This is a genomic window from Streptomyces sp. LX-29 (assembly GCF_029541745.1).
Taxonomy (GTDB): domain Bacteria; phylum Actinomycetota; class Actinomycetes; order Streptomycetales; family Streptomycetaceae; genus Streptomyces.
The window spans coordinates 980,418-1,903,163 of the sequence record NZ_CP089746.1; the positions used below are offsets into that span (position 1 = coordinate 980,418).

Annotated in this window: 759 protein-coding genes, 8 tRNA genes, 15 pseudogenes and 2 riboswitches (1 of these 784 cut by a window edge); of the genes and pseudogenes, 305 read left to right on the forward strand and 477 right to left on the reverse strand. The window is 73.4% G+C overall.

Features of this window, described 5'->3' with window-relative positions:
* Positions 1-322, forward strand: the end of a protein-coding gene (locus LRS74_RS04260; protein ID WP_277739712.1) for an isoafricanol synthase. 761 nt of this gene lie to the left of the window's left edge; the window shows 322 of its 1,083 coding nt (coding positions 762-1,083); the start codon falls outside the window, past its left edge; the stop codon is at positions 320-322.
* Between the two features lie 88 nt (positions 323-410).
* On the opposite strand, the gene LRS74_RS04265 is transcribed toward LRS74_RS04260, so the two are convergent.
* The 5 genes from LRS74_RS04265 to LRS74_RS04285 all read right to left on the reverse strand — a co-directional run bounded on the left by LRS74_RS04265 (position 411) and on the right by LRS74_RS04285 (position 4,951).
* Positions 411-650: a DUF397 domain-containing protein gene (locus tag LRS74_RS04265; protein WP_277739713.1), complete on the reverse strand. Its 240-nt coding sequence runs from the start codon at positions 648-650 to the stop codon at positions 411-413.
* A 121-nt stretch (positions 651-771) separates the two neighbouring features.
* The gene (locus LRS74_RS04270; RefSeq protein WP_277739714.1) at positions 772-1,938 is read right to left on the reverse strand and encodes a thiolase domain-containing protein; all 1,167 of its coding nucleotides are present in this window, start codon (positions 1,936-1,938) and stop codon (positions 772-774) included.
* Positions 1,931-2,893 carry a lipid-transfer protein gene (locus LRS74_RS04275; RefSeq protein WP_277739715.1) on the reverse strand — a complete coding sequence of 321 codons (963 nt, stop codon included), beginning with the start codon at positions 2,891-2,893 and terminating at the stop codon, positions 1,931-1,933. Before LRS74_RS04275 ends, LRS74_RS04270 begins: the two co-directional genes overlap by 8 nt.
* Entirely contained in the window at positions 2,890-4,116 is a 1,227-nt protein-coding gene (locus LRS74_RS04280) for an OB-fold nucleic acid binding domain-containing protein (RefSeq protein ID WP_277739716.1), read from the reverse strand. Before LRS74_RS04280 ends, LRS74_RS04275 begins: the two co-directional genes overlap by 4 nt.
* Before the next feature lie 31 nt (positions 4,117-4,147).
* Positions 4,148-4,951 carry a crotonase/enoyl-CoA hydratase family protein gene (locus LRS74_RS04285; protein ID WP_277739717.1) on the reverse strand — a complete coding sequence of 268 codons (804 nt, stop codon included), beginning with the start codon at positions 4,949-4,951 and terminating at the stop codon, positions 4,148-4,150.
* 188 nt (positions 4,952-5,139) lie between these two features.
* On the opposite strand from LRS74_RS04285, the gene LRS74_RS04290 reads away from it, so the two are divergent.
* Positions 5,140-6,771: an acyl-CoA synthetase gene (locus LRS74_RS04290; RefSeq protein ID WP_277739718.1), complete on the forward strand. Its 1,632-nt coding sequence runs from the start codon at positions 5,140-5,142 to the stop codon at positions 6,769-6,771.
* An 804-nt stretch (positions 6,772-7,575) separates the two neighbouring features.
* Here LRS74_RS04290 and LRS74_RS04295 read toward each other — a convergent pair.
* The 14 genes and pseudogenes from LRS74_RS04295 to LRS74_RS04360 all read right to left on the reverse strand — a co-directional run bounded on the left by LRS74_RS04295 (position 7,576) and on the right by LRS74_RS04360 (position 26,881).
* Positions 7,576-9,069, reverse strand: coding sequence for an acyl-CoA synthetase (locus LRS74_RS04295; RefSeq protein ID WP_277744591.1), 1,494 nt, complete (start codon positions 9,067-9,069; stop codon positions 7,576-7,578).
* Positions 9,070-9,200: 131 nt separating this feature from the next.
* Positions 9,201-10,316 carry a nitronate monooxygenase family protein gene (locus LRS74_RS04300; RefSeq protein WP_277739719.1) on the reverse strand — a complete coding sequence of 372 codons (1,116 nt, stop codon included), beginning with the start codon at positions 10,314-10,316 and terminating at the stop codon, positions 9,201-9,203.
* A gap of 55 nt (positions 10,317-10,371) precedes the next feature.
* The gene (locus tag LRS74_RS04305; RefSeq protein ID WP_277739720.1) at positions 10,372-12,006 is read right to left on the reverse strand and encodes an NAD(P)/FAD-dependent oxidoreductase; all 1,635 of its coding nucleotides are present in this window, start codon (positions 12,004-12,006) and stop codon (positions 10,372-10,374) included.
* 151 nt (positions 12,007-12,157) lie between these two features.
* Positions 12,158-14,413 (reverse strand): serine/threonine-protein kinase, encoded by a 2,256-nt coding sequence (locus tag LRS74_RS04310; RefSeq protein WP_277739721.1) that lies wholly within the window; start codon positions 14,411-14,413, stop codon positions 12,158-12,160.
* A 292-nt stretch (positions 14,414-14,705) separates the two neighbouring features.
* Positions 14,706-15,893, reverse strand: coding sequence for an acyl-CoA dehydrogenase family protein (locus LRS74_RS04315; protein WP_277739722.1), 1,188 nt, complete (start codon positions 15,891-15,893; stop codon positions 14,706-14,708).
* Between the two features lie 124 nt (positions 15,894-16,017).
* Entirely contained in the window at positions 16,018-16,545 is a 528-nt protein-coding gene (locus LRS74_RS04320) for a pyridoxamine 5'-phosphate oxidase family protein (RefSeq protein ID WP_277739723.1), read from the reverse strand.
* On the reverse strand, positions 16,542-18,281 hold the full coding sequence (locus LRS74_RS04325) for a hypothetical protein (protein WP_277739724.1): 1,740 nt from the start codon (positions 18,279-18,281) through the stop codon (positions 16,542-16,544). Before LRS74_RS04325 ends, LRS74_RS04320 begins: the two co-directional genes overlap by 4 nt.
* A 54-nt stretch (positions 18,282-18,335) precedes the next feature.
* A complete protein-coding gene (gene hypE / locus LRS74_RS04330; protein WP_277744592.1) occupies positions 18,336-19,325 on the reverse strand; it encodes a hydrogenase expression/formation protein HypE in 990 nt (329 codons plus the stop codon).
* Between the two features lie 118 nt (positions 19,326-19,443).
* Positions 19,444-20,580, reverse strand: a complete 1,137-nt coding sequence (gene hypD, locus LRS74_RS04335; RefSeq protein ID WP_277739725.1) for a hydrogenase formation protein HypD — start codon at positions 20,578-20,580, stop codon at positions 19,444-19,446.
* Between the two features lie 776 nt (positions 20,581-21,356).
* Positions 21,357-21,629, reverse strand: a pseudogene (locus LRS74_RS04340) (HypC/HybG/HupF family hydrogenase formation chaperone); the annotation flags it as partial.
* Positions 21,630-21,680: 51 nt separating this feature from the next.
* Positions 21,681-24,056 (reverse strand): carbamoyltransferase HypF, encoded by a 2,376-nt coding sequence (gene hypF / locus LRS74_RS04345; protein WP_277739726.1) that lies wholly within the window; start codon positions 24,054-24,056, stop codon positions 21,681-21,683.
* Positions 24,041-24,736, reverse strand: coding sequence for a hydrogenase nickel incorporation protein HypB (gene hypB, locus LRS74_RS04350; RefSeq protein ID WP_277744593.1), 696 nt, complete (start codon positions 24,734-24,736; stop codon positions 24,041-24,043). Before hypB ends, hypF begins: the two co-directional genes overlap by 16 nt.
* Before the next feature lie 260 nt (positions 24,737-24,996).
* Positions 24,997-25,332: pseudogene (gene hypA / locus LRS74_RS04355) on the reverse strand (hydrogenase maturation nickel metallochaperone HypA); the annotation flags it as partial.
* 133 nt (positions 25,333-25,465) lie between these two features.
* On the reverse strand, positions 25,466-26,881 hold the full coding sequence (locus tag LRS74_RS04360) for an MFS transporter (RefSeq protein WP_277739727.1): 1,416 nt from the start codon (positions 26,879-26,881) through the stop codon (positions 25,466-25,468).
* Positions 26,882-27,121: 240 nt separating this feature from the next.
* Here LRS74_RS04360 and LRS74_RS04365 point away from each other — a divergent pair, with 240 nt between their 5' ends.
* The 13 genes from LRS74_RS04365 (at position 27,122) to LRS74_RS04425 (ending at position 38,462) form a co-directional block, all read left to right on the forward strand.
* A complete protein-coding gene (locus LRS74_RS04365; RefSeq protein ID WP_277739728.1) occupies positions 27,122-28,852 on the forward strand; it encodes an enoyl-CoA hydratase-related protein in 1,731 nt (576 codons plus the stop codon).
* Positions 28,853-29,057: 205 nt separating this feature from the next.
* Positions 29,058-30,047: a hydrogenase expression protein HypE gene (locus LRS74_RS04370; RefSeq protein ID WP_277744594.1), complete on the forward strand. Its 990-nt coding sequence runs from the start codon at positions 29,058-29,060 to the stop codon at positions 30,045-30,047.
* A 165-nt stretch (positions 30,048-30,212) separates the two neighbouring features.
* Complete coding sequence (locus LRS74_RS04375; protein ID WP_277739729.1) at positions 30,213-32,000, forward strand: nickel-dependent hydrogenase large subunit; 1,788 nt, start codon at positions 30,213-30,215, stop codon at positions 31,998-32,000.
* A gap of 11 nt (positions 32,001-32,011) precedes the next feature.
* Positions 32,012-32,575 carry a NifU family protein gene (locus tag LRS74_RS04380; RefSeq protein WP_277739730.1) on the forward strand — a complete coding sequence of 188 codons (564 nt, stop codon included), beginning with the start codon at positions 32,012-32,014 and terminating at the stop codon, positions 32,573-32,575.
* The gene (locus LRS74_RS04385) at positions 32,572-33,291 is read left to right on the forward strand and encodes a DUF5947 family protein (RefSeq protein ID WP_277739731.1); all 720 of its coding nucleotides are present in this window, start codon (positions 32,572-32,574) and stop codon (positions 33,289-33,291) included. The genes LRS74_RS04380 and LRS74_RS04385 overlap by 4 nt, the downstream gene beginning before the upstream one ends.
* Positions 33,276-33,488 (forward strand): hypothetical protein, encoded by a 213-nt coding sequence (locus LRS74_RS04390; RefSeq protein ID WP_277739732.1) that lies wholly within the window; start codon positions 33,276-33,278, stop codon positions 33,486-33,488. The genes LRS74_RS04385 and LRS74_RS04390 overlap by 16 nt, the downstream gene beginning before the upstream one ends.
* Positions 33,485-34,162 (forward strand): DUF6084 family protein, encoded by a 678-nt coding sequence (locus LRS74_RS04395; protein WP_277739733.1) that lies wholly within the window; start codon positions 33,485-33,487, stop codon positions 34,160-34,162. The genes LRS74_RS04390 and LRS74_RS04395 overlap by 4 nt, the downstream gene beginning before the upstream one ends.
* Positions 34,159-35,217: a hypothetical protein gene (locus tag LRS74_RS04400; RefSeq protein ID WP_277739734.1), complete on the forward strand. Its 1,059-nt coding sequence runs from the start codon at positions 34,159-34,161 to the stop codon at positions 35,215-35,217. Before LRS74_RS04395 ends, LRS74_RS04400 begins: the two co-directional genes overlap by 4 nt.
* A 50-nt stretch (positions 35,218-35,267) precedes the next feature.
* Positions 35,268-36,053: a hydrogenase maturation protease gene (locus LRS74_RS04405; RefSeq protein ID WP_347178096.1), complete on the forward strand. Its 786-nt coding sequence runs from the start codon at positions 35,268-35,270 to the stop codon at positions 36,051-36,053.
* Complete coding sequence (locus LRS74_RS04410) at positions 36,050-36,181, forward strand: hypothetical protein (RefSeq protein WP_260867446.1); 132 nt, start codon at positions 36,050-36,052, stop codon at positions 36,179-36,181. Before LRS74_RS04405 ends, LRS74_RS04410 begins: the two co-directional genes overlap by 4 nt.
* A 32-nt stretch (positions 36,182-36,213) precedes the next feature.
* Positions 36,214-37,206, forward strand: a complete 993-nt coding sequence (gene dhaK / locus LRS74_RS04415) for a dihydroxyacetone kinase subunit DhaK (protein WP_277739735.1) — start codon at positions 36,214-36,216, stop codon at positions 37,204-37,206.
* A gap of 225 nt (positions 37,207-37,431) precedes the next feature.
* Positions 37,432-38,052 (forward strand): dihydroxyacetone kinase subunit DhaL, encoded by a 621-nt coding sequence (gene dhaL / locus LRS74_RS04420; protein ID WP_277739736.1) that lies wholly within the window; start codon positions 37,432-37,434, stop codon positions 38,050-38,052.
* The gene (locus LRS74_RS04425; protein ID WP_277739737.1) at positions 38,049-38,462 is read left to right on the forward strand and encodes a PTS fructose transporter subunit IIA; all 414 of its coding nucleotides are present in this window, start codon (positions 38,049-38,051) and stop codon (positions 38,460-38,462) included. The genes dhaL and LRS74_RS04425 overlap by 4 nt, the downstream gene beginning before the upstream one ends.
* Positions 38,463-38,618: 156 nt before the next feature.
* Here LRS74_RS04425 and LRS74_RS04430 read toward each other — a convergent pair whose 3' ends face one another.
* On the reverse strand, positions 38,619-39,098 hold the full coding sequence (locus LRS74_RS04430; RefSeq protein WP_277739738.1) for an Rrf2 family transcriptional regulator: 480 nt from the start codon (positions 39,096-39,098) through the stop codon (positions 38,619-38,621).
* Positions 39,099-39,427: 329 nt separating this feature from the next.
* Between LRS74_RS04430 and LRS74_RS04435 the strand changes: the two genes are divergently transcribed.
* Positions 39,428-42,112, forward strand: a complete 2,685-nt coding sequence (locus LRS74_RS04435; protein WP_277739739.1) for an FAD/NAD(P)-binding protein — start codon at positions 39,428-39,430, stop codon at positions 42,110-42,112.
* A gap of 136 nt (positions 42,113-42,248) precedes the next feature.
* On the opposite strand, the pseudogene LRS74_RS04440 reads toward LRS74_RS04435, so the two are convergent.
* Positions 42,249-42,419, reverse strand: a pseudogene (locus LRS74_RS04440) (alpha/beta hydrolase); the annotation flags it as partial.
* Between the two features lie 208 nt (positions 42,420-42,627).
* Here LRS74_RS04440 and LRS74_RS04445 point away from each other — a divergent pair.
* Positions 42,628-42,867: a hypothetical protein gene (locus LRS74_RS04445; RefSeq protein ID WP_277739740.1), complete on the forward strand. Its 240-nt coding sequence runs from the start codon at positions 42,628-42,630 to the stop codon at positions 42,865-42,867.
* Positions 42,860-43,957 carry a response regulator gene (locus LRS74_RS04450; protein WP_277739741.1) on the forward strand — a complete coding sequence of 366 codons (1,098 nt, stop codon included), beginning with the start codon at positions 42,860-42,862 and terminating at the stop codon, positions 43,955-43,957. Before LRS74_RS04445 ends, LRS74_RS04450 begins: the two co-directional genes overlap by 8 nt.
* Positions 43,958-44,165: 208 nt before the next feature.
* On the opposite strand, the gene LRS74_RS04455 is transcribed toward LRS74_RS04450, so the two are convergent.
* The 4 genes from LRS74_RS04455 to tgmA (LRS74_RS04470) form a co-directional block, all read right to left on the reverse strand.
* Positions 44,166-45,263, reverse strand: a complete 1,098-nt coding sequence (locus LRS74_RS04455; RefSeq protein WP_277739742.1) for a substrate-binding domain-containing protein — start codon at positions 45,261-45,263, stop codon at positions 44,166-44,168.
* A 487-nt stretch (positions 45,264-45,750) separates the two neighbouring features.
* The gene (locus tag LRS74_RS04460) at positions 45,751-46,527 is read right to left on the reverse strand and encodes a sigma-70 family RNA polymerase sigma factor (RefSeq protein ID WP_277739743.1); all 777 of its coding nucleotides are present in this window, start codon (positions 46,525-46,527) and stop codon (positions 45,751-45,753) included.
* A gap of 159 nt (positions 46,528-46,686) precedes the next feature.
* Entirely contained in the window at positions 46,687-47,616 is a 930-nt protein-coding gene (tgmB, locus tag LRS74_RS04465; protein ID WP_277739744.1) for an ATP-grasp ribosomal peptide maturase, read from the reverse strand.
* A gap of 6 nt (positions 47,617-47,622) precedes the next feature.
* Positions 47,623-47,814: a putative ATP-grasp-modified RiPP gene (gene tgmA, locus LRS74_RS04470; RefSeq protein ID WP_277739745.1), complete on the reverse strand. Its 192-nt coding sequence runs from the start codon at positions 47,812-47,814 to the stop codon at positions 47,623-47,625.
* A 438-nt stretch (positions 47,815-48,252) separates the two neighbouring features.
* Between tgmA (LRS74_RS04470) and LRS74_RS04475 the strand changes: the two genes are divergently transcribed.
* Both LRS74_RS04475 and LRS74_RS04480 read left to right on the forward strand, forming a co-directional pair.
* A complete protein-coding gene (locus tag LRS74_RS04475) occupies positions 48,253-49,533 on the forward strand; it encodes a haloacid dehalogenase-like hydrolase (RefSeq protein ID WP_277739746.1) in 1,281 nt (426 codons plus the stop codon).
* Between the two features lie 386 nt (positions 49,534-49,919).
* Positions 49,920-51,332 (forward strand): MFS transporter, encoded by a 1,413-nt coding sequence (locus LRS74_RS04480; RefSeq protein WP_277739747.1) that lies wholly within the window; start codon positions 49,920-49,922, stop codon positions 51,330-51,332.
* A gap of 159 nt (positions 51,333-51,491) precedes the next feature.
* Here the strand turns inward: LRS74_RS04480 and LRS74_RS04485 are convergent, their stop codons facing one another.
* Genes LRS74_RS04485 through LRS74_RS04495 form a run of 3 tightly spaced genes read right to left on the reverse strand, consistent with a single transcriptional unit; the run spans position 51,492 to position 55,283 of the window.
* Positions 51,492-53,969 carry a GAF domain-containing protein gene (locus LRS74_RS04485; RefSeq protein WP_277739748.1) on the reverse strand — a complete coding sequence of 826 codons (2,478 nt, stop codon included), beginning with the start codon at positions 53,967-53,969 and terminating at the stop codon, positions 51,492-51,494.
* Positions 53,954-54,748: a 3-hydroxybutyrate dehydrogenase gene (locus LRS74_RS04490; RefSeq protein WP_277739749.1), complete on the reverse strand. Its 795-nt coding sequence runs from the start codon at positions 54,746-54,748 to the stop codon at positions 53,954-53,956. The genes LRS74_RS04485 and LRS74_RS04490 overlap by 16 nt, the downstream gene beginning before the upstream one ends.
* A gap of 55 nt (positions 54,749-54,803) precedes the next feature.
* On the reverse strand, positions 54,804-55,283 hold the full coding sequence (locus tag LRS74_RS04495) for an NUDIX domain-containing protein (RefSeq protein ID WP_277739750.1): 480 nt from the start codon (positions 55,281-55,283) through the stop codon (positions 54,804-54,806).
* Positions 55,284-55,646: 363 nt separating this feature from the next.
* On the opposite strand from LRS74_RS04495, the gene LRS74_RS04500 reads away from it, so the two are divergent.
* On the forward strand, positions 55,647-56,597 hold the full coding sequence (locus LRS74_RS04500; protein WP_347178097.1) for an O-antigen ligase family protein: 951 nt from the start codon (positions 55,647-55,649) through the stop codon (positions 56,595-56,597).
* A gap of 738 nt (positions 56,598-57,335) precedes the next feature.
* Here LRS74_RS04500 and LRS74_RS04505 read toward each other — a convergent pair.
* Both LRS74_RS04505 and LRS74_RS04510 read right to left on the reverse strand, forming a co-directional pair.
* Positions 57,336-57,872, reverse strand: coding sequence for a hypothetical protein (locus tag LRS74_RS04505; protein ID WP_277744596.1), 537 nt, complete (start codon positions 57,870-57,872; stop codon positions 57,336-57,338).
* A 558-nt stretch (positions 57,873-58,430) separates the two neighbouring features.
* Positions 58,431-59,225, reverse strand: a complete 795-nt coding sequence (locus LRS74_RS04510; protein WP_277739752.1) for an aspartate/glutamate racemase family protein — start codon at positions 59,223-59,225, stop codon at positions 58,431-58,433.
* Between the two features lie 161 nt (positions 59,226-59,386).
* On the opposite strand from LRS74_RS04510, the gene LRS74_RS04515 reads away from it, so the two are divergent.
* Positions 59,387-60,724, forward strand: coding sequence for a glycosyltransferase (locus LRS74_RS04515; protein WP_277739753.1), 1,338 nt, complete (start codon positions 59,387-59,389; stop codon positions 60,722-60,724).
* 46 nt (positions 60,725-60,770) lie between these two features.
* Here the strand turns inward: LRS74_RS04515 and LRS74_RS04520 are convergent, their stop codons facing one another.
* Positions 60,771-62,099: a TerD family protein gene (locus LRS74_RS04520; protein WP_277739754.1), complete on the reverse strand. Its 1,329-nt coding sequence runs from the start codon at positions 62,097-62,099 to the stop codon at positions 60,771-60,773.
* 236 nt (positions 62,100-62,335) lie between these two features.
* Here LRS74_RS04520 and LRS74_RS04525 point away from each other — a divergent pair, with 236 nt between their 5' ends.
* On the forward strand, positions 62,336-62,851 hold the full coding sequence (locus LRS74_RS04525) for a DUF6643 family protein (RefSeq protein ID WP_277739755.1): 516 nt from the start codon (positions 62,336-62,338) through the stop codon (positions 62,849-62,851).
* A 256-nt stretch (positions 62,852-63,107) separates the two neighbouring features.
* On the opposite strand, the gene LRS74_RS04530 is transcribed toward LRS74_RS04525, so the two are convergent.
* Positions 63,108-63,560 carry a cyclic nucleotide-binding domain-containing protein gene (locus LRS74_RS04530; protein WP_277739756.1) on the reverse strand — a complete coding sequence of 151 codons (453 nt, stop codon included), beginning with the start codon at positions 63,558-63,560 and terminating at the stop codon, positions 63,108-63,110.
* Between the two features lie 162 nt (positions 63,561-63,722).
* Here LRS74_RS04530 and LRS74_RS04535 point away from each other — a divergent pair, with 162 nt between their 5' ends.
* The 3 genes from LRS74_RS04535 to LRS74_RS04545 all read left to right on the forward strand — a co-directional run bounded on the left by LRS74_RS04535 (position 63,723) and on the right by LRS74_RS04545 (position 67,739).
* On the forward strand, positions 63,723-66,140 hold the full coding sequence (locus LRS74_RS04535; RefSeq protein ID WP_277739757.1) for a phosphoketolase family protein: 2,418 nt from the start codon (positions 63,723-63,725) through the stop codon (positions 66,138-66,140).
* Between the two features lie 256 nt (positions 66,141-66,396).
* Positions 66,397-67,314, forward strand: a complete 918-nt coding sequence (locus LRS74_RS04540) for an MEDS domain-containing protein (RefSeq protein ID WP_277739758.1) — start codon at positions 66,397-66,399, stop codon at positions 67,312-67,314.
* Positions 67,308-67,739, forward strand: coding sequence for an ATP-binding protein (locus LRS74_RS04545; protein WP_277739759.1), 432 nt, complete (start codon positions 67,308-67,310; stop codon positions 67,737-67,739). Before LRS74_RS04540 ends, LRS74_RS04545 begins: the two co-directional genes overlap by 7 nt.
* Before the next feature lie 105 nt (positions 67,740-67,844).
* Here LRS74_RS04545 and LRS74_RS04550 read toward each other — a convergent pair whose 3' ends face one another.
* Complete coding sequence (locus tag LRS74_RS04550; RefSeq protein ID WP_277739760.1) at positions 67,845-68,021, reverse strand: DUF6126 family protein; 177 nt, start codon at positions 68,019-68,021, stop codon at positions 67,845-67,847.
* Between the two features lie 336 nt (positions 68,022-68,357).
* Between LRS74_RS04550 and LRS74_RS04555 the strand changes: the two genes are divergently transcribed.
* A complete protein-coding gene (locus LRS74_RS04555; protein ID WP_277739761.1) occupies positions 68,358-70,787 on the forward strand; it encodes a right-handed parallel beta-helix repeat-containing protein in 2,430 nt (809 codons plus the stop codon).
* Between the two features lie 227 nt (positions 70,788-71,014).
* Here LRS74_RS04555 and LRS74_RS04560 read toward each other — a convergent pair whose 3' ends face one another.
* Complete coding sequence (locus LRS74_RS04560; RefSeq protein WP_277739762.1) at positions 71,015-73,687, reverse strand: hypothetical protein; 2,673 nt, start codon at positions 73,685-73,687, stop codon at positions 71,015-71,017.
* Between the two features lie 208 nt (positions 73,688-73,895).
* On the opposite strand from LRS74_RS04560, the gene LRS74_RS04565 reads away from it, so the two are divergent.
* Positions 73,896-74,753: a DeoR/GlpR family DNA-binding transcription regulator gene (locus tag LRS74_RS04565; RefSeq protein ID WP_277739763.1), complete on the forward strand. Its 858-nt coding sequence runs from the start codon at positions 73,896-73,898 to the stop codon at positions 74,751-74,753.
* A gap of 24 nt (positions 74,754-74,777) precedes the next feature.
* Positions 74,778-75,320: an SRPBCC family protein gene (locus LRS74_RS04570; RefSeq protein WP_277739764.1), complete on the forward strand. Its 543-nt coding sequence runs from the start codon at positions 74,778-74,780 to the stop codon at positions 75,318-75,320.
* 105 nt (positions 75,321-75,425) lie between these two features.
* Here the strand turns inward: LRS74_RS04570 and LRS74_RS04575 are convergent, their stop codons facing one another.
* On the reverse strand, positions 75,426-76,556 hold the full coding sequence (locus tag LRS74_RS04575; protein ID WP_277739765.1) for a PLP-dependent cysteine synthase family protein: 1,131 nt from the start codon (positions 76,554-76,556) through the stop codon (positions 75,426-75,428).
* A 178-nt stretch (positions 76,557-76,734) separates the two neighbouring features.
* Between LRS74_RS04575 and LRS74_RS04580 the strand changes: the two genes are divergently transcribed.
* Positions 76,735-77,073, forward strand: coding sequence for a hypothetical protein (locus LRS74_RS04580; RefSeq protein ID WP_277739766.1), 339 nt, complete (start codon positions 76,735-76,737; stop codon positions 77,071-77,073).
* A gap of 320 nt (positions 77,074-77,393) precedes the next feature.
* Positions 77,394-77,930 (forward strand): ATP-binding protein, encoded by a 537-nt coding sequence (locus LRS74_RS04585; RefSeq protein ID WP_277739767.1) that lies wholly within the window; start codon positions 77,394-77,396, stop codon positions 77,928-77,930.
* A gap of 379 nt (positions 77,931-78,309) precedes the next feature.
* On the opposite strand, the gene LRS74_RS04590 is transcribed toward LRS74_RS04585, so the two are convergent.
* The 3 genes and pseudogenes from LRS74_RS04590 to LRS74_RS04600 form a co-directional block, all read right to left on the reverse strand.
* Positions 78,310-80,874 carry an ABC transporter permease gene (locus LRS74_RS04590; RefSeq protein WP_277739768.1) on the reverse strand — a complete coding sequence of 855 codons (2,565 nt, stop codon included), beginning with the start codon at positions 80,872-80,874 and terminating at the stop codon, positions 78,310-78,312.
* Positions 80,875-81,152: 278 nt separating this feature from the next.
* Positions 81,153-81,896 (reverse strand): annotated as a pseudogene (locus LRS74_RS04595) (ABC transporter ATP-binding protein); the annotation flags it as partial.
* Positions 81,893-82,195 carry an SHOCT domain-containing protein gene (locus LRS74_RS04600; RefSeq protein ID WP_277739769.1) on the reverse strand — a complete coding sequence of 101 codons (303 nt, stop codon included), beginning with the start codon at positions 82,193-82,195 and terminating at the stop codon, positions 81,893-81,895. The pseudogene LRS74_RS04595 and the gene LRS74_RS04600, both read right to left, overlap by 4 nt.
* Before the next feature lie 306 nt (positions 82,196-82,501).
* Between LRS74_RS04600 and LRS74_RS04605 the strand changes: the two genes are divergently transcribed.
* The 4 genes from LRS74_RS04605 to LRS74_RS04620 are packed head-to-tail and all read left to right on the forward strand — an operon-like array spanning position 82,502 to position 85,265.
* On the forward strand, positions 82,502-83,092 hold the full coding sequence (locus tag LRS74_RS04605; RefSeq protein ID WP_277739770.1) for a TetR/AcrR family transcriptional regulator: 591 nt from the start codon (positions 82,502-82,504) through the stop codon (positions 83,090-83,092).
* A gap of 31 nt (positions 83,093-83,123) precedes the next feature.
* Positions 83,124-83,519, forward strand: a complete 396-nt coding sequence (locus LRS74_RS04610) for a cupin domain-containing protein (protein ID WP_277739771.1) — start codon at positions 83,124-83,126, stop codon at positions 83,517-83,519.
* Positions 83,520-83,544: 25 nt separating this feature from the next.
* Positions 83,545-84,129: a DUF4865 family protein gene (locus LRS74_RS04615; protein WP_277739772.1), complete on the forward strand. Its 585-nt coding sequence runs from the start codon at positions 83,545-83,547 to the stop codon at positions 84,127-84,129.
* A 32-nt stretch (positions 84,130-84,161) separates the two neighbouring features.
* A complete protein-coding gene (locus LRS74_RS04620; RefSeq protein WP_277739773.1) occupies positions 84,162-85,265 on the forward strand; it encodes a phosphotriesterase in 1,104 nt (367 codons plus the stop codon).
* A gap of 133 nt (positions 85,266-85,398) precedes the next feature.
* Here LRS74_RS04620 and LRS74_RS04625 read toward each other — a convergent pair whose 3' ends face one another.
* The gene (locus LRS74_RS04625) at positions 85,399-86,769 is read right to left on the reverse strand and encodes an ROK family protein (protein WP_277739774.1); all 1,371 of its coding nucleotides are present in this window, start codon (positions 86,767-86,769) and stop codon (positions 85,399-85,401) included.
* Between the two features lie 47 nt (positions 86,770-86,816).
* Here LRS74_RS04625 and LRS74_RS04630 point away from each other — a divergent pair, with 47 nt between their 5' ends.
* From LRS74_RS04630 to LRS74_RS04645, 4 genes are all read left to right on the forward strand, one after another.
* Positions 86,817-88,097 carry an MFS transporter gene (locus LRS74_RS04630; RefSeq protein ID WP_277739775.1) on the forward strand — a complete coding sequence of 427 codons (1,281 nt, stop codon included), beginning with the start codon at positions 86,817-86,819 and terminating at the stop codon, positions 88,095-88,097.
* 58 nt (positions 88,098-88,155) lie between these two features.
* Positions 88,156-88,620 carry a DUF4442 domain-containing protein gene (locus tag LRS74_RS04635; RefSeq protein WP_277739776.1) on the forward strand — a complete coding sequence of 155 codons (465 nt, stop codon included), beginning with the start codon at positions 88,156-88,158 and terminating at the stop codon, positions 88,618-88,620.
* A 35-nt stretch (positions 88,621-88,655) separates the two neighbouring features.
* Positions 88,656-88,901, forward strand: a complete 246-nt coding sequence (locus LRS74_RS04640; RefSeq protein WP_277739777.1) for a DUF6332 family protein — start codon at positions 88,656-88,658, stop codon at positions 88,899-88,901.
* 218 nt (positions 88,902-89,119) lie between these two features.
* The gene (locus LRS74_RS04645; protein ID WP_277739778.1) at positions 89,120-90,031 is read left to right on the forward strand and encodes a DUF2797 domain-containing protein; all 912 of its coding nucleotides are present in this window, start codon (positions 89,120-89,122) and stop codon (positions 90,029-90,031) included.
* Positions 90,032-90,182: 151 nt separating this feature from the next.
* Here the strand turns inward: LRS74_RS04645 and LRS74_RS04650 are convergent, their stop codons facing one another.
* The 3 genes from LRS74_RS04650 to LRS74_RS04660 form a co-directional block, all read right to left on the reverse strand.
* Positions 90,183-90,848, reverse strand: a complete 666-nt coding sequence (locus tag LRS74_RS04650; protein WP_277739779.1) for a response regulator transcription factor — start codon at positions 90,846-90,848, stop codon at positions 90,183-90,185.
* Positions 90,845-92,287 (reverse strand): sensor histidine kinase, encoded by a 1,443-nt coding sequence (locus LRS74_RS04655; RefSeq protein ID WP_277739780.1) that lies wholly within the window; start codon positions 92,285-92,287, stop codon positions 90,845-90,847. The genes LRS74_RS04650 and LRS74_RS04655 overlap by 4 nt, the downstream gene beginning before the upstream one ends.
* A 493-nt stretch (positions 92,288-92,780) precedes the next feature.
* The gene (locus tag LRS74_RS04660) at positions 92,781-93,476 is read right to left on the reverse strand and encodes a TetR/AcrR family transcriptional regulator (RefSeq protein WP_277739781.1); all 696 of its coding nucleotides are present in this window, start codon (positions 93,474-93,476) and stop codon (positions 92,781-92,783) included.
* A gap of 128 nt (positions 93,477-93,604) precedes the next feature.
* Here LRS74_RS04660 and LRS74_RS04665 point away from each other — a divergent pair, with 128 nt between their 5' ends.
* Positions 93,605-94,057, forward strand: a complete 453-nt coding sequence (locus tag LRS74_RS04665) for a nitroreductase/quinone reductase family protein (RefSeq protein WP_277739782.1) — start codon at positions 93,605-93,607, stop codon at positions 94,055-94,057.
* Between the two features lie 300 nt (positions 94,058-94,357).
* On the opposite strand, the gene LRS74_RS04670 is transcribed toward LRS74_RS04665, so the two are convergent.
* The gene (locus tag LRS74_RS04670) at positions 94,358-95,563 is read right to left on the reverse strand and encodes a geranylgeranyl reductase family protein (protein ID WP_277739783.1); all 1,206 of its coding nucleotides are present in this window, start codon (positions 95,561-95,563) and stop codon (positions 94,358-94,360) included.
* A gap of 157 nt (positions 95,564-95,720) precedes the next feature.
* On the opposite strand from LRS74_RS04670, the gene LRS74_RS04675 reads away from it, so the two are divergent.
* On the forward strand, positions 95,721-97,109 hold the full coding sequence (locus tag LRS74_RS04675; RefSeq protein ID WP_277739784.1) for a dipeptidase: 1,389 nt from the start codon (positions 95,721-95,723) through the stop codon (positions 97,107-97,109).
* Positions 97,110-97,552: 443 nt separating this feature from the next.
* Here LRS74_RS04675 and LRS74_RS04680 read toward each other — a convergent pair whose 3' ends face one another.
* Positions 97,553-98,590 (reverse strand): NUDIX hydrolase, encoded by a 1,038-nt coding sequence (locus LRS74_RS04680; protein ID WP_277739785.1) that lies wholly within the window; start codon positions 98,588-98,590, stop codon positions 97,553-97,555.
* A 311-nt stretch (positions 98,591-98,901) separates the two neighbouring features.
* On the opposite strand from LRS74_RS04680, the gene LRS74_RS04685 reads away from it, so the two are divergent.
* Both LRS74_RS04685 and LRS74_RS04690 read left to right on the forward strand, forming a co-directional pair.
* A complete protein-coding gene (locus LRS74_RS04685; protein ID WP_277739786.1) occupies positions 98,902-101,082 on the forward strand; it encodes an NPCBM/NEW2 domain-containing protein in 2,181 nt (726 codons plus the stop codon).
* A gap of 485 nt (positions 101,083-101,567) precedes the next feature.
* Positions 101,568-102,221 (forward strand): NAD(P)H-binding protein, encoded by a 654-nt coding sequence (locus LRS74_RS04690; protein ID WP_277739787.1) that lies wholly within the window; start codon positions 101,568-101,570, stop codon positions 102,219-102,221.
* Between the two features lie 59 nt (positions 102,222-102,280).
* Here LRS74_RS04690 and LRS74_RS04695 read toward each other — a convergent pair whose 3' ends face one another.
* Positions 102,281-103,237 carry an ROK family protein gene (locus tag LRS74_RS04695; protein ID WP_277739788.1) on the reverse strand — a complete coding sequence of 319 codons (957 nt, stop codon included), beginning with the start codon at positions 103,235-103,237 and terminating at the stop codon, positions 102,281-102,283.
* Positions 103,238-103,440: 203 nt separating this feature from the next.
* Here LRS74_RS04695 and LRS74_RS04700 point away from each other — a divergent pair, with 203 nt between their 5' ends.
* Positions 103,441-104,427, forward strand: coding sequence for a LacI family DNA-binding transcriptional regulator (locus LRS74_RS04700; RefSeq protein WP_277744597.1), 987 nt, complete (start codon positions 103,441-103,443; stop codon positions 104,425-104,427).
* Between the two features lie 69 nt (positions 104,428-104,496).
* On the opposite strand, the gene LRS74_RS04705 is transcribed toward LRS74_RS04700, so the two are convergent.
* Both LRS74_RS04705 and LRS74_RS04710 read right to left on the reverse strand, forming a co-directional pair.
* Complete coding sequence (locus LRS74_RS04705; protein ID WP_277739789.1) at positions 104,497-104,787, reverse strand: hypothetical protein; 291 nt, start codon at positions 104,785-104,787, stop codon at positions 104,497-104,499.
* Positions 104,788-104,901: 114 nt separating this feature from the next.
* Positions 104,902-105,282, reverse strand: coding sequence for a helix-turn-helix domain-containing protein (locus tag LRS74_RS04710; protein WP_277739790.1), 381 nt, complete (start codon positions 105,280-105,282; stop codon positions 104,902-104,904).
* A 160-nt stretch (positions 105,283-105,442) separates the two neighbouring features.
* On the opposite strand from LRS74_RS04710, the gene LRS74_RS04715 reads away from it, so the two are divergent.
* Both LRS74_RS04715 and LRS74_RS04720 read left to right on the forward strand, forming a co-directional pair.
* Positions 105,443-105,850 (forward strand): RidA family protein, encoded by a 408-nt coding sequence (locus LRS74_RS04715; RefSeq protein WP_277739791.1) that lies wholly within the window; start codon positions 105,443-105,445, stop codon positions 105,848-105,850.
* 113 nt (positions 105,851-105,963) lie between these two features.
* Positions 105,964-106,416 (forward strand): DUF1801 domain-containing protein, encoded by a 453-nt coding sequence (locus LRS74_RS04720; RefSeq protein WP_277739792.1) that lies wholly within the window; start codon positions 105,964-105,966, stop codon positions 106,414-106,416.
* A gap of 62 nt (positions 106,417-106,478) precedes the next feature.
* Here the strand turns inward: LRS74_RS04720 and LRS74_RS04725 are convergent, their stop codons facing one another.
* The 12 genes and pseudogenes from LRS74_RS04725 to LRS74_RS04780 form a co-directional block, all read right to left on the reverse strand.
* A complete protein-coding gene (locus LRS74_RS04725; protein WP_277739793.1) occupies positions 106,479-107,597 on the reverse strand; it encodes a methyltransferase domain-containing protein in 1,119 nt (372 codons plus the stop codon).
* Positions 107,515-108,558: an ATP-grasp ribosomal peptide maturase gene (gene tgmB, locus LRS74_RS04730; RefSeq protein ID WP_277739794.1), complete on the reverse strand. Its 1,044-nt coding sequence runs from the start codon at positions 108,556-108,558 to the stop codon at positions 107,515-107,517. Before tgmB (LRS74_RS04730) ends, LRS74_RS04725 begins: the two co-directional genes overlap by 83 nt.
* Before the next feature lie 39 nt (positions 108,559-108,597).
* A complete protein-coding gene (gene tgmA, locus LRS74_RS04735) occupies positions 108,598-108,912 on the reverse strand; it encodes a putative ATP-grasp-modified RiPP (protein WP_277739795.1) in 315 nt (104 codons plus the stop codon).
* A gap of 119 nt (positions 108,913-109,031) precedes the next feature.
* Positions 109,032-109,463: a hypothetical protein gene (locus tag LRS74_RS04740; protein WP_277739796.1), complete on the reverse strand. Its 432-nt coding sequence runs from the start codon at positions 109,461-109,463 to the stop codon at positions 109,032-109,034.
* Positions 109,464-109,518: 55 nt separating this feature from the next.
* The gene (locus tag LRS74_RS04745) at positions 109,519-110,748 is read right to left on the reverse strand and encodes a helix-turn-helix transcriptional regulator (protein ID WP_277739797.1); all 1,230 of its coding nucleotides are present in this window, start codon (positions 110,746-110,748) and stop codon (positions 109,519-109,521) included.
* A 183-nt stretch (positions 110,749-110,931) separates the two neighbouring features.
* Positions 110,932-112,446 carry a hypothetical protein gene (locus tag LRS74_RS04750; RefSeq protein WP_277739798.1) on the reverse strand — a complete coding sequence of 505 codons (1,515 nt, stop codon included), beginning with the start codon at positions 112,444-112,446 and terminating at the stop codon, positions 110,932-110,934.
* On the reverse strand, positions 112,443-113,906 hold the full coding sequence (locus tag LRS74_RS04755; RefSeq protein ID WP_277739799.1) for an ATP-binding protein: 1,464 nt from the start codon (positions 113,904-113,906) through the stop codon (positions 112,443-112,445). Before LRS74_RS04755 ends, LRS74_RS04750 begins: the two co-directional genes overlap by 4 nt.
* Before the next feature lie 330 nt (positions 113,907-114,236).
* Positions 114,237-115,556, reverse strand: coding sequence for an aldolase/citrate lyase family protein (locus tag LRS74_RS04760; RefSeq protein ID WP_277739800.1), 1,320 nt, complete (start codon positions 115,554-115,556; stop codon positions 114,237-114,239).
* Between the two features lie 241 nt (positions 115,557-115,797).
* On the reverse strand, positions 115,798-116,760 hold the full coding sequence (locus LRS74_RS04765) for an electron transfer flavoprotein subunit alpha/FixB family protein (protein WP_277739801.1): 963 nt from the start codon (positions 116,758-116,760) through the stop codon (positions 115,798-115,800).
* 45 nt (positions 116,761-116,805) lie between these two features.
* Complete coding sequence (locus LRS74_RS04770; protein ID WP_277739802.1) at positions 116,806-117,591, reverse strand: electron transfer flavoprotein subunit beta/FixA family protein; 786 nt, start codon at positions 117,589-117,591, stop codon at positions 116,806-116,808.
* Positions 117,592-117,779: 188 nt separating this feature from the next.
* Positions 117,780-118,253, reverse strand: a pseudogene (locus tag LRS74_RS04775) (flavin reductase family protein); the annotation flags it as partial.
* 537 nt (positions 118,254-118,790) lie between these two features.
* On the reverse strand, positions 118,791-119,162 hold the full coding sequence (locus LRS74_RS04780) for a thioredoxin family protein (protein WP_277739803.1): 372 nt from the start codon (positions 119,160-119,162) through the stop codon (positions 118,791-118,793).
* Between the two features lie 254 nt (positions 119,163-119,416).
* Here LRS74_RS04780 and LRS74_RS04785 point away from each other — a divergent pair, with 254 nt between their 5' ends.
* Positions 119,417-120,148 (forward strand): lysophospholipid acyltransferase family protein, encoded by a 732-nt coding sequence (locus tag LRS74_RS04785; RefSeq protein WP_277739804.1) that lies wholly within the window; start codon positions 119,417-119,419, stop codon positions 120,146-120,148.
* Positions 120,149-120,300: 152 nt separating this feature from the next.
* On the opposite strand, the gene LRS74_RS04790 is transcribed toward LRS74_RS04785, so the two are convergent.
* The 3 genes from LRS74_RS04790 to LRS74_RS04800 all read right to left on the reverse strand — a co-directional run bounded on the left by LRS74_RS04790 (position 120,301) and on the right by LRS74_RS04800 (position 123,652).
* Entirely contained in the window at positions 120,301-121,392 is a 1,092-nt protein-coding gene (locus LRS74_RS04790) for a low specificity L-threonine aldolase (protein WP_277739805.1), read from the reverse strand.
* The gene (locus LRS74_RS04795) at positions 121,371-122,156 is read right to left on the reverse strand and encodes an SDR family NAD(P)-dependent oxidoreductase (RefSeq protein ID WP_144382572.1); all 786 of its coding nucleotides are present in this window, start codon (positions 122,154-122,156) and stop codon (positions 121,371-121,373) included. The genes LRS74_RS04790 and LRS74_RS04795 overlap by 22 nt, the downstream gene beginning before the upstream one ends.
* A gap of 92 nt (positions 122,157-122,248) precedes the next feature.
* Positions 122,249-123,652 carry a DUF6421 family protein gene (locus LRS74_RS04800; protein ID WP_277739806.1) on the reverse strand — a complete coding sequence of 468 codons (1,404 nt, stop codon included), beginning with the start codon at positions 123,650-123,652 and terminating at the stop codon, positions 122,249-122,251.
* 266 nt (positions 123,653-123,918) lie between these two features.
* Here LRS74_RS04800 and LRS74_RS04805 point away from each other — a divergent pair, with 266 nt between their 5' ends.
* Positions 123,919-124,602 (forward strand): glycerophosphodiester phosphodiesterase family protein, encoded by a 684-nt coding sequence (locus tag LRS74_RS04805; RefSeq protein WP_277739807.1) that lies wholly within the window; start codon positions 123,919-123,921, stop codon positions 124,600-124,602.
* 172 nt (positions 124,603-124,774) lie between these two features.
* Here the strand turns inward: LRS74_RS04805 and LRS74_RS04810 are convergent, their stop codons facing one another.
* Positions 124,775-125,326, reverse strand: a complete 552-nt coding sequence (locus LRS74_RS04810) for a GNAT family N-acetyltransferase (protein ID WP_277744598.1) — start codon at positions 125,324-125,326, stop codon at positions 124,775-124,777.
* 169 nt (positions 125,327-125,495) lie between these two features.
* Here LRS74_RS04810 and LRS74_RS04815 point away from each other — a divergent pair, with 169 nt between their 5' ends.
* From LRS74_RS04815 to LRS74_RS04830, 4 genes are all read left to right on the forward strand, one after another.
* Positions 125,496-125,888 carry a VOC family protein gene (locus LRS74_RS04815; protein WP_277739808.1) on the forward strand — a complete coding sequence of 131 codons (393 nt, stop codon included), beginning with the start codon at positions 125,496-125,498 and terminating at the stop codon, positions 125,886-125,888.
* Between the two features lie 102 nt (positions 125,889-125,990).
* Complete coding sequence (locus LRS74_RS04820; RefSeq protein WP_277739809.1) at positions 125,991-126,245, forward strand: hypothetical protein; 255 nt, start codon at positions 125,991-125,993, stop codon at positions 126,243-126,245.
* A 101-nt stretch (positions 126,246-126,346) separates the two neighbouring features.
* Complete coding sequence (locus LRS74_RS04825; protein ID WP_277739810.1) at positions 126,347-126,574, forward strand: hypothetical protein; 228 nt, start codon at positions 126,347-126,349, stop codon at positions 126,572-126,574.
* Positions 126,571-127,620 carry a serine hydrolase domain-containing protein gene (locus LRS74_RS04830; RefSeq protein WP_277739811.1) on the forward strand — a complete coding sequence of 350 codons (1,050 nt, stop codon included), beginning with the start codon at positions 126,571-126,573 and terminating at the stop codon, positions 127,618-127,620. Before LRS74_RS04825 ends, LRS74_RS04830 begins: the two co-directional genes overlap by 4 nt.
* Before the next feature lie 48 nt (positions 127,621-127,668).
* Here LRS74_RS04830 and LRS74_RS04835 read toward each other — a convergent pair whose 3' ends face one another.
* Positions 127,669-128,115 (reverse strand): hypothetical protein, encoded by a 447-nt coding sequence (locus tag LRS74_RS04835; protein WP_277739812.1) that lies wholly within the window; start codon positions 128,113-128,115, stop codon positions 127,669-127,671.
* 292 nt (positions 128,116-128,407) lie between these two features.
* On the opposite strand from LRS74_RS04835, the gene LRS74_RS04840 reads away from it, so the two are divergent.
* The gene (locus LRS74_RS04840; protein WP_277739813.1) at positions 128,408-129,352 is read left to right on the forward strand and encodes a M56 family metallopeptidase; all 945 of its coding nucleotides are present in this window, start codon (positions 128,408-128,410) and stop codon (positions 129,350-129,352) included.
* A 215-nt stretch (positions 129,353-129,567) separates the two neighbouring features.
* On the opposite strand, the gene LRS74_RS04845 is transcribed toward LRS74_RS04840, so the two are convergent.
* Positions 129,568-131,787, reverse strand: coding sequence for an NADP-dependent isocitrate dehydrogenase (locus LRS74_RS04845; protein ID WP_277739814.1), 2,220 nt, complete (start codon positions 131,785-131,787; stop codon positions 129,568-129,570).
* A 156-nt stretch (positions 131,788-131,943) separates the two neighbouring features.
* On the opposite strand from LRS74_RS04845, the pseudogene LRS74_RS04850 reads away from it, so the two are divergent.
* Together LRS74_RS04850 and LRS74_RS04855 are read left to right on the forward strand one after the other, a co-directional pair.
* A pseudogene (locus LRS74_RS04850) lies at positions 131,944-132,561 on the forward strand (phosphatase PAP2 family protein); the annotation flags it as partial.
* A gap of 539 nt (positions 132,562-133,100) precedes the next feature.
* Positions 133,101-134,069 carry a pirin family protein gene (locus LRS74_RS04855; protein ID WP_277739815.1) on the forward strand — a complete coding sequence of 323 codons (969 nt, stop codon included), beginning with the start codon at positions 133,101-133,103 and terminating at the stop codon, positions 134,067-134,069.
* Here the strand turns inward: LRS74_RS04855 and LRS74_RS04860 are convergent.
* Complete coding sequence (locus tag LRS74_RS04860; RefSeq protein WP_277739816.1) at positions 133,997-135,073, reverse strand: SDR family NAD(P)-dependent oxidoreductase; 1,077 nt, start codon at positions 135,071-135,073, stop codon at positions 133,997-133,999. The genes LRS74_RS04855 and LRS74_RS04860 overlap by 73 nt on opposite strands.
* Before the next feature lie 63 nt (positions 135,074-135,136).
* Here LRS74_RS04860 and LRS74_RS04865 point away from each other — a divergent pair, with 63 nt between their 5' ends.
* Positions 135,137-135,556: a MerR family transcriptional regulator gene (locus tag LRS74_RS04865; protein ID WP_277739817.1), complete on the forward strand. Its 420-nt coding sequence runs from the start codon at positions 135,137-135,139 to the stop codon at positions 135,554-135,556.
* Between the two features lie 50 nt (positions 135,557-135,606).
* Here LRS74_RS04865 and LRS74_RS04870 read toward each other — a convergent pair whose 3' ends face one another.
* Entirely contained in the window at positions 135,607-136,182 is a 576-nt protein-coding gene (locus LRS74_RS04870) for a TetR/AcrR family transcriptional regulator (RefSeq protein WP_277739818.1), read from the reverse strand.
* 69 nt (positions 136,183-136,251) lie between these two features.
* On the opposite strand from LRS74_RS04870, the gene LRS74_RS04875 reads away from it, so the two are divergent.
* Positions 136,252-136,839: a dihydrofolate reductase family protein gene (locus LRS74_RS04875; RefSeq protein ID WP_277739819.1), complete on the forward strand. Its 588-nt coding sequence runs from the start codon at positions 136,252-136,254 to the stop codon at positions 136,837-136,839.
* A gap of 128 nt (positions 136,840-136,967) precedes the next feature.
* Here LRS74_RS04875 and LRS74_RS04880 read toward each other — a convergent pair whose 3' ends face one another.
* Complete coding sequence (locus LRS74_RS04880; RefSeq protein WP_277739820.1) at positions 136,968-137,636, reverse strand: LysE family translocator; 669 nt, start codon at positions 137,634-137,636, stop codon at positions 136,968-136,970.
* Positions 137,630-138,889, reverse strand: coding sequence for a pyridoxal-phosphate dependent enzyme (locus LRS74_RS04885; RefSeq protein WP_277739821.1), 1,260 nt, complete (start codon positions 138,887-138,889; stop codon positions 137,630-137,632). The genes LRS74_RS04880 and LRS74_RS04885 overlap by 7 nt, the downstream gene beginning before the upstream one ends.
* Positions 138,890-138,995: 106 nt before the next feature.
* On the opposite strand from LRS74_RS04885, the gene LRS74_RS04890 reads away from it, so the two are divergent.
* Positions 138,996-139,901, forward strand: coding sequence for a LysR family transcriptional regulator (locus LRS74_RS04890; RefSeq protein ID WP_277739822.1), 906 nt, complete (start codon positions 138,996-138,998; stop codon positions 139,899-139,901).
* Between the two features lie 79 nt (positions 139,902-139,980).
* Here the strand turns inward: LRS74_RS04890 and LRS74_RS04895 are convergent, their stop codons facing one another.
* Positions 139,981-140,502: a hypothetical protein gene (locus tag LRS74_RS04895; protein ID WP_277739823.1), complete on the reverse strand. Its 522-nt coding sequence runs from the start codon at positions 140,500-140,502 to the stop codon at positions 139,981-139,983.
* 229 nt (positions 140,503-140,731) lie between these two features.
* Between LRS74_RS04895 and LRS74_RS04900 the strand changes: the two genes are divergently transcribed.
* Positions 140,732-141,391, forward strand: a complete 660-nt coding sequence (locus tag LRS74_RS04900) for a TetR/AcrR family transcriptional regulator (protein ID WP_277739824.1) — start codon at positions 140,732-140,734, stop codon at positions 141,389-141,391.
* 397 nt (positions 141,392-141,788) lie between these two features.
* Positions 141,789-143,132: an FAD-dependent oxidoreductase gene (locus tag LRS74_RS04905; RefSeq protein ID WP_277739825.1), complete on the forward strand. Its 1,344-nt coding sequence runs from the start codon at positions 141,789-141,791 to the stop codon at positions 143,130-143,132.
* A gap of 361 nt (positions 143,133-143,493) precedes the next feature.
* Here LRS74_RS04905 and LRS74_RS04910 read toward each other — a convergent pair whose 3' ends face one another.
* The gene (locus LRS74_RS04910) at positions 143,494-143,865 is read right to left on the reverse strand and encodes a helix-turn-helix transcriptional regulator (protein WP_277739826.1); all 372 of its coding nucleotides are present in this window, start codon (positions 143,863-143,865) and stop codon (positions 143,494-143,496) included.
* 128 nt (positions 143,866-143,993) lie between these two features.
* Between LRS74_RS04910 and LRS74_RS04915 the strand changes: the two genes are divergently transcribed.
* From LRS74_RS04915 to LRS74_RS04940, 6 genes are all read left to right on the forward strand, one after another.
* Entirely contained in the window at positions 143,994-145,133 is a 1,140-nt protein-coding gene (locus LRS74_RS04915; protein WP_277739827.1) for an NADH:flavin oxidoreductase/NADH oxidase, read from the forward strand.
* A 256-nt stretch (positions 145,134-145,389) separates the two neighbouring features.
* Positions 145,390-146,496 (forward strand): sialidase family protein, encoded by a 1,107-nt coding sequence (locus LRS74_RS04920; protein WP_277739828.1) that lies wholly within the window; start codon positions 145,390-145,392, stop codon positions 146,494-146,496.
* Between the two features lie 68 nt (positions 146,497-146,564).
* Positions 146,565-147,242 (forward strand): uracil-DNA glycosylase, encoded by a 678-nt coding sequence (locus LRS74_RS04925; RefSeq protein ID WP_277744599.1) that lies wholly within the window; start codon positions 146,565-146,567, stop codon positions 147,240-147,242.
* Between the two features lie 111 nt (positions 147,243-147,353).
* Positions 147,354-148,169, forward strand: coding sequence for a phospholipid scramblase-related protein (locus tag LRS74_RS04930; RefSeq protein ID WP_277739829.1), 816 nt, complete (start codon positions 147,354-147,356; stop codon positions 148,167-148,169).
* A 4-nt stretch (positions 148,170-148,173) separates the two neighbouring features.
* Positions 148,174-149,514 (forward strand): BadF/BadG/BcrA/BcrD ATPase family protein, encoded by a 1,341-nt coding sequence (locus tag LRS74_RS04935; protein WP_277739830.1) that lies wholly within the window; start codon positions 148,174-148,176, stop codon positions 149,512-149,514.
* Positions 149,515-149,657: 143 nt separating this feature from the next.
* On the forward strand, positions 149,658-150,659 hold the full coding sequence (locus LRS74_RS04940) for a hypothetical protein (RefSeq protein ID WP_277739832.1): 1,002 nt from the start codon (positions 149,658-149,660) through the stop codon (positions 150,657-150,659).
* Positions 150,660-150,759: 100 nt separating this feature from the next.
* Here LRS74_RS04940 and LRS74_RS04945 read toward each other — a convergent pair whose 3' ends face one another.
* A complete protein-coding gene (locus LRS74_RS04945; RefSeq protein ID WP_277739833.1) occupies positions 150,760-151,809 on the reverse strand; it encodes a lactonase family protein in 1,050 nt (349 codons plus the stop codon).
* 141 nt (positions 151,810-151,950) lie between these two features.
* Positions 151,951-153,528, reverse strand: a complete 1,578-nt coding sequence (locus LRS74_RS04950) for an FUSC family protein (protein WP_277744600.1) — start codon at positions 153,526-153,528, stop codon at positions 151,951-151,953.
* Positions 153,529-153,866: 338 nt separating this feature from the next.
* On the opposite strand from LRS74_RS04950, the gene LRS74_RS04955 reads away from it, so the two are divergent.
* Both LRS74_RS04955 and LRS74_RS04960 read left to right on the forward strand, forming a co-directional pair.
* A complete protein-coding gene (locus tag LRS74_RS04955) occupies positions 153,867-154,043 on the forward strand; it encodes a CsbD family protein (protein WP_277739834.1) in 177 nt (58 codons plus the stop codon).
* A 226-nt stretch (positions 154,044-154,269) separates the two neighbouring features.
* Entirely contained in the window at positions 154,270-154,770 is a 501-nt protein-coding gene (locus tag LRS74_RS04960) for an Lrp/AsnC family transcriptional regulator (protein WP_277739835.1), read from the forward strand.
* An 86-nt stretch (positions 154,771-154,856) separates the two neighbouring features.
* On the opposite strand, the gene LRS74_RS04965 is transcribed toward LRS74_RS04960, so the two are convergent.
* Together LRS74_RS04965 and LRS74_RS04970 are read right to left on the reverse strand one after the other, a co-directional pair.
* Positions 154,857-156,002 (reverse strand): extracellular solute-binding protein, encoded by a 1,146-nt coding sequence (locus tag LRS74_RS04965; protein ID WP_277744601.1) that lies wholly within the window; start codon positions 156,000-156,002, stop codon positions 154,857-154,859.
* A 307-nt stretch (positions 156,003-156,309) separates the two neighbouring features.
* Positions 156,310-156,732: a YjbQ family protein gene (locus LRS74_RS04970; RefSeq protein ID WP_277739836.1), complete on the reverse strand. Its 423-nt coding sequence runs from the start codon at positions 156,730-156,732 to the stop codon at positions 156,310-156,312.
* A gap of 159 nt (positions 156,733-156,891) precedes the next feature.
* Between LRS74_RS04970 and LRS74_RS04975 the strand changes: the two genes are divergently transcribed.
* Genes LRS74_RS04975 through LRS74_RS04995 form a run of 5 tightly spaced genes read left to right on the forward strand, consistent with a single transcriptional unit; the run spans position 156,892 to position 163,987 of the window.
* Complete coding sequence (locus tag LRS74_RS04975) at positions 156,892-158,022, forward strand: FAD-dependent oxidoreductase (RefSeq protein ID WP_277739837.1); 1,131 nt, start codon at positions 156,892-156,894, stop codon at positions 158,020-158,022.
* 41 nt (positions 158,023-158,063) lie between these two features.
* Entirely contained in the window at positions 158,064-158,816 is a 753-nt protein-coding gene (locus LRS74_RS04980; RefSeq protein WP_277739838.1) for a (Fe-S)-binding protein, read from the forward strand.
* Between the two features lie 59 nt (positions 158,817-158,875).
* Positions 158,876-160,348 carry a lactate utilization protein B gene (locus LRS74_RS04985; RefSeq protein ID WP_277744602.1) on the forward strand — a complete coding sequence of 491 codons (1,473 nt, stop codon included), beginning with the start codon at positions 158,876-158,878 and terminating at the stop codon, positions 160,346-160,348.
* Positions 160,335-161,042, forward strand: a complete 708-nt coding sequence (locus LRS74_RS04990; RefSeq protein WP_277739839.1) for a lactate utilization protein C — start codon at positions 160,335-160,337, stop codon at positions 161,040-161,042. Before LRS74_RS04985 ends, LRS74_RS04990 begins: the two co-directional genes overlap by 14 nt.
* A gap of 17 nt (positions 161,043-161,059) precedes the next feature.
* The gene (locus LRS74_RS04995; protein ID WP_277739840.1) at positions 161,060-163,987 is read left to right on the forward strand and encodes a glycoside hydrolase family 2 TIM barrel-domain containing protein; all 2,928 of its coding nucleotides are present in this window, start codon (positions 161,060-161,062) and stop codon (positions 163,985-163,987) included.
* Positions 163,988-164,090: 103 nt separating this feature from the next.
* Here LRS74_RS04995 and LRS74_RS05000 read toward each other — a convergent pair whose 3' ends face one another.
* The 3 genes from LRS74_RS05000 to LRS74_RS05010 form a co-directional block, all read right to left on the reverse strand.
* Entirely contained in the window at positions 164,091-165,887 is a 1,797-nt protein-coding gene (locus tag LRS74_RS05000) for a DUF2264 domain-containing protein (RefSeq protein WP_277744603.1), read from the reverse strand.
* A gap of 104 nt (positions 165,888-165,991) precedes the next feature.
* Positions 165,992-166,447: a peroxiredoxin gene (locus LRS74_RS05005; RefSeq protein WP_277739841.1), complete on the reverse strand. Its 456-nt coding sequence runs from the start codon at positions 166,445-166,447 to the stop codon at positions 165,992-165,994.
* Between the two features lie 102 nt (positions 166,448-166,549).
* Positions 166,550-166,966, reverse strand: coding sequence for an ankyrin repeat domain-containing protein (locus LRS74_RS05010; protein WP_277739842.1), 417 nt, complete (start codon positions 166,964-166,966; stop codon positions 166,550-166,552).
* Positions 166,967-167,203: 237 nt separating this feature from the next.
* On the opposite strand from LRS74_RS05010, the gene LRS74_RS05015 reads away from it, so the two are divergent.
* Both LRS74_RS05015 and LRS74_RS05020 read left to right on the forward strand, forming a co-directional pair.
* A complete protein-coding gene (locus LRS74_RS05015; protein ID WP_144382532.1) occupies positions 167,204-167,398 on the forward strand; it encodes a hypothetical protein in 195 nt (64 codons plus the stop codon).
* Between the two features lie 259 nt (positions 167,399-167,657).
* Positions 167,658-169,256 carry a hypothetical protein gene (locus LRS74_RS05020; RefSeq protein ID WP_277744604.1) on the forward strand — a complete coding sequence of 533 codons (1,599 nt, stop codon included), beginning with the start codon at positions 167,658-167,660 and terminating at the stop codon, positions 169,254-169,256.
* Positions 169,257-169,384: 128 nt separating this feature from the next.
* On the opposite strand, the gene LRS74_RS05025 is transcribed toward LRS74_RS05020, so the two are convergent.
* Positions 169,385-170,890 carry a PLP-dependent aminotransferase family protein gene (locus tag LRS74_RS05025; RefSeq protein ID WP_277739843.1) on the reverse strand — a complete coding sequence of 502 codons (1,506 nt, stop codon included), beginning with the start codon at positions 170,888-170,890 and terminating at the stop codon, positions 169,385-169,387.
* A 211-nt stretch (positions 170,891-171,101) separates the two neighbouring features.
* Here LRS74_RS05025 and LRS74_RS05030 point away from each other — a divergent pair, with 211 nt between their 5' ends.
* The gene (locus LRS74_RS05030) at positions 171,102-171,758 is read left to right on the forward strand and encodes a hypothetical protein (protein WP_277744605.1); all 657 of its coding nucleotides are present in this window, start codon (positions 171,102-171,104) and stop codon (positions 171,756-171,758) included.
* 256 nt (positions 171,759-172,014) lie between these two features.
* A complete protein-coding gene (locus tag LRS74_RS05035; protein ID WP_144382530.1) occupies positions 172,015-172,389 on the forward strand; it encodes an RNA polymerase-binding protein RbpA in 375 nt (124 codons plus the stop codon).
* A 713-nt stretch (positions 172,390-173,102) separates the two neighbouring features.
* Here LRS74_RS05035 and fxsA read toward each other — a convergent pair.
* Positions 173,103-173,708: an FxsA family membrane protein gene (gene fxsA / locus LRS74_RS05040; RefSeq protein WP_277739844.1), complete on the reverse strand. Its 606-nt coding sequence runs from the start codon at positions 173,706-173,708 to the stop codon at positions 173,103-173,105.
* Between the two features lie 307 nt (positions 173,709-174,015).
* Here fxsA and LRS74_RS05045 point away from each other — a divergent pair, with 307 nt between their 5' ends.
* Genes LRS74_RS05045 through LRS74_RS05070 form a run of 6 tightly spaced genes read left to right on the forward strand, consistent with a single transcriptional unit; the run spans position 174,016 to position 177,959 of the window.
* The gene (locus LRS74_RS05045) at positions 174,016-174,192 is read left to right on the forward strand and encodes a hypothetical protein (protein WP_277739845.1); all 177 of its coding nucleotides are present in this window, start codon (positions 174,016-174,018) and stop codon (positions 174,190-174,192) included.
* Positions 174,189-174,692 carry an MrpF/PhaF family protein gene (locus LRS74_RS05050; RefSeq protein WP_347178098.1) on the forward strand — a complete coding sequence of 168 codons (504 nt, stop codon included), beginning with the start codon at positions 174,189-174,191 and terminating at the stop codon, positions 174,690-174,692. Before LRS74_RS05045 ends, LRS74_RS05050 begins: the two co-directional genes overlap by 4 nt.
* Complete coding sequence (locus tag LRS74_RS05055; RefSeq protein ID WP_277739846.1) at positions 174,677-175,006, forward strand: DUF4040 domain-containing protein; 330 nt, start codon at positions 174,677-174,679, stop codon at positions 175,004-175,006. Before LRS74_RS05050 ends, LRS74_RS05055 begins: the two co-directional genes overlap by 16 nt.
* On the forward strand, positions 175,003-175,758 hold the full coding sequence (locus LRS74_RS05060; protein WP_277739847.1) for an MnhB domain-containing protein: 756 nt from the start codon (positions 175,003-175,005) through the stop codon (positions 175,756-175,758). The genes LRS74_RS05055 and LRS74_RS05060 overlap by 4 nt, the downstream gene beginning before the upstream one ends.
* Positions 175,755-176,099: a cation:proton antiporter subunit C gene (locus LRS74_RS05065; protein ID WP_277739848.1), complete on the forward strand. Its 345-nt coding sequence runs from the start codon at positions 175,755-175,757 to the stop codon at positions 176,097-176,099. Before LRS74_RS05060 ends, LRS74_RS05065 begins: the two co-directional genes overlap by 4 nt.
* Positions 176,100-176,114: 15 nt before the next feature.
* Entirely contained in the window at positions 176,115-177,959 is a 1,845-nt protein-coding gene (locus tag LRS74_RS05070; RefSeq protein ID WP_277739849.1) for a complex I subunit 5 family protein, read from the forward strand.
* A gap of 87 nt (positions 177,960-178,046) precedes the next feature.
* Here the strand turns inward: LRS74_RS05070 and LRS74_RS05075 are convergent, their stop codons facing one another.
* From LRS74_RS05075 to LRS74_RS05090, 4 genes are all read right to left on the reverse strand, one after another.
* A complete protein-coding gene (locus LRS74_RS05075) occupies positions 178,047-178,820 on the reverse strand; it encodes a polyprenol monophosphomannose synthase (protein WP_277739850.1) in 774 nt (257 codons plus the stop codon).
* Positions 178,817-180,475, reverse strand: coding sequence for an apolipoprotein N-acyltransferase (lnt, locus tag LRS74_RS05080; protein ID WP_277739851.1), 1,659 nt, complete (start codon positions 180,473-180,475; stop codon positions 178,817-178,819). The genes LRS74_RS05075 and lnt overlap by 4 nt, the downstream gene beginning before the upstream one ends.
* A gap of 599 nt (positions 180,476-181,074) precedes the next feature.
* Positions 181,075-182,718 (reverse strand): amidohydrolase family protein, encoded by a 1,644-nt coding sequence (locus LRS74_RS05085; RefSeq protein WP_277739852.1) that lies wholly within the window; start codon positions 182,716-182,718, stop codon positions 181,075-181,077.
* 22 nt (positions 182,719-182,740) lie between these two features.
* Positions 182,741-183,181 carry an Lrp/AsnC family transcriptional regulator gene (locus LRS74_RS05090; RefSeq protein ID WP_144382520.1) on the reverse strand — a complete coding sequence of 147 codons (441 nt, stop codon included), beginning with the start codon at positions 183,179-183,181 and terminating at the stop codon, positions 182,741-182,743.
* A 275-nt stretch (positions 183,182-183,456) separates the two neighbouring features.
* Here LRS74_RS05090 and LRS74_RS05095 point away from each other — a divergent pair, with 275 nt between their 5' ends.
* Positions 183,457-183,843, forward strand: a complete 387-nt coding sequence (locus LRS74_RS05095; protein ID WP_277739853.1) for a hypothetical protein — start codon at positions 183,457-183,459, stop codon at positions 183,841-183,843.
* 39 nt (positions 183,844-183,882) lie between these two features.
* On the opposite strand, the gene LRS74_RS05100 is transcribed toward LRS74_RS05095, so the two are convergent.
* Entirely contained in the window at positions 183,883-184,959 is a 1,077-nt protein-coding gene (locus LRS74_RS05100) for an endonuclease/exonuclease/phosphatase family protein (RefSeq protein WP_277739854.1), read from the reverse strand.
* Positions 184,960-185,204: 245 nt separating this feature from the next.
* A complete protein-coding gene (locus tag LRS74_RS05105; protein WP_277739855.1) occupies positions 185,205-186,389 on the reverse strand; it encodes an acyl-CoA dehydrogenase family protein in 1,185 nt (394 codons plus the stop codon).
* A gap of 411 nt (positions 186,390-186,800) precedes the next feature.
* On the opposite strand from LRS74_RS05105, the gene LRS74_RS05110 reads away from it, so the two are divergent.
* Complete coding sequence (locus LRS74_RS05110) at positions 186,801-187,931, forward strand: PP2C family protein-serine/threonine phosphatase (RefSeq protein WP_277739856.1); 1,131 nt, start codon at positions 186,801-186,803, stop codon at positions 187,929-187,931.
* Here the strand turns inward: LRS74_RS05110 and LRS74_RS05115 are convergent.
* Both LRS74_RS05115 and LRS74_RS05120 read right to left on the reverse strand, forming a co-directional pair.
* Positions 187,921-188,676 carry a PIG-L deacetylase family protein gene (locus LRS74_RS05115; protein WP_277739857.1) on the reverse strand — a complete coding sequence of 252 codons (756 nt, stop codon included), beginning with the start codon at positions 188,674-188,676 and terminating at the stop codon, positions 187,921-187,923. The two genes, LRS74_RS05110 and LRS74_RS05115, sit on opposite strands and share 11 nt — an antisense overlap.
* 279 nt (positions 188,677-188,955) lie before the next feature.
* Positions 188,956-189,885, reverse strand: coding sequence for an isocyanide synthase family protein (locus tag LRS74_RS05120; RefSeq protein WP_277739858.1), 930 nt, complete (start codon positions 189,883-189,885; stop codon positions 188,956-188,958).
* Between the two features lie 435 nt (positions 189,886-190,320).
* On the opposite strand from LRS74_RS05120, the gene LRS74_RS05125 reads away from it, so the two are divergent.
* The 3 genes from LRS74_RS05125 to LRS74_RS05135 are packed head-to-tail and all read left to right on the forward strand — an operon-like array spanning position 190,321 to position 193,432.
* A complete protein-coding gene (locus LRS74_RS05125; protein WP_277739859.1) occupies positions 190,321-190,551 on the forward strand; it encodes a hypothetical protein in 231 nt (76 codons plus the stop codon).
* On the forward strand, positions 190,548-192,947 hold the full coding sequence (locus tag LRS74_RS05130; RefSeq protein ID WP_277739860.1) for a heavy metal translocating P-type ATPase: 2,400 nt from the start codon (positions 190,548-190,550) through the stop codon (positions 192,945-192,947). Before LRS74_RS05125 ends, LRS74_RS05130 begins: the two co-directional genes overlap by 4 nt.
* The gene (locus LRS74_RS05135; protein WP_277739861.1) at positions 192,944-193,432 is read left to right on the forward strand and encodes a copper chaperone PCu(A)C; all 489 of its coding nucleotides are present in this window, start codon (positions 192,944-192,946) and stop codon (positions 193,430-193,432) included. The genes LRS74_RS05130 and LRS74_RS05135 overlap by 4 nt, the downstream gene beginning before the upstream one ends.
* 152 nt (positions 193,433-193,584) lie before the next feature.
* Here LRS74_RS05135 and LRS74_RS05140 read toward each other — a convergent pair whose 3' ends face one another.
* Positions 193,585-194,313: a sigma-70 family RNA polymerase sigma factor gene (locus LRS74_RS05140; RefSeq protein WP_277739862.1), complete on the reverse strand. Its 729-nt coding sequence runs from the start codon at positions 194,311-194,313 to the stop codon at positions 193,585-193,587.
* Positions 194,314-194,407: 94 nt separating this feature from the next.
* Between LRS74_RS05140 and LRS74_RS05145 the strand changes: the two genes are divergently transcribed.
* Positions 194,408-194,584, forward strand: a complete 177-nt coding sequence (locus LRS74_RS05145; protein WP_277739863.1) for a zf-HC2 domain-containing protein — start codon at positions 194,408-194,410, stop codon at positions 194,582-194,584.
* Between the two features lie 285 nt (positions 194,585-194,869).
* Here the strand turns inward: LRS74_RS05145 and LRS74_RS05150 are convergent, their stop codons facing one another.
* Positions 194,870-195,562, reverse strand: a complete 693-nt coding sequence (locus LRS74_RS05150; RefSeq protein ID WP_277739864.1) for a hypothetical protein — start codon at positions 195,560-195,562, stop codon at positions 194,870-194,872.
* Between the two features lie 398 nt (positions 195,563-195,960).
* Between LRS74_RS05150 and LRS74_RS05155 the strand changes: the two genes are divergently transcribed.
* The 3 genes from LRS74_RS05155 to LRS74_RS05165 all read left to right on the forward strand — a co-directional run bounded on the left by LRS74_RS05155 (position 195,961) and on the right by LRS74_RS05165 (position 199,308).
* Positions 195,961-197,274, forward strand: a complete 1,314-nt coding sequence (locus tag LRS74_RS05155) for a GAF domain-containing protein (protein ID WP_277739865.1) — start codon at positions 195,961-195,963, stop codon at positions 197,272-197,274.
* Between the two features lie 64 nt (positions 197,275-197,338).
* The gene (gene adh, locus LRS74_RS05160) at positions 197,339-198,862 is read left to right on the forward strand and encodes an aldehyde dehydrogenase (RefSeq protein ID WP_277739866.1); all 1,524 of its coding nucleotides are present in this window, start codon (positions 197,339-197,341) and stop codon (positions 198,860-198,862) included.
* Positions 198,862-199,308 carry a DUF779 domain-containing protein gene (locus LRS74_RS05165; RefSeq protein WP_277739867.1) on the forward strand — a complete coding sequence of 149 codons (447 nt, stop codon included), beginning with the start codon at positions 198,862-198,864 and terminating at the stop codon, positions 199,306-199,308. The genes adh and LRS74_RS05165 overlap by 1 nt, the downstream gene beginning before the upstream one ends.
* Here LRS74_RS05165 and LRS74_RS05170 read toward each other — a convergent pair.
* Entirely contained in the window at positions 199,305-201,530 is a 2,226-nt protein-coding gene (locus LRS74_RS05170; protein ID WP_277739868.1) for an EAL domain-containing protein, read from the reverse strand. The genes LRS74_RS05165 and LRS74_RS05170 overlap by 4 nt on opposite strands.
* 367 nt (positions 201,531-201,897) lie before the next feature.
* Positions 201,898-203,292 (reverse strand): peptidase C39 family protein, encoded by a 1,395-nt coding sequence (locus tag LRS74_RS05175; protein ID WP_277744607.1) that lies wholly within the window; start codon positions 203,290-203,292, stop codon positions 201,898-201,900.
* A gap of 519 nt (positions 203,293-203,811) precedes the next feature.
* Between LRS74_RS05175 and LRS74_RS05180 the strand changes: the two genes are divergently transcribed.
* Positions 203,812-204,540: a hypothetical protein gene (locus LRS74_RS05180; RefSeq protein ID WP_277739869.1), complete on the forward strand. Its 729-nt coding sequence runs from the start codon at positions 203,812-203,814 to the stop codon at positions 204,538-204,540.
* A 570-nt stretch (positions 204,541-205,110) separates the two neighbouring features.
* The gene (locus LRS74_RS05185) at positions 205,111-207,099 is read left to right on the forward strand and encodes an AAA family ATPase (protein WP_277744608.1); all 1,989 of its coding nucleotides are present in this window, start codon (positions 205,111-205,113) and stop codon (positions 207,097-207,099) included.
* 152 nt (positions 207,100-207,251) lie between these two features.
* Here LRS74_RS05185 and LRS74_RS05190 read toward each other — a convergent pair whose 3' ends face one another.
* The 12 genes from LRS74_RS05190 to LRS74_RS05245 form a co-directional block, all read right to left on the reverse strand.
* Entirely contained in the window at positions 207,252-208,367 is a 1,116-nt protein-coding gene (locus LRS74_RS05190) for a hemolysin family protein (RefSeq protein ID WP_277739870.1), read from the reverse strand.
* Positions 208,364-209,812 carry a hemolysin family protein gene (locus tag LRS74_RS05195; protein WP_277744609.1) on the reverse strand — a complete coding sequence of 483 codons (1,449 nt, stop codon included), beginning with the start codon at positions 209,810-209,812 and terminating at the stop codon, positions 208,364-208,366. The genes LRS74_RS05190 and LRS74_RS05195 overlap by 4 nt, the downstream gene beginning before the upstream one ends.
* A gap of 314 nt (positions 209,813-210,126) precedes the next feature.
* Positions 210,127-210,585 carry a PH domain-containing protein gene (locus tag LRS74_RS05200; RefSeq protein WP_277739871.1) on the reverse strand — a complete coding sequence of 153 codons (459 nt, stop codon included), beginning with the start codon at positions 210,583-210,585 and terminating at the stop codon, positions 210,127-210,129.
* Positions 210,586-210,663: 78 nt separating this feature from the next.
* Complete coding sequence (gene hisG / locus LRS74_RS05205; RefSeq protein ID WP_277739872.1) at positions 210,664-211,512, reverse strand: ATP phosphoribosyltransferase; 849 nt, start codon at positions 211,510-211,512, stop codon at positions 210,664-210,666.
* An 82-nt stretch (positions 211,513-211,594) separates the two neighbouring features.
* Positions 211,595-211,867: a phosphoribosyl-ATP diphosphatase gene (locus LRS74_RS05210; protein WP_144382497.1), complete on the reverse strand. Its 273-nt coding sequence runs from the start codon at positions 211,865-211,867 to the stop codon at positions 211,595-211,597.
* Positions 211,868-212,113: 246 nt separating this feature from the next.
* The gene (gene ribH, locus LRS74_RS05215; protein WP_277739873.1) at positions 212,114-212,599 is read right to left on the reverse strand and encodes a 6,7-dimethyl-8-ribityllumazine synthase; all 486 of its coding nucleotides are present in this window, start codon (positions 212,597-212,599) and stop codon (positions 212,114-212,116) included.
* A gap of 216 nt (positions 212,600-212,815) precedes the next feature.
* A complete protein-coding gene (locus LRS74_RS05220; protein WP_277744610.1) occupies positions 212,816-214,147 on the reverse strand; it encodes a bifunctional 3,4-dihydroxy-2-butanone-4-phosphate synthase/GTP cyclohydrolase II in 1,332 nt (443 codons plus the stop codon).
* Between the two features lie 137 nt (positions 214,148-214,284).
* The gene (locus LRS74_RS05225) at positions 214,285-214,992 is read right to left on the reverse strand and encodes a nicotinamide mononucleotide transporter family protein (RefSeq protein WP_277739874.1); all 708 of its coding nucleotides are present in this window, start codon (positions 214,990-214,992) and stop codon (positions 214,285-214,287) included.
* Entirely contained in the window at positions 214,989-215,621 is a 633-nt protein-coding gene (locus LRS74_RS05230; protein WP_277739875.1) for a riboflavin synthase, read from the reverse strand. Before LRS74_RS05230 ends, LRS74_RS05225 begins: the two co-directional genes overlap by 4 nt.
* A gap of 1 nt (position 215,622) precedes the next feature.
* Positions 215,623-216,810 (reverse strand): bifunctional diaminohydroxyphosphoribosylaminopyrimidine deaminase/5-amino-6-(5-phosphoribosylamino)uracil reductase RibD, encoded by a 1,188-nt coding sequence (gene ribD, locus LRS74_RS05235; RefSeq protein ID WP_277739876.1) that lies wholly within the window; start codon positions 216,808-216,810, stop codon positions 215,623-215,625.
* A gap of 163 nt (positions 216,811-216,973) precedes the next feature.
* A riboswitch (FMN riboswitch) is annotated at positions 216,974-217,104 on the reverse strand.
* A 114-nt stretch (positions 217,105-217,218) separates the two neighbouring features.
* Positions 217,219-217,533, reverse strand: coding sequence for a hypothetical protein (locus LRS74_RS05240; protein ID WP_277739877.1), 315 nt, complete (start codon positions 217,531-217,533; stop codon positions 217,219-217,221).
* Between the two features lie 134 nt (positions 217,534-217,667).
* The gene (locus LRS74_RS05245) at positions 217,668-218,843 is read right to left on the reverse strand and encodes an ROK family transcriptional regulator (RefSeq protein WP_277739878.1); all 1,176 of its coding nucleotides are present in this window, start codon (positions 218,841-218,843) and stop codon (positions 217,668-217,670) included.
* 139 nt (positions 218,844-218,982) lie between these two features.
* On the opposite strand from LRS74_RS05245, the gene LRS74_RS05250 reads away from it, so the two are divergent.
* From LRS74_RS05250 to LRS74_RS05265, 4 genes are all read left to right on the forward strand, one after another.
* Complete coding sequence (locus tag LRS74_RS05250; RefSeq protein WP_277739879.1) at positions 218,983-220,305, forward strand: MFS transporter; 1,323 nt, start codon at positions 218,983-218,985, stop codon at positions 220,303-220,305.
* The gene (locus tag LRS74_RS05255; protein ID WP_277739880.1) at positions 220,302-221,030 is read left to right on the forward strand and encodes a winged helix-turn-helix domain-containing protein; all 729 of its coding nucleotides are present in this window, start codon (positions 220,302-220,304) and stop codon (positions 221,028-221,030) included. Before LRS74_RS05250 ends, LRS74_RS05255 begins: the two co-directional genes overlap by 4 nt.
* On the forward strand, positions 221,027-221,881 hold the full coding sequence (locus LRS74_RS05260) for an isocitrate lyase/phosphoenolpyruvate mutase family protein (protein ID WP_277739881.1): 855 nt from the start codon (positions 221,027-221,029) through the stop codon (positions 221,879-221,881). Before LRS74_RS05255 ends, LRS74_RS05260 begins: the two co-directional genes overlap by 4 nt.
* A 63-nt stretch (positions 221,882-221,944) precedes the next feature.
* Positions 221,945-223,363, forward strand: a complete 1,419-nt coding sequence (locus tag LRS74_RS05265; RefSeq protein ID WP_277739882.1) for a solute carrier family 23 protein — start codon at positions 221,945-221,947, stop codon at positions 223,361-223,363.
* Positions 223,364-223,421: 58 nt separating this feature from the next.
* On the opposite strand, the gene LRS74_RS05270 is transcribed toward LRS74_RS05265, so the two are convergent.
* Entirely contained in the window at positions 223,422-224,261 is an 840-nt protein-coding gene (locus LRS74_RS05270; RefSeq protein ID WP_277739883.1) for a helix-turn-helix transcriptional regulator, read from the reverse strand.
* 486 nt (positions 224,262-224,747) lie between these two features.
* Between LRS74_RS05270 and LRS74_RS05275 the strand changes: the two genes are divergently transcribed.
* Entirely contained in the window at positions 224,748-225,437 is a 690-nt protein-coding gene (locus LRS74_RS05275; protein ID WP_277739884.1) for a DUF5995 family protein, read from the forward strand.
* A gap of 122 nt (positions 225,438-225,559) precedes the next feature.
* On the opposite strand, the gene LRS74_RS05280 is transcribed toward LRS74_RS05275, so the two are convergent.
* The 3 genes from LRS74_RS05280 to LRS74_RS05290 all read right to left on the reverse strand — a co-directional run bounded on the left by LRS74_RS05280 (position 225,560) and on the right by LRS74_RS05290 (position 229,217).
* Positions 225,560-227,266: an NAD(P)/FAD-dependent oxidoreductase gene (locus LRS74_RS05280; protein ID WP_277739885.1), complete on the reverse strand. Its 1,707-nt coding sequence runs from the start codon at positions 227,264-227,266 to the stop codon at positions 225,560-225,562.
* Between the two features lie 58 nt (positions 227,267-227,324).
* Positions 227,325-228,122, reverse strand: coding sequence for a carbon-nitrogen hydrolase family protein (locus LRS74_RS05285; RefSeq protein ID WP_277739886.1), 798 nt, complete (start codon positions 228,120-228,122; stop codon positions 227,325-227,327).
* A 147-nt stretch (positions 228,123-228,269) separates the two neighbouring features.
* A complete protein-coding gene (locus LRS74_RS05290; RefSeq protein WP_277739887.1) occupies positions 228,270-229,217 on the reverse strand; it encodes a LysR family transcriptional regulator in 948 nt (315 codons plus the stop codon).
* A gap of 196 nt (positions 229,218-229,413) precedes the next feature.
* Between LRS74_RS05290 and LRS74_RS05295 the strand changes: the two are divergent.
* Positions 229,414-230,577, forward strand: a pseudogene (locus LRS74_RS05295) (MFS transporter); the annotation flags it as partial.
* Positions 230,578-230,885: 308 nt separating this feature from the next.
* On the opposite strand, the gene LRS74_RS05300 reads toward LRS74_RS05295, so the two are convergent.
* Entirely contained in the window at positions 230,886-231,866 is a 981-nt protein-coding gene (locus LRS74_RS05300) for an antibiotic biosynthesis monooxygenase (protein ID WP_277739888.1), read from the reverse strand.
* Positions 231,867-232,109: 243 nt separating this feature from the next.
* Between LRS74_RS05300 and LRS74_RS05305 the strand changes: the two genes are divergently transcribed.
* Positions 232,110-232,676, forward strand: a complete 567-nt coding sequence (locus LRS74_RS05305) for a nucleoside deaminase (protein WP_277739889.1) — start codon at positions 232,110-232,112, stop codon at positions 232,674-232,676.
* Between the two features lie 137 nt (positions 232,677-232,813).
* Here LRS74_RS05305 and LRS74_RS05310 read toward each other — a convergent pair whose 3' ends face one another.
* Entirely contained in the window at positions 232,814-233,269 is a 456-nt protein-coding gene (locus LRS74_RS05310; protein WP_144382479.1) for an Lrp/AsnC family transcriptional regulator, read from the reverse strand.
* Between the two features lie 300 nt (positions 233,270-233,569).
* A complete protein-coding gene (locus tag LRS74_RS05315; RefSeq protein ID WP_277739890.1) occupies positions 233,570-235,078 on the reverse strand; it encodes an amino acid permease in 1,509 nt (502 codons plus the stop codon).
* Positions 235,079-235,454: 376 nt separating this feature from the next.
* On the opposite strand from LRS74_RS05315, the gene LRS74_RS05320 reads away from it, so the two are divergent.
* Positions 235,455-236,438 (forward strand): DUF2637 domain-containing protein, encoded by a 984-nt coding sequence (locus LRS74_RS05320; RefSeq protein WP_277739891.1) that lies wholly within the window; start codon positions 235,455-235,457, stop codon positions 236,436-236,438.
* A 227-nt stretch (positions 236,439-236,665) separates the two neighbouring features.
* Here the strand turns inward: LRS74_RS05320 and LRS74_RS05325 are convergent, their stop codons facing one another.
* The 5 genes from LRS74_RS05325 to fmt all read right to left on the reverse strand — a co-directional run bounded on the left by LRS74_RS05325 (position 236,666) and on the right by fmt (position 243,040).
* The gene (locus tag LRS74_RS05325; protein ID WP_277739892.1) at positions 236,666-238,114 is read right to left on the reverse strand and encodes a GuaB1 family IMP dehydrogenase-related protein; all 1,449 of its coding nucleotides are present in this window, start codon (positions 238,112-238,114) and stop codon (positions 236,666-236,668) included.
* 348 nt (positions 238,115-238,462) lie between these two features.
* Positions 238,463-239,452: a sugar-binding domain-containing protein gene (locus LRS74_RS05330; RefSeq protein ID WP_277744611.1), complete on the reverse strand. Its 990-nt coding sequence runs from the start codon at positions 239,450-239,452 to the stop codon at positions 238,463-238,465.
* A 129-nt stretch (positions 239,453-239,581) separates the two neighbouring features.
* Positions 239,582-240,268 carry a ribulose-phosphate 3-epimerase gene (gene rpe, locus LRS74_RS05335; RefSeq protein ID WP_277739893.1) on the reverse strand — a complete coding sequence of 229 codons (687 nt, stop codon included), beginning with the start codon at positions 240,266-240,268 and terminating at the stop codon, positions 239,582-239,584.
* A gap of 135 nt (positions 240,269-240,403) precedes the next feature.
* Positions 240,404-241,840: a transcription antitermination factor NusB gene (locus LRS74_RS05340; RefSeq protein WP_277739894.1), complete on the reverse strand. Its 1,437-nt coding sequence runs from the start codon at positions 241,838-241,840 to the stop codon at positions 240,404-240,406.
* A gap of 267 nt (positions 241,841-242,107) precedes the next feature.
* Positions 242,108-243,040, reverse strand: coding sequence for a methionyl-tRNA formyltransferase (gene fmt, locus LRS74_RS05345; protein WP_277739895.1), 933 nt, complete (start codon positions 243,038-243,040; stop codon positions 242,108-242,110).
* Between the two features lie 312 nt (positions 243,041-243,352).
* On the opposite strand from fmt, the gene LRS74_RS05350 reads away from it, so the two are divergent.
* The gene (locus tag LRS74_RS05350) at positions 243,353-243,907 is read left to right on the forward strand and encodes a hypothetical protein (protein ID WP_277739896.1); all 555 of its coding nucleotides are present in this window, start codon (positions 243,353-243,355) and stop codon (positions 243,905-243,907) included.
* A 602-nt stretch (positions 243,908-244,509) separates the two neighbouring features.
* On the opposite strand, the pseudogene LRS74_RS05355 reads toward LRS74_RS05350, so the two are convergent.
* The 15 genes and pseudogenes from LRS74_RS05355 to pyrR form a co-directional block, all read right to left on the reverse strand.
* Positions 244,510-244,749 (reverse strand): annotated as a pseudogene (locus LRS74_RS05355) (primosome assembly protein PriA); the annotation flags it as partial.
* A gap of 61 nt (positions 244,750-244,810) precedes the next feature.
* Positions 244,811-246,964, reverse strand: coding sequence for a primosomal protein N' (locus LRS74_RS05360; RefSeq protein ID WP_277739897.1), 2,154 nt, complete (start codon positions 246,962-246,964; stop codon positions 244,811-244,813).
* Positions 246,965-247,159: 195 nt separating this feature from the next.
* Positions 247,160-248,383, reverse strand: coding sequence for a methionine adenosyltransferase (metK, locus tag LRS74_RS05365; protein ID WP_277739898.1), 1,224 nt, complete (start codon positions 248,381-248,383; stop codon positions 247,160-247,162).
* Between the two features lie 378 nt (positions 248,384-248,761).
* A complete protein-coding gene (gene coaBC, locus LRS74_RS05370; RefSeq protein WP_277739899.1) occupies positions 248,762-250,003 on the reverse strand; it encodes a bifunctional phosphopantothenoylcysteine decarboxylase/phosphopantothenate--cysteine ligase CoaBC in 1,242 nt (413 codons plus the stop codon).
* A 129-nt stretch (positions 250,004-250,132) separates the two neighbouring features.
* Positions 250,133-250,405, reverse strand: coding sequence for a DNA-directed RNA polymerase subunit omega (gene rpoZ, locus LRS74_RS05375; RefSeq protein WP_030360466.1), 273 nt, complete (start codon positions 250,403-250,405; stop codon positions 250,133-250,135).
* A gap of 38 nt (positions 250,406-250,443) precedes the next feature.
* Entirely contained in the window at positions 250,444-251,040 is a 597-nt protein-coding gene (gene gmk, locus LRS74_RS05380; protein ID WP_277739900.1) for a guanylate kinase, read from the reverse strand.
* Between the two features lie 38 nt (positions 251,041-251,078).
* Positions 251,079-251,402 (reverse strand): integration host factor, encoded by a 324-nt coding sequence (locus tag LRS74_RS05385; protein ID WP_026246651.1) that lies wholly within the window; start codon positions 251,400-251,402, stop codon positions 251,079-251,081.
* A 204-nt stretch (positions 251,403-251,606) separates the two neighbouring features.
* Positions 251,607-252,452, reverse strand: a complete 846-nt coding sequence (gene pyrF / locus LRS74_RS05390) for an orotidine-5'-phosphate decarboxylase (RefSeq protein ID WP_277739901.1) — start codon at positions 252,450-252,452, stop codon at positions 251,607-251,609.
* Positions 252,449-253,558 carry a quinone-dependent dihydroorotate dehydrogenase gene (locus LRS74_RS05395; protein ID WP_277739902.1) on the reverse strand — a complete coding sequence of 370 codons (1,110 nt, stop codon included), beginning with the start codon at positions 253,556-253,558 and terminating at the stop codon, positions 252,449-252,451. The genes pyrF and LRS74_RS05395 overlap by 4 nt, the downstream gene beginning before the upstream one ends.
* 84 nt (positions 253,559-253,642) lie before the next feature.
* The gene (carB, locus tag LRS74_RS05400; protein ID WP_277739903.1) at positions 253,643-256,951 is read right to left on the reverse strand and encodes a carbamoyl-phosphate synthase large subunit; all 3,309 of its coding nucleotides are present in this window, start codon (positions 256,949-256,951) and stop codon (positions 253,643-253,645) included.
* Entirely contained in the window at positions 256,944-258,083 is a 1,140-nt protein-coding gene (gene carA, locus LRS74_RS05405) for a glutamine-hydrolyzing carbamoyl-phosphate synthase small subunit (RefSeq protein WP_277739904.1), read from the reverse strand. The genes carB and carA overlap by 8 nt, the downstream gene beginning before the upstream one ends.
* The gene (locus LRS74_RS05410; RefSeq protein ID WP_277739905.1) at positions 258,080-258,667 is read right to left on the reverse strand and encodes a hypothetical protein; all 588 of its coding nucleotides are present in this window, start codon (positions 258,665-258,667) and stop codon (positions 258,080-258,082) included. Before LRS74_RS05410 ends, carA begins: the two co-directional genes overlap by 4 nt.
* Positions 258,664-259,950, reverse strand: a complete 1,287-nt coding sequence (locus LRS74_RS05415) for a dihydroorotase (RefSeq protein WP_277739906.1) — start codon at positions 259,948-259,950, stop codon at positions 258,664-258,666. Before LRS74_RS05415 ends, LRS74_RS05410 begins: the two co-directional genes overlap by 4 nt.
* 2 nt (positions 259,951-259,952) lie before the next feature.
* Positions 259,953-260,945 carry an aspartate carbamoyltransferase catalytic subunit gene (locus LRS74_RS05420; protein WP_277739907.1) on the reverse strand — a complete coding sequence of 331 codons (993 nt, stop codon included), beginning with the start codon at positions 260,943-260,945 and terminating at the stop codon, positions 259,953-259,955.
* A 92-nt stretch (positions 260,946-261,037) separates the two neighbouring features.
* Complete coding sequence (gene pyrR, locus LRS74_RS05425) at positions 261,038-261,649, reverse strand: bifunctional pyr operon transcriptional regulator/uracil phosphoribosyltransferase PyrR (RefSeq protein ID WP_277739908.1); 612 nt, start codon at positions 261,647-261,649, stop codon at positions 261,038-261,040.
* 196 nt (positions 261,650-261,845) lie between these two features.
* On the opposite strand from pyrR, the gene bldD reads away from it, so the two are divergent.
* Complete coding sequence (gene bldD, locus LRS74_RS05430; protein WP_135337455.1) at positions 261,846-262,346, forward strand: transcriptional regulator BldD; 501 nt, start codon at positions 261,846-261,848, stop codon at positions 262,344-262,346.
* A 677-nt stretch (positions 262,347-263,023) separates the two neighbouring features.
* Here bldD and nusB read toward each other — a convergent pair.
* The 14 genes from nusB to LRS74_RS05500 all read right to left on the reverse strand — a co-directional run bounded on the left by nusB (position 263,024) and on the right by LRS74_RS05500 (position 276,651).
* Positions 263,024-263,458 (reverse strand): transcription antitermination factor NusB, encoded by a 435-nt coding sequence (gene nusB / locus LRS74_RS05435; protein ID WP_144382463.1) that lies wholly within the window; start codon positions 263,456-263,458, stop codon positions 263,024-263,026.
* Positions 263,459-263,460: 2 nt separating this feature from the next.
* Positions 263,461-264,027, reverse strand: coding sequence for an elongation factor P (gene efp, locus LRS74_RS05440; RefSeq protein ID WP_277739909.1), 567 nt, complete (start codon positions 264,025-264,027; stop codon positions 263,461-263,463).
* Positions 264,028-264,092: 65 nt separating this feature from the next.
* Positions 264,093-265,220, reverse strand: coding sequence for an aminopeptidase P family protein (locus LRS74_RS05445; protein WP_277739910.1), 1,128 nt, complete (start codon positions 265,218-265,220; stop codon positions 264,093-264,095).
* 227 nt (positions 265,221-265,447) lie between these two features.
* Positions 265,448-266,320 (reverse strand): AAA family ATPase, encoded by an 873-nt coding sequence (locus LRS74_RS05450; protein WP_277739911.1) that lies wholly within the window; start codon positions 266,318-266,320, stop codon positions 265,448-265,450.
* 160 nt (positions 266,321-266,480) lie between these two features.
* A complete protein-coding gene (gene aroQ / locus LRS74_RS05455) occupies positions 266,481-266,963 on the reverse strand; it encodes a type II 3-dehydroquinate dehydratase (RefSeq protein WP_277739912.1) in 483 nt (160 codons plus the stop codon).
* Positions 266,960-268,057, reverse strand: a complete 1,098-nt coding sequence (aroB, locus tag LRS74_RS05460; RefSeq protein ID WP_277739913.1) for a 3-dehydroquinate synthase — start codon at positions 268,055-268,057, stop codon at positions 266,960-266,962. Before aroB ends, aroQ begins: the two co-directional genes overlap by 4 nt.
* Complete coding sequence (locus tag LRS74_RS05465; RefSeq protein WP_144382773.1) at positions 268,054-268,536, reverse strand: shikimate kinase; 483 nt, start codon at positions 268,534-268,536, stop codon at positions 268,054-268,056. The genes aroB and LRS74_RS05465 overlap by 4 nt, the downstream gene beginning before the upstream one ends.
* Before the next feature lie 41 nt (positions 268,537-268,577).
* Complete coding sequence (gene aroC / locus LRS74_RS05470; protein ID WP_277739914.1) at positions 268,578-269,762, reverse strand: chorismate synthase; 1,185 nt, start codon at positions 269,760-269,762, stop codon at positions 268,578-268,580.
* 217 nt (positions 269,763-269,979) lie between these two features.
* On the reverse strand, positions 269,980-270,831 hold the full coding sequence (locus tag LRS74_RS05475; protein WP_277739915.1) for a shikimate dehydrogenase: 852 nt from the start codon (positions 270,829-270,831) through the stop codon (positions 269,980-269,982).
* Between the two features lie 20 nt (positions 270,832-270,851).
* A complete protein-coding gene (gene mltG, locus LRS74_RS05480; RefSeq protein ID WP_277739916.1) occupies positions 270,852-272,606 on the reverse strand; it encodes an endolytic transglycosylase MltG in 1,755 nt (584 codons plus the stop codon).
* A gap of 98 nt (positions 272,607-272,704) precedes the next feature.
* Entirely contained in the window at positions 272,705-273,169 is a 465-nt protein-coding gene (gene ruvX, locus LRS74_RS05485) for a Holliday junction resolvase RuvX (RefSeq protein ID WP_277744612.1), read from the reverse strand.
* A gap of 13 nt (positions 273,170-273,182) precedes the next feature.
* Complete coding sequence (gene alaS / locus LRS74_RS05490) at positions 273,183-275,852, reverse strand: alanine--tRNA ligase (protein ID WP_277739917.1); 2,670 nt, start codon at positions 275,850-275,852, stop codon at positions 273,183-273,185.
* Entirely contained in the window at positions 275,852-276,184 is a 333-nt protein-coding gene (locus LRS74_RS05495) for a DUF6167 family protein (protein ID WP_277739918.1), read from the reverse strand. The genes alaS and LRS74_RS05495 overlap by 1 nt, the downstream gene beginning before the upstream one ends.
* A gap of 8 nt (positions 276,185-276,192) precedes the next feature.
* Complete coding sequence (locus LRS74_RS05500; RefSeq protein WP_277739919.1) at positions 276,193-276,651, reverse strand: DUF948 domain-containing protein; 459 nt, start codon at positions 276,649-276,651, stop codon at positions 276,193-276,195.
* 150 nt (positions 276,652-276,801) lie between these two features.
* Between LRS74_RS05500 and LRS74_RS05505 the strand changes: the two genes are divergently transcribed.
* A complete protein-coding gene (locus tag LRS74_RS05505; RefSeq protein WP_277739920.1) occupies positions 276,802-278,979 on the forward strand; it encodes an AAA family ATPase in 2,178 nt (725 codons plus the stop codon).
* Here the strand turns inward: LRS74_RS05505 and rpsD are convergent.
* On the reverse strand, positions 278,967-279,578 hold the full coding sequence (gene rpsD, locus LRS74_RS05510) for a 30S ribosomal protein S4 (protein WP_144382450.1): 612 nt from the start codon (positions 279,576-279,578) through the stop codon (positions 278,967-278,969). The two genes, LRS74_RS05505 and rpsD, sit on opposite strands and share 13 nt — an antisense overlap.
* 193 nt (positions 279,579-279,771) lie before the next feature.
* On the opposite strand from rpsD, the gene LRS74_RS05515 reads away from it, so the two are divergent.
* Positions 279,772-280,515, forward strand: coding sequence for a DUF2470 domain-containing protein (locus LRS74_RS05515; RefSeq protein WP_277739921.1), 744 nt, complete (start codon positions 279,772-279,774; stop codon positions 280,513-280,515).
* Positions 280,516-280,816: 301 nt separating this feature from the next.
* Here LRS74_RS05515 and LRS74_RS05520 read toward each other — a convergent pair whose 3' ends face one another.
* From LRS74_RS05520 to LRS74_RS05535, 4 genes are all read right to left on the reverse strand, one after another.
* On the reverse strand, positions 280,817-282,169 hold the full coding sequence (locus LRS74_RS05520) for a replication-associated recombination protein A (protein ID WP_277739922.1): 1,353 nt from the start codon (positions 282,167-282,169) through the stop codon (positions 280,817-280,819).
* A 96-nt stretch (positions 282,170-282,265) separates the two neighbouring features.
* Positions 282,266-282,922, reverse strand: coding sequence for a vitamin K epoxide reductase family protein (locus LRS74_RS05525; protein ID WP_277739923.1), 657 nt, complete (start codon positions 282,920-282,922; stop codon positions 282,266-282,268).
* 332 nt (positions 282,923-283,254) lie between these two features.
* Positions 283,255-284,517, reverse strand: a complete 1,263-nt coding sequence (gene hisS, locus LRS74_RS05530; RefSeq protein ID WP_277739924.1) for a histidine--tRNA ligase — start codon at positions 284,515-284,517, stop codon at positions 283,255-283,257.
* An 11-nt stretch (positions 284,518-284,528) separates the two neighbouring features.
* Positions 284,529-285,245 carry an MBL fold metallo-hydrolase gene (locus LRS74_RS05535; protein WP_277739925.1) on the reverse strand — a complete coding sequence of 239 codons (717 nt, stop codon included), beginning with the start codon at positions 285,243-285,245 and terminating at the stop codon, positions 284,529-284,531.
* Between the two features lie 176 nt (positions 285,246-285,421).
* Here LRS74_RS05535 and LRS74_RS05540 point away from each other — a divergent pair, with 176 nt between their 5' ends.
* Entirely contained in the window at positions 285,422-286,213 is a 792-nt protein-coding gene (locus LRS74_RS05540; RefSeq protein ID WP_277739926.1) for a peptidylprolyl isomerase, read from the forward strand.
* Between the two features lie 224 nt (positions 286,214-286,437).
* A complete protein-coding gene (locus LRS74_RS05545; RefSeq protein ID WP_277739927.1) occupies positions 286,438-287,667 on the forward strand; it encodes a DUF349 domain-containing protein in 1,230 nt (409 codons plus the stop codon).
* A 253-nt stretch (positions 287,668-287,920) separates the two neighbouring features.
* Here LRS74_RS05545 and LRS74_RS05550 read toward each other — a convergent pair whose 3' ends face one another.
* The 15 genes from LRS74_RS05550 to pgsA all read right to left on the reverse strand — a co-directional run bounded on the left by LRS74_RS05550 (position 287,921) and on the right by pgsA (position 304,205).
* The gene (locus tag LRS74_RS05550; protein WP_277739928.1) at positions 287,921-290,434 is read right to left on the reverse strand and encodes a bifunctional (p)ppGpp synthetase/guanosine-3',5'-bis(diphosphate) 3'-pyrophosphohydrolase; all 2,514 of its coding nucleotides are present in this window, start codon (positions 290,432-290,434) and stop codon (positions 287,921-287,923) included.
* A gap of 183 nt (positions 290,435-290,617) precedes the next feature.
* Positions 290,618-291,172 carry an adenine phosphoribosyltransferase gene (locus tag LRS74_RS05555; RefSeq protein WP_277739929.1) on the reverse strand — a complete coding sequence of 185 codons (555 nt, stop codon included), beginning with the start codon at positions 291,170-291,172 and terminating at the stop codon, positions 290,618-290,620.
* Positions 291,169-292,308, reverse strand: coding sequence for a protein translocase subunit SecF (secF, locus tag LRS74_RS05560; protein WP_277739930.1), 1,140 nt, complete (start codon positions 292,306-292,308; stop codon positions 291,169-291,171). Before secF ends, LRS74_RS05555 begins: the two co-directional genes overlap by 4 nt.
* Position 292,309: 1 nt before the next feature.
* Positions 292,310-294,082, reverse strand: a complete 1,773-nt coding sequence (gene secD / locus LRS74_RS05565) for a protein translocase subunit SecD (RefSeq protein WP_277739931.1) — start codon at positions 294,080-294,082, stop codon at positions 292,310-292,312.
* A 154-nt stretch (positions 294,083-294,236) separates the two neighbouring features.
* Positions 294,237-294,749, reverse strand: a complete 513-nt coding sequence (yajC, locus tag LRS74_RS05570) for a preprotein translocase subunit YajC (RefSeq protein ID WP_277739932.1) — start codon at positions 294,747-294,749, stop codon at positions 294,237-294,239.
* Positions 294,750-294,985: 236 nt separating this feature from the next.
* Positions 294,986-296,077, reverse strand: a complete 1,092-nt coding sequence (gene ruvB, locus LRS74_RS05575; protein WP_277739933.1) for a Holliday junction branch migration DNA helicase RuvB — start codon at positions 296,075-296,077, stop codon at positions 294,986-294,988.
* A gap of 126 nt (positions 296,078-296,203) precedes the next feature.
* Complete coding sequence (gene ruvA / locus LRS74_RS05580; RefSeq protein ID WP_277739934.1) at positions 296,204-296,824, reverse strand: Holliday junction branch migration protein RuvA; 621 nt, start codon at positions 296,822-296,824, stop codon at positions 296,204-296,206.
* The gene (gene ruvC / locus LRS74_RS05585; protein WP_277739935.1) at positions 296,821-297,354 is read right to left on the reverse strand and encodes a crossover junction endodeoxyribonuclease RuvC; all 534 of its coding nucleotides are present in this window, start codon (positions 297,352-297,354) and stop codon (positions 296,821-296,823) included. Before ruvC ends, ruvA begins: the two co-directional genes overlap by 4 nt.
* Before the next feature lie 165 nt (positions 297,355-297,519).
* Positions 297,520-298,272 (reverse strand): YebC/PmpR family DNA-binding transcriptional regulator, encoded by a 753-nt coding sequence (locus LRS74_RS05590; protein WP_277739936.1) that lies wholly within the window; start codon positions 298,270-298,272, stop codon positions 297,520-297,522.
* A gap of 113 nt (positions 298,273-298,385) precedes the next feature.
* Complete coding sequence (pdxT, locus tag LRS74_RS05595) at positions 298,386-298,979, reverse strand: pyridoxal 5'-phosphate synthase glutaminase subunit PdxT (protein ID WP_277739937.1); 594 nt, start codon at positions 298,977-298,979, stop codon at positions 298,386-298,388.
* Between the two features lie 276 nt (positions 298,980-299,255).
* Positions 299,256-300,179, reverse strand: coding sequence for a pyridoxal 5'-phosphate synthase lyase subunit PdxS (pdxS, locus tag LRS74_RS05600; RefSeq protein WP_277739938.1), 924 nt, complete (start codon positions 300,177-300,179; stop codon positions 299,256-299,258).
* Between the two features lie 559 nt (positions 300,180-300,738).
* On the reverse strand, positions 300,739-301,305 hold the full coding sequence (locus tag LRS74_RS05605; protein ID WP_277739939.1) for a hypothetical protein: 567 nt from the start codon (positions 301,303-301,305) through the stop codon (positions 300,739-300,741).
* 113 nt (positions 301,306-301,418) lie between these two features.
* Entirely contained in the window at positions 301,419-302,594 is a 1,176-nt protein-coding gene (locus LRS74_RS05610; RefSeq protein ID WP_277739940.1) for a glycosyltransferase family 4 protein, read from the reverse strand.
* Between the two features lie 13 nt (positions 302,595-302,607).
* Positions 302,608-303,540, reverse strand: a complete 933-nt coding sequence (locus LRS74_RS05615) for a phosphatidylinositol mannoside acyltransferase (RefSeq protein WP_277739941.1) — start codon at positions 303,538-303,540, stop codon at positions 302,608-302,610.
* Entirely contained in the window at positions 303,537-304,205 is a 669-nt protein-coding gene (gene pgsA / locus LRS74_RS05620; RefSeq protein WP_277739942.1) for a phosphatidylinositol phosphate synthase, read from the reverse strand. Before pgsA ends, LRS74_RS05615 begins: the two co-directional genes overlap by 4 nt.
* Positions 304,206-304,389: 184 nt before the next feature.
* Here pgsA and LRS74_RS05625 point away from each other — a divergent pair, with 184 nt between their 5' ends.
* Together LRS74_RS05625 and LRS74_RS05630 are read left to right on the forward strand one after the other, a co-directional pair.
* Complete coding sequence (locus LRS74_RS05625; protein ID WP_277739943.1) at positions 304,390-306,591, forward strand: elongation factor G-like protein EF-G2; 2,202 nt, start codon at positions 304,390-304,392, stop codon at positions 306,589-306,591.
* A gap of 227 nt (positions 306,592-306,818) precedes the next feature.
* The gene (locus LRS74_RS05630) at positions 306,819-308,474 is read left to right on the forward strand and encodes a hypothetical protein (RefSeq protein ID WP_277739944.1); all 1,656 of its coding nucleotides are present in this window, start codon (positions 306,819-306,821) and stop codon (positions 308,472-308,474) included.
* Positions 308,475-308,573: 99 nt separating this feature from the next.
* Here the strand turns inward: LRS74_RS05630 and LRS74_RS05635 are convergent, their stop codons facing one another.
* A complete protein-coding gene (locus LRS74_RS05635) occupies positions 308,574-309,134 on the reverse strand; it encodes an HIT domain-containing protein (RefSeq protein ID WP_277739945.1) in 561 nt (186 codons plus the stop codon).
* A gap of 67 nt (positions 309,135-309,201) precedes the next feature.
* On the opposite strand from LRS74_RS05635, the gene LRS74_RS05640 reads away from it, so the two are divergent.
* Entirely contained in the window at positions 309,202-309,915 is a 714-nt protein-coding gene (locus LRS74_RS05640) for a potassium channel family protein (protein WP_277739946.1), read from the forward strand.
* Positions 309,916-309,946: 31 nt separating this feature from the next.
* Here the strand turns inward: LRS74_RS05640 and thrS are convergent, their stop codons facing one another.
* From thrS to LRS74_RS05655, 3 genes are all read right to left on the reverse strand, one after another.
* Entirely contained in the window at positions 309,947-311,926 is a 1,980-nt protein-coding gene (thrS, locus tag LRS74_RS05645; RefSeq protein ID WP_277739947.1) for a threonine--tRNA ligase, read from the reverse strand.
* A gap of 146 nt (positions 311,927-312,072) precedes the next feature.
* Positions 312,073-313,284, reverse strand: a complete 1,212-nt coding sequence (locus LRS74_RS05650; protein WP_277739948.1) for a hypothetical protein — start codon at positions 313,282-313,284, stop codon at positions 312,073-312,075.
* The gene (locus LRS74_RS05655) at positions 313,284-313,766 is read right to left on the reverse strand and encodes a DUF4365 domain-containing protein (RefSeq protein ID WP_277744613.1); all 483 of its coding nucleotides are present in this window, start codon (positions 313,764-313,766) and stop codon (positions 313,284-313,286) included. Before LRS74_RS05655 ends, LRS74_RS05650 begins: the two co-directional genes overlap by 1 nt.
* A 278-nt stretch (positions 313,767-314,044) precedes the next feature.
* Here LRS74_RS05655 and LRS74_RS05660 point away from each other — a divergent pair, with 278 nt between their 5' ends.
* Positions 314,045-314,770: a 3'-5' exonuclease gene (locus LRS74_RS05660; RefSeq protein WP_277739949.1), complete on the forward strand. Its 726-nt coding sequence runs from the start codon at positions 314,045-314,047 to the stop codon at positions 314,768-314,770.
* Positions 314,771-314,896: 126 nt separating this feature from the next.
* On the opposite strand, the gene LRS74_RS05665 is transcribed toward LRS74_RS05660, so the two are convergent.
* The 4 genes from LRS74_RS05665 to LRS74_RS05680 all read right to left on the reverse strand — a co-directional run bounded on the left by LRS74_RS05665 (position 314,897) and on the right by LRS74_RS05680 (position 316,253).
* Positions 314,897-314,968, reverse strand: a tRNA-Val gene (locus LRS74_RS05665).
* A gap of 64 nt (positions 314,969-315,032) precedes the next feature.
* A complete protein-coding gene (locus LRS74_RS05670; RefSeq protein ID WP_277739950.1) occupies positions 315,033-315,524 on the reverse strand; it encodes an SRPBCC family protein in 492 nt (163 codons plus the stop codon).
* 127 nt (positions 315,525-315,651) lie between these two features.
* Positions 315,652-315,723 (reverse strand) — tRNA-Val (locus LRS74_RS05675).
* 77 nt (positions 315,724-315,800) lie between these two features.
* A complete protein-coding gene (locus LRS74_RS05680) occupies positions 315,801-316,253 on the reverse strand; it encodes a TIGR02611 family protein (protein WP_277739951.1) in 453 nt (150 codons plus the stop codon).
* A gap of 189 nt (positions 316,254-316,442) precedes the next feature.
* Between LRS74_RS05680 and LRS74_RS05685 the strand changes: the two genes are divergently transcribed.
* Both LRS74_RS05685 and LRS74_RS05690 read left to right on the forward strand, forming a co-directional pair.
* The gene (locus LRS74_RS05685) at positions 316,443-316,856 is read left to right on the forward strand and encodes an SsgA family sporulation/cell division regulator (protein WP_003959770.1); all 414 of its coding nucleotides are present in this window, start codon (positions 316,443-316,445) and stop codon (positions 316,854-316,856) included.
* Positions 316,857-317,051: 195 nt separating this feature from the next.
* Positions 317,052-317,609, forward strand: coding sequence for a CGNR zinc finger domain-containing protein (locus LRS74_RS05690; protein ID WP_277739952.1), 558 nt, complete (start codon positions 317,052-317,054; stop codon positions 317,607-317,609).
* A 109-nt stretch (positions 317,610-317,718) separates the two neighbouring features.
* Here LRS74_RS05690 and LRS74_RS05695 read toward each other — a convergent pair whose 3' ends face one another.
* Positions 317,719-317,982, reverse strand: coding sequence for a hypothetical protein (locus tag LRS74_RS05695; protein ID WP_277739953.1), 264 nt, complete (start codon positions 317,980-317,982; stop codon positions 317,719-317,721).
* 214 nt (positions 317,983-318,196) lie between these two features.
* Positions 318,197-318,640, reverse strand: a complete 444-nt coding sequence (locus tag LRS74_RS05700; protein ID WP_277739954.1) for a hypothetical protein — start codon at positions 318,638-318,640, stop codon at positions 318,197-318,199.
* Positions 318,641-318,794: 154 nt separating this feature from the next.
* Here LRS74_RS05700 and LRS74_RS05705 point away from each other — a divergent pair, with 154 nt between their 5' ends.
* Positions 318,795-319,319, forward strand: a complete 525-nt coding sequence (locus tag LRS74_RS05705; RefSeq protein WP_144382415.1) for a DsbA family protein — start codon at positions 318,795-318,797, stop codon at positions 319,317-319,319.
* Positions 319,320-319,851: 532 nt separating this feature from the next.
* Here LRS74_RS05705 and LRS74_RS05710 read toward each other — a convergent pair.
* From LRS74_RS05710 to LRS74_RS05720, 3 genes are all read right to left on the reverse strand, one after another.
* On the reverse strand, positions 319,852-320,691 hold the full coding sequence (locus tag LRS74_RS05710; protein WP_277739955.1) for a GNAT family N-acetyltransferase: 840 nt from the start codon (positions 320,689-320,691) through the stop codon (positions 319,852-319,854).
* A 139-nt stretch (positions 320,692-320,830) separates the two neighbouring features.
* Positions 320,831-321,670, reverse strand: a complete 840-nt coding sequence (locus tag LRS74_RS05715; RefSeq protein WP_277739956.1) for an aminodeoxychorismate lyase — start codon at positions 321,668-321,670, stop codon at positions 320,831-320,833.
* Entirely contained in the window at positions 321,667-322,734 is a 1,068-nt protein-coding gene (locus LRS74_RS05720; RefSeq protein ID WP_277739957.1) for a chorismate-binding protein, read from the reverse strand. Before LRS74_RS05720 ends, LRS74_RS05715 begins: the two co-directional genes overlap by 4 nt.
* 171 nt (positions 322,735-322,905) lie before the next feature.
* Between LRS74_RS05720 and LRS74_RS05725 the strand changes: the two genes are divergently transcribed.
* From LRS74_RS05725 to LRS74_RS05745, 5 genes are all read left to right on the forward strand, one after another.
* Positions 322,906-322,978 (forward strand) — tRNA-Gly (locus tag LRS74_RS05725).
* Positions 322,979-323,008: 30 nt separating this feature from the next.
* Positions 323,009-323,082: transfer RNA gene (locus tag LRS74_RS05730), tRNA-Cys, on the forward strand.
* 1 nt (position 323,083) lies between these two features.
* Positions 323,084-323,155, forward strand: a tRNA-Val gene (locus LRS74_RS05735).
* Between the two features lie 23 nt (positions 323,156-323,178).
* Positions 323,179-323,250 (forward strand) — tRNA-Val (locus LRS74_RS05740).
* 42 nt (positions 323,251-323,292) lie between these two features.
* A tRNA-Val gene (locus tag LRS74_RS05745) sits at positions 323,293-323,364 on the forward strand.
* Positions 323,365-323,419: 55 nt separating this feature from the next.
* Here the strand turns inward: LRS74_RS05745 and LRS74_RS05750 are convergent.
* From LRS74_RS05750 to LRS74_RS05765, 4 genes are all read right to left on the reverse strand, one after another.
* Entirely contained in the window at positions 323,420-323,698 is a 279-nt protein-coding gene (locus LRS74_RS05750; RefSeq protein ID WP_277739958.1) for a zf-TFIIB domain-containing protein, read from the reverse strand.
* 66 nt (positions 323,699-323,764) lie between these two features.
* Positions 323,765-324,994, reverse strand: coding sequence for an aminoglycoside phosphotransferase family protein (locus tag LRS74_RS05755; RefSeq protein WP_347178100.1), 1,230 nt, complete (start codon positions 324,992-324,994; stop codon positions 323,765-323,767).
* Between the two features lie 575 nt (positions 324,995-325,569).
* Entirely contained in the window at positions 325,570-325,776 is a 207-nt protein-coding gene (locus tag LRS74_RS05760; protein WP_277739959.1) for a hypothetical protein, read from the reverse strand.
* Positions 325,777-325,965: 189 nt separating this feature from the next.
* Complete coding sequence (locus LRS74_RS05765; RefSeq protein WP_277739960.1) at positions 325,966-326,298, reverse strand: hypothetical protein; 333 nt, start codon at positions 326,296-326,298, stop codon at positions 325,966-325,968.
* Between the two features lie 229 nt (positions 326,299-326,527).
* On the opposite strand from LRS74_RS05765, the gene LRS74_RS05770 reads away from it, so the two are divergent.
* On the forward strand, positions 326,528-327,895 hold the full coding sequence (locus LRS74_RS05770; RefSeq protein WP_277739961.1) for a serine/threonine protein kinase: 1,368 nt from the start codon (positions 326,528-326,530) through the stop codon (positions 327,893-327,895).
* Between the two features lie 30 nt (positions 327,896-327,925).
* Here LRS74_RS05770 and LRS74_RS05775 read toward each other — a convergent pair whose 3' ends face one another.
* From LRS74_RS05775 to LRS74_RS05810, 8 genes are all read right to left on the reverse strand, one after another.
* On the reverse strand, positions 327,926-328,744 hold the full coding sequence (locus tag LRS74_RS05775; RefSeq protein ID WP_277739962.1) for an RNA methyltransferase: 819 nt from the start codon (positions 328,742-328,744) through the stop codon (positions 327,926-327,928).
* Between the two features lie 64 nt (positions 328,745-328,808).
* Positions 328,809-330,029 (reverse strand): uroporphyrinogen-III C-methyltransferase, encoded by a 1,221-nt coding sequence (cobA, locus tag LRS74_RS05780; RefSeq protein WP_277739963.1) that lies wholly within the window; start codon positions 330,027-330,029, stop codon positions 328,809-328,811.
* A gap of 448 nt (positions 330,030-330,477) precedes the next feature.
* Positions 330,478-334,785: a nicotinate-nucleotide--dimethylbenzimidazole phosphoribosyltransferase gene (gene cobT / locus LRS74_RS05785; protein WP_277739964.1), complete on the reverse strand. Its 4,308-nt coding sequence runs from the start codon at positions 334,783-334,785 to the stop codon at positions 330,478-330,480.
* A 221-nt stretch (positions 334,786-335,006) separates the two neighbouring features.
* Positions 335,007-336,251 (reverse strand): precorrin-6y C5,15-methyltransferase (decarboxylating) subunit CbiE, encoded by a 1,245-nt coding sequence (gene cbiE, locus LRS74_RS05790; RefSeq protein WP_277739965.1) that lies wholly within the window; start codon positions 336,249-336,251, stop codon positions 335,007-335,009.
* Positions 336,252-336,899: 648 nt separating this feature from the next.
* Positions 336,900-337,538 (reverse strand): GNAT family N-acetyltransferase, encoded by a 639-nt coding sequence (locus LRS74_RS05795; RefSeq protein WP_277739966.1) that lies wholly within the window; start codon positions 337,536-337,538, stop codon positions 336,900-336,902.
* Between the two features lie 460 nt (positions 337,539-337,998).
* Positions 337,999-338,826 (reverse strand): MetQ/NlpA family ABC transporter substrate-binding protein, encoded by an 828-nt coding sequence (locus LRS74_RS05800; RefSeq protein ID WP_277739967.1) that lies wholly within the window; start codon positions 338,824-338,826, stop codon positions 337,999-338,001.
* Positions 338,827-338,938: 112 nt separating this feature from the next.
* Positions 338,939-339,817, reverse strand: coding sequence for an ABC transporter permease subunit (locus LRS74_RS05805; protein WP_277739968.1), 879 nt, complete (start codon positions 339,815-339,817; stop codon positions 338,939-338,941).
* A complete protein-coding gene (locus LRS74_RS05810; RefSeq protein ID WP_277739969.1) occupies positions 339,814-340,890 on the reverse strand; it encodes an ATP-binding cassette domain-containing protein in 1,077 nt (358 codons plus the stop codon). Before LRS74_RS05810 ends, LRS74_RS05805 begins: the two co-directional genes overlap by 4 nt.
* A 726-nt stretch (positions 340,891-341,616) precedes the next feature.
* On the opposite strand from LRS74_RS05810, the gene LRS74_RS05815 reads away from it, so the two are divergent.
* Complete coding sequence (locus tag LRS74_RS05815) at positions 341,617-341,985, forward strand: hypothetical protein (protein WP_277739970.1); 369 nt, start codon at positions 341,617-341,619, stop codon at positions 341,983-341,985.
* Between the two features lies 1 nt (position 341,986).
* The gene (locus LRS74_RS05820) at positions 341,987-342,442 is read left to right on the forward strand and encodes a hypothetical protein (RefSeq protein WP_277744615.1); all 456 of its coding nucleotides are present in this window, start codon (positions 341,987-341,989) and stop codon (positions 342,440-342,442) included.
* A gap of 154 nt (positions 342,443-342,596) precedes the next feature.
* Here the strand turns inward: LRS74_RS05820 and LRS74_RS05825 are convergent, their stop codons facing one another.
* The 3 genes from LRS74_RS05825 to LRS74_RS05835 all read right to left on the reverse strand — a co-directional run bounded on the left by LRS74_RS05825 (position 342,597) and on the right by LRS74_RS05835 (position 345,067).
* Positions 342,597-343,100 (reverse strand): GNAT family N-acetyltransferase, encoded by a 504-nt coding sequence (locus tag LRS74_RS05825; RefSeq protein ID WP_277739971.1) that lies wholly within the window; start codon positions 343,098-343,100, stop codon positions 342,597-342,599.
* Between the two features lie 117 nt (positions 343,101-343,217).
* Positions 343,218-343,736 carry a sigma-70 family RNA polymerase sigma factor gene (locus LRS74_RS05830; RefSeq protein ID WP_277739972.1) on the reverse strand — a complete coding sequence of 173 codons (519 nt, stop codon included), beginning with the start codon at positions 343,734-343,736 and terminating at the stop codon, positions 343,218-343,220.
* A gap of 176 nt (positions 343,737-343,912) precedes the next feature.
* Complete coding sequence (locus tag LRS74_RS05835; RefSeq protein ID WP_277739973.1) at positions 343,913-345,067, reverse strand: glycerophosphodiester phosphodiesterase; 1,155 nt, start codon at positions 345,065-345,067, stop codon at positions 343,913-343,915.
* A gap of 243 nt (positions 345,068-345,310) precedes the next feature.
* Between LRS74_RS05835 and LRS74_RS05840 the strand changes: the two genes are divergently transcribed.
* The gene (locus LRS74_RS05840) at positions 345,311-345,979 is read left to right on the forward strand and encodes a lysophospholipid acyltransferase family protein (RefSeq protein WP_277739974.1); all 669 of its coding nucleotides are present in this window, start codon (positions 345,311-345,313) and stop codon (positions 345,977-345,979) included.
* 49 nt (positions 345,980-346,028) lie between these two features.
* On the opposite strand, the gene LRS74_RS05845 is transcribed toward LRS74_RS05840, so the two are convergent.
* From LRS74_RS05845 to argC, 11 genes are all read right to left on the reverse strand, one after another.
* A complete protein-coding gene (locus LRS74_RS05845; protein WP_277739975.1) occupies positions 346,029-346,853 on the reverse strand; it encodes an alpha/beta fold hydrolase in 825 nt (274 codons plus the stop codon).
* Positions 346,854-347,096: 243 nt separating this feature from the next.
* The gene (locus LRS74_RS05850) at positions 347,097-348,638 is read right to left on the reverse strand and encodes an MFS transporter (RefSeq protein WP_277739976.1); all 1,542 of its coding nucleotides are present in this window, start codon (positions 348,636-348,638) and stop codon (positions 347,097-347,099) included.
* A 2-nt stretch (positions 348,639-348,640) separates the two neighbouring features.
* The gene (locus tag LRS74_RS05855; protein ID WP_277739977.1) at positions 348,641-349,186 is read right to left on the reverse strand and encodes a TetR/AcrR family transcriptional regulator; all 546 of its coding nucleotides are present in this window, start codon (positions 349,184-349,186) and stop codon (positions 348,641-348,643) included.
* A 307-nt stretch (positions 349,187-349,493) separates the two neighbouring features.
* Complete coding sequence (gene argH, locus LRS74_RS05860; protein ID WP_277739978.1) at positions 349,494-350,921, reverse strand: argininosuccinate lyase; 1,428 nt, start codon at positions 350,919-350,921, stop codon at positions 349,494-349,496.
* Positions 350,918-352,114 (reverse strand): argininosuccinate synthase, encoded by a 1,197-nt coding sequence (locus LRS74_RS05865; RefSeq protein ID WP_144382390.1) that lies wholly within the window; start codon positions 352,112-352,114, stop codon positions 350,918-350,920. Before LRS74_RS05865 ends, argH begins: the two co-directional genes overlap by 4 nt.
* Before the next feature lie 137 nt (positions 352,115-352,251).
* Complete coding sequence (locus tag LRS74_RS05870; RefSeq protein WP_277739979.1) at positions 352,252-352,992, reverse strand: hypothetical protein; 741 nt, start codon at positions 352,990-352,992, stop codon at positions 352,252-352,254.
* Between the two features lie 519 nt (positions 352,993-353,511).
* Complete coding sequence (locus tag LRS74_RS05875; protein ID WP_277744616.1) at positions 353,512-354,039, reverse strand: arginine repressor; 528 nt, start codon at positions 354,037-354,039, stop codon at positions 353,512-353,514.
* A gap of 70 nt (positions 354,040-354,109) precedes the next feature.
* On the reverse strand, positions 354,110-355,330 hold the full coding sequence (locus tag LRS74_RS05880; protein WP_277739980.1) for an acetylornithine transaminase: 1,221 nt from the start codon (positions 355,328-355,330) through the stop codon (positions 354,110-354,112).
* Positions 355,327-356,226 carry an acetylglutamate kinase gene (argB, locus tag LRS74_RS05885; protein ID WP_277739981.1) on the reverse strand — a complete coding sequence of 300 codons (900 nt, stop codon included), beginning with the start codon at positions 356,224-356,226 and terminating at the stop codon, positions 355,327-355,329. The genes LRS74_RS05880 and argB overlap by 4 nt, the downstream gene beginning before the upstream one ends.
* A complete protein-coding gene (gene argJ / locus LRS74_RS05890) occupies positions 356,223-357,377 on the reverse strand; it encodes a bifunctional glutamate N-acetyltransferase/amino-acid acetyltransferase ArgJ (RefSeq protein ID WP_277739982.1) in 1,155 nt (384 codons plus the stop codon). The genes argB and argJ overlap by 4 nt, the downstream gene beginning before the upstream one ends.
* A complete protein-coding gene (gene argC, locus LRS74_RS05895; protein ID WP_277739983.1) occupies positions 357,374-358,402 on the reverse strand; it encodes an N-acetyl-gamma-glutamyl-phosphate reductase in 1,029 nt (342 codons plus the stop codon). Before argC ends, argJ begins: the two co-directional genes overlap by 4 nt.
* A 246-nt stretch (positions 358,403-358,648) precedes the next feature.
* Between argC and LRS74_RS05900 the strand changes: the two genes are divergently transcribed.
* Entirely contained in the window at positions 358,649-359,212 is a 564-nt protein-coding gene (locus LRS74_RS05900) for an SMI1/KNR4 family protein (RefSeq protein WP_277739984.1), read from the forward strand.
* A 142-nt stretch (positions 359,213-359,354) separates the two neighbouring features.
* On the opposite strand, the gene LRS74_RS05905 is transcribed toward LRS74_RS05900, so the two are convergent.
* The 4 genes from LRS74_RS05905 to LRS74_RS05920 all read right to left on the reverse strand — a co-directional run bounded on the left by LRS74_RS05905 (position 359,355) and on the right by LRS74_RS05920 (position 363,669).
* The gene (locus LRS74_RS05905) at positions 359,355-360,296 is read right to left on the reverse strand and encodes a hypothetical protein (RefSeq protein WP_277739985.1); all 942 of its coding nucleotides are present in this window, start codon (positions 360,294-360,296) and stop codon (positions 359,355-359,357) included.
* 562 nt (positions 360,297-360,858) lie between these two features.
* Complete coding sequence (locus tag LRS74_RS05910) at positions 360,859-361,344, reverse strand: carboxymuconolactone decarboxylase family protein (RefSeq protein WP_277739986.1); 486 nt, start codon at positions 361,342-361,344, stop codon at positions 360,859-360,861.
* Between the two features lie 564 nt (positions 361,345-361,908).
* Entirely contained in the window at positions 361,909-362,592 is a 684-nt protein-coding gene (locus LRS74_RS05915) for a DUF899 family protein (protein ID WP_277739987.1), read from the reverse strand.
* 252 nt (positions 362,593-362,844) lie between these two features.
* Positions 362,845-363,669: a class I SAM-dependent methyltransferase gene (locus LRS74_RS05920; RefSeq protein WP_277739988.1), complete on the reverse strand. Its 825-nt coding sequence runs from the start codon at positions 363,667-363,669 to the stop codon at positions 362,845-362,847.
* A 189-nt stretch (positions 363,670-363,858) separates the two neighbouring features.
* Between LRS74_RS05920 and LRS74_RS05925 the strand changes: the two genes are divergently transcribed.
* From LRS74_RS05925 to LRS74_RS05940, 4 genes are all read left to right on the forward strand, one after another.
* On the forward strand, positions 363,859-364,515 hold the full coding sequence (locus LRS74_RS05925; protein WP_277739989.1) for a TetR/AcrR family transcriptional regulator: 657 nt from the start codon (positions 363,859-363,861) through the stop codon (positions 364,513-364,515).
* A gap of 523 nt (positions 364,516-365,038) precedes the next feature.
* Entirely contained in the window at positions 365,039-366,169 is a 1,131-nt protein-coding gene (locus LRS74_RS05930) for a class I SAM-dependent methyltransferase (protein WP_277739990.1), read from the forward strand.
* Between the two features lie 190 nt (positions 366,170-366,359).
* Positions 366,360-367,583 carry a beta-ketoacyl-ACP synthase II gene (locus tag LRS74_RS05935; protein ID WP_277739991.1) on the forward strand — a complete coding sequence of 408 codons (1,224 nt, stop codon included), beginning with the start codon at positions 366,360-366,362 and terminating at the stop codon, positions 367,581-367,583.
* Between the two features lie 39 nt (positions 367,584-367,622).
* A complete protein-coding gene (locus tag LRS74_RS05940) occupies positions 367,623-368,489 on the forward strand; it encodes an aldo/keto reductase (RefSeq protein WP_277744617.1) in 867 nt (288 codons plus the stop codon).
* Between the two features lie 70 nt (positions 368,490-368,559).
* On the opposite strand, the gene LRS74_RS05945 is transcribed toward LRS74_RS05940, so the two are convergent.
* Together LRS74_RS05945 and LRS74_RS05950 are read right to left on the reverse strand one after the other, a co-directional pair.
* Entirely contained in the window at positions 368,560-368,988 is a 429-nt protein-coding gene (locus LRS74_RS05945) for a GNAT family N-acetyltransferase (RefSeq protein WP_277739992.1), read from the reverse strand.
* A gap of 199 nt (positions 368,989-369,187) precedes the next feature.
* Complete coding sequence (locus tag LRS74_RS05950) at positions 369,188-370,627, reverse strand: PLP-dependent aminotransferase family protein (protein WP_277739993.1); 1,440 nt, start codon at positions 370,625-370,627, stop codon at positions 369,188-369,190.
* Positions 370,628-370,655: 28 nt separating this feature from the next.
* Here LRS74_RS05950 and LRS74_RS05955 point away from each other — a divergent pair, with 28 nt between their 5' ends.
* Positions 370,656-371,723, forward strand: a complete 1,068-nt coding sequence (locus tag LRS74_RS05955) for a DMT family transporter (protein ID WP_277739994.1) — start codon at positions 370,656-370,658, stop codon at positions 371,721-371,723.
* Between the two features lie 110 nt (positions 371,724-371,833).
* Positions 371,834-372,034 (forward strand): DUF1918 domain-containing protein, encoded by a 201-nt coding sequence (locus LRS74_RS05960; RefSeq protein WP_277739995.1) that lies wholly within the window; start codon positions 371,834-371,836, stop codon positions 372,032-372,034.
* A gap of 52 nt (positions 372,035-372,086) precedes the next feature.
* Here LRS74_RS05960 and LRS74_RS05965 read toward each other — a convergent pair whose 3' ends face one another.
* Positions 372,087-373,388 (reverse strand): family 10 glycosylhydrolase, encoded by a 1,302-nt coding sequence (locus LRS74_RS05965; protein ID WP_277739996.1) that lies wholly within the window; start codon positions 373,386-373,388, stop codon positions 372,087-372,089.
* Positions 373,389-373,630: 242 nt separating this feature from the next.
* On the opposite strand from LRS74_RS05965, the gene LRS74_RS05970 reads away from it, so the two are divergent.
* Complete coding sequence (locus tag LRS74_RS05970) at positions 373,631-374,491, forward strand: 3-hydroxybutyryl-CoA dehydrogenase (RefSeq protein WP_277744618.1); 861 nt, start codon at positions 373,631-373,633, stop codon at positions 374,489-374,491.
* A 403-nt stretch (positions 374,492-374,894) separates the two neighbouring features.
* On the forward strand, positions 374,895-375,152 hold the full coding sequence (locus LRS74_RS05975; RefSeq protein ID WP_277739997.1) for a hypothetical protein: 258 nt from the start codon (positions 374,895-374,897) through the stop codon (positions 375,150-375,152).
* Positions 375,153-375,186: 34 nt separating this feature from the next.
* Here LRS74_RS05975 and LRS74_RS05980 read toward each other — a convergent pair whose 3' ends face one another.
* The 10 genes from LRS74_RS05980 to infC all read right to left on the reverse strand — a co-directional run bounded on the left by LRS74_RS05980 (position 375,187) and on the right by infC (position 386,755).
* A complete protein-coding gene (locus LRS74_RS05980; RefSeq protein ID WP_144382370.1) occupies positions 375,187-375,717 on the reverse strand; it encodes an NUDIX hydrolase in 531 nt (176 codons plus the stop codon).
* Between the two features lie 58 nt (positions 375,718-375,775).
* Positions 375,776-377,113, reverse strand: a complete 1,338-nt coding sequence (locus LRS74_RS05985) for a transcriptional regulator (RefSeq protein WP_277739998.1) — start codon at positions 377,111-377,113, stop codon at positions 375,776-375,778.
* A 124-nt stretch (positions 377,114-377,237) separates the two neighbouring features.
* Positions 377,238-378,605: a PP2C family protein-serine/threonine phosphatase gene (locus tag LRS74_RS05990; protein ID WP_277739999.1), complete on the reverse strand. Its 1,368-nt coding sequence runs from the start codon at positions 378,603-378,605 to the stop codon at positions 377,238-377,240.
* A 383-nt stretch (positions 378,606-378,988) separates the two neighbouring features.
* Positions 378,989-381,514 (reverse strand): phenylalanine--tRNA ligase subunit beta, encoded by a 2,526-nt coding sequence (gene pheT / locus LRS74_RS05995; protein ID WP_277740000.1) that lies wholly within the window; start codon positions 381,512-381,514, stop codon positions 378,989-378,991.
* Positions 381,514-382,632 (reverse strand): phenylalanine--tRNA ligase subunit alpha, encoded by a 1,119-nt coding sequence (pheS, locus tag LRS74_RS06000; RefSeq protein ID WP_277740001.1) that lies wholly within the window; start codon positions 382,630-382,632, stop codon positions 381,514-381,516. Before pheS ends, pheT begins: the two co-directional genes overlap by 1 nt.
* A 114-nt stretch (positions 382,633-382,746) precedes the next feature.
* Positions 382,747-384,183 (reverse strand): ATP-binding protein, encoded by a 1,437-nt coding sequence (locus LRS74_RS06005; protein ID WP_277740002.1) that lies wholly within the window; start codon positions 384,181-384,183, stop codon positions 382,747-382,749.
* Positions 384,184-384,250: 67 nt separating this feature from the next.
* On the reverse strand, positions 384,251-385,081 hold the full coding sequence (locus tag LRS74_RS06010) for an RNA methyltransferase (protein WP_277740003.1): 831 nt from the start codon (positions 385,079-385,081) through the stop codon (positions 384,251-384,253).
* Positions 385,082-385,276: 195 nt separating this feature from the next.
* Positions 385,277-385,669 (reverse strand): 50S ribosomal protein L20, encoded by a 393-nt coding sequence (gene rplT / locus LRS74_RS06015; protein ID WP_277740004.1) that lies wholly within the window; start codon positions 385,667-385,669, stop codon positions 385,277-385,279.
* A 100-nt stretch (positions 385,670-385,769) separates the two neighbouring features.
* On the reverse strand, positions 385,770-385,964 hold the full coding sequence (gene rpmI, locus LRS74_RS06020) for a 50S ribosomal protein L35 (protein ID WP_144382363.1): 195 nt from the start codon (positions 385,962-385,964) through the stop codon (positions 385,770-385,772).
* A gap of 134 nt (positions 385,965-386,098) precedes the next feature.
* Positions 386,099-386,755 (reverse strand): translation initiation factor IF-3, encoded by a 657-nt coding sequence (gene infC / locus LRS74_RS06025; protein ID WP_277740005.1) that lies wholly within the window; start codon positions 386,753-386,755, stop codon positions 386,099-386,101.
* A 336-nt stretch (positions 386,756-387,091) separates the two neighbouring features.
* Here infC and LRS74_RS06030 point away from each other — a divergent pair, with 336 nt between their 5' ends.
* Positions 387,092-387,481 carry a DUF1844 domain-containing protein gene (locus LRS74_RS06030; protein WP_277740006.1) on the forward strand — a complete coding sequence of 130 codons (390 nt, stop codon included), beginning with the start codon at positions 387,092-387,094 and terminating at the stop codon, positions 387,479-387,481.
* Between the two features lie 57 nt (positions 387,482-387,538).
* Here the strand turns inward: LRS74_RS06030 and LRS74_RS06035 are convergent, their stop codons facing one another.
* The 4 genes from LRS74_RS06035 to LRS74_RS06050 form a co-directional block, all read right to left on the reverse strand.
* Positions 387,539-388,315, reverse strand: coding sequence for an MIP family channel protein (locus LRS74_RS06035; RefSeq protein WP_277740007.1), 777 nt, complete (start codon positions 388,313-388,315; stop codon positions 387,539-387,541).
* Positions 388,316-388,424: 109 nt separating this feature from the next.
* Positions 388,425-389,171, reverse strand: a complete 747-nt coding sequence (locus LRS74_RS06040) for an SseB family protein (RefSeq protein WP_277740008.1) — start codon at positions 389,169-389,171, stop codon at positions 388,425-388,427.
* A 406-nt stretch (positions 389,172-389,577) separates the two neighbouring features.
* On the reverse strand, positions 389,578-390,732 hold the full coding sequence (gene mycP, locus LRS74_RS06045) for a type VII secretion-associated serine protease mycosin (protein ID WP_277740009.1): 1,155 nt from the start codon (positions 390,730-390,732) through the stop codon (positions 389,578-389,580).
* Entirely contained in the window at positions 390,729-391,571 is an 843-nt protein-coding gene (locus LRS74_RS06050) for a hypothetical protein (protein WP_277740010.1), read from the reverse strand. Before LRS74_RS06050 ends, mycP begins: the two co-directional genes overlap by 4 nt.
* Before the next feature lie 362 nt (positions 391,572-391,933).
* On the opposite strand from LRS74_RS06050, the gene LRS74_RS06055 reads away from it, so the two are divergent.
* On the forward strand, positions 391,934-393,154 hold the full coding sequence (locus tag LRS74_RS06055) for an amino acid deaminase/aldolase (RefSeq protein WP_277740011.1): 1,221 nt from the start codon (positions 391,934-391,936) through the stop codon (positions 393,152-393,154).
* 34 nt (positions 393,155-393,188) lie between these two features.
* On the opposite strand, the gene LRS74_RS06060 is transcribed toward LRS74_RS06055, so the two are convergent.
* From LRS74_RS06060 to LRS74_RS06075, 4 genes are all read right to left on the reverse strand, one after another.
* Positions 393,189-394,157, reverse strand: a complete 969-nt coding sequence (locus LRS74_RS06060) for a DUF2510 domain-containing protein (protein WP_277744619.1) — start codon at positions 394,155-394,157, stop codon at positions 393,189-393,191.
* 157 nt (positions 394,158-394,314) lie between these two features.
* Positions 394,315-395,097, reverse strand: coding sequence for a 3-oxoacyl-ACP reductase (locus LRS74_RS06065; protein WP_277740012.1), 783 nt, complete (start codon positions 395,095-395,097; stop codon positions 394,315-394,317).
* A gap of 5 nt (positions 395,098-395,102) precedes the next feature.
* The gene (locus LRS74_RS06070; RefSeq protein ID WP_277740013.1) at positions 395,103-396,488 is read right to left on the reverse strand and encodes an aldehyde dehydrogenase family protein; all 1,386 of its coding nucleotides are present in this window, start codon (positions 396,486-396,488) and stop codon (positions 395,103-395,105) included.
* Between the two features lie 10 nt (positions 396,489-396,498).
* Positions 396,499-397,893, reverse strand: a complete 1,395-nt coding sequence (locus tag LRS74_RS06075) for a glutamine synthetase family protein (protein WP_277740014.1) — start codon at positions 397,891-397,893, stop codon at positions 396,499-396,501.
* 74 nt (positions 397,894-397,967) lie between these two features.
* Here LRS74_RS06075 and LRS74_RS06080 point away from each other — a divergent pair, with 74 nt between their 5' ends.
* The 4 genes from LRS74_RS06080 to LRS74_RS06095 all read left to right on the forward strand — a co-directional run bounded on the left by LRS74_RS06080 (position 397,968) and on the right by LRS74_RS06095 (position 402,866).
* Positions 397,968-398,693: an FCD domain-containing protein gene (locus tag LRS74_RS06080; RefSeq protein ID WP_277740015.1), complete on the forward strand. Its 726-nt coding sequence runs from the start codon at positions 397,968-397,970 to the stop codon at positions 398,691-398,693.
* A 267-nt stretch (positions 398,694-398,960) separates the two neighbouring features.
* Positions 398,961-400,448 (forward strand): ethanolamine permease, encoded by a 1,488-nt coding sequence (eat, locus tag LRS74_RS06085; RefSeq protein WP_277740016.1) that lies wholly within the window; start codon positions 398,961-398,963, stop codon positions 400,446-400,448.
* 26 nt (positions 400,449-400,474) lie between these two features.
* Positions 400,475-401,182, forward strand: coding sequence for a gamma-glutamyl-gamma-aminobutyrate hydrolase family protein (locus LRS74_RS06090; protein ID WP_277744620.1), 708 nt, complete (start codon positions 400,475-400,477; stop codon positions 401,180-401,182).
* A gap of 469 nt (positions 401,183-401,651) precedes the next feature.
* Complete coding sequence (locus LRS74_RS06095; protein WP_277744621.1) at positions 401,652-402,866, forward strand: MBL fold metallo-hydrolase; 1,215 nt, start codon at positions 401,652-401,654, stop codon at positions 402,864-402,866.
* A gap of 271 nt (positions 402,867-403,137) precedes the next feature.
* Here the strand turns inward: LRS74_RS06095 and LRS74_RS06100 are convergent, their stop codons facing one another.
* From LRS74_RS06100 to LRS74_RS06110, 3 genes are all read right to left on the reverse strand, one after another.
* Complete coding sequence (locus LRS74_RS06100; RefSeq protein WP_277740017.1) at positions 403,138-403,890, reverse strand: VOC family protein; 753 nt, start codon at positions 403,888-403,890, stop codon at positions 403,138-403,140.
* 189 nt (positions 403,891-404,079) lie between these two features.
* The gene (locus tag LRS74_RS06105) at positions 404,080-404,337 is read right to left on the reverse strand and encodes a DUF397 domain-containing protein (protein ID WP_277740018.1); all 258 of its coding nucleotides are present in this window, start codon (positions 404,335-404,337) and stop codon (positions 404,080-404,082) included.
* 3 nt (positions 404,338-404,340) lie between these two features.
* Entirely contained in the window at positions 404,341-405,213 is an 873-nt protein-coding gene (locus LRS74_RS06110) for a helix-turn-helix transcriptional regulator (RefSeq protein WP_277740019.1), read from the reverse strand.
* A gap of 140 nt (positions 405,214-405,353) precedes the next feature.
* Here LRS74_RS06110 and LRS74_RS06115 point away from each other — a divergent pair, with 140 nt between their 5' ends.
* Positions 405,354-405,797: an ATP-binding protein gene (locus LRS74_RS06115; protein WP_277740020.1), complete on the forward strand. Its 444-nt coding sequence runs from the start codon at positions 405,354-405,356 to the stop codon at positions 405,795-405,797.
* Positions 405,798-405,925: 128 nt separating this feature from the next.
* Here the strand turns inward: LRS74_RS06115 and LRS74_RS06120 are convergent, their stop codons facing one another.
* Positions 405,926-406,756 (reverse strand): SGNH/GDSL hydrolase family protein, encoded by an 831-nt coding sequence (locus tag LRS74_RS06120; protein WP_277740021.1) that lies wholly within the window; start codon positions 406,754-406,756, stop codon positions 405,926-405,928.
* Positions 406,757-407,184: 428 nt separating this feature from the next.
* On the opposite strand from LRS74_RS06120, the gene LRS74_RS06125 reads away from it, so the two are divergent.
* Entirely contained in the window at positions 407,185-407,994 is an 810-nt protein-coding gene (locus LRS74_RS06125) for a tyrosine-protein phosphatase (RefSeq protein WP_277740022.1), read from the forward strand.
* Positions 407,995-408,155: 161 nt separating this feature from the next.
* Here the strand turns inward: LRS74_RS06125 and LRS74_RS06130 are convergent, their stop codons facing one another.
* From LRS74_RS06130 to LRS74_RS06270, 29 genes are all read right to left on the reverse strand, one after another.
* Positions 408,156-409,355, reverse strand: a complete 1,200-nt coding sequence (locus tag LRS74_RS06130) for a serpin family protein (RefSeq protein WP_277740023.1) — start codon at positions 409,353-409,355, stop codon at positions 408,156-408,158.
* 45 nt (positions 409,356-409,400) lie between these two features.
* On the reverse strand, positions 409,401-410,801 hold the full coding sequence (locus tag LRS74_RS06135; protein ID WP_277740024.1) for an aspartate aminotransferase family protein: 1,401 nt from the start codon (positions 410,799-410,801) through the stop codon (positions 409,401-409,403).
* Positions 410,798-412,846, reverse strand: a complete 2,049-nt coding sequence (gene dxs, locus LRS74_RS06140) for a 1-deoxy-D-xylulose-5-phosphate synthase (protein WP_277740025.1) — start codon at positions 412,844-412,846, stop codon at positions 410,798-410,800. Before dxs (LRS74_RS06140) ends, LRS74_RS06135 begins: the two co-directional genes overlap by 4 nt.
* Positions 412,847-412,867: 21 nt before the next feature.
* Positions 412,868-414,034 (reverse strand): flavodoxin-dependent (E)-4-hydroxy-3-methylbut-2-enyl-diphosphate synthase, encoded by a 1,167-nt coding sequence (gene ispG / locus LRS74_RS06145; protein ID WP_277740026.1) that lies wholly within the window; start codon positions 414,032-414,034, stop codon positions 412,868-412,870.
* Positions 414,035-414,038: 4 nt separating this feature from the next.
* On the reverse strand, positions 414,039-415,064 hold the full coding sequence (gene hpnH / locus LRS74_RS06150) for an adenosyl-hopene transferase HpnH (protein WP_277744622.1): 1,026 nt from the start codon (positions 415,062-415,064) through the stop codon (positions 414,039-414,041).
* Between the two features lie 5 nt (positions 415,065-415,069).
* A complete protein-coding gene (locus LRS74_RS06155; protein WP_277740027.1) occupies positions 415,070-415,717 on the reverse strand; it encodes a 1-hydroxy-2-methyl-2-butenyl 4-diphosphate reductase in 648 nt (215 codons plus the stop codon).
* Entirely contained in the window at positions 415,717-417,663 is a 1,947-nt protein-coding gene (shc, locus tag LRS74_RS06160; protein WP_277740028.1) for a squalene--hopene cyclase, read from the reverse strand. The genes LRS74_RS06155 and shc overlap by 1 nt, the downstream gene beginning before the upstream one ends.
* Before the next feature lie 86 nt (positions 417,664-417,749).
* Positions 417,750-417,878, reverse strand: a complete 129-nt coding sequence (locus tag LRS74_RS06165) for a hypothetical protein (RefSeq protein WP_277740029.1) — start codon at positions 417,876-417,878, stop codon at positions 417,750-417,752.
* Positions 417,875-418,972, reverse strand: coding sequence for a polyprenyl synthetase family protein (locus tag LRS74_RS06170; RefSeq protein ID WP_144382336.1), 1,098 nt, complete (start codon positions 418,970-418,972; stop codon positions 417,875-417,877). The genes LRS74_RS06165 and LRS74_RS06170 overlap by 4 nt, the downstream gene beginning before the upstream one ends.
* Positions 418,969-420,483 (reverse strand): hydroxysqualene dehydroxylase HpnE, encoded by a 1,515-nt coding sequence (hpnE, locus tag LRS74_RS06175; protein ID WP_277740030.1) that lies wholly within the window; start codon positions 420,481-420,483, stop codon positions 418,969-418,971. The genes LRS74_RS06170 and hpnE overlap by 4 nt, the downstream gene beginning before the upstream one ends.
* Positions 420,484-420,562: 79 nt before the next feature.
* Positions 420,563-421,525 carry a presqualene diphosphate synthase HpnD gene (hpnD, locus tag LRS74_RS06180; RefSeq protein WP_277740031.1) on the reverse strand — a complete coding sequence of 321 codons (963 nt, stop codon included), beginning with the start codon at positions 421,523-421,525 and terminating at the stop codon, positions 420,563-420,565.
* On the reverse strand, positions 421,522-422,388 hold the full coding sequence (gene hpnC, locus LRS74_RS06185; protein WP_277744623.1) for a squalene synthase HpnC: 867 nt from the start codon (positions 422,386-422,388) through the stop codon (positions 421,522-421,524). Before hpnC ends, hpnD begins: the two co-directional genes overlap by 4 nt.
* A 482-nt stretch (positions 422,389-422,870) precedes the next feature.
* Positions 422,871-423,614, reverse strand: a complete 744-nt coding sequence (locus LRS74_RS06190; RefSeq protein WP_277740032.1) for a helix-turn-helix domain-containing protein — start codon at positions 423,612-423,614, stop codon at positions 422,871-422,873.
* A gap of 164 nt (positions 423,615-423,778) precedes the next feature.
* The gene (locus LRS74_RS06195) at positions 423,779-425,392 is read right to left on the reverse strand and encodes a cytochrome P450 (protein WP_277740033.1); all 1,614 of its coding nucleotides are present in this window, start codon (positions 425,390-425,392) and stop codon (positions 423,779-423,781) included.
* Positions 425,393-425,412: 20 nt separating this feature from the next.
* Complete coding sequence (locus tag LRS74_RS06200; RefSeq protein ID WP_277740034.1) at positions 425,413-426,297, reverse strand: SDR family NAD(P)-dependent oxidoreductase; 885 nt, start codon at positions 426,295-426,297, stop codon at positions 425,413-425,415.
* Between the two features lie 73 nt (positions 426,298-426,370).
* The gene (locus LRS74_RS06205; protein ID WP_277740036.1) at positions 426,371-426,814 is read right to left on the reverse strand and encodes an ester cyclase; all 444 of its coding nucleotides are present in this window, start codon (positions 426,812-426,814) and stop codon (positions 426,371-426,373) included.
* 88 nt (positions 426,815-426,902) lie between these two features.
* The gene (locus LRS74_RS06210) at positions 426,903-429,380 is read right to left on the reverse strand and encodes a KR domain-containing protein (protein WP_277740037.1); all 2,478 of its coding nucleotides are present in this window, start codon (positions 429,378-429,380) and stop codon (positions 426,903-426,905) included.
* Positions 429,377-435,475, reverse strand: a complete 6,099-nt coding sequence (locus LRS74_RS06215; protein ID WP_277740038.1) for an SDR family oxidoreductase — start codon at positions 435,473-435,475, stop codon at positions 429,377-429,379. The genes LRS74_RS06210 and LRS74_RS06215 overlap by 4 nt, the downstream gene beginning before the upstream one ends.
* 55 nt (positions 435,476-435,530) lie before the next feature.
* Positions 435,531-437,051, reverse strand: coding sequence for an acyltransferase domain-containing protein (locus tag LRS74_RS06220; protein ID WP_277740039.1), 1,521 nt, complete (start codon positions 437,049-437,051; stop codon positions 435,531-435,533).
* Between the two features lie 65 nt (positions 437,052-437,116).
* Positions 437,117-438,568, reverse strand: coding sequence for an NAD(P)/FAD-dependent oxidoreductase (locus LRS74_RS06225; RefSeq protein WP_347178101.1), 1,452 nt, complete (start codon positions 438,566-438,568; stop codon positions 437,117-437,119).
* Between the two features lie 117 nt (positions 438,569-438,685).
* The gene (locus LRS74_RS06230; RefSeq protein ID WP_277740041.1) at positions 438,686-438,988 is read right to left on the reverse strand and encodes a LuxR C-terminal-related transcriptional regulator; all 303 of its coding nucleotides are present in this window, start codon (positions 438,986-438,988) and stop codon (positions 438,686-438,688) included.
* A 174-nt stretch (positions 438,989-439,162) separates the two neighbouring features.
* Entirely contained in the window at positions 439,163-439,954 is a 792-nt protein-coding gene (locus LRS74_RS06235) for an IclR family transcriptional regulator C-terminal domain-containing protein (protein WP_277740042.1), read from the reverse strand.
* Between the two features lie 189 nt (positions 439,955-440,143).
* On the reverse strand, positions 440,144-440,956 hold the full coding sequence (locus LRS74_RS06240) for an ABC transporter ATP-binding protein (protein WP_277740043.1): 813 nt from the start codon (positions 440,954-440,956) through the stop codon (positions 440,144-440,146).
* Positions 440,949-441,875, reverse strand: coding sequence for an ABC transporter permease (locus LRS74_RS06245; RefSeq protein WP_277740044.1), 927 nt, complete (start codon positions 441,873-441,875; stop codon positions 440,949-440,951). Before LRS74_RS06245 ends, LRS74_RS06240 begins: the two co-directional genes overlap by 8 nt.
* A 79-nt stretch (positions 441,876-441,954) precedes the next feature.
* The gene (locus LRS74_RS06250; protein WP_277744624.1) at positions 441,955-442,836 is read right to left on the reverse strand and encodes a glycosyltransferase; all 882 of its coding nucleotides are present in this window, start codon (positions 442,834-442,836) and stop codon (positions 441,955-441,957) included.
* Positions 442,837-442,847: 11 nt separating this feature from the next.
* Positions 442,848-443,627 carry a CDP-alcohol phosphatidyltransferase family protein gene (locus tag LRS74_RS06255; RefSeq protein WP_277740045.1) on the reverse strand — a complete coding sequence of 260 codons (780 nt, stop codon included), beginning with the start codon at positions 443,625-443,627 and terminating at the stop codon, positions 442,848-442,850.
* Positions 443,605-444,666, reverse strand: coding sequence for an iron-containing alcohol dehydrogenase family protein (locus tag LRS74_RS06260; protein ID WP_277740046.1), 1,062 nt, complete (start codon positions 444,664-444,666; stop codon positions 443,605-443,607). Before LRS74_RS06260 ends, LRS74_RS06255 begins: the two co-directional genes overlap by 23 nt.
* Complete coding sequence (locus tag LRS74_RS06265) at positions 444,654-445,391, reverse strand: phosphocholine cytidylyltransferase family protein (RefSeq protein WP_144382319.1); 738 nt, start codon at positions 445,389-445,391, stop codon at positions 444,654-444,656. The genes LRS74_RS06260 and LRS74_RS06265 overlap by 13 nt, the downstream gene beginning before the upstream one ends.
* Positions 445,388-447,220 carry a DUF5941 domain-containing protein gene (locus LRS74_RS06270; protein WP_277744625.1) on the reverse strand — a complete coding sequence of 611 codons (1,833 nt, stop codon included), beginning with the start codon at positions 447,218-447,220 and terminating at the stop codon, positions 445,388-445,390. The genes LRS74_RS06265 and LRS74_RS06270 overlap by 4 nt, the downstream gene beginning before the upstream one ends.
* Positions 447,221-447,479: 259 nt before the next feature.
* Between LRS74_RS06270 and galE the strand changes: the two genes are divergently transcribed.
* From galE to idi, 3 genes are all read left to right on the forward strand, one after another.
* Positions 447,480-448,466 (forward strand): UDP-glucose 4-epimerase GalE, encoded by a 987-nt coding sequence (gene galE / locus LRS74_RS06275; protein ID WP_277740047.1) that lies wholly within the window; start codon positions 447,480-447,482, stop codon positions 448,464-448,466.
* Positions 448,467-448,702: 236 nt separating this feature from the next.
* Entirely contained in the window at positions 448,703-449,626 is a 924-nt protein-coding gene (locus LRS74_RS06280; protein ID WP_277740048.1) for a cation diffusion facilitator family transporter, read from the forward strand.
* 115 nt (positions 449,627-449,741) lie between these two features.
* A complete protein-coding gene (gene idi, locus LRS74_RS06285; RefSeq protein WP_277740049.1) occupies positions 449,742-450,359 on the forward strand; it encodes an isopentenyl-diphosphate Delta-isomerase in 618 nt (205 codons plus the stop codon).
* Here the strand turns inward: idi and LRS74_RS06290 are convergent.
* Positions 450,334-450,855, reverse strand: a complete 522-nt coding sequence (locus LRS74_RS06290; protein ID WP_277740050.1) for an ATP-binding protein — start codon at positions 450,853-450,855, stop codon at positions 450,334-450,336. The two genes, idi and LRS74_RS06290, sit on opposite strands and share 26 nt — an antisense overlap.
* A gap of 280 nt (positions 450,856-451,135) precedes the next feature.
* On the opposite strand from LRS74_RS06290, the gene LRS74_RS06295 reads away from it, so the two are divergent.
* Both LRS74_RS06295 and LRS74_RS06300 read left to right on the forward strand, forming a co-directional pair.
* Positions 451,136-451,894, forward strand: a complete 759-nt coding sequence (locus LRS74_RS06295) for an enoyl-CoA hydratase-related protein (protein ID WP_277740051.1) — start codon at positions 451,136-451,138, stop codon at positions 451,892-451,894.
* Between the two features lie 199 nt (positions 451,895-452,093).
* Positions 452,094-452,957 (forward strand): hypothetical protein, encoded by an 864-nt coding sequence (locus LRS74_RS06300; RefSeq protein ID WP_277740052.1) that lies wholly within the window; start codon positions 452,094-452,096, stop codon positions 452,955-452,957.
* Here the strand turns inward: LRS74_RS06300 and LRS74_RS06305 are convergent.
* A complete protein-coding gene (locus tag LRS74_RS06305) occupies positions 452,954-453,091 on the reverse strand; it encodes a hypothetical protein (protein ID WP_277740053.1) in 138 nt (45 codons plus the stop codon). The two genes, LRS74_RS06300 and LRS74_RS06305, sit on opposite strands and share 4 nt — an antisense overlap.
* Here LRS74_RS06305 and LRS74_RS06310 point away from each other — a divergent pair.
* Positions 453,078-455,537 carry a Tex family protein gene (locus LRS74_RS06310; protein ID WP_277740054.1) on the forward strand — a complete coding sequence of 820 codons (2,460 nt, stop codon included), beginning with the start codon at positions 453,078-453,080 and terminating at the stop codon, positions 455,535-455,537. The two genes, LRS74_RS06305 and LRS74_RS06310, sit on opposite strands and share 14 nt — an antisense overlap.
* Before the next feature lie 199 nt (positions 455,538-455,736).
* Here the strand turns inward: LRS74_RS06310 and LRS74_RS06315 are convergent, their stop codons facing one another.
* Both LRS74_RS06315 and LRS74_RS06320 read right to left on the reverse strand, forming a co-directional pair.
* Positions 455,737-457,374 carry an ABC-F family ATP-binding cassette domain-containing protein gene (locus LRS74_RS06315; RefSeq protein WP_277740055.1) on the reverse strand — a complete coding sequence of 546 codons (1,638 nt, stop codon included), beginning with the start codon at positions 457,372-457,374 and terminating at the stop codon, positions 455,737-455,739.
* 324 nt (positions 457,375-457,698) lie between these two features.
* Positions 457,699-458,784 (reverse strand): oxidoreductase, encoded by a 1,086-nt coding sequence (locus LRS74_RS06320; protein WP_277740056.1) that lies wholly within the window; start codon positions 458,782-458,784, stop codon positions 457,699-457,701.
* A gap of 160 nt (positions 458,785-458,944) precedes the next feature.
* Here LRS74_RS06320 and LRS74_RS06325 point away from each other — a divergent pair, with 160 nt between their 5' ends.
* Together LRS74_RS06325 and LRS74_RS06330 are read left to right on the forward strand one after the other, a co-directional pair.
* A complete protein-coding gene (locus LRS74_RS06325; protein ID WP_277740057.1) occupies positions 458,945-459,724 on the forward strand; it encodes a class I SAM-dependent methyltransferase in 780 nt (259 codons plus the stop codon).
* A 59-nt stretch (positions 459,725-459,783) separates the two neighbouring features.
* Positions 459,784-460,798 (forward strand): annotated as a pseudogene (locus LRS74_RS06330) (FAD-dependent oxidoreductase).
* A gap of 872 nt (positions 460,799-461,670) precedes the next feature.
* Here the strand turns inward: LRS74_RS06330 and LRS74_RS06335 are convergent.
* Positions 461,671-462,996 carry a M14 family metallocarboxypeptidase gene (locus tag LRS74_RS06335; protein WP_277740058.1) on the reverse strand — a complete coding sequence of 442 codons (1,326 nt, stop codon included), beginning with the start codon at positions 462,994-462,996 and terminating at the stop codon, positions 461,671-461,673.
* Between the two features lie 117 nt (positions 462,997-463,113).
* Positions 463,114-465,105: a Xaa-Pro dipeptidyl-peptidase gene (locus tag LRS74_RS06340; protein WP_277740059.1), complete on the reverse strand. Its 1,992-nt coding sequence runs from the start codon at positions 465,103-465,105 to the stop codon at positions 463,114-463,116.
* Positions 465,106-465,309: 204 nt separating this feature from the next.
* On the opposite strand from LRS74_RS06340, the gene LRS74_RS06345 reads away from it, so the two are divergent.
* A complete protein-coding gene (locus tag LRS74_RS06345; RefSeq protein WP_277740060.1) occupies positions 465,310-466,860 on the forward strand; it encodes a M1 family metallopeptidase in 1,551 nt (516 codons plus the stop codon).
* Positions 466,861-467,093: 233 nt separating this feature from the next.
* Positions 467,094-467,801: a MerR family transcriptional regulator gene (locus LRS74_RS06350; protein ID WP_277740061.1), complete on the forward strand. Its 708-nt coding sequence runs from the start codon at positions 467,094-467,096 to the stop codon at positions 467,799-467,801.
* A 60-nt stretch (positions 467,802-467,861) separates the two neighbouring features.
* Here the strand turns inward: LRS74_RS06350 and LRS74_RS06355 are convergent, their stop codons facing one another.
* The 7 genes from LRS74_RS06355 to LRS74_RS06385 form a co-directional block, all read right to left on the reverse strand.
* Positions 467,862-470,198 (reverse strand): 3-hydroxyacyl-CoA dehydrogenase NAD-binding domain-containing protein, encoded by a 2,337-nt coding sequence (locus LRS74_RS06355; RefSeq protein WP_277740062.1) that lies wholly within the window; start codon positions 470,196-470,198, stop codon positions 467,862-467,864.
* A gap of 142 nt (positions 470,199-470,340) precedes the next feature.
* Positions 470,341-471,558, reverse strand: coding sequence for an acetyl-CoA C-acetyltransferase (locus LRS74_RS06360; protein ID WP_277740063.1), 1,218 nt, complete (start codon positions 471,556-471,558; stop codon positions 470,341-470,343).
* A 33-nt stretch (positions 471,559-471,591) separates the two neighbouring features.
* Positions 471,592-472,737, reverse strand: coding sequence for an acyl-CoA dehydrogenase family protein (locus LRS74_RS06365; protein WP_277740064.1), 1,146 nt, complete (start codon positions 472,735-472,737; stop codon positions 471,592-471,594).
* Positions 472,734-473,954: a CaiB/BaiF CoA-transferase family protein gene (locus LRS74_RS06370; RefSeq protein ID WP_277740065.1), complete on the reverse strand. Its 1,221-nt coding sequence runs from the start codon at positions 473,952-473,954 to the stop codon at positions 472,734-472,736. The genes LRS74_RS06365 and LRS74_RS06370 overlap by 4 nt, the downstream gene beginning before the upstream one ends.
* A 251-nt stretch (positions 473,955-474,205) precedes the next feature.
* Positions 474,206-474,586, reverse strand: a complete 381-nt coding sequence (locus LRS74_RS06375; protein WP_277740066.1) for an MmcQ/YjbR family DNA-binding protein — start codon at positions 474,584-474,586, stop codon at positions 474,206-474,208.
* A gap of 101 nt (positions 474,587-474,687) precedes the next feature.
* Entirely contained in the window at positions 474,688-476,187 is a 1,500-nt protein-coding gene (locus tag LRS74_RS06380) for a sialate:H+ symport family MFS transporter (RefSeq protein WP_277740067.1), read from the reverse strand.
* Positions 476,188-476,288: 101 nt separating this feature from the next.
* Positions 476,289-477,227: a dihydrodipicolinate synthase family protein gene (locus LRS74_RS06385; protein WP_277740068.1), complete on the reverse strand. Its 939-nt coding sequence runs from the start codon at positions 477,225-477,227 to the stop codon at positions 476,289-476,291.
* Positions 477,228-477,473: 246 nt separating this feature from the next.
* Here LRS74_RS06385 and LRS74_RS06390 point away from each other — a divergent pair, with 246 nt between their 5' ends.
* Both LRS74_RS06390 and LRS74_RS06395 read left to right on the forward strand, forming a co-directional pair.
* A complete protein-coding gene (locus tag LRS74_RS06390) occupies positions 477,474-478,670 on the forward strand; it encodes a saccharopine dehydrogenase NADP-binding domain-containing protein (RefSeq protein WP_277740070.1) in 1,197 nt (398 codons plus the stop codon).
* 81 nt (positions 478,671-478,751) lie between these two features.
* Positions 478,752-479,261, forward strand: coding sequence for a DUF1203 domain-containing protein (locus LRS74_RS06395; protein WP_277740071.1), 510 nt, complete (start codon positions 478,752-478,754; stop codon positions 479,259-479,261).
* Between the two features lie 64 nt (positions 479,262-479,325).
* On the opposite strand, the gene LRS74_RS06400 is transcribed toward LRS74_RS06395, so the two are convergent.
* Positions 479,326-480,033 (reverse strand): endonuclease V, encoded by a 708-nt coding sequence (locus LRS74_RS06400; protein ID WP_277740072.1) that lies wholly within the window; start codon positions 480,031-480,033, stop codon positions 479,326-479,328.
* Between the two features lie 60 nt (positions 480,034-480,093).
* On the opposite strand from LRS74_RS06400, the gene LRS74_RS06405 reads away from it, so the two are divergent.
* On the forward strand, positions 480,094-480,390 hold the full coding sequence (locus LRS74_RS06405) for a YciI family protein (protein WP_277740073.1): 297 nt from the start codon (positions 480,094-480,096) through the stop codon (positions 480,388-480,390).
* Positions 480,391-480,578: 188 nt separating this feature from the next.
* Here LRS74_RS06405 and LRS74_RS06410 read toward each other — a convergent pair whose 3' ends face one another.
* Positions 480,579-481,640, reverse strand: coding sequence for a YCF48-related protein (locus LRS74_RS06410; RefSeq protein WP_277740074.1), 1,062 nt, complete (start codon positions 481,638-481,640; stop codon positions 480,579-480,581).
* A gap of 109 nt (positions 481,641-481,749) precedes the next feature.
* On the opposite strand from LRS74_RS06410, the gene LRS74_RS06415 reads away from it, so the two are divergent.
* From LRS74_RS06415 to LRS74_RS06425, 3 genes are all read left to right on the forward strand, one after another.
* Complete coding sequence (locus LRS74_RS06415) at positions 481,750-482,052, forward strand: GNAT family N-acetyltransferase (protein ID WP_277740075.1); 303 nt, start codon at positions 481,750-481,752, stop codon at positions 482,050-482,052.
* Between the two features lie 5 nt (positions 482,053-482,057).
* The gene (locus LRS74_RS06420; RefSeq protein WP_277740076.1) at positions 482,058-482,504 is read left to right on the forward strand and encodes a (4Fe-4S)-binding protein; all 447 of its coding nucleotides are present in this window, start codon (positions 482,058-482,060) and stop codon (positions 482,502-482,504) included.
* A gap of 139 nt (positions 482,505-482,643) precedes the next feature.
* Positions 482,644-483,057, forward strand: a complete 414-nt coding sequence (locus tag LRS74_RS06425; RefSeq protein ID WP_277740077.1) for an SsgA family sporulation/cell division regulator — start codon at positions 482,644-482,646, stop codon at positions 483,055-483,057.
* Positions 483,058-483,087: 30 nt separating this feature from the next.
* Here the strand turns inward: LRS74_RS06425 and LRS74_RS06430 are convergent, their stop codons facing one another.
* Together LRS74_RS06430 and LRS74_RS06435 are read right to left on the reverse strand one after the other, a co-directional pair.
* Entirely contained in the window at positions 483,088-483,765 is a 678-nt protein-coding gene (locus LRS74_RS06430) for a GPP34 family phosphoprotein (RefSeq protein ID WP_277740078.1), read from the reverse strand.
* Positions 483,766-483,863: 98 nt separating this feature from the next.
* On the reverse strand, positions 483,864-484,496 hold the full coding sequence (locus LRS74_RS06435) for a hypothetical protein (RefSeq protein ID WP_277740079.1): 633 nt from the start codon (positions 484,494-484,496) through the stop codon (positions 483,864-483,866).
* A gap of 973 nt (positions 484,497-485,469) precedes the next feature.
* On the opposite strand from LRS74_RS06435, the gene LRS74_RS06440 reads away from it, so the two are divergent.
* Positions 485,470-486,600: a hypothetical protein gene (locus LRS74_RS06440; RefSeq protein WP_277740080.1), complete on the forward strand. Its 1,131-nt coding sequence runs from the start codon at positions 485,470-485,472 to the stop codon at positions 486,598-486,600.
* A gap of 161 nt (positions 486,601-486,761) precedes the next feature.
* Here the strand turns inward: LRS74_RS06440 and LRS74_RS06445 are convergent, their stop codons facing one another.
* The gene (locus LRS74_RS06445) at positions 486,762-488,666 is read right to left on the reverse strand and encodes a protein-arginine deiminase domain-containing protein (protein WP_277740081.1); all 1,905 of its coding nucleotides are present in this window, start codon (positions 488,664-488,666) and stop codon (positions 486,762-486,764) included.
* A 396-nt stretch (positions 488,667-489,062) separates the two neighbouring features.
* Between LRS74_RS06445 and LRS74_RS06450 the strand changes: the two genes are divergently transcribed.
* From LRS74_RS06450 to fxsT, 4 genes are all read left to right on the forward strand, one after another.
* Positions 489,063-490,532: an aldehyde dehydrogenase family protein gene (locus tag LRS74_RS06450; RefSeq protein ID WP_277740082.1), complete on the forward strand. Its 1,470-nt coding sequence runs from the start codon at positions 489,063-489,065 to the stop codon at positions 490,530-490,532.
* A gap of 582 nt (positions 490,533-491,114) precedes the next feature.
* The gene (locus tag LRS74_RS06455) at positions 491,115-492,707 is read left to right on the forward strand and encodes a hypothetical protein (protein WP_277740083.1); all 1,593 of its coding nucleotides are present in this window, start codon (positions 491,115-491,117) and stop codon (positions 492,705-492,707) included.
* Positions 492,704-493,828 (forward strand): MoxR family ATPase, encoded by a 1,125-nt coding sequence (locus tag LRS74_RS06460; RefSeq protein ID WP_277740085.1) that lies wholly within the window; start codon positions 492,704-492,706, stop codon positions 493,826-493,828. Before LRS74_RS06455 ends, LRS74_RS06460 begins: the two co-directional genes overlap by 4 nt.
* On the forward strand, positions 493,821-498,536 hold the full coding sequence (gene fxsT, locus LRS74_RS06465; protein ID WP_277740086.1) for an FxSxx-COOH system tetratricopeptide repeat protein: 4,716 nt from the start codon (positions 493,821-493,823) through the stop codon (positions 498,534-498,536). The genes LRS74_RS06460 and fxsT overlap by 8 nt, the downstream gene beginning before the upstream one ends.
* A 46-nt stretch (positions 498,537-498,582) precedes the next feature.
* Here fxsT and LRS74_RS06470 read toward each other — a convergent pair whose 3' ends face one another.
* The 3 genes from LRS74_RS06470 to LRS74_RS06480 all read right to left on the reverse strand — a co-directional run bounded on the left by LRS74_RS06470 (position 498,583) and on the right by LRS74_RS06480 (position 501,697).
* Positions 498,583-500,511: an HEXXH motif domain-containing protein gene (locus LRS74_RS06470; RefSeq protein ID WP_277740087.1), complete on the reverse strand. Its 1,929-nt coding sequence runs from the start codon at positions 500,509-500,511 to the stop codon at positions 498,583-498,585.
* The gene (locus LRS74_RS06475; RefSeq protein WP_277740088.1) at positions 500,504-500,770 is read right to left on the reverse strand and encodes a hypothetical protein; all 267 of its coding nucleotides are present in this window, start codon (positions 500,768-500,770) and stop codon (positions 500,504-500,506) included. The genes LRS74_RS06470 and LRS74_RS06475 overlap by 8 nt, the downstream gene beginning before the upstream one ends.
* A gap of 72 nt (positions 500,771-500,842) precedes the next feature.
* Positions 500,843-501,697, reverse strand: a complete 855-nt coding sequence (locus tag LRS74_RS06480; RefSeq protein WP_277740089.1) for a hypothetical protein — start codon at positions 501,695-501,697, stop codon at positions 500,843-500,845.
* Positions 501,698-501,869: 172 nt separating this feature from the next.
* Here LRS74_RS06480 and LRS74_RS06485 point away from each other — a divergent pair, with 172 nt between their 5' ends.
* On the forward strand, positions 501,870-502,223 hold the full coding sequence (locus LRS74_RS06485; protein WP_277740090.1) for a cupin domain-containing protein: 354 nt from the start codon (positions 501,870-501,872) through the stop codon (positions 502,221-502,223).
* Positions 502,224-502,311: 88 nt separating this feature from the next.
* On the opposite strand, the gene LRS74_RS06490 is transcribed toward LRS74_RS06485, so the two are convergent.
* The 10 genes from LRS74_RS06490 to LRS74_RS06535 all read right to left on the reverse strand — a co-directional run bounded on the left by LRS74_RS06490 (position 502,312) and on the right by LRS74_RS06535 (position 513,652).
* A complete protein-coding gene (locus LRS74_RS06490; RefSeq protein ID WP_277740091.1) occupies positions 502,312-503,004 on the reverse strand; it encodes a pyridoxamine 5'-phosphate oxidase family protein in 693 nt (230 codons plus the stop codon).
* A gap of 48 nt (positions 503,005-503,052) precedes the next feature.
* The gene (locus LRS74_RS06495; RefSeq protein WP_277740092.1) at positions 503,053-504,201 is read right to left on the reverse strand and encodes a hypothetical protein; all 1,149 of its coding nucleotides are present in this window, start codon (positions 504,199-504,201) and stop codon (positions 503,053-503,055) included.
* Entirely contained in the window at positions 504,198-505,838 is a 1,641-nt protein-coding gene (locus LRS74_RS06500) for a class I tRNA ligase family protein (protein WP_277740093.1), read from the reverse strand. Before LRS74_RS06500 ends, LRS74_RS06495 begins: the two co-directional genes overlap by 4 nt.
* Positions 505,835-506,515 (reverse strand): serine O-acetyltransferase EpsC, encoded by a 681-nt coding sequence (gene epsC / locus LRS74_RS06505; RefSeq protein WP_277740094.1) that lies wholly within the window; start codon positions 506,513-506,515, stop codon positions 505,835-505,837. The genes LRS74_RS06500 and epsC overlap by 4 nt, the downstream gene beginning before the upstream one ends.
* Before the next feature lie 49 nt (positions 506,516-506,564).
* Entirely contained in the window at positions 506,565-507,773 is a 1,209-nt protein-coding gene (locus tag LRS74_RS06510) for an FAD-binding oxidoreductase (protein ID WP_277740095.1), read from the reverse strand.
* A complete protein-coding gene (locus tag LRS74_RS06515; protein ID WP_277740096.1) occupies positions 507,770-509,119 on the reverse strand; it encodes a SidA/IucD/PvdA family monooxygenase in 1,350 nt (449 codons plus the stop codon). The genes LRS74_RS06510 and LRS74_RS06515 overlap by 4 nt, the downstream gene beginning before the upstream one ends.
* Positions 509,116-510,522 carry a diaminobutyrate--2-oxoglutarate transaminase family protein gene (locus LRS74_RS06520; RefSeq protein ID WP_277740098.1) on the reverse strand — a complete coding sequence of 469 codons (1,407 nt, stop codon included), beginning with the start codon at positions 510,520-510,522 and terminating at the stop codon, positions 509,116-509,118. Before LRS74_RS06520 ends, LRS74_RS06515 begins: the two co-directional genes overlap by 4 nt.
* A gap of 173 nt (positions 510,523-510,695) precedes the next feature.
* Positions 510,696-512,039: a SidA/IucD/PvdA family monooxygenase gene (locus LRS74_RS06525; protein WP_277740099.1), complete on the reverse strand. Its 1,344-nt coding sequence runs from the start codon at positions 512,037-512,039 to the stop codon at positions 510,696-510,698.
* 209 nt (positions 512,040-512,248) lie between these two features.
* Positions 512,249-513,037: a hypothetical protein gene (locus LRS74_RS06530; protein WP_277740100.1), complete on the reverse strand. Its 789-nt coding sequence runs from the start codon at positions 513,035-513,037 to the stop codon at positions 512,249-512,251.
* Between the two features lie 93 nt (positions 513,038-513,130).
* Entirely contained in the window at positions 513,131-513,652 is a 522-nt protein-coding gene (locus LRS74_RS06535) for a DinB family protein (RefSeq protein ID WP_277740101.1), read from the reverse strand.
* Positions 513,653-514,553: 901 nt separating this feature from the next.
* On the opposite strand from LRS74_RS06535, the gene LRS74_RS06540 reads away from it, so the two are divergent.
* Complete coding sequence (locus LRS74_RS06540) at positions 514,554-515,603, forward strand: helix-turn-helix transcriptional regulator (RefSeq protein ID WP_277740102.1); 1,050 nt, start codon at positions 514,554-514,556, stop codon at positions 515,601-515,603.
* Between the two features lie 86 nt (positions 515,604-515,689).
* Here the strand turns inward: LRS74_RS06540 and LRS74_RS06545 are convergent.
* Positions 515,690-516,136 (reverse strand): annotated as a pseudogene (locus tag LRS74_RS06545) (Lrp/AsnC family transcriptional regulator); the annotation flags it as partial.
* Between the two features lie 133 nt (positions 516,137-516,269).
* Here LRS74_RS06545 and LRS74_RS06550 point away from each other — a divergent pair.
* Positions 516,270-517,586: an amino acid permease gene (locus LRS74_RS06550; RefSeq protein ID WP_277740103.1), complete on the forward strand. Its 1,317-nt coding sequence runs from the start codon at positions 516,270-516,272 to the stop codon at positions 517,584-517,586.
* A 387-nt stretch (positions 517,587-517,973) separates the two neighbouring features.
* Here LRS74_RS06550 and fdhD read toward each other — a convergent pair whose 3' ends face one another.
* Positions 517,974-518,855 carry a formate dehydrogenase accessory sulfurtransferase FdhD gene (gene fdhD / locus LRS74_RS06555; protein WP_277740105.1) on the reverse strand — a complete coding sequence of 294 codons (882 nt, stop codon included), beginning with the start codon at positions 518,853-518,855 and terminating at the stop codon, positions 517,974-517,976.
* Between the two features lie 251 nt (positions 518,856-519,106).
* Here fdhD and LRS74_RS06560 point away from each other — a divergent pair, with 251 nt between their 5' ends.
* The 4 genes from LRS74_RS06560 (at position 519,107) to LRS74_RS06575 (ending at position 524,385) form a co-directional block, all read left to right on the forward strand.
* The gene (locus LRS74_RS06560; protein ID WP_277740106.1) at positions 519,107-520,651 is read left to right on the forward strand and encodes an aldehyde dehydrogenase family protein; all 1,545 of its coding nucleotides are present in this window, start codon (positions 519,107-519,109) and stop codon (positions 520,649-520,651) included.
* A gap of 357 nt (positions 520,652-521,008) precedes the next feature.
* Positions 521,009-521,096, forward strand: a tRNA-Leu gene (locus LRS74_RS06565).
* Between the two features lie 188 nt (positions 521,097-521,284).
* Entirely contained in the window at positions 521,285-522,769 is a 1,485-nt protein-coding gene (locus LRS74_RS06570) for an HNH endonuclease (RefSeq protein ID WP_277740107.1), read from the forward strand.
* Positions 522,770-523,185: 416 nt separating this feature from the next.
* Positions 523,186-524,385, forward strand: coding sequence for a transcriptional regulator (locus LRS74_RS06575; protein WP_277740108.1), 1,200 nt, complete (start codon positions 523,186-523,188; stop codon positions 524,383-524,385).
* Between the two features lie 20 nt (positions 524,386-524,405).
* Here the strand turns inward: LRS74_RS06575 and LRS74_RS06580 are convergent, their stop codons facing one another.
* Entirely contained in the window at positions 524,406-525,413 is a 1,008-nt protein-coding gene (locus LRS74_RS06580) for a hypothetical protein (RefSeq protein WP_277740109.1), read from the reverse strand.
* Complete coding sequence (locus LRS74_RS06585) at positions 525,407-525,541, reverse strand: hypothetical protein (RefSeq protein ID WP_277740110.1); 135 nt, start codon at positions 525,539-525,541, stop codon at positions 525,407-525,409. Before LRS74_RS06585 ends, LRS74_RS06580 begins: the two co-directional genes overlap by 7 nt.
* A 668-nt stretch (positions 525,542-526,209) precedes the next feature.
* On the opposite strand from LRS74_RS06585, the gene LRS74_RS06590 reads away from it, so the two are divergent.
* The 3 genes and pseudogenes from LRS74_RS06590 to LRS74_RS06600 form a co-directional block, all read left to right on the forward strand.
* On the forward strand, positions 526,210-528,039 hold the full coding sequence (locus tag LRS74_RS06590; protein WP_277740111.1) for a matrixin family metalloprotease: 1,830 nt from the start codon (positions 526,210-526,212) through the stop codon (positions 528,037-528,039).
* A gap of 19 nt (positions 528,040-528,058) precedes the next feature.
* Positions 528,059-528,493 carry a hypothetical protein gene (locus LRS74_RS06595; protein WP_277740112.1) on the forward strand — a complete coding sequence of 145 codons (435 nt, stop codon included), beginning with the start codon at positions 528,059-528,061 and terminating at the stop codon, positions 528,491-528,493.
* A gap of 307 nt (positions 528,494-528,800) precedes the next feature.
* Positions 528,801-529,154, forward strand: a pseudogene (locus tag LRS74_RS06600) (MerR family transcriptional regulator); the annotation flags it as partial.
* 642 nt (positions 529,155-529,796) lie between these two features.
* On the opposite strand, the gene LRS74_RS06605 reads toward LRS74_RS06600, so the two are convergent.
* A complete protein-coding gene (locus LRS74_RS06605; RefSeq protein ID WP_277740113.1) occupies positions 529,797-530,273 on the reverse strand; it encodes a MarR family winged helix-turn-helix transcriptional regulator in 477 nt (158 codons plus the stop codon).
* Positions 530,274-530,359: 86 nt separating this feature from the next.
* On the opposite strand from LRS74_RS06605, the gene LRS74_RS06610 reads away from it, so the two are divergent.
* The 8 genes from LRS74_RS06610 to LRS74_RS06645 all read left to right on the forward strand — a co-directional run bounded on the left by LRS74_RS06610 (position 530,360) and on the right by LRS74_RS06645 (position 540,163).
* Positions 530,360-531,289: a zinc-binding dehydrogenase gene (locus LRS74_RS06610; protein ID WP_277740114.1), complete on the forward strand. Its 930-nt coding sequence runs from the start codon at positions 530,360-530,362 to the stop codon at positions 531,287-531,289.
* A 23-nt stretch (positions 531,290-531,312) separates the two neighbouring features.
* Positions 531,313-531,837, forward strand: a complete 525-nt coding sequence (locus LRS74_RS06615) for a GNAT family N-acetyltransferase (RefSeq protein WP_277744626.1) — start codon at positions 531,313-531,315, stop codon at positions 531,835-531,837.
* Between the two features lie 199 nt (positions 531,838-532,036).
* On the forward strand, positions 532,037-533,977 hold the full coding sequence (locus LRS74_RS06620; protein ID WP_277740115.1) for a sialidase family protein: 1,941 nt from the start codon (positions 532,037-532,039) through the stop codon (positions 533,975-533,977).
* Positions 533,978-534,406: 429 nt separating this feature from the next.
* Entirely contained in the window at positions 534,407-536,245 is a 1,839-nt protein-coding gene (locus LRS74_RS06625) for an AMP-dependent synthetase/ligase (protein ID WP_277740116.1), read from the forward strand.
* 20 nt (positions 536,246-536,265) lie between these two features.
* On the forward strand, positions 536,266-536,976 hold the full coding sequence (locus LRS74_RS06630) for a hypothetical protein (RefSeq protein WP_277740117.1): 711 nt from the start codon (positions 536,266-536,268) through the stop codon (positions 536,974-536,976).
* Positions 536,977-537,026: 50 nt separating this feature from the next.
* The gene (locus tag LRS74_RS06635; RefSeq protein ID WP_277740118.1) at positions 537,027-538,055 is read left to right on the forward strand and encodes an effector-associated domain EAD1-containing protein; all 1,029 of its coding nucleotides are present in this window, start codon (positions 537,027-537,029) and stop codon (positions 538,053-538,055) included.
* A gap of 104 nt (positions 538,056-538,159) precedes the next feature.
* A complete protein-coding gene (locus tag LRS74_RS06640; protein WP_277740119.1) occupies positions 538,160-538,993 on the forward strand; it encodes an aldo/keto reductase in 834 nt (277 codons plus the stop codon).
* Positions 538,994-539,185: 192 nt separating this feature from the next.
* The gene (locus LRS74_RS06645) at positions 539,186-540,163 is read left to right on the forward strand and encodes a LysR family transcriptional regulator (protein ID WP_277740120.1); all 978 of its coding nucleotides are present in this window, start codon (positions 539,186-539,188) and stop codon (positions 540,161-540,163) included.
* A 241-nt stretch (positions 540,164-540,404) separates the two neighbouring features.
* Here the strand turns inward: LRS74_RS06645 and LRS74_RS06650 are convergent, their stop codons facing one another.
* A complete protein-coding gene (locus LRS74_RS06650) occupies positions 540,405-541,319 on the reverse strand; it encodes a methyltransferase domain-containing protein (RefSeq protein WP_277740121.1) in 915 nt (304 codons plus the stop codon).
* 210 nt (positions 541,320-541,529) lie between these two features.
* Positions 541,530-541,832: a 4a-hydroxytetrahydrobiopterin dehydratase gene (locus LRS74_RS06655; RefSeq protein ID WP_277740122.1), complete on the reverse strand. Its 303-nt coding sequence runs from the start codon at positions 541,830-541,832 to the stop codon at positions 541,530-541,532.
* Between the two features lie 137 nt (positions 541,833-541,969).
* Between LRS74_RS06655 and LRS74_RS06660 the strand changes: the two genes are divergently transcribed.
* On the forward strand, positions 541,970-542,788 hold the full coding sequence (locus tag LRS74_RS06660) for a helix-turn-helix transcriptional regulator (protein ID WP_277740123.1): 819 nt from the start codon (positions 541,970-541,972) through the stop codon (positions 542,786-542,788).
* Here the strand turns inward: LRS74_RS06660 and LRS74_RS06665 are convergent.
* The 3 genes from LRS74_RS06665 to LRS74_RS06675 all read right to left on the reverse strand — a co-directional run bounded on the left by LRS74_RS06665 (position 542,778) and on the right by LRS74_RS06675 (position 547,435).
* The gene (locus LRS74_RS06665; RefSeq protein WP_277740124.1) at positions 542,778-543,176 is read right to left on the reverse strand and encodes a nuclear transport factor 2 family protein; all 399 of its coding nucleotides are present in this window, start codon (positions 543,174-543,176) and stop codon (positions 542,778-542,780) included. The two genes, LRS74_RS06660 and LRS74_RS06665, sit on opposite strands and share 11 nt — an antisense overlap.
* 243 nt (positions 543,177-543,419) lie before the next feature.
* Positions 543,420-544,781, reverse strand: coding sequence for an amino acid permease (locus LRS74_RS06670; RefSeq protein WP_277744627.1), 1,362 nt, complete (start codon positions 544,779-544,781; stop codon positions 543,420-543,422).
* A 221-nt stretch (positions 544,782-545,002) separates the two neighbouring features.
* The gene (locus LRS74_RS06675) at positions 545,003-547,435 is read right to left on the reverse strand and encodes a phage holin family protein (protein ID WP_277740125.1); all 2,433 of its coding nucleotides are present in this window, start codon (positions 547,433-547,435) and stop codon (positions 545,003-545,005) included.
* A gap of 188 nt (positions 547,436-547,623) precedes the next feature.
* On the opposite strand from LRS74_RS06675, the gene LRS74_RS06680 reads away from it, so the two are divergent.
* Both LRS74_RS06680 and LRS74_RS06685 read left to right on the forward strand, forming a co-directional pair.
* Positions 547,624-548,406 (forward strand): MBL fold metallo-hydrolase, encoded by a 783-nt coding sequence (locus LRS74_RS06680; RefSeq protein ID WP_277740126.1) that lies wholly within the window; start codon positions 547,624-547,626, stop codon positions 548,404-548,406.
* Entirely contained in the window at positions 548,406-549,056 is a 651-nt protein-coding gene (locus LRS74_RS06685) for a VTT domain-containing protein (protein ID WP_277744628.1), read from the forward strand. Before LRS74_RS06680 ends, LRS74_RS06685 begins: the two co-directional genes overlap by 1 nt.
* 142 nt (positions 549,057-549,198) lie before the next feature.
* Here the strand turns inward: LRS74_RS06685 and LRS74_RS06690 are convergent, their stop codons facing one another.
* Complete coding sequence (locus LRS74_RS06690; RefSeq protein ID WP_277740127.1) at positions 549,199-550,833, reverse strand: FAD-dependent monooxygenase; 1,635 nt, start codon at positions 550,831-550,833, stop codon at positions 549,199-549,201.
* A gap of 225 nt (positions 550,834-551,058) precedes the next feature.
* Between LRS74_RS06690 and LRS74_RS06695 the strand changes: the two genes are divergently transcribed.
* From LRS74_RS06695 to LRS74_RS06750, 12 genes are all read left to right on the forward strand, one after another.
* Positions 551,059-552,174, forward strand: a complete 1,116-nt coding sequence (locus LRS74_RS06695) for a SchA/CurD-like domain-containing protein (protein ID WP_277744629.1) — start codon at positions 551,059-551,061, stop codon at positions 552,172-552,174.
* A gap of 161 nt (positions 552,175-552,335) precedes the next feature.
* Positions 552,336-552,833 carry a cupin domain-containing protein gene (locus LRS74_RS06700; RefSeq protein WP_277740128.1) on the forward strand — a complete coding sequence of 166 codons (498 nt, stop codon included), beginning with the start codon at positions 552,336-552,338 and terminating at the stop codon, positions 552,831-552,833.
* A complete protein-coding gene (locus LRS74_RS06705; RefSeq protein ID WP_277740129.1) occupies positions 552,830-554,104 on the forward strand; it encodes a beta-ketoacyl-[acyl-carrier-protein] synthase family protein in 1,275 nt (424 codons plus the stop codon). Before LRS74_RS06700 ends, LRS74_RS06705 begins: the two co-directional genes overlap by 4 nt.
* Positions 554,101-555,372 (forward strand): beta-ketoacyl synthase N-terminal-like domain-containing protein, encoded by a 1,272-nt coding sequence (locus LRS74_RS06710; RefSeq protein ID WP_277740130.1) that lies wholly within the window; start codon positions 554,101-554,103, stop codon positions 555,370-555,372. The genes LRS74_RS06705 and LRS74_RS06710 overlap by 4 nt, the downstream gene beginning before the upstream one ends.
* A gap of 11 nt (positions 555,373-555,383) precedes the next feature.
* On the forward strand, positions 555,384-555,641 hold the full coding sequence (locus LRS74_RS06715; protein WP_186318952.1) for an acyl carrier protein: 258 nt from the start codon (positions 555,384-555,386) through the stop codon (positions 555,639-555,641).
* 1 nt (position 555,642) lies between these two features.
* Positions 555,643-556,107 (forward strand): SRPBCC family protein, encoded by a 465-nt coding sequence (locus LRS74_RS06720; RefSeq protein ID WP_277740131.1) that lies wholly within the window; start codon positions 555,643-555,645, stop codon positions 556,105-556,107.
* Positions 556,108-556,109: 2 nt separating this feature from the next.
* Positions 556,110-556,481 carry a TcmI family type II polyketide cyclase gene (locus LRS74_RS06725; RefSeq protein ID WP_277744630.1) on the forward strand — a complete coding sequence of 124 codons (372 nt, stop codon included), beginning with the start codon at positions 556,110-556,112 and terminating at the stop codon, positions 556,479-556,481.
* A gap of 15 nt (positions 556,482-556,496) precedes the next feature.
* Positions 556,497-558,506, forward strand: a complete 2,010-nt coding sequence (locus LRS74_RS06730) for an acetyl-CoA carboxylase carboxyltransferase subunit alpha (RefSeq protein ID WP_277740132.1) — start codon at positions 556,497-556,499, stop codon at positions 558,504-558,506.
* Positions 558,503-559,165: a biotin/lipoyl-containing protein gene (locus LRS74_RS06735; protein ID WP_277740133.1), complete on the forward strand. Its 663-nt coding sequence runs from the start codon at positions 558,503-558,505 to the stop codon at positions 559,163-559,165. Before LRS74_RS06730 ends, LRS74_RS06735 begins: the two co-directional genes overlap by 4 nt.
* A 5-nt stretch (positions 559,166-559,170) precedes the next feature.
* Positions 559,171-560,508 carry an acetyl-CoA carboxylase biotin carboxylase subunit gene (gene accC, locus LRS74_RS06740; RefSeq protein ID WP_277740134.1) on the forward strand — a complete coding sequence of 446 codons (1,338 nt, stop codon included), beginning with the start codon at positions 559,171-559,173 and terminating at the stop codon, positions 560,506-560,508.
* Positions 560,509-560,736: 228 nt separating this feature from the next.
* The gene (locus tag LRS74_RS06745; RefSeq protein ID WP_277740135.1) at positions 560,737-561,528 is read left to right on the forward strand and encodes a hypothetical protein; all 792 of its coding nucleotides are present in this window, start codon (positions 560,737-560,739) and stop codon (positions 561,526-561,528) included.
* Positions 561,529-561,679: 151 nt separating this feature from the next.
* Positions 561,680-562,471 carry a class F sortase gene (locus LRS74_RS06750; RefSeq protein ID WP_277740136.1) on the forward strand — a complete coding sequence of 264 codons (792 nt, stop codon included), beginning with the start codon at positions 561,680-561,682 and terminating at the stop codon, positions 562,469-562,471.
* Positions 562,472-562,692: 221 nt separating this feature from the next.
* Here the strand turns inward: LRS74_RS06750 and LRS74_RS06755 are convergent, their stop codons facing one another.
* The 3 genes from LRS74_RS06755 to LRS74_RS06765 form a co-directional block, all read right to left on the reverse strand.
* On the reverse strand, positions 562,693-563,691 hold the full coding sequence (locus tag LRS74_RS06755; protein WP_277744631.1) for a methyltransferase: 999 nt from the start codon (positions 563,689-563,691) through the stop codon (positions 562,693-562,695).
* A 109-nt stretch (positions 563,692-563,800) separates the two neighbouring features.
* Entirely contained in the window at positions 563,801-564,868 is a 1,068-nt protein-coding gene (locus LRS74_RS06760) for a right-handed parallel beta-helix repeat-containing protein (protein ID WP_277740137.1), read from the reverse strand.
* 273 nt (positions 564,869-565,141) lie between these two features.
* On the reverse strand, positions 565,142-566,356 hold the full coding sequence (locus tag LRS74_RS06765) for an aminotransferase class I/II-fold pyridoxal phosphate-dependent enzyme (RefSeq protein ID WP_277744632.1): 1,215 nt from the start codon (positions 566,354-566,356) through the stop codon (positions 565,142-565,144).
* A gap of 413 nt (positions 566,357-566,769) precedes the next feature.
* Here LRS74_RS06765 and LRS74_RS06770 point away from each other — a divergent pair, with 413 nt between their 5' ends.
* Both LRS74_RS06770 and LRS74_RS06775 read left to right on the forward strand, forming a co-directional pair.
* Positions 566,770-567,630: a methyltransferase domain-containing protein gene (locus LRS74_RS06770; RefSeq protein ID WP_277740138.1), complete on the forward strand. Its 861-nt coding sequence runs from the start codon at positions 566,770-566,772 to the stop codon at positions 567,628-567,630.
* 26 nt (positions 567,631-567,656) lie between these two features.
* Positions 567,657-568,010 carry a VOC family protein gene (locus LRS74_RS06775; protein ID WP_277740139.1) on the forward strand — a complete coding sequence of 118 codons (354 nt, stop codon included), beginning with the start codon at positions 567,657-567,659 and terminating at the stop codon, positions 568,008-568,010.
* A 25-nt stretch (positions 568,011-568,035) separates the two neighbouring features.
* Here LRS74_RS06775 and LRS74_RS06780 read toward each other — a convergent pair whose 3' ends face one another.
* The 11 genes from LRS74_RS06780 to LRS74_RS06830 all read right to left on the reverse strand — a co-directional run bounded on the left by LRS74_RS06780 (position 568,036) and on the right by LRS74_RS06830 (position 582,966).
* Positions 568,036-568,416: a VOC family protein gene (locus tag LRS74_RS06780; protein ID WP_277740140.1), complete on the reverse strand. Its 381-nt coding sequence runs from the start codon at positions 568,414-568,416 to the stop codon at positions 568,036-568,038.
* 1,014 nt (positions 568,417-569,430) lie between these two features.
* Positions 569,431-571,524 carry a DUF5107 domain-containing protein gene (locus tag LRS74_RS06785; RefSeq protein WP_277744633.1) on the reverse strand — a complete coding sequence of 698 codons (2,094 nt, stop codon included), beginning with the start codon at positions 571,522-571,524 and terminating at the stop codon, positions 569,431-569,433.
* Between the two features lie 237 nt (positions 571,525-571,761).
* Complete coding sequence (locus LRS74_RS06790) at positions 571,762-572,316, reverse strand: GNAT family N-acetyltransferase (RefSeq protein WP_277740141.1); 555 nt, start codon at positions 572,314-572,316, stop codon at positions 571,762-571,764.
* A 26-nt stretch (positions 572,317-572,342) separates the two neighbouring features.
* A complete protein-coding gene (locus LRS74_RS06795) occupies positions 572,343-573,926 on the reverse strand; it encodes a CoA transferase (RefSeq protein WP_277740142.1) in 1,584 nt (527 codons plus the stop codon).
* 130 nt (positions 573,927-574,056) lie between these two features.
* Complete coding sequence (locus tag LRS74_RS06800) at positions 574,057-574,299, reverse strand: LapA family protein (protein WP_277740143.1); 243 nt, start codon at positions 574,297-574,299, stop codon at positions 574,057-574,059.
* A gap of 71 nt (positions 574,300-574,370) precedes the next feature.
* A complete protein-coding gene (locus tag LRS74_RS06805) occupies positions 574,371-575,093 on the reverse strand; it encodes a 4'-phosphopantetheinyl transferase superfamily protein (RefSeq protein ID WP_277740144.1) in 723 nt (240 codons plus the stop codon).
* Between the two features lie 268 nt (positions 575,094-575,361).
* Positions 575,362-577,389 (reverse strand): prolyl oligopeptidase family serine peptidase, encoded by a 2,028-nt coding sequence (locus LRS74_RS06810; RefSeq protein ID WP_277740145.1) that lies wholly within the window; start codon positions 577,387-577,389, stop codon positions 575,362-575,364.
* Positions 577,390-577,395: 6 nt separating this feature from the next.
* Positions 577,396-578,745, reverse strand: coding sequence for a M20/M25/M40 family metallo-hydrolase (locus tag LRS74_RS06815; protein WP_277740146.1), 1,350 nt, complete (start codon positions 578,743-578,745; stop codon positions 577,396-577,398).
* Entirely contained in the window at positions 578,738-579,571 is an 834-nt protein-coding gene (locus LRS74_RS06820; protein WP_277740147.1) for a M55 family metallopeptidase, read from the reverse strand. Before LRS74_RS06820 ends, LRS74_RS06815 begins: the two co-directional genes overlap by 8 nt.
* Before the next feature lie 183 nt (positions 579,572-579,754).
* Entirely contained in the window at positions 579,755-582,322 is a 2,568-nt protein-coding gene (locus LRS74_RS06825) for an MFS transporter (protein ID WP_277740148.1), read from the reverse strand.
* A 200-nt stretch (positions 582,323-582,522) separates the two neighbouring features.
* Entirely contained in the window at positions 582,523-582,966 is a 444-nt protein-coding gene (locus tag LRS74_RS06830) for an SRPBCC family protein (RefSeq protein ID WP_277740149.1), read from the reverse strand.
* A gap of 139 nt (positions 582,967-583,105) precedes the next feature.
* Between LRS74_RS06830 and LRS74_RS06835 the strand changes: the two genes are divergently transcribed.
* The 3 genes from LRS74_RS06835 (at position 583,106) to LRS74_RS06845 (ending at position 585,273) form a co-directional block, all read left to right on the forward strand.
* Entirely contained in the window at positions 583,106-584,179 is a 1,074-nt protein-coding gene (locus LRS74_RS06835; RefSeq protein WP_277744634.1) for an Rv2578c family radical SAM protein, read from the forward strand.
* A 117-nt stretch (positions 584,180-584,296) separates the two neighbouring features.
* Positions 584,297-584,713, forward strand: a complete 417-nt coding sequence (locus LRS74_RS06840; protein ID WP_277740150.1) for a RidA family protein — start codon at positions 584,297-584,299, stop codon at positions 584,711-584,713.
* An 11-nt stretch (positions 584,714-584,724) separates the two neighbouring features.
* Positions 584,725-585,273 (forward strand): GNAT family N-acetyltransferase, encoded by a 549-nt coding sequence (locus LRS74_RS06845; protein WP_277740151.1) that lies wholly within the window; start codon positions 584,725-584,727, stop codon positions 585,271-585,273.
* A gap of 978 nt (positions 585,274-586,251) precedes the next feature.
* On the opposite strand, the gene LRS74_RS06850 is transcribed toward LRS74_RS06845, so the two are convergent.
* Positions 586,252-586,860, reverse strand: a complete 609-nt coding sequence (locus tag LRS74_RS06850) for a HEAT repeat domain-containing protein (protein ID WP_277740152.1) — start codon at positions 586,858-586,860, stop codon at positions 586,252-586,254.
* Between the two features lie 391 nt (positions 586,861-587,251).
* Here LRS74_RS06850 and LRS74_RS06855 point away from each other — a divergent pair, with 391 nt between their 5' ends.
* The 9 genes from LRS74_RS06855 (at position 587,252) to pssA (ending at position 598,187) form a co-directional block, all read left to right on the forward strand.
* Positions 587,252-589,069: a 3-hydroxyacyl-CoA dehydrogenase family protein gene (locus LRS74_RS06855; RefSeq protein ID WP_277740153.1), complete on the forward strand. Its 1,818-nt coding sequence runs from the start codon at positions 587,252-587,254 to the stop codon at positions 589,067-589,069.
* A gap of 85 nt (positions 589,070-589,154) precedes the next feature.
* Positions 589,155-589,976: a TetR family transcriptional regulator gene (locus LRS74_RS06860; RefSeq protein ID WP_277740154.1), complete on the forward strand. Its 822-nt coding sequence runs from the start codon at positions 589,155-589,157 to the stop codon at positions 589,974-589,976.
* Positions 589,977-590,447: 471 nt separating this feature from the next.
* Positions 590,448-591,785: a crotonyl-CoA carboxylase/reductase gene (ccrA, locus tag LRS74_RS06865; protein WP_277740155.1), complete on the forward strand. Its 1,338-nt coding sequence runs from the start codon at positions 590,448-590,450 to the stop codon at positions 591,783-591,785.
* A gap of 9 nt (positions 591,786-591,794) precedes the next feature.
* Positions 591,795-593,807 carry a protein meaA gene (locus LRS74_RS06870; RefSeq protein WP_277740156.1) on the forward strand — a complete coding sequence of 671 codons (2,013 nt, stop codon included), beginning with the start codon at positions 591,795-591,797 and terminating at the stop codon, positions 593,805-593,807.
* Positions 593,804-594,775 carry a CoA ester lyase gene (locus tag LRS74_RS06875; RefSeq protein ID WP_277740157.1) on the forward strand — a complete coding sequence of 324 codons (972 nt, stop codon included), beginning with the start codon at positions 593,804-593,806 and terminating at the stop codon, positions 594,773-594,775. Before LRS74_RS06870 ends, LRS74_RS06875 begins: the two co-directional genes overlap by 4 nt.
* Before the next feature lie 3 nt (positions 594,776-594,778).
* Positions 594,779-595,291, forward strand: a complete 513-nt coding sequence (locus tag LRS74_RS06880) for a MaoC family dehydratase (protein WP_144382216.1) — start codon at positions 594,779-594,781, stop codon at positions 595,289-595,291.
* Position 595,292: 1 nt separating this feature from the next.
* Positions 595,293-596,498 (forward strand): acyl-CoA dehydrogenase family protein, encoded by a 1,206-nt coding sequence (locus tag LRS74_RS06885; protein WP_277740158.1) that lies wholly within the window; start codon positions 595,293-595,295, stop codon positions 596,496-596,498.
* A 170-nt stretch (positions 596,499-596,668) separates the two neighbouring features.
* Positions 596,669-597,331: a phosphatidylserine decarboxylase gene (locus LRS74_RS06890; protein ID WP_277740159.1), complete on the forward strand. Its 663-nt coding sequence runs from the start codon at positions 596,669-596,671 to the stop codon at positions 597,329-597,331.
* Positions 597,318-598,187, forward strand: coding sequence for a CDP-diacylglycerol--serine O-phosphatidyltransferase (pssA, locus tag LRS74_RS06895; protein WP_144382213.1), 870 nt, complete (start codon positions 597,318-597,320; stop codon positions 598,185-598,187). Before LRS74_RS06890 ends, pssA begins: the two co-directional genes overlap by 14 nt.
* 287 nt (positions 598,188-598,474) lie before the next feature.
* Here pssA and LRS74_RS06900 read toward each other — a convergent pair whose 3' ends face one another.
* Entirely contained in the window at positions 598,475-599,620 is a 1,146-nt protein-coding gene (locus LRS74_RS06900) for a glycerate kinase (protein WP_277740160.1), read from the reverse strand.
* A 77-nt stretch (positions 599,621-599,697) separates the two neighbouring features.
* On the opposite strand from LRS74_RS06900, the gene LRS74_RS06905 reads away from it, so the two are divergent.
* Positions 599,698-600,789 (forward strand): ADP-ribosylglycohydrolase family protein, encoded by a 1,092-nt coding sequence (locus LRS74_RS06905; RefSeq protein WP_277740161.1) that lies wholly within the window; start codon positions 599,698-599,700, stop codon positions 600,787-600,789.
* 256 nt (positions 600,790-601,045) lie between these two features.
* Positions 601,046-601,795, forward strand: coding sequence for a Sir2 family NAD-dependent protein deacetylase (locus tag LRS74_RS06910; RefSeq protein WP_277740162.1), 750 nt, complete (start codon positions 601,046-601,048; stop codon positions 601,793-601,795).
* A 393-nt stretch (positions 601,796-602,188) separates the two neighbouring features.
* Here LRS74_RS06910 and LRS74_RS06915 read toward each other — a convergent pair whose 3' ends face one another.
* Positions 602,189-602,689 (reverse strand): methylated-DNA--[protein]-cysteine S-methyltransferase, encoded by a 501-nt coding sequence (locus LRS74_RS06915; RefSeq protein ID WP_277740163.1) that lies wholly within the window; start codon positions 602,687-602,689, stop codon positions 602,189-602,191.
* 26 nt (positions 602,690-602,715) lie between these two features.
* Positions 602,716-604,188, reverse strand: a complete 1,473-nt coding sequence (locus LRS74_RS06920; protein ID WP_277740164.1) for a DNA-3-methyladenine glycosylase 2 — start codon at positions 604,186-604,188, stop codon at positions 602,716-602,718.
* Positions 604,189-605,127: 939 nt separating this feature from the next.
* Between LRS74_RS06920 and hemC the strand changes: the two genes are divergently transcribed.
* Positions 605,128-606,114, forward strand: a complete 987-nt coding sequence (gene hemC, locus LRS74_RS06925) for a hydroxymethylbilane synthase (protein ID WP_277740165.1) — start codon at positions 605,128-605,130, stop codon at positions 606,112-606,114.
* Between the two features lie 139 nt (positions 606,115-606,253).
* On the opposite strand, the gene LRS74_RS06930 is transcribed toward hemC, so the two are convergent.
* The 3 genes from LRS74_RS06930 to LRS74_RS06940 form a co-directional block, all read right to left on the reverse strand.
* A complete protein-coding gene (locus LRS74_RS06930; RefSeq protein ID WP_277744635.1) occupies positions 606,254-607,657 on the reverse strand; it encodes an NAD(P)/FAD-dependent oxidoreductase in 1,404 nt (467 codons plus the stop codon).
* A gap of 78 nt (positions 607,658-607,735) precedes the next feature.
* The gene (locus tag LRS74_RS06935) at positions 607,736-608,563 is read right to left on the reverse strand and encodes an inositol monophosphatase family protein (protein WP_277740166.1); all 828 of its coding nucleotides are present in this window, start codon (positions 608,561-608,563) and stop codon (positions 607,736-607,738) included.
* Positions 608,564-609,028: 465 nt separating this feature from the next.
* Entirely contained in the window at positions 609,029-609,607 is a 579-nt protein-coding gene (locus LRS74_RS06940) for a TetR/AcrR family transcriptional regulator (protein WP_277740167.1), read from the reverse strand.
* Positions 609,608-609,682: 75 nt separating this feature from the next.
* Between LRS74_RS06940 and LRS74_RS06945 the strand changes: the two genes are divergently transcribed.
* Positions 609,683-610,738, forward strand: a complete 1,056-nt coding sequence (locus tag LRS74_RS06945; protein ID WP_277740168.1) for a lipoate--protein ligase family protein — start codon at positions 609,683-609,685, stop codon at positions 610,736-610,738.
* A 171-nt stretch (positions 610,739-610,909) separates the two neighbouring features.
* Here the strand turns inward: LRS74_RS06945 and LRS74_RS06950 are convergent, their stop codons facing one another.
* From LRS74_RS06950 to ggt, 6 genes are all read right to left on the reverse strand, one after another.
* Positions 610,910-611,911: a TIGR03842 family LLM class F420-dependent oxidoreductase gene (locus LRS74_RS06950; protein WP_277740169.1), complete on the reverse strand. Its 1,002-nt coding sequence runs from the start codon at positions 611,909-611,911 to the stop codon at positions 610,910-610,912.
* 29 nt (positions 611,912-611,940) lie between these two features.
* Entirely contained in the window at positions 611,941-613,347 is a 1,407-nt protein-coding gene (gene hydA, locus LRS74_RS06955; protein WP_277740170.1) for a dihydropyrimidinase, read from the reverse strand.
* Positions 613,344-614,654, reverse strand: coding sequence for an aspartate aminotransferase family protein (locus LRS74_RS06960; protein WP_277740171.1), 1,311 nt, complete (start codon positions 614,652-614,654; stop codon positions 613,344-613,346). The genes hydA and LRS74_RS06960 overlap by 4 nt, the downstream gene beginning before the upstream one ends.
* Before the next feature lie 271 nt (positions 614,655-614,925).
* Positions 614,926-615,768 (reverse strand): nitrilase-related carbon-nitrogen hydrolase, encoded by an 843-nt coding sequence (locus LRS74_RS06965; protein WP_277740172.1) that lies wholly within the window; start codon positions 615,766-615,768, stop codon positions 614,926-614,928.
* A gap of 518 nt (positions 615,769-616,286) precedes the next feature.
* On the reverse strand, positions 616,287-618,176 hold the full coding sequence (locus LRS74_RS06970) for a hypothetical protein (protein WP_277740173.1): 1,890 nt from the start codon (positions 618,174-618,176) through the stop codon (positions 616,287-616,289).
* Between the two features lie 160 nt (positions 618,177-618,336).
* Positions 618,337-620,223, reverse strand: coding sequence for a gamma-glutamyltransferase (ggt, locus tag LRS74_RS06975; RefSeq protein ID WP_277740174.1), 1,887 nt, complete (start codon positions 620,221-620,223; stop codon positions 618,337-618,339).
* A 277-nt stretch (positions 620,224-620,500) separates the two neighbouring features.
* On the opposite strand from ggt, the gene LRS74_RS06980 reads away from it, so the two are divergent.
* Both LRS74_RS06980 and LRS74_RS06985 read left to right on the forward strand, forming a co-directional pair.
* Positions 620,501-621,265 carry a hypothetical protein gene (locus LRS74_RS06980; protein WP_277740175.1) on the forward strand — a complete coding sequence of 255 codons (765 nt, stop codon included), beginning with the start codon at positions 620,501-620,503 and terminating at the stop codon, positions 621,263-621,265.
* A gap of 348 nt (positions 621,266-621,613) precedes the next feature.
* Positions 621,614-622,273, forward strand: a pseudogene (locus LRS74_RS06985) (alpha/beta fold hydrolase); the annotation flags it as partial.
* 154 nt (positions 622,274-622,427) lie between these two features.
* On the opposite strand, the gene LRS74_RS06990 reads toward LRS74_RS06985, so the two are convergent.
* A complete protein-coding gene (locus LRS74_RS06990) occupies positions 622,428-622,871 on the reverse strand; it encodes a DUF6278 family protein (RefSeq protein ID WP_277740176.1) in 444 nt (147 codons plus the stop codon).
* Between the two features lie 156 nt (positions 622,872-623,027).
* On the opposite strand from LRS74_RS06990, the gene LRS74_RS06995 reads away from it, so the two are divergent.
* Positions 623,028-624,863, forward strand: a complete 1,836-nt coding sequence (locus LRS74_RS06995) for an SGNH/GDSL hydrolase family protein (protein ID WP_277740177.1) — start codon at positions 623,028-623,030, stop codon at positions 624,861-624,863.
* Positions 624,864-625,056: 193 nt separating this feature from the next.
* Here LRS74_RS06995 and LRS74_RS07000 read toward each other — a convergent pair whose 3' ends face one another.
* The 12 genes and pseudogenes from LRS74_RS07000 to LRS74_RS07055 all read right to left on the reverse strand — a co-directional run bounded on the left by LRS74_RS07000 (position 625,057) and on the right by LRS74_RS07055 (position 638,024).
* Positions 625,057-625,836 carry an exodeoxyribonuclease III gene (locus LRS74_RS07000; RefSeq protein WP_277740178.1) on the reverse strand — a complete coding sequence of 260 codons (780 nt, stop codon included), beginning with the start codon at positions 625,834-625,836 and terminating at the stop codon, positions 625,057-625,059.
* Positions 625,837-625,871: 35 nt separating this feature from the next.
* A complete protein-coding gene (locus LRS74_RS07005) occupies positions 625,872-626,510 on the reverse strand; it encodes an MBL fold metallo-hydrolase (protein WP_277740179.1) in 639 nt (212 codons plus the stop codon).
* 251 nt (positions 626,511-626,761) lie between these two features.
* A pseudogene (gene pcaC / locus LRS74_RS07010) lies at positions 626,762-627,142 on the reverse strand (4-carboxymuconolactone decarboxylase); the annotation flags it as partial.
* 1,200 nt (positions 627,143-628,342) lie between these two features.
* A pseudogene (locus tag LRS74_RS07015) lies at positions 628,343-629,128 on the reverse strand (alpha/beta fold hydrolase); the annotation flags it as partial.
* 286 nt (positions 629,129-629,414) lie between these two features.
* Complete coding sequence (locus LRS74_RS07020) at positions 629,415-630,191, reverse strand: hypothetical protein (protein ID WP_277740180.1); 777 nt, start codon at positions 630,189-630,191, stop codon at positions 629,415-629,417.
* Positions 630,192-630,526: 335 nt separating this feature from the next.
* Positions 630,527-631,648: an ROK family glucokinase gene (locus LRS74_RS07025; protein WP_277740181.1), complete on the reverse strand. Its 1,122-nt coding sequence runs from the start codon at positions 631,646-631,648 to the stop codon at positions 630,527-630,529.
* A gap of 439 nt (positions 631,649-632,087) precedes the next feature.
* Positions 632,088-632,888, reverse strand: coding sequence for an ATP-binding cassette domain-containing protein (locus LRS74_RS07030; RefSeq protein WP_144382720.1), 801 nt, complete (start codon positions 632,886-632,888; stop codon positions 632,088-632,090).
* A 59-nt stretch (positions 632,889-632,947) separates the two neighbouring features.
* Complete coding sequence (locus LRS74_RS07035) at positions 632,948-634,030, reverse strand: ABC transporter permease (RefSeq protein WP_277740182.1); 1,083 nt, start codon at positions 634,028-634,030, stop codon at positions 632,948-632,950.
* Positions 634,027-635,007, reverse strand: coding sequence for a sugar ABC transporter substrate-binding protein (locus LRS74_RS07040; RefSeq protein ID WP_277740183.1), 981 nt, complete (start codon positions 635,005-635,007; stop codon positions 634,027-634,029). The genes LRS74_RS07035 and LRS74_RS07040 overlap by 4 nt, the downstream gene beginning before the upstream one ends.
* A 230-nt stretch (positions 635,008-635,237) precedes the next feature.
* On the reverse strand, positions 635,238-636,041 hold the full coding sequence (locus LRS74_RS07045; RefSeq protein WP_277740184.1) for a GntR family transcriptional regulator: 804 nt from the start codon (positions 636,039-636,041) through the stop codon (positions 635,238-635,240).
* Between the two features lie 512 nt (positions 636,042-636,553).
* Positions 636,554-637,258, reverse strand: a complete 705-nt coding sequence (locus LRS74_RS07050) for an SDR family NAD(P)-dependent oxidoreductase (protein ID WP_277740185.1) — start codon at positions 637,256-637,258, stop codon at positions 636,554-636,556.
* Positions 637,259-637,577: 319 nt separating this feature from the next.
* Positions 637,578-638,024: a ribonuclease domain-containing protein gene (locus LRS74_RS07055; RefSeq protein WP_277740186.1), complete on the reverse strand. Its 447-nt coding sequence runs from the start codon at positions 638,022-638,024 to the stop codon at positions 637,578-637,580.
* Between the two features lie 171 nt (positions 638,025-638,195).
* Here LRS74_RS07055 and LRS74_RS07060 point away from each other — a divergent pair, with 171 nt between their 5' ends.
* Both LRS74_RS07060 and LRS74_RS07065 read left to right on the forward strand, forming a co-directional pair.
* Positions 638,196-638,840 carry an XRE family transcriptional regulator gene (locus LRS74_RS07060; protein WP_277740187.1) on the forward strand — a complete coding sequence of 215 codons (645 nt, stop codon included), beginning with the start codon at positions 638,196-638,198 and terminating at the stop codon, positions 638,838-638,840.
* Positions 638,837-639,016 carry a DUF6126 family protein gene (locus tag LRS74_RS07065; RefSeq protein WP_277740188.1) on the forward strand — a complete coding sequence of 60 codons (180 nt, stop codon included), beginning with the start codon at positions 638,837-638,839 and terminating at the stop codon, positions 639,014-639,016. Before LRS74_RS07060 ends, LRS74_RS07065 begins: the two co-directional genes overlap by 4 nt.
* 111 nt (positions 639,017-639,127) lie before the next feature.
* On the opposite strand, the gene alc is transcribed toward LRS74_RS07065, so the two are convergent.
* Together alc and allB are read right to left on the reverse strand one after the other, a co-directional pair.
* Positions 639,128-640,327 (reverse strand): allantoicase, encoded by a 1,200-nt coding sequence (gene alc / locus LRS74_RS07070; protein ID WP_277740189.1) that lies wholly within the window; start codon positions 640,325-640,327, stop codon positions 639,128-639,130.
* A gap of 3 nt (positions 640,328-640,330) precedes the next feature.
* The gene (gene allB / locus LRS74_RS07075; protein ID WP_277740190.1) at positions 640,331-641,671 is read right to left on the reverse strand and encodes an allantoinase AllB; all 1,341 of its coding nucleotides are present in this window, start codon (positions 641,669-641,671) and stop codon (positions 640,331-640,333) included.
* Between the two features lie 276 nt (positions 641,672-641,947).
* Here allB and LRS74_RS07080 point away from each other — a divergent pair, with 276 nt between their 5' ends.
* Positions 641,948-642,736, forward strand: coding sequence for an IclR family transcriptional regulator (locus tag LRS74_RS07080; RefSeq protein WP_277740191.1), 789 nt, complete (start codon positions 641,948-641,950; stop codon positions 642,734-642,736).
* Positions 642,737-642,942: 206 nt separating this feature from the next.
* Here the strand turns inward: LRS74_RS07080 and LRS74_RS07085 are convergent, their stop codons facing one another.
* A complete protein-coding gene (locus tag LRS74_RS07085; RefSeq protein WP_347178192.1) occupies positions 642,943-643,266 on the reverse strand; it encodes a DUF5955 family protein in 324 nt (107 codons plus the stop codon).
* A 225-nt stretch (positions 643,267-643,491) separates the two neighbouring features.
* On the opposite strand from LRS74_RS07085, the gene LRS74_RS07090 reads away from it, so the two are divergent.
* Positions 643,492-644,118 carry a nucleotidyltransferase family protein gene (locus tag LRS74_RS07090; protein ID WP_277740192.1) on the forward strand — a complete coding sequence of 209 codons (627 nt, stop codon included), beginning with the start codon at positions 643,492-643,494 and terminating at the stop codon, positions 644,116-644,118.
* A 352-nt stretch (positions 644,119-644,470) separates the two neighbouring features.
* Positions 644,471-646,087 (forward strand): malate synthase A, encoded by a 1,617-nt coding sequence (gene aceB / locus LRS74_RS07095; protein WP_277740193.1) that lies wholly within the window; start codon positions 644,471-644,473, stop codon positions 646,085-646,087.
* 215 nt (positions 646,088-646,302) lie between these two features.
* Here the strand turns inward: aceB and LRS74_RS07100 are convergent, their stop codons facing one another.
* The gene (locus tag LRS74_RS07100; protein ID WP_277740194.1) at positions 646,303-646,683 is read right to left on the reverse strand and encodes a VOC family protein; all 381 of its coding nucleotides are present in this window, start codon (positions 646,681-646,683) and stop codon (positions 646,303-646,305) included.
* A gap of 215 nt (positions 646,684-646,898) precedes the next feature.
* Here LRS74_RS07100 and LRS74_RS07105 point away from each other — a divergent pair, with 215 nt between their 5' ends.
* A complete protein-coding gene (locus LRS74_RS07105; RefSeq protein ID WP_277740195.1) occupies positions 646,899-647,369 on the forward strand; it encodes a flavodoxin family protein in 471 nt (156 codons plus the stop codon).
* Positions 647,370-647,384: 15 nt separating this feature from the next.
* On the opposite strand, the gene LRS74_RS07110 is transcribed toward LRS74_RS07105, so the two are convergent.
* The 5 genes from LRS74_RS07110 to uraD form a co-directional block, all read right to left on the reverse strand.
* On the reverse strand, positions 647,385-648,740 hold the full coding sequence (locus LRS74_RS07110) for a nucleobase:cation symporter-2 family protein (protein ID WP_277744637.1): 1,356 nt from the start codon (positions 648,738-648,740) through the stop codon (positions 647,385-647,387).
* Between the two features lie 264 nt (positions 648,741-649,004).
* Positions 649,005-650,381 carry an 8-oxoguanine deaminase gene (locus tag LRS74_RS07115; RefSeq protein WP_277740196.1) on the reverse strand — a complete coding sequence of 459 codons (1,377 nt, stop codon included), beginning with the start codon at positions 650,379-650,381 and terminating at the stop codon, positions 649,005-649,007.
* 206 nt (positions 650,382-650,587) lie between these two features.
* A complete protein-coding gene (pucL, locus tag LRS74_RS07120) occupies positions 650,588-651,511 on the reverse strand; it encodes a factor-independent urate hydroxylase (protein ID WP_277740197.1) in 924 nt (307 codons plus the stop codon).
* A 6-nt stretch (positions 651,512-651,517) separates the two neighbouring features.
* Positions 651,518-651,901 (reverse strand): hydroxyisourate hydrolase, encoded by a 384-nt coding sequence (uraH, locus tag LRS74_RS07125; RefSeq protein ID WP_277740198.1) that lies wholly within the window; start codon positions 651,899-651,901, stop codon positions 651,518-651,520.
* On the reverse strand, positions 651,898-652,407 hold the full coding sequence (gene uraD, locus LRS74_RS07130; RefSeq protein WP_277740199.1) for a 2-oxo-4-hydroxy-4-carboxy-5-ureidoimidazoline decarboxylase: 510 nt from the start codon (positions 652,405-652,407) through the stop codon (positions 651,898-651,900). The genes uraH and uraD overlap by 4 nt, the downstream gene beginning before the upstream one ends.
* Before the next feature lie 137 nt (positions 652,408-652,544).
* Here uraD and LRS74_RS07135 point away from each other — a divergent pair, with 137 nt between their 5' ends.
* Together LRS74_RS07135 and LRS74_RS07140 are read left to right on the forward strand one after the other, a co-directional pair.
* Entirely contained in the window at positions 652,545-653,216 is a 672-nt protein-coding gene (locus LRS74_RS07135) for a hypothetical protein (protein WP_277740200.1), read from the forward strand.
* Between the two features lie 120 nt (positions 653,217-653,336).
* Positions 653,337-654,335 carry an IS481 family transposase gene (locus tag LRS74_RS07140; RefSeq protein ID WP_277740201.1) on the forward strand — a complete coding sequence of 333 codons (999 nt, stop codon included), beginning with the start codon at positions 653,337-653,339 and terminating at the stop codon, positions 654,333-654,335.
* 488 nt (positions 654,336-654,823) lie between these two features.
* Here LRS74_RS07140 and tgmC read toward each other — a convergent pair whose 3' ends face one another.
* The 5 genes from tgmC to LRS74_RS07165 all read right to left on the reverse strand — a co-directional run bounded on the left by tgmC (position 654,824) and on the right by LRS74_RS07165 (position 658,482).
* A complete protein-coding gene (gene tgmC / locus LRS74_RS07145; RefSeq protein WP_277740202.1) occupies positions 654,824-655,987 on the reverse strand; it encodes an ATP-grasp peptide maturase system methyltransferase in 1,164 nt (387 codons plus the stop codon).
* Positions 655,984-656,943, reverse strand: a complete 960-nt coding sequence (tgmB, locus tag LRS74_RS07150) for an ATP-grasp ribosomal peptide maturase (RefSeq protein ID WP_277740203.1) — start codon at positions 656,941-656,943, stop codon at positions 655,984-655,986. The genes tgmC and tgmB (LRS74_RS07150) overlap by 4 nt, the downstream gene beginning before the upstream one ends.
* Positions 656,944-656,948: 5 nt before the next feature.
* Positions 656,949-657,212, reverse strand: a complete 264-nt coding sequence (gene tgmA / locus LRS74_RS07155) for a putative ATP-grasp-modified RiPP (RefSeq protein ID WP_277744638.1) — start codon at positions 657,210-657,212, stop codon at positions 656,949-656,951.
* 371 nt (positions 657,213-657,583) lie between these two features.
* Entirely contained in the window at positions 657,584-658,216 is a 633-nt protein-coding gene (locus tag LRS74_RS07160) for a hypothetical protein (RefSeq protein WP_277740204.1), read from the reverse strand.
* Positions 658,210-658,482, reverse strand: coding sequence for a hypothetical protein (locus LRS74_RS07165; protein WP_277740205.1), 273 nt, complete (start codon positions 658,480-658,482; stop codon positions 658,210-658,212). Before LRS74_RS07165 ends, LRS74_RS07160 begins: the two co-directional genes overlap by 7 nt.
* Before the next feature lie 272 nt (positions 658,483-658,754).
* On the opposite strand from LRS74_RS07165, the gene LRS74_RS07170 reads away from it, so the two are divergent.
* Both LRS74_RS07170 and LRS74_RS07175 read left to right on the forward strand, forming a co-directional pair.
* A complete protein-coding gene (locus LRS74_RS07170; RefSeq protein WP_277740206.1) occupies positions 658,755-659,591 on the forward strand; it encodes a helix-turn-helix transcriptional regulator in 837 nt (278 codons plus the stop codon).
* Complete coding sequence (locus LRS74_RS07175) at positions 659,588-659,800, forward strand: DUF397 domain-containing protein (RefSeq protein ID WP_277740207.1); 213 nt, start codon at positions 659,588-659,590, stop codon at positions 659,798-659,800. Before LRS74_RS07170 ends, LRS74_RS07175 begins: the two co-directional genes overlap by 4 nt.
* Positions 659,801-660,167: 367 nt before the next feature.
* On the opposite strand, the gene LRS74_RS07180 is transcribed toward LRS74_RS07175, so the two are convergent.
* Positions 660,168-660,554 carry a helix-turn-helix domain-containing protein gene (locus tag LRS74_RS07180; RefSeq protein WP_144382174.1) on the reverse strand — a complete coding sequence of 129 codons (387 nt, stop codon included), beginning with the start codon at positions 660,552-660,554 and terminating at the stop codon, positions 660,168-660,170.
* Positions 660,551-660,802 carry a hypothetical protein gene (locus LRS74_RS07185; protein ID WP_277740208.1) on the reverse strand — a complete coding sequence of 84 codons (252 nt, stop codon included), beginning with the start codon at positions 660,800-660,802 and terminating at the stop codon, positions 660,551-660,553. The genes LRS74_RS07180 and LRS74_RS07185 overlap by 4 nt, the downstream gene beginning before the upstream one ends.
* Positions 660,803-660,935: 133 nt before the next feature.
* Here LRS74_RS07185 and LRS74_RS07190 point away from each other — a divergent pair, with 133 nt between their 5' ends.
* The 6 genes from LRS74_RS07190 to LRS74_RS07215 all read left to right on the forward strand — a co-directional run bounded on the left by LRS74_RS07190 (position 660,936) and on the right by LRS74_RS07215 (position 667,702).
* Positions 660,936-661,751 (forward strand): TIM barrel protein, encoded by an 816-nt coding sequence (locus tag LRS74_RS07190; RefSeq protein ID WP_277740209.1) that lies wholly within the window; start codon positions 660,936-660,938, stop codon positions 661,749-661,751.
* Between the two features lie 11 nt (positions 661,752-661,762).
* Positions 661,763-662,671, forward strand: coding sequence for a 2-hydroxy-3-oxopropionate reductase (locus tag LRS74_RS07195; RefSeq protein WP_277740210.1), 909 nt, complete (start codon positions 661,763-661,765; stop codon positions 662,669-662,671).
* 27 nt (positions 662,672-662,698) lie between these two features.
* Entirely contained in the window at positions 662,699-664,396 is a 1,698-nt protein-coding gene (gene gcl, locus LRS74_RS07200; protein WP_277740211.1) for a glyoxylate carboligase, read from the forward strand.
* 446 nt (positions 664,397-664,842) lie between these two features.
* Positions 664,843-665,571 (forward strand): hypothetical protein, encoded by a 729-nt coding sequence (locus LRS74_RS07205; RefSeq protein WP_277740212.1) that lies wholly within the window; start codon positions 664,843-664,845, stop codon positions 665,569-665,571.
* 145 nt (positions 665,572-665,716) lie between these two features.
* The gene (locus tag LRS74_RS07210; RefSeq protein ID WP_277740213.1) at positions 665,717-666,679 is read left to right on the forward strand and encodes an alpha/beta hydrolase; all 963 of its coding nucleotides are present in this window, start codon (positions 665,717-665,719) and stop codon (positions 666,677-666,679) included.
* 60 nt (positions 666,680-666,739) lie between these two features.
* Positions 666,740-667,702 (forward strand): neutral zinc metallopeptidase, encoded by a 963-nt coding sequence (locus LRS74_RS07215; protein WP_277740214.1) that lies wholly within the window; start codon positions 666,740-666,742, stop codon positions 667,700-667,702.
* Positions 667,703-667,726: 24 nt separating this feature from the next.
* On the opposite strand, the gene LRS74_RS07220 is transcribed toward LRS74_RS07215, so the two are convergent.
* Together LRS74_RS07220 and LRS74_RS07225 are read right to left on the reverse strand one after the other, a co-directional pair.
* Positions 667,727-669,436 carry an AMP-binding protein gene (locus tag LRS74_RS07220; RefSeq protein WP_277740215.1) on the reverse strand — a complete coding sequence of 570 codons (1,710 nt, stop codon included), beginning with the start codon at positions 669,434-669,436 and terminating at the stop codon, positions 667,727-667,729.
* On the reverse strand, positions 669,433-671,121 hold the full coding sequence (locus tag LRS74_RS07225) for an AMP-binding protein (protein ID WP_277740216.1): 1,689 nt from the start codon (positions 671,119-671,121) through the stop codon (positions 669,433-669,435). Before LRS74_RS07225 ends, LRS74_RS07220 begins: the two co-directional genes overlap by 4 nt.
* Before the next feature lie 115 nt (positions 671,122-671,236).
* Between LRS74_RS07225 and LRS74_RS07230 the strand changes: the two genes are divergently transcribed.
* Positions 671,237-672,136, forward strand: coding sequence for a LuxR family transcriptional regulator (locus LRS74_RS07230; RefSeq protein WP_277740217.1), 900 nt, complete (start codon positions 671,237-671,239; stop codon positions 672,134-672,136).
* Positions 672,137-672,318: 182 nt separating this feature from the next.
* Here LRS74_RS07230 and LRS74_RS07235 read toward each other — a convergent pair whose 3' ends face one another.
* Complete coding sequence (locus LRS74_RS07235) at positions 672,319-673,569, reverse strand: GNAT family N-acetyltransferase (RefSeq protein WP_277740218.1); 1,251 nt, start codon at positions 673,567-673,569, stop codon at positions 672,319-672,321.
* 52 nt (positions 673,570-673,621) lie between these two features.
* Positions 673,622-674,755 (reverse strand): winged helix DNA-binding domain-containing protein, encoded by a 1,134-nt coding sequence (locus LRS74_RS07240; protein ID WP_277740219.1) that lies wholly within the window; start codon positions 674,753-674,755, stop codon positions 673,622-673,624.
* Positions 674,756-675,139: 384 nt separating this feature from the next.
* Here LRS74_RS07240 and LRS74_RS07245 point away from each other — a divergent pair, with 384 nt between their 5' ends.
* The gene (locus tag LRS74_RS07245; protein ID WP_277740220.1) at positions 675,140-676,339 is read left to right on the forward strand and encodes a magnesium and cobalt transport protein CorA; all 1,200 of its coding nucleotides are present in this window, start codon (positions 675,140-675,142) and stop codon (positions 676,337-676,339) included.
* Positions 676,340-676,374: 35 nt separating this feature from the next.
* Here the strand turns inward: LRS74_RS07245 and LRS74_RS07250 are convergent, their stop codons facing one another.
* The gene (locus LRS74_RS07250) at positions 676,375-677,178 is read right to left on the reverse strand and encodes an aminotransferase class IV family protein (protein WP_277740221.1); all 804 of its coding nucleotides are present in this window, start codon (positions 677,176-677,178) and stop codon (positions 676,375-676,377) included.
* Between the two features lie 173 nt (positions 677,179-677,351).
* Between LRS74_RS07250 and LRS74_RS07255 the strand changes: the two genes are divergently transcribed.
* Positions 677,352-677,696: a MerR family transcriptional regulator gene (locus LRS74_RS07255; protein WP_277740222.1), complete on the forward strand. Its 345-nt coding sequence runs from the start codon at positions 677,352-677,354 to the stop codon at positions 677,694-677,696.
* 412 nt (positions 677,697-678,108) lie between these two features.
* Here the strand turns inward: LRS74_RS07255 and LRS74_RS07260 are convergent, their stop codons facing one another.
* From LRS74_RS07260 to LRS74_RS07285, 6 genes are all read right to left on the reverse strand, one after another.
* Positions 678,109-680,097, reverse strand: a complete 1,989-nt coding sequence (locus LRS74_RS07260; protein ID WP_277740223.1) for a glycoside hydrolase family 6 protein — start codon at positions 680,095-680,097, stop codon at positions 678,109-678,111.
* 181 nt (positions 680,098-680,278) lie between these two features.
* On the reverse strand, positions 680,279-681,469 hold the full coding sequence (locus LRS74_RS07265) for an XdhC/CoxI family protein (protein WP_277740224.1): 1,191 nt from the start codon (positions 681,467-681,469) through the stop codon (positions 680,279-680,281).
* Positions 681,470-681,508: 39 nt separating this feature from the next.
* Positions 681,509-682,960 carry an NCS2 family permease gene (locus LRS74_RS07270; RefSeq protein ID WP_277740225.1) on the reverse strand — a complete coding sequence of 484 codons (1,452 nt, stop codon included), beginning with the start codon at positions 682,958-682,960 and terminating at the stop codon, positions 681,509-681,511.
* A 353-nt stretch (positions 682,961-683,313) separates the two neighbouring features.
* The gene (gene pucD, locus LRS74_RS07275; RefSeq protein WP_277740226.1) at positions 683,314-685,701 is read right to left on the reverse strand and encodes a xanthine dehydrogenase subunit D; all 2,388 of its coding nucleotides are present in this window, start codon (positions 685,699-685,701) and stop codon (positions 683,314-683,316) included.
* A 3-nt stretch (positions 685,702-685,704) separates the two neighbouring features.
* Entirely contained in the window at positions 685,705-686,361 is a 657-nt protein-coding gene (locus tag LRS74_RS07280) for a (2Fe-2S)-binding protein (protein WP_277740227.1), read from the reverse strand.
* A complete protein-coding gene (locus tag LRS74_RS07285; protein ID WP_277740228.1) occupies positions 686,352-687,263 on the reverse strand; it encodes a xanthine dehydrogenase family protein subunit M in 912 nt (303 codons plus the stop codon). Before LRS74_RS07285 ends, LRS74_RS07280 begins: the two co-directional genes overlap by 10 nt.
* Before the next feature lie 264 nt (positions 687,264-687,527).
* Here LRS74_RS07285 and LRS74_RS07290 point away from each other — a divergent pair, with 264 nt between their 5' ends.
* The gene (locus tag LRS74_RS07290; protein WP_277740229.1) at positions 687,528-689,312 is read left to right on the forward strand and encodes a PucR family transcriptional regulator; all 1,785 of its coding nucleotides are present in this window, start codon (positions 687,528-687,530) and stop codon (positions 689,310-689,312) included.
* A 161-nt stretch (positions 689,313-689,473) separates the two neighbouring features.
* Positions 689,474-690,358, forward strand: a complete 885-nt coding sequence (locus LRS74_RS07295) for a hypothetical protein (RefSeq protein ID WP_277740230.1) — start codon at positions 689,474-689,476, stop codon at positions 690,356-690,358.
* Between the two features lie 1,351 nt (positions 690,359-691,709).
* On the opposite strand, the gene LRS74_RS07300 is transcribed toward LRS74_RS07295, so the two are convergent.
* On the reverse strand, positions 691,710-691,985 hold the full coding sequence (locus tag LRS74_RS07300; protein WP_277740231.1) for a ribosomal protein L7/L12: 276 nt from the start codon (positions 691,983-691,985) through the stop codon (positions 691,710-691,712).
* Positions 691,986-692,027: 42 nt separating this feature from the next.
* Positions 692,028-692,696: a GntR family transcriptional regulator gene (locus LRS74_RS07305; protein WP_277744639.1), complete on the reverse strand. Its 669-nt coding sequence runs from the start codon at positions 692,694-692,696 to the stop codon at positions 692,028-692,030.
* 159 nt (positions 692,697-692,855) lie between these two features.
* Between LRS74_RS07305 and LRS74_RS07310 the strand changes: the two genes are divergently transcribed.
* Entirely contained in the window at positions 692,856-693,752 is an 897-nt protein-coding gene (locus LRS74_RS07310) for a (2Fe-2S)-binding protein (protein ID WP_277740232.1), read from the forward strand.
* A 222-nt stretch (positions 693,753-693,974) separates the two neighbouring features.
* Positions 693,975-695,114, forward strand: coding sequence for a DUF2637 domain-containing protein (locus LRS74_RS07315; protein ID WP_277740233.1), 1,140 nt, complete (start codon positions 693,975-693,977; stop codon positions 695,112-695,114).
* An 84-nt stretch (positions 695,115-695,198) separates the two neighbouring features.
* On the opposite strand, the gene LRS74_RS07320 is transcribed toward LRS74_RS07315, so the two are convergent.
* From LRS74_RS07320 to LRS74_RS07330, 3 genes and pseudogenes are all read right to left on the reverse strand, one after another.
* On the reverse strand, positions 695,199-695,732 hold the full coding sequence (locus LRS74_RS07320; RefSeq protein ID WP_277740234.1) for an ATP-binding protein: 534 nt from the start codon (positions 695,730-695,732) through the stop codon (positions 695,199-695,201).
* A gap of 93 nt (positions 695,733-695,825) precedes the next feature.
* Complete coding sequence (locus tag LRS74_RS07325) at positions 695,826-697,568, reverse strand: pyruvate dehydrogenase (RefSeq protein WP_277740235.1); 1,743 nt, start codon at positions 697,566-697,568, stop codon at positions 695,826-695,828.
* 101 nt (positions 697,569-697,669) lie between these two features.
* Positions 697,670-698,845: pseudogene (locus tag LRS74_RS07330) on the reverse strand (protein phosphatase 2C domain-containing protein); the annotation flags it as partial.
* 1,948 nt (positions 698,846-700,793) lie between these two features.
* Here LRS74_RS07330 and LRS74_RS07335 point away from each other — a divergent pair.
* Both LRS74_RS07335 and LRS74_RS07340 read left to right on the forward strand, forming a co-directional pair.
* Positions 700,794-701,780: a helix-turn-helix domain-containing protein gene (locus LRS74_RS07335; RefSeq protein WP_277740236.1), complete on the forward strand. Its 987-nt coding sequence runs from the start codon at positions 700,794-700,796 to the stop codon at positions 701,778-701,780.
* 370 nt (positions 701,781-702,150) lie between these two features.
* A complete protein-coding gene (locus LRS74_RS07340; protein WP_277740237.1) occupies positions 702,151-702,633 on the forward strand; it encodes a DUF456 domain-containing protein in 483 nt (160 codons plus the stop codon).
* A gap of 165 nt (positions 702,634-702,798) precedes the next feature.
* Here LRS74_RS07340 and LRS74_RS07345 read toward each other — a convergent pair whose 3' ends face one another.
* The 3 genes from LRS74_RS07345 to LRS74_RS07355 form a co-directional block, all read right to left on the reverse strand.
* Positions 702,799-704,232 carry an NAD(P)/FAD-dependent oxidoreductase gene (locus LRS74_RS07345; RefSeq protein WP_277740238.1) on the reverse strand — a complete coding sequence of 478 codons (1,434 nt, stop codon included), beginning with the start codon at positions 704,230-704,232 and terminating at the stop codon, positions 702,799-702,801.
* Positions 704,233-704,341: 109 nt separating this feature from the next.
* Positions 704,342-705,454 (reverse strand): ribosome small subunit-dependent GTPase A, encoded by a 1,113-nt coding sequence (rsgA, locus tag LRS74_RS07350; RefSeq protein WP_277740239.1) that lies wholly within the window; start codon positions 705,452-705,454, stop codon positions 704,342-704,344.
* Between the two features lie 278 nt (positions 705,455-705,732).
* Positions 705,733-706,848: a YihY/virulence factor BrkB family protein gene (locus tag LRS74_RS07355; RefSeq protein ID WP_277740240.1), complete on the reverse strand. Its 1,116-nt coding sequence runs from the start codon at positions 706,846-706,848 to the stop codon at positions 705,733-705,735.
* A 301-nt stretch (positions 706,849-707,149) separates the two neighbouring features.
* On the opposite strand from LRS74_RS07355, the gene LRS74_RS07360 reads away from it, so the two are divergent.
* From LRS74_RS07360 to LRS74_RS07420, 13 genes are all read left to right on the forward strand, one after another.
* On the forward strand, positions 707,150-708,367 hold the full coding sequence (locus LRS74_RS07360) for a helix-turn-helix domain-containing protein (protein ID WP_277740241.1): 1,218 nt from the start codon (positions 707,150-707,152) through the stop codon (positions 708,365-708,367).
* Entirely contained in the window at positions 708,364-708,903 is a 540-nt protein-coding gene (locus LRS74_RS07365) for a GNAT family N-acetyltransferase (protein ID WP_277740242.1), read from the forward strand. Before LRS74_RS07360 ends, LRS74_RS07365 begins: the two co-directional genes overlap by 4 nt.
* Positions 708,904-709,267: 364 nt before the next feature.
* A complete protein-coding gene (locus LRS74_RS07370) occupies positions 709,268-710,962 on the forward strand; it encodes a nitrite/sulfite reductase (RefSeq protein ID WP_277740243.1) in 1,695 nt (564 codons plus the stop codon).
* A 133-nt stretch (positions 710,963-711,095) separates the two neighbouring features.
* Positions 711,096-711,275, forward strand: a complete 180-nt coding sequence (locus LRS74_RS07375; RefSeq protein ID WP_277740244.1) for a hypothetical protein — start codon at positions 711,096-711,098, stop codon at positions 711,273-711,275.
* Complete coding sequence (locus tag LRS74_RS07380; protein ID WP_277740245.1) at positions 711,272-711,973, forward strand: phosphoadenylyl-sulfate reductase; 702 nt, start codon at positions 711,272-711,274, stop codon at positions 711,971-711,973. Before LRS74_RS07375 ends, LRS74_RS07380 begins: the two co-directional genes overlap by 4 nt.
* A 146-nt stretch (positions 711,974-712,119) precedes the next feature.
* Positions 712,120-712,653 (forward strand): adenylyl-sulfate kinase, encoded by a 534-nt coding sequence (gene cysC / locus LRS74_RS07385; protein WP_277740246.1) that lies wholly within the window; start codon positions 712,120-712,122, stop codon positions 712,651-712,653.
* A complete protein-coding gene (gene cysD, locus LRS74_RS07390) occupies positions 712,650-713,585 on the forward strand; it encodes a sulfate adenylyltransferase subunit CysD (RefSeq protein WP_277740247.1) in 936 nt (311 codons plus the stop codon). The genes cysC and cysD overlap by 4 nt, the downstream gene beginning before the upstream one ends.
* A gap of 2 nt (positions 713,586-713,587) precedes the next feature.
* Complete coding sequence (locus tag LRS74_RS07395; protein WP_277740248.1) at positions 713,588-714,928, forward strand: GTP-binding protein; 1,341 nt, start codon at positions 713,588-713,590, stop codon at positions 714,926-714,928.
* A 167-nt stretch (positions 714,929-715,095) separates the two neighbouring features.
* Positions 715,096-716,232: an ABC transporter substrate-binding protein gene (locus tag LRS74_RS07400; protein ID WP_277740249.1), complete on the forward strand. Its 1,137-nt coding sequence runs from the start codon at positions 715,096-715,098 to the stop codon at positions 716,230-716,232.
* A 47-nt stretch (positions 716,233-716,279) separates the two neighbouring features.
* Positions 716,280-717,104 (forward strand): ABC transporter ATP-binding protein, encoded by an 825-nt coding sequence (locus LRS74_RS07405; protein WP_277740250.1) that lies wholly within the window; start codon positions 716,280-716,282, stop codon positions 717,102-717,104.
* Positions 717,091-718,044 carry an ABC transporter permease gene (locus LRS74_RS07410; RefSeq protein WP_277740251.1) on the forward strand — a complete coding sequence of 318 codons (954 nt, stop codon included), beginning with the start codon at positions 717,091-717,093 and terminating at the stop codon, positions 718,042-718,044. The genes LRS74_RS07405 and LRS74_RS07410 overlap by 14 nt, the downstream gene beginning before the upstream one ends.
* A gap of 11 nt (positions 718,045-718,055) precedes the next feature.
* A complete protein-coding gene (locus tag LRS74_RS07415; protein ID WP_277740252.1) occupies positions 718,056-718,838 on the forward strand; it encodes a sirohydrochlorin chelatase in 783 nt (260 codons plus the stop codon).
* Between the two features lie 191 nt (positions 718,839-719,029).
* Positions 719,030-719,923, forward strand: a complete 894-nt coding sequence (locus LRS74_RS07420) for an NAD(P)-binding domain-containing protein (protein WP_277740253.1) — start codon at positions 719,030-719,032, stop codon at positions 719,921-719,923.
* 70 nt (positions 719,924-719,993) lie between these two features.
* Here LRS74_RS07420 and LRS74_RS07425 read toward each other — a convergent pair whose 3' ends face one another.
* On the reverse strand, positions 719,994-720,644 hold the full coding sequence (locus LRS74_RS07425) for a disulfide bond formation protein DsbA (protein ID WP_277740254.1): 651 nt from the start codon (positions 720,642-720,644) through the stop codon (positions 719,994-719,996).
* A 220-nt stretch (positions 720,645-720,864) separates the two neighbouring features.
* Positions 720,865-722,079 carry a S8 family peptidase gene (locus LRS74_RS07430; RefSeq protein WP_277740255.1) on the reverse strand — a complete coding sequence of 405 codons (1,215 nt, stop codon included), beginning with the start codon at positions 722,077-722,079 and terminating at the stop codon, positions 720,865-720,867.
* 762 nt (positions 722,080-722,841) lie between these two features.
* Here LRS74_RS07430 and erm point away from each other — a divergent pair.
* A complete protein-coding gene (gene erm / locus LRS74_RS07435; protein ID WP_277740256.1) occupies positions 722,842-723,687 on the forward strand; it encodes an ErmE/ErmH/ErmO/ErmR family 23S rRNA (adenine(2058)-N(6))-methyltransferase in 846 nt (281 codons plus the stop codon).
* A gap of 79 nt (positions 723,688-723,766) precedes the next feature.
* A complete protein-coding gene (locus tag LRS74_RS07440) occupies positions 723,767-724,774 on the forward strand; it encodes a hypothetical protein (RefSeq protein ID WP_277740257.1) in 1,008 nt (335 codons plus the stop codon).
* A gap of 72 nt (positions 724,775-724,846) precedes the next feature.
* On the opposite strand, the gene mgt is transcribed toward LRS74_RS07440, so the two are convergent.
* On the reverse strand, positions 724,847-726,034 hold the full coding sequence (gene mgt / locus LRS74_RS07445; protein WP_277740258.1) for a macrolide-inactivating glycosyltransferase: 1,188 nt from the start codon (positions 726,032-726,034) through the stop codon (positions 724,847-724,849).
* 196 nt (positions 726,035-726,230) lie between these two features.
* On the opposite strand from mgt, the gene LRS74_RS07450 reads away from it, so the two are divergent.
* Positions 726,231-727,103: an aminoglycoside phosphotransferase family protein gene (locus LRS74_RS07450; RefSeq protein WP_277744640.1), complete on the forward strand. Its 873-nt coding sequence runs from the start codon at positions 726,231-726,233 to the stop codon at positions 727,101-727,103.
* A 40-nt stretch (positions 727,104-727,143) separates the two neighbouring features.
* Here the strand turns inward: LRS74_RS07450 and LRS74_RS07455 are convergent, their stop codons facing one another.
* A complete protein-coding gene (locus LRS74_RS07455; protein WP_277740259.1) occupies positions 727,144-728,109 on the reverse strand; it encodes a zinc metalloprotease in 966 nt (321 codons plus the stop codon).
* A gap of 176 nt (positions 728,110-728,285) precedes the next feature.
* Between LRS74_RS07455 and LRS74_RS07460 the strand changes: the two genes are divergently transcribed.
* Positions 728,286-728,564: a hypothetical protein gene (locus LRS74_RS07460; RefSeq protein WP_277740260.1), complete on the forward strand. Its 279-nt coding sequence runs from the start codon at positions 728,286-728,288 to the stop codon at positions 728,562-728,564.
* An 82-nt stretch (positions 728,565-728,646) separates the two neighbouring features.
* On the opposite strand, the gene LRS74_RS07465 is transcribed toward LRS74_RS07460, so the two are convergent.
* The 5 genes from LRS74_RS07465 to LRS74_RS07485 form a co-directional block, all read right to left on the reverse strand.
* Positions 728,647-729,366 carry a TIGR03086 family metal-binding protein gene (locus LRS74_RS07465; protein ID WP_277740261.1) on the reverse strand — a complete coding sequence of 240 codons (720 nt, stop codon included), beginning with the start codon at positions 729,364-729,366 and terminating at the stop codon, positions 728,647-728,649.
* A gap of 80 nt (positions 729,367-729,446) precedes the next feature.
* Positions 729,447-730,169 carry a 3'-5' exonuclease gene (locus LRS74_RS07470; protein ID WP_277740262.1) on the reverse strand — a complete coding sequence of 241 codons (723 nt, stop codon included), beginning with the start codon at positions 730,167-730,169 and terminating at the stop codon, positions 729,447-729,449.
* Between the two features lie 160 nt (positions 730,170-730,329).
* The gene (locus tag LRS74_RS07475) at positions 730,330-731,568 is read right to left on the reverse strand and encodes an SAV2148 family HEPN domain-containing protein (protein WP_277740263.1); all 1,239 of its coding nucleotides are present in this window, start codon (positions 731,566-731,568) and stop codon (positions 730,330-730,332) included.
* Positions 731,569-731,655: 87 nt separating this feature from the next.
* Positions 731,656-733,056 carry a copper amine oxidase gene (locus LRS74_RS07480; protein ID WP_277740264.1) on the reverse strand — a complete coding sequence of 467 codons (1,401 nt, stop codon included), beginning with the start codon at positions 733,054-733,056 and terminating at the stop codon, positions 731,656-731,658.
* A 209-nt stretch (positions 733,057-733,265) separates the two neighbouring features.
* Positions 733,266-734,102: a Tat pathway signal sequence domain protein gene (locus LRS74_RS07485; protein ID WP_277744641.1), complete on the reverse strand. Its 837-nt coding sequence runs from the start codon at positions 734,100-734,102 to the stop codon at positions 733,266-733,268.
* Positions 734,103-734,530: 428 nt separating this feature from the next.
* Between LRS74_RS07485 and glgX the strand changes: the two genes are divergently transcribed.
* Positions 734,531-736,660, forward strand: coding sequence for a glycogen debranching protein GlgX (gene glgX / locus LRS74_RS07490; RefSeq protein ID WP_277740265.1), 2,130 nt, complete (start codon positions 734,531-734,533; stop codon positions 736,658-736,660).
* A 144-nt stretch (positions 736,661-736,804) separates the two neighbouring features.
* On the forward strand, positions 736,805-739,267 hold the full coding sequence (gene treY, locus LRS74_RS07495) for a malto-oligosyltrehalose synthase (RefSeq protein ID WP_277740266.1): 2,463 nt from the start codon (positions 736,805-736,807) through the stop codon (positions 739,265-739,267).
* Positions 739,268-739,433: 166 nt separating this feature from the next.
* On the opposite strand, the gene LRS74_RS07500 is transcribed toward treY, so the two are convergent.
* Positions 739,434-739,691: a hypothetical protein gene (locus LRS74_RS07500; RefSeq protein WP_277740267.1), complete on the reverse strand. Its 258-nt coding sequence runs from the start codon at positions 739,689-739,691 to the stop codon at positions 739,434-739,436.
* A gap of 125 nt (positions 739,692-739,816) precedes the next feature.
* Here LRS74_RS07500 and LRS74_RS07505 point away from each other — a divergent pair, with 125 nt between their 5' ends.
* From LRS74_RS07505 to treZ, 4 genes are all read left to right on the forward strand, one after another.
* Entirely contained in the window at positions 739,817-741,073 is a 1,257-nt protein-coding gene (locus tag LRS74_RS07505; protein WP_277740268.1) for a histidine kinase, read from the forward strand.
* Entirely contained in the window at positions 741,070-741,765 is a 696-nt protein-coding gene (locus tag LRS74_RS07510; protein ID WP_277740269.1) for a response regulator transcription factor, read from the forward strand. Before LRS74_RS07505 ends, LRS74_RS07510 begins: the two co-directional genes overlap by 4 nt.
* 418 nt (positions 741,766-742,183) lie before the next feature.
* Positions 742,184-743,098, forward strand: a complete 915-nt coding sequence (locus LRS74_RS07515) for a GNAT family N-acetyltransferase (RefSeq protein ID WP_277740270.1) — start codon at positions 742,184-742,186, stop codon at positions 743,096-743,098.
* A gap of 193 nt (positions 743,099-743,291) precedes the next feature.
* Complete coding sequence (gene treZ / locus LRS74_RS07520) at positions 743,292-745,268, forward strand: malto-oligosyltrehalose trehalohydrolase (protein WP_277740271.1); 1,977 nt, start codon at positions 743,292-743,294, stop codon at positions 745,266-745,268.
* A gap of 101 nt (positions 745,269-745,369) precedes the next feature.
* On the opposite strand, the gene msrB is transcribed toward treZ, so the two are convergent.
* The 4 genes from msrB to LRS74_RS07540 form a co-directional block, all read right to left on the reverse strand.
* Complete coding sequence (gene msrB / locus LRS74_RS07525) at positions 745,370-745,777, reverse strand: peptide-methionine (R)-S-oxide reductase MsrB (RefSeq protein ID WP_277740272.1); 408 nt, start codon at positions 745,775-745,777, stop codon at positions 745,370-745,372.
* 23 nt (positions 745,778-745,800) lie between these two features.
* Positions 745,801-747,192 carry a UDP-N-acetylmuramate--L-alanine ligase gene (murC, locus tag LRS74_RS07530; RefSeq protein WP_277740273.1) on the reverse strand — a complete coding sequence of 464 codons (1,392 nt, stop codon included), beginning with the start codon at positions 747,190-747,192 and terminating at the stop codon, positions 745,801-745,803.
* Positions 747,193-747,637: 445 nt separating this feature from the next.
* On the reverse strand, positions 747,638-748,114 hold the full coding sequence (locus tag LRS74_RS07535) for an indole-3-glycerol phosphate synthase (RefSeq protein ID WP_277740274.1): 477 nt from the start codon (positions 748,112-748,114) through the stop codon (positions 747,638-747,640).
* A gap of 297 nt (positions 748,115-748,411) precedes the next feature.
* On the reverse strand, positions 748,412-749,218 hold the full coding sequence (locus tag LRS74_RS07540; protein WP_277740275.1) for a pyrimidine reductase family protein: 807 nt from the start codon (positions 749,216-749,218) through the stop codon (positions 748,412-748,414).
* Positions 749,219-749,285: 67 nt separating this feature from the next.
* Between LRS74_RS07540 and zapE the strand changes: the two genes are divergently transcribed.
* Both zapE and LRS74_RS07550 read left to right on the forward strand, forming a co-directional pair.
* Positions 749,286-750,416 (forward strand): cell division protein ZapE, encoded by a 1,131-nt coding sequence (gene zapE, locus LRS74_RS07545; protein WP_277740276.1) that lies wholly within the window; start codon positions 749,286-749,288, stop codon positions 750,414-750,416.
* A gap of 67 nt (positions 750,417-750,483) precedes the next feature.
* On the forward strand, positions 750,484-751,878 hold the full coding sequence (locus LRS74_RS07550; RefSeq protein ID WP_277740277.1) for an alkaline phosphatase PhoX: 1,395 nt from the start codon (positions 750,484-750,486) through the stop codon (positions 751,876-751,878).
* A 54-nt stretch (positions 751,879-751,932) separates the two neighbouring features.
* Here LRS74_RS07550 and LRS74_RS07555 read toward each other — a convergent pair whose 3' ends face one another.
* Complete coding sequence (locus LRS74_RS07555) at positions 751,933-752,622, reverse strand: ABC transporter (RefSeq protein WP_347178107.1); 690 nt, start codon at positions 752,620-752,622, stop codon at positions 751,933-751,935.
* Positions 752,619-753,647 (reverse strand): ATP-binding cassette domain-containing protein, encoded by a 1,029-nt coding sequence (locus LRS74_RS07560; protein WP_277740278.1) that lies wholly within the window; start codon positions 753,645-753,647, stop codon positions 752,619-752,621. The genes LRS74_RS07555 and LRS74_RS07560 overlap by 4 nt, the downstream gene beginning before the upstream one ends.
* An 85-nt stretch (positions 753,648-753,732) precedes the next feature.
* Between LRS74_RS07560 and LRS74_RS07565 the strand changes: the two genes are divergently transcribed.
* On the forward strand, positions 753,733-754,503 hold the full coding sequence (locus tag LRS74_RS07565) for an aminoacyl-tRNA hydrolase (RefSeq protein WP_277740279.1): 771 nt from the start codon (positions 753,733-753,735) through the stop codon (positions 754,501-754,503).
* Positions 754,504-754,861: 358 nt separating this feature from the next.
* On the opposite strand, the gene LRS74_RS07570 is transcribed toward LRS74_RS07565, so the two are convergent.
* A complete protein-coding gene (locus tag LRS74_RS07570; RefSeq protein WP_277744643.1) occupies positions 754,862-755,983 on the reverse strand; it encodes a chemotaxis protein in 1,122 nt (373 codons plus the stop codon).
* A gap of 304 nt (positions 755,984-756,287) precedes the next feature.
* Between LRS74_RS07570 and LRS74_RS07575 the strand changes: the two genes are divergently transcribed.
* Positions 756,288-757,574 carry a hypothetical protein gene (locus tag LRS74_RS07575; protein WP_277740280.1) on the forward strand — a complete coding sequence of 429 codons (1,287 nt, stop codon included), beginning with the start codon at positions 756,288-756,290 and terminating at the stop codon, positions 757,572-757,574.
* Between the two features lie 84 nt (positions 757,575-757,658).
* On the opposite strand, the gene LRS74_RS07580 is transcribed toward LRS74_RS07575, so the two are convergent.
* The gene (locus tag LRS74_RS07580) at positions 757,659-759,659 is read right to left on the reverse strand and encodes a transglycosylase domain-containing protein (RefSeq protein WP_277740281.1); all 2,001 of its coding nucleotides are present in this window, start codon (positions 759,657-759,659) and stop codon (positions 757,659-757,661) included.
* A 472-nt stretch (positions 759,660-760,131) separates the two neighbouring features.
* Between LRS74_RS07580 and LRS74_RS07585 the strand changes: the two genes are divergently transcribed.
* The 4 genes from LRS74_RS07585 (at position 760,132) to LRS74_RS07600 (ending at position 765,990) form a co-directional block, all read left to right on the forward strand.
* Complete coding sequence (locus tag LRS74_RS07585) at positions 760,132-761,820, forward strand: DUF692 domain-containing protein (RefSeq protein ID WP_277740282.1); 1,689 nt, start codon at positions 760,132-760,134, stop codon at positions 761,818-761,820.
* Positions 761,821-761,824: 4 nt separating this feature from the next.
* Positions 761,825-762,880 (forward strand): TIGR04222 domain-containing membrane protein, encoded by a 1,056-nt coding sequence (locus tag LRS74_RS07590; RefSeq protein ID WP_277740283.1) that lies wholly within the window; start codon positions 761,825-761,827, stop codon positions 762,878-762,880.
* Between the two features lie 258 nt (positions 762,881-763,138).
* Entirely contained in the window at positions 763,139-763,942 is an 804-nt protein-coding gene (locus tag LRS74_RS07595; protein WP_277740284.1) for a TIGR04222 domain-containing membrane protein, read from the forward strand.
* A 95-nt stretch (positions 763,943-764,037) separates the two neighbouring features.
* Complete coding sequence (locus LRS74_RS07600; protein ID WP_277740285.1) at positions 764,038-765,990, forward strand: alpha/beta hydrolase; 1,953 nt, start codon at positions 764,038-764,040, stop codon at positions 765,988-765,990.
* A gap of 121 nt (positions 765,991-766,111) precedes the next feature.
* Here LRS74_RS07600 and hemQ read toward each other — a convergent pair whose 3' ends face one another.
* On the reverse strand, positions 766,112-766,858 hold the full coding sequence (gene hemQ, locus LRS74_RS07605) for a hydrogen peroxide-dependent heme synthase (protein WP_277740286.1): 747 nt from the start codon (positions 766,856-766,858) through the stop codon (positions 766,112-766,114).
* A 5-nt stretch (positions 766,859-766,863) separates the two neighbouring features.
* Complete coding sequence (gene hemG, locus LRS74_RS07610; RefSeq protein WP_277740287.1) at positions 766,864-768,390, reverse strand: protoporphyrinogen oxidase; 1,527 nt, start codon at positions 768,388-768,390, stop codon at positions 766,864-766,866.
* A gap of 170 nt (positions 768,391-768,560) precedes the next feature.
* Here hemG and LRS74_RS07615 point away from each other — a divergent pair, with 170 nt between their 5' ends.
* The 4 genes from LRS74_RS07615 (at position 768,561) to LRS74_RS07630 (ending at position 773,934) form a co-directional block, all read left to right on the forward strand.
* Positions 768,561-769,631 (forward strand): DUF4349 domain-containing protein, encoded by a 1,071-nt coding sequence (locus LRS74_RS07615; protein WP_277740288.1) that lies wholly within the window; start codon positions 768,561-768,563, stop codon positions 769,629-769,631.
* A gap of 125 nt (positions 769,632-769,756) precedes the next feature.
* The gene (locus tag LRS74_RS07620) at positions 769,757-770,953 is read left to right on the forward strand and encodes a thiolase family protein (protein WP_277740289.1); all 1,197 of its coding nucleotides are present in this window, start codon (positions 769,757-769,759) and stop codon (positions 770,951-770,953) included.
* A 304-nt stretch (positions 770,954-771,257) separates the two neighbouring features.
* On the forward strand, positions 771,258-772,433 hold the full coding sequence (locus LRS74_RS07625; RefSeq protein ID WP_277744644.1) for a 4-hydroxybenzoate 3-monooxygenase: 1,176 nt from the start codon (positions 771,258-771,260) through the stop codon (positions 772,431-772,433).
* Between the two features lie 118 nt (positions 772,434-772,551).
* Positions 772,552-773,934 (forward strand): FAD-dependent oxidoreductase, encoded by a 1,383-nt coding sequence (locus LRS74_RS07630; protein WP_277740290.1) that lies wholly within the window; start codon positions 772,552-772,554, stop codon positions 773,932-773,934.
* Positions 773,935-774,042: 108 nt separating this feature from the next.
* On the opposite strand, the gene LRS74_RS07635 is transcribed toward LRS74_RS07630, so the two are convergent.
* The 5 genes from LRS74_RS07635 to LRS74_RS07655 all read right to left on the reverse strand — a co-directional run bounded on the left by LRS74_RS07635 (position 774,043) and on the right by LRS74_RS07655 (position 781,669).
* Entirely contained in the window at positions 774,043-776,172 is a 2,130-nt protein-coding gene (locus LRS74_RS07635) for a 3-hydroxyacyl-CoA dehydrogenase NAD-binding domain-containing protein (RefSeq protein ID WP_277740291.1), read from the reverse strand.
* Entirely contained in the window at positions 776,169-777,386 is a 1,218-nt protein-coding gene (locus LRS74_RS07640; protein WP_277740292.1) for an acetyl-CoA C-acyltransferase, read from the reverse strand. Before LRS74_RS07640 ends, LRS74_RS07635 begins: the two co-directional genes overlap by 4 nt.
* 321 nt (positions 777,387-777,707) lie before the next feature.
* Positions 777,708-778,994, reverse strand: coding sequence for a ribonuclease D (locus tag LRS74_RS07645; protein WP_277740293.1), 1,287 nt, complete (start codon positions 778,992-778,994; stop codon positions 777,708-777,710).
* 242 nt (positions 778,995-779,236) lie between these two features.
* Positions 779,237-779,899, reverse strand: a complete 663-nt coding sequence (locus LRS74_RS07650) for a response regulator transcription factor (protein ID WP_144382104.1) — start codon at positions 779,897-779,899, stop codon at positions 779,237-779,239.
* 1,050 nt (positions 779,900-780,949) lie between these two features.
* Positions 780,950-781,669: a DUF3000 domain-containing protein gene (locus tag LRS74_RS07655; protein WP_277740295.1), complete on the reverse strand. Its 720-nt coding sequence runs from the start codon at positions 781,667-781,669 to the stop codon at positions 780,950-780,952.
* Positions 781,670-781,759: 90 nt separating this feature from the next.
* Between LRS74_RS07655 and hemE the strand changes: the two genes are divergently transcribed.
* The gene (gene hemE, locus LRS74_RS07660) at positions 781,760-782,851 is read left to right on the forward strand and encodes a uroporphyrinogen decarboxylase (protein WP_277740296.1); all 1,092 of its coding nucleotides are present in this window, start codon (positions 781,760-781,762) and stop codon (positions 782,849-782,851) included.
* A gap of 131 nt (positions 782,852-782,982) precedes the next feature.
* Here the strand turns inward: hemE and LRS74_RS07665 are convergent, their stop codons facing one another.
* Positions 782,983-784,020 (reverse strand): hypothetical protein, encoded by a 1,038-nt coding sequence (locus tag LRS74_RS07665; RefSeq protein WP_277740297.1) that lies wholly within the window; start codon positions 784,018-784,020, stop codon positions 782,983-782,985.
* Between the two features lie 48 nt (positions 784,021-784,068).
* Here LRS74_RS07665 and LRS74_RS07670 point away from each other — a divergent pair, with 48 nt between their 5' ends.
* A complete protein-coding gene (locus LRS74_RS07670) occupies positions 784,069-784,488 on the forward strand; it encodes an NTP pyrophosphohydrolase (protein ID WP_277740298.1) in 420 nt (139 codons plus the stop codon).
* A 32-nt stretch (positions 784,489-784,520) separates the two neighbouring features.
* Here the strand turns inward: LRS74_RS07670 and LRS74_RS07675 are convergent, their stop codons facing one another.
* The 9 genes from LRS74_RS07675 to ngcE all read right to left on the reverse strand — a co-directional run bounded on the left by LRS74_RS07675 (position 784,521) and on the right by ngcE (position 797,407).
* Positions 784,521-786,053: an amino acid permease gene (locus LRS74_RS07675; protein WP_277740299.1), complete on the reverse strand. Its 1,533-nt coding sequence runs from the start codon at positions 786,051-786,053 to the stop codon at positions 784,521-784,523.
* 242 nt (positions 786,054-786,295) lie between these two features.
* Entirely contained in the window at positions 786,296-788,290 is a 1,995-nt protein-coding gene (gene dxs / locus LRS74_RS07680) for a 1-deoxy-D-xylulose-5-phosphate synthase (RefSeq protein ID WP_277740300.1), read from the reverse strand.
* 368 nt (positions 788,291-788,658) lie between these two features.
* Positions 788,659-789,966, reverse strand: coding sequence for a sugar ABC transporter permease (locus LRS74_RS07685; protein ID WP_277740301.1), 1,308 nt, complete (start codon positions 789,964-789,966; stop codon positions 788,659-788,661).
* The gene (locus LRS74_RS07690) at positions 789,963-790,742 is read right to left on the reverse strand and encodes an ATP-binding cassette domain-containing protein (protein ID WP_277740302.1); all 780 of its coding nucleotides are present in this window, start codon (positions 790,740-790,742) and stop codon (positions 789,963-789,965) included. The genes LRS74_RS07685 and LRS74_RS07690 overlap by 4 nt, the downstream gene beginning before the upstream one ends.
* 428 nt (positions 790,743-791,170) lie before the next feature.
* Complete coding sequence (locus tag LRS74_RS07695; protein ID WP_277740303.1) at positions 791,171-792,271, reverse strand: substrate-binding domain-containing protein; 1,101 nt, start codon at positions 792,269-792,271, stop codon at positions 791,171-791,173.
* A gap of 205 nt (positions 792,272-792,476) precedes the next feature.
* Positions 792,477-793,673, reverse strand: coding sequence for an ROK family transcriptional regulator (locus LRS74_RS07700; protein WP_144382095.1), 1,197 nt, complete (start codon positions 793,671-793,673; stop codon positions 792,477-792,479).
* Between the two features lie 267 nt (positions 793,674-793,940).
* The gene (locus tag LRS74_RS07705) at positions 793,941-794,858 is read right to left on the reverse strand and encodes a carbohydrate ABC transporter permease (RefSeq protein ID WP_277740304.1); all 918 of its coding nucleotides are present in this window, start codon (positions 794,856-794,858) and stop codon (positions 793,941-793,943) included.
* 14 nt (positions 794,859-794,872) lie between these two features.
* Positions 794,873-795,790: a sugar ABC transporter permease gene (locus LRS74_RS07710; RefSeq protein WP_277740305.1), complete on the reverse strand. Its 918-nt coding sequence runs from the start codon at positions 795,788-795,790 to the stop codon at positions 794,873-794,875.
* Between the two features lie 156 nt (positions 795,791-795,946).
* Positions 795,947-797,407: an N-acetylglucosamine/diacetylchitobiose ABC transporter substrate-binding protein gene (ngcE, locus tag LRS74_RS07715; RefSeq protein WP_277740306.1), complete on the reverse strand. Its 1,461-nt coding sequence runs from the start codon at positions 797,405-797,407 to the stop codon at positions 795,947-795,949.
* Between the two features lie 398 nt (positions 797,408-797,805).
* Between ngcE and LRS74_RS07720 the strand changes: the two genes are divergently transcribed.
* The 5 genes from LRS74_RS07720 (at position 797,806) to LRS74_RS07740 (ending at position 805,800) form a co-directional block, all read left to right on the forward strand.
* Entirely contained in the window at positions 797,806-798,309 is a 504-nt protein-coding gene (locus LRS74_RS07720; RefSeq protein WP_277740307.1) for a hypothetical protein, read from the forward strand.
* 291 nt (positions 798,310-798,600) lie between these two features.
* The gene (locus LRS74_RS07725; protein WP_277744645.1) at positions 798,601-802,395 is read left to right on the forward strand and encodes a GH92 family glycosyl hydrolase; all 3,795 of its coding nucleotides are present in this window, start codon (positions 798,601-798,603) and stop codon (positions 802,393-802,395) included.
* A 130-nt stretch (positions 802,396-802,525) separates the two neighbouring features.
* Complete coding sequence (locus LRS74_RS07730) at positions 802,526-803,446, forward strand: VCBS repeat-containing protein (RefSeq protein ID WP_277740308.1); 921 nt, start codon at positions 802,526-802,528, stop codon at positions 803,444-803,446.
* A gap of 265 nt (positions 803,447-803,711) precedes the next feature.
* Positions 803,712-804,680 (forward strand): N-acetylmuramoyl-L-alanine amidase, encoded by a 969-nt coding sequence (locus tag LRS74_RS07735; protein WP_277740309.1) that lies wholly within the window; start codon positions 803,712-803,714, stop codon positions 804,678-804,680.
* A gap of 163 nt (positions 804,681-804,843) precedes the next feature.
* Entirely contained in the window at positions 804,844-805,800 is a 957-nt protein-coding gene (locus tag LRS74_RS07740) for a VCBS repeat-containing protein (RefSeq protein WP_277740310.1), read from the forward strand.
* Between the two features lie 90 nt (positions 805,801-805,890).
* Here the strand turns inward: LRS74_RS07740 and acnA are convergent, their stop codons facing one another.
* Positions 805,891-808,605: an aconitate hydratase AcnA gene (gene acnA / locus LRS74_RS07745; RefSeq protein WP_277740311.1), complete on the reverse strand. Its 2,715-nt coding sequence runs from the start codon at positions 808,603-808,605 to the stop codon at positions 805,891-805,893.
* Between the two features lie 352 nt (positions 808,606-808,957).
* On the opposite strand from acnA, the gene LRS74_RS07750 reads away from it, so the two are divergent.
* From LRS74_RS07750 to LRS74_RS07760, 3 genes are all read left to right on the forward strand, one after another.
* A complete protein-coding gene (locus tag LRS74_RS07750; RefSeq protein WP_277740312.1) occupies positions 808,958-809,329 on the forward strand; it encodes a VOC family protein in 372 nt (123 codons plus the stop codon).
* A 77-nt stretch (positions 809,330-809,406) separates the two neighbouring features.
* On the forward strand, positions 809,407-810,300 hold the full coding sequence (locus LRS74_RS07755) for a LysR family transcriptional regulator (RefSeq protein ID WP_277740313.1): 894 nt from the start codon (positions 809,407-809,409) through the stop codon (positions 810,298-810,300).
* 82 nt (positions 810,301-810,382) lie between these two features.
* Positions 810,383-811,912 (forward strand): UDP-N-acetylglucosamine 1-carboxyvinyltransferase, encoded by a 1,530-nt coding sequence (locus LRS74_RS07760; protein WP_277740314.1) that lies wholly within the window; start codon positions 810,383-810,385, stop codon positions 811,910-811,912.
* 95 nt (positions 811,913-812,007) lie between these two features.
* Here LRS74_RS07760 and LRS74_RS07765 read toward each other — a convergent pair whose 3' ends face one another.
* A complete protein-coding gene (locus LRS74_RS07765; protein WP_277740315.1) occupies positions 812,008-812,406 on the reverse strand; it encodes a RidA family protein in 399 nt (132 codons plus the stop codon).
* Entirely contained in the window at positions 812,403-813,761 is a 1,359-nt protein-coding gene (locus tag LRS74_RS07770) for an acyl-CoA dehydrogenase family protein (RefSeq protein WP_277740316.1), read from the reverse strand. The genes LRS74_RS07765 and LRS74_RS07770 overlap by 4 nt, the downstream gene beginning before the upstream one ends.
* Before the next feature lie 137 nt (positions 813,762-813,898).
* Here LRS74_RS07770 and LRS74_RS07775 point away from each other — a divergent pair, with 137 nt between their 5' ends.
* The 3 genes from LRS74_RS07775 (at position 813,899) to tuf (ending at position 817,694) form a co-directional block, all read left to right on the forward strand.
* Positions 813,899-815,530, forward strand: coding sequence for an AMP-binding protein (locus LRS74_RS07775; protein ID WP_277740317.1), 1,632 nt, complete (start codon positions 813,899-813,901; stop codon positions 815,528-815,530).
* Positions 815,523-816,350 (forward strand): PaaX family transcriptional regulator C-terminal domain-containing protein, encoded by an 828-nt coding sequence (locus LRS74_RS07780; RefSeq protein ID WP_277740318.1) that lies wholly within the window; start codon positions 815,523-815,525, stop codon positions 816,348-816,350. Before LRS74_RS07775 ends, LRS74_RS07780 begins: the two co-directional genes overlap by 8 nt.
* A gap of 150 nt (positions 816,351-816,500) precedes the next feature.
* Entirely contained in the window at positions 816,501-817,694 is a 1,194-nt protein-coding gene (gene tuf, locus LRS74_RS07785; protein ID WP_277740319.1) for an elongation factor Tu, read from the forward strand.
* A gap of 125 nt (positions 817,695-817,819) precedes the next feature.
* Here the strand turns inward: tuf and LRS74_RS07790 are convergent, their stop codons facing one another.
* Both LRS74_RS07790 and LRS74_RS07795 read right to left on the reverse strand, forming a co-directional pair.
* Complete coding sequence (locus LRS74_RS07790) at positions 817,820-820,201, reverse strand: bifunctional salicylyl-CoA 5-hydroxylase/oxidoreductase (RefSeq protein WP_277740320.1); 2,382 nt, start codon at positions 820,199-820,201, stop codon at positions 817,820-817,822.
* The gene (locus LRS74_RS07795) at positions 820,186-821,013 is read right to left on the reverse strand and encodes an enoyl-CoA hydratase family protein (protein WP_277740321.1); all 828 of its coding nucleotides are present in this window, start codon (positions 821,011-821,013) and stop codon (positions 820,186-820,188) included. Before LRS74_RS07795 ends, LRS74_RS07790 begins: the two co-directional genes overlap by 16 nt.
* 321 nt (positions 821,014-821,334) lie before the next feature.
* Here LRS74_RS07795 and LRS74_RS07800 point away from each other — a divergent pair, with 321 nt between their 5' ends.
* A complete protein-coding gene (locus tag LRS74_RS07800) occupies positions 821,335-821,724 on the forward strand; it encodes an ATP-binding protein (RefSeq protein ID WP_277744646.1) in 390 nt (129 codons plus the stop codon).
* 126 nt (positions 821,725-821,850) lie between these two features.
* Here the strand turns inward: LRS74_RS07800 and argF are convergent, their stop codons facing one another.
* The 16 genes from argF to LRS74_RS07880 form a co-directional block, all read right to left on the reverse strand.
* Positions 821,851-822,849 carry an ornithine carbamoyltransferase gene (argF, locus tag LRS74_RS07805; protein WP_277740322.1) on the reverse strand — a complete coding sequence of 333 codons (999 nt, stop codon included), beginning with the start codon at positions 822,847-822,849 and terminating at the stop codon, positions 821,851-821,853.
* 169 nt (positions 822,850-823,018) lie between these two features.
* Complete coding sequence (locus LRS74_RS07810) at positions 823,019-824,257, reverse strand: arginine deiminase (RefSeq protein WP_277740323.1); 1,239 nt, start codon at positions 824,255-824,257, stop codon at positions 823,019-823,021.
* Positions 824,258-824,358: 101 nt separating this feature from the next.
* Entirely contained in the window at positions 824,359-827,070 is a 2,712-nt protein-coding gene (locus LRS74_RS07815) for a hypothetical protein (RefSeq protein WP_277740324.1), read from the reverse strand.
* A complete protein-coding gene (locus LRS74_RS07820) occupies positions 827,067-828,152 on the reverse strand; it encodes a hypothetical protein (protein WP_277740325.1) in 1,086 nt (361 codons plus the stop codon). Before LRS74_RS07820 ends, LRS74_RS07815 begins: the two co-directional genes overlap by 4 nt.
* Positions 828,149-829,336 (reverse strand): hypothetical protein, encoded by a 1,188-nt coding sequence (locus LRS74_RS07825; RefSeq protein WP_277740326.1) that lies wholly within the window; start codon positions 829,334-829,336, stop codon positions 828,149-828,151. The genes LRS74_RS07820 and LRS74_RS07825 overlap by 4 nt, the downstream gene beginning before the upstream one ends.
* A gap of 1,334 nt (positions 829,337-830,670) precedes the next feature.
* On the reverse strand, positions 830,671-833,601 hold the full coding sequence (locus tag LRS74_RS07830; RefSeq protein WP_277740327.1) for a hypothetical protein: 2,931 nt from the start codon (positions 833,599-833,601) through the stop codon (positions 830,671-830,673).
* Positions 833,598-837,866 carry a tubulin-like doman-containing protein gene (locus tag LRS74_RS07835; protein ID WP_277740328.1) on the reverse strand — a complete coding sequence of 1,423 codons (4,269 nt, stop codon included), beginning with the start codon at positions 837,864-837,866 and terminating at the stop codon, positions 833,598-833,600. The genes LRS74_RS07830 and LRS74_RS07835 overlap by 4 nt, the downstream gene beginning before the upstream one ends.
* A gap of 534 nt (positions 837,867-838,400) precedes the next feature.
* Positions 838,401-840,932 carry a vWA domain-containing protein gene (locus LRS74_RS07840; RefSeq protein ID WP_277740329.1) on the reverse strand — a complete coding sequence of 844 codons (2,532 nt, stop codon included), beginning with the start codon at positions 840,930-840,932 and terminating at the stop codon, positions 838,401-838,403.
* 344 nt (positions 840,933-841,276) lie between these two features.
* Positions 841,277-842,992, reverse strand: coding sequence for a hypothetical protein (locus tag LRS74_RS07845; RefSeq protein ID WP_277740330.1), 1,716 nt, complete (start codon positions 842,990-842,992; stop codon positions 841,277-841,279).
* Positions 842,989-845,532, reverse strand: coding sequence for a hypothetical protein (locus LRS74_RS07850; RefSeq protein WP_277740331.1), 2,544 nt, complete (start codon positions 845,530-845,532; stop codon positions 842,989-842,991). Before LRS74_RS07850 ends, LRS74_RS07845 begins: the two co-directional genes overlap by 4 nt.
* Positions 845,529-846,725, reverse strand: a complete 1,197-nt coding sequence (locus LRS74_RS07855) for a hypothetical protein (protein ID WP_277740332.1) — start codon at positions 846,723-846,725, stop codon at positions 845,529-845,531. The genes LRS74_RS07850 and LRS74_RS07855 overlap by 4 nt, the downstream gene beginning before the upstream one ends.
* Positions 846,726-846,916: 191 nt before the next feature.
* Entirely contained in the window at positions 846,917-847,624 is a 708-nt protein-coding gene (locus LRS74_RS07860) for a Crp/Fnr family transcriptional regulator (RefSeq protein ID WP_277740333.1), read from the reverse strand.
* Positions 847,625-848,198: 574 nt separating this feature from the next.
* The gene (locus tag LRS74_RS07865; protein WP_277740334.1) at positions 848,199-850,763 is read right to left on the reverse strand and encodes a polynucleotide kinase-phosphatase; all 2,565 of its coding nucleotides are present in this window, start codon (positions 850,761-850,763) and stop codon (positions 848,199-848,201) included.
* Complete coding sequence (locus tag LRS74_RS07870; protein ID WP_277740335.1) at positions 850,760-852,397, reverse strand: 3' terminal RNA ribose 2'-O-methyltransferase Hen1; 1,638 nt, start codon at positions 852,395-852,397, stop codon at positions 850,760-850,762. The genes LRS74_RS07865 and LRS74_RS07870 overlap by 4 nt, the downstream gene beginning before the upstream one ends.
* A 192-nt stretch (positions 852,398-852,589) precedes the next feature.
* Positions 852,590-853,516, reverse strand: a complete 927-nt coding sequence (gene mmuM, locus LRS74_RS07875) for a homocysteine S-methyltransferase (RefSeq protein ID WP_277740336.1) — start codon at positions 853,514-853,516, stop codon at positions 852,590-852,592.
* Between the two features lie 175 nt (positions 853,517-853,691).
* Positions 853,692-854,615 carry an LLM class F420-dependent oxidoreductase gene (locus LRS74_RS07880; RefSeq protein ID WP_277740337.1) on the reverse strand — a complete coding sequence of 308 codons (924 nt, stop codon included), beginning with the start codon at positions 854,613-854,615 and terminating at the stop codon, positions 853,692-853,694.
* A gap of 254 nt (positions 854,616-854,869) precedes the next feature.
* On the opposite strand from LRS74_RS07880, the gene LRS74_RS07885 reads away from it, so the two are divergent.
* Entirely contained in the window at positions 854,870-855,148 is a 279-nt protein-coding gene (locus LRS74_RS07885) for a hypothetical protein (protein ID WP_277745047.1), read from the forward strand.
* A gap of 122 nt (positions 855,149-855,270) precedes the next feature.
* On the opposite strand, the gene LRS74_RS07890 is transcribed toward LRS74_RS07885, so the two are convergent.
* The 4 genes from LRS74_RS07890 to LRS74_RS07905 form a co-directional block, all read right to left on the reverse strand.
* The gene (locus tag LRS74_RS07890) at positions 855,271-855,756 is read right to left on the reverse strand and encodes a DUF6099 family protein (RefSeq protein ID WP_277740338.1); all 486 of its coding nucleotides are present in this window, start codon (positions 855,754-855,756) and stop codon (positions 855,271-855,273) included.
* Positions 855,757-855,888: 132 nt separating this feature from the next.
* Positions 855,889-856,227, reverse strand: coding sequence for a nucleotide pyrophosphohydrolase (locus LRS74_RS07895; RefSeq protein WP_277744647.1), 339 nt, complete (start codon positions 856,225-856,227; stop codon positions 855,889-855,891).
* A 191-nt stretch (positions 856,228-856,418) separates the two neighbouring features.
* Entirely contained in the window at positions 856,419-857,537 is a 1,119-nt protein-coding gene (locus tag LRS74_RS07900) for an ATP-binding protein (RefSeq protein WP_277740339.1), read from the reverse strand.
* Positions 857,538-857,636: 99 nt separating this feature from the next.
* Positions 857,637-858,041, reverse strand: a complete 405-nt coding sequence (locus tag LRS74_RS07905) for a cell division protein SepF (protein ID WP_277740340.1) — start codon at positions 858,039-858,041, stop codon at positions 857,637-857,639.
* A gap of 161 nt (positions 858,042-858,202) precedes the next feature.
* Between LRS74_RS07905 and LRS74_RS07910 the strand changes: the two genes are divergently transcribed.
* On the forward strand, positions 858,203-858,724 hold the full coding sequence (locus tag LRS74_RS07910; protein WP_277740341.1) for a DUF402 domain-containing protein: 522 nt from the start codon (positions 858,203-858,205) through the stop codon (positions 858,722-858,724).
* Positions 858,725-858,764: 40 nt separating this feature from the next.
* Here LRS74_RS07910 and LRS74_RS07915 read toward each other — a convergent pair whose 3' ends face one another.
* The 4 genes from LRS74_RS07915 to LRS74_RS07930 all read right to left on the reverse strand — a co-directional run bounded on the left by LRS74_RS07915 (position 858,765) and on the right by LRS74_RS07930 (position 865,928).
* On the reverse strand, positions 858,765-860,831 hold the full coding sequence (locus LRS74_RS07915; RefSeq protein ID WP_277740342.1) for an iron ABC transporter permease: 2,067 nt from the start codon (positions 860,829-860,831) through the stop codon (positions 858,765-858,767).
* Positions 860,832-860,835: 4 nt separating this feature from the next.
* A complete protein-coding gene (locus LRS74_RS07920) occupies positions 860,836-861,816 on the reverse strand; it encodes an iron-siderophore ABC transporter substrate-binding protein (RefSeq protein ID WP_277740343.1) in 981 nt (326 codons plus the stop codon).
* The gene (locus tag LRS74_RS07925) at positions 861,813-862,673 is read right to left on the reverse strand and encodes an ABC transporter ATP-binding protein (protein WP_277740344.1); all 861 of its coding nucleotides are present in this window, start codon (positions 862,671-862,673) and stop codon (positions 861,813-861,815) included. The genes LRS74_RS07920 and LRS74_RS07925 overlap by 4 nt, the downstream gene beginning before the upstream one ends.
* Before the next feature lie 654 nt (positions 862,674-863,327).
* A complete protein-coding gene (locus LRS74_RS07930) occupies positions 863,328-865,928 on the reverse strand; it encodes a DUF262 domain-containing protein (protein WP_277740345.1) in 2,601 nt (866 codons plus the stop codon).
* 102 nt (positions 865,929-866,030) lie between these two features.
* Here LRS74_RS07930 and LRS74_RS07935 point away from each other — a divergent pair, with 102 nt between their 5' ends.
* Complete coding sequence (locus tag LRS74_RS07935; RefSeq protein ID WP_277740346.1) at positions 866,031-868,160, forward strand: UvrD-helicase domain-containing protein; 2,130 nt, start codon at positions 866,031-866,033, stop codon at positions 868,158-868,160.
* Positions 868,161-869,115: 955 nt separating this feature from the next.
* Here LRS74_RS07935 and LRS74_RS07940 read toward each other — a convergent pair.
* The 8 genes from LRS74_RS07940 to LRS74_RS07975 all read right to left on the reverse strand — a co-directional run bounded on the left by LRS74_RS07940 (position 869,116) and on the right by LRS74_RS07975 (position 878,255).
* Positions 869,116-870,444, reverse strand: a complete 1,329-nt coding sequence (locus tag LRS74_RS07940) for a class I SAM-dependent RNA methyltransferase (RefSeq protein WP_277740347.1) — start codon at positions 870,442-870,444, stop codon at positions 869,116-869,118.
* Positions 870,445-870,612: 168 nt separating this feature from the next.
* The gene (locus LRS74_RS07945; protein ID WP_277740348.1) at positions 870,613-872,679 is read right to left on the reverse strand and encodes an APC family permease; all 2,067 of its coding nucleotides are present in this window, start codon (positions 872,677-872,679) and stop codon (positions 870,613-870,615) included.
* A 149-nt stretch (positions 872,680-872,828) separates the two neighbouring features.
* Positions 872,829-873,965 (reverse strand): cytochrome P450, encoded by a 1,137-nt coding sequence (locus LRS74_RS07950; protein WP_277740349.1) that lies wholly within the window; start codon positions 873,963-873,965, stop codon positions 872,829-872,831.
* Positions 873,929-875,413: a cytochrome P450 gene (locus LRS74_RS07955; RefSeq protein WP_277740350.1), complete on the reverse strand. Its 1,485-nt coding sequence runs from the start codon at positions 875,411-875,413 to the stop codon at positions 873,929-873,931. Before LRS74_RS07955 ends, LRS74_RS07950 begins: the two co-directional genes overlap by 37 nt.
* Positions 875,410-876,018, reverse strand: coding sequence for an ATP/GTP-binding protein (locus LRS74_RS07960; protein ID WP_144382034.1), 609 nt, complete (start codon positions 876,016-876,018; stop codon positions 875,410-875,412). The genes LRS74_RS07955 and LRS74_RS07960 overlap by 4 nt, the downstream gene beginning before the upstream one ends.
* Positions 875,996-876,355, reverse strand: coding sequence for a DUF742 domain-containing protein (locus tag LRS74_RS07965; protein ID WP_277740351.1), 360 nt, complete (start codon positions 876,353-876,355; stop codon positions 875,996-875,998). Before LRS74_RS07965 ends, LRS74_RS07960 begins: the two co-directional genes overlap by 23 nt.
* Positions 876,352-876,780 carry a roadblock/LC7 domain-containing protein gene (locus LRS74_RS07970; protein WP_277740352.1) on the reverse strand — a complete coding sequence of 143 codons (429 nt, stop codon included), beginning with the start codon at positions 876,778-876,780 and terminating at the stop codon, positions 876,352-876,354. The genes LRS74_RS07965 and LRS74_RS07970 overlap by 4 nt, the downstream gene beginning before the upstream one ends.
* On the reverse strand, positions 876,777-878,255 hold the full coding sequence (locus LRS74_RS07975; protein WP_277740353.1) for an ATP-binding protein: 1,479 nt from the start codon (positions 878,253-878,255) through the stop codon (positions 876,777-876,779). The genes LRS74_RS07970 and LRS74_RS07975 overlap by 4 nt, the downstream gene beginning before the upstream one ends.
* A gap of 289 nt (positions 878,256-878,544) precedes the next feature.
* Between LRS74_RS07975 and LRS74_RS07980 the strand changes: the two genes are divergently transcribed.
* Together LRS74_RS07980 and LRS74_RS07985 are read left to right on the forward strand one after the other, a co-directional pair.
* Positions 878,545-879,213, forward strand: coding sequence for a TrkA family potassium uptake protein (locus LRS74_RS07980; protein ID WP_144382030.1), 669 nt, complete (start codon positions 878,545-878,547; stop codon positions 879,211-879,213).
* On the forward strand, positions 879,213-879,887 hold the full coding sequence (locus LRS74_RS07985) for a TrkA family potassium uptake protein (RefSeq protein WP_277740354.1): 675 nt from the start codon (positions 879,213-879,215) through the stop codon (positions 879,885-879,887). The genes LRS74_RS07980 and LRS74_RS07985 overlap by 1 nt, the downstream gene beginning before the upstream one ends.
* Positions 879,888-880,137: 250 nt before the next feature.
* Here the strand turns inward: LRS74_RS07985 and LRS74_RS07990 are convergent, their stop codons facing one another.
* From LRS74_RS07990 to LRS74_RS08005, 4 genes are all read right to left on the reverse strand, one after another.
* Positions 880,138-880,911 carry a DUF3159 domain-containing protein gene (locus tag LRS74_RS07990; RefSeq protein WP_277740355.1) on the reverse strand — a complete coding sequence of 258 codons (774 nt, stop codon included), beginning with the start codon at positions 880,909-880,911 and terminating at the stop codon, positions 880,138-880,140.
* A 3-nt stretch (positions 880,912-880,914) separates the two neighbouring features.
* Entirely contained in the window at positions 880,915-881,313 is a 399-nt protein-coding gene (locus tag LRS74_RS07995) for an OB-fold nucleic acid binding domain-containing protein (RefSeq protein WP_186318899.1), read from the reverse strand.
* 158 nt (positions 881,314-881,471) lie between these two features.
* Entirely contained in the window at positions 881,472-882,155 is a 684-nt protein-coding gene (locus LRS74_RS08000) for a response regulator (protein WP_277740356.1), read from the reverse strand.
* A gap of 36 nt (positions 882,156-882,191) precedes the next feature.
* Positions 882,192-884,747, reverse strand: coding sequence for a sensor histidine kinase KdpD (locus LRS74_RS08005; RefSeq protein WP_277740357.1), 2,556 nt, complete (start codon positions 884,745-884,747; stop codon positions 882,192-882,194).
* Between the two features lie 221 nt (positions 884,748-884,968).
* On the opposite strand from LRS74_RS08005, the gene LRS74_RS08010 reads away from it, so the two are divergent.
* Complete coding sequence (locus LRS74_RS08010; protein WP_277740358.1) at positions 884,969-885,523, forward strand: GNAT family N-acetyltransferase; 555 nt, start codon at positions 884,969-884,971, stop codon at positions 885,521-885,523.
* Between the two features lie 174 nt (positions 885,524-885,697).
* On the opposite strand, the gene kdpC is transcribed toward LRS74_RS08010, so the two are convergent.
* From kdpC to LRS74_RS08045, 7 genes are all read right to left on the reverse strand, one after another.
* Positions 885,698-886,345, reverse strand: coding sequence for a potassium-transporting ATPase subunit KdpC (gene kdpC / locus LRS74_RS08015; RefSeq protein WP_277740359.1), 648 nt, complete (start codon positions 886,343-886,345; stop codon positions 885,698-885,700).
* 5 nt (positions 886,346-886,350) lie between these two features.
* Positions 886,351-888,531, reverse strand: coding sequence for a potassium-transporting ATPase subunit KdpB (gene kdpB / locus LRS74_RS08020; RefSeq protein WP_277740360.1), 2,181 nt, complete (start codon positions 888,529-888,531; stop codon positions 886,351-886,353).
* Positions 888,528-890,213, reverse strand: a complete 1,686-nt coding sequence (kdpA, locus tag LRS74_RS08025) for a potassium-transporting ATPase subunit KdpA (RefSeq protein WP_277740361.1) — start codon at positions 890,211-890,213, stop codon at positions 888,528-888,530. The genes kdpB and kdpA overlap by 4 nt, the downstream gene beginning before the upstream one ends.
* 8 nt (positions 890,214-890,221) lie before the next feature.
* The gene (gene kdpF, locus LRS74_RS08030; protein WP_033264828.1) at positions 890,222-890,311 is read right to left on the reverse strand and encodes a K(+)-transporting ATPase subunit F; all 90 of its coding nucleotides are present in this window, start codon (positions 890,309-890,311) and stop codon (positions 890,222-890,224) included.
* A 386-nt stretch (positions 890,312-890,697) separates the two neighbouring features.
* Positions 890,698-891,465, reverse strand: coding sequence for a DUF3710 domain-containing protein (locus LRS74_RS08035; RefSeq protein ID WP_277740362.1), 768 nt, complete (start codon positions 891,463-891,465; stop codon positions 890,698-890,700).
* Between the two features lies 1 nt (position 891,466).
* The gene (dut, locus tag LRS74_RS08040; protein WP_144382019.1) at positions 891,467-891,982 is read right to left on the reverse strand and encodes a dUTP diphosphatase; all 516 of its coding nucleotides are present in this window, start codon (positions 891,980-891,982) and stop codon (positions 891,467-891,469) included.
* Between the two features lie 73 nt (positions 891,983-892,055).
* Positions 892,056-892,640, reverse strand: a complete 585-nt coding sequence (locus tag LRS74_RS08045; protein WP_277740363.1) for a PaaI family thioesterase — start codon at positions 892,638-892,640, stop codon at positions 892,056-892,058.
* A gap of 59 nt (positions 892,641-892,699) precedes the next feature.
* On the opposite strand from LRS74_RS08045, the gene LRS74_RS08050 reads away from it, so the two are divergent.
* Positions 892,700-893,146 (forward strand): DUF3093 domain-containing protein, encoded by a 447-nt coding sequence (locus LRS74_RS08050; protein WP_277740364.1) that lies wholly within the window; start codon positions 892,700-892,702, stop codon positions 893,144-893,146.
* Between the two features lie 221 nt (positions 893,147-893,367).
* Here LRS74_RS08050 and LRS74_RS08055 read toward each other — a convergent pair whose 3' ends face one another.
* From LRS74_RS08055 to LRS74_RS08070, 4 genes are all read right to left on the reverse strand, one after another.
* On the reverse strand, positions 893,368-894,111 hold the full coding sequence (locus LRS74_RS08055; RefSeq protein ID WP_277744648.1) for a hypothetical protein: 744 nt from the start codon (positions 894,109-894,111) through the stop codon (positions 893,368-893,370).
* On the reverse strand, positions 894,108-894,407 hold the full coding sequence (locus tag LRS74_RS08060; RefSeq protein ID WP_144382015.1) for a DUF4193 domain-containing protein: 300 nt from the start codon (positions 894,405-894,407) through the stop codon (positions 894,108-894,110). Before LRS74_RS08060 ends, LRS74_RS08055 begins: the two co-directional genes overlap by 4 nt.
* A 464-nt stretch (positions 894,408-894,871) precedes the next feature.
* Positions 894,872-896,122, reverse strand: a complete 1,251-nt coding sequence (locus LRS74_RS08065) for a HAMP domain-containing sensor histidine kinase (protein ID WP_277740365.1) — start codon at positions 896,120-896,122, stop codon at positions 894,872-894,874.
* Positions 896,122-896,775: a response regulator transcription factor gene (locus tag LRS74_RS08070; RefSeq protein ID WP_144382013.1), complete on the reverse strand. Its 654-nt coding sequence runs from the start codon at positions 896,773-896,775 to the stop codon at positions 896,122-896,124. The genes LRS74_RS08065 and LRS74_RS08070 overlap by 1 nt, the downstream gene beginning before the upstream one ends.
* A 375-nt stretch (positions 896,776-897,150) precedes the next feature.
* Between LRS74_RS08070 and LRS74_RS08075 the strand changes: the two genes are divergently transcribed.
* Positions 897,151-897,324: a hypothetical protein gene (locus LRS74_RS08075; RefSeq protein WP_186318898.1), complete on the forward strand. Its 174-nt coding sequence runs from the start codon at positions 897,151-897,153 to the stop codon at positions 897,322-897,324.
* 93 nt (positions 897,325-897,417) lie between these two features.
* On the opposite strand, the gene LRS74_RS08080 is transcribed toward LRS74_RS08075, so the two are convergent.
* Both LRS74_RS08080 and LRS74_RS08085 read right to left on the reverse strand, forming a co-directional pair.
* Positions 897,418-898,242 (reverse strand): inositol monophosphatase family protein, encoded by an 825-nt coding sequence (locus tag LRS74_RS08080; RefSeq protein ID WP_277740366.1) that lies wholly within the window; start codon positions 898,240-898,242, stop codon positions 897,418-897,420.
* A gap of 107 nt (positions 898,243-898,349) precedes the next feature.
* The gene (locus LRS74_RS08085) at positions 898,350-899,516 is read right to left on the reverse strand and encodes a ferrochelatase (protein ID WP_277740367.1); all 1,167 of its coding nucleotides are present in this window, start codon (positions 899,514-899,516) and stop codon (positions 898,350-898,352) included.
* A 194-nt stretch (positions 899,517-899,710) separates the two neighbouring features.
* Here LRS74_RS08085 and LRS74_RS08090 point away from each other — a divergent pair, with 194 nt between their 5' ends.
* From LRS74_RS08090 to sepH, 3 genes are all read left to right on the forward strand, one after another.
* Positions 899,711-901,000: an MFS transporter gene (locus tag LRS74_RS08090; protein ID WP_277740368.1), complete on the forward strand. Its 1,290-nt coding sequence runs from the start codon at positions 899,711-899,713 to the stop codon at positions 900,998-901,000.
* Positions 900,915-902,288, forward strand: a complete 1,374-nt coding sequence (locus LRS74_RS08095) for a D-arabinono-1,4-lactone oxidase (RefSeq protein WP_277740369.1) — start codon at positions 900,915-900,917, stop codon at positions 902,286-902,288. Before LRS74_RS08090 ends, LRS74_RS08095 begins: the two co-directional genes overlap by 86 nt.
* Positions 902,289-902,779: 491 nt before the next feature.
* Entirely contained in the window at positions 902,780-903,847 is a 1,068-nt protein-coding gene (gene sepH, locus LRS74_RS08100) for a septation protein SepH (protein WP_277740370.1), read from the forward strand.
* Positions 903,848-904,396: 549 nt separating this feature from the next.
* On the opposite strand, the gene LRS74_RS08105 is transcribed toward sepH, so the two are convergent.
* Positions 904,397-905,236 carry a sulfurtransferase gene (locus LRS74_RS08105; protein ID WP_277740371.1) on the reverse strand — a complete coding sequence of 280 codons (840 nt, stop codon included), beginning with the start codon at positions 905,234-905,236 and terminating at the stop codon, positions 904,397-904,399.
* 283 nt (positions 905,237-905,519) lie between these two features.
* Here LRS74_RS08105 and LRS74_RS08110 point away from each other — a divergent pair, with 283 nt between their 5' ends.
* Complete coding sequence (locus tag LRS74_RS08110) at positions 905,520-906,293, forward strand: VOC family protein (RefSeq protein ID WP_277740372.1); 774 nt, start codon at positions 905,520-905,522, stop codon at positions 906,291-906,293.
* On the opposite strand, the gene LRS74_RS08115 is transcribed toward LRS74_RS08110, so the two are convergent.
* The 4 genes from LRS74_RS08115 to LRS74_RS08130 form a co-directional block, all read right to left on the reverse strand.
* Positions 906,268-906,996: a thymidine kinase gene (locus LRS74_RS08115; protein WP_277740373.1), complete on the reverse strand. Its 729-nt coding sequence runs from the start codon at positions 906,994-906,996 to the stop codon at positions 906,268-906,270. The genes LRS74_RS08110 and LRS74_RS08115 overlap by 26 nt on opposite strands.
* A 97-nt stretch (positions 906,997-907,093) precedes the next feature.
* Positions 907,094-908,302 (reverse strand): nucleotide pyrophosphatase/phosphodiesterase family protein, encoded by a 1,209-nt coding sequence (locus LRS74_RS08120; RefSeq protein WP_277740374.1) that lies wholly within the window; start codon positions 908,300-908,302, stop codon positions 907,094-907,096.
* Positions 908,302-908,892, reverse strand: coding sequence for a DUF5998 family protein (locus tag LRS74_RS08125; RefSeq protein WP_144382005.1), 591 nt, complete (start codon positions 908,890-908,892; stop codon positions 908,302-908,304). The genes LRS74_RS08120 and LRS74_RS08125 overlap by 1 nt, the downstream gene beginning before the upstream one ends.
* A 60-nt stretch (positions 908,893-908,952) precedes the next feature.
* Complete coding sequence (locus LRS74_RS08130) at positions 908,953-912,075, reverse strand: GNAT family N-acetyltransferase (protein WP_277740375.1); 3,123 nt, start codon at positions 912,073-912,075, stop codon at positions 908,953-908,955.
* 512 nt (positions 912,076-912,587) lie between these two features.
* Between LRS74_RS08130 and LRS74_RS08135 the strand changes: the two genes are divergently transcribed.
* A complete protein-coding gene (locus LRS74_RS08135; RefSeq protein ID WP_277740376.1) occupies positions 912,588-912,869 on the forward strand; it encodes an HPr family phosphocarrier protein in 282 nt (93 codons plus the stop codon).
* Between the two features lie 234 nt (positions 912,870-913,103).
* On the opposite strand, the gene LRS74_RS08140 is transcribed toward LRS74_RS08135, so the two are convergent.
* The 4 genes from LRS74_RS08140 to LRS74_RS08155 all read right to left on the reverse strand — a co-directional run bounded on the left by LRS74_RS08140 (position 913,104) and on the right by LRS74_RS08155 (position 918,279).
* A complete protein-coding gene (locus LRS74_RS08140; RefSeq protein ID WP_277744649.1) occupies positions 913,104-913,880 on the reverse strand; it encodes a GntR family transcriptional regulator in 777 nt (258 codons plus the stop codon).
* Between the two features lie 229 nt (positions 913,881-914,109).
* Positions 914,110-914,937, reverse strand: a complete 828-nt coding sequence (locus LRS74_RS08145; protein ID WP_277740377.1) for a M23 family metallopeptidase — start codon at positions 914,935-914,937, stop codon at positions 914,110-914,112.
* 9 nt (positions 914,938-914,946) lie between these two features.
* Positions 914,947-915,101, reverse strand: a riboswitch (cyclic di-AMP (ydaO/yuaA leader).
* A gap of 350 nt (positions 915,102-915,451) precedes the next feature.
* Complete coding sequence (locus tag LRS74_RS08150; protein ID WP_277740378.1) at positions 915,452-916,852, reverse strand: pitrilysin family protein; 1,401 nt, start codon at positions 916,850-916,852, stop codon at positions 915,452-915,454.
* The gene (locus LRS74_RS08155) at positions 916,849-918,279 is read right to left on the reverse strand and encodes a pitrilysin family protein (RefSeq protein WP_277740379.1); all 1,431 of its coding nucleotides are present in this window, start codon (positions 918,277-918,279) and stop codon (positions 916,849-916,851) included. The genes LRS74_RS08150 and LRS74_RS08155 overlap by 4 nt, the downstream gene beginning before the upstream one ends.
* Positions 918,280-918,706: 427 nt before the next feature.
* On the opposite strand from LRS74_RS08155, the gene LRS74_RS08160 reads away from it, so the two are divergent.
* Both LRS74_RS08160 and LRS74_RS08165 read left to right on the forward strand, forming a co-directional pair.
* Positions 918,707-921,160 (forward strand): DNA topoisomerase IV subunit A, encoded by a 2,454-nt coding sequence (locus LRS74_RS08160; RefSeq protein WP_277740380.1) that lies wholly within the window; start codon positions 918,707-918,709, stop codon positions 921,158-921,160.
* A 548-nt stretch (positions 921,161-921,708) separates the two neighbouring features.
* On the forward strand, positions 921,709-922,635 hold the full coding sequence (locus LRS74_RS08165; RefSeq protein WP_277740381.1) for a sucrase ferredoxin: 927 nt from the start codon (positions 921,709-921,711) through the stop codon (positions 922,633-922,635).
* Positions 922,636-922,746 lie beyond the last annotated feature (111 nt).

A 922,746-nucleotide genomic window follows, 5' to 3' on the forward strand; every position in this document is an offset into this window, starting at 1 on the left:
CGTGATCCTGCTGCACGAGCGGGACGGCGGCCCCCTGGAGGAGTCCGTGCGTCGGGTGGCCGATCTCGCCAACGCCCGCTACCACCGCTTCCAGCACCTGTCCGAGCGGCTCCCGGCCACGCTGGCGGCGTCCGGCGCCTCGGCGCGGCTGCTGCGCCACACCGCCGCCTACACGGACGGGATGCGGCAGTTGATGAGCGGCAGCCTGGCCTGGTCGCTGGAGACCTCGCGGTACGACGAGCGGGGTGTCGCGGCCGTCGGCGGCGGACGACAGCGCCCCTGGAGCGACCTGACGGGTCATCAGGCGACGCACCGGCGCTAGTCGTCGACCACGGACGCGGAGACGGCCCGGCGCCACCCCGAAGGGGCGGCGCCGGGCCGTCTCACACCTGTGCGTCCGCGGCGCGGGCTCAAGTGAGGTCGAACTCACCGTCACGGGCGCCGAGCACGAAGGCGCGCCACTCGGCGGGGGTGAAGATCAGCGCCGGGCCCTCCGGCTCGCGTCGGTCGCGCATGGCGATATAGCCCTCGACGAAGGCGATCTGGACGTCGCCGACCCCCTGGCTGCTGGACCGCCACTCGGCTTCCCTGAGGTCGAGTTCGGGCTTCTGCTCGCTGTTCAGCCGGTCTTCCGTGGTGGTGTCGGCCACGTCCGTGCTCCTCCCGGTCGTTCGTCCGGCGCCCACCCTAGCGAGGGCGGGCGGTGGGGCACAGGCCACGGAAGAGGGACATGGGAGAGGGACGGAAGGCGCGGTTGTCGTCCCACGCGGGTCAGGTGGCGGGTGGTTCGGCCCCGACCAGCCACATCGCGAAGAACTGGGAGCCGCCGCCGTACGCGTGCCCGAGCGCTCGCCGCGCGCCCTCGATCTGGTGTTCCCCCGCCTGGCCGCGCACCTGGAGCGCCGCCTCCGCGAAGCGGAGCATCCCCGAGGCGCCGATGGGGTTGCTGGACAGCACCCCGCCCGAGGGGTTGACGGGGAGGTCGCCGTCGAGCGCGGTGGCACCGGACTCGACCAGCTTCCAGCCCTCGCCCTCCGCCGCGAAGCCCAGGTTCTCCAGCCACATCGGCTCGTACCAGCTGAACGGCACGTAGAGCTCCGCCACGTCGATCTCGCGGCGCGGGTCGGTGACGCCCGCCTGCCGGTAGACGTCGGCCGCGCAGTCCCGCCCGGCGCGTGGCGAGACGAAGTCCTTGCCCGCGAACAGGGTGGGCTCGCTGCGCATCGCGCCGCCGTGCAGCCAGGCGGGCGGGTGCGGCGCGCGGGCCGCGCCCGCGCGGTCGGTGAGCACCATGGCGCAGGCGCCGTCGGACGACGGGCAGGTCTCGGAGTAGCGGATCGGGTCCCACAGCATCGGCGAGGACCGCACCCGCTCCAGGGTGAGGCCGTCCTCGTGCAGGTGCGCGTACGGGTTCCTCAGGGCGTTGCGGCGGTCCTTGTAGGCGACGAGCGCACCGATACCCGGGGGCGCCCCGGTGCGCCGGATGTAGGCCCGTACGTGCGGGGCGAAGAAGCCGCCGGCGCCGGCGAGCAGGGGCTGTTGGAAGGGGACGGGCAGCGACAGCGCCCACATCGCGTTGGACTCGGACTGCTTCTCGAAGGCCGCGGTCAGCACGGTGCGGTGCACGCGGGCGGCGACCAGGTCGGCCGCCACCAGCGCGGTGGAACCGCCGACCGAGCCGGCGGTGTGCACCCGGAGCATCGGCTTGCCGACCGCGCCGAGGGCGTCGGCGAGGTAGAGCTCGGGCATCATCACGCCCTCGAAGAAGTCGGGGGCCTTGCCGATGACGACGGCGTCGACGTCGGCCCAGGCGAGCTGGGCGTCCTCCAGCGCCCGCGCGGCCGCCTCGCGGACCAGCCCGGCCAGGGAGACGTCGCGGCGCGCGGCGGCGTGCCTGGTCTGTCCGATCCCGACGACGGCCACCGGTTCCTCAGACATCCGGCTCCCCTTCCAGGACCGCCACCAGGTTCTGTTGCAGACAGGGGCCGGAGGTCGCGTGGGCCAACGCCCGACGGGAACGACCGCGATGGATGCGCGCGGCCGCCTCCCCCAGCCGGATCAGGCCCGCCGCCATCGGCGGATCAGCCGCCGCCGGGCCCGACGGGTTGACCGCGACGGCACCGTCCAGCCGCAGCGCACGGCGCAGGATCGGCTCCTGCGCCGGATGGGGGGCGTGCAGCTCGGCGGTGTCGACGGGCGGCGCGTCGAAGGCGCCCGCCCGCGCGGCCGCCAGCCGGGTGGACGGGGAGTCGGCGAGGTCCCGTACGCCGAGGCCGTGCGGCTCGATGCGGTGGTCGATGCCGCGGATCCAGGCGGGCCGCGCGCACAGCCGGCGCGCGGTGGCCTCGACGGCGAGCACGACGGCGGCGGCGCCGTCGACGGGGGCCGGGCCGCCGGGGCTGCTCCCGCCCGCGGGGACGGGCGGCACAAGGGCGCCGGAGTCGAGCAGCGCGCGTTCCTGGAGCGCGGCGAGGGAGGCCGGGTCGGGCCAGAGGGGGGCGAGGTGGTAGGGGTCGAGCTGGCGGGTGAGGACCGCGTCCAGGTCCCCGGCCGAGGGCTTGCCCCAGGCGTAGACCAGGGCCGTGTCGGCGCGGCCGGTGCGGAGCTTGACCCACGCCTCGTACAGCGCCCAGGCCCCGTCCATCTCCACATGGGACTCGGCGATCGGCGGCCAGGCGCCGACCCCGTCCAGCGCCAGCGTGAAGGAGAAGGCCCGGCCGGCGAGGTAGTCGCTCGACCCGGAGCAGGTGAAGCCGATCTCGCCGGCCCTGAGCCCGGTGCGCTCCAGGACCTCGCGCAACACCGGCAGCAGCAGCTCCACCTCGGTCAGCCCGGCCGTGGGGCGCGCCGGGTCGCTCCGCGCGAAGGCCACGACCGCCACCCGCCGGGTCACAGCAGCTCCCGGTAGGTGTCGTAGGGGGCGTCGGGCTCGCCGGTGGGCCGGTAGTGGTCCGGGTGGCGGCCGTCGCCGACCCACACCGGCTCCACCCGCAGCCCCATCCGGACCCGGTCGTACGGGAGGCCGGCGACACGCCCGTGCAGGGCCAGGTCCGCCCCGTCGAGGGCGATGTGCGCGTACACGTACGGCACCTCGATGGCGAGCCCTCGGGCCTTGATGTTGACGACGCAGAAGGTGGTGACCGTGCCGCGCGGGCCCACCTCCACCGGCTCGTCGGTGGCCACCCCGCAGGTGGGGCAGGCGCCGCGCGGGGGGACGTAGACCTTCCGGCAGGCCGGGCAGCGCTCGCCCACCGTCCGGCGGTCGGCCAGCGCGGCGAGATGGCGGCCGTGCGCGCGGCCCGGGGTGTAGGTGTAGTCGAGGCGGGCCGGGGCGGCGAGGCTGGTGACGGGGTCGGCGAACACGCCGTCGTGCGGACGGGCCCGGGGCACGGCGCCCGTCGGGTCCGCCGCGTCCGCCGGTTCCTCCACATCCGTTCGGCCCGCCGCGTCCGCCCCATCAGCCCGGTCCGCCGGCTCCGCCACGTCCGTTCGGTCCGCCACCTCCGCTCCGTCGGCCCGGTCCACCGGCTCCGCCACGTCCGTTCGGTCCGCCGCCTCCGCCCCATCAGCCCGGTCCGCCGGCTCCGCCACGTCCGTTCGGTCCGCCACCTCCGCTCCGTCGGCCCGGTCCGCCGGCTCCGCCACGTCCGCCGCGTGCGCCCCGCCTTCCTCGCCCTCCCCCTCGTACGCCTCGAAGCAGGCGATGTCCGTGATCGCGCCCGTGCGCTCGGCGGCCCAGCGGACGCGGACCCGGAGTCCCGTGCGGACCGCGCCGGGGTCCGGCGCGTCGAGGGCGTGCAGCAACGCGCTGTCCGCGCCGTCGAGGCGCACCAGCACCCACGCGAAGGGGGTGCCGAGCGGCTGGCCCCGGCGCGGGGTGGGGTTCCAGGCCCAGCAGGTGACGGTGCCGGTGGTGCCGACCTCGACCAGCTCGTGGAGGTCCGCGGCGGTGTCCGGGTCGTACTCCAACGGCGGCACCAGCACCCGCCCGTCCGGCCTGCGGACGCCCAGGACGACGCGCTCGCGCAGCCCCGTCAGGAAGGCGCCCTGCACCGGGCCCAGGGAGCGGGTGAAGGGGAACTCCACGGTCAGGGGGGCGCTGAGGAGCTCGGACACGGTCCCTCCTTGGGGCATCGTCCCGGCGTCGTCAGGCGCGCCGGTAGACGGGTGGACGCTTCTCGGCGAAGGCCCGGGCGCCTTCCTTCGCGTCGTCGGTGGCGAAGACCGGGCGACCGCGTTCCAGTTCGGACCGCAGGCCCTCGGTCTCGGTCAGCTCCGCGGTCTCGTAGACGGAGTCCTTGACCGCCTCGACGGCGAGCGGGCCGTTGGCGTTGACCAGCTCGGCGAGGCCCAGGGCCGTTTCCAGGGCGGCGCCGTCGGGGACGACACGGCCGATGAGCCCGATCCGTTCGGCCTCGGCGGCGGTGTAGGGCCGTCCGGTCAGCAGCATCTCCAGGGCGTGCGTGCGCGGGATCTGACGGGGCAGCCGGACCGTGGAGCCGCCGATGGGGAACAGCCCGCGGCGGACCTCGTAGAGCCCGAAGGTGGCGCCCCGGCCGGCCACCCGGATGTCGGTGCCCTGGAGGAGCTCGGTGCCGCCGGCGACGCAGGGCCCCTCGACGGCGGCGATCACCGGCTTGCGCGGGCGGTGGTGCCGCAGCAGCGCCTTCCAGTGCAGGTCGGGGTCGGCGCGCAAGCGCTCCCGGTAGGGGGCGGCGGCGGGCGATCCGCCGCCCGCGAGCGCCTTGAGGTCCATGCCGGAGCAGAACGCCCCGCCGGCGCCGGTGAGCACCACCGACCGTACGGAGTCGTCGGCGTCGGCGGCGAGCCAGCCGTCGTAGAGCCCGACCAGCATCGGCAGCGAGAGCGCGTTCCTGGCCTCGGGGCGGTTGAGGGTGAGCACCAGGGCGGCGCCGACGCGCCGCACGGTCAGGTGTTCGGTCGGTGCCATCGCCGCCTCCGTCCCTCGGACCAGAACAGGGTGCAGGAGGCGTGGGGGGAGTTCAAGAGTTTTCTGACGGGCAGTCAGATTTCTTGGCCGACGGCCTTCCCAGCCGCACGCCCCGGCGCTCTAATGGCCGCGAGCCCCTGCCCGCCCGCCGTCACGCCCGGGACCGCCCGGCCAGGAGGGAGCGGACCGTGGAGTACAACCTCGCCGACCTGTTCGAGTCCGTCGTGGACACGGTGCCGGACCGGGAGGCCCTGGTCTACGCAGAGCACCCGGGCACCGGAGCCGAGCGTCGGCTGAGCTACGCGGCGCTGGACGCGGCCGCCACCCGGCTCGCCCACCACCTCCGGGACTCCGGCATCGGCCCCGGCGACCACGTCGGGCTGCATCTGTACAACGGCGTGGAGTACCTCCAGACCTTGTGGGCCTGCCTCAAGCTCCGCGCGGTGCCGGTGAACGTCAACTACCGCTACGTGGCGGACGAACTGGCCTACCTCTACCGCGACGCGGAGCTGGTCGCCCTCGTCTACGACGCCGAGTTCAGCGCGAGGGTCGCCGCCGCGGCGACGCGCACCGACACCCTGCGCCACCTCGTCCGGGTCGGCACCCCCGACCCCTCCGCCCCGGAGCCGGATCCGGCCCCGGTCCCGTTCGCCGAGGCGGAGGTGTCCGGCGCGGCGGACCGCGACTTCGCGCCGCGCTCCGCCGACGACCGCTTCATCATCTACACCGGCGGCACCACCGGGCTGCCCAAGGGCGTGCTGTGGCGCCAGGAGGACCTCTTCTTCGCCGCGCTCGGCGGCGGCGCCCCCACGGGCGAGCCGGTGAAGCGACCCGAGGAGCTGGCCGAGCGGGTGGCGGCAGGCGGCGCGGGGCTGGTCTTCTTCCCCACTCCCCCGCTGATGCACGGCACCTCCACTCTCACCGCGCTGATCGCCTTCAACGCCGGCCAGAAGGTGGTGCTGCACCGCGCGTTCGCACCGGAGAAGGTGCTGCGCACGATCGGGCGGGAACGGGTCACCAGCGTCTCCCTGGTCGGCGACGCGATGCTGCGGCCGCTGACGGACGCCCTTCGCGGGCCGTGCCGGGGCGTCGACTGCTCCTCTCTGCTCGCCGTCAGCAGCTCCGGCGCGGTGCTGTCGGACACCGTCCGCGCCCAGTTCGGCGCTCTGCTGCCGCACGTGCCGCTGCTCAACAACTTCGGTTCCTCGGAGTCCGGCTTCAACGGCACCGCCACCGAGGACTCCGGCCCGCGGCGGGGCTTCCGGCTGCGGGTCAACGCGCACACGACGGTGGTCGACCCGGTGACACGGCGGGCGGCAGCGGTGGGCGAGCCCGGGCGCATCGCGCTGCGCGGCCATGTGCCGCTGGGCTACTACAACGACCCGCGGAAGACCGCCGAGACCTTCTTCACCACCCCGGACGGCGAGCGCTGGGTGCTGCTCGGCGACATGGCCACCATCGACGCGGACGGCGTCGTCACGGTCCTGGGGCGAGGCTCGCAGTGCATCAACACCGGCGGCGAGAAGGTCTACCCGGAGGAGGTGGAGCAGGCCCTCAAGGCGCACCCCGACGTCTACGACGCGCTGGTCGCCGGCGTCCCCGACGAGCGCTGGGGCAGCCGGGTCGCGGCGGTGGTGCAACCCCGCGCGGGCGCCGCTCCGCTGACCGCCGAGGCCCTGCGCGCCCACTGCCGGTCCCGACTGGCCGGGTACAAGATCCCGCGCACCGTGGTCTTCACCGACCAGGTCCAGCGCTCCCCCAGCGGCAAGGCCGACTACCGCTGGGCCCGCGAGGTCGCCTCCGGCGCGGGCGAGCCGTGACGGGCGCGGCCGCGCCGTGCGGCCGCCCCTACCGCCCCGCGAGCCGTACCGGCCGGCCGGTCGCCGGCCGGGCCGGGGTGTGGGGGTGTGAGGCACCCCCGTGGTCGGAGCCGGGGCCGCCGCGCCGGCCCGTAGCGCGCACCACCGTACGGGCGCGCCACCGTAGGGGCCGGGCGGGGCGGGACACCGTGCGGCACGACCACCGGACCGGCCGGCCCGGTCGCCGGCCGGGCCGGGGCCCGGGGTGAGGCATCCCCGTGGTCGGAGCCGGGGCCGCCGCGCCGGCCCGTAAGCGCGCGCCACCGTACGGGCCGAGCGGGGGCGGGACACCGTGCGGCACGACCACCGGACCGGCCGGGCGAAGGCGCGCCGCCGGAGGGGTCGACCACCGCACGGGCCGGGCGCCGTACGGGCCGGGCGCCATAGGCCGGGCGCCATAGGCCGGGCGCCGTACGGGCCTGGCCGGACGCCGGCTGGGCCGGGGCCGGGGGGTGGCATCCACCGCGGTCAGGGCCAGGGCGGCCGTGCCGGCCGTAAGCGCGCCACCGTACGGGCACTCACGGGCCGGGCGCCGTACGAGCCTGTCCGAACGCCGGCCGGGGCGGATCGGATCGGATCGGCCTGCGGTCCTGGCGTCGTGCGGGGTTGGCCGGACGCTCGCCGGGGCCGCGTGTACGCCCCCAGGTCAGGGCGGCGGTCCGGCCGCCGGCCCCGCACGGACGGCCGCCGCGGCGGGGTGGGCGGCGGCGCCCTCCCCCCGCCACGACGCCCGGCGCCGTCACACCGGCCGTTCGCGCCCGGCCCCTACGGCTCGCGCAGCCGCCGCTTGTAGAGCTTGCCATTGGGGTCGCGCGGCATGTGCGCCACGAACTCCACGGTCCTGGGCTGTTTGTAGCGGGCCAGGGTCCGCGCGCCGTGCGCGAGGATCGCCTCGGCCAGCTCGGAGCCCGGTGCGTGGCCGGGAGCGGGCTCGACCACCGCCTTGACCTGTTCGCCCCAGTCCTCGTCGGGGACGCCGAAGACCGCGACGTCCGCGACGGCGGGGTGGGTGAGCAGCGCGGCCTCGATCTCGGCGGGGTAGATGTTGACACCCCCCGAGATGATCATGTCGATCTTGCGGTCGCGGAGGTAGAGGTAGCCGTCGGCGTCGAGGTAGCCGAGGTCGCCCACGGTGAAGAAGTCGCCGATGCGGTTGCTCCGGGTCTTCTCGGCGTCCCTGTGGTACGCGAACCCGGCGGTGCTCATGCGCATGTAGACGGTGCCGACCTCGCCGGGCGGCAGCCGGTCGCCGGCGTCGTCGAAGACGGCGAGCTCGCTGATGGGCCACGCCCTGCCCACCGTGCCCGGCCGCTTCAGCCACTCCTCGGCCGTGGCGATGGTCCCGCCGCCCTCGCTGGCCGCGTAGTACTCGGTCACACACGTCCCCCACCAGTCGATCATCGCCCGCTTGACGTGCTCGGGGCACGGGGCCGCGCCGTGCACGGCGTGCCGCATGGACGAGACGTCGTAGCGCCGCCGCGCCTCCTCGGGGAGGGCCAGCAGCCGGTGGAACTGGGTGGGGACCATGTGGGTGTGGGTGCAGCGGTGGGCCTCGATCAGGCGCAGCATCTCCTCCGGCGCCCAACCGTCCATCAGTACGAGGGGATGCCCCAGATGCAGCGACGCGCCCGCGAACTGGAGCACGGCCGTGTGGTAGAGCGGTGAACAGACCAGGTGCACCTGGCCGTCGAACGGCCCGATGCCGAAGAAGCGGAGGAAGCCGCCCAGGTCGCTCTCCTCCGGGGGCCGCCCGGTGAGCGGGCGGCGGATCCCGCGCGGACGTCCGGTGGTGCCGGAGGTGTAGTTCATGATCCACCCCAGCTCGCGGTCGGCGGGCGGGGCGTCCGACTGTCCGGCCGAGAGCGCCTCGTACGGGCGGTAGCCGGCGGCCCGGCCGACCGCGTAGCGGTGACCGGCGGGCAGTCCGGCCGCGTCGGCCGCCTCCCGCGCCACCTCCGCGAACCGCTCGTGCGCGACCAGCACCTTGGCGCCCGAGTCCGCGACGATCCAGCCGACCTCGGGGCCGGTCAGGTGGTGGTTGACCGGCACCATGTAGAAGCCCGCCTGGGCGCCGGCGAGCGCGCAGGCGATGAGCTCGGGCCCGTTGGGCAGCACGACGGCGAACGCGTCCCCGGGCCCCAGCCCGGCGGCGCGCAACCCGCCGACCAGTTGGTTGCACGCCGCGTGCAGCCGTCCGGCCGTCCACTCCTCGCCACCCGGGGCGATCAGGGCCGTACGCGAGGGATCGGCGGCGGCCAGCGCCCAGAAGCCGACCGGGGCCCCGGAGTCCCCCGGGGACCCGGAGAGGGACGGGGCGGCGGGCCCCTGAGCGGTCCGGGGCGTGGGGTCGCCGGCCGTGCGGGGGCGGGGTTCGCGGTCGGGCACCGTCGTCAGCTCCTTCCCTCGCCCCGGGCCGCGATGCGGTCGAGGCGCTCGATGGCGTGGGCGAAGCCGCGGGTCAGCTCGTCGAAGACGGCCCGCACGCTGCGACGTTCGGTCATCTGGCCGACGATCTGACCCACGGGGGTGCCGAGCAGGGGCTCGACCTCGTACCGCTGGATACGGGAGAGCGCCTCGGCGACCAGCAGCCCCTGGAGGGGCATGGGCAGTGGGTCGGGGCCGTCGGCGGTCTCCCAGGCGTCGGTCCAGGCGGTCCGCAGTTGGCGGGCCGGCTTGCCGGTGAGCGCCCGGGAGCGGACGGTGTCGCCGGAGCCGGCGGCGAGGAGCTTGCGGGTGAGCGCGGGTGAGCGCAGTTCGGCCTCCTCGGTGGTCAGCCAGAGGGAGCCCAGCCAGACGCCCTGAGCGCCCAGCGCGAGCCCGGCGGCGATCTGCGCGCCGCTGCCGATGCCGCCGGCGGCGAGGACCGGCAGTGGGTCGACCGCTCGTACGACCTCGGGGGTGAGGACCATGGTGGCGATCTCGCCGGTGTGGCCGCCGGCCTCGTAGCCCTGGGCGACGACGATGTCGATGCCCGCGTCCCGGTGGCGGCGGGCGTGCCGGGCGCTGCCGGCGAGCGCGGCGACCTGGACGCCGTGTTCGCGGGCGCGGCGCACGACGTCGGGCGGCGGCGAGCCGAGGGCGTTGGCCAGCAGGGTGAGGGGGTAGTCGAAGGCGACGTCCAACTGCGCGCGGGCCACCTGTTCCAACCAGCCGGTGACGCGCCAGCCGGAGGGGTCGTCGGGGGCGAGTTCGGGCACCCCGTGCCGGGCGAGGGTGTCCCGGACGAAGCGGCGGTGCCGCTGCGGGATCATCGCCTCCACATCAGCCTCGGTGACCCCGTCCGCGATCTTCGCGGGCATGACGACGTCGAGGCCGTAGGGCTTGTCGTCGGTGTGCGCCTGCATCCAGTCCAGATCGCGGGCGAGGTCCTCGGGGGCGCGGTAGCGGACCGCGCCGAGCACCCCCAGCCCACCGGCCCGGGTGATCGCGGCGGCCACGGCGGGGAACGGGGTGAAGCCGAAGATGGCGTGCTCGATGCCCAGCCGGGCGCTCAGCTCCGTCTCCATGGGCGGCAGGATGCCGCAGGGAACCGCACGACGGAAGAGTGAATCTGACACCTCATCAGATTATTTGTTCCGGGCGCGGCGCCCTGGAGGGCCGGCCCGCCTCCAGCACCGCCATCGCCGCGTTGTGCCCGGGGACGCCGCTGACTCCGCCGCCGCGCACCGCGCCCGCGCCGCACAGCAGCACATTGGCGTGGCTCGTGGCCACGCCCCAGCGGCCGGCGCCCTCCTGGGCGTACGGGAAGGCCAGTTCGCGGTGGAAGATGTTGCCGCCCGGCAACCGCAGCTCGCGCTCCAGGTCGAGCGGGGACTTCGCCTCGATGCAGGGCCTGCCCTCGGCGTCCAGCGCCAGACAGTCCGCCAGCGGCTCGGCGAGATGGGCGTCGAGCTGGGCGAGGGCCGAGGTCAGCAGCGCGGCGCGGGTCGCGTCGTGGTCGGCGGTGAAGAGCCGGGCGGGGCTGTGCAGACCGAACAGGGTCAGGGTCTGGTAGCCGGCTCGGGCCAGCTCCGGGGCGAGGATCGTGGGGTCGGTCAGCGAGTGGCAGTAGATCTCCGAGGGCGGCGCGGCGGGCGGCTCCCCGGCCGCCGCCTGACGGTAGGCCTCCTCCAACTGCCGGTATCCCTCGGCGATGTGGAAGGTGCCGGCGAACGCCTCGCGCGGATCGGTCCCGGTGTCGCGCAGCCGCGGCAGCCTGCGCAGCAGCATGTTCACCTTCAGCTGCGCGCCCTCGGGCGGGTCCGCGGCCGGCGCGCCGGAGCCGGCCCCCGCCACGGCCGCCCGAGGCCGCTCGCCGAGCAGGTCGGCGAGCACCGTCGGGGCCGCGCCCACCAGGACGTGCCGCGCGGCCACCACGCCCTCCCCGTCGGCCTCCCGGTACGTCACCTCCGCCACCGTGCCGTCCGTCGCGACGGCCGTCACCTCACGGCCGGTCTCGAGACGCGCGCCGGCGGCCCGGGCGGCGTCGGCCAGCGCGTCGGTGAACGCGCCCACCCCGCCCACCGGCACGTTCCAGTCGCCGGTGCCGCCACCGATCACGTGGTAGAGGAAGCAGCGGTTCTGCCGCAGCGAGGGGTCGTGGGCGTGGGTGAAGGTGCCGATGAGCGCGTCGGTGAGCACCACTCCCCGGACCAGGTCGTCGGCGAACGCCGCCTCGATCGCCTCGCCGAGCGGCCGCTCGAACAGCGCCTCCCAGGCCGCGTCGTCGGCCACCCGGGCCCGCAGCTCCGCGCGGCCGGGCAGCGGCTCGGTGAGCGTGGGGAAGACGCGTTCGGCGACCCGGCGCGTCATTCCGTAGAACTCCCGCCACGCCGCGTACTCCCGGTCCGAGCCGGTCAGCCGCGCGAACGCCTCGCGCGTCCGCCGCTCGCCGCCGCCCACCAGCAGTCCGGTGGGGCGGCCGGCCCGGACGGTGGGCGTGTACGAGGAGATGGACCGCCCGCGCACCGCGAAGCGCAGCCCGAGGTCCCGTACCACCTTCCCGGGCAGCAGGCTGACGAGGTACGCGTAGCGGGACAGCCGTGCGTCCAGCCCGGGGAACGGGCGGCTGGACACGGCCGCGCCCCCGATGTGGTCCAGACGCTCCAGCACCAGCACGGCGCGGCCGGCCCGCGCCAGATAGGCGGCGGCGACCAGGCCGTTGTGACCTCCGCCGACGATGACGACGTCGAACGCGCGCACTCCACGTGGGGCCATGCCCCCTGCGTAACACGGCGGGGGCGGCCGGGGCCAGGGGGCGCCGTGCCCCCTACGCCGCCGCGCGGAACCGCCCAGCCCGGGGACGCCGAGACCGGAGTGTCGGCGCCCGGGGGCGCCGGGAGCGGGGCCTCAGCGCCCGGGGGCGCGTCTAGCCCAGGTGGGGCGCGCCGCGTCGCTGCCGCAGGGCGGCCGTCTGGCGGTAGAGCTCCACGGCCTCGTCGCGGCGGCCCAACTGCTCCAGGCAGTGGGCCTCGTCGTTACGGCTGGCGATGGTGTCCGGGTGGTCGGCGCCGAGGACCCGCTCGCGGGCGCGGGCGACATGGCGGTAGACGGCGAGGGCGTCCGCCCAGCGGCCGAGCCAGCCCAGGCCCACGGCGATCTCGCGACGGCTGACGAGGGTGTCGGGGTGACCGGGGCCCAGTGTCCTCTCCCGGACGGCGCAGACGTCGCGGGCCTCGGCGAGCGCCTCCTCCCAGCGACCGAGGCGGCCGAGGTTGACGCCGAGCCCGTGCCGGGCGCGGAGCGTCTCGGGGTCCGTGGGTCCCTGTGCTCGGGTGCGGTCGTCGACGAGGTCCCGGTAGACGGCGAGCGCTTCGGCGCTGTGGCCGAGCCGGCCCAGGCTGATGCCCACCTCGTAGCGGGCGGCCAGGGTGTCGGGGTGGTCCGGGCCGAGCACCTGCGCGCGGGCGTCGGCCACCTCCCGGTAGGTCCGCAGCGCCTCCTGCCAGCGACCCAGCTGGCCCAGCGCGTAGGCGACCTCGTAGCGGGTGACGAGGGTGTCGGGGTGGTCCGGGCCGAGCACCCGGGCGCGGGCGGCGGCCACCTCGTACGCCATCCGGCAGGAGTCCTCCAGACGGCCCAGCCGGCCGAGGTTGAAGGCCAGGTTGTGGCGGCAGCGCAGGGTGTCGGGGTGGTCGGCGCCCATGGTGCGCACGCGGGCGGTGAGCACCGCGGTGTAGATCTGGTGGGCGACGAAGTGGCGACCGAGCTGGCCGAGGACGAACGCGGTCTCCTGACGGGCGGCCAGGGTGTCGGGGTGGTCCGGGCCCAGCGCCCGCTCCCGGCCCTCGGCGACCTTCCCGTACTCCCGGAGCGCGTCGCCGGGGCGGCCGAGCCGGCCGAGGGTGAAGGCCACCTCGTAGCGGCTGGCGAGGGTGTCGGGGTGGTCGGGGCCCAGCGCGTGCTCCCGTTCGGCGGCCACCGCGCGGTGCACCTCCCCCGCCTCCTCCCAGCGGCCCCGCCGGGCCAGGGCGAGCCCGGTGTCGTGCCGCTCGGCGAGTCGGGCCAGCAGCTCGGGGGCGGGGGTGGGCCGCTCGGGGGCGACCGGCGGCTGGAGCAGCGGGCCGGGGGCGAAGTTGCCGGTCCAGGTGCCGGTGAGCCCCTCCACCGAGGACGGGTCGGGGGCGGCCGGCGGTGGGGTGCACGCGGCGCTCGCCTTCGAGCCGGTGGTCATGTCGCGGGCCCATCCGGGCAGCCGGGCCTGCCGCGGCGGCGACGCCGGGTCGGCGAGCCGGCCGGGCTCGGTCAGGGTGGGGTGGAGACCGGGCAGCGTCCTGGCCCGCACCGCGGCGATCCGCTGGACGAGCCCGGCGGCGTCGCCGGGCCGGTGGTCGGGGTCCTTGGCGAGCAGGTCGAGCACGATGCGCTCGAAGGCGGCGGGCAGGTCGGGGCGGTGCCGCCGGGGCGGCACGGGCGCGGAGTCGCGGTGGCCGACCAGCACCGCCCAGGCGTCGTCCATGTCGAACGGCGGCGCGCCGGTGGCCAGTTCGTACAGCACGCAGCCCAGCGAGTAGAGGTCGCTGCGGTGGTCGACGGCGGTGCCGGCGATCTGCTCCGGCGACATGTAGTGCGGGGTGCCCATGGCGATGCCGGTGCCGGTGAGACGGGCGGTGAAGCCGATGTCGTGTCCGAGCCTGGCGATGCCGAAGTCGCAGATCTTCACGGCCCCGTCGGCGAGCCGCATCACGTTGGCGGGCTTGAGGTCGCGGTGCACGATGCCCTGCGCATGGGTGTAGGCGAGGGCGCCGGCGACCTGGTCGGCGATGTCGACGACGTCGGCGACCGGCAGCGGGTGGTGCTTGTTGTCCTCCAGCACCTGGCTGAGGTTGCGCCCGTCCAGCAGCTCCATGACGAGGTAGAGCACCCCGTCGTCCTCGCCGAAGTCGTGCACGACGGTGACGCCCCGGTGCTGGAGCGCGGCCGCCACCTGCGCCTCGCGGCGGAACCGCTCCCGCAGCACCCGGATGAAGGACGGATCGTGCTGGGGGCCGATCGGCTTGAGACACTTGACGGCGACGCGGCGGCCGAGCGACTCGTCGCGGGCGCGCCACACCTCTCCCATCCCCCCGCGCCCGATGAGGTCGAGCAGCCGGTACCGGCTCTGGATCAGCCTGGTGTCCGCCATACTCCCCCTGCCTTCGACGGAAGGTGCCCCTCCCGCCGCCGCCCCCGCAGCCCGCCGTCTCCCCGCCCCCGGCCCGGTGTCCAGTATGGCCGCCGGAGTGCGCCGCTTGTAGGTCGCTCGACGGCTCTCGCCGACCCCCGCCCGGCCCGGGGTCGGCCCCGGGGGCCCGAGCGGCCCGCGGGCCGGCCTCGGCGGACCCGGGGCCTCGGCGGGCCCAGGGCTTCGGCGGGCCCAGGGCTTCGGCGGGCCCAGGGCTTCGGCGGGCCCAGGGCCTCGGCGGAGCGGCGGGGGCTCAGCGGCGGACCCGCGGCATCCCCAGCCCGATCCAGGAGATGATCTCCCGCTGAACCTCGTTGTTGCCGCCGCCGAAGGTGAAGACGACGCTGCTGCGGTAGCCGCGCTCCAGCTCGCCGTGGAGGACCGCGCCGGCCGAGCCCTCCTTGAGCGGGCCGGCCGCGGCGAGCACCTCCAGGAGCCAGGCGTACGCCTCCCGGCGCGCCTCCGAGCCGTAGACCTTGACGGCGGAGGAGTCGTGCGGGGTGAGGGCCTCCCGCTGGAGTGCCTCCACCATCTGCCAGTTGAGCAGCTTCATCGCCTCGAGCCGGGTGTGGGTGCGGGCCAGCAGGCCGCGCACCCAGCCGAGGTCGATGACGCGCCGACCGTCGGCGAGCTTGGTGTCGGCGGCCCAGCGCCGGACGCCGTGCAGGGCGCGGATCGCCATGGTGCCGTGCGCGGCCAGGGTGACCCGCTCGTAGTTGAGCTGGGTGGTGATGAGCCGCCAGCCCTCGTTCTCCGCGCCGACCCGGCGGGAGAAGGGGACGCGGATGTTCTCGTAGTAGCTGGCGGTGGTGTCGTGGGAGGCCAGGGTGTGGATGGGGGTGCAGGAGTAGCCGGGGTCGGTGGTGGGCACCAGCAGCAGGCTGATGCCCTTGTGGGGCGGCAGGTCCGCGGTGGCGGGGGCGGTGCGGACCGCGAGCCAGACCCAGTCCGCCGTGTCGCCGTTGGTGGTCCAGATCTTCTGCCCGTTGACCAGGTAGCCGTCCCCGTCGCGGACCGCGCGGGTCTTGAGCGAGGCCAGGTCGGTGCCGGCCTCGGGCTCGCTGTAGCCGATGGCGAAGTCGAGCTCACCGGAGAGGATCCTCGGCAGGAAGTACGCCTTCTGCTCCTCGGTGCCGAAGCGCATCAGGGTCGGCCCGACGGTGTTCAGCGCCATCAGCGGCAGCGGCACGCCCGCCTGCGCGGCCTCGTCGAAGAAGACGAACTGCTCCAGCGGGCTCAGCCCGCGGCCGCCGTACTCCTTCGGCCAGCCGACGCCCAGCCAGCGGTCCGCGCCCAGGCGGGCGATGGTGGCGCGGTAGAAGGTCTTCTGAGCGGCGGGGTCGGCGTGCCGGGCGTAGGCGTTGTCCGGGACGAGCTCCGCGAAGTACGCGCGCAGTTCGGCGCGTAACCGCTGTTGCTCGGGGGTGTATTCGAGGTGCACGGCCCCTCCTGCGGCTCTCTCGGCGTCTCGCGGGCGCGGAACGAGGGGCACGGTAGAACGCGTTTCAGGAATACGGAAGAGCCGTGGCCCCCGCGACGGGGCCACGGCTCTCGGGGTTCCGCGGTCAGCGCTCCTCGCGCGGCGGGGCCGCGTCGCTGCCGCGCCGAAGGGTGCGCAGCCCCCGGCCGTCCGGGCACCAGACCCGCACCACCAGGTCGGGGTCGTCGACGGTGATCCGGACCACCTCGGTGAGCTCGACCCGGAAGAGGTGGAACGGCTGCGGCGGCTCGACCTCCGCGACGTAGCGGGCGATCACCTCCGGGTCGGTCACCTCGATCGCGCGGCCGCTGACGCGCGCGTCGCCGCCCGCCATCGACGCGTCCGCGCCGGGGTTGGCGTGCAGCGCGAAGCGCGGATCGCGGCGCAGGTCCAGCGCCTTGCGGGAGTTCGCCATCATGCCCAGCCACAGCTCCCCGTTGCGGAAGTCCGCCTCCAGGCCGGCGACACGCGGCGCGCCGTCCTTCCGAACGGTGGCCAACACATGGTGCTTGAACTGCTCGAAGCGCTCCCGCACGGTACGGGCGAAGGCGGGTTCGGCCGCCTCCACATCGCTCCAGCGGGCGGTCTTCCTACGGTCTTCCTCGGTCGTCATGGTGCCAGCGTGCCAGCGATACCCGACAACCACTGTCTGGATTGATCGGGTTCATTGGGCTGTCCCGGCTGGTCGGGCGGGAGATAGGCGATCCAGTCGGTGCCGCGCAGCGGATAGGGGACCCAGTCGCGGGCGTAGCTCGGCGGCTGGGGCCGATCGGGCCCGGTGAGGACCGCGGCGGACCGGCTCTCGATCCGACGCAGCAGGGTGGAGACGGTGACCGAGCGGTTGTTCCCGGCGGTCTGGGCGGAGGCGCAGCCCGCGTGGTACGCCACCGGCAGCGCGCGGTCCCCGGTGATCAGGCAGGGCGGCGCCACGCCGAGCCGGTGCAGCTCGCGGGCGCCCGCCAGATAGCGTCCGGTCACGGCCTGGGTCTGGCCGGTGGCGTGCCACAGCACCACGTGCTGGCCCGCCATGTGCAGCGCGATCACGGCCGCCAGGATCGCCGCCGCCCGCGACGGCCGGTCGTCGGCCCGGACCAGCCGCACGGCGAGCGCGGCGACGGGCAGCGCGAGCAGCGCGTAGACGGGGAGCAGGAAGCGGGGGGCGGAGAAGGAGATGAGGAAGAGGTACGGCGCGGCGACCGCGGCGGCGCAGGCGACGGGCAGAAGGATGACGGCGGGGCGGTCGGCGTAGGTGCGCAGCCCGTCGCCGCCGCGCGGCGCCTCGGCCCCCTCGCGCGCCGGCTCGGCGCCGGCGGCCTGGCCGCGCCGGCGGTCGCCCAGGGCGAGCGCCACCGCCGCGGCCGCCAGCAGCGGCAGGGCCAGCCACCAGAGCGTCAGCTCGGGGTGGCGCAGCGCGACGTCGCAGGGGCGGCACAGTTGGGGCCCGTTGAGGCTGCGTAGCACGTTGCCGATGTTGAAGGAGAGGCCCATGCCGCCCTCGACCTCGCCGGAGACGTCCAGCCGCCCGCCGATACTGCCGAAGCGCGCGTACGCCTCGACGATCCACTGCAGGGCGCCGGCCACCAGGCCGACGAGCAGCGCCGGTCGGGCGGTGCGCCAGGCGGGGGCCGCGAACGCCCAGGCGAACAGGGGGAGGGCCAGCCAGCCGGCGTCCGGGGTGCGCACCAGGGTGACGAGGCCCAGGAGGCCGGCGCACCACCAACGGGCGTGCGGCTCGTCCGGCACCCGGAGGAACCAGCCGACGGCGGCCACCGCACCGAGCGCGACCCACAGGTTCGGCATCGCGGCGGAGCCGCTGACCTGGGTGATCCACAACCCCGCGAACAGCAGCGCCGCGAGCGCGGTCACCGCGCGGCCCAGCAGCGGGCGCCAGACCCGGAAGGCGGCGTAGAGCGCGACGGCCGAGAGCAGCACGAGGAACAGCCGCAGCGCCAGCGGCGAGGAGGTCACCGCGAGCACGGGGGCGACCAGGAAGCTGATGCCGCGCGACCGGGGGGCGCTGAAGAAGGCGGCGGGGGTGCGCGGGTCGACCTGGGAGACGTACACCGACTCGTCCCAGCCCAGCGCCTGCCCGGTGCGCGGAACGACGAGGGCCAGCTGGACGAGGGCGTAACCGACGGCGACGACGGCGAGCCAGGGCACGGGGCGGCGCTCCGGCCGCGCGGCGGAGGCACGCCGCGGGCCGGGGGGCGCGAGCGGGGCCGGGCCGGCCGACGGGCCGGACTGCGGCGCGGGCGCACCGGGGTGGCGGTGCGGATGCGGGGGCGGAGGCGGGTCCGGCGTGGTGTGCGGAGGCACCGCGAGGGCCGCCATTACGTCCTTTTTCTCCATATCAGTAAAGATATGATGACTATTCAGTTATTTTGCGAATATACCTGCTCGGTGTCAGCAGATCCGCGGCAGCTGCTCCCCCAGCGGCAGGTCCACCACCCGCGTGCCGCCGAGCCCGGTGCGGGCCACCACCATGCCGGGGTGCTCGGCCACGCACTCGCCGATGATCGCGGCCCCGGCGCCCTGGGGATGCGCCCGCATGGCGGCCAGCACGGCGTCCGCGTGGGTCGGCGGCACGAAGGCCACGAGTCGGCCCTCGTTGGCGACGTAGAGCGGGTCGAGACCGAGGAATCCGCAGGCGGCGGCCACCGCCTCGGGCACCGGCAGGGCGCGTTCGGTGAGGGCGACACCGGTGCCGGACGCGGCGGCGATCTCGTTGAGCGCGGCGGCGAGGCCACCGCGCGTGGGGTCGCGCAGCACATGCAGATCCGGGGTGACGGCGAGCATCGCGGCGACCAGATCGCCCAGCGGCGCGGTGTCGCTGACCACCTCCGCCCCGAACTCCAGCCCTTCACGGACGCTCATGATGGCGATGCCGTGCATGCCGATCGGCCCGCTGACGATCACCACATCGCCCGGGGTGGCGCGCCGCGGCCCGATGTCGACGCCCTCGGGGATCAGCCCGATGCCCGAGGTGTTGACGTAGACCCCGTCGCCGTGGCCGGCCTCCACCACCTTGGTGTCCCCGGTGGCGACGGCGACCCCGGCGGCCCTGGCGGCGGCCCCGATGGACCGGGCCACCGCGCCCACCACCGACAACTCGACCCCCTCCTCCAGGATGAACGCGCAGGACAGCTGGGCCGGTCGGGCGCCGCTCATGGCCAGGTCGTTGACGGTGCCGTTGACCGCCAGGTCGCCGATGTCGCCGCCGGGGAAGAACAGCGGCCGCACCACGTAGGAGTCGGTGGAGAACGCCAGCCGGGCACCGCCCAGTTCGAGTCGCGCCGAGTCGCCGAGCTGGGCCAGCGTCTCGTTGCCGTACGCGGGGGCGAACAGATGGCGCACCAGCTCCGCGGAGAGCGCCCCGCCGCCCCCGTGGCCCATGACCACCACCGGTTGGTCGCGCAGCGGGGCGGGGCAGGTCCAGGCAGTGGGGTCGAGGGGTACCGGCGGCGCGGCCACGGCCCCCGTCTCCCCCACCGCGGTCTCCCGGGTCGTCGTCTCAGCCAACGGGGCTCGTCTCCTTCCGCGGCGCCGGCCCGGCGGATCCGCCGCCCAGGCGCCGGTACAGGTGGTATGCCGCGCACGCCCCCTCGCTGGAGACCATCGTGGCGCCCAGCGGGGTGCGCGGCGTGCAGGTCGTGCCGAAGGCGGCGCACTCGTTCGGCTTGATCAGCCCCTGGAGCACCTCGCCGCTGCGACACTCGGCGGACTCGCGGGTCCGCACGTCGCCGACCTCGAAGCGGCGCTCCGCGTCGTAGTCGGCGAAGGCGTCGGAGAGCCGCCAGCCGCTGTCGGGGATCACCCCGATGCCGCGCCAGGCCCGGTCGGTGACCTCGAAGACCTCCTCGATCATGCGCAGCGCCGCCGGGTTGCCCTCGTCCCGCACGGCGCGCGGGTACGCGTTGTCCACCCGGTGCTCGCCGCGCTCCAGTTGGTGGACCGTGCGACGGACGCCCTCCAGGATGTCCAGCGGTTCGAAGCCCGTGACGACGATGGGCACCCGATGGCGCGCGGCGAGCCGCGGGTACTCGCCGGTGCCCATCACGCTGCACACGTGGCCGGCGGCCAGGAACGCCTGGACGCGGCAGGCCGGCGACTCCATGACGGCCTCGATCGCGGGCGGCACCCGCACATGCGACACCAGCAGGCTGAAGTTGGGGACGCCCAGGCGGCGGGCGGTGTGCACGGCCATCGCGTTGGCCGGAGCGGTGGTCTCGAAGCCGATGCCGAAGAACACCACCTGGCGGTCCGGTTCGCGGCGCGCGATGTCCACGGCGTCCAGCGGGGAGTAGACCACGCGCACATCGCCGCCCGCGCTCCTGACCCGGAACAGGTCGCGCCCCGTGCCGGGGACGCGCAGCATGTCCCCGAAGGAGCAGAAGACCACCCCCGGCCGGGAGGCGATCTCCAGCGCCTTGTCGATCATCTCCAGCGGCGTCACGCAGACCGGGCAGCCCGGACCGTGGATGAGCTCGATCTCCCGCGGCAGCAGTTGGTCGATGCCGTGGCGGATGATCGAGTGGGTCTGGCCGCCGCAGACCTCCATGAGCGCCCACGGTCGGGTGGTGGTCGCGTGGATCTCGGCCAGCAGCCGCCGTGCCAGCTCGGGGTCGTGGAACTCGTCGATGTACCTCACCGCGCGCCCTCCCGCGCCGTCGCCGCCCCGGCGGCTCCGCCGCCCGCGGGAGCCGCCTCGATGGTGGGGGGCCGCACGGGCCCGGCGCCGCCGGTATCCGGGTCCGCGAGCCCGGCATCGGCGACGGCCACCCGCGCCGCCCGGGACCCGCCGGCCCCCGGGCGGACGGCTCCGGTGGCGGCCGCGCCCACGCTCCCGGCCCCTTCCGGACCGGCGGCCCCGACTCCGATCCCGGCCGGGGCCGGGGCCGTGCCGGAGCGGGAGCCACGGGGCGCGCCGGCCGCGGGCCGGACCCCGACCCCTTCGACCACCGGACCACCGGGCCCCGGCGCGCCCAGGGGGACCTCAAGCGTGCCGGAGCGGGAGCCACGGGCCGCGTCGACCACCGACCGGACCCCAACCCCTTCGACCACCGGACCACCGGGCCCCGCCGCATCCAGGGGGACCTCGGGCGTGCCGGAGCGGGAGCCACGGGCCGCGTCGACCACCGACCGGACCCCAACCCCTTCGACCACCGGACCACCGGGCCCCGCCGCATCCAGGGGAGCCTCGGGCGTGCCGGAGCGGGAGCCACGGGCCGCGTCGACCACCGACCGGACCCCAACCCCTTCGACCACCGGACCACCGGGCCCCGCCGCGCCCAGGGGGACCTCAAGCGTGCCGGAGCGGGAGCCACGGGCCGCGTCGACCACCGGCCGGACCCCGACCCCTTCGACCACCGGGCCGCCGCGCCCCGGCGCGCCCAGGGGGGCCTCGGGCGTGTCGGGGCGGGCGGCGCCCGCCTCGGCCGCGGCGCGGCCCCAGGCGTCGCCGAACTCCTCGTCCATCAGCCCGAGCTGCTCGAACAACTCCAGCGAGGCGCGGGCGGACGCCTCGTCGAGCCGTTGGAGCGCGAAGCCGACGTGGACGATGACGTACTCGCCCACCTGGGCCTCGGGCACGTAGTCCAGGCAGACGCGTTTGCGCACCCCGCCGAAGTCGACCTGCGCCATGCGCGAGCCGTCGCGTTCCTCGATGCCGACCACCCGGCCGGGCACTGCCAGACACATGGCGCCTCTCCGTTCGTCTCGTCGCTCATCACCGCTCCCCACCGCCCGCCGCTACCGCCGGTCCCCCGTGTGCCCGGCCACCACGAGCTGACCCAGCGCCAGTCCGCCGTCGCCGGGCGGCACCCGGCCGTGTCGCAGCACCGTGAAGCCGCAGGCGCGCAGCCGCGCGGCGCACTCCTCGTCCAGCAGCGCGTTGCCGAACACACCGCCGGTCAACGCGACCGTCCCGGCCCCGGTCTCGCGGCGGACCAGCCGGCACACCTCCGCCACGGCCGCCGCCACGGCGTGGTGGAACCGGGCGGCGATCACCGCGGGCGGGGTGGCCCGGCGCAGGTCGGCGACGACGGCGCGCAGCACGGGGGCGGGGTCCAGCAGCGTCGGCGGGGAGCCGACGCGCAGGGCGAAGCGGTAGCGCCCCCGCTCGTCGGGCCGGGTGTCGACCCAGGCGGCGGTGGCGGCCGCCTCCAACTCGATGGCGGCCTGGGCCTCGTAACCGGCCCGATGGCACACGCCCGCCAGCGAGGACACGGCGTCGAACAGCCGCCCCATGCTGGAGGTCGCCACGCAGGCGAGCCCGCGCTCCAGCTGACGGTCCAGCAGCCGCAGCTCGGCCTCCGAGCAGGCGGCGACGCAGGGGAGGTCCGGATCCCAGGCGAGACCGGCGGCGCGCAGCCGGGCGAGGGCCATCCGGCACGGATTGGCGACCCCGGCGTCCCCGCCGGGCAGCGGGGCGTAGGCCAGGTGCGCCAGCCGCCGACAGCCGTCGTAGTCGGCCAGCAGCACCTCGCCGCCCCAGATCGCGGCGTCGTCGCCGTATCCGGTGCCGTCGAAGGCGACGCCGATGACGGGCGCCGCGCCGTCGAGCCCGTGCTCGGCCATCGCGGAGGCGATGTGCGCGTGGTGGTGCTGCACCGGTCGCACCGGGCGGCCGGCGGCGGTGTGCCGAGCCCAGCGGGCCGAGTGGTAGCCGGGATGCCGGTCGACGGCGAGCAGCTTGGGGTCGATGGCCGTGAGCGCCCGCAGATGACGCTCGGCGCGGTCCAGAGCCCGCACGCCGGCCAGATCGCCCATGTCCCCCAGGTGCGGGGAGAACCAGGCGCCGTGCCCCGCGCCCAGGCACAGGGCGTTCTTGAGGTCGCCGCCCACCGCCAGCGTCGGGTGCAGCGGCACCGGAACCGTCAGCGGCATGGGCACGTAGCCGCGGGAGCGGCGCAGCACCACCTCGGTGCCGTCGGCCCGGACCCGCACCACCGAGTCGTCACACGGCACCTCGATGGCCCGGTCGTGCGACAGCCAGGCGTCGGCGATCCCCGCCAGCCGGGTCCTGGCCTCCCGGTCGTCCGTCACGATGGGCTCGCCTGAACGGTTGCCGCTGGTCATGACGAGGATCAAAGGCCCGTGCGGGTCGCCCGGGAGCCCGAACAGCAGCTGGTGCAGCGGCGTGTACGGGAGCAGCACCCCCACGTCCGGGCTGCCGTCGCAGACGCCCGCGGCCAGCTCCGGGAGCGCCCGGTCCGGGCAGCGGCGGCGCAGCAGCACGATGGGGCGGCGGGGGCCGCTCAGGACGGCGCGCTCGGCCGGGGTGGGGTGGGCGAGGGTCTCGACGGTGGCCAGGTCGGCGCACATCACGGCGAACGGCCGCCGCCCGCGCGCCTTGCGGCCGCGCAGCGCCGCCACCGCGTGCGCGTCGCCCGCGTCACAGGCGAGGTGGTAGCCGCCGATGCCCTTGACGGCGAGCACGGCGCCCCGCGCGAGCATCCGCCGGGCCTCCGCCAGCGCCTCCGCCCCCTGGACGGCCGCTCCGGAGGCCGGGGTGAGCGTGAGCCTCGGCCCGCAGTCGGGGCACGCCACCGGCTGGGCGTGGAAGCGGCGGTCCGCCGGGTCGGCGTACTCGGCGGCACAGCGTGGACACAGCGGGAACTCCGCCATGGTCGTGGCCGCGCGGTCGTAGGGCAGCGCGCGGGCGATGGTGAAGCGGGGGCCGCAGTAGGTGCAGGTGATGAACGGGTGCCGGTGGCGGCGGTCGCCCGGGTCGGCCAGCTCGCGGAGGCAGTCGGCGCAGGTGGCGCTGTCGGGCGGCAGCAACGGCGCCTCGCCGGGGGACGCCTCGTCCCGCGGCGAGGCCCGGATGGTGAACCCGGCAGCTCCGGTGACGGCCAGGTCCTGGTAGGCCACCTCGGTGACGTCCGCCCCCGGCGGGGCCTCGTCGCGGACGCGGCGGCAGAACGCCACGACCGCCGCCCGGTCGCCCTCGACCTCGGCGAGCACCCCGCCGGAGCTGTTGCTGACGAACCCGGTCAGCCCGAGCCGATGGGCCAGCCGGTGCACGAAGGGGCGGAAGCCGACGCCCTGGACGACGCCCCGGACCGTCACCCGGCGGCGCAGCGCGGCCGCGTGCTCGGGTCCGCCGGTCAGTGTGGCGCGCATGCGAGGACCGGCTGGTGCGGCCGGGCGCCGTCGCACACGGCCAGCACCCGACGCAGCAGCTCGGCGACGCCCTCCCCGGTACGGGCGGAGGAACGCAGCACCTCCACGCCGGGGTTGACCTGCTCGACGTGGGCGGCGAAGGCCGCCTCGTCGAAGTCCACGGCCTCGGCGAGGTCGGTCTTGGTGAGCACCACCAGGTGGGCCGAGCCGAAGGCGGTCGGATACTTCACGGGCTTGTCCTCGCCCTCGGTGACGGACATCAGGACGATGCGCAGCGTCTCCCCGAGGTCGTACGAGGCCGGGCAGACCAGGTTGCCCACGTTCTCCACGAACACCACGCGGGTGTCCTCCGGCAGCCAGCCGTCCAGCTGTCCGCGCACCTGGTCCGCCTCCAGGTGACACAGTCCGCCGGTGAGCACCTGCTTGACCGGTGCGCCGGAGCGGGCCAGCCGCCGGGCGTCGTTCTCGGTGGCCAGGTCGGCGGTGAGGGCGGCGACGGGGACGCCCTCCTCGACGGCCTGCCGCAGCACCCGCGTGAGCAGCTCGGTCTTGCCGCTGCCGGGGCTGGAGAGCAGGTTGACGGCGCTCACCCCCTGCCCGGTCAGCTCCTCGCGCAACGCCTCGGCCAGCCCGGTGTTCTTCGCCAGCACGGCCTGTCGCAGATCGACGGTGCGGCACATCATGGGGTTCCTCCTCGGCGGACGGGTACGGGGGCCTGCGCGGTCAGGGGCGTCGGGGCGGGTGGCGCCACGGCCTGCGCGGTCCCCGTACCCGCGCTCTCGGCAAGCGCCGTCTCGGCCTGCCCGGTCTCGGCCCGCGCGGTCGCCGTCCGCGCCGCCTCAGTCCGCGCGGTCGCCGCCGGCGCGGTCGCGCTCGCGGGAACGGCCACGGTCGGCTCGGGCGGGGCCGGCGCGGTCGGCGGCGCGTCCGGGTCGGCGAGCCGTACGGCGGCCAGTTCCAGCTCGCGGCCGGCGAGCAGCTCCGTAGCGGAGTGTGCGCACCGCGGGCAGGCCAGCCGCGGCGGGGAGCCGACGGCGAACTCCGCTTCGCAGCCGGTGCAGCGGGCGCGCGCGGGGACCTCCTCGATCAGCAGCTCGGCGCCGTCCAGCAGGGTGCCCTGGGTGGCCAGTTCGAACGAGAACCGCAGGGCGTCGGGGACCACTCCGGCGAGCTCGCCGACGCGCAGCCGCACCGACTCGACCGAGTCGGCGCCGTGTTCTCGGGCGGCCTCCTCGACGCTCTCGACGACGGCCATCGCGATCGACAGTTCATGCACGGTCCACCACGCTAGGGACCGGAGGCGGGCGCTCGCCCCGGACGATCGCCGAGGGCCCCCGTTTCCCCTCTCCCGGCCCAAGCGGCACGCCCGGCCGGCCCAACCCGGGCCGAGGCGCTCGCCCGCGGCGTGCTCACCCGGGTCCGTGGTGCCCGGTGCGGGCGCCGCCGGGGGCGGGGCGGTGCGGGAGGAGCGCCGCGGCGAGGAGCCCGCCGAGGCCGACGACCGCCAGGGTGATCATGGCGGCCGCGTAGGCGCCGGTGGTGAGACCGGCGACGAGGATGGTGCCGGCGACCGCCGTGCCGAGGGAGGAGCCGAGGTTCGAGACGCTGCGCGAGAGGCCGGAGATCTCACCCTGCCGCTCCTCGCCGAAGCTGGACTGGACGACGTTGACGGACGGGGTCAGCATCACGCCGAGGCCCAGCCCGATGAGGAGGAGCCCGGGGGCGAAGGCCCAGGCGTGGGGGGAGCCGCTCACCATGCCGAGCAGCACGCCGATGCCGGCGATGGTGACGGCGAAGCCCACCATGATGAGCGTGCGCTGTTGCCGCCGCTTCGCCAGGGGCTCGGCGGCCAGCGACGACGCGAGCAGGCCCACGGTGGCCGCCGTGAAGATGACGCCGGTCTCGATGGCGTTGTAGCCGCGCACGACCTGGAGGTAGGCCGCGACGGTGAACGACACCCCCATGAGCAGCAGCCACTGGATGTTCTGGGTGACGAGGCCGAGGTTGGAGGTGCGGCTGTGGAACAGGTTCGTCGACAGCAGCGGTTCCTCGCCGGCCCGCTCCCGGGCGCGCACCCAGGCGAGGAACCAGGCCAGGACGAGGGCGCCGAGGAGCAACAGTCCGAGCATCAGCCAGCCGTTGTCGTCGGCCGCCAGGATCCCCATGACGACGAAGACGAGTCCGGAGGCGGAGAGGACGGCGCCGCCGGTGTCGAAGCGGCGCGTCGGATCCGGCGGCAGCGGGTCCTCGATGTGTCGACTCAGCATGAGGATCACCGCGATGATCAGGGCCTGGAAGACGAAGGCCGCCCGCCAGCCGAGGCTCCAGGTGATGAGGCCGCCGATCAGCGGTCCGGCGGCGGCGCCGACGCCGCCCATCGCCATGATGGCCCCGAACGCGCGGACGCGCGCGGTCGTCTCCGTGAAGAGGAGCGTGGTGAGGATGTAGACGGGCGGGATGAGCAGGGCCGTGCCGATGCCCTCCAGGATCGAGTTGCCGACGATGAGGGTGCCCAGGCCGGGGGCGGCCGCGCTCAGCAGGGCGCCGACTCCGTAGACGGCGAGGCCGACCAGGAAGCACCGCTTCCGGCCGTATCGGTCGGTCAGCTTCCCGCCGGGGATCATCAGCGCCGCCATGACCAGCAGGAAGATGGTGATGGCGACCTGGACACCGTGCACGGTGGTGCCGAGGTCCGTGCTGATGTCGTTGATCATCACGTTCATGTTGGAGCCGGCGAAGCTGCAGATGAACTGCGCGAGGGCGAGCGGGGCGAGTACCCGTCGCCGTGCGCTCGCCGATGTGCCCGAGGTGTCCGCTCCCGCCACCGGCGCCGCCTCCGCTCAGGGCCGTGATCGCGCCGCCGGCCGCCGGCCCGGGGAGGTCCGGGCCCGCGCGCCGGCGCGTGTCGACGGCCGGTTCCCTTCTTCTCGCGCTTACCACCTCCGGCCCGCTTCCCGGCCGCGGGACGGTCGGCTTCGCCCGCCCGGACCAAACCGGGGACGGCACCGGGCGCGTCCCGGCCCGGGTCCGGCGCCCGGCGGGCGGCCGGGGGCAGCATCGCCGGCATGGTGATCCTGCTTCTGGCGAGCGCGTTCAACAGCCTGACCCAGCGGGTGTTCGCGGAGCTCTCGGACCGGGGCCACCGGGTGGCGGTGGAGTTGGCGCTGGGCGAGGAGTCGGTGCGGGAGGCGCTGCACCGGCATGTGCCGGACCTGGTGGTGGCGCCGATGCTGACCACGGCGATCCCGGAGGACGTCTGCGCGGCGCGGCCGTGCCTGGTCGTGCATCCGGGGCCGCCGGGAGACCGGGGGCCGTCGTCTCTGGACCGGGCCCTGCAGGAGGGCGTGGAGCGGTGGGGGGTGACGGTCTTTCAGGCCGAGGCGGCGTGGGACGCGGGGCCGGTGTGGGCGTCGGCGTCGTTCGCGGTGCCGCCTGGCGTCGGCAAGAGCGACCTGTACCGGGGCGAGGTGGCCGACGCCGCGCTGGAGGCGGTGTCGACCGCCGTGGAGCGCTTCGCCGCCGGGGGATTCCGCCCCACGCCGCAGCCGCCGGACGCGGACGGGGGTCATGCCGTCCGCCCGTATCTGCGCCAGGAGGAGCGGCGGATCGACTGGGAGCGGGAGCCGACCGAGGCGGTGCTGCGGAAGCTGCGCGCGGCCGACTCGCGGCCCGGGGTGCGGGACGCCTTCCTCGGCGGCGAGTGGTACCTGCACGGCGGCCACCCGGAGGACCGGCTGCACGGCCGGCCGGGGTGGGTGCTCGCCACCCGGCACGGGGCGATCTGCCGGGCGACCGTCGACGGCGCGGTGTGGATCCCGGAGCTGCGCCCGGCGCGGCGGCCGGGCGGGCCGGGCACATACCGGCTGCCGGCCGTGCACGCGCTGGGCGACCGGCTGCCGCCGGTGCCCGAGCTGCCGGCCGGGCTGTGGCCGTCGAGCGGGCGGCACACCCGGCGGACCTGGACGGACGTCTGGTACGCGGAGGAGGGCGCGGTCGGCTTTCTGCGCTTCTCCTTCCCCGGTGGGGCGATGAGCACCGACCAGTGCCGCCGAGTGCTGGCCGGCTACACCTTCGCCCGCACGCGACCGACCGAGGTGCTGGTGCTCGGCGGGGCGCGTGACTTCTTCTCCAACGGCATCCACCTGGGGGTCATCGAGGCGGCACCGGACCCGGCCGCCGAGTCCTGGGCCAACATCCTGGCCATGGACGCGCTGGTGGAGGCGGTGCTCACCACCACGGACCGGCTGGTGGTGGCCGCGCTGGGCGGCAACGCGGCGGCGGGCGGGGCGATGCTGGCGCTGGCCGCGGACGAGGTGTGGTGTCGGTCCGGGGCGGTGCTCAATCCGCACTACCGGCTCATGGGGCTGTACGGGTCGGAGTACTGGACCTACACGCTGCCGCGGCGGGTGGGGGCGGCCCGGGCGGAGCGGCTGACACGGGACGCGTTGCCGATGAGCGCGGCGGCCGCGGAGCGGATGGGGTTGGTCGACCGGGTCCTGGAGAGCGGTCCCGGGTCGTTCACGGCGGACGTCACCCGACTGGCCGCACACGTCGCGCGGTCGGCCGGGCTGCGGGCGCGGATCGCCCAGAAGAAGGCCACGCGGGAGCGCGACGAGGGCGAGCGGCCGCTGCGGGAGTACCGGAACGCGGAACTGGGGAGGATGCGGCGCACCTTCCAGGACCCGGGGGCGCCGTACCACGCGCTCCGACGGGCCTTCGTGACCAGGGAACGGCCGGTGCGGACCCCGGAGCATCTGACGGCACGGTTCACCCGTCACCGTGTGTCTGAGTTGTAGCGGATTATCCGACATGTAAGCCTTCGTTGGCAGATACCCCGAGACATCGGACACGCCCGCCCGGACCCCACCGGGCGTGCGGTCTGTCCGTCACAGCGCCGGCCCGTACGGAAAGGAGGGCGCCGTGAGCCCCGCCACGCAGGCGCCCAGCGCCCCCACTGAGACCGCCGTCGAAGAGGTGCACATCCTGTGGACCTCGGAGGGCATGAGTTGTGACGGCGACACCGTCTCGGTGACCGCCGCCTCACTGCCCAGCCTGGAGGACGTGGTCCTGGGGGCGATCCCCGGGCTGCCCAAGGTGCACCTGCACAACAAGGTGCTGGCCTACGAGAGCGCCGACGACTTCACCCGCCCCTTCCACCAGGCCGCCGCCGACGAGCTGGGCGCACCCTTCGTGCTGGTCGTGGAGGGCTCGATCCCCAATGAGCGGATCAACGGCGACGGCTACTGGACCTCGATGGGCAACGACCCGGAGACCGGGGAGCCGATCACCGTCAACACCTGGATCGACCGGCTGGCGCCCAAGGCGTACGCCGTGGTCGCCATCGGCACCTGCGCCACCTACGGCGGCATCCACGCCATGGCCGGCAACCCGACCGGCTGCATGGGACTCGCCGACTACCTGGGCTGGGACTTCCGGTCGGCCGGCGGTCTGCCGATCGTCAACGTCCCCGGCTGCCCCGTCCAGCCCGACAACTTCATGGAGACGCTGACCTGGCTGCTGTACCAGGCGGCCGGGATGGCGCCGCCGATCCCGCTGGACGAGCAGCTGCGGCCGACGTGGCTGTTCGGCAAGACCGTGCACGAGGGCTGCGACCGCGCCGCGTACTACGAGCAGGGCGACTTCGCCAAGGACTACAACTCGCCCAAGTGCCAGGTGAAGATCGGCTGCTGGGGCCCGGTGGTCAACTGCAACGTCACCAAGCGCGGCTGGATGGACGGCGTCGGCGGCTGCCCCAACGTGGGCGGCATCTGCATCGGCTGCACCATGCCCGGCTTCCCCGACAAGTTCATGCCCTTCATGGACGAACCCCCCGGCGGCTCCCTCTCCTCGGGGCTCCTGGGCACCACCTACGGCCCCCTGGTGCGTTCGCTGCGCGCCATCACCAACCGCGCCGCCAACCGCGAACCCAAGTGGCGCCACAACCGCGAGGAGTTGACCTCCGGGTTCGCCCCCCGCTGGCCCAAGCGCTGACCGGCCCCCGGACCCGCACCGCCCCCGGCCGCCGCACCGGCCCCGGACGGGCGGCACGGCCCCCGGGAGCCGACGCCCGACGCGCTCGGGGCAGCCGCGGCCCACGCCCCACCCAGCCCCGATACGCCCGCCGACGACCTCCGACCAGGAGCTCAAGGAGCCGCTGTGACGACGTTCCAGACCGCCCCGCCCGAGCAGCGCACCCTCACCGAGGTCGCGTTCGACCCGATCACCAGGATCGTCGGCAACCTGGGCATCTATACGAAGATCGACTTCTCCAACCGCGAAGTCGTCGAGTGCCGCTCCACCTCGTCCATCTTCCGCGGCTACAGCGTCTTCATGAAGGGCAAGGACCCGCGCGACGCGCACTTCATCACCAGCCGCATCTGCGGCATCTGCGGCGACAACCACGCCACCTGCTCGGTGTACGCGCAGAACATGGCCTACGGCATCAAGCCGCCGCCGCTGGCGGACTGGATCATCAACCTCGGCGAGGCCGCCGAGTACATGTTCGACCACACGATCTTCCAGGACAACATGGTCTTCGTCGACTACTGCGAACGCATGGTCAAGGAGACCAACCCGGGCGTCCTGGACCGTGCCGAGCACACCGCCGCGCCGCGCGCCGCCACCCACGGGATGATGACCATCGCCGACATCATGCGCTCCTACAACCCCTTCGAAGGGTCCACGTACAAGGAAGCGCTGGTGATGAGCCGGCTCACCCGCGAGATGATCTGCCTGATGGAGGGCCGCCATGTGCACCCCTCCACGCTCTACCCCGGCGGCGTCGGCACCGTCGCCACCCCGCAGGTCTTCACCGACTACCTGGTGCGGCTGACGCGCTGTCTGGACTTCGTCAAGCGCGCCGTGGCCATGAACGACGACGTCTTCGACTTCTTCTACGAGGCGCTGCCCGGCTACGAGGAGGTGGGCCGCCGGCGCACCCTGCTGGGCTGCTGGGGCGCCTTCCAGAACCCGGACGTCGTCGACTACGACTACCGGACGATGAACGAGTGGGGCAACTCCATGTTCGTCACCCCCGGCATCGTCGTCGACAACGAGCTCGTCACCACCGACCTCGTCGACATCAACCTCGGCATGCGGATCCTGCTCGGCAGCTCGTACTACGAGGACTGGGAGGAAGAGGAGGTCTTCGTCGACAAGGACCCGCTGGGCAACCCGGTGGACCGGCGCCACCCCTGGAACCAGACCACCCTGCCCGCCCCGCAGAAGCGCGACCTCAACGGCGGCAAGTACAGCTGGGTGATGAGCCCCCGGTGGTACGACAAGCGCACCGGCGACCATCTGGCGCTGGACACCGGCGGCGGGCCGATCGCCCGCCTGTGGGCGACGGCGCTGGCCGGCAAGGTCCGCACCCCCTACGTCCGCTCCACCGGCCACAGCGTCCAGATCGACCTGCCCAGGACGCCCTCCTCCCCGGAGGTCACCCTGGAGTGGACGCCGCCGGCCTTCCCCAACACCATCGAGCGCAACCGGGCCCGGATGTACTTCGTCGCCTACGCCGCCGGCATGGCGCTGCACTTCGTCGAGCAGGCGCTGAACGAGGTCCGGGCCGGGCGCACCAAGGTCTTCCAGGAGTTCTCGGTCCCCAAGGAGGCCATCGGCGTGGGCTTCCACGAGGCGGTGCGCGGGGTGCTCTCCCACCACCTGGTCATCCGCGACGGCAAGATCGCCAACTACCACCCCTACCCGCCGACCCCGTGGAACGCCAGCCCCCGCGATTCCTACGGCACCCCGGGGCCGTACGAGGACGCCGTCCAGGGCTGCCCGATCTTCGAGGAGAACAGCCGGGAGAACTTCAAGGGCGTCGACATCATGCGCACGGTGCGCAGCTTCGACCCGTGTCTGCCGTGCGGTGTGCACATGTACCTCGGCGGTGGCCGAACCCTCCAGCAGACCCACTCGCCGACCTTCGGCGCGATGGCCTGAGCGGGGCCGGCATGCCGTGGGACGACGCGTACGCGCGCGATCGGGTGGCGCGCGCCGAGGAGCGGTTGGCGGGCCTGGAGACCCTGCCGGACGGCGTCTCGGCGGCGCGCGCCGGCGAGGCGGTGGAGGGCCTGGTCGCCCTCTACGGCGAGTGCCTGGCGAGGGTCATGGGCCATCTGGCGGACGACGCCGAGCTGGTGCGACGGCTGGCGGCCGACGAGCTCGTCGGCCATCTGCTGCTCGTCCACGATCTGCACCCGGACCCGGTCGCCGACCGGGTCCGGCAGGCGCTGGCCGGACTGCCCGGCGAGCCCGAGGTGCTGGAGCTCTCCGCCGACCTGGTCCGGATCCGGCTGCGGGACACGCGGGGCGGCGGCTGCGGGTGCGGCTCCAGCCCGGCCGCCTCTCCGGAGCAGACGGTACGGGACGCGATCGCGGCCCGCGCCCCCGAGGTCGAGCGGGTGGAGGTCGAGACCGCCCCCGCCGCCCGGGCCCCGCAGGCCCTCATCCCGGTGGAGGCGCTCTTCCCGGGCCGGACCGGCGACCGTGCGCCCGTGGGTCGGGAGGCCGGGTGAGCCGGCTGCGGCGGATCGCCCGGCAGGCCGCCGCGCGGGCCGCGCCCGACCCCGTCACCGGGCGGGACGGGCGGGAGCGCTGCGACCTGTGCGCGGAACCGCTCCCGCCGGACCACCGCCATCTGCTGGACCTGTCCGCCGCGGCCGTACGGTGCGCCTGCCGGGCCTGCGCCCTGCTGTTCGACCGCAGGGAGGCGGGCGGGGCCAGCTATCGACTGTTGCCGCGGGAGCGGCGGCGGCTGGACGGCTGCGCGATCGACGAGGTGCTGTGGGCCGGTCTCGGCATCCCGGTCGACCTGGCGTTCTTCGTCCGCGGCGGGGCGACCGGCGAGGTCACGGCCGGCTATCCCAGCCCCCTGGGCACGCTGCGCGCCGCGGTGCACCCGGACAGTTGGCGGGAGCTCACCCGCGCCCACCCGGCGCTGCCGGGGCTGGCCGACGACGTCGAGGCGCTGCTGGTCCACCGGGCCGGCGGCGCCCGGGAGCACTGGCTGGTGCCGCTGGACGACTGCTACCGCCTGGTGGCGGTGGTGCGCGCACACTGGAAGGGACTGGGCGGGGGCCCCGAGGTGTGGCGGCACGTCGACACCTTCTTCAGCGAGCTGGCCGGCGAGCTCCCCGGCGAACCGGCCGGTGAACCGAGCACCGGACCGGCCACCGGACCGGACCCCGGTCCACGACCCACCCCCCAGGAGGCGTCATGGGTATCTCCGTAGGCAAGGCCGACGTACGACCGGACAAGGCGGCGCACATCGTCGGGGTCCGGCAGGGCAACGAGCCGGGACACTGGCCGACCAGCCGCCACCCCGGCCACCGGCCCGACGACCGCTCCACAGCCCGCCGGTCCACCGGCATCAACGCCGGGCAGCACGACCCGATCCTGCCCGACATGCCGAACCTCTCGCCGGCGTGACGGCGAGCCTGCCGACGGCCGTGGCCCTCGCCGCGGCGCCCGACCTGACCTTCGCGGTCACCGGCGTCGCGGCGGAGCGCTTCGCCGCCCTGCCCACGCTGCGGTTCGGCGTGGAGATCGCCCGCGTCGGCGGCGGGCCGGTCAGCTCCATCACGCTGACCACGGCGATCCGCATCGACGTGGCCCGCCGCCGCTACGACGCCGCGGCGCGGCGCGCGCTCACCGAGCTGTTCGGCGTGCCCGAGCGGTGGGGCGGCACGCTGCACCCGCTGGCCTGGACCCGCACCACCACCCAGGTGCCCGCCTTCGCCGACCGCACCACCACCGAGCTGACCGTGGAGTGCGGCTACGACACCGAACTGGCCGTCACCAAGTACCTGCGCGCCGTCCGCGACGGGGAGGTGCCGCTGGACTTCCTCTTCAGCGGCACGGTCTTCTTCCGCTCCCCCGAGGGGCTGCTGCGCACGGCCCGGATCTCCTGGTCCAAGGACGCGTCCTTCCCGCTGCCCGCCGCGCTGTGGCACGAGCTGACGGACCGCTACTCCGCGGGCGGCACCTGGCTGCGGCTCTCCCGGGAGACCTTCGACCGGCTCGACGACCACCGCGCCCGCCATGTGCTCGGCAGCCCCGACGCCGCCGTGCGCCATCTGCTCGACCACTCCGGAGCCCCATGAACGCCGTCGACGACGCCATCGAGAAGATCACCACGGCCTGTCTGTACGAGGGCTATCTGCTGTGGCCGTACCGCAGGTCCGCGCTGAAGAACACCAAGCGCTGGATCTTCGGCGGCGTCTTCCCACGGGACCACGCCGAGGCGCTGGGCGAGCGCGGCCTGGCGCGTACCGAAGTGCTGGTCGACGCCCCCGACGGCGCGACGATCACCGCTCGGGTCCGCTTCCTGCACGTCGTGGACCGCACCGTGGTGCGCGACGGGCCCGACGGCCCCGAGCCGGTGGACGAGCTGACGGTGGCCGGAGAACGCCACGTCAGCTGGCAGGAGGCCACCGAACGCGAGGTCGTCGTCAGCGCGCGGCTGGCCGGCCCCCCGGTCGTCGCCGCCATCGACGTCCCCGAGGGCCGCGACACCGAACCGCTGCCGGGCGGCGCGGTGGTGCGCACCTGGCACCGGCTGGCGGGGCTCGTGGAGGTGTCCGCCGAGCCGGTCGCCGAGGGCAGCCACCGGCTGACCGTACGGATCGAGAACCACACCCCCTGTCCCGCCCCCGACCCCGCCGACCGCGCGGCGCGCGACAAGGCGGCGGCGTACGCCTTCGTCTCCACCCACACCGTGCTGCACGGCGACACCGCGCTGTTCCGCTCCCTCGCCGACCCGCCCGACCGGCTGCGCGTGGCCGCCGCGTCCTGCGAGAACCTGGGCGTCTGGCCGGTGCTGGTGGGCCCGGACCGGGCGGGCGACGCCTCGACGGGCGAGGCGCCGGGCGAGGCCGACGGCGCCCCCGCCGCGCACACCGTCCTCGCCTCCCCCGTGACGCTGTGCGACTTCCCCGCCGTGGCCCCGGAGAGCCCCGGCGACCTGTTCGACGGCGGGGAGATCGACCAGCTCCTCATCCTCAATGTGCTCAGCCTGACCGAGGAGGAGCAGGAGGAGGCCCGCGCCTGCGATCCCAGGGCCCGGGAGATCCTCGACCGCTGCGCCCGGCTCTCCCCCGAGGAACTGGGCGCGCTGCACGGCACCATCCGCGAGTTCCGGACCCTGGAGGACGCGTGACACAGCGAGGACCAGTGACCGAAGCGGGAGCCGTGACGGAGGCGGGAGCCGTGACCGAGACGGGAGCCGTGACCGGGCTGCGTCGCGGCAGCCGGGTGCGGCTCCGCCCCTCGCGCGGCAGCGACCTGTTCGATCTGGCGCTGGAGGGTCGGATCGGCGAAGTCGACCGTGTCGAGGAGGACCTCGAGGGAAACCCGCACGTGGTCGTGGTGCTGGAGGGCGACCCGGGACGGGACTTCGGCGCCAGCCGGGGCCAGGTCGCCCACCACTTCTACTTCTCCCCCGAGGAGGTGGAGCCCCTGTCGGGCGATCGGCCGGCGGCACCGCCGGCCCGGATCCTGGTCGCCGGGATCGGCAACGTCTTCCTCGCCGACGACGGCTTCGGCTGCGAGGTCGCCCAGGCGCTGGGCCGTCGGCCCCTCCCCGAGGGCGTGCGCGTCGCCGACTTCGGCATCCGGGGCATGGACCTCGCCTACCGGATGCTGGAGGGCTGGGACACCGTCGTCTTCGTCGACGCCGCCCCGCGCGGCGCCGCCCCCGGCACGCTCTTCGTCATCGAGCCGGACCTCCGGGAGATCGCCGACGCGGCGCCCGAGACCCATGCCATGGACCCGGTGCGGGTGCTCGCGCTGGCCCGGCATCTGAGCGAGGGGCCGCTGCCGCGGGTCCTGGTCGTCGGCTGCGAGCCGGAGGTCCGGATGACCGGCGAGGAGCCGGATGTCCAGGTCGGGCTCAGCGAACCCGTCCGGCGCGCCGTCGACGAGGCCGTACCGCTCGTCGAGAAGCTCCTGGCCGACCTGCTCGACCGCACCGGAGAGGAGGTGAGGTCCCAATGAGGAACGGAATCTTCATCCCCGCGGGCGTCGTGCGCGCCGCGACCTGCGTACTGGCGGTCGCGACGATCGCGATCATCGTGGCGGAGGCACCGGAGGCATGGCGGTACTACAAGATGGAGACGATGTAGCCACATGCGCTCGCTGTGACGCGGAGGTGCCCGTGAAGATGCTCATCAACGTGGCCGAGACGGTGGTCGCCGACGCGCTGCGCGGGCTGGCCGCCGCACACCCCGAGCTGACCGTGGACGTCGACAACCGGGTGGTGGTGCGCCGGGACGCGCCGGTGGCCGGGAAGGTCGCGCTGGTGTCGGGCGGCGGCTCGGGGCACGAGCCGCTGCACGCCGGGTTCGTCGGGCCCGGGATGCTGGACGCGGCCTGCCCCGGGGAGGTGTTCACCTCGCCCGTTCCGGACCAGATGGTGCGGGCGGCGGCGGCCGTGGACAGCGGCAAGGGCGTGCTGTTCGTGGTGAAGAACTACACGGGCGACGTCCTCAACTTCGACATGGCCGCCGAACTCGCCGAGGACGAGGGGGTGCAGATCGCCAAGGTGCTCGTCAACGACGACGTGGCGGTGACCGACAGCCTCTACACGGCCGGCCGGCGCGGCACCGGGGCGACGCTCTTCGTCGAGAAGATCGCGGGCGCGGCGGCGGAGGAGGGGGCGCCGCTGGAGCGGGTGGAGGCCGTCGCCCGGCAGGTCAACGCGTCCTCGCGCAGCTTCGGGGTGGCCCTCAGCGCCTGCTCCACCCCGGCCAGGGGCGGCCCCACCTTCGAGCTGCCGCCCGGTGAGCTGGAGCTCGGCGTGGGCATCCACGGCGAGCCGGGACGGGAGCGACGCGGGACGATGACCTCCCGTGAGATCGCCGACCTCGCGGTGGACGCGGTGCTCGACGATCTCCAGCCGGACAGTCCGGTGCTGCTGCTGGTCAACGGGATGGGCGGCACTCCGCTGCTGGAGCTCTACGGCTTCAACGCGGAGGTGCACCGGGTCCTGGGCGAGCGGGGCGTCCCGGTGGCCCGCACCCTCGTCGGCAACTACGTCACCTCGCTGGACATGGCCGGCGCCTCGGTGACGGTGTGCCAGCTGGACGAGGAGCTGCTGCGCCTGTGGGACGCGCCGGTGTCCACCCCCGCCCTGCGCTGGGGCCGCTGACGCCGACCGCGCGCTCCGCCCGGCCCCGTCCCCGGCCGGCCCGTCCCCCGGGCCCGGCCCCGTACCCCAGGGCGCGGCCTCGTGCGCGCCCCCGTCACCCGCCAGCCCGCCCGACCCACCGACCGCCCGACCCACCGACCCACCGACCCACCGACCCACCGACCCACCGACCCACCGACCCACCGACCCACCGACCCACCGACCCACCGACCGAGGAGGATGCCCGTGGCGCCGCCCGGCAGCGACCCCGTACTCGACGCCGCGTTCTTCCGCCGCTGGCTGACCGCGCTGGCGGCAGCCGTGGAACGGGAGGCCGACCGGCTGACCGACCTGGACGCGGCGATCGGCGACGCGGACCACGGCAGCAACATGCTGCGGGGCTTCCGAGCCGTCTCCGCCGCGCTCGACACGGACGCGCCGGCCACCCCGGGGGCCGTACTCGTGCTGGCCGGGCGTCAGTTGGTCTCCACGGTCGGTGGCGCGTCGGGCCCGCTGTACGGGACGCTGCTGCGGCGCGCGGGCAAGGCGCTCGGCGACGCGGAGGAGGTGGACCGCGAGCGGCTGCGGGAGGCCCTGCGGGCGGGGGTGGACGCGGTGGCCCAACTGGGTGGTGCCGCGCCCGGCGACAAGACGATGCTGGACGCGCTGGTCCCGGCGGTCGACGCGCTCGACGACTCCTTCGCGGCCGGCGCGGAGGCGGCCGGGAAGGGGGCCGTGGCCACCGTGCCGCTACGGGCCCGCAAGGGCCGGGCCAGCTATCTGGGCGAGCGCAGCATCGGCCACCAGGACCCGGGCGCCACCTCCTCGGCGCTCATCTTCACGACCTTGGCGGAGGTGGCCCGATGAGCGGCGAACGGCAGTCGGTCGGAGTGGTGTTGGTCTCGCACAGCGCCCAGGTCGCCGAGTCGGTGGCGCGCATGGCCACGGCCTTGGCCGGCGGTGGCGCCACGGCGCCCGTCGCGGCCGCCGGCGGCACCGCCGACGGCGAGGTGGGCACCAGTGCGGAGCTGATCGCCCGGGCGGCCCACGCCGTCGACCGGGGCGCGGGCGTCGCCCTCCTGGTCGACCTGGGCAGCGCGGTGCTGACCGTGAAGGCGCTCCTCGCCGAGGGCGAGGAGCTGCCCGAGGGGGCACGCCTGGTGGACGCGCCCTTCCTGGAGGGCACGGTCGCGGCGGTCGTCGCCGCCTCGGCCGGCGCGGACCTGGAGGCCGTCGCGGCGGCGGCCGAGGAGGCGTACGGCTACCGCAAGGTGTGACCGGCCGTCGCCGACGGGACCTCGCCGCCGGGGACGGTCACGGCCGCCGCCGTCCCGTCGGGATCGTCACCGCCAGGGACCGGCGCCGCCGGGATCTCACCCCGGGAACCGCCACCGCCTGGGCCGGCGCCGCCGGGATCTCACCGCCGGGGACCGTCACCGCCGGGTGGGAAACGGCGGATACGCACGGACGTTGTCGTTGTACTCCTGGACGCGCTCGGCGACCAGCCGCGGCAGCGTGCCCGCGGCCAGGTCGGCCAGCGTGGTGCCCTCCAGGACCTGCCGCAGGCTGGTGCGCACCGCGCGCCAGACGTCGGGGAGGGCGGCTGCCGCCCCGGGGTATTCCAGACCGGTGAGCCGCAGGTCGCGCACGCTGGCGAGCGGGCCGTCGACGGCGCGGATGACGTCGGCGAGGGTGATCTCCTCCGGGGGCCGGCTCAGCTCGTAGCCCCCGTCGGGGCCGCGCAGGCTGCGGACCAGCCCGGCCCGGCGCAGTTCGCTGAGCACCACGAACAGAAAGCGCAGCGGGATGTCCTGACGGGTCGCGATGTCCTCCGACTTCAGCGGCCGGTCGGGAGAGCCCGCGAGCTCTGCCATCGCCCGTACGGCGTAGTCCGTTCTTGCTGAGATCCTCACGGCCTCAACTGTCTCACGGGGACGGCGGAGCCGTCCCATCCGGGCACCGGGCCCTCCCGCCCGAGCGCCGGGGCCCCCTCCGACGTCGGCGCCGCCCCTTCCCGTCACCGGAGCCGTTCGCCGGCGCCGCGGCCGTTCAGCGTACGGGGCCGTCCCGCGACGGAGCGCCATGTGGCCCACAGCGAGGGGGTGATGACGCACGGTCGCGCCGACGCCAGTATGGTGCCCATTGCAGGTTGTTCATCGAAATAGTGAAGTACATCGTGCACCCGTGTGCCGGAGCCGGAGGTTTGTCCGTGGTCCTCGCTCGCTCTCGATCTCGATCAACCATGGCCGTCGTCGGCGCGGGTGCGGCCGGCGCGCTCGTCGCCATCCAGCTCTGCGAGGCCGCGGCCCGGCGGCGCACCCCGCTCGAGCTGGTCCTGATCGACCCGGCCGGGGAGGCGGGGCGCGGCACCGCCTACGCCACCGAAGACCCGCGCCACCGGCTCAACGTCCCGGTCGGCGGAATGAGTTGTTACCCGGACGACCCCGGGCACTTCCTGCGGTGGCTCTGTCGCCACGGCGAACCGACCGTCACCGCCGGGGACTTCGCCACCCGCTACCGCTACGGCGCCTATCTCGCCGACACCCTCGGCCAGGCGATCATCAGGGCGCAGGGCGTCGTCGCCGTGCGCCGGCTGCGGACGAAGGCGGTGGGGTGCGCCTGGCCGAGCGTCGGCGGGGCCGTGCTCGACCTCGCGGACGGCACCAGCGTCTCGGCCGACGCCGTGGTGCTGGCCACCGGACCCACCGCCGGAACCGCCGGCTGGGCGCCGGAGGCGCTGCGCGGCGAGGACCGCTTCATCGACCGCCCCTGGGCGCCGGGCGCGCTGGACGCGGTCCGCGAGGGCGACGGGGATGTGTTGCTGGTCGGTGCCGGGCTCACCGCGGTCGACCTGGCGCTGACCCTCGACCGCCCCGGACGCACGGTGCACGCGCTGTCCCGCAGCGGGTCGCTGCCCCGGCCGCACGCCGTGGCCCCGCTGCCGCCGGTGCCGCCTCCGCCGGGGCTGTCCGGGTTGCCGCTGCCGCGGCTCCGCACCGCCGTGCGCCGCCATCTGCTCGCGGCGCTGCGCGAGCACGGCGACTGGAGGCCGGCGTTGGACGGGCTGCGCTCGGTCACCGTGGGCCTGTGGCAGGGGCTGAGCGAGGACGAGCGGGCCGAGTTCCTGGGCCGGGACGCCACCGCGTGGAACGTGCACCGACACCGGATGGCCCCGGCCACCGCGGAGGCCCTCGGCCGGGCGCGCGCCGCCCGCCGGCTGCGGGTCCACGCGGGTCGGGTGGCGTCCGTACGGCGCCTGGGCGCGGCCGACGCCGACGGCGGACGGCTCGACGGGGCGCGGTTCGACGTGGGCCTCGCCGACGGCCGTTCGCTGCGGGTGAGCTGGGTGGTGGACTGCACCGGACCCGGGCTGCGCGCCGACGGCTCGGGCGATCCCCTGTGGGGCGGGCTGCTCGCCGCGGGGTTCGCGGTGCCCGGCCCGCTGGGCATCGGGGTGGCCACCGAGGACGGGCGGCTGCGCGACGCGGAAGGCCGCGCGGAGCGACCGCTGTTCACGCTCGGCGCGCCCCGGCGCGGCGAGCTGTGGGAGACCACCGCCATCCCCGAGCTGCGGGTCCAGGCACGGGCGGTCGCCGAGGCGCTGCTGGCGCCGCTGTCCGGGCCGGCGTCGACCGCCCGCCGTCGCCCGGCGGACCAGTTCGGGCTGCCGCTGTCCACCCACGCCGCGGCGGCGGCCGCCTACCGCAGCGGGCTGGCGCGGGTCGTCACGGTCCGGGCGGGGGCGGCGGAGGCGTTCACCCGGGCCGTCGAGCTCGACCCCGGCTTCGCCCTCGGCCACGCCGCGCTGGCCCTGCTCGGCCACGAGTGCGGGGTGGAGGTCGACACCCAGCGGGCGCTCGCCGACGCGCGGCGCAGCGCGGCCGAGCGCGGCGACGACCGGGAGCGCTCCTTCGTCGACGTCGTGGCCCGCCGGGTCGGGGCGGGCGACGGCGACACCGCCCTGATGGACCATCTGGGCCGCCATCCGGGTGATGCCCTGGCGCTCAGCGCCGCCGTCCCCACCATCGCCTTCTCCGGGGTCAGCGACCTGGACGGCGCGTTGGCGCGCCGGCTGCTGGAGTCCACCGCGGCCGCCTACGACGGCCACTGGTTCCACACCTCGCTGCTCTCCTTCCTCCACCAGGAGGAGGGGCGTTTCGAGGAGGCGGGCGATCTGGCGCGGCAGGCGCTGGCCGCCGAGCCGGCCTCCGGCCACGCGGTGCACGCGCTGGCCCATGTCCACTACGAGTCCGGTGCGCACCGCGCGGGCCGCGACTGGCTCGACGAGTGGCTCACCGGTCAGGGCCGCGGCGCGGTGCACCGGGCGCACTTCTCCTGGCACGCGGCCCTGCACGAGCTGGCCCTCGACGATCCGGCGGCGGTGCGCCGGCGTTGGTTCGCCCAGCTGGCCCCGGCCCGGGTGCGCGGCGTACGGGCGCTGATCGACTCCGGTTCCCTGCTGTGGCGGGCCCGGATGACCCGCAACTGGACCGGCCGGGTCCCGGTGGACGATGTGCTGAGCGCGGTCGCCCGCGACATGGTGGAGCGGCCGGCGACCGCCTTCACCGCCCTGCACGGCGCCTTCGCCCTCACCGCCGCCGGCGACCTGCCCGCCCTGCGCCGGCTGCGCGCCCACACGGCGCAGGCCGACCCGGTCCAGCGCGAGGTGGTCGCGCCGCTGTGCGAGGCGCTGGAGGCGGTGTTGGAGGAGCGCTGGTCCGTCGCGGTGCGGCAGCTGCGCGGTGTGCTGCCCGCGCTGCCGCGGGTCGGCGGCAGCGCGGCCCAGCGCGAGGTCGTCGAGGAGACCCTGCTGTACGCCCTGGTCGCCGCCGGCCACTGCGACTCCGCCCGACGGGTCCTGGAGCAGCGGCTGGACCGCCGCTCCTCGCCGCTGGACCGCCGCCGCTTGGCGGACCTGCCGGCCTGAACGGCGCGGCCGGGCGGGCAGCGACCGCCTTCGCCATGGTCCGACCGCCTTCGCCCGGTCCGTACGGAGGCGGTCGTACGGCGTGGGGCGGCGGCCGGGGCGCTTGCGGGCGCCGGCCGCCGGCCTGCCGTCGGGTCTACGCTCGGGCGTCGGCGAGGAACGTACGGAGGTGGGCCGCGAGTCGGCGGGGCTGGTCCTCGGGGATGAGGGTGTAGCTGTCGGCGATCTCGACGTATGCGCCGCGAGGCAACAGGGCGGCCAGCCGACGGCCGTGCTCCGGCGGCATCACCCGGTCCTCGGCGGCCCACCGCCCGTCGTCGGCGCGGGCGTCGCGGGGATTCGGGCGTTGCGTCCACCCACCCGCCCGGCGGCAACACGGCCAACGTTGCCGATCCGACCGTTGCCCAGCGCAACGGTCCGGTCACCCTCCATGCTGTGACTCACCCTTCGGCGAAGGTCCGGAGGGCGGTGCGGCCCGCGCGCCGGAAGCCGGCCGGGCGAAGGAGAGAGTTCAGATGGACCGTTCACTGCTGTCGTTGAGAGCGACGCTCGTGCTGCTGCTCGCCGCCCTGGCGGGCGTGGCAGCCGGCGTGTTGGCCACGCTCGCGGGTGACGGAGCGGCGCGCGGCGCGCTGTGCGGCCTGGCGGCCGCCGGCCTCGCGGTGCCGTTCTTCGACCGGCTCGTCGCGGGCGAGGACACCGAGGCGCGACAGCTCTCCGGGGCCGATGTGGAAGCCGGGGACGGCCGTGGGTGAACTGAGGCCGCTGGCGGAGGACCTGACCCAGGAGTCCCGGGCCCTGGCTCAGGCGCTGCGGGAGCTGTTCGACGGGCTGGGCGTCTCGGTCCGGCGGTACGCGGCACGCCGCAGCCGGGACCCCGGGACGTTCTCGCGCTATCTGAGCGGCAGCCGCGTCCCTCCCTGGGAGGCGGTCATGGACCTGTTCACCGATCTCGCCGAGCACCGCGGCACCGCCGCCACCCCCGAGGCCATCGAGCTGGTACGGGCGCTGCATCGCGCCGCCGTGACGACGAGCACCTCGCCCAAGCACGCCGTGGAGGTCCTGGAGCAGCAGCTGGCCGACGCGGACCGGGTCTCGCGCCGCTCCACCGCCCGCGGCGACGTGCTGGGCGACGCGCTGCTGGACCGCAAGCACCGCATCGCGGACCTGGAGGTGCGGCTGAGCCAGCTCGAAGCCGCCTGGAACGCCGAGCGCGAGCGCGCGGACCTGCTGGCGTCGGGCCGCCCCGACGTCTCGGAACTGCTGCGCGAACGGGACACGCTGCAGGACGAGGTGGCACGGCTGTCGGCGGAGCTGCTCGCGGCGCACAAGCAGCGCGACGAGGCCGAGGCACGCTGCGAGCTCCTCGAACGGCAGCTGGAGACGATCGAGAAGGTGCAGCAGACCGCGGTCCTGTCCGGCGGCGCGGCCCGTGCGCCGCAGCGCATGCCCAGGATCCTGATCGTGGACGACCAGGCCGACAACCTGCTGGCGATGACGGCCGTGCTGTCGACGCTCGACCAGGAGCTCGTCACCGTCTCGTCCGGCGGGGAGGCGCTCAAGGCGCTGCTGCACCACGACGACTTCGCGGTGATCATCATGGACGTCCAGATGCCCGACATGGACGGTTATGAGACTGCCGCACACATCAAGCGTCGTCCCCGCACCCGGGACGTGCCGATCATCTTCCTCACCGCCATGGGCACCGATCCCGAGCACTCCGCGCGCGGCTACGCGGCCGGAGCCGTCGACTACATCGGCAAGCCCTTCGACCCCTGGGTGCTGCGGGCCAAGGTCGCGGTGTTCACCGGCATCTACCTCGAACGCCGCCTCCACGGCCACTGATCCGCCGGCGCCGCGACCACCGATCCACCGTCGCCGCGCGGTCGCCGATCCGCCGGCGCCGCGACCCCTCGCGGCGGACCCGGTCGCACCGCGAGGCGGGGCGCCGCGAGGCCGAGCCGACGGCGGGCCGCACGGGGCGTGGACCCGACCGCCGCCGGGCGTGACCCGCCGGCCCGCACCTCGTCCGTGTGCGGGCCGGCGGGCCTCGTCAGCGCAGGCCCGCCTGCTTGCAGGCGGTCGCGTACGCGGCGGTGCAGATGTCGCTGACCTTCAGCATCCCGTCCTTGACGACGGTGTCCTTGATGTTGTCCTTGGTCAGCAGGATGGGCGTGATCAGCTGGGCCGGAATGTCCTTGTTCGTCGGGCTGTCGACGGTCGCGGAGACGGCCACCTCCTCACCACGCCCCAGGGCGAGCGCCATCTCGGCGGCGGCCGTCGCCTCGGGGTCGAACGGCTTGTAGATGGTCATGCTCTGCTCCCCGCTGAGCACGCGCTGAACGCCGGCGAGTTCGGCGTCCTGCCCGGTGACCGGGGGCAGCGTGGTGAAGCCGCTGTTCTTGAGCGCGGTGATCGCGCCGCCGGCCATGCCGTCGTTGGCCGAGTAGACGCCCACGATCCGGCTCTTGCCCAGCAGGCCGATCGCCTCGGTCATGTCCTTGCCGGCCTGCTCCGGGAGCCAGCGGTCGACGTCGTACGACTTGCCGATCTTGACCTTGCCCTGCAGGACGGAGAGCGCGCCCTTCTTGAACATGGCGGAGTTGGGGTCGGCGTCCCAGCCGTTGAGCATGACGATCTCGCCCTGGCTCGCCTTGCTGCCGAGCTCCTTCAGCAGCGCCTTGCCCTGGATCTTGCCGACGTCCTCGTTGTCGAAGGAGGTGTAGCCGGAGAGCGGGCCGTGGGCGAGCCGGTCGTAGGCGACGACCGGGATGTCGGCGTCGTCGGCCTTCTTCACCGCGCCGGCGATCGACTCGGAGTCCACCGCGTCAAGGATGATCGCGTCGACCTTCTTCTCGATCATCGTGTCGACCTGCTGCTGCTGAAGCTTCGGGTCCGCCTTCGCGTTGGCGTACTCGACCGTGCACTCGGCACACAGGTCCTTGATGCGTTCGGTGATCAGAGGTCTGTCGTAAGCCTCGAACCGCGCCGTGTGGTCGTCGGGCAGAAGCAGGCCGATGCGCAGCGACCCGATCTTCTCCGCCGTGCTCTCGCTGCCTCCGTCGTCTCCCGATCCGCAGGCCGCGAGGGACGCGGTCATGGAAAGGGCGGCGACAGTGGCGATGACGACACGGCGCGGCATTGCATGCATGTTGGGGGTGACCTCCCTGACGAGGCCGCGATGTCACGGCCGAGGTGGCCGGAAGTCAACTCTGTGGCCCGCATGACGTCAAGGAAAGATTGCCATTCGTTATCAGCCTGAATTCACCGAGAAACCCCTTGCCACCAGGTGAGATACCATTCGGCGGCTGACCGCGCGGCGAGGGTTCACGGCCGCGCGGCATGCCGTTCGAGCGCCCGGATCCAGTCATTCCGCGGAATACCCGATGCGCCAATTCGGCATGCCCGCCGGCGCGTTGCCCACGCCCGCGCACCCACCACCCGACACCGCCCCCACGCCAACAAATCCGGACATCAGCGACCCACGACGCAACCAGGGGAATTCAGCGGCGATACCGGCATAACAGCAGCATTTCCATCTTGGCGGACAGACGCCGATGACAGATGCTTTGTTCCACCGCGTTCGCGGTCCTCGGGCCGACTGAGCGGTTCGCCTTCGCAATCACCGAAAGCTTCGCTCAGACCGGGGCCCGCAGCCCCTCCCGCAACCGGGCGAGGGTCTGCCGAAGGATGCGGCTCACCTGCATCTGCGAGACGCCCAGCCGGGCGCCGATCTCCTTCTGCGTCCGCTCCTCGAAGAAGCTCAGATACAGCACCCGGCGCTCGCGCTCGGGCAGCTCGGCCAGCAGCGGCCGGAGCGCCTCCCGTTCGAGCAGCCGGTCCAGTCCGGGGTCGGACGCGCCGAGCGTGTCGTCCAGCGAGACCCCCTCCGCTCCACCGGTGAGCGTGTCCAGGAGGCAGGTGCGCTGGATCCGCTCGACCCGCAGCCCCAGGTACACCTCCGACTCGCTGAGGTCCGTCGCCGCCGCCAGCTGGGCCACGGACGGGTTCGTCCGCAGCTGCTGCTCCAGCTCGGCGCGGGCGCGTCCGATGGCGCCGCAGGCCCGCTGGAGCCGCCGGGGGACGCGCACGCCCCAGACGCAGTCCCGGAAGTGCCGCCGCAGGCCCCCGGTGATGGTCGGCACGGCGTAGGCCTCGAAGGGGTGCCCCAGCCCCGGGTCGTAGCCGTCCACCGCCCGCACCAGCGCCATCGCGGCCACCTGACGCAGATCCGCCGCGGCCTCACCCCGCCCCCCGAACCGTCGGCTGATCCGCTCGGCCATGGGGAGCCACGCCTCGATGATCTCGCGCCGCAGCCTCACCCACTCCGCCCCGCCGGGCTCCAGCCGCCTCAGCCGGACGAAGGCGGCGGTGGTGTCGGGAGCCTCATGAGGAGAACGGCGAGCCCTGGTCATCAGCGGCCTCCTTGAAATCCAAGGCGCCTCCGGAATCCCTCACCACTATGGAGCCCGCCGAGCCCACCCGCCACTCAAGCCCCCGTCGGCCGCCCGGGGACCGCCCGCCTCTCCCCCGAGGCCGGCGCGGAAACGGGGCGGGCGCGCCTCATCCGGGGCTCAGCGGGCCTCGACGGACAGCCATACGGCCACCGCGCGGGCGATCTGCTGACCGGTGTCGAGCTGGACGAAGCCGAACTGACCGCCCTGGTTGCACTCCAGGAACCACCAGGTGCCGTCCTCCTCCGCGGCGAAGTCGAACGCTCCGTACGCGAGCCGCGCGGCCTCCATGTAGGAGCGCACCGAGCGGGCGATGCGATCGGGCACCCCCACCGGCTCCCAACCGGCCCCGGAGGCGGCGAAGCGCCCGTCCACCTCGTGCGGGTCGGCCGCCTTGCGCGCCGCGAACAGGCGCTCCCCGACGCAGGTCAGCCGGATGTCCGCGCACTTGTTCACATGCCGTTGCAACAGCGTGGGGCCGGCGGAGACCCCGGAGAAGTCGACCTCCGGGGTGATGCGGGTCGTGGGCAGCACCCGCGGCGGATCGTCCGGATGCGTACCGGAGACCGTCTTGACCACCAGGTCCCGGTGGACCGTGGCGAACTGGCGCGCCGCCTCGGGGAAGGACGTGATGAGGGTGGGCGGCACGGCGAAGCCGCTGAGCTGCGCGAGGTGGAGCTGCCAGGGCTTGTAGCGGGCCTGCGCGGCCGCCATCGGGTGGTTCATCCAGCGGACCGGCAGACAGCCGAGCATGCCGTACAGCGCGTGTTCGGACTCCGTGGTGAGCCAGCCGGAGGGCTCCGCGGCGTGTGCCGCGGGGGTCCCCGGACGACGCATCCAGACCGACCGCAGGCCGACCGCGCTCCCCATCCGCCCGCCCGCCGACAGGTAGCCGTGCATGTCGCCCTGGGTGTACTCGGCCGCCAGAGCGACGTCGCCGGGCAGATCGGCCGGGTCCAGCCGGATCAGCGGCACCCCCCGCTCCTGGAGCGCCGCCACCACCAGGTCCGCGGTCACGTCCTCCTCACAGGTGAGGATCAGGACCGTCATCGAGGGTCAGTCGTCGAAGTGCGTCTTGGATCCGGCGGTGGAGGTGGTGGTGCCGGTGACGAGCAGCCATGCCCGGTCGTCGATGGCGGGGCGCCCGTCGGGCAGGACGTTCAACTGCCGGGCGTGATCGTAGGTGTAGGGGACGATGACCGGCGTCTGCTGTGTCTGCCGGGCGTAACCCAACGCGAACGGCCGCATGTTCTCTCCTTCGTCCGAGCTCCGGTTCCGCCACCCGGCACGCTGGTCACGCGGCCGACCCGGTCTCGCTCGTCGATGTCGTAGGTGACCGTACGTGGCCCCCAACCGTCGATTGCCAAATTTGTTCGCCTTTGATGACGAGCCTTGACGCTCCCTCATATGACGACCTGACTCATATGAGGCCGGACCGCATGGCGGCTGAACGGGCCTGACCACTGGCGGTACTGACGGGCCGACTCATATGACGGCCCGACGGATCGCGCCCGCCTGTCACCCCGGGACCGCGGCACCCGTGGGCCCCTCGATGCCCGGATCCACCCTCCGTTAACCTCTCGTTCACCTGTTCGTCGGCCCCACTCATGATCAAGAATGGCCGTCGTCACGGAATCCGCACGGCGGACCGTGATCACCCTGTACGACCTCTCCTAGCGAGGATCCATGCGTTCCACCATCGTCGCCGGCCTCCTGGCCGCCACGGTTCTCATCACCGCGGCACCCGCGGACGCCGCCCCCACGTCCACGAGCGGCGCGTCGTCCCGAGACCGCTGTCCCCAACTCGACACCAGCCTGCCCTGGTACGGGGACAACCGCGCCAAGCTCCAGAAGATGATCGACGAGCGGGGTACCTGTTCCGGCATCGACGGCCGGCGCCCGGTCGCCGCGTTCGACTGGGACAACACCGTGGTCAAGAACGACATCACGGACGCCACGCTCGCCTGGTCCCTCCGGCACGACAAGATCCTGCGCCCGGCGCGCTGGCGTGACACCAGCCGCTGGCTGACGCCGGCCGCCGACCGGGCCCTCTCCGCCGCCTGCGGCACCTCCGTGCCCGTCGGCCGCCCGCTGCCCACCTCGGTCGACACCGACTGCGCCGACGAGATCTTCGAGATACGCGAGAAGTCGCAGACCATGGGCGGGGAACCGGCCTTCGCCGGGAACTGGAACCACCGTCGCACGGTGCCGGGCTACGCCTGGATCCCGCAGCTGTTCGCGGGTCACACCCCCAAGGCCCTGCGCTCCTTCGCCGCGCAGGCGCGCACCGAGCAGCTGGCGGCCCCGATCGGCGCCACCCAGAAGGTCGGCACCCACACCGTCGCCGGATACGTCCGCTACTACGAGCAGCAGAAGGACCTGATCCGCACGCTCAAGGCCGCCGGCTTCGACGTCTACATCGTCTCCGCCTCCTCCGAGCCGATCGCCGAGGCTTGGTCGGGAGGCGTCGGCCTCGACCGCCGACACACCATCGGCATCCGCAGCCTGACCCGGCACGGCAAGCTCACCACCGGGATTCGCGGCTGTGGCGACATGCCCGACGGGCGCGGCGAGGCTCTGCCGTACATGGACGGCAAGCGCTGCTTCATCAACCAGGAGATCTTCAAGATCAAGGGAGCCGCGGCCTGGCAGCGCCAGGACCCGGCGCACCGGATCGCCCTCGGGGCCGGCGACGCCGACACCGATGTGACGTTCGTGGACGACGCCACCGGAGTGCACCTGGCGATCAACCGCAACAAGCCCGAGCTGATGTGCCGCGCCCTCGACGACGCCGACGGGCGCTGGGCGGTCAACCCCATGTTCATCGCCCCACTGCCCCGCAAGTCCGGTGTCTACCCGTGCTCGACGACCGGCGCCACCCACCCGGACGGCAGCCTCGGCCCGGTGCTGCGCCATGACGGCAGTGTCATCCCCGACCAGGAGGACCTGGCCCTCCAGGCAAGCTGACGACCGGGCCGGCGAGGCCCGGCCGGTGGCGCGGTGGGGGGCGACGACTCCCCGGCGGCGGCCGGTCGCCACGGCGGCCGCTCCCCATCGCGTGCCCGGCCCCTCGCCCCGCCCGCCCCCTCGCCCGCCGGTCCCCACCGGCGGGCGAGGGGGCCACCGGCCCGCCGATCCCACCAGGCCGCCCGCCCGCCGCCGGCCGGCGCCGCGCCGACGTCGGCCCCAGGGCGCCGGCGGCCCTGGCACGAGCCGCGACACCGCTGTCATGGTGGTCGCGCGCACACCTGCTCGCGGAACTGTGGTGTCCCACCACATACGCCTCTGACCTGCGCATTTCTACGGTGTGGCGGCACGGAATCGTCCCCGCCGGCCCTCTGGAAGTGGTGCTCATGCCCTCCCCCGCGACCGCTCCTCCCCCCGCCCCCGCCAGCCTCCGCCGTATCGTCGCCGCCAGCCTCATCGGCACCACCATCGAGTGGTACGACTTCTTCCTCTACGGGTCCGCGGCCGCGTTGGTCTTCAACAAGCTGTTCTTCCCGGACTCCGACCCGCTCGTCGGCACGCTGCTCTCCTTCCTCACCTATGCGGTCGGCTTCGCCGCACGCCCGATCGGCGCGCTGGTCTTCGGGCACTACGGCGACCGGCTCGGCCGCAAGAGGCTGCTGGTGCTGAGCCTGCTGCTGATGGGCGGGGCGACGTTCGCGATCGGACTGCTGCCCACGCACGCCACGGTCGGTTCGGCGGCCCCGGTGCTGCTCACCGCGCTGCGACTGGTGCAGGGCTTCGCGCTGGGCGGCGAGTGGGGCGGAGCGGTGCTGCTGGTGTCCGAGCACTCCGACCGGGCGGGCGGGAACCGGCGTGGCTTCTGGGCGTCCTGGCCGCAGACCGGCGCCCCGGCCGGACAGTTGCTGGCGACCGGGGTGCTCTCGGCCCTGACCGCGCTGCTCTCGGACGCGGCCTTCGAGTCGTGGGGGTGGCGGGTGCCGTTCCTGCTGTCGGGTGTCCTGGTCCTGGTCGGCATGTGGATCCGGCTGTCCGTCGACGAGTCGCCGGTCTTCAAGGAGGCGCTCGCCCGCGCGGAGAGCCGGAAGCAGGAGGCGGAACAGCCGCCGCTGGTCGCCGTGTTGCGGCACCACTGGCGTGACGTTCTGGTCGCCATGGGTGCGCGCATGGCGGAGAACATCAGTTACTACGTCATCACCGCCTTCGTCCTCGTCTACGCGACCGAACAGGCCGACCTGGGCAAGCAGACCGCCCTCAACGCCGTCCTCATCGCCTCGGCCGTGCACTTCGCGGTGATCCCCGCCTGGGGCGCGCTCTCCGACCGCCTCGGGCGCCGCCCGGTGTACCTGCTCGGCGCCGCGGGGGTGGGCGCCTGGGCCTTCCCGTTCTTCGCCCTGATCGACACGCGGGAGTTCGGCTGGGTGATCGTGGCGGTCACGGTGGGGCTGGTCTTCCACGGCGCGATGTACGCCCCGCAGGCGGCCTTCTTCTCCGAGATGTTCGCGACCCGGATGCGCTATTCGGGCGCCTCGATCGGAGCCCAGTTCGCCTCGGTCGCCGCCGGCGCGCCCGCGCCGCTGATCGCCACCGCCCTGCTGGCCGACTACGACAGCAGCACCCCGATCGCGCTGTACGTGATCGCCGCGGCCCTGCTCACCCTGGTCGCGGTCGGGGTGGCGAAGGAGACCCGCCAGCGCGACCTCGCCGCGGTCGAACCGACGGCCGCGGCGACCACGAACGCTTCGGCAGCCGCCTCGGCGACGGGGTCGGCGAAGACCTCACCCCAGGCGTCGGCCTAGACGTTGACCTAGGCGTCGGCCTAGGCGTCAGCGCCGGCGCCTGGGTCGGCTTGGGCCTCGACCCAGGCGTCGGCTTCGGCTTCGGCGTCGACCGCCGCGTCGACTTCCGCGGCTCGCCCTCCGACGACGGGTCGGGTGTGAACCGCGCGGCCCCACCGGTCAGCGGGCGACCGCCGCCGAGAGCCGGTGGAGACGCAGCGCGAGCTGGATCTCCAGCAGGTGGGACGGCTCCTGCCAGCCGGGGCCCAGCAGCCGAGCCACCCGCTCCAGGCGCTGCGCCACGGTGTTGACGTGGACGTGGAGCGCGTCCTTCGTACGGACCGGGCTCATGCCGCTGGCGAAGTAGGCGTCCAGGGTGCGGACCAGGTCGGTGCCGCGCCGTCGGTCGTAGTCGATGACCGTGCCGATGGTGCGGTGCACGAACTCCGCCACCCGGTCGCCGTCCCGCGCACCCGCCAGCAGCAACCCGAGAAAGCCGAAGTCCTCCGCGGCGCCGCCCTCGCCCGCGCGGCCGAGCAGGTCCAACACGCTGAGACAGCGCAGCGCTTCGGCGTAGGCGTCGGCGACCACGCCGGGGGCGGCCGCCGGGGCGGGCACCGGCGCCGACGCCCCCACGGTGACCGGTGCGTGTACGGCGGTGCCCAGCTGCCTGGCCGCCCGGCGGGCGGTGGCCGCGGCGCTCTCTCCCCGGGCGAGCGGCAACAGCAGGACGACACCGCCGTCCCGCGCGGCGGCGAGGCCGTGCCCGGTCGCGGCCAGATGGGAGGCCGCGGACCACAGGCGCTGCCGGTCGGCGGTCTGCCGGTCGACCGCGCGCCGGTCGGCGGTCGCCCCGCGCGACGCCCGTCCGCCTGGGGAACCTCCGACTGGGGGACCTCCGCCTGGGGGACGGCCGTCGCCCACCGGACCGCCCACCGGACCGCCCATCGTGCGACGCCCGGTCGACCGCGGGTCCGCCGTCGAGCTCGGGACCCGGCTCGGATGCGCGCCCGGCCCTGCGCCCGGGCCTGCGCCCGGCCCTGCGCCCGGACCCGTGCCCGGCCTCGCGCTCGGACCCCCGCTCGGACCCGGACCCACGGTCCGGCCGGCGTCCGGGGTGTCCGCCGGGCCGCGGCCGGCCGTGCTGGGGCCGCCCGGGCTCGGGCGACCGGCCGTGGCGGCGCCCGCGTCCCGGTCCCCGTGCGCCCGGGCGCCGGGGACGGGGCGGGAGTCGGTGGCGGCCCGTCCCGGGAAGGCGGCGGGCCGGCCCCCGCGGAAGCCCGCACCGGTGCCCGTCGGGGCCTTCGGGTCCGCGGCGGCCGGGTCGACGGCGTCCCCACCGGTGTCGACGCGGGCCGCCAGGACGACATGCGGTGCGTCGAGGTCCGCCCGCAGCCTCAGGGCGCGCTCGCGCAGCAGCCCCGGGTCGCGGTCGGGGGCGTCGAGGAGGTCGTCCAGGAGCTCGCCGCGGACCCGTTGCTCCGCCTCGCCCGCGGATCGGCGGGCCAGTTGCAGCAGCGAGGTGACCATGGCGGCGCGCTCGAGCGTGCGTTGGTCGACCGGGTCCAGCCCGGAGTGGCCGTGCAGGACGAGCGCGCCGAGGAGTTCGCCGCCGGCGGAGACGGCGGCGACCCAGTCGTCGCCCTGCCGCACCGCGCGGCCGTCGGCGCGGGACGGGTCGACGGCCGTGAGCGGGCACGCCTCCGGCTCGACGAACTCCACCGATCCGCTGAGCACTTCGGCGACGGCGGCGGCGACGTCGTGCACCCCGCCACCGCGCAGCACCAGCTCGGTGAGCCGGTCGTGCACCTCCGAGGCGCGCTCGATGACGGCGCTGCGGTCCCGGATGATCTCGTTGGCGGCCTCCAGTTCGGCCAGCGCGGAGCGGGTCTCGGCCAGCAGGTTGGCGGTGTCGAGGGCGACGGCGGCGTGCGCGGCGAAGGAACCGAGCAGGGCGATCTGTTCGCGTTCGAAGACCCGCGCCCTCCGGTCTGCGGCGAACAGCACGCCGATGACGCCGCTGCCCAGCATGAGCGGCACGCCGAGGATGGCCACCAGCCCCTCGTCGATGACGCCTTCGTCGATGGTGTGGGTGTGCTGGAAGCGGGGGTCGTCCAGATAGCTGTCGGTGACGTACGGGCGGGCCGTCTGGGCGACCAGCCCGCCGAGTCCCTCCCCCATGCCGAGCCTCAGTTGCTGGAAGCGTGCCGAGACCGAGCCGTCGGTGACCCGCATGTAGGTGTCGCCCGCGCGGGGGTCGTTGAGCGTCAGATAGGCGACCTCGGTGCCCAGCAGCGAGCGGGCGCGCTGCACGATGGCCTGGAGCACCGCGTCCAGGTCGCGCAGCCCGGCGAGGTCGTGGGCGGTCTCGTAGAGGGCGGACAGTTCGGCCTCGCGTCGCCTGCGGCCCTCCAGTTCTCCATGGACCCGCAGCGCCGCCAGCTTGACGCGCTCCAGGGCGGCGAGCCGGGCGGGGCTTTCGCCCTCCGCGCGGGCGCGCAGGACGGGCCGCTCGAACGCCTCGGCGGGTGCGCCCCGCGCGAGCAGCTCGATATAGGGCTCGGTGCGTTCGGCGAACTCGGCGGGCTCGGCCGGGTCAGGGTCGTGCCCGTCCGCGCGGGGCTTCGGGGCGTGCTCGGGATTCAGTGGGCCGTCCATCCGCCGTCCATGGTGAGGGTGGTGCCGGTGACGAACGAGGTGTGCGGTCCGCAGAGGTAGGCGACCGCCTCGGCGACCTCCTCCGGCTCGACGAGCCGCTTGAGGGCCGTGTCGGCCAACAGCAGGTCGCTGACGACGCGTTCGGCGGGTATGCCGTGCGCGGCGGCCTGGTCGGCGATCTGCCGCTCGACCAGGGGCGTGCGCACGTAGCCGGGGCTGACGCAGTTGGAGGTGACGCCCCGCGCTGCCCCCTCCAGGGCGGCGACCTTGGAGAGGCCCTCCAGTCCGTGTTTGGCGGCCACGTACGCGGACTTGTAGGCCGAGGCGCGCAGCCCGTGGACGGAGGAGATGTTGACGATGCGCCCCCACCCCTGGCCGTACATGTGCGGCAGTGCGCCCCGGATGAGCCGGAAAGGCGCCTCCAGCATGACCGTCAGCACGGTCGAGAAGGTCTCCGGTGGGAACTCCTCGATGGGACGGACCAGTTGGAGACCGGCGTTGTTGACGAGGATGTCGGCGCCGTAGGCCGCCGCCTCGGCGGCGTCGAGGTCGGTGAGGTCCAGCGGGCACGACTCGACGCGGCCCGACAGGCCGGGGGTGTCCGCGGCGCGCGCCGCGAGGCGGGCCAGGCCGTCGGCGTCCCGGTCGGCCGCGCGGACCGTGGCACCGGAGGCGGCGAGCCGCAGCGCGCACGCCTGCCCGATACCGCCCGCGGCGCCGGTGACGAGTGCGGTGCGACCACGAAGGTCGACGGTGCCTGATGTGGTGGACACGCTCATAGCGGGCAGGCTAGACGGCGCCGCGGCCGCGAACGATGTGTCCGCGCACCACCCTTCACCGGGGTTCGGCGGGTTCGAACCACGTGGGTCCGTCGTACGCCGCCTGCTTGATGCGGGTGACGGCGAACTCCTCCATCTCGGGCAGCTCGTCGACGGCGAACCAGCCCACCTCCAGGGACTCGTCGTCGTTGACCCGCGCCTCGCCGCCGACCGCGCGGCAGCGGAAGCAGACGTCCATGAACTGGCAGACGTCGCCGTTGGGGTAGACGACCGGCTCCAGGGTCTCCACAAGGACGATCCGCTCCGGCACGCAGCGCACCGCGGTCTCCTCGTACACCTCACGCACCACCGCCGTGGCGGGCTGCTCGCCCGGCTCCGGGATGCCACCGATGATCGACCAGCGCCCGTTGTCGGACCGGCGGCCGAGCAGCACCCGCCCCTCGTCGTCCAGGACGATCGCGCTCACTCCGGGCAGCGGCAGCAGGGCGTTCCCCAAGGAGGTGCGCAGTTCACGGATGAAGTCGGGCGTGGGCATGCGCCCGAGGGTATCGGCCGCGAGGCCCCCGTTCGGACCATGTGCCGGTCGTCCACGGCCCCGTGCCACCCGGCGTGCGCCCCGCACGCGGACGGGCGCACACCACGCCCACCGCTGCTCGGGGCCGTCGCCGGGCGCGATCCGGAGGCGGAACTTCTTCGTACGCATATTCGCCCCAACGTTTCTGCACGGGTCCTCCCACGGCGCACCGGCAGCCGCTACGGTGTCAGTCCTTGCCCGCGCCCGGGGCCGGCCGTGCCGCGCCGTGGCGCGGCGCCCGTCAGCGCTCGGGGGGTCGACGGGATGGCGACGCCGACGGCGATACGACATGGCGCTTCGGAGCGCGGGGCGGCGCCCGATGTCGTGGGCGCCGCCCTTCTGAGCTGCTGCGCCGTCTGGGCGCTGGTCAGCGCGGCCGGGCGCGCGGCGCGCCCCGAAGGGACCCTGCTCGCGCTTCTCGCGGTGACCGCCGGGTACGCCTGCGGCCGGATCGCGGGCTCGCTGCTGCCGGTCGCCGCCGCGACGACCGGCGCGCTGGCGGGGGCCGTGCTCACCGTCGCCCCCGAGCAGGCCGCGTCCACCGGCGGCGTCACGGTGGACGCGGCGCGGCTGACGCTGGCCACCGGCGCCGCGTGCTGCGCCGCGTGGGCCGCCGGCCCGGGGCCGCTGCGCCGGGCGCTGTGGCTGTTGGCCGGCGCCCTGGCGGCGCTGGCCCTCGCCGCCGGCTGCGCGGCCGGCTTCGTCGCGGCGTGCGGGGTGCTGCTGTGTTCCCTGGCCGCGGGGCGGGTACGGCACCGGCTGCCGGCGCTCGCCGGGCTGGCGCTGGTGGCGGCGCTGGCGGTCGGCTCCACCTGGGCGGTGGCCGCGAACGCCCTGCCGCGCGGGCTCTCCACCTCCCTGGAGGGACAGCTCACCGAGCATCGGGTGCGCCTGTGGCACGACGCCGCCACGATCACCGCGGAACATCCGCTGCGCGGGGCGGGCCCCGACCTGTTCGGTGAGGTCAGCCCGGCCTCCCTGCAGTCGGCCGAGCCCCACGGCACGCCGTACTCCGCCCCCATGCAGCAGGCCGCCGAACAGGGGCTGCCGGGGGCGGCCCTGCTGGCCGCGGCCTTCGGCTGGACGCTGTACGCGCTGTGGCGCTCGCCCCGCGCCACGGCGGTCGCGCTGACCGCCGCGGCCGCCCTCACCGGGCTCGCCGTCCAGGCCGCCGTCGGCAACGCGCTGAGCTCCCCTCAGATCACCGCCGGCGCCGGCCTGCTGGCCGGCCTGGCCACCGCCCGCCGCCCCGGCGCCCCGACCGAGCCCGGCTGATCCGATCGAGCCCGGCTGATCCGGCCGCGCCCGGCTGAACCCGAACCAGCCCCGGATGCGGCCGAGCCCGGCCGCGGGCGCGGGCACGGCCCCGGAGACCGGGCCGGGCGCCCGGAGGCCGGGGCCCCAGGCCAGGCCGGGAGCCGAGCTCCGCACGGGTTCGGCATCCGAAAGGCGCCACCCCACACCCCACCCGCGCGCGACGCCGACGCCCGTGGCACCCCCAGGCAACTCCGGGCAACCCCATGGCGCCCTGCCTCGGAGGGACGCATCGGCGACCTGCCTCCGGGGCGAACCAGCGGCCCGCCCCGGGGGCCACCGCCGTCGGACGCCGCCGTGTCGTCGTGTCGTCGTCCGCGAGCCGTCGCCGCGCCCCGCGCGGGCGGGGGTGGTCCGCCATGGCACCAACGGCCCGCCCGCTGGCATGGGTGCTCCCCGCGCGGGCGAGGGTGGTCCGATCGCGGTGGTGAAGTGGGCCTGGCACGGACGGTGTTCCCGCGCGTGCCCGAGGAGAACGCCCACCGTGCGTACGACGCGCGCGGGCGGCGGCCCGAGCATGCCCGTGTGCCGCGGACGGCACGGGGACGGTCCCGCACCGGAGCGCCCGCGCCCGTGTTCGCGCGGGACGCGCTTCCTCCAACAGCCCTCGGAGAGCACTCTCGTCCCCATGCCCCCGCCCGCGCGGGACGGGCGTGCGCTCGCCGCCCTCAACAGCCCGCGGGGGTGTGAGGGCGACCGCTACGCCTGTGACGCCGGGCGGGCCCGCAGCCGCAGATGATCGCGGACGACCCGGACCGCGGCTTCGGCATCGTCCACGGTGACGGTGAAGACCCGGCCGTCGGAGAGGTGGAGGGCGATCCCCTCGCCGCGCCGTACGATCACCGCGGTACCCCTCTCGGGGCGCCAGCGGTAGCCCCAGCCGCCCCACTGTCGGGGGGTGACCCACGGGACGAACTCGGCGCCGACGACGTCCTGGAGGAGGATGCGGCGACGCGGCACGCCGATGTGGCCGCAGCGCACCTCCAGGCAGTCCTTGTCGACGCGCACCGCTACCTGGACGAAGGCCAGCGTGCCGAACAGCACGAGCAGTCCCGCCGCCACACAGCCGATGACGGACATGAGCAGCGGGGCCAGACCGGAGGTCCACGCGGAGTCCACCGCCAGCTCGACGCCGAGGGCCATGCAGCCGGCGCCCAGGAGGGCCAGCAGCCACTGACCGCGGTTGGTCGCGCGGCCGGTCCACACCTCGGGCGGTCGCTCCGGCGAGTGCGGCATGGGGTCCGTGGGATGGTCCCTCATGGTGGCAGCCTACTCACGTTCCGCCTCGCGGGCAGGGAGCGCGGGCCGCCCGTTCGACCGACCCGTGAGTAGGTCTCCAACCCGCGCGGAGGGCTCCCGGCTCGTGGGTGGGGCTCCCGGCCGCGCGCCCGCGCGGTCCGCGCCAGCCACCGTACGGACCCGCGCGGTCCGCGCCAGCCACCGTACGGACCCGCGCGGTCCGCGCCGGCAGCCGTACGGAACCGGGCGTCGCGCGCGGAGGCCCGCGGTCCCGCGCGTCACGCTCCCGGAGCCCGCGCGCCGCGTCGGGGGGCGGGCGGTACAGCGCCGCGGGCGCGTTCCACCGAAGGCAAGGGTTCCGCCGAACGGGGGTTCCGCCGAACGGAAACGCCCGGTGTCGCCGAACGGGGACGCCCGGTGTCGCCGAACGGGGACGCCCGGTGTCGCCAAACGGGAACGCCCGGTGTCGCCAAACGGGAACGCCCGGTGTCGCCGTACGGCGCCGACGCCGAGCGCGCGGCCGGTCCGCGCCGAGGGCCGCCGAGCGGCCCGCGCCTAGCGCCCCGCGACGCCCGCCGGTGCCAGCAGGCCGCCTTCGGCGTAGTCCAGGGCCTCCACCGGCAGGGCGGACTCGCGGCCGGCGAGGAGCACGGTCAGGGTGCCGGAGGGGGCCACGGTGCCGGCCGGGGCGGGGGTGGCGCCGATGCGGCGCAGCGCCTGGGCGGCGACGGCGCCGGCGGAGCCGTGCAGCACGATCGGCGGCGCGCCGGCCGGCTGGACGGCCGCGCGGATGCGCTCGGCGACCAGTTCGTAGTGGGTGCAGCCCAGGACCACGGCCCGGACGTCGCGGGGCGTGCGGGCGGCCGCGTCGGCCACCGCGGCGTCGATCGCCGCCGCGTCGGCGTGCTGGACCGCGTCGGCGAGCCCGGGGCAGGCCACCTCGGTGACCTGGACGCCGTCGGCGAAGTCGCGGATCAGGGCGCGCTGGTAGGGGCTGCCGGTGGTGGCGGGTGTGGCCCAGATGGCGACCGGGCCGCCGCCCGCCGCCGCGGGCTTGATCGCCGGCACGGTGCCGATCACCGGCAGCGCGGGCTCCAGCTCGGCCCGGATGGTGGCCAGGGCGTGCACGGAGGCGGTGTTGCAGGCGACGATCAGCGCGTCCGGCCGGTGCGCGGCGGCCGCGCGGGCGCAGGCCACGGCGCGGGCGGTGAGGTCCTCGGTGGTCCGGGGACCCCAGGGCATGCTCTCCGGGTCGGAAGAGAGGACCAGATCGGCGTCGGGCCGCAGTCGGTGCACGGCGACTGCCGCCGGGAGCAGACCGATTCCGGAGTCCATAAGCGCGATCTTCACCAGGTTCTCGCCTCGCTCTGTCGATCCTCGCCACTCCGTTGTGGCCCGTCGGCCGCCCCCCGGGCGCCGGATACGGCGCGAAAGCGACACCGGGACACTTTAGTCGATCGTCTGTGCGCGCCTCGGGGCGGCGGACCCGTCGGTCGGGCAGACTGCGGCGGATGAGCGCGCTGACGTGGATCGCCTGGGCGTCGTCGGGCGCCTGGGCGTGGCTGCTGCTGGGACAGGGGTTCTTCTGGCGCACGGACCTGCGACTGCCGGCCCCCGGAGGGGTCGGGGACGGCCCGGGCGGCGCGGGGCCCGGGAGGGCCTCGGAGGGCGCCGGCGAGGCCACCCAGGGCGCGCCCGAGGGCGGGCCTGGCCCGGGCGGCGCGGGGCCCGGGAGGGCCTCGAAAGGCCCCGGCGCGGCCGCACAGGGCGGGCCGGACGGGTCCGCGGAGCCGCCCTGGCCCTCGGTCGCCGTGGTGATCCCCGCCCGGGACGAGGCCGAGGTGCTGCCGAGCAGCCTGCCGTCGGTGCTCGCGCAGGACTACCCGGGGCGCGCCGAGGTCTTCCTCGTCGACGACGGGAGCACCGACGGCACCGGCGAGCTGGCCCGCGCGCTGGCCGCGGCGGAGGGTCACGGGCTGCCGCTGACGGTGTCCTCTCCCGGCGAGCCGGCGCCCGGCTGGACCGGCAAGCTGTGGGCGGTGCGGCACGGCATGGCGCTGGCCCGCGCGCGCACCGACGCCGAGTACCTGCTGCTGACGGACGCGGACATCGCCCATGAGCCGGACAGCCTGCGGGAGCTGGTGCGGGCCGCGCGGAGCAACGGCCTGGACCTGGTCTCGCAGATGGCGCGGCTGCGGGTGGCGACCGGCTGGGAGCGGCTGATCGTCCCGGCGTTCGTGTACTTCTTCGCCCAGCTCTACCCCTTCCGCTGGGTCGGCCGGACCGATCGCCGCACGGCCGCCGCGGCCGGCGGCTGCGTGCTGCTGAGCCGGGCCGCCGCCGAGCGGGCCGGGATCCCCGGCGTGATCCGGCAGGCGGTCATCGACGACGTCGCCCTCGCGGGGGCGGTGAAGTGCGGCGGCGGCCGCATCTGGTTGGGGTTGGCCGAGCGGGTGGACAGCGTGCGGCCGTATCCGGGGCTGCGCCCGCTGTGGCGGATGGTCTCGCGCAGCGCGTACGCACAACTGCGGCACAACCCGCTCCTGCTGGTCGCGACCGTGGCGGGGCTGGCGGTGGTCTATCTGGCACCTCCGGTGGCGGCCTGCACGGGTCTGCTGACGGGCGGCGGGGGGCCGCTGCTGCCCGGGGCGGTCGCGTGGGCGGTGATGGCGGGCACCTATGTGCCGATGCTGCGCTACTACCGGCAGACGCTGTGGCTGGCGCCGCTGCTGCCGTTGTCCGCCGCCCTGTACCTGCTGATGACCGTCGACTCGGCGGTCCAGCACTACCGGGGGCGCGGCGCGGCCTGGAAGGGGCGTACCTATCCCCGTCCCGAGGCCGCGCCGTAGCCCGCCCGTCATGCCGAGGACATGACCGCCCGGTAGGCGTTCGCCGTCACTTGCGGCCCGGGGTCCAGTTCATCCCCCACCCGTAGGCGTGGTCCAGGGTCCGCTGCGGGCTGACGCCGCGGTCGGGGACCAGGTAGCGGGCCTCTCGCTGGACGACCAGGTCACCGCCGTTGTTGGTGATGAGGGCCAGCGCGCAGACCGGCGAGGGCACGGTGCACTCGTCGAGCGAGAACTCGATGGGCGCGCCGTGCTGCGGGGTGAGGGTGACGGTGGCGCTGAGGTTGGCGAAGCTGCGCGCGCCCTCGTAGACCGACACGAAGACCAGGATGCGGCGGAAGGCGTCCTTGAAGTCCAGGTTGACGGTGAGGTTCTCGCCGGAAGCCCGGGCGCCGGTCCGGTCGTCGGCGTCGAGGTGGATGAAGGGCGGCTGGTGCAGCGACCCGAAGGAGTTGCCCAGCGCCTGCACGACGCCCTTGCTGCCGTCGGCCAGTTCGAAGAGGGCGCCGAGGTCGAGGTCCAGGTCGCCGTGGAGCGCCATGACCTTGCCGAGCTTCTGCTGCCAGCCCTTGAACTGCTTGCGCACCTCCCAGTTGAGGTTGACCCGCAGGACGCCGGCGGTCCCGCCCTGCTTGGTGAGCGAGACGGTGGGCGCCTCCTTCGTCAGGGTGACCTTGGTGAGCCGCACCGGCGCGCCCGCGGTGGCCGGGGCGGCGGCCGGCGGGGGCGGCAGCGGCACGGACGCCCCGGCCGGCGGGGGCGGCGCGACCGGCGGCGCGGCGGCCGCGGGCGGCGGCGCGACCGGCGGGACCGGGGCCGGGGCCGGGACGGAGGCCGGGGAGGGCTCGGCCTCCGGGTCGTCGACGGTGATGCCGAAGTCCGTGGCGAGGCCGGCCAGTCCGCTGTCGTAGCCCTGGCCGACGGCGCGGAACTTCCACGCTCCCTGCCTGCGGTAGAGCTCGCCGAGGACGAAGGCGGTCTCGACCGTGGCGTCCGTGCTGTCGAAGCGCGCCAGCTCCGCGCCGCCGGCCGCGTCCAGCACCCGGATGCGCAGCCCGGGGACCTGTCCGAAGCGACCGCCGTCGGCGGAGGCCACGAGCACGATGGTCTCGATGGCGGGCTCCACCCCGCCCAGGTCGACGGCGAGGGAGTCCGTCACCTCGCTCCCGGACGTGCGCTTCCCCTCGTGGCGGACCGCCCCGGAGCCGTGCGTCGGCTGGTTGTAGAAGATGAAGTCCGCGTCCGAGCGGACCTTCCCCGACACCAGCAGCAGCGCCGAGGCGTCGACGTCCGGCACCCCCGCTCCGGTCTGCCAGCCGAGCTCGACCCGCACGGCCGACACCGGAATCTGAACATTGGCGCCCTTGGACATCGCCATCTGTTCCCCCTGCCCTTCTCTTCGTTTCGCTTTTGTTCGCTTTCGCGAGGTTCTCGACTCGTCAAGCCAACCGCGGGTAACCCGCCAAGACGCGCTCTTTACACGATCTCAACGGCCTTCGGCGACCGATTTTCCCAGGTTCGCTCTGATTGGGGAGCCGCGACCACGAGAAGCCCATGAAACAACCCTCTTATCGGACTCCCCAACCAGCACATCGTGGGCTTAACTTATGGACTATGACCTCCCCCCGCTCTACCTACGGCGGCGGCTACTACTCCTCGCCGTCCTTCCCGGACACCCCCATCTACGACAGTCTCGTCGCCGAGCGGGGGACGCCGCAGATCGCGCCCATCCGGGTCCCCTCGCCGTACGACCCCAGCGGCCACTTCCCCTCGGCCGCGCCCGCCCTGCCGGCCGCGCTACCCGCGCTTCCGGCTGCCCCGTCCCACCACACCCCGCCGCACGGCTACCCGGCACAGGGCCCCGCCCAGCCGCAGCCCGGCGGACTCCAGCACCCGCCCGCGCCGTACATTCCGCCGCAGGCGAACGGCCCGCGCGGTTACCCGGGCCCGCAGCCGTACCCGGCCCAGCAGGCGGCCCCGCAGCCGCAGCGTCCGGCCCTGGCCGGGCCGGGCGGACCGACCGGCTATGAGGCGATGCGTCCCGCGATGCCCCGCCCGGCCGCGCCGCGCCCCGCCGCGTACGAGGACCAGTACGGCCGCCAGCAGCAGTACCCGAACCAGGGCTACTGACCGAGGCTGCCGACGGGGCCGGACCCCTCCCTGACGGAGGGTCCGGGATCCCCCGCGCCACTCAGCCGACGACCCCGCGGGGGGCGAGGCCGTCGGCCGGTATGCCGTCGTCCGGAGGTGCGGGCGCGCCGCGCCCGCACCTTCGAGCCGTGACACCGGGAGGCCGCGCGCCCGCCGGGCGCGCGGCACGTCCGTCACCCACCGCCTGGCCCGACGGCCGATCGCGACGCCCGGGGGCGCCCCGGCACGCCCGCGCTCAGTGCCCCGGCAGGCTGGTCCCGTACGGGCCGTAGAGGTCCAGCAGCCGGGTGCGTGCGCTCTGCAGCCGGTGCCCCATCGCCTGGGCGCAGGCGAGCACCAGCTCGTAGCCGAGCCGGGTGTCGTCCCGGCAGAGCTGACGCACGACCTCCGATTCGAACTCATGTGCGCGCACCGGGCTCAGTGCCTCCGCCCCCAGGTGCCAGCCGCCCGGCGGGAACAGCCAGGACCAGCCCAGCAGCTCGCCCGGCCCCAGGGTCTCGATCACGGCCGGTCGCCGCCCGGGGACCCGCATGTCCAGGGTGACCGAGCCGGTGCGGATGATCCAGAAGCGGTCGGCCTTGCCGCCCTCCTCGAAGATCCGGGCACCCGAGGCGAAGGCCACGTCGTGCGCGAGCTCCATGAGCCGGGCCCGGTGCTCCGCGCTCAGCCCGCTGAGAAGTCGACTCATGACCTCACTGTGCAACTTCGTCGGCCGACGCGCCTTTCGACGGGAGCTGTGGCATGGTCGGTCGAGGGGGCGGTTGGCGCGGGCGGCAGGGAGCCCGCGGTGGAGTACAGGTGGACGGAGCGCGCCGGCCCCCAGACGTCACTCCCTCGGGGAGGGCAAGGCATGGAGACACGGTCCTCGCTCACCGACATCGCCGTGGAACAGCTCGACGCGCACTGGCGCGCCCTGAACTACCTCTCCGCCGGACAGATCTATCTCCGTGGCAACCCGCTGCTCACCGAGCACCTGCGGCCCGACCACATCAAGCCCCGGCTGCTGGGGCACTGGGGCACCTGCCCCGGGCTGAACCTGGTCTACACCCACCTCAACCGCGTCATCTCGGAGCGGGACCTGAACGCGGTGTGCGTGTGGGGCCCCGGGCACGGCGGGCCCGCGGTGCTCGCCGGCGCCTGGCTGGAGGGCACCTACGGCGAGCTGTACCCGGACGTGGGCCGGGACGCGGCGGGGATGGGCCGGCTCTTCCGCCAGTTCTCCACCCCGGGCGGCGTGCCCAGCCATGCCGCGCCGGACGTCCCCGGCTCCTTCCACGAGGGCGGCGAGCTCGGCTACTCACTCGCGCACGCCTACGGGGCGGCCCTGGACAACCCGGACCTGGTGGTCGCCTGCGTGGTCGGCGACGGCGAGGCGGAGACCGGCCCGCTGGCCGCCTCCTGGCACGGCAACAAGTTCCTGGACCCGGTCCACGACGGGGCCGTGCTGCCCATCCTGCACCTCAACGGCTACAAGATCGCCAACCCGACGGTACTGGCCCGCATCCCCGAGGACGAGCTGGACGCCCTGCTGCGCGGCTACGGCCACGAGCCGCTGTACGTGAACGCCGAGCCGGACAGCGACCCGGCCCACGTCCACCGCTCCATGGCGGCCGCCCTGGACATGGCGCTGGACCGCATCGCGGCCGCCCAGCGGGGAGCGCGGGAGGGCGGAGGGCATGGACACGCCCCGCGGCCCGACGACGCCCCGGACGGCCTCGGGCGCCCGCGCTGGCCGATGATCGTGCTCCGCACGCCCAAGGGCTGGACCGGCCCGGCGGAGGTGGACGGGGTGCCCGTGGAGGGCACCTGGCGCGCCCACCAGGTGCCGCTGGCCGCCGTCCGGGAGAACCCGGACCGGCTGCGGGAGCTGGACCTGTGGCTGCGCTCGTACCTGCCCCAGGAGCTGTTCGACGAGGAGGGGCACCCGCGCGAGCCCGTGCTGGCCTTCGTACCCTCGGGAGACCGCCGGCTGGGCGCCAACCCGCACGCCAACGGCGGCCGGCTGCTGCGCGAGCTGCCGCTGCCCGACCTCGCCGACCACGCGGTCGACGTGGACAAGCCCGGCACCCGGCTGCACGAGCCGACCCGGGTGCTGGGCGGGATGCTGCGGCAGGTGATGGCCGACACCGCCGAGCGCCGCGACTTCCGGGTCATGGGCGCCGACGAGACCGCGTCCAATCGGCTGCAGGACCTGTACGCGGCCACCGACAAGAGCTGGCAGGCGCGGCTGCTGGAGGTGGACGAGCACCTGGGGCGGCACGGGCGCGTGATGGAGGTGCTCTCCGAGCACCTGTGCCAGGGCTGGCTGGAGGGCTATGTGCTCACCGGGCGGCACGGCCTGTTCTCCTCGTACGAGGCCTTCGCGCACATCGTCGACAGCATGGCCTCGCAGCACATGAAGTGGATCGCGACCGCGCGGGAGATCCCGTGGCGGGCGCCGGTCGCGGGCTTCAACTACCTGCTCACCTCGCATGTCTGGCGGCAGGACCACAACGGCTTCTCGCACCAGGACCCGGGCTTCGTCGACCATGTGCTCAACAAGCGGCCGGACGTGGTGCGGGTCTATCTGCCGCCGGACGCCAACACGCTGCTGTGCGTCGCCGACCACGTGCTGCGCACCCGGGACGTGGTCAACGTCGTGGTCGCCGGCAAGCAGCCCTCCTTCGACTGGCTGACGCTGGAACAGGCGCGCGCCCACTGCGCGCGCGGCGCCGGGATCTGGGAGTGGGCCGGCACCGAACGCCCCGGCGTCGACCCCGACGTGGTGGTGGCCTGTGCCGGCGACGTGCCCACCCAGGAGGCGCTGGCCGCCGCCTCACTGCTCCGCGAACACCTGCCGGAGCTGGCGGTGCGGGTGGTGAACGTGGTGGACATGACGCGGCTGGTGCCGCGGGACCAGCATCCGCACGGGATGCCGGACAAGGAGTTCGACGCCGTCTTCACCCGCGACAAGCCGGTGATCTTCGCCTACCACGGCTACCCCTGGCTGATCCACCGGCTCGCCTACAGGCGGACCGTCCACCCGCAGATCCATGTGCGCGGCTACAAGGAGATGGGCACCACGACCACGCCGTTCGACATGGTGGTCCGCAACGACCTGGACCGCTACCGGCTGGTCATGGACGTCATCGACCGGGTGCCGGGGCTCGCGACACACGCGGCCGGGCTGCGCCAGACCATGGCCGACGTCCGCCACCGGCACCACGACTGGGTGCGTCAGCACGGAACGGACCTGCCCGAGGTGGTGGACTGGAGCTGGCCGGGCTAGGCGGCCGGAGCGGGTCCGAGCGACGGCGTCCGCGACGCGCTGATGGACGGTCCTCTCGCCCCGCTCCAGGCAACAGGGAAGCGATCAGTCGAAGTCGAGCGGAACTCATCTCCGCATCGGCCACTTCAGACCAGATCAGATGCAATGCGCGACAACAGCGGTCGCGCCGGGCAGCCATACGAAGCCACAGTCCGTCACGCCGTAGCCTCTGCTGCCAACCACAGACAGCGCACGGCCATCAGGGGGGCGACACCGAATGCCTGCCCGGGACGCGGAAGCGGCACAGGCGGCGGCCGACGGGAACTGCGACCGGTCCATACCCGTGCACCGGATGCGCCCGGGCGACCACGCCTTCGTCAGCTATGACGACGACGAGACGCGGTGGGAGGTGCTGACCGCCTTCACCTGGCTCGGGCTGGCGCGGGGCGAGAAGGTGATCGTCCTCCCTCCTCCCGGAGTGCCGGAGTACGAGGTGCTGGACCGGCTGGACGCCGGCAGCCCGGCCGTGGCGGCCGCGCGCCGCCGCGGCCAACTGGTGATCAGCAGCATGGCGCAGCTGATCGCGCCGGATCGGGAGTTCACCGCGGAACGGCAGATGTCCCGACTGGCCGAGGAGTCCGCACGGGCGGTCCGAGACGGCTACCGGGCGCTCCGTGCCTTCATCGACATGCACTGGGTGGCCGCGCTCGGCGCCGCCATCGCCGCCATGGAGCACCGCGAGACCCACGCCGCCCACCTGTTCACCGGCCGCCCCTACAGCGAGATCTGCGCCTACGACCGCCGGGCGTTCACGGCGGAGACGCTCAGAGCCATGGCCAGAGCCCATCCACGCACCCTCATGGAACGGCTCGGCTCGCTGCGCGCCGGCTATCCTCTGCCTCAGCTGCTCCACCTCAGCGGCGAGGCGGACGCCGCCACCCGCGAGCGGTTCACCGCGGCGCTGCGGGAGGCGGTGGACCGGACGAGCGTCCACCGTCGGCTGACGGTGGACCTCACCGACCTCCACTTCCTGTCCTTCGGCTGCGCCGGCGACCTGCTGTCGATCGCCCATGGCGCGACCGGCCACGAACGGATCACGGTTCTGTGCGACAGTTACCTTTCCCTGACGCTCCGCCGGCTCGGCGCGGACGCCGTACCCCACCTCACCCTCGCCGAGGGGAGGCCCCGGTGCTAGCCGATCCACGCCGCCCGGCCGACGACGACTCCGGCGCCCCGCAGTGCCTGCTGCGCCGCCGCTTCACCGCCCGTGAACTCCCCGAGCTGCGGGTCCAGGTCGAGCAGTGCGCCGCCTGGGCCGGGCTGTCGGAGATCCGCCGCGGCGACTTCGTCCTCGCCGTGGACGAGATCGCCACCAACGCGGTCGAGCACGCCGGCGGCAAGGGCACGCTGCTGCTCCGCCGGATCGGCGAGGAGTTGGAGTGCCAGATCACCGACTCCGGCCCCGGCTTCTCCGCCGATGTGATCCCCGAGCTGCTGCCCGGCCTCGACGGCGCCACCACCGGCCGTGGGCTGTGGCTGACCAAGCTGGTCACGGACCGGCTGACGGTCGCCGCGGGGACGAGCGGCGCGGTGGTCACGCTCGCCATGCGGCTCTCCTGAGCCGGGCCCGGCCGGCGACCCCGGCGACCCCCGGCGGCCTCAGCAGCCCCGGCGCCCCCCGGATCGGCCCCTTCCGGGCGGCTCCTCCCGGGTGGATACGGGCGGCTACTTCTGGGCGCTCGCGCCGAGCTCGAACAGCAGCCAGATGAAGGCCCCGAGGGCGTGTGCGGCGACGACGTAGATGAAGACCCGCAGCGCGACGCCGCGCTCCTTGTACTCCTCGGTGCCCGCGCCGTTGCTGACGGGCACGGGGCGGGGCGCGGCGGGGGTCTCGTCGGTCATGCGGACAATCGTACGAGGCCGGTACGGAACGGGCGGAGGCTCCCCACGCCTCGGCGCAGGGCGTCACGGACGGCGAGCGGGTCGAGGCCGCGACCTCGACCTCGACGGCGCCACGCCGGAGCGAGGCCGCGAGCTCGGCCACGACGGGGCGACCACATCGGCCACGAGGGGGCCGGGCGGGGCCGCGAGCCCGGCCGCGGCCGCGCGGTACGCGGCGCCACGCCTCGGCTGACCGGTCAACTCGGCCTCCTCCGCGCACGCTACGGTGGGGCCTTCACCACACAGCAGGCACGGTACGCACGCAACGCGCGCACGAGGTGGGGGCTCGACAGCACCATGGCACACGGCTCAGTCGTCCAGGTGACGCACACCGGAACGTCGCGCTGGCGACGCCGCACGGGAGAGTACGCCTCCCTCGCCGCGGCGCTGGAGGCCGCCACCGACGGCGACGTGCTGTCCATCGCCCCCGGCACCTATCGCGAGAACCTGGTCGTCAGCCGGGCGGTCACTCTGCGTGGCCCGGACGGCGCGCGCGGCGTGGTGCGGATCGCCCCGGCCGACGGCGTCGCGCTGACCATCCGGGCCTCCGCGACCGTGCAGGACCTGCACATCGAGGGCCAGGACGCGGCCTCGCCGGCGCTGCTGATCGAGGACGGCACCCCGGAGCTGACGGACCTGCGGGTGGCGACCCGGTCCGCGGTCGGCATCGAGGTGCGGGGCGGGGCCCGGCCGACCGTGCGCCGCTGCACCGTCGACAACCCGGCCGGCGTGGGCGTGAGCGTGCTGGACGGCGCGGGCGGGGTGTTCGAGGAGTGCGAGGTGGTCGCCGCCGGCCAGTCCGGGGTCGCGGTGCGCGGCGGCGGCCATCCGCGCCTGGAGCGCTGCCGCGTCCACCACACCTCCGGAGCGGGGCTCTCGGTCACCGGGGAGACCAGCGCCCTGGAGGCGATCGGCTGCGAGGTGTACGAGGTCAAGGGCGCGGGGGTGCAGGTGTCCGCGCGGGCCACCGGGCACCTCACCGACTGCCGTGTGCACCGAACCTCCGCCGACGGGGTCAACCTCGACACCGACGCCGTCCTCACGCTCGCCGACTGCGACATCCACGACGTCCCGGAGAACGGCGTCGACCTGCGGTCCCGCTCGGTGCTCACGCTCACCCGCTCCACGGTGCGCCGCTTCGGGCGCAACGGCCTGTCGGTGTGGGACCCGGGCACCCGCGTCGACGCCAACCAGTGCGAGATACAGGACAGCACCGGCGACTACCCGGCGGTGTGGGTGAGTGACGGCGCCACCGCGGTGCTGGACGCGTGCCGGGTGCACGACGTTCCGGACGCGCTCTTCGTACTGGACCGCGGCTCCCGCGCGGACGTCGTCGACAGCGACATCTCCCAGGTCCGCAACACGGCGGTGTCGGTCAGCGACGGCGCCACCGCCCAGTTGGACGACTGCCGTATCCGGGAGGCGTCGACCGGGGCCTGGTTCCGCGACCACGGCAGCGGCGGCACCCTGGCCGGCTGCACCATCGACGGGGTGGCGACCGGGGTGATCGTCACCAAGGGCGCCGACCCGACCGTCGAGCGCACCACGGTGAGCGCGCCCTCCGAGGCGGGCTTCTACGTCTCCGCGCAGGGCCGGGGCACCTTCCACTCCTGCCGGGTGACCGGCAGCAGCGGCTACGGGTTCCACATCATCGACGGCTGCCGCACCACGCTGACCCGCTGCCGCACGGAGCGGTGCGTCCGGGGTGGCTACGAGTTCGCCGAGCCGGGGCCGGTCAGCGAGGACTGCACCAGCGACGAGAGCGCCACCAGGGCGGCACCGGATCCCCTGGTGCCGCTGACCGCCACCCAGCCGATCGGCGCCACCGTCGGGCTGCTCGGCAGCGTGCCCACACCGCGGACCGCCGAACCGCCCGCCACCTCGGCGACGCCGGCGCCGGCCCCCGGCGGCACCGCGCGGGAGGCCAAGGAGGTGTTGGGCGAGCTGGACGCGCTGGTGGGCCTGGAGAGCGTCAAGCGCGAGGTGCGCGCCCTCACCGACATGATCGAGGTGGGCCGCAGACGCCAGCAGGCCGGACTCAAGGCGGCCTCCGTCCGCCGGCACCTGGCCTTCACCGGCTCCCCCGGCACCGGCAAGACCACGGTGGCCCGGCTCTACGGCGAGATCCTGGCCTCCCTCGGCGTGCTGGAGCGCGGCCATCTGGTGGAGGTCTCCCGGGTGGACCTGGTGGGCGAGCACATCGGCTCCACGGCGATCCGCACCCAGGAGGCGTTCGACCGGGCACGCGGCGGGGTGCTGTTCATCGACGAGGCGTACGCGCTGTCGCCGGAGGACGCCGGCCGGGACTTCGGCCGGGAGGCGATCGACACGCTGGTGAAGCTGATGGAGGACCACCGGGACGCGGTGGTGGTCATCGTCGCCGGCTACACCGAGGAGATGGAGCGGTTCCTGACCGTCAACCCCGGGGTGGCCTCCCGTTTCTCCCGCACCATCACCTTCGGCGACTACACCCCGACCGAGCTGGTACGGATCGTGGAGCAGCAGGCGGAGGAACAGGAGTACCGGATCGGCGCGGGCGCGTCTCAGGCCCTGCTGGCGTACTTCGCCGCGATCCCCAAAGGCCCCGCGTTCGGCAACGGCCGCACCGCGCGGCAGACGTTCGAGGCGATGGTGGAGCGGCACGCCGGTCGGGTCGCCCAGCTGACCGACCCCACCACCGAGGAGCTGACGCTGCTCTACCCGGAGGACCTCCCCGAACTCCCCTGAGCCGCACGGCCCCCCGCGCGGGCGCGCGGGGCCGCCCGCGCGGAGGTTACGGGACCGCCCGCGCGGACGTACGGGACCGCCCGCACGGAGGTATGTGACCGCCACAAGGCCGCTCGCGGCCGCCTCGGCGCCCGCCCCCGGCGGCCGTCGGCGCGTCGTCCCGGCACGGCCCCGCACGTCACGACGCGTGTCGTCCGCGCGGGCTCCCCGTGGGCCCTGGCGGTGCGTCAGTCCGGCCGATCGGAACGAGGAGAATCCCCGGTGGACGTCGACGGAGTCGTCTGCTCGGGCACGGCCGCGGAGGCGGTACCCACCTGCCCGGTGGCGTCAGGGCCAGCGGGTGCCGGGGCGTCCCCCACGGGGCCGACGCCGTCCGAGACGGCCTCCACCACCGCGGTGACCGCGGCCCCGGCCGGGTCGGCCCCCGAGGGACCGGCGTCGTCCCGAGCGGCCTCCGCACCAGCGATCACCACGACCCCGACCGGGTCGACACCCGAGGGACCGGCGTCATCCGCGCCAGCGGTGACCGCGGCCCCGGCCGGGTGGGCGGCGGGGTCTCCGGCCGGGGCGGGGGCGGGGTGTCGGGTCGGGGCCGGCAGGCGGGCCAGCAGGGCCGCTCGTTCCCGGTCGAAGGCCGGGTCCGCCTGGTAGTCGGAGTGGCCGAGGATCGGCGCGGGCAGCGGGTGCTCGGGGGTGCGGCCGTAGGCGAGCGGGTCCTTGAAGGCGCCACAGTCCACGTCCGCTCCCGCCCCGGCCGGCAGGCGGATGGGGCCCCCGATCGGGTCGGTGTAGCGCCAGAGGTTGCGCCAGCAGCGGACCTCCCGGTGGAGCGCGCGCAGCGGGCCCGGGCCGAAGTAGGCGGGGAACCAGCGGCCGTACAGCCGCTCCAGGGGCGAGCCATAGGTGAGCAGCGCCACCCGGCCGCGGGCCTCGCGGTCCAGTTGCCAGACCGCCGCGGCCGCCAGCACGCTGCCCTGGGAGTGCCCGGAGATCACCAGCCGGCCGCCGGTCTGCTCGGTCCAGGTCCGCATCCGCCAGGTGAGGTCGGGCACAGCCCGCTCGGCGTAGCAGGGCGGGGCGAGCGGATGGGCGGCGCGCGGCCAGAAGGTGCCGACGTCCCACAGGATGCCCACGGTGCGGCGGGCGGACGGGCTGCGGTAGGCGCGCCGGGCCCAGGTGACGAAGGTCAGGAAGGCCAGCCCCATCAGCCAGGAGCCGAGGGCCTGCGCGGTCTCGGCGGCGGCGTCCACGACGCCGGGTGCGTCGTCGGCGGCCCGGCCCGGCACCTCGCCGGTCCCCCAGGCCCCGGCGACCGCGCAGGCGCCGAGCAGCAGCGCGCACAGGGCGACCGGGCCGACGATGGTCGGCACGTCGTCGGTGGCGCCCGCGCGGGCGACGGCGCCGGCGATGCGGCGGGTGCGCACCCCGTCCGGTCGCTCGCCGGGATAGCCGTGCGGCACGGTGTGGATCTCCCGGCCGCGGACCCGCCACACCCGCAGCGCGACCACGCCGGCCATCAGCACGAGCACCCCCAGCAGCACGGGGACGACCGCGGCCTGCCAGGACAGCAGCACCGGAGGTCCGGGCATCGGCGCGCCCGGCATGCCGGGGGTGGCGCCGCCGTCGATCCAGTCGGCAACCCGCTGGGCCACGCCCCCGGCGAGCACCCCGCCCAGTCCGCAGGCGAGCATCGCCACGGTCGGGCCGCCGAGTCCCTTGAGCGGGGTGCGGGGGGTCGGCGCCGCGCGGTGCAGCACCAGAGCGCATCCCGCCAGCCCGATCACGAGGGCGACCTGGAGCAGGACCAGGGCGCCGAAGACGCCGTCTCCCGGCAGCCGTCCTCGGGAGCTCCACCCCGGGCGGGACCAGCCCGCGTAGAGCAGGGCGAGGGCGAGGCAGCCGAGTGCGGCGCCGGGCAGCGCCGTGATGGTGAGCCGGTCCAGCCTCTGGTCCATCCGGTTCTCGCTGCGGCCTCGGCGGCACACCACGGAGAGCACCACCAGGGCGCCGGCGGCCAGCAGGGCCGCCAGCAGCCAGCCGGCGACGTCCAGCGCCGTGCTGCCGCCGGGCCGCCGGTCGTGGCGGGCGGCGGCGGCCGTCACCGCGGCGGCGACCGTGAGGAAGCCGGCGGCGGTGTGGGCGGCGCGGAGTCGGGCGACGAGCCGGCGGCCGTACCAGAAGCCGGGGAGGCGGAGGGCGGGGTGGTCGCCGGCGGCGGGGTCGTCCTCGCCCACCGGTCGGCCGGCGGGCTCCTGGGACTCGTAGGCGCTCCAGGTGCGGTTGGAGAGGTACCACAGCAGCCCGGTGAGGGCGGCGGGCAGCACGGCGGCGAGGGCCAGCCGGCGGCCGGGCTGGCTCCACCAGCCGCCGTCCTCGGCGGACATGAAGCCGAGCCAGGAGCGGTCCGCGACACAGCTCTCGGTGCCGGCGCACTGCCAGGCGAACAGGTCGAGCACCACCTCGCAGGCGCCGGCGACCAGCAGCACGGTGAGGCTGAGCGCCACCAGCCGGACCAGGAGGCCGTAGGCGCGCACGCGCGGGTCGCGGCGGCTGGCGGCGGGCGGGCGCATCCAGTGGGCCAGGTTGGCCACCATGAAGGGCAGCAGGAGCAGCCACAGCGCGCGGGCGCCGTTGCCGGAGGTGAGGTTGGACCAGCAGTACGCCTCGCGCACCGGTTCCGCGCGGTAGTCGTGCGGCCGTTCCTCGGCGTCGCCGTCGTCGATGCGCCGGTAGACGCCGGCCGTCTCGTCTCCGGTGACCCGTGTGGTGCGCGGGTCGGTGAGCATGTCCTGGGGCGTCGCCCCGCCGACGCCGTGGACGAGGAGCTCCAGTGCGGGCGGCCCTTCGTCCCGGCCCGTGGACGTGTCGTTCGTCGTGGTCGATCGCGTGCCATCGCGCATGGATGGTGCCACCGTGTCCCCCGAGTCCGGTGTAAGTCCTCCGCTCTCAGCATGGCTTGGGGCGCGCCGCAGAGCGCGCGATATCGGGCGGGCGAGGCGAAACCGTGACCTACGCCCCCGGCGGGCGCTCGCCGGACCGGCCGTCGGTGGCCCGTGCGAAGATGAACGCACCCGGCGGGTAGCTGCTGATCGAAAGGGTTGGGCCAGGGTGAGCGATAACCAGAACCTGCTCGCGGAGCAGCGGCGCGCCCTGATCCTGGACGAGGTCAGGCGGCGCGGCGGGGTGCGGGTCAACGAGCTCACCCGCAAGCTCAACGTGTCGGACATGACGGTCCGTCGCGACCTGGACGCGCTGGCCCGGCAGGGCGTGATCGAGAAGGTGCACGGCGGCGCGGTGCCGGTCGCCGAGGCGAGCACCTACGAACCGGGGTTCGAGGCGAAGTCCACGCTGGAGCTGACCGCGAAGGAGGACATAGCGCGGGCGGCGGCGGCGATGGCGGTTCCGGGCAGTGCTATCGCCCTGGCGGGCGGGACGACGGCGTTCGCGCTGGCGCAGCAGCTGGTCGACGTTCCGGATCTGACCGTGGTGACGAACTCGGTCCGGGTCGCCGACGTCTTCTACACGGCCCAGCGGACGGCGGCGAGCACCGGTTCCGGGCCGCGCCCCGGGGCGGCGACGGTGGTGCTGACGGGAGGGGTGCGCACCCCCTCGGACACCCTGGTAGGGCCGGTGGCGGACGCCGCGATCCGGTTCCTCCACTTCGATGTGCTCTTCCTCGGGGTGCACGGGATATCCGTGGAGGCGGGGCTGTCGACCCCGAACCTGGCGGAGGCGGAGACCAACCGGCAGTTCGTGCGGTCCGCGCGTCGGGTCGTGGTGGTGGCCGACCACACCAAGTGGGGCACCGTGGGGCTCAGCTCCTTCGCCTCGCTGGACCAGGTGGACGCGATGGTGACGGATTCCGGGATGCCGGCCGAGGCGCGCGCGGTGATCCGTGAGCACCTTCCGGAGCTGCTGGTGGCGGGCGAGCCGGCGGACGACGTACGAGGCGTCGCGGACAGCTGACGCCCCGACAGCTATGGTGCGGACATGACACGGCGCCTTCGCTCCGTCGGGCTCGACTTCGCCGATGCCGCACCGCTACGGCTGGCCTTCACCGCCGAGTCGGCCGCGCCACCGGGCGCGGTCTTCGACGTCCTCGCGGACGTGGCGGGCTGGCCGGCCTGGTTCACGGCCGTCTCCCGCGCCCGCCCCTTCGACATCGACGGGCGGCCCCACCGCGAGGTCCTGCTGCGCGGCGGGGTCCGCTTCGTGGAGACCGTCCTCGCCGCCGACCCGGCCCGGCGCTACGCCTACCGCGTCGACGAGACCAACGCGCCCGGCCTTCGGGCGCTCCTGGAGGTGTGGCAGCTGACGCCCTCGGGCCCGACGGCGGCCCCGACCCCGGTCCCGGGGTTCGAGTCGGGACCGGGGGACGGAGCCTCGCGCGGCGCGGGGACGCGCATCCGGTACGTCTTCGCGGTGGACGGGACGGCCGCGCTGCGCTGGTCCGTGCGGGCCGCCCGCCCGGGCATCGGCGCCTCCTTCCGCCGGGCGGTGGCCGCACTGACGGCGCGGGGCGTCTCGCCGTGACGGCGCGGGGCGTCTCGCCGTGACGGCGCGGGGCGTCTCGCACTGACGACACGGGCTGCCGTCTCGCACTGACGAGGCGGGCCGTCTGAGCCCCGCGGGCCGCGGCTACTCGCTCCAGCGGCCGGTGGCCAGGAAGCCGTCGAGCGCGAGGGTGTACGGGGTGATGTCCAGGCCCTGGTCGGCGAGCCAACTGTCGGAGTAGTACTTGTCGAGGTAGCGGTCGCCCGGGTCGCACAGCAGGGTGACCACGCTGCCGGTGCGGCCGGCGGCGACCATCTCGGCGACGATGCGCAGCGCGCTCCAGAGCCCGGTCCCCGTGGAGCCGCCCGCCTTGCGGCCGATGACCCGCTCCAGGGCGCGTACGGCCGCGACGCTGGCCGCGTCCGGCACCTTCATCATCCGGTCGATGGCGGTGGGCATGAAGCTGGGCTCCATGCGCGGCCGTCCGATGCCCTCGATCCGGGAGCCGCGGTCGCTGGTGGCGTCCGGGTCGTCGTGCACCCAGCCGTCGAAGAAGCAGGAGTTCTCCGGGTCGGCGACGCAGACCCGGGTGTCGTACTGCATGTAGTGGACGTAGCGGGCGATGGTGGCGGAGGTGCCGCCGGTGCCCGCGGTGGCGACCACCCAGGCGGGCTCCGGGTACCGCTCCAGGCGCAGCTGCTCGTAGATCGACTCGGCGATGTTGTTGTTTCCGCGCCAGTCCGTCGCCCGCTCGGCGTAGGTGAACTGGTCCATGTAGTGGCCGCCGGTCTCCGCCGCGAGGGCGGCGGACGCCTCGTACATCGTCCGAGGGTCGTCCACGAAATGGCACCGTCCGCCATGGAACTCGATGAGGCGGCACTTCTCGCGGCTGGTGGTACGCGGCATCACGGCGATGAACGGCACGCCGATCAGGTTGGCGAAGTACGCCTCGGAGACGGCGGTGGAGCCGCTGGACGCCTCGATGACCGGCCGGTCCGGCCGGATCCAGCCGTTGCACAGCCCGTAGAGGAAGAGCGAGCGGGCAAGTCGGTGCTTGAGGCTGCCGGTGGGATGGGTCGACTCGTCCTTGAGATAGAGATCGATCTTCCATTCCTCAGGCAGCGGGAACCGCAGCAGGTGCGTGTCGGCCGAGCGGTTGGCGTCCGCCTGGACCTTGCGCACGGCCTCCTTGAGCCACCTCCGGTAGCCGGGATCGCTGCGGTCTACATCGATGGTTTCGGTCGCTTCCGGCGCCGTGCTGTCCACGCTGCCCATGGTCTTTCCTTTGGTCGTGCCCCGGCCCGGCTGGCATGTGCCGGTCCGTTTCGATCATATGTGGGCACTGGTGCCGGGCTCCCGTCACAGGCAGACTGCGCACGAGGGACACTGTGGGAGCGAGGCCCGCCGAGTGCGGGGCCCGCGTGCTGTCACATCACCGGGGAGGCGGTTCACCGTGGCCGAAACCGAGTTCAACGCCCGTGGGGTGCGGATCGAGAAGTCCCTGCGCTCCGTCACGCGGGCCGGACAGGTGCTGATCAAGAACGGTCGACTGGAGCTGCTCACCAGTGACAGCCGGGAGATCGACAGCGCTCCGGTGCAGTCCGTCCAGGCCAGCCGGCCGTGGTTCGCCGGTGACGACCAGGCACTCGCGACGGTGAACGGCACCCGATACCGCCTCACGCTGGGCGAGAACCAGCCCGAGCCGTCGGCCAAGGCCACGGCCGGCCGCGGCGCCGCCACCCGCTTCCTCGACGCCATCCGCAGCGCGCGCGGGCGCGTCGCACAGGACTGAGCCTGGACCTCGCCGCCGGGGCGTGCCGCCGCGGCAGCGCGCGGCGTCCCCACCCGGCGTAACGGAGCGAGGCGCAGGCGCACACCGACACAGGCAGGGAACAGGCACAAACACGCCTCGGGCGCATCAGAAGTGACCCGAGTTGCGCATGCGAGCGGGTGGGTTGACCCTGGACGCGTATCAGTATCACTGAGGGTTAACCGGCGGTGACGCTGAGAACCGGCCCCCTCCGGTCGTGCGCGGCGGCCAGCATTGCCGCACACGTTCGTCGCCCGCATCTGAATCAGGCTAGCCCTAACTCTTCTCAGGGAGTCGCAGCCGTGATCAGTCGTCCAAGCAGGCACTGCACGGTGGAGCTCCAGGCTCTGCCGGCGCGGATCGGACAGGTCCGCAGAATCGTATCGGCGCAGCTGCGCTACTGGCATCTCGACGAGCTCATCGACCCCGCGGCGCTCGGCGTCACCGAGTTGCTGACCAACGTCCACCGGCACGCGGAGCCCGACAAGGAGTGCACGGTGGAGATCGTCCTCATGCTGGACCGACTCACCGTCTCGGTGCGCGACCGCGATCCGCGACTGCCCAGCCTCGGCGACGCCGACCCGGTCAGCACGCACGGCCGCGGACTCGCCCTGGTGGAGGCGGTCAGCGAGAGCTGGGGCATGCACGCGCGGGACGACGGCAGCGGCAAGGTGGTGTGGTTCACGCTCGCCGTGCCGCAGACCACCGCCCCCGCCAGGTCGCCGTTCGCTACGCACGGCACCGGGCGTGCGGCCCCGCCCGACCGCCGGGACCCGGTGCGCCCGCCGGCCACCCCGGTGAACATCCGCGAACGCGCGAAGTCCGGTGTGGCCGGCTGACCACCACGAGGCCGTACGGGCATGGTGGTGGCGCCCCGTGGGCCGCGCCCCCGTGCCCGAACGGCTCGTGCGCCCTCGTAGGGCGGCCGTCGCGCCCTCGTAAGGCGGCCGTCGCCACCTACAGAAGCCGTCGCTCGTCCAGAGCGGCCGTCGCCTTCCTGGAGCGGCGTCACCCATACAGAGCGGCCACCGCATTCCTGCAACGGCCGTCGCTCGCCTGGAACGGCCGTCGCCTTCCTCCCTCTCCGCCGTCCGTCGCTCGCCTGGACCGCCTGTTGCGCGCACGCTCTTCGGGAGAGTGGGCCCGCGCGGCGCGCGGTGTCGTCGCCTCGGTCCCGGCGCCTCGGTTCCGGTGCCCCGGTCCGTTCCCGCTGGTCGTTCACTCCGCGGCCACCGCGCGGAGCAGGTCGCGTCGAGCCGCGCGCCGCGCGGGGCGCAGCCCGGCCAGCACTCCGGCGGCGACCCCCACCAGCGCGACCACGGCGAGCGGGACGGCCGGCAGGGTGAAGGCGCCGGCGCGCTCGCTGTCGGAGGCACGGACCAGCGCCCAGCCGAGGAAGCCGCCGAGGGCGAGGCCGCCGACGGTGCCGAAGGCGGCGACCAGCACCGACTCCCAGCGGACCATGGCACGCAGTTGGGAGCGGGTCTGGCCGACCGCGCGCAGCAGGCCGAGCTCCCGGGTGCGTTCGTGGACCGCGAGCCCGAGGGTGTTGGCGATGCCGAGGACCGCGATCAGCACGGCCAGGGCCAGTAGCGCGTAGACGAGGCTGAGCATCATGTCGATGCCGCCGGCCGAGGAGGCGGCGTACTCCTCCCGCGTCCGCACCTCCGGACTCCCGTACGCGGCGGCGGCCCGGGAGACGGCGGCCTTGCCGTCGGCCGCGGAGACGCCGTCCTCAAAGGCCACGGCGACGAGCGTGTCGGCCTCCTGGCCGCGGTGCGGCGCCCAGGCCGCGCGGCCGAGGACGTAGTCGCCGGCGAGGCCGTCCTCGGCGTACACGGCCTGGACCGTGAAGGGCCGGGTGACGCCGTCGGCGAAGGTGAGCCGGGCGGTGGAACCGACGCGCCAGCCGCGCCGGTCCGCCTCGTCGGCGGAGACAGCGAGGCCGCCGGTGCCGAGCGTGCGGAGCGAGCCCTCCACCCGGCCCAGGTCGAGGACCGCGGCCAGGGCGGCGGGGTCGGTGACGGTCAGGCTCCGCCCTCCCCCGTCCACCTTCGCCACGCCCCGCCCGAGGCCGAGCGCGGTCTCCACCTCCGGCAGCGCGCCCAGCGCCGGGGCCAGTCGGGGGCTGAGCCCGCTGCCGCCCGCCCCGAACCCCGGCGCGCTGACGGCGACATCGCCCGCGAAGCCGCGCGCAACCGTCTGGTTCAGGGTGGTCTTCACCGAGGCGGCGAAGACGGTGAACAGGGAGACGACGGCGACGCCGACCATCAACGCGGCGGCGGTGGCCGCGGTCCGCCGGGGGCTGCGCAGCGCGTTGCGCCGCGCCAGTCGGCCGGTGACCCCGCGCAGCCGGACGAGTGGGGCGCTCATGACACGCACCGCGGCCCCGGCGAGGACCGGACCGAGCACGAGGAGCGCCGCGAGGGTGAGCAGCGCGCCGGCCGCGGTCAGGGTCAGGGAGGGAGCGCCGGCCGCTCCGGTGGCGGTGAGCGCGACGCCGGCCACCGCCAGCCCCGCCCCGACCGCGGTGCGGCGGCGGGGCACACCCGTGGGCGGGGCGGCGGTCTCCCGCAACGCGGCCAGCGGCGCGGTGCGACCGGCCCGCACGGCGGGCAGCAGCGCGGAGGCCACACAGACCGTCAGGCCGACGGCGCACGGCAGCAGCAGCGAGCCCGCCGTGATCACCAGGTCCCCGCCGGGGAAGGGGAAGCCGAGCGCGGGGAGGAGCGCCCGGAACCCGGCCGCCAGGCCGATGCCGCCGGCCAGCCCGGCCAGCGAGGCGACGACCGCGACGGCCGCGGCCTCGGCGAGGGTGGCGCCTACCACCTGGCTCCGGGCAGCACCCAGGGCGCGCAGCAGGGCGTTCTCCCGCGTGCGCTGGGCGACGACGATCGCGAGCGTGTTGTGGATGGTGAAGACCGCGACCAGCAGCGCGATCCCGGCGAAGACCAGCAGGAAGGAGGTGAACAGGGTCAGGAAGGCGCCGGAGACCAGATCGAGGCTCTCCTCGGCGGACTCCTGCCCGGTGACCGCCTCGATGCCGTGGGGCAGCACGGGCGTCAGGGCGGCGACGAGCTCCCGCTGGCCGACCCCGGGGTCCGCGCGCACCAGGATGTCCGCGGCCCGCCCGGGCCGCGCGCTGAGGTACTTCTCCGCGTCCGCGCGGGTCAGCCCGGTGAAGGTGGTCTTCCCCATGCCGTCCTCGCCGCCGAAGCTGGCCAGGCCGACGATGCGCACGGTGACCGGGTCGGGGGTGCGCAGCACCGCCGTGTCGCCTACGCGCAGCCCGCCCTCCTTCGCCGCGCCGCGGTTGACGACCGCCTCGCCGCTCACGCGGGGCGCGCGCCCCTCGGCCAGCCGGTACGGGTTGAGGCGGGGGTCGTCGATCCAGTTGCCGGCGAGGGTGGGCGGCCCCTGACCGCCGACGGGCTCGCCGTCACGGCCGACGAGCTGCCCCGCGCCCCGGATGTCGGGTTCCGCCGCCGCCACGCCGGGCACCCGAGCCACCGTGCGCGCGAGCTCCGTCGGCACCGGCTCGCGGGTGCCCTGTGTCTGACCGGAGACGGTGATCACGTCCCTGCTGCGCACCACCGCGTCCGTACCGCCGGTCGCCTCGCCGAACATGGTGTCGAAGCCGGCCCGCAGCGTGTCGCCCATGACGAGGGTGGCGCCGAGGAAGGCCACACCCAGCACGACGGCGAGGAAGGTGCCCGCGAAGCGGCGCTTGTGGGCGCGCAGCGAGGCGCGGCTGAGCCGCAGCGCGGCCCGGGGCCCGGTCATGGCGTCACCTCCGCGCGGGAGTCACCGGGCGTATGGGAATCGCCGCCGGGCGTACGGGAGTCGTCGCCGGACGCGCGGGAATCGCCGGGGGTACGGGAGCCGTCGCCGGACGCTCGGGAATCGCCGGGCGTACGGGAGCCGTCGCCGGGCGCGTCGGAGGTACCGGACACCGCGCGGGACGCGTCAGACCCACGCGAGACCGCGCGGAACCTGCCCGACCGGGGCGTGCGGGACTCCGCGCGGGACGTGTCGGACCGGGGCGTGCGGGACTCCGCGCGGGAGGCCGTGTCGACGGCCTTCAGGCGGTCCAGTACGCGGTCGGCGGTGGGGTCGGCCATCCGGTCGACGAGCCGGCCGTCCGCGAGGAAGACCACCTCGTCGGCGTGCGCGGCGGCCACCGGGTCATGGGTGACCATGACCACGGTCCGGCCCATGGTGCGCACCGCGCGGCCCAGCAGTCCGAGCACCTCCTCACCGGATCGGGAGTCCAGGTTTCCGGTCGGCTCGTCGGCGAACACCACGTCGGGTCGGCCGGCCAGGGCTCGGGCGACGGCGACGCGTTGCTGCTGGCCGCCGGAGAGCTCGGCGGGGCGGTGGCGCAGCCGGTCGCGCAGCCCGACGACGTCGACGAGCGTCTCGGTCCACTCCCGGTCCTCGGCGCTCGGTCGGGCGCCGGCGAGATCGCGCGGGAGGCTGATGTTCTCGGCAACGGTGAGGGTGGGCACGAGGTTGAACGCCTGGAAGACGAAGCCGACGCGGTCGCGCCGCAGCAGCGTCAGGCGGCGGTCGCCGAGGCCGCCCAGTTCGGTGCCGGCGATGTACGCCCGTCCCGAGGTCAGCGTGTCGAGGCCGGCGGCGCAGTGCATCAGCGTCGACTTCCCCGAGCCCGAGGGGCCCATGATGGCGGTGAACCGTCCGGTCGGGAAGTCGAGGGTGACGCCGTCCAGGGCGCGGACCTCGGTGTCGCCGGCGCCGTACACCTTGACGGCGTCGACGACCCGCGCGGCGGGGTGCCCGCTCATGCCGCGGCCCCCTTGCCGCCGCCGTGTCGGCCGAACCGCTCGTCCAGGACGGACAGTCGGCGCCGGTACTCGTCCTCGTCGATCTCCCCGGCCGCGAAGCGGCGACCCAGGAGGGCGATCGGCGAGGGCTCGCCGTGCGCCTCCGCCCGCTCCTTCGGCGAGGGGCCGCGGCCGCGCCAGACGGTGCCCCGCAGCAGGGCGATGCCGCCGACCACGACCAGCGCCCAGACCAGGGGAACGAGCAGGATCCAGGGGCCGGGCCCGCCGCCGTCGGCGAAGGCGTGCGCCAGGGGGTCCATGTCGGTTCAGCTCCTCGGTGCGATGTCCTGTCGTCGGCACCTGTCGTGCGTCGGTGCGCGTCGACCTGCCGTCGCCTTCGAGCCTCCGCCGACGATGTGCTCCGGGTCGTCGTACGACCGGCGGCACTCGGCGTACCCCCGCAGGAGTAGGCACGCGGGAGTAGGCACGCGGGCGGCCGTGTACGCGGCCCTCTTCGGGCTCGCGTCCCGGACCTGTCGCGGCCCGTTCCGGAGCCGTTCCGGGCCCGGCTCCGGCGCGCGCTCGCCGGGGGCCCGGGCCCACGCCTGGCCGCTGTACCAACTAGTATGTACAGTGATCACATGAGCACAACGGAACGCCTGATCGAGAGCACCCAGGAGCTCCTGTGGGAGCGGGGATACGTCGGCACCAGCCCCAAGGCGATCCAGCAACGGGCGGGCGCGGGCCAGGGCAGCATGTACCACCACTTCCGTGGCAAGCCCGACCTCGCGCTGACCGCGATCCGCCGCACCGCCGAGCAGTTGCGGGCCGCCGCCGAGGCGTCGTTCTCCGCGCCGGGCGCCGGGGCGTACGAGCGCGTCCGCGGCTATCTGCTGCGCGAGCGCGACGTGCTGCGCGGCTGCCCGGTGGGCCGGCTGACGATGGATCCCGACGTCATCGCCGACCCGGAGCTGCGACGGCCGGTCGAGGAGACCCTGGACTGGCTGCGCGGGCGGCTGGCGGAGATCGTCGCGGAGGGGCAGCGCCAGGGCGAGTTCGTCGCGGACCTCGACCCCGCGCGGATCGCCGCCACGGTCGTGGCCACCGTGCAGGGCGGCTATGTGCTCGCCCGCGCGGCCGGCACCACGACCCACTTCGACCTGGCGGTACGGGGGTTGCTGGACCTGCTCGCGGCCGCCCGTACCCCGGCGGCCTGACCCCCGGACGACCCCACTCGAGGAGGACCCCATGGAGATCACCAGGAATCGCCCCGACACCCGACCCGGGCCGCCGGAGCGCTTCACCGGCACGGTGTGGCTGGACGAGCTCGCGGCGCCGCCGGCCCCGTCCCGACTGCGCCTCTTCAGCGTCCACTTCGCCCCGGGCGCCCGCACCTTCTGGCACCGGCATCCGCACGGTCAGGTGCTGCACGTGACCGAGGGCGTCGGACTCGTCCAGCGCGCCGGTGGGCCCTTGGAGGAGATCCGGGCCGGCGACACCGTGTGGATCGCGCCCGGCGAGGAGCACTGGCACGGGGCCGGCCCCCGCACCTTCATGACCCACCTGGCCGTCGTCGAGGCCGCCGCCGACGGCACCACCACCGAGTGGGTCGCCCCGGTCGGCGAGGACGTGTACCCGGCCTGACCCGCCCCCGAACGAGAGACACTCCATGCACGCGATGCAGTACCGCATCACCCTGCCCGCCGACTACGACATGACGATCATTCGCCGTCGGGTGCGGACGAAGGGCCATCTGCTCGACGACTTCCCCGGACTCGGCCTGAAGGCGTACGGAATCCGCGAGCGCGGGGTCGACGGCTCGCCGGTGAACGCCTACGCGCCGTTCTACCTGTGGACCAGCACCGAGGCCATGAACGGCTTTCTCTGGGGCCCCGGATTCCGCGGGCTCAGCCATGACTTCGGCCGCCCGACCGTCGAGAACTGGCTGGGGCTCGGCTTCGCGCGCGGCCCGGCCACGGCCGCCGCGCCGGGCTTCTTCAGCCGCCGCGCGGAGCCGGTCCCGGCCGGCACCGACCCGGACGCCGCCGTCGAGCGCGCCCTGGAGGAGCTGGAGCACCGGGCGGCCGCGGACGGAGTGCACTGCGCCGCCGTCGGCATCGACCCGCACCGCTGGGAACTGCTCCACTTCACCCTCTGGGCGGACGCCGCTCCCACCGCGGACGGGGAGCTCTACCAGGTGCTGCACCTGTCCGCCCCGCACCTGGACGAGCTCCCGCGAGGGCGGGGGTGGTGACGGCCGCGCGCCCCGCACCTCCCGCACCGAGCGTGCGCACGGTGCTGGGCGACGTCCCCGCCGCCGAGCTGGGCGTGTGCGACGCCCATGACCACCTCTTCCTGCGCAGCCCGCTGCTGCCCGGCCAGGAGCTCGACGACCCCGCGGCGGCCGCCGACGAACTGCGGGCCTTCGCCGCGGCGGGCGGCCGCGCGGTGGTGCAGTGGACCCCCTACGGCATGGGGCGCGGCGCCGGTCACCTCGCGGAGCTCTCCCGCGCGACCGGGGTCCGCATCGTCGCCGCCACCGGCCTGCACCAGGCGCGGCACTACGCCCCGGCGCTGCTCGACCGGGTACGGGACCGACTGGCCGAGCTCTTCCTGGCCGAACTGACGCTCGGGATCGGGCGCGTCGAGGGGATCGAAGGCTTCGAGCCCTCCACGGACCTGGAGGTCCCCGGCAGCGGCGGTGGGGCGGCGAGAAGGGCCACTCACGCGGGGCATGACGCGGAAACGCCGCCGCGAGTGGAGCGCGACCGGGTAACAGCGCCCCGCGCGGAGCGCGACACGGAAACGCCGCCCCGCGCGGAGCGCGTTTCGGAGACCTCCCCCCGCGCGGGGCTCATCAAGGTCGCCGGCGGGTTCCACGGCCTGGACGCCCATGCCCGCGCCACCATGGCCGCGGCCGCCGTCGCCCACCACCGCACCGGCGCCCCCATCGGCGTCCATCTGGAGCTGGGGACGGGCGCGTTGGACGTGCTCGACCTGCTCTGCGGCGAGCTGGGCGTGGCGCCGGACCGGGTGATCCTGGGCCACCTCAACCGTTCGCCCGACCTTCCCGTCCACCGCAAGGCCGCCGAACTGGGCGCCTACCTCGCCTTCGACGGCCCCTCCCACGCCCACCACGCCACGGACTGGCGCCTTTCCGACGCCCTGTCCGCCCTGGCCGACGCCGGACACGCCGACCGGCTGCTGCTCGGCGGCGACACCACCACGGCCGCGGCCCGCTTCGTCAACGGCGGCCCCGGCCTGCCGCACCTCCTCCGCGGCCTGCGCGCACGGCTCGAACTGAGCCTTCCGGCCGAGCTGGTGACCCGCGTGTTCACCGCCAACCCGGCCCGCGCCTTCGCCGTCGACTGGCCGGCCCCGGCTGGCTGAGAAGCGGCCGGGGACACGCGCCGATCGCACCCGTGCCCAGGCGGGTACGAGGCAGCCGCGCCGCGCGGGCACAGGGCAGCCGCGCCCGCGCGGGCCGGCGCACCCGCCCGGCCGGGACCCCGGGCCCACGGCCCTACGCGGTCGTCAACGCCCCCAGCGGATCGTCCAGCACCGGCTGCCAGGCCAGCTCGGCGGCGCCGACGAGGCTGTTGTAGTCGAGCGTGCAGGGCAGGATCGGCACGCCGCCGCTGCGCCCCCACAGGCTGCGCTCGGCGACGACCGCGCGGAGCCGTTCCGGGTCGGCCTCCAGCAACTCGCGGTGGAGGCCGCCGAGGATGATGCGGTCCGGGTTGAGGATGTTCACCAGTCCGGCGAGGCCGAGGCCGAGCCGGTCGATCAGCTGGTGGGTGGCGGCCCGTACCCGCGGGTCCCGGGGCACGGAGCCGGCCCCGCCGTCCGGGGCGGCGGCCACGGCCGGCCCCACGGCGTCGCCCGACGTCACGTCAGAGGCGCCGCGCCCACCGGTGGCCGCGGCCGTGCCGGCGGCGTCGTCCGCGGCCGACTCCCCGGGGACGCCGGCGCCGACAGGCTCCCCGTACTCCGCGCGGAGCAGCTCGCGGGCCTGCTGGAGCAGCGAGACCTCCGGCCCGGGCTCGCGCCCGGCCGCGGTGAGGAAGGCGAGCGGGTCCGCCTCGATGTCCAGGCAGCCTCGGCTGCCGCAGTGGCAGGGCGCGCCTTCGGGGTTGACGGTCAGATGGCCGACCTCCAGCGCCAGCCCGGCGCTGCCCGTGTGCAGCCGGCCGTCCAGGACCAGCGCACCGCCGACGCCCCGGTGACCGGTGGCCACGCACAGCAGGTGCTGGGCGCCGCGGCCGGCCCCGTGCCGGTGTTCGGCGAGCGCCGCCAGGTTGACGTCGTTGCCCGCGAACCCCTCGTGGGGAATGTCGGCCGCCGCCAGGCTGCGGGTGAACAGCTCCCGCACCGGCGCGCCCGCGGACCAGGCGAGGTGCAGCGGGTTGAGCGCGGTGCCCTCCGGCTCGGCGACGGCGGACGGCACCGCCAACCCCGCGCCCACACAGCGCCGTCCGGTCTCCCGCAGCAGCCCGGCGCCCGCCTCGACCACGGCGCCCAGCACCTGGGCCGGGTCGGCGGGCACGGTCATGCAGCCGGGCGCGGTGGCGACGATCCGGCCGCCGAGTCCGACGAGCGCGGCGCGGAAGCCGTCGGAGTGCACCTGGGCGGCGAGGACGACGGGGCCGTTCGGGGCGATCGCGAGCCGGTGCGAGGGACGCCCCTGGGAGCCCGCGGCGCCGCCCGGCCGCGCGTCGACCTGGATGAGGCCGAGCGCCTCCAGCTCGGCCGCGACGGCGCCGGCGGTGGCGCGGGTCACGCCGAGTTCGGCGGTCAGCACGGCACGGGTGGGCGCGCGGCCGGTGTGTACGAGCTCCAGTGCCGGGCCGAGCGCACTTCGGCCCCGCTCCAGCCTTGTCCGAGTCTGGGTCACAGCCCTATTCTCACTTTGTGCCGACGCTAAACAAAATACGGGCGGCTATGCGCGGGCAAACGGCGGGCAACGCGCCGGATCCCGCCCTCTCCCGCCTCCGCGCAGCCCTGACCCTCTTCTTCGCGCTCGACGGCTTCGTCTTCGCCGGTTGGGTGGTCCGCATCCCCGCCGTCAAGGAGCAGACCGGCGCTTCCCCCGGAGCGCTCGGACTCGCCCTGCTGGGCGTGTCGGCGGGCGCCGTGGCGACCATGGTCGTCACCGGGCGCCTGTGCCGCCGCTTCGGCAGCCACCCGATGACCGTGGCGGCCGCCGTCCTGATGTCGCTCAGCGTCGCACTGCCGCCGCTGACCCACTCGGCCCTCGCCCTGGGCCTGGTGTTGCTCGTCTTCGGCGCCGGGTTCGGCGGCCTCAACGTCGCCATGAACAGCGCCGCGGTCGACCTGGTCGCCGCCCTGCGACGCCCCGTCATGCCCACCCTGCACGCCGCCTTCAGCCTCGGCGGCATGGCCGGGGCGGGCCTCGGCGGACTGGTCGCCGGGCACCTGTCCGCCACCCGCCATCTGGCGCTGCTCGCCGCCGCCGGGGTACTGCTGGCCCTGTTCGCGGGCCGCACCCTGATCGCCCTACCCGCACCCACGGTTCCCGGCACGGCCGCGACCGCGACCCCGGACGGGTCGACCACGGGCGCCACGGCGTCGGACGACGGCCGGCCGCAAGCCGAGCGGCACTCCGCGCGGGCGGGCGGTTCCCGCTGGCCGGTACTGGTCTTCGGACTGATCGCCCTGTGCACGGCGTACGGCGAGGGCGCGATGGCCGACTGGGCCGCGCTCCACCTCGACCAGGACCTCGGCGCCTCCCCCGGCATGGCCGCCGCGGGCTACTCCCTCTTCGCCCTCGCCATGACCGTGGGCCGACTCACCGGCAGCGCCCTGCTGGAACGACTCGGCCAGACCCGGGCCCTGGTCGCGGGCGGCGCCACGGCCGCGGCCGGGATGCTGCTGGGCTCCCTCGCCCCCGTGCTTCCGCTCGCCCTGGCGGGGTTCGCGGTCACCGGCCTGGGCCTGGCCAACATCTTCCCGATCGCGATCGGCCGCGCGGGGGCGCTGGCCGGCCCCGACGGCGTCGCCACCGCGTCCACCCTCGGCTACGCGGGCATGCTGCTGGGCCCGCCGACGATCGGCTTCCTGGCGGACTGGAGTTCGCTCTCCACGGCCCTGACCACGGTGGCACTGCTGTCCGCGCTCGCCGCGGCCGTCGCGTACGGCACCCGGCACACGGTGCGCGACAGCGGGCGGCGCACGGCGGGGACGGAGCCGCGGTCCACGTGACGGGGCGACGCCCGGAGAGGGTTACTTGCGAGTAACAAAGCGTGCTAGCGTCGCCGGCATGGCCCGTAGATCACACTCAGCGCAGACCCTGCGGCGCGGCATCAACCTCTGGCCGCCGTTCCTGTTCGCCGGCGTGCGCGTGCTCCACATCGCCGACGACTGGAGCGGCGCACGGGTCCGGCTCCGCATGCACCGCTTCAACCGCAACTACGTGGGCACCCACTTCGGCGGCTCGCTGTTCGCCATGGCCGATCCGTTCTGGATGCTGCTCGTCATGAACAGCCTGGGCCGCGACTACATCGTGTGGGACAAGAAGGGCGAGATCGACTTCGTCTCCCCCGGGCGCGGGGACGTCTTCGCCGAGTTCAAGCTCACCGAGGACCGGCTGGAGGAGATCCGGCAGGCCACCGCGGACGGCTCCAAGGCTCTGCCCTGGTTCGAGAACGACGTGGTCGCGGCCGACGGTACGGTGGTGGCACGGGTCCGCAAACAGCTGTACGTGCGGCGCAAGGAGCGGGCCTGACCTGGAACGACGAACAGACGGCGGAGGGGTTCGGCATGGCGAGGGTCCGGAATCAGGCAGGGCGCGACGCGCTCACCGTGGAGATCGTGTTCGCGGTCTTCACCGGCGCGCTGCTCGCCGCTCCGCTCTTCGTGGCCGTCGCCTCCCCCGCGCTCTTCGGCGACCCCGACGAGGGCCGCGCGAGCGCCTGGATGGTCGCCGGCGCCATCACCGCGGCGGCCGGTTTCACGGTGCGCGTGGTGCGGGTGCTGCGGCGGTTCAGCCGAGCCGAACGGGCCTGAGCGGCGGCTGACCGCGCGGACGTGCCGGGACGGAACGCGCGACCGCGCGGACGCACGGTGCGAGCGGTCGTGCGACCCGCGCGGGCACGCGGAGCGGAGCGACCGGTGACGCGGACCGGCGGAGGCGTCACCCGGACGGCGCGCCGCCCGGACAGGGTGTCATCCGGACAGGGCGTCACCCACAAGGCGCGTCACCCACAGGGCGAGAGGCGGCGGATGTGACCGGGGAAGCGGCGGCGCGGGCCGCCGAGTGGCGATGTGCGGGGCTGCGTTGGGATCGCACGGGCCCCGCGCTGGCCTGGCAGCATCCGCTGCGCGGCCGCCGCACCTCGCCCCTCTCCCCCGGCCGGCCCCTGGCCTTCACCACCGGCGCGCGGCGCTCCTGCGTCGGCGTGCGGCGCGGCGACCGGCACACTCCCTGCCCCACGGCCGCGGAGGTGCCGGTCACGGCCGCCTCCGCCCAGTGCGCCGACTGTGCGCGGCTCGACCGCTCGTACTCGGTCGCCGCCGACACCCGCACCGACGACCCGCGCCCCTACGACGTCTACCTCGCCTGGTTCGGCCCCGGCCTGACGAAGGTCGGCATCACGGCGGCCGAGCGCGAGGGCGTCCGGCTGCTGGAGCAGGCCGCCCTCTCCTTCACGCTCCTGGGGCGCGGCCCGCTGATGGCGGCGCGCCGCGCGGAGGCGGTGTTGGGCGCCGCGCTCGGCGTCCCGGACCGCATCCCGTACGCCGCCAAGCGCGGCGGCCGTCTGGCGCCGCCGCCCCCGCGCGAGCGCGCCACCGAGCTGGCGACCCTCTACGGGCGGGCTCGCGAACTGCCGGGCTGGCCCGAGTCCCTGGAGGCGCTGCCCTGTGCGCCGGTCCACCATGACGAGATCTTCGGCCTCGGCCGTATCCGCTCCCTGGACGGCGTCGTCGCCCTCGCCCCCGGCAGCACGGTGGCGGGGACCGTCGAGGCCGTCGCCGGGCCGGATGTGCACCTGCGCACGGCGGACGGCCGGATGCCGCTGTTGGACGCCCGGCGGCTGGCCGGCTGGGCGCTGTCCGCGGCCGCGCCGGGCTCCGCCATGACGGCGGAGGTACAGCCCCTGCCGGCGCCCGCGACCGAGCCGGAGCGGCTCTTCTAGAACCCTCTCACCGGGAGGTCCCGCGCGGCTCTCGCCGGGAGGCACTCGCCGCGCGGCGCCGGGAGGCTCTCCCCGAGCGGCGCCCGGCCGGAGGCTCCCGCCGAGGGCGCCGGGGAGCTCTCGTCGAGCGGCGCCGGGGTCCGGGCTCCGTTCAGCCGAGCCACCCCGGCCGCACCAGCCCCGACTCGTACGCGAGGACCACGAGTTGGGCCCGGTCGCGGGCGCCGAGCTTGACCATGGTGCGGCTCACGTGCGTCTTCGCGGTGAGCGGGCTGACCACGAGCCGCCGGGCGATCTCCTCGTTCGACAGCCCGATCCCCACCAGCGCCATGACCTCACGCTCCCGCTCGGTCAGCCCGGCCAGCCGGGCGTCGGCCGCGGGCTCCTTGGAGCGGGCCGCGAACTCGGCGATGAGGCGGCGGGTGACGCCGGGCGACAGCAGCGCGTCCCCGTCGACGACGGCCCGTACGGCGCGCAGCAGTTCCTCCGGCTCGGTGTCCTTGACGAGGAAGCCCGAGGCGCCGGACCGGATGGCCTCGAAGACGTACTCGTCGAGCTCGAAGGTGGTCAGCATGACCACCTTCACCTCCGACAGCGCGGGGTCCTCGGTGATCCGGCGGGTCGCCGCGAGGCCGTCCAGCCGCGGCATGCGGATGTCCATCAGGACCACGTTCGGGCGCAGTTCGCGCACCTGGGAGAGTGCCTGCTCGCCGTCGGCGGCCTCGCCGACCACCTCGATTCCGGGCTGCGCGTCCAACAGGGCGCGGAACCCCGCGCGGACCAGCATCTGGTCGTCGGCGAGCACGACGCGGATCACGGTTCGCCCTCCTTCTCGGCCGCGCCCACCGTACCCGTGTCTTCGGGCTCGACGGCGCCCGCGCGGGCGAGCGGAAGGCGGGCCAGCACGCGGAAGCCACCGTCCGGGCGGGGGCCGGTGGTCACCGTGCCGCCGAGGGCGGCGGCGCGTTCGCCCATACCGACCAGCCCATGGCCGCCGCCCCTGGGGCCCGCGGACGCCGCGGGGCCGTCGTCCTCCACGCGCAGTTCCAGCGCGCCGCGCGTATAGCGCAGTCGGACCCGCGCGGTGCGCGCCTGGGAGTGCCGGATCACGTTGGTCAGGGCCTCCTGGACGATACGGAAGGCCGCGAGGTCGGCGCCGGGCGGCAGCGCGGACCGGGTGCCCTCCACGCTGACGTCGACCGCCAGTCCGGCCCCGGATGCCTGTTCCGTGAGCTCGCCGAGCCGGTCCAGGCCGGGCGCGGGCGCGCGCGGGGCGGCCCCGGGAGCGCGCAGCGCGTCGAGCACCTGCCGGACCTCGCCCAGCGCCTCCTTGCTGGCGGCCTTGATGGTGGTGAGCGCCGCGCGCGCCTGCTCGGGGTCCTGATCCAACAGCGCCAGCCCCACGCCCGCCTGGACGTTGATGACGGAGATGCTGTGCGCGAGCACGTCGTGCAGCTCGCGCGCGATGCGCAGCCGCTCCTTGTCCGCCCGGCGGCGCGCGGCGGCCGCCCGCTCCGCGCGGTCGCGGGCCCACTGCTCGCGCCGGGCGCGCGCGAGCTCGGAGGCGGCCAGGACCGCCACGACCCAGGCGCCGACCACCAGCTCCTGGCCCCAGGGGGCGGGTCCGTCGCCGGACGGGGGCAGCCATCGGTAGAGCCAGTGGGCGATGAGCAGATGGCCGCTCCACAACATGGCGAGCGCGCCCCAGGCCGCGTACCGCCGTCCGGCGACGATCGCCGCGTAACACGCGATGACGACGCTGAACAGCAGCGGCCCGTAGGGATAGCCCGCACCGAGGTAGAGCATGGCGGCAGCGGAGGTGCCGAACACGGTGACCACCGGGTGCCGGTGGCGCAGCACCAGCAGCGCCGGGGCGAGAACGAGCAGCACGGCGGCGAACACGTCCAGGTCCGCCCGTTCGGGCTGGCCGCGCTCGGCGAACCGGGTACCGACGACGGTGAAGGCGAGCACGAGGAGGGTCGACCGCCACGGCAGCCGCGCCCCCGCGCGACGCTCCCCCTCGTTCTCCCACGCGCCGATGCCGCGCCACCACGGTGCCCGCTCGCTCCGCCACACCCCCTGCGGACCCGCCCAGGGCGCGCGTCGCGCCCACCGCCCGCGCGGCGAAGCGATGCGCTCGCGCGGCGTCGCGGTCCGGTCGTCGGTCCCGGCCTCCTCGCGCGACGGAGCGGCGTCCCCGGGCGGCGGTCCGGGCTGTCCGTACGACGGCTCGCCCCCGCGCGGCGAGGCGGGCATGCGGTGCGACGGCTCGTCCTTACGCGGCGAGACAGGCGTGCCGTGCGACGGCTCGCCCCCACGCGGCGACGCGCGCTCGCCATATGACGACGCGTCCCCGCGCGGTGTCGCGTCCTGGCCCGGCACCGCATCCCCCCGCGGCGCCGTGCCCCCGCGCGGTGTCGCGTCTCCGTCGAGCGTCTCGTCTCCGCGCGGCCCCTCGACTCCACCCGCCGCACCGGGAGCGCTCGGCCCGACCTCGCCGCCCGCGCCGCCCGGCTCATCGCCGTACGGCGGCATCCCGCGTCGTCGTGATCGTCGCCCGCTCATCCGCCGCGCCTCATGCCGGCCTCGCGTCCGCCCTCATATCCGCCACGCTAGACCGGAACGCGGGCGGTGGCGTCGGCCCAACGCGGTCATCGCGGCTACTCCCCGGGGAGTATGGAAGAGCTGCTCACGCCCCCAGGGGGCGGCTCCGCGCGGAGTGCCGAGCGGGTGCGGGGAACGGCGGGGGTCAGAGGCCCGCCGTATGGGCCAGCCCGGCCGCCGCGTGGGCGAAGAAGTCCTCGCGCGCGTCGACCACGTTGGTGAACTGGCCGAACAACTCGAAGCTGATCAGGCCGAAGAGCTGCGCCCAGGCGGCGACGAATCCGGCGAAGGCGGCCTCGGGCAGATCCTCGGCCTCCAGCGTCCGCGCCAGTCGGCGCGCGTCGCCGAGCACGCCCTCCGGGAGGGCGGCTGGGTCCGGCACCCGGAGCGCGCCTGCGGCGTGGGCGTCGCGGGCGACGCCCAGCAGCGTGAGGCCGACGCGGGAGGCGGGGACGACGGTGTCGCGCGGGGCGGCGTAGCCGGGCACCGGGGAGCCGTAGATGAGCGCGTACTCATGCGGGTGGGCCAGGGCCCAGCCCCGTACGGCCCGGCAGACGGCGGTCCAGCGCTCCAGCGGAGCGCCGCCCGCCGCCTCGGCGGCCGCGGCCTCCGCAGCGGCGCCGATGGCGTCGTAAGCGTCGACGATCAGTGCGGTCAGCAGGTCGTCGCGGCTGGGGAAGTAGCGGTAGAGGGCGGAGGAGACCATGCCCAGCTCCCGCGCGACGGCGCGCAGCGACAGCTTGGCGGCGCCCTGCTCCGCGAGCTGCCGGCGCGCCTCCTCCTTGATCGCCGCCGTCACTTCGGTACGGGCCCGCTCTCTGGCCCCTCGGATCGCACTCATGGAGGCAGTGTGCCATCGGATCGGAGCACCAGCCAAGAACGAGAGCACTGCTCTTGCATGCGCGACACCGACTCTGTAACACTGCTCAGCAACGAGAGCACTGCTCTCATTGCGACGAGGAGGCCCCCATGGCACAACGCTCCGAGCACCACATGAAGACCAGTCGACTGGAGACCGCGCTCTTCCACCGCCCCATCGCCTGGCTGGCGGCACACGGCATCAGCCTCAACGGCAAGGCCGTGCTGGCCGTCCGCGGACGCACCAGCGGTCAGTGGCGCACGGTTCCCGTCAACCCGCTCAACCTCGACGGCGAGCGCTATCTGGTCGCCCCGCGCGGGGCGACCCAATGGGTCCGCAACCTCCGCGCGGCGGGCGGCGGCGAGCTACGCGTGGGTAAGCGGATCGATCCGTTCACCGCGGTGGAGCTGGCGGACGCCGACAAGCCCGCCGTGTTGCACGCCTACCTCAAGCGCTGGGGCTGGGAGGTGGGCCGCTTCTTCGACGGCGTCACGGCCACGTCCCCCGAGAGCGAGCTGCGCCGCGTCGCCCCGCGGCACCCGGTGTTCCGGATCACGGGGTGACAGCGCACCGCGCGAACACCACGCCCCCCGGCGGCACACCGCGCGACAGCGGGCCCGCGTCAGCGCACCGCGCGACGGCTGCTCCTGCTACGGCGGGCCCCGCGGCAGCCCGCCGCGCGGCACCACATCCCGTAGCGCACACCGCGCGGAAGCGCATCGCACCGCAGCGCACCGCACGGCACACACCGAGCCCCGCCGTCCGAGGCCGCGTCACCCCCCGCATCCCGCGCGGGGAAAGCGCCGCATCGCCTGGCACGGCGACGCCCCGCGCGCGGCCGGCGCCCGGGGCGGCCCGAGGGCTCAGCCCTTGTCGACCGCCATCAGGGCCCGCCGCGCCATCGGATGCGTGCGCACCAGCTCGGCCAGCGTCGTCGTACCTCGAGTGATCTTCGTGAAGGCGCGCCAGGCCGGCCGGAAGCCGGTGATGGCCGCGTGGAACATGCCGGGGCGGCGGGCGTACGCGGCGTACAGCCGGCGACCGACGCCCATCTCCACACCGAGCCCGGACTTGATGGCGAAGGCGTAGTTCAGGGCCTGACGCCGGGCGTCGACCGCGTCGTGCGCCTCGGCGATCCGCACCGCCCACTCCCCAGCGAGCCGCCCCGAGCGGAGCGCGAAGGAGATGCCCTCGCGGGTCCACGGCTCCAACAGGCCGGCCGCGTCACCGCACACCAGCACCCGACCGCGCGACAGCGGCGAGTCGTCGGAGCGGCAGCGGGTCAGATGCCCGGAGGAGATGCTCGGCTCGAAGCCGGCCAGGCCCAGTCGGGCGATGAACTCCTCCAGATAGCGCTTGGTGCCGGCGCCCTCGCCACGGGCGGAGATGACGCCCACGGTCAGCGTGTCGCCCTTGGGGAAGACCCATCCGTAACTGCCGGGGATGGGGCCCCAGTCGATGAGCACGCGGCCCGCCCAGTCCTCGGCGACGGTCGGCGGCACCGGGATCTCCGCCTCCAGGCCCAGGTCGACCTGGTCGAGCTTGACCCCGACATGGGCGCCTATGCGACTCGCGCTGCCGTCAGCGCCGACCACGGCGTGGGCGAGCACGGTCTCCCCGCCGGACAGCACCACCGCGACCGTGCGCCGGTCGGGGACGGACGGGCCGTGCTGCTCCACGCGCGAGACGGCGGCGCCGGTGCGGACCTCGGCCCCCGCGTCCTGCGCCGCCCGCACCAGGCCGGCGTCGAATTCAGGCCGGTTGATGAGGCCGAACAGCGGCTGCCTGGAGCGGCGGGTGCGGGTCAGCCTGCCGTTCAGCGAGAACGTCACGGCGTGCACGCGCTCCCGCAGCGGCAGTTCGAAACCGGGCGGCAGCGCGTCTCGCGAGGGGCCGATGATGCCACCGCCGCAGGTCTTGTAGCGGGGCAGTTCGGCCTTCTCCAGCAGCAGCACCCGGCGTCCCGCGACGGCGGCGGCATACGCCGCGGAGGCACCCGCGGGGCCCGCGCCGACCACCACGACGTCCCACACCGGTTCACTGCCCTGGCTTGCGTTGTCGCTGCTCACGTGTGCTGTCGCTCCACTTCGACCGACTTGATCCGGCTACCGGGGCATCCTACGGCGCGCCCGGTTCGGGCAGCGCTGTGGGAGGATCGACCACGCACCAAGTCGTACAAACGTACCCACCACAGTGCCCAACGCCGAGCACCTCAGGAGCGTTCCCATGGAGCAGGCACCACTCGCCTCGTCCGCCGACCCGGCGATCGCCCGGACCGTCGCCGCGCTGCAGCCCCGCGCCCGCGCGGAGCTCGCCGAGCTGGTGCGGTTCCGGTCGGTGGCGGATGAGGCGCAGTTCCCGAAGAGCGAGTGCGAGGCCGCCGCGAACTGGGTCGCGGACGCGCTCCGCGCGGAGGGCTTCACGGACGTCGCGCTCCTGGACACCCCCGACGGCACGCAGTCCGTCTACGGCTACCTGGCCGGCCCGGCGGGCGCCCCGACCGTGCTGCTCTACGCCCACTACGACGTGCAGCCGCCGCTGGACGAGGACGCCTGGCTCTCCCCGCCGTTCGAGCTGACCGAGCGCGACGGCCGCTGGTACGCGCGCGGCGCGGCCGACTGCAAGGGCGGCGTGATCATGCACCTCACGGCGTTGCGCGCGCTCAGGGAGCACGGCGGGGTGCCGGTCAACGTCAAGGTCATCGTGGAGGGTTCGGAGGAGCAGGGGACCGGCGGCCTGGAGCGGTACGCCGAGGCCAACCCCGAGCTGCTGGCCGCCGACGTCATCGTCATCGGCGACAGCGGCAACTTCCGGGTCGGCCTGCCGACCGTCACCGGGATCCTGCGCGGCATGACGCTGGTCCGGGTCCAGGTCGACACCCTCGAAGGCAACCTGCACTCGGGGCAGTTCGGCGGCCCCGCCCCGGACGCGCTCGCCGCGCTGATCCGCATCCTGGACTCGCTGCGCGCCGAGGACGGATCCACGACGGTCAAGGGGCTGCCGGCCGACGGCACCTGGGACGGCATCCCCTACCCGGAGGAGGACTTCCGCAGGGACGCCAAGGTGCTCGACGGCGTGGAGCTGACCGGTTCGGGCACGGTCGCCGACCGCGTCTGGGCTCGGCCCTCCGTGACCGTGATGGGCATCGACTGCCCGCCGGTCGTGGGCGCCACCGCGTCCATCCAGGCGAGCGCCGCGGCGCTGGTCAGCGTGCGGATCCCGCCGGGCTTCGACGCCACCGAGGTCACCGGGCTGCTGACCGCGCACCTGGAGCAGGCCGCCCCGTGGGGCGCCCGGGTGGCGGTCGAGCAGCTCGGGCAGGGTCAGCCGTTCCGCGCGGACACCGACAGCCCGGCGTACGCCGCCATGGGCGCGGCGCTCTCCGAGGCCTACGACGGGCAGCAGATGGCGGTCTCCGGGATGGGCGGCTCGATCCCGCTCTGCAACACCCTGGCCGCCTTGTACCCGCGGGCCGAGATGCTGCTGATCGGGCTCAGCGAGCCGGACGCGCAGATACACGCCGTCAACGAGAGCGTCTCTCCCGAGGAGCTCCAGCGGCTCTCCCTCACCGAGGCCCTCTTCCTCCAGAAGTACGCGGCCGCCCACGCCCGCTAGGCGTCGCCGCCCGCCCGGCCCACGCGGCCGGGCCACGACGGCGCACGGCCATTCGCGACGCCCGGCCGAACCACCCGTCGCCCGGGGCCCGGCCCCCGGTGACCTGCCGGGCGGGTCGGACCCCGGCCCGCGCGGGCGGCCGACTCCCGCGGTCCGGGGTCGGACCCCGGCCCCGCGCGGGCGGCCGACTCCCCCGGCCCTCACGTCCCCGTCCCGCGGTCCCTCCGTCCCGCGACCGCCGCGGCGCCCAGGACGACCGCCGGGGCACCTGGGGGCACCTCGGTTCGCCCGGGGTCGTCCGGGCCCGGGCCGGGATCCAGGGATGGGTCCAAGGCCAGGGCCGCGGGATCGGGCGCCCCAGGGTCACGGGCCCAGGGTCACGGGCCCAGGTCACGGGCCCAGGTCACGGGCCCGTGGTCGACCGGGCGGTCCGATGTCGGCGGTCAGCCGACCGGCACCCCCGCCTCGAGGTGCAGCGGACGCCCCCGCTCGCGCGCCCGCAGCGCCCAGCTGAGCCGGTGCAGCCGGGTCGGTGGCAGCAGTTGTGCCGCCTCGCGCTCGGAGACGAAGCGCCAGCCGCGCAGCTCGTCGCCTGGCAGCAGCAGCCGGCCGGCGGTGTCGGCGTCGAGCCGGCCGCCGTCGAAGAGCAACCGCAGACCGCCGTGGCCGGGCGGCCGGGGCGGTTCCCAGTCGACGACGAGCAGTCGCAGCGGCCGGTCCAGCCGTACCCCCAGCTCCTCCGCGACCTCACGGACCGCGGTCCGCGTCGGCGGCTCGCCGGTCTCGACGACGCCGCCGGGGAACTCCCAACCGGGCTTGTAGGTCGGGTCGACGAGCAGCACCCGATCCTCCTCGTCGAAGAAGAGGACCCCCGCGGCCACGGTCTGGGCCGTGGGCTCCGGGGTCTGCACGATGTCGCACGGTCCGGCGTCCCCGCGGCGGACGGCCTCGGCGACCCGCTCGGCCGTCTCGTCAGGAGTGAGGGAGCCGGTGTCCAGGACGTAGGCGTCGCCGGTGAGCCAGCTCAGGGCCGACCGGTAGGGCGCGAGGTGGTCCAGGCACCACCGGCGCACCGAAGCGCTGGCCTCGGCATCTCCCGGTATCTCCTCACGGAGCTCGATCCGCCGGCGAAGGATCGTTTCGTCGGCATGCAGCAACACATGTCGCACCGGGATCCGGCGGGAGGCGAAGCCCCCGAAGATCTCGTCGCGGTAGTCCTGTCTGAACAGCGTCATCGGCGCCACCAACACCCCGCCGGTCTCGGCGTACAGCGCCGCTCCGACCTCCACGACGAGCCGCCGCCACGACGGCAGGTCCTGATAGTCCGAAACGTCTTCCAGGCGCTTGCGCGGCAGCATCACGCGCAGGGCGTCGCCCACCAACTCCGGGTCGTAGAGCGTGCTGCCGGGGAGCAGGTCCACCAGGATGCGCGCAGCGGTGGTCTTCCCCGCGCCGAACGTTCCGTTCAGCCAGACGATCACGGTTCCCCCTCTTCCGTCGCCCCCTGTCAGTTCCCGCAACACCCTGCCATGGAAACGCGCGACACCGAGGGAGCCGGACACGCCACAGGCGGCGCGTACCCCCCTTCCCCCGAGGGGCAATCGAACACAACCCAACGCGATCTGTCCGACCGCTCCCCTCGCTCGGGCCGGAGATACCGCCTTTGGCGAGAAAACTGACCGCCTTTCAGTTCACTCTTCCAACATAGTCCAACAAGGTCTACCGTAACCGCTCGATCGAGCATGACGCGTACATGGCTTTGCGTCACCCCCGTGAGGACGGAGACTCACCGATGCGCCGACCATGCCCCCGCACATCCCCGCCCGGACCGGGCGGACGGAACCGGCCGACCCCCCTCCTCGGAGCGCTCGCCGCCGCCCTGCTCTGCGGCACCGGCCTGGCCGCCGCCCCGGCGGCGACGGCCGCCCCGGCGCGCACACCGGACCCCGGCCCCGCGCCGGCCGCCCGCCAGGACGCCGCTCCCGCCCGCCATAACGTCACCTCCGCCCGGCAAGACGCCGCTGCCGCCCCTCCGGCCGCGTCCGCCCCCGGCGACGGGCTGGCCCTGACACCCCCGATGGGCTTCAACAACTGGAACAGCACCCACTGCCGGGCGGAGTTCAACGAGGCGATGATCAAGGGCATCGCCGACATCTTCGTGGCGAGGGGCCTCAAGGAGGCCGGATACGAGTACGTCAACATCGACGACTGCTGGGCGCTCCCGCGGCGCGACGCGAACGGCAAGCTCGTCCCGGACCCCGTCCGCTTCCCGCACGGCATCAAGGCCGTCGCCGACTACGTCCACTCCAAGGGCCTGAAGTTCGGCATCTACACCAGCGCGGGCACCAAGACCTGCGATGTCGCGGGCTTCCCCGGCGGCCTCGGCCATGAGCGTTCCGACGCCCAGCAGTTCGCCGACTGGGGAGTCGACTACCTCAAGTACGACAACTGCAATAACCAGGGCGTGGACGCCAAGCAGCGCTACACCGCCATGCGCGACGCCCTCAAGGCCGCCTCCCAGACCACCGGCCGGCCCATCGTCTTCAGCCTGTGCGAGTGGGGCGAGAACAGGCCCTGGGAGTGGGCCCGGGATGTCGGCCATCTGTGGCGCACCACCGGCGACATCAGCGACAACTGGTCCAGCATGGTGTCGATCATGAAGCGGAACCTGCCGCTCGCGCGCTACGCGGGCCCCGGCCACTGGAACGACCCCGACATGCTGGAGGTGGGCAACGGCGGGATGACCCCGACCGAGTACCGCACCCACTTCTCCATGTGGTCCATCATGGCCGCGCCCCTGCTCATCGGCTCCGATCTGCGCACCGCGGACGAGGAGGCGTTCCGGATCCTGGGCAACCGCGAGGTCATCGCCGTCGACCAGGACCCGCTGGGCAAGCAGGGCACGGTACGGTCCTCCACCGGCGGCCGCTGGGTCGTCGCCAAGGAGATGGCCGACGGCAGCCGCGCGGTGGCACTCTTCAACGAGTCCGGTACGGCGCGACGGATCTCCACCACCGCGCAGGAGGTCGGGCTGCCGGCCGACACCGCGTACCAGGTGCGCGACCTGTGGCAGCACAGGAGCTACCACTCCGCCGGCGCCATCTCCGCGACCGTGCCGGCGCACGGCACGGTACTGGTGCGGGTCTGGCCCGACCGCGCCTGGGCGGACTATCCCCCGGCCGTCGAACTGGGCCTGGACGAGCCCCCCTTGACCGAGCCCGGCACGCCGGTGGAGGTCACCACCACCGTCACCAACCTGGGCCGCGCCCCCGCCCGGCAGGTCTCGACCCGGCTGACCGCGCCCCAGGGCTGGACCGTACGGCCCCTCACACCGACCACCGCCCGCACCCTGGCCGCCGGTCGCGCGCTGACCATCACCTGGTCGGTGACCCCGCCGAAGGGCACTCCGGTCGGCGGGTACGACCTGGACGTCACGTCCGCGTACCGCTCGGTGCGGGGGACGCCAGCCCAGGCCGAACTGCCCGTCCAGGGCAGGGTGGCCGTCCCGCCGCCCGCCGGCCACCCGTCCCTCAGCGACCTCGACTGGCTCCTCGCCGACAACGGCTGGGGGCCGGTGGAGAAGAACACCAGCGTCGGCGAGTCCCGCGCGGGCGACGGCAGCCCGATCACCATCGGCGGCACCGTCTACGCCAAGGGCCTCGGCGCCCACGCGCCCAGCAGCGTCGAGTACTACGCGGGCGGGCGCTGCGAGCGGGTCACCGCCCAGGTCGGGGTGGACGACGAGAAGGAGTCCAACGGCTCGGTGACCTTCGAGATCTGGGCCGACGGCAGGAAGGTCGCCGGCACCGGCGTCCTCACCACCGCCATGCCGGCCCAGCCGCTCTCCGCCGACGTCACCGGCGCCCGGCTGATCCGTCTCGTCGTCACCGACGCCGGCGACGGCATCAACTCCGACCACGCGGACTGGGCGGACGCCAGGCTGAGCTGCGCGGGACCGACGACCGCGCGGTAGCCGCACCCCGGCTCGGTGAGCGCGGGCGATGACCGCGCGTGCGGTGACCGCGGACACGCTGTCCGACGGGACGCTGCCCGCGGGCGCACTGTCCGAGGGCGCGCTGTCCGAGGTACGGCGCCCAGGGTGCGAGCCCCGTCGTACGGCAGACCGCGGCACGCGGCCCGGCCGCCTCGCCCCGCCCACGAGGGCTCGCACCGTCCCGGATGGGTCGGGCTCCCGACCCATCCGGGTTCGTGGGCTTCCCGGCCCCAGCCACCGAACGTCTGGGGCCGGCACATCGTGCGTTCCGGCGATTCCGACACCGCCTCGGAGCGCTGAGCGGGTGGTTCCGCTCCGCCGCGCGCAGGCACGTCCGCCGTGCTCCCCCGCCCCGTACGATCAACTCGCAACGGTGACGAGGGCCCACGGCTCCGGCTCCGGCCGCGGCCCTGGCTCCGGCCCCGGCCCCGGCCCCGGCCCCGGCGAGACGATGGTGGGAATCGATGAACGCGCGTACCGCACTACTGGCAGGAGCGACCGGCCTCGTCGGTGGGCAGGTCCTGTCCCGGTTGCTGGCCGACCCGCTCTACGAGCGCGTGACGGTCCTCTCCCGCCGCCCTCTTGAGGTCTCACACGCGAAACTCGACGTCCGCATCGTGGACTTCGCCGCGCTCGCGGAGGACGACGTGCCCGCCGTCGAGGACGTGTACATCACCCTGGGCACGACGATGAAGGCCGCCGGGTCGCGGCAGGCGTTCCGCGCGGTGGACCACCACCACGTCGTCACGGTCGCCCGCCTCGCCCGGCTGGCCGGCGCCCGCCGTATCGCGCTGTGCTCGGCCATCGGCGCGAGCCCGACCGCGCGGGCGTTCTACCTACGGGTCAAGGGAGAGGCCGAACGCGACGTCGTCGGCCTGGAGTACGCGTCCACGCACATCTTCCGCCCGTCCCTGCTGCTCGGCGCCCGCGCGGAGAGCCGGCCCGCGGAGCGCCTCGGCGTGGTCCTGGCGCCCGTCTTCGCCCCGCTGCTGGCCGGACCGCTGCGCCCGTACCGCCCGGTGCGGGTGGAGCGGCTCGCGGCGGCCATGACCAGGACCCTCGCCACGGCCGGGCCGGGCACCCGGGTGCACACGTACGGGGACTTCGTGACGGCGTGAGCGCGACCGCGCGGAAGCGGTCGGAGAACGGGGCGAGCTCCCGCGGAGCGCGACACCGCTCACCGAGCGGCGGCGAACCCGTCCAGCCGCGCCTCCCAGGCGGCCGCCACGGCGGCCCCCACCAGCCCGGCGTCGGTGCCCATCTCGGCGGGCACGACGGTGAGGTCGCGCACGAAGGAGAGGGTGGCGTAGTCGCGCAGCGCCTGGCGGAGCGGGCCGAAGAGCACCTCGCCGGCACCGGCGACGCCGCCGCCGACCACCGCCACCTCGATCTCGACGAGGGTCGCGGTGGCGGCGATGCCGGCCGCCAGGGCACGGGCGGCGCGTTCGAAGGAGGCCCGGGCCACGGGGTCGCCGGCGCGGGCCGCCTCGGCGACGGCGGCGGCACCGGTGTCCCCGCCGGGGCCCGGACGCCAGCCGAGGGCGAGCGCGCGGCGGGCGATGTTGGGGCCGCTGGCGACGGTTTCGACGCAGCCGCGCGCGCCGCAGGGACAGGGGTCTCCGTCCAACTCCACGCTGATGTGGCCGATGTGGCCGGCGTTGCCGGTCGGCCCGGGGTACAGCCGACCGTCCAGCACCAGCCCGCCGCCGACCCCGGTGGAGACCACCATGCACAGGGCGCCGGTGCGACCCCGGGCCGCGCCCTGCCAGGACTCGGCCGCGGTCATCGCCACGCCGTCGCCGACCAGGGTCACGGGCAGCGCTCCGGTCGTCTCGCGTACGCCCGCGACGAGCGGGAAGTCGCGCCAGCCGGGGATGTTGACGGGGCTGACGGTGCCGACGGAGGCGTCGACCGGCCCGGCGCTGCCGATCCCGACGGCGGCCACCCGCGACCACTGCGCCGAGCCGGCGAGCTCTTCCAGCACCGCCCTGACCTCGCCCATCACCACCGCTCCGGGCTCCCTCGCGGGGGTGGCCCGCCGGGCCCGTACGACCAGCTTGCCGGCGCCGTCCACCAGCGCGCCCGCGATCTTGGTGCCGCCGATGTCGAGCGCGGCGATGAGGTCACGTGCCATGCGGGTCGTCTCTCCTGGTGGCCGCGCGGACGGGGATGCGTGCCCGAATAGTCTCGCCTGCCACTGACAACGTTGTCCAGAGGCTATGCTCGACTCTCCTTACTACCATCAGACCGCCCCCGGAAAACGGCAGACAGGAACCGCGCACCGTGGTCGATCCCGCCAGCAGCACCGTCCCACGCCGGTACGGCACCCGGCCCACGATGAAGGACGTGGCCGCCCGCGCCGGGGTCGGTCTCAAGACGGTCTCCCGCGTGGTCAACGGGGAGCCCGGGGTCACCCCGGACACCGAGCGCCGGGTGCAGGAGGCGATCACCGCCCTCGGCTTCCGGCGCAACGACAGCGCCCGCATCCTCCGCAAGGGCCGCACCGCCAGCATCGGGCTGGTCCTCGAGGACCTGGCCGACCCCTTCTACGGTCCGCTCAGCCGCGCCGTCGAGGAGGTCGCCCGCTCCCACGGCGCGCTGCTCATCAACGGCTCCAGCGCCGAGGATCCGGAGCGCGAGCAGGAGTTGGTGCTGGCCCTCTGCGCGCGCCGCGTCGACGGCCTCGTGATCATCCCGGCCGGGCAGGACCACCGCTATCTCGAACCCGAGATCGCCGCGGGCGTCGCCACCGTCTTCGTCGACCGCCCGGCCGCCCGGCTCGCCGCCGACGCCGTCCTCTCCGACTGCTTCGGCGGGGCTCGCGACGCCGTGGCCCACCTCATCGCGCACGGCCACCGCCGCATCGGCTTCATCGGCGACCAGCCCCGCATCCACACCGCGGCCGAACGCCTCCGCGGCTACCGCGCCGCCATGGCCGCCGCCGGCCTGCCGGTGGACGACTCCTGGCTCTCCCTCGGCCCCACCGACCCGGACCGCGTGCGCTCCGCCGCGCGGGTCATGCTCGACACCCCGGCCCCCGTCACGGCTCTCTTCGCGGGCAACAACCGCGTCACCGTCACCGCCGTCCGCGTCCTCGCCGCCCGCCCCCGCCCCGTCGCCCTCGTCGGCTTCGACGACTTCGAACTCGCCGACCTGCTCTCCCCCGCCGTCACCGTCGTCGCCCAGGACGCCGCCCAACTCGGCCGCACCGCCGCCGACATGCTCTTCCGCCGCCTCGACGGCGGCGCCGACGAGCCCCGCCAGGTGGTCCTGCCCACGCGGCTGATCGCGCGCGGGTCGGGGGAGATTCCGCCGGCGGACTGACGGCGGACCGACAGCGGCCGACGGCGCGGCACGGAGGACCGGCGGACGGCTTGCGGGGGGCTCCGGGGCCTAGTTCAGCGGCAGCGCGTCGTTCACCGGGGCGACGATCCCGAGTGCGGAGTCCATGTCCCGCACGACCTGCCCGGCCTCGTTGAGCCGGTTCACCTGGCCGAGCCACCTCGGAGCCCCGCCCGGCTGCGGGCCGATCCGCGGTTGCTCCCCCTGGGCGGGGGTGTACGGGGTGGCGTGCTCCCCGGAGTACGAGATACGGCCCTCCGGCACGGGCGCGGCTACGGCGCCGGTGGCACCCAGGGTGCAGGCGGCGCCGGCCAGCGCGGCGAGGGCGAAGCGCTTGGTCATGCGCGGCCTAACGAGGAGTGTGCGCCCGGGACACTTTCCTTCGGCCGCGCGGGGGCGGAGCCGGCCTCCGCGGCGCGCCGCGGCCGTCCCGGCTCACCGGTGTCCTGTCGATCGTCAGTCGCCGAAGTGGCGGCGGGCGGCCTCGATGTGTCCGAGGTACCGCTGGGTCCAGTCGCACATGCCGTCGACCGTGGCCCGCAGGGCCCGGCCCGGCTCGGTGAGGGTGTACTCGACGCGCGGCGGCACGGTGGGGTGGACCTCGCGCTCGACCAGGCCGTTGCGCTCCATCATCCGCAGGTTCTGGGTGAGCATCTTGTGGCTGATGCCCTCGACCTCGTCGCGCAACTCGCTGAAGCGCAGGGTGCGCTCGCCGATGGCCTCGATGATCAGCAACGCCCACTTGTTGGCGATGTCCGAGAAGATCTCCCGCGCCAACGAGTCCGCGCGCCGCAGGTCCACATCCTCGGGCGAGCCCCCGAACTGCTTGGTCACCATCAGGTTCCCCAGTCACTGAAAAGTGCGTTCTTCCACGTCAGCCGCCACTCTCCTACGGTTCCTGAGTAACCACAAGAGCCCACGAATGCTGGTGGTTCGGCACGAGCGTTCGTGGTGCGACGGACGCGGGCACACCGGTGCCCGGACAAGGAGCGGCGACATGGCCATCACCCTGGTGAACCCCGACGGACTGCCCGTCATCGACGTCTACCGGCAGGTGTCGATCGCCACGGGGTCGAGACTCGTCTTCATCGCCGGACAGGTCTCCTGGGACGCCCAGGGGATCAACGTCGGCGAAGGCGACCTCGCCGCGCAGGTCGAGCAGTGCTACCTCAACGTCGGTACCGCCCTGGCCGGGGTGGGCGGTTCCTTCGACGACGTCGCGAAACTGACCGTCCACGTCGTCGACTGGACCCCCGACAAGATGCCCGCGCTCCTGGAGGGAATCTCCCGCGCGGCCGCGAAGCTGGGCGTCACCCCGACCCCGCCGGCCACGCTGCTGGGCGTCGCGGCACTGGACGTCCCCGAGCACCTGGTCGAGATCGAAGCCACCGCGGTCCTCGACTGAACCGGCTTGGCCCTGCTGTCCGCGCTGGTCACCGACGAATGTCAGTGGCCGGGGGTACGGTTCCCCTCAAGATTCGATCGAGATGCCGACATCTCCCACGGGGGCGATCCGCCATGAGCAGCAGCGACAGCAGCGCGCACGAGGGCTTCACGGCCGAGGAGCGGGCCGCGATGAAGGACCACGCCCAGGAGCTGAAGAAGGCCGCGCGCCGCGGCTCGCGCGCGGACAAGGCGGCGCAGGCGGAGCGGGACGTGCTCGCGAAGATCGCCGAGATGCGGGACTCGGACCGGGTCATGGCCGAGCGCGTCCACGCCGTCATCACCGCCAACGCCCCCTCCCTCGCCCCCAAGCTCTGGTACGGGATGCCCGCCTACGCGCTCGACGGCAAGGTCGTCTGCTTCTTCCAGAGCGCGGAGAAGTTCAAGGCCCGCTACGCCACGCTCGGCTTCAGCGACCAGGCGAAACTGGACGAGGGCCCGATGTGGCCGACCGGTTTCGCCCTGACCGAGGTGACACCCGAGGTGGAGCAGCGGATCGCGGCGCTCGTGAAGCGGGCGGTGAGCTGACGGGTGCCCGGTGAACGGAGGAAGACTGACCCGGGCGTTGGCGACTCACTCCTTCTCCTCCACTATGCGCTGAGGGCCCAGCGAGTGCCGTCGTCGAGTTGGAGCGAGTGGCGTCCGTTCGAGTGAACGCTCAGGGTGTAGGCGTCGGCGCCGGGGGTGCCCGCTCCGGCCCAATGCCGAAGCAGCGGGGCGCGCTCGTCCCAGAGAGCGCGTGGCCCGCCGGCTTCGAGGCGGGCGCTCCCGTCTTCACGGGGGGTGATGCGCGCCCATGATCCCGAGGCGGCGTGCGTGAGGCCGTGCACCTGCCGGTCGTTGTCGTCGATGAGAGTGAGCTCGACGACGTCGGGCTGCACGAGGGAGCCGAGGAATCGCGGCATGTCCGCGGTGAGGTCGACGGGCAGATCGATCTCACGGGAGGGGCCGACGGCGGTCATGAGCTGTCCGGCATGGCTGCGGGCGGGGGCGGCCACGATGGTGCGGTTGGACCTCGCGGTCATGAAGGCGGCGAGCGTGGGCAGGAAGCGGCCGGCGGCGCTGTGGTCGTCGCCGACGGTAAGGGCGACGAGCCCGCATCCGAGGTTGGCGACAATGCTTCCGCCCGGGCGTACCTGCGCGGACCACGCTTGGGGGATGCGGCCGATACCGCAGGTGGCGATCAGCCCGGCGAAGGGGGCGTGCTCGGGGCATTCCCTGGTGCCGTCACCAACCGTGAGGGTGGGGGTGTAGCCGGCGGCGGCGAGGCGGGTGCGGGCGGCGCCGACGAGGCTGGGGTCGATGTCGAGGGAGACGATGCGGCGGGAGCCGTAGCGGTGTGAGAGTACGGCGGCGTTGTAGCCGGTGCCGGTGCCCACTTCGAGCACCCGGCCCTCGTTGGGGGCGAGGGCTTCCAACATGAGCGCCATCATGGTCGGGCGGGTTGACGAGCTGGTCGTGGTGCCGTGCGCGTCATGCCGGGTGAGCAGCGAGACATCGGCATAGACGGCTTCGAGGTATCCGGGGTCGCTCATGCGGTAAGTGGTGAGGGCTCCACCAGCGGTGCGCACGGTGAATTCGGGAACAAACAGTTCGCGCGGGACGGCGGCGAACGCTGCGTGCCATTCAGTCGAGCGCAGGGTTCCCTCGGCGACGAGCTGATCGGCCATGCGGCGGCGTAGCCGCTCGGCCGATTCGGTGGTGATCATGGGCAGTTCCTTCGAGTAGATCAGCGAGAGCGCGTGCGATGGGGGTGCGCAGTTCGGGAATGAATCCGAACTGTCCGTTCGGGTTGACGTCGACGAGGTACCAGCCGCCGTCATCCTGACTAACGAGAAAGTCACTCGCGGCGTAGCGGAGCCCCAGCTCTCCAAGCAGTCTGTACATCCCGTCCGCGATGTGCTCGGGGACCGTGCGGAGCCGATAGGTGAGGCTGTCGTAATCGGTGCGGAAGTCGACGGCCGCGGCGTCCGTGCCGGCGTGGATCTCGGCGGCGAACATGCGGTCGTCGACGGCGGTGAGCCGTACCTCATACGCTTTGGGGATCCACTGCTGAAACTGGTGCGCGGTCAGCCTCACCGAGTCGTCGATGTCGTCGACGCGCACCTGCGTGGTCCACAGGGCATAAGGGGATCCCGCGTAGGCGGTCGGGCCGCCGGGGCCGAGGGACTTGTACGCGGCCATCTTGCCCGGCAGATCACCGACGAACGCGCGGGCCTCGTCTGGGTCGTTGGTGATGAGGGTGCGGGGCACGGTGAGACCGCAGCGAGCGGCAGTGGCCAGGGCGACGGGGGCGAGCGCCGCATAGGCGTTGCGGTGCGGGTGGTTGACCCATGTGCAGTCGAGTGCGGCGAGCAGTCCGCCGAGTCCGGCGCGGGCCTCAGAGTGTGCCCATGCGGCGTCGTCGGCGGACAGGGCGGCGGCGAGCCTGTGCGCGGACGGGCGCCGGTAGTAGACGGCGTGCACGTCCCCTAAATCGAGGTCCCGGTACTGCCCGCGCAACGCCCCATGCCATGTAGCGGTGCCGGGGCCGGTGCGGGCGCGGATGGTGAGGTGTTCGGGGAAGTCCCCGGGGTCGAGCCGCACCAAGGGCACGGCTCGGTCGTTGAGTTCCCCGATCACCAGGTCGGCTACCGCGTCGGAGGCGCGGGTCAGCACCAGGACCGTCACGGGTTACCTCCTTCGTGCCAGGCGAGGGCTGCCCGTCGGTCAGTCGGTGTCGTTGTCCGTGTCCGTCGCGAGCTGGTTGTCCTCCTTGGTCTGCGACTTCGTCAGGAACGCCGACTTCATCGACGGGGCGTGGATGAACGGGGTGCCGTCCTCGGTGACGCTGATCTGCAGCACGGGGCACAGGGTCAGCGCCGGGCCGACGTCCTTGGGATCGGCGGCCACGGGAACAGCGCGAGTCAGCCCGAAGGGGCGAACCGTGGAGACCGTGGAGCGCGGTGGGGCGTCGGCGACCGGGTACGGGAACACGGGCGGGGCAAGGGTTCCGGGCCCGGCAAGCTGGGTCTGTACGGCCATGGCTGGTCCTCTCCTTGATCGTGATGGGTTTCCTTCACGGCCCGCCCGCGCCGATCGCCGCGGGCGGACGGCTTGGAGTCATCGGGACGGCGACGCGCGGAGACGCCGTCCAGCCGGGCTCACTGCTCCAGTGTCGATTTCGCCTCGATGAGCTGAGTGAACTGGATGTGGTACAGCTCGACCTGATCTGGGGTCAGGATGAGAGTCGACTCGTAGGAGCCCCCGTCCTCGTAGTGGACAGTGACCGGTAGGGCGCCCCGCTTCGCTCGGCGGTTATAGATGGCGTCGCGCTTCTGGGGTGTGACGTGTGTGATCCGCGGGGGCACGGGGCGCAGGGTGGTTCCGTCGCAATTGGCGCGCCAGTCCTTGCCCCCGCCCGGCGGGCGTAGTTGGTACGACGCCGAGGTGTCGCTGGGGAGCGCGACAACCACCCCGATCGTTCCCCCCTTGGCGAGGTCGAGCGCGAGGTCGCCAAGGCGCGGGTGAAACGGGTCGCCGGGGATTAACTCGACGCTCAGCACGGGCGGTTGCTTCGAGGTCTGTTCGGCCATGCCTCGAAGCTAGAGGCGTGTCGAGCACCCAATATGAACGGGAGGAATACGACCCCTATCCGTCCAGGTGGAAGCGGTCTGACATGCGGCGCAGGCGCTCACGGGTGGTCGCTCGCTCGGCGTACACGATGCTGCGCAGGGTTGACCGAGCGATGGGATGGTTGCGGACGAGTTGCGGCGCGAAACGCTCGGCCTTTTCCAGTTCCCTCAGGGCCATCTCCCGATTCCCATCCCACAGCCAGGCTCGGGCGAGATCCATGTGGTGGTGCCCCTGCCTGGAGTTGGGCAAGGAGTCGACCAGGGACTTAGGCACCCGCCGACTGATGCCGAGCGCCTTCCGCTGCTCGCGCATCTCAAGCGTCACACTGATGGCGTGAATCAGAACGTTGCCCGGTGAGAAGGTGGTCGAGTGCCGGTCGTACACCGGCGGGCCGGCATACTCGACCAACCGGTCGGCGGCGGCCTTGGCGTGCCGAATACGGTCCCTGGCTTCCTCTCGACGTCCGCCCCGGGCTGCCGATACCGCCGCGCGCAGATGCAGCGATCCCCACACGCGGATGGCGAGTGGCGCACCCTGGTCGTACTCCTGCTGGACGCCGTTGATGGCCTTGTCCGACAGGGCGATGGCGTCGCCCCAATCGGCAGTCGCCCACATGTCCCACACACGCATCCAGTCGGAGACAGCCGGCATCAGTGGGTCACCCGATTGCAGTGCGGCCCAGGCGGCCCGCTCGCATGACATGGCGATCAGCTCGGGGTGGCCGAGTGTGTGCGCGGCGGTGTGCGCGAACTTGCAGCAGACGGCGTAGATGGCGAACGCCTCTTCCCGCTCGTGCCCGGTAGAGACTTCGGCGAGTGCGCGTGCCTCGCGGAACAGGTCAGGTAGTACTTCCATGATCGCTACATTGGCGGCGGCATCGCGCAAGCGGTGCAGGCGAGTGGTTTCCTGCCACAGTTGTCGGGCCGGCCTCGGCGTACCGTTGAAGAGGGGGACGAGGTCGTAGCGACGAAGCTCGCGCATGATGGACGCGGCGGAGACCTGCCATTGATTCTCGGCTGGCGAGCTGTTGTACGGGCGCCCGATGAGGTCGTTGGGGTGTACGTGCAGCTCTGAGGCAAGCAGGTTGAGCAGACCGACACGGTCGAGTTCGATGTGTCCCCGTTCCATCTTGGAGACCCACCCTTGTGTCTTGCCGAGGGCGGCGGCGAGGTCGGCCTGGGTCATGCCGAGGCGCAGCCGTGCGCGGCGTGCACGGCGCCCGATCTCCTCTGCCTCATCCACCATCAGCGCACCCCCCTTCGGGTAAGGCGTCCGGGTTCCAGCATGCGGTAAGACATCCGTGCTCCGTCCGTGAGGGCTTCGACTCACGAAAGGTACCGAGCAGGGGTGCCCGGTGTGGAGGGCTACAGGTCGGGAAGTGCGCGAGGCACGACAAAGGCGCTCCCGCGCATCTGGGGCGTCAGTACGTCATCGACGAGTCGCCGCCGGGCGGCAGTTCGGTTCTCCCTTCGGCAGCGGAACGATGCGCAACGTGGAGGTGGGCACCTTGATCGGTTCTGGTTCGCCGGGGGCGCGGTCCCAGAGGACGCTCGTGCCGCCGGAGCTGCCCAGGAGGAGGTACGGGAGGTCGGGGCGTAGCTCTCCGCCTTCTACGGGGACCTTGCTGAGCTCCTTGACCGGGTGCACGCAGACCAGGGTGGGCTCGATGCCGAAGTAGGGGGCGGGGGCGCGGAGCTCGCGTGCCGCCTGTTGGGCGCGGTGGGCGGCCTCTCGCGGTTCGTCGATCGCCACGATGAGGGCCGCCACCACGGAGGCCACCAGCGCGCTGAAGGCCATGACTCCGTACACCGTGCGGTCGGTGTGCAGCAGATGGAAGTGGCGGCAGTAGCCCCAGACGGCGGGAACCACGAGCGAGACGCTGGTGTAGGCGACGAGTTTCAGCGCCGCCGCGAGCTGCCAGAAGGCGGTGACGTCCACGTCGTCGGCGTTGAGCTGGAAGGAATCCAGGTACGACAGGTGCAGACCGCCGCCCAGGCTGGGGAGGAGAGGGATCGCCAGGGGCAGGAGCAGGGGCAGGACCCAGGGCAGCCAGTGCCGCCAGGTCCACTGCCGTACGAGGAGGCGGAGCCCGTTCGCCACCACGGCGACGACCGCGATCAGCAGGTAGTTCCAGGATGCCTGGGACGACTGGGCGAGTCCGGCCCGCAGTCCGAGCGCGAAGGGGACGGCGGCGATCACCAGTGCCCCGGCCTGCGCCCGGCGCATGTCGGACCACCAGCCGCGGGCGAGGATCCGGGTCTGGGCGGCGATGACGGCCAGGGCGGCCACGGCCAGGAGTGCGGGGAAGGCGGTCGCCGGGGAGGGCCAGGTCGATCCCGTCCACGCTCCGGCGAACATCAGGGCCAGGACCGCCCCCACCATCCGGACCTGCTGGCGCAGCGACTCGGCGCGGCTCGCCCGCGCCACTCCGGCGGTGGGCTCCTTGGCCCACATGGGTCTGCGGGCCCCGAGCCCGTCGACCGGGTGCGAGGAGCCGGGCAGGTGCGCCCGCGCCGCGTCCAGTGCCTGTCCCCGGGTGTCCGCCGTGACGACGCGGCCGGTGTCGCGTCGGGTCAGACGGGCCGCCGCCCGCTCGCGCCACGAGCCGGTGGCGGCCTCCTGGTAGATCACCCAGTGCACGGGCTCGTCGGCGTCCCTGTCGATCCGTTCCGCCACCCTCGCCCGCACATGGAGTTGCGCGCGATGGGCCAACTCCTCCACGAGCCGGACCACCGCGCGTGCGGCGCCCCAGCGGGCGCCGGCGATCCTCGCCTCGCACAGCAGCCAGACGCGGTCGGCCGCCCGGGCGCCTTCGTATATCCGCTCGACCCGCCAGTCGAGCCGCGCCAGCTCCTCTTCGAGGAGGGTGCGGTCCGACGCCTCACCCCTCAGTTCGAGAAGTACCCGGACGCGTTGGTCGAACGGGGAGCCCTGCACCGTCACGCGTCGTCGGTGTCCTCGTCGGTGTCGGTGTTCGCCCCGTCCCCGTCACCGTCCCCGTGCCCGTCCCCGTCCGGGTCCGGCACCCCTAACAGCCGTCGCGTCAGCGCGTCCTGGTCGGAGAGGAGTTCGTCCAGCGCGGCCAACAGGTCGTCCCTGGTCACCTCGTCGGAGTCGCGTTCCGCGGCGAAGAGGACGGTACGGCGGACGAGTTCCTTGGAGAAGGAGGCGGTGGTGCCCGCGGTGCGGTCGATGACAAGGCGGGCGGTGGGCTCGTCGAGGGCGAGCATGCCGCCGTAGAGGTCGAGGAGTCGGCGGCGGCCGGTGGCGTCGGGGAGGGGGATCTCCACGGCCATGTCGACGCGGCCGGGACGCTGGGCGAGGGCGGGTTCGAGGAGGTCGGCGCGGTTGGTGGTGAGGAGGAAGGCCACGTCGGCGTCGTCGCCGAGGCCGTCCATCTCGTTGAGGACCTGGAAGAGGAGGGGCTGTTCGCCGTCGCTGAAGTCCCGGGCCTCGGCGACGAGATCGCAGTCCTCGAGCACGACGAGGGCCGGCTGGAGCTGACGGGCGAGGGCGCAGGCCGCGGCGACGTGCTGGATGGTGGTGCCGGAGAGCAGGACGACGGTGAAGTCGGGGAGCTGGGAGAGCAGGTAGCGGATGGAGTGGGTCTTGCCGGTGCCGGGCGGACCGTAGAGGAGGAGGCCGCGGCGGAGGTGCTGGCCGGTGGCGCGGAGGCGCTCCCGGCGGCGGGCCACGCCGACGATCTGCCGCTCGACGCGCGCGAGCAGCCCGTCGGGCAGCACGATGTCGCCGGGGCCGAGGGCGGGGCGGTGGTGGAAGCGGAAGGGGCCGATGCCCTCGCCGAAGTCGGAGCCCTCGAAGGAGATGACCTTGCCGCGGAAGACGTTGTGCTCGCGGATGAGCTGGTCCAGGCCGGACAGCAGCCGCTTCGCGGCGTCCCGCGACGGGGCCAACACCTCGATCTGCACGACGTTGCCGTCGTACTCGCCGCTCGGCCCGCGCAGCAGTACCGCGTAGCGGTCGTCGCCGTCCACGCCCAGGTAGATGCCGAAGGAGACGCAGGCCAGCTCCTCGTCGGTGGAGACCGGCGTATACGCGTAGTCGACGGGGCCGACCCGGTAGCGTCCGTACCGCTGCGCCGTCTCCAGGATCTCGGCGAGCGACTCGTGCCGGCGGCTCTCCCCCGCCACACCGATGAGTTCATGGCTCCGCCCCTCGGTGGAGAACCAGCGCTCCAGCGCCAGGTGCACGTTGGCGTGCTGGTAGGGCGGGTGCGACGCCTTGACGACCGGGGTCTCCGCGGGCGGGTAGCCGAGGTGGTCGCGCAGCCGGTGGAGCAGGGAACGGGACTCGCTCACCGGCTCCTTGTACACGAGCTGTTCCAGGAAGGCGTTGAAGAGCCTGCCGAAGGCGGCTATGTCCTTCGGGTCGGTGGTGTCCATGCGATCGGTTCCCCCGGGCGGACGTTGACGGTCTGTCGGTCGTCTCGCACCGTATCCGAACCCCCGCCCGACGAAGCGATCATTTTCCGGAAGGGATCGTTTTCGGACCTCGGATCCTCGGACCCTCAGACCTCGGACCCTCGGACCCTCAGACCCTCGGACCCTCAGACCCTCGGACCCTCAGACCCTCGGACCCTCAGACCCTCGGACCCTCGGACCCTCGGACCTCAAACAGACCTCGGACCTCGGACCGCCGGTGCCCCTCGGCCCGTACCCGCGGAAGCCCTGCCCCCGTACGCGTCGGCCTCGTACGCGTCGGCCCCTTCCGCGTCAGCGCGCTCCGCGTCCCGCCAGCGCGTCCAGGTCCGCCCGCGTCAGCCCCGTCAGCCGCGCCACCTCCGCCACCTCGAGCGCTCCGCAGTCCAGGCCGCGCAGCAGGTGGCCGCTGAGGGCCCTCGCGGTGGCGGGTTCGTCCATGACGGCGCCGCCGGCGGCCTTCGTCACATACGCGGTCAGGCGGGCCGCGGCCTGTTCCAGGCCCTCGCGGTAGTAGGTGTAGACGGCGGCGTAGCGGGTCGGCAGATGGCCGGGGTGCATGTCCCAGCCCTGGTAGTACGCACGGGTCAGGGAGCGGCGGACCAGGTCGTGATGGAGGCGCCAGGCGGCGTGGACCTGGGCGGTGGGACCGACGGGCAGGACGTTGGTGGAGCCGTCGGAGAGGCGTACCCCGGTGCCGGCGGCCGCCACCTGCATCACGGCCTTGGCGTGGTCGGCCACCGGGTGGTCGAGGGACTGGTGGGCGGCGCCGACACCGCACGAGGCGCTGTAGTCGAAGGTGCCGTAGTGGAGGGAGGTGGCGCGGCCCTCCGCGGCGTCGATCATGCGGGCGACGGTGGCCCGGCCGTCCGGGCCGAGGACGGCCTGGGTGGTCTCGATCTGGATCTCGAAGCCGATCCGGCCCGGCGCCAGACCGCGCGCCTTCTCGAACTCGGCGCACAGCCGGGCCATCGCCGCCACCTGCTCGGCGTAGCCGACCTTGGGGAGGGTCAGGGTCAGCCCCGCGGGCAGCTCGCCCGCGTCCAGCAGGCCGGTCAGGAAGATGTCGAGGGTGCGGATGCCCCGGTCGCGGACGGCGGCCTCCAGGCACTTCATCCGGATGCCGACGTACGGCGGTGCCGTGCCCTCGGCGCAGGCCCGCGCGATCAGGCGCGCCGCGCGGGCGGCGGCCGCGTCCTCCTCGGCGTCCGGGCGCGGACCGTAGCCGTCCTCGAAGTCGACGCGCAGGTCCTCCACCGGTTCGCGCTCCAGCTTGGCCAGGATCCGGGGGTGGACCTGCTCGGCGAGGCCGGGCGCGATGCCGAGCACCTCGGCGAGGGCGGCGGGGCCGCGGGCGTGGGCGGCGAGCATCGCCAACGCCTCGTCCCCCCACGCCCGTACGGTGTCGGCGGCGAAGGCGTCGGCGGGGACGTAGACGGTGTGGACCGGCTGGCGGGTGCCGGGGTCACCCGGGTAGCGGCGGGCGAGTTCGGCGTCCACGGCGGCGAGGGAGGCCGCGATCTCCTCGCGCACGGAGCTCCCGAGGCTCGTCGTCACCCCCTCGGCCGGCGCCGACGCCCCATCCCGTGCCGCCGCCTCGTGCTGTTGCCCCATGCCCGGTGTCCCTCCACGGAATCGACCAACGGAATCGACCAGCAGAATCAACAATCTGTTGAAAGACCGTAGCCACGCGGAAGGTACCGGTCAACAGCCGTCCGGGCGCGCGGGCCGAGCGCTCGCGAAAGGCGGGCCGAGCACCCAGGGGTCCTCGGAGAACGCCGACGGCCCCCGTGCGCCGCGCGCACGGGGACCGTCCGGATCGAGCCGTCGAGCCGCGGAACCGGCCCGTCGAGGATCAGCCCTTGCGGGACTTGACCTCTTCGGTCAGCTGCGGGACGACCTCGAAGAGGTCGCCGACCACGCCGTAGTCGACCAGGTCGAAGATCGGGGCCTCGGCGTCCTTGTTGACGGCCACGATGGTCTTCGAGGTCTGCATGCCGGCCCGGTGCTGGATCGCGCCGGAGATGCCCGCCGCGATGTACAGCTGCGGCGAGACCGACTTGCCGGTCTGGCCGACCTGGTTGGAGTGCGGGTACCAGCCGGCGTCCACGGCGGCGCGGGAGGCGCCGACCGCCGCGCCGAGCGAGTCGGCCAGCGACTCGATGACGTGGAAGTTCTCGGCACCGTTGACGCCACGGCCGCCGGAGACCACGATCGCGGCCTCGGTCAGCTCCGGGCGGCCGGTCGACTCGCGCGGGGTGCGGGAGACGACCTTGGTGCCGGTGGCCAGCTCACCGAAGGAGACGGCGAGCTGCTCGACGGCGCCCGCCGCCGGGGCGGCCTCCACCGCGGCCGAGTTCGGCTTGACGGTGATGACCGGGGTGCCCTTGGTGACGCGGGACTTGGTGGTGTACGCGGCCGCGAAGACGGACTGGGTCGCCACCGGGCCCTCGTCGCCGGCCTCCAGGTCGATGGCGTCGGTGATGATGCCGGAGTCGATCCGGAGCGCCAGGCGGGCCGCGATCTCCTTGCCCTCGGCGGAGGAGGGGAAGAGGACGGCGACCGGGTTGACGGCCTTGTAGGCCGCCTGCAGCGCGTCCACCTTCGGTACGACGAGGTAGTCGGCGAACTCGGGGGCGTCGGCGGTGAGCACCTTCACCGCGCCGTGCTCCGCGAGCACCGGGGCGGCGACGTCCGCGCCGGCGCCGAGGTGGACCGCGACCGGCTCGCCGATGCGGCGGGCCAGGGTCAGCAGTTCGAGGGTGGGCTTGCGGACGGCGCCGTCGACGTGGTCGACGTAGACAAGGACTTCAGCCATGGTTCTGCTCTCCTGCGAGTACGAGGGATCTGGGGGCGGTCGGGATCAGATGAACTTCTGGCCCGCGAGGAACTCGGCCAGCTGCTTGCCGCCCTCGCCCTCGTCCTTGACGATCGTGCCCTGCGTACGGGCCGGGCGCTCCGAGGCGCCGTCGACCTTCGTCCAGGCGCCCTCGAGGCCGACCTCGTCCGCCTCGATCTCCAGGTCCTCCAGGTCCCAGGACTCGACCGGCTTCTTCTTGGCGGCCATGATGCCCTTGAAGGACGGGTAGCGGGCCTCGCCCGACTGGTCGGTCACCGAGACCACGGCCGGCAGCGACGCCTGGAGCTGCTCGCTGGCCGCGTCGCCGTCGCGGCGGCCGGTCACCACGCCGTCCTCGACCGAGACCTCGGACAGCAGCGTCACCTGCGGCACGCCCAGGCGCTCGGACAGCAGCGCCGGGAGCACGCCCATGGTGCCGTCGGTCGAGGCCATACCGCAGATGACCAGGTCGTAGCCGACCTTCTCGATGGCCTTGGCGAGGACCAGCGAGGTGCCGAGCGCGTCGGTGCCGTGGAGGTCGTCGTCCTCCACGTGGACGGCCTTGTCGGCGCCCATCGACAGCGCCTTGCGCAGCGCGTCCTTGGCGTCCTCCGGGCCGACGGTCAGCACCGTGATCTCGGCGTCGTCCGCGTCCTCGGAGATCTGCAGCGCCTGCTCGACCGCGTACTCGTCGAGCTCCGAGAGCAGGCCGTCCACGTCGTCACGGTCGACGGTCAGGTCCTCGGCGAAGTGCCGGTCGCCGGTGGCGTCGGGCACGTACTTCACACAGACAACGATCCTCAAGCTCACGCCGGCTCTCCTACTGCATCGTCTCTTGAAGCTGCCTTGTGCTGGCAGCATAGGCGCCTTGCGAGCCGGATCCCTGCCGGGGCGGCCCACTCGCCGAACGAAATATTACTCGCCAGTACATCGAGGGGCCGGGATGGAATCAAGGTCGCCCAGCTGTGACCTTGCCAACGGCCGTGACCGGGGATGTCTCAGTCCCGCAGCGCGTTGAAGCGGCCCTGATGGTAGAGGAGCGGCCGGCCCGGGCGGGAGGGGTCTCCGGCCACCGGATCCCCGGCCACGGGCTCGGCGATCACGACCCGGTGGTCACCGGCCGGTATTCGCGCCACCACCCGGCACACCAGCCACGCCAGCACCCCCTCCAGCAGCGGCACCCCGTGCGGACCGCCGCGCCAGCGCGTCGGCGGCGCGAACCGGTCGGCCCCGCTGCGCGCGAAGGTCGCCGCGAGCTGGTCCTGGTGCTCGGCCAGGATGTGCACCCCGACATGGTCGGCCGTCGAGAGCACCGGCCAACTGGAGGAGCCGGTGCCCACCCCGAACGAGAGCAGCGGCGGCTCGGCGGCCACCGAGGTCAGCGAGGTGGCGGTGAAGCCGACCGGGCGCCCGTCGGACGCGGTGATCACGGCCACGCCGGCCGCGTGCTGCCGAAAGACCGAGCGGAGGAGGCCGGGACCGTCGACCGGCCCCGCACCGTCGACCCGGCCCGCACCGTCGACCCGGCCCGCACCGTCGACCGTGCCGCGGCGATCGACCGCCCGGGGACCGCCCGCCGGCCGAGGCGCCGGCGGCGTCACGGAGGCCGTCGTGGGGTGGGGAACAGCGGCCGGGTGGGGAACGGAGGCCGCGACAGATCCCACCGCCGGTCGCGGCATGGATGCCTGGGGCGGTACGGATGCCGAGGCGGGCCCCGCCGCCGGACGCGGCGCGGCCGGCGCGACGGGCTCCGCCGCCGAAGCGGATCTCGCCCCCGGGCGGGGCGCCCCGAGGGGCGTCGGGTGGGGCGTCGACTCGGGTGCGGCCGTCGGGTGGGGCGTCGCCGTCAGGTCGGGCGTTGCCGTCATGGGGTCGTCCTTCTGCGGTCGGTGCGAGCCGGGAGCCTGGTCATCGCGGGTACTCACGGACCTGGACAACAGGCGCTCGCGGTCCGCACCAGAGCCACGCGCACGTGTCCGTAGAGCGGCGGGTCGACGTCGGGGGCCATCTCAGACCGCCTCACCGAGGGCGGCGATCACATCGGCCTTGCGTGGCTGTCCGGCCGCCCGGCGCACGATCCGGCCGGCCGCGTCCAGCACCAGCACCGTCGGGGTGCGCTGGATGTCGAGGCCGCGCACCAGCTCCAGCCGCGCCTCGGCGTCGACCTCGACGTGGGCCACGCCCGGGACCATTCCGGCCACGTCCGCCAACGTGCGTCTGGTCGCCCGGCAGGGCTGGCAGAAGGCGCTGGAGAACTGGACCAGCGTGGCCCGCTCCCCCAGCTCGGCGCCCAGCTCGGCGGCGCCCAGCCACACCTCCCCGTCGCGACCGCGCACCCTGGCCCTCCCGCTTCCTCGTGCCGGATCTCCGCCCCGGCGCATACGTCACGCTCGGCGTGGACCTCTCATCATCAAGCACGCCGAGGAGCGCAATGATTCCCGCCGCGGCGGCCGAACACGACCACAACCGCCCGTCTTCCGCCCCGACGTGACGAGAATCTCCCGGCCGGGCGGGTCCCCGCGCTAGGCAGTACGGCCCGACATACGGCACGATCTGCGACAAGCCCAAAACCTACGGCCGCGTAACCACCAGCGGGAGAACCCTCCCAAGGATCAGGAAGGGTCCCCTTCACACCATGGCTGAACTCGTCTATCCGCCGGTGATCGGTGCCTGCCACACCATGTTCAAGGCGCTCGACCTGCGCTTCGACATCAAGGGCACGGAGAACATCCCGGCACAGGGCGGCGCGGTCCTGGTGAGCAACCACATCGGCTATCTGGACTTCATCTTCTGCGGGCTGACCGCGCGCCCCGCCAAGCGGCTGGTCCGCTTCATGGCGAAGGAGTCGGTCTTCCGGCACCGGGTGTCGGGGCCGCTGATGCGCGCCATGAAGCACATACCGGTGGACCGCGCGGCGGGCATGGACGCGTACCGGCACGCGGTCAAGGCGCTGCGCGGCGGCGAGATCGTCGGGGTCTTCCCGGAGGCGACCATCTCGCAGTCCTTCACGCTCAAGCGCTTCAAGTCCGGCGCCGCCCGGATGGCCCAGGAGGCGGGCGTGCCGCTGCTGCCGATGGCGCTGTGGGGCACCCAGCGGCTGTGGACCAAGGGCCACAAGCGGGACCTGGGGCGCAACCACTTCCCCGTGGTCGTGCGCGTCGGCGAGCCGGTGCCGGCCTCGCCGGAGGAGCACCCCGACACCATCACCGACCGGCTGCGGGACCGGGTGCAGGACCTGCTGGAGGCCGCGCAGCGCGCCTATCCGGTGCGCCCCAAGAACGCGGACGACACCTGGTGGGTGCCCGCCCACCTCGGAGGCACCGCCCCGACGCCGGAGCAGGCCGCCGCACGGGACCGACGGGGCTGAGCCGCCCCCTGCGGGGCTGAGCCGCCGCCGGCATCCGGGGGCCGCCCCCGGCACGACCATCACGACGACGAACGCCGGGCGGGCTGGAGATCTCCAGCCCGCCCGGCGTTCGTGTGCGGCTCTTCCGGCACGCGGCGAGGCGCGTACGGGCGTCAGCCCCGGCCCATCTCTTCCTTCAGCGCCGTGACGAAAGCGTCCACGTCCGCCTCGGTGGTGTCGAAGGCGCACATCCAGCGCACCAGGCCGGCCGCCTCGTCCCAGAAGTAGAAGCGGTAGCGCTTCTGGAGCCGCTCGGCGACGTCGTGCGGCAGGGTGGCGAAGACGGCGTTGGACTGCACGGCGTGGACGACCTCGACGCCGTCGACGTCGCGCACCCCCGCCTCCAGGCGCTTGGCCATCGCGTTGGCGTGACGCGCGTTGCGCAGCCACAGGTCACCGGCGAGCAGCGCCTCCAACTGCACGGACACGAAGCGCATCTTGGACGCCAGCTGCATGGACAGCTTGCGCAGGTGCTTCATGGCGCGCACCGCGTCGGGGTTGACCACGACCACGGCCTCGCCGAACACCATGCCGTTCTTGGTGCCGCCGTACGAGAGCACGTCCACGCCCGCGACGTTGGTGAACGTCCGCATGGGGACGTTCAGCGTCGCGGCCGCGTTGGCTATCCGGGCACCGTCGAGGTGCACCTTCATGCCGAGCTCGTGGGCGTGCTCGCAGATCGCGCGGATCTCGTCGGGCGTGTAGCAGGTGCCCAGCTCGGTGGTCTGCGCGATCGAGACCACCTGCGGCATGGCGCGGTGCTCGTCGTCCCAGCCCCATGCCTCCCGGTCGATCAGCTCGGGGGTGAGCTTGCCGTCCTCGGTGGGGATGGTGAGCAGCTTGAGCCCGCCCATCCGCTCCGGGGCGCCGCCCTCGTCCACGTTGATGTGCGCGGTGGAGGCGCAGACGACCGCGCCCCAGCGGTCGGTCAGCGCCTGGAGGGCGACGACGTTGGCGCCGGTCCCGTTGAAGACCGGGAACGCCTCGGCGTGCGGCCCGAAGTGACGCCGCATCACGTACTGGAGGTGCTCGGTGTAGACGTCCTCGCCGTAGGCGATCTGGTGGCCTTCGTTGGCGAGGGCGAGTGCCTCGAGGATCTCCGGGTGGGCGCCGGCGTAGTTGTCACTGGCGAAGCCGCGCAGTGCGGGGTCGTGCCGCCGCCGGGCGTCGGTGTGCGCGGGCTTCACGGCTTGGGGGTCAGCCACAGACGGTTTCCGTTCACTTCCTGTGCGGGCCGGTCCCAGACACCGGCGATGGCCTCGGCCAGCTCCTTGACGTCGGTGAAGCCCGCGAACTTGGCATTCGGACGCTCAGCGCGCATGGCGTCGTTCACCAGCGCCTTCACCACCAGGATGGTAGCCGCGGCGGACGGACCCTCCTCGCCGCCCAGCTTCTTGAAGGAGTCGGCGAGCGCCAGCGTCCACGCCTCGGCGGCGGCCTTGGCGGCGGCGTAGGCGGCGTTCCCGGCGGTGGGCTGGGAGGCGCCGGCCGCGCTGATCAGCACATACCGGCCCTTCCCGCTGCGCTGCAGGGCGTCGTGGAAGGCGAGGGAGGTGTGCTGCACGGTGCGGATCAGCAGGTTGTGCAGGTGGTCCCAGTCGGCGAGCGGGGCGTCCGCGAAGGTCTTGCCGCCGCGCCAGCCGCCGACCAGGTGCACCAGGCCGTCGACGCGACCGAACTCCTTCTCGGTGCGGTCCACCCAGGCGCGGGTCGCGTCCAGGTCGAGCAGGTCGACGGTGTCCCCGGTGACGGTGGCGCCGCCGTGGGCGTAGCGGGCGGCGTCGACGGCCTCCGCCAGCCGGGCGGCGTCCGCGTCCGCGCCGACGACGGTCGCGCCGGCCTCGGCCAGCCGCAGCAGGGTGGCCTGGCCGGCCGGGCCGGCCGCGCCGGCCACCGCCACGACCGCGCCGTCCAGCGGCCCCTTGCCGCCCGGCTCGTTGGGGGTCGGGCTCGACGTGGGTGTGGTCATCTTCGTCGCCTCCTCGCGCGCCGCCGCGCTCACGTTCTCCGTCGTGTCCTGGGACGCCTGGTCCTCGGACGTGGTCTCTCCGGGCACCGCGGTCACGCGGCCGCGGCCGCGTGGACGTCGCTGTCAGCGGTCATGCCCTTGGTGGAGGCAATCACGTTGCGCAGCTTCTTCGCGAGGGCCTCGTAGAACATGCTGAGGGGAAACTCGTCGGGCAGCACGTCATCCACCAGCTTGCGCGGCGGGAGGGACAGGTCCAGGGCCTCGGGGCCCTTGGCCCAGGTGGAGCCGGGGTGCGGGGCGAGGTAGTCGGAGACCAGCTCGTAGGCCTTGAACCAGTGCACGAGCTTGGGGCGGTCGATGCCGTCGCGGTAGAGCTTCTCGATCTCGCCGCAGAGCTGGTTGGTGACCTGCGGGGCGCGGTCCCAGTCGATGTGCAGGGTGTTGTCGGTCCAGCGTACGACGTCGTGGCGGTGCAGGTAGGCGAAGAGCAGCTGGCCGCCGAGGCCGTCGTAGTTGCGCACCCGGTCGCCGGTGACCGGGAAGCGGAACATCCGGTCGAAGATCACGGCGTACTGGACGTCACGGGCCTGGGCGAAGCCCTCGGCCTCCAGCTTCACGGCCTCCTTGAAGGCGGTGAGGTCGCAGCGCAGCTCCTCCAGGCCGTACATCCAGAACGGCTGCCGCTGCTTGATCATGAAGGGGTCGAACGGCAGGTCGCCGTGGCTGTGGGTGCGGTCGTGGACCATGTCCCACAGCACGAACGCCTCCTGGCAGCGCTGCTGGTCGTCGAGGAGCGCCTTGATGTCCTCGGGGAGGTCGATGCCGAGGACGTCGACGGCGGCCTCGCTGACCGCGCGGAAGCGCGCGGCCTCGCGGTCGCAGAAGATGCCGCCCCAGGTGAAGCGCTCGGGGGCCTCACGAACGGCGATGGTCTCCGGGAAGAGGACCGCGGAGTTGGTGTCGTAGCCCGCGGTGAAGTCCTCGAAGGTGATGCCGAGGAAGAGCGGGTTGTCGTAGCGGGTGCGCTCCAGCTCGGAGAGCCACTCCGGCCACACCATGCGCAGCACCACGGCCTCGAAGTTGCGGTCCGGGTTGCCGTTCTGCGTGTACATGGGGAACAGCACCAGGTGCTGGAGCCCGTCGACGCGCGCTTCCGCGGGCTGGAAGGCGAGCAGCGAGTCCAGGAAGTCCGGCACGCCGAAGCCCTGGTCGGCCCACTTGCGCAGGTCGGCGACGAGCGCCTGGTGGTAGGCGGCGTCGTGCGGCAGCAGCGGCGCCAGCTCCTCGACCGCGCCGATCATGCGGTCGACGACGGCGCGGACCGCGTCGGACGCCGGGGCGCCGTCAGCCTCCAGGTCGATGGAGCCGTCCTTGGACTGCCAGACCCTGAGCTCCTCCACGGCGGCCTTGAGCACGGGCCAGGCAGGGTGCTCCACCACACGTTCGGCAGAGAGAACACCGCCCTCGCTGACCGCGGGCGCAAGAATTTCCGTCATGACACAACCTCCACAGGAGAACCTCGCGTTTAACCACCGTATCTTTGCCAGCTTCACTTCCTCAAGACTCGTTGCGAAAAATTGTCCTGTCAGACCGCATGGTCACCGACATTTTTCCTGTCACGTCTAGTTACGGCACGACTTCGTTCCGTTCGCCGCGCTGTTCACCGCACGGCAGGGATCGCTCGCTAGGCTGGCCGCCGCCCAGACCAGCGGAGCCGCGATCCGGTCGACGGGGCCGGGCCGCCGACAGAAGCGAGACTGCGTTGACCTTCCTCACCATCGGACACCGTGGCGTGATGGGCGTCGAGCCGGAGAACACCCTGCGCTCCTTCGCCCGCGCCGAGCGCGAGGGCCTGGACGTGCTCGAACTCGATCTTCACCTCAGCAAGGACGGCGCGCTCGTGGTGATGCACGACGCCGACGTGCGCCGCACCACCGACGGCTCCGGACGCGTCGGCGACCTCACCCTCGCCGAGCTGCGCGAGCTGGACGCCGGCCGGGGCGAGCGGATCCCGGTCTTCGAGGAGGTCGTGGACGCCGTGGGGGCGCCGATCCAGGCGGAGATCAAGGACCGGGCTGCCGCGCGGGCGCTGGCCGAGGTGCTCCGCCGACGCGCGCTGCTGGACCGGGTCGACGTGCTCTCCTTCCACGAGGAGGCGCTCGCCGAGATCCGCGAGGCGCTGCCCGGCGCGCGCACCGCGCTGGTCGCCGAGCACTACGGCCTGGAGGTGGTCGACCGCGCGGTGGCCGTCGGCGCGGGGATGCTGGTCCTGGCCCTCCCCCGGATCACCCTGGAGCTGGTCCAGCGGGCACGGACGGCCGGGCTCAAGGTGGTCGGGTGGACCGTGAACACCCCGGAGGAGCTGCGGCTGGCGCGCGCCCTGGGGCTGGACGGCGGGACGATGGACTTCCCGGAGATCGCGCGGGCCGCGCGGTTCACGGCGTAGCGCCGCTTCGGCGGCTCCCGAACGGCGGGCCGGGGCCGTCCCTCGCCGCGCGCGCGGTCCGGGCACCGCCCCGTGCGTGCGGCACCCGCCCCGTGTGCGGCACCCGCCGCATGTGTGCGGGCACCCGCCGCGTGTCTGCGGGCGCCCTACGCCCCACGGGCGGTCCGGGGCGCTAGCCGAGCGACTTCGTCAGCAGCTCGAACTGGAGGTCCTCCCGCCGCGGAACGCCGAAGCGCTCGTCACCGTACGGGAAGGGGCTCATCTCGCCGGTGCGGGCGTAACCGCGCCGCTCGTACCAGGCGATGAGCTCCTCGCGGGCGGAGATCACCGTCATGTGCATCGCGCGCACGCCCCACTCGGCGCGGACCAGCCGCTCCGCCTCGGCGATGATCAGCTTGCCGAGCCCGGCGCCCTGGAGGGCAGGCCGCACCGCGAACATACCGAAGTACGCGTGCTCACCGCGGTGTTCGAGCTGGCAGCAGGCGACGAGCTCCCCGTCGCGCTCGACGACCAGCATCCGACTGTCCGGGGCGTTCACCACGGCCGCGACGCCCTCGGGGTCGGTGCGCTGCCCGTCCAGCAGATCCGCCTCGGTGGTCCAGCCCACCCGGCTGGCGTCCCCGCGGTAGGCCGACTCCACCAGCTCGACGAGCGGCGGCACATCGGCCTCGGTGGCGGTGCGGAAGCCGAGGCGATCGGCGGCGGTCCCGGCGGCGGTGTCCATGGCGTCTCGGTGTCCTCTCTCAAGCATCCAGAATCTCCGCGGCCTCCTGGGTCGGTCGCGCGGCGCGGGCGGCGGTGCCGTGCCGCGGCCGGAGGCCACCGCGACGGAGACGGGCGGAGACAGCCCGTCGACCCTATCCCGGCCGCTCACGGGCGTAGGGTCGGTGGTCATGGTGCACGTACTGAGCAGCCGGACACTGCTGCGGCCCACCGACCCCGAGCGGTCCCGGGCCTTCTACGGCGAGGCGCTGGGGCTCGCGGTCTACCGGGAGTTCGGCGAGGGCCCCGAACGCGGCACGGTCTACTTCCTCGGCGGCGGCTTCCTGGAACTCTCCGGCCGCTCCCCCGAACCCCCCGCCCCCGGACTCCATCTGTGGCTGCAGGTCGCGGACGTGGCCGCGGCGCACGAGGAGTTGACGGCGCACGGGGTGGAGGTACTGCGGCCGCCGGTCAGGGAGCCGTGGGGGCTCGTGGAGATGTGGGTCCGTGACCCGGACGGGGTGCGGATCTGCGTGGTGGAGGTGCCCGCCGAGCACCCCCTCCGCTACCGGCCGACGATCTAGCCGATCCGCCGCCCGACGATCGAGGCGGTCGAGGCGGTCGAGGGAATCGAGGCGACGCGGCGGAGCGGTGCGCCCGGACCGGCGCCGACGTACCGTCGACATATGGACTTCCGCATCAGCGCGGAGGAACAGAGGACCCTCTTCCTCATCGTCGACCATCTGGACGCCGGCTCCGCGCCCACGGTGGAGGACCTGGAGCGCGCCGCAGGCACCGAGGTCCGCCGCCAGGTGGCCTCGCTGCGCGCCAAGGGCTGGATCCTCGCCAAGCACGTCGACGACCACCTCACCGTGATCGGACTCTCGCCGATGGCGCTCACGGCGCTGACGAACCTGCGCTACGGCAGGCCCGGCCCGTGAGAACCCCCACCCGGCCGCCCGTGCGGGCCCACCGCGACGGGCGGCCTGGCGGCACGTCAACGTAGGTTGACAAGCGATCTTCCGTCGACCAGTGTGGCCGCATGTCCGCTGTCGATCTCTCCCCGATCACCGGGAACGCCGACCCGCTCGAGGCTCTGCGCCAGACGGCCGAGCTGCGCCGCCGCCTGGACGGGCAGGAGGAGGTGCTGGTGCGCCGCGCCCGCGTCGCCGGGGCGACCTGGGCACGGATCGCCGAGGCCCTCGGGGTCTCCAGGCAGGCTGCGCACAAGAAGTACGGCGGCGGCCGGTTCGGCCGCGGGGAGGCGTGACGGTGAAGACCTCGGCTCTGGAGGACCTGGTCCGCGCGACGGCGGAGGAGCTGTCCCGCGGGCGGCGCGGCGCCGTCGTCGTCGGCGCCGTCCACGACGAGCGGACCGCGATGCACGGCGCCGCCCCGGACACCCTGTTCGAGATCGGATCGATCACCAAGAGCTTCACCGCCCTGGCGCTGGCCCGGCTGTCCCTGCGCGGCCTGGTGCGGCTGGACGAGCCGTTGCGCGAGTTGCTGCCCGACGGCTCCACGGTGCCCGAGCGCGACGGGCGGGCCATCGAGCTGGCCCACCTGGCCTGTCACACCTCCGGGCTGCCCCGACTCCCGAAGGGGATGTTCCTGCGGGGTCTGTTCAGCTCGGACCCGTACGCCGCCTGCACCCGTGAGGTCGTGCTGAACGGCTTGGGCCGCACCTCGCTGCGCTCGGTGCCCGGCGCGGGCTTCCACTACTCCAACCTCGGCGCCGGGCTGCTCGGCCTCGCCCTGGCCCGGCGCGCCGAGACCGACTACGACACGCTGATACGGACCGAGATCTGCCGGCCGCTCGGCATGACGGACACCCGGGTGACCCTGGACCCCGACCACACGGCACGGCTGACCCCGGGCCACTCCCGGACCGGCCGCCCCCGCTCCCGCTGGAACCTGGCCGCCCTCGCCGGCGCCGGGGGGCTGCACTCGACCGTCCCCGACCTGCTGCGGTTCGCCCGCGCCCAGCTCGGGGAGGCGCCGGCGGGGCTCACCGAGGCCATCGCCCTGACCCGCGCGACCGAGCACCGTGTCAACGCCGCCGCCACCGTCCACGCCGGATGGCTCTCGGCTCCGCTGCCGCACGGCGGCGCCAGGCAGCGGCTGTTCTTCCACAACGGCGGCACCGGCGGCTACCGCAGCCTGCTGGCTCTCGCGCCCGACCGTCGAGCGGCCGTCGTCATCCTCAGTGCCAACACCGTGTCCGTCGACAACCCCGGCCTGCGGCTGCTCACCCGTATCACCTGCCCCGACTCGGCCCCGACCGCCACCGGCACCGGCACCGGCACCGGCGACTGACGGCGCGGCGCCCCGCCCGGCCGGCAGCCGGGCGGGGCGCGCCACGGGTCAGGAGCAGAACGACTCCCGCACCGCGGTGACGATGCGGCCGCCCTGTTCCGGGGTGAGGGTGGGCACGTCGCCGCCGCTGAAGCGGGCGGCGGCGCGCGCGTTGACGCCGGCGTCGCCCTCCTCGCTCCACCGCGCGTCGTTACAGACGTTCCGCGCCCGGGACACGGCCTTGTCCTGCTGCGCGACGAGGGCGGGATGGATCTCACCGAGCCGCTTCACCAGGTCCGCGGTCTGGCCGGGGTCCGGAGAGGGGACGTCGTCCGGCACCTCCGGCGACTTGGCCGGGGCGGTGTCGGCCTTCCCCGGCGTCGCGCTGGCGCCGGCGTCGGCGCCGGACTTCCGCTTGCCGTCCGCGGCCTTGTCGCCGTCGTCGTCGCAGCCGACCACGAAGACGCCGAGGACCAGCACCCCCGCCGCGACCCCGAGCACCGTCTTACGCTGCATGTCGTCCTTCCCTCTGTCCGTGCCGCGATCCGTCCGGGCACGATTCCCCTCTCCTATCACGGGGCTGACCCCCGGTCGGACGGGCGGGTCCCCGCGGCCCGCGGTGCGCTGCGGATCGCCGCCGGGCGGCGGACGGCGTCCGGGGCGCGCACGGCGCCCGGCCCCGAGCTCATCTGCCGTGGCGAAAAGGCGAATTCACGCACCCGAGGCAGTGCCGCGGGTTCCGTGGCGTGCGTCACTTCCCTCGTCGACCCGTACCGGGCGGTAGTGCCCCGCTCATAGGCTGACGACCATGATGGTCCCGCTCGCGCTGCTGGCCCTCGGCGCCCTGGTCGCGGCAGTGGCGCCGCGCCTGTTGGCCCGCTCCGACTGGCTCGACCGAGAACCCGTGCTGGCCCTGTGGCTGTGGCAGTGCGTCGTGGTGGCCGTGCTCATGTGCTGCGGGCTCGCCATGGCGCTGAGCGCGGCGGCCGCCTCCGAGGCGGTCCGGGGCAACGTCTTCGCTCCCGCGCCGCAGGGCGTCGTGGAGGCGTACGCGCTGACCGCCTACGGGCCGTGGGCCGCGCCGGTGGCCGTCGTCCTGGCGCTCGGCGCCGTGTGGACCGCCGTGATGCTCACCCGCGAGATCCGGGCGGCGCGCACCCGCCGCCGGCGGCGCCGCGCGGAGCTGCTCGTCCGCTCCCCGCTGCTGCCCGGCGAGGAGCCTGGGGAGCGGTCCGGCGACCGGCTGGTGGTGCTGGAGGGCGACAAGCCGGGCGCCTGGTGGCTGCCGGGCCCGACCCCGCAGATGGTCATCACCACCGCCGCGCTGCGCCGGCTCGGGGGCCGGCAGTTGGACGCCGTGCTGGCGCACGAGCAGGGGCACGCGCGGGCCCGCCACGACTGGCTGCTGCACTGCTCGGCGGCGCTGGCCACCGGCTTCCCGCAGGTGCCGGTCTTCGCCGCCTTCCGCGACCAGGTGCACCGGCTGGTGGAGCTGGCCGCCGACGACGCCGCCTCCCGCCGCTTCGGTCGACTGACCACCGCGCTGGCGCTGGTCGAACTCAACGAGGACCGCGGGGTCTTCGGCCCGTGTCCGGCCCAACTGGCCCAGGTGCCGCAGCGCGTGGACCGACTGCTGGCCCCCGCCTCCCGGCTCTCCCCGGCCCGCCGCTGGCGGCTGACCGCCGCGGCCGCGCTGGTCCCGGTCGTCCCGGTGCTGGTGGCCTTCGTCCCGGCGCTGCGGGTGCTGGGCTAACCGCGCCAAGCCCTCTCGGCACGTCTCGTACGTCAGTACGTCGTGTCCGTTTTCCTGGTTCCCGGTCCCGGCCGCCGAGCGGCCCCACCACGGCCCGCGACACGCCGAAACGGGTCCGCCCCGGCCGGCGGGTGTGCCGGCCGGGGCGGACCCGGTGTCTCCGTCGCCGCCGTGGCGACCGCGTCAGCGGCCGCCACGGCGTGCGTCAGGACGGATCAGGCGAGGGTGGCGAGCGCCTGGTTGAAGGTCTTCGACGGACGCATGATCGCCGAGGCCTTGGCCGCGTCGGGCTGGTAGTAGCCGCCGATGTCGACCGGGGAGCCCTGGACCGCGATCAGCTCGTCGACGATCGTCTGCTCCTGCTCGGTCAGCGTCTTGGCCAGGGCCGCGAACGCCTCCGCGAGCTGCGCGTCGTCGGTCTGCTTGGCCAGCTCCTGCGCCCAGTAGAGGGCGAGGTAGAAGTGGCTGCCGCGGTTGTCGATGCCCCCGAGGCGACGGCTGGGCGACTTGTCCTCGTTGAGGAAGGTCGCGGTCGCGCGGTCGAGGGTGTCGGCCAGCACCTGGGCGCGGGCGTTGCCGGTGGTCTGCGCGAGGTGCTCGAAGCTGACCGCGAGGGCGAGGAACTCACCCAGGCTGTCCCAGCGCAGGTAGTTCTCCTTGACCAGCTGCTGCACGTGCTTGGGCGCGGAGCCGCCGGCGCCGGTCTCGAAGAGGCCGCCGCCGTTCATCAGCGGGACGACCGACAGCATCTTGGCGCTGGTGCCCAGCTCCAGGATCGGGAACAGGTCGGTCAGGTAGTCACGCAGCACGTTGCCGGTGACCGAGATGGTGTTCTCGCCGCGGCGGATGCGCTCGACCGACAGCTTGGTGGCCTCGACCGGGGCGAGGACGCGGATGTCCAGGCCCTCGGTGTCGTGCTCCGGCAGGTACTGGTTGACCTTGGCGATCAGGTTGGCGTCGTGAGCGCGGGTCTCGTCCAGCCAGAACACCGCCGGGTCGCCGGTGGCGCGGGCGCGGGTGACGGCGAGCTTCACCCAGTCCTTGATCGGCGCGTCCTTGGTCTGGCAGGCGCGGAAGATGTCACCGGCGGAGACGGTCTGCTCCAGGACCGCGTTGCCGGCCTCGTCGACCAGGCGGACGGTGCCGGTGACCGGGATCTCGAAGGTCTTGTCGTGGCTGCCGTACTCCTCGGCCTTCTGCGCCATGAGGCCGACGTTCGGCACGGAGCCCATGGTCGCCGGGTCGTAGGCGCCGTGGGCGCGGCAGTCCTCGATCACGGCCTGGTAGACGCCGGCGTAGGAGGAGTCCGGAAGGACCGCGAGGGTGTCGGCCTCCTGGCCGTCCGGGCCCCACATGTGGCCGGAGGTGCGGATCATGGCCGGCATCGAGGCGTCGACGATGACGTCGGACGGCACGTGCAGGTTGGTGATGCCCTTGTCGGAGTCGACCATCGCCAGGGCGGGGCCCTCGGCGATCTCGGCCTCGAAGGATGCCTTGATCTCGGCGCCCTCCGGCAGGGCCTCGATGCCCTTGAAGATGCCGCCCAGACCGTCGTTCGGGGTCAGACCGGCCGCGGCGAAGACCTCGCCGTACTTCGCGAACGTCTTCGGGAAGAAGGCACGCACCACGTGACCGAAGACGATCGGGTCGGAGACCTTCATCATCGTGGCCTTCAGGTGCACGGAGAAGAGGACACCCTCCTCCTTGGCGCGGGCGACCTGCGCCGTGAGGAACTCGCGCAGGGCGGCGACGCGCATCACGGAGGCGTCGACGACCTCGCCCGCGAGGACCGGTACCGACTCGCGCAGGACGGTGGTGGAGCCGTCGTCGCCCTTGAGCTCGATGCGCAGCGAGCCGGCCTCGGAGATGATCACGGACTTCTCGGTGGAGCGGAAGTCGTCGACACCCATGGTCGCGACGTTGGTCTTCGACTCCGACGTCCAGGCGCCCATGCGGTGCGGGTGGGTCTTGGCGTAGTTCTTGACCGAGGCGGGGGCGCGACGGTCGGAGTTGCCCTCGCGCAGGACCGGGTTGACGGCGCTGCCCTTGACCTTGTCGTAGCGGGCGCGGATGTCGCGCTCCTGCTCGGTCTTCGGGTCGTCCGGGTAGTCCGGGAGGGCGTAGCCCTGCTCCTGGAGCTCGGCGACGGTCGCCTTCAGCTGCGGGATGGACGCCGAGATGTTCGGCAGCTTGATGATGTTGGCGCCCGGCGTCTTGGCCAGCTCACCGAGCTCGGCCAGGGCGTCGTCGATGCGCTGGCTCTCCTCCAGGAACTCCGGGAAGCTGGCGATGATCCGCCCGGCCAGGGAGATGTCGCGGGTCTCCACGCTCACACCGGCCGTCGAGGCGTACGCCTGGACCACCGGCAGGAACGAATGCGTCGCCAGGGCCGGGGCCTCGTCAGTGTGGGTGTAGATGATGGTCGAGTCAGTCACCGGGTGCTCCGCTCCACGTCTGTAACATTGCTCGACATCAAGATATCTCGTGTTCGAGCCCCTCTCGACAGGACCCTGCTCCCTGTCGGGCGGCCCGGTGGGGACGGGGCCGCGGGGGACCTGTGACCAGGAGCCACCTTGGGCGATCATGGCGCCATGCAGCCGTCGAGGACCTTCGCCGCCCGGACGGCGCCGGTGGCCGCGACGGCGTTCGCGACCCTCGCCGTCATCCTGCTCGTGCTGGTCGCGGTCGGCTGGAACCCGCTGGTCACCGCCGACCGCGAGGTCGCCGTCGAGCTGCACCGTTTCGCGGTGTCCGAGCCCGGTTGGACGCGAGCCAATCGGGTGCTCAGCGACTGGGTGTGGGACCCCTGGACCATGCGGGTGCTGCTGGCGGCCGCGGTGGGCTGGCTACTGTGGCGCGGCGAGCGGAGGCTGGCGCTGCTGATGGCGGGGGCCGGCCTGCTCGCTTCGGCGGTGCAGCAGGGAGTGAAGGCGGCGGTCGGCCGGGAGCGGCCGCACTGGCCCGACCCGGTGGACTCCGCGCGGTACGCGGCCTTCCCCTCCGGCCACGCGATGACCGCGACCCTCGTCCTCGGGCTGCTGCTGTGGCTGCTGGTGCTGCACGGGGTGCGGGGCGCGCGCCTGACCCTCGCGGCCATGGTGGCCGCCGTGTCGGTGCTGGGCGTGGGCTTCACCCGGCTGTACCTGGGGGTGCACTGGCTCAGCGATGTGCTGGGCGGCTGGCTGATGGGCGCGGCCCTGGTCGCCGCGACGATCGCCGTGTACCCACGGTGGGCGGCCCGCGCGGCCCGCGCGGCCGGCGGGGCGGATACGGCGGGCACGACGGACACTGCCGGCGCGGCGGCCACGACGGGCACGACCGGCACGGCGGACACAGCCGGCAGTGCGGACACGGCCGGCTCGGAGGACCAGACCGATCCGGAGGACGAGGCCGCCGGTCCGGGCGACGAGGCCGGTCCCGGCGACGAGGCCGCTTCGCGGGAGCCGGGCGGTTCCCCCGACGCGGGCCGTCCCTCCAGCTCACGCGGCGCGCCCCGGTGTGGCAGGGAGTCGGCCCGGGGCGGCCCATACGACACACCGACCTCCTCCGACGCGGGCCGTCCCAACGGGAGACCGCGCGGCACGCCCGACCCGTGCGACACACCCGGGCTGTCGGACGCACTCGGCCCGACCGACGCACTCGGCCCGATCGACGCACCCGGCCCGTGCGACGCGCCTGCCTCGCCTGACCCGGGCGATTCATCCGGCTCACGCGGTTGATCCGACGGCCCCGATGGGAGAGTCCCCTCATGAGCAATCTCGACCTCAGGCCCGCGCCGACGCTCTGCGGCGGGCGCGCCGATGTCACCGCGCGGCCGGTGCGCGAACTGCTGCCCGGCAAGCAGGTGCCGCTCGGGGAGTCCACGGTGGTGCGCCGGCTGCTGCCGAACCTGGGCCGGCGCATGGTCGGCGCCTGGTGTTTCGTCGACGCGTACGGGCCCGACGACATCGCCCAGGAGCCGGGCATGCAGGTCCCGCCGCATCCCCACATGGGCCTGCAGACGGTCAGCTGGCTGCACGCCGGCGAGGTGCTGCACCGCGACAGCCTCGGCAGCCTGCAGACGATCCGCCCTCGCGAACTCGGGCTGATGACCTCGGGCCGCGCGATCAGCCACTCGGAGGAGTCACCGCGGGAGCACGCCCCGATCCTGCACGGGGCCCAGCTGTGGGTCGCGCTCCCCGACGGCCACCGGCATGTCGAGCCCACCTGGGAGCACCACCCCGAGCTGCCGGAGATCGCCGGCGGCCACGGCCTGCGCGCCACCGTGATCCTGGGCGAGCTGGACGGGGCGGCCTCCCCGGGCACCGCCTTCACCCCGATCGTCGGCGCCGACATCACCCTGGCCGCGGGCACCGACGCCCGGCTGCCGGTCCAGCCCGACTTCGAGTACGCCGCGCTGACCATGTCCGGAGAGGCCGAGGTCGACGGGGTCCGGCTCTCCCCCGGCTCACTGCTCTACCTCGGCTGCGGCCGCACCGAGCTGCCGCTGCGGGCCGATGTGGACAGCGCGTTCATGCTGCTGGGCGGCGAGCCGTTCGAGGAGAAGCTGGTCATGTGGTGGAACTTCGTCGGCCGTAGCGGAGACGAGATCGCCGAGGCCCGGCGCGCCTGGCAGGCTGGCGAGCGCTTCGGGACCGTACGGGGCTACGACGGCGCGCCGCTGCGCGCGCCCGAGCTGCCCGCCACCCCGTTGAAGCCGCGCGGGCGCGAGCGCTGACCCGCGCCCTCCCCCGGTCCCGGGAACGCGTCCAGCCCGGTGAGCTCGCTGGAGATGCCCCAGAGCCGGGCCGCCGCGGCCGGGTCGACGGCCCAGGGCTTGACGCCGCCGACGAGCATGTCGTCGGTGGTGGCCGGCTCGGCGATGTCGCAGTCCTGGCAGTAGGCGCCGCCGCGACCGGCGAGGAGAGGTGACGTCGCCGCCCAGACGGCCGTCGCCGCGCCCTGCTGTGGGGTCTTGAAGCCCTCGGCCGGCTTCCCGTCCGGCGTCACCCAGCCGAGGGCGGGCCACTGTTCGCGCGGGACGTGGCGCTGCAAGGGGGTGAGGATGCTGCCCGGGTGTACGGCGAAGGCGCGCAGCCCGCGCTCCGCGCCCAGGGTGTCCAGACGCAGCGCGAAGAGGGCGTTGGCGGTCTTCGACTGGGCGTAGGCCAGCCAGCGGTCGTAGCCGGTGCGGAAGTGGAGATCGTGCCACCGGATGTCGGACAGGAAGTGGCCGGAGGAGGCCACCGACACCACCCGGGCGCCGGGCGCGAGGGCGGGGCGGAGGTGCTGGACGAGCGCGAAGTGGCCGAGGTGGTTGATGGCGAAGTGCGCCTCCCAGCCCGGGCCGACGCGCGTCTCGGGGCAGGCCATGACGCCGGCCCCGTTGATGAGGATCCGGAGCGGGCGGCCGGTCTCCAGGAACCGTTCGGCGAAGGCGCGGACGCTCTCCAGGTCCGCGAGGTCGAGCGGGTGGACCTCCGCCGCGGCGATGCCGCGCAGGGCCTCGCGGGCCTGGGCGGGGCGCCGGGCGGGGACGATCACCCGGGCTCCCGCGCGGGCCAGTGCTCGGGTCGCCTCCAGTCCGAGCCCGGAGGAGCCGCCGGTGACCAGGGCGGTGGTGCCCGTCAGATCGATGCGGGCGAGCACGTCGTCGGCGGTGCTCCGGGCGTGGAATCCGCTGCCGATCCGCTGTTGGTGTGTCGGCCGTGTCGTCTGCCGTGTTGTCTGCTGTGACGTCATGTCCGCGACGCTAAAAGCTAGAGTGCGCGCTAAGTCAAGCATGGGCTGACTAGGGTGGCCGCCATGGGTGCGGAGTCGGGTGGACTGTCCATCGGGAAGGTCGCCGAGGCAACCGGGTTGAGCGTGCACGCGCTGCGGTTCTTCGAACGCGAGGGGCTGTTCCTGCGCGAGATCCCGCGGTCCGGCGGCGGTCAGCGGGTCTATGACCAGGCGGACGTGGACTGGCTCATGCTGTGCGGCCGGTTCCGCGACTCGGGGATGCCGATCGCCACGATCAAGCGCTTCGCGGAGTTGGTGCGTTCGGGCCCGGGGAACGAGCACGAGCGCCTGGCGCTGTTGCGCGAGCACGAGCGGAACGTGCGCGCCAGGATCGCGGAGCTGACCGCCAGTCTCGACGTCATCCACGGCAAGGTCGTCACCTACGAGCGGCATCTGGGCGACGGGACGGCCGCCGGACTCTGGGCGCCCGCTCCACCCGAGTGATCCGGTGACCGACCCGGCGCCCCCGGGGCCCCGCGTCGCGACGCCTACGCCTACGCCTCCACGATCCGCTCGACCGCGGCCGTGACGAGCCGTTCGCGCTCGGCCTCGGAGAGGACCTCGGGCAGGGTGAGCTGTTCGACGATCAGCCAGTTGAGCGCCAGGTAGATCAGCCGGACGGCGGTCGCGTCGCCGGGCAGGCCGGACTGCTCGTGGTAGGCCACGTTGGCGTCGAGGTCGGCACGGACGCGCTCGGTCAGCACCGCGCGGAGCTGCGGCCGCCGGGTGGCCTCCAGGCGCAGTTCGAGCAGGGCCAGATAGCCGGTGCGGAAGCCGCTGACGCGGCCGACGAGTTCGCGCATCAGCGCCGCGTAGGTCTCCCGGTCCGGCGTGCCCGCCCGCTGCCGCGCGATGGTCTCCTCGTCGGGCTGCAGCCGTTCGTAGACCCGAGCCCCCGCCTGGGTGAGCAGGGCGTCGCGGTTGGCGAAGTAGTTGGAGGCCGTACCAGGGGGCACCGCGGCCTCGGTGTCCACCGCGCGGAAGGTCAGCCCCCGGGCACCCTCCCGGGCCAGGACCTCGATGGCGGCGTCCACGAGGGCCGCCCGTCGCTCGTCGTTCCTGCGCACCATTGACACCACTCCAGACGTAGTACTACCTTCAAACCACTATCAGCAGAGTACTACGGACGGGATGCCTCCATGCGAAAGCTCGTGTACTACGTCGCCGTCACCCTCGACGGCTACATCGCCGGCCCCGGCGGGGAGTACGACTTCTACCCCGTGGGCGACGCGGAGCAGGCCGCGGCCTACGCCGCGTGGACCAACGCGCGGTACCCCGAGACCGTGCCCACCGCCATGCGCGCCGCCCGCGGCCTCGCGGACACGCCCAACCGACGCTTCGACACGGTGGTGATGGGGTCGGGCACCTACCGCCCCGCCCTCGACGCGGGCCTCACGAGCCCGTACGCGCACCTGCGCCAGTACGTGGTGTCGCGCACCCTCGGAGCGAGCCCCGATCCGGAGGTGACCGTGGTCGACGGCGACCCGCTCACGCTGGTCCGCGACCTCAAGCGGGAGGAGGGTGCGGACATCTGGCTCTGTGGCGGCGGCCGGCTCGCCGGGGCGCTCCTGCCCGAGGTCGACGAACTGATCATCAAGAGCTACCCCGTGGTGGCGGGTTCCGGCATCCCGGTGTTCGCCGGGGATTTCGACCCCACGCCGTTCGCGGTGGCGGACCGCCGGTCGTTCGCCAACGACGTCACGATCACCTGGTTCACCCGGCGGTGACCGCACTCGGCCCGCCCGGGCCGCCACCGCGCCCCCGTCGCGGCCCGGCCCGCCATCACACCCCCGTCGCGGTCCGGCCCGCCATCACACCCCCGTCGCGGCCCGGCGCGCTCCGGGCCGCGGCCGGCTCACCGGGCCGTCGCGACCCTCCAGCCGAATCCGATCAGCACCACCCCCATGACGCGGTCGAGGCCCCGACGGACGGCCGGCCTCTCGAAGGCCGCGCGGGCCCGCGAGAGCAGACAGACGTAGGCGCCGAGCCAGCCGAGCGTGAGCGCCGCGTGGATGCCGACCAGCAGGGCCATGCCCACGGGCCGGGAGAGCCCGGCCGGGGCGAGGCCGGGCAGCAGTCCGGTGTAGCAGACCGCGATCTTCGGGTTGAGCAGATTGCCGACCAACCCGGTGCGCCAGGGGTTGCCGCTCGCGCGGGCGTCGGGCGCGGCTCCCCCGCCGGAGGCCCCGGTGCCGCCCGCCCCGGGTCGCTCGGCCGGCGCCATGGCCTCGTGGGCGCCCCGCCGGCTGTTCCAGAGTGCCTGCGCGCCGAGGAACACGAGGTAGCCGGCGCCCAGCAGCCTGACCGCCAGGTACGCCTCGGCCGAGGCGGCGAGGACCGCCGCGAGTCCGGCCGCGGTCAGCGCGCCCCACACCAGCAGCCCCGTCGCGATGCCACCCGCCGTCCGCAGCCCGTCCGCCGCGCCGGACGCGACCGCCCGCTTCGTCACGACGGCCATGTCCGGCCCCGGGGCGACGGTGAGCAGGGCCAGTACCCCCGTGGCCGCGAGGAGTTGGCTCAGCACCCTCCGGCCTCCCCGGGGCGGTCGACGCCGGCGGCCCGCGTCCCGTGCCGGTCGACGGGGCCGGCCCCCTCCGCGTCGAGCGCCCCGATTCCGGCCCCGGCCCCGGTCCCAGCTCTGGTCCCGGCCCCGGCCCCGGTCCCGGCCGGAGCGGCCGCCTCGGCGCCGTGGGGGTTGGCCGCCGCGCCCTCGGTGCTCAGCAGCACCAGCGTGGAGTCGGAGCCCACGGCCAGGTCGGCGCGGCGCCGTGCGGCGTCCGCGCCGGTGAGCGCGGCCCGGACCCCGGCCAGAGCCGCGGCGCCGCAGGGGCCCGAGGAGATGCCGAGCGCGGCCAGATCGCGGGCCGCGCGGGCGCTGTCGGCGTCGCGCACGGCGACGGCGGCGTCCAGTCCGGCGCGCAGGTACGGCCAGGCGAGGGCGGAGAGGGTGCCGCAGTTCAGCCCGGCCATGGTCGTCTCCGCGGTGGTCACGCTCACCCGCTGCTGCCGGGTCAGGCTGGCCAGGGCGCAGGCCGCGGCCTCGGGTTCGACCGCGAGCAGCGCCGTGGCCCGCCCGGCGGGGCGGCCTCGGTAGTGGGTGACCGCGGCCTGGGCGAGCGAGCCCACCCCGACCGGGACGGCGACCAGCCCGGGGGCCGGGGCACCGGCGGCGGCCAACTGGTCGTCGACCTCCGCGAAGAGGGTCGCGTATCCCTCGACGATCCAGCCGGGTATCTCCTCGTACCCCGGCCAGGCGGTGTCCTGTACGAGGATCACGCCCGGCTCCCCCGCGGCTACGGCGGCCCGGCGCACGGCCTCGTCGTAGGGCCCCGCGACCTGGGTGACCTCGGCACCTTCGGCGGCGATGGCCGCCGCGGCCGACGGGTGCACCCCGGCCGAGACGAAGACGCGGGCGGTCTGGCCGAGCAGCCGGGCGATCCGGGCCACCGCGCGACCGTGGTTGCCGTCGGTCGCCGTGACCAGCCGCACCCGGGTGCCGGGCGGCCGCCCGGCCAGGATCCGGTGGACGGCCCAGGAGGCGCCCAGCGCCTTGAACGCGGGCAGCCCGAACCGGTCCGACTCGTCCTTGACGAAGACGCGGCCGACGCCGAGCTCGGCCGCGAGCGCGGGAGCCTCGGTCAGCGCGGTGGGGGCGTAGCCGGGCAGCGTGGCGTGGAAGGCCCGCGCGGCGGCGGGGGCGGGGGCGCACCGGAAAACGGCTCCGGCGGGGCGCGCGTACCAGGTGGGCGCGGGGGCGAGGGGATCGGTCAGGGCCATGTCCCCAGGCTGCGGCCCCGGCCATCCGTCGGTCCAGCGCATCTTTTCGACCTATATTCATCGACAGAACCGAACGATCGGGGACGAGGGACCGAGAGGGCCCGAGATGTACGACCTGCACCGGCTGCGGCTGCTGCGCGAGCTCCGCCACCGAGGCACCCTGGCGGCCGTCGCCGCCGCCCTCTCGTACAGCCCGTCCTCGGTCTCCCAGCAGCTCTCCCAACTGGAGGCGGAGGTCGGCGTTCCACTGCTGGAGCCCGTGGGGCGGCGGGTCCGGCTCACCGAGCAGGCCGAGATCCTCGTCGCCCACACCGAGGCGGTGCTGGAGCGGCTGGAGCGCGCCGAGTCCGAGATCGCCGCCTCGCTCACCGAGCTGACCGGCCCGCTGCGCGTCGCCTCCTTCCAGACGGCCGCGCTGGCCTTGGTGCCCACCGCGCTGACCCTGTTGCGCGAGGCCCATCCGCGGCTGCGCGTCCACCTCACCCAGCTGGAGCCCGAGCGGGCGCTGCCGGCCCTGGTCGCCCGCGACTTCGACCTGGTCATCGCCGAGGAGTACCCGGACCAGCCCAACCCCCGGCCCGCCGGCACCGAGCAGGAGGACCTCTGCACGGACCCGCTGCGCCTGGCCCTGCCCGAGCCGGCGCGCACCCGGGGCCCCCTGGCCGCGCTGCGGGCGCAGGCCGACCACCCCTGGGTGATGGAGCCGGAGGGCACCGCCGCCCGGCGCTGGGCGCTGGCGCTGTGCCGGGACGCCGGCTTCGAGCCCGATGTGCGGTTCGAGTCCACCGACATCCTCCTCCACGCACGGCTCGTGCGGGAGGGCCACGCCCGTGCCCTGCTGCCGGACATGGTGTGGGACGAGGGCACTCCGGACGTCGCCGCGCTGCGGACGCTGCCGGGCGGCGGGCAGGCCCGGCGGATCGTCACCGTCGTACGCGAGGGGCGCGGCCACCACCCCGCCGTGCTGGCCTGTCGTAAGGCGCTCCATGAGGCGGTGGCCGCGCGGGGCTGAAGCGGACGGTGGGCAGCGGCGGTTCGGCGCGCTCGACGGCGCCGACCGCTCCGCGCGGTTTTCACGCGCCTTCTCTCGCCTACGGGGGCCGTCTGACGTCGGTGTGGATGGCGAGCTTGAACTCGGCGAAGGTGAGGGGAGCCCTGATCCGCGCGTCCCCGGTGCCGCGCGCGCTGACCTTCAGTCCGACCGGGGTGCCGGGGTGGACGAACATCTGCCACAGGTAGGTGCGGTACTGCCCGCCGCTGGTGGTGGCGTGGTCGGTGGTGGCGGTGGAGTCGTAGTCCGCGGAGAGCGGGTTGCGGACGAAACGGGCGCGGTACTCGCGCGGACGGCTGTCGGACGCCCAGAACACCATGGCGGACAGCACTCCCCAGCCGTGGTGGCTGGGCCAGATCAGCCCCGAGCGGGCGTCGGGGAACGTCGAGGGTCTGCCGCCTCCGTTGGCAGGATCGTGCATCTTCCACGGGTCGTAGGCTTCGTCCACCGCACCATAGGGGAAGCGCACGAGGTGATATCCGTCGGAGTCGTACACAATGCGCTGGGAACCGGGCCCGGATCGTTCGGCGCTCCACACCAGCGAACACACCGCTACGGCCATCGCTCGCTCCTCGCCGATGGGCCGCCGTGCGTCCGGCGCCGGTCCCGGACCCGAGGCGGCGTCAGGAACAGAAGACCTGGGGGAACGAGCGTTACGCGCCGATTCGGGCGATCCCCCGCGTCGCCCGAATCGGCAGCGTCCCCGGTCTCCGCCCTGTTCGGCGGAGGGCGGACAACCGGAGTCGCGCTGAGTATATTGGCTATCAGCCAGTCAACGCAGGAGTTACAGCATGTCCCCGCGCAGCGCAGCGGTCAATGAGGAGTTGCGCCGACGTTCTCAAGCGCGTCTGCTGCAGGCGACGGTCGAGCTGGTCGGCGAGCGCGGCTATGAGGCGACGACGCTCGCCGACATCGCCGACCGGGCGGGGGCCGCCCGCGGTCTGGTCTCGTACTACTTCCCGGGGAAGCGCCAGTTGCTCCAGGCCGCCGTGCACCGGCTGATGCACGAGGAGTTGGCCACCGCCCTGGACCGGCCGCCCCGCCCCCGAGGCGAGGACGCCGGGGCCGAGCGCATGGCCCGGGCCATCGACGCGATCCTCGGACTGGCGCGCGACCACCCGCGATTAATGCGCACTCACATGGCGGGCATCCTGTCCGAGGAGGGCTTCATCCAATGCCCCGAGCAGCAGCGGCTCGCCGCCCTGCTGCACGCCACGGTGCTGGAGCACGGCTCCAAGGACCCGGACGCCGACTATCTGCTCCTGCGCGCGCTCCTGATGGGCTCGGTGGTCGCCATCCTGCTGCCGGGGGCCCCGATGGCGCCGGAACGCCTGCGCGCCGAGCTGTTCCTGCGCTACGCCCTGGACTGGGGGCTGGGCTTCCCACCCAGCGAGAGTCCGCCCAGCGGCTCCCTGCTGTACGCGATGTCCACGGGCGACACCGAGCGGTAGCACGGACGCCGACGCGGCCGACCATCTCGGGCTCCACACCCGCGGCCGACCACTCCGGACCGCTTCCGCCCACAGCCGACCGCCCCGCGCCGTCTCCACACCCACGACCGACCACCCCGGACCGCTTCCGCCCACAGCCGACCACTTCGGGCCGTCTCCACACCCGCGGCCGAGCCGACCACCTCGGTCCCTCTGACCTCAACGGTCCCGCCACGGCCCGCCCGCCCGACCCCACCCGTCGCTCGCCGCCCCATCCGACCAGGCCGACCCTCGACCACCGGCCCTCCGGCACGGCGCGGCACTGCCGAGTGGATATCCGGGCCGACTCCAGTGCGGCACCTCCCGCCGCACCCTCCACGGTGCGATGCTGGAGTCCCCTGCGGGAAGGAGCTCCACCGTGCTTCGCGTCGCAGTCGTCGGATCCGGGCCCAGCGGGGTCTACACCGCACAGTCGCTGGTCGAGCAGCAGATCGTGCCCGACATCGCCGTGCACGTGCTGGACCGACTGCCCTGTCCGTACGGACTGGTGCGCTACGGCGTGGCACCGGACCACGAGAAGATCAAATCGCTGCAGAACAACCTGCGGACCGTGCTGGAGCACCCGAAAGTCTCCTTCCTCGGCAATGTGCCCGTCGGCCCCGAGCCGCTGGCGCCGGCGCGGCTGCTGGAGCTCTACCACGCGGTGGTCTACTGCGTGGGCGCCGCCACCGACCGCCGGCTCGGCATCCCCGGCGAGGACCTGCCCGGCAGCTGCTCGGCGACCGAGTTCGTCTCCTGGTACAGCGCCCACCCGGATGTCGCGGGCGGCTCCTTCACGCTCGGCGCGCGCTCCGCCGTCGTCATCGGCGTGGGCAACGTCGCCGTCGACGTGAGCCGCATCCTCGCCCGCGGCGCGGAGGAGCTGGCGCCCACCGACGTGCCGCACGCGGCGCTCGGCGCGCTGGCCGACAGCCGGATCGAAGAGGTCCACATGGTCGGCCGACGCGGCCCCTCCCAGGCGAAGTTCACCACCAAGGAGCTGCGCGAGCTCTTCCTGCTCCCCTCCGCCGAGGTGTGCGTGCGCCCCGAAGAACTGGCGCTCGACCCGGCCTACGCCGACCCCTCCGGGCTCCCCGCGGTCAACCGGCGCAATGTCGAGGTGCTGCGCGACCGGGCGGGGCGTACGCCCACGGGCCGCGACCGCCGCGTCCACCTGCGCTTCTTCCTGCGGCCTGTGGCGGTGCTGGGAGAGGAGGCGGTGCGCGCGGTGCGCTTCGAGCGGACGGCGCCCGACGGCACCGGCGGGGTGACCGGCACCGGAGTCTTCGAGGACATCGAGGCACAGCTGGTGCTGCGGTCGGTGGGCTACCGGGGGGTGGAGCTGGCCGGACTGCCCTTCGACGCGCGCCACGGCACGGTGCCGCACGCGGACGGCCGGGTGTTGCGCGACGGGGTGGCCTCCCCCGGCGAGTACGTGGCGGGGTGGATCAAGCGTGGCCCCACAGGGGTGATCGGGACCAACCGACCGTGCGCCAAGCAGACCGTGGCCTCGCTGCTCGCCGACGCCGACGTGCTGGCCGCCCGCCCGGTGGCCGAGGAGCCACGGGCGGCGCTGCGCGCGTGGGGCCTCGATCCGGTGGAGTGGCCGGGCTGGCTGCGGATCGAGGCGGCGGAGGAGGAGCTGGGCCGGGCGCTGGGCCGGACGAAGGTGAAGATCCCGGACTGGCCGGGGCTGCTCGCGGCGGCGCGAGGCGGGGCCTGATCGCGGCCCGCGCGGGGCTCGTCCGGCCCCTCGGGCCGGGGGCACGGCCGACGCGGGGCTCGTTCGACCCCTCGGGCCGGGCGCACCGCCGCGCGGGGCACATCGCCGCCCTGAGCGGGACACGGCCGCGCGGGGCACATCGCCCCCCTGAGCCGGGCACGGCCGCGGGGGGGGCGGCATCGCCCCCTGGAGCGGGACACGGCCCGCGCGGGAATCCGATCGCCGTCTCGGGCCGGGACACACGCCCGCGCCCCCGGGGCCGGACACAGCTCGCCGCCGTCGACGGCTTCCAGTCGGACACACGCCCGCGCCCACGGGGGCCGGACGGACACCCGCGCCGGGCGTCGGGGCGCGCCGACGGTCACCCGCCGCCCAGGCGCCGCTCCTGGCGCTCCGCGCCCAGCAGGACGCTGTCGATCAGGCCGGGGAAGAGTTCGTCGAGGTCGGCGCGGCGCAGGGCGTTCATCTTGGCGGTGCCCCGGTAGATCTGGTTGATCACTCCGCTCTCGCGCAGCACCCGGAAGTGGTGCGTGGTCGTGGACTTGCTGACCGGCAGCTCGAACAGCGAGCAGGACAGCTCCTCCGGCTCGGCCGCCAGCGTGCGGACGATCTGGAGCCGCATGGGGTCGGAGAGCGCGTGCAGCACCTCTTCGAGGCGGATCTCGTCCCGTGCGGGGTGGTCCAGCGTGCGGCCCGTGGGAGCCGGGGTGCGGCTGGGGTTCTTCGTCGGCACGTCGGCTCCTGACTCATCGGCGGGTGTTCGATGCTCATTGTACGAAGACCTTCGTAGTTTGACATCTGCCGTACTACGAGGGTTATCGTACGAGCGTCGACCGGACGCACCGCGAGATGGAGACCCCGATGGACACCCCTGTGGAGACCCCCGTGACGAACGCCCTGTTCCAGCCGTACACGCTGCGCTCGCTGACGATCCCCAACCGGATCTGGATGGCCCCCATGTGCCAGTACTCCGCCGAGGTCTTCGGCCCCAACGCGGGTGTGGTCAACGACTGGCACTTCTCGCACTACACCTCGCGGGCCACCGGCGGCACCGGCCTGATCCTGGTGGAGGCCACCGCGGTCAGCCCGGAGGGCCGGATCAGCATCGCCGATCTGGGGCTGTGGAACGACGCCCAGGTCGAGGCGTTCCGCCCGATCACCGCCTTCCTCAAGGAGCGGGGCACCGTCCCCGGCATCCAGCTGGGTCACGCCGGCCGCAAGGCTTCCACCGAGCAGCAGTGGCTGGGCTCCGGCCCCGTCCCGCCGGAGCGGCACGGCTGGCAGACCCTCGCCCCGAGCCCGCTGCCCTTCGACGAGGAGTACCCGGAGCCGGAAGAGCTGACGACCGACCAGATACAGGAGATCGTCGGCCAGTTCGCGGCGGCCGCGCGGCGCGCGCTCAGCGCCGGGTTCGAGGTCGTCGAGATCCACGGCGCGCACGGCTACCTCATCGGCCAGTTCCTCTCCCCGCACACCAACCACCGCACCGACGAGTACGGCGGCTCGTTCGAGAACCGCACCCGCTTCGCGCTGGAGGTCGTGGACGCCGTCCGCGCGGTGTGGCCCGAGGAGCTCCCCCTCTTCTTCCGGATCTCCGCCACCGACTGGCTCACCGAGAACCCCGAGGACGAGCGCGAGGGCTGGACCGCGGACGAGACCGTCCGCTTCGCGGCCCTGCTGCGCGAGCACGGCGTGGACCTGCTCGACGTCTCCACCGGCGGCCTCGTGCCCCACGCCAGGATCCCCACCGGCCCCGGCTACCAGGTCCCCTTCGCCACCCGGGTCAGGGAGGAGACCGGGCTGCCCGTCGCCGCCGTCGGTCTGATCACCGAGCCGCGCCAGGCCGAGAAGATCGTCGCCAACGGCGAGGCCGACGCCGTGCTCCTCGGCCGTGAGCTGCTCCGCGACCCCTACTTCGCCCGCCGCGCCGCCCGCGAACTCGGCGCCGACCTTCAGGTGCCGCCGCAGTACCACCGCGCCGCGCCCCACCGCGCGGCGTGAACCGAACCCGGACGCCGCGCGCCAAGCCGCCGGCACCCCGGGCCACCGCGCACGCCCGGGGCATCGGGCATCCGGGCCACCGCACCCCCCGGCCGCCGCACGCCCACCAGGCCAGGGCACGCTCGGGGCATCGCGCATCCCGGAGCCGAGGCCCGATGCCGGCCCGCGCCGGGTGCGGAGCTCCGGAAGCGGGAGAAGAATCGTGGTGCCGGAGAGAACCGCAGGGAATCCGCCTTGCCGCGCGGAGGAGGGCGTCATGGATGAGGTCGTACTCGCGGTCGGCACCCGCAAGGGACTGTTCCTCACTCGCCGCCGGGGCGCGGGCGGCGACGGGAACGGGGGGTGGGGGGAGTTGAGCGGCCCGCACTTCCCCATGCAGGCGGTGTACGCCATCGGCATCGACACCCGGCGCCGCGTCCCGCGGCTGTTGGCCGGGGCGGACAGCTCGCACTGGGGGCCGTCGGTCTTCCGCTCCGACGACCTGGGGGGCAGCTGGCAGGAGGCGCCGCGGCCGGCGGTGCGGTTCCCCCGCGAGACGGGGACCTCGCTGGAGCGGGTCTGGCAGCTCCAGCCCGCGGCGGAGGCGGCACCCGACGTGGTCTACGCGGGGACCCAGCCGGGGGCGCTGTTCCGGTCCGACGACGGCGGCGAGACCTTCGCCTTCGTACGGCCCCTGTGGGACCACCCGCAGCGGCCGGAGTGGGGCGAGGGCTTCGGCGGGCAGGCGGTCCACACCGTGGTCACCGATCCCCGTGACCCCCGTGCCCTGCTGGTCGCGGTCTCCGCGGGCGGGGTCTACCGCAGCCTGGACGGGGAGGCCGGCTGGGAGCCGTCCAACACGGGGATCCAGGCGGAGTTCCTGCCGGAGCGCTACCCGGAGTTCGGCCAGTGCGTGCACAAGGTCGCCCGGGACCCGGCCGACCCCGACCGGCTCTACCTCCAGAACCACGGCGGGGTCTACCGCAGCGACGACTCGGGGGCGAGCTGGAGCGAGATCGGCGCGGGCCTGCCGGCCGACTTCGGGTTCGCCGTGGCCACGCACCCGCGGCGCGGCGGAGTGGCGTATGTCTTCCCCGTCATCGACGGCTCGGACCGCTATCCACCCGGCTACCGCTGCCGGGTCTACCGGACCGAGGACGCGGGGGCGTCCTGGTCCGAGCTGTCCGCCGGGCTGCCGACCGGAGACCACTACGGGGTGGTGCTCCGGGACGCGCTGCGCACGGACGACGCCGACCCGGTGGGCGTGTACTTCGGGAACCGCAACGGGGAGGTGTACGCGAGCTCCGACGAGGGCGACAGCTGGCGGCAGTTGGCGGCCCACCTGCCGGACGTGCTGTGTCTGCGGGCCGCGGTGGTCGCCTGAGCGGGCTCCTCGGCGAACGTCGCCCATGATCGGCTGTGCGCTCACGCGCTGAGCCGATAGGGTGACGGATCGTGGCACGACCGTTGAATGAAATCGTAGAACCGGGCTGGGCCAAGGCGCTGGAGCCGGTCGCCGGGCGGGTCGCCGCGATGGGTGACTTCCTGCGCGCCGAGATCGCGGCGGGCCGGACCTATCTGCCGGCCGGACAGAATGTGCTGCGCGCCTTCCAGCAGCCCTTCGACGAGGTGCGCGTCCTGATCGTCGGCCAGGACCCGTACCCCACGCCGGGCCACGCGGTGGGCCTGAGCTTCTCCGTCGCCCCGGAGGTGCAGCCGCTGCCCGGCAGCCTGGAGAACATCTTCCGGGAGCTGCACACCGACCTCGGCCTGGACCGCCCCGCGAACGGCGACCTCACGCCGTGGACCCGACAGGGCGTGCTGCTGCTCAACCGGGCGCTGACCACCGCGCCCCGGCGCCCCGCCGCCCACCGGGGCAAGGGCTGGGAGGAGGTCACCGAGCAGGCCATCCGGGCGCTGGCGGCGCGCGGCCGCCCGCTGGTGTCGATCCTGTGGGGCCGGGACGCCCGCAATCTCCGGCCGCTGCTGGGCGGGCTGCCGTGCATCGAGTCCGCGCACCCCTCGCCCATGTCGGCGGACCGCGGCTTCTTCGGCTCCCGCCCCTTCAGCCGGGCCAACGACCTGCTGGCGCAGCAGGGGTCGCAGCCGGTGGAGTGGCGCCTTCCCTGAGCTTCGGGGGGCATCGCCCCCATGCCCCGTTTCCTCCCCTTTGTTCGGAAGCTGACGCGGTGGCGGATTTATTCGGAAGCTGACGCGGTGGCGGACTGTAGTCTGCCCGCCATGACGACACATCCGAACACCCCTGCGGGCTGGTACGCCGACCCGCAGGGCACGCCGAACCTGCTGCGCTGGTGGGACGGCGCCCAGTGGACCGAGCACACGCACGCGGGCCAGCCCGGACAGGTCCCGCAGCAGCAGATGCCCGTCGCGGACCCGGCGGCGATCCAGCGCCAGGTGCAGGCACAGGCGGGGGTGGCCCCGACCCACGCGGGCGGCGGCACCCTCTTCAGCGAGCCGGTCCTGGTGGTGAACCAGAAGGCGAAGCTGATCGAGCTCACCAACGAGTACGGGGTCTTCGACCAGCATGGGCGCACCCTGGGCTCGGTGGTCCAGGTCGGCCAGAGCACGCTGAAGAAGGTCGCGCGCTTCGTCGCCAGCATCGACCAGTTCATGACGCACAAGCTGGAGATCCGGGACGCGAGCGGCCAGCCGCACCTGGTGCTCACCCGTCCCGCGAAGTTCATGAAGTCGCGGGTGATCGTGGCCCGGACGGACGGACAGCCGGTCGGCGAGATCGTCCAGCAGAACGTCATCGGCAAGATCAACTTTTCCATCGAGGTCAACGGCCAGCGGGTCGGCGCCATCAAGGCCGAGAACTGGCGCGCCTGGAACTTCTCGATCGTCGACCACGCCGAGACCGAGATCGCCCGGATCACCAAGACCTGGGAGGGCCTCGCGAAGACGATGTTCACGACGGCGGACAACTACGTCCTCCAGATCCACCGCCAGCTCCCGGACCCGCTGCTGAGCCTGGTCGTGGCGACGGCGCTGACGGTCGACACGGCCCTCAAGCAGGACGCGCGCGGGTTCGGCTGAGCCGATGGGCACCCTGCGGACCGTCCCGGACGGGACGGAGACCGGTGGTTACGTCCTGGGAATCGACTCCGGCGGCTCCGGTGTGCGGGTCGGGGTGGCCCGCGCCGAGGCACCCGGACGGCCCCTGCTGTGGTCCTCCCCCACCCCCGCCGTCGTCGGCGACCGGGGCATCGACGCGGACAGCCTGCTGGCGCGCGTGCTGCCGGCGACCGCGTCGCTGCTGCGCCAGGCGGCCGACCCGGCGGCAGGCCACAGGGGAGCGGGGACCGGCGCCCCGCGACGGGCGACCGGCGCGGCGGAGCGGAACGGGGCCGCGACGGGTTCCGCCGACGCCATGGCGCGTCCGGCCGGGCCACCGCGGCTGACGGCCGTCTGCGTCGGCGCGGCGGGCATGGCGGGCCTCGGCGGCGACCTGCGCGCACTACTGCCGGACGCGCTCGCCCGGGCCTTCGGCGTACGGCGGATCGCGCTGGCCACCGACGCGGTGACCGCGTACGCGGGGGCGCTGGGGCAGCGGACGGGCGCCGTGGTCGCGGCGGGCACCGGCCTGGTCGCCCTGGGCGCCACGGCCGCGCGCGAGGACGGTCGCGCCGGCGGCTGGCGGCGGGCCGACGGCTGGGGACACCTGTTGGGCGACTGCGGTGGCGGAGCCTGGATCGGCCGGGCCGGGCTGGAGGCGGCGATGCGCGCCCACGACGGGCGCGAGGGCGGCTCGCCGGCGCTGCTGGGCCGGCTGGAGGCGGTGTTCGGCCCCGCCGAGGAGCTGCCAGGGAAGCTGTACCCGAGGCCCGATCGACCGGCCGTCCTGGCCTCCTTCGCTCCGGAGGTCGGCCGCTGTGCGTCCGCCGGCGACCCGATCGCGACCGCCATCCTGCGGCAGGCGGCCGGACACATCGCCGAGGCGGCGCGCGCGGTGTGCCCGCCCGCGGCCGAGCCCCCTCCCGAGGCGGCCCCGGCCGGCGGCCCGTTCGCGGGTACGGAGGCGCCCCCGGGCGTCGGCCTGGACGTGTGTCCGGGCGTGCCCGCGGAGGCGACGAGGAGCGTCGACACCGGCTTCGGCGCCGGGGCGGTCCCGACCGCCGACGGGGAGCCGGGCGCCGCACCGGGCCCTCGGAACACGCCCGCCCCCCGTCCGCACGTGGCCCTCACCGGCGGCCTGCTGCGCCTGGGCGAGCCGCTGCTCACCCCGCTGCGCGCGGAGCTGTCGACGCGGCTGCCGCACGCCCTCGTGGTGGCCCCCGAGGGTGATCCGCTGAGCGGAGCGCTGCGCGTCGCCGCGGCCCTCGCCACGGGGACGCTGCGCCTGCCGCACCACCCTGAGCTGCTGCGACTCGTGGTGACCTGAGCCTGGCGGGAGGAGATCCCAAGGCGGGTGTCGAGGAGCGCCCGCGGGAACCGGAGCTGCCGAATCCGGCAAAAGGGGATGTTTATCGTGCGATCACACCCTCCCGAACACCGAGCTCACCTGAGCGACTAACATGCGGCGCCATGAGCTCCCCCACCGGGCCCGCACCCGGCCTGCCAGTACGAATGCCGCGTCCACGCCAACCAGGACGGCACCGCCGCCCGGAGCCCGTGGCCGCTCCCCTCGGCGCGCCGCCGCTGGTGCTCGCCGTGCCGGGCGCGCCCGAGGCCGCCACGCGCGCCCTGGCCGAGGAGGTCGTGAGCATCGCGCGCTCCGAGCTGCCCGGCCTGGAGATCCGTATCGCGTACCTGGACGGGAACGGCGAGGAGTTCCCCAAGCTGGAGACCGCGCTGGCGCAGGCCACCGCGGACCGCGCGGAGCGCGTGCTGCGCGCCACCGAGACGGTGGTGCAGGAGGTGACCGCCGCGGCCGAGGCCGAGGGGCTGGACGCCGAGCAGACCGCCGAGGCCGTGGCGCACGCGCGCGCCCAGATCCCGACCGACGGCCCGGCCGCCGTCGTGGTGCCGCTGCTGGCGGGCCCCGACGCCGCGTTGCTGCGCCGGATACGCGAGGCCATCGTCACCAGCGGCTCCGGTGCCGAGCTCACCGACGTGCTCGGCCCGCACCCGCTGCTCGCCGAGGCCCTGCACGTGCGCCTCTCTGAGGCCGGCCTCGCGCGCGCCGACCGCGCCCGCCTCTTCACCGTCGCCACCGCCGCGGACGGCATCGTCCTGGCGACGGTCGGCGGCGCCGAGGCCGTGCAGGCCGCCGGGATCACCGGCATGCTGCTCTCCGCGCGCCTGGCGGTGCCGGTGATGGCCGCCGCGCTGGACGAGGACGGCGCCGTCAGCCGCGTCGCCGACCAGCTGCGCGAGTCCGGTTCCGCGCGCCTGGCGCTGGCCCCCTACCTGATCGGCCCCGAGGTGCCGGCCGGGCTGGCAGCCGACGCCGCCGCGGCGGCCGGCTGCTCGGCCTCCGAGCCCCTGGGCGCGTACCCGGCCGTGGGCCGGCTGGTGCTGTCGAACTACGCGGCGCTGCTGGGCATCAAGCTCCAGACGGCCCCGCAGGGCGTGCCGGTGCGCTGACACCCGCCCATCGAACGATCACGGGGCCCTCCGCCGTCGGCGGAGGGCCCCGTCGTCGTCCGCCCCCGCGCGCGGCCGTACGGCGGCGGAGCCGCGCGGATCAGTTCAGTACGACACACGACGCCGCCGGCACCGGCAGCGAGCCCGCCCGCTCCGGGACGCCCGTCGCCGGGTCGACGGCGAACCAGGTGACGTCGCCGGAGCGCTCGTTGGCGACGTACAGGTGACGGCCGGAGGCGTCGACGGTCAGGGCACGCGGCCAGTGGCCGCCGCACGGGACGGTGGCGACCAGCGACGGGGCCCCGTCCGTGGGGTCGAGGGCCAGGACGGCGAGGGAGTCGTGACCGCGGTTGGCCGCCCAGGCGAAGCGGCCGTCCGGCGAGACGACGATGCCGGAGGGGTGGTTGGGGACCTCCGTGTCGGCCGGGAGCAGGCGCACCTCGTCGACCGGCCGGAGTTCGCCGGCGGCCGGGTTCCAGCGGCAGCTCGTCACCGTCGAGTCCAGCTCGTGGACGACGTAGGCGAGGTCTCCGCGTGGGTGGAAGGCGAGGTGGCGCGGGCCGCTGCCCGGGCGCAGCGCCGCCTCACGATGGACGCTGAGCGAGCCCGTGAACGCGTCGAGCGCGTACACCCGCACCGCGTCGGTGCCCAGGTCGACGCCGAGGACCCAGCGGCCGGAGGGGTCGGGCACGACGGCGTGCGGGTGCGGGGCGCGCTGGCGCTCGGGGTGCGGGCCGCCGCCCTCGTGCCGCAGCACCGCGGCGGGGTCCGCCAGCCGGCCCTCGGCGCGCACCGGGAGCACGGTCACACCGGCCGAGCCGTAGTTGGCGGTGAGCAGATGGCCGGCGGCGAGCGCGAGGTGCGTGGGCGCGTCGCCGCGCACCCGCACCGCCGGACCCAGCGGCACCGGCCGGTCGGGGAAGCCGAGGCTCAGCGCGACGGCGCCGCCGTCGGTGGTCTCGCTCACCGCGTACAGGACGTCGCCCATCGGGGAGAGCGCGAGGTGGGACGGGTCCGGGACGGGCTTCGTCGTGTGCAGGGCGGTCAGCGCGCCGGTGTCCGGGTCGACCGCCGCGACCGTGATGCCGTCCCCGCCCGCCGAGGTGAACGATCCGATGTACGCACGCCGGTCACTGGTTGCCTCGCACACGGTGCGCCTCCTTCGTCGACTGGAGGTGTCGCCACCGACCCTAGTCGTTGGTATGGACCAATCCCGGGCATCTGTCGCCGGGGTTCCAGCCGCGGTCGCGGCGGATGGGGGCGCGGCCGCCCCACCCCGCGCCCCCAACCCTCACGCCGCCTCGACGAAGGGGGCGCGCGGGTTGCTGCGCAGCGGCGCGGCGAGCCCCGCGAGGGCGGTCTCCAGGCCGTGCAGATGGGCCAGGGCGCGCTCCGACGCCGGGTGGGGCGCCTCGGCCGGCGGGGCGGTCGCGGCGGCGTCCGGCGACGCGCCGGGCGTCTCCAGGCCGCTCACCAGGGCGTGGATGGCCGCCTCCACCCGCTGGCAGGCCGCGGTCAGCCGGGCGTCGCGCGAGGCGTCGGGGTGGGGGTCCGCGGCCAGCTCGGCCAGCCCCCGCACCTGGCGGGCGCAGTCGTCGAGCAGCACCATGACCCGCCGGGCGCGGGCCTTGCGGGCGCGCAGCGGACTGAGCGGGTGCAGCAGCGGGGCCAGCGACAGCCGCACGCGCCCCAGCAGCAGCTCCAGCTCGGCGACGTGCGGCGCGGGGTCGGCCACCGGCACGGCGACCGACCCGCCCGGCACCGTTTCCGCGGAGCCCGCGGCCCCGTCCGCCGTCTCGCCCGCCAGGCGCCGGGCCGCGGCCGCGGTGGCGGCGCGCACCGCGTGCAGGGCGCGCTGGATCCAGGCGTCGGTGGCCGCATGGGTGGTCACCGGGAGCACCAGGGCGACGGCGATCACCGCGGCGAGGGCGCCCACGCCGGTCTGCGCCAGCCGCAGCCCGAGCAGCCCGAGGTGCAGCACCCCGAGGAGGCCGTACAGCAGGGAGGCCATCACGGTGACGAAGAACATCATCCAGCTGTACGAGAGCGGCGCGGTGTAGAAGATCCCGAAGACGCAGACGGCGATCAGCACGGCCGACGGCGCGGTCGCGCCGTGCAGCGGCACCGCGACGAAGACGCCGAGCACGATGCCGGTCACCGTGCCGACGATGCGGCGGAAGCCGCGGACCAGGGTCTCCCCGCGGGAGGCCGTGTTGACGAAGATCCACCAGGCCGCGCCGACCGCCCAGTACCAGCGCTCGTGCGAGACCACCTGTCCGACCGCGAGCGCCAGACCACAGGCGAAGGCCGCCTGGAACGCCTGGCGGGTGGTGGGCCGCGCCAGTCCGCGGGTCGCCGGGGGCGCGGGCACCGCGGGGGGCGGCGCCCCGCGCTCGATGCACCACAGCCCGAAGCGGACCAGGGAGGACGCGGTCAGCGCCAGGACCGTGGCCGCGTACAGTCCGGGCAGCTGCCCGGGGACGGCGTGCAGGAACTGCGCCATGAAGAACGTCATGAACGCGAAGACGCCCAGGGCGTGCCCGCGCGGACCCCAGCGGCGGGCGTAGACCCCGGCGAAGACGATCACGAGAAAGACGGCGTCGCGCACCAGGGTGTGGTCATGGAGGACCGCGGCCAGCGCGAGCACCGGGAAGCCCACGACCGGCAGCAGCACGGTGGTGCGGGCCTGGGCGCCGACCGTGGCGTCGGTGACCGTGAAGAGGGCCAGCAGCGCGGCCAGGCCGCCGGCGATGGCCGCGACGAGCGAACCGGTGGCCAGGGCCGAGACGGCCACGGCCAGCGCGACGCCGACCACAGCCCGGCCGGACGTGCGCAGCCGTAGCCGGCCCGGGTCCGGAGCCGTGAACATCCCCTTCAGCACCGCTGGTGGCCCCCTCTGGGGTCGCGCGAGCGCGACGCGTGATCGCGACGAACCCTGTGAACGCAATGAACTCAATAAAAGAAGGCGCCGCGGTATCCGCAGCGCCATCGACTGCCTTCAATCAAAGCATCCAACCACCCGCTGGCTCAAGACATCCCCGAACCGCTGGTCCATTGGCACACTCGGCAAGCCCTTCCGTTCACCGTCGGGGGGCCAACGGCCCGTGCCCGGTCCCTCCAGGCGTATCCCGGCGATTTGCGAGCGAAACGCGAGAGGCGCACGGTGAGACCAGGAATGTCCGCATCCGCCGAAGGGGCGCTGATGTCATGAGCAAAGGCAAGGCCAAGGCGAAGCAAGTCAAGGGCAAGCTGAAGGAGACCACCGGCAAGGCCACCGGCGACCGGTCGATGCAGGCCGAGGGCAAGGCGGAGCAGGTCCAGGGCAAGACGCAGGAGGTCGCCGAGGACGCGGCCGAGCGGGCTCGCAAGGGGCTCAAGCCGTAATCCGTCCGTCCGGGTACGCCGTCGCCGCGTCTCCGCACAGCAGGATGCCGTCCGCTCCCCGCCCGTCGGGGGCGGCGGCATCCGATCGTCCGGCCCCGCCCGCCGCCTCGGGCAACGCCGCCACTCCATGACGTCACCCCCTCCTTACGGCGTGTCACGTTCCCCTGAGTGGGCCATTGGTATATTCACTGGCCTCTTTCCGTGACCAGAAGGAGGCCGTCCCGTCATGGCCGACTCGGTGGACGCGCTCGACGCGAAGATTCTCCGGCTGCTGCTGGAGCAGCCTCGCACCAGCGCACGGGAGTACGCGCGACTGCTGGGCATCGCCCGGGGCACGCTCCAGGCGCGGCTGGACCGACTGGAACGGGACGGGGTGATCACCGCCTACGGGCCGTTCCTCTCCCCCGCCGCACTCGGCCACCCGGTGCTGGCCTTCATCCACGTCGAGGTCACCCAGGGCCATCTGGAGGACGTCGGGGACGCGCTCGCCGCGGTGCCGGAGATCATCGAGGCGTTCTCCATCACGGGCGCGGGGGACCTGCTGACCAGGGCCGTCGCGCGCGACAACGAACACCTGGAAGACATCGTGCAGCGGATAGTGCGGCTTCCGGGGGTGGTGCGCACCCGCACCGAGATGGCGCTGCGCGAGCGTGTGCCGTACCGGATCCTGCCGCTGGTCAACGCGGTGGGTCAGGCGGCCGGGCCGGCCACCCGCCACACGCCCTGACCCGGCTCCGGGGCCACACCGCCACACCGCACCTGCCCCGGAAGGCTGAGCCTTCCGGGGCAGGTGCGGTGGAGCTCACCGCGGCGTCACCCGGAGGCGACCTCACGCCAGCCGCGGGCCAGGGTCTGCTTGGCCGCGGCCTGCTGGGCCTCGGTGGGGAAGGACGGGACACCGATCACCGGCGGCAGCTTGGCCGCGGCATTCCTGTCCAGCGTGCCGTCCTTGGCCATGGCGGTCATCAGCGCCGGGCGGGCGTAGCCGTAGAGATAGGTGTTCTGCCCCTCGGCGCTGTAGACGTACTCCTGCCACAGACGGGCCGCGGCGGGGTGCGGCGCGTCCTTGTTGATCGCCTGCGAGTAGTACTGGGCGAACTCGCCGTCGTCGGGGACCTCGACCTGCCAGTCCACGCCCTTGGCCTTGAGCTTCTGGGCATAGCCGACGTTGAGGTAGTCCCAGTCGATGATGATCGGCGTCTGGCCCGCCACGATGGTGGCGGGCGTGGGCTCGACCGTGGCGTACTTGCCGTTCCGCTTCAGCTCCGCGAAGAAGTCCAGGCCGGGCTGGATGTTCTCGAAGGAGCCGCCGTTGGCCAGGGCGGCCGCGTAGACGGCGGCGAAGGCGGCTCCGGCCTTGGTCGGGTCGCCGTTCAGGGCGACCTTCCCGGTGAACTCGGGCTTCAGCAGATCGGCGAAGGTCTTCGGGCAGTTGGTGATCCGCTCGGCGTCGCAGCCGATGGAGATGTAGCCGCCGTAGTCGTTGTACCAGCGGGCCTTGGCGTCCTTCTGGGTCTCGGGGATGTGGTCGAAGTCGGCGACCCGGTACGGGGCCAGCAGGCCCTGGTCGGCGGCGCCCACGGCGAAGGAGCTGCCCAGGTCGACCACGTCCGGGGCGTTGTCCCGGCCCTTGCGGGAGGTGATGGCGTTGATCTCGTCCTGGCTGGAGCCGTTCGGGTTCTCGACCTTCACCTCGATCCCGTACTGGTCCTGGAAGCCGTCGATCAGCTGGCCGTAGTTGGCCCAGTCACGCGGCAGGGCGATCGCGTTGAGCGTGCCCTCCTGCTGGGCCGCGGTGATGAGGGCGTTCATCCCGCCCATCTCCTCGGCCGAGGTCGCGGTCTTCGCGTTCTTCCCGTCCGTCGAGACGGAGTCCTCCTTGGTACCGCACGCGCTCAGGGCGACGACCGTGACAGCGAGGCCGCAGGTCAGCGCGGCCACTCGGGGAAGGGCCGGCAACCTGTTACGGAACGTGATCACGATGTCTCCTCGATGCTGTCGATACCCGCGGCCACCTGGGCGAAGCCGCGCGGCCTGTCTGCCCGGGCCGGGGGTCAGTACGCACGCCATCGGTGTACGGGAGGTGAACACAAGGAGAAGAATGAGGCGCGATGGGGGCACGATCGGATCGACTTCGATCATTTCCTCACCGAGCGTGACCCGATCATCACCGTGACCAGCCGATGACCGGGATACACGCCCAGATCACCCCACCATGCACGGAAATACCGGGCAACAGCGATATGCCAGGGGATGTCCAGCCCGGTCAGCCCAGGAAGCTCAAGCGCACCTGACGGTGCGGGTTGTCGCCGTTCGTGTCGACGAGGCAGACCGACTGCCAGGTGCCGAGCACCAGCCTGCCGCCGACGACCGGGAGGGTCGCGTGCGGCGGGACGAGGGCGGGCAGGACGTGGTCGCGGCCGTGACCGGGGCTGCCGTGGCGGTGCAGCCAGCGGTCGTCGGCCGGCAGCAGCTCGCGCAGGGCGGCCAGCAGGTCGTCGTCGCTGCCGGCGCCGGTCTCCAGCACCGCCAGGCCGGCCGTGGCGTGCGGTACGAAGACGTTGAGCAGCCCGTCGCGACCGTCCGCCCGCTCCCGCAGGAACGCCTCGCAGGTGGCGGTCAGGTCGACGACGACCTCGTCGGTGCCGGTCGTGATGTCCAGGACCTGGGTGTGGAAGTTCTGCGTCATGCCTCCATCCTCGTACGGCGGGCGAGCCCCGGACGAGCCCGAGACGGACTCCGGCCCGGGACGGACTGCGGCCCCGGACGGACTCCGGCCCCGGCCCGGGCGCCGGTCCCGGTCGCCACGGCCGGGAAGATCCACGACCCCGCCACCGTTAGTAGAAGCGTGAACGACATTGCCCCCGGGGCACGCGAAGTGGACGTCGTCGTCATCGGCGCGGGACAAGCGGGGCTGTCCAGCGCCTACCACCTGCGCCGAGTGGGATACGAGCCGGACCGGGACTTCGTCGTCCTGGACCGCTCCCCGCGGCCCGGCGGAGCCTGGCAGTTCCGCTGGCCGACGCTCACCTACGGCAAGGTGCACGGCATGCACGCCCTGCCCGGCATGGAGCTGACCGAGGCCGACCCCGGCCGCGCCTCGTCCGAGGTGATCGGCGACTACTTCGACGGCTACGAGCGCGCCTTCGACCTGCGGGTGCACCGCCCGGTGGACGTCTTCGCGGTGCGCGAGGGCGAGGGCGGCCGGCTGCTGGTGGAGACCTCCGAGGGGACGTACGCCGCCCGTGCGCTGATCAACGCCACCGGTACCTGGGAAAGGCCGTTCTGGCCCGGCTACCCCGGACAGGCGGACTTCCGCGGCCGCCAAGTGCACACGGCGAACTACCCCGGCCCCGAACCGTTCACGGGGCGACGGGTGATCGTCGTGGGCGGCGGCACCTCCGCCGTGCAGCACCTGCTGGAGATCGCCGAGGTGGCGGCCGAGACCACCTGGGTGACCCGGCGGCCGCCGGCCTTCCGCGAGGGACCGTTCACCGAGGACCGGGGGCGGACGGCGGTCGCCCTGGTGGAGGACCGGGTGCGGCAGGGCCTGCCGCCGCGCAGCGTGGTCTCCGTGACCGGGCTGGCGATGACGGACGCGGTGCGACGGGGGTTGGCCGACGGGGTGCTGGACCGGCTGCCGATGTTCGACCGGATCACCCCTTCCGGCGTGGCCTGGGCCGACGGCCGCACGGTCGACGCCGATGTGATCCTGTGGGCCACGGGCTTCCGTGCCGTCATCGACCACCTGGCGCCGTTGCGACTGCGCGAGCCGGGCGGCGGCATCGCCCTGGACGGCACCCGCACCCGCCGCGACCCACGCGTCCACCTCGTCGGCTACGGCCCCTCCGCGAGCACCGTCGGGGCCAACCGGGCCGGACGCGCCGCCGTGCGGGACATCCGCGCACTGCTGTCCCCCTCCGCCGGAGCGGGTCCCGCGCGCGCCGCTTCACAGCCTCTCCGCGCTGCGGCAGTATGAGCCGACGGGTGATCAGACGTCAGGAGGAGGGCTGAGGTCCCGTGCGCGTAGCGCTGTTCGTCACCTGCGTCAACGACACGCTCTACCCGCGCACCGGACGGGCCGTCGTCACCCTGCTGGAACGGCTCGGCGTCGAGGTCGACTTCCCCGCCGCGCAGAGCTGCTGCGGCCAGCCGCAGTACAACACCGGCTACCGGCACCAGGCCGAGCCGCTGGTGCGCCGCTACGCCGCCGCCTTCCGGGGCTACGACTACGTCGTCACCCCGTCCGGGTCGTGTGCGGCGATGGTCCGGGACAACTATCCGCGGATCGGCGCCAGGGCCGCGGCCGAGGGGCGCGGCCGGGAGCTGACCGAGGCCGCAGAGAGCGCCGTGCCGAAGACGTACGAACTCACCGAGTTCCTGGTCGACGTGTTGCGCGTGACCGACGTGGGGGCGTACTTCCCGCACACCGTCACCTACCACCCCACCTGCCACGGGCTGCGGCTGCTGGGCCTTCGCGACCGGCCGCGCCGGCTGCTGGCGGCGGTGCGCGGGCTGAAGCTGGTCGAGCTGCCCGGGGCGGAGGAGTGCTGCGGCTTCGGCGGCACGTTCGCCGTCAAGAACGCGGCCGTGTCCGCCGCGATGGGCGCCGACAAGGCCCGCCATATCGCCGCGACCGGCGCCGAGACGGTCTGCACGGTCGACAACTCCTGCCGGCTGCACATCGGTGGCACGCTCGCCCGCCGGGGCTCGCCGGTCCGCCCGGTCCATCTGGCGGAGATCCTGGCCAGCACGGAGGGAGACATCTGGTGAGCGGCACCTTCCTCGGCATGCCGGCGCCTCCGGCGCCCTCCGGAGGCGACCGGGGCGCGATGCCGCCCCGCGCCGCGTTTCCCCGGGCCGCCGCGGCCGCCGTCGGCGACGCCCGGCTGCGCGCCAACCTCCGGCACGCCACGCACACCATCCGCGCCAAGCGCGCCGCGGCCGTCGCCGAACTGCCCGACTGGGAGCTGCTCCGGGCCGCCGGGGCGGCGATCAAGGACCGCACGCTGCGGCATCTGGACCACTACCTGCCGCGGCTGGAGGAGGCGGTCACGGCCGCCGGCGGGCGGGTGCACTGGGCGGCGGACGCGGCCGAGGCCAACCGGATCGTCGTCGACCTCGTGCGCGCCACCGGCGAGACCGAGGTGGTCAAGGTCAAGTCGATGGCCACCCAGGAGATCGGGCTGAACGCCGCGCTCGCCCGGGAGGGCATCACCGCCTACGAGACGGATCTGGCCGAGTTGATCGTGCAGTTGGGCGACGATCTGCCCTCGCACATCCTGGTCCCGGCCATCCACCGCAACCGGGGCGAGATCCGCGACATCTTCGCCCGGCGGATGGGGGACTGGGGCCGCCCGGCGCCGGAGGGCCTCGGCGACACGCCCGCGGAGCTGGCCGAGGCCGCCAGGCTCCATCTGCGGGAGAAGTTCCTGACCGCCAAGGTCGGCGTCTCGGGGGCCAACTTCATGGTGGCCGAGACCGGCACGATGGTCGTGGTGGAGTCCGAGGGCAACGGGCGGATGTGTCTGACCCTGCCCGAGACCCTCATCTCCGTCGTCGGGGTGGAGAAGGTGGTGCCGACCTGGCGTGACCTGGAGGTCTTCCTCCAGTTGCTGCCGCGCTCCTCCACCGCAGAGCGGATGAACCCGTACACCTCCACCTGGACCGGCACCACCGACGGCGACGGACCACACGTCTTCCACCTGGTGCTGCTCGACAACGGCCGCACCGACGCCCTCGCCGACACCGTCGGCCGCCAGGCCCTGCGCTGCATCCGCTGCTCGGCGTGTCTCAACGTCTGCCCGGTCTACGAGCGGGCCGGCGGGCATGCCTACGGCTCGGCCTATCCGGGCCCCATCGGCGCCATCCTCACCCCGCAGCTGCGCGGCACCGGCACCCCGCTGGACGCCTCACTGCCATACGCCTCCTCGCTCTGCGGCGCCTGCTACGAGGTGTGTCCGGTCGCCATCGACATCCCCGAGGTCCTGGTGCACCTGCGCGAACGGGTCGTCCAGGGCGGCCAGGTGACGCTGCGCGGCACCCGCACGGTGATCAAACCGGCCCGGGGGCACGCCGCCGAGCGGGCCGCGCTGCGGGCCGCGGCCTGGGCCTTCGACCATCCCGGCGTGCTGCGCGCCGGCCAGCGGCTGGCCGCCCGCACCCTCCGGCTGCACCCGCGCCGGCTGCCCGGCCCCGGCCGGGCCTGGAGCGACTCCCGCGCGCTGCCCGAGGTGCCGGCGGAGTCGTTCCGCGACTGGTGGCTGCGTACGCGCGGCGAGAGGGACTCCCATGAGCAGCCGTGATCTGATCCTGGCCCGGATCCGCCGCGCCCTCACCGACGTCCCGCGGAGCGAGACCCCCGCCGACGTCCCGGTCGACCGGGGCTATGCGCGGACGCACGGCGAGCGCACGGCGGCCGAACGGGTCGCGCTGCTGGCCGAGAACCTCGCCGACTACCGCGCCCGGGTGCACCGCACGGACGCCGCCGGACTCCCCGGACTCCTCGCCCGGCTGCTCGCGGACCGCGGCGCCCGCACGGTGCTGGTGCCGGCCGGACTGCCGACCGACTGGCTCGCCAAGACCGGGAGCGGGACCGGGAGCGCGAGCGGGGCCGGGGCCGGCGCCGAGCCCGGGTCCGGCAGCGGGACCGCGCGGCGGGTGGTGGACGCGGCGGAGCGGACGCCGCGGGAGCTCGCCGCCGTCGACAGCGTCGTCACCGGCTGCGCCGTCGCCATCGCCGAGACCGGCACCCTGGTCCTGGACGGCGGGCCCGACCAGGGCCGACGCCGCGTCAGCCTGGTGCCCGACCACCACGTCTGCGTCGTCCGGGTGCCGGAGCAGGTGGTGGACTCGGTGCCGCAGGCGCTCGACCGTCTGGACCCCGCCCGCCCGCTGACCTGGATCTCCGGCCCGTCCGCCACCAGCGACATCGAGCTGAACCGGGTCGAGGGGGTCCATGGACCACGCACGCTGGACGTGATTCTCGTCGCTGACTGAGCAGACCGAGGAGACCCATGAGCCGCTCCCCCGACCAGCAGCCCGCCCCCGCACTGCGCTACTACGAGGACGTGTCGCCCGGCAGCGGCACCCTGCCGCCCCGCGCCTGGCACGCCGCCTCCAGCGCGCCGCGGCTGTCGTTGAACGGGACCTGGCGGTTCCGGCTCGCGCCCTCCGCCGACGCCGAGGACGACTCCTTCGCCCGGCCCGGGTACGACGCCTCCGACTGGGACGAGCTGGCGGTGCCCGGCCACTGGGTGCTCCAGGGCCACGGCTCCCCCGCCTACACCAACACCGGCTACCCCTTCCCCGTCGACCCGCCCCGCACCCCGGACGAGAACCCCACCGGCGACCACCGCCGCGTCTTCGACCTGCCCGCGGACTGGCCCGCGGCCGGGGCGGCCACGCTGCGCTTCGAGGGCGTGGAGTCCTGTGCCCGGGTCTGGCTGAACGGGGCGGAGCTGGGCACCTTCCAGGGCAGCCGACTGCCGCACGAGTTCGCCGTCGGGCACCTGCTCCGACCACGCGGCAACGTGCTGGCCGTACGGGTGCACCAGTGGTCCGCCGGCAGCTACCTGGAGGACCAGGACCAGTGGTGGCTGCCGGGGATCTTCCGCGACGTGGCCCTGGAGCACCGCCCCGAGGGCGCCGTCCGGGACGTCTTCGTGCACGCCTCCTACGACCACACCACCGGCACCGGCACGCTCCGCGTCGACGCCGAGCCGGGCGGTCGGGTGAGCGTGCCGGAGCTCGGCCTGGAGCTCGCCGCCGGGGAGCGCGCCACCGCGCCCGTGGAGCCGTGGACCGCCGAGACGCCACGCCTCTACGCGGCCGAGCTGACGACGGCGGGCGAGCGCGTCCCGCTGCGCCTCGGCTTCCGCACGGTGGCCGTCGAGGGCGGGCTGCTGACGGTCAACGGCCGACGGGTGCTGCTGCGCGGCGTGAACCGGCACGAGTTCCAGCCCGAGCGGGGCCGCGCCCTGGACCCGGAGACGATGCGCCGCGACGTGGAGCTGATGAAGCGGCACAACATCAACGCCGTGCGCACCAGCCACTACCCGCCGCACCCGGCCTTCCTGGACCTCTGCGACGAGCTGGGCCTGTGGGTGATCGACGAGTGCGATCTGGAGACCCACGGCTTCCACGCGGTCGGCTGGCGCGGCAATCCCGTCGACGACGACCGCTGGACCCCGGCGCTGCTGGACCGCGCGGCCCGCATGGTCGAGCGCGACAAGAACCACCCCTCGGTGATCATGTGGTCGCTGGGCAACGAGTGCGGCACCGGCCGGGGGCTGACCGCCATGGCCCGCTGGATCCGGGAGCGCGACCCGGACCGGCTGGTCCACTACGAGGGCGATCTGTCCTGCCGGGACACCGACGTCTACTCGCGGATGTACGCGCCACACGAGGAGGTGGAGCGGATCGGTCGGCGCGCCGAGACGCCGCTGCTCGACCGCGAGCTGGGCGAACGCCGCAACCGGCTCCCGTTCATCCTCTGCGAGTACGCCCACGCGATGGGCAACGGCCCCGGCGGGCTCACCGAGTACCAGCGGCTGTTCGAGACCCACGAGCGCTGCCAGGGCGGCTTCGTCTGGGAGTGGATCGACCACGGTCTGGCCCGCCGCACGCCCGACGGCCGGCGGTACTTCGCCTACGGCGGCGACTTCGGCGAGGAACTGCACGACGGCAACTTCGTCTGCGACGGACTGCTCTTCCCCGACCGCACGCCCTCCCCCGGCCTGGTCGAGTACAAGAAGGTGATCGAGCCGGTGCTCATCGAGGGCGACGGGGCGGCGGGCACGGCACGGGTCGTCAACCGCCACGACTTCGCCGATCTGTCCGGGCTCGCCTTCACCTGGTCCTACGAGGTCGACGGCGAGACGCTCGCCGCCGGCGAGTGGGAGGTGCCGCCGCTGAGCGCGGGCGCCGCCGCGGACCTCAAGCTCCCGGAGCCGCCGGTGACCGAGCGCACCGGCGAGGCCCAGTGGACGCTGCGGGCCTGCTTGGCCGCCGACACCGCCTGGGCGGCGGCGGGACACGAGGTGGCCTGGGCCCGGCTGCCCGCCCCGGCCCGGCCGCCCGCCCCGGTGATCGCCACGGCCGCCGCGCCGCGTCGCGCGGACGGCCGGATCACCCTCGGACCCGGCGTCTTCGACGCCGCCACCGGTGTTCTGACCGCCCTCGGGGACCTCCCGGTGACCGGCCCGCGGCTGGACGTGTGGCGGGCGCCGACCGACAACGACAACGGGGCGCCCTGGCAGCCCGAGGAGCGTTACGGGCTGATCTGGCGGGGCCTGGGGCTGCACCGGATGCGGCACCGGGTGGACGCCGTGGAGACCACGGACACCACGCTGACCGTGCGCTCACGGGTCGCCCCGGCCGCCACCGATCTGGCGCTGGCGGTGCGTTACCGGTGGACGGCCACCGCGGACCGGCTGCGGCTGGCCGTCTCGGTCGTCCCCGAGGGCGACTGGAGCTGCCCACTGCCCCGGCTGGGGGTGCGGCTCGGGGTGCCGGCCTCGTGCGGCCACGCCCGGTGGTACGGCGGCGGACCGGGCGAGGCGTACCCGGACACCCGCGCGGCGGCCCGGGTGGCCCGCTGGGAGCTGTCGGTGGACGCGATGCAGACCCCGTATGTACGGCCGCAGGAGAACGGGGCCCGGGCCGACGTCCGGTGGGCGGAGCTGACCGAGCCGTCCGGGCGGGGGCTGCGGATCGAGGGGCGGCCGGTGTTCTGGTTCACGGCGCGCCGCTGGACCAGCGAGCGGTTGGAGGCGGCGGAGCACACCCCGGATCTGCTCCCGTCGCCGGACACCGTCTGGGTCAACCTCGACCACGGTCAGCACGGCATCGGCAGCCAGTCCTGCGGGCCCGGGGTGCTGCCCCGGTACCGACTGGAGGCGGCGCCGGCCGAGTTCTCCTTCACCTTCTCCACGCTGGGTTAGGCGCTCCGCGCGCGGGGCGTTCGTTCGAGGCTTCCGCCACGGCGCTCCGCGCGGGGCGTTCGAGGCTTTCGCCGCGGCGCCCCGCCGGCGGTCCACGGCGGGCTCAGGGCGCCGTCGTCACCCGCACCGACTCCGCCGTCAACCGGACCCGGTGGGTCGGGCCGCCACGCCAGGCGGCGGTCAGCTCCCAACCGCCGTCCGGGGCGCGGCGCGTGGTGACCGCGGCCAGGGCGGCGAGCGGAGGCGGGTCCGCGACGGCGGTGAGGCGGGCCAGACACAGGAACAGGTCGCCGCGCGGGGCGCCGGCCGCCGTCCCCCGCAGGGCGGGGGCGGTGGCGCGTCGGGCGAAGGCGGTGGCCACCGGCGGCGGCGCCGGAGCGGCCGACAGCCCGTGCAGGGGCAGGAGTTCGGAGCGCGGCGCGCCGTCCGCCGCCCAGCCGCTGAGCCGCACCTCCGCGCCGCGCGGGGCGCCGGTGACCAGGTGCGCGCGCAGTTCGCCGGCGCCGTGGGCGAGGACCAGGCTGAGGACGCGGGCCGGTCCCGCGCGGTGGCGTGAGGCGGCCCAGCCGTCGCCGGCCCCCAGCGGCTCCGGCTCGGTGCGGGAGGTGATCCGTCCGTCCCACCACAGCCCGAAGTGGTTGTCGGGCGCGGCCCCGTGGGGCGCGGGACCGGTGGCGGTGGAGTAGGCGAGTCGGGCGTAGTGCGGATCGTCGGGGTCCGGATGGGTGCTGCCGTGGTTGTGGACGCGGACCAGCCCGTCGGCGACGGTGGACTGTACGAGCCAGTTGGGGGCGGGCACCGCGTGGACGGCGTCGCCGCGCTCGACCGGGGCGGGTTCCTCGCGCGCGGTCCACACCGCGTGGTTGGCGGGGAGCAGCAGCCCGAGGAAGCCCTTGCTCGCCCAGTACGGCGAACCGGGTCCCGAGTAGCGCTGCAACACCCCCTCGTAGGGGCCGTGCCAGCCCAGGGAGAGCAGTCCGGTGCCGGCGGTCGCGCCCCGGTCGAGGAAGTAGCGCAACGCCCCCGAGGCGAGGCGGCGGGTGGTGCCGGGGCTCAGCGGGGTGTGTCCGGTGAGGGCGCCCAGCCACAGCGGGGCGGCGGCCGCGAAGCGGTAGGTGAGGGAGCGTCCCTGGTGCAGCGGGGCGCCGTCCGCGCCGAACAGCCGGGCCTGGTCGGCGAGGTGGGCGGCGAGCCGGGGGCCGTAGCGGGCGGCGCGGGCGGCGTCGCCGTCGAGCCAGGCGGTCAGCCCCGGGTACAGGTGCAGCGCCCAGCCGTTGTAGTGGTCGAAGGCACGGCCGCGCCCGTCGGTGTACCAGCCGCCTCCCGCGTACCACGGCTCGATGCGGGCCAGGCCCCGTGTCACGGCGGCGCGGGCGGCGGCGGGCCGGTGGCCGACCTCGGCGAGGAAGCCGCCGACGGTCGCGGGGAAGAGCACCCAGTTGTTGGGGTGCGGCTCGGCGGTGAGGGCGTCCGCCAGCCAGTCGGCGACCCGTTCGCGGACCGCGTCGTCCAGCCGGTCCCACAGCCAGGGGCGGGTCAGTCGCAGGGCGAGCGCGAGGGACGCGGCCTCCACCAGCGGCTGGGACCGGTCGGTGACGCGCGGCCAGTCCTCGGGGCCGGGGCCGCCCGGCCGCGCCGTGCCGGCCGCCAGCCCGGCGGCGTAGCGCGCCAACAGCCCGTCCGGGTCGGCTCCGTGCGCCCCCGCCACCCGCAGGGCGGCCAGCAGGAAGGTGCGGGCGTACCCCTCCAGCCCGTCCGAGCGCCGCCCCGAGACGCTGGGCCGGCCGCCGGGCAGGTGGTAGAGCGCACCGCCGGCGCTGGCGTACGGCGCCACCGCCGTCAGCAGGCCGTCGGCGGCCCACTCCCAGTGGGCGCGGGTCCAGCCGGTGTACGGGCTCAGCTCCCGGTCCTCGGGCGGTCGTCGCCGGCCGCGCGGGCCGCGTCCGCGCGGGGAGGCGGGGGACGTGCGCGGCTCGTCCACGCGGATCGCCGGCGCCCGGGCCGCTACCGCGCCCTGCGGCGCAGCGCTTCCAGTGCCTTGTCCGCGTGGACCGACATCCGGAACTCGCTCTTCACGACCTCCAGCACCCGCCGGTCCGTGTCGATCACGAACGTCACCCGCTTGGTCGGCACCGCCGCGATCCCGCGCTTCACGCCGAACCGCTCCCGCACCGTGCCGTCCGGGTCGGACAGCAGCGGGTAGCCCAACGTGTGCCTCTCCGCGAACTCCGCCTGTCGGGCCACCGGGTCCGCGCTCACCCCCACCGGTCTCGCCCCTTCCGCGCGCAACTCGGCCGCGATGTCGCGGAAGTGGCACGCCTCCTTGGTGCACCCCGGGGTGAGGGCCGCCGGGTAGAAGAACAGCACCACCGGACCGTCGGCGAGCAGTCCGCTCAGCGTTCGCGAGGCGCCGGTCTCGTCCGGCAGCTCGAAGTCCTCGACCACATCTCCGATGTTCATGAGCCCCAAACTACCGATCGGCCACGACGATTACCCGGGCGGGGAGACCGCGGTGGGACGGGACGGCGGGTCACCGTGGCGGACACCGCGGTGACCACCCGCTCACCTCTCCGCGCCGAAGAGCTCCAGCAGGTCCCGGCGTTCGAACATGCGGGCCGTCTCGATGGCGGAGGGGGAGCCCAGGCGCGGGTCGGCGCCGCCGTCGAGGAGGGCGCGGAGGACGTCCGGTTCGCCCTTGAAGACGGCTCCGGCGAGGGGGGTCTGGCCGCGGTCGTTGGGGCGGTTGGGGTCGGCGCCGCGGTGCAGCAGGGCCGCCACGGTGTCGGCGTGCCCGTGGTAGGCGGCGAGCATGAGCAGCGAATCGCCCTTGTCGTTGGTGAGGTTGGCGGGGACGCCCGCGTCCACGTACGCGGCGACCGTGTCGGTGTCGCCGTGGCGGGCCAGGTCGAAGATCTTGGCCGCGAGTTGGAGCACCTCGGGGTCGTGTGCGGGCTCGTTCTCGGCGTTCGACTCACTCATGGCCTCGTCCTCCGGATTCGACTGCTGCCTGACCGCGGGTGGGGCGGCCGCCCCGGGCCGCCTCCGCCGTCCAGAGTACGTACCTCCGCGGGACGATGATCAGCAAGGGCGCGCCCCGGCCCCGTTCAGCGGAATACATGGATAAACCACCCATTTGCGCCTTCGTGAAACTCGACACATCCTGTGATCCTGGAACCACTCATGGTGACCGTCCCCCCACCATCCAGGAGAATCGTCATGATCCTGTCCATCTCTGGCGTCGTCCTGCTCGGCGTGATCGTCTTCCTGTTCTTCCGGAAGGACGGCCTCAAGGCGTCCCACGCCCTCGTCTGCTGCCTGTTCGGCTTCTACCTGGCGGGCACGGCCATCGCCCCGAGCATCAAGGCCGGCGGCGCGAGTCTCGCCAGCCTGCTGGGTGGGATCAAGATCTGACGTGCCACGACGACCACTTCCCCGCATCCCGACCGACGGCGGCTCCCTGCGCGACCGGAGCCGCGCGCTCGGCGCCCGGAGCCGGAAGCTCCTCGGCCGCGGCAAGGGGCTCCTGCACCACGGCCGGCAGCGCCTCGGCCGACACCCGGAGCCCCCCGGCGGGCACCCGGAGCTCCTCGCTCGGGCCAGGAACCCCCTGACCCGGAGCCGGGAGCTCCTGGTGCGCGGCCGGGGCTACCTCGGCCAGGGCCGGGGCGTCCTGGTCCGCGGCCGACGGCTCGGCACCTCGGCGACCGCCGGCGCCGCGGACATCCTGCAGCCGCTGCTCACCATGGGCCGCGGCCTGCGGGTGCTGGCGGTGATGGCGCGCTGCCGCTGGACGGAGACGCCGTCCGACCGGCGGGGACCCGCCCTGTTCCTGGTCGCCTCCTGCGCCCTGGTCGTCATGCTGCTGCCGTACGGCCCGCTGCTCGCCCTGATCGCCCTGATGGCCGCGGCCGGCTGGGCGGGGCGGCGCGCCCCGGCGTCCACCCCCACGGCCGTGCAAGTGGCCGCCGCCGAGCGGCTCCAGACGCTGTACGAGGCGCTCGTGCCGTACTTCTCGGTGCCCGAGGACCAGGACCCGCTCTACCGGCACGACGGCCAGTGGCCGGTCGCCTTCGAGGAGCACGCCTTCGACCAGGACGGGCGGCTCCTCCGACTGCGGCTGCGCTATCCGCCGTACTTCAAGGACGGCGAACCCGAGGCCCGCGGCCTCATCGAGCAGCTGCTGTACGCCAAGTCCGGGCGCGGCCGGGAGTACCTCTTCGACTGGCACGAGGAGGACAACCGGCTGGAGGTGTCCGTGCTCGCCCCGCTGTCCACCGGGATCCACGCGCAGCGCTTCGTCGCCACCCCGGGCGAGGCCGTGCTCGGCTTCACCGACCCGACCGGGGTGGCGCGCACCCTGCCGGTCCTCGACGGCGAGGAGTCGCGGGACGCGCCGCCGGTGGTCTGGCGCACCGGGCCGCGCTCCACCGAGCCGCATCTGCTCGCCCTCGGTCAGCCCGGAAGCGGCACCACCACCCTGCTGCGCTCGCTGGCGCTCCAGGCCCTGCACCACGGCGACGTGCTGGTGCTCGACGGCTGCGGAGGCGGCGAGTACGCCTGCCTGACCGGCCGGGCCGGGGTGCTCGCCGTGGAGTGCGGGCTGACCGGCGTGCTGGCGACACTGGAGTGGGCCGCGCACGAGACCGAGCGTCGGCTGATCGCCGCCAACCGCGCACGGCAGCTCGGACATCCGGTGCCGGACGACATCCGCCGCCCCCTGTGGCTGCTGCTGGACCGGCCCACCGTGCTCAGCCAGCTCGCGGCCGCCGACGGCCGCACCGACCCGCAGGAGCTGCTCCACCTCCCGCTGCGGCACGGCCGCGCCGCGCACATCACCGTCGTGGTGGCCGAACAGCTCGACTGTCACGACGCGCTGAGCGAGCCGGTGCGGTCCCACACCCGCGCCCGCGTGGTCCTCGGCCCCGCCTCGTACGACCAGATCAACGCCGTGCTCGGCGCCCCGCCGCACACCACCCCGACCCGCGAGGTGCCCCCAGGGCGCGGCTACGCACGGCTGGGCGGCGGTCCGGTGCACCGACTCCAGGTGCCCGCCACCCCCGACCCGCACGACGACGAGGCGAGCGAGACGCAGCGGCGCGCGGTGCTGGAGCTGCTGCCGGAGCGGACGATCCCGGGCGAGGACGCGGCCCCGGCCGAAGCGGACGCCGCCGAAGCGGACGCGGCGACCCCGCAGCCCGTCACCGTCGAGGCGGCGGTGGGCCAGCAGCCCGCCGACGGCGACGGACCGCTGCCGGTCCAGACCCCCTGACCCCACGACACCGAGCCGGCGGGCCGCCACGACCACACCCGGCCGGCTTCCGGCCGGGCGCCCGGCGGGTGGTCGACACCGCGGGGCCGCTCCGACGCGGCGCGCCACCGTGGCGGCCGCGAGCCGGATCAGGCCACGTAGCTGCGCGGCAGGTCGGCCTCGGCCGCGGCGCCGGTGCGGACCAGGCGGCTGGCGGCGGCCAGGCGGCTGGCGGCCTCCTCGGCGACCGGGCCGTTCACCGTGAACGGCAACCGGACGTACCCCTCGAAGGCGCCGTCGACGCCGAACCGGGGGCCGGAGGGGACCCGTACGCCGAGCCGCTCGCCCACCTCCGCGATACGGGAGCCGGAGAGACCGCCGGTGCGCGCCCAGAGCGTCAGACCGCCGTGCGGCACGGTGAACTCCCAGTCGGGCAGGTGCCGGCGGACCGCGTCGACCAGGGCGTCCCGGTTCTGCCGCGCCTCGGCGCGGCGCAGCTCCAGGGCGCCCTCCCAGCCACCGGTGTTCAGCAGCCAGGCGACGGCGAGCTGTTCCATCACCGGGGTGCCCAGATCTGCGTAGGCGCGGGCGGCCACCAGGGAGCGGATGACGTCGGGCGCGGCCCGCACCCAGCCGATGCGCAGCCCGGCCCAGAAGCTCTTGCTGGCCGAACCGACCGTGACCACGGTGCTGCCGGCCGGGTCGAAGGCGCTGACGGGGCGCGGCCGCGGGGTCCCGGGGTCCAGCGTCAGCTCGGACATGGTCTCGTCGGCGACGAGCACGATCCCGGCCGCGCGGGCGGCGTCCACCAGCTGGCGCCGCTGCTCCTCGTCGGCGAGCGCCCCGGTCGGGTTGTGGAAGTCGGCGATGACGTAGGCCATGCGGGGGGCGGCGTCGCGCAGCACCTGCCGCCAGGCGTGCAGGTCCCAGCCCGCCAGCCCGTCCGCCATGCCGATCGGCACCAGCCGCACGCCCGCCTCGCGCATGAGCTGGAGGACGTTGGCGTACGAGGGGGACTCGACGGCGACCCGCTCGCCGGGGCGGACGAACAGCCGACAGGTGGCGGCGACCGCGCCCATGGCGCCGGTGGTCACCATGATCTGCTCGGGCATGGTGGGGATGCCCCGCGCGGTGTACCGGTCCGCGAGCGCCTCGCGGAGGGCGGGCAGCCCGGCCGGGTAGTCGCCGTGGGTGTGCGCGTAGAGCGGCACCTCTTCCAGGGCGCCGGTGAAGGCGCGGGTCAGCCAGGGCTCGGGGGCGGGCAGCGCGGCACAGCCGAGGTCGATGATCGAGCCGGCGGCCTCGGGCGGCAGCGGATCCAGGCCGCGGCCGGGCAGCGGCCGTCCGGCGGGCACGGCGGTCCAACTGCCGGCTCCGCGCCGGGACTCCAGGAAGCCCTCGCCGCGCAGCGCCTCGTAGGCGGCGGCGACGGTGGTGCGGCTGACCTTGAGCGCGGCGGCCAGCTCGCGCTCGGCGGGCAGTCGGGCGGCGACCGGCACCCGGCCTTCGAGAACCAGCAGCCGCACGCCGTCGGCCAGGGCCCGGTAGGCGGGCAGCCGGCGGCCGGCCGGGGCGGCGGTGGCTTCGCGGGTGTGCTGGGAGGACAGGAGGCGGGCGAGCTGCGGTGCGCCCACCGCGGAGGTCCATGGACTCATTGAATTCGGTCCACCTTCCTGGAATTGGCCATGGAACTGGACTTGTTCCTTGGTCCAGAGTGTCACGCGGCAGGCCAATAGCGCCAGCCAGCGCACCAATCGCACCACGCTCGCACCGCCCGAGGAGAGTTCCTTGTCCGCAGCCAGGGGGACCCAGCTCACCCGCCGCATCGTCCAGCTCTACGTGGGGCTCGTCCTGTACGGGGTGAGCATGGCGATGATGCTGCGCGCCGACCTCGGCCTCGACCCCTGGGACGCCTTCCACCAGGGGATCTCCGAGCGCACCTCGTACTCCATCGGCACGGTGACGATCGCGGTCGGCGTGCTGGCGCTGCTGCTGTGGATCCCGCTGCGCCAGCGGCCGGGGCTCGGCACGATCTCGAACGTCGTGGTGATCGGCCTGGTGGTGGACGGGGCGCTGGCCCTGATGCCGACGCCGGACTCGCTGGCCGTGCGGGCGCCCCTGCTGGTCTTCGGCATCGTCCTCAACGGGGCGGCGACCGGCCTGTACATCTCGGCGCGGTTCGGTGCGGGCCCGCGCGACGGGCTGATGACCGGGCTGCACGCGCGGACCGGACGCTCCATCCGCGTGGTGCGGACCGGAATCGAGCTGACGGTGCTGGCGGCGGGATTCGCGATGGGCGGGTCGGTCGGCCTGGGAACGGTGCTGTACGCCCTGACGATCGGGCCGCTGGCCCAGTTCTTCCTGCGGATCTGCGCCGTGCCGGGAGCGGAGGAAAGCGGCTCCACGGTGGTCGCGCGATCCGAGACGACGACGGACGAATCCGACGCGATCGACACCGCGGACACCCCGGTCACACACGGGCGTCCGGAGGGCGCGGAGAGTCCCACTCCGGATCGGATTTAGAGCTTACAGGCAAAGAGCGGTAGTGTACGCCCTCGACCTGCTAGGCGTACCGTTACTGCGCGCTAAAGAGCCGGAAACGCTGGGTGACATCTGCTGCCAGATGTGACAAACCGGGCGCCTGTGGGTAGAACAACGGGGCGGCACGACGGGCGACGCATGTCCCAGAACGGGAATCTTCACCGCCGACCGGACGTTGACCGGATGACGACGACAGCGACACCTGTCCTGTGGGCGACAAGCCCGGGAGGCACGATTCATGAGTGAGCGAGCTCTCCGCGGCACGCGACTCGTGGTGACCAGCTACGAGACCGACCGCGGCATCGATCTGGCCCCGCGCCAGGCGGTGGAGTACGCATGCGAGAACGGCCATCGATTCGAGATGCCGTTCTCGGTTGAGGCGGAGATTCCGCCGGAGTGGGAGTGCAAGGCGTGCGGCGCCATGGCACTCCTGGTGGATGGCGACGGCCCCGAGGAGAAGAAGGGCAAGCCCGCACGCACGCACTGGGACATGCTCATGGAGCGGCGCACCCGCGAGGAGCTGGAGGAGGTGCTGGCCGAGCGGCTGGCGGTCCTGCGCTCCGGCGCCATGAACATCGCCGTGCATCCGCGGGACACCCGCAAGTCCGCCTGAGCCGAGCCTCAGCCCGGTCACTGCGGGCGGATATCGATTGATCAAGGGCCGGGGCCGCTGTGTGAGCAGCGGCCCCGGCCCTTGTCCTGCCCAGGCGCCATCCGGCGGGCCCACCCGCGGCGCCCGGTCCGCCCCAGCCGGCGCCTGAGCCACCCGTTCCTCGCGGTGACGCGAGACCCGACACCGCGAAACACGGGACGACCGGAGCGGGAGCCGCCGGGAGTGAGCGAGGCCACGGTGGCCTTCCCCCGATGCCGGGGCGGAAGTCCGGACGGCACACCGCCGCGGCGGGAGTCCGGACGGCACACCGCCGCGGCGGCGTCCGCTGTGTGAGCAGCGGCCCCGGCCCTTGTCCTGCCCAGGCGCCATCCGGCGGGCCCACCCGCGGCCCCCGGCCCACCCCAGCCGGCGCCTGAGCCACCCGTTCCTCGCCCGGTGGGCCCACCCGCGGCCCCCGGCCCACCCCAGCCGGCGCCTGAGCCACCCGTTCCTCGCGGTGACGCGAGACCCGACCCCGCGAAACACGGGACGACCGGAGCGGGAGCCGCCGGGAGTGAGCGAGGCCACGGTGGCCTTCCCCCGACGCCGCGGCGGAAGTCCGGACGGCACACCGCCACGGCGGCGTCCGGAGGCCACGACCGCGCCGCGGGGCGACGGGTCGGCGCACCACCCGGCACCGCGGCCGGGTGACGACGGCGGCGCCCCGCCAGGGGCTACCGCGTCAGCGGCGGGTCCTCGCGGCGCGGCGCGTCGGACCGCGGCTCGTCCCTGATCACCTCGCCCTGGACCACCTTGCCGTCCGGGCGGTGCATGCGCGCCTGCTGGAGGACGTCCTCGAGGCCGCCCGGCGTCGCGGCGCGCATGCGACGGTCCAGGGCGCGCTCCACCCGGCTGCGCAGCAGCGCCCGCGTCGGCGGGAACAGGCACAGCAGCCCGGCGACGTCGGACAGCAGTCCGGGGAGCATCAGCAGCAGGCCGCCGAGCATCGGCAGCGCGTTCCCGGAGGCCGAGCCCCCGGCGCCGCCGCGGCCGCTCCCCCGCTCGGTGCCGTCCTCCCGCAGGGCGGCGCCCGGCTGCTGGAACGACTCGGAGAGCGAGCGCCAGGCCCGCCGGCCCGCGCGCTTGATCACCACCGCCCCGAGCACCATGCCGGCGACCAGCAGCAGAAAGACGGTCAGCCCGCCGGCCGCCTCTCCCACCAGCATCAGCAGCCAGACCTCCAGCACCAGCCAGGCCGCCACGATCAGCGGCAGGAAGGTGCGGGTGCGCGAGCGCTGGGGGCGGGTCGGGCCTGTCTGGTGCGGGGTGCCGGTCGTCATGCCCCCAGTGTGCCTGGGCCGGGTGGGTCGATGCGTCTGAGGGGGCGGCATCTCCACGTCCGGAACTCCGGGCCCCGTCCTCGTCCGGAACTCCCGGCACCGCCGCCGCCTCGTCCGGAACTCCGGGCACCGCCACCGCCTCGTCCGGAACTCCCGGCCCGCCACCGCCTCCGCCGGGGGCACCCCTCCTCCAGGGGGCGCGGATCGCCGCGGCCCGGGTGGCCGGCACCGCGCGCCTCCCCGGTGCCGGCCACCCACCGCCCGTACGCTGCGGGCCAGGAAGCGGAGCTGCCACGGAGGTGCCGGGATGACCGGTGTACTGACCGGCGCGCTGGAGATCGCCGCCTGGTGGGCCGCGCTGACCGCGCTGTGGCTGCTCCTCGTCGCCTCGCTGAGCCCGTTGGAGGCGGCGGTGGGCGCGGTCGCGGCACTGCCGGCCGCCGTCGCCGCCCGGGCCGCGCGCCGGGCGGTGGCCCGCCGGTGAGCGCGGCGGGCCCGTGCGCCATGGTCGCCCGTGCCGCCGGTGCCGTGGGCTCCGGCGCGCCCGTGGGCACCGCCGACGGGTGGCTGGCGGCCGCGCTGGTCCCGCTCGTGGCGCTCGGCCCGGTGCTGTGGCGCGTCGCGACCGGCGATCCGCTCCGCCGGCTGGTCGGCCTCAACCTCGCCGGTCTGCTGTGCTGCCTGTGCCTGCTGTTGGCGGCCCAGGGCTTCCGGCGGCCGTCGTATGTCGACGCGGCGCTAGTGCTGGCCGTTCTCGCGCCCGCCGGCACGCTGGTCTACGCACGCTTCCTGGACACCCTGCCGGGCTCGCGGTGGGTGCGCCGGACCGCCTGGCTGGGCGTGCCGGCCACCGTGCTGCCGCTGTGTGTGGCCGCAGGTCCCGGCCGGGCCGGCGGCAAACTCCTGCTGATCGGTGGCCTGCTGATGGCCGGTTCGCTGGTGACCAGCGTGGAGAGGGGTGGCCGGGAGTGGCGGACGCGCTGATCGTGGTGGCCCTGGTCCTGGTGGCGGCCGCCGCGACCGCGGCGGTGCTCAACCGGGACCCGCTGCGCCAGGTGCCCGTGCTCTCCTTCCTCGGGCTGACGCTGACGCTGCTGTTCCTCTTCGTCCAGGCCCCGGACGTGGCGCTGTCCCAGCTGGCCGTGGGCTCGGCGGTGACCCCGCTGATGATCCTGCTGGCGGTGCGGAAGGTCCGGCGGGCCGGCCGCGAGGACGGGCCGCGGGGCGCGGCGCCGCAGGACCCGTCGCCCGACGGGGACCGCGGCGGCCGGCGCCACCTCCGAGGGCCCGAGCGATGACCTCGCGCGGCCGGCTGTGGCTCTTCCTGGCCGGGGCGGCCGCCCTGGCGGCCCTACTGGCCCTCGCCTGCCTCCGACTGCCGCCCTTCGGCGGCCCGCACCATCCGTACGGCGAGAGCGCCGTGGCCGCGGCGCTGCGCCGGCACACCGCCAACGTCGTCTCCTTCGTCAACTTCGACCTGCGCGCCCTGGACACCCTCGGCGAGGAGACCATCCTGTTCGCCGCCGTGGTGGGCACCGTGGTGCTGCTGCGGCAGACCGCCGACGAGCACCGCGAGGAGCCGGAGCCGGCGCGCGTCCCGGCCGGGATCCGCTGGTTCGGCACGCTGATGCTGCCGGTGACGCTCCTCATCGGGCTGTATGTCATCGCGCACGGGCCGGTCAGCCCCGGCGGCGGCTTCCAGGGCGGGGTGGTCGCCGCCACCGCGCTGCACCTGCTCTACATCGCCGTCGACTACCGCGCGCTGGAGCGGATCCGGCCGGTCGGGCTGTACGAGGTCGGGGACGCGGCCGGGGAGGCCGCGTACGTGATCACCGGGCTGGCGGGGGTGCTGGCGGGCGCGGCCTTCCTCGCCAACGTGCTGCCGCCGGGCGAGTTCGGCACGGTGGCCTCCGGCGGCACGGTCGTCGTCCTCAACGCCGCCGTGGGCATGGAGGTCGGCTGCGCCGTGGTGGTGTTGCTGGCCCGGTTCCTGGACCAGGCGGTGGAGATCGAGGAGTCCTCGGACCCGGCGGAGAGGGATCGCGCATGACGGTGCTGCCGTACCTGGTCGCCTGCTGGATCTTCCTGGTCGGCTGCTACGGGCTGGTGACCAGCCGTGACCTCATCCACGCGGTGGGCTGTCTCGCCGTCACCCAGTCCTCGACCTATGTGCTGCTGCTCGCCGTCGGCTACCGGCGCGACGGCACCGCCCCGGTCTTCTCCGACGCCCCCACCGACGCCCCGGTGGTCGATCCGGTGGTCCAGGCGCTGGCCCTCACCGACATCGTGGTCGGCGCGACCGTCACCGCGCTGCTCCTCGCGCTGGTGATCCAGTTGCGGAAGCGGCACGGGACGGTGGACCCCGACTCCCTCTCCGAGCTCAAGGGCTGACGGAGGGCCGGGCCGATGGACTCCACGAGACTGCTGCCGCTGGTGGTCGCGGTGCCGCTGCTGGGGGCGGCCGTGCTGGTGGCGGCCGGCCGGCTGCTGCCGCGGACCGCCTCCGACGCCGTCGGCTGCGGCTTCGCGGCCACCACGGCCGTGCTGACGCTGCTCGCCGCCCGGCACCCGGGCGCCGAGTGGCTGGGCGGCTGGGGGCCGGGGTCGGGCGGAGTGGGCATCGTCCTCGTCGGCGACCCGATCGGGCTGGGGCTCGCGGCGCTGGTCTCCTTCCTCGTCACCGCCGTCCTGGTCTACTCCTGGCGGTACTTCGAGGAGCCGCCGCGCGGCCACGGCGGCTCGTTCCCCGCGCTGATCCTGCTCTTCCAGGCGGGCATGTGCGGCTTCGCCCTCACCGGGGACCTGTTCAACGCCTTCGTCTTCTTCGAGCTGATGGGGGTCGTCGCGTACGCGCTCACGGGCTACCGGGTCGAGGAGCCGCGGCCGCTCCAGGGTGCGCTCGCCTTCGGCCTGGTCAACTCGCTGGGCGCCTACTGCGCGCTGCTGGGCATCGTCCTGCTGTACGCGCGCACCGGGGAGCTCGGGCTGGCCCGGATCGGGCGGCGGCTGGACGCCGGCGCGGGTGGCGGCCCGGACGCGCTGGTGCTGACCGCCTTCGCGCTGGTGCTCTGCGGGCTGTTGGTGAAGGCCGCCGCCGTGCCCTTCCACTTCTGGCTCCCGGACGCGCACGCGGTGGCCCCGACACCGGTCTGCATGCTGCTGTCGGGGGTGATGGTGGAGCTCGGGGTGTACGGCGTGGGGCGGGTCTACTGGACCGTGTTCGCCGGCCCCGGCGGCGTCCCGCACCCCGCCTTCACCCGCACCCTGGTGACCATCGGCGTCGCGACCGCGTTGCTCGGTGCGGTCATGTGCTGGCTCCAGCGCCACCTCAAGCGGCTGCTGGCCTTCTCGACCGTGGCGCACACGGGGCTGTTCCTGGTCGGCCTGGGGGTGCTGAGCCGGGAGGGGACGGCCGGGGTGGCGCTGTACGTCCTCGGGCACGCCGGCGCCAAGGCCGCCCTGTTCGCCTGCGCCGGCATCCTGCTGGACCGCTACGCCTCGGTCGACGAGCACGAGCTCTACGGCCGGGCCCGCGAGCTGCCGCTCAGCGGCGGGCTGTTCCTCGTGGGCGGGCTGGCACTGGCCGGGCTGCCGCCCTTCGGCACGGGGCTGGGCAAGGCCGTGGCGGAGGAAGCGGCCGGGCACCTCGCCGGTTGGCTGCCCGCCGTCTTCGTCCTGGTGTCGGCCGTCACCGGCGGCGCGGTCCTCCGGGCCGGTCTGCGGGTGTTCGCGGGGGCCGGCCGGGAGCCGAGTGGCAGGCGGGAGGCCGGTGCGGGGCCGGGCGACGGGCGGCCGGCGGCGCCGGGTGCCGGCGACGGGGCGGAGGGCCCGGAGACCCGGGGCGAACACGAGCAGCCGGAGACCGGGGGCCGGCTGGGGCGCATCCCGGTCACCATGACGGCCGTGCCGTGCGCGCTGCTGGCCGGCTCGCTGGCGGTCGGCGTGATCCCGGCGCTGGCGGCCGGCGCGGGCCGGGAGGTGGTGCTGGGCGTACGTCAGGCCGCCGAACCGGCGCCCGTGCCGCCGCCCCACTGGTCGACCGTCGGTGTCCTGCTGGGCCTGGTCTCCGCCGGTCTGGCCGTCGCGCTCGCCGTGCTGGCGGTCTGCCGTCCGGTGACCACTCCCGGTGTCGCGGCCCGGCTGCTGACGCCGCTCCGGCGCCTCCAGTCCGGGCACATCGGCGACTACGTCGCCTGGCTGATCGCCGGGATCGTGCTGATCGCGGCGCTGGCCGGGCCCGGGCCGTGGTGAGGCCGCGGATGGCGCCCCGGGGCGGGGAGGCGGGCGGCGCGCCGCGCTCCCCGACGGCGGACGGTCAGCGGCGTCCGTCGGCGGTCCTCACGACGACTGCTCGCGGCCCAGCACCTTGTTGACGCGGGAGGAGACGCCCCAGGAGGTGACCCGCCACAGCGCCTCGGCGACGATGTCACGGCTCATCTTGCTGTCGCCGCGCTCGCGCTCCACGAAGGTGATGGGGACCTCGACGACGGTGAAGCCGGCCTTGATGGACCGCCAGGCGAGGTCGACCTGGAAGCAGTAGCCCTGCGAGGCGACGGCGTCCATGCCCAGCCCCTCCAGGGTCTCGCGGCGGAACGCCCGGAAGCCGCCGGTGACGTCCCGGACCGGCACGTCCAGCAGGAGCCGGGAGTAGGTGCTGCCGCCGCGGGAGAGGAACTCGCGGTGCTTGGGCCAGTTGACCACGCGGCCGCCGGGCACCCAGCGCGACCCCAGCACCAGGTCGGCGTTGCGCAGCGCGATGAGCAGCCGGGGCAGTTCCTCGGGCTGGTGTGAGCCGTCGGCGTCCATCTCGACCAGGACGCCGTAGTCGTGCTCGATGCCCCAGCGGAAGCCGGCGAGGTAGGCGGCGCCGAGGCCCTCCTTGCCCTTGCGGTGCAGGACGTGGACCTGCTTGTCCTCGGCCGCGAGCTCATCGGCGATCTTTCCGGTGCCGTCCGGGCTGTTGTCGTCGGCGACCAGGATGTCCGCCTCGGGCACCGCGGTCCGTACCCGTTCGACGATCGGCTTGATGTTCTCCGCCTCGTTGTAGGTCGGAATGATCACCAAGACCGTGCCGAGCGGACCGAATGTCCGCTGACCGCCGTCGTCGCTCACGTGTGCTGCCCCTTCATATCCGTACGTCCTCGACGGCTCAACATGATCGCAGCCGCGCAGGACAGAACGCCCACCATAGCGAGGACCCACTCGGGCTTCGCACCGACGCGGTCGGCGACGGTGATGTCGTCACGCAGGGGGATGCGCGCGGTGAGCACGTCCTGGGTGAATTCCGCCGTCCGCTGCTGGACGGTGCCGTCCGGGGCGACGACGGCGCTGATGCCGCTGGGGGCCGCGGTGACCACCGCGCGGCCGTGTTCGATGGCGCGCAGCTTGGACATGACCAGCTGCTGCTCGGGCTGGCCGCTGCGGCCGTAGGTGGCGTTGTTGGTCTGGATGACCAGCGCGCGGGCGCCGGCGTTGACGGTGTCCCGAACGATCTCGTCGTAGGCCACCTCGAAGCAGATCACATCGCCGAGCCGGGCCGGGCCGAGCTGGAGCACGCCGGAGTGGTCGCCGGGGTAGAAGTCGCGCGGGACCCGCTGCAGCCGGGAGATGACCTTGCTGAGCTGGGCGCGGAACGGCACGTACTCGCCGAACGGCACCGGGTGCTGCTTGGTGTACGAGGCGCCGGGACCGGTCTTCGGGTCCCAGACGATGCCCTGGTTGAAGACGTACCCCGGCTTGTCGGGGTGGTCGACGAGCGCGCCGACCAGCACCGGCACGCCGATGGCCTTGACCGCCTCGTCGATCCGGTCGTACGCCTCCCGGTACTGGAAGGGGTCCAGGTCGGAGGCGTTCTCCGGCCAGATCACCAGGTCCGGCCGGTCCGCGCGGCCGGCCTTGACGTCCTCGGCCAGCTTCAGGGTGGCCTCGACGTGGTTGTTGAGGATCTTCATCGGGCGCCCGAGGAAGTCCATGCCGGGCTGCTGGACGTTGCCCTGGACGACGGCGATGTCGACGGTGTCGTCGGCGTCGGTCGGGATCGGCACGGCGTACCCGGCCCCGGTGACGGCGGCGGCGAGCGCCACCGCTCCGGCGGCCGGCAGCGCGGTGCGCGCGGCCAGCCGGCCCCGCATCCGCCAGCAGACGAGGGCGGCGGCGGCCAGCAGGGTGCCGGTGAGGGCGACCGCGAAGGTGACCAGCGGGGCACCGCCCAGCGCGGCCAGCGGGGTGTAGGGCGAGCCGGTGTTGGCGAAGGCCAACCGGCCCCAGGGGAAGCCGCCGAACGGCGTGCGGTCACGCGCCCACTCCTGCGCCACCCACAGGCACGCCCCCCACAGCGGCCACGCGGGCAGCCGGGAGACGAGCGCCAGCCCGGCGCCCATCGCCACCAGGAAGAGCGACTCGATGAGGGAGAGGCCCACCACGGCGTCCCAGCCGACGACGTTCAGCCACTTCAGGAGCACCACGAAGAACGGCAGCCCGAAGGCGAAACCGGTCCAGGCCCCCTGTCGCGCGGTCCTGCCGCGGGTCAGCAGGGACAGCGCGGCCACGGCGAGCAGCGACAGCGGCCACAGCCCGTAGGGCGGGAAGGCGAGGCCCAGGGCCACGCCCGCGGCCGCGGCCAGGGCGCTGCGCCGCCACTCCCGGCGCCCCCAGCCGGCCAGTCGCTGCCGGCGGGTGGGCCGCGGCTCGTCGGCAGCCGCCACGGCGGGCGCCTGGGGCGCGCCGGAGGTGGCGGTGTCGGCGGTGGTCTCGGAACCCGATGGCACGGTCGCGGCCTTCCTGCAGGTCGTGCGGTGGTGAGGTGACCGTACAACGCGCGGCGAGTGATGTGTCCCCGGGGTGAGCAACGCGTGAGCACGGCTGAGGGTTCCGTGGCGCGCCCCTCGCGGGGCCGGTGCGCCCCGTGGGGGCCGCGCCGCGGGGGGCGGCACCGCGGCGGTCGGCGGACCTATCCGTGCTCAGGGTATCGGCGGGATGGGGGCCCGGCGCCCTTCGGGCCGACCTGGGACCCGCTGGCTGCGGGTCGACCGAGAGCCGTTGTCTACTGAACGTCCGGGCCCCTCCCGGGTCGCACCTGCCGACCCGGTGATCCCTTCCTCGCCCCCGTGCGCTGGACCTGGCTCCCTGTGGCGGCGTGCCGGCTCGGCACGCCGCCCATGGCCCAGCGGCGTTCGACGACTGCGTGAAGACTCTCCGGTCGGACGTCCCGTGGTGGACCCGGCCGAACCTACCGGCCGCCGACCACACCCTGTCAACAGCCGCACGACCTGCGCCGTTTCCCCAAATGAGCAGGTCAGTACGGACAGCCTCGGAGGCCGAAGACCGGCCGAGGGCCGATCGTTCGGCGGTACGGGGCGGGGTGGCGTCACTCGTTCGGTCGTGCGTACACCGTGCGCCCGGCGACCACGGTGCGCAGGCACTCCGGCAGCGGCGGGCCGCCGGGGGTGAGGTCCGGCAGTCCCGGGGTGCCGGAGCGCGGGTCGGTGGACCAGTCGGCGACACGGCTGTCGGGGACCTGGACGACCAGCTCGCCGGCGGCCCACACGGCGTAGTCGGCGGGGGCGCCGGGCACCAGCACCCCCGCGTCGTCGCGGCCCACGGCGCGCCAGCCGCCGCGGGTGTGCGCGGTGAAGGCCGCGCGGACCGAGATCCGGTGCTCGGGGGTGCGGTGGAAGGCGGCGGCGCGCACGGTGCCCCAGGGGTCGAGCGGGGTCACCGGGGCGTCCGAGCCCATCGCCAGCGGCACCCCGGCACGCAGCAGGGCGGCGTACGGGTTGAGGGTGCGGGCCCGGTCCACGCCGAGCCGCTCGGCGTACATCCCGTCCTCGCCGCCCCAGGCGGCGTCGAAGGCGGGCTGGACGGAGGCGGTGAGGCCGAGCTCCGCGAAGCCCGCGATGGTCTCCGGGGTGAGCATCTCGGCGTGCTCGATCCGGTGCCGGGCGGCGCGGATCCGGTCCAGGCCGACGGCCTCGGCGGCGGTCCGCACGCCCGCCACGACGGCGCTCACGGCGGCGTCGCCGATGGCGTGGAAGCCGGCCTGGAGCCCGGCCTCGGTGCAGGCGGCGACGTGCGCGGCCACGGCGTCGGCGTCGAGGTAGGCGGTGCCGGTGTGCGGGGCGTCGGCGTAGGGCTCGTGCAGGCAGGCGGTGTGCGAGCCCAGGGAGCCGTCCACGAAGAGGTCGCCGGCGGCTCCCACGGCGCCCAGCTCGCGCACCTTGGCCAGGCCGGCCGGGCCGGTGACGGCCTCGGCCCAGTAGCCGGTCACCCGGGGGCCGGGGGTCCGCGCGGCGAGCGCCAGCAGGCCGGTGAGGTCGTCCTCGCTGGAGATGGTGGGCCCCGCGCACTCGTGCAGGGTGCCGATGCCCAGTGCGGCCGCGCGGGAGAGCGTGGCGCGCTGCGCCTCCTCGCGCTGCGCGGTGCCGACGCTCGCGTGGGCGGCGGCGCGCACCGCGTGGTGGGCGTCCCTGGTCAGCGGCTCGTCCGGGTGGTAGCCGGGCAGCTCGGTGACGCCCGGCACCAGGTCGAGCAGGGCGCTGGTGACGACGGCGGAGTGCACGTCCGCCCGGGTCAGGTAGAGCGGTCGGCCGTCGGTGGCCGCGTCGAGCTCCGCGCGGGACGGCGGGCGCCGCTCCGGCCAGCGGGAGGCGTCCCAGCCGTGGCCCAGCAGCACCCGGTCGCCGGGGCGGGCCGCGGCGTGCGCCCGTACCCGCGCCAGCGCGTCGGTCAGCGAGTCGGCGTCCAGCAGGTCCAGCCCGGTGAGGGCGAGGCCGGTCGCGGTGGCGTGCACATGCGCGTCGGTGAAGGCCGGGGTGACCAGCGCCCCGTCCAGCCGGACGACCTCGTCCACGCCGTCGGCGAAGGAGTCGGCCGCGCCCTCGGACCCGACCCAGGCGATGGTGCCGCCCTCGACGACCATGGCGGTGGCGAACGGGTCGGCGGGGCTGTGCACCTCGCCGCCGCGCAGCAGGACGGTGCGGGGCCGGTCTTCGGGGGCAGTGCGCTCGGTCATGGGGTCCAGTCTCGTATGCGACTCACACGCGCGGCGGGCGGGCCTCGTAGGGGGTGGAGAGCACGACCGTGGTACGGGTGGAGACGCCGGACAGCGAGCGGATCCGGGTGAGCAGGTGCTCCAGCTCCAGCGGGGTGGCGACGCGCACCTTGAGGATGTAGTTCTCGTCGCCCGCCACGCTGTGGCACGCCTCGATCTCGGGGACGTCGGCGAGCCGGTCGGCGATGTCGTCGGGCGCGCTCGGGTCGAAGGGCTTCACCCCGATGAACGCGGTGAGGGGCAGACCGACGGCCTCGGGGTCGACCACGGCCGCGTATCCGCGGATGACGCCGCGCTGTTCCAGCCGGCGTACCCGCTGGTGCACCGCCGAGGTGGACAGGCCGGTGGCCTTGCCCAGGTCGGTGTAGCTCATCCGCCCGTCCTTGACGAGCAGTTCCACGATCTGTCTGTCCAACTCCTCCACAGCGGATCACCTTAGGGGGTCGAAGCGGGTGGGACACAACGGGAGTGCGTCTCGCTGAGGTCCGGGCAGGCCACGGGGGACGCGTGGGGCACGCGCGGTGCACGCGCGGGGGTGTGCGGCCGACGCGCCGCGCATCTGCACCGGGCATGTGACCAATGCCACATCACCTCCTCGGTGTCCCCCGGAGCGCCGCGATTACCCACGGCGCCGCGCGGGAAATGCTTGCTGTGGTCGAGGCCACGGCGCCTCACGGCCCATCTGAGGGGGAACGACACATGCCCAATCTTGAACGCCTCAACGAAGGCGGCCACGATACGCACGACCACGATGCGGACACCTACGAGACGTTGGAGATGTTCCGGGTGACCTGCCCGGACTGCGCGCGACCGATCGCGCTGCTGCCGGACGAGGACGTGCTGCCGGAGCACGCGCTGTGCCCCTCCCCGTGGAACCCGTTCGGCCTGACCGTGTGCCCCGGCACCGGGCGGGCGGCCGCGGACGCCGCGCCCGCGGACGAGGCCCTCGGCGTCCAGGAGCAGGACGCCGCGCTGCTGCTGACCCTGCCGGAGAGCCTGGACTGGCGGACCCAGCCCTTCTCGCACATCGGCGGCCCCGGCTCGCGCCCGATCCGGGTGCCGGGCATGCGGCGTCGCCAGCGCTGACCGGCGGCGCCGACGCCCGAGTCCGACTCCCACGGCTCGTCAGATCTCCAGGACTGCCTGCACCGGCAGGTGGTCGCTGGGGAACCGGCCGCCCGGCGAGAAGGTGTTGATCGCGGCGTAGCGGGTGCGCACCCCCGGCGAGGTGAGGATCCAGTCGATCCGCTCGCCGTCCGGGACCGGCGGCCGATAGCCGTGGAAGGTCCCGTACAGCCTGCCGCGCCGCTCGGCGGCGTCCCAGGAGTCCACCAGGGCACCGCCGTTCAGCATGGCCGCGTAGACCGGGTTGCCGTGCGCCGGCACGTTGAAGTCACCGGTGACCACGCGCGGCAGCGCGGGGTCGAGCTCCGCGAGCCGTCGTGTGATCAGCTCCGCGGACCGCTCGCGGGCCTGCTGGCCGCGGTGGTCCAGATGGGTGTTGAGGGCGTAGAAGCGGCGGCCGGTGCGCAGGTCGCGGAAGCGGATCCAGGTGACCATGCGGACCACCGCCCCGCCCCAGGTGTTGGATCCGATCACGTACGGGGTGTCCGAGAGCCAGAAGTGGTCGTACTCCTGGGGTTCCAGCCGCCGGGTGTCGTAGAAGACCGCCATGAACTCGTCCCGGCTGCCGCCCTGTCGCCCGGTGCCCAGCCAGGCGTACGGCGCGCCCAGGTCCGCGGCGATGTCGCGCAGCTGCCCGTAGAGCCCCTCCTGCGTGCCCAGCAGGTGCGGCCGCTCGCGACGCAGCAACTCCCGTGTCACCGGCCGCCGCTCGGCCCAGGTGTGCGGCGGCGTGTCGCTGGCGTAGCGGAGGTTGAAGGTCATCGTCCGCAGGGCGGGGACCTCGCCGGCGTCCGCGGCGACGGTGTCCGCGGCCGGGTCCGTGGCGCCGGCGGACGTGGCGCCGGCGGACGTGGTGACCGCCGCGGCACGCGGGGCGGGCGGGATCAGCGGTGCCGCCAGGGTGGCCGCCGCCACCGCGGAGAGGGTGGAGCGCCGACTCGGGGCGCGCCGTGCCGGGCGGACGCGGGCAGGCGTGTCGTCCCAGCCTTCGGAGCGGGATACGGGGCGGGATTCGGGGCGTCTCTCGGAGCGGGCTTCAGGGCCGTTCTCGGCCCGGTCCTCGGGCGTCGCTGGCATGGCGTCTCCTGGGAGTCCGGTGTTTCCGGGTGCGGCCAGTGCCAGGGGAGGCTTTCAGACGCGGGGGCGCGGCGGTAGGGGGCCGCGCGCCGGGGGGGGGCCGGTGCGGCGGGCCGGGGGGGCCGATGCCGCGGGCCGGGGGGAGCGATGCCGCGGGTCTCGGTCGCGGGGCACGGCGGGAGCACGTTCCACCGCGACCGCTCGACCGCTCGGGCGCGCCGCCGGGGCGGCGCGCCCGGCCGGGTTCAGCGGCGGGACTCGGGGCCCGCGAGGTGGCGGGCTATGACCACGCGCTGGATCTGGTTGGTGCCCTCCACGATCTGGAGGACCTTGGCCTCGCGCATGAAGCGCTCGACGGGGAAGTCGGCGGTGTAGCCGTAGCCGCCGAGCAGTTGGACCGCGTCGGTGGTCACGCGCATGACGGCGTCGGTGCAGAAGAGCTTGGCCATGGCCGCCTGCTGCGAGAAGGCCAGCCCGGCGTCGCGACGGCGGGCGGCGGCCAGGTACAGGGCGCGTCCGGCCTCGATCTGGGTGGCCATGTCGGCGAGCATGAAGCGCAGGCCCTGGAAGTCGGAGATGGGCCGGTTGAACTGCCGGCGCTCGGCCGTGTACCGGATCGCCTCGTCCAGCGCGGCCTGGGCCACGCCGATCGCACACGCGGCGATGCCGAGCCGGCCGGCGTCGAGCGCGCCCAGCGCGATGGAGAAGCCCTGCCCCTCCTCGCCCAGCCGGCGGTCGTCGGCGACGCGCACGTCGTCGAAGTGCAGCTGTGCGGTGGGCGAGCCGTTCATGCCCATCTTCCGCTCGGGGGCGGCCGCGGACAGGCCGGGGGCGTCGCCGGGCACCAGGAAGGCCGAGATGCCCTTCGGGCCCTCCTGGCCGGTGCGGGCGAGGACGGTGTAGAAGTCGGCGATGCCTCCGTGGGTGATCCACGCCTTGGTGCCGTTGAGGGTCCAGCCGGCGCCTTCGCCCTCATCGCGCACCGCGCGGGTGCGCAGCGAGGCGGCGTCGGACCCGGAGGCCGGCTCGGAGAGGCAGTAGGCACCCAGCAGGCCGCCGCCGAGCATGGCCGGCAGGTGCTCGGCGCGCTGCTCCTTGGTGCCGTAGGTGGCGAGGGCGTGGCAGGCGAGGGTGTGCACGCTGACGCCGAGGCCGACGGTGAGCCGGGCGGCGGCGAGCTCCTCGAGGACCTGGAGGTAGACCTCGTACGGCTGGTCTCCGCCGCCGAACTCCTCCGGGTAGGGCAGTCCGAGCAGGCCGGACTCGGAGAGCAGGGTGAACAGCTCGCGCGGGAAGTGCCCGGCGGCCTCCTCCTCGGCGGCGTGCGGCCGGATCTCCCGCGCGGCGAGCTCGCGCACGAGCGCGATCAGGTCACGGGCTTCCTCGGTGGGCAGCTGGCGTTCCACCGGCTGGGGGCCGTGCTCGGTCATGGCGGCGCTCTCCTCCCTGTCGGGCGCTGCGGCGGCGCGGGGCCAGGGGTTGGGCGACCGCCGCCGGTCTGAATGCCGCAGCCGGCCCTCGCCCACCGGGTTGCGGCGGCGATGACCTGCGGCTGTAGCGGTTGGAGTATGCCCGATCGAGGACCGTCCGTCACTGGTCGGTCGATCTTTCAACTATTGACCTCTGTCGGGGCTTGACCACGGTGGGTTCACGCCATGGCGACGGCCGGCGCCGGCCGGGCCGGACGATGCCGACGATCCGGCCTCATGCGCCCGCTCCCCGGCCCCGGACGCACCCGGCCTGCGGTCGCCGCGGGCCGGGGGTCGTGCGAGCCTGAGAGCGTCCCGGATGCCGGACGCGGAGGTTCCGCAACCGTGCCGTGGAGGGTTCGCACGCGTGCCGTGGCGAACAGCGTCTTCATCGCGCTGCTCGTGTACATCGGGCTGATCGTCGTGGTCGACCAGGTCGCGCCGCGCGATGTCCGGATGGACATGTACGCGGCCGTCGCCCCGATCGTGGCCGCCGCGCTGTGCACCTACCGCCAGGCGGTCCTCATCGCCGCGGTCGACTTCCTCGCCATGGCCACGCTGCACGGCGCGGAGCCCGACGACCCGCAGCCGTTCAACACGATCGCCACCGTCTTCGGCAACCTGCTGCTGGCGGGGGCGGCCATCACCCTGGCACGGCTGCTCTACGACCGGGAGAAGCTGCTGACGCGGCTGCGCGTCACCGGGGAGGCGGCGCAGCGCGCTCTGCTGCGCCAGCTCCCGTTGCGCAGCCGCGGCGTGGTCGTGGACGGGCTCTACGTCTCCTCGCAGCGGGACGCGCTGGTCGGCGGGGACATCTACGAGGTGCTGGAGACCCCGTACGGGACCCGGGTGCTGATCGGCGACGTCCAGGGCAAGGGGCTGCGCACGCTCGGCGCGGGCGCCGCGGTGCTCACCGCCTTCCGCGAGGCCGCCTTCTACCGACCCAGCCTGGAGAGCGCGGTGGACGCCATGGAGTCGGGCCTGTGGCGTTACGCGCGGTCGGCGGCGGACGAGTCGGAGGGGGCCGACGAGCGGTTCGTGACGGCCCTGGTGTTCGGGGTCGAGGAGGACACCTGGGTGCCCGACGGGACGAGCGTGCCCATCGTCTTCGTCGACTGCGGCCATGTGGCGCCGCTGCTCATCCACGGCGACGGCAGGATCACCGAGCTGGCGCCGCCGGACGAGGCGGGGCTGCCGCTGGGCCTCGGCCAGCTGGTGGAGCGGCCCCGCGCGGTGCAGCGCGTCGCCGTCCCCGCCGAGGCACGGGTCTTCGCCTGCACCGACGGGGTGACCGAGGCGCGCGGCGCGGACGGCGCGTTCTATCCGCTCGCGGACCGCCTCAGCGGCTGGGCCGAGCTGCCCACCTCGGAGCTGCTGGCCCGGCTGCGGGAGGACCTCGACGCCCATACGGGGGGCCGGCTCCAGGACGACGCGGCCGCGCTGATCATGGAACGCGCGGCCGCGGACGCCGCGCCGGACGGCGGCCGCCCCGTCAGCGGTTGAAGAGCTCGAACGCGACGGCCGGGCGGCCACCGAAGCGGGCGGCGGCGGCCGACATGGCGCCCTCCAGGAAGGTGCGGCAGTAGCGCTCCGGGTCCTCGTCGGTGAGCGCCTGGATATAGCTGCGGTGGGCCAGCAGCGAGTCGACGGCGCGCTCGACCCCGTCGGTCGCGTCCACCGCGTGCGTGGGGTGCGGGGAGCCGGCGACGGCCACATGGCGCACGCCGTTCCAGGGCTCCAGGCTCCGCTCGGTCAGCAGCTCGGGGAAGATCCAGCGGTTGCCGGCGTCGCCGGCCGCGTCCAACACCGCCCGGCCGACCGCGCGGTGGTCCGGGGTGTTCCACGCCTGCCCCGGTCCGCTGCCCCAGGTGTCGCGGTGGTTGAGGGTGATCACCAGCTCGGGGCGGTGGCGCCGGATCGCCGCGGCGAACTCGGCGCGCAGCGCCGTGCCGTACTCGATCACGCCGTCCCGGTGGTCCAGGAACTCCACCACCGAGACCCCCACCGCCGCGGCGCTCGCCCGCTGCTCGGCCTCGCGCAGCGGGCCGGCCACCGCCGGGGCCATGCCGTCGATCCCGGCCTCGCCGCGCGTGGCCAGCAGGTAGACCACCTCACGCCCCTGGTCGATCCAGGTGGCGATCGCCGCGGAGGCGCCGTACTCCAGGTCGTCGGGGTGGGCGACGATCGCCAGGGCGCGCTGCCAGTCGGTGGGCATGGGGGCGAGCTGGTCCAGCTGATGGGTGGTCATCGGGGCTTCTCCTCGGGACGGTTACGGGCAGCGTAGGCGGCTCGGCGCCGCGACCGGCCGCAGGGTCCACCCGGTGATCGTCTTGATGCCCCGTCAGCGGAACGAGGCCGATGGGAGGGCCGCCTCGCCCACGAGCCGCCGCCCGCGCGGCGGGGCGCCGGGTCGTGCCGCCCGTCACGCCCCGACGGCACGACTCCCGCCGTCACGCCCCGCCGGCCCCGCGCGCGGCACGACTGTCCGCCGTCACGCCCCGCCGGCACGACTGTCCGCCGCCCGGACCTACCGGGCCTCGAAGTGGCTCGGGCGGCCGTGGCGCAGCACCAGGCGTCCCAGCCGTTCCGCGTCCACCCGGCGCATCAGCCGCCAGCCGCCGTCTGCGCTCCGCAGCGCCGCCGAGTGCCAGGGCGTGGCCCAGACGTCGTCCGCGTCCAGCAGCCGGATGCCGAACTTCGCCGCGCCGGAGCGCTGCGGATGGACGGAGAGCCGCACCGAGCGCGGATGGTGGTCCGCGATCAGGTCGCACCAGGCGCGGCTGCGGCGCAGGACGCCGTAGGCGCGGTCCCGATGGGCGCGTCGCAGCGCGGAGCGGGGGCCGGGGAAGGCGACGGCCCGGGCGTCCTCGGCCAACGAGCGGGCGATGCCCCGGTACAGCCGCAGCGTGTCCGCGTCGGCACGGGCCTGGGCCCACAGGCTCTCCGTGCTGGGCGCGTACACGGCGTCCACCAGGGCCCGCTTGCCGGCGTAGGGCAGATCGCCGTAGACCTCCCGCAGGTCGAAGGTGGTCAGACGGGTGAGCCGCTCGCGCCGCACGATGGCGCGGAGCTCCTCCACATAGGCGTCGATGTGCGCGTCGGAAACGCCGATGAGGTCGCCGAAGACATGGCCTTCGGCACAGATGACCAGTCGGGCGCCGGGCGGGTACACCTCGGCGACCCGCGCGCACAGCCGGTCCAGGAAGCGGAGCGAGAGCCTTTCGCTCTCGTCGGGGAGCGGCCCGAGCACCTTGGCGGGATTGGTCGACTTGCAGGGGAAGCCGGGCAGGGTGAAGACGATCGGCTCCCCCGCGCGGACGAACTGCTCGATCTGGAAGAGCTGTTCGGGGTGGTCGGGCGCCTCGGCGGGGTCCGCGGCGCGACGGTAGGGCAGCAGCACGGCCAGGACCCGGGCGCTGATGCTGGCGGTGGCGCGCGACGCGCGGGAATCGATCATCGGCGTATGGGTGCGACACCGGAAGGGGTGACGAGGGGCCGGCCGCCGAGGCGCGGGGAGGGTGCGCGTCTGCAAACGCGGCCGGAGGGGGCGGACGGAGCAGGCAGGGACACGCCGGACATCTCCTCTGGTCGTGGGTCACCCAGGAAGTCGTACGGCGGGGCGTTCGGGTTCCGCGCGGATCACGCGCCCGGCCGCGCGTACGCCGCCCCGGGCGCGGACCGGCCGGTCGGCGAACACGGCGCCCCCGACGTGGGTTTGCCGCCGTCAGGGTCCGCTATCTCCAGGAAGTCGGCCGCGAGGGGCCGTTGGTTCCCCGGCGTGAACAGGAGAAACCTCACGTGTCACGGGGCTACCGGATGTCGGTCGGAAGGGTCCGCCAGCGTGTCACGATGGCGCCTTCCCCTTGTTCGCTGTCTGCGCTCTGGAGCGGCGATGACTTCACGTCAGCACAGCCCTGCCCTCGTCCTGTCCGGCTTCCTCCTCCTGCTCGCCGCGATGTTCGGCGTCGCGTACGCCGCGGGCGCGGCCGCCGGCCCGGTAGCCCCCGGCATGCACCGTGGCGGCGGCGGTGGCGACTCCGGAGGGTCGGGCGGCGGCATGGGCGACATGCACGGCATGAGCCGGCCCGAGACGGGCGTCTACGCGCCGGGCACGACCCGATGAGCGCCCCGGCCGCCTCCGCCGACACGCTCACCACCGAGCTGGTCGTCGGTGGAATGACCTGCGCGGCGTGCGTGGCGCGGGTGGAGAAGAAGCTGGGCCGGGTCGAGGGCGTGAGCGCCACCGTCAACCTCGCCACCGGGCGGGCCCGGGTCAGCCACCCCGCCGAGGTCACCGTCGAGGAGCTGGTGGCGGTGGTGGAGGGCGCCGGCTACACCGCCGAACTCCCACCCCAGCCGCGGTCGCGGGACGACTCCGACGCGACCGGGGGCCCGGACGCCGAGGAGACCGAGAGGACCGCGGACCGGTTCCGGCTGCTGATCACCACCCTGCTGTCGGTCCCGGTGCTGGTCCTGTCCATGGTCCCGGCGCTGCAGTTCCGCAACTGGCAGTGGCTGTGCTTCGTGCTCGCCGCGCCGGTCGCGGTCTGGAGCGCCTGGCCGTTCCATGAGCGGGCGCTGCGCGGCGTCAAGCACGGCGGCGCGACCATGGACACCCTGGTCTCGCTGGGCGTGATCGCCTCCTTCGCCTGGTCCACGTACGCGCTGTTCTTCGGCGGGGCCGGCGAGCCGGGGATGAGCATGCCGTTCACCCTGCTGCCGACCGCCTCCGGCGAGACCGCGCACGTCTATTTGGAAGCCGCCGTCGCCGTCACCCTGTTCGTGCTCACCGGGCGCCGGCTGGAGGCGCGCGCCCGGCGCGGCACCGGCTCCGCGCTGCGCGCCCTGGCCTCGCTGGCCGTGAAGGACGTGCTGGTGCGCGACGCGCGCGGCGCCGAGCAGCGGGTGCCGATCGAGCGGCTGCGGGTCGGCGACCTGTTCGTGGTGCGGCCCGGCGAGCGGGTGGCCACCGACGGCGTGGTCACCGAGGGCAGCTCTGCGCTGGATCTCTCGCTGGTCACCGGCGAGAGCGCGCCGGTCGAGGTGGGTCCGGGCTCCGCGGTGGTCGGTGGCGCGGTCAACTCCGGCGGACTGCTGGAGGTGCGGGCCGAGGCGGTCGGCGCCGACACCCAGCTGGCCCGTATCGCCCAGTTGGTCTCCGACGCCCAGGCGGGCAAGGCGCGGGTGCAGCGGCTCGCGGACGCGGTCGCCGAGGTCTTCGTGCCGGCCGTGCTGGCCATCGCCGTCACGGTGCTCGGCTTCTGGCTGGGCGCCGGTGTCGACCCGCAGGCTGCGATCACCGCGGCGGTGGCCGTGCTGGTCGTCGCCTGCCCCTGCGCCCTCGGTCTGGCCACCCCCACCGCGCTGCTGGCCGCCACCGGCCGCGGCGCCCAGCTCGGCATCCTGGTCAGCGGCCCGCAGGCGCTGGAGGGCCTGCGCCGCGTGGACACCGTGGTGTTGGACAAGACCGGCACGCTGACGGTCGGCGTCATGGACGTGGTCGAGCTGACCGCCCGCGCCGACGGGCTCGGCGCCGAGGAGGCGCTGCGGCTGGCCGGCGCGGTCGAGCAGGGTTCGGAGCACCCGGTCGGCAGGGCCGTGGTCGCCCACGCCCGGCGCGGCGCCCCCGACACCGCGCTCCCCGCCGTCACCGACTTCGCGGCCACCGCCGGCCTCGGCGTCAGCGGTCGTGTCGACGGGCGCCGGATCGAGGTCCTCCGCCCGGACGCGGCGCCCTCCTCGCCGGCCGCTACGGAGGAGAAGTCCACCGCCGCGGCGGGTGCGCCGGAGGCGGCCGAGGCCGCCGCGCTCCCCGCCGAACTCGCCGCGGCGGTCCGCGCGGCCGAGGAGGCCGGGCAGACGGCGGTGCTGCTGCGGGTCGACGGCGTGCCGGAGGCGGTGATCGCCCTGGGCGACACGCTGCGCTCCGGGAGCTACCGCGCGGTCGACCACCTCAAGCGACTCGGGCTGCGCCCGGTGCTCGCCACCGGGGACAGCGAACCCGCGGCCCGCGCGGTCGCCGAGAAGCTGGGCATCGAGGAGGTGCACGCCCGCATCACGCCGGAGGGCAAGGCCGAGCTGGTCAGCGGCCTGCGCGAGCGCGGGCACCGGGTCGCGTTCATCGGCGACGGCGTCAACGACGCGGCCGCGCTCGCCGGCGCCGACCTCGGCATCGCCATGGGCAGCGGCACCGACGCGGCGATCGGAGCCGCCGATGTGACGCTCGTCCGCGAGGACATGGCCGCGGTGGCGGACGCGGTGCGGCTGGCACGCCGCACGCTGGGCACCATCCGGGCCAACCTCGTCTGGGCCTTCACCTACAACGTGCTGACCGTCCCGCTGGCCGCCGTCGGCTGGCTCAATCCGATGGTCGCCTCCGCCGCGATGTCCGCCAGCTCGGTCATCGTGGTCTGCAACAGCCTCCGGCTGCGCAACTGGCAGCCGTCCCCCGCCGCCCGTCCGGCGGGCGGCCGCCCGCGCCGCCCGCGCGTGAGCACCGAAGCCGTCTGGGAGCGATGACCGCAGTGAAGTTCGACCTCTCCTCCGTGCGCACCGCGCTGGCCCCGGTGGCCGCCTTCGCCGTGGCGCTGGGCGGGCTCACCGCCTGGACCGCCGCGGGCGCCGCGGGCACCCCCGCCGAGCTGTCGGTGACCCGGGCCCGGATGCTGCTCCCGTCCAACCCGGACATCACGGCGGCCTTCTTCGACATCCGCAACGAGGGCGGAGCCGACGACGAGCTGGTGCGCATCACCTCGCCCGCCACCGACGGCCGGATCATGCTCAGCCGCAACATCGACCGCAACGGCGTGGGCACCATGCGGATGGTGGAGTCGACGACCGTGCCGGCCGACGACACACTGCGCATGTCGACCTCCAGCGTCGATGTCATGGTGGACGACCCGCCGCCGCTGCGCGCCGGCGACCGGATGCCGTTCACCCTGCACTTCCGGGACAGCGACCCGATCCGCGTGGAGGCGTTGGTCGTCCCCGCGGGTCGGCTCTGACCCCGGCCCACGGGCCGGTGGCGGGCCGACCGCGGGCGCGCGGTGGACCGTGCGCGCCGCGATCGGCCGCACGGCCGGCCGGGGGTGGGCGGATACGGGGACGGGCCGGTGGGCGCGCGGTCGCGCGTGCCCACCGGCCCGTCGTGTGTGCGTCAGCGGGAGCCGGCCAGCGCGGGCTGTCGCCGCCGCGCGGCCGCCCGGGGACGAGCGGCCGGCTGGGCGGGCGCGGGCACCGCGCCGACCGGGGTCACCCCGGTGCCGGCGCCGGATGCCCCGACGACGTCCGGGCATGCGGAGTCGGAGGTGTCCGCGGCCTCCCGCTCGGCGGCGGTCAGCTGCTGCACCAGCGCCTCGCGGGCGCGGGCCACTCGGGAGCGCACGGTGCCGACGGGGCAGCCGGCGACGTCGGCGGCCTCGGCGTAGGGCAGACCCAGCAGCTGGGTGAGGACGAACGCCTCCCGGCGCTCGTACGGCAGCAGGGCCAGCAGCTGGGAGAGCGCCACTCCCTCGTCGAAGCCGAAGTCCGGCAGGGCGCGGCACTGCGTGCGCTCCGCGGCGGCCTGCCAGTCGTCGGTGTCCGAGAGTCGGGGCCGGGCCGCGTTGCGGCGCAGCCGGTCGACGACCGCGCGGCGCGCGATGGACAGCAGCCAGGTGCGCGCCGAGGAGCGCGCCTCGAAGCGGGGCAGTCCGCTCAGCGCCCGCAGATAGGTCTCCTGGACCAGGTCGTCGGCGGACTGCGGGTCGTCGCTGAGTCGCGAGACATACCGCCACACGTCGCCGCGGGTGGAGCGGATGAACCGGTCCACGGCCTCGGCGTCGCCCCCGCGCGCCGCCAGCGCGCAGGCGGTCAGCGCCTCGTCGTCACGCTCGCGGTCACGCACGGGCTGCTCCGTTCGGGATGGTGACGCACGAGGTGGACGGGGAGAACGGCGTTCGAGGAACGCGACGAGCGAAGGGACGAGAGACGATATGAGCGTGGACTGCACAGATTTTCGTACCGCCATCTCCGCTCGCGTCGACGGTGAGGCGCTGCCGCCGGAGGTACCGGATGCGGTCCTCGACGCGCATCTGGCGAGATGCCCGCGGTGCCGCGAGTGGGCCCGTCGGGTGTGGCGGCTGCGGCAGCTGACGGCCCGGGTGGCCGGCTGCTGAGACCGTCTCCGGCGAGCGGCGCGCTCCCGTGGAGCGGGCCGCCGAGCGGCGCTCCGACGTGGCGGGAGCGGGCGCGCCGGAGGTAGGCGCGTCGTGGTCCGGCACGAGGTCCGGCACACCGAAGGCCGGTGCGCCGAGGGTCGCATGCCATGACGGCATCGCCCGGTTGAGGACAGGTGTCATCGCCTGTGGTCCTTCCAGGAATCCGAACATATGCCGCAAACCCCTCGTCGAGGGGGAGGCGGCGGTGGTCCGGTGACGTGATCGGTGGCTCGTGGCGCGCCGTCAGCCGACGGCGGCCACCGCCGGTGGACCACGGGTGGCGATGACATGGACGAGCAGCAGGTGGCGCAGTCGCTCCGGGGCCGCGTGACGCGCCGCCCGGACCCGGTGCGGCACGGCCACCGGGCGGACGCCCGGGAGGAAGCGGCGCAGCAGCGGGTCGACGATGCGCACGGCCAGCGTGCGGCCGAGCCGGAAGGCGGCCTGCTCGCCGCCGGACAGCCAGGCCCCGCAGACCAGGGCGACCAGGACGTGCGCCGACCACATGCCCACGGCGTTGTACCCACCGTGGGACATCGAGTGGCCGGCCATGGCCGCGTGGCCCGCCTGCTGGCCGGCGGCGGCGACCAGGTCGCCGCAGACCAGGTCCGAGGGGGACAACCCGGCCTCGGACAGCGGGGTGTGACCCGCCGTCGGATCCGGCCGCGGGGCGGTGTTCTGGGCGTAGGTGAAGAGGTTGTGCAGCGCCAACTGCGCGCCGACGGTCGCAGCCGTGATCACCAGCGGCCCGCGCTCGCGGCCCGCGATGCCCCAGGCCGCGACCCCGGTGGCCAGCAGCGAACCGGCCACCGCCCACAGCGGGATGTCGGAGCCCGACATGACCGCGTGCCCCAGGGCAGCGAGCAGCACACAGACCGCTGCGAACACCGCGGCTCGCAGCGCCCGCAGTACGTGCCCGACATGCCGCGCTTCCATGACGCCCTCATCGTTGCACCCGCGTCCGGCGGCGTGACGCCGGGGGCCTGATGACACGCCATTGCGGACAAGGCTCCGCCCCGTACCTCGGCCCTGTGGTACGGGGCGGTGAGGGGCCGCCGGCTCGGGGGGACGTTCCGGCGGTCCGCTCTGCTCGCGGTCTGGCTGGCGCCATGGCTGGCGTATGGCGCCAGTGAAGCGCGATACGGCGCCGAGCGGAAGGGTGCGCGCGGCACCGCGTCGGATGTTCCGCGCGCACCCCGGGTGAAACCGCCGCCGACGGGACGTCTTCGCACCGTTGCGGGCGGCCCGCCCGGCGAGGGAGGGTGGACCGCACGGACCGGACGGCGGAAGAGCGGACGATGAACGCGGAGTCATGCCCGAGGTCGCAAGTCCCCGTGGCCAACCCCTGGCTGGCGATGGCGCCGGACACGGATCCGGCGGAGCGTTCCCGCGCGGTGCGCCGCGCCCATGAGACGTTCCTGACCGAGGGCGCCGTCGACCCCGCCGTACGGCAGGTGGTGGCGGCCTCCTGGCGGCGCTCCGCGGCGGCGCTGGTGGTCCCCGAGTCGATGGCCCCGATCGAGCTGGGCGACGCGGAGCTGGAGGCGTACCGCGCCGAGCATCCGCTGGCCCGGGTGATGCCCCTGTTCCGGGAGTTGTTGGGGAGCATCGCCCATGACGGCGCCCATCTGCTGGCGGTCTCCGACGAACGCGGCCGGTTGCTGTGGGTGGAGGGGCACCGGGGCGTCCGGGACCGCGCGGAGGGCATGAACTTCGTGGCCGGGGCCCGGTGGGACGAGCGGCACGCGGGCACCAACGCGCCGGGCACCTCGCTGGCGCTGGACCACGCGGTGCAGATCTTCGCCTCCGAGCACTACAACCGCCGGGTGCAGCACTGGAGCTGCGCCGCGGCCCCGGTGCACGACCCGCACACCGGCCGGCTGTTGGGCGCGGTCGACCTCACCGGGGGCGACCACCTGGCGTCCCCGCACAGCCTGGCCCTGGTGCGCGCCACCGCCCGCGCGGCGGAGGCGCAGCTGATGGCCCTGACGCCGCGGGCCAGTGGGCCGCGGACCACCCTGACCGCCCTGGGACGTGACGAGGCGCTGCTGACCGGCGACGGCTTACGGCTGCGGCTCGGCCGTCGGCACAGCGAGATCATGGTGCTGCTGGCCGGCCATCCCGAGGGGCTCACCGGCGACCGGCTGACGGTCGAGCTGTACGGCGAGCGGGCGGACCGGCGCTCCCCCGTCACCCTCCGCGCGGAGCTGTCGCGGCTGCGCCGCCTGGTGGGGCCGCTGCTCGCCTCGCGCCCGTACCGGCTGTGCGCGCCCATGGCGGCCGATATGACGGTCGCCGCGGAGCAGTTGGCGGCGGGCGACGTCTACGGCGCGCTGCGCACCTATCGGGGTCCGCTGCTGCCTCTGTCGGAGGCGCCGGGCGTGCGCCGCATGCGGCGGCTGCTGGAGGACCGGCTGCGGCGCGCGGTGCTCGCCGGCGGGGACGCCGAGTTGCTCTGTCGGTGGGTGGAGTCGCCGTGGGGGGAGGACGACCTGGAGGTCCACGAGGTGCTGCTGACGGCCCTCCCGGCGCGCGCCCCGGCCCGCGCCGCCCTCGTCCCCCACACCGAGCGGCTGCGGGCCGCCTACGGCCTGGGCGCGGCACCGCGCGGGGGCGACGCAACGTCCGCGCAACGTCGTCGCGGCTAGCCTCCCGCGCACCGCCCGCCCGCGCGTGCGCGCGAGGGCGGGGACACCGATGGAGGAGGCCCCCGTGACGCGTTACGCAAACCCGGGTTCGGAAGGTTCGCCCGTCCGCTTCAAGCCCCGCTACGACCACTGGATCGGCGGCGAGTACGTGCCGCCGAAGCAGGGCCGCTACTTCGAGAACACGACGCCGGTCACCGGGCAGCCCTTCACGGAGATCGCGCGAGGCACCGCGGAGGACGTGGAGCGGGCGCTGGACGCGGCCCACGCGGCCGCGCCCGCCTGGGGACGCACCTCGCCGGCCGAGCGCGCCACCGTCCTGAACAGGATCGCCGACCGGATGGAGGCGAACCTCGAAGCGCTGGCGGTCGCCGAGACCTGGGAGAACGGCAAGCCGGTGCGTGAGTGCCTGGCGGCCGACCTGCCGCTGGCCATCGACCACTACCGCTACTTCGCGGGGGCGATCCGCGCCCAGGAGGGCGGCCTGTCACAGCTCGACGACGACACCGTGGCATACCACTTCCACGAGCCGCTGGGGGTCGTCGCCCAGATCATCCCGTGGAACTTCCCGCTGCTGATGGCCGCCTGGAAGCTGGCGCCGGCGCTGGCCGCGGGCAACGCCGTGGTGATCAAGCCCGCCGAACAGACCCCGGCCTCGATCCACGTGTGGATGGAGCTGATCGCCGACCTGCTGCCGCCGGGCGTGGTCAACATCGTCAACGGCTTCGGCGTGGAGGCCGGCAAGCCGCTGGCGTCCAGCCCGCGCGTGGCGAAGATCGCCTTTACCGGGGAGACCACCACCGGCCGGCTGATCATGCAGTACGCGAGTGAGAACCTGAAGCCGGTGACGCTGGAGCTCGGCGGCAAGAGCCCCAATATCTTCTTCGACGACGTCTCGGCCGCCGACGACGACTTCCTGGACAAGGCGCTGGAGGGCTTCGCCATGTTCGCCCTCAACCAGGGCGAGGTGTGCACCTGTCCGTCCCGCGCGCTGGTGCAGGCCGGCCACTACCGCGACTTCATGGACGCGGCGGTGGCCCGCACCGAGCGGATCGTCCAGGGGCACCCGCTGGACACCGCGACCATGCTCGGCGCGCAGGCGTCCAACGACCAGTTGGAGAAGATCCTCTCCTATCTGGACATCGGCCGTCAGGAGGGCGCACGGGTCCTCACCGGCGGCGCCCGCGCGGAGCTGGACGGCGAGCTGGCGGGCGGCTACTACGTCCAGCCCACGGTCTTCGAGGGCGACAACGGCATGCGGGTGTTCCAGGAGGAGATCTTCGGTCCGGTGGTGGCGGTGACCTCCTTCGCCGACTTCGACGAGGCCGTCACGATCGCCAACGACACGCTGTACGGGCTGGGCGCGGGCGTGTGGACCCGCGACGGCAACACCGCGTACCGCGCGGGCCGCGCCATCCAGGCGGGCCGGGTGTGGACCAACTGCTACCACGACTACGCCGCGCACGCCGCCTTCGGCGGCTACAAGCAGTCCGGGATCGGCCGCGAGACCCACAAGATGATGCTGGACCACTACCAGCAGACGAAGAACCTGCTGGTCAGCTACTCCCCCAAGAAGCTCGGCCTGTTCTGATGGGTGCGCTGGAGCGACCGTCAGCCGACGACGGGGTGGAGCGGGTCGCGCTCACCGACGCCGCCGCGCGGCTGCTGCGACGGCTGAGCGACGCGCACGGCCCGCTGATGTTCCACCAGTCGGGCGGCTGCTGCGACGGCTCCTCGCCCATGTGCTACCCGCGCGGCGAGTTCCGCACCGGCGGCTCCGACGTGCTGCTCGGGTCGCTGACGGTGCGGGGCGTGCCGGAGCCGATCGGCTTCTGGATGGCCGCCGACCAGTTCGCGCGGTGGCGGCACACCCATCTGACGGTCGACGTGGTGCCGGGCCGGGGCAGCGGGTTCTCGCTGGAGGCGCCGGAAGGGGTGCGCTTCCTGATCCGCTCCCGGCTGCTGGCGGACGCCGACCCGGGCGCGGGCGGTACCGGCCCCGCGGACCGGACTCCCCGGCCCGGCCCGGCGGGCTAGCTCGCGTCCGCCAGCACCAGGGTGTGCAGCCGCTCGGGCGGCCCGGGGCGGGCGTAGTACCAGCCCTGGGCCGTGTCGCAGCCCAGCAGCCGCAGATGCTCGGCCTGCACCCCGGTCTCCACACCCTCGACCGTGACGGCGAGGTCGAGGGTGTGGGCCAGGGAGACGATGCCCTCGACGATCTTCACATCGACCGGGTCGGCGGGCGCGTGCTGCATGCCGCGCGTGAAGGAACGATCCAGCTTGAGGGTGCTGACGGGCAGCCGGCGCAGGTAGGACAGGTTGGAGTAGCCGGTGCCGAAGTCGTCCAGGGCGATGTCCACGCCCAGGTCGGCGAGCTCGCGCAGCGGCCGCAGCGCGTCCTCGTCCGCTCCGATCAGGTCGTTCTCGGTGACCTCCAGGCACAGCGCCGCGGGGCAGAGCCCGGCGTCCTCCAGCACGGCCACCGTGTCGGCCACCAGGGTGGGGTGGCGCAGCTGGCACGGCGACAGATTGACATTGACCCGCAGCTGCCCGCCGTCCGCGCCACAGCCGGCGTCGCTCCACGCACGGGCCTGCCGGGCGGCCTCCTCCAGCACCCAGTGGCCGAGCGGGACGATCAGGCCGGTGGACTCGGCGAGCGGGATGAACTGGTCGGGGCCGAGGACCCCGTGCACCGGGTGCAGCCAGCGCACCAGCGCCTCCGCGCCGCGCACGGTGCCGTCGGAGAGCCGGACCAGCGGCTGGTACTCGATGAAGAACTCGTGGTTCTCCAGGGCGGAGGGCAGCCGGTTGGTGAGGCTGTGTCGGGCGATGACGCGCGCGTTGGAGTCCGGGTCGGCGAGCTCGAAGCGGTTGCCGCCGGCGGCCTTGGCCCGGTACATCGTGATGTCCGCGCTGCGCATCACCTCGGCCCGGCCGATCTCCCCCGCACGGCCGTCGACCACGCCGATGCTGGCCCGTACCAGCAGTTCGCGCTCGTCGAGGGTGAACGGCTCGGCGAGCATGGCCAGCATCCGGCGGGCCAGCGCGATGGCGTCGGCCTGCGCGGTGGGGCCGGCGGCGAGCGCCACGAACTCGTCGCCGCCCGCGCGGGCGATCAGTTCGCTGGGCGAGGTCACACACGCCTGGAGGCGCTCGGCGACGGCTTGCAACAGCCGGTCGCCCACCGCGTGGCCGAGGCTGTCGTTGACCGCCTTGAAGCCGTCCATGTCCAGGTAGCAGACGCCGAAGCGCTCGGACTCGGCGTCGGCGGCCAGCGCCCGGTCGAGGTGCTCGAAGAACAGCGTGCGGTTGGGCAGCCCGGTGAGCGCGTCATGGGTGGCCTCGTAGTGCAGCCGCTGCTCCAGCAGCCGCTGCTCGGTGATGTCCTCCATCAGGGCGAGCTGGTACTGCGGCTTACCGCTGGAGTCGCGCAGCAGCGAGACCGAGAGGTTGGTCCAGATCACGCTGCCGTCGGGGTGGGGGTGCGGCTTGACGATGCGGAAGTGGTCGCGCTCGCCGCTGACGAGCTCCCAGTAGAGGTCCATGACGCCGGGCGCGTCCTCGGGGTGCACCCAGTCCAGGACGTTGCGGCTGCGCTGGAAGTACTCCCGGCCGCCGAACATCCGGGCCACGGCGTCGTTGACCACCAGCACCCGGCCGTCGAGGTCGGCGATGCCCACACCGATGGCCGCGCCCTCGAAGACCGCCTGGAACTTGGCCTCACTGGCGTGCAGCGCCTGCTCCGCCTCGGTCCGCGCGGCCCGCGCCAGCTCCTCCTGCTCGTGCCGGGTCCGGTCGCGCAGCTCGCGGACGAAGCCGGCGGCCAGCGCGTGCTGCAGCCGGGTGCACCGGGCCCGGCTCTCCTCCGAGCCCTGGGGCCGGTCCGGCGGGCAGTACAGCACCAGATACGCGTCGACGACGCCCAGGATCAGCGGCAGCGCGTCCGGCTCGGTGCAGTGCGCCTGCACCAACGCCGCGCCCACCTCGTGGGCCGGCCGCGGGTCGAACGGCTGTGAGCGCAGGGCCTCGCTCAGCCTGCGGGCCAGCGGCTCCAGGGTGCGCTCGAACTCGTGGAGCGGCAACGAGGTGGCGGTGGCGGGGTAGATGGCGCGGCTCCAGATCGCCGCGAACCGCTGGAGTCGTCCGTCGTCCGGATCGTCTCTGTCGTCCACCTCAATCGCCCCCACGCGTCTCGTAGTTCCCTCGCCTCTCGTAGTCGTGCCCCTGACGCCCCTAGTTCCCGAATGTGCCGACGTCATATCCCACGCCCCGCGATCAGCCGGGGCGAACCCGCCCGCCGGTACACGTCCCGCACTTCGTCGCTCACTTCCGCCGGCCGCGGACCGTCCGCGCCATCGAGGAAGTGGAGCACGACCACGACCGGCGGGGCAACCGGACGATCCCGATCCAGAGGTTCCATCAGTTCAGTGTCTCCAGCTCATCGGGGTGTTCTCGGGTCGGCGGCGGTACGCCGGTGATGAGCTGAGATTACTGATCGTCCGTTGGAATGGAAGAAGCAAACGGAAATCAACGGCCCGCATTCGGCCAGGGGTTACGAACAGACAACCGGTGATGACACGTCGTATCCCTTATCGCGGACCGGGGCGGCACGGCCCGTCGGTCGGGTCAGCGGATCCCGACCGAGGCCAGCGCCCGCTTCTGTGCCGCCGACGGCCGCGCCGGGAAATACAGATAACACACTCCGCCGGTCCCGGAGACGACCTTCCCCGAGGCGTTATAGCGCTTGGTGCGCAGCCAGATGTTCTCGAACTGACGGCGCTTGTAGACCCTCCGCACCGTGTCATTGCTGGCGCTCGCCGGATCATTGGCGATCACGTCACCGTGAGCTGTGAAACCGATTACGGTCAGCAAATGCCCGGCCGTGCCGTAACCCGCTCCGTCCAGTTCGGTCTTGAGGAAGGACTGGGACGTGATGAGCGGAATACCGACGCCGATGAGTCGCTCCGCGTCATTGAGCGAGCCGAGTCGGGTGACCACGCCCTGCAGATCGCGGTAGGTGGACGCGTAGGCGGCGTTGAACGGCCAGTTGCCGCAGCCCTCGTACTGATAGTCATAGGTGTATCGGGCGGCGTGGCACACCTGGGGATCGTCGTACGCGGGGTCGACCCAGGCCAGTTCCCGGGGTGTGGGCTTGCGCCCCCAGTACTCCACGATCATCTGCGAGGAGGTGGGGCTGCACCAGGCCTCGCCGCCGTTGTCGTACTCGGGGTACCGCCCGATGTGGACGTTCTGCGAGTAGCGCGGCACCACCAGCTCGCGCGCCGTCCCCTGGCCCGGCGTGGAGGCGGGCACCTCGAAGCGGTCCGGCACGTCGGAGGCCATCGCCCCGAGCCGCCACACGATCGGGGAGCGGTCGGTGTCCGGCGCCCGGTAGAGCGTGAGCCGCAGTTGGTACGAGACGAGCCGGAGCCCGCTCCCGGGGTCGTCGATCGCGAGCGTGTCGGTCGAGACGCCGCTGCGGCCGTCGCCCTGCCCGTCGACGGAGGTGCGCCGGATGGAGTCGGGGCCGTCGTGCGAGGCCCAGCGGCCCATCACGTACCAGGGCGTGACCTCGCCGTCCTGGTAGGCCGCCCGCATCTCGACCGCGAGCCAGGTGCCCGCGGGGGTGCGCGCGTTCCAGGACACGACGGCCTCGGTCGCGGGCGTGCCCAGGGAGTGCACCGGGGAGGTCCAGGTGGCGTACTCCCAGCGGGCCGTGGTGCCGGTGTGCGGATCGGTGTGGTCGATGACGCCGACCGGGCGGGCGATGGCCACGCCGGCGCGCGGGCCGGCCGAGACGCGGACGCCCTCCCAGGTGCCGCGGTGCCAGTCGGGCAGGCTGGTCCAGCCGTGGTACTCCACCTGGGGGACGACCTCCGGGTTGCCGGGGCGACCCGGCCGGTCACCCGGCACGCCGAGGGTGCCGGCGGCGGGCCGGGACACGGAAGGGGGGACCGCCGCGGCGGTGGAGGCCGAGCCCGCGGCCAACCCCGCCGCCGTGCCGAGGGCGGCGGCCAGCACGACGCGCCGCGGGGTGACGGCGGACGTGGACGTGGCCGCGGCGGGTGGCGTGGCGGACGTGGACGTGGCGGCGGATGCGGCGGGGGGCGTGGCGGCGAAGATGAACGTGGCCGCGGACGTGGCACCAGGCGGGGTGGTCGCGGCGGCACCGGACGGGGTGGCGGGGGCGGGAACCAACCCTTCCGCGGAGTCGGATACCGCGGCGGCTTCCGGCCCGCGCGGGGCGTCGGCCTCGGCGACCGCGCCGCTCGCGGGGCCGGGCACGGTGGCGTGTCCGGGCGACGCCCCGGGCCTCGTGCCCGGTCCCGTCCCGGGCCCGTTCCCCGGTCCGGTCTCTGCTCCGGTACCGCATCCGGTCATGGAGGTCCCCCAGTCGTCGTCCAGTGGGGCAGGGTGCGCGACAGTCGCACAACTATGGCCGCTGCGAGCGCCCTCCGGCCAGTGATTCCCCCGGCGCACCCGTATCAATATTGGATTAGACCATTGGCGTTTCCGTGGTACTCCCCTAGGGTGGGCCCGATGGACACGCTCAGCGCACTGGCGCGCCGGATCCGGGCCCTGCCACCCTCGTGCGGGCCGGTCCGACTGGTGGCCGTCGACGGACACGCCGGCTCCGGCAAGACCACCTTCGCCACCCGACTGGCCGCCGCGCTCGGCGGCGCGCCGGTGCTGCACACGGATGACTTCGCCACCCACGAGGAGCTCTTCGCGTGGGCGGGGCGACTGCGCGGGCAGGTCCTGGAGCCGCTCGCGCGGGGCGGCACCGCGCGGTACGCCGCGTACGACTGGGTGGCACGACGCTTCGCGGACGAGGTGCGCGAGCTGCGCCCGGCCCCGGTGATCCTGATCGAGGGCGTGGGCAGCGGCCGCCGGGCACTGCGCCCGTACCTCGCCCTCCTGCTCTGGATGGAGCTGCCCGCCGACGCCTCCTGGGCGCGCGGCGAACTGCGCGACGGCCCCGGCCTGTCCGACTTCTGGGAGGGCTGGCGGCGCGCCGAGTGGGCGCACTTCGCGGACGACCCCTCGCTGCCCTACGCCGACGCACGCGTACGGCAGGTGCGACGCACACCAGAGCCGGCGGAGGCCCCGGAGCCACCCGCGGAGCCCGTGGAACCCGTGGAACCTTCGGGAGCCGAGGGTTCCACGGGATCGGAGGGAACTGAGGGACCCGAGAGCCCTGAGGGGCCAATGGAGCAGGCGCGTCAGGAGGCGTATGAGGTACTGGAGGGGCGCGCGGTCGACCGCTGAGCGCCGGGTTCGCCCAAGCCGCCACCCAGGGGCGGACCTCACTAAGCGTGACGACCTGGACGGCGTGGCGCAGACTCCCCGTCCGACGCGCGGCGTGTGCCCCAACTCGGCTTGACCTGGGGGCCATACAGGTCTTACGTTCTCAATGTGCGACTCGTACGGGTCGCCCGACAACGCGAAGCCCCCGGTTGTTCCCCCGTGACCGGGGGCTTCGTTCTGCCCGCGATGAGCGATTCGAGCGCTTTGCGCCGCTCCTTCCTCACCCTCGGTCACCATCCCCTCGTGCCCCCGCCTCCCGTCGGCCCCCTGCCTTCCCCAGGGGGAGCGCGCCCCGGCGGCTCACACCCCTCCCGCACACCCCTCAACTCCCCTACGAACAGCAGTACGCCACCCTCGGCCCATGCCGCCTGCGCAGGTACGATGCGAATCGGTGCGGTCCGCCACGGGAAGCGGCGACGGCACCGGAACACTGGCCAATCCCCGGCCACGACACAGCGATTGGGCAGGGAAGGCGGCTGCCAGGCATCCGCCCGGCGGCACACCACGGGGGCACGGTTTGTGGGGGACGTGATGGACTTCGGCGCGCAGGGCTCACCGGCCCCGGCAGACCTCGCCTGGCTGCGTGGCGTCGACGCCTACACGATGGGCGCCTACGCACAGGCCGAGGACGAGTTCCGGACCGCGGTGCGGCACGACCCCGGCATGGCCGACGCCTGGCTCGGACTGCACGCGCTGCGGGCCGACACCGCGACCGCGCTGCTGCGCATGTACCGCCACCGCGACCGGTTCGGACAGCAGCGCAGCCGCCATGGCCGCACCCTCAACTCCTGGTACTGGCTGGGCTGGTGGGTACAGCCGGTGCTGGAGAGCGGCCGCGACCTGCTGCTCGCCCACGCCTCGCACTGGCTCGACGGGCGGCACGTCCCGGAGCTTGACCGGGCGCTGGCCGGCTGCCCACCGGTGGAGGCGGACCCGCAGGCGCGCTTCCTGCACGCCTGCCGGGCGTACCTGGTCAAGGACTGGGAGCAGCTGGTGCGGCACACCGAGCCGCTGATCGACGACCCGCTGCTGGGCATCGAGGCGGGGCTGTTCGGCGGCATGGCCCGGGTGCGGCTGGAGATGTACAGCCAGGCCGAGCCGCTGCTGTCCGCGGCGCTGATGCGGTGCCGCAGCGAGCAGCCGCAGCGCAAGGAGCTGCGCTACTGGCTGGCGCGCGCCCACGAGGGCACCGGACGCACCGCCGCGGCGCTGCCGCTGTACCGCGCGGTGCACCGTATCGACGCGACCTTCATGGACACCGCCGCGCGGCTGGCCGCGATCGCGGAGGGGGACGGCCTGGACGAGCCCGCCGACCTCGCCGCGGTGTCCTCCTTCGCCGGGGACGGCGCGAGCGCGCCCCCGGAGCCGGAGTCCGCCCCCGGTGCCACGGATCCGGGCGACGGCCGCGACCAGCGGGCCGGCTCCGGCACGGCCGGACTCAACGGCGCCACCGGCGGGGGCGGTACCGGCGGCGTCGGCGGTGTCGGCGCCGGGAACGGCGCTGGTCTGGCCGGCGGTCCGGCCGGCGGCGTCGGCGGCACCGGCGCGGGGCCCGAGGAGCCACCCCGCCTCGGAACCGGCGCCATGGACGCCGACGGCCCCCGGGAGAGGTCCCGCACCCCTGCCGAGCCACGGCCGCCCGACCCGGAGCTGCTGGAGAGCGCGCTGGCCGAGTTGGAGCGGATGGTGGGGCTGGAGCCCGTCAAACGGCAGGTGCGGGCGCTCTCCGCGCAGCTGCGCATGGCCCGGCTGCGGGCCGGCCAGGGCCTCCCGGTCCAGCCGCCCAAGCGGCACTTCGTCTTCTCCGGTCCCTCCGGCACCGGCAAGACCACGGTCGCCCGCATCCTGGGCCGGGTCTTCTACGCGCTCGGGCTGCTCGGCGGCGACCACCTGGTGGAGGCCGGCCGAGCCGACCTGGTCGGCGAGTACCTCGGCCAGACCGCGGTCAAGGCCAACGAGCTGATCGACTCCGCCCTGGGCGGGGTGCTCTTCGTCGACGAGGCGTACAGCCTCTCCAACACCGGCTACAGCAAGGGGGACGCCTACGGGGACGAGGCGCTCCAGGTCCTCCTCAAGCGCGCCGAGGACAGCCGCGACCGCCTGGTCGTCATCCTGGCCGGCTACCCCGAGGGCATGGACCGGCTGCTCGCCGCCAACCCCGGGCTCGGCTCCCGCTTCACCACCCGCGTCGACTTCCCCAGCTACCGCCCGCTCGAACTGACCCGGATAGGGGAGGTCCTGGCCGCCGAGAACGGCGACCGCTGGGACGAGGAGGCGGTCGAGGAGCTGCGCAGCGTCAACGGGCACGTCGTCGCCCAGGGCTGGATCGACGAGCTCGGCAACGGTCGGTTCCTCCGCACTCTCTACGAGAAGAGCTGCGCCTACCGCGATCTGCGCCTGGCGGGTTGGAGCGGCGTTCCCACCCGTGACGACCTCGCGACCCTCCGCCTCCCCGACCTCATGCAGGCTTACGGCGAGGTCCTCTCCGGCCGCGGCCCCCTGGACCCGCCCATCGCCTAGGGCCCGCGGCAGGACGACGGCGGCGGATCGCCACCGGTGATCCGTAGTACTCGGCCACGAGCCGGCCGTCGGACACACGGCGGCCCGCCCGGCCGGGAAGCGACCGGGCGGGCCGGTTGAGGACCGGTGCATCGGGCGGACCGGGCCGTCGACTATCCGCCGACGACCACACGCTCCTCCAGCGGCTCGCCTCGTGGCTCGGAGACGCGGCTCGCCGCCCCGTCCGCTCCCCGGTGGGAGGGGACGTGTGCCGGGTCGCGCACCTCGCCGACCAGCATCTCCAGGACGTCCTCCAGGGCAACGAGTCCCAGCACCCGGCCCGAGGAGTCCGCGACGGCGGCCAGGTGACAGGCGGCGCGCCGCATCACGGTGAGGGCGTCGTCCAGGGGCAGCTCCGCGCGGAGCGTCTCGATGGGACGCCATACGTGCTGCGGCACCGCACGCTCCGGGTCCTCCAGGTCCAGGACGTCCTTCACATGCAGATAGCCCATGAAGGCGCCGCGCGGCCCGCGGACCGGGAAGCGGGAGTAGCCGGTCCGTACCGTCAGCTCCTCGATCTGCCTCGGGGTGACGGCGGGGTCCACGGTGACCAGGCCGGCCGGGTCCAGGAGCACGTCCGTGATGGGCCGGCTGCCCAGCTCCAGCGCGTCGGCGAGCCGCTCGTGCTCGCCCGGTTCGAGCAGCCCGGCCTGGCGCGAGTCGGCGACGAGGTGGGTGAGCTGCTCGCTGGTGAAGACGGCCTCGACCTCGTCCTTGGGTTCGACCTGGAAGAGCCGCAGCACCAGCCGCGCCGCGGCCCCCAGCCCGGCCGTCACCGGGCGGCACAGCCGGGCGAAGCCGACCAGCCCCGGCGCCAGCCACAGGGCGGTCTTCTCGGGCGCGGCCATGGCCAGGTTCTTCGGCAGCATCTCGCCGATGACCAGGTGCAGACAGACCACGACCGCCAGGGCCAGCGCATAGCCCAGCGGGTGGATGAGCTGCTCCGGCAGGTGGACGGCGTGGAAGACGGGTTCCAGCAGCCGCGCCACGGTCGGCTCGGCGACCGCGCCGAGGGTCAACGAGCAGACGGTGATGCCGAACTGCGCCGCGGCCATCATCTGCGGCAGGTTCTCCAGCCCGGACAGCACCGTACGGGCGCGGGCCGAGCCCCCGGCGGCGTGCGGCTCGATCTGGCTGCGGCGCACCGACACCAGGGCGAACTCGGCGCCCACGAAGAAGCCGTTGGCGAGGACCAACAGCACGGCGAAGAGGAGTTGCAGGGCGCTCATCGGGCGGCCCCCGCGGAGGCCGGGGCGGAGGCGGAGTCCGGTGCCGCGTCGGGCGCGGAGGCCGGGCCGGAGACCCGTGCCGCGAACCGTGCGGATTCCGTACCGGCGTCCGAGAGCGGGGCCGGCGCCGGGGCGGCCGTCGTACGGACGATGCGCACCCGCTCGGCGCGGTGGTGCCCGACCTGTCGCACGGACAGCTTCCAACCGGGCAGCTCGGCGGTGTCGCCGGGGACGGGGATGCGCGCCAGAAGGTCCGCGACGAGTCCGGCGACGGTCTCGTACGGCCCGTCGGGCGCCTCCAGGCCGATGGTGCGCAGCGCGTCGACGCGGCAGCCGCCGTCGGCCTCCCAGACCGGGCGGCCGTCCTCGCCGGAGAGCTGGGTCAGATCGGGGTTGTCGGCGGCCTCGTCGTCGTGCTCGTCGCGCACCTCGCCGACGAGTTCCTCGACGATGTCCTCCAGGGTGACGACGCCCGCCGTGCCGCCGTACTCGTCGACGACGACGGCTATCGGCTGTTCGCTGCGCAGCCGCTCCAGCAGCGGCTGCACCGGCAGCGTCTCGGGGACCAGCAGCGGGGGGCGGGCGATGCGGCCGGCGGGGGTGCGCAGCCGCTCGTGGGCGGGCACGGCCAGGGCGTCCTTGAGGTGCACCATGCCGATCACCTCGTCCAGCCGCTCGCGATAGACGGGAAACCGGGACAGACCGGTCGCACGGGTGAGGTTGAGGACGTCCTGCGCGGTCGCCGTGGACTGGAGGGCGCTGACCCGCACTCGGGGGGTCATCACATGCTGGGCGGTCAGCTCGCCCAGCGACAGCGTCCGCACGAACAGGTCCGCGGTGTCCTGCTCGATGGCGCCGGCGCGCGCGGAGTGGCGGGCGAGCGAGACGAGTTCGCCGGGGGTGCGGGCCGAGGCGAGCTCCTCGGTGGGCTCCACGCCCAGGGCGCGCACCAGGCGGTTGGCGAAGGCGTTGAGGGCCGCGATCAGCGGCCGGAAGAAGCGGGCGAAGGCGTACTGGGGGCCGGCGACGAACCGCGCGACCTGCATCGGTCGGGAGACCGCCCAGTTCTTGGGCACGAGCTCGCCGATGACCATCTGGACGGCGGACGCCACCAGCATGCCTATGACGACGGCGACGCCGGGCACCGCTCCGCCGGGCACCCCGGCGCCGGTGAGCGGACCGGTCAGCAGATGGCCCAGGGCGGGCTCGGCGAGCATGCCGACGACCAGCGAGGTGATGGTGATACCGAGCTGCGTCCCGGAGAGCTGGAAGGAGAGCTCGCCCAGCGAGCGCGTGACCGCGCGGGCCCGGCGGTCGCCCTCGGCTGCGGCCCGCTCGGCCTCCGGTCGTTCGACCGTGACCAGGCCGAACTCGGCGGCGACGAAGAAGCCGTTGGCGAGGATGAGGACGAGTGCCGCGGCGAGCAGCAGAAGAGAGAGGGTGATGCTCATGCCGCCGCCTTCGGGCGAGCGGCGGCGCAGATACTACAGGACGAACCGTCCATCGTTGGAGGAAGTCACTCCTCTTGTCGCAGGAGCCCGGTGGTCGGGCGGGGCGCACGGTGCGCCTTGCGCAACAGAGTAATCAAGGAAACCCGAGGTACGGCAGAGTCATCGCTCCGGTTGCCCGGTCTTCGTCGAGGTCGTTCCCGTTCGCCGATCGGCACCCGCCGGGCGGCGCGGTGCGGCCGGCGGGGTTCGCGGGGCGCCTGACCGTGCGTCGACCGTCCGCTAGACGACCGCGCCCGGTCTGACCGGTCTCAGCGCTTCGGGCCGTGGCCCGTGCCGTGCTGCTCGACGAGCGCGCGCAGGGCGCGGGCGTCGTTGATGGCCTGTGCCTTGGCGATGCCGGGCTGGATGCCCATGGCGGCCAGGCTGGTGCCGTCCGAGAGGTCCAGCAGCACCCAGGGGTCGCCGGGCCGGAGGTTGACCCGCACCACCTCCGCCCAGGCCAGGCTGCGCTTGGAGGCGACGTTGACGACCGTCACGCCCTCGGTGTCGGCGACCACCTTGGGCCGGCTGAGCAGTACGAGCACGCTGAGGAACAGCAGGCCGGTGAAGACGAAGCTGACCTTCTCACCGGGGCTCAACCGGGAGAGCAGCAGTCCGGTCGCCGACAGGCAGACCGCCACGGCGACGCCGACGGTCAGCAGCACCAGCCGGGTGCGGGTGGGGCGGAAGGTGACCGGGAGCTCGGGAAGGGATGCGGGGGCGGACACGGCGTCGGTCTCTCGTCGGCGGGTGGTGGGTGGATGCGGCCCCGGACCGGGCCGAGGCGCGGCCCGGGGCTCGGCTGCTCAGAGCCGGCAGGCGTGGATGCCGGTGGTCAGGATGGCCCGGGCACCCAGCTCGTAGAGCTCGTCCATGATCCGCTGGGCGTCGGCGGCCGGCACCATCGAGCGGACCGCCACCCAACCCTCGTGGTGCAGCGGGGAGACGGTCGGCGACTCCAGTCCGGGGGTGAGCGCCACGGCCTTCTCGACGTGCTCCACCCGGATGTCGTAGTCCATCATCACGTACCGCCGGGCCACCAGGACGCCCTGCATGCGGCGCAGGAACTGCTGCACCTTCGGGTCGTCGGCCGGCGCCCCGACGCGGCGGATGACGACCGCCTCCGACTCCAGGATCGGTGCGCCGATGACCTCCAGACCGGCGTTGCGCAGGGTGGTGCCGGTCTCCACGACATCCGCGATGATCTCGGCGACGCCGAGCTGGATGGCGGTCTCGACGGCCCCGTCGAGGTGGACCACGGAGGCGTCGACGCCGTTGTCGGCCAGGTGCTTGGTGACCAGGCCGGGGAAGGAGGTGGCGATCGTCATCCCGCCGAAGTCGCCCACGTCCTTGGCGGTGCCGGGACGGGTGGCGTAGCGGAACGTCGAGCCGGCGAAGCCGAGCTGCATGATCTCCTCGGCCTGGGAGCCCGAGTCGAGCAGCAGGTCGCGCCCGGTGATGCCGATGTCCAGACGGCCGGAGCCGACGTAGACGGCGATGTCGCGCGGGCGGAGGAAGAAGAACTCCACCTCGTTGTTGGTGTCCACGAGGACCAGTTCCCGCCGGTCTTTCCGCTGCCGGTAGCCCGCCTCATGGAGCATCGCCGACGCAGGCTCGGACAGAGAACCCTTGTTGGGAACGGCGATGCGCAGCATGAGAGCGATTTCCTTCGTGCGTAGGAACGTTGGACGGTGCGGGCGGGTTCGGTCGACGGGCGGGGTCGGTCGGCGACCGGGGTCAGAGGTGAGCGTATACGTCGTCGAGGGAGATCCCCCGGGCGACCATCATCACCTGGAGGTGGTAGAGCAGCTGGGAGATCTCCTCCGCGGTGCGGTCGGCGCCCTCGTACTCGGCGGCCATCCACACCTCCGCGGCCTCCTCGACGACCTTCTTGCCGATGGCATGCACGCCCTTGTCCACCAGCTCGGCGGTGCGGGAGGTGCTGGGGTCGCCCGAGGCGGCCTTGTGCTGGAGCTCCGTGAAGAGCTCCTCGAATGTCTTGTTGGCCATGGTGGTCCTAGCCTACGGGGTCCCCGGCACCGTTCGGCGCTAGGGCTCGCGTCCGCCCCGGACCCGCCTCGGCGCGGCTGTCCGGCGCGACGCGAGGCCGGGAGCCCGCGAGCCCCCGAGCGAGCCGGGACGTCGCGCGACCTCGGGAGCCGCCGGCGCCGGCGTGGACACGGGGCCCGGCGGCGCCGCGGGGGCTCGGGACCCGGCGGCGCCGCGGGAGCGCTGGGCGGCTCGGGCGCCCGTCGGTCAGTGCCAGGGCTCGGAGACCGAGCGGAGGGTGACGGCGGTGGCGACGGCGGCGGTGACCGCCTCGTGGCCCTTGTCCTCGTTGGAACCGGGCAGCCCGGCCCGGTCCAGCGCCTGCTCCTCGGTGTCACAGGTCAGCACGCCGAAGCCGACCGGCACACCGGTGTCGACGCTGACCTGGGTCAGGCCCTGGGTGACTCCCTGGCAGACGTACTCGAAGTGCGGCGTGCCGCCGCGGATCACCACGCCCAGCGCGACGACGGCGTCGTAGCCGCGGCCGGCCAACACCTTGGCGACGACCGGCAGCTCCCAGCTGCCGGGCACACGCAGCACGGTCGGCTCGTCGATGCCCAGGTCGTGGAGGGCGCGCAGCGCGCCGTCCACCAGGCCGTCCATCACCTTCTGGTGCCACTGCGCGGCCACCACGGCCACGCGCAGGTCGCCGCAGTTCTTCACGGTCAGCTCGGGTGCGCCCTTACCGCTCATGTCTCTCCTCGGTGCAGATCTTGCGTGTATCGCTGTGGGGGATGTACCGGACTACGGGGAATACGAGATGGGGAATACGAGGTGGGGGTGTCGACGGGGTCGACGGGTGAAGCGCCGACGCCCTTCCGCCGGTTGCCGCCGACGTGCCGCCCGGTTGTCGTGGGCGTACGCGTCGAGAGCCCACCGGCGGCTCGTCGCCGGCGCCTCAGCGGCGACTCACTGGTTGCCGCAGGCGGAGACGGGCTCGGCGCGCTCACGCTCGCGCTCACCCTCCAACCAGGGCAGGTCGTGCCCCATCCGGTCCCGCTTGGTGCGCAGGTAACGCAGGTTGTGCTCGCCCGCCTGGACCGGCATCGGCTCCCGCCCGGTCACCCGCAAGCCGTGCCGCACCAGGGCGGCGGTCTTGTCGGGGTTGTTGGTCATCAGGCGCAGCGAGCGCACGCCGAGGTCGGCGAGGATCTGCGCGCCGGCGGCGTAGTCCCGCGCGTCGGCGGGGAGCCCCAGCTCCAGGTTGGCGTCGAGTGTGTCGTGGCCCAGCTCCTGGAGCTCGTACGCGCGCAGCTTGGGCAGCAGCCCGATGCCGCGCCCCTCATGGCCGCGCAGGTAGAGCACCACGCCCCGCCCCTCGGCGGTGACCCGCTCCAGCGAGGCGTGCAGCTGGGGCCCGCAGTCGCAGCGCAGCGAGTGGAAGACGTCGCCGGTCAGGCACTCGGAGTGGACCCGGACCAGGACGTCCTCGCCGTCGCCGATCTCGCCGGCGACCAGCGCGATGTGCTCGACGCCGTCGGCGGTGGAGCGGTAGCCGTACGCCCGGAACTCGCCGAAGGCGGTGGGCAGCCGCGTCTCGGCCTCCCGCCGTACGGTCGGTTCGGCGGAGCGGCGGTAGGCGATGAGGTCCTCGATGGAGATGATCGCCAGGCCGTGCTTACGGGCGAACGCGACCAGTTCGGGCAGCCGCAGCATGGCGCCGTCCTCGCCGGCGATCTCGACGATCGCAGCGGCGGGACGCAGCCCCGCGAGCCGGGCGAGGTCGACTCCGGCCTCGGTGTGGCCGTTGCGGACCAGGACGCCGCCGGGGCGGGCGCGCAGCGGGAAGATGTGGCCGGGGCGGGCGAAGTCGCCGGGGACACTGTGCGGGTCGGCGAGCAGCCGGAGGGTGGTGGCCCGGTCGGCGGCGGAGATGCCGGTGCTCACGCCGTGCTCGGCGGTGGCGTCGACGGAGACCGTGAAGGCGGTGCCCATGGACTCGGTGTTCTGCGCCACCATCTGCGGCAGCTCCAGCCGGTCCACGTCGGCGCCCTCCAGCGTGGCGCAGATCAGGCCCCGGCACTCGCTCATCATGAACGCGACGATCTCCGGGGTCGCCTTCTCGGCGGCGACGATCAGATCGCCCTCGTTCTCCCGGTCCTCGTCGTCGACGACGACCACCGGGCGGCCCGCGGCGATCTCCGCGATGGCGCGCTCGACGGGGTCGAGCACCAGCCCGTCGCCCCAGCCCGGTGCGGGGTCCGCGGCGGACACCCTCCCCTCGGCCCTGGTGTCCGGCATCGCGTGCGCCGTCGCGTCCGCTTCGGCGCCCGGGGCCGCGCCGCCGACCATGGCGACGTCCCTGTCCTGCACACTCCGCAACACGGTCATTCCGCGTCGTCCTCCGTTCATCGTCGCGGCGTCCGTTCGCACCTCGGTCATGACAGCGCTCCTTCCAGCACGGGGGCGCCGGTACCCGTGTCGGCGTGGCCGGTGGTCGCGCGGTCCTCGGCCTTACGGGAGCGCAGCCACCAGTCGCGCGCGCCCCACAGGACGAGGGCGAGGTAGATGACGTACACGAGGCCGGAGAAGGTCAGCCCGCTGCTGAAGGCGAGCGGAACACCGACCACGTCGACCAGCAGCCACGCGAACCAGAACTCGACCAGCCCACGGGCCTGGGCGACCATCGCGGCAAGGGTGCCGGTGAAGATGTAGGCGTCGGGCCAGGGGTTCCAGGAGAGCTCGGGGACGGCGGTGAACAGGCCGCCCACGGCCAGGGTCCCCAGCGCCGTGCCGACCAGCAGCGCGACGCGCTCCCGGCCGGTGGCGAACCGCACGGCGACCGCGCCGCCACCGGCCTCCGGGCGGCCGCTCCGCCACCGGTGCCAGCCCCAGACGGCCACTCCCATGACCAGCAGCTGCTTGCCCACACCGCCACTGAGCTGGGCGGAGGCGTAGGCGGCGACCAGGATGGCGCCGGCCATGAACTGGGTCGGCCAGGTCCACACCGAGCGCCGCCAGCCCAGGGCCAGGGCGGCCAGCCCCAGGGTGTTGCCGATCAGGTCGGACCACAGGACGCGCTGTCCGAGCACCTGCCCGGCCCCGCTGTTCAGCCAGTTCAGCCCGTCGATGGCCGCGGCGCTCATTGGACGTCTTCCTTCTGCTTCGTATCGTGCCCGTCGCGGCCCTCATGGCCGAGCATCCGCTCGACGTACTTGGCGACGACGTCGACCTCGAGGTTGACCGGGTCACCGACCTGCTTGATGCCGAGGGTGGTCAGGGCGAGCGTGGTGGGGATCAGGCTGACGGTGAAGTGGTCGTCGGCGGCGTCGACGACGGTCAGGCTGATGCCGTCGACGGTGATGGAACCCTTCTCCACCACATAGCGGGCGATGCCGGTGGGCAGCGAGATCTTCACCAGCTCCCAGTGCTCGGCCGGGGTGCGCTCGAGGATGGTCCCGGTGCCGTCGACGTGGCCCTGGACCAGGTGGCCACCGAGCCGACCGCCCAGCTGCATGGGGCGCTCCAGGTTGACGCGCGCGCCGGGGACGAGGGCTCCGAGGCTGGAACGCTTCAGGGTCTCGGCCATGACATCGGCGGTGAACTGACCGTCGGCGGTCTCCACCACCGTCAGACAGACGCCGTTGACGGCGATGGAGTCGCCGTGTTTCGCGTCGTCGGTGACGAGGGGACCGCGCAGTCGGAAGCGGGACGCGTCGCCGAGGTCCTCGACGGCGACGACCTCACCCAGTTCTTCAACGATGCCCGTGAACACGTCAGTTCTCCTCGGAGTCGGTGTCGGTACTGGTGCTGGTGCTGGTGGATCCGGTGGCGCCGGGATCGGTGTCCGCGGCGTCGTGGCCGGTGCCGGCGGTGGGTACGGCGGTGTCGGCGGTGGGTACGGCGGTGATGCGCAGATCGGGCCCGAACCAGGTCACGTCGGTCACATCGAGGCGCAACGCCTCGGCGATGGTGGTGATTCCGGCGTCGGTGAGCGCGGCGCGCCCGGCGCCCAGCAGCACCGGGGCGAGGTACCCCACGACCTGGTCGACGGCGCCGGCGGCGACGAAGGAACCGGCCAGCGTGGGCCCGCCCTCCAGCAGCACCGAACGCACCCCGCGCGCGTGGAGGGCGGCGAGGAGGGCGTGGATCCCCAGGCCCGTGTCGTCGGCGGGCAGACGTACCACGTCCACGCCCGGCAGATGGTGGGTGTCGGCCTGCTCGGACACGGCGATCAGCGTCGGCGCGGCGTCGTCCAGGACCCGGGCGCTCGCCAGGATCATGGCGTTGGTGTCCACGACCACCCGCAGCGGCTGAGTGACCCCCTCACGGCCCCGTACGGCCAGGTGCGGGTCGTCGGTGCGCAGCGTGCCGGAGCCGACGACGACGGCGTCCGCCTCGGCGCGCAGCCGGTGCACGTCCGCGCGGGAGGCGGCCGAGGTGATCCAGCGGCTGGTGCCGTCGGCGGCGGCGATGCGGCCGTCGAGCGTCGCCGCGTACTTCCACACCACGTACGGGCGGCCGAGCCGGGCGGCGGTCAGCCAGGCGCGGTTGCCCGCCTCGGCCTCCTCGGCCAGCAACCCGACCTCCACCTCCACGCCGGCGGCCGCGAGGGTGGTGGCGCCGCCGGTCGCGGCGGGGGTGGGGTCGGCGACGGCGTAGACCACGCGGGCGATCCCGGCGTCGAGCAGCGCCTGGGCACAGGGCCCGGTGCGGCCGGTGTGGTTGCAGGGTTCCAGGGTGACGACGGCGGTGCCGCCACGGGCCCGGTCGCCGGCCGCGCGCAGCGCGTGCACCTCGGCGTGCGGCCCCCCGGCCCGCTGGTGCCATCCCTCGCCGACGGGCTGACCGTCCTGATCGAGGATCACGCAGCCGACGACCGGGTTGGGGCTGGTATGCCCGAGGCCACGGGCGGCGAGCGCGACGGCGCGGCGCATCGCTTGGGCTTCGGCTGCGGTGGCCACCGGGTCCTCCTGCCTCTTCGGGCACGGACTCCGGGGCTGTCGAAGAACGACAGAAGCGGGAACGCCGCACAACACGTACGCGGCCGCGACCGACGCGGACCGCCGCCGCGCATGCGCGGGTACGAGCCGTCGCCGACACGACGACGCACCGGTGCTTCGCCCGCCGCGCACTGCCTCCCATCCGGACTTTCACCGTCGGTCCAGGAATTTCACCTGGTCAACCGGCCGCTGGCTGCGGACGGGTCGCGGACTGTAACCGCCGGTTCGGATTTTCACCGACCCCGGAGTGCGCTGACGTCACTGGTACGCGACCAGTGTGCCACGGCTCATACGAGCGGATGGAGGCGGTCTCCGTGTGGCTTCTCTCACCCGTTCACCTGGTGAGACGCCGATGCCGAACACATCGCGTCAGGTATTCATGCCGTTCGTCCTTCGCGATCGCCCGAACGGCGCCGTCGTCCTCGGCCGCGCGGTGGGCGGTCCGGACGTGCTCGCGGAGCCGGCTGGACTCGGGGGTGCCCCGCTCGTGCGGGGCGTCGGCGCACACAGGGCGGTGAGCTGCTCCTGAACCGCCTCCAGCGGCAGCTGGGGACCGGAGCCGCCGCCCGCGTCCCGCTCCTCCGCCGACTGTCGCTCGACGGCGTCGAGCCGCGCCTTCCCCTCGGCGCGGCACCGCTCCGCGTCCTCCTTCGCCAGGTTGGTGCGCTCCAGCTCCGCCCGCACGCCTGGGGGTGCGGGGGCGGCGCGGGAGCGAGGGCCGATTCGGACGGCGTGCCGGGGCACGGGCGCGGCGACCAGGCGGCGCGATCCGGGCCGTGCCGCGGGACGCGACCGTCCGGTCGGAAGCGGAGGCCGCGTCAGACGGGGGCTCCGAAGAGGTCGTTCTGGGCGGCGTCCATGGCCGTGAGGACGGCGCCGCGCAGCACGGCCTCGCCGCCCAGCTCTCCCGCCCGCACCTCGGTGCGCAACGGGGACATGCCGGCGACCCGGGCCTCCACCAGACGGGCCAGCGCGGCGCCCCCGGCCCGGCCCAGCTCGCCGCCGAGGACGACGCGGCCGGGGTCGAGCACGGCGCAGGCCGCGGCCGCGCCGATCGCGACGCGGGCGGCGAGCGCGTCCAGGAAGGGCTCGCCACGGGCCCCGGCCGTGGCGGCAGCGCGGACGGCCGCCTCCGCGTCGGCCGCGGGCCAGCCGTGCGCGCCGGCCAGCTCCCGGACCGCGGCGCCGCCGACCAGGGCGTGGAAGCCACCGCCGCAGTCGGTCGCCGAGGGTAGGGCACCGGTGCCGGGCACCGGGAGGAAGCCGATCTCGCCGGCTCCGCCGGAGGCGCCGCGCCGCAGCGCACCGTCGAGAACCACGGCCGCGCCGACACCCTCGCCCAGCCACAGCAGAACGAAGGTGTCCCGATCGCGGGCGGCACCGGTCCGCTGTTCGGCGACGGCGGCCAGGTTGACCTCGTTCTCCAGCAGCACCGGGGCGGCGAACCCGCTGTGCAGCGCGGCCGCCAGCCGGCCGTGCCAGGACGGGAGCCCGGCGCCGGAGTTCAGCTCGCCGGTCGCGGGGTCGACCAGGCCGGGCGCGCCGACGGCGAGGGTGTGCGGCGGCACCGCGCCCGCCTCCTTCACCGCGCGTTCCACCAGCTCCACGGCGCCGCGCACGGCTCGCTCCGGGTCGGCGTCCGGGGCGACCGGCAGCGCCGTCTCGACGACGGCCCGGCCGAGCAGGTCGGCGACGCACACCGTCACGCCGTCGGTGCGGGCGTCGACACCGACGAGGTACGCACGGTCGGCGACGATCCCGTACAGCCGGGCGTTGGGGCCCCGACGCTCGGCCCCCGCCTCGCCCATGACCGCGATCAGGCCGGAGTCGCGCAGCCGTTCGACGAGGTCGGCCACCGTCGGCCGGGACAACCCGGTCATCGCCTTGAGCTGGCCTGCCGTCAGGGGGCCGTGTTCCTGGAGGAGTCTCAGGGCGAGGCGGTCGTTGATCGCCCGTGCCGTGCTCGGGGAGGCGGTCTGTCTCGACGCTGTCATGGCGACATCCTATATCTATCAGGAAGGCTTCCTGATAGTTTCACTCGGCAAGGGAACGGGGAACGGGGTGGGCCGCCGGCCGCGAAGGTCAGGGAGGGTGGGTAGCAGCATGGGCAGCCGAGTCGAGGAGGAGCCACGCATGGCCGAGGTGCGACGGGCACGGCTGGCCGTCGCGGCCGTGTTCGCCGTGCACGGCGCGGTGACCGGCAACTTCGCCACCCGCATCCCCTGGATCCAGGAGCAGTTGGACATCAGCGCGGGACGGCTCGGTCTGGCGCTCGCCTTCCCCGCGATCGGAGCGTCGCTCGCCATGCCGCTGGCCGGCTGGGTGAGCCACCGCTTCGGCGCCCGCGCGGCACTCCGTGGGCTGCTGGCCCTGTGGTGCGCCTCGCTCGCGCTGCCCGCGGCCTCTCCCGGTCTGGTCTGGCTGTTCGGCGCCCTGTTCCTCTACGGGGCGACCTCGGGGATGTCCGACGTGGCCATGAACGCGCTCGGCGTGGAGATCGAACAGCGACTCGGCCGTTCGATCATGTCCGGGCTGCACGGCATGTGGAGCGTGGGCGCCCTCGTCGGGTCCGCCGCCGGCACGGTCGCCGCGCACGCCGACGCCGACGCCCGGCTGCACCTGGGCATCGCGGCCGCGGTGCTCACCGTCCTCGGGGTCGTCGCCTGCCGATGGGTGCTCGACCTGCGCGGCGCCCCCGAGGAACACCCGCCGCCGCGCTTCGCCCTGCCGCCGCGCTCCGCGCTGATCATCGGCGCGGTGGGCTTCTGCGCGGTCTTCGCGGAGGGCGCCAGCCTCGACTGGTCCGCCGTCTATCTGCGCGATGTCATGGACTCCTCCCCCGGTCTCGCCGCCGCCTGCACCACCGCCTTCGCCTGCACCATGGCCGCCGCCCGACTCGCCGGCGACGCGATCGTGGCCCGGCTGGGCCCGGTCCGGACCGTGCGCGGCGGCGGCGCGCTCGCCACGCTCGGCGGGCTGCTGGTCGTCGTGGCACCGCACCCCGCCGTCGCCATCGCCGGCTTCGGCTGTGTCGGCCTGGGCATCGCGGTGGTCGTCCCGCTCGCCTTCGCCGCCGCCGGCCGCAGCGGCCCGGCCCCCAGCCAGGCCATCGCGGGCGTCGCCACCATCACCTACACCTCCGGCCTGATCGCCCCCGCCGCCATGGGCTCGATCGCCGATCTGACCTCCCTCACCACCTCCTTCGCCCTCGTCACGGCCCTCGCTCTCGGTCTGGTCGTCGGCGCCGGCGTGCTGCGGGGCGGGTCCGGCCCCAGCCCCGCCCAGGCCACCTCGGCGCCCTCCGCCGAGGGTCACTCCAGCGCGGACGGTTCCGTCTCCGGCGGCTCCGCCCCCGGCGGTGCCCTCCCCGGCGCTGCCCTCCCTGGCGGTTCCGCAATCCAGGAGACGACGGTTCGGCGGGCGCCGAACGATGGCGGGAGCATCATGGAGCGATGACCCACCCCGAGCCCACCGGGCCACAACTCGCCCGACTCGCCGCGCTGCTGGCCGACGAGACCCGCGTCCGCTTCTGCCTGGCGCTTCTCGACGGCCGGGCGTGGACCGCCGGAGAGCTGGCCCGGCAGGCGGGGGTCGCCGCCTCCACGGCCAGTGAGCAACTGAACCGCCTCGTCGACGGCGGTCTGCTGGCGGAGGAGCGGCAGGGGCGGCACCGCTATCTACGCCTGGCCGGACCCGAGGTCGCCCAGCTGATCGAGGACCTCTCCGCGTATGCGGCGCCTCCTTCCCCACCGCGGACCCTGCGCGCCGCCGGCGCCAGCAGCGCCATGGCCCGCGCCCGCACCTGCTACGACCACCTGGCCGGCCGGCTCGGCACCGCCATCACCGCGGCCATGGTCGATCGCGGCCTCCTCCAACAGCACACGGGCTTCGCGCTCACGGACGACGGCCTCGCCTGGTTCCGCGAGTTGGGCGTCGACCTGACGGCCGCCCCGACCGGCCGCCGCCCGATGGCCCGCGGCTGTCTGGACTGGACGGAGCGCCGACCACATCTGGCCGGCCGCGCCGGCGCCGCCCTGTGTCGCCATGCGCTGGAGGCCGGATGGTGCGTGCGCATCGGCAGCCGGCGCGCGCTCCGTGTCAGCGACACCGGCCGGCAGGCACTCCGCCGGTTGCTCGACCTCGACCTCGACCTGCTCGACCTTGAGGGGACCCGACCGTGACCACGGCCACCACCGAACGTTGCGCCGCCTTCCGCCGACTCCACCACGCCGACCGCCCGCTGCTGCTCCCCAACGCCTGGGACCACGCCAGCGGCGCCGCGCTGGCCCGGCGCGGATTCCGCGCGCTGGGGACCACCAGCCTGGGCGTCGCCGCGGCGGCCGGGCTGCCGGACGCGACCGGCGCCGCCCGCGAGGAGACGCTCGCCCTCGCCCGCGGCCTGGCCCGACTGCCCGTGCTCGTCAGCGTCGACATCGAGGGCGGTTTCAGCGACCGGCCGGAAGAGGTCGCGGAACTCGCCGCCGAGCTGGCGGCGGCCGGAGTGGTCGGCGTGAACATCGAGGACGGCCGCTCCGAGGGGGCGCTGACACCCCTCGGACGGCAATGTGAGGTGATCACAGCCGTCAAGGAGCGGGCGCCCGAGCTCTTCGTGAACGCCCGGACCGACACCCACTGGTTCCCCGCGTTGGCCGGGGACACCGCTCCCCCGCTGTCGGCGGCTCTCGAACGGGCCGAAGCCTATGTCCGTGCGGGCGCCGACGGCGTCTTCGTGCCCGGCCTGACCGACGAGAAGGACATCGCGGCACTGGTCCGGGACCTGGGGCGGGCCCCGCTCAATGTGTTGTTCGCCCCCGGCCGGCACCGCTACGAGGTCCTCGCCGAGCTGGGTGTCGGCAGGGTCAGCTGCGGCTCGCTGCTCTTCCGGGCCGCCCTGCACCGAGCGGTGGAGCTGGCCTGGTCCATCGAGCACCCCGACGCGGCTCCGAGCAGCCCCCTCTCCTATGAGCAGGCGCAGACCTTGTCCTACGATTTCGAGGCGGAACCCCCAGAGGACCCTCCCATCACGGGATGAACCTCCCTTACGGCCCCTTAACATTGCTCCGATCCCCCCGCGTATCGATGAAGTGGAGCAGTCATGGGCCTGGGCCTGCGCTGGACCCTGCACGGCGACGGGCGCACCCCCGCCCCCGGAGCCGTCGTCAGACCCGATGAGCGGCTGTCGTGGCCCAGGACCGCGGGGCTCGGCGCGCAGCATGTGGTCGCCATGTTCGGCGCTTCCTTCGTCGCGCCGGTGCTGATGGGCCTGGATCCGAATCTCGCCATCATGATGTCGGGCGTCGCGACCATGATCTTCCTGGTCGCGACCCGTGGCCGGGTCCCCAGTTATCTCGGTTGCAGCCTCTCCTTCGTGGGGGTGGCCGCCGTCATCCGGGCGCAGGGCGGCGGCAGCGCCGCGGTGACCGGTGCGATCCTGGTCGTCGGCGCGGCCCTGTTCCTCAGTGGGCTCGCGGTCCAGCGCTTCGGTGCGCGGATCATCCACGCGGCGATGCCCCCCGTGGTCACCGGCGCCGTGGTCATGCTGATCGGCTTCAATCTGGCGCCGGTCACCGCGCGCACCTACTGGCCGACCGACCAGTGGACGGCGCTGCTGACGATGCTCTTCACCGGGCTGGCCGTGGTCTGTCTGCGCGGCTTCTGGTCGCGGATCGCGATCTTCCTGGGGCTGATCTTCGGCTATGCGCTCTCCTGGGCCCTGGACCGGATCTTCGGGAAGATCCACTCGGTGAACGGCGGCACCCAGGCGGTGGACCACTGGCGGCTCGACCTCTCCGAGGTGGGATCCGCCGACTGGATCGGGCTCCCCTCCCTGCACGCCCCCAGCTTCGAGTGGTCGGCGATCCTCGTCGCGCTTCCGGTGGTGATCGCGCTGATCGCGGAGAACGCCGGCCATGTGAAGGCAGTGGGCGAGATGATCAACGATCCACTGGACGACAAGCTGGGCACGGCCATCGCGGCGGACGGCGCCGCGACCATGCTGTCGACGGCCGTCGGCGGCCCCGCCAACACCACCTACTCCGAGAACATCGGCGTGATGGCCGCCACCCGCGTCTACTCCACCGCCGCCTACTGGGCAGCCGCCTGCTTCGCTCTCCTCTTCGGCCTGTGCCCCAAGTTCGGCGCGGTCGTGGCCGCGATCCCCGGCGGTGTCCTCGGCGGCATCACCGTGATCCTCTACGGAATGATCGGTCTGCTCGGCGCCCAGATCTGGGTGCACAACGACGTGGACCTGCGCAATCCGCTCAACCTGGTGCCGGTGGCGGCGGGCGTCATCATCGGCGTCGGCGGTGTCAGCCTGAAGATCAGCGACAACTTCGAGCTGAGCGGCATCGCGCTCGGCACGATCGTCGTCATCACCGGCTACCACGTGCTGCGGGCCCTGGCCCCCGCCCACCTGAAGGGTCAGGAGCCGCTGTTGGACGCCGGGACCAGCGCCTACGACGACAAGGGGACGGGCGCGGGCACGGGGACGACCACGGGAACGGGGACCGACTGACCCGTCTCCCACCGCCGGCGGCCCACCCTCCCGGGGCCGCCGGCGGACGAGCCATGCCTTACACCGTGAGGTCCTGAAGTCCCAGCACACGGAGCAGCTCCAGTCGTTCATACGATTCGGTGCCCGGTTGGGCGGTATAGACGATCAACCGTTGGGCGTGCTCGGCGCTCAGCAGCACCTCGCACTCCAGCTCCAGCAGTCCCACCATCGGATGCTCGAAGCGAGTGATGGACGAGCGCTGCACGGCCACCTCATGCGCCTCCCACAGGGCGGCGAACTCCGCACTGCCGGCCCGCAACTCGGCGACCAGCGCGGCGGGGCCGGGGTCGTCGGGCCGGGCGGCGAGCACTGCCCGCAGGTTCGCCACGTGCGTCCGCGCGTGCCGCTCACGGTCCGCCGCGGGCGTCAGCGAGGGGCCAGGCCGCTCGGTGAAGAACCGGCGGACCATGTTCCGATCCGCCGGCGGCCGGGCGCTCACGTCACCGACCAGGGCAGCCGCCAGCGCGTTCTGCGCCAGGATGTCGCCCCAGTCGTTGGTGACCTGCGCGGCGGCGTCGTACAACCGGTCCAGCACGCGCAGTATGCCGGGCGGCACATGCCCGGAGGTGCCGCGGTCACGCGGCGGCTCCTCACCCGCCAGATGAAAGAGATGGTCCCGCTCGTCGTCGGTCAGCCGCAGCGCCCGGGCGAGCGCGGTCAGCATCTGACGGGACGGACGCGGGCCGCGCGCCTGCTCCAACCGGGCGTAGTAGTCCGTGGACATGCCGGTGAGCTGGGCCACCTCCTCTCGGCGGAGGCCGGGCGTGCGGCGCCGCGCGCCCGGCCCCAGTCCGACGTCGGTGGGTGCGAGGCGTGCGCGGCAGCGGCGAAGGAAGTCGGCGAATTCATTGCGATCCACGCGTTCATGGTCCCCGCGCTGACGCAGAGTAACCAGGGTCTGCGAATCCCCGGATCGACAGACCCCTGATGTCGCATCCTGTGATCTCGCGTCCCCTGAGGCGGCGTCCTTTTGATCTGGCGTCCTCTGTTCTGGCGTCCTCTGATCCGCTGTCCCCTGATCCGGCATCCTCCGACTGACGGTCCGCGGATCGGCGACCCCCGGAGCGACGAACCCCGGACCGGCGAGACCCGGACCGGCGAGCCGCGGATCCGGGATCCGCCGATCGCCAAGTCTCTCCTCCAGCCGAGCCGGACCGTGCACGCTGGTGATGCAACGGATCGCCGACGGAAGGCCGTTGCCATGCATCTCAGGCGAGCTCGACACGAGGGCGAGGGGTACGTCTCATGACGTGGGTGCGATTCCGCTTACCGCCTGTTAGCCCGTTACGGGGAAACCGCCGTGCGCGAGCCCCCGGCGGACCGGGCGGCTGGGACCCTGAGCCCCATGACAGAGGCCGACCAGCCGTGCGCCCCGCGGACCTTCGACCACGTGGTGGCACGGATGCGGACGATCGACACCGCGTTGCCGCCGCACGACGGGGTGGCGATCTTCAATCGGGTGTACCTCTCGGTCACCGAGGAGGTCGGGCGACGGCTGATCACCGGCCACTTCCACCACCCGGCAGCGACCGAGGACCTGGCCGTGCGGTTCGCCGGACGCTATCTGGCCGCCCTCGACGCGGTGGCGGCCGGGCGGCGACCGCCCGCCTGTTGGCGGCCGCTGTTCCAACTGCGCCGCCACCCCGCGGTGCGTCCGCTCCAGTTCGCGCTGGCGGGCATCAACGCGCACATCGGCTACGACCTGGCGCTGGCGCTCATCAGCACCTGTCACGGGCGGGAGTTGGAACCGGCGGCGCTGGAAGGAGACTTCGACCGGGTCGGCGAGGTGTTGGTCAGGATGGAGGAGCGCATCCGCGAGGAGTTGATGCCGGGCCCCGACCTGCTGGATGTGGCCGACCCCTTCACCCACCTGGTGGGTGCCTGGAGTCTGGAGCGCGCACGGGACGCGGCGTGGGCCACCTTTCGCACCCTGTGGGGCCTGCGTGGGCTTCCGGAGGTGGCGGAGGAGTTCTCCGATCGGGTGGACGCCGGTGTCGGGCTCGTCGGCCGCTGTCTCCTCACGCCGCTGGGCTGACCGCCCGGCGGACCGCGCTCCGGTGCCCGGACATGGATGCGGGCCGCCGCCACGCGTGTCGCGGCGTGACGGCGGCCCGGGTCTCGGGGAGGGGGAAAGCGGCCCGAACGACGCTGGGAGGGTCAGTCCTCCGGCAGCTCCACCGGGGCGATCTCGTCGTAGAGGTCGCCGGGGCCCGGGTTGGTCGGGTCGGTCTCGCCGCCGAACTGCTTCATGACACCCCAGACCGCGTTGAGCGCGGTCTGCACGGCACCCTCGGCCCAGCCCGCCGTCCAGGAGATGTCGTCACCCGCGAGGAAGATGCCGCGCTTGTCCTCAGGCAGGCGGTCCTGCATGAAGTGGGTGAACAGACGGCGCTGGTAGCGGTAGTGGCCGGGCAGGTTGGCCTTGAACGCGCCCATGAAGTAGGGCTCGTTCTCCCAGGAGACGGTCACCGGGTTGCCGATGATGTGCTTCCGGATGTCGACCTTCGGGTAGATCTCGCCGAGCGACTTGAGCATGACCTCCATGCGCTCGCTCGCGGACAGCGGCAGCCACTTGAGGCTGTCGTCGCACCAGGTGTAGGAGAGGCAGATGACGGCGGGCTGGTCCGGCCCGTTGTCCAGCAGGTAGGTGCCGCGGGTCATCCGGTCGGTGAGCGTCATGCTCATCGTGTCCCGGCCGGTCTCCTCGTCCTTGTCCAGCCAGAACGGGCGGTCGACCGGCACGAACAGCTTGGAGGACTCCATGTAGTGGGTGCGCTCCATCGCCGTCCAGTGGTCGATGGGGAACAGCGCGTCATCGCACTCGATCTTCGACAGCAGCATCCAGGACTGCGCGGTGAAGATGGCGGCGCGGTAGGTGCGGATGTCGCCGGAGGCGTCGGTGACGGTGATGCGGTTGCCCGCCGTGCGGTGCAGCCGGGTCACGGCCGGGCGCGGCGTGCCGTCGTGCAGGCCGGCCAGCGAAGTGCCCTGGGGCCAGTGCACGAGCTTCTGGGGCTCGCGCTCCCACAGCCGCAGCGGAAGCTGCTGGCTACCGCCCACGATGCCGCGGTGGTGGTCGTCAGCCTCCGTGTAGACGACGCGGAGGATCTCCAGGATGGAGTTCGGGAAGTCGGTGTCCCAGCCACCGGTGCCGAAGCCGACCTGGCCGAAGATCTCCCGGTGGCGGAAGGACTTGAAGGCCGGGGAGTCGCAGAGGAAGCCGTAGAAGGTCTGGTTGTCGAGCTTCTCGACGAGCTGCGCCCAGATCTCGCGGATGCGCGGGATGTCCCGCTCGCGGATGGCGCGGTTCATGTCGGAGAAGTTCGCGCCCTCCTCCAGGCAGGCGTTCCAGGCGTCCATGACCTGGCGGTAGACCTCGGGGAGGTCGTCGATGGTCTCGGCGTAGTGCGACTCGCCCTTGAGGTCCACGACCGTGGAGGGGGTGTCCGGGGCAAGCGGGTTGGGGAACGGCTTGGTCTCCAGGCCCACCAGGTCGATGTAGTGCTGAAGGGCGGTGGAGCACGGCGGGAACCGCATCGCGCCCATCTCGGCGTTCAGCGAGTCGTCACAGCCCTCGAAGCCGACGGTGCGCAGCCGGCCGCCGATCTGGTCGGCCTCGTAGACGACGGGCTTGAGGCCCATCTTCATCAGCTCGTACGCGGCGACGATGCCGGAGAGGCCACCGCCGATGACCGCGATCTCGCTGCCGTGCTCGGTGGCGGGTATCTGGCCCAGGCCGGCCGGGTGAGCCAGGTAGTCGTCGTAGGCGTAGGGGAAGTCCGGGCCGAACATGGTGACGGGCGGAAGGGGGGACTGCTGCGGGTCCTGGTCGTCGTGGACGGCGGTGGGCACCGTGGACGTCATCGGCTGGACTCTCCTACTTGCGGGGTGATCGGAACGATCGAGGGGGTGGTGCGATGGTTCAGACGAGCGAGGCGTACAGCTCGGGGCGGCGATCGCTCAGATAGGTGTTCTCGGCCCGGGACGCCTTCAGCGACTCGGTGTCCACATCGGCGGTGACCAGGTCCTCCGTCGCGCCGGCGCGGGCGCGGGCGGTGCCGTCGGGGGCGGCGAGGCAGCTGAGCCCGGCGAAGTGGAACTCGCCCTCGAGGCCGCAGCGGTTGGCGTACGCGATGTAGAGCTGGCTCTCCCAGGCGCGGGCCGGGAGGAGCGTCTGCGGGACGATCTCGTACGGGCGCATCAGCGCGGTGGGGACCGCCAGCAGCTCGGTACCGGCGAGGGCGTGGGCCCTCACGGTCTCCGGGAACTCGACGTCATAGCAGATCAGGAGGCCGATCCGGACGCCGTCCAGCTCTGCCTGAACGACCGGCTCGTCGCCGGGAGTGAAGTAGGCGGTCTCGAAATCGCCGAAGAGGTGGGTCTTGCGGTAGTTGGCGAGGCGGCTGCCGTCGGCTCCGAAGAGCTGGACGGAGTTGTAGAGGGTGTCGCCGTCGCGCTCGGGGTAACCGCAGGCGATCGCGATGCCGTGCTCGGCGGCGATCCGGGCCAGGGCCGTGGCCCCGGGGCCGTCGGCGGGCTCCGCCAGCTCCGGCACGGCGTCACCGATGGCGTAGCCGGTGAGGAAGAGCTCCGAGGTGACGAGCAGCCCCGCTCCGGCCGCCGCGGCCCGGCCGGCGGCGTCGCCGAGGACCTGGAGGTTGGCCGACACGTCGCCGGGGTGACCGGAGCTCTGAAGCAGGGCGGTGCGCAGCGACGGCATGGCAGACCTCGGGCAGGAGCGGGTACGGGACGTACAACCAGCAGGGGGACGTAAAGAACCGTACGGTTCTCGGCCGATCACGAACAAGGCTTGACCATTGCGGACAGGGCGTCGATTCGAAACGGGAACCCGCCCCGTCGCGTCGATTCATTGCGCGGGGCCGGCCAGTGTGTCGGCGACCACGTCCCGGACGAGGCCGCGCAGCCAGATGTGGCCACCGTCCGCCTCGTGGCGGGGGTGCCAGGCCATGGCGAAGGGCAGCGGGGGCAGCTCGAGCGGCACCTCGAAGGTGCGCAGACCCAGCGCGGCCACGGCCGGGGCGTCGACCCGCTCCGAGGCGAGTCCGATGGCGTCGCCGCGCAGCAGAAGGAAGAGGGAGGCGGCGAAGGTGGGTGAGGAGGCGACCACGCGGCGGCGCAGGCCGTGGGCGGCGAGGGCGGTGTCGATGGGGCCGGACAGCCGGCCGCGCCGGGAGACCACGAGATGGTTGGCGGCAGCGAAACCACGGAGGGTGACGCTTCCCTCGGCGAGGGGGTGCCCGGGCCGGACCACACCGACCATGCGGTCCTCCAGCAGCGGCTCGACGCGGATCTCCGGCTCGTTGCGGTCGATGACGCCGATCTCGAGGTCGACGGTGCCGTCGCGGAGGGAGGGCACGCCGGTGCTGGGCTCGGCGAGGAAGCGCAGGGTCACCCCTGGCGCGGTGCCGGCGACGCGGTCCAGCAGACCGGCGCCGAACGCCATCACATGGGCGTCGTGCGCGCTGAGGGTGAAGGCGCGGCGGAGGGTGGCGGGGTCGGCGGGCGAGCCGGCCGCGAACAGCGCGCGGGCGTCCTCCACGAGCCGACCCACCTCGGCCCGGATGGCCAGCGCGCGGGGGGTGGGGACCATATGACGCCCGGCTCGGACCAGCACCGGGTCACCGAGGGCACCCCGGATGCGGCCGAGGGTGCGACTCATGGCCGGGCCGGAGAGTCCGAGCCGGTCGGCGGCCCCGGTCACGCTCTCCTCCTCAAGCAGGGCGTCCAGCGCGACCAGCAGGTTCAGATCGACACGGTGGGCCGGTAGACCGCTCTCACCAGGTTCAATGCGCATAACGCAAGTATTCCTTGCTGACATTGCATTTGAAAGCAATATGGGGCGTCCCTACCGTCGTCGAGGTCGGTCCCAGACAGCAGTACTCATCAGTGCTCTTCACTTCGGGGGTCTCTTCGTCATGTCGGCAACCCTGTCCGCCAAGGCGCCGCCGCGCTCCGCGGCGAGCGGGCGCCATCGCGCGGTGCTCATCGCGATGTGTGCCTGTGTGCTCGTCGCGCAGTCGCTTGTCGCCGCCATCAACCTCGCCATCCCCCAGCTGTCGGCGAGCGATCTACGGCCGTCGCCGTCGCAGCTGCTGTGGATCGTCGACACCTACGTCATCGTCTTCGCCGGACTGCTGATCCCGGCGGGGGCGCTCGGCGACCGGCTGGGCCGCAAGGGCGTGCTGCTCGCCGGTCTGTCCCTGTTCACCGGCGGCGCCGCGCTGTGCGCACTGGCGACGACCGTGCCGTTGCTGCTGGCCGGGCGGGGGGTGTCGGGCGCGGGGGCCGCGCTGATGATGCCCGCCACCATGTCGCTCCTGCTCCAGGTCACCGCCCCCGAGCGACGCGCGGCGGCCATCGCCAGCTGGAGTTCGGCGCTGGCCGTGGGAGGCATCCTGGGCAACACCGGCGGCGCCTTGATCATCGAGTATCTGCCGTGGCAGGGCCTCTTCTGGGCCTACGTACCGCTGGGCGCCGCCCTGTTGCTGTGGACGGCCCGGGTCGCTCCGCGCGCTCCCCGGGGCACCGCGAACCTCGACGCCCCCGGCTCCGCCCTGCTCATTCTCGGCCTCTTCGCCCTGCTCTACGGGATCATCGAGGGCCCGGGACACGGCTGGGGCTCGACCCCCGTCCTGGGCGCGTTCGGCCTGGCCGCGTCGCTCCTCGCGATCTTCACCTGGCATGGGCTGCGCGCCGCACAGCCGGTGCTCGACCCGCGGGTCTTCCGGCTGCCCGCCGTGCGGGCCGGGGCGATCGGCATCGCCGCCGCCTTCTTCGGGATGTTCGCCCTCTTCTACGTGAACGCGCAGTTCCTGCAGTACGTGAAGGGCTTCAGTGCGCTGCAGGCCGGCATCGGCGTGCTCCCGGCGGCCGTCGGCATGATGCTGGTGACCCAGCGCAGCATCGGCTGGGCGCGCCGGCTGGGCACCCGCCCCACGGTCGTCACCGGGCTGCTGCTCCTCGCCGCCGGGCTGGCGGCCATGTCCACGGCGGACTCCGGGACGCCGTACCCGCTGTATGCGGCGTACATGTTGATCATGGCCACGGGGTGCGGGATGACGATGCCGTCGCTCTCCCACTCGGTGATCACCGCCCTGCCGCAGGCGAAGGCGGGGGTGGGCTCCGGCCTGAACGCCGCCGCCCGCGAGCTGGGGGCCGCCCTGGGGATCGCCGTCATCGGCACCGCCCTGTCCATACGTTTCTCCGACCGGCTCCCGGCCGCGCTGGGCGATCATTCCGACTCCGCCGCGCAGGCACTGGCCGCCGCGTCCCGACTCGGAGACGGGGTGCGTACGGAGGCGGTGTCGGCATACACCGACGCGGTCGGGGTGGGCTACCGCATAGCGGCCGTGGTGCTGGTCGCCCTCGCGGCGGTGGTGGCGGCATGGCTTCGACCGCCGGCTACAGAGGCAGACGGAGGAGGAGGCCGTAACGGAGCAGGAGGGGCCGGGGCGTGGCGGGGCTATCCGGTGGTCAGCCCGAAGACGACGATGAACACCAGCCAGCACAGCGCCACCAGTGCGGCGCCCAGGACGTGGACGCGGAGGGAGTTCGCTCGATCGGGCACCAGCCAGAAGGCGAACGCTCGGTTGACCAAGGGCATCAGCAGCCAGGTCAGCACGCTGACACTGAGCACATTGCCGATGAACAGACCCACGTACCCGGGCACGCCGAGCTCGTCGAGGTCATGGCCCACCGTCAGATTCAGGACCATGACGGTCGGATAGAGCGCCAGGACGACGGACATGGCCTGCTTCCAGTTGGGCGGAACGCCCGCCTTGTCCGCCCCTTCGCCGAACCGGAACCAGCCACTGAACGCGGATGCGATCTTTCGCACGTCATAGGAGGAGAAGTACTGGCGCCCCTCCATCAGCAGCTTCTTGCGCGCCTCGGAGTCGAGCCACCGTTCGAGGTGCTCACGGGTGTCGTAGCGGAAGACGACCACCCAGCGGTCCTGGACTCCCTGGACGGGCTTGAACAACTCCGACCCCATGAAGCCCGATTGCTTCTCCTGCTCGGCGAGGACCTTGTCCTGCCACCGCATGAAATCCCGCTCCCGTCCGGGCCGCACCTCGTGCGAGATGACCGCCGTCACCACATCGCGGGCCGGCGTGCCACCGGCGAGGATCTCCTGGGTCGGGGAGCCCTCGAACAGAGGGCGACCCTCGTCGAGGAGTTCCCGGCGGGCGGAGGACTCCAGCCAGGCGGTCAACTGGTCGACACGGGAGAAGCGAAAGACGACGACCCACTCGTTGACTTCGCCGGGGGTCGGCGGATACAGCTCCGTTCCCTCGAACCCGTCGAAGTCACGCACGACTTGGTTCGTCTTCTCCTGCCAGCGACGGTAGTCGTCGTCACGCCCCGGTCGCACCCGCTGGGAGGTCACCACCGTGGCGTTGTCCTCGCCGACACCGCCGAGGTCACGGCTTGCACCAGCACCCATACCGAGTAGTCTAGATCGAAAGGGAGTTATCCACCAATTCGGGCAAATTGCGAGGTAGAAGGAGGTGGAAGGGAGGGACGACGACACCGGGCACGTCGACAGCGAACAGCAGGGCGGCGCGGACAAGGTGACGTCAAGCTGACGTCGGAGAGACAGACAGACGAGCAGCGTCGAGACAGGGCAGCGGAAAGACCGCAGCGGAGAGACAGACAGAGAGACGGGCAAGAGACGGGCAGGGTTCTCATGGATCACAAAGAGTGTCTGACCGAGGCGGTGCGACTGGCCACCGAGTCCGTGGTGAACGGCTGGGGCGGCCCGTTCGGCGCGGTGATCGCCCGTGACGGGGAGATCATCGCCCGGGGCCAGAACCGGGTACTACTCACCGGCGATCCCACCGCGCACGCCGAGGTGGAGACGATCCGCAAGGCGATCCAGTGCCTCAACCCGGAGGCCCCTTCGATCGCCGAGGACCACCAGAACGAGAGCACGCTGAAGTACGTGCCACGCCCCGACGGGTCCACCGACCCCGTACCGGAACGCGCCCGCATGCTCCAGGGGTGCTCGATCTACATCAGCGGCGCCCCGTGCCCGATGTGCATGAGCGCCATCTACTGGGCGCGGATCGACGCCGTCTACTTCAGCTGCGACCTGGACGCCACCCGGGCGATCGGCTTCGACGACGCCTATCAGTACGAGGACTTCCAGCGGTCGTTGGACCAGCGGCGGATCAAGATCGAGCAGATCCACCCCGAGCTGGGCGCCGAGGCGTACAAGGCGTGGAGCGACAAGGGCGACTGCCACCCGTACTGACACGCCGTGGGCGCCGCCCGTACTGACGCCCCGTGGGAACGAAAACGGGCCCACCCCCGGATGAACGGGGTGGGCCCACCTCTGACGGGTCGAGATCGGGAGGAAGCTCTGCCGGGTCGAGATCGGGAGGAGGCGCTTCAGGCGGGCGAGCCCGAGGTGTAGCGCCGCAGGAGGGGCGAGAGGACCAGCACCGACTTGGTGCGTTCCACGAACGGCTCGCCCGCGATCCGCTCCAGCACCCGCTCGAAGTGGCGCATGTCGGAGGCGAAGACCTGGACGATGGCGTCGGCCTCCCCCGTGACGGTGGAGGCGGACGCCACTTCCGGATAGCGCGAGAGCCCGCGGTGGATGTCCTGCGGCGAGGTGTTGTGACGGCAGTAGAGCTCGATGAACCCCTCGGTCTCCCAGCCGAGCGCCGCCGGGTCCACCCGAACCGTGAATCCGGTGATGGCGCCCTCGGCCCGCAGCCGGTCCACGCGCCGCTTCACGGCGGGCGCGGACAGGCCGACCTCCGCGCCGATGTCGGCGTACGAGCGGCGGGCATCCTCGGCGAGGGCGTGGACGATGCGTTCGTCCAGGTCGTTCAGTCGCACTGCGGGGGAATCACTTCTCTGCGGTGGCCAATGGGAGCGGCGCTTGCCGTTGCCCGAAGTAGATCACAGCGGGGTCGCTGTCACGGGCGTCGCCAACGGCTCGCCACTACCTGCTGCTTCATGTCTTCCCACATCTTCTCGTGGCTCTCCTGACCTTGCCAAACCAGCCGCGGTGGCTGGTCGCCACGGCGGCGCCCTGGAGGAGGGAGACGAAGAAGAGGGGCCTGAGGCGGCTTTGTGGAACCGCGTGGTGCGGTCACAAGCCCCTCAGACCCCTCGTCGAGCGTCTCAGGAGGTGGGCTAGTCGGCGTCCGCGACGCTGGCAGCCGCGAGGGCGTCCGAGGCGCTGGAGGTCGCAAGCCGGGAGCGGCGCATGCCGTAGCCGAAGTAGACCACGAAGCCGACGGCCATCCAGACGCCGAAGACGATCCAGGTGATGGTGTCCAGGCTGCCCATCATCCACACGCAGAAGCCGAAGCCGATCAGCGGGAAGAGCGGGGAGAGCGGCACCCGGAAGGTGCGCGGCATCTCGGGGCGGGTGCGGCGCAGCACGATCACCGCGATGTTGACGAGGGCGAAGGCGAACAGGGTGCCGATGCTGGTGGCGTTGGCGAGCTCGCCGAGCGGGATCAGCGCGGCCAGGACGCCGCAGAACAGCGAGACGATCACGGTGTTGGCGCGCGGGGTGCCGGTGCGCGGGTTGACCTTGGCGAACACCTTGGGCACCAGGCCGTCGCGGGACATCGCGAACATGATGCGGGTCTGGCCGTAGAGCACGGTCAGCACGACGGAGGCGATGGCGATGACGGCGCCGGCAGCCAGCAGCACGGCCCAGAAGTTCTGGCCGGTGACGTCCTCCATGATCCCGGCCAGGTCGGCCTCGGAGCCGCTGAAGTTCTTCCACGGCCGGGCGCCGACGGCGACGAAGGCGACCAGGACGTACAGCGCCGTGACGATGCCCAGCGACAGCATGATCGCGCGGGGCAGGTCACGCTGCGGGTTCTTCGCTTCCTCGCCGGCCGTGGACGCGGCGTCGAAGCCGATGTACGAGAAGAAGAGGGTGGCACCGGCGGCGCTCACGCCCGCCATGCCCAGCGGCATGAAGTTCTCGTAGTTGCCGGCCTTGAAGCCCATGAAGCCGATGGCGCAGAAGAGCAGCAGGGCGGCGACCTTCACCGCGACCATGATGGTGTTGGCGCGGGCGGACTCCTTGGCGCCGCCGAGCAGGAACACCATGGCCAGCAGGACCACGATCAGCGCGGGCAGGTTGAACAGCGCGCCGTCGGCCTCACCGGGCGCCGCGGAGAGCGCGGCCGGGATGGTGACCCCGATGGTGCCGTCGAGCAGCTCGTTGACGTACTCGCCCCAGCCGACGGCGACCGCCGCGACCGATACGCCGTACTCCAGGATCAGGCACCAGCCGCAGACCCAGGCGACGAGCTCGCCCATCGTGGCGTAGGCGTAGGAGTACGAGGATCCGGAGACCGGGATGGTGCCGGCCAGCTCCGCGTAGGAGAGCGCCGAGAAGAGCGCGGTGAGCCCGGCGATGACGAACGAGAGGGTGACCGCGGGGCCGGCCTTGGGGACGGCCTCGCCGAGCACGACGAAGATGCCGGTGCCCAGCGTCGCACCGATGCTGATCATGGTCAGCTGCCACATGCCGAGGGAGCGGCGCAGCGTGCCACCCTCGCCGTGGCCACCCTCCGCGACAAGCCGCTCGACGGGCTTGCGCCGTATCAGGGCGCCGACGACCCCGGCAGCAGGGGTCGGCTTGTCGCTGACGGGCGAGGGTACGCCTTGGTCCAACACAGGGGTGGCTCCTTTATCGCTGCCGGTCAGATGAGCTCGATGGGCGGTGACCAGCGGCGGACGTGCGGGTGCGCAGGCATGCGCGGGAGACCCGCAGTGAGGAACCGCCGAGCTGACGGTTCCCGCCACTCCACGTACAGCGCAAGACCATACGAGCTGGATGGCTGCGCTCGTAATGCATCATTATTGCGTATACGCGTGCGAACGTTGCGCCTCGATGGTTCGTACAGGGAATTGTTGCACGCGCCACGCATGACAAGATCATTGGCTACTTTCACCCGATTGCTGCGATACGGCGTATTTGCGGAATCGTTGGTCGGGGCGTGACCAGACACAGCCCGCGGCCCTACGGCAGCACGGAACCGGATGGACGGCCATGACCTACCCGGACCCGGAAACCGCCGGCCAGACGGCTGGCTACAGCCCCGGTCATTACCCCGGCCACCACACCGGTCATACGACGCACAGCGGCTACGCGGCCGGCCACCAGGCCGGCTACGGGGGCTACTCCATGGGCTCCGTCGACCCCTCGATCGGAGCCTTCGACGCGTCGGTAGGAGCCTTCGTCGACCCCTCGGTCGGGGCCTTCGACACGTCGGTCGGAGCCTTCGACACCTCCTCGGTCGGGGCCTGGGACGAGCCGCTCGACACCACCCTCAGCGGCAGCTACCCGGGCTACACGGGGCCGCTACCGGCCGCCGAGACCTTCGACGACCGCTGGGACCTGGACGGCGACCTCGCGCGCCTTCTGCAGTCGGCCTCCGCCGAGGAGTCGCCGCAGCCCCCCGTGGACCCGACCCCGGCCCCCGCCCCGGCCCCGGCGCCGCCGACCCCGACCGCCTTCGTGCGCGGCCGGGGACGACGCCGCCGGGTCCGCTTCCGCCGGCCCAACATGCCCTGGCTGCGGCTCTTCAGCCTGGTCTTCGCCGCGCTGACCACGGTGATCGTCGCCATGCTGAGCGTCCTGAGTGGGATGATCTCCTACGGCCCGCTGCGTTTCGTGGCCTCCCCCAGCACCTCCCGGGAGCTGGTCGACTGGTGGCCGGTGCTGGTGTACGGGCCCTGGCTGGTCGCCTCGCTCTCCGTGCTGCGGGCCGCGCTGCACCGCAGGCGCCCGGGGAGCTCCTGGGCGGTCGTGGTGCTCTTCTCCGCCATCGCGGTCTTCCTGTGCATCGCCCACGCGCCGCGGACGGTGCCCGGCATCGCCGTCGCCGCCCTGCCGGCCGTCGCCGCGCTGCTCTCGTTCCACCAGCTGGTGCGGCAGATCACCCTGACCAGCCCGCCGCGCCACGCCCTCCCCCGGCAGCGTGGCCCCGAGTCGCACTCGTCGGGGCAGCACGCCGCCACGTCACGCGGCTGACACCGGGCCCGGTGCGCCGGCTGACACCGGGCCCGGTGCCGGGCGCGCCGGGCCGCGCGCCCGGCGAGCCGCTCCCCGTGGCTCCGCCGCCTCATGCCCGGATCTCAGAGTTCATGCCCGGACATCGGGGCCCGGATGTCAGAGATGCCGTCGGCCCCGGTCACCAGGTGACCGGGGCCGACAGAAGAGGGATCACCCCGAGGGGCGCCCGAGGGGGCGGTGGCGCGTCAGCTCCAGCTGGCGTGCAGCGGCTTGCCCTCGGCGTAGCCCGCGGCGCTCTGCACGCCGACGACGGCACGCTGGTGGAACTCCTCCAGCGAGCCCGCGCCCGCGTAGGTGCAGGAGCTGCGGACACCCGCGATGATCGAGTCGATCAGGTCCTCCACGCCCGGGCGGGCCGTGTCCAGGAACATCCGCGAGGTGGAGATGCCCTCCTCGAAGAGCGCCTTGCGGGCCCGGTCGTAGGCCGACTCCTCCGCGGTGCGGTTGCGCACCGCGCGGGCGGAGGCCATGCCGAAGCTCTCCTTGTACGGACGGCCGTCGGCGGTGTGCTGGAGGTCGCCCGGCGACTCGTAGGTGCCGGCGAACCACGAGCCGATCATGACGTTGGACGCGCCCGCGGCCAGGGCCATGGCGACGTCACGCGGGTGCCGGACGCCGCCGTCCGCCCACACGTGCTTGCCCAGCCGGCGCGCCTCGGCGGCGCACTCCAGCACCGCGGAGAACTGCGGGCGGCCCACGCCGGTCATCATCCGGGTGGTGCACATGGCGCCCGGGCCGACACCGACCTTGATGATGTCCGCGCCGGCCTCGACCAGGTCGCGCACGCCCTCGGCGGCGACGATGTTGCCCGCCACGACCGGCACCTGCGGGTCGAGCGCCCGCACCGCCTTCAGCGCGGTGATCATCGACTCCTGGTGGCCGTGCGCGGTGTCCACCACCAGGGTGTCCACGCCGGCGTCCAGCAGCGCCTTGGCGCGACCGGCCACATCGCCGTTGATGCCGACGGCGGCGGCGATCCGCAGCTTGCCGGTGGCGTCGGTGGCGGGGGTGTACAGGGTGGCGCGCAGCGCGCCCTTGCGGGTCAGGATGCCCGCGAGCCGGCCGTCCGCGTCCACGGCGGGGGCGAGCTTGCGGTGGGCGGTGTCGAGGCGGGTGAAGGCCTCGCGGGGGTCGATGTCCGCGTCGAGGAGCAGCAGCTCCCTGGACATGACCTCGGACAGCTGGGTGAAGCGGTCGACGCCGGTCAGGTCGTGCTCGGTGACGATGCCCACCGGGCGGCCGTCCTCGACCACGACACCCGCGCCGTGGGCGCGCTTGGGCAGCAGGGCGAGCGCGTCGGCGACGGTGGAGGAGGGGCTGAGCACGATCGGGGTGTCGAGCACCAGATGACGGCTCTTGACCCAGGTGATGACGTCGGTGACGACGTCGAGCGGGATGTCCTGCGGGATGACGACGAGGCCGCCGCGGCGGGCGACCGTCTCGGCCATCCGGCGACCGGCAATCGCGGTCATGTTGGCGACCACGAGGGGGATGGTGGTACCGGTGCCATCGGGGGCGGAGAGGTCCACGCCCTGGCGGGAACCGACCGCGGAGCGGCTCGGCACCATGAACACATCGTCGTACGTCAGGTCGTACGGCGGCTTCGAGTCATTGAGAAAACGCACGTACTTCATTCTCACACGGCGAGGCCGTGGAACCCCTGGGTCGAACCTCCCAAGCCTCGGAAAGCGCCTGGTCGATTCGTCCAAACCGGACGGGGTCCACGCCCCGGAGCGGTGCCGCGGGCGACTCGGGGACGGCCTCGCGGGGTGCCGGCCGCCTTCAGATCCCGTAGCCACGCTCCCCCAGCCACGCCCCCGGCCCCCGCCACGACCGCACGCCGCGCGGGGATCGCGCACCGCGCGGGGATCGTCCGGCGCACGCGGATCGCCGGGACGGCGGACGAGGCCGGGGCGCGGCAGGAGATCCCACCGCGCCCCGAATCGTCTCTTCGAGCCTTGTGCCCCGTCCGGGTCCGCGCCCTACGCGCCGTCCGGGTCCGCGCGGTCCAGGGCGGGGCGCGGGCCGGGGCCGGTCTCCAGCAGCAGGTGGTCGGCGGCGGCGGTGTCCGTCACCAGGCTGGTCACCAGCCCGGAGCGGAGCACCGCGCCGATCGCCGCCGCCTTGCGGCGCCCACCGGCGATGGCGACGACCTCCGGGATCCGGCGCAGCCGGTCCGCCTCCACCGTGATGCATCGTTCGCCCAGGTCACGGCCGATGCGGCGGCCGTCCGCGTCGAAGAGGTGGGCGGACATCTCGGCCGCGGCGCCGAGGGAGGCGTAGTGCGCCCGCTCCTCCTCCGAGAGCATGTCGTAGACGGTCGAGATGCCCGCCTCCCAGGAGCCGATGGAGACGGCGGCCACCGTGACCTTGTCGAAGTACTCGAAGGCGCGGGCGATGCCGGTCTGCCCGCGCAGCGCCGCCGCGGTGGCCGGGTCGGGCAGCAGCATCGGCGCGTAGATCGGGTGTGCCTCGCCGCCCGAGACGGCGGCGGCGCGGCGCACCGCCTCCACCGAGCCGCGCTCCGCGGTGCCCGCGTCGTACACGCCGGTGAGCTGCACGACGGTGCACGGCGGCAGCCGGTGCAGGGCGGCCGCCATGTGGATGGTGGACCGGCCCCAGGCCAGGCCCAGCACGTCCCCCTCGGTGACCAGCTCGCCCAGCAGGTCCGCGGCGACCTCGCCCAGGTTCTCCGGGTCCGGGGCGTCGTCCTCGGCGTCGGCCGGTGACTCCACGACGACGGCGTGCCGCAGCCCGTAACGGGCCCGCAGCGCGTCGGAGCGCTCCGCGTCCAGCTCCGCCGGAACGCGGATCTCGATGCGCACCAGGTCGCGCTCCAACGCCGTCTCCAGCACCCGCGCGACCTTGAAGCGGCTGACGCCGAACTCCTCGGCGATCTGGATCTTGGACTTGCCCTCAAGGTAGAAGCGGCGCGCCATGGCCGCCGCCTGCACCAGTTCGGCGGGTCCCATCCGCGTGGCTGAACGGCCGCCCGTCGACACCGCGGTCTCCTCACTGTTCACGTTCTGGACTCACCGTCATCCTGTCAGAAACGGCGGTCTTTGAATTGTCCTTGAGCCGGGAGTTCACCAAGCGGTGGCTCAATGGCCGCATGCCCAGGACGCGGAGGCGGTCGCGCCCTGCGCCTGCGCGCGCAGGTTCCGCACGGCCTCGGCCGGATCCTGGGCGCCGTACACGGCGGAGCCGGCGACGAAGACGTCCGCCCCAGCCTCAGCACACCGCTCGATGGTGGCGGCGGAAACCCCACCGTCCACTTGTAGCCACATCTCGAGGCCGTGCTTGGCGATGAGCTCCCGGGTACGCCGGATTTTCGGCAGCATGATGTCGAGGAACGCCTGGCCGCCGAAGCCGGGCTCGACGGTCATGATCAGCACCATGTCGAGCTCGGGCAGCAGATCCTCGAACGGTTCTATGGGGGTGGCCGGCTTGAGCGCCATCGACGCCCGCGCCCCCTTGGCCCGGATCTCCCGCGCCAGCCGTACCGGGGCGGCGGCCGCCTCCACGTGGAAGGTGACCGAGCCCGCGCCCGCCTCGACGTACTGCGGGGCCCAGCGGTCCGGGTCCTCGATCATGAGGTGGCAGTCGAGCGGGGTGTCGGTCGCCCGGCTGAGCGACTCCACCACCGGCACGCCGAGCGTCAGATTCGGGACGAAATGGTTGTCCATCACGTCGACGTGCAGCCAGTCTGCGCCTTCGACGGCCTTGGCCTCGTCCGCCAGGCGGGCGAAGTCGGCGGAGAGGATGCTGGGATTGATCTGTACGGCCATGGCGCCAAGCCTGCCACGCCCGCCGCCCGGGCGTACCGCCGGGACCGGTCTCACCTGCGCCGGCGGCCCGACGGCCGTCCCGGGAACGGTCGTCGGGCCGTGGCGCGGAGCTCTCGGAGCCGGTGGCGGGCGCCGTCAGGCGGTGCGCCGCAGCAGGGCCAGGTACATCGCGTCGGTGCCGTGCAGGTGGGGCCAGAGCTGGACGTCCGGCCCGTCGCCGAGGGCCAGGACGCCGGGCATCAGCGGCCGGGCGTCGATCCACTCGGCGGAGGCGGCGGCCGCGCCACGCCCCTTGAGCACGTCGTCGACGACGGCCCGGGTCTCGGCGAGGTGCGGCGAGCAGGTCGCGTACCCCACCACGCCGCCGACCCGCACCGCGTTCAGCGCCTCGCGCAGCAGACCGCGCTGGAGCGGCGCGAAGCCCTCCAGGTCCTCCGGGCGCCGTCGCCAGCGCGCCTCCGGCCGCCGCCGCAGCGCGCCCAGACCGCTGCACGGCACGTCCACCAGCACCCGGTCGAAGGTGCCGGGGCGCCAGGCGGGCCGCGTTCCGTCGGCGGTGATCACCTGGTACGGGCCCGGGTTGCCGTGCAGCGCCCGCTCGACCAGTCGGGCGCGGTGCTGCTGCCTCTCCGACGCCAGCAGCATGGCCCCGCGCTGCGCGGCCAGCGCGGCCAGCAGCGCCGCCTTGCCGCCGGGTCCGGCACAGCCGTCCAGCCAGCGGGCGTCGGAGCCCTCCAGTGGGGCGTTGGCCAGCGCGATCGCCACCAGCTGGCTGCCCTCGTCCTGAACGCCGGCGTGCCCCTCGCGGACCGCGTCCAGCGCTCCCGGCTCGCCGCCCTCGGCCAGCCGCACGGCATACGGCGACCAGCGCCCCGGCACCCCGCCCTCGCTGCCCAGCGCGTCCAGCAACTCGGCCCTCTCGGCCCGGCCCGGCCGGGCGACCAGGGTCACCTCGGGCCGCTCGTTGTCGGCGGCCAGCAGGTCCTCGATCCCGGCGCGCCCGCCGCCGAGGGCGTCCCACAGCGCGGAGACGACCCAGCGCGGGTGCGCGTGCACGACCGCCAGGTGCTCCTCGGGGTCCTCGTCGTACGGGGGCGCGACCCGCGCCAGCCAGCCGTCCAGGTCGTCGGCGGCGATCCGGCGCAGCACGGCGTTGACGAACTTCGCCCGCCCGTCGCCGAGTACCACGCGCGCCAGCTCCACGCTCGCCGACACGGCGGCGTGCGGCGGGATACGGGTACCGAGCAGCTGGTGCGCGCCCAGGCTGAGCACGTCCAGCACCGGCGGGTCGACCTCCCGCAGCGGCCGGTCCACGCACTCCGCGATGATCGCGTCGTAGGTGCCCTGCCAGCGGAGCGTCCCGTAGACCAGCTCGGTGGCGAGTGCGGCGTCCCGCCCGTCGAAGTCGCCGCCCTCGCGCGCCTTCCGCAGCAGCGGCGGCAGCACCAGGTTGGCGTACGCGTCCCGCTCGTCGACGGCCCGCAGCGCCTCGAAGGCGAGGATCCGCACGGGGTCCTTCTGGGGACGACGGTAGGTCTTGGCGGGCCGGTGACGGCGCGGCTGATCAGTCACGAAAGGTGCTCCGGATCGATATCGACGTACCGCCCCACCCTACGTCGGGCGGGCGCGGCGAGTCGGCCCGGCGGAACCCTTCCCACGCGGGGCCGGGGCCGGGGGCCGGGGGGGGCCGCCGGTGCCCCGGGCTCGTGCCCGCCCGGGACGCACGGTGCCGCCGGGCCGCGAGCGCGTCGGGCCGCACGCGTCCTGGGTCCCCCGCGTGCGGCGGCATACGGACGAACGGTGTCGGTTCCGCACGCACGGCGGGGAACCGCGCCGGGCCTACGCCCCCAGGTGCTCCCCGCCCGCGATGCGCACCCCGCGCGCCCAGTCGGCGGCCTTCATCGGCTTCTTGCCCTGGGGCTGCACCCAGAGCAGCTCGACGGCGTGGCTGCCGGTGCCGGCGTACACGGCGTTCTTGGTGACGGCGAGCTCGCCCGGGGCCAGGTCGGTGCGGTCGGGCAGCAGGGCCACGGACATGACCTTGAGCCGCTCGCCGCGGAAGACGGTCCAGGCACCGGGAGCCGGGGCGCAGCCGCGCACGACGCGGTCGACCCGCAGTGCGGGCGTCGTCCAGTCGAGCCGGGCGTCCTCCACGCTGAGCTTCGGCGCGAGCGAGACGCCGTCGGCGGGCTGCGGCACCGCGTTCAGGGTGCCGTCCTCGATGCCGTCCATGGTCGCGGCCAGCAGCCCGGCGCCGGCGAACGCCAGCCGGGTCAGCAGGTCGCCGCTGGTGTCGGTGGGGCGTACCCGCTCGGTCAGCACACCGAAGACGGGGCCCGAGTCCAGCCCCTCCTCGATGAGGAAGGTGGAGGCGCCGGTCACCTCGTCGCCGGCGAGCACCGCGTGCTGCACCGGCGCGGCACCGCGCCAAGCGGGCAGCAGCGAGAAGTGCAGGTTGACCCAGCCGCGGGCCGGGATGTCCAGCGCCACCTTGGGCAGCAGCGCCCCGTACGCCACCACCGGACAGCAGTCCGGGCCGATCTCGCGCAGCCGGGCCAGGAACTCCTCGTCGCGCGGCTTGGCGGGCTTCAGGACCTCGATCCCCGCCTCCTCCGCGCGCTGCGCGACCGGGCTGGCGACCAGCCGCCGTCCGCGCCCGGCGGGCGCGTCGGGCCGGGTGACGACGGCCACGACCTCGTGCCGGTCCGAGGCGAGCAGAGCGTCCAGGGCGGGTACGGCGACCTCGGGGGTGCCGGCGAAGACGAGCCTCATGGGTGGCGAACTACCTCTCACACGCAGCGGAACGACGCATCAGTCTATGGCGCCGCCACCCCAGGGGGCCGGGGCCGGGGGTCACCGACCGGGAACGGCCGGTCGCGGACGGTGCGGCCCCGCCGGCTCACGGGGGCGGGCGACCGGCTGGCAGGGGGCGTACGCGAGCCCCCGCGCACGCCCCGGACCGTGACCAAGACGGTGGGTGCGGCGTTGGTCAAGCGAGGTTGACCGTATCGGGCCGCCACCGCGGCCCGATCGTTTTCCTTCCACTTCCGTCCCCCTTCCAACGCCGGTTCGAGAGGCTTGTTCATGGCCGACCATGCAACCCACGACGCCCAGGCACGGGCCAGCCTGCACCTGCTGGTCCGGGACATCGAGCGGGTCCGCCGCCAGGTGGACGCGCTGCGCACGCTCACCGCGCAGCTCGGCAACGTCTACCGCCCACGGCGCACCGGCCCGTCCGCGGGCTTCGTCGTGTACGGGCGCGCCCCCGCTCCCACGGTGCGCCTCGCCCAGGAGCTGCGGGACAGCGTCGAAACGCTCGTCACGGCCGCGGTCGACTTCGACCGCTCGCTCGGCTTCTCGTGGGACGCGGTGGGCTCGGCGCTCGGGGTGACCAAGCAGGCGGTGCACCGCCGCTACGGCGCCCGCCGGACCGCCGCGCAGACGGTCGCCGACCCGGTGGGCGAGGCGTCGGCGCGCACCGTCACCGCGACGGCGGAGCCGCCGTGCGTCCCCGCCGTGGCTGCCACCGTTCCCTCGGTGCCCGCCGCCCGCTCGGTCCCGATGTCGGGGCAGGCCGCCGTCGCGGCGCTGCGCGAGGAGGCCCGCCACGGTGCCCTCCCGGGCCCGCGCAACGGCTGATCCCCATCGCCCCCGTGTGCCCGCCTCGACGGCTGGCGGACGGGGGCGGCGTCCGTCCCCGTCCCCCGCCCGACGTCCCTCCCCGGCCCGAGGGTCCCTCCCCGCCCGAGGTCCCTCTCCGATGCCGGCTCCGCCGCCCCACGGCGCCGGTCTGGCCGATTCCGAGCCACCGCCCTCGGCGTCCCCGCGCCCTCGGCGGTGCGTGCTCCCCGGCGCCCTCGCCACGGCCGCGCCGACAGGGCCGAGGTCTGACCGGGGTCTCGCGGGCGCGGACTCACGGCATCCCCCGAGTGTCCTCCGTCATCGCGGCGGACCGCCCCGGCAGCGCCCTCACGAGCGCGTGCTCCACGACATCCCCCGAGTGCCCCGGCCATCGCGGCAGCCCGCCTCGGCCACGCCCTCGCCACGACCACGCCGCTGCCCCCACCACCGGCCTGTGCCCCGCGCGCGCCTGCCCGGTGACACCTCGCCGACGCTCTGGGCCCTGCTCCCCGCGCCGCCCGTGACCGCTTCCTCCACGGCGCCCGCGGCCGCGGCCGCTCGGCACCCCCGCCGGCGCTCGGCGCGCCTGCCGACATACCCAGGCGGCGTCGGCGCCCACGTCAGCCGATGTCCGGCGGATCGATCCGCACCCGCACCGGCGGCCCCTCCCGCCGCACCAAGCGCGCCGCATGCGCGGCCTTGAGCGCGGCAGCCAAGGCCGCCCCGCTTCCCGGACGCACCCGCAACAGGGCCCGCTCCCAGCTCTCGCCGGGCGGCGGCGCGCCCGGGCGGCGGGGACGCCGAAGTCACCCCGGCACCGGCACCCGACCGAGCACCTCGGCACCCTCAGGAAGACCGCTCGGCACCCCCGCCGGCGCTCGGTGCGCCTGCCGGCGTTCCCAGGCGGCGTCGGCGCCCACGTCAGCCGATGTCCGGCGGATCGATTCGCACCCGCACCGGCGGCCCCTCCCGCCGCACCAAGCGCGCCGCATGCGCGGCCTTGAGCGCGGCAGCCAAGGCCGCCCCGCTTCCCGGACGCACCCGCAACAGGGCCCGCTCCCAGCTCTCGCCGGGCGGCGGCGCGCCCGGGCGGCGGGGACCGCCGAAGTCGCCCCCCGGCACCGGCACCGGACCGAGCACCTCGGCGCCCTCGGGAAGACGGAGGCTCTCCAGGAGATCGGCGACGGCCTCCGGCGGGCCGGAGACGGAGGCCATCCGGGAGACCGGTGGAAAGCCGAGCTGGGCGCGTTCGGCCAGCTCGCGCGCGGCGTGGCCGGCGGGGTCCCAGCGGACCAGCGCCTGGACGGGGCGCAGCGTGGGCTCCGCTATGACGACGACGGTGCCGTCCTCGCGTTGGGGTCGGACCAGCGCGGCGGCGGTCAGCCAGCGGTGCAGGCTGTCCTCTCCGGCGCGCAGGTCAGGGCGGCCGAGCAGGGCCCAGCCGTCGAGCAGCAGGGCCGCCGCGTAGCCGCCCTCCGCGACGGGCTCGGCGCCAGGCGTGCTGACCACCAGGGCCGGCTGCCCGGGGACGGTTTCCAGCACATGGTCGCGCCCGGAGGTGCGCACCGGGACCGAGGGGAAGGCCCGGCCTAGTTCCTCGGCGGTGCGCCGGGCGCCGACGATCCGGGCCCGCAGCCGCGTCCCGCCGCAGGCGGGGCAGTGCCAGGCCCGCTCGCCGCGCCCGCACCAGGCGCAGCACAGGGTGTCCGCGTCGGTGGCCTCCAGCGGGCCGGAGCAGTGCCCGCAGCGGGCCGGCTCCCGGCAGCGCTCGCAGGCCAGCCGCGGCACATACCCGCGGCGCGGCACCTGGACGAGCACCGGTCCGCGCGACAGCCCGTCACGCACCGTCTGCCAGGCGAGGCTGGGAAGCCGGGCGGCGCGGGCGGCCGGGTCCCGTGCCTGTTCGGTGTCGGAGACCGTGCGTATCAGGGGCGCGGCGGCGCGGACCTGCTCGCGGTCGGCCTCCAGGGGCAGCGCCCACCCGTTGTCGACGAGCTGGGCCGCCTCCACGGTGCGTCCCAGGTCTCCGGCGAGGAAGCCGGCGCGCTCGTGGACCGCGCGCAGCAGCAGCACGTCGCGGGCGTGCGGCTGCGGGGCGTTGGTGTCACTGTGGCTGGAGCTGCCGTCGTCCCAGATGGCGACCAGCCCGAGGTCGCGGACGGGGGCGAACATCGCCGCGCGGGTGCCCACGACGGCCCGCACCGACCCGCGGCTGATCGCCAGCCAGCGTCGGTAGCGCTCCTCCGGCCCGGAGTCGGCGACCAGCAGTGTGTGGTGCCCCTCTCCGAGCAGCGCGGTCAGGGCGGCGTCCACCCGGGCGGCGGACCGGCCGTCGGGGAGCACCGCCAAGGCGCCGCGCCCGGAGGCGAGCGTCGTGGCGATGGCGGTGGCGAGCTCGTGCGGCCAGTGCGGGCCGGGCAGCGCGGTCCACACGGCCCGTGGCGCGCCGTCCCGCGCGAGCGCGTCCAGGAAGCCCGGACCGGCCGGGTACCGCGACCAGCTGCCCACCGGAGGCCGCGACGGCGGCGCGGCGGGCGGCGGGGAGGGCTGGGACTCGGCCTTGCCGTTGCGCGGCGGTATCGCCAGTTGCAGGACGTCCGCCAGCGATCCGGCGTAGCGGTCGGCGACCGCCCGGCAGAGCGCGAACAGCTCCGGGCTGAGGACCGGCTCCGGGGACAGCACCTGGGCGAGCGCGGCCAGGGGGCCGCGGTAGTCGGACTCCGCGACGCGCTCGATGACGTACCCGTCGAGCAGCCCGCCGCCCTCTCGACGGCCCTGCCGCACGTTCCCGGTGCCGGCGCCGAACCGCACCCGCACCCGCACCCCCGGCTGCGCCTGAGCGTCCAGGTCCGCCGGGACCGCGTAGTCCCACAGCTTGTCCAGGTGGACCGGGCCCTTGTCCACGAGCACCCGGGCCACCGGTCGCTCGGTCGCCAGCGCCGCCCCCCGCCAGGTCCGCGGCCTGGCCTTCGGTGCCTTGGCCGCCTGCCGCACCGTCTCCCGGATGAGCGCGAGCTGCTCACCCCCGGGCGGCACCGCCGCCGGGTCCGGGGACTGCTCGTTCTCGCTGCTCACAGCTTCAGTCTTAGCAGAGACCACCGACAGCGACGCGAGCACCGACGGGGTGTGCCCCGGCTGCCGTCGTCCCCGACGGCGGTGCCCCGAGACCGCGGTGCCCCGATCACAGAGACGCCGCCGGGCATGCGTGACGGCCCCGGGCACCCTCCACGGGCGTCCGGGGCCGTACGGCGAACAGCGTCTGTCTGGTGGTTACAGACCCACGGCCGCGCGGAGCGCGTCCACGCGGTCGGTGCGCTCCCAGGTGAAGTCCGGCAGCTCACGGCCGAAGTGGCCGTAGGCGGCGGTCTGGGCGTAGATCGGGCGCAGCAGGTCGAGGTCGCGGATGATCGCGGCCGGGCGGAGGTCGAAGACCTCGCCGATCGCCTGCTCGATCTTCTCGGCGTCGACGGTGGCGGTGCCGAAGGTCTCCACGAAGAGACCGACCGGCTCGGCCTTGCCGATGGCGTAGGCGACCTGGACCTCGCAGCGCGAGGCGAGGCCGGCGGCGACCACGTTCTTGGCGACCCAGCGCATGGCGTAGGCGGCCGAGCGGTCGACCTTGGACGGGTCCTTGCCGGAGAAGGCACCGCCGCCGTGGCGGGCCATGCCGCCGTAGGTGTCGATGATGATCTTCCGGCCGGTGAGGCCCGCGTCGCCCATGGGGCCGCCGATCTCGAAGCGACCGGTCGGGTTCACCAGCAGGCGGTAGCCGTCGGTGTCCAGCTTGATGCCGTCCTCGACGAGCTCCTTGAGCACGTGCTCGACGACGAACTCCCGGACGTCCGGAGCCAGCAGCGAGTCCAGGTCGATGTCGGAGGCGTGCTGCGAGGAGACGACGACGGTGTCGAGGCGGACGGCCTTGTTGCCGTCGTACTCGATGGTCACCTGGGTCTTGCCGTCGGGGCGCAGGTAGGGGATGGTCCCGTTCTTGCGGACCTCGGTGAGGCGGCGGGAGAGCCGGTGCGCCAGGTTGATCGGCAGCGGCATCAGCTCGGGCGTCTCGTCGCACGCGTAGCCGAACATCAGGCCCTGGTCGCCGGCGCCCTGCCGGTCCAGCTCGTCACCCTCGTCACCGGCGGTGGAACCCTCGACGCGGGCCTCGTACGCCGTGTCGACACCCTGGGCGATGTCCGGGGACTGCGCGCCGATCGAGACCGACACCCCGCAGGAAGCGCCGTCGAAGCCCTTCTTCGACGAGTCGTAGCCGATCTCCAGGATCTTGTTCCGCACGAGCGTGGCGATCGGCGCGTACGCCTTGGTCGTGACCTCACCGGCCACGTGCACCAGGCCGGTGGTGATCAGGGTCTCGACGGCGACCCGGGACGTGGGGTCGTCCTTCAGCAGGGCGTCGAGGATCGTGTCGCTGATCTGGTCAGCGATCTTGTCAGGGTGGCCCTCGGTGACAGATTCCGAGGTGAACAGGCGGCGGGACACATCGCTCCCTGGGGTTGCAGCGGCTGCTGGCTGATCATTGGCAGAACCGCCCGGGAGCTGCGCCCGTCGCGGTTCCTCCGCCAGTTTATCCGGCGTTTGTGCTGGTTGGGCATTCGGTATCGAAGAACGGGCGTGCCGTGACCGGGAACATACCTGTTCCCCGACGGAAAAGGGTCTTGGCAGAGTGGCAAGAACGTGCCATCTGCACCGGTTGGCCGGGAGCGGTACCTCCGCCTCCGCCGGAACAGTCCCTTCCGTCACACCCGCCACACCTGACGCATGCCTGTTCCGCCGTACGGGACCCCGTTCCTCCCTCCGGCGCCCCCGGCGCCCGTTCCGCCGCCGGGGTCCCGGCCGGCTCAGCCGTCCAGTCGGGTCTCAGCCCTCCAGTCGCTCCGCGACCAGATCCCACACCGTGTCCGCCAGCGCCTCCTTCGGGCCGTACGGGACCGGCGTCTCGGTGCCGTCGGCGCCCAGCACGACGGCCTCGTTCTGCTCCGAACCGAAGGTCTTGCGCTCGCCGACCTCGTTGACGACCAGCAGGTCACAGCCCTTGCGGGCGAGCTTGGCGCGGCCGTTGGCGAGGACGTCGTCGGTCTCGGCGGCGAAGCCGACGACCAACTGGCCGGGGCGCGCGCGGTCGGCGGAGAGCTCGGCGAGGATGTCGGGGTTCCGCACCAGCGCGACGGGCTCGGGGTCCTGGCCGTCGCGCTTCTTGATCTTTCCGGTGGTGTAGTGGGCCGGGCGGAAGTCGGCGACGGCCGCCGCCATGACCACCACGTCCGCGTCGGCGGCCGCCTTCAGGGCCGCCTCCCGCAGCTGCACGGCGGTGCCCACCCGCACCACGTCGGCCCCGGCGGGGTCGGGCAGCTCGGTGTTGGCGGCGAGCAGCGTCACCCGGGCACCGCGGGCCACGGCGGCGCGCGCCAGGGCGTAGCCCTGCTTCCCGGAGGAACGGTTCCCCAGGAACCGCACCGGGTCGAGCGGCTCGCGGGTGCCGCCGGCGCTGACCACCACATGGCGGCCGGCGAGATCCGGCCGCACACCCTCCGCGCCGCGCGCCAGCACCCGACGGCAGACCTCGAAGATGTCGGCGGGCTCGGGGAGGCGCCCCTTGCCGGTGTCGACGCCGGTGAGTCGGCCGACGGCCGGCTCGATGACCACGGCGCCGCGGCGGCGCAGGGTGCCGACGTTCTCCTGGGTGGCCGGGTGCTCCCACATCTCGGTGTGCATGGCCGGGGCGAAGACCACCGGGCAGCGGGCGGTGAGCAGGGTGTTGGTGAGCAGGTCGTCGGCGAGGCCGTGGGCCGCCTTGGCGAGCATGTCCGCAGTGGCGGGGGCGACGACCACCAGGTCGGCCTCCTGTCCGATGCGGACGTGCGGCACCTCGTGGACCGTCTCCCAGACCTCGGTCGAGGCGGGGTTCCCGGACAGGGCGGCCCAGGTGGCCTCGCCCACGAAGTGCAGCGCCGAGGCCGTGGGCACCACCCGGACGTCGTGCCCCGACTCGCTGAGCCGACGCAGCAGCTCACACGCCTTGTAGGCGGCGATCCCGCCGCTGACCCCCAGAACGACCTTGGGCTTGTCCGTCATGACCGCCTTCTCCGCCGCCTTCTCCATGGTTCGCGCTCCCCGCACTCCCACTACGTGGTGTGCACAGGTGGTGTGCACACATGAGGTGTACCTCTCCCATGACACACCACGGGCCCGGCAGCGGTGCTGGCCGGGCCCGTGGTGTGAGCGGAACGACTACTGCGCCGGGGCCTCGACGGCCTCGGAGGTCAGCAGACCCGCGTTGATCTCGCGCAGCGCGATGGAGAGCGGCTTCTCGTGGACGTGGGTGTCCACCAGCGGGCCGACGTACTCCAGCAGGCCCTCGCCGAGCTGCGAGTAGTACGCGTTGATCTGGCGCGCACGCTTGGCGGCGTAGATCACCAGGCTGTACTTCGAGTCGGTGGCCTCAAGCAGCTCATCAATCGGCGGGTTGATGATGCCCTCGGGCGCGGTGATGGAAGAGGACACGCTCTGCCTTCCGATGGGGTGTCTTACACGAGTGAAGCTCAAACAACGCTCATCAAGGCTAGCAGCTCAGCCGCTACGTCCTTGACCGAGGTGTTGACCAGGGTGCTGTCGAACTCCGCCTCCGCGGCGAGCTCGACCTTCGCGGCCTCCAGCCGCCGCTCGATGACCTCCGGCGCCTCCGTGCCGCGGCCGGTGAGCCGGCGGACCAGCTCCTCCCAGCTCGGCGGGGCGAGGAAGACCAGCTGCGCCTCCGGCATGGACTCGCGGACCTGCCGGGCCCCCTGGAGGTCGATCTCCAACAGCACCGGCTCGCCCGCCTCCAGGCGGTCCAGGACCGCCTGCCGGGGCGTGCCGTAGCGGTTGCCCGCGAACTCCGCCCACTCCAGCAGCTCACCGTTGGCGATCAGCTTGTCGAACTCCCCGTCGTCCACGAAGAAGTACTGGACGCCGTGGCGCTCGCCGGGGCGCGGCTTGCGGGTGGTGGCCGAGACCGAGAGCCAGACCTCGGGGTGCTCGTTGCGCATATGAGCGACGACCGTGCTCTTACCGACCCCGGAGGGGCCGGAGAGCACGGTCAGCCGCGGATGTCTGACCGGGGGGACGGGGGCCGTCCCCCGGGAGACCGTAGTACTCATGCAGCGATTATCCAGGTTCCCGGGAGTGCCTGGAAACGTCAGGCGCCGGTGGAGCCGAACTCTCGCTCAAGAGAGGCGATCTGGTTGGAGCCGAGACCGCGCACCCGGCGGCTCTCGGAGATCCCCAGTCGCTCCATGATCTGCTTGGCGCGGACCTTGCCGACGCCCGGCAGCGATTCGAGCAGTGCGCTCACCTTCATCTTGCCGATGACATCGTTCTCCTGGCCCTGCTTGATGACCTCGTGCAGAGAGGCGCCGGAGTGCTTGAGCCGATTCTTGACCTCGGCGCGCTCCCGGCGAGCCGCGGCGGCCTTTTCGAGCGCGGCTGCGCGCTGTTCAGGGGTAAGGGGCGGAAGAGCCACGCCTACGTCACCTCGGATGTCGAACTGTCGGATACGGACCGGTGAGGAACCTAGTCGCCCCTCACCTGGGGAGCAACGCGCAACGCGCTTGCGCGTTCGCTCTCGACGGAGACTAGCGGCCGATGCCGCTCCAGTCAGCGAGAACAGAGGAAAAGTCCTGGTCAGACTCGATCGACCAGGACTTTTCGGACCAAAACGGATGGCTTATTCGGCCACAGCGCGCACTTCGTCGGCGAATCGCGTTGCCGCTTCAACCAAACCGGCGTGACCTGGGCCGTGACGTAGGACACCCCGGCTCACGCTCGGCACCACGTTGCCGACCGCGGCGCCGAAGACCGCGGGCAGATCGGCGGGGGTCGCCCCCTGGGCGCCGATGCCCGGGGCCAGCAGCGGCCCGTTGATCGCCAGGTCGTACGAGGAGAGATCGCCCAGCGTCGCGCCGACCACCGCGCCGAAGGAGCCGAGCGGAGCCGCGTCCGCGTTCTCGGCCCGCAGGTGGTCCAGCATGGTCGCGCCCACCGTCGCGCCGTCGGGCCGCACCGCGTGCTGCACCTCCGCGCCCTCGGGGTTCGAGGTGAGCGCGAGCACGAAGAGGCCGCAGCCGTTCTCGCGCGCCAGCTCCACCGCCGGGCGCAGCGATCCGAAGCCCAGGTAGGGGCTGACCGTCACCGCGTCCGAGAACAGCGGCGAGGCGGGGTCCAGATACGTGGCGGCGTACGCGGCCATCGTCGAGCCGATGTCGCCGCGCTTGGCGTCCATGAGCACCAGCGCGCCGGCCTCGCGGGCGTCGGCCACCGTCCGCTCCAGCACGGCGACGCCCCGCGAGCCGAAGCGCTCGAAGAACGCGGACTGCGGCTTGAAGACGGCGACCCGCTCGGCGAGCGCCTCGACCACGGTGCCGGCGAACCGCTCCAGGCCGTCGACGTCGTCGTCGAGCCCCCAGTCGGCCAGCAACGAGGCGTGTGGGTCGATGCCCACGCACAGCGGACCGCGGGTGTCCATGGCACGGCGCAGGCGCGCGCCGAAGGGCTCCAGGGGGGTCGGGGTCATGCGGTCACCTTCCGGTTGTCGGCGCCGACCGCCTCGGCGAGGGTGGCGTACGGGCTGGCCGCGAGGCGCGCCGCCAGCCCCTTGTGGATCGAGCGGCACCAGAACGGGCCCTGGTAGATGAAGGCGCTGTAGCCCTGGATCAGGGTGGCGCCGGCCAGGATCCGCTCCCAGGCGTCGTCCGCGGTCTCGATGCCGCCGACCCCGACCAGGGTGATCTCGTCGCCCACGCGCGCGTACAGGCGGCGCAGGACCTCCAGGGAGCGCTGCTTGACGGGCGCGCCGGAGAGCCCGCCGACCTGCTTGACCAGCTCGGGGTCGGAGGTCAGCCCGAGGCCGTCCCGGGCGATGGTGGTGTTGGTGGCGATGATGCCGTCCAGGCCGAGCTCGACCGCCAGGTCGGCGACGGCGTCCACGTCCTCGTCGGCGAGGTCGGGGGCGATCTTCACCAGGAGCGGCACGCGCCGGTGGGTGACGGTGCGGTCGGCGGCCTCGCGCACCGCGCTCAGCAGCGGCCGCAGGTGGTCCACGGCCTGGAGGTCGCGCAGGCCCGGGGTGTTCGGCGAGCTCACGTTCACGACCAGGTAGTCGGCGTGGGCGGCGAGCCGCTCGGTGGAGGTGACGTAGTCGGCGACCGCCTCGGCCTCCGGGACGACCTTGGTCTTGCCGATGTTCACGCCGAGCGCGGTCTTGAACACGGGCCTGCGGGCGGCCAGCCGGGCGGCCACCGCGGCCGAGCCCTCGTTGTTGAAGCCCATGCGGTTGATCAGCGCGCGGTCCGGCACCAACCGGAAGAGGCGCTTCTTGGGGTTGCCGGGCTGCGCCTGCGCGGTGACCGTGCCGATCTCGACGTGGTCGAAGCCGAGCATCGCCATGCCGTCGATGGCGACGGCGTTCTTGTCGAAGCCGGCCGCGAGCCCGAAGGGGCCGTGCATACGCAGCCCGAGCGCCTCGGTGCGCAGTTCCTTGTGGCGCGGCGCGAGCACGGCGGCCACGAAGGTACGCAGGCCGGGGACGCGGACCGCGAGGCGGATCCAGCGGAAGGCCAGGTAGTGGGCCTCCTCCGGGTCCATCCGCTTGAAGACCAGGTTGAAGAAGAACTTGTACATCGCAGTGGTGTCCTGTGGGGTGTCCGGCGAAAGGTGTCCTCACGACGAGGGGGACACCGCGTTCGGTGTCCCCCTCGTGGGCCGCTAGTCGCGGGCCGCCGTCAGGTGTTCCGCGTGCTCCTGGAGCGACCGGACGCCGATGTCGCCCCGGCTGAGCGCCTCGATACCCTGCACGGCCGCCGCCAGCGCCTGCACGGTGGTCAGGCACGGCACCGCGCGGGCCACCGCCGCGGTGCGGATCTCGTAGCCGTCCAGCCGGCCGCCGGTGCCGTACGGGGTGTTGACGATCAGGTCGACCTCGCCGTCGTGGATCAGCTGGACGATGGTCTTCTCGCCGTTCGGCCCCTCGCCCTCGCTCTGCTTGCGCACCACGGTGGCGTTGATGCCGTTGCGCTTGAGCACCTCCGCGGTGCCCGAGGTGGCGAGCAGCTCGAAGCCGTGCGCCACCAGCTCGCGGGCCGGGAAGATCATCGAGCGCTTGTCGCGGTTGGCGACGGAGATGAACGCACGGCCCTTGGTCGGCAGCGGACCGTACGCACCCGCCTGCGACTTGGCGTACGCGGTACCGAAGACCGAGTCGATGCCCATGACCTCGCCCGTGGAGCGCATCTCCGGGCCGAGGACGGTGTCGACGCCGCGGCCGTGGATGTCGCGGAAGCGCGACCACGGCATCACGGCCTCCTTGACGGAGATCGGCGCGTCCATCGGGAGCGTGCCGCCGTCGCCCTCGCCCGGCAGCAGGCCCTCGGCGCGCAGTTCGGCGATGGTCGCGCCCAGCGAGATCCGGGCCGCGGCCTTGGCCAGCGGCACGGCGGTCGCCTTGGAGGTGAACGGGACCGTGCGGGAGGCGCGCGGGTTGGCCTCGAGGACGTACAGGATGTCCCCGGCCATGGCGAACTGGATGTTGATCAGTCCGCGCACCCCGACGCCGCGCGCGATGGCCTCGGTGGAGGCCCGCAGCCGCTTGATGTCGAAGCCGCCGAGGGTGATCGGGGGCAGCGCGCAGGCGGAGTCGCCGGAGTGGATACCGGCCTCCTCGATGTGCTCCATGACGCCGCCGAGGTAGAGCTCGGTGCCGTCGTAGAGCGCGTCGACGTCGATCTCGATCGCGTCGTCCAGGAACCGGTCGACGAGGACCGGCCGGTCGGGGCTGATCTCGGTGGACTCGGCGATGTAGGAGGCGAGTCGGGTCTCGTCGTAGACGATCTCCATGCCGCGTCCGCCGAGCACGTACGAGGGGCGTACGAGGACGGGGTAGCCGATCTCGTCGGCGATGGCCTTGGCGCCGGCGAAGGTGGTCGCGGTGCCGTGCTTCGGCGCGGGGAGCCCGGCCTCGGCGAGCACGCGGCCGAAGGCGCCGCGGTCCTCGGCGGCGTGGATGGCCTCCGGCGAGGTGCCGACGACCGGCACGCCGTTGTCCTTGAGCGCCTGGGACAGACCCAGGGGGGTCTGGCCGCCGAGCTGGACGACGACACCGGCGACGGGGCCGGCGAGCGTCTCGGCGTGGACGATCTCCAGCACGTCCTCGAGCGTCAGCGGCTCGAAGTACAGGCGGTCGGAGGTGTCGTAGTCCGTCGAGACGGTCTCCGGGTTGCAGTTGACCATCACGGTCTCATAGCCGGCGTCGCTGAGCGCGAAGGAGGCGTGGACGCAGGAGTAGTCGAACTCGATGCCCTGGCCGATGCGGTTCGGGCCGGAGCCCAGGATGATCACGGCGGGCTTGGTGCGCGGCGCGACCTCGCTCTCCTCGTCGTACGAGGAGTAGAAGTACGGGGTCTTGGCGGCGAACTCGGCGGCGCAGGTGTCGACCGTCTTGTAGACCGGGCGGACGCCGAGGGCGTGCCGGACCTCGCGGACGACGTCCTCGCGCAGCCCGCGGATCTCGGCGATCTGGGCGTCGGAGAAGCCGTGGCGCTTGGCCTCGGCGAGCAGCTCGGGGTCGAGCTTCGGGGCGGCGGCCAGCTCGTCGGCGATCTCCTTGATGAGGAAGAGCTGGTCGACGAACCAGGGGTCGATCTTCGTGGCGTCGAAGACCTCCTGGGGGGTGGCCCCTGCGCGGATGGCCTGCATGACGGTGTTGATACGGCCGTCGGTCGGGCGGACCGCCTCGCGCAGCAGCTCGGTCTTGTCGCCGGGCTCGCCGGTGAAGGCGAACTGCGAGCCCTTCTTCTCCAGCGAGCGCAGGGCCTTCTGGAGGGCCTCGGTGAAGTTGCGGCCGATGGCCATGGCCTCGCCGACCGACTTCATGGTGGTGGTAAGGGTGGAGTCGGCCTGCGGGAACTTCTCGAAGGCGAAGCGCGGGGCCTTGACCACGACGTAGTCGAGCGTGGGCTCGAAGGACGCCGGGGTCTTCTCCGTGATGTCGTTGGGGATCTCGTCCAGTGTGTAGCCGACGGCGAGGCGGGCCGCGATCTTCGCGATCGGGAAGCCGGTCGCCTTGGAGGCGAGCGCCGAGGAGCGGGAGACCCGCGGGTTCATCTCGATGACGATGATCCGGCCGTCGTCCGGGTTGACCGCGAACTGGATGTTGCAACCGCCGGTGTCGACGCCGACCTCGCGGATGATCGCGATACCGATGTCCCGCAGCCGCTGGTACTCGCGGTCGGTGAGGGTCATCGCCGGGGCGACGGTGATCGAGTCACCGGTGTGGACGCCCATCGGGTCGAAGTTCTCGATGGAGCAGACGACCACGACGTTGTCGTGCTTGTCGCGCATCAGCTCCAGCTCGTACTCCTTCCAGCCGAGGATGGACTCCTCCAGGAGCACCTCGGTGGTGGGAGACAGGGTCAGGCCCTGGCCGGCGATGCGGCGCAGCTCGTCCTCGTCGTGGGCGAAGCCGGAGCCGGCGCCACCCATGGTGAAGGAGGGGCGGACGACGACGGGGTAGCCGCCGAGCGTCTCGACGCCTGCGAGGACGTCGTCCATGGAGTGGCAGATCACGGACCGGGCGGACTCGCCATGGCCGATCTTGGCGTTGACGGCCTCGACGACGCCCTTGAAGAGGTCGCGGTCCTCGCCCTTGTGGATGGCCTCGACGTTGGCGCCGATGAGCTCGACGCCGTACTTCTCCAGGACGCCCTGCTCGTGCATGGAGATCGCGGTGTTGAGCGCGGTCTGGCCGCCGAGGGTGGGCAGCAGCGCGTCGGGGCGCTCCTTGGCGATGATCTTCTCGACGTACTCCGGGGTGATCGGCTCGACATAGGTGGCGTCGGCGATCTCCGGGTCGGTCATGATCGTGGCCGGGTTGGAGTTCACCAGGATGACCCGCAGGCCCTCGGCCTTGAGGACGCGGCAGGCCTGGGTGCCGGAGTAGTCGAACTCGGCGGCCTGGCCGATGACGATCGGGCCGGAGCCGATGACCAGGACGGACTGGATATCGGTGCGCTTAGGCACGCTCGGCCTCCATCAGGGATACGAAGCGGTCGAACAGGTACGCGGCGTCGTGCGGGCCCGCGGCCGCCTCGGGGTGGTACTGGACGCTGAAGGCCGGCTGGTCGAGCAGCTGGAGGCCCTCCACCACGTTGTCGTTCAGGCAGACGTGGGAGACCTCGGCGCGGCCGTAGGGGGTGTCGGAGACCTTGTCGAGCGGGGCGTCGACGGCGAACCCGTGGTTGTGGGCGGTGACCTCGACCTTGCCGGTGGTGCGGTCCTGCACCGGCTGGTTGATGCCGCGGTGGCCGTACTTCAGCTTGTACGTGCCGAAACCGAGGGCGCGGCCGAGGATCTGGTTGCCGAAGCAGATGCCGAAGAGCGGGGTCCTGCGCTCCAGCACCGCCTTCATGACGGAGACCGGGTGGTCGGCGGTGGCGGGGTCGCCGGGGCCGTTGGAGAAGAAGACGCCGTCGGGGGTGACGGCGTAGACGTCCTCGGCGGTCGCGGTGGCGGGCAGCACGTGCACCTCGATGCCGCGCTCGGCCATGCGGTGCGGAGTCATCCCCTTGATGCCGAGGTCGACGGCGGCGACGGTGAAGCGCTTCTCGCCGATCGCGGGGACGACGTACGTCTCCTTGGTGGCGACCTCGGCGGAGAGGTTGGCGCCCTTCATCTGGGGCTGCTCCTGGACCTTGGCCAGCAGCGCGGCGTCGGCGGCGATCGCATCGCCGGAGAAGATGCCCACGCGCATGGCGCCGCGCTCGCGCAGGTGGCGGGTGAGCGCGCGGGTGTCGATGCCGCTGATGCCGACCACGCCCTGGGCGGCGAGCTCATCGTCCAGGGAGCGACGGGAGCGCCAGTTCGAGGGGGTGCGGGCGGGGTCGCGGACCACATAGCCGGAGACCCAGATCCGCCCGGACTCGGGGTCCTCGTCGTTGACGCCGGTGTTGCCGACGTGCGGGGCGGTCATGACGACCACCTGGCGGTGGTAGGAGGGGTCGGTGAGCGTCTCCTGGTAGCCGGTCATGCCGGTGGAGAACACCGCCTCGCCGAAGGTCTCCCCCACGGCCCCGTAGGCACGGCCGCGGAAGGTACGGCCGTCCTCCAAGACGAGTACGGCGGGGGCCTTGGCCCCCCTGGTGGAGGTCGTCATCGTGCGCCTTCCTGCTGTGCGTTCATGGTGCTGAGGGCTTCGAGGGCCGCGGTCCAGTCGGCGTGCTCGACCGCGTGGTCGGAGCGGAAGCCGGAGTCGATCAGTCGCTCGCCATGGGCCCAGGTGATCACCAGGAGCCCGCCCTCGGCGAGGACCTTGCCGGCGATGCCCTTGTCGAGCCGGGCGCCGCGGATCGCGCCGGTCGGGATGAAGAAGTCGCGCGCGCCCGGCCGGACCACGGCCAGCCCCTGGTCGGTCAGGGTGAGCTCGGCGCGGCTGCGGGTGCCCAGGCCGTGGGCGACGATCCGGTCCAGCCACTGCCCGGCGGTGGTGGAGCCGTGGTAGCGGCCGCTCATCCGGAGCGTGGGGGCGCCGGGGTCGGCGGGGAGGGCGGGCAGCTCGGGCAGGTCGCCCTGGAGCGTGCCGCGCCACTTCCAGCCCTCGCGCATCAGCCAGTAGGCGAGCGCCACCACGAGGACCAGGCCGACGACCCAGCCGATGCGCGCCGCCCAGTCGGTGACCTGCTCGGACCGCTGTTCGGCCATCACCAGGTCGGCCGCCGCCAGATGGATGAGAGGTGTCACGTCAGCTTTCCGTTCACGACCGTCGCCCGGCCCCGCAGGAAGGTGTGCGTCACCCGTCCCGGCAGCTCACGGCCCTCGTACGGGGTGTTGCGGCTGCGGGAGGCGAAGCCCGCGGGGTTCACCACACCACGGTATGCCGGATCGACGAGCGTGAGGTTGGCGGGCTCGCCGGCGGCGACGGGGCGGCCGTGGCCGGCGAGTCGGCCGATGACGGCGGGGCGGAAGGACATCCGGTCGGCCACCCCGGCCCAGTCCAGCAGCCCGGTGTCGACCATCGTGTGCTGGACGACGGCGAGCGCGGTCTCCAGGCCCACCATGCCCATGGCGGCCGCGCCCCACTCGCAGTCCTTGTCCTCGTGCGGGTGCGGGGCGTGGTCGGTGGCGACGCAGTCGATGGTGCCGTCGGCCAGCGCCTCGCGCAGCGCCAGCACGTCGGCCTCGGTGCGCAGCGGCGGGTTCACCTTGTAGACCGGGTTGTAGGAGCGCACCAGCTCGTCGGTGAGGAGCAGGTGGTGCGGGGTGACCTCGGCGGTGACGTTCCAGCCCTTGGACTTGGCCCAGCGCACGATCTCCACGGAGCCGGCGGTCGAGAGGTGGCAGATGTGCACCCGGGAGCCGACGTGGGCGGCGAGCAGCACATCGCGGGCGATGATCGACTCCTCGGCGACGGCGGGCCAGCCGGCCAGCCCGAGCTCCGCGGAGACGATGCCCTCGTTCATCTGGGCGCCCTCGGTCAGCCGGGGCTCCTGGGCGTGCTGGGCGATCACGCCGTCGAACGCCTTCACGTACTCCAGCGCGCGGCGCATGATCACGGCGTCGTCGACGCACTTGCCGTCGTCGGAGAAGACCCGCACCCCGGCCGCGGACTCGTGCATGGCGCCGAGCTCGGCGAGCTTCTTGCCCTCCAGCCCGACGGTGACGGCGCCGACCGGCTGGACGTCGCAGTAGCCGGACTCCCTGCCGAGCCGCCAGACCTGCTCCACGACGCCCGCGGTGTCGGCGACCGGGAAGGTGTTGGCCATCGCGTGCACGGCGGTGTAGCCGCCGACCGCGGCGGCCTTGGTGCCGGTCAGCACGGTCTCGGAGTCCTCGCGGCCCGGCTCGCGCAGATGGGTGTGGAGGTCGACCAGGCCGGGCAGCAGGATCTGGCCCGCGGCGTCGACGACGGTGGCCTCGCCGGCCTCCAGGTCGGTGCCGACGCGCGCGATGGTCTCGCCCTCGATCAGGACGTCCTGCGGTTCGCCGCCGAGGACCCGCGCACCGCGGATAAGAATCGTGCTCATGGTTACTTGTTCTCCTCGGTGCGGGCGGTGGGGGCGGCGGGGGCGGTCGGCTCGCCGTCGAGGACGGCGCCGCCGAGCAGCAGGTAGAGCACGGCCATGCGGATCGAGACGCCGTTGGCGACCTGTTCGACGGCGGTGCAGCGGGGCGAGTCGGCGACCTCGGCCGTGATCTCCATGCCGCGGTTCATCGGGCCGGGGTGCATCACGATGGCGTGCTCCGGCATCCGGGCCATGCGGTCGCCGTCCAGGCCGTAGCGGCGGGCGTACTCGCGCTCGGTCGGGAAGAAGGCGGCGTTCATGCGCTCGCGCTGGACGCGCAGCATCATCACGGCGTCGGACTTGGGCAGCACCGCGTCCAGGTCGTAGGAGACCTCGCAGGGCCAGGTGTGCACGCCGACCGGCACCAGGGTGGGCGGGGCGACCAGGGTCACCTCGGCGCCGAGGGTGTTCAGCAGGTGCACGTTGGAGCGGGCGACCCGGCTGTGCAGCACGTCGCCGACGATGGTGATCCGACGGCCGGAGAGGTCGTGGCCGACGCCGCCGGCCAGGTGGCGGCGCATGGTGAAGGCGTCCAGCAGCGCCTGCGTGGGGTGCTCGTGGGTGCCGTCGCCGGCGTTGACGACCGAGCCGCCGATCCAGCCGGAGGTGGCGAGCCGGTGCGGGGCGCCGGAGTCGTGGTGCCGGATGACGACGGCGTCGGCGCCCATCGCCTCCAGGGTCAGCGCGGTGTCCTTCAGGGACTCGCCCTTGGAGACCGAGGAGCCCTTGGCGGAGAAGTTGATGACGTCCGCGGAGAGCCGCTTGGCGGCGGCCTCGAAGGAGATGCGGGTGCGGGTGGAGTCCTCGAAGAAGAGGTTGACGACGGTGCGGCCGCGCAGGGTGGGCAGCTTCTTGATCGGCCGGTCGGCGACTCGGGCCAGCTCCTCGGCGGTGTCGAGGATCAGGACGGCGTCGTCGCGGGTGAGATCGGCGGCCGAGATGAGGTGACGCTTCATCCGGTTGCTCCGTATGTGAGGCGGTTTGTCAGGCGTGCGGACGGGCAGGCGTGGGCAGCGTCCCGGGATCGCCCGGGCGCCGCACCGGCGCGCTACTGCCCGTCGGCCGGGGAGGTCTCGGGAAGCTGGCCGAGGAGCACGCTGTCGCGCCCGTCCTCCTCGGTGAGCTGCACCTTGACCGTCTCCCGCAGCGACGTGGGGAGGTTCTTGCCGACGTAGTCGGCGCGGATCGGGAGCTCGCGGTGGCCTCGGTCGACGAGGACGGCGAGCTGGACGGCGCGCGGGCGGCCGATGTCACCGAGCGCGTCGAGCGCGGCACGGATGGTGCGGCCGGAGAAGAGCACGTCGTCGACGAGCACGACCAGGCGACCCTCGATGCCCTCGGCGGGGATCTCCGTGCGGGCCAGCGCACGGGCCGGGCGCAGCCTCAGGTCGTCGCGGTACATGGTGATGTCGAGCGAGCCGACCGGAATCTCGCGGCCGGTGATGTCGGCGAGCTTGGCCGCCAGTCGGCGGGCGAGGAAGACGCCGCGCGTGGGAATGCCGAGAAGCACCACATCGTCCGCGCCCTTGGCGCGCTCGACGATCTCGTGGGCGATGCGGGTGAGCACCCGCCCGATGTCCGGCCCCTCCAGAACGGGGCGCGCGGACGCGGTCCGAGCGGTCTGCGCGGGCCGCTCAGCGTCGGGGCTGATTGCGTCCATACGAAACGGACCTCCTTCTCCGCCTCACGGGACGGACTTTAAAGGACGTCTAAATTGCGCCATTCACAGTAGCAGGCTCGGGCGGCGCGCCAGACATCACCCCTGACGGGGGAGCCCGTGGTTCATTCGGCTTGACGAATGGAGATTACGCTGCGTAACCTCACAGTGAGTTACCAGTCTTCGTCCGGGGAGCTTTATGTCCAGCGAATACGCCAAACAGCTCGGGGCCAAGCTCCGCGCCATCCGCACCCAGCAGGGCCTCTCCCTCCACGGTGTCGAGGAGAAGTCCCAGGGCCGCTGGAAGGCCGTGGTGGTGGGCTCGTACGAGCGCGGCGACCGTGCCGTGACCGTGCAGCGCCTCGCCGAGCTGGCCGACTTCTACGGCGTCCCGGTGCAGGAGCTGCTGCCGGGCACCACGCCGGGCGGGGCCGCCGAGCCGCCGCCGAAGCTGGTGCTGGACCTGGAGCGCCTGGCCCATGTTCCGGCCGAGAAGGCGGGGCCGCTGCAGCGGTACGCGGCGACCATCCAGAGCCAGCGCGGCGACTACAACGGCAAGGTGCTGTCGATCCGCCAGGACGACCTGCGCACCCTCGCCGTGATCTACGACCAGTCGCCCTCGGTGCTGACCGAGCAGCTGATCAGCTGGGGTGTGCTCGGCGCGGACGCGCGTCGCGCGGTCCAGCACGAGGACGTCTGACGCCCAGGCGTCGACGTCCGACGTCGAGCTGCGGGTCCACGCTGCCGTAGTCGGCCGACAGACCGGCCAACCTACGGTCCGAGAGATCTGCAGAAACGTGCCGCCGGGGGCGGCGGAGCCCAGCAACGGGTCTCCGCCGCCCCCGGCGGCTTTCACATGCCCGGAGGGAAGGCCCACCCGGGCCCTGGACGCCCGGGACGACCCACCCGGGCCCAGGAGTCCACCTGAGCCACAGGAGCCCCGGAGGCCCCCGCTCAGGGCCGGAACGGGGCACTCCCCGCCGGTGTCCACCACGGCTCCCGCTGAGCCGCTCAAGGCCGGGCGCCCCGGCTCGCCGACACCGGCCGGTCGGCCGGCACCGCGCGGAGCCGCCACCTCGGCCGCACCGCGCGGGGCCGGCACTTCGACCGCAGCGCGCGGGGCCGCCATCTCGGCTGGCAACGCGCGGGGCCGGGCCCTCGGCCGGCACCGCCCGGGGACGCCACCCGATCGGCCCACTCCACCCGCCTCCGCTCTCGGACGACGGTCCCGCCTCGGGGCGGCTCGGGGCGGCACGCGGGAACCCGCCGCGCGACGTCCCGCGGACAGCGGAAACACGAGCGGGCCCGGTGCCCCCACCCGTGGGTGGGGGCACCGGGCCCGCTCGACTGCCATCGGTCGCCGTGCGCCGCGAGTGGCTACTGCTCCTCGCGACGGAGGCTGGGCTTGAGCTCCTTGAGCCGACCGAGGAGCCCGTTCACGAAGGACGGGGAGTCGTCCGTGGAGAACTCCTTGGCGAGCTGCACCGCCTCGTCGATCACCACGGCGTCCGGGGTCTCGTCTTCCCAGATCAGCTCGTACGCACCGAGCCGGAGGATGTTGCGGTCGACGACCGGCATCCGGTCCAGCGTCCAGCCCACCGCGTAGGTGGCGATCAGCTCGTCGATCCGGGAGACGTGCTCCGCGTACCCCTCGACCAGCCGCATCGTGTACTCGGTGACCGGCGGCTGTCGGTCGTCGGTCCGGGAATGACGGATCCAGTCGGCGAGAACGTTCCGCACGGAGCTACCGCGCTGGTCGGCCTCGAAGAGGATCTGGAAGGCGCGCTTCCGGGCCTTGTTACGGGCGGCCACGGTTAGCTGCTCACCCGGCCGAGGTACTCGCCGGAACGGGTGTCGACCTTGATCTTCTCGCCGGTCGTGATGAACAGCGGGACCTGGATCTCGTAGCCGGTCTCCAGCGTGGCGGGCTTGGAACCGCCGGTGGAGCGGTCGCCCTGGACGCCCGGCTCGGTGTGCTGGATGGTGAGCTCGACGGCGGCCGGGAGCTCGACGTAGAGCACCTGGCCCTCGTTCTGGGCCACGACGGCCTCGAAGCCCTCGATGAGGAAGTTGGCGGCGTCACCGACGGTCTTGCGGTCGATGTGCAGCTGGTCGTAGGTGTCCATGTCCATGAAGACGAAGTAGTCGCCGTCCATGTACGAGAACTGCATACCGCGCTTGTCGACGTTGGCCGTCTCGACCTTCACGCCGGCGTTGAAGGTCTTGTCGACGACCTTGCCGGAAAGCACGTTCTTGAGCTTGGTACGGACAAAGGCAGGGCCCTTGCCGGGCTTGACGTGCTGGAACTCGACGACGGACCAGAGCTGGCCGCCTTCGAGCTTGAGCACCATGCCGTTCTTGAGGTCGTTCGTGGATGCCACGGTTGCGGAATCTCCTGGACTGCAGCTGATGGGACCAGAAGATGCCGTGCGCGGCGGCCCGTAGGCTACAGCGCGAGCAGCTCCTTGGTCGTGATGGTGAGTAGCTCGGGTCCGCCATCCGCCTCGGGGCGGACGACGAGCGTGTCATCGATCCGGACGCCGCCCCTCCCGGGGAGGTGGACCCCCGGTTCGACGGTGACCGGCACGCAAGCGTCCAGTTTACCCATGGCTGACGGTGCGAGCCTCGGCTCCTCGTCTCTTTCGAGGCCCACGCCGTGCCCGGTGCGCGCGCCGAACCCCTCGCCATGGCCCGCGGCCTCCAGCACCTGACGCGCCGCGCGGTCCACCTCGCGGTACTCCACCCCGGGTTGCAGCGCCTCCCGCCCGGCCCGCTGGGCTGCGAAGACCAGCTCGTACAGCTCGATCTGCCAGTCGGCCGGCGAGGTGCCGATGACGAACGTACGGCCCACCTCACAGCGGTAGCCCCGGTAGTTCGCCCCCAGACAGATGCACAGGAAATCGCCCTCCTCGACCCGCCGGTCGGTGGGTATGTGCCCGGCGCGCCCCGCGTGCGGACCCGAGCCGACGATGGTGGGGAAGGCCGGACCGGTCGCCCCGTGGTCGATCAGTCGACGGTCCAGCTCCAGCGCCAGATGGCGCTCCGTGCGGCCCACCAGGATCGACTCCAACAGCTCGCCGAGGGCCTGGTCGGAGATCTCGGCGGCGATCCGCAGCGCGGCGATCTCCGACTCGTCCTTGACCACGCGCTGCTGCTCCACCGCGCAGTCCAGATCGGTGAGACGCAGCCGCGGGGCGGCCGCGGCGAGGGCACGGTGCCGGGCCACGCTCAGATCGTGCTCCTCCACGGCGAGTGAGCCCGCGCCCGCCTCCGCCGCCATGCCGGCCCCGGCCACCGCCGCGTCGCCGCCCACCGCGGGCACCGCGACCAGGCGCACCTCCTCGTCGGGGTGGTCGCCCACCAGCTCCGCCGCCGGGTCCGGCGGGCACAGCAACAGGTCGACCGCATCCCGCCCCGGCCCCGGCTCCGGCATCAGCAGCAGCGCCGACCCGTGCGGGGCGGCCCCGCACAGATAGCGCACATTCGCCGACCGGGAGACCAGGGCGGCCTCGCTGCCCGCCGCGGCGAACCGCTCGCGGAGGCGCGTACGTCGGGCCGCGTACACCTCGGACATGCTTCCGAGCGTACGGTTCACCGCGCGTCACGGCCGGTTGGAGTCGGCCGTACGGGCGCATCCCGGCCCCCGGTGCGGCCGCCGGCCCTGGTCGGGGGGCGGATGCCAGCCCTGGTCGGGGGGCGGATGCCGGCCCTGGTCGGGCGGCGGATGCCGGCCCCGGTCGGGGGCGGGCGCCGACCGAGGGTGGCCGCCGCCGTCCTCCCTGTCCGGGCTCGCCGTAGTGGCTACCAGCTCGGCGGGCTGGCTATCGAGCGGGTGATGACGTCGTCGAGGACGCGGGCGGTGGTGGCCACGTCGAAGCCGGAGTTGTCGATGATGGGAAGGCCGGAGCTGTACCAGCCGGCCATCCGGCCGTGGATGCGGGCGACCTCCTCGTCGCTGAGCCGCCGGTTGCCGCTGCGCGCCGCGTTCCGCTCCAGGACGATCTCCAGGCCGGGCAGGAGCACCACCGGCAGCAGTCCGGGGCCGACGTGCCGCTTCCAGCCGCCGAGGCCGACGACCGGGCGGTCCGGGAAGACCGCGTCGTCGAGGATGCAGGAGATGCCGTTGGCCAGGAAGTTCCGGGCGGCGAAACCGCAGGTGCGGCGCGCCAGCCGGTACTGGGCCTCGGAGTTGTCGTTCCACCCCGACTGCGGGTTGGCGAAGCCGGACCGCACCCATTCGCGGACGTCGTCCAGGCTGACGTGGGCGGTCGGCACCCGCCGGCGGTCCGCCCAGTGCCGGGCGACGGTCGTCTTGCCGGCTCCCGCCGGGCCGATGAGGAGCACCGCGACCGCCGCCTGGGAGGGGTCGGCCACCGCGGTGGCGGCCGGGGCGGCCACGCCCACCGGAGGCTGCGGCTGCGGCGGGGCGGGCTGCACCGGCCCGCCGGGCGGCAGCGGGACGTGTCCCGTCATCATCGCGGGGTCGGCGGGCGGCCCGGACGGATGGGCGGGCGGCGGCACGGGATGGTGTCCCGCGCCCTGACCGGTGCCCTGGGGGGCACCATGCGTCGCACCGTGGCCGGCGCCCTGGGGCGCGCCCTGGTTCCAGCCGACACCGGGTGGCTGCCCTGGCCCGTGGGGCGGTGGCAGCGGGGCCCCCACTGCGTGCTGCATCCGGTGGCACTCCGTCTCGTACAGGCGGGTCTTGTCAGGCGGTTCTCGCGTGGTGAACACGGCCCTCCGGCCGGTCTCCACCGAACGGTACCCGCCCCGACCGCCGCTGTGTGCACGGCCGGAGCGACCACCTGCTGCCCACGCTGACCTGCCTACACCGTCAACCAGGCAATTCGCCCGCCAGAGCGCGCAGCGCCAGCCGATACGACCCGATTCCGAAGCCGGCGATCGTGCCCGTGGCCACCGCGGCGATGACGGAGTTGTGACGGAACTCCTCCCGCGCGTGCGGGTTGGAGATGTGCACCTCGATCAGCGGCGCGGTGCGCTGCGCGGCGGCGTCCCGCATGGCGTACGAGTAGTGGGTGAAGGCGCCCGGGTTGATCACCACGGGGATCCGTCCGTCCGCCGCCTCGTGCAGCCAGCGGACCAGCTCCCCCTCGTCGTTGGTCTCCCGCACCTCGACGTCGAAGCCGAGCTCCTTGCCGAGCGCGGTGCACTCGGCGACCAGTCCCGCGTAGGAGGTCGCGCCGTACACATCGGGCTCCCGGCTGCCGAGCCGGCCGAGGTTGGGGCCGTTGAGGACGAGGACCCTTCGGTGCTCCCCCTCCCGCTCCGGCTCTCCGACCGCGCCGTCGGCGGTCACGCGGAGACCTCCCCGTACGCCGCCAGCAGCACCGCAGGGTCGGGGCCCTCCAGGACCGTGGGCTTGGCCAGACCGTCCAGCACGATGAAGCGCAGCAGGTCGCCGCGGGACTTCTTGTCGACCTTCATGGTCTCCAGCAGCCGGGGCCACTGGTCGCCGCGGTAGGTCAGCGGCAGACCGACGGACTCGAGCACGGCGCGGTGCCGGTCCGCGGTGGCGTCGTCCAACCTCCCGGCGAGGCGGCCGAGCTCGGCGGCGAAGACCATGCCGACGGAGACGGCCGCGCCGTGCCGCCACTTGTACCGCTCGTTCTTCTCGATGGCGTGGGCGAGGGTGTGGCCGTAGTTGAGGATCTCGCGCAGGCCGGCCTCCTTCAGGTCGGAGGAGACGACCTCCGCCTTGACCCGGATGGCGCGCTCGATGAGCTCGGAGGTGTGCGGGCCGGCGGGGGTGCGGGCCGCCGCCGGGTCGGCCTCGATCAGCTCCAGGATCACCGGGTCGGCGATGAAGCCCGCCTTGATGATCTCCGCGAGACCGCTGACGTAGTCGTTGACCGGCAACGACTCCAGCGCGGCCAGGTCGCACAGCACCCCGGCCGGCGGGTGGAACGCGCCGACGAGGTTCTTGCCCTCGGCGGTGTTGATGCCGGTCTTGCCGCCGACCGCCGCGTCCACCATGCCCAGCACGGTGGTGGGCACCGCGATCCACCGCACGCCGCGCAGCCAGGTGGCGGCGACGAAGCCCGCCACATCGGTGGTCGAGCCGCCCCCGACGCCGACGATCACATCGCTGCGGGTGAAGCCGGTCTGGCCGAGCGCCTTCCAGCAGTAGGCCGCGACCTCGACGGTCTTGGCCTCCTCCGCGTTGGGCAGCTGGATCGCGATGGCCTCGTAGCCCTGTCCGGCCAGATCCTGGCGGATCGCCTCGCCGGTCTCGGCCAGCGCCTCCGGGTGCAGCACCGCCACCCGCTTGGCGGCCGTGCCGATGATTCCGGGCAGCTCGCCGAGGAGCTGGCGGCCGACCAGCACCTCGTACGGATCGCTGCCCGCGCTGCCGCCCACCGGGATCCGGGTGGGAGCCTCCGTGCCGCTCATACCTTCCTCAACTCCAAAGCGTCCATGATCGCGTCGGCCACCTCGGCGGGGGTGCGGTCCTCGGTGGAGACCACGGCCCGCGCGACCTCGGTGTACAGCGGGCGGCGCTGCTCCATCAGCTCGCGCCAGCGCTGCCGGGGGTTGACGGCCAGCAGCGGGCGCGGCGCGTCGAGTCCGGTGCGCCGGACGGCCTCGGCCACGCCCATCTCCAGGAAGACGACCGGCAGTCGGGCCAGCAGCGCCCGCGTGCCCTCGTCCATGACGGCGCCGCCGCCGAGCGCCAGCACGCCGGTGTGCTCGGCGACCGCGGCGCGGACCGCCTGCCGCTCCAGCTCGCGGAAGTGCGGCTCGCCCTCGTCGACGAAGATGTCGGCGATCTCCTTGCCGGCCGTCGCGACGATGTCCGCGTCGGTGTCCCGGAAGGCGGTGCCGAGCCGCTCGGCGAGCAGCCGGCCCACGGTGGTCTTGCCGACCCCCATGGGCCCGACGAGGACGACCGCCGGGCCGCTTCCGGTGTCGGTCACCGGATGGCCAGATTGTCGAGGAAGCCCTGGACGTTGCGGCGGGTCTCGCCGACCGAGTCGCCGCCGAACTTCTCCGCGACGGCGTCGGCCAGCACCAGCGCCACCATGGCCTCCGCGACGATGCCGGCGGCCGGCACCGCGCAGACGTCGGAGCGCTGGTGGTGCGCCTGGGCGGGCTCGCCGGTGGTGACGTCGACGGTGGCCAGGGCGCGCGGGACGGTGGCGATGGGCTTCATCGCGGCCCGCACCCGCAGCAGCTCGCCGGTGGTCAGGCCGCCCTCGGTGCCGCCGGAGCGACCGGAGGCACGCTTGATCCCGTCGGCCGTCGGCAGGATCTCGTCGTGCGCCTTCGAGCCGGGCACGCGGGCCAGGTCGAAGCCGTCGCCGACCTCCACGCCCTTGATCGCCTGGATGCCCATCAGGGCCGCGGCCAGCCGCGCGTCCAGGCGGCGGTCCCAGTGCACATGCGAGCCCAGGCCGACCGGGACGCCGTAGGCCAGCACCTCGACGACGCCGCCGAGCGTGTCGCCGTCCTTGTGGGCCTGGTCGATCTCGGCGACCATCGCCTTGCTCGCGTCCGCGTCCAGGCAGCGCACCGGGTCGGCGTCGAGCTTCGCCACGTCGGCGGGGGTCGGGTAGACCCCGTACGGCGCCTTGGCGGCGGCCAGCTCCACGACGTGCGAGACGATCTCGATGCCGGCCGTCTCCTTGAGGTAGGAGCGGGCGACGGCGCCGAGCGCGACGCGGGCCGCGGTCTCCCGGGCGCTGGCGCGCTCCAGGATCGGCCGGGCCTCGTCGAAGTCGTACTTCTGCATGCCGGCGAGGTCGGCGTGGCCGGGGCGCGGGCGGGTCAGCGGGGCGTTGCGGGCCAGCCCGGCGAGGACCTCGGGGTCGACCGGGTCGGCCGCCATGACCTGCTCCCACTTGGGCCACTCGGTGTTGCCGACCATGACGGCCACCGGGCTGCCGAGGGTCAGGCCGTGCCGGACGCCGCCGAGGAAGGTGACCTCGTCCCGCTCGAACTTCATCCGCGCGCCGCGCCCATAGCCGAGCCGTCGCCGCGCGAGCGCGTCCGCCACCATGTCGGTGGTGATCGGTACGCCGGCGGGCAGACCCTCCAGCGTCGCGACGAGTGCGGGGCCGTGCGACTCCCCCGCGGTCAGCCAGCGCAACCTACTCAACGGTGCTCCTCTTGCTCGCGCCTCGGCATACGGCGGCGCGACCTGGGGGCACCTCCCGGCCTCCGCCGGGGGCGCGCGGCCCTGGCCCGCCACCTCGATCCTCCCACGTCCGGCCTGTGACACCGGCACACGGTCCAGTCAGTGGACGCGAACGTGGACGCCTCCGGCCGCGTCGGGCGGCCTGACGCGCCCCGACGGGCGCCGGGGCGCGGGGTCGTCAGGAAGCGCGCGCCGCCAGCGCGGCCTCGCCCGCCGCGCGCATCGCGGCCAGCGGCGCCGGCCCGCGGCCGGTCATCTGCTCGACCTGGAGCACGGCCTGGTGCACCAGCAGGTCGAGCCCGCCGACGACGGCGCCGCCACGCGCCGACCAGGCGGCGGCGAGCGGGGTGGGCCACGGGTCGTAGAGCACGTCGAAGAGCGCACCCGGGCGCTCGGGGACGGCGGCGGCCAGGGCGTCGGTGGCACCCGCCGGGGTGGTCGCGATGGTCAGCGGGGCGTCGAACGCCTCGGCGGCCCGCTCCCAGTCGGCGGTGCGCACCGCCACTCCGAGCCGCTCCCCCCACTGCCGCATCTCGGCGGCGCGCTCCGCGGAGCGGACGTACGCGGTGACCTCGCCGTCGCACACCAGAGCCAGCGCGGCGAGGGCGGAGGAGGCGGTGGCGCCGGCGCCCAGCACGGCGGCGCGCTCCACCCGCTCGACGCCGCGCTCGCGTAGCGCGGCCACCATGCCGGGGATGTCGGTGTTGTCGCCGAGCCGGCGCCCGTCCGGGGTGAACACCACGGTGTTGACCGCCTCGACGGAGGCCGCGGTGTCGCTGACGGCGTCGAGCAGGGGTATGACGGCCCGCTTGAGCGGCATGGTCAGCGACAGCCCCGCCCACGCGCCGGCGAGCTCACCTGGCGTGCCGAGCCGCTCGAAGAAGCCCGGCAGCGCGGCCTCGTCGACCTCGAAGCGGCCGTAGGTCCAGCCGCTCAGGCCGAGTTCGGCGTAGGCGGCGCGGTGCAGCACCGGCGAGAGGGAGTGGGCGATCGGCGAGCCGAGCACCGCCGCCCTGCGGTCGTCAGACATCTGCTCTCTCTGTCCGGCCTCTAGTCGGCGCGCTGTCGGTTGAACTCGTCGACCAGCTTCTTGTGGTCGGCGTAGGTCTTGGTGAACTTCGAGGTCTTGCCGTCGAACGAGATGAAGTAGTACCAGCCCTCGTCGGTCGGGTCCACCGCGGCGTTCAGGGCCTCGGCGCCGGGGTTGCCGATCGGGCCGGGCGGCAGGCCCTTGTAGAAGTAGGTGTTGTACGGGTTGTCGTAGTTCTTGATCTCTTCGAGCGTGATGTCGATCTTGCTCTGGTTCTTGATGTAGTTGTAGGTCGAGTCGAATTCGAGCTTGCCGTTGGTCTCGGTGTTGGTGGGCTTGAGCCGGTTGTAGACGACCTCGGCCATCTTCCGGAAGTCCTCGTGGGTGACGCCCTCGGCCTGCACCAGGCTGGCGACCGTGACCAGTTGCAGCGGGGACTTCAGCCCCAGCTCCTTGGACTTGCCCTCCAGATCGACCTTCGCGTACTGCTGCTTGGCCTGGGAGACCATCTGCCGCAGCACGTCGGCCGGCTTGGCGCCCTTGCCCACGCTGTAGCGGGACGGGTAGAGGAAGCCCTCCAGCGGGTCCTTGATCTGCGGGTTGTCGTCGGCCCAGGCGGGCAGCCCGAGGTTCTTGGCCTCGTTCTTGGCGATGCCCGCGGTGGTGCCCTGCTTCAGGCCGATCTTCTTGTCGATCGCCGCGTACACCTGGACGTTGCGCATGCCCTCGGTGACGATCAGCCCGTTCTGGCTGGCCGGGTCGGTCATCAGCTGGACCGCGGCCGAAGCGGACATCTCCTTGCGCAGCGTGTACGTGCCGGGCTGGATGGCCTTGCCGCTGCTCTCCACGGCCTCGACGAAGGCGCCGGTGCTCTTCACCACGCCCTCGCGCTGGAGGATGTTGCCGATCTCGCTGCCGACCGCGCCCTGGGGGACCTCGATCTGTACCTCTCCGGTGCCCTGGCCGGAGTAGTCGGGGGGCGAGCCGAAGCGGCTCTTCCAGAAGTCGTAGGCGAAGTAGCCGCCGCCGGCGACGAAGCCACCGAGGACGACGGTGACCACCAGACAGGCCATGCCGTTGCGCCGCTTGGTCTTCTTGCCGCGCCGCTCGGGGGCCGGGGCGTCGTCCTCGTCCGCGCCGTCCTCGTCCCCGGCCACGAAGCGGCCGCGGCCGCCCTCGGGGAAGAAGGAGTCGTCCCCGTCGTCGCCGTCGACCAGCTCGTCCAGGTCACCCCGCTCACCCTCCCGCGCCGGGGCCGGGGGTTCCGCGACCGCCTGCGGGGCCTGCTGCCCCTGTGCCGCGTGGTCGGCCTGCCGGGGGCCCTGGCCTCGGGCGTAGGGCGGCTCCGGCGGCGGGTAGGCGTTCGGGGTGGCGTAGTAGTCGGGCTGCGCGCCGGTGTAGGGGTCGGCGGGCTGGGCGTACGGATCGGCGGGGTCGGGCCCGCCCCCGTAGGAACCGCCCTGCCCGTCGCCGTACCCCGCCTGCGCCTGCTGCGGGTAGCCGCCGCCCTGCTGTCCGTTCCACTGCTGCTGGTGGGGGTCCTGGGGCTGGTCGGGGTACTGCTGCGGCTGACCGTAGGGATCGTTCGGGTAGGCACCCTGCATGTACGCATCCTGCCCATAGGGACCCTGGGTATACGGATCGTGGGCATAAGGAGCCTGGGTGTACGCATCGTGTCCCGCCCCGGCCGGCTGGCCCTGCCACCCCGGGTCCGCGGACAGGGGATCCTCGGCGGGCCACGGTTGGGAGCCCTGGCCTCGGTGGTACTCAGTCATCGATCCCCTAGTGCCGCGCTGAGGCAGCCGGGGCCGGGCGCTCGTGACGCGAACGGCAAACGGTTGCCTTGAACGCGCGGAACGTTACCGTATCGCGATCACATGACCACCTCGACGCCCTCACCCGGAGGACGCCCCGACGTTCGTTCGGACTCCAGCGCGTTCTGCAGGATCACCACGGCGGCCGCCTGATCAACGGCTGACCTGCCCTTCTTGGAGCTCACACCGGAAGCGCGCATTCCCTGGGTCGCCGTGACGGTTGTCATACGCTCGTCAACCAGTCGCACCGGCACCGGCGCGATGCGCCGGGCCAGCGTCTGCGCGAAGGCCCGCACCTTGGCCGCGGCCGGGCCCTCCCGCCCGCTGAGCGAGCGGGGCAGCCCGACCACGACCTCGATCGGCTCGTACTCCTCGACGATCGCCGCCAGCCGCCGGTGGGCGGCCGGGACGTCACGTCCCGGCACGGTCTCCACCGGCGTGGCGAGGATCCCGTCGGGGTCGCACGAGGCGACCCCGATCCGGGCGTCCCCGACGTCGATCGCGAGGCGTCGGCCGCGTCGCATCAGTGTCACGACCTCACGCCTGTCCGGCCACGAGCCGCTCGACCGCCTCGACGGCCTCGCCGATGGCAGCCGGGTTCTGGCCGCCGCCCTGGGCCACGTCCGGCTTGCCGCCGCCTCCGCCGCCCAGCGTCTTGGCGGCGACGCGCACCAGGTCGCCGGCCTTCAGACCGCGCTCGCGGGCCGCCTCGTTGGTGGCGATGACGGTGAGCGGACGGCCGTTGGCCGTGGTGAAGAGCGCGACCACGACGGGGCGGTCGCCCGGGATCCGGCCGCGCACGTCCAGCACCAGCTTGCGCAGGTCGTCGGCGCCGGTGCCGTCCGGCACCTGGCCGGTGACGACCGCCACGCCGGCCACGTCCTTGGCGCCCTGGGCCAGCCCGGCGGCGGCCTGGAGCACCTTCTCGGCGCGGAACTTCTCGATCTCCTTCTCGGCGTCCTTGAGCTTGGCGAGCATCCCGGAGATCCGCTCCGGCAGCTCCTCCGGACGGCCCTTGACCAGCTCGGTCAGCTGGGCCACCACGGTGTGCTCACGGGCCAGGAAGTTGTAGGCGTCCATGCCGACCAGGGCCTCGATGCGGCGCACGCCGGAGCCGATGGAGGACTCGCCGAGCAGCTTCACCAGACCCAGCTGGGAGGTGTTGTGCACGTGCGTACCGCCGCACAGCTCCTTGGAGAAGTCGCCGATGGTCACCACGCGGACCCGCTCGCCGTACTTCTCGCCGAACTCGGCGATGGCGCCCTGCTTCTTGGCCTCGTCGATGCCCATGACCTCGGCGTGCACGTCGAGTTCGCGGGAGAGCACCTCGTTGATCTTCTGCTCGACGTCGGTGAGGACGGCGCCCGGCACGGCGGCCGGGGAGCCGAAGTCGAAGCGGAAGCGGCCGGGCTGGTTCTCGGAGCCGGCCTGGGCGGCCGTGGGGCCGAGCGCGTCGCGCAGCGCCTGGTGGGTGAGGTGGGTGGCGCTGTGGGCGCGGGCGATGGCGCGCCGCCGGGTGCCGTCGATGGCCGCGTGGCCGGTGGCGCCCACGGTCACCTCGCCGACCTGGACCACACCCTTGTGGACGTAGACGCCGGGCACCGGCTTCTGGCAGTCGCGGACCTCGACCACGGCGCCGTTGTCCAACTTGATGCGGCCGGTGTCGCCGATCTGGCCACCGCCCTCGGCGTAGAACGGGGTGCGGTCGAGGACGATCTCGACCTCGTCGCCCTCGCTGGCGGCGGGCGAGGGCACGCCGTCGACGAGGATGCCCACGACCGTGGACTCGCCCTCGGTGCTGGTGTAGCCGATGAAGTCGGTCTCACCGGCGCTGTCGGCGATCTCGCGGTAGCCGGACATGTCGGCGTGGCCGTGCTTCTTGGCCTGGGCGTCGGCCTTGGCGCGCTCCCGCTGCTCCTTCATCAGGCGCCGGAAGCCGTCCTCGTCCACGGTCAGGCCCTGCTCGGCGGCCATCTCCAGGGTGAGGTCGATCGGGAAGCCCCAGGTGTCGTGGAGCAGGAACGCCTTGTCGCCGGCGAGCACCGTGCCGCCGGCGGCACGGGTGTCGGAGACGGCGGTGTCGAGGATGTTGGTGCCGGCCTTGAGGGTCTTGAGGAAGGCGGTCTCCTCGGCGAGCGCGACGGTCTCGATGCGCTTGCGGTCGGTGACCAGCTCCGGGTACTGCTGCCCCATGGTCTCGATGACCACGTCGAGCAGCTCGCCGACGACCGGGCCGGTGGCGCCCAGCAGCCGCATGTTGCGGATGGCGCGGCGCATGATGCGGCGCAGCACGTAGCCGCGGCCCTCGTTGCCGGGGGTGACGCCGTCACCGATGAGCATCGTGGAGGTGCGGAGGTGGTCGGCGACCACGCGCAGCGACACGTCCGAGCCGGCCTCGGCGCCGTAGGCGACGCCGGTCAGCTCGGTGGCCTTGTCCATGACGACGCGCAGGGTGTCGGTCTCGTACATGTTGTGGACGCCCTGCAGGATCATCGCGAGGCGCTCGAGACCGAGACCGGTGTCGATGTTCTTGCTGGGCAGGTCGCCCAGGATCGGGAAGTCGTCCTTGCCGGTGCCCGCGCCCCGCTCGTACTGCATGAAGACCAGGTTCCAGATCTCCACGTAGCGCTCGTCGTTGACGGCCGGGCCGCCCTCCACGCCGAACTCCGGGCCCCGGTCGTAGTTGATCTCGGAGCAGGGGCCGCAGGGACCGGGGACGCCCATGGACCAGAAGTTGTCCTTCTTGCCCAGGCGCTGGATGCGCTCGGCCGGGACGCCGATGACGTCCCGCCAGATCTGCTCGGCCTCGTCGTCGTCCTGGTAGACGGTGATCCACAGCTTCTCCGGCTCCAGCCCGTAGCCGCCGTCGGCCACCGAGGTGGTCAGCAGCTCCCAGGCGAGCTTGATGGCGCCTTCCTTGAAGTAGTCGCCGAAGGAGAAGTTGCCGCACATCTGGAAGAAGGTGCCGTGCCGGGTGGTCTTCCCGACCTCTTCGATGTCGGGGGTGCGCACGCACTTCTGCACGCTGGTGGCGCGCGGGAAGGGCGGCTTGACCTCGCCGAGGAAGTAGGGCTTGAACGGAACCATGCCCGCCGGGACCAGCAGCAGGGTCGGGTCGTCGGCGATGAGCGACGCCGACGGCACGACGGTGTGCCCGCGCTCTTCGAAGAAGCGCAGCCAGCGGCGGCGGATTTCAGCCGACTCCATCAGTGGTCCTCATTTCCGGTGTTGCGGGTGGGGTGGGGGTAGGTCTGGGTGAGCTGGGCGGGGTTCCGCGGCGCGGGCAGCTGCCGGGCCCCGGCCGGGTCGTCCACCGCGGACAGGCCGAGCGCCTCCTTGAGCGCCGCCTCGCGGTCCGCCATGCCGTCGCGCACGTCGAGCGCGAACAGCTTGACCCGCCGGCCGGCCAGCGCGGCGCGGTCGGCGGCCTGCGCGGCCAGGCTCTCCGGCTTGAGCGCGTTCAGCTTGCGGTTGACCTTGTTGGTAGCCCACACGCCGGCTGCGACGCCGGTGGTGAACCAGAACGTGCGGCGGAACATCCGGTCTCTCAGCCCTTCGATCCACGGTTGCGACGGCCGCCCCCACGTGCGGAGGGCACGGTCTTGCCGACGATGACGGTGCGCCGGGTCCTCGACTCGGGCGCGGGCTCGGGCTCGGCCGGGGCCTTGCGGCCCATCGCCCGGCGCACGCCGTAGCCGAAGGCGGCGACCTTCACCAGCGGCCCGCCGAAGGCCGAGGAGACCGTCGAGGAGAGCGCGGAGGCGTTGGCGGTGACCTCCTGGACGTCGGCGGCGATCGAGTCCACCCGGGCGAGCTGGGTGTTGGCGGAGCGCACGGTGGCGGACGCCTCGCTGAGCAGCGGGACCGCCTGTTCGGTCACGTCCGCCACCAGCTTGGTGGTCGCCTTGAGCGTCTGTGCGAGCCGCACCAGCGCGAGCGCGAGGAACGACACGAGAATCGCCCAGAAGACGGCCACGAGAATCCCGGCCACCTCACCACCGGACACGTTGCACCGCTCCCTGCTGCGTCGTCGTTTGACAGGTATCGACCTTATCGCGCCGCGGGTACGCGCCCGTACCAGATAAAGGGCGCCACGCACAGGCGCGGCCCTGCGGGATTGTACGGTGCGCAAACCGTTCAGTACGCTCCGTGTTCCATGCGAAGCCCTCGCCCTCCGCACCCGGCCGTTCCGGGCAACCTCCCCGCCCCGGTCGACCGGTTCGTCGGCCGCGCGGCCGAACTCGCAGCGCTGGAGCGGCTGCTCGGCGAGGCCCGGTTGGTGACCGTGACGGGCATCGGCGGGGTCGGAAAGTCGCGCCTGGCACTGCGTGTGGCGGAGCGGGCGCAGGATCGCTTCTGCGGGGGCGTCTGGCTGGTCGAACTGTCCGCGCAGCGCGCCGGGAAGCGGCTGGTACCCACGGTGGTGGCCGCGCTCGGGCTCCCCGACTCGTCCGCGCAGGCACCGAGCGCGGCGCTGGCCCGGCACTTCACCGAGCCGGCGGAGGCCGCGGCGCTGCTGGTGCTGGACGGCTGCGAGCACCTGGTGGACGAGTGCGCGGAGCTGGTGGGGGCGCTGCTCAGCCGGGCGCCGCGGCTGCGGGTGCTGGTCACCAGCCGGCGGCCGCTGGAGGCGGCGGGCGAGCACTGCTTTCCGCTGTCCCCGATGGTCGCCGAGACGGAGGCGGCGGAGCTCTTCACCGAGCGGGCCGCGGCCGTGCTGCCCGGATTCGCGGCGACCGCGCGCCGGCAGCGGGAGGCCGTCGCGGCGCTGTGCCGTCGGCTGGACTGTCTGCCGCTGGCCCTGGAGCTGGCGGCCGGGGCGCTGCGCGCGCTCTCGGTGGAGCAGCTGCTGCACCGGCTGGACGACCGGTTCCGGGTGCTGGCCGGGTCCGGCCGCGGCACGCTGCCCCGCCATCAGTCGATGCGCACCGCGATCGGCTGGAGCCATGAGCTGTGTTCGCCCGAGGAGCGACTGCTGTGGGCGCGGCTGTCGGTCTTCGGCGGGGACTTCGACCTGGACGCCGTGGAGTATCTGTGCTCCGGGTCGGGGCTGGCCGGCGACGAGGTGCTGACGGCGCTGACCGGCCTGGTGGCCCAGTCGGTGGTGATCCGCGAGGAGGAGGCCGGCCAGGCCCGCTACCGGCTGCTGGCGACGGTGCGGGAGTACGGCGCCTACTGGCTGGCGGAGCTGGGTGAGACGGAGTGGCTGCGCCGCCGACACCGGGACTGGTACCTGGGGCTGGCCACCTGGTGCGAACTGGACTGGTTCGGCCCACGGCAGACCGAGGTGGCGGCGCGGTTGGACCGGGAGCTGCCGAACCTCCGGCTGGCCCTGGAGTACTCCCTGGAGACGCCGGGCGACGCGCACGTCGGCCAGTATCTGAGCGGCGCGCTGTGGTTCTACTGGGTCGGCTGCGGGCGGCTCGCCGAGGGCCAGGCGTGGCTGGACCGGGCGCTGGCGCTGGACGGCGAGCAGCCGGAGGCGCGGGTCAAGGCGCTGTGGGTGGCGGGGCTGGCCGCGGTGGCGCGCGGCGAGCCGGTGCCGGCGCTGAGCCTGCTGCACGAGTGTGTCGGGCTCGCCGAGGAGTGCGGAGACCACACGGCGGCGGCGTACGCCACCCAGATGCTGGGCGCGGCGGCCATGGTCAGCGACGATCTGCCACGGGCGGAGCGGCTGCTGCGCGAGAGCCTGGACCGCTTCGGGACGTTGGGCGAGCTGAACGCCCTGGTGCTCCTCGCCCAGGTGCAGCTGGGTCTGGTGCTGGCCTTCGCGGGCGACCTGGCGGGCGGGGAGGCGCTGTGCGAGGAGGTGCGGGAGATCGCGGCCGACGCGGGCGAGCACTGGGCCCGCTCGTACGCGCTGTACGTGCTGGCGTATGTGCGGTGGTCACGCGGCGAGGAGGAGCCGGCGCGCGAACTGCTGCGGGAGTGCCTCGCCCTCAAGCGCGAGCTGCACGACGTGGTCGGTCAGACCATGGCGCTGGAGCTCCTGGCGCCGCTGATGGTGGGCGAGGAGCCGGAGCTGGCGGCGCGGCTGCTGGGGGCGGCGCGTACCGGCTGGAGCAGCTTCGGCGAGGAGCGGTTCGGCTGGCGGCGGCTGGATCCGCCGCACGACGCCTGCGCCGAGCGGGCGCGCGGGGCGCTGGGCGAGGCGGGGTACGAGGAGGCGCTGCGGCTCGGCCGGGGCGACGGCCTGGAGACGGCGGTGACGCAGGCGCTCAGCGACGAGGACGAAGACGCGAACGGCCCGCCGGGCCCCCGCCATCCGAAGACGGCGGAGGACCAGCGGGCCGAGCACGATGAGTTGTACGTGCCGCCAGGTCAGCGGGCGTAGTACTCGACGACGAGCTGCTCGTCGCAGATCACCGGGATCTCCTTGCGGTTCGGGTCCCGGTCGAGGCGGAACGCGAGCGCCTTCAGGTTCACCTGGAGGTAGCGCGGGGTCTCGCCCTCACCGGCGTAGCCACCCTCACGGGCCACCTGGAACGGGTGCTTCTCGCGGCTGCGCTCGCGAACGGTCACCACGTCGTCCGGGGAGACCCGGAAGGACGGCTTGTCGACCTTCTGGCCGTTCACCTGGATGTGGCCGTGGACGACCATCTGGCGGGCCTGGTAGATCGTGCGGGCGATGCCCGAGCGCAGGACGAGCGCGTCCAGACGGCGCTCCAGCTCGACGATCAGGGCCTCGCCGGTCTTGCCGGTGACCTTGCGCGCGCGGTCGTAGGCACGGGCCAGCTGGCGCTCGCTGATGTCGTACTGGGCGCGAAGGCGCTGCTTCTCCAGCAGACGAACCTTGTAGTCACTGTTCTGCTTGCGGCCACGGCCGTGCTCGCCCGGCGGGTACGGACGGGCCTCGAAGTACTTGACGGCCTTCGGGGTCAGCGCAATGCCGAGGGCACGCGACTTCTTGACCTTGGGACGCGACTGGTTCACGTGAACCGATCCTCCATGTAAGTTAGGTGAGCCTTACCTTAGTCGAGGAGAGCGCATGATTCTTCCTGGGATCCCCCTGCCCGACGCTCGTCAAAGCACCGAGAAGGGTCAGCCGCGTCCCGTGGAAGGAACTCCACGACCAACGGCCGCGGAGCGTGTACGCACCCTCGTGGAGTCCAAGGCTACGGGGTCTTTGTCGATTCCTGGAATCGAGGAGGTCGACGAGCTCGGCGGCAGCGAACCCGCCGCACGCGCCGTCACCCTGAACGGAGACATCCTACTGCTTGTTCCGGGCCGCTCTGCCGCGGCCCGGGCCGCAGCGCACGCCCAGGCCGACGACGTGGTGTGCGTGATGGAGATCACCGACGTCGCCCCTGTCTCCGTCCCGCACCGGATCCGCGGCCGCGCCTGGGTCGCGGGCTGGCTCACCACCGTCCGGGACGAGGAGCGAGCCGCGTGCGCGATGCTCCTCGCCGAGCAGCACCCGGTCGGCGAGGTCCTCGCCCTCGCGCCGGAGGACGCCCCCGCCCCGGGCCACCCGGACCCGGCCCGGCCCGCGTGGACGCTGCTGCGGCTCGAGGTGAGCGAGGCGTGCGTGGACGACCTGTGGGGTGCGGAGCACGCCGACCCCGAGGAACTGGCCGAGGCCGCGCCCGATCCGCTCGCGGCGCACGAGGCGGAGCTCCTCCAGCACCTGCACGCCGCCCACAGTGAGCAGGTGAGCTGTCTGACGGCCCTGCTCGGCCCCAGGGCGGCGCGCTCGGCACACGGGCGTCCGCCCGTACCCGTCGCGCTCGACCGCTTCGGCCTGCGCGTCCGCTTCACGGGAGCCGGCGGGCGCCCCTTCGACGCCCGCTTCGACTTCCCCGAGCCGGTGCGCGACGTCTGCGAGCTCCGCCGGGCCATGCACATGCTGTTCGCCTCGGTCACGGAGTAGCCTGCGGCTCGCGCCCCTCTGAGAGCCCGCGGCTCCGTCTCCGGGGTGAAGGCTGATGTCTGAGGTGAAGGCTGGCCGTGCCGCCCCGCACAAGGCCGACGCCGGCTCGACACCGCCGGACTCGCCCGCGGCGCCCGGCGCCGAGTCCACGGTCCAGCCGAGCGCCGCACCCGACCTCACGCCTCGCCGTCGCGGCGGAACAGAACACCCCGCCCCGGCATTCCACCCGGCGGCGTGGACCGGCGGTGGCGGGACGGGGCAGCCCCTCGCGGCGGACGTGAGCCGCGCACGGGGTTGCGGGTTACTCCGTGCCGCGCAGGCGCAGCCGCACCCGCTCCACGATGTCCGCGTAGCGAGCCTCCGCGCCGTAGCGGGTCGGCGCGTAGTAGCGCTTGCCGTGGATGGCGTCGGGCGCGTACTGCTGGGCCGCGATGCCGCCCGGGAGGTCATGGGGGTAGACATAGCCCTGGGCGTGGCCCAGCTTCTTGGCGCCCTGGTAGTGACCGTCGCGCAGATGGGGCGGCACCGGACCGGCGAGGCCCGCGCGGACGTCCTGGAGCGCCGCGCCGATGGCGGTGGTGGCGGAGTTGGACTTGGGGGCCAGCGCCAGCGCGATGGTGGCGTGGCTGAGGGTGAGCGCCGCCTCCGGGAAGCCGATCATCGCGACCGCCTGGGCGGCGGCCACCGCCGTGGGCAGGGCGGTGGGGTCGGCGAGCCCGATGTCCTCGCTGGCGGAGATCATCAGCCGCCGCGCGATGAACCGCGGGTCCTCCCCCGCCTCGATCATCCGGGCGAGGTAGTGCAGCGCCGCGTCCACGTCGGAGCCGCGGATGGACTTGATGAGGGCGCTGGCCACGTCGTAGTGCTGGTCGCCGTCGCGGTCGTACTTCACCGCGGCCCGGTCGACCGACTCCTCCAGCGTGGACAGCGTGATCTCGGACTCGCCCTTGGCTATCGCCGAGCCCGCGCCGGCCTCCAGGGCGGTCAGCGCCCGTCGGGCGTCGCCGCCGGCGATCCGCAGCAGGTGCGCCTCCGCGTCCTCGGGGAGGGTGACCGCTCCGCCGAGCCCGCGCTCCTCGGTGAGCGCGCGCCGCAGCAGCCCGCGCAGGTCCTCGTCGGTCAGCGGCTCCAGAGTGAGCAGCAGCGAGCGGGACAGCAGCGGGGAGATGACCGAGAAGTACGGGTTCTCCGTGGTGGCCGCGATGAGCGTGACCCAGCGGTTCTCCACGGCTGGCAGCAGCGAGTCCTGCTGGGCCTTGCTGAAACGGTGGATCTCGTCCAGGAAGAGCACCGTCTCCCGGCCGTAGGCACCCGTGGAGCGGCGGGCACCGTCGATGACGGCCCGCACCTCCTTGACCCCGGCGGTGATCGCGGAGAGCTCCACGAAGCGCTTCTGGGTGGCCTGGCTGACCACATAGGCCAGCGTGGTCTTGCCGATGCCGGGCGGCCCCCACAGGATCACCGAGGACGGCCCGGCCGGGCCGCCGCTGCCCTCTCCCACCAGCCGGCGCAGTGGGGAGCCGGGGCGCAGCAGATGGCCCTGGCCCACCACCTCGTCGAGGGTGCGCGGGCGCATCCGGACCGCCAACGGACTACTGGCCGGGTCCTTCTCCTGGCGTTCCTCTGCGGCGGCGGTGAACAGGTCTGGCTCCACGTTCGGAAGCCTATGCGACGACACTGACAACGCCGCCCGGATCAGGCCGGTGGCGGCTGATCGGGCGGCGCGGGGCGAGGCCGGGGCGGGACCGGGTCAGGCGGTGCCGCCGGTCCAGAAGTTCCACCAGCGGGTCAGGATGAGCATCCCGATGACGGCGATCCAGAGCACCGGCACCACCCAGTGGAACTCCATCAGGCCGCGCTTGAGCCCCTCGGGGGCCGGCAGGAAGCCGTGCTTGAGGTTGTGCCCGGTCACGTAGCAGAACATCACGATGGTGGCGACCCAGGCCAGGCAGCACCACAGGCAGAGCGAGCCGATGACGTACAGCGACTGGTACTGGAGCCAGGTGCAGAAGGCCACACCGAAGAGCGTGCCGGCGTTGAAGGTCAGCCAGTACCAGCGCGGGAAGCGCGCCCCGGCCAGCAGCGACATGCCGACGCAGATGACGATCCCGTACGCCACCAGGCCCATCATCGGGTTCGGGAAGCCGAAGGCCTGGGCCTGATCGCTCTCCATGATGTTGCCGCAGGAGACGATGGGGTTGAGGCTGCAGCCCGGGGTGTAGGTCTTGCCCTCGGCCTTGGCCTCGAGGATGTGGTTCTTGTCGATCGTGATGATCCACGCGGCGAGCAGGCCCAGCGCTCCGGTGATCACCAGGAGCAGCCCGAAGGCGCGGCTGCCGCCGACCGCGCTCCGCGCGTCGCCCTGTGTCTGCTCCGTGTCCACGTCCTCAACCACTGTCGTCGCCATATCCGCCGTTTCCGAGTCTCCCGAGGCCACGCGGCCACATTGCCGCCTTTAGGGCACCGCTGCCGCGTCGGCGGCCACCGTCATTGTGCCGCACCCCCGTCCGTCGCGGTTTCCCCATGCGACAGCCTCGGCCATCCTGACGTGCCCGCCGTTGGACGGGCGTAAGGGCGTGAGGGCGTGCCGGCCCGGGCCGGAATCCGCGGGCGGGAATCGCTCGGTGGGATGAGGTCGGGGGTGCGCTGTTGACGCCGGTGCGGCGACGACCGCGCCGGCGCCCCGCCGGAAGCCGGCGGCGTACGGCCGCGCGGAGCCGTACGCCGCCGCTCCGGGCGTCAGCCGAGGCGCGAACGGACCGCGTCGAGCACCCCGTCGAGCGGGACCGCGGACTGCTCGCCGGACTCCATGTCCTTGAGCTGCGCGACGCCCTCGGCCAGGTCGCGCTCGCCGGCGACCAGGGCGAAGCGGGCGCCGGAGCGGTTGGCCGCCTTCATGGCACCCTTGAGCCCGCGGCCGCCGAAGGCGAAGTCGGTGGCGACGCCGGCCCGGCGCAGCTCGGTGACGACGCCGAAGAGCACGCGACGCGCCTCCTCGCCCAGCGGCACCGCGAACACGCTGGTGGCGGCGGGCAGATCCAGCTCGACGCCCTCGGCCTTGAGCGCGAGGACGGTGCGGTCGACGCCGAGCGCCCAGCCGACCGACGGCAGCTCGGGGCCGCCGATCATCTCGGACAGGCCGTCGTACCGCCCGCCGCCGCCGACGGCGGACTGGGAGCCGAGGCCGTCGTGGACGAACTCGAAGGTGGTGCGGGTGTAGTAGTCCAGGCCGCGCACCAGCTTGGGGTCGTCCTGGAACTCCACGCCGGCCGCGCGCAGCAGCTCGCGCACCCGCTCGTGGTACTCCTTGCACGCCTCGCAGAGGTGATCGCGGAGCATCGGCGCGCCGACGAGCTGCTTCTGCACCGCCTCCCGCTTGTCGTCCAGCACGCGCAGCGGGTTGATCTCGACCCGGCGCCGGGTGTCCTCGTCCAGTTCCAGACCGCGCAGGAAGTCCTGGAGCGCGGACCGGTAGGCCGGGCGGCACTCCTTGTCGCCCAGGGAGTTCAGCAGCAGCCGGAAGTTCCGCAGCCCCAGCGAGCGGTAGGCGTCGACGGCGAGGATGATCAGCTCGGCGTCGAGCGCCGGGTCCTCGGCGCCGATCGCCTCGGCGCCGACCTGGGAGAAGTGGCGGTAGCGGCCGGCCTGCGGGCGCTCGTAGCGGTAGTAGGAACCGGAGTACCAGAGCTTGACCGGCAGGTTGCCGGCCTTGTGCAGGTTGGCCTGGAGCGCGGCGCGCAGCACGGAGGCGGTGCCCTCGGGGCGCAGCGCCAGCTGGTCGCCGCCGCGCGTGGTGAGGGTGTACATCTCCTTGGTCACGATGTCGGTGGACTCGCCGACGCCGCGGGAGAAGAGCTCGACGTGCTCGAAGCCGGGGGTCTCGATGTAGCCGTATCCGGCACGCCTGAGCGGTGCGGAGATCGCCTCGCGCACGGCCAGGAAAGTCGCGGAGTCCGGCGGGATCAGGTCGTACGTGCCACGGGGGGCGGAGAAGGTGCTCACGGGGTGAATCGTCACATTCCTCGTCGCGGGGCGGGCGCGGGTGCGCCGCCGCCGAGGCCGGCGGCCACCTCCCGGAGGTACGGGTTGGTGGCACGCTCGCGGCCGATGGTGGTCTGGGGGCCGTGGCCGGACAGCACCACGGTCGAGTCCTCGAGCGGCAGGCACACGCGCGCCAGGGATTCGAGCATCTCGCCGTGGTCACCGCCGGGCAGGTCGGTGCGTCCGATGGAGCCGGCGAAGAGCAGATCGCCCGAGAAGAAGACGGACGGGATGTCCGCCTGCTCGGGCATCTGGAAGGTCACCGACCCCTTGGTATGGCCCGGCGCGTGCGCGACGGTCAGCTCCATGCCGGCCAGCTTCAGTCGGGTGCCGTCGGTCAGCTCGTGCACATCGTCCGGCTCCCCCACGGTGAGCTCGCCCATCAGCGGCATCCCGATGGAGCGGCCCAGGGCCTTCTCCGGGTCGCTCATCATGTAGCGGTCCGCGGGGTGGATGTAGGCCGGCACGTCGTGGGCGCCGCACACGGGCACCACGGACGCGACGTGGTCGATGTGGCCGTGGGTGAGGACGACGGCGACGGGCTTGAGCCGATGCTTGGCGATCGCCTCCTCGACTCCCTGGGCCGCCTGGTGGCCCGGGTCGATGATCACGCACTCCTCGCCGGCGGCGGGGGCGACCAGATAGCAGTTGGTCCCCCAGGCCCCGGCGGGGAACCCGGCAATGAGCACGTTCGTCCTTAACTGTCGTCCGGATCGATCACCCGGTCGCCCGGAACGATCGTCCGGAATGGTCCGGAAGAAAGTTGTACGGCAGTTCCAGAGCCTACCGGCGGCGGTCGCGCCGCGGCGAACCCGTATACGGTACGGCCAGGCGCCCACGACGCAGACGCGGAGGAGACAACCCGGTGGCCAGTCAGGAGCAGCGGCGGCGGCAGCTCGCCCGCGCGAAGTACGAGCGGCAGCAGCAGCGTCGTGAGGTGGCGCGGCGAAAGACCAAGCGCCGCAACACGGTGATCGCCTCCTCCCTCGCCGTGGTGCTCACGGCGGGCGTCGTGGTCGCCGCCGCGGGGGCGTTCTCCGGCGACGACGACAAGGAGTCGACGCCGAACGCCGTCGACACCCCCACCCCGCCGCCCACCCCCGACCCCAAGCCCGAGCCGTCGATGACGATCGACAAGAAGGCGAAGTACGGGATGGCGCTGAAGACCAACCACGGCGACATCCGGATCGCCATGGACGCCGCCAAGACCCCGCGCACGGTGAACTCCTTCAAGTCCCTCGCGGACAAGCACTTCTTCGACGGCTCGCCGTGCCACCGGCTCGCCGTCGAGGGCATCTTCGTGCTCCAGTGCGGCGACCCGGACGGCACCGGCCGGGGCGGGCCGGGCTACACCATCCCCGACGAGAACCTCAAGGACCCGCGTCTGAAGGGCGGCGTCTACCCGCGGGGCACGGTGGCCATGGCCAACCGCTACAACGGCGTGGACGAGGCGACCCGGAACTCCGGTAGCAGCCAGTTCTTCCTCGTCTACAAGGACAGCAAACTCCCGCCCAACTACACCCCCTTCGGCACGCTGGACGCCGAGGGGCTGAAGGTCCTGGAGAAGATCGCCGCGGGGGGCGTCGAGGGCGGTGTCACGGACGGCGCCCCGAAGAAGGCCGTCACCATCGAGAAGGCGACCGTTCAGAAGGACTGATTTGAGTCGCGCGGGATACGGACAGCCGGGGCGCCGGTCGCCTATGTTGGCGTTGTGCAGGGTGCCTGCTCCGACGGCTGCCGCCCTGCAGCACCGAACACGCCGACCACCGGGCGGCGCGACAGCAGCTCGTCGGACCGGTCAGGGCGCGGCCCGGCCGGAAGAAACTGTGGACGATGCCAGCGGGCGGAGCGCCCGCCTCGGCATCATGTGGAGGAGGCGCTGTGAGCAGCGACCCATGGGGCCGCGTCGATGAGACGGGGACCGTGTACGTGCGTACGGCCGATGGCGAGCAGGTCGTCGGATCGTGGCAGGCGGGCTCTCCTGAGGAGGCCCTCGCCTACTTCGAGCGCAAGTACGAGGGCCTGGTCGTCGAGATCGGTCTCCTGGAGCGCCGGGTCAAGACCACCGACCTGTCGACCAAGGACGCCCTGACCGCCATCGAGCACCTGCGAGTGCAGGTGGACGAGCACCACGCGGTGGGTGATCTTCAGGCGCTGAGCGAGCGGCTCGACAAGCTCGTCAGCGAGGTGGAGGCGCGCCGCGAAGAGCGCAAGGCGGCGAAGGCCAGGCAGGCCGAGGACGCGCGCCAGGCCAAGGAGGCGCTGGTCGCCGAGGCCGAGGAGCTGGCCGCCAGCGACCAGTGGCGGGCCGCCGGCGAGCGGCTGCGGGCCCTGGTGGACACGTGGAAGGGCCTGCCGCGGCTGGACCGCAAGTCCGACGACGAGCTGTGGCACCGCTTCTCGCACGCCCGCTCGGCGTTCTCCAAGCGGCGCAAGGCCCACTTCGCGTCCCTGGACGCGCAGCGCGAGGAGGCCCGCAAGGCCAAGGAGAGGCTGGTCGCCGAGGCCGAGGCGCTCTCCGGCTCGACGGACTGGGGCCCCACGGCCGCCCGCTACCGGGAGCTGATGACCGAGTGGAAGGCCGCCGGACGGGCCCAGCGGGAGGCCGAGGACGACCTCTGGAACCGCTTCCGCGGGGCCCAGGACGTCTTCTTCCAGGCCCGGGGCGAGGTCTTCGCGGAGCGTGACGCCGAGCAGCGGGAGAACCTGACCCGCAAGGAGGAGCTGGTCGTCGAGGCCGAGAAGCTGCTCCCCGTCTCGGACCTGAAGGCGGCCCGCGCGGCGTTCCGCTCGATCAACGAGCGGTGGGAGGCCATCGGCCATGTCCCGCGCGACGCCCGGCCCCGCATCGAGGGCCGGATGCACGCCGTCGAGCGCGCCATCCAGGACACCGAAGAGGCCGAGTGGCGGCGTACGAACCCCGAGGCGCGGGCCCGTGCCGCGGGGCTCACCGGTCAGCTCCAGGACGCCGTCGACAAGCTGCGCGCGCAGATCGACGCCGCCCGCGCGGCCGGCAACAACGCCAAGGCCGACAAGCTCGCCAAGGAGCTCGAGGGCCGCCAGGCGCTGCTGGACCAGGCTCTCAAGGGCCTGGAGGAGTTCGGCGGCTGACGCCCTCCGACGCACGCTGACACGGCACAGGGCCCCGGGTACGCAGGTACCCGGGGCCCTGTCGTCGGCTGGTACGGGCGGCGCCCCTATCCCGCCGCAACGGCGAGAAACCACGGCGGCGCAGCCCGGCGGTGCCAAACCGCCAGCAGCCGCCCCGGGGCTTCTGCCGGGAGGCACCACGGCGCCCGCCCGAGGGCACAACTCCTGCCCCGGGGGCACGCCATGTACGAGACCAGCCGCGCCGCCCGCGGGGCTACCGCTGGCGGGCCGAGGTCACCCGGTAGACGTCGTAGACGCCCTCCACGCCGCGTACGGCCTTCAGGACGTGGCCCAGGTGCTTGGGGTCGCCCATCTCGAAGGTGAAGCGGGAGGTGGCGACGCGGTCACGGGAGGTCTGGACGGCCGCGGAGAGGATGTTGACGTGCTGGTCCGACAGCACGCGTGTGACGTCGGAGAGCAGCCGCGAGCGGTCCAGCGCCTCCACCTGGATGGCGACCAGGAAGACCGACGACTGGGTGGGCGCCCACTCGACGTCCAGGATGCGCTCGGGCTGCTGGGAGAGCGAGTCGACGTTGACGCAGTCCGCGCGGTGCACCGAGACGCCGCTGCCGCGGGTGACGAAGCCGATGACGGGGTCGCCCGGCACCGGCGTACAACAGCGGGCCAGCTTGACCCACACGTCCTCGACGCCCTTGACCACGACGCCCGGGTCGGCGCTGGAGCGCCGCTTGGTGCGGGTGCGGATCGGCGGGGCGGTCTCGGCGATGTCCTCGTTGGCCGCCTCCTCGCCGCCGAGCGCCTGGACCAGCTTCTGCACGACGCTCTGCGCGGAGACATGGCCCTCGCCGATGGCCGCGTAGAGCGAGGAGATGTCCGGATAGCGCATCTCGTGGGCGAGGGTGACCAGCGAGTCGCCGGTGAGGATGCGCTGGATCGGCAGGTTCTGCTTGCGCATCGCGCGGACGATGGCGTCCTTGCCCTGCTCGATCGCCTCGTCGCGGCGCTCCTTGGAGAACCAGCCACGGATCTTGTTGCGGGCGCGCGGGGACTTGACGAAGCCCAGCCAGTCGCGGGACGGGCCGGCACCGGACGCCTTGGAGGTGAAGACCTCCACCAGGTCGCCGTTGTCCAGCGTCGACTCCAGGGGCACCAGACGGCCGTTGACCCGCGCCCCTATGGTGCGGTGGCCGACCTCGGTGTGCACGGCGTAGGCGAAGTCCACGGGAGTGGCACCCGCGGGGAGCGCTATGACGTCGCCCTTGGGGGTGAAGACGAAGACCTCGTTGCGGGACAGGTCGAAGCGGAGCGACTCCAGGAACTCGCCGGGGTCCTCGGTCTCCTTCTGCCAGTCCAGCAGCTGCCGCAGCCAGGCCATGTCGTTGACGGTGTCCGTGCCGGCGCCCTTGCCCGGGTGGCGCGGCACGTCGGTGCGCACCTTGGAGGCGCCGGCGACGGCCTCCTGCTTGTACTTCCAGTGCGCGGCGATGCCGTACTCCGCGCGGCGGTGCATGTCGAAGGTGCGGATCTGCAGCTCGACCGGCTTTCCGCTGGGCCCGATGACCGTCGTGTGCAGCGACTGGTACATGTTGAACTTGGGCATCGCGATGTAGTCCTTGAACCGCCCCGGCACCGGGTTCCACCGCGCGTGGATGGTGCCCAGTGCCGCGTAGCAGTCGCGGACGGTGTCGACCAGGACCCGGATGCCCACCAAGTCGTAGATCTCGGCGAAGTCGCGGCCCCGCACGATCATCTTCTGGTACACGGAGTAGTAGTGCTTGGGGCGGCCGGTGACGGTGGCCTTGATGCGCGCGGCCCGCAGGTCGCCCTGCACCTGATCGGTGACGATGGCCAGATACTCGTCACGCTTGGGCGCCCGCTCGGCGACCAGCCGGACGATCTCGTCGTACATCTTGGGGTAGAGGATCGCGAAGGCGAGGTCCTCCAGCTCCCACTTGATGGTGTTCATGCCCAGCCGGTGCGCCAGCGGGGCGTAGATCTCCAGCGTCTCGCGGGCCTTCTTCTCCTGCTTCTCCCGCTTGAGGTAGCGCATGGTGCGCATGTTGTGCAGCCGGTCGGCCAGCTTGATGACCAGCACCCGGGGGTCCTTGGCCATGGCCACGACCATCTTGCGCACGGTCTCGGCCTGCGCGGCCTCGCCGAACTTGACCTTGTCCAGCTTGGTCACGCCGTCGACCAGCAGGGCGACCTGGTCGCCGAAGTCCTGCCGCAGGGTCTCCAGGCCGTACTCGGTGTCCTCGACGGTGTCGTGCAGCAGCCCCGCCATCAGGGTGGCCGGGTCCATGCCCAGCTCGGCGAGGATGGTGGTCACCGCCAGCGGATGGGTGATGTACGGGTCGCCGCTCTTGCGCTTCTGGCCGCGGTGCCAGCGCTCGGCGACCTGGTAGGCGCGCTCGATCTGGCGCAGCGTCGCCGTGTCCGCCTTGGGGTCGTTGCCGCGCACGATGCGCAGCAGCGGCTCCAGGACCGGGTTGTACGGGCTGGAGCGCTGGACCCCGAGACGGGCCAGGCGAGCGCGGACCCGGTTGGACGAGCCGGAGCGGGGCGCGGGGCCCTGGAGCGGGCGTGCCGGGGCGGGGGTCGCGGATGTCGCTCCGGCCAGGCCGGCCGGGGTGGCCGGAGGCTTCGGCGCGGGCCGCGACGTGGCCTCGCCGGCCTTCTTGGGCGTGGCCGCGCCCGCCGTGGCGTCGGGGGCTGCGGTCGGCTCGTCCGGATGCGCGGCGGTCAGCGGCTTGGCCTCGTCTGGCAAGAGCACTCCTCAAGCGGTGCCGGACCATATAGCGGTCGGGATGCCATGGTATCGATCCCGCCACTCCCGTCGCTCCGCGACCGCCGCTCTCCTGGCACGCCGAAGGGCGGGAATCCCCATGATCCGGATTCCCGCCCTCTGGATTTGTCCGAGTTTTCCGCCCTCTGGGCGGTCGGCCCCGACTCAGACCGTGATCAACGCCTCCAGCGGCGCGTTGTCGAGATCGGCCGCCAGGCGGCCACGGCCGTCGAGGAAGCCCAGCTCCATCAGCACGGCGACCCCGGCCACCTGGGCGCCGGCGCGCCGGATGAGCTGGAGCGAGGCCGCGGCGGTGCCGCCGGTGGCCAGTACGTCGTCGATGACCAGGACCCGGTCGCCGGGCGCCAGCGCGTCGGCGTGGATCTCGATCTCGGCGGTGCCGTACTCCAGCTGGTACGCCTGGCCCAGGGTGGCGCCGGGCAGCTTGCCGGCCTTGCGCGCCGGGACGAAGCCGAGGCCGGCGCGGACCGCGACCGGCGCGGCCAGGATGAAGCCGCGGGCTTCGAGGCCGACGACCTTGTCCGCGCCGTGCTTGACGCAGAGCTCGGCGAGCGCGTCGGTGAGCGCGCCGAAGGCCGTGGCGTCGGCCAGCAGCGGGGTGATGTCCTTGAACATCACTCCCGGCTGGGGGTAGTCCGGGACGTCGACGATCCGACTGAGCAGCAGTTCCCGCAGCTCCTGGCTGCCCGCCGCGCTCATCGGCGCTTCCCCGAGGGACGGCCCCGCCCGCGGTTGCGGGCCGCGGGCTGGCGACGCTGGCCGACGACCCCGGCCGGGGTGGCGTCCTCCGCGTCGTCGTCCTGCTCCGGCTCGTCGTCGGCGTCGGTGTCGGCCGACTGATCCTGGCCCTCGGCCCCGGCCTTGCCGGCCGCGGCACGCTTGGCGCTGACCCGGCGGGCCAGCGCCCGCAGCTCCGGCTCGCGCTCCTTCAGATCGGCGACCAGCGGCGTCGCGATGAAGATCGACGAGTAGGCACCGGCTGCGAGGCCGACGAACAGGGCCAGCGAGATGTCGTTCAGCATGCCGCCACCGAGGACACCGCCACCGATGAAGAGCAGGCCGGCGACCGGCAGCAGCGCCACGACCGTGGTGTTGATGGAGCGCACCAGGGTGGCGTTGAGGCTGCGGTTGGCGATCTCGCTGTAGGTGTAGCGGGTCTGCTTGGTGATGCCCTTCGCCCCCTCCTTCAGACCGTCGAAGACGACGACGGTGTCGTAGAGGGAATAGCCGAGAATCGTCAGCAGACCGATCACCGTGCCCGGGGTGACCTCGAAGCCGACCAGCGCGTAGACGCCGACGGTGATGGTGAGGTCGTGGACCAGCGCGATCAGGGCCGCCAGCGCCATGCGCCACTCGAAGGCGATGGCGAGATAGATCACCACCAGCACCATGAAGATCGCTAGACCCTGCCAGGCCTTGCTGGCGATCTGTTCACCCCAGCTGGGGCCGACGAGCTGCGAGTTGATCTTGGATGCCTCGACGCCCATCTTCTTGGCGAGCGCCTCCTGGACCGGCTGGGCCTCCTTGGTGTCCAGCTCGCTGATCTGGATGCGCATGCGCCCGTCGCCGAGCTTCTGGACGACGGCGGTGTGGCCGCCGGAGGCCGACTCCGCGGTCTCCCGGGCCTGCTCGGTGGAGATGCTCGCCTTGGGCGTGGTGAAGACGGCGCCGCCCGAGAACTCGATGCCCATGTTCAGGCCGCGCACCGCCAGGCCGACGATGGCCGTGATGGTGATGAGGATGGAGATGCCGTACCAGAGCTTGCGCTTGGCGACGAAGTCGTAACCGACCTCGCCTCGGTACAGCTTGGCGCCGAGGGTGCCGAGTCGCGACATCTCACGCCTCCTTCGTGTCGACGGGGGCGGTGGGCCGGCCGCGGCGCAGCGGCGGGCGGGCGCCGAGGCGCTTGGGGTCCAGACCGGACCACGGGTGGCCGCTGGCGAAGAACTTCTTCCGGGCCAGGATCGTCATCAGCGGCTTGGTGAAGAAGAACACCACGACGACGTCGAGCAGCGTGGTCAGGCCGAGGGTGAACGCGAAGCCCTGGACCTTGCCGACGGTGACGATGAAGAGCACGGCGGCCGCGAGGAAGGACACGAAGTCCGAGACCAGGATGGTGCGGCGGGCGCGCGGCCAGGCGCGCTCCACCGACGGTCGCAGCGTGCGGCCCTCGCGGATCTCGTCCCGGATGCGTTCGAAGTAGACGATGAACGAGTCGGCGGTGATGCCGATGGCCACGATCGCACCGCAGACGGCCGGCAGGTTCAGGGCGAAGCCGATGCCCGGGCCGAGCAGCACCATGATCGCGTAAGTGAGGATCGCGGAGACCCCGAGGCTCGCGATGGCCACCAGCGACAGGCCACGGTAGTACACGACGAGGTAGATCATCACGAGCGCGAGGCCGATGCCGCCCGCGATCAGACCGGCCCGCAGCTGCTCACTGCCGAGGGCGGCGGAGACGGTGGTCTCGTCGGCGATGTCGAAGGTCAGCGGCAGGGCGCCGTAGGACAGCACGTTGGCCAGGTCCTCGGACTCCTGCTGGCTGAAGCTGCCGGAGATCTGGGCGTTGCCGCCGGCGATGGTCCGCGTGACGCTCGGGTCGGAGACGACCGCGCCGTCCAGCACGATGGCGAACTGGTTCTGCGGCGGGGCCTGGGCGGCCAGCTTGCCGGTGACGTCGGCGAACTTGTCGGCGCCCTTGTTGGTGAAGTCCAGCTGGACGATCCAGCCCTCGCCGGGCTGGTAGACGGAGGAGGCGTCGTCGACGTCGGTGCCCTCGACCTCGGCGGGGCCGAGGATGAACTTGCGGTCGCCCTCGGTGGAGCAGGCGACGATCGACTTCTTCGGGTCGCCCGCCGCGGCGGCCTCACCGGCCTTGGCACGGCTGGCCTCGGTGGAGCAGTCGAGGGCCGCCAGCTGGGCGTTCAGGTCCTCGGCGTCGGACTTCTCGTCCTCGGCCTTCTTGTCCGCGGAGTCCTTGCCGCCCTTGTCCTGCGGGGTCCCGGTCGGCTTCGGGGTCTCGTCGGCGCGCAGGCCCTCGGAGACGGGGCGGCCCTGGGTGCTGGCCGTGGGGCCGGGCTTGGCGGTGGAGCCGTCGTCGGCCTTGTCGCCCTTGTTCGCCTGGTCCTTGTCGCCCTGCTGCTTGTCCTTGTCGGACGCGCTGGGGCTGGGGGTGGCATCCGGCTGCGGCGTCTTGCCGCCTTCGGTGTAGGTCACCACGGGCCGGAAGAACAGCTGGGCGGTGGTGCCGACCTGCTTGCGGGCCTGCGTCGCGTTCATCCCCTTGGGGATGTTCACGATGATGTGCTTGTCGCCCTGCGTCTGGACCTCGGCCTCGGACACACCCAGACCGTTGACCCGCCGCTCGATGATGTCGACGGCGGTCTTCATGTTGTCCGAGTTGATCGCGTTGGGCCTGCCCGGCTGGTTCTTGGCCTCCAGCGTGAAACTGGTGCCGCCCGCGAGATCGATACCCAACCGCGGCGTGGTGTGGCCGGAGATGAACATCCCTCCGGTGAGTGCCACGATGGCGATCAGGATCACGACCAGGGCGCGCCCGGGCCTGCCCTGTGTCCCAGGGGACCTGCGGCCCTTCTTCGGTGCTGCCACCTTCTCGTATCTCCCTGTCCAACCGCCCCCGCACCCGCTGTGCGGCGGGCGGCCACGAAGTGTTGTGGGGACCAGCCCCCGCCGGAGCCTAACCGCCCGGGAACCGCGGCGCACCGAGCGGAGGCGCGTCGCGGTTCCCTGAGGGCATTTCGGGCTACTTCGCTTCGGCGTCGCCCTTGCCGTCCGCGGCCTGCTCGGCCTTCTGGCCAGCCTCGCCCTTCTCGGCGGCCTCGGTCTCGTCGGCGCTCTCGGCCTTCGCCGGGGCGTCGGACTTGTCCAGAGCGATCTTCTGGACGTCGTCGCCCGCGGCGGCGGAGTCGGTCAGCGAGGAGACGTCGTCGGGGACGACCGGGGCGTCCTCGTCGGCGGTCGCCGCCTCGGGGTCGATGCCGTGCACGATGCGGTTGTACTCCGAGTCCTCCAGGACGGCACCGATCGCGTTCTTCGCGTACACCGCGTGCACGCCGGGCGCGACCTCAAGGAGGACGGTGTCGTCGTGAACCTCCTTGACCGTGGCGTACATGCCGCCGATGGTGCGCACGCCGGAGCCCGGCTGCATGTTGTCACGCATCTGCATGGCCTGGCGCTGCTTGTTCTTGGCCGAGCGGGTCATCAGGAACATGGCCCCGATGAGCACGATGAACGGCAGGAGAGTCACGAGATTCACGGGACGGAGATTCCTTCGCACGACCGCGGGGAAGCGGCCTGGTCTACGGGGGTAGGTATGCCGTCCCACACGGACGGCATCGGCGGAGTCTAAGCGAGCTCGCGCCAATGGAACAACGCCCAGCATGGCACCCGGGTTCCTGAACGGACCAGTTTCCGCGCCGTCGCGGGGCGATTACCTCACGTGACCCTCCGGGGCCGGCGGGAGACGACGCCTCCGCCGGCCCGCTCCTCCGCTCAGGCCCCGAAGAGCCCCTGCTGACCGCCGGCCGGGTGCGGCGACTGCGGGGGCGTCAGTCCGAGGTGCGCCCAGGCCGCCGGGGTGGCCACCCGACCACGCGGCGTGCGGGCCAGCAGCCCCTCGCGCACCAGGAACGGCTCGGCGACCTCCTCGACCGTCTCGCGCTCCTCCCCCACCGCGACCGCCAGCGTCGACAGCCCCACCGGGCCGCCGCCGAACAGCTTCAGCAGCGCGGTCAGCACCGCCCGGTCCAGCCGGTCCAGGCCACGGCCGTCCACGTCGTACACGTCCAGGGCGCGGGTGGCGACCTCGCGGGTGATCACGCCGTCGGCCTTCACCTGGGCGTAGTCCCGCACGCGGCGCAGCAACCGGTTGGCGATGCGCGGGGTGCCGCGGGAACGGCCGGCGATCTCGGCGGCGCCCTCCTCCTCTATCTCCACGTCCAGCAGCCGCGCGGAGCGGTGGATGACCCGCTCCAGCTCGGCCGGGGTGTAGAACTCCATGTGTCCGGTGAAGCCGAAGCGGTCGCGCAGCGGGGGCGGCAGCAGACCGGCCCGGGTGGTGGCGCCGACCAGGGTGAAGGGCGGAAGCTCCAGCGGGATGGCGGTGGCGCCGGGGCCCTTGCCGACGATCACGTCGACGCGGAAGTCCTCCATCGCCATGTAGAGCATCTCCTCGGCGGGCCGGGACATCCGGTGGATCTCGTCGAGGAAGAGCACCTCGCCCTCGGCGAGCGAGGAGAGGATCGCCGCGAGGTCGCCGGCGTGCTGGATGGCGGGGCCGGAGGTGATGCGGATCGGGGCCCCCATCTCGGCCGCGATGATCATCGACAGGGTGGTCTTGCCGAGGCCGGGCGCGCCGGACAGCAGCACGTGATCGGCGGTGCCGTTCCGCTGGCGGGCCGCCTTGAGCACCAGGTCCAGCTGCTCGCGGACCCGCTCCTGCCCGACGAACTCCCCGAGGTCCTTGGGGCGCAGCGCCGCCTCGATGGCCTGGTCCTCGCCGTCGGCGGCGGCTCCCACGAGCCGGTCGCCACCGGCGGGCAGCCCGCCCACCGGTGCGGGTGCGGACTCATCGTCCCAGTTCACTACGGTTCGCCTCACGGATCGTGGCGGCCAGGCCGCCGGCCTCGGGGTGGATACGGACGGGGACCCGCCCAGGCGGCTCCTGGGACCGGCGCGTGGGGGGTGCGGCGGCGGTCGTCGCCGGGGCGCTCATCGGGCCCGGTTGAGGGTCTGCAGGGCGGCCCGCAGCAGCTGGGCGACCTGCGGCCGGTCGCCCGCCGCGACGGCGGCCTCGGCCTGGGGGGTCACCGCCGCGACGGCGTCGTCCGCCTCCCGGGGCGGGTAACCGAGGCCGGTGAGCGCCGCGTGCAGTTGGTCGCTCCAGGCCGCGGCGGCGGGCGCGGCGGCCCTGCGCGGAGCGCTGCCGACCGGGTCACCGAGGCGGTCCTTCAGCTCCAGCAGCAGCTTCTGCGCGCCCTTCTTGCCGATGCCGGGCACGGCGGTCAGGGCCTTCTCGTCGCCGCCGGCCACGGCACGGCGCAGCGCGTCCGGCGAGTGCACGGCGAGCATGGCCTGGGCGAGCCGGGGGCCGACGCCGCTGGCGGTCTGGAGCAGCTCGAAGACCTGGCGCTCGTCGTCGTCGGCGAAGCCGTAGAGGGTCAGCGAGTCCTCACGCACGACCAGGGAGGTGGCGAGCCGGGCGGGCTCGCCGACCCGCAGCGTGGAGAGGGTGCCCGGGGCACACTGGACGGCCATGCCCACACCGCCGACCTCGATCACGGCCGTTGTGGGGGCGAGGGCGGCCACCGGGCCCGAAACGAAGGCGATCATGCGGTGCGGCCTTTCATCGTGCGGTGGGCGGCGACAGCCTGCTGTAGCCGGTTCTGGGCGGGTGCGCGCCAGATATGACAGATGGCCAGCGCCAGGGCGTCGGCGGCGTCGGCCGGTTTGGGTGGGGCGTCCAGCCGCAGGAGCCGCGTGACCATGGCGCCGACCTGGGCCTTGTCCGCGCGTCCCGAGCCGGTGACGGCCGCCTTGACCTCACTGGGGGTGTGCAGGGCGACCGGCAGCCCGCGGCGGGCGGCGCAGAGCACGGCGACGGCGCTGGCCTGCGCGGTGCCCATGACCGTACGGACGTTGTGCTGGCTGAACACCCGCTCCACCGCCACGTACTCGGGCCGGTGCGCGTCCAGCCACTCCTCGAGGCCGCGCTCGACGGCGACCAGGCGGGCGCCGATGTCCGCGTCGGCCGGGGTCCGGATGACGCCGACGCCGAGCATCCGCAGCGGTCGACCGGCCACGCCGTCGACCACCCCGACGCCGCACCGGGTCAGCCCCGGGTCCACCCCCAGCACCCGCATCGGGTCCCTCCCCTCGCCGGCCGCACGGCTTCGGCCATCTGTTCCTGCAGGTTAGTGGCTGCCACTGACAGAGCGAGGGGCCGACGGGTGTGTGTCCCGTCGGCCCCTCGCGCCACGCCGTGGTGTGCGGGCTCATGCTCGCCCTTGGTCAGGCGTCGACCCCGGTCAGGCGTCGACCTTGGCCATCACGTCGTCGGAGACGTCGAAGTTGGCGAAGACGTTCTGCACGTCGTCGCTGTCCTCCAGCGCGTCGATCAGCTTGAAGATCTTGCGCGCGCCCTCCTCGTCCAGCTCCACCTGCATGGTGGGGAGGAAGTTGGCGTCGGCCGAGTCGTAGTCGATGCCGGCCTCCTGCAGGGCGGTGCGGACCGCGACCAGGTCGCTGGCCTCGGAGACCACCTCGAAGGACTCGCCGAGGTCGTTGACCTCCTCGGCGCCCGCCTCCAGGACCGCGCCCAGGACGTCGTCCTCGGTCAGCTCGCCCTTGGCGACGATCACGACGCCCTTGCGGTTGAACAGGTACGAGACCGAGCCCGGGTCGGCCATCGAGCCGCCGTTGCGGGTCATGGCGACGCGCACGTCGGAGGCGGCACGGTTGCGGTTGTCGGTCAGGCACTCGATCAGCACCGCGACGCCGTTCGGACCGTAGCCCTCGTACATGATCGTCTGGTAGTCGGCGCCGCCCGCCTCGAGACCGGCACCGCGCTTGATGGCGGAGTCGATGTTCTTGTTGGGGACCGACTGCTTCTTCGCCTTCTGGACGGCGTCGTAGAGCGTCGGGTTACCGTCCAGGTCGGCGCCGCCCATGCGCGCCGCGACCTCGATGTTCTTGATGAGCTTCGCGAAGAGCTTGCCGCGCTTGGCGTCGATCACGGCCTTCTTGTGCTTCGTCGTAGCCCATTTAGAGTGGCCGGACATCCGACAGTCTCCTTCGCGTAACTCCTTGAGAAACCAACGTCTGAGATCCTACCGGGATCTCATGCCTCACCCGTCGTCCACCGCCACTCTGCCGTGAACTCCAGGCGGGGCCCCTACCGCCGTGCCGCGCGGACCATGTCGACGAACAGGGCGTGCACCCGGTGGTCGCCGGTGAGCTCCGGGTGGAACGACGTGGCCAGCACGTTGCCCTGGCGGACCGCGACGGTGTGGCCGTCGTAGGTGGCGAGCACCTCGGCGGCGGCGCCCACCGACTCCACCCAGGGGGCGCGGATGAACACGCCCTCGACGGGCCCGCCTTCGACGCCGGCGACGTCGATCGCGGCCTCGAAGGACTCGTTCTGGCGACCGAAGGCGTTACGGCGCACGATCATGTCGATGCCGCCGAGGGTCTCCTGGTCCTCGCGGCCGTCCAGGATCTTGTCCGCGACCATGATCATGCCGGCGCAGGTGCCGTAGACCGGCAGCCCGGCACGCACCCGCTCGCGCAGCGGCTCCAGCATCCCGAAGATGACGGCGAGCTTCGACATCGTGGTGGACTCGCCACCGGGGATCACCAGGCCGTCGACCTCGGCGAGCTCCTCGGGGCGGCGGATCGGACGGGCCTGGGCGTCGGCCGCGGCGAGCGCGACGAGGTGCTCGTGGACGTCGCCCTGCAGGGCGAGAACACCGATGAGGGGGGTGGACACGGGTGGGACCTCTCTTGTTCAGGGCTCGGTTCGCCTCCGGGCGCCCCCCTTGGGGGAGGGCTCGGTTCGCCTCCAGGCGCTGTGAGCGACTGCCGACGGTTCGGCGGCCGCGCGCCCTTCGGCTCACTCGCCGGTCCGGACCGGTCCGTACGGGCCGGAGTCCGTACGCGACCGCGCGGCCGGGCGTCCGCGGCGGGGAGCCGGGCACCTTCGTTCACTCGTCGGGGGCGGCCCGCGATCGGCGCGGACCGCCCTCCGGCTGCGGAAGCGCTTCGACTACCAGCCGCGCTTGGCGTAGCGCTCGGCCTCGGGCAGGGTGTCGCAGTTGATGCCGACCATGGCCTCGCCGAGGTTGCGGGACGCGTCCGCAATGATCTTCGGGTCGTCGTAGAAGGTGGTGGCCTTCACGATGGCGGCGGCACGCTTGGCCGGGTCGCCGGACTTGAAGATGCCGGAGCCGACGAAGACGCCCTCGGCGCCGAGCTGGCGCATCAGGGCCGCGTCGGCCGGGGTGGCGACGCCACCGGCGGAGAACAGCACGACCGGCAGCTTGCCGAGCTCGGCGACCTCCTTGACCAGCTCGTACGGGGCGCGCAGCTCCTTGGCGGCGGCGTACAGCTCGTGGTTGTCGAAGCCGCGCAGCTTGGCGATCTCGTTCTTGATCTGACGCAGGTGGCGGACGGCCTCGACGACGTTGCCGGTGCCGGCCTCGCCCTTGGAGCGGATCATGGCCGCGCCCTCGGCGATGCGGCGCAGGGCCTCGCCCAGGTTGGTGGCGCCGCAGACGAAGGGCGTGGTGAAGGACCACTTGTCGGAGTGGTTGACCTCGTCGGCCGGGGTCAGCACCTCGGACTCGTCGATGTAGTCCACGCCGAGCGACTGGAGCACCTGGGCCTCGACGAAGTGGCCGATGCGGGACTTGGCCATGACCGGGATCGAGACGGCGTTGATGATGCCCTCGATCATGTCCGGGTCGGACATGCGGGCGACGCCGCCGTCCTTACGGATGTCGGCCGGGACCCGCTCCAGGGCCATCACCGCGACGGCGCCGGCGTCCTCGGCGATCTTCGCCTGCTCCGGGGTGACGACGTCCATGATCACGCCGCCCTTGAGCTGCTCGGCCATGCCGCGCTTCACGCGGGCGGTGCCGGTCGCGGGAGCCTCGTCGGGCCGGGGCGTGCTGGGGAGCGTGCTGGACACGGTTTGACCTCACTTGACGATGAAAAGGCGATGAGCCAATCGTAGGCTCGTTCGACGCCGGCCCCTGATCCGCCAACTGGTCCAGGTCGCCGGCCTCACTGCTACACGACAGACAAAAGCCGCTGGCCCCGGCGAGCGACAAGGGCCAATCCGAGTCCGGTGGCTCGTTGCGCCGGTCCGCGCGGAGTCCCGGGCGGCGCGGAGTCCTGGGGGCGCGGAGTTCCGGGCCGCGCGGAGTTCCGGGCCGCGCGGAGTTCCGGGCCGCGCGGAGTCCCAGACCGCACGGAGTCTCCGAGCCGCGCGGGGCGTGCGCACCGCGCGGGCGGCCACACACGCGCGGACGGCGGCACCGCGCGGTGTGCCGCGATGCGCGCGGAGTACGGCGCCACCGCACGGTCCACCGCCCTTCTCGGGCCGTGGCACGCGAGGAGGCCCCCGGGAACACGGCTCGGGCCTCGCGGGCGCCGAGCCTGCGGACGCCCCCAGGGGTGGGGTAGGCGGGACCGGTCGGGCGCCGCGCGGGGACCGGCCGCCGTGCCGCGTGGCGGCGGGTAACCCGTCAGGCGGCCCGTACGACCAGGGCCGTCGGCGGCTCGTCGTCCATCTCGAAGGCCATCGGGAACGGCGCGTGCCCCGCCAGCCGGAACCAGCGCACCGTACGGTGGCGGCGCAGCGCCCGTGCGGCCCGCACCGCGTCGTTGTGGAACCGCCGGGCCATCGGGACCCGCCGGACGGCCTCCGTCAACTCCCCCAGCGCCCGGTCACCGCCGGGCACCTCGTGGACCGCCTCCATCTGCCCCGGCTCGCCCAGGACGGCCCGTAGCGCCTGGCTCAGCTCGCTCTCGGCCACCTCGCGGTGCTCCTCCTCCGCCTGCCGCGCGCCGTGCGCCGCCTCGTAGAGCACGATCGAGGCCGCGGGATCGAGCACCCCCGCGGTCGCCAGCTCCTGCGCCACCGAGGCACGCCGCAGCAGCTGCGCGTCCAGCGCCGCCCGCGCGGCGTCGAGGCGGCTGTGCAGACGGTCCAGGCGTCCCGCGGTCCAGCTCAGATAGACGGCGATGACGATCAGGACGGCCGCGATCCAGATGAGAGTGCTCACGCGCAGCCACGCTACCGCCTGCGACATGCGCCTCCGGTGCGACCGCGGCCCCGCTCCCCGCCCCGGTCACGCGGTCACGCGGTCACGCGGTCACGCGGTCACGCGGTCACGGCGGACGCGGGTCGCCGTCTCGGGCGTTCTCAGGAGCGGCGGCGCAGGCGTTCGCGAACGGCCACCCGCGCGGGGGTGCCGGTGCGGTCGTCGGCGGCGACGGACGCCATGCCGTCGGTGACGGTCTCGTAGACGGCCAGGATGTCGGCGCCCACCGTGGACCAGTCGAAGCGCCGCACATGGCGGCTGCCGCGGTCGCTGAGCTCCGCGCGGCGCGCCGGGTCGGCGAGCAGCTTGAGGACGGCGTCGGCCAGCGCCTCGGCGTCCTCGTTGGCGAAGAGCTCGCCGGCGGCTCCGCCGTCCAACACCTGGGCGAAGGCGTCCAGGTCGCTGGCGAGGACGGTGGCGCCGGCGGACAGCGCCTCGACCAGGATGATGCCGAACGACTCTCCCCCGGTGTTCGGCGCCACATAGACGTCCACGCTGCGCAGCAGCCGTGCCTTGTCCTCGTCGCTGACCATGCCCAGGAACTCGACGCGCTCCCGCATCTCCGCGGGCAGGCCCGCGACGGCCTCCACCTCGTCGCCGCGCCCGGCCACGAGCAGCCGGGTCCGTGGCCGCTCGGCCAAGATCTTCGGCAGCGCGCGCATCAGGACCGGCAGGCCCTTGCGCGGCTCGTCGATGCGGCCGATGAAGCCGAGGGTGTCCCCCTGCCACTCCGGCTGGGGCTCCGCGCGGGCGAAGAAGTCGACGTCGACGCCGTTGGGGATCACCACCGCGTCGCCGCCCAGGTGCTCCACCAGGGTGCGCCGCGCGTACTCGCTCACCGCGATCCGCGCGCTGATCTTCTCCAGGGCCGGCTGGAGGATCGGGTAGGCGGCGATCATCGCGCGGGAGCGCGGGTTGGAGGTGTGGAAGGTCGCCACGATCGGCCCCTGGGCGGCCCAGCAGGTGAGCAGGCCGAGCGAGGGCGAGGTGGGCTCGTGGATGTGGATGACGTCGAAGTCGCCCTCGTGCAGCCAGCGGCGTACCCGCGCGGCCGACAGGAACCCGAAGTTCAGCCGGGCGACCGAACCGTTGTAGGGCACGGGTACGGCGCGTCCGGCGGAGACCACGTACGGCGGCAGCGGGGTGTCGTCGTCCGCCGGCGCGAGTACGGACACCTCGTGCCCGAGCCGGATCAGGTGATCGGCCAGGTCTCGGATGTGGAACTGCACGCCCCCGGGCACGTCCCAGGAGTACGGGCAGACGATCCCGATCCTCACAGTGTCTCCGTCCTCACAGCGTCTCCGGTCCGCCACGGCCCTGGGCGCGCGTCGCGCGGCCGGGCTCCAGATCCGCGAGCCACAGCCGCTGGAGCATGTGCCAGTCCTGCGGGTGGTCGGCGATGCCCGAGGCGAAGGCATCGGCGAGCTCCTGGGTCATCCGGGCCACGCGCTCGGCCCGGCTGCCGGTCTCGGGCACCTCGATCGGCGGGTGCACCCGCCCCTGCATGGCCGGCGAGTCGTCGTACCAGAGGGTGACCGGGAGCAGCAGCGCCCCGGTCTGGGCGGCCAGCATGGCGGGGCCGGCGGGCATCTTCGCCGCCTCGCCGAAGAACTGCACCTCGACACCGGAGGCCGACAGGTCCCGGTCGGCGACCAGGCACACCAGGCCGCCGGCGCGCAGCCGCCGCGCCAGAGTCCCGAAGGCGGCGGCGCCCTCGTGTGGCAGCACCTCCATGCCCAGGCTCTCGCGGTAGGCGACGAACCGGTCGTAGAGGCTCTCCGGCTTGAGCCGCTCGGCGACGGTGGTGAAGGGCACGCCGAGCGTGGTGGTGACCCAGGCGCCGGCCAGGTCCCAGTTGGCCAGGTGCGGCAGGGCGAGCACCACGCCCCGACCGCTGGCCAGACCGTCCTTCAGATGGTGCGCGTCGTGGCAGGTGAAGCCGGCCTCGATGCGCTCCGCGCTCCATGCCGGGAGCCGGAAGGACTCCATCCAGTAGCGCATGTAGGACCGCATGCCCGCGCGGGACAGCTGTGCGAGCCGGCCGGCGGAAGCCTCGGGGACGACCCGCGCGAGGTTCGCTTCGAGGCGGAGCACACCCGCGCCCCGCCGCTTCCACGCCACATCGGCGATGCGCTGCCCGAGGCGCACGGCCACCGGCTCCGGGAGCTTCTTGACCGTGCTCCAGCCCAGGCCGTACAGCGCGTCGGTCAGCCGGTCCTTCACCGTGCGTCGCCTCCGTGGGCCACCGGCTCAACCTCGGCGTCCGCCTCGGCCGCCTCCCTCCGAACGGTGACGACCCGCTGCACGAGGGTGACGAAGCTGCCCACGGCCACGATCCACAGCGCGATCGGCAGCAGGATGTCGACGTGCGGCACGCCGAACTTGTGCAGCCCGGAGAAGCCGCAGGCCACCAGCGAGATCACCAGTCGCTCGGCGCGCTCCACGAGCCCGTTCACGTTCACCGGCAGCCCGATGCTCTCGCCCCGCGCCTTGGTGTAGGACACGACCTGTCCGCTGGCCAGGCAGAAGATCGCCACCGCACACAGCGCGTTGTCGTCGCCGTTGCCGGCGTACCAGAGCGCGAGTCCGCCGAAGATCGCGCCGTCGGCGACCCGGTCGAGCGTGGAGTCCAGGAAGGCGCCCCAGCGGCTGGATCGGCCCAGCTGGCGGGCCATGTTGCCGTCGACCAGGTCGGAGAAGACGAAGAGGGTGATGGTGACCGTGCCCCAGAAGAACTCTCCCTGGGGGTAGAAGACCAGCGCTCCAGTGATCACACCGCCGGTCCCGACGAGGGTCACCGCGTCGGGGCTCACCCCGAGGCGGATGAGCAGCGCGGCGAACGGTGTGAGAACACGCGTGAAGAATGCACGCGCGTACTTGTTCAGCATGGCCTTCCCAAGAGGGTCGATACGGGCCGTGTGGTCAAGAGGCCACCGGCTGGCCCATCGTAGCCACGCCGCAGGGGGGCGACACGAACGCATCACGCAACGGCTGGATGTGCGACGTATGGACGGTCCGTTACCAGGGTGGAAAGCTCGAAGTACCGCAGGTGTCGACCGGGAGGCGAGACACATGGGCGAGAAGACAGGAACGCACCCAGGGGCCGCCGGCAGGGCAGTGACGGCCGACCGGCCCAGCTCTGTACGGAACGTGGTGCTGGTCGGCCACAGTGGCTCGGGAAAGACCACGCTCGTGGAGGCCCTGGCGCTGGCCACGGGCGCGGTGAACCGGGCGGGTCGGGTGGAGGACGGCGGTTGTCTGTCCGACTACGACGAGATCGAACACCGACAGCAACGGTCGGTACAGCTGTCCCTGGTCCCCGTGGAATGGGGCGGAATCAAGATCAATCTATTGGACACCCCCGGGTACGCCGACTTCGTCGGGGAGCTGAGGGCCGGTCTGCGGGCAGCGGACGCGGCCCTCTTCGTCGTTTCGGCGGCGGACGGGGTGGACGGTGCCACCCGCCTGGTGTGGGACGAGTGCGCGGCGGTGGGCATGCCGCGCGCCCTGGTGATCACGCACCTGGAAGCGGCCCGCGCGGACTTCGAGGAGATGACCGAGACCTGCCGCGCGGCGTTCGGCGGGGACGATCCGGACGCCGTCCTGCCGCTCTACCTGCCGCTGCGCGGCGCGCCGGGTCCGGACGGCCACGCGCCGGTGACCGGCCTGATCGGGCTGCTTTCCCAGCGCGTCTTCGACTACGCCGGCGGCGAGCGCACGGACTCCGAGCCCACCGCCGACCAGCTGCCGCTGATCGAGGAGGCCCGTAACCGGCTCATCGAGGGGATCATCGCCGAGAGCGAGGACGAGACCCTGATGGACCGCTATCTGGGCGGCGCCGAGATCGATGTGAAGACGCTGATCGAGGACCTGGAGAAGGCCGTCGCCCGCGGCACCTTCCACCCCGTGCTGGCCGCGGCCCCCGCCACCGACGGCGCCCGGCACGGCCTGGGCACCGTCGAGCTCCTGGAGCTGATCACCGGCGGCTTCCCCACGCCGCTGGAGCGCGAGAACCCCGCCGTCACCACCCCGCAGGGCGCCCCACGCCCCCCGCTGGCCTGCGACCCGGAGGGCCCGCTGGCCGCCGAGGTGGTCAAGACCTCCTCCGATCCGTACGTGGGCCGGCTCTCGCTGGTCCGGGTCTTCTCGGGGACGCTGCGCCCCGACGAGACCGTGCATGTCTCCGGGCACGGTCTGGAGGACCGCGGCCACGAGGACCACGACGTCGACGAGCGGGTCGGCGCCCTGTCCGCCCCCTTCGGCAAACAGCAGCGCACCCTGCCCCAGGCGATCGCCGGCGACCTGGCCTGCGTGGCCAAGCTCAGCCGCGCCGAGACCGGTGACACCCTGTCCTCCAAGGACGACCCGCTGCTCATGGAGCCCTGGCTGATGCCCGACCCGCTGCTGCCCGTCGCCATCCAGGCGCACAGCAAGCCGGACGAGGACAAGCTGTCCCAGGGGCTGGCCCGGTTGGTGGCCGAGGACCCGACCATGCGCCTGGAGCAGAACCAGGACACCCACCAGGTGGTCCTGTGGTGCCTGGGCGAGGCCCACAAGGACGTGGCCCTGGAACGGCTGCGCTCGCGGTACGGCGTGCAGGTCGACACCGTGCCGCACAAGGTGTCGCTGCGCGAGACCTTCGCCGAGAAGGCCGGCGGGCGCGGCCGGCACGTCAAGCAGTCCGGCGGGCACGGCCAGTACGCCATCTGCGAGATCGAGGTGGAACCGCTGCCGGGCGGTTCCGGGATCGAGTTCGTGGACAAGGTCGTCGGCGGGGCGGTGCCGCGCCAGTTCATCCCGTCCGTGGAGAAGGGCGTGCGCGCCCAGGCCGCGCGCGGCGTGGCGGCCGGATATCCGCTGGTGGACGTGCGGGTCACGCTGCTCGACGGCAAGGCGCACTCGGTGGACTCCTCCGACGCCGCCTTCCAGACCGCGGGAGCCCTGGCGCTGCGCGAGGCGGCCGCCGAGAGCCGGATCGACCTGCTGGAGCCCGTGGTCGAAGTGCGGGTGCTCGTCGCCGACGAGCACGTGGGCGCGGTGATGAGCGATCTGTCGGGGCGGCGTGGCCGGGTGATGGGCACCGAGCAGTCCCCCGGCGGACTCACGCTGATCAAGGCCGAGATCCCGGAGATCGAGATCGGGCGGTACGCCATCGACCTGCGCTCCCTGTCACACGGCACCGGCCGGTTCTCCCGGTCCTACGCCCGGCACGAGCCGATGCCGCGGCAACTGGCCGACCGGCTGCGCGAGCAGGCCGCGCAGAACGGCGGCTGAGCTCGCCGCGACGGAGGTGACCCGGGGTCCCGCCCCGCGACGGACGTGATCCGGGGTCGCCCCGCGACGGACGTGATCCGGGGTCGCCCCGCGACGGAGGCGGACCGAGGACGGCCGCCCGCACGCGGGCGGTTATCCACAGGCTCCGAGGCGCTGGCGACAGGCGGCGGGCACCCCCGATACGCTGTGATCGCAGCTCAAGCAGCATGCGGCATAGGGGGCGTTGAGTGACGGCGGACGTATTCGACTTCAGTCCGGGGGCGCAGGTACCGCTCTCGGGCGCGGCGGGGCAGACGGCGGCGACGCAGGCGCTGGCCTCGGCCGCCTACCGCGACAGCCCGGTGGCCAAGCTCCTCGACGCGAACTCCGATTGGACCAAGTCGGAGGTCAAGGCGCCGCGGTTCTCGCTCTTCGAGCCGAACCTGGGAGAGGCGTTCGCGCGCGCCGTGCAGGTGCGGATGCTCGGCGGCGCCCGCGGCCAGCTGATCCAGTCCTTCGGCATAGAACCGCAGACGGTCGTCGAGCACTGCCTCGCGGCCAACCGCATCCGCAAGCAGCGCGACGCCCGCCTCACCGTGGTGATGGTCATCTTCGGGCTGCTGTTCCTGCCCGGTGTGCTGCTGTGGCTCGGCGCGTTCCAGATCCGCCGGTGGGCGGCGGGGGCCCAGGACAAGCGGGTCGGCGCGGGCGGTTTCGTGGTGCTGGCGGTGCTGGGCCTGCTGGCCCTGATCTTCCTGATCAAGCTGCCCTTGACCGGCTTCCTGGGGTACTACCTGCGGGGCGTGATCCTGGCGCCGGTGATCGGCTGGTGGTGGGCCAAGCGCATCAGCGAGCGCACCGCCAAGGACCTGCGGGAGCGCTGGGAGGGGCTGCTCTCGGGCGGCGGAGTCGGGGCGAAGATCCCTGAGGCCGTGCCCAGCGCCCCCGGCGAAACCGCCGCCGAGCAGCTGCGCAAGGGGCTGGAGGAGCTCACCGCGGAGCAGTACAGCAACGTGGTCTTCTACGCCGGCGGCAAGGGCATACTCGGCATGGGCACCCGCTGGGGCAGCTGGCAGCTGGCCGAGGACCTGGTGCCCGCCGAGCCCGGCACGGAGATCAACCCCTTCCGCAGCTGGGACGTCATCAAGGCCATCCACGACCAGCTGCGGCTGCTGGAGCGCGGGGCGCTGCACACCGGCGGCTTCCCCACCCCCTCGGTGCGCCACTGGGTCGTCTCCCCCATCGGTGAGAACGCCGGCTCGGTCTCGCGCGGCGGCACCACCGCGGAGGAGGGCTTCCAGATAAAGGGGGTCGAGCTCCAGCGGATCTGCGACCAGCAGCAGTTCGGCGCCGGTGACCGGCACTACCTGGGCGTGCAGTTCGTGCTGTGGGACGGCCAGCTGGTGATCACCATGCTCACCACGGTGACCTATCTGCACAACACCCTGCGGATCGAGGTCACCGGCCACGCGCTCGGCCCGGTGCACCCGCTCTTCACCACCAAGCCCACCGCCCCGTCCAAGACGGTCAACAAGACCGTCAAGTTCTGGGAGACCAAGTCCATCCCGCTGCCGCTGGTGGACGCGAAGGAGGTGGTGCGGCTCGCGGCCCGCGCCCCCTTCACCTGGTACCCGCCGCTGCTGGACTACCTGGGCGGCAAGCTCACCCTGCCCGAGCCGTTCGGCCTGCGCCACGCCTGGGCGGACAAGCCCTGGCGGCACCGGTTCATGGCCGATGACGCGCTGCGCGCCGCCACACCCGTGCTGCGCGTCGTCCACGAGGCGGCGATACGCGTGCTGCAGGACAACGGCGTCAACACCGAGCGCTTCGGCAACCGCGCGCTGGTGCTCAGCGGCCAGGTCCAGGACCCGGCCCCGCGCAAGGCGGACGAGTACAACGCCTAGCGGTCCGGCCCACCCCGGCGACCGCCCGGCTCACCACCCCACGGCCGGGCCCGCCGGGTGGCGGGTCGGGGGCCCGGGACCGGCCGGGCGGGCGGGGGCTCAGACGCCGGGCCAGGCCTCGGCGAGCATCCGGCGGGTGTCCGCCAGCAGCTGCGGCAGCACCTTGGTGTGCCCGACCACCGGCATGAAGTTGGTGTCCCCGCCCCAGCGCGGCACCACGTGCTGGTGCAGGTGGGCGGCGATGCCGGCGCCGGCCACCGTTCCCTGGTTCATGCCGATGTTGAAGCCGTGGGCGCCGGAGGCGGTGCGCAGCGCGACCATGGCCGCCTTGGTGAACTCGGCCAGCTCCATCGTCTCCCGACCGTCCAGCTCGGTGTAGTCGGCGACGTGCCGGAACGGGACCACCATGAGGTGGCCGCCGTTGTACGGGTAGAGGTTGAGCACGGCGTAGACGTGCGAGCCGCGGGCGATGACCAGGCCGTCCTCGTCGGACTTCTCCGGGATGGTGCAGAACGGGCAGCCGTCCCCCGCCCCCGGGCCGGTGGGCTTGTTCTCGCCCTGGATGTACGCCATCCGATGGGGCGTCCACAGGCGCTGGAAGGCGTCCTGGGTGCCGACTCCGATCTGCTGTTCCGGCTCACGCGTCATGATGAGCAGCATATGGCTTCGCCCGTTCGGAGCGTGTCGCCGGGTGGGGCGTCGATCACCGGCCGGCGATGCTGAGCCGATGGACGACCACCCTCGCCGGCCCCGGGACGAGCGGCGGGCCCGGAGCGACGCCCGGGCCCTGAGCGCGGAGCGGACCCGCGGCTGGGAACAGCGCACCGCGCTTGCGCTCTATGTCGCGTCGCAGCTCTTCCTCGCCTCCTACGCGATGCGGGTGCTGGCCCCCGGGCTGCCCCCGTTCTGGCACACGGTGTGCGTGGTGGTGACCGACACCTGCTGGGCGGTGTTCATCGTGGATTACGTGGTCCGATGGCGGCTCAGCGGTATGGGGCCGCGGTTCGTGCCCACCCATCCGCTGGACACCGTGGTGCTGGTGATGCCGCTGCTGCGGCCGTTGCGTCTGGTGCACACCTACTCGGTCATGAAGGAGCGCCGGGCCGAGCCGCGGCTGAGCCTGTACGCGCGGGTGATGACCTACGCCGGCCTCTCCGCGCTGCTGCTCGGCTTCTCCGCCTCGCTCGCCGTCTACGAGGCGGAGCGCGGGGCGCCGGGCACCACGATCCGCACCTTCGGCGACGCGGTGTGGTGGGCCTGCGCGACGCTGACCACGACGGGTTACGGGGACGCGGTCCCGGTGACCCCGCGCGGACGGGTGGTCGCGGCGGGGCTGATGATGTGCGGGCTGGCGCTGCTGGGGGCCGTGACCGGCTCGTTCTCGTCCTGGCTGATCCAGACCTTCACGCGGGAGGACGAGAAGAGGCCCCCGGGGCGCTAGCGAGCGCTCCGGGGGCCTCCCGACGTCGGCGTCAGACCTGGACGCGGTCCTCGACGGCCTTGACGATCTCGGCGATAGCCTCGTCGATCGGCACGCCGTTCTTCTGCGAGCCGTCGCGGTAGCGGAAGGACACGGCGTTGTTCGACACGTCCTCGTCACCGGCGATGATCATGAACGGCACCTTGGCCTTCTGCGCGTTCCGGATCTTCTTCTGCATCCGGTCCGAGGAGGCGTCGACGTCCACCCGCAGCCCCTTGGCCTTCGCCTTCGCGGCGAACTCCTGGAGGTAGGGGACGTGGGCGTCGCCGATCGGGATGCAGACCGCCTGCACCGGGGCCAGCCAGGCCGGGAAGGCGCCCGCGTAGTGCTCCAGCAGCACCGCGAAGAACCGCTCGATGGAGCCGAACAGCGCGCGGTGGATCATGACCGGGCGCTGCCGGGAGCCGTCGGCCGCGGTGTACTCGAGGTCGAAGCGCTCCGGAAGGTTGAAGTCGACCTGGATGGTGGACATCTGCCAGGTCCGGCCGATGGCGTCGCGCGCCTGGACGGAGATCTTCGGCCCGTAGAAGGCCGCGCCCGCCGGGTCCATGATCAGCTTCAGGCCCTGCTCCTCGGCCGCCGTCCGCAGGACGTCGGTGGCCTCCTCCCACGCCTCGTCCGACCCGATGAACTTGTTCGGGTCCTTGGTCGACAGCTCCAGGTAGAAGTCGGTCAGACCGTAGTCGCGCAACAGGTTCAGCACGAAGGTCAGCAGCGAGTCGAGCTCGTCCGCCATCTGCTCGCGGGTGCAGTAGATGTGCGCGTCGTCCTGGGTGAAGCCCCGGGCGCGGGTGAGGCCGTGCACCACGCCGGACTTCTCGTACCGGTACACGGTCCCGAACTCGAACAGGCGCAGCGGCAGCTCACGGTAGGAGCGCCCGCGCGCGTCGAAGATCAGGTTGTGCATCGGGCAGTTCATGGGCTTGAGGTAGTAGTCCGTGCCCTCGTCCAGCTGCATGGGCGGGTACATGCCGTCGGCGTACCAGTCCAGGTGGCCGGACTTCTCGAACAGCGCGCCCTTGGTCGCGTGCGGGGTGTAGACGAACTCGTAGCCCGACTCCTCGTGCCGCCTGCGCGAGTAGTCCTCCATGGCCCGGCGGATGATGCCGCCCTTGGGGTGGAAGACGGCGAGGCCGGAGCCGATCTCCTCCGGGATGGAGAACAGGTCGAGCTCGCTGCCGAGCCGCCGGTGGTCGCGCTTCTCGGCCTCGGCGAGGAAGTCCAGGTGCGCCTTCAGCTCGTCCTTGGACGGCCAGGCGGTGCCGTAGATGCGCTGCAGCATCGGGTTCTTCTCGCTGCCGCGCCAGTACGCCGCGGCGCTGCGCATCAGCTTGAAGGCCGGGATCATCCGGGTGGACGGCAGGTGCGGACCGCGGCACAGGTCCTTCCAGCACAGCTCGCCCGTCTTGGCGTCCAGGTTGTCGTAGATGGTCAGCTCGCCGGCGCCCACCTCGGCGGAGGCGCCCTCGGCGGCCTCGGCGGCCGAGCCCTTGAGCCCGATCAGCTCCAGCTTGTACGGCTCGCCGGCCAGCTCCTCGCGGGCGGCCTCGTCGGTCACCGCGCGGCGCGAGAACCGCTGGCCGCGCTTCTGGATCTCCTGCATCTTCTTCTCGATGCGCTTGAGATCGTCCGGCTGGAACGGGTCCTTGACGTCGAAGTCGTAGTAGAAGCCGTCCTTGATCGGCGGGCCGATGCCGAGCTTGGCCTCCGGGAACAGCTCCTGCACAGCCTGCGCCATCACGTGCGCGGCCGAGTGGCGCAGGATGTCCAGGCCGTCCTTGCTGCCGATCTCGACCGGCTCCACCTCGTCGCCGTCGGCCAGCTCGTACGCCAGGTCCTTGAGCTCGCCGCCCACGCGGGCCGCGACGATGGCGCGGTCGGCGGCGAAGAGGTCCGCCGCCGTGGTGCCCGTGGTCACCACGCGCTCTTCCCGCTCGGAATCGCGTTGGATGATCACACGGACGTCCGACACCGGTCTCTCCTGACTTGTGGCTGCGTGTCGCAGCAAACGCTGCGCAGCGTGAATCGTACCGAGCCAGGGGCCATGACCGCTAAACGGTTCGCGCTCCTCGCGCGGGGCGGCGGTTCCAGTGGGGCGAGTCCCCCGGCCGCGCGGCCTCACGAACCGAAGCCCTCGGCGTCCCCGCACGCCTCCTCGAAGAACTCCAGGTTCTCCTGGAGCGACTTCAGCAGGCGGTCCCGCTCCGCCTCGTCGACCTGGACCGGGGTCACCCCGCTCGCACCCGTCAGCCGCCGGAATCCGCCCCGGCTCTCCAGCCGCCCGCTGACCCGGATGGGCAGCCCGACCAAATGAGCGTGGCCGGCGATGCGGTAGTCGTCCGCTCCCAGGGCGACGCGCAGCCGCGCCACGTCGGCGCCGGCGAGCACCCCCAGCCGCACGGTGCCGGGCCCGTCGGGGGCGTCGCGGCGCAGCCGGAGCACCACGCCGGTGACGCGCACGGGCACGGAGGACTCTCCCCTGAGGTAGCGGGCGCCGGCCTCGCGCAGCCCCGGCAGGTCGCCGGGTGAGAACTCCACCGGCTCCGGTCGGGCCGCGAAGCCCTCGGGCGGGCCGGCCGCCGGCGACCACTCGATGGCGATGCGAGCGCCTTGCGCGCCCCGGACGAGCGTGACGAGGGCCTCGGTGAGCTCGCGACTCACCCCGGCCGCGACGGCCGCTTCGAAGGACTCCGTCCCACCGGTGGCGCGCTGGTAGTCGGCGGCGTCGCGGGCGGCGTACAGGGCGCGCAGCAGAGCGGCGGTGGTGGTGCGGCCGTCGGCGACGGGGACGAAGGCGGTGAGCTCGCGGCCGCCGGAGCCGGCCGGGCCGACCAGGACGCGCGCCAGCCAGTCCGCGGCCTCGCGGCGGTGTCGGGCGCCGTGGTAGCCCACCCGGTCGTGCGTGGCCAGGGCCCCGGCGAGCAGCGTCGCCCGGGCGCCGGCGCGCAGTTGCTCCTGCACGGCCCAGGCGCCGACGGAGCCCGGGGACCGGCCGGACTCGGGGGCCTCGCGCCACCAGCGGATCTCGTCGCTGGGCACGGCGAGGCCGGTGAGCACCTCGCGGGCGGAGGGGGCGGCGCTGCGGCTGAGCGCGGTGAGCGCCTCGGCGAGCAGGTCGCCGCTGTCGGGGAACTCCCGGCTCTCGGGCACCAGCAGACTGGTGCCGGCGCCGAGTGGGCCGGGCGGCGTCCAGCGGGCGTAGCGCCCCGGCGCGCCACCGCGGCGGCGCCAGCCGTGCCGGGCGAGCAGGGCGCCGAGGACGGCCGGATCGATGTGGTCGGGGTGCGGGGTGGGCACGGGTTCGTCGGTCGGCCGGTGCGTTCGGTGCATCAGGGTCTCCCTCCCGCCCCGACCCGGGTCATGATCTCGCAGAGCGCGCGGTCGTCGAAGATCCGCGAGGTCGGGATCCGCACGGTGGTCCGGCGGGCGCCCCGCACCGGGTGGCCGGCCAGATTGGTCCAGTAGCAGCAGTGCCGCAGCGCGAGCCGGTCGTGCTCGGCCCGGAGCCAGTCCTCCCGGGCGCGGGGCACGATCATCACCACGAGGATCTTGTGCACCGAGACCGGGCTGCGGGCCAGCTTGATCAGGTGGTCGTTGTCGAGGGTGAAGCCGAAGGTGGGCCCCGTCGGGTGCGGGGCGAGTTGGTAGGTGGCCTTCAGCTGCACCTTGATGGTCACCTCGTCGTCCACGGCGTGACCGGGGGCGCTGTGGCTGAGGTGCCAGTCGATGCCGTTGTCGGGGAAGGGCTGTGCCAGCGAGCAGCCGGCGGCCGCCGCTACCGCGTGCAGATAGCCCACCTGCAGGGTCTCCATGCAGGCGGTGGTGGCGAGTGAGCCGCGCACCGGGATCCTCCGCTCGGGCGACCGGCGGTGCGTCGGCGTGGCCGGGTCGGGATGCGCGAGCGCCATGTCCCCCACGCCTTCCGGGCTTTGCCGTTCGATCACCGGCGAACGCCGGCGCGTACACCTGTGTTGTCTCCGCGCCCCAGGGTCGGCAAACGACGGCGTTCGGTGACCAAAGTCCTCGGGTATCACCAGGTCGGGCGGGGTCACAGGTGCCATCTGGCAAGCAAGCAAGAGGAGTTGGGGCCATGCCGCGCTGGTTCGAGGGGCCGCTGGCCGCCTTCGACACGGAGACCACGGGTGTGGATGTCGAGCGGGATCGGATCGTGTCGGCGGCGCTGGTCGTGCAGCGCACGGCCGGTGGCGTTCCGGAGGTTCGGCGCTGGCTGGTGAGTCCGGGCGTACCGGTGCCGCCGGAGGCGACCGCGATACACGGACTGACCGAAGAGCACCTCCAGCGCCACGGCCGGTGGCCGGCGCCGGTGATGGAGGAGGTGGCGCGGGCGCTGGCGCAGCAGTCCGCGCGCGCCACACCGCTGGTGGTGATGAACGCGCCGTTCGACCTGACGTTGTTGGACCGCGAGCTGAAGCGGCACCGCAACGCCTCGTTGGCCGGCTATCTGTCGATACATCCGCTGTGCGTGCTGGACCCGTACGTGCTGGACAAACATCTGGACCGGTACCGCAAGGGTCGCCGCACGCTGACCGATCTGTGCGCGCACTACGGGGTGGAGCTGACGGGGGCTCACGAGGCCGCCGCCGACGCCACCGCCGCCCTGGACGTGGTACGGGCCATAGGCCGCCGCTTCGCCGAGCAGCTGGAGCCGCTCAGCGTCGCCGAGCTGCACACCCGCCAGGCGGTCTGGTACGCGGCGCAGGCGCGTGGGCTCCAGGCGTGGTTCGCGCGCAACGGCTCCGAGGCGACCTGCGATCCGGCCTGGCCGCTGCGTCCGGACCTGCCCGCCGTGGCCTAGGGCAGGCGATGGGGGCGTGGGCGAGCAGCCGGGGTGTGGTCGTCGGCGAGACGGCCCGATGTCGATCGCCAGGGCGTCTCAACGACGAAGACCGGGCCGCCTGTTGGCGGCCCGGTCTGATCGGGGTGGGCGATACTGGGTTCGAACCAGTGACCTCTTCGGTGTGAACGAAGCGCTCTCCCACTGAGCTAATCGCCCCGATGTCCGTTGGGGTTTCCCCCGGCGGAACGCCCTGAACAATACAGGTCGCGGGGCGTTTCGTTCAAACCGCGTACGGACCGCGCCCCCGCGCGGGGCCCCGATCCGCCCCGGCGGCCGCCAGACGGGCCCGCAGTCCACGCCGCCCGGCCCGCATCATCAGGGCGTGGTTGGCCCGGAAGACGGGCCGGCCGGGGACCGACAGCCACCGCAGCAGCGCCTTGCGCACCACCACGTCCTGATCGAAGACGGCCAGGCTGCCGGCGCCCCGGTCCCGTACCGTCCAGCGCGCCCAGCCCTCCAGGTCGCCGTGGAGGGCGATCCACAGCACCCGCGCCTCGGAGTCCTCATGCGCGCCGTCGAGGGTCACCGTCAGGTCGTACGGGATCAGGGAGCGGAAACGGAGGGTGCCGCGGTCCGCGCCGGTGCGGTTCGCCTCGCGCACCTGCGGCCACCACAGCGGGTACCCCTCGGGGGCCGCGAGCGCCGCGTAGACCTCGCCCGGCGGCGCGTCGAGGTCCCAGCGGCTGTGAAAGCGGTAGCGACTCCAGTCCATGACGCCATTGTGACGGCCATCACGGCCACCCCCGAGGACTGCGCGGGCAGGGCCGCCGGCCAGGGGTGGCACAGGACGGAAAACGCCGAGGGCCCGGAGGTGGATACCTCCGGGCCCTCGGTCCGGGTGGGCGATACTGGGTTCGAACCAGTGACCTCTTCGGTGTGAACGAAGCGCTCTCCCACTGAGCTAATCGCCCGGGCGCAGGCCCAACATTAGCGCATGTCAGACCCCGCTTTTGACCACCGTCGAGCGACGGCCGTCAGGCGATGGCCGTCACTCCTCGATCTTCCACGGCATCACGAGGCCGAACTTCACCACGTAGACCGCCATCGCCGCCGCGCAGATCACCAGCGCGATGGTGGTCAGGATGATGTTCCGCTTGCGCACCCTGGGGTCCAGCGCGCGCTGCGCCGCCTCGGTGACCTTGCGCTTCGTCCAGCGCAGCACGAGCTGCGCCCAGACGAACTCGGTCGCCCAGATCGCCATGCCACCGAAGATCACCACCCAGCCGGGGCCGGGCAGCGGCAGCATGATGATGCCCACGATCACGACCGCGAGACCCACGATGAAGACGCCGACCTGCCAGCTCACGTGCAGGGTCCGGTGCCGCTTGATGAACTGCGGCGCCTTGGAGCCCAGGGCGGGCTCTCCCGTCGCGCCGTCCCCCGTAGCGGCCCCGGCCGCCGCGGCGGCGACCTCCTGCCGCTCGTCACTCTCCGCATTCATAGGGCCAATTTACCGGATCGAACGATGTCGCCGGGATGGCGGTACCGCTGAGCCGAAAACTCCGCCGCCCGAGCTATCAGAACACCCACAAAACGGTCAGAGGGGTTTACAACGGCACCGTAGGTGGCATGTCGATTTCGCCGACGTGCGAATCCCCGAGCGCACACTGAGCGAAAGGCCCTGGCGCTTATGAACACCACGGTCAGCTGCGAGCTGCACCTGCGCCTCGTTGTGTCGAGCGAGTCCTCACTGCCTGTACCCGCGGGCCTGCGGTATGACACGGCCGACCCCTACGCCGTGCACGCCACCTTCCATACCGGAGCCGAAGAGACGGTCGAATGGGTGTTCGCCCGCGACCTGCTCGCGGAGGGCCTGCACCGGCCCACCGGAACCGGCGACGTCCGCGTGTGGCCGTCCCGCAGCCACGGCCAGGGCGTCGTCTGCATCGCCCTGAGCTCCCCGGAAGGCGAGGCCCTGCTCGAAGCCCCGGCGCGGGCCCTGGAATCGTTCCTCAAGCGAACCGACGCCGCCGTGCCACCCGGCACCGAGCACCGACACTTCGACCTCGATACCGAGCTCTCCCACATCCTGGCCGAGAGCTGAGGCCGAGGAGCGAGGAGAGCCGAGCGCAGCCGTCCGACTCGGGGAGACGGCGCGAGCACCGCGGTGGCGGTCCACAACCGAACATCAGCACAGGTGGCGAGGGTGCCGCCGACGCGGAGACCCGCGGCGGCGGCACCTCGGCGTACCGAGCCGCTAGAGTCGGCAGGATCGAAGGGATGTCCCAGGGAGCCAACCGTGCTGATCAATCACGACACCCGGTGCGCGCTCGACGCGGTCGTCGCCCTGGTGAACACCACGCCGGAAGGCACGGACCAGGACGAGCTCACCGACGTAGCCGCCCTGCGCCGCTTCGTCGAGGAGCAGTCGATCAGCGACGTGCGAAGCCTCACGGAGCGTGACCTGGCGGCGGTCCGCGAGGTCCGCGCCCGCTTCACCGAGGTCTTCGCCGCCGAGGACACCAAGGCCACCGCCGCGCTGCTCAACACCATGGTGGCCGGCGCCGGCACCACCCCCCAGCTCACCGACCACGACGGCTACGACTGGCACGTCCACTACTTCGCGCCCGGCGCGTCGGTCGCCGACCACCTCGCCGCGGACGGCGGCATGGCCCTGGCCTTCCTGGTGGTGGCCGGCGAGCGCGAGCGGCTGCGGCGCTGCGAGGCACCGGACTGCGGACGGGCCTTCGTCGACCTGTCCCGCAACCGCTCCCGCCGCTACTGCGACAGTCGCACCTGCGGGAACCGGCTCCATGTCGCGGCCTACCGGGCGCGCCGCCGCGAGGCCGCGGACTGATCGGCCAGGGGCGAGCCCCCTGCCCCCTGGGGCCTGCCCCTCGGGCTCTCGGGCCTCGGGCCTCGGGCCTCGGCGTGATCGTCGTCACCGGCGGAGGCGGCGTGGACGGTCACCAGCGGTAGAGGTCGTGGACGGCGGTGAGCAGCAGCAGCATGCCGATGACTCCCAGGAAGAGCATCAGCGGGGGCTGCGAGAGCGCGAACAGACAGCCGCGCGAATCCTCGGCCGCGACAGGCGGAGCGGGCTTAGCCAGTGCGGCCGGCGGCGTCGGTGCCGACGGCTCGGACGCCCCGGGCAGCCGCGCGGCCGCTACGGAGGACGGAGACGGCCACGCGGGCGGCTCGGCCTGGTGCGGCACAGGCGAGTGCGGCACGGGCGGACAGGGGGCCTGCCGCCGTGGGGCCGTCGGGCACGGGAGCTGTCGACGGTGGGCCGAGGGGCACTGGGCGGACCGGCAGGGGACCCGCGGTCGTTCGACGAGGGGAGGTCGCTCCCCGGGTGATTGCTGCATCTCGCGGAGATGATGACGCACCGTGCCGAGGCACGCGACCAACTCACGCTTTTTGACAGCTAGTTCACGAAGATCGTCAGATCCCGTGTTTCTTGAGGATCGCTTCGATGTCCGAGAAGTCGTCGTCGGAGGCCGCCGCCTTCTTGGACCTGCCCTGCCCGGCGGTCCTGCCCGGCCTCCCCCGCGCGGCCGGTCGCCCGGCCCCGGCGGACAGCTCGCCGGCTCCCGCACCGGACACCGCCCCGTGCTCCTCGGCGGCGCCCACGGCGCGGCGGTCGGCGGCCCGGGTCAGCGCGAACAGCAGCCAGGAGAGCCCCAGCACCCCGAAGCCCAACCAGACGCTGGGCTCGAAGACCAGATCGGCGACCCAGTCGATGATCCCGGTCATGACCAGGCCCAGGGGGATCAGCGCGTACGCGGCGATCCGGGCCGCGGCCCGGAAGCGTCTGCGGTACGCGGTCAGCCCGGCGATGCCCAGCCCGGCCGCGGACAGGGCGGAGCAGACGGTCTCGGTCAGCATCGGTTCCTCCCGCCGGTGGGTGCTGTCCTTCCATCGTGCACCTCACGGCGTCGTACGGACCATCGTCTGGGCGCCGGCTCAGGGAGATCTCCGGGGCGCGCTCGTCCCCAGGTCCGAGTGCGAGGAGTACGCCGCGGGCTGGAAGACTGGCCCCATGAGCGACACCGAACCGTCCCGCCCCGCCGGCCCCGTCGTCCTCGACGTGTGGTGCGAGCTCCAGTGCCCCGACTGCCGCGGCGCGCTGAGTGACCTGCACGCCCTGCGCGAGCGCTACGCGGACCGCCTGGAGATCCGGCTGCGTCACTTCCCGCTGGAGCGGCACAAGCACGCCCACGCGGCCGCGCAGGCCGCGGAGGAGGCGGCGGAGCAGGGCCAGGGCTGGCCGTACGTGGAGGCGGTGCTGGCCCGCGCGGAGCAGCTCGGCGAGCGCGGCGAGTCGCTGCTGGTCGAGGTGGCACGGGAACTGGGCCTGGACGCCGAGGAGATGGACACCGCGCTGATCGACGGCCGGCACATCCTGATCGTCGACGCGGACCACGCCGAGGGCAAGGCGATCGGCGTCACCGGCACTCCGACGTACGTGATCGGCGGGGAGCGGCTGGACGGCGGCAAGAGCCAGGAGGGCCTGCGCGAGCGCATCGAGGAGATCGCGGACCGGCTGCTGGCCGACCAGGGCTGACCGCCGAGCCGGGGGCCCGACCGCCACGCGGCACCGGGCCCCGGCTCGGCCGCCACGCGGCACCGGGCCCCCGGCTCGGCACCGGAACCGTGGCAGGTTCACGGGGCGCGGTCTCAGGGGCCCGGTCTCACGGGCCGGCCTCGGGGGGGGCCGGCATCAGGGCCCGGTCTCAGGCGCCCGATCTCACTGGCCCATTTCACGGCCCGGTCGGTCTCACGGCCCGGCCTCACAGGCCGACCTCAGGGGCCCGGCTCAGGGCCCCGGTCTCACGGGCCCGGTCTCACCGGCCGCATCTCGCGGCCCGGTCGGTCTCACGGCGGTCTCAGGGTCGGCCTCACGGGCCCGGTCTCAGGGCCGGTTCATGGACCCACAGCCCACGGTCACGCCCCCGAGCGTCCTCGGGCGGGACAGGGCGGGAACAGGGCGGGAACAGGGCGGGGCAAGGTGGGGTCCGGTGTCTCGCGCGCATGGCGTGCCGGCGCCCAGGGCCGCTCCGCCGGAGCGGCGCCGGCATCGGGCCTACCCGGCGTCGCTAGAGCAGCTCCTTGGCGAGGTGGTAGCGGGTGGGGCGGTAGTCGAGGGACTCGTAGAGCCGCAGCGCGGGCGCGTTGCCCGCGAAGACGTGCAGCCCCAGGGTGCGCGCCCCGACCGCCAGGCTCTCCCGCTCCGCCAGGAGCATCAGGGCGCGGCCGTGGCCGTGGCGGCGGTGCCGCGCGTCCACCTCGACCGTGAGGACATACGCGTCCACGCCGTCCTCCAACCCGCCGCCGAAGGCCACCCAGAGCGTGCCGACGTCGATGCCGTGGTGGGCGAGGACCCGCAGCGCGACGTTCTCCCCGGCGGGCCCCTCGGGGAGCTTGGCCGCGTGGTCGGCGTCCGTCGCGGCGCGGGCCCGCTCCTCCGGCACGCCGCGCTCCACCAGGCAGCGGACGCGGTGCGCACGCTCGCGCGGGAGCCACTCCGCGTAGTCGTCCGCCGTCATGGCGCGCGGCTCGCCGCCCGCGGGCAGGGCGGGCGCCACCTGTGGCAGCTCCTTGACCATCTGACGGCCGCGCTCGCCGTAGCCGAGCGCGCCCGCGAGCCCCAGGGCGGTCGTGGCGGTGGCCGGAAGGGTGGTCTCGACGCGCCGGCACCCCCAGCCGCGCAGCACCTCCTCGGCGGCCAGCGCGGCGACCGTGCCCCGGCCGCGGTGCCGGTCGCGCTCGTCGATCTCCAGGCGTTCGATCCGGCCGACGGTCGGCCCGAAGCGCGCGGAGGTGGCCAGCTCGATCCGGCCGACCGGCCGACTGTTGACGCACACCTCGTACGCGCGGGCACGCCCGCCGTCGTCGGTACGCCGCTCGGGCGCGGAGGGCCGCAGAGTGGTGGTCATCCTCGTGTTCTACCTGCCGGGCGGCCGGCCGTCACCAGCTTCGGGGAAGCCGGCCGCGGCGACCACCCCGCGCGACACCGCCCGTATGCGCGCGACCGCGCGGGCGGACGACCGGGAGCGGTGCGGCGTAGGGGCCGGGCTACGCCGGGTCGGGCTCGACCGCCGAACGCTCCGCGAAGATCCGCATGGCCTTGGCGGCGACCGGCCCCGGCACACCCGGATCCGACAGCAGCGTCCGCTCGTCCAGCCTCGCCACTGCCTGGACGTCCCGCAGGCTGGAGGTCAGAAAGACCTCCTCCGCCCGGCTCAGCACGTCGAACGGCAGGTCGGCCTCCTGGGCGCCCACCCAGTCGACCACCAGGGCCCGGGTGATGCCCGCCAGGCAGCCCGCGGCGACCGGGGGCGTGTAGAGCTCGCCGTCGAGCACCACGAAGACGTTGGAGCCGGTGCCCTCGCAGAGCCGGCCGACGGTGTTGGCGAACAGCGCCTCGCTGGCGCCCTGTTGGTGGGCCCGCGCGAGGGCGATCACGTTCTCGGCGTAGGAGGTCGTCTTCAGTCCCGCCAGCGCGGAGCGCTCGTTCCGCGTCCAGGGCACGGTGATCGCGGCGGTGGTGTCCGCGCGGGGCGCGGAGACGCCGAGGGCGACCGCCAGGGTCGGGCCCGTGGTGCCGCGCTCGGAGCCGAGGGGGGAGATGCCGCCGGTGTAGGTGATCCGGAGCCGGCCGCGTTCCATCGGGTTGGCCGCCAGCACCTGGGCGCAGGCGTGCCGCACCTCGTCCAGGTCCGGCTCGGGGAGCCCGAGCCCCCGCGCGGAGCGGGCGAGCCGCTCCAGGTGGCGGGTGACGGCGAAGGCCCGGCCGCGCTCGGCCTTGAGCGTCTCGAAGACCCCGTCACCGACCGTCAGTCCGTGGTCGAAGACCGACACCCGCGCGGTGTCCGCCGCGCGCAGCGCGCCGTCCAGCCAGATCGTTCCCGTCACCGTACGGCCCCTTCCGTCGGCTGATGTGCCCCCGACGCTACCGCGAGCAGCCGGGACGCCTTCAGCTCGGTTTCCCGCCACTCCCGCTCGGGGTCCGAGCCCCAGGTGATGCCGGCGCCGGTGCCGAAGCGCAACACCGGCCCGCCGGGGAGGTCCTCGGGCGTCCGGTCGATCCAGAAGGTGCGGATGCCGACCGCGAGCTCACCGGCGCCGCTGTCGGCGTCCACCCAGCCGATCCCGCCGCAGTACGGGCCGCGGGGCGCGGTCTCCAGCTCCCGGATGATCCGCAGGGCGCTCGACTTGGGCGCGCCGGTCACCGAGCCCGGCGGAAACGTTCCGGCGAAGAGCTCCGCCCACCCCGCCCCCTCGGCCAGCTGCCCGCGGACCGTGGAGACCAGGTGGACCAGGCCGGGGTGGGGTTCCACGGCGCACAGCGCCGGCACGGTCACCGAACCGGTGGCGCAGACCCGCCCCAGGTCGTTGCGGACCAGGTCCACGATCATCACGTTCTCGGCGTGGTCCTTCTCCAGCAGATCCGCGGCGGTGCGCCCGGTGCCCTTGATCGGCCCGGACTCCACCGTCCGGCCGGTGCGCCGCAGATACAGCTCGGGCGAGGCCGTGGCGACCTCCACGCCGTGCCGGGGCAGTCGGACGGTCCCCGCGTACGGGGCCGGGTTGCCGCGCGCCAGCACGGCCGTGAGCGCGTCCACGTCGGCCCGCGCGGGGTCGGGCAGCGGGGCGGACAGCACCCGGCACAGATTGGCCTGGTAGACGTCGCCGGCCGCGATGTACGCGCGGATGCGACGCACGCCCTCCTCGTAGGCGACCCGGTCCAGGGAGGAGGTCCAGTCGGCGGGAGCCGGGCCGCGCCAGGCCCCGGGCACCGGCTCGGGCACCGGTTCACTGCGCACATCGCCGAACCGGGCACACACGAGCCCGCCCTCGAAGTCCGCGACCACGGCCCAGAAGCCCCTGGAGTCCAGGGCCGCCGGATCGCTGGTCACATCGCGCAGATCGGTGGCGACGAGGCCGCCGAAGCGGGCCAGAGGGGGGAGGTCGTACACGTCAGCGAGTCTATGGCGGGGGGCCCAAGGGTGCCTCGGGCAGGTGAATCGAAGGTGTCCGCGAGGACAGCGGCTCAGCACGCTGGGGAAACGGAATTTGAGCTGGCTCAGGAATCCGCTAGAGTTCAACACGTCGCCGGGACGCGGAAGCGCCCCGGAGAAACGACACCTGCGGACGTGGCTCAGTTGGTAGAGCATCACCTTGCCAAGGTGAGGGTCGCGAGTTCGAATCTCGTCGTCCGCTCGGAGTGGGGGATTCCCGTCCCCCGCGACTGGTGGAGTGGCCGAGAGGCGAGGCAACGGCCTGCAAAGCCGTCTACACGGGTTCAAATCCCGTCTCCACCTCCAAGGACGATTAGCTCAGCGGGAGAGCGCTTCCCTGACACGGAAGAGGTCACTGGTTCAATCCCAGTATCGTCCACTCGGATCCGCGAGGATCCGCCCGCGCGATTAGCTCAGCGGGAGAGCGCTTCCCTGACACGGAAGAGGTCACTGGTTCAATCCCAGTATCGCGCACGCAGTGCCCGCATGTAGGTGGTTGATTCGTGCGGTTCCCGAGGACGATTAGCTCAGCGGGAGAGCGCTTCCCTGACACGGAAGAGGTCACTGGTTCAATCCCAGTATCGTCCACACCGATAAGGCCGAGGGCCGGAGCTTCCGCTCCGGCCCTCGGTCGTTTCCCCGCTCAGGACGAGAAGAGCATGCGGCCGAAGGTGCGGTGCCGGTGGCCGTGGTGCCCGTGGTGGCCCTGGTGCGGCGCACCCCACGCGGGAGCGGCCGGGTACGCCTGCGGGGCCGGCGGGGGCGGCGGCGGGGCGGCCTGCGTCCACTGCGCCTCAAGCTGGGTCAGCGACTCCAGCTCGCCGTAGTCCAGGAAGATCCCCCGGCAGCCACTGCACTGCTCGATCTGGACGCCGCTGCGGTTGTACGTATGCATCGGCGCATGGCACTTGGGACACTGCATGTCCGCTCAACTCCTCATGCTTCGGACAAATCACGCAATCGGAACTCCTGTCCGGCTGCGCTGAGTTCACCCTACGGCCTCGGCGAGGGCGCTCATACGGGTGCACGCTTCCACCAGGGCCTCCTCCACCCCGTCCAACGGCCGGTCCGCCGCCATGGCCTTGAGCAGCGCCGTGGCCGCGGTCTGCACGGTCAGCGCGCGAGCGGGCGCGTCCAGTTCCGCCCACGGGTCGCCCTCGGGCGGGACCGCCCGGCCGCCCGCCGCGCGGTAGGCGCCGAGGAAGCGCGCCCAGTCCGCCGGGTCCAGCAGCCCGGTCGCGTACCAGGCCGCCGGCCGGGCCAGGTCCCACGCCGGCTCCCCCAGCCCCATGTCGTCCACGTCGATCAGCAGCCACGGCCCCTCCGGGGCGGGATGCCGCACCAGCTGCCCCAGGTGCAGGTCCCCATGGCACAGCGCATCCGCCCGGGGCGAGTCCGCCTCCCCGCGTGCCCAGGCGGGCAGCGTGCCCCAGGCCCGCAGCACGGACGCGGCGGCCGCGCGGTGCGCGGCCACATGGTGGGTGGGCGCGCGGTGGGCGACCTCCCGCATGCCGAAGATCACGTCGACGGTGCGGGAGGCCGCGGGCTCCTCCGCGGGGCCGAGGCGGCTCGGGGTCGCGTCCCCGGTCCCCGGGCCGGCCACGGCGTCGGCGGGCGGTTCGGCGGGGTGGGCGCCGCCCGCCTCGCCGCGCTCGCGGAGCGCCGCACGGAGCCGGTCCACGGCACGGGCGGCCTTGGCGGGGCCACGCATCGGCGGAATCGGCGAAATCGGCGGAATCGGCGAGAGCGGCGGGCGGTGACCGGCCGCGGTCACGGGCGAGAGCCCGGCCGTCCTCGTCACGGGGATCGCGTGCAGGCTCGTCACGGGGATCGCGTGCAGCCGCGCCAACAGCGTCCCCGCGGCCTCCCAGGGCGCGTCCTCGGGGCGTTCCGGCGCCACCGGCGCACCGTACGGCCACAGCGACACCGGTCGACCACCGGGCAGCGTGCCGACCTCGGCCGTCAGGGGCGGGAGCAGGATGCCCGCGAGGTGAGCGTCGGTGGCGAGCCGCACCCGCGCGGCGAGCGCCTCCGCCTCTCGCGGGCCCTCGACAGGAGCGTGCGCCTTGGCGACGACGTCCCCGAGGCGTACGACGGTGGCGTCGTCCCGGTCCGCCAACACGGTCGCCTCGCCGGCGTCGCCGTACCCGCTCACGGCGCCCATCCGACGAGCGGCCTCCGCCAGCCAGCCCACCAGCTCCGACCCTCTGTCCGCCACTTCCCAGTCCCCCGGCTCCCGTGTTCTCGCACACCACGAACGCGCCCCAGCGCGGCGCACCCGCCTCTACCTCTGCCTCTGCCTCTGCCTCTGCCTCTGCGCCATGTCGCGTCACGCCGGCGCGCCCGGATCCTACCTACCGGCCCCCGACGGCCCGCCCGCCGTCAACGGCTGGGCCTGGCGGCCGGGCGCCGGCGGTCGGCCCGGCGCCGCCGGACCCCTGAAACGGTCGGCTCGGCGCCGCCGGACCTTGCCATCTCGCCTCCCGCCGTCGCGGCGGAATCAGAGCCCGCTCACGCGGCGGAATCAGAGCGGTCCCCACACCAGGGCGCACCGCATAGGTCACTCGCCTCACGTCGCCACGGGCCTCACGTCGCCACGGGTTCTCTCGTCGCCACGGGCCTCACGAACGCTGGGGCCGTTCCGGGCGCGAACCACTCGGGGCCCGGAAACGCATGATGGCCGGGCGGCTCCCCAGCCGCCCGGCCATGCGTGCCGTCCGCCGCACCCCCGTCCCCACGGGGTCATGGCCGGAAGTCCCCGGCCCGGGCCGCTCTCCCGGGCCCGGGGCGCGATCAGCGCCCCAGTATTCCGGCCACGGACGACGCTTGTGTGACGACGGCTTCCCAGCCGCCGAACACGACAGCGAGGAGGGTGGCCAGCGGCAGCACCATGGCGGCCGCGACCAGGGGATGGCGGGTGCCGGAATCCCGGCCGTCGAGCGCGCTGAAAATCCGGCGCTTGCGCGTCTGGATCACCGTGCGCGTCGCGGTGTCCGCCATCATCCCTCCTTCTGTCACATCTGTCGCGGCGAGCGTCTGACCTCGGGGGACGAGTGCTGCCGCCCGCCGCTTGACCTCAACAGTAGGCGCGTGCGGCGGGCCTGGCGTCATGCCTTCGTACCGCTTGGCGGGCCTACGGGAGGATGAGGCGAGCCCGCTTGGCCTACTCCCCTGGGTGGAGATGCCGGGTCAGGCCCCCGGGTCTTCCCCGAGGGGACGCCCCGGGATGTCCCCGCCGCCGCCCGCCGCGCCTCCACTCCGCCTCCCGGCGGCGCCGGCCACACGGCCCTCCCGCTCACTCTCCTCGGTCCGCGGAACGGGATGCTCGACGAGCGCCAGCACCCGGTTGGCCATGAAGCGCGCGGTGCGCACGACGCCGCCGCTGCGGGTGACTTCGCTCACTTCCACCACGCCCCGTCGCACAGCTGTCTCGACCCGCCGGCCCGCCCGGTCCGCGACCACCTCATATGTCCGCGTCGTGTCTCCGGCATCCACGACTATCTCCACACGATCACCCTTCATGGCGTCAATCCCCCTTCACAGACGGCCGCTTGAGATCTCGCGTCGCGGACCGGAGCTCCACGTCCGCCACTCCGACCGCTTCTTCGAGGATCCCACCCACCACCGACAATCCATCGGCCGACGCATGCGCGGCCTCGCAGCGCGACGGGCCGTCAATCCGTAAGCTGTGGCACATCAGACGGACGGCAGCGGAGTGGGGCCTCCCCACCGGAGGTAGGGGACGGACAACATGGCGATGATGCGGCTCCGACGCGAGGACCCGCGTGTCGTCGGCTCGTTCCGACTCCACCGGCGGCTCGGCGCGGGCGGGATGGGCGTGGTCTACCTCGGCTCCGACCGCCGCGGGCAGCGCGTCGCGCTGAAGGTGATCCGGCCGGATCTCGCCGAGGACCAGGAGTTCCGTTCGCGGTTCGCCCGCGAGGTGTCGGCCGCGCGGCGGATCCGCGGCGGCTGTACGGCCCGGCTGGTGGCGGCCGATCTCGAGGCGGACCGCCCGTGGTTCGCCACCCAGTACGTCCCCGGCCCCTCCCTGCACGACAAGGTCAACGAGGACGGGCCGCTGCCCGCGGCGGAGGTCGCGGCGGTCGGCTCGGCGCTGGCCGAGGGGCTGTTGGCGGTGCACGACGCGGGCGTGGTGCACCGTGACCTCAAGCCGTCCAACATCCTGCTGTCCCCCAAGGGCCCGCGGATCATCGACTTCGGCATCGCCTGGGCGACCGGCGCCAGCACCCTCACCCACGTCGGCACGGCGGTCGGCTCCCCCGGCTTCCTCGCCCCCGAGCAGGTGCGCGGCGCGGCGGTCACCCCCGCCACGGACGTCTTCTCGCTGGGCGCCACGCTCGCCTACGCCTGCACCGCGGACTCGCCCTTCGGGCACGGGAGTTCCGAGGTGATGCTGTACCGGGTGGTGCACGAGGAGCCGCAGCTGCACGGCGTGCCCGACGCGCTGGCCCCGCTGATCCACGCGTGTCTGGCCAAGGACCCGGACGAGCGGCCGAGCACGCTCCAGCTGTCGCTGCGGTTGAAGGAGATCGCGGCCCGCGAGGCACACGGACACGGGCTGTCGGATCCGCGACCGCCGGGCCCCCGCACCCAGTCGGAGCGGCCGACCGGGCAGCGCGCCGACGAGTACGCGCGTCAGCGCACCGAGCGCCGCGCGGAGGACTCGCCGTCCACCCGGCCGCACCACAATCCGCGGTCCGCCGCGCAACGACCCTCGTCCCAGCGGCCGTCCTCTCCGCGCACCGGTGGCCGTTCCGGTCCCGAGCGCGGCGGCGCCGGCACCCCGGCGCGGGCCGGCAAACGCGCGCCGGGCCGTACCGGCTCCACGCGCCCCCCCGCCCGCACGGTCCGCACCGGCTCCGGCGCGCGCCGGCCGGCAGGCCCCGACCGCCGGTTGCTGCGCCAGCGGCTGGTGGTGTTCGTCGTGGTGACGCTGTTGGCGGCGCTGGGCATCGCGGCGGCGCAGGGCTGCGAGGGCCCGACCCGAGGGCTCGGTGGACTGACGCACCAGGCGCCCGCGGCGCCCGACGCCCCGTACGGCGCCGCCTCCCCGCGGCCCCTGCCGGACGACTCCGCCGCGGCCGACCAGGTGTGACGGCGGCGGAGCCCCTGGCTCCCCGCGGCCTCAGTCGCTCGGGCGTCCCGAGGTGACCGCGTAGAACGCGACGGCGGCCGCGGCGCCCACGTTGAGCGAGTCGACGCCGTGCGCCATCGGGATGCGCACCCACTCGTCGGCGGCCATCAGGGCCTGGCGGGACAGCCCGTCGCCCTCCGCGCCCAGCATCAGGGCGACCCGCTCCAGTCGGTGCGGGGCGGCCTCGTCGATGGTCGTGGCCTTCGCGTCCGGGGTCAGCGCGAGCAGGCTGAACCCGGCGTCACGGACCGCGTCCAGGCCACGCGGCCAGGTCTCCAGGCGCGCGTACGGGACGGAGAAGACGGCGCCCATCGACACCTTGACCGACCGCCGGTAGAGCGGGTCCGCGCAGTCCGGGGAGAGCAGCACCGCGTCCATGCCCAGCGCCGCCGCACTGCGGTACACGGCGCCGATGTTGGCGTGGTCGTTGACGGACTCCATGATGACGACGCGCCGCGCGGTGGCGAGGAGTTCCGCGGCGCCCGGCAGCGGCTTGCGCCGCATCGAGGCGAGCGCGCCGCGGTGCACGTGGTAGCCGGTCACGCGCTCGGCCACCGCGGGGCTGACCGCGTAGACGGGAGCGGGGACCTCGTCGATGACGTCCCGCATCACATCGACCCACTTCGCCGAGAGGAGCATGGAGCGCATCTCGTACCCGGCCTGACGAGCCCGCCGGATCACCTTCTCGCCCTCGGCGATGAACAGGCCCTCTTCCGGCTCGCGCCGGCGCCGCAGTTCGACGTCGGTCAGCCCGACGTAGTCGCTCAGCCGCGGGTCGTCCGCGTCATCGATGGTGATGAGTTCAGCCACAGGGTGATACTGCCTTGTCCTGGTTGTGGTGCCAACGCCGGCCTCGGGCCTGCGTTACCGGCGGTTACTTGAGTGGGTCGGAGCCCAGCGCGACGACGTCGCCGATCACGATGACCGCCGGCGGCCGCACGCCCTCCGCCACCACCGTCTCCCCCACCGTCGCCAGGGTCGCGTCCACGCGCCGCTGGGACGCGGTGGTGCCCTCCTGGACCACGGCGACCGGGGTGTCCGCCTCCTTGCCGTGCTCGATCAGCGCGGCGGCGATGGCCCCTATCTTCTCCACGGCCATGAGCAGCACCAGGGTGCCGCGCAGCCTCGCCAGCGCCGACCAGTCCACCAGCGAACGCGGGTCGTCGGGGGCGACGTGCCCGCTGACCACGGTGAACTCGTGGGCCACGCCGCGGTGGGTGACCGGGATCCCCACCGCGCCCGGCACGCTGATGGAGCTGGAGATGCCGGGGACCACGGTGCAGGCGATGCCGGCCTCGGCCAGCGCCTCGACCTCCTCCAGACCCCGACCGAAGACGAACGGGTCGCCGCCCTTCAGACGCACCACGGCCTTACCCGCCTTGGCGTGCTCGATCAGCGCGTTGTTGATCGCCTCCTGGGCCATGAAACGGCCGTACGGGATCTTCGCCGCGTCGATCACCTCGACGTGCGGCGGCAGCTCGTCCAGCAGGTCCCTCGGGCCCAGTCGGTCGGCGATCACCACGTCCGCCTCGGCCAGCAGTCGCCGCCCGCGCACCGTGATCAGGTCGGGGTCGCCCGGACCGCCGCCGACCAGCGCCACCCCCGGCACCCGGGTCCTGCGGTGCGGCGCCGCGAGGGTGCCGTCCCGCAGCCCCTCGACCACCGCGTCCCGCACCGCCGCGCTCCGGCGGGGGTCGCGCCCGGTCAGCACGGCCACCGTCACGCCCTCGCTGCGCCCGGTGGCGGGCGTCCACGCCGAGGCGGCCTCGGCGTCGTCGGAGCGCACGCACCACACCCGGCGCGCCTCGGCCTCCGCCGACGCCGCCGCGTTGGCCTCCGGGTCGTCGGTGGTGATCAGGGCGTACCAGGCACCCTCGAAGTCGCCGTCCCGGTAGCGGCGGCGCTCCCAACGGAGCTCTCCGGCGTCCACCATCGCCTCCACGGACGCGGTGGCCGACGGCGACACCAGCAGGATGTCCGCGCCGGCCGCGATCAGTGCGGGAAGTCGACGCTGCGCGACCTGACCGCCGCCGAGCACGACGACACGCCGACCGGTCAGGCGCAGGCCAACGGGGTAAGCGGAGTTCTCGGGCATGGCGGTGCGGCTCTCCTCATACGGTGGCGCTGGCCGCTGCGGCGCTGAAGCGGCAGGTCAGGTGTGGGCCCCACCCTACGGCCTGCGGCCGGGGCCCGACCGTCCCCGTAGGCGCGGTCCATCTCCGGGAACACTCGCCGCTGTGGGCAGGCCCCCTCGGGGACAGCCGGGAGACGGCGGGAGGGGGCGGGGACCGTCGGGTCGGGGCGTTCGGGACGCCATCGGATACCAGGGCGTACGGGGCGCTTTCGGGTATGTGCGGGCGACGTCGGGGCGACCGGGCGCCCGGGGTCCCGGCCCGTGAACATACGGTCCCGAACCCCGGTCCAGAGGTCCCGTCCCCACGGCCGGGGGCCGGCCCACCGGGGGCGGGGACCGACCCCACCGCGCACAGCGGCGCCAGGCGCACACCGCGGCGGGGCCGGGCCCGGCCCGAGGTCGGCTCGGGTCAGCCCTTCTCGGTGACGCCCGCCGAGTCGAACGTGGCCACCTCGTGCATGGCCCGCGCCGCGCTCTGGACCACCGGCAGCGCCAGCAGCGCGCCGGTGCCCTCGCCGAGCCGCAGGTCGAGGTCGACCAGCGGCCGGAGCCCCAGCTTGGTCAGCGCGGCCCTGTGCCCCGGTTCGGCGCTGCGGTGCCCCGCGATGCAGGCAGCCAGCGCCTCGGGGGCGATCGCGCGGGCCACCAGCGCCGCCGCGCCCGCGCTCACCCCGTCCAGGATGACCGGGGTGCGCAGCGAGGCGGCGCCCAGCACCATGCCGACGATCGCCGCGTGCTCCAGGCCGCCCACGGCCGCGAGCACCCCGATGGGGTCGGTCGGGTCGGGCTGGTGCAGCTCCAGCGCGCGCCGCACGACGTCGATCTTGCGGGCGTGCATCTCGTCGTTGATGCCGGTGCCACGACCGGTGATCTCGGCCGGATCCGCGCCGGTGTAGACCGAGATGAGGGCGGCCGAGACGGTGGTGTTGGCGATGCCCATCTCACCGGTGAGCAGGGCCTTGTTGCCCGCCGCGACCAGGTCCCGCGCGGTCTCGATGCCGACCTCGATGGCCCGCAGCGCCTCCTCGCGGCTCATCGCGGGGCCGACGGTGAAGTCGTCGGTGCCCGCGCGCACCTTGCGCGGCAGCAGCCCCGGCGTGCTGGGCAGCTCGCTGGCGACGCCGACGTCGACGATGCACACCTCGGCGCCGACCTGGTTGGCGAAGGCGTTGCAGACCGCGCCGCCGCCGAGGAAGTTCGCGACCATCTGGCCGGTGACCTCCTTGGGCCAGGCGGTGACGCCCTGGGCGTGCACCCCGTGGTCACCCGCGAAGATCGCCACGGCGGCGGGCTCCGGGATCGGCGGCGGGCACTGCCGGGACAGCCCGCTGAGCTGCGCGGAGATGATCTCCAGCATGCCCAGCGCGCCGGACGGCTTGGTCATCCGCTTCTGCCGCTCCCACGCCTCGCCGAGCGCCTTGGCGTCCAGCGGGCGGATGCCCCGGAGGGTCTCCTGGAGCAGGTCGTGCGGGTCCTCGCCGGGCAGCGCGCGCCGCCCGTAGGTCTCCTCGTGGACCACCCACGACAGCGGCCGCCGCTTGGACCAGCCGGCCTGCATCAGCTCGGGCTCGTCGGGGAACTCGTCGACGTATCCGACGCAGAGGTAGGCCACGACCTCGAGGTGCTCGGGCAGTCCGAGCTCGCGCACCATCTCGCGCTCGTCGAAGAAGCTGACCCAGCCCACGCCGAGCCCCTCCGCGCGCGCGGCGAGCCAGAGGTTCTCCACGGCGAGCGCCGAGGAGTACGGCGCCATCTGCGGCTGGGTGTGACGGCCGAGGGTGTGTCGGCCGCCCCGGGTCGGGTCGGCGGTGACGACGATGTTGACCGGGGTGTCGAGGATCGCCTCGATCTTCAGTTCCTTGAACTGCTTGGCCCGCGCCTTCGGCAAGGACTTGGCGTACGCCTCGCGCTGGCGCATGGCCAGCTCGTGCATGGCTCGCCGGGTCTCCGCGGAGCGGATGACGACGAAGTCCCACGGCTGCGAGTGCCCCACGCTGGGCGCGGTGTGCGCGGCCTCCAGGACGCGCAGCAACACCTCGTGCGGGATGGGGTCGTTACGGAAGCCGTTGCGGATGTCGCGGCGCTCCCGGATCACGCGGTGCACGGCGGCGCGCTCGGCCTCGCCGAAGCCCTCCGCGGGCGGGGTGAGGGGACCGGACTCCAGGTCGGCGTCCTCGGCCCCGTCCGCTGCCGGCGCCATGTCGCCCACGGCCACCGCGTCGACCCCGTCGAGCACGACGGTCTCGGCCGCCGCGGCCTCGGCGAGGGCCTCGTCGACGACCTCGGCGATGTCCTCGCCGACGGCCTCCATGACCGGCTCCTCGGCGGCCTGCTCCTCGGCGGCCTGCTCCTCGACACCGCCCTCGGGAGCGGCGGACTCCGGGCCGGCGGTCTCCGCGTCGGCGGACTCCGGGTCGGCGGACTCCTGGGCCGCGGCGTCGTCCGCGGTGGCGACCGACTCCGCGGTGGCCACCGGCTCGGCGGCGACCTGCTCCGCCTCGGTCGGTGCTCCGGCGGCCGCGTCGCTCTCGGCCGGCGCCTCGGCAGCCGCGTCACCGGCGACCGGAGCGGCCGCTTCCGCGGGGGCCGTCCGGTCGGCGACCGCTTCCGGGGCCGCCTCGGCGGCGGGATCCGGCTCCGCGGAGGCCGTGGCCGCACAGACCTCGTCCGCGGGTGCCGTCCCCTGGTCGGGGGCCGGTTCGGCCGGTGCCTGGGCGGCCTCCCCGGCCGCGCTCTCCACCGTGGCGCCGGCGGCGGCCGTGGCCGCCTCCTCCGCGCCCTGCCCGTTGTCTATCGAGTCCTCCGGGGAAAGGGATTCCGCGACGCCCTCCACGATCTGCTGGGGCTGCGGGGCCTGCTCGGCCTGCGGGCCCGGCACCTGGCCGCTCTCCGGCGCGGGCTGCGGCATGGGCTGCGGCACCACCGCGTCGGGGGCGCCGCCCTGGGCGGGAAGAGGCAGCGGCTGGGCCGGGGTCTGGTCCACGGTGGCGGGCTCGTCCGCCGCCTGAGCGGGCACGAACGCGGCCACGGGCGGGGCGACCTCCTCCGCGGGAGCGGGAGCGGTCTCGGCGACCGCGCCGTCGGTCACGACGGCGGCGTCGGGTCCGGCTTCGGCGACGGCGGCATCGGAGACGTCGGCCGCCGCGGCGGGCTCCACGGCGGAGGCGGCGGCCTCGGTCGGGGCGGCGGCGTCGGGGCTCGGCGCGGCGTCATCGCTCGGCGCGGGCTCGGCGACCGGAGCGGCCACGGCCGCCGACTGTCCCGGCGACACGACGGCCTCGGGGCTCGCGGCGGCGGGTGCCGGCGCCTCCGGGGCGGCCACGGCCTCAGCGGGCACCGGGGCCTCCGGGGACTCCACCGCGGCGGGCGTCTGCTCGCCCGCGGGATCGGCGGCCGCCGCGGTGGACGCGGTGACGCCGGCACCGGCCGCGCCGGCGTCACCGGCCACGACCTCGGCACCGGCCACGACCTCGGCTCCGGAGACGACCTCGGCTGCGGGCGCGGCCGCGGCACCGGTCAGGCCCTCGGTGGGCGCCCCCTCGGCCGGAGCTCCCCACTCCGCACCCGCCGCGGGCATCGCGACTTCGGCGGGGATCGGAGCCGCGACCGGCACGGGTCCGGCCGGCGGCTGCTCGGCGGTGGTCGCGGCGGCGGGCTCGGTCGGCACCGCGGCTTCCGGCGCCGCCACCGCGTCAGGCGCGGTCGCGGTCGCGGTGGCGGACACGACCACCGGCACGGCACCGGCTTCCCCGACGACGGCCTCCGCGGGAACGGCGACGGCCTCGGCGGGAACGGCAGCCTGGGCGGGGGTGACGGCGACGGGCTCCGCGGCCGCCGGGGCGGGCAGCACGGCCTCGGCCGGCCGACCGACCGTTTCTGCTGGGCTCGCCGTGGCCGCGGGGGCGGCCTGGGCAACCGGCGCGGGCGTGCCCGGCTGGGGCTGCGCGGACCACGGTTCGGCGGCCACGGGGGCGTCCACGAGCTGCGGCGTGGACAGGTGCCCCGTGTCGTCGCGCGGGATGTCGAGGTATTCGGGACCGCTGGTGGGCGGGCCCTGGATCAGCGAGGAGGGCACGGACACCGGCATGCCCTGCGGCACGACGGCCGGCGCGCCGGCCGGGCCGCGGTCGGCCAGGGAGCGCACGACGCCGCCGGTCGGCGTCTCCGGCACCGGCGGACCCATGTGCAGCGGGCGGCGCGGGACTCCGCCGGGCGGGGTGGCGTGGGCCGACACCGGGGCGGTGGGGGCGGGGACCGACACACCCGCCTGAAGCGGCGAAGCGGGCTGTGGGATGCGGGCGTCGGCGTACTCCACCGGCCCGGACCCCACGCCCGCGTCCTGACCGCCGACGGCGTGTGCCCCGGGCACGGCCGCCCCGGGCGCCGCCACCCCCGCGGCCTGCGGCGGCTGTTGCGGGACCTGCGCCGGCTGGTCCATCCAGGCACCCTGGGCGCCCGGCATCAGCAGCAGGTCGTCCTCGTCGCCGCCGATGTCGTGCGCCTCCTGGGCGTCCTGCGGGTCGAGGAAGGTGTACCCCCCGGGAGCGGGCGCGGAACCGGCGGCATGCCCCGGTACTCCGGGGCCGGCCGGCGCGCCGGACTCGACAGGGGCATGATCACTGGGAAGGTGCACGTCTCCGGAGTGCGGCGGAAGTACGGGTTGTCCGCCTGCGTTCTCCGGCAGTCCCTCGCCCGGGACCTGGCCGGTGTCGGTCATGCGTTCCCCTCGCCCATCGCTAGTGCTCCTTCAATTCCGCCTACAGCAAGAACGAGCGTGCGCGGTGCGCGGCACGTTGCACGTTCCTGGTCCTGCCATACCGCAACGCCATCAAGGAGGGGGCGCATTCCGCCCATTGACGAACAAAGCTCCGAACGTCGGGCGGCGGAACAGGCGGTACAACGATCCGCCAGCCTACCTGCCGCCGCACCGGCGCGAGGTCAGGGGTGAGGCCGGTGACCGCACAACAAGAAGCCGACGGCGCGTTCGCGCTCGGCCCACACGCGGGTGTCCATCTCCACCGACTGCAACAGGGCGCATTCCACGCCATATCCCCCGTCGGCGAGCGCCCGGCCGATCTCCTCCGCCTCGTCGCGGGTGCCCGCGTGCGCCACGATCCGCTCCGGGCGACGCGCCGCGCAGGCGGCCACCACGGCCGCTCCGCCGCCACCGACCCGTACCACGTCCGGCTCCGGAAGGTCCTCCAGCACCTGCGGCGCGAGCCCGTGCACGATCTGCATCCGGACGCCGAAGCGGCGGGCCAGGACACCGACGCGCCGGCACGCCTCCGGGTCCCGGTCGACGGCGATGACCGCCGCGCCGAACCCGGCCGCCTCCACGGCCGCCGCGCCGCTGCCCGCGCCGATGTCCCACACCAGGTCGCCCACGCGCGGCCCCAGACGAGCGAGTTGCGCGGCGCGCAGCTGCGGGGCCTCGCCCTCGCCCAGCACCGTGGCGTACGCGGAGGCCGGCAGCGCCCAGCCGCGCACCGGGCCGGGGTAGCCCACCTCGCGCCCCGCCAGCCAGCCCCCGCCCTGCTTGGAGCGGTATCCGGCCCCCTGCGCCGGCGAGGCGGCCGGGGCCGCGCCGCCGATGACGATGACGACGTTCGGATCGCGCCAGACGTGGTCGGCGACCTTGTCCGAGGTGAGCACGGTCACCTGCTCCTGCGCGGTGCCCAGCGCCTCACAGATGACGAACGTGCGGTGCACGCCCTCCAGCAGCAGCGCCAGTTCGACCGGGCCGGCGCCCGGCGAGGTGAGCACGGCGACCTTGCCGTGCGCGCGGCAGACGTTGACCGCACGCCGCAGGTCGCGGCTGTGGGCGACGACCACATGGGCGTCGTCCCAGGGCATCCCGGCCCGCGCGAAGGCGGCGGCGACCGAGGAGACCGCGGGCACGACCTCGACCTCCAGGCCGTACTCGGGCGCGCGCAGGGTGCGTACGACGCCGAAGTAGCCCGGGTCGCCGTCGGCGAGGACCACGGGGGAACCGCGGTGCTGGGCGATGCGGCGGGCGGCGAGCTCCACGCTGCCGAGGGTGATCCGCTCCGCGCCGGACGGGATCTCCGGCAGCGCCAGATGGTGCGGGGCGCCGGCCACCAGAGTGGCGGCCGCGAGGGCGGAGCGAGCCGCGTCCGTGAGCGGGGAACCGTCCCAACCGATCACCGTGACGCGGTCGGCCATCGTCGTGTGTCTCCCGGGGTTGTCGCAGGTCGGTGGCGAGGCGGCGCACAGCGGGCGCCGGGCGTCGACGCACGGGCGAGAGCGCGCGGGCGCCGGGGCTAGGTGAGCGTACCCCGGCTGGTCCAGACCGAAAGACCGGGTATGACGGCCCGGGGTGGCCGTCGCCGGGCGCCGGAGCGCGAGGGTACGCCGGGCCGCGTGCCGCTGACGCTCCTGGGGCGTGTCAGCGCCGGAACGCGAGGGTACGCCGGGGCCGCGCGCCGCCGACGCCCCTGGGGCGTGTCAGCGCCGGACCGTGGGGAAGCGCCCGACCGCGTACGAGCGCCGCGCCCGCGCCCACCCCGCGCCGGATCGCCGAGGCCGGGCCGGGGCGGCCGGGTCCGTCGGATCCGCCGAGGCCCGCCCAGGGCCGCCGCGGGCCGCCGCGGGCCGCCGCGGGCCGAATCCGCGGCCGAATCCGCACACCCGAGCGGCGCCTCGCCGACAGCGAGTCGCGCACCGGACCGGAACGGCCCGTCGACGCGGGGTGCCGCACGGGCGGCGGGGCGTGCCGGGCCCCTCGGGGCGTAGGGCGTACGCGGCCGCTCAGAACATGTGGGGCGCAGGTCCGCTCCGGGGTGGCGTGCGGGAGGTACCGGGGAGGGGGCTCTAGCCCCACTCCGCGAAGCCGGCGTAGCCGAGTTCGCCCGCCAGCTCACCGAGGCCGCCTTCGAGATCCTCCGGGAGCAGGCTCCAGATGATGAGGTCGGTGCGGATGTCCGTCCAGCTCCCGTCCTCGGTCTGGGCCCGCGCTATCCAGGCGTTGCGCAGCACGCCCTCGCTGATGCAGCCGACCTTCTGTGCGACCTGTTGCGCGGCGGTGTTGTCGGCGGGTGTGCGCAGCTCGAGCCGTTCGAACTTCTGGTCCCGGAAGAGCCAGCCCGTCACGGCGAGGACGGACTCGGAGGCGTACCCCTCGCCGCGCGCCCAGGGGGCGGTGACATAGGCGATCTCGCTGGCCAGGCAGCGCCAGTCGGTGTTGCGCAGATGGGCGATGCCCACCAGCCGCTGGGTGAGGAACTCCGTGACGGCGAAGACGATGCCGCGGCCCGAGGTGCGCTCGGCCGGAGCGATCCGGGTGATCCACTCGCGGGCGTCGGCGGCGGTGTAGGGATGGGGCACCGGCGTCCAGGCGGTGACGAGTTCGTCGTTCATCATGTCCGTGAGCTCGGGGATGTCCGCGAGCTCGAACGGGCGCAGCACCAGCCGGTCCGTGTTGATGGAGATATCCGGGAAGGTGGATGTCATGGGTCGCTCCGTTACCAGGGCCGGGGCCATTGGAAGTGCCCAGCATGCAGCATCGAAGGGCCTGACGTCCCATCGGTTGTGAGGCCCTCCACGGGAACCGCGCGGTGGGGCGCGGGCGGCCGCACGCCGGACCCGACCGCCGGATACCGGCAGCACCGATCCTTCGTACTTCTCCTGGATGAACTTCCTCACCTCGGGAGAGGTGAGGAGCCTTGTCGGTCCCTTGACCCGCGCGTCGTTCTCGTGACGCTTCTTCACCGCGCGGACGTCGGTTCAGGCGACCGGGGCGGCCCTGACGGCGGTGGCGCCGACGACGAGAGTGTCGCCGGCGCCACCGACAGCCCGCGGGCCCGAGTCAGCGCCGCACACGGCCGGCTCGAGGGCGCGTGCCGCGACGGCCGTGGGAACGACGAGCTTGCGCATGGCGCTGCTCCCCCCTGTGTTCCCCTGTCCGAGCGCCTCAGAAGGAGGCGATGACGGAGCCCTTGTACTTGTCCTCGATGAACTTCTTCACCTCGGGCGAGGTGAGCAGCTTCTTGAGCTTCAGGACCCGGGCGTCCTTCTCCTTGCCCTCCTTGACGGCCAGGAAGTTGCCGTAGGGGTTGTCCTTGGGCGACTCCAGGACCAGAGCGTCCTCGGAGGGCTTGAGGTCGGACTCGATGGCGTAGTTGCCGTTGATCACCGCGGCGTCGAGGTCCTCGAGGGTCCGGGGCAGCGCTGCCGCCTCCAGCTCCTTGAACTCCAGGTCCTTGGGGTTCTTCTCGATGTCGTCCGGGGTGGCCTCGTTGCCGACGCCCTTCTTGAGGGTGATGATGCCGTTGGCGTCCAGCAGCTTGAGGGCGCGGGCCTCGTTGACCGTGTCGTTGGGGATGCCGACGGTCCCGCCCTTCTCCAGGGCGTCGACCGACTTGGCCGTGTCGGAGTACAGGCCCAGGGGCTCCAGGTGCACCGTGACGACGGGCACGATGTGGGTGCCCTTCTTCTTGTTGAAGTCGTCGAGGTAGGGCTGGTTCTGGAAGTAGTTGGCGTCCACCGAGCCGTCCTCGGTCGCCGTGTTCGGCGTGACGTAGTCGGTGAACTCCCTCACCTCCAGCTTCAGCCCCGCCTTCTCCGCCAGGTTGTCCTTGACGAAGTCGAGGATCTCCGCGTGCGGGACCGGGCTCGCGGCGATGACCAGGGGGTCGTTCTCGCCGCTGCCGGACTTCTTGTCGCTTCCGCAGGCGGTGAGCCCGAGGGTGAGGGCGCCGGCGGCGAGAACGGTGGTGGCGATCTTGATGGTGTTACGCACGAAAAGTGCCTTTCTTCCTGGGTGTACCTGGGTGTACGAGGCCGCCGCGGGTGCGGGACGCACCGCGGGTGCTTCGGGGTACGGGGGGGTGGGTCCTGGTCCGGGGTCCGGCTCAGGGGGTCTCGGTGGATTCGGCGACCGTCGCCGAGGGGGCGGTGGCCCGCTTCTGTGCGGGCACCGGGGCGGACGCGGCCGCCTTGGGCCCGGCCTCCGTCGGGGACGCCTCGCTCACGGGCTCCGCACCGGACTCGGCCGGGGTCTTCGTGGGCCGCGACGCGGACGCCGGCAGGGGCGCCGGGCGGCGAAGCAGCCGCAGCCGCGGGGCCGCCGAGCGACCGCGCCGGGACACGGCACGGGCGGCGAAGTCGCCGATGAACTGGATGACGGCGATCACCACGGCGAGGATGCCGACGATGATCCACATCAGTTCGTTCTCGAACCGCAGATAGCCGTAGCGGATGGCCAGGTCGCCCAGGCCGCCGCCGCCGACGGTGCCGGCCATCGCCGAGTAGCCCAGCAGCGCGACGACGGTGGTGGTCGCACTGGAGATCAACGACGGCAGCGACTCGGGCAGCAGCACCTTGCGGACGACGGTCCAGGTGGAGCCGCCCATCGACTGCACCGCCTCGACCAGCCCCGGGTCCACCTCGCGCACCGAGGTCTCCACCAGCCGGGCGAAGAACGGGATGGCGCCGATCGACAGCGGCACGATCGCGGCGTCCGGGCCGATGGTGGTGCCGACCACCCAGCGGGTGAGGGACATCAGCGCGACCATGAGGATCACGAACGGCATCGAGCGCGCGATGTTGACGATCTGCCCGAGGACCTTGTTGACCACCACGTTCTGCAGCAGCCCGCCGCGGTCGGTCAGCACCAGCAGCACGCCGAGCGGCAGTCCGCCCAGGATGGCGATCAGCGCCGACCAGCCGACCATCTGGAAGGTCTCGTCACCCGCCTGCTCCAGCAGCGGCTGCATCTCCGACCAGGTCACTTGGCACCATCCTTCAGCAGCTCGGCCCCGGCCGCCCCGGCCACGGCTCCGGCGTCGGCGGCGTCGGCCGCCACGTCCGCCACCTCGACATGCAGTCCCTGCTCACGCAGGTAGCCGATCGGCACCACGTTCTCCTCGAACCGGCCGGGCAGCTCGATGCGCATCCGGCCGACCTGCTTCCCGCCCACGGTGTCCATGGCGGCACCGAGGATGGAGATGTCGATGTTGTACGTACGGGCGAGCTCGGAGATGACCGGCCGGGTGGCGGCCTCCCCCTGGAAGGTGACGTCCACGACGGTGCGGTCCGGGCCGGAGGGCTGACCGCCCACCGGGAACAGCGCCTGCGCCAACTCCGATCCCGGAGTGGCCAGCAGCCCGGCGACCGTGCCGGACTCCACGATCCGTCCGCGCCGCATCAGCGCGGCCGAGTCGCAGATGGTCTTGACGACGTCCATCTCATGCGTGATCAGCAGCACGGTCAGGCCCAGTTGCTGGTTGAGGTCGCGCAGCAGCTGGAGGATGGAGCGGGTGGTCTCGGGGTCCAGCGCGCTGGTCGCCTCGTCGGAGAGCAGCACCTTCGGGTCGCCGGCGAGCGCCCGGGCGATGCCGACGCGCTGCTTCTGGCCGCCGGAGAGCTGCGCCGGGTAGGCCCTGGCCTTGTCGCCGAGGCCCACCAGGTCCAGCAGCTCCAGCGCCTTGCGGGAGCGCTCCCTGCCGGAGACCCCCAGGATCTCCAGCGGCAGCTCGATGTTGTCCTGGACGGTCCGCGAGGAGATCAGGTTGAAGTGCTGGAAGACCATGCCGATGCGGGTACGGGCCTCGCGCAGCGCCTTGCCGGCGCGCGGGCCGCGCCCGGCCAGCGCGGTCAGGTCCTGGCCGGCCACGGTGACCGTGCCGGAGCTGGGGCGCTCCAGCAGGTTCACGCAGCGGATGAGAGTGGACTTGCCGGCGCCGCTCTGGCCGAGGACGCCGTACACCTCTCCCTCGCGGACGTGGAGGTCGACGCCGTCGAGGGCGGTGACCTCGCGGCCTCGTGAGCGGTAGACCTTGGTCAGGCCCGTAGTGGTGATCACAGGGTTTCCGTCACTGTCGAGTGCGCGGCGGCCGTACCGCCGCACACGGGGCACATCATTACGGAACGCGGCATGCGGAGAGCCCGACGGGGCGCGGTGGCGCGGGTGCGGGTTCCGTGACGCGGGGCGGGCGCGAGGCGATACGGCTACGTCGGCGTATCGCCGCGGCGGAAGAAGTCTCGCTTCGGGGCGCGAGGCAGGCAGGGGCCCTCAGCAGTCACACATTCGACACATACAACGAGCACCGGGCGCTTCGATCGCCTCGGTCGCAAGGGTGCGGGTGCTCGTCGTGGTCATGCGGGCAAGTAAAGCAGACAGGGTGATGAACCGATCAACTATGTCCAGATAGCGGACAGGGTCGATCGCTCTGTGGACAACGGCGATGGCCGACGATCCGCCGCCAGGCCCCGCCCACCCCACTGACCTGCACGAACACCGCCGCCCCGACCGCCGGGAGAGCGGCCGCGACCGCGCCGGGCCACCGCCTGTGGCCAATGCCACGGCCCTCCGCATACCCGCATACCCGCCCCGAAACAGGGCGCGCACCCTCCCGCCGGGAGGCCCCCAGGCCCGGTGGCGAGCCGCGAGAGGGGAGTCGCGGGACGGCCTCCGCGAGGGCCCGGAGCACGGGGGCGGGCGCGGCGCGATATGTCCCGCGGCTTAGAGTTTTCCCATGCTTGTCACGCCCTGTGTGCGCCGCCACCGTCGCCCCGAGCGGAGGCCCCGGTGATCGACGCACTGACGGTCGCGGTCGCGGTGACCGCCCTCGCCCTGGCCGCGTGGTGCGGATTCGCCGCCTACCGCGATGAGCCGACCAAGGACTGGCACTTCATCGGCATGGCCGTGGTGACCGTACTGGCCCTGATCCAACTGGTCGTCGGCATTGTGCTGTTGGCCCGCGGGGAGCAGCCCGATCAGGGCACGGCGATCTTCGTCGCCTATCTTGTCGGCTCGGCCTGCGCGATTCCGGCCGGCGGACTGATGTCGCTGACCGAGCGCACCCGCTGGGGCTCGGCGACCGTGGCGGCCCTCGCCGTGGTGCTGGCCGTGCTCGAAGTGCGGCTCTTCGACATCTGGGGAGGCGTAAGTGCCTGAGCTGCCCGAATCCACGGAGTCCGCACCGGCTCCCGCGGCCGCCGCGCCGCGGCCGGCCCCCCGCGCCGGCGGCCTCGGCCAGGGCCCGGGCCGGCTGCTGGTGACGCTGTACGGGGTCTTCACCGTGGCGGCCGCGTCCCGGTCGATCTACCAGCTGATCGCGCAGTACGAGGAGGCGCCGCTGGCGTACGTCCTCTCGGCGGTCTCCGCCGCCGTGTACGCCTTCATCACGCTCTCCCTGGTGCGCGGCGGCGAGGGCGCCCGCAAGGCGGCCGTCGTCTGCTGCGCCGCCGAACTGATCGGCGTGCTCACGGTGGGCACCTGGACGCTGCTGGACCGCTCCGCCTTCCCGGACGAGACGGTGTGGTCGGACTACGGCATGGGCTATCTGTTCATCCCGATCTTCCTGCCGGTGACCGGGCTGATCTGGCTGCGCAAGGCCCGCCGGGAGAGCTGACTCCCGACGGGCCCGAGGGGCGCGCGGCGCTCGGCACGCACGGCGTCGCGGATCAGCCGCCGCTCAGCCGCCGCTCGGCCGCGGACCAGGCGCCGACGCCTGCGCCGGTGAGGCGCCGACGTCGAAGCCGGTCAGGCGCCGAGGCCCGAGCCGGTCAGGCGCTGGCGGCCAGGGCGGGCGCCGCGGCGGCCTTCTCCAGCCGCACCAGGCTCAGTCGCCGGCTGACCTGCTCGGTACCGACCTGGGCGTACCCGCAGCGACGGTACAGACGCAGATTGCCGTCGCTGCGGTGGCCGGTGAACAGCCGGTAGCGGGTGGCGGCCCGCTCCGCCGCCAGCCGCTCCTCGATCGCCGCCAGCAGCCGGCCGCCGAGGCCGTGCCGCTGCATCCGGGGGTGCACGATCAGCTTGGCGATGGCCCCGATGCCGTCGTCGTCGACGACGCCCCGCACCGAGCCGACGACCTCCTCGCCGAGCCGGGCCACGAGCACACAGCCCTGGCCCAGTTCGGCGCGGAGGTCGTCGAGGGACTGGGTCAACGGCTCGATCGAGTAGTCGTTGTAGAGCTCCGCCTCACGCTGGTAGCAGAGGTACTGGAGCTTGAGGATCTGCTCGGCGTCGCGATCGGTCGCATCAGAAATGGTCACACTCATGCCCATGTTCCGCATGCCTCCCCATGTCGGTCCGGCCGTCGATGAGGGTGAGGGTACGGCCGGATGAAGTGCCCTGGCCGGAGGCGCCGCGAGGGTGCACGACGACTCCGAGGCGCCGATTGTCTAACGCTCCTTTCCCCAGAGTTCAGGAGCCGCAACCTCCGCCATCAGCATTCTGCGCAGGCATCCCAGACAACGGGACCGTACCGGGCCCAAGCTCCCCTGTGAGATTCCCAACGCGCCCGCGATCTCCCGGTATGTGGGGTCCGAACGGGACATCAGCGCGCTCAGCAGACCAGGGCAGCGACCCGGCAGCCGGCGCACCGCGGCGTGCAACGCCCGGCGCCGCTCGGCCTCCAGCGCCCGTCGCTCCGCGCAGCTTTCGGGACCGCTCGGCGGACCGTCGGCGACCGGGTCGTACGGCACCTCCCGGAGTGCCCGGCGCCGGGCACCGCGTGCCTCGGCCCGCACGGCGGAGCGCAGCCACCGCGCGGGCTGCGCCGGCGGCCCCGAGGCGCGGGTGTGCTCCAGCAGCCGCAGCCACACCCCCTGTTCGAGGTCGGCGGGTTCGATGCCCGCGCCGAGCGCCTCGGCGGCGGCCTCGGCGGCGAGCAGGGGGCGGAGTTCCTCCAGAAGGTCCATGCCGGGCGGGACGTGGCCTTCTCGGGGTGCGGTTGCCGCCGTGACCACGCCCCACCCGACCGGGCGAGCCAGCGCCGCCCCCTTGACGGGTAGCACTGTCTACCTGCCGTTTTGTCGACCTGTCGGCGGGAGCGGCGGGCGGTCGACCGCCCGCCGTCACCCGTGGATCCGAGGCGCTATCGGCCCTTGCGGAACTCCTCACGCGCCAGCAGCGCGGTGTCCGGGTTGTCGGTGAAGATCCCGTCGATGCCCTGCTCGAAGTAGACCTTCAGCGCCCCGAACGCGTCGCCGTAGGCGTTGGGGTCGGTGCCGCGCCGGAAGTCCAGCGGCAGGAAGGTGTTCTCGTTGCGCAGGGTGTAGGGGTGCAGGATCAGCCCGGCCCGGTGCGCGTCCCGCACCAGCGTGGTCGGCTTCCCCAGCTTGCCGCTGGCGTCCCGCGGGATGATCAGCAGCAGGGTGGGGCCGATGCCCTGGGCGAACTCCGCCATCCAGGCCAGACCCTCCGGCTTGACCAGGTCGGCCACCGTGCGCGGGTCGTTCGCCTCGACGAAGTCCCAGGGTCGGGTGTCGGCGGCGTCCAGCAGCACCACCTTGGGGGTGCGCACCAGCTTGTCCAGGCGCTGGATGCTGCTCGGTTCGAAGGACTGCAGGAAGGTCGCCGCGTTCTTCTTGTGACGGCCGTACCTGCGCAGCAGCTTGGCCAGCGGCTCCTCCAGGCCCAGCCCCAGCTTGCGGAAGTAGGTGGGGTGCTTCGTCTCCACGTGCAGCCACACCCTGCGGCCGCGACGCCGGCCCTCACGCTCGGCCCAGCGCAGCACCTCCTCGAAGGTGGGCACGGTCCACCGACCGTCGTAGAGGGTGTTGCGCTGCCGGGTGCCGGGGATGCGCTCCTTGGCGCGCAGCGTCTTCAGCTCGGCGAGGGTGAAGTCCTCGGTGAACCAGCCGGTGAGGCGCTCGCCGTCCACGGTCTTGGTCGTCTTGCGCCCGGCGAACTCCGGGTGGTCGGCCACGTCCGTGGTGGCCGTGATGTCGTTCTCGTGCCGGCAGACCAGGTGACCGTCCTTGGTCGGGACCAGGTCCTGCTCGATGACGTCCGCACCCATGTCCAGGGCGAGCTGGTACGAGCCTATGGTGTGCTCGGGGCGGTAGCCGCTGGCGCCCCGGTGGCCGATGACGGTGGGCACCGGCAGTTCGTCGTACGAACCGGTCGAGGTCGACGCGCCGTGTTCCGCGGCCCCCGCGGTACCCGCCCCGCTCAGCACCGCCGCTCCCGCGCCGAGGGCCGCGACCCCCAGGAGGGCGCGACGCCCCGGCTGCTGCTCCTGCTCCATGAGCACTCCTTGTGATGAAGTCCGACACCCGTCGGACGGACGGCCGATCGTAGACACGTTCATCTTTCGTACATGGGACGCACGCTGGAACGTGATCAAAACATGGGTCAACACTGCGTATCGAGTCAGTTAACCCGGCGTGCGGGCGGCGCGAACCGGCGAGTATGGTCCTCACCTGTGCTGGTGTGCGGTGGACACTCCGTACGCCCGGCACCTCATCGACGACTACGACCGGAGGACCCGTTGTCCCGCACTTTCCTCAAGGCGGTCCTGGGACTGCTCATGCGCGTCCTGTATCGCCCGCGCGTCGAGGGAGTGGAGCGCATCCCGGACAGCGGTCCGGTGATCCTGGCCGGGAACCACGTCACCTTCATCGACTCGATGTTCCTGTCGCTGATCGTGAAGCGGCCGGTGTACTTCATCGGCAAGGACGAGTACGTCACCGGCAAGGGCGTCAAGGGCCGGCTGATGGCCTGGTTCTTCACCACCGCGGGCATGATCCCGGTGGACCGGGACGGCGGCCACGGCGGCGTCGCCGCGCTGATGACCGGACGCCGGGTGCTGGAGGAGGGCAAGGCGTTCGGGATCTACCCCGAGGGCACCCGCTCCCCCGACGGCCGGCTCTACCGCGGCCGCACCGGGATCGCCCGGCTGGCGCTGATGACCGGCGCCCCGGTGGTGCCGTTCGCGATGATCGGCACCGACCGGGTGCAGCCGAACGGCAGCGGCGTGCCCCGCATCGCGCCGGTCACGGTCCGCTTCGGCGAGCCGCTGGACTTCACCCGGTACGAGGGCATGGACCGCGACCGCTATGTGCTCCGCGCGGTGACCGACGAGGTCATGAGCGAGGTCATGGGTCTCTCCGGCCAGGAGTACGTGGACGTGTACGCCACCAAGGCGAAGGCCGCCTGACGATTCCTCGACGAGTGGGGGGTGGCCTCGGGGCCACCCCCCACTCGTCTTACAGGCTGAGGCAGCGCGGCTGGAAGTCCGGGTCGGCCGGGCCGACCCGACCCAGCGCGTTCAGCACCCACTGCGCCACCACCGGGTCCTTGGTGGCCTGGTCGTGCATGAACGGGTCGAGCGGGCAGCGGTCCTGGAGCACCACATTGGTGACGTACTCCTTGGGGCCGTTGAGCAGAGCGCTGGTGTAGGGCACGACGACCTCGTCGTAGCGCGTCGTGACCACCGTGTAGTCCGGCCCTTCCGGGGTCTCGGTGCCGGCGTTGAGCTTGGTCAGCAGTTCGGAGCCGGTCTGCTGGTCGATGCAGGCCGGGCAGAACGCCTTGCCGATCAGCGGGGCCAGCGGGTTGGCCGTGCCGTGGTTGGAGGGCACGATGCCGACCAGGTCGTCCACCTGGTCCGCGCCGCCCAGGAACTTGATGTAGTAGCGCGGCATCATGCCGCCCTGGCTGTGACCGACCAGGTCCACCTTGGCCGCCCCCGTCGCGGCCCGCACCGCCGCCACGAAGTCCCGGAGCTCGCCCGCCGAGTCGGCGATCGGGTCGGTCGCCATGCGGCCGTAGTTGAAGGCGAAGACGCAGTAGCCCGCCTTCTTGAGCTTGGGCGAGAGCGTCGCCCAGTTCTCCCGCATCAGCTTGAAGGTGCCGTTGACCAGGACCACCGGCTCCGGGTGGGCCGAATCGGGCTTGCAGGACCAGTCGTTGGCGCCGCGCGGCGGGGCGTCCAGCCCCGAGGCGGCCGCCGGGGCGACATGCCCCGCCAACGTCAGAGCCGCCACGGCGGCCGCGGCGAACAGCGTGCGAACAGTAGCGCGAATACGCATGATTCCCCCTGAAGGTGGCCGCGATCGGGCTCATCGCGGCGGTCGCCTGGGTCGCGATATGCCGATCACCGGTCGACAATGCCGACCGGCGATCGCAAATATTTCGCGCGCGTTAAAGGCGGGTCAATGTTGACCGCATCACTTACCGCTGGTTACGGCAACCGCGCCCCTTTTGCCCGCACTCCCCGTCCACTCCGCTGAGCCCGCACGGCCGCCACTCGGACACCGAACCGACGGCGCCGGCTACTCGTGCGCGCTGTCCGCCAGCCTCTGGCCGCGCAGCAGGAACCAGGCCGCCACCGCGGTGGCCAGCAGCACCGCCGCGCCGACGCCGGCCGCGATCCGCAGCCCGTCGACGAACGCCTCCTGGGCCGCGCCCAGGAGGCGGGTGCCGGTGCCCGGCGGCAGGGTCTCCGCCGCCTCGACCGCGCCGCCGAGCGATTCGCGCGCCTCGGCGGCCGTCGCCCCGTTCGCCTCGGCGGGAACCGCGAAGTCGCGGTAGACCCCCGTGACGATGGAGCCGAGCGCCGCGATGCCCAGCGCCGCACCCAGCTCGTACGCGGTCTCCGACACCGCCGAGGCCGAACCGGCCTGCTCCTTGGGCACGCTGGAGAGGATCACATCTGCGGTGACGGTGAAGGAGAAGCCCGCCCCGACGCCGACCGCCAGCAGCGCCCCGCCGAGCAGCGGATATCCGGTGTCGGTGTCCAGCAGGGTGAGCGCGGCCAGCGCGCAGCCGACCAGCGCCAGACCGCCGGAGACCACCGCCCGCACCGAGTGGCGGCGGGCGACGAGACCGGCGACCAGCCCCGCCAGGACCGCGGCGACGGCCGCCGGCAGCTCCGCCAACCCGGCCTCCAGCGGCTCCCGCCCCTGCACCAGCTGGAAGAACTGCGACAGGAAGAAGACCAGCCCGGACAGACCGAGGACGGTGAGCAGATCGGCGAGGACCGCCCCGGAGAACCCACGGTGCTGGAAGAGCCGCATGTCCAGCAGCGGCCGGGGAAGCCGAAGCTGCCGCCGCACGAACCCCACCAGGGCCAGCGCGCCGACGGCGCCGACGGCGGCGGCCTCGGCGTGGACGCCGTGGGCCGCGGCCTCCTTGACCGCGTAGACCACGCCGACCACACCGATCAGGGACAGGGCCACGCTGGGCAGGTCCCAGGGGCCCGGGTCCGGGTCCCGCGACTCGGGCAGCGTCCGTATGCCGACCAGCACCAGGACGGCCATCACCGGCAGGTTGATCAGGAAGACCGACCCCCACCAGAAGTGCTCCAGCAGGAAGCCGCCGACGACCGGACCGACGGCCGCGCCCGCCGAAGCGGTCGCGCCCCAGATGCCGATCGCGAGGCTGCGCTCGCGGGGGTCGTGGAACAGGTTGCGGATGAGGGCCAGGGTGGCCGGCATCAGGGTCGCGCCGGCCACGCCCAGCAGCGCCCGCGCGACGATCATCATCTCGGGGCTGGTGGCGTACGCGTTCAGCGCCGAGACGGCGCCGAAGGCGACCGAGCCGCACAGCAGCAGCTTCTTGCGGCCGATCCGGTCACCGAGGCTGCCCATGGAGACCAGCAGGCCGGCGATGACGAAGGAGTAGACATCGCCGATCCACAGCAGCTGGGTGCTGGACGGGCGCAGGTCCTCGCTGAGGAAGGGGGTGGCCAGACCCAGCACGGTCGCGTCGACGGCGACCAGCAGCACCGCCAGCACCAGGACGGACAGCGCCAACCATCGGCCCGGCCGCGGTTCGATCGCCGTCCGCTTCGCTGTCAGCACGTTCTGGCTCATCGTCAGGTACTCCGTCGCACTCCGCCGAGCAGAAGCTCGACGACCATGTAGTTCATGTCCTTGGCGGCGACCCGGCCGTCCTGGACCGACCAGGCGGCGGCCGCGATCAGGCCGTAGAGCGCCTCGGTCAGCCAGCCCGGGGTCATGTCGATCCGGAAGTGCCCCTCGTGCTGTCCACGCCGGAAGAGCGCCGCGACCCGGGTGTCGATGCGCTCCCAGCCCTCATTGATCTCCTCGCCCTCGAAGAGCTGGTTCTCCGTGTAGAGGAAGGCGACGAAGCCGGAGACCGGGCGGGTGGCGGCGATCAGCCGACGCAGCGCCTCGTCGGCGTCCCCCTCCTCGACCCGGGCCTCGTCCAGGGCGGCTTCGAGCTGCTCGATGCCGAGCTGCTCCAGGGCGCGCATCAGGGCGTCACGCCCGGCGAAATGCCGGTGCAGGGTGGCCCGACTGATGCCCGCCGCCTTGGCGATCTCATCCATGGACGCCGTGGCCTTGCGGGTGAGCAGGGCGGCGGCTTCGCGCAGCACCTGCGCACGGTCAACACTCATGAGACAACCATAGACCATGTGAGACATTCATGTCTCACATGGGACACCGATATCTCGATCTTGAGTCCATACCCGCCCAGTCGGCGGCAGGCATACACAGAGGCCGGAGCCCGCCCATGGCGAGATCCGGCCTCTGCGATATGACGCACCGTATGAATATAAAGACTCAGCGTGCCGAGTGGGTGAGAGTCGGAAAAGGCGGTTCCCCTTAGCTGGTGCTGGGGGGAACCGCCCCTTCCCCTGGGGCGCCTCGGGAGCCCCACGGTCATCCCCCGGGGAACCGAGGGAGCCCCGGGAAGGCCGACGGCTAGCGCTTGGCGTCCGCCCACTCCCGCTGTGCGGCCAGGTCCGCCCGCACCTCGGCGAGCTGCACGGCGACCGCCGAGGGCGCCGTGCCACCGCGCCCGCTGCGGGCGGCGAGCGCGCCCGGAACATTGAGGACCGTACGAACCTCGGGGGTGAGGTGGGGCGAGATCCTGGCGAACTGCTGGTCCGTCAGCTCATGGAGCTCGATGCCCTGGGCCTCGCACTCCTTGACGCACTCCCCCGCGACCTCATGGGCCACACGGAAGGGCACCCCCTGCTTCACCAGCCACTCGGCGATGTCCGTGGCGAGCGAGAAACCGGCGGGGGCCAGCTCCTCCATGCGCTCACGGTGGACGGTCAAGGTGGCCATCATTCCGGTGAACGCCGGGAGCAGCACCTCCAGTTGGTCACAGGAGTCGAAGACCGGCTCCTTGTCCTCCTGAAGGTCCCGGTTGTACGCCAGGGGCAGCGCCTTGAGGGTGGCCAGCAGCCCGGTGAGGTTGCCGATCAACCGGCCGGACTTGCCGCGCGCCAGCTCGGCGATGTCCGGGTTCTTCTTCTGCGGCATGATCGACGAACCGGTGGAGAAGGCGTCATGCAGGGTCACAAAGGAGAACTCCTTGGTGTTCCAGATGATCACCTCCTCGGCGATCCGGGAGAGATCGACGCCGATCATCGCGGTGATGAAGGCGAACTCGGCGACGAAGTCACGCGCCGCGGTGCCGTCGATGGAGTTGGCCGCCGAGCCGTGCTCGAAGCCCAGGTCACGCGCCACGGCCTCCGGGTCGAGGCCGAGCGAGGAGCCCGCCAGCGCACCCGAGCCATAGGGCGAGACCGCCGTGCGCTCGTCCCACTGGCGCAGCCGCTCCGCGTCCCGGGACAGCGCCTGGACGTGGGCCAGCACATGGTGCGCGAAGAGCACGGGCTGGGCGTGCTGGAGATGGGTGCGGCCGGGCATCGCGGTGTCCGGGTGGGCCTCGGCCAGGCCGATCAGCGCCTCCTGGAGGTCGGCGATCAGCCCACCGATGATCCGGGCGTGGTCCCGCAGATACATCCGGAAGAGCGTCGCCACCTGGTCGTTCCGGGAGCGTCCGGCGCGCAGCTTGCCCCCCAGATCCGGCCCGAGCCGCTCCAGCAGCCCACGCTCCAGGGCGGTGTGCACATCCTCGTCGGCCACGGTGCCCACGAAGGCGCCGGAGGCGACATCGGCCTCCAACTGGTCGAGCCCGGCGAGCATGCGCTCCAGCTCGTCGGCGGTGAGCAGGCCCGCCGCGTGGAGCACCCGCGCATGTGCGCGGGAGCCCGCGATGTCATACGGGGCCAGCCGCCAGTCGAAGTGGACCGAGGCGGAGAGCTTGGCGAGGGCCTCGGCCGGTCCATCCGCGAACCGGCCGCCCCACAGCCTTACGTCCTGGTTTTCGCTGCTCACGAGGAGAGGTCCCGCTTCGCGGCGATCTTGCTCGACATGCCGAAGATCTCGATGAAGCCCTTGGAGAGCGACTGGTCGAAGGTGTCACCGGTGTCGTAGGTCGCCAGGTTGAAGTCATACAGCGAGGCGTCCGACTTACGGCCGGTGACGACGGCCCGACCACCGTGCAGGGTCATCCGGATGTCGCCGGTGACATGCTGGTTGGCCTCGTTGATGAAGCCGTCCAAGGCCCGCTTGAGCGGGGAGAACCACAGGCCGTCGTAGACCAGCTCGCCCCAGCGCTGCTCGACCTGCCGCTTGTAGCGGGCCAGCTCGCGCTCGACCGTGACGCTCTCCAGCTCCTGGTGGGCGGTGATCAGGGCGATGGCGCCGGGGGCCTCGTAGACCTCCCGGGACTTGATGCCGACCAGCCGGTCCTCGACCATGTCGATCCGGCCGATGCCCTGGGCGCCGGCCCGCTGGTTGAGCTGCTGGATGGCCTGGAGCACGGTGACGGGCTTGCCGTCGATGGCGACCGGGACACCCTCGCGGAAGGTGATGACCACCTCGTCGGCCTCGCGGGCCACCGCCGGGTTCTCGGTGTACTCGTAGATGTCCTCGATCGGCGCGTTCCAGATGTCCTCCAGGAAGCCGGTCTCGACGGCACGACCGAAGACGTTCTGGTCGATGGAGTACGGGGACTTCTTGGTGGTGGCGATCGGGAGGTTCTTGGCCTCACAGAAGGCGATGGCCTTGTCACGGGTCATCGCGTAGTCCCGCACGGGGGCGATGCAGCGCAGGTCGGGGGCGAGGGAGGAGATCCCGGCCTCGAACCGCACCTGGTCGTTCCCCTTGCCGGTGCAGCCGTGGGCGACGATCGAGGCGCCGTGCTTCTTGGCGGCGGCGACCAGGTGCTTGACGATCGTCGGCCGCGACAGCGCGGAGACCAGCGGATAGCGGTCCATGTAGAGGGCGTTGGCCTTGATCGCCGGGAGGCAGTACTCGTCGGCGAACTCGTCCTTGGCGTCCGCGACCTCGGCCTCGACGGCCCCGCAGGCGAGCGCGCGCTTGCGGATGACGTCCAGGTCCTCGCCCCCCTGGCCGACGTCCACGGCCACGGCGATGACCTCGGCGCCGGTCTCCTCGGCGATCCAGCCGATGGCGACGGAGGTGTCCAGTCCGCCCGAGTAGGCGAGTACGACGCGCTCGGTCACGGGTTTCTCCTTACGATCCCTGCACTGCGACTGTTCATGCGGTGATGGGTATAAGTATGCACTCAGCCGTATGGTTCGTCAACGCGCTCCCGCCGTCGGCGAGCCGCTCTGTGGAAACCGCGCTCCCGGCGCGCGGATCAGCCGTCGTGCCCGGGTGCCGTCCAGGCCCGGCGCAGGGCGGCGATCTCCTCGGGGCTGCTCTCCCGGGCGATGTAGGGGATCTCCAGGAGGTGTCGGATCCGGTGCTCGGGGATCCGTCGCCGCACCTCTTCCGCGTCGGCCAGCACCTGGCCGTACAGCTTCTCCCCGTCCAGGCAGAAGACGTCGACCAGGACCACGCGACCGTCGAGCGCGCGCCGGACGTTGCCGGCGTTCAGGTCGAATCCGTACCACCACGGGACGCGGGACCGGAACTCCTCGTCCACCTCGGCCGCGACCCGGTACACGGCCGCGAGGTCCGGGTCGCCCGGCCCACCCCGGGTGGCGGCGGCGCCGACGGCGCGCCAGCGTTCGGCGATCTCGGCGGCCTTCTCGGCCTCCAGCGGCGGAAGATACTCCAACACCGTGAGCGTGCCCCCGCCGTCGAGGGCGGCCTCGAGGGCGACGCGCGGCAGGTACGGGTTGCCCGCGCAGCGTCGGCACAGTTCCAGGAAGGCCGCGTACGCCGGGTCGAAGGGACAGATCCGGGCCACCAGGTGCCCGGTGGGGGAGCGCACCGCCACCGCCCAGTCACCCACTCCGCAGGGGGTCCAGCCCCGCTGCACGAGCTCGGCGAGTGCCTCACGGTGCGTGCTGTCGTCCCAGCTCCGCTCGGCCAGGGCGGCGAGGTCGGGGTCCCTGGGGGATGCGGCCACGTCGGCGTGCGAGTCGATCGACATGCGGGCAGCGTAGGCAGTCCGACTTCGGCCCCGAAAGCGGATTTCGCCGGGCTGCCGGGGCACGGCGCGGGTGTGCTCCGCAGCGCCGTCGCCGTCTGCGGGCCTGCGCGACGGACGACGTGAGCGGCATCGCGCCGCAGGGCGGAATTGCGCCCGGCCGACCGCGCCTCTCATCTCGCGCCTCCGGCGCAAAGAAGGCTGCTACGGGACGAGAGGGGGCAGCTCCTCGCCGTCGCCGTCCGACGCCCGGCGGGCGATGTCCTCGCAGAATTGCTTGATGCGTATCAAGCGCCAGATCAAAGGACTCTGCGAAGGGTCACCGGATTCCTGGCGGTACGTGCTCCTCGCTCGTCAGCCCCGGACCGCCAGACGGCGACGGCGGGCCAGCCCGGCCCCTCCTGCCCCGTTGCCGCTCGCTGTGCGCCGAAGGCGCGAGACGAAACCCGCACCCGACCGAACCGAACGCCGCCCCACGCAGAGAGCCCGCCCCACGGCGAGAGCCCGCCCGACGGAGGGGCGTTAGCGCGCCTTCTGGGCCAGCCGCAGCAGGTGGTCGGCGAGGGCCTGGCCGCCGGCCGGGTCGCGGCTGATGAGAAGCAGGGTGTCGTCGCCCGCGATGGTGCCGAGGATGTCGTGCAGCTCGGCCTGGTCGATGGCGGAGGCGAGGAACTGGGCAGCGCCCGGCGGCGTCCGCAGCACCACGAGGTTGGCGGACGCCTCGGCGGAGATCAGGAGCTCGGCGGACAGGCGCCGCATGCGCTCCTCCTTGGCGGACTCCCCCAGCGGCGCCTGCGGCGTGCGGAAGCCGCCCTCGCTCGGCACGGCGTAGATCAGCTCACCGCCGGTGTTGCGGATCTTGACCGCGCCGAGCTCGTCCAGGTCGCGGGAGAGCGTCGCCTGAGTGACGCTCAGCCCGTCGTCGGAGAGCAGCTTGGCGAGCTGGCTCTGGGAGCGGACCGGCTGCCGGTTGAGGATGTCCACGATCCGGCGGTGGCGGGCGGTCCGGGTCTGCGGCACGGCCTGCCCGATGGACTGCGCCGCCGCCATGTCCCGGGCCGCCCTGTCCTCTGACGCGCCGTTCCCTAGCTCGTTCTGCTGCGCCTCGTGCATCGTCTCGTCAGTCTCCGGATCGTCGTTCCCCGTGTATGCCACCGTCGTCGACGGCGTCGCGCGCGGCGTCCAGGACGGCGGGGAGCGCCCCGAGGAACGCGTCCACGACGTCGTCGCCGACGACGAGCGGCGGGGCCAGCCGGAGCACGTCCGGCGCGACCGCGTTCACCAGGAGTCCCGCGTCCTGAGCCGCCTGCTGCACGCGCTGTGCGAGGGGCTCTGTGAGCACGATACCCAGGAGAAGGCCGGAGCCACGGACATGGGCGACCAGCGGGTGGCCGAACGCCTCGATTCCCGCGCGCAGCCGCTCCCCGACCCGCTTGACGTGGTCGAGGGCGCCGTCGGCGGCGAGGGTGTCGAGCACGGCGAGGGCGGCGGCGCAGGCCACGGGGTTGCCGCCGAAGGTGGAACCGTGCTGACCGGGCGTCAGCAGCTCGGCGGCGGCGCCGAAGGCGAGGGTGGCGCCGATGGGCAGCCCGCCGCCCAGCCCCTTGGCGAGGGTGACCACATCGGGCTCGACCCCCTGCGCCTGGTGTGCGAACCAGTGCCCCGTACGGCCGATCCCCGTCTGGATCTCGTCGAGGACCAGCAGCGTGCCGGTGGCCCGGGTGATCTCGCGGGCGGCGGCCAGATAGCCGGGGGGCGGCACGATCACGCCGTTCTCGCCCTGGATCGGCTCGATCACGACGATCGCGGTCTCGGTGGTGACGGCGGCCCGCAACGCCTCCGCGTCGCCGTAGGGCACATGGGTGACCTCGCCGACCAGCGGCAGGAAGGGCTCCTGCTTGGCGGGCTGGCCGGTGAGGGCCAGCGCGCCCATGGTGCGGCCGTGGAAGCCGCCGGTGGTGGCCACCATGTGGGTCCGGCCGGTGCGCCGCCCGATCTTGATGGCGGCCTCGACGGCCTCGGCTCCGGAGTTGCCGAAGTAGACCCGGCCGGGGCGGCCGGCCAGGTGCAGGAGGCGCTCGGCGACCGCGACCGTCGGTTCGGCGATGTGGAGGTTGGAGACGTGTCCGAGGGTGGCGATCTGCTCGGAGACGGCGCGGACGACGGCGGGGTGGGCGTGGCCGAGGGCGTTGACCGCGATGCCGCCGACGAAGTCGAGGTAGGCGCGGCCCTCGGCGTCCCAGACCCGGGCGCCCTCGCCGCGGACGAGCGGCAGCTTGGGCGTGCCGTAGTTGTCCATCAGCGCGCTCTGCCAGCGCTGGGTGAGCTGCTCGTTGCTCATGGTGTGGTCCCCTCGTCGGGCACGACCATGGTGCCGATGCCCTCGTCCGTGAAGATCTCCAGCAGGATGGAGTGCGGCACCCGCCCGTCGATCACCCGAGCGGTCCGCACCCCGTTGCGCACGGCGTACAGGCACCCTTCCATCTTGGGGACCATGCCGCTGGACAGGTCGGGCAGGAGCGCCTCCAGTCGGCTCGCGGTGAGCTGGCTGATGACGTCGTCGCTGTGCGGCCAGTCCGCGTAGAGCCCCTCGACGTCGGTGAGGACCATCAGCGTCTCGGCGTCCAGGGCGGCGGCCAGCGCGGCGGCGGCGGTATCGGCGTTGACGTTGTAGACATGGCCGTCGTCGACGCTGCGGGCGATGGAGGAGACCACCGGTATGCGGCCGTCGTCCAGCAGGGCCCGGATGGCGCCGGTGTCGATGGCGGCGACCTCGCCGACCCGGCCGATGTCCACCCGCTCCCCGTCGATCTCCGCGTACCGCTTGGTGGCGCTCATGGTGTGGGCGTCCTCGCCGGTCAGCCCGACGGCGAGCGGGCCGTGCTGGTTGAGCAGCCCGACCAGCTCGCGCTGGACCTGTCCGGCCAGCACCATCCGCACGACGTCCATGGCCTCGGGAGTGGTGACCCGCAGCCCGGCCTTGAACTCCGACTCCAGGCCGAGCCGGTCGAGCTGGGCGCTGATCTGCGGGCCGCCGCCGTGGACGACGACGGGCCGCAGTCCGGCGTGGCGCAGGAAGACCACGTCCTGGGCGAAGGCGGCCTTCAGCTCCTCGTCGACCATGGCGTTGCCACCGAACTTGATCACGATGGTCTTGCCGTGGTGGCGGGTCAGCCAGGGCAGCGCCTCGATGAGCGTGCGGGCCTTGGGCAGGGCGGTGTGTTTACGGGTGCTCATGAGGAGTAGGCGCTGTTCTCGTGGACGTAGTCGGCGGTGAGGTCGTTGGTCCAGATGACGGCGGAGGCTTCGCCCGCCGCGAGGTCGGCGGTGATCTTCACCTCGCGGTAGCGCATGTCGACCAGGTCGCGGTCTTCGCCGACCGAGCCGTTCTTGCAGACCCAGACGTCGTTGATGGCGACGTTGAGCCGGTCGGGCTCGAAGGCGGCGGAGGTGGTGCCGATGGCGGACAGCACCCGGCCCCAGTTGGGGTCCTCGCCATGGATGGCGCACTTGAGGAGGTTGTTGCGGGCGATCGAGCGGCCGACCTCGACGGCGTCGTCCTCCGTGGCGGCGTTGATCACCTCGATCTGGATGTCCTTCGAGGCTCCCTCGGCGTCACCGATGAGCTGCCGCGCAAGGTCGTCGCAGACGGTGCGGACGGCCTCGGCGAAGTCCTCGTACGCGGGCGTGAGTTCGGAGGCACCGGAGGCGAGCAGCAGGACCGTGTCGTTGGTGGACATGCAGCCGTCGGAGTCGGCCCGGTCGAAGGTGGTGCGGGTGGCGGCGCGCAGCGCGGTGTCCAGGGTCGGGGCGTCGAGGTCGGCGTCGGTGGTGAGGACCACCAGCATGGTGGCCAGGCCCGGGGCGAGCATGCCGGCGCCCTTGGCCATGCCGCCGACGGTCCAGCCCTCGGGGGACTGCACCACCGCGGTCTTGTGCACGGTGTCGGTGGTCTTGATGGCGATGGCGGCCTTCTCGCCGCCGTGGGCGCTCAGCTCGGCGGCGGCCTTCTCCACGCCGGGGAGCAGCTTGTCCATCGGCAGCAGCACGCCGATCAGACCGGTGGAGGCGACGGCGACCTCGCCGGCGCTCTGCCCCAGCGCCTCGGCGACCTTCTCCGCGGTGGCGTGGGTGTCCTGGAAGCCCTGGGGGCCGGTGCAGGCGTTGGCCCCGCCGGAGTTGAGGACCACGGCGCTCACCGCGCCGCCCTTGAGGACCTGCTCGGACCAGAGGACGGGGGCGGCCTTCACGCGGTTGGAGGTGAACACGCCCGCGGCGGCCAGACGGGGTCCGTTGTTGACCACCAGGGCCAGGTCCGGCTTGCCGTTCTGCTTGATGCCGGCCGCAACGCCGGAGGCCGTGAAGCCCTTGGCTGCCGTGACGCTCATGGGGCGACTCCGATCGTGGAAAGTCCCAGCTCCTCGGGGAGGCCGAGGGCGATGTTCATGCTCTGCACCGCGCCACCCGCGGTGCCCTTGGTGAGGTTGTCGATGGCGCTGATGGCGATCACCCGACCGGCCGCCTCGTCGAGGGCGACCTGGACCAGCGCGGCGTTGGAGCCGCACACGGCGGCGGTGGAGGGCCACTGGCCCTCCGGCAGCAGGTGGACGAAGGGCTCGTCGCCGAACGCCTTCTCATAGGCGGCGCGCACGGCCTCCGCGGTGATGCCGGGCCTGGCCGTGGCGCTGCAGGTGGCGAGGATGCCGCGGGGCATCGGCGCGAGGGTCGGGGTGAAGGAGACCCGCACCGGCTCCCCCGCGGCCGACGACAGGTTCTGGATCATCTCGGGGGTGTGCCGGTGACCGCCACCCACCCCGTAGGGGCTCATGGCGCCCATCACCTCGCTGCCCAGCAGATGGGGCTTGGGCGCCTTGCCCGCGCCCGAGGTCCCGGACGCCGCGACGATCACCGCCTCCGGCTCGACCAGCCCCGCCTCGTAGGCCGGGAAGAGTGCCAGCGAGACGGCGGTCGGATAGCAGCCGGGAACCGCGATCCGCCGGGTCCCGCGCAGCGCGGCACGGCCCCCGGGCAGCTCGGGCAGCCCGTACGGCCAGGTCCCGGCGTGCGCCGAGCCGTAGAAACGCTCCCAGGCGGCGGCGTCCCGAAGCCGGAAGTCCGCACCGCAGTCGACGATCAGCGCGGCGTCCCCGAGGGTCTCGGCGACGGCGGCGGACTGCCCGTGGGGCAGCGCGAGGAAGACGACGTCGTGCCCGGCGAGCACGGCGGCCTCCGTCGGCTGCAGCACCCGGTCGGCCAGCGGCAACAGATGCGGTTGCAGGCCGCCGAGACGCTGCCCCGCGTTGGAGTTGCCGGTGAGGGCACCGATCTCCACCTCGGGGTGCGCGAGCAGCAGACGCAGGAGCTCGCCCCCCGCATACCCGCTCGCGCCCGCCACCGCCACGCGTATCGCCATCACGCCTCCTTCTCCATGGCATGACTATACGGTGCGTGACAGTTTTATGCAATGACGCTCTGGCGATCCCCCAAGGGCCCTGTGACTGAGCGCGGTCGCTGGCCCCTCTGGCCAGCTACGCACTCAAAGCGTCCCGTGGTCTTCATCCTGGTGAGCGGGCTACCTGGGCCGGAGCCGATGCGGATCCTCGCCTGCCCTGCCGACCCAGCCACGGCCACCGGCTGGGGGTTCAGTAGCGTCCGTTCCATGATCGCCCTCGACGCCCTCCTCCGCCTCTGCCCGCCGCCCGCCGTACCGCCGCCCGCGGTGGACTGGGCGCAGGCCGAGCGCGCCCTGGGCGTGGCTCTGCCCGCCGACTACAAGCAGCTCGTCGAAACATACGGCGGCGGCATCTTCGACGACACGATCTGGTTGCTCGTCCCCGGCTCCGCCTACAGCGACTGTGACCTGCACGCGCAGACGACGGAACGGAACGAGATCCTGGCCAGTCTGTGGGAGTTCGAGGCGAAGCCTGTCGGCCTGCTGGAAGCGGGGGCGCGGGTCCTGCCGTGGGCGTTCGAGGAGGGCACGGGGGCGTTCCTGTACTGGCTGGCGCGGCCCGGCCAGCACCCCGACGAGTGGACCGTGCTTTACAACGAAGGGCGCGGCCCACTGTGGGAGCACCACGGCATGGGGTGCCTCGCCTTCCTGCTGGCGGTGCTCACAGGGACGGCGGAAACGGAGTACTTCGGCTACCTCTACGAAGTGCTGAAGCCAACGGAGCACCGCTTCGCGACGGCCGACCAGATCCTCGGAGCGTCCCGGCACTGACGCCGTCCGGCCGCTCTCGACGACGCGGTTCACCGCTGGCGCACCCAGCTGAGCGCCGTACCTGGCCAGACTGGCCAGGTACGGCGCTCAGTCACAGGGCCCGCCGGTGGGCGGGCCCTGCACCCCCTCGGGACGGCTCGCGTCACCGCTCCACGCACGTCGCCGCCGAGCCGCACGGCTTCCTGAGCAGAAGCAGGCGTCCGCGGCTGCCCTCCGGGTAGCGAAGGTTGAGCGAGGGAGTGGACACGCTTTCGAAGCCGGTGACGGGATCCGTCGGACCCGGCCCGAGTCCGCCTCCGTCGAGCAGCCGGTTCAGCGGCGTTCCGGGCTTCGTGTACACCGAGCTCAGCGCCTGCCCCTGCTCGGCGGGGTCGTTCAGGAAATGCAGCGCCGTCGTGCCCCGCCTGCCGTCGTGCCAGAAGACCGAGTTCAGGACGCCGGCCGGTTGGTAGCCGAATCCCGTGTTCGACGAGTAGAAGGGAGAGCGCTTGGCGGGAACCCGCACGGCGAGATCGCCCACCCCGGCGTCGTTCATCTGGTGGTCGTAGGTGATCTTTCGCACGACTTCGACCGGCGTGTCCGCCTCCCGCAGGGTGGCGGCGTAGCGAGGGTCGTTGGTGTAGGCGGCGAGCGCGTAGAAGTGGAGTGCTCCCGGGATGTTCAGGCCGGCCGAGGCGGCAGCCGCCGGTTCCCGCACGAGGACGGACACCCGGATCTCCGCGTAGGTCGCTCGCCGCGGGGGTTTGCCGTCGATCCGCGGGTTCTCGCCGCAGAAGTTCGTGATCGCCACGATCCCGTCGTTCGCGCTCCCCAGCCCGAGCTCCGACGCGGGGCGGAACGCGTAGCCCCGGGGCAGGAGGGGAAGCAGCTTGTCCTTGCCGACGCGTACGGCGTTGCCGACCTCGGTGGCGAACGACTTGTCGTAGGTGTGCAGGACCGTGAAGCCGGCCTGGTGCGCTTCAGGGGCGCGGTCCGCCGTCGTTCCCGCCACGGGACTGCTGGACCGGCAGACCACTCGGGCGTCAGCCGGGTCGGCGGTCGCCGAGGCGGGGGCGGCCGCGAGCGGCGTCGCCGCGCCGAGCACCAGGAGAGCGAGGCTCGTGAGCCGTCTTCGGGCCAGACCCCGGAGGGGGTGCGAGGCGATCCGTCCGATCGCTTCCAGGGTGGCCGGCGGGACGAGCGGCCCTGCCGCCCCAGGGGTTCGCGGTCCTCGCCCACGTCTCCGAAACGGACGCATGTGTCACCTCAGCGTGTCAGGGTGCGCAGCCGCTTTCGTCCCGGCCCGCGCCAGGTGGAGTGATAGGCGTGATCCATTAGCTGACGCCCGACGACGGGCGGCAACCGCTCCGTGATCGGGTTAGTGCAGACGGCCGACCGCCGAGCCGGGCCACCCGGCCGCATCGCCGACCCCAGCGCTCATCCGCCGACGTGCTCGGTGACACACGCCGGTGTTCGGGACGCCGCGGTCGCGCCCGGACACGGGCGGCCCCCACACACGAGTGGCCCCCACACACACGCGGGCCCGGACACGAGCGGCCCACACACACGGGCCCGGACACGGTCGGGCCTGCACACACGCGGGCCCGGACACACGCGGGCCCGGCCCGGATCCGAGGACCTCGGGCCGGGCCGGACGCGTCCGCCGATCAGTCGAGCGCGGCGGCGAACATGCCGGGCTGGTAGGAACCTCCCCGCTGGTGCACGATCACGGCGAGCCGGTTGGCCGCGTTGATCAGGCCGACCAGGCAGACCAGCGCGGCGATCTGGTCGTCGTCGTAGTGCTTGCGCACCTGGTCCCAGGTCTCGTCGGACACGCCGCCGTGGGCGTCGGCGAGCCGGGTACCCTCTTCCGCGAGCGCCAACGCGGCCCGCTCGGCCTCGGTGAACACGGTGGACTCGCGCCAGGCGGCGACCAGATGGAGCCGGACCGCGGTTTCGCCGTCGGCCGCGGCCTCCTTGGTGTGCATGTCGATGCACCAACCGCAGCCGTTGATCTGGCTGGCGCGCAGCGACACCAGCTCCTGGGTGGACTTCGGCAGCGGCGACTGGTGGATCACCAGTCCGGCGTTGGCGAACCGCTTGGCGAACTTGGCGGCGATCTCGTTGTCGAACAGGTTGAACCGGGCGTCCATGATCGTCCTCACTTGTCGTGTCGCACTGTCGAACACGAGATGCCGGCGAGCCGCTCCGTGTGACGGGATGACCGTGTGACGTGCGCCACCGCTCACGGGTGTCACAACGTCGCGGGGACCGGTGTCCGACCTGGCTGCGGTGGGTGGGCGTCGATCTCGGCTCGGTGGCGATCTCGGCTCGGTGCGGGACCAGCGTGCGTACCTGGTCCGGATCACCACCCGCCAGCCGCTGAGCCGGCTGCGTACGCTCCATCGAGCACGAGATCGACACCGTCGTGGCGGTGCGCGTCGACGACGGCCTCGTCACCGGGCTCTACGCCGTGCGGAATCCCGAGACGCTGTCCCCCATGCGGCGGCAGAGCGTGCGGCGGCAGACCGTGCTGCGCCGCTGAGCCCCAAGCCCCAAGCCCCCCCCCCCCGCCCCCGGCCCCCCGGCCCCCGACCCCCGACCCCCGACCCCCGCGGAAACGATCACGACCGGCGTCACCGCCCGGCGCGGTCGAAGCCGTGGCGGCACATCCCCCCATCACCCGTCAGGTCGCGCGCTCGTCGCGTCCCGCCCCCTCACTCGTAGCTGACCGCGGGGTACCAGTCGTCCCGACCCTGGCGGGTGAGATCGAGGAGGTGCCACACCGGGCTGAGCAGGTCGATGCCGCGCTCGTCGATGTCGTCGGCCATACGGGGGTGCACCGAGTAGAAGTGGCGTGTCGCCCCCTCGCCGTCGCGGGCGAACACCGACACCGTCGAGTCCTGGTTGCCCTCGGCGTCTTCGCTGCCGAGGTCGCGTTTGAAGGTGCCGGCCCCGGCGCTGAGCAGGCGCAGGTTCGTCCAGTGCCGGCTTCGCGCGTACGTGCGGAGTGTGGGGAGGTCGGCCGCGGCGACGATCACGAAGTCGACGTTGCGCGTGACGTGGTGGGCGATGCCGTTGAACCCGTCGATCCACATGGTGCACATGGGACACGCCTGGGTCTGCCGCTTGCCGTACATGAAGTGGTAGACGACCAAATCGCGTCCGGGACGGGTGAACAGCTCGCTCAGTCGGACGGTCGTCACCGGCTCGTCACCGGCCCGCAGGTCGGCGGGGCCTTCCTCGAACACGTAGTCGTCGACGACGGGGCCCAGCGGCAGTCGGCGGCGCAGCTCGGCGACGCGTTCGCGATGGCGCATCAGCTCGATCTCGGCCTGCCGCAACTCCTCGCGGGCGCTGAGGCATTCGGTCGACTCCCCCGTGAGATTGGTTTGACGCATCGCTACCTCCCGGAGGATGACCGGCGCAGTCGTCGTCTGATGGCCCCCCGTCCGGCTCTCGTCACCATTGTCGGGGTGGGTCCGGGGGCGCGCGAGGCGGCGGCACGGCCAGGCCGGACGTCGACCGCGTGCGGCGCACCGTGTGCGTCACGCGTGACCCACCGTGCGCCGACCGCCCACGCCCGCTCCCGGCCGCGCCCCCGGCGCCCGCCACTAACGGGCGCCCGCCGCGGACGGGTGTGTCCTGCCTGTTCAGGCGGCGTCGGCTCGCGCCGCGGTGACCACCACCGCGGCGTACCGCAGGGTGAAGGCGCCGCCCATCGCGTCGATCGCGGCCCCCACGCCCGTCAGCAGTTCCTCCAGCGCGGCCGGCGGGACGCGGCCGACGTCGCCCCCGGTCCGCAGCTGGTCCAGCCACTCGTCCCGGGTGTAGGCGCGTTCCCAGTCGAATTGCCACCGCTCCGGCTCGCCGAACGCGCCCGCCTGCCGCATGCCCTCCGCCGCGCGGTCGAAGAGCGCCGCGTAGCCGTCGCGGGCGGACCCGTCCCAGGGGTTGCGCGGCGCGTCGGGCAGGGCCCGGCGGTAGACCTCGGAGAAGGCGTCCGCCGCCTCGGGCGAGGGCTGGAACACGTTCCAGAAGGCGGCCAGCCGGCCGCCGGGACGCAGCACCTCGGCCGCCTTGACCGCTCCCGCGAGCGGGTCGATCCAGTGCCAGGTCTGTCCGGCGACGACCGCGTCGAAGGACCGGCCGGCCGGGTCCCAGGACTCGAAGCTCGCCACCTCGGCCTCGATCCCGCCGCCGCGGGCGAAGCCCGCCATCCGCGCGTCGACGTCGACGCCCAGCACGCGGCAGCCGGCCGCGCGGAACTGCCGGGCCGCGATGCCGGTGCCGACGCCGACGTCGAGGACGTCCGGCCCGGGTGCGGCGGCGACGATCGCCTCCACCAGGGCGTCGGGGTAGCGGGGCCGCGCTCGGTCGTAGCGCTCGGGGTCCAGGCCGAACGACTCGGCGGGTCCACGGTGTCGATGAGGCTCACGCGCGGGCATCGGCGCGCGCTCCGGCGGTAAAGTGGGCATATGCCCACTCTGAGTGGGCACATGCCCACTCGTCAAGCGGGCTCGCCCGCGTGCCGGACAACGGGCTCGCCTGCGTGCCGGACAACGGGCTCTTCAACGGGCTCGTCAACGGCTCCTCACCGGCTCCTCGACGGACGGATCCGGCGAAGCGTCGACGGCGAGCCGTCAGAACAGGGAAGGATGCACGGCATGCCGACAGGGGTGGCTCTCCGCGACGTACACCAGCAGTTGTTCGACGCCGCCGAGCGCGTCCTGCTCCGGGACGGGCCGAGCGCCCTGACCAGCCGGGCGGTCACCACGGAGGCGGGCTGCGCCAAGGGGGTCCTGCACCGGCACTTCGCCGACTTCGACGCCTTCCTCGCCGAGCTCGTGCTGGACCGCGTCGCCCGGATCGACCAGCAGGCCGCCGCCCTCCGCGCGTCCGCCGGGACCGGCACCGTCGCCGGCAACCTCACCGGCGCGCTGACGGACCTGTTCGCGTCGGTCGCCGTGGCCATCGTCGGCCTCGTCACCTCCCGGGACGAGCTGCGTACCCGGCTGCGCCAGGCCCGGCCGGCCGGCGTTCCGGTCCTGGCCGAGGCCACGGCCATGATCGCCTCGTATCTGAGCGCCGAGCGCGAGCGGGGCCGCCTCACGCCCGACGCGGACGTCGACGCCCTCGCCCCCACGCTGATCGGAGCCGGGCACCTGCTGTTCGCCGACCGCAAGGGCACCCCGCCGGAGGCCGAAGCCGTCCAGCGGGTCGTGGTCACGGTCATCGCCCAAGCGGCGCCCGCCCCGAACCCGGTGCCGTCCGAGCCGGCACCCGGCGTGGACGGCGGGGCGGCCGATACCCGGCGTGGCTGATACTCCACGTCGGGTTTGCCTCCGAGGTGGGACTGTGCGAGCCTCGTCAACCGACTCTTCCGAAGGGGCTGTTCATGACGCTCGGCATGCTTCTCGGCGATACCTCCTCCCGCGCTTCGACGCGGGAGCGGTAGCCCCTGCCTGCCTCGCGAACGCCCGCGCGCACCACCGCGCCCGCGCGCGTTCCGGCGCCCACGCGTACGACGGTGCCCGCGCGTAGTCCCGCGCCCACGCGTACGACGGTGCCCGCGCGTAGTCCCGCGCCCACGCGATAGGACGCCTGCGTCCGAGTCGCGCTGGGCGCGGACGTCACGGCCCGTCAGCTCGCACGGTCGCCCCGGCCCGCCGGCTCACGCGGCCGGCCCCGCGCGGTCGGTCCCGTCGGCTGCCCCCGCACGGTCGCTCGCCCCGCACGGTCGCTGGCCGCGCACGGTCGCCCGGCCGCGCGCGGCGCCGTGGCCTGCCCGCTCCTCGTCGAAGTGCTCTTCGTGCCCCGCACATCCCTTCACGAGGAGTACCGACCATGTCCACGATCCACTGGGTCGAGGCCCACACCACCCACGCCGCCCGCTGGCACTCCGAGAGCGGCGCCCCGGCTCCCCGGCGGGTCGTCGTCGCCGACGACCGGACGCGGGCCGACACCGCCTACCGACTGGCCTGTGAGGGCACCGCGCTGCTGTGGCGCGGCGACTACCACGGCGGCCGACGGCTGTTGGAGGCGCTCGGCCGTCGCCTCGACCGGAAGCCGCCCCGGGTCGGCGGCGACCCGGCCGACTCCTTCCGGCTGCACCGCCGGGCCCGTGGCCACCGGGCCCGGGTGCTGGGTCGGGTCCTGCTCGTGCTGGAGGACGACCACGTGCTGGCACTGCGCCGGGCGCCCGACGTCCGCCGGGCGTGCGCGGAGGCGTACGGTCCGCCGCGCGGCGCCGTGGCCATCGCGTTCCGGGAGCTCCTCGGCGTGATCGGGGCGCACCACTGGCGCCTCAAGGGCGTCCCCGTCCCCGCCCTCGACGCGCGGATACATCCGCACTACGGGGTGTTCTCGCCGGTCAGGGGCGAGTACGTCGATCTGGTGGCGCGGGCCCCGCTGCCCTGGCCGACCGGGCGCGGCGCTGCCCGTACCGCGTTCGACCTGGGCACGGGGACCGGGGTGCTCGCCGCGGTGCTGGCCCGCCGGGGCGTCGATCGCGTCGTCGGCACCGACGTCAACGCGCGCGCAGTGGCCTGCGCCCGCGAGAACATCGACCGCCTGGGTCTGACCGGGCGTGTCGAGGCGACGGGGCCCGAGCTCTTCCCGGAGGGCCGCGCGGACCTCGTCGTGTGCAACCCGCCCTGGCTTCCCGCCCGACCGACCTCCGCGGTCGAGCAGGGCGTCTACGACCCGGACGGCCGCATGCTCCACTCCTTCCTGGCCGGGCTCGCCGACCGCCTCGAACCGGCCGGCGAGGGCTGGCTCGTCCTGTCGGACCTGGCCGAGCGCCTCGGGCTGAGGACGCGCGACGAACTGCTCGCGGCCGTCGCGGCGGCGGGCCTGCGGGTGGTCGGGCGCCACGACACCCGGCCGCGCCATCCCCGGGCGCGGGACGCCGCCGACCCGCTGCACGCCGCGCGCGCCGCGGAGGTCACCTCGCTGTGGCGCCTCTCCCCCGCCTGACCAAAGCGCCCGCTTACCCCTCCCGACGGCAGGACGAAACGATGAACTCCTACAAATCCTGATCACCGCTCTCCGTGGATCACCGCACCTGATCGACCGTCAACCCGCTGGCAGGGTGAGGGATACGGCTGATTCCTCGCACGGTCATCCACGCGGGGAGTTGTATCTTTGCGACAAAGGAGCGTGTGCGGTGAGCACTGAGTCCGACAACGTGCTGGTGACCGGCCTGGGGGCCACCACTCCGCTCGGCGGGGACGTCGCCTCGACCTGGTCGGCGATGGTGGAGGGTCGGTCCGGGATCGGCGCGATCGAGGAGGAGTGGGCGGCAAAGCTGCCGGTACGGATCGCGGGCCGGCTCGCGGTGGAGCCGACCGCGGTCCTGGACCGGGTGCTGGCCCGTCGCATGGATCGGTGCGAGCAGATAGCGCTCGTCGCCGCGCGGGAGGCGTGGGCGGACGCGGGCGCGCCGGACGTCGACCCCGAACGGCTGGCCGTGGTGATCGGCACCGGCACCGGGGGCGCCCTGACGCTGCTGGGCCAGGACGACATCCTGGAGACCTCCGGGGTGCGCAAGGTGTCTCCCCACACGGTCCCGATGCTGATGGCCAACGGCCCCGCGGCCTGGGTCAGCATCGACCTCGGGGCGCGTGGCGGCGCGCACACCCCGGTCAGCGCCTGCGCCTCCGGGGCCGAGGCGATCGCGACGGGGCTGGATCTGATCCGCCTGGGCCGGGCCGACGTGGTCGTGGCGGGCGGCACCGAAGCCTGTATCCACCCGCTGCCGTTGGCGGGGTTCGCGCAGGCCAAGGCGCACTCGACGCGCAATGACGCGCCCGACCGGGCGTCCCGCCCCTTCGACGCCGAGCGCGACGGGTTCGTCATCGGCGAGGGCGCGGCCGTGGTCGTCCTGGAGCGGGCGGGTTTCGCGGCCGCCCGCGCGGCCCGCGCCCATGCGACGCTGGCCGGCGCCGGCGTCACCTCGGACGCCCACCACATCACCGCCGCGCACCCCGAGGGGCAGGTCCGCGCGATGCGACTCGCCCTGTCCTCGGCGGGGTTGCCCCCGCGGGCGATCGAGCATGTACACGCCCATGCGACGTCCACGCCCCTGGGCGATCTCACCGAGGCCCGGTCGGTCGCGGAGGCCGTCGGCACGCACCCGGTCGTCACCGCGACCAAGTCGATGACCGGTCATCTCTTCGGGGCGGCGGGAGCGATCGGCGCGATCGCCGCGCTGCTCGCGGTCCGCGACGGCGTCGTCCCCGCGACCCGGAACCTCGACTCCCTCGACCCGCGGGTGGAGTTGGACGTCGTCGCCGGCGGGCCCCGGCGCGGCCGGATCGCGGCGGCGCTGGCGAACTCCTTCGGCTTCGGGGGCCACAATGCCTCGCTGGTGTTCACCCCCGCTCCCTGATCTGGAGGTCCCGTGCACTCCTTCGCGCACACCGTCGACCTGGGTGGTACCGACACCCCGGGGGGCGCCGAACCGGGCGACACGCTCACCATCCCGCGGCTGGGCTTCGGCGCGATGCACCTGCCGGGGCACTGGGACGGGCCCCCGGTCGACCATGCCACGTCGGTGGCGGTCGCGCGCCGCGCGGTCGAGCTGGGCGCGCTCCACATCGACACCGCGGCCTTCTACTTCTGCCGTGCCGAGCGCGCCAACCTCATCCTGCGCGAGGCGCTCCACCCGTATCGCGCGGACGTCACCATCGCCACCAAGGTCGGCCCGCTGCGCACCCCGACCGGCGAGATGTACGCGGAGGCGGCGCCCGAGCAGCTGCGCCCGGAGGTGGAGCGGAACCTGCGCGAGCTCGGGGTGGACGTGCTCGACCTGGTGTACCTGCGGGTGGGGCGCCTCGCGGCGCGGGGCGGCGCCCCGGTCGGGGACCGCTTCGCCGCGCTCGCGCGGCTGCGCGAGGAGGGGCTGATACGGCACCTGGGCGTCAGCAACGTCACGTACGAGCAGTTCGCCGAGGCGCGTGCGATCGCGCCGGTCGCGGCGGTGCAGAACCGTTTCGGGGTGCTCGACCAGGAGGACGCCCCGCTGGTCGACGCGTGCGCGGACGCCGGGATCGCGTACATGCCCTTCTTCGCGCTCGGCGGCGGCCGCACCCCGCTCGCCGGGGCCGCGCTGCGCCGGGTCGCCGCCCGGCACGGCGCCACGGAGCACCAGGCGGCCATCGCCTGGGGGTTGGCGCGCTCGCCCTCGATCGTGCAGATCCCGGGCACGAGCTCGCCGACCCACGTCGAGGAGAACATGGCGGCCGGGTCCCTCGTCCTCGACGCGGGCGACATGGAGTCGCTCGGCCGGCGGTGAGGGCCGGGGCCGGTCCCGGATCCGCTCCGGTGCCTGCCGCGGTACGGCTGCGGGTACGGCTGCGTACGGGCTACGGGTGCGGCGGGAAGGAGAGGTTCATCCAGTACCCCGGGTCTTCGAGCGGCTGGAAGCCCACCTTCGCGTAGACGCCGTGCGCGTCATCCGTGGCGAGCAGCATCCGGCGCAGCCCCAGCGGCGCCAGATGGTCGCGGACGGCGGTGGCCAGGGCGGTGGCCAGCCCCTTGCCGCGCGCGTCGGGGTCGACGTACACGTCGCAGAGCCAGGCGAAGGTGGTGTGGTCGGTGACGACCCGGGCGTAGCCGACCTGGGCGCCGGAGGTCGCCTCGTACGCGCCGAAGTTGAGGGAGCCGTCGATCGCGCGGTCCTGTGTCTCGCGGGAGCGGCCCAGGGCCCAGGGCGCCCCGGTGGACAGCCAGTGGTGGATGCGGGCCCGATCGAGACGGGCGGGGTCGGTGGAGAGCTCGTATCCGTCGATCATGGCCCGTTCCTATCAGTCGCCCCACGCCGGCCGCGACGTGATATCGCCGACCCGCCGCCGCACCGGCCGTGACGCGATATCGCCGACCCGCCGCCGCGCCGGCCTCGGCGTCGGCGGACCGGAAACGACCTGTCCGCCAGGGTGGTTGGCCCTGCGTCGCGGCCGCTCGGGGACGACCGGGGGCGCGGCGACGCCCGGCTCAGTCGTCCCAGGCCGTGCGCAACCTGCGGACGCCCTCGACGAGTTCGGGCGGGCCGGCGGCCGAGGCGAAGCTGAGTCGCAGGTGGGGGGCGGGTGGTTCGGCGGGGAAGTACGGCCGGCCGGGGGCGACCGCGACGCCCGCGCGGAGCGCGGTGGCGGTCAGCGCGGACTCGTCGGTGCCGTCCGGCAGCCGCAGCCACACGTGGTAGCCGCCCGCGGGGGCGTGGCGCACCTCGGCCGGCTCCGGCAGCTCCCGCCGCACCGCGGTGAGCAGCGTCTCCCTACGGGTGCGCAGTTCTGCGGCGATGGTGCGCAGATGCCGGGCCCACGCGGGCGAGCCGACGAGTTCGAGGGCGGCCTCCTGGAGCGGCCGGGAGACGAAGAACTGGTCGACGACCTGGATCGCGCGCAGCCGCTGCAGGACGGGGCCGCGGGCGGCGAGCGCGCCCACCCGCAGGCTGGGGGAGGCGGCCTTGGTGAGCGAGCAGACGTGGATCACCACGCCGTCGGGGTCGTCGGCGGCGAGGGTGGCGGGCAGCGGTCCCGCGTCCTCGTGCACCAGGCGGCGGGCGAAGTCGTCCTCGATGACGAAGGCCCCGGCCTCCCGGGCCACCCGCAGCACCTCGCCGCGCCGCTCGGTGGAGAGCACCGCGCCGTGCGGGTTGGCGAAGAGCGGCTGGCACACGAAGACGCGCGAGCCGCTGGCCCGGAACGCCTGGGCGAGCAGGTCGGTGCGTACGCCGTTGGTGTCGGCCGGCACCGGCACCGGGCGCAGCCCGGCGGCGCGGGCGGCGGCGAGCAGGCCGGGGTAGGTGGGCGACTCCACGAGGATGGGCGCGCCGGGCGGAGCGAGCGCCCGCAGGGCCGCGGTCAGCGCGTTCTGCCCACCTGAGGTGATCAGCACATCGGAGGGGGCGACGGTGCCCGCCGGCCCGCCGATCTCCCGTGCGAACCAGGCGCGCAGCTCGCCGAGCCCCTCGACGGGTGGGCGCCCCCAGGCGCCGGGCCGGCGGCCGGCCCGGGCGAGCGCGGCGGCCAGCGCGCGCTCCGGCTGGAGGGAGGGGTGCAGGTAGCCGCCGTTGAGCTCGATGACGCCGGGCGGCGGGGCGGCGAGGGTGGCCAGCACCGCGGAGGCGTCGACCGAGCGCGGCACCGGTTCGTCCGCCGTCTCGGCGCTCAGTGCCACCTCCTGCCAGGAGGTGTCCCCGGTGGGACGGTTCCCGGTCGGCGGTGCCGCCCGGAAGGAACCGGCTCCGGGCCGGGTGACGATCAGCCCCTCGGCCGCGAGGGCGCCCAGCGCGCGGGTGACCGTCACCGGGCTCACTCGGAAGCGCTCGACGAGGGCCCGACTCGATGGCAGTTTCTCACCGGGAGAGTAACGGTTCAGCTCTCCCCTCAGGAGACCAGCCAGCTCGGCCACGCTGCTACGCTCATGCATGAGACCAGAAGATAGCGCTACTCGCCGCATGACGATAACGGTGCGGCGCCAGGGCGGCCCGGTGACCGAAGCGTCCGCGGCCTCGGCCCCGGCCCTCCTCCCGCGCGAGACCGCCGCCCCGTCGACGCCCACCCCGGACGGGGCGCCCCGGCCCGGCACCGGCGCCGGATCCGACACCGCGGCACCCGGCGCTCGGCAGGGCGACCGCGGCGGGGCTCCGCGCGACGCCCGCAGCGCCGGCACCCTCGGCACCTGGCTCGCGGCGCTCGGGGTGGCCGTCTTCTCGCTCACCTTCCCCGCCACCGCCTGGGCCCTGGAGGGCCTGGGCCCGTGGTCCGTCACCGCCGCCCGGATGACGCTGGCGGGGCTGATAGCGGCCGGCGCGCTGCTCGCGCTGCGGGTGCCGCTGCCGGCCCGCCGCCACTGGCCCGGGCTGCTCGCCGTCGTGGGCGGGGTCGTCGTGGGCTTCCCGCTGTTGACCACCCTGGCGCTGCAGACCTCCAGCACCTCCCACGCCGCGGTGGTCGTGGGCCTGCTGCCGCTCACCACGGCCGCGTTCTCGGCCGTGCGCACCGGGGCCCGCCCCTCGCGGGCCTTCTGGCTGGCGGCCCTGGCGGGCGCGGTGGTGGTCGCGGCCTTCGCCGTGCAGCAGAGCGGCGGCCGGCCGACGACGGGCGATCTCTACCTCTTCGGGGCCCTGCTGACCTGCGCGGTCGGCTACTCCGAAGGCGGCCGGCTGGCCCGGCACATGCCGGGCTGGCAGGTGATCGGCTGGGCGCTGGTCTGCTGTCTGCCGCTGTCCGCCACGGGCGCGGCGCTGGCGTTGGCGCACGAGCCGGTGGAGCTGACGGCGCGGTCGGTCACCGGGCTGCTGTGGGTGGCGACGGCTTCGCAGTTCCTCGGCATGGTCGCCTGGTACCGCGGGATGGCGGCGATCGGGGTGGCCCGGGCCAGCCAGCTCCAACTCGCCCAGCCGCTGCTGACACTCGTGTGGTCGGTCCTCCTTCTGGGCGAACACCTCACTCCGGCGGCCCCCCTGGCCGCGGTCGCCGTACTCGTGTGCATCGGCGTGACCCAACGGGCGCGAGTAACCTGAGAAGCGAGCTGATCGCGCCGTCGAGGGGGACCCGGACAAGACCACGGGCTGTAAACTTACGGCCACGGACCGCAGTCCCCTCCGGGGAATCCGGACAGGAGGTCAAGGCGATGCATGCGAGCAAGGGCGACCGACTGGTGGTGCACGGCAGGGTGGTCGGCAAGCACGACCACGTCGTCGAGATCGTCGAGGTGCTCGGCCAGGACGGGAATCCCCCGTACCGCGTCCGTGCGGAGAACGGCCACGAGACGATCATGTCTCCGGGGCCGGACAGCGTGGTGGACCACCGGAAGTCTTCGGACCGCATCTGATCGTTCCGGCGGGGCCGAGGCCCCGCCGTTACGCTCCGTCAGGCCGCGCCGATCACGCGGCCGCCTTGTCACGCGGCGGCCGCACCCGGTCCGGGTAGTGGTCCTCGACCACGCGCGCCATCGCCCCGATCCGGTCCTCGACCACCTCCTTGGCGGAGAAGAAGACGTTCCCGAGCACCTCGGGGAAGTCGCGGTCGAAGGTGAGATGGCGGGACAGCTCGGCGGGATCCTGCCAGGGAGCCGGCTGCCCGGCGGCGCCGGCCTTGTAGAGGGCCTCGCCGATGTAGAGGTGCACGTCGGTGTCCCGGACGACCTCGGACCACCAGGGCACCAACGTGGCGTAGTCGGCCGCCTCGAAGCCGAGGTGCCAGTAGACCTGCGGGACGATGTAGTCGATCCACTCCTCGAACACCCACTTCCGGGTGTCGGCGTAGAGGTCGTCATAGGTCTGCACACCGGCACGGGTGTCGGATCCGCGCGGGTCGGTCGCCCTGTTGCGCCATACGGCGAACGGGCTGATGCCGAACCGCACCTCCTCCTTGAGCTTCTTGATCCGCTCCGCCATCTCCCGCACCAGCCGGTCGGTGTTGTCGCGCCGCCACGCCGCCCGGTCGGGGAAGTCGCCGCCGTAGCGCTCGTACGCCGCGTCGTCGTCGAAGCGCTGGCCCGCCACCGGGTACGGGTAGAAGTAGTCGTCCCAGTGCACGGCGTCGATGTCATACCGTGCCACCGCGTCCAGCATCGCGTCCTGGACGAAGCGCCGGACCCGCGGCAGCCCGGGGTTGTAGTAGAGCTTCCCGCCGTACGGGACCACCCAGTCGGGGTGCGCGCGGGCGGGGTGCCGCGGGGAGAGCCGCGCCGGGTCGGCGTGGTTGGCGATCCGGTACGGGTTGAACCAGGCGTGCAGTTCCAGGTCGCGCCGGTGCGCCTCGCGGACCGCGGTGCCCAGCGGGTCCCAGCCCGGGTCCTTGCCCTGCACCCCGGTCAGATACTCCGCCCAGGGCTCGTACGACGACGGCCAGAGCGCGTCCGCGGTCGGTCTGACCTGGAACACCACCGCGTTCAGACGCCGTTCCGCCGCCGCGTCGAGGAACGCCAGCAGTTCCTCGCGCTGCCGCGCGGCGGGCAGGCCGGGTCGGGAGGGCCAGTCGCGGTTGGCGACGGTGGCCAGCCACATCCCGCGGAACCGCCGCTCGGCCCGGCACCGCCCCGCCCCCGCGTCGTGGGCCGCCGGCCGCGGGTCCCGCGCCGCCTCCTCCGCCCGCCCGCACGCCGCCGCCCGCGCCGGCACGGCGGCGGCGGCCACCGCGCCGGCCGCCGCCGCGGTCAGGCCCCGACGAGTGATCTGTCCCATGATCGCTCCCTGATCGTGCGTCGCGTCCATCGCTCGCGCGTCATGTGGTGCCACGGTCCCTGTGCGTCTCGCCGATGATGCGGCGCGCGCCGGCGTGCGGCAATCCTCCATACGGGTCCCGGGCCCCCGGACGGCCCCCCGACCACTACGACGGAGTAACGTCTGCCCCGAGGCGGGCGCCGGAATCGTACGGGGGCCCCGCCGGCCCGTAGATCAGCGAAAGGCACGATGTGACGGACACTGTGGCAGACGTGGCGCGCGTTGGCGTGGTGGGCTGCGGCCAGATGGGCGCGGGCATCGCCGAGGTGTGTGCCCGCTCCGGCCTGGACGTCAAGGTCGCCGAGACCACCGGCGAAGCACTGGAGCTGGGGCGCACCCGCCTGACCAACTCCCTGGGCAAGGCCGCCGAACGCGGCAAGATCACTCCGGAGGAGCGGGACTCCGCGCTCGACCGGCTCACCTTCACCACCGACCTCGGCGAGTTCGCCGACCGCGATCTGGTCATCGAGGCCGTGGTGGAGAACGAGCAGGTCAAGACGGAGATCTTCCAGATCCTGGACCAGGTGGTGACCCGCCCGGACGCCATCCTGGCCTCGAACACCTCCTCGGTGCCGCTGGTCAAGCTGGCGGTCGCCACCTCCCGGCCCGACCAGGTCATCGGCGTCCACTTCTTCAACCCGGCCCCGGTGCAGAAGCTCGTCGAGCTGATCCCGGCGCTGACCACCAGCGAGGAGACCATCAAGCGCTCCGAGGCGCTGGTACAGGACCTGCTGGGCAAGCACCCGATCCGCGCCCAGGACCGCTCCGGCTTCGTGGTCAACGCGCTGCTCATCCCCTATCTGCTCTCCGCGATCCGGATGTTCGAGTCCGGCATCGCCAGCCGCGAGGACATCGACAACGGCATGGAGATGGGCTGCGCCCACCCCATGGGCCCGCTCAAGCTCGCGGACCTCATCGGCCTGGACACCGTGGCGGCCATCGCCGACTCGATGTACATGGAATTCAAGGAGCCCCTGTACGCCGCTCCCCCGCTGCTCCAGCGCATGGTCGACGCGGGCCGGCTGGGCCGCAAGTCGGGCTCCGGCTTCTACCCGTACGGCTGATCCCCGCCCGCGGGTCGGTGCCGACGCCCTGACGCCCTGATGCGCTCGCGGCGCCGCCGCGCCGCCCGCCTCCGCACCGAGGCCACCGACGCGGCCCTGTCGCCCCCCTCGCCGCACGCTCGGCGAGGGGGGCGTCGGCGTCCCGGAGCGGGCGCGACAGCGCTTACCGATGTCGTCCGGTTCCTGGTCCCTCCGCTGATGTGCGCGGGGGCGCAACGGCTTTCACACCGGAGTTCGCACGGGGTGTGCGGGACCGACCCGCACTCGCCCCCCGCACACGCTCCCGTCGGCCGCCGGATCGCGGTTGACTCGGACCGTTGGAGCACACACGGAACCACCACCGGAAGCCCACGGAACCGCCGTGGACGACACACGGAAACCACCGTGAAAGGGGATTCAGACCGTGACCACCGAGCCCGAGCAGACCGTGGCCGCCGCGGAGCTCGCGGAACTCCGCCGGAGCGTCGACGTGACCCACGCCCGCGTCGAGGGACAGCTCGCCCTCCTCGCCCATCGGGGCGACGAGGCCGCCGCCGATCTGGCCCAACTCACCGCGCGGGTACGCGTGCTGGAGCACAGCCGCTGGCCGCTGCCGTCCATCGCCGCGCTGACCGGGGTGTGCGCGCTCCTCCTCGCGCTGTGGCAGGCGGCCGGCCGCTGAGACGGCGACCGGCCGCCGGGGCGCCGGCGCCGGCTCAGCCGAGCCGGAGGTGGTACAGGAGCATCAGGGCGGCCGCCATGTTGGCGGCCGGGACCTCACCGCGCGCGATCATGTCGGGTACGGCCCTGAGCGGCACCCACTGGCGACGGTCGGACTCGAACTCGTCCTCCGGAGGCCCCACATAGGTCGCCTCCTGCGCCCAGTAGATGTGGTGCCGGGCGTCGGTGAGCCCGTTGGAGGGCTCCACGGAGAGCAGATGCCGCAGCGGGCCGGGGCGCCAGCCCGTCTCCTCCTCCATCTCGCGGGCCGCCGCGACGGCGATGTCCTCGCCGTCCTCGACCACGCCCGCGGGCAGCTCCCAGCCCCAGTTGTCGGTGATGAACCGGTGCCGCCACAGCAGCAGCACCTCATCGGCGTCGTTGACCGCCGTGGCCACGGCGACCGGACGCAGCCGGATCAGGAAATGATCGAGATGACGGCCGTCGGGGAGTTCGACGTCGGCGAGGTTCACCCGGAACCATCGGTTCTCGTACACGGTCTCTTCCCCGAGATTCTTCCAAAGCACTGTCAGCCACCTTCCGCCGGGTAGATGGCAGCATGCCGACGGGGAGGGCCGACCGTGCTCAGAGGGGCACGCGCAACGCCCCGTCGATCAGCTCCGCGGCCTCGGAGGTCGCCGCGCAACCGCTCTCCGCCAGGTGCTCGCGCACCGCACGGAGTCGGTCGCGTAATCGCTGCGACTCCATCCCGCGGGCCCGCTCGGTCATTTCCACCGCCGTGGCCACCGCCTGGTCCGCGTCACCTTGGCGCAGCTCGATATGGGTGAGCATGGCCAGCCGGTGCACCCGGCCCCGGTCGTGGGCGGGGGTGCCGACGGCCGCGGTGGCGTGCTCGCGCGCCGCGCCCAGCTCGCCCAGGCTCAGCAGCGCCTCCGCCACCTGCACGTTCACCAGGCCGGGCTGGACATAGCCGGTCTCGTCGGGCTCCTGTCCACGCCGGATGTGCTCGGCGGCGGTCTCGGCCCGCCGGATGCAGGAGAGCGCCCCCGTGCCGTCGCCCAACCGCGCGTACGCCTTGGCCTGCATCGCGTACAGGTCGGCGGCGAGCGCGGGGGTGAGGTGCGGGCCGGCGGCCCGCAGCGCGGACTCGGCGAACGCCACCGCCTGCCGATACTCCTTCATGAACAGCGACTGGTTGACGAGCAGCGCGATCACATACGCGCCCAGACCGCGGTCCCCGCTGGCCTTGGCCAGCCGCAGGGCCTGGTGGAAGTAGCGCTGGGCGAGGCCGTGCGCGTCCGAGTCGTAGGCACAGATGCCGGCGACGGCCACCAGGCCGCCGGTCGCCCGGTGCAGCTGACGCCCCGTCTGGTCGGGGTAACTGCCGCGCAGCAACGGCGCGGCCTCGGAGTTGAGGAATCCGACGACGCGGACGCGGGTCGCGACGCCGCCGGCCTTGCGGTACAGCTGCTCGTAATGGGCGCGCGCGGCGCGCAGCATCTCGATGTCGGCCATGCTCACCCGGGTCAGCCCGGACCGGGAGACGTCCGAGTCCTCCGGGGGGTTCTCCCACTCCCAGACCGGGATCACCGCCGAGGTGCCGGTGACGGCGGGGGCGCTCAGCACATGGGGCCGCTGCTGCTCGTCGGATCGCCACAGCGCGGTGGCCCGCTCCACGAAGCCGGACAGCGGGGTGCTGGGGGTGCGCGGGCTGCCGGGCGTGCCGAGCCCGATGTCGTCCAGGGTGAGCGCGCGGCGCAGCCGCTCCCCCAGCACCTCGCAGATCAGGTCCGGCACCTGCCCGCGGGGCCGTTGGCCCTTCAGCCAGCGCGCCACCGCGGTGTGCTCGTAACGCAGCGTCAGTCCGCGTGCTCGGCCCGTCTCGTTGATGTGCGCGGCCAGCCCCGCGTGCGAGATGCCGGCCTCGTCGAGTAAGGAGTCGAGGAGTGTGTTGGGCTCCATCCCATGCCCTCCCGATGCGCTGGGTGCGTTTTCAGCCTAGTGGAGGGCGTTTCGCACGGGGTGTGAAAGCCGGGGTGCCTCTTCGGGTGCCGGGCCGGTCACCCCGGTCGTGACCGGCGCCGTGTCACCAGGGGCGGGTGGAGCCGGCGGGCCCGGCGCAGCCGGCCGGTTGGGCGGGCAGCCGCTCCCGGTCGTTGCGCAGCGCCAACAGGGCGACGTCGTCGGCCAGCCGCCCTCCGCTGTGCTCGACCACCTTGGCCTGCATCGACGCGACGACCGTCGCGGGGGCGGCGGTGGCGGTGCGGGCCACGTCGACCAGCGAGCGGTCCAGCGGGAAGAAGTTCCCCTGCGCGTCCCGTGCGTCCTCGGCGCCGTCGGTGTGCAGCACCAGCACGTCGCCGGGGAGCAGCCGGGTGCAGTGCACGGCCGACAGCTCGGCGGGCAGCGGGAACAGGCCGAGCGGCGGCATCGCCTCCGCGGGGTCGAGCTGTCGGGCCCGCGGCTCGCCGGTGAGCTCGTAGAACAGCTGATGCGGCCAGGGGTGGCCGCAGTTGAGGGCGGTGACCTCGCCGTCGGGGCGCACCTCCAGGAGGAGCACGGTCACGAAGTCCTCACCGAGCGGGCTCGCGGGCTCCCCGCAGCAGCAGGCGGAGCGGGCGTCCCAGCCGCAGGGGTGGCCCGCGGTCTCCGCGCCGGCGGCCCCGTCCGGGCGCCCGGGGTCCACGACGCGGCCCGGGTCGACCGGGGCTCCGGGCCCCGCGGCACACGTCGCCTCGGCCGCCGGATGCTCGGGGCAGGCCCGCTCCCCCAGGTGCCGGTGGTGCGCCCGCTCGAGCCGGCGCAGCACATCGGTCAGGTCCGGCTCGTCGTGCGCGGCCTCGCGGAAGCTGCCGAGGACGGCGGCGACGGTGCCGAGCGCGGCGAGTCCGTGGCCGCGCACATCGCCGATGACCACTCGTACGCCGTGGGCGGTGGCCAGCGCCTCGTAGAGATCGCCGCCGAGCGCGGAGCCGCTGGTGGCGGAGAGGTGGCCGCCGGCGACCGCGATGCCGTCCAGGCGGGTGGGCAGCGGTCGCAGCACCACGTCCTGGGTGGCGGCCGCGACCTCCCTGGCCTGCTCCAGCTCGCGGACCAGGCGCAGCCGGCGGCCGGAGGTCAGATAGCTGGCGCCGACCACGGCGACGATCGCACAGCAGGTGCCGGCCCGCGCCTCGAAGTCCTCGCCCTGGTCGGCCGGCTGGGCCTCGCCGATGGGCACGAGCGCGAACAGGGCGCTCACCCCGCCCATCACCACGCAGAGCCGACGACCGCTGCCGGCGCACGCGATGGCCGGAGCGGCGGCGAGCAGCTGCACCAGCTGCGTGTCGAGGGGACTGAGCGTCTCCCAGAGCACGACGGCGAGCACCCACAGGGCGGGCAGCACCAGGACGAGCTGGCGGACGCACCACCCGGCGCCGGCACGCAGGCAGCACAAACCCCTGGTCCCGATCATGCAGTCGGCCCCCCTAGCAACCGATGAGGCGGTTGGCCGGCCCTGGTGTCGACGCATGCGGTGGGCCTTGGCGATCGGCACGATTCTCGCGACCTTCCGCCCCGAATTGACCACTCTCCGTATGATTCTCACCCGATCGGGTGACTTCCCTACGGGGGCGGCGACGGCGTGCGTGGACGAACCCGAAAGGGCGCGTTCCGCGACGCCCCCGGCCAGGCGCTCCCACCGCCCCGACGCCTCCGCCCCTCGCCCCGGCGCACCCCGCCCACGCTCGAGCCGGGGCACGCCCCGGCGCCGCCCTGGGTGGATGTCGCCGCGGACGCGCGAAGGCGCACCCCGGAGTGGGGTGCGCCTTCGTGGGTGGTGCGGGAGCCGGCCGCGGGTCAGGCACCGCGGAGGACGGCTCCGGTGCGCTCGACGGCGGTGGCCACGGCGGCGTCGCGGGCCGCGGACGCCTCCTCGGCGGTCAGCGTCCGGTCGGCGGCGCGGAAGCGCAGCGCGTACGCGAGCGACTTCTTGCCCTCGCCGAGCTGCTCACCGGTGAACACGTCGAACAGCCGCAGCGATTCGAGCAGCTCGCCGGCGCCCGCGCGGAGCGCGGCCTCCACGTCGGCGGCCGCGACCGAGGCGTCGACGACCAGCGCGACGTCCTGGGTGGCCACCGGGAAGGTGGACACGCGCGGGGCCTGGACGGTGCCCGTCCCGGCCTGCTCCAGGCGGTCCAGCTCGATCTCCATCGCGCAGGTGCGCTCCGGCAGGCCGAGCGCCTTGGTGACGCGCGGGTGGAGCTCGCCGGCGTTGCCGACCAGGATCTCCTCGCCGTCGACGACGGCGAGCAGCGCGGCGCACCGGCCCGGGTGCCACGGCGCCTGCTGGTCCTGGCGGACGATCAGCTCCACACCCGCCTCACGGGCCACGGTGCGGCCCGCCTCGACGGCGTCCGCCCAGCCGGCGGCACGGCCCTCGCTCCACCAGCCGGCCTGCTCACGGGAGCCGGTGAGCACCACGGCGACGCGGCGCGGCTGCTGCGGCAGCGCGGCGTCGAGCGTGGCGATCTCCTCGTCCGTGGGACGGCGGTCGACCGGGAGCGTGGTGGCGACGGGCTCGTCACCGGTGGTGCGGAAGACCAGGCCGGTCTCGAAGAGCGCCAGGTCGTGCTCGCCGCGGCCGATGTTGCGGCGCAGCGCGCCGAGCAGCCCCGGGAGCAGGGTGGTGCGCAGCGCCGGCTCGGTGTCGGAGAGCGGGTTGACCAGGCGCACCAGGTTGCGGCGCGGGTCGTCCGCCTCCAGGCCCAGCTGGTCGAGCGCCTCCTCCCCGATGAACGGGTAGTTGAGCGCCTCGGTGTAGCCGGCGCCGGCCAGCGCCCGGCCGACCCGGCGGTGCAGCCGCTGCCGCGCGGTGAGGCCGCGGCCGGCGGGCGGCCGCGGGAGGGTGGCGGGCAGGTTCTCGTAGCCCTCCAGCCGGATGACCTCTTCGGCGAGGTCGTTGGGGTCCCGCAGGTCGGGGCGCCAGCTGGGCACCGTGACGGTCAGGTCGTCGGCGCCGTAGACGTCGCAGCCGACCTGCTGCAGGCGGCGCACCACGGTCTCGCGGCCGTAGACGACGCCGGCCACGCGGTCCGGGTGGTCGGCGCGGATGGTGATGGTGCGCGGTCCGCGCGGGGAGACGACCTCGGTGACGCCGGCCTCGGCGGTGCCGCCGGCGAGCAGCACCAGCAGGTCCACGGTGCGCTGCGCGGCCGCCGAGGCGGCCTCGGGGTCCACGCCGCGCTCGAAGCGCCGCGACGCCTCGGAGGAGAGCTTGTGGCGGCGGGCGGTGCGGGCGATGGAGACCGGCTCGAAGTGCGCGGCCTCGATGACCACGTCGGTGGTGCCGGTGACGGTGCCGGTGGCGTCGTCGAAGACGGCGTCGGCGACCTCGCTGTTGGCCCCGCCCATCACGCCGGCCAGGCCGATCGGCCCGTTGTCGTCGGTGATGACGAGGTCCTCGGCGTCCAGGATCCGCTGGCTGCCGTCGAGGGTGGTGAGCTTCTCACCGGGCTCGGCGCGGCGCACCCCGATCGACCCGGCGAGGCGGGACCGGTCGTAGGCGTGCAGCGGCTGGCCCAGCTCGAGCATCACGTAGTTGGTGACGTCGACCGCCAGCGAGATCGGGCGCATCCCGGCCTTCTGGAGCCGGCGCTGGAGCCAGATCGGGGAGCGCGCCTCCGGGTCGAGCCCGGTGACGGTGCGCGCGGTGAAGCGGTCGCAGCCGATCGGGTCGGCGACCTTGACGTGGTAGCCGTAGGAGTTCGGGGCGGGCACGTCCAGCAGCGCCGGGTCGCGCAGCGGCAGCCCGTAGGCGGTGGCCGCCTCGCGGGCGATGCCGCGCAGCGACAGGCAGTAGCCGCGGTCCGGGGTGACGGCGATGTCGAGCACCTCGTCGACGATCTCCAGCAGCTCGATGGCGTCGGTGCCGGGCTCGTACTCCGGCGGCAGCACGATGATGCCGTCGTGGTCGTCCGACATGCCCAGCTCGCTGGCCGAGCAGATCATGCCCTCGGAGACCTTGCCGTAGGTCTTACGGGAGGCGATCTTGAAGTCGCCGGGCAGCACCGCGCCGGGCAGCACGACGACGACCTTGTCGCCGACCGCGAAGTTCCGGGCGCCGCAGACGATGTTCTGCGGCTCGCCGGTGCCGTTGGCCATGCCGACGTCCACCTGGCAGTAGCGGATGGGCTTCTTGAAGCCCTCCAGCTCCTCGATGGCCAGGACCCGACCGACGACCAGAGGGCCTTCGAGGCCCGTGCCGAGCTGCTCGACGGTCTCGACCTCGAGGCCGGTGGCGATGAGCTTGGCCTGCACGTCGCGGCCGGTCTCGCCGGCCGGCAGATCGACGTACTCCCGCAGCCAAGAAAGCGGGACCCGCATCAGATCTCCATCCCGAAGGGCCGGGTGAAGCGCACGTCACCCTCGACCATGTCTCGCATGTCTTCCACGTTGTGGCGGAACATCAGCATCCGCTCGATCCCGAAGCCGAAGGCGAACCCGCTGTACTTCTCCGGGTCGATGCCGCAGGCGATCAGCACCCGCGGGTTGACCATGCCGCAGCCGCCCAGCTCGATCCAGCCCTCGCTGCCACAGGTCCGGCAGGGGCGGTCGGGGTTGCCCACCGACTCGCCACGGCAGACGTAGCACTCCATGTCCATCTCGGCGGACGGCTCGGTGAACGGGAAGAAGTTGGGGCGCAGCCGGGTGCTCATGCCCTCCCCGAACAGCGCCTGCACCATGTGGTCCAGGGTGCCCTTGAGGTCCGCCATGGTCAGGCCCTCGTCGATGGCGAGCAGCTCGACCTGGTGGAAGACCGGGGTGTGGGTGGCGTCCAGCTCATCGGTGCGGAACGTGCGGCCCGGGCAGATCACGTAGATCGGCGGCTCGCGGTCCAGCATCGAGCGGACCTGCACCGGCGAGGTGTGGGTGCGCAGCACGACACCGGAGTCGGTCCCCTTGGGGCCCTTCACGAAGAAGGTGTCCTGCATCTCGCGGGCCGGGTGGTCCGGAGGGAAGTTGAGCGCGTCGAAGTTGAACCACTCCGCCTCGACCTCGGGGCCCTCGGCGACCTCGTAGCCCATGGCCACGAAGACGTCCTCGATGCGCTCGGAGAACGTGGTGATCGGGTGCCGGGCGCCGGCGGGCACGCGGTCGTACGGCAGCGTGACGTCCACCGCCTCCTCGACCAGCACGCGCGCGTCGCGCTCCGCCTCCAGCTCCTCCTGGCGGACCTTGAGCGCCTGGTTGACCTGGCCGCGCGCCTGGCCGACGCGCTTGCCCGCGTCCGCCTTGGCGTGCGGCGGCAGGGCGCCGATCTCGCGGTTGGCGAGCGCCAGCGGCGAGCGGTCACCGGTGTGCGCCACCTTGACCTCGCGCAGCGCCGCCAGGTCACCGGCGGCGGCGATGGCGGCGAGCGCCTCGTCCCGCATGCGGGCGATCTCTTCCGGTTTCAGTGCCTCGACCTCGACCGGGTCGTACGACTTATTGGGTGCCGACATCTCTTCCCGTGCTTCCGTTCGGCTGGCTTTGGGGGTCCCCGCAGAGGACAAGGACGCAAAGGTGCCAAAGGCCGAGTCTACGGGGCGTACGAGGGTGAAGAGCCCGCGGGCCGCTCAGGCCATGAAGGCCGGCGCGCCCACGGGCAGCGTAAATCGGAACTCGGCGCCGCCGCCGCGGGCCCGGCCGACGGTGATCGTCCCGCCGTGCGCCTCGACGATTCCCTTGACGATGTACAGGCCCAGGCCGGTGCCGCCGCGCTTGCTGCCCCGCCAGAAGCGGGTGAAGACACGGCCCATCGACTCGTCGGGGATGCCGGGGCCCTCGTCGCTCACGGTGACGGCCGTCCCTTCCACATGTCCCGACGATCCGGGGGGGCTCCCCCGGAAGGGTCCCGCGGCCGGCGCGGGAGCCACCTCAATGGTGACGGTTCCCTCGCCGTGGCGCACCGCGTTTTCCAGCAGGTTGCTCAGCACCTGGTCGACCTTGTCCGGGTCGGCCCACAGCTTCGGCAGCGGCTCCCGCACCAGGATGGGGAACCGCTCGGGGCGGTGACCCGCCGTGGTGTACGCCTGGACGTGGCGCCGTACGGCGGCGACCAGGTCGACCGGCTGCCGGCGCACCTCCAGCCGTCCGGAGTCGATCCGGGAGATGTCCAGCAGCTCGGCTATCAGCCGGGTGACGCGGTTGGCGTCGGCGTCGACGGTCTCCAGCATCAGCCGCTTCTGGTCGTCCGTGAACCGCTCCCACTTGGCCAGCAGGGTGGCGGTGAAGCCCTTGACCGAGGTGAGCGGCGAGCGCAGCTCGTGGGCGACGGTGGCGATCAGCTCGGCGTGGCTGCGCTCGGTGCGGCGACGGGCCTCGGTGCCGCGCAGCGAGACGACCAGCCGGTGCACGGGGCCGGTGGGGCGCTGGCGCACGTAGCGCGCGGAGACCAGCACCTCGCGGCCGCCGGGGAGCAGCAGATTGCGCTCCGGCTGGCCGACCCGGATGGCCAGGCCGCCGTACGGATCGGTCAGCGCCCACCAGCGGCGGCCCTCCAGGTCCTCCAGCGGCAGGGCGCTCTCCAGGGGGCGGCCGATCGCCTCGGCCGCGCACAGCTCGGTGATCCGGGCAGCGGCGGCGTTGAAGCAGGTGACGCGGCCGTTCTCGTCGGCGACCACGAGGCCGTCCGGCAGGTCGTCCGGGTGCAGGCCGAGACCGGCCGGATCGGGCAGCGCGGGCGCCACGGCGGACGTCGGCGGCCCGGCGAACGCCGGCGGGCCCGCGGAGGCGGGTGCCGTGTCCGAGGTCGACGTCTCCGCGGAGACGGGTGCACCGGCCGAGGCCGCACCGGCTGCCGCCGGGGTGGTGCGCGGGGCCGGCGTGGCGGCCACCCCGGGCCGCGCGGGCGGGGCGGCGGGTGACGTCGTCGGGGCGGGTGCCCCGACGTGTGTCGCCGACGTGGGTGTGCCGCGGTCGGCGGGCGTGGACGGATCCCGGCCCGGCGGCTCGCGCCGCTCACGCCGCTCCGCCCGGCGCGCGCCCGCTCCGGGCGCATGGGCGCTCCTCATCCCGGCACTGGAGGTCCCGACCTCCATCCGCGCACCCCCTTTCGGGCCCCCAGGGAGTGCAACCCTACTAGCTGGATGTGACGGAGCGGCACCCTCCGGGCGCACGCTGCGCACGCGCGGAGGCGTACAGGCACACCGCGGCGGCCGTGGCGAGGTTGAGGCTCTCGGCTCGGCCGTGGATCGGGACGCGCACGACGGCGTCGGCCAGCGCGCGGGTCTCCTCCGGGAGACCCCACGCCTCGTTGCCGAAGATCCACGCGGTCGGGCCGCCCATGGCGCCCGCGTCGAGCTCGGCGTCCAGGTCCGCCTCGCCCGCGCCGTCGGCGGCCAGCAGCCGCACCCCGGCCTCGCGCAGCCCGCCGACCACGGTCTCCACCGGCACGCCCACGGCGACCGGGAGGTGGAAGAGGGAGCCCACGGAGGCGCGCACGGCCTTGGGGTTGTACAGGTCGACCGAGGCGTCGGTGAGCACGACCGCCTCCGCGCCCGCGGCGTCGGCGCAGCGCAGCACGGTGCCGGCGTTGCCGGGGTCGCGGACGTTCGCCAGCACGGCGACCAGCTTGGGCCGGGCCCGCACGATCTCCTCGAACGGCGTGTCCAGGAAGCGGCACAGCCCGACGACGCCCTGCGGGGTGACCGTGTCCGACATCTCCGCGATGACCTCGTCGGTGGCGGTCAGCACGGGGACGCCCGCGTCCCGCGCCGCGGCGATGATGTCCGCGTGCCGCGCGGCCGCCTCCGGCGTCGTGTACACCTCCACGAGGTGCTGGATCGCCTCCCGCACGGCCTGCGGCCCCTCGGCCAGGAATCGCCGCTCCTTGCCGCGGAAGCTGCGCTTGGCCAACCGCCGGGCCGCGATGACGCGCGGCGATCGCAGGGAGGTCAGCTCGGGGGCCATGGCGTTCTGCTCGCTTCGGGGAGGAGGGGCGTCCCGCGCGGTCGCCTGTGCGGCGGGCGGGGTGCCGGTGGGTCGGTGGGCGGGGCGCCGCCGGACGGGTGTGGGCGGCCCGGCGTCTGGGCGCATGAGACGACCGGACCCGCAGGCGAATGTTCGCCTGCGGGTCCGGTCACGCCGTGCGGCTCAGTGCGGCCATCAGGCCGCGGAGGCCGCCTTCGGGGCGTTGACGTCGCTCGGCAGCGCCTTCTGGGCCACCTCGACCAGCGCGGCGAACGCGTTGGCGTCGTTGACCGCGAGGTCGGCCAGGATCTTGCGGTCGACCTCGACGTTGGCGGCCTTCAGACCCTGGACGAAGCGGTTGTAGGTCATGCCGTTGGCGCGGGCAGCGGCGTTGATGCGCTGGATCCACAGCTGACGGAAGTCGCCCTTGCGCTTCTTGCGGTCGTTGTAGTTGTAAACGAAGGAGTGGGTGACCTGCTCCTTCGCCTTGCGGTACAGGCGGGAACGCTGGCCGCGGTAACCGCTGGCCTGCTCCAGGATCGCCCGGCGCTTCTTGTGGGCGTTGACTGCGCGCTTGACGCGTGCCACTTGATTAACTCCTTGTACGGGGCCGCGGGTATGTCACACGGCCCGGAAACGAATGGGTCCCGAACTCAGTCGCGCACCCCGCCGGAGCGGGGCGGGGGCGTCACTTGCCGAGAAGCTTCTTGATCTTCTTGGCGTCGGCCGGGGCCATCTCGACCGTGCCGGCGAGGCGGCGCGTCAGCGTGGACGACTTGTGCTCGAGAAGGTGGCGGCGACCGGCGCGCTGGCGGACCACCTTGCCGGAGCCGGTGATCTTGAAGCGCTTGCTGGCACCACTGTGCGTCTTGTTCTTCGGCATGTCGCCGTTCTCTCCTCGTCGGTGGCGCTTCCGAGGCAGCCGACCGGTGAAACCGGGCAGGCGGAAGCGTCAGCTGTTTCCTTCGGACCCCGGGGCCGGTGGCCCCGGAGATGCCGGGGCTCGCACCCCGGACGTCACGCCTCGGCGGGCTCCTCGGCGGGCTCCTCGGCAGGCTCCTCCGCAGGGGCGTCGCCCTGCTGGCGCGCGGCCTTGCGGGCGGCCTGGGCCTCGCGGGCTTCAGCCATCGCCTCGGTCTTCTTCTTGTGCGGACCGAGGACCATGATCATGTTGCGGCCGTCCTGCTTCGGGTTCGACTCCACGAAGCCCAGATCCTGGACGTCCTCCGCGAGGCGCTGCAGCAGCCGGTAGCCGAGCTCCGGCCGGGACTGCTCGCGTCCACGGAACATGATCGTGATCTTGACCTTGTCGCCCTGCTTGAGGAACCGGACGACGTGACCCTTCTTGGTGTCGTAGTCGTGCGGGTCGATCTTCGGCCGGAGCTTCATCTCCTTGATGACCGTGTGCGCCTGGTTCTTGCGCGCCTCACGGGCCTTCATGGCCGACTCGTACTTGAACTTTCCGTAGTCCATGAGCTTGCAGACCGGCGGACGGGCGTTCGCCGCCACCTCGACCAGGTCAAGGTCGTACTCCTGCGCAAGCTCCAGGGCCTTGGCAAGCGGCACAATGCCGACCTGCTCGCCACTGGGACCGACGAGTCGCACCTCGGGGACGCGAATCCGGTCGTTGATGCGGGGCTCGGCGCTGATGGATCCTCCTCGGTTGCACCACACGACCGCCTGGCGGACAGCCGCGTAAAGCCTGTTTCGGTTCGACCACCGTGCCCCGGACGCGAAAAACGCCCCGGACGGTACACAGGCGGGGCTCCATACAACCGGGAGCACCACCGTGCGTATTCCACGGGGCGCAATATGACCGGTGACCCGCCGACCGCTGGTCGACTGGGTGGGAGATCGGAGCCTCCACTTGTGGGCTGGCACAGGTGTCCAGCCGGTCGTGGCCCAACTCTACACGACTCGGGAGCGAGACGCTTCCCGTGCGGCCGGCGGAGGGCGAGCGACCGGGGGCGCCTAGGCTGGGGCGGGCACCGTCCACCAGAAAGTTGAGCCATGAGCGACGCCACCCCCGCCCCGAACGACCCCAACGGTTCGAACGACTCCCACCCCGGCTTCGACGCGATGACCCGCGACATCGCGGACGTGCCCGCGGTGGAGGTCATCACGACGGTGGCGGTCCACCTGATGAGCGCCGCCGCGGTCAATCTCGGGCTGGCCGAGGAGGGCGAGCGGCACAAGGACCTCGATGAGGCGCGGAAGCTGATCAACGCCCTGGCGGGCCTGGTGACCGCCAGTGCCACCGAGATCAGCTCCTTCCACGCCGCGCCGCTGCGGGACGGCCTGAAGTCGCTGCAGCTGGCCTTCCGCGAGGCGTCCGTGGTGCCGGACGAGCCGGGCCAAGGGCCCGGCGAGAAGTTCACCGGGCCGATCTTCTCGAGCTGACGTCGCGGCCCGCCGGGCCGACGTGCCGGGCCTGGTGCGCCGGTTCGGGCCGCCGTCCTATCCGCGGCCCGGCCCGGCCCTCCCCGGGCCCGCGGTCCGCGGAGTGGCCTCGGCCGTCTCGTCCGCCGTCTGCGCGTGGATGTACTGGTGCACCAGGGCCGCCAGCGCGCCGCCGACCAGTGGCGCGATCAGGAACAGCCAGAACTGGGCCATCGCGTCACCCCCGGCGAAGATCCCCGGGCCGAGGCTCCGCGCGGGGTTCACCGAGGCGCCGGTGAGCGGCACGCCCACCATCGTCACCACGGCCAGGGTCAGTCCGATCGGCAGCGGGTCGAAGCCCCCGACCAGGACCGTCTGGGTCACCGAGAGGAACACGAAGACCAGCAGGAAGGTGAGCACCACCTCCGCGAGGAAGGCGCCCCCCGCGTCCATGCTCACCGCGGACCGGTCGCCGTAGCCGTTGCTGCCGAAGGCGCCGGACGTCTTCAGGTCCGGCACCTGCTTGGCCACCAGGAAGAGCAGCGCGGCCCCCACGATGGCGCCGACGATCTGCGCGATCCAGTACTCGATCGCCGTACGCAGCTCGATACGCCGGGCCATCAGCACGCCGAGGGTGATCGCCGGGTTCAGATGGCAGCCCGAGATCCGGCCCAGCGCGTAGGACAGCCCCACCATCGTGAAGCCGAAGGCCAGCGCGATGCCGGTGGTGCCCAGATAGCGCGCCCCCAGGACCGCGGAGCCCACCCCGAAGAACACCAGCAGCAGCGTGCCGACGCACTCCGAGAGGGCCGTACGGATCTCGGCCTCGCTGATGTCGAGCGTTCTGGTCTCCATGGGCGCTCTCCTCGGCCGGGTCGCGAGCATTGCTTGCATTCTCGGACAATCCGGAATGTTTCGCGCGTCGAAGATCAGCGGTGGGAGTGGGGTTCGCGAGGGCGGTGGGTCAGCGGCTGAACAGCGGCTCGCCCGGCACCACGGCCCCGGGCGGCAGCAGCGCGAGATCCAGGCCGCGCACCAGCCGGCCCCGCAACACCTCGTGCGCCGCCAGCGCGCCCGCCACCCGCTGCGCGGTCTCCCGCGGCTCGGCCTGCGGCGCGAGCGCCAGGGCGAGGGTGCCGTCGGCGCCGCCGGGGGCGGAGCGCGCGAGGTAGGCGCGGAGCACACCGGGCTCGGCCTCCACCACACTTCGGACCGCCTCGGCCACCGCCGGGTCGGCGAGCGGGTCCGCGCTGGTCCGGCCCTCGGCGAGGGCGAGCAGGGCGGGGCCGGTCAGCTGGTAGGTCACCGGTCCGGCCAGGTCGAGCACCAGGGTGTCGGCCTTCTCGTGGGCCATCGCCTCCAGGGCCTGGCGCAGCGGTACCGCCACGGGGCGGCCGTCCGGTCGCCAGCGGGCGAGGGCGTCGGTGGAGGTGAAGGCGGGCAGCGCGCGCCGGCCGTCGGGGGCCTGGAGCGTCGGCACCGCCATGTCGCTGGTCTTCTCCCGGCGCAGCCCGTCGGGGCCCTCCTCGACCTCGCCCAGGACGGCGACGACCGGCACCAGCAGTCGCGCCCCGGCGAGCGCGGCCAGCACCTCGGACTCGGACACGGGCGACCGGTCCGCCGCCCATGCGGCCAGGGCCGCGCTCAGCCGGGGGTCGGCCGAGCCGTCGTCGTCGGAGAAGCCGGGGTCGGGAATGTTCTTGAGGGCCACCTGATGAGGGTATCGGGGTGCGGTGGCGTGCCTGCTGAAGGGTCTGAGCGGGGGGCGGTGCGGGTGGGGTGGGGGCGAGGCCGTTGTGCGAGGGGGTCGGTGCGGGTGGGGTGGGGGCGAGGGCGTTGTGCGAGGGGGACGGTGCGAATGGGGTGGGGACGAGGGCGTTGTGCGAGGGGGACGGTGCGTGGGTGGGTCGGGCCGGGGCCTCCAGGGCAGGGTCCGAGCCCGCATATTTACGGGCGACGACCCCGTACCGTCGGTTCGCCCCCTCTTCGCCCACACATATGCGACAGCGGCTCGGACTTCCTGCCCTTGCGGCCCCGGCCACTCCCCTCGTCCCCCGGGTGCCGGCCCGCGATTCCTCCGCTCCCGTGCCGTCGGCCTCCCGGCCCGTGGTGTGCGTTCAGAAGACGCGGCGGCGGCGCAGGGACACCGCCGTGATCAGCAGGCCCACGCCGCCCAGGGCCGCCGCCAGGGCGAGGCGGTTCGGGGTGTCGTCCTTCTCGGGGGCGGGCGCAGGGCTGGGACCGCGGCCGAAGTAGCGCCGGGGGTAGGGCGCGGCGGACGGGGTGGGGGGCCGCGGGGTCATCTTGGCGCCCGCCTCGATGGCGGCCGCCGGGTCCACCAGGCCGGCGCCGAACTCGTCGCTGCGGCCGCCCTCGGGGCGGTCCTGGGCGGTGTCCATGAGCAGCTGTTTGACCTGTGCGGGGCTGAGGTCGGGGTGAGCGGCACGGACGAGGGCGGCCGCCCCGGAGACGAACGCGGCGGCCGCGCTGGTGCCCCAGCCCTCGTAGTAGCGGCGGTCCGGGTCGGCGATGACGACGTTGACCCCGGGGGCGCACACGGTGGCGTACCAGCGGCGGGTGGAGAAGGGGGCGCGGACGCCGTGGCGGTCGACGGCCGTCACGGCGATCACTCCGGGGTACGCGGCCGGGTAGGAGGCTCGGTCGCCCTTCTCGCCGCCGTTGCCGGCGGAGGCGACCACGACGGCGCCCTTGCGGAGCGCGTACTGGACGGCGGCGTCCTCGGCGGCCTCCGGGTGGGCCGACGCGCTGTCGTCGCCGAGCGACAGGTTGATCACGTCGGCGCCGTGGTCGGCGGCCCACCGGATCCCGTCGGCGAGCGCGTTGCCGCGGGCGTTGCGGGCCTTCTTGCGTGCCGGGTCGGCGTCTTCGAGGATCACCCGGACCGGAAGGATCTTCGCCTCGGGTGCCACTCCGAGCACTCCGTCGTCGTTGGTGGGGCCGTGGCCGCGTCCGGCGATGATCCCCGCCATGGCGGTGCCGTGTCGCGCCCATGCGCGGTCGCCGCGTTCGGCACCGAACCCGATGAGGTCCTTGCCGTCGAGGACCTGGCCGGAGAGGTCGGGGTGGGCGGCGTCGACCCCGGTGTCCAGGACGGCGACGGTGACGCCTTCGCCCTTGGTCGTCTGCCAGGCCCTGGGGGCGTTGATGGCGTCCAGCGCCCACTCCTCAGCCCGTATGCCGTCCGCCTGTGCCGGGGAGGAGGCCAGCAGGACGAGGGTGGCGGCCGCGACGGCCGAGAGGCGGCGGGTCACGGTCGGTCCTCCGTCGTCTTCGCGACGGCCGCGCGGAAGGCGCGTTCGACACCGGCGGCCACGCCCTTCGCGTCGTGGGCGAGGCCGGACTGGGCGGGCATGCTGGTCGCTCGGGGTGCGGTCGCCTCCCGCGCGGGTCGCGGGTCGATGACCTCGCGCCCGTCGGCGAAGCCGGTCACCGCGTAGACGAGGGCGGGGGCGTCGGTGAGGACGCTGATGTGCCAGGTGGCGCGCTGGGCGGTGGTGAATTCCGCGGCGGGGGTGTCCGCGACCGGGTACGGGCGGGGCATCAGGTCCGCGCGCTCCGCCAGCCGCTCGTCGGTGAAGCGGGTGCGCAGCGCGCGCATGCCGTCGGCGTCGGCGCGGGTCACCAGGACCCCGACCGTCGTCACGCTGGTGCTCGTCGCGTCCAGGTAGGTGGCGCGGAGCAGCCGTTGGCAGCCCACCGGCGTCAGCACCGTGCTCAGCAGCGGGTCGAAGGCGTCGGCGCAGCGGCTGTCCGGGGCGACGGCGATGCGGGTCCACACCCGGTCGGCGCGGCCCGGTCCGGTGCCGCGCAGGGTGGTCGGGAAGAGGTCGTCCACCGGGACGTTGTGCCAGGCGTCGCGCGCCCGCGCGTAACCCGCCTGGGTCGACGGGTGCTTGTCCGACTCCTCCGCCAGCCAGGTGCCGGCGCCGGCCCCGGCGAGCAGCCCCAGGCCGAGGACGAGACAGGCCGCGGCGGTGACCGTGCGGGCGTGACCGCGGGTGGAGGTGTCCCGTGGCGCGGGCGAACCGCTCTCCGCGGTGGGCGCGTCGGTCGCGGGGACGCCGGTCGGCGCTGTTCGCGGTCGGGGCACTCCCCCGGGCGCTCGCACCGCGCGGCGCGGCAACACGGGCGTGGGGTCGTCGAGCTCGATGCGTCCCCGTCGTGCGGGACCGGGTATCGCGCCCTGATGGACGGGCCGCGGCGGGTGGGGTGGGGGCGGTGGAGCGGTGGGGCGTGCGGGCTCGGCCTCCGTGCTCACCGCCACCCCCTCGACCCCGGTGCCCCCGGGCGCGCCCGCCCCTCCCGCCCGTGCGTGGGCGGCACGCCGTCGACCTGTCGGTCGTGGCGTGCGCGTGTACGCGGGGCGTGCGCGACACTTTACGGGGCGGGGGGCCGCGTCCGCACCGGCCGCCCCTCTACCCCCGGCTCAGCGCCCTCTGGCAAGCTGCGGTCATGTCGGCCGACGTCTTTGTTACCGCGCACGGGCCCGCCGCGGAGCGGGCCCGGTACGAGCGGGCCACCGCTCGACTGGACGCTCCGCTGGCCATCGTGGACCTGGCCGCCTTCGAAGCCAACGCGCGTGATCTGGTGCGCCGGGCGGGGGGCAAGCCGGTGCGGGTGGCCAGCAAGTCGGTGCGGTGCCGGGCGCTGCTGGAGCGGGTGCTGGCGATGGACGGTTTCTCGGGGGTCATGAGCTTCACGCTGGCCGAGTCGGTGTGGCTGGCGCGGAAGGGCTTCAGGGATGTGCTGCTCGCCTACCCGTCCGTCGACCGGGCGCGGTTCGCCGAGCTGACCTCGGACCCGGGGCTGGCGGCGGCGGTGACCGTGATGGTGGACGACGCGGCACAGCTCGACCTGATCGACGCCGCGCGCGGGGGCGCGGAGGAGGTGCGGGTCTGCCTGGAGCTGGACACCTCGCTGCGGCTGCTGGGCGGCCGGGTGCGGGTGGGGGCGTTGCGCTCGCCGCTGCACGAGCCCGCGCGGCTGGTGGAGCTGGCTCGCGCGGTGGTCCGTCGGCCGGGCTTCCGGGTGGTGGGGCTGATGGCGTACGAGGGTCATCTGGCGGGCGTCGGGGACGCGCCGGCGGGGCGGCCGCTGCGGGCGCGCACCGTGCGGTTGATGCAGGCGGCGGCCCGTCGGCAGCTGGTGGCGCGGCGTGCGGAGGCGGTGCGGGCCGTGCGGGAGGTGACGGAGCTGGAGTTCGTGAACGGCGGTGGGACCGGGAGCGTGCAGCACACGGTGGCCGAGGCGGTGGTCACGGAGGTGGCGGCGGGCTCCGGGCTCTACCAGCCGCGGCTGTTCGACGACTACACCGCGTTCCGGGGGCGCCCGGCGGCGCTGTTCGCGCTGCCGGTGGTGCGCCGGCCGGGGGTGGGCGTGGTGACGGTGCTCGGTGGCGGCTATCCGGCGTCGGGGGTGCCGGGCGCGGATCGGCTGCCGGTGCCGTATCTGCCGCGGGGCTTGCGCTACGACTCCATGGAGGGGGCGGGCGAGGTGCAGACGCCGCTGGTGGGCGCGGCCGCCGACGGTCTGTCGGTGGGCGACCGCGTCTGGTTCCGGCACGCCAAGGCCGGGGAGTTGTGCGAGCGCTTCGAGGCGCTGCACCTCGTCGACGGGGACCGGGTGGTGGACACGGTGCCCACCTATCGGGGCGAGGGGCGGACGTTCCTCTAGCCCCGCCCGGGGCGCACCGGCAGCTCCCCGCGGGTCACACCGACTCGCTGTCGCCGTCCTCGCCGACGCCCTTGATCCCCCGCACGATCCGGTCCATGTCGGAGAGGGGCGGCGCCTCGTCGCTCGCGTCGAAGCCCATGCGGACCAGGACCATCTGGTCGGGCAGGGTCGGCGAGGGGAAGACCACGGACTGGACGTAGCCGTCGGCGCCCATCTTGGTGTCCACCTTCCAGCGCACCAGGTAGCCCCGCTGGCCGGCGACGGTCACCGCCTCCGACTTCAGCCGGCTGTGTCCCTTGAGGCCGCCGTAGGCGCTGCGCTTGCCGTCCGGGTCGGTGCCGTAGGAGTCCTCGGCGTTCCGCTCGATGTCCTCCTTGGCTATGCCCTCCGCGGTCTTGGCCTTGAAGCCGGTGGCCGTGGAGGTGAAGACGCCGCCGCGCACGCAGTTGGTCTCCGGGTCGTTGGGGCAGGGGTAGTTGGAGGTGGACAGTCCGGCGCCGCCCGCGCTGCTGCGGCCGGCCTGCCAGCCGGGGAGGACGGGCAGGCTGATGCCGTTGAGCGCGTCGATCGCGACGCCGGGGTCGTCGGAGGGCGGCGGGGTGGGGATGTCGTCGGTGCCGCCGTCGTCCTCGGGCGCCGGGGTCGTCGGAGTCGTCGGGGCGGAGGCGCTCGGCCGCGGGTCGGCCCGCTCGTCCTTGTCCTCGTCGCCGTCGTCCTGGAGCAGGAAGACGCCGCCGACGATGGCGGCCACCAGGACCCCCGCGGCGACGACCACCGCCGCTATCTTCGGGCCGCGGCCGCGCCGACCGCCGCCGTCCGGCGCGGGGTACCCGGGCGGGTATCCCGGGGTTCCGGGGTACCCCGGAGCGGCCTGACCGAAGGGCTGCGCGTACTGCGGCTCGCGACGGTGGTCGGTCCAGGCGGTGCCGTCCCACCAGCGTTCCGGGGCGGGGCCGGCGGCCCGGTGTTCGGGGTCGGGGTACCAGCCGGGCGGGGTCGTCATGCTCACACCGTCACCCTATGGGCAGACTTCGATGCCGTATACCGGATCCCCGTCGCCCGGGCCAGACGTTTACAGGGGTGTGATGTTCACCGGCGCCCGCCGCCCGAGCGAGGCGCGCAGACGCCGGCGAACCCTCACAGACCCTGACGAACACGCCCTACAGCGGCGTGACGTAGGCCCCCGCGATGCCGCCGTCGACCAGGAACTCCGCGGCGTTGACGAACGAGGAGTCGTCGCTGGCCAGGAAGGCGACCGCGGCGGCGATCTCCTCGGGCTCGGCGAACCGGCCGACCGGCACGTGCACCAGGCGGCGCGCGGCCCGCTCCGGGTCCTTGGCGAAGAGCTCCTTGAGCAGCGGCGTGTTCACGGGACCCGGGCAGAGCGCGTTGACCCGGATGCCCTCGCGGGCGAACTGCACGCCCAGCTCGCGGGACATGGCCAGCACGCCGCCCTTGGAGGCGGTGTAGCTGATCTGCGAGGTCGCGGCGCCCATCTTGGCGACGAAGGAGGCGGTGTTGATGATGGAGCCCCTGCCCTGGCGCTGCATGTAGGGGATGGCGGCCTTGCAGCACAGGTAGACGGAGGTGAGGTTGACCTCCTGGACCCGCTTCCAGGCGTCCAGCCCGGTGACGAGGATGGAGTCGTCGTCGGGCGGGGAGATGCCCGCGTTGTTGAAGGCGATGTCGACCGAGCCGTAGGTGTCGTACGCGGTCTTGAACAGCGCCTCGACCTGCTCGGCGTCGGTGACGTCGACCTTGACGTAGGTGCCGCCGACCTCTTCGGCGGCGGCCTTGCCCGCGGTCTCGTCGATGTCGGCGCAGACGACGTTGGCGCCCTCGGAGGCCATCCGGCGCGCGGTGGCCAGGCCGATGCCGCTGCCGGCTCCGGTGATCACGGCGGTGCGGCCCACCAGGCGGCGGCAGATGTTGGTGTCGGTCATGGTGCTCAGGCCTCCGTGCTGATGAAGACGTTCTTGGTTTCGGTGAAAGCGGCGAGCGCGTCGGGGCCCAGCTCCCGGCCGAGGCCGGACTGCTTGAAGCCGCCGAAGGGGGTCCAGTAGCGGACGCTGCTGTGGGAGTTGACGGACAGGTTGCCGGCGGCGACGGCGCGCGAGACACGGATGGCGCGCCCCACGTCGCGGGTCCACAGCGACCCGGAGAGGCCGTACTCGGTGGCGTTGGCGATCCGCACCGCCTCCGCCTCGTCGTCGAAGGGGATCACGACCGCGACCGGGCCGAAGATCTCCTCGACGGCGGTGCGGTCCTCGTGCCCGCCCTCCAGGACGGTGGCCGGGTACCAGAAGCCGTCGCCCCCCGGCGCCTCGCCGCGGATGGCGGCCGGAGCGTCCTCGGCCACATAGGAGCGGACCCGCTCCCGCTGGGCGGCCGAGATCAGCGGGCCCATCTGGGTCGCGGGATCGGCGGGGTCGCCGACCCGGAACGCCTTGACGGCGGGCTCCAGCAGCTCCATGAAACGGTCGTAGACGGCGCGCTCCACCAGGATCCGGCTGCGGGCGCAGCAGTCCTGGCCGGTGTTGTCGAGGAAGGATCCGGGGGCGGAGGCGGCGGCCAGTTCCAGGTCGGCGTCGGCGAAGACGATGTTGGGGCTCTTGCCGCCGAGCTCCAGGGTCACCCGCTTCACCGTCCGGGCGCACTTGGCCATGATCTGCTTGCCGACCGTGGTCGAGCCGGTGAAGACGACCTTGGCCACGCCGGGGTGTTCGACCAGCGCGTCGCCGGCGACCGGGCCCTGGCCGGGCAGCACCTGGAAGAGCCCCTCCGGCAGCCCGGCCTCCAGGGCCAGTTCGGCCAGCCGCAGCGCGGTGAGCGGGGTGGTCTCGGCGGGCTTGAGGATCACGGCGTTGCCGGCGGCCAGCGCGGGCGCGCTGCCCCAACCGGCGATCGGCATGGGGAAGTTCCACGGCGCGATGACAGCGATCACGCCCAGCGGCTCGTGGAAGGTGATGTCCAGTCCCCCGGCCACGGGGATCTGACGGCCATTCATCCGTTCCACGCCGCCGGCGGCGAAGTCGAGCAGGTCGCGGAAGTTGCCCGCCTCCCAGCGGGCGTTGCCGATCGGGTGGCCGGCCTCGCGGACCTCCAGCTGGGCGAGCTCCTCGACGTGCTCGTCGACGGCGGCGGCGAACCGGCGCAGCAGCCGGGCCCGGTCGCCGGGGGCCAGCGCGGCCCAGTCGCGCTGTGCGGCGGCGGCGCGGCCCACCGCCGCGTCGACCTCGGCCGGGGTGGCGGCCGGGACGGTGGCGATGACCTCCCCCGTCGCCGGGTTGAGGACGTCGAGGGCGGGGAGCGCCTCGGTCTCGTGCAGAGTCACGCGGTAGTCCTTACATGCGCTCGAAGGAGCGGTAGCGCTCCCAGTCCGTGACGGCGGTGTCGAACGCGTCCTGCTCGACACGGGCCATGTTCAGGTAGTGCTCGACGACCTCGTCGCCGAAGGCGGCGCGCGCGATGGGGCTGGCGGCCCACAGCTCGGATGCCTCGCGCAGCGTGGTGGGCACGTGCTGGGCGCCGCCGGTGTAGGCGTTGCCGGTGCACGCCTCGGGGAGTTCCAGCTCGTTCTCGATGCCGTGGAGCCCGGCGGCCACCATGCCCGCGACCGCCAGGTACGGGTTGACGTCGCCGCCCGGCAGCCGGTTCTCGAACCGGTGGGCGTGGCCGTGGCCGATGACGCGCAGCGCGCAGGTGCGGTTGTCCGGCCCCCAGGCCACGGCGGTGGGCGCGAAGGACCCGGGCCGGAAGCGCTTGTAGGAGTTGATGTTCGGGGCGTAGAGGAGGGTGAAGTCCCGCATGGCGGCGAGCTGTCCGGCCAGGAAGTGCCGCATGGTCTTCGACATGCCGTACGGGTCCTGGCCGGTGTCGTCCGCGAGCACCGGCACGCCCGCCTCGTCGCGCAGCGAGAGGTGGATGTGACAGGAGTTGCCTTCACGCTCGTCGTACTTGGCCATGAAGGTGAGCGCCACGCCCTCCTGGGAGGCGATCTCCTTGGCTCCGGTCTTGTAGACGGAGTGCTGGTCGCAGGTGGTGAGCGCCTCGTCGTAGCGGAACGCGATCTCGTGCTGGCCCAGGTTGCACTCGCCCTTGGCGGACTCCACCGTCATGCCGGCCGCGCCCATCTCGTTGCGGATGCGGCGCAGCAGCGGCTCCACCCGGCCGGTGCCGAGCACGGAGTAGTCGATGTTGTACTGGTTCGCGGGGTTCATGCCGCGGTAGCCGCGGCTCCATGCCTCCTCATAGGTGTCCTTGAAGACCATGAACTCCAGTTCGGTCCCGGCGTAGGCGGTCCAGCCACGCCCCGTTCTGTCCAGCCCCGCCTGGTGGAGCCGGTCCAGCTGGCGGCGGAGGATCTGGCGGGGCGAGGCGAGGACCGGCGAGCCGTCGTGCCACGCGAGGTCGGCGGTGATCAGCGCGGTGCCGGGGTTCCAGGGGGTGCGGCGCAGGGTGGCGGTGTCGCCGTGCATGGCGAAGTCGCCGTACCCGCGCTCCCAGGAGGACATGGCGTATCCGTCGACGGTGTTCATGTCGGCGTCCACGGCGAGCAGGTAGTTGCAGCCTTCGGTGCCATGCTCCAGGGCGTCGTCGAGGAAGAAGCGCGCGGCGAACCGCTTGCCCTGCAACCTGCCCTGCATGTCGGTGAAGGCGAGGACGACGGTGTCGATCTCTCCGGCTTCGACGAGCTTGCGCAGTTCGTCGACAGAGAGCGGGGGCGTGCGGTCTGACACGGTTGATGCCTCCTGTCGGTGCGACCGGAGGTCTTAAGGTAGGGCCGTAGACCATTGATTGGGAAGAGGCTTCCATGGACGAAGACGCGGCAGACCGGCTGGCGCCGGTGCTGCGGCCGGTGCGCGCGGGCAACGGCTTCGAGGAGGCGCTGGAGCAGATACTCCAGATCGTGCGGCTCGGGCTGGTGCCCGACGGCGGGCGGCTGCCGGCCGAGCGCGAGCTGGCCGAGCGGCTCCAGATCAGCCGGGTCACCCTGCGCGAGGTGCTGAAGGTGCTCCAGGACCAGGGGCTGGTGGAGAGCCGGCGCGGCCGGTACGGCGGTACCTTCGTCCGCGCCCGCCGGGAGCCCTCCGGCGGCGAGGCGGAGCTGCGCCGCCGGATCGCACAGGTGGACCTGGAGGACACGCTGCGCTTCCGCGAGGTGCTGGAGGTGGGCGCGGCCGGGCTGTGCGCGGCGCACGGCCTGGACGCGGACCAGGTGGCGCGGCTGCGCGGGGCGCTGGACGCCACCCGCGACGCCCCGCTGACGGACTACCGGCGGCTGGACACGCTGCTGCACCTGACCCTGGCCGAGCTCTCCGGCTCGCCGTCGCTGGCCGCGCGCTACGCCGCCGTCCGGGCCACCGTCAACGACCTGCTGGACTGCATCCCGCTGCTGGTGCGGAACCTGGAGCACTCCCAGCACCAGCACACCGCACTGGTGGAGGCGGTGCTGGACGGGGACGCGGACGCGGCGCGCGAGGTGATGCGGGAGCACTGCGCGGGGACGGCGGCGCTGCTGCGCGGCTTCCTGGCCTAGCCGGGGTGGGCGCGGCGCCCCGGGGAGCGGCGCGGCGTGACCGGGCGGGGGCGGTGTGCGACCGGGAGCGGCGCCGCCGGCCGCGGTGGCCGGCTGGAAAGGGCGACGTGACGCGCTCGTAACCATTGTTTTACGCAAGGGGCTTGCGCATGGCCATGCGGAGAGAAAAGGTATGCCCCCAAACCATTGCCACACCCCGTCCGCCGACGCCTCCCCCACGCCCGCGTGGACGATATCCCCTCTCCCCGCCCCGAGCAGGAGCTCCCCATGGCCGATGGAACCGAGTCCCGCACCCCGCTGAGCGACGCGCCGCCAGGCGCCGACGCCTCCGTCTCCCCCTCCTCCCCCGACGACGGTTATCTGGAGCGCCGCTCGCTGCGCCGCGGCAGCTCGGGCCCGCTGCTGCTGACCGGGCTGGGCGTCGCCTACGTCGTCTCGGGCGACTTCTCCGGCTGGAACCTGGGCCTCCAGGAAGGCGGCTTCGGCGGGCTCGCCATCGCCGCGCTGATCATGGGCGTGATGTACACCTGCATGGTGTTCTCGCTGGCCGAGCTGGCCGCGATCCTGCCGACGGCCGGCGGCGGCTACGGCTTCGCGCGCCGCGCGCTGGGCACCTGGGGCGGCTTCCTCACCGGCACCGCGATCCTCATCGAGTACGTGCTGGCGCCCGCCGCGATCTCGCTCTTCATCGGCGACTACGTGGAGTCGCTCAAGCTCTTCGGGCTGGAGTCCGGCTGGCCGGTCTACCTCGCCTGTTTCGTCATCTTCATCGGCATCCACCTGTGGGGCGTGGGCGAGGCGCTGCGCTTCAGCCTGATCGTCACGGCGGTCGCCGTCGCCGCCCTGCTGATCTTCGCCGTCGCCGCCTTCACCGACTTCGACGCGGGCTCACTCAACGACATCCCGGTCGACCACGACGCCTTCGGCGCCAACTCCTGGCTGCCCTTCGGCATCCTGGGCATCTGGGCGGCCTTCCCCTTCGGCATGTGGTTCTTCCTGGGCGTGGAGGGCGTGCCGCTGGCCGCCGAGGAGACCCGCGACCCGGCCCGTACGCTGCCCAAGGCCATGGCCGCGGCGATGGGCGTGCTGCTGCTCCTGGCCCTGGTCACCTTCCTCGCCGCGACCGGGGCGCGCGGTTCGGCCGCGATCCAGGAGGCGGGCAACCCGCTGGTGGAGGCGCTGCAACCGGACGGTGAGCCGACGGTGCTGTCCCGCATCGTCAACTACGCCGGCCTGGCGGGCCTGGTCGCCTCCTTCTTCTCCCTCATCTACGCCGGCTCCCGGCAGCTCTTCGCCCTCTCCCGCGCCGGCTACCTGCCCCGCTTCCTCTCCCTGACCAGCCGCCGCAAGGCGCCGTACCTGGGCCTGCTGGTCCCCGGCGCGCTGGGGTTCGCGCTGGCCGCCTGGTCCGGGGACAGCGCGCGGATGCTCAACGTGGCGGTCTTCGGCGCCACCATCTCCTACGCCCTGATGGCGCTGTCCCACATCGTGCTGCGCCGCCGCGAGCCGCTGCTGCACCGGCCCTACCGCACCCCCGGCGGCGTGCTCACCTCTTCGGTGGCCTTCGTGCTGGCGCTGTCGGCGCTGGTGGCCACCTTCCTGGTGGACAAGGACGCCGCCTTCATCGCCCTGGGCGTCTACGCCGTCGCCCTCGCCTACTTCGCCCTCTACAGCCGTCACCGCCTGGTCGCCACCGCCCCCGAGGAGGAGTTCGCGGCGCTGGCGGCCGCCGAGGCGGAACTGTCCCGCGACTGAGAACCGAAACCGGAGCGTCTCCCGTGATCCAAGCCAAGCCCCTCATCGGCATCAGCACCTACCTGGAGCAGTCCGTGCGCTGGGGGGTGTGGGAGCTGCCCGCCGCACTGCTGCCCGCCGGCTACCACCGGCTCGTCCAACGGGCCGGCGGCCTGGCGGCGCAGCTGCCGCCGGACGACCCGGGGGCGGCCGCGGCCGTGGTGTCCCGACTGGACGGCCTGGTCATCGCGGGCGGCCCCGATGTGGAGCCGGTGCGGTACGGAGCCGAGCCGCACCCCCGCACCGGACCGCCCGCCCGGGAGCGCGACGCCTGGGAACTGGCCCTGATCGAGGCGGCGCTGGCGGCCGGGGTGCCGCTGCTGGGCATCTGCCGGGGCATGCAGCTGCTCAACGTCGCCCGCGGCGGCACGCTCGTCCAGCACCTTCCGGAGACGGTGGGGCACGAGGGGCACAGCGGGCCTCCCGGCGTCTTCGAACGCCACGAGGTCACCCCGGTCCCGGGCACGCTGCTCGCCCGGGTGCTGCCGGAGCCGGTGTCCGTGCCCACCTACCACCACCAGGCGGTGGACCGGATCGGCGCCGGACTGGAGGTCTCCGCGCACGCGGCGGACGGGACGGTCGAGGCCCTGGAGCTCCCGGGCGCCCGGGGCTTCGCCCTCGGGGTGCAGTGGCACCCCGAGGCGGGCGACGACCCCCGTGTCATGGAGGCTCTGACGGCCGCCGCGCGCGGCTGACCTCCCGGAGGGGACGGACGGCCCCGGGCCCGGTACGCCGGGCCCGGGGCCGTCCGCGTGCGCCCGGGTTCAGGCCGCGCGCCCCCGTCCGCACGCCCCTGTCCGCGCGCGCCCGTCCCCGCGCCTTGTCCGCGTGCGCCCGTCCCCGCGCCTTGTCCGCGTGCGCCCGGGCGGTGGGCGCCCGTCCACCCGCCCATCCACCGCCCGTCCGCGCCGTCCGCGCGCCCGGCAGCGCGCACCCCCAGCCCCGGGCGCCCCTCCTCGTGCGTCCATACGTGTGCGCCGACCCCCGCGCGAACGCCCGCGGCCCCGCCGGCCCCGAGCGGGCACCTCGGGTGGTACGGGGTCGGCCGGCGGAACAAGGTGACCAGCGGTGTGAGTTCTTCCCACAGATAATGGGGTGGCCCCACCCCCTCACGCTGGAGGTGCCGTGACCGGTTCGCACACGACGGAGTCGCAGACCAGCCGGGTGTACCCGCGCTCGTGGCGGGGTGCGCTGCGCCCCGCCGCCTTCGGGGCGGACCCGGACGGCGAGCGGATGGAGCGTATCCGCCGGTCGCCGAACTTCGCCGACGGCGTGTTCGTCAATCCGGTGGCCGCACGGGTCGTCCCGTCCGGGTCGATGCTGAAGTTCCTGTCCACGTACTTCCGCAAGGAGGAACGGGTGCGCAGGGCGCCGGCCGGCACCGTGCCGGTGCACCCGACCACGCTCGCCGACCTGGCCGCGCCGCCCGCCTCCGGGCTGCGGTTGACCTGGATGGGCCATTCGAGCGTGCTGGCGGAGATCGACGGTCGGCGGGTGCTGTTCGATCCGGTCTGGGGGCAGCGCTGCTCGCCGTTCGCCTTCGTCGGGCCGAAGCGGCTGCACCCGATGCCGGTGCCCCTGCGCGAGCTGGGGACCGTGGACGCCGTGGTCATCTCGCACGACCACTACGACCACCTCGACATGCCGACCGTCCGGGCGCTGGCCCGCACCGGCACGGTCTTCGTGGTGCCCCTGGGGGTCGGCGCGCACCTGGAGCACTGGAGCGTCCCGGCCGACCAGATCACCGAGCTCGACTGGCACGAGTCGACCAGGGTCGCCGGGCTCACCCTCACCGCCACCCCGGCCCGCCACTTCTGCGGTCGGGCGCTGCGCAACACCCAGCACACGCTGTGGGCCTCCTGGGTGGTCGCGGGCCCGGAGCACACGGTCTTCCACAGCGGGGACACCGGGTACTTCCCCGGCTTCCGGGACATCGGCGCCGCGTACGGCCCGTTCGACGCCACGATGATCCAGATCGGCGCGTACAGCGAGTTCTGGCCGGACATCCACATGACGCCCCAGGAGGGGCTGCGCGCCCATGTGGACCTGCAGGGCGGCCGGCCCACGGGCGTCATGCTGCCGATCCACTGGGGCACCTTCAATCTGGCTCCGCACCCGTGGGAGGAGCCGGCCGAGGGCTCTGTGACCGCCGCCGGGGCGGTCGGCGCGACGGTGGCGATGCCGCGCCCCGGGCAGCCCTTCGAACCGGCGGCCGGGCTGCCGCTGGACCCGTGGTGGCGAGCGGTCGCGGCGCTGCCCCCTGGCGGCCGACAGGCCCCCTCGGGGGGCGGCACGCCCGGCATGGGAGCCGGCCCCGAGCGGCCGGAGCGCACGGACGACACCCCGCCCGCCGTGCCCCAGCCTCTGCCCCAGCCGTAGACCGCGCGTAGACCCCGGTTGCGGATCCCGGGCGAGGAGCGACCACGGCTCGGCGGCGCCGGGCCGTGCCTTCCTACGGGGCTCTTGTGGCGCGAAAGACGGTCGCCTTCGCTCTCGCCCGGTCCGACCGCGCCGGCCGTCGGGCCGCCTCGGTCCGGTCTGCCCGCTTCGACGGCGTTCGGGAAAGGTTCCGGCGACGGCTCCGCGCGAGGTCCACGGCGACCCGTACGGGATCCTCCCGTGGCCCCCGGGGCGGGGCCCGCGGCGGCGGTCAGCCCGCCTTCTCGATCTCCTCCGACGAGAGGTGGAACAGCGCGCCCTGCGGGTCGCGGACGCTGGCCATCGGGCCGAAGGGGGTGTCACGCGGCCGGGTGATGACCGTGCCGCCCGCGGCGTCGGCCCGGTCCACCGCGGCCTCGACGTCGTCCACACAGAAGTAGACGTGCCACTGCGGCCGCAGATGCGGGTCGGGCGCGGTCTCGACGCCGCCGCCGTAGATCCCGGCCACGGTGTGGCCGCCGACGGAGAGCATCACCCGGTCGTGCTCGTAGCGCACGTCGATCTTCCGGGGGCCCTCCACGTCCCAGTCGAAGACACCGCCGTAGAACATCGCCGAGGCGAACGGGTCCCTGGTGCGCAGCTCCAGCCAGGCCGGGGCGCCGGCGGTGCGCCCCACCTGCCACTCGGGGTCGACGGCGCCCTCCCAGATACCGAAGACCGCGTCGAAGGGGTCGGCGGCCCAGGCCACCCGGCCGTTGCCGAACTCCAGCGGACCCACCGCGACGGTGGCGCCGCGCTCGCGGATCCGGGCGGCGACCACATCGGCGCTGTCGGCGACGAAGTACGCCGTCCAGACCGCCTGCCGGCCGAGGCCGGAGGCCGCCCCGATGCCGGCCACCGGGGTGGCCTTGGCCAGGGCCACGGAGTAGCTGCCCTGGCCCTGGAAGCCGGGCTTGTACTCCCAGCCGAGCACGGCCGCGTAGAAGTCCTGCGCGGCCTTCAGGTCGGGCACCGTCAGGCTCACCCAGCAGGGTGCCCCCTGGACCCCGCGCGATGTGGCCGTCGTCAACGCCCTCACCTCGTTCCCAGTCGTTCTCTACACCCTCCGTCCGAACCGGTCCGGGCGCCACCTGTGGCCCGCCTGTCGGGCGGCTCGGCGCCCGTCGGGGCCGGGCCGGTGGCGGCGCTGAGTATTCCGCCGGGCTGTCGGCGGTCATGCGAGCAGGAAGTCGGCCTCCCCGGCCTTGGCCCCCTGGATGAACCGTTCCATCTCGTGGAGCGTGTAGATCAGGGCGGGGCCGTCGGGATCGGTCGACTGGCGCAGCGCCACCCGACCGTCACCGAGCTTCATGGCCTCGACGCAACTTCCCCCGTTACCGCCGCTCCACGGCTTGTGCCAGCCCTCGTTGCCGAGGTCCCTCGCCGGCATGCCGTTGTAGATGCGTATGCGGTCCCTGCATATGCGATCCATGGTTCAGATCTCCTTGCGAATACCACCCAGAATGTCCTGAGTGTTCTGTGCTGGCGCGGCCTGCGCGCACATCCGGTCCAGGGCCTCCCGGAAGACGGACACGTCATCGCGTTGGTCGATATACGAAGCACCGATGAGGTTCTCCGCATACGCGATGTCCGGCAGTTCCGGGATCGGGAACCGGAAGACATGGAAGGGGCCGTACATCGCCGGATGCGGTCCGGCGGCGAACGGCATGATCTGCAACCGCACGCTGGGCAGCTCGGACGCCTCCAGGAGGCGGGTGAGCTGTCCGCGCATGATCTCCGACGAACCGCCGATGGGTCGACGCAGCACCGTCTCGTCCATGACCACCCACAGCAGCGGCGGGTTGGGCCGGGTGAGGAGCGCCTGGCGCTCCACCCGCAGCGCGACGACGCGCTCGATCTCCTCGTCGGCGGCGGTCGGCATCCCGGCGCGCAGCACCGCGCGGGCGTACTCCGCGGTCTGCAGCAGGCCGGGCACGTAGTGCGGCTCGTAGGCCCGGATCAGGTTGGCCTCCGACTCCAGGCTGACGAACGCGCTGAACCACTCGGGCAGGACGTCCCGGAAGCGGTGCCACCAGCCGGGCTGGTTGGCCTCGCGGGCCAGGGTCACGAAGGAGTCGAACTCCTCCGGGTCGGTGACGCCGTAGGTCGACAGCAGCTTCTCGACGTACGGGATCTTCAGCCCGACCTCGGCCTTCTCCATCCGCCGGATGGTGGCGTGGGTGACGTCGAGGGCGCGACCGGCCTGCTCGTACGACAGCCCCGCCTTCTCCCTGAGGTCCTGCAGCCGTCTGCCGAGCACCACTCTGAGTACGGTGGGGGCACCCCCGCCGTGCCGCGTGTCCGCCACTACCGCTCCCCTTCAACTGGCCCCACGAAGCAGCAGTCTGGCACGGTCTCAACTTCGCCCGGAACACTCTGTCCAGTGCGATTCTGCAATTTACAGATTGAACCTTGCCATACGTGAGAGTGACAGAGCATAGTGACGGCGTGGCTCCTTCCCATGAGGCTCTCCGTTTAGGGCATTCGGGCGGCGGTTCCCTCGCCCGGTGTCTTCAGGACGCGTTCTCCCTCCCCGCGCTGAGCACGTCGGTCGCGGAGGCGCGACGGCGGGTCCTGGCGCGGCTGCGGGAGTGGGGCATCGGCGAAGAGGTCCGCGACAACGCCGAATTGATCGTCTCCGAGCTGTTCACCAACGCGGTGCGGCACACCTCGAGCGAGCGGGTCTGCTGCGAGGTGCGCGCGGTCGGCCCCCGGCTGCGGTTGGAGGTCACCGACCAGGGTTGCGCCCGCACCGAGCCGATGGCCCGCCCGGTCACCGTCGACCAGGAGGGCGGGCGCGGGCTGATGCTGGTGGAGGCGCTGTCCGACTCATGGGGCGTCAGACCCGCGGAGGGCGGCCGGGGTCGGGCGGTCTGGGCGCATCTGAGCTAGCCCGCCTCCGGGCCGCGCCGCCCGGGCCTCCGGTGCGCGCCTGATGTGACGTCACACGTCCTCGGTGGTCGGGCCGGCTCGATCTCCGAGCCCGCCCGACCACCGAGGACGGCGCCTGTCCCCGCCGACTACGGCAGCGGCAGCAGGTCCGGGCGCTTGGCGTGGACGTGGTCGCCGGAGGACTCCCCGCGCAGCCGCCGCCCGATCCAGGGCACCAGGTGTTCCCGCGCCCAGTGGATGTTGTCCCGGCGCACCTCGGCCGCCGAGCGATGACCCTCCTCCGGCCAGGGCTGATCCGGGTCGGTGGCCAGGGGCAGGCCCAGCACCTGTGCGGCGCGCAGTGCCACGCGGGTGTGGCCGTCGGCCGAGAGGTGCAGTCGGTCCTCGCTCCAGGCGCGGCGGTCCTGCACCGAACGCAGCGACCACAGGTCGAGCACCGGGCAGCCGTGCCGGTCGGCGATGGCCCGGACGTGTGCCGTGTAGGTGGCGATCTTTCCGCGCAGATGGCGCAGCACCGGGACGCCTCGGGTGTCGAAGCCGGTGCACACCAGCACGGTGCCGACGGAGGCGGTGAGGTCGGCGACGGCCGCCTCGTAGCGGGCGGCGATGTCGTCGGGGTCGCTGCCCGGACGCAGGATGTCGTTGCCGCCGGCGCAGAAGCTCACCAGGTCGGGGGCGAGCTCCTTGGCGCGCGGCACCTGCTCCTCGACGATCTGGTCCAGGAGCCGACCGCGCACGGCGAGGTTGGCGTACCGGAAGTCGGCAGCGAAGTCCCCCGCGGACTCCGCTGCCGGATGGGCGGTATGCAGCCGATCGGACAGCAGTACGGCCAGCCGGTCGGCCCAGCCGACGAACGCCCCCGCGGGACCCGGGTCGCCGACTCCCTCCGTGAAGCTGTCGCCGACGGCTGCGTACGACCCGATCGTGCCAATGATGAATCTCTTCGAATCGTCTGCCATGTCAGCACATCCTTCACGGTGGGAAGTGACTTACGCCACCGTAACCAGGGGTTGACGAGGCGTGATGAATACCACCCGGTCAGTTTTGGCGGAGGTGGAATAGGACGGCGAGGCGCAACGCCGCCCGGTGCCGCGCATGCGCCCGCTTCCTCCTCCGGACGGGGCGCACGAGCCGGGGTCCGTCCTCGACCGGCCACCCCGCACGCCCGCCGGAGGGAGATTCACGGCTCGGAGCCGCGGGGATGGGGTCGGCGACGGGGAGAGGGAAGAGGTGAGTCGACCCCTGCGAGCGGCGCGACACGGCATGGAGCCGAGGCGCCGACCGGGGCCGCCACGTCGAACTGATTGCCCTGGGAACATTTGTCGTATCGTCAACAGAACCGTGTCTCGCCGACGACCAGCGCCGGCGAACGACCCGAGGAGCGCCCGTGACGCAGTCGCCGCAGATCCCGTCCGTCGAGCCCGACCTGGTAGGGGTACGCAACTTCCGGGACGTGGGCGGGCTGCCCACCGGGGACGGACGGCGGATCCGGCACGGCGTGCTGTTCCGCAGCGGGCACCTGGCGAGCGCCACCACGGAGGACACCGCCTTCCTCGACTCGCTCGGTCTGCACACCGTCTTCGACTTCCGCAACTCCGCCGACATCAAGCTGGAGGGACGGGACGTCGCCCTGACCGGCGTGCGGAACGTCAACATCCCGCTCAGCGACCCGGCCGACGGCTCGGGCTTCTGGACCATGGTGCGCGAGGGCGAGCTGCACGAGCTGCGGGAGCTGCTCGCCGAGGGCCGGGCGGCCGGGCGCATGATCGCCTCCTACCGCGAGATCGTCACCACCCGGACGGGGGAACACGGCCGGCTGCTGGCCGAGCTGGCCGGCGGCAGCTCCCCCGCGCTCCTGCACTGTTCCGCCGGCAAGGACCGCGCGGGGCTCTCCATCGCGGTCATCCTGCTGGCGCTCGGCGTCGAACGGGACGCCATCGAGCAGGACTACCTGGAGTCCGGCGCCGCCCACCGCCGCTACAAGATCTGGCGCAGCGGCGACCCCGCGAACGCCATGGCCCCCGAGGTCATCGAGCTCCTCACGCCCCTCTTCGACGCCCGCCTCGAATACCTGACCGCGGCCTGGGACACGATCGACTCCGTCTGGGGCGGCGTGGAGAAGTACCTGACCCAGGGCCTCGGACTGACGGATCAGATGCGGGAGTCCCTGCGGGAGCGCCTGTTGGCACCCTTCTAGGGGGCTCGGTTCGCCTCCGGGCGCCTTAAGCGACTGCCGACAGTCGACCGTGCTCGCCTGCTCGTTCCTCACAGGCTCCGCGCGCTCTCCCTTTCGGCAGCCGCGCGCCCTTCGGCTCACTCGCCGGTGCGTACGGGGCCGGAGTGCGTGCGGGGCGGTGGTCACCAGGGGCGGTTGGGGGCCTTGTCCGGGTCGGTGACCCAGCCGGCGGCCAGGATCAGGCCGGAGGCGCGGTGGCGGGCGAGGAAACCGAAGGGCTGGTCGAAGCGGGCGCCGACCTGCTTCGAGCGCTGCCTGGGGACGCCGCCCAGGCCCATCCCGACGGAGGTCACGGCCGCCGCCTCGAAGCCCGTGGCGGTGAAGCCGGCCGTCATGCTCTGGCGTGCGGAGGTGACGGCGAGCGGGGTCGGGCTGATGCCCGGGAAGTGGCCGCGCCCGGGGTCGGTCGCCGTGCGCAGGCCGAACAGCCCCGCGGAGTCGAGCAGATCGTGCTCCGCCCGCACGGTGAAGCGGACGGTGGCCAGGTTGAGGGTCGGGCGGTCCTCCCAGCTGGTCGCCTCCACCACGCGGACGCCGGGGGCCGGTTCACCATACGGGAGCGCCGAGCCGGGCAGCGCCGGGTGCTCCCCCTCCAGTACGGCCACCGCCGCCTGCAGCACCTCGCCGCCGGGGACGCCCGCGGCGCCGCGGACCAGGCGCACCTCCAGCCCGTTGTCGCCGGCGACCTCCGCGAGCGTCAGCGGCCCCGCCGGGGTGTCGGGGGCCACCCGAAGCAGGTCGAGGTCCGGGCCGGAGCGGTAGAGGCCGGTCAGCCGCCGCCCCCGCCACGGCCCGTCGTCGGGCTCGAGCCGCCCCTCGCCGAACGGGCGGGTCCACCGGGTGCGCAGCAGCAGCGCCCCGGCCAGGACCAGCAGGGTGTCGGCGGTCAGCGGCACCGGCAACCCGGTGATCTGGCCGTCCGTGTGCCGGGTCGCCCAGGCGTCCAGCGCCGCGCGGTCCCGGTCGAGGTCGCCGGTCAAATCCGCGTGGACGCCGGGCGGCAGCGCGGCCGCCCACACCGGCCGTAGCGGCACCCGCTCCGCGCGGGTCCACAGGCCGGTGGCCGCGGCCACGCCCTCCATCGCGCCCAGCGCCTCGATCAGCTCGCGGCCGCGGGCCGACGCGCTGTCCGCACCGGCGATGGAGAGGGCGCCGTGCAGTTCCCCCCGGGCCCGGCCGTCGGCGCCGCCCGCCAGCAGGGCGAGCAGCGGCCACACCCCGGCGGCGGAGAACACGGTGCCCTCGGCCGCCTTCGGCACCGCGCTCCGCGCCCACCACCCGGTCAGCTCGTTGACGGAACGTATGGTCTCCGTGGCGAGCATGGCTCGTGCCTCTCCCGTGTGCGACGCGTCAGTCGGCCGGCCGGTTCACCGACCCGCCACCGCCTGCTTCACCAGCGTGCGGCCGAAGTCCCAGATCAGACCGCCGCCCGAGTGGGCCTCGTCCATGACGGCGGTGAACGCTTCGACGAAGCGGTCCACTTCGCGCTCGCCGATGATCAGCGGCGGGATCAGCTTAATGACCTCCATGTGGTCGCCGGAGACCTGGGCGAGAATGCGATGCCGGTGCAGCAGCGGGGCGACGACCAACTGCGCGAACAGCCCCTTCCGGGCCGTCTGGAGCATGGTCCAGCGGCCGCGCAGGGCCAGCGACCGGGGCCGGCCGAACTCGATCCCGATCATCAGGCCGCGCCCGCGCACCTCGTACAGCAGCTCGTAGCGGTCCACCAGCGCGGCGAGTCGGTCGCGCAGCAGGTCGCCGGTGCGCCGGGCGTTCTCGACGGTCTTCTCGTCCTCCATGACCGCGAGCACGGCCAGCCCCGCGGCCATGGCCTGCGCGTTGGAGCCGAAGCTGGCGGAGTGCACCAGCACCCGGTCCATCGAGGAGTAGACCTTCTTGAAGATCCAGTCCTTGCCGAGGGTGGCGCCGACCGGCACATAGCCGCCGGAGAGCGCCTTGGCCACGCAGACCAGGTCCGGTTCGACGCCCTCCTCGTGCTGGTAGGCGAAGAAGTCCCCGGTCCGGCCGAGCCCGGTCTGCACCTCGTCGGCGATGAGCAGCCCCTTGTGTCGGTGCAGCAGCTCCTGCGCGGCACGCAGGAAGCCGGGCGGGGCGGGGTGCACGCCCTTGCCCTGGATCGGCTCGACCACCAGCGCGGCCACGTCACCGCGCCCGACCTCCCGCTCCAGGGCGGCCAGGTCCCCCAGTTCGATGGCGGTGTCCGGCAGCAGCGGGGCGAAGCCCGCGCGGAAGCCGTCCTCACCGTTGACCGAGAGCGAGCCGGTGGTCAGCCCGTGGAAGGCGTGCGCGCAGTAGACGACGCGCGGCCTGCCGGTGGCGAACCGGGCGAACTTCAGGGCCGTCTCGACGGCCTCGGTGCCGCTGTTGCCGAAGAACACCCGGTCCAGGTGGGGGGCGTACGACAGCAGCCGCTCGGCCAGCAGCCCGGGCAGCGGCGGGCAGTCGAAGCGGGTCAGATCGGCCAGCGAGGCGTCCAGGACGTCGTGCAGCGCCCGGCGCACGACGGGGTGGTGGCGGCCCAGGCCCATCACGCCGAATCCGGCGAGCATGTCCAGGTAGTCCCGGCCGTCCGCGTCCCAGAAGTAGGCGCCCTCGGCCCGCTCGTAGACCTTGTCGAAGCCGATGGTGTGCAGCATGCGCGGCAGTTGGTGGTTGAGGTACCGGGCGTGCAGCTCGTACCGCTCGGCGCCGCGCTCGGCGAGGAGTCCGGCGAGGTCGAAGCCCGGTGGCGGTTCGGCGGCGGTCATCGGCGGCTCTCCCTGCTCTCCATGGTGTGCTCACCCGCCCCGCTCGACGCGTGGTCCGGGGCCTGCCGGCGGCTCTCGGCGGTGGTCTCGACGGGGCTTTCGGCGAGGGTCTCGGTGGGCCGGGCGTGAACCCGGGCGTCCTCGGCGGCGGACCCGCGCTGCCGGCTGACCCGTCCGTGGCCCAGCACCGCGCCGATCCCCGCGGCGATCTCGACCGGGGTCAGCCCGATGTCGGCGAGGACCTCGCCCCGCTTGGCGTGCGGCAGGAACCGCTCGGGGATGCCGAAGGTGCGCACCGGCAGGTCCACCGCGGCGTCGCGCAGCGCCTGGGCGACCGCCGACCCGACGCCGCCGTTGCGGCTGCTGTCCTCCACGACGGCCACCGCCCGGTGGCGGGCCGCCAGCGCGGGCAGCGCCGCGTCGACGGGCTTGACCCACCGCGGGTCGACGACCGTGCACCGGACGGCGCGCTCGGCCAGCAGCTCGGCCGCCGCCAGCGCGACCGGCGCCATCGCCCCGACCGCGACCAGCAGCACATCGGCGCCGTCCGGCGCCTCGCGCAGCACGTCCATGCCGCCCACCCGGGACACCGCCGGGATCGGCTCGCCGACCGACTCCTTCGGGAAGCGGACCACGGTGGGCGCGTCGTCCACGTCGACCGCCTCACGCAGTTGCGCCCGCAGCTGGTCGGCGTCGCGCGGCGCGGCGATCCGCAGTCCGGGCACGACCTGGAGGATGGACAGGTCCCACATGCCGTTGTGGCTGGGGCCGTCGGTGCCGGTGACGCCCGCGCGGTCGAGTACGAAGGTCACCCCGCAGCGGTGCAGCGCGACATCCATCAGCAGTTGGTCGAAGGCGCGGTTGAGGAAGGTGGCGTAGACGGCGAAGACCGGGTGCAACCCGCCGGTGGCCAGCCCCGCGGCCGACACCGCGGCGTGCTGCTCGGCGATGCCCACGTCCCAGACCCGGTGCGGGAACCGCTCGGCGAACGGGCCGAGCCCGACCGGGTGCAGCATCGCCGCGGTCAGGGCCACCACATCGGGCCGTTCGGAGCCGATCCGCACCATCTCGTCGCCGAAGACCGAGGTCCAGGACGGGCCGCCGGAGGGGCTGAGCGGCTGGCAGGTCAGCGGGTCCATCGCGCCGACGGTGTGGAAGCGGTCGGCCTCGTCCTCCAGGGCGGGCCGATAGCCGCGGCCCTTGGCGGTGATGCAGTGGATCAGTACGGGGCCGTGGAACCGTCGGGCGCGGCGCAGCGCCGACTCGACGGCCGCGATGTCGTGCCCGTCGACGGGTCCGACGTACTTCAGCCCCAGGTCCTCGAACATGCCCTGCGGCGCGAAGGTGTCCTTGAAGCCCTTCTTGGCGCCGTGCAGCGACCCGTAGATGTGCTGGCCGACGACGGGCGTGCGTTGCAGCACGTCCTTGCCCCAGGCGAGGACGCGCTCGTAGCCGTCGGTGGTGCGCAACGTGGCGAGGTGGTTGGCGAGGCCGCCGATGGTGGGCGCGTAGGAGCGCTCGTTGTCGTTGACGACGATGATCAGTGGCCGGTCCTTGGCGGCGGCGATGTTGTTGAGCGCCTCCCAGGCCATGCCGCCGGTCAGCGCGCCGTCGCCGATCACCGCGACCACGTGCCGGTCGGTGCGGCCGAGCACCTCGTCGGCCTTGGCGAGGCCGTCGGCCCACCCCAGCACCGTGGAGGCGTGGCTGTTCTCGATGACGTCGTGCTCGGACTCGTCGCGGGACGGATAGCCGGAGAGCCCGCCCTTGCCGCGGAGCTTGGAGAAGTCCTGGCGGCCGGTGAGCAGCTTGTGGACGTAGGACTGGTGGCCGGTGTCCCACAGGATGCGGTCGGTGGGCGAGTCGAAGACCCGGTGGAGGGCTATCGACAGCTCCACGACGCCGAGGTTGGGGCCGAGGTGTCCGCCGGTTCTGGTCACCGCGCGGACCAGGAACTCACGGATCTCGGCGGCGAGTCGGCCGAGTTGGTCTTCGGGTAGCGCTTTCAGGTCGCGCGGGCCTCGGATGGTCTCCAAGAGCGACATGGTCGGTCCCCCTCTTCGTGGCTAGCTCACGGTCACATCGGGGGTCCCGGCCGGGACACCCTCGGTCTCCATCACCTCCGCGAGCCGCATGGCCTCTTCGATCAGCGTTTCGACGATCTTCGACTCGGGCACCGTCTTGATCACCTCGCCCTTCACGAAGATCTGCCCCTTACCGTTGCCCGAGGCCACACCGAGGTCGGCCTCCCGAGCCTCGCCGGGACCGTTCACCACACAGCCCATCACCGCCACCCGCAGCGGGACCTCCATGCCCTCCAGACCCGCGGTGACCTGGTCGGCCAGCTTGTAGACGTCCACCTGGGCGCGGCCGCAGGACGGGCAGGAGACGATCTCCAGACGGCGCTGGCGCAGGTTGAGCGACTCCAGGATCTGGATGCCGACCTTGACCTCCTCCGCCGGCGGGGCGGAGAGGGAGACGCGGATGGTGTCGCCGATGCCCTCCGAGAGCAGGGCGCCGAAGGCCACCGCGGACTTGATGGTGCCCTGGAAGGCGGGGCCCGCCTCGGTGACGCCCAGGTGGAGCGGGTAGTCGCACTGGGCGGCGAGCTGCCGGTAGGCGTTGACCATGACCACCGGGTCGTTGTGCTTGACGGAGATCTTGATGTCCCTGAAGCCGTGCTCCTCGAACAGCGAGCACTCCCACAGCGCCGACTCCACCAGCGCCTCCGGGGTGGCCTTGCCGTACTTGGCCAGCAGCCGCTTGTCGAGAGAGCCGGCGTTGACACCGATACGGATCGGGACACCGGCGTCGGACGCCGCCTTCGCGATCTCCTTCACCTTGTCGTCGAACTGCCGGATATTGCCCGGATTGACCCGCACCGCCGCACAACCGGCGTCGATCGCCGCGAACACGTACTTCGGCTGAAAGTGGATATCCGCGATCACCGGGATCTGCGACTTCCTCGCGATCACCGACAACGCCTCCGCGTCATCCTGCGACGGACACGCCACCCGCACGATCTGACAACCCGAAGCCGTCAACTCCGCGATCTGCTGCAACGTCGCACCGATGTCCGCCGTCACCGTCGTCGTCATGGACTGCACCGACACCGGCGCGTCCCCACCCACCGCCACCGACCCCACCTGGATCCGTCGGCTGGCCCGACGCGGGGCGAGCGGCCGGACGGGCATGGTGGGGAGCCCGAGGTCGAGCGGCTCTGTCGCTGTCATGGCCTCACCCACGGTTCCCGGACATGGTCTCGCGGGCCGCGCGCAGCGACTCCTTGAGCGAGCCCACGGTGGCGAGCACGGCGGTCGGCTCATAGCCGCAGTGCGCCATGCAGTTGTCACAGCGCGGGTCCTTGCCGCGCCCGTACTTGTCCCAGTCGGTCTCCTCGACCAGCTGCCGGTAGGTGGGGACGTAGCCGTCCGCCATCAGATAGCAGGGGCGCTGCCAGCCGAAGAGGGAGTAGTTCGGAATCCCCCAGGCCGTGCAGGGGAAGTCGGTGCGGCCTTCCAGGAAGTCCAGGAAGAGCGGGCTGTGGTTGAGCCGCCAGCGCTTCCGGTTGCCGTCGGCGAACGCCTTCCTGAACAGTTCACGGGTCTGCTCGACGCCGAGGAAGTGTTCCTGGTCGGGCGCCTTCTCATAGGCGTAGGCGGGCGAGATCATCATCTCGTCCACCTTCAGGTCGTCGTTGAGGAAGTTGAGCACCTCGACCACGGTCTGCGGGGTGTCGGTGTTGAAGAAGGTCGAGTTGGTGGTGGTGCGGAAACCGCGCCGCTGCGCCTCCTTGATGGCCGCGACCGCCTCGTCGAAGACCCCCTCCTTGGCCACCGACTCGTCGTGCCGCTCGCGCAGCCCGTCGATGTGCACCGCGAAGGCGAAGTACGGGGACGGGGTGAACTCGTCGATCTTCTTGCGCAGCAGTACGGCGTTGGTGCAGAGGAACACATAGCGCCTCCGTTCCACCAACTGCCGTACGATCTCGCCGATCTGCGGGTGCATCAGGGGCTCTCCACCGGCGATGGAGACCATCGGAGCACCGGATTCCAGCACCGCGCCGACCGCCTGGGCCACCGGCATGCGCTGCTTGAGCACCCCGGCCGGGTGTTGGATCTTCCCGCAGCCCTCGCACTTGAGATTGCAGGCGTACAGCGGCTCCAGCTCCACGATCAGCGGGAACTTCTCCCGCCGCCGGATGACCTTCTGCGTGAAAACGTATGTCGCGACCCGGATGGACTGTCGGAGCGGCATGGCCATCTGGCTCACCTCCTGGGGAGCGGCAAGGATCGGTGCCATTCAAAGAAAGCTGGGAGCAGAGTGCGTAGTACCCGGAAAGCAGATATTCCACCGCACAAGGTGCCGATCCGGACGAGTTCATGTTCAGGAGCGTCCACGACCACTCGTACGGCCGCAACCGGGCGGGCGCCCGCCGACACGGCGGCGCGGAGCGTGGCGGCGGACTCCATGTCCACCGCGAGGGCGCCGGTGGCGCGCAGTCTCGCGCGCTCCGCACCCCGCACCACATGGTCGGAGCCGACGACAGGCCCGATGTGCGGGGTGCGTCGGACGCCGGCGGGGGCCAGGGCGGACAGCGCGGCGGCCAGGGTCTCGCTGGCGGTGCACGGGGTGCGGCCCTCGGGGTCGCGGGTCTCGTCGGCGACGACCAGGTCTCCGGGGTGCATCCCGGGGGCCAGCCCGGCGCAGAAGCCGGTGGCGATCACGGCGGTGTCGCGGGCGGCCGCACCGTCGCCGAGCGCGCGGGCCACCGCGCGCTCGGCGGACCGCGGGCCCATGCCGGTGCGCACCACCGTCACCGGCCCGGGGGCGCCATCGTGGTCGCCGCGGAGGGCGAGCCGCTCGATGCCGAGCGCGCACGCGATCAGGAGAGGGATGGGCCGGGCGGGCTCCATCAGGCGTCCCGGGCCGACGGCAGGGCCGGCTCGCCGTACACATAGCGGCCGAGCGCGGTGACCGGGAAGACCTGCCGGTACAGGTGGTAGTTGATGGAGAAGTCCCAGGGGAAGCCGGTGCCGGTGAACTGCGGCTCGTCCCAGGAGCCGTCCGACAGCTGGGTGTCGGTCAGCCAGGTCACCGCGCGCTCCACGGCCTTGGACTCCCGCTCGCCGGCCGCCAGCAGCGCCAGCAGCGCCCAGGCGGTCTGGGAGGCGGTGGAGGGTCCGCGGGCGATCCACTCCGGGTCCCGGTAGGAGCGCTGGTCCTCGCCCCAGCCGCCGTCCTCGTTCTGCACCCGCTCCAGCCAGGCGACGGCGCGCCGGATCGCGGGGTGCGAGGCGGGGATGCCGGCCGCGACCAGGGCGGGGACGACCGAGCCGGTGCCGTAGACGTAGTTGGTGCCCCAGCGGCCGAACCAGGCGCCGCCGACCTCCTGCTCGGCCAGCAGCCAGGCGATGCCGCGCCGGGCTCGCGGATCGTCCGCGAGCCCCACCCAGGCGAGCATCTCCACCACGTGCGCGGTGACATCGGCCGAGGGCGGGTCGATGACCTCGCCGAAGTCGCAGAACGGCAGCCGGTTGGGGAACGGGCTGGTGTTGTCCACGTCGAAGGCGCCCCAGGCGCCGTTCTTGGACTGCATGCCCAGGTTCCAGCGGGTGGCGCGGCGGACGGCCGCCTCGACCCGGTCCGGTTCGGGGTGGTCCACCCGGCGCAGCGCCAGCACCACCTCGGCGGTGTCGTCGATGTCGGGGTAGGTGTCGTTGTGGAACTCGAAGGCCCAGCCGCCGGGCGGGAGTTCGGGCCGGCGCACCGCCCAGTCGCCGCGTCGGTCGATCTCCTCCCCCAGCATCCAGTCGGCGGCCTTGACCAGGGCCGGGTGGTCCGGGGTGAGTCCGGCGTCGACGAGGGCGATGGTGGCCAGGCAGGTGTCCCAGACCGGGGACTGGCATGCCTCGATCATCCGGCTGCCGTCCTCGCGCCACACGGCGAACCGGTCCAGCGACTCCAGTCCGGCGCGCAGCACCGGGTGGCCGAGGTCGTAGCCGAGGATGTGCAGGGCGATGAGGGAGTAGACGGCGGGCGGCTGGATGCCGCCCCAGCAGCCGTCGTTCTCCTGGCGTTCGATGATCCAGCGGGTGCAGCTCCGCACCGCGGCTCGGCGCAGCGGGCCGACGGCGATCCTGCGGTAGCCGTGCAGCGCCCGGTCCAGGCGCTGGAAGACGCCGTCCCAGCTGGTCAGCGGGGCGCCGGGGCGCGGCGGGTTGGGGTGGCGGGGGTCGGTGTGCAGCTCGTCCACGCCGAACGGTCCGGGCCGCACCGGGCGGTGGGCGGAGACGATGGTGAGCGGCACGATGGTCTGCCGGGCCCAACAGCCGAAGTCGTAGATGTTCAGCGGCACCCAGCTGGGCAGGTAGATCAGCTCGGGGGGCAGCTCGGGCAGGTCCTCCCAGCGCCACCAGCCGAAGAGGGCGAGCCAGATGCGGGTGAAGACACGGGCCCGGGCGATGCCGCCGCGTTCGCGGACCCAGGCGGAGGCGGCGGCCATGTGCGGCTCGTCGGGCCCGTCCCCGGCCAGCCGCAGCGCGACATACGCCTCGACGGTGGCGGAGAGTTCGGAGGGGCCGCCGTAGAAGGTGGCCCAGGTGCCGTCGGCTCGCTGCTGGGACCGGATGTGGCGCGCCGCGGCGGCGAAGACGCGCTCGTCCCTGATGCCGAGGAACTGGCGGAGCATCAGGTCCTCGGCGTCCATGGTGACGTTGGTCTCCAGGTCGCCCTTCCACCACCCCTCGGGGTCCTGACACCCCAGCAGGTGGTCGACGGCGCGGGCCGTGGCCTGCCGGGCGGCCGTCAGGGTCTCGGGCTCGGAGGGGGTCTCGGAGGGTTGGACGGTGGTCGCTGTCATGGTTTCCCCTTGCAGTGCGAGATCTCTGCCGAAATGGGGTTTCCGTCGGCCGGCGCCCCGCGGGGGCGCCGGCCGGCGACTGCGAGCTATATGCGGTGGGTGGCGATGCCGTCGACGGCGGTACGGCTGACGGCGATGCGGCCGAGGGCGATACGGCCGCAGGCGATACGGCTGAGGTCGACGCGGCCGAAGGCGACGCGGCTGATGGCGATCATCTCTCTCGTACGACCACGAAGTCGGCGAGCGCCACGAGCTGCGCCCGGACCGTCTCGGGCAGCCGCACCTCGCTCAGCGCGGAGACCGCGGTGGCGTGCTGACGGCGGGCCTCCTGGGAGGTCCAGTCGCGTCCGCCCGCCCGCTCGATCAGCGCCGCGCGGGTGGCGAACTCCTCCTCGTCGAAGTCGGCGAACTCCGAGTCGGGCTGCTTGGCGTCGGCCGCCAGCAGCTCGGCGAGCTCCTCGGAGGCCGCTCCGCCGGCGGCCAGGGCGGCGACGACGGGCAGCGACTTCTTGCGCTGCCGCAGATCGCTCCAGGTCTGCTTGCCGGTGGCCTCGGGATCGCCCCAGATCCCGAGCAGGTCGTCGACGGCCTGGAAGGCGAGGCCGAGGTGGTAGCCGTAGCGCTCCAGGGTGTCGGCGGTGTGGTCGTCCGCGCCGCCCAGCACCGCGCCGATGGAGGTGGCGCAGGCCAGCAGCGCGCCGGTCTTGTTGCCCTCCATCTCCAGACACTCCTCGACGGTGACCCGCTCCCGGTGTTCGTAGGAGATGTCCTGGGCCTGGCCGTCGATGAGCCTGCGGGTGGCGGCGGTCAGCCGCCGGGTGGCACGCCCCGCCTCCGCGGTGCCCAGCTCCAGCAGTATCTCGTTGGCCAGCGCGAAGAGCGCGTCGCCGACGAGGATGGCCTGGGCCGGTCCGTGCACCTTCCACACGGTGTCCCGGTGGCGGCGCTGCTCGTCCCGGTCCATCAGGTCGTCGTGGAGCAGCGAGAAGTTGTGCACCAGCTCGACCGCGACCGCGCCGGGGATGCCGGTCTCGGGCGGCGCCCCCGCGGCCTCGGCGGAGATCAGCGCCAGCGCCGGGCGGACCGCCTTGCCGCTGTCGCCCGCGGACGGCCGGCCCGCGGCGTCGATCCAACCGAAGTGGTACGCCGCGACCGCGTCCATGGGTGCCGCCAGTCGGCCCACGGCCGCGCGCAGCACCGGTGTGGCGAGCGTCCGACCGCGCTCCAGCAGCGCGGCGACGGCCGCGGAGTCGACGGCGGGGGTCACCGGGGTCACGGGCTCTCCTCTGTTCTGGGTCATGGTGCTCATGCCGCCTCCTCGGGGATCCCCCCGCGCAGGGCGGGGAGAGGGTTCTCATGTGGGCGGCCCAAGGCGGCGAGCGCCTCGCCGGCGGCGGTCAGTCCGCTGCGCACGGCGCCCTCCATGGTCGCGGGCCATCCGGTGGCGGTCCACGCGCCGGCCAGGTAGAGGCCGGGCGCGTTGGTGGGGGCGGACGGACGCAGCCGGCCGACCCCGGGGGTGGGGGCGAACGTGGCCGTGCGCTCCCGGGTGACGAAGAAGTCCCGGACCACCGCGCGGCGGGCGGCCGGCAGCAGCCGCGCCAGCTCGGGCAGGTAGCGCTCGCGCAGCTCGGCGACGGGGCGGTCGATGTCGTCGTGGGCGGCGGACTGGGAGACCGCCAGATACTGTCCGGCCGGGCCCCCGCTCGCGGGGGCGGCGAGCCCGGAGGAGTCGGTGCGGTCGAAGACCCACTGGATCGGGCTGCCGACGGCCGCGAAGAAGGGGCGGCGCAGCACGGTCCTGTCGTAGACGACGTGCAGGTTGAGGATGGGCGCGGTGCCGATCCGCAGCAGCCGGTCGGGGTCGTCCAGCGCGCCCTCGGGCAGCAGGGCGTGGGTCTCGCGCTGCGGGACGGCCAGCACCACGGTGTCGGCCTCCAGCGTCTCCGCGCCGCCGGTGCCGCCCTGGACCGCCACGCTCCAGCGGCCGGCCTCGGTGCGGGTGAGGGCGCCGGCCCGGGTGCGCAGCAGGGTGCGTACGCCGGCCGTGTCGAGGGCGGCGCGGGCCCGGGTGTCGTGCAGCTCGCCGAGGGGGGCGTGCGCCCAGCCGATGTCGGCGGCGGCCGGGTCGGAGAGCAGTCCGGTCTTGAAGACCATGGCGGCGAGGCCGAGCGAGGCGTGCGCGGCGGTGGCGTTGAGGGTGGCGACGCCGATCAGGTCCCACAGCGCCTCGACGGCGCGCGGCGACTGGCCGTGGCGGCGCAGCCAGCTGGCGAAGTCCACCCCGTCCAGGGCCGGGTCGGCGGGGTCGAGCCCCCGGAGGGCGAGGGCGGCCCGGCCGGCCATGGCCCGTTCGGTCAGGGACAGGTGCGGATAGCCGGCCAGGCTGGGGACCAGGTGCAGCGGCACCGGCAGTGGGGCGCGGCGGATCCGGCCGAGCCGCGGGCCGTGGGCCGTCCCGGTCCCGCGCCGCGCCCCGGGGTCGAGCACCGGCACGTCCAGGGTGCTCTGGAGCGGGGCGAGCCGGGCCGCGTCGACGCGGTCCAGGAACCAGCGGTAGGCGGTGCAGCAGCGCAGATAGACGTGCTGGCCGTTGTCGACGCTCAGTTCGCCGGCCGGGGAGTCGCGACGGAAGGAGAAGGCGAGGCCGCCGAGGCGAGGCCGGCCCTCGAGGAGGGTGACGCGCACCCCGGCGTCGGCGAGCGCCAGCGCCGCGGTGGTCCCGGCCAGTCCCCCGCCGACAACCACGGCGGCCGCCCCCTCGGGACGGCCTGTCGCGTGCGTCCGGTGCCGGTCGGGGCGCGTGGCGTGTGTCGTCATGTGTCCACCCCCTCACTCGTGGACTGGGACGTGCGGCCGCGGCGGAGGGTTGCCCGCCGCTTGTGCCGGGCGGTTCGGTTCACCGCAGCTCTCCCCTCGGTCCCCGGGCGTGTTGTCGGGCGACCAGCCGGGCGTCCATCCCGGCCAGCCCGCGCACCGCGACGTACGCCTTCTCATGGCCGGGCAGCGAGACCCGGCCGCGTAGCACGGCTGCCGGATCGCGGGCGATGCGCTCCAACAGCCGCCGGTAGATGCCCGCCATGGCCGCCACACAGGCGCCGCTGCGCCGGTCCAGCATGGGCAGCAGCCGGAAGCCGGTGGCGAACAGCGCCCTGGCCCGCCGCACCTCGAAGTGCACCAGGCCGGTGAAGTCGGCCTCCGGTGGTGCGACGGAGGTGTGGAAGGCCGGCGGGCAGCCGAACTTGGCCAGGTCCTCGGTGGGCAGGTAACCGCGTCCGCTGGCCGCGTCCTCGCGAACGTCCCTGAGGATATTGGTCAGTTGGAGCGCCAGGCCAAGCGTGTCGGCGTACTCGGCGGCGCGCTCGGCGTCCCGCGCGCCCGGCAGGGTGCCGAAGACCCCGAGCGAGAGCCGGCCGATGGCGCCGGCCACGCAGCGGCAGTACACCTTCAGGTCGTCCCAGGTCTCGTAGCGCTCGCCGGAGACGTCCATCAGCACGCCGTCGATCAGCTCGTCCAGCCCGTCCAGCGGGATCGGGAAGCGGCGGGCGGCGTGGGCGAGGGCGACCGCCACCGGGTCGGTGTCGTCCTCGGCGATCCGGCCGTCCCGGATCCGGTCGAGCACCGCGCGGGTGTCGGCCAGCCGGGTCCGCTTGGCTGCGGCGTCCAGCGGTCCGTCGCCGATGTCGTCGACCCGGCGCGAGAAGGCGTACAGCGCGGACATGGCGTGCCGCTTCTCGGTCGGCAGCAGCCTGATGCCATAGGCGAAGTTACGGGCCTGCACCCCGGTCACGGCCTCGCAGTAACGGTACGCCGCGAGTACTGGCGCGGACACGTGCCCCGATCCGTTCACGGTCCGGCTCACCCCTCTCTTCGCAGTGTCGCCCCCACCTCGCGCAGCAGGCTGAGCTTGGTGGGCTTGGGAGGTCCAGCGAGTACGTCGTGTCCCCGGCTGGCGACCGCGCGCAGCGCGGCTCGGCCGCCCGCCACGAAACCGGCGAGCAGCAGCCTGAGCCTGCCGTCGACGCTACCCACCAGCGGGCTGCCTTCGTCCAGCAGGTCCCGGGCGCGTTCCGCCTCGAAGGCGACCAGCGCGCGCACCGACGCGGTCGCCTTCGGCGCGGCCAGGTCGGCCTCGGTGACGGAGAAACGCGCCATGTCCTCGGCAGGGAGGTAGACGCGGTCGCGGCCGAGGTCCTCGGCCACGTCCTGGAGGTGCTCGATGATCTGGAGGGCGGTGCAGACGGCGTCCGAGTGTCGGACGCGCTCCGGGCTGGTGGTGCCGGTGATGCCCAGCACCAGCCGGCCGACGGGGTTGGCGGACAGCTCGCAGTAGTCGAGCAGCTCCTGGTAGGTGGCGTAGCGGCGGACCCGCTGGTCCTGCCGGTTGGCCTCGATCAGTCCCAGGAAGGGGCCGGGGGTGAGCCCGCAGCGGCGGACGGTGGGGCGCAGCGCCCGCAGCAGCGGGTGGCGGGGCGACTCGCCCGTGGCGGCGAAGACGCGCCACAGGTCGGCCTCGAAGGCGTCCAGCAGCGCCAGCCGGTCCGCGGCCCGCTCGGGGTCGACGCCGAGCAGGGCGGCGTCGGTGCCGCCCGGGGCCAGGTCGCCGTCGCCGATGTCGTCGACGAGCCGGGCGTAGCCGTAGACCGCCATCAGGTCGGTGCGCCAGGCCCGCGGCAGGAAGAACGGCGCGACCGGGAAGTTCTCGCGGCCGGCCTTGCCGAGCAGGGCCCGGGTGTGCGCCTGTGCGTCGGGCCGCTCGTCGTGGCCGAGCCGTGGGCGTGCGGCGGCACGGATCGGGCGCCCGGACGCGGGGCGGCCGCCGGTCGTCGGATCGCCGGAGCGGCCGTGGGGCACGGCGTACTCATGCGACGTAGGAGACTCGAGGGAGGACCCGCTGCGCTCGTCCTCCCCGGTCACTGTGGACAGCCAGGCATACGGACGAGGACCGCGCCTCCGCGCGGGAGCGGTCGACCGGGCCCAGTGGGAGCGCTGGAGGTGGGCCGTGAAGCCAATGCCGTCACATCCCCGTTCTACACCGGTTAACAGGATCGGCACGAAGCGGACACGCCGCGCCGCCCTGTCAAGGGCGGCTGACCACTCACCTCCGCTCACCTGGAACGAGGTGAGCGGGCGACGGTCCCGGCGTGGCCCGAATGGGCACCGGTCCAGCTTACGCCTTCGCTTGTGGAGACGACCGGGGGGAGTCCCTACGCCTCCTGTTCGAACAGGTCCTCGATGCCCACGACCCGGGTGAGGTCCCGCAGCTCGCGCTCGAAGAACGCCTCCCCGTCCGCCAGCGCGAACGACATGAAGCCCAGGGTCTCCAGGCACATCAGCCCGTAGAGCCGCACCCAGCAGCGCAGCATGACGGCGATGGCGCCGGTGGGGAGCGTGATCTCCTGGGCCTCGCTGAGCCCGCGCAACTGCTCCACCAGCGCCGGTTCCAGCTCGGCCACCTCGGGCACGGGCCAGGGCCGGACCCGCCACAGGTCCTCGAACAGGTGGGACCAGAGCGAGCCGAAGACGGTCCAGCCGGTCTCCGGATCCGGCCGGGCGCCGGACCGGCCGAGACCCTGTGTCCAGGGGCCGAGCACCAGCCCGAACTCGTGCGGGTTCCGCAGCGCCCAGGCGCGCAGCGCCCGCGCGGCGGCGATCAGCCGTCGGCCGGGGTCGTCCGCGGGGAGCGCCTCGGTCATCACCCGGACCCGCTCCGCCATCTCGGCGAAGATGTCCGCCCGCAGCGCCATGATCAGGGCGTCCCGGCTGGTGAAGTAGCGGTAGACGGCCGGGGCGGTCATGCCCATGTCCCGGGCGATGGCCCGTATCGTCACGTTCTCCGGCCCCTGCTGGACCAGCAGCTCCCGCGCCACGTCCTTGATCTCGCGGATGGTGGCGATCCGCAGTCGCTCACGCCGGGTGTACGGCACGACCGGCGCGTCCCCCTGGGACATGCGCTTCCCCCTCGTCTTCGCGCACCGAGCCCCTCACGGCGCCCGGCTTCACGATACAGCCATAGGTTTGGTGAACACCTGCCGCTGAGGCGTCTCGCGTTCACCGTTAAACGACCCCCGTCACCGCGCCCACCTGCGGACACGGCGACGGGGGCCGGAGCCGGTCAGGAGGGGTGATGCGGACAGGAGGCGGGCGGGGCGTCCCCCGCCGCCGCGGTGTCGACCGTCCCGGCGTCGCCCGTCCTGACGTCGACCGCCCCCGCGTCGACCGTCTTCGTGTCGACCGCCCCGGCGTCGACCGTCCCGATGTCGACCGCCCCCGCGTCGGCCGTCCCCGCGGCCGGGGCCGGGACGCTCGCCGGGGCCGGGACGCTCGCCGGGGCGGGCTGCCGCGCCGGGGTCGCGGCCCGCTCGCGCGGGACCACGGTCACCATGACGTCCTGGAGCGGGCGCAGCGAGACCACCGGCGAGCCGTACTGCAGCGAGCTGCCGGGGATCCGCTGGATCTTGAACCGCTGGTTGACCATGGCGACGATGAGCCGCAGCTCCAGCAGGGCCATGAAGTTGCCCACGCACTGCCGGGGCCCGGCGCCGAACGGGAAGTACGCCAGCCGGGGCCGCTGCCGGATGGCCTCGGTGGTGAAGCGGTACGGGTCGAAGGCGAGCGGGTTGTCCCAGTAGCGCGGGTTGTGGTGGGTGACGAGCGGGGAGAGCAGGATCGAGGAGCCGGCCTCGATGTCGTAGCCGCCCAGCTGGTCCGCCCCCACGGCGGCCCGCGGGAAGATCCAGATCGGCGGGTGCATCCGCAGGCTCTCGTCGACGACCATGCGGGTGTAGCTGAGGGAGTCGGCGTTCTGCGCGTCGGGCAGCCCGCCGCCGAGCACGGTGGCGATCTCGGCGTCCAGCTCCTCCTGCACGTTGGGGTGGGAGGCGATCGACAGCAGCGTCCAGCACAGCGACACCGCGGTGGTCTCATGGCCGGCCAGGTAGACCGTGAGCAGCTCGTCCTTGATCTGCTGGGCGGTCCAGGGACGGCCGGTGACGGGGTCGACGGCCTGCTCCATCAGCGCGATCAGCGGGCCCTCGCCGGTCTCCGCGTACCGCCGGCGGACGTCGGCCACCACCCGGTCGAAGACCCGGTGGATCCGCTCGATCTTGCGCTTGCGCTCCGTGGGCACCCAGGAGGGCAGCATCTCGGCGGCGGTGCCGCGGCGGAACATCACCTCGACGACGTCGTCGACGATCTGCTTCAGCACCCGGGTCTCGGTCTTGATGTCGTAGGCGAACAGCGAGCGGCTGAGGGTGACCAGGGTCAGCTTCAGCATGTCGGTCATCAGGTCGACCGGCTGGCCCGCGGCGGCCTTGCGCTCCCAGCCCTCCATCATCTCCTCGGTGGCCCGGACGATGTTGGGGACGATGTCGTTGACGGCCTGCTTGAGGAAGACCGGCTGGACCGCGCGTCGGTGGCCGCGCCAGAACTCGCCGTCGGTGGTCAGCAGGCCCTTGCCCATGACCACGCCGAACTGCTCGTACAGCGGGCCGCGGACGTAGTTGGCGTGGTTCTCCACCAGGACCCGGCGCACCGCGTCCGGGCCGGTGACCTGATGCACCGTCATCGGGCCCAGCTGCATGCGCACCACCTCGCCGTAGTCGCGCTGCAGGCCCAGCAGGAACTCCGCGGTGTTGCGCTTCCAGTGCGCCAGGCTGCCCAGCAGGGGGACGCCCTTGGGGCCGGGCGCGAGGGAGCGCCGGCGCTGGGGGATCGTGGTCGTCGCCATGGTTGGGGTTCTCCTTGCTGTCAAGAGCGCGGCCCGCGCGGGACGGGGAACAGGCGGCGTACGAAGAGGTTGTCGAAGACCGAGTCCGGGGCGAGGCGGCGCAGCGCGAGGGTGCTGTGCGCCAGGAAGCCCACCGGGTAGCGGGCGCGGGGCCGCGCGGTGCGCAGGATCCGCTCCACGGTCCTGGCCACGTCGTCCGACTGGATGGCGAAGGTGCCCGCCAGGGTGCGGCGGCCGCCGCCGTAGATGGCGTTGAAGTAGTCGACGGTCTGGCGGCGGAACTCCTCGTAGTCGCGGCCGGCGAGCTTGAGGTTCCGCACGTTCTCCACGTACTTGGCGCCGAACTCGGTGCTGCGCACCGGTCCGGGCTCGACGAGGACCACCCGGACGCCGAAGGCGGCGGTCTCCAGTCGCATCGCGTCGCTGAGTGCCTCGACGGCGTGCTTGGTGGCGTTGTAGTAGCCGGAGCCGGGCACGGCGTAGCGGCCGAAGATGGAGGAGACGTTGACGACGGTGCCGCTGCCGGCCGCGCGCATGCCCGGCAGCACCAGTCGACTGAGCCGCACCAGGCCGAAGACGTTGGTCTCGAACTGCCGCCGCACCTCGTCGAGTTCGGCCTCCTCGACCACCGCGGACAGTGCGTAGCCGGCGCTGTTGACCAGCGCCCCGACCGAGCCGTGCGCGGCCTCCACCTCGGCCACGGCCGCGCGCATGCTCTCCTCGTCGGTGACGTCCAGCGGCAGGGTGTGAATGCCGGCCCCGGCGAGGTCCTTGATCGCGTCGGGGCGGCGGGCGGTCGCGTACACCTGGTGCCCGGCCCGGTGCAGCCGCAGCGCGCAGGCCCGGCCGATGCCGGAGGAGCAGCCGGTGATCAGGACCGAGGTCGGGGTGGGCTTCGTGGTCATCGAGGTCCTCGTGTGACGGGTCGGTGGGCGGCCGCGCGGGCCGGTCCCGACGGCGGGACCGGCCCGGGGCGGGTCAGGGCGCGGCGGGCGGGTCGAAGGCGCCGAGCTGCTGGGCGAGGTCGTAGGAGTCCATGGAGAACCAGCTCTCCACGATCAGGCCCTCGTCGTCGAACTCGTCGATGACGATGCCGGGGATCTCCAGCTTCCGGCCGCGCGCCGGGATGAGGCCGCCGGCGTAGGGCTCGCCGGTGTGGGTGCCCCGCGCGGTGAAGCGGCTGACCACCTTGTTGCCCTCGATGATCCAGTCCTCGACGGTGACGTGCAGGTCGGGGAAGGAGGCGCGCTGGATCCGCACCCACTCCTTGAGGTGCTCCACACCGGACTTGCCGTTGGGGGCGGTGCCGTGGCTGATGTGGTCGTCCCCCGCGCCCTCGTAGATGACGTCGAGGTTGCCCTTGTTGAGGCACTCCTCGTAGTAGCGCTCCAGGGTCGCCTTGTTCTGCTCGGCGGTTGCCATGTTCGTCCCTCTCGTCGTTCGTCGCTCGCCGCTGCGGACAGCGGTGGTCATGGGTGGTGGGTGGTGGGGGCGGGCGCGGCCGGGGCGGTCACCGGGGCCCGTGCCGGGTGGCGGGGGCGTCGCCGGACGGGCCGGGGGGATCGTCGCCGAGCGGGCCGGGCAGCCCGGAGACGGTGAGCACCGGCTCCCCGGTGGCCGCGCGGGTGACCCGCCACACCCCCAGGGCCGGGTCGCCCTCCACGCGGGACGGCCCGCGCTCCGCGGCGTGCGGCGCGATGCGCCCGATGACCAGGGGGTCGACGGTGACCGAGAGCCCCTCCCCGCGCCGGGCGCAGCGCCGCACGATGTTCTCCAGCGGCGCCACCGGCAGCGCGGGGTGCGGCACCTGCGGGGTCGCCCACAGGTCGTTGGCGGCGCACGGCCGTACCTCGGCGACCGGCCGGCCGTCGGGGCCGGTGTGCCACGCGGCGGCCGGCACCACCGCGGACCGCCAGCGCAGGAACGGCGGGCCGGAGCGCAGGGTGGTGCTCTGGGTGACCGCGGGGCGCTCCAGCGGGCCGGGCGGCTCGGCGTCGCGCCGGTGGACGACGCGCAGGCTCGCCTCCGTCGCCTCCCCGCCGTCCTCCCCCGCGCCGGTGTCGCCGGCCCGGCGGTAGCGCACCTCCACGACCCAGTCGCGGCCCTCGTGGAAGCCGCGCGCGGTGCGGGTGAGCCGGAGCCGTCCCCCGTCGAGCCGCAGCAGCGCCAGGGGCACCACGATCCGCTCGACGGCGGCGACCCGCAGTGCCGGGTAGTCCTCGGGGACCAGCCATTCGGCGCCGCGCACCGCGTTCTCCAGCAGCACGCTGACCGGCACCGCGTCGCCGCCGTCGACCTGGAAGTCGCCGAGCACCGGCGCCCGGTCGCGGTCGAAGACGACGGTGGCGTCCAGGCGGGCGTGCGGCTGGAAGGCGGTGACCTCGCCGAGGTGGAAGATCCGCGGGTACGCGGCCTGGAAGCCGGGCAGCGCGGGCACCACCGGGTAGCCGACGGCCTGGCCGGGGTCGATCGCCCGTCCCAGCGGGCCGACGAAGGTGACCTCCCCCGCCGTGCCGGCCAGCAACTCCGCCTCCCAGCGGGCCAGTCCGTCGGCGACGTCGATGGCCGCCATGTAGCGCAGGGTGGCGCCGAAGTTGGCGATGAGGCCGATCCGGTCCCAGGTGGGCCAGGCCAGCGTCATCACGGGGAAGGCGGCCCGGCGGTCGGCCCAGGTGCCCAGCCGCGCCAGCCCGTCGTTGGCCGCGGCGTACTCCAACTGGCCGACCATGCCGCCCAGTCGGCCGGTGAGCGAGCCGACCGCGCAGAAGAACTTCAGGTCGAGCTGCCGCACCTCCTCGAAGAGGTGCAGGAAGCCGTCGACCTTGACCTCGACGGTGCGCAGGATCTCCGCGTCGGACTTCTTGGGCAGCCGGGCGGCGGTGTCCACGCCGGCGTTGTGGATCACGCCGGTGAGCGCCCCGCCCTCGCGTCGGACCAGCTCCCGGACCTGCGCGGGGTCGGTGAAGTCGCATCGCGCGTAGTCGATGCGCAGGCCGTGCCGCCGCGCGGAGGTGAGGTTGGCCGCCAGCTCCCACAGCCGGCGCTCCCGGCCGAGGCGGCGACGCACCTCGGCCGGCGACCGTCCCGGGGGCCGCTCCGCCCACACCCCCCGCTCGTACGCCTTCAGCGCGGCCTCGTCCGCGCCGAACCACGGCTCGTCCCCGGTGGGGAAGGGCTCGCGGCCGGTCACCACGACCCGTACGCCGTGTCGTTCGGCGAGGGTGCGCGCCAGCTCCCAGCCGATGCCGCGGCCGCCGCCGGAGACCAGCACGGTGTCGGCGGGCCCGAGGGTGAGCGCCGGCGCGGCGGGCGGCCGGGCGCCGGGGGTGAGGGTGAGCCGGCGCCCGTCGCGGTAGCCGACCTCGATCTGGCCGACCCGGCCCAGCTCGGCGGCGACGATGCCGGGCAGCTCGGCCGCGGCGTCCAGGGCGAGGTCGACGACCCGCGCGTTGCAGTTGGGGAACTCGCGGTGCAGGGTCTTCGCCAGGCCGGCCCAGATGCCGCCGAGCGGCTGCGCCAGGTCGTCGTCGGGGTGCTGGCCCATCCCGCCGCCCAGATAGCTGACGGCGAGGTAGAACAGCCGGTCCGCGGCGGTCTCGGCCGCCCAGGCGTCGTACACGCCGCGCAGCGCCGTGACGGTCTCGGTCAACGCGGCCCGCCACGCCCCCACCGCCTCGCGACCGCCGGCCGAGAGGCGGTGCCCCACGGTGAGGTCGACGATGGCGTCGACGGGACCGGTGTGGGCCGCGCCGTGCCGCACCCGGGCGCCGCACCGGGTCAGCTCCACGCCGACGGCCCGCGCCACGGCGGGCTCGCCGCCCAGCAGCAGCACCCGCAGGCCGGCCAGCCGGGCGGGATCGTCGACGGCCGGCGGCAGTTCGGTGAGCTCCCACACCATCCGGGTCACCGGCTGGACGGCGGCGTCCTCCGCCGGCCCCTCCGCGGGGGCCGGCGGCGCCGCGACGGGCGTCGGGTCGGTGAGGGTCATCGGCGGGCCTCCGATGCCGCGTCGGCGGGGACCGCCTCGCCGGTCTCGGCGTCGATGTAGCCGATGAGCGTGGCCTGGAGGTCCTTCATCTGGAGCAGCATCCGGCCGTCCGGGCGGGCGGCGACGAAGCGGTTGCTCACCCGGTCGGCGGCCAGGTCGAAGCCGGGCGGGGTGACGTACAGATCGATGACGTCGCCGCCGGTGGCCAGGGCGCGGTCGCTGGTCTCCTCGTACAGGTCGATACGGCGGATGGAGAGCGGCGCGGCCACCGGCACCAGCCGGCCGTCGACCAGGTCCAGCACGCCCACCCGCGCCAGCCCGTCCAGCAGGATGCCGGGCACGGTGAAGCGGGACCAGACCGGGTCGCCGGCCGGGATGTCGGGGGCGTAGCGGGCCCGCTTGCCGCGCGGGTGGATGCGGGTGTCGGTGGTGGAGACGAAGGGGCCGGTCAGCATCACCGGGGCGCCCGACTGGTGGTACGGGTCGGGCACCGGGGTCTCCGCGCCGGCCTCCCACGGCTCCCAGCGGGGCGCGGCGGGCAGGGCGTCGGCGAGCAGCACCCTGGCCAGGAAGTGCACCCGGTCCTTCTTGAGCACCACGCCGCTGGGTGCGACCACGTCCTCGGTGATCCGCACCTGGACGACGGTGGTGTCCCCGACGGTCTCGGCCAGTTCGGCGCGGATCCGCTTGGGTCCGGTGGGCACGTCCTGGTAGACCCGCAGGAAGTGTTCGAAGCGCAGGTCCTCGAAGCCGATGACCTTCTTGTCGGGGACCAGCGCCCGGGCGGCCTCGGCCGCGATCTCGGTGACGAAGGTGCCGGGCAGCGTCGCCTCGCCGCGCACCGTGTGGTGGCCGAGGTAGGCGTCGGTCTCCAGGTCGAAGGGGCACTCGTAGACCACCGCGGTCGCGCTGCGCTCGACCGGGCGGCGCAGGTAGAACCCCTGGTCCGCGGCGGCCGGGCCGGCGAGGTAACCGGGGTAGAAGCGCTCCACCGTGGCCCGCTCGGCCTCGCCCAGGTGCACCACCGAGGGCCGGCGGTGCGGCGCGTGCAGCTCCTGGACGAAGTGCTGGATGCCCTCGGCGATCGACATGTTGCTGTAGGAGCCGGCGCGCTCGTAGTACGCCTTGGTCAGCTCGTCGGCGCCCATGCCGACGCCTTCCCACAGCGTCCAGCCGATGGTGAACTCCTCGGTGGCGGTGGTCGCCGAGGCATGGGTGGCGGCGCTGGCGAGGAAGTCGTTGGCGGCCGCGTAGTCGGCCTCCCCCAGCTGCCCGAAGTAGCCCAGCAGCGAGCCGAAGTTGCACCACAGCCGGGGTGGCCGGCCGCGCAGCGCGTGCTTGAGGTTGAGGTAGGAGTCCACCTTCAGGTCGCGGATGGCGGTGAACTCCGCGAAGCTCTTGTCCTTGATCAGCCCGGAGCGCTGCAACCCGGCGGCGTTGACCAGCAGGTCGATCCGGCCCTGCTCGTCCAGGACCCGGCCCATGGCACGGTCCACCGCGTCCCGGTCGCGCATGTCGCAGGCGAGGTACGTCACCCGGCCGGGGCCGCTGTGCGCCTCCATCTCGGTCAGGTTGCGGCGCGCCCAGCGGGCGTTGACGAGGCGGTCGAAGGCGCGGTTGATGTCGGCGACGCTGCGTCCGTCGCGCCGGGCCAGCTCCGCCTTGATGAAGCCGGAGCGGCGGGCGGCGAACTCCTCGTCGGTGCCGGTGAAGGTGTCCGCCGGGTGGCTGTCCAGCGCGTTGCTGCCGAGGACGTAGATCCGCGGCCGGAAGTGCTCGGCGACGGCCTTGACCACCTCGGCGGTGATGCCGCGCGCGCCGCCGGCGACCACCACGACCGACTCCCGGTCCAGGACCGCGGTCGCTCCGGCGGCCAGCGCGTTGGGCTCGTCCCGGAGCACATACCCCTTCCGCACCCCGTCGAGGTCGAAGACGACCGGGAAGGCGCGGTCCGCGGCGCTCTCCTGCTCGGCACGGGCGACGGCCGCCGCCGGGTCGGTGGCGGAGGTGAACAGCGCGTAGCCCAGCGCCTCCGGGCGCTCCAGGCGGGCGGTCTTCAGCAGCCCGGAGAACAGCCCGGTGTACGGGTGCGGGACGCCGCCGGACGCGGCGCCGAGCAGCAGCACCACGAAGGAGGCGGCGGGGTCGCCCAGGTCGTCGTACGCCTGCTGGAGCACCAGGTAGGCGGCGTCGTGCAGGGCGGTCAGCCGGGGCACCGGGGTGGTGAGCGCCTGCTCGGGCGGCGCGGAGCGGCCGAGGTCGCCGAACACCCGCAGCGCGGTGACTCCCGGGCCGGCGGCGGCCAGCACCTCGCGCACCGCCTCCGGGGTGGCCTCGGGCAGGTGGTGCCAGCCGGGGCGCGGGGCGTCCAGGGGCACGGTGGAGAGCACCGTCAGCGGCGCGTCGGCGGGGGCCACCCGCGCGAGCGACTCGGGGGCGTCGGTGAGGACCAGCGCGCCGCTCGGCAGGAACGGGGTGCGGGGGCGCACCTCCCGCGCGGGCAGCTCGGTGAGCACCGGCACCTGGCGGTGGACGCGCAGCGGGGTGCCGGGGGCCAGCTCGCCGTCGGTGGCGAAGGTCGAGGGCAGCGGGGCGCGTTCGGCGGCGGGGCCGTCGGCGTCGCCCTCCTCGCCGGGGATGGTGAGCCGCAGCCGGGCGCCGGCCGCGCTCTCGCTCTCGTCGGTGGAGACCGCCACCGTGCCGGGGCGGCCGTGCAGCGCCTTCAGTACGGCCAGTCCGCCGGCCGCGCCGAGGTAGCGGGCGGTCGCCGGGGCGGGCGCCCCGCACAGCAGGGTCTCGTCCTCGCCGGCGTCCTGGTCCAGCGCCTCGTCGACGTAGGCCAGGACCTTCAGTCCGGCGCTGCGGGCGCGCTCCTCGGTGGTGAGCGCGAAGAGGAAGGCGCCCTCGGCGAGCTCCGCGGCCTCCGGCGGCAGCAGGTCGCCGATCAGCGTGCGGTACTCCGGCAGGCTGTTGCCGTTGATGCCGCCGGCCAGCGCGAAGTCCAGTTCCCCGGTGCGCAGATAGCGGCTGGCGGAGGTGATGGAGGACAGCGCGGAGGCGAAGCCGGAGTCCATCGTCATGTTGGGGCCGTGCAGGTCGAAGTAGTTCGCCACCCGGGCCGAGATGATGTTCGGCATCTGGCCGGGGAAGGAGTCCTCGTTGGAGGCCGGGATCATCTCCCGCACCTGGGCGCGCAGCCCGTCCAGCAGCCGCGGCACGGCGTCCGAGGCCACGTCGGCCAGGGCCTCCTCGATGTCGTCGAGGTAGCAGCGGTTGGCGTAGAGCATCGCCGCGCGGGTGGGGCCCATGTGGCCGACGAAGACGCCGGTGGTCAGGGCCTGCTCGGCCCAGAAGTCGGGCATCTGGTCGCGCAGTTGGTGCGCGCACTCCAGGATCATCAGCTGGCAGCGGTCCAGCGCCCGGATGGTCTTCGGAGGGAGCCGCACCTTGTTGAACGGCGGCGCCGGGTAGTCCCGGCCGAAGCTGTCCAGCGGGCGCGCGCCGCCGTCGAGCCAGCGGAGGACGTCGTCGCGGGAGTCGAGCCCGGGCAGGTGTGCCGACCAGCCCACGACGGCCACCCGGTTGCCGGTGTCCGGCACCTTGGCGGCGGGCGCGGCCGCGGCCCGGGCCGGCGCGGCGGCGGAGCGGGCGGCGGGCCGGCTCTCGGAGACGATCAGGTGGGCGTTGGTGCCGCCGAAGCCGAAGCCGGAGACGGCGGACAACCGCGGCTCGCCGGCCGGCCCGGACCACTCCCGGTGCTCCGGGGTGATCTCCAGCCCGGTCTCCGCCAGCCGGAAGTCCTCCCGGGGCGCGCTGAAGCGGAACTGGCCGGGGATGGTGTGCTCCTCCAGGCCCAGCAGGTTCTCGATCAGCGAGACCACGCCGGCGGCCCAACCGGTGTGCCCGATCAGCGACTTGTTGGAGGTCACGGAGGCGGGCCCGGAGGTGCCGTAGTACTCGCGCAGCGTGGTGAACTCCGCCAGGTCGCCGGCCGGGGTGCCGGTGGCGTGCGCGTTGACCCACCGCACATCGCCGCCGTCGACGTCGCCGGCCTCCAGCGCCCGCTGCACGGCGAGCGACTGGCCGGCGGCGTTCGGGGCGTAGATCGCCTTGCCCTTGCCGTCGGAGGAGGAGCCGAAGGCGCGCAGCACGCCCAGCACCCGGTCGCCGTCGGCCTCGGCCCGACTGAGCCGCTTGAGGACCACCAGCGCGGCCCCGTCGGCGAAGATCACGCCGTCGGCGTCCTCGTCCAGCGCGTGCACCCGGCCGCGCTTGGAGAGCCCCTGGAGCTTGGAGAAGAGCACAGTCCCGCGCGGGGCCAGGGCGAAGGCGCCGCCGCACACCGCGATGTCCTGCTTGCCCATCAGCAGGCCCTTGGCGGCGATGTCGATCGCGTACAGGGACGAGGAGCAGGCCGTGTCGACCATGTGCAGCTCGGTGTCGGCCGGCAGCAGCCCCTGCATGGCCAGCTCGCCGACGCGGTGCGGCAGGAACCGCTCCCCGCCCTGCGCCGCCCGCCAGTAGCGGCGCTTCAGCGCCGCGTCGACGTCGCCGCGCAGCGCCTCGCGCTCGCCCTCCGCGAGCGGCAGCCCGCCCACGATGTCGTGCGTCATCCGCACCACGCTGTCCAGCACCCCGGCCTCCTCCAGGTGCTGGCTGCCGTCGGGGGTGTAGCCGACGACGAAGGAGGCGCGGTCGGTCTCCCGGTGGGCCACCCCCTCCAGCGCCTGCACCAGGCTGTGCCGCAGCCACATGGTGGTGAACTCGTGCTCCTCGGCACCGTCCGCCATGCTGTCCACCGAGCCGGGCGCCGCCTGGAAGTCGGTGATGAACACGCAGTTCTCGGCGTACGCCTTGTCCTCGTCCGCGGTGTCCGCGGAGTGGAAGTTGGCGTGCCGCCAGCGGTCCGCGGGCACGGGCGTGAACAGCTCGTCGCCCGTGGTGCGCAGCTTCCAGAACTCCTCGGGGCTGTTGGCGCCCGCGACCGTGAGGCCCATGCCGACGACGGCGATGGCGTCGTCCTCGACGGCGATGGCGTCATCTTCGACGGGGGTGGCCGCGGCCCGGTCGGGCTCGCGCTCCCGTACGACGGCGGGCCGCGGGGGCGCGGCGGCCTCGGCGGCGGGGCCCACGACCGTGTCCGCGGCGGGCGGCGCGCCCTCGCCCGGAGCCGCCACGACCAAGGCCGCGCGCTTCTCGTCGGCCCGCTCCCCGACAGGGACCGCCGCGTCGACGGCCGTCCCCGCGGCGGGGACGGCCGCGGTCGCCGTCCGGGGCTCGGCCGTCACGGTCGGCTCCGCCGGCGCGCTCGGTGCCGGCGGGGGCGAGAGCAGGGCCGCGCCCAGGGAGAGGCCGCCGTCGGCGAGGACGACCTGGCCGGTGATCCAGCGGGACTCGTCGGAGGCGAGGAAGGCGACGACGTCCGCGAACTCCTCGGGGGTGCCGAGCCGACCGAAGGGCGTGGCGCGGGCGATGACCTCCTGCATCTCCCGGGCGCGGGGGAACCTGTCGGCGACCTCGCTGGTCAGCATGGCGGCGGAGGCGGTGTTGACGCGGATGCCCAGCGGGGCGAACTCCACCGCGAGGTAGCGGGTCGCCGCCTCGGCGGCGGCCTTGGCGGGGCCGCACGCCGAGTAGTTGGCCATGACGAACTGCGAGCCGCCCAGCGCGGAGACGGTGACGATGGAGCCGCCCCCGTGGCGGGCCATCAGCGGGGCCGCCGCGCGGGCGACCCGCAGTCCGCCCTTGTAGTTGGTGTCGACGGCCTTGGCGATGTCCTCGTCCGTGACCTCCCGCAGGGGCAGCAGCGCGCCGTTGGCGGCGCTGTTCACCAGGATGTCCAGTCGCCCGTGGCGCTCTTCGAGCTCCGCGAACATCCGGTCGACCTGCTCCTGGCGGGCCACCGAGGCGCGGGCCAGGTCGACCGTGGCGCCGTCGGCGACCAGCTCGTCCCGGGTCCGCTTCGCCTGGTCGTGCGAGTGGAAGTAGTTGATGACGAGATGGGCGCCGCGCGCGGCCAGCGCCTGGGCGATCGCCTTCCCGATCCCCTTCGACCCACCGGTGACGAGCGCCACCTTCCCCGTGAGGTCACTCATTGGAACGCCTACTCCTTACGAAACACTTCGAAACGGGAGGGGGTTGGAGTGGCCGTCAGCCGGCGGCCGAGGCGGACGCCGCGGCGCGGTCGCCCCGCGCGTTCAGCTGCTCCAGCACGAAGTCCGTGATCCGGCCCATGGTGTTGTAGGTCGCCAGCCGGAAGCCGGAGTCGCGCGGCGGCAGTCCGTAGCGGTCCGAGACCCGGGAGAGCAGCTCGACCTGCTTGACCGAGTCGACCCCGAGCTCCGCCTCCAGCTGCACCTCGTCCTCGAAGACGTCCTCGGGGTACTCCAGCGCCTCGGCGTACAGCGCCCGCAGCTCGTCGAAGAGCCGGGGGCGGTCGTAGGAGGCGCCGTCCGCCGGCTCGGCGGCCGCCGGCGCCGAGGCGGGCGCCTCAGGGGCGACGGTGGCCGGCGGCTCCGCGGCCGCCGCGTCGTGCGCCTTGCGGAAGGCGTCCAGCTCGCCGCGGACCAGCTCCAGGACCATCTCGCCGCGCTCGCTCCAGTAGGCCGCGAAGACCTCCGCGGGCACCGCCGGGGCGAGCAGCTCGGCGAGTCCGCCGCCGTGGTCGCGGTCGGCGAGGCCCGCCTCGCGCAGGGTGTCCAGGGTCTGGTCGAGCGCGAGCCGGCCGCCGAGCACCGCCAGCGTGGGCAGGGCCCGCACCGGAGCCCCGGAGGTGAGCCGGCCGACCAGCTTGGCGAGCGCGGCGCGGCCGCCGGCCTCGACGAAGACGCTGACGCCCGTGTCCCGCAGCTGCCGCACGGCGGCGGCGAACCGGACCGGCCGGGTGAAGTGCTCCGCCAGCAGGTCGGCCAGCGCGTCACCCGGCTCGTAGTAGCGCTGGAGGATCGGCGAGTAGACCGGGCGGGCCAGCGGGTGCTGGTCCAACTTCCGTACGTACGCGGCGAACTCGGGGGCGGCCGGGGCCAGCGCCGGGGTGTGGAAGGGGAACGGGGTGTCGATCTCGATGGCGTTCACGCCCAGTTGCCCGGCGATGACCACCACGCGGTCCAGCACCCCGGCCGGGCCGCTGACCACGGTCTGCTCGTCGTGGTTCTCGGTGGCCACGGCGAGCAGCGGCTCGTCGATGAGCTCCAGCAGCTTGCCGGTGCGCTCCGCGCTCGCGGACAGCGCCACCATGCGGCCGTCGATGCCGCTCTGCCGCTCGATCACGGCGACCCGCTGGGCGACGATGCGCACCCCGTCCTCGACGGAGAACGCCCCGGCCGCCACCAGGGCGGTGATCTCGCCGAGGCTGTGTCCGGCCAGCACGTCCGGGGCGGCGCCGTGCGCGGTGAGGATCTCGTGGGCGGCCAGGCCCGCGCCGTAGATGGCGATCTGGGAGGCCCAGGGGTCGCTGTCCAGCAGGTCGCGCAGGTCGGCCTTGCGGTCGCCGAAGAGCAATTCGCTGACGCGGCGCGAGTAGAGCTCCTCGGTCGCCGTGTCGATGCGTTCGAAGACCCGACGGACCTGCGGGTAGCGGGTCCTGGCCCGGCGCAGCGCCTCGCCGTCGAAGCCGCCCTGGCCGGGGAAGAGGAACGCGGTCGTGAAGCCGGCGGAAGAGCTGGGAGACATGCCGATACCTCCGTCATGGGGGTTGGGGTCGGGAAGAGGGAAGGGGGCCGGGATCCGGCGGGCGCTCAGGCCGTCCGGCCTGCGGAGCCGCCGAGCAGATAGGTCCCCATGGAGCCGAGGTTCGCGGCGATCAGCCGGTCGGCGAGCCGGGTCACCGGCGGCAGGTGCCGGGGGGCGCCGCGAACCAGCCACTTGACCATCCGGATCTTCCAGCCGGGGTCGCCGCCCGGCGTGACATGGTCGAAGAGCGCGTGGATGTTGGCCGGGGCGTAGAACTCCGCGGGCGGCACGATGGTGGCGAACATGCCGACCATGCCGGAGCCGTGCTCCGGGCTGCGCGTCATCGCCCGGATGATCTCGAGCTCCTCGCGGTTGTGGTCGGCGATCATCGCGTGGTCGCGGGTGTACCGGTAGTGGCCGCGCACCAGCGCGTCGCGCCGGCGGGCGTAGCCGGCCAGCGCCTGGTTCAGGTCGCGGTCCCCGGAGAGCGCCGGCTCGACGGCCTCGGCGAGGAGTTCGGCGCCGCGCAGCGCGTCGGTGATGCCGGCGGCGGTGATCGGGTCGCGGGTGTAGCCGGCGTCGCCGACCAGAGCCCAGCCGCGACCGTGGGAGCGGCGCAGGAAGTTGGGCACGGCACCGGTCATCCACCGGTCGACGCGCTCGGTCTCCCGGAGCCGGGCCGCGAAGTCGGGGTCGACCTCGTCGAAGGCGGCGATGACGGTCTTGTCCCGCTCCTCGTCGGGGGCCGCCTGGAAGTCCTTGACCGGCAGCGCCACGCCCACGATGGTCAGTCCGTCGTGGGTGGGCCAGGTGAAGGCGTGTTTGTGGTGGTGGCGGTAGGTGCGCACCCTGCCGTCGTGCGGCAGCCCCGACCAGTAGGACCAGTGGCTCTTGTTGAGCACCGGGGAGGTGTCGTACTTCTCGGCGCCGACCAGTCGGGCGACGGTGGAGTTGGCGCCGTCGGCGCCGACCACCAGGCGGGCGTGGGCGACGACGGGGGTGCGGTCCTCGGTCTCGGCCCGGACGCCGATGACGGTGCCGTGGTCGTCGGTGAGCAGCTCGCGCAGCGCGACCTGCTCCCGCAGCTCCGCCCCGGCCTCGACCGCGCCTTGCAACAGGATCTCGTCGAGCTTCGTGCGCTCGGGCGAGTACGCCTCGGCGACGCCGTCGACGGCGGGAAGCCTGGCCATCAGGGCGACCGGACCGCTCTGCAGTCCGTAGGAGTGGATGGGCGGGCAGCCGGTGGCCCGGACCGCGTCCAACAGGCCCCAGCGGCGCAGTCTGAGAATTCCCGGCGGATGGATCAGATTGGTCGCCGCCGCCTTGCCTCCGGGGAATTTCGCCCGGTCAAGCAGCAGCACCCGGTGGCCCGCCTTCGATAACAGCATCGCCGTCGCCGCACCGCTGACTCGTGCGCCCACAACAATGACGTCGTACATCGCGACCCCCATGTCCGGTCGGCGCCCGCGCACGGTCGACCGGATCGGCAATTTCGCACTTTGGAAAGATGGCAGCATGACGGAGGCGATTCCGGCATCGCGGCATCGACGATGCTCATCGCCCTCATGGCTTACGGATGAGAAGAACGGCCCACACTATGCGACGCATACTCGGCGGGGGCGGCATGAGTAACGCTATCCGGCCTTCTTCTCCGAGGACACTGTACTTTCGTTCAGGTGCCGGTAGCTGAGGGCGACGAGGCCCGCCTGCAAACGCGACTCCACCTGCAGTTTCTCAAGTATTCGGGCCACGTGGGCCTTGACTGTGCGCTCGGTCACCTGCATCCGCACCGAGATGCTGCGATTGGACCAGCCGGCGCCGAGCAGCGCGAAGGTCTCGGCCTCGCGAGCGGACAGGAGCCGGACCCGGCGCAGCTCACGCGACCAGGTCGGCTCGGGGAGATCCATCGTCGACATCACTGACAGCCGCGTCACCACAGCGTTCCCCCTTGCATCGCATTCCATCGGGCACCCCGCAATGATCCGGTGCACCCGCCGGTTTGTGTATTGATTATTAGTCGCGCGGACCCCGCTCGGTCAAGCTTTCGAACTTTTCTCGCGAGGTGAGAAATGCCTGCGGAGCGCCCCGGAGAAGGCCAAGTATTCACACCGTTAACGAGAATTTATTCTGATTCCGTCAGCGGCGTGCCGGGTGGCTGCGATCACATCCCGCGAAATCTCCGCGGGCAGTGCGTGGGCCGGCTTCAGTAGCAGCACCGAGCCCATGATCAGCTCATCCGCGTGGACCGGGGCGGCGCAACCGTGCCAACCGGCCGCGCTCTCCTCGCACTCCACGGCGTACCCCTGCTCCCGGATCGGCTTCAGGGACGCCAGCAGCTCGACGTCGTCCCGGTGGGCGCCGGGTCCGGCCTCCGGCGGCACGGGCTGCTCCAGCACCGCCTCCCGGATGGCCTCCGGAAGATGGGCCAGGATGGCGCGGCCGGCCGCGCCCACCCGCAGCGACTGCGAGACGGCCAGCAGGGCCCGCGGCGACAGGCCGAGCTCCGTCAGGTCGGAGTCGCCGACCGCCATGTCCACGCACTGCCGTCCGGCGCCGCCGAACGGCGCCAGGAGATAGAGGAAGGCCAGACCGCCCTCGGTGGCCTCGCGCAGGCCCTCCAACGCCGCGTGGCAGGCGTCCCGGACGGGCGCGTGGGCCAGCGCCTTCAGGGCCAGGTGCGGAGTGGTCGAACCCAGGCGGTAGAGCCCGCGCCCCTCCTGGACGAAGGCCCCCTCGCCCACCCCGGAGCGCAGGATGCGGTAGACCGTCGAGTCGTCCAGACCGGTCGCCCGGGCCAGCTCCCCGGGGCCGTGGGCCCGCCCCCGCAGCCAGGTGAACGCCTGCTGGACGCGGAAGACGCGCTCCGCGTGCCCGGTTCCGCCGACCGCACCTCTACTGACCACCCGCCCCGGCCCCCTGCCCGCGCGCCGATCTCGACTCTGGTCTTCAGATCTACGTCCAGGCAGGTCAACGCGGATGCCAAGGGGTGGATTCCAGCGTGGCAGGTTGTTGACGACGAGGCCCCGCCGGGAACTCCGGCGGGGCCTCGTCGTTCGTGGTCGAACCAGGAAGGTGGCAGGAAACTGCGACCGCTATTTCCCGGTCTCCTTCTCGTATGCCTTGATGACCTCGTCGGTCGGGCCGTCCATCAGCAGCTCGCCCTTCTCCAGCCACAGCACCCGGTCACAGGTGTCCCGGATCGACTTGTTGTTGTGGCTGACCAGGAAGACGGTGCCGGCCTCCTTGCGCAGCTCGCGGATGCGGGCCTCGGAACGCCGCTGGAAGGCGCGGTCACCGGTGGCCAGCGCCTCGTCGATCATGAGGACGTCGTGGTCCTTGGCGGCGGCGATGGAGAACCGCAGCCGGGCGGCCATGCCGGAGGAGTAGGTCCGCATGGGCAGCGTGATGAAGTCGCCCTTCTCGTTGATGCCCGAGAAGTCGACGATCTGCTGGTAGCGCTCGCGGATCTGCTCTCGCGACATGCCCATGGCGAGCCCGCCGAGCATCACGTTGCGCTCACCGGTCAGGTCGTTCATCAGCGCCGCGTTCACACCCAGCAGCGAGGGCTGGCCGTCGGTGTAGACCTTGCCGCGCGCGGTCGGCAGCAGCCCGGCGACCGCCTTCAGCAGCGTGGACTTGCCGGAGCCGTTGGAGCCGATCAGGCCGATCGACTCACCGCGGTAGGCGACGAAGGTCACGCCGCGCACCGCGTGCACCTCGCGCATGCCCGGCGCGTCCTTCCGGCGGACGATGCGGTTGAGCGCGGCGGTCGCGCTGCCCCGGCCCCGGCCCCCGCCGTTGACCTTGTAGATGATGTGCACGTCATCGGCGATGACCGTGGGCACGCGGGCGCCATCGGCGGCGGCCAGATTCCGGTTCTGTTCGGCGTTCTTCTGATCAGCCACGGCCGTACTCCTCCTCCGCCTTCCAGAAGTAGATGAAGCCGCCGATGCCGAACAGCAGCGCCCAGCCCGCGGCGGCCAGCCACACGTGCGGCGGCAGGTTCGAGGAGCCGTACCCGTCGATCAGCGCGAACCGCATCAGGTCCATGAAGATCGCGGCCGGGTTCCACTGGAGCACGTCGGCGATCCAGGCCGGCTTGTCCGCCAGCATGTGCCGGATGCTGAACATCACGCCCGAGGCGTACATCCAGGTGCGCATGACGAACGGCATCAGCTGGGCCAGGTCCGGCGTCTTGGAGCCCAGCCGGGCCATGATCATCGCCAGACCGGTGTTGAAGACGAACTGGAGCGCCAGCACGGGCACCATCAGCAGCCAGGACAGCGTCGGGTAGCTGCCGAAGCCGACCGCGACGGCCACCATCACGATCATCGAGAACAGCAGCTGCTGGAGCTGCTGCAGGGAGAACGAGATGGGCAGCGACGCCCGCGGGAAGTGCAGCGCCCGCACCAGCCCCAGGTTGCCGGAGATCGCGCGGACGCCCGCCATCACCGAGCTCTGGGTGAAGGTGAAGACGAAGACGCCCGTCACCAGGAACGGGATGTAGACGTCCTTCTCCAGGCCGCGGTCGGCGTTGAGGATCAGGCCGAAGATCAGGTAGTAGACCAGCGCGTTCAGCAGCGGGGTCGCCACCTGCCACAGCTGGCCCAGCTTGGCCTGGCTGTACTGCGCGGTGAGCTTGGCCTGCGAGAAGGCAAGGATGAAGAAGCGCCGGCCCCACAGCTGGCGGAGGTACTCCGCCAGCCCCACCCGGGCACCGCTGACCGACAGGCCGTACTTGGTCGCCAGTTCGCCGGGGGTCAGGCCGTCATCAGGTGATGGCGGGGCACTCACGACCGCACGCTCGTGCGTTGTCTCGCTCACAGTAGACACTTTCGTCCTCGGGGTGCGCTGCCGGGGCCGCGCCCCGGATCGCGCCCGATGCTCTCAGATCCGAGCTTGTTCAGATGACAGGAGGTCGGCCCAGTCGGGTCAGGCGCCATACCGTACGCCACTTCATGGGCCGGCGGGGCCCGCACGGAGTCTTCCAGCCTTCCCGGAAACCGCCGAACCACGCACGCAGCGCCGCCCCCGAGGGCTTGCGGGCCAGCGTGAGCAGCATCCACACACCCAGGTACACGGGCACCAGCGGGGCCGGGAGGTTGCGCCGGGCCAGCCAGACCCGGTTCCGGGCCACCATGCGGTGGTAGACCGCGTGCCGGCTGGGCGCGGTGGCCGGGTGGTGCAGCACCATGTCCGACCGGTAATCGATCATCCAGCCGGCGTCCAGCGCCCGCCAGGCCAGGTCCGTCTCCTCATGCGCGTAGAAGAAGTCGTCCGGAAGCCCTCCCACCTGCTCGAAGACCTCGGTGCGCACGGCGTTGGCACCGCCGAGGAAGGTGGTGACACGCGAGGAGCGCATCGGGTCGGCGGCCCGCAGCCGCGGCACGTGCCGGCGCTGGGTGGTGCCGGTCTCCGGGTCCGCGATACGGAAGCTGATGATGCCGAGTGCCGGGTCGGCGGCGAACGCCTGCCGGCACAGCTCGGCGGTGTCGGTGTTGGGCAGCAGCCCGTCGTCATCGAGGAACAGCAGCACATCGACGTCGCGACCACCAGGGCCGAACGCCTCTATGCCGACGTTGCGGCCCGCCGGGATGCCCACGTTCTCGGGCAGCTCGACGGTACGGATCGTCAGCCCCGACACCGCCAGCTCAGGCAGCGGAGAACCGTTTCCGACGACCACGACCTCGATCGGGTCGCCGTCCTGCTTGGCGACGGAGTCGAGCAGCGCACGCAGCTCTTCGGGGCGGTTGCCCATGGTCAGGACAACCGCGCCGAGCCGCATCGTACGGGCGCTCACTTGAGCCTGCTCGACGCGAGGATGGACACGAGGTGAAGCACGGTTTGCAGCAGGGCGATGCCGGCCAGCACGGCCACGCTGAGCCGGGTGAAGAAGAGGTCGCCCCGGGCCGCGTCGAGAATCGCCACGAACAGGATGAGCAGGGACGCCTCGACCCCGAGGACCAGCCGGTGGAACTTCAGCGCCGCGGCCGCCTTGCGGGCCAGCGCCATGCCGGAGGAACGCGGCTCGGACGCCGCCTCCTTGACCGGCGGCAGCCCGCCCTGGTGCCGGGCGACGCCGACGAGGTCCGTCTCGGCCTTGATCAGGATGGCGCCGAGCGCGGCGAGGGTGCCGAGGAACGCCCACAGCCAGTCGATGCGCCCGCCGCCCCACAGGTCGGCGGCGCGCAGGCCCAGGCCGACGAGGACCGCGGCGTCGCACAGGTAGGCGGCCACCCGGTCCAGGTAGACCCCGCTGAGCGAGAACTGCTTCTTCCACCGGGCGATCTCGCCGTCGACGCAGTCCAGCAGCAGGTAGAGCTGGACCGCGACCACGCCGAGCACGGCGCCCCAGATCCCCGGCACCAGCAGGGCCGGGGCGGCGAGGACGCCGGCGACGGTCATCAGGTAGGTCAGCTGGTTGGCCGTGACCCGGGTGTTCACCAGGTGCCGGTCGATGCGCAGCGAGACCTCGCGCATGTAGAGCCGGCCGGCCCAGTGCTCACCACTGCGCCGGTCCTTGACGCCCGGGGGGTGGACGACCGGGCGGAGCTCAGCTACCGATGGCTTTTGCATAGTCGGCGAATGCGTCCCTGATCTGGTCGGTGGACAGGTCGAGGTGTTCCAGGATCGTGTAGCGGCCCGGACGGGTCTGCGGGGCGAACTCCACCACCTGCACGAACTCCTCCGCGGTGAAGCCGATCTCGGAGGGAAGCACCGGCAGCCCGTGACGGCGCAGCACCTCCGCCATGAAACCGGCGTCCTCGTGGGCGCCGCGCAGGTGCATGGCGAAGGCGGCGCCGAGGCCGCACTGCTCGCCGTGGCTGGCCGCGCGCTTCGGGAAGAGCAGGTCGAAGGCGTGGTTGATCTCGTGGCAGGCGCCGGAGGCCGGGCGACTGTCGCCGGCCACCGACATCGAGATGCCGGTGAGGACCAGGCCCTCGGCCAGCACCTGGAGGAAGTCGTCGTCGCCCACGCCGCCGGGGTGGCGCAGCACGGCCTCGCCGGCCTGCCGGGCCATGGCGGCGGCCAGCCCGTCGATGCCCTCTCCGGTCTCCCGGTGGGACAGCTCCCAGTCGGCGACGGCGGAGATGTTGGACAGCGCGTCGCCGATGCCGGAGCGGACGAACCGCACCGGGGCCTCGCGGATGATGTCGAGGTCGATGACGACGGCGATCGGGTTCGGGACCCCGTAGGAGCCACGGCCCGCGTCGTTGTCCAGGGTGGCGACCGGCGAGCACAGCCCGTCGTGCGACAGGTTGGTGGCCACCGCGACCAGCGGCAGGCCGATGCGCGCGGCGGCGAACTTCGCACAGTCGATGATCTTGCCGCCGCCCAGGCCCACGACCGCGTCGTAGTGCCCGGACTTCATCCCGTCGGCGAGCTTGATCGCGTCATCCAGGGTGCCGCCGCCGACCTCGTACCAGCTGGCGCCCGGAAGGGCCGGGGCGAGCCGCTCGCGCAGCGCCGCCCCGGAACCACCGCTGATCGCGATGGCCAGCTTGCCCGATGCGGAGATCCGCTGGTCGGCCAGGACCCCCGCGAGATCATCCAGCGCGCCGGGACGAATGTCGACGACGACCGGCGAGGGGATGAGTCGGGTCAGTACTGGCACGCGATCTCACGGCCCTTCGCGAGGTCGTCGTGGTTGTCGATCTCGACCCAGCGCACCTCGCCGATCGGGGCCACGTCGACCTTGAAGCCGCGGTTGACCAGCTCCTGGTAGCCGTCCTCGTAGTACAGGTCGGGGTCGCGCTCGAAAGTGGCGCGCAGCGCGTCGCCCAGCTCCTCGGCGGCCTCGCCCTCGATGAGGGTGACGCCGATGTACTCGCCGGTGGCCTCGGACGGGTCCATCAGCTTGGTGATCCGCTGGACGCCCTTCTCCGGGTCCACGATGACCTTCATCTCCTCGTCGGCGAGCTGCTTCACCGTGTCGAGGGCGAGGATGATCTTCTGGCCGTTGCCGCGGGCGGCGAGCAGGGTCTTCTCGACGGAGACCGGGTGCACGGTGTCGCCGTTGGCGAGGATCACGCTGTGCTTGATCTCGTCACGGGCGCACCACAGGGAGTAGGCGTTGTTCCACTCCTCGGCCTTGTCGTTGTCGATCAGGGTGATCTTCAGGCCGTACTTCTGCTCCAGCGCCGCCTTGCGCTCGTACACGGCCTCCTTGCGGTAGCCGACGACGATCGCGACCTCGGTCAGTCCCACCTCGGCGAAGTTGCCCAGGGTCAGGTCGAGGACGGTGGTGTCGCCGTCCACGGGCACCAGGGCCTTGGGCAGGGTGTCGGTGTAGGGGCGCAGACGCCGTCCGGCGCCGGCGGCCAGCACGAGGCCGATCATGCGGGTTCTCCTGTTTCGTCGTGTACAGCGGGTGCTCCGGAGGACACCCAGAAGCGAATGCTCTCGATGAGCACCGCCAGCGCCAGGGCCCCGGCAAGGGCCGTCAGCGCGATGGTGAAACCTTGGTCATGCCACACGGCGGCGGCGGCTGTGACAGCCAGGGTCCGCCCCTCGTGCCCCCCGGTGATCCGCACCAGCCAGTGCGGCGGCGCGCCGGTGCCACCGCGGATGCGGTACACCGTGTCGTAGTGATGGTAGGCGACGGCGGCCACCAGCCCGAAAGCCGCGGGCAAGGCTCCGTTCACCTCGCTGCGAGCCGCCAGGATGAGCACCGTGGTGTACTCCGCCACCCGGAACAGCGGCGGGACCAGCCAGTCCAGCGGGCCCTTCAGCGGCCGGCCGACCGCGAGACCGGCCAGCAGGGCGTAGACCGCGGCCGCGCCCACCGGGGCCCAGCCGCCGTACGCCGGCAGGGCCACCCCCGCCAGCAGCACGCCCGTCGCGGCCGCCGCCCACAGCAGCGGGCCGTAGGTCCCCAGCCCGATCCGGCGGCCGGCGCCCTTGGCCACCAGCTCCGCCAGCGGGCCGGTGTCGGCGAGGTCCGCCAGCGCCCGCGCGGCCCGGTCGGTCCGCCGCGCCCTGCGGGTCAGCGAGCGCAGCACCCGGCCGGCGGTGGTGTAGCAGGCCGCGAACGAGCAGCCGATCAGCAGGGCGTAGAAGACGATGCGGGGCGTGGTGAGCGCGGTGAGGACGGCGATCATCGCCCAGCGCTCGCCGATCGGCAGCACGATCATGCGCCGGGCCCAGACGGTCCAGCCGACGCTGTCCAGCCGGTCGGAGAGCGCGGCGGTGGGGCTGGTGTTGCCGGTGGCGTCGTGGTTGGCCTCGTTGAAGGAGAAATCCACCACATGCCGGCAGGTCTGGAGCACCATCGCGGCCAGCGCCAGCGCCCAGACGTCGTCACCGCCGCCGCTGTTGGCGGCGCCCAGCGCCAGGCCGGCGTAGTACGCGTACTCCTTGGCCCGGTCGAAGGTGGCGTCCAGCCAGGCGCCCAGCGTGGAGTACTGCAGGGAGTAGCGGGCCAGCTGGCCGTCGGTGCAGTCCAGCACGAAGGAGAAGATCAGCAGCGCGCCGGCGGCGATGAAGCCGGGCCGGGTGCCGGTGGCCGCGCAGCCCGCCGCGATCAGCGCGGTGAACAGCGAGGCGGTGGTGACGTGGTTGGGCGTGAGGCCGCGGCGGGCGCACCAGCGGGCGATGTAGCGCGAGTACGGGCTGATGAAGAAGGTGGTGAAGAAGCCGTCCCGCGACTTCACGGCGGTGCGCAGCCGGATCTCCTCGTCGTCGACGCGGTCGACGGCGGCGCGTGCCCGCGCCCGCTCCTCCGGGGCGACCGGCACCCCCGCGACCAGCACCCCGAGCTCGGGGCGGTGCACGTCGACGCCTGCGGCGAGCAGATCGTCGACGAGGGCGTCGGGCAGGGGTTGATCGTGGTCGGCCGGTGGTCGGGTCGTGCCCGCCCCTTCCGCCCCCGCGGAACGACCGCCCACGACCTCGGCCAGCTCGGCGCGAGCCTCCGGCTGCACGGTCATCGCACCCGGCACCGCGCCCGCGGTGAAGCGGGGGTCGGTCAGCGCGAGCCGCAGGGCGTGCGCATGGCCCACGAAGCGGGTGTCGACGACGGCGACGCGCTCGCCCGCCGGGACGGCGACCAGCTGCGTCGCCACACCGGCGGCGTCAGCCGCCATACGCACGTCGAACCCCAGCGACCGCAGCTCGTCCGCGAGGGACGAGCCGACGACCGGCGGACCGGTGAGAATGGCGGTCGACAGACGACTCACTCCTTGGCGACTGGACGGGGCGGCCCCGCCGGTTCCACGGCGTCCGGGCAGCGGGTGGTGCCCGCATGGGCCCGACGTCGGGCGGGTGCGGCACGTCGGCAGAGGCTATCGGATACGTCGAAGCACCCGTTCACCGCACATTCACCGCCCGATCGGGTGAGCGACGGCTATGTCTGCCGCGATCATCATGGTGGATACCGGCTTCCCCATCAAACGGCCGCCCCCCTTCCGCTCTGGATAGGGTGCCGTCATGACATGGCTGATCACGGGTGGTGCCGGATATATCGGGGCGCATGTAGTAGGGGTCATGGCGGAGGCCGGGGAGCGGGTCGCCGTGCTCGACAACCTGAGCAGCGGCCTGGCCGAGCGTCTGCCGCGCGACGTGCCCCTGGTGCACGGCTCGGTCCTCGACCGCGAGCTGGTGCGCCGCACCCTCGCGGAGCTGGAGGTGACCGGGGTGGTGCACCTGGCCGCGCTCAAGCAGGTCGGGGAGTCCGTCGAGCAGCCGCTGCGGTACTACCACGAGAACGTCCACGGGCTGACCGTGCTGCTGGAGGAGGCGGTCGCGGCGGGCGTCGCCGGCTTCGTCTTCTCCTCCTCGGCCGCCGTCTACGGGATGCCGGATGTGGACCTGGTCACCGAGGACACCCCGTGCCTGCCGATGAACCCCTACGGCGAGACCAAGCTGGCCGGTGAGTGGCTGGTGCGGGCCACCGGCGCCGCGCACGGAATCTCCACGGCCTGTCTGCGCTACTTCAACGTGGCCGGGGCCGCCCGCCCGGAGCTGGCGGACACCGGGGTCTACAACATCGTGCCGATGATGTTCGAGCGCCTCACCCGGGGCGAGTCCCCGCGGATCTTCGGTGACGACTACCCCACCCCGGACGGCACCTGCGTCCGCGACTACATCCATGTGGAGGACCTGGCCGCGGCCCACCTCGCGGTGGCCCGCCGGCTCGCCGAGCGCCCCGACGCGGGCGATCTGACGGTGAACGTCGGCACCGGCCAGGGCGTCTCGGTGCGCGAGATGGCCGACCTGATCGCCGAGGTCACCGGCCACCGCGAGCCGGCCCCGCTGGTCGAGCCGCGCCGCGCGGGCGACCCGGCCCGGGTCGTGGGCTGCGCCGAGCGGATCGCCAAGGAGCTGGACTGGACCCCCCGGCACGAGGTGCGGGCCATGGTCGAGTCGGCCTGGGAGGGCTGGTGCCTCCGCCACCCCGAGGCCCGCCACGGCTGAGCCGCCGCGGCGGAATGACATACCCCACACCCGCGGCGCCGGGCGCGCGTCCGCGATCGGGGATCGCCGTGCTCGGGGCGGAGCGGAGGCCGTACGACTCGGCGGGCGGCGGGTGGAGCCGGGTCGACCGGCGTGGGGTCGGTGGGTGACGTACCGTGGCGGAAGGGTGACGCCTCACCTGGTCGAGGGGCCTCACGGGCCCTCGACGCCGGTGGATACCGGGGAGAGGGAGCCGGATGGGCGCGGGCCACGATCACGGCGGCGGCGCGGTCACGGCCGCGACGACGCACCGCTGGCGGCTGCGCTGCGCCCTGGCGATCACGATCTCGGTGATGGTCGTGGAGATCGCCGGCGGGCTGGTCTCGGGCTCGCTGGCGCTGCTGGCCGACGCCGGGCACATGGCGACGGACGCCCTGGGTCTGGCGATGGCGCTGCTGGCGATCCACTTCGCGGCGCGCCCGCCGAGCGCCCGCCGCACCTACGGCTACGCCCGCGCCGAGATCCTGGCCGCGCTCGCCAACTGTCTGCTGTTGTTCGGGGTGGGCGGCTACATCCTCTACGAGGCGGTGCGCCGGTTCATCAGCCCGGCGGAGATCGACGGCGGGCTCACCATCGTCTTCGCCCTGATCGGCCTGGCCGCGAACGCCGCGTCGCTGGCGCTGCTGCTGCCCGGCCAGGGCGAGAGCCTCAACGTCCGCGGCGCCTTCCTGGAGGTGCTGGCGGACGCGCTGGGCTCGGTGGCGGTGCTGGTCTCCGCCGGGGTCATCCTCGCCACCGGCTGGCTGGCGGCCGACCCGGTGGCCTCCATCGCCATCGCCCTGATGATCGTCCCGCGCACCTGGCGGCTGCTGCGGGAGACGCTGAACGTGCTGCTGGAGGGGGCGCCGCGGGACGTCGACCTGGCGGAGGTGCGGGGCCACATCCTCGCTCTGGACGGCGTGGCCGGCCTGCACGACCTGCATGTGTGGACCATCACCTCGGGGATGCCGGTGCTCTCCGCGCATGTGGTGGTCAGTCGGGAGGTGCTGAACGCGGTGGGGCACGAGCGGATGCTGCACGACCTACAGGACTGTCTCGGCGGCCACTTCGACGTCACCCACTGCACCTTCCAGCTGGAGCCGGTGGGTCACGCCGCGCACGAGTCCCGGCTCTGCCACTGACAAACGTTTGCCATGCCCGGCGTTTGACTGTGACGAAACCGCAGGAGAGGGCACAGATGTATGGGCAGAGGTACGAGAGACTCTGAAGGCTCCGGATCGACTACGAGGATGGTCAATGCCGATCACACCCGCCAACGGCCGCTCCACTGACACCCCGCACAGCACGGCTGCCGCGCCCGCCGGCGCCAGCGATCCGATCATGCTCGAACTGGTCGACGAGGACGGCGTCACGATCGGCACCGCCGAGAAGCTCGCCGCCCATCTGCCGCCCGGCCGGCTGCACCGCGCCTTCTCCGTCTTCCTCTTCGACGACCGCGGCCGGCTGCTGCTCCAGCGCCGGGCCCTGGGCAAGTACCACTCCCCCGGTGTGTGGTCCAACACCTGCTGCGGGCACCCCTACCCCGGTGAGCCGCCCTTCCTCGCCGCGGCCCGGCGCACCGCCGAGGAGCTGGGGGTGGCGCCCACGTTGCTGCGGGAGGCGGGCACCGTCCGCTACAACCACCCGGACCCGGCCTCCGGGCTGGTCGAGCAGGAGTTCAACCACCTCTTCGCCGGGCTGGTGCGGGCCGAGCCGGCACCGGATCCGGAGGAGGTCGGCGAGATCGCCTATGTGACACCCCGGGAGCTGGCACGGTTGCGCGAGCAGGGCCCGTTCTCCGCGTGGTTCCCGACCGTGCTGGACGCCGCCCGGCCGGTGATCCGCGAGCTCACCGGGCCCGCCGTGGGTTGGTAGCGCGGACGGCCAGGGAGACCGCCGGCGCCAGCGGCAGGGCGGCCCACACCGCCTTTCCGCCGCCGGCGGTGTGTTCGACGTCATAGGCGCCGCCCGACTCGGCGGTGATCGCCTGGACCAGCAGCAGCCCGCGCCCGCCGGTCTGCCCCTGGTCGGCCTCGAGCGCCTTGGGGCGGTACGGATGGTTGTCCTCCACCGCCACCCGCACCCAGTCCCGCCCGATGGACAGCTCGACCGCGATCTCCGGGGAGAGCAGCGCCGCGTGCCGCACCGCGTTGGTGACCAGCTCGGAGACGATCAGCAGCAGGTTCTGCACCAGCTCCTCGGTGACCGGCACCCGCTGGTGGACCAGCAGGTCGCGCACCGCGTGCCGGGCCTGGGGCACCGAACAGTCCAGGGCCGGGGCGGTGAACCGCCACACCCCCTCGTACGCCATCGGCGTGCGGGGCGGGGGGGCCTGGCCCTGTTCAGGTGGGACGCTCCCCAGGATCTCCATGTCCGATACCCACCCATCCGCCGCCGCTCAACCACGCACGCTCAACCACTCACCTCGAGTGTTGGGAATCACACGGTCCGTACAGGGCCACTGAACCGAAGTCAGCACATATCGATGCGTTTTGATCGAGTACGCGGTAACCAGCCTTACTTCTCGCCCCTTCTGAGCAGATGATCCCCTCTCCCTGTTCGGTCCTCGACGGCGCGGTGACGCGCTGTAATCTCGGACGGGTGTGCGATCCGCCCGACCCGGCCCCCGAGCCCCGGATACGATCCGCCGCATGGAGCCCTGCCTGCAGCACGGATGCGCCGACGGCGTCGCCACCGTCACCATCGCCAACCCCGCCAAGCGCAACGCGATGACCACCGCCATGTGGCGTGAGCTGCCCGGGCTGTTGGCCCGCTACGCCGCCGACCCCTCCGTTCGGGCCCTGGTCCTCACCGGCGCCGGGGACACCTTCTGCGCGGGCGCCGACATCTCCTCGCTGACCGAGGGCGGCCCGGACTCGCGGGAGCTGGCCATCGCGGCGGAGGAGGCGCTCGCCGCCTTCCCCAAGCCGACGCTGGCGGCCGTGCGCGGCTACTGCGTGGGCGGCGGCTGCCAGCTGGCGGCCGCCTGCGACCTGCGGTTCGCGGAGCAGGACGCCCGGTTCGGCATCACCCCGGCCAAGCTCGGCATCGCCTACGGCCCCGGCTCCACCCGGCGCCTGGTGGACCTGGTCGGCCCGGCGACCGCCAAGTACCTGCTGTTCTCGGCCGAACTGATCGACGCCGAGCGGGCGCTGCGCACCGGCCTGGTGGACGAGGTGCTGCCGGCGGGCGGGTTGGACAAGCGCGTCGCCGAGTTCACGGCGGTGCTCGCCGCCCGCTCACAGCTCACCCAGGGCGCGGCCAAGGAGTTCGCCGCCGGCCCGGTGGACCCGGCGCGGCACGCGTACTGGACCCGGCAGATGAACGCCTCCGGCGAGCGGGCCGAGGGGGTCGCGGCGTTCCTGGAGCGGCGGGAACCACGCTTCACCTGGACTCCGACGACGGACTGAACGGACCGCGCGAGCCGTGCGGGCCGTGCGGGCCGCGTGGACGAAGCCGACCTGCGGCCGAGCCGGCCGACGGGCCGCCGGCGCGCGCACACGGTGACGTCACCGGTTCGGGCCGCGTGCTCGGCGTCCCCGAGGACCCGGCCGTCGGCATCGCCGGATCGCCCTTCCACGCGAGGTTACCAGCGGGTAACGTGCGGGCATGACCTCACTGCCCGAGCGTGCCGGACGCCACTGCCACGGCGTCGTCAACCCGCTGCACTCCGCTGTCTACTTCGCCCCCGACTACCACCGCGAGCTGACGGAGCTGGGCCTGGCGGACCGCGGCGGGTCCTACTTCGTCGGCCGTGCCGCCGCCCTGGGCCGGGTCGGCGCCGGCGTCGTCACCGCCGCCTTCTACAACTTCCGCCACGAACTGGTGGCCCGACACCTCCCGGCCGCCTGGCAGGTGGTGAGCCCGGAGGACGCGCTGGCCGCCCGGCTGCGCGCCGTCGACTCGCTGCTGCGCCGACTGCTCGGGGAGGAGGCCCTGGACTCCAAGGAGATGGTCGAGGCGGCCGAGCTGGCGCTGCGGGCCACCGAGGGCTGTTCCCGCGCCGCCCGTCCGCTCTACTCCGCGCACGCCGACCTTCCGGTGCCCGAAGCGCCGCACCTGGCCCTGTGGCACGCCGCCACGCTGCTGCGCGAACACCGCGGCGACGGCCATCTGATGACGCTGCTCGACGCCGAGCTCGATCCGGTCGAGGCGCTCGTCAGCCACACCGCCAGCGGCCGCGGCATGACCCCCGCCTGGATCTTCCGCAGCCGCGGCTGGACGGCGGAGGACTGGGCGGCGGCCCAGGACCGGCTGCGGACACGCGGGCTGCTGGACGCCGACGGCGAACTGACCGACGCCGGAACGGAGCTGCGCAAGGAGCTGGAGAACGAGACGGACCGGCTGGACCGGGGCCCGTACGAGCACCTGGGCGCGGCCGGCGTGGCCCGCCTCACCGAGCTGGCCGGCGCCTTCACCGCCACCGCCCTGGCGGCCGGCGCGTTCCCCGAAGGGATGATCGGCAAGCGCTAGCCGACCTCGCCGACGGCGGCGCGGCCGCTGGGCCTGGCGGTCGCACCTGCCACAATGCAGAGCGCAGCGCAGACGTGAACGAACCAGGCAGAGAGAAAGCCGAGCGTGATCGTGACGATCGTGACGACGTCCATCGAAGGCAGGATCGCCGAGGAGCTCGGCGTGCGGGAGCGGCAGGTGAAGGCCGCGGTGGAGCTGCTCGACGGCGGCGCCACCGTGCCGTTCGTCGCGCGCTACCGCAAAGAGGTGACCGAGAGCCTCGACGACGCCCAGCTGCGCACCCTCGAGGAGCGGCTGCGCTATCTGCGGGAGCTGGAGGACCGGCGGACCGCGATCCTGGACTCGGTGCGCTCCCAGGGCAAGCTGGACGAGGCCCTGGAGGCGCAGATCCTGGCCGCCGACTCCAAGGCCCGGCTGGAGGACATCTACCTGCCCTTCAAGCCCAAGCGGCGGACCAAGGCGCAGATCGCGCGGGAGGCGGGCCTGGAGCCGCTCGCCGACGCGCTGCTGGGCGACCCGTCGGTGGCGCCGCCGGCGGCCGCGGCCGCCTTCGTGGACGCCGAGCGCGGCGTCGCGGACGCGGCCGCCGCCCTGGAGGGGGCGCGGGCCATCCTCACCGAGCGGTTCAGCGAGGACGCGGACCTCATCGGCGAGCTGCGTGAGCGCATGTGGGAGCGGGGCCGGCTGGCCACCCGGGTGCGCGAGGGCAAGGGCGACAGCAAGGAGGGGCCGGGCGCGAAGTTCGCCGACTACTTCGACTTCGCCGAGCCGTTCACCGAGCTGCCCTCGCACCGGGTGCTGGCCATGTTCCGCGGTGAGAAGGAGGAGGTCCTCGACCTCACCCTGGAGCCCGAGGACCCGCAGCAGGCCCCGGAGTCCGGCCCCTCCTCGTACGAGCGGTCCATCGCGCACCGCTTCGGCATCGCCGACCGGGGCCGGCCCGCCGACTCCTGGCTGGCCGACACCGTCCGCTGGGCCTGGCGCACCCGCGTCCTGGTGCACCTCGGCATCGACCTGCGGCTGCGGCTGCGGCAGGCCGCCGAGGACGAGGCGGTGCGGGTCTTCGCCGCCAACCTGCGCGACCTGCTGCTCGCCGCGCCGGCCGGCACCCGCGCCACCATGGGCCTGGACCCCGGCTTCCGTACCGGCGTGAAGGTGGCCGTCGTCGACGCCACCGGCAAGGTCGCGGCCACCGACACCATCTACCCGCACGTCCCGCAGCAGAAGTGGGACGAGGCCCTGGCCAAGCTGGCCCGGCTGGCCCGCGAGCACTCCGTCGAACTGATCGCCATCGGCAACGGCACCGCGTCCCGTGAGACCGACAAGCTCGCCGCCGAACTGTGCGCCCGCCACCCCGAGCTCGGGCTGACCAAGGTCATGGTCTCCGAGGCGGGCGCCTCGGTGTACTCCGCCTCCGCCTTCGCCTCCCAGGAGCTGCCCGACCTCGACGTCTCGCTGCGCGGCGCCGTGTCCATCGCGCGCCGACTCCAGGACCCGCTGGCCGAGCTCGTCAAGATCGACCCCAAGTCGATCGGCGTGGGCCAGTACCAGCACGACCTGTCCGAGGTGAAGCTGTCGCGCTCGCTGGACGCGGTGGTCGAGGACTGCGTCAACGGCGTCGGTGTCGACGTCAACACCGCCTCCGCGCCGCTGCTCTCCCGGGTCTCCGGCATCGGCGCCGGCCTCGCGGAGAACATCGTCGCCCACCGCGACGCCAACGGCCCCTTCCGCAGCCGCAAGTCCCTCAAGGACGTGCCCCGGCTCGGCCCCAAGGCGTACGAGCAGTGCGCGGGCTTCCTGCGCATCCGCGACGGCGAGGACCCGCTGGACGCCTCCAGCGTGCACCCCGAGGCGTACCCGGTGGTGCGCACCATGGTGAAGGCCGCCGGCACCGACGTGGCCTCGCTGATCGGCAACGGGGCGGCGCTGCGCGCGCTGCGGCCGCAGGACTTCGTCGACGACGCCTTCGGCCTGCCCACCGTCACCGACATCCTGCGCGAGCTGGAGAAGCCGGGCCGCGACCCCCGCCCCGCCTTCAAGACGGCCACCTTCAAGGAGGGTGTCGAGAAGCTCGGCGACCTGGCCCCCGGGATGATCCTGGAGGGCGTGGTCACCAACGTCGCCGCCTTCGGCGCCTTCGTGGACATCGGCGTCCATCAGGACGGCCTGGTGCACGTCTCCGCCATGTCGAAGACGTTCGTGAAGGACCCCCGCGACGTGGTGAAGCCGGGGGACATCGTGCGGGTGAAGGTGCTGGACGTCGACATCCCCCGCAAGCGGATCTCGCTGACGCTCCGTCTGGACGACGAGGCCGGGGCCTCCGGCGCGGGTGGCGGCGGGCGTGGCGGCCGTGGGGAGCGTGGCGATCGCGGGGAGCGTGGGGACCGCGGGGAGCGTAGCAATCGCGGGGACCGTTCTCGCGGTGAGCGGGGCGGGGCCCGGGGTGAGCTGGGCGACCGCGGTGAGCGGGGCGGGGCCCGGCGCGGGGCGCCGCAGCAGCGCCGCGGCAACCGCGACGCCGCCGCCGCTCCGGCCAACGGCGCCATGGCCGACGCCCTGCGCCGCGCGGGCCTGCTCTGACGGGACGCCCGTCCCCTCGGAGACCCACCGACGGCCGGTTCGGCACCGCCGGACCGGCCGTCGGGCTCTTCACCGTCGCGACGGGATGAGCGCCGCGGCCCCGATCCGATGCGTGCCGTCGCCCGGCGAGACGGGTGGGCGGGAACCGCCCCCGCCCGCCCCGGCCCACGTTCGAGAGAACGGCGGGGCCGGTGGGCGCTCAGTGCTCGGTGACGCGGCCCGCGGCGACTTGGAGGCTGCGGGTGGTGTCCACGGCTTCGAGCATGCGGCGGTCGTGGGTGACGAGGAGGAGGGTGCCGGGGTAGCCGGCCAGGGCGGATTCGAGCTGCTCGATGGCGGGCAGGTCGAGGTGGTTGGTGGGCTCGTCCAGGACCAGCAGGTTGACGCCCCGGGCCTGGAGGAGGGCGAGGGCGGCGCGGGTCCGTTCGCCGGGCGAGAGGGTGGCTGCGGGGCGCAGCACGTGGTCGCTCTTGAGGCCGAACTTCGCCAGCAGGGTGCGTACCGCCGCCGGCTCCAGGTCCTCGGCGGCCGCCCCGAACGCGTCGAGCAGGGCGTCCTCGCCGAGGAACAGCGCCCGCGCCTGGTCCACCTCGCCGACCACCACACCCGGACCGAGCGCCGCCGCCCCCGCGTCCAGCGGCAGTCGGCCCAGCAGCGCGGCCAGCAGGGTCGACTTGCCCGAGCCGTTGGCGCCGGTGATCGCCACCCGGTCCGCCCAGTCGATCTGGAGGTCCACCGGCCCGAGGTGGAAGTCGCCGCGGCGCACCTCGGCGCCGCGCAGCGTCGCCACCACGGCCCCGGCCCGTGGCGCGGCGGCGATCTCCATCCGCAGCTCCCACTCCTTGCGCGGCTCCTCGACCACCTCCAGCCGCTCGATGAGCCGGTCGGTCTGGCGCGCCTTCGCGGCCTGCTTCTCGGTGGACTCCACCCGGCCCTTGCGGGCGATCTTGTCGTTGTCGGTGGCCTTGCGGCGGGCGTTCTTGACGCCCTTCTCCATCCAGGCGCGCTGGGTGCGGGCCCGCAGCTCCAGCCCGGCGCGGGTGTCCGCGTACTCCTCGTACCGCTCCCGGGCGTGCCGCCGCGCCGTCTCCCGCTCCTCCAGGTACGCCGTGTAGCCGCCGCCGAAGAGCGTCACCTGCTGCTGGGCCAGATCCAGCTCCAGCACCTTGTGCACGGTGCGGGCCAGGAACTCGCGGTCATGGCTGACCAGCACGGTTCCGGCGCGCAGCCCGGACACGAACTCCTCCAGCCGGCGCAGCCCGTCCAGGTCCAGGTCGTTGGTCGGCTCGTCGAGCAGGAAGACGTCGTAGCGGCTGAGCAGCAGCGAGGCGAGCGAGGCACGGGCCGCCTGGCCGCCGGAGAGCGCGGTCATCGGCCGGTCCAGACCGATGTCCAGCCCGAGCGAGGCGACGACCTCCTCGGCGCGCTCGTCCAGGTCGGCCGCGCCGAGCTGGAGCCAGCGCTCCAGCGCCACCGCGTACGCGTCGTCGGCGCCGGGCGCCCCGTCGACCAGTTGCTGGGTGGTGGCGTCCAGCGCGATCTGGGCGGCCGCGACCCCGGTCCGCCGGGCCAGGAACTCCCGCACGGTCTCGCCGGGCCGACGCTCCGGCTCCTGCGGCAGATGCCCCACCGTCGCGTGCGGCGGGCTCAGGCTCACCCTGCCCGTCTCCGGGGTGGTCAGGCCGGCCAGCAGGCGGAGCAGGGTGGACTTGCCGGCGCCGTTGACGCCGACCAGGCCGATCACCTCCCCCGGCGCGACGACCAGATCCAGGCCGGAGAAGAGGGTGCGGTCGCCGTGCGCGGCGGCCAGGTCCTTGGCGACGAGTGTTGCGGTCATCAGACCGCGATCCTATCGGCGGCTCGCCGCCGGAGGCCCGCGGTATTCCGGCGGCCGGCCACCTGACTCCTCCCGTCGGCCGGCCGGCCGTGCTCCCACCGCCGCCGAACGCCGGTGCGTCCCCGGGACCGAAGGCCCGTACCCCCCGTCGGTCCGACCGCCGTGCCCCCGCCGCCGAACGCCGGTGCGTCCCCGGGCTGAGGGCCCGTGCCTCCCGCAAGACCGACCGCCGTGCCCCTGCCGCCGGACGCCAAGGCTCCCCGGGCCGAAAGCCCGTGCTCTCCCGCGCGGCCGGGCGCTGGGGTGTTTCCTCGGGACGGGCGCTCACCGGCGGGCCGGGGCCACCAGTACGCTGCCCGTGGCCCGTGCCACCACGTGCAGCTCGCCCCGGCCGGCCGTCGGCAGCGGCACCCGGTGTGTGCCCGGCTCCAGGACCTGGTCCGCCAGCTCGTGGACCCGGGTCCGGTGCAGCCGGTCGAGCCGGTACCCGACGAGTTCCACCCGGCTCTCCATGGCCACGTCGACCACGACCTCCGCGGCCGGCCCCCCGCCGTGCCCGCTTCCCCGCTCCGCCGTCCGCAGCCCGCGCAGCCGGCGCTGTTCCTCGGGTGTGCGGTCCAGGGCCTGTTCGATCCGGGCCACCAGCAGCGGGATGATCGGCGGGAGCCCGTCGACGAAGACGGCGTCGGCGCCGGCCGCCGCGAACGCCTCCCGAACGGCGGCGCGTTCCCCCTCGTCGATCGCCCGTCCGAAGGCCACCGCCCCGTACGTCCGCAGCTCGTCCGCGTCGGCGCCGGCGGCGTCCCGGCTGATCTCGGCGCCGATGCCGATGGCGCGCAGCGCGGCGGCCAGCTTGGCGAGCACGGCGACGCGCTGGCCGACCAGCAGCACCCGGCGCGGCGGGGCGGCGGGATCACAGGCTTCCCCGTCCGCGGCGAGCAGCCGCCCCAGCTGCGCCCGGTACTCCTCGCCGCGGAACCGGTACGGGCCGATCCCGTGGTAGCCGTCGCGCTCCGGGTCGGGGGTCTCCGCGGTCTGCCAGAGGAAGTCGCGCCAGACGATGTCGGGCCCGTCCCGCTCGATGACCGCGGTGACCGCGCCGCAGGCGAGCCCCTCGCACTCGGGGCAGCCGTAGATCACGTACCGGCCGCCGGCCAGCGGCGCGCCGGACTCCAGCAGCAGCCGCCGGACGTGCGCGGTGAAGATGGACGGGCCGAGGTCGGCGGCGAGCGGGGAGACCGCGTCCAGGTCGGCGAGGCGCAGCAGCAGCGGCGTGCCGTCCACGACGAAGTCCCAGAAGTCGCGGTGTGCTTGGAAGGAACCGTTGGACAGCACTCCTCCGGCCCGCGTCGCCGGGGCCAGCCCGAACGTCGCGTACTCGGCCCTGGTCCCGTACTCGTCGGCGCTCATGCCCGCAGTATTCCCGCCGTGGGAGGCGTGCGTGCCCGCTTCGGAGGCGGGCGGGGGGGCTGTTCCGGGCGGGGCGGCGCGCTCGTGCGCGCCGCGCGCCGCGCGGAGACAATGAAGGTGCCGGCCGACCGGGCCGCGTCATGGACGGGTGACCAGAGCCATGGAAACCGACTCCTCCCCCGACGACCCGTACCGCACCGCGGCGGAGTTCTACGACCTGTTCCACGGCGAGACCTACCGCCGCCGCGCGGTCGGTCATCTGGCGGCGTCGGCGGCCGGATCCGAGCTGGGCATCCTGGAGGTCGGGGCGGGTACGGGGATCGTCACCGAGGTGCTGGCGAGGTCGTCGACGGTGCCGGTGCACGCGGTGGAGCCGTCGCGGGCGATGCGCACGGTGCTGATGGCGCGGCTGTCCGCCCTGGAGTGGCTGCGCGGCAAGGTGCGGGTGTATCCGGTCGTGGTGCAGCGGGCCCGGTTGGACGCCCCGGTGGACCTGGCGACCTGCGTGAACGTGGCGGCGACGGTGGCGCCGGAGGAGCGCCCGGGGCTGTGGTCGGCGCTCGCCGCGCGGCTGGTCCCCGGCGGGATGCTGATCGTGGACGCGCCGGGGCGGCTGGCGCCCCTCCCCGGTCACCGGGACTGGCGGCTGCCCGCCGTGCGGGTGGGCGGCGACGACTACACGGCGGCGGTGCGGGTGCGGCCGGCCGGGGCGGACGGGCGACTGCGCTGGACGTATCAGTACGCCGTCCGGCATGGAGAGCGGACCGTACGGGAGGAGAGCGCGTCGTTCTACGCCTGGCCCCTCGACCCGTCGCGCACGGCGGCGGAGCTGGCCCGGGCCGGCTTCGCGCGGGCCCCGGGCACCACACCGGTGGCGGCGTACGCCGGCGGTCTGGCCCCCTTCGAGCATCTGGCGTACTACCTGCGCCGCAGGGACTAGGTCGGCCCCGAAGGCGGCTTCGCGGACCGGATCCGGGGCAGGGCCCCTAGCCTGTGCTCATGAGGACACCGGGCGACTCGGGCGACGTGATCGTGGTGGGGGGCGGGGTCATCGGGCTGACCACCGCGGTGGTGCTGGCGGAGGCGGCGGACGGCCGGCGGGTGACGGTGTGGAGCCGCGACCCGGCCGCGGAGACCACCTCCGCGGTGGCGGGCGGGCTGTGGTGGCCGTATCGCGTCGAGCCGGTGGACGAAGCGGGCGGCTGGGCGCTGCGGGCGTTGCACGAGCTGACCCGGCTCGCCGAGCGGCCGCGCGAGACCGGGGTGCGGATGGCCGAGGGGGTGCAGGCCGGCGCCGCGCTGGAAGAGCTGGGTTCCTGGGCCGCCGAGGTGCCGGGGCTGCGTCCGGCCACGGCAGGGGAGTTGCCGCCCGGCGTCGCCCAGGGGCTGCGGGCGCGGGTCCCGCTGGTCGACATGGGCGTCCATCTGCGCTATCTGCGGCGGCGTCTGGAGGCGGCGGGCGGCTCGGTCGTCGTCCGCGCGGTCGACTCGCTGGAGGCGGTCGCCGAGCGCGCCCCGCTGGTCGTCAACTGCACCGGCCTGGGCGCCCGCGAGCTCGTCCCCGACCCCGAGGTGTACCCGGTGCAGGGGCAGTTGGTGATCGTGGAGAACCCGGGTGTCGGAGAACCCGGGTGTCGAGGAGTGGTTCGTGGCCGCCGACGGTGCCGCGGCGGAGACGGTCTACGCGCTGCCGCAGCCCTACGGCCTGGTGCTGGGCGGCACCGCGCGGGAGGGCGTGTGGGAGACCGCCCCCGACCCCGCCGTCGCCGCGGCGATCGTGGCGCGGTGCGCACGGATCCATCCCGCGCTGGCGACGGCACGGGTCGTCGGCCACCGCGTGGGGCTCCGGCCCGCCCGGTCGCGCGTACGCCTGGAGGCCGTGGAGCTCCCCGGCGGGCGTCGCTGTGTGCACAACTACGCCCACGGCGGGGCGGGGCTGACCGTCGCCTGGGGCTGCGCGCGGGAGGCGGCCCGGCTCGCCCGGGGCGCCACCCGGCGCGGCGGCGGGGGCTGAGCGGGGCAGGGGAGGCGAGCCGATCCGGCAGCGGATGGACCGCGGGCTCTGGGGCGGGCGGCCGTCCGGAGGACGAGCCTCCGCCGCCGGCCGGTTCCGGCCCGAGTGCCGCGCGGACCGCCGGCTGGCGCCGGCCCGGATACCACTTGGGCGCTGGCCGGTCTACGCCCGTCTACCGCGCGAGCCGCCGGCGGTCCCCGCCCGGACAACGCGCGGGACGCCGGCCGCCCCGGCCCGGATACCACTCGGGCCGCCGGCCGGTTCCGGTCCGGGTGCCGCGCGGGACGCCGGCTGGCGCCGGCCCGGATGCCGCGCAGGCCACCGGCCGGTCCACGCCCGTCTACCGCGCGGGCCGCCAGCCGACCTCCGCCCGCCTACCGCGCAGGCCGCCGGCCGGCTCCGGCCCGGATGCCGCGCAGGCCACCGGCCGGTCCACGCCCGTCTACCGCGCGGGCCGCCGGCCGACCTCCGCCCGCCTACCGCGCAGGCCGCCGGCCGGCTCCTGCCCGGATGCCGCGCAGGCCACCGGCCGGTCCACGCCCTCTCCGGCCGGGACGCCAGCCGACCCCCGCCCGGACAACCCGCAGGCCGCCGGCCGGCCCCGGCCCGGATGCCGATCGGGCCGCCGCGCAGGTTCCGCCCCAAGTGCCGCGCGGACCGCCGGCGGCCCCGGCCCGGATGCCGCGCAGGCCACCGGTCGGTCCACGCCCGCCTACCGCGCGGGCCGCCGGCCGACCTCCGCCCGCCTACCGCGCGGGACGCCGCCCGGTCCACGCCCGTCTACCGCGCGAGCGGCGGCCGGGGCCCGTGTCGGTGGAAAGAGCGGGCCCCGGTGAGGGGCCCCGGCCGGGGGAGGGACCCCGGGCGATCGGTCAGCAGCGCTCCGTCGGCTGTCCGGCGGTCAGGTGGTAGGTGGCGCGTTCGTCCAGCAGCAGCGGCACCAGGGCGCGCAGCGACTGTCGCAGCGGGACCAGGTGGCGGTCGCCGTCCGCGCGGCGCACCGTCACGCCGTGCAGGGCGAGTTCGTCGCGCACATCCGCGTACTGGGCGGCGTCGAGCAGATAGCCGCAGGGCGGGTGGGCGAGGATCTCGGCGTCGGAGGCCGGGTCGTTGTCGGCGCCGCCGAGGTAGACCGGGCCACGATCGTGGTAACCGGCCGCGCGGGCGGCGTCGGTGGCGGTCTCGACGCGGGCACGCCGTTCCCCGCTGAAGGCGAACATCCCCTCCAGCGCTGTCAGTTGGGAGCCGACGCGACGGCGGTTGTTGACGGCGGGGTCGGCCTTCTCGGCGTCGGTCAGCGCGTCGACGCGGGTCTCCACGAGCAGCCCGACGGAGTGCTTGACGCCGGCGGTGTTGCGCAGGATGCGCTCCTGGCCGTCGCCGGCGACCTGCTTGACGGGCTCGCCGGTGATCGGGTCGGTCCAGATGCCGTAGACGCCGGTGGAGTGGCCGGCGTCCTGGACACGGGGCCGGACGTAGGACTCGGAGAGGGTGCGGGCCTCGCGGTGCACGGCGGTGGCGGTGTTGAGGTTGCGCGGCCACAGCGCCAGCAGATCCTTGACGTAGTACGGGGCGGTGGCGCCGTACTCGTGCAGGTCGTAGACGGTGTCCGGGCGCCAGTCGCGCAGGGTGCGGGCGATGGCACGGGCCTCGGGGGTCTTCAGCGCGAGGTGGTCGCGGTTGATGTCGACGCCGTCGGCGTTCTCCCTGGTGTCGGCGGCCCGGCCGTCGGGGTTGGCGGTCGGCACGACCAGGACCGTCGTGTGCCGCAGGAAGCGCCTGGTCCGCGCGTCGTCGGCGAAGGCCAGGTCGCGAACGGTGGACAGGCAGCCCTCCCGGCCGGAGGGCTCGTCTCCGTGCTGGGAGCAGATGAGCAGGACGGAGTTGCCGCGGGCGGTGCGGGCGGGGTCGGTGGGCGCGCCGGGGGCGCCGATCCGCACCAGTTGGACCGGGCGCCGCTGCCCGGTGGTGCCTATGGTGTCGACGGCGACCCGCGGGCTCGCCGCGTCCACCTCCGCCAGGAACCGTCTCTCCTCCGCCTCGGTGGTCCAGCGGGCGCCGTCGCTGATCTCGAAGCCGGTGCGGGGTGCGGGCGGGGTGGACCGGGCGTGCGCGGGCGCGACGAGGGCCGGGATGAGCAGGGCGGCACCGGCGGCGGCGCACAGGGCGGTCCGGAGCCGGGATGCGCTGGGGGTCACGGAGAACTGCCTCCTTGGATGAGGGATGGTCGGAGAGGGGGTGGTGCGGCCTGGGGTGCCGGCCTGCCCTGCGGGCGGCCTCCCGGGAGGGAGCCCGCCCGCTGTCGGTGGGTGCGGTCAGCCCGTCGGGAGCGCCGGGTGCGGGCGCGGGGCGCTGACGCCGGTGCGCGCGGTCGAGGTTGACGGCCCGTCCACGATGGTCGGTCCGGCGAGGGACCGGTCGAGCGCCGCCCGGCCCCCGGTCAGCGGCAGGCGGGCCGATGTGCGGGCCAGGTCGAGGGTGAGTTGAGGTCGGACGGCCGGCGGTTCGACGAAGCCGGTGTCGGTGCCGGCGATGATCAGGGCGAGCCGGTGACCGGCGGGGACGACGTGGTCGGTGGCGGCCAGGTCGACGGTGATGGTGTAGGGGCGGCCGGGGGTCAGCGGGCGGCCCTTGCCGTCGCCGGCGTAGTCGCCCAGGTCGGCCCAGCCGCGGCTGAAGACGGTGTGGCCGACGTCGACGGTGTCCGCGCGGGTCTCCTTGAAGCAGCCGGTGTCGGCCGGTGTGACGGCCCCCCAACAGGTGCGGTCGGCGAGGGTGGTGATGCCTTCGCCGGGCGCGGTGTAGTTGCGGATGGTGTCCGGCCCGAGGTCGACGAGGACGGCGGAGAGGTGGGCGGTGGCCGCCGAGGGGGTGGCGGTGATCCGCACCGTGCCGGCCCCGGACAGCCGCAGGTCGCGGGCGAGCGGTCGGGTGATGAACCCGGCCTTGCCGGGGGTGGAGCGGTCGATGTGCTCGGCCCAGTCGGCCTCGCTCAGACCGGGCTCGTCGGCGACGGTCTCGGTGGCGCCGGGCCGGGCGGGTCGGGTGGACAGGACGCCGACGCCGGGCGCGGCGCCGAGGCGGGGGCGCAGCGTGGTGGCACGGGTGCCGGGGGCGGGCCAGTGGCGGTCGGTGGTCCAGCGGTCGGGGGCGCGCTCCACGTCGGCCATCGGCTCGCGCTCTATGCCGTTGTCGAGGCCGAGGAGGTAGTGGTCGAACCAGCGGTGCAGGGTGCGCACCCAGGCGCCGCGGCGGAAGTCGAACGGGTCGACGTGTCCGGTCTGGGAGAGCCAGATCTTACGTTCGACGCCGGCGTCGCCGAGCGCGTCCCACCAGGGGCCGAGGTGTTTGGTCTGCACGTTGAGGTCCTGCATGCCGTGGACGGCGAAGACGCTGGCGCGCACCTTGTGGGCGTCGCGGACGTAGTCGCGCTTGGTCCACAGCGGGGTCCAGTCGCCGCTGCGCGGGGCGCCGTCGACGAGTTCGCGCTGGACCGCGGCGCAGCGGGCACGCGCCTCGGGGCTCTCGACCCGGTGGGCCAGGCCGTCGGGGCCGCTGTCGAAGAGCGGGGCGCCCTGGGTGAAGTAGTAGTCGTACCAGGAGCTGATGGCGCCGATGGGCACGATGGTCTTCAGGCCCTTGACGCCGGTGGCGGCGACGCCGTTGGCTATGGTGCCGTCGTAGCTCTTGCCGATCATTCCGGTGGCGCCGTTGGACCAGTCCGCGGCCGCGGGCTGGTCGCCGGTGCGGGTGGTGTAGCCGCGGGCCCGGCCGTTGAGCCAGTCGACCACGGCCTTGGCGGACTGGATGTCGGAGCGGCCGCCGACGTCGACACAGCCGTCGGAGCGGTTGGTTCCGGCGAGGTCGACCAGGACGGTCGCATAGCCGCGGGGCACGAAGTAGTTGTCGTAGAAGAGCGGGAACAGCTCCGGCCGTCCCTGCGCGTCGTACGTCTTCTTCTGGCTCTCGTTGCCGCGCCCGCAGCAGGAGTAGTAGGGGCTGGCATCCATGATCACGGGTATCCGGCGGCCCTGTTGGGCGGGTTCACGCGGCCGGACGATGTCGACGGCGACCCGGTCGGCCCGCCCGTCCGCGTCGCCGTCGAGGCCGGTGTCCACCCATACCGACTCACGGATGGCGTTTGCGTACGAATACACGGGCCGGCTCTCCGGCGGCGGGGTGGCACCGGTGGCCGCCTGGGCTCCGGTGACCGTCACCACCTGGGTCATCAGGGCGGCGAGCGCCGCCGTCGTGAGCGTTGACAGCGTTCTTCGGGGGGTGCGGGGCCTCCGCGCGCGTAGCAGCACGGCCGGACGGTAGCGCGAGTGAACTCCCCGACAGAAGAGGGTGGAAGGGCATGGTCGGCCGCGCAGCATACGGGAACCGGCCACCTGGGGCGGGCGTTTCGGCGGGATGTCGTTCTCATGACAGAAAGCGCCATGGACATGATTCACCCATGGTGAGTACATAGAGTCCGGAGTGATCGTTCTCCCCTACGAGTTGGAGGACTCGTGCGTCACAGACTCATCGTCCCGAGCGCGGCCGCGGCCGCCCTGTTGCTGGCGATCCCGGCATCGGCGGCCGAAGGCACCCCGGGCGCCCCCGGCCTCGGGGACACCTACTACCCGACCAGCGGCAACGGCGGGTATGACGTCTCCCACTACGATCTGCGCCTGAAGTACCAGCCGAAGACCGACCTCCTGGAAGGCACGGCGACCCTCAACGCCACCGCCAAGCAGGACCTGTCGCGCTTCAACCTCGACTTCGCCCTCCAGGTCGACTCCGTCCTGGTCGGCGGCAGGAAGGCGACCTTCGCCGCCACCGGTGACCACGAGCTGGAGATCACCCCGGCCAGGCAGCTGGACGCGGGCAAGCCGTTCACCGTCGTGGTGCGGTACAAGGGCACCCCCTCCGAGGTCGAGGTCAACGGGTTCTCCGCCTGGCTGCGCACCCCGGACGGCGCCGTGGTGGCCAACCAGCCGGAGGGCGGCTGGTGGTGGTTCCCCAGCAACGACCACCCGACCGACAAGGCCACCTACGACATCTCGGTCGCGGTGCCGGACGGCACCCAGACCATCAGCAACGGCACGCTGCAGTCGACCAGTTCGCGGGCCGGCTGGACGCGCTACAACTGGCGCTCCAACAAGCCGCAGGCCACCTACCTGGCCACGCTGGCGGTGGGCAAGTTCGACGTCACCACCGACACCACGGCCGGCGGACTGCCGGTCATCAACGCCTACAGCAAGGACCTGGGCGACAACGCGGGCGCCGCGCGCGCCAGCGTCGAGCGCACCGCCGAGGTCGCCGACTGGCTGAGCGAGGTCTTCGGGCCGTACCCGTTCAACGCGCTGGGCGGCTATGTGCCGAACACCAAGACCGGCTACGCGCTGGAGACCCAGACCCGGCCGTTCTACAGCCCGCGGCAGTTCGCGAACGGCGCCAACGTGTCGGTGGTCGTGCACGAGTTGGCGCACCAGTGGTACGGCGACAACGTCTCGCTCAAGGACTGGCGCGACATCTGGATCAACGAGGGCTTCGCCCGCTACTCGCAGTGGCTGTGGTCGGAGAAGGAGGGCGAGGGCACCGCCCAGGAGATCGCGGACTACGTCTACGCCTCGCGCGCCGCCGACGACCCGTTCTGGAAGGTCAAGCCGGGCGACCCGGGCGCGGAGAACCAGTTCCACATCGCGGTCTACGACCGTGGCGCGCTGGCGCTCCAGGCGCTGCGCAACGAGATCGGCGACGAGGACTTCTTCACCATCCTCAAGCAGTGGCAGACGGAGAACCGCTACGGCACCGCCTCGGTCCGCGACTTCGAGAAGTTCGCCGAGAAGGTCTCCGGCAAGCCGCTCTCCACGCTCTTCGACACCTGGCTGTTCACGCCGTCCAAGCCCACCGTGGGCCCCGGCAAGACCGGCTCGATCGCGGAGCGGGCCGCCGAGTCCGCGAAGGCGAAGGCGCGGGGGAAGCAGGCCGCGCCCCAGGTCAAGCAGCCCAGGTCGTGGAAGCAGATCCAGGCCACCAACGGCGTCCACGAGCACAAGCACCGGCACGGGCACTGATCCGTCCCACCCCCGCCGCCCGCGGGTGACCGGCGCCACCGTCGCGTCGGTCACCCGCGGGCGCTCGTCTTCCCCCGCCCCGCCCCGGGCCACGCATCCCGCCCCGAGCCACGGCACACGGTCTTCGCCCCGCTCACCGGCCCGTCCACGGCCCCCGTCACTTTCACACCACCACTGAGACAGCAATACTGTTGCGGCGGAGGCCAGGGAAGCGAGCGGAGGGCGAGGCGCCGATGACGACGGGCACCGGGACCGGGGATGCGACGCTCACCGTCGACGAGTTGGCCGCCCGCGCCGGGGTGACCGTCCGCACGGTGCGCTTCTACAGCACCCGGGGGCTGTTGCCGCCGCCGGTGCTGGGGCCGCGCCGGGTCGGCCACTACGGCCCCGAGCACCTGTCCCGCTTGGCGCTGATCGAGGAGCTCCAGCACCACGGGATGACGCTGGCCGCCATCGAACGCTACCTCGACCAGCTCCCCGCCGAGCTGACCGCGCACGACCTGGCCATCCACCGCGCCCTGGTGGCGTCCTGGCTCCCGGACGCGCCCCGGGAGACCAGCCGGGCACAGTTGGAGCGGCGGGCCGGGCGGGCGCTCACGGAGGAGGACATCGACCGGCTGGCCGCGATGAGCGTGCTGACCCGCACGGAGGACCCGGACGTGTTCCGGACCGACCCCGGGATCCTGCATCTGGGCATGCGGCTGCTGGACGTGCCGATCGGGCTGGAGGCGATCCGGGCCGCCCACACCGTGGTGGAGGAGCACACCCGCTCGGCCGCGCGCGAGCTGAGCCGGCTGTTCCGGGACGAGGTGTGGGGCGAGGAGCTGCACGAGATCAAGTCGCTCTCCGCCCATATGCAGCCGCTGGTCGTCCAGGCGCTGGTGGTCGCCTTCCAGCGGTCGCTGAAGCAGGAGCTGCGGGCCTGGTACGGGGAGGACTGACCGGAGGAGCCGCCGCCCGTGCGGACGGCGGCTCCGGCACGATACGGGCCGTGGCGGAGGTCAGCCGGCGGTGTCGCCGAACCGCTCGCCCTTCGCCGCCTTGTCCAACAGCAGCGGCGGCGGGGCGAAGCGCTCGCCGTACGCCTCCTGGAGCTGCCGGGCGCGGGCCACGAAGCCGGGCAGCCCGACGAGCTCCTCCCGCCCTGGCCCAACGGGTTCCTCCCGCCCTGCCCCAACGGGTTCCTCCCGCCCTGGCCCAACGGGTTCCTCCCGCCCTGGCCCACCCTGATAACCGTTGATGTACTGCAGGACGCCACCGGTCCAGCCGGGGAAGCCGATGCCGAGGATGGAGCCGATGTTGGCGTCGGCGACCGAGGTGAGGACGCCCTCCTCCAGCAGCCGGACGGTGTCCAGCGCCTCGGCGAAGAGCATCCGCTCCTGCATGTCGCGGAACGGGATCCCGGCGCCCTCGGTGGTGAAGTGCTCGCGCAGCCCGGGCCACAGCCGGCCCCGCCGCCCGGTCTCCGGGTCGTAGTCGTAGAAGCCGGCGCCGCCGCTGCGCCCGGGCCGCCCGAACTCGTCGACCATGCGGTCGACGACCGCGTCCGCCGGGTGCGGCCGCCAGGTGCCGCCGGCCTCCTCGACCGCCCGCCGGCTCTCCTCGCGGATCTTGCGCGGCAGGGTGAGGGTGAGCTCGTCCAGCAGGGACAGCACCTTGGCGGGGTAGCCGGCCTGGGCCGCCGCCTGCTCGATGGAGGCGGGCTCGATGCCCTCCCCCACCATCGCCACTCCCTCGTTGACGAACTGGCCGATGACACGGGAGGTGAAGAAGCCGCGCGAGTCGTTGACCACGATGGGGGTCTTGCGGATCTGTCGCACCAGGTCGAAGGCGCGGGCCAGCGCCTCGTCGCCGGTCCGCTCGCCCTTGATGATCTCGACCAGGGCCATCTTGTCGACGGGCGAGAAGAAGTGCAGCCCGATGAAGTCCTCCGGGCGGCCCACCCCTTCGGCGAGCTGGGTGATGGGCAGGGTGGAGGTGTTGGAGCACAGCAGGGCGTCCGGCGCCACCACGGACTCGATCTCCTGGAAGACCTTCCGCTTCAGCGCCGGGTCCTCGAAGACCGCCTCGATGACGGCGTCGCAGCCGGCGAGCTCGGCAGGGTCGGCGGTCGGCGTGATGCGGGCCAGCAGCGCGTCCCGCTCGGCCTCGGTGGTCCGCCCCTTGGCCAGCGCCTTGTCCAGCAGCCCGGCGGAGTACGCCTTGCCCTTGGCCGCGGCCTCCGGGGAGACGTCCTTGAGCACCACCTCGATGCCCGCCTTCGCGCAGGCGTAGGCGATGCCCGCGCCCATCATCCCGGCGCCCAACACGGCGACCTTGCGCACCCGGCGCGGCTCGATCCCGTCCGGGCGGCTGAGACCGGAGTTGACCGCCTGGAGGTCGAAGAAGAACGCCTGGATCATGTTCTTGGCGACCTGGCCGGTCACCAGCTCGGTGAAGTAGCGGGCCTCGATGACCTGCGCGGTCTCGAAGTCCACCTGGGCGCTCTCCACGGCGGCGGCCAGGATGTTGCGCGGCGCCGGATACGGGGCGCCGGCCAGCTGCTTCCTCAGGGTCGCCGGGAAGGCGGGCAGGTTGGCGGCGAACTTCGGCTGCGCCGGGGTGCCGCCCGGGATCCTGTACCCCTTGACGTCCCAGGGCTGCTGGGACTCGGGGTGGGCGTCGATGAAGGCGCGTGCCTTGGCCAGCAGCTCCTCCGGGGTGGCGGCCAGCTCGTGCACCAGCCCCTGCGCCAGCGCCCGCCGCGGGTCGTACCGCCGGCCCTCGAGCAACACCTTGAGCAGGGCGTCGGTGATGCCCAGCAGCCGTACGGCGCGGACCACCCCGCCGCCGGCCGGGAGCAGGCCGAGCGTCACCTCCGGCAGGCCGATCTTCGAGCCGGGGGTGTCCAGCGCGACCCGGTGGTGGCAGGCGAGCGCGATCTCGTAACCCCCGCCGAGCGCCGACCCGTTGATGGCGGCCACCACCGGCTTGCCCAGCGTCTCCAGGCGGCGCAGGTCGCGCTTGATCGCCAGGCCGGTGTCATAGGCCGGCTGGGCCTGGTCCGGGCCGATCCGGATCATGTCCCGGAGGTCGCCGCCGGCGAAGAAGGTCTTCTTGGCGGAGGTGACGATGATGCCGCGGATACCGTCCCGCTCGGCCTCGGCACGGTCGGCGACCGCCGCGAGGGCCTCGGTGAAGGCCCGGTTCATGGTGTTGGCCGACTGGCCCGGGTCGTCGAGAACCAGGGTGACGACGCCGGTGTCGTCCTGCTCCCAGCGGATGGCCGGGGCCTCGGGGGCAGTCGCCGGGACGGCCTCGCCGCCCGCCGGGGAAGTCGCTGCGAGTGACTCGCTCATGCTGTGGTTGCTCCGTAGGCTCGGGGAGGGAAAGGGACGTGAGGGGCGAATGAGTCGAAGGGCTCGGCTGCCTCGCGACCGCGTACGCACTCCGCCCCCGCACGCACCGGCGAGTCCGAGCCCTCGAGGGAGCAGACCGTCGTCACCCCAGTCGCTCGACGATGGTGGCGATGCCCATGCCGCCGCCCACACACAGCGTGGCCAGCCCGTACCGCAGGTCGCGGCGCTCCAGTTCGTCGACCAGGGTGCCGAGGATCATCGCTCCGGTGGCGCCCAGCGGGTGGCCCATAGCGATCGCGCCGCCGTTGACGTTCACCTTGTCCAGGCTCAGGCCCATGTCCTTGGCGTAGCGCAGCACGACGGCCGCGAACGCCTCGTTGATCTCGACGAGGTCGATGTCGTCGATGGTCAGCCCGGCCTTGGCGAGCGCCTTGCGGGAGGCGGGGGCGGGGCCGGTGAGCATGATGGTCGGGTCGGCGCCGGAGACGGCGGCGGAGACGATGCGGGCCCGCGGGGTGAGTCCGTAGCGCTCGCCGACCGCGCGGGAGCCGATCGCCACCAGGGCCGCGCCGTCCACGATGCCGGAGGAGTTCCCCGCGTGGTGGACGTGGTCGATCGCCTCGACCCAGTGGTACTTCTGCAGCGCCACGGCGTCGAAGCCGGCCGCCTCGCCGATGGTGGCGAAGGAGGGCTTGAGGGCGGCCAGGGTCTCGGGGGTGGTGCCCGGCCGGATGTGCTCGTCGCGGTCGAGGACGACCAGGCCGTTGCGGTCGCGGACCGGGACCACGGAGCGGTCGAAGCGGCCGTCCTTCCACGCCTCGGCGGCGCGCTCCTGGGAGCGGGCGGCGTAGGAGTCCACGTCATGGCGGGTGAAGCCCTCGACGGTGGCGATGAGGTCGGCGCTGACCCCCTGCGGGATGAAGCCGGTCTCGAAGTTGGTCATCGGGTCGTTGAACCAGGCGCCCCCGTCGGAGCCCATGGGCACCCGTGACATCGACTCCACGCCGCCGGCCAGCACCAGGTCCTCCCAGCCGGCACGGACCTTGGCCGCGGCCGAGTTGACCGCTTCCAGGCCGGAGGCGCACCAGCGGTTCTCCTGGACGCCGGCGACCGTGTCGGGCAGGCCGGCGGAGATCGCCGCGACCTTGGCGATGTCGGCGCCCTGGTCGCCGAGCGGGCTCACCACGCCGAGCACGATGTCGTCGATGGCCGCCGGGTCGAGGTCGGGGAAGCGCCGTCGAAGCTCGTCGATGAGGCCCACGACGAGGTCGACGGGCTTGGTGCCGTGCAGTGAGCCGTTGGCCTTGCCGCGCCCGCGCGGCGTGCGGATCGCGTCGTATACGTACGCTTCGGTGGTCACGAGGGGAGCCTTTCCACGTCGATTCGCCCTGGTTCAGTCGGAGAGCAGCGACCGACCGATGATCTCCTTCATGATCTCGGTGGTCCCGCCGTAGATCGTCTGGATGCGGCCGTCCGTGAACGCCTTCGCGACCGGGTACTCCGCCATGTAGCCGTAGCCGCCGTGGAGTTGCAGACAGCGGTCGGCGACCCGCTTCTGCAGCTCGGTCGCCCACCACTTGGCCATCGAGGCGTGCACGGCGTCGAGACCGCCGGCCGCGTGCTCGGTGACGCAGCGGTCGAGGAAGGCGCGGGTGACGGCGCACTCGGTGGCCATCTCGGCGATCTCGAAGCGGATGTGCTGGAGCTTGGCCAGCGGCCGGCCGAACGCCTCGCGCTCCTTGACGTACCGCGTGGTGATCTCCAGCAGGTGCTCGGCGGCGGCGATGGCGGAGACCGCGATGGAGAGCCGCTCCTGGGCGAGGTTGGTCATCAGGTGGACGAAGCCGCCGTGCAACTCGCCCAGCAGGTTGGTCTTCGGCACGATGACGTCGTGGAAGAACAGCTCGGCGGTGTCCTGCGCCTTCTGGCCGATCTTGTCCAGGTTGCGGCCGCGCTCGAAGCCCGCCATGCCGCGCTCGACCACCAGCAGGCTCAGCCCCTTCGCGCCGCCCTCCGGAGTGGTCTTGGCGACCACGATCACCAGGTCCGCGAGGATGCCGTTGGAGATGAAGGTCTTGGCGCCGTTGAGCACCCAGTGGTCGCCGCGGTCGGTGGCGGTGGTGCGGATCCCCTGGAGGTCGGAGCCGGCACCCGGCTCGGTCATGGCGATGGCGGTGATGATCTCGCCGGAGCAGAAGCCGGGCAGCCAGCGGCGCTTCTGCTCCTCGGTGGCCAGCGAGGTGAGGTACGGGCCGATGATGTCGTTGTGCAGCGGTATGGCCAGCCCCGAGCAGCCCGCGCGGGCCAGCTCCTCGGAGATCACCGCCCCGTAGCGGTAGTCCGCGGCGCCGCCCCCTCCGTACTCCTCGGGGACCGAGGGCCCCAGCAGCCCCTGGCGGCCGGCGGCCAGCCACGCCTCGCGGTCGACCACGCCGTCCTTCTCCCACCGCTCGTGGTGGGGCAGCACCTCCTTGGCGACGAAGGTGCGGACGGTCTCGCGGAACGCGTCGTGCTCCGCGGTGAAGATCTCGCGCTTCATTCCTCGGTCTCCTTCGGCCGGCCGGGACCGGCGGCGTCCCGCTGCCCGGGCTCGGGACGGGCGTCGGGTTCGGGGTGGGCGGGCTCGGGGTGGACGGTCAGGCCGGGGACGCCCCACTCGGCGGCCACCTCCGCGGTGTCCGCGCCGGGCCGGGCCGGGGGCCGGCGCACCGCGCACGGCGTGGCGGAGAAGCGCGGGGCGGGTGCGGGCTGGGTGATCCCGGCGTGTTCCACGAAGGTGTCACGGGCCGTCAGGTGCGGGTGGTCGGGCGTCTCGCGCAGCGTCAGCACCGGTGCCACGCAGGCGTCGGACCCGGCGAAGACCTCCGTCCACTCCGCGCGGGTGCGCTCCTTGAAGCGGGCGGCGATGGCGGAGCGCAGCTCTCCCCAGTGGTCGAAGTCCTCCCGGGCGGGCACCCGGTCGGCGATGCCCAGCAGTTCGATGAACTCGGCGTAGAACTTGCGCTCCAGGGCGCCGACCGCCATATAGCCGCCGTCGGCGGTCTCGTAGGTGCCGTAGAACGGGGCGCCGCCGTCCAGCAGGTTGGCGCCGCGCCGGTCCTGCCAGCCGCCGGCCGCCAGCAGGCCGTGGATCATCGCCGTGAGATGGGCGGTGCCGTCGACGATGGCGGCGTCGACGACCTGTCCGGCGCCGGTGGTGCGGGCGTGCTGGAGGGCGGCGAGGACGCCGATGACCAGGTAGAGCGAGCCGCCCGCGTAGTCGCCCAGGAGGTTGGCGGGGACGGCGGGCGGGTGGTCGGCCGAGGCACCGATCATGGAGAGCGCGCCGGTGATGGCGATGTAGCCGATGTCATGGCCGGCGGTGTCGGCCAGCGGGCCGTCCTGGCCCCACCCGGTCATCCGGCCGTAGACCAGCCGGGGATTGCGCTCCAGGCACTCCCGTGGCCCCACTCCGAGCCGCTCGGCCACGCCGGGGCGGTAGCCCTCGATGAGGACGTCGGCGCGCTGGGCGAGGTCGAGCACGGCGGCGGGGCCCTGCTCGGACTTGAGGTCGATGAGGACCGAGCGCTTGTTGCGGTTGGTGACGTCGTACGCGGGGTCGATGCGCAGCCCCGCGCCGCCGGGCCGGTCGACCCGGACGACATCGGCGCCGAGATCGGCCAGCAGCATCGCGGCGAACGGGCCGGGCCCGATCCCCGCGAGCTCCACCACACGCACTCCGGCCAGCGGGCCGTGCCCCTGCCGTGCCGCCGCCATCGGGCCCCCAAGTCTTGTGACACCAGTGCTGTAACACCGCTGATGCTAAGAACGCGTTCCAGTTTCCACAAGCCCCGACGCTCCGCCGGGGTCGGCCGAAAATCCGTGGTCCGCACACCACTTGGCGTATCCCCGTACGGGGGTTTCGCGCCAGGGGCTGGAGTGAGCTCGGCACCGCCCGGGCCGCGCCGCTGTGGTTTCTCGCCGCCGCGGCGGGAGGACGTCGCCTGTCGCGGGCCGGAGAGGAGTCGTCAGCTCGCGTCCAACTCGGCGACGAGGCGCTTCGGGGCGATGGTGCGGTAGCTCTCCTCGACCCAGTCGCACAGCAGCTCGGTGCGCGGAGCGCCCCGCTCGGCGAGGGGTATGGAGACCCAGCCGGCCTTCCCCAGGCCATAGCCGGTCGGCGCGGCCCCGGGCGCGGACATCGCATGGGCGTGCGCCGCCTCGTCCCTGAGCTTCATCGTGACGCCGGGCGGGCGCTCCCCCTCCTCGTCGCCCAGGAAGACGAAGATCTTCTTGTTGACCTTGACGACGCTGTCGCCCCAGGGGAACTCCTCCACGGCTCCGGGCAGCGAGAGCGCGAAGGCGCGCACCGCCTCCCGCACCGCGTAGGGGTCGTTCTTCGCAGCCATCAGGTCCCTCCGCACGCCTCGTACACCTGGTACGCCTACACCTGGTACGCCTACACACCTGGTACGCCTACACACCTGGTACGCCTACACACCTGGTACGCCTACTGCCGACCGGCGTTCTCCACGCTAGCCGGAGGCACTGACAACGGCCGCTCGGGCGTCAGCCGGTCGCCCTCGGTGTCGTGGTCGGGCCCCTGGCCGGCCAGTCGGGCCAGCCGGCGCGGCACATCGCCCCCGATCAGCACGATCACCACCAGGGTCAGCCCGAAGGTGAGCACCGCCAGCGCCCGACCGAGCGACATCCCCTCGGCCAGGTGAGCGCCGAGCACCGGCGCCACCGCGCCGCCGAGCGCGCCGGTGTTGTAGACGAAGCCCAGCGACGCGGCGCGGGTGGCGGTGGGGAAGTGCCCGGCGAGGTACTTCGGCAGGATGCCGGAGATGCCCTGGCTGAGGGCGAGCAGGAAGAAGAGCGACAGGCCCAGCCCGACCAGGCTGTGCCGCACCGCGAAGACGGGGAAGACGAAGGCGAGCGAGGCCAGCAGGGTGCCGGCGTACGCGCGCCGGGTGCCGAACCGGTCGCCGGTGAAACCGGCCAACCAGCAGCCGGCCATGGTCCCGAACCCGGCGTAGAACATCACGTCGGCGACCTCGGACGGCGCGTACCCCAGCTCGGACTTGAGGTAGGTCGGCAACAACGCCTGGATGGGCCAGCTGTAGAGGAACGCGCAGAACACGGTGCACATCAGCGCCACGTACAACACCCAGCCGCGGCGGCCGCCCAGCTGGGCGGCGAAGGCGACCAGACACCCGGCGGCCGCCAGCGACAGCGGCCACACCAGGCCCCGGCCCACCGGGGTGAAGACGCAGAACAGCGCCCCGCTCGCGGCGGCGACGAGCAGCGCGTTGGCCGTCGCCCGCACCCGCCCGGTGAACAGCGGGCGGAAGGGGTTGGGGCGGGCCGCCCCGCCGCCCGTCTCGGCGCTCCACTCCGCCGCCTCCGGCAGGGCGCGCCGCACCCACAGCGCGACCAGCACCGGGGCCACGCCTATCCAGAACATCCAGCGCCAGCCCCAGTGCGGCACCACCCATGTGTACAGCTCGGAGGCGAGGACGGTGCCGCCCGCGTACCCGGAGATCAGGAAGCCCGAGGCGCGGTTGCGCAGCCGCGCGGGCCAGCTCTCCAGGACGTAGGTGGCGCTCGCGCTGTACTCCCCCGCCATCCCCATGCCGATCAGCAGCCGCGCGGTGAACAGGCTGGTGTAGTTCCACGCGAAGCCGCAGGCGAAGGTCCCCAGCGAGTAGAGCAGGATGGAGGCGATCATCGCGGGCTTGCGGCCGTAGCGGTCCCCCAGGGCACCGAGGAGGGCGCCGCCCAGCCAGCGGGTGACGAAGGCCCCGGAGACCAGACTGGCCGCGGAGGCGGTGGACAGGTCGAACTCGTCGGCGATCTCGGTCAGGACCAGAGTGATCAGCACGAAGTCGAAGCCGTCGAGCAGATAACCGACCCAGGCCGCGAACATCGCCTTCCACTGGCGGGGGGAGACCTCCCGGTACCAGCGCACGCCCCCGGAGGCGTCGGGCTCCGGGGATACCGGGGACACCGGGGATACCGGGGGCTCCAACGGCTCCGCGGGCTCCGAGGACGCCGCGGGCTCCTGGGGCTCCGGGGGCTCCGGCTCCCGCCGTCGGCCCCGCCGCCCGGTCATCGCAGGAGTCCCCCGTCCTCCAGGAACCGCCGTACGGCCTTCAGCTCGGCGTCTCCGAGCGGCACCTGGGGGGCCGCGGTGGCGGGGCAGGCGATCACGCCCAGGAGGTACAGGGCGGCCTTGAACCCGCCCAGGGCGGAGGAGCTGCCGCCCATCGTCGACGGATCGCCCGTCTCGGTGAGCGCGAAGAGCGCGGCGAGCCGGTCCTGTTCGGCCGCCGCCTCACGCCAGCGGCCCGCGCGGGCGTGCTCGTACAGCCGCACATAGCCCTCCGGGTCGACGTTGCCAAGGCCCGGCACCACCCCGTGGGCGCCGGCCAGCAGCGCGCCGTCCACGGAGAGTTCGGATCCGGTCAGCACGGAGAAGGCACGGTTTAGACCCCGCCTGCGCAGCTCCACCAGCAGCCGGCGCAGCGCCCCGTCGTCCCCGCTGCTGTCCTTGAGCCCGGCCAGGGTGGCGTCCTCGGCCAGGGGCAGCACGATCGCGGGCGTCAGTTTGGTGTGGACGGAGGCGGGGATGTCGTATCCGAACAGCGGCAGGTCCACCGTGCCGCGCAGCCGGCGGAAGTGGTCGCGCACCTCGGCCGGGTGGGTGCGGGTGTAGAAGGGCGCGGTGGCCACCAGCCCGTCGGCGCCGAGCCCCGCGGCCGCGCGGGCGTGGTCGAGCACCCGCGCGGTGGTCATGTCGACCACCCCGGCCAGCACCGGGACCCGGCCCTCCGCCGCCTGGACCACGGTGGACAGGACCGTGCGCCGCTGGGCGTCGCTCAGATAGGCGGTCTCACCGCTGGAGCCGAGCGCGAACACACCGCTGACCCCCGCCGCCGTCAGCCGGTCGACCAGGGCGGTCAGCGAGCCGGTGTCGATGTCGCCGGTACGCGTCAGAGGGGTGCACAGGGGCGGGACCACCCCGGTGAGGGGAGCCGGAAGTCGCATGGGATCCAGCTTTCTGAACATTCACGGGAATGCTCGACATGCGTCAGGACGTTCGGGAGACGCTCGCGCCACTCGGGGCCAAACGGACATGGGACGTCCTATGTCCTTCGCGGCTGAATCTGCTTCAGCGGCCCGGCACTGTCAAGCCCTTGACGACGTGCCGGCTCATGTTGACCCGAAAATCGGCGACTACGTAGGGTGGTCGCGTCCGTACGGAAGATCGTGTGAACGACGAGAGGACGGCCGATGCGGCGACGGGACGACAGGGGACAACGCGCCTACGACGTCGTGTTGTTCGGTGCGACGGGTTTCGTCGGCACGCTCACCGCCGAGTACCTCGCCGAGCACGTCCCCGCGGACACCCGCTGGGCGCTGGCCGGGCGGAGCGAACACCGGCTCAAGCGGCTGCGCGAGCGGCTGACCACGCTCAACCCCGCCCTCGCCGACCTCCCCGTGCTGCGGGCCGACGTCGACGAACCCGCGACGCTGCGCGCGGTCGCCGCCGACGCGCACGTCGTGGCGACCACCGTCGGCCCGTACTTCACCTACGGCGAGCCGCTGGTGGCCGCCTGCGCCGAGGCCGGCACCGACTACCTGGACCTGAGCGGCGAGCCGGAGTTCGTCGACCTGATGTACCTGCGCCACCACTCCCTGGCCCGCGAGACCGGGGCCCGGCTGATCCACGCGGGCGGCTTCGACTCGGTCCCGCACGACCTGGGCGTGCGCTACACGGTGGGCCAGCTGCCGGAAGGGGTGCCGCTGCGCGTGCGCGGCTTCGTGCGCACCAGCGCGCGCATCTCCGGCGGCACCTTCGCCTCCCTGCTGACCGGGCTCTCCCGGCCCGTCGGCATGGCCCGCACCGCCAAGGCCCGCCACCGCGCGGAGCCGGGGCCGCAGGGCCGTACGGTCCGCGCGGTGACCGGGGCGCCGCACCCGCTCACCGGCCTCGGCTCCGCCTGGGCGGTGCCCGCTCCCACCATCGACCCGCAGATCATCACCCGGTCCGCCGCCGCCCTGGACCGCTACGGACCCGACTTCTCCTACGAGCACTACGCGGTGGTCAAGAACCTGCCCATGGTGCTGGGCAGCGTCGCCGGTGTCGGCGCGCTCTTCACACTCGCCCAGGTGCCCTGGACCCGCGAGTGGCTCTCCGGGCGCCTCAAGCCGGGCGAGGGCCCGGACGCCGCCCGCCGGGCCCGCAGCTGGTTCACGCTCCGCTTCGCGGGCGAGGGCGGCGGAGAGCGTGTCATCACCGAGGTGTCCGGCGGCGACCCCGGCTACGACGAGACCGCCAAGATCTTCGCCGAGGGCGCGCTCTCCCTGGCCTTCGACGACCTGCCGCCGACGGCGGGTCAGGTCACCTCCGCCGCCGCCATGGGCGACGCCCTCACCGAGCGGCTGATCCGCGCGGGCATTCGGTTCACCACGGTCACGAGGAGCTGACCGCGCGGGCTCGCGGCCTCCGGCCGACGCGAGGTCCGAATCCCGCCAGCCTCGGGCCGCCCGTCCGCGCAGGATGGGCGCATGAGTGGCGTCTACGAAGTGCGGGCCATCGCGCCCGAGGTGCTGGAGCGGCTGCGTGAGCGGGACGACGCGGGACGACCGCCGCGGCTGGTGACGGAGGAGGGGGAAGGCGGCACCCCGCTGCGCTGCTGCCTCGGCCGCAGCGGACCGGGAGAGGAGCTCGCCCTGCTCTCCTACGCCCCGCTGCGTCGCTGGGCCCGCGAGACCGGGGCCGATCCGGGGGCCTACGACGAGACCGGCCCGGTCTTCGTCCACGCCGTCGACTGCGGCGGCTGGAGCGGTGACCCCGGCCGCTACCCCGTCGCCCTGCACGGCGAACGCCGCGTGCTGCGGGCCTACTCCGCGCGGGGCACCATCCTCGGCGGCCGGCTGCTCGACGGCCAGGCGGTCTCGGTCGAACGGGCGCTGGCCGAGCTGTACGCGGACCCCGAGGTGGCCGCGGTGCACGTCCGCGCGGTCGAGTTCGGGTGCTTCCACGCGGAGACGCGGCGGGTCGCCGAAGCGCGGTGAGTGGAGGCGCCCGGATCCGATCGAACCGTTGTTCAGGGCGAGTGTCACTCCCCCTGAACGACGGTCAGTCCCGCAGCGCCAGCAGTGCCCTGCGGCACAGCGAGTCCGCGCGCCGTGTGCTCTCCGGCAGTCGGTAGTCACGCGCCAGGTGGAGGGTGTGCGCACAGGCGTCGGCCAGGCTCACCTTGTGCCCGACCGAGACGAAGACCGGCTTCACACCGTCCCTGGTGCGCAGCGCACGGCCGACCTCCTCGTCCCCGTCGAGGAGCGGGGAGGAGTCGCCACGGCGTGGGCCGGGCGCCTCGTGGCGGAAGGTGAACGGGTTCTTGGCGACGCCGATGGACGGCAGGCCGGTGACCACGCCGAGATGGCTGGCGAGGCCGAGACGGCGCGGGTGGGCGAGGCCGTAGCCGTCGCAGACGACGAGGTCGGGGGTGTGGGCGAGGCGGTCCAGGGCGGCCAGCACGGTGGGCAGCTCCCGGAAGGCCAACAGGCCGGGCACGTAGGGGAAGCTGACCCGGCCGACGGCGGTGACCTCCTCCACCGGCTCCAGCGTGGCGCCGTCGAGGGCGACCGCCGCCGCCACGACCATGTCCCGCTCGTCGTCGTAGGCCACGTCCACCCCGACCACGACGCCGGTGCCCGGCCGCGGGGCGGTGCCGTCGTCGTCGCGGACGACACGCGTGCGCAGCCCGTCCTGTGCGGCGAGGGCCTCGGCCTCGGTGGTGGGCCAGTCGGCCGGCGGTTCGATGGGGGCTCGTGGCGTCGTCATGGTGCGCTCACGCTACTGGAATCGCTCATGCTTGCGGCGGGCGGGCGTAGCCTGGTGATCATGTTCGTTCTGGAGCTCACCTACACCGCACCCATGGACCGCGTCGACGCCCTCCTCGACGACCACGTCGCCTGGCTCGAGGAGCAGTACGCCGCGGGCACCTTCGTGGCCTCCGGGCGCAAGGTGCCCCGCGACGGCGGGGTGATCCTCGCGGTCGCCGACGACCGCGCGACGATCGAGAGGATCGCGGCCACGGACCCGTTCACGGTCGCCGAGGTGTGCGCCTACCGCATCACGGAGTTCGTGGCCACGAAGACCGCGCCGGCGCTGGCGGAGTACCGCGAGACGCTGCCGTAAGCGGTCGTCCCGGCGTCCTGAAGCCGTCGGCCGGGGCCGCCGTAAGCGGTCGTCCCGGCCCTGTGCTGAGGCCGTCGGCCGGGGCTGCCGTAAGGGGCCGTCCCGGGCCGGTACCGAGGCCGTCGGCCGGGGCCGCCGTGAGCAGTCGTCCCGGCCGGCGCTGAAGCCGTCGGCCGGGCCGGCGCCGGTCAGCGCCGGCTGAGCCGCGCCACCCGGCCCTTCTCCCCCGACGCCCAGCAGCCCCCGTCCGGCGCGCAGTCGACCGTGTCGTACGAGCCGTCGTCCACGGTGCGCCAGCGGCGGCCGCCGTCGGTGGTGAGGTCGGTGCCGGTGGGGCCCACGGCGAGGGCGGCGGCCCGGGTGTGCGGGAGCCAGGCGACGCCGGAGCGGTAGGCCGGGGGTGGGGTCCGGGAGGGCGTCCAGGCGGTCCCGCCGTCGCGGCTGACGGCGGCGGCGCTCGGAGAATGTTGGCCGGTGCGGTAGTCGCCGCCCACGGCGAGCCCGTGGCGGCCGCGGAAGGCGAGCGCGAAGACGCCGCGCGCGGGGTCGCCCGCTGGGATGGGCGCGTCGGCGACGCTCCAGGTGCGGCCCCGATCGGCGGAGTGCAGGACCCGGGCGGTCGCGGCGCCGCCCGTGGCTATCCAGGCGTGCCGGCCGGAGCTGGTCAGACACTGGCCGCTGGCGGCGAACGCGGCCTCGCCCGGCTGGGCGGCCGGCATCCCGTCCGACGGCAGCACCCGCCAGCTGCGCCCGCCGTCCCCGGTGGCCAGGACGCGGTACCTGCCGTCCACCGGATCGCTGAGCGCGAGGCCGCTGCGGGTGTCGAAGAAGGTCATGCAGTCGTAGAAGGCGCGCGGGTCGGTGTTGCGGAAGGTTTCGGTCCAGGTGGCGCCCCCGTCCTCCGTACGGAGCACCCGGGACGCCTCGCCCTCGCCGATGGCGAGGACGACCGCGCGCCGTGCGTCGAACGCCTCGACGTCCCGGAACTCCAAGCCCTCGGCGCCGGGCGGCGATACGTTTCGCCATGTGCGGCCGCCGTCGCGGGTGCGCAGCACCGTGCCCTTCGTCCCCGCCACCCAGGCCGTGTCGCGGCTGACGGCGGCCAGGCCGCGGAACCGCGCGTCGGTGCCGGTGTCCGTCAGCCGCCACCCGGGATCACGGTGCGGCGCGGCCGACGCGGCCGGCGCGGCGAGCCCCGTGGCCAACAGCGCGGCGCAGACCCCCGCCGCCAGTGCGCTTCTCATCCCCATGCCCCTCATGGGGACGGAAGCTAGCCGATCGGGTGGCGGCGCGTACGCCGAATCGCGGGACCGGTCCGGCCTTCCTATGGTGGGGCGGGGGAGCGAGGAGAGGCACCGTATGACACTCACGGTCACCGATGTCCCGAAGGAGCAGCGCTTCGAGGCCCGCCTCGACGGAGAGCTCGCCGGCTTCGCCCGCTACATACGCACGCACGATCTGATCGCCTTCGTCCACACCGAGGTGGACCCCGCCTTCGAGGGGCAGGGCGTCGGTTCGGCGATGGCCCGCACCGCACTGGACTCGGCCCGGGCCGACGGACTGGAGGTCCTGGCCGCGTGCCCCTTCGTCTCGGGCTGGATGGCGCGCCATCCCGAGTACCTGACGCTCGCCTACACCAACCGCAGCCGAGTGACGGACTGATGGCCATGAACGAGCATGTGACGACCTACTCCTATGACGGGCCGCACGAGGGCACCATCGTCACCGTCACCTTCGAGGCCCGGCGGTGTCTGCACGCCGGCGAGTGCCTGCGCGGGCTGCCGCAGGTCTTCGACACGCGGAAGCGTCCCTGGATCCAGCCGGACGCGGCACCCGTGGAGGTGATCGCGGACATCGTCCGGCGCTGTCCGTCGGGCGCCCTCCGCTACGAGCTGGCGGACGGACGCACCGAGGAGCCCGTTCGGCCGACCTCGGTCACCCGCTCGACCCGCGGTCAACTCGTGGTGCGCGGCGAACTGCTGGTCGAAACCGCCGAGGGCCCGCGCCGGGAGATGCGGGCGACGCTGTGCGGGTGCGGCGAGAGCCGGAACCCGCCGTACTGCGATCACGCCGGCCCGTGCGGAGCGGACGCGCTCACCGTCCTGGATTCATAAGCCTAAAAGGCAAATAATCCGATTAATCAAAGGAGGGTGACGCACGTCACGCGGGTTTCGGATGCACGGGTCGAAAGGTCTGGACGTCTTACCCACTGAAGAGGGGCAACGACCCGCAACGATCGCAAGGGAGCCGGCGATGTCCATCGTGTTCGACCAAGCCGTCCAGGCCCGCCTCATCGCGTCGACGCCCGAGGCCCGCGCCATCCCGGCGACCCTGCGGTACGCGCCCGAGGACCCGTTCGCGGTCCGTGTCTCCTTCCCGCCGGCCGCCTCGCTGGACGGCGACGGCGTGGAGTGGGTGTTCGGCCGCGAGCTGCTCGCCGCCGGGCTGCGCGGCCCGGCCGGCAACGGCGATGTGCAGGTGTGGCCCTGCGGCCGCGAGCGGACCATGCTCGAGTTCCACGCCACCGAGGGCGTGGCCATGGTCCAGTTCGCCACCGACGATCTGCGGCGCTTCCTGAGCCGCTCCTACGAGCTGGTCGACGAGGGCAGCGAGGGCGGGCTGCTCGATCTGGACCGCGAGCTGTCCGCGCTGCTCCGGGACGCCTGAGCGGGTCCTGAGCGGGTCCGGAGCGGTGGTTCAGTCGGTGGCGGCGGCTGCCGTCGTCACCGCTCCGGTCAGCGCGACGGCCACCCCTCTCCGCACCTCCGCGACCGGCCTGGCCGCCCCGGGCGCGGCCCGCTGGCTGCGCTGTTCCAGAGCGACGATCCGGGCCTTGCGGGTCCTGGCGTCGTCCGCCGTGACCACCGTACGGAGCTCGCCGGCGGCGGCCAGGGCGATCAGCGCCGCGTCCTCGGGGGCGACCTCGGCCACCCCCTCCTCCTCGCGCAGCACCCGCCGCGCGTCCACCCGCAGCGCCCGGACCGCGTCCGCGCGCTCCAACGCGACCTGCTTCACCGGGAAGAGGCCCAGCGCCCGCCGGGTGGTCAGCCGCAGATAGCCCGCCGCCGCCAGCTCGTCACGCACCCCGACGAGGGTGGACCGCGCCCGGTGGGTCACCCAGGACGGCCAGCTGCGCGGCCGGGACTCGGCGATGCGCTCCAGCAGCGCGTCGAGCGGTGGATCACCGGTGACGGCGTCCGGCAGCGGACGGGGCACGCCGTCCGCGTCGGCCAGCATGCCGCGCTGCGTCAGCTCGGTCAGCGCCCCGGCCCGCACCAGGTAGGGCAGGTGCCCCTGGTAGCCCGGCTCGCCGGTGTCCGGGTCCCAGGCGAGCAGGTAGAGCTTGGCGGCGAGCGAGAACGATCCGTCGGGCACCGGGGCCTCCGAAGGTGCGGTGTGCCCCCTGCCTCGACGATAGCCAGCCGGGCCCGTGCGCACCCGGTGTGCGCGCACGGGCCCGGCGGCGCGCCGGATCAGCGGTGGAGCTTCACGACCGCCGTGGTGGTGGTCCGCTTGAAGTCGGCCACCGGGGCGTGCCGGTAGTCGCCCATCTGCCCCCAGTCGACGAGGGTCACCGTGGCGCCGTCCCGGCCCACGCCGAAGAGGTGGATGCCGGGCTCGGAGTCCGGGTACTCGGTGTGGACGCCGTAGACGTGGGCGCCGTCCTCGGCCGGGAGCGTGCCGTAGTCGCGCCACGAGGCGGTGCCCTCGGGGTACTTCCGCTCCCAGTCGGCGGCGCAGTTGCGGATCTTCTTCTCGGCCGCCGCGGCGAGCTGCTTGGCCGCCGCCTCGCTCTTGGTCTTCACCACGATCTGGGTGGCGCCGGTGTCGTACTCGGTCCAGAACCGCCGGTGCGAGGATCCGGCCTTCGGCAGGGTGTCCTCGACGCAGAACGGCGCCTCCGGCAGCCCGGCGGTGACGGCGCCCGCGGACCAGGCGGAGGAGGGGTGCGGCGGCAGCTCCTTGGGCGCCAGGAACGCCGGGCCGGTCGCCGCCTTGCGCGGCTGGGCCTGGGCGGTGCCGGAGGTGGCCACGACCGCGAGGGTGGCGGCGCCCGCCGCCACCGCCACGACGGCGGCGCGGATCGCCCGGTTACGCATCTGCATGGGTGTGTCCCGCTCTTTCTGTCGATGGGAACCGCCGCGGGTCTCGCGGCGGCACGGCTCTCAGCCTGGTCGGCGGCGCGGCGGGCCGACAACGGTCAGCGGCACATCCGGGACGCTGGAACGCCCGCACCGGCGCTGACTTGGGGAGATGCGGACGGGGTGGAACGCCGCGGCGGGACGCGGCGTCGTTCAAGGGGAAGGCTTGGGGGGATCCATGACAGAGGGCACGGAGACACGGCGGTTCGCGGAGTGTCTGCGCGGGCTGAAGGAGCGTTCGGGACGCAGCTACGGCGCGCTCGCGACCCGGTTACACCTGAGCACCTCGACGCTGCACCGCTACTGCAACGGCGACGCCGTGCCCACGGACTACGCCCCCGTGGAGCGCCTCGCCCGGCTCTGCGGGGCCACCCCGGACGAGCTGATCGAACTGCACCGGCTCTGGGTCCGCGCCGACGCCACCCGCCGCACCGGCGCGCCCCGCGGCGGGACGGGCGGACGCGGCACCCCCGGCGCGGCCTCCCGCGGGCCCGGGGCGGCGGCTGACACGGCGCCCGGCGAGGCGGCCGGTCCGGTTCCTGATGACCGCACAGACGCTGAGGCCGGTACGGGGTCCGCTGACCGCGGTGCCCCTGACGGCGATGCGGGGCCGGAGGGCCGCACGCGGGCCGACGACCCTACGGAGTCCATCGGCCTTACGGCCCCTGACGGCCCCACGCGCGCCGACTGCCCTACGACTTCCCACCGCCGTACGCGGTCTCACGGCTCCACGAAACCCGACGGCCGCACACGAGCCGACACCCGCACAGGGCCCGACAGCCGCCCGCGAGCCGATACCCGCACAGGGCCCGACGGTCGTACGGGGTCGGACGGTCGTACGGGCCGGGCCATCGGTGTCGGCGCCTCGGTCGCCGGGGGCGCACGGCCCGGACGAAAGTCGGAGGCCGAGGGGGATCCCCGCCCGCGGACCGCGCTCGTGGTGCCGCTGCCCGTCCCCGCCGCGGAGGGGGCGGAGCCGGGCCGGGGCGCGGACGGGGCGGAGCCGGGTGCGGGCGAGAACGCCGGGGCCCCGGCGGGCGGCGTCCGCGCGGCACCCCGCCTGGCCGCCGTGCCGGCGCCCGCCGCACGAGGGCGGCGGGCGCTGCCCTGGGCGCTGATGGTCGGCACGGCCGCGGCGGTGGTGCTGGGGATCACCGCCGCGGAGGTACGGCCGAACACGAGCGAGGGCGACGGCGCGACGCGGGCGGGCCGGCCGGCGCCGAGCGCCTCGGCCACGCCTCGCACCGGGGGCGCCCCCTCGCCCGAGCCGCCCTCCCCCTCCGCCGCCACGACCTCGCCCGAGCCGGAGCGACGGCCCGCCCAGGGCGTGCGGAAGGCGGAGGAGCCCCCGGAGCGCGGGCGCGACGGGGGGCGGTCGACGTACGCCCCGCCGGCCCGGCCGTCCGGCGGATCCGGCGCGGGCGGGTCCGGCGGCACGAGCGGCCGGGGCACCCCGCTCGCCGTCACCACCCGCTCGCACGTCTGGGAGAACGGCTGCGACCACCGGTACCTCATCGACCGGCCGCCGGCCGAGGTCGCGCCGCCGCCGGTCGAGCAGGACGCGGCCCCGTGGGCGGCCACGCACCACGCGGTGCACGGCGGGTCGACCAGCGTCGAGGTGACCGTGCAGGGGCGCTCCGACACGGCCGTGGTCCTCCAGGACCTGCATGTGCGCGTGGTGGGGCGGCGCCCGCCGCCGGCCTGGTCCTCGTACGCCATGAGCAACGGCTGCGGCGACGCGATCACCCCGCGCGCCTTCTCCGTCGACCTGGACGCGGACCGCCCGCGGCCGAAGCCCGAGGACGGCTTCGACGGCGAGCGCACCATCCCGGCCGTCCGCTTCCCCTACCGGGTGTCCGCGACCGACCCGGAGGTGCTGCGGGTCGACGCCCGTACCTCGGGGTGCGACTGCCGCTGGTATCTGGAGCTGGACTGGACGAGCGGCGACCGGAAGGGAACGATCCGGATCGACGACGGCGGCGTGCCGTTCCGCACCAGCGGGGTCGAGGGCCGCCCGGAGTACGGCTACTGGCTGGACCGACGCGCCTGGGTGCGGAACACCGACTGAACGGTCGCCGGCCGCCGACATCCGGCCGCCGGCGCCCAAGACGGCGCGCGCCCGCCGCGTCCGAGGACGCGACGGGCGCGGCAGACCCTGGTCTCTCCAGGCCTGCGGGCCCACGCGGGGCCGCCGGCCTCCGTGGGCCTATGGCCCACACGGCCTCCGACCTACGGACGCCACCACGGCTTGGAGGTGTCCCGCAGGGTGTTGGTGCCGCAGTGCACCTCGCCCATGCCCAGGTGGTAGGTGTAGTAGTCGTCGATGTACGACACCTTGAACCCGGCCTTGCGGTAGGCGGCGGTCACCGCCTGGGTGAAGATGTCCTTGCCGCCGATCACCGGCCCCCACTGCCTGGGCGCGAGGTAGCGGTCCGGGCCGAGCAGCACCCCGTTGACCGCGCCGGGCACATAGGCGCTGGTCATCACCGACGGGCCGGTCGGCTTGCCCAGTTCGCGCTGCTGGCCGTACTCCCGCACCGCCTCCGGGGTGTCGGCCGAGCCGCCGATCCGGCGCAGCAGCGGCATCCGGTCCGCCGCGACGCCCTCGTCGGTGCCGCGGGTGAAGAGCGCGGGCACCCGCACGATCTCGGCGTCGGTGAGGCCGGTCTCGCGCTTGAGGGTCTCCAGGTTGGCCTTGATCCGCTTCGCCGCGAGGGCGTTGTCGGCGCGCAGCTTCTTGTTGGCGAGCGTCTGGTCGATGGTCTCCTTCGGGGCGGGCATGCCCTCGAAGCCCTTGACCGAGAACATCTTGGTCTTGCCGTGCCCGGCGGCCTTCGCGTCGCGCAGCAGCTTCATCCCGGCGTCGGGGTCGGCGACGCCGAGCCGCCAGCCGCGCGGGGTGCCGGGCGCGGGCAGGAACTGCACGAACTCGTCCACGTGGCCCACGTGCAGCCAGGAGGTGTCCAGGAACAGCGGGTTCTGGAGGCCCTGCGAGGCGAGCAGGGTGCGCATCGCCTTGGCGGGCTTGGCCCCGGTGTCCTTGCGCTCGCCCATGATGATGCGTCCGGCCGGGTAGGAGCGGCCGCCGTGGGTGTAGGGCGGGATGGTCTCCAGGTTGCCCATGGAGTTCAGGGTCCACTCCTCGGAGTCCTTGACCCCGGTGACCTGGACGACGCCCATGTCCGGGCCGCGCAGCTTCTCGAAGAGCTCGCGGCCGGCTTCGCGGTCCGGCTGCGCGGAGCGCAGCATGATCCGTATGGTGCGCGGCCTGCCGTCCTCGCCCGTCATGCCGGCGTACGCGGGCTCGACGAAGTCCTGCGCCCAGATGTCGCCGTACTTGGTGAACTTCACCGTGGACTGCTTGACACCGGCCTTCTTGGCCTGGGTGTCCAGGTCCTTCACGAACTTCTGCTGGGCGCGGGAGAACGGGCCCTCGCCCTGGATCTCGGTGACCAGCATCCGCTGGGCGCGCTGCAAGTGGTGCTGGGTGAGCAGCGGGGCCACGTGCAGGGTGACCTTGTCGCTGGTGGTGCTGGAGCCGGCGGTCACCTTCAGCTCGACCACCGCGCTGCCGTCCCACACCGCGCGGTCGCGCACCACGTCGGTGCCCTCCAGGCCCAGCTCCACGCCGGCGCGCAGTTCGGCGGCGGTGAGGGTGGTCTTTGCGGTGACCGCGGTCCAGCCGCCGGCGCGCTTGATGAACAGTCGGGCGTGCTTGGCGCCCTTGCCGGTGATGCGGACGGTGCCGGAGGCGTCCTTGGGCGCCTGGGCTATCGGCACGGTGCGCAGCCGGGCCAGGTCCTTGGCGTCGGCGGCGCCGTTCACCCTGGTGTCGGCGGCGTCGTTGCACTTGGCGAGCTTGGCGTCGCTGAGCGGCTTGCCGTCGGGTCCGGTGGTGCGGCAGCGCTTGGCGTCGTCGTCGATGTTGGGCAGGAAGACCGCGCCGCGCCCCGTCGACCAGGTGTCCTCACCGGTCTGGTCGCCGGTGCCGGTGGTGTCCACCCGGCCGTTGCGGTCGACGTCCGCCCGCAGGTCAGCCGTGACCGGCGGCGGCGCGGCGAACGCGGGGGTGACGGGGGCCAGTACGGCCCCGGCCAGGCCGACGGCGAGGGCGGCCCGTCCAGAAAGTCTCATACGCACGTGCGTCCCTTCTCGGTGTGTCGCATGTCGGGGTGTCCGAGAGGGAGGAGGGCGTCGCGGCGACGCGCGTTGCTCCTGTGGTGGGAGAGGGCGCCAAGACCCGCCCGTGGCGGTATCCACCGCCCTGACCGGTGGGGCGACGACTCCACCCGCAGGAGGGCACGGTCAAGCGGAATGTCGTTCGCCGGGCTCTTGACACGAGCGGGCGGGAGGCAGCGGCCGCCACCGCTCGACCCGGGTGCCCGTGCCGGCCGGAGGGGAGCAGCCCGTCGTGCGCGCCTGGTGCGGGCCGCCTACCCTCGCCGTAGGGGCTGAACACCGCGCGGTTCCGTAGGGGTGCCGTACGGACGCCGTGCGGCGGAGCCCTCCCACCGAGCCCGGAGGCCAGCCATGCCGAAGCTGTTCATCGGGGGCGAGTGGACCGCCGCCGTCGACGGGCGGGTGCGGGACATCCGCTGCCCGGCGGACGGCAGCCTGGTCGCCACCGTGGACGAGGCGGGCCCCAAGGACGCGGCGGCGGCCGTCGCGGCCGCCCGCGACGCCTTCGACCGCGGGCCCTGGCCCGGCACCCCCGCCGCCGAACGCGGCCGGCTGCTGCTGCGCGTCGCCGAGTTGCTGGAGCGCGACAAGGCCCGGCTGGCCCGCGCGGAGTCCCTGGACACCGGGAAGCGCTATGTCGAGAGCCAGATCGACGTCGACGACGTCGCGGCCTGCTTCCGCTACTTCGGGCAGCTGGCCGCCGTCGGCGCCGGCGACCGGGTGGTGGCCACCGGCGGGGCGGACACCGAGAGCCGGGTGGTGCACGAGCCGGTCGGGGTCTGCGTGCTGATCACCCCGTGGAACTACCCGCTGCTCCAGGCCGCCTGGAAGGTCGCCCCCGCGCTGGCCGCCGGAAACACCGTCGTCCTCAAGCCCAGCGAGCCGACCCCGCACACCGCCGTCGGACTGATGCGACTGCTGACGGAGGCCGGGCTGCCGGCCGGGACGGCCAACCTGGTGCTGGGCGCGGGCCCGACCGCGGGCGGGCCGCTGACCGCGGACGAGCGGGTGGACATGGTGTCCTTCACCGGCGGGCAGGCCACCGGGCGGCGCGTCATGGCGGCCGCCGCGCCCACCGTGAAGAAGGTCGCGCTGGAACTCGGCGGCAAGAACCCCAACATCGTTTTCGCCGACGCCGACTTCGACACCGCCGTCGACTACGCACTCACGGCCGTCTTCCTCCACTCCGGCCAGGTCTGCTCGGCCGGCGCCCGGCTGCTGGTCGAGGACCCGCTGCACGACGCGTTCGTCGACGAACTGGTGGCCCGGGCGCGGCGGATCCGGCTCGGCGGCCCCTTCGACGAGCGGGCGCGCGCCGGGCCGCTGATCTCCGCCGCGCACCGTGAGAAGGTCGAGGCGTATGTGGCGGCTGGGCTGGCCGAGGGCGCGGTGCTGCGCTGCGGCGGGTCCCGGCCGGCCGACCCGGAGCTGCGGGCCGGCTGGTACTACCTGCCGACCGTGCTGGACGAGTGCGCCCCCGGGATGACCGTCGTACGGGAGGAGTCCTTCGGGCCGGTCCTCACCGTGGAGCGCTTCCACGGCGAGGCGGAGGCGGTCGCGCTCGCCAACGACACCGTCTACGGGCTGGCCGGCGCGGTGTGGACGCGGGACCCGGGGCTGGCCCACCGGGTCGCCTCCCGGTTGCGCGCCGGCACGGTCTGGATCAACGACTTCCACCCCTATGTGCCGCAGGCCGAGTGGGGCGGCATGAAGCAGTCCGGCGTGGGACGGGAGCTGGGCCCGGCCGGCCTGGCGGAGTACCAGGAGGCCAAGCACATCTGGCACAACACGGCGCCCAGCCCGCTGCGGTGGTTCGAGTGACCCCGTCGGCCCGCGAGGACCTCCCGGGGGACGACGGCCCGCCCGCGCGCCCCGGCCCACGGGCCCTCAACGCACCGCATCGCGGACCGGCCGACCGGGCGTGGTCCCGGCCGGGCGAACGACCGGGCGTGGTGCGGCCGGGGCGAACGGCCGGGCGGACGACCGGGCGCGGGCGACGGGGCGCGGGCGGGAGGGCGTGGCGCCCCGCCGGATGGCCGAGGCGGCGACCGGCCGTTCGGCGCACCGGCTGACGGCCGGATGACCGAGCGGGGGACGCGGCTCCGAGCGCAACTGTCCGCGATGCGGACGTGATCCACTACGGCGGGCGGCCGCCGGCTTCGCCGCGCCGACGCTGGCCGGGCGATCGCGCCCTATCCCAACTCGCTGTCGACAGGGCAGCATGAGGGATTTCGGAAAGCGCTCGACGGTGTCCGGCAGAGGTGCTCTCCTCTACGCTGAACGCTCTCGCCGGGATCGGCGCGGGAGCGGTTGCACGCCGGGAGCTGCAAGCGGGTGCGAGAGGGGACGCACGTGCCACAGCGGTTCTCAAGGAACTCTGCGCGCCGCCGGGTGCTGGGAGAGATGGTGGACGTATTGGGAGCGGCAGCCGCACTGAACGACGCCCGCGGGCGCTACCAGTGGCGCCGCGAGCTGTCCGAGGCCTTCGACGACCTGGAGCTGGACCCCTACCCCACCCCCCGACAGGAGTACATCGAGGCGGTGCGCGCCTGCGGAGAACACGAGGGCGGGCTCGAACTGCTGTTGGACGTCACGCACTTCGTCGCCCCCGCCGTCTCACACCGGCTGCGGCCGCTGGTCGACGAGTGGCACTCGGTGGACCTCTACGGCGACCACGGCTGGTCGGCGCTGCGGGCGGCGCTCGACATCGGACTGCCGGAGCTGCCCGCCCTGGTCGCCGAGGTGTGCGGGGACCGGTACCGGCTGCCGACGCACTGCGCCACCGCCTGGCACGCCTTCGTCCACCTCGCCTGCCGCAACGCGCCTCCGGACGGCCTGCCGCCCAGCATGGCGCTGCTGGAACACCTGGCGGTGCACGCCGATCTCGCCTCCGCGGTCGGGGAGTTACGAGCCTGGAACGACCGGCACGCCGAGTCCTGGGGGCTTCGGGAGGGGCCGAACGGGCTCCTCGCGCTGCGCGCCGCGCTCTCCCGGCCGCGCGGTCCGGGACGAGCGGAGAGCGCCGGGCCGTCCGCCGGGACGGCGGACGGCGCGCCGCGCGGAGGCGTCGATCCGGCCAGATCGACCGACCCCGCCGTCGACGCCGGCGGCCAGCCGGTGATCAGGGTCTACATCAAGGTCGCTCCGGACCTGACCCCCGCCGACTCCGGAACCCGTCGCCAGGGCCGCCGGGAGCAGCGCTACCGGCTGTCCACCCGGGTGAAGTACGTCGAGTCCGCGCAGCTCCACCAGGAGTCCGGGGGCGAGCCCCCGGACTCCGTCCCCCGCAACCGGCTCCCGGCCGCCGTCGCCCAGGTCCTGACCTCGATGTCGGAGCTGTGGCGCTCCCGCGCCGAGGGTGTCGTCCTGGACTTCTTCCTCCCCAACGAGCTGCTGAACGAGCCCGTCGAGTGGTACGACCGCAATCCCCGACTCGGATACGCCAACCCGCTGTTGAGCAAGTATCCGGAGATCGTCCTGCACAGCCTGGAGCGCGTCCAGCGACGCAGCCTGCACCACGCCTGGCGGATGCGCTGGGCCCGCTGGCAGAGCCGTCCGGGGGGCGGCGAGGTGCACTGGTGCGACCCTGAGGGGCGGCGGCCCGAGGAGCATCTGGCGCTGTTGGACGCGCGCATCGGCAAGCAGGAGGACATCGCCGGGATGGTGCTCAGCGAGCCGCCGCAGCCGCGCGGCGGGCTGGGCCTGCGCGAGCTGGGTCTCGGCCTGGACCTGGGCGTCCCGGTCCTCATCCACCACCGTCAGGACAGCGGTTCGGCGCAGTTCCGAAGCCTCGTCAGGGAGGCGCTGACGGTGACCGATGAGGGTCTATCCAAGCTTCCGGTTCGTGCGCGAGAGTGGAAGTGCGACTCCGCCGCCGGTGGCATCGACTCACCCGAATCAGCTGTGATCAAGAACCTCAGCATCATCTGGGACGACCCAGCGCACCTCCTTGACGGACCGAGTGCTCCCGCGACCTTCGTAGGAGGGTTCGATTGAACGCGTCGGAGAGCGGCCACGACACCGAGACCCCGATCGCGGCAGGCGGGCTGCTGTACCGGGGCACGGGAGACGTGCTGCCCGATGTCCCCTACGAGGAGCGGACCTGGCCGGAGGGCCCACGCTGGCGGACCTTCAACGGCGGTCCCTGTCTGCCCGCGCCGCCCGAGGACGACGAGCCGGACCGCCGGCTGGGTCCGGTCGGCGCGGAGCGGCAGCCGCCGGACGCCGAGGTCCGGCTGGTCAACGCGGCGATCCTGCTCCGTCGGCCGCTTCTGGTCTCGGGTCGTCCCGGGGTGGGCAAGTCCGCGCTCGCCTACCGCATCGCCCGTGAGCTGCGGCTGGGGCGGGTGCTCCAGTGGCCGGTGACCAGCCGCACCACGCTGGAGTCGGGGCTGTTCGAGTACGACGTGATCGGCCGCGCCCAGGCCGGCCAGGCGTGGTACGCGGCGCAGGCGCGCCCCGGCACACCGGGGGACGCGGAACCGGAGGCAGCCCACGCGCCCACGGACATCGGCGACTTCATCCAGCTCGGCCCGCTGGGCACCGCGCTGCTGCCCCACCGGCTGCCGCGCGTGCTGCTCATCGACGAGATCGACAAGGGCGACGTGGATCTGCCGAACGACCTGCTGACCCTGTTCGAGGACGGCTGGTACAGCGTGCCGCCGCTCGTGCGGGTGAAGCGCCAGTCGCCGACGGTCGTCGTCCATACGGCGGATCCCGGGCGGACCGCCCCGATCGTGGAGGGGCACGTCCGAGCTCGGACTTTCCCCATCGTCGTCATGACCTCCAACGGCGAGCGCGAGTTCCCGGAGGCGTTCCTCCGACGCTGTCTGCGCTTGGATGTTCCGGACCCGGACCCGCAGGCGCTGGGGGAGCTGGTCGCCGCCCACTTCGGCGACCGGCTCGGCGACATACCGAGAGAACTCATCCGCGACTTCATGATGCGCAGCGAAGAAGCCCACGGGCTCGCCGCCGACCAGCTGCTGAACGCGGCTCATCTGGCGACGTCCGGCGCCTACTCCTCCACCGCGGGGGACGACGCCGAGTGGCGAGCGGTGCTGCGGTCCGTCTGGCACCCGTTGACCGGCGAGACCGATGAGGCGGATCAGCGTGCTTGATCTGCCGTCGGCGCCCGGCGGTCCACAGGCGGGGCGGCGGGCGGAGGAGCCCGCCACCGCCGGCGCCCAGGAACGCCTGACGGTGTCCGACCTGCACCCCCACGAGGTGGCCGAGGCGCTGTGGCTCGCCGTGAACCACCCTCGGCTGGCCGCGTTCGGCCGCCCTCCTCGTCCCACGCCGACCACGCCGCCGATGAGCGACTCCCCCTCGGACCCCCCTCCGGACGCCGACGCCGGGCCCCCGGACCCGCCGCCCGCGCCGGACGAGCACGACGCCGAGGCGGCGCGTCCCGACGCGGCGGCCGCGCCCGACGCGGACGGCGCCGACGCGGGGACCGAAGCGACCGGACGCGCCCCGGGCGCGTCCGGGGATGTCTCCGGGGCGATGCCGGGCGCCGCTCCGCCCGGTGTCGCCCCGGTCTCCGGCCTGGCCGCGCGCGCCGCTCCCGGCCGGGCTGCCGAGGAACAAGCGCTTACCGCCCCGGGCCTGGCGGCGGTCGACGCCGGCGGCCCGGCGGACCGCCCCCGGCTGCCGCGGCGCCGCGCGGGGTCCGGCGCCGGCGCGTCGGCCGGCGGGGACGCGGCCGCCCTGGGACGGGCGTTACGCCCGCTGCGCCGGCGGATCCGGTCGGCGCGGGAGCGGGTCGTGGACGAGGAGGGCACGGCCGAGCGGCTGGCGCAGGCAGCGCACCTGCCCCCGCTACTCCGGCCGGGGCTGGAGCCACGGTGGAGCGCCGTCCTGCTGGTGGACACCGCCGGGCAGATGGGGATCTGGCGCGCCACCGCGCGCCGGTTCGCCGGGGCGCTGCGCCGCTACGGGGGCTTCCGCGACGTCGAGCTGCGCACCCTGGACACCTCCGCCCCCACTCCGGCGGGGCTGGTGCTGCGCGGGCCGGGTCGGACGGGGCGCGCGCAGCCGTGGCAGAGCCTGGTGGAGCCGTCCGGGCGGCGGATCGTGCTGGTGCTCACCGACGGGCTCGCCCCCGGCTGGCACACGGGCGCGGCGCAGAGCCTGCTGGCCGCCTGGGCGAGGCACCAGCCGGTGGCGGTGCTGCACACCCTGCCGCAGCGGCTGTGGCAGCGCACCGGGCTCAGCCCCGAGCGGGTCCGGCTGCTGGCCTCCGGGCCGTGGCCGGCCCACGGTCGCGTCGGCTGGGAGTTCACCGGCCCCGAGCCCCCGGCCCCGTACCGGGATCCGGAGCGGAGCTGGCGGCCGGACGCGCTCCGTGGGGCGCGTTCGGGGGCAAGCGTCTACCGGCGCCTCGTCCCCATTCCGGTCCTCGAGGTGTCCGGCGACTGGATCGCGCCCTGGGCGCGCTTCGTCGCGGGCGAGTGGCCTCGCTGGGCCGAGGTGGCGGCGGTGCTGGCGGGCCCCTGGACGGCCCCGGAGTCGGTGGAGCCGGCGCCCCCGGAGTGGGCGCCGCGCGTGCTGAGCGCGGCCGAACGGGTGGGCCGGTTCCGGGTCTGGGCCTCTCCCGAGGCATTCGACCTCGCCACCCGGCTGGCCGCCGTCCAGCTCGACCTTCCGGTCATCTCCTCCGTCCAGCGTCACACCCTGCCCCGGACGGGCCCCGCCCATCTGGCTGAATTCCTGATGAGCGGTCTGGTCGAGCCGCTGCCGGGCAGCGGTGACCGGTCCTTCTCGCTGCACGCCGGGGTCCGCGAGGAGCTGCTCGCCTCGGGCACCCGACAGGCGACCCAGCTGGCGTCCCGGACGGCGGCCGAAGTGCTGGCCCCCCACAGCGGCGCCGCCCGTGACCTGCTGGCTCACCTCGATGGCGGAAAAGCCTCGCGCGAACCCGAGGTGAACCGAGAGAACCTGCGCTTCCGAGAAGTCGAGTACGCCGTTCTCCAGGCCCTTTCGGGGGCCCACCTACGCCGCGCACGCCAACTCCGAGGGTTGATCGAGAGCTTTGCCTCGACCATGGATCAACCCTTTCAGATGGATCGACCATATCACTCTGCGGATTCGGCTGGCCGGGCGAAAAGCACCCACGTCACGCCTATTACCAGTGAGGTTTCTGGCACAGTGAATCCCCCAGGTACGCCCGACAACCGGAACGCCTTCGAAGGCGCACCCGTCCCCTCGTCCCAGGGAGGTGTGGGCGGATTCGGCGCATCTCTAGGAGGCACGACAGTGACCACGACCTCTCCGGCGCCGACGCCGCCGGCGACGGGCGGCGCGCCGGCGCGCCAGTCCAGGGTGGCGGGCGTGCGGCCCGCCGTCTGGGGGAACATGCCGCCCCGGAACCTGGTTTTCACCGGCCGCGAGGAGCTCCTTCTGCAATTGGAGCGGGAGCTGAGCGAGGGCCCCACCGCGGTGCTCCCGCACGCGCTCCACGGAATGGGCGGCGTTGGAAAATCCCAACTGGCACTGGAATACGTTTATCGGCACGCGGATCAATACGACATCGTCTGGTGGATTCCGGCCGAGCGTCCCACACAGATCGCCCAGGCACTGGTCGAACTCGCCCGACGGCTGCATCTCCCCGTCAGCGGCGAGGCCATTACCGCCGTCCCGGCCGTGCTCGAAGCGCTGCGAACCGGTGCACCGTACAGTAATTGGCTGCTGGTGTTTGATAACGCGGAGAGCCCGGAGGCGGTGCGGGAGTACTTCCCCACCAGTCCCGGCAGCAGCCCGATCGGATCCATTCTGGTGACCTCACGCAACCCACAATGGGAAACCCTGGCCCACCCGCTGGAAGTCGACGTCTTCGAGCGGTCCGAGAGCATCCATCTGCTCCAGCGCCGGAACCCGGACCTGCCCGCGGACGAGGCCGACCAGCTCGCCGAGGTCCTCGGCGACCTGCCGCTGGCGGTGGAGCAGGCGTCCGCCTGGCGCGCCGAGACCGGCATGCCGGCCTCGGAGTACCTACGGCTGTTCGAGGAGAAGCGGTCGGAGCTGATGACCGTCTCTCCGCCGACCCACTACGAGGAGACGGTGGCCACCGCGTGGAACGTCTCCCTCGACTACCTGGAGCGCAAGAACGCCGCGGCGCTGCAGTTGCTCCAGGTCTGCTCCTACTTCGCTCCTGAGCCGATCGCCCGCTCGCTGTTCTCCGGGGCGGCCGTCGAGCCGATCGCCCCCGACCTCGACCGCGCGCTCACCGACCCGCTGCGCCTGGGCCGCGCCATCCGGGAGATCCACCGCTACTCGCTGGCCAAGATCGACCACCGGACGAACTCCATCCAGATGCACCGCTTGGTGCAGGCGGTGCTGATCGCCCGCATGACCGACGAGCAGCGGCAGCGGATGCGGCACGGCGCCCATCTGCTGCTCGCTGCGAACACGCCCCGTGACGCCCAGGACAGGGAACACTGGCCCCGGTTCGCCGATCTCTACCCCCACATCGTGGTCTCCGAGGCGATGGCGTCCTCGTCGCGGACCGTCCGCCAGACCGTGTGCAACGTGGTCGAGTACCTCTTCTACTGGGGCGACCACGAGGGCGCCCGCGACTACGGCCAGCGCGTCCACGACCTGTGGCGCGAGCAGCACGGCGAGGCCGACCGCCAGACGCTGATGCTGGGGCGGCACCTCAGGTTCATCCTGTGGGCGATGGGCCGGTACGAGGAGGCGGCCCGGCTCAACGAGCGCATGCTCGCGGTGCTCCAGACCTCCGGACCGGACGCCGAGGAGGAGCTCCTGCGGGCGAGGGGCCAGGTGGCCATCGACCTGCGGGCCCGCGGCGAGTTCGCCGAGGCGCTGCGGATCGACCGGGAGTTGTACGACCGGGCGGTCCAGGTCTACGGCGACGAGGACCCGGAGACCCTGACCCACGCCCACAACCTGGCCGTCTGCCTGCGCGTCAACGGAGACTTCCGGGAGGCGCTGGAGCTCGACCGGCTGACCTGGCAGCGCAAGACTCAGATGTTCGGGGAGGACGCGCTCAGCAGCCTGGGCACCGAGCTGAGCGTGGCACTCGACCGCCGCGACCTCGGCGAGTACGCGGTCGCCGCGCAGTTGTGCGAGACGGCGGTGGAGAAGTTCCGCGCGGGGTACGGCGACAACAGCCCGCACACGCTGCGCGCCATGACCCGGCTCGGCGAGTCCATGCGCAAGGCCGGCCAGCACGACAGGGCGGTCGAGCTCACCAGCTACGCCCGGAAGGCCCTGACCGACCGGTACGGCGAGCGCCACCCCGACTCCCTCGCCGCCGCGCTCAGCCTCTCCATCGACATGCGGCAGCTGGGCGATCTCAGCGACGCGCTCCAGTTGGGTGAGCGCACCAGGGACCTGTACGTCGAGATCTTCGGCCCGGAGCATCCGCACACCAACGCGGCCAACATGGATCTGGCCGTCACCTACCGGCTGCTCAACAAGGTGGACACCGCCCGCAAGCTCAACGAGGCGGCGCTGGCCCTGTGCGTGCGGCGGCTGGGCGAGCGCCACCCCGACGGCCTGGTCTGCCGCACCAACCTCGCCAGCGACCTGTTCGCGCAGGGCGACATCGCGGCGGCGTGCGAGATGGACCAGAAGACGCTGGAGATCACGATCGACGTGCTCGGCGCCCAGCATCCGTCGGCCCTGGCGCTGAAGAGCAATCTCGCCCAGGATCTGAAGGCGCTCGGCAGGTTCGAGGAGGCCGAGGCCATGCACACCGAGACGTTGGAGGGGCTGAGCACGGCGCTGGGCGACACCCACCCGGCGTGGGGCGACGCCGTGGCCTGGCGCCGGGCGAACTGCGACGCCGACCCGCTGCCGATCTGATGTCCCGGCCGGTGGGGCCGCGGCGGCGCCGCGGCCCCGACGGCGGTCAACGTGGCACGGTGTCCAGGGAGACCACGTCCAGCCAGGCGGCGAGGGAGATCGGATCGGGCGGCTCTCCGGTGCGGTCCCATACGGCCCGGTGGACGCCCCGCACCAGCTCCGGCCGCTGCCGCAGGGCGTGAGCGGCACGCCGCTCGCCCACGGCGCCCAGTGCCACGCCGAGGCCCGCCCAGGCGCCCGCGGTCGCACGCCGCGCGTCCGGGTCCCAGACCTCCGGCGCGCAGCCGGCGTCGACGATCTCTCTCAGATACAGCTTCAGCGCGCCCGCCGCGTCATCGGCGGTCAGCCGGATGTCGGCGGCGCGGGCTCCGGGCACGACCGTCTCCGGGGCCTGACACAGCGGCTCGGCGTTCTCCAGCGCTCGGGGGTCGGCCAGTCGCACCCGGAACAGCGCGGCTCGTACGTCCAACTGGGGGACATCGGGGTCCGCTCGCAGGAGGGGCCGCCGGTCGAAGGGGAGCGGCCCGGGGTCGCCGGCACGCTTGAGCCAGGCGTCCGCCGCGCACGCCACCAGCACGGCGTCGGGCGCGAGATGGTGCAGTCGCCAGGCCATGGCGTGGTCGTCCGCGACGGCATGAGCCGTGGTGAGGATGTGCGCGGGCAGCGGCTCCTCGACCCACGCGGCGACCGTCTCGGTCAGCCGGTCCACCAGCCGCCGTCCCAACGGTGTGAGGCCGGGCTCCTCGCGCAGTCCCGGCAGGACGCGTGACAGCTGACACCGCCACAGCGCGTACTCGAACCCGGCCAGGTCGCGGTTCCCGGCGTCCTCGACACCGCCCGTGGCGGCCCGCAGACCGCGGCCCCGCCAGAACCGCGCCACCGCCGTGAAGGCATAGACCCCTTGCAACATCCCGCGCAGCGGCCGGGGTTCATTGCGCCACGGGGCGTACAGATGGGCTTCGGCGTCCGAGTCGACCAGCGAGTACATGTGCGTCAGCACGTTGAGCTTGCTGTGGTGGATCTCGTGTGCCAGGGTCGCGGCCAGCTGCACGGCGTCCAGCGGCTCGCTGGCGGCCAGGCGGCCGACACCGTCCGCCGACGTGGCGCTGCTCGGGTGGTGGAGATTCTCCGCGGGGAGCGGTTCGACCGTGCGCAGGAACGCGGCCACGTCGGCCGCGGACTGCGGATCGGCCTCCACCAGCAGCGGCCACGCCTCCCGTAACCGGGCCTCCCAGCGGTCGGCCGCGCGGTCGGACAGCCGCTCGGGCGGCACCGGACCGATGTGGTGGGGGCCGAGGTCGTCCAGGAACACGGGTCTGGTCGGCGCCGGCGAACCGAGATCGACCCGGCGGGCCGGCTGCCAGGTGTCCGTCGTCTGATCGAGTGGGCCGGGAACGTGCACCTCACGGCCCGCGCCGTCGCGTATGGTCAGCGCCCCGCCGTGGGAGCGGACTTCGGCGACGCCCCAGGGCTCACCACCGGGGAGCGGGGGCAGCGACGCTCGGCCCAGGCTGGGCAGCCAGACCGTTCCGGCCCGGGTCGGAACGGTCTGGGTGAACTCCAGGCCGGCCAGGACGGCCGCCGCGGCGGCCAGCGCGTGCAGATGCCCGACCTCGACCCAGACCGGCACGTCGGTGGCCGAGGGGCCGCGCAGCCGACGCAGCAGGCGGCCGAGCCACAGGCCAGTCTCCGGCAGCAACAGCAGTTCCTCGACCGACACACGGTCCCGCCGCTCCGCCGCGAGGAGCAGTTCCCAGGCGCCGGCCGCGGCGGGGAGCGGACCGGAGATTCCGGGCCGCTCCGCCTCCATGTCCATCAGGAGGTCGAACAGCAGCAGCCGATGGCTGCGCTCGGCCTCCCACAACCGCCGGTACGCCCCGGCATCACCCGCTCCACCGGCGACGGCGTCGTACTGCGCCCGGGACAGCTCGTGCCGCCGGCCACGGTCGTGCGCGCCCGGCGACGGTTCAGGCATGGCGCCGCCGCTCTCCCCGCGTCTGCGCACGGGCGGCGCGGTGCCCCTGACTACCGCTCCCGCTGGTCATCCCCTGGTGTTCGAGTCCCCGCAGCAGCCGATGCTTGCCCCTGTCCCGTTCTCGGCTGTCCAGCGCTCGTAGCTGCTCAAGCGTGACTCCCCCGAGGTCGAGAAGCTCGGACTCGATAGCGGCGGCGGCCTGGTCCATCGTGACGGCGTCCTCCCAGCGTCCGGGCCGGGCTCGGCCCGCTGCACTCATGATGTCCCCGGCCGCGGAGACCGGAAACCCCGTGTCTCGGACAGACTTTCGCCCAAAATTGACGTGTTCCGATCATTCGAGCGCCGTCACCGCACGCCGGAAGGCGTCCAGCGCCGGGGTCCCCGAGTCCACCGCTCCGATGGCCTCGCAGAGCAGGTCGAGTCCGCCGGGGAAGAGTCCGCAGGTGTCGAGCAGATCGAGGAGTTGGGTGCGGGTCACCGGCGAGCGCGGCACGCCGCTGGCGATCTCGGCGGGCAGCAGGCCGAGCACCAGCTCGCGGGAGGTCGGGTCGACCATCGCCGGGACGGCCTCCAGGGCCTGGACGAGGCGTCGGCGCCGGGCCGCGGCGGGGCGGACGGGCACCGGCGGGCCCGGCGTCGGGTCCGCGGCGATCAGCCGGCGGAAGGCGGCGATGTGGTGGCACGGCGCGACCGTGGCGCCCGGGGCGGGAGTCTCGCGGGGCGGCCGACGGATTTCGGCCAGCCAGTCCCGCAGCGCGGGGGCCGGTACGAGACCGGGGTGGCGGGCGGCGAGCGCGGCGTCCGGGTCCAGACCGCGGGGGGCGACGGTCGTGGCGTCCGCGCACAACAGCCGGCGGTGGCCGTCGGGTTCGGCCATCGCCGGGCCGGACCACACGATCAGCAGGGCGTCCGCGCGGTGCGCCGCGGGATCGCCGAACAGCGCCTCGTGGACCGTCACCCGGCCCGCGGGCCGGAGCGACGGCCCCCACTCGGGGCCCGCGGCCGCCTCGGCCTCCGGAGACCCCGACAGCAGCAGGGCCACGTCCTCCGGCTCCAGCCCGGCGGCCCGGAGCCGGCGCGCGCAGTCCAGCATGTCCCCCACCGCCCCGTCAGCCCGCCAGGAGGGCTCCTCGGCGCAGACCTCCACGCCCACCAGAACCGCCCGGATGCGCAGGCCCGTCGTCATCCCGCTCGCCCCCTCGAGGACCCCGATTTCCCGTCGTCTCGTCAAGTCTGCGTCATCGAGCGGTAGATGGTGTGCGAAAACACTCACGGACTCGGTGACAGCGCCCCGTGGATTTCCTATGCTGAATTCCGCTGCAATCGCCGTATCGCGGACCTGAAAAGAGGGACACGCAATGCACATTCACAGCTGGGAGTCGTCCGATCTGAAGTTTGAGCCCGACTACAACGTCAAGGCGCAGCGGCTGCCGCGTTTCGACGGCGCGGACGAGCCGTATGAGGGCGGGGCGTGGGTCATCGTGCCGCCGCACACCACGATGTCCGAACACGTCAATCCGGACGGGGAGTCCGAGTTGTTCTACATCGTCTCGGGTTCCGGGGAGCTCGAGGTGTCGGGTGAGCGCCGGCGGGTGAAGTTCGGGGACTCGGTCTTCATTCCGCCGCACGAGAAGCACCTGTTGGTGAACGACGGGGACGAGCCGGTGGTCTTCCTGTCGCTGTGGTGGGGTGGCAAGCCGGGCATAGCGTGACGGCGCGTGGTCGGGTTCCCGTACGGGAACCCGACCACGTCGCGGTGTTCAGGGTCGTCGCGGCCCGCGCGGCGATGACGTGCGCCGTTCAGCGCGGCCCGCGTCGCGCCAACGCGCCGATGTGGGGCGGTATGTCGACGTCCGTCGGCAGCGCCGGGTCCGGCATCGGGGCGCCGTGGACCGTGGTCACCGGCACCACCCCGGCCCACAGGCCCAGTGCGGCGTCCGGTCCGTCGCCGTCGTCCGGCGGGCCGGTGCGGACCTTGACCGACGCCTCGTCCAGGTGCAGCGCGAGCAGCGTGGTGGCGGCCAGCTCCCGGCGGTTGGGGCGCCGTGCGTAGTCCCACTGGCCGGGGGCGCACCGCTCGGTGAGCGCGCGCAGCCCGGCCAGTTTCTCCTCCGGTTCCGTGACCACCCGTGGAATTCCGTAGACCATGGCGCTGCGGTAATTGATGCTGTGCTCGAAAACCGAGCGGGCGAGGACGATTCCATCGACCTGGGTCACCGTCACGCACACCGTGGAATCGGGTGCCTGGACAAGGCTTCGACTGGCGACGGAGCCGTGCAGATAAAGCGTGTCGCCGTCGACTCCGTAAACCGTGGGCACGACCATGGGAACGCCGTCGACCACCACCCCGAGATGGCAGAGGAATCCGGCAGCGAGAACCTCGTCGAGATCGGCGCGAGCGGTGCGTCCTTTCTCTCGTGCCCGGCGGAGCCGGGTGCGTTCGGTGACCGCCAGCCGCGGCCCGGCGGACAGCTCTGCTGCTTCTTCCCTCACGACTGACACCCCTCATCGCTGCGGAACATGGGCCCTCCCGGTGTGCCCTCACCCTCTCATTCCGGCGCGCCGGTCCGCCCACACCCACCAGCCGGCGGCGACCGCCACCGCCACCGGCAGCAGCAGCGCGGCGCCCGCCGCCACCGTCATGACCAGCAGGGCGGCCAGGGCGCCCAGCGCCTCCGGGCCCACGCCTGCCGGCGGGAGGGTGGCGACGGCCAGGACCAGGGTGTAGATGGCCCAGGTCATCGCGGCGGGCCCGGCGAGCAGCGCGCCCACACCCCAGGAGCCCGCCGCCGCGGCGCCGAGCACCGTCAGGCTGAGCCCCACGCAGAGCGCGACCCGCGCCGGCTCGGAGGGGCGCGCCCGGCCGGGGCCCGCCGCGGCCAGGAGCGTGTCCAGGAAGCGGGCGGCCGCGCGCAGGTTGGTCAGGCAGTAGGTCAGGCAGACGACGGCCGCGGCCGCGCCCCACACCGCCGCCACGGCGTCCGGCGGCGGCTGCGGGTCGGCGTCCCGTACCCATGGCCGCAGGGCCAGCAGATAGCCGGCGGCGACGATCAGCACTCCGCCGCCCACCGCCGGCACCAGCCCGCGCCGTCTCCCCCGCGCGCCCGCCGCCGGCACCGCGGTCTCCATGCCGACGAGGGCGAACAGCAGCAGGAAGGCGAGTGGCAGCGCACCCTGGCCCGCGCCGTCGAACACCTCGCCGCGCAGCAACCCCGGCCACGGCCAGAAACCGGCCGTGAGGACGACGACGGCGGCGAGCCTGACCCGCCGGGCCGCCGCGCCCGGCGCCACCCCGCGCCCGGCGAGCAGGGCCGCCGCGGCCAGCACGGCGGCCCCGGCCGCGTACGGCGCCCAGGAGGCGGCGCCGTACGCGGCGGTGACGAACCGGCCGGCGGCCAGCGCGATGGCGGCCTGGCCGATGAGAAAGCCGATCAGGTACATCGCGGTGACCGCGGCGCCGGCGGGCGGGCCGAAGCGTTCGCCGGCCAGCGCGGCGGCGCCCGCCCGGGAGCCGCCGGCCAGCCCGAGCGCGGTGGACCAGCACAGGGCGAAGACGCCCAGCAGCGCCCAGGCCGTCCAGGTGTCCCCGCCCCCGCCGGTCCCCGCGAGCGCGACCGGAGGCAGCAACAGCAGCCCGACCCCCAGCACCGACTCCGCGAACGCCAGGGGGCGGGGCACCCGCGGGGTCACGCATGCACCCCCTGGAAGAACGGCGACAGGGGCCCGGTGAGCCGGTGTCCGGCCGCCAGCAGCGGCTCGACGCCCGGCCAGGCGGGGGTGCCGGTGAACGGGTCGACCGGGGCGACGCCGAGGCGCCCCAGTACATAGGCCGACCAGCCCGGCATGATGGGCGCGCTCACCGCCGCCACCCGCGCCAGCAGCTCCAGGTGGGTGACCAGCCGCATCCGGTACTCCACCCCGCCGCTGGTGCGCCAGGCGCGCAGCATCGGCAGGTCCTTCGCCAGCCGGTCGATCGCGGCGGCGATCAGCTTGGTGGCGCGCTGCGGGGAGAAGGCTTGCGGCGAGAGGGCCTCGGCCACCTCCTGCGGCAGCTTTCTGGCCATGACCGCCAGTTCGCCGGTGAGCAGCCCGACGTCCGGCACCTCCTTCTCGAAGTCCTCGCAGGCCAGCGCCACGATGTCACCGGCCCACTGCTGGAGGTTCTGCACCAGCAGGGTGTCGACGGTCTCGTCGAACTCGCGGGCGTAGAAGTTGGTCTGCTCCCGCTCGGGGCCGGTCAGGCACAGATGGAAGCGGAGCGCGTCGGCGGAGACCTGGCGCAGGAACTCCCCGCCCCAGATGGCGTGGCCGCGGCTGGTGGAGAACTTGTCCCCCTCCAGCCGGTAGAACTCGTTGATGATGATCTGGGACGGCAGGGTCAGCTCGCCGTGCGCCATCAGCAGCGAGGGCCACAGGATGGCGTGCGAGAAGCTGCAGTCGAAGCCGAGGAAGTGCACGATCTCGGTGTCCGGGTCGCTCCACCAGCGCTCCCAGCGCTCCGGGTCGCCCTCGGCCTCGGCGAGCCCGGCGGTCGCCGCGACATAGCCCCAGATGCCGCTGAACCAGGTGTCCAGGATGTGCCCTTCCCACTCGGGCAGCGGCACCGGGATGCCGTAGTCGGCCTCCCGGCTGACGGGGGTGTCCGGCAGCGGCCGGCTGATCATGTCGTCGAGGTAGGCGCGCAGCCGCGGCCGCCAGCTCTCGCCCTCGCCGGCCCGCGCGTAGTACTCGCCGAGCTGTTCGCGGTAGCGGTCCAGGGGGAAGACGATGCGCCGGAGGGAGGAGAGCACGGGGGTGGCGCCGCAGCGGGTGCAGTGCGCCTCCGCGAGCCCGGCCGGGTCCTGCGGCCGGCCGCACTCCTCGCAGTAGACGCCGTCGGAGGGGGCGGCGCAGAACTGGCAGGCGCCGCGCACCTCGGCCTCGTAGAGATAGCGGTCGCACGGCTCGCAGCGGAAGACCGGCAGCTCCTGGACCTCCAGGGCGCCCTTGTTCCACAGGTCGAGGAAGAAGCGCTGCACGATCTTGGTGTGCAGGGGCTCGCGCAGCGGGCGGGTGAAGTAGTCGTGGCTCATGTCGGCCAGCGCCAGCGTGGACTGCATCTTCTGGCCGAAGGCGTACGCGGTCTCCCGGGCGCCGCGGCCCAGTTCGTGGGCGCGGCGGGGGACGTAGCAGGAGTGCTCGTCGGAGTAGCCGACGTGTCGTACCTCGTGGCCGAGCTGGGCCAGGTGGCGGCGGAGCACGTCCGCGCCGAGGAAGGGGCCGGAGAGGTGGCCCAGGTGCAGGTCTCCGTTGGGGTTGGGCGGCGCGCTGGTGACGACGTAGGTCATGGCGATGCGACTCCTTTGCTGAGTGGCGTGGTTGCCGCCGCGTGCAGTGAGCTGGAGGTGCCGGATGTGCCGGGGGTACTGGAACTGCCGGAGGTGCCGGAGGAGTTGTGGTTGCCGGAGGAGTTGGCGGAGCCGGAGGCCTGGGAGCCCGCGGTGTCGGCCGGGTCGTGGACGCGGGGGCGGGGGCAGGAGACCTTGGAGTGCGGCGGCACGTCCTCCAGGACGACCGCGCGAGCCCCGATGTAGGCGCCCTCCTCCACCGTGATCGGACCGAGCACGCTGGCCCCGACGCCGATCACCACCCCGTCCCGCACGGTGGGGTGGCGCTTGGCGCCCGGCGGCCGGCGTCGGTCCTTCCACCAGCCCACGGAGCCGAGGGTGACCTGGTGGTAGAGCATCACGTCGTCGCCGATCTCCACCGTCTCGCCGATGACGACGGCGGCCCCGTGGTCGATGAAGAAGCGGCGTCCGATCACCGCGCCGGGGTGGATGTCGATCCCGGTGAGGAAGCGGGCGGCCAGCGCCACCGCGCGGGCGGCCGTACGGTGGCCCCGGCGGTACCAGGCGTGCGCCACCCGGTGCGCCCACAGCGCGTGGATGTGCGGGTAGAGCAGGACCTCGCCGCGCGAGGTGGCGGCCGGGTCCTTGTCCATGACCACCGCGATGTCCTCGCGCATCTGCGCCAGCGCGCGCCGGAGCAGGGAGCGTCGGGCCGATGGTGCGCCATCACATGTGTGCATAGGAATGATCTCCAGCGGAGGGACGGCCGGCTGCGAATCGATCGGGGCGGTACGGCCGCAGCAGCTCCTCCTCGGTGGGGCCGGCCGGTCCCGTGCCGATGAGCTCCGCGGCCACCAGGGAGCCGACGACGGGGGCGGTCTTGAAGCCGCCGCCGCTGAAGCCCGTGGCGAGGTAGCAGCCCTCGGGTCCGGCCGGGCCGATGACCGGTCGGCGGTCGGGCGTGTAGCCGTCGAACCCGGCACGGGTGCCGATCACCGGGGCGGTGGCGGCGGCCGGTACGCGACGGCCGACGGCGGCGCGGGCCGCGGTCAGCTCCTCGGGGGTCAACGGCGGCAGTTCGCGGTCCAGCTCCATGCCGTCGTCGCTGGGCACGCCGAAGAACATCCGGCCCGCGCCGTCGGGCCGGAAGTAGCGGCCGGTGGTGTCGTCGATGCAGGTGGGGATGGCGGGGGCGACCCCGTCCGGGCCGCCGGTGTCCGCTAGGGCGATGCCGATCCGGCGGGGGCGCACCGGCAGGTCGACGCCGAGCGGGCGGGCCAGTCGGGCGCCCCAGGCGCCCTGGGCGAGCACCACCGTGCCGGCCGCGATGCGACCGATGGACGTGGCGACTCCGGTGACCCGCTCGCCGCGGGTCTCCACCGCCTCCACCCGGGTGCCCTCGTACACCCGCAGTCCGTGCCGTCTGCCCGCGGCCAGCAGGGCCGCGGTGGTGGCCGCGGGGTCGGCGTAGCCGCCCTCCGGCTCGTACGCCGCCGCTCCGACCCCGTCCAGGTTCAGTCCGGGGTACAGCGAACGCACCTCGGCGAGGTCGATCACCCGGCTGGCGCCGCCGGCCCGGACCACGGCGTCGCTGTTGACGGCGAGTCGGTCGGCGTACTTCTCGTCCACCAGCATCACGAACCCGGTGCGCCGGTAGCCGCAGTCGCCGCCGATCGCCTCGGACCAGTTCTGGAAGACCGGCAGCGAGAGGGTGGCCAGCCGGGTGTCGGGGTGGGAGGTGTGGTGCAGCCGCAGCAGGCCGCCGGAGCGGGAGGTGGCGCCCTGCCAGGCGGCCCGGCCCTGCTCGCACAGGACCACCCGGCCTGCCCCGGCGGTCACCAGGGCGTGGGCGATGGCGGCGCCGACCACCCCGCCCCCGACGACCACCACCTCCGCGGTGGCCGCCGGGCCGGGTGTCGCGGGGGTCGCGGTCACCGTTCCGCCTCTCCCGACCGGGCCGCGAGCCGCTCGCGCAGATCGCGGTGGATGACGTCGGCCTTGACCGCCATCACGCTGAAGGAGGTGGCGCTGCTGATGCCGTGGCGCCACTCGGTCATGCCGTTGAGGTAGATGCCGACCTCGCAGTCGTCGCGGGTCTGCGCGCGGTAGGCGCGGGTGACCAGCGGGTCGCCGGCCTCGTCGGTGAGCAGATGGTCCCGGAAGGGGTCGAGCTGGGCCGGGAGGCGCGGCTCGGTGTAGCCGGTGCACAGGATGACGGCGTCGACGTCGAGGGCGTCGGTCCGGCCGGTGTGCACCTCGGCCAGCTCCAGGTGCACACCGCCTGACGTGCCGTCGCCGCCCTCGGGGGCCTTGAGGCCGGTCACCGCGGTCCGGTTGAGCATGTGCCAGCGTCCCCGGCCGCTGAGCCGGTCCTGGTAGACGGCCTGGTAGAGGGCGGTGGAGACGTCGGGGTCGACGGCCGCGTAGTTGGTCGCCCGCACCTGGTCCAGGGCCTGCTCCCGCTCGGCCCGCGGCAGCGCGTAGAAGTAGTCGGTCTCCTGCGGGAAGTAGACCTCGTTGCTGAAGTGGCCGAGCTCGTACATCCGGATGCCGTGGCCGCGGGTCAGCGAGAAGATCTCGTTGTCCGGGTGCCGGGCCGCCAGGTGCAGCATGATCTCGCCGGCGGTCTGGCCGGCGCCGACGACGGCGTAGCGCAGCGGCCCCTCGGGCAGCGCGGCCAGCCGGGGCAGGAACCGGGAGGCGTGGAAGACGCGTTCGCCCAGGCTCGGCTCGAACAGCCGTGGGACGTACGGAAGGTGGCCGGTGGAGATCGCCACGTTGCGGCCGAAGTGGGTGTGGCGGCTGCCGTCCCGGACGTCGACGCTGGTCACCTCCGCGGCCCGGACGACGCCGTCCGCGTCGGTCACCGGCGCGATCTCCACGACCTCCCGGTGGTACGCGACCGGCCGGGCGACCTCCCGCGCGGTCCACTCCACGTAGGCCGACCACTCCTCGCGGCTGGCGTAGCCACCGAGCAGGGTGAAGGGGTAGAAGCGGCCGGTGGACAGCAGGTAGTTGGGGAAGGTGAAGCGGGAGCGGGGGTCGCGCGGGGTGGCGAAGTCGCGCAGGAAGTGGTGCTGGATGTCGGTGCCGGGCAGCACCAGGTTCGGCTGCCAGGCCGAGTCCCGGGCGCGCTCCAGGTACACCGCGTCCAGCGGGGGCGCGCCGGCCGGCTGCGCCTCGTCGTGGTCGACGGCGGCCACGGCGATCGAGATGCCGGCCGGTCCGAAGCCGGCGACCACCAGGTCGTGGACGGGTGCGTCATGGTGGGTGCGGGTCATATACGGGTGCCTCCTTGCACGGTGGGTTCGGTCTCCGCGAGCGCCTCGGCCAGCGCGGCGGCGATGGTGTCGGCGGCGAAGTCGACGTCGGCGGCGGTGACGTTCAGCGGCGGCAGCATCCGCACCACGCAGTCGTCCCGGCCGCCGACCTCGAGGATCAGGCCGCGGCGCAGCGCGCCGGCCTGGACGGCCTTGGCGAGCCCTCCGGCGGGCCGGCCGGTCACCGGGTCGGTGAGCTCCACGCCCTGCATGAGGCCGAGCCCGCGGACGTCGCCCACCCAGTCGGTGGTCTTCTTCAGCTCCTCCAGCCGGGACAGCAGCTGCCGGCCGCGCTCGGCGACGTTGGCGAGCGTGTCCTCCCGCGCGTAGACGTCGAGGGCGGCGACGCCGGCGGCGAAGGCGAGCTGGTTGCCGCGGAAGGTGCCGGTGTGCGCGCCGGGCGCCCAGGAGTCCAGCTTCTCGTCGTAGAGGATGATCGCCACCGGGAGGCCGACGCCGCTGAGCGCCTTGGAGGCGACGACGACGTCCGGCTCGATGCCGTACTGCTCGAAGGCGAACCAGGTGCCGGTGCGGCCGCAGCCGGTCTGCACCTCGTCGACGATCAGCGGCACGCCCAGCTCCCGGGTGATGGCCCGGACCCGCTGCACGAACTCGACGTCGGCGGGCACCACGCCGCCCTCGCCCTGCACCAGCTCCATGATCACCGCCGCGGGCAGCGGGACCCCGCCGTTGGGGTCGGTCAGCGCGTGCTCCAGGAAGGCGGCGGCATGCGCGTTGCAGCCGTCCGGGTGCAGCCCGACCGGGCAGCGGGCGGATCCGCCGTACGGGAAGAAGTGCACCCCGGGCATCCGGCCGCGCACCGGCTCCTTCTGGCTGACCAGTCCGGTGACGGACATGGCGGCCAGCGTGGCCCCGTGGAAGCCGCCCTGGAAGGCGATGACGTCCTCGCGCCCGGTGGCGGTCTTGCACAGCTTCAGGGCCGCGTCGACGGCGTTGGCGCCGGTCGGGCCGCAGAAGTGGATTCTGGTGCGCTCGCGCATGGGCTCCGGCAGCTGCGCCAGTTGGAGCTCGGTGAAGCGGTCCTTGACCGGGGTGGGGAAGTCCAGCCCGTGGACGAGGACGCCGAGCTGGTCCGTCACGGCGGCGATCACGTCGGGGTGGTTGTGGCCGAGGGACAGCACGCCGGCGCCGGCCAGGAAGTCGAGGAAGACGTTGCCGTCGACGTCCTCGACGTAGGCGCCCTGGGCCCGGGCGATGGCGATCGGCAGTCGGTAGGGGTAGCTGCGGGCGGTGGACTCGCGTCGGGCCTGGCGCTCCAGGTACTCCCGCGAGCGCGGTCCCGGCACCTCGCCGGTGACGCGGGGCGTCTGCGGGACGCCGGCTGATGGGGGGGTGTGGGTCACGGACGGCTCCGATGGTTCGGTGGGGGTGGATGACGCGGGCTCGTGGCACGGGAGGTCGGGGCTCGACACGGGTGGCGCGGCCCCGACGGCCGGGCCGGGGCCGGGCCGGCGGCGGATGGCCGGGGGCTCGACCGGGGACCGGTGCGGAGCGGCGCGCGGCCGGGGCCGGCGGCTCAGCCTGCGGCGCCGACGGTGACCGGCCGCTCGGGCGGCGCGCTCCCCGCGCCGTCGCCCAGGCCCTTGCGCAGGGCGTCGGCGATCACCGAGGCGCGCAGCGACAGCAGGCTGAAGGAGCCGGCGTCACCGATGCCGTGGGAGGACTCGCACAGGCCGTTGAGGAACAGCGGGGGCAGCGCCCCGTCGCCGTCCAGCGGGGTCAGGGAGTAGTCGGCCCGCACGTCCAGCCGGCCGTCGGGCTCGCGGGCCAGCCGGTCGGCCAGCCCCGCCAGCAGCGGCGGGTGCGGCTCCTCGTCGGGGCCGGGGCCCAGGTTGCGGAAGCCGGTGGCCAGGACGGCGAAGTCCACGGTGTCGGTCTCGACGGCGCCGGTGTGCACCTCGGTCAGGCCCAGCTCGATCCCGCCCGCCACCTCGCGCACCGTGTCGGTGCGCCGGTCGCCCTTGACGAAGACCCGCTGGTCCTGGTCGAGCCGCTGCTCGTAGAGCATCAGGTACAGCTCGCGCAGCACGTCGCCGTCGGCCGAGGAGTAGTTGGTGGGCTTCATGTAGGCGTCGAGGGAGCGCTTGCCTTCCCGGGACAGCTGGTAGTAGTACTCCGTGAACTCGGGGAAGTAGCCCTCCTCGCTGAACGGGCTGGTGTCCTTGAGCCGCAGGCTGTGCGAGCGGACGTAGGTGACCACGCGGGTGCGCGGGAAGCGCCGTGCGAGGTCCAGGGTCAGCTCCACCGCGCTCTGGCTGCCGCCGATCACCGCGACCGCCTCCGGGTCCCGGTCGGCGGCCAGCTCCTTCAGCCGGAACAGGTAGTCGGTGAGGTGGAAGACGCGCCGTGAGTCGCTGCCGTCGAAGGGGGCGGGGATCAGCGGCGTGCGGCCGGGGGCCACCACCAGCGAGCGGGCGACGTAGCGCTCGCCGGTGTCGGTGTCGACCACGTAGAGCCGCTCGCCGTCCCGTTCCTGGACCTCGATCCCGACGGCCCGGCGCCCACAGTCCACCACGTCGCTGAACTGGTCGGCGGCCCAGCTGATGTACTGGGCGTACTCCTTGCGCAGCGGGAACTCCATCGGCAGGTTCAGATGGGCGATCAGCCGGTCCTGCTCGAAGAGGTAGTTGAGGAAGCTGTAGCGGCTGCGCGGGTTGCGCAGCGTCACCAGGTCCCGGCTCGGGTGGTTCTGGATGTCGGAGCCGTCCAGCAGCATGCCCGGCTGCCACCGTGGCTGGTCGCGGGCCTCGATGAAGCGGGCGGAGAGTCCGGGAGCCGACTCCTCGAGGGCGATGGCCAGGGCCAGGTTGGCCGGTCCGAAGCCGATGCCGAGGATGTCGTGAATATGGCCATAGGGCATGGGTGTCTCCCCTTCGGTGGGTTACGTCGATGAAGAAGGGCTTTCCGGGGTGTGTCGGGACGCACCGAGCCGGCCCGACGGCTCGGCACCTCGGGTGCGCGGGCGGCGGGTGGAGTTCCAGGTCGGGTCGGATCTACGGGTGGTCGGCGGGGGGGGGTGGAGGGGGGTGGAGGGGGGGGGGGGCGCGGCGGGGCATGGCCCGCCCACGGTCACGAGGCCACGGTGGTCTCGGACGCGTCGTCCGGCGTGGCGTCGACGGCCGGGGGCATCGTCGTACGCCGGAGGGTGGGTGACGGGAGGAGCGGGATGACGGCGGCGGTGACCATCGCGCCGGCCACCCACAGGGTGGGTCGCGACCCGATGGCCGCGCCCAGGTGTCCGGCCGGCAGGCCGCCGATCGGCCCGCGACCGAAGAGCGTCGTGTCGCGCATGCCCGCGTCGAGACGGCCCAACGGCCCTGCGGGGGTGATCATTTGACGCATGCTCAGCGCGAGCCCGACGCAAACCCCGGCGCCCGCTCCTGTGGCGAAGAGCACGCCGATGAACACCGCCGCCTCCGCGCCCCCGGAGCCGCCGGCCGTCGGGACCAGCAGGCCGGGCACCACGCCCACCAGCGCGGCGGTGAGAGACAGCGGCACCGGCGGGAAGCGCCCGGCGAGCGCGGTGGCCGCCCCGGCGCCCACCAGGTCGCCGATGGCGCCCAGCGGCGGCACCGCACGCGAGGCATTGACGACGATCACCGGTGGGCGCGGTCCGGCGCGGTCCACCAGCACCCCGAACGACGACACGAGCGGCACGAGCGGGCGGGACTCGAAGAACCGCGGCGGGACGGGCCGTCGCGAGCCGACGTCCACGGCGAGCACCGCCGTCGACGGCACGGCGAGCGGGGTGACCCGCACGCCGAGGGGAGAGACGGTCTCACCGGCCCGGATCTTCGTGAAGTCCGGGTCGCCCCACAGCGCGCCCCGCCGTCCGGGCCGGCGGCCGTCGTCGCTCATATCGCTCCTCCCTTGTCAGGGCTCGGTTCGCCTCCGGGCGCTGTGACGCGACGGCCGACGGTCGATGGTGCTCGACTGCTCGTAGGGGCCGGGTCACCAACCGCGCGCGCCGTCGGTCAACTCGCGCAGCACATCGGCGTGTCCGGCATGCCGGTTGGTCTCCGCGACCAGGTGCGTCAGCGCCCAGCGCAGGGTGTAGTCGTCGTCGGTCTGCGCGCCGGTGCTGTCCAGCTCCAGCGCCGCGATGATCTCGTCACTCAGCTCACAGGCGGCGCGGTAGGCCGCCACCAGGTGGGCGGCGTCCTCCCCGTCGGCCAGCCTCCAGTCCCCGTCCGGGTCCTCGGGCCCGAACGGCATGGGCAGTCCGCGCCCGCCGAGCACGTTGGCGAACCAGTGCCGCTCGCTGGTCACCAGGTGCTTGAGGATGCCGCCGAGCGTGGTGGCGGACCCGACGTGCCGCTTGCGCAGCTCCTCCGCGCTCAGCGCGTCGACCTTGGCGACGACCGTGGCGCGGGCGAAGCGCAGGAACGCCCAGAGCATCTCCTTCTCGGCCAGCCCGTGGGCGGGGATCCTGCGGCCTTCGGCGCCCGCGGTGACGGGAACGTGGTGCGACATGGATGTCCTTCGACGTCTCGATGGTCGTGGTCGTGATCGCCCAGGTGCTCGGGGCGGCCTCCGCGACGGCGGCCCGCACCACCTCCGCCAGGGCGGGGAAGCGCGGTTCCCACCCCCGTCGTGAAGCGGTCGCCCGGCACTCGGTGATCAACGAGAGTCTGGCCCAGCGGGCCCCGGTCGCGCCGGGTGTCCGGCGATTCCGCCGCCCGGATCGGCGGGAGCGGCACTCGCGCGGCCGGCGTCTCCGGCCGGGCCGGCGTCCGCCTCCCGGAGGGTGGTCGCGACGGCGTCCGTGCGCGCATCCTTGGACGCGGAGGGCGGTCGAGAGCCGGGGGGCTGTCTTCCGGGGCCGCCACTGCTCCAGGAACCGGGTGTGCTCCTGGGGCGCGGAGGCAGGGCAGGACTGACAGGGCTTTCCATAGGACCTCGTTCCTCGTCGCAGTGCAAGGCACAGAGAATCCCCGGGCATGGTCAGCAGCGGGGGGGGTGAGAGCACCGAAGTGATCGGTGGAAGCGGCGCCGTAGGGGGGTGGGTGATGGCTGCGTCAGCGGGAGGTCAGCAGCCCCAACCGGTGTCGATGTGGAGCGGGTTGGGCGGGGCCGTGCGGCACGACGCGGCCATCGCGGCACCCGGCGTCGAGCGGCTTCCACCTGCCGTCACAGGGGGCCCGGACACTGCCGTGAAAACGGTGGTCATGAGCGCGGCCCCGACGGACACTCCGAGACACGATCGAGCGATGTATTTCAAGTGCATGAAATCCCCGATTCGAACTCCGTGGCACGCCCATCGGATCCAGCCATCCGAGGGCGCTAGCGATCACACTGTCATCTCGGACATGCAACGATCGAGCAATTGAGGAGCTCGTGTTGTCGCAAGTCGCAAACCCGAGGGGGTCAAATCGTGCGCAGCGAGGACATATTAGAGCCGTTTTCCATACCACAGCTCAGCCAGACCGCTTGCAACGCCTACATCTATGCCGCGAATCGCATACAGTTCCTGCCCCAGGAGCTGGCTCGGGACCTGGGCATGACCCCCGAGACGGCGAGCGAGGCGATCGCCGAACTGGAGGCGCTGTGCCTGCTCCAGGGGGTGCTGGACGCTCCCGGGGCACTGGCGCCGGTGGCCCCGGAGTTGGCCGCGGCCCAGCTGTTGGCCCCGATGGAGCAGCACACCCGCACATGGCAGCTGACCATTGACAGAACGCGTTCCCAACTCCAGTCACTGATACCGCAGTACGAGGCGAGCGCCGCGCACCGCAAGCGCGCGGAAGTCGTGGAACTCGTCACGGATCTCGCGGCGGTCAGGGCATTCATCCAGGACGCGGCGAATCGCTGCACCATGGAAGTGCTGACCTCGCAGCCGGGAGGCAGTCGCCCCAAGGACGTCCTGGACGAGGCGAAGCTGCGCGACGAGGAAATGCTCAGGCGCGGCGTGGCCATGCGGACGATCTATCAGCACTCCGCGCGCTTCCACCAACCCACCATCGACTACGTGAAACGCGTCAGCGAACTGGGAGCCCGGGTGCGCACCGCCGGCGACGGGCTGATGCGCATGCTGATCTTCGACGCGACGGTGGGCATCGTCGAGGTCCCCGACGACCCCAGCGCGGCACTGATCATCCGGGAGCCGAACATCGTCGGGTTCATGCGGGCGGTCTTCGAGCGGACCTGGCTGCGGGCGAGCGAGTTTCCCGAGACACACAGCCGTGAGCAGGTGAAAGCGCTTTCCGACGAGACCAAGGAGGTGATCGTCAGCCTGCTGGCGGAGGGCATGGACGATCAGTCCATCGCCCGCCGGCTGGGCGTTTCCGCCCGCACCTGTCAACGTCACATCTCGGAGGTGATGAACAGGATCGGGGCGAAGAGCCGCTTCCAGGCCGGATATCTGCTGCGTGACGTGTACCGCCCAGGCAGCGAGCTGTCACGGTCACAGGCCGGCTACACCCGCTGAAGGCCGGCGCCCTGAGTCCGCGCGAGGGTGGCGGCGGCCACCTCACTCGGCACCCCGTCCGGCACATCGGAGGTCATCTCGGGAGTGATCGCCCGGTCGCTCACGCTCGTCGAGTACACCACGGTGGTGGTGAGGGAACCGACCCGGGCGATCCGCGAGGTGATCTCCTCGAGGTGTTCCATGGAACGGGCGGCGACCTTGGCGATGAAGCAGTCGCTGCCCGTGACGTGGTGGCACTCCAGGATCTCCGGCCAGTCGGTGAACGCCCGCACGTAGTCCCGGTAGTCGCCACCGGGGTAGATGATGTTGACGAAGGCGAGGATCGGCAGCCCCAGCCGGCCCAGGTTGACCCGGGTCCGGTAGCCCTCGATCACCCCGCGCTGCTCCAGACGGCGGACCCGCTCGGCGACGGCCGGCGGGGTGAGCGCGACCCTGCGGCCGAGCTCGCTGAAGGTGATCCTGGCGTTCTCCTGAAGCTCCGACAGGATGCGCCAGTCGGTGGCATCGAGATCGGCTTTCGAATTGTTAGCCATCCGCCGACGATACACAGAATTCCTTATCCGAACCGCGGGAACGCTTAAAACTCCCCATGTACCGACCGGAGTTCACGCTCCTATGCTGCCTTGGCGAACATTGCTCCGCACCACACGCGAGGAGGCCCACCGGATGTCGCGGTCCACGCAGGCACCCCCGACTGCCAGCGACCAAGAGAATCCAGCCAATCCGGGAGGGCTGAATCTCGCCCAGGGCACCGCCCTCTATGTGGGGGCGGTGTTAGGCACCGGCGTTCTGGCACTGCCCGGACTGGCCGCGAAGGAGGCGGGCCCCGCCTCCCTCCTGGCCTGGCTCGGACTCGTGGTGATGTCGGTGCCACTGGCCGCCGCATTCGCCGCGCTCGCCGCTCGTTACCCCGATGCGGGCGGCGTGTCGACCTATGTGCGAAGGGCGTTCGGCGGCCGTGCCGCCACCGCCGTCGGCTGGTGGTTCTACCTGGGCGCCCCGGTCGGCATCCCGGCGCTGGCGTTCTTCGGCGCCGAGTACCTGTCGCGTTCCACGGGCGGCGGCTGGGGCTTGACGGTGACGTACGCCGGCGTCCTCCTGGTCGTGGGCTTCGTGGGCAACGCCTTCGGCGTCCGGATCTCCGGCCGGATCCAGCTCCTGCTGTCCGGCGCGCTGGCCCTGCTCCTGGTGCTGGCGATCGTGGTGGTGGTGCCCGACGCGGACACCGGCAACCTGACCCCCTTCGCCCCGGAGGGCTGGGCCTCGATCGGCACCGCCGGCGCCCTGCTCGTCTGGTCCTTCACCGGCTGGGAGACGGTCACCCACCTCTCCGCCGAGTTCTCCGACCCGGCCCGCAACGTCAAGCGCGCCACCGCCGGCGCCCTCCTGATCGTCGGCGTGCTGTACCTGAGCCTGGCCGCGGTCACCGTGCTGGTCCTCGGCGACGCGGCGGGCGACACCACCACACCGCTCGCCTCCCTCCTGGAGACCGGCCTCGGCTCCTACGGCGACGTGATCGCCAGCGTCGTGGCCCTCCTGGTCACCCTCGGCACGATGAACGCCTACATCGCCAGCACCGCCAAGCTGGGCGCCGCCCTCGCCCGCGACGGCTCCCTCCCCGCGGGCCTGGGCTCGGGCGCCGAGACCGGCGGGGTGCCCCGACGCAGCCTGCTGGTGGTCGCCGGCATCTCCGGCGTGACCTTCTGCGTCGCGGCGGTCACCGAGATGGACCTGGAACCGCTGATCCTCTCCACCACGGCCTGCCTCGGCGCCGTCTACGCCATCGGCGCCGCCGCCGGCATCAAACTGCTGCGGGGCGTCAGCCGCGCCGGCACCTTCTCCGCCGCCTGCGCGCTCGTGATCATCCTGCTGCTGCTCGCCCTCACCGGCTGGTTCATGATCTGGCCCGCCGTGCTGGGAGCCGCCGCGCTGCTCCGCCCCACCGCCCGACGCTCCCCCACCCCGGAAAGCTCCGGCAGTTGACCACTGCCGGCACCGGAGGCGCTCAAGCCTCCGGACGGAGGCCGCCCGGCCTCCACCCGAGGCCCTCGGACACGGGCCTCCGCTCCACCCGGCGCGCCTGCCCGCGCCGACCTCCGGGTACGGCACCCATGCCGTGCCGTACCCGGAGCCCCCACGTCACACGGCCGCGGGCCGTCGGGGGCGATGCTCCCCGCCGCGCCCCAGCGGTGCCGGCAAAGCCGGCCACCTGCCGTCATGAGCGGTGCTCCCCCACCATTCCGAGGGCGGGCGCGGGCGCCGCGGCGGGGCGGGAACCCGCTCCTGGGGCGGAACCGAGCTTGTACCGGCCGGCTTCGGGGCGCCCCTGGGGCCGGCGGCGACCGGCGCGGGGCCCCTGGGAGGGGTCAGTCAGGCGGACGGTCGGTCCGCCGCCGCGAGGCCGTCCCCGGCGGCCGTCCGCAGGGCGATCCGCTGCTCGCCCGCGTAGATGTTCATGGACCCGCCGCGCAGGAAGCCGACCAGGGAGAGACCGGTCTCCGCGGCCAGGTCGACGGCGAGCGAGGAGGGGGCGGAGACCGCCGCGAGGAACGGGATGCCCGCCATCACGGCCTTCTGCGCGAGTTCGAAGGAGGCGCGACCGGACACCAGCAGCACCGCGTCGGACAGCGGCAGCAGCCCCTCCCGCAACGCCCGGCCGACGAGCTTGTCCACCGCGTTGTGCCGGCCCACGTCCTCGCGTACGTCGAGGAGTTCGCCCTCCGGAGTGAACAGGGCGGCGGCGTGCAGCCCGCCGGTGCGTTCGAAGACGCGTTGGGCCGCGCGCAGCCGGTCGGGCAGCGCGGAGAGGGTCTCCGGCGTGAGCCGGATGTCGTCCCCGTCGCGCTCGTCGAGCCGCCAGCGGGCGGTGGTCCGCACGGCGTCGAGGCTGGCCTTGCCACACAGTCCGCAGGACGACGTCGTGTAGACGTTGCGCTCCAGCGTGATGTCCGGCACCGGGACCCCGGGCGCGAGCTTCACGTCCACCACGTTGTAGGTGTTGGAGCCGTCCTCCGTGGCGCCCGCGCAGTAGACGATGTTCGCCACGTCCGCCGCGCCGCCGAGGACGCCCTCGCTCACCAGGAAGCCGGCGGCCAGCGCGAAGTCGTCCCCCGGAGTGCGCATGGTGATCGCCAGCGGTCGTCCGTTCAGCCGGATCTCCAAGGGCTCCTCGGCGACCAGGGTGTCCGGACGCGTGCTGACCGCGCCGTCCCGGATGCGGACGACACGGCGCCGCTCGGTGACCCGTCCCATGTCCCATCAGTCCCGGTTCTGTGAGGTGTGACCGCAGGTCGCTGACGGTCTCACCCTAGGGGGTGTCGCGCGGTCGACCGAGCGGACCCCGTCCCCGGGCATGGCGGAAACCCCTCCCCGCGCGGGCCGCCGCGCGCGTGATGTGAGCCATAGCTGAGCCGTAATCGAAGCCCGTTGCGGGGCTCGGGGCTACCTTCCCGATACGAGCGCCACCTCCCGCCCCGCCCGTGCAACGAGAGCGGAGACCACTGATGGCAGCACCCACCCTCATCCTCAAGCCCGGCACCGCCTGGGCCGACGCCTGGCGGCGCTGTCTGGCCGTCGCCCCGGAGGCGTTCCAGGACGACACGGTCCGTAACCTCTGGGGCGGGAACTGGCAGGCCGACGGCCGCAGCCTGCCCGCCACCACCCCGGTCGACGGCACCCCGATCGTCGGCCCGCCACGACTGGACGCCGACACCGCGCGGCGCGCCGTACGGGCCGCCCTCGACCAGCACCGCGACTGGCGGCAGGTCGCCCTGCCGGAGCGCAAGGCCCGCGTCGGCGCGGCCCTGGACGCCCTCACCGAGCACCGTGAGCTCCTCTCCCTGCTGCTGGTCTGGGAGATCGGCAAGCCGTGGCGGCTGGCGCGGGCGGATGTGGACCGCGCCATCGACGGCGTGCGGTGGTACGTGGCCGAGATCGACCGCATGCTGGACGGGCGGAGCCCGCTCGACGGCCCGGTCAGCAACATCGCGAGCTGGAACTACCCGATGAGCGTCCTGGTCCACGCCATGCTCGTGCAGGCGCTGGCGGGCAACGCGGTCATCGCCAAGACCCCGACCGACGGCGGCGTCGGCTGTCTCACCCTCGCCGCCGCGCTCGCCGCGCGCGAGGGCCTCCCGATCACCCTGGTCAGCGGCAGCGGCGGCGAGCTCTCCGAGTCCCTGGTGCGCGCCCCGGAGATCGGCTGCGTCTCCTTCGTCGGCGGCCGTGACACCGGGGCCCGGGTGGCGACCGCCGTGGCCGACCTGGGCAAACGGCACATCCTCGAGCAGGAGGGGCTCAACGCCTGGGGGGTGTGGAACTACACCGACTGGGAGGCGCTGGGCGCCCAGATCCGCAAGACCTTCGACTACGGCAAGCAGCGCTGCACGGCGTATCCGCGCTTCGTGGTCCAGCGGTCCGCCTTCGACGCGTTCCTGGCCACCTACCTCCCGGCGGTGCGCTCGGTGCGCGTGGGGCACCCGCTGGCGGTCGCGGACCCGGACGACGCCCTCCCCGAGCTGGACTTCGGCCCGCTGATCAACGCCGCCAAGGCCAAGGAGCTGTCCGACCAGGTGACCGAGGCGATCGACCGCGGGGCGGTCCCGCTGCACCGCGGCCGTCTCACGGACGGCCATGTCCTCCCCGGCCAGGACCTCTCGGCGTACGTCGCCCCGGTCACCCTGCTCAACCCGCCCTCGACCTCCCCGCTGCACCACGCCGAGCCGTTCGGCCCGGTCGACACGATCGTGCTGGTCGATACCGAGGCCGAGCTGCTGGCGGCCATGAACGCCAGCAACGGCGCGCTGGTCGCCACCCTGTCCTGCGACGACCCGGCCGCCTACGAGCGGCTCGCCCCGCAGATCCGGGCCTTCAAGGTCGGCCGTGGCAAGCCGCGCTCCCGCGGTGACCGCGACGAGCTCTTCGGCGGCTTCGGCGCCTCCTGGCGCGGGGCCTTCGTCGGCGGCGAACTGCTGGTGCGAGCGGTCACCCGAGGCCCGGAGGGCGAGCGACCGCCGGGGAACTTCCCGGACTACCACCTGATGCCGTAACCGCACGGCCTGCCGGCCGGCCCGTGGCCCCTTGACGGCCGGCTCCGTGGCCGCTGAACGCCGAGGCCCCTTCCGCCAGCCCTGCGGCCCCTCCCTCCGACGCCACGGCCGTACCGCCGGATACGGCGGCCCTACCGTCTGGCGCCATGCCGCTACGGACCGCGCACCGTACGCTCCCGGCCCCACCCGGAACGTGCGGTGCCGCGGTGGCGCCGCACCGGCGCCACGGAGCCTGGATCAGGCTTCCCATAAATCGGCTTTATGCCTCATCCCGGACGGATACGCAGGTGAAACGCACTCCAAAACCTTGGTATCGTTATCCATGTCGCCGCGGGGAACACTGCGGAGCACACCTGAGTCCGGGTGGCGGAATGGCAGACGCGCTAGCTTGAGGTGCTAGTGCCCTTTATCGGGCGTGGGGGTTCAAGTCCCCCCTCGGACACCAGCAGAGACCCCAGTTGATCTGGGGTTTTTCTGTTTCTGGGCTGCGGCGCGACCGACAGCCACGTGACCAACAGGCGAGCGAACTTCCTCGTCAGACCAGGGATGACAGGCTGAGTCGCCTGGCTCCGTAGCCATCCGGATCAGGCACCGCGAACGCTGGCTGTCAGTGGCGGCGCCTACTGTGCGCCCATGGACGACAACCCTCAGAAGCCGATGGCGGCTCGGTTCTTAGCCCGACCCGAGGCCACGCGGAACGTAGCCCCTCCTGAGGGGCCGGGAGCCGATGCGAAGCCGAAGGGCATCGCGCTGTATCACGACATGCGGGTTGAGGAGGACTTCACCAAGTGCGCCACCCGCATCTTCTCCATCCTCAAGGAAGCCGCGGCGATGAGTCCCGGCGCTCCGCGCCACCTCTACCTCGACATCCAGGGGCACCGCAATTCCGCCGGCGGCTACGACGCCGATGCCTTCGAGATCATCCACGACTTCCTGCTGGGATTCCTCAGCCCGTATCTCACGGAGATCAGCACACCGCTCTACCAGGCGAGAAACCCCGAGCCGCAACGTGAGAACATCCCTGATGTCCTGAACATACGAGACCCCGGCCGTGAACACGCCTACGACCACCGCGAGCTGCGCGTACGCAACCGGGACGGTCACCCCGACCAGCGCCGGTCCAGACCCCCCGTCCGAGCCATTGCCGACTACCTCGGTCTCGATGAGCCGATCTGCCTGATCTGCTGGCAGGCGCCGGTGGAGAGAGCACATGTGGTCCCGGAGTCCCTCGGCGGTTCCAACGATGTGCGAAACTTCGCCCTCCTCTGCCCGCGCCACCATCGTGAGGCGCCCGATGTCGCGGACGCCGAGGCGTTCTGGTCCTGGGTCGACTACGCATGTGAACGCGACGGCCATATGAAGTGGGAGGGTGTGCAGCCGGAGATGCTGGCAAAGGCGGAACTCGTCGGCCTTCACATCGAGACGTCCGGACCCGTACGGAAAAGCCTGCGCCATTTCGACCGAGTCCGGGACGAACTCGTGCGTCACTACGGCTGGCGCCCGGAAGACTTCGCTGGCGGCCACCACTGGGGAGCGCTGATGGACGAGTTCCACACCGTGATGGACGCGGCGACCAGCACTCACTTCAACGTCGCCAAGAAGGCATCCACCGAGGCATGGGCCTTCGAAGTGGCTCGCAGACGCCTGAGAGACGGGGCTGCGGAGCACGAGGTCGGCGATGATCGGCCAGCGGTGTCGAGCCGTCCGTCGGTTGAATTGGCGGACCGGACGGTGCGCAAGTCGTCAAACAACGGTGGCGCGCAGAGCCTGGTCGATGCCGCGCGGCGGGCCGACATCGCGATCGAGGCGGCGGCACTCGTGCGCGACATCATCGGTTCGACGGGGGCTTCGAGAGCCGAGGAGGTTCTGCGAGGCATCGAAGAGGAGATGGCGGACCGCACCGCACAATTCGAGAGGCTGGCTGACGAGTTGACGGGTCACGCGGTCTGTCGGCACTGCGGCCACGCTATAGCTCGGATCGGGGACGCTCCCTGGCGCCATAGCGCTGCGGCGCCCATGTCCCGTGGCTGCCGGGCCGCCAGTTTCGACCGGCACGGCACTTGGGACAATTCCCTCGACCGAGCGTGGAAAGCGAGTCCGCCGAAGACGTATCGGTGAGCTGTCCGTGGATATCGAAGCGCCGCGGTGATGCGTTGTCGGAATGGTTGGGACGCTCGACTCTCCCTCCTCTGGGTGCCGGCCAACCTCCGGAGGCCCTGGTCCGGTGCCGGCTGCGGGCGCTGCACATCGCATCCCACGACCGACACCGGTCCGCACACGGGGGGCGCCACCAGGACGCAGCTGGTGGCCCGCCAGCGGTCGGACCACCAGCCGGAGCACCAGCCGTCCTCGGGCTCGACCGTCGACGAGGGGCTTACCAGGCGAGCCCGTACTGGAGCAGCAAGAACCCCAGTTGATCTGGGGTTTTCTGCTTTCCCGGCGCCTGGCGGCGTTCAGCGTGACCCACCGTGTGCCTGCGAACAGGGCCGCGTCATCGTGCCGGCCGTCAGGCGAGGTGGTGTTCCCAGCGCAGGGTGGTTCATGTCATCAACTCCAGGTGTTGGTGGCCACGACCGCTGATCTTGGAGGCGTTCGCCCGGAAGCTGGGCCGACCGATCACGCACGCTGAGGCAGGGTTCCCCCAGCCTGCCGACGATTCGAACACACGCCTGGGTACCGTTGAGGCTTTGATCGGCTTGGGGAGGCAGGACATGGACCCGTCGCGCCGCAGCGTCCTGGGCGTGAGCCTCTTCTCTGTCGCGGTGACCGTGCCCAACTGGCCGGATGTCGTGGGCCGCATGGAAGCCATTCAGACAGGGCAGGTGCAGCGCATAGGAATGCCTGACGTCCATACGGTCGCGGCTATGACCGAACGGATCTCAGAGCTTGATGATCAGTTCGGTGGCCGACATGCGCGCCCCATGGCCGCTGCATTCCTCGTCAATACGGTGGCTCCATACCTCCGGGCCGACGCTACGGAAGCAGTCCGTAAGGCAATGATGTCCGCAGCGTCGGACCTCTGCTACCTCACGGGATACATGGCAGTCGACGAAGGTATGCACGGCTTGGCCCAGCAGTATTATTTGAAGGCTTTGGAACTGGCTGGAGCCTCAGAGGATCATCTGACCTACTGCACCACGCTACGGGGGATGAGCGTTCAAGCAGTTGATCTAAGGCATGGCAGGACCGCGATGCGGCTTGCCGATGCCGCTGCTGCCGCTTCCCCCAAGGCCGGTCCCCGGATGCGGGCATTTCTTGCCGGCCAGCAAGCACACGCGTCAGCGCAGATCGGCGAAAAGAGCAAAGCTCTCACCTACCTTCGTGAAGCCGAACACGCTATGGATAAGGCCGAATCGCAGCAGAGAGCATTCGGGTCGTATGATCCGGCGGCCTTGAGTTATCACACCAGTCAGGTTCGCTATGAGCTTGGTGATGTGACTGGTGCAGTCGAAGCGATGAAGCAGTCAGACCGATTGAGGTATGACATCTATCGGCGCACTCGCGTCAAAGAGCGCGCCATTTTAGCCGAAAGGCAAATCGCCATAGGGCATGTGGAGGCAGCATGCGCCACGTGGCACAGCGCACTCGACGACTATCCGCTCGTTCAATCAGGGAGGGCTGATCAGCGCATGCACAGCATGCTGAAACTGATCAGACCACACCTGAAGAATCACGCCGCCCGCGAACTGAACGACCGTGCACGAATGGTGATGCCTGCCTCGCTGCTGGCCTGAGACCGCGCGCCGGGGCGTCGTCAGGCGGTGCGGCGCCTTCGGTGGCGTCGCCACTGCCATACGGCTGCTACCGCGAAGGAGGCCGCGGTCAGGGCGATGCCCAGCACCGGCCAGTTGCTTCCCGCCAGCCGCAGGTCGGCGACGAGGACCGTGAAGATCAGGCCCAGGGGGACCAGGAGCGAGAGGACGGCTCTGAGAGCCGCCACCACCATCTCGGGGTCGGGCTTTGTGGCCCGCCTCGGTCGGGCGGGGGCCGGCTCGCCGAAGTAGAAGGTGGTGGCCCGGTCCATCAGGCGATCGGTGGCCCTGCTGTACGACAGCCCGAGGTACGGGATCCAGACGAGGGGGGCGACCATCCCGACCAGCAGCACGGCGCCGAGCAGGGCGTACCGTCCGGCCTGGGCCAGCCATCGCGCCGCTCTCCCCGTCGTCGGCTCGCTTTTCGGCACGATCAGCCCTAGGAGGCGCGCCATCCGCAGGATGAGACGCCACAGGGCCGGCATACGCCGTCGGAGTCGCCCGATCGCCCCCTCCTCGGGGCCTTCCGCCGTTCCGCCCTTCCCGGGGAGCGGCAGTTCCGACAGCGCGGCCCGCGCCCGGTCGACGTCCTCGTAGACCCCCTGGAGGACCAGGAGTTCGGCGCCCCGGACGGGGTCCGTGGGGTCCCGACCGTCGAGGGCGGCCAGTTCCAGGCAGGTACGCGCCTGACTGAGCAGCGCCGCACAGAACGCGAACGGCATCAGGATCACCAGGGGGCCGCCGACGAAGGATCCTTCGGTCACGACCCGGCGTCTGCCGCGGCCGAGTACCCGGGCCCGGAGTTCGGCCGTGGTGGCGTCGGGGTACGCCTCGCCGACCCGGTCCACCGAGCGCGCGGCGGACGGGCCCATGTGTCGGACGGCGAAGGCGGCGAGGTGCTCGGGCAGGTGCCGCGGGTCCGCGGCCGCCGCCCTCAGCAGCGACCGCGTGAGGGCGGGGTCCTGAAGCGCGTCCGTGTCCTGGGGATCCGTGCCCGGCACGCTCACCACGTCCCCGAGTCGAGGACGGGGCCGCCCGGGCGCTCCGTCTTCCGCCCGTGGAACCGCCGGAGCGCGGTGTCCGCGGAGCGGCACTCGCCGGCCGCGGAGAGCGGCACGAGGATCCTCGGGCGCGACATGATTCGTGTGTAGCACAGAGGGCACGTGCGGACCGGGCATCCTCGCGGCGGCGCAGCACGTGCCCGAACGGATTCATCTGAGGGGTGTCGCGAGGAGTGACGAGCCCGCGCCGCGCACGGATGGCGGGCGGTATCGGAGCGGCAGGAGCACGCCGATCCCGCCGATCACGCCGATGGGGCGGCCTCTCTCCGCGTCCGGGCGAGGCGCACGCGGTCCTCGGCTCCGCCCGGCCCCGGTGACGGCCCACGCCGTCTTCGGATCCGCCCGGCCCCGGAGACAGCCCACGCCGTCTTCGGCGCCCGGCCCCGGTGAGGCCCACGCGGTCCTCGGCTCCGCCCAGTCCTGGAGACAGCGCGCGCGGTCCTCGGCTCCGCCCCAGCCCCGGAGGTGGCGCACCCGGTCCCGGTCCCGGGGACGGCCCCTCGGGCTGGTCGACGGCCGGCCGGCCGCTGAACGTGAACCCCCGCCGTCCGCGTGACGGCCCCGTCCTCCTCCTCTCGGCGACCGTGTCGCCCGACCGGCCCTGCGGCGGTTGCGACGGCGTCCGAGTTGCGGCAGGGGTCTCCCGGACGCAGCCTGGGAGGCGTCGGGCTTCAGCGCCCGTTCCGGTCTCCGCGGTGCCGATTTCTTTCGCTAAGCACACCCACGACAGTGCAAGGAGACCGGTATGGCCACGGAAACAGTCGTCGCTTTTCCCAAGATCGCCAGTGTGCCCACCGTGCGCGTGGGCGAGGAAGCGCGAGGTCTGGAGCGCGTGCAGGACTTCCTGCGGCGGTTCGGCTACCTCGCCGGGTCATCCAGCGCCAACCGTGTGGACGGCACGACGTCGCACGCCCTGGAGAAGTACCAGGAGTTCAACGGGCTCACCGTCACGGGCGAGTTCGACGAGGCCACGCGGGATGCCATGACCCAACCCCGGTGCGCCATGCCCGACATGCGCCTCGGCATCGAGGCCGTCACCACATGCGGTTGGACCAGGACCGACCTGACCTTCGCCTTCGACACCGGGACCGACGACGCGGCCGGGAACCAGGAGTTCGACGCCGTCCGGAACGCGTTCCAGACCTGGGCGGCGGCCGCGCCGCTGACCTTCACCGAGGTGGAGAAGGACCAGAGCCCTGACATCCTCATCGGCTGGCGACCGGCCAGCGACACCGATCTGAGTATGGTCGGGGGCACGCTCGCGCACGCCGACTTCCCGCCCGCATGCGGAGTCGTCACCGACGGCAGTCTGCCGAAGCCCGTCCACTTCGACGACTCCGAGCACAACTGGAGCATCGGGGCCGCGGTGAACTCCTTCGACGTGGAGACGGTCGCGCTGCACGAGCTCGGCCATATCCTCGGGCTGGCCCACACCAGCGCGTCGGGGGCGGTGATGTTGCCGGTGGTCAGCTCGAATTCGACGAAGAGGGCCCTCACCCAGGACGACATCGACGGTGTCCGCAGCCTGTACCCCGACGGCGCTCGGCGTCAGGAGGTCGCCCGCACCCGGGAGGCGAGGGAGGCGTGGTTTGGCTGGGAGTCCCGGGGCGGCAGCGTCACCAGCGACATCGCCGTCGGACGTCATACCGACGGGCGCATGGAGATCTTCGCCGCCGGGCTGGACCGCGCGGTGTGGCACAACTGGCAGATGGTCCCGAACGACGGTTGGTCGGGCTGGGCCTCCCTCCAGGGTGGGATCACCACGGACATCGCGATCGGACGGAACGCGGACGGGCGTATGGAGATCTTCGCCGGCGGCCTCGACAACGCCGTCTGGCACAGGTGGCAGGTGGCGCCGAGCGGCGGCTGGTCACCCGGCTGGAACTCCCTCGGCGGAGGCATCACCAGCAACATCGCCGTCGGACGCAACGCGGACGGACGCATGGAGATCTTCGCCCGCGGACTGGACAACGCCGTCTGGCACAAGTGGCAGGTGGCGCCGAACGGCCGTTGGTCACCCGGCTGGAACTCCCTCGGCGGAGGCATCACCAGCAACATCGCCGTCGGACGCAACGCCGACGGACGCATGGAGATCTTCGCCCGCGGACTGGACGGCGCGGTATGGCACAGGCGTCAGGCGGTGCCCAGCGGCGGCTGGTCCGGCTGGGACTCCCTCGGCGGGGGCATCACCAGCGAGATCACCGTCGGGCAGAACGCGGACGGACGCTTGGAGATCTTCGCCCGCGGGCTGGACGGCGCGGTATGGCAGAAGTGGCAGGTCTCCCCCGGCGGCGGCTGGTCCGGCTGGAGCTCCCTCGGCGGGGGCATCACCAGCAACATCGCCCTGGGGACCAACGTCGACGGGCGCATGGAGATCTTCGCCCGCGGCCTCGACAACGCCGTCTGGCACAGATGGCAGGTGGTGCCCAGCAACGGCTGGTCACCCGGCTGGAGCTCCCTCGGCGGAGGCATCACCAGCGACATCTCCGTCGGACGCAACGCCGACGGACGCATGGAGATCTTCGCCCGTGGCCTCGACAACGCCGTCTGGCACAAGTGGCGGACCAGCGCTTAGGGCGGTCAGGAGGATGACCATGACTTCGCAGGACGCGCAGCAGCGGGAGCGGGAGATGCCCCGGGGTGGGATGGAGCCCCGGGCCGCGGCTCGGGCCGACACGAGGGCCGGGGGCATCGAGACCCCGAGCATGCCAGCCGGGGGCATGAAGACCCCGCGCATGGCAGCCGGGGGCACGCGGGCCGCGGACAGCGAGACCGCGGGCACCACGGGCATGGACACCACGGGCATGGAGGCCAGGGGCATGGAGGCCAGGGGCATGGAGACCACGGCCATGGAGACGCGGCGGCAGGCGATGCCGCGCGGGGACATGGCGCCCTGGGCGGCGACCGCCAGGGTTCCCGAGGCGGACCAGGAGATGCCGCACGGGGACCTGCGGGGCATGCGGTCCGCGCCGGCGGGCGCGGCGGCCACGGGCGCCCGGGACATGCCGCGCGGCGACATGCGCTCCTGAGGATCACCGGGCGGTTGCTGCACCCCGCCGAGTGGGCCGAGGCGCAGCGCACCCACCCCATAGCCGGCGAGCGAGCGGGGTTACGGCCTCGGCATCGAGACCACCCCGCTCCGTCGCGGCGGCTCCTACCGGCACCACCGCGGCAACCCCCTCGGCTACTCCACCATCGACAACCCGCTGTGCGACACTCGCTCCTGACGCCATGCCTGACGTCCATGTCAGACATCCATGCCTGACATGCGTGTGTGGCCAGCCGCGGAGGACATCCGCATCCGAGTCCACGGCACGCGGTCATGAGGGGAGCACCATGAGGATCGGCGAGCTGTCCCGGCGCACCGGCGTGAACGAGCGGCTGCTGCGCTACTACGAGCAGCAGGGGTTGTTGCGCCCGGAGCGGCTGCCGAGCGGGTACCGCGACTACCGCGATACGGATGTCGACGCCGTACACCGCATCCGGGCCCTGCTCGCCGCCGGCCTGTCGACCGCCACCATCGCCCGCGTGCTGCCCTGCGTCCGGGACGACGGCGAGCGGCTGGTCCCTGTCTGCCCCGACCTGCTGGCGCAACTGAGGGACGAGCGGGCCCGGATGACCGCGGCCATCCAGGAACTCCAGACCTCGCGGGCGCTGCTGGACACGGTGATCACGGCCGGGCAGGCCGCCGGGGCGGCGTCCGCCGGGCGGCCCGCCGAGGCGGCCACCCGCGGCGAACGGTCCGTCACGCCGCCCACCGCGGACGGGCTGACCCTCGCGGGGGTCGCCCCCGACGGGCCGGCGCTCGTGGCGGCCGCCCCCGCCGTCGCGGCCACGGCCTCCGCCGGCTAGGCCCCGCACCGGCCGACCCACCGGCCACCGGACGGAGCAGCACCCGGACAGGGCACGGTACGCGGCACCGCGCGGGCGACAGCGGCCACTGGGCGCGGGCGCCGCACCGCGCAGGGCACGGAACGCGGACCCCAGGCGCGGCGGCGAGGGCTGCCACCGGTGAAGGGTGCCGCCCCGAGCACCCCGCGGCCGGCACCACACCCGGCACCCGGCGGGGCCGGGAAGCCGGACGGGGGCGTGACGGTGCCGCCGGCACCCGGCAGGAGGCCGGCACCACACCGTGCCCCTCGAAAACCGGCACCGCTCCCGGGCCCCCTCGTAACGGACGCCGCACCCGGCACCCGCTAGGAGGCCGGCACCGCACGGCACCCGCAAGAGGCCGGCTCCGCACCGGCCCCCATCGGAAACGGGCACCACACCCGGCACCCCCTCAGAAACGGGCGCCGCCCCCTCACAAACGCGCGCCGCACCCGGCACCCTCTAGGAGACAGACGCCCCACCGGGCCCGGCGCAGCGCTCCCCCGGCTCCACGATGCGGGTGAGCAGGGCGATGAGTTGATCGCGCTCGGCCGGTGTGAGGCGGGCGGTGAGCTCGTCGTTGGCCTCGTCGCCCAGCCGTTCGGTGCGGCGCAGCCGCCGCTCGCCCTCGGCGGAGAGGGCGATGGCGTTCTTGCGCCGGTCGTTGGGGTCGGGTCCGCGGGTGACCAGCCCGTCGGCGACCAGGTCGGAGACGATGCCGACCATGTCCTTCGGGTCGATGCTCAGGCTGCGGCCGAGAGCCGCCTGCGAGATGGGGCCGCGTTCGGCGACCGCCGACAAGACCGCGTGATGGGTCATCCGCATGCCCTCGCGGGCCAGCGCCTCGGCGACCAGCCGGTGGCCGCGGGCGGCCGCGCGGCCCAGCAGCCAGCTGGGGAGCGCGCGGATCCGGGCGGGAGCGAAGGGAGTCTCGGCCATGGGCACCACCCTACCGGGGAAACCATTGGACTTCCCAATGATTCCCGGCTTACCGTTGGGGCACCCAACGATTCCAGGAGGTGCTCATGCGTCGTGTTCGCTTTTTCGAGTACGGCGGTCCCGAGGTGCTGCGCGTCGAGGAGGTCGAGGCGCCTCGGCCCGGCCCGGGCGAGCTGCTGATAGCCAATGAGGCGATCGGGGTCACGCTGCCGACGGTGCGCAAGGTGCGGGACGGCGGACTACCGCTGCCCGGGGCGCTCGGCGGCGAGGTGGCCGGGCGCGTCGTCGCCGTCGGACCCGAGGTCGCCGGCTTCGCGGTCGGCGACCGGGTCACCGCGCTCTGCTTCCGCGACTCCTATGCGGAAGAGTGCGTCGTGGCGGCCGCGATGGCCACCCCGGTCCCCGACGGCGCCTCGGCGGTGGACGCGGTCGCCCTGGTCCGCGGCGGGCTGGTGGCGTCGGGCGCCCACGCCGCGGCGCGCCCGGAGCCGGGCGAGTCGGTGCTGGTCACGGGCGCGGCGAGCGGAGTCGGGCACCTCGCCGTGCAGTTGGCGAAGGAGCGCGGCGCGGCCCGGGTGGTGGCCGCCGCCGGCTCCGCGGCCAAGGCGGAGTTCCTGCGCTCGCTGGGCGCCGACGAGGTGGTGACGTACGAGGACGCGTCCTGGGGGGAGCCGGTGGACATCGTGCTGGACGCGGTCGGCGGGGAGTTGCTGGCCCCGGCGGTGGCCGCACTCGCGCCCGGCGGGCGGCTGGTGGCCTACAGCTCGGGCGGCGGCACGGTCTCGGCTTACGACCTCCTGGTCGGCGGCAGGACGGTGACCGGATTCCAGATGGCCAGGATCGCCGCGACCCGGCCCGCGCTGATGGAGTCGTGGCGCCGGGAGTTGTGGACGCTCTTCGCCGAGGGCCGGCTGCGCCCCGCGGTGCACGTCCGACTCCCGCTCGCCGAGGCCGCCGCGGCGCACGAGATCATCGAGTCCCGGGCGAACCTCGGCAAGGTCGTCCTCATACCCTGACCACCATGACCGACATCCCCGCCATGGACAGCACCGCCGCCGCGAGCCCCGCCCACGCCACGGGAGCCGGGGCCGCCGACCACGCCGTACTACGCCGGGCCGAGGCCGCCGACAGCGAGGCGGCCGCGGAGGTGTGGCTGCGCTCCTACGGCGCGGCGCTGCCGAGCGTGCGCAGGGCCCACTCCGACGAGGCGGTGCGGGAGTGGTTCCGGCGCGTGGTCGTGCCCGACCACGAGACCTGGGTGGCGGTCGCCGGCGACGCCGTCGTCGGCGTGCTGGTCCTCACCGGCGAACGGGAGCTGGACCAGCTCTACCTCGACCCGCGGTGGCGCGGCCGGGGGCTCGGCGACCGGTTCATGGAGCTGGCCAAGCGGCGCCGACCGGCGGGTCTGGAGCTGTGGACCTTTCAGGTCAACGTTCCGGCACAGCGGTTCTACGAGCGACACGGCTTCACCGAGGTCCTACGGACCGACGGCCACGGCAACGAGGAGCGCGAGCCCGACATCCGCTACGCGTGGCGTCCCGAGGAGTCGGCCCCGACGAGCTGACACGCCGTCGCGGCACCGGGGAGACCTCTGGCACAGCCCCGTCGACGGCCTCTCACGCCCCTCACCCAACCGGCCTATTTCTATGGAAATGTGACGCACGGTCCTTGTAGGCCCCGAGGGGAAACGGGAGACTTCTGCACAGCGCGCTCCAGACGTGGGATGTCATGATGTCCAGATGTCTTTGAAGGGTCGGTCGGACATGACGTCAGATCTTCGTGCACACTTCAGAAGACCATGGCGACGCCGTGCATGGGCGATACTCGCCGCCGCGGTGCTCGCCCTCACTCCGATTCCGGTACGGGCCGTGGACGCGAACGATTCGGCGTCCGCGGCCCGTCTCGGCTTCCAGCAGGAGGTCCTCTTCAAGGCTTCCCAGGAACGGGGGTATTCCTGCTTCCGCATCCCCGCGATCGTCAAGACCACCAAGGGGACCCTCCTGGCCTTCGCGGAGGGCCGGGTGGACAACTGCGGCGACGCCGGCGACATCGACCTGGTCCTCAAGCGCTCCACCGACGGCGGGCGGACCTGGGGCCCGATTCAGGTGATCGACGAGGGCGACGGCGACACCCATGGCAACCCCGCCCCCATCGTCGACACCCGCACCGGCCGGATCGTACTCGCCACCACGTACAACACCGGCCGCGACGACTCACAGAGCTGCGAGGTGCCCTGTGACCGCGTGCCGCACTTCCAGTACAGCGACGACGACGGGGAGAGCTGGTCCGCACCACGCGACCTGAGCGATTCGATCATGCCGCGGGACTGGAACTCCTGGTACGCCACCGGTCCCGTGCACGGCATCCAGCTGACCCGCGGCGCCCACAAGGGGCGGCTGGTCTTCGGCGTCAACACCGAGACGTACGACGGTTCGCGGGTGACCCAGAACCACGCCGCGCTCGTCTACAGCGACGACGGCGGGGACAACTGGAAGATCGGCGCCGTGGACACCTGGGCGATCTCCCACGACGGCTCGTTCCGTCAGAAACCCTCCGAGCTGACCATGGTGGAGCGGGAGGACGGCTCCATCTACGTGAGCGGCCGGGAGCAGGACGGCACCGACCTCGGACACCGCGACTGGACCGTCAGCCGTGACGGCGGCGTCTCCTTCGCCGGCCCCTTCCGCGCCATCCCCGACCTCTACACCCCGCAGGTGCAGGGGTCGATCATCCGTCTGCGCAGCAAGGCGGAGGACGGCTACAGCAGGTTGCTCTTCTCCGCCCCCGCCGATCCGGACCGGCGCCGCACCATGATGATCCGTTCCTCCTGGGACGAGGCGAGCACCTGGGACAGCGTCGACCGCGGCAAGGTGGTGACCCAGGACTGGTCCGGCTACTCCGACATGGTGGCCATCTCCGCCGACGAGGTCGGGCTGATGTACGAGGGCGGCACGGTCGACGCGCGGGACGAGATCCGTTTCGCGCGCTTCACCGAGGACTGGCTGGGACCGCGCCGCGGCCCCGACGGCTCCACCGCCGACCGGGCGCCGGGCGCCCGCGCCGCGAAGGTGCTCGGCGAGCCGGCCCAGACCAACGGGCAGTTCGGCAAGGCCCTGGCCTTCGACGGCACGGACGACGCGGCGCGACTGCCGTTCCGCGACACCCTGCCGCTGGGGACCGGGGACTTCACCGTGAGCCTGTGGTTCCGCTACTCCGCCGCCTCCGGACACCATCCGTTCCTGTGGATCGGCGGCGTCGGCAACCGACAGCCGCAGATCTGGGTGCGCGGCGAGCCCTCCAACAGCCGGGTGCGCGCCCTGATCACGGCGGTCAGCGGCACCACCGCGCCGCGCAGCGCCTCCATCAGCACCCCCGAGGCGCACAACGACGGGGACTGGCACCATCTCGCGGTGCAGCGCACGGGAGGCAGACTCAGCATCGCGGTGGACGGCACGCCGGCCATATCGGTACTCGACGCTCCCGGCACGGTGAGCCGCACCTCGCCGTTCGGCATCCACCTGGGCCAGGGCGTCGACAGCCGGTCCCACCTCACCGGCGCGCTGGACGAGGTCCGGGTGTACAGCCGGGCGCTGTCCGACACCGAGCTGCGCCAAGTCCGCGAGTTCAACTCCTCGTTGGACGATGACAGCGCGGTCGTCCTGCGGCTGCCGCTGGACTCGGTACAGCCTGCGGCGGCGACGTAGCGCGGCGACCGGACCGGTAGGACGGCTTCACGGGGCGGGCCCCGGCGGCGGTAGGCCGCGGGGCCCGCCCCTCGCCGTGCCCCGGCCCGGCCACCCGGCAGGCGGCGGACGCCTCACCGCGGCGATCCCGACGGGGCCGCACGCTGTGCCGGGGCCGAGCGCTGGCCCCAGGCCCGTGCGCTGCACCGGAGCCCCGCGTGGAGCCGCAGCGACACCCGTCCGCATCCGCGGAGCTTCGGTGGGGAAAGGCCGGAGAGCGCGTGGGGCGCCGGGGCTCGCCTGGGCTTCGACGTCCGCGGTGTACAGGAGTGCCTGCTTTATCCCGGCGCACGGGAGCGCGAGTTCTACGTTGCGTAACGGGACACCCCTCCCGCGGTGGCGTCTGATCGGGTACGGTCACGGGCCCGGAACGGCTGCGAGGAGCGGGCATTGCGCGAGATCACCGTCCCGCCGTTGACGACGGCGTGCCAGGTGGGAGGTCTGGCGGATGCCGTGTTCGAGCACGCGGCGAGCGATCCGGACCGGGTGGCGCTCGGGCGGCGGACGGAGGACGGCCGCTGGGCTGACGTCACCTCGGGCACGTTCCGCGACGAGGTGCTGGCGCTGGCGAAGGGACTCCTCGCCCAGGGCGTACGGTTCGGCGACCGGGTCGCGATCATGTCCCGCACCCGCTACGAGTGGACGCTGTTCGACTTCGCGATCTGGACGATCGGCGCCCAGTCGGTCCCGATGTACCCCACCGCCTCCGCCGAGCAGGTCTTCTGGATGCTGCACGACACCGGCACCTCGGCGTGCCTGGTGGAGCACGAGGACCACGCGATGACGGTGGGTTCGGTGATCGACCGGCTGCCCCGACTGAAGCGGCTGTGGCAGCTGGACGCGGGGGCGCTGGACGAACTGCTGGTCGCCGGCGCCTCCGTCGACGACACGGTGGTGGACCGGCACCGGATGGCGATGACCCCGAACACACCGGCGACGATCATCTACACCTCGGGCACCACGGGCCGGCCGCGCGGCTGCGTCATCTCGCACGCCAACCTGATGGCCGAGTGCGACAACATCGTCGCCCGCTACCGGGACGTCTTCCACACCAAGCCCGGCGACGAGGCCGCCACCCTGCTCTTCCTCCCCCTCGCGCATGTCTTCGGACGGATGGTGCAGGTCGCGGCGGTGCGCGGCCGGGTGAAGCTGGCCCACCAGCCGGACCTCCACGCCGCCGCCCTCCTGCCCGACCTGCGGTCCTTCCGGCCCACCTTCGTGCTGGCCGTCCCGTACATCTTCGAGAAGGTCTTCGCCGCCGCTCGGAGACGGGCCGAGACCGAGGACCGGGTGGGGCCCTTCGAGAAGGCCGTGGACGTGGCGGTGCGGTACGCGGAGGCACAGGAGGCCAAGGCGTTCGGCACCGGGCCGGGGCCCGGCGCCGCGCTGCGCGTCCAACACCAGCTGTTCGACAAGCTGGTGTACGGCAAGGTCCGCGAGACCCTGGGCGGCCGGGTGCGGCACGCGATGTCCGGCGGTTCGGCGATGGACCGGCGCCTCGGTCTGTTCTTCGCCGGTGCCGGCATCACCATCTACGAGGGCTACGGGCTGACCGAGACCACCGCCGCCGCGACCGCCAACCCGCCGGAGCGGACCCGGTACGGGACGGTGGGCGTGCCGATCCCCGGTACCGGCGTGCGCATCGCCGACGACGGTGAGATCTGGCTGCGCGGCGACCAGGTCTTCACCGGCTACCTCGGCGACCCGAAGGCCACCGACACCGTGTTGCGCGACGGCTGGCTGGCCACCGGCGACCTCGGCGCCCTGGACGAGGACGGCTATCTCACCATCACCGGCCGGAAGAAGGACGTGCTGGTCACCTCGGGCGGCAAGACGGTCTCCCCGGCGGCCCTGGAGGAGCGGGTGCGCGCCCACCCGCTGGTCCACCAGTGCTTCCTGGTCGGCAACGACCGCCCGTACGTCGCGGCCCTGGTCACCCTGGACGCGGAGGCGGTCTCCCACTGGCTGTGGATGCGCGGGAAGGCCGCTCCGCCCCCCGCCGACCTGGTACGGGACCGGGAACTGGAGACGGAGATACGGCGCGCGGTGGTCGCGGCCAACACCTCTGTCTCGCCGGCGGAATCCATCCGTACGTTTCGCATACTTGCCGCACCGTTCACAGAGGAGCATGGTCTCCTGACGCCGTCGTTGAAGCTGAAGCGCAGCGCTATCGAGCAGGCGTACGCCGTCGAAGTCGAGGCGCTCTACAAGGATGTGAGGCGCCTCTGAGCCGCAAGGGGGCAACGGAAATGATCGACATCGTCCTCCCCACACTTGACCAGCGTGAACTGACCATGGTCTCCGAGGACATGACTCGCGGCCCTGGGGACCCGCAGCGGAACCGGCCCGAGCCGCTGGCCGGGCGGATCGTGCTCGGCGGGCCGCTGTCGGTGCCGGTGACCACCGAGTTCGTCAGCGAGGACCCGGAGTTGAAGGCATTCGTGGCGTCGGAGGCCGGCGCCGCCGTCTACCATCTGCTGCACCTCTCCCTCACCTGCGCCACCCAGGCGCCGCCGGGCGGCTCCGGAGCCACCCCGCGCTCCCTGCCCGACCTGCACACGGTGAACGTCGATCTGACGCTCTCCGCCGAGGCAGGGGCCGCCTTCCCGCCGGTGGCCTGGTCCATGACACCGCAACAGGTCACCGAGACGGTGCAGGCCACCACCAACCTCCAGCTCGGCCCGCAACTGGCCTTCGTCGGCCACAGCCGCACCACCCAGCGCGGCCGGGTCTGCGTCGAGGCGCTGCGCGAGCTGCGCTCCGACCCCGGCTGGGAGATCCGGCACACCCGCACGGTCCCGATCGCCGGCGGCTACCGGCTGGCGATGGTGGTGCGGGCCCCGGCCAGGGTGGTGACCCGGGTGGCGGTCGGCGTCGGGGCCTCGGTGCGCCGGGGCCATCTGCTGCGGCGCTACCGGGAGGAGATCCCCGATCCGCTGCGGCTGTCGGTGGAGTTGTAGTACGGCTACCCCGAGAGGCGCGGGGCCGCGGAGAGAGGACGGGTGACCCGATGGCGGGCGCGGACGACGACACGACGGAGTTGACGGCGGAGGAGATCACCGCGCTCGCCCGGGCCTTCGGTCCCGGGCCGGCCGCCAGGTCGCTGCTCCGCAAGGCGGGCTTCCCCGCCGACCTGCTGCCCAGCCCGATCGGCGTCACGGCGGAGGAGTTCTGGTACGCCGTCGCGGAGCCGCTCGCGGCGGGGGCCGTGGCGCACGGGCGGTTACGCGTGCTGAAGGCGGCCCTCGACCGCTACCCGTACCACCCGCTGTTCCGCGCGGCGGTCGACGGGGCGGGGGCCGCGCCGCCGAGCGGAACGGCCGGCGGGGAGGCGGCCGGCGGCGGGGGGTTCGGGGCGTCCGACGGGGCCGGCGGGTCCCGGGAGCCCGCGCGGTCCGACGGCGCCCGGGGATCGGGGGCCGCCGCCCCCTCGGGCGGGGCCGCGGTGGGCGGGCCACAGCCGATCGGCAGCGTCCTGGTGGCCGGGGCCAGCCCGCACGGCCGTGACCCGCTGCGGGCGGCGCGGGAGGCGCGCGCCATCGAGGCCGCGGCCGCCCGCGTCGGGTTCTCGGTGCACCACAGCCCGGCGGCCAACGTCACCGACCTCCAGCGGATCCTCGACCTGCGGCCGGAGGTGCTGCATCTGATCTGTCACGGCGAGGACGCGCACCTCGTCTTCGAGGACGCCTTCGGCGGCGCGCACCGGGTGCCCGCGGACTCCGTGGTGCGGCTGCTGCGCTCCTACCGGTGCCACGCCGGGGTCCGGCTGCGCGGCGTGGTGCTCGCGGCCTGCCACACCGGGCCGCTCGCCGCGGCCTTCACCGAGGTGGCCCGGGTGGTGGTCGCCCACCGTGGCGAGCTGGACGACGAGGCGGCGGTGGCCTACGCGGCCGCGCTGTACGGCCTGCTCGACCGGGTGCCGGCGCTCCACGACGCCGCACGGGTCGCGGCGGACCAGGCCGCGGCCGCCCTGGGCGACGACTACGGCGTGGAGCTGCGGGAGAACCTGGTGGTGCGGGGGTGGGACGCGCCGGGCTGAGGCCCGGGTCCGCCCCCGCGCGGCCGAGCCGGGAATGCGGCGCCCCGGTCGACCGTTGACGATGTCGAAAGCACCCTGTATCCCGACGTTAGGATCGACTGCTCGTGAGCAAGGTCCCCTTCATCACCCTCAACAACGGCGTCCGGATGCCGCAGCTCGGCTACGGCGTCTGGCAGATCCCGGACGACGAGGCGGCCAGGGCGGTCGGCACCGCGCTGGAGGTGGGGTACCGCAGCATCGACACCGCCGCGATCTACGAGAACGAGGAAGGCACGGGCCAGGCGATCGCCCAGTCCGGCATTCCGCGCGACGAGCTGTTCGTGACCACCAAGCTGTGGAACTCCGACCAGGGGTACGACGCGACCCTCCGCGCCTTCGACACCTCGCTCGACAAGCTCGGCCTCGACCATGTGGATCTGTATCTGATCCACTGGCCGGTCCCCTCCCAGGACCGCTACGTGGAGACCTGGAAGGCACTCGAGAAGGTCTACGCCGAGGGCCGGGCCAGGGCCATCGGCGTCTCCAACTTCCACCCGGCCCACCTCGAGCGGCTGCTGGCCGAGACCTCGGTGGTGCCGGCGCTGGACCAGGTGGAGCTGCACCCGCGGCTCCAGCAGGCCGAGGTCCGCGCCTTCAACGCCCGGCACGACATCGCGACCGAGGCATGGTCCCCGCTGGGCCAGGGCAAGGACCTGCTCGACGCCCCGGTGCTGGCGGCGATCGGACAGAAGCACGAGAAGACCCCGGCCCAGGTGGTGCTGCGCTGGCACATCCAGTCGGGCCATGTGGCGATCCCGAAGTCCGTGACGCCGTCGCGGATCGCGGAGAACATCGACATCTTCGACTTCGCGCTGGACGAGGACGACCTGTCGGCCGTCGCCGCGCTGGAGTCGGGCACCCGGCTGGGTCCGGACCCGGAGACCTTCGACATGGCCTGAGCCCGGGGCGGTGTGCCCGCCGTGGCGTGAGCGCCGGGGTGTCAACGGCGTAGCTCCGGAGCGCGCCACGGCGCCGCTGTCGGAGTGCCGGGCATGGGTGTCGGGGTGCTGTGGCGCGGGTATCGCCGAGCGGCGCCGGTAACACCGTGCAGGTGTATTGCCGGTGCCGCCGGGCCGCCATAGCTTGCGCCCATGGATCTGGAGTTGCGGCACCTCAGAACGGTCCGGGCGATAGCGGACGCGGGCAGCCTCACCAAGGCCGCCGCACAGCTCGGCTTCGCCCAACCCGCGCTCAGTACGCAGCTCAAGCGCATCGAACGGGCGCTCGGCGGCCCGCTCTTCCACCGCGACCGCAACGGCGCTCGCCCCACGGCGCTCGGCGAGCTGGTGCTGGAGCGAGCGCGGGTGCTGCTGCCCGCGGTGCGCGAGCTCCAGGAGGAGGCGGTGCGGTTCGCCAACGCCTGCGCCCAGATCGAGCGGTTCCGGCTCGGCGCCACCCACGGCCCGCTGCTGGGCGGGCTGGTCGACCGCCTCGCCACCGCCCACCCCTCGGCGCCCGTCTCCACCTACACCTCCTGGTCCGTGCGGGAGATCAGCGCGATGGTCGTCGAGGGACGGCTGGACTTCGCGCTCATCGGCACCTGCGGGCAGGCGCCGCCACCCGCCGCGGACCAGCTGAGCTGGCACACCGTGGGCACCGACCCGGTGTTCGTGATGCTCAGCGAGGACCATCCGCTCCGCGACGAACCGGAGTTGGAGCTGGGCGCCCTCGCCGGGGAGTCGTGGACCGATGTGCCGGGCGAGGGCTGCTTCGCCGACTGTTTCGCCACCGCGTGCGCCCGTGCCGGCTTCACCCCGATGTCGGTCTTCGAGACCGACACCGCGTCCTGTGTGCACCTGGTGCAGGTCGGGCGCGCCGTCGGGCTCTGCCGCGCCACCTTCCCGCCCACTCCGGGCGTGGTGACCCGCCCGCTGGCCGGCGCCCCGCTGAGCTGGCGTCACCTCATCGGCTGGCATCCCGACTCCCCCGCCGCGGACACCGCCCCGGCCGTCCTCGGCCACGCCCGCACCGCCCACGCCGACGCGGTGCGGCGCAACGAGGTGTACGCCCGCTGGCTGGCGGCCCGGCCGCTCCCGGACCGCTTCGGAACGGGGGCTTCCGACGGGTGAACGCGGCCGGGCGCCATAACGCCGCGACAGGGGGGAGCTGACAGGGTCCACGTCGTCGGTGGGCGGCGCTACGTTGGCGCTGCCACCCCCCAGCCGGGGCGTACCCGTCGCCCATGGTCCCGCCCTCGCCACCGCCCGCTCGGGCGGCCGGGGGCGGCGGGTCCGACCCCGGCCGACGTGGACTGGCGCCGCCGCCCCTCCCCGGGCGGCGGCGCCCTCCCCGGGCACCGCCGACCACCCGTCAGACGACGGCCCGTCGTCCCGTGTGCACCGTCTGGGCCGACAGCAGGAAGGCGTCGGGGCGGAGCAGGATGCCGTCCTTGTCGTCCGGGTCGACGAGCCGGTCGAGGGTGGCGCGGTCCTCGGCGTCGAGGTTCTCGGCGACGGTCTCGCGCAGCCGGACGAGTTGGGCGTGCAGATAGTCGCGGGCGGCGGCGGGCAGGGGCGCGGGCAGGTCCAGGAGGAAGGTGCGGCTGCGCAGGTCGGTCAGGCCCGCGGCCGCGAGCATCGCCGGCCAGTCCTCGACGGTGGTCCGGACGTCGGGCAACGCTGCCCGCATCTCGGTGAACCAGTCCTCGACGACCGCGTCGAGCCGGGCCTGGAGCCCCGGTCGTCCGATGCCGAAGTCGCGGGGCAGACACCGTGCGGGCAGCCCGCCCTCGGCGACGGCGAGCAGGCCGCCGGGGCGCAGGTGGTCGGCGAGCCGGGCGACGGCGCCTGTCTGGTCGCCCAGGTGGTGCAGCGCCTTGCTGGACCAGATGAGGTCGGCGGCGCCCGCGTCGACCAGCCCGTCGGGGAGGTCGGCGGTCAGGGTGCGCAGGCGGTCGCCGACGCCGAGTCGGGCCGCGCGGGCGCGGGCCCGTTCCAGCAGGGCTTCCTCGCCGTCCACGGCCAGCACCGCGGCGCTCGGGAAGACCTGGGCGAACAGGCCGGCGGCCACGCCGGGCCCGCTGCCCACGTCCCACACGTCGTGGACTTCGGAGGCGTCGCCGAGGCGCTCACACAGCCAGTGCGCCGCCTGCTCGGTGGCGGGCGCGTGCACCTCGCCGTTCGCCTCGATGAGCGGGGCCATGACCGCCCAGTCGATGTCGGCGGAGCCGGTGCCGCCGCCGCGGTGGGTGTCGTGGTGATGGTGGTGGTGGTGATGGCCGCTCATCGCGCGCCCTCCCTGAGGCCGTGGGGTCCGTGTCGGTGTGCCCGAAGCGTCTCCGGGCACCGACCCGGGCGGCAAGGATCTTTGCTGGTTCGGCAAACCGCACGGCCGCCGGCGCGGTGGTGGGCGGGACGGCGGCCGACCGGCGAGCCGCGCGAGCGGGCGACGGATCCGACGGCCGGGCGACCGACGGCCGGGCGACGGACCCGACCGCTAGGCGGCGGCTCCGGTGGCGACCTCCTGGATCCGGTGCGCGAGCTCGAAGTCGAGGGCGGTCACCTTGCCGCCGACGCTGTGGGTGTTCACCGAGACGGTGAGGGTGGTGTAGCCGAGCGCCAGATCGGAGTGGTGGTTCAGCTCGTCCTGCACCCGGGCGATCCGCCCGACGGCGTCGGCCGCGTCCAGGTGGCTCACGTAGGTGTAGGTGCGGGTGATCTGGTCGCCCTCGACCGACCAGCCGGGGAGATCCTCCAGGCGCTCCTCGATCTCCTTGTGTGAGAGCGGTTCGACTGCCATGGCGCATCAGCTCCTTCGTCGCGCGCGGGCGGAGGGGGTGGCGGTGGCCGGTGGCGTACGGTCGCCGGAGCTCCAGCGTGCCACGCGCCACCGCTGTCCCGCTCGGGCACCGAAGCGTGTTCGGTTACGGTCGGGGCATGACGACTGCCACCGCTCCGGGCGTGGGCGCGCTGCTCCGCGAATGGCGGGACCGGCGCCGGATCAGCCAACTGGAGCTGGCGCTGCGCGCCGACTCCTCCGCCCGCCACATCAGCTTCATCGAGACCGGTCGTTCCCGGCCCAGCCAGGAGATGGTGCTGCGCCTGGCGGACCACCTCGACGTGCCGGTGCGCGAGCGCAACGCGCTGCTGATCGCCGCCGGTTACGCACCGCACTACCCGGACACCGCGCTGGACGCCCCCGAGATGGAGCCCCTGCGGACCTGCGTGGAGCAGTTGCTGACCGGCTACGAGCCGTATCCCGCGCTCGTCGTCGACGGCACGTACGACATCGTGGCGGCCAACCGGAGCGTCGGGATGTTCCTGGAAGGCGTGGCGGAACACCTGATCACGCCCCCGCTGAACGCGATGCGCCTCACCCTCCACCCGGAGGGCATGGCGCCCCGCATCCGCAATCTGCGCGCCTGGCGCGCCGATCTGCTGTCGCAGATGGACCGCCAGCTGGCGCTGCTGCGCTCCGCCCCGCTGCGCGCGCTCTACGACGAGGTCAGCGCGTATCCGCTGCCGCCGGAGTCGGAGCCGGACGCGGCGGAGGCTCCGGGTGCCGCGGAGTACCCGCCCTTCGCCCTGCCGATGGTGATCGAGCATGACGGGCGGGTGTTGTCCTTCGTCTCCACCATCGCCACCTTCAACACCCCGATGGACGTGACCGTCTCCGAGCTGGCCATCGAGACGTTCCTGCCGGCCGACTCGGAGACGAGCGCCTATCTGGCGCGGGCGGCCCGGCTCAGGCCGTAGGGACGCGGTCCAGGAAGCCGAGCACGGAGCGTATCCGGCCGTCCTCGGCCAGCGTGATGACGTCGAACCCGGCCACCGGCGCCACGGCCGGGTCCGCCACCGACACCAGCTCCCAGCCGAAGCGGGCCGTGTCGTGGTGCCCGTCCACGTCCCCGGTCTGCCGGAAGACGAAGCCGGGGAACTGCTCCTGGGCCCCGGCGATCACGGCCGCCAGCCGCGCGTGGCCGCTGACGTCGGCGAGCGGGTCGGTGTAGGAACCGTCCTCGACCCAGGCGGCCGCGACGGCCTCGGCGAGCTGGTCGGTCCCCTCCGTCGCGTTCCACGCCTCGAAGTAGCGGGCGACGGCGGCGGCGTACGGCGACTGCGACTGCGGCTGGGACTGCGACATGGCGGCGATCTCCTCGACTGGACGTCGGCACTGGTCGGACCCGGGTCCCGGACCGGAGTGCGCCGGCCCGGAACCCGATGCCTTCACGATGCCGCGGACGCCGACCGTGGTCGATTACCTGTGGGGTAATGGGGCTGCGCCGTGCCTCCGTTGGTCTCCCGGGAACGCATGAGCGCTGCCGCGGTCCGCCGTGCGGTGCACGGGCGGGGTGCGGCAGCGCTCATGGAGTGAGCCGTCGGGCGGTCAGGACACGCTGTCGGCCAGTTCGGCCGAGGCGTCGGAGGCCGGCGCGGCGCTCCCGGCCGCCGGGGCGGTCGCGGGCTCGGCGGCCCGCTCGGCGGCCGCGGCGGCCGACTTACGACGGGCGGCCAGCCAGGCGTAGACGAGCACACCGGCGAAGAGGAACAGCGAGCCCTGGTAGACCGCCGCGTAGCCGGCGCCGGCGACCAGCCAGAAGGAGAAGCCGAAGCCGGTGAGGGCCAGGGCGGTGTCCCACACGAAGCGGCCGGTGCGCACCTCGGCGCCGCGTCCCGCCAGCAGGAAGTAGAGCTGGGCGCCGGAGGCGAGCAGGTACGGGACGGTCGCCGAGAAGGTGGTGATCAGCACCAGCACCTCGAAGACCCGGTCCGAGGCCGAGCTGTAGTTGACGATGGTGAGCAGCGAGGCCAGGACGGCGCCGACCAGCACGCCGGTGGTGGGCACTCCGCGCCGCTTGACGGCGAAGAACTCGGGGAAGAGGCCGTCCTTCGCGGCGGCGTACGGGGCCTGGGCGCTCATCAGCGTCCAGCCGTTCAGCGCGCCGAGGATGGAGATCACCGCGGCGGCGGCGATCAGCGTGCCGCCCCAGGTGCCACCGAACATGGCGTTGACGGCGTCGGAGAACGGCGCGCTGGAGTTGACCAGGTCGTCGTGGGCCACGGTGCCGAAGACGGCGAGGGTGCCCAGCAGGTAGACGACGGCGGCGCCGATGGTGCCCAGGACGCTGGCCCGGCCGACGTTGCGCTCGGGATCGCGCACCTCGCCCGCGCTCATCGCGGCCGACTCCACGCCGACGTAGCTGTAGAGCAGCAGGGCGGCCGAGGCGGACAGGCCGCCGAGCGCGCTGCCGCCGCTCTCGTTGAAGGAGCCGAGGTTGTCGGCGTCGAAGAAGAAGAGTCCGACGACGGCGACGAAGAGCAGCGGGACGAACTTCAGGATGGTGGAGATCAGCTGCACGACGCCCACCCAGCGGGTCCCGGCGAGGTTCGCCAGGGCGGGCAGCCACACCACGAGCAGCGCCACGGCGAGCTTGACGCCCTTGGACATCTCGCCGTCGATGAGCACGTCGATGTAGCCGACGCCGACGAAGGCGAGGCCCGCGTTGCTCACCCAGGCCATGGTCCAGAACGACCAGGCGGAGAGGAATCCCGCGAAGTCACCGAAGGCGGCACGCGCGTAGACATAGGGGCCGCCGGTGCGCGGATCGCGCCGCGCCAGCCCGCCGAAGACGAGGGCGAGGGCGATGGCGCCGACGGTCAGGACCGCGAAGGCCAGCAGGCTGACGGTGCCGTACGGGGCGACGGCGGCCGGCAGCAGGAAGATGCCGCCTCCGATGATGTTGCCCATGACGAGCGCGGTCGCGGTCGGCAGGCCGAAGCGGCGGGTGTGGCTGGGGCCCGCGGCGCCGCCGTCGAGGTCGTCGACGGGGGACGGGCCGGAGTGACGAGGGTCGTGCATAAGGGTGGTGCGCCTCTCATCGTGCCAAGGTCCAACGCCCGCGAGGGTCCGCCCAGGTTTGGCGGGGCGAGCGCCCAGACATGGTCAGCGATGGGAAACGCAGCGCAAAATCACCGTGCATTGTCCGGTGCCGCCGGGGTAACGACAGGAAAAGGTGCGGACATATCGCCGCCGGACGGAGATTCATTCGCCGAGATCCGCGATGCGCCACACGGATTGGCTGATTCCGATTCCTTCTCCGCAGCCTCCTCGGCCTCCGCGGAGATCGCGGCTCCCACGGTTTCCGCGGCTCTCTCCCGCGCGGCGGGAGCCTCGGCGTTCACGGCCGTCCGCCCCTCCGTGGCCGGCCGCGCGGCCGGCCGTGTCCGCACCGGCCCGGAGCCCGCCTCCGTCACGGCGGCCGTCGCCGCCGCCGGCACCTGAGGGCCGTCCGCCTCCGCCAGCCAGCGACGCAGCACCGCGTGCACCTGCTCCGCCCCGACCAACGGTCGGCCGTCGGGGGTCGGCGGGGACAGCTCGCCTGGCCACAGCAGGAAGGCGTGGCCCTGCTCGCCGCCGAGGCCGCCGTGCGAGCCGATCTGCTGCTCGAAGGCGTGCACCTCTCCGGTGTCCGGGTGGTAGGCGGAGTTGATCATGATGTCGGCGGCGTTCGCAAAGCCCGCGGTGCGGCGTACGGCCTCCGCCGCGCCCTCGCCGAAGGGCGCCAGCGGGCTGACGCCGATGGTGCGCCCGGTGTCCAGATGGTGTTCCGCCCCGCCGGCCCCCAGCACCACCGCGCCGTGTTCGGCGGAGCGCACCAGGACGAAGCCGACGCCCGGGTGGTCGGCCAGGGTGCGCAGCAGCGCCGGATGGCGGCGGTCGAGCTGCTCGCGGCTCATCCGGCCCGGGGTGTCGGGGAACGAGACCAGCCCCAGGTTGCCGGAGGCGAGCACCACGGGGCCCGCGGGGCGCCCCCGCCGCTCGCCCGCCGTCCGGCCCTCCCGCGCCGCCTCCCGTGTCTCCGCGTCGCCGTGCTCCGGCCGGTGCGGCGCCGTCCGGGCCGCCTCCTGCGCCTCCGCGCCGTCCCTCTCCGGTCGGTGCAGCGCCACCCGGGCCGCCTCGCGAGCCTCGGCCCCGCTGGCCGTGCGCCCGGCACGCCGGGAGACCGGCAGCCCGCAGCCGGCCCGCACCAGGTCCTCCAGGGTCAGCCCGAAGCGGCCGGCGAAGGTCTCCCCCGGGCTCTGGCCGTGGTCGGAGAGGAGCACGATGCGGTACTCGCGCGGCGCGTGTTCGACGATCTTCGCGATGAGGGCGACGGCCCGGTCCAGACGGCGCAGCACCTGGTGGGTGTCGCGGCTGCGCGGCCCGGAGTGGTGGGCGACCTCGTCGTAGGCGACCAGGTCGGCGTAGACCGCGGTGCGCCCGGAGAGGATGTCGCCGATGACCGCGGTGACCACCACGTCCCGCTCCACGACGGTCGCGAAGGCCCGGATGAAGGGGTAGAGGCCGCCGCGGCGCACCCGGGGCGTCTCGCGACGCAGCTTGGCGCGGGTGGACTGGCCCAGCTCGCGGAGGACCTCGGCGACGAAGGAGCCGGCGGTGCGGGTGGCGTTGGCGGGGTCGGAGAAGTACGCGAAGTATCCGGAGCGGGAGCGGTTGTACCGACCGCGCCGGGCGGCGACGGACAGGACCAGGGCGAGCTGGTCGGCGCCGCCGGTGAAGAGGTTGCCGCGGCTGGCGCCGTCGACGGTGAGCAGCCCGCCGTCGCCGCTGCGGGCGGCGGCGCGGCGCTGGAGGGCGGCGGCGCTGGTCGGCCGGTTGCTGACCATGACCTCCCCGCTCTCCTTCTCGTACCAGCGGAAGGCGGGCACGTCCTCGTTGGAGCCGTGCAGTATGCCGAGCTGGCTGGCGCCGGTCTGGCTGGACCAGTCGGTGCGCCACGGAGTGAGGGTGTGGGTGCTGCCCGCCCAGCGGGCCAGTGTCTCCATCAGCGGGCGTGTGCCGCGCAGGGCGTCCCGGAGCACGTCGTGTCCCACCCCGTCGAGCTGGAGGAAGATCGTGCCCGGCGGCGGTCGCTCCGGCCCCCGCTCGTCCCGTCCGCGTCGCCGTCCGCGGCCGGCGAGGCGCGCCAGCCGGCGGCGGTAGGCGCCGTCGTCGCGCACGGTGAGGAAGGTGCTGGTCGCCGAGGAGGCGGCGGACATCACGGCGGCGACGACCACGGCGGTCCGCGGATCCACCGAGCCCCGACCGTCCGGGACCAGGCTGAGGGCGAGCAGCAGCAGCGAGCCGTTGAGGACGAAGACCGACAGGCCGAGGACGAAGGCGGGCACCAGCAGCAGCGCGCGGACGAGCAACGGCCAGACCAGGGCGCTGAGCAGGCCGAACGCTCCCGCTCCGGCGGCCGCGGTGATGCCGATGCGGGTGGCGCTGTCGCCGTCGGCGGACTGGAGCCGGAAGTCGGGCAGCACTCCCGCGAGCACCAGCATGGTGAGCGTGGCGACCGCCCACACCGCGGTCACCCTGAGCAGGGCACCGCCCAGGGTCCTCCATCGGGGTCGGGGCACCTGCACGCCTTACCTCACCTCACACGCGGACTCCTCTCCCAGCCTGTCACAGCGGGTGCCCCTGGAGTGTGGCCGCGATCATCGAGCGGGGGCCAACGGTTTTCACCGCCCGCGGGGAGCGGCTGAACTACGCTCGGGTGGGGGACGAACGGTGCGGGCCCGGTCGCCGAGCGTGCGGGAGGTTGCGGGTGTCGGTGGAGGTCACCTGGTGGGGTCACGCCACCGCGACGGTGCGGGACTCCGGGGTGCGGGTGCTGACCGACCCGCTCTTCGTGGCACGGCTGGCGCATCTGCGGCGGCGCCGCGGGCCGCTGCCGCCGCCCGAGGCCGCGCGCGCGGACGTCGCCCTGGTCTCCCATCTGCACGCCGACCATCTCCATCTGGGCTCGCTGGCGCGGCTGGCGCCGGGCACCCGGCTGCTGGTGCCGTGGGGCACGGGGCGGGCGGTGCCGCGGCTGCGGCGGTTGGCGGCCGAGCGCGGGCTGCGGGTCACCGAGGTCCTGCCGGGTGACGAGATGGTCGTCGGCGAGGTGCGGATACGGGCGGTGCCCGCCGTGCACGACGGGCGCCGGCTGCCGTACGGGCCGCACCGGTCTCCGGCGTTGGGCTTCGTGGTGCGCGGCGAGGCGACCACGTACTTCGCGGGCGACACCGGGCTCTTCGACCGGATGGCGGAGGCGGTGGGGCCGTGCGACGTGGCGCTGCTGCCGGTCGGCGGCTGGGGCCCGTTCCTGGGCCACGGCCACCTGGACGCGCGACGGGCGGCGCAGGCGCTGGCCCGGCTGGGCGCGCGCAGCGCGGTCCCGGTGCACTACGGCACCTACTGGCCCATCGGCATGGACGCGGTGCGACCGCATGAGTTCCACGCGCCGGGCGACGACTTCGTGCGGCACGCGGGGCAGGTGGCACCGGCGGCGGCGGTGCACCTGCTGCGGCACGGGGAGAGCGTACGGCTGGAGCCCGCGCGGTGATCGGCGCCGTGCTGGGCGAGCTCGGCGAGCTGGCCCGTGGGGTGCCCTCGGAGTCGACCCAACAGGCGGTGGGCTATCCGTCGCTGTTTCTGCTGATCTACTTCGGCGCCCTGGTGCCGGTGGTGCCGACGGGCGTGATCGTCAGTTCGGCTTCGGTCGTCGCCCTGCACCAGCAGGTCGCGCCGTTCTCCCTCGTCGTCGTCTTCGGGGTGGCCTCGGGCGCGGCCTTCCTCGGTGATCTGACGCTGTACTGGCTCGGCGGGCGCGGGGTGCGCTCCCGCAACGGGTCGCGCTGGCTGAGCCGTCTCACCGACCGGGCCGCCCCGGAGCGGCTGGCCCAGGCCCAGGACCGGCTGGCCGAGCACGGGGTGACGGTGCTGGTGCTGTCCCGGCTGATCCCCGGGGGCCGGATTCCGGTGATGCTGGCCTGCCTGCTCGCCGGCATGCCCACCCGTCGGTTCGCCCATGGCGCCGGGCCGGCCGCGCTGGCCTGGGCCGCCACGTACCAGCTCATCGGGCTGCTCGGCGGCGCCCTGTTCGCCAAGCCCTGGGAGGGCGTCCTCGCCGCCGTGGTGCTGACCCTCCTGGTGGCCGCCACCCCGGCCCTCTGGCGGCGGCTGCGCCGCGCCGGCGGCGAGGCGGCGGGCTGAGGCCGTCCGACGCGCGGGGGAGGCCCCGGGCGCGGACCGGCCGGGGTCCGTAGGCGACGGGGTCTCCCCCGCCCGCCCGAGCCCGGCCGCGGGCGAGACGGGTCGGGGTGGGCGGACGGGCGAGCGGGGAGCGCGACGGGGGTCAGGCCCGGCACAGGACGGAGGACAGCACCTCCGTCAGCGCCCCCTCCGGGTCCGGCACCGGGCCGTCCGAGCGCCAGGCGACGAAGCCGTCGGGGCGGATCAGGACCGCGCCGTCCTCGCCGGTGCCATGGGTGGTCGCCCAGTCGGCGCCGTCCTCGGGGGCGAGTTCGTTGTCGGGGTCGGGGCCGATGCGGTAGCTCTCCAACGGCATGGCCAGGCGCTTGCCGACGGTCTGGGCCGCCGTGTGCCAGGCCCCGCCGCCGCGGCCGGTGAGCAGCACGCAGGCGCGCTCGTACAGGTCGAGCGTGGAGAGCCGGACCCCGCCGCGGTGCAGCCACATGTGCGGGGCGCGGCTGCCCGGGGCACCGGTGAGCTCGAAGCGCTCGGGCACCGGCGGCAGGGCGGGGTCGGCGCCGAGGACCGCCCCGTTGAGGTAGCGGTAGCCGAGGGCCACGGCCAGCACGTCGCTCTGCCGCCCGGTGGTGGGCGGCGCTTCGTAGCCGGGGTGCTTGTGCTCGGCGGAGCGGGCCGCCGCGCGGGCGCTGGTGGCCTGGGCGACCGGTTGCCGCTCCATGCCGTAGGTCTCCAGCAGGCCGGGCCCGGCCCAGCCGCCGAGGACCGCGGCCAGCTTCCAGGCGAGGTTGTGGGCGTCCTGGATGCCGGTGTTGGACCCGAAGGCGCCGGTGGGCGACATCTCGTGGGCGGAGTCCCCGGCGAGGAAGACCCGCCCGTGCGAGTAGCGCTCGGCCACCCGTTCGGCGGCGTGCCAGGGCGCCTTTCCGGTGATCTCGACGTCCATGTCCCGGACGCCGGTGGCGGTGCGGATGTGGTCCACGCACCGGTCGTCGGTGAAGTCGTCGAGCGTCTCGCCCCGCTCGGGGTGCCAGGGGGCGTGGAAGACCCACTGTTCGCAGTTGTCCACGGGCAGCAGCGCGCCGTCGGCCTTGGGGTTGGTCAGATAGCAGGCGATGAACCGGCGGTCGCCGACCGCGTCGGCGAGCCGCTTGGCGCGGAAGGTGATGCTCACGTTGTGGAACAGCTCGCCGCGCCCGGTCTGTCCGATGCCCAGCCGCTCGCGCACCGGGCTGCGCGGCCCGTCGGCGGCGATCAGGTAGTCGGCCCGTACGGTGCGGCACTGCCCCGTGGCCCGGTCGCAGAGGTAGCCCGTCACCCCGCGCTCGTCCTGTTCGAACTCGCGTAGCTCGGTGTTGAAGAGCAGCTCCCCGCCGAGGTCCTTCGCGACCCGTACCAGCACCGGCTCCAGGTCGTTCTGGCTGCACAGGCACCAGGAGGCGGGGCTGATCCGGCCCTGCCGGCCGCCGGGATCGATCTCTCGGAACAGCCACTCCTGGTTGACCCCGGTCAGGGTCTCGGCCTGGAGGATGCCGTGGTTGTCGGCCAGCACCGAGGCGGCCTCGCGGATGGCCTGTTCGGCGCCGGCCGTGCGGTACAGCTCCATCGTGCGGATGTTGTTGCCGCGGCCTCGCGGGTGGTGCGAGGTGCTCGCGTGCTTCTCGACCAGTACATGCCGAATGCCCAGGCGGCCCAGGAACAGCGACGCGGACAGCCCCACCAGGGAGCCGCCCACGATGAGGACCGGCACGCGGACGTCGGCGTCGTCATGACGATTCATCTTGCTGCTATGCCCGGCGTTTCCGAACGGATCAGGCGTCTGACCGGCCCCTTCCCACATATGGCTCACACATCTCGCGCCATCCGTGGGAGCGCTTCACGATCAAGTGAGCGGGCATGCGCCCTTCGTAAGGAGATGTGAAATATGAGCACCTTGTCCGAGACTCCGCAGACCGCACGTTCGGCGCGGGCCGCCCGGCCGAGCACGCAGTCGATAGAGGAGTCGATGCAGCAGACGGCGCACCAGGTCAGACAGCAGGTCACGGAGTCGGCGCCACTCGACTCGCGGCTGCGCGTCGTGTTGCTGCTGGAGGTCCGGGACGGCGCGCAGCAGCGCTTCCTGGACGCGTACGACGAGATGTGTCACAAGGTGGCCGCGGTGCCGGGTCATGTCAGCGACCAGCTGTGCCAGTCGATCGAGAACCCGGCGCAGTGGCTGATCACCAGCGAGTGGGAGAGCGCGGCACCGTTCCTGGCCTGGGTGGACAGCGCGGCACACCGGGAGATGGTCAAGCCGATGCACGGCTGCGTCAACGACACCCGCTCGCTGCGGTTCAGCATCATGCGCGAGATGCCGACCGCCCCGGTCGCGCCGCGGGGCCGGCTGCAGACCGAACCGAGGATCGGCGACGGGGTGGTGCGGCACGCGCTGACGTTCACGGTGCGGCCCGGCAGCGAGCGCGACGTGGCCCGGCTGCTGGCCAACTACCAGTCGCCCGAGGCGCGAGTGGACAGCACCACCCGGCTCTGCCGGACCTCGCTGTTCATGCGGGGCAACCGGGTGATCCGGGCGGTGGAGGTGCAGGGCGACCTGGTGGCCGCGCTGCGGCACGTGGCGCGGCAGCCCGAGGTGCGGGCGGTCGAGGAGGCCATCAACCCGCACCTGGAAGTCGACAGGGACCTGGACGACCCGGAGTCGGCCCGCGACTTCTTCATGCGCGCCGCGCTGCCCGCCGTGCACCACCGGGCCGCGGGGACCGCGCTGCCCTCCGAGGCGGAGCGGCACGCCCTGCTCTACCCGGTCAAGCCCGGCTGCGGCAGCGCGGTGGCCCAGCTGCTGGCACGCGAGGACGAGCTGGCGGCGCAGGACCCGGCCAACCCGGTGGTGGAGTCGACGGTCTTCCACCGCGAGGACATCGTCATGCGGCTCATCGACGTCCGCGGTCCGCTGGAGCGGAACGCGCGGGCGGCGCTGGGCATCTGCGGCGACCGCGCCCCGAGCGTGCTGGGCCGGCTGGTGGAGCACTCCGCCGCCGACCTGGCCGAGGAGGCCGCGCTGCCGCGGTTCCTGGCCGAGTGCGCCATGACCCCGGTCACCGACCGTCACGCGGCGGACTACTGACGGGGCTTTCGGGACGGACCGGCTCCCCGGCCCGTCCGCCGTCACCGTCCCACCGTCTCCGCGTCCGCTCTCGTCCCACCGTCACCGCGTCCGGTCGTCGCCGCCTCCGGCCTTCCGGGCGCCGTGATCGTGATCTGGAAGTTTTCTGAAAGGTAACCCTCATGACCAGTCAGTCCCCCCGCATCGTCAGCCTCGACGAGGTCCCCCACAACCGCCGCCGCGGCGGAGATCTGCGCGCCATGCTCACCCCCACCGCGGTGGGAGCCACCAGTGGCTTCATGGGGCTGGCCATCATGGCGCCGGGCGAGGTCATCGGCGAGCACTACCACCCGTACTCCGAGGAGTTCGTGTACGTCGTCTGCGGCGACCTGGAAGTGGACCTGGACGGGAAGACGCACCGGCTACAGGCCGACCAGGGCCTGATGATCCCCACCTTCATGCGGCACCGGTTCCGCAACGTGGGCTCCGTCGAGGCCCGGATGGTCTTCCACCTCGGGCCGCTGGCGCCGCGCCCGGAGATCGGGCACGTCGACACCGAGGAGACCGCCGAGACGGGCGCGGCGGCCTCCGCGCAGCGGAAGCACCGTGCCGAGGACGCGCCCGCCACCCCGTGCTGCACCGGCACGACGGACTCCGAAACGGCACAGGTAGTGTCATGACCACCCGGCATGTGACGGTCACCGGCGTCGGTGTCGTCGCCCCGGGAGGCGTGGGCGTGTCCGCCTTCTGGGACCTGCTCACCGCGGGCCGCACGGCCACCCGCGGCATCACGCTCTTCGACCCCGGGGGGTTCCGCTCCCGGATCGCCGCCGAGTGCGACTTCGACGCGGCGGCCTGCGGCCTCACCCCGGACGAGACGGCGCGCTCCGACCGGTATGTGCAGTTCGCCCTGGTGGCCGCCGACGAGGCGGTGCGCGACGCGGGACTGGACATGGACGCCGAGGACCCCTGGCGGGTCGGGGTGTCGTTGGGCACCGCGGTGGGCGGCACCACCCGACTGGAGCACGACTACGCCGAGGTCAGCGACAAGGGCGCGCGATGGGACGTGGACCACCGGCGGGCCGGGCCGTTCCTGCACCGCGCGTTCGCGCCGAGCGCGCTGGCCTCGGGGGTGGCGGAGCGGTTCGGCGCGCGCGGCCCGGTGCAGACGGTCTCCACCGGCTGCACCTCGGGGCTGGACGCGATCGGGTACGCCGTGCACGCCATCGAGGAGGGCGCGGCGGACGTGTATGTGGCGGGTGCCTCGGACTCGCCCATCTCGCCCATCACCGTGGCCTGCTTCGACGCGATCAAGGCGACCTCGGCCAACAACGACGACCCGGAGCACGCCTCCCGGCCGTTCGACGCCGGGCGGGACGGCTTCGTGCTGGGCGAGGGGGCCGCGGTGCTGGTCCTGGAGGAGCGGGAACACGCCCGACGCCGCGGCGCCCGGTCGTACTGCGATCTGAAGGGCTTCGCCACCTTCGGCAACGCGTACCACATGACCGGGCTGACCCGGGAGGGGCTGGAGATGTCCAAGGCGATCGACACCGCCCTGGAGCACGCCCGCGTCGACGGCACCGACATCGACTACGTCAACGCCCACGGCTCCGGCACCCAGCAGAACGACCGACACGAGACCGCGGCGGTCAAGCGCTCGCTGGGTGAGCACGCCTACCGCACCCCGATGAGCTCGATCAAGTCGATGGTCGGGCACTCGCTCGGGGCGATAGGCGCGATAGAGGTCGTGGCCTGCACCCTGGCGCTCGCCCACGGGGTGATCCCGCCGACCGCCAACTACGAGCGGCGGGACCCGGACTGCGACCTGGACTACGTGCCGAGGACCGCGCGCGAGGCACCGCTGCGCACGGTGCTGTCGGTGGGCAGCGGCTTCGGCGGCTTCCAGTCCGCGGTGGTGCTGGGCCGGTCGGACGACGGGAGGTCGCGATGAGCGCCCGGGAGCGCCGGGCCCCGTTCGGGGGCCCCGGCGGAGAGCGGCGGGCGGTCATCACCGGACTCGGTGTGATCGCCCCCAACGGCATCGGCGCCGAAGCCTTCTGGAAGGCATGCCGGGAGGGCGTCAACGTCCTGGACCGGGTCACCCGCGAGGGCTGCGGGGACTATCCGCTCAAGGTGGCGGGTGAGGTCCGGGCCTTCGACCCGGCCGCGGCCGTCGAGGAGCGGTTCCTGGTGCAGACCGACCGGTTCTCGCACTTCGCCATGGCCGCGGCCGACCTGGCCCTGGCCGACGCGCGGCTGCGCACCGAGGACGGCTCGCCGTTCGCGGTGGGCGTGGTCACGGCGGCGGGCTCCGGCGGCGGCGAGTTCGGCCAGCGGGAGCTCCAGCGACTGTGGGGCAAGGCGCCGAAGTTCGTCGGCCCGTACCAGTCCATCGCCTGGTTCTACGCGGCCAGCACCGGCCAGATCTCCATCCGCGGCGGCTTCAAGGGGCCGTGCGGGGTGGTGGCCAGTGACGAGGCGGGCGGGCTGGACGCGCTGGCGCACTCCTGGCGGTCGATCCGGCGCGGCGCCGACGCCGTGGTGGTCGGCGCCGCCGAGGCCCCGCTGGCGCCGTACTCCATCGTCTGCCAACTCGGCTACCCGGAGCTGAGCCTGGCCGTCGAACCGGACCGCGCCTACCTGCCGTTCACCGCCGAGGCCTGCGGCTTCGCGCCCGCGGAGGGCGGCGCCATGCTGGTGGTCGAGGAGGAGGCCACGGCCCGCCGCCGCGGCGCTCCACTGTGGGGCGTGATCGCCGGACACGGCGCGACCTTCACCGGCCCCTCCCAGTGGGCGCAGTCCCGGGAGGGGCTCGCCCATGCGATCCGTATCGCGCTGGACCAGGCGCGGTGCGCCCCCGGGGACGTCGACGTGGTGTTCGCCGACGCGCTGGGGGTGCCGGTCGCGGACCGGGCCGAGGCGGAGGCGCTGGCCGACGCCCTGGGCCCGCACGCGACCCGGGTCCCCGTGACCGCGCCCAAGGCCGGCTTCGGCCGCGCCTACTGCGGCGCTCCCCCGCTGGACGTGGTGGCGGCGGTGCTCGCCATGGAGCACCAGACCGTTCCGCCGACGCCTCGCGTCATCGACGTCTGTCACGACCTGGACGTGGTGACCGGCACCGCGCGCCGCGCCGAGCTGCGCACGGCGCTGGTGCTCAGCCGGGGCCTGATGGGTTCCAACGCGGCGCTCGTACTGCGCCGCCCGGAAGAGGAGAAGTGATGACCAGTCAGATCAACAACCAGCTGACCTACGAGGAGATGGCCGCGCTGATGAAGAGCTGCGCGGGCCTGAAGGTCGACCCGGCGATGCTGGCCGACCGCCCCGACGCGCTGCTCGCCGACTTCGGCCTGGACTCGCTGGGGCTGCTCGCCATCGTCAGCGAGCTGGAGCAGCGGTACGGCACGCCGATCACGGCGGACGCCGATACCTGCAAGACCCCCCAGGACCTTATTGCGATCACCAACTCAGCCGTCACCTCAGGAGCCTGATATGTCCGGACACACCGACAACGAGATCGTCATCAAGGCCCCGCTCGACCTGGTCTGGGACATGACCAACGACCTGGAGAGCTGGCCGCAGCTGTTCAGCGAGTACGCCTCCGTCGAGATCATGAAGCGCGAGGGCGACACCACCACGTTCCGGCTGACCATGCATCCGGACGAGAACGGCATGGTGTGGAGCTGGGTCTCCGAGCGGGAGACCGACCGCACCGCGCGCACCGTCTGGGCGCGCCGGGTGGAGACCGGCCCGTTCGCGTACATGAACATCCGCTGGGAGTACGAGGAGACGCCGGACGGCACCCTGATGCGCTGGACGCAGGACTTCGAGATGAAGCCCGACGCGCCGGTGGACGACCCCGGCATGACCGACCACATCAACCGCAACTCCAAGATCCAGATGGGGCTGATCCGGGACAAGGTCGAGCAGCGCGCCCGCGAGATGGAGCGGGCATGACGGTGCACCGCGCGCTGATCGTGGCGCGCATGAAGCCGGACGCGGCCTCGGACATCGCCGGGGTCTTCGCCGACTCCGACCGCGGTGAGCTGCCCGACCTGATCGGGGTGACCGGCCGCAGCCTCTTCCAGTTCGGCGATGTGTACCTGCATCTGATCGAGTCGGAGCGGCCGCCCGGTCCGGAGGTGGCCCGGCACGCGGACCACCCGGAGTTCCGGGACATCAGCCAGCGGCTGTCGGCGTACGTGTCCGCGTACGACCCGGCGACCTGGCGCAGCCCCAAGGACGCCATGGCGTACGAGTTCTACCGCTGGGAGCGCAGGCGACCGCGGGAGCGCTCGGCGGAACCCCCGCGGGAGCGGCAGTCGAGCTGACGGAGGGCGATACCCATGGTCGAGACAGCCGACCGGCCGGCGCGGGGAACACCCGACTGGGTCCGGTGCGAGCAGTGCGCGGCACTCGTGTACGGCAAGCGGTTCGCCCGCACCCTGCGCGTCTGCCCCGACTGCGGTTGGCACAGCCCGCTGACCGCGCACGCCCGGCTGGAACAGCTGCTCGACCCCGGCTCCGCGTCGCCGGTCGACGGCGCGGAGCCGGTGCACGACCCGCTGGGCTTCGTCGACACCCGCCCGTACCCCGAGCGGCTCGACGACGCCCGGCAACGGACCGGGCTGCGGGAGGCGGTGGTGTGCGCCGTGGGCCGGATCGAGGAACAGCCGGTCGTCGCCGCCGTCATGGACTTCCGCTTCCTGGGCGGCAGCCTGGGGTGCGGGGTCGGCGCCCTGATCACCGAGGCGGCGCGCACCAGTCTGCGGCGGCGGATCCCGCTGCTGATCGTCACCGCCTCGGGCGGGGCCCGGATGCAGGAGGGGGTGCTCTCCCTCATGCAGATGGTCAAGACCGCCCAGGCGCTGGCCGAGCTGGACGACGCGGGGATCCTGGTGATCTCGCTGATCACCGACCCCACCTACGGGGGCGTGGCCGCTTCCTTCGCCACGCTCGCCGATGTCATCGTCGCGGAGCCCGGCGCACGGATGGGGTTCGCCGGGCCCCGCGTCATCGAGCAGACCACCGGCGAACAACTGCCGGAGGGCTTCCAGACCGCGGAGTTCCTGCTGGAGCACGGCATGGTCGACGACGTCGTCCCCCGCTCCGCGCTCCGCGGCACCCTCGCCCGACTGCTGCGCACCGGCGGTCCGGCGACGCGGCTCGCCACCCCGGTCGGCGAGGTCGCCGACGTCGGCGACCCCGCTGACGTCGCTGACGTCGCTGACGTCGCTGACCCCGCTGACGTCGCTGACCGGAGTGTCCCGCGCGACGACCGCCCGGCCGACGGGGCGACCGGGCCGCGATCCGCCGGCACGACGGCCGCCGACGACCGCGCCAGGGACGGCGGTTGCGGAACCGAGCGGGATACCGAACGCGGCACACCCGGCGGACGGGACGGCGCGACCGACGAGACCGGCGTACGGGGGGAGGCCGGCTCCCGCCTCGTCCTCAAGGACGTCATTCCCCGCGCCGAGGCGCGGCGCGCCGAGCGCGTGGTGGTGGTGCGGGCGCCGGAGGAGGTGGCGGCGCTGGACTCGTGGCAGGCGGTGCGGCTGGCCCGACACCCGGACCGGCCCACGACGCTGGACTACGCCGGACATCTGCTGGACGACTTCCACGAACTGCACGGCGACCGGCTCGCGGAGGACTGCACCTCCATCGTCGGCGGGCCGGGGCGGCTGGGCGGGCGTCCGGTGATGCTGATCGGCCATCACAAGGGCGGCCCGGACCTGGCCGAGCGGCAGCGCCGCAAGTTCGGCATGCCCAACCCCGGCGGCTACCGCAAGGCTGCCCGACTGATGCGGATGGCCGCCAAGCTGCGGCTGCCGCTGGTCACGCTGATCGACACGCCCGGGGCCCATCCCGGGCAGGACGCGGAGCGGCGCGGGCAGGCCGTGGCCATCGCGGAGAACCTGCGGCTGATGTCCCGGCTGCCGGTGCCCATCGTCTCCGTCCTCATCGGCGAGGGCGGCAGTGGCGGCGCGCTGGCACTGGCCGTGGCCGACCGGGTGCTGGTCAGCGCCAACGGCGTCTACTCGGTGATCAGCCCCGAGGGGTGCGCGGCCATCCTGTGGAAGGACCCGCAGGCCGCGCCCACCGCCGCCGCCGCGCTGCGGGTCCAGGCGCAGGAACTGCTGCGCCTCGGCGTCGTCGACGGCGTCGTCCCGGAGCCGCCGGACGGCGCCCACCGCGACCACGCAGAGGCCGCCGCCCTGGTGGGCCGGGCGCTGTCGGCGGCCCTCGACGAGCTGGTGCCGTGGCACACGGACCGGCTCCTGACCGCGCGCCGCGGCCGGTTCCACCGCTTCGGCGTCGCCGCACACGCACACACCAGCGGAGGCACATCGTGACGACCCACAACGACCGGATGGCGATGGCAGCGGAGCATCCGGAGAACGGCCATGTGCCGGGCGTGTTGGTATCGCTCGCCCACGGCACCCTGGACGCGGTGTGCCACAGCGTCGCGGAGCTGGTGCGGGCCTCCCGACAGCAGCCGGTGCGGATCCGGCTGCAGCACGGCCAGACCACCGTCGAGGTGGAGTGGCCCGGCGCGGCGGACGGCCGGGGCACGGCGGACGGCCCGGGCGCGGCGGCGCGGCCGGCGGCGGACCCGGTCGACACGGCGGGGCCCACCGGCGGCCCCGACGACGCCCCGCTCCAGGACACCGCGACGTACATCTGCGCCCCCACCGTCGGCACCTTCTACCACTCCCCCGAGCCCGGCGCCCCGCCGTTCGTCTCGGTCGGCGACACGGTGCGACCCGGCCAGTCGGTCGGGATCCTCGAGGTGATGAAGATGATGAGCCCGGTGGAGGCGACGGTGGCCGGCCGGGTGACGGAGATCGTCGCGGCGGACGGACAGCCGGTGGAGTTCCAACAGCGGCTCATCCGCGTCGAGCCGCTCACGGAGGCGCACACGGAGGCCGACGCGGGACAGCGCGCGGACCACCACACGCCCGGCCGACCCGCCGGGCCCGGCGGAAACGGCGCCGGCGGCGCGGAGAGGTGATTCCGATGTTCTCCACGGTCCTGGTGGCGAACCGGGGCGAGATCGCCCTGCGGGTGGTTCGCGCCTGTCATGAACTCGGCATGCGTAGCATCGCCGTCTACTCCACCGCCGACCGCGACTCGGCGGCCGTCCGGCTCGCCGACGAGGCGGTGCACATCGGCCCACCGCAGGCCAAGGGGAGCTATCTGAGCGTGCCGGCCATCATCGAGGCCGCGCTGCGCACCGGCGCCCAGGCCATCCACCCCGGCTACGGCTTCCTGTCCGAGGACCCCGACTTCGCCGAGATCTGCGAGGCCCACGGGATCACCTTCATCGGCCCGTCCCCCCAGGTGATGCAGCAACTCGGCGACAAGGCGTCGGCCCGTGCGCTGATGGCCACGGCCGGGCTGCCGGTGCTGCCGGGCTCGACCGGGGCGCTCTCCTCGGCCGCCGAGGCCAAGGAGGTCGCGCAGCAGGTCGGCTATCCGGTGATCCTCAAGGCGGTGGCGGGCGGCGGCGGCCGCGGCATGGCCGTGGTGCGCGAGCCCGACGCGCTGATGCGGGCCTTCCAGCAGACCCGGGCGCACGCCCGAGCGGTCTTCGGCGACGACCGGCTCTACCTGGAGCGGTTCGTGGAGCACGCCCGCCATGTGGAGGTGCAGGTGCTGTGCGACCGGCACGGGAACGCCCTCCACCTCGGGGAGCGGGACTGCTCCGTGCAGCGACGGCACCAGAAGCTGGTGGAGGAGGCCCCGGCGCCCAACCTTCCGGAGGAGGTGCGTGAGGAGCTGTGCGCGGCCGCGGTGCGCGGCGCTGAGGCGGTGGGCTACGTCGGCGCGGGCACCTTCGAGTTCGTCCTCGCGCCGTCCTACGCGTTCCATCTGATGGAGATCAACTGCCGACTCCAGGTCGAGCACCCGGTCACCGAGATGGTCACCGGCATCGACATCGTCCGCGAGCAGCTCCTGATCGCCGCCGGGCAGCCGCTGACCATGCGCCAGGAGGACGTGCGGCGGCGGGGGGTGGCCGTGGAGTGTCGGGTGAACGCCGAGGATCCGGCGCGCGACTTCGTCCCGGCTCCGGGGCGGCTGACCGAGTTCGTCCCGCCCGGCGGCCCCTTCGTGCGCGTGGACACCCACGCCTTCCCTGGCTGGCGGGTGGGCCCGGACTACGACTCGCTGCTCGCCAAGACCGTGGTCTGGGCGCCCGACCGCGAGCAGGCGCTGGCCCGCATGGACCGGGCGCTGGGCGAGTTCCGGGTCAGCGGCGAGGGCGTCACGACCACCCTGGGCTTTCTGCGTCGCACCCTGGCACGCCCGGAGTTCCGGTCCGCGACCCACACCACCGGGCTGATCGGCAGCTGACGCGGCCGGCCCCGTGGGGCCGCTCAGGTGACCCACCGTCAGGCGTCCGGTGAATCAACCGGGTGACGACGCGCCGGTTCACCACCCGAAGGGATGACACCCCCACCCGAATGCGACACCGTCCAGTGGCGGACGGGTCTGAAGTGGCTGACGGTGAGGAGAGCGACTCCGCGATCCTTATTACTGACATATGGTCAGTAATCGCCCGGAGCGCCGGAAGGAATAACCATGCGTTCCACTCGCACTCTCATCGCTGGAGCGGTTCTCGGCACCGCCCTGACCCTGGGTGCCCCCGCCGCAGCGTTCGCGGACGCCTGGGACGGCGGCCATGGCGGCTACTCCCACGGCTATGACGACGACTCGTGGAAGGACAAGGGCGGCAAGAAGGACGACCACGGGTACGGCAAGGACGACTACGGCTACAAGGACGACTACGGCCACGGCAAGGACGACTACGGCCACGGTAAGGACGACTACGGCAAGGACCACGGGGGCTACAAGGACGACTACGGAGACAAGGGGGGCCACGGCTACAAGGACGACTACGGGCACGGCAAGGACGACTACGGCCACGGTAAGGACGACTACGGCCACGGCAAGGACGACCACGGCTACAAGGACGACTACGGCCACGGCAAGGACGACTACGGCCACAAGGACGACCACGGCGGTGGCTACGGCCACGGCAAGGACGACTACGGCCACAAGGGCGACCACGGTGGCGGCTACGGCCACAAGGACGACTACGGCCACGGCAAGGACGACTACGGCCACAAGGGCGACCACGGCGGTGGCTACGGCCACAAGGACGACTACGGCCACGGCAAGGACGACTACGGCTACAAGGACAACAGCTGGAAGGGTCACCACAAGCCGCACGGCGGTGTCCACACCGGTGGCGGCGGCATGGCCCTCAACAGCGGTGGCGGCATGGCCGCCGGTGCCGTCCTGCTCCTCGGCGGGCTGGGCGCGGGCGCGTACGTCCTGCGCCGGCGCACCCCCGCGGGCAAGGCGGTCTGACGGGGCGCCACTCGGCACGACCTGCCGTGGCCACCGCCGTTCGGCGGCGGTGGCCACGGCGCTGTGGCGCTCTCAGGGACCGCCCCGCTCCCCGGTCGCCGGCCCCCGGCGGCCGGGCCCGCCCGCGGGGCCCAGAGAAAGGCAACGCTGAATGGATTACCAGAAGTCTTCGCGGCACCCGGTCCAGGTGCAGGCCGCCCTCTCGCCGCTGTCCCCGCAGCCCCCGAAGGGCCGCGACTCCAACACCCGTGTCCTGCGCTGGGCCGCCGCGGCGTCCCTCGTGGGCGCGCTGCTCATCTACAACTCGGTGGACGCGTCCTCCGAGCCCTCTCCGGCGACCACCCCGGTGCAGAAGCCGCAGGCCGCCCCCGCTCCGTCGGCGTCCAAGCAGCAGGCGCCGGAGGCGCCGCCGGCGGCGGCCGCGCTGCCCACCGCGCCCAGCGGCCCCTCCGCGGGCCCGCGCGGGCCCGCCCTACCGCGCTCCGCACCGACGCGGTTGCAGATCCCCGCGGTGGGTATCGACGCCCCCTTCACCGACCTGAAGCTGAACCAGGCGAGCGGGGAGCTCAACGCCCCGCCCGCGGACGACAACAACCTCGTCGGCTGGTTCGTCGACGGCGCCTCCCCCGGCGAGCGCGGCAACGCGATCGTCGCCGGGCACGTGGACACCAAGACCGGGCCGGCGGTGTTCTTCCCGCTCAGCTCGCTGAAGAAAGGCAACAAGGTCACCATCACCCGCAACGACGGCATCGTGGCCAGCTTCGTCGTGGACAAGATCGACACCTTCGCCAAGAACGCCTTCCCCAACGACCTGGTCTACGGGGACACCAACGACGCCCAGCTACGCCTGATCACCTGCGGGGGCGCCTACGACCACAACGTCAAGGACTACACCGCCAACGTCGTCGTCTTCGCCCACCTCGACTCGTTCAAGTGGACGTGAGCCGGGGCGCCCCGGCGGTTCGGGGCACCCCGGCGACACGACGCGCGTGACGGCCCCCGGCCTGCGCGTGACGGCCCTCAGCGGCCGACGAACAAACAGAACAGCGCGTGGACGGACGCCAAGCACGGGGACGGACACGCCACAGGCCTGAGGCCCGGCTTCGCGCCGGGCCTCAGGCCTTCCGCGGGGACCGTCCGCACGCCCCACGGCGACCGACCGCCTCAGCGGACGGGCACCGTGCCGTGGAAGGCGTGCAGATACGGGTTGACGGGCTGGATCTCACCGACCGTGATGCCGGCCTCCGTCATGCGCGCCACCAGGCTCTCGGTGGTGTGCTTGCGCCCGCCGACGTTGAGCAGCAACAGCAGGTCCATGGCCGTGGTGAACTTCATCGACGGACTGTCGTCGACGAGGTTCTCGACCACCACCACCCGGGCCCCGGGCCGCGCGGCAGCCACCACGTTGCGCAGCGTGCGGCGGGTGCTGTCGTCGTCCCACTCGAGGATGTTCTTGATGATGTAGAGGTCGGCGTCGACCGGGATCTCCTGCCGGGCGTCGCCGGGCACCAGCCGCACCCGGTCGGCCAGCGCGCCGCCCTCGCGCAGCCGGGGGTCGGCGCCGGCCACCACCTTGGGCAGGTCCAGCAGGGTGCCGCGCACGTCCGCGTGGCGCTCCAGCAGGCTGGCCAGCACATGGCCCTGGCCGCCGCCGATGTCCGCGACATGCCGCACCCCGGACAGGTCGAGCAGCGCCGCGACGTCCCGCGCCGACTGGGTGCTGGAGGTGGTCATGGCCCGGTCGAAGACGCGGGCCGAGTCCCCCGCGTCGTCGTGCAGGTAGCTGAAGAAGTCCTTGCCGTACAGCGTGTGGAAGACGTGGCCGCCGGAGCGCACCGCGTCGTCCAGCCGCGGCCATGCCTCCCAGGTCCACGGCTCCGTGCACCACAGGGCGATGTAGCGCAGGCTGTTGGGGGCGTCCTCGCGGAGCATCCGGGACATGTCGGTGTGGCAGAACCGGCCGTCCGCCGTCTCGGCGAAGATGCCGTGACAGGACAGGGCCCGCAGCAGCCGGCTGAGCGACTGCTGGTCGGTGTCGAGCCGCCGGGCCAGCTCGGCGGCGCCGACCGGTTCGTCGTCCATCTGGTCGGCGACTCCGAGCCGCGCCGCCGCGCGCACCGCCGCGGCGCGCGCCGCGCCGAAGACGATCTCGCGCAGCCGCATCGCGGACTGTGGCAGGGAGCCGGTGGGGTCCTGGCCGACGCCCTCCGTCGCCAGGGGCGGTGGGGACGGTGGCGGGCCGGTGGCGATCGTGGGGGTGGTGGTCGTCATGTCAGCACCGTCCGGCGGGGAGTGAGACTGCGCAGGTGTTGCGGGAGAAGGCGTTGCCCGGGCCCTTGTCCTGGTCGTGCAGGTCGGACGGGCGGTTGTCGAGCACGTCGTTGCGGTTGACGACGTTGTTGGCGTTGGGCGTGCCCACCTTGCTGCCGAACAGCACGATGCCGCCGGACATCGGGGAGTTACCCGAGTGGCTGACCACCCAGTTCTCGGTCACCACCGAGTCCTCCACGCCGGTGAGCAGGATGCCGGTTCCCTGGATGTGCTCCAGACGGGTGTTGGGCGGGCAGTAGCGGTTGTTCTTGTAGACGTCGTTGCGGCGCACCGTCAGCGCGCCCGCGCGGGGCTTGGACTCGTCGCCCACCAGGAAGATCCCGCCGCAGTTGTCGCTGACGTGGTTGGACTCTACGGAGAGCTGGCGCAGTCGTCGGACGGTGACGCCGATGCGGTTGCCGGTCAGCTGGTTGCCGCGGACGACGGTGCCCTTGGTGTCGATGGCGGCGCCCTCGGCGTTGCTCATGTTGGCCAGGAAGATGCCCGACTCGCCGTTGTCGCGGGCCTCGTTGTCCCGCAGCTCCGCGCGCGTCGACCGCTCCTGGCTGATGCCGTGGTGGCCGTTGTTGCGGGCCAGCACCCGACGGATGGTGGTCCGGTCGGTGTGGTTGGTGGCGATCCCGCTCTTGGCGAAGCCCTGGACGGTGAGCGAGCGGATCGTGACGTCGGTGACGGGCTTCTGGGCCGTTCCGGTGACGCAGATGCCGTTTCCGGCCTTGGCGCAGGCGGCCTCGGCCGTCTCGGCGGTCCCGTACGTCGGCGAGATGACGGTCTCCTCGCCCACCCCGCGGAGGGTCAGGTCGGAGACGGCGATGTCAATGCTCTCCCGGTAGGTGCCCGCCATGATCGTGATCGTGTCACCGGGCTTCGCGGCGTTCACGGCCGCTTGGATGGACTCTCCCGGATGAACGGTGTGCTGGGTGCCGGCCGGAGAGGCCCAGGCGGCTCCGGACTCCAGGACGAAGAGGACGGCGAAGGGTGCGAGGTACCGCACGTGTCGTATCTGCATGCCTGGAAACTATGGGCGTTTCTGGCGGTTCGCCACTTATGTTCCGCTGACCCCGCGGAGGCCGCCCGCTGACCCGCGGAGAACGCCTGCTGGCCGCGCGGAGGACGCCCTCCGCCCCACGGCGGAGCCCGGAACCCGCGCGTCACCCATACGCCGCACCCCTGACGGACGCGCCGTCAGCTCGACGGTCCTACGCCGCGCGCGTGACGTGCGCGGGGGCGGGGGTGGGGGCAGGGTGCGCGGGGTGGGCGGGCGCGCCGCCCGCCGTCCGACTCACTCCCCCGCGCCCCGCTCCGACCCGGACAGCTCCGCGAACACCGCCGCGAAGTCACGCAGGGCGTCGGCCACATGAGGGAGGCGCAGCGGATCGGGGGCGTCGAGGGCGCGCTGCCGCTGCTCGTCGGTGACGCCCAGGAGCGGGAGCACCGACAGCCGCGCGCGCAGCGCGGGCGGCGGGTCGCCGAACCGGTGACCGCCGGGCACCGGCCGGCCCAGCCGGCGACCGAGGTGGCGCTCCAGCTCCACCGAGTCCGTCACCCCGCGGGCCTCCAGCGCCTCACCCAGCTCGACGAAGTCGGCGTAGAGCCGGGTGCCGGCCCGTGGCGGGCGGCACAGCACGCCCGCGTCGGTGAGCGCACGGTACGCGGCTCCGGCGACCGCGCCGAAGGCACGGGCCGCGGCCGCCGTCCGGGCGCGCACCGCGGGCGGCTCCGCCAGGGCGAGCCCGGCCCCCGCGGCGACGGGCGCAGACAGCCGCGCCCCCAACGCGTCGAGGGTGGCCAGGGTTCCCGCACGTAGTTCGGCGCCGCGCGCGGTGGCGGGGAACCGGGCGAGGGCGACGGGCCAACCGGGCGGGGTGAGGGCGCCCGCCAGGTCGTTGAGCACGACCACCCGCTCGGGCAGCATCTCGGCCGGGCCGACCACCACCGTGTCGTGGGGATCGTGCACGGTGTCGCGCCAGGTCTCGTCGCTCACAATCAGCAGCCCCTCGCCCGCGGCCGCCTCGCACACCTCGTGCAGCAGCTCGGGCGGGGCGACCGTGCCCGTCGGGTCGTCGGCGACGGCCAGCACCAGCACCCGCGGCGCCCCGCCCTCCGCCCGCACCCGGCGCACCGTCTCCAGCAGCGCGAACGGATCGGGGACGCCGCCGCACTCGGCGGGGACGGCCGAGTGGTACGCGGGCCGGCCGGCCAGTCGCGCCAGCGGCTCGTACCAGCTCGCACACGGCCGCCCCAGCAGCACGTCGCCGCCCGCCGCCGCCAGCAGCGCCAGCAGCAGCGGCCGTCCGCCGGGGGCGGCCACGACATGTTCCGGGTCGGCGGCGATCCCCCGCCGCGCCCAGTAGCCGCTCGCGGCCTCGCGCAGCTCGGCGCCGCCGCCCAGCGGCTCGGGGGCGGTCGCGCCCGCGGCCGACGCGAACGCCGCCGCCAGGTCGGCGAGGACCGGCAGCCCCGCGTCGGTCCCGGGGCCGGAGGGGTCGGGCTCCACGGAGTCCGCGACCGCGACGTCCGGGGTCGCGGCGCCCGACGCCGGGGAGTCCGGCCGCCGGCTTGAGGGATCCGGATCCGAGGGGCCCGGGTCTGAGAGGTCCACGGGAGCTTTCCTCCGCCTGCCGTCACCGTCGCGGAGGTCCACCTTCGCAGATCGCGACGGCGCGACGGCGGGACGACACGAGCGGCGGACGGGAAGCGAGGGGCAAACGGGCGGCGGGAGGGGCGAAGGGGGGCGGAGGACGCGCGACGCGCGGGACAGGTGGCGGGGCGATGCCCTCGGCCCCCACGCTCAGCCGGCACCTCTGACCCCTAAACCGAATACTGAGACGCCACTCTCGACATTCGAGATGGCGGCGTACGGTGGAACTCATCGCCGGTCATCTCGCCCGGCGGGGAAGGGAGTTCGCCATGCCCAGGAGTACGGAGTCCCCCGCCAGGAGGGACACCGCCGTCTACACGCACGGCCACCACGCGTCGGTGCTGCGCTCGCACGCCTGGCGCACGGCCGCCAACTCCGCCGGCTATCTGCTCGGTGAGCTGCGCCCCGGGCTCTCGGTGCTGGACATCGGCTGCGGCCCCGGGACCATCTCCGCCGACCTGGCCGAGCGGGTCGCGCCGGGCGGCCGGGTCACCGCCGTGGACTCCGCCCCGGACGTCCTGGAGCAGGCCCGAGCCCACGCCGAGGGCCGCGGACTGCCCGCCGACGCCCTGCGCTTCGCCGTCGCCGACGTCCTCGCCCTGGACTTTCCGGACGACTCCTTCGACGTCGTCCACGCCCATCAGGTGCTCCAGCACGTCAGCGACCCGGTAGGGGCGCTGCGCGAGATGCGCCGGGTGTGTCGGCCGGGCGGGGTGGTGGCGGCGCGCGACGCCGACTACGCCGCCATGACCTGGTATCCGCGCCCTCCCGGCCTCGACACCTGGCAGGAGCTGTACGGACGGGTCGCGCGGGCCGCCGGCGGCGAGCCGGACGCCGGCCGGCGGCTGCTGTCCTGGGCCCTGGCCGCCGGCCTCACCGGCACCACCGCCTCCGCCTCGGTCTGGTGTTACGCCACCCCCGAGGAGCGGGCCTGGTGGAGCGGGCTCTGGGCGGAGCGCACCGTCGCCTCCTCGTACGCCGGGATGGCCGTCGACGGCGGCCACGCGACCACCGCCGTGCTGCGGTCGATCGCGGACGCCTGGCGGGAGTGGGGAGCGTGCCGGGACGGGTGGTTCACGGTCCTGCATGGGGAGATCCTCTGGAGGAAGCCGGACGCGCCCACCGGGTGACCTCGTCACCAACTAGGCTCCCCCGCATGGACATTCTGGGGACTTCACTGCGGGTGTGCGTCAACGACCTGGACGAGGCGGTCATCGTCTATGAACGGCTGACCGGCGCCGAGGCGCTCCGCTTCACCCGCGGCGGCGTCTCGGTCGCGGCGGTCGGCTGCTTCTTCCTGATGAGCGGGCCGGAGGCGGAGCTCTCCATCCTGCGGAAGATCACCGCGACGATCGCGGTGAAGGACGTGGACGAGGCGGTGGCGGACCTGCGGGCGGTGGGCGCGCAGATCGTCGCCGGTCCGCTGCCCACCCCCATCGGCCGCAACCTGGTGGCCCGTCACCCGGACGGCTCGGTCTTCGAGTACGTCGACCGGAAGGCGGTCGCCTAGGGTCCCACCGGGGACAGGGAGCCCGTCAGAGCGGGTTGAGGCGGCTCTTGAGCAGGCAGAACTCATTGCCCTCGGGGTCGGCGAGAACGTGCCAGGACTCCTCACCGGTCTGGCCGATGTCGGCCGGGCGCGCCCCGAGCTTCAGGAGGCGTTCGAGCTCGGCGTCCTGGTCGCGGTCGGTGGCGTTGACGTCGATGTGCAGCCGGGGCTTCCCCGGCTCCGGCTCGTCCCTGCGGCTGAGGAAGATGGTCGGCTGCGGGCCGCCGAACCCCTCGCGCGGCCCGATCTCGATGCTGCCGTCCTCTTCGCGGCCGAGCTCCACGAAGTCCAGGACCTCGCACCAGAACCGCGCCAACACCTCGGGGTCGCGGCAACCGAGCACGAGCTCACTGATACGACATGCCATGGACGAAACCTGCTTTCAGCGTGGGAACTCCGGGGCTGCCGCGCGCGGAGCCCTTGGACTCCCCGCGGGGAGGAACACGCTCGGACCGTACCGGGTGAGGCGAACGGGTGCGAACGGTTTTGGGGCCCTTGCCTTGCCCAGCCGGGGCCGCCGGGCGAGGACCGCAGGCCGCGCGGTGGGGCGGCCGACTCCGGATGCGCCGTAGGGCGTGTGCCCGGCCGGGCGGGCCGGCCACCGTGGGCCCTCCCGGGCCGGTCGGGCCGCACAGGCAGGCCGGCCCGGAGAGGACCCGCGCGGTCCCGGGCGGCGCCCGTGCCGGACCGGGCCAGGCGGCGGGCGACCCCGGGCGGGAGTGGAGGCGACCGCGCGCCGCTGCGGACAGGGCACACAGCGGGCCCGACGGCCCGGGCGAGGCGGCCACCGTTGGCCCTCCCGGGCCGCTCGGGCCATCCCGGGCCGGTCGGGCCGCACAGGCGGGCCGGCCCGGAGAGGACCCGCGCGGTCCCGGGCGGCACCCACGCCGGACCGGGCCAGGCGGGCGACCCCGGGCGGGAGTGGAGGCGACCGCGCGCCGCTGCGGACAGGGCACACAGCGGGCCCGGTGGCCCCGGCGAGGCGGCCACCGTTGGCCCTCCCGGGCCGCTCGGGCCGTCCCGGGCCGCTCGGGCCGCACAGGCGGGCCGGCCCGGAGAGGACCCGCGCGGTCCCGGGCGGCGCCCGTGCCAGACCGGACCAGGCAGGCGGGCGGCCGCGGGCGGGGGCGAACGCGACCGCGCGCCGCTGCGGACAGGGCACACAGCGGGCCGGATGGCCCCGGCGGGCGGCCATCGCGGGCGGCCCCGGGCGGGGCGGACGCGACCGCGCGCCGCTGCGGACAGGGCACCAGCGGGCCCGGTGGCCCCGGCGGGGCGGCTACCGGCGGCGGCCCGGCCGGAGCCCCGCGCGCCCGCACGCGGGCCCACCGCACTCCACACGACTCGTGCCGGTCCGGCACGTCCGCGATATGACGCCAGGTCAGCTGATCCGTGCGCCGACCGTCGGCGCGGCCTGCGCGGCGCCCTCGATCGGGTCCGCGGCGTCGACCGGCGGTCCCGGGCGCATTCGGTACTCGTAGCGCTCCGGCAGCGGGTGTTCGGCGCGCGCACGGGCGCGTACGCCCTCGGTGATCGAGCCGCCCTCGCCGGCGATCAGCCGCTCCGCGATCGCGAACCAGGTGTCACCGAGCGTCTCATCGCCCTCGCGCAGGTCGGCCACGTCGAAGCCGCGGTCGAACACGGCGCGCGCGGCCGCCGGCTCCCCCTGGGCCAGCAGCACCCGCGCCAGCAACCACCGGAAGCGGCCCCGCTCCCGGACGGCCGGCGGCAGTTCCTCCAGCACCGTGCGCGCCTCGTCCGGGCGGCCGGCGGCCAGCAGGGCGGTGACCGCCTCGCGGCCGAGCGCGGCCTCGGCCCCGGGGACGGGCGGCCGCCCGTCCCCGAGCACCGACCGCACCGCGCTCAGCAGCCGGTCAGCCGCCCGCTGGGGGTGCGCCGCGGCGGCGTCGGCGGCGGCCAGGCAGCGCAGCGCCCAGGGCGACGGCGCGTGCCGCAGCGACCGCTCCCAGCTGCGGGCCGCCTGCGCGCGGTCACCGGCGTGCCACTGGGCGACGCCCAGGTGGTACTCGACGGCGGCGTGGGAGGGCGCCGCCTCCAACAGCTCCCGCCAGGGCGGCGCCACCAGGGAGGCCCCGGGGGCCGCGGCCGGATCCCGCCACGGGGGCAGCGAACCGGTGTGCAACAGCGCGCGCCACGGCTCCTGTTCAGGGCCGAGGGTGTCGGCCCCGAACGGGGTGCCGGGCAGCTCGGCGTGGGAGCGTTCGCACTCCAGGGCGCCCCACCCGGAGCCGACCGCGAGCCGCTCCCCGGGCGTGGTGTCGGCGTACGGCCGCCAGGCGGCGTGGGCCGCCGCCACCTCGGCACGGGGCAGGGCCGCCGTGAGCTCCGCCTCGACCGCGTCCCGGGCGGCCCGCCAGTCGCCGCCCTGTACCGCGCCGGGGTCGGCGGCCAGCGGCCCGTACGCCTCCAGCCAGCTGAACTCCTCGCCGGGCTCCAGCGGCACGTGCTCCAGCTGGGTGCGGGCGAGCCCGGCCTGGATCTCGGCGTAGCCTCCGGTGCCCGGCTCGGTGAGCCAGCGCTGCCAGCGCCGTCCGCCGGGGCCCGTGCCCCACAGGAAGAGCTTGCGGCCGCGCAGCAGCTCGGTGGAGGTCTGCACCAGTCCGCGACCCTCGCCGTCGAGCGCGGCGATCCAGCGCCGGGCGTCCTCCGGCAGCTCGTAGAAGTAGTCGGCGGCGTGCTCGCCGCGCAGCGGGTAGCTGCGGTCGACGCCGTCCCACTCCGGTACGGGGACGCGGCGCAGCGCGCGGTCGTAGCCGAAGTGCCAGGCGTCGTCGGCGGGGGCGAGCACCCGGGTGTCGGGCCCCTCGGGCACGGCGATGTTGGACCACCAGTAGACGGGGGCCGTGTGGTGGTGCGGGTTGCGCACGCGCACGCCCACGTAGAGGAAGTCGGAGTCGTCGGGGAGCCACAGGTCGACCTGGAAGGGCAGGTCGCGCAGCCGCTCCCACTCCCACAGCCGCAGCATCTCCCCGCCGTCGGGGGCGGCCACGCGGGCCGCGTGCAGCGGGGCGCAGGAGAGGGTGGTGTGCCCGGTGGCGCCGATGTTCCACTCGATGCCGCCGGAGAACCAGGCGCCGTTGAGCGCGAAGTCGGCCGGCTGGAAGACGGGGTTGCGGTAGAGGAGTTCGCGGTCGGTGGGCTTGTGGCGTAGGGAGTGGATCCGGCCGCCGAGTCCGGGAAGCACGGTGGCGCGCAGCCTCTCGTTCTCGATCACGATCGCGTCGAACTCGGTCTCCGTGCGACGTCGTCCGTAGCCGTCCCGCAGCGGCACCGGCAGCAGCGAACGCAGTGGCTCGTAACCGATCTGTCGGGCCATCTCGGCGGGGAGCGCGGCGCGCTGCCGGGCGTCGAGCCGGTGCGCCTCGTCGAGCGGGTGCAGGGCGGGCAGCGGGTTGGCGGGCCCGAGCGGGGCGGCGGGCAGGGTCAGCACGGTACGTCGCACCATCGTGGCCACAGCGGCGTCACTCGCTTCCTCGCCGGGGCCGCCACGGCTGTGGCGGCCGTCAACGACCATGGAACACCGCCGTGGCGCCCCTGAACAGGGCGTCTCCGGGGGGAGTCGAGGGCCGCGCCGCCGGGAGGATCCGGCGGGCGGCGGGGCGTGGCCCAGGTGGGCGGCGGCGTGGCGCCCGGTGGGCGGCGGCGTGGCTCAGGCGGGCGACTGCGTGGCTGAGGCGGTCGGCGGCGTGGCTCAGGCAGGCTCGTCGAGCATCTCGCGGGTGATGGCCCAGCGCTGGTGGTCTCGCCACGCCCCGTCGATGAAGAGGTACTCCGGCGAGAAGCCCTCCAGTCGGAAGCCGTGCCGCTTCACCAGCCCGGTCGACGCCGCGTTGTCCGGTTGGATGTTGGCCTCCAGCCGGTGCAGCCCGAGCGGCCCGAAGGCGTGCCGCAGCACCAGTCCGAGCCCCTCGGCCATATAGCCCCGGCCGGCCGAGGGGACGAAGGCGCCGTAGCCCAGGTAGCCGCTCTGGAACCGCCCGCGCACGATGTTGTTGACGTTGACGAACCCGGTGACGGCTCCGGTCTCCTGGTCACAGACCAGGAACCCCTCGCGGTCGGGCTGTTCCAGCTGTCCGATGTAGCCGTCGAAGGCGTCGTCGGTCGTCGGCAGGAACAGCCATGGTCGGTGGAACTCGACGCTCTCACGGGCGAGTCGGGTGAACTCCTCCCGGTCGCCGCGCGCTATGGATCGGATGGCCGCACGGGTTCCTGCGGCGATGTACTCGGCATGCAGGGAGTCAGACATCGGACAATCTTAGGAAGTCGCGGCGCTCAGCTCCAGGTCGCGGGGGCGGTGCCCCAACGGAGGGAGGGGTGCGCCCAGCGCGTGGGGCCCCCGTCGAAGTCCACCGGGGAGAGCGCGTGGCGCAGTCGCCCCAACTCCCCGTCGGCTTCGGCGAGCCAGCGTCCGGCGCCGCCGGAACCCGGGGCCTCCGGGGTGCCGGGAGCCGGGGCCTCCGGGGTGACGCCGTGGCCAGAGGCGCCCCGGGGCTCGTCGGTGTCCCGCGCCGGGGGCCGGGGGCGGGGGTCGGCCGGGATGCCGTGCAGCAGCCAGCCGGCGGTCTGCGCGAGCGCGAGCCGGGCCAACCAGGTGCCCCCGGTGACGAGTTGCTCGGTGACGGCGCGCAGCACCGCGGCGGCCAGCAGATAGCCGGTGCCGTGGTCCAGGACCTGAGCGGGGAGCGCGCCGGGGCGATCCTCGGACGCGTCGGCGGCCGCCTCCCGCGTGGCGATGCCGGTCGCGGCCTGCACCAGGCTGTCGAAGCCACGTCGCCCGCCCCAGGGTCCGTAGCCACCCCAGGCGCTCAACTGCCCGATGACCAGGCCGGGGCGGCGCTCCGCGAGGGCGTCGGGGGCCAGCCCGTACCGGTCCAGGGCGCCGGGCCGGTAGCCGGTGACCACGACGTCCGCGGTCGCCAGCAGGTCCTCGAACGCGGCCCGGTCGGCGCGGCGGCCGAGGTCCAGCACGGTGGAGCGCTTACCGAAGCCGGTGTCGGCGTGGACGTCGGGGGCCTCCGGCAGCCGCGGCGCGTCCACCCGCAGCACGTCCGCGCCGAGCAGGGCGAGCGTGCGGGTCGCCACCGGCCCCGCGAGCACCCGGGTCAGATCGAGCACCCGCAGGCCGGCCGCGGGCAGCCGGGGCCGGGGCGCCCCGGCGGGCGGCCCCGTCCGAGGCGCCCCGGCGGGCGGCCGCGTCCGAGACGCTCCGGCGCGCCGGTCGCCCCGCTCCCCCAGCCGTGGGGCGGGCGCGTCCCCGATCCGCTCCAGGGTCAGCACCGGGTGCCGGGCCACCGCCGCCCCCTGTGGATGGGCCGCCCACTGCTCCGGCGACCGTACGGCGACGGCGAGCCCGCCCGCCGCGTACACCGTCCGCTCCACCTCGCGGGCGGCTCGCCCGGCCAGGTCGGCGGCGACCCGCTCGACGAGGGCCGCGCCGCCCGCTCCCCCGTGGTCGGTCACACCCAGCGCGGCGAGCAGTCGCGCCCGGTGGTGCGGGTAGTTGGCGTGCGTGCGCACCCAGCCGTCCGCGGTGCGCCAGTAGCGGGACAGCGGGGCGAAGACGGTCGGCGCGCGGCCCTCGATCAGCAGCAGTCGTTCGCTGGCGAACGCGGTCGCCACCGCCGCGTCGTCCACCCGTACGCCGGGCACCGCGGCGCCCGGGCCCGCGCGGCGGGCCGCCAGTTCGGCGGCGGCCAGCGCGCAGACCGCGACCGTGGACCTGGCCAGTTCCCGCGCCGGCAGCCTGGCCGGGAGCGTTCCGGCCGGGCCGCCGTAGTCGATCCGGTCCAGCAGCGCGGGGTCGCCGCCGAGCGCCGCCCAGGCCCGCGCCGTACCGTGCGTGGATCGCTTCACCATGCACGCAGTGTGCCAGCGCGGCCCGGCGGCCGCCGGGTGTCCGCGCCGTCGCCCCGAGATCAGGCAGGCACCCCCGGCGTCGGGGAGGCGACCGGTCCGTCACGGCGCCGCCGGCGGCCCGCGACCGACCTCAGTGGCGGCGGAAGAGCAGGGCGCCGCAGAGCGCACCGACCACGCCCATGCCCAGCAGCGCCAGCCACAACGGCATGGTCACCTCCCAGAACAGCAGCCGGATCCCCACCTGCTGCATGTTCTCGAAGATGAAGATCAGCGCGAGCACGAAGAGGATGAGGCCGGCGACACGGCCGGGTGTCGACACCAGCTCCCGCATGCCGCCCCGGAAGCCGCTGTGCTTGCCTCTGGCCGCGCTCATGGCTTGCCTTCGCTCGCGCTCATGCGTCCAGCATCATCGGCGGCCGGCCCGGCGCATCCCCACGCGGCGGGCTACTGGTCCGTTCGGGTGGCCTCCAGGACCGCCCAGGCCGCCGCGTACCCCGAGCGGACGTGGTCCACCGGGATGTCCGCGAGCGACCAGGAGCCGACCGGCACCGTCGCCACACCGGTGCTCACGTAGTCCGTCGCCGGGTCACGCGAGAGTCCGGTGCCCAGGCCCTTGAGGTACGCCTCCTTGCGGGTCCAGCAGCGGGCGAACGCGGCCGGCCGCTCGGCCGGCGGCAGCACGGCCAACTCGGTGCGCTCCCGGGGGTGCAGGCTCGGCGCGATCTGGTCCACGACCTCCACCGACTGCACCCGCTCCACGTCCACCCCGATCGGCGTGCCCGCGAAGGCGAAGAGCACCAGGTCGGCGGCGTGCGACATGTTGAAGTGCAGCGCGCCGCCGCGGACCGCCGGGCGGCCGTGCGGCTCGCCGCAGCCGGGGCAGGGCTCCCGGATGAACGGCACCTCCGAGGGCTCCAGGTCGAGGTAGGCACCCAGCAGCCGGCGCAGTCCGACGTGGGCCGCGGTGTACCGCTCCCGGTCCTCGTCCCGCAGGAACGCGGCGACCCGCTCGCGCTCCTGGGCGTCGAGGATCTTCTCGGCCACATAGCCCTCCAGCTCGGAGGTGTACTCCGAGACGCTGAGCAGCCAGGTCTGCGGACCGCCCTGCCAGCGGCCGACCAGGGCGGCCGGCGGCTCGTCGCGCCCCAGGACGCGCGGCGCCGTCATGCCCGCGCTCCGCCGTCTGGCAGTTGCGCGCGGTCCGCCGCACGCCCTGCCGCGGCGTCCGGCGCCACGGCGTTCCTTACTTCGGTCATCGGGCGGTCTCCCCCACTGAGTCGGCAACGACATGGCCGGCGACGACGTCGCCGTCGATCACGCTACCGGTGCCCCGCCGCCACACGGCGACGGGGCCGGTCCGATCGGCGGGTCGGCCACGGCCGGACCAACCGAACGGCGGCGCGGGGGCGTTCGGGCGGTGGCGCGATCCGGTCCCCTACGTGGTGAACTCCAGGACGGATATGTCGGTGCGGGTGACGCCGAAGGTCTGCGTGTACAGCGACAGTTCGGCCTCCAGGGCCCGGACCAGGGTGGCGGCACGGCGGAAGCCGTGGCCCTCGCCCTCGAAGGTCAGATACGCGTGCGGGACGCCCCGACCGGCTGTCTCGGCCAGGAAGCGCTCGCACTGGGCCGGCGGGCAGATCGGGTCCTCCAACCCCTGGAGCAGCAGGAACGGCGCGCTGACGCGCCCCGCGTGGGTCAGCGGGGCCCGTTCGCGATAGCGCTCGGGGACTTCCTCCTCGGGGCCGATGAGGGTGTGCAGATAGCGCGACTCGAAGTCGTGCGTGCCGCCGTCCGCCCAGCCGACGAGGTCGAGCACCGGGTAGCTCACCGTGCCGCAGGCGTACAGCTCGGTGGTGGCGAGGGAGGCGGCCGCCGTCCAACCGCCGGCGCTGCCGCCGCGGATCGCCAGCCGGGAGGGGTCGGCCGTGCCCTCCTCGGCGAGCGCCCGGGCGACGGCGGCACAGTCCTCGACGTCCACCTCGCCCCAGCGCTCCCGCAGCCGCTCCCGGTAGGCGCGGCCGTACCCCGTCGACCCGCCGTAGTTGACGTCGGCGACGCCGATGCCGCGCGAGGTGAAGTAGGCGATCTCCAGATCGAGGACGAGCGGGGACCGGGAGGTCGGTCCACCGTGCGCCCAGACGACGAACGGCGGAGGGCCGCCGTCGGGCGCGCCGTGGTCGGGGCTGTGCGGCGGGTAGATGTGGGCGTGCACCTCCCGGCCGTCGACGCCGGTGAACGTGCGGATCCGCGGCTCCGGGTAGTAGGCCGGGTCGACGGGGTCGACATGCGCGGCGCCGATCACCCGCGCCCGCCCGGTGCGGGTGTCCAGCTCCACCACCTCGTAGCCGCTGCGTGGACTCGCGGCGACGCCGAGGACGCGGGTGCCGGCCGCCGCCAGCGTGGCCCTGTACTCGGTCCACGGGCCGGGGGCGTCCACCAACTCGCCGGTCTCCGGGTCGAGGACGCCCAGAGCGGCCGGTCCCCGGCCGTGGATGACGGCGATCAGCCCGCTCTCCAGCGGCAGGAACCAGCGCAGGCCCAACGCCCACAGCGGCCCGCCGAAGTCCTCCTCCCGCGGGCACAGCGGGGTGCCGGACACGGCCCCGGAGCCGGTGCCGGGTCCGGCACCGGGGGCCGCATCGGGGTCGATCCGGCGCAGGTTCCACCAGCCGGAGACGTCCGAGACGTACAGCAGCATGCCGTCCGCGGCCCATTCGACCTGGGCCACCGCCTCGCCCGCGCCGCCCAGCAGCCGCCGCTCACCGGTGAAGGCGCCGTCGTCCGCGACCTCGGCGAGGATCACCTCCGTGCCGTCCCAGGGCATCCTCGGGTGGTCCCAGGCCAGCCAGGCCGCGCGCCGCCCGTCCGGGGAGAGCCGGGGCCCGGTGACGAACCGGTGGGCGCCGCCGGACAGTTCGCGCAGCGCGCCGCGGTCCTCGGCGGCGGAGCCGTCCAGCGGAACGGCGGCGATCACCCGTCGCACCTCGGTGGGGGCCGCGCCGGTGAACTCCTCCAGCACGCCCCACACCTCGCCCCGGTCGGCGTCGATCCGCAGATCGGCCCAGCGCAGCCCGCCGCCGACCGGGGAGACCGGGGTCAGCGGCCGGGGCGCGGCGGCACCGTCCGGCTCGTAGGCGTACAGCCGCTGGTCGTCGAAGTGGGCGAACACGATCAGTGGGCCGCCGGCCGGTCGCGCGAGGCCCGCCCACGGGGCGCCCCCGTACTCGATGACCCTGCTGCGCGCGTTCCACGGCGCGGGCAGGGCCGCCGCCTCGGTGCCGTCGGCCCGCAGCCGCACCAGGGTGCGCCGGCCGCCCTCCTCCGGGCGGGGCGCGGTCCACCAGACCTCGTCGCCGACCGTGCCCACGTACTCCGGTCGCCCGTCGAGCGACGCGGCCAGCGCGGCGTCGATCGGCGAGCCCCAGGCTCCGTACGGCGCCGTGGACACTGTTGTCTTCACCTGTGGTCACGCCTCCTGAAGGAAGTGGTCGAGTACGCGGACGCCGAAGTGCAGGGCCTCGACGGGCACGCGCTCGTCCACACCGTGGAAGAGCGCCTTGTAGTCGAAGCCTTCGGGGAGCCTGAGCGGCGAGAAGCCGTAGCCGACGACGCCGAGCCGGGAGAACTGCTTGGCGTCGGTGCCGCCCGTCAGGCAGTACGGCACCACGGAGCCCTCCGGGTCGAACCGCTCGACGGCCGCGCGCATCGCCGTGTACGTCGGCGCGCCGGGTCCCACCGGCGCCTCCAGCGCCACCTCACGGTGGTGGAACTCCCAGTCGACGTCGGGGCCGGTGAGCCGGTCCAGGGCGGTGCGGAACTCCTCGTCGCCGCCGGGCAGGACGCGGCCGTCGACATAGGCGGTGGCGCTCCCCGGAATGACATTGATCTTGTAGCCGGCCTCCAGCACCGTCGGGTTGGCGCTGTTGCGCACGGTCGGCCCCACCAGCGCGGCGGCCCGCCCCAGCTTGGTCAGCAGCTCGTCCACGTCGACGTCGGGGGCCTCCGGATCGACGGCGATGCCCTGGAGCGCGGCCAGTTCGGTCAGGCAGGCGCGGACGGTCGGGGTCAGCCGGACCGGCCAGCGGTACTCACCGATCCGCGCGACGGCGGCCGCCAGCCGGCTCACGGCGTTGGCCCGGTTGGTCAGGGAGCCGTGGCCGGCGGTGCCGCGCGCGGTGAGGCGCACCCAGGCGGTGCCGCGCTCACCGGCCCCGATGGGATAGATCCGCTGCCGCGGCCCGGCGTGGAAGGTGTAGGCACCGGACTCGCCGATGCCCTCGGTGCAGCCCTCGAAGAGCCCGGCGTGCTCGTCCACCAGGAAGGCGGCGCCGGCCGAGCCGTTGTCCTCCTCATCGGCGGTGAAGGCGAGGACGATGTCCCGGCGCGGCCGCACCCCGGCACGCGCCCAGGCCCGGACCACCGCGAGCACCATCGCGTCCGTGTTCTTCATGTCGACGGCGCCCCGGCCCCAGACGACGCCGTCGCGCACCTCGCCGGAGAAGGGGTGCACGGACCAGTCCGCTGGCTCGGCGGGCACCACGTCCAGATGGCCGTGGACCAGCAGCGCGGGCGCGCTCGGGTCTCGGCCCTCGATGCGCGCCACCACATTGGTGCGCCCCGGCACCCGCTCCAGCAGGGTGGGTGCGATATCGGCCTCGCCGAGCCGCTCGGCGACGTATTCGGCGGCGGGACGCTCCCGGCAGTCCCCGCCACCCCGGTTGGTGGTGTCGATCCGGATCAGCTCGGAGGTGAACCGCACCACTTCCTCCAGCGCCTGCGCGTCGATCGCCTCCGCGCGGCCGGTCTGCTCAGCCATACTCCTCCTCCGTTGCGGCCGAGGCGAGGGTGGTGACCGCCTTGAAGCAGCGGATGCCCTCGTACATGGTGGTTGACGTGTAGGAGACGCGTCGCTCTCCGCTGCGCTCCACGCCGGGCACCACGGTCACCGCGCCCGCCAGGTGCTCCGCGTCGAACTCGACCTCGATCGTGAAGGGGCCACCGCGCGCCGGCTCGTGGCGCACCGCGAGCGCCGCCGCCTCCTTCGCCGCGGCCCGGATGTCGGCCGCGGTGCGCGCCGGGGGGCGGCACACCGCCGCGTACCGTGACACGTAGTCCTTGACGACGACGTGCCGGGCCCGCGGAGCGTACGCCCGGGCGTCCTGACAGGTGCGGTCGTCGCCCGTCACCAGGACCACCGGCACCCCGTACTCGGCGACGACCAGCGAGTTGAGCAGGCCCTCGCTGGCGCGCACGCCGTCGACCCACACGCCGGTGATGGAATTGGCGAGGTAGGTGTGGGCGAGCACGCCCTCGGTGCCCGCGCCCGTGTGGTAGCCGACGAACGCGACGCCGTCGACATCGCCGTGCTGGACGCCCTCGACCATGCTCAGGGCCTTGTGTCGGCCGGTCAGCATCCGGGCCCGCTCGTCCAGCTCCTCCAGCAGCAGGTTGCGCATCCCCCAGTGCGCCTCGTTGACGACGACCTCGTCGGCGCCGCCGTCGAAGAAGCCGGCGACGGCCGCGTTCACATCCGAGGTGAACAGCCGGCGGCAGCGCTCCCACTGCGAGGCGCCGGGCAGCACATCGGCCGGCCATGTCACGCCGGTGACGCCCTCCATGTCCGCGCTGACAAGGATCATCATGCCTCGTCACGTTACGCGTTGCCGGACGGCCGAACCAGCCCTGTGGACAACCGTCGCCGGGGCCCGCCGCCGGGTCGGCACGAACGGCGCAACGCGGGCCCTACGCGCCTCGTCGACCCCGTCGGCCCCGTCCTCCCTGTCATCCCCGGCACTCCGTTCCGCCCCCGTCCGGTCGGTCTCCGCTCAGTCCTCGTATCCGAGCAGCAGGTCCCGCTCGGTGCGGCCGCCGCCCGCGATGTGCAGGACGGTGGCCACCGGCGGATAGCCGGCGGCGATCACGGTGTACTCGCCGGCCGACAGGTCGACGAAGCGGAAGGCGCCTTCCGTGCCGGTGGTGGCGGTGTCCACCACGTTCCCCGCGGCGTCGAGCAGGGTGACGCGCGCGTCCTCCACCGGGCGGCCGCCACCGGCCCGCACCACGCCGCGCAGCACCGCACCGCCGGCCAACTCGATGTCCTGCCGGGTCTCCCGTGCCGCCTGCACCGACACCGGCAGCGCCGCGGGGCGGAAGGCGGGGGCGCTGGAGGCCAGGGTGTACTCGCCGGCGATCAGCTCGGTGATGACATAGCCGCCCTCGCGGCCGCTGCGGGTGGAGGCCACCACCTCGCCGCGTACGTCGGTGAGGGTGACGATGGCGTCCCGCACCGGCGTGCCGTCGGCCGTCTGCACCGTGCCGGCGAGCCGGCCCGCGCCCCCGAGCACGACGTCGAGGTCGACCGGGCGGTCGGCGACGGTGACGGTGACCGCCTGCGGCTGGTGGCCGCCGGCCGAGGCGATCAACACATAGGAGCCGGTGCCGGGGGTGCTGAGCGCGTACCGCCCGTCCTCTCCGGTGGCGCCGCGCCCGATCTGCCGACCGCCCACGTCGATGAGGGTCAGGGCGGCGCGCGGCACGGAGGTGCCGTCGCTGTGCTGGACGGTGCCGCAGACCGGCACGCCGGCGGAGATCGGTGCGGTGTGCGGGGTGGGCGGGGCGACGGAGGTCTGGAAGCCCTCCATGCCCGGCTCCATGCCGTCCAGGCGCGCCGTCGGCACGGCGTGGTCGGGCGCGGAGGCGTGTTCGGCGGTGGACACCAATGGTTTCTCCTTGAGGAGGAGGGCGAGCAGGAAGCTCAGGACGAGCACCGGCACGAGGTAGAGGAAGATCCGCGGCATGGCGTCGGCGTATGCCGCGATGTACCCGTCACGCAGCACGGCGGGCATCTCGTGCACCATCTGCGGGGTGATCGATTCCGGGTCGGGCAGGGAGCCGCCGGCCGGTAGCTCCTCCGCCAGGCTGTCGGCGAGGCGGTCGGCGAACAGGGTGCCGAAGACGGCGGCGCCCACACTGCCGCCGATCTGCCGGAAGTAGTTGTGGGCGCTGGTGGCCGCGCCGAGGTCGGCGGGGGGCACGGAGTTCTGCACGGCGAGGATCAGCACCGCCATGACCAGTCCGACGCCGACCCCGAGGACCCCCATCCAGACGCTGTACTCCAGTCGCGAGGTGTCCTCGTGCACCAGGGACAGCAGCCACATGCCCACGGCGGAGATCGCGCAGCCCAGCAGCGGGTGCATCCGGTAGCGGCCGGTGCGACTGATGAGCTGTCCGGAGACGACGGAGGACACCACGACGCCGGCCATCATGGGCAGCATGAGCAGCCCGGATTCGGTGGCGCTGGCGCCGTCGACCATCTGGAGGAACGTCGGCAGGTAGGAGGCCGCGCCGAAGAGCGCGACGCCCACCAACGCGCCCACCAGGCCGGTGACGTTGAAGACGGAGTCGCGGAACAGCCGCAGCGGGATGATCGGTTCGGCGACGTGGTACTCGACGACCACGAAGAGGATCGCGGTCCCCAGCGCGCCGGCCGCGAGCCCCAGGATGACCCGGGAGCGCCACTCGTACTCGGTCCCGCCCCAACTGGTCAGCAGCACCACGAAGGTGGAGGACGCGGCCAGCAGCACCGCGCCGAGCAGGTCGAACCGGCCGCGTTCACCCGGGGGCTTGGGCAGCCGGAGCACCAGCGCCACGACGAGGAGGGTGACCAGCCCGAAGGGCACGTTGATGTAGAAGCACCAGCGCCAGGAGGCGTGGTCGGTGAAGAAGCCGCCGAGCAGTGGGCCGGCGACGGAGGCGAGCCCGAAGGTGGCGCCGATGGCGCCCATGTAGCGGCCGCGTTCGCGCGGGGAGACGATGTCCGCCATGATCGCCTGCACGCCGATCATGAGCCCTCCGCCGCCCACGCCCTGGATCGCCCGGAAGACGATCAGTTCGTTCATGGTGCGCGACCAGCCGGCCAGCGCCGAGCCGGCGACGAAGACGACGATCGCGAAGACGAAGACGCCCTTGCGGCCCATGACATCGCCGAGCTTGCCGTAGACCGGCAGCACCACGGTGGAGGCCAGCAGGTAGGAGGTCACGGCCCAGGACATGTCGTCCAGGCCGTGCAGCTCCCCGACGATCTTGGGGAGCGCGGTGGCCACGATGGTCTGGTCGAGCGCCGACAGCAGCAGCGTCAGCATCAGCCCGAAGAAGACCATCCGTACCCGGGCCCGACTGAGCGGGACCGGGGCGGCGTCCGGGTCGGCCGGTTGCCCGCCGTCGACCGCGGCGGACTCCGGCGGCCACCCGCCCTGGGGGTCCCCGCGCCCGGCTCCGTTCCAGGAGCCGCCCTCGGCCACGGCTCCGTATCCGTCCTCCGCGGCCTCGCCGGGCACGGCCGGAGCGCCGTCGCCCTTCACCAGGCTGGTTCCGACCACGGTGGTCCCGCCCACGTGCCTCTCCCCTCGTCGCGCCTGCGCCGCCGCCATTTCTCGCATTACGCGACATCAGGGAGCAAGCGCGACGATTTGCCGGAGAGGGGCGCACAAGCGGCTTTAGCGCCGGTCGGAGTGGCTACGGCGCACGACCGCACCCGGCGGGAAAACCACCCGAAACGGTGAGACTGACGCCGCACCGATCGGGTGGCCGACGCCTACTTCTCCAGCTCGGCGGCGAGGTTGGCGAGCACCGCGTCGTAGATCCGGGCCAGCCCCTTGGGGGCGAAGGTCCGCTCGAAGAAGCCGCCGATGCCGCCGGCGCCGGTCCAGGTGCTGGTGACCACCACCCGCGAGGCACCCTCACCCGCCGGGGTGACGGTCCATGTGGTGACCATGCTGGAGTTGCGGTCCTTCTCCACCAGCTGGCCGTCGGTCGGCTCGGTCACCTCCAGCAGACAGTCCCGCACCCGCTTGCTGGTGGCCTGGAGCTTCCAGTGCACCAGCGTGCCCTCGCCGTCGCCGCCCTCCCGCACCTCGTACTCGCTGAAGTGCTCGGACAGCACCTTGGCGCGGGTCCCGCTGTAATCGGCGAGCGCGTCGAACACGTCCTCGGCCCTGCCCTGGACGATCCGCTCCGTGGTGGCCTCGACCTGCCCCATCCTCTTCCTCCCGCACGTTCGGTTGCACTGCCCGGCAAGCCAACCACCTGCGGCGCAGCCACCCAAATCGAGGGTTGACGCGCATTTCTTCGAGCGTATGTTCTATTCTCGAACAAGCGAGAACCCGGAGGTGCACACCATGCGCTGGGACAACCTGAACCCCGACCGAGCCGCCCCCGCCCTCTTCGGCACCGACGCGGTGGTCACCCGTACCTTCGACACCCCCGAGTTCCGCGGCATCACCTTCCACGAGGTGCGGGCGCGCTCGATCGTCAACCGGGTGCCGGGTGCCTCCCGCATGCCGTTCGAGTGGACGGTGAACCCGTACCGCGGCTGCGCGCACGCCTGTGTCTACTGCTTCGCGCGCAAGACCCACAGCTATCTCGACCTCGACACCGGCCTCGGCTTCGACTCGCAGATCGTGGTGAAGGTCAACGCTCCCGAGCTGCTCCGCCGCGAGCTGGCCTCGTCCCGCTGGCAGGGTGAGCACATCGCCATGGGCACCAACGTCGACTGCTACCAGCGCGCGGAAGGGCGGTATCGACTGATGCCCGGCATCCTGGGCGCGCTGCGCGACCGCGCGAACCCCTTCTCGATCCTCACCAAGGGCACGCTGATCCTCCGCGACCTGGAGCTGCTGCGGCAGTCCGCGCGGGTGACCGACATCGGCGTCTCGGTCTCCGTGGGCTTCGTCGACCGCGAGCTGTGGCGCACCGTGGAGCCGGGCACCCCCTCCCCCGAGCGGCGCCTGGACGTCGTGCGGACCCTGACCGAGCACGGCATCCCGTGCGGGGTGCTGATGGCGCCGGTCATCCCGTTCCTCGGCGACACGCCCGAGCAGCTACGGGAGACCGTGCGGGCGATCGCCGCCGCCGGGGCGGGCTCGGTGACCCCGCTCGTGCTCCATCTGCGACCCGGCGCCCGCGAGTGGTTCATGGCCTGGCTGGCCCGCCACCATCCGCACCTGGTGCGGCGGTACGAGGCCATGTACGCGGGCGGGGCGTACGCGCCGACGTGGTACCAGCGACGCGTCACCCGCCAGGTGCACGAGCTCGCCGCCGAGTACGGCATCGGGCCCGCCCGCGCCGGCGCCGCCCGCAACATCACCCGTCCGGAGGCGGATCAGGACCCCGAGGTGGCGCACGACTCCGTGGCGACCCACGGGCCCGCCTCGGCGTCCGGGTCACGGGCCACCCAGCTGAGCCTGCTGTGAGGCGGCCGGAATTCGCTGTCGCGGCGCCCCCATGAGCCACGATCATGACGTTCCGTCATGACCAGGAGCGGGCCCCGAGGATCCGGGGGACGCCCCCGAGCACGCAAGGGAGTCCGCATGCCGCACCTCAGCCACCTCGCCGCCCCGGAGGGCGTCGCGCCGGGCAACGGCTACAGCCACGTCGTGTGGGGCAGCGGCCGCCTCATCGCCGTCTCCGGACAGGTCGCGCTGGACGAGCACGGCGAGCTGGTGGGCCCCGACGACCCCGCGGCCCAGGCCCGCCAGGTCTTCGAGAACCTCCGCCGTTGTCTGGCCGGAGCGGGCGCGACCTTCGCGGACGTGGCGAAGCTGACGTACTTCGTCACGGACGTGGCCCACCTGCCCGCGATACGGGAGGCCCGGGACGCCTTCGTCGACACCGCGCGGCCACCGGCCAGCTCCGCGGTCCAGGTCGCCGCGCTGTTCCGGCCGGACCTGCTGCTGGAGGTCGAGGCGCTCGCCGTCGTGGGCTCCTCGGAGCCCCCGCGCCGATAGCCGGTCATCCGATGCGCGTACGCGAGATGGTGGAGGACGACGTCACCGCGGTGGCCGGGCTACGCGTGCGCGGCTGGCAGGCGGCGTACTCCGGTCTGATGCCCCAGGCGTATCTGGACGGGCTGAGCGTGGCGGAGGACGCCGAGCGGCAGCGGGAGTACTTCTCCCGGGGCCTGGGCGTCATGGTGAACCTGATCGCCGAGTCGGCGCGGGGAGAGCCGGTGGGCTGGGCCTGCCTCGGCCCCTCCCGCGACCCGGATGTGCCCGCCGGCGACGCCGAGCTCTACGCCCTCTACGTCCGCCCCGAGCTGATCGGCACCGGTGTCGGGCGCGCCCTGCTGACCGAGTCGCTGGCCCGGGCCCGCGAGCGCGGTTTCCCCCGGATGCTGCTGTGGGTGCTGAGGGAGAACGCCCGCGCACGACGGTTCTACGAGCGGGCGGGGTTCGCGCCGGACGGCCGGGAGCAGTCGGACGAGGTGGCGGGCGTCGACGTGCCGGAGGTGCGGTACGCCCTGCGGCTCTCGCCTCCACCGGACGGCTCCCGGGCTGGGCGCGGCTGATCCGCCGTACGTCGGCGCCTGGGGCGGGCTACCGGCCGGGGCGCGCTGTCGCGCGGACCGGCCGCGTTGGGCGGCATTCGGCTCGGCCGGGTGCGGCTTTCGTCTCGCGCCTTCGGCGCAAAGCGGCAGCGGTGGGCGGGGAGGGGAGGCCAAGGCGCCGTCGCCGTCCGCGGGCCGCTGGGCGCTGGCCGCTGGGCGCTGGCCGCTGCTCGACGGCTGGTGGCCGGGACGGAACGGCAGTCTCCCGTTGGCGTCGAATCCAGACACCCCTCTCAGGGCGCGGCTGATCCGCCGTACGTCGGCGCCCGGGACGGCCTACCGGCCGGGGCGCGCTGTCGCGCGGATCGGCCGCGTTGGGCGGCATTCGTCTCAGCCGGGCGCGGCTTTCGTCTCGCGCCTTCGGCGCAAAGCGTCAGCAACGGGCGGGGAGGGGAGGCCAGGGCGCCGTCGCCGTCTGCGGGCCGCTGGCCGCTACTCGATCGCTAATGGCCAGGGCGGAACGGCAGTCTCCCGTTCCCGCCGAATCCAGACACCCCTCTCAGGATTGCTTGCCCCCGAGCAAGTACCCCGTCAAACGATTCTGAGAAGGTACTTTCGTCTCTCACGTACACCGGACCGCAGACGGCGGCCGTGGGCTTCGGTCACGGTTACCGACCACAGACGCTCGACCGTCGGCGTCGGTTGCCGTCACCGGCCACCGGGCGGCAGACGGCGATGGCGCCGGGCCTCTCCCCTCCTCGCCCGCTGCCGCCGTTCTGCGCCGAAGGCGCGAGACGAGAGCCGCACCCGGGCGGGCCGAATGCCGCCCAGCGGCGCGTAGCCGCCCACCACACCGGACCAAGCCGCACACCGCCCAGCGCGGGAGAGCGCGCCCGGGCCGGGGCAGGACCGGCAGCGCGGCCGTGACCGGCCCGCGGCCGGCACCCCGCACCGCCGCCCGCGACCCGTGCCCGAGTCGGGACCGCCCGCTCGCGTCGCTCAGCTGCGTGGCGCCGTCTCCGCGCGGGCGATCGCCGCGGCGGCGGCCGCGGTCAGCTGCGGGTAGGCGCTGGCCTTGGTCAGCACCGGTATCGCGCGTGGGTCGCCGAGGGCGCCGAGCCCCTCCACGCACGCGCGGGCTATCGACCAGTGGTGCTCCCGCGCGGCCAGTAGCCGCTCCAGCGTCTCGGCGAGCGCCGGCACGGACTCGGGGGCGCGCAGCTCCACCAGCAGCCGGATGGGGTGCAACGCGTAGTGAACGCGGACCGGGTTGGTGGCCAGCGCCGCGGCCGCGCGGGCGGTGCGCGGGTCGCCGAGCCGGGCCAGCGCCCGCGCGGCGGTGGCGCAGCGCACCGGGTCGCGGTAGTTGAGCATGAGGATGAGCGTTTCGAAGGCGCGTCGGTCGCCGATGGTGCCGAGCGCGTACGCGGCGGTCTCGCGCGCCCACAGGGGCTGTTCCGGGGCGACCAGGACACGGGCGAGCTCCTCGCGTGCGGCGGGCGTGCGCTCGCGGACGAGCGCCAGCAGCGCGCGGTACGCGGCCACCTCCGCCGGGGACGTGAGTGAAGCCCGCACCCGGTCGACCAGCGCTCGGAAGTCGTCTTCCATGACCCGATTCCCTCCCCACTGCCCGCGTGTACGCGTGGTCCACGCCACAGCGCGAGCGTCGTAACCACCTCTGGCGTAACGGTTACCCGCGAGTTAAGCTGCCGGCCACGAGCAGCACTCAAGCTCGGGCGGCCTGGTGACGCAGCCGCCAAGAGTGACGTCGGTTCGGCACTCGAGTATCTGTACGGCACGGCCCCGGGACAGGGCCTGCCGCAGCGTTCTTCGCGGGTTTCACCGAGTTCTTACGACTTTCTACGAGCAGTGGTGCCCGTCCAGGAGCGCGTAACTCCCCTTCCGCCGCGGCCCGGAGCGTTTTCCAGGTTACGGCGGATCCGGATCCCTCAGTCGTCACCTCTCCCCGAGACCGGGGAACACCCTCAGGAGACCCTCGATGGGCCGAACGTCCACACCTGAACCCTCCCCCGCGCCGTCCCTCAGCCTGCGCACCGTGGCCGTGATCGGCCTCGGCACCATGGGCACCGGCATCGCCGAGGTGCTGACCCGCGCCGGTCGCGAGGTCATCGGCATCGACATCAGCGAGGCCGCCGCCCGTACCGCCGTCGCCGCCCTGGAGTCCGCCACCGCCCGCGCGGTGCGCCGCGAGAAGCTCACCGAGGAGGAGCGGACCGCGGTCCTCGGCCGGTTCCGCACCTCCACCGAGCTGGCCGACGCCGCCGGCGCCGACCTCGTCATCGAGGTGGTGCCGGAGCACTACGAGACCAAGCACGAGGTCTTCACCGCGCTGGACGCCGTCGTGCGCCCGGAGACGATCCTGGCCACCGGCACCAACGCGTTGTCGGTGACCCGGCTGGCCGCGGACTCCGCCCGCCCCGAGCGCGTCCTGGGCCTGCACTTCTTCAACCCCGCCCCCGCCATGAAGCTGGTCGAGGTGGTGTCCTCCGTGCTGACCGCCCCGGCGGCGGTGGCGGCGGTCACCGACCTCGCCCGCGACCTGGGCAAGGAGCCGGTGGCCGTGGGCGACCGGCCGGGCTTCGTCGCCGACGGGCTGCTGTTCGGCTATCTGAACCAGGCCGCCGCGATGTACGAGGCGAAGTACGCCACGCGCGAGGACATCGACGCCGCCATGAAGCTGGGCTGCGGGCTGCCGATGGGCCCGCTGGCGCTGCTCGACCTGATCGGCATCGACACCGCGCGCACCGTCCTGGAGGCCATGTACGCCGCATCCCGCGACCGGCTGCACGCTCCCGCCCCGATCCTCGGCCAGCTCAGCGAGGCCGGGCTGAACGGCCGCAAGTCGGGCCGCGGCTTCTACAGCTACGCGGCGCCGGGCAGCGGGGAGGTGGTGCCGGACGACCTGACTCCGGGCGACGCGCACGAGACGGCGGCCGGTCGCACCGTGCGTCGGGTCGGCGTGGCCGGCTCGGGCACCATGGCCAGCGGCATCGCCGAGGTCTTCGCCAAGGCGGGGTACGAGGTGGTGCTGGCCGCCCGCGGCCTGGACAAGGCGGAGAAGGCGAAGGGCCGGATCGACCGCTCGCTGCGACGCTCGGTGGAGAAGGGCCGGCTGACCGAGGAGGCCGCACGGGAGGCGCTGGAGCGCGTCACCCCGGCCGGCGCGCTGGACGCCTTCGCCGAGGTGGACCTGGCGGTGGAGGCGGTCGCCGAGGACCTGGCCGTCAAGCAGCAGCTCTTCGCCACCCTGGACAAGGTGTGCAAGCCGGGCGCGGTGCTGGCCACCACCACCTCCTCGCTGCCCGTCATCGCCTGCGCCCGCGCCACCTCGCGGCCGCGGGACGTGATCGGGATGCACTTCTTCAACCCGGCGCCGGCGATGAAGCTGGTCGAGGTGGTCCGCACCGTGCTGACCTCGGAGGAGGCGCACGCGACCGTCCGCGCCGTCTGCCGGCAGGTGCGCAAGCACCCGGTGGACTGCGGCGACCGGGCCGGCTTCATCGTCAACGCGCTGCTGTTCCCCTACCTGAACAACGCCGTGAAGATGGTGCAGGAGCACTACGCCTCGCCGGATGACATCGACGCGGCGATGAAGCTCGGCGGCGGCTATCCGATGGGCCCCTTCGAGCTGCTCGACGTCGTCGGCCTGGACGTGTCGCTGGCGATCGAGAAGGTGCTGCACCGCGCGTTCCGCGATCCGGGCCTGGCGCCCGCGCCGCTGCTGGAGCACCTGGTGGCGGCGGGCTGCCTGGGGCGCAAGACCGGGCGCGGCTTCCGCGAGTATGCGAGGGCCTGAGTACGTCCCCGGCTGGGGCGGGCTGCTGGAGCCCGGCGGCGGTCCGCCCCCGCGCACGCACTCCGCAGCGTGTTACGTTCCCCACATGTCCCAGCCCGTGAAGTCCGCTCGTCCGAACCGTACGACCGCCGCCGACGGCGGCGACAGCGCCGGCTCGCGCCGTGCGGCCGCGCAGCGCCTGACCATGCGCCGCAAACTGGCCGCCGCTGCCATGGAGTTGTTCGCGACGAAGGGCTACGAGGCCACGACGGTCGACGAGATCGCCGCCGCGGCCGGGGTCGCCCGCCGCACGTTCTTCCGGCACTTCCGCTCCAAGGAAGAGGCGATCTTCCCCGACCACGACGACACGCTGGTGCGCGCGGAGGCGGTCCTGGAGGCCGCCCCGCCGCACGAGCACCCGCTGGACACGGTCTGCCGGGGCATCAAGGAGGTCATGAAGATGTACGCGGCCTCCCCGGCCGCGTCGGTGGAGCGCTACCGGCTGACCCGCGAGGTTCCGGCCCTGCGGGAGGCCGAGATCGCCTCGGTGGCCCGCTACGAGCGGCTGTTCACCCGCTATCTGCTGGGTCATTTCGACGAGGGCGCGCACCACGTCGGGGACGACGACCCACTGCTGGCCGAGGTCGCCGCGTCCGCGGTGGTGACCGCGCACAACCACGTGCTGCGACGCTGGCTGCGGGCGGGCGGCCAGGGCGACGTGGAGACGCAGCTGGACCACGCGTTCGCCATCGTCCGGGAGACCTTCGGCACCGGCATCGTGGCGGGCCGGTCGCTGTCCGGCCGCGGGCCGGCCGCCGCCGCGACGGTGGAAGCCGCGGACGAGGTGGTGGTGATGGTGGCGCGCACCGACGCCCCGCTGAACGAGGTCATGCGCACCATCGAGCAGGCCCTGAAGAAGCGCGCCTGACGGCCCCGCGGCCGCCGCTCCCCGCGCCTTTCCGCACGTTCGCGCCCCTTCCCGCGCGCTTCCGCCCCGGCACCGACCACAACCCTTCGCACACCATCACACACCCTCCGCGACGGCCGCCCCTCCTAGGGGCGGCCGTCTTGCTCATGCGTGCAGCCGGAATGACAATTGAGAGAAATTGTTGGCACCCAGTGTCTTGCCCAGTGGCACGCGGTGCCATAACTTGAGAGAGTCCGGGCGGCCGGCGCGTTGAGAAAGCGCGTCGCGCGTCGGCTGTCCCCGCAAGCACCTTGCGCGCCCGGACGCCTGCGTCACAGGCACCCCCCGGCACCGTCCGGGACCCCAGCGCCACCCGCGCACCGCCGAGCACCACCTCCGCCGAACCGACGGCACCACCGGCTCCACCCACAGCCCGTCAGATCGACCCCAGCGTTCCCTCAAGCGTTCTCAGACGCTTCGCCGGAGGCCACCATGAACGAGATCCTGGACGCGATCCTCGCGCCCGACAGCACGCCAGCGGACCTGGCGGCGATCCCCCTGCCGGAGTCCTACCGCGCGGTCACCGTGCACAAGGACGAGACCGAGATGTTCGACGGCCTCAGCACCCGGGAGAAGGATCCGCGCAAGTCCCTTCACCTGGACCAGGTCCCGGTGCCCGAACTCGGCCCCGGCGAGGCCCTCGTCGCCGTGATGGCCAGCTCGGTCAACTACAACTCCGTCTGGACCTCGATCTTCGAGCCGCTGTCCACCTTCGGCTTCCTGGAGCGGTACGGCCGGCTCTCCCCGCTGACCAAGCGGCATGACCTCCCGTACCACGTCATCGGCTCCGACCTGGCGGGCGTGGTGCTGCGCACCGGCCCGGGCGTCAACGCCTGGAAGCCGGGCGACGCCGTCGTGGCGCACTGCCTGTCGGTGGAGCTGGAGAGCGCCGACGGCCACAACGACACCATGCTCGACCCCGAACAGCGGATCTGGGGCTTCGAGACCAACTTCGGCGGCCTCGCCGAGATCGCGCTGGTCAAGTCCAACCAGCTGATGCCCAAGCCCAAGCACCTGAGCTGGGAGGAGGCGGCCGCTCCGGGCCTGGTCAACTCCACGGCCTACCGGCAGCTGGTCTCCCGCAACGGCGCCGGGATGAAGCAGGGCGACAACGTGCTCATCTGGGGCGCCAGCGGCGGACTCGGCTCCTACGCCACCCAGTTCGCGCTCGCCGGCGGCGCCAACCCGATCTGCGTGGTCTCCAGCGAGCAGAAGGCGGCGATCTGCCGGGCCATGGGGGCCGAGGCGATCATCGACCGCAGCGCCGAGGGGTACAGGTTCTGGAAGGACGAGCACACCCAGGACCCCAAGGAGTGGAAGCGCTTCGGCAAGCGCATCCGCGAGCTGACCGACGGCGAGGACGTGGACATCGTCTTCGAGCACCCCGGCCGGGAGACCTTCGGCGCCTCGGTCTACGTCACCCGCAAGGGCGGCACCATCGTCACCTGCGCCTCCACCTCCGGCTACAACCACGAGTACGACAACCGCTACCTGTGGATGTCGCTCAAGCGCATCGTCGGCTCGCACTTCGCCAACTACCGCGAGGCGTGGGAGGCCAACCGGCTGATCGCCAAGGGCAAGATCCACCCCACCCTCTCCAAGACGTACTCCCTGGAGGACACCGGCCAGGCCGCCTACGACGTCCACCGCAACCTGCACCAGGGGAAGGTCGGCGTGCTGTGCCTGGCCCCCGAGGAGGGCATGGGCGTGACCGACCAGGAACTGCGCGACCAGCACATCGACGCCATCAACCGCTTCCGGAATGTGTGAGACGCACGCATGACAGAACGCCGTAAAGACCGTCCGTGGCTGATGCGGACCTACGCCGGGCACTCCACCGCCGAGGCGTCCAACGAGCTGTACCGGCGCAACCTCGCCAAGGGCCAGACCGGTCTGTCGGTCGCGTTCGACCTGCCGACGCAGACCGGCTACGACCCCGACCACATCCTCGCCCGCGGCGAGGTGGGCCGGGTCGGGGTGCCGGTCTCCCACCTCGGTGACATGCGACGGCTGTTCCAGGACATCCCGCTGGAGCAGATGAACACCTCGATGACGATCAACGCCACCGCCATGTGGCTGCTGGCGCTCTATCAGGTGGTCGCCGAGGAGCAGGGCGCCGACATCGGCAAGCTGCAGGGCACCACCCAGAACGACATCGTCAAGGAGTACCTGTCGCGGGGCACGCATGTCTTCCCGCCGGGGCCCTCGCTGCGGCTGACCACCGACATGATCACCCACACGGTGAACCACATCCCGAAGTGGAACCCGATCAACATCTGCAGCTACCACCTGCAGGAGGCGGGGGCCACCCCGGTACAGGAGATCGCCTACGCGATGTCCACGGCGATCGCCGTGCTGGACGCGGTCTTCGCCTCCGGGCAGATCCCCGAGGAGCGAAAGGGCGATGTCGTCGGTCGCATCTCGTTCTTCGTCAACGCCGGGGTCCGGTTCATCGAGGAGATGTGCAAGATGCGCGCCTTCGGCCGCATCTGGGACCAGATCACCCGGGAGCGGTACGGGATCGACAACCCCAAGCAGCGTCGCTTCCGCTACGGCGTCCAGGTCAACTCGCTCGGCCTGACCGAGGCCCAGCCGGAGAACAACGTCCAGCGGATCGTCCTGGAGATGCTGGCCGTCACCCTCTCCAAGGACGCCCGGGCGCGCGCCGTGCAGCTCCCCGCCTGGAACGAGGCGCTGGGCCTCCCCCGGCCCTGGGACCAGCAGTGGTCGCTGCGCATCCAGCAGGTCCTGGCGCACGAGAGCGACCTGCTGGAGTACGAGGACATCTTCGCGGGCTCGCATGTGATCGAGGCCAAGGTGGAGGCGCTGGTCGCCGAGTGCCTGGCCGAGATCGACCGGATCCAGGAGATGGGCGGCGCGATGGCGGCCGTGGAGTCCGGCTACCTCAAGGCCCAGCTGGTCTCCTCGCACGCCGAGCGGCGAGCCCGGATCGAGGCCGGCGAGGAGAAGATCGTCGGCGTCAACTGCTTCGAGTCGACGGAGCCCAACCCGCTCACCGCCGACCTGGACACCGCCATCATGACGGTCGACCCGGCGAACGAGGCCCGGGTCGTCGCCTCCCTGCACACCTGGCGCGACAACCGCGACGAGGTCCGCGCGCAGGAGTCGCTGTCCGCCCTCAAGGCGGCCGCGGCCGGCGACGCCAACCTCTTCGCCGCCACCCTGGAGTGCGCCCGCGCGGGCGTGACGACGGGCGAGTGGTCCTGGGCGCTGCGGGACGTCTTCGGCGAGTTCCGGGCCCCCACGGGGGTCAGCAGCGCCCCGGTGGCGGTCGCCGCCGAGGCGGGCAGTCTGCTGGCCGAGGTCCGCGACAAGGTGGCCAAGACCGCCGCCGAGCTCGGCAGCGGCAAGCTGCGGCTGCTGGTCGGCAAGCCCGGCCTGGACGGGCACAGCAACGGCGCCGAGCAGATCGCCGTACGCGCCCGCGACGCCGGCTTCGAGGTGGTCTACCAGGGGATCCGGCTCACCCCGGAGCAGATCGTCTCGGCCGCCGTCGCCGAGGACGTCCACTGTGTGGGGCTGTCCATCCTCTCCGGCTCGCACGCCGAGCTGGTGCCCGACGTCCTGCGGCGGCTGCGCGAGGCCGGCGCGGTGGAGCTGCCGGTGATCGTCGGCGGCATCATCCCCTCCGCGGACGCGCAGGCGCTCCGCGCGGCCGGTGTCGCGGCCGTCTTCACGCCGAAGGACTTCGGCATCACGGAGATCATCGGCCGTATCGTCGACGAGATCCGGAAAGCGAACCAGCTCGACCCGTTGGAGGTCCCCGCATGACCACGCCGTCCCCCGTGAACCGGCTGCGCCCGCGTCGCTCCTGCCTCGCGGTCCCCGGTTCGAACCCGCGCTTCCTGGAGAAGGCGCAGGGGCTGCCGGCCGACCAGGTCTTCCTCGACCTGGAGGACGCGTGCGCGCCGCTCGCCAAGCCCGAGGCGCGGCACACCATCGTCAAGTTCCTCAACGAGGGCGACTGGACCGGCAAGACTCGGGTCGTGCGGGTCAACGACTGGACGACCCACTGGACGTACCGGGACGTCGTGACGGTCGTCGAGGGCGCGGGCCCCAACCTCGACTGCATCATGCTGCCGAAGGTCCAGAACGCCGAGCAGGTCGTCGCCCTCGACCTGCTGCTGACGCAGATCGAGAAGACGATGGGCTTCGAGGTCGGCCGGATCGGCATCGAGGCGCAGATCGAGAACGCGCAGGGCCTGAACAACGTCAACGCGATCGCCCAGGCCTCGCCGCGCATCGAGACGATCATCTTCGGCCCCGCCGACTTCATGGCCTCCATCAACATGAAGTCGCTGGTCGTCGGCGAGCAGCCGCCCGGTTACCCGGCGGACGCCTACCACTACATCCTGATGAAGATCCTGATGGCGGCCCGCGCCAACGACCTCCAGGCGATCGACGGCCCGTACCTCCAGATCAAGAACGTCGACGGCTTCCGCGAGGTCGCGGGCCGCGCGGCGGCGCTGGGCTTCGACGGCAAGTGGGTGCTGCACCCGGGTCAGGTGGAGGCCGCCAACGAGGTCTTCTCGCCCTCGCAGGAGGACTACGACCACGCGGAGCTGATCCTCGACGCGTACGAGTGGTGCACCTCCGAGGCGGGCGGCAAGAAGGGCTCGGCGATGCTCGGCGACGAGATGATCGACGAGGCCAGCCGCAAGATGGCACTGGTGATCGCGGGCAAGGGCCGCGCCGCCGGGATGACCCGTACCAGCACGTTCGAGGCCCCGGAGGCGTAAGCGATGCAGTTCGGACGCACCTACGAGGAGTTCGAGGTCGGCGCGGTCTACCGGCACTGGCCGGGGAAGACCGTCACCGAGTACGACGACCACCTCTTCTGTCTGCTCACCATGAACCACCACCCGCTCCACATGGACGCGAACTACGCGGAGAAGACCACCGATTTCGGCAGGAACGTGGTGGTGGGCAACTACATCTACTCCCTGCTGCTGGGGATGTCGGTGCCGGACGTGTCCGGCAAGGCCATCGCCAACCTGGAGATCGAGTCGCTGAAGCACGTCGCACCGACCTTCCACGGCGACACCATCTACGGCGAGACGACGGTGCTGGACAAGTGGCCGTCGAAGTCCAAGGACGACCGCGGGATCGTCTACGTGGAGACCAAGGGCTACAAGCAGGACTCCACCCTCGTGTGCGTCTTCCGCCGCAAGGTGATGGTCCCCACCGCCACGTACATCAAGGAGCGCGGCGGCGAGCAGCCCGGCCGCCCGGAGTTCCCGGAAGGGGAGAAGTGAGATGGGGCGTCTCGCGCAGACCGACGGGCTGACGGAGATCCAGCAGGAGATCCTGCGCACGGTCCGTGACTTTGTCGACAAGGAAATTCTTCCGGTCGCCACCGAGCTGGAGCACCGCGACGAGTATCCGGCGCAGATCGTTGAGGGCCTCAAGGAACTCGGCGTCTTCGGGCTGATGATCCCGGAGGAGTACGGCGGGCTGGGTGAGTCTCTTCTCACATACGCGCTCTGCGTGGAGGAGATCGCCCGCGGCTGGATGAGCGTGTCGGGGATCATCAACACGCACTTCATCGTCGCCTACATGCTCAAGCAGCACGGCACCCAGGAGCAGAAGGACTATTTCCTGCCAAAGATGGCGCTGGGCGAGATCCGGGGCGCCTTCTCCATGTCGGAGCCGGCCCTGGGCTCCGACGTGTCGGCGATCACCTCCAAGGGTGAGCGGGACGGGGACGATTTCCTCCTCACCGGCCAGAAGATGTGGCTGACCAATGGCGGCACCTCCTCGCTGGTGGCGGTGTTGTGCCGAACGGACGAGGGGCAGCCGGAGGGCACTCCGCCGCATAAGTCGATGACCACCTTCCTCGTCGAGAAGGAGCCGGGATTCGGCGAGGTCAGGCCCGGACTCACCATTCCGGGCAAGATCGAGAAGATGGGCTACAAGGGCGTCGACACCACCGAGCTGATCATGGACGGGCTGCGTGTTCCGGCTGATCGCGTGCTCGGCGGGGCCACCGGCCGTGGCTTCTACCAGATGATGGACGGCGTCGAGGTCGGCCGGGTCAATGTCGCCGCACGAGGCTGCGGAGTGGCCCAGCGCGCCTTTGAGCTGGGCGTTTCCTATGCCCAACAGCGGACAACCTTCGGCAAGCCGATCTCTCAGCACCAGGCCATCCAGTTCAAACTGGCGGAAATGGCGACCAAGGTCGAGGCCGCTCATGCCATGATGGTCAACGCTGCCCGGAAAAAGGACTCCGGTCAGCGCAATGATCTCGAAGCGGGGATGGCCAAGTACCTGGCCTCCGAGTACTGCAAAGAGGTCGTGGAGGACGCCTTCCGCATTCACGGCGGCTACGGCTTCTCCAAGGAATACGAGATCGAGCGCCTTTACCGCGAGGCACCGATGCTTCTCATCGGCGAGGGTACCGCCGAGATCCAGAAGATGATCATCGGGCGGCGACTGCTGGAGGAGTACCACATACAGGGATAGATGTCCTGGTTTGGGATGGTATCTAAGAGAACAAGATCACACCCCGCTCCGGACTTCAGCCATCGACTGGCCCTGGCGCTTGCCTAGTTACCGCCCGCAACCGATACCATCCCCGGAAAGCCGCCGTCCCCTTTTTCGCTACGCGGCATCCTCCGCTACGAAGGTCATCCATGCCCCACAGCCAAACCTCTGCACCTCGCGACAGCCTCGCCGGCGTACGCCTCGCGCGCGGAGCATCGCCGTGGCTCCTCCCGACCGTCGCCACCGCGGCGGTCAGCCTCACGGCCGCCCGGGCCCGGCGCTCCGGGCGCTGGGCGGCGGTCGCCGTGCCCGCCACCGCTCTGGCGGCGGGCATGCTGTGGTTCTTCCGCGACCCTGAGCGAGAGATCGCCCAGGGCCGGGTCATCTCCCCGGCCGACGGCGTGGTGCAGAGCATCATGCCGTGGAAGGACGGGCGCACCCGTGTCGCGATCTTCATGAGCCCGCTGAACGTCCACGTCAACCGCGCGCCGCTGGCGGGCACGGTGACCTCCGTCGAGCACATCCCCGGCGGGTTCGTTCCGGCTTTCAACAAGGAGAGCGAGAACAACGAGCGGGTCGTCTGGCACTTCGACACCGAGCTCGGCGACATCGAGATGGTGCAGATCGCCGGTGCCGTGGCCCGGCGGATCGTGCCGTACATCCCGCAGGGCACCAAGGTGGAGCAGGGCGAGCGCATCGGCCTGATCCGCTTCGGCTCGCGCGTCGACATCTACCTTCCGGAGGGCGTGGAGGTCGCCGTCGAGGTCGGTCAGCCCACGGTTGCGGGGGTGACTCGTCTTGACCGTGACTGATCCGGACACTCAGGCCGGGTGGGTCGCCGAGGTCGAGGACGACGAGGAGACGGACCCGGACACCGGCGATATGCCGCTGTCACTGCGGCTGTCGATAGCGGACACCCTGACCCTCGGTAACGCCACGTGCGGCTTCATGGCGGTGTACTTCACCACCACCGGCGTCCTCATCCCGCATCTCACGGGCCACGAGGACGGCGGGATGGCCCGGCACAGCGCGGCCACCGCGGTGATGCTCATGCTGCTCGCCTCGGTCTTCGACCTGTTCGACGGCCTGGTGGCGCGGAAGCTGCGCAGCTCGGCGATGGGGGCGGAGCTGGACAACCTCTCCGACCTGATCAGCTTCGGGCTGGCCCCGGCCTACTTCGTGCTGGTCTGGGGCATGGTCGCGGACGGCGCGTACCAGCAGCGGGTCTCGGCGGTGGCGGCGATCCTGGTGCTTCTCGCGGTCGTCCTACGACTAGCGAGATTCTCCTGCGTGACCATGAAGGACGGCATGTTCCAGGGCATGCCGAGCCCCTTCGGCGCACTGACCGTCGTGTCGGTGGTGCTGCTGGGGCTGCCGTTCGTGCCGACGCTGCTGGCCATCGTGGGTGTGGCGTGGCTGATGGTCAGCCGGGTCGAGTACCCCAAGCCGCGCGGATGGCTGGCGGTCGCGATGCTCAGCTGGATCGTCACCAGCATGGGGCTCCTGGCGGCCTGGGCCTTCGAGGCCCCCGGCGGCGAGCTGCTGCTCCAGACGGCGTGCTCGCTGCAGCTGGTGATGGGGGCGGTCATCCCCCTGTTCGCCACGGCGCGCCGGGTGAACACGTTCCGTGACAACCGCCGCGAGGCACGGGCGGCGCAGCTGCCGTAGCGCGGGACCGCGAAGCGGTCGAGAGCCGAGGCGAAGGGCCCGGGCGACATGGTCGCCCGGGCCCTTCGCCATGCGGCCGCGCCGGGGCCGCACGTGCGGCGGCGCGGGGCCGCACACGAGGTGGGCGGGGCGGACGGCGTCCGTCAAGCGCGCCGCGAGGGCTCAGCCCAGTCCGCCAAGCGCTCCGGGGGCCCCAGCCCACGCCGTCCGTCAGCGCGCCGCAGGGCATCCGCCAGGCGCTCCGCCAGGCATCAACCCACGGCCTCCGCCAAGCCCTCCGCCAGGCGTCAGCCCACGCCGTCCGCCAAGCCCTCCGCCAAGCGCTCCGCGAGGCGTTCGAGCAGGGGGCCCGCCTCGGCCATGCAGCGCGCCGGGTCGGGCTCCAGGTCGGTCAGCGCGTACGCCCGGGAGATCCCGGCCGCGGCGAGGGCCTCGGCCGGGAGGGTGAGCCGGCCGCAGACCGCGAGCACCGGGACGCCGCGGGCGCGGGCGGCCGCGGCCACCCCCACCGGGGCCTTGCCGTGCAGCGTCTGCTCGTCGAGCGAGCCCTCGCCGGTGATCACCACATCGGCGCGGTCCAGGGCGTCCACGAAGCCGAGGACGTCGAGCATGACGTCGATGCCGGGCCGGAAGACCGCGCCGAGGCCGACCAGGGCGCCGTACCCGATGCCGCCCGCCGCGCCCGCGCCGGGGGCTTGGGCGTACTCCGCGGCCCGGGGGCCGACCGCCCGCTCCAGCACCCGCGCGTAGTGGGCCAGGGCGAGGTCCAGCGCGGCGACGTCCGCGTCCGTGGCGCCCTTCTGCGGCCCGTAGACCGCCGGGGCGCCCTTGGGTCCGGTCAGCGGATTGTCGACGTCGCTGGCGAGGATGGTCTCGGTGTCGGCCAGTCGCGGGTCGAGCCCGGAGAGGTCGACCGTGGCCAGATCGCGCAGCGGGCCACCACCGGGGGCCACCGGCCGGCCGTCCGCGGTCAGCAGCCGCGCCCCCAGCGCGCTCAGCATCCCCGCGCCGCCGTCCGTGGTCGCGCTGCCGCCGACACCGAAGACGATGGTCCGCGCGCCCGCGTCCAGGGCCGCGCGCAGCAGCTCGCCACTGCCGTACGTCGTGGCGGTGAGCGGCGCGAAGACGCCACGGGGCAGCCGGCGCAGTCCGGACGCCTCGGCCATCTCCACCACCGCGGTCCTGCCGCGCATCGCGAACGAGGCCGTGAGCCGGGTGCCCAGCGGCCCGGTCACCACCGTCTCCCGGCGCTCGAACCCGGCCGCGACGGCCGCGTCGACCGTGCCGTCGCCGCCGTCGGCCACCGGCAGCGCCTCGACGCGCACCCCGGGCAGCGCGCGGCGCAGCCCGGCCGTCACCCGCGCGGCGACCTCGACCGCCGTCAGCGAGCCCTTGAACTTGTCCGCGGCGATCAGTACCCGCGTGTCCGTCACCTTGCCACCCCTCGCCGATTCCAGGAGTCGCGCCGCTGCGACCCTATACGGGCCGCCGCCGCGGGTACACCTGTTCCATGGAGGCTTCCCAGGAGGCACTCGCGGACCGCGTCCTCGGCGGCTGGCTCGGCCGGATCGCCGGGAACATGCTGGGCAAGCCGGTGGAGGACGGGAGCTACTGGACGCGCGAGCGCATCGACCGCTATCTGCGGGCCACCGGTGCGCTGCCGCTGACCGACTACCTCCCCGCTCCCGACGCCGTCCTTCGCGCCGAGGTGGTGCCGCGCGCCGAGTTCGCGCTGCGCCCGGAGTGGCCCGAATGCACCCGCGGCCGCATCGACGGCAGCTGCCGGGACGACGACGTCGACTACTCGATCCTGGGTCTGCGGCTGCTGGAGCGGTACGGTCCGGACTTCACCACCGAGCAGGTCGGCACGGCGTGGCTGGAGTCGCTGCCGTACCTCCAGACCTTCACCGCCGAGCGCGCCGCGTACCGGAACCTGGCCGACGGCCTGCGCCCGCCGCTGACCGCCACCGTCGACAACCCGTACCAGGAGTGGATCGGCGCCCTGATCCGCGCGGACGTCCACGGCTGGGTCTCCCCCGGCGACCCGCGCCGGGCGGCGGCCCTGGCGCGGCGTGACGCCGTGCTGTCGCACACCGGCAACGGCGTGTACGGGGCGATGTGGGCCGCGGCGCTGGTGGCCGCCGCGTTCACCGCCGACGGCCCGCGCGAGGCGGTGGAGACGGCCCTGGGCGTGATCCCGCCGGGCTGCCGGCTGGCCCGCGCGGTGCGGCACACGGCGGCGCTGCACGAGGCCGGGGTGGGCTGGGCGGAGGCGCTGGCCGAGGTGGACCGGGAGACCGGGCGGCTGCACTGGATCCACGTCGTCCCCAACGCCGCCGTGCTCACCGCCGGCCTGCTCTACGGTGCGGGCGACTTCAACGCCACCCTCGCGCTCACCGTGCGCGGTGGTCTGGACACCGACTCCAACGGCGCGACGGCCGGCTCCGTCGCGGGTGTGCTGTGCGGGGCCGCCGCCATCCCGCCCCAGTGGACCGAGCCGCTCCACGACCGCGTACGGAGCGCGGTCTTCGGCTTCGACAACGCCGCGATCAGCGATCTGGCGCGACGCACGACCGCACTCGCGGCCCGCGCGGAGGCATGACCGCGCTCCGCGCGGGCGAACCGTGCGTCGAGACGCGCGACAGGAGACGCGGCCGGCGGGACACGAGACGCGCACTACGGACGTACGTCGGACGCGCGCGACGGACGTCGCGAGACATGGGTACGTCCGCGCGGGGCCGGGCCGGGCGCGGCGGCGGGGCCGGACGGGGCGGGGCCGGACGGGAGGGGCGGCGCGCATCGCGCGGGAGTGCGAAAACCCGGTCGCCAGGGCACAGAGCGCTGCGTACGCTCGCGGCATGAGCAGCGAGCCGACACGGCGTCCCCTGGTGGCGATCCTGAGCGGGGCGGGCATCTCCACGGACTCCGGGATTCCGGACTACCGCGGGCCACAGGGACTGTGGCGGCGCGACCCGGAGGCCGAGAAGCTGGTCACCTACGACGCGTACATGTCCGACCCGGAGATCCGCCGCAGGTCCTGGCTGCTGCGCCGGGACTCGCCCGCGCGGCACGCCAGGCCGAACGGGGCGCACGAGGCGGTGACGCGGCTGGAGCGCTCCGGGGTGCCGGTGCGGGTGCTCACGCAGAACGTGGACGGACTGCACCAGATGGCGGGCATGCCGCCGCGCAAGGTGCTGGAGCTGCACGGCACGGCCCGCGCGGTGCAGTGCACGGGCTGCGGGGCGCGCTCGGACATGACCGAGGCGCTGGCGCGGGTGGAGGCCGGCGAGCCCGACCCGCCGTGCCTGGAGTGCGGCGGGATCCTGAAGTCGGCGACCGTCATGTTCGGCCAGGCCCTGGACCCGGTGGTGCTGGGCGAGGCGATCGCCGTCGCCAAGGCGTGCGAGATCTTCATCGCGGTCGGCACCAGCCTTCAGGTGAACCCCGCCGCCGCGCTCGCCGGCCTGGCCGTGGAGCACGGCGCGCGGCTCATCATCGTCAACGCCGAGCCGACGCCGTACGACCCGCTGGCGGCCGAGCTGATCCGCGAGCCCATCGGAAGCGCGCTGCCCGCGCTGCTGGACACGCTCGGCGCGACCGGCCCCTGAACTCGGCCCCCGGTCAGCCTTACGCCTCGCCCGTGCCCGCCGCGTCGCGGTGGATCCCGCCGGAGCCGACGACGCGTCGGCGTTCGCCCTGCCCACTGCCGGCCTGTCCCTCCCCGACGCCCGAGGAGTGGTCGCGGGCGCCTTCGAGGGTGCTTCGGCCGCTCTCCGGTGGCTCCTGCGGCCGGCTAAAGGCGCCCTGGGCCGGCGTCCTCGGCCCGCGGCTGGGCCCGGGTCCTTCGGCCCGCGGCTGGGCCCGGGTCCCTCGGCCCGCGGCTGGGCCCGGGTCCCTCGGCGCACGCCGTGCTGGGCCGGCACACCGTCCCCTCCTCCTGGGACGGGCGGACCGCCGCGCGAGGTGAGAGGGGATCGCGCGGGGTGGGCCGGCGGAGCGCGTTAGAAGAGTTGCCCCTCCGCCGCGGAGTCCCCGCTCTCGAACGCCAGCAGCCGGCGCTTGCGGTCCAGGCCGCCGCCGTAGCCGGTGAGGCTGCCGGAGGCGCCGACGACACGGTGGCAGGGGACGATGATGCTGACCGGGTTGCGGCCGTTGGCGAGCCCCACCGCGCGGGCGGCGGTCGGCTGCCCGAGCCGCTCGGCCAACTCGCCGTAGGAGATGGTCTCGCCGTACGGGATGTGCTGGAGTTCGGCCCAGACGCGGTGCTGGAACGGCGTGCCGGCCAGGTGTAACGGCAGGTCGAACTCGGTCAACTCACCGCTGAAGTAGAGCTCCAGCTGCCGGATGGTCTCGCCGAACGGCGTCTCGTCGCGCTCGCCGAAGGTCTCCAGGGGCGGCCGGTGCCGGTGGTCGGTCATGTAGAGCCCGGAGAGCGCGCCGTCCGTGGCGACCAGGGTGAGCGGTCCGTAGGGGCTTTCGTGGACGGTGTGGACGCGGGTCATGAGCGCCTTTCGAGTTCCGTGGAAGGTCAGTTGGCGGGAAGGCGGTTGATCGGATGATCGGCGGTCGCCCAAAGGTACTGGACCGCGTACGCGCGCCAGGGGCGCCAGGCGGTCGAGTGCCGGGTGAGCGCGACCGGGGTGGCCGGCAGTCCCAACCCCCGGGCGGCGCCGCGCACTCCGAGGTCGGTGGGGACGAAGGCGTCCGGGTCGCCGAGCGCCCGCATGGCGACCATCTCCACGGTCCAGGGGCCGACGCCGGGCAGCGCGGCGAGCCGCTCCCGGGCCGCGTCCCAGTCGCTGCCGACCCCGAGCGTCAGTTCGCCGGCGGCCAGCGCGCCGACCAGTCCCGTGAGCGTGGCCCGTCGGGTGGCGGGCATGGCCAGGGCGGCCGGGTCCAGGCCGGCCAGCGCCTCGGCCGTGGGGAAGAGATGGGTGAGTCCGCCGGCCGGATCCTCGACGGGGGCGCCGTGCGCGGTCACGAGCCGGCCGGCCAGGGTGCGCGCGGCCGCCGTGGACACCTGCTGGCCCAGCACGGCCCGGACGGCGAACTCCTCCGCGTCCACCGTCCCCGGCACCCGCCGCCCCGGTGCCTCGTCGACCAGCGGGGCGAGTCGCGGGTCCGCGCGGAGCGCGTCGTCGACGGCAACCGGGTCGGCGTCGAGGTCCAGGAGCCGCCGGCAGCGACTGATCGCCCCGGCCAGGTCACGCAGGTCGGTCAGGGACAGCCGGCAGGCGATGTGGTCCGACTCGGGGCGCAGCGCCACCACCCCGTGGCCGTACGGCAGGCGCAGGGTGCGCCGGTACGCGCCGTCGCGCCACTCCTCCACGCCCGGTACCGCGGTGGCCGCCAGGTGCCCGAAGAGGTTGTCCGGACAGAGCGGGGCCCGGTACGGCAGCCGTAGGTTCAGCTCCCCCGGCGCCGCCACGGGGCGCCCGCGCCGGGCCCGCTGCCGCAGTTCGGTGGGGCTGAGCGCGAACACCTCCCGCACCGTCTCGTTGAAGGACCGGATGCTGGAGAACCCCGCAGCGAAGGTGATGTCCGCCATCGGCAGCGCGCTGGTCTCGATCAGCAGCCGCGCGGTCTGCGCCCGCTGCGCCCGCGCGAGCGCCAGCGGGCCGGCACCGAGCTCCGCCAGCAGTTGGCGTTCCACCTGTCGCGTGCTGTACCCGAGCCGAGCCGCCAGCCCCGGCACCCCCTCCCGATCCACCACCCCGTCCGCGATCATCCGCATCGCGCGGGCCACCAGGTCGGCCCGCTCGTTCCACCGCGGCGATCCCGGCGTGGCGTCAGGCCGGCACCGCTTGCACGCCCGGAACCCCGCCTGCTGGGCTGCCGCCGCGCTCGGGTAGAAGGTCATGTTCCGCGCTTTCGGCGGCACGACCGGGCAACTGGGGCGGCAGTAGATCCGCGTCGTGAGCACCGCGGTGAAGAACCACCCGTCGAAACGGGCGTCATGGGACTGCACGGCGCGTACGCACCGGTCGTGGTCTGTGTGCATGGCTCCAGCATCGGCCACCGGACCCCGCGGGGCTCGCGGAAATCCGACACGGCCCTCGAGCCCCTCCGCGACGCCCCGCGTGGACCTCGGGACGCTCCTCCGCGCGGACAACGGCCGCCGCCCCACCGCGTGATGACCACCGCTGCCCTCGCCTGGTGATGACTGCCCCCGCCCCCGTGATCCGCCGCCGTACGGGCTTCGGGCAAGGTCCACCCGGCGCTGACGGTTCCCCGCGCGGGCTCCCGCAAGGTCCCGCACGGGCGGCGCCGCCCCGCGCGGGCTCTGGGTCGCGTCCCGCATCGACGGAGGTGCCGTCCGGCGGGCCTCGGACGAGCGCGGGCGGTGGACACCGGCCCCGGACCGGCGGGTCGCCACCCGCGCGGGCTCGGGGCCGTCGCGCGCCGGGACGCCGGGTCACCCCGGCGCCTTGCCGGGACGCTCACCGGGCGGCCGGCGGCGACCGGGGTCAGATGGTCCTCGGAGAGCACCATCCGTAGGGCCGTTGGCCAGGCGGTGTGTGGCCTCTCCCGCGGACGCCGACATCCGTTCGACTGGATCGCGTGGGCGGTCCCGCGTGGGCGCCAGGTCCCCTCCCCCACCCATGCGCGCGGTCCGTCGCGGCCGGCACGGCGGGTACCGACCTCCGCGGACGCGAGGTCCGCCCCACGCGCGGACGCCGGTTCCGTCCGCGAGGCCCCGGGTACGCCTCGCGCGGGGGCGCCCGGGGTGACCTTGCCTTCACTTCCCTTGACATCGCTGGCACGCCCCCCCGCGGGCGCCCCCGGGTCGCGGCCCCGCGGCGCCCCCGTGCCCCCGCCTCCCCGGCCTCGCGTCACGACGCCGGAAGACCGGTCACCCGAAGTGCGCCCGGCTGGCCGGAAGGTGACGCGGGCTCGGCCTGCGTCGGGGAGAGAGGGGCGAGGCTCTATGGTGTACGCCATGCCTTCAGCGTCAGGCGGCTCCGCCGCCGGCGGCGCGCTCGGTGAGGCCGAGGCGCCCGTTGCCACGATCCGTATCGTCACCCGATCCTCTCCCATGGCCCTGGCCCAGGTGGAGCGCGTACGCGCCGAACTCGCGGTCCTGCGGCCGGAGATCCGCACCGAGGTCGTACCCGTGACCACCTCCGGCGACCGCTGGATGGGCGATCTGGCGGCCCTCGGCGGAAAGGGGGCGTTCACCAAGGAGGTGGACGCCGCGCTGCTCGCCGGCGAGGCGGATCTGGCGGTCCACTGCGTCAAGGACGTGCCCGCCGACCGCCCGCTGCCCGCGGGGACGGTCTTCGCCGCCTACCTCAGGCGCGACGACATCCGGGACGCGCTGGTGCACCCCGGCGGGCTGACGCTGGACGAGTTGCCCGCGGGGACGCGGATCGGCACCTCCTCGGTCCGGCGCGCCGCCCAACTGGCCATCTCCCACCCGCATCTGGAGTGCGTGCCGATGCGCGGCAACGCCAACCGGCGGCTGGAGAAGCTGGACGCGGGCGAGGCGGACGCGCTGCTGCTCGCCGCCTCGGGCCTGGAGCGCATCGGCCGCGCGGACCGGATCTCCGAGGTGCTGTCGGTGGAGACCATGTGCCCGCCGATCGGTGCCGGGGTGCTGGCCCTCCAGTGCCGCGAGGACGACACCGCCACCATCGAGGCCGTCTCGGGGCTCGGCGACGCGGACGCCTGGCGGGAGATGACGGCCGAACGCATGCTGCTGCACGTCCTACAGGGCCACTGCAACGCCCCGATCGCGGGCTACGCCCGGGCCGAGCGCGACGGCCGGCTGTCACTGCGCGCGCGGGTGTTCACTCCGGACGGCAAGACGGTGTTGGACGCCCATGAGTGGGCCGGCCCGCTGGACCCGGCGACGCTCGGCACCTCGGTGGCGGTGGCGCTGCTGCGCCAGGGCGCGCGTGAGCTGATCGACGGCATCCCGCACTGAGCCGGCGGGCTTGGCTCGCGGGAGCGGCCCGGACCTGGGCCGCTCCCGCCGGACCCCGCGGGGTCCCCTCCGCGGGGGTCTTCCGGCCCCCCGCTGGACGTCCGACCGTCCAGGCCGTCCGGGCCGTCCGCGGCGGGGTTCAGCCGCGCAGCCGACGCCAGACCGCCCGCGCGGCGTGGTGGCCCGACATGCCGTGGACGCCCGGCCCCGGAGGGGTGGCCGAGGAGCACAGGAAGACGGCTGGGTGGGCGGTCGCGTACGGGACGCGGGCGAGCTTGGGGCGCAGCACGGAGCGCAGCCCGCGGAACGAGCCGCAGGCGATGTCCCCGCCGACGTAGTTCGCGTTCCGCGCGGCCAGCTCCGCGGGGCCCGCGACCGCGCGGGCCAGCACCAGGTCCCGGAAGCCCGGCGCGAAGCGTTCGATCTGCCGCTCGACCGCCTCGGTGGCGTCGCCGGTCCAGCCGCTGGGCACATGCCCGTAGGCCCAGAAGGTGTGCTTGCCCTCCGGGGCGCGGGTGGTGTCGACGATGCTGGGCTGGGCGGTGATCAGGAACGGCACGGTCGGGTCGTGGCCGTCCACGGCGGCGCGCAGGGCGGCGTCGATCTCGCCGGCGGTGGGGCCGATGTGCACCGTGCCCGCCCGTCGGGCCGCCTCGGCGGTCCAGGGCACCGGTCCGTCCAGCGCGTAGTCGACCTTGAAGACGGCGGCGCCGTACTCATAGCCGCGATAGGCGTTGCCGAGCCCGGCGATGCGGGCCAGGGCGGTGGGCGAGGTGTCGAAGACGTACGCGCGAGCGGGCGGGAGGTCGTCCAGTCGCTTGACCTCGAACCCGGTGTGGACGGTGCCGCCCAGCTCGCGCAGATAGCCGGCGAGCGCGTCGGGGATGGCCTGGGAGCCGCCGCGCGGCACCGGCCAGCCGACCTCGTGCGCGGCGATCGCGAAGATCAGCGCGATGCCGCCGGTGGTCAGCCCGCCCAGCGGGGCGATGGCGTGCGCGGCCAGCCCGGCCAGCATGCCGCGCGCCTTGGCACCGTGGAACCGGCGGGCGAGCAGGGCCGCGGGCTGGGCGGCCTGCGTCCCGAAGCGGGCCCAGGTGATCGGGGAGCGCGGCAGGCCGTCCCACTGGGTGCGCAGCACATCGACGGAGAGGGTGTCCCAGGTGCCGCGGTAGGGGGCGACGAGCCGGCGGTAGACGCCCGCGTCGCGCGGGCCGAGCGAGCTGGCCGTCTCGCCCACCGAGTGGGCCAGCACGGCGGCGGTGCCGTCGGGGAACGGATGGGCCATGGGCAGCTCGGGGTGGACCCACTCCAGGCCGTGCCGGGCGAGCGGCAGGCTGCGGAAGACGGGCGAGCCCACGCCGAGCGGGTGCACCGCCGAGCAGGGGTCGTGCCGGAAGCCGGGGAGGGTGAGCTCCTCGGTCCGGGCCCCGCCGCCGATGGTGTCGGCGGCCTCGAAGACCTCCACGGCGAGGCCGCGCCGGGCGAGTTCGACGGCGGCGGTCAGCCCGTTGGGTCCGGCGCCCACCACCACCGCGTCGAGCATCGATGCCACGTCGGCCTCCTCACCGTCGCGGAACGGTCCGCCGACCGTCAGTCGACAGCCGGTCAGCCGGACGGCCGATCAGCCGGCGACGGCCAGCAGGCCCAGAATATGCCGTACGGTCGCGGCGTCCCGCGCCGCGGTGAACGGAAGCGCGTTGCCGCCCGCGATCCGGAAGGGCTGCCCCGCGACCGTGGCGCTGGCGCCGCCCGCCTCGGCGACCAGCAGCAGCCCGGCCGCGTGGTCCCAGGGGTTCTCCCAGGAGAAGGCGATCGCGTCGAGCCGGCCGCGGGCCACGTTCAGATACTCCAGCCCGGCCGAGCCGCAGGGGCGCGGCGCGACCCCTTCGGTGTTCAGCCCGGCCAGGGCGCGCTGCTCGGCCTCGGTGGTGAAGTCGTAGTGCGAGATGGCCACGGTCAGGACCTCGCCGGGGGTCGGCGAGCCCGCGCGGAGCGGCTCGCCGCCCAGCCGGGCCCCCTGGCCTCGGAGGGCGACGGCCATGAGGTCCAGCGCGGGGGCGTAGGTCCAGGAGGCGAGCACCTCGCCGCGGTGCGCCAGGGCCACGAGGGTGGCGAAGCCGTCCTCGCCGTGCACGAACTGGCGGGTGCCGTCCACCGGGTCCACGATCCACACCGGGGCGTCGCCGCCGAGCGCGGCCAGCACGCTCGGGTCGGCGTGCACGGCCTCCTCGCCCACCACCACGGAGCCGGGCAGGAGGGCGGTGAGCGACGCGGTCAGGTGCTCCTCGGCGAGCCGGTCGGCCACCGTCACGAGGTCGTGTGGCCCGTTCTTCTCGACGATGTCGTCATCGGCGAGCTGCCGGAAGCGCGGCAGGATCTCGGCCGCGGCCGCCTTGCGGACCGCCTCCTCGACGTCGGACAGATCTCCGGCGAGAAACTGATCGATCATGCCTCCATCGAACCATGCCCCTCCGACAACCGGTTCACGGGTGGTGGACAAGCGGTTGCACCCGGGTGAACGGAGCGGTCGATATCCGCCCCGCGACGGTGGCAGGGCCTGCCGAGACGACGAGGGAGACGGGTGCGCGGGGCCGCGGTACGCCGTGCGCCGTGCGCCAGCGGTTACGCGTTGCCGAGCGGTTACGCGTTCCGGAGCGGTTAGGCGTTCCGGAGCGGTTAGGCAGGGTACGGCGTCGGCGGCCGGCCTCCCGCTGCCCCCGCCTACGGCATGGCCCCGCGCGGCAGGGCTTCCGACGGTCAGGTCGTGGCCGCGGCACCGGCGGCCCGCCGGTCCCGCCGACCCGGGCCTCCACGGTGGCGCCGCCGAGCCGCGTCTCGCGCGGGTGGGACGTCGGTGAGGAGTCGGTGCGCCGGTTGGGCGGGTCGATCGCCCCCTGGAGCGGCGGTCACGCCGTCAGAGTGCCTCCATGAGCGCGTCGACGGTGCCGTGCAGCCCATGGGACGCGTCGCCGGTCCTGGCCACGACCTGGAGGCCGACCACGGTGTGCAGCAGCAGGCCGGCGAGGGCGCTCGCGTCACGGTCGGGGGCGATCTCGCCCCTGCGCTGCCCCTCCTCGATCACGGCGCGGAACACGTCTTCGGTGCGGATGAAGATCTGTCGCACCACCGCCGCGGCCTCCGCGTCCCGACCGGCCAGCTCCGTGGCGGTGTTGACGGCGAGGCAGCCACGCTGGTCCGAGGGGGCCAGCGCCCGCCGGACCAGGCGCTCCAGCGCGGCCCGCAGCCGCACCCTGACCGGCTCCCTGCCGTGCAGCAGCTCCGCCATGACGAGCTCGTGGTTGTCCCGGTAGCGCCGCAGGGCCAGTTCGAAGAGCCCGCGCTTGCTGCCGAAGGCGTGGTAAAGGCTGCCCTTGCCGATGCCGATCTCGTCGACGAGGTCCTGTGGCGTGGTCGCGGCGTACCCCTTGCGCCAGAACACCCCCATCGCGCGGTCGACGGCGACATCCGGATCGAACTGCTTCGGCCTCCCCATGGGCGCAACCGTAGCAGAGGTTTTTGACCTTGAATTCAAGTACATCGGCGGGGTGCCCCGGCTACGGTGGGCGGCATGCATGGTGAGTACAAGGTTCCCGGTGGGAAGCTCGTGGTCGTCGACCTGGACGTGCGGGAGGGCGTGCTGCGCGACGTGCGGGTGGCGGGGGACTTCTTTCTGGAACCCGACGACGCCCTGCTCGCCATCGACCGGGCGCTGGAGGGCGCTCCGGCCGACACCGAGGCGCCGGCACTGGCCGCGCGCATCGAGGCGGCGCTGCCGCCCGGCACGGTGATGTTCGGTTTCTCCGCCGAGGCGGTGGGCGTGGCGGTGCGCCGGGCGCTGGCCCACGCGACGGACTGGAACGACTACGACTGGCAGCTGGTCCACGAGGGCCCGCAGCCCCCGGAGCTGCACATGGCGCTGGACGAGGTGCTCACCGCCGAGGTGGCCGCCGGCCGCCGGCCCCCGACCCTGCGGGTCTGGGAGTGGGACCGTCCAGCAGTGATCATCGGTAGCTTCCAGTCGCTGCGGAACGAGGTGGACCCGGCCGGCGCCGAGCGGCACGGGGTGACCGTCGTGCGCCGCGTCAGCGGCGGCGGGGCCATGTTCGTGGAGCCCGGCAACACCATCACGTACTCGCTCTACGTCCCCGAGTCCCTGGTCTCCGGCCTCTCCTTCGCCGACTCCTACGCCTACCTCGACGACTGGGTGCTCGGCGCCCTCGGCGACATGGGCATCACCGCCTGGTACCAGCCGCTCAACGACATCGCCACCGAGAGCGGCAAGATCGCCGGAGCGGCCCAGAAGCGCGTGGTGAGCGACGACCACGCCGTGCTGCACCACGTGACGATGGCCTACGACATCGACGCCGACAAGATGCTGGACGTCCTGCGCATCGGCCGGGAGAAGCTCTCCGACAAGGGCACCGGGAGCGCCAAGAAGCGCGTCGACCCGCTCCGCCGGCAGACCGGCCTGCCGCGCGTCACCGTCATCGAGCGACTGGTCGCCTCCTTCCGCGAGCGGTACGGGCTCACCGACGGCAAGGTGACGGACGAGGAACTGGCCCGCGCCCAGACACTGGCCGTCGAGAAGTTCGGCTCGCCGGAGTGGACCGCGCGGGTGCCGTGACCTGACCGGACTGCTCCCGACGCGGTGAACGCGAAGGCCCGGCCCACGGCGACCAGGCCTTCGCGCGTGCTGGAGTGGGGGCGCCTCCCTCCCGCCAGCTCGCTTCTGTCGGCAGTCTCCCGTGGGCTCTCTCCCGTCAGCGGAAGGGGTTTCCCGTGGCCGAGGTCGGCCCTAGTCGCTCAGGGCCGGGATGACGTGTTCGCCGTACGCGTCGATCGTCGCCTCCTTCGCGTCGTGCATCGCGTAGACGGCGAACTGGTCCACGCCCAGTGCCCGGAGGGCCCTGAGCTTTTCGATGTGGGCCTCGGGCGGGCCCAGCAGGCAGAAGCGGTCCACGATCTCGTCGGGGACGAAGGCGGTGTCGGGGTTCCCGGCGCGGCCGTGGTGGCTGTAGTCGTAGCCGGCGCGCTCCTTGATGTAGGCGGTGAGCGACTCGGGGACCGCTCCGGAGTGTTCGCCGTAGCGTTGGACCAGGTCGGCGACGTGGTTGCCGACCATGCCGCCGAACCAGCGGCACTGTTCGCGGGCGTGGGTGAGGTCGTCGCCCACGTAGGCGGGGGCGGCGACGCAGACGGTGACCGCGTCCGGGTCCCGTCCGGCCTCGGCCGCGGCGGTGCGGACCGCCCGCACCATCCACTCGGTGAGGAACGGATCGGCGAGCTGGAGGATGAAGCCGTCGGCCTTCCGGCCGGTGAGCGCGAGCGCCTTGGGGCCGTAGGCCGCCATCCAGACGGGCAGCCGGCCGTCCCGGATCCAGGGGAAGCGCAGGGTGACACCGTCGACCACGGCCTCACGGCCCTCCGCCAGATCACGGATGACGTCGATGGCCTCGCCGACGCGGGCCAGGGTGTTGGGCTTGCGGCCCGCCACCCGCATCGCCGAGTCGCCGCGGCCGATGCCGCACACGGTGCGGTTGCCGTACATGTCGTTCAGGGTGGCGAAGGTGGAGGCGGTCACCTCCCAGGTGCGGGTTCCCGGGTTCGTCACCATCGGGCCGACGATGAGCCGCTCGGTGTGTTCCAGGATGCGGCTGTAGATGACGAACGGCTCCTGCCAGAGCACGGCGGAGTCGAAGGTCCAGCCGTAGCGGAAGCCGCGCGCCTCCGCGCGGCGCATGAGCTCGATGACGGTGGTGGCGGGTGGGTCGGTCTGGAGGACGAGTCCGAAGTCCATACGCGTGTTCCCGGTTCAGGAGAGGCGGCTCAGTCGAGGTACTGGCAGGTGTCGCGCGGCACATAGGCGCCATGGCCCGCACGCCCGGTGAACCGCTGTCGGTCGATGACGGTCTCCCCGCGCGACAGCACGGTGACCACCCGTCCGGTGATCCGCTTGCCCTCGTAGGCGGAGTAGTCGACGTTCATGTGGTGGGTCCGCGCGGACAGGGTCTGCTCGGCCCGGGGGTCGTAGAGGACGATGTCGGCGTCCGCGCCGGGGGCGATGGTGCCTTTCTTCGGATAGAGCCCGAACATCCGTGCCGGGGTGGCGCAGGCGATCTCGATCCAGCGGCGGCGCGAGATATGGCCCTCCACCACGGCCTGGTGGAGCAGGTCCATGCGGTTCTCCACCCCCGGCAGCCCGTTGGGGATCTTCGAGAAGTCGCCGCGGCCCAGTTCCTTCTGGCCCGCGAAACAGAACGGGCAGTGGTCGGTGGAGACGACCTGGAGGTCGTTGGTGCGCAGTCCGCGCCAGAGCGCGGCCTGGTGTTCGCGCGGCCGCAGCGGGGTGGAACAGACGTACTTGGCGCCCTCGAAGTCCGGCTCGGCGAGGTTGTCGGTGGACAGGAACAGGTACTGCGGGCAGGTCTCGCCGAAGACGTCCAGGCCCATGTCCCGCGCGGCGGCGAGCTCCTGGACCGCCTCCTGGGCCGAGACGTGCACCACGTACAGCGGGGCGCCGGCGACCCGCGCGAGCTGGATGGCGCGGTGGGTGGCCTCGGCCTCCAACAGCGCCTTGCGCACCTCGCCGTGGTAGCGCGGATCGGTTCGGCCGGCGGCCAGGGCCTGCTGGACGAGGACGTCGATGGCGATGCCGTTCTCGGCGTGCATCATGATCAGCCCGCCGTTGCCGGCCGAGCGCTGCATGGCACGCAGGATCTGCCCGTCGTCGCTGTAGAACACCCCCGGATAGGCCATGAACAGCTTGAACGAGGTCAGGCCCTCCTCCACGAGCAGGTCCATCTCCTTGAGCGAGCTGTCGTTCACATCGGAGAGGATCATGTGGAAGGCGTAGTCGACGGCGCAGTTGCCCGCCGCCTTCGCGTGCCAGGCGTCCAGCCCCTCGCGCAGCGCCTGCCCCTTGGTCTGGACGGCGAAGTCCACGATGGTGGTGGTCCCGCCCCAGGCGGCCGCGCGGGTCCCGGTCTCGAAGGTGTCGGAGGCCGACGTGCCGCCGAACGGCAGCTCCATGTGGGTGTGCGCGTCCACACCGCCCGGGACGACGTAGAGGTCGGTGGCGTCGATCGTACGGTCGGCGGTCCAACCGGCCGCGTAGTCGCCGCCGTGGGCGGCGACGGCGACCACCCGGCCGTCCTCGATCAGGACGTCGGCGGGCATCTCGTCGGCCGCGGTGATGACGAGTCCGCCGCGGATGACGGTGCGGCTGCCGCTCATGCCGCCCTCCCTCGTACCGTGTTCAGCGCCTGCTCCAGGATGGCCGCGCCCTGCTCCGCCTCGGCGACCGTGAGGCTCAGCGGCGGGGCGATGCGCAGCACGCTGGTGTGGTGGCCGCCGCCCTTGCCGATGAGGAGACCCGCCTCCCGCGCGGCCTCCAGGACCGCGGAGGCGGCCTCCGGCGAGGGCCGCTCGGATCCCGGCTCGACCAACTCGACGCCGATCATCAGGCCGCGGCCCCGCACCTCGCGTACCGCGTCGTTCCCGGCGGTGGCGGCGCGCAGCCGTTCGATCAGCAGCCCGCCGACGCGCCGGGCGTTGCCCTGGAGGTCGTGTTCGAGGAGATGGGTGAGGTTGGCCATGCCCGCGGCCATGGTGATCGGGCTGCCGCCGAAGGTGGAGATCGAGTTGGCCTCCAGGCAGTTCATCACCTCCGCGCGGGCGACGACCCCGCCGATGGACATGCCGTTGCCGATGCCCTTGGCGAAGGTCAGCATGTCCGGGGGGCCGGCGTGGGCGTGCGCCTGCCAGCCCCAGAAGTGCTCGCCGGTGCGCCCCCAGCCGGTCTGCACCTCGTCGCTGATCCACAGGATGCCGTGGCGTTCGAGCACCTCGCGGAAGGCGGCGTAGAGGCCGTCGGGCGGGGCGGTGAACCCGCCGACGCCCTGCACCGGCTCGGCGATCAGCGCGGCGACGGTGCCGTGCGCCTGTCCCAGCACGTCTTCCAGGTCCGCCACGCAGGCGGTGATGAACTCCGCGTCGGACAGGTGCGCGTAGGGGCCGCGGGCGCGCACCCCGCCGTGCACGTACAGCGTCTGGAGCGGGGAGAGGCTGGTCGGGGACCAGGAGCGGTTGCCGGTGATGCCGACGGTGGAGAAGGACCGGCCGTGGTAGCTGTTGCGCATGGCCAGGATCTGGTTGGAGCGGCGGTGGGTGGTCGCGAGCAGCAGCGCGGTGTCGTTGGCCTCGGTGCCGGAGGTGGTGAAGAAGACCCGGGCGTCGGGGATCCCGGACAGTCGCGCGACCCGCTCGGCCAGGTCCACCATGGGGCGGTCGAGGTAGAGGGTGGAGCTGTGCAGGATCCGGCCCGCCTGCTCCGCCACCGCCTTGGTGACCTCGGGCAGGGCATGGGCGGTCATGGTGGTGAGAATGCCGCCGAAGAAGTCGAGGTAGCGCTTGCCGTCGCCGTCCCAGACGTGCCGGCCCTCGCCATGGGTGATCTCGATCGGGTGCTGGTAGTAGAGGGCCAGCCAGTCGGGCAGCACGGCGCGGTGGCGTGCGTGCAGCGCGGCGTGGGTCTCGCTCATGGTGCTCCCTCGGTCTCTCCCGGCGCGCGTCCGGGGGTCGCTCCGGCTCCGGTCCCGCTCACGGTCGCCCGTCTCACCGGAGCCCGCCTCACGGTCGTCCCCGTCACGGACACCCCCGTCAGGGTCGTCCCGGTCACGGTCTTCCGCGTCACGGTCGTCGCCTCCGTGATGGCAGCCCGCCTCAGGGGCGTTCCCGTCACGGCCGTCCCCGTCACGGGCGCCTCCCTGACGGCAGCCCGCCTCAGGGGCCTTCCCGTCACGAACGTCCCCGTCACGGGCGCACCAGGCCGTCGTACGCGTCCGGGCGCCGGTCCCGGTAGAACGCCCACTGCTGCCGCACCTCCTCGATGAGGTCGAAGTCGAGGTCGCGGACGACCAGCTCCTCCTTGGTGTCGCTGGCGGCGTCGCCGACGATCTGTCCGCGCGGGTCGACGAAGTACGAGCTCCCGTAGAAGTCGTTGTCGCCGTACTCCTCCTGGCCCACCCGGTTGATCGCGGCGACGAAGTACTCGTTGGCCACCGCGGCCGCGGGCTGCTCCAGCCGCCACAGGTACTGCGACAGCCCCCGGTGGGTGGCCGACGGGTTGTAGACCAACTCGGCGCCGGCCAGTCCCAGGGCGCGCCATCCCTCCGGGAAGTGCCGGTCGTAGCAGATGTAGACGCCCACCTTGCCGACGGCGGTGTCGAAGACCGGCCAGCCGAGGTTGCCCGGCTTGAAGTAGTACTTCTCCCAGAACCCCTTGACCTGCGGGATGTGGTGCTTGCGGTACTTGCCCAGATAGCTGCCGTCGGCGTCGATGACCGCGGCGGTGTTGAAGTACAGGCCCGACTGCTCGATCTCGAAGATCGGCACCACGATGACCATGCCGGTCTCGCGCGCCAGGTCCCGCATGCGGCGCACGGTGGGACCGTCCGGCACCGGCTCCGCCCACCGATAGTGCTCGGGATCCTGAACCTGGCAGAAGTACGGTGCGTTGAAGACTTCCTGGAAGCCGATCACCTTGGCCCCCTGCGCGGCCGCCGCGCGTGCGTGCTCCTCGTGCTTTGCGATCATCGTTTCGGTATCACCCGTCCAGGTGGCCTGGACCAGTGCCGCGCGAACAATCTTGGCCATGAGAGGCTCCTTTGACTGCACGTCAGACGCGTCTACGCACGTAGATACGGGGCGTAGGTGGAGAACGTACGACCCGTCTTCCCACGGTGACAAGACCGCCGTCGTTAAGCAACGAGGCGATCATGTTTCCTGACGCGCGTCTCCGCCTCCCGCCGGGTCTCCTGATGGGCGAGCCCGTTTCCGGTCGGGTGTCCCCGCGTGTTCCCGCTTCCCGACACGCGCCATCGCTTCTGACCGACGTCCCCTCGGCAGGCGCGCACCCGACTCCCCGGCGCGGGTCCGCTTCCTGTTCCTGCCGGCGACCCGGCTCCGGTCGGCTGTCCCCCGCTCCGGTCGGCTGTCCTCGGTTTCGCGGCGGCCGTCCCCCGTGGGCGGACGTCGCCCTTGACGGACATCGCCGTTGACGGACGTCCCCCGTGGCAGGCGTCCCCGTGGGCAGGCGTCCGCGTTGGCGGACGTCCCCGTTTCCCGGCGCGCGTCTCGCCGCGCGCCGGGCCGCGTGGGCGGTCGGCCCGGCCTCAGGCCAGGCCCGGGACCCCCGGAACCCCCGCCACGCGCAGCGCGTGGGCGATGTCGTGGTGCCTGCTGGAGGACACCTCGAGCGCCGCGGTCAGCAGCATCGGCACCATCCGGCCCGGGTCCGCGGACGCCGCCCCCGCCACCTCGGCGGGGGTACGGGCCCGCACCAGCGACTCCAGCAGCCCGCTCGCCTCCGACCGGTGACCCGCCTCGCACAGCGCGAGCGCCGCCCCCGCCACCTCGGCGACCGGGCGCGCCGTGCTCTGCCGCAGCAGGTGCGCGCAGTCGTACGCCCGGTCCGCGTCCGCGAGCGCCCCGGCGGCCGCGGCGAGCGCCGCCGGAGGCAGTCCGGCGAGCTCCCACAGGAGGGTGGCGACGTCCGCCCCCAGCCCCGCGCGCTCCAGTTCCGCCGCCAGCAGGGGCAGCCGCTCCGCGGGCCAGAGGGCGGCCTCGCAGAGCACCCCGTGCGCCTCGCCGCTGCGGCCCGCCGCCCGCAACCGCGCGATCCGGTCCACGGCCGCCACGGCCTCCTGCCGCGCGACCGTGGCCCTCCGCTCCGGCCCCGTGTCCCGGCCCTCGTGGCGCGGAGCCGGCTCCGGGTCCGTGCCGCGCGCCTCCACCGCTCCCCTGCGGCGCCCGCGCCGCCTGCCACCGTGCCCACCCTCGTCGGCTTCCCCATAGGCCCCGGCGAAGCGTGCCCCTCGGGGCGCTCCGGTCGCCGGTGTCACCGCCCGCGCCACCACCGGCACGACGCCCGCCCCCGTACCTGCCGCCTCGACGTCGTCCGCCTCCACTCCCGCGAACCGCGCCCCTCGCGGACGCCGCCGCACCGGCCCGTCACCCTCATCCCGAGGCGCCTCCTTATCCCGAGGCGCCTCCTCCCTCCGCCGCGCCTCGGCGACGGGCTCCCCGGCGGCCCCGGCCTCCCGCACGGGCGCGGGTGCCCCCGGGGGAGCGGGCATCCCCACGCCGGCGGATGCCCAGGCGGGGGCGGGAGCGCCCGCGGCGGCCGGCCCCCCGGCGGGCCCCGCCGCTCCGGTGGTCCCGCGTGATCCGCCGGAATGCCGCGACCCGGCGGAATGCCACGGCCCGCCGGACTCCCGTGGCCCGCCGGACTCCCGTGATCCCGCGAGGGGCGGCGCGGCGGAGGCCGGCGCCCCGACCGAAGCATCCGGCGCCATGGTGTCCGGCAGCCGGACGGGAGCGACTGCCCCGGGAGGAGCCCCCGGTCCAGCCGAGGCGGGCGGCCCGGCGGGGGTGGCCATCCCGGCCGGGGCGAGCGGCCCGGAGGGGGCGGTAGCCGGACCGCCAGCGGCCGGGCCGGGGGCGGGGGCGGGGTCTTCGGCCGGGCCGGGTAAGTCCGGGGCGGAGGGGGGAACGGGCTCGCCCAGGGCCTGGAGTCGGGCGGCGAGTTCCTGGCAGCGGGCGGTGGCGCGTTCGCAGTCGTCGTGGGCCCAGGCCAGATCCGTGGTGAGGCGCCGCTGGGCGGCCGGGTCGGCGTGGGCGGCCCCCACCGCCGCCCGCAGGTGGTGCTCGCGATGCGCCGCGTGTCGACGCTGACGGCGCATCGCCTCCAGACGGGCACGGAGGGCGGCCGGGCCGCCGATCCAGGTGTCGTAGGCGGTGACGGAGGCGCGGTAGAGGGCGGCGGCCCGGCCGGCCGCCGCGGCGGCCTCGGCGGCGCCGCACCGCGCGGACAGGTCCTGGAGCAGGGCCTGGACCACGTCCCAGGGCGGGACCTCACGACCGTCCAGACAGGCCCGGATGCCCTCGGGGTCGCGGAGGGCGAAGACGCCGTACCAGCCGGAGTCCGGGGCGAGCCGCCCGGTCAGTGCCCGCAGAAACCGGGCGAACTCGTCGATCTCCGTCGTGAGTTGGCCGTCCGCCATCTCCACCCCTCGCCCATGGACCGCACACCCTCCCGTGCGCACGCATTCGACACCCTGCGTGTTACGAGACCGGTTACGGGCGTGCTACGGGCGTTTTTCCGGATGCGCTTACGGCATGGAGGGGCGGACGGCCTACGACGTGAGGGGGAGCGCCGCTACGTCAGCCCGTGGGCCTCACCACCATCGCGGAGCCGCCGCCGCGCCGGACCGTCTCCGCCGCGGCGAGCCAGCGCCCGTCGGGGAGTCGCTGCACTCCGGTCGCCGCGCCGATTTCGGGGTTCTGCTTGAAGGTGTGCCCGATCGCCTCCAGTTGCCGGCGCAGCGGGCTGTTCCACAGCCCGGGTTCGAGGTCGGTGGTCACCGCGTTGCGCTGGCTGGCGCGGGGGGCGGCGATGGCGTCGACCAGCGGCAGTCCGCGGTCCAGGTGACCGGTCAGCGTCTGGAGCACCGTGGTGATGATGGTCGAGCCACCCGGGGAGCCGAGCGCGAGGACCGGCCGGCCGTCGTCGAGCACGATCGTGGGCGACATGGAGGAGCGCGGCCGCTTCCCGGGACCGGGCAGGTTGGGGTCGTGGACGGCGGGGTTGGCCGGCGCGAAGGAGAAGTCGGTCAGCTCGTTGTTGAGCAGGAAGCCGCGCCCCGGCACGGTGATGCCGCTGCCGCCGGTCTGCTCGATGGTGAGGGTGTACGCCACCACGTTCCCCCATTTGTCGGCCACCGTCAGATGGGTGGTGTTCTCCCCCTCGTAGGTGGTGGGCGCGCTGACTCCTCCGCTGTCGCAGCCCGCGCCGGGCTTGCGCGGGTCCCCGGGCGCGACCGGGCTGGTGAGCACCGCCCCGTCCTTGATGAGGCAGGCGCGTGAGTCGGCGAAGCGCTGCGAGAGCAGGCCCCGCACCGGGACGTCCTCGAAGGCCGGGTCGCCGACCCAGCGGCCGCGGTCGGCGAAGGCGATCCGGCTCGCCTCTATGTAGCGGTGCAGGTAGTCCCGCTGGCTCAGCTTCGAAAGGTCGGTGCTCTCCAGGATGTTGAGCGCCTCGGCGACGGTGGTGCCGCCGGAGGAGGAGGGCGCCATGCCGTACACGTCCAGACCCCGGTAGTCGGTGCGGGTGGGGGCCTGCCGCCTGGTCTCGTAGGAGCGCAGGTCCTGGCGCGTCAGGTCGCCAGGCCGCACGAGGCGGGTGGCGCCCGCCCGCACGGGGGGCTTGCGCACGGTGTGGATGACGTCGCGGCCCAGTTCTCCCTTGTACAGGACGTCGACGCCTCGCTTGGCCAGCAGGGCGTAGGTGCGGGCCAGGTCGGGGTTGGTGAAGGTGGAGCCGACCACCGGGAGTTCACCGTCGGGCAGGAAGAGATCGGCGCTGGCCGGGAAGTCGGCGAAGCGCGCCTGGTTGTCGGCGGTCTGCTGGCGGAAGGTGGCGTCCACCGTGAAGCCGTCGCGGGCCAGTCGCTCGGCGGGCTGGAGCACCTGGGCGAGAGAGCGGGTGCCCCAGGTGTCGAGCGCCTCGTCCCAGGTGGCGGGGGTGCCGGGGGTGCCGACGCCCAGGCCGCTGGTGACCCCTTCCTCGAACGGTATCGGCTTTCCGTCGGCACCGAGGAAGAGGTCCGCGTCGGCGCTGAGCGGCGCGGTCTCGCGGCCGTCGATGGTGTGGATCCGGCGGTCCTTGGCGCTGTAGTAGACGAAGAAACCGCCGCCGCCGACGCCGGCCGAATACGGCTCGGTGACACCGAGCGCGGCGGCGGTGGCGACCGCGGCGTCCACCGCGTTCCCACCCTGGCGCAGCACGCGGATGCCGACGGCCGACGCGTCGGGGTCCACGCTGGACACGGCGCCGCCGTAGCCGACGGCCACCGGCGACTTGGCCGGGGTGTCCGCGCCGGGGGCGGTCGCGGGCGAGGAGTCGCCCCGCGCTCCGCCGGGCGCGGCGCCGAGCGTCAGCCCGGCGATGAGGGTGGTGGCGGCGAGGACGGAGAGCCGGCGGCGGGCGGCCCCACGCCGTCGGTTCGGTGACGTTGCTGCTGGTGCGGTGGCTCTCGGGGCGAACCCCATGCGCGTACCTCCAAGTCCAGGCGAACGACGGGTGCCGGAGGATACCGGCGCGCCCGCCGCCGGGAACAGCGGCGGACGCGGGTCCGGCACCGCCCTCAGCATGCCCCCTTCCCGAGTCCCCCGCCTGGGGTTATCCACAGGCGGTCGACATTCGTCATACGAATCGAGACCCCGCGAAGGGGGCTCCGGGAGCGCCGAAAGGACGAATCGGGACCTCTGGGAGAACGAATCGGGACGTCTCGAACGCGCATCCGCACGCCCGCTACGATGCGCGGCCATGATGGACACCGCACAGGATCTGATCACCGCGGCGGCGGCCCTGATCGTGGGCGCGGCCCTCGGCTGGGCCGCCCATACGGCCGCCGGGCGCCGCAGCCGCGTCCGCGAACAGCGCTTCTTCGGGTTGCCGGACGGCTCGGAATGTGTGCTGGTCACCCACCGGGACAGCGCCTCGACCCACGCGAGCATCCCGCGCCATGACGCCCTGGCCCTGCTGGGCCTCGCGTCGGTGGTGGAGAACTGCGGCGCGCACGCCGAGGTCGCCCCGCACGACACCGGACTTCAGGGCTTCGGCGCGCGCACGGAGTTCTGTGTCGGCGACCCCACCGCGCACCGGCGGCTCGCCGCACACCTCGGCAACCTGCTACCCGGGGTCACGGTGCACCCGGGCGACGAGACGGGCATGGACCGCGCCACGTTCACCATCGGCGGCACCGCCTACCGCGCCGAGCCCGGCGCCGTGGAGTATGTGCTGCTGGCCCGGCTGACCGGCGGCGAGGGCGGCCGTCCGGTCTTCCTGGCGGCGGGGCAGCGACCGGTCACCCACCGGGCGGCGGTGCGGCACCTGGTGCGCAACCGCGCCAAGCTGGCCCGCAAGTACGGCGCCGACGGCTCGTTCTGCCTCCTGCTGAAGGTCGTCAACTCCCAGGCATACGGGCCGGATGTGGTGGAGTTGGTCGCCGACATGACGAAGGTCGCGACCGCCGCGGCGGCTCCGGAGCCGCGCCCCAGCCGCTCCCGTCGCGCCGGGAAAACGAACTGAGGAACGACGCTCTCCGATCGTTACCCAGGCTTGACCCACAGAGCTATTACCGCCGGTAACTCCGCGCCGTTAACGTTCGGTCGCTCGGCCCTGCACACCACCGCCCCCACGGCATCCAGGTCAGGAGCGACAGTGACCCCTGCTCGACACACCCTGCGCGCCACGGCGGCCGGGACCGTCTCGGCGACCCTGTTGGCGACGGCGGCACTGGGGCTCGCCCCCGCCGCCCAGGCGGCCGTCCCCGGCACCGGCACCACGGCCCGCGTCGCTCCACCACACGCGCGGGTCGCGCCGCCCCTCAGCCGCGTCGCGCCGCCCCGCGCGGGAGTCGCGGCACCCGGCACCCGGATCGCGCCGCCCCGCGCGGGAGCGTCCCGTACCGCCGCGCCCCGCGCGGTCGGGGACAGCGCGGTCGGGGACAGCGCGGGGCGGGCCGGCGTACCGTCCGTGCGGTTCGTCGACATCCCCGGCGAGGGCGGCATCACCCTGTCCGCCCATGTCTTCACCCCCGCCGCCGCCACGGCCGACCCCGATGCCCGCTTCCCTCTGATCGTGCTGCCCACCAGTTGGGGCATGCCGCAGATCGAGTACATGGCGCAGGCCGAGCAGCTCGCCGACGCCGGCTATATGGTGCTCGGTTACAACGCGCGGGGCTTCTGGCAGTCCGGCGGCGAGATCGAGACGGCCGGCCCGCCGGACGTGGCGGACGCCTCCAAGGTCATCGACTGGGCCCTGGCCCACACGCCCGCCGATCCCGATCGGGTCGGCATGGCCGGAGTGTCCTACGGCGCCGGAATCAGCCTGCTGGCCGCCGGGTTCGACCGGCGGATCAAGGCGGTGGCGGCCCTGAGCGGCTGGGCCGACCTGATCGGGTCGATCTACAGCGGCCGCACCCAACACGCCCAGGCCGCCGCCCTGCTCGGCGGCGCGGGCCGGCTCACCGGCCGCCCCAGCGCGGAACTCACCCGCGTCCTCGACGACTTCCTCGGCTCGCGCCTCGAACGCGAGCCGGTGACGCCGGATCCCGCTGGACACAACCCGCGCGGGGCGCGGCTGACCTTCTCCTCCCCCGCCGCCGACCCGTCCTGGGTCTCCGTACCGCTCGGTGCGAGCTCATGAAACGACCGTGCTCCCTCAGGCGAGACGACGGGGCCCGGCCGGCTCAGCTCTCGGAGACCTCCGCGTAGAGCTGCGACAGCTCCGGGGCCCCGACGGCCGCCCACCCCTGCCCCGCGGCGACCACGTCGATCTCGCGGTCGGAGGCCAACCGGACCATCGGGCCCACGTTCGGCGTCAGCTGCCAGACCGCGCCGGGCACGGTGCGGACGATGACCGTCCCGAGGTAGAGCCCCGCGTCGTTGCCGAGCCAGGACAGCTCCTCCGGGTCGTCGCGCCAACGGGGCAGCAGTTGGTCCAGGGCTTCCAAGGAGGCGACCGAATCGTCGAGCTCCACGCCGGCCGTCGAGGCGCGGGCGCGCAGCAGCTCGCACTCCGAGAGCAACTGGGCCATACCCTCCGGATCGCTTTCCCGGACCGCCGGCCGTCGGCCCGCGTCGAGGTCCGTCGCGTGCCGCCTGCGCCAGTTGTCCAAGAAATGAATATTCATATAACTCAGGGTCGCACCCGGCGCGGCCTCTCACCACACGGCGCGCGGGGCACTTGACGACTCGTCACTCACCTTGACGCCCTCTTCACGCCTCCCTACCTTCGACGCGCACCTGTCGGATGATTCGACCGTCATCAGTCACAGGAGGCACCCCAGATGCTCGCTGGCAGACCGAGACGACGTACCGGAGGAGTCCTCGTCTCGGGGCTCGTCCTCGTCCTGGCGACCGCCGCCGTGCCGGCCCGCGCGACCGCACCCGACACCGGGACGGACGCGGGGCCGGCAGCGCCGGCGACCGCCCCGCCGCTGCCGCTGGAGCGGCTGTTCGACAACCGGAGCGTCAGCGACGACGCGCACCCGCGCGGCGCGGATTTCGACGGCCGGGGCAACTCGCTGTCCGCGCGGGACCTCGCGGCCGCCGGCTGGACCCCCGGCCGCTCCCTGGCCCTCGACGGGGCTCGGCTGCGCTGGCCGCGCACCAGCGCCGGGAAGCCGGACAACGTACGGGCGAACGGCCAGTCGGTACGGGTCTCCGGGCGCGGCGACGCGCTGTCCTTCCTCGTCGCCGCGACGGGCCGCGAGACGCGGGGCGACGGAACGGTGCACTACGCGGACGGGACGCGCGGCGCGTACACGTTGACCGCCCCCGACTGGCGCACCGGACCGCTGGCCACCAAGGCCGTGGCGCTGCCGCACATCAACTCCCCCGGCGGGCAGCGCGCCGAACAGGCCCGGCTGTACGCGCTCACCGTGCCGGTGGCGCGGGGCCGCACGATCGCCTCCGTCACCCTGCCGAAGGACCCAGGCCGCTCCGCCGACCTGCATGTCTTCGCTCTCGCGGTGCGGTCGCCGGCCAGCGGCTGGACCGGCAGCTGGTCGGCCAGCACCTCGGGCCGCCAGTCCGTCGGGCCGTGGACGGACCGGACCCTGCGGCTGGTCGTCCACACCAGCGCGGGCGGGCCTCGGGTGCGCATCCGGCTGGCCAACACCTTCGCGTCGACGCCGATCGCCGTCGGACACGCCTCGGTCGCGGTGCAGGCGTCCGGGGCAGGCGCCGTGGATCCGCCCCGGAAGCTGGCGTTCGGCGGAAAGCCGGGCACCCGGATCCCGGCCGGCGCCCAGGCGTTCTCCGATCCGCTCGGCTTCTCCGTGCCCGCGGACGCCAATCTGCTGGTCAGCCTGCACCTTCCGGGCCGGGTGACGGCCCTGCCGGTCCATGCGCGGGCCTACCAGCGCTCCTACGTGAGCGGGGAGGGCAGCGGGGACCGTACCGGCGACCGGGGCGGGGCGCGGTACACCGGCACGCTCACCACCTGGCCGCTGTTGACCGGCGTCGACGTCGGCGGCGGGCCGGGATCCGTGGTGACGCTCGGCGACTCGATCACCGACGGGGACAAGTCGACCGTCGACGGCAACCGACGGTGGCCCGACGTGCTGGCCCGCCGGCTGCGCGGGCAGTCCGTCGTGCCGCGCTACGGCGTGCTCAACCACGGCATCTCCGCCAACCGCGTGGTCGGCGACCGCTATCCGGGCGACGGGGTGAGCACCGAGATCGGCGGCGTCAGCGCGCAGCACCGGCTGGAGCGCGATGTGCTGGCGCAGACCTCGGTCCGCACTCTCGTCATCCTCGAAGGGATCAACGACGTCCGGTCGGGCACCTCCGCGGACGCGGTCATCGCCGGGCTGCGGTCTCTGGCCGAGCGGGCGCGCGGCCGGGGCCTACGGGTGGTGGCCGCGACCGTACTGCCCTGCGGGGGCAACTCCGGCTGCACGCCGCGGGCCGAGCAGTGGCGCAGAGAGATCAACGACTTCATCCGAAGCGAGGACGGCGGCGTCTTCCACGCCGTCCTCGACTTCGACGCGGTGATCCGCGATCCCCAGCGGCCGGACCGGATGCTGCCCGCCTACGACAGCGGCGACCATCTGCACCCGGGCGACACAGGGCTCCGGGCGATGGCGGATTCGATCGCGCTGCGGAAGCTGGTGGGCTAGGGGCTGGGCCATGACGGGAGACGGAGCCGGCCGCGCCCCAAGGCCCAAGCCCTAAGCCCTGAGACCCACGCCCCGAGCGCCAAGTCCCGACCAAGCCCGCGCCCCGCGCCGGAGTCCGCGGGCGGCGTCCGGCGTCCGGGACCGCCTGCCCGCGCACCACTCCTCGGGCCGGGCCGGGCCGGGGCGGGGCCGGCTACGGCTCCAGGTCCACGACCACCGGCGCGTGGTCGGAGGCACCCTTGCCCTTGCGCTCCTCGCGGTCGACATAGGCGTCGGACACGGCCTTGGAGAAGGGGGCGTTGCCATAGACCAGGTCGATGCGCATGCCCTTGTTCTTCGGGAAGCCCAGCTCGCGGTAGTCCCAGTAGGTGTACGGGCGGTCGTACTTCAGCGGGCGCGGCACGACGTCCGACAGGCCGGCCTCACGGAGCGCGGCGAGCGCGGCGCGCTCCGCGGGGGTGACGTGGGTCAGGCCCTCGAAGAGGCTGGGGTCCCAGACGTCCTCGTCGGTCGGCGCGACGTTGTAGTCCCCCATCACCGCGAAGGGGCGCTCCCCGGCGGCGTCCTCGGCCACGGCCGCCCGCAGCGCCTCGAACCAGCCCAGCTTGTAGGTGTAGTGCGCGTGGCCGATCTCGCGGCCGTTGGGCACGTACACGGACCAGACGCGGACCGGTCCGCAGGTCGCACTGATGGCGCGCGGCTCGGTCGCTCCCTCGTAGTCGGGGCCGCCGGGCAGTCCGGTCACCACATCGTCGAGCCCGACCTTGGAGATCACCGCCACGCCGTTCCACCGGCCTGTGGCGTTGACCGCGGCCTCATAGCCGATCTCGCGCAGCTGCTCGTAGGGGAACGCGGCCTCGGCGCACTTGGTCTCCTGTATGCAGAGCACATCGGTGCCGGTGCTCTGCAGCCAGGCCAGCAGCCGGGGCAGCCGGGCGGTGATCGAGTTGACGTTCCAGGTGGCGATGCGCATGCGGCAAACCTACCGCCTGGGTCTGACAGTCACCGTCAGCGTTCCAGACGCACGCTCTCACCGGAGGCCAACCGTGCGTGGTCGGCACCGCCCAGATTGCCCAGGTGGGTGTCGTAGATGGGCCGCGCCAGGTCCGTGAGCAGGGCATCGTGGATGTCGTACGCGCGCCGCGGCTTGACCTCCCGTACGTAGTCGATCACCTCGGAGATCTTGCTCCAGGGCGCCTGCACCGGCAGCAGCAGGGTGTCGACGGAACGCTCCGGCACGGTGAGCGCGTCGCCGGGGTGGAAGACCGAACCGTCGACGACGTATCCGACGTTGGTGATGCGCGGGAGGTCCGGGTGGATGACGGCGTGCAGTTCCCCGTGCACCTCGACCTCGAAGCCGGCGGCGCTGAACGTGTCACCGTGACCGACGGTGTGCACCCGCCCCGGGAAGGCGGCGGCGAGCTGGTCCGCGACGCTGCGCAGGGTCCAGATCTCGGCGGCCGGGTTGGCCTCCATGGCGATCCGCAGCCTGCCCTCGTCGAAGTGGTCGACGTGCTCATGGGTGACCAGCAGCGCGTCGGCGCCCGTGACGGCGTCCTGCTCGGTGAAGGCGCCCGGGTCGATGACGAGCAGCCGCCCGTCCTTTTCGATCCGGACGCAGGCGTGCCCCTTCTTGGTCATCTTCATGACCCCATCTTGCCGCCTCCCCGCGCGGCGCGGCCGTTCTCTCACACGAGAGGGCCGCGCCGCTCCGTCATGACGAGGGTCGCCCCCGTCATGGCGAGGGCCGCCCTCCCCGCGCGACGTACGGTCACGCCCCGCGCGGCGGGCGGAACGGCGCCGGCCCGGCGGTCGGGTCAGGCCCCCGGACGGTCCTCCGGGCGGGATTCCGGACGCTCCTCCGCACGTTCCTCCGAACGACCCCGTACGCGGCCGTCCGGACGGGTCTCCTGGGCGATCACCCTCCGCGCCACGGCGAACGCGGAGTTCGCGGCCGGCACCCCGCAGTAGACGGCGGTGTGCAGCAGCACCTCAGCGATCTCGGCAGGGGTGAGCCCGTTGCGCAGCGCCGCGCGGGTGTGAAAGGCGAGCTCGTCGAGATGCCCGCGCGCGGCGAGAGCGGTGAGCGTGACGACGCTGCGGGTGCGGCGGTCGATGCCGGGCCGGGTCCACACCTCACCCCACGCGTAGCGGGTGAGGAAGTCCTGGAAGTCCTCGGTGAAGTCGTCGGTGAGCGCCGCCGCGCGGTCCACGTGCGCGTCCCCGAGCACCTCACGCCGGACCTTCATGCCCTGGTCGTACACGTCGGCGCGGGTCTCGGCCGGAGCCTCGCCCGGGGCGGCCACCGGGCCGGAGAACGGGCCCGACGCCGGACCGGCGAGCGGGTCGGCGAGCGGGTCGGTGAGCGCGCCGGTGAGCGGAGCCAAGGCCGTGGGGTCCGCCGTCGGCTCGACGGGGACCGCGTCGATCACCGCGGCCTCCGGGGCGTCGGGCTCCGTGGCATCGGGCTTCGTGACAGCGGGCCCCACGACAGCAGGCTCCGTGATAGCAGGCTCCGTGACAGCGGCCTTCGCGGTCACAGGCTCGACCACCGCGGCCTCAGCAGGCGCCGACCCGGCGGTCACGGGCTCTGGTGTCACGGGCTCTGGTGTCACGGGCTCTGGTGTGACGGCCTCCGGTGTCACGGCCTCCGGTGTCACGGGCTCCGCGGCCGCGGGCCCGAGCACGATCGGCTCGGCCTTCGCCTCAACCGCCGCCGGCTCGGACGGCGTCCGCCCCGCGGGTACGCCGATTACCGGCTCCCCGGCCGCGAACGGTTCGACAGGGCCGGAAGGGGTCGAGGCTCCTGGGTCGGGGGAGGTCACGGGGCCGGTGGGCACCGCCAGAGCGGTCGGAGCGCCGGCGGAACCCACGGGTGGGACGGTCGCGGACGTGGCGGCCGTGGGCACAGGGGGCGCCGGTACGGGGGGCGCCGGTACGGGGGACATCCGCGCCGAGGGCATGGAGGCCACCGCCGTTTCGGGCGTGCCCGCCACCGCTGCCGTTTCGGGCGTGCTCGCCCGCGCCGTTCCAGGCGTGCCCAGGGAGGGGCCGAGAGGGATGGCGGAGGCTGTCACGCTCGGCTCCGGGCCCAGCGTCGCGTCCGCGCGGGCCGCCGCCTCGGAAGACGTCGCCACGTCGGTCGCGACGGTCCCCATGGCCGGCACCGCACCGTCGACCAGGGCCTGTGCCCCATCCGTCCCCACCGTCGGAGCGGGGGTCGGGGTGGGCCCAGGCGCCGGAATCGCGACCACGGGAGGGCGCGTGGCCGCCGCCGGAGCCCCCACGGTGGGCGGGCGCGTGGATGCCGCCGGATCCCCCACCGTGGGCGGAGGCGTGACCGCCGCCGGAGCCCCCACCGTAGGCGGGCGCGTGGATGCCGCCGGATCCCCCACCGTAGGCGGAGGCGTGACCGCCGCCGGAGCCCCCACCGTGGGCGGGGGCGTGGCCGTGGACGGGACCGCCGCCGCGGGCGCCGAGTGCCAGGAGCCGGAGAAGTGGCGCACGAGGAGGTCGGTGACGGCGCCGGGCTGCTCCACGGGTGCCAGGTGGGCGGTTCCGGGGACGAGCGCGAGCCGGGCGTCCGTGATGCCCTCGACCAGCTCCCGCGCGTCGGCGACCGGGGTGACCGGGTCGTCGGCGCCGACGAGCACCAGTGTGGGCGACCCGATCCGACCCAGTTCGGCACGGATGTCGAAGACGGCGAGCGCTTCGCAGGCGGCCATGTAGCAGCCCGGTTCGGTGGTGCGCACCATCTGCACGGACCAGTCCACGATGGCGGGCTGGGCGGCGGCGAATCCGGAGGTGAACCAGCGCTCGGGCGTGGTGCGGGCGACCGGATCCAGGCCGCCCGCGCGGACCACGGCGACGCGCTGCCGCCAGGCGTCGGGGGTTCCGTACCGCGCGGAGGCGGAGATCAGGGCGAGTGAGGCGAGGCGCTCCGGTCGGCGTAGCGCGAGCGAGGCGCCGACGGCGGCGCCGATCGAACAGCCCGCGTAGCCGAAGCTTTCCACACCGAGCTGGTCCAGGGTGGCCAGCAGCCGGTCGGCCAGCTCGTCGATGCCGATGGCCGGGTACGCGGGGGATCCTCCGTGGCCCGGCAGGTCGAAGCGGATGACGCGCCAGGTGCGCGACAGCTCGGGAATCTGGCGGTCCCACATGTGCCAGGTGGTGCCGAGCGACGGCCCGAGGACAAGGGTCCGCGCGTCCTGCCGGCCGTCGTGCGGGCCGTCGATCCGGTACTGAAGGGTCTTGGTCTCGCTCACACGCTTCACGGTATCCAGCGGTCGTCGGCGGGTCCGCCGTGGGCTCTACGGGTCTGGAGCCTACGGGACCGTACGGGATCACGGACCGGCAGCGCGCCCCCACGGCCCCGGGTGTCGCCCCACGAACCCGCGGCAACGACCCCACGAACTCGCGGTGCGACCCCGCGGGGTCACGGGTTCACCAGGTCACGGGCTCACCGGGTCACCAGGCCACCCAGGTCACCGACGCACCAGGCCACCCGGGCCACCCCGTCCGCGAAGGGCCGCAGCGGTCACGGTCACAGGGTCACGGGGTCACGGTCGACACCACGTACACCTCGGGGTGTTCCGGGTTGTCGAGGTCGACGGTGACCTCCAGTTCGGGCTCGGGCCCCGGCTGCTCGACCACCAGACCGGCCCACTTCGTGTCGGACCCGAACTTCCAGCCGACCCGGTCGGCCTCCTCGTCGTCGATCGTCACCTTGCCGTCCCGCAGGGCCGAGCGATCGAGGTCGAACGTGTCGAGGAACCTGTCGAAGCCCTCGTCCGAGGTGATGAACTGCACGTACATCGAGCTGGCGTCCCAGGAGTTGGTCTCGAAGTGCGCCACGTCCGCGGAGTACGGCGGAATCCACACGTCGTAGATGCGCCGCTGCACCTTGCTGGGCCAGTCCTCGGTCAGCCCGGTCGCGGCGGCGGTCTCCTGCTTGTCCTCGCCGCTGTCGCGGCTCTGGAGTGCCGAGATGACGAGATAGCCCGCCGGGATGGCGATGAGCAGGAAGACGATGACGGCGGTGAGCCAGGGGCGCTGGGAGCGACGCAGCCCCTGATGCGGGCTCTGAGAGGAGTCGTCCCCCGTGCCGCCGCCGGACCGGCCGGAGCCGCCGGACCCGCCGGACCCCGACGACCCGCCGGAGCCGCTCGCACCCCGCGATCCGTCCGCACGGCGTGATCCCTCCGCACCGCGCACCCCGTCCGCGCCGCCGGATCGGTCCGCGCCGTGTGGCGCTTCCGCATGACGGCCGTCTCCCCGGCCCGTGCCCTTTCCGCCGGCCGCGCGGGCGGCCGTCCCAGCCGAGGCCATACCGCTCACCGCGCGGGCGGCCGTCCCACCCGGCCCCGTACCGCTCGCCGCGCGGGCAGCCCTCCCGTCCGACGCCTTACCGCCGTCCGCGCGGGCAGCCGTACCGCGGATCACACACGCGGTCGTACCGCCGGTCGCCCGCGCGGTCGTACCACCCGCCGCACGCGCGGTCGTGTGTGCGGCGCCGCCGCCGTCCGTGGGCGTGCCGGACGCGCCGGAGACGGTTCGGCCGGCGGGCACGCCGCGCCCGCTCGCCCGCGCCCTGCCGGTGCCCGGCTGGCGCTCGCCCTCGCGGACCCGCCGCCGCTCGCGGGGGCGCTGACGCTCCGCGCCGGTCATCGGCCGGCTGCCCTGGCGTAACGCTCGTTCCGTTCGACGCGCCGCCGGTTGGCGCGCCGGAAGCGGCGGGCGACCAGGCGGGCCAGGTCCGCGGCGCCGACCATGCCCGCGTCGGGGCCGAGCTGGGCGCGGACGATGCGCGCCTCGGGCCGGTAGCCGCGGCCGGTGAGGGTGCGTCGGAAGGCGTTGCGGGCGGGGCTGATCAGCAGGTCGTCGGCCGCGCTGACGCCGCCGCCGATGACGAAGCAGGAGGGGTCGAGCGCGGCGGCGAGATTGGCGATGCCGACGCCGAGCCACTCACCGATGTCGTGAAGCAGCTCGACGCACATCGCGTCGCCCTCGCGGGCCAGCTCGGTGATGAGTGGTCCGGTGATGTCGGGGACGTGACCGCCGACGCGGTCGATGATCCCGTACGCGACCGGGGACTCGGCGGCGGCGAGCTCGCGCGCCTCCCGTACCAGGGCGTTGCCGGAGCTGTACTGCTCCCAGCAGCCGCGGTTGCCGCACGGACAGCGGTGCCCGCCGGGGACGACCTGCATATGGCCGAACTCGCCGGCGACGCCGTACTTGCCGCGCTTGACCTGGCCGTCCTCCAGGATGGCGCCGCCGATCCCGGTGCCGAGGGTGATCATGACCAGGTGGTCCTCGCCGCGCCCGGCGCCGAAGCGCCATTCCGCCCAGGCGGCGGTGTTGGCGTCGTTGTCGACCATGACGGGGACGGCCAGGCGCTCGGCGATGCGGTCGCGCAGCGGCTCGTTGCGCCAGGACAGGTGCGGGGCGAACAGGATGCGGTTGCGGTCGGCGTCCACCCAGCCGGCGGCGCCGATGCCGACCGCGTGGACGTCGTGCCGGTCGGAGAGGTCCAGGACCAGGTCGACGATCACGTCCTCGACGACCTTGGGGCTCTTGGACTTGTCGGGCGTCTCGGTGCGCACCTTCTCCAGGATGTTGCCGTCCGCGTCCACGACGCCGGCCGCGACCTTGGTGCCGCCGATGTCGATGCCGACGGTCGGCACGCGCGGGGCGGTCAGATGAGAGCGGCGCTCTCGCGTCCCCACGGTGCGCAGCACGGTGGCCCGGGCCGATCCCCTGTGCACCCGCTCGCGGTACATGCTCATCGCTCCGCCCTTCCGCCGTCGGTGCCAGGCGCGCCGTACGGGGCCCCGCCGCCGGGGCCGGCCGTCGTACGGGCCTCGCCCGCGGCGCGGTGCGCGCGGGGGTTGCGTTCGCTGCGGGTGCGTGCTCGCAAGAGTCGTCGTCCCTGCGGAGGTCTCGGGAGGCCGGGGCCTCGTGAATACGTCGGTACGGGGGTGACCCGCCGTCGCCGATTGTGCCTCACCGGCGGTGTCCGACGCATAACCGCCCCGAGGGCCCGCGCCCCGCCGGGCCTCGGCATATGCCCCGCCCGCCGAGGCCGGTCGGCCGGTCGCGGTCCCGAGACGACGGGGCGCGGCGCGTACGCGAGGCGGACACCACGAGAACGCGGCAGGAAGGCCCCGCCCGAGGACGGGGTCTTCCTGCCGCGACATTCGCTCACGCCCCGCTGGGCGGGCGATTTCAGTCCTGGGGGTGCTTGCCCGGGTAGTCGGCGACCGGAGCGCGGGAGAGCTCGTGGCTGAGCTGCTCCAGCTCGCTGCCGCCGGCCATCTGCCGGGTCAGCTCCTCCAGGGCGATCTCCGCCTTGGCGTGGCTGCCGGCCATGGCACCGCGCTTCAGCAGCACGAAGCGGTCGCCGACGAGGTAGGCGTGGTGCGGGTTGTGGGTGATCAGCACCACGCCGAGGCCGGCGTCCCGCGCGGCCGCCACGTACTTCAGCACCACACCGGACTGCTTGACGCCGAGCGCCGCCGTGGGCTCGTCCAGGACGAGGACCTTGGCGCCGAAGTAGACGGCGCGGGCGATGGCCACACACTGCCGCTCGCCGCCGGACAGGGTGCCGATCGGCTGGTCGACGTCGCGCAGGTCGATGCCCATGCGCAGCAGCTCGCCGCGGGTGGTCTCGCGCATGGTCGCCACGTCGAGGCGCTTGAAGGGGCCGCGGCCCTTCGTCGGCTCGGAGCCGAGGAAGAAGTTCCGCCAGACCGGCATCAGCGGGACGACGGCGAGGTCCTGGTAGACGGTGGCGATGCCGCGGTCGAGGGCCTCGCGCGGCGAACCGAGCCTGGCCTCCTCGCCCTCGATGGCGAAGGTGCCGGCGTCGTGCCCGTGCAGCCCAGCGATGATCTTGATCAGCGTGGACTTGCCGGCGCCGTTGTCGCCGAGCACACAGGTGATCTCGCCCGCGTGCACTTCGAGGGAGACACCCTCCAGCGCCTTGATGTTGCCGTAGAACTTGCTGACGTCGGTCAGCCGGACCAGTGGCGGCGTCGTGGACTCCGTCGACGCGGCCGGCGCCGCGCTCGTCTTCTCGTTCTCGCTCACTTGCTCGCCTCCGCGCGCTTACGGACCCACGCGTTCAGCAGGGTGGCGAGCAGCAGCATCGCGCCCAGGAAGAACTTGAACCAGTCGGCGTTCCACTGCGCGTAGACGATGCCCTTGTTGGTCATGCCGAAGATGAAGGCGCCCACGGCGGCGCCGATGGCGGAGCCGTAGCCGCCGGTCATCAGACAGCCGCCGATGACGGCCGCGATGATGTAGAGGAACTCGTTGCCCACACCCTCGCCGGACTGCACCACGTCGTACGACATCAGCAGGTGCTGACCGGAGATCCAGGCGCAGAAGGCGACCGCCATATAGAGGCCGATCTTCGTGCGACGCACCGGAACGCCGACCGCGCGGGCCGCGTCCTCGCCGCCGCCCACCGCGAAGATCCAGTTGCCGACGTGGGTGCGCAGCAGGATCCAGGTGGCCAGCGCCACCAGGCCGAACCACCACAGGATGGTGACGTTCAGATCCACGTCGCCGACGGTCAGGTGCGAGGCGAAGACCTTGCGGGCCGACTCGAAGCCCTCCATGTCGGCGATGGTCTTGGTGGAGACCGTGCCGCTGATCAGCTTGGTGAAGCCCAGGTTCATGCCGGTGAGCATGAGGAAGGTGCCCAGCGTGATGATGAAGCTGGGCAGCTTGGTGCGGGTGAGCAGGAAGCCGTTGAAGAAGCCGATGGCCAGTGTGGCCAGCAGCGACACCCCGACGCCGACCCAGACGTTCGCCGTCATCTGGTACGAGAACATCGACGAGACCAGCGCCGACGAGGTCACCATGACGCCGGTGGACAGGTCGAACTCGCCGCCGATCATCAGCAGCGCCACCGGCACCGCCATGATGCCGATCGTGGACGACGCGTACAGCACCGTGCTGAAGCTCGACCACTGCAGGAAGGTGTCGGCGACGATCGAGAAGAAGACGAAGACGGCGATGGCGCCGACGACCGCGCCCAGCTCGGGGCGGGTCATCAGACGGCGCGCCAGCGAGCGGTGCAGCAGCCGCTCGTCGCCGGTGCCGGCGCCGGACCCGGGACCGCTCGGTCGGCCCGGCTCCACGGCTGGCGCGTCGGCGGTCATCGGGTCCCCCGCTTGGTGTACTCGGCGAGGTCCGCGGCGTCGTCCTTGGTGATGATCTGCGGCCCGGTGAGCACCGGCTTCCCGCCGCCGAGGACGTCGGCGTTGTAGCGGTGCAGCCACAGCAGGTCGACCGCCTCGTAGCCCTGGAGGTACGGCTGCTGGTCGACGGCGAAGCCGAGGGAGCCGTCCTGGAGCGCGGCGGCCACCTTGGCGTTCAGGTCGAAGGTGTCGATCTCGGCGTCGCTGTCGGCCTGCTTGGCGGCCTTGGCCGCGGTGTCCGCGAACGGGGCGCCGAGCGTGACGACGGCGTCGATGTCCTTGTCGGACTGGAGCTTGGCCTCGATGGAGGACTGCACGTCGGGCATGTTGGTGCCCTCGACGTAGAGCTTCTCCAGCTTGCCCTCGAAGGTCTCCTCGGTGCCGTCGCAGCGCTGCTCATGGCCGACGTTGCCCTGCTCGTGCAGCACGCACAGGGCCTTCTTCTTGCCCCGCTCGTTGAGCTCCTCGCCGACCGCCTCGCCGGCGATGGTCTCGTCCTGGCCGATGTGGGCCAGCGCGCCGAAGCTCTTGGACTCCTCGGAGCCGGAGTTGACCGTGATCACCGGTATGCCGGCGTCGACCGCCTTCTTCAGCACGTCCTTCATGGCGTCCGGCTTGGCCAGGGTGACGATCAGCCCGTCGACGTCCTGGTCGATGTACGACTGGACCAGCTGCGCCTGCTCCTTGCCCTCTTCGTTGTGGGCGTAGAGGAACTTGATGTTGTCCTTGACGGCGGCCTGCTTGGCACCGTTCTGGACGATGTCCCAGAAGGTGTCGCCGTCTCCCGAGTGGGTGACCATGGCGAAGGTCCACCGCGGAGTGTCCACCGCCGCGCGGCCCTCGGCGGCGCGGGCCGCCCGCTCCTCAGCGCGCTTGCCGCCCGTGCTGCTGCACCCCGCCAGGGTCACGCCGAGCACCGCTGCCAGCACGGCGGTCATCGCCCGTACATTTCTCCGAACCCTTGCCACGAAGTTGCCCTTCTTGCTCTCCACCACGGTGCGGCCGGCGCCGAGGCCCGGCGCACAACCGCCCAAGTATCCCTGAACCCCGTCCAGCGATGCCGGTCAGGTCCGGCCGCCTTCCTTACCGGGGCCGGGCCCATGGCGGCTTGAGCACTTCTACGGGCGCGTACGGGTCACGTCAAGGCTGGAGCGGGTTCGGGAGCGGGTCAGGGGCGCACCAGCAGCTGGAACTCGAAGGCGTAGCGGGAGGCGCGGTAGGTGTGCGAGCCGAACTCGACCGCGCGCCCGGTGTCGTCGTAGGTGGTGCGCTCCATGGTCAGCAGCGGGGCGCCCTCGGGCTCGCCGAGCCGCTCGCCCTCCTCGGCGGTGGCGGCGCGCGCCCCGACCGCCTGTCGGGCGCTGTGCAGGGTGATCCCGGCGCCGCGCATCAGGCGGTACAGGCCCGTCTCCTCCAGCTCCGCGCTCTCCAGCTTGAGCAGCCCGGCGGGCAGGTGGTTGCGCAGATGGGCCATGGGTTCGCCGTGGGCGAGCCGCAGCCGCTCGATGAGGACGACATCGGTGCCCTCGGGCACGCCGAGCGCGGCGGCGACCTCGGCGGTCGCGGGCTCGATGGTGTTGCGCAGCACCCGGGTGGCGGGGCGCTGGCCGGCGGCCTCGAGGTCGTCGTAGAGGCTGCTGAGCTCCAGCGGGCGCTTGACCTGGCTGTGCACGACCTGGGTGCCCACGCCGCGGCGGCGCACCAGCAGTCCCTTGTCGACCAGCGACTGGATGGCCTGGCGGACCGTGGGGCGGGACAGGCCGAGCCGTCCGGCGAGCTCGATCTCGTTGCCGAGCAGGCTGCCGGGTGCCAGCCGTCCCTGCTCGATCGCCGCTTCGAGCTGCTGGGACAGCTGGAAGTAGAGCGGGACCGGGCTGCTGCGGTCGACGCTGAACTGGAGCGGCTCCGAAGCCCCCGGGGAATCTGCTTCCTGCGTTGCTGCCACGAGGTGAGCGTATCGGCATGGACACATGACGGAAAGTCGTGAAGTCAGGTTGTCAGGACAAGCCACCACAGATGGGTCGCCGCGGACGGATCACCGGCGGACGAGTCGCCGTGCAGGGGCCGCCGCGGGCGGATCGCCGCAGCCGCGGGCGGGCCGCCGAAGATCTGCCGCCGCAGGCGGGTTGCCGCAGGCAGGTCGCCGCAGGCGGGTTGCCGCAGGCAGGTCGCCGCAGGCGGGTTGCCGCAGGCAGGTCGCCGCAGGCAGGTCGCCGCAGGCCGGTCGCCGCAGGCCGGTCGCCGCAGGCAGGTCGCCGCAGGCCGGTCGCCGCAGGCTGGTCGCCGCAGGCCGGTCGCCACGGATCGGTCGACGCCGATGGGCCGCTACGCGTCGGTCGACGCGGAGGGGCCGCCGAAGACGGCTCGCGCGGAGGGGCCGCGCGGAGGGTGGCCAGTCGCGGCTGGGCGTCGATGCGACGGGTCCGTCCGGCGGGGGCGCGTCGGGCCGGCGCCGCGTGCGACGCGCGGCGGCCCGGGCGGAGCTCACCAGGGCAGCGGACGTCCGTCCCGGAAGAAGCCGCCGGTGGGGCCGGTGTCCGGGAGCGTCGCCGCCCAGACCACGCCGGCCGCGCCGGCGTCCACCGGCCGTCCACCGGCGCCACCCATGTCGGTGGCGACCCAGCCGGGACAGACCGCGTTGACCAGGACGCCGTCGGGGCCCAGCTCGGCGGCGAGCATGCGCGTGAGCGCGTTGAGGGCGGCCTTGGTGACCGCGTAGGCGGGGGTGCCGCCGGCCATGCCGGTGAGCGAGCCGGCCTCGCTGGAGACGTTGACCATCCGCGGGTGGGCGCTGGCGCGGAGCAGCGCCGCGAAGGCGCGGGCGGTGCGCCAGGGGCCGTAGAGGTTGGTCTCGGCGGCCTCCCGTACGACGTCCAGGTCGGCGGTGAGCGCCCGCTGCCAGGTGTCGTAGGTGATGGCGGCGTTGTTGACGAGCACGTCGAGTCGGCCGTAGCGGTCGGCGACCCGTTCGGCGGCGGCCTTCACCCCGGCGTCGTCCGTGACGTCCAGGAGCAGCGGGCGCACCTCGCCGCCCTCGGCGCCCTCGCCCATGAGCCGTCGCGCGGCGGTGCCCGCGGAGTCCAGCGAGCGGGCGCTCAGCAGCACCGTGTGCCCGCGCTCGGCCAGCTGCCGACAGATCTCGAAGCCGAGGCCCCGGTTGCCCCCGGTGACCAGCGAGACGGTGCCCATACACCGATCATCTGCCGCGCGGCGGCGGCTGTCCACGGCGGCCGGGCGACCGCGTGCAGGAACTCATGAAGCTCGCCCCCCGCCGGCGGCCGCGCCGACCGCCTCGTCTCGCCCGCCCGCCGTCGGAGCGCCGGGCCACCACGGCCCCGGGCCCCGGGCCCCGGTCGGCGCACCGCGCGAGGGCCCCACCGCGCGGCCGTCGGCATGACCACCGACTCCGGTCGTCGGGCGCCGAGCGGTCGCGCGGTTCCGAGGCGCGGGGCGTCGAACGGGCCGGCGCACGGCCCGTTCGACGCCTGACGTGTCGCCAGAGGTGGGGTCAGCAGCCGTAGTCGACGAGGTCGAACGAGGAGTAGTGGTCGGCGGTGTAGTAGTCCTCGTCGGTGCCCTCGCCGGTGACGATGCGTCGGGCGCCGCGCGTCGGCGCGTTCGGGGTCTTCACCGTGTACTCGTGGTAGTAGCCGCTGGTCTGCTTGAGCAGGACGCCCTCGCGGTTCTGGAAGACGGTCCCGTCCTGCGGGTACGGGTAGGGGCCGCCGTCGTCGATCAGGTCGAGCGTGGTGTGCGCCTGGGACGGCAGGTCGGAGTAGCAGACCTCGCCGACCGCGGCGGCTGCCCGCGGCGCGGCCGCGGCGGTGACGCCCGGGCCGGCCCGGTAGGTGTCGGGAGTGACCGCGACGGCGGTGCCGCCGAAGAGCAGAGCCGTGGCGAGCGCGCCGGTGGCACCGATGCGGGTGATCAGGGGGATCCGTGGGGGAGTCTTCATGCGGGCAGCATGACGCGCGTAGCACATGTCATGTCAATGCCAAAGCGATCATGTTTTCCGGGTGTTCACCGGAGCTGCGCGAAGTCCACCGAGAGGTCGTCGAGTCGTCACCTTTTTGCCTCACAGGCAAAACTTTTGCCCCTGAGGTCGAAGGCTGGCTATACCGGAGACATGACCTCGCTCCCCGAGGCCGAGGGACCCGGCGGCGAGCTACCCGCCGTCGCCCCCCGCCTGCGCGATCTCCGCCGCCGCAGCGGCCTGACCCTGGAGGCCGCGGCCCAGCTGGCCGGCCTGTCCCCCGCGCATCTGTCCCGGCTGGAGACGGGCCGCCGCCAACCCTCGCTGCCGATGCTGCTGGCCTTGGCCCGTACCTACGGGACCACGGTATCCGACCTGCTCGGCGAGGTACCCCCGGAGCGCGACCCCATCCTGCGCGGCGACCGGACGCCGCCCTCGGAGACCGGTGGCTGGACCTACTGGCGAGCCGGCGGTTCCGGCCGGGCCATGCAGGCACTGCGGGTCTACGTGCCGCTCCACCAGGTTCCCCAGGAGCAGCTGGTGCGGGTGCATCCCGGCGAGGAGTGGCTGTACGTCCTCAAGGGCCGGCTCAGCCTGGCGCTCGGCGAGGCCACGCACGTGCTCGAGGTCGGCGACGCGGCCCACTTCGACTCGCTCACCCCGCACCGCATCGCAGCCGCCTCGCGCGGCGGCGCGGAGCTGTTGTTCGTCCACACGCTGCTGCAGAGCGGCGTCTCCGGGCTGTGCCTGGGCGACGCCGTCACGCCCGGCCCGAGAGGAAGCAGGGGTACGTCATGAACGAAGCCGTGAACGACGGCGCGAACGGAAGCGCCGCGAACGGCGCCGGGAAGGCCGGCACCGAGGAGGACCGGGCGCCGATGTCCTTCGCCGTCCGCATCTTCGTCTACTTCGTCGGAGTCCACATCATCGCCGCCTTCCTGTTCGGACTCTTCTACCTGGGAGGCGCGAAGTGACCCGTGGGGGCGAGGCGGGATGAAGACCGCGCGGGAGCGCGGCCTTCGCCGCCCCCTGCGGTCTCCTGACGCGGGATCACGGCCGCTCTCCTGGTGAGACGGCGCGGCCGGCTAGGCGTTCGGCTCACCCAGCTCGCGGTGGTGTGCGGCGAGCCGCGCGGCGCCCTCGGCGGTCAGCGAACCGTGCAGCCGCAGCCGGGAGATGCCGCCGTCCGGGAAGATGTCGATCCGGACCCGGGTGCCGGTGACGGGTGTGTCGAGCACGAAGCGGTGGTTGGTGTCCGGCTGGAGTCGGGTGCGTGGCAGCATCTCCCGCCACTCCCCCGCGGCGGCTTCCGTCCCGACCGCCTCATCCGCCCCCGCCGCGCCCTCGGGCTCGTCGCGCACCCACAGCGCGGCCCAACCCGCCGCGTTGCCCTTGAGGTAGGCGGTGTCGATCTCCACGGCGCGGATCTCGGACCGCGCGGCCAGCCGGTAGCGGATCCAGTCGTGGCCGTGGTCGCGCCGGCGCCGGGTCTCCCAGCCGTCGTCCATCTTGGCCGAGCGCCCGGGCTGGATGGTGTGGACGGGGGGCGAGTAGAAGCGGTCGGAGGCGTCCTCGACCCGGCCGCCGTTCTCGAGCGCCAGCACGTCGAAGGTGCCGAGGGCGGCCAGCCACGCCGGATCCGGAACCACCTCACCGTGCACCCGCAGCCGGGCGACGCCCCCGTCGGGGTGCTGGTTGAGCCGCAGGTGGGTGAAGCGCTGTTCGGCGTGGACGGCGAAGCCGTTGGCCGCGTGTCCGCCGACGGCGGTGCGCGGCACCAGCGTCGTCCACTTCACGTCGTCGGCGAGCAGTTCCTCGGGCGAGGGCGTGCCGGCGACCGAGGTGGCCTCGACGCTGACGGCCCTCGGATGGTTGCCGCGGAAGTGCGCGGTGTCGACGACCAGGCCGCGGACGACGCCGGGCGCGCCGAGCCGGACCAGGGCCCAGTCGTGCTCGCCCTCGGCGGGGTGGGGACGGGAAGCGTCGACGCCGCGCCGGCGCCGGGTCTCCCAGCCGTCCATGACCTTGCCCTTGTGGCCGAAGCGCTCGGGGTCGAACACCGGGCGCCCGGGCACCAGCAGGTTCTCGCGAGGGGCGAAGAACTCGTCGTTGGCCGCGATGACCGCACCGCCCAGCCGCCGGTCGGCGAGGTCCACGAGGTGGCTGAAGGGGAACCCGGCGGGGCCCGGGGCGCGGTAGTCGGCGTAGGGGTCGCCACCGCCGTACGGGCCGGCGTCTCCGGTGTAGGACGGTATGTCGCCGGTGGAGGACGGGATGCCCGTCATCTGCTAGGGCCGCCTTTCCAGAAGTCGTCCGAGAGGCTTGGGGGGAACGTCGCCGTGGTCGGCGATCCGCCGGCCGCGCAGCCAGGTGGACCGCACCACTCCGTGGAGGGTCCTCCCCGCGTACGCGGTCACCGGATTGCGGTGGTGCAGGACGGCCGGGTCGACGGTGAAGGTCTCGTCGGGGGCGAGGACCGCGAAGTCGGCGTCGCGCCCGGCCTCGATGGCGCCCTTGGCCCGCAGCCCGACCAGTTCGGCGGGGGCGGTGGCCATCCAGCGGGCGACCTCTTCCAGGGTGCGGCCGCGCCGCCGGGCCTCGGTCCAGACGGCGGACAGCCCCAGTTGGAGGGAGGCGATGCCGCCCCAGGCCCCGCCGAAGTCACCGGTCTTCAGATCCGCGGTGCACGGCGAGTGGTCCGATACGACGCAGTCGATGGTGCCGTCGTACAACCCCTGCCACAGCGCGTCCTGGTTGGCGGCCTCGCGGATGGGCGGGCAGCACTTGAACTCGGTGGCGCCGTCGGGGACCTCCTCCGCGGTCAGCGTCAGGAAGTGCGGGCAGGTCTCGACGGTGACGCGGACGCCCTCGCGCCGGGCGGCGGCGATCAGCGGCAGCGCCTCGGCGGAGGACAGGTGCAGGATGTGCACCCGGGCGTCGAGCGAGCGGGCCAGCTCGACCAGGCCGGCGATGGCCCGGTTCTCCGCGTCGCGCGGCCGGGAGGCGAGGAAGTCGACGTAGCGCGGGCCGGTGGCGGCCGGGGCGTCGGCGATGAGCCGGGGGTCCTCGGCGTGCACGATCAGCAGCCCGCCGAAGCCGGCGATCTCGCCGAGCGCCGCGGCCAGCCCGGCGGGGTCGAGTCGCGGGAACTCGTCCACGCCCGAGTGGAGCAGGAAGCACTTGAAGCCGAAGACGCCGGCCTCGTGCAACGGCGCCAGGTCGGCGAGGTTGCCGGGGATCGCGCCGCCCCAGAAGCCGACGTCGACATGGGCACGTTCGCGGGCGACGGCCCGCTTGGTCTCCAGTGCCCGGGTGGTGGTGGTCGGCGGGATGCTGTTGAGCGGCATGTCGACGAGGGTGGTGACGCCTCCCGCTGCGGCGGCCCGGGTCGCCGAGCGGAACCCCTCCCACTCGGCGCGGCCGGGGTCGTTGATGTGCACATGGGTGTCGACGAGGCCGGGCAGCAGGACGTCGTCCCCGAGCTCGACCAGCGGGGTGCCGGCGGGGGGTTCGGCCCCGTGGGGCAGTACCGCGGCGATCCTCCCGGCGGCGACGGCGACGGACGCGGCGCGGGTGCCCTCGGGGGTCACCACGCGCGTCGAGCGCAGCACCAGCTCCACGTCTGACACCCATCCCTCCCATTCCCACCGGAACACGGAAGAAAGTTTCCATAGAGCGGAATTCAACTTTCTGTTGAAGAGTCTTCACTCCGGCCCCGCCACCCGTCAAGACCTCCTCGCGGCCCGGCGCCACCCGGTGCGGCGCGGCCGAACGGGCAAAGGTTGGGAAGATTCCATGAGATGGAAACCCAATTTCGGAGACGGGTAGGCTGCTCATGGCCGGCCGGCCAGCACCCTCGCGGCGCTCGCCCGACCGGCGTCACCTGCCCCGGAAAGGAACGCGACGTGCCGTCCGCCGAGCCCAAGACCGCCACCAGCACCGCCGGCGGGGTCCAGTCCCTGGAGCGCGCCTTCGACCTGCTGGAGCGGATGGCCGACGCCGGGGGCGAGGTCGGACTGAGCGAGCTGTCCGTGAGCAGCGGGCTGCCGCTGCCCACCATCCACCGACTGATGCGCACGCTGGTGGCCTGCGGATATGTGCGCCAGCAGGCCAACCGCCGATACGCGCTGGGCCCGCGGCTGATCCGGCTCGGCGAGAGCGCCTCGCGACTGCTGGGCACCTGGGCGCGGCCGTATCTGGCCCGGCTGGTGGAGGAGACCGGCGAGACCGCCAACATGGCGCTGCTCGACGGCGACGAGGTGGTCTACGTGGCCCAGGTGCCCTCACGCCACTCGATGCGGATGTTCACCGAGGTCGGTCGGCGCGTGCTGCCGCACTCCACCGGCGTGGGCAAGGCGCTGCTGGCCGCCGCCCCCGCCGACGAGGTGCGCGCGCTGCTCGCCCGCACCGGCATGCCCGCCGCCACCCAGAAGACGATCACTTCGCCGGACGAGTTCCTGGCCGCGCTGGAGCGGGTGCGCGAGACGGGATACGCGGTGGACGACAACGAGCAGGAGCTGGGGGTGCGCTGCCTGGCGGTGCCGGTCCCCAACTCCCCGACCGCCGCGGCGATCTCCATCTCGGGGCCGGCGGGCCGGGTGACGGACGAGACGACGGAGCAGATCGTGCCGGTGCTCCAGCAGGTGGCGGCGGAGCTGTCGATCGCCCTGACCACGACCGGCCCGGGCGCCTAGCGGCCAACCCGGCGTGGCCGCCACACCGCTGGGAGCGGCCACCCGAACATCACGCACTCGGTACGACCCCGTCCCCGGCCCCGGTCGTTTCGGCACCGCCGCACCGCGCCGACTCGGGCCGATCACCCTCGCGACGGGAGCAAGGGCGCGGGGTCTCGCGAGACGCGACCGCCGTACGCCTCCGGGCCCCGGCGCCCCGGATGCCGCTAACCGCCCCGGCCCGCGTCGGCGAAGTCGTCGATCGCCGCGCGCACCGCGCCCAGGGCCGGCCGCAGCGCGCTGACCGAGCCGACGGCGCCGGCGACGAGCAACAGGGAGCGGCGCAGCCGGGGCAGCTCGGGCGTGCCGCCGCGTGCCATGGCGTCCAACGTGCCGAGTTCGTCCTCGGCGATGGCGCGGTCGGGTAAGTCCGCCGGATGGGCCGCGAGTTCGCGGCGCAACCGACCCACGGCCCGGAGCAGCTCCATCGCTCTCGGATCCTCGTCACCGCCGAACCCGCGCATCCGTTTCACGACTGCGGCGCCCTCCATGGCCGAGGCACCGGGCGGCTCGCCGAGCCTCACACGATCGCTGGACAACACACGCCTCCCCCTCGCGCGCCGTTGCGCGAAGCCACTCACCCTCAGGCGGATCAGTTAACGCCACTGTCCGCATCGAGCGCCACACACAGGGCGAAATCGAGGCTTTCCGTTTACATTTCAACGGACGCGCCGGTCGCTCGACGGTCACCCGCCCCCATGCGGTATGCACTCTCCATGGCACACGGGACCCATGACACGACGGTCCCCGGCGGATCCGTCGCCGGGCTGCTGCTGGCCGCCGGCGGGGGGCGCCGGCTGGGCGGCCGCCCCAAGGCGCTGCTGACGCACCGTGGACGGCCGCTGGTGGAGCACGCCGTACGGATCCTGCGGGCCGGTGGCTGCGATCCGGTGCAGGTGGTGCTCGGCGCGGCGGCGGCCGAGGTGCGAGCCCGCGCGGAACTGACGGGATGCCGACTGGTGGAGAACCAGGACTGGCCTTCGGGCATGGGCTCTTCGCTGCGCACGGGACTGGCCGCGCTCGACAAGGCGGCCCCCGAGGCGTCCGCGGCGCTGGTCCTGCTGGTGGACCAGCCGCGGATCGGCGCCGAGGCGGTGGCCCGGCTGCTCGACGCGCACCGGCGCGGCGCGGGCCTGGCGGCGGCCTGCTACGACGGGGAGCGCGGCCACCCGGTGCTGATCGCCCGCGCGCACTGGCCCGAGGTCGCGGCGAGCGCCGCCGGGGACCGTGGCGCCCGCGCGTTCCTCCGGGCGCACCGCGGGGAGTTGACGCTGGTCGAGTGCGCCGACATCGCCGCGCCGGACGACGTCGACACCCCGGAGGACCTCACGCTCCTGGAGTGAACACGCTCCCGAAGTGTCCTCGGAGGCTCCTCACGGGAGGCGGTGGCACCGCGCGCCACCCTCGTGGCCGGTTCCACCCCCTCGCACCCGCTCGACATCAACAAACCATTGAACTTCCACCATGAGGAAATTATTCTCCACTGGTCAGAAGCGCTCTGGGTAGCGGTCGGGCCTCGCCGCGCCCGCCGCGCCCGGCTCCCGCGACCGCGGCACCCCGTGCCGGCATGACCCGCCCGCGGCCCGCGGGCCGTAGCCCCGGCGGCCCGCGCCCTCGAAGCCGGCCCTCCCTGCCCTCGTCCGTCGGGCCCGTGTCCCGCCGAAGGCCGCGCCCTCACCGAAGGAGTGACCGCCCATGTCCGGACCAGCACCGTCCCCGCTGGCCGTCGTCGACGCCGAGCCGCTGGAGCGGCAGAGCGAGGTGCTGACCGACGAGGCCCTGAGCTTCCTCGCCGAGCTCCACCGCCGCTTCACCCCGCGCCGCGACGAACTGCTGGCGCTGCGCGCCGAGCGCCGGGCCGAGATCGCCCGCACCGGCACCCTGGACTTCCTGCCGCGGACCGCGCACATCCGCGAGGACGAGAGCTGGCGGGTCGCCCCCGCCCCGCCCGCGCTGGAGGACCGCCGGGTGGAGATCACCGGCCCCACCGACCGCAAGATGACCATCAACGCCCTCAACTCCGGCGCCCGCGTCTGGCTCGCCGACTTCGAGGACGCCTCGGCTCCCACCTGGGAGAACGTCATCCTCGGCCAGCTCAACCTGATCGACGCCTACGAGCGCAGGATCGACTTCACCAGCCCGGAGGGCAAGAGCTACGCGCTGCGCCCGGCCGCGGAGTTGGCGACCGTGGTGATGCGCCCGCGCGGCTGGCACCTGGACGAGCGCCATCTACGGCTGGACGGCCGCGCCCTGCCCGGCGCCCTGGTCGACTTCGGTCTGTACTTCTTCCACAACGCCCGGCGCCTGCTCGACCTGGGCAAGGGCCCGTACTTCTACCTCCCCAAGACCGAGTCGCACCTGGAGGCCCGGCTCTGGAACGAGGTCTTCGTCTTCGCCCAGGAGCGGCTCGGCATCCCGCGGGGCACCATCCGGGCCACCGTCCTGATCGAGACGATCACCGCCGCGTACGAGATGGAGGAGATCCTCTACGAGCTGCGCGAGCACGCCTCCGGGCTCAACGCGGGCCGCTGGGACTATCTGTTCTCGCTCGTGAAGAACTTCCGCGACGGCGGGGCGAAGTTCGTGCTTCCGGACCGCAACGCCGTGACCATGACCGCCCCGTTCATGCGCGCCTACACCGAACTGCTGGTCCGCACCTGTCACAAGCGTGGCGCGCACGCCATCGGCGGCATGGCGGCCTTCATCCCGTCGCGCCGCGACCCCGAGATCAACACCGCGGCCTTCGCCAAGGTCAAGGCGGACAAGGACCGCGAGGCCGGCGACGGCTTCGACGGCTCCTGGGTGGCCCACCCCGACCTGGTCCCGGTCGCCCGCGCCTCCTTCGACGCGGTGCTCGGCGACCGGCCGCACCAGAAGGACCGGCTCCGTGAGGACGTCCAGGTCACGGCCGCCGAACTGATCGACATCGCCTCGCTGGACGCCCGGCCCAGCTACGAGGGGCTGCGCAACGCCGTCCAGGTCGGCATCCGCTACATCGAGGCGTGGCTGCGCGGCCTGGGGGCGGTGGCCATCTTCAACCTGATGGAGGACGCCGCCACCGCCGAGATCTCCCGCTCCCAGATCTGGCAGTGGATCAACGCGGGCGTCGAGTTCGAGGACGGCCGGCGGGCCACCCCCGAGCTGGTCCGCGCGGTGGCGGCGGCCGAACTGGCCGCCATCCGCGAGGAGACGGGCGAGGAGGCGTTCGCCGCCGGCCGCTGGCAGCAGGCCCACGACCTGCTGCTGAGGGTGTCCCTGGACGAGGACTACGCGGAGTTCCTCACCCTCCCGGCATACGAACTGCTCGGCTGAGCGCCCCCCTTTTTTTTTTGAGGCTCGGTTCGCCTCCGGGCGCCGTGAGCGACTGCCGACGGTCGACCGTGCTCGGCCACTCGTTCCTCGCGGCCTCCGCGCGCTCTCCCTTTCGGCAGCCGCGCGCCCTTCGGTTCACTCGCCGGTCCAGGCGGGGCCGGAGTGCGAGCGCAGCCGGCCGGGGGCGAACCGAGCCCGGGTGAGACGAGGGTGCCTCAGTTACCGCGGCTGGCGTCGATCACGCAGAAACGATTGCCCTCGGTGTCGGCGAGGACGAGAAAATCGGGGTTCTCGGGGTAGAGGTCCCAGTCGACGCGCGCGGCACCGAGGGCGATCAGGCGCTCGACCTCGGCCGCCTGGTCGGCGGCGTCGCGGGCGTACAGGTCGAGATGGACGCGCGGCTGCTCCTGTACGGGGGTGCGGCTGGCGCCGAGCGCGATCCCGGGGCCCCGCTCCCGGCCGTCGGCGGGCAGCAGCACCGTCCAGTCCTCGTCGACCCTCCCGTCACGGGGCACGTATCCCAGCGCCTCGCACCAGAAGCCGGCGGCCCGCCGGACGTCCTCGGCTCCCAGCACGACCGTTCCCAGAGTCAGCATGCGCCCCATTCTCGCAGCGGCCTGGACTCGACGGCGGCCGCACCCATGCCCGCACCGGCCCCGACCCGCGACATCACCATCCACAGCCGGACTACCAGGCGGCCGGGGAGGCTTGCCGCTCTCCATAGGGCGTGGCCGCCATCACACCCGAGTGACGTCACGTCGAACGCCGCTGCGTCGTCCTCGCTACGGAACCGAGAGAAGGGATCGTGAGGATGAAGGCCGTCATCGTGTGCGCCTCCGTGTCGCACGGCAATACGCGTCGTGTCGCCGACAGCATGGCCCGAGTACTGGGCGCGACGGTCGTCTCCCCTGAGCGGGCCGACCCGGCGGAGCTCGCCGACGCCGACCTCGTGGGATTCGGCTCGGGCATCTTCTACGGCAGGTTCCACGCCCGCCTGACCGACTTCGTCACAGCACTTCCCGAGAGGCAGGGCCGGGCTTTCGTGTTCGCCACCAGCGGGCTCCCGGAGTTACCGCTGGCGCCGTTCGCTCGCCCCCTGGTCCGGCTCCTCGAAGGCAAGGGCCTCACGGTGGACGGGAGCTTCTCATGCCGGGCGTTGGACACCTGGGCGCCTTTCAAGCTTGTGGGAGGTATCAACAAGCAGCGGCCGAACGTCGGGGACCTGGCCGCGGCGCAGGCGTTCGCCAAGCAGCTGCGGGACGGGCGAGGGCCGGTGTCCTGACGCGTACGCCCCACGTCAGGCTGCGCCCCATTCCCGCAACGGCTCGGCGGTCTCCGGCTGCTCGCCGTGGCGCCGTCCCAGGTGGTTGAAGGCGAGGTTGAGGGCGACCGCGACCAGACAGCCGGTGCTGATGCCCGAGTCGAGGACGACCCGCAGGTCCGCGGGGAAGGCGTGGTAGAACTCCGGGGCGGCGACGGGGATCAGCCCGATGCCGAGCGCGGCGGCGACGATCAGCGCGTTCTCCCCCTTCTCCAGGTCGGCGGAGGCCAGCGTCCGTACGCCGCTCGCGGCGACCGAGCCGAACAGCACGATGCCCGCGCCGCCCAACACCGGCAGCGGCACCAGCGAGATGACGGACGCGGCGACCGGCGACAGTCCCAGCAGCACCAGAATGCCGCCGCCGGTGGCCACCACATAGCGGCTGCGCACCCCGGTCATCGCGACCAGCCCGATGTTCTGCGCGAAGGCGCTGCAGGCGAAGCCGTTGAACAGCGGACTCACGGCGGTGCCGAGGGCGTCCGCCCGCAGACCCCCCTCCAGCGTCCGTTCGTCCGCCGGCCGCTCCACGATCTGCCCGAGGGCGAGCATGTCGGCGGTGGACTCGGTCATGCAGACCAGCATGACGACGCACATGGAGACGATCGCCGCCACCTGGAACTGCGGGGCGCCGAAGTGGAAGGGGCTGGGGAAGCCCAGCGGATCCGCCTGCCGGATGGCGTCGGCGCTGGTCACCCCGAACGGCACGGCGACGAGCGTGCCGCCGACGAGGCCCAGCAGGATGGCGATCTGTTGCAGGAACCCGCGCAGCACCCGGCGTAGCACGAGGACCAGCAGCAGCGTGATGGCGGCCAGTCCGAGGTACTTCGCGGCGCCGTAGTCCGCGGCGTGCCGGTCGCCGCCCTGGGCCCAGTCGAAGGCCACCGGCAGCAGGGATATCCCGATGAGCGTGATGACGGTGCCGGTGACCAGCGGCGGGAAGAAGCGGACCAGCCTGCAGAAGTACGGGGCGAGGACGAAGCCGAGCAGTCCGGCCACCAGGGTGGCGCCGAAGACGACCGGCAGCGCGTCCTCGGGTCCGGCCCCGGTGCCGATGGCGATCATCGGGGTGACGCCCGCGAAGGAGACCCCGTTGACGAAGGGGAGCCGGGCGCCGATCCGCCAGAAGCCCAACGTCTGGAGGAGGGTGGCGATGCCGGCCGTGAAGAGGCTGGCGCCCATGAGGAGGGTGGTCTCGCCCGTGGAGAGTCCCACCGCCGGGCCGATGATCATCGGCGGGGCCACCACGCCCGCGTACATGGCGGCCACGTGCTGGAGGCCGCTGGTGAACATCTTCAGGGGAGGCAGAGTCTGATCGACCGGATGCACGCCGATCCTCCTGTCGGGTGACGCGCCGTGGGGGCACGGGTTTCGGGGAGGTCCTGCGGATGTGTCGACGGCCGGCCATGTCGACGCTGACATGACAGGTGGGAGTCGGTGGGTGAGTGGGGAGGGAAGTCGCCCCCGGGGCGTGAGTCGCGTTCCCGCGCCCCGGGGGCGGCGCTCGCGGAACCACGAGGTCCGCGAGCCCGGCCGGGAGCCGTCCCTCCCGGCCGAGTCCGTGGGGCGAGTCAGGCGTCCGTGGGCCGGCCTCGCGGCTCAGTCGGCCGCGGCGAGGCGGGCGAGCCGCCGGGCCTCGTCCCGCGTGCGGCGGGCGATCGCCTCCTCGTCGACCGTGGTGAGCCGGCCGTCCTCGACCACGGCACGGCCGTTGACGAGGGAGAGGGTCACCGGCGCGGCGGCGCCCAGCACCAGGGCGGCCACCGGGTCGGCGATGGTCGAGTGGCCGATGCCGTCGAGTCTCCACAGCACCAGGTCGGCCAGCTTGCCCGGCTCCAGCGAGCCGATCTCCTCGGCGCGGCCGAGCACCTGGGCGCCGCCGTAGGTCCCCAGCCGCAACGCCTGCCGGACGGTGAGGGCGCGCTCCCGATGCCCGCCGAGCCGGTTGATCAGCAGCGCGTTGCGCAGCTCGGTGTGGAGCTCGCCGGACTCGTTGGAGGCGGTGCCGTCCACCCCGAGTCCGACCGGGACGCCCGCGGCGAGCAGATCGGGGACGCGGGCGATGCCGGCGGCCAGCCGGGCGTTGGAGGACGGGCAGTGGGCCACGCCGGTGCCGGTGCGCGCGAAGGCGGCGATGTCGGCGTCGTTCATGTGCACGCAGTGCGCCATCCACACGTCCTCGCCCAGCCATCCGGTGGAGTCGAAGTAGTCGGTGGGGCCCATCCCGAACAGCTCGTGGCAGAACTTCTCCTCCTCCACCGTCTCCGAGCCGTGGGTGTGCAGCCGTACGCCCTTGCGGCGGGCGAGCGCCGCGCCCTCGCGCAACAGCTCGGTGGAGATGGAGAAGGGCGAGCAGGGCGCCACGGCGATCCGCAGCATGGAGTCGAACGAGGCGTCGTGGTAGCGGTCGACGGCCTCCTCGGTGGCGAGCAGGGCGCCCTCTGTGGTCTCCACGGCGAAGTCCGGCGGCAGCCCGCCGTCCGACTCCCCACGGTCCATGGAGCCGCGGGCCGCGGTGAACCGGACGCCCAGTTCGGCGGCGGCGCGGACCTCCGCGCCCAGCAGGTCGCCGGCGCCGCGCGGGAAGACGTAGTGGTGGTCCATGGCGGTGGTGACGCCGCCGCGGGCCATCATCGCCAGCGAGCCCTGGGCGGCGGCGTGGACCATCTCCTCGTCGATCCGGGCCCAGGTGGGGTAGAGGGCCACCAGCCAGTCGAAGAGGTTGGCGTCCTGGGCCAGGCCCCGGGTGAGCCACTGGTAGAAGTGGTGGTGGGTGTTGACCAGGCCGGGCGTGGCCAGGTGGCCGGTGCCGTCGACGCGGCGGACCACACCCTCCAGGCCCGCGGGGGCGGGGCCGGCGCCCACCGACTCGATGCGGTTGCCGGCGACGACGACATGGCCCGAGGCGTGCTCGGTGTCGTCCGCGTCCACGGTCGCGATGGCGCAGTTCTCGATGACGATGCGCGGGGTGGCCATGGGAGGTTCCTCGTTCTTCCCTGTGGGGTGAGCACGGGCCCGGGAGGTCGAGCGGGGTGACGACCGGACCCGCGGTACTGCTCGTGTGCGCAGATGCCCCCGCTCTTCCCCCGGGCCCGGGATCGGGAGCCGGAAGCCGGTCCATGCCATGGTCCGGTTCCGCGATCCGGGCGACGCCGGCGCGCGCGTCGGGGGTGGTGGGAGGGTCAGAGGTTGGTGAGGTCCACGGGGATCCGCGCGTCGGCGCCCTCCCGCAGCACGGTGGCCTCGATGAGGCCGTAGGGGCGGTCCGCGGCGAAGTACACCTCGTTGTCGTTCTCCAGCCCGAACGGCTCCAGGTCGACCAGGAAGTGGTGTTTGTTCGGCAGCGAGAGCCGCACCTCGTCGATCTCGACGCGGGTGTCGAGCACCCGCGAGGCCATCTGGAACAGCGTCTGTTGGAGCGAGCGCGAGTAGGTCTCGGCGAACGCCTCCAACAGCCGGGCGCGGGTCTGGGCGTAGGAGCGTTCCCAGTGGGGCGTCGGCCGCTCGTCGTCGCTCCAGCCGTACCGCCAGCGGGCGTGCACATCGGTGGCCAGGATCCGGTCGGACGCCTCCTTCAGGGTGGTGTACCGATCCTTGACGTACCCCCGGAACTCCGAGTTCGTGGTGTTCAGTACGGTGAGGTCGCTCAGCCCGGAGATGACCTCCCATCGCGCGCCGTCGTAGGTGATCTGGGTGGTCCTGGTCTCCTGTCCCTTGCGGACGAAGGAGTGTTGGACGTCCTCGGCGCCGATGAACCGGGAGCCGGCCGCGGAGGGGGCGATGCGCTCCCAGGCGTACTCCTCGATCCGGACGCGGGCCCGGTGGATCGGCTCCTGGCTGCTCACGAAGTGCCGGGCCAGATGGATGCCGAACTGCTCGGCCGAGTCGATCCCGTGTTCCCTGGCGAAGGCGTAGACGGTGTTCTTGGTGGTGTCGGTCGGCAGCACGGTGGCGTTGCTGCCGGACCGGTGCACCTCGTCCATGTCGCCGGAGAGGGCGATCGAGACGTTGAGGTCCTTGATGTGGTGCGTGGCGCCGTTCCGCACGATCCTGACGACGCGGTTCTCCGACTTTCCGTACTGGTTCTGGCCGAGAATCGTAGGCATGTGGTGCTAGCTCCCTCGATATACGGAGTAGCCGAAGGGGTTGAGCAGCAGCGGTACGTGGAAGTGCTCCCCCGGCGTGACGGCGAAGACGACGGTCACCTCCGGGAAGAAGGCTCCGCCGTCCCGGGCGCGGGGGGCGTCCTGCCCTGCCTCGGCTCGCCTGCTGGTGAAGTACGGTTCGACCGCGAAGCGCAGCCGTACGTGGGTGGTGTCCTCCGGGAGCGCCGGCAGGTCCGCGCAGCGCCCGTCGGTGTCGGTGGCGCCCGCCGCGTGGTCCCGCCAGGGCGCCTCGTCCCCGGAGCGGACCGCCAGCTGGAGCGCCACGCCCTCGGCGGGGCGGCCCAGACTGGTGTCCAGGATGTGGGTGGAGACCGAGGTCCGAGCCGTCATCGCGTTTCCTCCCCGCGTTCCACGAGCCGGGCCAGCCGGATGCGGTTGATCTTCCCCAGCTCGCCCCGCAGGATCTCGCGTTCGGTCTGCGGGTCGTGGGAGATCCGCTCCCTCAGCGCGGCGAGCATCTGCTCGCCGGTGCGGCCGGTGGCGCAGATCAGGAAGGCGTGTCCGTGCCGCTCCTGGTAGGCGAGGTTGAGTTCGAGCAGTTCGGCGCGGTCCTCCTCGCGCACGCCGCCCTGCTCCCGCGCCGAGGTGGGGTCGCCCGGGGTGGGGCGGCCGATGGGCGGGTGGCCGGCGGTCGCCTCGTCCAGATCGGCGGGGGTGAGCCGGGCCGTGGCGGCGTCGGAGGCGACGTAGAGCTCCTCGGCCTCCGGGTAGGGGCGGCCGGCCACCAGCTCCCGGATCCACGCCCCGCTGACGCACACCTCGCGCAGCAGCCGCGCCGCTTCCGGTCCTTCAGCCGAGTTGAGCCGGGTGAGACCCGGCGTAGCGCTGGAAGTCACAGACGCAAGCTAGGAGCCGCCGCCACAGCGCGTCAACACTTTGTTGAAAACTTCTGGTCAAGGCGGCGGTCTGTCGACGTCACCCGGCGGGCGCAGCGCGGCGCGCGGGCGCGCGGGAAGCGTGTGACGGTGGGGAGGTGTCCGCCGTCCCGGAACCGCCCCAGGAGTCGGCGCCGGCCCGCAGGAGGCGCCACGAGACGGTCCACGCGTGGGCGGGCACGGTGGCGGGGCTGGTCGCGCTGGCGCTGTCGGCCTACAACTTCCTTGCGCTGCACCGGGAGCCGGAGGTCGACGTCCGGCTGCCGCACATCGTGCGCATCGCGCAGGGGAAGGACGTCTGGCTCTATCTCCAGCCGACCCTGTCCACCCGTTTCAAGGCCGAGCAGGCCGAGGTGATCACCCAGGCCGAGCTGCGGATGCGGGCCACCGCGCGGCGAGCGAAGGCCCCGGCCTTCTTCTGGGACGAGACCGGCGCCTTCTCCTACGACGCGGCCCGCCAGGAGCTCACGTACCAGCGCGCCGCCGACCCCGGCCCGCTGCTGATCGACCAGGACACCCCGAACCAGCCGCTGATGCTCTTCAACGCGGTCGGCTGGAACTTCCGGCCCGGCCGGTACGAGGGCACCCTGCGGCTGCACCGCTCGGGCGGGCGCGCCCCACTGGACCGCGACTTCTGCCTGCTGGTCTCGCCGGAGGCGGCCACCGCCTTCCGGGAGGCGGGGCAGTTCACCTTCCGCGACTTCCGCGACGACGTCCCCGGGGCCGGGCCGAGGTCCGCGCGGGGCTGCTACACCCTGTCGCCGGTCTAGTTGTTCTGTCCGGGGAGGTTGTGGACAGGTGACCCAGGTCTCGGCTGAGGGATCTTGAATGGGTGAGGGCCTTCCGGGTTCGGTGTGGATTGCGACGTCTACACCGACCGAAAGGCCCTCGTGCCCCACCGTAATGCACCCCTGACCGAGACCGGACGCCTGCGTCTTGCCCGCTGTGTGGTCGAGGACGGCTGGCCGCTTCGACGGGCCGCCGAGCGCTTCCAGGTCTCGCCGACCACAGCCCAGCGGTGGGCCGACCGCTACCGCCGACTGGGCGAAGCCGGCCTGGCGGACCGCTCCAGCCGGCCCCACCACAGCCCCCGCCGCACTCCCACCCGCACCGAGCGACGGATCATCAAGGTCCGTTTGCTGCGCCGGTGGGGACCGGCCCGCATCGCGCACTTCCTGCACCTGGTGCCCTCCACCGTCCACCGCGTCCTCACCCGCTATCACCTGGCCCGCCTGGCCCACCTGGACCGGGCCACGGGCCGCGTGGTGCGGCGCTACGAGCGCGACCGGCCTGGAGAACTGGTCCACGTCGACATCAAGAAGCTGGGCAACATCCCCGACGGCGGCGGACACAAGGTCCACGGCAGAGCCCAGGGCGGTCGCAACAGCTCCGCACACCGCGACCCCGCACGGCCCCGCACCCGTCACGGCCGCCCCAACCTCGGCTACAGCTACCTGCACACAGCCGTCGACGACCACTCCCGCCTGGCCTACAGCGAGATCCACTCGGACGAGAAGAAAGAGACCGCCACCAGTTTCTGGCAGCGGGCCCACGCCTTCTTCGCCCAGGCCGGGATCACCGTCGAGCGGGTGCTGACCGACAACGGCTCCTGCTACCGCTCCCACGACTGGCGCACAGCCCTGGCCACGGACGGGATCATCCACAAGCGCACCCGGCCCTACCGGCCGCAGACCAACGGCAAGGTCGAACGCTTCAACCGCACCCTGTTGGAGGAGTGGGCCTACGCCCGCACTTACCGCTCAGAGCAAGAACGACGCGCGGCCTTCGGCGAATGGCTACACACCTACAATCACCACCGCGGACACACCGCGCTGAAAGGCCAACCACCCGCCAGCCGCGTCCCCAACCTCACAGGGCAATACATCTAGTCGGCCTTCTCGCGGTTCAGGTAGTTGTACACCGAGACAGTTACCCCGGCTGCGAGTCGGACTCGCCCCCGCGCCGCCGGGCCCGCTTCTCCTCCTGAGCATTGATGTAGTTGTACACAGAAAAGGCCGGGCCGGCCTCGATGAAGGCCCCCGACCTATCCGGCTCCAGGAGCTCGTATCCCCCAAGGTCATCGGTTACACACATGAACCAGACCTGGGCAGTGTGAGGTAACAATAATTATTGCTACCTGGCTCACAGATGTGTCCCAGGGCCCCAGAGGACAGGTACGTTATTTATGGTGGGGGGTTCTCCATACCCCCACCCAATCCTTGAGGACTACCTCTCTGGCACCCCCACGAAGGGGTGCCTTGAGGTAAATGGTGGTTCTACTCCTCAGTACCGGCATGTGAAAGGAGGCTCAGGCACCCCATCTAGTGCCTGAGCCTCCTCGAATCTCACCGGTACCGGTTCGCCGGCCTTCAGGCGGCTAGCTGAGGTGGTGTTCCCATCGCAGTGCCGGGTTGTCGCCGATCCAATATGTATGGGTCCTGGCAGTGATGTGGAGCTTTACGGCGGTGATGTCAGGGCTTCCCTCACCCTGCCAAGCGGTGACAGCCCGCTCGATGTCGTCCCACAGGGCCACGGGCCCACCCTGGCGGACGGTCCAACCGTCTCCGTCAGCGATGAACTCCGCAAAGGACTCGCGCTGCGGGTCGAAGAGGTACAAGAGCCGTGTGCCGTCACTGCGGGCGGCGCGAATGAACTGCGTGCCAGGGGCGGAGAGCTGGGCGAGGAAAGCAGGCATCTGCTCCTCAAGCACGAGGGGAGACACCCCCACCTCCCGCTCACTATCGGCGTAGGCAGTGCGGGCGGAGAGGTCACCGCCTACCGGCACTGCCGCCTGGGATCGAGCCTGCATAAACGAGGCGTGTCCGATCATGCCGCCTTCGGCCGCACCCTCGGCATTCACCGTTACCTTTGCAAGGCCGGCGCCGTTTGCCCAAGAACCGACGGTGGCCAGGATGACGCCGCCTGGCTTGGTCTGGCGGACCCAGGTATGAGGGATGCGGCGGACGGCGCAGGTGGCGATCACCCGATCGTATGGGGCACGGCGAGGGTGCCCGAGGAGCCCGTCTCCGGTCACGGTCCACGTCGAGAACCCGGCCGCTTCCAACGCGGCGTCCGCACGGGCCGCCACTTCCGGGTCAACCTCCACCGTGGTCACGTTGTCCTCGCCGAGGCGGTGACACATCAGGGCGGAGGAGTAGCCGGTACCGGTACCAATCTCCAAGACCTGGTGCCCGTCCTCCACGTCCAGGCTCTCGATCATGCCAAGCACGAGGACCGGGGTCGTGGAGGAAGACGTGGGTAGACCCGCCACGGGCTCTTTTACCTCGTCGGCAGTGAGGTGCCCATCGAGTTGCGTAGTCAGCGTGTCTAGGGTGTACGCGATATGCGCCCACTCCGCCGGGTCGGAATCCGCGGCCGATACAGGTCGCCATCGTCCTTTCTCTTGAAGGAACACCCCGGGGTTCAGAAAGAGCTCACGCGGTACTGCCTCTACGGCCGCCCGCCACGCGGGGGTCTTGAGGACACCAGCCTGAACCAGCCGATCGGCGAGGGCACGCCGCTCGGGCGTGGTATCGGTCATGGGTTGTCTCCTCGTAGCAGGTCAGCGAATGCAGCGGACATCTCCAGTCCGGTCTTATCCTCCAGCCACCCCCACTGGCCATTGGGGTTCAGCTCCAGCCACCAGTAGTCGCCCACCCGATCCATAGCGAGGTCAAAGCTCCCGGACACCAACCCGAGGCGATCCAGGTATGCCAAGAGCGCCTTGTTCACGTTGGCGGGCAGGTCTACCACGGTGTAGGAGAGCGCGGAGTAGTCCTTGCGCCAGTCCAACAGGTCGGAGTCGATGCGCACGGCGAACGTCCGCCGGCCGACGATGAGCACCCTCACGTCGGCGATCTTGTCCACACGACCTTGAAACAGGTGCGGCGTGACGCGCACGCTGTCATCGATCTCGTCAGCAGTGACCAGATCAGCCCAACCCGTGACCGGAATCCCGTCTCGCTCGTACGGGGTCCACCGCAGCACCTTGTAGATCACCTCACCATGAACGGTAATGAAATCCCGTGCTTCGCCAGGATCGTTGGTGATGAGCGTTGGTGGCACCGCGAGGCCCAGCCTCTGCGCAAGGGCGAGTTGAGCGGGCTTGTAGTCGGCGGCGGCGATACGAAGGGGGTGGTTGACCCACAGAGGCCCGTCCAGGGCGTAGAGCGTGCCTCCGAGCCCATAGCGGACCTGCGCCGCGGCGAACCGCGCATCGTCGGCGGCTAAGTGCGGGAAGGTGGGCCAGTCGGGACGGCGCCAGTACACCGCCCGCACGTGGCCCAGATCCACGGTCCTCGACACGGTGCGTACCTGCCCGGCCACCAGGGCCGGGCAGGTACCAAACCGAGCCGAGACCGTCAGGCCGCCTCCATCAATGTCGGCAGGGTTGAACCTGACTACCGGCACACTGCGCCGGTTCAGTTCGCTGATCACCATGTCGGCGGTAATGTCGTTCGCCTCGGTGACCACGAGTACCGGCCTCTCCTCGGTCACTATCGTCAGTCCTGATCGTTCTCCTGGTCCTTGCCCTGGTCGTTACCCGTCTGGTTATCCGAACTGGTGGTTACATTGGTTTCGGTGCCGGTGCCGGTTCCGTGCTTGCCCATCTCAACCACCTGGCCGTGACAGTCGCGGAACACGCCAAGCTGCGTGTCCGGGTCAACCTCGACTGCGGCGTGCGGGAGGCGAACCGTGGTGGGGTACGGCGCCAGTCGGCTAGCCCCCCACGGTCGGGTTGCGGTGAGCCCAGTAGCAGTGGTGATCACAGTTGACTCCTCAGGATGAGTTCTGCGGATCTGGGTGGTGCCTGCACTACGAGCCGAGTGGCTCGGTTATACCTCGCCTCCCTTCCTTCATGAGACGTGAACTGGTCGATCCCTTGCTGACCCGCCCGGCGGACACGCTCCCCAGCGAGTGTCCGCCGGGCGGGGGACTGGTGCGGATGGGCAGGGCGACCGGCTGTGATGGGCTGGTCTTCATGTCGGTCGCTCCTCCCCAACTCGCCAACTGGACAGGTTGTGTGAGGTCCCGCCCCTACGGTGTCGCCTTCGGGGGATGGCTGGCACACGGTAGGGGCGGGCGCGGGACCTGGTCCCCGCCGAGCTAGCCGAGGAACAGGGGGACCAGGAGTCTTCTACGGTCCGAAGATCGAGGCGGGCAGAGCGCCCGAGTTCATCCCACCGCGGCGCCCCTTCTGCCCTTCCTCCACGGTCCACTGTTCCAGGGGCCGCGCGGACATCGGAGCACTGCGCGGATAGTCCGAAGGAGTCGGCCGGAGCGCCGGTGTGGGCCGCGGCGGGTCCTCAACGGGCCACTCCTCTTTCGTGGGCTGACGGAAACCGGCGGTGCCCCAGGGCGTGCCCTTGCCATTCGGCGGATACAGCGTCACCCGAGCACGCTGAGGCCCCTCCCAACCCATCATCAGCCCCACCTTGCCGGTCACCGTGTCCATCACCGGATCACCGATCATGGGCATGGGGGTGATCGGCGCCGAGCGGGAGTCTCGGCTCTCGGCCACGTTGATGGCCATGAGCAGCCCCTCAACGAGCCTTTCAGCGAGGAACCGCAGTTCTTCCACCGTTACCTTCGGCTGCTTGAGCAAGTGACGGGCGTGCCCCAGAAGCTGGCTGCACATGAACACGCTCTCGTCTTCCGCCGCGCTGTCGAACTCGTCGGCCATGCGGCTAAGCAGACCGTCAGGGTTGTCGGTAATCACGATGCCCGTGCGGCCGTCTTCGTCCGGGGGCAGTTGCCGGAGAGTCACCACGACACCTCCGCGGACTCGCAGCCCGCGCACTCGTTGACCCCGAGCCTGCCCCGGCCGCCCGCCTGTTCGCTGGACAGCACGTAGGGGCGGACCAAGGCAACGCCCGCTCCATTGCCCCTCCACGGCCGCCACACCACGCGCGGGAGGGTGGTCGCACTGGCCGGAGCCTTCGGCGCCTGGGCGACCGGGGCGGGGCTGCGCCGTCGCACCAATGTGCGCAGCCTTCCGAGCACCGATTCGAAGATCAGCACGGTACGTTTGTTCACGTCATCAACTCCCAAGCGGTTGGTGGCCACGCCCCCGAGCCGGTTGCGCGGTTGCGGGGGTCTTTGTCTGGCCGTTGATCTGCGTGATCAGAGCGTGGTGAGCCGTTCAGCGGCCTGCGCGGAAGTCGCTACGAGCGTCACGCACCTGCCGCTGACCGGACTCCTGAGCTACTCCTCTCCGTAGCGCCATGACTACCGAGGAACGCCAGGGTGGCGTACGGTTGCGAGCCATTCAACGTGTCAGGCGGGGAGGAAAGGTTGATGAACGTCCCGTGAATCGCAACGAGTTGAACCCGGACGCCTCTCCTCAGGCGGCCTACGGAGCGCGTTTACGCAGGCTGCGAGAGGCGCGCGGCTGGACTCAAGAGCACCTGGCCGAACGAACGGAATATTCCAGTGTGCATATTTCAGCCGTTGAGAATGGTCGGAAGCCTCCAACCCTCCGGTTCTCGCGTAGCCTGGACCCGGTCTTCGGCCTTGAGGGCACAGCAGACTCGTTCGAGCGTGAGTACCGCGAGATCAAACACGGCAGCTTGCTAGAGGGCTTTCCGGAGTACGTCGAATACGAGGGCCGCGCGGCGGAGATTCGGCTGTACGAAGTGGGCGTCATGCCAGGAATACTCCAGACACCTGAGTACGCATCGGCACTCACCTCCCGAACGGTCGAACGTGGCGCGATCACGCCTGAACAGGGTGACGAACGAATCGCACTCGTGACGGAGCGCCAGGGCGCCTTTAAACGGACACCGCCACCGCTAGTGTTCGTAGTGCTAGACGAGAGTTGCCTCAGAAGGCCCGTCGGCAGTCAGGCCATCATGCGCAGCCAGTTGGAACGGCTGGTTGAGTTCGCCGCACTACCAAACACGGTGCTCCAGGTAGCTCCGTTCGACATGGGCGACCGTCGCCCACTCAGCTTGCCGCTATACATCCTGACGCTTCCGGACCGCCAGCTCATGTCCTACGCCGAGTCTGCCCAGCGTGGGCATCTCGAACGGGAAGGCAGGTCTGTAGTCCCCCTGTTGACCGCCTACCATCAGTTGCAGGCCGAGGCGATGTCTCAGGCGGCATCCGTGGCCATGATTGAGCAGTTACGAAAGGGCATCTCGTGACAACCTCCCTCGAATCCCCCTGCTGGTTCAAGTCCTCGTACAGCGAGAACGGCGGCGCCTGCGTGGAGGTCGCCGCGAACCTCGTCTCTTCGTCCGGCGTGGTCCCCGTCCGTGACAGCAAGAACCCCGACGGTCCCGCCCTGGCCTTCCCCTCCGACGCCTGGAGGGCCTTCGTCGGCGCCGTGAGGCGCAGTGAGCTGCCGGGCTGACCACAGCGGGCCGCGGCGGCTGCCAAACGTTTCTGTGCGGGCTTGTAGCGCCTCTACACCTCTAAAGCGGCCCCTCCCCCGATCTGCAAGGGGGAGGGGCCGTCTGCCGTTGGGGCACTCGTTGCCCTGGCGCCATCACCAGGACGGGTCAACTCTCCGGATTCGGTAGGTCGTGGGCTGACTCCTGGGCTGCGGCTCCGGCAGGGGCCTCAGCCGTCCTCGCTGCCTGTCGGGGGCGCGTCCTGCCCCATGTAGTCCGTGATTTTTTGTCGACTTGCAACGGGCAGGCTCAGGACCAGCTCGGCTAACTGTTCCGGCGTTTCCGCAGGTGAGGGGCGGTACGTCACTGCTCACCGCGGTCGCCGGTCTAGTCGGCCTTCTCGCGGTTCAGGTAGTTGTACACGGTGAAGCGGCTCACGCCGAGCGCGCTCGCCACCGTCTCCACCCCGTGCCGCACCGAGAAGGCGCCGCGCTGCTCCAGGACGCGGACGACCGACTGCTTGGTCCTGCGGTCGAGTTCGGCCAGCGGCATGCCGTGGCGGCGTTCGAGCTCGGCGAGGATGTGATCGAGCGAGTCGGACAGGTGGGGCAGCCGGACCGCCAGCACCTCGCGCCCCTCCCAGGACAGCACGACATCGTCGCCCTGGGCCCGAGCGGGGGCGATCATCTCGCCGCCCATGGCGTCGACGAGCGGCCTGACGGCGGCCGCGAAGGGGTGGTCGGCGAACGGCTGGTCGGGCGCGGCGGCCGTCATGACTCCTCCTCCGCCACCACGTTGACCTGGAGCGACACCCGGGTGGCGCCGGCCGCCAGGCACTTGCGCAGCAGTTCGTCGACGGCGCCGAGCACCGCGTCGGCGCGCCCCTCGGCGGTGTTGCCGAAGGGGCCGACGTCGACGGCGTCCAGCTCGGCGGAGTGCACGACCTCACGGGCCACCACCGCGTGCGGCGGGGCCTCGTCGAGGTCGAACGGCTCGGTGGTGAACTCAACCCTCAATCTCACGCGGCCCAACCTACTGCGCTCCGCGCCCACCCCGCGGCGGATGGCGGCCACCTCTTGACAGCGCTCCGGCGACGCCTGCAATCTTCCATAGAGCAGAAGAACACTTCCATAATACGGAAGACAGGAAGGTCTCATGGGCTTCCAGGACCTGCGCTTCGATGTGAACCTCTCGATCCTCTTCACCGAGCTGCCCCTGCTGGAGCGCCCGGCGGCGGCCGCCGCGGCCGGCTTCGACGCGGTCGAGCTGTGGTGGCCCTGGGCGGACTCGCCGACGCCCCCGCAGGAGGAACTCGACCGGCTGCGGAACGCGTTGCGGGCCGCCGGCACCCGACTGGTGGGGCTGAACCTCTACGCGGGCCGGCTGCCGGGCCCGGACCGGGGCGCGCTGTCTCTGCCCGGCGAGGAGTCGGACCGCTTCCGGGCCAACATCGACGTCGCCGCCGACTTCGCCGCCTCACTGGGCTGTCGAGCGCTGAACGCGCTGTACGGCAACCGGGTCGAGGGGGTCGACCCGCGCGAACAGGACGCGCTGGCGCTGGAGAACCTGGCGCTGGCGGCCCGCGCCGCGGACCGGATCGGCGCGACCCTGTTGATCGAGGCGCTGAACGCGCCCGAGTCCCCGCACTACCCGCTGGTGAGCTCCCGCGCCGCGCTCGAGGTGGTGGACGCGGTGAACGCCGCCACCGGGCTCGGCAACGCCGCGTTCCTGATGGACCTCTACCACCTGTCGCGCGGCGGCGAGGACCTGCACCGGGTCATCGACGCGCACGCCGCCCGCGCCGGGCATGTGCAGATCGCGGACGACCCGGGCCGAGGCGCCCCCGGCACCGGCGGCCTGGACTTCGCCGACCTCCTCGACCGCCTCACCAAGGCCGGTTACGACGGCTGGATCGGCCTCGAGTACACACCCGGCGGCCCCGGCGCCGACGACTTCCAGTGGCTGAGCTGAGAAAGGCCGACATGACCGACACCCTTCCCCGCATCGGATGGATCGGGCTCGGCATCATGGGCTCCCCCATGTCCGAGAACCTGATCGAGGCGGGCTACCCCGTCTCCGGCTACACGCTGGAACAGGCCAAGCTCGACCGGCTCGCCGCCGCCGGCGGCACCGCGGCCGGCTCGGTCGCCGAGGCCGTGCGGGAGGCCGACGTGATCATCACGATGGTCCCGGCCTCCCCGCAGGTGGAGGCGATCGCCTACGGCGCGGAGGGCGTCCTGGCGCACGCCCGCCCCGGCGCGCTGTTGATCGACATGTCCTCCATCACCCCCCGGACCTCCATCGACCTGGCCGAGGCCGCGGCCGAGAAGGGCATACGGGTGCTGGACGCCCCGGTCTCCGGCGGCGAGGCCGGCGCCGTCGAGGCGGCGCTCTCCATCATGGTCGGCGGCGACCGGGCCGACTTCGACGCGGCCCGGCCGGTCTTCGAGGCGCTGGGCCGGACCATCGCGCACTGCGGCCCGCACGGCTCCGGGCAGACCGTCAAGGCCGCCAACCAGCTGATCGTCGCCGTCAACCTCCAGGCGTGCGCGGAGGCCGTGGTCTTCCTGGAGAAGTCCGGGGTGGAGCTCGCCGCCGCGCTCGACGTGCTCGGCGGCGGGCTGGCCGGCTCCACCGTGCTCGCCCGCAAGAGAGACAACTTCCTGCGCCGGAACTACGCCCCCGGCTTCCGCGTCGACCTGCACCACAAGGACATGGGCATCGTCACCGACGCCGCCCGCGCGGTCGGCGCGGCCCTTCCGGTCGGCACGGCCGTCGCCGGCCTGATCGGCTCGCTGCGCGCCCAGGGCGACGGCGGGCTGGACCACTCCGCGCTGCTGCGGGGCGTGGAGCGGCTCTCCGGCCGGCAGCCGACCCGGGGGGAGGGCTGAGCCGTGGCGCCGCGGAGGATGCCCGCCATGGAGGCGGTCGTGCACGTGCTGAAGTCCGAGGGCGTCGACATCGCGTACGGCTGCCCCGGCGCCGCCGTCCTGCCGTTGTACAAGGCCCTGGAGCGGGTCGGCGGGATCGAGCACCTGACGGTGCGCCACGAGGAGGGCGCCACCCACATGGCCGACGGCTGGTCCCGTACGACCGGCGGGGTCGGCGTCGCCATCGGCACCTCGGGGCCGGCCGGCACCAACATGGTCACCGGGCTCTACACCGCGCTCGCGGACTCGATCCCGATCCTCTGCGTCACCGGCCAGGCCGCCTCCACCAAGCTGCACCAGGAGGCGTTCCAGGCGGTCGACATCGTGGCCGTCGCGACCCCCGTCACCAAGTGGGCGGTGCAGATCAAGGAGGCGGCGCAGGCGCCCTGGATCTTCCGGGAGGCGTTCCGGATCGCCCGTTCCGGCCGTCCCGGCCCGGTGCTGGTGGACATCCCGGTCGACATCGCCCAGCGGGAGATCTGGTACGACCCGGAGATCGACGCCCCGCTGACCGTCGAGGCGGTCGCCCCCCATCCGCCCCGCGTCGAGGCGGCGCTGGACCTGCTGCTGGCGGCGGAGCGGCCGCTGATCCTGGCCGGCGGCGGGGTGATCATCGCCGAGGCCGCCGAGGAGGTGCGGGAACTCGCCGAGCTGCTGCGCATACCGGTCCAGGTGACCCTGATGGGCAAGGGGGCCCTCCCCGAGGACCACCCGCTGCACTCCGGGATGACCGGGGTGCAGACCTCGCAGCGCCACGGCAACCGGTCCTTCCTGGAGTCGGACACCGTACTGGCCGTGGGCGCCCGCTTCGGCGACCGCCACACCGGGCGGCTGGACACCTACCGGGGCGAGCGCCGGTTCATCCACGTCGACATCGAGGCCACCCAGATCGGCAGGGTCTTCGAGCCCGACCTGGGCATCGTCTCCGACGCCCGGCTGTTCCTCCGCGCCCTGATCGACGCGGCCCGGGCCCGCGGCACAGGCCGCGCGGACGGGCCGTGGGTGGCCCGGATCCAGGAGCTGCGGCGGACGCTGACCCGCCGGGAGGACTTCGACGACATCCCGATCAAGGCGCCGCGCGTGTACAGGGAGATCAACCAACTCTTCGACGAGGACACCTACTTCGTCACCGCCATCGGGCTCTACCAGATCTGGGGCGGTCAGCACCAGAAGACGTACCGGCCGCGCCACTACCAGATCTGCGGCCAGGCGGGCCCGCTGGGCTGGGAGATCCCGGCGGCCATCGGGGTGAAGAAGGCGCTGGAGGGCCTGGGCCGGGACAGCGAGGTGGTGGGAATCGTCGGGGACTACGGCTTCCAGTACACGGTCGAGGAGTTGGCGGTCGCGGCCCAGTACCACGTCCCGTTCGTCATCGTCATGCTCAACAACGAGTACCTGGGCCTGATCCGACAGGCGTCGATCCCGTTCGCCATGAACTACCAGGTGGACATCCACTACGACGAGTACGGCTCCGACCACGTCAAGATCATGGAGGCGTACGGCTGTTCGGGCACCCGGGTGTGGGACCCGGCGGAGATCCGCACCGGCCTGGAGTGGGCCCGTGAGCAGGCCCGGTCCACCCGGCGCCCGGTGCTGGTGGAGATCATGATCGAGCGCGAGGCCAACACCCCGCACGGCCCGGCGATCGACGCGGTCCGGGAGTTCGAGCCGCCGCCCGGCGTCTAGCGCCCGCGGCGGGCCGAGCCGGCGGGGCGCGCCCCTCCCTCGGACGCCGCCGAGCCGGGCGCGCTCCTCGCCGGGCGCCCCGGGCGCGTCCCCCTCAGCCCCCGGCGGCGGCGCCGACCTGTCCTGTCGCGCCGGGCGCCGCCGCCGGGACTCGCCCACCTCCGCGCGGCCGACGCCGAGTACGACCGACGCCGAGTACGGGCGGCGGGTCGAGGGAAGCGGTGCGGGAGGCGCGCGAGGGCCGAGCCGGGCACCCATCCGTCCACGGGACACCGCGCGCACCCGCCGACGACGGCACACAGCGCACACGCCCGCACACGGACCGCACGCCGACCACCCGCGGATTGCACGCGGAATCGGGCAATTCCCTCCCCACAGCATGGCGCATCGTGGAGCATGGGCACGTACATCCCCGCCTCTCCACGAACCCCTCGCTGGAGCCTCAGATGCCTGACAGCGTGCCGGTGCGCTGCCCCGTGTGCCGCCACGAGCAGTCGTTCACCCCGCCCACCTTCCCGTGCGCGTGCGGTGCCCCGCTCACCCTTCCCCTGTCCGACGCCACGCCTCAACCCGTGCGCCACCGCACCTGGTTGGACTCCTGGGTCGCCGTGCGCTGCCCGAGCTGTCGCCGCCTGGAGCAGTGGCCGCAGCCCGAACTGGGCTGCCCCTGCGGCACGGTGCTCCGGGTGCCGGTGGTCCCCGCGCCCGGCACCCCCGACCGCGACCTCGCCACCGCGGGCGGCCCCGGCGCCACCGGGCCGGCCTCCGCCAGCTCCGCCGTGCTGCGCCCCGCCTTCCGGCCCGTGACCATCCGCACCGCGCGGGACGCCATCACCGCCGCCGGGCAGTACCTCAAATGGCTCGGCTTCTCCGGGATGCGGCGGCCCGAGGACCACACGGCCTCGGGGGTCGATCTCTGCGGGCCCGGGATCGTCGCCCAGATCGACCCGACCACCCGGCCCACCGGTGTGCGCGATGTGGAATGCCTGTGGCTCAACGGCCTCAACGACTCGGCGATCGGGGTCTTCTTCTCGCTGGCCGGCTACTCCAGAGACGCCCGCAGACGCGCCGACGAGCTGCGCGTACCGCTCTTCGTCATGGACCTCACCGGCACTCCGCAACCGGTCAACGACGCCGCGGACGACCTGATCCGCATGGGGCCGCCGGAGCTCTGACAGGGTCCGTCGAGGGACTGACCCTCGTTCATCGTGCTCCACCGCGCGGCCGATGCGCCACCTACCGGGGGATGATCTCTGGCTGCCGAGACCGCCGTAGCGTGGTGGCCGACCCCACCGCCACGACGCCCTGGAGCGATTCGGCATGCCCCCACACCTCCGCACTCCCTCCGCTCTCGGCGTGGACTTCACCGAACGCACGGTCCACCACGGCCCGGTGGGTCTGGCCGTGCGCGACTTCGGCGGCGCCGGCGTCCCGCTGCTGCTCCTGCACGGGGCCGGCCGCACCCTCGCCGACTGGTCCCCGATCGCCCCCGAGCTCGCCGGCCGGCACCGCGTCGTGGCCATGGATCTGCGCGCCCACGGCCACTCCGACGCCGGCCCGTGGACCATCCCGGCGGTGCTCGGCGACATCGCGGCGGTCCTGGAGGCGTGCGACATCCCCGACGCGGCGCTCGTCGGCCACTCCCTGGGCGGGATGCTCGCTGCCGTCTACGCGGACGCGCACCCGGAGACCCCCGCGGTGGTCAACCTGGACGGCCACAACGAGGGGGTGCCCGAGCTGTACGCCGGTCTGGACCGGGAGACCGCGCTGCGCGGCATGGCCAGGGTTCGGGAGATCACCGCGGCCGCCGCCGGCCGGGTGCTGCCCGCCGAGGTGTTCGAGACCGTCCTCGAAGAACAGATGGCGATGGGCGAGCGGCTGGGGATCCCGGCCGCCCTGATGCAGGAGGGAGCGGCCCGCGCGGTCGCGGAGACCCCGGACGGCCGACGCTATCTCCGCCCCGAGCGGGAGGCCGGGCTGGAGATGCTGGACCGGATGCACCGTCTGGACCTGCCGCCGCTCTACCGACGGCTGTCCTGTCCGCTGCTGATCCTCCGGGCCGGGCGACTGGTCCGCCAGGGCGGCGAACTGGCCTGGTTCGACGAGCTGATGGCGGCCTACGTCCGCGGCCTCGACGGCGTCCTGTCCGAACTGGCCGCCGGCCACCCGCACATCACCGTCGAGACCCTGGACGGGGCCAGCCACGCGATGCTCCTGGAACGGCCGCACGACGTGTCCCTGCGCATTGCTGCGTACATCGACCGACTTTCCTTGCGTTCTTGACGGCGTGGGGGTTCGGTTGGGGGACTCCCCCCACTCTCCGCACCCCACCTGGAGACCGCGATGCCCTCCCCCCGACCCATAGGCACCCCGGCGCGACTGCTGGCGCTGCTCGTCCTCGTCCTCGCCCTGGTCGCCGGCTGCGGCGGAGGCGACGGCGGGGACGGTCCGCCGGGCCGGGCCGACGGATCCACCACCGGCAGCACCGGCTCGACGGACGACACGGGCGCCGCCGAGGACCCCTCGATCGGCGACGGGACAGCCGAGGACCCGGCCCCGGAGGACGCGTCCACGGACGGCGGATCCGAGGACGGCGACACGGGGGACGGAGACACAGGGGAGGGAGACACGGGAGACGGCGACACGGGAGACGGAGAGACCGGGGACGGCGGCGACGGAGAGACGGGAGACGGCTCCGAGGACACGGCCACCGGCGAGGACGGCGCGGCGGCCGACGGCGGTGCCGACTCCGTCGAGCAGGACATCGACTCGGCGCTCCAGGTCACCGACGCCTACTGGTCCACCCACTGGCCGGAGCTGTTCACCGGGTCGTACAGCGCCCCCCGCGTGCTGGGCGCGTACGACGGGGCGGCCGCCGACGTCCCGACCTGCGGCGGGAGCCCGCTGCCGGACGACAACGCCGTCTACTGCTCGGACGGCGACTATGTGGCCTGGGACATGGATCTCATGCGGGACGGCCATGGCAAGGGTGACGCCTGGGTCTATCTGGTGATCGCCCACGAGTGGGGACACGCCGTGCAGAACCGCCTCAACGCCGGACTCGTCAGCGTGGCCCGCGAGCTCCAGGCGGACTGCCTGGCGGGCGCGGTGCTCTTCGGCGCGGCGCGGGACGGCACGCTGCGGTTCGAGGAGGGTGACACGGACGAGCTCTCCGACGCGCTCACCGAGCTCGCCGACGCCACCCCCTGGACCGACACCTCCGACCACGGCGACGCCGGCCAGCGCATCTCCTTCTTCAACAAGGGGGCGGAGTCCGGGGTGCGGGGCTGCCTGCCGAACTCCTGACGGCCCCGCACCCCGGTCGAGGGCTCAGCGTGGGTCCCGCCGCGCCTCGGGGGCGGCTTCCGAGCGCGGGGCGCCGGCGGGAGCGGGCACCGGCCTCGGGTCGGTCCCCGGCGGCAGCCGCAGCGAGCGGGCGCCCTGCTCGCGCAGCTCGACCTTGCGCACCTTGCCGCTGACGGTCATCGGGAAGGCGTCCATGATCCGCAGATAGCGGGGGACCTTGAAGTGGGCGAGCCGGCCTCGGCAGTAGCGGGCGAGTTCGTCGCGACCGAGCTGCTCGGCGGGGTCGCGCAGGATGACGCAGGCCAGGATCTCCTCGCCGTACTTCTCGTCCGGGACCCCGACCACCTGCACATCGGCGATCTTGGGGTGGGTGTGGAGGAACTCCTCGATCTCGCGCGGATAGACGTTCTCACCGCCCCGGATGATCATGTCCTTGATCCGGCCCACGATCCGCACATAGCCGTCCTCGCCCATCACCGCGAGGTCTCCGGTGTGCATCCAGCGCGCCGCGTCGATCGCCTCGGCGGTGCGCTCCGGCTGCTCCCAGTAGCCGAGCATCACCGAGTAGCCGCGGGTGCACAGCTCGCCGCTGGTGCCGCGCGGGACGGTCAGTCCGGTCACCGGGTCCACCACCTTGACCTCGATGTGCGGCAGCACCTGGCCGACCGTGCCGGTGCGGCGCTCCAGGTCGTCGTCGCGTCGGGTCTGGGTGGAGACCGGGGAGGTCTCGGTCATGCCGTACGCGATGGACACCTCGGTCATGTGCATCTCGGCCAGCACCCGCTTCATCACCTCCACCGGGCACGGCGACCCGGCCATGATCCCGGTGCGCAGCGAGGACAGGTCGTACGAGGCGAAGTCGGGCAGGTCCAGCTCGGCGATGAACATCGTCGGCACCCCGTAGAGCGAGGTGCAGCGCTCCCGCTCGACCGCGCGCAGCGTCGATGCGGCGTCGAAGGACGGCGCGGGAATGACGACGCAGGCGCCGTGGCTGGTGGCGGCGAGGTTGCCCATGACCATGCCGAAGCAGTGGTAGAAGGGCACCGGCACGCAGATCCGGTCCTGTTCGGTGTAGCCGACCGCCTCCCCCACGAAGTAGCCGTTGTTGAGGATGTTGTGGTGGGAGAGGGTGGCGCCCTTGGGGAAACCGGTGGTGCCGGAGGTGTACTGGATGTTGACCGGGTCGTCGCAGGAGAGCCGGGCCTCGCGCTCGGCCAGCCGCTCCTCCGGGACCTCGGCGCCGGCGGCGATCAGCCCCTGCCAGGTGCGGTCGCCGAGGTAGACGACGTCGCGCAGCGCGGGGCAGTCGGCGCGGACCTGCTCCACCATCCGTCGGTAGTCGCTGGTCTTGTGCTCGACGGAGGAGATCAGCACCGAGATGCCGGCCTGCTGGAGCACGTACCGCAACTCGTGCACCCGGTAGGCCGGGTTGATGTTGACCATGATGGCGCCGACGCGGGCGCAGGCGTACTGCGTCAGCACCCACTCCGGGCGGTTGACGGCCCAGATGCCGACCCGGTCGCCCTTGCCGACGCCCTTGGCCAGCAGCCCGAGGGCGACCCCGGTCACGGCCCGGCCGAACTCCGCGTAGGTCCAGCGCTGTCCGCTCGCCAGGTCGACGAGCGCCTCCCGCTCCCCGTACCGCTCGACGGCGCGAGCCAGGTCGGCGCCGATGGTGTCGCCCAGCAACGGGGTGGTGCCGGGCCCGCTCGCGTAGGAGAGCGCCGTGGTCATGGGGACTCCTCGTGGAACTCGACGCCGCCGCCCCGCGCGGTGTGCTCGCGCAGCTCGATGCGGCGGATCTTGCCGGACACGGTCTTGGGCAGCTCCGCGAACTCCAGTCGGCGGATGCGCTTGTAGGGAGCGAGGACGGCGCGGGAGTGCGCGAAGAGCGCCCGCGCGGTCTCCGGTCCGGCCTCCCAGCCCGCGGCGAGCACGACGTACGCCTTCGGCACGGCGAGCCGGAGCGGGTCGGGCGCGGGGACCACGGCGGCCTCGGCGACCGCCTCGTGCTCCAGCAGCGCGCTCTCCAGCTCGAAGGGAGAGATCTTGTAGTCGGACGCCTTGAAGACGTCGTCCGCGCGGCCCACGTACGTGATGTAGCCGTCCGCGTCGCGGCTGCCGATGTCGCCGGTGCGGTAGTAGCCGTCGGCCATGGCCTCGGCGGTGCGCTCCGGGTCGCCCTCGTAGCCGGTCATCAGCCCCACCGGGCGCGCCGAGAGGTCCAGACAGATCTCGCCCTCGTCGCCGGGCTTGCCGGTCACCGGGTCCAGCAGGGCGACGGTGAAGCCGGGGGTGGGGCGGCCCATGGAACCGGTCTTGAGCGGCTGGCCGGGGGTGTTGGCGACCTGGACGGCGGTCTCGGTCTGGCCGAAGCCGTCCCGGATGGTGACGCCCCAGGCGCGCCGCACCGTCTCGATGACCTCCGGGTTGAGCGGCTCGCCGGCGGCCACCGCCTCACGGGGCGGGGTGCGCAGCTGGCCGAGGTCGGCCTGGATGAGCATGCGCCAGACGGTGGGCGGGGCGCAGAAGGTGGTGACGCCCGCCCGCTCCATCTCGGCCATCAGCCGGGCCGCGTCGAAGCGGGTGTAGTTGTAGACGAACACCGTGGCCTCGGCGTTCCACGGCGCGAACAGGTTGGACCAGGCGTGTTTGGCCCAGCCCGGCGAGGAGATGTTCAGGTGCACGTCGCCCGGCTTGAGCCCGATCCAGTACATCGTCGCCAGATGGCCGATCGGGTACGAGGTGTGGGTGTGCTCCACCAGCTTGGGCCGGGCGGTGGTCCCCGAGGTGAAGTAGAGCATCAGCGGGTCCCGCGCCCCCGTCACCCCGTCGGGGGTGAACGGGCCCTGCGCCTCGGGGGCGTCGTAGGCGTCCTCGTAGCGCAGCCAGCCCTCCGGCGGGTTCTCTCCGGCGCCGACCGCGATCCGGGTGTAGTCGCCGGGGACCTCGGCGAACTTGCCGGTGTCCACGGCCCGCACGAGCACGTGGCTCGCCCGGCCGCGCTCGATGCGGTCGGTGAGGTCCAGCGGTCCCAGGAGCGGCGTGGCGGGGATGACCACGGCGCGCAGCTTCATCGCGGCGAGCGCGGTCTCCCACAGCTCGACCTGGTTGCCCAGCATGACGACGATCCGGTCCCCCGCCCGCACGCCCCGGGCGCGCAGCCAGTTGGCGGCCCGGTCGGACCGGAGGCGCAGCGCGTCGAAGCTCAGCCGGGTCTCCCGGCCGTCCTCCTCGACGAGGTGCAGCGCGGTGCGGTCGTTGCCCTCGGCGATGCGGTCGAACCAGTCCAGGGCCCAGTTGAAGGTCTCCGGGCGCGGCCAGCTGAATCCTTCGTACGCCGTCGCGTAGTCCTCCCGGTGCCGTAGCAGGAAGTCCCGGGCGGCGCGGAAGTCGGCGGACGGATTCGTTGCTGTCACATGTCCTCCTCATTGCCGTCGTGCTCGCTAGCATCGTGCGACGAGTGATCTGAGTCTCACCACCCCCTAACGGGGGTAGTGGCCTGTCGGCGACGGGGTCGGGGGAGGAGGCGCCATGACGGAGTCGGGCGCGGCCGTCGAGATGCGGGCGGCGCTGCTGCGGCTGCGCCGGGCCGGCGGGGTGCCGGTCGCCTTCGGCGGGCTGTTCGCCGGGACCCGCCAGTTCCGCATCTCGGAGCTGGTCGGGACCACCACCGCGGCGCTCCAGGGACTCGCCATCACCACCGGCAACGGCCTCGGCGGCAAGGCCGCCACGCTGTGTCGCCCCCTGTGCGTGCCGGACTACCCGGTCTCACGGGTCATCAGCCACGAGTACGACACGGCGGTGGCCGCCGAGGGGCTGCGGGCCATGTTGGCGGTTCCGGTGGTGGTGCGCCGCCGGGTGCGCGGCGTGCTGTACGGAGCGGTGCGCCAGCCCATGCCGCTGGGCGACCGCGCGCTGGCGTCCGCCGTGGAGGCGGCCCGCGAGCTGGAGCAGTCGCTGGCGGTGCGGGAGGAGGCACGGCGGCTGCTGGCCGTGGCGCGGGGCCCCTTCGACACCGACCCGGCCGCCGACCCGGCCGCCGGCCGTCAGGCCGATCGCGCGGCGGCCTGGGAGGAGGTGCGCGCGGTCCACGGCGAGCTGCGGGCGCTGGCCCAGCGGATACCGGACGCGGCGCTGAGGGGGGAGTTGCTCTCCGCCTGCGCCCGACTGGCCCGCGCGGCCGCCCCCGCCGCCCACCCCGCCGCCGGGGCCCGCGAGGAGCCGGGCGGACCGCGGGTGACGCTCTCCCCGCGCGAGCTGGACGTGCTGGCGTGCGTGGCCTCGGGCGAGACGAACGCGGGCGCGGCGGAGCGGCTCGGGCTGCGGCCGGAGACGGTGAAGAGCTATCTGCGGGCGGCCATGCGGAAGCTCGGGGCGCACACCCGACTCCAGGCGGTCGTCGAGGCCCGACGGGCGGGGCTGCTGCCGTAGGGGCCGATCCCGCGGAGGGGGCGCCGCCGCGGCGGGTGCGGTCCGGGGGTCGGCAGCCCCCGGACCCCTGGAGCCCGTCAGGCGTACGTCGAACGTCGGGCGTACGTCGCCCGACGGACGGTACGACACCCGTCGGACGGTACGCCACCCCTCCGGTACACCCGTCCGGCACCCCCGTCGGCCTAGAACTCGTCCGTGGTGTGCGGCAGCCACTCGGTGTGCAGGGCGGCGTCCAGTCGGTCGGCCGCGCCCGGGGTGTGCTCGGTGACCAGGCCGGCGCGGACCAGGTGGGCGAGCCGGGTGCCGCCGAGGTAGCAGGCGGCGAGCTCGCGGACGTCCAGGCCGAGGTCGGGCGCGTCGTCCGTCGCCTCGTACGTCACCCCGTCCCCGTCGGCTGTCGCGGTGAGGCGGAAGCGGCCGGCGTTGGCGGGCAGTCGGGCGTCGCTCAGCTCCAGGACCAGGTCGACGTCGGCGGCCCAGCCGCGCGCCCGCAGGGCGGCGGGGACGTCGACCAGACGCAGCCACAGCGCCGGGAACTCCTGGACGACGCGGACCTGGTCGCGGTCGGCGGCGAACAGCAGCAGCGGGTCGTCCAGGGGCCGGCCCCAGGCACGCACCTTCTCGGTGAGGTCGATCGAGGCGAGGTAGCGCCACAGGGCGGCCGCGACCGGGGCGGACTCGGCCTCCACGTCGTAGACGTCGACCGTGCCGGGAGTCCCCGCGCTGTCGTCACCCCCGCGAGTGCGGTAGATGGCGTAACCGGCCACGGTGTCCGGGTCGGTGCCGCCGTCGCCGCCGATGACGACGGTGCGCGGCGGGCCGAAGCCGTCGTCCTCCTGGTTGTCCGGGTTCATCAACTCCTCGCGCCACCAGTGCTCGTCACGCGCCATGCGCCCCGCGCGGAGGGCGCGCTGCCCGTCGTGGAAGGGGCCGAGCAGCGCGGGCATGGCCTCGGCGTCCACGAACCGCAGCGGGCGCTCGTCGGCGTCGATGCGCAGCGCCAGCGGGCGGGCGGAGTCGATCTCCACGGTGGAGGAGCGGGTGGCGGGATCGAAGCCGAAGCGCCCGTAGATGGACGCCTCGGAGACCCAGAGGGCGGCGATCGGCTGCCCGGCACGCGCGCAGCGGCGCCAGAGCTCGTCGATCATTCCGGTGAGCACGCCGCGCCTGCGGTGGGTGGGCGCGACGCAGACGAAGGTGACGCCCGCGCAGGGGAGCTCGCCCCCGGGGACGGACAGCTGTTGCGGCAGGGCACCCAGCAGTCCGACGAGCTGGTCGCCGTCGTATGCGCCCACCCGTTCGCAGCGCCGCATGAAGTCGAGGTGGGTCTTGCGCTTCTCCTCCTCGACCTTGTCGTGGAAGACGAGATAGGCGAGGTCGAGCGCGCGGTCGAGATGGGCATCGGGGACCGTGCGAAAGTCCAACGAGGTCATGGTTCGGACGTTAACTCGCCTAATTCTGCGCCGTCATCCGATTTTCCGGCCGTCAAGCCTTGGCGATTTCGAGGTCGTGGCGGGCTTCGGGGGCGGTCATCGCCAGCACCCCGGCCGCCTCGTCCTCCACGGCGACGCGCTCGGCGCGGCTCAGCCGCTGGAACGGCTCGATGACCATCGTCGCCGGACCGTCGGGGCCGCCGCTGGTCTCGATCCGCCAGAGGCCGCGGACGGAGCCGTCCACCAGGAAGCTGCGGAACGCCTGGTTGCCCTGCCAGACGCGACCGCGGTAGGCGTCGCTGACGACGCGGCTCCGGTCGGCGTGCGAGAGGAGCAGATTGTCGAACTCCGGCAGGAAGCGGGGCGGGGCGGGGGTCTCCGGGTCCGGACGCGGCGCCTCGGGCAGGTCGAACAGCTCGACTCCGCGTTCGTCCCGGAAGCTCAGCAGCCGCGGCCGCAGCCCCTCCACCACCTCGCGCAGCCGGGTCAGCCCGCACCAGGTCTGCATGTCCTTGACCGAGGCGGGGCCGAAGGCGGCCAGATAGCGCAGCAGCATCCCGGGGAGGTCCGGAGGCTCCGACTCGGTGGCCGGGCGTCCCGCCAGCCAGGTCTCGGCCGTCGTGTGGGCGATCGGCCCGCTCCGGCCCCACAGCCCGCGCGGGGTCACCTGGACCAGCGGCAGCGCAGCGCGCGCCGCCATGGCGAGGTCCTGTCGGTCGCGGTCCGGCCAGTGCGCGCGCAGCGCCTCCCCGAGCGCCTGGAAGGTCAGCGGCTGCTCCTCGACCAGCTCGCGGGCGAGGGTCGCCAGCCGGGCCAGGTCCACTCCGCCCAGCCGCTTGCCCTGGTTCCCACGGAAGAGCCGGTCCTGCACCGGCTGGAGCAGCGGCCGCAGGGCCAGGCAGTCGCCGGCGCTGACGAGGTGGATCGTGGAGCGCATCAGGGCGATGCGGACGACCGCGCGATCGGCAAGCAGCTCCGAGAGCCGTTCGGGCCGGAAGCCCGCGAGCCGCGCGGCGAGCGCGTAGTACGGCGGCTTGACGTTCTGCGCCTGGAGGCCGACCAGGTGCTCCACGGCGTCCAGCGGGTCGCCCTCGGCGCGGCGCAGCAGCAGCTGGCGCGCGAGGGTGGCGCGGTTGAGCTCGCGCGTGCTCAGGACGGGCGCGTCGGTCTTCCCGGTCTTCGTCATGATCCCTACGCTACGGCGGCTTGCGGACAGCTTCCGTCCGCAAGCCACCCGACTCGCGCTCCCACTCCGGCGGCCCGGGGTGCGGCCGGGCCTCGGCCATATCGGACGTATATCCTGCCCGTGGCCCGTCCGGGGCCGGCAGAGCGTTTGGACGAGCACGACAGGAGGTGGGGTCCGCGATGAGCGCCGAACCTCCCAGTCGTATACCGCTCGGCACCACGGCGGCCCGGCCGTAGCGCGGACCCGGGATCGCGGAGTCCCGGACCGGCCGGCGGATCAGCGATCCGCTGGCCGGCGGACCGCACGGCCGACGGCCGGAGGGTGGTGCCACGCGGTAAGCCCGGCGACCCCCGCCCCCGTGCCCGTACCCGTGAAGGGACCCCGATGTCCGAGCGCCGTGCCCGCCCCCGCTTCCCGCTCACGCCGAAGGCGAAGAAGCACCACTCCTGGCTGCGCCCCGGTGGCTCGCGCGCGAACGGCGGCTCCACCCCTCCCCCACCCACTCCGGCCTCCGAGCCGGCGGGCGACTCGGAGACCCCCGGCTATCCCGCGCCCGCGGCGCGCAGCGTGGTCGAGGCCGCCGTCTACCGCGGCGGACGACGGGTGGCGACGCCCGGCACCCTCGCCGCCACCTACCGGCGGCTGCGCGAGGAGGCCGACGGCAGCATGGCGTGGATCGGGCTGCACCGGCCCAGCGAGGCGGAGCTGCACTCGCTGGCGGACGAGTTCGACCTGCACAAGCTGGCCATCGAGGACGCGATGGAGGCCCACCAGCGGCCGAAGCTGGAGCGCTACGGCGACACGCTGTTCGTCGTGCTGCGCGCCGCCCGCTACCTCGACGCCCCCGAGGAGGTCGACTTCGGCGAGCTGCACGTCTTCGTCGGCCCCGACTTCGTGATCACCGTCCGCCACGGTGCCGCCCCCGACCTGTCGGCGGTCCGCCGCCGCATGGAGGCCAGCCCCGAGCTGCTGGCGCTGGGCCCGGAGGCGGTGCTCTACGCCATCCTCGACGCGGTCGTCGACGGCTACGCGCCGGTGGTCGCCGGCGTCCAGAACGACATCGACGAGATCGAGACCGAGGTCTTCCGCGGCGACCCCGAGGTGTCCCGCCGCATCTACGAACTCTCCCGCGAGATGGTCGAGTTCCAGCGGGCCACCCGCCCCCTGGTGGGCATGTTGCGCGCCCTGATGGCGGGCTTCGACAAGTACGGCACCGACGAGGAGCTCCAGCGCTACCTCCGTGACGTCGCCGACCACGTCACCCACTCCAGCGAACGCGTGGACGGCTTCCGCTCCGCCCTCACCGACATCCTCGCCGTCAACGCCACCCTCGTCACCCAGCAGCAGAACGAGGAGATGCGGGCGATGACCAAGGCGGGCATAGAGCAGAACGAAGAGATCAAGAAGATCTCCTCCTGGGCCGCCATCCTGTTCGCGCCCACGCTGGTCGGAACCATCTACGGCATGAACTTCGACCACATGCCGGAGCTGCACTGGGTGGGCGGCTACCCGTTCGCGATCCTGCTGATGGCCGTGGTGTGCACGAGCCTGTACGTGATCTTCAAGAAGCGCGACTGGCTCTGAGCGACCGTTGAGCATCCTTCGGTGAGCCGACCCGCTCACGGGGCCGTGCGGGGCTCCGCCTGGTGGGCTCGGTGGAGGAGCTCCATGAAGCTCGGGGCCTCGGGGACGGGGACGGTGTCGATCCGGTGGACGGCGATGCCCGGGGTCCAGGAGTTCATGACCGCGGCGCCGGAGAGCGTCGGCAGGTCGGTGAGGGTGATCTCCTGGACGCGCTGGGGGACGTCGAGGCGGTCCAGCTGTCGGCGGACGATGCTCATCATGCTGCCGCCCAGCATCTCGGCCTCGGGCCACACCACCGCGGAGCCGTCCCAGAAGGCCAGGTTCCAGATCGACGCCTCGCTGAGTCGGCCCCGGCGGTCGACGAAGGCGGCGTCGTCGAAGCCCCGGGCGACGGCCTGGCGGAGGAAGTACGTCTTCGCCACCTCGCCGACGTGCTTCACGGCCGGTAGGACGCGCTCGAACTCGACCGTCGCCAGCGCCAGCGGGCCCCGCGGGCCGGACGCGGCCGGTCCGGTGCGGACCAGCACCTCCAGCTCCGCCTCGCCCCCGGTCGCCGTGAACTCGCCCACCGGCGAGTACACCGTGGCCGTCAGCGAGAGGTCGTCCGGGCCGGCCTCCAGCGCCGCCCGCAGGTAGGAGCGCACCCGGTCGTCGGGCAGGGCCCGGCCGAACAGCTCCTTGGAGGCGGTCCGCAGCCGCTCCAGGTGGAGGTCGAGGCCGCGGATCCGCCCCCCGCGCACCTGCGCGGCCGTGAAGTGGGCGTAGCCCGCGAAGGCGAGCGGCGCCAACTCCTCGGCGGTCGCCGGCCGGCCGTTGCGGTGAACGACGAAAGAGGTCATGGGTCACTCCAGCGGTACGAGGTCGAGGTTCGGGAGAACGGGCCCGGGCGCGGCGACGGCGACCGGGCGGGACCGACGCCGGCGCCGCGGACGGCGGGCGCGGAATCTCCGCTCGTGGAGCGACGTTAGGGCTTCACATCAGTGGAAAGGTCAAGGCGGATGGGGCGCGTCACATGCTGATCGGGGAGTTGTCCCGGCGTACCGGGGTCAGCGCACGGCTGCTGCGGTACTACGAGGAGCAGGGGCTGTTGGAGTCCCGGCGGGCCCCCAACGGCTACCGCCACTACGACGAGGAGTCGGTCGTCACCGTCCGGCAGGTGCGCGCCCTGCTGGACGCCGGGCTCACCACCGAGGTGATCCGCGTGGTGCTGCCGTGCACCGAGGGCGAGCGGATGGGCATCGACTGGTGCGCGCCCCTGCGGGCCCTCCTGGACCGGGAGTTGGCCGCCATGGACGAGCGCATCCACGGCCTCCAGCGCAGCCGCTCCACGCTCGCCGGCTACCTCGCGCAGCCCTGAGCCCCGCCGGCTCACCCGGCCCGCCGGACTCACCCGGCCCGGCGGGGGTCACCCGTCCCGCCGGGGCTCACCCGCCGGCCGGGCGGCGGGGCCGGCCGACCGCGCGGCGCAGATACGGGTCGGGGCCCGGGGGCCGCGGCACCGGGTCCGGCGACGGACCGGGGGTCGGCTCGGGGGGCGGGCTGGGCACGGGGTTCGGCGAGGGCGCCGGGACGGGGCTGTCCGGGTCCGGGATCGGAGGCGGCGGCGGGGTCGGCGGCACCGGGTCTGGGAGGGGTGGCGGCTGGCGGTCCAGCCGCGGGCGCCTGCGGGCCGGCGGCGCCGTGCGCGGCCTGGCCGGCGAGCGACTCGTCAGCGCGGTCATGGGAACCTCCAGACGTATCGGTCGGGAATCCGGCCCCACCCCCAGTCTCTACCAACCCCACCAGTCGATCACCGGCAGCTCGGAGAAGAGCGCCTCGCCGTGGGCGTGCGCCACGTCCAGCCAGTCCGGCCGCAGCCGTGGCTGGGAGAGGCGTACGAGCTCCAGCGCCTGCCGGGGGAACCACTCCCCCGCCTTGGGGTCCGGCGCACCCCACTCCGGGTCGACCGGCCCCTCCGTGCCGCGCAGGCACAGACCGTCCGACTCCCCGGGTGTCTTCACCCACAGCGCGGCGTCGTGCAGCGGGTCGTACGTGTGAGTCGTCGGGCGCACCCCCAGGCCGCGGCCGGGCGGGTTGCACCAGTCCTGCGGGTCCCGGTAGCGGCCGGGAGGGGGTGTCCACGGGCCCTGCCCGTTGCGGCTGGTGTCGGTGACGAAGTGCTTCATGCGCACCGGGTCCAGCGGTCCGAGGTGCTCGTCCAGCCAGTCCCGGGCCTGGGAGCGCGGCCAGTCCTGGTGTGGGCAACGCGCCGGGTCGCCGCCCCGGCCCGCGTACACGAGGCAGGAGGAGATCAGCCTGCCGTACCAGTCGTTGACCTCGTTGGGCTGGTAGTTGGAGACGTTGACGAAGAAGCCGGTCGCGCGGTCGACGCCCGCCTCGCGCAGCCGCGGCACGATCCCGGACACCGCGTGCCAGCCCGCGTGTCCCGCGTCGAGGTAGACCCTGGTCCCGGGCAGCCCTTCCAGCGCGTCGACGGCGTAGTTGATCTCCGCGTACCGCGCCCGCGTACGGCGCTCCGCCAGCTCCGCGTCCGGATCCGGCCCAGCGGGTGGGGAGACGGATGGTGAGGGGTGCGGGCTGGGGTCCGCGGTCGGGCTCGGGTCGGTGGTCGGGTCCGGGGTCGGGTCCGGGGTCGGGTCCGGGGTCGGGCTGTGCTCGGGGGCCGGTGCGGGCGTCGGGGCGGGTGTCGGGGGCCGCGGCGGCTCCTGGAGCGGTCCGGGCTCCGGGGCGATGGCGGGTGGTTCCAGCGGCATCACCGAGGGTCGGGGCTCGCCCGGCGGTCGGGGCGCCTCCGATGGTTGCGGCTCCTCCGATGGTTGCGACACGTCGGTCGGTGGCGGCGTCCACGACGGTCCCGGCGCCGGCACGGAGCCGTCTCGCGCCGGCAGGGAGCCGTCCGGCGACGACGGAGAGCCGTTCCGCGACGGCGCCAGCCCGTCCGGCCCCGGAGCCGTACGTGGCGCCCGGGCCGCGGCGTATCCGCTGCGGGAGGCCGCGTACGCCGCCAGATCGCCGGACGGCGCGGTCTCGGCCGCGGTCTCCGGGACCGGCCGCCCCTCGGCCTCGGCCGCCGGCCCCGCTGTCGGCCGCCCGTCTTCCGCCGGCTGTTCACCGCCACCCGCCGAGGGTTCCCCGGACCCCGTGGCGGGCTCTCCGGAGCCCTCGGCGGCCTCCTCCGAACCCGCGGCGGCGCCGCTCTCCTCGGTCCTGGCCGGCGGCGGGCAGTCCGCTGGCAGCAGGGCCAGGGAGTCGGGTTCGAGGATGACGATCGCCTCGCGGCGGCCGATCCCGTAGGCGATGGCGTCGATCCACTCCTCGTAGGCGGCGCTGTCCTGCGCGCCGCCCGCCGAGTAGCTGCCGCAGTCGCGGCCGGGGACGTTGTAGAGGGCCAGCACGGGGACCTCGTCCTGTCGGGCGGCGCGGCGGGTGGTGTCGCGTACGTGCCAGGCGACCTCCTCCGGGGACTGGTCGCCGAACCAGACGGCGCGCGGGGTGCGCAGCATGGCGAAGAGGCTGGCGGCGGCGTCGTAGGCGCCGTGCCGGGTCAGCTGGCGCAGCTGCCGGTGCGCGGCCTCGTCGACGGGTGGGCGGTAGAGGCTCGCGCCGCGCAGCGAGGGGATCGGGGGGCCGTAGCCGTCGGGCCCGGTGACGGCGCCGGTGGCGGCACCGGCACCGAGGTGGCCGGCGAGGCCGACGAGCAGGGACAGCGCGGCCGCGGTGGCGATGCGGGCGGCGCGGGGCCATGGTCTTCTTCGCACGGTTCATTCCTGCGCCGCCCGCGCTCCCCCACTACACCCGACTGAGCCGACTAACCGTCAGATATTCACACTGTCAGGTGATCGGATGGTGCGAGGGGGCTCCACACGCGACACACGACACAGGGGACACACACGTCGCACGCGTCGCACGCGCATGTGAGGCATGTGACGCACGCGCATGTCATGCCACCACCGAGCCGAGGCGACCCCTGCGCCCGGCCGCCGCCGGCGCCGTCACCCGCTCCGCGTCGTGGTGGATGGGGCTGTGCGCACCGGTGAGCGGCAGGCCGGTGCCGCCGTGCCGATCGGCGACGATCTCGCTGGCGATGGACAGCGCGGTCTCCTCGGGGGTCCGCGCCCCGAGGTCCAGCCCGATGGGGCTGCGCAGCCTGGCCAGCTCCAGCTCGCCGACGCCCACCTCGCGCAGCCGGTCCAGCCGGGCCAGATGGGTGCGGCGGGAGCCCATGGCGCCGACGTACGCGACCGGCAGCCGCAGCGCCCGGCGCAGTAGCGGCACGTCGAACTTGGCGTCGTGGGTCAGGACGCACAGCACCGTGCGGGCGTCGACCTCGGTGGCGTCCAGATAGCGGTGCGGCCAGTCCACCACGACCTCGTCCGCGTCCGGGAAGCGCCGGGCGGTGGCGAACACGGGCCGGGCGTCGCAGACGGTCACGTGGTAGCCGAGGAACTTGCCCACCCGCACCAGCGCCCCCGCGAAGTCGATCGCCCCGAAGACGATCATGCGCGGCGGCGGCACGCTGGACTCCACGAGCAGTTCCAACGGCGCGCCGCAACGGCTGCCGTCCACGCCGATGGTGACGGTGTCCGTCCGCCCCGCCTCCAGCAGGGCGTGCGCCTGGGCGGCGGCGGTGTGGTCGAGCGCGGCGGCGTCGGTCACCCCGGGGCCGCCGAGGGTGCCCTCGTACGAGCCGTCGGGGCGCACCACCAGCAGCCGCCCCAGCAGCCCGTCCGGGCCCTGGACGATCCGGGCGACCGCCACCGCCTCCGCCCGGGCGGCGGTGGCCAGCGCGGCACCGAGGACGGGGCGTACCCGCTCCACCGCGCGCACCGGGGTGACCAGGATGTCGATGGCCCCGCCGCAGGTCAGACCCACGGCGAAGGCGTCCTCGTCGGAGTAGCCGAAGCGCTCGCGCACCGACTCGCCGGACTCCAGCGCCTGGCGGCACAGCTCGTAGACGGCGCCCTCGACGCAGCCGCCGGAGACGCTGCCCACGGCGGTGCCGGCGGAGTCCACGGCCAGGGCGGCGCCCGGCTGACGCGGCGCGCTGCCGCCGACCGCCACCACCGTGGCGACGGCGAAGTCGCGCCCCTCCTCGCACCACCCGTGCAGTTCGGCGGCGATGTCCAGCATGTGATCAGCTCCTACGCGACACGACGACATGACGCGGCATCAGGTGACGCCGAGCCAGTGCTCGATGGGGTTGAGTGCGAAGTAGACGAGGAAGACGCCGGTCAGTACCCACATGAACGCCCCGGGCTCGCGGAACCTCCCCTGGGCCGCCTTGATCGCGGTGTAGGCGATCACGCCGGCGCCGACGCCCGCGGTGATGGAGTACGTGAACGGCATCAGGGCCACGGTCAGGAAGGCCGGGACGGCGACCGAGCGGTCGGCCCAGTCCACATGGCGGGCGTTCTGCATCATCATCGCGCCGATGACGACGAGCGCGGCCGCGGCGACCTGGGCCGGCACGATCTGCGCCAACGGGGTGAAGAACAGCCCGGCGGCGAAGAAGAGCCCGGTGACCACGGAGGAGAGTCCGGTACGGGCGCCTTCGCCCACCCCGGTCGCGGACTCGATGAACACCGTCTGGCCGGAGGCGCCGGACACCCCGCCGATCGCGCCGCCCGCGCCGTCGACGAAGAGCGCCCGGCTCAGCCCGGGCATCCGCCCCCGCTCGTCGGCGAGCCCCGCCTCGGTGCCCACGCCGATGACGGTCGCCATGGCGTCGAAGAACCCGGCCAGCACCAGGGTGAAGACGATCACCGCGACGGTCATCCCACCGATCTCGCCCCAACCGCCGAACTCGACCTGCCCGAGGAGCCCGAAGTCCGGGCTGGAGACGGCGTTCGACGGCAGCTCGGGCGCCCGACCGCCCCACGCCGCCGGACCGAGGTCGGCCACCGCGTTGACGACGACCGCGAGGACGGTGCCGGTGACGATGCCGATCAGGATCGCGCCGGGGACCTCGCGCGCCTGCAACATGAAGATCAGCAGCAGAGTGACGGCGAAGACCAGGACCGGCCAGCCGGTGAGCCGGCCGTGGTCGCCGAGGGTGACGGGCGCGCCCTTGCCCACGAACCCGGCGTTGACCAGGCCGATCAGCGCGATGAACATCCCGATGCCGATGGTGATGCCGTGCTTCAGGGCGAGCGGAATCGCGTTCATGACGACCTCGCGCAGACCGGTGACCACCAGCAGCACGATCACCGTCCCGTAGATCACGCACATGCCCATGGCCTGCGGCCAGGTCATGTCGCCGATCACCTGGGTGGTCAGCACCGCGGAGACGCTCAGCCCGGCGGCGAGCGCGAGGGGCACCTTGCCGACGAAGCCCATCAGCAGCGTGGAGACGGCGGCCGCCAGCGCCGTCGCGGTGATCAGACTCGACTGGGCGAGCCGGTGGCCGTCGGCGTCCGGGCCCGACAGCAGCAGCGGGTTGAGCAGCAGGATGTACGCCATCGCCATGAAGGTCGTGACGCCGCCGCGCACCTCGCGGGCGACCGTGGATCCTCTGTCGCTGATGTGGAAGTACCGGTCCAGCCACGAGCGCCCGGCAGGCGGGCGGGATCCGGTGCCCGCGTTCTCCGGCGACGTCGTGGGCTCGACTGCTTGCTGGGTCATGCGGTGCCACTCCCAAGGTTCATAGGGGCCCCCGCGCGGGGGCGCTCCCCGCGCGGGATTTGGGATGGTGCTGCTGGCATCACGACCCGGGGGACGGCCCGGACGGTTCGCCCTGGCGGGCGGCCTTTCGTGTGGAGTCGTGGTTCCCGGCGGTCCGGCACCGCCGGGCTCCGCCGTGGGGGTCCTCGCCGCCGCGGCGGAGGGGAATGCCGGACCCGGCGAGACGGGGTGCCGGACCCGGCGGAAACGGGTGCCCGGCCCCCGGCCGGATGAGGTGCCCGGACCCCGAGGGAGACGGGTGCGGAGCTCCGGGGGAACCCCGCGGTACCGGGGCCGGGTCCCGAACGTAGCGCTCAGGTCCCCGTCAGGTGCTCCGGGCGGACCGGGACCCGGTTCAGGGCCAGGCCCGTGGCGGCGCGGATGGCGGAGACGACGGCGGGGGTGGACGACAGGGTGGGGGCCTCCCCGACGCCGCGGAGGCCGTACGGGGCGTGCGCGTCGGCGAGTTCGAGCACGTCGACGGGGATGGTGGGCGTGTCGAGGATGGTCGGGATCAGATAGTCGGTGAAGGACGGGTTGCGGACCCTGGCGGTCCTGGGGTCGACCACGATCTCCTCCATGACGGCGAGCCCCAGCCCCTGCGCCGTGCCGCCCTGGATCTGGCCGACCACGGAGAGCGGGTTGAGCGCCTTGCCGACGTCCTGGGCGCAGGCCAGCTCGACCACCTTGACCAGGCCGAGTTCGGTGTCGACCTCGACGACCGCGCGGTGGGCGGCGAAGGAGTACTGGACGTGGCCGTCGCCCTGCCCGGTGACCCGGTCGAAGGGCTGGGTCGGGCGGTGCCGCCACTCCAGCTCGATGTCGACGGACTCGCCCTCCAGGACGTCCACGAGGTCGGCCAGGACCTCGCCGCCGTCGGTGACGACCTTGCCGCCCTCGAGCAGCAGCTCGGCGGTGGCCCAGGCCGGGTGGTAGCTGCCGAACCTGGCGCGCCCCAGCTCCAGCACCCTTGCGCGCACCGCCTCGCAGGCGTGCTTGATCGCGCCGCCGGTGACATACGTCTGTCGCGAGGCCGACGTGGAGCCGGCCGAGCCGACCTGGGTGTCGGCCGGGTGGATGGTCACCTGGGTGACGCCGAGCTCGGTGCGGGCGATCTGGGCGTGCACGGTGACGCCGCCCTGGCCGACCTCGGCCATCGCGGTGTGCACGATGGCGACCGGCTCGCCGGCGATGGCCTCCAGCCGGACGCGGGCCGTGGAGTAGTCGTCGAAGCCCTCGGAGAAGCCGACGTTCTTGATGCCGACGGCGTAGCCGACGCCGCGCACCACGCCCTCGCCGTGGGTGGTGTTGGAGAGCCCGCCGGGGAGCGCCCGCACGTCGGCCGCGCCGCCCGCGGTCTCCCACTGCCGCTCCGGCGGCAGCGGCATCGCCTTGACGCGGCGCAGCAGCTCGGCGACGGGTGCGGGCGAGTCGACCACCTGCCCGGTGGGCATGACGGCGCCCTGGGACATCGCGTTGCGCTGCCGGAACTCCACCGGGTCCAGGCCCAGTTCGACGGCGACCTTGTCCATCTGCGCCTCGTAGGCGAAGCAGGCCTGTACGGCGCCGAAGCCGCGCATGGCGCCACAGGGCGGGTTGTTGGTGTAGAGGGCGAGGGCCTCGATGTCGACGTCGTCGACGGCGTACGGGCCGATCGAGAGCGAGGCGGCGTTGCCGACGACGGCCGGGGAGGCGGAGGCGTAGGCGCCGCCGTCGAGCACGATCCGGCACTTCACATGGGTGAGCCGGCCGTCGCGGGTGGCGCCGTGTTCGTACCAGAGCTTGGCCGGGTGCCGGTGGACGTGTCCGAAGAAGGACTCGAAGCGGTTGTAGACCATCTTCACCGGCTTGCCGGTGCGCAGCGCCAGCAGGCAGGCGTGGATCTGCATGGACACGTCCTCACGGCCGCCGAAGGCGCCGCCGACGCCGGACAGCGTCATCCGCACCATCGACGGCGGCAGGCCGAGGACCGGGGCGATCTGCCGCAGGTCGGAGTGGAGCCACTGGGTGGCGATGTACAGGTCCACCCCGCCGTCCTCGGCGGGCACCGCGAGGCCGGACTCGGGGCCGAGGAACGCCTGGTCCTGCATGCCGAGCTCGTACTCGCCGCTGACGATGACGTCGGCGCGCTCGCGGGCCGCCGCCGCGTCGCCGCGGACGATGGGCTGCCGGTGCAGGACGTTGGGGTGCGGGACGTGGTCGGCGTGGCCGTCTTCGCGGTCCGGGTGCAGCAGCGGCGCGTCGGGGGCCAGCGCGGTCGCCTCGTCGGTGACCACGGGCAGTTCGACGTAGTCGACCCTGATCTTGGCGGCGGCGCGGCGCGCGGTCTCCGGGTGGTCGGCGGCGACCAGGGCGACGGGCTCGCCGTGGTGCCGGACCCGGCCCTGCGCCAGCACCGGGGTGTCCGGGATCTCCAGGCCGTAGTGCTTGGTCTCGGCCGGGAGGTCCTCGTGGGTGAGGACCGCGTACACGCCGGCCTGGGCCAGGGCCTCGGAGACGTCGATGGACCTGATCTCGGCGTGGGCGTGGGGGCTGCGCAGGGTGTGTCCCCACAGCATGTCCTCGTGCCACAGGTCGGAGGCGTAGGCGAACTCGCCGGTGACCTTGAGGGTGCCGTCGGGGCGCGGCGTGGACTCGCCGATGCCGCCCCGGGTCCGGCTGCCCTGGGAGATGTCGACGGGGGTGCGGGTGACCTCTGCCATGGTTCAGACCGCCCGTTCCGCGCGGGCGGCCGCGAGGCGTACCGCGTCCAGGATCTTCTCGTAGCCGGTGCAGCGGCACAGGTTGCCGGAGAGCGCCTCGCGGATGTCGGCGTCGGAGGGCTCGGCGTTGCGCTCCAGCAGCTCGTCGGCGGCGACCAACAGTCCGGGGGTGCAGAAGCCGCACTGCACGGCCCCGGCGTCGATGAACGCCTTCTGGATCGGGGCGAGTTCGGCGGGGTCGGCGGGCTTGGGCCGCCAGGCCCTGGCCTGGTCCAGCCCGACACCCGCGGCCGTCGCACCCCCGGACGCCGCCCCTGACGGGGTCTCGCTCGCGCACGCCGCGTCCGCGGCGGCGCCGGAGCAGTCGCCCGGGTCGCGGGAGCCGCCGGCACAGCCGCCCTCGGCCCGCCGCCGGGCGAAGTCGGCGAGCCCCTCGACGGTGACCACCTCACGGCCCTCGGCCTGGCCGGCCGCGACCAGGCAGGCGCAGACCGGCACGCCGTCCAGCCGGACCGTGCAGGATCCGCACTCGCCCTGCTCGCAGGCGTTCTTCGAGCCGGGGAGGCCGAGCCGCTCGCGCAGCACGTACAGCAGGCTCTCGCCCTCCCAGACGTCGTCGGCCGTCTGCGGGCGTCCGTTGACGGTGAGGTTCACGCGCACTGTGCTTCTCCCTTGCCGGTACCGCCGGTGCCGCCGGCGCGGTAGGACTCCCAGGCCCAGCCGAGGGTGCGGCGGGCCATGACGCCCACCGCGTGCCGGCGGTACCTCGCGCTGCCGCGCACGTCGTCGATGGGGTTGCAGGCGCCGGAGCACAGCTCCGCGAACTGCCGGGCGATGGACGGGGTGATGGTCTTCCCGCTGTCCCAGAAGCCGCCGTCCTCCAGTGCGGCGTCGAGGAAGGTCTCCGCCTCGCGGGCGCGCACCGGGGTGGGCGCGGCGGAGCCGATGCCGGTCCTCACCGTGCGGGTCTCCGGGTGGAGGGCGAGGCCGAAGGCGCAGACGGCGATCACCATGGCGTTGCGGGTGCCCACCTTGGAGAACTGCTGGGGGCCGTCGGCGGTCTTGATGTGGACGGCGCGGATCAGCTCGTCCGGCGCCAGCGCGTTGCGCTTCACCCCGGTGTAGAACTCCTCGACGGGGATACGGCGCACCCCGCGCACGGACTCGGCCTCGACCTCGGCGCCGGCCGCCAGCAGCGCGGGGTGCGAGTCGCCGGCCGGGGAGGCGGCGCCGAGGTTCCCGCCCACGCTGCCGCGGTTGCGGATCTGCGGGGAGCCGACGGTGTGCGCGGCCAGCGCGAGACCCGGCAGCTCGCCGCGCAGCCGCTCCATGATCGTGCTGTACGGGACGGAGGCGCCGAGCCGGACCGTGGCCCCGTCCGCGCTGACCTCCCACTCACTCAGCTCGCCGATGCGGTTCAGGTCCAGCAGGTACTCGGGGCGCCGATGGTCGAAGTTGATCTCGACCATCACGTCGGTCCCGCCCGCGATGGGTACGGCGGTGGGGTGCTCGGCCTTGGCGGCGAGCGCCTCCTCCCAGCTGGCGGGGCGCAGGAAGTCCATGAATCTTCTCTTCTCGACTCTTGTGTGGGGAGGTGAGGTTTCTGCGTTCATGTCCTGGGGTCCGGGGATGCTCCGGACGTCTGCACGCGGCTTCTCGCCAGTACATCGACGCGTCACCCGGCGAGTGCAGTCACGGAAACCATGAAGCGGTTGGCTGGCCAGGCATCGGGTCTTGTAGATTCGAACGAAAGACGAGGTTCCGAATCCTCGCGGCATTCCACCGGTAAACGAAGACAACGACGACGAGAGATCGGCTGGCGACTGATGCGGCTGCGCGCACTGCTGGAGACCGAAGCCCTGGGCCTGCGCCTACTCAGCGGCGAGGACGAGCTGGACCGCACCGTGCGCGGCGTCATGACCACCGATCTGCGCGACCCCAGCCGCTATCTCTCCGGCGGTGAGCTGGTGCTGACCGGTCTCGCCTGGCGCCGCGAGCCCGCCGACTCCGAGCGGTTCGTGCGCATCCTGACGGCGGCCGGTGTCTCCGGCCTGGCGGCCGGAGAGGCCGAGCTGGGGAATGTGCCGGCGGACCTGGTGGAAGCCTGCACCCGGCACCGGATGCCGCTGTTCTCCGTGGTCGAGGCCGTGTCGTTCGCCTCCATCACCGAGCACGTGGTGCGGCAGGTGTCCAGCGAGCGGGCCGGCGATCTGGCCGCCGTCGTGGAGCGGCACCGGAAGCTGATGACCTCCGGCCCGGCCGGCGGTGGCCCCGAGGTCATCCTCGACCTGCTCGTCTCCGACCTGAACCTGCGCGCCTGGGTGCTCTCCCCCACCGGCCGCCGCATCGCCGGGGCCAGCGGCACCACCGCCGGCTCCGAGCTGTCCCCCGAGCTCTGCGCCCGCCTCGCCGGCGAGCACCTGGCGGCCATGCGGGCCGGGCGTCGGCCGCCGCACCGGGTGACGGTGCCGGGCCCGAGGCCCGCGGGCGCGCCGGGGACGGCCCAGGTCACCTACTCGCTCTTCCCGGTGCGCGGCGCCGGCCGCGCACCGGCCACCCGCGACGTGCGCGAGATCCGCGAGACGGTGCTGGCGGACTGGCTGCTGGCGGTCGAGGACGACGCCGGCGACTGGCCCGCCGAGCGGCTCGACCTGCTGCACGGCGTCACCCAGCTGATCGCGGTCGAGCGGGACCGCCGCGACGCGGCCCGTACGGTGCGGCGCCGGCTCGCCCAGGAGGTGCTGGAGCTGGTGCAGACCGGCGCCCCGCCCGCCGAGATCGCCGCCCGGCTGCGGGTGGCGGCCCCGGTGTTGCTGCCGGGCCTCGGCGCCGCCCCGCACTGGCAGGTCGTGGTGGCCCGGGTGGAGTGGGGCGGGCCGGCCGGCGAGGCGGAGGGCGCCGAGCGGGACGGCGGCGAGCGGGCCGGCGGCGCGCTCGCCCAGGCCCTGCTGGAGGAGGTGCTGGCGGACCCGGAGGCGGCCGGCCCCGAGGCGTCCGACCGGATCGCCGTGGCGTACTCCGGGGACGAGGCGGTGGCCCTGGTGCCGCTGCCGGCGACCGCGGCGGAGTCCGACGACGGCGCGGAGGACACGGAGGAGGAGGCCGCCCAGGCCCCCGGACTGCACGCGGACGCCCTCCTGGCGGCGGTCCGCGAGCCGCTCTCCCGCGGCCTGGACGGCGACGGCCGGCTGACGGTGGGCGTCAGCGCCACCGTGCACTCCGCCGAGGGGCTGCGCGGCGCCCTGGAGGAGGCCCGGCACGCCCGCCGGGTCGCCGCCGCCCGCCCGGGTCGGGTCTGCGCCGCCGGGCACCAGGAACTCGCCTCGCACGTGCTGCTGCTCCCCTTCGTCCCGGACGACGTGCGGCGCGCGTTCACGGCCCGGCTGTTGGACCCGCTGCGGGACTACGACCGACGCCACCGCGCGGAGCTGATCCCGACGCTGGAGGCGTTCCTCGACTGCGACGGCTCCTGGACGCGGTGCGCCACCCGGCTGCATCTGCACGTCAACACCCTGCGGTACCGGGTCGGCCGGATCGAGCAGCTGACGGGTCGTGATCTGTCGCGCCTGGAAGACAAGTTGGACTTCTTCCTGGCACTGAGGATGAGCTGACCCGTCCGGTTCGCGATCACCTGTGATCGCCGGCCGAAACTTTGTGAATTGCTTCACACCGACCCCTTGGCCCCCCGCGCGCATTCGTGCTGAGATTCGAGGTGCTTCCGGCTCGATGGCGCGCTTGGGGACTTCGGGAGGGCAATGTGGCGGACACCGCCATGTCACGGTCTGGATCGTCGGACACACCCACGGGAACGGAACCGGAAACCCCACCCGAAGCGGCCGGCGGGCCGGCCGGCCGGGCGGGGTCGGGAGGCGCGCGGCTGGGGAGAGGCCCCCAGCTGGACGGCGGGGGCGGCGACCACGACCCCCTCGACACGGCGGTGTGGCGGCTCCGCTCCCGCGGCTGCTGGGAGGACGCCGCCGCCCTGCTCGCCGCCCGCGCGGTGACCGACCCGGCCGCGGCACTGGCGCGCAGCGCCCTGCTGACCGAGCGCTGCATGTTCGCCTCCGAGGGCTGGGGCACCGCGGAGGACGCGCTGCGCGCCGCCGAGGCGCTGGCCTTCGATGACGAGGACCGAGGGGCCGCCGCCTGCGAGCGCGGCTACCTGGCTTACGCGTGCACGCTGTTCGGCGTGCGCGACCGCGCCGACGAGGCCCGCGCGGCGCTGGGCCGGGCCGCGGCGCTGATCCCACCCGGCTCGCCCGTGCGGCCGCTGCTGGACTTCCGGCGCGGCCTCGTCGCCCAGCACCTGGCACAGAACCCCACCGGCGCCCAGGCGGCCTTCCAGCGCGCCCACGCCGGCGCCGCCGCCCACGGCGACGCGCTGCTGCGCTCCTTCACCTGGCGGCACCTCGCCGCCATGGCGGAGCAGAGCGGCGATCTCCCCGCCGCCCGACACGGCTTCGCCGAGTCCCTGCGCATCCGCGAGGAGCTCGGCTATCTCATCGGCATCGCCCCGGCCCTCGCCGCCCTGGCCGAGGTGCAGCCCGATCCCGAGGCCGGCCGCCTGCGCGCCGAGGCCGCCCGGCTCGTCCACCTCCTCGGCGGCCTCCCCGTCTGGCTCGCCGACCAGCTGCGCCCGAGGACCCGGGACACCTGACGTCCCGCCGGGAGAACGCGCGGCGCCGCGGCAGCCAAAGTACGCGCGGGGCGCCGCGCCCAAGGGGGCAACGCGTGGAGGTACGGCAGCCGAAGTAGGCACGGCTGCGCCGTGCTCGGGGCAACGCGCGGAGGACCGCCCCAGCCGGCGTACGCGCGGAGGTGCCGCGCTCGGCGTAACGCGCGGAGGCGCCGCCGCAGCAGGAGTACGCACGAAGACGCTGCGCCCGGAGCAACAGGCGGAGGCGTGCCGCAACCGGCGTAACGCGGAGAGGAGCCGCAGCCGAAGTACGCGCGGAGGCGCCGCGCCCGGGGCAACGCGCGGAGGCCCGCCCCAGCCGGCGTACGCGCCGCGGCTTGGCAGCCGGCGTAACGCACGGGGACGCCGCGTCCGAGGCAACGTGTGGAGGCGCAGCAGCCGAAGTACGCACGGAGGTGCCGCGCTCGGCGTAACGCGCGGGGGCGCCGCCGCAGCAGGAGTACGCACGAAGACGCTGCGCCCGGAGCAACAGGCGGAGGCGTGCCGCAACCGGCGTAACGCGGAGAGGAGCCTCAGCCGAAGTACGCGCGGAGGGGCCGCGCCCGGGGTAACGCGCGGAGGCCCGCCCCCAGCCGGCGTACGCACCGCGGCTTGGCAGCCGGCGTAACGCACGGGGACACCGCGTCCGAGGCAACGTGTGGAGGCGCAGCAGCCGAAGTACGCACGGAGGTGCCGCGCTCGGCGTAACGCGCGGAGGCGCCGCCGCAGCAGGAGTACGCACGAAGACGCTGCGCCCTGAGCAACAGGCGGAGGCGTGCCGCAACCGGCCTAACGCGGAGAGGAGCCGCAGCCGAAGTACGCGCGGAGGCGCCGCGCCCGGGGCAACGCGCGGAGGCCCGCCCCCAGCCGGCGTACGCACCGCGGCGCGACAGCCGGCGTAACGCACGGACGCGCCGCGCCCGAAGCAACGCGTGGCGGCGTGCCCCAGCCGGCGTACGCGCGGTGCGGCAGCCGGCGTACGCGCGGACGCGCCCTCCCCGGCGCAACGCGTAAAGGAGCCACGCGCGGACTACGCGTGGAGGCGCCACCGGCCACGCCCGGCCACCTCCGCGCCCAGGGCCCGGCGACCCCGGGGCCCGGCGGCCTCTGGGCGCGGACGCCCGCGCCTCATCGGCATCCCGCCGCCCGGCCCTCAAGGCCACCGCCGCCTGATCGCAGGATCCACATCGAGACCCGTACCGTCGTGGCCGCGACCGCCGGCCCCCGAGGCCGGCCTCGGCCTCACTCCCGGGCCGGGCCTGGCCTGCTGTCCGGCTCCCGGGCCCGGCCCACCTCCTGCCCGGCTTCCGGTCTCCGGCTCCCGGGCCCTGGCTCAGGTCATCCGGTCGACCGCGTCCTTGGCCTCCTTCAGGCCGGCGCCCGTGGCCTCTCGGTAGGCCTTGATGGCCTCGATCGTCTTTCCGTCTCGCACGAGCGCCTCGACCCGTTCCAGCTCCGGGTCGGACTCGCGGAGACCGAGGTGGTCGAGGACCAGGTCGAGCTTGCGCTCGACCCGGGCGATGTTGCGTTCCGTTCGCTTGATCCGGGTCTCGACGCCGCCGATGCACACCAGCACGAGGAAGGCCACGATCAGGACTGATATCTCCATGATCGCCCATCGTAGTGATCACGCCGGGCCCCGAGCCGCGGGCTAGCCCCGGAGGAAGTGCTCGCGGGCGAGCGTCTCGACCGTGTCGAGGTCGCTCGCCGCGAGGGCGTCGAGGAGGGCGACGTGCTGGGCGGCGTCGGCGAGCAGGTCGGCGGTCCGGGGCGCCCCGCCCCGCGGCAGCGGCCACTGCGCCCGACGGTGCAGGTCGTCGGCGATGACCACCAGCTGCTGGTTGCCGGCGAGGGCGAGGACGGCCTGGTGGAAGGCGCGGTCCACCTCCAGGTAGGCGGCGCGGTCGCCGGTGGCCGCGACGGAGGAGGCCGCGTCGGCGAAGGGACGGATCCTCTCCCAGCGCTCGGGGGTGACGCCGGCCGCCAGGGTGAGGAGCACCGGCACCTCGAGGAGCGCCCGCACCTCGGCGAGCTCGGCGAGCTCGCGCTCGCTGCGCCGCGCGACCCGGAAGCCGCGGTTGGGGACCACCTCGACGGCGCCCTCGCTGGCGAGCTGCTGCATGGCCTCCCGCACCGGGGTGGCGGAGACGCCGAAGCGCAGCGCGAGCACGGGGGCGGAGTAGACCTCACCGGGGGCCAGCTCGCCGCTCACCAGGGCGCAGCGCAGCGCGTCCAGCACCTGGCGGCGTACGGAGTGGCGCTGCAGCGGCACGCGCGGGGGCGGCACGCACGGCGCCTCCTCCGGGGTGACCGGCGTCATCGGCACGGCCGGCGGCGCCGTATCGGCACTGGACTGCTCCACTCGGACCCTCCTGACGTCCCAGGGAACGATATGCGGACGCCACGCAAGGTCAAACCCCACCCCATTCAGCTAAGGTAAGGCTAACCTGACGAAGCTTCGCGATTCGGTGGTCTCCCCATGGCCGTGCCCGCTCTTCCGTACGCCGACACCCCGGGCACCGGGACCGGCGCGCCCACGATCCCGCCCAGCGGGACCGGCGCGCCGACCACCGCCGCGGACGCGGTCTTCGCCGCGTATCCGCGGCTGACGGAGGTCTTCCCCGGTCTCACCGTCAGCGACGAGTCCCCGCGCAGCGGCGACGGCTGGGTGGCGGCGGCCGAGCTCGCCGCCGGCGGGGGCGCCCTGGACGCCTTCCTGGCCTGGGACGAGGCCCAGGTGGTGCGGGACTACGGACAACGCGCCCGACCCGATGTCGTGGCCGGCTTCGGACTGCACCGCTACGCCTGGCCGGCCTGCCTGCTGGTGACCGTCCCCTGGTTCCTGCTGCGCCGCGTGCCGCGGATCCCCGTGGACCAGGTCTCCTTCCAGCGCACGCTGGGCCGGATGACGGCCCGCGTCACGGAGTTCGCCTGCCTCCCCGACGACCCGGCGGCGGGGGTGCCGGGCGCCCGCGTGGTGCCGGACGAGGACGCGCTGCGGGCGGCCGTGCGCTCGGCGGTCGCCGAGCACCTGGGGCCGGTGCTGGAGGGCTTCCGGCCCCGGATGCGACGCGGGGCGCGCGCCCTGTGGGGGATGGCGGCGGACGAGATCGCCGAAGGGCTCTGGTACGTGGGCCAGCTGATGGGTGACGAGCAGCGCGCGCTGGCCGAGTTGACCGCGCTGCTGCCCGGCGCCGTCCCGCCGTACCCGGCAGGGGCGGGATTCCGCCTGCTCACGGGCCCGCGCGGGGAGTCACTGCCCACGCGCGACCGCGCGAGCTGCTGTCTGTTCTACACGCTGCGGCCCGACGACACCTGTACGACCTGCCCCCGCACCTGCGATACAGCTCGTATCCAGCGGCTGTCGGCAAGCTGATCGCTCCGTTTCCACTCGATCCACTTCCGTGAATAGAACGCAATTCGCTTGCAGCGGGCGGGCGTTCGAGTCGCATCACACCTATCCGCGTGTCCCCGCCGTCCATTGGCGTCTTCTTGCTCGGAAATCCCTTGAGGCAGGGAAGACTCCGCCAAGATGTCGCGCGAGTAGGCCGTACCGCGGCCCAGAACACCCACACGGAAGTGAGGCAAGGGGCACCGGATGAGACTGACCGACATATCGCTGGACTGGGCACTCCCCGTGGCCGTGGCGCTCGTCGGAGTCGTGGCGGCGGTGACGGTGCTCGCGCGCGGCCGCAACGGCAAGGGCAAGGGCAAGAACGACACGGCGGTGGTGGATTCCTGGGAGCGCAGCGAGGAGCGGCGGCGGCGCAAGGAGGCCGTCTACGGCATGGCCTCGTATCTGCTGCTGTTCTGCTGCGCCGCGGTCGCCGCCGCGCTCTCCTTCCACGGCCTGGTGGGCTTCGGACGGCAGAACCTCAACCTGTCCGGCGGCTGGGAGTACCTGGTCCCCTTCGGCCTCGACGGCGCGGCCATGTTCTGCTCGGTGCTGGCGGTACGCGAGGCCAGCCACGGTGACGCGGCGCTCGGCTCGCGCCTGCTGGTGTGGCTGTTCGCGGGCGCCGCGGCCTGGTTCAACTGGGTGCACGCCCCGCGCGGCGTGGGCCACGCCGGCGCCCCGCAGTTCTTCGCCGGCATGTCTCTCTCGGCCGCCGTGCTCTTCGACCGGGCGCTGAAGCAGACCCGCCGCGCGGCGCTGCGCGAGCAGGGCCTGGTGCCCCGGCCGCTGCCGCAGATCCGCATCGTCCGCTGGCTGCGCGCCCCGCGCGAGACCTTCGGCGCCTGGTCGCTGATGCTGCTCGAGGGCGTGCGCACACTGGACGAGGCGGTCGAGGAGGTCCGTGAGGACCGTCGCCAGAAGGAGCAGCACCGGGACCGCAGGCGGGACCAGGAGAAGCTGGACCGGGCCCGGATCAAGGCGTACAACCGCCAGCACCGGGCCTGGGGGCGGCGCGGTGGGCGCCAGGTGGACGTCGCCGGGCTCTCCGCCCCTCCGGCGCAGCTCAGCTCGGACCCTGCCATAGCGGACTCAGGACGACTGCCCACACCCTCATCTCTTCCGTCCCCGCGGTCCGCGGACGACGCGCGGACTGACGCGGCCCGCCTCTCCTCCCCCCTCGACGCCCTCGGCACGACGCACACCGGGGGCGCCGCGTCCGGCAGGCTGGACAGGGATCGCCCGCGCACCGTCGACCTCACCGCCGAGGACGACACCCTCGCCATCCCGCGCCTGGACTCCCTGGAGGCCAAGCTGGCGCGGATCGAGCGGCGGTTCGGCTGACCGCGGGTCGAGCGGAAGCCGGCAGCGGAGCCGGCGGGGGCTGAGAAACCGGACCGGGTCCGTCCCGGCGGTGCGACCCTCGGGTCAGCCCCCGCCCTCCGGCCCTTCTTCGTCCTCCAGCTCGAACCACACCGACTTGCCGACGCCGTGCGCGCACACGCCCCACGCGTCGGCGAGGGTGTTGACCAGCAGCAGCCCCCGCCCCGAGGTGCCCGTCGCGTCCGCGAAGCCGTCGGAACGCGCCCGCAGCGCCGCGCGCCGGGGAACGAAGTCCCTGACCTCGACGCGTAATCGCCCCGCGGACACCGCCGGCCGCTCGGGCGGGCCCCTGTGCGCACTCGCCCCCGGCGCCCCGCGGGGGCCCTCGCCCGGATCGCCGTCGAAGCTGGCCTTGACCACGGCGCCGCGGTCGGTGTGCACCAGCGCGTTGGTCACCAGCTCGCTGAGCAGCAGCTCGGCCACGTCGGCCCGGCCGGGTCCGCCCCAGTGCCGCAGCAGATCCCGTAGCTCCCGGCGGACGTCCGCCACCCCACCGAGATCCGCGTGGCCTAATCGTCTGTTCAGGCTCCGCCCCCGCTCACATCGGCCGTCCGGATCGCACTGTCCTCGAACGTGCACACGGGATGCATGCCCCGCGAGTCCCACCCCGGAACATCGCGTCCCCGTGACGGTCGTTTCGCCCGTGGCGCTCATCCGGCACTCACCGGGTGTTCACGGGCGCGGCACGTTACGCAGGTTGGAACGCGCCATCTGCACCATCTTCCCGACCCCGCCGTCCAGCACCATCTTGCTCGCCGACAGCGCGAAACCGGTCACCATCTCCGCCTTGATCTTCGGCGGGATGGAGAGCGCGTTGGGGTCGGTGACCACGTCGACGAGGGCCGGTCCCCGGTGCTTGAACGCGGCGCGCAGCGCGCCCCGCAGCTGCTTGGGCTTCTCCACGCGCACCCCGAAGGCCCCGGCCGCGGTGGCGATGGCGGCGAAGTCCGGGTTGTGGTTCTCGGTCCCGTACGAGGGCAGCCCGGCGACCAGCATCTCCAGCTCCACCATGCCCAGCGAGGAGTTGTTGAACAGCACGACCTTCACCGGCAGTTCGTACTGCACCAGGGTGAGGAAGTCCCCCATCAGCATGGTGAACCCGCCGTCCCCCGACATCGAGACGACCTGGCGGCGCCGGTCGAGGAACTGCGCGCCGATCGCCTGCGGCAGGGCGTTGGCCATCGATCCATGGGTGAACGAGCCGATCACCCGGCGCCGGCCGTTGGGCGTGAGGTAGCGCGCCGCCCAGACGTTGCACATCCCGGTGTCCACGGTGAAGACCGCGTCGGCGTCGGCCTCCTCGTCCAGCACCGAGGCCACGTACTCCGGGTGGATCGGCACATGGTGCTCCACCTTGCGGGTGTAGGCGCGGACCACCCCCTCCAGCGCCTCGGCGTGCTTCTTCAGCATCCGGTCGAGGAACGCGCGGCTCTTCTTGGGCCGCACCTTGGGGGTCAGACAGTGCAGCGTCTCGCGCACGTCGCCCCACACCGCCAGGTCCAGCTTGGAGCGCCGGCCGAGGTGCTCGGGCCGCACGTCCACCTGCACCGTCCGCACGTCGTCCGGGAGGAAGGCGCCGTACGGGAAGTCGGTACCGAGCAGGATCAGCAGGTCGCACTCGTGGGTGGCGTCGTACGCCGCGCCGTAGCCGAGCAGCCCGCTCATGCCGACGTCGTACGGGTTGTCGTACTGGATGTGCTCCTTGCCCCGCAGCGCGTGCCCGACCGGGGCCTTCACCCGCTCGGCGAAGGCCATCACCTCGCGGTGGGCGCCGGCGGTGCCGCTGCCGCAGAACAGCGTCACCCGCCCGGCCTCGTCGACCATGCGCGCGAGCTCGTCGATCTCCGCGTCCCCGGGCCGCACGGTGGGCCGGGAGGTGACCAGGGCGTGCTCCTCGGCGCGCTCCGGCGCCGGACGGTCGGCGACGTCGCCGGGCAGCGCCACGACGCTGACCCCGCCGCGCCCGACCGCGTGCTGGATCGCCGTCTGGAGCACCCGCGGCATCTGCTGCGGGCTGGAGATCAGTTCGCAGTAGTGGCTGCACTCGCGGAACAGCTGGTCGGGGTGGGTCTCCTGGAAGTAGCCGGTGCCGATCTCGCTGCTGGGGATGTGCGAGGCGAGGGCGAGCACCGGGGCCATGGAGCGGTGGGCGTCGTACAGGCCGTTGATGAGGTGCAGGTTGCCGGGCCCGCAGGAACCGGCGCAGGCGGCCAGCCGGGCGGTCAACTGGGCCTCGGCGCCGGCGGCGAACGCCGCGACCTCCTCGTGACGCACCTGGATCCAGTCGATCGACCTGTTGCGACGGACGGCGTCCACCACGGGGTTGAGGCTGTCGCCCACGACCCCGTACAGCCGTCGCACGCCGGCGCGCGCCAAGACGTCCACGAACTGTTCCGCCACGTTCTGCTTGGCCATCGTCCGGGCTCCTTCCGGCTTCGGGTGCGCCACCCGTCGGGGTTGGATCGGATACCCGGCGTCGAGTGCGGTACTCGTCCATCAACCCACGGACCGGTCGGTCACGCCTCCCAGACGGCCGCCGCCGTACGGTCGTCGGCGTATCCCTTCACCCGCACCTGGGCGTCGGCGAGGAACGCGGCGAGCCCCGGGGGCTCACCCGCCGCCCAGCTCCTCGCCAGCCGTTCGGCCAGCGCGGGCTCCCCCCGCAGCGGATCGGCCAGCCCCGCGCTGCACAGCAGCAGGGTGTCACCCGGACGGGCCAAGGCCGCGTGGAAGCGGAACGGGGCGATGCGGGCGCCCGGCTCGGCACCCGGCTCGCGACCGCCCGTCGCGGGCGCGACCGGTTCCCAGACCGGACCTGCGGCCGGCGCGGACCGCGCGGACGGCTCCGGGCCGCCGGGTGGTGGCCCCGGTGTGCCCGGTGGGCCTGGTGGGCCTGGCGCGGCCGGTGGGGCGGCGCCGAAGACGGCGGCCCTGCGCGGATCGGGCGGCCACTCCGGGCCGGGCAGCCCGGGCACTCCCTCGGACGGGCGGTAGCCCTCGGGCGGCGCGGCGCCGCGGGCGGCGACCGGGGGCGCGGCCCCGGGCGGGGCCGGCGGCGCGTACGGGGGCGGCGGGGCCGGGGGGCGCGGTGGGTGCGGGGCGGCGGCCACGTCGAGATCGCGCCATACCCCGTCGCGCAGCAGGAACAGGCCGCCGTCGCCGACGCCGAAGTAGACGCGGGTGCGGCAGCCGGGGTCGGCGGGCAGCAACAGACAGCGCAGCGAGGCGGTGTACTCCCCCGGGTCCACACCGAGTTCACCCGCGCGGGCGCGCAGTTGGCCCAGGCTACGGTCGGTGAGACGGTGCAGTCCGGCCTTGAGCGCGGCGCGGCGCCCGGAGCGCACGTCCTCCGCGAGCCGCGCGTGGCTGCGGCCGACCGCCCTGCCGATACAGGCGCACATGTCCCGCGCCGCGCGATGCGCCCCCGCGGCCGCCCGCACCCCGCTCGCCACGGCGACCAGCACCAGGGCCCGCTCCCCGGCCCCGAACCGCGCGGTGAGCAGCGCGTCCCGACGCGGCTCACCGCGGTACCGCGCGGAGTCGCCGCGTAACGACACCGCGCGCAAGGTCAGCGAACCGTAACTCGCCCCGTCCAGCACGGTGTCCGGCACCAGATCGTCCAGGTCCGCCGGGTTCGCGAGCGGCAGGGCGGTGGGCTCCGGATCGTACGTCGGCGGACCGTCCCCGACGTATTCCGCCCGCGCGGGAACGCGGTCAGCCCCGGCCGGCGAAGAGAGAGACGGAGTCGGAGACGGAGACGAGGGCGACGGCGCGGACGGGACCGACGGCCCGACGGGAGGGCCGGCCGGGGGTGGGGTGGTGGGCACGGTCGGGGGTGGCGGCGCACCGAGCGGCCCTCCGCCCGGGCTCGCCCCCTTCGCCGGAACCGTGGGAAGGGCCGCCGCTCCGGGGCCGGTTGCTCCGGCCATGCCGTCTCCCGAGGCCCGCGGACGCGGAAGTCGGGCCGGGGCCGAGGGTCGGGTTGCGGCGTCCGACGCGGGGGAGCCCGGCGCGCCGGGAGACGGTGTGCCGGGGGACGGTGTGCCGGGGGACGGTGTGCCGGGGTGCGGCCCGGCAGGCCCCGGCGCCGCGGGGCCGCGCCGCGAGAAGCCCGCCGAAGGCGGGACGGGCGGGACGGCCTGCCCCGGTCCGGTTGATGGCGAGGGGGGCGGGACGGGCTGCCCCGGTCCCGTTGGTGGCGGGACGGGCGGGACGGCCTGCCCCGGTCCCGTTGGTGACGAGGCGGGTGCGGCGGCGGGCTGCCCCGGCCCGGTTGATGACGAGGCGGGCGGGACGGCCTGCCCCGGCCCGGTTGGTGGCGGGGCAGGTGGGACGGCCTGCCCCGGCCCCGTTGATGACGAGGCGGGCGGGACAGCCTGCCCCGGTCCCGTTGACGGCGAGGCGGGTGCGGCGGCGGCCTGCTCCGGTCCCATTGGTGGCGAGGCGCTGGGTCCTGAGCCGGCCGCGCCCGGACCCGCCACGCCTGGCCGCGCGGTGCCCGGGGCGGCCATACCTGGTCGCGCGGCGTCCGGGGACGCGGTGCCGGGGACTGCCGCCTCCGGGCCGGTGAAACCGGGCAGGGCGCCATCCGGCCGATCCGGCGGCACCGAGCGCGCCGACGCAGGGCGCACGGGACCCGTGTTGCCCGAGGCGGAACGCGGCGGAGCGGGCTGGCCCGCGCCCGTCGGAGGCAGACCGACCCCCTCCGTACCCGGGCCTGCCGCCTCCGGGCCGGCGAAACCAGGCGGGGCGCCACCCGGCCGATCCGGCGGCACCGAGCGCGCCGACGCAGGGCGCACGGGACCGGTCGGTCCGGCGTCACCGGAGGCCGGCCGCGAGGGGGCGGCCGGGCCCGTGGCCGCCGTAGGCGCTTCCGCCCCACCCGAACCAGCCCCACCCGAACCCGCCCCACGGGGACCAGCCTCACCCGATCCAGCCCCACGCGAACCGCCCTCACCCGAACCCGCCGCGCCCGGGTCGGCCGGGCCCGGATCGGCCGGACCTCGTGGGGCACCACCCGGCCGAGGCGGCGGGACGACGCCGGGCGGGACGGGGCGCGCCGGCGCGGAATGGGACGGTCCGGTGGGCCCGGTGGTGCCGGAGGTGGGACGCGAGGGGCCGGTGCCCTGTGGGCGGTCGCCCTGTGGGCGGTCGCCGTGGAGGCCGCTCTCGGGGAGACCGCTGCCGCGGTGGCGGCCGCCGTCCGGAAGGTCGCCGCGTCGTGAGCCGCCGCCCTGACGGCCGCCGTCCTGACGTCCGTCACCCTGACGCCCGCCGTCCGGGGGCCTCGCGCCCGGGGGGCCGGCTCCCCGCTGGTCGGTGCCCGCGGAGACGGTGGGTCGCGCGGTGACGCCGTGGGGGCTGCCGCGCGGGCCGACCGCGCGGAAGGCGGAGTAGAAGCGTTCGTCCAGTGTGTCGCCGAGCCGTGCGGGCCCCACGTCGCCCGCGTCGGTGTCGTACAACTCACGCCACCAGTCGTCCTCGTGGCCGCGCCGGTCCCCCTGCTGGGTCATAGGCTTAATTGTCCACAGAGCCGCCCATTCGGGAACAGCGCTCCGCCAGCACCACCCTCCTGCGGTACACGCCCGGCGGTGCGAGTATGTTGCGCCAAACGCGGGACATGCGGGGAGGGGATGTCACGTGCTCAGTGCCATTGGTCTGGACGAGGCGCAGGAATCTGCGTATCGCGCGCTGGTCGCGCTCGGTTCTGCTGAGGTCGCCGATCTGGCGGGTCGGCTCACCCTCCCGGAGGAGGAAGCCGTACGCGCTCTGCGCCGCCTGGAGCGCCAGGGGTTGGCCGCGCGGTCGCCGGCCCGGCCGGGCCGCTGGGTCGCGGCGCCACCGGGTGTGGCGCTGGGCGCGCTGCTCAGCCGGCAGCGCCACGAGTTGGCGCGTGCGGAGCGGGCGGCGGCGCTGCTCGACAAGGAGTACCGCGCGGAGCTCGCCGGGACGGGTGGCCCGGAAGTGCTGGAGGTGGTGTCCGGAACCGGGCCCGTCGCGCAGCGCTTCCGCCAACTCCGGCTGACGGCCGCCACGGAGGTGTGCAGCCTGGTCTCCGGGCGGGCGCCCGGGCCGCTGCCGCCCGTGACGGAGGGGGTCGCCCACCGGGCCGTCATCGAACGGGACGGCCTGGGCGACGCGATGGCGCCCGGCGGGCTGGACCGTGCCGGCGCGGCACACCGGCTGCGGGTCACCGATCGGGTGCCGACCGATCTGATGATCGCGGATCGTTCGCTCGCCCTCATTCCGCTGACCGACCGCGCCAGCGGCCCGGTGGCCCTCGTGGTGCACGCGAGCGGCCTGCTGGACGCGTTGACGGCGCTCTTCGAGGCGGTCTGGCGGGAGGCCGTGCCGCTGCCCACCCTCACCGGTGTGGCGGCCGACCCCGACGCCGCCCATCCGGACGCCACCGACCTGCGGATACTCTCGCTGCTGCTGATGGGGCTGACCGACGCCAGCACGGCCAAACAGTTGGACCTGGGACTCCGCACCGTCCAACGCCGCGTCAAGCGTCTGATGGAGCTGGTGGGTGTGGCCACCCGGCTCCAGCTCGGCTGGCACGCCTACGAACGCGGGTGGATCTCCCGCCCAGGTGAGGCCCCGAGGGAGCGCCCGGACACCGGTTGACGCGCGGCGTGGCGGCCACGACGCGGCCCGTCGCGCCGCCCCTCCCCGATGAACGTCCGTTCCGCGCCAGGCGACTGACGCGGCGCCGGCTTCCCGCACCGCCCCGCCCGCGTCCGCCCGCGTCCGCCCGCGTCCGCCCGCGTCCGCTCCGACCGCCGGGGACCTGGAGACCGACGGCCGTGGACCTGGAGACCTCGGACCCGCGTACGCCCCGCACCGGGGTCCGGAGTCCGCCGCGCCCCCACCACCCGAGCAACGATCGCCAGCGGCACACCGCAGGCCGCGCCCCGCGACCGCGACCGCCACCGCGCGGACCCCATCGCCACCACGTCCCCGCGCGGGCACCGGCGGCTTCCGGCAGGCTTGGGCCATGGGCACGTGGCAGCTGATCCTGTGCGGCCTGGTGATGCTGCTCGGCCTGATCGGAGTGGTCGTACCGGGCATCCCGGGGCCACCCATCGTGTGGGCGGCCGTCGCGTGGTGGGCGCTGACCGAGACCACCCGGCTCGCCTGGGGCGTGCTCGCGGTGGCGACCGCCGTGCTGTTGCTCAACCAGGCCGTGAAGTGGCTGCTGCCCGCCCGGCGGATGCACGGGGCGGGCATCACCCGGCGCACCTTCCTGCTGGCCGGGGTCGCCGGGATCGTCGGGTTCTTCGTCATCCCTCTGATCGGCGCTCCGGTCGGCTTCGTCGCCGGGATCTACGGAGCGGAGCGGCAGCGGCTGGGCGGTCACGGCGAGGCGTGGGCCTCCACCCGGACGGTGATGCGCGCGATCGGCACCAGCGTGCTGGTGGAGCTCTGCGCCTGCCTCATCGTGGTGGGGGCCTGGCTGGGCGCCGTCATCGGGGGTTAGCGGTCGCCGCCCGCGGGCGCCTCCCCCATCCCACCGGCGGGCGCCGCCCCGAGCCGCTTCACGGCGCGCCGCCCCGACCGCCCCGAGCCGATTCCACGCCGCACCCGCCCCGACCGCCCCGAGCCGTTTCCACGGCGCGCCCGCCCCGACCCCGCCGAGGCCGTCCTAGCTCCGGTAGCCCTCCAGCAGTCGCAGCCACACCTCGCTGATGGTCGGGTACGCCGGCACGGCATGCCAGAGGCGCTCGATGGGGACCTCGCCGGCCACGGCCACCGTCGCGGAGTGCAGCAGCTCGCCGATCCCCGGGCCCACGAAGGTGGCGCCGACCAGGTGGCCGCGGTCCTCGTCGACGACGATGCGGGCCTGTCCTCGGTAGCCGTCGGCGTACAGGCCGGCGCCCGCCACCTGGGCGAGGTCGTGGTCGACCACCCGCACCCGACGGCCCTGACGCTCGGCCTCGGCGGCGGTGAGCCCGACGGAGGCCGCCTCGGGGTCGGTGAAGACCACCTGTGGGACGGCGGCGAGGTCGGCGGTGGCCGCGTGCGCGCCCCACCGGCCGGTCTGCTCCTCCGCGCCGCGCGCCCGCGCGCCGATGGCCGCCCCCGCGATGCGGGCCTGATACTTGCCCTGATGGGTCATCAGCGCCCGGTGGTTGACGTCTCCGGCGGCGTACAGCCAGCCGTCGCCGACCGCCCGTACGCGGCAGCTGTCGTCGACCTCCAGCCAGTCGCCCGGCGTCAGACCGACGGTCTCCAGGCCGATGTCGTCGGTGCGGGGCGCGCGGCCGGTGGCGAAGAGCACCTCGTCGACCGCCAGCAGCCGACCGTCGTCCAGGGTGAGGGTCACCGGCCCGTCCGCCGAGCCGTCACGCCGCACCTCGGTCACCGAGGTGTGCGTCCTGACGTCGACGCCGGCCTCGGCGAGGGCCTCCGCGACCAGCCGCCCCGCGAAGGGCTCCATACGGGGCAGCAGCCCGCCGCCCCGCACCAGCAGGGTCACCTTCGCGCCGAAGGCGCGCCAGGCGGTGGCCATCTCCACGGCGACCACGCCGCCGCCGACCACCGCAAGCCGCTCCGGAACGGCCGGCGCGCTGGTGGCCTCGCGGCTGGTCCAGGGTCGGGCGGCGGCGAGGCCGGGCAGGTCGGGCACGGCGGCTCGGCTGCCGGTGCACACCGCGACCGCGTGCCGCGCGGTCAGCTCGCGTCGCTCGCGGTCCGGCCCGTCCACCACGACCCGGCGCGGCCCGTCCAGCCGTCCGTGGCCGCGGACGAGGTCGATGCCGACCGACTCCAGCCAGGCGACCTGGCCGTCGTCCTTCCAGTGCGAGACGTACGCGTCCCGGTGGGCGAGCACGGCGGGCGTCTCCAACGGGCCGGCCACCAGGCCGCGCAGGCCGGGCACCCGCCGTGCGTCGGCCCGCGCGGTGACCGGCCGCAGCAGCGCCTTGCTGGGCATGCACGCCCAGTACGAGCACTCGCCACCGACCAGTTCGCTCTCCACGATCACGGTCGTGAGCCCGGCCGCGCGGGTGCGGTCCGCCAGGTTCTCCCCGGTCGGTCCGGCCCCCAGCACCACGACGTCGTACGCATCGGCAGTCATGGTGGCCATCCTTCCCCGGAGCGGGGGCACCGGCCACACGGCACCGCCCGGGGAGGGCGTGCGGAGCGGCGGCCGCCGGACGCGCCGACGGCCGCCGCTCCGGCGCGGGCTACCGCCCGCGCCCCTTGCGCTCCATCATGTGTCGGCCCAGCGCCTGCTTCTGCTTCCAGTCCCGCCGGATCTCGGCCCGCAGCCGGGCGTCCGTACGGGCGGCGAGCCGCTGGTTCTCCCGCATCAGCTTGCGGTAGCTGTCCAGTCGGCGCTCCGGGAGGCTGCCGTCGGCGACGGCGGCGAGCACCGCGCAGCCGGGCTCGCCCTGGTGCGCGCAGTCGTGGAAGCGACAGGTCTCGGCGAGCGCCTCGACCTCGGAGAACACCTGGGAGAGGCCCTCCTCGGCGTCCCAGAGACCGACGCCGCGCAGCCCGGGCGTGTCGATGAGCACGCCGCCCCAGGGCAACGGCAGCAGATCGCGCGTGGTCGTGGTGTGCCGGCCCTTGCCGTCGGCGTCGCGGGTCGCCTGGACGTCCTGGACCGCCTCGCCCAGCAGTGCGTTGGCGAGGGTGGACTTGCCCGCGCCCGACTGGCCGAGCAGCACGGAGGTGCCGGAGACCAGCTGGGCGGCGAGCACGTCGACGCCGTCGCCGGTGGCCGCGCTGACCGGCAGCACCTGGACACCCGGGGCCACCGTCTCGGCATCCGAGACCAGATGAGACAGCGCGTGGGGGTCGGGCACCAGGTCCGACTTGGTCAGGACGACCTGCGGCTGGGCGCCGGACTCCCAGGCGAGAGCGAGGAACCGCTCGATCCGGCCGAGGTCGAGTTCGGCGGCGAGGGACACCGCGATCACCGCCTGGTCGACGTTGGCGGCCAGGATCTGGCCCTCGGAGCGCTTGGAGCTGGTGGAGCGCACGAAGGCGGTGCGGCGTGGCAGCAGGGCCCGTACACACCCCTGGCCGAGGTCGACGGCGGCGAAGTCGCCGGTGCACATGATGGCCAGGGGATCGCCGGTGGCGACCGGCGCGACGTCGGCGCGCACGGTGCGGACGCCGGCGCCGTCGGGCACCACCACCTCGCACCGTCCGCGGTCGACGCGGACGATGCGCGCGGGCGTCAGGCTCTGGTCCCCCTCGGCACAGTCGACGAAGGACTCCGCGAAGCCCTCGTCCCAGCCGTAGCCGTGGAAGGGGTGCGCGGGAGTGAGATGAGACAGCAGCGGAAACAACGGGATCGACCCTTCGGAAGAGTGGTCCCGGGCCTCGGTCGGGCGCGCGCCTGTGCGCGCCGGGGTCCGACGGGGCGAGGCGTCAGTCGGGGACCACGGGAGTGGGAGTGGTGAGCTGGTGGGTGCGGGCGGCACCCGTGACGGCAACCGTCTTCGTCATCACGGTCTCCACCTCCCAGCGGTCCCGGAGCCGGCGTTCGGCTCGCGAAGGTCTCAGGTCCCGGCAGGCCACGTCGGCCTCGGACGGATTCGACCGTAGCCGCCGCCGTCGGGGCGCGCTACTCCTTTTCCTGGCCGTGTCGCAGCCGCGAACGCAGGTCCTCCGGGGGCAGGAACTGGGCCCAGCGCTCGGGGAACTCCGAGGGCATGTCCTCCGGGCCGTACTCCTGCGCCCCGTGGAGCTCCGCCTCGACGCGCGCCCGCTCCCGCTCCAGTGCCGCCCGCTCCGCGCGGGCGGCGGAGGTGGCGACCGACGGCCACACCCGGTCGATCGCGGCGTTGACGGCGGCGCCGACCAGCACCGCGAAGGCGGAGACGCCGATCCACAGCAGCACCGCCACGGGCGCGGCCAGGGAGCCGTAGATGGTCGGCCCCTCCACCGTGTGGGTGAGGTAGATGCGCAGCAGGAAGCTCCCCAGCACCCACATGGTGAGGGCGACCAGCGCGCCGGGGATGTCCTCCGGCCAGGGCGAGCGCACCGGCACCGACACGTGGTACAGCGTGGTCAGGAAGGCCACCGAGAGCAGGATGACGACGGGCCAGTAGAGCACCCGGACGAGGTCGGTGCTCCAGGGCACGATGTCGACCACCGTCTCCGGGCCGATGAGCATCAGCGGCAGCGCGATCGCGCCGACGACCAGGGCGACGAGGTAGAGCAGGAACGCCAGCAGCCGGGTCTTGACGATGCCGCGGCGGCCTTCGAGCCCGTACATGATGGTGATGGTGTCGACGAACACGTTGACCGCGCGGGAGCCGGACCACAGGGCGATGCCGAAGCCAAGCGAGATGACGTCGGGGCGACCGCCCTCGGTGACGTCGTCCAGCAGCGGCTTGGCGATCTCGTTGACGCCCTTGTCGGAGAGCACGGTGCCGGAGGCGTCGAGGATGTTCTGCCGCAGCGTGGCGACCATCTGGGTGTCGGTCCACGCGTCCACGTAGCCGATCAGACCGACCAGGCCCAGCAGCAGCGGGGGCAGCGACAGCAGGGTGAAGAAGGCGGCCTCGGCGGCGAGGCCGGTGACCCGGTACTCCACGCAGGAGTTCACGGTGTCCTTCAGCAGCAGCCACGCCATACGACGCTTCGACACGTTGCGGTAGAGGGCGCGGGCCCTGCGCAGGCGACTGGAGGGCCGCTCCGGCGCCGGTTCCGCTGGTGGTTCGTTTGCAGGCTGCACACTTCTCACCGTAGTCGTGCCCGCGCGCACCTTTTGACCACTACTGGCGTGGCGCCAGAAGACGGGACCCCGCAGCCGCGGCGACCGCCGCGGTGGTCCGCGGTCCGCCGGGCGGAGAACAGGCCCACGGGAGACCACCGCAAACAGTGGCGGAGAGTGATGCCGCGCCGACTCGGCACCACTCTCCGCGCTGGCGTCCACTGTCCGTGTCCGGCGCACCTGTCCGCAAACGTTGCGACGCGTTGCAACGGATCCTGTCGATGGGCGGCACGGAGTGCCCCGTCGACGGCACCATGAGAGCGTGCATCCCAGAACAGCCGACCCCGTGTCCTTCCCTGCCCCGGCGACCGCGCGTCCGATGATCGCGGAATCGTGGCTGCGGTCCCTGCGCCACGGCGTCGACCCCGACGTGGGGCGGCCGGCCCGCCCACTCTCCACCGACCAGATCGTCACCCGCCGGCAGGGCTCGCCGCTGGCGGAGCTGATGCCGGTGGTCCGGGAGGGGCTGCGCGCCGTGCTGGAGGACGAGCGGCATGTGCTGCTGGTCACCGACGCCCAGGGCTGGGTGCTGTGGCAGGAGGGCAGCCGGCAACTGCGGCGCAGCGCGGAGCGGCTGGAGCTGGCGGAGGGGGCCTACTGGGGCGAGGAGTCGGCCGGCACCAACGGGATCGCGGCGGCGCTGGCGACCCGCCGCCCGGAGCGTGTGCACGCCGAGGAGCACTACGTCACGGCGCTGCGCACGCTGGACTGCGCGGCCGCGCCGCTGCACGACCCGCGGGACGGCAGGCTGCTGGGCGTGGTCAACGTGACCAGCCCGGCGTCGCTCGCCCACCCCTCGACGCTGGCGCTGGTCACCGCCATCACCCGGGTCGCCGAGGGGGAGCTGCGGGCCCGGCACTGGGAGTCGGTCAACCGGCTGCGGAGCATCGCGGCGCCCGTGCTCGCCCGGCTGGACGGCGCGGCGCTGGCGGTGGACGCGTCCGGCTGGCCGGCCGCGGCGACCGGCATGGTCCCGCCGGACCGGGTGCCGCTCCCCCGCTCCCCGCAGGCCGGGACGGTGTGGCTGCCGTCGCTGGGCTCGTGCACGATGGAGCCGCTGCCGGGCGGCTGGCTGGTGCGGGTGGGGACGCAGGGTCCGACCGTGCCCAGCCGGGTGGTGCTCGACGTGACGGGTGCCCGCTCGTGGACGGTCACCGTCGGCGGCGCGGTCGGCAGCTGGTCGCACGAGCTGAGCCCGCGCCACACCGAGCTGCTGCTGGTGCTCGCCCTGCACCCGGACGGGCGGAGCGCCGCCCAGCTGGCGCAGGACCTCTTCGGCGACCCGCGGCGAGTGGTCACGGTGCGGGCGGAGATGTCCCGGCTGCGCCGCACGGTCGGCGGCGTGCTGGCCCACCGGCCGTACCGATTCGCCGACAACGTGAGCGTGGAGGTGCTGCGGCCCGACCACCCGGCGGACCTGCTCCCCGCGTCCACGGCCCCGGCGGTGGTGGCGGCCCGGCGTGATTGGGTGGGGACATGACGATCACCGTGACCACCTGGTCCCTGGAACAGACCTCGCCCGAGGACCTCAGGCCCGCGCAGCGACCGCCGGAGTCCGCCGGGGTGCGCATCGTGCGGGCGGAGATACCCAGCCCCGAGCTCAGCCGCTTCCTGTACACGGCGGTGGGCTCGGACATCTCCTGGCACGACCGGCTGCCGTGGAGCCGGGAGCAGTGGCGGGAGGTGGTCGAGCGGCCCGCGGCCGAGACCTGGGTGGCGTACGAGCGCGGCACCCCGGCCGGCTATGTCGAGCTGGATCCGCAGGACGACGGCGTGGTGGAGATCGTGTACTTCGGTCTGCTGCCCGACTTCCGCGGCCGCCGCATCGGCGGACACCTGCTGAGCTTCGGCACCGCGCGCGCCTGGGACCTGGCCGAACGGTGGCCCGACCGGGAGCCGACCAAGCGGGTGTGGCTGCACACCTGCAGCCTCGACGGCCCGCACGCGCTCGACAACTACCGGCGGCGCGGCTTCCGCCTCTTCGACACCAAGGTCGAGACCCAGCCCAGCGCCTGAGCGAGGACCGCTGTCCCGAGATTCGGGACAGTGTTGTCCACATAATGGATGGCGGTGGACGCTCCAAAGAGGGCCGTGCCACGCTTCCGTCATGCAGCGAGCTGGAATTGCCTTGGTGAGTCGGCGACACGTCGACCTAGGCCGCATGTCCAGCGCCATCTGTCCGGCGCGCTGACCGTCCCGGCGCCGTCCCGCAGCTCAGCCTCGACACCGCCGCGATCCCCCAGCCTTCCTGCGCCCTTCAGGGCAGTTTCTCCCCTTTTCTCCCCCCTTTTTTCGCACGTGACACCCGCCCGTCGCGCCCCGCCGCGCGCTCCCCGAGCGGGTCACAGCCGCATCCGCAGGTCCCGGAGGACGTACCGCCATGGCCGACACCCCGAAGCCGTCTCCCGCCGCGTCCCGCCGCAAGGCGGGCCGCCACCGTGGCGAGGGTCAGTGGGCCGTCGGCCACTTCACCCCGCTCAACGCCAACGAGCAGTTCAAGAAGGACGATGACGGTCTCAATGTGCGGACACGCATTGAGACGATCTACGCGCACCGGGGCTTCGACTCCATCGACCCCGCCGATCTGCGCGGCCGGATGCGCTGGTGGGGGCTGTACACCCAGCGCAAGCCCGGCATCGACGGCGGCAAGACCGCGGTGTTGCCGCCGGAGGAGCTGGACGACGAGTACTTCATGCTCCGGGTGCGGATCGACGGCGGCAGGCTGACCACCCATCAGCTGCGGGTCATCGGCGAGATCTCCGAGGAGTTCGCGCGCGGCACCGCCGACATCACCGACCGGCAGAACGTGCAGTACCACTGGATCCGGATCGAGGACGTGCCGGAGATCTGGCGCCGACTGGAGGCGGTGGGCCTGTCCACCACCGAGGCCTGCGGCGACACCCCCCGGGTGGTCCTGGGCTCCCCGGTGGCCGGGATCGCCGAGGACGAGATCATCGACGGCACCCCCGCCATCGAGGAGATCAACCGTCGCATCGTCGGCAACAAGGAGTTCTCCAACCTGCCGCGCAAGTTCAAGTCCGCGGTCTCCGGCTCGCCGCTGCTGGACGTGGCGCACGAGATCAACGACGTCGCCTTCGTCGGCGTGCGCCACCCCGAGCACGGCCCCGGCTTCGACGTCTGGGTGGGCGGCGGGCTCTCCACCAATCCCAAGCTCGGGGTCCGGATGGGCGCCTGGGTGCCGCTGGAGGAGGTGCCGGACGTCTACGAGGGCATCATCTCGATCTTCCGCGACTACGGGTACCGGCGGCTGCGCAACCGCGCCCGGCTGAAGTTCCTGGTCGCCGACTGGGGCGCGGCCGAGTTCCGTCGGGTGTTGGAGGAGGAGTACCTGTCGCGCCCGCTCGTCGACGGGCCGGCGCCGGAGCAGCCGGTGGCCCGCTGGCGCGACCACGTCGGGGTGCACCGACAGCGGGACGGCCGGTTCTACGTGGGCTTCGCGCCCCGGGTCGGGCGCGTCGACGGCGCCACCCTCACCAAGATCGCCGAGCTGGCGGCGGCGCACGGCTCGGACCGGCTGCGCACCACCGTCGAGCAGAAGATGATCGTGCTCGATGTCGCGCCGGACCGCGTCGAGTCGCTGGTGGCCGCGCTCGAGGCGCTGGACCTGCGGGTCACCCCGTCCCCGTTCCGGCGCGGCACCATGGCCTGCACCGGGATCGAGTTCTGCAAGCTGGCCATCGTGGAGACGAAGGGGCGCGGCGCCTCGCTCATCGACGAGCTGGAGCGGCGGCTGCCGGACTTCGACGAGCCGGTCACCATCAACATCAACGGCTGCCCGAACGCCTGTGCCCGTATCCAGGTGGCGGACATCGGTCTCAAGGGGCAGTTGGTCCTGGACGACGAGGGTCACCAGGTCGAGGGGTACCAGGTGCACCTGGGCGGTGCCCTCGGCCTGGAGCCGGGCTTCGGCCGCAAGGTCCGTGGACTGAAGGTCACCTCCGCCGAACTCCCCGACTACGTCGAGCGGGTGCTGCGCCGCTTCCAGGAGCAGCGGGCGGACGGCGAGCGGTTCGCCACCTGGGCGGCCCGCGCCCCCGAGGAGGATCTCGCATGAGCGCCGCGGACACGGGCCGCCGACGCGCGGGGGCGGACCGCCGACGCGCGGCCGACGACCACCGACCCGTGGCCGGGGGCCACACCCGCGGCCCCGCCCCGAGGGTCGAGCCGCCGACCGGCCAGGAGGCGTCATGAGCGAGCGCGCGGCTCCGTTCTACTGCCCGTACTGCGGCGACGAGGACCTGCGGCCGAGCGAGCAGGGCCATGGCGCCTGGGAATGCGCGGCGTGCAACCGGGCCTTCCAACTGAAGTTCCTCGGGCTGCTGACCCGTGGGCTTCGGCGCAACGACGGTGGAGAGGGTGCGACATGACGGACGGACCGGATACCGGAGAGCTGGCGACGCTGGCCGAGCGGGCGGGCCGGGAGTTGGAGGAGGCCCCGGCGCTGGACATCCTGCGCTGGGCGGCCGACACCTTCGGCCCCCGCTTCTGTGTGACCTCGTCGATGGAGGACGCGGTCGTGGCGCACCTGGCCTCCCGCGCCTTCCCCGGCGTCGACGTCGTGTTCCTGGACACCGGTTACCACTTCCCGGAGACCATCGGCACCCGGGACGCGGTCGCCACGGTGCTCGATGTCAACGTGATCACACTCACCCCCCGACAGACCGTGGCCGAACAGGACGCCGAGCACGGTCCGCGGCTGCACGAGCGCGACCCCGATCTGTGCTGCGCCCTGCGCAAGGTCACGCCGCTGGAGGAGGGCCTGGCCGGGTATGACGCGTGGGCCACCGGGCTGCGCCGGGACGAGGCGCCCACCCGGGCGGGCACCCCGGTCGTGGGCTGGGACGCCCGGCGGGGCAAGGTCAAGGTCTCCCCGATAGCGCGGTGGACACAGGCCGACGTGGACGCGTACGTCGCCGAGCACGGCGTGCTCACCAACCCGCTGCTGATGGACGGATACGCCTCGGTGGGCTGCGCGCCGTGCACCCGGCGGGTGCTGCCGGGCGAGGACTCCCGCGCGGGCCGCTGGGCCGGCCGCGGAAAGATCGAATGCGGGCTGCACACATGACCGGACTCCAGGAATCCGGGGTCCGGACGGTGGCCCCTGACAGCGCACTGGGGGAGCCAGGGGTTGCCCCAGACAACCATTCCCCTGGTAGGACTCACAGGGGGCCTGGGGGCTATACCCCGGGGAGAAATGGCGGGAGAACTCACGTGACGGGCGCCACGATTTGGCTCACCGGTCTACCCAGCGCGGGCAAGACGACCATCGCGTACGCGCTGGCCGACCGGCTGCGCGGCGAGGGGCATCGGGTGGAGGTGCTGGACGGCGACGAGATCCGCACCTTCCTCTCCGCGGGCCTCGGCTTCAGCCGCGAGGACCGCGACACCAACGTCCAACGCATCGGCTTCGTCGCCGAGTTGCTGGCCAGCAACGGCGTGAAGACCCTGGTGCCGGTCATCGCTCCGTACGCGGACAGCCGCGAGGCGGTGCGCACGCGCCACCAGGCGGCGGGCACCGCGTATCTGGAGGTGCATGTGGCCACCCCGGTGGACGTGTGCTCGGCGCGCGACGTCAAGGGGCTGTACGCCAAGCAGGCGGCCGGCGAGATCTCCGGGCTGACGGGCGTCGACGATCCGTATGAGTCGCCCCAGGCCCCGGACCTGCGCATCGAGTCGCAGCACCAGACCGTGGCGGAGTCGGCGGACGCGCTGCACGCGCTGCTGACGGAGAGGGGCCTGGCATGAGCCTGCTGAGCCTGACCAACGAGGGCGCCGACACCCCGTACGCGCTGTCGCACCTGGACGCCCTGGAGTCCGAGGCGGTGCACATCTTCCGCGAGGTGGCGGGCGAGTTCGAGCGGCCGGTGATCCTGTTCTCCGGCGGCAAGGACTCCATCGTCATGCTGCACCTGGCGCTCAAGGCGTTCGCCCCGGCGCCGCTGCCCTTCTCGCTGCTGCACGTGGACACCGGGCACAACTTCCCCGAGGTGCTGGCCTACCGCGACCGGACGGTCGCCGAGCACGGCCTGCGGCTGCACGTCGCCTCCGTGCAGGAGTTCATCGACGACGGCCGGCTGCGCGAGCGCCCCGACGGCACCCGCAACCCGCTGCAGACCGTCCCGCTGCTGGACGCCATCGAGAAGAACCGGTTCGACGCCGTCTTCGGCGGCGGGCGCCGCGACGAGGAGAAGGCGCGCGCCAAGGAGCGGGTGTTCTCGCTGCGCGACGAGTTCGGCGGCTGGGACCCGCGACGGCAGCGCCCCGAGCTGTGGCAGCTGTACAACGGCCGGCACTCCCCCGGCGAGCACGTCCGGGTCTTCCCGCTGTCCAACTGGACCGAGCTGGACGTGTGGCAGTACATCGGCCGCGAGAAGATCGAACTCCCCGGGATCTACTACGCGCACGAGCGCGAGGTGTTCTCCCGCGCCGGCATGTGGCTGGCGCCGGGCGAGTGGGGCGGCCCCAAGGAGGGCGAGCGGGTGGAGACCCGGCTGGTCCGCTACCGCACCGTCGGCGACATGTCCTGCACCGGCGCCGTCGACTCCGACGCCGTGACCATCGAGCAGGTCATCGAGGAGATCGCCGCCTCCCGGCTGACCGAGCGGGGCGCCACCCGCGCGGACGACAAGCTCTCCGAGGCCGCCATGGAGGACCGCAAGCGCGAGGGGTACTTCTAAGCATGAACACGAGCACCATCACCACCGCCGAGACCAGCGCCACCTCGCTGCTGCGGTTCGCCACCGCCGGATCGGTCGACGACGGCAAGTCCACACTGGTGGGCCGGCTGCTGCACGACTCCAAGTCCGTGCTGGCCGACCAGTTGGAGGCCGTCGAGCACGCCTCACGCCGACGCGGCGCCTCCGCGCCGGACCTGGCGTTGCTCACCGACGGTCTGCGCGCCGAGCGCGAGCAGGGCATCACCATCGACGTGGCCTACCGCTACTTCGCCACCCCCCGGCGGCGGTTCATCCTGGCCGACACCCCGGGCCATGTGCAGTACACCCGCAACATGGTCACCGGCGCCTCCACCGCCGAACTCGCCGTGGTGCTGGTGGACGCCCGCAACGGGGTGGTCGAGCAGACCCGCCGGCACGCCGCCGTCGCCGCGCTGCTGCGTGTGCCGCACGTCGTCCTGGCGGTCAACAAGATGGACCTGGTCGACTACGCCGAGCCGGTCTTCGCCGCCATCGCCGAGGAGTTCACCGGGTACGCCGCCTCGCTGGGCATACCGGAGGTCACCGCGATCCCGATCTCCGCCCTGGCCGGCGACAACGTGGTGACCGCCTCCGCGAACATGGACTGGTACGGCGGGCCGACCGTCCTGGAGCACCTGGAGACGGTCCCGGTGGGCGCGGACCCCTCGGCCGACCCGGCCCGCTTCCCGGTCCAGTACGTCATCCGTCCGCAGACCGCCGAACACCCCGACTACCGCGGCTACGCGGGCCAGATCGCCTCCGGCGTGCTGCGCACCGGCGACGCGGTCACCGTGCTGCCCTCGGGCCGCACCAGCACCATCGTGGGCATCGACGCGCTCGGTCAGGCGGTGGACGTGGCCTGGGCCCCGCAGTCGGTGACGCTGCGGCTCGCCGACGACCTCGACATCTCCCGCGGCGACCTGATCGCCCCGGGCGCGCAGGCGCCCGCCACCACCCAGGACGTCGAGGCCACCGTCTGCCATCTGCACGACCGACCGCTGCGGGTCGGCGACCGGGTGCTGCTCAAGCACACCACCCGCACCGTGAAGGCGATCGTCAAGGACATCCCCTCCCGGCTCACCCTGGACGACCTCTCCCAGCACCCGGCGCCCGGCGAGCTCGGCGCCAACGACATCGGCCGGGTGACGGTGCGCACCGCCGAGCCGCTGGCCCTGGACGCGTACGCGGACTCCCGGCGCACCGGGTCCTTCCTCCTGATCGACCCGGCCGACGGGACCACCCGTACCGCCGGCATGGCGGGCGACTCCTTCGCCACCCCCACCGTCGAGGACGCCGCGCGGCCCGACGAAGGGTGGGACTTCTGACATGACCGGTGATGTGTTCGCCACGTTCGCCAAGGAGGGCGGACGCGTCGGCAGCGGCACGCTCGGCAGCGGCCAGGGAGGGGTGGGCCGATGTGGGCGCTGACGCGTCCGCATCCCCAGCCCACGACACCCGCTCCCCGCTCCGCACTCCGAGAGGAACCCCTCCCGTGCCGTCTGCCGCACCCTCCGTCACTGGTCCCCGTTTCCGTCGACGACGACTGATCGCGGCCGCGGCCGCCGTTCCGCTGCTCCTGGGCGCCCTCGGCGCCTGCGGCTACGGCTCTCAGAAGAACGACAGCGACCGGGCCGTGCCCGCCGCCAAGGGCGAGAAGATCGACGGCCTGGACAAGGTGAGGATCGGCTACTTCGCCAACCTCACCCACGCCACCGCCCTGGTCGGCCTCAAGGAGGGCGGTCTGATCCAGAAGGAGCTGGGCGGCACCCGGATCCAGCCCTTCACCTTCAACGCCGGGCCGTCGGAGATCGAGGCGCTCAACGCCGGCTCCCTCGACATCGGCTGGATCGGCCCGTCCCCGGCCATCAACGGCTATGTGAAGTCCCACGGCGAGAACCTCAAGATCATCTCGGGGTCCGCCTCCGGCGGCGTCAAGCTGGTGGTCAACCCCGACAAGATCAAGTCCCTGGACGACGTCAAGGGCAAGAAGATCGCCACTCCGCAGCACGGCAACACCCAGGACGTGGCGTTCCTGAACTGGATCGCCGAGCAGGGCTGGGACGTCGACGCGCAGAGCGGCAAGGGCGATGTGTCGGTGGTCCGCACCGACAACAAGATCACCCCGGACGCCTACAAGTCCGGCGCCATCGACGGCGCGTGGGTGCCCGAGCCCACCGCCTCCAAGCTCGTCGCCGAGGGCGGCAAGGTGCTGCTGGACGAGGCCACGCTGTGGCCGAACGAGAAGTTCGTCATCACCAACGTCATCGTGCGGCAGGGATTCCTCGAGAAGCACCCGGACGTCGTCGAGGCCGTGCTGCGCGGGTCGGTGAAGACCAACCAGTGGATCAAGGACAACCCGGACCGGGCCAAGCAGGAGGCCAACGCGGCGCTGGAGGACCTGAGCGGCAAGCCGCTGCCCGCCGAGGTGATCGACCCCGCCTGGAAGTCCATCGAGGTCATCGACGACCCGCTGGCCGCGACGCTGGACACCGAGGCCGAACACGCGGTGCAGGCCGGGCTGCTGGAGGAGCCCGACCTGAAGGGGATCTACGACCTGCGGCCGCTGAACAAGGTCCTCAAGGCCGAGGGCAAGCCCCCCGTCTCCGCCGCCGGCCTCGGCGAACAGTAACCGGCCCGGCCCCTGCTGCCCTCACGTACGCAACCGGAGGTGACCGGATGTCATCGGCCCTGACCCCCGAGAAGACCCACACGGCGCGCGCCGGCGCACCGGCCGTCGCCCCGGCCGGGACCGGCGGCCCCGCCGTCCGACTCGACCACGTCCACAAGGCGTTCGGCCGCCCCGGGACCGCGCAGCCCGTCCTGGACGACATCAACCTGGAGGTGCGGCCGGGTGAGTTCGTCTGCCTCCTGGGCGCCTCCGGTTGCGGCAAGTCGACGCTGCTCAACCTGATCGCGGGGCTCGACGCGCCGTCCGCCGGGGAGATCTCGGTGCCCGGCGGCCGGCCGGCCCTGATGTTCCAGGAGCACGCGCTGTTCCCGTGGCTGACCGCGGGCAAGAACGTCGAACTGGCCCTGCGGCTGCGGGGCGTCCCCCGGGCGGAGCGCCGGGCCGAGGCCCAGCGGCTGCTGGAGCTGGTGCGGCTCGGCGACGCGTACCGCAAGCGGGTGCACGAGCTGTCCGGCGGCATGCGCCAGCGCGTGGCGATGGCCCGGGCGCTGGCGCAGGACTCGGACGTACTGCTGATGGACGAGCCGTTCGCGGCGCTGGACGCCATCACGCGCGATGTGCTGCACGGCGAGCTGACCCGGATCTGGAGCGAGACGGGCGTGTCGATCGTGTTCGTCACGCACAACGTCCGCGAGGCGGTGCGGCTCGCCCAGCGCGTGGTGCTGCTCTCCTCTCGCCCAGGAAGGGTCGTCCGCGAGTGGGCCGTGGACATCCCGCAGCCGCGCCGCATCGAGGACGCGGCCGTCGCGGACCTGTCCATAGAGATCACGGAACAACTGCGTGGGGAGATCCGCCGTCATGGCCAGCACTGAGACCGACGGCGGCACCGCGCCGCACACGCTGCGCAAGCCCGGACCGTCCGACCGGGCGGCGGCGCCCGGGTCGTCCGCCGGGCAGGACCTGGCGGGCCTGGAGGCCGGGCTGGACGCCCTGGACGCGGTCCAGGTCCGGCGGGCCTCGCTGACGCAGGTCCTGGTCCAGAAGGTGCTCCCGCCCATCGTGGCCGTCGCCCTGGTGCTGGTGGTCTGGAAGGCGCTGGTCTGGGCGAAGGTCACCGACGACTACAAGCTGCCGGACCCCGAGCTGGTGTGGGAGGCGCTGCGCCAGCTGTGGCTCCGCGGCGAGCTGTTCGACATCATCTGGACCAGCGTCTCGCGCGGGTTGTTCGGCTTCCTCATCGCGCTGGCGATCGCCACCCCGCTGGGGCTGATCGTCGCCCGGGTGACGTTCGTCCGGGCCGCCATCGGACCGATCCTGTCCGGACTCCAGTCGCTGCCGTCGGTCGCCTGGGTGCCGCCGGCGGTGATCTGGCTGGGGCTGAACGACTCGATGATGTACACCGTCATCCTGCTGGGCGCGGTGCCGTCCATCACCAACGGGCTGGTCTCCGGGATCGACCAGGTGCCGCCGCTGTTCCTGCGGGCCGGGCGGACGCTGGGCGCGCGCGGGCTGCGCAGCGCGCGCCATGTGCTGCTGCCGGCCGCGCTCCCCGGCTATGTCGCCGGGCTCAAGCAGGGCTGGGCGTTCTCCTGGCGGTCGCTGATGGCGGCGGAGATCATCGCGGCCTCGCCCGACCTGGGGCTGGGACTGGGCCAGTACCTGGAGAACCAGCGGAACAACTCCGACATGGCGGGGGTGCTGCTCGCCATCACCCTCATCCTGTTCGTCGGCATCGCCATCGAGTTGCTGGTGTTCGCGCCCATCGAGCGCCGGGTGCTGCGCAGCCGCGGCCTGCTGGCCGCCGCCCGCTGAGGCCGGTTCCCATGCGTCCCCGCTCCGCACCCCGTACCGCGCCGGCCCCCGTGCTGCTGGTCATCGCGCACGGCAGCCGCGACCCCCGGCACGCGGCGACCGTCGCCGAGCTGTGCGCTCGGGTGCGGTGGCTGCGGCCGGGGCTGCGGGTGGAGGCCGCGTTCCTGGACTTCAACGCCCCGCGCGTGCCGGGGGTGCTGGCCGGGCTGGCGGCCGAGGGGGCGCGGGAGGTGGTGGCGCTGCCGCTGCTGCTCACCCGCGCCTTCCACGCCAAGGCCGACATCCCCGCGGCGCTGCGGGAGGCCACGGCGCGGCACCCGGGGCTGACGGTCCGCCGGGCCGGCGTCCTCGGACCGTCCCCACTGCTGACCGCCGCACTGGAGCGGCGGCTGTACGAGGCCGGGCTGGACCCGGCCGACCGAGCCTCGACCGGGGTCGTCCTGGCCTCGGCGGGCTCCACCGACCCGGAGGCGAGCGCGGTGATCGCAGCAATCGCGCGGGAGTGGCGGCACACCGGTTGGTGCGCCGTGCGGCCCGCGTTCGCCTCCGCATCCCTTCCCCGGACGGAGGACGCGGTGCGCGCGCTGCGCGCGGAGGGGGTGCGGCGCGTCGCGGTCGCGCCGTACGTCATCGCGCCCGGCCGGCTGCCGGACCGGATCGCCGCCGGCGCACGGGAGGCGGGCGCCGACGTCCTGGCCGGGGTGCTGGGACCCTCCCCCGAGCTGGCACGGCTGCTGCTCCAGCGCTACGACGCCGCCGCGCGACTCCGGGCCGAGCCGGCGCTCACCGCCTGACCTGCGACCGGACCGAGCCCGCACTCACCGCCTGACCTACGACCGGGCCGAGCCCGCACTCGCCGTCTGACCTGCGCGCTTACCCGCAGGTGGGTATCTGACTTTTTTGTGCGTACTTGATCAACTTTAGCCGTGCGACCAGCATCGGAGACGTTACGGAGCAACGACGACGCACAGCACGAGGAGCGGTCATGGCCAACGAAGAGCACACCCCGGTGACGGTCATCGGTCTGGGTCTGATGGGGACGGCGCTGGCCGGGGCCTTCCTCGCGGCCGGCCACCCGACCACGGTGTGGAACCGGTCCCCCCAGAAGGCCGACGCGTTGGTCGCCCGGGGCGCGACCCGCGCCGGGTCGGTCACCGAGGCGGTCGCCGCCAGCCCGCTGGTGATCGTGTGCGTACTGGACTACGACGCCGTGGACGAGGTGCTGGACGCGGCCTCCGGTGACGCGGCGAACGGCGCGCTGGCCGGCACGACGCTGGTGAATCTCACCAACGGAACGCCCCAGCAGGCCCGCGCCATGGCGGCCCGGGTCGCCGAGCGCGGCGCGGAGTACCTGGACGGCGGGATCATGGCGGTCCCGCAGGGCATCGCCACCCCGGCGGCGCTGCTGCTCTACAGCGGCGCGGAGGCCGCCTTCCAGCGGTACGAGAAGGAGCTGTCCGTGCTGGGCGCGGCGGTGCACGTCAGCCCCGACCCGGGGCTGGCCTCGCTCCAGGACCTGGCCATGCTCAGCGCCATGTACGGCATGTTCGCGGGCTACTTCCAGGCCGTCGCCCTGGTGTCCACCGAGGGCGTCCCGGCGACCGGGTTCACCTCGCTGCTGCTCCCCTTCCTCAACGCCATGGTGGCCAACCTGCCGGAGGCAGCCCGGGAGATCGACAGTGGCGAGTACACCAGCGCCGGAAGCTCCCTGGAGATGCAGGTGGGCGCCTACCGCACCCTCACCCAGGTCGCCGCCGACCAGGGCATGAACGCGGAGCTGATCGCCCCCGTGCTGCGCCTGATCGAGCGACGGGTGGCCGACGGCTTCGGTCACCAGGGGCTGTCCAGCCTGGTGGAGCTGGTCAAGCCCACCGCGTGACGGGGCGCCACGCCCGGCGCCGACGGACGCCGGGGGCGCGGCCCGGTGCGGAGGCCGAGCCGCCGGGTCGTCAGCTGAAGTCGAGGTCGCCGGTGCGGGTGCGCTTCAGCTCGAAGAACTTCGGGTAGCCGGCCAGCAGTCGGGCGCCCTCGAAGACGCGCAGCGCGTCCTCACCACGCGGAACGGCGGTGAGGACGGGGCCGAAGAAGGCGACCCCGTCGATGTGGATCGTCGGGGTGCCGACCTCCTCGCCGACCGGGTCCATGCCCTCGTGGTGGCTCTTGCGCAGCGCCTCGTCGTACGCGGTGTCGTGGGCCGCCTCGGCCAGTTCGGCCGGCAGCCCCACCTCCGCCAGGGCCTCCTTGATCACCACATCGGTGTCCTTGTTGCCCCCGTTGTGGATGCGGGTGCCGAGCGCCGTGTACAGGTCGCGCAGCACCTCCTCGCCGTGGTGCTGAGCGGCCGCGACGCACACCCGGACCGGGCCCCAGCCCTTCTCCAGCATCTCCTTGTAGCGCTGCGGGATGTCCTCACGTCCCTCGTTCAGCACCGACAGGCTCATCACCCGGAACCGCAGCTCCAGCTCACGCTGCCGCGCCACCTCCAGGATCCAGCGCGAGCTGATCCAGGCGAAGGGGCAGGCGGGGTCGAAGTAGAAGTCGACCTTGGGGACGGTGTCGGTGGCGGCGGAGGTCCGGGGTGTCGTCTGCTGCGTCGTCATGTGCATGAGCCTAGTCCGCCGGTGGCCCACCCCTGAGGGCCAATCACCACTCGATTCCCTGGGCCACCGGCGCCCCCCGGAGCTCCGGGTGGAACAAGGACGGCACGCGCCCGGGCTCATGGGACGCCACGGCGGGAAGACGGCGGCCGGCCGCCGCGCCCCGTGGGGGTGGGGTGCGACGGCCGGCCTGTTGCGCGGAGCGGAGGTCTCGCGGTGGTGCCTACTCCACGACCTTGAGCAGCTTGTTCGGCGTGCCCTCACTCGGGTTGGAGATCTTGTCGGGGGTGGCGCCCTCGGTCAGCGCGGCCGCCACCTGGTCGGGCGTGGCCTCCGGGTGACCGGCGAGGTAGACCGCCGCGGCACCCGCGACGTGCGGGGTGGCCATCGAGGTACCGGAGATGGTCTTGGTGCCCTCGTCGCTGTCGTTCCAGGACGAGGTGATCTCCGAGCCAGGAGCGTAGAGGTCCACGATCTGGCCGAAGTTGGAGAAGTCCGACTGCTGGTCGTCCTCGGTGCTGGAGGCGACGGTGATCGCCTCCTGGACGCGGGCCGGCGAGCCCTGGCCTGCGTCGGTGGACTCGTTGCCCGCGGCCACGGCGAAGGTGACGCCGGAGGCGATCGCCTTCTTCACCGCGGCGTCCAGCGCCTCGTCGGCGCCGCCGCCGAGGCTCATGTTGGCGACCGACGGGCCCTGGTGGTGCTCGGTCACCCAGTCGATGCCCGCGACGACCTGCTCGGTGGTACCGGACCCCTGGTCGTCGAGGACCCGGACCGCGACGATCTTCGCCTTCTTGGCGACGCCGTGCTGAGCGCCGGCGATGGTGCCCGCGACATGGGTGCCGTGGCCCTGGCCGTCGTTGGCGTCGTCGTCGTTGTCGATGGCGTCGAAGCCGGAGACCGCGCGGCCCTCGAAGTCCTTGTGGGTCACGCGCACGCCGGTGTCGATGACGTACGCCGTGACGCCCTCACCGGCGTTGTCGGGGTACGTGTACTTCTTGTCGCCCGCGGTGTCGGCCTGGTCGACCCGGTCCAGGCCCCACGACGGCGGGTTCTCCTGGGTGGCCTCGATGCTGAACCGCTGGTTCTGGACGACCTTGGCGACCGACGGGTCGGCGGCCAGGCGCTTGGCCTCGGTCTCCGTCAGCCCCTTGGCCGAGAAGCCGTTGACCGCGGAGTCGTAGCTGCGGCTCAGGGTGCCGCCGTACTCCTCGGCCAGGTCCTCGCCCTCGGAGGCGGCCTTGATGGTCTTGCCGCCCTTCAGCAGCACGATGTAGCTGCCGTCGACGGCGTCCTTGGACTCGGTGCCGTACACCGTGCCCTCGGCGGGCGTCGACGCGCCGGCCGGAAGGGCGACGAAGGCGCCCGCGGTCACCGCGGCGGCCGCGGCTATGCCCAGGGCGATCTTCCGCTTGCCGACACGCTTGTGTGTGGCCATGACGAGGTTCCTCCTCGTGAGGTTGTGGGGGGAGTCGAGCTGCGGCCGTATCGAGACGTCGCAACTCCATCCGGAACGCAAGGAGTTCCGCTCCGGATCGACTCGAAACCCTGTCCGATGAGCGGGCCCGATTTCAAGCCCCAGGACAACTCCTGGGGCCGGTGTGACATACGCAACGTCCTTGCGAATCAACGAAGTCCACCGAACGCGGGCAAAGCGGCAGGGGCCCACGGCGCTCCCACCCGAACGGCGCGCTCGGCCGCGCCGCTCGCCCCCGGGGCCGTAATCCGATTGCGGTCCGCTCGCCGGAGTCGTACGGTCCACTCGTCGCGTGGCGATCCCCGCCGCGCGTCCAGTCGCGCTTCCGCAGCCCCTGCTTGACGATCGGCGAGGGCGGTTCGGCGCACGTACGGGAGGAGTTCACCGATGGGCGGCAGTCCCGGCATCGGCGTCTTCACCCGGTTCCCCACCCACGGCCTCGCCGGGGTGGCGCGTGCGTGCGCCTTTCTTCCGTCGACCCGCCGCCCGCGGCGTGGCCCGGCGCCCTGGCCGGCCCGGACCCGCCCAGTCATCCCCTGAGCCGCTGAGCCGCCAGGGCCCCCGTCCGTCCAGGAATCACTCGTTCCGGACGGGTGGCGAGGCCCGATCCACGCCGTTCCGTGCCCTGACACGGTGCCCTGCGCAACGCGCCGGCCCGTGCCGTCAGCCGTTCCGCGCCACGTTCGCGCCGCCGCCCGTCCGGCTCCGAAAGGACCGCCGGCCGTGGCCCGCATCCAGCCCAGCACCACCCGGAACACCCCCGATCGACACCCCACCGGGGAGCCCCGTCGCACCGAGCGCGACCGCGCCCGCCGCACGCTCTCCCAGAACTTCCTGACCGACCCCCGCGTCGTGGAAAGCCTGGTGCGCCTCGCGCGACCTCGCCCCACCGATCTGCTCATCGAGGTGGGCGCGGGCCGCGGCGTGCTCACCGAGGCGCTCGCGCCGCACTGCCGCACCCTGGTGGCCTACGAGGTCGACCCCCGTCTGATCGACGGACTGCGGACGCGGCTGCGGCCCTATCCGCAGGTGCGGGTGGTGCGACAGGACTTCCTCACCGCCGTCGCCCCGGACACCCCGTTCGCGGTGGTGGCCAACGTGCCCTACGCCCGCACCTCCGAGGTCGTCCGGTGGTGTCTGCGGGCCCCCCGGTTGACCTCGGCGACCCTGCTCACGCAGTGGGAGTACGCCCGCAAGCGCTCGGGCGACTACGGACGTTGGAGCCTGCTGACCGTGCGGAGCTGGCCGGAGGTCGAGTGGCGGCTGTGCGGCCGGGTGGCGCGCACCGCCTTCCGACCGGTGCCGCGCGTGGACGGTGGCCTGTTGCGGCTGACCCGGCGGCCGGAGCCGCTGCTCGGCACGTCGGCGGACCGTGCGGCGTACGCGCGCCTGGTCGATCTCGGCTTCTCCGGGGTCGGCGGCAGTCTGCACGCCTCGCTGCGGCGCGCCTGCCCGACCCGGACGCTGGACCAGGCGTTCCACCGGGCGGGGCTGCGCCGGGATGTGGTGGTGGCGCAGGTGACGCCCAATCAGTGGCTGACGCTGTACCGCGCGGTGGCGCGCCGCTGAGGGAACCCGTCCGGCGGTCGGCACATCTCCTGGGGCGGGGGCGACGCGGGGGCGCTCCCGCCCTCGGGAGGGAAGACGCATGAAGAGGCGGACTCTGTTGCGCGGGGCCGTGGCCGGGGCGGCCGCGGTACCGGTGGGAAGCTGGCTCGGCGGCGCCGCGAACGCCGCTCCGGTCGACTTCCCGGTGGCGATCTGCGAGCAGCACTCCAACCGGTTCCTGGTCCACGACCGCACGGAGAGGTGGAACGACGCGACCGTCAACTGGGTCTTCGACCCGGGCAAGGGCCGCACCGGCTGGGACAACCCGTTCGAGATCCGGTTCCGCGACACCCGGCGGTACGGCACGCTCGTGCTGATGACCGCGGGCAAGCCGAAGAACGGCCGGGCCGGGATCGTCCGGTTCGGTCGCTGGGGCAGCCGGCTCGGCCACGGCGACCTGCTGTGGGAGGCGCCCGTCAGCAGCTATCCGCACAGCATCGAGCGGGTGCCGGACAAGCTCGCCGTGGTCGTCGCGGGCTCACGCGGCGCGCTGCACGTCTTCGGCCCCAAGAGCAGCGACGTGAGCACGCTCCGGGAGGTGCAGACGCTTCACGCCCGCGACCTGGGCGCGCTGAAGGAGCCGCACGGGGTGCTCTGGGACGACCAGCTCAAGCTGCTGTGGGTGATCGGCGGCCCGATCCTGCGGAGCTACGAGGTCGTGGGCGGCCTGCGCTCCTGTCGGCTGCGCAAGGTGGGCCGGGACATCGACCTGCGCAGGGGGGTGCCGGAGGGCAAGCACCACGGCCACGATCTGCAGCCCGACTACACCAACCCGCGGCGTCTCCTGATCACCGACACCAACGGCGTGTACTGGGTGGACCGCAGGACCCGGGAGAAGGGGACGGTCTGGTACCGCCAGCCCGCCAGCAAGCTGGTCAAGTCGTATGTGATCCACGCGTCGGGCCAGGCGATGTGGACCCGGGACTCGAGCGGGACGAAAGACGATCGGTTCGGCGACGACACCGTGTACTTCTCCTCCGGCGGCCACCGGAGGCAGTCGGAGGCTCAGATCTACAAGGCGCGCATCGTGACGACCCGGTTCCACTGAGCCGGTCCGGCGGCCGGCGCCCGCCGTACGCGCTGCTCCACGCGCGTACGGCGGGGGCCGTGGCCGGTCCGGTCAGGCGGGCAGCGCCGCCTCGATGAGGTCGGCCGCCTGCCGGGTGCCGCCCTCGGCTTCCACCTGCCGGCGCACCTCGGCGCACCGCTTCGCCACCTCGGGGTCGGAGACGAGCGCCAGCACCGCCTCGCGCAGCGCCTCGGCGGTGGCCTCCTCCTTGGGCAGGTGGCGGGCCACGCCGAGGGACTGGAGCACGTCGGCGTTGCCGAACTGGTCGACGGCCTGGGGCACGGCGACCATCGGCACCCCGCAGGCGAGCCCCTCCTGGCTGCCGCCGGCGCCGGCGTGGGTGATGAAGGCGTCGGCCTGCCGGAGGATGCTCAGCTGCGGCACCCAACGGTGAACCTCGATGTTGTCCGGGATCTCGCCGAGCCCAGCCAGGTCGACGTGCGCGCCGATCTGGAGCACCACGTGCCAGCCCGGCAGCCCGCCGAACGCCGCCACGCAGGCGCGGTAGAGGTCCGGCTCCCTGGTCCAGGTCGAGCCGAGCGAGATCAGCAGCACCTTGTCCCGGGCGGCCGCGGCGGGGCGCCGCCACTCGGTCTCGTCCCGGGCGCCCTGGCAGGCGCCGACGAAGGTGTACACGGTCTCGTCGACGCGGTCGGCGTGCGGCTGGAGGGCCCTGGGGATGAGGACGACGCAGCGGTCGGGGCGGCCCAGCATCCGGTCCGGGTCGGTGTCGGCCAGGCCGTTGGCGTCCAGCCAGGCGCGGAAGCGCGCGTAGTACGCCTGCCCCCGCTCGGACGCCTTCAGCTCGGCGTACATCGGCTCGGCCACCTCCTCCTCGTAGCCCTCCCAGGCGACCAGGTTGGGCGAGAGCTGGATGGCGGGGACGCCCCAGCGGCGAGCGAGGACGGGGGCGGGCCAGGCGGTGATGTCCCACAGCACCAGGTCGGGTTCGTCGCCCGCGTAGGCCGCCGCGTGTTGCGGCAGCGCCTGGATCGCGTCCGCCAGGAACGGCTCGATGTGCTCGATCAACTCGGTGCCCCACGCCTCCGGCTCGTCGGCGGTCGGCAGCACGGAGCCGAAGACCCTGGGCTCGGCGCCGGTCGCGGCGACCTTCTCCGCGAAGGACTCGGGTATCGCGTAGGTGACCCGGTGGCCCCGGGCGACGAGCTCACGGATCACTTCGAGGCTCGGGTTGACGTGGCCGTGGGCGGCGATGCTGAACATGGCGATGTGGCTCATGCCCCTCACGGTAACGAGACGATACGTCTCGTGCAACTGAATTCGATCATCCCGGCCCCCGCCCTGCGGCTGGGGGCCGGAGTGCGAGACTGGGGCCGACCAGGCGGAACGGCGAGAGGGGCGGGGCGTGACCGAGACCGCGGGAGGGGCGAAGCCCGAGGGCACGGTGGCGTTCACCGAGGAGCGGGCGCGCGCGGTGCTCACGAAGGCGGTGCCGCTGCCGCGGCACGACGGCGACCGGGCCCGACTGCTGGCCTTCGGTGAGAACGCCGTCTTCGCCGTCGAGCGGTCCGACCGCCCGGACCTCGTGGTCCGCATCAGCCGCACCGCCGACGCGCACGCCCGGGACCGCGCCGAGCGGGAGCTGCGGGTCGCCGAGTGGCTCGCGACCGAGGGACTGCCCACGGCGCGCCCCGCGCCATGGGGCGCGGACCAACCGCTGGCCTGCGACGGACACCTCGTCACCTTCTGGGAGCGGCTGCCGGCGGCGGTGCGCCCGGCCGAACCGCGCGACCTGGCGAAGCTGCTCCGGCTCGTCCACGCGCTGCCCGCGCCGCCCTTCGAGCTGCCGCGCCGGGAGCTGCTGGGCGGGGTCGAGCGCTGGCTGCGGCTCGCGGGGGACGCGATCGACCCGGCGGACGCCGCCTGTCTGCGCGCCCGCCGGGACGACTTCGCGGCCGGCGTCGCCGAGCTGACCCCACACCTGCCGCTCGGCCCCATCCACGGCGACGCGCTGCCACGCAACGTGCACGTCGGCCCGGACGGCCCGGTGCTGCTGGACCTGGAGACCTTCTCGACCGACCTGCGGGAGCACGACCTGGTCGTGATGGCGCTCTCCCGCGACCGGTACGGGCTCGATCCGGCCGCCTACGACGACTTCGTCGCGGCGTACGGCTGGGACGTGCGCGACTGGGACGGGTGCGCCCTGCTGCGCGGCGCCCGCGAGACCGCCAGCTGCGCCTGGGTGGCGCAGCACACGCCGGGCAGCCCGGCGGCACGGAGGGAGTTCGACCGCCGGATCGCCTCACTGCGCGAGGGCGACGCGGCGGTGCGCTGGCACCCGTTCTGATCCCGAGCCGGGCAGGGTGGCTGCCGGCCCGAGGACGGGACTACCCGCGGCCACCCCCACCCGACCCGTTGAAGGATGAGCGGAAGCCGTCCAGGGTGGCCTCCATCCGGGTCACCTGGCCCTGGGTGAACATGAACATCCCGGCGTCGTCGGTGTAGTCCATGTAGTTGACGAACATGTCGCCATGGGGCCCGTTGTTGCACGAGATCTTGGGGAAGGTCGGCATCCCCGTGTTCTCGCCACCCTGGTTGGGGGTGTCGGCGACGAAGTCGCTGCCGCTGCAGCCGTCGAAGTCGTCGCCCCAGATATGGCGCAGATTGAGCCAGTGCCCGACCTCGTGCGTGGCGGTACGGCCGAGGTCGAACGGCGCGCTCGCGGTGCCGGTGGTGCCGAACGCCTTGTAGTTGATGACGACACCATCGGTTTCGGCGGGACCGCCGGGGAACTGGGCGTAGCCCAGCAGGGTGCCGCCGATCGCGCTGCTGAACACCTCACAGACCCAGAGGTTCAGATAGCGGTCGGCGGGCCAGGCGGCCACTCCGCCCTTCGCGGGGAACTTGACGGAGTCGTCTTCCGAATCGAACTTCTCGGTCTGGGTCTGCGTACGCGTGATGCCGTTGGTGGGCTGCCCCTGCGGATCGGTGGTGGCCAGCTCGAACTCGATGAGGCTGTCGGCCGCGATCGGCTGCCACACCGTGGGCACCTTGCTGACGTCCGGATTGGCCTTCCGGAAGTCCTCGTTGAGCACGGTGATCTGACTGTGGATCTGGTCGTCGCCGACGTTCTGCTCGTCGGTGTTGAACACGACGTGGACGACGACGGGGATCTTGGTGACCGCGGTCCTGCCCGACGTCAGCTCCCCGCTGGCGAACGCGAAGGCGTGGTTCTCGATCACCGTGCGATTCGCGGCGTACTCCCCGTCCCGCTCCAGCAGCCGGCGGTGGAGGGCCATCGTTCCGCAGTACTGCCCGCGTTCGAGGCCGGTGAACTCTTCGGTTTCTGGCATGCCGCACCTCCTTCGTATTTCAAGGAATTCACTGCTCATGGGAGGCGCGGGCCGGTGCGGACTACCGCGGACCCATACACTCAAAAGTGTAGACACAGCCTAAGATCTACGGCAAGTACCCCGAAAGTGGACTAAATATGACACGTCAACCACCTGACTGCCTTTTCCGGCGATGGGTGCATTCCTTCGAAGAGGACACCGAAGGCGTGGCGGTCTATCGGCCGACCGGCTATGACTTTCCACTGGCGCGCGGCCGCAGGGCACTGGAGTTCACACCGGACGGGACCTTCGTCGATCACCCGATCGGGCGCGGCGACGCGCCGGCCACGGCGGCCGGGCGGTGGCGGACGACCGACGGCCGACGGTTCGTGGCCTCCTTCGGCGACTCCGAACGCCCGGATCGGGAGGTGGAGATCCTGCACTGCGACGACACCGTGCTCAGGATCCGCGCGTGAGCCTCCGAGGCCCGCCGACGGTCGGCCCCGCGCCCCGCCGCGGCGCCGACGCACACCGACCTCCTCGTCGCCCGCCGGGGACTCAGGGCGTCCACGACGGGTCGCGGCCGACGAGCCCCAGGGCCCGGTCCCACAGGGGAGCGTCGTCCGGAACCGTCACCGCGGGCCCGAACATGCCCGCCACCCCCTCCGCGCTCGCCGTCTCCTCGAGCATCCCGAAGACGGCCTCGACGCTGCCCCGATCGGGCTCGTACGGCTGACCCGTCGCCCGCGCGAGGTCCCACCCGTGGACGAGCACCTCGTCCAGGGCCACGATGCCCATCGCCTCGGCCGGCATGGTCACTCCTCCCGCCTCGGCCGTGCCGACCCACGCGGCGGGGTCACGCCAGGCGGCCGCCAGCTCGTCCAACTGTCGCGGCAGCAGTTCGCGCCACCGGGGGTCCAGCCGGTCCGCCGAGGCGCGCGGCGCCCCGGGGGGCGCCGGCTTCGCACCGCCGGACCCGCGAGGGATCCACTCGGCCTTCCGCACCGCATGCTGGAAGGCGACCGTCAGATCCATCAGGTGGTCCAGCAGCGCCGCCACCGGATACTCCGCACACGGCGTGCGGGCCGACAGCAGCGTGTCGGTGACGCCGTCCAACAGCGCGGCCACCCCGCGCATCGCGGGCCCGAGGTCGACGGGGACGGCGCCCCCTTCCGCCGCGCCACCGACAACGGGCTTCTCGCCCGTATCGCCATTCCCGGGGTGGTGATGTCCGGGATCGCGGTGTTCGGGCTGGATGTCGCTGATGTCGTCGGTCACGGCGGCTCTCCTCGTCCGATGGTCTCCCTGTATGGGCCTTGATACAGACCTTCCAGCCCGGGAGGACTCATCGCTCGGAGTCAGCCCGCCGGCGTGGCGGGCCCCCGCAGCGGCCAGCCGCCGTCCACCACCGCCTCCGGCGTGCCCTTGCGGCGCAGCCACTGCTGATAGCCCGCGGCCCACTCCGCGTACCACCCGATCTGCTCGCGGTGGAGCTCCCACGGCTCCATGGCGGCGACCGTCGGGTGTGCCTCGGCGACCGCGAAGGCGACCCGCGCGGCGGCCAGCGCGTCCGCCCCGGCCTCGTGTGCGCCGTCCAGCACCACGCCGTAGACCTGGCAGACGGCCTCCAGAGTGCGCTTGCCCCGGCGGTAGCGGTCCACCGCCCGGTCTATGGTGAGCGGGTCGACGACCGGGCCGGTCTCGGCGCCGCCCAGCCGGTCGCCCAGCGACGGCAGCCCGTGCCGCCGCAACTCGGCGGCGAGCAGGCTCAGGTCGAAGGCCGCGTTGTAGGCCACCACCGGCGCGCCGGCGCGCCAATGTCCGACCAAGGCGTCCGCCACCTCGTCGGCCACCTCGGCGGCCGGCCGGCCGCGATCCGCCACGCGCTCGTTGGTGATGCCGTGCACGGCGACGGCGTCGTCCGGTATGAGCACGCCCGGATCGGCCAGCCAGTCCCGTCGCCCGATCGGCTCCCCCGCCTTCACCTCGACGACCGCGGCGGTCACGATCCGCGCCTCACGCGGATCGGTGCCCGTCGTCTCAAGATCGAAGCCGATCAGCAGCTCCCGGTGCCAGCCCATGGCGGCCCTCCTTCGCGGTACTTTCCCCCGGTTGTCCATCAGACTCGCACGCACCACTGACAACGCGGCCCCGCCGGCCGCCGGGGCGTGGCCGCGACGCCCCGGAACCCCCGGGCGGCGGCCCCGGCACCGGCCGGCGGCAGGGCGGCGGGAAGGGTGCTCAGGACACCGGGCGGGAGTCCGCCCACACGCCCTCGAACTCCTCCCGGTAGGTGTCGAAGAGTCCGTTCTCGATCTCGTCCCGGTCCTCCCGCACCACGTTCGGCGTGCCGCCGCGCAACACCAGCACCGGGGCCTCCATGCCGCGCGCCTTACGCAGATACGGCTGGACGATGGCGAGCCCGTCCGCCCCGTCGCCGTTGACCAGGTAGGCGGTGAAGCGGGGCGTCTCGTCGAAGACGTGGATCTCGAAGGCGCCCGGGTCGCGGAGCCGGGAGCGGACCCGCCGCATATGGAGGATGTTCATCTCCACCGAGCGGCTCATCTCCCCCTTCTTCAGCCCCAGTTCCCGCTCCCGCCGGCGGACCGCGCTACTGGCCGGGTTGAGGAAGAGCAGCCGGGCCCGGCAGCCGGTCTCGGCGAGCCGGACCAGCCGCCGCCCCGAGTAGTTCTGCACCAGCAGGTTGAGGCCGATGCCCACCGCGTCCAGGCGGCGGGCGTTGCCGAACAGGTCCTCGGCGGGGAGCTGGCGCTGCAGCCGGACCCGGTCGGGGTGGACCCCGACGACATCGGCGTAGCGGTCGCCCACCAGGTCCTCGACGGCGTCTATGGGCAGCCGGTTCGCGGACGGGGAGACGTTGCCGCTGCCGAGTATCTCCAGCAGCCGCGCGGAGGCGCGCTCCGCCTGGGCGAGCACCGTCTGGGAGAGCGCCCGGTTGCGGGAGACCACGTTCCGGGTGACCTCCAGCTCGTCCAGGGCAAGCTCCAGGTCGCGCCGGTCGTCCAGGTACGGCTCGAAGCAGGGCCAGTGCTGGACCAGCAGCTCCCGCAGCTGCGGGAGGGTGAGGAAGCTGATGACGTTGTCGTCCGCCGGGTCCAGCAGATAGCCCTTGCGGCGGCTGACCTCCCGCACGGCCACCGCGCGCTGCACCCACTCCTGGCCCGCCGGCCCGGCGGCCGCCACCACCCAGTCGTCGCCGTGGACCGGCTCGTAGATGGGCCGCAGCACAGCCGAGACGACGGCACGCAGCCGCTGTTCGACGAGGTTCAACCAGATGTACGCGCGCCCCGCGCGGCGGGCGCGGGTGCGCACCTCTGTCCAGGCGTCGGTGTCCCAGTCCAGCTCCGCGCCGATCTCCACCGGACGCACGAGGGACACCGCGCCGGGTGGCGCGTCGGTGGCGCCGTCACCCCCGGAACCTCCGTCGCCAGGGGGCAGCTCCAACCCGCCCGAGCTCACCTTGCACCGCCTTCCGCCCCCGTCCAACGATCACCGCAGACTACTGCGCGCACAGAGGTGGTGCAGCACGATCGATCGAGGTCCGGGTCAACGTTCCGCTTCCGTATGACCGTTGTGACTCGCCAGTGCGGGCGGCGTGAGCGGATTCATAGCGGTGACGTCCCGCGGAGCCAGTTGGAAGCCCTGCCAGTGGACCGGCATCGGCTGCTGGTCCTCGTCCCGCGCGATGTGGTGGAAGCCGATGTGGACCCAGACGACGGGGTGTTCGAGAGTCTGGCCGTCAACCCAGGTGTCGACACTTCTGCCCGCGCGGGCGCCGCAGTCGCGGAGGTTGTGGCTGGCGAACTGTTCGCAGCCGCGGTACTCGGTGACGTACACGTCGTGCCGGGTGTACGGGCGGCCCTGGTACCGGGTGGTGCGGCCGGGCACGATCTCGTACGACCTGGGGTGGCCGTCCGCGTTCCGACCGGCGGTGCTGACGACCCGCCACCAGCGGGTGCCCACCGCGTCCCCGGCCAGCTCCCTGGTGACACGGGTGCGCGTGGTGCGGGTCCTGGGGAGCCGTCCCGACTCCTGGGTCGTCGTCGAGTCGTACTGCTCGACGACGCTCTTCGAGGAGCCGTCGAGCCCGAAGTTGAGCCGCCAGAAGACGTTGTGGCTGTGGCTGGTGGCGTAGTCCCCGGCGCCCCTGCCGAGGGGCCATCCGCGGCCGTCCCCGGCGTCGTAGTCGATCGGCGAGAGTGAGCCGGTGGCGCCGACCTGCATCGTCATGGTGCCGTCCGAGGAGAACCGCCACTCGGTGATGTACTCGTACCAGCCGACCAGATTGACGGTGTAGACCAACAGGTCCCTGTCCTGGACCTGGTGGACCTCGCCCGCGTCGGTGCCCACCATGCGATAGGCGTGACCGCGGGCGCGGGTGGTGGCGCACAACCCCGCGACGTTCTCCCGGCTCGGCTCCGAAGCCCCCCGCACCCGCACCGTCTTGATCGTGCCGCCGGGGCACTCCGCCGGATCCAACTGCTGGAGTCCCTGCGCGAACCCCTGCCCGGTGAGGTCGTCGTACTCCACCGAGCCGTCGTCATAGGGCACATGGATCTGGGCGAGCTTGGCGGAGGTCAGCACCTTGATCGGGCGGGGCTCGCCCCGCGGCTGGTACGTGACGTCCTTCAGCACCAGTCCGGCGTGCGACTCGTAGCTCCAGCACATGCGCCAGACCGTGCCGCCCGACAACCGCTGCTCGATGCGGTACGGGGCGCCGCACGCGGCGGCGGGAGCGGCCGCGGCGGCGGGAGCGGGGCCGGCCGGGGCGGCGGCCGACGGCGGCCGCGCGGTGGGCGGCAGCGCCCGCGCGGGGCCGACGGCCGCGCCTCCCGCCGCCAGCAACAGCGAAAGGGCGAGCGCCGAGAGCGCCCGAAGGCGAAGCGCCGGGCGGCGGCCCCGCGCGGGGCGGCGCCTACGGTCGCGCGGGACGGGCATGGCACGCATGGCTGCACTCCTGTACGGAAGCCGACGGTGGGGAGTAGGGGCGAGGCGACGGGGGTCCGCGGGCGAGGCGGTCCGGGGCCGGGCGGCCCCGGGTGACGGACGATCCGAGGCCGGGGGCCTCCGGGGACGAGACGGTCCGAGGCCGGGCGGCATCCGGAGACGAGACGGTCCGAGGGCCGGGGCCTCCGGGGACGGAGCCGCGCGGCGGCTCAGTCCAGCCGGGACACGCTGCGGGCGCTCAGGTCGACCACGAACCAGCGGGTGTCGATCCACGGCCCGTTGCGCACTCTGCTGAAGAGCCGGACGCAGCGGTGCCGGCCGCAGGCGCCCAGCCGCGCGGGGCCGGGGTTCTCCGCATCCACGCGGTAGACGAAGCCGGTGACCGTCAACTGCGCGGGGTCGGTCAGCTCCCTTCCGGTGGCGTCGCGGTAGTCCCTCCGCAGCCCCTCACCCAGCCGCCGGTCGCCGATCAACAGCCGGGCCGCCTCGACGGCCTCCTGCCGGCTCGGCGGCGGCTGCACGCCGCGTTGCGTGTCGGTGCGCACCACCCGACCGGAGGCGAGGTCCACCGTGGTGGTGACGTAGGCGTCCCGCCGGTAGTCGTAGGAGGACACCTGGGCGCGCCGCGGCGGGGCGGCGGCACCGGCCTCCTTGGGGGGTACCTCGGCGAGGTCCACGGAGAGCGGCTGCGGGCCGGGGGCGCCTCGGACGCCCTCGCCGGCCTCGCGCGGGTCGGCGCTCAGCGCCAGGGCGCGGGCGCGCCCGATCTCGTCGTCCGTCAGCGGGTCCGTCCCGCCGCCGGCGGCGACCCGCGGCGGCGGGGGTTCCACCACGCCGGGCGGCGGGGCCCCGTCGCCTCCGGCGGCCGACCCCTGCGCCGCTCCCGGCCCGTACCGCACCTGCTCGTACCGCGCGTGTCCGTACGCCGGGTCCCGCGGGGAGTCCCCGGAGGCCGCACCCGGAAGGGTGACCGCGACGAGGGCCGCCCCGACGGTGACCGCGATCGACGCGCCGGCCACCACGGTGCCCAGGTGGCGCTGGGTCATGCTGCGCACGTCCTCCCCCATCCTTCTCTCCCCTGTCCCCTGAGGCCGGCCCGTGTTCCCCGGACGGGCTCCCCCGCCTCTCGGCCGCCGCCCCTCGGTGCCCCGCGCTCGGTGTACCAGCTCTGGCTCCGGCCGTCCGACCAGCCGGCCGCCCGGCCACCCGGCCGCTGGAGTGCGGACCGGAGTGCCGATTCCCCCCTGTTCCCCCGGACGGCCGGATGAGACCGCATTCCGGGTGATCGCCCCCAGTATGCGGAGGTCACCCGAGAGGACGAACCGATGTGGTCGCGGATTGCCTCCGTATTGAGGAAGATCTGGCGAAAGAGGCCCGCCTGGAGGGCAGTTGGGCCACGATGCCCCTCGCCCCGGGGGCGCGGCACCGACAGGCGTCCTCGCGGCGCACGGCGAAGAAGTGGAAGAGTCGACGCATGCAGGTGTGGCCGGGACAGGCTTATCCCCTCGGCGCCACGTACGACGGCGCCGGTACCAACTTCGCGGTGTTCTCCGAGGCCGCCCAACGGATCGAGCTGTGCCTGCTCCACGACGACGGTTCGGAGACCGCGGTGGAGCTGCGCGAGAACGACGCGTTCGTCCGCCACGCCTATCTGCCCGGGGTCATGCCCGGACAGCGCTACGGCTTCCGGGTGCACGGCCCGTACCAACCGGAGCGCGGGCACCGCTGCAACTCCGCCAAGCTGCTGCTGGACCCCTACGCCAAGGCGATCAGCGGTCGGATCGACTGGGGAGAGGAGGTCTACGGCTACCACTTCGACCGGCCGGACCGGCGGAACGACCTGGACTCCGCCCCGCACACGATGGCGTCGGTCGTGGTCAATCCCTACTTCGACTGGGGCGACGACCGGCCGCCGCGCACCGACTACCACCGGACGGTCATCTACGAGGCCCATGTGAAGGGCCTGACGATGCGGCACCCGGCGCTCCCGGAGGAGCTGCGCGGGACCTACGCGGCGCTGGCCCATCCGGCGATCATCGAACACCTGACGGAGTTGGGCGTCACCACGCTGGAGCTGATGCCGGTCCACCAGTTCGTCACCGACCACCGGCTGTCCGACGCGGGGCTGACCAACTACTGGGGCTACAACACGATCGGGTTCTTCGCGCCGCACAACGCCTACGCCTCCTGGGGCGACCGGGGCCAGCAGGTGCTGGAGTTCAAGTCCGCCGTGCGGGCGCTGCACCAGGCGGGCATCGAGGTGATTCTCGACGTCGTCTACAACCACACCGCCGAGGGCAGCCACCTGGGACCGACGCTGTCCTTCCGGGGCCTGGACAACGCCTCGTACTACCGGCTCACCGATGACCGGCGGTACTACATGGACACCACCGGGACCGGGAACTCGCTGCTGATGCGCAGCCCGCACGTGCTCCAGCTGATCATGGACTCGCTGCGCTACTGGGTCACCGAGATGCGGGTGGACGGCTTCCGGTTCGATCTGGCGGCCACCCTGGCACGCCAGTTCCACGAGGTGGACCGGCTCTCGTCCTTCTTCGACCTGGTGCAGCAGGACCCGGTGGTCAGCCAGGTGAAGCTGATCGCGGAGCCCTGGGACCTGGGCGAGGGCGGCTACCAGGTCGGCAACTTCCCACCGCTGTGGACCGAATGGAACGGCAAGTTCCGCGACACGGTGCGCGATCTGTGGCGCGGCGAGCCGCGCACGCTGGCCGAGTTCGCCTCCCGGCTGACCGGCTCCTCCGACCTCTACCAGGGCGACGGTCGGCGCCCGCTGGCCTCGGTCAACTTCGTGACCTGCCATGACGGCTTCACCCTGCGCGATCTGGTGTCGTACGACAGGAAGCACAACGAGGCCAACGGCGAGGGCAACAACGACGGCGAGAGCTACAACCGGTCCTGGAACTGCGGGGTCGAGGGCGAGACCGACGACCCCGAGGTGCTGGCGCTGCGCGGCCGACAGATGCGCAACTTCGTCGCGACGCTGATGCTCTCCCAGGGCGTGCCGATGCTGAGCCACGGCGACGAGTTCGGACGCAGCCAGCGCGGCAACAACAACGCCTACTGTCAGGACAACGAGCTCTCCTGGGTGCGCTGGCCGGACCCGGCACGGGAGGACTCCGCGACCGCGCTGGAGCTGCTGCGCTTCACCCGGGCGCTGGTCTGGCTGCGCCGGGACCATCCGGTCTTCCGGCGCCGCCGGTTCTTCCACGGGCGCCCGGTGGAGGGGACCCACGACGAGCTGTCGGACATCGCGTGGTTCACCCGGAGGGGCGAGGAGATGCAGGCACGCGACTGGCAGGCGGCGCACGCCAAGTCGCTGACGGTCTTCCTCAACGGCAACGCGATCTCGGAGCCGGGCGTGCGCGGCGAGCGCATCCTCGACGACTCGTTCCTGCTGATGTTCAACGCGCACCACGAGTCGCTGGAGTTCACGGTGCCGGTGGACCACGGCCGACAGTGGCAGGTCGTGGTGGACACGGCCGTGGCGGGCGGGGTCGAGCCCGGGAGCGGGGCGAAGGTGGCGGCGGGCGACCGACTCACCCTGGTGGACCGGAGCCTGACGGTGTTGCAGCGTCCGGGTTAGCCGACCCGAGCGCCCGATCGGTTCCGCGGTCGGTCCGGCGGCGCCGTCGGACCGACCGCGGAACCGACCGGAGTAGTACACCCGTTCGGGTGGACGTCCGCGGGCGCACATCGGGTACGGACGGTGGCTGGGTACGTACGTTCTATGACCTTCCACCACGCCGCTCCGCCCCCGGTGCCGCCTCCCGAGCCGCTGTCGGACCCGCCGTCCGCCGCCGGCCCCGGGCCGCGGCCGCGGGTGCCCACCGCCACCTACCGGCTCCAGCTCCAGCCCCGCTTCCCGTTCGCGGCGGCGCGCGAGGCCGTGCCCTACCTCGCCTCGCTCGGCGTCTCCCACCTCCACCTGTCCCCGGTGCTGGAGGCCGTGCCCGGCTCCACCCACGGCTATGACGTGGTGGACCACGCGGCGGTGCGGGGCGAGCTCGGCGGCGAGGAGGGGCTGCGCGAGCTGGCCCGCGCGGCACACGCGCACGGCCTCGGCCTGATCGTCGACATCGTCCCCAACCACATGGCCGCGCCCGTGCCCGAGCAGCTCAACCAGGCGCTGTGGGAGGTGCTGCGCGACGGCCAGGCGTCGCCGTACGCGCGGTGGTTCGACATCGACTGGGCCGCGCAGGACGGCAAGGTCCTGCTGCCGGTGCTGGCCGGACAGCTGGGCGACGAGCTCAAGCACCTCACGGTGGCGCGCGGCGTGCTGCACTACCACGACCACCGGTTCCCACTGCGGCGCGGCACCGAGCGGCTGCCGCTTCCGGAGCTGCTGGAGGCCCAGTGGTATCGGCTGGGCTGGTGGCGGCTGGCGCGCACCGAGCTCAACTACCGCCGCTTCTTCACCATCTCGGAGCTCATCGCGGTGCGGGTGGAGGATCCGGAGGTGTTCGCCGCGACCCACGCCACGCTGTCGCGGCTGTGTCGCGAGGGGGTGATCGACGGGCTGCGCGTGGACCACCCGGACGGACTGGCCGACCCGACGGCCTATCTGCGTCGGCTGGCGGAGGCCACGGAGGGCCGGTGGACGGTGGTGGAGAAGATCCTCAGCCCCGGCGAGCCGCTGCCGGAGGACTGGCCCGTCGCGGGCACCACCGGCTATGACGCGCTGCGCCACCTGGACGGCCTGTTCCTCGACCCCGGGGGCCTGGCCTCCCTCACCGGGCTCTACCGGGAGACCGTCGGCGCCGACGCCGACCGGGGCGGCGACTGGCCCGCCACGGTCCGCCGCGCGGCCCACAAGGTGGTGAGCCATGAGCTGGCCGCCGAGGTGGAGCGGCTGGTGCGCTGCGCCACCCGGCTCTGCGCCGACTCCCCCCGGCTGCGCGACCACGCCCCCTGGGCACTGCGCACCGCCGTCCGCGAACTCCTGGTCCGGCTGCCGGTGTACCGGCCGTACGCGACCGCCGGCGCCCCCGCCCGCCCCGCGGACGCCGCGCTGCTGGACGAGGCCGCGCGGGGCGCCCGCACCGCCTTCGCGGTGGCCGAGGAGGCACGAGCCGTGGACGTGGTGCGGGACGCGGCCCTCGGCCGGCTCGGCGACGGCCCGTGGCAGCGGGACTTCTGCGCCCGCTTCGCGCAGACCGCCGCCGCGCTGCGCGCCAAGTCGGTCGAGGACACCGCCTTCTACCGCTACGTCCCGCTGCTCTCCGCCGCCGAGGTGGGCGGCGACCCCGGACATCCCGTCGTCGACGCGGCCGCCTTCCACACCTTCTGTACCCGGCTGGCGTCCGACTGGCCGGACACCGGCACGGTGGTGTCCACCCATGACACCAAGCGCAGTGCGGACGTCAGAGCCCGGCTGGCGGCGCTGACCGAGCTCCCCGGGCCCTGGGGGCGGCTGCTGGCGCGGTTGCCGGGCGGCGCCCCGGACCCCCATGTGGCCTGGCTGGCCTGGCAGACCGCGCTGGGCATGGGCTTCCCGGAGGTGGAGCGGCTGGTGCCGGCGGTCCTGAAGAGCGTGCGCGAGGCCGGCCTGCGCACCACCTGGACCGAGCAGAACGGCGGGTATGAGGAGGCGGTGGAGGCCTTCCTCGCCACCGGCCCCGGCGAGCCGCGCGGTTCGCTCGGCTCCGCCTTCGCCGCCTTCAACCGCGAGCTGGACGCCCCCGCCCGGGTCAACGCACTGGGGGTGGCACTGCTGCACCTGACCATGCCCGGCGTTCCGGATGTCTACATGGGCACCGAGCACGCCTACCTCGCCCTGGTCGACCCGGACAACCGCCGCCCCCCGGAGTTCCGGCCGGCCCTGCTCGCCGACCTCGACCGGGGACGGACCGCGACCGGGCTGTCGGCCGAGAAGCTCCGGCTCACGGCCGCGGCACTGCGGCTGCGCCGGCACCACCCGGAGTGGTTCGGGGCCCCGGGCGGCCACGCCCCGCTCTTCGCCGAGGGCCCGGCGGCCGAGCACTGCGTTGCCTTCGCCCGCGGGGGCTCCGCCATCACCGCGGTGACCCGCCTGTCCCAGCGGCTGGCCGAGGCGGGCGGCTGGGCCGACACGGCGCTCCCGCTGCCGCCGGGCCCCTGGCGGGACCTGCTCACCGGCCGCACGGCGGAGCGCCGCTGGCCTCTGCGCGAGCTCTTCGACCGGCTGCCGGTGGCGCTGCTGGCGCGGGCATGAGGGGCCGGGGAGCCGCCGGGGGACGTCGGCCCTCGGGGGAGGCGCTCCCCGAGGGCGAGCGCGCGCGGCGCGCGGGCGCCGGCCGGGGCGTCGGTCACCGGCCGCCCGGGGCGGCACGGCGCGGCATGGGGCGGGGCGGAACCGGTCGGCGAGGTCCTCCTCACCCTCACCGGGCGGGCTCACCCTGCCGCGCGGGCTCACCCTGCCGCGCGCGCTCCGCGTGCTCGGCGAGGACCGTGGGCGCGCTGAGCGCCACCAGACCGAGGAGGACGAGGGCGAGGTTGGCGTAGAGCTCGTGCCCGTCGAGGAAGGAGAGGCGCCGGATCACGGCCCAGTAGTGAAACCATCCCGTCCAGCCGTGGAGCAGTCCGGCCGCTCCCTGGATCAGCATGATCATTCCGAGTCCCTCACACACCTTCTTCATGCCTTCGACCGTAGGACCGGGAGGTGAGGGGCGAGATCAGTCGATGGTCTACGACCGACCGACTTTGGTCGCGGACCGGCTCCAGGGCGCCGCCCACCCCGACGTCGGTCAGTAGATTCGACGGCATGGCCGGCACTGCATCCACCGGCCCGCGCGACGCGGCTCCCGACGAAGTTGGGCGCCGCACCACGCGGGACTGGTTCACCGACATCCTCTGCGTCCTCGCGGCGGCCCTGTTCTCCGTGGCGACCTCGGAGTCGGTGGTCGACAACCCCGAGATCTCCGACACCGAGCTCTTCTCCCAGGTGCTGATCGGCGGGGTGGCGTGCCTGGCGCTGTGGGTGCGGCGCCGCTGGCCGGTGGCGCTGGCGGTGGGGCTGCTGATCCCCTCGGCGGGCTCGCACTATGTGGCCGGGCCGCTGCTGGTGGCCCTCTTCACGGTCGCGGTGCACCGCCCGGTCCGCACCACCGCCGCAGTCGGCACGCTGGCCATGGCCATGGGCGCGGTCGACGCCGCCCTCCACCCCGACCCCGAGCTGAGCTACACCGGCTCGGTGCTGGTCGGCGCGGTGCTCTTCAGCGCCGCCATCGGCTGGGGGCTGTTCGTGCGCTCCCGCCGGCAGCTGCTGGAGTCCCTGCGCGAGCGGGCGCTCCGCGCGGAGGCGGAGGCGGCGCTGCGTGCCGAGCAGGCGCAGCGACTCACCCGCGAGCGCATCGCCCGCGAGATGCACGACGTGCTCGCGCACCGGCTGTCGCTGCTGAGCGTGCACGCGGGCGCGCTGGAGTACCGCAGTGACGCCTCGCCCGAGGAGGTGGCCCACGCGGCGGGCGTGATCCGCACCAGCGCGCACCAGGCGCTCCAGGACCTGCGCGAGGTGATCGGGGTGCTGCGGGCCCCGACCGTCGACCGGCCGCAGCCCACGCTGCGCGATCTGCCGCGGCTGGTGGAGGAGTCGCGGCAGGCGGGCATGCGGGTGACGCTGTCCGACGGGCTGGACCGGCTGGACGCGGCCGTGGTGGACGCGCTGCCCGACGGCACGGGCCGTACCGTGTACCGGATCGTCCAGGAGGGCCTGACCAACGCACGGAAGCACGCACCGGGCGCCGAGGTGACGGTCCTGACCGCGGGCGGCCCCGGCGAGGGGCTGAGCGTGGAGGTGCGCAACCCCGTCCCGGACGACGGAGCCACACGGCTGGAAGGGGCGATACGGCCGGAAGAGGCTGACCCGGCCGGGCCCGAAGCCGGGACCATCCCCGGCGCCGGGGCCGGGCTCACCGGGTTGCGGGAGCGCGCGGCGCTGGCGGGTGGGCGGCTGGAGAGCGGCCGCGTCACACGGAGCGGAGACTTCCGGCTCGCCGCCTGGCTACCGTGGCCGGCATGAACGCTCCCGCTCCCGCTTCCGCGCCCGCGCCCGTCCGCCTGCTCCTCGTCGACGACGACCCCCTGGTACGGGCCGGGTTGCGGCTCATGCTCGGCGGTCCCTCCGGCATCGAGATCGTCGGGGAGGCGAGTGACGGCCACGAGGTGGACGCGCTGGTGGACCGGCACTCCCCGGACGTCGTGCTGATGGACATCCGGATGCCCACGATGGACGGGTTGACCGCCACCGAGCGGCTGCGGCGCCGTGAACGGGCCCCGGAGGTCGTCATCCTGACGACCTTCAACGCGGACGAGCACGTGCTGCGCGCACTGCGCGCCGGGGCCGCGGGCTTCGTCCTGAAGGACACCCCGCCCGCCGAGATCGTGGCGGCCGTGCGGCGAGTGGCGACGGGCGATCCGGTGCTGTCCCCCGCGGTGACCCAGCAGCTGATCGACCATGTGGCCGGTTCCGGGCGGGATCTCCGTCAGGTCCGGGCGCGGGAGCTGCTGGACCGGCTCAACGACCGGGAGCGGGAGGTCGCCGTCGCCGTGGGCCAGGGCAAGTCCAACGCCGAGATCGGCGCCGGGCTCTACATGAGCGTCGCCACGGTCAAGACCCATGTCTCACGCATCCTGGCCAAGCTCGACCTCAACAACCGGGTGCAGATCGCGCTCTTGGCGCACGACGCCGGACTCCTGGACGGCCCCGACTGACGGCACCGGGCTGACGGCACCGGGCTGACGGCACCGGGCTGACGGCACCGCATGACGGCGCTGGATGACGGACCGGCTGACGGACCGACTGACGGCACCGGCTGATGGCACCGGCTGACGGCATCAGCTGACCGCACCGACTGCTGCCCGCGCCCGCTGACGGCGTCGACCGGCCGCGCCGACCGGTGGACCGACGGACCGACGGACCGGCAGGGGCGGCGGTCGGAACAGGGAGTGACGGTGCCGGGCGGCCGAGGTCGCGGGGTTCGCCGCGGGCGGCCGGAAAATCGCGCCGGAGGCGGTTGGGCCGAGCCGGGAGAATTACTGCTGGACACCGGCTGACCAGCGCGTCTATGGTCCGTACGCGCCCGTGATGATCTTCCGGGCAGGAGTGCACCACCCTTCCGGAGGCACCCTCATGACCGAGCTGGTCATTCGCTCGCTCACCGACAGCGACGCGCACCTGTTCCACGCGCTGTCCGACCCCGGCCTGGTCGGTCGGGCCCGCTTCGGGCACGAGTACCGCACGGTCGCCGAGGGCGGCGAGTACCGACCCGAGTGGACCTGGGTCGCGCTGCGCGACGGCGTGGTGGTGGCGCGCGCGGCCTGGTGGGCGGGGCCCGAGGACGAGGCCCCGGTGGCGCTGGACTGGTTCGACTTCGCGGAGGGCGAGGAGGAGGCCGCCGCCCGGCTGCTGCGCACCGCACCGCTGTGCGCGGAGTACAGCCTGCTGGCGCCGCCCGGTTGGCGCGACGAGCCCGAGCTGGTGGCCGCGGTCCTGGCCCGGGTCGAGGCGGCCACCGCCGGCGGCCTCATTCCGCTGGTCGAGCGGTTCCGCTACGAATGGACGCCGGAGTGCGGGCTGCCCGCGCGGCCGGGACGGCTGGAGTTCCGCCCGGAGCCGGACGACGCGGTCGTCGCCGAGGTGCTGCACCGAGTCCTGGAGGGCACGCTCGACGCACACGACCAGCGGATCGTCGCCGAGTCGGGGGTGGCGGCGGCGGTGGCCGAGACCCTGGAGTTCCTCCACTGGTTCCCCTCCCCGCGCGACTGGTGGCGGTTGGCCTACACGCCGGGCCCGGACGGGGAGCTCGTCGGCATCCACGTCCCGGCGCGCAACCCGGCGGGCCCGTGCGTGGGTTACGTCGGTGTGGTGCCCGAGCACCGGGGCTGGGGCTACGGCCATGAGCTGCTCGTCGCCTGCACCCATGACCTGGTGGAGCGGGGCGCCACCCGGATCGCGGCCGCGACGGACCAGGACAACGTCCCGATGGCCGCGGCCTTCGCCAAGGCCGGCTACCCCGTCACCCAGGAGCGCATCGACCTCGTCTGACGCCCCGCCACGCGCCGCTTCCACCCCTTACGACACCCGGCGCACACCGGCACCGCGCTCCCCTGACGCCCCGCCACACGCCGGCGTCCCACGCCCTGGTGCGTCCGCGCCCCGCGTCCCGCAGCATGGTGAGAACGTATGCCACCGGTGACGGCACGCCCGTGGAGCCCGCGCCGTCAGTGAGGAGCCGCCAGTGCTGTTCGAGGTGTGGGCGCCGCGCGCCGGTGACCGGGTCGACCTTCATCTGGACGGCCGCACGCACGCCATGGAGCGCGACCCCGGCCGGGCCGGCTGGTGGCGAGCCGAGGCCCCGGCCGGGCCCGGCGCGCGGTACGGCTTCGCGCTGGACGAGGGCCCGCCGCTGCCCGACCCCCGCTCACGCCGCCAGCCCGACGGCCCCGACGGGCTGAGCGCGGTCGTGGCACCCTTCCCGGGCGGACCGGGCGTGGCTCACGCCCCGGCCGGGCACGCCTCCGACGCCCGTTCCGCCGACCCGACCTCCCCGGGGGTGCCCGCCACCGAGGGGAACCCCGGTGGCGGGCACTCCCCCACCGGCCACTCCCCCACCGGCCACTCCCCCACCGGCCACTCCCCCACCGGCCACTCCCCCACCGGCCACTCCCCCACCGGGCACTCCCCCGGCGCCCGTCCCGCCGGGCCGGGCCCGGCGTGGTGTGGGCGCCCGCTGCCCGGCGCGGTCCTGTACGAGCTGCACATCGGCACGTTCACCCGCGAGGGCACCTTCGACGCCGCCGTGGAACGCCTTCCGCACCTGGCGGAGTTGGGCGTGACCCACCTTCAGCTGATGCCGGTGTGCCCCTTCCCGGGGCGCCACGGCTGGGGATACGACGGGGTGTCGCCCTGGGCCGTCCACGAGCCGTACGGGGGACCGGAGGGGCTACGACGCCTGGTCGACGCCGCGCACGAGCGGCACGGGCTGGGCGTGGTCCTCGACGTGGTCCACAACCACCTGGGCCCCTCCGGCAACCACCTGCCGGCCTTCGGCCCGTACTTCACCGACACCCACCACACGCCCTGGGGCGCGGCGGTCAACCTCGACGCGCCCGGCTCCGACGAGGTCCGGGCGTACTTCATCGGCAGCGCGCTGGCCTGGCTGCGGGACTACGCCGTCGACGGGCTGCGGCTGGACGCGGTGCACGCGCTGCGCGACACCAGCGCCCGGCACTTCCTGGCCGAGCTGTCGTCCGCCGTGGACCGGCTGGCCGCCGAGACCGGGCGGCCGCTGTTCCTGATCGCGGAGTCCGATCTGAACGACCCCCGCATCACCACTCCGCGCGAGGCGGGCGGCCTCGGGCTGCACGCGCAGTGGAACGACGACTTCCACCACGCCCTGCACACCGCGCTCACCGGTGAGTCGCACGGCTACTACGCGGACTTCGCCGCCGACCCCGCCCATGCCCTGACCAAGACGCTGACCGGCGGCTTCTTCCACGACGGGAGCTACTCGTCCTTCCGGGCCCGCCGCCACGGCCGCCCGCTGGACCCACGCACCACCCCGGCCGGCCGGCTGCTGGGCTACGCCCAGACGCACGACCAGGTCGGCAACCGGGCGGCCGGCGACCGGCTCGCCGCGACGCTCTCCCCCGGCCTGCTGGCCTGCGCCGCCGCGCTGGTGCTGTGCGCGCCCTTCACCCCGATGCTGTTCATGGGCGAGGAGTGGGGTGCCCGCACCCCGTGGCAGTACTTCACCGACCACACCGACCCGGAGCTGGCCGCGGCCGTGCGCTCCGGCCGGCGCCGGGAGTTCGCCGCCCACGGCTGGGCCGAGGAGCAGGTGCCCGACCCCCAGGACCCGGCCAGCCGGGAACGCTCCTGCCTGGACTGGGCCGAGCCGGAGCGGGAACCCCACGCGGCGCTGCTGGCCTGGCACCGGCGGCTGATCGCGCTGCGCCACGCCGAGCCCGCGCTCCGCGATCCGCGGTGGCACTACGGCGCGCTGGCCGCCGACGCCGACCGCACCCTCCACTTCCGGCGCGGCCCGCTCCATGTCGCCGCCAACCTGGGCGACCGGCCGGCCGAGCTCACGCTGGGCGACGAGGCCGCGGACGCGCGGGTGCTGGCCGCCTGGCGGCCGGTGGACCCGCCGGCGGCGGACGGCGTACTCCGCCTGCCGCCGGAGACGGCGGCCGTGCTGCGGCTGACCGGCTGAGCCGGGACGACGGCGCGGCGGGCCGGGCGGACCGCCGCCCCTGTGCCCTGGCGCCTCGTCCCGGCTTCGAATCCGGTCCGGGACCGGGCGCGGGACCGGGCTCAGTCCCCGTCGGGCGTCAGCCGCAGCGAGATGGAGTTGATGCAGTACCGCTGGTCGGTCGGGGTCGGATAGCCCTCGCCCGCGAAGACGTGCCCGAGGTGGGAGCCGCACCGGGCGCAGCGCACCTCGGTGCGGACCATGCCGTACGAGCGGTCCTCGATCAGCTCCACCGCGTCCGTGTCCTTCGGGTCGTAGAAGGACGGCCATCCGCAGTGGCTCTCGAACTTGGTGTCGGAGCGGAACAACTCGGCCCCACAGGCGCGGCAGGAGTACACGCCGGACGTCTTGGTGTCGGTGTACTCACCCGTGAAGGCCCGCTCGGTGCCGGCCTCGCGGAGCACCTGGTACTCCTGCGGGGTCAGCTCCGCGCGCCACTGCTCCTCCGGCTTGTCGACCTCGTACGGCATGTCGGATCCCTCCGTGGTGGTCCTCAGCTCTCCAGGCGGGCGAGGATCTCCGGACCGAGGTCGGTCACGTCGCCCGCGCCCATGGTGAGAACGAGATCACCGGGCCGCGCCATTCCTGCGATGGTGTCCGCGACCGCGCCCTTGTCGTGCAGCGGGGTCACGTCGGCCCCGCGCGCGGCGGCGGCGTCGATGATGAGCGCGCTGGTCACGCCCGGGATCGGGTCCTCACGGGCCGGGTAGATGTCGAGCACCACGGAGGCGTCGGCGAGGGTGAGCGCCTCGCCCATCTCGACGCCCAGCTCCTGGGTGCGGCTGAACAGGTGCGGCTGGAAGACCACCAGCACCCGGCCCTCGCCCGCGCCGCCGCGGATGGCCTCCAGGTCGGCGGAGATCTCGGTAGGGTGGTGCGCGTACGAGTCGATGACCTGGACCCCGCCGGCGGCGCCCTTGAGCTGGAGCCGGCGCTTGACGCCGGTGTACGAGCGCAGCGCCTGGGCGAGGTCGGACGCCGGGACGCCGAGGGCGACGCCGGCGGCGAGCGCGGCGACCGCGTTGAGCGCGTAGTGGCGGCCGGGCACGCTCACCGTGAAGGTGAGCTCCTCGCCGTCGAGGACGACGGTGACCTCGCTGGTCAGGCCGTGCGGGGCGATCCGGAGCACGCGCACGTCCGCGTCGGCGGCCTCGCCGTAGGTCGCCACCCGCAGCCCGTCCCGGCCGGCGATCCGCTTGGTCAGCTCGCGTGCGCCGTCGTGGTCGGCGGAGACGACGAGGGTGCCGCCGGTGCGGACGCGGCCCACGAAGGTCTCGAAGGACTCGTAGATCTCGTCCATCGAGGCGTAGTTGGCGTGGTGGTCCAGCTCCACGTTGAGGATGATCGCGACCTCGGGCGCGTACTTGTGGAAGCTGCGGTCGCTCTCGTCCGCCTCCGCCACGAAGATCTCGCCGCCGCCGTGGTGGGCGTTGGAGCCGGGCACGTCCAGGTCGCCGCCGATGGCGTACGACGGGTCCAGCCCGAGGGTGCTCAGCGAGACGGCGAGCATCGAGGTCGTGGTGGTCTTGCCGTGGGTGCCCGCGACGGCGATCGGCCGCGAGCCGTCCATCAGTGCGGCCAGCGCGTCGGAGCGGTGCACGACCGGGATGCCCCGCTCGGCCGCCGCCGCCAGCTCCGGGTTGTCCGCGCGGATGGCGCTGGAGACGACCACGCAGCTGGCGTCCGCCGCCAGGTGCTCGCCGGCGTGGCCCAGGTGCACGGTGGCGCCGAGCCCGCGCAGCGCCTCCGCGGTCGCGGAGTCCTTCGCGTCACTCCCCGCCACCTGCGCGCCCCGCATCGCCAGAATCTTGGCGATACCCGACATTCCGGCGCCGCCGATGCCGATGAAGTGCGGTCGGTCCATGGCGGACGGAATGGCTGCCATATGCGGGCTCTCCTCGCTGCTGTGCGCTGATCGTCGTTCCTCGCCGACGATTCTCGCATCACCGTGCGACCACCCGACCGCCCGGCGGCGACGCCCCGGCCTCGACCCCGGCCGGGCCCGCCCCGAAAAGCCCCGCGAACCGCGGACCGCGGGGCTCAGGCGCGGCCGGCCCGCCCGCGACGGCCGGCGGACGGGGGGCGGCGCGGGTGCGACGGACCGCCGACGTCGCCCCCGGCCGTGCGCGCACCCGGCGCGGCACGACCGCCGACCCGCCCGCCACGCGAACGCGCCGCACCTCCGGACGGGAAACCGACCGCTCACCGCATGGCCCGCCCGCCGCGCGAGGGCGCCGCACCTCCGGAGGCGAACCCACCGTGCGCCACGCGCCCCGCTCGCCGCGCGGGCGGCGCCGCACCCCGTCGTCGAGGGCGGGTGCCCGCGAGACCTACCCCCCGGTCGCCGCCTGGTCCTCGTCGACCGCGTGGGCGAAGAGCTTGAGCACGGGGACGCCGACCTTGTGGCGGGCGCGGGAGGCCCAGTCGCGATGGAAGAACTCCTCGACGAAGTGCGGGGCGGTCAGGACGATCACTTCGTCGGCCCCGGTCTCCTCGACCACGGAGCGCAGCAGGTCGAGCGGGTGGCGCTCGACGATCTGACCGACGGCCTCGCTGCCGGCCGCGCGGAGCGCGTCCAGGGAGTGGGTCAGGGCGCGCTGGGCCGGCGGCACGGCCTCCTCGCCCTCCGGCTCGTCACCCTCCCGCACGGCGCGGTCCAGGTAGCCGAGCGCGACGTCGTCGATCGCGCGGAGCAGCCGATCCTGGTCGCCACGGGGCTGCATGAGCACGACGAAGGAGACCGGGTCGTCGCCGTGCAGGGTGGTGACGAACTCCACGTCCGCCGGCGTCAGAGGCTTCTCGATCATCAATACGCTCGTGAACACGTCGGGCGCCGCCCTTCTTCGTCACGGGCCTGAGGCCCCACTTCTCGGGCCCGTGGGCCCGACGTCCACTCGGGGCCGGTGGCCCCCAGGTTCCCGCGGAGCCTGTCCATCCGGCCCCGACGGTTCCAGAGGCCGATTCGGGCCCCGACGGTTCCACGGTGCCTCGGGGACTCCACAGAAACCATCCTGCGCGCCCGCGCGGCCCGCGCGGGCGCTTGGGCTCGCTCATCTGAAGTCTGCCCAGCAGGAGCCAAGCGGAACGGAATATTCCGCAGGCCGTCACGTCCGACGGTAGCGGGTGAAGAGAAAGCCGGCCTCCTCCATGACAGAGGCAAGAACAAACCGTTCCGGCGCCGTGACAGGCGGCCCGCTTGCGATCCTGGACGCGTCCCCGGCGGCAACCAGCGGCGCCAGTGAGAGGCACAGCTCGTCCAGCACCCCGGCCGCCGTGAACTGCCCCAGCAGCGTCGGGCCGCCCTCCGTCAGCAGCCGGGTGAATCCGCGCTCCGCCAGGGCCGTCACCACCCGGACCGGGTCGACCCGGGCGCCCTCCCCGGCCACGATCACCTCGGCCCCGGCCGCGCGGGCCGCGGCCACCCGCTCCGTCGGCGCGGACGCGCCGGTCAGCACGAGCGTCGGCACCAGCGGCTCGGTGAACAGCGGGGCCGTGAAGTCCAGCGTGAGACCGGCGCTGACCACGGCGATGGCGGGGGCGGGCGGCTGGCCGAGCGCCGCCCGCCGGGCCTGGAACGCCTCGCGGGCGCGGGCCGGGCGGTAGCCCTCCTGCCGTACCGTTTCGGCGCCCACCACCACCGCGTCGGCGAGCGCGCGCAGCACGCCGAAGATCCGCATGTCGGCGGCGCAGGACAGCGGCTGCGAACGGCCCTCGTGGTAGGCGGCGCCGTCCAGCGAGGTGACCATGTTGGCGCGCAGCCAGGCACCCGTGCGCCCGGCGTCGACCGCGCCCCCGCCCGCGTACTCCGAGGGCTCCGGGTAGGCGTAGACGTCCGCCAGCTCGTCGAGCCCCCATTCGCGGTCGTCGAGGGCGGCGGGCAGATCAGGGAAGACGGGGAACAGGCGTCGCATACGCGGCAGTGTGACATGGCTCGCTCACGGTCGGAGGCATACCGGTGAGCGTCTACGCTGGGTAGCTGTGTCCTCCACGAACGCCGTCGCTCCGGGCGTCCCCGCAGCGCGCACCACCGCTTCGGACGTCGCCTCCTCGGACGGCCCGGTCGCCCTCACCGCCCGCTCACCGCAGGTGCCGGCCGACCGCCTGGTGGCGGAGATGGTGCCGCCGCCCCGCTTCGGCACGGCGCGCTTCGACACCTACCTCCCCGACCCGAACCAGCCCAGCCAGACCGCCGCGGTCAAGACGCTGGGGGACTTCGCCGCCCAGCTCGGCGGCGGGGTGAGCGCCGCCGGCGGCAGCGGGCGGAAGCGCTGGTTCCGGCGGGAGTCGCGCCCCGCGACCCCCAGCGGCCCGCGCGGCGTCTACCTCGACGGCGGATACGGCGTCGGCAAGACCCACCTGCTGGCCTCGCTGTGGCACGCCACCCCCGCCGCCCCCGAGCTCAAGGCGTTCGGCACCTTCGTGGAGCTGACCAACCTGGTCGGCGCCCTCGGCTTCCAGCAGACCGTGCGCACGCTCGGTGAGCACCGGCTGCTCTGCATCGACGAGTTCGAGCTCGACGACCCGGGCGACACCGTCCTGGTCTCCAGCCTGCTGAGCAAGCTGGTCGAGTCCGGCGTGGCGCTCGCCGCGACCTCCAACACCCTCCCCGGCAAGCTCGGTGAGGGGCGCTTCGCCGCCGTCGACTTCCTGCGCGAGATCCAGGGTCTCTCCGCCCACTTCCGCGCCCTGCGCATCGACGGCGAGGACTACCGGCACCGCGGGCTGCCCGAGGCCCCGGCGCCGCACTCCGACGACCTCGTCACCCGCGTCGCGTACCGCACGCCGGGCGCCTCGCTGGACGACTTCCCCTCGCTGCTCGACCACCTGTCCAAGGTCCACCCGAGCCGCTACGGGGCGATGTGCGACGGCATCGAGGCGGTCTGCCTGACCGGCGTCGTCCCGGTGCCCGACCAGTCCACCGCGCTGCGCCTGGTGGTGCTGGCGGACCGGCTCTACGACCGCGAGGTCCCGGTGCTGGCCTCCGGGGCGCCCTTCGACGCGCTCTTCAGCGAGGAGATGCTGCGCGGCGGCTACCGCAAGAAGTACTTCCGGGCGATATCCCGCCTGACGGCCCTGGCCCGGGACGCGAAGCCGCTCGTCGAACCGTAGTCGCGGTGATCATCCGCGTGGTACCAACGTGTGGTCATGTACCTGTCCGCCAGCAGGGAGTCATCGCATGTCGACCACACGACGCCAGGTTTTGGCCCGTACCGGCGCACTGAGCGCCTCCATAGCCTTCGCCGGCAGCGTCTCCGAGCTGTTCACCGGCACCGCCGCCGCCGCGGGCGGCGCGTCCACGGAGCAGGCGCGGGACGGCCACGCCGGGTACGGCCCGCTCGTCCCCGACCCGCACGGCCTGCTCGACCTCCCCGAGGGCTTCCGCTACCGGGTGCTGTCCCGGGAGGGCGACCCACTGCGCTCCGGCGAGGGCCCCGTGCCCGGTAACCACGACGGCATGGCCGCCTTCCCCGGCCGCCACGGCCGCACCCACCTCGTCCGCAACCACGAGAACCGGGCCACCGCGAAGCTCCGCGTCCCCGCCGTGGAGGGCCTGACCTACGACCCGACCGGCATGGGCGGCTGTACGGCGCTGGAGCTCGACCCCCGCAACCGGGTCCTGGGCGAGCGGGTCGCCATCGCGGGTACGGCGGTCAACTGCGCGGGCGGCCGCACCCCCTGGCACACCTGGCTGACCTGCGAGGAGACCGAGGACAAGGCCGGCACCAACGGCTACACCAAGGACCACGGCTTCATCTTCGAGGTGGATCCGTACGACCCGCGGCGCACCGGCGCCCACCCGCTCACCGCCATGGGCCGCTTCCAGCACGAGGCGATCGCGGTGGACCCGCACAGCGGCGTCGTCTACGAGACCGAGGACGCCTTCCTCAAGCCCTTCGGCCTCTTCTACCGCTTCCTGCCGGACAAGCCACTCGGCGGCCGCGGCTCGCTGCGCGCGGGCGGCCGGCTGGAGGCGATGCGGGTGCCCGGGGTGGCCGACCTGTCCGTCGTCCAGGAGCCCGGCACCCACTTCGACCGCGTCGAGTGGGTGCCGGTCCCGGACCCGCTCGCCCAGGAGACCCCGATCCGGCTCCAGGACTTCGGCCGCGGCGGCATCACCCACGCGCAGAAGCTGGAGGGCTGCTACTGGGGCGGCTCGTGTGTCTACTTCGTCTCCAGCTTCGCCAAGAGCGCGGACGGCTCGGCCGCCGACCACTTCGGGCAGGTGTGGCGGTACGACCCCCGGCGGCGTCGGCTCACCCTGGTCGTCGTCTTCGGCCCGAGCACCGACATCCAGCTGCCCGGCGAGTCCCCGGACAACATCACCCTGGCGCCCGACGGCGGCCTGATGGTCAGCGAGGACGGCAACGGCGCCCAGCACGTCTACGGGCTGACCCGGCGCGGCGAGGTCTACCCGATGGCCCGGGGCGCGCAGAACATCGGAACCCCCGAGGAGCCGGAGTGGGGCGAGTTCGCGGGCGTCACCTTCTCCCCGGACCGCCGCACGATGTACGTCAACTGCTACGCCCCCGGCACGACCTTCGCGGTCACCGGGCCCTGGCACCACTGCTGACCGGGGGCGGCCGCCGGCGGGACACCCCGCCGGCGGCCGGGGCGGTACCGGCGGTCACAGCCGCGGCGTCCACCGCGCACGGAGCGCGCAGGACAGCCCGACTACCGCGGCCGTGAGGACGGCGGCGCCGACCAGCGGCCACAGCGGCGCCGTCACGGTGCCGCTGTGGGAGCCGCTCACCAGGGCGGACACGGCGGCGTTGGCGGGCGAGCCCCCGACCACCAGGGCCAGCAGCGCACCGCACGCGGTGGCGGGGACGGCCCAGGCCGGGCTGTGCAGCAACGGCGGGCCGCACAGCGCCCCGAGCGCCGTGCCGAGCAGCGCGCAGGCGACGGCGGCCAGCAGTCCGGCGGCGGTCGCCTCCCCGAGGGGCACGTCGACCCGGAGGTCGGAGCTGCGCGGGTCGCTGAAGGCCGCCACCAGCAGCGTTCCGACGGCCCCCAGCCCGAGGGCGCTGCCCAGCGCGGTGATCAGGCAGGCGAGCTGCACCCTCACGGGGCCGGCCGCGGCGGTCGCGCAGTCCCGCGCGGCGAGTGGCTCGTTGCCGAGACACACCCGCACCAGCCAGGCGGAGACCGGGAGCAGCGCCGCCGCCGCGCCACCCAGCGAGTCGAGGATCGGTTCGCCGGTCCGCACCCCGACGACCAGAAGAACGCAGTACAGCAGCAGCGGCGCCAGCCAGCGGTACGAGCGGGCCAGAAGCGCCGCCTGATAGTGGACGAGTACGGGCAGTGAGGCGGTCACGGCGTCCTCGAGCTCGGCAGCGGATGGTCGTCGGCGGCGCCGATCGGGGGCACGGCCCCGGGCGGCAGGGGGGTGACCGCCCGGATGTGCCAGGGCGGCCGGCCCGAGAGCAGGGCCCGCAGCAGCGCGTCGGAGTGCGCGGCGCCGACGGTCAGCCGGACCGGGCGTCCGGCGGCGCCGGCGGCGCCGGACGGGCCGGCCGCGGAGACCTCGGGCGCGCCGGGCAGGCGGTCGGGCAGCGTGGCCCCCGGCGGGCCCTCGACGTCGATCGCCACGCGAGGCCCGAGCTCTCCTCGCCCGGCCCGCGGCACATCGCGCCGCGCCCCCGTATCGCGACCGGGCGCGGTGCCGCCGGTGCCGGATCGGTCCGGCGCGAGGGCGGCGTCCGGCGCGAGGGCGGCGTCCGCCGTCGGATCCGACGCCGGCAGCAGTCCCCCGTCGGCCACCCGGTAGGCGACGTCCGCGGCGCCGGCCAGGCGGAGCGGGTCGTGGTCGACGAAGACGACCAGCCCGCCCGCCGCGACCCGGGCCTGGACCGCGCGGTCGAGGACGCCGCGCGCCGACTGGTCGAGGCCGGTCCACGCCTCGTCGAGGACGAGCAGGCCGGGCTCGGCGAGCAGGGCCTGGGCGACGGCCACCTTCTGGCTGGTGCCCTTGGACAGCGCGGCCAGCGGCGTGTCGGCGTGACCGAGCGCGCCGAAGCGCTCCAGCCAGTCGGCGGCGGCGCGCCGCGCGGCCGTCCGCTCCAGGCCGTGGATCCGGCCGAGGTGGGTGAGGTAGCCGAGGGCGGTCAGGGGCAGGGCCGCGGGGAAGCGCTCGGGCACGTAGGCGGCACGGGGCCGGCCGGTGATCCGGCCCGCGTTGGGGGCGTCGATCCCGGCCAGCAGTCGCAGCAGGGTGGACTTGCCGCCGCCGTTGACCCCCTCGATGCGCACGAGGCCGCTCGACGGCAGTTCGAGGTCGACACCGCGCAGCACCCAAGGCCCCCCGAGCCCGTACCGGCGCCCGACTCCGTGCAGTCTCATGGGGGTTGAGCCTACGATCGGCACCGGTAAAGGCCACGTCAGACCGGCCGTGATCTTCGTTCCGCGGTGCTGGCACACTGGGACGGTGACCAGCCCTGACCCGCGTCCCAGCACCGCCGTCCCCCACCAGGGAGACCCGCACCCCGACCGCCCGGCCCGTCGCCCGGAGGCGGAGCGGGACGCCGCGCCGCAGTTCGTGCTGCCGCTGCTGGTCCGCATCGAGAAGGCCGCTCCCCCGGCCCGTACCGACGCCCTGGAGACGGCCGCCCGCGCGGTGCTCATGCTGCTCTCGGACGAGCGGGCGACGGCCGCAGACGGCGCCTGGGCGGAGGCCGTGCGCGACTGGCAGGACGCGCGGATCCGCAAGGTGGTGCGGCGGGCGCGCGGGGCCGAGTGGCGGCGCGCGTCGGCGTTGCCGGGGATCACGGTCACCGGGCACGCGGCCGAGGTGCGGGTCTTCCCGCCGGTGCCGCTCGACGGCTGGCCCAAGGAGCTGGTGAAGCTCCAGGTCTCGGGCACCGACCTCGACGACCCCGAGCCCCCGACCGCGCCGGACGACGGCGCGCCCGTGCTGTGGCTCAGCCCCGATCTGGACATGTCCGCGGGCAAGGCGATGGCCCAGGCCGGACACGGCGCGCAGCTCGCCTGGTGGGAGCTGGCCGACGCGGAGCGGGCGGCCTGGCGCGCCGCGGGCTTCGCGCTGTCCGTACGCACCGCCGAGCCGGCACGCTGGGCCCGGCTCGCCGCCTCCGGGCTGCCGGTCGTCCGCGACGCCGGCTTCACCGAGATCGCCCCCGGCTCCTGCACCGTGGTAGCCGACCACCCGGCCCTCCGCGCCCGACTGCCCCGCACCTGAGCCGGGTCCACCCCCGCCCCGCGGAGGAGGGCCCGGTCTGGGCCTCCTCGGGAGGCGGCCCGGTCTGGCCCCCACGGGAGGCGGCTTCTGGCTGAGCCCCGCGGAGGAAGGCCCCGTCTGGCTCACCCGCGGAGGATCGGCCGCCGGTCAGGCCCCCACGGAGGACGGCTCTTGCCTGGCGGCTCCGGTCTGAGCCCGTACGGAGGACGGGCCCGGTCAGGCCCCCACGGAGGACGGATCCAGTCTGAGCACGTGGGCCCGGCCTGAGCTCCCGAGGGGGCAGGCGGCCCGAGGTGTCCCCAACCGCCCGCGGTGTCCGCCCGCGGGCGGCCGGGAGGGGCTCCGGGCGCCCGGGGCGTCAGAACCTCAGCGCCGCCACGATGTGTTCGTGGGCGGCCAGCGTGTCGTCGGGCACGAACGCCACCTCGCTGCCCGTGTCCAGCGCGGCCTCGACGATCTCGTCGACGATGTCCTCACGCACGGACTGCACGCCGCCGCCGGTCGTCTCGCCTTCCGCGACCGGGAGCAGGTGCTCTTCCGCGACCCGTACCGTCTGCGCGTAGTTCTCCTCGACCACCAGCAGGTCGATGCGGCCCTCCTTCACCGTCTGCCACACCTCGTTCAGCCCCGCGGCGAACGCCTTGCGGCCCTGGGCCTGCTCGAGCCGGCCGATGGCCCGTTCGGTGTCGCGCTTGGCATGCTCGGCCAGGGCCGGGGCCACGGCCTCGGCCAGCACCGGGGCCGGGCCGTTGGTCAGACCGCCCTTGACGATCTTCGCCACGGCGGCCTTGGCGGCGCCGCCGGTCTCCTCCAGCAGGCTGAGCGCGGGCGCCACACCCATCAGGTAGAGCGGGCGCGGGTCGGTCGCCAGCAGCGTCTCGACGGCGGAGTTGACCTGCCGCATGTAGTGACGGGTGCGCTCGTCGTCGTAGGCGCTCGGCGCGTCGCCGATGCGCTCCTCGCGCTCGGGATCGACGTTGTCCCGCGGCTCCGGCTCGGCCGGGAAGTCGGCGGTGCGCTCCTCGCGCAGGGTGTTCTCGCTGCCGCTCCAGAGCGTCGTCCGGTCCACGGCGACGGCCAGCACCCAGTACGGCCGCACGCGCTCCCGCGCCGAGACCAGGTTCCGGGTCAGATAGGTGTCGCTGAAGACGACGCGCTCGGGGACGGACCAGGGCAGGGACCAGACCTGGTGCTCGCCGGCGGCCGCGAAGATCACCAGCCCGTCGAGGCAGTGGCGCAGGTCGACCTCGGCCACGGCCTTGTCCAGCCGGCCGCTGATGTCGAAGCGCGCGTCGCGCGGCACCTCCGGATCGTCCTCCAGGCGGTGCTTGGCCTCGGCGACGAGCCGGCGCAGCCGGGTGGAGTCCTGCGCGTTGTCGGTCTCTCGCCGATGGGTGGGAAGGGTGACGGTGACCGCCGGGTAGGGCCGTCGCGTACGGAGGGCGGCCAGCGTGCTGGATGTCAGATCGGTGGTGCGCATCATGACCTTTCGACGGGGCCTGCCTGCACCAGCAGGATCACCCACACCCGGCGGGCCCGCATCACGGAGCGGGCACCCCACGGCTTCGGCCACGGCTCGCGACCGAGGGCCGAGTGAGACGTCCTACGGTGGCGGCGGCTCGGGCCGTCCGACCGGGGCGCGGGGCATGCTCCCACCATCGCCCCAGGTCAGACGGGGAATGCTCATTCATCGCGGACCTGCCCGAAGCCCTGTGATGCTTCTGTGATACTAAGGCACCGAATTTTCATACTTGCTGCAACAGGGGTGGGACACCTTGAAAGGTATGCGGGCAAAGCGCACTTATGGCATAGCCGCGCTCATCGCCGTGGCTGTCGTCGTGGCGCTGGTCATCACCCTGACGTCCGGCGGCGGCTCCGGCGCCGACTCCTCGGACGTGGCCGGGCCGGCGAAGGACGACCCGGCCCCTCGGACGAGCCAGCAGGCTCGCCAGGGGGAGCCGAAGAAGAGCAAGGAGGAGGCGAAGTACGGCGACTGGGACGGCAAGACCAAGGTCATCGGGGACGGTTCCACCTCGTACACCGGGCCGCAGCCGCACCAGCGCAAGTGGAAGCGGCTGAAGCCGGGCGAGAAGCCGCCGCAGTTCGTGGTCTTCTCCTGGGACGGCGCCCTGGAGGGCGACGACCACCTGTTCTCCCACTTCCGGCAGGTGGCCAAGGAGAGCAACGCGCAGATGACGTTCTTCCTCACCGGCATGTACCTGCTGCCCAAGGCGCAGAAGCACCGCTATCTGCCGCCGCAGCACAGCCCCGGCTCCGCCGCCATCTCCTTCGCCACCGACGGGCACATCCGGGACACCATCCAGCAGCTGGGCGGCGCCTGGAAGGACGGGCACGAGATCGGTTCCCACTTCAACGGCCACTTCTGCGGCGCCAAGGGCGGCAACGACTGGAGCCCGGCCGAGTGGAAGAGCGAGACCGACCAGCAGTACGGGTTCGTCAAGAACTGGAAGACCAACACCGGCTACACCGACCTGCCCCCGCTGCCGTTCGACTACGACGTGGAGCTGGTGGGCGGTCGCGCGCCGTGCCTGGAGGGCCAGAAGAACCTCATCCGGGCGGTCAAGTCCATGGGCTGGCGCTATGACGCGAGCTCGCCGGGCGACTTCCAGATCTGGCCGTCGAAGATCGACGGGGTGTGGAACTTCCCGCTGCAGCTGGTGCCCTACCCGCAGAGCGAGAAGCAGGTCCTGTCCATGGACTTCAACTTCCTCTACAACCAGTCCGGCGACACCACCGAGGGCGACCCGGCGAAGTACCCGGAGTGGGAGAAGCTCACCCGGGACGCCTATCTCAACGGCTTCGACCGCGTCTACCACGGCAGCCGCGCGCCGCTGTTCATCGGCAACCACTTCGAGCAGTGGAACGGCGGCATCTACATGCAGGCCATCGAGGACGTGATGCGGACCGTGTGCACGCGCGAGGGCGTGCACTGCGTGTCGTTCAAGCAGCTCGCGGACTGGCTCGACGCCCAGGACCCGAAGGTGCTGGAGAAGCTGCGGATGCTGGACCCGGCGCAGGCGCCGGACTGGGCGACCTTCGTGAAGAAGTGACACCCGGGTCCCTCCGGGGGGGGGCGGGGCGGATGCCTCGCCCCCCGGAGGGACCCGGCTCCCGCTCAGCGGGAGCCGGGCGGCTCAGGAGGAGCCGCGTACCGACCCGATGTAGTCGGTCCAGATGTCGATGGGATAGTCCCCTCCGACCGCCCCAGGGACCGTGCCGCCGGCCTCGCCGAGGCCGCTCGCCCCGGTCATCCCCTTCAGTGGCAGCAGTTCCTGCGTCTTGGGGTGCAGTCGCGACAGCGACACCGCCGTCGACATGTCCCTCGTGTAACCGACGTACCACGCCGACTTGCCGTCCTGCGCGGTGCCGGTCTTGCCACCCGCCCCCGGAGCCACCGTGGCGGCCTGCCGCGCGCTCCCCTGGGCCACCGCGCCCTTCAGGGCCTCGTCGACCTGCTCGGCCACCTGGGGGCTGAAGGCGCGGTCGGGGCGCTCCTTCTCCAGCTCGACCGCGTCGCCGTTGAGCTTGAGGGAGGTGACGGAGTACGGCTGGGCGTGCATGCCGTCGGCCACGAAGGTGCCGTACGCGCTGGCCATCCGGATGGCGCTGGGGGTGGCCGTGCCGAGCGAGAACCCGGGCACACGCGGCACACCGAAGCTGGTCGGCAGCAGCCCGGCGTCCACCGAGGCGCGGCGCACCCGGTCGAGGCCGACGTCCATGCCGAGCTGGATCATCGGGGTGTTGATGGAGTCCTCGACGGCCTTGCGGAGGCTGACCTGGCCCCAGGACTTCCCGCCGTCGTTCTCGCCGCGGACGATCTTTCCGCTGCGGTCCCAGTACGGGCCCTCCGGCGTGGTCACCGCGACCTTGTCGTCGCCGTTGTAGACGCTCTCCGGGGAGACCGGGGTCCGTGCGCCGCCGCGCTCGCGCAGCACGCCGTCGCGCAGGGCGGCGGCGTACACGAACGGCGTGAAGGCGGTGCCGGCGGGCACATTGGACGCGTTGGCGTCGTTGAAGCCCTGCTTGAGGTAGTCGGGGCCGCCGTAGAGCGCGGCGATCCGCCCGTCGGGGGCGACGGAGGCGGCGCCGACGCGCACGTACTTGTCGTTGGCGTTCTTCTTCGGGTCGAGCCGGCTCTGCGCCTTCTCCACGGCCTTCGCGAGCGCCTCCACCTTCGGCTTCTCGAAGGTGGTGTGGATCTGGTAGCCGCCCAGGTCGAAGTCGGCGTCCGAGATGTCGGTGTGGGAGCTGACGTAGGCACGGGCGGTGTCCACCAGGTACCCGACCTGCCCGCTCAGCCCCACCTGCTTGGGCGGCTCCTTGGGCTCGGGGAACTTGGTGTACTTGGCCCGCTCCTCCGCGGAGAGCTCCCCGATCTCCACCATGCGGTCGAGCACCCACTCCCAGCGCTCCACGGCCCGGGCGCGGTTCTTGGCGCTGATGGCGGGGTCGAAGGAGCCGGCGCCCTTGAGCAGCGAGGCGAGGAAGGCGCCCTCGCTCACGTTCAGCTCGGAGACGTTCTTGCCGTAGTAGGCGTTGGCGGCCCGCTGGATGCCGTAGGTGCCGCGCCCGAACCAGCTGGTGTTCAGATATCCCTCGAGGATGTCCTCCTTGCTCATCTTGTTGTCCAGCTTGATCGCGATGAACATCTCGGTGAGCTTGCGGGAGAGGGTCTGGCGCTGGTTCAGATAGGCGTTCTTCACATACTGCTGGGTAATGGTCGAGCCGCCCTGGGTGTCCCCGCCGGTGACCATCTTGGACACGGCGCGCATCAGCCCGGACGGAGAGACGCCGCTGTCGGAGTAGAAGTTGGCGTTCTCGGCGGCCAGGACCGCCCACTGCACCTTCTCCGGGATCTTCTCCAGGGCGATGTCCTGCCGGTTCACCGGCCCGGTACGGGCCATTTCGGTGCCATCGGCCCAGTAGTAAACATTGTCCTGTTGCGTGGCGAACTCATTGAGGTTTTCGGGTATCTGGGTCTGCCAGTAGATATATCCGAGAAAACCGGTCAAGCTGCCGACGCAGAAGAGGAAGAGCAGGCCGATCTGGCGCCACGACGGCAGCCAGCGCCGCACGCCGCTCCTGCCCGCCCGCGGGTAGTCCAGCCGCAGCCGCCGGAATGCCCAGCGGCGCACCGCCCATGCCTTGGTGGCCGAGGGCGACGCAGCCGGCTTACGGCGGTGTCTGCTGCGGTGTCTGCCCGCGGAGTTGTTGTTACTGCCTTGCACGTTGCCCCCACGCTCCGCGCACGTCAGCGCGGCACAAAGGTCCGATCGTCTTTTCCCCCAAGACGACACGTACCCTATGCCGCCTTCCGAACATCTATCGCATGAGGCCCCCTAAGTTTGTAACAGTAATGACATACCGCTACCCGTGTCCGTTGAGGCGCGCCGGGAACCGCGCCGACGGCCCGTCCGTTCGACCGGATGAGACCCCGCGCTCTCCCCCCGAACGCGGGGTCTCGTCGACGCACGGGGAGGACGGGGCGCGACGGGCCCCCTGTGCCACCCCGACGCAAGCTCAAATGATGCTCAGAACCACGGCGCTCGGGGATTCGTCCTGTCTCCGGGGGGTCATGACTCCCGCACGTGTACGAAAGGGGGAATCATGGAGCGTCTTGGTACCGGGATCGGCTGGCGTCCGGAGATCGCCGACGACATCGAGCGGCTGCCCGGCATCGACTGGGTCGAGGTCGTGGCGGAGAACATATGCGATGACCACCTTCCGGACGCGCTGCGGCGGCTGCTCGACCGGGGGACCGCCGTCGTGCCACACGGGGTCTCGCTCGGCCTCGGCGGCGCGGAGCGGCCGGAGCCACGGCGGCTGGCGGCGCTCGCCGCGCGGGCGGAGCTGCTCGGCGCCCCGCTGGTCACCGAGCACATCGCGTTCGTACGGGCCGGGGGGCCGCTGACCGCCTCGCCGTCGATCGAGGCCGGACACCTGCTGCCGGTGCCGCGCACCCGCGAGGCGCTGGACGTGCTCTGCGAGAACGTGCGGATCGCCCAGGACGCGCTCCCCGTGCCGCTGGCGCTGGAGAACATCGCCGCGCTCATCTCCTGGCCGGACGAGGAGCTGACGGAGGGGCAGTTCCTGTCCGAGCTGGTGGAGCGGACCGGCGTCCGGCTGCTCATCGACGTGGCCAACCTGCACACCAACCACGTCAACCGCGGCGAGGACCCGGCCCTGGCCCTGGCCGAGCTGCCGCTGTCGGCCATCGCCTACGTCCACGTCGCCGGTGGCGTGGAGCGCGACGGCGTCTGGCACGACAGCCACGCCCACCCGGTGTCCGCCCCGGTGCTCGACGTCCTCGCCCGGCTCTGCGCCCACACCACCCCGCCCGGCGTGCTGCTGGAGCGCGACGACGACTTCCCCCCGTACGAGGAGCTGGCCGCCGAGCTCGACGCCATCCGCACGGTGACCGAACAGGCCGCCCTGAACGCGGCGGTCGCGGTCGCCGCGGCCGATCCGGCGGGGGCAGCCCCGGCCCGGGGGAAGCCCACCGCCGCGGGCCGACCGACCGCCGGCGACGACACGCCCGGTGTCGGACGGACCGCCGCCCGTACGGAGGCCACGGCCGCCACGGCGGCCGGGAACCACCCGGCGCCCTCCGCCGGCGGCGCCGGCCGTACCGCCTCCGGCGTCACGGCCGAGAACACCGAGCGCGCGGCGGTGGCGCGCGCCCGACGGGCCGACGACCCCTCGGAGACCGACGACGCCACGGAGATCGACGACCCGCCGACCGGCCGCGCGGAGACCAGCGCTCCCGCGGACGCGGGCGGTGGTGAGGGCGCGGGCGGTGGTGAGACCGCTGCCGGTGGCGCTGTCGGCGGTGAGGGCGGTGGTGAGACCGCTGCCGGAGTGCGCGAGCGGCTGGCGTTGGCTCAGACGGCGCTGCTCTCCGCGCTGGTGGCGGGGACGCCCGCGCCGGAGGGCTTCGACCGGCGGCGGCTGCGGGTGCAGAGCCGCGCGCTGGCGGCGAAGCGGGCCGAGGTGGTGGCGAAGGTGGCGCCGGAGCTGCCGCGCATCCTGGGCCCGGGCTACCGGGCCTCCTTCCTCCGGTACGCCCACTCCCGGCCGATGACCGGCGGCTACCGCCGGGACGCCCTCTCCTTCGCGGAGCACCTGCTGGCGACGGAGCAGCCACGGGACGCGGAGGCCCGGCGGCAGCTGACCGACTGGTGGCGGGAGCGCTCGGGGCCCGCGCCGCGGTCCGCCGGGACCGCCGCCCGGCTGGTGCGCGCCGCGGGCGCCTCCCGAGTGGCCCGCGCCGCGCTCCAGGCCCTGCGGCGCGGATGACGGCATGAGCGTGATGACGACGGCCGGGGTGTCCCTGGCCTATGTGGCGGTCGCCGCCGCCTCGGTGGCGCTGGCCCGAGGGACGTACCGGGCTCGGCGGGTGGCCGGGACGGCGCCGGACGAGCGCGCGCACGACCTGATGGAGGCGGCGTTCCTGGCGGGCGGCCCGGGCCGGGTGGCGGACACGGCCCTGTGCGCCATGTGCGTGGACGGCCGGCTGTCCGTCGGAGGCCCCGGCGTGGTCTCGGTGCGGCGGGCGGTGGCCCGGCAACCGGTGGAGGAGGCGCTGCTCCAGGAGTACGCCCGGGCTCCGCACGGCGCCTGGGCCGCGCTGCGTACGGCGCTGACGCGCAGCCCGGCCGTCCAGGGGATCGGGGATCGGCTGGCCGGCCGGGGGCTGCTGGTGCCGCCTGGCGCGATGCGGCGCTGGCACCGGCTGGGCACCCTCCAGACCAGGGTCTGCGGGGCGGCGCTGCTGCTGGCCCTGGTGCTGAGCGTCGTCGGCGGAGTCGCCGACTTCGGCTTCGCCGCGTTCCTGTCGCTGCTGCCCGCGCTGCTCGGCGGGACGGTGGCGGGGGCCGGGTGCCGGACCCTGGCCGTGCGGCGGATCACCCGCGCGGGCCGGCGGGCCCTGGTCGCCTACCGGCTGGAGAGCGGGTACACCGGCCCCGGCGTGGGGGCGGTGTCGCGTCACGGCCGGACGCGGGCCGGCGCGAACGGCGGCGGGCCGGGTGCCCCCACCCCGGCGGCCGTCGTGGTCGCCCTCGGCGGGCCGGCGGCCCTCACCCACGTCCCCGACCTGCGGGACCACCTTCTCCAGGCGCTGCGTGCCGACGCCGCGGTCGCCCGAAGCGGCTCGGACGTCTGGACCGGTGTCGAGATCCATGTCGACTGGTGCGGCTCGACCGGTGACGGCGGCTCCGGCTCGGACGGCGGCGGAGGGGGTGGCTGCGGCGCCTCCTTCTGCGGCGTCTCCAGCTCGGACGGCGGAGGGGGCGGCGACGGCGGAGGCGGTTCGAGCTGTGGCGGCGGCTGCGGAGGCGGTGGGGGCGGGGACTGAGCCGCCTTCCCTCGCCGAAGGACCGGCCGGGCCCGGAGCGCCGCGCTGAGGTGGCCGTCACGCGGGGACGGCCGTCACGCGGCGGCGGCCATCGTGCCGAGGCGGCCATCGCGCTGAGCGACCGTCACGCAGCGCGTCCCACGGCGGCTGTTGTCACGAGGCGGCGGCCGTCGTATGCGGACGGTCGTTCGACTGGCGCGAGTCGAGTTCCGGTAAGACCATGGCGGAACGCGGTTTCCGTCGAGTAGAACGGCCGCCATGTTGTGGGTCCTGTTCCTCCTCGTCGCCTGGGTCGCGGCGGGGGTGTCCTGCGCCCGCCTGTGCTCGGCCGCCGTCGCCGCGGCCGACGCGCCGGATACGACCCAGGCGGTGATGGACCGCGACCTGAACCTCTACGAGACGGCGTTCCTGTCCGGCGGGCCGCAGCGGGTCACCGACCTCGCGCTGGTGTCGATGTACCGCCAACATCGGGTGCTGCTCGCCTCCACCGGCTGGGTCACGGTGGTGGACCCCGACGGCCGGGACGAGGTGGAGCGCTCGGTCATCACGGCCATAGGGCCGGAGGGCCAGTCACCCGTCCCCGTGGTCCGCACGGCGCTCGCCACCACCGAATCCGTACGGGGGCTGGCCGACCGGCTGGTCACGGCCGGGCTCGCGGTGCCGCTCACGGCCCGCGCCGGGGTGACGGCGGCGGTCCGCCAGGTGCGCGGGGCCTGCGCGCTGGTGACGCTGACGGCGGCCGCGGCGCTGCTGATGGTGCCGCCGGAGACCGGCCGGGGCATGGTGGCCGCGTGGTTCGCGCTGCCACTGGTGCTGACCGTCGGCTGTCTGCTGATCGCCCAGGCGGAGGTGCACCCGTACACCAGCTGGGCCTCCCCCGCCGGGCAGCGGATGCTGGGCCGGATCACCGTGCCGCGACGACCGCCGCGCGCCGACGACGGGACCGCGCGGGCGGGTGACGACCTCACCGCGCTCGCGGTGCACGGCGCGGGGGCGCTGGCCGACCCGGCACTGCGCGCGGCGCTCAGGGGAAAGCCCGTCGGGGCGCATTGGGGGCATTGACGCCGACACCGCGGCCCGGTCCTTTACTTCACCCCACATGACGCCAAATATCCCCTTGATGTGGTTTTTCGGGAAAGCCTATGAAGGGATGGCGTGTGAGAGCAGCAGCACTGTATGGCGCCCTCGGATCCCTGGTCATGACAGCCCTCACCGTCACCCCTGCCACCGGGACCACGCCCACCGGCCCCCGTTCGGTGGGCGGTGAGGACGAGGCGTTCGGCGTGGCGGTGGCCGCGGAACGCGCCGCCGCCAAGGGCATCGCCTTCGGGCCGTGTCCCCGCGTCGAACAGTTGCCGGCCCCCGTCGAGTGCGGCACGGTCACCGTGCCGCTCGACTACGCGGACCCCGACGGCCGTCAGATCACCCTGACCGTCAGCCGGGCGCGCGCCACGGGCACCGGGGCGACGGCGGACACCGGCCAGGGCGGCGAGGTCGCCAAGGAGGCCAAGGACGCGAAGAGCGCCAAGGGAGCCAAGGAGGCCCGGGAGGCCGGGCGACAGCGGCACGGCGAGAGCCACGACGACGACCGGGCCGACGGCACGAGCGGGCACGACGACGACCGGGACGACGGCACGAGCGGGCACGACGCCCCCGTCACCCACCAGGGCGCGCTCGTCTTCAACCCCGGCGGGCCCGGCGGCTCGGGCATGGCCTTCCCCACCTACGCGAGCGAGCCCGGCTACCAGAACCTCGCCAAGGCCTACGACTTCGTGGGCTACGCCCCGCGCGGGGTCGGGCGCTCCGCGCCGCTGTCCTGCCAGGACCCGGCGGAGTTCCACAAGGCCCCGAGCAGTTCGCCGACCCACCCCTCCGCGGCGTTCAAGCGGCAGATGATCGTCAAGGCGCGGCTGTACGCGGACGGCTGCGCCCGCAACGGCGGCGGCGACCTGCCGTTCTACAACAGCCTCAACAACGCCCGCGACCTCGATGTGATCCGGGCGGCGCTCGGCGAGTCCAAGCTGACCTTCCTCGGCGCCTCCTACGGCACCTACTTCGGCGCGCTCTACGCCACCCTCTTCCCGGGGCATGTGCGCCGCATGGTGCTGGACAGCGTGGTCAACCCCGACCCCGGGCAGATCTGGTACCGGAGCAACCTGGAGCAGTCGCTGGCCTTCGAAGGTCGCTGGCACGACTGGCGCACCTGGGTCGCCAAGCACGACGACGTCTACCACCTGGGCAGCACCCCGGAGCAGGTGCTCACCACCTACCAGGATGTGCGGCGGCGCCTCGACCGGGCCCCGGCCGGCGGCATCATCGGCACCGGGGAGCTGCACGCCGCGTTCCTGCGGGTCGGCTACCACGACGGCTACTGGGCGCCCAGCGCCCGCGCGCTGTCGGCGTATCTGCAAGGAGACGCCAGGCCGCTGACCGCCCTGGCCGCCCCGGACCCCGAGGGCGCCGCGTCCGAGGAGAACGGCAACGCCGTCTACACCGCCGTGGAGTGCAACGACGCGGCCTGGCCGCGCCAGTGGTCGGTGTGGGACGCCGACAACACCGAGCTCGCCCGCCGTGCCCCGTTCGAGACCTGGGACAACGCCCGGATGAACCTGCCGTGCGCCTACTGGCCCGCCCGACAGCAGCAGCCGCTGGACATCGGCGCCGAGCCGGGCGCGCTGCCCCCGGTGCTGTTGTTGGCGGCCGAGCGGGACGCGGCCACGCCGTACGCCGGGGCACTGGAGCTGCGGCGCCGGCTGCCCGACTCGGCGCTGGTCACCGAGAAGGACGCGGGCACCCACGGCATCTCCGGCGGCTCCAACGCCTGCGTCAACCGGTTCGTCGACGACTACCTGCTCACCGGGCGGGTGCCTTCGAGCGGCGACGCGTACTGCGCGCCGCGCGCCGAGCCCGAGCCGGTCAAGGAGGCTCCGGGAACGACCGTCGGCCCGACGGCGAAGGAGAAGGAGGAGAAGAAGGACAGCGGGGGGAAGCGCCAGGAGAAACAGCGGGACACGGGGAAGGGCGAGGGGAAGGGGCGGCAGCACGCCGCGAAGAAGGCGCACCACGGGGAGCGCCAACCGCTGCGCGCGGCGCTCCCCGCGATCCCCTGATCCGACCGACCCGCTGAGGACGGTCCGATCGACCCGCTGAGGACGGTCCCGCTGAGGACGCGGAACGCCCAGGGCCCGATGGCCCTGGGCGTTCCGCGTCGTGGTGCGGCGGGCGGACCGGTCAGGCCAGTCCGTCGACCAGGTCGCCGACCGACTTCCGGCGGCCGGTGAAGAAGGGGACCTCCTCGCGCACATGGCGGCGGGCCTCGGAGCCGCGCAGGTGACGCATGAGGTCGACGATCCGGTACAGCTCGTCGGCCTCGAAGGCGAGGATCCACTCGTAGTCGCCGAGGGAGAAGGAGGCGACGGTGTTGGCGCGCACATCGGGGAAGCCGCGGGCCATCTTGCCGTGGTCCGCGAGCATCCGACGGCGGTCCTCGTCCGGCAGCAGGTACCAGTCGTACGACCGCACGAAGGGGTAGACGCTCACGTAGTCGCGCGCGACCTCGTCGGCCAGGAAGGCCGGGATGTGCGACTTGTTGAACTCGGCGGGGCGGTGCAGCGCCATGTTCGACCAGACCGGCTCCAGCGCGCGGCCGAGCCGGGTGCGGCGGAAGAGGTTGTACGCCTCCTGGAGCGCGTCGGCGGTCTCCGAGTGCCACCAGATCATGACGTCCGCGTCGGCCCGCAGCCCGGAGACGTCGTAGGTGCCGCGCACCGTGACGTCGTTCGCGGCGAGCCGCTTGAACAGCTCCTCCACCTCGTCGGCGTAGCCGGTGCGGTCCTCCGGCAGCACGTCGCGCAGCTTGAAGACCGACCACAGGGTGTAGCGGATGACCTCGTTGAGGTCCTTGGCCTTCTTGCCGGCGTTGGGGGCCTTGGCGGGGGCGGCGTTCTCGGGTGCGTTGGCAGCAGCGGGATCAGTCATGTCTCTCATTCTCGCTCTCCGCCCGTGGCGCCCGGCGCCAGGGTCGCCAGCAGTTCGTCGGCGGCGCTTCGGCCGCTGGCCACACAGGCCGGGATGCCCACGCCCTCGTACACCGCGCCGCACACGCGCAGCCCCGGCAGCTTGGCGACCTGCTCGCGGATGCGGGCGACGCGGTCCAGGTGGCCGACGGGGTACTGCGGCAGGCCGTGCTCCCAGCGGTTGACCCGGGTGGCGACGGGGCGGGCGGCGAGCCCGACCGCCTCGCCGAGGTCGGCGAGCGAGATCTCCACCAGTTCGGCGTCCTCGCGCCCCAGGTCCGCGTCGTCCTCGAACCGCCCGATCGAGGTGCGCAGCACGAACAGCTCGGAGTCGGCGTCCCGGACCCAGCCCCACTTGTGGCTGGAGAAGGTGGCCGCCTTGATGGTGTGGCCGTCGACCGGCGGCACCAGGAAGCCGCTGCCGGTGGGCAGCCCGGCGACGTCGGAGCGGCGGAAGGCCATGGTGACCAGCGCCATCGAGGCGTAGTCGACGCCGGCCAGCTCGGCGGAGGCGGCCGGGGAGTCGGCGGCCAGCAGCCGGGCGGCGGCGGGGGCGGGAACGGCGAGCACGACGGCGTCCGCCGTCAGCGCCGTGCCGTCGGCGGTGACCACGGTCCAGCCGCGCGCCCCGGCGCGCGGCCCCTCGAAGGTCCCGGTCCCGAAGGCGCCCGCCCGGTCGAGCTCCCCGCCGGCCGGCCCGCGGTCCGCGCCGCGCCGCAGTTCGCGCACGGGGGCGTCGGTGCGGATCTCGCCGCCGGCCGCGCGGACGGCGTCGGCGACGGCGAGCGGCAGTCGCCCGACGCCGCCGTCGATGCCCATGAAGACCGGGGTGTCCCGCTCCACCGCCGCGCGGCGTCGCTGCACGGCCTGGACGCCCTCGGTCAGCGTGCGGTGGCCGCGGGCGGCCTCGAAGAGCTGGGGGACGGCGGCGCGCATCGAGATGCGGTACGCGTCGCCCGCGTACACCCCGCCCAGCAGCGGCTCGACGAGCCGGTCGACGACCTCCCGGCCGAAACGCTCCGCGACATACGCGCCGATGGCGACGTCCTCGCCGACCTCGACGGGCGGCAGCTCCGGCTCTCGGGCGATCCGCGCCAGCCCGGCGTCGGAGAGCACCCCGGAGGCGGCCAGCGCCTCCGGCTCGCCGGGCACGCCCATCACATGGCCGCGGGGCATCGGCCGCAGCCCGCCGCGGGTCCACACCCCGGCGGTCGTGGTGGCCGGTGGCTGGAGCAGCTCGGCGAGGCCGGCGGCGCGCGCGAGGTCGATCGCCTCGGGGCGGCGCGCCAACATCGACTCGGCGCCCAGGTCCACCGGCACGCCCGCGATCTCACCCGCGAGCAGCTTGCCGCCCAGCCGCGACGACGCCTCCAGCACGGTCACCCCGACGCCGCCCGCCAGCAGCCGGTGGGCGGCCGCGAGGCCGGAGATGCCACCGCCGATGACGACGACGTGACCAGTCGGACCGTTGTCAGGAGTGCGTGCTGCGTCCATGTCTCCTACTCTCTCAGACCCTCCTGGCACGCCATCGCCGACCCGGTGGCTCCGTTTCGACCGCTCCGAGTCCACACCGTGACCGCACCGGTACCACTCGCCGGCAACCGCCGCCCCGCGGCCCCCGTCCAAGCGGCATCCGGAACCCACCGGGCAGAGGGGGACCTTCGATGCGCAGGCACCATCCGATCACCGCGTTCGCCGCCACGCTGCTGGCGGCCGGGCTCGCGCTCGCCGGCTGCGGCGACCCGGGCGACGGGGCGAGCGACGACAGAAAGAAGGAGGCGGCGGCCGCGCCCCAGGGCGGGGCGGCCGACGCGGACGCGAAGCGGCAGGGCGGCGGGAAGGACGGTGGACGCGGCGCCGACGGCAGGTCGCTTGGCGAGGGGGAACGACCGGGCCGCCCCGTGCGGGGGCCGAAGCAGGTGGTCCATACGGCGACGCTCACGGTGCGGACCAAGGATGTGGCCGGCGCGCTGAGCCGGGCTCGCGCGGCGGTCGACCGCGCGGGCGGCTACGCCGGCGACGAGGCCACCGACCAGGACCCCGACGGGCGGCGGCGGTCGCGCGTCGAACTGAAGGTGCCGCCCGCCGCGTACCAGGACCTCCTGGACGAGCTGGGCCGGCTCGGCCGGCTGGTGGAGCGGAGGGTGACCGTCAAGGACGTCACCGACCGGATGGTGGACGTGGAGAGCCGCGTCGCCAGCCAGAAGGCGAGCGTCGCACGGGTCCGCGAGCTCATGGACCGGGCCACCTCACTCAGCGACGTGGTGACGCTGGAAGGCGAGCTGAGCACCCGCCAGGCCGATCTGGAGGCGCTCCAGGCCCAGCTGGCAGCCCTGAAGGAGCAGACCGCGATGGCGACCGTCACGCTCAACCTCCACGCGCCGGACGCCGAGGCGGCGGACGGTGGGGACGACGAACCGGGCTTCGGCGACGCGCTCTCCGGCGGCTGGCACGCCTTCACCACCGCGGTCCGGTGGGCCGCGGTGGCCTGCGGCGCGGTGTCGCCGTTCGCCGTGGCGGCGGCGCTGGTCGTCCTGGTCGTGCGGCTGGTCCGGCGCCGGCCGCTCACTCCCGCGAGGTGGCGCGCGTCCCGACCGGGCGTCGGGCGTCCGCGGGAGCCGGAGGCCACGGAGCCCGCGGCGACCACGAAGCCCGCGAGGGGCACGGAGCCCGCGGGGACGGGCTCCGAGGCGGGCGACGGGGCGGGGCCCGGGGTCGGCCCCGCGGCCCATTGACACCCGGAAGGCCGGGGGTCGAGACTCTCCACGAGTCGATGATGAACGAACGTTCATTAGGCGAACGGGCGAGCGCGGAGAACCGGGCGAGCGACCGGCGCGGAAGAGAGCGGGAAGAGAGTCACATGAGCGACCGCCTGCGGGATGTGTACGTCGTCGACGCCGTCCGTACCCCCATCGGGAAGTACGGCGGCGCGCTGTCCGGGGTCCGCCCCGACGACCTCGCGGCCCATGTGGTGCGCGCCCTGCTGGGCCGCACCCCCGACCTCGACCCGGCCGGCGTCGACGACGTGGTCTTCGGCAACGCCAACGGCGCGGGCGAGGAGAACCGCAACGTGGCGCGGATGGCGCTGCTGCTGGCCGGGCTGCCGGTGTCGGTGCCCGGCACGACGGTCAACCGACTGTGCGGCTCCGGCCTGGAGGCGGTCGTCCAGGCCGCTCGCGCCATCGCCGTCGGCGACGCCCACGTCGTGCTGGCGGGCGGTGTGGAGTCGATGTCCCGTGCCCCCTGGGTGCTGCCCAAGCCGGAGCGCGGCTTCCCCGCCGGCCACCAGCAGATGCACTCGACCACCCTCGGCTGGCGGATGACCAACCCGGCGATGCCGCCGGAGTGGACCGTCCCGCTGGGCGAGGGCGCCGAGCTGATCGCCGGCAAGCACGGCATCAGCCGCGAGGCGCAGGACGCCTTCGCGCTCGACAGCCACCACAAGGCGGCCCGCGCCTGGAAGGACGGGCTCTACGACCCCGAGGTGGCGGCGTATCCGGACACCGGGCTGGAGCGTGACGAGACGATCCGCGACAGCTCGTCCATGGAGGCGCTCGCGAAGCTCAAGCCGGCCTTCCGTGCCGACGGCACCGGCACGGTCACCGCGGGGAACTCCTCGCCGTTGAACGACGGTGCCGCCGCGCTGCTGCTCTGCGACGAGGAGGGGCTGCGCGCCACCGGACGCGAGCCGCTGGCCCGGATCCGGGCCTCGGCTGTCACCGGGATCGCCCCGCAGTGGTTCGGCCTCGGCCCGGTCGAGGCGGTGCGGCGCGCCCTCGCCAAGGCGGGCCGCGGCTTCGACGGTCTGACCACCGTCGAGCTCAACGAGGCGTTCGCGGCCCAGGCGCTGGGCTGTCTCGCCGAGTTGCCGGAGCTGGACCCGGCGCTGGTCAACCCGCGCGGCGGCGCCATCGCCATCGGCCATCCGCTCGGCGCCTCCGGCGCCCGGCTGACCGGCTCGGTCGCCCACCAGCTCGCGGCCGCGGGCGGCGGCACCGGGGTGGCCGCGCTGTGCATCGGCGTCGGCCAGGGACAGGCCCTCGTCCTGGAGCGGTGACGGGGCGCAGTACGGTGATCACCGGGCCCGTACGGCGGCCGTCCGACCCGGACGGCCGCCGTTCCAGCGAGCCGCTCGGCCGGTCGGTGTCCGCGGACGCCGGCTGACGTGCGGCGACGTACGCCGAGGGAGGAACCCCCATGATCCCCCAGCCCCACCCCCGTCCCCAGCCCCGTCCTCCGTCGCGTCCCGGCGCCGTGGCGGCGCCCGACGGCCCGGCCGGCGCGACCGGCACGACCGGGCGGCGCTCCCGATGAGCGGCCCCGGCCGGCGTACGCCCGGCGACGCTTCTCGGGCGTCGCTGATGCGCACCTGTGTGGGCATCATCGGCGGCGGCCCGGCGGGGCTGCTGCTCGCCCGACTGCTGCACCGGGCGGGCGTCGACTGCGTGGTGCTGGAGCGCCGCGATCGGGATCATGTGGAGCGGCGGCAGCGCGCCGGGGTGCTGGAGCAGGGCACCGTCGACACGCTGCGCGGCTGTGGCGTCGGCGCTCGGCTGGACCGCGAGGGGCTGCCGCACCACGGCGTCGAGCTGCGGTTCGACGGCCGCGCGCACCGCGTCGACCTCCCGTCCCTGACCGGCGGCAGGTCCGTCACCGTCTACGCGCAGACCGAGGTCGTCAAGGACCTGGTAGCGCTTCAGCTCGCCGACGGGCCGCCGCTGCTGTTCGGGGCCGAGGTGCGCGGGGTGACCGGCGTCGAGTCGGGCGCCCCGGTCATCCACTTCACCCATGAGGGCCGTGAGCGGACCCTGAGCTGTGGGGTGGTGGCGGGGTGCGACGGCTTCCACGGCGTGGCCCGCCGCACCGTCCCGGCCCGGGCCGCCCGCACCTATGTGCAGGAGTACCCCTACTCCTGGCTGGGCGTGCTGGCCGACGTCCCCGCGGGCGACGACGAACTGATCTACGCCCGGCACGCGGAGGGCTTCGCGCTGCACAGCATGCGCTCCCCCGTGGTCTCCCGCCTCTACCTCCAGGTCCCCAACGGCACCGACCCGGCCGAGTGGTCCGAGCAGCGCGTCTGGGACGCCCTGAGCACCCGGCTGGCCACCCCCGACGGAGGCTGGGAGCTGCGCCGCGGACCGATCACCGCGCGCTCGGTCACCGGCATGCGGGCCTTCGTCCACGAGCCGATGCGCTACGGCAGCCTGCTGCTGGCGGGCGACGCGGCGCACATCGTGCCGCCCACCGGCGCCAAGGGGCTCAACCTCGCGGTGGCCGACGCGGTCGCGCTCGCCGCGGCGCTCGTCCACCGCCACCGGACCGGCTCCACCGCGCTGCTGGACACCTACTCCGACAGTTGTCTGCGCCGTGTCTGGCAGACGGTGCGCTTCGCGAGCTGGATGACCACGACGCTCCACCGCCACCCGGACCAGGGCCCCTTCGAGGACCGGACGCAGCTCGCCGCGCTCGACCGGATCGCCACGTCGAAGACCGCGGCCGCCGAGTTCGCCGAGAACTACGCGGGGCTGCCGATCTAGCCTGGCGGCAGCGACCGGGCGCGATGGACGGGTCGCGGTGAACGGGACGCGGTGAACGGGACGGACAGGACGCGACGGACAGGACGCGGCATCGGGCGCGTCGGGAAGGGGACGGGCCATGGCGGCGCGGCAGCGGATGGTGGTCATCGGAGGCGACGCGGCGGGCATGTCCGCCGCCTCCCAGGCGCGCAGGCTGCGCGGCCCGGAGGAACTGGAGATCGTCGCGTTCGAGCGCGGCTCCTTCACCTCGTACTCCGCCTGCGGCATTCCGTACTGGGTCGGCGGCGATGTGCCGGGACCGGACGCGCTGATCGCCCGCACCCCCGAGGAGCACCGGGAGCGCGGCATCGACCTGCGGCTGGGCACGGAGGTCGAGGAGATCGACGTGTCGGGCCGGCGGGTGCGCGCCCGCGACCTGGCCTCGGGCGAGGAGGCGTGGTGGGGCTACGACCGGCTGGTCATCGCCACCGGGGCGCGTCCCGTACGGCCGCCGCTGCCCGGGATCGACGCGCCGGGGGTGCACGGCGTGCAGACCCTGGACGACGGCCGGGCGCTGTTGGAGACCCTGGATCGGGCCACGGGCCGCCGGGCGGTGGTGGTCGGGGCCGGGTACATCGGCGTGGAGATGGCCGAGGCGCTGGTCCGGCGCGGCTACCAGGTCACCTTGGTCAACGCCGCCGAGCAGCCGATGACCACGCTCGACCCCGACATGGGGCGGCTGGTCGACGAGGCGATGCGCGGCATGGGCATCGAGACGGTCAACGCCGCCGAGGTGACGAAGATCCTCACCGGTGGGGACGGCCGGGTGCGCGCCGTCGCCACCGAGCACGCCGAGTACCCCGCCGATGTGGTGGTCCTGGGCATCGGGGTGACCCCGCGGACCGAGCTCGCCCGCGCCGCCGGGTTGCCGCTGGGGCCCTCCGGAGGGCTGCTGACCGACCTGGGGATGCGGGTCCGGGGCCACGAGGACATCTGGGCCGGCGGCGACTGCGTCGAGGTGCTGGACCTGGTCTCGGGCGACACCCGGCACATCCCGCTGGGCACCCACGCCAACAAGCACGGCCAGGTCATCGGCACCAACGTGGGGGGCGGCTACGCCACGTTCCCGGGCGTCGTGGGCACCGCCGTCAGCAAGGTCTGCGACCTGGAGATCGCCCGTACGGGCCTGTTGGAGCGGCAGGCCGCGGCGGCCGGACTGCGCTTCGTCACCGTCACCGTGGAGTCGACCAGCCGGGCGGGCTACTACCCCGGGGCCCGCCCGATGCGGGTGAAGATGCTGGCCGAGCGGCGCACCGGCCGGCTCCTCGGCGTGCAGATCGTCGGCCGCGAGGGCGCCGCCAAGCGCGTGGACATCGCCGCCGTCGCCCTCACCGCCCGGCTGACGGTCGAGCAGATGACCGCCCTCGACCTGGGCTATGCCCCGCCCTTCTCCCCGGTCTGGGGCCCGGTGCTGGTCGCGGCCCGCAAGGCGTTCGCGGCGGTGCGGGCGGCCGGCGGCTGAACCGCGCCCGGCCGCGCGGTCCTTCCGCGCAACGGCGGACGGGCCGCACGGGAGTGATCCCGTGCGGCCCGTCGCCGTCATGGTGGGTCGTCAGACACCGCGCCCGCGTTACGCCGGGACGCTGGCGACGCCCGCCGGCAGGAAGGTCTTGCCGTTGACCCGCTCGGAGACGCCCTCGCGGTCCAGGTACGGGGTGATGCCACCGAGGTGGAAGGGCCAGCCGGCGCCGGTGATCAGGCACAGGTCGATGTCCTGCGCCTCGGCGACGACGCCCTCGTCGAGCATCAGACCGATCTCCTGGGCGACCGCGTCGAGGACGCGGGCGCGCACCTGCTCCTCGGTGAGGACGACATCGCCCTGCTTGAGGAGGGCGGCGACCTCGGGGTCCAGCTCCGGCTTGCCGGAGTCGTAGACGTAGAAGCCGCGCTTGCCGGCCTTGACCACGGCGGCGAGGTTCTCGGAGACGGTGAAGCGCTCCGGGAAGGCGCCGTGCAGCGTCTCGGAGACGTGCAGGCCGATGGCCGGGCCGACCAGCTCCAGCAGCACCAGCGGGGACATCGGCAGACCGAGCGGCTCGACGGCCTTCTCCGCGGTCTCCACCGGGGTGCCCTCGTCGATGACGTTCTGGATCTCGCCCATGAAGCGGGTCAGGATCCGGTTGACGACGAACGCCGGGGCGTCCTTCACCAGGACGGCCGTCTTCTTCAGCGACTTGGCGACGGCGAAGGCGGTGGCCAGCGACGCGTCGTCGGTCTGCTCGGCGCGCACGATCTCCAGCAGCGGGAGGATGGCGACCGGGTTGAAGAAGTGGAAGCCCACGACCCGCTCGGGGTGCTTGAGCTGGGAGGCCATCTCCGTGACGGAGAGCGAGGAGGTGTTGGTGGCGAGGATGGTGTGCGCCGGCACGACCGCCTCGACCTCGGCGAACACCTTCTGCTTGACGCCCATCTCCTCGAAGACGGCCTCGATGACGAAGTCGGCGTCGCCGAAGCCCGCGGCCTTGTCGAGGGTGCCGGTCACCAGGGCCTTGAGGCGGTTGGCCTTGTCCTGGTGGATCCGACCCTTGAGCAGCAGCTTGTCGATCTCCTCGTGGACGTAGCCCACGCCCTTGTCGACGCGCTCCTGGTCGATGTCGGTCAGCACCACCGGCACCTCCAGGCGGCGCACGAACAGCAGCGCCAGCTGGGAGGCCATCAGACCGGCGCCGACGACGCCCACCTTGGTGACCGGGCGGGCCAGCGACTTGTCCGGCGCGCCGGCCGGGCGCTTGCCACGCTTCTGCACCAGGTTGAAGGCGTAGATGCCGCTGCGCAGCTCGCCGCCCATGATCAGGTCCGCGAGGGCCTGGTCCTCGGCGTCGAAGCCCTGCCGCAGGTCGCCGTTCTTGGCGGCGGCGATGATGTCCAGGGCGCGGTAGGCGGCGGGGGCCGCACCGTGCACCTTGGAGTCGGCGAACGCCCGGCCGCGCTCCACGGCCTGGTCCCACGCCTCGCCGCGGTCCACCTCGGTGCGCACGACCTCGGTCGCGCCGGTGAGGACGGACGCGGTCCAGTGCAGCGACCGCTCCAGGAAGTCGGCGCCCTCGAAGACCGCGTCGGCGATCCCGAGCTCGTAGACCTGCTTGCCCTTGAGCTGCTTGTTCTGGTTGAGCGAGTTCTCGATGATCACGCTCACCGCGCGGTCGGCGCCGATGAGGTTCGGCAGCAGCGCGCAACCGCCCCAGCCCGGCACCAGGCCGAGGAAGACCTCGGGCAGCGAGAAGGCCGGGATCACGGCCGACACGGTGCGGTAGGTGCAGTGCAGACCGACCTCGACGCCGCCGCCCATGGCCGCGCCGTTGTAGTAGGCGAAGGTCGGCACGGCCAGCGCGGACAGCCGCTTGAAGACGTCGTGGCCGCCCTTGCCGATGGCCAGCGCCTCCTCGTGCTTCTTCAGCAGCTCGACGCCCTTGAGGTCGGCGCCGACGGCGAAGATGAAGGGCTTGCCGGTGAGGCCGACGCCGACGATCTCGCCGTCCGCGGCCTCCTTCTCGACCTGGTCGATCGCCGCGTTGAGGTTGGCGAGCGACTGCGGGCCGAAGGTGGTCGGCTTGGTGTGGTCCAGGCCGTTGTCGAGCGTGATGAGCGCGAAGCGCCCGGCGCCGAGGGGGAGGTCGAGGTGACGGACGTGCGCCTGCGTCACGACCTCACCGGGGAACAGCTCGGCCGCTCCCTTGAGAAGTTCTGCGGTGGTGCTCACTTGGCCCCCTCGAAGTGCGGGTTCTCCCAGATCACGGTGCCGCCCATGCCCAGGCCGATACACATGCTCGTCATGCCGTAGCGGACTTCCGGCTGCTCCTCGAACTGACGGGCGAGCTGCGTCATCAGACGGACGCCGGAGGAGGCGAGCGGGTGGCCGAAGGCGATGGCGCCGCCGTACTGGTTGACGCGCGGGTCGTCGTCGGCGATGCCGTAGTGGTCCAGGAGGGACAGCACCTGCACCGCGAAGGCCTCGTTGATCTCGAACAGGCCGATGTCGTCGATCGACAGGCCGGCCTTGGCCAGCGCCTTCTTGGTGGCGGGCACCGGGCCGTAGCCCATGACCTCGGGCTCCACGCCGGCGAAGGCGAAGGACACCATGCGCATCTTGACCGGCAGGCCCAGCTCGCGCGCCACGTCCTCGGCGGCGACCAGCGAGGCGGTGGCGCCGTCGTTGATGCCCGCGGAGTTGCCCGCGGTGACCCGACCGTGCGGACGGAACGGGGTCTTCAGCCCGGCCAGGCCCTCCATGGTGGTGCCCGGGCGCATCGGCTCGTCGACCGTGGCCAGGCCCCAGCCCGTCTCGCCGCCCTCGGGCGAGGTGCGACGGATGGAGATCGGCACCAGGTCCGGCTGGATCTTGCCGTCGGCGTACGCCTTGGCGGCCTTCTCCTGGCTGCGCACCGCGTACTCGTCGGTGCGCTGCTTGGTGATGTGCGGCAGCCGGTCGTGCAGGTTCTCGGCCGTCATGCCCATGGACAGCGCGGACATGTCGACCAGCTTCTCCGACAGGAACCGCGGGTTGGGGTCGACGCCCTCGCCCATCGGGTGGCGGCCCATGTGCTCCACGCCGCCGGCCACCGCGATGTCGTAGGCGCCGAAGGCGATGCCGCTGCCCATCGAGGTGACGGCCGTCATCGCGCCGGCACACATCCGGTCGATGGCGAAGCCGGGGACGGTCTGCGGCAGACCGGCCAGCATGCCGGAGCTGCGGCCGATGGTCAGGCCCTGGTCGCCGATCTGCGTGGTGGCGGCGATGGCGACCTCGTCGATGCGCTCGGGTGCCAGGTCCGGGTTGCGGCGCAGCAGCTCCCGGATGCACTTGACGACCAGGTCGTCGGCGCGGGTCTCGTGGTAGATGCCCTTCGGGCCCGCCTTGCCGAACGGGGTGCGGACGCCGTCGACGAAGACGACGTCCCTAGCGGTACGAGGCACGTTGGCTCTCCTCCAGGTGCGGGATGGCACTGCTGCGGGCACGCCACACGCCTGCGGCGCGCTGCTTCGCTGCTTACCGTCATGCTACTTGTGGGTAACCAAGCTGCCCAGTCCCCTACGCCGTAGCGGTGAACGTCACACGGCGCGGGCGGCGGCGGGGTTCGGACACGGAGTGCGCGCTCGGTGGAACCGCTCCCGCGCCCCCGCGGGACGGGGCCGCACGTGAACCGCCCCGGGGGCCGGGAAGCCGGCCCGCCGGGGCGGTGATGGTGCGGGGGTACGAGTGGAAGCCGCGCCGGGTCCACGCGCGTCACTCGACGGTCAGGGCTTGGCGGCCCTGCCGGTGGTCAGCGCGGCGACGAGGAGGGGCGTGACCTGTTCGATCTGCCAGGGGCGCGCGCCATGGGCGGCCAGCGCTCGCTCCACGGAGTCCGCGGTGGCCTCGATCGGAGGCTCCCAGCACAGCCGGCGCACGGTGTCCGGCGTGATCAGGTTCTCCTGCGGCAGGCCGAGCCGTTCGGCGAGCGCGGTGACCGCCGCGCGGGCCGCCGAGAGCCGGGCGGCCGCGGCCGGGTCCTTGTCGGCCCAGGCGCGCGGCGGCGGGGGCCCGGCCACCGGCTGGCCCGGCTGCGGAAGCTCCGCCTCCGGCAGCGCGCGGGCACGGTCGACGGCGGCCTGCCACTGCTCCAGCTGACGGCGACCCATGCGGTGCCCGAAGCCGTTCAGCGCCGCGAGGGAGCGGGTGCCGGCCGGCAGCGCCAGCGCGGCCTCGACGATCGCGGCGTCGCTGAGCACCTTGCCGGGAGAGACGTCCCGGCGCTGGGCGACCAGGTCGCGGGCGGTCCACAGCTCGCGCACGACCGCCATCTGCCGGCGGCGGCGCACCTTGTGCATGCCCGACGTACGACGCCAGGGGTCCTTGCGCGGCGGGGGCGGCGGGGCGGCGGCGATGGCCTCGAACTCCTGCCGGGCCCACTCCAGCTTGCCCTGTCGCTCCAGCTCCGCCTCCAGCGCGTCGCGCAGGTCGACCAGGAGCTCGACGTCGAGGGCGGCGTAGCGCAGCCAGGGCTCGGGGAGCGGGCGGGTGGACCAGTCGACGGCGGAGTGGCCCTTCTCCAGGGCGTAGCCGAGGACGGACTCGACCATGGCACCGAGGCCGACCCGGGCGAACCCGGCCAGCCGGCCGGCGAGCTCGGTGTCGAACAGTCGCGCCGGGACCATGCCTATGTCCCGCAGACAGGGCAGGTCCTGGGTGGCGGCGTGGAGCACCCACTCGGCGTCGCCGATCGCGTCGCCCAGCGCGCTCAGGTCGGGGCAGCCGACCGGGTCGATCAGGGCGGTGCCCGCGCCGGCGCGGCGCAGCTGGACGAGGTAGGCGCGCTGTCCGTAGCGGTAGCCGGAGGCGCGCTCGGCGTCCACGGCCACCGGGCCGTGTCCGGCGGCGAAGGCGGCGACCACGGCGTCCAGCGACTCCTGGTCCGCGATCACCTCGGGGATGCCCTCGCGAGGCTCCAACAAGGGGACCGGCGCCGGGGGGAGGCCGTTCGGAGGGCCGTCCTCCGGGGTTCGCAGTGTCGTGTCTGCTGCGGTCTCTTGGGCGTCGGTCACCAGTCAAGAGTATCCGGGCGAGCGGGTGGCGCAGGGCGCCCGTCGACGGAACGTTCCGTCGACGGGCGCGGGATATGTGTAAACAAGCGGTACAGATGGGGGTGGACGGGGGGATCGGGAAGGATACGGCGGTGTCCGTCGGTGACTTTCGGTGCCCCTGGCGGCTGTCGGCGGCCTTCCTGGACTCTGCCGCCCCGTCAGGGCCGGCCCCGGCGCCGCCGCCGGGCCTGTGGGGCGCCGCGCTAGTGGATGATGCCGGTGCGCAGCGCGACGGCGACCATGCCGGCCCGGTCTCCGGTGCCCAGCTTGCGCGCGATGCGGGCGAGATGACTCTTGACGGTGAGCGCGGAAAGACCCATCGACACGCCGATGGCCTTGTTGGACTGGCCCTCCGCAACCAGCCTCAGCACCTCGACCTCGCGACCGGACAGCTCGCGGTAGCCGCCGGGGTGGCCGGGTGCGCCCGGCGGGCGACGGTGCAGCCGGGCGGCGGCCGCGCCGATCGGGGCCGCTCCGGGGCGACCGGGAATGCCCAGGTTGGTGCGGGTGCCGGTGACGACGTAGCCCTTGACGCCGCCGGCCAGGGCGTTGCGTACGGCGCCGATGTCGTCGGCGGCGGAGAGCGCGAGCCCGTTGGGCCAGCCTGCGGCGCGGGCCTCGGAGAGCAGGGTGAGGCCGGAGCCGTCGGGGAGGTGGACGTCGGCGACGCAGATGTCCCGGGGGTTGCCGATCCGGGGGCGTGCCTCCGCGATCGACGACGCCTCGATGACGTCCCGTACGCCGAGGGCCCACAGATGGCGGGTGACGGTGGAGCGGACGCGGGGGTCGGCGACGACGACCATGGCCGTCGGCTTGTTCGGGCGGTAGGCGACCAGGCTGGAAGGTTGCTCAAGGAGAACAGACACCGGGCCTCCTTGTGGAGGTGGGGAGTGGGTGGGGACGGTCATCTGGTGCTTCGGCACCCACATGGCCGGGCTTTAGGGAATGATCACGATCGAGTGAGTAACAATTCGGACAATTGAGACGTCCGATCGATCAGCGAATCGATCACGAGGGCGCCGCTTGCGGTGATTCGGTGAGGTCAGTCCGCACCGCGTCCACCGCCCCGCCCGACCCCCCGGTCAGCCCCGTGAGCCTCGGGTCGCCCAGCGGGGTGACCGCGTTGGGTCAACCGGCCGAACCCGACCGGTGGGCGGTGTCGCCCACCCGAGCGACCCCCCTCGACACGGTGCCGCACACCGGCGCCACCCTCCAGCCCCGACCCCAGCCGGCTCGTCCGCCCGCCACGGCAGGCCCGCCGGGGCTCATCCGCGCCCTGTACGGCCTGTAGGTGGGCGCACAGCTCTGTACGGCCTCTGGGTGGACGTACAGCTCGCCTGACCGGCCGTCGGGCCATGCGGCCGCGTCGGGCCGCACACGGGCCGCCCACGGGCCGTACGGCTGCGCGCATGGGGCGGGTAGGCGGCACGCATGGGGGCGCGCACGAGGCTGCCGGCCCGCTGGCGCTGGACGGCAAGGCGCCGCGGGGCGGCATGCGGCTCTGTCGGGTGCGGCTCTCGTCTCGCGCCTTCGGCGCAAAGAAGGCGGCAGCGGAGGAGGGAGGGCCTGCCTGGGCACCTCTGCCGACCGCCGCCGAGTGGGACGGACCGTGAAGACCGCGCCGGAGCGGAGCCCCTCCGCCTGCCCGCGGTCTGCGGACCGATCGTGGAGGCCCACCTCTGCTCGCTCCGAGGAATGGCTTCGCGAAATCGTTTGATGCAGAGCAAGTATCAGGTCAAGGAATCCTGCGAGGCATATCCCTGCGTGGGATTGATTGATGTAGAGCAAGTGCACGGTCAACGGATTCTGCGAGGCACATGGTCCGCGGCCGCCGGACGGCGACGGCGATCAGGCCGGCCCTCCCGACCCGCCGCCGCTGGGCGGGCGTCCGTACGGGCGCGCGGCGTCGATTCGGATCAGCGGGGCTGGGGGCCGCGGCGCTGGGGGAGGGAGACGACGCCGGAGTCGGCGGCGCCGGCCGGGGGCAGGCCGGCGATCTGGCAGAGCAGATCGCACCAGGCGGCCAGATGGCTGGCGGTGTCCGGGGGGCCCGCCTCGTCGGAGGGGGTCCAGGAGGCCCGGATCTCGATGCGGGTGGACGGCTCGCGGTCGGCCAGCCCGCCGAAGTGGTGCGAGCTGGCGAGGGTCACGGTGCCGCTCGGCTCGCCGTAGGAGACCCCGCGCGCCTGGAGCGCGCCGGTCAGCCAGGACCAGCACACCTCCGGCAGCAGCGGGTCCGCCGCCATCTCCGCTTCGAGGTCGGCGTGGACGAGGGTGACCAGCCGGAACGTGCCGCGCCAGGCATCGTGCCCGGCCGGGTCGTGGAGCAGGATCAGCCGCCCCTCCGCCAGCTCGTCCGGTTCCTCGCCGTGGCCGGCGGGCCCGCCGGGGACACCGGGCACGCCGGACGGTCCGCCCTGGGCGGCCTGCCCCGACGCGTCCACGGCCACCACCGCCTCCAGCGCGTACGCGTACGGCGCCAGGCGGCGCGGCGGCGCGGTCGGTTCCAGCTCCACCTCCGGCCGGGGCCGTGCGCCGCGCAACCCGGCAACCGCGTGCCGGAAGGCGATGGGAGCGCCGCCCTGACCATCCGTGCTGTCCGCACCGTCCGCGAGGTGTCCCTGAGCCGCTGCCATGCCGGAAGAGTAGGCGTTGACAGGGCCGCAACCGGGGAGGGACACCCGGGTTGTCGGGTCACTCGTTCGGCCCGTGCGAAGATTTGGGGCATGAGCGTCTCCGACAGCGTCCCCGACGGGCCCGGCGCCGGGCAGCAGACCGGCCGCAGCGCGGCGTACGACTCGGCGTTTCTGCGCGCCTGCCGGCGGGAGCCGGTGCCGCACACGCCGGTGTGGTTCATGCGCCAGGCAGGGCGCTCGCTGCCGGAGTACCGCCGCGTCCGCGAGGGCGTGGCCATGCTCGACTCCTGCATGCGGCCCGACCTGGTCACCGAGATCACCCTGCAGCCGGTGCGCCGCCACGGCGTGGACGCCGCGATCTACTTCAGCGACATCGTGGTGCCGCTCAAGGCCATCGGCATCGACCTCGACATCAAGCCCGGGGTCGGCCCGGTCGTCGAGCAGCCGATCCGCTCCCGCGCGGACCTGGAGCGGCTGCGGGCGCTTGACCCGGACGATGTGAAGTACGTCACCGAGGCCATCGGCATGCTCGTCGGCGAGCTCGGCAGCACCCCGCTGATCGGCTTCGCGGGCGCTCCGTTCACTCTCGCCAGCTATCTCGTGGAGGGCGGGCCGTCCCGCAACCACGAGCGGACCAAGGCCCTGATGTACGGCGACCCGCAGCTGTGGGCCGACCTCCTGGACCGCCTCTCGGAGATCACCGCCGCCTTCCTGAAGGTGCAGATCGAGGCCGGCGCCTCCGCCGTCCAGCTCTTCGACTCCTGGGTGGGCGCACTGGCCCCCGCCGACTACCGGCGCAGCGTGATGCCCGCCTCCGCCAAGGTCTTCGACGCGGTCGCCGGCTACGGCGTGCCCCGCATCCACTTCGGCGTCGGCACCGGCGAGCTCCTCGGCCTGCTCGGCGAGGCCGGCGCGGACGTCGTGGGCGTCGACTGGCGCGTCCCGCTGGACGAGGCCGCCCGTCGTGTCGGCCCCGGCAAGGCGCTTCAGGGCAACCTCGACCCGGCCGTCCTCTTCGCGCCCCGCGAGGCCGTCGAGGCCAAGGCGGACGAGGTGCTGGCGGCCGCCGCCGGGCTGGAGGGCCATGTCTTCAACCTGGGCCACGGTGTCCTGCCGAACACCGACCCGGACGCCCTCACCCGACTGGTGGAGCACGTCCACGCGCGCACCGCGCGCCAGTAGTCGACGGCCGGCGGCCGGCGAAGTCCAGGCCGCTGCCGAACGCCACCGGTGGTGGCGCGCCAGCGGGCGCGCCACCACCGTTCTCATTCCGAGCCCGGCGCACGCGCCGGCCGGCCTACCGGCGGGCCGGCTCAAGCCCGTCGCCAGCCGCCCAGCGCCAGCCCCGGTTCGGAGCTCTTCTGGCGGGCGACGTGCAGCCCGCCGTCGGCGCTGAGGGTGGCCACGACGAGCCGACCGACGCCGTCGACCGCCAGGGCGGGAGCGCCGGTGCCGGGGTCGCCGGTGGGGGTCCACCACACGCCCGCGGACTCCTGCTCGGTGGGGTGCGCGGCCACGGCCAGCCGGCCGCTCTCGGCCTCCCGGTGCGCCAGGACGGTGCAGTCATGCCCGGCGATCTCCGCGCGGGCCACCGCGACCGGCCCGGTGCCGGCCTCGCCGCCGAGCGAGACCGCGCCGTCACCGTCGGGGCGGTACGCGAGCACCGCGCCGGTCAGCGCGTCGCGCCAGTAGTGCGTCACCGTGTCCCGGCTGCTCTCGACGGCCGACACCGAGTCGGGGCTGGGCCGCGCGGGCACGTCGTCGCCGCGCCGCAGCCGGGCGCCGGGCTCGGGCTGGTACCAGCGCAGCGCGCCCTCGCCGGTCGTCGCCAGGAGCTCCACCCGCCCGTCGCCGGTGGCGGTGGCGCACAGCCCGTCCAGCACGTCCCGGCCCTTGAGGTCCTCCCAGGGGCCCCACGTGCCCTTGGCGTCCTGCCGTCGGACGCACACGCCGCGCCCGGCGTTGCGTATGAAGACGTACAGCGCCCCGTTCGCGTCGACGGCGGCGGACGGCGGGCCGATCCGCAGCGCCTTGCGCCAGTCCTTCGGGTACGGGGTGGACAGGGAGTGCCAGGCCGTCATCGGCCGACCCGTCTGGTACTGGGTGGCGTGCACGACCTCCAGATCGGTGCGCTCGTCACCGACCGGTCTGCGGCGCAGCCCCACCAGGTGGACATAGCCGTCCCGGCCCTGGGCCACACAGATGTCCGACAGCCCCGGCGCCTCGAAGACCTGCGGGCCGTCCCAGTCGGGCCCGCCGGGCTCAGTCTCGGTCCAGCGGGCAATACCGCCCGCGACCGGCGCGTAGGCCGTGAGCCGACCGTCCTTGCCGCGGAGCAACCGCAACGCCATGGCTCGCCGCCAACCTTTCCCGCTCGAATACTGACCATAATATTTCCCGTGACGGCTCAGTTCCCCCTGGTCATCGTCGACGCGGCCAACGTCGTCGGTTCGGTGCCCGACGGCTGGTGGCGAGACCGGCGGGCCGCCGCCGAGCGGCTGCGCGACCGGCTGGCGGACTACGCGGCGCGCGGCCTGCGGCAGCGGCCCGGACTGCCGCCGTGGGCGCAGCGGGGGCCCTTGGAGATCGTGCTGGTCGTCGAGGGGGCGGCGCGCGACGTCGAGCCCGTGCCGGAGGTGCGGGTCGTCGCAGCCCCCGGCAGCGGCGACGACCGCATGGTGGAGCTGGTCGCGGCCCGGGAGCCGGGGCGGGACTGCCTGGTGGTGACCGCCGACCGCGAACTCCGTGAGCGGGTGGCCGCTCTGGGCGCGGAGGTCGCCGGGCCCCGCACGGTCCGGCCGGCGGCCGACCGCTCCTGACCCGGCCTCATGCGCCCGGTCCGCCGGCGCTCCTAGCCCGCCTTCGGCAGGTCGTCCACCCGACCCGCCGCCCCCACCATCCGGCTGTGACCGCGCCCGTAGGCGAAGTAGACGATGAAGCCGACCACCATCCACCCCGCGAACCGGGCCCAGGTCTCGCCCGGCAGATTGAGCATCAGCCACAGCGAGGCGGCGACCGAGGCGATGGGCAGCACCGGCACCCAGGGGGTGCGGAAGGCGCGGTCCAGGTCGGGGCGGGTTCGGCGGAGCACGATGACGCCGATCGCGACCACGACGAAGGCGAACAGGGTGCCGATGTTCACCAGCTCCGCCAGCTCGGAGATGCTGGTGAAGCCGGCGACGACGGCGATGACGCAGCCGAGCAGGATGGTCGAGCGGTACGGGGTGGCGTAGCGCGGGTGCACCTTGGAGAAGAAGCGCGGCAGCAGCCCGTCGCGGCTCATGGCGAAGAAGACCCGGGTCTGCCCCAGCAGCAGGATCATGCAGACGGTGATCAGGCCGACGGCGGCGCCGAAGCTGATCAGGCCGGCGTACCAGGGGTGCCCGGTGGACTTGAAGGCGTCCGCCAGCGGGGCGTCGATGGTGAGCCTGGTGTAGTGCTGCATGCCGGTGACGACGACCGTCACGGCGACGTAGAGCGTGGTGCAGATCAGCAGCGAGCCCAGGATGCCGATGGGCATGTCCCGCTGCGGGTTGCGGGTCTCCTCGGCCGCGGTGGCGACCACGTCGAAGCCGATGAAGGCGAAGAACACCACGGCGGCGGCGGTGAAGATGCCCGGGACGCCGAAGCTGGTGGGTTCGTAACCGAACATCAGCTGCACCAGCGGCGCGTCGAGGCCCGAGCCGCCCTCCCTGGTCTCGGACTCGGGGATGAACGGCTGCCAGTTGGCCGCCTTGATGAAGAAGGCGCCGGCGATGATGACGATCAGCACCACGGTCACCTTGATGGCGACGACGACCGCGGTGAGGCGGGCGGACAGCTTCATGCCCAGGATCAGGACCCCGGTGAGCAGCAGCACCAGCAGGAAGGCGAGCAGGTCGAAGCCGAAGGGGCCCGGGGCGTCCGGCCCTGACAGGGCGTCGGGCAGCTTCCAGCCGGCGTTGTCGAGCAGCGAGCGCACATAGCCCGACCAGCCGACCGCGACCACCGCGGTCCCCAGCGCGAACTCCAGCACCAGGTCCCAGCCGATGATCCAGGCCGGCAGCTCGCCGATGGACGCGTACGAGAAGGTGTACGCGGACCCGGCCACCGGGACGGTCGAGGCGAACTCGGCGTAGCAGAGGGCGGCCAGGGCGCAGACGATGCCGGCCGTGACGAACGACAGCGCGGTCGCGGGGCCGGCGTGTTCCCTGGCCGCGACCCCGGTGAGGACGAAGATCCCGGTGCCGATGATGACGCCGACGCCGAAGACGGTGAGGTCGAGGGCGGACAGCGAGCGGTTGAGCGCGTGCTCCGGCTCTTCCGTATCCCGGATGGACTGTTCGATCGACTTCGTCCGGAAGACGCTGCCTGAGCCGCCTCCGGTGGGTTCCTTCACGCTCACGGCGCACCTCCACGATTGCCCGTCGGCGTCATGGTTCTGGTTGCCGGGGGCCGGAGGAGGTATGTACACCTGCCGGGGCGCACGAATTCATCCGATGGGGAGCGACGGGCGGGAACGCGCTGGGCCGGTCGGCGTATCCGTCGGACGGTCCCGTACGGATGCGTCGACCGGCCCGGTGAACCGGTGGTGCGGTCGGATGGCGCGGGCCGGCGGTCGTGCCGGCGACCCGCGGGTGCCCCGGGCTACCGCGGGGTGGTGCCCCCGGCGACCTCGGCCCCGTCGCCCGCGGCCAGCTGCTCGGGCTCGGTGGACTCCGCGTCCCCGGCCGCCTCGACCCGCTCGTCGTCGAAACGACCGTCGATCTTGGCGACCAGGCCGGTCACCTGGCGGGCGATGTCGGGTGCGGTCAGCCCGATCTCGGCCATGACCTCCTTGCGGGAGGCGTGGTCGAGGAAGACCGGCGGGATGCCGAAGTCGCGCAGCGGGACGTCGACGCCCGCGTCGCGCAGGGCCTGGGAGACGGCGGAGCCGACGCCGCCGACCCGGCTGTTGTCCTCGACGGTGACCACGACCCGGTGTCGGGCGGCCAGCCCCGGGAGCGCCTCGTCGACCGGCTTGACCCAGCGCGGGTCGACCACGGTCGTCGAGATGCCCTGCTTGTCGAGCAGGTCGGCGATCTCCAGGCACATCGGGGCGAGCGCGCCGACCGAGACCAGCAGCACGTCGGGGCGGTCCACACCGGCGCCCGGCTCGCGCAGCACGTCCATGCCGCCGACCCGGCCGACCGCCCGCACCGCCGGGCCGACCGCGCCCTTGGAGTAGCGGACCACGGTCGGGGCGTCGGTGACCTGGACGGCCTCGCGCAGCTGGGCGCGGACCTGGTCGGCGTCGCGCGGCGCGGCGATCCGCAGGCCGGGGACGACCTGGAGGATCGACATGTCCCACATGCCGTTGTGCGAGGCACCGTCGGTGCCGGTGATCCCGGCCCGGTCCAGGACGAAGGTCACGCCGCACCTGTGCAGCGCCACGTCCATCAGGACCTGGTCGAAGGCGCGGTTGAGGAAGGTGGCGTAGACGGCGACGACCGGGTGCAGCCCGCCGGTGGCCAGGCCGGCCGCCGAGACGGCGGCGTGCTGCTCGGCGATGCCCACGTCGTAGACCCGGTCCGGGAAGCGCTTGGCGAACTTGTCCAGGCCGACCGGCTGCAGCATGGCCGCCGTGATCGCGACGATGTCCGCGCGCTCCTCGCCGAGCCGGACCATCTCGTCGCCGAAGACGGAGGTCCAGTCGGCGCCGGAGCTCGCGATCGGCAGACCGGTGTCCGGGTGGATCTTGCCCACCGCGTGGAAGCGGTCCGCCTCGTCCTGGAGGGCGGGCTGGTAGCCGCGGCCCTTCTCGGTGAGGCAGTGCACGATGACCGGGCCACGGAAGCGCTTGGCGCGCTGCAGCGCGGACTCCAGGGCCTCGATGTCGTGGCCGTCGATCGGGCCGACGTACTTCAGCCCCAGGTCCTCGAACATGCCCTGCGGGGCGATGAAGTCCTTCAGGCCCTTCTTGGCGCCGTGCAGCGTCTCGTAGAGCGGCCGGCCGACGACCGGGGTGCGCTCCAGGATGTCCTTGCCGCGGGCCAGGAAGCGCTCGTAGCCGTCGGTGGTGCGCAGGGTGGCGAGGTGGTTGGCGAGGCCGCCGATGGTGGGCGCGTAGGAGCGCTCGTTGTCGTTGACGACGATGACCAGCGGGCGGTCCTTGGCGGCGGCGATGTTGTTGAGCGCCTCCCAGGCCATGCCGCCGGTCAGCGCGCCGTCGCCGATCACCGCGGCGACGTGGTGGTTCTCCCGGCCGAGCACCTCGTTGGCCTTGGCGATGCCCTCGGCCCAGCCCAGCACGGTGGAGGCGTGGCTGTTCTCGATGACGTCGTGCTCGGACTCGGCCCGCGAGGGGTAGCCGGAGAGCCCGCCCTTGCTCTTGAGCTTGGAGAAGTCCTGCCGCCCGGTGAGCAGCTTGTGGACGTAGGACTGGTGGCCGGTGTCGAAGAGCACCTTGTCCCTGGGGCTCTGGAAGACCCGGTGCAGGGCGATGGTCAGCTCGACGACGCCGAGGTTGGGGCCCAGGTGTCCGCCGGTCTTGGAGACGGCGTCCACGAGGAAGGTACGGATCTCCGCCGCCAGCTGATCCAGCTGCTCCGGGCTGAGCCGGTCCAGATCGCGTGGTCCCCTGATGCGGGTCAGCAGAGTCACCCGTGCCTCCTTGCTGTCGAGTGTGTCCGGGCCCGGTGGGGGCCGGGTCCGACGAGTCTAATGTTCCGCCCGGGAGCCGGGAGATCGGCCTATGCGATGTATGTCACGCGAAGGGGCGGGATACACGCGGGCCCCGCGTCCGAAGGGCGGGCAGGAGGGCACCCGGCACCGGCACAGCCGGCACCGGAGCCGACACCGGGCCCCTGAGCCGACACCGGGCCCCCGGGGGCACGCGTGGCGCCCCGGCGCCCCACGTGGGCCGCACGCAGGAGTGCCCGGCACCGCCCAGGGGACGGTGCCGGGCACGGGGCGCGGCGGGCGCGCGGGGCGCCGGGAGCGGCCGACAGGTCGACCCGCGGCCCGCCGGGTCAGCCGCGGCCGGCTGTCTTCTGTGTCCTGCGGGAGACCGAGTCGATCACCACGGCGGCGAGCAGCACCGCACCGGTGATCATGTACTGGACGGAGTTGCCCACGCTCAGCAGGTACATGCCGGACGAGATCGAGCCGATGACCAGCATGCCGAGCAGCGCCGACCAGACCGAGCCGCGGCCGCCGAAGAGGCTGGTGCCGCCGATGACCGCGGCGGCGATGGCCTCCATCAGCAGGTTGCCGGTACCGGCCTGCTGGCTGGCGGTGCCGACCCGGGAGGCGATCATGAGACCACCGCAGGCCGCGAGGAAGCCGGAGAGCGCGAAGACCGAGATCCGCACGGCGTCCACGTTGATGCCGGCGCGGCGGGCGGCCTCGACGCTGCCGCCGAGCGCGATCACCTTGCGGCCGTAGGAGGTGCGGCGCACCACGAAGTCCAGGCCGACCAGCACCACCAGGAAGATCACCAGGGCCAGCGGCAGGCCCATGTACTCGTTGAGCTTCCAGGCCGCGGCGAAGGCGATCACGGCCAGCACCGCGGTGCGCACCAGGATCTCGCCCATCGGCCGGGCCGGGATGCCGGCCTCCTTGCGCCGCCTGGCGTCCAGGAACTGGGCCAGGAAGAAGGCGCCCACGGCCAGCGCCGCCGCCGCGTACGCGGCGGCGATGTCCGAGAAGTAGTGGGTGGACAGGGTGCGCAGCAGGCTGTCGTCGTCGAGCTGGATGGATCCGGTGCTGCTCAGCACCTGGAGCATCAGGCCGTTCCAGGCGAGCAGGCCGGCCAGCGTGACCACGAAGGCCGGCACGCCGATCTTGGCGAAGAAGTAGCCGTGCACCACGCCGAGGGCCGTACCGACGGCGAGGCCGATGAGGATCGCCGGGACCTCGGGCATGCCCTCCTTGACGTTGAGCACCGCCGTGGTCGCCGCGGCCAGGCCGCTGACCGAGCCGACCGACAGGTCGATCTCGCCGAGCAACAGCACGAAGACGATGCCGACCGAGATCAGGCCGGTGCCGCCGATGATGATCGACAGGTCGGAGAGGTTCTTCGGGGAGAGGAAGGCGTCGTCCTTGACCTGGAAGACGGCCCAGATGACGGCGATGCCGACGATGACCGGGAGGGCGCCCAGCTCGCCGCTGCGCAGCTTGCGCCCCAGCTCCTGGAGGTAGCCCTTGACGCCCTGCTGGCGCACCAGCAGCCGGGGGTCGACGGCGGCGACGGCCGCCGGGGCGGCGGGGGCCTCGTCGACGGATTCCTGCGCGCCGGGTTCCTGCGCGCTGCTCGACTTGTTGAGGTCGGTGGTCACTTCTGGGCCTCCGCGGTACGCGCCTTGCGGCGGGTCACGGCGTTGTCCGTGGCGCCGGTGATGGCGGAGATGATGTCTTCCTGAGAGGTGGTGCGGACGTCGAAGGTGCCGTTGTTGCGGCCCAGGCGCAGCACCGCGACCCGGTCCGCGACCGCCTTGACGTCGGCCATGTTGTGGCTGATGAGGATCACCGCGAGGCCGCGTTCGCGCAGCCGCTCGACCAGGTCGAGGACCTGCGCGGTCTGCTCGACGCCGAGGGCGGCGGTGGGCTCGTCGAGGATCACCAGCTTGGGGTCGCCGAGCATGGAGCGGGCGATGGCGACGGTCTGCCGCTGGCCACCGGAGAGCGCGGCGATCGGGATGCGGACGCTGGGGATGCGGATCGAGAGGGTGCTGAGCAGCTCGCGCGAGCGGCGCTCCATCTCCACCTCGTCCAGTGCGCCGCGGCGCAGGATCTCGCGGCCCAGGAAGAGGTTGCCGACGACGTCGATGTTGTCGCACAGCGCGAGGTCCTGGTAGACGGTCGCGATGCCCAGCTCCTGGGCGTCGTGCGGGCGCTGGATGGTCACCGGCTTGCCGCACCACTCGACGACGCCGTCGTCGGCCGGCCCGGCTCCGGCGATGGTCTTGACGAGGGTGGACTTACCGGCGCCGTTGTCGCCGACCAGGGCGACCACCTCACCGGCGTGGACCTCCAGGTGAACGTCGGTCAGCGCCTGGACGGCGCCGAACCGCTTGGAGATCCCGCGCAACGCAAGTACGGGTTCGTTCGGCACGATGGCCTTCTCCGATCTAGGGCAGGGGGACCCTGCGGATTGCAGAGGGGGTGCCGGGCGGGCCGGCTCCCCTCGCCAGCGTCTGGGGGTGGAATCCGGGGCCTTGAGGGCTCCGGATCCGGCACCGGGGTGGGTGCGGTGGGCCGGTGCGGGGTGGCCGCTTCGGGGCCTCGGGCCCGTGGGCCGTACGCCGCCCCGGGAGGGCGGGCCCGTGGGATTCGGGCGTGCGCCGGCCGGCGGTGGTCGGGCGCCCCGCCGGCCGGCGGTGGCTCCACCCTGTGGCGGGGCCCGCGGGGCGGGTGTGCCGGCGCGGCGGCCGCGCCCGTGCGGGGCGGCCCCGCCGCCCGGCCGGTCCGGCCGTGCGGAGCGGGACACCGCCCCCCGGTGGTGCGTGGCCGGGCCGCCTCAGCGACGGCCCGGGCCGTCGGCTACTTCAGGCCCGCGGACTTGCAGGCGGACGCGTACTTGGCGGTGCAGATCTCGTCGACCTTCCACAGGCCGTCCTTGACCACGGTGTCCTTGATGTTGTCCTTGGTCAGTGCCAGGGGGGTGATCAGGGTGGCCGGGATCTTCTTGGCGCTGCCGCTGTCGACGGTGGCGGAGGCGGCCACCTTCTCGCCGCGGCCGAGGGCCAGCGCCATCTCGGCGGCGGCGGTCGCCTCGGGCTCGTACGGCTTGTAGACGCTCATGTACTGCTCACCGGCGAGGATGCGCTGCACGCCCGCGAGCTCCGCGTCCTGGCCGGTCACCGGCGGCAGGGAGGAGAAGCCGCCGCTCTTGAGCGCGGTGATGGCGCCGCCCGCCATGCCGTCGTTGGCGGAGTAGACGCCGATGATCTCGTCCTTGCCGAGCGAGGAGATGGCGCCGCTCATGGCCTCGTTGGCCTTGTCCGGCAGCCAGCGGTCCACGTCGTAGGACTTGGCGATGTCGACCTTGCCGTCCAGGACGGACAGCGCGCCCTTCTTGAAGAGGGCGGCGTTGGGGTCGGCCTCCCAGCCGTTGAGCATGACGACCTTGCCGTCCTCGGCCTTGTCCCCGAGCGCCTTGAGGAGCGCCTTGCCCTGGACCTTGCCGACCTCCTCGTTGTCGAAGGAGGTGTAGGCGGAGACCGGGCCCTCGGCGAGCCGGTCGTAGGCGACGACCGGGATGCCGGCCTCGTCGGCCTTCTTCACGGAGCTGGCGATGGACTTGGAGTCGACCGCGTCGAGGATGATCACGTCCACCTTCTTGGTGATCATCGAGTCGACCTGCTGCTGCTGCACCGACGGGTCCGACTTGGCGTTGGCGTACTGGACGGTGCACTCCGCGCACAGCCCCTTGATCTTGTCGGTGATCAGGGGGCGGTCGAAGCTCTCGTATCTCGCGGTCTGGTCCTCCGGGAGGAGCAGACCGATGGTGAGCGGACCTGTCTTCTTCTTGTCGCCCTTGTCCTTGTCTCCGGCTTCCTTCGCGGAGCCGCAGGCGGCGAGGGACGCGGCCATCGAAACAGCGGCGGTGGCCATGAGGACGCGACGCATCGTGGCGTTCATATGGGGGTGACCTCCCTGACGAGGCCGCGTCATTGCGGCCGAGGTGGCTGGAAGTCAACTCGGCCGTCAGCATGACGTCAAGAAGTAAATCCTTAACGAGATGGCAACGGTGCCATTCGTTATCTGTCTGAACTCAGCCTTGAACGAGCGCGCAGCGGGCCCCGCGGCGAGCCGTCGCCGCGGGGCCCCCTCCGGACCGCACCGGTCAGTTGAGCGACGGTGCTCCCAGCGGCGAGCCGTCCAGCAGCGTGGAGTCGCCCATCTCGCTGAGCACCAGGGCGATGGCGCCGAGCACCTCCGCGCGGTCGCCCAGCGCGCCCGGCATCACCGACAACCGCCGTGCCGCGCTGGGGATCGCGTACCGCGCCACCGACTCGCGGATGGGGCCCAGCACCAGCTCGCCGGACTCGGCGAGATGTCCACCGAGCAGCACTCTGCTGGGATTGAGCAGGTTGCACAGATTGGCCACTCCGCTACCGATATGCCGCCCCACATCGGCGATGACCCGACGGCAGCCGGGGTCGCCGTCCCGGGCCAGCCGGACCATGCGCTCCACGGTGAGATCGGCGCCATGACTGGAGTGCAGGAGCGGCAGCACATAGCGGGCGGCGGCGAACGTTTCCAGACAACCGCGGTTGCCGCAGCGACAGACCGGACCCGACTCATCCAGGGTGATATGCCCGATCTCGCCCGCCGTGCCGCCGGGGCCGCGATAGATCTGCCCACTGATCACGAGCCCCGCGCCGACGCCGCTGGCGACCTTGATGTACGCCAGGTCGGCGACCCCCCGCCCGGCACCCCAGACCAGTTCGCCCAGCGCGCCCAGGTTGGCGTCGTTGTCCACGTGCACCGGGACGCCCAGCCGGGCGGCCAGCTCGTCGCGGGGATTGGTGCCCGCCCAGCCCGGCAGGATCGCGGTGGAGCCGAGTGCGCCGGTCTCCACGTCGATCGGCCCCGGCACGCCGAGACCCACCCCGATCACCTTGTCGGGGCTGATGCCGGTGACCTCGATCAGCCGGCCCACCAGGGCCTCCGCCCGGTCCATGCCCTGCGCCGCGGAGGCGTCCACATCCAGCGGCTCGGACTCCTCGGCGAGCACCTGGTGGGCCAGGTTGCCGATGGCCACCCGCAGGTGGGTGTGGCCGAAGTCCACGCCGACCACGATCCCGGCGTGGCCGCTCAGCGAGACGCTGCGGGCCCGCCGACCACCGGCCGAGGTCGGGGTGACCTCCACCGTCCCGCCGTCCTTCAGCTCCCGAACGATATTGGAGACCGTCGCGGCGGACAGCCCGGTGGACCGGGCGATCTCCGCCTGTGTGAGCGAGCCCGCCATCCGCACCGCGCGCACGACCCGCTCCAGGTTGGCCCGGTGCAGCGACGACTGCGATCCCGGAGTCTCCACGCCCATCCACTCCCGCTACGGCGCCGGCACGACGGCCGCACCACCGGCCGGGCCACGACGATGGGGCCCGGCATTGTCTCCAACATGTGAACTCTAAGTCGAGCCGGCTCGGTTGTCCCCCGTCAAGTCCTCACGGGACACAGGTGGGACACGGTGTATCGAACACGCCTGGTGAGCGGCTGGGTGAGATACGTCACGACGGACCCACCCCGACCACGCAGGGTGAGCCCGTCGTCGCGACCGGCCGCGCGGGCCGCGTGCCCGCGGCTACTTCAGCGCCCCCGCCGTCAGGCCCGCCTGGACCTGCCGTTGGAACAAGAAGTAAACGATCAGCACCGGCAGCATGGCGATCGTCATCCCCGCCATCAGCGCTCCCCAGTCCGTCTCGTACTGCTGCTGGAGCGCGATCTGGGCCAGCCCCTGGGTCAGCACGTACTTCTTCTCGTCCTGGTTGAGCACCATCGGCAGCAGGTACTGGTTCCACTGCCCCAGGAAGTTGAAGATGCCGATGCTGATCAGTCCCGGGCGGGCCATCGGCAGCATCACCTGGAAGAAGACCCGGGTGTGCGAGGCCCCGTCGATCATCGCGGCCTCGGCGATCGAGGTCGGCAGCGTCCGGAAGAACGCCGTCATGAAGAAGACCGTGAACGGCAGCGAGTAGGCGATGTAGACCAGGATCAGGCCGTGGTAGGTGGCCAGCAGATTCTGCCCCGGGAAGTCCCGCATCACGAAGAAGAGCGGGATCACCAGCATGAACACCGGGAACGCCATGCCACCGACGAAGAGGTAGTAGAGGAGCCGGTTGCCGGGGAAGGTGAACCGGGCCAGCACATAGGCGGCCATCGACCCGAGCACCATGGTGCCGAGCACCGAGCCCCCGACCACGATGAGGGTGTTGAGGAAGTAGTCGCCGAAGTTCGCCTCACGCCAGGCGTTGCCCCAGTTCTCGAAGTGCAGTTTCCCGGGCAGCGACCAGGGGTCGCTGAGGATGCCGTCGCTGGTCTTGAAGGAGCTCCACAGCACCCAGACCAGCGGCAGCCCCACCATGAGCGCCCAGGTGACGAGGATGCCGTGGGAGAAGACGTTGAGCACGGCCCCCTCGGACCGGCGTGCCGGCTCGCGCGGCGGCCGCGGGACCGGGGGGACGGCCTCCGGCGGGGAGACCTCGGTGATGTCCGTCGTCATGAGTCCGCGACCCCCTAGAACTCGATCCGCTCACGCCGCGCGAAGCGCATGGTGAGCACGGCGAACAGCAGGGTGACCACGAGCATGGCGACGCCCATGGCCGCCGCGTAGCCGTACTGGCTGTCGCGGAAGGCGGTCTGATAGAGCCTCAGCGGCACCACGTCGGTCGCCCCGTTGGGTCCGCCCATGTTCACGGACATGATCTGCACCAGCGCGAAGGCGTCCATGGCGATGATGCCCATGTAGACCCAGCCGGTCTGCACCGTGTCCCACAGCAGCGGCAGCGTGATGCGGAAGAAGGTGTGGGTGCGGCCCGCGCCGTCCAACAGCGCCGCCTCGTAGATGTCCCGGGGGATGTTGGCCATGGCGGCCGAGAAGAGCACCACGTAGAAGCCGACGTGCGCCCAGACCATCACCGCCATGATGCAGGTGAGCGCGAGGCTCTTGTCCCCGAGCCAGGAGCTCTGCAGGGAGTCCAGGCCCACGGTGCCGAGCAGGGAGTTCAGCAGTCCCTCGCGGGCGTCGGGGTTGTAGATGTTGAACCAGATCACCGAGATGATGGCGATGGAGATGACCTGGGGGAAGAAGAAGACGAACCGGTAGACGGAGGTGCCGCGCACCCCGGTGATCACCGCGCCGCGGCGCGAGCGGCCGCCGACGTTGAGCATGAAGGCGAAGAAGAGCCCCAGCCCCAGGGTGATGACCGGCACCACCGCCAGCATGATCGCGTTGTGCTTCAGCGCGTTCAGGAACTCGTCGCTGTGCAGCAGCTTGTCGTAGTTGTCGAACCCGGTGTACTGCGCGGCGCCCCGCACGCCGCTCCAGTCGGTCAGCGAGATCTGGAACGCCTGGATGAAGGGCGAGATCACGAAGATCGCGTAAATCGCCACCGGCAGAGCCAGGAACCCCAGGACGAACAGGTTCTTCCGCAACTCCCCGGCCTTCCGGGGACCGCCTTTCCTCCGCATACCGCTCCCAGCCCTCTCCTCCGGCCGCGTGACTGACCCGATTCGGCCCGGTCCGATTCCCCGGGGCGGATCACCCCGGGGAATCGCGACGGGCCCCGATGAGCCCCGACGGGCCGGCGATCAGGCGGTGCGCTTGAACTTGGTGACCGAGTCGTCGCCGGCCACCTCGTCGGCGTAGCTCTGCGCCTTCCGGATCCACTCCTTGGCCTTGAGGTCGCCGGTGAGCAGCTCGCTGGTCAGGCCGCCGAGCTTCTCGTCCGTCAGCTTCGGGTACCACTCCTGGAGCTGGATGGTCAGCAGGTTCTCGCCGGCGTCCGCGACCAGCTTGCTCGCCGAGGCCAGACCGGGCGTCAGCTGCATGCCCTCGGTGGCGCCCTTCACGCTCGTGAGCGACTTGACCTTCTTGGCGAAGTTCTGCGAGTGCTTCTTGGAGAGCATGATGCGCAGCAGCTCCATGCCGCCGATCGGGTTCTTGCCCTGCTTGGCGACGATGAACGGCTCGCTCGGCTCGGCTCGCACCGTGCCGTGCGGCATCCTGTCGCCCGAGCCGCCGTCGAAGAGCGCGCCGACGGCCATCCCGAAGTCGTCCGGGGTGGTCGGGGCGGCCTCGTTCTCCACCCAGGAGCCGTTGGGCATGAACACCGCCTCGCCCTTGGTCCACTTGGTCTGCGTCTGGGTGTGGGTGCGGCCCTCGCTGCCCTCCAGGAAGTAGCCCTTGGCGGCCAGCTCCTCATAGTGCTCGACGACCTGCTTGACCGCGTCGTTGGAGGTCCACGCCTTCGGTTCGAGGTTGTCGATCGCGATCCACTTCTCCATGCCGCCGATCTTGGCGATCTGCGCGAAGAGGTTGAAGTGGACGTAGTACGGATACTTCCCCGGGTAGGTCCAGGGCGCGATGCCCGCCTTCTTGATCTCGCCGCAGAGCCGGACCATCTCGTCCAGGGTCCTGGGGTACTCCCAGCCCTTGTCGTCCAGCAGCTTCCGGGAGTACCAGGAGCCGTAGACGGTGAAGGCGTAGTAGAGGACGTCGAAGGTGTCGCCGTGCCTGCCCTTCTCCAGCGTGCTGGGGTAGAGGAGGTCGCGCACCTTCTTGTCCGGGTCGTCGAACGAGACCGCGTCCAGCAGCGGTGCCAGGTCCATCAGCTGACCCTGGGTGGACAGGTTGTTCATGTCCAGGTGGTCGGCGCCGGAGTTGTCGATGACGTCCGGCGGGTTGCCCCCGGCGAAGCGGGGCTGGAGCTTGGGGCCGACCTGTTGGGTGCCGGTGTGCCTGACCTCGGCGTCGTACGTCGCCTTGTAGTCCGCCTCCGCGTCCTTGGCGTACTGGTCGCCGAGCCCGCCCTTGAAGATGAACGCCTCCAGCGGGGCGCCCTCCTTCACGCCCAGCGGGTTCTTCGCGCTGACCTTGCCCTCCGGCTGCTTGGGCTTGTCCGCGTCGTCGTCCCCGCCGCCGGTGGCGCACGCGGAGAGGAGGCCCATGCCGGGCGCGGCGATGAGGCCGAGCGCCGCCGAACGCTTGATCAGCTGGCGGCGGCCGGTTCCGGGGCGGTTCGTACCGGGGGCGTCAGAGGTGGATCCCATGCTCAAGTCCTCGCCTTCTTGCGGACTCAGGCGGTGTAGCGGTCTCCCGTGCGAGCTCGCCTCCGGCGAGGGGTCCGACACCGCAGGTCGGTTGGAAGCTGAGTGGTGCTGAGCGTGCTGAGGTGTGCTGGGAGTGCGCGTGGGGAAGCCTGCGAACAGTGCGGCATATCATCGCCACGCCGCCCCCAGGAGTCGGCTGCCGTTTCACCGTGACGGCCGCTCGGACGCCGACAGGTATAGTCCACTCCTCCTTCACTGGGCAAGATCGGGTGCAGCTTTGGTGAGGAGTCTTTCCCGAGTTGAGACCTGTGCGACCTACCGTAGGGGACGCCAGCCCGTACGGCACGAAGCCGTGCGCGCGCCGAGTCGAGAGGCGGTCCTCAGTGTTCGTTAAGAAGTTGCCCCTTGCCACGTCCGCCGTGGTGGTCGCGACGCTCGCGCTGACCGCGGGCTGCGGCTCCGGGGGCGGTTCGTCGAGCGAGGACGGCAAGAGCGGCGCCGCCATAGGCAAGGGCATGGCCAAGCTGCCCGTGAAGCCGTCCCCGTCCCCCACACCCACGCCGACCCCCACACCGACCGACGACCCGTCGGACGACCCGACCGGCGGCACCGGCCTGGTGACCCCGGACGCGAAGATGGGCCCCTGCGGCTGGGACTCGTCCTCCATGCCGTACGCCGATGTGAAGATCACCAATTCCTCGTCGACCACGCAGTACTACTCCATCTTCGTCGGCTTCACCGACAAGGACGACAAGGTCGTCACCTCCGGCATCGCGTCCGACGCCGCGGTGCCCGGCAACGGCAAGAAGACCGTCAAGGTGAAGGGCTTCTCGGCCGACTCGACGAAGAAGGCCAAGACCTGCCGGATCACGCTGGCGACGAAGAGCGCGACGAAGAACTGACGGCGGCCGCCTCGCCTCGCGGTCGCTGGCGGTTCGGGGGCCGCCGCCCGGTCGGGCGGCGGCCCCTCCGTCATGCCCGCGTCCCCTCCGCACCCTTGACACCACCGTCCCCCTGGCGCCCTACTTGTCACTGCCCAACTCGCTTGACAACGTTGTCTAATTCGTTGAGAGGCCGAGATGAGACAGAGACGATGGCGCCGCGGCCGCGATCCGCTGACGCTCCGCCGGGGCGGCGGGGCGGCTCTCCGTCCGGGGGGCCGCCCGGTGGCGTGGGCGGTGGCCGCCCTGCTGGTGGCCACCGCCCACGCCTGGGCCCCGGCCACGGCCACCGGCGCACCACGCCAGCCCGACGCCCGTTCCACCTCCTTCGCCTCCTCCTTCGAGAAGGGCGACCCGCAGCCCGACTGGCGCGACACGGTGGAGACCGGGCCCGACGGGGAGAAGCGGACCTCCGGCGTCGACGGCGCGTACTCCTCGGGCATCCCCGGCGATGTGACCGAGAAGGTCGCCGCGGTGCGGGCCAGCGGCGAGCACGCCTCGGCCGGCGAGGTGAAGGAGAACCTCGTCGACGGCGAGGTCACCAGCAAGTGGCTGGTCTTCCAGCCCACCGCCTGGCTCGAGTTCGAGCTGTCCGAGCCGGTCGAGGTGGTGCGTTACGCGCTCACCTCGGCCAACGACGCCGCCGGTCGCGACCCCCGCGACTGGACGCTCAAGGGCTCCACCGACGGCACCGAATGGCGGACGCTGGACACCCGCGAGGGCGAGGTCTTCGCGGAGCGGCAGCAGACCCGGCAGTTCGGCTTCGCCGGCGAGAGGGCGTACCGGCACTTCCGGCTGGAGATCACTCGCAACTCCGGGGATCCGCTCACCCAACTGGCCGAGGTGCGGTTCGGCGGCACCGACACCACCCCGCCCGCCCCCTCCGACATGCGCTCCCATATCGACCGCGGCCCGGCCGGCTCCCCCACCGCCAAGGCCAACGCCGGCTTCACCGGCACCCGCGCGCTGCGGTACGCGGGCACGCACCGCCCGGACGGCCGGGCGTACTCGTACAACAAGGTCTTCGACGTCGACACCGCGATACGCCGGGACACCGTGCTGTCGTACCGGATCTTCCCGTCCATGCCGGAGACCGATCTGAGCTATCCCGCGACCCATGTCGCGGTCGACCTCGCCTTCACCGACGGCACCTACCTGAGCGACCTGGGAGCCGTCGACCAGCACGGCGCCCGGCTGACGCCGCGGGGCCAGGCGGCCTCCAAGACGCTCTACGTCAACCAGTGGAACCACAAGGAGGCGCGGATCGGCGCGGTCGCGGCGGGCAAGACGGTCGACCGGGTGCTGGTGGCCTACGACTCCCCCAAGGGCCCGGCGGCGTTCCGCGGCTGGATCGACGACGTCTCCCTGGCCCCGAGGGCGCCCGAGAAGCGGCTGGCGCACCTGTCCGACTACGCCGTCACGACGCGCGGCACCCACTCCAGCGGCTCCTTCTCGCGCGGCAACACCTTCCCGGCCACCGCCGTGCCGAACGGCTTCAACTTCTGGACCCCGGTGACCAACGCGGCGTCCACCGACTGGCTCTACCAGTACGCCCGCGCCAACAACGCGGACAACCTCCCCACCGTGCAGGCGTTCAGCGCCAGCCATGAGCCCAGCCCCTGGATGGGCGACCGGCAGACCTTCCAGGTGATGCCCTCGGCCGCGGCCGGCACCCCGGACGCCTCGCGCACCGCCCGTGCGCTGCCGTTCCGGCACGAACGCGAGACCGCGCGGCCCCACTCGTACGAGGTGCGCTTCGAGAACGGGCTGCGGGCGGGTATCGCCCCGACCGACCACGCGGCCCTCATGCGCTTCACCTATCCGGGGGATGACGCGAGCGTCATCTTCGACAACGTGACCAACGAGGGCGGGCTGACCCTGGACCCCGAGCGCGGTGTCGTCTCCGGCTTCTCCGACGTCAGGAGCGGCCTGTCCACCGGGGCCTCCCGGATGTTCGTCTACGGCGTCTTCGACGCGCCCGTCAGCGACAGCGGGATGCTGCCCGGTGGCGGCGGCAAGGACGTCACCGGCTTCTTCCGCTTCACGCCGGGCGAGGACCGCACGGTGCAGCTGCGGATCGCCACCTCGCTCATCGGCGTGGCGCAGGCCAAGGCCAACCTGGAGCGCGAGCTCCCGGCCGGGACCTCGTTCGAGCGGGTCAGGGACAGGGCGCGGGCGGAGTGGGACGCGCTCCTGGGCCGGGTGGAGGTCGAGGGGGCGACCCGGGACCAGCTCACCACCCTCTACTCCAGCCTCTACCGGCTGTACCTCTATCCCAACTCGGCCCACGAGAACACGGGAACGGCCGAGAAGCCGCGCCACCAGTACGCGAGCCCCTTCTCCCCGCCCGTCGGCGAGAACACCCCGACCCACACCGGCGCGAAGATCGTCGACGGGAAGGTGCACGTCAACAACGGCTTCTGGGACACCTACCGCACCACCTGGCCCGCGTACTCCCTGCTCACGCCCCGCCGCGCGGGCGAGATGGTCGACGGTTTCGTCCAGCAGTACAAGGACGGCGGCTGGATCTCCCGCTGGTCCTCCCCCGGCTACGCCGACCTGATGACCGGCACCAGCTCGGACGTGGCCTTCGCCGACGCCTACCTCAAGGGCGTGGACTTCGACGCGGAGGCGGCGTACGAGGCGGCGGTGAAGAACGCGACGGTGGTGCCCCCGTCCTCGGGCGTCGGTCGCAAGGGCATGGCCTCCTCGGTCTTCCTCGGCTACACGCCGACCGGCACCCACGAGGGGATGTCCTGGGCCCTGGAGGGCTACCTCAACGACTTCGGCATCGCCAACATGGCCGAGGCGCTCCACAAGAAGACCCGGAAGGCGCGCTACCAGGAGGAGGCCGCCTACTTCCGCAACCGCGCCCGCAACTACGTCCGGCACTTCGACGCCAAGGCCGGCTTCTTCCAGGGCCGGGACGCGAACGGCGACTGGCGGCTGCCCGCGGACCGCTACGACCCGCGCGTCTGGGGCCACGACTACACCGAGACCAACGGCTGGGGCTACGCCTTCACCGCTCCCCAGGACAGCCGGGGACTGGCCAACCTCTACGGCGGCCGGGAGGGACTGGCGAAGAAGCTGGACGCCTACTTCTCCACCCCGGAGACCGCCGACCCGGAGTTCGCCGGTTCGTACGGGGGCGTCATCCACGAGATGACCGAGGCGCGGGACGTCCGCATGGGCATGTACGGCCACAGCAACCAGGTCGCGCACCACGCCACGTACATGTACGACGCCGCCGGCCAGCCCTGGAAGACCCAGGCCAAGGTGCGCGAGGTGCTCTCCCGGCTCTATCTCGGCAGCGAGATCGGCCAGGGGTACCACGGGGACGAGGACAACGGCGAGCAGTCCGCCTGGTACCTGTTCAGCGCCCTCGGCTTCTATCCGCTGGTGATGGGCTCCCCCGAGTACGCGGTGGGCTCCCCGCTGTTCACCAGGGCGACCGTCCATCTGGAGGGCGGCCGCGACCTCGTCATCAAGGCGCCGCGCAACAGCGAGCGCAACGTCTACGTCCAGGGCCTGAAGGTCGACGGCAAGCGCTGGAACTCCACCGCCCTGCCGCACGCGCTCCTCGCCGAGGGCGCCACGCTGGAGTTCGCCATGGGGCCGAAGCCCTCGAGGTGGGGCACGGGGCCGGACGCGGGACCGTCGTCGATCACGAAGGACGACGGGGTGCCGGCGCCGGACACCGATCTGACGACGCGTGGCGAGGGCCCGCTGACCGACGACACCTCGGCGACGGAGGCGGCGTTTACCTCGGTGGAGCCGCCGGTCCAGCCGGGCGCTCACGCGACGCGGTACACCCTCGCCTCCTCCCGGCGGGGTGACGCCCCCTCGGGCTGGGTGCTCCAGGGCTCCGCTGACGGCGAGACATGGCGGGACCTGGACCGGCGCGAGGGCGAGTCCTTCGCCTGGGACCGGCAGACGCGGGTCTTCGCCGTGGCCCACCCGGGTACCTACGCGCACTACCGGCTGGTAACGGACAGCAGAGCCACGCTCACCGAGATGGAACTTCTGGGGCAAGCTCGAAAACGGTGACGAAATGGTGACAAGGCAGGGTCGGCGAACCCGTTGACCCGTGAAGACCCTGTGCAACGATCAAGGAGAAATCGCGGTGCGCCCCACGAGCGGCGCGCCGCGTCTCTCTGTCCTCACTTTGGAGCACCACGTGGCCCTTTCCTCCGGCCGTAACCGCGGCCGCGCCCTGGCGCGGCTGACGACCGCGGCGATAGCCGCCGCTCTGGTCGGCACCACCGCCGGCACCGCGATGGCCGACGACAACCCGGGTCCGGTCCCGGCGCCGTTCAAGGGCGTCCAGCAGGCCGCCCCGAAGGCCGCCGCGGCGAGCAAGTACGCGCCGGTCCTCGGCGTCTACGGCGTCACCAAGGCCGGTGACATCTACGGCTACCACCCCGACAAGCGCGGCGGCCTCGAAGGCGGCAAGGTCGACACCGGCTTCTGGAAGGACCGCGTCCACACGATCTTCCAGGTCGACCACGACAAGGACCGTCTCCTCGACGGCATGTACGGCCGCTACACCAACGGCACGCTCGCCTTCATGCACGTCGACAAGGGCGAGAAGAAGCTCGGCGGCGGCTGGAACCAGTACAACCTGCTAATGTCCCCGGGCAACCTCGCCGGCACCAAGCAGAGCGACATCCTCGCCCGCAACAAGTCCGGCGTCCTCTACCTGTACCTGGCCAAGGCCGACGGCAGCCTGCAGACCAAGAAGCGGATCGGCGGCGGCTGGGACCAGTACACCCAGATCGCGGGCCAGCACGACCTGACCGGCGACGGCAAGGCCGACATCGTCGCCCGCGACAAGGCCGGCGTGCTGTGGCTCTACAAGGGCACCGGCGACGCGAACAAGCCCTTCGCCAAGCGCGCCAAGGTCGGCGGCGGCTGGGGCGGCTACAACCGCCTGCTCTCCTCCGGCGACGTGGACCTCGACGGCCGCACCGACCTGATCGCCCGCGACAAGGCCGGCAACGCCTGGCTCTTCAAGGGCACCGGCAAGGCGTCGGCGCCCTTCAAGGCGAAGAAGAAGGTCGCCTCCGGCTGGGGCAAGTTCACCCTGATCTTCTCGTGAGGTCACCAGCCCGAGCACGCACGGGCCGCACTCCCGCGAGGGGGTGCGGCCCGTTCCGTTTCCCGCCGCTCCCGCGCCCCGCCCCGTGCCTCAACTGCCGCCGCCCGCAGGCCGGGAGGGGCCGGCTCGCGACTGTGACAGAACGGTGACGAATCATCGAACCACAAAGATGATCAAGGTGACGGCCACGTGAGACGATCACGGAGATATCGCGTTATGCCCCATCAGGTACCTCGCGTCCCTGTACATCACTCTGGAGTAATACGTGACTCTTCTCTCCGGCCGTCAGCGCGGCCGCGCGCTCGCCCGGCTGACCACCGCCGCGATAGCCGCCGCCCTGGTCGGCACCACCGCCGGCACCGCCATGGCCGACGACGGCCCGGCCTCCGACCCGACCGCCCTGCGCACGGCGATGAAGCAGGCCGCGGAGCGAGGCGCCGCGCTCGACGGACTCCGGGCGCACGGCCCGAAGTCGGCGGCCCCGGGCACCTTCGCTCCGTACCTCCCGCTCAACGCCATCACCGAGACCGGTGACCTGCTCCAGTACACGCCGAACGGCGACGGCGGCCTGCGCAAGCCCTTCCCGGTGGAGCCGAAGGGCGGCTGGAAGGACGTCGACGCCATCATGCAGGTCGACTTCGACCGGGACGAGAACCTCGACGGGACGTACACCCGGACCACCGACGGCGCCCTGCGCTTCACGGGGTACAACGCCGACACGGACCTCGGCCGCGGCTGGGACACGTACGACGTGCTGCTGTCCCCGGGCGACCTCGGCGGGACCAAGGAGGCCGACGTCCTCGCCCGGGACGGCTCCGGCACCCTCTGGCTCTTCCCGGCCAGGGGCGACGGCTCCCTGAGCGCCCGTAAGAAGGTCGGCACCGGCTGGGGCCAGTTCACCCAGATCGCCGGCCAGCACGACCTCTCCGGCGACGGCAAGGCCGACATCGTCGCCCGCGACAAGGCCGGCGTGCTGTGGCTCTACCAGGGCACCGGCGACGCGAACAAGCCCTTCGCCAAGCGCGCCAAGGTCGGCGGCGGCTGGAACCAGTTCAACCGGATCCTCTCCACCGGTGACCTGGACATCGACGAGAAGGGCCGCGCCGACCTCGTCGCCCGCGACAACGCCGGGGCGCTGTGGCTCTACCAGGGCACCGGCAACGCCTCGGCGCCTTTCAAGGCCAAGGTCAAGATCGGCGACTCCGGCTGGAACGCGTACCGGCTGTTCTCGTAGGGCACCCGAGACACCCGGGCCGCACCGCTCTCCCGAGAGGTGCGGCCCTCGTGCGCGACGGCACCCCGCCGCCGTGACCCGTGAAGATCATGTGCTGGCATCCTGCCTACCGCGATGCCCCCACTCCGCACATCGCTGTATCCACGTCATCTTGGAGACATACGTGGCCCCATCCTCCGGCCGTCACCACGGCCGCGCCCTGGCGCGGCTGACGACCGCGGCGATCGCCGCCGCCCTGGTCGGCACCGCCGGCACCGCCGTGGCCGACGACAAGCCGACGCCCCTCCCTGCGCCGGTGAAGCGCGCACAGGCGCAGAGCGCCGAGTTGAACGAGGCGCGCCGCGCCGAGGCGCCGACGTCGGTCGGCGCGAACGGCTACGCCCCCATCCTCCCGCTGGCCGGCGCCACCGCCACGGGCGACCTGTACTACTACATGCCGAACGGCAAGGGCGGGCTGCTGCCCCGTCAGCTGGTCGTGCGGGACGACTGGGCGTACGTCAGCGCCGCGATGCACGTCGACCGCGACGACGACGGCGTGTTCGACGGGATGTACGCACGCGGCACCGACGGCACCCTCGCCTTCACGGACGACACCTCCGACAAGGAGATCGGCCCCGGCTGGAACCGGTACAACGTGCTGCTGTCCCCGGGCAACCTCGGCGGCGCCCGGGAGCCGGACCTCCTCGCCCGGGACGGCTCCGGCACCCTCTGGCTCCATCTCGCCCGCCCGGACGCCACGCTGACCGGCCGTAAGAAGGTCGGCACCGGCTGGGGCCGGTACACCCAGATCGCCGGCCAGCACGACCTGACCGACGACGGCAGGGCCGACATCGTCGCCCGTGACAAGGCCGGCGTCCTGTGGCTCTACAAGGGCACCGGCGACGCGAACAAGCCGTTCGCCACGCGCACCCGGATCGGCTCGGGCTGGAACACCTACAACCGCCTGGTGGCCTCGGGTGACGTGGACCTCGACGCCGACGGCCGGGCCGACCTGATCGCCCGCGACACGACGGGCGCCCTGTGGCTCTACAAGGGCACGGGCAAGGCGTCCGCCCCGTTCGCGGCCCGGGTCAAGATCGGCAACTCCGGCTGGAACCAGTACACCCAGCTGTTCTCGTAACGGCGCCGGACGACGGCGAACGCGCGGCGGGCCGCACCCCCCGGGGAAGGGGGTGCGGCCCGCCGTGGTGCGTGGGGCGTGCGCCGCCGCTTACTTGCGGATCAGCGAGCGCAGCACGTACTGCATGATGCCGCCGTTGCGGTAGTAGTCCGCCTCACCCGGGGTGTCGATGCGGACGACCGCGTCGAACTCCACACCGGTGTCGGTGGTGACCTTGACGGTGCGCGGGGTGGTGCCGTTGTTCAGCTCCTCCACACCGGTGATCGCGAAGGTCTCCTCGCCGGTCAGGCCCAGGGAGGACGCCGAGGCACCCTCGGGGAACTGCAGCGGCAGGACACCCATGCCGATCAGGTTCGAGCGGTGGATGCGCTCGTAGGACTCGGCGATGACGGCCTTGACGCCGAGCAGCGCGGTGCCCTTCGCGGCCCAGTCGCGGGAGGAGCCGGAGCCGTACTCCTTGCCGGCCAGGATGACCAGCGGGATGCCGGCGGCCTGGTAGTTCTGGGAGGCGTCGTAGATGAAGGAGACGGGGCCGCCCTCGACGGTGAAGTCGCGGGTGAAGCCGCCCTCGGTGCCCGGCGCGATCTGGTTGCGCAGGCGGATGTTGGCGAACGTACCGCGGATCATGACCTCGTGGTTGCCGCGGCGGGAACCGTACGAGTTGAAGTCGCGGCGCTCGACGCCGTGCTCGGTGAGGTACTTGCCGGCCGGGGTGTCGGCCTTGATGGCACCGGCCGGGGAGATGTGGTCGGTGGTGACCGAGTCGCCCAGCTTCGCCAGCACGCGGGCGCCGGCGATGTCGGAGACCGGGGTGGTCTCCATGGTCATGCCCTCGAAGTACGGGGGCTTGCGGACGTAGGTGGACTGCGGGTCCCACTCGAAGGTGTTGCCGGTCGGGATCGGCAGCGACTGCCACTGGGCGTCGCCGGCGAAGACGTCCTGGTAGGAGGAGGCGAACATGTCCTCGCCGATGGCGTTGGCGACGACGTCGTTGACCTCGGTCTCGGACGGCCAGATGTCCTTCAGGAAGACCGGGTTGCCGTCCTTGTCGGTGCCCAGGGCGTCCTTGGTGATGTCCACCTTCATGGAGCCCGCGATGGCGTAGGCGACGACCAGCGGCGGGGACGCCAGGTAGTTCATCTTGACGTCGGGGTTGATCCGGCCCTCGAAGTTGCGGTTGCCGGAGAGCACCGAGGTCACGGCCAGGTCGTGCTCGTTGACGGCCTTGGAGACCTCCTCCGGCAGCGGGCCGGAGTTGCCGATGCAGGTGGTGCAGCCGTAGCCGACCAGGTTGAAGCCCATCTTGTCGAGGTAGGGCGTCAGACCCGCGCGGTCGTAGTAGTCCATGACAACCTTGGAGCCCGGGGCCAGGGTGGTCTTCACCCACGGCTTGCGGGACAGGCCCTTCTCGACCGCCTTCTTGGCCACCAGCGCGGCGGCGACCATGACGTACGGGTTCGAGGTGTTGGTGCAGGAGGTGATCGCGGCGACGGTGACGGCGCCGTGGTCGATCTCGTACTGCGAACCGTCGGCGGCGGTGACCAGCGTCGGGCGGGTCGGGACGCCGTTGTGCTCGGCCGGAGCGTCGGAGGCCGGGAAGGACTCCTTGCCCGCCTCGTCGTCGTCCTCGACGTAGTTGCGCACGTCCTGCGCGAACTGCTGGGCGGCCTCGGCCAGGATGATGCGGTCCTGCGGGCGCTTCGGGCCGGCGATGGAGGGGACGACCGTGGAGAGGTCCAGCTCCAGCTTCTCGGAGAAGTCCGGCTCGGCGGCCGGGTCCAGCCACAGGCCCTGCTCCTTGGCGTACGCCTCGACCAGGGCGACCTGCTGCTCGGAGCGGCCGGTCAGACGCAGGTAGTTCAGGGTCTCGTCGTCGATCGGGAAGATCGCGGCGGTGGAGCCGAACTCCGGCGACATGTTGCCGATGGTGGCGCGGTTGGCCAGCGAGGTGGCGGCGACGCCCTCACCGTAGAACTCGACGAACTTGCCGACGACGCCGTGCTTGCGCAGCATCTCGGTGATGGTCAGCACCAGGTCGGTGGCGGTGGTGCCGGTGGGCAGCTCGCCGGTCAGCTTGAAGCCGACGACGCGCGGGATCAGCATGGAGACCGGCTGGCCCAGCATCGCGGCCTCGGCCTCGATGCCGCCGACGCCCCAGCCGAGCACACCGAGGCCGTTGACCATGGTGGTGTGCGAGTCGGTGCCGACGAGGGTGTCGGGGTACGCCTGGCCGTTGCGGACCATCACGGTGCGGGCCAGGTGCTCGATGTTCACCTGGTGCACGATGCCGGTGCCCGGCGGGACGACCTTGAACTCGTCGAAGGCGGTCTGGCCCCAGCGCAGGAACTGGTAGCGCTCCTTGTTGCGGCCGTACTCCAGCTCCACGTTCTGCGCGAAGGAGTCGGGGGTGCCGAACTTGTCCGCGATGACGGAGTGGTCGATGACCAGCTCGGCCGGGGCCAGCGGGTTGATCTTCGCCGGGTCGCCGCCGAGCTCCTTGACGGCCTCACGCATGGTGGCGAGGTCCACCACGCACGGCACACCGGTGAAGTCCTGCATGATCACGCGGGCCGGCGTGAACTGGATCTCCTGGCTCGGCTGCGCCTGGGAGTCCCAGCCGCCGAGCGCGCGGATGTGGTCGGCGGTGATGTTGGCGCCGTCCTCGGTGCGGAGCAGGTTCTCCAGCAGCACCTTGAGGCTGTACGGGAGGCGGGCCGAGCCCTCCACCTTGTCCAGCCGGAAGATCTCGTACGACTCGTCGCCCACCTTCAGGGTGGAGCGAGCGTCGAAGCTGTTCGCCGACACGACAGTCTCCTTCTTGCGTGATCTCGCGCGTACCACCGCCATCCTGCCGTCACAGGGGGTTGCCGATCCGCTAAGGTGTGCCTAAGTTAGGCTGCCCTTACTCGAATGCGGCGCGGTACGTCTCTCGCTAGATATCTCGATGTCGAGATAACTCTAATACATCGCCGCCGCTCGGTCATGCCCGGGCACACCCCGCCCGCACCCCTGAAACCCCCTGCCGGCCGTACCCCGCCGCCACGCCAGGCCGCCGCGCCCCGACGGACCGCCCGACGGACCGCCCCCGCGCCGCAGCAGACTGGAGGTACGGAAGGGACGAAGAAGAGCAACACCGGCAGGAAGGGACGGACGGGTCATGTTGCGGAACAGCAAGGCGTTCAGCGGCTTCGCGGTGGACGACCTCCAGCGGGCGAAGGACTTCTACGGCGAGACGCTGGGCCTGCGGGTGACGGAGCGGTACGGGCTGCTCACCCTGCACCTCGCCGGCGGCACGGACGTCCTCGTCTACCCCAAGGACAACCACACCCCGGCGACCTTCACCATCCTCAACTTTCCCGTCGACGACATCGACGGCGCCGTGGCCGGGCTGACCGAGCGCGGGGTGCGCTTCGAGCGCTACGACGGCTTCGAGCAGGACGAGAAGGGCATCGCCCGGGGCCAGGGGCCGGACATCGCCTGGTTCACCGACCCGGCCGGCAATGTGCTGTCGGTGCTCCAGGAGAAGTGATCGGGCTGGACGCGTCGGAAATCCGACACTTATGAGCATGCGCCGCCCGGCCGGCCCGTTTCCACGAGACTGGTCGCATGGACCCTCGCCTGCTCCGCACCTTCGAGGCCGTGGCCCGCTGCGGGTCCTTCACCGACGCCGCGCGCGAGCTGGGGGTCACCCGCTCGGCCGTGTCGCAGCACATCGCCTCGCTCGAGGCCGAGCTGCGGGCCCCGCTGCTGACCCGGCGGCCGGTGGCCCCGACCGCGGCGGGCAGCCGACTGCTGGAGCACGCCGGGCCGCTGCTGTCGCGGCTCGAGGCGGCGCGGGCCGACATCACCCGGTCGACCGCCCCCCGTGCGCCCCGGCTCACCGTCGGGGCCTCCCCGCTCGCCCTGACCCCCACGCTGGCGGAGGCGCTCGCCGAGGCCGGCCGCCGACACCCCGACACCCCCATCGGGGTGCGCGTGCTGAGCCGGGCCCGGATCCCGGCCGCGGTGGCCGCCGGAGACCTGGACATCGGGCTGACCGACGGCATCGCCGCGCCCGGCGATCCGCTGCCGCTGCCACTGCCCGACGCCGCCCCGCTGGCCGTGGTGGTCCTCGCCGAGACGCCGCTGGCGGTGCCGCTGGCGCAGGGGCACCCGCTGGCCCGGCGGCTCGGACTGCGACTGGCCGACCTGGCCGGGGCGCGCTGGGTGGAGGCCCCCGACTCGGGCGTGCCGCTCGGGCAGTTGCGCGCGGCCGCCGGCGCCCCGCGCGGCTTCCGGGCCGCGCTGACGTACACCGGGACCGACGTCCGGGCGCTGGTCGCCCTGGCCGTGGCGAGCCAGGGGCTGACCCTGCTGCCGTACGCGGTCGCCGAGTCCGTCCCCGGCGTGGTCGCCGTACCGCTCACCGCCCCGCGACTGGTGCACCGCGTGGAACTCGTCTGCCGCGCAACCCTGGAGGGACCCGCGCACACGCTGGTGGCGCTCGCCGTACGACGATGACGGCCGGACCACCCCGTAGCGCCCCCTCTCCTTCACACCCCCCGCCTCACACGCATCTCATATGTGAGATAGCCTCTTTTGTATGACAGATGACTACCTCGCACGCATCGGCAAGCTCATCCGCGACGCGCGGCAGCACCGCGGTTGGACCCAGTCCCAGCTTGCGGAGGCGCTGGGTACCAGCCAGAGCGCGGTCAACCGCATCGAGCGAGGCAACCAGAACATCAGCCTTGAGATGATCGCCCGCATCGGCGAGGCGCTCGACAGCGAGATCGTGTCTCTCGGCTACGCCGGCCCGATGCATCTGCGCGTCGTGGGCGGCCGCCGGCTGTCCGGCTCCATCGACGTCAAGACGAGCAAGAACGCCTGCGTGGCGCTGCTGTGCGCCTCGCTGCTCAACTCCGGCCGTACGACGCTGCGCCGGGTGGCCCGGATCGAAGAGGTCTACCGCATCCTGGAGGTGCTGGGCAGCATCGGCGTCCGCGCCCGCTGGATCAACGACGGGGCCGACCTGGAGATCACCCCGCCGGCCGAGCTGAACCTCGACGCGATGGACACCGAGGCGGCGCGCCGCACCCGCAGCGTCATCATGTTCCTGGGTCCGCTGCTGCACCGGATGGACCGCTTCAAGATTCCGTACGCGGGCGGCTGCGACCTGGGCACCCGTACCGTGCAGCCGCATATGACGGCCCTTCGGCACTTCGGCCTGGAGGTCACCCCGACCGCCGGCACCTACCACTGCGAGGTCGACCGCTCGGTCTCCCCGACCCGCGCCATCGTGCTGACCGAGCGCGGCGACACGGTGACCGAGAACGCGCTGCTGGCCGCCGCCCGGCACGACGGCGTCTCCGTCATCCGCAACGCCTCCTCCAACTACATGGTCCAGGACCTGTGTTTCTTCCTGGAGCAGCTGGGCGTGAAGGTCGAGGGCGTGGGCACCACCACGCTGACCGTGCACGGCGTCGCCCACATCGACCGGGATGTCGACTACGCGCCCTCGGAGGACCCGGTCGAGGCGATGAGCCTGCTGGCCGCGGCCGTGGTGACCGAGTCGGAGCTGACGATCCGCCGGGTGCCGATCGAGTTCCTGGAGATCGAGCTGGCCGTGCTGGAGGAGATGGGCCTGGACCACGAGCGCAGCGCGGAGTACGCGGCGGACAACGGCCGCACCCGGCTGATCGACCTGACGGTCCGCCCGTCCAAGCTCACCGCCCCGCTGGACAAGATCCACCCGATGCCGTTCCCCGGCATCAACATCGACAACGTCCCGTTCTTCGCCGCGATAGCGGCGGCGGCCCAGGGGTCGACGCTGATCCACGACTGGGTCTACGACAACCGGGCCATCTACCTCACCGACCTCAACCGCCTCGGCGCCCGCGTCAAGCTGCTCGACCCGCACCGCGTCCTCGTCGAGGGCCCCACCCGCTGGCGCTCCGCCGAGATGATGTGCCCGCCCGCCCTGCGCCCCGCGGTGGTGGTGCTGCTGGCGATGATGGCGGCCGAGGGCACCTCGGTGCTGCGCAACGTGTACGTCATCAACCGCGGCTACGAGGACCTGGCGGAGCGGCTGAACTCGATCGGCGCGCAGATCGAGACCTTCCGCGACATCTGAGCCCCGAGGGAGTGGACGGGCCGCCGGGGGAACGGAACCGGCGGCCCGTCGGCGTACCGGCTTCCGGCTTCCGGCTTCCGGCTTCCGGCTTCCGGTCAGGGCAGTACGGCGATGCCGTCCAGTTCGACCAGGGCCGCCTGGTCCCACAGGCGGACAACGCCGATGACCGCCATCGCCGGGTAGTCGCGGCCCGCCAGTTCGCGCCAGATGTGGCCCAACTCCCGAGCCCGCGCGCGGTAGGCGGCCACGTCGGTGGTGTGGACGGTGAGGCGGGCCAGATCGGCCGGGGTGCCGCCGGCGGCGGCGAGGGCGGTCAGCAGGTTGGCCAGCGCCTGCCGGAACTGGGCCGTCAGATCGCCCTCGACGACCGTTCCCCCGGAGTCGAGCGCGGTCTGACCGGCCAGGAAGACCAGGCGGCCGCCGGTGGCGGTGACCGCGTGGCTGAAGCCGGTGGGCGGGGAGAGCTCCGGGGGGTTGAGCCGGTGCAGGGTCATCGGTAGAGCTCCTTGGCGATGAGGGTGCGCTGCACCTCGGTGGCCCCCTCGTAGATGCGCGGGGCGCGGACCTCGCGGTAGAGGTGTTCGAGCGGATGGCCGCGGCGCAGCGCGCGGGCGCCGTGGATCTGCACGGCGGCGTCGACCACGTACTGGGCCGTCTCGGTGGCCAGCAGCTTGGCCATGGCCGAGCGCAGGGCGACGTCGGGCGCACCGGCGTCGTAGCCGGCGGCCGCCGCGTAGACCAGCAGCCGGGCGGCCTCGGTGCGGGTGGCCATCTCGGCGAGCCGGTGCGCCACCGACTGGAGGTCCTTCAGCGGGCCGCCGAAGGCGGTGCGGTGCGCGGCGTGGTCCAGCGCGGCGTCCAGCGCGGCCTGGGCCATGCCGACGGCGAACGCGCCGACGCTGGGGCGCAGCAGGTTGAGGGTGCGCATGGCGAGGCGGAAGCCCTCGCCGGGGGCGCCCAGGACGTCGTCGGCGCCGACCGGCACCCCGTCGAAGGTGAGCGTGCCGATGGGGTGCGGGCTGAGCATCTCCACCCGCTCCCCCGTCAGCCCGGGGCGATCGGCGGGGACCAGGAAGGCGGTGACGCCGCGGGAGCGGGCGCCTTCGCCGGTCCGCGCGAAGACGGTGTAGAAGTCCGCGTCGGGGGCGTTGGAGATCCAGCACTTCTCGCCGGTCAGTCGCCAGCCGCCGCGCCCGCGCGCGGCGGCCGGACGGACCGCTCGGGTGCCCGCCGGGGCCGCGGCCTCGCCCACGGTGGGCGTGGCCGCCGCCTCGGCCGCGGTGGGCGTGGCCGCCGCCCCGCCCGCGGCCCAGCCGGCCGTACCGGCTTCGTCGGGGGCACCCCGGCCGGACCGGGGACCGTCGCCTGCTCGGGCCGCCGCGTCGCCCGACTCCCCACCGTCGGCACCGCCGGCCACCCGTACGGCCTCGGCGCGCAGCGACAGGGCCGCCGCGTCGCTGCCCGCTTCCGGCTCGCTGAGCGCGAAGGCGGCCACGGCGCGGCCGGCGCGGACCGCGGGGAGCCAGCGGGCCCGCTGGGCGGCGGTGCCGGCGAGCACGAGGGGGTGGGCGCCGAGTCCCTGGAGGGCGAGGGCGGTCTCGGCCTCGGTGCACTCCCGGGCAAGGGACTCCCGCAGCAGACACAGGGTGAGGGCGTGCACCGAGCCGTCCGCGGGCAACAGTCGGGCCAGGAGGCCGAGTTCGCCGAGCGCCTCGACCAACGGACGGTTGACGCGGCCGGGTTCCGATCGCTCCGCGAGGGGGCGGAGCCGCTCGGCGGCCAGTGCGCGCAGTTCGCCGCACCAGCGGCGCTGTGCGGGGTCCAGAGCGAAGACCGCGGTGTCCGACACGGGCGCCCTCCCTGTCATCCGTCCGCGCCGAGTATCGCGGACCGTTGACTGCCGTCATCAACACGTTACGCTGAGGGAGCGGCTTCGCGGCAGATGCACGGCTCGGTGAACGGCCCGGCAGAGGAGGCGCGTCAGCGATGGAGCTCATGCCGTCCGCGCACGTCGACACCTTCGCCCGGGACCGGCTGCCGCCCGCCGCCGAGTGGCCGCGGCTGCTGCCGATCGCCCCGGGCCACCGCTACCCCGACCGGCTCAACTGCGGGTCCGAGCTGCTGGACCGCACCACCCTGGAGTTCGGCCCACACCGCCCCGCGCTGCGGGACGCCGCCGGTCAGGTGTGGTCCTACGGCGAACTGCGGTCCCACGTGGACCGGATCGCCCATGTCCTCACCGAGGACCTGGGCGTGGTCCCCGGCAACCGGGTGCTGCTGCGCGGCCCCGGCTCGCCCTGGTTGGCCGCCTGCTGGCTGGCCGTCATGAAGGCGGGCGCGATAGCGGTGACCGTGCTGGCCGCGCACCGCGCGGCGGAGCTGGCCACCGTCTGCGCGCTGGCGCGCGTGCGGCACGCGCTGTGCGCGGCGGGCTGCGCGGACGAACTGGCGCGCGCCGCCGTGCCGGGGCTGCGCACCGCCGAGTTCGGCGGGCGACGCGCCGACGACCTGCTGCGGCTGGCGGCGGCCAAGCCCGCCGGGTACCCGGCCGTGGCGACCTCCGCCGATGACGTGGCGCTGATCGCCTTCACCTCGGGCACCACCGGCAAGCCGAAGGGCTGTGTCCACTTCCACCGTGACGTTCTCGCCATCGCCGACACCTTCTCGGCACAGGTGCTCCGGCCCCGTCCCGACGATGTGTTCGCCGGCAGCCCGCCCTTGGGGTTCACCTTCGGCCTGGGCGGTCTGGTGGTCTTCCCGCTGCGCGCCGGCGCCTCGGCGCTGCTGACGGAGTGGCACGGGCCGGCGCGACTGCTGGACGACATCGGGCGCCACCGCGTCTCCGTGCTGTTCACCGCGCCCACCGCCTACCGCGCGATGCTCGCCCGGCTGGGCTCGTACGACGTCTCCAGCCTGCGCCGCTGCGTGTCCGCCGGGGAGAACCTGCCGGCCGCCACCTGGCACGCCTGGCACGCCGCCACCGGGCTGCGGATCATCAACGGCATCGGGGCGACCGAGCTGCTGCACATCTTCATCTCCGCCGCCGACGAGGCGATACGGCCGGGCACCACCGGCGTCCCGGTCCCCGGCTACCAGGCGCGGGTGGTGGACGCCGAGGGCCGGCCGGTGCCGGACGGTACTCCGGGGCTGCTGGCGGTGCGCGGGCCGACCGGCTGCCGCTATCTGGCCGACGCCCGCCAGCGCGCGTACGTACGGGAGGGCTGGAACCTCACCGGGGACACCTACGTCCGCGATCAGGACGGCTACTTCCGCTTCGTCGCCCGCGCCGACGACATGATCATCTCGGCCGGGCACAACATCGCCGGGCCCGAGGTGGAGGAGGCGCTGCTGCGCCACCCCGACGTGCTGGAGGCCGCCGTCACCGGTCGCCCGGACGAGCGGCGCGGCGCGATCGTGGTCGCCCATGTGGTGCTCCGGCCCGGCGTCCCACGGAGGGATGACACCGTGGCGGCCCTGAAGGAGTTCACCAGATCGGAGCTGGCCGGCTACAAGTGCCCGCGCGACATCGTCTTCGTGGAAGCGCTCCCACGCACACCCACCGGCAAAGTGCAGCGCTTCCGACTCCGCGACGGCGCTTTACAGTTACCGCGTGAGTGACCACCACGCCCCCCGCTCGCTGATCGTCACCTTCTACGGCGCGTACGGGCGCGGGACAGTCGGCCGACCGGCCGGTCCCGTGCCGGTGGCCGCCCTGATCCGGCTGCTGGGCTCGGTCGGCGTCGACCCGCCCTCGGTGCGTTCCGCCGTCTCCCGGCTCAAGCGGCGCGGCCTGCTGCTCCCCGACCGCACGGCCTCCGGCGCCGCCGCCTACGGGCTGTCGGACGCCGCCCGCCAGTTGCTGGACGACGGCGACCGGCGCATCTACGGCCGGCCCGCCGCCCGCTCCCGCGGCGGGTGGCTGCTGGCCGTCTTCTCGGTCCCCGAGGAGGAGCGGCACAAGCGCCATCTGCTCCGCTCCCGGCTTTCCCGGCTCGGTTTCGGCACCGCCGCGCCGGGCGTGTGGATCGCCCCCGCCCACCTCTACGACGAGACCCGGCACACCCTGGAGCGGCTGCAACTCTCCCCCTACGTCGACCTCTTCCGCGGCGCCCACGCCGGCTTCGAGCCGACCGCGCACGCGGTGAGCCGCTGGTGGGACCTGGGCCGACTGGCCGCCCTGCACCACTCCTTCCTGGACGTCCACGAGCCGGTGCTGCGCCACTGGTCACGGCGGCGCAGCGCGGATCCGCAGCAGGCCTACCGCGACTATCTGCTGGCGCTGGACTCCTGGCGCCGGCTGCCCTACGCGGACCCCGGGCTGCCGTCCGCGCTGCTGCCCGCCGACTGGCCGGGGCTGAGGGCGGCGCGGGTCTTCACCGCCCTGCACGCCCGGCTGCGGGACGTGGGCGCCCGCTACGCCGAGGCGCATCTGCACTGACCCGCGCGACCCGATCGATCGGCCGCCCGCGTGGCACGCCTCGCCGCCTGGCGACCCGCGACGACGTACGGTTACCAGGAGGTTACTCCGCGCAGCACTGGGGGTCGGCGCCCGCCGGCCCCGCTGCCTGGACGGACAGGAGACGAAGCAGTGGGCAAGGCGAAGTTCGAGCGGACCAAGCCGCACGTCAACATCGGCACCATCGGCCATATCGACCACGGCAAGACCACGCTGACCGCGGCGATCACCAAGGTGCTGCACGACGCGTACCCGGACCTCAACCCGTTCACCCCGTTCGACGAGATCGACAAGGCCCCGGAGGAGCGGCAGCGTGGCATCACCATCTCCATCGCGCACGTCGAGTACCAGACCGAGTCGCGTCACTACGCGCACGTCGACTGCCCGGGCCACGCCGACTACGTGAAGAACATGATCACCGGCGCGGCGCAGATGGACGGCGCCATCCTGGTGGTCGCCGCCACCGACGGCCCGATGCCGCAGACCAAGGAGCACGTGCTGCTGGCCCGCCAGGTCGGCGTGCCCTACATCGTGGTGGCGCTGAACAAGGCCGACATGGTGGACGACGAGGAGATCCTGGAGCTGGTCGAGCTGGAGGTACGCGAGCTGCTGACGCAGTACGAGTTCCCCGGCGACGACATCCCGGTCGTCAAGGTCTCCGCGCTGAAGGCGCTGGAGGGCGACGCGGAGTGGGGTCAGACCGTCCTGGAGCTGATGAAGGCGGTCGACGAGCACATCCCCGAGCCGGAGCGCGACGTCGACAAGCCGTTCCTGATGCCGGTCGAGGACGTCTTCACCATCACCGGCCGCGGCACGGTGGTCACCGGCCGGATCGAGCGCGGCATCCTCCAGGTGAACCAGGAGGTGGAGATCGTCGGCATCCACCCGGAGAAGACCAAGACCACGGTCACCGGCATCGAGATGTTCCGCAAGCTGCTGGACGAGGGGCGGGCCGGTGAGAACGTGGGTCTGCTGCTGCGCGGCATCAAGCGTGAGGACGTGGAGCGCGGCCAGGTGGTGGTCAAGCCGGGGTCGATCACCCCGCACACCGATTTCGAGGGGCAGGCGTACATCCTGTCCAAGGACGAGGGCGGCCGGCACACCCCCTTCTTCACCGGCTACCGCCCGCAGTTCTACTTCCGGACCACGGACGTCACCGGCGTGGCGCACCTGCCGGAGGGCACCGAGATGGTGATGCCGGGCGACAACACCACGATGACGGTGGAGCTGATCCAGCCGATCGCCATGGAGGAGGGCCTGAAGTTCGCCATCCGCGAGGGCGGCCGCACGGTGGGCGCCGGCCAGGTCACGAAGATCGTCAAGTAGCCCGCCGCCTGCTGCGACGGCGCACGGCGGCGGGGAGACCGGCAGGGGGCGGGGCGAGGACCCGGGCGACGGCCAGAGGACCCTGGAGCCGCCACCGGGGACGTGCCCCGCTCCCCGCCGACACCCTAGCGGCCGGGGCGCGCATCCAGCGCGAGGCGCGGCCTGGGCGCGTCCGTACGCCCCCCGGGCGGCTTGCGACTGCCCGCCCGGTACTGCACCGGCCAGGGCGCTCCGGGCCCCTCGTACCCCTGCTCGGCCGCGGCGTGCAGGGTCCAGTGCGGGTCGTACAGGTGCGGCCGGCCCAGGGCGCACAGGTCGGCCCGGCCGGCCAGGACGAGGGAGTTGACGTCGTCCCAGGAGGAGATGGCGCCGACCGCGATCACCGGCACGCCCAGCTCGTTGCGGATCCGGTCGGCATAGGGGGTCTGGTAGGAACGGCCGAAGCGGGGGCGCTCGTCGGCCACCACCTGCCCGGTGGAGACGTCGACGGCGTCGGCGCCGTGGGCGGCGAACGCGGCCGCGATGGCGACCGCGTCCTCGACGGTCACCCCGCCCGGCGCCCAGTCGGTCGCCGAGATGCGGACCGTCATCGGGCGGTCGTGCGGCCACACCGCGCGCACCGCGTCGAAGACCTCCAGCGGATAGCGCAGTCGGGCGGCGGGGCTGCCGCCGTAGCCGTCGGTGCGCCGGTTGGTCAGCGGGGACAGGAAGCCGGACAGCAGATATCCGTGCGCGCAGTGCAGCTCCAGCAGGTCGAACCCGGCGCGGGCGGCGCGCCGGGCCGCCCGGGTGAACTGCCCGCGGATCGTCGCGAGCCCGGCGGCGTCCAGGGCGCGCGGCACCTGGCTCCGGCCGGGCCGGTAGGGCAGCGCGGACGGGGCCACCACGGGCCAGTTCCCCGCCGGCAACGGCTCGTCGATCCCCTCCCACATCAGCCGGGTGGAGCCCTTGCGGCCGCTGTGGCCGAGCTGCACCCCGATCGCCGCCCCCGGGGAGCACGCGTGCACGAAGTCGGTGACACGGCGCCAGGCCGCCTCGTGCTCGGGGGCGTACAGCCCCGTACATCCCGGGGTGATGCGGCCCTCGGGGCTCACGCAGACCATCTCGGTCATCACCAGGCCCGCGCCGCCCAGCGCTCGGGCGCCGAGGTGGACCAGGTGGAACTCGCCGGGCGTGCCGTCGACGGCGGAGTACATGTCCATGGGGGAGACCACCACCCGGTTGCGCAGCTCGAGACCGCGCAGCCGGAAGGGGGTGAACATCGGCGGGGTGCCCTGGGGCACGCGCGCCTCCCGCTCGACCGCCGCGACGAACGCCGCGTCCCGCAGCCGCAGGTTGCCGTGGGTGACCCGGCGGCTGCGGGTGAGCAGGTTGAAGGCGAACTGGCGGGGCGGCTGGTCGAGGTAGTGGGGCAGCTCCTCGAACCACTCCAGGCTGGCCCGGGCCGCCCGCTGGACGGACTCCACCACCGGCCGCCGCTCCGCCTCGTACGCCGCCAGCGCCTCCTCGACCGTCGACCGCTCGCTCAAGGCGGCGGCGAGCGCCAGCGCGTCCTCCACGGCCAGCTTGGTGCCCGATCCGATGGAGAAATGCGCGGTGTGCGCGGCGTCTCCCAGCAGCACGGTGTTCCCGTGCGACCAGCGCTCGTTGCCGACGGTACGGAAGGCGGTCCACCGCGAGCGGTTGCCGCGCAGCGGACGGCCCGCCAGGGCATGGGCGAACAGCGCCGCGCACCGCTCGACGGACTCGGCGTCGGTGCATCGGTCCAGCCCGGCGCCACGCCACACCTCCTCGCGCATCTCGACGATGACGGTGCTGGCCCCGCGGCCGGGCGACGGGCGGGCGTACGGATAGCCGTGCAGCTGCACCACGCCGTGGGCGGTCTCGGCGATCTCGAAGCGGAAGGCGTCGAAGGCGGCGTCGACGGCCAGCCAGATGTAGCGGCAGCGGTGGCCGGTCAGCCGCGGGCGGAAGGCAGCGGCGTGGGCGTCGCGGGTGGCGCTGTGCACCCCGTCGGCGGCGATCACCAGGTCGTGGGCGGCGGCGAGCTCGGCCGCCGGCGGGGCCGGGGCGCCGAAGCGCAGCCGTACGCCCAGCGAGCGACAGCGCCGGTGCAGCACGGCCAGCAGCCGACGCCGGCCGAGGGCCGCGAAACCGTGGCCGCCCGAGGTGAGCGTGCGCCCCCGGTGCACCACGTCGATGGCGTCCCAACGGACGAACTCCCGGCACAGCTCGCGGTAGACCACCGGGTCCGCGTGCTCGATGCCGCCCAGCGTCTCGTCGGAGAGCACCACCCCGAAGCCGAAGGTGTCCCCCGGCGCGTTCCGCTCCCAGACGGTGATCTCGCGGCGCGGGTCGAGCCGCTTGAGCAGCGCCGCCGCGTACAACCCGCCGGGTCCGCCGCCGATGACGGCGACCCGCCCGGCCACAGGCCCGGCGGAGGGCGAGACGTCCGGGGGGTTCGGGGACGGCGCGACGGGGGTGCCCATCGCTACCTGCCCCGCCATATGGGGGCCCGCTTCGCCGTGAAGGCGGCGTGGAACTCCGCGTAGTCCTCGCTGTTCATGAGCAGGGCCTGGGTGGCGGCGTCGAGCTCGACCGCCGCCGCCAGCGGCATGTCGAGCTCGGCGGTCAGCAGCGCCTTGGTCTGGGCGTAGGCGAGCGTGGGGCCGGCGGCGAGCCGGGCGGCCAGGGCGGCGGCCTCGCGGTCGGCCTCCCCCTCGGCCGTCAGCCGGCTGATCAGTCCGATGCGCTCGGCCTCGGCCGCGGGGACCGGTTCGCCGAGCATCAGCAGCCGGGTGGCGTGGCCCAGCCCGACCACCCGCGGCAGCAGGTAGGCGGCGCCCATGTCGCCGCCGGAGAGGCCGACGGAGGTGAAGAGGAAGGCGAAGCGGGCGGTGGGGTCGGCCACACGGAAGTCGGCGGCCAGGGCGAGCACCGCGCCGGCGCCGGCGGCCACCCCGTGCACCGCCGCGATCACCGGGAAGGGGCACTCCCGCAGCGCGCGGACCACCTGCCCGGTCATCCGGTTGAAGTCCAGCAGCTCCCCGGTGTCCAGGGCCAGGGTGGCGCCGATGATCTCCTCGACGTCGCCGCCGGAGCAGAAGCCACGGCCGGCGCCGCCGAGGACCAGGGCGCGGACGGAGCGCTCCCGGGCCAATTCGGCGACCAGGTCGCGCAGGTCGGCGTAGGCGCCGAAGGTGAGCGCGTTGAGCCTGGCGGGGCGGTCGAGGGTGACGGTGGCGACCCCGCCCTCATGGGAGACCCGCAGATGCCGCCAGCGCTCCGTCCGGGACGCCGATCCGGTGAAGGGACTCATGACGCGCGGCCTCCCTGCCGCCGGGCGGCGGCCCGGGCGGGGCGGCGGCCGGCTGGTTGCGGTGGCGGGTCCTGGCCCCGTGAAGTTATCACCGAAGCGTGACTGTCGTCAGGAGTGCGCGATAGCTTTGCCGCCCCCGAAGTGGCAAAGGAACGGCATACGTTCCCGCAGAGCAGCACTCCCGCCCCTGCCGCCCCGTGCGCAACCTCCGTACTGTGGGAGAAGGGGGCCGACACGCACCTGGACGAGACCTTGCCCGACCCCGACTCCACCCCGCGCCCCGAAGCCGATGCGCCCGCCGTCGCCGGCGCCGTCTGGCGCATCGCGCTCCCCCACTCCGCGGAGGCGGTGCCGATGGCCCGGGCGATGATCCGCAGCGTGCTGGCGGACCTGGGAGTACGCACCGACTACGACACGGCGGAGCTGCTCACCTGCGAGCTGGTGGCGAACGCGGTCGAGCACACGACGGGCGACGAGCCGATCGAGCTGGCGGTGGAGCTGATGCCGAACGGCTTCCAGGTCGAGGTGCACGACCGCGACCCCGCCCCGCCCGGCAGGCTCGGGCGACCGGAGCCGCACCCCGAGCCGCACCCCCTGGACGAGCGCGGCCGCGGCCTGCTGCTCATCCGCACGCTGAGCATGGACTCCGGCTACCGCCCCACCCCGCACGGAAAGGCGGTCTGGTTCGTCCTGCCGCCGTCCGAGGAGTGAGCCGAAGACCGCGCGGCCGAGCCCACGACCTCGCGGCCGCGTATCTCACGGCGGCGTACCTCACCCACCTCACGGCCGCGTACGCCCTCCGGCCCTTGCGGATGAGCCTTCGAGACCGGCCCTCGATCAGGAGAGCGTGGCGACGAGAACCGCCTTGATCGTGTGCATGCGGTTCTCCGCCTCGTCGAAGACCACCGAGTGCTTCGACTCGAAGACCTCGTCGGTCACCTCCAGCTCGGTCAGCCCGTGCCGCTCGTAGATCTCCCGGCCGACATCGGTGCCCAGGTCGTGGAAGGCGGGCAGGCAGTGCAGGAACCGGACCTGGTCGTTACCGCTGGCGCGCAGCACGTCCATGGTGACCGCGTACGGGCCGAGCAGCGCTATCCGCTCGTCCCAGACCTCCTTCGGCTCGCCCATCGACACCCACACGTCGGTGGCGACGAAGTCCACGCCGCGCACGCCTTCGGTGACGTCCTCGGTGAGCGTGATCCGGGCGCCGGAGGCGGCGGCCAGCTCCTGCGCCACGGCCACGATCGTCTCGTCGGGCCAGAGCAGCCGCGGAGCCACGATGCGCACGTCCATGCCGAGCAGCGCGCCGGTGACCAGGTAGGAGTTGCCCATGTTGTAGCGGGCGTCACCGAGGTAGGCGTAGGCGATCTCGGGCAGCGGCTTCTCGCAGTGCTCGGTCATGGTGAGCACGTCCGCGAGCATCTGGGTGGGGTGCCACTCGTCGGTGAGGCCGTTGTAGACCGGGACGCCCGCGTAGGCGGCCAGTTCCTCGATGACGCCCTGACCGTGGCCGCGGTACTCGATGGCGTCGAACATCCGGCCGAGCACCCGCGCCGTGTCCTTCACCGACTCCTTGTGCCCGATCTGCGAGCCCGCCGGGTCGAGGTAGGTCGTGGCCGCGCCCTGGTCGGCGGCGGCGATCTCGAAGGCGCAGCGGGTGCGGGTGGAGGTCTTCTCGAAGATCAGCGCGATGTTCTTGCCGCGCAGCCGTTGCACCTCCTCGCCCGCGCGCTTGGCGGCCTTCAGCTCGGCGGCCAGGTCGATCAGGTCGCGGAACTCCTCGGCGGTGAAGTCCAGCTCCTTGAGGAAGTGGCGGCCGGTCAGGTCTTTCGCCATGGCGGGCTCCTAGGTCACAGCGGCGTCGTTCGCGGCGTCCGCAGCCGGACAAGGCCAAGGACCCGTGGAAGTGTATACGAGGTGGCGCATACCTATGACGGCACCTCTCCGAACGCGTCCCCGGACGGCGGTGCGGCGCCACAGGCAGCCCCCTGCACGGTACGCCGCGCTAGCCGACGGGATCCCGCTCGACGGGGCAGCTCATGCAGCGTGGCCCGCCCCGGCCGCGTCCCAGCTCACTGCCCGGGATGGTGATCACCTCGATGCCGCGCTTGCGCAGGTGGGTGTTGGTGGTGGCGTTCCGCTCGTAGGCGACCACCACGCCCGGCTCGACGGCGAGCACGTTGCAGCCGTCGTCCCACTGCTCGCGCTCGGCCGAGTGGACGTCCTGGGTGGCGGTGAGCACCCGGATGTCGCTGAGTCCGAGCGCGGCCGCTATCGCCCGGTGCATGTGCTCCGGCGGGTGGTCGGTGACCTTGAGCTCGGTCTCCTCGGCACCCGGCTCGATGGTGTACGAGCGCAGCATGCCCAGCCCCGCGTACTGGGTGAAGGTGTCCCCGTCGACCATCGTCATGACCGTGTCCAGGTGCATGAAGGCGCGCCGCTTGGGCATGTCCAGGGCCACGATGGTGCGGGCGGAGCCGGCCGCGAACAGGCCCCGCGCGAGCATCTCCACCGCCTGCGGGGTGGTCCGCTCGCTCATCCCGATCAGGACCGCGCCGTTGCCGATGACCAGCACGTCGCCGCCTTCTATGGTCGAGGGGTAGGCGGCCTGCCCCTCCGACCAGACGTGGAAGCCGCCGGTGGAGTACTGCGCGGCGAAGAGCGGATGGTGCCGGTAGACCGCCTCGTAGTGCACCGTCTCGTGCCACCGGGCCGGCCAGCGCATCGCGTTGATGCACACCCCGTCGTAGACCCAGGCGGAGGCGTCGCGGGTGAAGAGGTGGTTCGGCAGCGGGTTCAGCAGGAAGTCGTCCGGGTCCATCGCGTGGAAGCGCACCGACACGGGCTCGGGGTGGCGCTCCAGGAACTCCCGCTTGGTCATGCCGCCGACCAGCGCCTGCGTCAGCTCCGCGCCACTCAGCTCGGCGAAGGCGGCGCGCAGGTGGTCGGTGGCCAGCGGGCCGTACTCCTTCTCGTCGAAGACGCGGTCCAGCACCAGCGTCCGGGCGGCCGGCACCGCCAGGCTCTGCGCCAGCAGGTCGCCGAAGAGGTGCACCTCCACGCCGCGGTCGCGCAGCACGTCCGCGAAGCCGTCGTGCTCCTGGCGGGCGCGTCGGACCCACAGCACGTCGTCGAAGAGCAGCGTGTCCTTGTTGGAGGGGGTGAGCCGCTTGAGCTCCAGGTCGGGGCGGTGCAGGATGACGCGGCGCAGCCGCCCGGCCTCGGAGTCGACATGGAATCCCATGCGCCTATCTTGGCTCTTCGGGGGTGCCGAACGGACGGTGTCGCGCGAAGCGGGGGTGTCCGGTGTCGTGCGGCTGGTTCCGCCGGCGCCGCACGGCCGGGTCAGGCCAGCGCGATCACGATGATGAGCACCAACGCCACGACGATGACGCCGAGCAGGGTGGAGACGAAGAGCTGGCCCTGGCGCGGGCCCGTGGCCCCGCCGCCGTGCACCGTCCCGGCGGACCACCCGGGGGGCGGCGGGGGCGGCGGCTGATGCCCGCGCCGTGTCCCGGGGTGGTGCTGGGACGGGGTCGGTGCCGGCGACCGGTCGTGGGCGCGCTCGCCCCCGCGGCGGGAGTCGGCGTCCCGGCTCCGGGGCGGACCGTCGTGGCCTCGGGGCGGGCCGTCCTGGTCCCGGAGCGGACCGTCCTGGTCCCGGAGCGGACCGTCGTGGTTCCCGTGGTACCCGCCCTGGCCGTCGTGGTTCCCGAGGGAACCATCGTGGTTCCCGAGGTGATCATCGTGGTTCCCGACCGGGCCGTCATGATACCCGCCCTGGCCGTGGTGGTCCCCGACGGAGCCGTCGTGGTACCCGCCCGGGTCGTCGTGGCCCCGGATCGAACCGTCGTCGCCGCGTGGCCGGCCGTCGTCACCGCGCGACCGACCGAAGCGGCCCCACTGCCGATCGTCCCGGCTCCGCCGCACGTCGCCGCGGTCCGCGCGGTTCGGCAGGAACCGGCGGTAGAACCGTCGGGGCGAGTCGTCCGGGGCGGACCGCGGCGTCGTCTCCGGACCGGGCGCCGCCCCCAGCGCTTGGAGGAACAGCGCCGCCCAGCCGCTCTCGCCGAAGCCCGCCGGCTCGTGGCGCCCGACGATGCGGTACACCACCTCGCGGCCCACGCCTCCGGGGTCGTTCCACAGTCGGGGCAGCAGCTCGGTGATCAGCCCCTGTGTCCGCTCCTGCCCCGTGTGCGGGCGCACCAGGCCGGCGTACAGCTCGACCGCGTTGCACACCCGGACGCCGCCACCGGGGTCGGTGCGCGTCTCCGCGTCGCCCGGCGGGTGGCAGTCCAGGTAGAGATCGGCGCGCAGCACCTGCTCGCAGACCGCGTCGGCCAGCTCCGGAACGCGGTGTGGGGCACGGCGGACGAGCTCGCTGACGACGCGGGTGGCCGCCGTCGCGGGCACCCCGGCCGCCAGCACGCTGAGCAGCGCCCCGTCGTCGACCTCGGGCAGCCGGGCGACGACGGCGTCGGTCTGGTGTCGACGCAGCGCCTCGATCAGCTCGTCCGTCGTGGGGCGGGGGTGCGGTCGGGTGCCGGTGCGCAGCGGCGGCTCACCGAAGCCGGCCGTGGCGAACGGTGCCGGGGCCGGGTAGCCGGGTGGGTGCGTGTCATGCGCCATGGTCCACTCCTTCTGCTCGGGTCGTTCGCACGGTTCGGATGGTTCGCGTCGTTCACCTGGCCCGCCCGGCTCGCCTCGCTCGGGCACCCGGGGCGGCGACCCGGGCCCTTCCGGCCCGACCCGCCCGCCGTCGGGTCGCACCGACTCGACAGGCCGCACGGAACCATCAGGCCGCACGGACCCATCGGGTCGCTCGGCCCCCTCAGGCCGCATGGACCCATCGGGTCGCACCGTGCGCGCGGTGCGCTCGCTCCGCCCAGACGGCTTCCGCGGCGCGACGTGGTCGGCCCGTGCGGACCGGTCGGACCCCCGCTCCGGGCGGTCGAGCCGCACCCGGCGCGCCGGGCGGGCCCCGTACCGGGCCCGCCCGTCCTCGCCGTGCGCCGCCCGGCCCTCCGCTCCGGGGCCTTCGCCGTCCGCCGGCTCGGAGTGCCGGGCGGCGCGGAGGGCGGCCTCGCGCCGTAGCTGCTCCAGCCGTTCGTCGAGTCGCATCAGCCGTGCGGGCAGTGGCAGCCGCTCGCAACGCGGTACCGCCTGCCCCAGTTCATCGCTGATACGCCTCACTTCGACGGGATCGTGGAGGGCGGCCAGAAAATGCTCGACCAGGTTGCGCGCCGTCGCGTACGCCCGGTCGTCGCGCGCCCCCTGGCGCGGGTCGATCCGGGTCAGCCGTGGGTCCTGCGTGGCCGACTTGGGCCACTGGGGTACGAAGACGAAGCGGAGCTGGCCGGCGTCCCGGGTGTCGTGGGTGGCGAAGGTCCAGGGCCCCGGCAGCACCTTGCCCAGCATGCTGCCCATGCCCCACAGCAGTGGCACCGGCGCCCGGCCCTCGCTGTGGTCGAGCACGGACATCCGGTGGTCGGGGTCGCGCAGCGCGGCGGCGACCAGCGCGGTGAGCGCGTCGGCGAACCGCGCCACATCCCGGCCGAGTTCGCGTTCCATTCCGGTCACGGCCGCCGACAGCCGGCACGCCGGCAGCGGGTCCAGCACGGCGCCCGCCACCTCCCGCAGCGGGATGTCGCTGCCGGTCCAGTTCCAGCGGTGCAGCAGCAGGCAGGTGGGCGGGGAGAGCAGCCTCCGGTCGCCGAGCAGGACATGGCAGTAGGTGCTGGGCCGGCCACCGCGGTCCGGCGCGGGCACCCGGCGCATCAGCAGCGCGGGCAGGCTGGGGTCCACCTCGCGGGGCGGCTCCAGCCGGACGATGCTCTCCCGCGCGGAGGCGCCGGGCGCGCCGGGGACCCGCAGCACCGGGGCCAGGTAGCGGTGGATCGACTCCAACGCGGGCTCCAGCGCCGTCCCGCCGCCGGCGGACCAGGCGACCGGGCCGATGCCGGCGCCTCCGGCGCGCCCGCGGGCGTCCCAGCGGAAGACGATCTGGTGCACCACGGTGTCGTCCCCCGCCGTCGATGCCGAGGTCGGTGTGGTCACAGCCCCACCTCCGCGCGTTCCCGCCAGGACACCGTGGAGCGCAGCAGCCCACACATCGCGAAGAGCGACAGCAGCGGCGTCAGCACGCGCCGCGGCCGCACCCCCTGCGGGAAGCCGCCCGCCGCGTCCTGGCCGCCGGTGGCGGAGGCGAAGTGCAGGGTGCAGCGCGCGCTGTCGTGGAACGGCCGCAGCCAGCCCGGACCGCCGTGGTGGCGCAGGAAGGCGTAGGCGTCGCGACTCTCGGCGCGCAGCGCGGCGGCGGTGAGGGCGGCCGGGAGCTCCGGGGCGCCGAGCCAGCGCGCCACCGGCTCCTCGAAGCGGACCAGGTCGCTCTTGCCGATGACGACCGTGGTGGCGGCGTCGATATACGAGCCGCGCCGCGGCATCCGGTCGAGCACGGCGGCGAACGCCTGGTCGCCCAGGTCGTCCTGGCGCATGTCGGTGCGCGAGCGCACCGGATCGAGGTACCGCAGCGGCAGCGCGCGCAGCGGGTCGACGACGAAGACCAGGGCGTGGACGGCGGCCAGGAACCGGGTGACCCGGTCGGTGCGCTCCAGGTCCTCCCCCGACAGGTCGAAGAACATCACCGGCCGGGTCACCCCGCCGCCGCTGATCAGCAGCCCGTCGGCGAACTCGGCGAAGTCGACGTCCTCGGTGTGCGCCAGTACGGAGCCCTCGCGCAGCGGACGGACCCGGTCCTTGAGGAAGGCGCGGTGGCTGTCGGCGTGCAGCGGGGTGCAGGAGAGCCCGTACGGCTCCAGGCCGCCGCGCTCCACCTCACCGATCATCGACGCGAGCAGATGGGTCTTGCCGGCCGCCGAACCGCCGACCATGGCGATGGTCAGCGGGTCGCCGTGGGTCAGATAGGGCGTGGGCAGATAGTGCTCGTCCATGTCGGGCGAGCCGGTGCACCGCTGGAAGGTGGCGCGCAGCGCGTCCCGGCGGCGCACCGGGTGCCACTCCGCGGACAGGTCGACCCGGGTGTACTGCTCGAACTCGTTGCGGGCGTAGAGCTCTTCCGGGTCGAAGGCGATCGGGTCCAGGCAGTACGGGCACACGATGGCCGGCGTCGGGGTGCTCATCGCTCGCCCCCCGTCCGGCCCGGACGCGCGGGGCGCCCCGGGCGCGAGGCGCCGCCGAACCAGCGGCGCGGGCCGCGCGGCGGCGGCGCCGACAGGTCCTCGACGCCGGTGCCGATGCCGCTCTCCGCGCCGTGGATCCCCAGCTCCGCCCGCTTGCGGGCGAGTTCGGCGTCGAACGCCTGCCGGCCGGCGTCCAGCGGATCGGGCGGCAGCGGACGGTCCCGCAGCGGGTCCCGCTGGCCCAGCGAACGCAGCAGGTCCTCGGGGTGCGGCCGGTCGACCGCGCGCGGCGCGAAGGCGTCGGCCAGCACCTCCAGCGCGGGCAGCCGGGCCAGATCGCGCGGCGGGCCGTCCGGGTCCCCCGACGCCCCGGTCAACAGGTGGTACATCACCTGCGCCACGCTCCACACGTCGTCGCGCGGCTCCGCCTCGCCGCGCCCCGCCCGCTGCTCCGGGCAGACCCAGGGCGCCGTCTGGGGCAGCCCCTCGCGCGGGCGTCCGGTGCGCGTCGCCGCGTACGGCTCGGGCAGCCGCACATGGTGGCCGTCCCACAGCACGGCGTGCGGGGTCAGACCGCGGTGGACCACACCGAGGGCGGCCAGCAGCCGTACCGCGAGCACCAGTTCGCGGGCGATCTGCTGGTGCGCGCGGACCGGAAGCCGGCCGCAGAGCGCGGCCAGCGGGGTGCCGCGGCGCGCGCCGTGGTGGCGATAGAAGACGAACGGCTCGGCCACGTCCAGGTGGTAGCCCTCCAGTCGGGCGAACAGCCGCCGGTAGGGGGCGTCGCCATAGGCGCGCCGCACCGCGAGTCCGACCGCGATCTCCGCCTCCAGCCGGTCCCGCGCCCGGTGGTCGGTGCGCGCGGAGGCCGACAGCCGGTACTGCACCACGTCCCACCCGGTACCGAGTGTCAGCCGCCGGCCGCGCAGCGGCTCCCGTCCCGGCGCGGGCTCCTCGCCTCGCGGCCAGGCGGCCATCCGGACCGCCGTCCCCTCGTCGGTGCAGAACACCAACTCCTCCGGTTCCCGCCCGTCTCCCGGGCGCGCCGCGCCGTCACCACCGCCCGAGGACCCGTCCCGGGAGACCCTCTCGTCCGCCGACGCCCCCACACCCGCACCCGCCTGTTCCACTGACTCGCCGGCCTTTCCTGACACCCGCTGCGCGCGGGCCTCCGTACGCTCCACGGCCCCGCCTCCCGGCGGGCCGCCACCCCGCGGTACCCCTGCGGCGCCCCTGGCCGGCTCGGCCCGCCGGGCCCAGGCCACGCCCGTCGACGCGGAGCCCGCCCCCGACCGACGCCGCACCGCCCGCGCGGCGCCGCCCGGCGCACCCCGACCCGACGGCCACAGCCCGGAATCCATGGGGGCCCTGACGGCAACCCCGGCCGGCTCGCCGCACCCCGCCGTCACGCGCACCACGGCACCGGCCGGCTCGGCCCGCCCGGACAGCGCACGCACCGCCACACCCGCCGACACGGAGCCCGCCCCCGACCGACGCCGCACCGCCCGCGCGGCGCCGCCCGGCGCACCCCGACCCGACGGCCACAGCCCGGAATCCATGGGGGCCCTGACGGCGACCCCGCCCGGCTCGCCGCACCCCGCCGTCACCCGCACCACGGCACCGGCCGCCACGGGGACTTGCCCCGACCCGCGCAGCACCCGACGCCTCACCGCTCTCGCGGCCCCTCCCGGCGCACCACAGCCCGACGGCCACAGCCCGGAATCACCGGGGACACCGACGACGGCCCCGGCCCCCTCGCCGCACCCCGTCGTCACCCGCACCGCGGCACCGGTCGCCACAGGGACCTGCCCCGACCCGCACCACACACCGACTCCGCACGGGAGCGCCAGAGGCGGGCCGAGCGGCGGGACACGACCCGGCGGGGCGGCCGGCCGTCTCACGGACCCGCTCGGCGCACCACGGCCCGACAGCCACAGCCGCCGAACGGCCACACAACCCGGTGCCGGCGCCCCAACCGCCGGCCCGCCACCACCCAGGACATCGACGGCGGCCCCGGCCGCCTCCCCGCACCCCGCCGTCACGCGCACCACGGCACCGGTCGCCACGGGGACCTGCCCCGACCCGCGCCACACACCGACTCCACACGGGAGCGCCGCAGGCGGGCCGAGCGGCGGGACACGGCCCGGCGGGACGGCCGGCCGTCCCACGGACCCGCTCCGTGGCGGGCCGCCGTCGCACGGCGCGGCCGGGGTCGCGTCCTGCCGGACCGGCGCGGCGGCGGCCTCCGGCCACCCCGGCGGCCGCCCGGCACGCGTGCCCTCCGGGGCCGCTGCCCCGATCGGCTGCTCACCACCGCGCGAAGCGCCGGCGGCGGGCCGGGGCGGCTCGGTCGTCGCCTGGGCCCGGCGCGCTCCGGGCCCGCACGCCTGGAGTCGGCCACCGCCCGGCGGCGCGTCGCCGGGCCAGCCGGCCGGGGGGCGGGGGCAAGGAGTGTCGTGTCCGGCAGGGGCGTCCGATGCTCCCCGGCGGGCCCCGTTGTCCATGACGTACCGCTCCCTCATCCGTACTCGTTCCCTGAACCCTGCGTGTCACCACGGAATCTGACCGTCCGTATGGAGCCGGTGCGCGGCGGCAACAGCCGCAGGACGCCCGCGTAGCGGCCGGCGGGGGTCCAGACGATGTCGTCGGCCACGACCGCGCTGGAGCGGCGCACGGCCTCCGGGGCGAAGCGCACCCGGCGGCTGGCGTGACGGTCGCGGGAGAGCAGCCGACGGTGCTCCGCGGCGCACAGGGCCAGCGGCGCGATGCCGTGCTCCTCCGTCTCCAGCGTCCTGACCACCCGTTCGGGCGCGATGCCGAGCAACACCGCCGGTTCGGGGCGCTCCCGCTCGGGGCGGGCGTGCGGCGGAGGGGCCGCCACCCCGTCCCGCGCCAGCCGGGCGCTCTCGGCGGCCAGCAGCTCGCGCACCCGCTGGTCGAGCGGAAAGCCGGCGGCGGTGCCCGGGTCGCGCTCGATGGTCCCCCAGTACGGGGCCAGCAACTGGGCGATCCCCTCGGCGATGTCGGCCGCCAGCGTCTCGGTCAGTTCGGGGCCACCGTCGCCGGCCTCCCGCTCGAGCCAGGGCGCGGCGCGGCGCTCGCGCGGATACGGCTCGCCGACGCCGTCGGCGGCATGCCCCGCCGCCGCGTACGGAGTGCCGTACCAGCCGTACTCCCCGCTGTCACGCGGCCCGTCGCCCGGCGGCCCGTCGTCGTGGACGCCGCCATCGTGGAAACCGCCGTCGTGGAAGCCGTTGCCCGGCGGCCCGTTGTCGCGCGCCCCGTCGTCGTGGACGCCGCCGTCGTGGAAACCGTCGTCGTGGAAACCGTCGTCGTGGACGCCGCCGTCGTGGACGCCGTCGTGGAACACGCCGCCGCCACGTCCGTCGTCGCGAAGTCCGTCGGCCCGGTGCCCGTTGTCGTACGGGCGGCCCCCGTGTCCGCTTCGCTCGCGGTCGGCCGGGTTCCCGCTCTCGTGTCCCGCCGTGGGGGTCTCGGCGTACCCGGTCGTACCGGCTTCGGGGTACGGCTCGCCCACCGCCTCGCCCCAGGGGTCGGGGCCGCCGCTCCACTCGTCCCAACCCCCGTGCCATTCGTCCGTCCAGCCGTCGCCGCGGTCCCAGCCGTCCGGGTGGGCGTATGGCTGGTCGTACGGGCCGTACTCGCCGCCCTTCTCCCGGCCGTCATGGTCGCCGGCGCCGTGGGGCGCGGTGCCGGGGCCCCGCGCGGGCACCGCCGCGGCCGCCGCACGGCGGATCATCGTGGCGATGGCGCGGGCGCCGTCGGCGCAGTACAGCCGGGCGTCGGCGAGCAGCCAGTCGTGCACGACGGCGTCCGTGAGGATGTCGTCCAGGGTGTGCAGCGCGGTCCGGGCCTCGGGGACACCGGCCCTCTCCCACCAGGCGTCGACCGCGGCCGTCCAGCGGCGCACGGCCAGCACCGGCAGCAGGAGCAGGGCGAACAGCAGGCCGCCGAGGCCCAGCCACGCCGGGGCCCCGAGCAGCTTGCCGGCGGCGGCGCCGACCGCCGCGCCCAGCAGGCCCGCGGCGAGCTGCGCGAGGGCCCCTGAGGTGCCACCGCTGTCGACACGCGGCCGCCGCGCGAAGGCCCGGTCGGTCAGCCCGGCGGCGGCCACCGCGGTCAGCGGCCCCAGCGCCCAGCCCGGGCCCGGCCACAGCCCGGCCGCGGCCGTCAGCGCGCAGGTGGCGGCCAGTTCGCCGCGGCGCGCACCGCGGACCGTGAACGGGTGCGCGCCGACGAGGCGGTCCGCCAGTCCCGGCGGGCAGGCGTCGGCCAGCCCGGGCAGCCGGGCGGCGCTGCTGGTGGGCGTCGCCAGATCCGACAGCGCGCCGAGGCGGGCCGCCGCCGAGCGCAGCGGAAGCCGCTTGGCCAGCAGCTCCTGGGCGTAGCCGCGCAGCGCCGGGCCGACCCGCTCGCGCGAGGTCTCCGGGACGCGGGGCAGGTCGATGCCGTACTCGTGCAGCCGGCGGCGCTGCTCGGGCGGCAACCCCACTCGGTCGCCGTCGCGCAGCGCGTCCTCCACGGTGTCGCGGTAGGCGACGAGGTCGGCCGCCACCTGTTCCAGGCAGCCGGCGAGGTCGCTGTCGCGGCCGGTTCGGCCGAACAACCCGGCCGCGCCGCGCAGTCGCTGGTACTCCCGCTCCGCCTCGTCCAGCGCGTACTCCGCCGCGCGCAACCGGATCGCGGCCTCGCCGCCCGCCCGGCGCCACACCGTCTCCTCGACGCTCTTGGGCACCGACGGGCCGACCAACGGCGCCAGTGCGGCCGGCAGTTCGTCCATGGCAGGGGCGAACGAGGCGGTCGGGCCGGGCACCTCCTCGCCGACCAGGTCGGCGAGCGCCTGCCGCCAGGCGCGCTCGCGGTCCGCCGCCGCCAGGTCGTGTTCCAGCACGCGCAGCGCGGGCACGGCCACCCCCTCCGGCAGCTCCCCGATCGCGTGCAGCACGGCGTCGAAGACGGAGGCACCCGCGAGAAGTTCGACCAGGGGATGCAGCACCTCCTCCACCGTCCTGGGGTCCTCCTCGGGGTCGGCCGTCCCCGCGTACGGGTCGAGGACCCACAGCACCCCGACCGCCGGCGGCCGCAGCGTGGAGGGGCGTTCCAGGGCCCACTGGGTCGGCGACGCGGCCGCCCGTAGGTCGTCCTCGGTGGATCCGGCGTGGGGGGCGCCGATCGCCAGGCACAGCGCGTGCCCGTTGCCGTACGAGAGCACCTGCTCGTACACCTGCTGGTGGCCGGCGAGCCCCTCGGCCGTGTCCAGCAGCAGGAAGCGGCCGGCCGTCGTCACCGGCGTGCCGCCGAGCGACTCGCGTACCGCGCGGTGGAGTTCCGCGGGGTCGCTGAACCGCGCCCCCGCGGCACGGAGGTCCAGCGTCACCACGGGCGCCCCGGAGGCGGCCGCCGGGGCGGTGGGCGCAAACGTGTTCACAGCCGGCCCTCCCGCCGTGTCTCGTCGTCCCACGGGTCGTCCCACGCCCCGTCGTCCGCCCCCGGCCCGCCGCCGGCGTCGCCCGCGGCACGGTCGGAAACGGCCCGGTCGCGGACAGCCCGATCACGGACAGCCCGATCACCGACCTCCCGGTCACCGACGGCATGATCGTCGGCGTACCGGTCCTGGGCGTGCCGGTCCTGGGCGTACCGGCGCTCGGTGTACGGATCCTCGGCGTACGGATCCTCGGCGTACGGATCGTCGGCGTACGGATCGTCGGCGTACCGATCGGCGCTCCAGCGGTCGTCGGACGACCCGTCGCCGGAGTCCCGGCCGCCGCCCCCGCCCTCGCCCGTCGCGCGGTGGGAGGACGCCTCGGCCCAACCGCGTTCCCCACGACCGCCGAGCGGCCCGCCCTCGGCCACCCGGCCATCGGGCCCCCGACCGTCCGCCCCCGCGTCGTCGGCCACAGCCCCGGGCCCGTCGCCGGTCCGCCAGTCGCCGGTCCGCCCGTCGCCGGGCGCCCGGTCGTCGACGAACCCGTCGTCGGCGAAACCGTCGTCGTCATAGCGATCATCGGTGACACGGTCGCCGGGCGTACGGCCAGCCCTCTCACGGTCGCCCGCCGGACGGCCGCCCCTCGCGCGGTCGCCGGGCGTACGGAGGCGGTCGCCGGCGGCGGCGTCGCCCGCGTGCCCGCCCTCGCCGTACCGGTCGTCGGCCTCCCGGTCGCCGGACGGCCGCCCCCGGGTGCTCCCGTGCCGCGGTGGTCGGGCGCCGTCCGCCCGGCCGCCGGGACGCCGATCGGCGGCGTCCCGGTCATCCGCGGCCCGGTCGCCGGGACCCCGGTCATCGGCCGACCGGCCGGCCCCGTGGTCGGCCCGTCGGCGGCCGTCCGGGGTGGAGCGGTCGGAGCGGATCGGCCGGCCGGAGGGGCCCGCCGAACCGCGGGCGCCGTACGCCGGGGAGCCCCACGAGCCGTCGGCGTCGTCGGCGTCGTCGGCGCCCGCACGCGAACCCGCCCCCGCGCGGTGGCCGTTGAGCCGACCGGCGGGACGGCCTCCGCCTCCGGAGCCGGTTCCCGGGCCGGCGAGTCGGCCCTCGGCCCCGCCTCCGTGGTCGCGGCCGCTCACCGCCTCCACCAGGGAGCGGAGGGTGGCGCGGTTGGCACGGAGGCCGCGGGGGAAGCGGAGGTCGAGGGCGCCGTCGAGGGTGACCGTCCAGAAGTCGCGGAGCGGGGGGATCCACTCGCGGCCGTCCTCGTCGAGCCGGTGGGCGAGGACGTCGAGCTGGTCGGCGGCGTCGGGCGCGACGCGGTCCAGGAAGGTCCGCAGCAGCGGGTGCGGCTCGCTCGGGGAAGTGCTCAACCCCTCGGGGAGCGTCTCCATCAGCACCCCGCAGAAGTCCTTGGTGGCCGTGCCGGCGTCCAGCAGCGCCCACCGCTCGTAGGCGCGCAGCAGGTCGGACCAGCTGGTGACGGAGCGGTCGTACGGCTCCAGGGCGAGGGTCATGGTCACCGCGTCCCGCGCGTCGTCGCCGCGCCGCAGCCGGAAGCGGACCCGGTCCGGGGAGAGCGGATCGCCGACGACCTCGACCTGCCCGTTCCACATCGCGCACAGCATCCGCTGGAGGATGCGCTGCCGGTCGGACTCGGTGCTGGCCAGCCATGCCTCCCGGTAGCCGGTGCGCTGGCGCCAGGCCAGGTAGTCCTCGCGCCCCTCCTTGTCCCGCGCCCGACCCCACAGCCGCAGCACCTGCCGTACCTCGGAGACCTCGGTCAGGCTCATCTCGCTGCGGAAGAGCACCACGGTGATGGACTCGGTGGGCACCGCGCGGAACTCCGGCGGCATCCGGTTCTCGTCGCGCGGCAGCAGCAGCGTCTGCTCCAGGAAGCGGTCGACGCTGCCGGTCGCCTTGGTCTGCGGTCGTACGATCAGGACCTTCAGCTTGCCGGTGCCGTCCGGGGTGAAGCCGGCCGGCAGCATCCCGGCCAGCTGGGACCGGAACTGCTCCTGCCACTTCTCGTCGACCGTGGCCGCCGCCTCCGCGTCGCCGGCCGCCGCCGCCAGCAGGTCGCCCAGCGAGGGCAGCAGCGGCCGCTCCTGGTGGACGCCCGTCTCCACGAACAGCCTCTTGACGCGCTGCTCCAGGACCGCCTTGACCTCCTTGACGGCGGCGCGCGGCGAGAGCTGCACGGCGCTCAACGCGCGCAGCCAGTGGCCGGGTTCGACGATCCGGGCCAGCAGCGCCGCCTCGTCCTGGTGCTCGGCCAGGCCCTCGCGCTGGAGCAGCCGCGCCATCACGTCGTCGTAGAAGGCGCCGAGGGTGTGCTGGGGCGGCAGCAGGTAGGACACGCCGGTGCGGTCCTCGCGGTACAGCTCCTTCTTCCGCTCCAGGAACAGCCCGCTCTCCTCCTCCTCGTGGTCGCGGAAGGCCCGCACCAGCGCCGAGACGTCCTTGATCACACGGTCGGCGGGCGGCCGCCAGCGGGACTCCTGCTCCTTCCACTGGTCGTGCCAGACCCGGCACGCCGACCACCGGTACCAGGCGTCCTGTTCGCCCAGCGCCGCCTCCACGTCCGGGTCGCCCCAGCGGGCGGGCACCAGCCCGGCCATCCCACGGCTGATCCGGGGCACCGGGGGCGGCGTGGGCTGCACGCCCTCGGGGGCGTGCGGGCGGTTGCGGCGGTTGTCCAGCATTCCGGCGAACCCGGCCGCCGCCACCTGGTCCCGGTCGCCCGGATTGCCGGCCAACACCCTCTCCAGGCGGAACGGGTCGTGCTCCTGGAGCAGCGTCTGGACGGCCCGGCGCGGGGTGAACCGCTCCGCGATCTCCCCCACCCGCCGGTCCAGCCGACGGTCCAGCTGGGCCAGTTGGTCCTCCATGTCGCCGACGCGGTCGCGCAGCGCCTGCCCGATCGCCTTGACGCCGCGGGGCAGCGGGTCGGGCAGCGCGACCTCCAGCGCCTCCCGCGTCCAGATCTCCTCCAGGCCCGACTCCTTGAACACCTCCACCACCAGCGCGCGGTGGGTCTCGCCGCCCTGCCGCGCCTGTTCCACCAGGCCGCGCACCGCGCAGGCCAGCATCCGGGAGGCCACGATCTCGGCCAGCTCGTCCACCGGCACGGTCATGGAGGCGGCGAGGCTGGTGGACATCCCCTGGAGGCCGATGCCGGTGGCCGCCGGGGCGGAGCGGATCGTGCCGCGGTTGACGAAGCTGGCCGCGAAGGACTGCGCGTCGTCGTCCGCCCGGCTCCGACCGCGCACGCTCTCCTCGCCCAGGTCGGTGCCGATCAGCGAGGTCACCATCGCGGTGATGGAGCGCCGCAGGTCCTCCGGGCGCATGCCCGCGGTCCGGCTGAACAGGAACGCCGTCTGCACGGTGGAGGTGCGCAGCCGCACCGGGACGAGGTGCGGGTACTTCACCCCGATCCGGCCGAGCTGCTCCACATCGCCGAGATCGGGCGTCGCGTCCGCCGCGTTCTGGTCGTCGACCAGGTGGGAGAGGTCCACCAGGGCGCGGGCGGCGTTGAGTTCGGCCTCCCGGCCGCCGCCGGACTCCGTCGGGAACGCGGACGGCATGACCACGAGAGGGTAGATCTTCGCGCCGTTCAGATTGAGGACGTTGAAGACGTGACCGATCAGATGCAGGAAGTCGTAGAAGATGCCCGCTCCGGTGCCGCCGGCGACGGAGAAGGCCACGAACACGTCGTAGCCGCGGATCTGCCGCCCGCCCAGCCGCTCCAGGTCGCCGCCCGCCTTGCTCAGCGCTTCGATCGCCGCCCGCAGCGGGCCCAGCACCTGCTCCGTGCCGCTGCGCATGGTCGCGAACAGCGCGGACCGGCCCACCGTCGGCAGCTGCCCGGCCCCGGTGTGCAACGGCGAGACCCGCGGCTCCCCCTCGCGGGGCGGCAACCAGCCGGCCACCTCCTCGTGCAGGGCGATCCGCAGCATGCGGGTCACCTCGGGGGAGTTGTCGTACGCGGGCAGCAGGTTGTGCACGGCTCGGGAGGTGCGCGAGAAGGCGGCCGCCTCCGGCCCGCGCGCGCTCAGGTGCGGCAGCCGGTCCAGCTCGGCCTCGCTGAAGTCCGCGTACACGAACTGCAGACAGTCGGGCAGTTGGAACGCGGCCCGTTTACCGCCGTCGACCAGCGCGGTGCCGTCCGGGCCGCACAGCTCCCGGCGCAGGTTCCGCTCCAGCTCGGCCCCGATGCGGGCGCCGGTGCCGCCCAGGCCCACGAAGAGCATGGGCTGGTAGATCTTCATGTCATCGCTCCCCTCGCCCGGCCCGCCCGGGCCGAACGTGCGTGGGTGGTTGTCCTGCCGGGCGGCGGTGGCCCGTGGGGGGTACGCGGACCGCTCCACCCCGCCCGGCGGAGCGGCGGCCGGAACGTCGTCCGGACCGCTCGGGACGGCGCGCCACCGCCTACCGGCGCGGGCACCGACCCCGGATCGGGCATGAGGCGCCCCACCCGTCCGGATGCCAGGCCGGGCGCCGGGTGCCCCGCCAGGCCGGGCGGCGGTGGCCCGTGGGGGGTCCGCGGACCGCTCCACCCCGCCCGGCGGAGCGGCGGCCGGAACGTCGTCCGGACCGCTCGGGACGGCGCGCCACCGCCTACCGGCGCGGGCACCGACCCCGGATCAGGCATGAGGCGCCCCACCCGTCCGGATGCCAGGCCGGGCGGCGGGCCGGACGTCGAGCCCGCTGCCGTACGGCCACCCGATGCCCGGCGGGGTGGCCTGCCACCTGGTGCCCGGCGGGCTGGTGTGCCGCCCGCCGGGTGCCGTCCGGCGCACGGGTCAGAACGCCGCGTCATAGCCGCCCGTTCCGCCGCTGGGTGAGGCGGCGCCGCCGGTGCCGCCCCGGGGACGGCCGCCGCGGACGCGACCGCCGTCCGACCTGCCGTTCGTCGCGGAGCCGTCCGGGCCCCCGGTCCCGCCCCCGGCGCCATCGCCGGTACCGGAGCCGGAGCGGCCGCGCGAACGGCCGCCGAAGGGCCGGCGCCCCCCGGGCCGGGCGTCGGGCCCGGGGCCACGGCCGCCGGCCGTGCGGCCGCCGCCTCCGCCGCCCCGCGCGGTGCCGCGGGTCGCGCCGCGCTCGTCGCGTACGCACAGCTCCAGACCGTCGTCGAGCGCCAGCGGGCCCCCGCGCGGGAGCAGTTGTTCCCGGCCCCGGGGGGCGCGCAGCCGCAGGCTGCCGTCGCCGGCGCGCCACAGCCGGTACGTCTGGCCGCCGCCGGAGTCGCGCCGGCGCAGCGTGGGGGTGCCGGAGCCGGAGCCGCCGTCGACGGTGAAGTAGAAGGTCCGTACGCCGGCGCCGCGGACGGGCAGTTGGGCGGGGGCGGCACCGGAGCCCTCCCGGCGCACCTCGATGACCAGCCCCTGGAGGGACTTGCGCGACCGCGCGGAGTGGGCGCGGGCGGCGACCAGCGCCCCGGCGGCCAGTGCCAACGCGCCGCCGCTGACCGCGGCCCACCACCAGCGGTCCCACCACCGCTCCCAGCGGCTCGGCTCGGGCTCCACCGCGACGGTCAGGAAGGCGTGGCCGACCTCTTGGCCCTTGTCGGTGGTGTCGACGACGCTGATCTGCCCCCCGATGTCGCCGAGCGCCGTGTCCGCCCCGAAGGCGACGGTGAACGGAACCCGCCGCTGCGCGCCCGCCTCCACGGTGACCGTGGTCGGGGCGATCCGCAGGGAGGACCTCTCCGGCAGGTCCTTCAGGGCGAGCCGCAGGGTGTGCGGCCGGGTGTCGTCGTTGTGCACCGTCATCCGGCCGCCGACCTCGCCGCCCGGATACACCGACTGCTCGTCGAGGGCGACGTCGGCGACGACCCGCGGGCCGTCGGGCGGGGCGGTGTGCGTGTCGTAGGGGCGGTGGTCGCTGGTGACGCCGGGGGCCGCCATCTCCCCGATGATCCGCAGCACGCCCGAGGCCGTCTCGGGCACGGTGAACTCGGCGGCGTAGAGGGCGTCGTCCGCGCGCTCGTCCGGGCCCTCGCCGTCGTCCCGCAGCGTCATGTCCACCGGTTCCCCGAAGCCGTCGCCGGTCAGCCGGGCGGTGACCTTCACCCCGGCCAACTGCTCGGGGTCGGTGATGGCCACACCGCGCCGGGTCTGCATCCGCACCCGCACCACGCTCCGTTCGCCGGGGCGCGGCGTGACGGGCTCCAGCGAGATCGCCGAGTGGAGCACGCCCTGCCAGATGGCCCGTACCGTCGCGGGATGGTCGCGGTGGCCCTCGGGGGCGGACAGCTTCACCCGCCAGGTGCCGGGCAGCGGGTCCCGGACCCGCAGCGCCTCGACCGGCCCGTCCTGGCCGCTGACGTCGAAGCGGGAGCCGTGGGCGGTGCCGTGCGCCGGCACCCGGTTGCCCTCGGGGTCGTAGTAGGTGACCGTGACGCGCGGGTCGTGCTTGGTGACGGTGATCGAGCCGTCGGTGGCGATCGGCGGGATGGTGACCTTCAGCTCGCCCGGCGGCCTGGCGCTGGTGCCCTCCTCGACGTCACCGCAGCGGGCGGCCGCGAAGGTGACGTGCAGCGCCCGGTCCACCTCGGTGGCGCTGTCGGCGACCCGCATCCGCGGGGTGCTGTCGGGCCGGTCGGGGCAGTCGTTGCGATAGCCGCCGGCGGCCATGGCGCGCAGCGCGTCGCGGTCGATGCCGTCACCGAAGCCCAGCGGCCAGATCTGCACCTGCTCGCGGCGGGCCCGGTCGAGCGTCTCGCGCAGCTTCTTGGCGGCGTTGACCTGGCGGCTTGCGGGGTCGGTGCCGTACGCGGGGCTGTCCGCCACGTCCAGCTTGCCGTCGGTCAGCAGGAAGACGACCTTGGGGGTGGTGTCGGAGCCGTGCTCCCCGAGCCGGTCGACGGCCTGGGTGAGCGCGGCGGGGAAGTCCGTCCCCGGCCCGACCCGGTTCCCCGCGCGGTCCTTCAACTGCTGCGCGCACCGGCTCAGCCGCTGCCGCCCCGCCTCGTCGGTGACGGTCGGCGAGCACACCTCCCGCACGGGCTGCTGACCGGGCTTCTCCGCGCTGCCGAAGCCGATGACGGTGGCGCGGGAGCGGTCGGAGATCTCCGCCTGGGCGATCAGCGAGGCCGCGTCCGTCTCCCGGGCCAGGTCCGCGTCGCTGAGGCTGTCGGAGACGTCCACGAGGACGGCGAAGTCGATGGGCTTCACCGCGCCGTCGGACGCGGTCTCGCGAGCTGCGGCGGGCGGCGCCGGCGCCAGGCCCACGGCGAGCGCGCACACCGCCGCGGCCGCGGCCAGCGCGCGCCGGGCCGGCCGTCGACGCGGGCGCGAACGCCGCCCCGCGGGCCGGATGTCAGGGCATATCACTGCGGTTCTCCTTGCGATGTGGTCCCGGATGCCCCGGCCGGGCCGGCGCCCGCGGCGGGCGGGTCTGCCGAGAGTCCGGGGACGCGTGCGCTGGTGCGGGCCGCGCGGGGGTTCGCGGAGCGAAAGGGGCGACGTGACGGTGGGAGGAGTGACGGTGGGAGGCGTGCCAGTGGGAGGCGTGCCGGAGGTCGAGTCGACGCTGGGGCTGGTGCCGGGGCTGGGGCCCAGGCAGGGGCCGGGGCCGGCGAGGCGCTTGGGCTCGGGCGGCGGCTCGGCGCCGCCGGTGGTGGTGCGCGGCGGCACGGCCTCGAACGGGCCCCGCCGCGGCGGCGACCCGGACCCGGTCATTCGTCGCCCCAGTCGAGCTTGTCGCTCCAACGGCGCGGCGACCGGTCGCGCTCGGGAGGCAGCGGCTCGTCCCAACGGTCCCCGTCCCAGCGGCCCTCGTCGCCACGACCCCGGTCCCGACGGTCGTCCCGGCCGTCGTCCCAGCGGTCGCTCACCCGGTCCTCCGGGGCGTCGTCGCGGGCGGAGCGGGGCGGGCGGCGGCGGTGGTCGTCGCGCTCCGCCGCCCGCTGGACGCGGGTGGGCTCGTAGACCCGGTCCCCGCCGCCCCGCCCGCCGGGCCGGTCCCAACCGCCTCGCTCGGTCCGGAGGTACCGGTCGTCCGCGTGCTCCCCGTGGCCCCCGTCCGCGCGGTGGCCGTGGTCCCAGTCCGCGCGGTGGCCGCCGTACTCCCCGTCCCGGCCCGGTCCGTGCCCGTACTCCCCCTCGCGCTCCCACTCCCGGCTCGACCGGTCCGCCCCCTGCGACCCGTCCGCCCGATCCGACGGGTCTCGTCGATCTGTTCGGTCCGGTCGGTCCGCGGAGGGGCCTCGCCCGGCGTCGTACGGGGGCTCCGCGTCATGCCCGAAGTCCCGCGCCCCGTCCCGGCCGGGTGCCGAGTCCCGCGGGGCGTCGGGCTCCGGCGACCGCTCGGCGTGGCTCCATTCCAGCTGGCGTCGGGCCCGGGCCCGGTCCTCGCCGGAGGCCGCGGGGTGCCGCGGCAGACCGAAGACGGTCTCGGCGGCGCGGCCCATGGTGCCGCGGGTGGTGGAACGCAGGAAGTCGATGGCGGCGAGGGTCTGGTCGTTGAGGTCCTGGCGCTCGATGAGCCCACCGTCGACGAAGCGGAACACGGTCTCGATGGACAGCTCGCGCTCCTCCCGCCGCTCCCGGAGGATCGCCTGGTGGATGTCCCACGCCCGGGCCTTGTCGCGGGCCATGAACCAGGCGATCCGATCGTCGTCGCCGCCGCGGAGCACCTCCTGCAGCTCGGCGGCCCGCATCCGGTTGAGCTCCTGCTCGCGAGCCTCGCGCTCACGCTCCAGCTCGTGCTGGGCACGCTCCACCTCGCGGACGTGCTCGACGTCGGTGCGCTCGCGCTGGGCGCTGATGCCGCGACTGCTGAGGTCGATCCGTACGAAGACCTGGGTCTCCAGGCCCAGATCGTCGCCGAGCACGAGCGCGCCGCGCTCCAGCAGCTCCGACTCCACCGCCGCGTCGGCCCGTTCGGCCTCGCTGATGCGGTAGCGCCGGGTGATGCCGCGTAGGGCCCGCAGCAGCACCGGGGAGAGGTGCTCGGCCAGGTTCCACACCCCGGCGACGGCGGCGGCGCGCGCGTCCACCACCCGCCATCGCACCTCGACCTCGGCGCGGAAGAACTCGGCGTCGCCGGCGGCCGGCAGCTCCGTGCGGAACTGGGTGAGGTGCCAGCCGGTGTGCACCTCGATCACCGTGAACGGCCCTTTGATGAGCGGCTTGTTGACGTCCTCACGACGGTCGGGCCACACCACGCTGTAGCCGCCGTTCTCGTACATGAGGACCGCCGCGACCTGGCCGCTGGGCCGCCGGTAGCGGCCCACGGGGACGTACTCGCGCACCAGCGGTCCGAGGACGGGAGCCCGCTCGCCGGAGGCGCCGGGGCCCGCCGGCGACGGCCGTCCGGGGCGTTCCAGGCGCTCCGGCCGCTCCCACGGCCGAGCCGATGTCCACGGCTCGGCCGGCTTCTGGTCGTTCATCTGTGCCCTTCCCTCTCGTGCCACCCCTCGTACGGCGTCTCGGCCGGGTCGGGCGCGGGGCCGCGCACGGGACCGCGCGGACCGGAGTCGCGCGCCGGGCCGCGTCGGAGCGCGCCACCCGGCTGGTACGCCACGGCCAGGTCGGGTCCGCTCGCCGGTCCGTCCGGCAGCAGCGCCTGCCGCATCCGCTCCGCGGCCCGCGCGTTCAGCGGCTCGTCGATGTCGCGGGCCAGCCGGGCGATGAGCAGCAGCAGCCGCTCACGGTCGCGCTCCTGGCTGACCAGCCGGGGCAGGAAGCCGCACAGCGACGTCAGTTGTCGCTCGTCGCGGGCCGCGCGACGCATCCAGCCGGCCATCGCCTCCAGCGCGGCCGCGCCCGAGCGCGCCGTGGTCAGCGCGCACCACACCAGGTCCGAGAGCCAGCGGGTGTGCTCCGGGCGGGCCTCGACCAGCGCGGCGACCAGCGGCCAGGAGGCGTACGGCTCCAGCTCCGGGGTGTCCCGCAGGCCCCACAGGTGCGAGGTGCGGGTGGTGACCGCGCGCAGCACCGTCAGCAGCGCGAGGTTCTGCCGGTCCTGCCGCCGGTCGCGGTACCAGCTGGCCAGCCGCTGCAGCACGGCCTCCGGCTCCGGGCCCGCCAGCAGCCGCACCACGCTGTAGGAGGCGATCTCCGCGGACTCCCCGCCGTCCCGGCAGCCGATCCGGCCGAGCTGGTCCAGGGAGGCGGAGACCGAGCCCGCCGCCAGGCCGTAGCCGTGGGCCAGCGCGGCCGTCTCGCACGCCTCCTGGTCGTCGCCGCGGGCCCAGTCGCGCAGCAGCCCGCGGACGGCGGGGCGCACGGCCTCGTCGCGTGAGGCCTCGGCGAGGGCGGTGGCGGCGGCCATCCGTTGGACCGGGCTGTCCGCGCGGGCGAGCGGCAGCAGCAGCTCGGAGAAGCCGTAGAGGTAGTCCCAGGAGCACAGCACACCGGCGGCGATGGCGGCGCGCACCCACACCTGGGGGCGCGGGTCGTCGCACAGTGTGCGCAGCCAGCGGGACATCGGACCGCGCACGTTGTGGTAGCCGTCCCACGCCTCGTACAGCACCGCCGTGGCCAACCGCTGCCCCTGGAAGCGGACCACACGGACCGGGATGGTGGCCTCACCCAGGTCCTCCTCGCCCGCGCCGGGGACCGCGCGAGCGGCGGCCAGCCGGGCCCCGGTGTGCGCGGTGAACAGCGAGCGCCCCAACGCGTACTGCGGGTCGAGCGTGACCGCCAGCTCCCAGCTCAGCAACTCGCCGGCCTCGGCGGCCAGGCTGTACGCGGAGCCGTTGAAGACGGCCAGCGCGATGCGCAGGGCGGCGCCGCGCAGCGCGGGCAGCGCGCCCGGCAGGGTGCCGGGGCGGTCGGCGCCGGCGAACCACTCCTGGGCCTGGCGCGGGGCGAACCACCGGCACTCGCGCAGCAGTTCCGCGTCGGAGAGGCCGCCGGTGGCGTGTCCCGTGAGGTGGCCGGCGAGCCGGGCCGCCTCACCGGGCCGCAGCTCGTCCAGGCCGAGCGCCTCCCGCACGTCCGCGCGGGCGGCGTTGGCGCGGGCCAGCAGCAGCGTCTGGCCGGGGGCCTCGGCGAGCAGCGAGGTCAGATGGCGGTTGAGGACCTCGTCGGCGGGCGGCGGGGCGCACACCAGGCCGTAGCGGCCGCGCACCAGCACATCGGCGAGGTCGCCGGCACCGACCAGGATGACGCCGTACGCCCCGCGCTCGGCCAGCGCGGCGCTCAGCCGGTCCAGGTGCAGCTCGGTGAGCCGGCGGGGCCCGGGCGCGGCGCCCGACCCCCGGTCGCGGTCCCGGTGACCGCGCTCCTCGGGCGGCTCGCCCCCGTAGCCGCCGTCGTAGGTGTCGCCGTCGGGGAGTTCCAGGAGATAGCCGCGCCCCTCTTCGAACCTGCTCGTGTCGACCCTGCCGAGTGCGGTGTGCGGGTCCAGCCGCGAGACCTCGCCGCCGGTCACCTGGGCGAGCAGCGCGAGGGCGGTGGAGGCGCGACCGGTGCCGTGCTCGCCGCAGAGCGCCAGCAGATGGGTGAGCTCGAGGCGGCGTCGCATCGCCTCGTAGCCGGGCACCGGGCAGTAGACACGCCGCAGGTGGTCCAGCCGCTCGCGCGGGACCGGTCCGTCGACGAACACCTCCTCGGGGCCGTGCAGCACCTGGGTGTGGAAGAAGGTGTTGCCCTCGTAGATCTGGTTGTCGCCCTCGACGTGGAAGTTGGCGCGCGCCTCGCGAGCGGTGCGGGCGCCACCGTCCGCGCCCGCACCGCCCAGCGGGCTGCCCTTGGGGGCGCCGAGCCGCCGTGGCTGCTCCCGGTCCCGCTCCTCGCCGTCCGGCTTCGCCTCGCGCTGCCGGCCGTCGCGGTCCCGGCCCTCGCCGTCCTGCCGCCGGCCGTCGGCCTGCCGGTCCTCGCCCTTGCCGCCGTCGGCGCCCCGGCCCTCGGACTGGGCGCCGTCCGCGGCCGGACCGCCCGGCTCCCCGGCCGACCCGGCGCTGTCGTCGTCCACTGCGCTCATCGCCCGCCGTCCCCTTCGCCGCCCCGTCGCCCCCGGAAGCCCCGGCGGCGCTTGTCCCCCCGGCCGCCCTTGCGGATGCCGGTGAAATCGCCGTGGATGGTGTTGCCCTGGAAGATCTGGCTGTCGCCGCCGATGTACTCGAAGTGGTACGTGGCTCCCTCCGACTCGGCCTCCACCACGGGCTCCCCGGAACCGGAACCGGACCCGTGCCCGTGCCCGGCGTCGGAACCGGACGCCTGCCCGGCGTCGGAGCCGGGCGGTCGGCCGGAGCCTGCGGCGGTCGGTCGCGCCGGGTCGGAACCGGGCCGCTGCCCGCGGTCGGAAGCGGGCTGTCCGGAGGTGCGTCCGGACGGTTGCCCGCCCGCCGCCGCGGCCGGCTGCCCGGAGTCGGAGGCGGAGTCGGAGCTCGACGGCCGACCGGACTCGGAACCGGGCGGCCCGCCGGAGTCGGAGGTGGACGGCCCCCCGGAGTCGGAGGTGGGCGGCGGGCACCCCCCCTGTCGCACCCCGCCGCCCCACCCCGGTGCCGGGCCTCCGGCCATGGGCACCCCCGCGACCCACGGCGGAGCCCCCTCGGCGGCGCCGGACTCACCGGACGCCGGGGCGTCCGGTGGCTCCAGCACCTCGTCCGGCAGCGGTGGCGCCGCCAGGCGGGGCATGTAGTACCAGGCGCCCCGCGCCTCGCGGTAGTGCTCGGGCTCGATGAAGCGCCCGCCCTCCGCCACCACCTCGCGGAAGAACTCTGCAGAGACCACACACAGCAACGGCGCCTCCGGCGCGTGCGACAGGGTGTGCTCGGCCACCTCGCCGTCGCACAGCCGACAGGCGAGCTCCACCGCGCTTCCGGCGAGCCGGTCGCCGCGCCGCGCCACCGGGCCCCGGTGCAGCGCGATCCGCAGCCGCAGCGGCACCGCGCGCTCCGCGTTGTCCTGGCGCAGCCGCTGGTGGACCTCCTCCAACCACTCCCCCGCCAGCAGCGCGGCCGGCAGCTCGGCCGGCGGCGACGCCACCAGACCGCCGGGGCGGTCCATCAGCAGGAGGCCGCTCCCACGCACCCCGATCCGGGCGAACGCGCCGTCCACGACGTCGTACACCGTCTCGTGCGCGCGCAACTCGGCCCGGGCACACGCGGTTCGGGGCCCGCACACACCGGCGCTCACCACGAGCCGGAGTTGGGTCTCCGTGTCGCCCACGCGCGCCTCCCGTCCACCGCGGCACTCCTGTCGGACTCCACCAGGATTGCCGTGACGGGCGGGACGGGCTGTAGCCGTTTACACAGTGGGGCGGATTCGTCTGCCCTGCGCGCGGGGGCGTACGCGCAGGGCGGTGCGGCATCGGTCGTACGGGAGGGGAGGGACGGTACGTGTCGGGGCGGCGGGTGCGGTCACCCGAGGCCGCTGTCCTCACCCGCGCCACGGCCCTCTGCGAGCAGTCGCAGCAGACCCAGGTCCAGCACCTCGAACCGGCGCGGTCCGGTCCGTACGACGCCCTGGCTGCGCAGCAGCTTCAGCGCCTTGGCCACCGCCTCCCGGCCGGTGCCCACCGCGGCGGCCAGCTCGTGCTGGGGCAGCGGCAGATCGACCCGGATGGCGTCGCCGTCGGGACGACCGGTGCGCTCGGCTATCTCGATCAGCCGGGCCGCGAGGCGCTGGATCACCCGCTCGGAGGCGAGCGACCGCCGCTCGCCGTCCGAACTCCGCAGCCGGGAGCTGAACTGACGCATGATCAGCATGGTGGCGATGGGCCGGTCCGCCAGGTACTTGCGGAACTTGTCGCCGGAGACGACCACCGCGTGGACGTCGCCGAGCGCGGCGACGGTGGCGCTGCGCGGGCGGTGGTCGATGGCGGCCTGGTCGCCGACCACCTCGCCGGCGCCGCGCAGGGCGAGTATCAGCCGGATGCCGCGCTCGGTGCCGACCGAGACCTTGGCCCAGCCGGAGATGATCGCCACCACGAAGGAGGTGGCGTCGTTCTCGCGCAGCACCACGGCACCGCGCCGATAGGTCTTGGGCCCGCCGAGTGCCAGCAGCGCACGGCGATCGTCGGTGGAGAGTGCGGACAGGAAGGGCCTGCCGTCCTCGAACAGACTCATTCGCCCTCCCCGCTCGGGCCTCCGGCTGTCCTGTGCACGGAGAGAAGCCCTCGCTTCGGGTCGTTTTCGGTCACATCCAGTAGAGATACAGACGCTGTGCCTTCTGAAAGCGTTGCGACCCGATTGAGTGACAGAACGCTAGAGAGATGGTCCAACCCCGTCAATGGTCTTGGGGCGATTACCCCGGAGCCGACCGCGGGTACCGCCCCCGCCCTAGGTGACGACCTGACGGTCAGTTATGGCCTGAACGATGCTTGTGCGTGCCGACCCGATGGCGGCCGAGGAGCCCGCCGCAGGTGGCGGGCGCCGGGAGTCGAGCCCGGGCGGAGGAGCCCGCTCCGGCACGATCCGGCACGGTCCGGCCCCGGCGAGAGGTCGAGCACGAGGCGAACCGAACACGAGCCATGGCGAACGGGCGTTACTCCGAACGCGCGTCACGCGAACGCGCGTGAAGCCGCTCTCACGTCACACCGCACGCGCGTCACGTCGAAGCCGTCGCCCGGGGAGAGCCCCGGGCGACGGCATGCGACGGCACAACGACGGCACGCCACGGCCCGCCACGGCCGCCCGCCCGCTACAGCCGTGGGTCGACCGGCTCCGACTCCAGCGCGAGCACCGCGAACACCGCCTCGTGCACCCGCCACAGCGGTTCGCCGTCCGCCAGGCGGTCGAGCGCCTCCAGACCCAGCGCGTACTCGCGCAGCGCCAGGGACCGCTTGTGGCCGAGGTGGCGCACCCGCAGTCGTTCCAGGTTGTCGGGGCGGGTGTACTCCGGGCCGTAGATGATCCGCAGGTACTCACGGCCGCGGCACTTGACGCCCGGCTGCACGAGCCCGCCGTCGGGCCTGCGGACGAAGCCCTCCAGCGGCTTGACGACCATGCCCTCGCCGCCGGCCTCGGTCAGCTCCAGCCACCAGCGCACGCCGGCCGCCACCGACGCCTCGTCCTCGGTGTCCACGTACAGCCGACCGGTGCGCCGCAGCAGCCCGCTGGCGTCCTGCTCGACCAGCCGGTCCAGCCAGCCGAGTTGGGTGTCGTGGCCGACAGTGGCGAGGGTGCGGCCCCGCGCGGCGAGCAGTTGGAAGGGGGCGAGCCGCACCCCTTCCAGGCCGTCGACCGGCCAGCAGTAGCGGCGGTACGCCTCGGTGAACGCGGCCGCGTCGGCCGCCCGCTCGCGCTGCCGGGCCAGCAGCCCGTCGTCCCCGCCGACACCCGCCACCCCGCGGGCGGCCGTCGCCTCCAGCGCGGCCAGGGCGCCGGGGAAGACGGCGCCGGAGGCGGCGCCGACCGCCGCGTACTGCCTGCGCAGCAGCCCGGCCGACTTCAGCGACCAGGGCAGCAGCTCGGCGTCGAGCAGCAGCCAGTCGGTGTCCAGCTCCTGCCACAGCCCCGCGGCGGTGATCGCGTCGCGGACCCGGGCCAGCAGCCGCTCGGTGACGGCGGAGTCGTCGAAGAAGGGGCGACCGGTGCGGGTGTACAGGGCGCCGGTCACCTCCGTCGAGACGCCGAAGCGCTCCCGCGCGGCCGCCGCGTCGCGGCAGACCAGGGCCACCGCCCGCGACCCCATGTGCTTCTCCTCGCACACCACCTGGCGCACGCCGTCCGCGCGGTAGGCGGCGAAGGCCTCGGTCGGGTGCTCCAGATAGCCCTCCTCGTGCGAGGTCGCGCAGGGCGCCATGGTCGGCGGAAGGTAGGCCAGCAGCCGTGGGTCGACGGCGAAGCGGCTCATCACCTCCAGCGCGGCCGCGGCGCTCTCCTCCTTCACCGCGATCCGCCCCAGCCGGCGGGTCTCCACGCCGCGCCGTCCGACGACGTCGGCCAGGTCCAACGGCCGACCGTCGGCTCCTCCGGGCGCTTCCGGACGCAGCGGCTTGACCGGTTCGTACCAGACCCGCTCCGCGGGCACGTCCACCAGCTCACGCTCGGGCCAGCGCAGTGCGGTCAACCGGCCGCCGAAGACGCAACCGGTGTCCAGGCAGATGGTGTTGTTCAGCCAGGAGGCGGTGGGTGTCGGGGTGTGGCCGTAGACGACGGCGGCGCGGCCGCGGTAGTCCTCGGCCCACGGGTAGCGCACCGGCAGCCCGAACTCGTCGGTCTCGCCGGTCGTGTCGCCGTACAGGGCGTGCGCCCGAACCCGGCCGGAGGTGCGGCCGTGGTACTTCTCCGGCAGCCCGGCGTGGCTGACCACCAGCGCGCCGCCGTCCAGCACGTAGTGGCTGACCAGGCCGTCCAGGAAGGTGCGCACCCGGTCCCGGAACCCCGGGTCCCGCTCGCCCTCCCGCTCCAACTGCTCGACGGTCTCGGCGAGGCCGTGGGCGATCCGCACCTTGCGCCCGGCCAGCCAGTGGCCCAGCTTGTTCTCGTGGTTGCCGGGGACGCACAGGGCGGTACCGGCGGCCACCATGTCCATGACGCGGCGCAGCACGCCGGGGCTGTCCGGACCGCGGTCGACCAGGTCGCCGACGAAGACGGCGGTACGGCCTTCGGGGTGTGCCCCGTCGACATAGCCGAGCTTGGCCAGCAGCGCGTCCAGCTCCGCGCGGCAGCCGTGGATGTCACCGATGATGTCGAACGGTCCGGTGAGGTGGCGCAGGTCGTTGAAGCGCCGCTCCAGCGATATCTCGGCGCCCTCGATCTCCGCCACGCCGCGCAGGTGGTGCACCTTGCGGAATCCCTCGCGCTCCAGGTGGCGCAGCGAACGGCGCAGTTCCCGCTGGTGGCGCTGGATGACCCGGCGCGGCAGCCCGGCGCGGTCGGCGCGCCCGGCGTTGCGTTCGGCGCAGACCGCCTCGGGCACGTCGAGGACGATGGCGATGGGCAGCACGTCGTACTCCCGGGCCAGCCGGACCAGTTGTCTGCGGGACTCCGCCTGCACGTTGGTCGCGTCGACCACGGTCAGCCGGCCGGCGGCCAGCCGCTTGCCGGCGATGTAGTGCAGCAGGTCGAAGGCGTCGCCGCTGGCGCTCTGGTCGTTCTCGTCGTCGGCGACCAGGCCGCGGCAGAAGTCCGAGGAGATCACCTCGGTGGGCTTGAAGTGCCGGCGGGCGAAGGTCGACTTACCGGATCCGGTGGAGCCGATCAGGACCACCAGGGACAGGTCGGTGACGGCGAGCGTGCGCCGAGTGGTTTCGGTGGTCATGCCACGCCCTTCGTGGTCTCGCTGCGGTCGTGTGTGGTCTTGCTGCCGTCGTGCGGGGTCTCGCTGCGGTCGTGCGCGGGCCCACTGCCGTCGAGCGCGGTCGCGGTCTCACTGCCTTCGCGCGTGGTCTCGCTGCCGTCGTGTGTGGTCTTGCTGCCGTCGTGCGCGGTCTCACTGCCTTCGCGCGTGGTCTCGCTGCCGTCGCGCCTGCTGAACAGGGCCAGCTGGGTCGGCGGCCCCACCTCGGGGTCGTCCGGCCCGACCGGCCGGAACTCCACCCGGTATCCGTACCGCTCCGCGACGGTGTCGGCCCAGGCGCGGAACTCCTGTCTGGTCCACTCGAAGCGGTGGTCGGCGTGGCGGACGTGGCCCGCGGGCAGCGTCTCCCAGCGCACGTTGTACTCGACGTTGGGCGTGGTCACGACGACCGTGGTGGGCCGCGCCGCGCCGAACACCGCGTACTCCAGGGCGTTCAGCCGATCCAGGTCGACGTGCTCCACGACCTCGCTGAGCACGGCGGCGTCATACCCGGCGAGGCGGGTGTCGGTGTACGCCAGCGAGCCCTGCAACAGCCGGACCCGTGCCGCCTGCCGCTCGGGCATCCGGTCCAGGCGCAGCCGCCGGGCGGCGATGTGCAGGGCGCGCATCGACACGTCGACGCCGACCACCTCGGTGAACCGCACGTCCTTGAGCAGCTCGGCCACCAGCTGACCCTGGCCGCAGCCCAGGTCGAGCACCCGCGCCGCCCCGGTCGCGCGCAGCGCGTCGAGGATCGCCTCGCGGCGCCGTACCGCCAGCGGCACCGGGCGCTCCTCGGTGTCCGAACTCTCGTCGACCGCGTTGTCCAGCTCCTCGGCCTCGATGCCGTCGGCCTCGGCGAGTCGGGCGAGCTCCAGCCGGTCCAGCGCGTCGCGGGTCAGCGCGGCACGACGGGCCAGATAGCGGCTGGTGATCAGCCGCTGCTCGGGGTGGCGCTCCAGCCAACCCTCCCCGGTCCGCAGCAGCTTGTCCACCTCGTCGGGCGCCACCCAGTAGTGCTTGGCGTCGTCCAGCACGGGCAGCAGCACGTAGAGGTGGCGCAGCGCGTCGGCCAGCCGCTGCTCGCCGTCGAGCACCAGCCGCACATACCGCGAGTCGCCCCACTCCGGGAACCGCTCGTCCAGCGGCACCGGCTCCGCCGTCACGCTCCAGCCCAGCGGTTCGAAGAGCCGCACGACCAGCTCCGCCCCGCCCCGCACGGGCAGCGCCGGCACCTCCACCCGCAGCGGCAGCGCCCGCCCGGGCAGCTCCGGCCGCGCCGCGCACCGCCCCTTGAGCGCGCTGGAGAACACCGCGCTCAACGCCACCGCCAGCAGCGACGAGGCCGCGTACGGCCGGTCGTTGACGTAACCCGCCAGCGCCTGGTGAGCGGCGCCCGCCGCCTTCCCCCGCCCCCGGCGCACCAGCGCCACGGGGTCGACCTCCAGCAGCAGCGCGACCGTGCACCGCGCCTCGGTCGCCTCGGGGTAGAACACATGGGCCGTGCCGTGCGAGGTGGAGAACCGCTGTGCCTTGTCGGGGTGCTTGTGCAGCAGGAAGCCCAGGTCGGTAGCCGGGCGCCCGGCGTCGCCGGTGGTGGTTATCGTCAGGAACACACGCCCGAGTATCGCCGTCGGGCCGGTATCACTCCCAGTGGTTTTCCTCCCGTCGTTCCGAAGCGCCGGCCTCCGGCGCCTCCCCCGTACGCGCTCAGTCCTCCTCGATCTCCAGGGCGGCGGCGAGCTGCGCCCTCGAGGGCGTCGCCCGCGGAAGACGTCGACCTGGTCGGGTCTCCAGGGCGGGAGCCCCTACGCGGCCTCCAAGGCGGTGGCGAGCTCCGCGATGCGGTCCGGCCCGACCCGGCAGCAGCCGCCGATGAGCCGGGCCCCCGCCGCGCGCCAGGCCGCGACCCGTTGCGCCCCGAACGTGGCCCGCCCGCGCCAGCGGCGCGCCGCCGCGTCCCACTCCTCACCGCTGTTCGGATAGACGACCACCGGCTTGCCGGTGGTCTGGGAGGCGATCGCCACCGCGCGGTCCGCGTCGCCCGGTTCGCAGCAGTTCACCCCGACGGCGATCACCTGGTCGTCGCCGGCCGCCAGGGCGAAGGCGTCGGCCAACGGCTGCCCGGCCCGGGTGGTCTCCCCCGCGATGCTGTACGAGAGCCACACCGGCACCCCGCAGCCGGCCACCGCCCGCAGCAGCGCCTCGGCCTCGTCGACGTCCGGCACCGTCTCCAGAGCCAGCACGTCCGGGGCGCTCGCGGCCAGCGTCTCGATCCGCGGCCGGTGGAACCGCTCCAGCTCGGCCACGCTCAGCCCGTACCGGCCCCGGTACTCGCTGCCGTCGGCCAGCATCGCCCCGAACGGGCCGACCGAGGCGGCCACCCAGACCTCGCGGTCCGCCCCCGTCTCCGCCCCCGCCGCCGCCCGTCGCGCCAGCTCCACGCTGCGCCGCAGCAGGCCCTCCGCCGCCCGGCGGTCCAGCCCCCGCCGGGCGAAGCCCTCGAAGGTGGCCTGATAGCTGGAGGTGATGAGCACCCGCGCGCCCGCGCGCACATACGCGGCGTGCGCCGTCTCGATCTGCCGCGGCTCGTCGGCGAGCAGCCGGGCCGACCACAGCGCGTCGGACAGGTCGCAGCCCTGGGCCTCCAACTGGTTGGACAGACCGCCGTCGAGGACAAGCGGCCCGCGCTCCAGCGCGAGTGAGAGCGGCGTGGTGGGGACGGAAGCGGACATCGCGGCGTGCTCCTTGCTCCTTGTTTCGTGATTACGCTCGGCTTGCTTCGTCACTACTCCCGGCTTGCTTCGTGACTACTCCCCGGCTCGTGCGTGTTCCGGGCCCGTACGCGCTCCTTCCTCTCGTACGTGCTCCCTGCTGGTGCGCACCCGACCGGTCCGGGCCGGCCCAGGGCTAGCCCAACTGGGACTGCACGTGGGAGGAGATGAGCTCCAGGTGGTCGAGGTCGTGCAGGTCCAGGATCTGGAGGTAGATCCTGGAGGAGCCGATCTCGGCGTAGCGGCCGATCTTGTCGACCACCTCGGACGGGGAGCCGGCCAGCCCGTTGGTCTTCAGCTCGTCGACCTCCCGACCGATCGCCGCCGCCCGCCGGGCGACCTCGGCGTCGTCCTTGCCGACGCAGGCGACGAGGGCGTTGGAGTACACCAGGTCGCTCGCCGCGCGACCGGCGGCCACGGCTGCCTCACGCACCCGGTCGAACTGCCGTCGGCTGTCCTCCAGATTGCCGAAGGGCATGTTGAACTCGTCGGCGTAGGCGGCGGCGATCCGCGGGGTGCGGGTGGCGCCCATCCCGCCCACGAGCACCGGGATCTTGGACTGCGCCGGCTTGGGCAGCGCGGGCGAGTCGGTGAGCTGGTAGAAGTCCCCGGCGTAGCTGAACTTCTCGCCCACCGGGGTCTGCCACAACCCGGTGACGATCGCGAGCTGCTCCTCCAGCCGCGCGAGCTTCTCCTTCGGGAACGGGATGCCGTACGCCGTGTGCTCCGCCTCGAACCATCCCGCGCCCAGCCCGAACTCCACTCGGCCGCCGGACATCTGGTCGACCTGTGCCACCTGGATGGCCAGCACGCCGGGCAGCCGGAAGGTCCCCGCGGTCATCAGGGTGCCCAGCCGGATCCGACGGGTCTCCCGCGCCAGGCCGGCCAGGGTGATCCAGGCGTCCGTCGGCCCGGGCAGCCCGTCCACGTCACCCATGTGCAGGTAGTGGTCGGAGCGGAAGAAGGCGTCGAAGCCGAGATCCTCGGTGGCCTTGGCGACGGAGAGCAGGGTGTCGTAGCTCGCCCCCTGCTGGGGCTCGGTGAAGATGCGCAGATCCATGCCCCCATCCTGCACGCTCAGACGTCCGTCAACCTCTCACCCGTCACACCCGTGCCAGCCGTCACGGTCGGGTGAATCTTCCTCCTTTCGCACCGCAGACGTGTCCCGCGCCAGTGACCGGGGATGTCACTGATCGTTGCCCCTGCGGAGCCGGACCCGCCGGCCCGCGCGCCGGCGGCCGCTGCCGGACGCGACGACCGCAGCACCGTCCCCCGCGTCCTCCGCACGAGAGGGCCAGGGCCGAGGAGGCCGCCATGTCCCACGAAGCCGCTCCCGAGCCGCAGTCCGCCATCCCGGCACCCATCGCCCGGGTATCCGGCCCGGTATCCGGCTCGGCCCCCACTCCGGCTGTCGCCCCCGCGCACACTCCCACCGGCCCCGTGCACACCGGCTCCGCGCACACTCCCAAGGGCCTGATCGAGCAGATGGAGCAGTTGCTGGCCGCGCTCAACGCCGACCTGTCCCGCTTCGACGCCGAACTCCAGTCCTCCGCCGACCGTTCCCCCGCGGACGGCGGCGGCCACCCGGCCTGATTCGACCTACCTGAGCGACCTGGCCGACCTGATCGACCTGGACCTGATCGATCCGACAGATCCCACTGAACTGACGGATCCAACGGCACATGGGCGCATAGATACGCAGGCACACGCGCCGCTCAGGCGGCGCCGCCGTGTTCCCACACCTCAAGCGGCCGCTCGAGGTGCCGGAGTATGCCGCGCACCCGGTCTCTGGACTCGTCGGCGGCGTCTATCGACTCCACACACTGCCAGTACAGCGCCTCCTCCTCCGTGTTGGAGGCGATGCCGACCAGTGCGATGCCCGCGTCCCCGAGCAACTCGCCCAGCGCCAGCAGCACTCTTCTGACATCCCTCACCTCGGTCAGCTGAACGGCCCGCATGCCCCCGTTGCGCACGGCCGGGTGATGCAGGGCGGGGTGGTGCAACGCGCCGCGCGCCCTGCATCCCGCCTCGCACAGGCCGCGCGCCTCCGCCCGCGCGGCCGCCGGACCGTTCACCGCGAGGTGCCCGCCGATCGCCTCCGCCAACGCGTGAACCTGCCATGCCTCGGCGACGACGTCCTGCACACTCCCGGCCTGCGCCAGGGCATGCCGAGTGGCCCCTATCAGCCGCATCGCGTCCATGCCCCGAACCCCTCTCCACGGACTGACCACACCCGTTATCCATCCACTACCCAGCGTGATGGTCAACAGCCCGAAAAGCTAGTGGAATTCAGAAATCTGTTGACAGATGTTGCGCTGTGGATAAGGTGATCACTACATAGAGTGACGACACGAGGGTTCGGACCCGCCGATGGGGAACCGCTGCTCGTTCCGATCGATTTTCGCGGCCAGCGCGGCCAACGGATCGATCTCCAACACATCGCAGAACTGCAGCAGATACGCGAGCACGTCGGCGACCTCGTCCTCCACCCGCGCGGCCGTCTTCGGATCCGCCATCACCCGCGCGGACTCCTCCGGCGTGAGCCACTGGAAGATCTCCACCAGCTCCGACGCCTCGACGCTCAACGCCGCGGCCAGGTTCTTCGGCGTGTGGTACGGCTGCCAGTCGCGGGCCGCCGCGAAGTCGCCGAGGCGGCGGCGGAGGGCGGCGATGTCGGGGGCAGACGCGGGGGCGGCGGGCGCGGCAGCGGGGGCGGGCGCCGATGTTGGCGCGGAAGCGCCAGAAGCGGAAGCGCTGGAAACGGAAGCGCCGGAATCGGCCGCGGGGTCGCCCCCCACCTCGCGAGGGTCGTCCCCGGGGTTCACATGGTTCACATGATTCGGTTTCGGGTCGTTCACGTCGTTCACCCTCCCAGGTGTACCACCGACGCGGGAGCGGCCACGTCCGTTCCCTCACCCACGACCCCCACCAGCCGGACGTGCCCCCGGGCGCACATCCGCGCGGCCACGTCCAGCAGCTCACGCGCCTGCCGCCGGTCCAGGCAGCGATCCAGCCCGTCGACGAGCACGGTCAGCGCCTGTTGGGCCGGGAGCACGTCGGCCACGGTGTCCACCTCCAGGACGTCGGGGCCGGTGAGAAGGACCAGCGCGAGGGCGATGAAGCGCAGCTCGCCGTCGCCGAGTCGCTCGACCGGCATCGCGCCGAGGGCGCCCTGCTCCAGGACGGCACGCACCGCGCCGCCGTCGAGTCGCTCGGCCACGAGATCGCCGACCGGCCCACCACAGCCGGCCCGTACCGCCGCGACCAGGGCGGCATGCCGTCGGGCGCACTCGCCGCGCGTCCGCAGCAGCACCGCCGCGAGGTTCTCGCAGCCGCTGCGCAGCCGGGCCTCGCCTCGCGGCGCGGGTAACCGCATCAGTTCCGGTCGCGGATCGCAGCTGAAGACCGAGCGCAGCGCGATGACCACCTGCTCCGCCGCCGCCAACGCGAGCAGCTGACCGGAGGTCTTGCCGGCGACGCGCAGCGGAAGCAGCGCGGTGGCCAGCCGGTCGTCGGGCAGCGGGGCGCGGGTCACGGCCACCGAGCCCGCCGTGTGCCAGGCGGCCTGGACCGTACGCCGGCGCGGGTCGCGCAGCGCCGTCTCTAGCAGCGTCTCCCCGCCGCCGGTCATCCGCTCGCCCACCACCCGCAACTCGGGCTCGGCCTGGACGGCGACGTCGAGCCGTACCGGACCGACCGGACCGTCGACCGTACAGCCGATGCGGAAGCCGCGCCGGCCTTGCGCGTCGGGGCGCGCGTGGCGCGGCACGCACCCTTCCGGATCCCGGAACACCTCGTCCAGGGACTCCCCGCCGGCCAACCGGGCCAGCGCGGCGTACGCCTCCAGCACCCCGCTCTTGCCGCTCCCGCTCGGCCCGGTGAACAGGGTCAGCGGCCCCAGCGGAAAGGCGGCGCGCGAGTGGGTCTTGAAGGCCGAGAGCCTGAGCTCGGTCACCACGGGCCGCAGTGTCGGTGTGCTCATATGCGGACGCTATATGACGGGAAATATGCCGAACCGTTCCGGCGCGGAACCCTTCCTACGATTGAGGTACGGGCGGTGACGCCAGGGCAGAACGGACGACTACTGGGGCTGGGCGGGCTTCAACGGGGCCTGGGCCACCTCGGTGCCGGCGGGGGCGAGCAGGAAGATGTTGGTGTCGACGCGGTGCATCCCGCTCCCGAGCCCGAAGACGACCCCGCTGCAGAAGTCCAGGATGCGCTTGGCCACGTCGGTGTCGGCCGCGTTCAGGTCCAGCAGGACCGGGATCTGCGCGATGAGGTACTCCGCCACCTCGCGGGCGTCCGAGAAGACCTGGACCCGGAGCACGACCAGCCGCCGCCCGTCGGCGTCGGCGTTCTCGTGCGGTGGCTCCTCTTCGGGAAGCGCCCGGTGGTTGTGCCAGGAGGGCCACTCGTTCCTGCCGCGCAACGGGACGACCTGGGCGAGCCCTTCCCACTGCTCGTCGGCCGCATTGGATATGTGCATCACCCAAGTCTAGGGACAACAGCACGGCACAGCCGCGGAGCGACACGGCGCCGCGGCTGAGGAAGTCTCAAGAAAAACAATGGACGCCCGGGGGGCGCTCATCGGAGGCTCGGTGTTCGCAAGCGCGCTCCCTTCCATCGAACACCGAGCGAGGCCTACCCATGTCCAGCGCCACCCACACCTCCCACCCGCTGACTCCTGCCGCTGAGATCACCGTGCGGCTCGTCAAGCACCCTCGTCCCGACGTCCGCTACCCCGCTCGGGTCACCGCCGACGACGGCACCCGCATCACCGTCCGAGCCCCCTGGGCCGGCGCCGCCACCCGCGACTTCGGCTTCGTCCGCTTCGAGAGCGGCGACGTCTTCACCGAGCACTACTGGCGCGACCGCTGGTACGCCGTCAAGGAGGTGCGCGCCGCCGACGGCACCCTCAAGGGCTGGTACTGCGACGTCACCCGTCCGGCTCGGGTGGAGGGCACCGACACGCTCGTCGTCGAGGACCTGGACCTCGACCTCTGGCGCTCCGCCGACGGCGCCACCATCCTCCGCCTCGACGAGGACGAGTTCCTGGAGAGCGGCCTGACGGAGCGCGACCCGGAGGCGGCCTCGCGGGCCCGCGAGGCACTGGACGAGCTGGAGCGGCTGGCTCGGGAGGATGACTTCGAGGGGATGTTGGGGCTTTAGCACGCATCCACAGCCGCTGCCGCGTAGGCCGAATCTCCCGCTACCGCCGACTGCGCACCAGCAGGTAGAGGAAGTACGGCGTGCCGATCACGGCGGTCATCAGGCCGGCGCCGAGCTGGGCCGGGGCGATCACGGTTCGGCCCACCAGGTCGGCGGTGCAGACGAGGGTGGCGCCGAGGAGCACCGCGACCGGAACCACTCGGGCGTGCGGCCGGCCCACCAGGGCCCGGGCCGCGTGCGGTGCCACGAGCCCCACGAAGCCGATCGTGCCCGCGGCGGCCACGGCGGTGCCGCTGAGCAGGACGCTCAGCGCGAGGAAGCCGAGGCGCCCCCGCGCCAGGGGGAGCCCCAGAAGCCTGGGGGTGTCCTCGTCGAGCGAGACCAGGTCGAGTTCGGTGCGCCGCAGGACCGCGACGAGGAGACCCACGGCGAGGACGATCGCGAGAGGCACCACGTCGGGGAAGGTCCGGCCGTAGGTGGAACCCGACAGCCAGGTGAGCGCCTTCGTCGCGTTGAACGGGTCGGTGAGGATGATGAGCAGGCTGATCAGGGCGCTCGCCCCGGTGGCCACGCCGAATCCGACGAGGACGAGCCGGTTCTGCTGGAAGCCGCCCCGCGCGGCGAGTCCGAAGACGAGGACGGAACTGGCCGCGGCGCCCGCGAACGCCGCACCGGCCACGCTCCACGGTCCGGCCAGCGGCACCGTCGTCACGAGGAGCACGGCGCCGAGCCCGGCCCCGCCCGAGACGCCCAGGGTGCCGGGCTCCGCGAGCGGATTGCGGGTCACGGCCTGGACGAGTGTCCCGGCCAGGGCGAGGGCCGCGCCGGCGAGGAGGGCCGCGAGGACCCGGGGCACTCGGGTGTCGAGGACGAACGTCACGGCCCGCCCCGAGCGGCCCTGGGCCCAGTTGACCACGTCGCCCAGCAACAACTTGCTGTCGCCCATCAGCACGGCGGCGATCGTCACGCCGACGAGCGCCGCCGCCAGGACGGCCGTGGTGGTCAGGAAGACGGCCCGGCTCCTGATGTGGAGCCGGTCGGGGGCGGCGGCGCCGGCACCGTCCCGAACCCGCGTGGCCATCACGATCAGGAAGACGGCGCCGACGAGGCTGGTGACGACGCCGGTCGGCACGGCGACCGCCACGTCCGCCGGCACGAGGGCGCGCAGCAGCACGTCCGAGCCGAGCACCAGCGCCGCGCCGACGAGGCCCGCGACCGGAATGCTCGCACGGGTCCGGGTGAACGCGCGGAACCTGCGGGCGAGGGGGCGGACCAGGGCGGGGGCGCACAGGCCGACGAAGCCGATGGGTCCGGCGAGGGTGACGGCGGCCGTGGAGAGCAGGGCGGCGAGCACGACCACGGTGACCCGGGTGGTGCGGACGGGGACGCCGAGGCCGCGGGCGGCGTCGTCCCCCAGAGCCAGGGCGTCGATCCGACGGGCGACGAGCAGGAATCCGAGAAGGCCGACGGCGCCGAGCGGTGCCATCTGCAACACGCCGTCGAACCCGGTCTGGGCGATGCTGCCCTGGTTCCACCGGTAGAGGCCCTCCGTCTCCCGGGGGAACAGCAGGAGCAGCCCCTCGGTGACGGCGGTGAGGCCCAGGGTGAGGGCACTGCCGGCGAGAACCAACCGGACGGTGCCCGCGCCCAGGCTGGACAGGCCGAGCACGATGCCCGCCGCCGCGAGGCCACCGACGAACGCGATGCCGGACGAGGCGAGCAGCGGGAGCGAGACGCCGGTGACGGCGGCCACCCCGAGCGCCAGGTAGGAGCCCGCGTTCACGGCGAGGGTGTCGGGCGAGGCGAGGACGTTGCGGCTGACCGCCTGGAGGGCGGCACCGGCCATCCCGAGCGCGAGCCCGACGAGCAGTCCCGCCGTCATCCTCGGCAGCCGGGAGGCGATCACGACGGACGCGTCGGCCGGGTCGGCCCGGCCGGTGAGCGCCTTCCAGACCTCGGGGGCGCCGACGGCGGCCGTGCCCTGCGTGATGTCCACGATCGCGAGGGCGGTGACCAGCAGGACCAACGTGGCCGTCACCGCGGCCGCGCCCGTCCGGGACGTGACCGTCGGCGGACGGGTGGTGCGAGCGGATGCGGTGACGGCCATGCTGTTACTTCGTCAGCGCCTCGACGACGGAGTCGATGTACTTCCCCATCGACTCGGGGCCGCCGAACATCCAGATGCCGTCGGGCAGCCGGTGGACGTTGTCCTTCTTCACGAACGGCAGCGACTTCCACACGGAGTCCTTGGCCAGGACGCCGGTGAACGGGGTGCTGTTCTTGTCCCCGTCGTTGCCGATGTAGGCGAACCGCACGTCGCCGAGCTTGGTGAGCCCCTCGACGTCGGTGGTGCCGAGCCCGTAGTTCTTGTCGCCCTTGACCGTCCAGGCGTTCTTCAGGCCGATCTTCTCGTTGACCGCGCCGATCAGCGAGCCACTGGTGAACGGCCGGATGGAGACCTGCTTGGAGACGACGTAGCCGTCGGCGAAGGCGAACTTCGCGCCGTCGAGATCGGCGTCGGCCAGGGCCTTCTTGCCCTCGACGACCTTGGCGTCGAACTGCTTCTTGACCTTCTCGGCCTGCTCCGTGGTGCCGGTGGCCTTCGCGATGAGATCGAGGTTGGTGTTCATCCGCCCGATCTGGTCGGAGGCGTCGGCGGCGCGCAGCTCCAGGACCGGGGCGACCTTGCGGAGTTGCTTCACGGCGGCCGGCGGCAGGTCGTTGGTGACGACGACGAGGTCCGGCTTCAGGGAGGCGACGGTGTCCATGCTCGGCTCACCGCGCGTGCCGATGTCCTTCGGCTCGTTCTTCAGAGGGACCGCGGTGCCCCAGGTCTTGTAGCCCTTGACGTCGGCGACGCCCGCGGGCTCGACACCCAGCGAGATGAGGTTCTCGACGACGTTCCACTCGGTCGCGACGACCTTCTTGGCCGGCCCGTCGAGCTCCACCTTGGCGCCGTTGGCGTCGGTGAGCGTGATGCGCTCGCCGCTCTTCTTCGCGTTGTCGTCGGCGGCGGGCTCGGTCGTCCCGCAGGCGGTCAGGGTGAGCGCCACGGTGGTGGCGACCGCCGCGGTCAGAAGGATGCGTCTCATGAGGGGGTGCTGAGCCTTTCGCTTCGCGTGTGGTGTCGGCCTATCGCGCGGGTGCGCAGCCGGCCGGTCAGGGGATCGGTGTCGACTTCGATGCGGATGCCGTACGTGTCGGTCAGCCGTTGTGCCGTCAGCACGTCCTCGGGGCCGCCGTCGGCGATGACCCGTCCCGCGCTGAGCAGCACGATCCGGTCGGCGATGGCCGCGGCCTGGTCGAGGTCGTGCAGCACGGCACCGACGGCGATCCCGTGGTCGTCCGCCAGATCACGCATCAGGTCGAGCAGTTCGACCTGGTACCGCAGGTCGAGGTAGGTGGTCGGCTCGTCGAGGAGCAGCACGCCGGTCTCCTGGGCGAGGCAGCCGGCGAGCCATACGCGCTGGAGCTGTCCCCCGGAGAGGTTCTCGGCGCCCCGTTCGGCGAGCTCCGCGACACCCGTCATGGCGAGCGCGCGGTCCACCGCGGCCCGTCCGTCCGGATCCGCCTTGCCCCAGCGGCCCCGGTACGGGTAGCGGCCGAACTCGACGACGTCCCGCACGGTCAGCCCGCTGGGCGTGGGGCGCCCCTGTGTCAGCAGGGCCACGCGGCGCGAGAACTCACGAGGGGACAGGGCGAGGCCGTCCGTGTCGCCGTCGATGACGAGCGTGGCGGTCCTGGGTCGTTGCAGACGCGCGATCGTGCGCAGGAGAGTCGACTTCCCGCTGCCGTTCGGCCCCACGAGGACGGTCACATCGCCAGGCCGCAGCGTCAACGCGGCGTCGTGCACGACGTCGACGCCTTCGTACGCCACGGTGACTCCCGTGGCCGACAACTGATGGCCGTGGGGACGTCTGTCCGCGGCACCTTCTTCACCTACACGCACGGCGGAAAGGTTAGCCTAACCTCACCACACAGCAAAGAGCTCTCGATCGGCCGATCACAAGGGGAGAATCAGCCAACCTTGCCCTTCGGGTCAAAGCCTGCGCGGCCCCTGAGCCGGGCCTACCTGCTGCCCCTGCTTCACCGGCTCCACGCACTCCACTCGAGGCGTCATGGAAATAGGGTGCTCTACGAGACGACCAAGGAACCCGCGGTCAAATGCACCTCAACGGTGCGAGGAGGGTCTCCGCTTCACACCAGGGAGACCTCCTCACGGTCGCGTCTTCTGCAGCCGTCACCCCAGCCCGTGGCGGCAGGGCAGCGGGGGGCTCTGCTCCAGCGAAACCCAGTAGGCGCAACCGCGCAGGACGAGGCCTCGTCCGTGTGGATGTACTGCGCCGGATCCACGGGGACGAGGACCAGCACCAGGTAGGCGGGAACCTGGCGCCTGCCGCGCAGGCGCTTGTAGCAAGCTCTCTCCCTACCAGCCCTGCTGGTCGTTGAGCTCCATGCGTCCCCGTGCTCCGGTCGCAGGCCACTCGCCACGAGTCCATGGCCGGAGTGACACCGATCACTGTCCGGGCAGGCTGCCCGGACAGTGATCGTCGGGAAAGGGTGTGATCAGGCCATACATCGGGGATTGAGCCGGTCGTTCGGGTCAGAACACCGCCTGGACGCCGTCCTCGTCGAACGGGCGGCGGGCCTCCGCCAGCGCCACCTCGTGGACGAACCATTCCAGCACGGCCCGGATGTCGTCACCGTGGCCCGCGAAGACCTCCAGCGGGAACGAGGGGCGCAGGTCCAACTTGGCCTCCGCCAGGTCGATTCCGTCGATGGCGTTGAACCGCTCCATCAGCGCCCGGCGCAGCGGCTCGTCGTCGAACGGCGGCCGCCGCTTGAGGTACTGGAAGACCACCTCGACCGTGCCACTCACGGGATAGACCGCGATCGGCCACAGCGCACGCGAGGCGTTCGGAAGCCCCGCCTCCACCGTCGGGAAGCAGCTGGTCTCGTCGCCCTTGCCGTAGACCTGGTGTCCGCCCTGCTCCTCCCAGAAGCGCAGCACCGCCAGAACGCCGTCGACGACCTCAGGCGTCTGGTTGTCCCGCAGCAGGGATTCGAAACGGGAGGCCGCGCCCATCGTGGTCTCGTCGCCGCTGCCGTCAGCCGCCGTCCCGGGCAGCGATTCCTCGGGGATCTCCTTGCCCACCAGCACCGCGAGGTCGGAGGCGGTCAGCCGGTGCGACTTATGGGCCCGGCCGTTCTCGTCGAAAGGAACCCCCTCCGTCTGGAGGATCTCCTTCGGAGCGCCGGAGTGCCGGTCGTCCGTCCAGCGGAATCCGTCGGCGATCCGGCCGTCCGCGGTCAGCACGCGGTAGGCACAGTGAAGGCCGGGCTTGGACGACACGTGGTTCCCCACAGCGACGGCGCTGGTGCCGATGACGGCGGCCAGGTCGCCGTACGAGGTCCAGGTGCCGGCCGGGATGGCGAGCAGGATCTCGCGCAGTTCCCGCCAGCCCGCCCACTCGTCGTCGGCGTGCACGACACCGTCCAGCGGGCCGGGCCACAACTGCACGGCCCGGTTGGCCAGTTCCTCGCAGCGCGCGAGGATCTCCGCGCGGCCCCACCGCTCCTGCGCCGCGATCCGCTGGTTCATACGCAGGGCGCTGGCGTCCATGAGTTCCTGCTTGCGGCGGAACGGGTGGTTGGAGAGCTTCGCGTTTTCGCCAGAGAGGGTCAGGTTGCCGAGGGTGTGCACGAGCATGCCGTGGACCTCCTCGGGGCTCTCGCCATCCTCGACCTCCTCCGCGAGCAGGTCGAACCACTGCTGGGCTGGTCGCTGCGGAAGTACGTGCTCGACGGTCAGCTTCGCCTTGGTGTAATCGACCGGCTCACTCGACTCGTAGCTCTCCTCCAGCCTGCGCAGGATCTGGAAGCGCTGGCCGCCGCGGCCCGTCTTGTAAAACGGACGGGTGCGGATCGCCTCGCGGACGGCGTCGTCGCCGGGCCATACCCGCGCGCCCGTGCGGTTGCGCGAGAGGAAGCGCCGTACGGCCTCGGCCGGGGAGCCGTCCTTGTCGAGCTCCTTGGGGAGTTCCATGAACACGCGATTGCTACCCGTCGTGGACAGGCCCGCGAAGAGCCGGCGCACCATGTAGCTCTCGGCGTGGGCGAGAGCGGTGGCGGCCTCGTCAGCCGTCGTGCTGCCCTCGTCCAGCAAATCAAGGAGGTGCAGCGCGAGCGGGTAATGGACCTGGCCGCCCCACCGGGACAGCCGCTCCAGCGCCGTCCGTACCTGCGGGTGTGCCTCCCGCTCGGGCTCCACGATCCGCATCAGGCGGTCCGCGCGCAGCGCGAAGCGGGAGATCTCGGCCTCCAGTGCCTCCTCGTCGCCGCTCAGCGGTTCGAGGCGCCTCTTCTGATCCCGGTAGATCTCGCTCTGACGTGCGCGGCTGTTGCCTCCGACGACCAGGTCGAGCCAGACCAGCAGTTCCAGGTTGACCGGGCCCAGCAGTTCCTGCATGGGCAGCCACCGCTTGCGGTAGACGTCCTCCCCCCTGGTGGGCAGGCACATGAAGAGGTAGTTACGCAGCAGGTCGCTCTGACTGAGCCCGACACCCGTGTTGTTGATCGACTCGAAGATCCGGTAGACGTTGTCTCCCTCGGCCGCCGTGATTGCCACGATGGAGAGGCAGTCGCCCAGCACGGACTCGACCTCGTCCGCCCATGTCTCACCGCCGCTGTCCGCGCCGTCGGTGATGGCTGCCACGAAGAAGCGGTAGGCGGCTCCCACGTTTCCGGCGCCGCCGGCCTTCGGAAGGCTGTCCACGCAGGCGATGTACGCCTCGCGGTCGGCCTGTGTCGGGAGCAGGCGATAGCCGTCCAGTCCGTCCTGGTAGGTGTTGACCAGGAGGAGGTCGTTGATCCGAGCGGCCCTCTTGTCGGCACCGCGCTCGCGGTGGTGGTCGCGCAGGGCGGTGAAGGCGAGCATCAGGGTCGTCATCCGCTGCTGGCCGTCCACGACGAGCCAGCGCTGCATTCCGCCCGCAGCGATCCGCTCGGGTGCCAGGACCACCGACCCCAGGAAGTGCCCAGTGCCCGCCCGGCCTTCCAGCCGGTCCTCGACAAGCTCCAGCACGTCGTCCCAGAGCTGTTGCAGTTCCTCCCTCTGCCAGCTGTAGGTGCGCTGGTAGAGGGGGACTTGGAACTGCTTCTCCCCCTGCACGAGCTTACTGAACGTGGTCTCCTGAGCGTGCACGCCGTACCCTCCCCAACTCCGCTGCGCAGGCCCGCCATTGTCGCTCATGTCGTACGGTGAACAACCGAATGTCGGCACACGTCACCAGTCCTGGGAGCGCTCATGGCGACACTGGGAATCCACAAGGACTTCCTCCTGGAGTTCGCCAAGCTGGAGAAACCCGTCCAGAAGCGGGTGTACGAGGTCTTCGACAAGTTCCGCGAGCACCGGCACGCCGGGCTTCACCTGGAGAAGCTGGAGAGGCCCCGAGACCCCAGGATCCGCACCATCCGCATCACCAGGTTCATGCGGGGGGTCGTTCTCGCACCGGAGACCGGTGACAGCTACCTGCTCCTCAAGGTCATGCCGCACGACGACGCCATCGACTGGGCTCTGAGTCACCGTGCCACGGTCAACTCGGCGACTCAGGGCATCGAACTGCGCGACGACATCGCGCTGGAGCAGGCAACCGCACACGTGCGCCGGGTCGTACCCGCCGCGGACACACGCCTCTTCTCACACGTCCCAGACAAGGAACTGACCCGCCTCGGCATCGACCCGGACTTGCTCCCGCTGGTCCGGAACCTCGGCGACGAGACCCACCTCGACGCTCTGCGCAAGATCCTCCCGGAACAGCAGTACGACGTCCTCGCCGGCCTGGCCGCCGGGCTGACGCCGGAGGAGGTCTGGCGGGAATCCATCGCGGTCCACGCGGAGCACGCCCAGCCCGAGCAGCCGCACGGCCGGGAGCAGGACGGGCTCGCCGCCGCGATGGCGCGCTCGCAGGGCCGTATCGCGCTCCTGTCCGGACCCGACGAGCTGCTGGACATGCTTTCCCGGCCGTTCGACGCCTGGAGGGTGTTCCTGCACCCCAGCCAGCAGCGGATTGCCTACCGGCCCTCGTACAAGGGGCCGGCCCGGGTGACCGGCGGGCCCGGCACCGGAAAGACGGTGGTCGCCCTGCACCGCGCCCTCCACCTGGCCCGCCGGCTGCCCGCCGACGCCCCGGACGGGGCGATCCTGCTCACGACCTACACCAGGGATCTGGCAGCCGACCTGCGACGAAATCTCGAACTGCTCATCCCCGACGAGGCGATCATGGCGAAGATCCGCGTCGTCAACGTCGATGCATTGGCCAACCAGATCGTGCGCGAGGAGCACGGCAGTCAGCTCACCATCCTGACCGGCCAGAAGGAGATCCACTTCCGCTGGAACCGGATCGCCCACCACCTCGGCATCGAGTTCACCGACGCCTTCCTCGACCAGGAATGGCGGCAGGTCGTCCTCGCCCAGGACCTGCGCTCGCCCGAGGCCTACCTCAAGGCGTCGCGCGCCGGCAGGGGCGCTGCGCTGAGCCCGCTGCGGCGCGCGCAGGTCTGGCGTGCGGTGGAGGCGTTCACCCGGGAACTCCGCCAGGCCAAGGAGTGGACCTTCCTCCAGGTGTGCGCGGAGGCGGCCCGGCTGTTGGAACCGCGCACCGACCGCCCGTTCCGCCATGTGGTGGTCGACGAGGCGCAGGACCTGCACCCCGTGCAGTGGCGCATGCTCAGGGCGCTGGTTGCCCCCGGGCCCGACGACCTGTTCATCGCCGGCGACACGCACCAGCGCATATACGGGAACAAGGTGTCCCTGCGCAATCTGGGCGTCAACGTCAGCGGAAGGTCTCATCGGCTGCGCATCAACTACCGCACCACGCATGAGATCCTCCAGTGGTCCACGGCGCTGCTCAGCGGCGAAAGCCCGGACGACATGGACGGAGGAGTCGAGTCCCTCGCGGGCTTCCGGTCCGTGCTGCGCGGCGCACTGCCGCAACTGGAGGGAGCGGGCAGCAGGACGGAAGAGATCACGGAACTCACCGCCCGCATCACGCAGTGGATGAACGGCGGCCTGGAGCCGGGCGAGATCGGAGTGGCCGTGCGCTACCTTCAGCTCGGCAGGGAGGTGGCCCAGGCACTCGAACGAGCCGGGATCCCGGTGAGTGTGCTCGGCACCTCGCGCGAGGGCGGGGACGGCGTCCGTATCGGCACGATGCACCGGATGAAGGGGCTGGAGTTCCGCTGTGTCGCCGTGGCGGGCGTCAGCGACGGAGTGGTCCCGCTGGCTGCGGCGCTGGCGCCGAAAGAGGTCGATGCACAGCAGTACCGAGACGACGTGCTGGGCGAACTGAACCTCCTTTTCGTCGCCTGCACCCGCGCCCGGGAGGAACTGCGGGTTTCCTGGCATGGTGCCCCGAGCCCGTTTCTCGCGATCTGACACCGCATCGCACGCAAGGCCGGTTTCACGCCAATCACCAACCGCTTTACGGAGATCTTCGGGCTCGGGAGACGTGTCCCCCGATATTCTCCCCGCTTCCGTGTGGCCATAGCACGGGGGACCGAAAGGGCTTAGGTGATGAGTACCATCCGTACGGGGCCGGCCGGCTGGCGCGTCTCCATCGTCGACGAGGACCCCCTGCGCGCCCGGCGCGGGCACGGGAACTCCTGGACGCAGTCGCCGGCGACGACCCCTCCGCCGCTCTCGACGTCCCCGGCCGGACAGGCGCCCGGGACACCGACAAGGGCGGAGCGGTCACCGACCTGATCGGCCTGGTGTTCAGCGGAGGCTCCCTGATCGCCGCGGGTCTGCAGATATGGCTGAGCCGTGTGCCACAGCGCACGGTCGTCGTCACCCGCCCGGACGGAGCCACGCCGCGTATCAGCGGCAAGGAGGCGCGTGCCACGACGTGCTCGCCTCCACGCGCCAGTACTCGCGCGAGGACGAAGGACTGTCCCGCGGTGTAGCGCAGCACTCCCCACGCAGGCCCCCGCGACCGTTGCGCAGGGGGCCTGGCGATGGCGGCCGGGCCCGGTCACCGGGCGGAGCGGCCCCATCACAGCGGCAGCTTCCGACAACCCGGCGAGAACGGACACCTCCGTCTCCACCACACCCGGCGCATCCAGCCAGGGTGTCCAGTACCGCTGGGCCTTCACCCGGCAACGTCCTTGCGGAGCTCGGCTGCCAGAGTCACGGGCGGCAGTCCTGGCCGGGTCGGCAGGGTCCAGACGGGTGCCACGGCGTTCTGCACATCGGGACGGAGCCTCCGGTAGGCCACTGCCGCGTGCGGCCGGGCTGGAAGTACGGGAACGTACCGTGATCCGGACATGGCGGCTCCCCCGGGCACTAACAGGTCAAGCGAACCGCCGAATTCGAAAGGCCCAGGTCAGCGGTCCTACTTCACCGGCTCCAGAATCGCCACGCACTCCACATGGTGCGTCATCGGGAACAGATCGAACGCCCGCATCCGGCGCACTCGGTAGCCCGACTCGCCGAAGTACTTCAGGTCCCTCGCCAGGGCGGCCGGGTCGCAGGCCACGTAGGCGATGCGGCGGGCGCCGAGGGTGGCGAGGTGGCGGACGGTCTGGGCGCCGGCGCCGGCTCGGGGTGGGTCGAGGACGACGAGGTCGGCCTCGGTGATGCCGGTGCGGGGCAGGACCTGTTCGACCTTGCCCTGCTCGATGCGGACGCGGTCCAGGTCGGCCAGGTTGTGGCGGGCGTCCTCGACGGCGCGCTTGCCGGACTCGATGCCGAGGACGGCACCCGTGTCGCCGACCCGCTCCGCCAGTGCCCCCGCGAAGAGGCCGACGCCGCAGTAGAGGTCCAGGGCCGTCTCGCCCTTGCGCGGCATGAGGCCCTGCATGACGGCCTCGACCAGGAGGCCGGCCGCCTGGGGGTGGACCTGCCAGAAGCCGCCGGCGCCGACGCGCCAGGTGCGGTCGACGGCCCGCTCGCGGACGAAGGGGCGGCCGTGGACGCGGTGCACGCCGCCGGTCTTCTCGTCGACCCGCAGCACCGAGACCGGCTTGTCCAGCTCGACCAGCGGCAGCCGGCCGCCGGGGCGCGGGGTCAGGACGACCTGGCGGTCGTTCGAGCCGGTGGCGGCGATCGCCTCCACCGTGTCCATCTGCGGCCACGAGCGGCGCTCCACGCCCAGCTCGGTCACTCCGGGCGCCGCGATCATGCAGTGGTCGACGGGGACCACCTCGTGCGAGCGGTGCTTGCGCAGGCCCGCCCGGCCCTCCTCGTCGACCGCGTACTGCACCCGGGTGCGCCAGGCCGGGACCTCGCCCTTGGGGAGCTTGTCACCCGGGGCCGGCTCCACGGTGCCGTCCCAGCCGGCCTGCTCCGGGGTGAGCCCGGCCAGTCGCGCCAGCTGCTCGGTGACGACCGCGCCCTTGAAGCGGCGCTGCGCGCCCGGGGCCACGTGCTGCCAGTCGCAGCCGCCGCACTGGCCGGGGCCGGAGAACGGGCAGGGGGCCTCGACCCGGTCCTTGGCCGGCTCCAGCACCCGCACCGCGTCCGCCCGCAGGAAGCGCGAGTGCTCCTCGCCCTCGGTGACGCGGGCGATCACGCGCTCACCCGGCAGGCTGTGGCGTACGAACAGCACCCGCCCCTCGGCCGTGCGGGCGATGCAGTGGCCGCCGTGCGCCACCGGGCCCACCTCGACCTCGTACTCCTCGCCTACCAGAGACGCGTGGGCTGCCGAGGCTTCGGATCGCATGGCGGGGTGGCTCCAGTACGTGAGGGGGGACGACAGCCGTCCAGTCGACGACAGCCGTCCAGTCTACGTCCCGTACCGGGCCCTCCGTGACCGCCGAGACGCCCCGAGGGTGTCCGTCACGCTCGTAGGCCGGTGGGGGCGCCCGCCAGGGGCGCCCCCACCCAGGCGCTACTTCTTGACCGCCGCCTTCTCTTCCTTCGGCTGCGCCTGCTGCTGCACCGGCACCGGCCCCCGTCGCACCGAGCCCGGCGCGTTCCACTCGGCCCGCTTGCGGGCGCGCTTGCGGGCGAGTTCGGAGGAGTCGAGCTGCCAGGGGACGGAGGTGACCATCACACCGGGGGTGAAGAGCAGGCGGCCCTTGAGGCGGAGGGCGCTCTGGTTGTGGAGGAGGTGCTCGTACCAGCGGCCGACCACGTACTCCGGGATGTAGACGCTGACCACGTCGCGCGGGCTCTCCCGACGGAGGCTCTTGACGTAGTCGATCACGGGTCGGGTGATCTCGCGGTAGGGCGAGTCGAGGACCTTCAGCGGGACGTCGAGGCCTCGCTCGTGCCACTCGTTCTGGAGGGCCTTGGTCTCCGCGGCGTCGACGCCGACGCTCACCGCCTCCAGCTTGTCCGAGCGCATGAGCTTGGCGTAGGCCAGGGCGCGCAGCGTCGGCTTGTGGATCTTGGAGACGAGGACGATGGCGTGCACCCGGGAGGGGCGGACGGCGTCGTCGTACGGGGCGTCGTCGGCCGTCAGCTCCTCGGCGACGCCGTCGTAGTGGCGGCGGATCGCGGACATGGTCACGTAGAAGATCACCATGCCGAGCAGCGCCACCCAGGCACCGTGGGTGAACTTCGTGAGCAGCACCACGACCAGCACCAGGCCGGTGAAGAAGGCGCCGAAGGTGTTGATCGCGCGGGAGCGGATCATGCGCCGGCGGGCCGCCGGGTCGCGCTCGGTGCGCAGGTGACGGTTCCAGTGCCGCACCATGCCGGTCTGGCTGAGCGTGAAGGAGACGAAGACGCCGACGATGTAGAGCTGGATGAGCTTCGTGGAGTCCGCGCCGTAGATGTAGACCAGCACGGCGGCGGCGCCGGCCAGCAGCACGATGCCGTTGGAGAACGCGAGCCGGTCGCCGCGGGTGTGCAGCTGGCGGGGCAGATAGCGGTCCTGGGCGAGGATCGAGCCCAGCAGCGGGAAGCCGTTGTACGCGGTGTTGGCGGCCAGGAACAGCACCAGGGCGGTGGCCGCGGCCAGCACCACGAACATGAAGGTGCCGTCGCCGAAGACGGCGGCCGCGACCTGCGAGATCACCGGGTTCTGGGTGTAGTCCTCGCCGACCGGCTTGCCGTCCTTGAGCAGGTCGTGCGCCGGGTTCTCGGCCATCTTCACGTCGGTGGCCATGGCCAGCGCGATGATGCCGCAGAACATGGTGACGGCGAGGCCGCCCATCAGGGCCAGCGTGGAGGCGGCGTTCTTGCTCTTGGGCTTGCGGAAGGCGGGCACGCCGTTGCTGATCGCCTCGACGCCGGTGAGCGCGGCACAGCCGGAGGAGAAGGCCCGCAGCAGCAGGAAGACCAGCGCGAAGCCGGCGAGCCCGGTGTGCTCGGGCTGGATCTCGTAGCCGGCGGTGGGGGCGTTCATGTCGTCGCCGCGGACCAGGCCGCGGTAGGCGCCCCAGGCCAGGAGCAGGAAGACGCCGGCGATGAAGACGTATGTGGGGATCGCGAAGAGCTTGCCGGACTCCCGCACGCCGCGCAGGTTCATCAGCGTCAGCAGCAGGATGATCGTGACCGCGGAGAGTTCCTTGTGCTCGACCACGAACGGGACCGCGGAGCCGAGGTTCTCCACGCCCGAGGAGATCGACACCGCGACGGTGAGCACGTAGTCCACGAGGAGCGCGCTGGCCACGGTCAGTCCGGCCTTGGGACCGAGGTTGACGTTGGCGACCTCGTAGTCGCCGCCGCCGCTCGGGTAGGCGTGCACGTTCTGCCGGTAGGAGGCGACCACCGTGAACATGAGCACGACGACCGCGACGGCGATCCACGGGCTGTAGCTGTAGGCCGACACTCCCGCCACGGACAGGACGAGCAGAACCTCGCCGGGTGCGTACGCCACGGAGGACAGCGGGTCGGAGGCGAAGACCGGCAGGGCGATGCGCTTGGGGAGGAGGGTTTCTCCCAGCTTGTCGCTGCGCAGCGCCCTGCCGATCAGTATCCGTTTCGGGATGTCGGTCAGTTTGGACACGCAGAGGATGGTAAGCGCTCGTCAAGACCTGCGCCCAACCGCCACCCCAAGGTGTGGCGGTCGGGCGCGCGAACGGCCGGCGAACGCGATCCGGCGATCAGTGGGTCCGATCGGCCGAAACGATCAGCTGGGACGATCAGCGGAAACGATCAGCCGAGTCGGGCCGGAAGGCCCCGGTGACCATTGGAGATGAAGGACTCGACATGCTGGAGCCCCTCCTCCGGGACCTCCAGCGACAGCCCCGGGAAGCGCTCGAAGAGCGCCGGGAGGGCGATGGTGGCCTCCAGCCGGGCCAGGGTCACGCCCAGGCAGTAGTGCACGCCGTGGCCGAAGGCCAGGTGGTCCTTGACCTCCCGGGTGATGTCGAAGCGGTCGGCGTCCTCGCCGTGCAGCGCGGTGTCCCGCCCCGCGGCGGCGTACGCGATGAGAATCGCGTCACCCTTGGCGAGGACGGTGCCGTCGGCGAGCTCGACGTCCTCCACCGCGTAGCGCAGCGGCAGGTTCGCCACCGGCGCCTCCAGCCGCAGCGCCTCGTCGATCACGTCGTCCCAGCTCGCCTTCCCGGCGCGGACCAGCGCGAGCTGGTCGGGGTGGGTGAGCAGCAGGTGGATGGCGTTGTCGAGGAGGTTGACGGTGGTCTCGTGGCCGGCGCTGATCATCAGCAGCAGGGTGTCGACCATCTCCTGCTCGGTGAGCCGGGAGTCTCCGTCCTCCTCCCGGGCGGTGATCAGGCCGGTGGTGAGGTCGTCGGCCGGCTTCTGGCGCTTCTCGGCGACGAGCCCGCCCAGGATGGCGTAGACCTCGGCGTAGGTGGCGGTGACCTCGGCCGGGTCGGCGGAGGTGTGGAAGATCGAGTCCACGCAGCGGCGCAGGCCCTCGCGGGTGTCCTCGTCGTTGATGCCGAACAGCTCGCAGATCACCTGGATCGGGATCGGGTACGCGTACCCCTCGCGCAGGTCCACCAGCTCGCCCTCGGGGGCGGCGGCCAGGTCGTCCAGCAGGTCGGTGACGATCTGCTCGATGCGCGGGCGGAGCGCGGCGGTGCGCTTGCCGGTGAACGCCTTGGAGACCAGGCCGCGGAGCCGCTTGTGGTCACCGCCGTACGCCGTGAACATGTTCCGCACCGCGACCCAGGTGAACAGCGGCCACTCCGGGGAGACCTCGCCGTTGATCCACTTCGGCCAGTGCTGCCGCGGGTCCTTGGAGACCCGGGGGTCGACGAGCAGTTCCTTGAGCAGGGTCTGCTCGGTTATCGCCCACGCCACCACGCCGCCAGGGAGCTCCACGCGCGTCGCCGGCCCCTGGGCGCGGATGCGGGCGGCCTCTGCGTGGATATCGCGGCCGGTGGGGTCGATGACAACAGGTCCCGACTGGCTGAACTGGCGTTCCATCGGCTCACTCCGAAGTTCTCGTCGATGTGGTCACGCACGGGTACGGTCTCGGAGACCGGCGCCGGCGTCGGCAGCGGCGTCGTCACCGTCAGGGGTACCGGGGGGAAGCGGACCGGCAGCGCGGTCATGGCGCGGTGGAAGGGGCCGGGTCGCCACTGGAGCTGGTCCGCCGGGACGGCGAGCTCCATGTCCGGGATGCGGTCCAGCAGCTTCTCGACCGCGATCCCGGCGGCCAGCCGGGCCGAGTCCTTGGCGGGGCAGACATGCGGGCCGGCGCTCCAGGCCAGGTGGGCGCGGTTGCCGGTGCGGTGGTCGGAGGCGAGGACCGGGTCGTTGTTGGCGGCCGCGAGGCTGACGACCACCGGTTCGCCCTCGCGCAGCCGGACCCCGGCGAAGTCCATGTCGTGCAGCGGGTAGTGCACGGCGTAGTTGGCCATCGGGGGGTCCAGCCACAGCACCTCGTCCAGCGCGTCGTCCACCGGCAGGCTGCCGCCGGCGAGGTCGCCGGCGAAGCGCTCGTCGGAGAGGAGCAGCCGCAGCGCGTTGGCGATCAGGTTCTGCTGGGGCTGGGTGCCGGCGCCCATGAGGACGACCAGCTGGTGGATCATCTCCTCGTCGCTGAGCCGCACCGGGTGCGCCATCATCCAGGAGATGATGTCCGGGCCGGGGTGCCGCCGCTTGAGGGCGACCAGCTCCAGCAGCGTCTCGGTGAGCAGGGCGTTGGCCCGCTCGGCGTCGACGCCGTCGAAGATCCCGGACATGCCCTCCACCAGCCGTTCCCCCAGCGCCGGCGGGCAGCCGAAGACCTGGTTGAAGACGAGCAGCGGCAGGATCTTGGCGTACTCGCCGAGCAGGTCCGCCTGGCCGGTGGTGGCGAAGCGGTCGATGAGGGTGTCCGCGGCGTGCTCGACGTAGCCGCGCATCGCGTTGGGGTCGACCCGCTCCATGCTGTCGGTGACCGCGGACCGCAGCCGGCGGTGCGCCTCGCCGTCGGAGAACAGACAGTTGGGGCGGTAGTGCATCATCGGCACCACCGGACTGTCCGGCGGAACCCGGCCGTCCGCCAGTGCCTTCCAGCGGCGGGCGTCCTTGCCGAACTTCTCCGGGCTGCGCAGCACCTCCAGCGCCGCCTGGTAGCCGAGCACCAGGTTGGCCTGCACCCCGGGTGCCAGCTCGACCGGGACCACCTGCCCGTACTGCCGCAGCCGGGCGTAGACGCTGTGCGGATCGGCCGCGAAGTCGGGTCCGTAGATCGGCACGCCGGCGCCGGCGTGCCCCGGTCCGCCGGCGTGCGCGGGGCAGCCGGGGGGCGGCGCGACGCCGGCGTCAGGACGGTAGGTCACACATGCTCCTGGGAAGAGGCGGAACGGGAGTGCAGGTACTGGACGAGCGCGATGAGCGCCTTGGTGGAGGAGGTCCGGTCGCGGGCGTCGCAGGTGACCAGCGGGGTCTCCGGAAGCAGGTCGAGCGCCTCGCGTATCTCCTCCTCGGCGTGCACCGGGGCGCCGTCGAAGTGGTTGACGGCGACGGCGTACGGCAGCCCGTGCTCCTCCAGCAGGCCCATCACGTCGAAGGACTGCTCCAGGCGGCGGGTGTCGGCGAGCACCAGCGCGCCCAGGGCGCCGCGCGTCATGTCCTGCCACAGCCGGGTGAAGCGCTGCTGCCCGGGCGCGCCGAACAGGTACAGGACCAGTGAGTCGCTGAGGGTGAGCCGCCCGAAGTCCATGGCGACGGTGGTGGTGGTCTTGTCCTTGATGCCGGCCAGGTCGTCGACGAGCGCGCCGGCCTGGGTCATGGTCTCCTCGGTGCGCAGCGGCCGGATCTCCGACAGCGAGCCGACGAAGGTCGTCTTGCCGACGGCGAAGTGCCCGACGACCAGCAGCTTGGCCGCGGTCCGTACGGTCTGACGCAGATAGACGCCGTTGTCAGAGGCGAGCGCGGAGTCCATCGAGCACCTCCTGCAGAAGCTGGGCCTCGGGCAGTTGCGCCGAGGGGATGGGGGACCGGGTGGTGAGGTGGCCGCTGTCCACGAGGTCGCCGAGCAGGACCTTGGTGACGCTCACCGGCAGGTGGAGGTGGCCGGCGATCTCGGCGACCGAGAGCGCTCCGCCCAGGCACAGCTCCATGAGCTTGCGCTTCTCCGGGCTGAGTGCGCCCAGCGGCCGGTCGCTGTGCGCCATCACCAGCGTGACCAGGTCGAAGGTGTTGCGGGTCGGGTGGGCACGGCCGTCGGTGACGACGTACGGCCGCACCAGCCCTCGCTCCTGACGCCGCGGCGGGGTCATGCCCGGCTGCCGATCCCCCGCCAGGCCGTGTCCTGCCGCGGTGGCGTGGTGAGCTCCTTGCCGAGCCGGTCGACCAGCTTCTGCATCCGGTAGCTGACCGCCTCCATGTCGACGTTCTCACTGGCGGAGACCGCCAGATAGGCGCCGGGGCCGGCCGCGATCAGGAAGATGTAGCCGCCGACGAACTCGACCAGCGTCTGCCGCCAGGGGGTCTCCTGGCGCTCGCAGAACTCCGAGGTGGAGCGGCTGATCGACTGGAGGCCGGAGAGGGCCGCGGCCTGTCGCTCGGCGTCGTCCCGGTCGATGCCCTCGGAGTGGGCCCGGAGCATGCCGTCCGCGGAGAGCAGGATCGCGTGCCGCGCCTCCGGCATCTTGACGACCTCGTCGAGCATCCAGCCCAGCTCGTTGTTCATGTGGTCGTTCATGCCTGGCGGTTCCCTTCGTCGTGGTGGGGGGCTTCGTCCGGGGCCTCGGCGCGACCCGACCGGGTTCCGCGCGCGAAGGCGCCCATGCGGCGTGCGGTCTCCTCCGCCGAGCGGACGCGGTGGGAGCCCGTGCCGGACTCCTCGGCGCCGGCCGCCTGCGCGGCCTCGGCCCGCTGGGCGGCCGCGATCGGCCAGTCGTCGGAGGCCGGGGTCAGCGACCGCTCCTGCGTCGCGGCGGTGGGCTGCCGACGCCGCCGCTTGGGCAGCCCGCCGGCCGTGGACGGGTAGCTGCGGGGTACGTCGTCGGCCAGCGGCGGATGGCCGAGCGGCGAGGCGGGTTGCGGCGCGGCCGGCCGGGTGGCGGGCTGGGCCTCGTGGGCGGCCGGCCGCGGAGCGGCGTGCCGGCCCTGGCCGGCGGGCGCCGCGGACGCGCCGGTGGGCTGGGCGGCGGCGGTCATCGGTGCGCTCCGGTCGTCCTCCAGGTGGGTCAGCAGCGCGCTGGGCAGGAACAGCACGGCACGCACACCGCCGTAGGGCGAGCGGGTGTCCACCGAGACGCTGAAGCCGTAGCGCGCGGCGAGCACGCCGATGACGGGGAAGCCGAACTGGGGCGGATCGCCGAGCCGGGCGACGTCCACCGGGCGCTGGGCCGCCAGCCAGGACTGGGCCCGCTTCACCTCCTGCCCGTCCATGCCGACGCCCGCGTCGTCGATCACCACGCAGGCACCGTTGTGCACCGGCTGCAGGCTGACTTCGACCTTGGTGTTGGGCTGCGAGTGGCGGGCGGCGTTGTCGAGCAGCTCGGCCACGGCCAGCACCACCGGCTCGACGGCCCGGCTGACCACGGCGATGTCGATCTGGGTGTGCACCTGCACCCTGCGGTAGTCGCGGATGCGGGAGGTGGCGCCGCGGACCACGTCGGTCAGCGAGGAGGCGGCGCGCTGGCGGCCGGGCCAGGAGCCGCAGAGCACCGCGATGGCCTGGGCGCGGCGGCCGAACTGGGAGTTGGCGTGGTCGATCTCCAGCAGGTCGCGGAGGACGTCGGGGTTGTCGTGCCGGTCCTGCATCTCGGAGATCGAGAGCTGCTGTTCGTGGGCGAGTCCCTGCAGGGCCCTCATCGACGCCTTGAGCGCCGCCTTCGCCGCGACATCGGCCTTGGCCTGGGCCTTGTCGACGGCCTTGGCGAACAGGTCGCTCGCCAGTTGGAGACTCTGTGCGTACGCGGTTCCCGCGAGGCGTTCGTCGCGGAGGCCGGGCAGCGGGACCGGTCTGCCCACCGAATCCGCGACGGCCGGCAACCGAACCGAGACCAGGTGCTGTATCTCCTCGTCACGCGCCCGCAGGTTGCCTTCCAGGGTGGCACTGTGCTTTCGCACGGAGGTGGTGATCTGGCGCTGGCGCAGCAGCAGAACCAGGGCGACGAGCAGAGCCGCACCCAGGCACCAGGTCACCACCTCCGATATGTGATCTGTCATCAGTTCCTCATGGACGGGGGGATTCAGGAGTCCAGAAGCGGAATTCGACGATCATCCTAGCCACGCTGGTGACCATGTGTCCGGTCCCCGTCACAAATTGCGAGTTGCTGAGGCAGAGGCCACACCCGAGGGCAAACGGGAGGACTCGTCAGGGGCGCGCGGCAGCGGCCGTGGATGCGCCCGCCTGGATGCCAGGTAGCGTGGTGGCCGAGACAGTCCGTAGTGCGGAAGGAAAGTGAACGATGTCTGTGCAGGTCACAGCGCTCAGGGAAGGTGCGAGGTAGCGGACGTGCACATCGTCATCATGGGCTGCGGTCGCGTCGGCGCCGCCCTCGCCCAGACCCTGGAGTCCCAGGGCCACACGGTCGCGGTGGTCGACCAGGACCCGACGGCCTTCCGCAGGCTCGGCGCGGGCTTCGGCGGGCGGCGCGTCACCGGCGTCGGTTTCGACCAGGACACGCTGCGCGAGGCCGGCATCGAGGAGGCCGGCGCGTTCGCCGCGGTCAGCAGCGGCGACAACTCCAACATCATCGCCGCCCGGGTGGCCCGCGAGATGTTCGGCATCGAGAACGTCGCGGCCCGGATCTACGACCCGCGCCGCGCCGAGGTCTACCAGCGGCTGGGCATCCCGACCGTGGCGACCGTGCGCTGGACCGCCGACCAGATGCTGCGGCGGCTGCTGCCGTCCGGCGCCGAGCCGCTGTGGCGCGACCCCAGCGGTGGCGTGCAGCTCGCCGAGGTGCACACCTCGCCGAAGTGGATCGGCCACAAGGTCAGCCGGCTCCAGGAGGAGACCGGGGTCCGGGTGGCGTTCCTCACTCGCCTGGGTGAAGCGATGCTGCCGACGTCGCAGACGGTGTTGCAGGAGGGCGACCTCGTGCACGTCATGATGCGTACGGACGAGGTCGAGAAGGTCGAGGCCGCCTTTGCCGAGGGGCCCGAGGAGGGCGGTCACTGATGCGGGTCGCGATTGCCGGGGCCGGCGCGGTGGGCCGTTCCATCGCCGGTGAGCTGCTGGAGAACGGCCACGAGGTGCTGCTGATCGACAAGGCGCCCACCGCCATCTCGGTGGAGCGGGTGCCGCAGGCGGAGTGGCTGCTCGCCGACGCCTGCGAGATCACCTCACTGGACGAGGCGGCGCTGCAGCGCTGCAACGTGGTCATCGCGGCGACCGGCGACGACAAGGTCAACCTGGTGGTCTCGCTGCTCGCCAAGACCGAGTACGGGGTGCCGCGGGTGGTCGCCCGGGTGAACAACCCCAAGAACGAGTGGCTCTTCAACGAGTCCTGGGGCGTCGATGTCGCGGTCTCCACGCCGCGTCTGATGTCCGCCCTCGTCGAGGAGGCGGTGAGCGTCGGCGACCTGGTGCGGCTGCTGCGCTTCAGCCACGGCGACGCCAACCTGGTCGAGCTCACGCTGCCGCCGGAGGCGGCGCTGGCCGGGACCCGGGTCGGCGAGGTGGACTGGCCGCAGGACACCAGCCTGGTGACGATCATCCGCGGTACCCGGGTGCTGACGCCCAGCAAGGACGACGTCCTGGAGGCCGGGGACGAGCTCCTGTTCGTCGCCGCGCCGGCACGCGAGGAGCAGCTGGAGGACCTGCTGTCGGTCCGCCGGGAGGCCACCGGCTGACGAGCGCCGGTCGATACGACAAGGGCCGGGCCCGGAACCCCAGGGGTTCCGGGCCCGGCCCTTGTCACAGGCTTCGGGAGAACGGGAACAACGGCGGGAAAGCAGCTCCACCCCGCCGCGGCGCGGACCCCGACGGCGGAGTCCGGCGGTGCCGAACCGCCCGCAACCGGCCACGGCGCTCGGGACGCCGGGAGCGGGCCCCGCGGCCCAAGGGCGAGTCGGTTGTGGGGGGAAGAGCGCCGCGCGGCGCTCAGGCCCGCTCAGGCGCCTTGTCCCGCTCCGTGTTCTCGCCCGCCGCGGCGGCGCCCTCACGGGCCGCCGCGGCCCGCTCTTCCGCCTCCATCTCGGCGATCACATCGATCGGCGGTGGCGCCTTGGCCAGGAAGATCCAGGTCAGGTAGACGCAGAGCAGGAACGGCGGGATGCCGAGGCAGACCTTGACCCAGCCCAGCTGGGTGGCGTCGCCCCACCAGTACAGCGGGAAGAGGATGGCCGACTTGGCGAGCAGGATCAGCCCCCACGCCCAGGTGGCCCGGGTGTAGGCGGTGAAGCGGCCCGGGTTGCGGGTGCGCCAGGAGAGGTTCTCCTTGAGCATCGGGCCGAGCAGCACGCCGATCAGCGGATAGCGGAAGATCGCCGAGAGGATGTACGCGATCGCCAGCCCCAGCGTGTAGAGCATGCCGGGCAGGTAGAAGTTCTTGGCGTCGCCGGACATCATCGCGAAGATCGCGCCGAAGGCCACGCCGAAGACGCCGCTGAACGCGTGCTTCAGGGTCTCCTTGCGCACCAGCCGGGCCACGGCCAGCACCATGGTGAGGCCGAGCGCCGCCATGGCCGCCAGGTGGATGTCGCGCTTGATCGTGTAGATCAGGACGAAGACCAGGCCGGGCACGGTGGTGTCCACCATGCCCCGGATCCCGCCGAACGCCTCCAGCAGCGCGGTGTCGGCGGCCGCCCGGCTCTGGGCAGCGTGCGTGGCCGCGGCGCTCTGGTCCTCCGGGGTCGAGGTGTCGTGAGACGTCACCGGCTACTCCTGTCCGAGCGGTCGGAGCTCGTACTTGGGGTTGAACAGCACCCGCCGTCCGTGGCTCATGGAGATCCGGCCGGTGGCGATCATCTTGCGGCCCGGCTCTATCCCGATGATCGAGCGCCGGCCCAGCCACACCACGTCCAGGGCGGCGGTGCCGTCGTACAGCTCCGCCTCCAGGGCGGGCACGCCGGCCCGAGGTCGCAGGGTGACCGTGCGGAGTGTACCGGTCACCTTGACGATCTGCCGGTCACCGCATTCGCCGATCTTGGTGCAGCCCGTCGCCTCCGCGTCCTGCTCCAGCTCCGCGGAGTGGAGCTCCTCCTGGGAGCTCGACAGCCGGTCGAGCATGCGCCGAAAGCGGCCGGCGGGCTTGTCGGGTCGGGGTACGGCACTCATACGGCCAGCGTACCGGTGCGCCGCGGCGGCGCCCACGGACCTCGCGGAGCCCGGCTGAGCCCCCGGCTCCCGGCCCCCAGGCGCGGCACCGGCCGGGGTTCGGCCCCCGGCCTCCAGCACGGGGGCCCGGGCTGCCGCCCGGACCGACACACCGAGGCTCACCCCTCGAAGCGGTAGCCCATCCCCGGCTCGGTGATGAAGTGCCGCGGGTGCGAGGGGTCCGCCTCCAGCTTGCGGCGCAGCTGGGCCATGTAGACGCGCAGGTAGTTGGTCTCGGTGCCGTAGGAGGGGCCCCAGACCTCCTGGAGGAGCTGCTTCTGGCTGACCAGTCGGCCGGCGTTGCGGACCAGGACCTCCAGCAGGTGCCACTCGGTCGGGGTGAGCCGCACGTCGCGGCCGCCGCGGTTGACCTTCTTGGCGGCGAGGTCGACGGTGAACGCGTCCGTCGTCACCACGACGGCGTCCTCGCTGTGGCCGATGGGCTCGGCGCGGCGCACCGCGGCCCGCAGCCGGGCCAGCAGCTCGTCCATGCCGAACGGCTTGGTGACGTAGTCGTCGGCGCCGGCGTCGAGCGCCTCCACCTTCTCGTCGGAGGTCTGCCGGGCGGAGAGGACCAGGATCGGCACCCGGGTCCAGCCGCGCAGCCCCTTGATCACCTCGACGCCGTCCATGTCCGGCAGGCCCAGGTCGAGCACGACGACGTCCGGGTGGCGGGCGGCGGCGAGCTGGAGGGCGGTGGCCCCGTCGGGGGCGGCGTCGACCTCGTACTTGCGCGCCTTGAGGTTGATCACGAGGGCGCGCACGATCTGCGGCTCGTCGTCCACCACGAGCACCCGGTTCATTGGGGCCTGCCTTTCTGTTCTTCTGTTGTGAGCGGGTCAGGAGGTGGCTTGCGCCGGCAGGTCGGGGCGGACCGGTGGGCGACCCGGCGCCGCTCGCAGCGACAGCACCATGGTCATGCCGCCGCCGGGGGTGTCCTCGGCGGCCAGCTGGCCGCCCATGGTCTCGGCGAAGCCGCGGGCCACGGCGAGCCCGAGGCCGACGCCGGCACCGCGCGGGGCGTCACCGTACCGCTGGAAGGGCTCGAAGATGCGGCCCTTGGCGCTGTCCGGGACGCCCGGCCCCTGGTCGGCCACGCGCAGCTCCACCCGGTCGCCGAGGGCGCTGGCGGAGACCAGGACGGGCTTGCCGTCGGGGCTGTACTTGACGGCGTTCTCGACGATGTTGGCGACGCTGCGCTCCAGCAGGCCGGGGTCGACCGTGACCATCGGCAGGGTTTCCGGGATGTCCAGCACGACGCTGTCCTCGGGGACGCCGACCAGCGCCATGGGGACCACCTCGTCCAGGTCGATCTCCCGGATCAGCGGGGTGACGGTGCCGGTCTGCAGCCGGGACATGTCGAGCAGGTTGCCGACCAGGTGGTCGAGCCGGTCGGCGCCCTCCTCGATGCCGGCCAGCAGCTCCGCCTCGTCCTCCTCGGACCAGGCCACGTCGTCGGAGCGCAGCGAGGTCACCGCGGCCTTGATGCCGGCGAGCGGGGTGCGCAGGTCGTGGCTGACGGCGGCGAGAAGCGCGGTGCGGATGCGGTTGCCCTCGGCCAGCTCATGGGCCTTCTCGGCCTCGCCGACCAGCCGCTGCCGGTCCAGCACGACGACGGCCTGGGCGGCGAAGGCCGCCAACACCCGGCGGTCCTCGGCGGGCAGCACCCGGCCGCTGAGGGCCAGCGCCATGTTCTCGCCCACCGGCATGTCGACGTCCGCGTCCTCGGGCCGTACCGGGGGCGGGGCGCCGTCGGTGGCGCCGACGGCGCCGGCGCAGGTCCACGGGTCGACGTCGCTGGCCCGCTCCAGCAGCGCCACGGAGTCCATGGCGAAGGTCTCCCGCACCCGCTCCAGCAGCGCCTCCAGGCTGGTCTCGCCGCGCAGCACGCTGCCGGCCAGGAAGGACAGCACCTCGGACTCGGCGCGCAGCCGGGCGGCCTGGTGGGTGCGGCGGGCGGCCAGGTCGACCACGGAGGCCACCGACACCGCCACCCCGAAGAAGATCACTATCGCGACGATGTTCTTGGGGTCGGCGATGGTCCAGGTGTGCAGCGGCGGGGTGAAGAAGTAGTTGAGCAGCAGCGAGCCGAAGGCGGCCGAGGCCAGCGCCGGCAGCAGCCCGCCGAGCAGCGCGGCGGCCACCGTCAGCGACAGGAAGAGCAGCATGTCGTTGGCGAGGCCGAGCCCGGGGTCGAACTGGCGCAGCGCCAGGGTGAGCGGTATCGGGCCCACCAGGCCGACCAGCCAGCCGGCCACGATGCGGGAGCGGCCGAGCCGGGCGCCGCGCGCCACCGGCAGCCCGCGGCCCTTGGCCACCTCGTCGTGGGTGACGATGTGCACGTCGAGGTCGGGGCCGGAGTCGCGGGCGACGGTGGCGCCCACGCCGGGGCCGAAGACGTACTGCCAGGACTTGCGGCGGCTGGAGCCCAGCACGATCTGGGTGGCGTTGACGCCGCGGGCGAACTCCAGCAGCGCGTCGGGGACGTCCTCCCCTATGACGTGGTGGAAGGTGCCGCCCAGGTCCTCCACCAGGGTGCGCTGGACGGCCAGCTCCTTGGGGGAGGCGGAGGTGAGCCCGTCGCTGCGGGCGATGTAGACGGCGAGGATCTCGCCGCCGGCGCCCTTGGCGGCCATCCGGGCGGCGCGCCGGATCAGTGTCCGGCCCTCGGGGCCTCCGGTGAGGCCGACGACGATGCGCTCGCGGGCGCTCCAGATGGTGGAGACGCTGTGCTCGGAGCGGTACTGCTGGAGGTACTCGTCCACCCGGTCCGCGGTCCACAGCAGCGCCAGCTCGCGCAGCGCGGTGAGGTTGCCGGGCCGGAAGTAGTTGGACAGCGCCGCGTCGACCTTGTCGACCTTGTAGATGTTGCCGTGCGCCATGCGGCGGCGCAGCGCGTGGGGCGACATGTCGACCAGCTCGATCTGGTCGGCGCGGCGGACCACCTCGTCGGGGACGGTCTCGCGCTGCCGCACCCCCGTTATCGACTCCACCACGTCGCCCAGCGACTCCAGGTGCTGGATGTTGACGGTGGAGACGACGTCGATGCCGGCCTGGAGCAGTTCCTCGATGTCCTGCCAGCGCTTGGCGTTGCGGGAGCCGGGGACGTTGGTGTGGGCGAGCTCGTCGACCAGGGCGACGGCGGGGCGGCGGCGCAGCACCGCGTCCACGTCCATCTCGGTGAAGGTGCTCCCCCGGTACTCCATCTCGCGGCGCGGCACCTCCTCCAGGCCGTGCAGCATGACCTCGGTGCGGGGCCGCCCGTGGTGCTCGACGAAGGCGACGACGAGGTCGGTGCCGCGCTCCACCCGTCGGTGCCCTTCGGAGAGCATCGCATAGGTCTTCCCGACGCCGGGCGCCGCACCCAGATAGATCCGTAGCTTTCCGCGTGCCATGGCCCCATCTTCGTGCTCGGGCCGGTCGGCCACCCTGCTGTTCGGCGTGCTCTCGCCGCACGCACGCTCGACTGTACGACTCCAAGGAGGGACAAACCGGGCGATGGACGACGCTGAACTGGGTATTGACGCAGTTCTGACGCTCGTTGTCCGGCGCCTCCCGCCACGATCCGCGGAATATTCCGTCGCCCGGACGGGGAACCGCTGCCAGCATGGCGGCCATGACCGACGTACGGGACTTAAACGAACAGGTACGGATCGCGCACACCTGGCAGCTGGACGCGTCAGAGCTGGCCGCGGTGCGCGCCCTGATGGACGAGGCCTTCGAGGGCGATTTCGACGACGAGGACTGGGACCACGGCCTGGGCGGCGTGCACGCCCTGCTGTGGCGGGACGGGGTGCTGGCCGCGCACGGCGCGGTGGTGCAGCGCCGGCTGGTGCATGGCGGGCGGGCGCTGCGCGCCGGCTATGTGGAGGCGGTGGCGGTCCGCGAGGAGCTGCGTCGCCAGGGGTACGGGGCGGCCGTGATGCGGGCCCTGGAGCCGGTCCTGCGCGGGGCCTACGAGGTGGCGGCGCTGTCCGCGGCCGATGACGCGGCCGCCTTCTACGAGGCGCTGGGCTGGGTGCGCTGGCAGGGTCCGACCTCGGCGCTCACCCCCAAGGGCGTGGAGCGCACGGAGGAGGACGACGACTCCACCTATGTGCTGCCGCTGTCCGCCCCGCTCGCCCTGGACGGCGAGCTGATCTGTGACTGGCGGGACGGCGACGTCTGGTGACCGTCGACGGAGTGCCGCGGGGCCGTGCCGGACGGCCCCGCGGCACCCGCGGACGGCTGGTCGGGGGCGGCGGAGCGGCTCGGCACGACACGACCGAGGGCGGGGCGGCGCCGTCCGGGGACGCGCCGCCCCGCCCTCGGGGTCGGGTGCTCGGTGTGCCGCCGAGCAGACCGGTCACTTCTGGAGGAGCTCCTTCAGCGCCACGTTGAGCCGGAGGACGTTCACCCGGGGCTCGCCCATGAAGCCGAGGATCCGCCCGTCGGTGTGGTCCTCGACCAGCTTCTCGACCGTGCCCACCGGCAGGCCGTTCTCCTTGGCGACCCGCTTGACCTGGAGCTCCGCGTAGTCCGGGGAGATGTGCGGGTCGATGCCGGAGGCGGAGGCGGTGATCGCGTCGACGGGCACCTCGCCCTGCGGCACGCCGTTGAACTCGGCCACCTGCTTGCGGCGGTCCTTCACCGACTGGAGCAGCACCTTGCTGTCGGCGGCCAGGTTGGAGGCGCCGGAGACGACGATCGAGTACTGGGTGTTGACGGCGTTGGTGCCCGCCGCCGAGGGCCGCGGCTGGAACCACTTGGGGTCCGGCAGCGGGTTCCCGTCCTTGTCCTTCTTGTCCAGGTCGAAGCTCTGGCCGATCAGCTCGGAGCCGACGACCTCGCCGTCCGACGTCACCTCGGAGCCGTTGGCCTCGTCGTGGAACGCGGCTTGGGCGATGCCCGTGACGACCAGCGGGTAGATCACGCCGCAGACGATCGTGAGCACGAGCAGCGCGCGGAGCCCCGCGCCCACCAGCCGGGCTGTGCTGCGTACGGAGTTGTTCATGGTCGTCACCCGATGCCAGGGATGAGGGAGATGAGCAGGTCGATGAGCTTGATGCCGATGAACGGGGCGACGAGGCCGCCCAGGCCGTAGAGGCCCAGGTTGCGGCGGAGCATCTTGTCCGCGCTCATCGGGCGGTAACGCACGCCCTTGAGGGCGAGCGGCACCAGCGCGACGATGATCAGCGCGTTGAAGATCACCGCGGACAGGATCGCCGACTCGGCCGAGTCCAGCCGCATGATGTTGAGGGTGTCCAGACCCTCGTAGCCCGCCACCCCGGCGAACATGGCCGGGATGATCGCGAAGTACTTCGCGACGTCGTTGGCGATCGAGAAGGTGGTCAGGGCGCCGCGGGTGATGAGCAGCTGCTTGCCGATCTCCACGATCTCGATGAGCTTGGTCGGGTTGGAGTCCAGGTCGACCATGTTCCCGGCCTCCTTGGCGGCCGAGGTGCCGGTGTTCATGGCCACGCCCACGTCGGCCTGGGCCAGCGCCGGGGCGTCGTTGGTGCCGTCGCCGGTCATCGCGACCAGCTTGCCGCCGGCCTGCTCCCGCTTGATCAGCGCCATCTTGTCCTCGGGCGTGGCCTCGGCGAGGAAGTCGTCCACGCCCGCCTCGTCCGCGATCGCCTTGGCGGTCAGCGGGTTGTCGCCAGTGATCATGACGGTCTTGATGCCCATGCGGCGCAGCTCGTCGAACCGCTCCCGCATGCCGTCCTTGACGACGTCCTTGAGGTAGATGACGCCCAGGACGCGGGCGCCGCGCTCGTCCTCCTCCGCGACGAGCAGCGGGGTGCCGCCGGCCTCGGAGATCTGGCTGGCGAGCTGGTCGGTGTCGGCAGCGACGGTCCCGCCCCGCTCCTTGACCCAGGTGATGATCGAGGCGGTGGCGCCCTTGCGGACCCTGCGCGCCACGCCGTCCTCTTCGAGGTCGACGCCCGACATCCGGGTCTGGGCGGTGAACGGCACCCACTCGGCGCCCACCAGCTCGCCCTCGTGCCGCTCGCGCAGCCCGTACTTCTCCTTGGCCAGCACGACGATCGAGCGGCCCTCGGGCGTCTCGTCGGCGAGCGAGGAGAGCTGGGCGGCGTCCGCCACCTCGGCGGCGGTGGTGCCCTTGACCGGGACGAACTCCGCGGCCTGGCGGTTGCCGTAGGTGATGGTGCCGGTCTTGTCCAGCAGCAGCGTGGAGACGTCGCCGGCGGCCTCGACGGCGCGGCCGGACATCGCCAGCACGTTGCGCTGCACCAGCCGGTCCATGCCGGCGATGCCGATCGCGGAGAGCAGCGCGCCGATGGTGGTCGGGATGAGACAGACCAGCAGCGCGGTCAGCACGATCATCGTCTGCTCGGCGCCCGCGTGGATCGCGAACGGCTGGAGGGTGACGACCGCCAGCAGGAAGACGATGGTGAGCGAGGCGAGCAGGATGTTCAGCGCGATCTCGTTCGGCGTCTTCTGCCGCGCCGCGCCCTCGACCAGGTTGATCATCCGGTCGATGAAGGTCTCGCCCGGCTTGGTGGTGATCTTGATGACGATGCGGTCCGAGAGCACCTTGGTGCCGCCGGTGACCGCCGACCGGTCGCCGCCCGACTCGCGGATGACCGGCGCGGACTCGCCGGTGATCGCCGACTCGTCGACCGACGCCACTCCCTCCACGACGTCGCCGTCGCCCGGGATGATGTCGCCCGCCTCGCAGACCACCAAGTCGCCGACGCGCAGCTCGGTGCCGGGCACCCGCTCCTCGGTGGTGCCGTCGAGCCGCCGCGCGACGGTGTCGGTCTTGGCCTTGCGCAGGGTGTCGGCTTGCGCCTTGCCGCGGCCCTCGGCCACCGCCTCCGCCAGGTTGGCGAAGACGACGGTCAGCCACAGCCATATCGCTATCGCCCAGCCGAACCCGTCGCCCGGGTCCAGACAGGCCAGCACGGTGGTGAGCACCGAGCCGATCTCGACCACGAACATGACGGGCGACGTGGCCATCACCCGCGGGTCGAGCTTGCGGAAGGCGTCGGGGAACGACTTGACCAGCTGCTTGGGGTCGAACAGCCCGCCGGAGACCCGGCCGGCGCCGTGGTCGTCGTGGGGCGCGAGGTGCGCGGAGTGGCCCTCCGGAGGGCGCGTGGAGGTGGCAGTGGACATGGGGTCCTCGACAGACGTGGTGGCCTGCGGCGCGTCCTTGGTCAGGTCGCTCATGCGAGTCCCTCCGCCATCGGGCCGAGGGCGAGCGCCGGGAAGTACGTCAGGCCGGTGATGATCAGGATCGCGCCGACCAGCAGCCCCGCGAAGAGCGGCTTCTCGGTGCGCAGGGTGCCGGCGGTCTCCGGGACCGGCTTCTGCTCGGCCAGCGAGCCCGCCAGGGCCAGCACGAACACCATCGGCAGGAAGCGGCCGAGGAGCATGGCCAGGCCGATCGTGGTGTTGTACCAGTCGGTGTTGGCGTTGAGGCCGGCGAAGGCGGAGCCGTTGTTGTTGGCGCCGGAGGTGAAGGCGTAGAGGACCTCGGAGAAGCCGTGCGCCCCGCTGCCGTTCACCGAGGAGTCGGCGCCGTTGAGGATGGACTCCGGCGGGCCGGACAGCGCCATGGAGAGCGCGGTGAAGCCGAGCACCAGCGTCGGGGTGATGAGGATGTAGCAGGCGGCGAGCTTGATCTCACGCGAGCTGATCTTCTTGCCCAGGTACTCCGGGGTGCGGCCGACCATCAGGCCCGCGATGAACACCGCGATGATCGCCATGACCAACATGCCGTAGAGGCCGGAGCCGACGCCGCCGGGCGCGATCTCGCCGAGCATCATGCCCAGCATGGTGAGGCCGCCGCCGAGGCCGGTGAACGAGGAGTGGAAGGAGTCCACCGCGCCGGTCGAGGTGAGGGTGGTGCTGGTCGCGAAGATCGCCGAGGCGCCGACGCCGAACCGCTGTTCCTTGCCCTCCATCGCGCCGCCCGCCTCCTGGAGCGCGGCGCCGCCGTGGTGGAACTCGGTCCACATCATCAGGGCGGTGAAGCCCACCCAGATGATCGCCATGGTGGCCAGGATCGCGTAGCCCTGCTTGACGTTGCCGACGAGCTTGCCGAAGGTCCGGGTCAGCGAGAACGGGATGACGAGGATCAGGAAGATCTCGAAGAGGTTGGTGAAGGCGTCGGGGTTCTCGAAGGGGTGGGCGGAGTTGGCGTTGAAGTAGCCGCCGCCGTTGGTGCCGAGCTCCTTGATGACCTCCTGCGAGGCCACCGCGCCGCCGTTCCACTGCTGGCTGCCGCCGCCGAACTGGCCGACCTCGTGGATGCCGGAGAAGTTCTGGATGGCGCCGCAGGCCACCAGCACCAACGCGCCGATGATCGAGAGTGGGATGAGGATGCGGACGGTGCCGCGGACCAGGTCGGCCCAGAAGTTGCCCAGCTCGCCGGTACGGGCCCGGACGAAGCCCCGGACCAGGGCGATGGCCACGGCCATGCCGACCGCGGCGGAGACGAAGTTCTGCACCGCCAGGCCGCCGGTCTGGATGACGTGGCCCATGGCCTGCTCACCCGAGTACGACTGCCAGTTGGTGTTGGCGACGAACGAGGCGGCGGTGTTGAACGCCTGGTCGGGGCTGATCGCGGTGAAGCCGAGAGAGAGCGGCAGGTGGTCCTGGAGGCGCTGGAGCGCGTACAGGAAGAGCACACCGACCGCGGAGAAGGCGAGCACACCGCGCAGATAGGCGGGCCAGCGCATCTCGGTGTTGGGGTCGGCGCCGATGCAGCGGTAGATCAGCTTCTCGACGCGCAGGTGCTTGGTGGAGCTGTAGACGGCGGCCATGTAGTCGCCGAGGGGGCGGTAGACCAGGGCGAGCGCTCCGATGAGCGCGACCAACTGGAGAACCCCAGCGAGTTCGGAACTCATCGTGGTGCTCAGAACCTCTCCGGGAAGACCAGCGCGAGGACCAGGTAGCCCAGCAGGGCGACCGCCACGACGAGACCGACGATGTTCTCCGCGGTCACAGCTTGGTCACCCCCCTGGCGACGAGAGCCACCAGCGCGAAGACCGCGATCGTGGCGAAGACGAAGGCCACGTCGGCCATCGTGAGCTCCTAGAGAGGTTCGGGGAGAGGGCCCGCTCCGGGAGGCTGCGGAAGCCTCCACCGGCCCTCGGGGACCTCTAGAGGAAAGCGCCTACCCGTCCGTTTGCACCCGGCGTTGACGGCTCCCTTACGGCCATTAGCGCGCTCTTAGCGGATCCCTGACGCTCCCCGTCCTTACCTGCGAAAACGCCGGTGGGCCGTACCCCCTGTCAGGGGTACGGCCCACCGGAACCGTGTGTTTTCTGCCGTGATCAAGCCGGTTTCACGCCGTGCGGAGCCGCTCGCGGACCCCGTACGGCACAGGCGTCAGCGCACCTCGGTGATCTCCGGGCCGCGCTGCAACTGGTCGGCGCCGCCCGCGAACCGCGAGCCGGCGTCCTCCTGCTGCACCCCGTCCGGCACCATCTGCGCGTCGTTCGGCAGCTTGAGGACGATCGGGTCGCGCGGGGCCATCGGGCCCTCGCCGCGCACGACGACCGTGTCGCGGAAGATCGCCTCCAGCAGGCTGCCGGTCTCGGGCTTGACCGCGCCCTGGCCGGAGATCACTCCGCGCAGGAACCAGCGCGGCCCGTCGACGCCGACGAACCGGACCATCTGCACGCCGTTGGTGCCGTCCGGCAGTTGGACCGGGACCTGGGCGCGCAGCTCCCAGCCCAGCGTGCCCTCGAGCTCGTCCACGACGCCGCCCTGCTGGGTGATGCCGTTGGCGATCTCGTCCCGCACCTCGTTCCAGATGCCTTCCTTCTTGGGCGCGGCGAACGCCTGGAGCTGTACGGCGCTGTCACGCAGCACCACGGTCGCGGCGACGATCGCGTCCCCGGCGACCTCCACCCGCAGCTCCATGCCCTCGACACCGGGCACGAAGAGGCCACCCAGGTCCACGCGGCCCTCGCCGGGCTCGCGCACCTCGGAGACGTCCCACGGGCCGTCCGGGCGCGGTGCCGGGGGCAGGCTCACCCTGCTCGCGGGCGCGGCCGCGTCCTCGGTCTCGTCGGCCTCTCCGGCCAACTCCTCGGAGGCGACGTCGAGGGTCTCGACAGCCTCCTCGCTGCGCTTGCGGCGACGTCCGAACACGTCATTGTCCTTCCCGGTCGGAACCGACCGAAGCGTATCCATTCCCACCCGTCGAGCCGTCCACGGCGGCATGGCCGCCGGTGGACCCGAAGCCCCCAAAGGCCCGCGCCGAACCGGGAAGCTCCGCCACCTCGTGGAAGCGCACCTTCTCGACCTGCTGGACGACCAGTTGAGCGACGCGGTCGAAGGGCTCGAACCGCACCGTCTCGCGCGGGTCGAGATTGACCACGATCACCTTGATCTCTCCACGGTACCCGGCATCGATGGTCCCTGGGGCGTTCACCATGGCCACACCGCAGCGTGCCGCCAGGCCCGAGCGCGGGTGCACGAAGGCCGCGTACCCGTCCGGGAGCGCGATCGAGACGCCGGTGGGCAGCACCGCGCGCTCGCCGGGCGCGAGCTCGGCGGCCTCCGTGGTGACCAGGTCGACCCCGGCGTCGCCGGGGTGGGCGTAGGCCGGGATCGGCACCTCGGGGTGCACCCTGCGGATCAATACGTCTAGCGGCGTCCGGTCCACGCCGGCCTCCTGTTCCTGTCGTCGCTCATCGCATGAGCGCCTTGGTGAGCGGAGGCGCCCACGAGCCGACCGCTCACGGGTTCACCTCGAAGGCCCGGGCCACCCGCTGCTGGTCCGGGTCGGCGAGCGCGGCGTTGATCTCCTCGGGCCGGCCGTTGTCGATGAAGTGGCCGATCGGCACCTCGACGAAGAGGGCGTCGGCGCGGACCGCGACGGGACCGTCGGGGCCACCGACCCGGCCGGTGGCGGTGGAGAAGATCTTGCGGCCGTCGACCGCGGTCACCTCGGCCTCCAGGTGCAGCTTGGTGCCGACCGGGACCGGGCGGACGTACTCCGTCTCCAGCCGCTTGGTCACCGCGATCACCCGCAGCAGCCAGCTGAGCGCGCCGAGCGCCTCGTCCAGCGCGGTGGCCAGCACCCCGCCGTGGGCGAGGCCCGGTCCGCCCTGGTGGGCGGGCTGGACGGTGAACTCGGCGGTGAGGCTGACGCCCTCCCCCGCCCGGGCCTCCAGGCGCAGCCCGTGCCGCTGGGCGTCCCCGCAGCCGAAGCACTGGTCGTAGTGGGCTCCTATGAGCTCACCGGGTGCGGGCGCATCGGGGTGCCGCACCGGGGGCTTGGCCCCGTCCGGCGGCGTCAGACCTGTCCTTCTTCCACTCACAGCGCCAGACCTTACCCGCGCGGCAGGTACTCCTCGGCCGTCGTGCCAAGCTTGAGGTCATGCAGCACTACGAAGAACGCCTGACCGCTCCCCGTTCCTGGTGGCTGATCGCGCTCCTGGCCGGGATCGCGATGGGGTTGATCCTGCTGCCGCTCGGCACCCTGCCGATGCTGGCCGGGCTCATCATCGGCGGCGCGCTGTCCGCGACCGCCGTCAGCTCGTACGGCTCGGCGCGCATCCGGGTGCTCTCCGACTCGCTGGTCGCCGGGGACGCGCGGATCCCGCTGCCGGCCCTGGGCGCCATCGAGGTGCTGAACGCCGAGGAGGCGGCCGCCTGGCGCCGGCACAAGGCCGACACGCGGGCGTTCATGCTGCTGCGGGGCTACATCCCGACCGCCGTCCGGGTGGAGGTCACCGATCCGGAGGACCCCACTCCGTATCTCTATCTCTCCAGCCGCCGTCCGGAGCGGCTCGCGGCGGCGCTGGAGGCGGTGCGGGCCGGCTGAGGACGCCGCCGACGGGAGACGGGCCGGACCGGCCCGTCCGCGCGGGCGCGCAGGGACTCGCCGCACCACCGCACGGAGACGCGCGAGCAGGCCCGGAGCGCGTCGGCGGACGCGCGGGGGCGCACGACGCGTCGACGGATGCGCACGGTCGGTGGTCGGGTCCGAGCCGATGCCCCATCCCCGCGCCGGAGGCCGCGCTACGTCGCGCCGGGGACCCGGGCCTACGTCGCCTGTACGGCGCCGTCCGCGGGCGGCAGCGCCTCCCAGGGGATCTGCCGGGCGCGCAGGTCCTTGCGCACCTTGCGGGCCAGCTTCCGGGTGTCACGTCGGTTCATCGTGGCACCGGCGACCGCGCCGATCATGAAGGGCGCCAGCCCCGGCAGATTGCGGAAGCTTCGCTTCATGACCTGCTGACGCAGCTCGCGCCGGAGCTGGACGCCGAACGCGGCGTTCACCGTGGCCGGGACGGCCACGTCGATGCCGCGCTCCTGGGACCAGGCGCCGAGATAGGCCATGGCGCGCTGGGCGGTCCCACCCGGCGCCCGCACCCCGTAGACCTCGTGCAGCTCGGCGACGAGTTTGAACTCTATGGAGGCGACGCCGATGATCTCGGCCGCCAGCTCGGCGGGCATGGCGGGCGGGACCGGCAGCATCGCCGCGGCGCCCACGCCCGCACCCACGGTGGAGGTGCCGTTGACGGCACCGGCCACCAGCTTGTCCGCGAGCTCCTCCGGGCCGAGCCCGGGAAACTGCCGGCGCAGTGTCGCGAGATCGCGGACGGGAACGCGCGGGGCGTTGGCGATGATGCGCTCGACGATGGTGGTCAGCCCCGCCCGCACACTCGCACCGCCCCGCCCCGTGGCCGCCCTCGCACCGCGACCGCAGGCGACCGCGAGCGAGGCCACCCGGCCCCGCTCGACGTGCCCGTCGCGCCGCGCCGCGTCCACGCCGGATCCGGCCGTCAGGCCGCGCAGTCGCGGCAGATCGGCTGGCCGTTCTTCTCCGAGGCCAGCTGGCTGCGGTGATGCACGAGGAAGCAGCTCATGCAGGTGAACTCGTCCTGCTGCTTCGGCAGCACACGGACGGCCAGTTCCTCGTTCGAGAGGTCCGCGCCCGGGAGCTCCAGGCCCTCGGCCGCTTCGAACTCGTCGACGTCGACGGACGAAGTCGACTTGTCGTTCCGTCGAGCCTTCAGTTCTTCCAGGCTGTCCGAATCGACGTCGTCGTCGGTCTTGCGTGGGGTGTCGTAATCCGTTGCCATGTCGCTCTCCCCCTCTGGGTGTCTGCGGTGTCTCCAGCGCACGTAACGCGTGAGGGGCCGGTCTTGTGCCCGACCCGAGGCGGAGATTTTGCCTCACATCAAGGTCTGTTACTCAATCGACACCCAACCGCACCTCTAAGAGGCGATCGGGTTGAGTGGCGAACGCGACCGTACACGGTCCGGAAGCCACCTGGCACATATGCCATGACGTGTACTTCCCGTGATCACGACACCCGGAAACCCGGATTTTCCGGGCCTTCCACCGACCGAGGTGATCACTGAGCGTAGATGGCCGGAAAATCGGCCATGTGATCGATCACACAAGGACGAGATGGGTGCCTGATCCTGAAAATTCCTCCCAAAGCGAACCTCGATGGCCGACAGCGTACAACCATCTCGGAGCGCGGGCACGGCCCCGCGCTCCCGAGACGGAGTGCCTCGCGAGCCCGAGAGGGAGTGCGAGGTCAGAGCGGAAGCACGACCCGCATGTCCAGACCGCCCCCCTCGCGCGGCTGCGCCGTGATCCTGCCGCCGTGCGCCCGTGCCACCGAGCGCGCGATGGAGAGTCCCAGCCCCACGCCCTTGTCGCTGCCGGTGCGCTCGGTGCGCAGCCGGCGGAACGGCTCGAAGAGGTTGTCGACCTCGTAGGCCGGGACCACCGGTCCGCTGTTGCTCACCACCAGCACCGCCTCGCCGCGCTCGGCCTCGGTCGAGACCTCCACCCAGCCGCCCTCGGCGAGGTTGTAGCGCACGGCGTTCTGCACCAGGTTCAGCGCGATCCGCTCCAACAGCACACCGTTGCCCTGGACCACCACCGGCTTGCGGCTGCCGCGCAGCTCCACGCCCTTGGCCTCCGCCTCGCCCCGGGCCTGCTCGATCGCGCGCAGCGCCACCTCCGCCAGGTCCACCGGCTTGCGGTCGACGATCTCGTTCTCGCTGCGGGCCAGCAGCAGCAGGCCCTCCACCAGCTGCTCGCTGCGCTCGTTGGTGGCCAGCAGGGTCTTGCCGAGCTGAGCCAGCTCCGGAGAGGCGTCCGGGTCGGAGAGCTGCACCTCCAGCAGGGTCCGGTTGATCGCCAGCGGGGTGCGCAGCTCGTGCGAGGCGTTGGCCACGAACCGCTGCTGCGCGGTGAAGGCCCGCTCCAGCCGGTCCAGCATCTCGTCGAAGGTGTCCGCGAGCTCCTTGAGCTCGTCGTCCGGGCCCTCCAGCTGGATCCGCCGGGACAGATCCGAGCCGGCCACCTGGCGGGCGGTGCGGGTGATCCGGCCCAGCGGCGAGAGCACCCGGCCGGCCATCCCGTAGCCGAAGGCGAACGCGATCACGGCCAGGCCCATCAGCGCCAGCAACGAGCGGCGCAGCAGCCCGCTGAGCGCCAGCTGCCGCTGCTCCTGCATGCAGTCGTTGAGCGCCGCGTTGAAGGCGTCCGGGTTCAGGTCCTTGCCGACGATCTCCGGGCAGGTGTTGTTGGTCGGGTAGACCTTGCCGGAGACCAGCTCGAACGGCAGCTCGTTGCCGAGGTGCAGGGCCTGGGCGGCCAGCAGATAGATGATCGTCAGCAGTAGCACGCCGGCGATCAGGAACATCCCGCCGTAGAGCAGCGTCAGCCGTATCCGGATCGTGGGGCGCAGCCAAGGGGTCCGGCGCATGCCCGGCGGGTCCCAGCCGGGCTTCGGAGGGGCCACCGGCGGTGGCGGCGGGTTCGTCGCCGCGGCCATCAGATCCGGTATCCCGAGCCGGGCACGGTGACGATCACGGCCGGCTCACCGAGCTTGCGGCGCAGCGTCATGACGGTGACCCGGACCACGTTGGTGAACGGGTCGGTGTTCTCGTCCCAGGCCTTCTCCAGCAGCTGCTCTGCCGAGACCACGGCGCCCTCGCTGCGCATCAGCACCTCCAGGACGGCGAACTCCTTGGGCGCGAGGTGGATCTCCCGGCCGTCGCGGAACACCTCGCGGCGGTTGGGGTCCAGCTTGATGCCGGCGCGCTCCAGGACCGGCGGCAGCGCCACGGTGGTACGCCGACCCAGCGCCCGCACCCGTGCGGTCAGCTCCTTGAACGCGAACGGCTTCGGCAGGTAGTCGTCGGCGCCCAGCTCCAGCCCCGCGACGCGCTCGCTGACATCGCCGGCGGCGGTGAGCATCAGCACCCGGGTGGGGATGCCCAGCTCCACGACCCGGCGGCACACGTCGTCGCCGTGGACCAGCGGCAGGTCGCGGTCGAGGACGACGACGTCGTAGTCGTTGACGGCGATACGCTCCAGGGCGGCGGAGCCGTCGTACACGACGTCGACGGCCATGGCCTCCCGGCGCAGCCCCGTGGCCACCGCATCAGCGAGCAGCTGCTCGTCCTCGACGACGAGTACACGCACGTCGCTAGTCCTTTCATCGTGACCATGCCGGCCCTGCCGGTTTCGTACGCGGGGGCGGGCCATCCTTCACTCAGCGTGCACTGCGCGTGCGTCGCGAGAGCCTCCATCCTGCCTCGAAGTCTCATAAACCGGCGGTAAGGGGGTCCTGTCCCGGATTCCTTCGGTGATTGAGGTTTCCGTCCCTCAAGGGGTGGGGAGGACGACTGCACACCCGCGATCACGCCCTGTTATGTGGCACGCCCCAGGCACCGCTCGACTCTCTGCCGCGCAGGGACCACGCACGTGATTGCCCCTCCGTCCCGGCCTCCGGGCTGGAGGACACCCTCAGGGCACACCCCCGTGCCGACGACCCGACCCAGACGAGGGGGCGCCGTTATGGACGCGTTCACCGCAGGCATTCTGCAGCGCATAGAGACCACGAAGAACGATCTCCACCGCGCTCGTGAGGCGGGCGACGACTTTCTCGCCGAGGTGGAGCTGGCCGAGTTGGAAGATCTTCGCCGGCTCGCCGCCGAGCACGGCGTCGAGGTCGGTGCCGTAACGGCCTGACCTCGGCGGACGTGCAGCGCCCCGGTGCCCTCTCGGCACCGGGGCGCTGCCGTGTTCCCGGTTCGGTGGTCGCGGCCGGCGGGCCGCCGTCGGTCAGTCGTGCCAGGCGCCGAGCTCGTCGAGCCGCCGCTGGAGCGGTTCGAAGAGGCCGGGGACGGCGGCGACGGTGAGCTCACCGTCGGCCGCAGCGCCCGGCCGGCCACCGGTGAGGGCGCCCGCCTCGCGGGCGATGAGCTCGCCGGCCGCGTAGTCCCAGGGGTTGAGCCCGCGCTCGTAGTAGCCGTCGAGCCGGCCGCAGGCCACGTCGCACAGGTCGATCGCGGCCGAGCCGCCGCGCCGGATGTCCCGCACCTCGGGCAGGAGCGCCCGCACCACCTCGGCCTGGGCGGCCCGGCGCGCGGTCAGATAGCCGAAGCCGGTGCCGATGAGGGCCTGCTCGACGGGGGGTGCGGGGCGCACCCGGGCCGGCTCCCCGTTGACGTACGCACCGGCGCCGAGGGCCGCGTGGTAGGTCTCGCCACGCATCGGGGCGGTCACCACGCCGACCAGCGTCTCTCCGTCCGCCTCGGCGGCGATGGAGACCGCCCAGGACGGCAGCCCGTAGAGGTAGTTCACGGTGCCGTCGAGCGGGTCGATGATCCAGCGCACCCCGCTGCTGCCCGGGGTGCTGGCGCCCTCCTCGCCCAGCAGCCCGTCCGCGGGACGCCGCTCGGCCAGGTAGTCGGTGATCAGCTTCTCGGCGGCCAGGTCCATCTCGGTGACCACGTCGATGGAGCTGGTCTTGGTGGCGGCGACGCCCAGGTCGGCCGGGCGGCCGTCGCGCAGCAGCTCGCCCGCCCGCCGCGCCGCGTCGAGCGCGATGTCGAGCAGCTCCACTATGAGCTCGTCGCCGGGCTGGGAGGTCAGGGGGCCGGTCATGGTGCTCCTTCGTTCGCTTTCGCGGCCGGACGACGGCGGAGCGGCTCTCCCGCCCCGCCGCGGCCCGGCCGCGCGGTCGTCGCTCCGGGTCCTTCGGCGTGGGCGCCTCAGGCGTACGGGCTGTCGGCCCCGGCGGCGGCGGGACGGGGGGTGCGGGCGGGGCAGCAGCCCACCGGGCACAGGTCGTGGCCGGGGCCGAGGGCGCCGAGGGCGCAGCGGTCCACCGGGCGGCCGCGCTCGGCGGCGGCGCGCTCCAGCACCAGCTCGGCCACGGCCGCGGAGAAGCGCGGGTCGGAGCCGACGGTGGCGGCGCGGCTGACCGGCAGGCCCAGCTCGGCGGCCTTGGCGGTGGCCTCGGTGTCGAGGTCGTACCGGACCTCCATGTGGTCCGAGACGAAGCCGATGGGGACCATCACGGCGGCCGGGACGCCGACGCCGTGCAGCTCCTCCAGGTGGTCGCAGATGTCCGGCTCCAGCCAGGGGATGTGCGGGGCTCCGCTGCGGGACTGGTAGACCAGCCGCCAGGGGTGCGCCACGCCGGTCTCCTCGCGCACGGCCTCCGCGATCAGCCGTGCCACGTCCAGGTGCTGGGCCACGTAGGCGCCGCCGGCGCCGTGGCCCTTCACCGGGCCGGAGGTGTCGGCGGCGGCGGTCGGGATGGAGTGCGTGGTGAAGGCCAGGTGGGCGCCGGCCCGCCGCTCTTCGGGCAGCTCGGCCAGCGCGGCCAGCGTGGCGTCCACCATGGGGCGCACGAAGCCGGGGTGGTTGAAGTAGTGGCGCAGCTTGTCCACGCGCGGCAGCGGCAGCCCCTCGGCCTCCAGCGCGGCCAGCGCGTCGGCCAGGTTCTCCCGGTACTGGCGGCAGCCGGAGTACGAGGCGTAGGCGCTGGTGGCCAGCACCAGGATGCGACGCCGGCCGTCGTGGACCATCTCGCGCAGCACATCGGTCAGGTACGGCGCCCAGTTGCGGTTGCCCCAGTAGACCGGCAGGTCCAGGCCGCGGTCCGCGAAGTCCTTGCGGAGCGCCTGGAGCAGCTCCCGGTTCTGCGCGTTGATCGGGGAGACGCCGCCGAACAGGAAGTAGTGCCGGCCGACCTCCTTGAGCCGCTCGCGCGGGATGCCGCGGCCGCGCGTGACGTTCTCCAGGAACGGAACGACGTCTTCCGGCCCCTCCGGGCCACCGAAGGAGAGCAGCAGCAGGGCGTCGTACGGCGTGCCGTCGACCGGGCCCTGGGCGGGGTCGGCGGGCGCCTGGCGTTGTGGCTGGGCGGACATGTTCCGATCCTGCCACCCGTCACCGACAGCCGGAAAACCGGCGGGAAATGCGGCTGCGTCGCCCCACGACGCGCCGTAAGCTGTATCGGACGCGTACATTCCTTACCGGTCCCCGAGCGGCACCGCCCCCGGACCGGCCGCCGTGCGCTGCCCACCCCTGCCCGACACCGGCCCTAGACGGCGGAGCCCCCCTCGTGCCCAGTCCCTATCGTGTGATCTTCGCCCGTCCGGGCACCAAGGCGTTCTCCGCCGCCGGCTCCCTCGGCCGGATGACGCTGTCGATGATGGGCATCGGCGTGGTCACGATGGTCTCCCAGCTGACCGGGCGCTACGGCCTTGCCGGCGCCGTCGCGGCCACCCTCGCGCTCTCCGCCGCCGTCATCGGCCCGCAGATATCCCGGCTGGTGGACCGGCACGGGCAGCGCCGGGTGCTGCGCCCGGCCACCCTCTTCTCCGCCGTCGCCGTGACCGGCCTGCTGGTCAGCGCGCACGAGCGGTGGCCGGACTGGACGCTCTTCGTCTTCGCGGCGGCGGTGGGCTGTGTGCCGAGCATCGGCTCGATGGTCCGGGCCCGCTGGGCGGAGATCCTCAAGGACGCGCCCCGCGAGCTGCACACCGCCTACGCCTTCGAGTCGGTCGTCGACGAGGCCTGCTTCATCGTCGGCCCGATCCTCTCCATCGGCCTGTGCACCGCCTGGTTCCCCGAGGCGGGCCCGCTGGTGGCCGCCCTGTGCCTGGTGGTCAGCGTGCTGTGGCTCACCGCCCAGCGCGCCACCGAGCCCGAGCCGCACCCGCGCGACAAGCAGACCGGGGGTTCGGTGCTGCGCTCGCCGGGGCTGCGGGTGCTGGTGGCGGCCTTCGTCGCGACCGGCGCGATCTTCGGCGTGGTGGACGTGGTGACCGTGGCCTTCGCCGAGGAGGAGGGCCACAAGGCCGCCGCGAGCCTGGTGCTCGCGGTCTACGCGACCGGCTCCTGCCTGGCCGGCGTGGTCTTCGGGCTGCTGCACCTGAAGGGCTCGGCCTCGCGCCGCTGGCTGCTGGGCATGTGCGCCATGGCCGTGAGTATGATCCCCCTCCAACTGGTCGGGAGCCTGCCGCTCCTGGCCGTGGCGCTCTTCGTCGCGGGCCTGGCCATCGCGCCGACGATGGTCACCACCATGGCCCTGATCGGGCAGCACGTACCGCGCGCCAACCTGACCGAGGGCATGACCTGGGTGAGCACCGGGCTCGCGGTCGGGATCGCGATCGGCTCCTCGGCCGCCGGGGTGGTGGTCGACGAGGCCGGCGCCCGGGCGGGGTACCTGGTGGCGGCGGCGGCCGGGGCGCTCGCGGCGGCGGTGGCGTTCCTCGGGTACCGCTGGCTGCGGCCGGCGCCACAGCGGGAGGGATCTGACGGGCATGAGCGCGACGGGGACCACGGGCAGGACCGGGAAGACCGCGCGGAGCGGCGCGAGGACCGCGCGGAACAGCGACACATGGCGTAACTGGGCGGGGAACGTCACCGCGAGCCCGTCCGGGGTCGCGACACCCGCCTCCACCGAGGAGCTGGCGGCCGTCGTCCGCGCGGCCGCGCGGGAGGGCGTTCCGGTGAAGGCCGTGGGCACCGGCCACTCCTTCACCGCCGTGGCCGCCACCGACGGCCTGCTGGTCCGCCCCGACCGGCTGGTCGGCTTACGGGCCCTGGACCGGGCGGCCGGAACGGTGACCGTCGCCGCCGGCACCCCGCTGTGGCAGCTGAACGAGACCCTGTCCGTACACGGTCTGTCGCTGACCAACATGGGCGACATCATGGCCCAGACGGTGGCCGGCGCGGTGAGCACCGGAACGCACGGCACCGGCCGGGAGAGCGCCTCGCTCGCCGCCCAGATCGCCGCCCTGGAGCTGGTGACGGCCGACGGCTCGGTGGTGCGGTGCGCGCCGGGCGGCCCGCCCGAGGAGGAGGCGCTCTTCACGGCGGCGCGGTTGGGTCTGGGCGCGCTGGGCGTCATCAGCGCGGTCACCTTCCGGGTGGAGCCCGAATTCCTGCTGACCGCGCGGGAGGAGCCGATGACGCTCGACCGGGTGCTCGGCGACTTCGAGCAACTCGTCTTGGAGAACGAGCACTTCGAGTTCTACTGGTTCCCTCACACCCGCCACTGCAACACCAAGCGCAACAACCGCAGCCAAGGCCCCGCCGCCCCCCTCGGTCGGTTCGGCGGCTGGGTCGAGGACGAGCTGCTCTCCAACGGGGCGTTCCAGGCACTGTGTTCGATGGGTCGCGCCGTCCCCACCGCCGTCCCCGGCCTCGCCCGGATCGCCGGCGGCGCGCTGTCGGCCCGTACGTACACCGACATCCCGTACAAGGTCTTCACCAGCCCGCGCCGGGTGCGCTTCCTGGAGATGGAGTACGCGGTGGAGCGGGCGGCCGCGCCGGAGGTGCTGCGCGAGTTGGAGGCGGTCGTCGAGCGCTCGGGGTTCGCGGTCAGCTTCCCGGTGGAGGTGCGGACCGCGCCGGCCGACGACATCCCGCTGTCCACCGCCTCCGGTCGGGACACCGCGTACATCGCCGTGCACATGTACCGCGGCACCCCGCACCGGGAGTACTTCGCCGCCGTCGAGCGGATCATGGTCGCGTACGGCGGACGGCCGCACTGGGGCAAGCTGCACGGCCGTGACGCCGGATACCTGACCGACGCCTATCCGCGGTTCGGCGAGTTCACCGCCGTCCGCGACCGTTGGGACCCGGACCGCGTCTTCGGCAACGACTACCTGCGGCGGGTGTTGGGGGACTGACCACCCGGAACCGGACGGCCGCCATCGCCCCGGTCGACGCCTGCACCGGAAAGGGTAGTTCCGCTTCTGAAGATTACGTGAAACTTGCCACCCCCGCCGCGACCCGGGGCGCCACCCCTGGGAGTCAACTCACCGACCTCCGGGCAACTTGGCTGGCGCGCCGGGTCCACCCAGGTGGCCCGAATGGAGTACTGTGGCGAGCCCTGGCCCCGCTTTCCCGTCCGGCCGCCCGGACCCAGCGGGAGGGGCCAAAAGCGGCAACTCAACCGGCGGCGCCGCGACATGGAACGGAGACCGCTGCACAACGTGACATGCGTCACTTTGCGCTGCAAACAGGTAACCGTGCCATAACGGCGGATCGCGGCCCAGGCCCGACACGCCGGGCAACTCGGCAATGTTGTGGCAGGCTGCACCCGGGCAGGCCACACTCGTCTAGCGGGAGAACGGCAGCGACGCACGTGACGTCGGCAGGCACCACCCGGGAGGTCCCCATGCCCGAACTGCGTGTCGTGGCCGTCAGCAACGACGGCACACGGCTGGTGCTCAAGGCTGCGGACAGCACGGAATACACGCTCCCCATCGACGAGCGGCTGCGCGCCGCCATTCGCAACGACCGCGCACGGCTCGGCCAGATCGAGATCGAGGTCGAGAGCCATCTGCGGCCGCGCGACATCCAGGCCCGTATACGCGCCGGCGCCTCCGCCGAAGAGGTCGCGCAGATGGCGGGCATCTCCGTCGACCGCGTACGCCGCTTCGAGGGGCCGGTGTTGGCGGAGCGCGCGTTCATGGCCGAGCGCGCCCGTAAGACCCCCGTACGTCGCCCCGGCGAGAACGCCGGGCCGCAGCTCGGCGAGGCCGTCGCGGAGCGGCTGCTGCTGCGCGGCGCGGAGAAGGACACCGCCCAGTGGGACTCCTGGCGGCGCGACGACGGCACCTGGGAGGTGCTGCTCGTCTACCGCGTCATGGGCGCGCCGCGCTCGGCGACCTGGACCTACGACCCGCCCCGGCGGCTGGTCCAGGCCGTGGACGACGAGGCGCGCGCGCTCATCGGCGAGTCCGACGACACGCCCGAGCCGAGCTTCCCCTTCGTACCGAGGATCGCGCGGCTGCCGCGCGAGCGGGACCGCGATCGGGACCGGGACCGACTGCTGGACCGGTCGGGGCTCTCCCCGACCGAATCCGGCGATGCCGACTCCCCCGCGTCCGACGAGGACGCCGGTGGCGGCGTTCGCGAGCGCGATTCGCTGACCAGTCTGCTGGAGGCGGTGCCCAACTTCCGCGGCGACATGGTCGTCCCCGAGGCGGTGCCCCAGCCGGCGACCCCGCCGGACCCGCCCGAGGAGGAGCCGGAGGCCGCCGAGCCCCCCGCTCCCGCCGCGAGCGCCGGCTCCGCCTACGCCGACGTCCTCATGCCCCGCTCCGTCACCGGTCACCGCGACCGTCTCACCGGCACCACCGACCGCCAGGCCGAGGCCGACGGGGTGCGACCGGGACGTCGGGCCGCGGTGCCGAGCTGGGACGAGATCGTGTTCGGGACGCGGCGCAAGAAACCGGACTAGGCAGGCTGCTGCCCCTACCCGGGTTCTGGTTCGTTGCCACCCGAGCCCCGAGGCCCTGGGCCCTGGGCCCTGGGCCCTGGGCCTTGCTGGTCGCGGGGCGGCTGGGCCGGGTGTGGTGGTCTGCCGGTGACGGGTTGGCGACGCCTCGTCGCGGCTGCGGCGGGGCGTCCGTGCCGGGTGCGGTGGTCTACCGGGTGCCGCGCCGTTGCGCCTGCGGCGGGGCGTCCGCGCTGGGTGCGGTGGTCCGCCGGGTGCCGCGCCGTTGCGCCTGCGGCGGGCTGCTCCCACCCACCCGCCCGATCACCCCGCGTACGCGAAGTGAGCCCCGATCGGGTGCCGTGCTCCGTCAGGTGACGCCGCGTGCGCCCGCGGCGGGGCGTCCGTGCCGGGTGCGGTGGTCTACCGGGTGCCGCGCCGTTGCGCCTGCGGCGGGCTGCTCCCACCCACCCGCCCGATCACCCTGCGTACGCGGAGTGAGCCCTGATCGGGCACCTACCCGATCACCCTGCGTGCGGCTGTGACCGGCACGCAGGGTGGGTCCGGGGAGGGTCAGCCGGGGTGGGGGCCCGTGGCGACCGGGCGGGTGGGGTCGGCGGACCAGGCGCTCCAGGAGCCGACGTAGAGGGCGGCCGGGATGCCGGCCACGGCCAGGGCGAGCACCTGGTGGGCGCCGGAGACACCGCTGCCGCAGTAGACGCCGACGGGGGCGTCCCCGGTGGCGCCCAGGGCGCCGAAGCGCTCGGTGAGCGCGGCGGGCGGGAGCAGCCGGCCGTTCGGTGCGACGTTCTCCGTGGTGGGGGCGGAGAGCGCCCCGGGGATATGGCCGCCGACGCGGTCGATCGGCTCGACCTCGCCCCGGTACCGCTCCGCGGCCCGCGCGTCGAGCAGCACGCCGTCGCGGGCCAGCGCGGCCGCGGCGTCGGCGTCCAGGACGGGGAGCGCGCCCGGCGCGGGGACGAAGTCGCCCTCCGTCACCTCGGGGATGACCTCGCTCAGCGGACCGCCGTTCGCCGTCCAGGCCGCCAGGCCGCCGTCGAGGACGCGTACGGACGGATGTCCGGACCACCGCAGCAGCCACCAGGCGCGGGCCGCGGCCCACCCCTGACCGCCGTCGTAGACCACGACGTCGCGATCGGCCGAGACCCCCGCCCGGCGCATGGCGGCGCCGAAGACCGAGGGGTCGGGCAGCGGGTGGCGGCCGGCGGTGCCGCCGGCCGGGCCGGCGAGCTCGGTGTCCAGGTCGACGTAGACCGCGCCGGGGATGTGCCCGGCCTGGTACGCGGGGTGACCGGGCGGGCCACCGAGCTGCCAGCGGACGTCCAAAAGGGCTGGTGGTCGCGGACCGGCCGCCTCGCCCGCGAGTTCTGATGCGGCAATGATGGCACTCATAGGACCAATCCTTGCGTAGAAGCGTCTGCGTCGAATGCTGTTCCCGGTCACCCGGCGTGCAGCCGATTGCCCTCGGAGGTGAATGGCGCCGAAACGGAAGGGCCATGCAAATTCGGGCATTCTCCCGCGGGAACCGATGAATTCCGGCGCGGCCGGGGCGCGCCGGACGGCCGGTGGTGCAAGCATCTGGAGGGGCCCCGTCCCGTACCACCCCAACCGCCCCGAGGAGCCGATCGGCCAGTGACCGCACGGCTACCACGATGGTCCGAGGAGAGAGAGTGAGATGACCGAGGCACCGGCTCGGTGCGCACCGGGCACCCCCTGTTGGACAAGTCTGATGGTGCACAGCCTGAACGCGACGCAGGACTTCTACCATTCCCTGTTCGGCTGGGAGTTCCGTCCCGGACCGCAGCAGCTCGGCGCGTACGTCCGAGCGACTCTCGACGGGCAGAGCGTGGCCGGTATCGGTGAACTGCCGCCCGAGCGCCACCTCCCGATCGCCTGGACCACCTATCTGGCCTCCGACGACGCCGACGACACCGCGGAGCAGATCCGCAGCTGCGGCGGCACCGTGGCGGTGGGCCCGCTGGACGCGGAGGAGGCCGGCCGGATGGTGATCGCCTCCGATCCCTCGGGGGCGGTGTTCGGGGTGTGGCAGGCCAGGGCGCACCTGGGGGCGGAGCGCGAGGGCGTGCCCGGCACCCCGGTCTGGCGCGAACTGGTCACCTACGAGACCACGACCGCCGGCAAGTTCTACCAGGCGGTCTTCGGCTATGAGGCGGAGGCGCTCGTCTCGGCCGACTTCGACTACGTCACCCTGCACCTGGCGGGCCGGCCGGTGGCGGCCGTGCACGGGGTCGGGCACGGCCTGCCGCGCGACCGCGGGCCGCACTGGATGACCTACTTCGAGGTCGAGGACGCCGACGCGGCGACGCGCCGGGTCACCGAGCTGGGCGGCCAGGTGCTCCAGCCGCCGCGGGACGGCGCCACCGGGCGGCTGGCGACGGTCGCCGACCCGGAGGGCGCGGTGTTCACGGTCGTGCGGACGGCTCGCTGACGGAGGCGGCGGCAGCGGGGGTGGCGGTGCGTATGGTCCGGACGACGTCCGCCGGCCCCGCGTCCACCGGCAGGACGTCCGGGGAGAGTGCCGCGGCGCCCGCCGCGGCGGCGGTCATCCGGCGCCGGTGGTGGCGCCGGCACAGCACCTCGTAACCCACCTCGTTGCCGGGCTGGTTGACGTCGCCGACGACCACCTGAGCGCCCTCGACGACCATCTGGCCACCGACGGTGCGCGCGTTGTGCGTCGCCCGCGCCCCGCACCAGCAGAGCGCCTCGACCTGGAGCACCTCGACGCGGTCGGCCAGCTCCACCAGGCGCTGCGAGCCGGGGAAGAGCTTGGTGCGGAAGTCCGTGGTGATGCCGAAGGCGAAGACGTCGAGCCCGAGGTCGTCGACGATCCGGGCGAGCTGGTCGATCTGGAGCGGGGCCAGGAACTGCGCCTCGTCCGCGATCACGTAGTCGACCTTGCCGCCGGCCGACAGATGGGCCACGAGATAGGCGTAGAGGTCGAGGCCCTCGCCCGCCTCGACCGCCTCGGTGACCAGGCCAAGACGCGAGGAGAGCTTCCCGGTGCCCGCCCGGTCGTCCCGAGTGAAGATCATCCCTTGCAGGCCGCGCGCCGAGCGGTTGTGCTCGATCTGCAGAGCGAGGGTGCTCTTTCCGCAGTCCATCGTTCCGGAGAAGAACACCAGCTCGGGCATGAGGGGGGAGGGCCTTTCATGGGGATCGCGGGGCGGCGCGGGCGTACGGGGGTGGTGCGGGTCTGCGGCGGACCGCACGTTACCGCGCGGTAGACGGTCAGGAACGTACTTCGAGGAGGGGGACCAGTTGCTCGGTCGGGGTCATCGAACCGTGCAGGCCCACCATCGCGGACTCCTTGGGCTCGGTCACGGAGGCGACGACGGCGACGTCCGCGCTGGCCGCCGCGATCACGTCACCGATCCGGCGGTAGACGCGCTCGTCGACGCCGTCGTCCGGCCGTCCGAACCAGCCGGCCGCGATGGCCTCGTCCCGGCTGGCCACCCACATCCGATCGCCGAGCACCTCGCGCCAGACCGCCAGCACGTCGCCGGCGGCGCCGGGGACCGCGTACAGGTGGCGGGCGCGTCCCTCCCCGCCGAGCAGGGCCACGCCGGCGCGCAGCTCCCAGTCCTCGTCGAAGTCGATCCGGGACTCCGGATCGAAGGGGATGTCGATCATGCCGTGGTCCGCGGTGACGTAGAGCGCCGAGCGCGGCGGGAGCTGCTCGGCCAGGCGCTGGGCGAGCCCGTCGACGTAGCGCAACTGGCTGCGCCACTCCGCGGAGTCGAGGCCGAAGCGGTGGCCCTTGCCGTCCACCTCGCTGTAGTACGTGTAGACCAGCGCGCGGTCCGCGGCGCCGAGTTGCTCGGCCGCCAGGTCCATCCGCTCCTCGCCGCTGAGCCGGCCGTGGAAGGTGCCGCCGCTGAGCGCGATCTTCGTCAGCGGGGTCTCCGCGAAGGTCGGGGCGGAGACCTGGCAGGTGTGCACGCCGGCGGCGTCGGCGAGCTCAAAGACGGTGGGGTGCGGCTGCCACACGTACGGATCGGTCCACGGCTGCCAGCGCAGCTGGTTCATCAGCGCGCCGGTCGCCGGGTCGCGCACGGTGTAGCCGGGCAGGCCGTGCGCGCCGGGCGGCAGGCCGGTGCCGACCGAGGCCAGCGAGGTGGCGGTGGTGGACGGGAAGCCCGCGGTGAGCGGGGTGCCGGTGCCGTTCATGGAGGTCGGCAGCAGCGAGGTGAGGAACGGGGCCTCGGCCGGGTGCGCCTTGAGCGCCTCCCAGCCGAGCCCGTCGATCAGGAAGACGCAGACCCGGTCGGCGGGGGCCAGATCGAGTCCGGAGCCGAGCTGGGGGACGCCCAGGCCCGCGGCGACGGCGGGCAGCAGATCGGCGAGCGATCCGGTGCCGTAGCGGGGGGCGGGCGCGGTGCGCGGGTCCAGCGGGGCGGGCTCGTGCCAGGCGGCGCCGGCGGGGGCGGGGTGCGTCATCAGCGGCCGGAGTCCGCGATGGTGGCCTCGGAGAGCGCCTGCGCGAAGGCGAGGGTCTGCCGGACGCTGTCGGGGCCGTCGCCGGCCTCGCTGACCCGCAGGCTCAGGTCGTCGGCGGTGGAGGAGCCGGTGTAGCCGTGGTCGGCCTCGCAGTTGGGGTCGCCGCAGGCGGCGGGCTCCAGGTCCAGGCGGTTGACGGCGCCCCAGCCGATGGTGAGCACGACCTCGCGCGGCAGCGTGCCGGGCGTGTACGACTCGGGGTTGGCGACCACGCGGCTGACCACGACCGAGGAGATCCGGTCCAGCTTCACGGACTCGGTGGAGGTGGTGGCGTACGGCGACGGGGAGGTGCCGTCGGCGGCCTGCTCGTCGGTGTGGCTGACGATGAACCGCGTGCCGGTCAGGACGAGGACCGTGACATGGCGGCGGACCTCGTTGGCGTCGAAGGTGGTCTCCTGGTGGACCAGGTACGACACGACCCGCTCGCCGCCCACCGCGGCCTCCACCGCTTCGGCAACGAGTGCCGGGTAGTAGCCGCTGCGCTCGATCGCCGCGCGCAGCCCCTGGGTCGTCGTACCGGTCTTCGCCATGTGCTCCATCCTACGGGGCCGGACCGGTCCCGGGCCCCAGACCCGTTCCTGCCGGTCCGGTCAGTAGTTCGGCAGGTGGCGCGGGCCGAGATCGGTCCGCGGCGCCGGCGGGGCGAGCCGGACGGACGCACCGAGCACCGACAGGCCGCGCTGGGCCACCACGACGGGCTCCAGGTCGACGGCGACCACCTCCGGATGATCGTCCACCATGCGGGACACCCGCAGCAGCAGCTCCTCCAGCGCCGCGGTGTCCACCGGCTGCGAGCCGCGCCAGCCGAAGAGCAGCGGCGCCGTCCGGATCGACCGGATCAGTTCGGCGGCGTCCCGGTCGGTCGCCGGCACCAGCCGGTGGGCGGTGTCCCCGAGCAGCTCCGAGGGGGCGCCGGCGAGCCCGAAGGAGAGCACCGCGCCGGCCGCCGGGTCGATCACCGCCCGGACGACCGTGTCCACACCGCGCGGGGCCATCCGCTGCACCACCGGCCGGAGCTCCTCGGGCGCGCCCAGCTGCCGGGTCAACTCCGCGTACGCCCGGCGCAGTTCCGCCTCACCGCCCAGGTCCAGCCGGACCCCGCCCAGATCGGTACGGTGCCGCAGGTGCGGGGCGGTGGGCTTGAGCGCCACCGGGTAGCCGAGCCGCTCGGCGGCGCGGACGGCCGCGTCGGCGTCGGGCGCGGGGAACGCGGGCAGCACGGAGATGCCGTACCGGGCGAGCAGGCGCTGCGCGTCCGGCGCGGAGACCGGCACGCCCTCCCCCACGGCCTCCGGGCCGGCGGGGTCGGCCTGGGGGTCGACGGCGGAACCGACCGTGGCGTCCGCGGCGGCGGGCCCGGCCCCGGGCGCCAGCAGCACCTCGATGTCGGCGGCGGCGCCGGCCTCGTCGATGTCCTCGTACTCCGGGACGCGCCCCGGCTCGGCGGCCTCGCGGCGCCACCGCGCGTACCGCACGGCCTCCGCCAGGGCGCGCACCGCGCGCTCGGCGGCGGGGTAGGCGGGGACGCCCGGGGTGGGGTAGGCGGGGCCGGCGCCGGCCGGGTGCCCGTCCGCTTCGGTGGCGTTGGTGGGGGCCGCCGTCGGGGCCTCCGCCGCGGCCGCTGTGGGAGCCTGCGCCGGGGCCTCTGCCGGGGCCCCTGTGGGCGCTTCCGCCGGGGCCGCCGTGGTCACCTCTGTCGGACCCGCTGTGGGCGCCTGTGCCGCGGACGCTGTGGGGGCCTGCGCCGCGGACGCTGTGGGGGCCTGCGCCGGGGCCGCTGTGGGCGTCTCCGCCGGGGCCGCCAGGGCTTCGGCGAGCCCGGGGATCTCCAGGTGGACCACCGCGACCGGCTTGGCGGCCCCGCCGGCCGCGCACGCCTCCCGCACCGCGGCTGCCAGCTCCGTCGCCGAGGCGCGGCCCACCCAGGGGATCGCGTTCACGACGACCGCGTCGCAGTCGGGGTCGGCGAGCGCGGCCGAGAGGGCGGCGCGGTAGTCCGCGGGCTCGGCGCCGGTGGTGAGGTCGCGCGGGTGCAGCGGGCTCAGGCCCTCGGTGCGGCAGGCGTCGTAGGTGAGCAGGCCGAGGGACTCGGAGTTGCCGAGGATGGCGATGCGGGGGCCCGCGGGAAGGGGCTGGGAGGCGAGCAGCAGTCCGGTGTCGGCGAGCTCGGTGATGGTGTCGACGCGGATGACGCCCGCCTGGCGCAGCAGGTCGGTGACGGTGGCGTCGGGGACGGCGGTGGTGGGCACGGCGTGGCCGAGCGGGGCGCTGCCGGTGTGCCGGGAGCCCTTGACCACCACGACCGGCTTGGCCGCCGCGGTGCGCCGGGCGAGCCGGGTGAACTTGCGCGGGTTGCCGATCGACTCCAGGTACATCAGGGCGATGTCGGTGTGCGGATCGTCGTGCCAGTACTGGAGCAGGTCGTTGCCGGAGACGTCGGCCCGGTTGCCGGCGGAGACGAACGTCGAGATGCCGACGAGGCCGGCGCCGCGCCGGTGCAGCCCGGAGAGCAGGGCGATGCCGATGGCCCCGGACTGGGTGAACAGCCCGAGCCGCCCGGCGTGCGGCACCTCCGGGGAGAGGGAGGCGTTGAGCCGCACCTCGTCGGCGGTGTTGATCACGCCGAAGGCGCCGGGGCCGAGGACCCGCATCCCGTGGGCGCGCGCCTGGCGGACCAGCTCACGCTGGCGGGCCCGCCCCTCGATGCCGCTCTCGGCATAGCCGGCGGAGACCACGATCAGCCCCTGGACGCCGTGCTCCCCGCAGTCGGCGACGACGGACGGGACCTGCTCGGCGGGCACGGCGACGACGGCCAGGTCGACAGGGCCGTCGATCTCGCCGATCGCGCGGTGTGCCGGCACGCCCTCGGGCTCCAGCCGGGTCTGCTCGGGCGGGAAGGCGTGGTTGACGGCGTAGGTCGCGCCGGTGAATCCGGCGTCCAGGAGGTTGCGCAGCACCCTGCGACCGACGCCGCCGGGGCGCCGGCCGACGCCGATGACGGCGACGGAGCCGGGGGCCAGCAGCCGCTGCGCGGAGCGGGCCTCGGCGCGCTGCTCGCGGGCGCGCATCACGGCCACGGACCGGTCGGTGGGTTCGAGGTCGAACTCCAGCCGCACGACGCCGTCCTCGAAGCTGCGCTGCTGGGTGTAGCCGGCGTCCGTGAACACCTTGATCATCTTGGTGTTGGCCGGCAGCACCTCGGCCACGAAGCGGCGGATGCCGCGCTCGCGCGCCACGGCGGCGATGTGTTCGAGGAGGGCGGAGGCCACGCCCCGGCCCTGGTGGGCGTCCTGGACCAGGAAGGCCACCTCGGCCTGGTCGGGGACCGGATCGGCAGGGGGCGCGGAGCGTCCATCGAGGGTGGCGGCGGGAGACGGGCGGGCTGAGGAGCTGGCGGACATGCCGCGCTCGTCGATGCGGTCGTAGCGGACGGTGGCGATGAACTCGTCGCCGACGGTGGCCGCGAGGCCGACCCGGTCCACGTAGTCGTGGTGGGTGAAGCGGCGGACGTCGCGGTCGGAGAGCCGGGGGTAGGGCGCGAAGAAGCGGTAGTACTTCGACTCGTCCGAGACGTGCTCGTAGAAGCTGACCAGCCGCTGCGCGTCGTCGGGGGTGATGGGACGGATCTGGGCGGTGCCGCCGTCGCGGAGCACCACATCGGCCTCCCAGTGGGCCGGGTAGCGATGGCGGTCCGGTGCTGACGGCGTCTCCATGGGCACAGCGTACGGGCAGCTCAGGCCCGGGACATCGGCCGTTCGGCCCCGGGTCCCGGCCGGACGGCCGATGTCGCCCGGCCCCCGACTCAGGGCGTCGGGGCGGCGGGCGTTGGGCGTTTGGGCGCCGGGCGTTGGGCGGCGGGCGGGGGGGCGTTGGGCGGGGGGCGTTTGGGCGCTGGCCCCGGAAGCCGGGCGGCGGGCGGCGGGCCCCTGGGCGTTAGGCGGCGGGCCCGGAAGCGGGGCGGCGGGCGGCAAGCCCCGGGTGCCGAGCCCGAAAGCCGGGCGTCAGGCGTCGCAACGCGGGCGTCAGACGTCAGGCGTCGAGCCCCGGGTGCCGAGCCCGAAAGCCGGGCGTCACGTCGCGCGCGTCAGGCGGCGGCGTCGGGCATCGCGTCGCGGGCGTCGGGCGTCGGGCGCGCCGGGCGTCGACCGGGGCGGACCACCCCCGACCCCGTGAGACACTGGTCTAGACAACCTCAGTGACTGGAAACGACTCGAAGGGTTTCACCATGGCTGAGCGCCGCGTCAACGTCGGCTGGGCCGAGGGCCTGCACGCCCGCCCCGCGTCCATCTTCGTCCGTGCGGCGACCGCCGCCGGGGTCCCCGTGACCATCGCCAAGGGCGACGGTCAGCCGGTCAACGCCGCTTCGATGCTCGCCGTGCTCGGCCTGGGCGCCCAGGGCGGCGAGGAGATCGTGCTCGCCTCCGAGGCCGCCGACGCGGACGCCGCGCTGGACCGCCTGGCCAAGCTGGTCGCCGAGGGCCTGGAGGAGCTCCCGGAGACGGTCTGAGCCACCGGCACGGTGGTGGTGCGGAACGATCGGGGGCGGCTTTACGGAGCACGCCCCCCATTCGTCTCCGAAACCCCTCCGGTCAATCCACTCCGCACGACGACAAGGCCGCGCGCCCGGCTAATCCGGGCACGCGGCCTTGTTTTCACTCGAAGGCGATCGCGCCGCGAAGCCACGGATTCCCCGCGACGGAAATCGCCATTCTTCATATGCCATGTGTATACGGCCCACGTGTTAATTCCGAGCGCTCGCCGTGTTGTGGGATTGTTTCGAATCCCTCACGGCGGCGGCCGGTGCCACGGCCGTGAACGGGCGGCGGAGCCGGTACTCGGCGAGCGAGCGCTCCGCGTGCAGCGCGGCCAGCGAGCGGGCCCGCTCGGCGTCGCCTCGGGCCACGGCGTCCACCAGCGCGCCATACCCCTCCCACGACTCCACGGCCCGCACCACCGCGGGTTCCGCACGCGGCGGGCCGGGGCGTGAGGCCGGGGCGGCGGGCGACGCGGGGCCGGCCGGCTCCAGCGCGTACATCCAATCGATCTTCCGCCGCAGCTGCACCAGCAGCCCGGCCAGGCTCGGGCTTCCGGAGGCCTGCGCCAGCGTCTCGTGGAACCAGTCGCAGAGCGGGCGCAGCTCGGCGAGCTGACCGCGACGCGCCCGTTCCTGGCCGAGCCGCACCAGCCCGCGCAACACCTTCAGATGCGCCTCGGTGCGCCGCTGGGCGGCGCGCGCGGCGCCCAGCGGCTCCATCAGGGCGCGGATGTCGAGCAGGTCGGCGACCTCTTCCGGCGAGGGCTGCGCGACGCACGCCCCGGCGTGCCGGCGGCTGGTCACGAAGCCCTCGGACTCCAGGGTGCGCAGGGCCTCCCGCACCGGCACCCGCGAGACGCCGTAGCGACGGGCGAGCAGTTCCTCGGTCAGCCGCGCGCCGGGCGCGAAGGCGCCGGAGACGATGTCGTCGCGGATCGCCGTACACACCGCATGGGCCGAAATCCGACGGCCGCCCTGGAACACAGTCGAATCGCCGTTCACTTCCGGTCCCGCATGGTCGAACCTCCGCCGTAATCCCCGCTAAACGCAGCTGATTGACGTGTGATCCACAAACTCTATTCCACGTGGCCGGAATTTCCGACGGCCCGAGTGATTTCATGGCTATTTTTTGGCCATGCCCCGGAGGGCACACGCGTAAGGCCCCGGCCGGGGGCCGGGGCCTTGCGGGGGAAGTCCGCCGTGCGGCGGCGGGTCAGATGTTGACGCCGTGGTGGCGGAGGTAGCTCACCGGGTCGATGTCCGAGCCGTACTCCGCGGTGGTGCGCGCCTCGAAGTGCAGGTGCGGACCGCTGGAGTTGCCGGTGCTGCCGGAGAGGCCGATCTGCTGGCCCGGGGTGACCGTCTGGCCGACGGAGACGCTGAGCGAGGACAGGTGGCCGTACTGGGTGTAGGTGCCGTCGTTCATCTTGATGACGACGTTGTTGCCGTACGCGCCGCCCCAACCGGCCTCGACGACGGTGCCGGAGCCGACCGCGCGCACCGAGGTGCCGGACGCCGCGTGGAAGTCCACACCGGTGTGGCTGCCGGAGGACCACATGCCGCCGCCTGCTTGGTAGGAGGTGGAGACGTAGGAGCCCTCGATCGGCGACACGAAGGTGTTCAGCCGCTTGCGCTCGGCCTCGCGGGCGGCGCGCTCCTTGGCCTCGCGCTCGGCCTTCGCCCTCGCCTTGGCCTTCTTGGCCGCGGCCTCGGCCGTGCGCTTCGCCTCGGCGGCCTCGCGGACGGCCTGCTTGCGGGCGGCCTCCTCGGCCTGCGCCTTGGCGGCGGCCTCCTGGGCCACGTTCTCCTGGGTCTGCGCCTGGGCGTCGATCTGGTCGGCCATGTGCTCACCGACGACGATCGCCTGGTTGAGGCCGGTGTCCTCCAGGCGGTCCGGCTCGCCGGAGGGCGAGGCGGCGAACGCGGGGGAGGCGACGGAGGCGACGACGCCACCGATCGTGGCTATCCCGGCGATGTTCGCGCCCGTACGGGCGGCGGAGCGGGGACGACGGTGCTTCCCGGTGGCACGGGTGAACGCCATGGGGTGGCGTACTCCTTTCCTTCCTTCGCCTACCGGGTTAGCTGACGGGTTCGGAGCAGGAAGGTCTCCTACGAGCACCTCCGGAAAGGCGCCCGATTCACCCCAGGGGGATATGGGTCCCCGGCTCCCCTGGCTCGTGCCACGGGACTCGGCGATGGTCGCTCGCTGCCGCGGGTGCGGCTCACGCATGACGAGCAACCGCACCGACGCTAGAGGCGAGTTCTTTCGTTCACCAAACAGATCAGCGTTTTTGTTGCGCTCGCCACACACACAGACAGGCAATCTCTCCAATAAAACGGACATTTGACGGATGCCAAGCCGTGATCTGGGACCCAGGTCGGCGCGGGCGGGCGCGGGCAGCGAAAGAGGGGCCCTGACGTCCCGTCGGACGTCGGGGCCCCTCACCGGACCTCACATCGCGTCAGCCGATCGCGTGCGCGCATCGCGCCAGCCACATCACGTCAGCCACATCGCGTCAGCGCGTCGCACCGGCCGATCGCGTCAGCGCGTCGCGTCAACCGGACACGACGCGCACCTCGCCGATGCCGAGGGCCCGCACCGGCTCCTCGATGGCCGAGGCGTCACCGACGAGCACCGTGACGAGCCGGTCCCCCGGGAATGCGCTCACCACGGCCGCGGTCGCCTCCACCGTGCCGGTCTCCGCCAGCCGGGCGTAGAGCTTCCCCTGGAAGTCGTCGGGGAGCTGCTGCTCCACCTGGTCGGCCAGGGTGTTGGCGACGGCCGCCGCCGTCTCGAAGCGCAGCGGCGCCACGCCCACGAGGTTCTGCACGGCCGCCTCGCGCTCGTCGTCCGTCAACCCCTCCTCGGCCAGCGTCCGCAGCACCTTCCAGGCGTCCTCCAGCGCGGGCCCGGTCACCTCGGTGGCCACCGAGCCGCTGATGGCGAGCATCGCGATGCCGGAGACGCCCGCGGTGGCGGGGTCGACCGAGCGCAGCACCTGGCCGAAGGCGCGCACGCCGTAGGTGTAGCCCTTCTCCTCGCGCAGCACCCGGTCGAGGCGCGAGGTGAGGGTGCCGCCCAGGCAGTAGGTGCCGAGCACCTGAGCGGGCCACACGCGGTCGTGCCGGTCGGCGCCGACCCGCCCGATGAGCAGCTGGGTCTGCACCGCGCCGGGCCGGTCGACGATCACCACACGGCCGGTGTCGTCGGCCGTGATCGCCGGGTAGGAGCGCTTCCGAGCCGGCCCGCCGGTCCAGGAGCCGAGGGTGTCGGCGAGCGCCTGGTCGAGGTCGAGGTCGGTGAAGTCGCCGACGACCACGGCGGTGGCGCTGGCCGGCCGCACGTGCGCCTCGTAGAAGGCGCGCACGGAGGCGGCGTCGATGCGCGCGACGGTCTCCTCGGTGCCCTGGCGGGGCCGGGACATCCGGACGTCGGCCGGGAACAGCTCCTTGGACAGCGCCATCGAGGCGCGCCGAGCCGGGTTGGCCAGCTCGTGCGGGATCTCGTCCAGTCGGTTCTGGACCAGCCGCTCCACCTCGCCGTCGGGGAAGGCGGGGGCGCGCAGCGCGTCGGCCAGCAGGCTCAGCGCCTTGTGCAGCCGGGAGGCCGGGACCTCCAGCGACACCCGGACGCCGGGGTGGTCGGCGTGCGCGTCCAGGGTGGCGCCGCAGCGCTCCAGCTCGGCCGCGAACTCCTCCGCGTCGTGCTTGTCGGTGCCCTCGGACAGGGCGCGCGCCATGATGGTGGCGACGCCGTCCAGGCCGGCCGGCTCGGCGTCCAGCGGCGCGTCGAGGCTGATCTCCACCGCGACGACCTGCTGGCCGGGGCGGTGGCAGCGCAGCACGGTCAGGCCATTGGGCAGCGTGGCGCGCTCGGGCGCGGGGAACGCCCACGGCTTGGCCAGACCCGGCTTGGGCTGCGGGTGGAACGTCATGGTGGCGGCGGTGTCGCTCACTGCGCCGACTCCCCTTCTTCCGTGGTGCCGGCTTGCTTGCCGGCGGCGTTCTCGGCGGCGTCCGCGGCGTCGGCCGCGTTCTCCTCGGTGTCGGCCCCGTCGGCGGCCGCGGCCTGCTCGGCCGGCTGGACGGGCTCGTAGACGAGGACCGCGCGGTTGTCGGGGCGCAGTCGCGCGGCGGCCACCGCGCGCACCTCCTCGGCGGTGACGTCCAGGACCCGGTTGACGGCGGTGAGCGCCAGCTGCGGGTCGCCGAACAGAACGGCGAACCGGCACAGTTCGTCGGCGCGCCCGCCGACGGTCGCCAGCCGGTCCAGCCACTCCCGCTCCAGCTGCGCCTGGGCGCGCTCCATCTCCTGCGGGGTCGGCCCTTCCGCGGCGAAGCGGGCCAACTCCTCGTCGACCGCCGCCTCGATGTCGGGCACCTCCACGCCGCCGGAGGTCTTCACGTCCAGCCAGCCCAGCGAGGGCGCGCCGGAGAGCCGCAGCAGGCCGAACCCGGCGGCCACGGCGGTGCGGTCGCGGCGCACCAGCCGGTTGTGCAGCCGGGAGGACTCGCCGCCGCCGAGCACGGTCAGCGCCAGATCGGCGGCGTCGGCCTCGCGGGTGCCGTCGTGCGGCAGCCGGTAGGCGGCCATGAGGGCGCGGGCCGGGACCTCCTCGTGGACCTCCTCGCGCAGCTGCTCGCCGATGACGTCCGGGAGCGAGCCGTCGCGCGGGGGGCGCTTGCCCTCGTGGGAGGGGATGGAGCCGAAGTACTTCTCGACCCAGGCCAGCGTCTGCTCGGGGTCGATGTCGCCGACGATGGCCAGCACCGCGTTGTTGGGCGCGTAGTAGGTGCGGAAGAACTCCCGCGCGTCCTCCAGCGAGGCCGCGTCCAGGTCGGCCATCGAGCCGATGGGCGTGTGGTGGTACGGGTGGCCCTCGGGGTAGGCCATGGCGACGAGGCGCTCGAAGGCCGTGCCGTAGGGCACGTTGTCGTAGCGCTGCCGGCGCTCGTTCTTGACGACGTCCCGCTGGTTCTCCAGGCTCTCCTCGTCCAGCGCGGTGAGGAGCGACCCCATACGGTCGGCCTCCAGCCACAGCGCCAGCTCCACCTGGTGGGCGGGCATCGTCTCGAAGTAGTTGGTGCGCTCGAAGCTGGTGGTCCCGTTCAGCGAACCGCCTGCGCCCTGCACCAGCTCGAAGTGGCCGTTCCCGGACACCTGGGCGGAGCCCTGGAACATCAGGTGCTCGAAGAGGTGAGCCAGGCCGGTACGCCCCTTGACTTCGTGGCGCGAGCCGACGTCGTACCAGAGGCAGACGGCGGCGACCGGGGTCAGATGGTCCTCGGAGAGCACCACCCGTAGGCCGTTGGCCAGGCGGTGCTCGGTCGCTGTCAGGCCGCCGGAGCCGGCCTGTTGCGTGGCCGTGTGACCCATGGGCATGTACGTCCCTTCGATCGCGTGATCAAGCGTGTACGGAACCGGCGCGGTGCCGCACGATGAGCGGTTCAGTCACTGTATGCAAGCGCGCGGACATCTGGCGAAGTTCCCGGACGCCGCTGGCTGACGAGACGACCCGGCCGCCGGCCGGGAGAGGCTGCCGGGAGGGGGCACGCGGCGGCTCCAGGGCGGCCGCACGCCCGCGCCGGGTCCGTTCCGGGGCACGGTGCGGATCCGTTCCGGGGTACGGGCGGGGCTCGTTCCGGGGCGCGGGCCGGGCTCGTTCCAGGGCTCGTTTCAGGGCGCGGGCCGGGCTCGGAGCCGGGCCTCCGGCGGCCCGGGGATGGGTCGCGGTCGGCGTTGTCAGTGGGTCGGGCCACAATGGTCCGCGTCAGATCCCTTCTCGGCAGTTGAAGGAGCCGCAGCCGCGATGGCCCGCCGCAGCACGAAGACCCCGCCGCCGGACGACTTCGAGGAGCGCATCCTCGACATCGACGTCGTCGACGAGATGCAGGGCTCCTTCCTGGAGTACGCCTACTCGGTCATCTACTCTCGGGCCCTGCCCGACGCGCGCGACGGCCTCAAGCCCGTGCAGCGCCGCATCCTGTTCCAGATGAACGAGATGGGGCTGCGCCCGGAGCGCTCGTTCGTGAAGTGCGCCCGGGTCGTCGGCGAGGTGATGGGAAAGCTCCACCCGCACGGCGACGCCTCGATCTACGACGCGCTGGTGCGCATGGCCCAGCCGTTCTCGCTGCGCCTGCCGCTGGTCGACGGGCACGGCAACTTCGGCTCGCTCGGTAACGACGACCCGCCGGCGGCGATGCGGTACACGGAGTGCCGCATGGCGTCGGCGACCTCGCTGATGACGGAGTCGATCGACGAGGACACCGTCGACTTCACGCCGAACTACGACGGCAGCGAGCAGGAGCCGGTCGCCCTCCCCGCCGCATACCCGAACCTGCTGGTCAACGGCGCGTCCGGGATCGCGGTCGGCATGGCCACCAACATGCCGCCGCACAACCTCGGCGAGGTGATCGCCGCGGCCCGGCACCTGATCCGGCACCCCGGCGCGGACCTCGACACCCTGATGCGCTTCGTGCCGGGCCCCGACCTGCCCACCGGCGGCCGGATCGTCGGCCTCGGCGGCATCCGGGACGCGTACGAGAACGGACGCGGCACCTTCAAGATCCGCGCCACGGTGTCCGTGGAGAACGTGACCGCGCGCCGCAAGGGCCTGGTCGTCACCGAGCTGCCGTTCACGGTCGGCCCGGAGAAGGTCATCTCCAAGATCAAGGACCTGGTCGGCTCGAAGAAGCTCCAGGGCATCGCCGACGTCAAGGACCTCACCGACCGCGAGCACGGGCTGCGGCTGGTCATCGAGGTCAAGAACGGCTTCAACCCCGAGGCCGTGCTGGAGCAGCTCTACAAGCTGACGCCGATGGAGGAGTCCTTCGGCATCAACAACGTGGCGCTGGTGGACGGCCAGCCGCTCACCCTCGGGCTCAAGGAGCTGCTGGAGGTCTATCTGGACCACCGGTTCGAGGTGGTCCGGCGGCGCAGCGAGTTCCGGCGCGGCAAGCGGCGGGACCGGCTGCACCTGGTCGAGGGCCTGCTGGTGGCCCTGATGGACATCGACGAGGTCATCAGGATCATTCGATCGAGTGAGAACGCGGCGGCGGCCAAGGAGTCACTCATCGCCCGCTTCGCGCTCTCCGAGACGCAGACGCAGTACATCCTCGACACCCCGCTGCGCCGGCTCACCAAGTTCGACCGTATGGAGCTGGAGTCGGAGCGCGACAAGTTGACGACGGAGATCGCGGAGCTGACCCGGATCCTCGAGTCCGACGCCGAGCTGCGCAAGCTGGTCTCCTCGGAACTGGCCACGGTGGCGAAGAAGTTCGGCACCGAGCGGCGCACGGTGCTGCTGGAGTCGGCCGGCACCCCGGCGGCCGCGGTGCCGCTGGAGGTGGCGGACGACCCGTGCCGGGTGCTGCTCTCCTCCACCGGGCTGCTGGCCCGGACCGCCAGCGGCGAGCCCTTCGCGGTGGAGACCAGCGGCAAGCGCGCCAAGCACGATGTGATCGTCTCGGCGGTGCCGGCGACGGCGCGGGCCGATGTGGGCGCGGTGACCTCCGAGGGGCGTCTGCTACGGCTGTCGGTGATCGACCTGCCCATGCTCCCGGCCACCGCCGCCGCGCCGAGCCTGGCGGGTGGGGCCCCGATCTCCGAGTTCCTCTCGCTGCGGGACGGCGAGCATCTGGTGTGCCTGACCACCCTCGACGAGTCCTCGCCGGGCCTCGCCATCGGCACGGAGCAGGGCGTCGTCAAGCGCGTGGTGCCCGACTATCCGGCCGCCAAGGACGAGTTGGAGGTCATCGGGCTCAAGGAGGGTGACCGGATCGTCGGCGCGGTGGAGCTGCGCACGGGCGAGGAGGACCTGGTCTTCATCACCGACGACGCGCAGCTGCTGCGCTACCCCGCCGGACAGGTGCGGCCGCAGGGCCGCCCGGCGGGCGGCATGGCGGGCATCAAGCTCTCCTCCGGGGCCCGGGTCGTCTCCTTCACGGCGGTGGATCCGGCGGCGGACGCGGTGGTGCTCACCGTCGCGGGCTCACGCGGCACGCTCGACGACTCCGTGCAGCAGTCGGCCAAGCTGACGCCGTTCGACCAGTTCCCGCGCAAGGGACGGGCCACCGGTGGCGTGCGCTGCCAGCGGTTCCTCAAGGGCGAGGACTACCTGGTGCTGGCCTGGGCCGGCGCCGCCCCGGCCCGTGCGGCGGCGGCCAACGGCACCCCGGCCCCGCTGCCGGAGCCGGACCCGCGCCGCGACGGCTCGGGCGAGCCGCTGGCCAAGCCGATCACGGTGGTGGCGGGACCGGTGTAGGGACCGGGGTGAGGACCGGTGCAAGAACCGAGGTGAAGACCGGTTCAAGGACCGGGGTGAGCGATCCGGCCGGTGCGGGCCGGCCGGTGTCGCGGCCGGTCTCCCGGCCGGTGTGCTGGCCCGCGTCGCGGCCGGTCTCCCGGTAGAGGCCGTCGCGCTCGCGGGCCGCGGGCCGGGGCGTCGCTCCCTCTCGCGGCTGGCCCATCGGCCGGTCTCAACGGGGCGGTGCGGCCGGGCCGCGTCGGGTGCGGCGGGGACCGGCACCCACTGGAGGACGGTGAGCCGCCATGGCCGGCCATCGCTCGAGAAGGCGAGCAGCGACCCGTGCCCACGGCCTGCCCCGCGGGCACGGGACCTTCGGCCGACCACGCGAGGAGACCGCGACACACCGCCGCCACGGACGTTCGTGGTGACCGCGCGAGGTCAAGGGCGCACAGGGGCAGGGGTGTTCATACGCGACGAAGATCACGTCAACTCGACGCGGCGGAGGGGGCCGTTGAGGGCGGAGCGGGTGATCCCCGACCTGAAATGAGGTTAGGCTTACCTTCGTGAGCACGTGCGCGACCGCCTCCCGCGATCTGTCCGAGCCGCTCGCCGGAACGGCGGCGACCGCTCCCACCTGGCTGCTGGTGGAACAGCCCGGCCCCTGGGGTGCCGAGGCCCTGACCGCCAGCCGTCTCGACCCGAGATTGGGCCGCGCCCTGGAGCGCGTCACCCAGGGCACCGGGGTACGGGTCGCGCTCATCCGCCGCCCCGGCCGGCACGCCGACTGCCACCTCCCCGCGCGACACCGCGTCTTCGTCGCCCACACCGGACCCGGCGCCTCCTGGATCCGCACCACGGCGCTCACCGACCCCGCCCGGCTGCTGGAGCTGGACTTCGCGGCGCTCGGCGCCGGCAACGAGGCCGGCCTGCGGGACGAGTGGTCGGCGTACACCGGCGATCCGCTGGTGCTGGTGTGCACCAACGGCAAGCGGGACCGCTGCTGCGCGCTGCTCGGCCGCCCGCTCGCCGCCGAGCTGGCGGCCTCCGGCGCCGAGGGCACCTGGGAGATCACCCACATAGGAGGACACCGCTTCTCCCCCACCCTCGTGGTGCTTCCGTACGGCTACGCGTACGGGCGGGCCACCGCCCAGCACGTCACGGAGGTCATCGAGGCCGTGCGCGCCGGCCATGTCGTCACCGCCGGCTCCCGCGGCCGCTCCACCTGGGAGCGCCCGGGCCAGGCGGCCGATCTGGCGGTCCGCGAGCTGACCGGGGAGGCCCGCGCGGAGGCGCTCACGGTGCTGCGCACGGAGGGCGCGGCCCCCGCCTGGACCGTCACGGTCGCCCACACCGACGGTCGCCGCTGGGACGTCTCCCTCGCCCAGGTCGCCGCCGCCCCGCCGCGCCCGCAGAGCTGCGGTACGGCCCTCGGCTCCCCCGCCCGCATCGACGTGATCGGCATCCGGGCCGCCGTGGCCGCCACCCGCTGACGAGCGACGCCGTACGGCCGGAAGCCCACGCGGCCGACCACGCCCGTACATCGGGCGCCGCCCGTGAGGCGGACGACACTCGTACGGCGCACCCGGTCCACACGTCGGGCG

Coding starts and splice junctions, on each gene's coding strand:
- LRS74_RS04270 (WP_277739714.1), bottom strand. CDS start 1,938: ATGTCTGAGGAACCGGTGGCCGTCGTCGGGATCGGACAGACCAGGCAC.
- LRS74_RS04285 (WP_277739717.1), bottom strand. CDS start 4,951: ATGGCACCGACCGAACACCTGACCGTGCGGCGCGTCGGCGCCGCCCTG.
- LRS74_RS04300 (WP_277739719.1), bottom strand. CDS start 10,316: ATGGAGACGGAGCTGAGCGCCCGGCTGGGCATCGAGCACGCCATCTTC.
- LRS74_RS04305 (WP_277739720.1), bottom strand. CDS start 12,006: ATGGCCCCACGTGGAGTGCGCGCGTTCGACGTCGTCATCGTCGGCGGA.
- LRS74_RS04310 (WP_277739721.1), bottom strand. CDS start 14,413: ATGGCGGACACCAGGCTGATCCAGAGCCGGTACCGGCTGCTCGACCTC.
- LRS74_RS04320 (WP_277739723.1), bottom strand. CDS start 16,545: ATGACGACCGAGGAAGACCGTAGGAAGACCGCCCGCTGGAGCGATGTG.
- LRS74_RS04325 (WP_277739724.1), bottom strand. CDS start 18,281: ATGGAGAAAAAGGACGTAATGGCGGCCCTCGCGGTGCCTCCGCACACC.
- hypE (WP_277744592.1), bottom strand. CDS start 19,325: ATGGGCCACGGGGGCGGCGGGGCGCTCTCCGCGGAGCTGGTGCGCCAT.
- hypF (WP_277739726.1), bottom strand. CDS start 24,056: ATGCGCGCCACACTGACCGGCGGACCCGAGCACGCGGCCGCGCTGCGC.
- hypB (WP_277744593.1), bottom strand. CDS start 24,736: ATGTGCCGCACCGTCGATCTGCGACAGGCCGTGCTGGCGAAGAACACC.
- LRS74_RS04365 (WP_277739728.1), top strand. CDS start 27,122: ATGGTGATCCTGCTTCTGGCGAGCGCGTTCAACAGCCTGACCCAGCGG.
- LRS74_RS04370 (WP_277744594.1), top strand. CDS start 29,058: ATGAGTTGTGACGGCGACACCGTCTCGGTGACCGCCGCCTCACTGCCC.
- LRS74_RS04380 (WP_277739730.1), top strand. CDS start 32,012: ATGCCGTGGGACGACGCGTACGCGCGCGATCGGGTGGCGCGCGCCGAG.
- LRS74_RS04390 (WP_277739732.1), top strand. CDS start 33,276: ATGGGTATCTCCGTAGGCAAGGCCGACGTACGACCGGACAAGGCGGCG.
- LRS74_RS04400 (WP_277739734.1), top strand. CDS start 34,159: ATGAACGCCGTCGACGACGCCATCGAGAAGATCACCACGGCCTGTCTG.
- LRS74_RS04410 (WP_260867446.1), top strand. CDS start 36,050: ATGAGGAACGGAATCTTCATCCCCGCGGGCGTCGTGCGCGCCGCGACC.
- LRS74_RS04425 (WP_277739737.1), top strand. CDS start 38,049: ATGAGCGGCGAACGGCAGTCGGTCGGAGTGGTGTTGGTCTCGCACAGC.
- LRS74_RS04435 (WP_277739739.1), top strand. CDS start 39,428: ATGGCCGTCGTCGGCGCGGGTGCGGCCGGCGCGCTCGTCGCCATCCAG.
- LRS74_RS04445 (WP_277739740.1), top strand. CDS start 42,628: ATGGACCGTTCACTGCTGTCGTTGAGAGCGACGCTCGTGCTGCTGCTC.
- LRS74_RS04455 (WP_277739742.1), bottom strand. CDS start 45,263: ATGCATGCAATGCCGCGCCGTGTCGTCATCGCCACTGTCGCCGCCCTT.
- LRS74_RS04460 (WP_277739743.1), bottom strand. CDS start 46,527: ATGACCAGGGCTCGCCGTTCTCCTCATGAGGCTCCCGACACCACCGCC.
- tgmB (WP_277739744.1), bottom strand. CDS start 47,616: ATGACGGTCCTGATCCTCACCTGTGAGGAGGACGTGACCGCGGACCTG.
- tgmA (WP_277739745.1), bottom strand. CDS start 47,814: ATGCGGCCGTTCGCGTTGGGTTACGCCCGGCAGACACAGCAGACGCCG.
- LRS74_RS04475 (WP_277739746.1), top strand. CDS start 48,253: ATGCGTTCCACCATCGTCGCCGGCCTCCTGGCCGCCACGGTTCTCATC.
- LRS74_RS04480 (WP_277739747.1), top strand. CDS start 49,920: ATGCCCTCCCCCGCGACCGCTCCTCCCCCCGCCCCCGCCAGCCTCCGC.
- LRS74_RS04485 (WP_277739748.1), bottom strand. CDS start 53,969: ATGGACGGCCCACTGAATCCCGAGCACGCCCCGAAGCCCCGCGCGGAC.
- LRS74_RS04490 (WP_277739749.1), bottom strand. CDS start 54,748: ATGAGCGTGTCCACCACATCAGGCACCGTCGACCTTCGTGGTCGCACC.
- LRS74_RS04495 (WP_277739750.1), bottom strand. CDS start 55,283: ATGCCCACGCCCGACTTCATCCGTGAACTGCGCACCTCCTTGGGGAAC.
- LRS74_RS04505 (WP_277744596.1), bottom strand. CDS start 57,872: ATGCCGCACTCGCCGGAGCGACCGCCCGAGGTGTGGACCGGCCGCGCG.
- LRS74_RS04515 (WP_277739753.1), top strand. CDS start 59,387: ATGAGCGCGCTGACGTGGATCGCCTGGGCGTCGTCGGGCGCCTGGGCG.
- LRS74_RS04520 (WP_277739754.1), bottom strand. CDS start 62,099: ATGGCGATGTCCAAGGGCGCCAATGTTCAGATTCCGGTGTCGGCCGTG.
- LRS74_RS04525 (WP_277739755.1), top strand. CDS start 62,336: ATGACCTCCCCCCGCTCTACCTACGGCGGCGGCTACTACTCCTCGCCG.
- LRS74_RS04530 (WP_277739756.1), bottom strand. CDS start 63,560: ATGAGTCGACTTCTCAGCGGGCTGAGCGCGGAGCACCGGGCCCGGCTC.
- LRS74_RS04535 (WP_277739757.1), top strand. CDS start 63,723: ATGGAGACACGGTCCTCGCTCACCGACATCGCCGTGGAACAGCTCGAC.
- LRS74_RS04540 (WP_277739758.1), top strand. CDS start 66,397: ATGCCTGCCCGGGACGCGGAAGCGGCACAGGCGGCGGCCGACGGGAAC.
- LRS74_RS04550 (WP_277739760.1), bottom strand. CDS start 68,021: ATGACCGACGAGACCCCCGCCGCGCCCCGCCCCGTGCCCGTCAGCAAC.
- LRS74_RS04555 (WP_277739761.1), top strand. CDS start 68,358: ATGGCACACGGCTCAGTCGTCCAGGTGACGCACACCGGAACGTCGCGC.
- LRS74_RS04560 (WP_277739762.1), bottom strand. CDS start 73,687: ATGCGCGATGGCACGCGATCGACCACGACGAACGACACGTCCACGGGC.
- LRS74_RS04570 (WP_277739764.1), top strand. CDS start 74,778: ATGACACGGCGCCTTCGCTCCGTCGGGCTCGACTTCGCCGATGCCGCA.
- LRS74_RS04575 (WP_277739765.1), bottom strand. CDS start 76,556: ATGGGCAGCGTGGACAGCACGGCGCCGGAAGCGACCGAAACCATCGAT.
- LRS74_RS04590 (WP_277739768.1), bottom strand. CDS start 80,874: ATGACCGGGCCCCGGGCCGCGCTGCGGCTCAGCCGCGCCTCGCTGCGC.
- LRS74_RS04600 (WP_277739769.1), bottom strand. CDS start 82,195: ATGGACCCCCTGGCGCACGCCTTCGCCGACGGCGGCGGGCCCGGCCCC.
- LRS74_RS04605 (WP_277739770.1), top strand. CDS start 82,502: ATGTACAGTGATCACATGAGCACAACGGAACGCCTGATCGAGAGCACC.
- LRS74_RS04610 (WP_277739771.1), top strand. CDS start 83,124: ATGGAGATCACCAGGAATCGCCCCGACACCCGACCCGGGCCGCCGGAG.
- LRS74_RS04615 (WP_277739772.1), top strand. CDS start 83,545: ATGCACGCGATGCAGTACCGCATCACCCTGCCCGCCGACTACGACATG.
- LRS74_RS04630 (WP_277739775.1), top strand. CDS start 86,817: ATGCGCGGGCAAACGGCGGGCAACGCGCCGGATCCCGCCCTCTCCCGC.
- LRS74_RS04635 (WP_277739776.1), top strand. CDS start 88,156: ATGGCCCGTAGATCACACTCAGCGCAGACCCTGCGGCGCGGCATCAAC.
- LRS74_RS04640 (WP_277739777.1), top strand. CDS start 88,656: ATGGCGAGGGTCCGGAATCAGGCAGGGCGCGACGCGCTCACCGTGGAG.
- LRS74_RS04655 (WP_277739780.1), bottom strand. CDS start 92,287: ATGCCCGCCTCGCCGCGCGGGGGCGAGCCGTCGTACGGACAGCCCGGA.
- LRS74_RS04660 (WP_277739781.1), bottom strand. CDS start 93,476: ATGAGTGCGATCCGAGGGGCCAGAGAGCGGGCCCGTACCGAAGTGACG.
- LRS74_RS04665 (WP_277739782.1), top strand. CDS start 93,605: ATGGCACAACGCTCCGAGCACCACATGAAGACCAGTCGACTGGAGACC.
- LRS74_RS04675 (WP_277739784.1), top strand. CDS start 95,721: ATGGAGCAGGCACCACTCGCCTCGTCCGCCGACCCGGCGATCGCCCGG.
- LRS74_RS04685 (WP_277739786.1), top strand. CDS start 98,902: ATGCGCCGACCATGCCCCCGCACATCCCCGCCCGGACCGGGCGGACGG.
- LRS74_RS04690 (WP_277739787.1), top strand. CDS start 101,568: ATGAACGCGCGTACCGCACTACTGGCAGGAGCGACCGGCCTCGTCGGT.
- LRS74_RS04695 (WP_277739788.1), bottom strand. CDS start 103,237: ATGGCACGTGACCTCATCGCCGCGCTCGACATCGGCGGCACCAAGATC.
- LRS74_RS04700 (WP_277744597.1), top strand. CDS start 103,441: ATGAAGGACGTGGCCGCCCGCGCCGGGGTCGGTCTCAAGACGGTCTCC.
- LRS74_RS04705 (WP_277739789.1), bottom strand. CDS start 104,787: ATGACCAAGCGCTTCGCCCTCGCCGCGCTGGCCGGCGCCGCCTGCACC.
- LRS74_RS04710 (WP_277739790.1), bottom strand. CDS start 105,282: ATGGTGACCAAGCAGTTCGGGGGCTCGCCCGAGGATGTGGACCTGCGG.
- LRS74_RS04715 (WP_277739791.1), top strand. CDS start 105,443: ATGGCCATCACCCTGGTGAACCCCGACGGACTGCCCGTCATCGACGTC.
- LRS74_RS04720 (WP_277739792.1), top strand. CDS start 105,964: ATGAGCAGCAGCGACAGCAGCGCGCACGAGGGCTTCACGGCCGAGGAG.
- LRS74_RS04725 (WP_277739793.1), bottom strand. CDS start 107,597: ATGATCACCACCGAATCGGCCGAGCGGCTACGCCGCCGCATGGCCGAT.
- tgmA (WP_277739795.1), bottom strand. CDS start 108,912: ATGGCCGTACAGACCCAGCTTGCCGGGCCCGGAACCCTTGCCCCGCCC.
- LRS74_RS04740 (WP_277739796.1), bottom strand. CDS start 109,463: ATGGCCGAACAGACCTCGAAGCAACCGCCCGTGCTGAGCGTCGAGTTA.
- LRS74_RS04745 (WP_277739797.1), bottom strand. CDS start 110,748: ATGGTGGATGAGGCAGAGGAGATCGGGCGCCGTGCACGCCGCGCACGG.
- LRS74_RS04755 (WP_277739799.1), bottom strand. CDS start 113,906: ATGGACACCACCGACCCGAAGGACATAGCCGCCTTCGGCAGGCTCTTC.
- LRS74_RS04760 (WP_277739800.1), bottom strand. CDS start 115,556: ATGGGGCAACAGCACGAGGCGGCGGCACGGGATGGGGCGTCGGCGCCG.
- LRS74_RS04765 (WP_277739801.1), bottom strand. CDS start 116,760: ATGGCTGAAGTCCTTGTCTACGTCGACCACGTCGACGGCGCCGTCCGC.
- LRS74_RS04780 (WP_277739803.1), bottom strand. CDS start 119,162: ATGCGCCGGGGCGGAGATCCGGCACGAGGAAGCGGGAGGGCCAGGGTG.
- LRS74_RS04785 (WP_277739804.1), top strand. CDS start 119,417: ATGGCTGAACTCGTCTATCCGCCGGTGATCGGTGCCTGCCACACCATG.
- LRS74_RS04795 (WP_144382572.1), bottom strand. CDS start 122,156: ATGACCACACCCACGTCGAGCCCGACCCCCAACGAGCCGGGCGGCAAG.
- LRS74_RS04800 (WP_277739806.1), bottom strand. CDS start 123,652: ATGACGGAAATTCTTGCGCCCGCGGTCAGCGAGGGCGGTGTTCTCTCT.
- LRS74_RS04810 (WP_277744598.1), bottom strand. CDS start 125,326: ATGGACACCGCCGCCGGGACCGCCGCCGATCGCCTCGGCTTCCGCACC.
- LRS74_RS04815 (WP_277739808.1), top strand. CDS start 125,496: ATGGTGCACGTACTGAGCAGCCGGACACTGCTGCGGCCCACCGACCCC.
- LRS74_RS04820 (WP_277739809.1), top strand. CDS start 125,991: ATGGACTTCCGCATCAGCGCGGAGGAACAGAGGACCCTCTTCCTCATC.
- LRS74_RS04825 (WP_277739810.1), top strand. CDS start 126,347: ATGTCCGCTGTCGATCTCTCCCCGATCACCGGGAACGCCGACCCGCTC.
- LRS74_RS04835 (WP_277739812.1), bottom strand. CDS start 128,115: ATGCAGCGTAAGACGGTGCTCGGGGTCGCGGCGGGGGTGCTGGTCCTC.
- LRS74_RS04840 (WP_277739813.1), top strand. CDS start 128,408: ATGATGGTCCCGCTCGCGCTGCTGGCCCTCGGCGCCCTGGTCGCGGCA.
- LRS74_RS04855 (WP_277739815.1), top strand. CDS start 133,101: ATGAGCAATCTCGACCTCAGGCCCGCGCCGACGCTCTGCGGCGGGCGC.
- LRS74_RS04860 (WP_277739816.1), bottom strand. CDS start 135,073: ATGACGTCACAGCAGACAACACGGCAGACGACACGGCCGACACACCAA.
- LRS74_RS04865 (WP_277739817.1), top strand. CDS start 135,137: ATGGGTGCGGAGTCGGGTGGACTGTCCATCGGGAAGGTCGCCGAGGCA.
- LRS74_RS04870 (WP_277739818.1), bottom strand. CDS start 136,182: ATGGTGCGCAGGAACGACGAGCGACGGGCGGCCCTCGTGGACGCCGCC.
- LRS74_RS04875 (WP_277739819.1), top strand. CDS start 136,252: ATGCGAAAGCTCGTGTACTACGTCGCCGTCACCCTCGACGGCTACATC.
- LRS74_RS04885 (WP_277739821.1), bottom strand. CDS start 138,889: ATGGCCCTGACCGATCCCCTCGCCCCCGCGCCCACCTGGTACGCGCGC.
- LRS74_RS04890 (WP_277739822.1), top strand. CDS start 138,996: ATGTACGACCTGCACCGGCTGCGGCTGCTGCGCGAGCTCCGCCACCGA.
- LRS74_RS04895 (WP_277739823.1), bottom strand. CDS start 140,502: ATGGCCGTAGCGGTGTGTTCGCTGGTGTGGAGCGCCGAACGATCCGGG.
- LRS74_RS04900 (WP_277739824.1), top strand. CDS start 140,732: ATGTCCCCGCGCAGCGCAGCGGTCAATGAGGAGTTGCGCCGACGTTCT.
- LRS74_RS04915 (WP_277739827.1), top strand. CDS start 143,994: ATGGACACCCCTGTGGAGACCCCCGTGACGAACGCCCTGTTCCAGCCG.
- LRS74_RS04920 (WP_277739828.1), top strand. CDS start 145,390: ATGGATGAGGTCGTACTCGCGGTCGGCACCCGCAAGGGACTGTTCCTC.
- LRS74_RS04930 (WP_277739829.1), top strand. CDS start 147,354: ATGACGACACATCCGAACACCCCTGCGGGCTGGTACGCCGACCCGCAG.
- LRS74_RS04935 (WP_277739830.1), top strand. CDS start 148,174: ATGGGCACCCTGCGGACCGTCCCGGACGGGACGGAGACCGGTGGTTAC.
- LRS74_RS04940 (WP_277739832.1), top strand. CDS start 149,658: ATGAGCTCCCCCACCGGGCCCGCACCCGGCCTGCCAGTACGAATGCCG.
- LRS74_RS04950 (WP_277744600.1), bottom strand. CDS start 153,528: ATGTTCACGGCTCCGGACCCGGGCCGGCTACGGCTGCGCACGTCCGGC.
- LRS74_RS04955 (WP_277739834.1), top strand. CDS start 153,867: ATGAGCAAAGGCAAGGCCAAGGCGAAGCAAGTCAAGGGCAAGCTGAAG.
- LRS74_RS04960 (WP_277739835.1), top strand. CDS start 154,270: ATGGCCGACTCGGTGGACGCGCTCGACGCGAAGATTCTCCGGCTGCTG.
- LRS74_RS04970 (WP_277739836.1), bottom strand. CDS start 156,732: ATGACGCAGAACTTCCACACCCAGGTCCTGGACATCACGACCGGCACC.
- LRS74_RS04985 (WP_277744602.1), top strand. CDS start 158,876: ATGCCGCCCCGCGCCGCGTTTCCCCGGGCCGCCGCGGCCGCCGTCGGC.
- LRS74_RS04990 (WP_277739839.1), top strand. CDS start 160,335: ATGAGCAGCCGTGATCTGATCCTGGCCCGGATCCGCCGCGCCCTCACC.
- LRS74_RS04995 (WP_277739840.1), top strand. CDS start 161,060: ATGAGCCGCTCCCCCGACCAGCAGCCCGCCCCCGCACTGCGCTACTAC.
- LRS74_RS05005 (WP_277739841.1), bottom strand. CDS start 166,447: ATGAACATCGGAGATGTGGTCGAGGACTTCGAGCTGCCGGACGAGACC.
- LRS74_RS05010 (WP_277739842.1), bottom strand. CDS start 166,966: ATGAGTGAGTCGAACGCCGAGAACGAGCCCGCACACGACCCCGAGGTG.
- LRS74_RS05015 (WP_144382532.1), top strand. CDS start 167,204: ATGATCCTGTCCATCTCTGGCGTCGTCCTGCTCGGCGTGATCGTCTTC.
- LRS74_RS05025 (WP_277739843.1), bottom strand. CDS start 170,890: ATGAGTCCATGGACCTCCGCGGTGGGCGCACCGCAGCTCGCCCGCCTC.
- LRS74_RS05030 (WP_277744605.1), top strand. CDS start 171,102: ATGGCGATGATGCTGCGCGCCGACCTCGGCCTCGACCCCTGGGACGCC.
- LRS74_RS05035 (WP_144382530.1), top strand. CDS start 172,015: ATGAGTGAGCGAGCTCTCCGCGGCACGCGACTCGTGGTGACCAGCTAC.
- fxsA (WP_277739844.1), bottom strand. CDS start 173,708: ATGACGACCGGCACCCCGCACCAGACAGGCCCGACCCGCCCCCAGCGC.
- LRS74_RS05045 (WP_277739845.1), top strand. CDS start 174,016: ATGACCGGTGTACTGACCGGCGCGCTGGAGATCGCCGCCTGGTGGGCC.
- LRS74_RS05060 (WP_277739847.1), top strand. CDS start 175,003: ATGACCTCGCGCGGCCGGCTGTGGCTCTTCCTGGCCGGGGCGGCCGCC.
- LRS74_RS05065 (WP_277739848.1), top strand. CDS start 175,755: ATGACGGTGCTGCCGTACCTGGTCGCCTGCTGGATCTTCCTGGTCGGC.
- LRS74_RS05070 (WP_277739849.1), top strand. CDS start 176,115: ATGGACTCCACGAGACTGCTGCCGCTGGTGGTCGCGGTGCCGCTGCTG.
- LRS74_RS05085 (WP_277739852.1), bottom strand. CDS start 182,718: ATGACCGAGCGCACTGCCCCCGAAGACCGGCCCCGCACCGTCCTGCTG.
- LRS74_RS05095 (WP_277739853.1), top strand. CDS start 183,457: ATGCCCAATCTTGAACGCCTCAACGAAGGCGGCCACGATACGCACGAC.
- LRS74_RS05100 (WP_277739854.1), bottom strand. CDS start 184,959: ATGCCAGCGACGCCCGAGGACCGGGCCGAGAACGGCCCTGAAGCCCGC.
- LRS74_RS05105 (WP_277739855.1), bottom strand. CDS start 186,389: ATGACCGAGCACGGCCCCCAGCCGGTGGAACGCCAGCTGCCCACCGAG.
- LRS74_RS05115 (WP_277739857.1), bottom strand. CDS start 188,676: ATGACCACCCATCAGCTGGACCAGCTCGCCCCCATGCCCACCGACTGG.
- LRS74_RS05120 (WP_277739858.1), bottom strand. CDS start 189,885: ATGATCGATTCCCGCGCGTCGCGCGCCACCGCCAGCATCAGCGCCCGG.
- LRS74_RS05125 (WP_277739859.1), top strand. CDS start 190,321: ATGACTTCACGTCAGCACAGCCCTGCCCTCGTCCTGTCCGGCTTCCTC.
- LRS74_RS05130 (WP_277739860.1), top strand. CDS start 190,548: ATGAGCGCCCCGGCCGCCTCCGCCGACACGCTCACCACCGAGCTGGTC.
- LRS74_RS05135 (WP_277739861.1), top strand. CDS start 192,944: ATGACCGCAGTGAAGTTCGACCTCTCCTCCGTGCGCACCGCGCTGGCC.
- LRS74_RS05150 (WP_277739864.1), bottom strand. CDS start 195,562: ATGGAAGCGCGGCATGTCGGGCACGTACTGCGGGCGCTGCGAGCCGCG.
- LRS74_RS05165 (WP_277739867.1), top strand. CDS start 198,862: ATGGGTGCGCTGGAGCGACCGTCAGCCGACGACGGGGTGGAGCGGGTC.
- LRS74_RS05170 (WP_277739868.1), bottom strand. CDS start 201,530: ATGACGTCGGCACATTCGGGAACTAGGGGCGTCAGGGGCACGACTACG.
- LRS74_RS05180 (WP_277739869.1), top strand. CDS start 203,812: ATGGACACGCTCAGCGCACTGGCGCGCCGGATCCGGGCCCTGCCACCC.
- LRS74_RS05185 (WP_277744608.1), top strand. CDS start 205,111: ATGGACTTCGGCGCGCAGGGCTCACCGGCCCCGGCAGACCTCGCCTGG.
- LRS74_RS05190 (WP_277739870.1), bottom strand. CDS start 208,367: ATGAGCGCCCTGCAACTCCTCTTCGCCGTGCTGTTGGTCCTCGCCAAC.
- hisG (WP_277739872.1), bottom strand. CDS start 211,512: ATGCTGCGCATCGCCGTTCCCAACAAGGGTTCTCTGTCCGAGCCTGCG.
- LRS74_RS05210 (WP_144382497.1), bottom strand. CDS start 211,867: ATGGCCAACAAGACATTCGAGGAGCTCTTCACGGAGCTCCAGCACAAG.
- ribH (WP_277739873.1), bottom strand. CDS start 212,599: ATGAGCGGTAAGGGCGCACCCGAGCTGACCGTGAAGAACTGCGGCGAC.
- LRS74_RS05220 (WP_277744610.1), bottom strand. CDS start 214,147: ATGCCGGACACCAGGGCCGAGGGGAGGGTGTCCGCCGCGGACCCCGCA.
- LRS74_RS05225 (WP_277739874.1), bottom strand. CDS start 214,992: ATGAGCGCCGCGGCCATCGACGGGCTGAACTGGCTGAACAGCGGGGCC.
- LRS74_RS05245 (WP_277739878.1), bottom strand. CDS start 218,843: ATGACAGCGTCGAGACAGACCGCCTCCCCGAGCACGGCACGGGCGATC.
- LRS74_RS05250 (WP_277739879.1), top strand. CDS start 218,983: ATGGCCGAGGTGCGACGGGCACGGCTGGCCGTCGCGGCCGTGTTCGCC.
- LRS74_RS05255 (WP_277739880.1), top strand. CDS start 220,302: ATGACCCACCCCGAGCCCACCGGGCCACAACTCGCCCGACTCGCCGCG.
- LRS74_RS05265 (WP_277739882.1), top strand. CDS start 221,945: ATGGGCCTGGGCCTGCGCTGGACCCTGCACGGCGACGGGCGCACCCCC.
- LRS74_RS05275 (WP_277739884.1), top strand. CDS start 224,748: ATGACAGAGGCCGACCAGCCGTGCGCCCCGCGGACCTTCGACCACGTG.
- LRS74_RS05280 (WP_277739885.1), bottom strand. CDS start 227,266: ATGACGTCCACGGTGCCCACCGCCGTCCACGACGACCAGGACCCGCAG.
- LRS74_RS05285 (WP_277739886.1), bottom strand. CDS start 228,122: ATGCCGTCGCTGCGCACCGCCCTGCTTCAGAGCTCCGGTCACCCCGGC.
- LRS74_RS05290 (WP_277739887.1), bottom strand. CDS start 229,217: ATGCGCATTGAACCTGGTGAGAGCGGTCTACCGGCCCACCGTGTCGAT.
- LRS74_RS05300 (WP_277739888.1), bottom strand. CDS start 231,866: ATGGGTGCTGGTGCAAGCCGTGACCTCGGCGGTGTCGGCGAGGACAAC.
- LRS74_RS05305 (WP_277739889.1), top strand. CDS start 232,110: ATGGATCACAAAGAGTGTCTGACCGAGGCGGTGCGACTGGCCACCGAG.
- LRS74_RS05320 (WP_277739891.1), top strand. CDS start 235,455: ATGACCTACCCGGACCCGGAAACCGCCGGCCAGACGGCTGGCTACAGC.
- LRS74_RS05325 (WP_277739892.1), bottom strand. CDS start 238,114: ATGAAGTACGTGCGTTTTCTCAATGACTCGAAGCCGCCGTACGACCTG.
- LRS74_RS05330 (WP_277744611.1), bottom strand. CDS start 239,452: ATGGGACCCGCCGAACTGGTGCAGGCGGCGGCCATGGCGCGCCGCTTC.
- rpe (WP_277739893.1), bottom strand. CDS start 240,268: ATGGCCGTACAGATCAATCCCAGCATCCTCTCCGCCGACTTCGCCCGC.
- fmt (WP_277739895.1), bottom strand. CDS start 243,040: ATGAGGCTCGTCTTCGCCGGCACCCCCGAGGTCGCCGTACCCGCCCTG.
- LRS74_RS05350 (WP_277739896.1), top strand. CDS start 243,353: ATGGCCGACCATGCAACCCACGACGCCCAGGCACGGGCCAGCCTGCAC.
- coaBC (WP_277739899.1), bottom strand. CDS start 250,003: ATGGAGAAGGCGGCGGAGAAGGCGGTCATGACGGACAAGCCCAAGGTC.
- gmk (WP_277739900.1), bottom strand. CDS start 251,040: ATGAGTACTACGGTCTCCCGGGGGACGGCCCCCGTCCCCCCGGTCAGA.
- pyrF (WP_277739901.1), bottom strand. CDS start 252,452: ATGACCCCGACCCCCCTGGAGCCCTTCGGCGCGCGCCTGCGCCGTGCC.
- LRS74_RS05395 (WP_277739902.1), bottom strand. CDS start 253,558: ATGTACAAGTTCTTCTTCAACCTGGTCTTCAAGCGGATGGACCCGGAG.
- carA (WP_277739904.1), bottom strand. CDS start 258,083: ATGACGACCTCCACCAGGGGGGCCAAGGCCCCCGCCGTACTCGTCTTG.
- LRS74_RS05415 (WP_277739906.1), bottom strand. CDS start 259,950: ATGAGCACGATTCTTATCCGCGGTGCGCGGGTCCTCGGCGGCGAACCG.
- LRS74_RS05420 (WP_277739907.1), bottom strand. CDS start 260,945: ATGAAGCGTCACCTCATCTCGGCCGCCGATCTCACCCGCGACGACGCC.
- pyrR (WP_277739908.1), bottom strand. CDS start 261,649: ATGGACGCAATCAGCCCCGACGCTGAGCGGCCCGCGCAGACCGCTCGG.
- bldD (WP_135337455.1), top strand. CDS start 261,846: ATGTCCAGCGAATACGCCAAACAGCTCGGGGCCAAGCTCCGCGCCATC.
- LRS74_RS05445 (WP_277739910.1), bottom strand. CDS start 265,220: ATGTCCGAGGTGTACGCGGCCCGACGTACGCGCCTCCGCGAGCGGTTC.
- LRS74_RS05450 (WP_277739911.1), bottom strand. CDS start 266,320: ATGCAGCACGCAGTGGGGGCCCCGCTGCCACCGCCCCACGGGCCAGGG.
- aroB (WP_277739913.1), bottom strand. CDS start 268,057: ATGAGCGGCACGGAGGCTCCCACCCGGATCCCGGTGGGCGGCAGCGCG.
- LRS74_RS05465 (WP_144382773.1), bottom strand. CDS start 268,536: ATGGGGGTCGGCAAGACCACCGTGGGCCGGCTGCTCGCCGAGCGGCTC.
- LRS74_RS05475 (WP_277739915.1), bottom strand. CDS start 270,831: ATGTCTGACGACCGCAGGGCGGCGGTGCTCGGCTCGCCGATCGCCCAC.
- mltG (WP_277739916.1), bottom strand. CDS start 272,606: ATGACTGAGTACCACCGAGGCCAGGGCTCCCAACCGTGGCCCGCCGAG.
- ruvX (WP_277744612.1), bottom strand. CDS start 273,169: ATGCGACGCGGCCGACGCCTCGCGATCGACGTCGGGGACGCCCGGATC.
- alaS (WP_277739917.1), bottom strand. CDS start 275,852: ATGGAGTCGGCTGAAATCCGCCGCCGCTGGCTGCGCTTCTTCGAAGAG.
- LRS74_RS05495 (WP_277739918.1), bottom strand. CDS start 276,184: ATGTTCCGCCGCACGTTCTGGTTCACCACCGGCGTCGCAGCCGGCGTG.
- LRS74_RS05505 (WP_277739920.1), top strand. CDS start 276,802: ATGCGAAGCCCTCGCCCTCCGCACCCGGCCGTTCCGGGCAACCTCCCC.
- LRS74_RS05525 (WP_277739923.1), bottom strand. CDS start 282,922: ATGGCGACGACAGTGGTTGAGGACGTGGACACGGAGCAGACACAGGGC.
- LRS74_RS05555 (WP_277739929.1), bottom strand. CDS start 291,172: ATGAGCGCGGCGGGCAGCCAGGAGCTGCGGGAACTGCTGCTCAGTCGG.
- secF (WP_277739930.1), bottom strand. CDS start 292,308: ATGTCGCGACTCGGCACCCTCGGCGCCAAGCTGTACCGAGGCGAGGTC.
- ruvA (WP_277739934.1), bottom strand. CDS start 296,824: ATGATCGCCTTCGTTTCGGGCCCGGTGGCCGCCCTCGCCCCCACAACG.
- ruvC (WP_277739935.1), bottom strand. CDS start 297,354: ATGCGGGTGCTGGGGGTGGACCCGGGGCTGACCCGGTGCGGCGTCGGG.
- LRS74_RS05590 (WP_277739936.1), bottom strand. CDS start 298,272: ATGTCCGGCCACTCTAAATGGGCTACGACGAAGCACAAGAAGGCCGTG.
- LRS74_RS05605 (WP_277739939.1), bottom strand. CDS start 301,305: ATGTCGCAGGCGGTAGCGTGGCTGCGCGTGAGCACTCTCATCTGGATC.
- pgsA (WP_277739942.1), bottom strand. CDS start 304,205: ATGCTGAACAAGTACGCGCGTGCATTCTTCACGCGTGTTCTCACACCG.
- LRS74_RS05625 (WP_277739943.1), top strand. CDS start 304,390: ATGGGCGAGAAGACAGGAACGCACCCAGGGGCCGCCGGCAGGGCAGTG.
- LRS74_RS05635 (WP_277739945.1), bottom strand. CDS start 309,134: ATGCTGCTCATCATGACGCGTGAGCCGGAACAGCAGATCGGAGTCGGC.
- LRS74_RS05640 (WP_277739946.1), top strand. CDS start 309,202: ATGGACGACCACCCTCGCCGGCCCCGGGACGAGCGGCGGGCCCGGAGC.
- LRS74_RS05650 (WP_277739948.1), bottom strand. CDS start 313,284: ATGCACCGAACGCACCGGCCGACCGACGAACCCGTGCCCACCCCGCAC.
- LRS74_RS05655 (WP_277744613.1), bottom strand. CDS start 313,766: ATGGAGACCCTGCAGGTGGGCTATCTGCACGCGGTAGCGGCGGCCGCC.
- LRS74_RS05660 (WP_277739949.1), top strand. CDS start 314,045: ATGCCGCGCTGGTTCGAGGGGCCGCTGGCCGCCTTCGACACGGAGACC.
- LRS74_RS05670 (WP_277739950.1), bottom strand. CDS start 315,524: ATGGACTGGAGTCGCTACCGCTTTCACAGCCGCTGGGACCTCGACGCG.
- LRS74_RS05680 (WP_277739951.1), bottom strand. CDS start 316,253: ATGAATGCGGAGAGTGACGAGCGGCAGGAGGTCGCCGCCGCGGCGGCC.
- LRS74_RS05685 (WP_003959770.1), top strand. CDS start 316,443: ATGAACACCACGGTCAGCTGCGAGCTGCACCTGCGCCTCGTTGTGTCG.
- LRS74_RS05700 (WP_277739954.1), bottom strand. CDS start 318,640: ATGCTGACCGAGACCGTCTGCTCCGCCCTGTCCGCGGCCGGGCTGGGC.
- LRS74_RS05705 (WP_144382415.1), top strand. CDS start 318,795: ATGAGCGACACCGAACCGTCCCGCCCCGCCGGCCCCGTCGTCCTCGAC.
- LRS74_RS05710 (WP_277739955.1), bottom strand. CDS start 320,691: ATGACCACCACTCTGCGGCCCTCCGCGCCCGAGCGGCGTACCGACGAC.
- LRS74_RS05750 (WP_277739958.1), bottom strand. CDS start 323,698: ATGCAGTGTCCCAAGTGCCATGCGCCGATGCATACGTACAACCGCAGC.
- LRS74_RS05760 (WP_277739959.1), bottom strand. CDS start 325,776: ATGGCGGACACCGCGACGCGCACGGTGATCCAGACGCGCAAGCGCCGG.
- LRS74_RS05765 (WP_277739960.1), bottom strand. CDS start 326,298: ATGAAGGGTGATCGTGTGGAGATAGTCGTGGATGCCGGAGACACGACG.
- LRS74_RS05770 (WP_277739961.1), top strand. CDS start 326,528: ATGGCGATGATGCGGCTCCGACGCGAGGACCCGCGTGTCGTCGGCTCG.
- cobA (WP_277739963.1), bottom strand. CDS start 330,029: ATGCCCGAGAACTCCGCTTACCCCGTTGGCCTGCGCCTGACCGGTCGG.
- cobT (WP_277739964.1), bottom strand. CDS start 334,785: ATGACCGACACCGGCCAGGTCCCGGGCGAGGGACTGCCGGAGAACGCA.
- cbiE (WP_277739965.1), bottom strand. CDS start 336,251: ATGGCCGACCGCGTCACGGTGATCGGTTGGGACGGTTCCCCGCTCACG.
- LRS74_RS05795 (WP_277739966.1), bottom strand. CDS start 337,538: ATGACATCCACCTTCCCGGATATCTCCATCAACACGGACCGGCTGGTG.
- LRS74_RS05825 (WP_277739971.1), bottom strand. CDS start 343,100: ATGGGCATGAGTGTGACCATTTCTGATGCGACCGATCGCGACGCCGAG.
- LRS74_RS05830 (WP_277739972.1), bottom strand. CDS start 343,736: ATGGACCTTCTGGAGGAACTCCGCCCCCTGCTCGCCGCCGAGGCCGCC.
- LRS74_RS05835 (WP_277739973.1), bottom strand. CDS start 345,067: ATGGAGCAGGAGCAGCAGCCGGGGCGTCGCGCCCTCCTGGGGGTCGCG.
- LRS74_RS05845 (WP_277739975.1), bottom strand. CDS start 346,853: ATGCGTATTCGCGCTACTGTTCGCACGCTGTTCGCCGCGGCCGCCGTG.
- LRS74_RS05850 (WP_277739976.1), bottom strand. CDS start 348,638: ATGAGCCAGAACGTGCTGACAGCGAAGCGGACGGCGATCGAACCGCGG.
- LRS74_RS05855 (WP_277739977.1), bottom strand. CDS start 349,186: ATGAGTGTTGACCGTGCGCAGGTGCTGCGCGAAGCCGCCGCCCTGCTC.
- LRS74_RS05870 (WP_277739979.1), bottom strand. CDS start 352,992: ATGTCGATCGACTCGCACGCCGACGTGGCCGCATCCCCCAGGGACCCC.
- LRS74_RS05875 (WP_277744616.1), bottom strand. CDS start 354,039: ATGGCGGCGGCGCAGTCCATCGGGCAGGCCGTGCCGCAGACCCGGACC.
- LRS74_RS05880 (WP_277739980.1), bottom strand. CDS start 355,330: ATGAGCAACGAGCAGCTCACCCAGCGCTGGCAGAGCGCGCTGATGGAC.
- argB (WP_277739981.1), bottom strand. CDS start 356,226: ATGAGCACCCGTAAACACACCGCCCTGCCCAAGGCCCGCACGCTCATC.
- argJ (WP_277739982.1), bottom strand. CDS start 357,377: ATGAGCGTCACGGCAGCCAAGGGCTTCACGGCCTCCGGCGTTGCGGCC.
- argC (WP_277739983.1), bottom strand. CDS start 358,402: ATGGCGATACGCGTGGCGGTGGCGGGCGCGAGCGGGTATGCGGGGGGC.
- LRS74_RS05900 (WP_277739984.1), top strand. CDS start 358,649: ATGATCGCCCTCGACGCCCTCCTCCGCCTCTGCCCGCCGCCCGCCGTA.
- LRS74_RS05910 (WP_277739986.1), bottom strand. CDS start 361,344: ATGGACGCCCGGTTCAACCTGTTCGACAACGAGATCGCCGCCAAGTTC.
- LRS74_RS05915 (WP_277739987.1), bottom strand. CDS start 362,592: ATGCGTCAAACCAATCTCACGGGGGAGTCGACCGAATGCCTCAGCGCC.
- LRS74_RS05920 (WP_277739988.1), bottom strand. CDS start 363,669: ATGCCCACTTTACCGCCGGAGCGCGCGCCGATGCCCGCGCGTGAGCCT.
- LRS74_RS05925 (WP_277739989.1), top strand. CDS start 363,859: ATGCCGACAGGGGTGGCTCTCCGCGACGTACACCAGCAGTTGTTCGAC.
- LRS74_RS05930 (WP_277739990.1), top strand. CDS start 365,039: ATGTCCACGATCCACTGGGTCGAGGCCCACACCACCCACGCCGCCCGC.
- LRS74_RS05945 (WP_277739992.1), bottom strand. CDS start 368,988: ATGATCGACGGATACGAGCTCTCCACCGACCCCGCCCGTCTCGATCGG.
- LRS74_RS05950 (WP_277739993.1), bottom strand. CDS start 370,627: ATGCATGAGCGTAGCAGCGTGGCCGAGCTGGCTGGTCTCCTGAGGGGA.
- LRS74_RS05955 (WP_277739994.1), top strand. CDS start 370,656: ATGACGATAACGGTGCGGCGCCAGGGCGGCCCGGTGACCGAAGCGTCC.
- LRS74_RS05960 (WP_277739995.1), top strand. CDS start 371,834: ATGCATGCGAGCAAGGGCGACCGACTGGTGGTGCACGGCAGGGTGGTC.
- LRS74_RS05965 (WP_277739996.1), bottom strand. CDS start 373,388: ATGGGACAGATCACTCGTCGGGGCCTGACCGCGGCGGCGGCCGGCGCG.
- LRS74_RS05985 (WP_277739998.1), bottom strand. CDS start 377,113: ATGGAGCCCAACACACTCCTCGACTCCTTACTCGACGAGGCCGGCATC.
- LRS74_RS05990 (WP_277739999.1), bottom strand. CDS start 378,605: ATGATCGGGACCAGGGGTTTGTGCTGCCTGCGTGCCGGCGCCGGGTGG.
- pheT (WP_277740000.1), bottom strand. CDS start 381,514: ATGCGGGTCCCGCTTTCTTGGCTGCGGGAGTACGTCGATCTGCCGGCC.
- pheS (WP_277740001.1), bottom strand. CDS start 382,632: ATGTCGGCACCCAATAAGTCGTACGACCCGGTCGAGGTCGAGGCACTG.
- LRS74_RS06005 (WP_277740002.1), bottom strand. CDS start 384,183: ATGAGGAGCGCCCATGCGCCCGGAGCGGGCGCGCGCCGGGCGGAGCGG.
- LRS74_RS06010 (WP_277740003.1), bottom strand. CDS start 385,081: ATGGCCCCCGAGCTGACCTCCCTGCGATCGCCGCGCGTCATCGCGGCC.
- rpmI (WP_144382363.1), bottom strand. CDS start 385,964: ATGCCGAAGAACAAGACGCACAGTGGTGCCAGCAAGCGCTTCAAGATC.
- LRS74_RS06030 (WP_277740006.1), top strand. CDS start 387,092: ATGAGCGACGCCACCCCCGCCCCGAACGACCCCAACGGTTCGAACGAC.
- LRS74_RS06035 (WP_277740007.1), bottom strand. CDS start 388,315: ATGGAGACCAGAACGCTCGACATCAGCGAGGCCGAGATCCGTACGGCC.
- LRS74_RS06055 (WP_277740011.1), top strand. CDS start 391,934: ATGTCGGCCGACGTCTTTGTTACCGCGCACGGGCCCGCCGCGGAGCGG.
- LRS74_RS06060 (WP_277744619.1), bottom strand. CDS start 394,157: ATGACGACCCCGCCCGGCTGGTACCCCGACCCCGAACACCGGGCCGCC.
- LRS74_RS06065 (WP_277740012.1), bottom strand. CDS start 395,097: ATGACCGACACCAACATCTGCCGCCGCCTGGTGGGCCGCACCGCCGTG.
- LRS74_RS06080 (WP_277740015.1), top strand. CDS start 397,968: ATGGACGAAGACGCGGCAGACCGGCTGGCGCCGGTGCTGCGGCCGGTG.
- eat (WP_277740016.1), top strand. CDS start 398,961: ATGGCCGATGGAACCGAGTCCCGCACCCCGCTGAGCGACGCGCCGCCA.
- LRS74_RS06105 (WP_277740018.1), bottom strand. CDS start 404,337: ATGGATCGCATATGCAGGGACCGCATACGCATCTACAACGGCATGCCG.
- LRS74_RS06120 (WP_277740021.1), bottom strand. CDS start 406,756: ATGGCAGACGATTCGAAGAGATTCATCATTGGCACGATCGGGTCGTAC.
- LRS74_RS06130 (WP_277740023.1), bottom strand. CDS start 409,355: ATGCTCGCCACGGAGACCATACGTTCCGTCAACGAGCTGACCGGGTGG.
- LRS74_RS06135 (WP_277740024.1), bottom strand. CDS start 410,801: ATGACCGCCGCCGAACCGCCACCGGGCTTCGACCTCGCCGGACTCCTC.
- dxs (WP_277740025.1), bottom strand. CDS start 412,846: ATGTCGCTCTTGGAGACCATCCGAGGCCCGCGCGACCTGAAAGCGCTA.
- ispG (WP_277740026.1), bottom strand. CDS start 414,034: ATGACAGCGACAGAGCCGCTCGACCTCGGGCTCCCCACCATGCCCGTC.
- hpnH (WP_277744622.1), bottom strand. CDS start 415,064: ATGGCCATGCCGCTCCGACAGTCCATCCGGGTCGCGACATACGTTTTC.
- LRS74_RS06155 (WP_277740027.1), bottom strand. CDS start 415,717: ATGGAGCCCGCCCGGCCCATCCCTCTCCTGATCGCGTGCGCGCTCGGC.
- shc (WP_277740028.1), bottom strand. CDS start 417,663: ATGACAGCGACCACCGTCCAACCCTCCGAGACCCCCTCCGAGCCCGAG.
- LRS74_RS06165 (WP_277740029.1), bottom strand. CDS start 417,878: ATGATCGCCATCAGCCGCGTCGCCTTCGGCCGCGTCGACCTCAGCCGT.
- LRS74_RS06170 (WP_144382336.1), bottom strand. CDS start 418,972: ATGAGCACCATGACCCAGAACAGAGGAGAGCCCGTGACCCCGGTGACC.
- hpnE (WP_277740030.1), bottom strand. CDS start 420,483: ATGACGACACACGCCACGCGCCCCGACCGGCACCGGACGCACGCGACA.
- LRS74_RS06190 (WP_277740032.1), bottom strand. CDS start 423,614: ATGTCCCAGGGGGACGCGCCGGTCGTGCCGTACACCCGGCGTGAGCGA.
- LRS74_RS06195 (WP_277740033.1), bottom strand. CDS start 425,392: ATGGCGACGACCACGATCCCCCAGCGCCGGCGCTCCCTCGCGCCCGGC.
- LRS74_RS06200 (WP_277740034.1), bottom strand. CDS start 426,297: ATGACCACGAAGCCCACCCCGACCTCGGTCCTGATCACCGGCTGCTCC.
- LRS74_RS06205 (WP_277740036.1), bottom strand. CDS start 426,814: ATGGCAACCGCCGAGCAGAACAAGGCGACCCTGGAGCGCTACTACGAG.
- LRS74_RS06210 (WP_277740037.1), bottom strand. CDS start 429,380: ATGACCCTCACCGACCCGACGCCCGTCGCGGCGCCGCCGGCCCCCGCG.
- LRS74_RS06215 (WP_277740038.1), bottom strand. CDS start 435,475: ATGAGTGACCTCACGGGGAAGGTGGCGCTCGTCACCGGTGGGTCGAAG.
- LRS74_RS06220 (WP_277740039.1), bottom strand. CDS start 437,051: ATGTCTCCCAGCTCTTCCGCCGGCTTCACGACCGCGTTCCTCTTCCCC.
- LRS74_RS06225 (WP_347178101.1), bottom strand. CDS start 438,568: ATGCTGCCATCTTTCCAAAGTGCGAAATTGCCGATCCGGTCGACCGTG.
- LRS74_RS06250 (WP_277744624.1), bottom strand. CDS start 442,836: ATGCGGCTCGGCGCGGTTGTCCTGACCATGGGCAACCGCCCCGAAGAG.
- LRS74_RS06255 (WP_277740045.1), bottom strand. CDS start 443,627: ATGCAAAAGCCATCGGTAGCTGAGCTCCGCCCGGTCGTCCACCCCCCG.
- LRS74_RS06265 (WP_144382319.1), bottom strand. CDS start 445,391: ATGATCGGCCTCGTGCTGGCCGCCGGCGCCGGACGGCGTCTGCGCCCC.
- galE (WP_277740047.1), top strand. CDS start 447,480: ATGACATGGCTGATCACGGGTGGTGCCGGATATATCGGGGCGCATGTA.
- LRS74_RS06280 (WP_277740048.1), top strand. CDS start 448,703: ATGGGCGCGGGCCACGATCACGGCGGCGGCGCGGTCACGGCCGCGACG.
- idi (WP_277740049.1), top strand. CDS start 449,742: ATGCCGATCACACCCGCCAACGGCCGCTCCACTGACACCCCGCACAGC.
- LRS74_RS06290 (WP_277740050.1), bottom strand. CDS start 450,855: ATGGAGATCCTGGGGAGCGTCCCACCTGAACAGGGCCAGGCCCCCCCG.
- LRS74_RS06295 (WP_277740051.1), top strand. CDS start 451,136: ATGGAGCCCTGCCTGCAGCACGGATGCGCCGACGGCGTCGCCACCGTC.
- LRS74_RS06300 (WP_277740052.1), top strand. CDS start 452,094: ATGACCTCACTGCCCGAGCGTGCCGGACGCCACTGCCACGGCGTCGTC.
- LRS74_RS06305 (WP_277740053.1), bottom strand. CDS start 453,091: ATGGACGTCGTCACGATCGTCACGATCACGCTCGGCTTTCTCTCTGCC.
- LRS74_RS06315 (WP_277740055.1), bottom strand. CDS start 457,374: ATGACCGCAACACTCGTCGCCAAGGACCTGGCCGCCGCGCACGGCGAC.
- LRS74_RS06320 (WP_277740056.1), bottom strand. CDS start 458,784: ATGAGCGCCGACGAGTACGGGACCAGGGCCGAGTACGCGACGTTCGGG.
- LRS74_RS06325 (WP_277740057.1), top strand. CDS start 458,945: ATGGAAACCGACTCCTCCCCCGACGACCCGTACCGCACCGCGGCGGAG.
- LRS74_RS06350 (WP_277740061.1), top strand. CDS start 467,094: ATGACGACGGGCACCGGGACCGGGGATGCGACGCTCACCGTCGACGAG.
- LRS74_RS06355 (WP_277740062.1), bottom strand. CDS start 470,198: ATGAGCGAGTCACTCGCAGCGACTTCCCCGGCGGGCGGCGAGGCCGTC.
- LRS74_RS06365 (WP_277740064.1), bottom strand. CDS start 472,737: ATGAAGCGCGAGATCTTCACCGCGGAGCACGACGCGTTCCGCGAGACC.
- LRS74_RS06370 (WP_277740065.1), bottom strand. CDS start 473,954: ATGGCGGCGGCACGGCAGGGGCACGGCCCGCTGGCCGGAGTGCGTGTG.
- LRS74_RS06375 (WP_277740066.1), bottom strand. CDS start 474,586: ATGGCTGCGAAGAACGACCCCTACGCGGTGCGGGAGGCGGTGCGCGCC.
- LRS74_RS06385 (WP_277740068.1), bottom strand. CDS start 477,227: ATGCGACTTCCGGCTCCCCTCACCGGGGTGGTCCCGCCCCTGTGCACC.
- LRS74_RS06390 (WP_277740070.1), top strand. CDS start 477,474: ATGCGGCGACGGGACGACAGGGGACAACGCGCCTACGACGTCGTGTTG.
- LRS74_RS06395 (WP_277740071.1), top strand. CDS start 478,752: ATGAGTGGCGTCTACGAAGTGCGGGCCATCGCGCCCGAGGTGCTGGAG.
- LRS74_RS06400 (WP_277740072.1), bottom strand. CDS start 480,033: ATGACGACGCCACGAGCCCCCATCGAACCGCCGGCCGACTGGCCCACC.
- LRS74_RS06405 (WP_277740073.1), top strand. CDS start 480,094: ATGTTCGTTCTGGAGCTCACCTACACCGCACCCATGGACCGCGTCGAC.
- LRS74_RS06410 (WP_277740074.1), bottom strand. CDS start 481,640: ATGGGGATGAGAAGCGCACTGGCGGCGGGGGTCTGCGCCGCGCTGTTG.
- LRS74_RS06415 (WP_277740075.1), top strand. CDS start 481,750: ATGACACTCACGGTCACCGATGTCCCGAAGGAGCAGCGCTTCGAGGCC.
- LRS74_RS06420 (WP_277740076.1), top strand. CDS start 482,058: ATGAACGAGCATGTGACGACCTACTCCTATGACGGGCCGCACGAGGGC.
- LRS74_RS06425 (WP_277740077.1), top strand. CDS start 482,644: ATGTCCATCGTGTTCGACCAAGCCGTCCAGGCCCGCCTCATCGCGTCG.
- LRS74_RS06435 (WP_277740079.1), bottom strand. CDS start 484,496: ATGCAGATGCGTAACCGGGCGATCCGCGCCGCCGTCGTGGCGGTGGCG.
- LRS74_RS06445 (WP_277740081.1), bottom strand. CDS start 488,666: ATGAGACTTTCTGGACGGGCCGCCCTCGCCGTCGGCCTGGCCGGGGCC.
- LRS74_RS06450 (WP_277740082.1), top strand. CDS start 489,063: ATGCCGAAGCTGTTCATCGGGGGCGAGTGGACCGCCGCCGTCGACGGG.
- LRS74_RS06455 (WP_277740083.1), top strand. CDS start 491,115: ATGGTGGACGTATTGGGAGCGGCAGCCGCACTGAACGACGCCCGCGGG.
- LRS74_RS06470 (WP_277740087.1), bottom strand. CDS start 500,511: ATGCCTGAACCGTCGCCGGGCGCGCACGACCGTGGCCGGCGGCACGAG.
- LRS74_RS06475 (WP_277740088.1), bottom strand. CDS start 500,770: ATGAGTGCAGCGGGCCGAGCCCGGCCCGGACGCTGGGAGGACGCCGTC.
- LRS74_RS06480 (WP_277740089.1), bottom strand. CDS start 501,697: ATGACGACGGGCCTGCGCATCCGGGCGGTTCTGGTGGGCGTGGAGGTC.
- LRS74_RS06485 (WP_277740090.1), top strand. CDS start 501,870: ATGCACATTCACAGCTGGGAGTCGTCCGATCTGAAGTTTGAGCCCGAC.
- LRS74_RS06500 (WP_277740093.1), bottom strand. CDS start 505,838: ATGACCTACGTCGTCACCAGCGCGCCGCCCAACCCCAACGGAGACCTG.
- epsC (WP_277740094.1), bottom strand. CDS start 506,515: ATGCGCGAGGACATCGCGGTGGTCATGGACAAGGACCCGGCCGCCACC.
- LRS74_RS06515 (WP_277740096.1), bottom strand. CDS start 509,119: ATGACCCGCACCCACCATGACGCACCCGTCCACGACCTGGTGGTCGCC.
- LRS74_RS06525 (WP_277740099.1), bottom strand. CDS start 512,039: ATGCCCTATGGCCATATTCACGACATCCTCGGCATCGGCTTCGGACCG.
- LRS74_RS06530 (WP_277740100.1), bottom strand. CDS start 513,037: ATGAGCGACGACGGCCGCCGGCCCGGACGGCGGGGCGCGCTGTGGGGC.
- LRS74_RS06535 (WP_277740101.1), bottom strand. CDS start 513,652: ATGTCGCACCACGTTCCCGTCACCGCGGGCGCCGAAGGCCGCAGGATC.
- LRS74_RS06550 (WP_277740103.1), top strand. CDS start 516,270: ATGTCGCGGTCCACGCAGGCACCCCCGACTGCCAGCGACCAAGAGAAT.
- fdhD (WP_277740105.1), bottom strand. CDS start 518,855: ATGGGACGGGTCACCGAGCGGCGCCGTGTCGTCCGCATCCGGGACGGC.
- LRS74_RS06560 (WP_277740106.1), top strand. CDS start 519,107: ATGGCAGCACCCACCCTCATCCTCAAGCCCGGCACCGCCTGGGCCGAC.
- LRS74_RS06570 (WP_277740107.1), top strand. CDS start 521,285: ATGGACGACAACCCTCAGAAGCCGATGGCGGCTCGGTTCTTAGCCCGA.
- LRS74_RS06585 (WP_277740110.1), bottom strand. CDS start 525,541: ATGTCGCGCCCGAGGATCCTCGTGCCGCTCTCCGCGGCCGGCGAGTGC.
- LRS74_RS06590 (WP_277740111.1), top strand. CDS start 526,210: ATGGCCACGGAAACAGTCGTCGCTTTTCCCAAGATCGCCAGTGTGCCC.
- LRS74_RS06595 (WP_277740112.1), top strand. CDS start 528,059: ATGACTTCGCAGGACGCGCAGCAGCGGGAGCGGGAGATGCCCCGGGGT.
- LRS74_RS06605 (WP_277740113.1), bottom strand. CDS start 530,273: ATGGCCGAGACTCCCTTCGCTCCCGCCCGGATCCGCGCGCTCCCCAGC.
- LRS74_RS06610 (WP_277740114.1), top strand. CDS start 530,360: ATGCGTCGTGTTCGCTTTTTCGAGTACGGCGGTCCCGAGGTGCTGCGC.
- LRS74_RS06615 (WP_277744626.1), top strand. CDS start 531,313: ATGGACAGCACCGCCGCCGCGAGCCCCGCCCACGCCACGGGAGCCGGG.
- LRS74_RS06620 (WP_277740115.1), top strand. CDS start 532,037: ATGACGTCAGATCTTCGTGCACACTTCAGAAGACCATGGCGACGCCGT.
- LRS74_RS06630 (WP_277740117.1), top strand. CDS start 536,266: ATGATCGACATCGTCCTCCCCACACTTGACCAGCGTGAACTGACCATG.
- LRS74_RS06635 (WP_277740118.1), top strand. CDS start 537,027: ATGGCGGGCGCGGACGACGACACGACGGAGTTGACGGCGGAGGAGATC.
- LRS74_RS06645 (WP_277740120.1), top strand. CDS start 539,186: ATGGATCTGGAGTTGCGGCACCTCAGAACGGTCCGGGCGATAGCGGAC.
- LRS74_RS06650 (WP_277740121.1), bottom strand. CDS start 541,319: ATGAGCGGCCATCACCACCACCACCATCACCACGACACCCACCGCGGC.
- LRS74_RS06655 (WP_277740122.1), bottom strand. CDS start 541,832: ATGGCAGTCGAACCGCTCTCACACAAGGAGATCGAGGAGCGCCTGGAG.
- LRS74_RS06660 (WP_277740123.1), top strand. CDS start 541,970: ATGACGACTGCCACCGCTCCGGGCGTGGGCGCGCTGCTCCGCGAATGG.
- LRS74_RS06665 (WP_277740124.1), bottom strand. CDS start 543,176: ATGTCGCAGTCCCAGCCGCAGTCGCAGTCGCCGTACGCCGCCGCCGTC.
- LRS74_RS06670 (WP_277744627.1), bottom strand. CDS start 544,781: ATGGGCAACATCATCGGAGGCGGCATCTTCCTGCTGCCGGCCGCCGTC.
- LRS74_RS06690 (WP_277740127.1), bottom strand. CDS start 550,833: ATGAATCGTCATGACGACGCCGACGTCCGCGTGCCGGTCCTCATCGTG.
- LRS74_RS06695 (WP_277744629.1), top strand. CDS start 551,059: ATGCAGCAGACGGCGCACCAGGTCAGACAGCAGGTCACGGAGTCGGCG.
- LRS74_RS06700 (WP_277740128.1), top strand. CDS start 552,336: ATGACCAGTCAGTCCCCCCGCATCGTCAGCCTCGACGAGGTCCCCCAC.
- LRS74_RS06705 (WP_277740129.1), top strand. CDS start 552,830: ATGACCACCCGGCATGTGACGGTCACCGGCGTCGGTGTCGTCGCCCCG.
- LRS74_RS06710 (WP_277740130.1), top strand. CDS start 554,101: ATGAGCGCCCGGGAGCGCCGGGCCCCGTTCGGGGGCCCCGGCGGAGAG.
- LRS74_RS06720 (WP_277740131.1), top strand. CDS start 555,643: ATGTCCGGACACACCGACAACGAGATCGTCATCAAGGCCCCGCTCGAC.
- LRS74_RS06730 (WP_277740132.1), top strand. CDS start 556,497: ATGGTCGAGACAGCCGACCGGCCGGCGCGGGGAACACCCGACTGGGTC.
- accC (WP_277740134.1), top strand. CDS start 559,171: ATGTTCTCCACGGTCCTGGTGGCGAACCGGGGCGAGATCGCCCTGCGG.
- LRS74_RS06745 (WP_277740135.1), top strand. CDS start 560,737: ATGCGTTCCACTCGCACTCTCATCGCTGGAGCGGTTCTCGGCACCGCC.
- LRS74_RS06750 (WP_277740136.1), top strand. CDS start 561,680: ATGGATTACCAGAAGTCTTCGCGGCACCCGGTCCAGGTGCAGGCCGCC.
- LRS74_RS06755 (WP_277744631.1), bottom strand. CDS start 563,691: ATGCGGCTGCGCGAGATCGTCTTCGGCGCGGCGCGCGCCGCGGCGGTG.
- LRS74_RS06760 (WP_277740137.1), bottom strand. CDS start 564,868: ATGCAGATACGACACGTGCGGTACCTCGCACCCTTCGCCGTCCTCTTC.
- LRS74_RS06770 (WP_277740138.1), top strand. CDS start 566,770: ATGCCCAGGAGTACGGAGTCCCCCGCCAGGAGGGACACCGCCGTCTAC.
- LRS74_RS06775 (WP_277740139.1), top strand. CDS start 567,657: ATGGACATTCTGGGGACTTCACTGCGGGTGTGCGTCAACGACCTGGAC.
- LRS74_RS06780 (WP_277740140.1), bottom strand. CDS start 568,416: ATGGCATGTCGTATCAGTGAGCTCGTGCTCGGTTGCCGCGACCCCGAG.
- LRS74_RS06790 (WP_277740141.1), bottom strand. CDS start 572,316: ATGTCTGACTCCCTGCATGCCGAGTACATCGCCGCAGGAACCCGTGCG.
- LRS74_RS06795 (WP_277740142.1), bottom strand. CDS start 573,926: ATGGTGAAGCGATCCACGCACGGTACGGCGCGGGCCTGGGCGGCGCTC.
- LRS74_RS06800 (WP_277740143.1), bottom strand. CDS start 574,299: ATGAGCGCGGCCAGAGGCAAGCACAGCGGCTTCCGGGGCGGCATGCGG.
- LRS74_RS06805 (WP_277740144.1), bottom strand. CDS start 575,093: ATGACGGCGCCGCGCGTCCTGGGGCGCGACGAGCCGCCGGCCGCCCTG.
- LRS74_RS06815 (WP_277740146.1), bottom strand. CDS start 578,745: ATGGCTGAGCAGACCGGCCGCGCGGAGGCGATCGACGCGCAGGCGCTG.
- LRS74_RS06820 (WP_277740147.1), bottom strand. CDS start 579,571: ATGATGATCCTTGTCAGCGCGGACATGGAGGGCGTCACCGGCGTGACA.
- LRS74_RS06830 (WP_277740149.1), bottom strand. CDS start 582,966: ATGGGGCAGGTCGAGGCCACCACGGAGCGGATCGTCCAGGGCAGGGCC.
- LRS74_RS06835 (WP_277744634.1), top strand. CDS start 583,106: ATGCGCTGGGACAACCTGAACCCCGACCGAGCCGCCCCCGCCCTCTTC.
- LRS74_RS06840 (WP_277740150.1), top strand. CDS start 584,297: ATGCCGCACCTCAGCCACCTCGCCGCCCCGGAGGGCGTCGCGCCGGGC.
- LRS74_RS06845 (WP_277740151.1), top strand. CDS start 584,725: ATGCGCGTACGCGAGATGGTGGAGGACGACGTCACCGCGGTGGCCGGG.
- LRS74_RS06850 (WP_277740152.1), bottom strand. CDS start 586,860: ATGGAAGACGACTTCCGAGCGCTGGTCGACCGGGTGCGGGCTTCACTC.
- LRS74_RS06855 (WP_277740153.1), top strand. CDS start 587,252: ATGGGCCGAACGTCCACACCTGAACCCTCCCCCGCGCCGTCCCTCAGC.
- LRS74_RS06860 (WP_277740154.1), top strand. CDS start 589,155: ATGTCCCAGCCCGTGAAGTCCGCTCGTCCGAACCGTACGACCGCCGCC.
- ccrA (WP_277740155.1), top strand. CDS start 590,448: ATGAACGAGATCCTGGACGCGATCCTCGCGCCCGACAGCACGCCAGCG.
- LRS74_RS06870 (WP_277740156.1), top strand. CDS start 591,795: ATGACAGAACGCCGTAAAGACCGTCCGTGGCTGATGCGGACCTACGCC.
- LRS74_RS06875 (WP_277740157.1), top strand. CDS start 593,804: ATGACCACGCCGTCCCCCGTGAACCGGCTGCGCCCGCGTCGCTCCTGC.
- LRS74_RS06880 (WP_144382216.1), top strand. CDS start 594,779: ATGCAGTTCGGACGCACCTACGAGGAGTTCGAGGTCGGCGCGGTCTAC.
- LRS74_RS06885 (WP_277740158.1), top strand. CDS start 595,293: ATGGGGCGTCTCGCGCAGACCGACGGGCTGACGGAGATCCAGCAGGAG.
- LRS74_RS06890 (WP_277740159.1), top strand. CDS start 596,669: ATGCCCCACAGCCAAACCTCTGCACCTCGCGACAGCCTCGCCGGCGTA.
- LRS74_RS06905 (WP_277740161.1), top strand. CDS start 599,698: ATGGAGGCTTCCCAGGAGGCACTCGCGGACCGCGTCCTCGGCGGCTGG.
- LRS74_RS06910 (WP_277740162.1), top strand. CDS start 601,046: ATGAGCAGCGAGCCGACACGGCGTCCCCTGGTGGCGATCCTGAGCGGG.
- LRS74_RS06915 (WP_277740163.1), bottom strand. CDS start 602,689: ATGACCCGCGTCCACACCGTCCACGAAAGCCCCTACGGACCGCTCACC.
- LRS74_RS06920 (WP_277740164.1), bottom strand. CDS start 604,188: ATGCACACAGACCACGACCGGTGCGTACGCGCCGTGCAGTCCCATGAC.
- hemC (WP_277740165.1), top strand. CDS start 605,128: ATGCCTTCAGCGTCAGGCGGCTCCGCCGCCGGCGGCGCGCTCGGTGAG.
- LRS74_RS06930 (WP_277744635.1), bottom strand. CDS start 607,657: ATGCTCGACGCGGTGGTGGTGGGCGCCGGACCCAACGGGCTGACCGCC.
- LRS74_RS06935 (WP_277740166.1), bottom strand. CDS start 608,563: ATGATCGATCAGTTTCTCGCCGGAGATCTGTCCGACGTCGAGGAGGCG.
- LRS74_RS06940 (WP_277740167.1), bottom strand. CDS start 609,607: ATGGGGAGGCCGAAGCAGTTCGATCCGGATGTCGCCGTCGACCGCGCG.
- LRS74_RS06945 (WP_277740168.1), top strand. CDS start 609,683: ATGCATGGTGAGTACAAGGTTCCCGGTGGGAAGCTCGTGGTCGTCGAC.
- LRS74_RS06950 (WP_277740169.1), bottom strand. CDS start 611,911: ATGGACTTCGGACTCGTCCTCCAGACCGACCCACCCGCCACCACCGTC.
- hydA (WP_277740170.1), bottom strand. CDS start 613,347: ATGAGCGGCAGCCGCACCGTCATCCGCGGCGGACTCGTCATCACCGCG.
- LRS74_RS06960 (WP_277740171.1), bottom strand. CDS start 614,654: ATGAGCGAGACCCACGCCGCGCTGCACGCACGCCACCGCGCCGTGCTG.
- LRS74_RS06965 (WP_277740172.1), bottom strand. CDS start 615,768: ATGGCCAAGATTGTTCGCGCGGCACTGGTCCAGGCCACCTGGACGGGT.
- LRS74_RS06970 (WP_277740173.1), bottom strand. CDS start 618,176: ATGGCGGACGGCCAACTCACGACGGAGATCGACGAGTTCGCCCGGTTT.
- ggt (WP_277740174.1), bottom strand. CDS start 620,223: ATGGGGTTCGCCCCGAGAGCCACCGCACCAGCAGCAACGTCACCGAAC.
- LRS74_RS06980 (WP_277740175.1), top strand. CDS start 620,501: ATGATGGACACCGCACAGGATCTGATCACCGCGGCGGCGGCCCTGATC.
- LRS74_RS06990 (WP_277740176.1), bottom strand. CDS start 622,871: ATGAATATTCATTTCTTGGACAACTGGCGCAGGCGGCACGCGACGGAC.
- LRS74_RS06995 (WP_277740177.1), top strand. CDS start 623,028: ATGCTCGCTGGCAGACCGAGACGACGTACCGGAGGAGTCCTCGTCTCG.
- LRS74_RS07000 (WP_277740178.1), bottom strand. CDS start 625,836: ATGCGCATCGCCACCTGGAACGTCAACTCGATCACCGCCCGGCTGCCC.
- LRS74_RS07005 (WP_277740179.1), bottom strand. CDS start 626,510: ATGAAGATGACCAAGAAGGGGCACGCCTGCGTCCGGATCGAAAAGGAC.
- LRS74_RS07020 (WP_277740180.1), bottom strand. CDS start 630,191: ATGGCCTCGGCTGGGACGGCCGCCCGCGCGGCCGGCGGAAAGGGCACG.
- LRS74_RS07025 (WP_277740181.1), bottom strand. CDS start 631,648: ATGAGCATGTACCGCGAGCGGGTGCACAGGGGATCGGCCCGGGCCACC.
- LRS74_RS07035 (WP_277740182.1), bottom strand. CDS start 634,030: ATGACCGCCGACGCGCCAGCCGTGGAGCCGGGCCGACCGAGCGGTCCC.
- LRS74_RS07040 (WP_277740183.1), bottom strand. CDS start 635,007: ATGACCGCCGTGCTGGCAGCGGTGCTCGGCGTGACCCTGGCGGGGTGC.
- LRS74_RS07045 (WP_277740184.1), bottom strand. CDS start 636,041: ATGTGTCCATGCCGATACGCTCACCTCGTGGCAGCAACGCAGGAAGCA.
- LRS74_RS07050 (WP_277740185.1), bottom strand. CDS start 637,258: ATGGGCACCGTCTCGCTGGTCACCGGGGGCAACCGGGGCCTCGGCTTC.
- LRS74_RS07055 (WP_277740186.1), bottom strand. CDS start 638,024: ATGAAGACTCCCCCACGGATCCCCCTGATCACCCGCATCGGTGCCACC.
- LRS74_RS07060 (WP_277740187.1), top strand. CDS start 638,196: ATGACCTCGCTCCCCGAGGCCGAGGGACCCGGCGGCGAGCTACCCGCC.
- LRS74_RS07065 (WP_277740188.1), top strand. CDS start 638,837: ATGAACGAAGCCGTGAACGACGGCGCGAACGGAAGCGCCGCGAACGGC.
- alc (WP_277740189.1), bottom strand. CDS start 640,327: ATGACGGGCATCCCGTCCTCCACCGGCGACATACCGTCCTACACCGGA.
- LRS74_RS07085 (WP_347178192.1), bottom strand. CDS start 643,266: ATGGAGGGCGCCGCAGTCGTGAAACGGATGCGCGGGTTCGGCGGTGAC.
- LRS74_RS07090 (WP_277740192.1), top strand. CDS start 643,492: ATGGCACACGGGACCCATGACACGACGGTCCCCGGCGGATCCGTCGCC.
- aceB (WP_277740193.1), top strand. CDS start 644,471: ATGTCCGGACCAGCACCGTCCCCGCTGGCCGTCGTCGACGCCGAGCCG.
- LRS74_RS07100 (WP_277740194.1), bottom strand. CDS start 646,683: ATGCTGACTCTGGGAACGGTCGTGCTGGGAGCCGAGGACGTCCGGCGG.
- LRS74_RS07105 (WP_277740195.1), top strand. CDS start 646,899: ATGAAGGCCGTCATCGTGTGCGCCTCCGTGTCGCACGGCAATACGCGT.
- LRS74_RS07115 (WP_277740196.1), bottom strand. CDS start 650,381: ATGGCCACCCCGCGCATCGTCATCGAGAACTGCGCCATCGCGACCGTG.
- pucL (WP_277740197.1), bottom strand. CDS start 651,511: ATGCCTACGATTCTCGGCCAGAACCAGTACGGAAAGTCGGAGAACCGC.
- uraH (WP_277740198.1), bottom strand. CDS start 651,901: ATGACGGCTCGGACCTCGGTCTCCACCCACATCCTGGACACCAGTCTG.
- tgmC (WP_277740202.1), bottom strand. CDS start 655,987: ATGACCGATACCACGCCCGAGCGGCGTGCCCTCGCCGATCGGCTGGTT.
- LRS74_RS07180 (WP_144382174.1), bottom strand. CDS start 660,554: ATGACGGCCGCCGCGCCCGACCAGCCGTTCGCCGACCACCCCTTCGCG.
- LRS74_RS07190 (WP_277740209.1), top strand. CDS start 660,936: ATGGGCTTCCAGGACCTGCGCTTCGATGTGAACCTCTCGATCCTCTTC.
- LRS74_RS07195 (WP_277740210.1), top strand. CDS start 661,763: ATGACCGACACCCTTCCCCGCATCGGATGGATCGGGCTCGGCATCATG.
- gcl (WP_277740211.1), top strand. CDS start 662,699: ATGGAGGCGGTCGTGCACGTGCTGAAGTCCGAGGGCGTCGACATCGCG.
- LRS74_RS07205 (WP_277740212.1), top strand. CDS start 664,843: ATGCCTGACAGCGTGCCGGTGCGCTGCCCCGTGTGCCGCCACGAGCAG.
- LRS74_RS07210 (WP_277740213.1), top strand. CDS start 665,717: ATGCCCCCACACCTCCGCACTCCCTCCGCTCTCGGCGTGGACTTCACC.
- LRS74_RS07215 (WP_277740214.1), top strand. CDS start 666,740: ATGCCCTCCCCCCGACCCATAGGCACCCCGGCGCGACTGCTGGCGCTG.
- LRS74_RS07220 (WP_277740215.1), bottom strand. CDS start 669,436: ATGACCACGGCGCTCTCCTACGCGAGCGGGCCCGGCACCACCCCGTTG.
- LRS74_RS07230 (WP_277740217.1), top strand. CDS start 671,237: ATGACGGAGTCGGGCGCGGCCGTCGAGATGCGGGCGGCGCTGCTGCGG.
- LRS74_RS07235 (WP_277740218.1), bottom strand. CDS start 673,569: ATGACCTCGTTGGACTTTCGCACGGTCCCCGATGCCCATCTCGACCGC.
- LRS74_RS07240 (WP_277740219.1), bottom strand. CDS start 674,755: ATGACGAAGACCGGGAAGACCGACGCGCCCGTCCTGAGCACGCGCGAG.
- LRS74_RS07245 (WP_277740220.1), top strand. CDS start 675,140: ATGTCCGAGCGCCGTGCCCGCCCCCGCTTCCCGCTCACGCCGAAGGCG.
- LRS74_RS07250 (WP_277740221.1), bottom strand. CDS start 677,178: ATGACCTCTTTCGTCGTTCACCGCAACGGCCGGCCGGCGACCGCCGAG.
- LRS74_RS07255 (WP_277740222.1), top strand. CDS start 677,352: ATGCTGATCGGGGAGTTGTCCCGGCGTACCGGGGTCAGCGCACGGCTG.
- LRS74_RS07265 (WP_277740224.1), bottom strand. CDS start 681,469: ATGCTGGACATCGCCGCCGAACTGCACGGGTGGTGCGAGGAGGGGCGC.
- LRS74_RS07270 (WP_277740225.1), bottom strand. CDS start 682,960: ATGACCCAGCAAGCAGTCGAGCCCACGACGTCGCCGGAGAACGCGGGC.
- pucD (WP_277740226.1), bottom strand. CDS start 685,701: ATGGCAGAGGTCACCCGCACCCCCGTCGACATCTCCCAGGGCAGCCGG.
- LRS74_RS07285 (WP_277740228.1), bottom strand. CDS start 687,263: ATGGACTTCCTGCGCCCCGCCAGCTGGGAGGAGGCGCTCGCCGCCAAG.
- LRS74_RS07290 (WP_277740229.1), top strand. CDS start 687,528: ATGCGGCTGCGCGCACTGCTGGAGACCGAAGCCCTGGGCCTGCGCCTA.
- LRS74_RS07295 (WP_277740230.1), top strand. CDS start 689,474: ATGTCACGGTCTGGATCGTCGGACACACCCACGGGAACGGAACCGGAA.
- LRS74_RS07300 (WP_277740231.1), bottom strand. CDS start 691,985: ATGGAGATATCAGTCCTGATCGTGGCCTTCCTCGTGCTGGTGTGCATC.
- LRS74_RS07305 (WP_277744639.1), bottom strand. CDS start 692,696: ATGACGCCGGTCACCCCGGAGGAGGCGCCGTGCGTGCCGCCCCCGCGC.
- LRS74_RS07310 (WP_277740232.1), top strand. CDS start 692,856: ATGGCCGTGCCCGCTCTTCCGTACGCCGACACCCCGGGCACCGGGACC.
- LRS74_RS07315 (WP_277740233.1), top strand. CDS start 693,975: ATGAGACTGACCGACATATCGCTGGACTGGGCACTCCCCGTGGCCGTG.
- LRS74_RS07325 (WP_277740235.1), bottom strand. CDS start 697,568: ATGGCCAAGCAGAACGTGGCGGAACAGTTCGTGGACGTCTTGGCGCGC.
- LRS74_RS07340 (WP_277740237.1), top strand. CDS start 702,151: ATGGGCACGTGGCAGCTGATCCTGTGCGGCCTGGTGATGCTGCTCGGC.
- LRS74_RS07345 (WP_277740238.1), bottom strand. CDS start 704,232: ATGACTGCCGATGCGTACGACGTCGTGGTGCTGGGGGCCGGACCGACC.
- LRS74_RS07365 (WP_277740242.1), top strand. CDS start 708,364: ATGACGATCACCGTGACCACCTGGTCCCTGGAACAGACCTCGCCCGAG.
- LRS74_RS07370 (WP_277740243.1), top strand. CDS start 709,268: ATGGCCGACACCCCGAAGCCGTCTCCCGCCGCGTCCCGCCGCAAGGCG.
- LRS74_RS07375 (WP_277740244.1), top strand. CDS start 711,096: ATGAGCGAGCGCGCGGCTCCGTTCTACTGCCCGTACTGCGGCGACGAG.
- LRS74_RS07380 (WP_277740245.1), top strand. CDS start 711,272: ATGACGGACGGACCGGATACCGGAGAGCTGGCGACGCTGGCCGAGCGG.
- cysD (WP_277740247.1), top strand. CDS start 712,650: ATGAGCCTGCTGAGCCTGACCAACGAGGGCGCCGACACCCCGTACGCG.
- LRS74_RS07395 (WP_277740248.1), top strand. CDS start 713,588: ATGAACACGAGCACCATCACCACCGCCGAGACCAGCGCCACCTCGCTG.
- LRS74_RS07405 (WP_277740250.1), top strand. CDS start 716,280: ATGTCATCGGCCCTGACCCCCGAGAAGACCCACACGGCGCGCGCCGGC.
- LRS74_RS07410 (WP_277740251.1), top strand. CDS start 717,091: ATGGCCAGCACTGAGACCGACGGCGGCACCGCGCCGCACACGCTGCGC.
- LRS74_RS07415 (WP_277740252.1), top strand. CDS start 718,056: ATGCGTCCCCGCTCCGCACCCCGTACCGCGCCGGCCCCCGTGCTGCTG.
- LRS74_RS07420 (WP_277740253.1), top strand. CDS start 719,030: ATGGCCAACGAAGAGCACACCCCGGTGACGGTCATCGGTCTGGGTCTG.
- LRS74_RS07425 (WP_277740254.1), bottom strand. CDS start 720,644: ATGACGACGCAGCAGACGACACCCCGGACCTCCGCCGCCACCGACACC.
- LRS74_RS07430 (WP_277740255.1), bottom strand. CDS start 722,079: ATGGCCACACACAAGCGTGTCGGCAAGCGGAAGATCGCCCTGGGCATA.
- LRS74_RS07440 (WP_277740257.1), top strand. CDS start 723,767: ATGAAGAGGCGGACTCTGTTGCGCGGGGCCGTGGCCGGGGCGGCCGCG.
- mgt (WP_277740258.1), bottom strand. CDS start 726,034: ATGAGCCACATCGCCATGTTCAGCATCGCCGCCCACGGCCACGTCAAC.
- LRS74_RS07455 (WP_277740259.1), bottom strand. CDS start 728,109: ATGCCAGAAACCGAAGAGTTCACCGGCCTCGAACGCGGGCAGTACTGC.
- LRS74_RS07470 (WP_277740262.1), bottom strand. CDS start 730,169: ATGGGCTGGCACCGGGAGCTGCTGATCGGCTTCGATCTTGAGACGACG.
- LRS74_RS07480 (WP_277740264.1), bottom strand. CDS start 733,056: ATGCGTGCCATGCCCGTCCCGCGCGACCGTAGGCGCCGCCCCGCGCGG.
- LRS74_RS07485 (WP_277744641.1), bottom strand. CDS start 734,102: ATGACCCAGCGCCACCTGGGCACCGTGGTGGCCGGCGCGTCGATCGCG.
- glgX (WP_277740265.1), top strand. CDS start 734,531: ATGCAGGTGTGGCCGGGACAGGCTTATCCCCTCGGCGCCACGTACGAC.
- treY (WP_277740266.1), top strand. CDS start 736,805: ATGACCTTCCACCACGCCGCTCCGCCCCCGGTGCCGCCTCCCGAGCCG.
- LRS74_RS07500 (WP_277740267.1), bottom strand. CDS start 739,691: ATGAAGAAGGTGTGTGAGGGACTCGGAATGATCATGCTGATCCAGGGA.
- LRS74_RS07505 (WP_277740268.1), top strand. CDS start 739,817: ATGGCCGGCACTGCATCCACCGGCCCGCGCGACGCGGCTCCCGACGAA.
- LRS74_RS07510 (WP_277740269.1), top strand. CDS start 741,070: ATGAACGCTCCCGCTCCCGCTTCCGCGCCCGCGCCCGTCCGCCTGCTC.
- LRS74_RS07515 (WP_277740270.1), top strand. CDS start 742,184: ATGACCGAGCTGGTCATTCGCTCGCTCACCGACAGCGACGCGCACCTG.
- msrB (WP_277740272.1), bottom strand. CDS start 745,777: ATGCCGTACGAGGTCGACAAGCCGGAGGAGCAGTGGCGCGCGGAGCTG.
- murC (WP_277740273.1), bottom strand. CDS start 747,192: ATGGCAGCCATTCCGTCCGCCATGGACCGACCGCACTTCATCGGCATC.
- LRS74_RS07535 (WP_277740274.1), bottom strand. CDS start 748,114: ATGATCGAGAAGCCTCTGACGCCGGCGGACGTGGAGTTCGTCACCACC.
- LRS74_RS07540 (WP_277740275.1), bottom strand. CDS start 749,218: ATGCGACGCCTGTTCCCCGTCTTCCCTGATCTGCCCGCCGCCCTCGAC.
- LRS74_RS07550 (WP_277740277.1), top strand. CDS start 750,484: ATGTCGACCACACGACGCCAGGTTTTGGCCCGTACCGGCGCACTGAGC.
- LRS74_RS07560 (WP_277740278.1), bottom strand. CDS start 753,647: ATGAGACTGCACGGAGTCGGGCGCCGGTACGGGCTCGGGGGGCCTTGG.
- LRS74_RS07570 (WP_277744643.1), bottom strand. CDS start 755,983: ATGCGCACCACCGATCTGACATCCAGCACGCTGGCCGCCCTCCGTACG.
- LRS74_RS07575 (WP_277740280.1), top strand. CDS start 756,288: ATGCGGGCAAAGCGCACTTATGGCATAGCCGCGCTCATCGCCGTGGCT.
- LRS74_RS07585 (WP_277740282.1), top strand. CDS start 760,132: ATGGAGCGTCTTGGTACCGGGATCGGCTGGCGTCCGGAGATCGCCGAC.
- LRS74_RS07590 (WP_277740283.1), top strand. CDS start 761,825: ATGAGCGTGATGACGACGGCCGGGGTGTCCCTGGCCTATGTGGCGGTC.
- LRS74_RS07595 (WP_277740284.1), top strand. CDS start 763,139: ATGTTGTGGGTCCTGTTCCTCCTCGTCGCCTGGGTCGCGGCGGGGGTG.
- hemQ (WP_277740286.1), bottom strand. CDS start 766,858: ATGACTGATCCCGCTGCTGCCAACGCACCCGAGAACGCCGCCCCCGCC.
- hemG (WP_277740287.1), bottom strand. CDS start 768,390: ATGGACGCAGCACGCACTCCTGACAACGGTCCGACTGGTCACGTCGTC.
- LRS74_RS07615 (WP_277740288.1), top strand. CDS start 768,561: ATGCGCAGGCACCATCCGATCACCGCGTTCGCCGCCACGCTGCTGGCG.
- LRS74_RS07620 (WP_277740289.1), top strand. CDS start 769,757: ATGAGCGACCGCCTGCGGGATGTGTACGTCGTCGACGCCGTCCGTACC.
- LRS74_RS07625 (WP_277744644.1), top strand. CDS start 771,258: ATGCGCACCTGTGTGGGCATCATCGGCGGCGGCCCGGCGGGGCTGCTG.
- LRS74_RS07630 (WP_277740290.1), top strand. CDS start 772,552: ATGGCGGCGCGGCAGCGGATGGTGGTCATCGGAGGCGACGCGGCGGGC.
- LRS74_RS07655 (WP_277740295.1), bottom strand. CDS start 781,669: ATGGCAGCGGCTCAGGGACACCTCGCGGACGGTGCGGACAGCACGGAT.
- hemE (WP_277740296.1), top strand. CDS start 781,760: ATGAGCGTCTCCGACAGCGTCCCCGACGGGCCCGGCGCCGGGCAGCAG.
- LRS74_RS07665 (WP_277740297.1), bottom strand. CDS start 784,020: ATGGCGTTGCGGTTGCTCCGCGGCAAGGACGGTCGGCTCACGGCCTAC.
- LRS74_RS07695 (WP_277740303.1), bottom strand. CDS start 792,271: ATGAACGCCACGATGCGTCGCGTCCTCATGGCCACCGCCGCTGTTTCG.
- LRS74_RS07705 (WP_277740304.1), bottom strand. CDS start 794,858: ATGACGACGGACATCACCGAGGTCTCCCCGCCGGAGGCCGTCCCCCCG.
- ngcE (WP_277740306.1), bottom strand. CDS start 797,407: ATGGGATCCACCTCTGACGCCCCCGGTACGAACCGCCCCGGAACCGGC.
- LRS74_RS07750 (WP_277740312.1), top strand. CDS start 808,958: ATGTTGCGGAACAGCAAGGCGTTCAGCGGCTTCGCGGTGGACGACCTC.
- LRS74_RS07755 (WP_277740313.1), top strand. CDS start 809,407: ATGGACCCTCGCCTGCTCCGCACCTTCGAGGCCGTGGCCCGCTGCGGG.
- LRS74_RS07760 (WP_277740314.1), top strand. CDS start 810,383: ATGACAGATGACTACCTCGCACGCATCGGCAAGCTCATCCGCGACGCG.
- LRS74_RS07765 (WP_277740315.1), bottom strand. CDS start 812,406: ATGACCCTGCACCGGCTCAACCCCCCGGAGCTCTCCCCGCCCACCGGC.
- LRS74_RS07775 (WP_277740317.1), top strand. CDS start 813,899: ATGGAGCTCATGCCGTCCGCGCACGTCGACACCTTCGCCCGGGACCGG.
- LRS74_RS07790 (WP_277740320.1), bottom strand. CDS start 820,201: ATGGCGGGGCAGGTAGCGATGGGCACCCCCGTCGCGCCGTCCCCGAAC.
- LRS74_RS07795 (WP_277740321.1), bottom strand. CDS start 821,013: ATGAGTCCCTTCACCGGATCGGCGTCCCGGACGGAGCGCTGGCGGCAT.
- argF (WP_277740322.1), bottom strand. CDS start 822,849: ATGGCGAAAGACCTGACCGGCCGCCACTTCCTCAAGGAGCTGGACTTC.
- LRS74_RS07810 (WP_277740323.1), bottom strand. CDS start 824,257: ATGGGATTCCATGTCGACTCCGAGGCCGGGCGGCTGCGCCGCGTCATC.
- LRS74_RS07820 (WP_277740325.1), bottom strand. CDS start 828,152: ATGAGCACCCCGACGCCGGCCATCGTGTGCCCGTACTGCCTGGACCCG.
- LRS74_RS07835 (WP_277740328.1), bottom strand. CDS start 837,866: ATGAAGATCTACCAGCCCATGCTCTTCGTGGGCCTGGGCGGCACCGGC.
- LRS74_RS07845 (WP_277740330.1), bottom strand. CDS start 842,992: ATGAACGACCAGAAGCCGGCCGAGCCGTGGACATCGGCTCGGCCGTGG.
- LRS74_RS07850 (WP_277740331.1), bottom strand. CDS start 845,532: ATGAGCGCAGTGGACGACGACAGCGCCGGGTCGGCCGGGGAGCCGGGC.
- LRS74_RS07860 (WP_277740333.1), bottom strand. CDS start 847,624: ATGAGTCTGTTCGAGGACGGCAGGCCCTTCCTGTCCGCACTCTCCACC.
- LRS74_RS07865 (WP_277740334.1), bottom strand. CDS start 850,763: ATGACCACCGAAACCACTCGGCGCACGCTCGCCGTCACCGACCTGTCC.
- mmuM (WP_277740336.1), bottom strand. CDS start 853,516: ATGTCCGCTTCCGTCCCCACCACGCCGCTCTCACTCGCGCTGGAGCGC.
- LRS74_RS07880 (WP_277740337.1), bottom strand. CDS start 854,615: ATGGATCTGCGCATCTTCACCGAGCCCCAGCAGGGGGCGAGCTACGAC.
- LRS74_RS07885 (WP_277745047.1), top strand. CDS start 854,870: ATGTCCCACGAAGCCGCTCCCGAGCCGCAGTCCGCCATCCCGGCACCC.
- LRS74_RS07890 (WP_277740338.1), bottom strand. CDS start 855,756: ATGGACGCGATGCGGCTGATAGGGGCCACTCGGCATGCCCTGGCGCAG.
- LRS74_RS07900 (WP_277740339.1), bottom strand. CDS start 857,537: ATGAGCACACCGACACTGCGGCCCGTGGTGACCGAGCTCAGGCTCTCG.
- LRS74_RS07905 (WP_277740340.1), bottom strand. CDS start 858,041: ATGCACATATCCAATGCGGCCGACGAGCAGTGGGAAGGGCTCGCCCAG.
- LRS74_RS07910 (WP_277740341.1), top strand. CDS start 858,203: ATGTCCAGCGCCACCCACACCTCCCACCCGCTGACTCCTGCCGCTGAG.
- LRS74_RS07915 (WP_277740342.1), bottom strand. CDS start 860,831: ATGGCCGTCACCGCATCCGCTCGCACCACCCGTCCGCCGACGGTCACG.
- LRS74_RS07920 (WP_277740343.1), bottom strand. CDS start 861,816: ATGAGACGCATCCTTCTGACCGCGGCGGTCGCCACCACCGTGGCGCTC.
- LRS74_RS07935 (WP_277740346.1), top strand. CDS start 866,031: ATGGCGACACTGGGAATCCACAAGGACTTCCTCCTGGAGTTCGCCAAG.
- LRS74_RS07940 (WP_277740347.1), bottom strand. CDS start 870,444: ATGCGATCCGAAGCCTCGGCAGCCCACGCGTCTCTGGTAGGCGAGGAG.
- LRS74_RS07960 (WP_144382034.1), bottom strand. CDS start 876,018: ATGGACTCCGCGCTCGCCTCTGACAACGGCGTCTATCTGCGTCAGACC.
- LRS74_RS07965 (WP_277740351.1), bottom strand. CDS start 876,355: ATGACCCCGCCGCGGCGTCAGGAGCGAGGGCTGGTGCGGCCGTACGTC.
- LRS74_RS07970 (WP_277740352.1), bottom strand. CDS start 876,780: ATGAACGACCACATGAACAACGAGCTGGGCTGGATGCTCGACGAGGTC.
- LRS74_RS07975 (WP_277740353.1), bottom strand. CDS start 878,255: ATGACAGATCACATATCGGAGGTGGTGACCTGGTGCCTGGGTGCGGCT.
- LRS74_RS07985 (WP_277740354.1), top strand. CDS start 879,213: ATGCGGGTCGCGATTGCCGGGGCCGGCGCGGTGGGCCGTTCCATCGCC.
- LRS74_RS07995 (WP_186318899.1), bottom strand. CDS start 881,313: ATGAGTGCCGTACCCCGACCCGACAAGCCCGCCGGCCGCTTTCGGCGC.
- LRS74_RS08000 (WP_277740356.1), bottom strand. CDS start 882,155: ATGAACCGGGTGCTCGTGGTGGACGACGAGCCGCAGATCGTGCGCGCC.
- LRS74_RS08005 (WP_277740357.1), bottom strand. CDS start 884,747: ATGGCACGCGGAAAGCTACGGATCTATCTGGGTGCGGCGCCCGGCGTC.
- LRS74_RS08010 (WP_277740358.1), top strand. CDS start 884,969: ATGACCGACGTACGGGACTTAAACGAACAGGTACGGATCGCGCACACC.
- kdpC (WP_277740359.1), bottom strand. CDS start 886,345: ATGAACAACTCCGTACGCAGCACAGCCCGGCTGGTGGGCGCGGGGCTC.
- kdpB (WP_277740360.1), bottom strand. CDS start 888,531: ATGAGCGACCTGACCAAGGACGCGCCGCAGGCCACCACGTCTGTCGAG.
- kdpA (WP_277740361.1), bottom strand. CDS start 890,213: ATGAGTTCCGAACTCGCTGGGGTTCTCCAGTTGGTCGCGCTCATCGGA.
- LRS74_RS08050 (WP_277740364.1), top strand. CDS start 892,700: ATGCAGCACTACGAAGAACGCCTGACCGCTCCCCGTTCCTGGTGGCTG.
- LRS74_RS08060 (WP_144382015.1), bottom strand. CDS start 894,407: ATGGCAACGGATTACGACACCCCACGCAAGACCGACGACGACGTCGAT.
- LRS74_RS08065 (WP_277740365.1), bottom strand. CDS start 896,122: ATGGCCGCGGCGACGAACCCGCCGCCACCGCCGGTGGCCCCTCCGAAG.
- LRS74_RS08075 (WP_186318898.1), top strand. CDS start 897,151: ATGGACGCGTTCACCGCAGGCATTCTGCAGCGCATAGAGACCACGAAG.
- LRS74_RS08080 (WP_277740366.1), bottom strand. CDS start 898,242: ATGACCGGCCCCCTGACCTCCCAGCCCGGCGACGAGCTCATAGTGGAG.
- LRS74_RS08085 (WP_277740367.1), bottom strand. CDS start 899,516: ATGTCCGCCCAGCCACAACGCCAGGCGCCCGCCGACCCCGCCCAGGGC.
- LRS74_RS08095 (WP_277740369.1), top strand. CDS start 900,915: ATGAGCGCGACGGGGACCACGGGCAGGACCGGGAAGACCGCGCGGAGC.
- sepH (WP_277740370.1), top strand. CDS start 902,780: ATGCCCGAACTGCGTGTCGTGGCCGTCAGCAACGACGGCACACGGCTG.
- LRS74_RS08105 (WP_277740371.1), bottom strand. CDS start 905,236: ATGAGTGCCATCATTGCCGCATCAGAACTCGCGGGCGAGGCGGCCGGT.
- LRS74_RS08110 (WP_277740372.1), top strand. CDS start 905,520: ATGACCGAGGCACCGGCTCGGTGCGCACCGGGCACCCCCTGTTGGACA.
- LRS74_RS08115 (WP_277740373.1), bottom strand. CDS start 906,996: ATGCCCGAGCTGGTGTTCTTCTCCGGAACGATGGACTGCGGAAAGAGC.
- LRS74_RS08120 (WP_277740374.1), bottom strand. CDS start 908,302: ATGACGCACCCCGCCCCCGCCGGCGCCGCCTGGCACGAGCCCGCCCCG.
- LRS74_RS08125 (WP_144382005.1), bottom strand. CDS start 908,892: ATGGCGAAGACCGGTACGACGACCCAGGGGCTGCGCGCGGCGATCGAG.
- LRS74_RS08130 (WP_277740375.1), bottom strand. CDS start 912,075: ATGGAGACGCCGTCAGCACCGGACCGCCATCGCTACCCGGCCCACTGG.
- LRS74_RS08135 (WP_277740376.1), top strand. CDS start 912,588: ATGGCTGAGCGCCGCGTCAACGTCGGCTGGGCCGAGGGCCTGCACGCC.
- LRS74_RS08145 (WP_277740377.1), bottom strand. CDS start 914,937: ATGGCGTTCACCCGTGCCACCGGGAAGCACCGTCGTCCCCGCTCCGCC.
- LRS74_RS08155 (WP_277740379.1), bottom strand. CDS start 918,279: ATGCCCATGGGTCACACGGCCACGCAACAGGCCGGCTCCGGCGGCCTG.
- LRS74_RS08160 (WP_277740380.1), top strand. CDS start 918,707: ATGGCCCGCCGCAGCACGAAGACCCCGCCGCCGGACGACTTCGAGGAG.